Genomic DNA, 819,585 nt, shown 5'->3' with positions numbered 1-819,585 from the left:
TAACAAGTGACTGTGGCCTATAGTCAAGTTTTCAGGTGATATTTTCTCCCCAACATGTCCCGTTTTTCAGCATAGTATTCAGGATGACAATCATCTTACGCATACAGGCTGTTAGCGCCACGATGGGGAGCTTTCCTGCTTCACGAAGGTGGTCGTAAAAACGTTTGATAACAGGGTTACACTGGATGGCAGACATCATTGCCATAAACATCACTGTACGTATTCGTGAGCGACCTCCACGTATGTGTCTTTGCCCCTGATGTCGTCCGCTGTCTTTATTCATTGGCGCGACTCCCACCAGAGCGGCAATTTCTTTACGATTTAGCTTACCGAGTTCAGGGAGTTCACTGAGCAGCGTGTAGGCCAGAACATTGCCAACACCAGGTACACTGGTCATGATTTTGAGAGGCATCCTGTACTCAGCCTCTTGCTGAACGAGGCCGTCGAGTTGTTCTGTGATTTTCAGAATCTCTCTTTCGAAGCAGGCCAGTACGTTTCGAATCGACTTGTGAAGTTCTTTAGGCATGATCTGGAGACGGTTTTTCTCCATGGTTCTCATGTCCAGAAGCTCCTTGCGTCGGATCAGTAAATCCTTGATTAGCCTGGAGTGCTTATCAGACAATGGTTTGATTTCAGGCTTGAGCGTTGCACCGTACTGGGCAATAACCTGAGCATCGACTTTATCGGTTTTAGCCAGCACGCCAATGGCTCTGGCGAAGTGACGTACTTTGATCGGGTTCGCGACAATGATCGGCAACCCTGCTTTATCACAGGCAAAGACCAGTTCGTTTTCGTAGCGGCCTGTCGCTTCGACAACGATTCGTTCCGGGTTGATATCGGCGAATACGGCGATCAGTTTTTTTATCGTCTGAACGTCATTGGGAAAACGCTGATGCAGTCCTTGAGGGCAAAAGAAGATATCCAAAAACCGTTTGCCAACATCGACACCGACGACAGTGCCAGACTTGAATTCTGATGAGTTCATAATAAGCTTACTCTGCCTTGCTATGCGGGCTCGAGGCCCCGATGACTGTCCGAGTTATTGCTTAAGAGTATGCAACGCTGCTCACTTGTTACCGGTCTCTCGTAAGAGGAACCTAAAATCCATCGAGCTATTGCATAAGGCCTTCAGTAGGCCAACTGAAGGTGGGTCTCTTTTTACCCGTTTTCAAGAATAAGAATTAACCATACAAGAAAATCCACCGGACGCCTACGGCGCCCGTGATTTAGGCGTTAGGTTTCTACAACAATAAAAGAACATCAATTATGGACGAGAAAGATGTAATTTATAGATATAAATACCTTCCGTTTGATACAGGTTCTTTGGAAGTTATCAAATCAGGAACAATTAAGTTTACAAATCCACTTATGTTTAACGATCCATTTGATTGTTTTCCTCATTATGATCAAAATGCAATTGATGAAATTCCAAGTCGTAGAAAGGATCTTCTAAGAGCTGCGAGTCGAATTAGAAATCTAAGCCCAGCACAACATATACAGAATAAAAGAAGAATAGTCAGCGATTTTAAAAGAAGGGTGTTAGATAAAAGTGTTCCTAACAGCATTCTTGAAAAAATTGGTGTATTGAGCCTTAGTAGAGATCCAAGAAATATTCTAATGTGGTCTCATTATGCAGATTTTCACAAGGGTTTTGTTGTAGAGTTCAGAATTCCTACAAAATTGCCTGATAATACGATTGGAACTATTGATGAATGGCTATTTCCCTTAAAGGTTAATTACTCAAAAGAAAGGCCTGTATTTAGATTTGGTTTAGATGATTCAGAAACTGTTATGAATAATGTCCTATTGACCAAATATGATGTATGGAAATATGAGCAGGAAGAAAGAGTGGTCGATAATGATCGAGGTCCAGGCATTCATTCGTATTTAAGAAATAATGTCTTATCATCTGTAATTGCAGGAGCTAAAATGAGTCAAGAATCAGTTCGTGAACTTTCCTCAGTTTTGGATAGCGTAAAAAATGAAATCGAAAATGATGTAAAATTATACGTTGCAGAACAGTCTGAAAGAGATTATGAGATTTTAATTCCTGATTTTCCAAGATCCTCAGTTACCGAAACCTAACAAAAAAATCCAGGTGACATCCGCCTGCGGCGGCTGCACCTGATTTGGGCGTTATGTTAATGCAAACTTCAACATCTTCTTTAATAACTACACATAGAAAGGATTGGTAGTGGAAATAATTCGAGGGAACGAAGGGAATGCTGAAGAACTAGCATCTATCATTAGCATCTCAAATACAGATGTAGCAAAACTATTTTCCATAACCAAAGAAAACAATCCTAAACATCCATCATTTTACACAAGAGACTGGGTTTTGTCTGACATGGAGAGAGGAGAGCAATACTTCCTTTTCCTAAAGAACGGAATTGCTATCGGTTGTGTGGCCGTCGAGTTCCCAAACTCAGAGGTCTCGTATTTGAATAGACTATCTGTTTTACCAAAACATCGATCAAATGGTGTTGGAGAAAACCTAGTCAACTATGTTTATGAATACTCAAGAGCCAATCATGCAAAAAGAATCAGCATAGGCATAATCGCTGACCATGATGTACTGAAAAAATGGTACGTAAAACTGGGCTTCAAAGAGGGTGAAACTAGAGTATTCGACCACCTTCCTTTTAATGTCACATATTTGCAGTACGCATTGTAAAATATCCATTAAGTAAAGTGAAAACGGCCTAAAACATAACAAGAGCGTGGTGTTCGTCGCTACGCTCCTGGGACGCCTACGGCGCCCCACACGCAGGCGTTATGCACTAAGTGCCAATCAAAAAACTATTCGAATATACTCCAGTGCATTTGACAAGTTTAATATAAATTACAACAACTAATGAGTAGCTGCAGCTCTGTGTCTACAGAGTAGCAATAGAGGAAGTTCCTAATCAAAAAAACCATAAGGCATGGCTTCGTTTGATTAGTAACCTAAAAAAGGAGAAAAAAATGATTAGAATAACAATTATCATCATGGGTTTGTTTTTCAGTTCAATAGCAACAGCAGCATATAATTTTAATTGGTACAATTTAATGCTTGCTCACACCAAATTAAGTGAGAATTTTGATTATGAGAATTATGTTGATTCATATATGAGAAAGTATCGTCATGAAGTATGGAGTAAATATAAAAATGATGAATTTGACTTAGAGGATAAACGACAAGAGACGATAAACATAATCAAGGAAAAAGTTAGAAAATTTGATCTAAACAAAGAGTTTACAATATACTACAACTTGAAATTTGAAAAATACAACTTCGAAAGAGAACTATTTCCTATAAATGGATTTAGTGAAACCTTTTACTTCTATGAAAAAGAAAATTCTGTAGGAAGCTATCCTAGTAAATATAAAGTATTTTTTACTAACCACCAAAAGTTGGGTGATTTGCCTATGAGCAAGGATAAAGCTAAGAAATTCTTGAAGTCTAGAAAGGATCGAAATGGATACGTCAATCGATCAATTTATGCAAAGATCGTTATAAATATTAATAAATTAGGTGGAGAACCTAGTTCAATGTATTCAGCCATTAAGAATATAACTATTTATAGTGATAAATCTAAAGCCAAACAATTGATTAGCTTTTAAAGCAAGAAGTGCATAACAAAAAAATCCAGGTGACGCCTACGGCGCCCCTTATTGAGGCGTTAGCTGCTTTTCGAAGACTTGAACAATGATACAAACCGCGTGATTGGCTTTTAAAATAATAAACACAGTGTACAGAGGTATTTATGCGAGTAAAGCAAATAGGTGACCCAATCCTCCGTGAGGTTTGTAATAATGTAAAGCAAGAAGATATAGCAGCGTTAAATATCCAAGATACTATAAATAAAATGAGAAAAATCTTGGATGATATAAAAAACATTTCTAGTGAAAATGGAAATGCTATTGCTGCGCCACAAGTGGGAGTAGCAGTTCGAATAATACTACTTCGAATTGAAAATAATTTTCACACTATGATTAATCCCAGTTATACCTACACCTCTGAAGAAGTCTTTGATTTTGAGGAAGAGTGTTTTAGTTTTTATAGTCTTCGCGGAAAAGTTTCGAGACATTCAACTGTTACAGTTGAATATTTTGATGAAAATGCACAATTTAAATCTAAAATATTTACGGGTGAAGAGTCTGCTCTAGTGCAACATGAAATTGATCATCTAAATGGTGTGTTTTTCTTAGATAAAGTCACTGATAAGAAAAGTGTAAGATCAGTTGACTATATTTTAAAGGACAATCCAGCCAAACTATCAAAAGTAAAAGATTTAATTGGTTTTATGGCAGGCTAATGAACAAGCAATAAAATACGCAGCTAACAAGTGCTTCAAATGGGACGCATAAACCTACATCCTGGACTACAACACTTTCTACTAAAGACATGAAAATACTTAATACTTTGTTTCCAATGTTTTTTCTTTCACTCCTTCAGCTTTCCCATGCAGATGTTGTTCTGAAGAACCAACCAAAAGAAAAAAGTGAATATTTAAATACAAAATGTATTAATGGAACTAAAGCAATAAATTCAACCTCAGCAAAAATCACCTACAACGAGTTGTGTTTGTATGGAGAAATAGGTTGCCCTGATTCTTTCTTCAAAGGAAAGATAAAGGCGTATTGCAAACACAATGAGTTAAGTAAATGCTTTAACAAGAAAGGTTGGATGACCATCAACCAGCTTATTGGCATCCCGGATAAAGTTAAACTCGGATTAATCACTTATGGTCTTGGCAAGAAAACAAGTCTTACATACGGTAAAACCTGTGCATATTGGGACTAATTTTAAGCTTTCGACACATAACAAGTGCGCTAAAAGGCTGTATGATGTTTAAAAAAATAATCAGCATATTTAAAAATAAAGAAATCAAGTGGTACGAGCCAGAAGACCCCACTCCACGAGAGCAGTGTCCATGCTGTGATTACATATCACTTCCAGAAAAGGGGAACTTTTTGATTTGTCCTATCTGTTTCTGGGAGGACGACGGGCAGGATGTCGACGAGCTAGATATAGAGTCAGGCCCAAACCGTTCTATCTCGTTGCGTCAAGGTCGCCATAACTTTAATGAGTTTGGTGCTTGTGAGTTAGCAATGAAAGAACATGTAATACCAGAAAGTGAGCGTAAGCATTTTGAGCACAAACCAAGAGCCTTATAATGAGTTGCTCAAGTACGCTCCAGACGCAAAAACAGGGCTTCTGTGGGACGACCTACACCGAGTTTCGCTGTCTTTTAGCAAGACGTTATACATCTCTAAAGCTTGATCGCTAAATAACGAGTGGAAATTATGCGCAATGAGAGAGTGATCTTCCCCCTCTAAGAAACAAAGTGATTTTTGATGTCTGAAAAATACGATAAAAATAATGCATTTGCCAAGATACTTTCTGGTGATGCTCCATGTGTAAAGGTCTATGAAGACGAGCTAACTTTGGCTTTCATGGATTTTATGCCACAAATAGATGGGCATGTTTTAGTCATCCCCAAAGAAGAAGCTGTAACTATTTACGATCTGTCAAACGAAGCAGCATTAGCGTGTATGCAAACTGTCCAGAAAGTTGGTAAGGCCGTTGAGCAAGCCATGGAAATTGAGGGCTCCACCATCTTTCAGCACAATGGTAGAACCGCTGGCCAGACAGTTGCTCATTTTCACTTTCATGTGCTGCCAGGTTCTTTAACAGGTCTTAGAGGTCATGCTGTCGAGCTTGCTGAAAAAAGACAGTTAATAGCGATAGCTGAGCGTATTATTCAAGAATTATAAGCAAGCTGGTATAACAAAATATCGCTCTGCTTTCCGACCCTTTTGACCTACCACAAACTAGCCAGAACTGCTGATAACAGAGCACAAAATGAAAGAGTTCTGTGCTTGAATCAAAGCGACGTATCAAGAGAATGAAGAAGAATATCCATGGAACAGGATAAAATCACAATATTAGACGTTGAAGAAGATGACTTTTATGAAGTAGTAGATTTAGTTGGAGGTGTTTCAGAAGCTGACATTCTTCCGAATTTTTCTGATGAAGGTAAAGCGTCATTTCTACAATCCATGAACGAGAACATACAGAAAACATTTGATAGAACCCGTTTTCACTGTGTTAAAGCTGTTCTCAATGACAGGGTCGTTGGGTTTTCTGCCCTGCGCGACAACGAATACTTAACCCACCTATTTATAGATAAAGAACACCAGTCAAAAGGTCTTGGTAAGGCGCTACTGCGTTACATGATAAATAACCCTGAAGTGACTTCTGTTTCTCTCAGGTCATCGATCAATGCTGTTCCATTCTATACTTCACTTGGCTTCGAATGTACCGGACCAGAAAGTAATGTAAAAGGTATTCGGTACGTACCGATGACTGTGCCAAATAATACGACGAATACCAAACATCTGACTGGAATACCTACATCGCCTAACAAACAAACTTATCAGTTCGAGATTAAAGATAACCCATCATCCAAATAAGAAGAAACAATATCTGATTTTCATTTAGCACAGATCAATATTGCGCAAGCATGAGACCCAATGGAGTCAGAAACCATGAGAAGATTTGTTGATCGTCTCGATGAAATAAATGCATTGGCTGACGTTTCCCCTGACTTTGTCTGGAGGCTTCAGCCAGAGAGGGAGATGCGACAGCAATCCACTTTAACTGAACTCAATACCATACAGGAGAGCCTCGTCTTATGCCTGAACCCGATCCAGCGAAAATCATGGCCTTCGCTACACCAAAAGATTTCGGTCAATGGCTCCAGAAGAATCACAACACAGAGAGTGAACTCTGGGTGAAAATCTTCAAGAAAAACACAGGGATTCAGAGCGTAAGCTGGGATTGTGTTGTCATTGAATCATTATGCTGGGGCTGGATTGATGGCATTAAGAAAACAATCGATGACCAAGCCTACCTCCAGCGCATCACACCACGAAAAGCTCGAAGCAGCTGGTCGAAACGAAACAGAAAACATGTGGAGCGTTTGATCAACGAAGGCAGGATGACCGAGACAGGGCTTGCGCACGTCCGGGCAGCTCAGGCGGATGGACGCTGGGAAAACGCTTACTCGGTCAGTGAAATGAAAGTGCCCGAGGATTTTTTAGCCGCTCTGGAAAACAACCTGCAGGCGAAGCTATTTTTTAATACCCTCACTAAAGCAAATCAGTACGTCATCGCACATGGATTAATGAGTGCAAAGAAGACCGAAACCAGACAGAAGCGTTTCGAAAAATTTCTGGATATGCTTATCCATGAGAAAAAGCCGACCTAGCCTTAAACAACAATATAAGCCTAATCAATTCAGTCCTAAAATTGCTGTTATTTCTTTTATCGCCCGACATCAAGTTACCGGTGTAGCAGTGAGGCACGTTAACATTGCCGAAGATCTGTAGACAATAGCTCATTTTATCGGTGAAGATTATTACCTTATGCTTCGTTTGAAGCAGTGTTATACAATTCATTTCAATCAACAAAAAGACGTAAAATCATGAATAGGAAAGCACTCTTTATACTTCTCGGAGTCTCTGTTTTTTCACCCTTCGCCAGCGCAATCGACTGTTATGAAGAGTCCAGAAGTTACCTTAGTCAAGGTGATGATTATTTCGATTTGAAGCACCCTGCTACATTCAGTAGAACTGAAAAAAAGGCGGTTAAGTCTCTCTATGAGTCCATTAATGGCGAGTGGGAAGGCACTGCCGTTTTCACCGATTGCAGAGGGGCACAACGAGCACTTAGAGAAAAAAATGTCGAATTTACAGTAAAAGCTGAAATAGGCAAAGGTTCAAGAGAGATCATACGGTTCAGATTAAGCAAAAAATCAGACGGCACCAGTCGACGTGAAATTATTGATATTTTTAATAGCGACACCATGTTTGATTTCAAACAACGTGGATCAACGTATCGGACAGAAGAAAAACTCTACCTTGCAATGGGAAAGAACCGGGTAAGTCTCATAGAGAATATTATTTCACTAGAGAAGAGTAATGATGAAATCAGTCTGAACATCACATCCTACATAAATGGTGCTTTCTCTCATAAGCAAGAAATAAGTCTGGCTAAAATTTAGAGCAAAATCTGGTTGTGTGACAGAACTTTCTCTCTTTCCGCTCGGAGACAAGAGACAGTATTACTCTCGCTCCTTCAGTAGAGATGACTGTGTATCAAACCTTTTGGGAGATGTCGTGGAGATTTTAGCAGTAGAAAGAATAGAAGAGTATCAAGATCAGCTTGCCAGACTTCTATGTGATTGCGTTGATGACGGCGCTTCGATTGGTTTTATCGCTCCGCTCATGGAATCTGAAGCAAATAACTACTGGAAAAACGTGGCCAATGGCTTACCTGATCAGTCAAAAATCCTGTTTCTGGCTCGAGAAAATGATCAGATAGTCGGAACGGCTCAGTTGTCATTATGCCAGAAAGATAATGGACGTCATCGTGCTGAAGTTGAAAAACTGATGGTTCATACAGAAGCGCGTGGCAAGGGAGCTGGAAGAGCCTTAATGCTTGCGCTTGAGAGTAAAGCGGCAAACCTGGACCGGTCGCTTTTGGTTCTGGACACTCGTAAAGGCGATGCAGCATCCAGCCTGTATGAATCTATCGGGTACGTTTTAGCCGGTGAAATTCCAGCGTTTGCTTTGAACTCTGAAGGCGGTCTTGATTCAACCGTTTATTACTACAAACAAATCGCTTAGCAACCGTCAGTCTCTTAGAGGCTGTATTCACTTGTCACTCTTCACCGATCAAGATCATGTGTAAAATTGGTGAATAATGCACCAACGTGAAGAGTATGATGTGAAGAGTTCAACTCGGCAAAAGATAGGCTCCATAGCTCTGGTTGTTGAAAACTATGATGATGCCATTGAGTTTTATACCCGTAAGTTGCAGTTTACGCTGATTGAAGACACACCGCTGGGCAACGGCAAGCGGTGGGTTTTAGTGTCACCACCAGGTGCGACAGAAACAAACCTTCTCTTAGCTCAGGCAGCAAGTCCTGAGCAGTTGAATGCCGTTGGAAACCAGACCGGTGGGCGAGTATTTCTGTTTTTGCAGACAGATGACTTCTGGCGAGATTACCAACAGATGAAAGCCAATGACATTCTCTTCATCGAGGAACCCAGAATTGAAGCTTATGGCACTGTAGTTGTCTTTCAGGATCTTTATGGCAATAAATGGGATCTCTTACAGTTGCATTAGTCATGCAGGAACAACTGTTTTCGACTCACCCAACCGTAATATATAAGTTAGAGCAGTATTTATGAATGACATCAAGAAGACAAAGGCCTTAAGACTTACTTCTTCGATCTCAGGAGAATCCGGTGCAATTTGATAGTTGGATAGCGTTTTGTTCGATTGCCTTGTTGGCTACAGCTACGCCCGGGCCAGCAGCTCTACTGGTGTCCGTTAACAGTTTATCCGTTGGTGTTAAAAAGTCGCTGGTTACAGTGCTCGGCAATGTTTCCGGTCTTTTCATCATGTCGGGTTGCTCAATACTGGGCTTGAGCGCTGTTGTTTTGAGTTCATCAGTAGCCTTTACCATTATCAAAGTTCTGGGCGCAGTTTACCTCATCTACATGGGCCTTAAGTTATGGAATAACGGTATAGGAAAACTGGAAGCCTGTAGCTCTCAAGGCAAAGAAAGCCACTCTTTTCGTTTGTACATGCAAGGTGTTCTTGTTGCCCTGACAAACCCTAAGGCAATTGTTTTTACAACAGCGCTGTTTCCACAATTTATATCTGTCACAGAACCATTACTGCCACAGTTTGCCTTACTGGTTTCAACCTTTATGGCGTTGTCGTTTATATGTTTATCCTTCTACGCGGTACTTGCACAGAGGGCAAAATCCAATACCCGACAACTCGTTTCCGGTAAGATTCTGGGTAGAATTTTTGGCTCAACCTTTATTGGTGCTGGCTGTATTTTAGCGGGTGCATCGAAATAATCAGTGGTGAGTGAAGAGAACATTGGGACTGTTGCAGCAGTTCTTCTGCGCACTAAGTACCCTGACATTTGAATTCGTATGTCATTTCCCCGTCTGCGGCGGGGAAATGACAATCTAATATTCGATTACGAGTGTCTGCACACTTATAAATAACAGGGAGTCTGTATGAAGTTAGTATTACTATTATCGATGTTGATATCACCCGTGTTTGCTTTGGCGTTCGACATCAATGAGTATTCGGACTCTCTGGATTTCGCCCAGGTGGCAGGTGTTACAGCCACTCAACAATCAAGTGATCGCTGGTGTTTTAGTGTTTCTGTCAGACATAATGATGAAAGCTGGAGTCACTACGCTGATGGCTGGGAAGTTATAGATCTGGAAGGCAACCAGCTTGGATACCGCAAACTTGCCCACCCCCATGATAATGAGCAGCCTTTTACACGCTCCCAATGCAACATCAATATTCCCTCATCAACATCTAAAGTAGCCGTTCGGGCAAAGTGCAATAAACATGGTTTTGGTGGTAAGGCAAAGATTCTCGATCTAAATACTATTTAGTGTCGGTTCTGAACAACATAGATACCTAACCGTCAGTAAATACACGACATAGAATCTATAAATAACACTATTTACTTGGATCGAGAATAACAAAGCATGCAAGTTTTATTGAAAGCAATGGATCAGCAATCATTTTCTGACTACCTTGAAATGGCGATACCCTCCTATGCTAGGGATAACATCGATTCTGGACGGTGGGATACATCCGAGGCAACAGAGCGCTCTATAAAAGCTCATGAATCCCTTTTGCCTGAAGGGCTGGAAACCAAAGATAACTATTTATTCGATATCATCGAGCAAGAAGATCAACAGAATGTAGGCCATATCTGGGTCAAAATTGAAGATAATATACGTACTCGATCTGCCTTCATCTATGACATAGAAATATACGAATCTCATCGCAGAAAAGGCCATGCTAAGGCTGCGCTGACCTCTATCGAGGCAAAGGTTGCAGATATGGGTGCAACCAGTTTGGGGCTGCACGTATTCAACCATAATTCAGCTGCTCTGAAGCTATACAACAGCATCGGCTACCAAACTGTCAGCCATAATATGCAAAAACCAGTTTGAAACAGGATGCACTGTGGCTGGCTGAGCTCAGGGCTGGTTTTGTCAATAAATCCGTAAAGAAAGACAGTCAGTGCAGCTGACTATTACAGCTGCACTGAACTCAACTCACTGCTCGTTAAGGTCGTACTTCAGCAGATCGTTGCTATTAATCATGGCAATCAACTCATCCACATAAGCTGAACCACGAATAGAATATGCGTAGAGCCCATGAGCCAGAACAGGGCCAGTGACAGCTTCTCCCATCCCCCTTCTCCCCGCTCTCATCTCTCTCAGCGCTTCGTAATGATGACTGGTATTGAGATTGAACATATAAGAACGCACTGAGGCCAGAGGGGATTTAAACTTTCTCACTTCATAAGTCTTTCCTTCAGGTCGCCCTTCCGGAATCACTCCACACCCTTCACTGAAACACCACTGTCCGTAAAGGTTATTAGCTTGCTTGGCAAAGCGGGACGTCCCCCAGGCTGATTCATTCGCAGCCTGAACCAACGCCAGGGAGGCAGGAATCTCATCGACTCTGTTCAACAGAGCTTCAAACAGTCGGCTATCAACGATCGTTATACTTTTAAGACGATAACTGCGAGCTGTTTTCAGCAACCAGGCATTATCCTGTTCTGATCGGCTCTCGGCCTGCTGCAATCTCAGAATACGATCACGGACTTGTTCAAGACGATAATTTTCCTGATCAACCATGGTCTTCATGTAACTGAAGAAAGCCGCTTTTTTCTTTTTGACATCCAGAATCCCGGCAAAATCCGGAATATCGCTTGGCACAGGTTTTGGTTCAGGTTTTTTTTCCGGTTCTTTAGGTTTGATCTGAACCGTTTTTTCCTCAGCCTTTTCCTCCACTGGAGGTTTGTTCAGGTTATACCAGCTGGAAAAAGTCAGTACGCCTGCCAGCAGTGCAAGAAAGTAGACATCTGTTCTGCTATTCATTCGTTACACCACCCCTCAATCCTGTTCTCAATGACTCTTTCAATCACTATGATTTTTCGCCTTCAACCTGTTCGCCGGTTGCTGTTTAACGGCCTTGTTCTTTTTAACTTAAACGGATGAATCCTTTACATCACTGTTAAAATATGCAAACACTAAAGTATGGCCAGTTAGCGGACCTGCAGTCCTATGCAGGCAGGTCGATAATAATAACAAAATTCAACACCGCTGTTGGTCGCTGATTATACTGTTAATAACAACAACTTCAGCGGCGGGTGTACAGCCCTTAATGGAGGTTGCACCATGATACTTAGTCATTTCTGGGGACTGATATTCCATCCCACGCAAGAGTGGAACAATATCAGGGAACACCCACTATCGATACTCCGGCTTTACCTGGGGCAAATTGCCTGGCTTGCTGCGATTCCTGCGGTCTGCACCTATATAGGAACCACCCAGACTGGCTGGAGCCTTCCTGGTAATACCCAGATTGTAAAATTAACAGAAGACAGTGCAATGGTCATGGCCGGGCTTACCTGGTTGGCGATGCTCAGCAGCATTGCCGTCATTGGCGGCTTTGTTCAATGGATGGCCGAAACCTTTGGCAGTAAACCAACTCTTGCCCAGAGCGTTGCCTTTACCAGCTACTGCGCTGCTCCGATGTTTATCGCCGGTGTCTGCGGGCTTTACCCTTCCATCTGGTTGGCTATTGTTGCCGGTACGGTTGCCGTGTCTGTTTCCACCTGGCTGCTCTACTCAGGGTTACCCACATTTATGCAAATTCCGAAAGAGCGGGCCTTCATCTACTCAAGTTCAATACTTTGTATTGCCCTTGTCGTATTTGTAACCCTGATGATAACTACCGTTATTTTCTGGGGTATGGGTGCCGGACCTGAGTTTGTTCAGGTTTATTGATTCATCATCCATTCATAAATCTGTGACAGGTGATTTGGCAGTATCACCTGTTAGCACTTTCCTGCCTATACATCCCCTCTTTCCTGCTTTACCCTGATTGCAGATTTTTTCTCAAACAGTGCCATGTCTGAACACCTTATCCCCGAAGTTAACCAGCGCGTTGCCGAGCTCTACTGTCTTGCCGAGCGTCATTTTCTAAAACGCTTTCCAAGGCCAGCTATCAAGCTTGACCTGAAAGGTGAAACCGCAGGACAGGCCTGGCCAGAGAAAAACCTGTTAAGACTCAACAGCCAACTGTTAGTTGAAAATCGGGAACACTACTTCAAGCACACCATAGGGCATGAGATAGCCCATCTGGTCGCTCACCAGTTGTTTGGTAGAAAAATCAGACCTCACGGCCGAGAGTGGCAGTTTATTATGGAAGTTGTTTTCAGCCTGCCAGCAGAGCGAACCCACAGCTACGATACTCGTCGTGCCCGCTCTGTTCAGCGTCCGTATCTGTATCAGTGCCAGTGTCCGGAAAAGCTGATTCCGCTGACCAGTATTCGACATAACCGCTCCCGTAAAGGAACGGTCTATCTCTGCACTAGTTGTAAAGCGCCACTGCAGTTTGTTCGCAAGGAAAGTGTTACAAAAGACGTTCTCAGCGAAAACGCATAACCTTTAGCGACGCTTCAGGATCAATATCCTTAAACTCTTCAGGATTAGGCAGCCGTTCAACAAACTGCAGCCCGGGCGCTTCCGTCTTCATTTCTGATACCAGAAACCCGGTATCCAGCTTTGGATCATTCAGACACGCCAGCACCTCACCGCCTTCGGTCAGCATATCCGGCAATCGTCGCAGAATTTTCTTGTAGTCTCTGGAGAGAATAAAGCTGCCTTTTTGAAACGAGGGTGGATCTATGATGATCAAATCATATGGCCCTAACTTTCGTACTTTGCCCCATGATTTGAACAGATCATGCCCCAGAAACTTCACCTGATTCAGATCATGGCCATTCAGTTTATGATTAAGACGACCTCTTTCAAGCGAGGCTCTGGCCATATCCAGGTTAATCACTTGATCCGCACCGCCGGCCATTGCTGCGACCGAAAAACCACAGGTGTAGGCAAACAGGTTCAACACCTTCTTGCCCTCTGCATGCTTCTGAACCCACTCACGGCCCAATCGCATATCCAGAAACAAACCATTGTTCTGCTTGCGTCCAAGGTCCAGCTGATACTTTAAGTCGTTCTCGATAATTTGCTGAGTATCCTTCAGCTCTCCCCAAACCACTTCTACCGGAGAAGCTTCACGATCACGGTGATGGAGAAGGATAGAGCTGGCATTCAGTTTTAGCCACTGCTCGCTCCCGGCAAGATCAAGCAGCATTTGCTTTAAAGCCGTGTGAAAAGGTTCTTCCTGATCTTTGAAGAGAGAAACCAGAAGCTGACCATTGAGCCAGTCTACCGTCAGCTGTTCGAGTCCGGGCCAGCAACGGCCACGACCATGAAACAAGCGCCTTGCTTCATTCGGTGACTCGGAAATTAAATCAAGAAGGTGCCTGTAGAGAACAGGCAGTGCAATTGCATCCATCACGGGGAAGTACTTTGAGAAAAGGCTGGCATTCTAAACACTGGCAGCCTTGATGCAAGCTGAGAGATTATTTAGGGGTGACAGTAAGCGTTAATACATCCCGGTAATGGCCTGATGGCTTGTTAATGACGTTTGTATAATAACTGTCAATGCGCAGGCTGGTATTGGTTCCTCCTCCGCAATCCTGTTGTGGGCTCCCCGTGAACCCTTGAAGAGTCCCATTACCATTCAGTACTTTCCAATTATCCTGAATAACATTAAACCGGTAATTGATTCGATGGCTGGTATCGGGAATAGCCATGGCAAAACGCCGACCATTATCGACTTCGCCGGTAACCTCCAAATCAAAGGAGCGCCCGCCACTGACAAACACACAGAAGTCGGCATCCCGAAAATACCAGTTGCCATTTCTGGCATTGGTAAGATCGATATCTTGCAGCTTACTGATTCTTGCCTGCAGAGGCACCGTAACCGTAATAGTTTGGAGGCTGATAAACTGTGAGCTGCCATTACCAAGATCAACGCTGAACCTACCGGAATAGGCTCCCGGAGTAGCATTCAAAAAATCGGAGTGTCTGACATCAGCCCTTAAGTAGGCCTGACTGTAGGGCTGGTCCTGACAACTCAGCGCTCCTTGCTGATTATCAACAATCTGGTTATTGCTGGTAATTTCATACCAGCGGGACTCTCCCGACACAGGCATCCCACCTTTCCAGTACAGTTTTATCGGAAGCTGCTGGCTGCCGTTACTTAAATAAAAGCGGCTATTGCTGAATGGACCACGTACCTGCACATCAAACTCACGACGCTGAGAGCCATTTCCAGATCTGGAAATAATGCAGTATTCATCCTGACCTGAAAGGCTATCAGAGGAACTGCTCCCCTGAACCACTTCAAAATCGTTCAATTGCTCAATGCAGTAGCGACTGTTACCTCTATCTCTACAAACAGCCTGAACATAGACACTGGTAGCAAAAAGTATAAAGAGAGATATTTTGCCGGCTAATGAGAGTAAAAAGCTGTTTGCAATCTGATAGTTATTCGCCTTCGAGTACATCTGATCATCCGATGACTGCCTGATATTTGAGCGAATCATACCATCAAATATGAATGTAAATTCACATTTTTATACGTACTCTGCATTCTCAGATCAAAGGACGAGAACTGATCACTCAGCTGCCTGTTCAGCAAACTCAGAAATCAGACGACAGAACCTTTCGCCATACTGTTCAAGCTTGAACTCACCAACACCGGATACCTGTGACATAGCGTCATGACTGACCGGTTTCGCTTTCAACATACCCAGCAATGTTCTGTCGTTGAAGATGACATAAGCCGGCACGCCCTGCTCTTCAGCCAGCTCTTTGCGCAGAACTCTTAGCGCTTCCCAGAGCGGTTTATCCTCTTCTTCCACTACAAGGCGTCCTTTTTCAGCAGAGGCAGCCGTGACTTTAATCGTTTTAACCGTTGCGTACTCGTATCGGTCCTGCCTGAGCTCTATGCTTTCTTCACCTTTCAACAAAGGGCGACAGCGATTGTTCAGCTTTAGCGAACCATGACCTTCCAGGTCAACATTCACATAACCTCTGGCCACCAGTTGCCTGAATACAGAGCGCCACTCTGCCTGCTTGTAATCAGCGCCAATGCCGAAAGTCGTCAGCTGTTCATGGTGAAACTGTTTCACTTTCGCCGTCTGTTTACCCAGCAGCACATCAATCAGGTGTGAGACACCGAACAGCTGCCCGGTTCTATAAACGCACGAGAGAGCTTTTCGAGCGGCCTCAGTGCCATCCCAAGTTTGAGCAGGCTCAACACAAAGATCGCAGTTGCCGCACTTTTCTTTCAGAGGCTCATCAAAGTATTCCAGCAGCACCTGACGACGACAGCCGGACACTTCACAAAGCGCCAGCATCGCTTCCAGCTTCTGATGTTCGACTCGTTGCAGCTCCTGACTCAAATTAGAGCTGGAACGAATCTGGCGCAGCAACATAATGTCCTGCAAGCCATACACCATCCATGCCGTTGCAGGCAGGCCATCACGCCCCGCCCTGCCGGTTTCCTGATAATAGGCTTCAATACTTCGCGGTAAATCCAGATGAGCAACAAACCGCACATCCGGCTTGTCGATGCCCATACCGAAAGCCAGAGTCGCAACAATGATGACTCTGTCTTCCTGTATAAAACGATGTTGATTATGTTTTCTCTGCTCGGCAGGCATTCCGGCATGGTAGGGAAGGGCTTTACAGCCATTGGCATTCAGCCACTCAGCGGTATCGTCTACCCGCTTTCTCGACAGGCAGTAAACAATGCCTGAATCTTCAGAGTGCTCTTTCTCTATAAACCGAAGCAGCTGTTGCTTGCCCTGTTTCTTCTGGCTGATGCGGTAGAAAATATTGGCGCGGTTAAAACTGTCAATAAACACCCGGGCATTTTGCAGCCCAAGCCGCTCCACGATTTCCTGTCGAGTACGTTTATCTGCTGTTGCTGTCAGGGCAATACGAGGCACTGCCGGAAAACGCTGGGTGAGCCTTGAAAGCTGCAAGTACTCCGGCCGAAAATCATGTCCCCATTGAGAAACACAATGCGCTTCATCAATAGCAAACAGTGAAACTCTGATCTGATCGAGCTTATGCAGCATCATCTCGGTCATAAGCCGTTCCGGAGCCACATACAGTAAATCAATATGTCCTGTGAACAGCTCCTGTTCAATCCGCATCTGCTCATCAAAAGGAACACCTGAATGCAGGCTCTCTGCCCTGATTCCGATCTGTTGAAGGTTGTTAATCTGATCTTCCATCAAGGCTATCAGCGGTGAAACCACTATCGCTGTACCTGGCATAACCAGTGCTGGCACTTGAAAGCAGAGTGATTTACCACCACCGGTAGGCATCAGAACCAGTGCATCCCGCCCCTGACAAACTTCATCAATAACCTCTCCCTGAAAGCCACGAAAAGTGTCGTATCCGAACGTGTTTTTCAGAACATTCAGGGCAGTATCTTTCATGTCAGTCCGGTTTCTCAGGAAGGTTTAAAATCAGCACTTAGGTCACATTTTTAAACACGACAATTGCTGTTTATAAGACAGTGATAGAAATCAGTATATCATCAGTAATAGCAGGAATCCTGAAAGCACGTACAGTGACTATCACGATACATTATGCGCTTCTCACCTTGTTAGGTTACACTCACACTTTGTTTATTTTCATACCGGACTTCATGCGCAATGCAGGACATTTGTTCTACGCTTGATCAGCTGCTGGACCAATACGCAGCTGACGATGCATTCACCTTTCACGCCATTCACGGTTATATGACCGCTTCGGCCGTAGTGCCTTTTGAGCAGTCTATTGAAGAGCGCAACGAAATATTCTTCGGTCAACCAGTAAAGCTGTCAGACCAACACGCCAAAGAGTTCGATGCTGCTCTTACCGCACTGGCAAGAATCATTGACCGGGACTTTAACGAAGAGGAAGGTTTTTCACTGTCCTGTGACGAGTTTGCCGACCCTGACGACGAAGACCTGATGGACTGGTGCTGTGGCTTTGTTCAGGCTCACATTCTCAGTGAAGAAAAGTGGTTTGTAGAGAATGAGCAGGAAGTCAGCGAATTGCTGCTGCCTGTTATGCTCGGTTCCGGCCTGTTTGACGACGAACCGGACTTTGAAGCTATTCTTTCTGATGAACAGCTTACTGAAGATATGTGCAGCCAGATTCCTGAAGTACTGATGGAACTCTACTTGCTGTTTAATTCTCCGGAAGAAGGTAACAAACCTCCTGTAAAGCCGAAGGGCAATCCGCAGAAGAAGCACCCAAGAAAGAAACGTAAATAATACGTTTGAGAATGCGCTGAGTGTAATCAGCGCATTCATTCAATTCAGCCTTTCTTAATCCAGACTTCTACCCGCCTGTTTCTTACCTTGCTGATCATGCTCTCTTCTGACGACAATGCCATATATTGGCCATAACCCGTGTGATCAATCCACTTTCTTGGTACCCCAGCCTTGATCAAGGCTCTTCTCACTACATCTGCTCGAAGCTTTGCCAGCAAGTCGCTGTTTGACGCCCCCGAACTTTGCTCTGCAAACCCCAGCAGGCGAATTTCTGAAGGGTTCTTTTCAATAAATCCGGCCAGTCGTTCTATATCTGCTTTCGCCTTGTTATCCAGCTTTGCCCGCCCCATAGAGAAGCGGAAGTTGACTGAAGCCCTTTCATAATCAGAAACCAGTTTTTTATAACTCTCAGGGGCAGATTCAATATCAACAGGCATCAGCTTTACGTCCTGGCTGACATAACCTACTTCAGAAACCACTTTTTGCGCTTCAGCTCCTCGTACAAATTCCAAAAACTCTTCAGCATAGCGATTATTAGTTATTTCAGGCAGATACATAAACAAACGACGACTCAACAGGTAGTCCTCCGTTGCAACGTTATGAACGACAGGTTCAAGTGCTCTGGTGCCTGAAGAGATCATCAATGGCTTGGCAGCTGCGATTGTATTCAAACTCACAAAACCGATAGCGCCAGGTGTTTCAGTAACCCGTTTGGAAACCTCGCTATTGGATTCAAATCTGAGAGCACGATCAGAGAGCTTATAGTTCTTGGCCAGCACCAGAGATTTAAAGGTATCCCAAGTGCCAGAATGATCGTCTCTCGCAAAAAGCTCTACCGGAAGATTGTTGCCACCCAATTGCTGCCAGTTCTGAACCTCTCCAGAGAACAAGCGTGCGATGTCTTTTATATCCAGACGGTTCAGAGGATTATCCGGATGAACAATGATCGCCAAACCATCAATACCAACAACATGTTCAGATTTCTGATTATTGAAGTTACCCAACTGAGACAGTTTCGCCTGTTCTGACTTTTTAATCGGTCGTGATGCTGCGGCAATATCAGCCTCACCCGTCTGCAGCGCTGTAAAGCCACTGGACGAGCCGTGGGCTGCAATATAGATACTGGCTACGCGATCCTGCTCCGGAAAATACCCTGTCACCCGTGATTCATTTTTTCCGCTCTCCGAGTAAATTGAAACTCTCTCTGCCCCCTCACTCAACAGGTAGGCTTCTGCTAGTGCTGGCGCCAGTTTTGCACCCACAGTATTGGAACCATGAATAGCAAACAGCTGCTCTTCAGCAACGGCTGATGATGAAAGCAACAAAGGAAAAAGAGTCAGGATAGAAAGAAAACAGGCTCGAAGGCTGGTCATTAGAGTCATGGAATCTGTGTCTTAATTATTTTTCCGCGAGTCTAAAGAGCCAATGTGACAGAAATATGACAAGCCGACACCACTAACGCACCTCTTAAACCACTCATAACCGCCTTATAGAAGAGTTGAATTCTATTTATATGCTGAATTGAAGATCATCAATTTCTCAGGAGTCACTGCTGTGAGCACCCCACCCATTCAAGATAAACCAGTTCAAACACAAAAAACCGAAGCTCTTGAGGCAACCCAAAAAGTAAGAACAGTCAGGGTTGGTGGTTCAGAATATGATATCAGCGCACTGAAGGTTCAATGCGCACGCCTGGCTCGTGCAGTCTGCACTCTGAAGGGGCATGTATCCAACCCTCTTGGGAGAAAGTTAGATACTTACCTTACTCGTCACACGATAGATTCGACGAATGCCCCTGAAAAAAAACCAATTCGTTATCGTAAACCCGCTGTTGTTCAGGATGTGCAGCCAGCAATCCCAAAACAAACTAATGAAGCCGCAAGCAAACTGGTTGAGACGCTACGTTATGGTGGCTTCAATGACAACAAAACAGGAGGGCTCTCTCCTGCCCTGCTTAAACAAGGCCTTGCAAAAATGTCGCAGGCTCAAATCAAGCCCCTGTTAACAAATTCCGCTTTTCAGAAAGAGCTTGATAGTCATAAAGCGAGCGACCTTGTTCGTGATGTATACGCAGATAACAAGGTGGCTGAATACCTGTCTCAAAACCCCGAAGCTCATCCAAAAGAAATCAAAGCTAATTTTGGGAACTATCAGGCAAATGACCCACTACTCTATCAAGCTATTGAAAAAAGCGTAAATGCTCGCCTTGGCGCCACGGGCGATACTGACTTTGCAGAAGGAACACTGAAAGGTTCACTGGAAAGACTTCGACGTCCTTTTCAGGCAACCAACCCTACTATTCAAAACCTCTATAAAGAGTTACCTCCACAAGCAGCCCCTGATACGCCTATCGCTCAAGCATTTTCAAAACTGGAAAGACCAGCGATACCAAATTCCATCAACACATCACCAGAGTTTAAAGAGGCGCATTCTCGTTATCGAAATATAAGTGCGGATAAACAGCATGCAGCTTCAGCGCCAGGAGCCCCCTACCATTCGACCAAACTCAGTTTTGGTGACGATCACTATATCGCTGCTCAAGCCGCATCTCCCGAAACTGAAGCAGCCTACTTTAAAATGCTGGCTCACAACCAGTCACCCGTTTCTGTCTCTGTCGTTGAAGGCAGTCATCTCAAGTCGGTCAGTGCTGGAGCCTTTGGCTGGACAAGTTACGGTGTTGAAATTGGTCCTGAGAAAGTTGGTGAATCAATTGACTATGACGGCACAACTGTCGAACTGAAAGGAAAGGCTACTTTTGATAACGGCAATATCACCGTCAAGGAATTTTCTATCAACGGTGAAACCTGTTTCAGGGTATACGATAAGGGCTGGATTGATAAAACCGCTGGCAATCCGGTAAGGCTTGCAAGGCTGTCCGTGTTAACAGAACAGCTCCGTAGAGATCCCAGAGTCAGTGACCGATTTGATAAACCTATCACCGTTAACTGTAACGCAGGAGTGGGTAGAACCGGTACTTTCATCACTATCAACAAAAGTACCAGAGATATGATCAATACCGGCAAGCCAACACCGGATATGACTGAAACTATCAGCACTGCCAGACAGAGGAGGAGTAACTTTGTCCAGACCAGTGGACAGCTCCAAACCCTGAATACACTTCACGAGAATATGGGCAGTGTACTTTCTCCAATGCTGGAAAAGGTAGATATAACACCGGGTAGTGGCCATCGGCCAACAGTCAACGTACCGAAAGCTTCTTCCCCAGTTACTCCCCAGCCAAAAGCCTCTCCAGCTGTTACCGCTCAGAGCATAATTAAGTCATTTTACGCGGGTGACTACAGCGTCAATCGCAATGGCACCAAGGAATTCACTCCCGCTAGCATGGCAAAAATGAAAGCCGATATTGAGTTATTAGCAAAAACGAGTAATAACCTGATGACTGACTTAGGAAAATTAAAGCAGGACTTCAGTGGACTTCATATGGCTGATGGTTGGCAGGCAGATGCAATGGAGCTGGATACCCTGATCGATTCACTTAACAGTCGAGGTCGCCGTCGTTAATATTTGCGACGACCTCAATAGCTCAAACCTGAGTCACGAAGGAATCCCGTCCAGAGCATCAATCACATCTTCCAGCTCGGCAATGGTTTGCCGAATCAGCTGTTTGTATTGAGAGGCATCCAGCTTCTGCACATCACCTTTAAGATGATTCCGGGCACCATCAATCGTAAAACGCTTGTCGTATAAAAGACTGCGAATCTGGCGAATCAACAGTACATCCTGCCGACGATAGTAACGGCGATTGCCTCTGCGAACCGGTTTGAGTTGCGAGAATTCCTGCTCCCAGTATCGAAGGACATGGGACTTCACCTGACACAGTTCACTCACCTCACCAATGGTAAAGTAGCGTTTGCCGGGAATCACCGGCAGTGTGTCATCACTCTTCCTGAGCTCTGTTTCCTGCATAGGCCTCAACTCGTGCCTTGAGTTTCTGCCCGGGTTTGAAGGTTACGACTCGACGGGGAGAGATAGGGATCTCTTCTCCTGTCTTTGGGTTCCTGCCCGGCCGTTCACTTTTATCTCTTAGTTCAAAATTGCCAAAGCCTGACAATTTCACCTGTTGGTTATTCTCTAAAGCCCAACGGATCTGCTCGAAAAACTGCTCGACCATTTCCTTGGCTTCGCGCTTATTTAAACCGACTTCGTAGTGAAGACGATCGGCAATATCAGCTTTCGTCAGAGCACCCATGAATAACTTCCGTTCTCAGTGCTTGCCTGCGCTGAAATCAGCACAGGCATTATGCTTTTTTTATTAGAAAAGCTGCTTCAAGATGCAGCTTTTCAGTTCTGGCTGGCGGCCTTGCCCTTCAGATAGTTTCTGAACTCAGCTTCGCAGACTGGCTCCAAAATCCGTTTCCAGTCGCGCCAGGATAGAGTCAATCAATTGATTAACTTCTTCATCCTTAAGAGTGCGGGAAGCATGCTGCAAGGTCAAGCCTAAAGCGAGACTCTTGTGCCCTTCCTCTATACCCTTACCGGCGTACACATCGAAGATGCGAACATCGGTCAGCAGTTCACCGGAGACTTCACGAATCACACGATTCATGCTGTCCGCAGCAACATCCTGCTTAACGATCAACGCCAGGTCACGACGCACTTCAGGGAATTTGGACAGAGTTTCAAACTCAGTCACCTGACCGGCAATCACTGAACTCAGTCTGGCTTCAAACATCAGTACTGCACCATCCAGACTCAGTTCTTTTGCCAGAGTTGGATGCAGCGCACCAATGTGGCCAATCACTTCACCATCTCGAATCAGTGCTGCACACTGGCCCGGATGCATGGCGTCATGAGTGCTTTTCTCGAAGTGGAAATCAGCTGCAGCGCCGCCCAGTTCCAGCAGAGCTTCGATATCGCCTTTCAGGTCATAGAAGTCAACCGGTTCACTCTTGCCTGTCCAGCCTTCAGGGAAACGATTACCGGTAATCACCGCAGCAATCTGGTTTTCCTGCTTCAGCTCGTCACCGTTGCGAATAAAGGTCTGACCGGTTTCAAACAGACGCACGCGGCTCTGCTGGCGGTTCAGGTTGTAACTGACCGTCTTGACCAGACCTGGCAGCAGGCTGGTACGCATCACAGACAGATCTGCAGAAATAGGGTTCGCCAGAGCAACCGCTTCTCGCTGATGATCGAACTGCTTGTGCAGCTTTGGATCAATAAAGCTGAAGGAAACCGCTTCCTGATAGCCACGACCGACCAGTACACGACGCAGATCAGCTTCTTTAACTTTGGACTCATCTACCTGCTTCAGCTTCAGCAGAGCCATCGGAATGGTTTCTGGCAGACGCTCATAGCCGTAGATACGACCCAGCTCTTCGATCAGGTCTTCTTCGATGGAGATATCAAAGCGCCAGCCTGGTACCGCAACGTTCCACTCACCCTCACCAGTTACAGTCAGTTCGAGACCCAGACGAGACAACAGACCTTCGATCAGGTCATTGTTGATACGAATACCCAGCAGGGATTCAACCTTGTCGGCACGCAGAGCAACGGTTGCCAGTGTTGGCAGCAGTTCTTCAGAAACCACTTCGGAAACAGGACCAGCCTGACCACCGCAGATTTCCTGAATCAGTGCCGTAGCGCGCTCAATCGCTTTACGCTGCAGCTGGAAATCAACACCACGTTCAAAGCGGTGAGAAGCATCAGTGTGCAGACCGTAGGAACGAGCTTTACCGGCAATAGTGATCGGATCGAAGAAAGCCGCTTCCAGCAGAACGTTCTGTGTTTCAGTAGAAACGCCGGAGTCATTACCGCCCATAACACCGGCAATGCCCAGAGTTTTCTGCTCATCGGCAATAACTAGCGTTTTGCTGTTCAGTTCAACTTCTTCACTGTTGAGCAGAACCAGCTTTTCTTTTTCTTCCGCCATGCGAACGATCAGGGAGCCGTTCAGCTTGTCCAGATCGTAGCCGTGCATTGGCTGACCCAGTTCCAGCATTACATAGGCAGTAACGTCTACCACAGGATCGATGGAACGAATACCGGAACGACGCAGACGTTCAACCATCCACAGCGGCGTTTTAGCAGACACGTCAACGTTCTTCAGAACACGGGTAATAAAACGTGGGCTGCTTTCTTTGGCAACAACGTTTACCGGGAAGATATCGTCGATCTCTGCCGCAACATCAACAACCTTCTGCTCAGTTACCTGAGCCAGGAAGTTGGCACTGACTTCACGGGCCAGACCGGCAATGCTCAGACAGTCGCCACGGTTTGGCGTCAGGTCAACATCAATGATCTTGTCGTTCAGATTCAGGTATTCACGGATATCCTGACCGGCCGTTGCATCAGCAGGCAGTTCCATCAGACCGTCAGAAGAGTCGGCCATACCCAGCTCTTCTTCTGCACAAAGCATACCGAAGGATTCAACACCACGAAGCTTGGCTTTCTTGATTTTGAAGTTGCCCGGCAGGACGGCACCAACAGTAGCGAAAGGCACTTTGATACCAACACGTGCGTTTGGCGCACCACAGACTACCTGAATTTCTTCAGTACCTGTGCTGACCTTGGTCACACGCAGTTTGTCTGCATCCGGATGTTGCTCACAGGCAACTATTTCACCGACAACAACGCCGGTAAATTCGCCAGCGACTGGATCAATGTCGTCCACTTCCAGGCCAGCCATGGTGATCTTGTCGGCCAGTCCCTGAGTATCCGCTTCAATGGCGACCCACTCGCGTAACCACTGTTCACTGAATTTCATAATCTTTTCTCAAATATTCCGATTCTTTACCGTGCAGCCGTTTGAATAAACGGCTATTTCCCACTAACGGCTGCTGCTGAATTTGACTTAGTTGAACTGGTTCAGGAAACGCAGGTCATTATCAAAGAACTGGCGCAGGTCCTTAACGCCGTATCTCAGCATGGCAAAGCGCTCTACGCCCATACCAAAGGCAAAACCGGTGTATTTGCTGGTATCAATACCGGAATACTCAAATACTTTCGGGTGGACCATGCCGCAACCCAGTACTTCCAGCCACTTGGTGGAACCGTCTTCGTTGGTGCCCCACTCAATGTCCACCTCCGCAGAAGGTTCGGTGAACGGGAAGTAGGAAGGGCGGAAACGTACTTTCAGGTCGTCACGTTCGAAGAACACACGCAGGAAGTCGCTCAGTACGCTCTTCAGATCAGCAAAGCTGACCTTCTCGGCGACATACAGACCTTCAACCTGGTGGAACATCGGGCTGTGGGTCATGTCTGAGTCACAGCGATAAACCTTGCCCGGGCAAACAATTGCGATAGGAGGTTTGTCACCAGCCTTGGCAAAAGCTTCCATAACACGCACCTGAACCGGAGAGGTATGAGTTCTCAGAACGGTGCTGTCATTAAAGTAAAAGGTATCGTGCATGGCACGAGCTGGGTGGTGCCCCGGAATATTCAGCGCTTCGAAGTTGTGGTAGTCATCTTCGATCTCAGGTCCTTCGGCAACAGAAAAGCCAATATTGCCGAAGTACTCGGTAATACGCTCCATGGTTCGGGTGATCGGGTGAACAGTACCCAGATCCTGACCACGACCACTCAGAGTAACATCAATGGTTTCGCTGGCCAGACGCGCGTCCAGAGCAGCCTTTTCAAGCGCTTCGCGCTTTTCATTCAAAACAGCCTGTACCTGCTGCTTGGCCTCGTTGATAAAACCACCCGCCTTTGGGCGTTCCTCAGGAGACAGTTTGCCCAGGCCTTTGAGCAGCTGAGTCAGCTCGCCCTTCTTGCCCAGAAATCGCACCCGTACCTGATCCAGGTCGGCAGCATTGGCAGCCGCCTCAACTTCAGAAAGAGCAGAGGCGACTATAGGTGAAACAAGAGTTTCCAGATTCTCCATGGAGGTTCCCGATGACGATACACAACAGAAAATAAACGGGTAATTCTAGCGGTTGCAGAGGTGTTTGGACAGCTTTTAAATAGCCGTATCCCCAGCTACCTCAAGGTTTGGCTCAAACCGTGGCACGTGAACCAGTTAACAGTTTAATGAATCTTTACAATGCGCTTGTCCGCCCAGAAAATAAGGCACACATCTTGCTCAGCGAGAACACTCTCTTTTGCAAAAGAGCCATTATTTCTAACTCTAAGAGGTTAGTACTTAATCACTAAAAGAATGTGGCGTAATAAATGATCAGTTAAAAGCCCTCCCTCTTTAAAGAAATACGACTTTCATGCCTGTGACCCTCTGTTGTTAGCCTATTTCTTATGTGATTAAATCCACAACCTTTCTAGGGTTATGCGTAAAAAATCACACCATTAATCGCAAACAACCCCTCTCACCTGTGTATTGCACGGATTGTTTTAAACCCTCTAACGGGTTCACAGAGTAGCTACAAAATGACGATCAATTGGTCAAAGGAATGGGAACTTGGCATTCCCGTAATTGACTCCCAGCACAAACGCATTGTCGATTTTATCAATCAAATCGCTGAGCAGGGCGAAGATAGAGACGCCATTGAAAACGTACTGACCGAGCTAAAGGATTACACCAGTTCCCACTTTGCGTTTGAGGAAAGCCTGATGGAAGAAGCCGGATACGGTTTCGTCAAGGCTCACAGTCGCGTTCATGTTTTGTTTATTCGCCGTATTGACGATTACTGGAAAGAATTCAAAAACGGTAATGATATTTCTTCAGAATTGGTCAAAACGCTGGAGTCCTGGCTGTTCAATCATATCAAGCACGATGATCAGGATTATTCTGGCACAGTTAAAGCCAACCTGAACGCTGCGACAGAAAAAGCCAAGGAAAAAGAAAAGAAGAAAAGCTGGTTTGGTAAACTCTTCGGATAGCTCCAGTCTCCCTATGCCATTTCAGTGCAAGCAAATCACCCCGCCTGCACTGAAAAATGCGCCTCTAATCAGCCTCGCCCCTACCCCGCTTTTGATAGAAACATCAGTTCAAACTCAAATGCTCAGATCAAACCAAGACCGGCAATCTTTTTGAAAGACAGTTAACTCAAACTGAATATTTCTATAGAATCTCTCCGCCAATTATAAAAATCCCTCAAAAAACTATGCAAATCATGGTCAATGACCAGCTGCTTCAGCTCAGCTCTCCGCTGACACTTCAGCAGCTGTTGAAAGAGATAAACCAACCGGACAAGGGTGTGGCACTGGCGGTGAATCGCCAGATTATCAGCCGCAACCGATGGTCTGCGCATACGCTACTGGAAGGCGATGAGATAACGCTGATCAAGGCGACAGCAGGTGGCTGATTTTTCTGCCAGATAATCTGCTGATTAAAGCAACAAGACGAACGCTTTCTCTCCAACAGGGCTTATATGCTTACTATTGCTGACAAAACCTTCTCCTCACGCCTGTTCACCGGTACCGGTAAATTCAGTAGCCGCCAGACAATGGCAGACGCAATAACAGCCTCTGCCAGCGAACTGGTCACCATGGCGCTCAAACGTGTCGACTTGAACAACGATCAGGATGATATCCTTGAGCCGTTACTCAACGCTGGCGTCAACCTGCTTCCCAATACCTCTGGCGCCCGCAACGCTGACGAAGCCATTTATGCGGCTCAACTGGCACGGGAAGCATTGCAGACCAACTGGCTGAAACTGGAAATCCATCCGGACCCGAAATACCTTCTGCCTGACCCGATTGAAACCCTGAAAGCAACCGAGAAACTCAGTGAAATGGGCTTTGTTGTAATGCCTTATGTTCATGCCGACCCAGTACTCTGCAAACGACTGGAAGAAGCCGGAGCAGCCTGTGTTATGCCTCTGGGTTCTCCTATTGGCAGCAATCTTGGTCTGAAAACCAAAGAGTTTCTGGAAATTATCATTGAACAGAGTAATGTTCCGGTTGTTGTTGATGCAGGTATTGGCAGCCCCAGCGATGCTGCCAAAGCCATGGAATTGGGCGCAGATGCGGTATTGGTAAACACGGCTATTGCCGTATCCAGAAACCCTATAGCAATGGCTACCGCCTTTAAGGAAGCCGTTACTGCCGGACGAAGAGCTTATGAAGCAGGGCTTGGCAGCCGGTCTCTTCAAGCTGAAGCCAGCAGCCCTTTGACTGCTTTTCTGGATACCATCTGATGTCGTTTCTTGAACAATTCAACCAGACCGACTGGGATGAGCTGAAGATAACCATCAACAGCAAGAGCGCAAACGATGTAGAACAGGCACTAAAAGCGTCTCGACTCACTCATGACCAGTTTCTGGCACTGATCTCACCAGCTGCTGAGCCTTATGTAGAGCAGCTGGCACAGAAGAGCATGCAGCTGACCCGTCAGCGTTTCGGCAACACGGTTCAGCTTTACCTGCCTCTTTACCTATCTAATAAATGCACAAACATCTGCACTTACTGTGGTTTCAGTCTCGAGAACAAGATTCGCCGAAAAACGCTCAGCATGACTGAACTGGAAAATGAAACAGCGGCTATCAAGGCCATGGGATTCGATCATATCCTTTTGGTCACCGGTGAAGCTCAGGGCACAGTGGGTATTGAGTATTTCAAGGATGTAGTGAAAAAGCTCAAACCTCATTTTTCCCATATCACCATGGAAGTCCAGCCACTGGAGCAGCATGAATATGAAGAACTGATGGAACTGGGGCTGGACGCCGTGCTGGTTTATCAGGAAACCTACCATCGTTCAGCCTACGCAAAGCAACACTTGCGTGGCAGCAAGATGGACTTTGACTACCGCCTCGACACTGCAGACAGACTGGGTAAGGCTGGCATCGATAAGATTGGTATTGGTGCACTTATTGGTCTTGAAGACTGGCGCACCGATGCTGCTATGGTAGGCCTGCACCTCGACTATCTTGAGAGAACCTACTGGCAGACTCGCTATTCGCTTTCCTTCCCAAGACTTCGTCCCTGTGAAGGTGAGTTTCAACCTGTTTCGGAAATATCAGACCGACAACTGGTGCAACTGATCTGCGCCTATCGCTTGTTTAAACCGGAAGCAGAACTTTCTCTCTCTACCCGTGAGTCAGAATCTTTCCGAGATAACGTGCTGCCACTGGGCATTACCACCATGAGCGCCTACTCAAAAACCCAGCCAGGTGGTTATGCTGAAGATACTCCGTCATCACTGGAGCAGTTTGCCATTGACGACGGTCGTCGTCCTGAAGCGGTTGCTGAAGCAATAAAAAGCAAAGGTCTCGAAGCAGTCTGGAAAGACTGGGATTCCAGTTACAGTCATTGAGCTTATCTGCGGGGATCCCATCCCGCTGCTTTGTCTGGTTTTCACACCCGGATTAAGCTGGCTCAGAGAAATACACACCCATCTCAATCAGCTGTAAATTAATGATGCCCTGATTCTGTCGATAGAGCATGAAAGAACCTGTTTTTCTCAGGAGCCTTCATGCTCTACCTTGCCAAAAAGATCACACAAATTTTCTCTGTGCTGGCGCTGACAGCCTCAGTGAATGCAGACCTTGTTCTTCCGTTTGAACCTGATATTCGGGATTCAGGTGTTGAACAGATTGATCTACAGATTTACGTCACCCGATCTACTCTCGCCGAACCTCTGGGAACCGACTTTAAGCTTTCAATCAGCTGCAAAAGCCATGTTCTCGTCGACATCTTTCACCAATATGGAAAGGTCACATTCGAACGTTCCTTTCTATGCCCTGCCCAGAACACCGAATACCCAGGAGTTTGCCACGCACTGGTAACAACCAAAGAGCTGACTGAGAGCCTTAACTCCCCGGAGTGCGAAGCTTTAGTTGAAACGGAAGCCGAAGCATACTACTTCTCTGAAAAAGCTTACCGTGAATCCGTTAATGAAGGCATTAACTTCCCCCTTAACTTCCCTAATATCGGTGGTTTTGACTTTATTAGTCTGAGCCTGGATAAAGGAGAGATCATTACGCCAGATGGGCAGGCAGATGAGGGCAGAAAACAATGAACCCTGCCGAATTTATCACTGCCTGGCTAATCACACTGGTGCTGGAAGTGCCGGTACTGGTCCTACTGCTTCAGCAGCATGCTCCACTGCAAAAACTGGTCTTTGCCAGCATCTGCGCCTCCAGCCTTACCCTGCCCTGGCTCTGGTTCGTAGCAGACTACTGGTGGACTTACCGGCAGGTGCTTACTTTTGGCGAACCTCTGGTTGTTGGTCTGGAAACAGGGCTGGTCAGTAGCTGGCTCAGCTCACGGGTCAGACTCATTTTACCGGCTGTTCTCATTGCTAATCTGACCTCTCTAATGCTGGGATTCTGGATCATCAGCTGATGATCAGAATGAATCTGCCTGCCTTGAGAGGCATTCAACACGGACTGAATGATGCCTGCGCCGGACTCCTTGCCGGTAGCTGGCTGATGAGTTTTTCAACAGACAAAACGCTCCTACTTCTACTTGGCTACAACCTGATTGCCTTTTTCTGCCAGCCTCTGGCTAGCCTGATTCCTGAAAAGCATCGCCGAATCTACATTAATTTATCCATGCTGCTGGCAGCCAGCTCACTGATTGTTACAGAGAACATGGCTTGGATCGCCATGCTATTGATTGCAACAGCTAGCTGCCTTTTCCATGTCTGTGCCGGAGCAGAAGTTCTGCAAGAATCCAGAAACTGCTGCGCAAAAACAGGTGTATTTGTTGCTCCCGGCGTTCTTGGCCTGCTTTCAGGTATGGCTGCCGGAATCATCCACTTAGAAGTAGTTTCATGGCTGCTTATCATAATGATCATTGCCAGCCTTGGCCTAAACATTAAACGACCTGAGCCCATGCAAACCGGGAAGGCTCATACCAGTGAAGCACCAGGCAGCTTCTGGATCATTTGTGTCTTACTGTTTTTAATTGCACTGCGCTCACTGACATGGGTTTTCTATCAGGGATCAGAGTTGGTCACCGTTAACAATCTTGTGATACTGGCCGTGATCATCAGCTTTGGAAAGCTGACCGGGGGCAGGATGGGCAATCATTCCAGATGGCCATTAATTTGCATCCTGACACTGGGGCTGGCGACGACCCTGCTCTATCTAAGCGAACAGTACGCTTCATTTGCATTGCTGGCTGCGGGTTTAGCCCTGCTTCAATCAATGAGCCCTGTTTTTCTGGTCAAGCTCAATGCCTATCTTCAAAAGCCCGCCCTTAGCAGTGCGCTTGCACTGGGAACGGCCATCAGCTTTGGTGGTGCATTATTCTGGCTAACACAAGAGTTCATACCTTCAGCTTTTGAATTCTTCTGGCTTTTACCTTTGAGTCTTGCCTTGCTTTTTCTTATGGACAGAAAAAACAGGGTCGCACACAAACAACAACCTTAAGTAGCCTATCGCTCAGCCGCCAGACAATAAATAGCTCACACCAGAAGACGAAACCACCATGAAAGTTTCACTCTCAGAAATCAGCCAGCGGATTCAAAGATCATCTCCGGTTCGCTTGCTGATCAGACTGTGGCAACGATGGCGTGTTTCCCGAAGGGATGGGTTAGACAGCTTTTTAGTCAACCTGAAGAAAGACAGTAACCGACCTGAGACACCATCTGGCTGGAGAAAAGTCAGGCAGGCTGCCAGAAAAGCAATTAGCCCCTTTGTTTCCGACCGCATCAAAATTGGCGTTACTTACAGCAAACAAGCCTTCGACATAGAGTGCTCAACCAAATTAGTCCCAACTCGATACGGAGAAGAGCTGTCGACCATCATTGGAGAAGTTCACAAGCGCTGTGGAGAGGGGATTTCAATAAAAAAGCTCAGATCTTTATTGAAAAAACTAAGAGTGACTGCCCGGAAGTTTGAAGCTGAAGTTGAACAAATACCTGACCAGGAAGTCTATTTAGCACTCACCAGGCAAGGCAGGCTCGAGCTCATCGAAGATACACCTGAAAATAGAAAAAACCACAACATTACCAGTGACACAGTAAATGATTATGCGATTCCATTGAAAGAATTCAGTAGAAAAGCCATCGAAAAGACCAAAGCTATGGCAGACCACCTCGAACAACACATACAAAAGCATCAAAGATCTAAATCATAAACCGGCAATAAAGAAAAAATTACATAAAAAAACGGGGTTGTGGATAAACCACAACCCCGTTTAGACACTGATGTTAATCAGGCTTAAATCTCTTCCAGCTTACGCCAGAGAAGCTTTAGCCTTTTCAACCAGCTGAGCAAATACTGCTTTGTCGTGTACTGCAATATCAGCCAGAACCTTACGGTCGATTTCAATCGCAGCCTTCTTCAGACCAGCGATGAAACGGCTGTAGGACAGACCGCTCATACGCGCACCGGCGTTGATACGGGCAATCCACAGAGCACGGAACTGACGCTTACGCTGACGACGGTCACGGTAAGCGTACTGACCTGCTTTGGTTACAGCCTGCTTGGCAACACGGAAGATGCGTGAACGCGCTCCGTAGTAACCTTTAGCAGCCTTAAGAACTTTCTTGTGACGCTTGCGCGCGATAACACCACGTTTTACACGTGCCATGAGCTATATCTCCGAAAAAAATAATCTAAAAAGCGAGACCCAAATGGGTCTTTAGTCGCGCAGCATACGCTTAACGAGACCAGTGTCAGCAGCAGATACCTGAGAGGTACCACGCAGCTGACGCTTACGCTTGGTAGTCATCTTGGTCAGGATGTGACTCTTGAACGCACTCTTACGCTTGTAACCGCTAGCAGTTTTCTTGAAACGCTTGGCGGCACCACTGTTGGTTTTCATTTTTGGCATGAAAAAGCACTCCGCATTCGCGACTACCTATCCTCATGAGCTCTCCTCATGGAACGCTCACTTTCGTGAGCCTGGAGGTGTCGGGATATTAAAAAATAAAGTGATCTTACTTCATAGTCTGACTGCTCAGACCATCACCTTTTTCAAGGCATAAAAAACCGGTCGCTTTCAACTACTGCTTAGGCGACCGGTCTCTTAAAATCGAATCACTTCTTCTTTTTCGGGGCGATAACCATGATCAATTGACGACCTTCCATCTTCGGGTATTGTTCAACGACACCGAGTTCTTCCAGGTCTTTTTCAACCCGCTTCATCAGTTCCATACCCAATTGCTGGTGAGCCATCTCACGACCACGGAAGCGAAGAGAAACCTTCGCCTTATTGCCCTCAGTCAGGAAACGTACCAGGTTGCGCAGTTTTACCTGATAATCCCCTTCTTCAGTGCCCGGGCGAAACTTAACTTCTTTCACCTGGATCTGAACCTGTTTTTTCTTGGCCGCGGCTTTCTGCTTCTTTGTCTCGTACGTGTGCTTGCCGAAGTCAAGGATTTTACAGACAGGCGGTTCGCTGGTTGCGTTAATCTCAACCAGATCCAGCCCTGCTTCCTGGGCCATGGTCAAAGCATCGCGGGTATCGACCACCCCTACCTGGGAACCGTCGGCTCCAATCAGTCGAACTTCTTTGGCACGGATGTTTTCATTGATCGGCGCTTTTTGCGGACGACGATCGCGGAAGCTGTTACGTCTGATAGGTGTATCTCCTCTAAAGGCAGCCTGTACTTAAGTGCCTGTTCACCGTTTACGATAAACAGGCTGACACAGATTTAATTACGCAGTACGGCCACGCTTGCTGATATCCGCTGCAAGACGTTCTACAAATGTCTCTACAGACATGGTACCCAGATCTTCACCTGTACGGGTACGAACGGCAACGGTTCTGTTTTCCATTTCCTTATCACCGATAACGATAAGATAAGGCACCTTATTCAAGGTGTGCTCGCGGATTTTAAAGCCGATTTTCTCGTTTCTCAAGTCCGCTTTCACTCTAAAGCTGTTTTCGGTCAATATTTTTTCCAATTCGCGGGCATATTCACCCTGACGATCGGTAATATTGAGGATCGAAACCTGCTTTGGAGCAAGCCATGTCGGCATGGCACCTTCGAAGTGCTCGATCAGGATGCCTATAAAGCGTTCAAAGGAACCCAGAGTAGCTCTGTGGAGCATTACCGGAGTCTGACGCTCGCCATTTTCATCGACGTATTCAGCGCCCAGACGACCCGGCATGGAGAAGTCTACCTGCATGGTGCCACATTGCCATACTCGGCCAATACAGTCTTTCAGGGAAAATTCTATTTTAGGTCCGTAGAAAGCACCTTCACCCGGTAATTCTTCCCAAGGAAGACCCTGAGCGTCCATCGCTTCTGCCAATGCTTTTTCGGCTTTATCCCAAACTTCGTCGGAACCTACGCGTTTTTCCGGACGGGTAGACAGCTTATAGAGCATATTTTCACGGTCAAAACCGAAATCGGCATAAACATCGTGCAGCATGTCGATAAAGTCGGACACTTCCTGCTGAATCTGGCTCTCAGTGACGAAGATATGGGCATCGTCCTGAACAAAACCACGAACACGCATGATGCCGTGCAGGGCGCCGGATGCTTCATTACGGTGACAGGCACCAAACTCCGCCAGACGCAGAGGCAGATCACGGTAGCTCTTCAGGCCCTGATTGAAGACCTGAACGTGACAAGGGCAGTTCATCGGCTTAACCGCGATGTCCTTATCTTCAGAGTTAGTGGTGAACATGTCATCACTGTACTTGTCCCAGTGACCGGATTTTTCCCACAGGGAACGGTCCACCAGCAGCGGTGTTTTGATTTCCTGATAACCACGGGCAATCTGCTGCTGACGCATGTACTTTTCCAGCTCAGTGTAAATAGCCCAGCCGTTTGGATGCCAGAACACCATGCCCGGTGCTTCTTCCTGCATATGGAACAGGTCAAGGCGTTTACCGAGTTTACGGTGATCACGCTTTTCCGCTTCTTCCAGACGATGCAGGTAGCCCTTCAGGGCTTTCTTGTCTTCCCACGCAGTACCGTAGATACGGGTCAGCATTTCATTATTGGAGTCACCACGCCAGTATGCACCGGCAACACGCATCAGTTTGAATGCTTTTAGTTTGCCGGTAGAAGGTACGTGAGGACCACGACACAGGTCCATCCACTCACCCTGACGGTAAACGGAAATGTCTTCGCCTTCAGGCAGGTCGTTGATGATCTCGACCTTGTACTCTTCACCCAGAGCCTTGAACGCTTCAACCGCTTCGTTACGGCTCATCACCGCACGTTCGATGTTAATGTCCTGCTTGGCCAGCTCACCCATGCGCTTTTCGATCTTCTCGACGTCTTCCATATTGAAAGCACGCTCGTAGGAGAAGTCGTAGTAGAAGCCATTGTCGATAACAGGGCCGATAGTGACCTGAGCACCAGGAAACAAGTCCTGAGTAGCCATTGCCAGCAAGTGTGCGGTGGAGTGACGGATTACGTCTACGCCTTCTTCATCACGGGCGGTGATGATCGACATCTCTGAGTCTTCTGTAATTTTAGTGCTGGCGTCCACCAGCTCACCGTTAATGCGGCCAGCCAGAGTGGCTTTGGCAAGGCCCGGACCAATGTCCATGGCGACTTCCATAACAGATACTGCGTCAGCAAACTCGCGCTTGCTGCCATCGGGAAGCGTAATAACAGGCATGATAAAAAATTCCTACTTTTTGATGCGCTATAGGCATCTGAGTTCTATTTCAGTGGCAACCCGTACAGGGGGCTGCTTGTTATTTTGCTCATTCAACCCATACCAGGGGTTGTGAGCCGTTTTACCAGTGGCAACCCATACCAGGGGTTGCATGGATTTTCTCACGGTTGAGGTGATGAAAATCGTGGGGAGTAAAAGGGATATTTTCAGTGGCAATACAGGGATGTGTCAAGCGACCGCAGGAAAACGCCGATGTTTCTATTAATAAGGTGAAAGGATCGCACCATGGTACCCAGTAGCAACACCCCCATTGATCAGTTCAAAACCTGTGAATACTGGAAGGAGCAGTGCCAGCAACTGATAAAAGATGGCTACGGTGCTTATAAGCCTTACGTTGAAAGTAACAAGTTAACTACACACTATTCCATGGTTGGTATGTTTATCGGGCGTGATATCACACCAATGACCGAATCCTATCAGCAACTGGCAATGGCAGCTGATACCCTGGCTTCAGAATCAGACTGCCAATATGAACAACTATCTGAAAGACATTCCGGTGCAGCTCCCCCTAATCCAGAACTCAGTATTTCCGAGCGGAAAGTCGTTATTCAGGATAAAGCGGAAGATCTGAAAAACCTGAATATTGAAGAAACCGAACAGGCACTCTCAGAGCTTGAGCGTTCTGCTGGCGGCCTTATGGTCAAGCTACACGTGGAGCTTCAGAAAAAACATAAACGACTGGTTGCCAGAGATACCCGCTACCACACCAACCCTGATCTGCTGGAAACAGAATTTCAGGACTCCTTTGATGAGCTGAAGGCAGCCTTGGCCAGTAATGAAGATGAAGATCAGCAATCTTCGTGCATGACTTTTGTTAATTGTTCTGAACTCTGGGTGAGCAAGCTGGAGGAACAACTCAGAGAAATGGATCCAGCAGATGACAATCAGCTTTCTTCCGCTGGTTTTCTCAAAAATAAACTCAGCCGATTCAACCAGAAGCAATTGGCTCAAGTGGGCATCAGACGTAACGTAAAACCGACTCCTGCCCGATTAACTGGATCAGTCACTCAGTCTCTGGTGGCCAATACTTCTGGCAGTGGCCCGGAATCAAGCCTTATCACCCCGCAAACGTATAATCAGACAGCAACCACTGAACTGACAGAACTTCTTTCCAACCCAGTCAATGACATTGACTGGGCTCAAGCTAACTCCCTGCTGGAAAAGGGGGCAGATCCATTTGATTTTAGAACCAGAACCGGCTTTTCCTGTAATACGCTCTTTCGTATCATTGATGCTTATAAACATTGCAAAGCATCACCCGGGAAAAATTTCGAACGGGTGAAATTTCTTAGCAGTATTTTGAAAGGCCACGATTCGGCACAGCTTTTTCTGGAAACTTCCCGCGATTTCATTGGCCATACACCACTGACCGCAGCTCTGACCAAAGGGGATAAGGAAGCAGCGCAGACTATTTATCATTATTTAAAACAACAATCCGAGCTGGAAGCACTGTTAACCTGTCCGAATATTTCTTCCAGAGTCAATGTCATTGGTAACGAAACACCGCTGGTTCTGGCCATTAAAGCTGGCGATGAAAAACTGGCCTGCCAGCTGATCAAGTATTACAACGAAAATCAACTGCGCGAACCTTGCACAGCAAGTGGACTGAATGCCCTCGAGCTGGCTCATTACGCTCATATGGATACCCTGTTGCCTTTACTGGCAGAAAAAGCCCATAACTTTCGCTATACAGAAGCCTGCCATTTTCGAGAACTCTATATTGGCAGAGGCCTGACACCAGAATCCATAATCGAACTGAAACACCTTTCCCCTCAATCACCGACGGGCACATATAGTGTTGATCGTTATGCCCGAGAGATGTCCATAGCAACGCTTGCTGTTCAGCAAGTAAAACCAATTCTTACCCCCGGCTTCCAGAATTTTGGCAACACCTGTTTTGCCAACGCAGCATTGAAACAAATCATCATTGGTATGGAGCCAGACCAACCAGAACGAATTAAAAAAGCGACAAAAAACCTGATTCAGGAACGCAAAGAGTTGGCCATAGCGTTTGCTGACCTGGCTGATGCAATGATTCGAGTCAGGCGAAAGGCACCCACTACAGGCAAAAAAACACCCGAAGAATTACATGAAAATGTTATGGTGAAGCTGAGAGCATTTGCTCATGCAGCTGACTCAGACAGCTGGTCACAAGAGGATCAGGATTATCAATCCCTGATGAGAAAACTGCTCCCGAAAGAAGGGTATCCACAACAAGACAGTCAGGAGTTTATCGGTCCTTTTATTGAACTGGTGTGCCTTAGAGACGATAGTCAGGAATTGAAAACGTTCAAACAGACGGTGTCTGTCAACGGCGAAAGAAGCAGACAGTTCTTACAGGATGGCGATGTTTACCATCAGGTTATTATTCATGACAAGTTCAATCTGGCCCAGGCTCTAGCCTGCCGAAAAGAAGAGATACCGGATGTTGAATGGACTGATCAGGCAACTCCTGTTTTGCTAGACAGTGAAATGATGGAACGAGTGGCGCATGACAACCCAGGGAGCTTGAAAACAGTCAAAATTCATGCACGGCTCTTTGACTTTGACAGGGAGAAAGCTCTCAAAGGGGATCTACGGATTTATAAATTAAGTGGACATGCCTCAGCACTACTGGGATCCAATCCTGTTTATGAACTGCCCATCTACAATCTAACAACTAAAAAAGAAGAATTCGTCCCCTTTGAAGTACAAAGTGTTGTCGCTCAGTCCGGATCAACCATTCAGGGCGGCCACTACTTTACGATTGAATCCTGTGGTGACCACTGCATTATTCATGACGACGATCAAACTGAACCGTTTAACGGGACTGTTTTTGATTTTTTCAATTCCTATGCCGACACAGCTCCCTACCTTATTGAGCTGAAAAAAGTGATGGATTAGCACCAATCCCCCTGAGAATAGAAACAAACCCCACTTGCCTGTCAGTCGCACAAGCTCCAAACTATTGGGCTTTGAGTTTTCAGCCTGTAATTGCAGTCACGGAGCCCCATGACCCAGAACCGCCCGGATACCGATGATTTCCTCTCTCTGTTCCTGAACGATGTGCCACTGATGGATGTCCGTGCACCTGTTGAATACGATAAAGGCTCTTTCCCCTTGGCTGTCAATCTCCCTATTCTGGATGACCAGCAACGGGAAGTGATTGGCACAGAATACAAGCAGGAAGGCCCTGATGCGGCCGTCGAGCTCGGTTACCAGCTGGCAACGGATGAAGTGAAGGCTGAACGTTTATCTGGCTGGCAGAACTTTGTAAAAGCCCAGCCTGAAGGTTATCTGTTCTGCTTTCGTGGCGGCCAACGCTCCCATATTACCCAAGCCTGGCTGAAAGAATCCGGTTACCCCTACCCACTGATCAAGGGTGGCTATAAAGCTCTACGTCGCTATTTGATTGATGAACTGGAAGCATCCATTGAGCAATGCTCGTTCATTATTTTGAGCGGTAAAACTGGCACCGGTAAAACCCGACTGATTCATCAAATTGATACCAGTGTTGATTTGGAAGGGCTGGCCAACCACCGTGGTTCCAGTTTTGGCCGTCGCTGTGGTGGCCAGCCAGGACAGATTGATTTTGAAAACAACCTGTCCATCGACATGCTAAAGCATCGTCACTTAAAAGGCAGTGCTTCGGTACTACTGGAAGATGAAAGTAAATTGATTGGTCGATGCAGCCTGTCACAGTCATTCCGGGACAAGATGCAGCAGGCACCTATTATCTTGTTGGAAGAAAGTATCGAAGAACGTGTTGAGGTCGGCTTGCAGGAATACGTGCGGGATAATCTGGATGATTTTCAGACTGAGTTTGGTAATGAAGTAGGTTTTGAACACTTCCAGCAAGGTCTGAAAGACAGTCTTCATCGAATCAGACGCCGACTGGGCGGTGAACGCTATCAGCAGTTAACCGATATTCTTGATAATGCTCTCAGTCAGCACATCAGTCAGAATAATATTGATGGCTACCGTCCTTTGATTGAAGCTCTGTTGACGGGTTATTACGACCCTATGTACGAATATCAATTGAGCCAGAAAGAAGGCGAGATTATCTTTAAGGGTAATCGTCAGGAGATTCTGGCTGCTTACTCTGAGCTTTCCAAGGTGTGATTTTTACGGGAATAACTTTCCTGAAGATATTTATTATCCCTGCGGGATAAGCTGGCTTTTCTGCAGCCTGACTCAATAATCAGGCTGCAGGCCATCATTATCAAGACCAACCATTCATTTAATTCAGGCAGTAGCCCCTGAACACTGTAGTAACCAAACAGAGTCATAATTACTGCCGGAGCGGCAACATCACCGGATGACCGCCCTTCACTGTCGTTCAGTTTTTTCCACATATTTCTGCTGACAATACCCACCAGCACACCGGAAAATATCAGCCAGTACCAGTAGCCGAACAGGCCTGATGAAACAGGTGCCAACTCCATTTCATACCAGTGACTGTTTGACAGTATCAGCAATACAAGTAAGGCCGGCAGTGACATTAACCCCGTCAACAGCAACTGATTCGATGAGTCAACCAGCGGCTCCTCTCTCACCATTTTTATCTGCAATCGCGCTGATACCAACCAGCAAACAATAGCCAGTGCCAGTGCCAGCGTTCCCTCAATAGTGTTCCCCAAGGTAGCAACCTGATATTCCTGGCCACTGACCAGAATAATCAGCCCTGCAGTCAAAAGGGCAAGAATAGAAAGAGTACTTTTATCCCAAGTATTAAGAACAATCACTCTTGTTAAAGCTGGTAACAGTAGAATTAACAGGCAGGCCGCCAGTAAACCCAGCTCTCTCACTACGATCAGTAGGAACAGGCAGAATAGAACGCCGCCAAACAGACTTCTCTGAAACCACTGCAAAGCGTTATTCCTGTTCAGGAATGAAAGGCACTCACATCGAAAAGGCAGGATCAGCAGGCAAGTTAGGAAAGTAACAAGAAAACGTCCGGCAGTAAGCTCCGCAGCAGTCAACTCTGGAAGTATGACTGGCAGCATTAAAAAACCGGCCAGCAGGCTTGAGCACAACAACAGGTAGCCAAATCGTCTGGACATAAGCTAATACAACTCCAGTAGCTTTATTTTCTTGAGAATCGGTCACTGATCCCCCTGCTTCCAGCAGATTGGCCGGTTTAAGGCTGTTTTCCTGATCAGCGAGCCTTATAAAGGACAAGAGATAGGACAAGAGAATCTGCAATCTGTTCACTGAACATATAAAACAGCTTTGGCTCAGGTTAGTATTCGAGGAAGACTCAGCCGCTAACTTACAAAGAGAAACTAAAGTGCCAGCCAATTTCGACCAGTTAATTGACCGCAGTGGTACTTCCAGCCTGAAATGGGAGAAGTACAAAGACAAGGATACCCTGCCTTTCTGGGTAGCGGATATGGACTTCAAATCGGCACCGGAGATTATTGAAGCTCTGCATCAACGCATCGAACATGGCATCTTTGGCTATACCGTTGCCGATGAAGGCCTTGAAGACCTGGTCGTTGAACGAATGAACAACCTCTACGACTGGCAGATCGAGAAAGAGTGGATTGTCTGGCTACCCGGTCTGGTCACTGCACTGAACCTGGCCGTCCGAAGTGTCGCCGGAGAAGGTGAGTATGTAGCAGCTCCCGTTCCTGTCTATTATCCTTTTCTGACTGCACCTTCACTGGGTGGTCGTCGTATGGTTGGTCTCGACTGGGTACTTGAAAATGGCCAGTGGCGGCTTGATCTCGAATCATTCAAAACCCGTCTTACCGACGACACTCGACTGCTGAGCATCTGCAATCCTCAGAACCCTAACGGCAGAGTGCTGACTCGATCAGAGCTGGAAGCTATTGAAGCTGTCTGCAAAGAGCACAACATTGTTGTTTGCTCCGATGAAGTGCATTGTGACCTGATTCTTGACCGCAACTGCGAACACATTCCCTATGCAGGGCTTAGCGAGTTCACTCGGGACAACTCCATCACCCTGATGTCACCTTCAAAGACGTTCAATGTCGCCGGTTTTGGTTTTGCCTACGCCATTATTCCTAACGACAAGCTGCGTTCGAATTTTCAAAGAGTTCGCAAAGGCATAGTGCCTGACCCGGACAATATGCTGATCGGTTACACCGCTGCCAAGGCGGCCTATCAACATGGCGAACCATGGCGTCAGTGTCTGCTGGACTACCTGCGCGGTAACCATGATTACCTGCTGAAGGAGATCAACAGTATTGAAGGCCTGAGCATGGAACCGCTGGAGGCTACTTATCTGGCCTGGATCAATGTCAGTGAGCTGGGCCTGAAAGATCCTCATGGGTTCTTTGAAGAACATGGCGTTGGCCTCTCTCCAGGTGCCCAGTTTGGAGATAAGGATTATCTACGCCTGAATTTTGGTTGCAGCCGTGAGCTTCTTGAACAGGGTATCAGTCGAATAAAAGCAGCTGTCGAGTCACTTCCTCATTGATGCTGAAGTGAATGAACCTTTATTTTGGTCAGAACAAATTCTAATGACTAGATTGAACCTCCAGTAAATCTGGAGGTTCTGCCTTGTGGATATATTTCAGCGTTGCTGGACAGGTTTTGCCATTGTTTCGGTTGCTCTGGCGACTTGGATATCCCATGCTCCCGTTCCGGTCGCGACACTGACCATCATCGGCATCCTCTTTGTATTGGGTGTCGCCTTCAGCATTCCGGAGTCCCAGCTATTTGGCGCAGCCTTTGTGTCAATACTGGGGTACCTTTCCTTTGAAGCGGATTTTTATGTCAACGCCGTCACCAATATCGGACTGCTGGCGCCTCTGTCCATCTGGGGATATCTGAACTGGCAAAAGCGAGCCGAGCATGGACAACTGGAAGCCTCTCTTCCTGTAACAAAGCTGTTATGGGTTCTTGGCATTACGACAGTCGCCGTATTCATCATTTACGCATTTTCAGGAAACTGGAATGGCTATATGCCCTTTCTTGATGCGCTAACTGGTGTACTGCCCATTGTCGCCACCCTGCTTATGGTGCTTGCTTACCGGGAACAGTGGCTGTTCTGGATACCCTTTAATGCTCTACAGGCCTATATGTGGTTCGGCGCGGCATCACTGGCTCCGGATGTTGTAGCGGTATTTATTCTGAAACTGGTTTTCCTGCTGAACTCACTGATTGGATTCCATTACTGGCGAAAAAAGGTAACATAAAGATTCGGACTCTCTGCTTTCGCTGATCCAGACTGTACAGCATCCATGCTAACCACAGGATACGCTCTACAGTGCTTAACCATACTGACAATAAAGCCTCATCCCTGCAGTCACCCAGTCGTACCCTGCTCCTCAACGAAGGAGCACCGGAAACCAAACGACAGGAACTGCTCGACTACTTCTGTGAAACCTTCGACCTCTACGACCGCCTGTTTGAAACTCTGAGATGCGATGAAGCCTGGTATCGCAAAGCGATCTCTCTTCGGCATCCGCTGATTTTTTACTACGGTCATACTGCCTCCTTTTTTATCAATAAACTGATCGCTGCACGATTGATAGAAGAGCGGGTCGATACTGATATTGAAGCTATGGTTGCGATCGGTGTTGATGAGATGTCCTGGGATGATCTGGACGAAAGCAATTACGACTGGCCTTCTGTATCAGCCATGAAGGCGTACCGCAGAAAAGTTCGCAACACGGTCTGCCAGTTTATTAAAAACATGCCCATGGAAGTCCCCATCACCTGGGAAAGCCCTGCCTGGTTAATATTGATGGGGATTGAGCACGAACGAATTCATCTGGAAACGTCATCGGTACTGATTCGCCAACTGCCTGTTTCCTATGTTCAACCCCATCCGTACTGGCAACCTTGCCAAAGCTATGGAACGGCACCAGAGAACAAACTCGTTGAACACCCTGGCGGTCACCAATCCCTGGGAAAAGATTACGACGATCCTCTCTACGGCTGGGACAATGAGTATGGCCAGCATGAAGAAACCATAAAGCCGTTCAAGGCCAGCGAGTTTCTGGTCAGCAATCAGGAATTTTTGGAGTTTGTCGAGGCCGGTGGCTACAACAAAGAGAGCTACTGGAGCGATGAAGGCTGGGCATGGGCAACGTTTGCCAAAGCCACTCACCCTGAGTTCTGGGTTTCCGGTGAGAAAGAATACCGCTACCGCAGTATGCTGGAAGAGATCAACATGCCCTGGAACTGGCCAGTGGACGTAAACTGTCATGAGGCTATGGCTTTCTGTCAGTGGAAATCAGAAAAAACCGGTTTAACTATTCAACTTCCTTCTGAAGCCGAGTGGTATTGCCTGAGAGACACTATCGAGACAGATCAGCCTTACTGGCAACAGGCACCAGGCAATATCAATCTGGAATACTGGTCATCGTCCTGCCCGGTGGATCAGTTCCGTAACGGTGATTTCTGCGATGTTATTGGCAATGCCTGGCAATGGACGTCTACTCCGATAGACGGCTTTGACGGTTTCAGGGTGCACCCCTATTACGATGACTTCTCTACTCCAACCTTTGATGGCAAGCATAATCTTATTAAAGGCGGCTGCTGGATATCCACCGGCAACTACGCCATCAAGGATTCCCGCTACGCGTTTCGCAGACACTTCTTTCAGCATGCCGGTTTCCGCTATGTGGAGTCTGCCAACACAGGAAAAGCCATGACCAACCCCTACGAGACCGACACACTGGTCGCACAGTATCTTGAGTTCCATTATGGCGATGAATATTTCGGTGTAAAAAATTATCCACAGGCCTGTGCTGAGTTCTGCCACCAGCTGATGCAGGGGCAAACCATGACCCGAGCTCTGGATCTTGGCTGTTCTGTCGGCCGCAGCAGCTTTGAGCTGGCCCGCTGGTTTCGGCATGTGGACGGCATTGATTTCTCGGCACGCTTTATTTCCGCAGCAGCCGAGTTGCAGCACAATGGCAAAATAAAGTTCTTTGTTCCGACTGAAGGTGAACTGGGAGATTACAAAAAGGTTCAGCTGAATGATTTTGCTGACGGCATTGATCCGGAGCGGGTGCTGTTCACTCAAGGGGACGCCTGCAACCTGAAACCTAAATACAACAACTACGACCTGATCTTTGCCGGCAACCTGATTGATCGTCTGAATGAGCCCATGAAGTTTCTGGGTACTGTGCATGAACGTATTCGCGACAATGGTCTGCTGGTGATCACTTCGCCCTACACCTGGCTGGAAGAGTACACGTCAAAGGATAAGTGGCTGGGTGGTATTCGGGAGAACGGTGAAGCTCTGACAACCCATGATGGTTTGCACAGAGCTCTTTCAGAACACTTTGAAGAGGTTCAGCCACCAGAAGATATGCCTTTTGTAATTCGGGAAACCGCACGCAAATATCAGCATACGGTTGCCCAGGCCAGTGTCTGGCGTAAGAAGTAGTCTCGGTTCACTCATCCTTTTGATTTATTGACCGACCACAGAAATAAGACGGTCGACTTTTTTACGAATAATAAGTCAGGTAGTCTTGGCCTCGAATTACAGTAGCTGTAAGGAAGTCAGTTATGGAAAGCTCGCTGGCCAAGGCCGCACGAAATATTTACCTGTTCTTTATAGGAAGGTCTGATATTGCTCAGCTGAAACTGAGCATGGAATACCTGCATATTACAGCCCAGAATCCTCGCTTCAATTATCGAAAACCCGCTGATCAGCCGTCTGAAGGCACTCCTCTGGAAAACGGTTTCTCAGAGTTAATGCTGGCCATCGACTTCAAAAAAATTCTGAACCAATGGCATGAGATATTTGATCGTAAAACAGGTATCTCTGATGCGGAAGCGAATAACTTCATAAAACAATTGTTCAGTGCACTGGAAGTTGATAATCCGTTTTTTTCCTATCAGAACGTTGTTAACAATGCTGCCAGAAAAAAGAACACCTGGACTGACTTCCATATCATTCGACCAAAGCTAAAAGCAGGCTGGACCTTACACCTGACCCTTGAGGGTTCCGGTCAATACAACCTGATTCGAAATACCATCAGAACCAGCCCCGGAGAAATAATTTTGCTAAGCCCCTCGGCTTATCTGGATGTCAAACGAGCTGATAACTGTGATGAGTGGGTTTATCAATCGGTTATGTTCCAAGCCGACGCAAACAGTATCAGCCAGCTTCAATGGCCTGAAATAGCGCCAGACACTTATCATTTAAAAGTACCCGAAATGTCTGACCTGAATAGAATATCCGCAATTATTCAGTGTATTGATCAACAGGGCTGGTCCACTCATCCACTGGATATAAAAACCCGGGCTGCGGGTATCACCATGCTGTTATCACAATGCGGCCGTATTGCGGGAAATGCTGTCAGCCAACAGGTTGACCCAAGAATTCAGGCAGCTATGGGTTATATCGATGAAAACCTGTGCCAATCGATTACTATCGAACAGGTTGCCAGGGTCGCCTGTTTATCACCATCGGGGCTGGCGATACAGTTCAAGAAGCATCACGGTGTGAGTGTCATGCAGTGGCGGGAGGAGAGGCGTATTGCAAATGCCTGTAAAGAATTGCTGACCACTCATAAAAAAGTTTCTGCTATCGCAGAGGAGCTAGGTTACGTCAGCCCTATGTATTTTTCCCGATGTTTCAGTAAATACATGAATATTTCTCCTAGTGAATATCGAAAGCAACAATCTGGAATGTAAAAAGGCGCACGATTCAGTGCGCCTTCATAGCTATTCTCACACCTCATTGAATATCAGGTTATGAATCAACCCACTATCCAATCGGCTCGATCCCGTTATTTCTTCACAGGCATCAGATACACCGGTGAAGACCAGGCTCTGTGCTCCACATCAGAAATACAGTCGTCAGTGTCACCATTACCCAGGCAGTAATTGGTTTTTACACATTCTCCGGCTTCGTTATATTCACAACCCATTGGGTCACCCTGAATGGTCGGGGTGGCTTCCTGGACCGCTCGCGCATAGTAAGCCGCTTCACGTCCATTCTTCTGGAAATCCGGATCGGTAAACTCTGCTTCGCATGAAGACTGACCAGGCTGACACTCAACCACTTTCCATGGATCAAGAATCAGGTCAGAGGCTTTTTCGTCCTCAGATATTCTTGGCAATACCTTGATGATCTCAATACGAGTAATGTCGTAAGCTTCGTTACCCGGATTAAAGCATTCACCCAGACAGAGGTTTTCAATTCGGTCAGCACCCAGAGCTTCAACAGCATAATCAGGGCAACCCGGCTTCTGTTTGATGCTGCCCATTGCCTTGATTTTAAAGGTTGGGTTACTGCTGGTGTATACCTCGCTGCCCATCGGGTAGGTCTTATCCTTGTCGTCCATCATATCGAACCACAGGCTGATACGAGGGCCAGAAGTGCCGTAAACCTCTTTACGGTACAGCGCATCCCAGATACTGTCCCGATCCTTGGCTTCACTGTGAACCGCCACCATGCCGGAAGTAAAGTAGAAAGAACCGTTTCTGTCTTCCTTATCACTCAGCATTCCACCATTGGCTTTCTGTGGAATATCAATGGTAGAGAAAGCCTTTTCTGTCTTGCGAGCTGCCGCGGACTCCTGAACATCAGTCACCCCCACACGGCCCTTCTCCTTGAAGCCATTACCGGCACGACCGGAATGGGTATCACTGGAACCGATAAAGCCCGGACGGAAACGATTACTTTCATCACCCAAGGTCAAAATGTATTGAGCAGACTGTTTTGGCTGATAGCCTGAAGCAGGCTGGAATTCGCCTACCAGCTGATCACAGGTGCCCCACTCGTCAGGCTTGCTGTCAGGCACAACGGAATATCCGTAGTTCAAAGGGCCTACCGGGTCGAAACTCGCCAGATACAGTTCCCGTGTGTCGGCAGCTCTCTGGTCACAGGTTGCCGTATCATTGCCATTGGCTTCACAGCGATCCCTGATGATTTCACCCGCCTGCCAGCAGCACGGGGTATAACCATCAACCGGAGCTCCGCAGACATTTGCACCAGCTTCAGTAAGCGGCAGGTCACGATACACTTCCGAGTTACCATGGCCGGAGTTTACTTCCAGAAGTCTTTGATACTTGTCGCTTAGTTCATCCATCTGATAGTTGAAATCAGCGCCCTGCGGGTTGGTATAACCCCATGCCAGACCGTGTGGAATGACCATAGCATCCATATTCCACTGATCCAGCTTTTCAAACAGTTCCTTAGCCGTTTCTGCGGTTTCATAACAGTTGGAAGGCAATTCAGGAGATCGGCCTTCAGCGCAGTTATCGGTATCAGCCAGAGTACTCAGGTGTTTGGCCAGCGACTCATATCCTTCCATATCCAGCTTACTCATGGCCAGTAGCGCCAGACCTCGAACAGCCGCAGGAAACTGGCTGGCCTTACGGGCGATATGCTCAGGGTTAGCTGAAATAGGGCGGGAAGGTACTTTGCCTTCTTCGATATCCCTGAACATTACGTTTTTATGCCCGTAATGCTTTTCAGGGTCAGGGTTAGTAGAACCCTGCGTCCACTCCCAGCCCAGAAATGACACCATATCCGGGCTCAATGGATCGGTACTGCTCTGGCAGTCTCTGATCGCCTGTTTTGTGGCATCCCATTGCCATGGCGTCATTCCTTCCGCGTGGTCATTAATACTCCAGAAATCAAGGCCGGAGCAGTACCGGGAATAATCGCAGGCATCGACCGGTGTTTTATAGCTGGTGTCTTTAACCGCCGGTGTATCGAAGATGGCTGCATCAAGGGAGTAACTTGTGTGAACGTGCAGGTCACCGAACAGAATTTCTTTGTTCTTTTCTGTTGAGGATGCGGCTGTTGAGGAGGTAGCGGCTGAAGATATTGCTGCTGGTATCGTGACAGCATTGACCGCTTTGACTGATCGTTCTTCAGCTATCGGTTTTTTATCTTCAGGCAAATCGTAAAGGATACCGGAACCTACCAGCCAGCCTGCACCTGCTATAAGTAGAACCAGAGAGGCAATAACAATCAGCCCCCATTTTATTATTTTCCACATAGACCGAGACTCTGCTCACTAGGATTTTTGGGGTGTATATTGAAACCCAGCCTCCTCCCAACAACCATGCACGAAACAAGAAAGAACTTAGCTGATTGTCGAAAAACGGTAAAAAATTGTGCTAATACAACAGACTTAACCTGAATTCCTTGACTCTGCAATTACGGAAGTTTTAAGTTTCAACACATTAAAACAGTCGATTGAAAAATTAATGTAAGGAAACCTCATGTCGTCCAACCCCCTGGGCAAACTGGTTCGCTCGCCATTATTGCACTGTCTGATAACAGGCATTGCCCTACTCTGGCTAGTTGCAGAACCGGAACCTCCTCAGACCATCAGCATGACTGCGCAGCAAATCAAGGACCTGAAAATCCAGTTTCATCAACAAACCGGACACTGGCCTGATAAGACACAAACCGAATCGCTGGTTCAATCCAGTCTTGAGCAGGAAATTCTGTTTCAGGAGGGAATGGACAGAGGCCTGGAGGAATTACCCTCAGTACGAGTGCGCCTGCAAAAACTCGGTAGCTTTCTGAAACTGGCCGACACGCCTGAGTCACAAATTAAGGAGGCAGAACTGTTAGGACTGGTGCAGACCGACCCGGTTGCCAGAAAACATATAGTCAGTGCCATGCAGGAAATTCTGGTTTCTGAAAACCCTATAGCCCAACCTGACCAAGAGAGTATCGAACAGTACTATCAGCAGAATCTTGAAAGTTACAAAAAGCCGGCACTGTTCAAAATCAGCCAGGTGTTCTTTGCCGGCCAGCAGGAAGCATCCAAAAAGAGAGCCGAACAGTTTCTGCAGTCACCGGCTGAATCTGTTGATCAAGCCATACGACAGGGTGACGTTTTCTTCAGCGGGCACTCTTTCCCTCTGATGAGCCAGAGCCAGCTTACCAAACGATTTGGCGATAACTTTTCCCGTCAACTTAATGAGCTGAAAGCCGGTCAGTGGGCAGGCCCTGTTGAGTCGGTTTATGGCTGGCATGCGGTAATGGTTCACGAGCGCAAGGACAGCGACTATAAGAGTCTGCCAGAAGTTAAAGAACAGATTGTTGCGGCAATGATGAGAACAAGCCGCTCTGAAATGCTGTCGAAGAAAGTCTCCGAGTTCAAAGCGGATTATCAGATTGATATAGAACAACCTGCTTCTTTGAAAATCACCAGCCTTAACGCCACTCAGCAGCAGGAGGCAGCACAATGAAACAGCTGACGACTCTTTTTGTTTTTCTATTCTCACTGCTTGCTGCTCAGGCTCAGGCTCACCCCATGGCTCCCGGTTTATGGGCATTAAATGAACAGGCTCCTGGTGTATTTCTGGTGACCTGGAAAGCAACACTGAAAGAAAATACCGCAGAAAAGGCTCAGCCACTGTTTCCCAATGGCTGTTATGCAGAAGACAGACCCAATCAAACTATCGAAGGCACAGGTCAGATCAGTCAGTGGACCATGAACTGCTCCGCTATCGAACTGGAAAATGCCGAGTTTAAGGTCTCCGGTCTGGAAGGCAGCCCATCAGGCGTTCTGTTCAGAATGAAGCGTCTGGACGGACACAACCAGCACACCATGCTGAGCAGTGAACAACCATCCATCAACATCACTGCAGCCCCTGAATCCATGGACACCATGAAAACCTATCTGCTGTCTGGCTTTGACCATCTGGTAGGCGGCATTGACCATGTACTCTTTGTGCTGTTGCTGACGTTACTGGTTGGCTGGGGTCGTCAACTGTTCTGGACAATTACTCTGTTCACACTGGGTCACTCAGTAACCCTGTCTCTGACGGTTCTGGGTTATGTGGACTTTCCAGTGATGCTGGTTGAATCCATCATTGCGTTCAGCATCGTTGTTGCCGCTGCCGAAGTGATCAAGAGAGACGACAACAGTCCATTTAAAAAGCGTCCATGGTTAATGTCGGGTAGCTTTGGTTTATTGCACGGCATGGGTTTTGCCGGAGCACTGGCCGAGTTCGGTTTGCCTGCCAATGATATTCCTCTGGCACTGGCTGCATTTAATATTGGTATCGAGATTGGTCAGCTGGCCGTGATTGCACTGTTCGTTGCCGCCTGGAAGCTGCTGCTGAAAGTTAAAAGCGACTGGCCGGTGTTTGTGCGCTGGATTCCAAGTTACGCCTGCGGTGCCTTAGCTGGACTATGGTTCTGGCAGCGTTTGGGCCTTGAGCCTTTACTGGCTGGTTAGCAAAAACTGGATCCGAGAACTACACTCATAAACCGTGTTTGATATTGAACACAGTGAGTGTGGGTATGAACATCAGTACAAAAATAACTGCCCCGTTTCTTTCTCTGATACTGGGCAGTTTTCTTCTCTCAATATTTTCCCTTGCCTCCTCATCTGATGACATCAGGCGCTTCAAAAGAGTTGTCCATGGCGAAAGTGTCAGTGAAACAGACCTGCCCTGGATGGTTGCTTTAACCAAACCTCACGCAAAACATGCAGTAAGCTGCAGCGGAGCACTCATTGCTAACCGCTGGTTGTTAACCGCCCGCCACTGTGTCGTCAGAGAAAGTAATGGCATTCCTTTTGCCCCAAGCGAAATACACTTCTCACTGCAACAGCTCGACGGCAACCAGCTTCCTTTTCGCAGAGTTCGATCCATTCATATCCTGCCCGGTTATTCAAATAATTCGGTGATAGATGAACAATCTGATATTGCCCTGGTGGAGACAGAAGACCCGTTTGAAAACATTCCAAAGCTTCAGCTGAACTTAAACAGAATCAGTGATGATGAGATAGAGCTGCTCAATAGCGAATCAGGTCAACAGAGCAGACAGGTTTTTATCGCTGGCTGGGGCTACCGTGAAGATGGCATAGATCCCATGATGCTTAAATGGGGAGCCCCCACACTGCTAACTCGTCTGGATTTAAATCAATTTCCACAACAATCCCAGAAACAACTGACTGACAATGATTTTCGCTTCACATTGATGACGGGGAACCCTACACAGCCGACCGTTGACGGCTGCGCCGGAGACAGTGGCAGCCCCATCTGGCTGGCAGAATCGCTGCTAGACAGCCATCCGGAAGCCATTGGTATTTCCATTAACAGCATCAGCAGTCACAATCATATATATAAACCTGCCGACCGGTGTGGCCGGTCTGGCGATATAGCACTCTACCTGCGGTTGTCTGAATTCAAGGATTTTATCTACAGCACCAAAGGCTTCACTGACAAGATACCTTTCAAGTGGGAGCAAGCAGAAGTCCTCACAATTCCCGAAGGTGCGTGGCGGGCAACTGGTGAGTATTCGACAGAAAACTTTCTCTGTCGTATTGGAACCAGAGCTGGCCGATATGACCCTGACACCAGAAGCTGTATTTATCTGAATGATAGTTCTGAAGCATCCGCTTCTGACCACTATCAGCTACTGACAGGAAATCCTTACTCAGTTTTTGAGTGGCGAGGCAACCTTCAAGGCCATTCAGTGAATGAACTGACAACCTGCTATCAGGTCAGAGACTCTAGCATCATTCACTCTCATGAAGATGAGTGTGAAGCTTACTGTCTTGCCCATGGTGAGGTGGGCATTATCCACAACAGTCTTTGCATAATTGCAAAGCTTGATGGCAAAACCCGGAGTTACAACCAATACGAAAGGCTGGTCGATAGAGCGGAACCTTTCAACCTTAATTCCCGTGCAAAACGTCACCCTGTTCACAGAAGTCACCGCCGACCTTTTGGCTGGTAACTTCAGCTTTTATTTACAGATTTCAGAGAAGTATCAAACAATCTCCTGTCTGGCGACCAGGATTCGCTCATACTCGTTATTCATGCTGGCCAGCTCAGCTTTCACTTGTTGAATCTTTGCCGCATTAGCCATCCTGCTTTCCATACAGAATCCACTCTGCCTGCCGGTCAGTTTTTTATAAGCGCTCTGAAGCTGCTTATATTCGCTTACAAAGCGTTGCTCCGGAGACTGACTGAGATATCTAGCCCCTTTATAAAGGCCATACGTAGCACCTCCTGTAACTAATACAGCTAAGGCTGTTCCCATTCCAATAAAACATCCTAATGGTGCAGCAGCTGCTCCCATCGTCACACCCGGTAACAAAGCCCCCATAGACAGGCCTCCGCTCATTGTGACCATGGCAGCGACACCACCAGAGGCAGCACCAAACCCACCAGCAACGCCGGAAACAAGTATCACACAGGCAGAGACACTGCTTTTGATACCTTTCCAGGCATTCGTTCCTAACACAGACAGACCTGTTTTTATCTGTAATGCCAGTCGTTTCATTTTCGCTGGAATAGTTGTTGGTGCAGACTGTGCTTCATAAGGTAAGCGGTAATCGTCAACAGTCACAGCTCTCTCCAACAAACTGGTCGCTATAGTCTCACCCTGCTGGCTATATGTTGTTCTTGGAAGACTGGGAGGTACTGTCTGCAGCTGATCTACACGATTTTCAGCAGAGCTTTTTGTATTAACGCTTTCTGACGGATGAGCGCCCCAGATTGAAGGGTTTCTCACTGTAATTAAACTGTCCATAGTTTACTCCTATTCAATACTGTTTTGTTGTTGTCCATTTCTGCAACAGTTGAATAGCACTCTATTAGCTATGGTCGAAAAAGTTCATAACAATCCGGCAAGTATGGCTAACATCACCAGCTATCTTCAGGTTGAACCGTCACCGTCCAGCTGAAATCTTCTTCAAAAATCTTTTCGCCCCAGATATCAACCACGTCACTGGATATGACGGCTTTATAGGTTTCCCCTACCTGCAGAGGCTGAGAAGGCACAAAATTAACAACATAACCTGAACGCTGTTTAATCCAGCCCTTGACCGGAATACCTAAAGGCTCCTGCACCACTGTATAGTTGTTATAGAAGCTCCAGGTATCCAGTGGGCGATCAGAAATAAATGTAAAACGTCCCCAGGGATCATTTTTATCCGGCAGTATGTAACCGCCATCCGCTGGAAACACTGTCGGTCTGGCCGCTGTTGAGACCCCGTGAAACTTATTCCAGTAAAACCCCCATAGGTTGACCAGTGCATTACCTGAAAAATCTATCCCCCCCGGCCCCGTGATATAAGTCTTTCTTAACCATGGATAAAGCATGCTGTCTGTATAATTGGATGCAACGCCGACAATACTTCGCTCCAGCGAAGAGGCTGAAATCATGGTTAGCTCGCCCACTTTGATGTGTTCAAGCTCCACGTTAGGGACCCTCATTCTTTCTGACAGTACTTTGAACACATCCTCTGCTGGCGTTACAGCTACCGGAAACAAATTCCAGTTATTTTGATAATCATACACTGCGTATTTATCCACCATTGTATCTCTGGCCGACAAAGGTCCGGGCCGCTCTTTCGGATCGACTCTTGCTGCCCGGTCGTCCAGCAGTATGTCATAGCACTCGTCTTCAAATCCGTGCGCTGCCATGCCCAGCATATGGGCAAACAACTGCTGACACCTTTTAGTTTCCAGCTGTCCGGAACACTGTTCCTGAATATAAGTGAAGTAAGAGACATGAAAAGCAGGCCAATGAGCAGGTTCCGCATAACTGTAATGATTGATATAACCACCGTCAGGCAAGATAGAGCCGACCACCCAGTAGTTTTTGTTGGCGTTCAACAATTCCTGCAGGCTGTCATTGTTTAACAAACTTCTCGCCTTATCACTCATCAAAATATGCACCGTATGACCGGCAGCAGAAAGCTTGATTGTTAAAAGCAGCCCCAATAACAAAATCACTGTTCTTTTCATGAGATTCCTCATCCTTGAGCAAGGTGAATGAGTAAAAACCCTGTTGTTACTCAGGACCTCTTCTCCTTTATGCACGCAGGCGATTCCTTTATATTCCTGACTCAATTTTTTAGTTTGGACAGCCCGTGAGTAACAGCCCTTTCCAGTTTGACCAGATTGGCATCATTCACTCCTGCTATCGGCAGAAGTTCGGAATTCCTCGTCAGCCTGGCATTGTCACAGCGGCAGAGGCTGAGCTGGAATTGCTACCGCCTTATAATCAGGAGAACCTGGTTCGAGGATTGGAAGGTTTTTCTCATATCTGGGTACACTTCATCTTTCACCAGACCATAGACGAAGGCTGGCGCCCAACCATTCGTCCACCAAGGCTGGGTGGCAAACAGCGGGTGGGCGTATTTGCTACCCGTTCAACTCATCGACCCAACCCGATGGGGTTGTCTGTTGTCCGTCTGAAGAGTATTGAGTCCGGTAACGGAAAATTGATTCTGAAGCTGGCTGAGGCTGACCTGCTGGATGGCACACCTGTGATCGATATAAAACCCTACCTTCCCTATGCCGATGCACTGCCTGAAGCAAAAGGAGGTTTTGCACCTTTACCTGCGGTGATGGCAGAAGTCGAGTTTACCGAAGAGGCTATGGCTAAATGCCTGAGCTACGAGAAGCGAACTGGCCGGTCATTAGTAGAACTGGTCAAACAGGTTCTGGGGCAAGATCCAAGACCAGCGTATCTAAGAGAAACCACTGACAGACGTCATGGATCAGCTTTATGGGATGTTAATGTAGTCTGGGAATCAAAAGGCGATCACTTCCTTGTGATGGACCTGGAGCCTTACCAGCAGACATAACGGTAGCTTTTCTGCTAAGTCACTTTTTAACCATGGAATAATGAATGGTGAACATCACACCCGACTGAACGAAGCGCCTCATAAGGCTTCCTCTTTGGGTGTTTTTGACTAGATGACGATTGAACCTTGTGACTTGCGGAACAACTATATAGTTTCCAAAATAGTTGACTCCAACGTACATGGCTCCTCCCTTGGCAAAGTTGGTGACAGCCCCCAACCCCAGTGACTTGCTCACAAAAGGGGTTGCAGGTACAAATGTGCTGTGCAGATACGAACCAATTTTTCCTACTCCACCTGCCAAAGATCCGATGTCACTCCAGAGACGCCCGGCAAAGCTACTCAAAAAAACCGGGGAGGCATTGTTAAATATGCCAGCTATCGCAGGTATCAGCTTTGCTCTCTCAGGAAAGTTAACTACACCTTCCAGCACATGCCATGCTACAGCCGATAGAACAAGATACGAGGCAGTATCAACATAGCTCGCGCCATCAGGAACTGCAGATTGCCAGCGAAACTGATCCTGCCCCATCTGCTTATAGTATTCACCCATGAATATCGATGTAGAAGCACCACCAAAGCTGTCAACAGTTCCTTCAAATGCCATGGCTCCAACCAGATCAACCAGGAATTCAAGCCCTCTTTGATCAGTGAATTTCTTACGTGCATATCTATTTATAAACACTTTCGTGTTTATAGACGTTTTGATTCTCGTTTTGGCCAACAGTACCGAGATACCTTCCGGATTAAAGAAACCTTCCGTTGTGATGAGGGCCGCCAAAAGCCCTGGCCCTTTAAAAATTTCAGAAATCAGTGCGCTCATTTCAGACTGCTGACTGTCCGAAGACTTACTGAACCATTCGGAAATGTAAGGCGTAACGATAGACATATCGGCACACTCTATCCCGGCACCCACCATTGCCCCAGGTAGAAAAAAGTCAGCACTGTTTTTAAAGTTCAGATTACCAGGATCAATGGCATTAACGGAACCATGGCTGATCAGGTACCCCAGCCCATAGGTTGCAGCCACCAGGCAATTACTGAGCTGAGGGCTAAAATCAAAATGAGTCTGGAGAAATTTGACTGAATCGGTAGCAAAACTGACATGCGCTTCCAGCATTCCATAATGTTGTATTGCTTCACTGAACATTCCATTTTTAAAGTCAACAAGCTGATCGTTCGTTACCTTTCCGACCAACCAGAGCGCTAACAGTTTTCCTGCGTATTTGCCTGTTAACTCAAACGTCGAATTCTCATTCGACCGGACAGCCTGCTTATTCAGGCATACTCGCTGATAGGGTTTACCGCCTGTTTTTATCAGCCTGTGAACTACGTCATTGGATGTATGAGTAGTAATTTTTTGATGCTTAAAACCATCTAACATCGAAGGTGTTGCGAGATAGAGGTCGTCCAGTTCATAAGGAAAACCATCCGACCATGGGCAACCGTCCAGAGTGCAGGCATCTTCTGCATAAGGAATCTTTGCCACATTCACATCTTGAGCCCGGTCCGCAGGTAAGCTTACTTTCAACCAGAGGCGGGATTGCTCATCAAGCTCGGTACAGAGACTGTCACCCTCCTTCGCTAGTAGGGTGCCGTTTGCCTGCAGCTGTACCTGCAGTGCTCCGTCCCAACGAGGATCATGTTCGAGTATATGCTCTTCAAAACCAGCGTACGAAAAACTGGCTTTGGCCATAAAACAGATGGCAATAGGAAATAACTTCAAGCAGGAGAGGAGCTGCGGCTTCATATTACTTCTTACCTTAAACAACACCTCAGTAAGAATAGTCAGTTCTTAAACTTTTTCTTTATTAATTCCTGCTGCTAAGAACCTTTTATTAGTACATTTGTCCAACTCAGAGAGGATGAGTTTATAATGACCTCGTCTCTTAAATCGGTAACCACCAATGATTATCCCCTGGCAGCAAATCGAGCAGGACACCCTGATGAACCTTGTTTCGGAATTTGTCAGTAGAAATGGCACGGATAATGGCTATGACCTTTCTCTGGAGAAAAGAATCCAGCAAGTCGTTCAACAATTGAAAGTGGGGGAAGCTGTAATTGTTTTTGATGCGGAAACAGAGAGTGTAAACATCGTACCAAAGGCTGAAGCATCAGCCTTTGGTCACTGAAAAGTTTATGCGTTAAAGATTGCAGCGTCTCAGCTGTTCCCCGTAATTGGACGCCCTGCTTTTCACTTTTCTCGCCGTAGACATCAACCAGGGTTTACTGCGGTGAGAGCCTCGCTTATAGCCGCCCCAACCTTCATGGTAATTAAGGTACTGCAGGTCAGCCCGCCAGAGTGAAACGCCGTTCACCTTGCGGGTCTTGTTGGTGTACCAGCCGATAAAATCGATGGCGTCTTCAAAATCATCCCGATCCCTGAACCAGCCACTGGTTTCATTCAGGTACATATCCCAGGTACCGTCCTGAGCCTGTGCATAACCATAAGCAGAGGAGTTTCTTGGCAACGGTATAAACAGAAACCATGGCCTTGGCGGCTGAGCATCATGACGGTAACTGGATTCCTGATACATGATCGCCATCATGATCTGGATCGGCGTACCCCACTTATCGTTAGCATCAGAAGCAGAGTCATACCAATTGCTCTTCTGCTTGAAAATACTGCAGAGATTATTGGGGTTCGAAGGCGGAGAGGTGCTGGCACAACCCGTTAGAAATAAACACCCTGTTAACAGCAGCGCCAGTCCCATTCTCATTTCCTAGATGCCCCACTCAGCCCGCAATTCATTAAAATCATCTTCTGTAACGACCCTGACGCCAAGGTTTTGAGCCTTGGTCAGTTTTGACCCCGCCTTTTCACCTGCCAGTAAGGCAGTGGTTTTAGCAGAAACTGAACCCGTTACCTTGGCCCCCAACTGTTGAAGAATCGCTTTGCCTTCATCACGGGTCATGGATTGCAGGCTGCCCGTCAGCACCCAGACTTCACCTTCAAGCGGTTGCTCTGCACCTTCTTCCGGTTCTGCTTCCTGCTCCCAGTGAATGCCTACTGTCAGCAGCTCATCAATCACTTCCAGATTATGTTCCTGTCGGAAGAATTTCTCGATGTGAGAGGCAACGATAGGGCCGACATCATCCACTTCCTGCAACTGTTCAGTGGTAGCAGCTTTGATGGCATCCAGTTCCTTATAATGGCTAACCAGACTTTGAGCTGTAGCTTCACCGACTTCACGAATCCCCAGACCATAGATAAAACGAGCCAGTGTCGTTTTTTTGCTGACTTCAAGAGCGTTAACCAGATTGGTGGCAGATTTCTTACCCATCCGCTCCATACCGGAAATCTGTTCAACCGTCAGTTTGAATAAGTCAGCAACGGTTTTAACCAGACCTTTTTCAACAAACTGATCCACCAGTTTGTCGCCCAGACCATCAACATCCAGCGCTTTTCGAGCTGAGAAGTGTTTAATGGCTTCCTTCCGCTGAGCTGAGCAGAAGAGACCACCCGTACAGCGGAAAGCCGCCTCACCTTCGTCACGCTCTACTTCGGAATCACACACCGGACAGGTATCGGGAAATTCAATATCTCTGGCGTCATCCGGACGTTTGGATTCGACAGCTCGAACCACTTTAGGGATCACGTCACCGGCACGATGCACAACCACCGTATCGCCAATCTTCAAGCCGAGACGTGCCACTTCATCCATATTGTGCAGCGTGGCGTTGCTGACAGTCACACCGCCAACAAAGACCGGCTGTAATCTGGCTACAGGCGTAATGGCCCCTGTTCTACCCACTTGAAACTCTACATCCTTGAGAATGGTCATTTCTTCCTGAGCAGGAAACTTGTGAGCAATAGCCCAGCGTGGGGCACGGGCTACAAAGCCCAAACGTTCTTGCAGAGCCAGTTCGTTCACTTTATAAACGATGCCGTCAATCTCATAAGGCAGACCATCACGCTTTTCGCTCATTCGGGCAAAATAATCCGCACAGGCTTTCGCGCCTTGAACCACCCGCAATTCAGGGTTTACACGAAGCCCCCAATCCTTGAATCGCTCCAGAATATCAGCATGTTTTGTTGGCAAGCTGCCACCTTCAACTATGCCGCCACTGTAGCAGTACATATCCAGAGGGCGTTTAGCGGTTACGCGTGAGTCCAGCTGACGCAGACTGCCTGCCGCAGCATTTCGAGGGTTTACAAAGACTTTTTCATCTCTGGCTTTTGCCCGCTGGTTAAGCTTTTCAAAACCTGCCCGTGGCATAAAGATTTCACCACGGACTTCAAGACGCTCTGGCCAATCGCTGCCCACCAGTTGCAGTGGAATGGAAGGAATGGTTCGAACATTCATAGTAATATCTTCACCAGTACTGCCATCGCCCCGGGTCGCGCCTCTTACCAAACGACCATTCTCATACAATAAGCTAACGGCAATACCATCCAGTTTGGGTTCACAGGCGTACTCAACGGATTCTGCATTACCTAAACGATCCCGCACTCTACGGTCGAAATCATTCAGATCATCTTCGTTGAAAGCATTATCCAGTGACAGCATGGGCAGTTCGTGACGAATCTGACCAAAAGCTGAGAGAGGCGCAGCGCCCACACGCTGAGTCGGTGATTCAGCCGTAATCTGATCAGGATGTTCTGTTTCCAGTTCTTTCAGCCGGTTCATCAGCCGGTCATAGGCTGAGTCAGTAATTTCCGGATCATCCTGCACATAGTAGCGATGATTATGATCATTGATCTGATCGCGCAGGGACTGAATTTCCTGCTCTGCATCCTGAGGGAACATTGAAGTTTGAGTCATGGTATTGGAATCTGAAAAGAATGCAGCCTTTGTTTGCAAGACTGCATTTTTACACATATTGAGGGGTTGAGGCAGCCCTGAGGTGAGCTGCCCAATCGATCAGGCTTTTTGAGTCAGAGATTTACGTTCAAAATCCCTGATACGCTGACGGTAATGTTCCAGAGTCTGCTGAGTCAGCACACTCATATCTTCGTCTTTCAACTCTGCACCCAGGTCAAGAGCCAGGTGCCTAGCTGTTTCTGCCATCAGTGTGAAAGCCTTCAGTGGCTCAGCTGGTCCGGGCAGCCCCATAAACAAACTGATCACCGGTGTGCTGGAACTTTCCATACGGGAAATATTAAAAGTTCCCGGTTCCACACCATTAGCCAGACTGAACAGAACCTGTCCGGTTCCATCCTTACGGGCATGACGGTGAAAGATAGACATTTCACCAAATTTCAGCCCTGCATCAGGAATCTGCTTCATTAAAACAGAACCTTCAAATGCCTCTTCCTTAGCCAGCAGGTTAATCACCAGTACTTCTTTGGCAGAAGGACGCTTCGATGCCTTTTCCTGTTTCTTGCTGCCTTTTTTCTCGGCACGTTTAACAGCCGTAGGCTCCATGGCCAGCTCCTGCTGAACCATTCGAGTGGTTTGCTCGGCGGTTATTCTGTCCTGAGCATGTTCAATCTCTTCAACCATGGACATTTCCTGGCTGACAGACTGACGTTCAACAGGATCATTCACCTGAGTCAGCGTTGGTACATCATCTTCCGCTTTGTACCCGGATGCAGGCTCTCTCTTTCCTGGCTGCGCAGGTTTTGCAGCAGGCTCATCAAAATCGGTCAGCCCCGGCTCAATGCGATCTTTCACCTGAAGATGAGCAGTCTCTTCCTGACGAGCCCAGCTCCTGACAGATTCCATTGGCTGTCGAGCGCTCTTTTCATAAGCGCTGTCATGCGAACCTTCATAGGACTCGTCAAAGTCACCGGCCAGTTTTCTGGCACCGCCATTGGGCAACTCACTACCGTAGTTGTCTTCACCAGGGGCTACGTCTTCTAACCCGAAAGACAACTCTTCCGAGCGTTTTTTTGCCAGACGCATCCGCCGATAACCATCTGCCAGAACTCCGGCAATAATGATAATCCCTATCAGTACCAACCATTCACGTAAACTCATTTCCATGCCGCCTTCATACGCTCTGGATTGCCAGTTCCACTGGCACTCCCTGAAACTTTACTCTGAAACACAAACAAATAAAAACCAATAAAAAAACGATGAAGATTCACGTTACAACAACTATTCCCTGTTAGTTATTCTCTGTCAGAACCCTACCTGATTCTATCAGTCCGTACATGGTCTATTTGCGCTTTTTTTACAAAAATGGGTAATGACCCTGTACATACGACATTAATGCCCGCTTCTTAAAGCTCTGCCATTGCTGCAGCTTCTTCAATATCCACCGATACCGGTCTGGAAACACCGGCTTCCTGCATGGTGACACCCACCAGCTGACTGGCCGCCTGCATAGCAATCTTATTGTGAGTGATAAACACAAACTGTACCTTATCACTCATCTCCGACACCATTTTTGCGTAACGACCTACGTTGGCATCGTCCAGCGGTGCGTCCACCTCATCAAGCATACAGAAAGGTGACGGGTTCAACTGGAAGATGGCAAACACCAGGGCAATCGCCGTCAATGCCTTTTCACCACCAGACAGCAGGTGAATGGTACTGTTCTTCTTGCCCGGAGGCTGCGCCATAATGGCAACACCGGTATCCAACAGGTCTTCTCCGGTTAGCTGCAAATAGGCCTGACCACCACCGAAAACTCTTGGGAATAACTCCTGCAAGCCCGAGTTAACCTTGTCGTAGGTTGTCTTGAATCGCTGCCGGGTTTCCTTATCAATTTTTCTGATGGCATTTTCCAGTGTTGCCAGTGCAGATTCAAGGTCATCGTTCTGTGCATCCAGATACGTTTTTCGTTCCATCTGGGTTTCAAATTCTTCAATTGCGGCCAGGTTAATAGCTCCCAGTCGCTCAATCCGGGTCTGAATCGTTGTCAAATCCTGCTCCCAGTCACTTTCGGAAGCTTCTTCCGGCAGGTTGGCAATAACGGTATCCAGATCAAACTGGTCTTCACTCAACTGCTCTGCCAGCGTAGTACGACGAACCTGCATGCCCTGCCAGTCCATCCGCAGTTTTTCCAGCCTTGAACGGGCGGTCGTCGCCTTCTGTTCAGCAGACTGTCGACTTTTCTCCATCTGCTGAATGCGCTGTTCTACTTCTTCCAGCTCACTGCGCGCTTTCTGCATCGCCTCTTCTTCTTCAAGACGACGGGTTAACAGTTCTTCCAGTTGTTCCTTCAGGTCACCTTCAGGAGAATCAGATTCAAACAGGGACGCCTGAATCATCTCACGGCGTTCACGCAACTTGGTGGACTGCTGGCTGAGTCGTTCAATAGCCGCTTTCAGCGACATCATCTGACTCTTGATGGTTTGTGAACGCAGCGCTAACTGATGCAGACGATCCTTGTCGTGTCTGGAGCGCTGACGCACCTGTTCCAGTTTGTCACGACACTGTTCACGTTGCTCCAGCAGCTCTTCCTTACGGCCACTGTCCATCTCCATCATGTCCAGAGCTTCCTGCAGCCGGAGACGGGAGTCGCTGATGCTCTCCTGCTCTGCCTGACTCAGCTCCTTACACTCAACAATCTCCTGCTCCAGACGGCTGCGACGGACAGAGAACTGTTCCAGACGAACCTTACGAGCGCCGAGATCAGCACGAACTTCACCTTGCGCACGATTCAACTCAGACAACTGTCGCTGAATATCCTGACGATGCTTATCCAGTTGTTCCGATTTTTCCCGAACCTTGATCAGATCTTCATCAACCTTACGGGAATCGTCTTCCAGCTCAGGTAGTCGTGCGGTCAGTTTTTCGAGGTCTTGCTGTCGTTCCAATACGCCAGAATTACTGTCGACATCCCGGCTGACTCTCAGCCAGTTGGCAGACAGCCAGATACCATCCTGAGTAATAATGGATTCGTGAGCTTCAAGGGAACCACGAGCAGCCAGAGCTTGATCAAGCGTGTCCGCAACAAAGATTCCAGCCAACAGGCCGTTAGCTTCCTGCCCTGCCTGAACCTTGCCGGACAATGCCTTAAGGGCACCTTTGTCACTGCTGCCAGCTATTACCTGAGAGGCATCCAGCATTACCGCTGCGCCTTGCTCCAACGAACCCAAAAGAGCAGCAACTGAATCGAGACCATCAACACAGAGCGCCTGTAAGCTGTTACCAAGAACGGTCTCTACCGCCAGTTCCCAGCCTGCTTCAACCTGCAGTTTTTCTGCCAGTCGCGGTGTGTTTTCAAGACGATTCTGTTCCAGCCAGATTGCAACGCCCGTGTCCTGTCCCAGTGCCGCCTGTTGTAAGGCTTCCAGTGACGCGTGACGGCCACGCAGGGTACTCAGCTCGGTACGAACCTTTTCGCGGTTTTCCTGCAGTTCTTCATACTGAAGACGGTTTTCTTCTATTTCAGACTGGGTTTCTTCCAGTCGAATTTCCTGGGTCTCGCGGGTCATCTCCAGTTCGGTGAGTTTTTCCGCAAGTACTTCCAGTTCGTCTGTGTCTTCACCACCGCCAAGCGTTGCAGCTTCTTCCCGCAACTTCTGCTCACGGCTTTGCAATCGTGCAAGAACAGACTCTGCGTGCTGAATCCGTGACTGTTCAACTTCTGCCAGTTTCTGAGGTTCATGGGAACGCTGGTTGAAATTATCCCAGTCCTGCTGCAGCAGGTGCATCTCTTCTTCAACGGTTTCCAGCAATTCGGCAGAACCGTGTTCCTGCTCCTGCAGCATTTCCAGTTCAGGCTCAATCTCGAGCTGCTCTGCTTCCAGCATCTCCATTTGAGATTGGTCTTCTGCCATCTGTTCACGGGCTTCATTCCAGCCCTGTTCCAGCTGCTGAAGGTCGTGATTCAACTCTCTGGAACGTTCTTCTTTATGGCGAAGGGTTTGTTCAATACGGGTGATCTCATTACCCGTACCGTAGTATTTGGCCTGGGTTTCATGGAAGTGGTCGCCCAGTTCCATCTGCAGGGCTCTGTCCTGCTCCATTCCGGCATCGGAAGAACGCTGGTCACTGACCGCCGCTTCCAGCTGGACTTCCAGCTCACCTATAACGTGTTCCTGAGACTTAACCTTTTCATCAATGCCCTGCCATTTCAGAGCCTGAAGCTGGGCTTTCTTTAAACGTTCTTCTTCTTTAAAGGCTTTGTACTTTTCTGCGGACTGTGCCTGACGCTCAAGATGACCAAGACGGCGACCCAGTTCGTCACGCAGGTCGGTCAATCGCTCAAGGTTTTCATTGGTACGGCGAATCCGGTTTTCAGTTTCACGACGGCGCTCCTTATATTTGGAAATGCCCGCCGCCTCTTCAATGAAAACACGCAACTCTTCCGGCTTGGATTCAATCAGGGTGGAAACAATACCCTGAGAAATGATGGAGTAGCTTCTTGGCCCCAGACCGGTACCCAGAAAAATATCCATCACATCACGGCGACGGCATTTACTGCCATTAAGGAAATAGAAGTTCTTGGATTCTGTGGTCAGCATCCGTTTAACGGAGATTTCGCTGTAAGCGGCAAACTCACCAGTGATACGGCCTTCATTATTATCAAAGATCAGCTCTACCGACGCCTTGCCCGCCGCCTTACGGCTATTGGAACCTTTGAAGATAACGTCGGTCATGGATTCGCCACGCAGGTGCTTGGCGGAAGATTCACCCATTACCCAGCGCACGGCGTCAATAATATTTGATTTACCACAGCCGTTCGGCCCGACAACACCACACATGTTGGAAGGAAAATGAACCGTAGTCGGGTCCACGAAGGATTTAAAACCGGCCAGCTTGATCGACTTTAGACGCATTGTTTCCTTAATTAATTACTCTCGGGCCACTGCTCGCGTACCGAATATTTCTCGCAATTGGCGGTTTTACTCAAGACTCATGCTTCGGTGACCTTTAAATCCTTGTCCCCGAATCGGCAACATCACTATCTATTTAGTTGCTCTCATATATCTATAACGCATAAGTCTGCCAGATATCCATTCTCATTCGAGTTTACACAGATTCATAGGAAGAGGAAAAGTCGTTAATGCCGAAATCAGAGTTCCTCTCGTAATTCATTCCCTCTTTATAATGCAATGGAATAGAAAAATATTAATCTAATTATCAAATTACATTCATATAAATAAAAATTGAACTTTTCCACAACATATCTATCTCAATTTATTAGTAACCGCTTGCGGGATTCTGCAGGCACGCAGTAAAAAACTAATGGAGATAGATTATGAAGTTCAAACCTCTGGCCATGACATTTCTGGCATTTTCCGTGAGTACGGCATTTGCTCTAGACAATACCCCCTCATCTGAGCCTGAAATGCAGGTTGAAGATGTTTGTGTTGAATCAGATGGCTGCACTCAACATACCACAGAAAGTCAGAAAAACTCTGACCAGCCAGCAAGCGATTCAACAGTATATGATGGCCCTGCCCTTCGCCTGCCAGTAGCCCCCGAGTTTGCCAACCGTGATTTTTCAAAGATCAGGCAATATATCGAGCTGGGTACCGGTATAATCATGAGCATGAAGAAAGAGGTTGTCGTTAAGGATAAACCGGAAAATAACGAAACCTGGTTCCAGTTCAGTGTCTTCAGCTCCAAAGCGGCTGCTGAAGCAGAGGCCTACTACGCTGATCCGGAGCAATATAAAACTCCACTCGGTATTGCCAGCGAATCTGGTAAATCACCTAAGTATATCGAAGGACCTAAAACCAAAGCTAAACCTATTTCCGGAGTAGTTAATTACCGTGGTGATCATGATGAGGTAAAACTCAGATCCACCCTTAACGACTTCCTGGACATCACAAAAACTCAGGGCTCATTCGGGCAACCAATCATTGACGACTTGAATGATGAACTGGACACCGACGATGATTACAGTGTTCCTTTTGGTGACGGTGAAAACTTTGAAGCTGGTAACCCAATTTCTTCACTGGGTCTGCCACAGCTCGCTGTTTTGTTAAGCCGTATTCAAAATACACACCCCAATGCTGGTCACCTTGCTCTGACTGTAGGCTTCCAGCCTAATACACATACGACTGGGTCCGGAAAAAAACAGAAGCTACAAAGCACACTAAGATATCAGCTTTGCCAGCAGGATCCTTTGAGTGGCAAGCTTCATAACTGTACCAACTCTTTTGAAGAGCCTGTCAGAAATAGCCTTATTGTTCTATTCAGTGATCAGGACGACCAGAACCTGAAAAAACTGGTTAAGGGCGATGGTGGAAGCTCCATGTGGTCATACATGGGTTATAAAGAACACGAGCCATTTATTGTCAGTGATATATTCGCTCATCTGGCAATCCAGGTTCGTACCATAGCAGGGGAAAACAAGTTTGAGCTGCCAAGAGACCTCAAAGACGAAATTATCAACATGTCCTATCAGGTCAGCAACCCTGTCTTAGCTGAAGATGGTGTAGAGCCTGTCGTCAAATCAAAAGACGGCAAAAAAGTCATCGCTTTCAACGTAAAGTTTAAGCCTCTGGTTATTCCAGGAAGGCCACAACCAGATGACATCCTCATGATGGTTAATCGAAAATCTGAAAACAACATAGAAACGATTTTCTCATCAACAGGATACGCTCAAAAGCTCAACGTGGCTCCGGCTGAACAGCTGGAAAGCAAATGTCGTAACTCTGGACATGTGCCCTTTGAAGCTCTTGGTCTCAGAACTGTCGATTGTATTGATCAGCTGGTCACTGTGAACGCTGAAAAGTCGAAGATGGAACAGGAACACAATGCGTATCTTGAAGATATCAAGACCATGCAGCAGGACCTTAACTCACAAAAAGCTGAACTTAAAGCCGAGGCAAGTGCACAGGAAGCGGCCTTCGGGCAAAGGCTTGCTCAGCAGCTAGCTCAGCAGCTATACGAAACAAAACAAATGGTTTACGCCACGATTCTTTTGAAGGATCGTGCTATTCGACCGAAAAACAATGTTTCACCTAATTATGATTATTACTGTGTTGATAAAGCAAATGTCGATCTGGACACGATGACTTACGACATCACCTGCAGATTTGGATCAACTGTGGACAAGAATAAGAATCATAAATATGAGATTGACCTGAAGCAGTGTGATCTTATTACAACAGACCACGATACTGGCCCACTGAAGTTTGTTATTGACTCGAATGGTCATACTCAACTTAAGTGTAAGAAAGAAAAATCACGTGAGGATTCAGTAATCGGTGAGTAATATCCAGACATTGACATAAACTCACCTTGAAAAGCGGTTGTCCCTACGACAGGGTCAACCGCTTTTTTTATTTCAGAATCTCAACCTGAATATGCTGTATCTGCCCTGCAAACACCACAACATCTTCCAGGCCTGAATATTTAACAGTTTCACCGGATTGCGTCATACCTTCAAAATCAAACTCAAAGTGCACAACACCCGGTTTGAGTTCTTCCATACTTTTTACGGACCAGTTCAGGCTGCTATACATACCGTGATGCTTTCTCTGCATAGCCATTATGTCCGTCACTCCAAGAAACAAGTCTCCTTTCCCCGAACGGAATGTGGAGCTGTCACAGAACAGTTTGGTGATTGCGTCGAAATTGCTGTCGTTCGATAGCTGGAAGTAATACTCAGCAATGCTCAATGGATTCACTCTATACGCACCTCTATTCTCTACCAACCGACCGTTATCAGGTTTTTTCCCGTATTTGACAGTAACTCTAACCTCTTTGTCAGTCATTTTCAGAACACAATAATAAATACTAAAACCTCAACTCAACCAAGGTGTTCCCCATGCTTCAGGCTCTTCCACTGGTAGACAGCTACTTCAAAAGCAACCCTTACCTTGCGGTACCTACTGCAGTTGTCGGCGCTCTTGCTTTCGGCGGCACCATACCTGTTGCATTGGCAACAGGAGCAGCTATTGGCGTGAGCTCGCTGGTAATGATAGAGGGGGTAAAACTGGTTGAAAAGCAGCTGATTGATCGAAGTATTAAAGAAGCCCCTATGGAAAACATGTTAAAAACAAGCCTGCAAGGCTGCGATCTTTCATTGCTTGAAGCCCAGTGTCCGGAAGCTCTGGCCAAAAATAACAACCCCGAAAGTATTCCCATGACTGCTCGATGGATGGTTGATCAGGTTGCAAAACTTAAACTGATCTCTGTATACCGAAGAGCAGATATTCAGGAGCTGCACGACACACTTGGATTAAGAGGTCAGGAAGAAGAATTGATGGTAGCTATTGGCAGGCTCACTCTTAAAGAGCGGAATCGTTACCACTTCATCGACAGTAACGCATTTCTGGTCAGGCTACTCAGTGAAGTAGCAGGTAAAATGAATGGCAGGCACGAACTGAATCAAAGACAAAGCACACTGAATATGTTGAAAGCCATTCGCCTTGGTAATTGCGCCGAACACAGTGAAGCCTTATGTAAATTAATGGCCTCCCAGAAAGGCTCCGCCAGCGAGTACAAATTACTGACAGCTCAGGTCAACCATGAGGCAGCTTCTGCCAAAAAAGAACAGGGCAAGCCATGGCAGCTCGCTCATAGCGTAAATCATCAGTTCAATCTGATATGCGATGCAGACACTCTGCAACAGGCAAAGGAAATAGGGCTGTTGAAGAAAATGGCGTCATCCCCAAAACAAACACCTGAACTGTTCAAACGATTTCCGGGCAAATTCATTCTGTGTGATGCGTTTACAGGTAGGGTTGAAAAGATCAGGGATAACTGGCCTGACTTAGCCAAAAGTTTCCATTGCAACAGTGATGGCGGCACAAACTATGAACTTCAACTGAGTGAAGCGATTGTCTAAGAAGCTACTGAAGGTTACCTATCGACAACCTTCAGTGCTCAGAAATAACCTTTAGCTCTGGAGCTTAATCTTCACCCTTCATGCTTCGACCAAGAGCTGGCGAACTGGCAATAATACGATCCGCCAGACGAGAGAATGGTAGGCTCTGAATCCATACCTTTCCATGGCCACTTAAAGTCGCCATAAACAGGCCTTCACCACCGAATACCATGGATTTCAGACCGCCTGCAGCCTGAATATCGTAATTAATATCACCAGCAAATCCAACCAGACAGCCTGTATCCAGACGCAGTGTCTCACCGTTCAATTCACGCTCAACAACGGTACCGCCAGCATGAATAAATGCCATGCCATCGCCTTCCAGTTGCTGAAGAATAAAACCTTCGCCGCCAAAGAAGCCTGCACCCAGCTTGCGGGTAAAGGTAATGCTTATTTTTGTACCCAGAGCGGCACAGAGAAAACTGTCTTTCTGGCAAACAACCTTTTCACCCAGTTTGGACATATCCAGAGGAACGATTGAACCGGGATAAGGTGCGGAGAAAGCAACCCTGCTTTTACCTGAGCCTTCATTAGAAAAATGAGTAGTAAACACCGACTCACCGGTCAGCATACGTTTGCCCACAGAAAACAGCTTGCCCATAATGCCCTGATCAGGCTCGGAACCGTCCCCCATACGGGTTTCAAAATTTATACCTTCTTCCATAAAGGTCATGGCACCTGCTTCGGCTACAACCGTTTCGCCCGGGTCGAGTTCCACTTCCACCAGCTGCATATCGTGACCGCGAATTTCATAATCAACTTCATGGCAACGCATGGGGATTTTCCTTGTGTTAGCAATCGAAAAAAATACACTAGCAAACTTGCCGCAACACTCAAACTTTATCAACCAGACTTTTATTAACGAGAACTTTATGAGCGACAACCAGGTTCAGGCACAGCCCAATAATCCTTTGCACGGAATTACCCTTGAGAAGGTAGTCACTCAACTGGTGGAACATTATGGCTGGAGGGAGCTGGGGGAGAGAATCAACATTCGCTGCTTTAACAGCGATCCTTCCATTAAATCCAGCCTCAAGTTTTTGCGTAAAACCGATTGGGCCAGAAAGAAGGTTGAAGAGCTTTTTATTGATACTTTTTACTGAGAGAAACGAAAGCCCCTGAATCAAGGGGCTTTCACTGCAAGGCTACAGTCTTTTAGAAATTACTTTTTAGCAGCTGCTGCCTGCATCACACCGTAGGTCACTTCCATATCCGCTACCCAATCTTCACCGAAACGGTAATCAATCGTAGCGCCCATGTTCTGAAACTTCTTGATGACTTTCGGATCTTTCATCACCTTGTCAGTAGCTGCAGTCAGTTTCTCAACCACTTCCAGAGGAACACCCTTTGGTGCAAAGATTCCGGACCAGCCTTCAAAGCTACCCTTAATGCCATAGTCAGCGAAGGTCGGGGTATTCTTGTAAGCATCCAGTTCCTTGTTCATAACCAGAACACGGGCACGATCAGCCTTTACGTGCGGGCCAAAGATTGGCGGAAATGAAACCGCAGAATCGATATGTCCGCCAACCACAGAAACCATGGAAGTAGAACCGCTGTTCGCGTGAACATACTTTGGCTGATAACCCGCCTGGTCAGCAATAATACCGGCCAGGATTGCACCGGAAGAAGAAGCGCCCCAGGTGCCTAAAGTCACCTTCTGACTTTTAGCGCCAGCAATAAAATCATCAAAGGTCTTGTACGGGCTGTCCTTTGCAACAACCACAGCCAGAGGCACAGAGGTCATTTTTACGACAGGGGTAAAGCTGTCAAACTGATAAGGTGTCTTGCTGAAGTTAGGCGACACCAGCATATTACCCAGACCAGCATTGATCAGGGTGTAACCGTCTTTTCTTGAGTTGGCTACAAAAGCGGTACCGACAATACCGCCACCGCCCGGTTTGTTGATTACAACAACAGGTACGCCCAGTTCATCTTCAACAGCATCTGCCCAGATGCGGGTGGTCAGGTCGGAATCACCACCGGCACCGTAAGGAACGATCACCTTGATTGGCTTTTCCGGGTATGCCGCCAGTGCGGAGCCTGCAGCCATGGTGAGAGACAGAGTTGCAGCAATAGCAGTTAAGGTTGTTTTCAGTGTTTTCATCATCAAATTCCAAAGTGTGTTTTTATTGTTGTGGTTATGGTTAGGCGTTCTGCAGAAGCTGCCTGAATCAGACAGCGTCACTGCGCAGGTTTAATGTGCATTCAGGTTATGTTTTAGCCTCCTGAAGGGATGATGGTGACTGTGGTTGCTGCCTGCGTCGTTTCATCCAGATATTGGAAGAAACAAAGAACACAGAAAGCAGAATAAATACCCAGGCAAACGGTGAGGCAAAGAACAGATGGTAGTCTGTGCCTACAATCGCAATGGCCTGATCAAGGTTCTGTTCCAGATAAGGCGTGAGAATAAAGCCGATAATAAATATCGCCGGATTCAGCCCCACCAGACGCATGCCATAACCCAATACGGTGAAGCAGATCAGAATAAGAATGTCGTTCATATTCTGGCCAGCGGTAAATGCACCGGTAAAGGCAAAGATGGTCACACAAGGGAAAATGTAATAACGACTCAGTGATGCCAGTTTCACAAAGAACCGGAATCCTGATTTAGCAATAGCCAGCAGGAACAGGTCTGTAATCAGAAAGCCTGCAAAGATCGCATAGATGGTTTCCGTGTGTTCAAAGAAGATCATCGGGCCCGGTGTCAGACCATGAATCAGGAATGCACCCATCAGCAGTGCAGCAACGTCATCACCGGGAATGCTGAGTGTCAGCATGGGTATCAGACTGGAGCCGCATACGGCGTTGTTGGCAGATTCAGCAGCAGCGATACCTTCTACCGAGCCCTTGCCATATTCATCCGGTTTCTTCGAAACCCGTCTGGCTTCACCATAAGCCATAAAGGCTGCGGTACTGGAACCCAACCCCGGCAAAGCCCCAATAAAGGTACCAATACCGCTGGATTTGAGAATCGTGCCAATAACCGCTTTGAACTCTTTCAGGCTGATACGATTATCCGCCGGATTACTCGACCGGGTTATGGTCATACTTCCCTGGGTCTGCTTTCGTCGCCGAATAACATTCAACACTTCCGGCATTACCAGCACACCAATCAACATAGGTGTGAAAGTAAAGCCGGACATCAACTCAGTAACACCAAATGTAAACCGTGAAGCGCCGGTAATAGTAGAAAGACCCACCATGGCGAACATCATGCCCAGGGTGCAGGACAGAAGTCCTCTGGAAATAGAACCACCGGCCATGGTTGCGATCACAGTAAAGGCAAACAGCAGTACGAAAACTTTCTCTATTGGCCCGGCTTGCAGAGAAATAGCCGAAATCGGTGCCGCTACAAGAATCAGTACCAGTGTCGCCAGCATTTCTCCGGAAACAGAAGAGAACAGAGAGATGTCCAGAGCCTTCCCGGACTTACCTGCTTTAGTCAGGGCATGGCCATCTTTGGCTGTCAGGAATGATGCCGCAGCCCCTGGCGTATTAATCAGAATGGCTGAGATAGAGCCACCATAGATACCTGACTTATACACTGCCAGCAGCATGGTAATGCCAATAATAGGATCAACGTAAAACGTCAGCGGCAAAATAATTGCGATCGCCATAATGGCGGAAATGCCCGGAATAGCTCCGAAAGTAATGCCAACAATGACACCGGCAATAATGCCAAGAATCGGGCCTATGGCAAAAATCGCTGAGAATCCATTAAGTATATTTTCCAGCATAGAAACTCACCTCTTCAGGACAGGGTCCAGGTTGGTAAAAACACCCGCAGAAAATGCAGGGACCCGTAAAAAACCATCAGAGGCGTAATCACTGACATCAGCACTATCGGGAGCCATTTACGACCTCCCAGCAGCGCAGCAATACTGAACATGACAAAAGGCGTCGCGACCAGGAACCCGACATAGGGAACCACCAGCCAGTAAGTGATAAAGATTCCGATATAAATAAAGACACCGGAAAAGCCTGTAGTGGAAATGGCTTCCTCGTCAGTCTGTTCGGCCTGCCTTAGCAATCCAAGCAATGATGGAATTGCCATAGCCGCTGAAAAAACAATCATCAGGCCAGCAACAATTCTGGGCAGAAACAGTGAGCCCAGCTCAGTTTCAACGCCGCCTTCAACCAGACTGTCATTGGTCAAAATAATCACAGAAACAACGATTGAAATAGTTGCTAATACAACATCGATTTTTCTTCTATCCATTCCCATTCCTCTCAAAATATCCGTGACTGGATGGATTCAGTCACCGGTAAACACCTGTGATATTGATAAAACATTATTTAAACGACATCAGTCACAGGTGCCTACAACAATGAGCAACGATTACTGGCTTGCACCAGGTACCGGATACACATTGGGGTTATAAGGTAGTTTGACACCCAGACCTTTTTCGCTGGCCAGTTGGCAGACGCGGTGAGCAATGGCAATGTCGTGAATGGCAAGACCAAGGTTAAAATTCAGGATGCGCTGCTCTTGTGAAACTCTGCCCTTTTGCAGGCCAGCAACCACTTCACCGAGCTCCAGTGAGGATGAAGGAATATTGTATTTGCCTGCCAGGAAGGAAGAAACCTGTTCGTGACTATCGGTCACCAGCAAGTCGGCTTTATTCATCACATCCGGTTCCCAGCCGCCACCATGTACGGGTAACACCAGAGTGCCGGGCTTGACATCATCCCAGAAGAAAATAGGTTCCTTGAGTACGCCTGTACAGGTCATAACAATGTCAGAATCGCTGACCGCTTCAGAAACAGAATCCACTGGCTGCACATTAATACCCAGCTCTCGCTTCATGTCCTCCGCAAACTGTTCCAGCCCCGGCCTGTGGATATCAAAGCCTTTAACAACTTCCAGCTCAGGAAACATGTCCTGCATCATCAGCAGGTGATAACGAGCCTGCATGCCGGTACCGACAATACCTATGCTCTGCACTCTTTCCGGTGCCAGATGTTCTGCCGCAACAGCGGTAACCGCCGCTGTACGCATATTGGTAATCCAGCCTCCATCAATAATAGCCGTCGGCGCACCGGTATCCGGATCGTTCAGTACAATCAGGCCCATAATCGCCGGCAGGTTTTGTTTCGGGTTATCAAAGAAACCACTGACCCATTTGATACCGGCTTCCCGGGTTTCTTCCAGCCAGGCTGGCATCGCATGCAGAAAGGTCTGCGGCAGTGGATGAATACCTGGCTTGGGTGGATTTTCAACCTTCTTGCGACCATGTTGTGCCAGAGCACCGGCTACCAGTTCGCGAAATTCCTGGAGGCTGATGCCCGAGGACAAAACATCTTCCGGTGTTAAATAAAGGATTTCCATAAACAACCTTTCTTATTACTACTTTATTTTTCTATTTATGCAGGTTCGACCAACCAGCTTATGAGTGACTGGTCTGGCCAGTATGTTCTTCTGCTTTCCTGCGACCGAATGGAAAAGAAACTGCGACACCTATCCAGACCATATACATGGCCATTTGCTTTAGCGGGCTGATCTCTTCATCAAATAATGTCAGTGCCAGCACATACATAATCACAGGCTCGATATAGGTCATCAGTCCGGCCGTAGTCAGCTGGCGAATATGACGAACCCCCATGCCATAAAGCACCAGCGGCAGGTAATAGAGAGGCACAATGGCCAGAAGCCATGGATCACTGCTCCAGTTGAATGATGTTCCAGCTTCCATATTCCAGAGCAGAAACAGGGAGACCGGCAGCATAAGGACCACCTCAGCACTCAGACCAGACAGTTCACTGACCTGCCCTTTTCGTTTCACAACACTGAAAAGAGCAAAAGCAACTGCGATCATGATGGTCAGCCAGGGCAGTTCACCATTAGCAAAACAGTAGAAAAGAAAAGCCAGCAGGCAGATATAAAAGGACAACCATTGCCGCTTACTCAGACGTTCACCGAAAAACAGCATTCCCGCGACAATGGTCAGCACCGGACTGAGAAAGAAAGCCAGGCTGACAGCCAATAGTTGACCGTTGAGTGTTCCCCAAAGGTTGCCATACCAGCTGGTTGAAATAAGGGCTGCGCCCAGCAGTGCCCAACCTGCCTGGGAAACGGATGGCCGTTTAAATCCATTGCGATAAACCAGCAGCAGGGCTATAAGCAATACCGGCGCTGAAAGCAGCACCCGTACAGCAAAGACCGTACTCGCCTGATAGCCTGAAAGCTGCTGAAAGTAGAGCGGCATTAATCCCCATAAAAGAAAGGAAGCCAGCGTTAGCCATTCGCCACGATATTGATGAATAAATTTGTTATTAGTCATGAATTACTGCTGATTACATCAGTGATAAATGCGAGATCAGGTTAATACTGGTCAGTAGATGTATATCTTTTGAGTGACATGACCTGTCTCTTTTTGTTTTTGTAGTTCTGGTCTGCACAATGCTGCTATGCGTGCCAAGAAATTCTGCACAAGATTGAGATATAAAGAAATTTGATGTTATTTATGCTTTCATAAGTCACATTTATATTTTAGATCACTGATATAACAATGAATTTCAACCTGAGAAAGCTGGAGATTTTTTTTGAAGTGGTACGCAGTGGTAGTATTTCCCGTGCAGCCAAGCGACTCTCACTGACTCAGCCAGCGGTCAGTACTGCTATTTCTACCTTGGAAGAAGAGGTCGGTTTCCTGCTGTTCAAACGCACCAAATATGCCGCTGAACTGACACCTGAGGCCCGACATATGGCGGAGAGCGTTGACCAAATACTGGCCTCTTGTCGTAACCTTGAGAAGCTGACGGAAAACCTGCGTCATGGCCGTGTAGGTAAGCTGCAGATTGGCTGCATGCCAGGCCTCTCACATAGTTTTCTACCGAAGATTATGGCTGGATTCTCTGCCGAGTACCCTGAAGCACGAATGGCTCTGAAGACCTTTGATTCAAAGAAGATAGTCAACTGGGTTAAGGCGGGGCATTGTGATATTGGTATTGTGGAGAAACCGGAAGTTACCAATAACCTTATATTGCACAGTTATCAGTTACCGATGATTTGTGCAGTTCACAAGGAATCTTCGCTGGCTTTAAAAGAGGCTATTACTGTTGAAGACCTTCATGAGCAGCCCATGATTACGCTCGAGGAGAGTCATTCGGTTACCAGTGATATCAGTACCCTGTTTCGCAAGCACAGCTGTCATACCAATATCATTGCGGAAACACATCTGTTTCCTTCCGGCCTGACCATGGTTAATGCCGGCATGGGCTGTATGCTGGTTGATCAGGTGACTGCTTCCGATTTCAGCTGCCGCAGTGACTCCAATATACTCATCAAGCCGTTCAGTCCGGAGATCAGTTTTGATATAGCCGTCATCCTGCCGGAGCTGCATATATCATCCCGTCTCTGCCAGGCATTTTATGAGTATTTGAAAGTCAGAATTGATGCTCTGGTCAAGCAGTAAAACAGATGTAGTTGGAGAGGGAGGCACTCTGGTATCTGAATTGATACCAGAATAAGGAGCTTGTTTTATGTCTCGATCAAGCGAGCTTTACTCGTAATCAGAAGCGTAGGTTTCTTCATAAGTGTGAGAGTAAAGTTCAAACAGGTTGCCAAACGGGTCTTCCAGATAAACCATTTTTGCTGGTTTGCTGTCGTCTTCCGGGTGGTAGCGATGAATATCCATACGCACCTTACCGCCGAATTTTTCTACCTTAGCCATTACGCCTTCAAAGTCGTCGGTCTGCAGACAGAAGTGGAAAATGCCCAAACGGGAGAAGTCCACAACATGGCGTTCCTGACGCTCTTTCATTTCGAACAGCTCAACGCCAATACCATCGGTGGTGACCAGGTGAGCAATGTTAAAGCCTTTAAAACCTTCACCAAATACTGCGATGCACATTTTACCAATCGCAGTTTCGCGCTCTTCCACCACCTTGATGTTGTTCATAACAATCTTCAGACCCAGCGCGTTGGTGTAAAACTCAACCGCCTTGTCCATCTCGCCAACCATAATACCGACATGGTTCATTTTCATAATCTGCTCCGGGTTCTTTTTAGAAAAGTGTTCAGGAATATGTACATAGACATGCGCTTATGAATTCGTATGTTCGAGTACTTATGTGATTAATTTTGATGAGATGAGTATAGGAAGCAGGCTAGATTAATAAAAATTATCAATAATTATAAAAATAATAATGAGGTGTTATTTCCCAGTCATTGATTGACCGTCGACGTATGCCTCACTGCATGGCTTTCTGTTAGCATCCACCTGAAAACAGGTTACTGAAGTCAGTCGACACCCTTGTCTGAATGACTTATTTATTCATTGAGTGAGTTGGAGTATTAATGTTTAAAAAGTTACTGGCTTCCGTTGGTATTGGTGGCGCTGAAGTAGACACTATTGTTAACAGCCAGCAGGTGCAACCTGGTGGCGTACTGTCTGTCACAGTCGTGATAAAAGCGGGTGACGCTGAACAGGAAGTCTCAGGCCTGCAACTGAACCTGATGGCCCAGACCAAATACCAAACGGATAACGGTGAAGCTTACCGCAATCAGGTTCTGCAAAGCTGGTCTATTGAAGACAAGCTGGTCTTGAAGCCGGGTGACCGTCATGAGATTCCTATGGAACTGCAGCTTCACTCCGAAACGCCCATTACTCACCTGCCCTGTCGCGACAACCAGAGTCAGGTCTGGCTGGAAACCGGACTGGAAGTTGATCTAGCTATTGATCCAAGCGACACAGATCCACTGGTAATTACGCCAACACCTACCATGATGAACTGCCTTGAAGCTATGGAACGCTGCGGTCTTAGAATGGTTAAAGCTGATATCGAGCATGGTGGCCTGAGAGGTAATGGCTTCCAGTCTACGATTGGTTGCTATCAAGAGCTGGAATACCGTCCGGAAGGCTGGCTGACGACATTGAATGAAGTAGAACTGTCTTTCGTGGCTCGCCCTGGTGTTGTTCATGTTCTGGCTGAAGTCGATCGTGCATTCCGAGGTGACAGTTACCTGTCCCTGAGTTTTGTTGATGGCGCATCTGTATCAGACATAAAACAGCAGTTAAAACAGACTCTGGGGCTTTAAATCCGTCTGTTACTCAATCATTAAGATCAGCCTTCAACGGCTGATCTTTGCTTACGACATAACCTTCTATAATGATTCATCATTCTAATTAAGCAGAGGTGACCTATGTCGCACCAGCTCTACACTCTGGATCAGAATGGCCAGAAGGTCATACTGGAGGTCAAAGACAGTATCCTGATTGATTTTGACAATGGCACCACACTGGAACTGTTGATCAATAACCTGCCAGCGAACAGGGAAAACTGCCTGAGTATTCACTCAAGAGTGACGGGGGAAGGTGTTGATGAAAATGTGGATGACAGCCACTTTGCAACTTTGTCTATTGAACCTGCGGCTGCCAATGTCATCGGTATCAGCGCAAATTTGCATGCCAGAAAAAATGCACCTTAAGCAGGTTGTTCTTCATAGCAGATAACTCCAGCCAGCTGAATCCAAAGCTTCTTACTCAGCGTAACTGTCTGTTCCACACAGACAGAATACTGCCGGGTACCATAATGAAATTACTTCCTGCTCTTGCCACTTTGCTTGCTGCTGTTTCCATCAACAGTTTCGCTGCAGAGGTGGAACTGAACTCTTCAGAAATAAAACAACTTCTGAATGGCAACACCATCAATGGCGTGCATTATCAGAAGAAAACAGTTCAGTACTTTTCTGAATCCGGCCTGACACTCTGGGCAGGCGAAGGTGACAAAAAACCTTCAGAGGGACAGTGGAAAGTAGAGAATAACGAATACTGTTCTGACTTTGGTGGTGGCTGGGGTTGTTACAAGATAGTCGTCGATGCCAAACAGGGTGTTCATTACTTTATTGGCGAGGATTTCAGAGCGCCTTTTGTTTCAAAGCAAGGCTATCACTTTCAGTTTTAATACTCTAACTGAGCAGAATTACGCCTATTGATACAACAGGCGTAATTCTGCAAACCGGGCTGGCAATCATACCAAATATTGGATTTCAGCCTGATGGACTCCTAAAATCAAAAGAGAAAGGGAACTAGCTAATTAATTAGTGAATCGCTTTAGTTAATAACTGTCAAAAAACGGTTATTGAGGAGGGAGGAAAAATGGACAGTTCTGGTTCAGCAGGGAGAAAATCGTCGTCCACCCAACCACTAACGTCTGACCAAACCACTTCTGATTCTTCTCTGGAAAGTTCAAAAAACAACCAAAAAGTTCGAAAAACCAAATACGAAAATGAATGGTGTCGGCTCAAGCCCAGAGGCGATGAATACCATAAAGAGAGTTATTCGAGGAATCATAAAAACATCTCTAAACGTGATATCAAGTCTGCAGCAACCCTGACAACTTATCTTGATCCTGGACACGCTTTTTTACGAGTAGAAGACCATATTGAAGGCACTGATCGTGTTATTGGCTTCTACCCTACAGCAGGTAGTTCGAGCTTAGGTGCTTCTTTGACTCTTTATAGTCAGGGGCGTTTAGCGAATGAACTATGTACCTATGACACGAATGTACACATGCTCGACTGGAGTTACCCCAAGCAAGTCAACGAGCTTGATGAGTTTCAGCTTACATCGCTGAATAAATATTTGGATAGAACTCAGGATGCCTGTGATTTTGATGAAACAATGGGCTGTAATTACATTATTCATGGTTCGAACTGTGTAAGCTTTGTTCAACAGGCTCATACAAGTGCGCTACTGTCAGGGCATTTTTCTACAGATGTTTCCGGAGGGGCTATTCAAGGGGTAGGAAAAGCCAATGTATATGGGACGTTTGGAAATGCTGCAAATGTGCCAAGCCTATTCATGCTGGGCGCAGTTCTTAATGAAATGATCTTACCGGCAGTAAAGAGTGCATGGTCGAACGTAAATGCCTGGCTCGAAGATGATTTCGTTACCAGTGAGCAGACTGCTGAGTATATAAAGCAATATTTAGTATTGGATGTCATGCAGCTTAAGCTTGAAAACACCATGAATGATTTAGTCGCTGGAAAAACAAGAAATGAAGCCTGCGAACTAATTACTCTTCAAAAACAACTGGTTGATCTGCAAGCACAGCTGCTTGTTATCAAAGATAGTTTCATGGATCCAGATCGAAGTTATAACGGCATCCCAGCCACGGGAGTGTTCCGAAGGCGTGAAAGAGACCTGAAGAAAGTCGGCGAGGACCTGCAGTTGTTAAGTGATGACCTGGTTGGGTACCTTCATTCATCCAGGCACCCTCTTGAGAAATTGATCTATAAGCAACTAAACGATGACTACAAAATATCCAGGAAGGATGCAGCGTGCTCAGTTGACAAACTCATGAGCCGCATGGGGGGGCTGGAGGAGGGTGATCCAATACCTCGTGTGTAATCCTTTCTCTACTGCCTGCAGAATTAAAAAAAGATCTATTACAGTAAGTAAAACAAACCGTATGTAACTATTCTCTACAAATAAATCCAGAAAGCTGAAAATATTCATGAAAAGAAAGTAACACATTAACAGCAGGCGCCTTCCGACGCCTGCTAAATTCAGAACATATCAACTGGCAGGCGCAATCTTCAATTGAATCGGACCAGCACCGGTCACTTTAACGTCTTTTACTTCCGCTTCGTAATCTGCACTGGTTGCGTCGCCAGTGAGAGTGATACGAGCGATCACATCCAGACTTTCAATGCCGGACAGGGTTCCGCCCATAATCATGGCAGAGCTGTCGTCCAGTACCACTTCCCTTGGCAGGTCAGCAACACGCAGGGGAATAGCTGCAACCGGCGCACGAACACCTGGCTGACGGGCAAAAACCATCACACGGGTATTACCGGGCAGATCTTTCAGCTCTGGCGCTAACTCTACCTGAACACGAATCTCGGCAACCGCTTCACCAAGAAAGCTTTTGGCACGACTGATGCCAGCAGCCAATGACTGTCGTGTAGACGGGTCATTTTCCATGGCCATCGCCTGAGTCCAGGCACTAACCGCTTCCTGATAGTCAGCCTGACCAAAAGCATCAATGCCTTTCAAACCCAGAGCCGTGGCATTGTCTTCATCTTTACTCAGAGACTCTTCATAAAGGTTGCGAACCCGCTTGGTAACGTTATTGCCAGCGGCCAGAAACTCAGCTTGTGCCAGTTCTGCCGCAGCCTGCGGACTACCTTTCTCAAGGTTATACAGGTTACTGAATGCATCCACAGCATTAGCATGCTGACGCACCGCCATATAACGACTGCCCAGCATAAACCAGGCTTGAGCATTATCCGGCTTCTTCTCGGTCCACTCTTCCAGAGAACGAATCATTTGAAAGTGTGTAGCATTCGGATCCATAACCAGTTTGGAAACATCCATTTCGGTCTGTGAACCCAAATGCATATACACCGGAACTGCCAGAACAGGCACTATCAATGCCATAGCCCAGCCCAGCATCGGGCTGCCTTTGGTATTCAGTGCTGCGCTTTTCTCTCTGTCAGCAACGTCGTTCAGCAGCTTCTTTTCCAGTTCGGCACAGATCAGATCAGCGTCGTCTTTAGTAATCAGACCCTGTTCCTGCTGATGACGAATCTCCGCTTCCTGTTCGCGGAAGTAAGCCACGTTGGATTCATGGTCGGAAACACTGTTCGCTTCTGCTTCTTCAGCCTGACGGCTTCTGCCCACAAAAGGGAACACGATCAGTGCCGCACAAACCAGCACCAGAACGAGGGCAATTATCCAGAATTGAGTCATCAGTCTTTTCCACCCAGAATCTTATCGAGCTCTGCCCTGTCTTCCTTATCCAGTTCCTCATCCTTAGCCGCCGGGCGATGCTTACGCACCAGACCAAAGAGAACAAACAGGCCAATCAACAACAAAATGACCGGGCCAAACCAGAGAGCAGCGGTTTTAGCACTCATTCTGGGCTTGTAGAGTACAAAGTCACCGTAACGATCCAGCATAAACTGAACAATAGTGTCGTCGTCTGCTTTCTCTTCCACAATCATGCGATGCACCTCACGACGGAGGTCCTGTGCAATCGGTGCGTTAGAGTCAGCGATAGACTGGTTCTGACATTGAGGACAGCGCAGTTCATTGTTCAGACGAAAGAACTGTTCCTGCTGAACGGTATCATCGAACTGATAGTTCTCAATCACCGCAGCCTGGGCTGTGGATAACATGAACACGGCTGCAAACGCAGCCAGTGCCCTGACTAAAAAAGATCCCATTACAAAACCTCCTTCTGCAGCTGACCGTATTTAGGTTTTAAAACTTCCACCCAAACCCGCTGATCAACAATGCCTACGTGCTTGTAACGGATGATACCTTTCTTATCCACAAGGAAAGTTTCCGGCGCACCGTAAACACCCAGATCAACCCCCAATCGACCGTCTTTATCAACAATATTGAAGGTGTACGGATCTTCCAGACGTTGCAGCCAGCGCAAAGCATCTGCGTCTTCATCCTTGTAGCTCAGGCCGATAATGCGAACGCCTCTTTTGGCCAGTTTGACCAGATAAGGGTGTTCAACTTTACAGGCCGGACACCAGGAGCCCCAGACATTGAGCAGATACACCTGCCCTTTGAGGGTTTCCTGAGTAACGATTTCATTGGGCTGTTTCAGCTTTGGCAGACTGAATTCAGGCACCGGATCATTCAGCAAAGCAGAAGGCAGTTCCTTCTTGTCTTCCAGAAACAATCCTACGTACAACAGAATGCAGAAGGTCAGGAAGAACGCTAAAGGCAAAAAGAGTTTCAGGCGGCTTTTCTTAACCGTCTTGTCATTACTCATGCACGACCTCCAGCCACTGCAGTTTTCCCTTTTCTTGCTTTACCTTTAGCGACAGCTGCCTTATTTGCAGCTTTCTTCTTCAGACGCACACGATAGCGTTTGTCAGAGACTGCCAGCAAACCACCCAGCGCCATAAAGATTGCACCGAGCCAGAGGAAACGCACAAAGGGTTTAATGTGCAGACGCACTGCCCAGGCATCATCACCCAGAGGTTCACCCAGAGCAACGTATAGGTCGCGCGTCAGACCGGCATCAATACCGGCTTCGGTCATGGGCATGCCCTGAACCGCATAAACACGCTTTTCAGGATGCAGAGTTGCGACCTTTTCCTGATTTTTGAATACTGTCAGTGTGCCAGCATTGGCCATATAGTTAGGGCCATGTTCCTGTTCAACACCATCAAAACGGAAAGCGTATTCACCCAGTTCAGCGATATCACCCGGATTCATTCGCAGGTCTTTCTGTTCGCTGTAACCACCACTCATGGCCGCACCAACAAAAGTAACCGCAAGACCAAAGTGTGCCAGCTGCATACCGTAGTACGAAGGCTTAAGCTTCTTCAGACCAGCAAACAGACCGTTAGCGTTTCGGGTCTTGTTGTAGATGTCTTTCAGAATGACCAGAACAATCCAGAACACCATGCCTATGCCCAGCGCTTCACTGATAACAAAGCTGTCACCGTACATAAAGCCGAAGGCCAGACCACCAAGAGCAGAAACCACAAACACCCAGCGCAGCTGTTGTACCAGCCAGGAAACTGTGCCTTTCTTCCAGTTCAGCATGATGCCAATGCCCAAAGCAAAAGCCAGCATCAGGGCCATAGGGACAAAGAGCATATTGAAGTAAGGAGGACCTACGGAAACCATGCCCAGATCCAGAGCGTCCACCAACAGCGGGAACATAGTACCCAGTAGCACAGTGGCACAACTGGTAATCAGCAGAACATTGTTCACCAGCAACAGAGTTTCACGAGACAACAGGTTGAAGGTGATCTTGCTGCGTATTTCTGGTGCCTTGAAGGCAAACAGAGTCAGGGAAGCACCCACAACCAGCATCAGGTAGCCCAGTACAAACAGACCGCGCATCGGGTCACTGGCAAATGCATGAACTGATGTCAGTACACCGGAACGAACCAGGAACGTACCGAACAGGCTCAAAGAGAAAGTGGCAATCGCCAGCAACAGTGTCCAGCTCTTGAACAAACCACGTTTTTCAGTCACTGCCAATGAGTGCATCAAAGCAGTACCAGCCAGCCATGGCATCAGGGAAGCATTCTCTACCGGATCCCAAAACCACCAGCCGCCCCAGCCAAGTTCATAGTAAGCCCACCAGCTACCCAGAGCGATACCGGCGGTCAGAAATGCCCAGGCAACCGTTGTCCATGGACGCGCCCAGCGAGCCCAGGCACTGTCAAGCTGACCGCCCATAAGCGCGGCAATAGCAAAGGCAAAAGCAACCGCAAAACCCACGTAGCCCATGTAGAGCATCGGTGGATGAACGATCATACCCAGATCCTGCAGCAGCGGATTCAGGTCAGCACCGTCCTGGGGAGGAAACGGCAGCAGTCGTTCAAATGGGTTGGACGTTAAGAGAATAAACAGCAGGAAACCAACGCTGACCATACCCAGTACTGAAAGTACCCGGGCAGACAGTTCCGGTGGCAGCTTGCCACTGCGCATGGCAACGACCTGCCCCCAACCGGTCAGGGTCAGAATCCACAGTAGCAGGGAACCTTCATGGCCACCCCAGGTCGCTGTCACTTTATAGATAGCAGGCAACAGGGAGTTGGAGTTACTGGCAACGTATTTAACGGTAAAGTCATCAGCCAGGAAGGCATAAACAAGACAACTGAATGACAGCAGGGTAAAGATAAACTGACCGGTTGCCAGCGATCGGCCGGCATTCATCCAGCGCAGACGTCCGGTGTAGCTGCCCACCAGGGGCACTACACTCTGCAACAAGGCCAGACAGGTGGCCAGGATCAGGGCAAATAGCCCCAGTTCGGGATTCATTACTGAGCTCCTTCCGCATTCGCACCAGGCTTGTGAGCCTTGTCGATAGCATGCTGTACTTCCGGCGGCATGTAGTTTTCATCATGCTTGGCCAGCAGCTCTTCAGCGATAAAACGACGCTTCTCGTCCAGCTTACCGGTACCTACAATGCCCTGACCTTCGCGGAACAGGTCTGGCAGGATGCCGGTGTACTCAACTTCTACTTCACCTTCTCCGTCACTGACATTGAAGGTAACCGTCAGACCATTAGGGTCACGCTTCAGGGAACCTGGAACCACAACACCACCACCACGAATTTTCTGGCCAATGGGTGCTTCACCACTAACAATCTGTGCTGGTGAATAATAGTGGTTAATGTTCTCTTTCAGGGCAAAAAGTGCCAAAGCTACTGCCACGCCGACACCGGCGATCAGCAGTAGAATCAATAATAATCGTTGTTTTCGGACCGGATTCACTCTCACTCTCCCTCATTCACTGTGCGGGAGCTTTCTGTTGTGCTCGCCTGCTGTTGACCATTCGCTGAAAATTGCTCATGGCTGTTAACTTTTCTACCTGTGTCACTGCTTGCTGGCTTCTTACGATTATTCGCCGCCTTTGCCTGACGACGAATCTGGGTGACGATTTTCTTTCTGGCCATCATCGGAGAAACGATGTTGTACAGAATAACCAGCAGACCCAGAGCGTAAGTTGGCCATACATAAATGCCGTGACCACCCATATCTACCAGACTGGCGAAGTTCTCAAAATACATGGTTTCAGCTCCTCGCCCCGGCTTCTACGGCATTTCGAACCCATTTGGTTCGGCGTTCACGGTCCAGTATCTCGGTTCTCAGACGAATGATCAGGACAACGGTAAAAAACAGGTAGAAAGCCGCAATGGAGATCAGCAGTGGCCAGAGCATTTCCGGTGCCATGCTGGGCTTTTCAGTCAGCTTCAAAGTTGAACCTTGGTGCAAGGTGTTCCACCACTGCACGGAGAATTTAATAATGGGAATATTGACCACGCCTACCAGGGTCAGAATGGCGCAGGCACGAGCCTGTGTCGTTGCACTGCGAATAGCGCCGCGCAGGGCAATCACGCCAAAGTACAAAAACAGCAGAATAAGCATCGAGGTCAGACGGGCATCCCATACCCACCAGGTGCCCCAGGTTGGCTTACCCCAGATAGCACCGGTCAGCAGTGCCAGAAAGCAGAAAGAAGTACCAATTGGCGCCATGCACTTAAGCGCCATATCCGCCAGCTTGATACGCCAGATCAGAGTCACTGCACCAGCAATGGCCATGCTCACATAAATAGCTGAAGCCAGAAATGCCGTCGGTACATGCAGGAAAATAATGCGATAACTGTTGCCCTGAAGATAATCCGGCGGCGTGAACAGCAGCCCCCAGGTTAAACCTGTTGCCATCATCAGTGCGGCAAGAATGGCCAGCCAGGGCAGCCATTTGCCACTGATCTCATAAAACCACTTGGGCGAGCCCAGCTTGTGAAAAAAGGTCCAGTTCATCGTCTTTATTTATATCCGCATACCAAATTGCTGAGAGTTTGCAGTTTCAGGTTCTGTCGATCCCCACTGCTTTTTCTGCTGTACTCTTTTCTATCGCTACTGTTTTCTATCGCTGCTATTTGTCGCTATGTTTACCAGCAAACCATTAGCCGTCCACCACAATACGCAGTGATGCAGCAATAGCAATAGGCGCCAGACACAGCCCCATTACCAGAAATGCCCCCAGCCATAGCAGATGACCAGAATAACCCATTCCGTCCACCGCTGACTGTACGGCTCCGGTACCAAAAATCAGCACCGGAATATACAGAGGCAGTGACAGCAATGTCAGCAGCACGCCTCCTCTCTGAACTCTTACGGTCAGGGCTGCACCTATGCCGCCCGCCAGACTCATCAGAGGCGTACCCAGTAACAGACTAGCCATCAATGCCGGAAATGCCTGCTCTGGAAGATGAAGCATCAGTGCCAGAATTGGTGCCATCACAATAAGAGCGACGCCCGTCGTCAGCCAGTGAGCGATAATCTTGCCAAGCACCAGCAGTGGTAGTGGGTGTGGCGACAACAGTAACTGGTCCAGAGAACCATCGTCGTTGTCTCCTTTAAACAGGGAATCCAGAGAAAGCAGTACCGCCAGCAGAGCGCCAATCCAGACAATGCCGCCTGCAAGCTGTGAAAGCGTCTCTCTTTCCGGTGCAATACCCAGAGGAAACAGGCTGGCGACCATCAGGTAGAAGGCAACTGGATTCAAACTCTGACCCGGTGTTCGGAACGCCAGTCTCAGGTCTCGGCGAATCAACGCCATCATCGCCTTGCGGCCTTCCAGTTGTCGTACGTCTTTAGCCTGGAGCACTTTATTATGGGCAGTACTCATAAGAAGGCTCCTGAATCCATTTCATCATCGTAGTCTTCTTCGAGTGAGCCACCGGCAAAGTCATCCAGCTTTACTTTTCGGACAGAACCGGAAATCTCCGACAGACTCTGGTGGCTGGTAATAATGACCATGCCACCTGAAGCCACATGCTTTGCCAGAACAGATTCCAGCCAGGCGACGCCATATACGTCGATAGCCGTAAAAGGTTCATCAAGAATCCAGAGTGGTGAAGCTGAAATGGACAGGTCTGCCAAAGCAACCCGGCGGTGCTGACCTGCCGAGAGGTGACCGCAAGCTACATCTTCAAAACCGGCTAGGTTTACCTGCTCAAGGGCATCAAGAATACTATGTTCAGAAGGTGCTTCATTGCGGAGACTGGCTCGCCAGCGGATGTTTTCAACAGGAGTCAGCTCCCCTTTTACCGCAGGTTTATGACCAAAATAGAAAGTAGACAGACGGAAGTCTGCGTACATGCTCGAGAGTTTCTTTTCTTTCCAGAAAATATTGCCGTGAAAATCACCGGATAGACCGGCAAGGATTCTAAGCAGCGTCGTTTTACCGGAGCCATTGGCACCCTCAATCTGTAAGAGTTCACCTGACGACAGTTTCATGGAGAGTTCGGAGAACAGGACCCGATCATCCCGCTCACATCTAAGCTGCGCAACCTCGAGCAAATGATGTTCCTTTTATAATCTTATTCCGGGTATCTTTTCCGGAGTAGCTTTTCCGGAGTAACGAGGCTGAATTTGATTCCAGCTCTATGCCTTTAAATACCTATGATTTATAAGGTTTTTAATAGTCACCACTTATGGATGAATACGGGCAGGATTATATCGAAATCTGCGTGAATTCCGAACAAATAAACTATCCAGAAACAGTAAATGTCATCTCATTGATTCATATCAAAAAGCAGTATCATTCCATGGGCTGCATTCCCATATTCCATAATGGAAACGCAGCCCGGAATCATGACAAAAAATCTAGAGTTCAACTCGCGGGCCTTCCAGAGAGTCTGCCCCCTCATTACGAGGCTCCAGTTCGCTCACCTTCATCAGAAGGACATGGTTAGTGGTTTCATCACCAAACATGTCCAGTAGCACACCTGCCATGCCGTTCAGATCAGCTTTAGCTGGCAGTGAGATACTGGCTGTCACATGAGAGGACGAACTACCCAACGGATCAACTAATTTTGATTGAACAAATCCCCACCAGCTTTGCTCATCATCCTCACTCAGCACCTGTAAACCAATATGAATAATTTTACGATCCTCACTGATGGTAACTACCATGTACTCAAATTTATCATTTCTTAAATCATCCGGGGTTTCATAGGTATTAATCAAATCACTGGCCTCAAGATATGCGGCAGGCTCCTTAAGTGCCTTCAGAATCAGCTCTCTGGTCAGATGCTTTGGTGTCGTAACTTTCTCAAACAGTAGTCCGTAATCAGAAGCTAACAACTCAACCTTTCTGCCACCTTTCCCTGAAACAGTTTGACTTTGATAGAGCCCTTCTACCCTGTCTGCAAACTCACATGACTCCTTGTAGCCTGTCCTGTCACTTCTATCTTTATACACAAGGCAGGGGTTATCTTCTGGTTCGAAATATTTATAGACAGCCGTTTCATTCCTTTTGTGGTCAGCAACAAACTTCAGCAGAGGGTCAGACGTATCTTCAGGCGCAATCAGACTGACAGAACCATCAACTTTGCCGATTTCAATCAAGGCCCTCACAAGTTTTGAGGGTTTGTCCTTCAAAATATCTGTAGCAACCGGCGTGTGCAGCAAACCCATTACGGTCCAGAAAACGTTACTGGAACCACCCGTAAGTCCGGCAAAAAATCTTAAAATGGAGTACCTTCCACGAGGACCTCTGCAAGCACTGCAGTATGACCCAAAGGCAGGTGTAACAGCACCACCAAGGCTTACGATCGCAGTTGCTCCGGCAGCCAACGCTTTAGCGGTGTCAGGTTCAAACCGCTGAATATTGTCTGGCCAGTACACATAACCGGCATCCATCCCTGTTTCAGCAATTGCTACTCCCACCGGAACAGCCGCCGCCCATTTTAAATTCGTCTTCCCCTCAGCTGCACGTTGCCACATCAGGTTCAGTACGAAACTGCCAAGAACAACCGGAACTCTATAAACAATCGCATTATATATAGCCGATTCGTAATGGTTCAGCGATTGAGTAGCTCTGGTGTAGTAGTTAAACCAAGGTTTACTGGCTTCATTGCTTAATGTTGCGTCCAGTTTTCGACCTAATTCATTGCCTGTAACTGCCTTATATTGTTCAAGGTTGAATACTTGTTCTGCCGCATCAACACTGACGACAGGCTCATGCGTCTCTTGCGTACTGTCTTCAGGGAGACTGCCTGGATGTACATTTTTGTCTGCCGTGACTTTGACTGTCGTTGCTCCTTTTTCCTTCTTGGGAGCAGCAGACTTTTCCTGGTGATACGCAGAAGGAGCCAAATCACCCTTCCGCTCAACATTCCTAGTGCCTCTGGTCGAACCTTTCTCTCCAGATCGCCCAGGTATGGATTCGCTATTTTTCTGATGAGAGTTCTTCAAATCAACAACAGGCCGCTCAGGATTTGAAGGTGGGACTTTATCTGTCACTTTGCTGCTATTAGTAGCAGCCATTATCAGAGAGGGGATCAATGCGCTTGTTAAAACCATCAAGCGTAAAAGCCTTTTCATACTTTACCTTTTGCACCAGAAATCACACCTTGTTTCTTAGTACAAAATTTCAAACATCAGAACATTATTTAAATAACCATAGTTCCAGTTTTAGCAGTCACACACTGCTCATTCAGCTGACGCTTACAGCAACTTTTCTAACAACTTAAAACTTGCCACCACCACGATGTTTTCTATGCTGAAAAAACAAATACGAACTTACATTAATTAAATTATTTTTCCCACACACTCCGCTGGAGTTACATCATGAAAACATCACCGATAACCAGGTTCTGCCTTGGACTGATTGGTGTCCTTTGTTATTCCTCAGCAACAGCCGCGCCCAGTAGTTATTGCACACACTATTCACCGGGAAGCGAACACAGAATACTTTGTGATCAATATGACGCCAGCAATGTCATAGAGGTTCCCGAAAACAGCAACCTGACAGAATTTGTTAATAGTACAGATACCGGAAAACTGTTAATCATTCCTGCCAGCCAGCGTGACAACCCATACCCTCTGGCCGGCCCACTGAAGCTCGCTTCAGGTACATCCTTACTGGCTGGCAATGATGGTGTCAGTGGTTTTTTCGATCTCGGCTGGGCTGCTGATTTCAGTATTGGCACTGATCCTGTGTACTGCATGATTTCTCTCGGTGAAGGCAGTACCGTAACCGGTGTCCGGATTGATGACAGCAATATGTCTCCCGAGAACCAGCTGTATTTCAATCAGCAGGGAGACAAAATTAAAGCCTATATCTACTCAAATGGAAAAAGCCGGTTCAAGGTAAGCTGGGGCAGTTTTATCACACCATTAAAACTTGATGGTGCGATCTATGCTGATAACGATATCCATAGAACCAATATTGTTGGTAATACTGATCATATTGCCCGTTATAACTGGATTGAAAGTCGTGGGGCAAGCCACGGCATTCGCATTGCTACCGCAAAAACCACTGACTCCGGTCTCACAGAAAATGTCAGAGTCAGTAATAATGTGATTCAATTGAGTAAGCTTCCTGACGACTCTTTTCTGCAAACAGCCGTACACACAAAGAATGGTTGCGGAAGTATCCATGACAATACCATTGTCTTTGGTAATGACATTCTGACCACCAGTCAGTTTCGAAAAGGCATCGTTCTCGAAAATCAGGCGACACCGGAAGTCAGTGGCTTTGCCATGATCTCGCAGTCGGTTAACCCTCACTCACAAGACTCCGGTTTCGAATTTCTGCAATCAGAAGGTAAAACCTTGAGAGCCAGACTCTCTTCAGGCTCCATCGACAGCAGAATACAAACGACGCCTACCACTTTTAGTGGTAAAGGAATTCTGATTGGTGACATTCGCCAGTCGGATAAGCCTGTATTTACTCAAACTGAAAGCGAATTTTTCAGTCAGAGTTTTCCTCAGGCCGGCACCTGTCCTGTGCCTGCGTCCAGTCTATGGGGGTTCGAAAGCAGCACTTCTGACAACGAAGACACTCTTCGTAATGCGTTTTGCGGCTTACGACTCACCCGCACTGACTTCCAGTTCAGCGAGAGCTATTCAGCTGACATCAGCAATTCATCTAACTGCAGCTCTAATAGCGGTTTAATTGGGGGACTCGTGTGCGTATCAGCTCTATCTGCTATTGAATTTTGTGTGATTGCCGGAGGCTGTATCTGGAAGTTTTACCTTGCCCCAAGGTACATCTCTCAAGAATTTAACCATAAGCAATTAAACTAGACATTTCGACAAAACAACCAAGTCATTCAACTTAAATATTTAACAATAAACATCAGAATTCAGCCAAAGAAAACCATTAATAAACAAGAATGTTTGCTTATATTTTTGTCTAGTATCTCCCCCCCATTATTATTACTAATTCGTAATAGCAGCGTGTAAAAGCGCTGCTATATTCAGCCTGTCTACATCTTGATTCATATTCATATTTTGAATCGAGGTCTACAGCCAGAACGATCCATTTAGTGGCTGAACACTTTTTAAACGACTGATGACATTCACTTAATCAGCGGAATCAAAATGCAACCTGATTAATTGATACAGGTCGTTTCCATAATTTTTACGGTGCCCTGAATCAAGCACTTCGTTGTTGAAGTACTTGAAACTTATGTCGATTGCATACAACTGTTTTCGATCATTCTCACCTAGAGAGGAAAGTGCGTCATGCCATTTGATTTTAAAGAGACTTCGGTAGACTCTGACGACCTCAATACCTACTTCCCAAGCGGCATCACTACTACTTTACGACTGTCGTTTATTAATACATACAGTTCGTTTATTGCTAACGAGCCCAAAACACTTGCCCACCTTGGTGCTATCTATGGAGGCTCTGAAGGCAATCGTCCTCCAGACGGGATTATCACTTCCGATCACTTTACCTTTTCACAGCTAATAGGCATAGAAACTCAAGGATCATCTTCCATATCCTGGCCTAAAAACAGCTTCGGTATTGAATTTCAGAATAATCAAACACTGTTTCAGACAATCAACGCAACAGGGCAGAATTTAGCCACAGTTAATATCAACAAAGGGATTGTGGATGAGAATGGTGATAAGGTCGATCTGGATCAGAGCAACCCGCTTTTTGATATGCCCAGTGAAGAAGACTGGATATTTAAAGCCCCGTTTCTTGATCGAACTTACCTGCGCAATGTCTTTTCATATAAATTGAGTTCATTAATGGGAGCAGCCTATTCTCCCAGAACCGAATTAACCGAACTCTTTATTACCGACCAGACCAGTAAAACCAATCCGGATAAATACACCTATCACGGTATTTACGTCGCTACAGAGAAAATCAAACGCGACAGTAACAGGGTTGATATTAATAAACTCAAAGATGATGAAGACCCTCTTGAAGGCGGATACATCATTTCAATCGACAACCCACACGGTATTCCAGGCAAGGGCTGGTACTCAAATAACACCATCACTTCAGAGACTTATGGCAATAACTACAAAATGAGAACCGAGTACCTTAATGTGTACCCGGACAGAGAGGATCTCACCGATGCTCAAATGCAGCATATTCAGGATTTCATGTACAACTTTGAAAAAGCCGCCCTGAATCATGGAAACTATGCTGACTACATTGACGTTGATACCTTCGCAGATTACTTCCTTATTACCGAGCTTTCCAAAAATCCGGATGGCTACCGTCATAGCACCTACTTCTACAAAGACAGAGCTGAAGAAGGAGAAGCACCTCCGAAGCTGAAAGCCGGCCCGGTCTGGGACTTCAATGAAGCCTATGGCAACACCGTAAAGTGTGGCGCCCTTCAAACCGATGGCTGGCAGTTTCTCTGTGGTTATGATTACCCACCTGAAGACAGCCTTCCTGTTGCCAAATGGTGGATTGAACTGGCCAGAGATAATGCTTTCTCACAGAAACTGGCAGAGCGCTGGGCTTACCACAGGGCACCGGGCAGAGCTTTTGATATGAGTAGAATCAGAACATCTCTGAAAGATGAAGCAGCCAAACTCAAACAGAGTGGTGCTATTATCCGTGACCAGCAACGCTGGAAGACTCTTGGTGTTCATATTCCTCCAGGTCTTCAGGACCAGACACTGCTTCAGGTCTTCATGCCAACCCCTATTCTCAATGCCTATGACACGAAAATTGATCATATGCTCGATCATATTCAGGCTCGTATTACCTATATGGACGAAAATCTTCCTAACTCGACAAATAACTACACCATTCAGGGATTGCCTGACAGTCTGACTGCAACTTCACCAACTGTCGCTACCGATGGTGCAGGTATGACTGGAGCAGGGGTAACGCTAGTCACCGTCCTGGCTATTGCACAGCTGGTAGCCGGATTTCTGTGAGTAAAGAATTTAGTCGACCATAAAAAAAGCTAACGGGTAGTAGCAAAGCTACTACCCTATTCCCCATACTCAATTCCGAAGGCATAGGCTGTGCATAAAAGGGGTTTAGTCGTTGCCCTGCTCTCTCTGTTGCTCACATCTCAGTCTGCAGAGGCTGGGGGCATGTGGAACTGGTTTTGCAGTTGGCTTAATCCGTGGGAATACCGCTGCCTGAAAGCACATCATGAAGATGATGATGAAGAGGAGAGTATCTGTGCTAGTAGTACCAATGGGGAATATGAACCTCTTGTAGGGGAAAACCAGAGCCCTACACAGGAGGATTTAAACGCATTAGCATTTCTTCAGGATCTTCCCCCTGAGCTGGCTCAGCTTCTTCAAAACGAAGGCATTGAACCTAGTCAGATTGCCGCTCTGATCAGGAATAATAGTTCAATTGCAACAGCATTCAATCAAATTATGAGGGAGTGTGCTACTGCCGGCCTGAGAGAAGAATATCAACATAATACATCTCTGCGAGCGCTCCTTCTTCTGAACGCGGCGGTCTTTGGTTCTATCAACCGAATTGCCGGCCTGACCGGGATGATTCTTATATTCGATGATCAGAATTACACTGCAGAAACTGCATTAGGCCTTGCCGTCACTATTACCCTGGTTTCATTAATCAGCAGTAATATGCGGGCAGTTTCAGGTAGCAGCCACCTTAAGTTTCAGGGTTTTTTCAGTATAAGAGATGTAGTTTTGCTGCTCGTTGCAGCTCCACCCGCCATTCTTGATGTATTAATGGCGATTTTTGGTTTTAAAGCTTTCTTTGCCCTGCTGGGTATCGATTCTTACCTACCAGGTATTCCACTCTCCCTTCCCTTGGGACCAGCACTTCTAGCCATTTTTATGGAGAAAGCAGATCAACTCGGTTACCGACTTCGTGGCCAGAATTTTCATAACGAACGTCGCCTGGAAGAAGCCACCAATATGCTTGCCAACTGTCTTCGAGTTGTCACTGAACAGAATCTGACACTTGGCCCGGAACACCTGCAAGCTCGAATGAGCTGCTTTACCGATGCTCTGGGGCTAAACCGAAGCCGCTGGCCAGGCTCGGCCAGAGAATGTCTGGCTCGAACAGCTGATTTTTTTTCAATATACAGCCCATCATCCCGTCTTAGAAACCAGTGTATTGCGCTTCAGGAAAGTGAGCTGGACGATAACAGTTTCTATCTGCAGCAACTCTATGATCTCGCACAAAATAGCAGACATGGACATGCTTATTCAGCCTGCAACCTTGCCCTTCTTTCAACAATAATGGTACCTGCATTTTGTTATGGCTTTGTCGATTCCAATGCTGCTTTTGAACTGATACAAAAATTGTCGTTTGGAGAGCTGTCTGAGTGTCTCTCTACAATGGAAACCGCTACATACTGGGTTGCAGAAATCGGATTTGCACTGTTTATGTCCGGTAAATTTCTCGCTGCCGGGCAGGATGGCGCTGAAAGTGTTATTCGATTTATTTCATGGCTAAAAGAACTTGCGGTCAACCATACTTCCAATGCCAATAAGTCTGACATAGCTCTTAATATTATCAGCGGTCTGGCTGCTGGAGCCTATGCCTATAATGTTTTCGCAACTTTTTCTACTGATCCTTCCGAATGTCTCGTCGATGCAGAAGCGAATCTACCAATGGCCGGCTTAGCCACCATTGGAGCCTATTGTTTTACGTCTGGATCAGGTCCAAAGATGAAAGTTATCCCACCGGCAATTAAACAATTGATGGCAAATATCAAGCGGGCTTTCCGGATGCAATTTGGAGATTCTGCGGAAGAAGAAGCCATGAAATATATCAACCAACTTCGACAGGATCTGGAAACACTCCCAGCTGCAGATGGGGTTCAGCAATGGGCAACCCACAATGGTATAAGTACCGCTGCTCAGCAGATCATTAACAGATGGCTCGTGCAGCTACCCGGATATGAAAACCTGGAGTTAAACACCGAGGATTTTGTTGTCGTTGAAATGTCTGAAATGGCTGAAGAGGCTTATTCGCCTGATACAGAAACCGGCCTCCCCTTTACCCGGTCATTGGATATTTCCTCATTGAGCCCAGACCAGAAAGCGGGTTTGGAAGCACTGATTCAATTTTTCAAAGGTAGAAATTATCAATTTCATGTCCCAAATAGAGACGGGCTGTGCCTTTATAACACAGTCATAGAAATGCTGAAGATGAATATCACACCTCAAGGCTTAATAGCTCAGTTAAAAGAGCTGATCCAACGTTTACGTGCCAGACAAAACCTGAACGACAGAGAAAACAGATTCCTGGATACTATTGGAGAAAATTCAAATTTTCTTAGTAGTGTCCAACAAATTCTGGATAACAACGAATTCCAAAATCCAGCTGTACTACAGCTAATTGCTCTGCACTTAGGGCAGGATTTCCACCTGATTCAACCTGGAGCTAATGGCCTTAATCATGAATTAATTCTGGCCGATGCACCTACTCTTTTCCATCAAGTGAATCCGGATCAGTTGGATCAGGAACTCCCTTCTGGGACCATAACTATAAGCCAAGATGGCACTAATCACTTTTTCGGAGCTCAGCCTGTAAACGGAACACCAGCAATGCCACTTATTGATCCTGAAAACCCACCATCCGGTTTAAATAATTCAGTGAACCATAACAACACTGGCCCACTGCAAATTCAGCTGGAATCAGGGGCCCTCCCTCATGCCTTACCTTTGATAATCCAGTAAGTGGTAACACACGCAATCGAATATTAACTTGCTGTTTGCCCGCCACAGGCGGGCAAACAGCTTCTGAATTCGTACGTCTGGGTACATAGCGGACTGTTATACCACTCCACTTCAGTCAGGTTTATTACTATCTATTCTGGTTAACCACCCAAACTGCCGCTTCCACCCGGGAGCGGAAATCCAGCTTTCGCAGTACCCGCTTAACATGTACTTTTACTGTCCCTTCACTGATATTCATCTTGCGTGCAATAACCTTGTTGGCATCGCCTTCTGCAATAAAGAACAGCACTTCTTTTTCTTTTGGTGTCAGTAGGTCAATCTTACTACCACTGTCTTCTTCTGGCCGTAACACCTGTGCCAGAACCTGACCGAGCCTGTCGTCTATAACCAGCTTTCCGGTTGCCGCTTCGCTGACTTTATCCAGCAGTTCTTCCGGCTCCATATCCTTCAAAAGGTAACCATCGACACCCGCCTTGAACATAGCCGCAACGTCTTCACGGTGTTCCGAAACAGTCAATGCCACCACACGGGAGGCAACACCGGCACTGCGCATCGCCTTCAACGTTGCCAGCCCATCCATTCCTTTCATGTTCAAATCAAGAAGAATCAGATCGGGTTCCAGACTGATAGCCAGGTCAAGACCTGCCTGCCCGTTACTGGCTTCACCGACGACAGACAGTTCATCTTCTTCATCCAGCAGTTGAGCCAGGCCTTTGCGAAGCAGAGGATGATCGTCGATTAACAGAATACTGGTTACGTCTTCGTCTTGTAATGCAATGCTATTCACTATCATTCTCGCTGTCAGGCTGCTTCAAATTCCAGATACACTTCTGTTCCGCCCAGAGTCCCTTTTTTAAAGCTCAGCTGCCCATCCAGACTGGCAGCTCTTTCCTGCATAATCGTGGTGCCATAATGTCCGGACACGCTGTTAACATGCTCCAGACCTATACCATTATCCTCAATACTGATGACAATTCGGCCATCCGGCTCCTGAAAACATTTGACCACTGCCTTACTGGCATTGGCATGTTTAATCACATTGGTCAAAGCTTCACGAACAATCTGCAACGCATGAATCTGATGATGCGCTTCTACCTTGCAGTAACGGAGCTGATAATCCAGAGACAGTTCAATGCCAGGTTGCCTCTCGCAGTATTCGTCGATGGTATTGTTAAGGGCAATTTCCAGATCACCATCGGCCATAGTGAGACGAAATGTTTTTAACAACTCACGTAATTGAATATAAGCACTGCTGACACCGTTTTGAAGATCATCAAGAACCCCTGCAGCATCATCATAAACATCGGTTTTAGCCAGCTTTCTTTTCAGTCTCACTACCTGAATTTTCTGATAGGACAATGCCTGCGCCAGCGAGTCATGAAGTTCCCGGGCAATCACGGCTCTCTCTTCCATCAGCAGTAATCGCTGCTGCTGGGTTTTAACACTGCTTTGGTACAAAGAAGTCGCCAATATATCAGCAAAGGTCTGTAACCAGCGCTGACTTTCTTCGCTCAGTTCCTGACAACCCGTAGTTGTAATACGAAGAAAACCAAAATAATGATTCTCGGCAGAAAGGTTAAACTGCTGCAATAGCTGCCCTTCAGGTGCATTCTTACGGCCATGAATACAATCCTGACAACTGTCAGACTGGCAGGGATTAATATCATCAACCAGCGTTATTTTCTGCAGGCGAAAACTGTCAGCGACACCAGACAAACAAAGATGACAACCATCCAGTTTTAGTAATGACTGCCAGTCCTTCAACATCGCAGAAACAAAACTGCTGTCGTATGGAGCACGGGAAAGATGATGGGATGCGGTATAAAGAAGTTCCAGTGCTTGATTAGACGTTGCCAACGCTTCCGTTTTCTCGGCCACTCGATCTTCAAGGTGATCATAAAGTCTTGAAAGATCGGTAGACATATCACTGAAGGCCTGAGTCAGCTGGCCAACTTCATTGTTTCGTCGATATGGGAGCTCAATGTTACTGAAATGCCCAATACTGACAAGCCTTGAAGCCATACTCAGATCGCTGATCGGGTTCAATAGGTGCTTACGAATAAAACGAATACTGAAGAAGCCAATAATTAGAATACCCAGCAGGGTAGCAACAGCCACTATTACCAGATTTTTAAGCTTACTTTCTGAATCTGACTGAAGCGCTTTTACCATCACATCGATGTTGTCCACAAATTCGGGAACCTGCTTGATAAACAACTCCCTGCCCTGTGGATCCAGAAGCAAGGGCCTCATTTGCTGCTGCCATTCAGCATGAATCGAACGGTAATAATGCCCCAGTTCATTATTGCGACTCACCAACCAGCTTAATGAATCTGAATTGATGCTGTTGTCATACACATCAATAAGCTTCAGCAGTGCTTCTTCACTGACCAACTCGGGAATCAGTACCTGTTCTGTCAATCGCCAAGACTGCATTCGTAAAGAGCCTGCGACGTTGATTGCAGCAGCATCATTTTCAGTGGCTGCAGCAAACCAGAGGGACGAACCGACACTGATCAGAGCCAGAAGACAGACGCCGCAAATCGCGGCCATCGCTTTCTGGTGCAGTGACACCCTCATTTTTAGTTGATTCAGATCAAACCTCCTGCCGATTTTTTCCCATACCTCTAAATAGTACTGGTATGAGTCGACTCAATGCATAGCGATACGAAAGTGCAATAAAAACCAATGCTTTCAAAGGTCAATTTAAAACCAAATACCTCTGAGTGGGTAGTCATTTTGAATAAGCATCGAATACCCCCGATTTCAGGGGCTTTCGGTGTTTTTTTGAATCGTTAATATCACCATCAATTACAGGCTTTCGGCATTTTCCTTTTCAAGGCTCGCCGATAAAAACAGCCTCTCAGAATCACCAATACCAAACAGCATCGTAACAGACATGGCTCTAGCAAAACTGGCATCACGCAGACATTTTCTCAGAGGACGCATTGCGGACTCCGACACTCTGCGTCCGCCATGGAGTATCGATGAAAGCCTGTTTGTTGATCAGTGCCGTCGCTGCAATGCCTGCGTTGAACAATGTGGAACCGATTTACTGGTCAAGGGCAGCGGTGGCTTTCCAGAAGCTGACTACAGCAAAGGCTTCTGCACTTTCTGCGAGAAATGCGTTGAGGCCTGTGAACATCAAGCTCTGGTGATCACAGAGTCACCCTGGCAACAGCTGCCGGTAATAACAGACAAGTGTCTGGCGATGAACAAAGTGTTCTGCCGGACCTGTGAGGAGTCCTGCGAAGTGGAAGCTATTCGCTTTCAGTTGAAGCTTGGCGGTATCGCCCAGCCACTAATTGAAAACGACTTATGTACAGGCTGTGGTGAATGCATAGCCGATTGCCCGGTTCAGGCTCTGGTAATGAAAAAAACAGCTAAAAAAGCAGCCTGATAACCGTTTGAGAAAAAGTAATGAGACAACCCAATAAAGAAACCAACGACAGCACTCAGGTCTGCGCCATTTCCGGACTCGTAGTGTGTGCCATGCCTGCACGCATGGATGAAGTTGCACAAACACTGAATAACATGCCCGGCGTTGAAGTACACGACAGAAGTACAGAAGGAAAAATGGTCGTGACGGTAGAAGAGCTGCCGGGTGAAAAAATGATGGTCGATCGAATTTCAGAAATCAGCGCTGCCGAGGGGGTTTTGTCCTCAGCTCTGGTTTATACGCATCAGGAGTGAAATCTATGAAGCTAGAACAAAGTCGTCGAGACTTTATTAAAAACAGCGCTGTGGCAGCCACCGCAGCAGCGGCGGGTATCAGTACCACTGCTTCCGCTACCAATCTGATTACCAGCAGCAAGGACACCGATATCCATTGGGATAAGGCACCTTGTCGTTTCTGTGGTACAGGTTGCTCCGTACTGGTCGGTACCAAAGACAATAAAGTTGTTGCCACTCAGGGTGACCCGGAAGCACCGGTAAACAGAGGCCTGAACTGCATCAAGGGCTACTTCCTGTCCAAGATCATGTACGGCAAGGATCGTCTGGATACGCCTCTGCTGCGTATGAAAGACGGCAAGTTCGACAAGAACGGGGAATTCGCTCCGATCACCTGGGATCAGGCGTTCGACATCATGGCTGATAAGTGGAAAGCAGCCCTGAAAGACACCCGCAACTCTGATGAAATGCCTCCTGTTGGCATGTTTGGTTCCGGTCAGTGGACCATCATGGAAGGCTACGCTGCCTCCAAGCTTTATAAAGCCGGTTTCCGTTCCAACCACATTGATCCTAACGCCCGTCACTGTATGGCGTCTGCGGTAGGTGGCTTCATGCGTACCTTCGGTATCGATGAACCAATGGGTTGCTACGACGACTTCGAACACTCAGACGCTTTTGTACTCTGGGGTTCCAACATGGCCGAGATGCACCCGATTCTGTGGTCCCGCATCACCGATCGTGTTCTGTCTAACGACCATGTAAAGGTAGCTGTACTGTCTACCTTCAAGCACCGTTCTTTTGAACTGGCTGACAACTCAATCATCTTTACACCACAGTCTGACCTGGCCATCGGTAACTTCATCTGTAATTACCTGATCCAGAATAACGCTGTGAACAAAGAGTTCATCAAGAAGCACACTCACTTCCGCCTCGGTGTTACCGATATCGGTTACGGTCTGCGTCCAGAACATCCTCTGGAACAGAAAGCCAAGAACTCCGGTAAAGGTGGCTCCAAGGAAATCGACTTTGACGGTTTCGCCAAATTCGTCAGCGAATACACCGTTGAGAAGACGGAAGAAATCTCCGGTGTTCCAGCCAAGAACCTGATTGAGTTGGCCAAGCTCTACGCTGATCCAAAGCGTAAGGTAATGTCCCTATGGACCATGGGTATGAACCAGCACACCCGTGGCGTGTGGATGAACAACATTGTTTATAACATCCACCTGCTGACCGGCAAGATTTCCGAGCCAGGCAACGGTCCATTCTCCCTGACCGGCCAGCCTTCTGCCTGTGGTACCGCCCGTGAAGTGGGTACCTTCTCACACCGTCTGCCAGCAGACATGGTCGTGAAGAAGAAGAAACACCGCGATTACGCTGAAAAGATCTGGAAACTGCCTGAAGGTACTGTTCCTGGCAAGGTCGGCTACCACGCTGTTCTGCAGAACCGTATGCTGAAAGACGGCAAGCTGAACGCTTACTGGGTGATGTGTAACAACAACATGCAGGCCGCTCCGAACATGAACGAGGAAGGTCTGCCAGGTTACCGTAACCCGGACAACTTCATCGTTGTCTCTGACCCATACCCAACCGTTACTGCCCAGGCCGCTGACCTGGTTCTGCCAACCGCTATGTGGGTAGAGAAAGAAGGTGGCTACGGTAACGCTGAACGTCGTACTCAGCTGTGGTTCCAGCAGGTTGAACCTCATGGTGAAGCCCGTTCCGACCTCTGGCAGCTGATGGAATTCTCCAAGCGCTTCAAGACCGAAGAAGTTTGGTCCGATGCTCTGCTGGCAAAAGCGCCTCAGTACCGTGGCAAGACTCTGTTTGAAGTGCTGTTCAAGAACGGTCAGGTGGACAAGTTCCCAATGTCCGAATTCAAGGGCCGCATGAACCAGGAAAGCGAAGACTTCGGTTTCTACGTTCACAAAGGTCTGTTCGAAGAATACGCCACCTTTGGCCGTGGCAAGGCGCACGATCTGGCGCCATTCGACATGTACCACGAAGCCCGTGGTCTGCGCTGGCCAGTAGTGGATGGCAAGGAGACCCTCTGGCGCTTCCGTGAAGGCTATGACCCTTACGTTAAGAGCGGCGAAGAAGTCAGCTTCTACGGCAAGAAAGACGGCAAGGCCTGGATCTTCGCCCTGCCTTATGAGCCACCTGCCGAATCTCCGGATGAAGAATACGACCTGTGGCTGTCCACTGGCCGTGTTCTGGAACACTGGCATACCGGCACCATGACCCGTCGTGTACCTGAACTGTACCGTGCTTTCCCTGACGCGGTGATCTTTATGCACCCTGAAGATGCCAAGGAGCGCGGTCTGCGCCGTGGTATGGAAGCCAAGATCCTATCCCGTCGTGGTGAAGTCCGCAGCCGGATTGAAACCCGTGGCCGTAACCGTCCACCAAAAGGTCTGGTATTTATGCCGTTCTTTGACGCCAAGCAGCTGGTTAACAAGCTGACTCTGGATGCAACTGATCCACTGTCCAAAGAAACGGATTACAAGAAGTGTGCAGTCAAGATCGTCAAGGTTTGATGATCTGATCAAATGACAACTGCCTTCTATTAACGGTATTGACCCATTCGACAGATGACTGCTTTGAAGCAGTCATCTGATAGAAGGCAGATATGAATGACTGATTTTGAATATTGCCAGAGGCAAAGAAACTGCCATGAAAAAATTAATTACTTTTTTAGTACCTTTATTGTTTACCTGTCTGGTCAGCGCCAGTGAAACCGGCGGCCTGAACTCATTGCGTACCGATGACCTGTCCATTCAGGCACCCGCTGAAGCAATGAAAAAAGTACACGAGAGCGATTCTTTACTGAAACGTGATTTTATTCAGCAGCCACCGATGATCCCTCATGATATCCGTGGTTATGACATTAACAAGAATGTGAACAGCTGCCTGCGCTGCCACAGCTGGAAGAATGCCAGCAAGTGGGGTGCTACCCGTATCAGTGTCACTCACTTCTACGATCGTGACGGCAAACAGCTGGCCGACGTAGCACCAGGTCGCTATTTCTGCGTTCAGTGCCACGTACCTCAGGCGGATGCCAAGCCGCTGCTGGAAAACATGTTTGAACCTGTTGATTCCCTGAAGAAACAGCAGTGAGCCAACCAATAAGGAGCTCCGGAGAATAGATTATGAGCAGGGAACCTTTCTACAAACGTTACTGGCAGCTGCTGACCAAGCCCGCTGCAAAGATATCACTGGGTATCATTCTGGCCTTCGGCTTTGTGGCTGGTATTGTCTTCTGGGGTGGTTTCAACACCGGAATGGAAGCCACCAACCAGGAAGAGTTCTGCATCGGTTGCCATGAGATGAAGAACAACGTGTACGAGGAATATAAGTCAACGATCCACTACAACAACCGTTCCGGTGTTCGTGCGATCTGTTCTGACTGCCACGTACCGAAAGACTGGACCGCCAAGATGATCCGCAAGATCCAGGCCAGTAAGGAAGTCTGGGGCAAAATCACCGGCAAGATCGATACTCGCGAGAAATTCCTGAGCCATCGTCGTGAAATGGCGGATCGGGAGTGGGCTCGTATGAAGGCTAATGATTCTCAGGAGTGCCGTAACTGTCACAACTTTGAGTTTATGGACTTCTCTGAGCAATCCGGTCGTGCTGCCCGCATTCACCAGAAAGCATTGCAGGGTGACGACAAAACTCCGGCTACCGGTGAAACCTGTATCGACTGTCACAAGGGTATTGCTCACCAGCTACCTGAGATGGACGGCGTAGAAGGCTGGCACTAAGTACCGGACATATGAACCCATAAGCTGTTTACCCGCCTATGGTGGGTAAACACAATTACATATGTCCAGGGAAGCAATCAGGAGAACGATATGAGTGCACTGGAATCCATGATCTGGACCGTACTGGGCTATGCAGCCATGCCAACAATCTTTCTGGCAGGGTTTATTGGCGTAGCTCTGGTAGGTTGCTTTGTTTTCGACAAGGTTGAAAACAAGTAAATCAGCTGGATCATAGGCTAAAAAAAGGGCACCTCACTTTAATACAGTGAGGCGCCCTTTTTCGTTTGAGCTTTTCTTACTTAAAGGCTGAAAACAGCTGTATTTCAGTCAACTCAGCTTCTCTCTTCTCAGTATTCGGTTGGTAACTGATCACTTCCTCTTCAACGTCTGACTTCAGTGTTACCGGGTAATCCAGTGCCAACCATGAATAGTAGCCATCTCTGAAGAAGAACACTCGCTGATAGCCCCAAAGTCCCGCCAGATAGCTCGCGATGGCACCACGCATATGGTAAGTGCTGTTTCCATAAATCACGATAGGGGTGTTTTTATCCAGAGTGCCCGGCATGAACAGTTGCCTGAAGCCAGCTCTCAAATCAAGACTGTGGGAGTTTTCCACCCTGCCCCAGTTCCATTGTTCCAGTGGCCGCACATCAATAAACAAAGCACCAAGATCATGGAGACGCTTGGCCTGATGAGTATTAATGGTGACAACGTTCTTGATGTTTACGGGAGCTTCTTGAGCGAATGAGAGACTGCAGGACAGGGCAAGGATCAAGCCTGCCAGGTAAGAATTCCATTTCATAATAAGTCAGGTCCGTTATAAAGCTACTTAATAAAATCTGTCTAATAGAAAATATATGAAGGCTGGACCTGGCCATTTGGAACATTAGGAAGCAAGAAAGTAGTTACTCACTGCGTTGAACTATATAGACATCAAAATAGCCACTATATAGCGCCACTTTCTACCGCTGACAGCTGAAAACAGACCGCTCCGGCACAGGTGAAGACCAACATCGAACAGGTAAGCAAACGGTGAAAGCTGCCTGTCGATGGAATCGTCGACAGGCAGTTGAGGCATTATCTGAGCCAGTTTTGCAGTTTGGCTCTCAAACGGACGGCGGCCTGGGAGTGGATCTGGCTGACTCTGGATTCACTGACACCCAGAACCTTACCAATTTCCTTCAGGTTCATCTCTTCATCGTAATAAAGCATCAGAACCAGTTTTTCCCGTTCAGGCAGCTTCTCAATGGCTTCAACCAGTGCAAACTTGAACTTCTCCTCCTGTATGTCGGCGGACGGTCCACGATCTCCAGAACGGGCCTGCATTCTGGATTCTTCACTGTCGAACAACTCTTCAAAGCTGAATAAACGGCAGCCTCGCAAGTCGCTGAGCATGGTGTAGAACTCGTTAAGATTTACTTCCAGTTCTTTGGCCACTTCAGCATCACGGGCATCACGGCCCAGTTTGGATTCAACCTTTTGAACCGCCTCGGTAACCTTACGACTGTTTCTGTATACAGAGCGCGGCCCCCAGTCACCCTTACGAATTTCATCCAGCATGGCACCACGAATACGAATACCGGCAAAGGTCTCAAAACTGGCACCTTTAGTAGCATCGTATTTACCGGCAGCTTCCAGCAGACCGATCATTCCGGACTGAACCAGATCATCAATCTGAACACTCGGTGGCATACGGGCAGCCAGGTGATTGGCAATTCTTTTGACCAGCGCCTTATGAGTTTCAACCATTTCGGTCTGAAATTTTTTCCTGGCCACTCGTTGTTCTGGCGTTTCGTTGACGTGAGCGCCTTTGCTAAATGACATTCCCTGTACAGTAGCATCCATGGTTAAACCCTCTCACTGATTCGTGCTGGTAAAAAGAATTCGATACGGCCTCTTGGTGGTGTCACAGGCGCTGCCATTATTTGCTGGGCAATCCTGTTTATGGCTTTTGATGCCCTGCAGTCCGGGCTCGACTCCAGTAATGCTTTTTGTCTGGAAAGGGACTCTGCTACTGCTTTATCGAAGGGTACGGCTCCCTGATAGCGCAGGATAATGGCGACTTCATCACTCAAATGGTTTTGAAGCCGCTCAAACTGGTTGGAACCATAGCGGCGATTTGAAACCGCGTTAACAACAACGTTAAAACGACGGACTCCATACTCTCTGTAGAGCAATCGAATTAAACGTACTGAGTCCAGTAATGACAGGACTTCCTGATTCAGAACAATCAGAATTTCACCCGCTGCCTGGATCAGGGCAATATTGTCCGGTGCCAGACCGGGAGCAGTATCAATAATAAGGGTATCGAGAGAGGGGGAAAGCGACTCAAGGCTTTCAATCATTCGAACTGCCTGACCTGTTTCTACCGTTTCACGCCAGATAGGTTGTCCCAGTGGTGTAAGGACATGAACACCTGAAGGGCCCTCTTTAATAAAGTTGGCGATGTCCTGACCTTCTTTCTGTCTTTCTACATTAAGGTTCTTTTCCAATCCCAGACTGATACCTACATCTGGAACAGCAAGGTTGCCGTCCATCAGTACCACACGTCTTCCGTTGTTTGCCAAAGACAATGCCAGGTTGACTGCGATCAGTGTCTTACCTACTCCACCTTTACACCCTGCAACTGCAATAATTTGTTTCGTTGATGAGTTCATGGCTTTCAGCTTTTAAAATGGTCAATAGAATGTATTTACTTCTATTTACACCTTCTTTAGATACTTCAACTTCTCACTCTCTTTTCTTACTCCCTTGTCCTTATATATGTATACAAGAGGTGTGCCAGTTTTATAAAAAGACGTTTTTTACATGACTGTCAGCCTTCTGCCGCGGCACAAAATTGACCACAGCTTCGAAAAACTCAGTAACCATATGATTTATAAAGAAAAATATTTTTCGCGATATTTCACTGACATGCTACTTTTTTGACACAGTCAGAACATCTGTCAGAGAACAAACAGCATCTGTCGTTTCCTTGAAAAGTGTTTGGCAAATTAATTGACACTGTCAGTTTAAAGTGACGCTTTACTGTCGTAAGTTATTTTTTAGAGATAAGAAATATGCGGTATTTTTGGCGTTTTTTATTTTTTAATCGAAAAAATAAAAACGACATCTTTATAACATAATTATTTTTTTACTAAAGTATTTTGAACTCTGTCGACTTACGCAGAATTTAAACTTTGAAGTGCCAAGTTAATGAATAAAAAAAAGAGATAAGACAAAAAGCAGAAACCAACCAGAAAGAACAAACAGGCATTGATACCAATACAAATAGGTAGGTTGGGCTGAGGTACGAAGCCCAACGTTTTATTTTTTGACTATTTTTGTTGGGCTTCACTATGTTCAACGCCGACCTACATTAGCCAGTACACAATATGAACCCTGTAAAAATTTCCACAGTAGAAAACAAAAAAGGCCGTAAGCTTTCGCTTACGGCCTTTTTTGTCAGACTTCCGTCAAACAATAGAGCGCATTTACCGCCTGATATTACCGCATAGTTTCTTCATATCTCTGTAAACCATACTTACGCATTTTTTCGACCAGTGTTGTACGACGAATCTGAAGTTTATCCGCAGCTCTGGCCACCACACTGTTGCAGTCGCTTAATGCCTGCTGGATCAAACTCTTCTCCAAGCGGGTCAGAAATTCTTTCAGGTTAATGCCACCGACTGGCAAAATCGCCAAATCATCGACTTTCCCCTGACCTGCAGGCTGAATGCTATCCGGAAACAACTCAGCAACTCCGTCATCATCCCCGATCGCGTCCATATGACGGAAATTCTGCGGCAAATCCTGAACACCCACGACACCGTAAGGGAACATAATCGCCAAACGCTCAAGCAAGTTCGACATTTCCCTGACGTTTCCAGGCCACTCATGGCGACACAGAGATAAAATAGCCGCTGAACTTAATCGAATAGATCCGCGATTCTGTTTTTCCATGGCACTGACCAACTCATTGAGAATCAGCGGAATATCTTCCGGACGTTCTCGCAATGCAGGCATTTCAATGGGGAATACATTCAGGCGGTAGTAAAGATCTTCTCTGAACTCTCCCGCCTCAATCATTTCCGCCAGATTTTTGTGGGTCGCAGCAATAATTCTGACATCCACCGGAACCTGCTCTGAACCACCGACTCGTTCAATGGTTCTTTCCTGAAGCACTCGAAGCAGCTTCACCTGCATATGCAGTGGCATATCTCCGATTTCGTCCAGAAACAGTGTGCCACCCTGGGCCAGTTCGAATCGACCGATTCTTGTCTGCACAGCACCGGTAAACGAACCTTTTTCATGGCCGAACAATTCGCTTTCCAGTAACTCGTTGGGAATGGCACCACAGTTAACAGGAACAAAAGGCATGTCTCTGCGGCTGGAATGTTCATGAAGGTTTCGAGCGACCAATTCCTTACCGGTTCCGGATTCGCCAGTGACCATCACATTAACATCACTGTCAGCCACCTGAGCCATATCGGCTCTCACCTTACGCATTCTGTCGCTCTTACCCACCAGCCCTTTAAACAGTTCAACCTGTTGGTTCATACCGGTGGTGTGAAGCTGACGCCATTGCTCTCTGTAGACCTGCCCATAGTGCAGGCAGGAAAGCAGCTGGTTACGATTACAGGGCCAGTCAATTCTGGCAATAATCTGACGGCGAAGCGAAGATTGAAGGTTCTCAGGCAGAGGTTCGGCAATCCTTATAACAGGAACGCCACCACTCCAGCGCTGAATGCGGGCAATCATGGCCTGCATGGAGTTTTCAGCCTGCAGGTAATCACCCAGGAAGAGAGCACAAAAACTGTGCCGGTCGGATTCGCTAATGGCATCTTCCCAGTAGGCCGAACTGATGGCTTTGGTGTGATACCCCATAAACTCGATTATGGTACTTAAATCATGACGTCTTTGTTGAGAATCATCGATGATCAATACCTGATCTGCTGCTTCCATTGTAACGACTATCCTTGTCATCAAATCAATGCGAATTAACAGCTCTAACTAAAATAAAACGTAATAAACAAATACTTATTAATTCAGTTAAGGTCTAAATTACTGTTTCGTCAAATTTTGTAGCAACTTTAGTCCTTTACGTCGAAGTTGGCAGTTATCTGACAGACTCTCTCTTCACAACCCTCATCATTTGGACACGAACCCGGAAATAAAAAGGCCCCGCATAATTAGGGCCAAAGACACACAAGTTTTACAGGAGCCACACCGATTTAGAAGACATACTGCAGACGGCCAACAATAGCATTGCCGCTGTCCTTGTTATCAGTATTTTCGTAACCAGAATGGTTCTCAGCCTTACCGTCAACACCAAGGGTGGCAGCAGTAGCCAGAGAAACAGACTTGAGTTTAATGACCTTAAACTTCATGAATATTCCCCTTGGTTAGTGTTTAGCGCTGGTTTTGTTATTGGGTGTCAGAACCGTGTGTAAACGTCAGGGGGGATATTGAAGGAGAGAGAAAAGCAGTTACTACTCTTCTATATATTCCTGATATGAATCAGTGTCATTATTCTGGTCAGGCTGCTGCCAGTCATAGCCATCCTCTATTTCGTTGAATGCAGTTTCATCGCCATCAAAAAATTCTTCAAAGCTTTCAGTGAACTCTTCAAACTCGTCCGGCAGATCAATATCGTTGGCGATGGTATAACCAAGTCCTGCGATCAATACCAGCATCAGTACCCATACAAGTTTTTTCATCGCACAGTCCTTTTAATCTCATTAGCTACAAATAACGGCCGTATCATTATTTACTGTATCAACAACTAACGTTGTGAAAGAACGTGACTAAGAAACCTGCGAATAAGTTCTGTAGAGCGGAGTTAAAGACTCAGGCTACATGCCTAATCAGAGTGTCCATGTAGCCTGAGTACTCAAAAAAGTTCGACTTCAGATCTCCTGAACCTCACCCCAGAGCTTCCTCAAGCGTTTATCCGACACAGGAAACCGTGTTCCCAGTTTCTGGGCAAAAAGTGAAACCCGATACTCTTCCAGCATCCAGCGATAGAGCACCAGGTTCGGATCAACCATCTTATGCTTTTCGTGAACTTCCTTGCGCTTTTCCCAAGCCTTATAAAGATTGCTCAGCTCTTCGGTCCAGGCTCGGTCTTTATTCACCTGTGCAGCCAGCTTTTCCTGTCGAACTTCAATACCCTGAATAAACCTCGGGTAATGCCTTAGCCACTTATTACCTGCTTCAGTAAGAAAACCAGGATAAATCAGCTGGGAAAGGTGCAGTTTGATATCCGACAGCGAGAACGCCTGATCAAAAGCTATCTTGCCTTTCAGGTTCTTATTGATGGTATGAGCCCGTTTGAAGATATCCAGCAGCAACTTATCGATATCCTCTGCAAAAGGCACAATTTCACCTTTACGCTTTTCAATCAGATTCTGAAAATCCTCCTGATTACGTGGCCATTCTGCAGGTTCACGGACAAAGATTTCTGAAATCAAAAACGACAGAATGTCCTCTTCCAGCACTTTTGCCTGCAATGAACCCGTAGCGTACAGTTTCACCTGTTTCAGGTTTTTCATACGGGACAGGGCAAACTTCAGCTGAACTGACAGCTTGAAGCGGAACAACCGGGTCAGACCTTTTCGGTTGACCGCATCAGCCATGCCTTTATCTTCAAACAGTTTCACAGCTACCGAATCTTTCTGATCCACCAGTGCCGGATAGGTTTTTAACACCAGACCACCGACCTTGCGAGTGATCTCCTCCGGCAGGTCACCACAGCTCCAGTCTTTCAAACCTTGCTGTTCCAGAGAACTGTCGGTCAGACGGCGCATACTGTCTTCTGACTGCTTGCCGTATTTCTCTTTGAGTTTGGTCAGGTTTCGTCCCTGCCCCAACAGCTTGCCGTTTTCATCGATCAGCCTGAAGTTCATCTTCAGGTGATCCAACAGGCCGTCATCGCTCCAGTGCTCATCAAGAATACGGGTACCGGACATACGATGCAGATGATGACCCAGAATATCGGTCAGTGGTTCATCACAAATGGACATGGATTCCATTGCGCCACGGACATAGTCTGGAACCGGCACAAAGTTCTTACGAACCGCTTTAGGCAGGTTACGAACCAGTGCTACACATTTATCAAACAGCATGCCTGGCACCAGCCATTCAAGACGATGCTTTGGCAGCAACCGAAGAGCCTGAACGGGCAGAGTCAGGGTGACACCATCGTCAACCGCACCGGGTTCAAAATGGTAAGTAAGCGGTAGCTCAAGCCCCTCCCAACGCAGACGATCCGGATATTTATTCTCAGTAATCTCACCTGCGTCGTGTTTCATCAGGTAGTCTTTAGTGAGAAAGAGCAGATTTGGGTCTTTATGCTCAACGCCCTTTCGCCATTTCTCGAAACCCGCACCGTTGAAAATAGCCTCCGGCAGTTTTTCATCGTAAAACTGATACAGCGTCTCCGGATCCACCAGAATATCTCGACGACGGGATTTAGCTTCCAGCTCATCGACTTCGCTGATCAGATCAAGATTGTGCTGCTGGAACTTACCTTTTGAATGGAAGTGACCTTCCACCAATGCTTCGCGAATAAAGATCTCACGGGAAACAACAGGGTCAATAGCGCCATAACTGACACGACGACGGCCCACCACAATCAGGCCATAGAGCGTCACCTGCTCAAAGGCGACGACCTGAGCACGTTTCTTTTCCCAGTGAGGTTCGAAATAGTTGCGCTTCACCAGATGACCTGCCAGCGGCTCAATCCACTGAGGTTCGATCTTGGCACTGGTACGAGCAAACAGTCGTGAAGTCTCTACCAGCTCTGAGGCTATAACCCACTTAGGCTTTTTCTTATAAAGGGTTGAGCCGGGGAACAACCAGAAACGACGATTACGAGCGCCCATATAATCGGCGTCATCGTCCTTGTTACCCAGATGGGACAGCAGACCTGCCAGCAGTGACTTATGGACATCACCGTAACCGGCGGGTTCTTCATTGACCTTCAGATCAATGTCCTTACAGGCCAGTGACAGCTGACGGTGAAGGTCACGCCACTCTCTCATGCGCATAAACGACAGAAACTGCTGTTTGCAGTACTTTCTCAACTGGTTTTGAGACAACTCCTGACGCTGCTCTTCGTAAGCATTCCAGAGATTAACAAAACTCAGGAAGTCAGAGTCATCGTGGTAATGTTCGCGGTGTCGCTGATCCGCCGCCTGCTGCTTCTCGGCTGGACGTTCCCTTGGGTCCTGAATCGCCAGCGCCGAAGCAATAATCAGCATTTCATTCAGGGCATTGTTTTTATCGGCTTCAACCAGCATTCGAGCCATTCGAGGGTCAACCGGCAGTTTTGACAGCTGATGACCAACACGACTCATTCGACGTTGCTCGTTAACCGCACCAAGTTCCTGCAACAGTTTAAAACCATCGTTGATGGCTTTGTCATCAGGCGCATCAACAAACGGGAAGGCAGCCACATCGCCCAGCCCCATTTTCAGCATCTGCAGAATAACCGCGGCCAGGTTGGTTCTCAGAATCTCGGCATCGGTAAACTCGGCTCTGCCCAGAAAATCCTCTTCAGAGTAGAGGCGATAGCAGATACCTTCCGCTACACGACCACAACGACCTTTACGCTGGTTGGCAGAAGCCTGTGACACAGGTTCCACGGGCAATCGTTGAACCTTAGAGCGGACAGAATAACGACTGATTCGCGCTGTACCGGGGTCAATAACGTAGCGAATGCCGGGAACTGTCAGAGAGGTTTCAGCCACGTTGGTGGAGAGAATCACGCGACGACCAGAGCCCGTCTGGAAAATACGGTTCTGTTCTGCAGCGGATAAACGCGCATAAAGCGGCAGAATATCGGTATGCCTGAGCTTGGCATCTTTCAGAAACTTGGAGGTTTCCCTGATTTCCCGCTCACCGCTGAGAAAGACCAGAACATCACCCAGTTTCGGACCACTGCCACCACGCTCACTGTCTTCAATCTCACGTAACGCTGAAAGAATACCCTGCTGCAGTCGCTGGTCGGCATCACGCCCTTCCAGCTCCAGGTCTTCCAGAGGACGGTATTGCAACTCGACCGGATAGGTACGACCAGAGACTTCAATAACCGGCGCATTATTGAAATGTCGGGAGAAACGATCGACGTCGATGGTCGCAGAAGTAATAATCAGCTTGAGGTCAGGGCGTTTTGGCAGCAGAATTTTGAGATAGCCCAGCAGGAAGTCAATGTTAAGGCTTCGTTCGTGGGCTTCATCGATGATGATGGTGTCATAGCGATTGAGAAAACGATCATTCTGGGTTTCTGCCAACAGAATACCGTCGGTCATCAACTTAACCAGTGTATTTTCATTTCCATGGTCGGTAAAACGTACCTGATAACCGACCTGTTCACCCATGGGAACCTTAAGCTCTTCCGCGATACGACCGGCTACCGAACGGGCTGCCAGACGACGGGGCTGGGTATGACCAATCAGGCCAAAAACTCCTCGCCCTGCTTCCAGACAAATCTTTGGCAACTGGGTGGTTTTACCGGAACCGGTTTCACCAGCAATAACCACCACCTGATTATTCTCGATGGCTTCGCGAATTTCATCACGTCGCTCTACGACAGGAAGCGCCTGATCGTATTCAACTTCAGGGATGGCAGACAGTCGGGCAGAGGCTCTTTCGGTAGAACGCTCTATCCGGCCCAGCAGTTTTTTCAGCCCTTCTTCATCGCTGTTTTTGAGTCGCTGAAGTTGTCTGCTAATGGGGAAGCGATCCCTGATCATGCACTGGCTGATGGCACTGCGTAAGTCATTGCGGCCGGACACTCAATTCTCCAGAAAATAGACAAAACCACCATTATAAGTGTGTAGACTCAGGCAATCGAATATTAAATTGCTGTTTGCTCGCCTGCTGCGGGCAAAAAGCTTATGAATTCATGGGGCTGGGTACTACCTTTTACGATCAGGCTTTTCTGAAATCTCTGAAAAAGATGCTGAATTATCAGTTTGAGCAGCCGAGAGCAGAAACTCACTCATACCCCTTGTTTTGAAATATTGATCCCGACCAGGAGCTGTTATATCGAGTTAATTTTGTCCAGGGACAGAACCGGAAGTGTACAGGCTTAACAGAAAAAGAAATCTGATCAGGCCAGATCATAGTCATTTCATCTCCCGATGACCGCTGATTATTATTAGTCCGAAATAATCAACTCAACTAAACAAGCGATTTTTTCGGGTCACTAATAAACTAACTCCCCCTCTTTTGAAATCACGAACTATTATATTAGCCTCAATTAATATCAATAGGCTTTAGAATGAGGCACATCTCGAAATTTGTTCTTTGCTCTTTGGTTCTATTATTTCTCATAGGGGGCAATGCACAGGCCACCCCAAAGCTACAGCTGGTCTGTCCTAACCCTAGTTGCAGTAACAAAGACATCAACAAATATGACGTAATAAATTGTCAAAGCGATACATTGGTCAAATGCAAGGAATGCGGTACAGCGTTTACTATTGAAGACTATGGTCTGGCAATGGAAAAACCCGTATTTTCCAGCAGGACTTTTGATAGCTCCGAATTCATTACAGCCAGCCCCTCCAAACAATCACGACTTAAACTGCCAACCCTCCGGCAACTCGCTGCACTATATGATTTATCACGTCTGGGGGAAGCTCATAAGCTTTCACTGTCGGCTTATCGGGTAAACCAATATGGCAGCAATTCTGAGCTGATTCAGGTCATTCCAATAGAGGCAATCAAAGCTGCAACTTACAGAGTATCCGCTGCTGGCTCTCAGAATTTCAGTGCCCGGCTGCAATTGGCGATTCTTTATACTCTTATGACCCTTTTGGAAACGGAAGGAACAGCAAACGTATTGGCGCAGATCAGTTTTACTTCTGGCCAGTTCTGTTTATTTTACTCAATTCTCAGACACTTCTTCCATTCCTGGAACAACAACAATACCCCCCCTCCCAACTACCTCATGCAGTATGGTTTTCAGCAGGATCCCTCAGGATATATTGCACGCTTTGAACGCTTCGCTAATGAGGGTATGACTGATATCCCTCGTATTATTCGCGCTGGCTCCTCTTATCTTACAAATATAAGGAGTTGGCTTCAGAATATTCAAGACGGAAGCTGGGATATCATAACTCTGGAGTATACAGGTCACGTAGCTGTCATAAGGGAACAAGACCAATACTACCTAATGCTCGCTTCAGGGCAGGTGCTATCTGGTGACCTTGAAACTGTCATTAGCTTCGCCTCACTTGGTCATTATTCTGTATTGGTCAATACTGTCCCCGAACAGCAGCTGACTGAAGCAGTACCTGCAGTGATCCTGAGCTCACTAGCCATTACTGCAGCCTATCTTTCGCCTGACATGCCACCTTGGCTAAGACTACTATCCATGACCGTTGCTGGAGGAACTGGCTGGCTGAGTGGTAGTTGGCTTGGACGATTCCTATGGCAGAGGTACAGCGAACCGGATAAAAAACAAAAAGATTTTGATCCTGACAACCCACAAAGAAGATAATCTACAGATGCACACCCGGATAGTTCGGCAAGTAGCAAACTATCCGGGCGGCAATAATCTGATTTAATTATCAACCAGTTTTTTCAACTCTTCATCCCGCAACTCACGACGAAGAATCTTGCCGACATTGGTTGTTGGCAGTTCATCACGAAACTCAATCTGCTTGGGCACTTTATAGCCCGTTACATTCTTGCGGAAGTATTGAGTCACCTCTTCCTTTGTCAGTTCAGGATTAGAACTGACCAGAAAGACCTTGATAGCTTCACCGGTTTTCTTGTTGGGCACACCGATAGCAGCACACTGCATAACGTCAGGATGAGCCGATAAAACATCTTCCAGCTCATTGGGATAAACATTAAAGCCGGAAATGCAGATCATATCCTTCTTGCGGTCAACAATGGTTATATAACCTTCATCATCAATACGGGCAATATCGCCTGTTTTCAGCCAGCCAGCTTCATCAATAGAGTCAGCCGTTGCGGCCTCATTCTCCCAGTAGCCTTTCATTACCTGTGGGCCAAGCACACAGAGTTCACCCACTTCATTCAGGCCAAGGTCATTACCTTCGTCATCAATGACCTTCAAACGACAGGAAGGCACAGGAATACCGATACTGCCCAGTTTGATGCGATCCAGAGGGTTGATGGTCACTACTGGTGACGTTTCGGTCATGCCGTAACCCTCACAAACCTTACAACCGGTAAGATTTTCCCAACGTTCCGCGGTATCCATCTGCAGAGCCATGCCGCCGGACACGGTATTCTTCAGATGACTGAAATCAAGCTTGCGGAATTCAGGGTTATTCATCAGACCGACAAACAGAGTGTTCAGACCTACAAACATGCTGAAAGGCTGACCTTTCAGATCTTTCATAAAGGTCTTCATATCACGGGGATTGGTGATCAGCAGGTTGTGGGCGCCCACTACCATGCCTACCATACAGTGCACAGTAAAAGCAAAGATATGATAGAGCGGCAAAGGTGCTACCAGCATTTCCTTACCATCTTCCAGGTTTCTGGCCACCATGGCTTTTACCTGGAACATATTGGCAATGATATTTCGATGGCTCAGCATCGCACCTTTAGCGATACCTGTTGTACCACCCGTGTATTGCAATACAGCAACATCATCGCCTTCACGACGGATGTCCTGTGGCGCGTGAATAGCGCCCAGTTTCATCACCCGGATAAAAGGCACTGAACCTTTAACATTATACGGCGGCACCATTTTCTTGATGTGCTTTACCGCCAGATTGATCACTGTACGTTTAATCGGTGACAACAGGTCACCGGCTTCAGTGATAATCACTTCTTCGATGGTGGTTTTAGGCACCACCTTTTCAGCCATATGCGCCATATTGGCCAGTACGACCAACGCCTTCGCGCCAGAGTCACGGAACTGGTGCTCCATTTCCCTTTCGGTGTACAGCGGATTGGTATTTACAACAATCAGTCCCGCTCTTAATGCACCAAATACCGCGACAGGAAACTGCAACAGGTTCGGCATCATAATGGCGATACGGTCACCCGGACGAAGCCGAGTGTGGTTCTGAAGATAGCTGCAGAAGTGCCCACTCAGCTCATAAAGCTCTGAGTAGGAGATACTTTTACCAAGATTGCTGAACACTGGCTTATGGGCATAGCGCCGAGCTGAATAGTCCAACACATCGAGGATAGACCGATACTGTCCGGTATCTATCTCGGGTTGAATGCCTTCAGGGTATTTGTCTTGCCAGAAATCACTGCTTATCACAGGGCCTTCCTCCTTGCTGAAGAAATGAACCTGTACTGCCCGAGAGATGCCAGAAACATTACGAAATCAGTTACCACAAACTACAACCAGAGCGGCAGGAGGAACCCTTGTCGCCCCGGTAAAAATAAACGTAAAAAACCGACTAACAAGCTCTAATGAGTAACTGACAAGTGATGTACAGTAATGTTAGTAAGTATTTTCTTTAAAAAGCGTAAACAGACGGAGAAGATTACCATTTCCGACAAAAAGCTGATAGATGATGTGCGAAAAATACCTTGACTGAAGTATGCTAACTGCCTCGGATAATAATAAGTATCAGGCGGCAGATTCCGGCATGAAGCAATTTTCCCTTCAGCGACAAACCCACAGCATTCCATTCATCTGCTGGGATACTCCAGACGCCAAAGCTGTTATCCACATCAGTCACGGGATGGCTGAATACGCCAGACGCTATGACCTGCTTGCTCAACAACTTAATGCAGCAGGATTTATCGTTTATGCCCATGACCACCGAGGCCACGGCGACTGCATAAAAACAACGGGGAAAGGTTATTTTGCTGACGATAATGGCTGGCAACAGGTTGTAGGAGACTTAGCTTGTGTTGTTGGTGACATCAAAACAAAACACCCAAACCTGCCACTGATTCTGCTTGGCCACAGTATGGGCAGCTATATGCTGCAAAGTTATCTGATTGAGCATCAACCCGAAGTGGCTGCGGCTGTTTTTTCGGGCTCCAACTTTGCACCAGCACTGTTGCTTCAGCTGGGAAAAATAGTCGCCAGCCTTGAAGTTCTGCGGCAAGGAATAACCGGACACAGCCCCATCATCAAACAACTGACGTTTACCAGCTACAACCGACGTTTTAAACCGAACCGAACCGAATTCGACTGGCTGAGTCGTGATGAGGAGCAGGTTGATCTCTATGCCAATAATCCGCTCTGTGGTTTCGATTGTACGAATCAGCTCTGGAAAGAACTGTTCACTGGCATGTTAAGTAATCAGAAATCTGCCAACCTGAGTAAAATCCCATCAAATCTGCCTGTTCTGGTCATGGGTGGCGAACAGGATTCAGTCAGTTACCCAAAAGGACAACAGAATCTAACAAAAGCTTTACGGAACGAAGGTCTCAGTGATGTCACAATGCAACTTTATCCTGACGGGCGTCATGAGATGTTTAATGAAGTCAATGCTCAGCAAGTGGTTGATCGCCTGATACAATGGATGAACGAAAAGATCTAAACTCGACAATTCTCTTAAAGAGCCACATAGAATGCGTAAGCTGGAAAATATTCCTTTTGCAGAACTGAAAGTGGGTGATTCTGACTCTCTCACCCGCACTTTGACCGAAGAAGATCTGGTACTTTTTGCCAAGGTTTCCGGTGATACCAACCCCGTTCACCTGGACGAAGACTTCGCCAAGACTACTCAGTTTGAAGGCCGTATTGCCCATGGCATGTGGACCTCTTCACTGATTTCCTGCGCACTGGCAACCAAGCTGCCAGGACCCGGTGGCATCTATCTGGGTCAGGAAGTAAAGTTTATGCGTCCGGTACGAGTAGGCGATACTGTGACGGTTCAGTTGGAAGTCAAAGAGATCAATGAACGTCGCAAGCGCGCCACTGTTACCACCAATGTGGTGAATCAGGATGGTAAGACTGTAGTAAAAGGCACTGCGGAGATCATGCCTGCTGCAGACAAAGTTATTGTGGATGAATATCAGCTGCCTGAAGTTGAATTCAAAAGCTGATCTACTTCTTTTCCAAGATGTTTATACGGCCGGAATCTCCGGTCGTATTTTTATAAAGTGATCTCTTCCAGCTCAATCAGGTTATTTAAAGCCTGAGCATCAGAATCCCCGCAAACATAATCCGCTGCTTTAAAGTGCCCACAAACTGCAGGCCTCTCAGGCTGTCCAAAAATACTGCACAAATTCGCTTCATTCAGTTGAATACAGCGAACACCTGCAGGTTTTCCGTTTGGCATTCCAGGAATAGCAGAAGTAATAGATGGAGCTATACAGCAGGCACCACAGCCCAGGCGGCATTCCATAAACAATTCACCAAAATAATCAGAAAGGCATTTTACAAAAGCAGGGTCAGAAACATAAGAAGGGCTTAACGAAACCGGTCAGCCTTCAAAATGAGACTGACCGGTATTCAATAGTCAGATCACCTGACTAAGGAAGTTCTGTAGACGTTCACTCTCTGGACGATCAAAGAATGAATCAGGACAACTGTCTTCCAGCAGTTCACCGGATTCCATAAACAACACACGGTCAGCCACTTCACGGGCAAAGCCCATTTCGTGAGTTACAACGACCATGGTCATTCCGGATTTAGCCAGCTGCTTCATAACGTCCAGCACTTCGCCGACCATTTCCGGATCCAGCGCAGAGGTTGGCTCATCAAACAGCATAATACGCGGCTGCATGGCCAGGGCACGAGCAATGGCGACACGCTGCTGCTGACCACCGGACAGCTGAGGTGGGTAACTTCGGGCTTTTTCAGACAAACCTACTTTAGCCAACAGTTCGACTGCACGGTCTTCCGCATCGCTTCTGCTCAGCCCACGAACCTTCATGGGAGCCAGACAAATATTGTCCAGAACCGAGAGGTGTGGAAACAGGTTAAACGATTGAAACACCATGCCCACTTCTTCACGCAGTTTGTTGACATCACCCGGAGTCGTCAGGGAGATACCATCAACGACGATTTCACCGGCATTGATGGTTTCAAGCTGGTTAATGGTTCGCAGAAAAGTGGACTTACCGGAACCACTGGGTCCAATAACCACAACCACTTCACCTTCCTGAACTTCCTGGCTGACATTCTTCAGCGCATGAACTCCATTGGGGTAAACCTTGTGGATGTCCGTTACTTTTATAATCGGTTCTGCAACTGTCGGTTTCAAAACTTCAGCATCAGCGGTTGACGGCATACTTCAACTCCATTCGACGTACAACGTACGACAATAGTCCTGTTAATACCAAATACAGCAATGCTACCGTAAACCAGACTTCAAATGGACTGAAGGTACTGCTGACTGTTTCACGTCCTGCCTTGGTCAAATCTGTCAGAGAGATAACCGATACCAGAGAGGAATCCTTGATCAGGTTAATAAACTGACCCGCCAGTGGTGGCAGAACCTGCTTAAACGCCTGTGGCAGAATGATATAGCGCATGGTCTGACCACGCCCCATTCCCAGACTCCGACCCGCTTCCATCTGCCCTTTGTTAATAGACTCAATACCAGCGCGAATAATTTCGGCTATGTAGGCTCCGGTAAAGATGGACAAAGCTGCAACAGCAGCAGTAAATCGATCCAGATTCAGTACTGTTCCTATAAAGAAGTAAACGATAAAAATCTGTACCAGCAGTGGCGTGCCACGAATAAGTTCGATGTAGAGAACAGAAAGATGACGCAGGGCGGGATTCGGCGAAATACGTGCCAGCCCGGAAATTACCCCCAAAAGAATGGCGAAAACAATAGCCACCAGCGACAGCTTGATGGTCATTGCCAGACCGTTTGCAATCGGCCCTGGTTGCCATTCATAACTGACGGCCAGCAGGTCGCCTTCAAATATCAGGTCACCTTCGTTGACCTGTATGTCACTAAAACCTTCAATAACTGCTTGTTCGTCAGCATCGAAGTCATTGGTCAGTATCAATTGACCAGCGTCGTTGGCTGTTATTGTGCCGTCGTATTCGGCTCTCAGTTCGTTTTCAGCCTGATAAACAATGTACTGAGGAATGCGCTCCCAGCGCCAGGTGTAGTCAATGGATTGACTGGACTTAAAGATACCCAGACCGATCACTAGCAACAGTACAGCGAAGACCAGGTTCCACAGAACCTGGCTTGGCTGTTTTTCCATCTGCAGAGGACGGCCCATAACGGGTTTACTGCTAATCACTTAGTTTAATGTCTTCTGCCATTCAGAGCTTTCAAACCACTTGCCGTAGATCTTGTCGTAAGTACCATCACCACGGATCTGACGCATAAAGTTGTTCAGCCAGTTTTCGAAGTCTGGATCGCCCTTACGAATACCCCAGGCCAGCGGTTCAAAAGTGAACGGTGTGTCCAGGTGAGAGATCTTGCCCGGGTTCTGAGCGGTGTAGATCGCGTTGTAAGGCAGGTCGTAAACAAACGCATCAGCTTTACCGTTAGCTACTTCCAGTGCGCCATCCGCTTCTGTTTCAAACAGACGGATGTTGGACTTACCCAGGAAACGCTTGGTCGCCGCTTCACCGGTAGTACCCAGCTTGGTGGCAACAGTAAAGTTCTTGTTGTTCAGATCCTTGTAGCTGGAGATCTTGCCTTCCAGACCTTTACGCAGCAGGATGCTTTGACCAACCACGATGTATGGCTCGGCAAAGTTAATCTGCAGGTTACGCTGGGAAGTCAGGGTCATGCCGGACATGATGATGTCAAACTTCTTGGTCAGCAGCGCAGGGATGATTCCGTCCCAGGCAGTGTTAACCAGTTCCAGTTTTACACCCATGGCTTTCGCCATCTGACGGGCAATGTCTACGTCGAAACCAATGATTTCGCCACGTTTGTTGGTTACTTCAAATGGCATATAGCCAGCTTCCATACCCACACGCAAAGTGCCGCGCTCAATGATCTGGTTCAGGGTCGACTTCTGCCACAGAGCTGTGTCAGAAGCAAAAAGGCTGGTGCTGAAAGCAAACAGCACAGCCATCAGGGCCACTATTCTTTTCATATTATTATTTCACTCCACGGTATCGGGGTCACCGACACGCTTTACTACTTGTGTGTTGTTATAGGTTCGCCATCCGGTCAACAATCCTTCTGTCCGCTGGCAATTGCTTCAGTAGAAGACCTGCGTATTGTACCTATACAACCCACATTCGCAAAAACAATCTCTTAGCAACCTTTGTTTTTAGCTTTAAAACCTAAATCAGCTAATTAATTTAGAAATATATACTTTGTGAATTGTTCATATTGTCCATTTTTTATATCTTTTTCTGCCAGACAGCCTGAGATATACAACAGTTCTCGCTCTTTCGCATCGACCTTGTACGAGTTTTTACCTGGATGCAAATCGTTAGCATGACCTTCGAAAACCACTGATTTGAGGTATCTCTAGTGTACGATTTGAAAGGTCATCAAGCTCTGATCACAGGTTCCGGTCAGGGCATGGGAGTCGGTATTGCTCGCAGTCTGGGCCTGGCGGGAGCTACTGTTTACATCAACGATCTGTTTCCGGAGCGCGCCGAGCAAGTAGCTGAAGAGTTGCGCGCAGAAGATATTGATGCTCGTGTAAAAGCATTTGATGTTACCAGCCTTGAAGCCTTTGAACAGGCTATTGGTGAGATCGGTACTCTGGATATTCTGGTCAGCAACGCCGGTATCGTTCCTGTTGAAAGCAACACGGAGCACTTCCTGCCTTTTGCTTTTACTGACCCTGAAAGCTGGCATCGCCAGTTTGACCTGAACGTCTTTGGTGTAATGAACGGTATTCGTGCCGTACTTCCAGGCATGCGTGAAAAAGGCCGCGGTCGTATTATCACCATAAGTACTGACGGTGGCCGTAAGGGTACTGCCGGTTTGTCTATTTACGGAGCTTCCAAAGCAGCTGGTATGCAGCTGACCAAATCCGTAGCGGTAGAAGAAGGCGGTTACGGCATCACTGCTAACACTGTTTCTCTGGGCCTGATGGAAAACGCAGCCAGCACCAATGTTTCTGAAGAGATCAACGCATTGTTCAGCTCGGTAATTGCTCAGCTGCCTGTTTCTCGCGCCGGCCGAGCTTCAGACGTTGGCGCAGCAGTTACTTTCCTTGCCAGTGATCAGGCCGAGTGGATCACCGGCCAGAACTTGCCAGTAAATGGCGGTGGCGATACTTTTTAAAGTTACAGCATCTAAAGTTACGGCATCTAAAATCACTGTTACAAAAAAAGGCCGTTATCGTAAATCTACGATAACGGCCTTTTTTATGTATTAGTTATAATCAACTGAATGTCGGTAACATTCCAAAGGCGTCCAAACCCGCCAGTGCCATTGATAGAATACCAAAACCAAATACCAGCAGCATTCTTGCCACTCCGCCAGTCACTCTGAACGAATCATTTCTCTCTTCCTTGCGCCCAATCCAGGCCATAGCTACAGGTGAGAGAATACAAATAATGCACATCACCATGCCGGCATAACCAATAGCGGTAATAAAGCCGTTTGGCAGCATCACGCCCAGCAGAGTAGGTGGAACAAAAGTAATGGCTGCAGTTTTAATCCGCCCCTGCAGATTATCTTCAAAGCCAAACAGGTCAGCGATGTAATCGTACAGGCACAGAGCTACACCCAGGAATGAACTGGCAACCGCCATATTGGAAAAGGCTTTTAACAATGAATTAACATTGTCGTTCAAGCCGGTACTAGCAAGGGCTGAAATAATGTCGCCAATATTACCGCCAGCTGCAATAAGCGCCGGAAACTCGGTACGAGTCAGATTACCAAACACGGCTACTTGCCAGAGCAGGTAGAACGCCAGGGTTAACAAGGAGCCGGTCAACAGTGACGTTCGAACACGACTGCCATCTTTGTCCATATACTTCACCAGACTCGGCACAGACGTCTGCATTCCGAAGCTTACGGCGAGAAAACTAAAGGCAGCCAGTGAATAGGGCAATGTTTCAGAAAGAGATAACTCAGGAAACAAAGATTGCGTCTCAGCGCCAGTCACCAAACCACCGATGGATCCCAGAAACGTAACAATCATACCGCCCATTAATACGGTAGTGATTCGATCAACCGTTTTTGTTCCCATCATCACGATCAGGGAAAGGAAGACAGCGAACACCAAACTGGCCATTGCAGGTTCAATCGATACACCAGAAACGGAGTTCACCGAATGACTGATGATAGAACTGCCGCCGGAAATATAGGCATAGGTCAGAATGTAACAAAGGAAAGCAACGGAAACGCCATTCACTATCCGCCCTGTTTTACCCAGAGTTGCTTCGGCAATGGTGTCGAAGCTGGCACCTCGGGGAAATCTCAGATTCGCTTCCAGCAAATAAAGGGCTGAACTGTACATGCAGTACCAGACCAGCAACATCACGATTAATGAATAACCAAACCACATGCCACTAGTGGCAACGGGCAAAGAAAACATTCCTGCACCAATGGCAGTACCTGCTACGATCACTACACCGCCGAGAACACTGCCTTCCGAGCTGCTCTTTTCCAGCGGTACGGCTGTTGCTGTCATTTCAGTCATACGTTCTGCTTCTTCCTGATAGCATTTCCATCCCTTTTTGAGGGATGGAAGCGCGTCTTTCATTTATTACTGGTTGATAACCAGCATTTTTTCTTCTTCGCTGAGTCTTTTCAGATAGTTTGAACAGCGGGTCACTTTGGCAATACTGACGCCCTGATCGGCAGCTATTTCCCTCTGGGACATATTGCCGGCCAGCAGTGCTCTCATAATGGAAAGCCTTGATGCAATGGCATCCTGCTCCTCGGGGGTTAGCAGTACCGCTAAAATCCTACGCAGTGCAGCTACATCTTCCTGCTCCTGAAGAAGGTCAACCACCTTCAGCCACTGCTCGACATTCATAATCAAAAAAACACTCTTAAACTGTAATGGTGCAACAGTACAGCAGTACACCGCATGCAGACATAGGCAAAAGCACCTAATCATTAACAATCGAAGCATCTGCAACTTTGTCATGGAGAGGGTCTACGTCATGTTTTTTCAGGTCTGGTCGAGAACATAGGCAGAGACTTGCAACAAATGGAAACGACCATGAAAAGGGGATTTGGAATTCTGACAGTGGTTCTTTGCTGGATGATTTCATCAGCTGCGATGGCCATGTCACAGGACGCTGCACTGAATTTCTATTTTCAGGTTAATGAAAAAGCTATGGGGAAGGCGGTGACTCTGCCCATACAACTGGACTACGGTCAGTCATCGACAGCGGCCAGGGAAGTGAATGATTTTCCTACTTTCAGGGTTGCCGTCAAACAAACGGTTCACGGTCTGGAAGTACACTTCTTCAACAAGCAGAATGGACAATTGATTACCAAAGCACGCTATTCCATGCAGGTGCGACTGGAGAACTCATTTCAAACTCAGGGTTTTACAGGACTGCAGTATGTTCATCATCCGGACGGTTCGGTGCTGCAGTTTATTGGCATGGTGAAATAATATCAGGATCTGGTTCGCCCCTGACGCTAAGAGGCTGTTTTAAACAGCCTCTTAGAACACGCGATTAGATGTTTGCCTTGATAGTCGTCATCACTTCTTTCGCATCAGCTTCAGACATGGCACCTTCTTTTACATAAAGTACTTTATTGTCCTTGCCTACTACGATAATGGCTCCACTCTTGCTTTGCAGATCCCAGGCTTCATGCACTGTGCCTTCTTCATCCAGAATAATGGTCGCTTCAGGGCTTTTCAGTTTGTTTTCTTCAGACGCTGATTGAACGAAACCGCCGGTACCAAACATGGCATCGTCCTTGTTAATCAGGGTGACGGTCTGGAACTGTTCTGCTGGAAGACCCGCGTCAGTCAGGGAAGACATAACCGGAGTGGTCATTTCAGACGCTTCACCACGGCCGGCAATAGCGTTAATCAGTCGAACCTTGCCTGCGCCGGTATCGCTGCTCCAGCTTTGATATTCAACAGAATCTTTAACCACAACCATTTCACCACCATCGGTTACTTTGACTGCAGGCAGAGTGGCACCGACTTCAATCTCCAGAGCACTGGTGAATCCGGACAGCAGGGACAGGGCAAGAACAGCAGAGGTCTTCTTAAGCATAATGGCTTCCGACTTTATCTATAAGGCTGTTTAGAAAGCTAAACAATGGATAACAACAAGTCGTCAGACATCTTACTGAAGTTAACAAGCATGATTAAGGTGATAAACATTGATTCGGGCTGATAGTGAATATTTAAAGTAAAAACAGACAAGTCTGGTTTTATTAGCCGCCTGATGGAAAAACTTTTTGCCCGAAACGATAGGTCGCCAGCACATCATAATTTTCATCAAGAATCACAAGATCAGCATGCATGTTTGCTTTTATCAAACCTTTAACATGGTCCAGCTTCAACACCTTGGCCGGGTTACGGCTTGCCAGCAGGGCAGCTTCTGCCAGTGTTAGCTGTCCAGCACTGAATTCAATTATATTTCTGACCGCTTCATTCATTTTCAACAAACTGCCAGCCAGATTGCTCTTCCCTTTCAATTTTGCCTTATCACCTTCAACAACAATCTCCTGACCACCCAATTCGAACTCGCCTTCACCAACGTACTTGGCACTGATTCCATCGCTGATAAGAATGGCTCTTTGAGTAAATGAACGCCATTCTGTCAGGCCGTATATTATCGAGCTGTCCAGATGATGTTTATCTGCGATCAAGGTGTAAGGTATTCCGGTTCTCAAAATACCCATTGCACAACCTGCAGTGCCGGGCGAATGCCCACCGTCAGGCATGGCATTGAACAGGTGTGTAGCCAGACCAATTCCCCTTCCGATGTAATCAAAGGCTTCATTGCCGTCACAGGATGTATGCCCAATGGATAGAATAATATCTGCACTTTTACATACCGCGATAAACTCCTCAGCCTCCGGCAGTTCGGGAGCCAGAGTAATAACTCTAACAATACCGTCTGCTTCCTGCTGCCAGGTTTCAACTTCTAAAAGATCCGGTACTCTTTGACAGGAAGGAAGATGGCAGCCCATTTTATGGGGCGAGAAAAAAGGCCCTTCGGCATGAACTCCCAATATTTCAGAGCCCTCTATCCCTGCAGATGCCTGCTGTTTCATTGCTGCCTGTACTCCCTTGATCGCAGCTAAAGTCAGCTCAGGGCTTTGTGTCATGGTTCCAGCCAGAAATGCTGTGGTACCTTCTTCCACCAGCCTGTTTGCTATGGTCAAAACAGCAGCCTTACCCTCCATAACATCAACTCCTGCTGCACCATGTAATAGCAGATCAATAAAGCCGGGAAGAACTATTCCACCTACAGCGTGATAATCGTGTTCTTCATCTCCTTCCTGTTTATTTACCGCTGCCGTGGCTACGACCTGACTGATCACACCATTTTCAACAATAACCGTGTAGTCATCAGTCATTGTCTCTCCGGAAAGAACCTTCATACCTCGTATTAACAGGCGGGAATTTTGTTGTTTTCTCTCTACATCATTAACCTTTATAGCCGCTTGTTCGAGGCTCTGATCCTCAGCACCATTAACTCTGTCTGGTTGTGGCGGCTCTGGCCTGCTGTACTGCCGAGGTTTTAGTGATTCCACTAACCTTACCCTGTCTTCCAAACTCAACTCCGGTAGCATATAAAACGGAGGCTTTGGGTTGATAGAAAGATAGGTTCCTTTCAAGGACAGTTGCCCGATCAGGTCAACGCCCATGTATAAATCCAGCAGGCTACTGGCACAGAGCCGCGAAGCAGGTAAAACTGAGCACAGCAGGATTAAATAAATACGTATTCTTTTTAAACAGCTTTTCATTACTGCCCTGATCCAGCTGAAGTGGAGTTATCCACAGAAATTTATTAATAGGTTTTTCACTGAAACAACAGATTAGTCAATACAATAAATTTTGCTGGAATATTGTATCCATGCAGCTGTTTTAAGACTTCATTACCAAATAGAACAGACTACTTCACTGGTATAAAACACAAGTTAACGCAAGAACGCCTATTTTCTGTTAACTCCTGATTAAAACGGAACATACGAAATAAACTAGTGGAATATCATATCAAGACGAAGACCTTATCCCTTGTTACTCTAGGCCCATTGGATAATTCAGCTGACTGAGAAACCATCACCGGTTTTCACTTTCCGATAACAATAATCACACGACCTGTTCAAAGATATGCAGCAGGCCAAGTCGTAGCAACTGTGTATTAAATAACACAAAAATAATTCGGAGAATCGCCATGCGCATAGGAATGGTGCGTCTTTTTCTGGTTTTAATTTCAGTATTCGTCCTCAATGCCAACGCCTTTACTTTTAAACCCGCTGTCGTTTATGACATCAACGGTAAATTTGACCGTACCTTCAGTGAGGATGTTTATCTCAACGGCGTCAGACGTTTTCAGGCAGATTTTGATATTGCAGTGGAACAACAGGAACCTCAACTCAGATACGCTCTGAAAGCAGGTTTGGAAAGTCTGGCCGCCAAAGGCTACGGCCCTATCGTTACCGTGGGCTACCGCACAGCTCTGCTGGTTGAGGAGATTGCTGATGATTACCCTGATGCGTTCTTTATCACCATTGATCAGAGCGTCGATAAGCCCAATGTTCGATCTTTAGTCTTTGCCGAACAGGAAGGCTCTTACCTCGTCGGCGCTCTTGCTGCCATGCTGACTGAAACTGACACCATTGGTTTTATTGGTGGTATGCCAACACCGCCGATCAAACGGTTTGAGTGTGGTTACCAACAAGGTGCCAATGCTATAAAAAATGATATCAAAGTCCTCAAATCCATGATTGGTACAGAGGCTGCTGCCTTTAACGAGCCAGAGAAAGGCAGACAGCTGGCCACTAAACAGATCAAACGTGGAGCTGACGTTATTTATACCGCTTCAGGGCGCAGCGCCATTGGTGTTTTTTCCGCAGCTCATTTCAAAGGTATTCATGCCATTGGCGCTGACTCAAACCAGAACTGGATTGATGGCGAGCTGATACTCACTGCCATGTTAAAACATGCAGGCATCGCCGTTTATGACGTCTGGGTCAATGCCATGAACGGCTACTGGCAGTCAGGCACTACTATTATGAATCTGAAAAACGGTGGTATTGGCTGGGTCAGAGGTGCTGATAATCAACCTATACTGCCGAAGAAATATCGCAAAACACTTCAGGAAATTGAGCAGGCGATCAAGGAAGGTAAAATCCAGGTGCATGATTACAGCAAGAATCGCTCTTGTTCTGTATAAAGCCCGCCCCCTATAAAACCCGTTCCCTATAAAAAATGTAGTCCCAAACTTTATGCAAGCCAGACCATTGTCGGTTAAACTGGCCAGTCAGCCATAAACAAAAAGCACCATCTTTCCGAGACTCACGAGGTCTTTGGAAAGCTCGATCGGTGCTTTTATGGCAGATGTTTATCAGCGATCATAATGATAATTTGAGGCAGGCATGAAGCTTTCCACGTTTGGTACAAAATTCACCAGTCACTCCGGCATTCTTCAGCTCATGGACGATCTTGGTCATGCGCTGGCCGGTGGACAGGATATGATAATGATGGGCGGTGGCAATCCCGCTCATATCCCTGAAGTGGAAGACGTATTTCGCCAGCGACTGCAGAAAATCCTGGACAGTCAGGCCGAGTTTACCCGTTTGACCGGCACCTATGACCCACCCCAAGGTGAGAAAGAATTTGTTACCGAGCTGGCTGCTTTTTTGAATCGCCAGTACGGCTGGAAACTGACCGCAGATAATATTGCATTAACCAATGGCAGCCAGGCGGCTTTCTTTATGCTGTTCAATATGTTTGCCGGAGATTATGACGACGGCTCACATAAACGTATTCAGCTGCCACTGGCACCGGAATATATTGGTTATGCCGATGCGGGTTTGAGTAACGATTTCTTTCTGGCGAACAAGCCTGAAATCGAGCAAATCAATGACCATATGTTCAAGTACCGTGTTGACTTTAACGCTCTTAAAGTCGACGAACGTACCGGTGCTATCTGTGCTTCCCGCCCCACCAACCCAACCGGTAATGTTCTGACCGATGAAGAAGTCAGTCGACTGGATGAAATGGCCAGGGCCAACGATATTCCTCTGATTATCGATGGAGCTTATGGCACGCCATTCCCGAACCTGATTTATACCGATGCCAACCCGGAATGGAATGAAAATACCATTCTCTGCCTGAGCCTTTCCAAACTGGGTCTGCCTGCGGCACGTACTGGTATCGTGATTGCTAATGAGCAGGTGATTAAAGCCCTGTCAGGTATTAATGCGATTATGAATTTGGCACCAAACAGCTTCGGTAGCCTGATTGCTCTGGATATGATTAAAGACGACAGCATTGTTGACTTGAGTCGCAACGTGATTCGTCCTTACTATGAAAACCAGGCTCAGTTTGCAGTTAGCTCTCTGAAGAAACATATGGCTGGCTTGCCATGGCAGGTGCATAAGCCGGAAGGCGCCATGTTCCTCTGGCTCTGGTTTAAGGGTCTGCCTATCTCCAGTCAGGAACTTTATGAGCGTCTGAAAAAACGTAATGTACTGGTTGTCTCTGGCCATTACTTTTTCCCGGGGATTGCTGATGACTGGCGCCACAAACATGAGTGCCTGAGAATGACCTTCACCCGCGACCATATAACCGTTGATCAGGGTATCAGCATCATTGCCGACGAAGTTCGAAAGGCTTATCAGCAAGGCTAAAGCACATTCTTTCGAAAAGAGCTTGGGAGTGATATCCCTGGCTCGCTTACCCTTGAATATGCTACCAAGCGCTTCCTGCTAAGTCGTCTATAGTCAATTGCTTTGGCCAAAGCAGATGTACTGTGTTTAAACTCTTTCCAAAGTACCTCTTCTTATTTTCAAGCAGAGCACTCTTCCTGTTTTTTATCAGTAAGAGCATTTCTGCTTCGGCTCCTGCTGAGGAGGGTCATAAAGTAATAGCCCCCGAATCGTTACTTAACCTGACTCTGACCTACGATGACCAGCTCATAAGCTATATCTGCGGCGAAAATTATCGGCTTTATTTAGAAGAGAACCCCGACGAGATTGATAAATCTATCAACGGCCGAGGAGAAACGGCAATTATCCTTGCTGCCCACTTTCAATGTAATGAGCAATTGAGCCGCTTTCTGGAGCTGGGTGCCAGTGTCGACTCTACAGACTCTTTGGGCAATACCGCTCTTCATCATTCAGTGATGGTGAACAATACTGAAGGTTGCAAAACACTATTAGTCAACAGTGCCAATATAAACCACCAAAACAAGCGAGTATTGTACACACCATTACATCTGGCAATTAACCATGGTTACCCTGCTCTGGCCAGCCTGCTGCTAGAAAATAACGCCATTTTTCAAAAAGTAACGTCAAAAAATGAGAATGCCTTATTTCTTGCCATCCGATACAACCAGTTTGAATCATTTAATCGATTACTGACTTATATAAAGCGATTCAGCAAAACCAAAAGGCAGCCCATTTTTAATCAGGAAGTCTCTGTTTCCAATACGCAGAACATCACCTCCTTGGCATTAGCCAGCTTCTACGCAAAGCAACAGTACTTCGACCGACTGATAAAGGCTGGAGCTGATCCGAACCAAATCATTGAGAGTCTGCAGGTCCCTCTCCTGCATCTGGTTATCTACAGTGAGCAGCCCCATGCTGTTGAAAGACTTTTATCTGCTGGCTCTGATCCCAACATCACCGACGCGGATGGCCAGACTGCATTGATGGCAGCAGTTCTGCAATCACAACCAAAGATCATTACTTCTCTGGTGGCAGCCCATGCTGATATCGATGCAACTCTGGAGCGAAAAGTTAACCTGAAAGATTCATCATCCATAATACTCATAACAGCATTATCTGTGGCTATTCAGGAAAACAACCTGGAAGCAGGGCAGCAATTATTAAGTGCTGGGGCCACGATAAACAGTGATGACTATTCCTGTACAACCCGGGCACTGGAATTAGAGCATTATGATTTTTTTGTCCTGTTAACAGGAGGGTATCTCAATGGAATCTCTGGCCTGATTTTTGAGGGAGAATGGCAGCATGCTTCAAACGTCGGCCTTCATTTACTGGTTCAATCATATTATGCAATGATGGGCTGGCTTAAACCTGTCGTCATTATTGTTGCTCCCATAGTGACTGCTGCGTTTTTACTAGCCTTTCCTGTTCAACAAATCTATAACCATATAAAGCCCCCTATTTAGCTAAATACTCAAAATACATGAATATTTATGCTAATTTTTAGCAAAACATATAGACAGACTGAGAATAATATTCGATTATTGCCTCTTACTGTCGCCATGAGTTTCATCATCGGCCCAAAGCAATAACAAAGCTGAGCGAGTACTACCATGGATTTCAGACTGCCAGAACGTCACTTTCTGAAACTGCTGGACTTTACCACCACTGAAATAGCGGCTCTGCTTGAGCTATCTGTGCAACTTAAAGCTGCGAAAAAAGAGCGAAAAGAGCCACAGTTTCTCAAAGGGCGAAACATTGCCCTGATCTTTGAGAAAACATCGACTCGAACCCGCTGTGCCTTTGAAGTAGCCAGTTTCGATCAAGGGGCTAATGTCACATACATTGCCGGTGGTTCACAGATGGGCAGCAAGGAATCTGTGAAAGACACAGCCAGAGTTCTGGGCAGAATGTACGACGGTATCGAGTTTCGTGGCCACTCCCAGCAGCACGTTGAAGAACTGGCAGAATTTTCAGGTGTTCCTGTCTGGAACGGTTTAACCGATGAATGGCACCCTACTCAGGTTCTTGCAGATTTTCTCACCATGCTCGAATACGGCAATGGTAAAACCCTGAACCAGATGAAGCTCTGCTACATGGGTGATGGCCGCAACAATGTTGCTCACTCCCTGATGGTGGGTTGTGCCAAAATGGGGATCGATTTTCGTGTCGCGGCTCCCGAAGGTTTCACACCAGATCCGGAGCTGATCGAAAAATGTCAGACAATTGCCCAGCAAACCGGAGCCAAGATTACCGCTACTCAGAATATTGATGAAGCAGTAGCCGGTTGTGACTTTATCTACACCGATGTCTGGGTTTCCATGGGGGAACCAGCCGCAGCCTGGGATGAACGAGTCAGCCTGATGACCCCCTATCAGGTTAACAATGAACTGCTGGCGAAAACCGGTAACCCTGACGTTCACTTCCTGCATTGCCTGCCAGCGTTTCACAACGATGACACCACCATCGGCAAAGACGTTGCGGAAAAGTACGGCATGAATGGTCTTGAGGTCACCGAGGACGTATTCGAATCAAGGCACAGTGTGGTTTTTGATCAGGCTGAAAACCGTATGCACACCATCAAGGCTGTAATGGTTGCAACGCTCGGAGATAAAGCCGAACAGAACATCATCTAGGTTTTAATAGATGCAGCCAAAACATTCTGGCTGCATCCATATCCTTTCTAAAGTCATTTCCTGAATTTCTTCATTTTCTTCCAGCAAAAGCTGCAACCTTGTCTACTATTGTTCTGCCAACTTTGCAGCTAATGGGTCTCACTCGTTAGCTGAGCAATCCTTAGCTGAACAGTTGCACTCACTTTCAATTTAACAATCCAAACCATCAGGAGCAGTGATGCCCCAGAGTTTGCTGAAATTTACTCAGATCCTGAGCATTGTCGGAGATCTTGTCAGAGTAAAAGTTCCATCACAGTCCGGAATCAGTGAACACATCGGGTTTGGCGATCTCGCTATTATCCAGCAGCAAGGGCGCTTTTATTCTCTGGCTCAGGTTATAAAGCTGCACCGGGAAGAAGTATCGCTTCAGGTATTCAGTGGCACCAAAGGTTTATCCACAGAAGCAGCTGTTTCCTTTCTGGGTGAACCCATGAAAGTGACCTATTCCGGAAATATCCTTGGTCGAATTTTTCGAGGCTCAGGGGACGCTCTTGATGACGGCCCGACACTTGAGCAGGAACCGAAAGTAGAAATTGATGGCCCTTCTGTTAATCCGGTACGGCGTGTACTGGCTTCAAGAATGGTCAGGACGAATATTCCGATGATTGATGTGTTCAATACATTGGTCGAATCCCAGAAAATCCCAATTTTTTCCGTAGCAGGCGAGCCTTATAACCGCTTTCTGGCACGTATTGCCATTCAGGCCGAAGCTGATGTCGTGGTCTTCGCGGGTATGGGACTTATCTTTGATGACTTTCATTTTTTCAAAACTACCTTTGAAGATGCTGGCGTATCTGCACGGACGGTGATGTTCAGTAATCTGGCTTCAGATCCTATTGTTGAACGACTGCTGACACCTGATATGGCGCTGGCGGTTGCCGAGCATTTCGCAGTAGAAGAAAACAAGAAAGTCCTTGTCCTCCTGACCGATATGACCAGCTATGCCGATGCCATGAAAGAGATTGGTGTTGCCATGGACAAGATTCCAGCAAACCGTGGCTATATGGGCGATCTTTACTCTCAACTGGCCCGCCGCTATGAAAAAGCCTGCGACTATAAAGGCGCTGGCTCAGTTACCATTCTGGCTGTCACCACTATGCCCGGGGATGATGTGACACATCCGGTGCCTGATAACACGGGCTATATTACTGAAGGTCAATTCTATCTGCACAACGGCGTCATTGATCCCTTTGGCTCACTGTCACGACTGAAGCAAATGGTTCAGGGGAAAGAAACCCGTGATGACCATGCGGCCATTATGAACACCATGATTCGTTTCTATTCCGATGCAGTAAACGCTAAACAGAAACAAGCCATGGCTTTTGAGCTGTCGGACTATGATCAGAAGACACTGGAATTTGGTGATAAATTCAAACAGCGCTTTATGTCTTTGAATGTCAGTTTGCCGCTGGAAGAAGCCCTTGACCTTGGCTGGCAGACACTGGCCGAATGTTTCTCTCAGGATGAAACACTGATTAAACAAAGTCTTCTCGATAAATACTGGCCACTTCAGTCTGCCCCTGAAACGGCAGCAGAGGTCACATCACAATGACCTCACTCACTCTCAGTAAAAGTACGCTGAACAGAGAAAAGCAGAATCTCAAAGCCTATAACCGCTATCTACCTGCGCTGGAGTTAAAACGACAGCAGTTGTTGGTTGAATTGCAGAAGGCTGAAATTGCTATTGAGGAAGCAGAGCAGAAACTGGGTAACGTTCTTGAACAAGTGGCCAGAGAGCTTCCCATGCTTTCCCGAAAAGATGTGGACGTAGAGCCGCTGGTCAAAATAGAAAAAACTGAAATCAGAGAAGAGAATATTGTCGGTACAAGGGTTCCTATTCTGCATGAGCTCAAACTGCGGGTAATACCCTACAGTGACCTGGCTATGCCTCACTGGGTTGATATGTATGTCGAACTGATGCAGCAAGCCTTGACCTGGCAGCTGGAACACCATATTCGCAAAGAACGACTCGAGAAGCTGGCCAAGGCAAGCCAGACCACTGCGCAGCGTGTAAACCTTTTCTCAAAAGTTTTGATACCGAAAGGCAAAAAGAATATTCAGAAAATACAGATTTACCTGTCAGATCAGGATCGAGCCAGCATTATCAACGCTAAGCTGGCTAAAGCCAGGGGGCATATCAAACCGAACTACAGGGAGCAGCTTCAGGTTCACTCCTGAACTGAAAATGCTATGGCGATAGAAGCTCTCTACCGAATGACGTTATACGGACCTGCAGATAAAAAGCAGAAGGTTTTATCCGGTTTACAGGAGGTCGGCTGCCTTCATCTAATTCCACTGGCACCCGACAACTCACAAACTAACGACAGTAATATTTTATCTACCGCCAATGAAGCGGTGCAATGGCTGGAGCGTGTTCCCTCTCCCAGACGCCAATTTAAAGAATCAAGCGCTGAAGAGATTAATCGGGCTATTGAAAAAACCCTACAGAACAAGAGCCAGTATCGCGCCGTGTCGGACAAGAGAGATAAACTGCAGGAACGTATACAGGAAGTAACTCCCTGGGGGGATTTCAGTTTTCCCGACTTGAACGAGCTGCATGATCAAAGGCTCTGGTTTTATGTTGTTCCTGACAACAGTCTTGATGATTTCTTTCAGTCGGCTGCGGCCAACAGCCTTTGCTATAAAGTCATTCACCAGAGCCTCGTTGAAAGTTACATAGTTATCATTTCACTTGAAGATCCTGAGCAAAAACTTCCTGCACCCAGATCTCATGTCGGTGAAATTTCCTTATCAAGCCTTGAGTCTGAACTGGAAATATCAGAGCAGCAACTCGATGAGTTACTGGCTGAGCGTGAAGACCTCAGCCGTTGGCTTCATTTAATATCAACCTCTGTTGCCCGTCTTCGCGATCAGGTCAGTTTAACGAAAGCCAGTACAGGTACTCTCAACGAGGAAGAGTTCTTTCTTATTCAGGGCTGGTTACCAAAGGTCAAAGAATCGCTTATCAAACAGTACTGTAAGGAACACTGTTTGGCCGTCCAGTTTGAACCTCCGACACCTAACGATGCACCGCCAACTCTATTACAAAAGTCGGCTAGTGTTGGTGGTGGAGCGGACGCCCTGGGATTTTTTCAAACACCCGGCTATAGAACCTGGGATCCGGGCAAAACTGTCTTTTTTTCCTTCTCGCTGTTTTTTGCCATGATCATCAGTGATGCCTGCTACAGCTTACTGATCGGGATAATTGTATTTTTCATAAAACGTCGTATTTCGAGCACTGCACAGAATAAAAGACTTTTAAATCTGGGCTTTATCATGGCTCTCTTTGGCTTGATCTGGGGCTGTATGGTGGGCAGCTATTTTGGCGTCTCACCAAAAGAAGGTTTGCTGGCAGACCTCGCCATTATCAACCTCAATGATTACAACGCCATGATGAGGCTCTCGATCATTATTGGTGTGTTTCACCTGCTCATTGCCAACCTGATGTCTGCCGTTAGTCTGAAAGACAGCAGTGCCTCCCTAGTTCCTCTTGGCTGGTCTATTAACTTGCTGGCTGGCCTTCTAGGCTGGCTGGGAATGACGGAAATCATTCCCAAACCCTTCTTTTCGACCATTGCCCCTGCACTGCTGACTGTGGGCTCAATTCTGGTGTTGTTTTTTTCTGACAACCGACCAGTACATTCTATTAAGGATGCCCTACTAAGGCTTATCTCAGGATTAAAATCTCTCTATAACATCAGCTCGGCTTTCGGGGATGTGCTGAGCTATATGCGACTGTTTGCTCTGGGGCTTTCGGGTGCATCTCTGGCTCTGACCTTCAATTCACTGGCCGCCAGTGCCTTACAGTCCAGCCCTGTCATGGGGGTACTGTCCAGTGCCCTGATTCTTCTGTTTGGTCATCTGCTTAATTTTGCACTCTGTGTAATGAGCGGCGTGGTTCATGGTATGCGTCTGAACGTTATTGAATTTGTTAACTGGGGAATCCCTGAGGAAGGGTATCCATTTCAATCATTCTGCAAACACGAGGTTTCCCAATGGACACACTGATTCTTGCCCTTGGCTGGGTTGGTATTTTCTCCCCTGTAGCACTGGGTGCCGTTGGCTCTGCTATTGGCTGTTCGGTCGCAGGCCAGGCTGCCTGTGGTGCCATGCTGGATGTTGAAAGTGGTTACGGAAAATTCATTGGTCTCTCCGCCATGCCCTCATCACAGGTCATATACGGCATCGTAATTATGTTTTCTCTGAACACCATTGGCGTTTCCGTCAACAGTGCTCCCGGACTCTTTGGGATAGGCCTGCTGACAGGCATTGCCCTGCTTTATTCCGCTGTCTATCAGGGGCAGGCTGTCGCCGCAGCCATTAACTCAGCTAAAAACAAACCGGAAATATTTGGATTGTCCGTAGCGCCTGCAGCCATTGTTGAAGGCTTTGCCGTATTTGCCTTTGTGTTTGCTTTGGTACTTGGACAACAGATTGTCGCTTAAGCTAAATCCGTAAACAGGAATTCTCAAAGATGACTGATAGCACCAACAAAAACAGCGTTTCAACAGGTGTTCAGGAGTTGATTGAGCAACTGAAAGCTCAGGGAGTAAACAGCGGCCGGGAAGAAGCCGTCAGTATCATTGCGGATGCACGTGAAGAAGCCAGCAGACTGATTGATCAGGCAAAAGCCGAAGCTGAAGCCATTCAAAAATCAGCGCAGCAACAGGCAGATTTTACCATCAAGGCAGGGATTGAAGCCTTGCAGCTGGCAGAAAGAGATACCGTTCTGGAACTGAAGGAGTTTCTGATTGAAAAGTTCTCTCAGCAGATTACCTCGTTGGTCAGTAATGCTCTAAACAGTAGAGAGCTGATCAAGAACATTATTCTGGAAATTGCCGGAAATCAGAAACCCGGGGCTGGTCAACCAGTAGAAATTATATTGCCTGAAAGAGTCATCGGAATAGAAGAACTGAGACGAGACCCTGAGCTTATTAAACATGGCCGCTTGCTGAATCTAGTCATGGAAGGGGCTACTGACTTACTCAGAGAAGACATTGAATTCTCGATTGCCTCATCTGATTTCTCCGGCATCAGATTTAAGCTCAAACAACAGGCTGTTGAAATTGATCTTTCCGATGAAGCGGTAACCGCCATTCTACTGCAACACCTTCAACCAAGGTTTAGAGCCTTACTGGAAGGCATTGTTAAATAGCAGAACGGATACACATCATGGTCGAGAACACTTACTACACGTTACTGGCTTCCCTGCCTCATATCAGCTCTCTGTTTGACAGCAAGATCACGCCTGTTTCCAGAATTCAGCTGAATCGCAGACTGTCCATGCTCAACCATGACGATCGTCAGATGCTCTCTGCCATCGAGGAGCTGATGCACTGGAGCAGGCTGGAAAGCACTATTGACGAAGCCAGCCTGATAAGAAGAACGGCCAGATTGTTTCAATCACTGCCCGGCCAGGACCTGAAACAGCTGATTGCCTGGCGTCTCGATATGAGAACCCTGATCGCAGCATTGAGAAGAAAAAGAGCCGGTGAGAAGGCTCCAGCTTATGAGCAGTGGAGCTTTGGCTCCCGCTACCCTTATATTCGACGTCAGTGGGCGCACACAGCTCTTGGATTGCAACACTCTTTTCCATGGGTGGCTGAAGCCAGTGTATTGCTTCAACACCGTAAACATGGGGAACTGGAAAGGTTGCTGTTGAAAGTCATCTGGGACTACCTTTGTCAGTTTGGCCTGAAACACAGCTTCGATTTCGAAGCTGTTGTACTTTATGTCCTTCGATGGAATCTGGTTGCTCGCTGGACCAGCTATAACCCTGACTTGGCTCTTGAAAAGTTTAATCAAATAAGCCACCAGATCTTATCCGAAGCCGGTATGGATGCTGTATTTAAACAATCAACTCTACTCTCTGAGCCGGAAGCATCCCTATGAGCAGCAGTGCTATAGCCACCTCAAGAACAACAGCCAACAGTATAAAACCAACAGCTCAGGTAGTTTCTGTACTCGGTGATATTGTCACAATTGAACAACTGGCTGACACACCTCTGGTAAAAAACGAAGTCGTTTATATTGTGGTGGAAAGAAAACAGTCTGCTCAATTGATGGCTGAGGTATTGAGGGTTGAAGGAAATTCCGCTGATGTTCAGGTTTATGAGGAAGCCAGAGGCATTGCCGTTGGAGATATGGTTATTCAAACAGGAGAGCTGCTCTCGGTAGAACTTGGCCCTGGCAATCTGGCGACTATTTTTGATGGTTTGCAAAACCCTCTGGAAAGAGTCGCCAACCAGTATGGTAACTTTCTGGAAGCAGGCATTCAGGTTACGCCCCTTGATCGGGTAGAGACCTGGGCCTTTTCTGCCGTGGCGAAAACCGGTGATAAGTTAAAGGCAGGGGAAGTATTGGGCACAGTGCCGGAAGGCCGGTTTACTCACCAGATTATGGTGCCTTTTGATACGGAAGGTGAGGTTGAAGTCAGCTGGATTCAGGAAGGAACATTTAACGTTGATACGGTTATTGCCAGAGTCAAGGATGATCATGGCAACGAGCAGCCTTTAACCATGGTGCAGAAATGGCCCGTGCGTCACTCCATTGGTGAAGTACTGGCCAAAAAAGGTAAAACCTGTCGTAAATATCCGGACTCACCGTTAGTCACAACACAGCGAATTGTCGATACTTTTTTCCCTATTGCTCTGGGCGGTACAGGCTGCATTCCCGGCCCTTTTGGCTCAGGTAAAACAGTGCTTCAACATTCATTTTCCCGTTACAGTAATGCGGACATCGTCGTCGTGATTGCCTGTGGAGAACGGGCTGGCGAAGTTGTAGAAACCATCGAGGAATTTCCACACCTTCAGGATCCTGTTACCGGTGGTTCACTGATCGACAGAACCATTATTATCTGCAATACCTCATCCATGCCGGTAGCCGCCAGAGAAGCTTCCATTTATACCGGACTGACTCTGGGCGAGTATTACCGGCAGATGGGCTATAACGTTCTGGCTCTGGCTGACTCAACCTCCCGATGGGCACAGGCTATGCGTGAAACCTCCAACCGTCTCGAAGAAATCCCCGGTGAAGAAGGTTTTCCAGCTTATATGGACTCTGCCATTAAAGGAGTCTATGAGCGTTGTGGTGTAATCAACAATGAACTGGGAGTACAGGGCTCACTGACCCTGATAGGATCCGTTTCACCCGCCGGCGGTAACTTTGAAGAACCAGTGACTCAAGCGACTTTGAATACCGTTAAAACCTTTCTTGGTTTGTCTTATGACCGTGCCTATAAACGCTTTTATCCTGCTATCGATCCACTGATTTCCTGGTCCCGATACCTGGATCAGCTTTCCGGCTGGTACGCTGATAACCTTTCAGAAGACTGGGTCAGTCGTGTTAAAACCATGCAGTCTGTACTGATACAGGGAGACAGTATTAATCAGATGATGCAGGTGACAGGAGAAGAAGGTATCACGCTGGATGACTATACCCTCTGGCAGAAATCACTGTTTCTCGATATGACCTATCTTCAGCAGGATGCTTTTGATGATATAGACTGTAGTTGCTCCATCAACAGGCAGCAAAGTCTGTTCAACCTGATCGATAAGGTCATACTTGCAGAGTACTCTTTCACCAGCAAAGGGGATGTTCGGAGTTACTTCGTCAAAATGACCGGTCTTTGCAAAAACCTGAACTACTCTCATGAAGGTTCACCGGAATATCTCGGTTACACCGAAAAAATCACGAACTATATGGCATCCCATTCTCTGTAAGCTCTCAATAACCATTAACCGTTGAATTCAAAAACAGCCTATGTCAGCTATTGATAGGAGTGAATTATGTTGCCGTACCTCTCTCTGATTCCAACTCTGACCCTTGCTCTGGTAATACTGATTCCCTCAACGGCTCGTAGTCATGATGAAGCTGACGGAGAGTTCATTCCTGCTTCCCAGTCTATGGAATCAGACAATCATGAAGACAGTGACAGAGAGTCGGAAGAAACGTCTGATTCACAAAACTCGATTCCCGATGATGTTGATCCTGATGAAATAGAAGACGTTGGTCAGGAAGATGAATAATTCAGTTTCCTTTCTAATTCATAGAAGGAAGCTGATACTTATCTCCTCTTGTTTTAATAAAGATATTTTTTAAGTCTTCTGATTTGCTTTAACGTAGAAATGAGGGTAAAAAAGCTTGGATTTCTCGTTTCCAAGTGACTATCAATCAATGCCAATCCGTTTCAGGGATAGACTTTCCTACAAACAGGCAAGAAATACTGTTTTCATCGCTTTTGCTCTGGGTATATTTCTCAGCTTGTTTCAGGTGCTGAGTGACTATCAGTCTCAGGACGAGCAGATTGATGACACCATCGAAAACTATATAGCTATTACTCGTACCCCTGCTGCCCGAATTGCCTACAACATCGATAATGAACTGGCCCATGAGCTGGTTGTTGGTCTAATCAAGTCGCCTCATATTGTTCAAGCAGAGATCATCGATCCATCAGGTAATTCACTAGCGTCTGCAAGTGCCCCCCCAGACAGCCCTTCTTCTGGTGCATTCACTAATATGCTGTTTGGCTCCAACCGCACTTATATCAGGGAATTAAAAGTTCCGTTTGATGAAGAGGAAAAGCTTGGCTGGCTAAAAATCATCGCTGATACCAGTCCTATCAGTAGCCAGTTTATTGAGCGCTCACTGATTACCATGACGACAGGGCTGGTTCGAACATTTCTGCTCTCTGCTGTTCTGTTCTTTATGCTCTATATCATGCTGACCAAACCTTTGTTGCTTCTGACCGATAAAATGGTCGAGCAACCAGACGGCTCCAATCGTATACAGTTACCCGAGCCAATCGGACATGAAAAAGATGAGATAGGGCTACTGACCCGCACCATTAATCACTATCTGAATAATATCCACCACCACCTTCATCATCGACGAGTGGCCGAGGAACAACTCAGGGAGCACTTGTCAGAGCTGGAAAGCATTATTGCCCGGCGCACTTCCGAACTCAGAAAGAACAACCTGACGCTGGAAGAAACCAACAAGGAACTTGAGAAAGCCCGCTCACAGGCTATGGACAAAGCGACTCAGCGTACACAACAGCTCTCCAGCCTCAGTCATGAAATTCGTACGCCCCTGAATGCACTGTTGGGCATGTTGAACATTGTTCTCGATGAAAAGCTGCCTGACAGTCAGCAGCAAAGACTGATGATTGCCAGAGATTCCGGATCACACCTGATCACTCTGTTAAACGACATTCTTGATTTATCAAGGCTGGATTCCGGCAAGATGCATCTGGAAACCATCCCCTTTGATCTTCGCTCCTCACTGGAAGATGTCGTCGTTCTTACGGGTCAGAGTGCTTTTTCCAAAGGTGTTCCGGTTTTTTGCGACATAGACCCGACCCTGCCTGAAGAAGTCATTGGCGACCCGACCCGGTTCCATCAAATCATTACCAACCTCATTGGTAATGCCGCCAAGTTCACGGATTCCGGCAGTATTCGCATCTGGCTGGACTGCCAGAAAGAATCGGAAGACACCGTTTCAATCATGCTGAATATCACGGATACCGGCATAGGCATTGCGAAAGAAGCCATCGAGGAAATCTTCAAACCTTTTGCCCAGGCCAGCTCCGATACAACCCGAAAATTTGGTGGTTCTGGCATGGGGCTCCCCCTGACACAAGCCATTGTTAACAGCATGGGTGGTCATTTGACCCTTATCTCTGAACCCGGGAAAGGGAGTACTTTTTCAGTAAGGTTACCTTTTAAGTTTTCTCTCGATGCAACTCTGCCAGAGCTACCTTCCAGAGTGAGATTTGGTCAGATAGCTCTGGATGGCGACAAGTCATTCCAGAACTGCTGCTCTCACTTGCTGACACACTGGCACTTACCTCACCGAACCCTCGAAGAGAAAGATAAAAACTGCAATATCAGACAATACTCGGATGTTCTTATTACCGACAACCCGGAAACAGCACTGACAGCCTCCCAGAGCAACAGTTCCCAACGGGTGATTCTGGCCAGCCATCGACCTGTTACAGATCAGGAAAACCTGTTCTGGCTACCATTACCGATGACTCGTAAACAGCTTCTTGCAGCTCTTGAGAGAACGGTTGATCAGAACAGTTCAGACGACACTGATTTTTTAACCAATGAAGATTCAGCTGGCATCTCACAAGAATGGCACATACTGGTCGTCGAGGATAACCCAATTAACCGTATGGTTGCTGAGGGAATGCTTGAACAACTAGGGTATCAGGTTTCTCTGGCTCAGAATGGTGAAGAGTGTCTGCAACTGAATAAGCACAACAACTACGATCTGATACTTATGGATTGTAATATGCCTGTTCTGGATGGTTTCAAAACCACCAGAGCTCTTCGTAGTCAGCCTGCAACCAAAGACATTCCCATTATTGCCTTGACCGCAAACGCTCTGAATGATCATCGAAAACGCTGCATGGAAGCAGGAATGAACGACCATATTTCCAAACCTTTTGATAAACAGCAGTTGCAACTGGCTATTAATACATGGCTTATCGCCGAGCCGGCATGAATCAGCCATAAATGGACAGTAAGTACCCGGACATATGAATTCGTATGTCATTCCCCCGCCTACGGCGGGGGAATGACAACCTGATATTCGATTACGTGTGTCTACACACTTAGTTGCTGATACTTGCAGTGAAAATTGATTAATAACAACCATATGGAATTGCTAAAAATGAAGATGTACTCAAAACAGATAGTGACTTTGTTTTTTCTTTCACTGTTCAGCATAACTGCCTTTGCGAAGACCATCTGGATTGATGTTCGCAGCGCTGAGGAAAATAAAATCGACTCGATTAGCGGTGATCTCAATATTCCCCATACTGATGTTGCCAGAAAGATCGTCGGTGTAACTTTGGATAGAAACGCAGATATCAGGCTTTACTGCCGAAGTGGCCGCCGCTCCGGTATCGCCAAACAGGCTTTGGAGTCACTGGGTTATAAGAATGTTACTAACAGCGGTAGTATTTCCCATACCAGAGCTATGCGTACAGATGAGTAAAAAAGAAGGGGTCGCAATGGCGACCCCTTCTTAACAATGTTCTACAGCTTTATCTTAAAAGTCATATTTCATCTTCATAAACATACTGTGGCTTCTGAAGTCCGACTTCTTATTGAACTCATACCCCACACTGAAGCTCATATTGTCATTACGTTTGTAGCTCATAGCCGCAGTACCCTGATAACTTTTCTTCACAGGGTCAGCACCTTTCAGGATAAAACTGTCACCACCAGCAACAAAGCGAGTCGTAGTCTCAACCTGTTGACCTTTAAAGTCGTGCCAAGCCATTAATCTCAAGCTTGGGATCAGCTCAGCTTTGTCCATCATGATGGTTTTGCTAAGTTCAACACCCAGGCCCAGTTCAATTTTCTGATACTTCTGGCCATCCGGATCCTGAATCAGCTTACTGACAGCTCCAGTCGCTTCCTCAGTGTATGCATCTGTTTTAACCATGGTGTAGTTAAAACCTGCCATAGGCTCAACAGTTACATCGCCCCATTGATACTCTGTACCCGCCATAAACTGGAGGCCATAGATATTAGAGTCAAACTCCGCAGTGATAGCGTTATCGCTAAAGCCACTTTCATCAATATACCGACTTCGGTTGTGCTTACTCTGACCCAGATTAAAGACGCCATCCAGATACCAGTTGCCCATATCCATAGAGCCATAAAAACTGAGCTGATAGTTTCTGATAAAGCTGGAATCCTTTGAGTTGTGCTTTGCTACTTCAGTATTTGCCAGGGTGAAGGCTGTACCTGCTCTGAAGCCGTCAAAGTCTTTATCCCAGCCCATGGTAAAGCCGCTGACTTCCGCATCGTAACCATTCAGAGTATCACCCTGACCATTGGTTCTCTGATCCATTTTAATATCGCTGCTCATGGCTTGTAGCCAGAAGCTTTGACTCGTTATTCCATCACCGTAAGAGATACCGGCAATATCATTAGAACGCAGTGAATCAAGGCGACGAACAACCTGATTTTTTGATCTGTTTGACAGGGTTGTATTAACGGACTGGGTTACACCGGCGTTGTTAACATTGGACTCTTCCACAACACCGTTGAATACACTAGTTCCGGAAGAGGCTAGTTTGTCATAAAGGTCATTGGCTTCATCCGAGTTATCACTGTTAAGTACATCCGGCAATTCTGCAGCAGCATTCCCGGCATTTTCACCACCACCTGCTTCTATCACATCTTCTTTTATTTCATCAGGGGTTTTAGGGTCTACGCTTATTTCTACATTACCATTTGGAATGTCCGTATTCTCAGTCTCTTCATTATTTGAAAAGGGTGAGTCTTCGGTTTTTACTCGACCACCATTGGCATGGTCAACAACAATACTATTCATTTCAAGTAAATAGCCATCGCTTCCTTCAGAGCCTTTTTCAGGAACAGGAATCAGAATAAGCGTGTGAGCTCCTACATTTATATCACCATCTACAACCTCTAACCCAAAACCTGAGCTGTTCAATTTAGTAGTAAGCGTCGTATCACCCTCAAGTATCAGGTCACCATTCACCGTTTGTTTACCCGCCCCCTCCACTGCAGCCCGTGAGAAGAAAATATTGCCTTTGCCTCTCATCGTAACTGTAAGACTATTGGCAGGAGCAATATTACCGGCAAACTCAAGACTGTTTTTAGTCTCGGAACTATTGAAGGAAATGGACTCTACCCCTGAAATATCACCATTAAAAACAGCATTACTTTCAGCAGTGATAGAGTCACTGTCAGTGGAGCTGCCAATTATCTCTCCTCCAACATAACCGCCCTTTACCTTGAGCTTTAACCCTGGGTTAGAATTATTCGAGTTTGAAGCAGATTCAAAGTCAATTGCCACACCACTAGTGCCGGTTATTCTACCTTCAATAACAAAAAGTGCATCCAAGGCCATAGAGCCACCGGAAACTGCTGTTATTGCATTACTCCCAGTCAGTGTGCCTTTAGAACCAACAGTAACCGTTCCCCCCATGTTTTCCTCTAGAAGAAATCCGTGCCCACCAACTTCAACCTTGCCATTCAACTTCGAATTACCCAGATTTACTTCAAGTACCGTCTGGTCAGAAGATTTTAAAACAATCCCGTCTATTCCATCTCCACCTAGAATTTCAGCATTATACAAAGTACCTGCTTCCATTGAGATATTGTAATTGGCATTGGCTGTCTTGAATAAGATTACCCCATCGCTACCACTGACTTTATTTTGCAGGGTATAGCCATTTATATGGAGAGTTCCCTTCTGATCTGTATCAATAACAATGGCGTAATCATCACCACTCTTTGCCGAAACCGTATAACCAAACCCCGCAGGATAGAAATCTCCACCAGTCGTTCGAGTAACTTTGGCATTAGCCACTCCTATCGTAAGAGTGACACTGGCCGCAACGGCTGCAGAAAGCAGTTTTTTTCTAAAGTCAGGTCGTTTCATCATTATCATCCTTGAGAATAATCGCGAATAGTCCGTGACCGATGTATCGGCGATCAGTTTCAGAGATAAAAAATCAAAACGTAATAACAAGGCTTATTATTAACAACTATCTGTAATTTAAACTCTTCTCTTGATACAAAGAATGGAGAAAAAAACAAGGGGGCGCAATTGCGCCCCCCTCTTAATTAACAACTTTGATAACTACACCTTAAAAGTCATACTTCATTTTCATAAACATACTGTGAGCTCTGAAATCAGACTTCTTGTTGAATTCATAGCCAACACTAAAGCTCATATTATCGTTACGCTTGTAGTTCAGAGCCGCTGTACCCTGATAGCTTTTCTTAACTGGATCAGCACCTTTCAAGATAAAGCTGTCACCACCGGCAACAAAACGGGTAGTCGTTTCTACCTGCTGACCTTTAAAGTCGTGCCAGGCCATCAGTCTCAGACTTGGGATCAGTTCAGCTTTATCCATCTGAATGGTTTTACTGAATTCAACACCTAGGCCCAGTTCTATTTTCTGGTACTTCTGGTCATCCACGGTCTGGCGATGTATCGATGCGGTAGCTGAAGTTTCTTCGTATGCATCTGTTTTCACCATGGTGTAGTTAAAACCAATCAGAGGCTCTACGGCCAAACCATCCCACTTTAATTCAGTACCCGTCATTAACTGCACACCATAAATATTGGAGTCAAATTCTGCAGTTATCTCAGTCCCTGAAGGGTACCGGGTGCGGTTATGTTTACTTTGACCCAGATTCAATACTCCATCCAGATACCAGCTACCAAGATCCCATGAACCGTAGAAACTTACTTGGTAGTTCCGAATAGAACTATTGTCATTTGAGTTGTGCTTATCAACTTCCATGTTTGCCAGAGTGAAAGCGGCACCACCTCTGAAATCCTCACTGATATTCTTATCCCACCCCATTGTGAAACCACTCATCTCGGCATCATAGCCAGAGAATGTGTCGTTATCGCTGTTGGTTCTTTCATCCAGTTTGATATCACTGCCCATGGCCTGAACCCAGAAACTCTGGCCATCCATTCCATCACCGTAAGCCTTACCATCCGCGATTTCATTCAATCTTAAGTTATCCAAACGACGAACAACATTATTCTTAGACTTGCTGGCCAGGTTGGTATTAGCATTTTGGGTGGTACCAGCATTATTGGCATTACCATCCTCAACTACATCATTAAAATCACTTTGACTTTGCGAAGCCAGGTCCTCATATTGCTCCTCAGTTCCACTCTCTTGAAGCGCCTTTACTAGCTGCTCGGCTGCATTTGCAGCGTTATTACCTCCACCTGACTGCTTAACGCTTTCTTTCACTTCATCAGGTGTTCTTGGATTTACAATAACTCCAATATCACCATTATTCCCGTTATTAACTTCTTTATTGTCAGAAAATGGGGAATCCGCAACAATAGTACCAGTACCATCAACATTAAAATCATTTGCAGCACTGACCAGCACTACAGTTGATGATTGATCATCATCAAAGTCATTTTTAGTGGGTACAGGAATAAATTTAACGTCATGGTTATTCAAATTAATATTTCCGGATACCGCTAATGCAGCACTGGATAAAGAGCTGTCAACCTTCACTTTTACTTTAGAGTCACCATCAAAGGAGAGAGATCCATCTAAAGACTGTGAGGCAGTTTTTGCAAAAAAAACATTTCCTTTACCCGTCATTGCGACCGCATGACTATTCGCCGAAGCAATATCACCAGTAAATTCGAGACTGTTATTTTTATCAGTACCATTAAAACTAATGGTCTCAAAACCTGAAACATCACCTTCAAATACGGCATTACCTGAGGCCGATAGATTATCTGTTGAGGCGCTGCTACCTACTATATGACCTTCAATAAAACCACCATCTACGGTCAATTTAAGCCCTGTTGTTGAATCAGATACGTCAATTGCTTTTTTATTAACTCCCTCCAGATTACTGGTCAGAGTACCTTTGACGATAATCTCCGCACCCTCAGCAAAACGTCCACCTTCGGATTTGATGGCATGATCACCAATCAGAGCACCTTTAGCGCCAACAGTTATTTTACCTCCCAGCTCTTCCTTAAAATGCAATGCGTTTTTGCCCGCTCCTGCACTGATCTTACCGTTTAGAGTTGTGACACCCATATTCATACTGACAACTGAAGGCGAGCCATTATCCAGGAGAATACCATGGATATTTGATCCACCGACTATTTCGCCACTATATAAAACACCATCATCTAACCAGATGCTGTAGTTAGTAGTTGCCGTTCCATAACGAATAACTGCTTCACCTGAACTTACCTTATTTTCAAGTGTATAACCCTTAACAACAAGTCTGCCTGATTCAGTCAGAATCTCTACTGTGTAGTCATCACCTTGATTTGCAGAGACAGTAAAAGAGAAGCGGTTAGCCGGTATATAGTCCCCCCCCTTCTCAACTTTTAGCTTTGCAGATGCCATTCCAACAGGCAAAGTGATAATGGCAGAAATTGCTGTAGCTAGAAGCTTTCTTCTAAAACCTGGTTGTTTCATTTTTTTCATCCCTGAAAGTAATCGTCGGCAGTCCGTGACCGATGTATCGGCGTTCGATTTCAGAGATTAAAAATCAAAATGCAATAACAACGCCTCTTATTAACAACCAGATGTAATTTGTGAGTTGCCTTTATTCTTTATCAGTAAAACTGAGTGCCACGGAATTCATGCAATAACGCAACCCTGTGGGTTCCGGGCCATCCGGGAAGACATGACCAAGATGAGCATCACACGATGAGCAAAGCACTTCGGTTCGCTCCATCCCGTGGCTCTTGTCTTCCACAAAAGTAACAGCCTTCTTATCAGCCACTTCCCAGAAACTGGGCCAGCCACAACCCGCATCAAACTTGGTGATGGATTCAAAAAGTACCTGCTGACAGCAGACACAGCGGTAAGCGCCTTTATCATCAAAATGCACATACTCACCGGTAAAAGGTCGCTCGGTGCCTTTTTCACGACAAACCTGATATTGCTCATCAGAGAGCTGTTCCCGCCACTGGGCTTCTGTTTTATTGATTTTCATGGACTTTCTCTTGTTTAGGCAGTGCAGTAAACGCTTAAAACTATCATAATGAGCCCTCCTGTACCCGAACGCTCAATAATAACGCTCAATAATAAAATGGGTCGAAAAATCGGCCATGAAGTGGAAGCGCCATGAAGGAAGTCGAGAAGTCCCTCAAACTGGACAACGTCTGTTATGAAATCCGTGGGCCTGTGCTCAGGGAAGCCAAGCGCCTTGAAGAAGAAGGCCAGCGCGTTCTCAAACTGAATACCGGTAACCCGGCCCAATTTGGCTTTGATGCACCGGAAGAGATCATTCAGGACGTAATCAGAAACCTGCCCGAATCGGCGGGATACACCGACTCCAAAGGGCTGTTCTCGGCGAGAAAGGCAGTCATGCATTACTGCCAACAAAAAGGTTTTCCCGGCGTTGAGCTGGAAGACATCACTATTGGTAATGGTGTCAGTGAGCTGGTCGTGATGGCCATGCAAGGTTTGCTGAACAACGGCGATGAAATGCTGATCCCGGCTCCGGACTATCCGCTCTGGACGGCTGCAGTAAATCTTTCCGGCGGTCGTGCTGTTCACTATATCTGTGACGAGCAAGCCGACTGGTTTCCGGATCTTGATGATATCCGCAGCAAAATCACCGCCAAAACCCGCGGTATTGTGGTGATCAACCCGAATAATCCAACGGGTGCTGTTTATCCACCAGAACTACTGAAAGAAATCATTCAGATTGCCAGAGAGCATCAGCTGATCATTTACGCTGATGAAATCTACGACAAGATTCTCTATGACGGTACTGAACATATTGCCATGGCATCACTGGCAGATGATGTCTTTATGGTTTCCTTCAACGGCCTGTCCAAATCCTACCGTGCAGCAGGCTTCAGAGCAGGCTGGATGATTGCCAGTGGTCCCAAGCATATTGCCAGGGATTATCTGGAAGGTCTGGAAATGCTGGCCTCAATGCGCCTCTGTTCCAACGTACCAGCTCAACACGCTATTCAAACGGCGCTTGGTGGTTATCAGAGCATTAATGATCTGATACTCCCGGGTGGCCGCCTGTTGGCACAGCGCGATGTCATCTATGAGCGTCTGAACCAGATTCCCGGAGTCAGCTGCACCAAACCCAAGGGCGCACTCTATGTGTTCCCTAAGCTGGATCCTAAAAAGTATCCCATTCACGATGATGAACAGATGGTGCTGGACCTGCTGATTCAGGAAAAAATCCTGCTGGTGCAGGGCCGAGCCTTCAACTGGCCGGATCCCGATCACCTGCGTATCATCACCCTGCCCCGCGTTGAAGACCTTGAACAGGTTGGCGATAAGCTTGAGCGGTTCCTCAGCCGATACAAGCAGTAATCAAGGCAACTGGAGGAAGGGCAACTGCCCTTCCCTTTTATGGAAAACCCTTCAAGTCCCCAAATGGCCGATATTCATATAGATGACTTTTTCCGTGACTGCGCCAGAATTCTGGCCAGCCTTCATGGTGCTTTTCCCCGTTTAACATCCCTGTTTGTTGACGACATTATTCCTGCTGAGCCGCTGGATGAATTTGGTATACCCAGCCGTCGTCATCAGGCTTGCTTCGATGCTTTTATCTGGTTAGCGAACGAAGGTTACATCCGTTATCACGACCGGGTTCGAACAGAAGGTTTCGATGAGGTTGTGCTAACTGAAAAGAGCTTTGTCAGACTCTGCAAGCCGATCGTTGAAGTGACCAGCGATGAAAACAAACCAGCCCTGATTGGCAGAAAACAGGCCAGTCTGGCCTGGCAGCTGAAACAGGTACTGAAATCAGGAACCACAGACGAAGTGAACCAACTTTGTATAAAGCTCTTTGAGCTCTGAGCCAGTTTCATCATTTTGTAAAACTTTTGTTAAACCATTGAAATCACAACGATCTGTCACCATATTCTGACCATCAAATATAAAAGGTAATCACTGAGATATGAAAAGAATCCTGCTGTTTCTGGCTACTAACCTCGCCGTCATAGCCGTAGCCAGTATCACCCTTAACATTCTGGGCGTTGGCAGTTATATGGACTCCCAGGGACTGAACCTCGGTTCACTGCTGGTATTCTGTGCTGTCTTTGGTTTTGCAGGCTCTTTTGTATCCCTGTTCCTGTCAAAAATGATGGCCAAAATGGGAACCGGTACGCAGATTATTGATCAGCCAAGAACCGCTCAGGAGCAATGGCTGCTGGAAACCGTTCGAGAGCTGTCTGAAAAAGCCGGCATTGGTATGCCGGAAGTGGGTATTTTCCCATCACCGGAATCCAATGCTTTTGCTACCGGCTGGAACAAGAACGCATCCTTGGTTGCTGTCAGTCAGGGTCTTCTCGATCGGTTCAGCCAGAGAGAAGCTCGCGCCGTTATCGGTCATGAGATTGGTCACGTAGCCAATGGCGACATGGTGACACTCAGCCTTATTCAGGGTGTCGTGAACACCTTCGTGATGTTCTTTGCCCGTATTATTGGCTATGCCGTAGACAGCTTCCTGCGTCGTGACGAAGAAGAAAACAGCGGTCCAGGTATTGGTTTCTATGTGGTCAGCTTTATTGCCGAGATTATTCTGGGTATTGCGGCCAGCTCCATCGTAATGTGGTTCTCCCGCAAGCGTGAGTTCCGTGCCGATGTGGCCGGTGCCGAACTGGCCGGCCGTGGTGATATGATTGCTGCCCTGGAGCGCCTGCGTTCCGAGTACGACGCACCAAGTGCCATGCCTGCAACTATGTCAGCCTTTGGTATTCGTAAAAGTGGTCAGGGCGGTCTGGCGGCCATGTTCACCAGTCACCCACCTCTGGAAGATCGCATTCTGGCTCTTCAGTCCATGCGCTGATTCTTCAAAGCCACTCACTGCCCGGTGAGTGGCTTTTCAACGGTTCCATTAACCACTCGCCTGACAGCCCTGTTAAAATAAACATCCTCATTTCTGAAAGACTGGTTTGGGATTCGACTATATCCCTTTATAATGATGTTTTATTTCCCGCACAGTCTCTTATGCCTTTAGAACATCCTGATCCGGTATGGGTCCTGACCAACGATCAGTTATCGGACTGCTGTAAAAAGTGGCTGAAGCTGGATGCGATCGCTCTTGATACCGAATTTATCAGGACAGATACCTTCTACCCCATTCCCGGACTCGTTCAGGTAGGGACTGGCGAGGAAGCATTTTTAATTGACCCGCTTTCAGTGACTGACTGGTCGCCCTTCGGTGAAGTCATAGCCAGTACATCTGTAACGAAAGTTCTGCACGCCTGCAGTGAAGACCTGGAAGTGTTCCAGATTCTGACTGGAGTAAAACCTGCGGCAATGATTGACTCCCAACTGGCAGCTTCTTATGCCGGTCTTGGCCATTCATTAAGCTATCAGAACCTTCTGCGACATCTGCTGAACATTGATCTGCCAAAAGATGCGACTCGTTCTGACTGGTTGCAACGTCCCTTGACTGAAACCCAGATCAGTTATGCGACGCTGGACGTTACTCATCTGCTGGAAACTTACGAAGTAATGAAGAAGCAGCTGGATGGGCAACCTCAATGGCAATGGCTGAAAGAAGACTGTGCCAATATGGAAGCCAGCTCACTTTACATAGACCCGGCTGAAGTCTGGAGAGATGTAAAACGCAACTGGCAGCTTCGACCTCGTCAGTTGGCAGTGCTCAAAAACATCTGTGAATATCGCGAACTGCAGGCTCGGAAGCGTAACATTCCAAGAAACCGTGTTATTCCAAAAAGCAGTCTCTGGCTCATCGCCCGTCATATCCCAGACAATATTCAATCATTGTCTGCTATACAGGATATGAAACCAAAGATGGTTCGCACCGATGGAGACATCATTCTTCAACTGATCGAACAAGCTAAATCATTACCGAATGAGCAACTACCAGCGCCGCTGCCCGCGCCTCTGCCAAAAGCCGCTAAAGACTATGGAAAGTTGATCAAGGTATGGCTTGGTCACAAGTCTGAGCAGCTCGGTGTTCCTGTAGAGCTTCTTTTTTCCGGCAAAATGTCCAGCGCCATTCTACGCTACTGGCAGAGCAATAAACGCTTCGCTGTACCCGACAGCATTCAGGGCTGGCGTCGTACAGAAGTTGCCGAACCGCTGATAATCGAGCTGAAAGAACATCAGACTCAGATAAATCGATAACATTCTTTGACCTGTTCTGCCTGAGGCTGAGCTACAACACAGTCTCTAACGAGGTCAGGTAATGTATAAGACAAGCATTAAAAAACTATGACACGACAACTGATTTCTATATTTAAAAGCTCGAAAAAGAATGAAATGTACCTTTATGTCAACAAGAAAGACCAGCTGAAACAGGTACCGGATGCATTAATGACCGTTTTTGGTTCTGCAGTTCACGTGATGGATATGCTGCTGACACCCGAGCGTAAACTGGCGCGAGCTGAAACTGAGCAGGTATTGACTGACATCGAAGAGAAAGGTTTCTATCTACAGATGCCTTCTGCTGAAGAAGAAGACGACTATATTCAACATTTGCCCACCGAGTTCCTGAGCTTTAACGACCCTGTATGAGTAGACCATTCTGGGAAACTGTCCCGCTGCATCAGATGACCTCTGAACAGTGGGAAAGCCTTTGTGACGGCTGCGGGCGATGCTGCCTTCATAAGCTGGAAGATGAAGACAGCGGTGAGGTTTTTTATACGTCTATTGCCTGCCGCTTACTCGATACAAAAACCTGCCAGTGCTCCAATTATCCTGAACGAATGCGGCATGTGCCTGAATGCTTGAAACTGACCGTTGCTGATATCCCTGATTTTCACTGGTTGCCGGAAACCTGTGCATATCGCTTAATTGCCAAAGGAGAGCCGCTCAGAGAATGGCACCCCCTGGTCTCCGGCAACAAACAGAGCATTCATGATTCAGGAGTATCAGTCAGAAAAATTGCTATTGAAGAATCCAGAGTGGCTGAAGAAGATTGGGAAGACCACCTTATTGAGCTGATTAACCTCTAGAACTTTATCAGTCAGTTCATCGTAAAACTGGCTGATACATTCATTCTCTCTAATAAAACTGATTTTTATTAACATCTTATTTTATTTGCAACCATCCTGAGTAAAAACTCCCCAGAAATAGAATTTTCTTACTATTTAATTCACTTGCCCCGAAAAATACCGTAACCTGCAATGGAAATATACAAAAATAAAAACAGCTAATTTTCCCTTCATTAAACTAAGCTGCTTCACTATTTTTGATTAAATAATAGTCTCTGGTATAACCTGCCTTTTAAATGACACAATCGACAACCGGACTGTCATTTAAATGTAATTAATTATACGACAGTAGAAAATGAGCCGACTGGATCTTCAAAAACACCTGCACAACCCTGTAAGCCGTGACTATTTTGCACGGATACTGGCTTATTCCCTTTCTGCCATAGGCATCACCTACGGTATTTTCAACCACTCGCTGCCAGAGCACATGAAAGCATTCGCTTTATTTCTGGCTGTTTACCCTCACCTTGGAACCATGCTGTTTTCAGCCGTTGAATATTTCAAGCCAGGCAAGAGTAAAAGCCTCTCGGTATCGGCTGACGCTCTTATTTTTGGCAGCGTTCTTGTTGCGGCCGGTTTACCTCCTATCGCATCTCTGCTGCTGTTTATGGTGATCTCATACAGCAGTATGCTCCGCTTCGGCCCTGTATCACTTATTGCTTTGCCCTTACTGATGCTGGCTTCCGGTGGCGTCACCCTTTACCTGATACCCCAGCCGTTAATGCAGCCAGCGCCACTGACACTGACATTCTCAGCAGCAGTACTTATCAGTATTTATATGATTTATCTGGCCTGGGTCATACGACAGAGGCAGCGCGGGTTTATGGAGTTGAAAAACAGGGCCGACGAACAACAACAGCGCTATACCATGCTGGCCAGTAACTTGACCAAGTACCTTTCCCCTCAAGTCTGGCATTCTATTTTTGCTGGCCGAAAGACCGCTAAGATTGAAAGCCAGAGAAAAAAGCTGACTATTTTCTTTTCGGATATCAAAGGTTTTACCGAACTGTCGGAAGAGCTCGAAGCTGAAGCACTGACTGATATGCTCAACCAGTATCTTACCGAGATGTCACGAATTGCCCTGAAGTATGGCGGCACCATCGATAAGTTTGTTGGTGACAGTATTATGATCTTTTTTGGCGACCCCAAAACCCGAGGCCCAAAGAAAGATGCACTGGCGGCCGTTTCCATGGCTATCGCTATGCGACGTCATATGAAGATTCTAAGGAAACAGTGGAAAAAGCAAGGCATTGAACGTCCTCTGCAAATTCGCATGGGCATTAACACCGGTTATTGCACAGTAGGAAACTTCGGTGCAGAAAACCGCATGGACTACACCCTGATTGGCAAAGAGGTTAACCTCGCCAGCCGGCTGGAAAGTATGGCTGACGCTAACCAGATTCTGATATCCCACGAAACATGGTCACTGGTGAAAGACACCATTCTCTGTCACAACCAGGGCGAAGTACCTGTTAAAGGCTTTAACCGTGCCGTTCATTGCTATCGTGTTCTGGATTTCCGACGTAACCTGGGAGAAAAACCGGGCTATATGGATTTTGAAACCAATGGTTTCTCAATCTATATGGATAAGGACAATATTGATGCCGAGTCCAGAAAAGAAATTTTACAAAGCTTGCAGGAAGCCAGCAAACGTATTGAGAAAAGTCTGGAATATGAAGTAGAAGCTTTAGAGACAGATTAGACTGGCAAATCGCAGATTTTCTGCGACCTGCCAACTGTCTTTACTACCGTGCCCGGGTTTACTGTCGTATCAGGCGAACATCCTTCTGCTCAGCCTGATGAGTACTGCGCCATGGATTAATATCGAGACCACCACGGCGAACATAGCGGGCATAGACCGTCAATTCTTCCATTTCAAAGCGTGACCGAATTTCGGTAAAGACACGCTCTACACACTGCTCATGAAACTCCTGATGCCCTCTGAAAGAACAGATAAAGCGCAGGAAAGATTCGTGATCAATTGCCTGTCCCTTATACTCTACGACAACGGTTCCCCAGTCTGGCTGGCCGGTAACCGGGCAGTTTGATTTCAGCAGGTGTGATACCAGAACTTCTTCTTTTTGCCCTTCTGCGCGTTGAAGCAAGTCAGGACTGTAGTCATAGCAGTCAATGCTGATATCCAGCTGGTCAACTTCTACTCCTTCAGCATGATGGAAACCAAAGCTTTCCATCTCGGCAATGGTCATCAGCTTTACGCCGACGGTCGCGCCTGCAGCCGCACTGAGATCTTTCACCATTAAATTCTGAACGGCCTCAACGGAATCAAAAGCACTCTGGTTGAAACTGTTCAGATAAAGCTTGAACGATTTGGATTCGATCAGGCTTGGGGAGTTGCACGGCAGTTCAAATCTACCCACCATCGCCAGCGGTTTACCCTTGCTGTTCAGCCAGGACAATTCATAGGCAAACCAGACATCGCTGCCAACAAATGGCAGGTCTTCCGGGTCCAGCCCCAGTTCCTTCTGTTTCTCTTTTCTGGGAATAGGAAACAGCAGTTCAGGGTTATAGTGAGTCTGATATTCACTGACCTTGCCTAGTGGCGAGGCATTAACTAATTCACTCATCAAACAGCTCTAAAGGTGAAAAATAATGGCTCGCTATTATCCTTCTGCAAGCCAGAACTGCAAGGTTAACGGTGCTCTTGGCTTCTTAGTTTTTAGCTTCTGAGACCCTTGCCCACTCTTAGCAGGTGCAAGGCCCAGACCGCCAGAATCACGATTGCCAGCGTCATCACTGCAAAGGCCCAGCCAATACTGATGCCGCTGTCCTGCCCAAGAATGCCGTAACGGAATGCATTCACCTGATACAGAATAGGATTCAGCATGGACAACTGGCGCCATGGTTCAGGCAATACATCCACAGAGTAGAATACACCGCCGAGATAAGTCAGAGGCGTCAGTACGAAAGTCGGGATGATTGCAATATCATCAAACTTGCCAGCAAAGATAGCATTGATAAAGCCACCCAGCGCAAACAAGGTCGCAGTTAGGAATACCGCCAAAAGCGTCACTAGAACATGGTGAATCTGCAGCTCAATAAAGAATGCGCCCAGCAGCATGACCAGAACACCAACATACAGTCCCCGGACTACGCCACCCATGGTGTAGCCAGCAAGAATGACCCAGTTAGGTACGGGTGAAACCAACAACTCTTCAATACTTTTCTGAAACTTGTTACTGAAAAAGCTCGATGCCACATTGGTAAAACTGTTGGTGATCACCGACATCATAACCAGACCCGGCACGACGAAGGTCATGTAGTCAAAACCACCCATTTCACCCACACGGGAACCGATGACTGCACCAAAAATAACAAAATACAGTGTCATGGTAATGACCGGCGGCAGCAAAGTCTGCGGCCAGATTCGCATAAACCGACGAATCTCACGACTGAAAATGGTGTTAAAAGCAACCAGATTATACTTCCATTCACTCATGGCTGACTTTCTCCTTTCTCTTCTCCGCTGTTCTCTGAAACGCTCTTTTCTACTGGCGTATCAGTGGTCAGGCTGACAAACAATTCTTCAAGACGATTGGACTTATTACGCATACTGGCAACGCTGATGCTGTAATCACTCAGCTGGCGGAACAGGTCGTTAACCCCCTGATTCTTGGCAACGTCGACTTCAATGGACAGGTCATCCACTTTACGCACAGTGTATCCGGCAAATTTGGGCACATCAGCGACGGGCTCTCGTAGATCAAGCACAAAGCTTTCCTGTTGAAGCTTACCCAGCAGGTTTTTCATACTGGTATTTTCAACAATCTCACCTTTATCGATAATGCCGATGTTCCGACATAGCTGTTCAGCTTCTTCAAGGTAATGAGTAGTAAGGATTATGGTCGTGCCTTCCTGCTCATTGATTTCACGCAGAAAATCCCAGAGCGAGCGACGCAGCTCAATATCAACACCTGCGGTTGGCTCATCGAGAATCAATAGTTTTGGCTTGTGAATCAGCGCCCGTGCAATCATGAGGCGACGTTTCATACCACCTGAAAGCATTCTGGATACATTATTGCGTTTATCCCACAGGCCCAACTGCTTCAGGTATTTTTCCGAACGTTTTCTCGCTTCAGCAGCAGGAATACCGTAATAACCAGCCTGAGTAACGATAATATCCTGAACTTTTTCAAATTGATTAAAATTGAATTCCTGAGGAACAACGCCCAGCATCCTCTTGGCTTTCACCATATCGGAATCAATGTCATACCCAAATACAGAAACATGGCCTGATGACTTTCTAACCAGTGATGAAATAATGCCAATGGTGGTGGATTTGCCCGCGCCATTAGGACCAAGAAGGGCGTAAAAATCACCTTCCTGTACTTCCAGATTTATTCCTTTCAATGCTTCAAAGCCATTGTCATAGCTCTTTTGCAGATTTTTTATTTCCAGTGCCTTGGTCATATTTTCCTGAATACCGTTTGCCTCTGTAGCTAAAACAGAGCTTGCCCCAACAGCCAGAAATGGCTGCCAGACGCATTGTGCAGACTGAGTGAAATTAAGATGAGGGGCGTATTATATTACAAAAAGAAATATTAAATGATTGTAATTTTTAATAACGTAATAAAGAAGTGAGAGCACTGTCCAGGTCAGGAAAAGTAAACTCAAACCCTTCTGACTGAGCTTTTTTCGGGACAACATTTTGCCCCTCAAGCAACATGGCCGCGCCTTCTCCCAACAGAGTTTTGAGAACAAAAGCAGGCACTGGAATCACAGTAGGTCGCTGTATAACCTGACCTAAAGCTTTAGTGTATTGATAGTTATCCACAGGACAAGGCGCTGCAGCGTTGTAAGCGCCCTTAGCAGAATCAGTATGAAGCAGAAACAACAGTAGATTAACCATGTCGTTCATATGTATCCATGAAAACATCTGACGACTGGAAGCTATAACACCACCTAGACCCAACCTGAACGGCAAAAGCATTTTTTTTAGTGCGCCACCCGAAGGATGAAGAACAACACCGGTTCTGACTCGGCAAACTCTGATACCAAGGTCATCAGCCCTGAGTGCCGCCTTTTCCCAGTCTTCACAAAGTTTCGCAGCAAAGTCATGGCCTGCAGCAGCCGACTCATCCAAAGGTTGACTGACCTCACCAACAGCAGGGATACCTGAACCATAAATACCGATTGCAGAGCCACTGATAAGAACAGGAGGCTTATAATCTGCCCTCTCTATCCAGTTAACGAGCTTATGAGTCAACTCGACGCGACTGGAAACCAGTACCTGTTTGCGAGACTTACTCCAGCGACGATCGAGAATCCCCTCACCAGCCAGATTAATAATGGCATCGAAGACGGCATCAAGAGGTATGTCTTGGAATGAGTGAACTGTTTTGACCTGAGAACCCAGCAGTTTTTCTACTGTTTCTGCTTTTTGTCGACTCAGCACAGTGACCTGCTCACCCTCTTCCAGAAGACGATGAATCAAGTGACGACCTATAAATCCTGTTCCACCTGTTACCAGTATGTGCACGGCGTCCTCTCCGGAGTAACTCAGCAGTATCACGCAGCTATTTTGTAGCTATTTTTTAGCAATGTCATCACAGCTAAGTACTCAGGCATACGAATTCAGGAGCTGCTTGCTCGTCTGCGCTGGGCAAATAGCATTTTAATATTCGGTTGCGTGTGTCTACACACTTATACCATACAGCAATGCTATTGCACTGAATAAGAATGTAACTCAGATAGGGATGTCAGAGAAGCGGAGGCTTGGAAAGGGAAAAGAAAATTAAACCCAAGCCCCCTCAAACTTAGGTTTAAATTTTTGTCTTGGCGACAATGTCCGAGCCAGGTTTACTTCTAAAAGTGATCAGGCTACCTGCTATTATTGTTGGTCAGGTGAACCAAGGCCTTACTCACTTTCAAATCCGGCGGACTGAATCTTGTACTTATTTATTGATTCATGTCTATCTTTGAACGCCTCGAACTATACGCAAAACAAGACATCAAAAAATTGATCTGAATCAATGTTTATAGGTATTTACACCAATCCAGGTAAGACCTTTACACTACAAAGCAAGTTAATCTAGAAGCCTGCTTTCAGAGGTGCGCTGTCTTTAACGACAGTCGCCGACAGGTGTCCCGGAACACTGTCCTTATGAACCTTTTCCAGAGCCTTCTTAACTTCCGGCGGCATATAGTTCGAATCATGCCGGGCCAGCAACTCTGATGCCTTGATAACTCCGTTCTTGCCAAGGGTTCCCGTCACCACAACACCAGAATCTTCAACAAAGAGATCAGGAAGAATACCTTCATACTCAACAGCTACGGACGACGGGCCATCACTGACTCTGAAGACCACCTTCAGACTATCCGGATCACGATGAATAGAACCCGCTACGACCATTCCACCACCACGTATCCTTATATCCTTAGGCGCTTCGCCCTGTAGAATCTGACTGGGTGTATAAAAGTGATTTATGTTTTCCCCCAAGGCAAACAACACCAAACCAACAGCTATTCCTATAGCTGTAAGCATCAGAAAGACCAGAGCTGCCCGCTGTTTACGAATAGCAGTCATAAAACCTCACTCATCTGAACGGCTTCTTATGGGCAACACCAGTATGGCAGTCAACGCAGGAAACGCCTTTCTCGGCCCACATCTCGGGATTATGGTTGTTTCTGGCCCGGCCAGGCTGCGCCTGAAGATTCCACTTTTCAGGGTTATGACAGCTCTGACAGGTTTTCGAACCCTGCTTATCCATTGCCTCCCAGACATGCCTTGCCAGCCTTAAGCGGTGTTCCTGATCGAAATTGGCAAGGTTGATATCTTTCACCCAGTACTTCTTGTAGACATCCTTGATGCCTGAACTGATCTTGGTTTTCATTTTGCCAATAAAATCCTGTGGTACATGACAGTCTGCACAGGTAGCGACAATTCCGTACTCATTACTGTAATGCTTTGAGACCCGATACTCTTCAACCACAGTATCCATCCCGATATGGCAGCCTACACAGAATTCATTGGTGTTAGTGGCATGCAGAGAAAAGTTGAACGTAGCCAGCGCTGCGGCACCAGCGGCAAGAAACAGAAAACCTCCGATGGGAATACCCAGTAACCACTTGCTATCAGGCTGGCTCCAGAGCTTTTTCCAGAACGACTTCATTGAACCTCACCTTGAACAGGAAACCTCAAATCGGCCTGAAGTCATACTCCAGGCCGACCTATGGTTAATTACTGGGCATACCTTTGTTTGAACTCCTGCTGGGCTTTCAATCTTGCCCGCTTAACCTCTTCAGGCTCTTTACCGGTGAACCAGGCATGCTCTGGGCGAGACAGGATTTCTGCTAACAACTTCTTACCTTTTTCAGCGGCTTTCTTATTGCCTTTGAGTTCAGCTTTATGGAGCACTTCCTCAAACTCGGGGATCAACTCAATGTAGAAGCGATGAGCCACTTCAAACAGACCGTGCCATTGCACATAATCCGGAGCCATCATCGCTGCACCCTGACGGGATCGACGGCCTTCGTGGTGCCACAGCAGGAACCAGGTCCACTCAATACGCTCGTCGAAATTGGTTTCTGAAAGTAACTTCTCTTCTTTCAGGAATTTCATCAGGCTGAGACCTGGTTTAGCGAACTTGTCGTTATACAGGTTAACGACAGCGTCAAACTGCTTGTAGAAGTCATTGGTCCAGGTACTGGTATGACAGGCCACACAAACTTTCTTCATGTCCGCCCTGCGATCTTCCCAGGACTTCACTCTGCCCCGCTCTTTGGCATCGATCTTTTCAGAGACAGGAGGTCTTAAAGTCCAGGAAATTCGTCCGCCTATATCATGGGTGATGGGCATATCTTTGGTTGCAGACATATGACAGGTTGCACAGGTGGGCGCAGCATCATAATCCTCTCCAACAACCCACTTGGAGGAATCCAGATTCATATCAGAGACGTTTCCGTAGAAAGCAATACCATGCTTGGACTCTTCATAGATCTCTTTCTGAGGATGGTCTGGCCCAAGGTGGCACTTACCACAGGCTTCAGGTCGACGAGCCTGAACAATACTGAACTTGTGTCGCTGGTGGCAGGCATTACAGGCTCCTTTACTACCATCAGGATTTATCCGGCCAATACCGGAGTTGGGCCAGGTGGCAGGATCCAGATCACCATTCTCCATGACTTTCACAACGGAACCATGGCACTGCGCGCAGCCGCTAACAGCAGCAGGTGATTGACCATTAAACATTATTTTGCCTTCAACCACTTCAGCCAGCATGTTATCCAGCGAGCCGAGTATTCGGCCTGCATTGGCATGGTGAGAAGCAGTGAACTCTTTCACCTCACGCTCGTGGCATTGTGCACAGTCTTTCGGGCTCACCAGCACTGATACGTTAAAGCCATAGTGTTTAATAGCATCAGGGTCTGTAGATTTAGCGCCATGACATTCATAACAGCCGACATTGGCTCCATAATGTTTGGAATCCCCCCATTGCTGGAACAATCCGCGGTTGATGTCCTTGTGACAGGCAGCACATTGCTGGCTCTCTTTCGACAGGACATCAAATGCTTTTAGGTTTTTAGCCTTGGGCGCTGCCATCGTCCCGAAGGAAGCAAACAGGAGAAGTAAACAGAGTAACGAAGGTAGCCATGGAGTATTTCGAGACATCTTGGTAGCCCGCAATTTTGTTTCTGACCGAAGCCAGACAAACAAGAATGATTATCAATCAAAAAGGAGTAACAAGGGACAGTATGTGAACAAAAAGGATTAACTCTAGAGTGTAGATAACAGCAGAAAAAAAAGGAGCTCATTATTTAATAATAAGCTGCTATTTCTTAATTAAAACAACGCTTTTTATATAATCATTTTATACTGTCACGGAAGTTTACCTGTCAGACCAAGAACATCATTAATCATAACCTTGTTCAGAGCCTGCTTCTGCTTAAGCAGTTTCATCTTGGAGGGGTTTACACGAACACGCACAGACTGTGTCGCTTTTCTATGGTTGCGCTCAGTAATGATCACTGGCATTTCTATATCATAATCTGCCAGTTGAGTGTCGTAAAACTCACTACTCTCGTACTGTGCGTTAGAATATGAGCCTGAGCTTCCTTTTCTTCTGGTTCCACCAGTTCTGGCACTGCCTGTATAGCGACTGCTTTGGGCACTGTCATCTTCACCAACAGTACTTTCTGACCTGTAAGCCTGGCCAAATAACTGGCTGTTCACAGTGCTACCCACAAGGCGCTCAGCGGCTTCAACCTGAGCCCTCTCAAGCCTGTTTATTTCTGCGATCAATTCATGCTCAGACATACCCTTGATTCGCTGCCAGGTATTTTCCCTATGCTGTCTGCTTGCCTTGGCACCCAGAGCTTTTTGCAGAATATCATCACGAATAGTATCGAGAACTCTCAATGCTTTCTGCAGCTCTAACTCATCTTTGCTTAATGGGGAGGCGTGCGCAGACGATAGCACTGAAACCGCCAGTAGAATAATCGAACAACACTGAATCCATTTTTTCATTATTATCTCCTGCGACCATAAGCAAAAAAATGCTACTCACTTAATGTGATGGTTGGTCAACAGAAACTGAGACTTTGCTTACGACAGCTAGTTCCCCCGAGATGAGCCCTACTAACCTGTTTGTCAGTAATACTGACCAAAAACCGCAGACTGAATTCGATAGTTTCAAAGAGGCTTTTTGTTGAAGCGTTGATGAGAGAAAAGGACAGTAAAAAGCGGAACATAAAAAAGCCCCGCATTAGGCGAGGCTTTTTGAACAGTATAACGACAGGCAGTCAGACAGTAACGATTTCAGCTACTTTTAACAGCGCCTTATCGATTGCATTATGCTTGCTGATCGCTTCTTCCAGAGGGGTTTGAACCACCTGCTGGTTACGAACACCAACCATTACACCACTGTCGCCTTCACGTAGAGCTTCAACAGCTGCTACACCCAGACGGCTTGCCAGAACACGGTCAGAACAGCTTGGCTTACCACCACGCTGAGTGTGACCAAGAACAGTTACCTTAACGTCATAGTCAGGGAAGCTGTCTTCGATTTTGCTGGCCAGCTCAAACACACCGCCAGACTTATCACCTTCAGAAACAACAACAATACTGGATGTTTTACCAGCACGGCCACTGTTAGCAATATCATCCATCAGCTCATTCACTGATTTCTGTTCTTCAGGAATCAAAATTTGCTCTGCACCAGCAGCAATACCCGTGTTCAGCGCGATAAAGCCGGCATCACGACCCATTACTTCCACCAGGAACAGGCGGTTATGAGAGGTTGCAGTGTCACGAATCTTGTCAATAGCTTCAACAACAGTATTCAAAGCAGTGTCGTAGCCAATGGTAAAGTCGGTGCCGAAGATATCGTTATCGATAGTACCTGGAACACCCACACAAGGCAGACCATGTTCTTTTTCAATCAGCATGGCACCAGTGAAGGAACCGTCACCACCAATAACAACAAGTCCATCCAGACCTGCAGCCTTGGCATTGGCAAATGCTTTGGCACGGCCCTCAGGAGTACGGAATTCAGCACAGCGAGCTGACTTCAGGAAAGTGCCGCCCTGGTTAATAATGTTAGCCACAGACCGGGCATTCATTACTTCCAGATCGTTATCAATGAGGCCTTTATAGCCTTCACGAATGGCTACAGGCTCGATTCCATAAAAAATGCAGCTTCGTACTGCTGCACGAATAGCTGCATTCATGCCGGGGGCATCGCCACCGGAAGTCAGAACACCGACTTTTTTCAGTTCCGCCATGGTCTGATCGTCTCCTTCAACTCTATCGGGCAACGAACTAAAAACCGGTAGTGCAGCCTTGAACACACCATGGCGACCACCGGTTTTTGTATCACCTGTTATTTTACAACCAGCACCTGCATGGTGTTGGTTCCACCCTCAACCTCACGGGACTCGCCCTTGGTCAGGATGATCTTATCACCAGCTGTCAGCAGACCGCGTTCTTTCAGTTCACCGATAGCACGCTCATTGACCTCAGAGCCGTATGTGCTGCCACTGTCAAATGCAACAGATTCAACACCACGGTACAGAGCAACACGACGCTCGGTAGCCGGGTAACGGGTCATTGCATAGATAGGCAGGTTGGTGTTCTTTCGGGACATCCACAGTGGAGTCGCGCCAGTCTTGGTCAGGCAGACAATAGCCTTCACACCTTCCAGAGTATTGGCAGCCAGCATGGCAGACAGAGCAATAGCCGCGTCAGTTTCGCCAGCGTAAGTGCGATCCAGCTCAGAACGGGCAATCAGCTTTTCGTTCTTCTCTGCGCCTTCACAGATACGACCCATGGCACGAACAACTTCGTGTGGACGCTTACCGGTAGCAGTCTCACCAGACAGCATTACTGCGTCGGTACCATCCAGAACAGCGTTCGCCACGTCAAATACTTCAGCACGGGTTGGCTGAGTGTTTTCGATCATGGATTCCATCATCTGGGTCGCGGTAACAACCGGACGGTTCAGACGACGGGCCTCGCTGATCATGTGCTTCTGCACGCCAATCAGTTCAGCGTCACCAATTTCCACACCCAGGTCACCACGGGCAACCATTACTGCATCGGAAGCCTTGATAACTTCTTCCAGCAGAGCGTGGTCTTTAACCACTTCAGCGCGTTCGATCTTGGACAGAACAGCAGCGTTACCACCCGCTTCTTTCATCAGCTTACGAGCCAGATCCAGATCAGCAGCACAACGTACGAAGGACACAGCCAGGTAGTCAACACCGATAGATGCTGCCAGCTTGATGTCTTCCTTGTCTTTTTCGGTCAGAGCATCAGCAGACAGACCACCGCCGGCCAGGTTGATGCCCTTGTTGTTGGACAACTCGCCACCGTCAAGAGTGGTGGTAGTAATACGGGAACCGTCGATAGCCTTAACCTGCAGACTCAGACGACCATCGTCCAGCAGCAGAACGTCACCGACTTTACAGTCGTTTGGCAGGTTTTTGTATGCCAGACCAACCTGATTTTCATCACCAGCGTCGATAGGCAGTTCAGCGTCCAGAATGAACTCAGCGCCATCAGGCAGATGAACTTTACCGTTCTGGAAACGACCAATACGGATTTTAGGACCCTGCAGGTCGCCCAAAATAGCAACACTGCGGCCAACGCTGGCAGCGATGCTGCGAATACGTTCAGCGCGGAGACGGTGGTCATCAGCATCACCGTGGGAGAAGTTCAGTCGAACAACGTTGACACCGGCTTCGATCAGTTTGGTCAGTTGTTCTTCTGACTCGGTAGCTGGGCCTAGTGTTGCAACGATTTTAGTGCGTCTGAGCATGATATCCTCTCGCATGTCTGCCTGCCTTGAGCTCATCGGTCTGTCATAAACCTGAGGGGTGAGTCGGGCAAGCTTTGGTGCCTTGCGGCTGTGTGATAACAATCAGTCTATGAAAGCCAGTTCTATAAAAATAAGCGGCCATCCTTACAGGATGATTAAAACTGGTTTTCGCTGGCGACTGTTTTTGCTTTGAAAAAGTAACAAAAGAAAAGAGTGTCTGAGCCAGTATAGTTGTCTGCTGAATGACAGAATGACCCGAAAAGCGTGCTTCTTTTTCTTTTGGTTACCTTTTTGATTTAGTTTGGAACATCTTTTTAATCGAGAGATCTCCTGGAGAGATCATCTTAAAAAGCAGCTCCAGAAAGCAATCAGCCCTCACGACTGTCTTAAAAACAGGTGTGAAGGCTGAAAGTTTTAACTGCTTATGCGCTCAACAGAGCTTTAGCAGTATCCAACATACGATTGGAGAAGCCCCACTCGTTGTCGTACCAGGACATAACCTTAACCAGGTTGCCTTGTACGCGAGTTTGAGTCGCATCGAAGCTGGAAGAGAATGGGCTGTGGTTGAAGTCCATGGAAACCAGTGGTTCGTGGTTTACATGAAGAACCTTGCTCATCGCTTCGGAAGACTTGGCAGCAGCAGAGATAATTTCGTTAACTTCTTCAGCAGAAGTTTCACGACCAGCAACAAAGCTCAGGTCTACCAGAGAAACGTTGATGGTAGGAACACGAACAGCCATACCGTCAAACTTGCCTTTCAGTTCTGGAACTACCAGACCTACAGCAGCGGCAGCGCCAGTAGCAGTAGGAATCATGTTCATCGCAGCAGCACGGGCACGGTACAGGTCAGAGTGATATACATCGCTCAGACGCTGATCGTTGGTGTAAGCATGGATAGTAGTCATCAGACCCTTATCGATGCCCAGAGCGTCATTCAGTGGCTTGGCGATTGGAGCCAGGCAGTTTGTGGTGCATGAAGCGTTAGAAATAACGGTCATGTCAGACGTCAGGGTGTCGTGGTTAACACCGTAAACGATAGTAGCATCAACATTGCTGCCTGGAGCAGAGATGATAACTTTCTTGGCGCCGGCGTCCAGGTGAGGCTTGCAAGCGTCCTTGGAGCGGAAAATACCGGTGCATTCAAATACTACGTCTACACCCAGAGCAGCCCATGGCAGGTTGGATGGATCGCGCTCAGAGAAAGTCTTGATTTCGTCACCGTTCACGAACAGTGCGCCTTCACCTTCTTCAACCTGAGCGTTGAAACGACCGTGTACGGTGTCGTACTTGGTCAGGTGAGTGTTGGTTTTCGCATCACCCAGGTCGTTGATAGCAACAATCTGGAATTCTTCACGACGACCAGCTTCATACAGCGCACGCAGAACGTTGCGACCGATACGACCGTAGCCATTGATTGCGATTTTGATCATGACGTCTCCAATACTCTTAAGTCACAGCGGTTTTACCGCTACCCCTTTAGTAAATAGGATTTACGGTGTGATTACGCTTCGTGGAAATACCTAATTAATCTCGCGCAGCCCTTGCTACACAAGGGTTTTCAGGTTTTCCACAAAGTTAACAGATGACATCAAACGCCATCACACAACTTCACACCGAAGGTCACTAACATTCAAATAAATGAACAAAAGTTACCTCTATAGACCAGCCAGAGCTTGACACCAGAGTGGAACGGAGTTACAAATACGCTCATAAACACACACACAGAAGCACACTCGTTAACACCGCCTGATCAGGTTTCAGATCTGACGATCAATGTATACTCATTGACAGGCGCAAATATACCGGATTCCTGACGCACAATCGGGAAGTGCCGGTATTTACGCTTGCCTGATGCGCAAAATATTACCAGACCCTGCACAGTAATACATCTATTAAGCGTGTCCAAATCTTGCCTAATAATTGTCATATCTGACAATTCTTTGAACACAGCCACCTTTCATACACTCTAATCGGGTTACTCTAATCAAGTTGTCGAGTCGTTAAGCTATCCATGATGAGTTTAGACAAGTAATCCTGACAGCCCAAAATAGATTCTTGCTGAAACCTCTCAGATTTACTGACCGATCTGCCAAACCAGAGCTACCAAGCCAAAGCTATCAAACCTGAACACCTGCCAACCACGAACACCCACACTGGCTGCATATACACACCGACATTCTACAACCTATAAATTTGCAGTGACTCTGCGCGACACCAGTGACGTGCGACATTAAGTAGATAACATTCAGCAGGTTAAACATAGTCAGGAGAAAAAAGAGAGGCAAACGAAAAGTGCCGATAATTGCAAAATTATCGGCACTTTATATTCGTGGGATTCATGTCATTCGTATTATGAACAACATTACTTACAAAAGCAGGTGACAGTGGTCAGCCATGTTACTGACCACTGCATTGTGATCACTCACCGTAGTAAGTTTTCTTCAGCAGGCCTTCCAGTTCGGACACCAGAGGCATACGTGGGTTAGCTGTCGTACACTGATCTTCAAAAGCATGGCTGGCCAGCATCGGCACCTTGGCCATAAACTCCTTCTCAGAAATACCCAGCTCTTTCAGAGACAGAGGCAGACCAACACGCTTCATCAGCTCACGAACCGCTTTCGCCAGAGACTTAACACCTTCCTCTGGAGTCTTACAAGGCAGACCAAGAGCCTTGGCTACTTCAGCGTACTTCTCATGGGCAATGTAGTGGTCGTATTTAGGGAAAGACGCCACCTTGGTTGGGTTCGGGCAACCGTTGTACTCGATAACATGAGGCAACAGCAGAGCATTGGCCATACCATGAGAGATATGGAACTCGTGACCTAGCTTATGCGCCATTGAGTGATTGATACCCAGAAATGCGTTGGCAAAAGCCATACCTGCGATACAGGATGCATTGTGCATCTTCTCACGGGCACGCTTATCAGCACTGTCGTATGATGCTGGCAGGTAATCAAACACCAGCTGAGTGGCTTTCATTGCCAGGGCATCAGTGTAGTCAGACGCCATAATGGAAACATAGGCTTCCAGAGCATGAGTCAATACATCCAGGCCGGTATCAGCGGTCACCTTCTTAGGCACACTTTGAACCAGATTTGGATCAATGATCGCCACATCCGGAGTCAGTTCGTAATCAGCCAACGGATACTTGATGCCTTTATCCTTGTCAGTAATAACTGCAAAGGATGTCACCTCGGAACCCGTACCTGAAGTGGTAGGAATGGCAACCAGACGCGCCTTCTTACCCAGCTTAGGAAACTTGTAAACACGCTTGCGGATATCCAGGAACTTCTGAGCCATGCCCGCAAAATCAGCGTCTGGCTGCTCGTAGAACAACCACATGCCTTTAGCTGCATCGATTGGAGAACCACCACCCAGAGCAATAACCACGTCTGGATTGAAGCGGGCCATATCTTCAGCACCGGCACGAATAGTCGCCAGGCTTGGATCAGGTTCAACCTGGTTGAATACACGAACCTGAACAGGTACCTGACGCTTGCGCAGGTGGTATTGAATCTTTTCTACATAACCCAGACTCTGGATGACTTCGTCGGTTACGATGAAGACACGAGAAATGTCTGGCATTTTCTCGAGGTACTGCAGAGAGTTTGCCTCGAAGTAGACTTTACGCGGGAGCTTCAACCACTGCATGCTGACACGACGCTTGGCTACACGTTTAACGTTGATCAGGTTAACAGCAGAAACGTTGGACGTAGTACTGTTACCACCGTAAGAACCACAACCCAGCGTCAAAGAAGGCATGTTGGTGTTGTAGATATCACCAATGGCGCCATGGGTACTTGGGCTGTTAATAATGATACGACCAGCTTTCATCGCCAGAGAGAACTGATCAATGACATCATCGCTCTGGGAGTGCAGCACCGCAGAGTGTCCCAGGCCACCGAAGTTCAACATCTGGTCAGCCAGCTCAATACCATGCTGGGTATCACGTGCTTTCAGCACACCCAGAACCGGAGACAGCTTCTCGCGGGACAGTGGGAATTCAGGGCCAACGCCTTCGATTTCAGCTGCCAGTACGCGAGTCTGCTCAGGAATCTTGATACCTGCCAGTGCAGCGATATCAAAAGGTTTCATTCCAACAATCTTGCTGTTTACATGACCATCAATGATAACCACTTCAGCCAATTTTACGGTTTCCTGAGGCGTCGTGAAGTAAACATTCAGTTTCTTCATCTCTTCAACAAACTGCTTATAGACCGCTTCATGGACAACAGCTGCCTGCTCGGATGCGCAGATCATACCGTTGTCAAAACTCTTGGACATCACCAGGTCGTTCGTTGCCTGTTTGATGTTGGCAGTCTGATCAATCACACAAGGCACGTTACCTGGACCTACACCCAGAGCCGGCTTACCGGAAGAGTAGGCAGCGCGAACCATGCCGGAACCACCGGTTGCCAGAATCACGGAGATTTCCGGATGAGTCATCAACTTCTGGGTGGCTTCCAGAGACGGCTGTTCAACCCAGAGTACGCAATCTTCGGGAGCGCCTGCTTCAATAGCAGCATCACGAACGATGCGAGCCGCTTCAGAAGAGCAGTTCTGGGCAGATGGGTGGAAGGCGAAAACGATAGGGTTACGGGTCTTGGCAGAAATAATGGACTTGAACATAGTCGTAGAAGTCGGGTTGGTCACCGGTGTGATACCGCAGACAATACCCACTGGCTCTGCTACCAGCATGAAGTCTTCTTCTTCGTTATCTTCGATAACGCCGACAGTCTTGTCGTACTTGATGGAGTGGTAAACGTACTCTGTCGCAAAAATATTTTTGGTGACTTTATCTTCCAGAATACCGCGACCGGTTTCTTCAACCGCCATCCGCGCCAGCTCCATGTGAGCTGCCTGACCAGCCAAAGCCATTGCCTTGGTTACACGGTCAACGGTTTCCTGATCCAGTTCCAGGTACTTTTCCCTGGCTACCATGGCCCGTTTCAGCAGTGCGTCGAGCTGTGCATCAACACTGGTCATTTCTGCTTTCTTATCCTGAGCTTTGGCTGCCTGTTTTGCAGTTGCCATGAGACTCACCTCATATTTACTATCAAAATGAAATAGGTGTCTGACTTAACCCGATAATATCGGGAAATCAGAGTCGGTCTGATGTCCACATTTCAGACCTTAATTCCTAACTGTCGATCCCTGCCATTCTCATTTACTAACAACAATCAACAGTTTTTAAATAATCCACACACTGACTTATTCGTTTTCTGCTTTTCTTTATAGATGAACTTCTGTTTTGTTCATGCCCCAAAAGATAGAGCAGCAGATTATTTACGTCATATCTTTTCATCAAAAATTGATTTAAAAAAACAATCAATTTCAAAACTAATCATTTTTTTGATAACCCTTGTCTACTTCTGTTAAATGAAAGACAAAGATCAATTAAATATTTTTTAAGAACGGTATGTACTCAAACATAAACACTTAAGATCATTCTTATGATAAAGCCTTGAGTGCCAAGCCTGTCGAGCTTTGGTTAACACATTAATCTTATTAGCCGCGACCAAACATACGGACAATTACGTAACCCTTAAAAGGTAGGAGAACGCAATAACTTTTTAATAGGAAAAGACATGTTTTTAGCAAGTTTTTTTATATCAGCCTGAAACAAAACCCATTTCAAATTAAACGACAGGTGATAAAGCAAATTTATTAATAAATTATTCATCTGACTGTGGAGAAAGCAGAAACTTTTTTGGTAAACTCCAAACCAGTAGAACAGCGAGTTATCGAAAAAGCACTCTACCCTTAGTTACAGCTTTTTACAGAAGTGCTTTTCACAGAAGATGAGTCAGGTCTATTTTTAATAGCAACTGAATATTCCTGCCTTAGATAGACACAGAAAGATCATTGTTTCTTCTTTGTACTGATGCACTACTCATTGCTGCATTGGTCATTATTGAAAATACAGGACCAATAAAATGTCCCAGAAAATCTTTGATATCGTGAAGCCAGGTGTACTGTTTGGCGATGACGTTCAGAAAGTCTTCGAAATTGCCAAGGCTAACCAGTTCGCTCTGCCAGCTGTGAACGTTATCAGCACCGACTCCATCAACTCTGTTCTGGAAGCTGCTGCCAAGGTCAAGTCTCCGGTTATCGTTCAGTTCTCTAACGGTGGCGCAGCTTTCTTCGGTGGTAAAGGTCTTAAAACCGAGCTTCCTGCAGCTACCGGCGCAATCGCTGGTGCCAAGTACGTTCACACCATGGCTGAAGCCTACGGCGTACCGGTTATTCTGCACACTGACCATGCTGCCAAGAAACTGCTGCCATGGATTGACGCTATGCTGGACGCTGGTGAAGAGCACTTCGAACAGACCGGCAAGCCACTGTTCTCTTCCCACATGATCGACCTGTCCGAAGAGTCTCTGGAAGAAAACATCGAAACCTGCGCCAAGTATCTGGAGCGTATGTCCAAGATGGACATGACTCTGGAAATCGAACTGGGTTGCACCGGTGGTGAAGAAGACGGCGTTGATAACTCCGACATGGACACTTCCCTGCTGTACACCCAGCCAGAAGACGTAGCTTACGCTTATGAAACACTGAACGCAGTGAGCCCACGTTTCACCATCGCGGCTTCTTTCGGTAACGTACACGGTGTTTACAAGCCAGGTAACGTTGTTCTGACACCGACCATTCTGGATAACTCCCAGAAGTTTTGCTCCGAGAAATACGGTCTGCCAGAAAACAGCCTGAACTTCGTATTCCACGGCGGTTCCGGTTCTTCCCTGGAAGAAATCCGTGAATCCATCTCCTACGGTGTTATCAAGATGAACATCGACACTGATACTCAGTGGGCCGCATGGAACGGTATTCTGGGCTTCTACAAGGAAAACGAAGGCTACCTGCAAGGTCAGCTGGGCAACCCTGAAGGCGCTGACAAGCCAAACAAGAAGTTTTACGATCCTCGCGTATGGCAGCGCAAGGCTCAGGAAAGCATGATTGCCCGTCTGGAACAGGCTTTTGCTGACCTGAACGCCATCAACGTACTGTAATCATTTAATCGATTACTGCCGCTACGATAAAAAGCCGCACTGTTCACCCAGTAGCGGTTTTTTTTATACCTCACTCTCCCCTCTATACCATCTTCCGCATTATTCATATTCCAAATAAGGCACAATATTTATCATTTCTTTGCGGAAAGTATCATTTAACGCGATAATCCCTAGCTGGACTCCACCCAGTCTCTAAGCGTGTGGACACGCATAATCGAATAGTAAATTACTGTTTGCCCGCCTGAGGCGGGCAAACAGTCTATAAATTCGTATGTCTGGGTATTTATAAAAATTCCAACAAAGAAGCAGGAGCAGGCAATGGCCCTGATCAGTTTGCGTGAAATGCTCGACCACGCCGCAGAGAACAGCTACGGCATTCCGGCATTCAACGTTAACAACCTCGAACAAATGCGCGCCATTATGGAAGCCGCTGACGAAACAGACTCTCCTGTTATCGTTCAGGCTTCTGCCGGAGCAAGGAAGTACGCAGGTGCACCTTTCCTCCGCCATCTGATATTGGCTGCGACTGAGGAATTTCCTCATATCCCGGTGGTTATGCATCAGGATCATGGTACCAGCCCAGCCGTTTGCCAACGCTCCATTCAACTGGGTTTCAGCTCGGTGATGATGGATGGTTCACTGATGGATGATGGCAAAACCCCATCCAGCTACGAATACAATGTCGACGTCACACGTCGCACGGTAGAAATGGCCCACGCCTGCGGTGTTTCCGTTGAAGGAGAACTGGGTTGCCTCGGTTCGCTGGAAACCGGACAGGCTGGCGAAGAGGATGGTGTTGGCGCAGAAGGTATACTTTCCCACGACCAGTTGCTAACTGATCCAGCCGAAGCCGCAGAATTCGTTCAGGCTACTCAGGTCGATGCTCTGGCTATCGCTTGCGGTACCAGCCATGGTGCTTACAAATTCACCCGTCCACCGACGGGTGACATTCTGGCGATTGATCGTATCCGTGAAATCCACCAGCGTATTCCCAACACTCATCTGGTTATGCACGGTTCTTCTTCTGTTCCTCAGGAATGGCTGAAAGTAATCAACGAGCATGGCGGTGAAATTCCGGAAACCTACGGTGTTCCGGTAGAGCAAATTCAGGAAGGTATTCGTCACGGTGTTCGCAAGGTCAACATAGACACCGACCTACGACTGGCTTCTACTGGCGCTATCCGTAAATTCCTGGCTGAAAACCCATCTGAATTCGACCCTCGTAAATACTTTGCTGTTGCCACCCAGGCAATGAAAGAGATCTGCCTGAACCGTTATGAAGCATTTGGTTGCGCCGGACAGGGCTCAAAGATCAGGAGTTCCAGTCTTGAAGTAATGTATCAGCGTTACAGTAGTGGTGAGTTAACTCCGAATATCAAGTAGCTTCGGACTATTTATGCAATGTTGCGTGACTGATTGAAGAGTTCTGGTGCTGGTTGTGGTTTCATAAGGCCAAGGATGGCCTGGCTAGCGACTTCAGACCATGGAATGGTCTGTGGAGCGTGAAACCACAACCAGTATCAGAACGATAAACGACTAATCTCAAGCAGGCTGCAAAATCAAAACTGACAAAGGCGGCAAAGTAAGCGACAAGCTCTGCTCCATTCGATGCGTTGCCTGATCAACCGTTCTCAACGATTTACCCACACTCACACCACTGCCACCAAAACCATTGTCATCGGTATTCAATAACACCTTATAACGCCCCGACACAGGTACACCAACAACATAATCGTGGCGAACCTCCGGCGTCATATTGCAAACAACAATCACAGGTGACTGATTCTCATCGTAACGAGCAAAAGCAAAAACACTTTGGTCACTGTCATCATTAACCAACCAGAGAAAGCCTTTCTCATGACAATCCAGTTCATAAAGTGCCGTGTTATCACGATAAATGCCATTCAGCTTCTTCACCAGCTTCTGAATACCATTATTAAAGCTGTGCTTGTCGTCCATCAGCTGCCAGTCCAGCGACTTTGCCAGATTCCACTCATGCCAGCTGCCAAATTCACACCCCATAAACATCAGCTTCTTACCCGGATGCGCATACATAAAGGCAAGATAGGCACGCAGATTGGCAAACTTCTGCCAGTCATCACCTGGCATACGAGTAAGCAGTGTGCCTTTGCCGTAAACCACTTCATCGTGCGACAGCGACAATACAAAGTTTTCAGACCAGGCATAAACAGTACTGAAGGTCATCTTGTCATGATGATACTTCCGATTGACCGGTTCTTCTTTCATATACTCCAGTGAATCGTGCATCCAGCCCATATTCCACTTGAAGCCAAACCCTAAACCACCGTCGTAAACCGGATGAGAAACACCGGGAAAACTGGTCGATTCTTCAGCTATGGTCATGGCTGTTGGAAAACGACTGTAAACAGCCTCATTAAATCGCTTGAGCAAAGCTATAGCTTCAAGGTTTTCATTACCGCCATGAATATTGGGCTCCCACTCTCCGTGATTACGGGAGTAATCAAGGTAAAGCATGGAAGCTACCGCATCGACTCTCAAACCATCAATATGGAACTCATCCAGCCAGTAAAGGGCACTGCTGACCAGAAAGTCCTGAACCCAGGGCTTGCCAAAATCATAGATTTTGGTTTTCCAGTCCGGGTGCCAGCCTCTTTTCGGGTCCGGATGTTCATACAGAGCCGTACCATCAAAGTTAACTAAACCGTGATCGTCTTCAGGGAAATGGGCTGGAACCCAATCAAGAAGCACACCTATACCGCTCTTGTGACAGGCATCAACAAGAAACTTAAAGTCATCAGGAGAACCATAACGACTGGTTGGTGAAAACATGCCTACTGTCTGATAACCCCAGGATTCATAAAGCGGATGTTCAGCCACCGGCATCAGCTCAATATGGGTATACCCCATCTTCTTCACATACGACACCAGCTCTCTGGCCAGCTGACGGTATGAAAGCGGCTGACTGTCATCATCCTTTCGCTTCCATGAACCAAGGTGCACTTCATAAATAGACATGGGTTGGTCGTACATCGGCTGACGCTTTTCCAGCCAGTCACTGTCCTGCCACTCATAGGAAGCTTCATCAGCAACAATAGAAGCCAGCCCCGGCCATTGCTCGGTGTAGCGGGCAAAAGGGTCTGTTTTCAGAGGCAGAGTTTCACCAGTAGCATCATGAACTTCAAACTTATAGAGATCACCAGCCTTCATACCCGGCACAAACAATCGCCAGATGCCATCATCAGCGCTGGCCATAGGATGCAGTCTGCCATCCCAGTTATTGAAATCGCCTACAACACTGATCGAACGGGCATGAGGGGCATAAACACGGAACAGCACACCTTCAACCTTATGGTTGCGATTGAACGAATGTGCTTTGAGGTGTGCGCCTTGGTGGCGGTAAAGCGCATCGTAATCAATACCCGCTTCCTGCAGCACGTACTGACCAAACTGGTAAGGGTCAAACAGGGAAACCTTATGACCTTCCTGCCAGAACACCTCCAGCTTGTAGTTAAAATTTTTTCTGCGACGTGGAAAATGCAATTCAAAAAGACCTGCATCGTTCCTCACCATCATGCCCAGCTGCTTACCCGACGGAAATTCACTGACTTTAATTTCAGCGGCGTCCGGGCGCCAGACCCTCAGTACCAGTCCCTTTCCAAGTGGATGCGGCTGCAGTCCAAGAAAAGAGAAGGGTATGGCACAGTGTGCATGATACAACTCCTGTTGCCGGTCAAACTCATAAGCAGCGCCTTCAATAGAAGGCTGAACATCAATGGTCATAGGAGAATCCAAAACTCAACAAATCATTGACTGGTACACAGAACAATAACTGTCTGCTGCGTTCTGCCAGTCAAAATTACAGGCCATGGCCTGCTTTCGCATTCGATCGAACTGATCGCTGTCGCGATAAACGTCCAGAGACTGATGCAGAGCGGAAAGCAAAGCCCCCGGCTCTGGTGCATCAAAGGCAAACCCGGTTCCTTCAGAGCCAGAGGCATCATAGTCATCAACCGTATCGATCAACCCGCCAACACGCCTGACGACAGGCAGGGTCGCGTATTTAAGGCTGTAAATCTGGTTCAGACCACAGGGTTCAAACAGAGAAGGCATCAGGAAAAAATCAGCACCGGCTTCTATCTGGTGTGCCAGAGCATTATCAAAACCGTCGTAAAAGCTGCACTTATCCGGAAAGTAATCAGCAAGCTTCCGCAATTCACTGGCAGTATGACTGTCACCTGAGCCCAGCATCACAACCTGCACATCCTGGTTCAGAAACTGCCAGAGGGCCGGCATCAGAAAGGAAAAACCTTTCTGTTCAGCCAGCCTGCTGACCAAACCATAAACAGGTTTATCCACAGCAACAGGTAAGCCCATTCGTTTCTGAAGAGCTTCCTTGCAAAGTTGTTTGCCAGATAAATCAGTGGATGAGTAGTTGGTAGGAATCAGCTGATCAGTTTCCGGATTCCACTGCTGATAGTCACAACCGTTTAAAATACCTGTTAGGTCTTTTTGCCGACGACGAAAACTATCCACCAGCCCATGAGAACCTGCTTCCGTCAGTAGCTCTCTGCCGTAGCTGGGGCTGACCGCATTTATTTTGTCCGCAAAGGCAATGCCGCCTTTCAGAAGGTTGATCTGACCACAATCTTCAAAACAGGCAGAATTAAAGTAGCGCCAGCTAACCCCTATTCCATCAAGCTGTGAGACACCGGTGTGCTGCTGATAGGCCGCATTATGGATGGTCAGCAGTGAACGGGTTGTTTTAAAGAAGTCACTCTGACACTCATCGACACGCAGGTAATAAGGCAGTAAAGCGGTGGGCCAGTCGTGACAATGGATCACATCAGGCTGAAAGGACATCACACGACAGGCTTCCAGAGCCGCTTTGCAGAAGAAAGCAAAACGACGGCTGTTGTCCTGAAAACCATGACCGTTGCTGCTGTAAATACCATCACGGTCATAAAAGTCATTGTATTCAACAAAATAAATATCAATGCCATTCAACTGGCCATGACGAAGACCAAACCAGAGCGTCTCCTCATGATTCATGGCCACCGCACCGGATGCTACAGAACGGGTCTCAATTTTTGCCAATGCCTCGCGATAGGCTGGCATTATTACCCGTATATTGTGTCCCTTTGCCTTCATAACCGGCGCCAGAGCGCCAGCCGCATCGGCCAGCCCTCCGGTTTTGACAATGCCATCGTATTCGGAGACAGCAAACAGTACGTTCAATTCAGAAGACGATTTAGAAGCCAACTTTTGACCTCCGAGGTATCACAACGATACCACTCTCCGTTACCTTGAAGCGCTTGCGGTCTTCTTCCAGATTAACGCCAATCTGAGTTCCGGGAGCAATTTCAGCACGCTTATCAATAATGGCTTTTCGTATCACACAGTTTTCACCAATTTTCACATTGGGCAGAATCACTGAGTCAGAAATTCGGGTATTGTTGCCAATCTCGACGTTATAGCCGGTCACCGTATGATCCATATGAACATCATGGAAGATACAACCGGTTCCTACCATGGAGTTATTGATCTGGCCTTCACGCTGCTCACGCTCAAAAGCGATACGCGCAGGTGGAAATGGAGGAATATAAGTGTTGATTGGCCACTTGAGGTTGTGCAGATCAAGCTGGGCATTATTGGAAAGCAGATCCATATTGGCTTCCCAGTAAGCATCCAGAGTACCCACGTCACGCCAATAGCCCTTGTGATTACTGCCAGGAACCGTGTTTTCAGCAAAGTTATAGACCATCACTTTCTCGCGTGGGTACAGTGATGGAATAATATTTTTACCAAAGTCATGATCAGAATTAATATCCTTACTGTCTTCCACCAGCTCACTCTTTAGACAATCTGATTCAAAAACATAGTTACCCATGGAAGCCAGAACATGATCCGGATCTCCCGGAATCGTTTTAGGGCTGTTCTGTGGTTTTTCTTCAAAACCAATCATTTGCCCATGCTCGTCTACTTCAATCACGCCAAAGTGATGAGCCTCGGCAACAGGAACAGGAATGGCAGCAACCGTCAGAACGGCATAGTTCTCTTCATGAAAAGTAACCATTTTCCGTACATCCATGGTGTAGATATGATCACCACCAAAAATGCAGACAGTATCCGGATTGGCTGATTCAATCAGTTCCAGATTCTGATAAATGGCATCAGCCGTGCCCTGATACCAGTTTGGCCCGGTCATCATCTGTGCCGGCAGGGTATCGATAAACTTGTCTGACAGACCTGCAATACGCCAGCAACGCTGGAGGTGTTTATGCAGCGAATGGGATTTAAACTGGGTCAGTACATAAATCTGGTGTATGTCCGAGTTAACGAAATTGCTCAGTACAAAGTCAATAATTCGATACTGTCCGCCAAAGGGTACAGCTGGCTTGGCACGCATACCGGTCAGTGGAGAAAGGCGGGAGCCTTCACCACCGGCAAGAATCATGGATAGGATAGACGACACTTATATCTACTCCTGAAAGATAGGTTCAACCCCTGACAGCCATAGGAGCAGTCCTGCAAAAAATTCTTCTTTCTAATGTTACTTTTCCCCCTTGCTCCGCAAAGGGGAAAAGTAACTCCGGAAGTTTTTCGAGACTACGCCAGAGTCACTGTCAGGGTAGTAGCAATATAGTAATACCGTATCCAGACAGCTGTTTTGTCTGGAGTCAAAAGACACTAAAGCTAGCGCTTTAATGTCGATTTATAGCGAATTATGCTCTGTTAATCAGAAACAGTTTCTTAACTGCTTTCTTCAATAACCACCAAACTGTTTTCCGACACTTCGTACCAGCCTCTGGTCAGCAGTGGTTGACTGGTAAAAGGTTGATCCAGGCTGGTATCCAGCTGTCGACTCCAGAATTTGTGAGAATCCGCAGCAGGCACATGAAACTTCCTGGTATTGCCAGTGTTGTTCAGAAGAATATAGAGACTTCTTCTATCAGCTTCTGTCGTTAACCTGATACAGAGGCAGCCTCCAGCCAACTCACCCAGGCTGCGCTCAGTCAAGGCACCGCCATCAGGATCAAACCAGTCAATACCCGTACGACCACCATCGCCTTTAAGCCAAGACTGCGTATTTCGAAACTCAGTCAGCTCACTGAGAAACGTCTGAAGGCGGGTACCATCACTGTTCTCATCACTCAGCCAGCTCCAGTTCAACCACGACAGTGAGGAATCCTGACAGTAAGCATTATTGTTACCGCCTTGACTATTACTGAATTCATCACCAGCCATCAACATTGGCGTGCCACGGGACAACATCAGCATCGCCAGCATATTCTTCCGAATCCGCAATCGTCTGCCAGTCATCTGTCGGTCATCTGTCTCACCTTCAACACCGTAATTACAGGAAAAATTGTGCTGATCGCCGTCACGGTTTTCTTCACCGTTAGCAAGGTTATGACGTTCGTTGTATGAGACCAGGTCGTTCAGGGTGAAGCCGTCATGGCTGCAGATATAGTTAATACTGGCCATAGGTCGATCAGCACCGAACACATCTTCAGAGCCTGAAATACGCCAGCCCATTTCTGCCAGCCGGCCATTATCTCCACGCCAGAAAGAGCGGATACTGTCTCTGTAGCGATCGCTCCATTCCTGCCATTGCTGCGGAAACTGGGCCAGTTGATAGCCTTCGGGACCAATATCCCAGGGCTCGGCAATCATTTTCAGAGAACCCAGTAATGGATCCTGATGAATGCTTCGAAAGAAGTTGCTGTCCTGCTTGTAAGTTCTATGCTGTCTGGCCATGGTAGGTGCAAGATCAAACCGGAAACCATCAATCTGGTACTCTTCAGCCCAGACTCTCAAAGTATCCATGGTCAGTTTTAGCGTCTGCGGGCTGTCAAAATTCATGGTATTGCCACAGCCGGTGTAATTAACGGACTCCAGATGTCCGTCATGCTGCTCAACCAGGTAGTAATCATTTTCGGCCAGACCACGCATACTGAGACTGGGGCCATCGATGCCGGTTTCACAGGTATGGTTATAGACCACATCCATCAGCACTTCGATGCCTGCACGGTGCAATTCACGAACCATTGTCTTGAATTCGGTGACCGGATCCTTAACTGCCAGTGATGGTTCCGGCGCCATCATACAAAGCGGGTTGTAACCCCAGTAATTGCTCAGCCCCATGTTATGAAGACGCTCTTCACTGACCATGGAAGTCACTGGCAACAACTCAACGGCGGTGACTCCCAGCTTTTTAAAATAGTCGATCACTACTGGCTGACACAGCCCCAGATAGGTACCACGAAGTTCTTCCGGTACTTCCGGGTGCTGTCTGGTAAACCCTTTTACGTGCAACTCATAAATAAAACTATCTGATCTTGAAGTCCGTGGTCGACGTACCGACTGCCAGTCGAATGTCGTTTCACGAACAACACTTCTGGGCATATCGACAGCACTGTCTTCATCATTGAAAACAACCTGTCCATCACAATCTTTTTTGTAATCAAAAAGACTGGACGACCAGTTCAGGCTACCTTTTACTTCACGGCTGTATGGATCAAGCAGCAATTTATGCTTGTTGAAACTCGGGCTGGCATGTTCCTGCCATTCACCGTCAGCCCGGAAACCATAGGATTGCCCTGCCAATAAACCTTCAACATACAGATGCCAGACACCCTGGCTCGAAGGTTCCATAGGCAGAGTCTGTTCATGCCCCCCGGAATCAAACAGACAGAGCCACACCTGCCGTGCAGCAGGTGCATAAACCGCAAAATTGACACCTGTCGCCTGATCACTACTGACGGACTCAAGGAGAGAGTTCACCAGCGTTGCACCCTGGAGGTGAGGCTGGCCTGAAGAGGTTATAAATTCGGAAGTCACAGTGTTCGCTTGAAATTGACTATTTATACATCGACATGGAAAAACGGCGCACCTGGCGCCGCTTTCCAATTGAATGGCAGAGTAATCAGTCCATCATCCAGATCGTTCTATTGTAATCGGCAATGGAACGGTCAGAAGAAAACTTACCCATGGACGCAGAATTGATAATAGCCTTCTTCCACCAGATCGCCGGTGTTTTCCAGGTATCTACAATTCGGTCGTGGGCATCACTGTATGCCTGATAGTCGGCCAGTGTAAGGAAATAGTCACCACGATCCAGCAGTGATTCTACTATCGGGCGGAAAGCTTCAGGTTCATCCGGGCACAGTTCACCGGAAGCCAGCCAGTCGATCACAGCTTTCAGCTCTTCATTACTGTTGTAAATATCCCAGGAGCTGTAACCGCGATCACGAAGTTCTGACACCTGATCAACGGTGAGACCGAAGATAAAGATGTTGTCATCACCCACCTCTTCCGCAATCTCGACGTTTGCACCATCCATGGTACCAACAGTCAGAGCACCGTTCAGCGCCATCTTCATGTTACCGGTACCGGATGCTTCAAAACCCGCTGTGGAAATCTGCTCGGATACATCCGCTGCAGGAATAATTTTTTCTGCCAGGCTGACGCGGTAGTTAGGAATAAAGACAACTTTCAGCTTGTCTTTAATACGACGATCGTTGTTGATTCGATCCGCTACACGGTTAATCGCATGAATAATCGTCTTGGCGACCTTGTAACCAGGGGCAGCCTTGGCACCAAAGATAAAGACTCTTGGTGGCACATCCAGTTCAGGATTTTCCAGCAGACGACGGTAGAGTGCCATGATATGCAGCAGGCTCAGTTGCTGTCGCTTGTACTCGTGCAGACGTTTGATCTGGACGTCAAAGATCGCCTCAGGGTTTACTTCAATACCGCACTCCTGCTTGATTACAGCAGCCAGCTTGCGCTTGTTGTCCAGCTTGATTTCAGCAAACTTCTTTTGGAAGGCAGGGTCATCTGCATAAGCATTAGCCTTATCCAGCAGATCCAGCTTGCCACGCCAGTCACCCTTGATCTTGCTGTCGATCAGCTTGGCCAGTTCAGGGTTGCAATGGTCCAGCCAGCGACGGGGAGTTACACCGTTGGTGACGTTAACAATTTTCTCAGGCCACATTTTGTGGAATTCAGGGAACAGCATGTCCTGAACCAGCTTACTGTGAATGGCTGCAACACCGTTCACCTTGTTACTGCCGACAACAGACAGGTAAGCCATACGAACTATCTGGTCACCACCAGGCTGTTCCGGCTCTTCAATAATCGACAGACGACGCTTCATACTGTCATCACCCGGCCATTGGGCTTCTACTTCTGTGTGCAGGAAGAAATAGTTAATGCGGTAGATGATCTGCATATGTCTTGGCAGAACTTTACCGATCAACTGTGCTGGCCATTTTTCCAGAGCTTCCGGCAGCAGAGTGTGGTTGGTATAAGCAAAAACCTGACGACACAGTTTCAAGGCTTCATCAAATTCGAAACCTTCTTCATCCAGAAGAACTCGCATAAATTCGGCTACAGCAATAGCCGGGTGAGTGTCGTTCAGCTGCATAATGACTTTCTTGCCAAAGTCAGCCCAGCTGTCACCGTTTTCACGCTTGTAACGGGCAATCAGGTCTGCCATTGAGCAGGCAACAAAGAAGTACTGCTGAATCAGGCGCAGTTCTTTACCGGCATCATGATTATCGTTCGGGTAGAGAACCTGACTGATGTTTTCAGCATTAATCTCCTTTGAGCGTGAATCCATATAGTGGCCACGGTCAAAGCTGGTCAGGTCAAAACCTTCAGCAGCACGGCTTTCCCACAGACGCAGAGTGTTAACGGTGTCGGTATTGTAACCGGTGACCGGCACATCCCATGGCATACCCATGATTTCTTTGGTGTCTTCCCAGCTGGCCTTGCCATCCTTTTCTACTACACGACCATAGAGACGCACTGTCTGCTTGCGCTTTGGACGCTCCTTACCCCATGGGAAGTGATCTTCACGCCATGCATCCGGAGATTCAGTCTGACGGCCACCGGCAATACCCTGCTTGAACAGACCAAAGCGGTAGTTGATACCGTAACCCATGGCAGGCGTATCCAGCGTTGCCAGAGAATCCATAAAGCAGGCCGCCAGACGACCCAGACCACCATTACCCAGTGCAGGATCCGATTCACTCTCCAGAACATCAACTAGGGAAACACCATGTTCTGCCATGGCCTTCTCGGCCTGATCATAGATACCTAGGTTGTGCAGGTTGTTACCCAGCAGACGACCTACCAGAAACTCCAGTGACAGGTAGTAAACCCGACGGGCTTTTTCACTGCTTTCTTTCTGGCGTGTGGCACGAATCTTCTGCAGCCCGATTTCACGGACAGCCAGACTCAGGGCTTCCCAGAGTTCATGAGGGCCTGCTTCTTCACGCTCCAGTCCGAGAGATTGTTGAAGATGACGGTTTACTGCTTCAGAAATATCTGCAGCAGAAACAGCTGGCTTGATTTGCTTGGTTTTGGATTTCTTGGAACTCATGGCAATCCCGTTCAAGTTAATAATCTGGGCACTGACCGTTACAATGTAAAAGCTGCAATGCGAAAAACTGCAGTCGTGCCGAATTGCCATAAATTATTAGGGCTGAAAGGAGCGATTAAAAGCCTGTAAGCGGTGTAAACGATTACACAGAACTGGCCTGAGCCTTACTCATATGTGTTTGAGAGAAATGATCTGACGCTTATTGTTTACATCAGATCAAAATACAAAAGAAAAAAGCTACTTTGCGTAAGTATCACAAAGTAGCTTTTCTGAAAAACCCATGAACTGCACATTTTTACAAATCAAAATGACTGCTCTGAAAATCATTCAAAATTTCGTTACCACTGCTGTCAGGTGGTCAACTGACTGAGTTCGCAATGCTCTTTCAACAACATTAGTGGCAGCTTGGGCTGTCGTTTGGCCTTCTTTCAGGCTTCGATGCACCTCAGAACCTATATCCTCTGTTTTCGCTTTCTGAGTTATACCATCACTGACTTGTACTAGAGACATCCCCTGCTCAAGCTTTATTTTGGTGATTTTTGGTCGGCCGCTGACAGCTCCCATTTGATTATGTTCCCCCATTGATCTGGCAGTTCCTAGCGTGTTGTTCACCCGCTTAAATGTCTTTCCGGACCATTGAAGGTCTGTTACTTGTCCACCCCGGACCTCAACTCCCTGCTGGTATTTCGCATCTTCAAGGTCTGCATCTTCACTCAACTGAATGCTCTTACCGCTTTCGGTAAGTATCATTGCTCTGGAATCACCAAGATTACCAACCCACAACTGATTACCAATTTTCAGAGCTACGTTGATGGTGGTACCTGCACTTGCTTCCCGGTCAGATGAATCATGTAAAAAGGAGTGGTTCAAATCGACAAAGGCGACCTTTATCGCATTCCATATCACTGTATCAGTCAATTCTTTTGAACCGTACTCATTCAATCTTGCCTGAAGTTTTTCGGCAATATGAGCTTTGGCATAATCAGCAGCGTCACTGCGACCATGACCATCAAAAACGCCTGTCAGGCTGACTACCTGCTTTCTTCCTGCCACATTAATATCAAAAGTTGTCGCCAGACTTCTGTCCTGATTTTCATACTGGACCTGCAACCCCTGCGTTGAGCAGATTCCTGAGTCAGTTCCTTCAACGGTTGTATATTTGAGATCATAACTACCATCAAACGTTTCCCCTGGCCTATTCTTCACTGGCCAGGTCAGCGTCAGCTTCTTACTCCCTTCCTGCACACCATCATCAAAGCCATCACTTGTCGCCTGTTTACCTGAGAAGACTGTATCTTCACCCTGTCTTTTCTGTTGCTCCTTACAGGCAAGAAACTCTGAATCAAGTTTTCGCTCCACATCTCGTGGGGATGGAACCAGCCGATACTCCCTGTCTTCAATCAGCTGCAACTGCTTTAAGTCTGGCGCTTTTTTGGATTGCTTGAAATATCGTGACTCCGGATTCATATAAGGAGCACGAACACGATCACCTTTAGGTACGGTATGAACAGAGGCGCTGCTTTTCACAGCCTCAAGGCTTTCTTTTAGGGTCAGTCCTTGTTCAACGGGTGTTTCTCTGGGCAAGACTTTGACTTTTCTAAGCTTTTTCACCGCATCAGCCGCTTGTTGCTGCTCAAGCTTCTGAATGGCATCAAGCCTTTTCATTACAGGCTTGATATCCCCAAGAATCACTCGAACAAACTTCAATCCCCAGACAGTTTTCTTGCTCTTGGGGCCCAACTTTAACTGCCCATTTTCCAGCCGGACCAGCTTATTCAGGCTGCTTTTTGAATGCTTCAGTCCTTCAAGCTCTTCTTCAACCTGTTGTTTTTCCTTTCTGAATGCCGACTCCTTCGTCGTTTTCACACCGCCATAAATGCCCGGATTGCCGTCCATGAGCTGTTTCCTTTCAATTTCAATGAGTCATGTGTTTACTTTAGACAGATACCTGCCTGGAAAAGATCTATGTAAACCTTTACCTCCGCCAGCCTGAACAGCGCACTGGTAAAATTTGAATGACGTCGAAAAACACATTTAGGCCTGTTAATGAAACACACAAAACCTCTGCTGCTCAGCGTAGCGCTTGGCTGCAGCCTTGCTCCTCTCTCCCAAGCCCAGTCAGCCACTCCTTTATGGGTCAAATTCAAAGAAAACACCCTTTCCAACATAGAATTGAAGAAACAGGAGAGTAGTCACTACCAAACTCAGGTAAAGCTCCCTAAAGGACTGTACTTTTTTCGAGTTGCCGATTCTGAAAACAACTGTGGTTCAAGCTTTGCTCCTGCCGAGACCCAAAGAATTCGATTTAACAAGAGCAATCCTGTGGAACCTTGTATTGATGATCAGTTTTTCAAACTCAAGGTTATAAAAGAGGCTGACTACCTGATATCTCTGGACAATACAAATCAGCCAGCCATTACCGTTAAACGTCTGAAAGGTAAATCGGTTGCGGTAAAGAGAAAGCCACCAGCTGTTGAGTGTCAGAGCTGGGATGGCAAACCGGTCACGGTTGATGTTCATAGTACGTTCAGTGAAGGTGAAACCGTCAGAGACTTCTACAGCGGTCAAACGACCCAGGTCAGTAACGGTCAGCTGACTTTTATGCCTGCGGCTGAAAGTGGTGGCCTGCTGTTGCTCGAGTCAGTCGATCAGAGCAGTAACCAACAGCAAACGGACTCTTTTGACTGGCGTAATGCCACTGTCTACTTTGCCATGACCGATCGTTTTGCCAATGGTGATACAAGTAATGACAATGCCTACGGCAGAAGAAAGGACAATAAGCAGGAAATCGGAACATTTCACGGTGGCGACCTGAAAGGTGTTACAGAAAAGCTGGACTATCTTCAGGACCTTGGTGTCACTGCCATCTGGCTGACACCTTTGGCTGAGCAGGTTCATGGCTTTGTCGGCGGTGGCAAAGACGGCAGTTTTCCTTTTTATGGATACCATGGTTACTGGGCAAAGGACTTTACAAAAGTAGATGCTGCCTTTGGTGATGAAGCAGCCATGACTCAACTGGTGGATGAAGCTCATAAACGCGGCATTCGAGTAGTTCTCGATATCGTACTGAACCACCCTGGCTATGCTACTGCACAGGATCTGGCCGAGCTGACACCAGAGTTGACTCAACTCTCTCCAGAACAGGCCAGAAACTGGAGCCCTGCCGCCGGTGAAAACTGGCATGACATCAATAGAAACACTGATTTCAATTCCCGTCAGTGGAATCTCTGGTGGGGGAAAGACTGGGTACGTGCAGGTCTTCCCGGTTATCAACAACCCGGTACTACCGATGAAACCATTAACCTGTCAGGTTTACCGGACTTTATCACCGAGTCAGAAGCCCCTGTTGATCTGCCTGTTTTTCTGAAACGAAAAAAAGATACTTTTGCAGAGCAACTTAATAATGCAACGGTGACTGATTATCTGATCAAGTGGCAAACTGACTGGGTGAGAAAGTACGGCATTGACGGTTTCAGAGCAGATACCGTGAAGCATATAGATCCTGAAATCTGGCAAAAACTGAAACTGACCGCAAACCAGGCTTTGAATGACTGGCGAGCAGCCAATCCTGAAAAAACGCTGGATGATCAGCCTTTCTGGATGGTCGGCGAATACTGGGGGCATGGAGCGAATCGAGACTATTTATACGACAACGGATTCGATTCGATTATTAATTTTGACTTCCAGCGTTACGAAGCGCTTCCCGGATCACAATGTCTGAGTCAACTCGATCCTTTGTTCCGTAAATCCTCAAAAAATATGCAGGAAAGCCGGGACCTGAATCCGATGAACTATATCTCGTCCCATGACACCAAACTGTTCTGGAACGACTTCAAGGATATTGCTCTGCAGAAAAGTGCAGCCACCGCTCTGATGATGGCTCCGGGCGCGGCACAAATTTATTACGGTGATGAAACAGCAAGAGACGCAGGCGCTCACCCTGTTGATGATCCGGCACAGGGCACACGTTCAGATATGAACTGGTCACAGATCAGAGGAGACAGGTCAGAGCTGTTAAAACACTGGCAGGTATTATCCAACTTTCGCAAGACGCACTCTTCTGTCGGGGCTGGTGAACACCACAAGCTCAGTGATGCGCCATACAGTTTTTCCAGAGTGTCCGAGGATGACCGTGTAATGGTTGTCTATCCGGGTAAAGCTTCCTGAATCAGTGATTGTTAAATAGCTGTTTGCCCGCCTTTGGCGGGCAAACAGCCTATATTTATGTGTATCAGGGCACTGACAACACCTGTCAGCAGGTCAGAATCAAAGTGTAACAATCCTTTCTTCTACAGCACCAGTACCGAGATAAATATGGAAGCGAACAGTTTTCCATGAGCACTCATAACCGCTATTTTCTGCAAACACGTCTATTTCTGAATCACTGAGAGAAGCTTTCAATAGTAAGGTTCCAGTGTTGGCTGAATGAAGGTTCTTACTGATTCCGTCATCATGTCGCAACTCATAACCGGCTTCTTTATCCAGATGGACAATCACATCCAGCGTTTCCGGCTGTCGTTCATCCAGCCAGTTAACCGATTCCGTCAATGGCAGCATGGCATCTTTGCGAATAAACACTGGCATTTCTTCCAGAGCAACAGGTAGATAATGATCTCCTTTGGCCAGAATTTCAGCGTTAACCTCATCATGCTTTTTGACCTTCCAGAGCAGCATGTCTTCAGGCAGGTAAACATATCGACCACGGGCATTCTGTTCATAGACAGGTGCACACATCAGGCTGCTGCCCACCAGCAGCTGGTCTTCCACCTCTGCCGAACGCTCATCACTGTATTCAAACGACAACGGATAGAAGATGGCGTCATCGCTGTCTACAGCGTTCATAAATTCTGAATACAGATAAGGGACCATACGGTAACGCAGCTTGATATGCTCCCGCATGATATCCATAGCCTGCTCATCAAAAGCAAAAGGCTCCTGCTGTCTTGTACCCATGGCTGCATGGTTACGCATTAACGGTGTAAATACACCCAGCTGGGTCCAGCGAACCTGTAGTTCGGCACTGCTGTGGGCTCCGAACCCTCCCATATCGGCACCGGCATAGAGAAAACCGCTGAAGTTTACACCGGGCAGCATCTGCAGGTTCAGCTTCAAATGTTCCCACCAACTGTGATTATCCCCAAACCAGATGCCACCATAGCGATGGGCACCAATGCTGGAAGCCCTGGAAAACATCAGAAAACGTTTGTCTGAATCAATCTGTTCAAAACCTTCGGCCGCTGCTCGGGTCATATTGATGCCGTAGAGGTTATGAACCTGCTCATGGTTTACTCGAACATCGGGCTCCGGCTCATGGTAAAAGCTGCGATAATCCTCCCGACTGTTGGACATATTCATAATGCTGTCTTTCAGCTGGAAGAACTCATGAATACCGACGTTTTTGCCCTTGGCAGATGCCACCGTATCAATGGCTTTATCAATACCGGCAGGGGTGTAGAACAGGGCGGGTTCATTCATATCATTCCAGAAGCCCTCGATGCCCTGATCAGTCAGTCGCTGATAGAGTTTACCCCACCACTGGCGTGCTTCCGGTTTCAGAAAGTCGGGAAAAGCGCAGAGTCCTGGCCAGACAGCAGCTTTGAAAAGGTCTCCGTTGTCATCCTTGCAGAAATAACCTTTCTCAAGACCTTCTTCATAAACGTCGTAACCTTCTTCAATACGAACACCGGCATCTATGATCGGAATCAAACGGATACCCTGCTGCTTTTTCGCTTTTACCCAGCCAGTAAAATCCGGGAATTTTTCAGGGTCTACTGTGAAGTCCTTGTAATCGACCATATAGTCGATATCCATATACACCGTATCGCAGGGAATATCGTTACTTCTGAAGCCATCAATAATGTCATCAATGCTAGCAGCATCCGGATAGGACCAGCGACACTGCTGATAGCCAAAGCCCCAGCGTGGTGGCACATAGGGTTTGCCTATCAGGGAACGGAAATCGCGCACCAGTTGTTTTTTATTATTCGCTGTCAGTTCATAGATATCCACATCCAGAGAAGGAATATGAATTTCCAGCATCTCCCTGTCTGTATAACCAATATCGAAAAACATCTCTCCGGGAAAATCGATAAACAGCCCGAAAGTACTCTCTCCGTCCACAATAAGAAACGGGTGTGAGCCATAGAGAGCTTCTTTTTCAGGCGTATGGCTCGGATCATCCGAGCACCATGTGGAAAACTTACGACCACGCTTGTTCAGTCCCCCCATACTCTGGCCCATGCCATAAATACGGTCACTGTCTGAAAGCTTTCTGCTCAGGCGTACGCTGTCAAAGTCAGATGTAGTTGCCCAGAATTCTGGTTCACCTCCATTCGATTCAACAGCATTGACAGGCGTTACTTCTGAGGCAATAGCCTCTGTATTGAAAGGCTGACCAAAACGAAAACATTGCACCTGCTCAGAAATTTGTAGTTTCTTAAAAGCAGTCATAGAACGAACATCCGAAGCTTGAGGGAATGAAGATAATGAAACAGGATAAATAGAGGGTACAGCTCAGTAAGCCTGTAAACGATTACAAAAATGCTGCATAAAAAAACCGGCGCATGGCGCCGGTCAAGGAGTAGTACACACAACGGGGAATTACTGTTTAGAACCAGATTTCAGCTTCTACGCCGAATTGAATGACATCTTTGTCTCCATCGAACTCGTTACCCCAGCCAGTATCACTGGTATTATCATTGACGAGGTAAGTTACAAAAGGCTTGATTTGTGGACGACCGAAATAGTCAGAATTAACGGTAAATACACCAGCGATTTCAGCCGTGTAGAATTTGGAAACCTCAGGTGCACTCCACGCATTTGTATCTTGATTGAATTTTTGACGCCCAAAGGCTCCTGTAAACTCCATACGGAAGTTAGTGTTAACTTTATAGGTTGGTCGAACGGCAATAAGCATGCGCTCTACTTGGTCAGCTTTCCCTACACCCCCGGTTAGACCCCAAATGTTCTCACCTTTCAAGTAAGTTACTTCTGAGCCCATTTGCCAGCGATCATTAATATTCATTACACCATAAGAAGTGAATAACATATTCTTGGCATCATCATTTGAAGAAGTTCCCGGAGTCCAAGAACCAAAGTTCACACCGCTACCGGACAACCCTTTACCATATGCCAAGGCAGTTTGAGACCAGCCATCTAATCCATAGTAATCTCGGTTATAGGTAACAGATAGCGCTACACCCTTTGTTGGGGCATCTGCATTATCATCTTCAACTTTGTCACTATTGCCCTGGAACATAAACTTGGCATCAAGGTCAAAGCTGCCGCCTAGAGCATTATGACCATAGCTGTACAAATCAAGAGAAGTAAGCGTTTTACGATAACCACTATCTCCCCCCTTAGGATCAGCTGAAACTACCGCAATGCCGTTGCGATCCTTCTCAAAACCACCCCCTACACCGGAAGATTGCTTCCAGAATTCACCGGAAATCAAACCAGCAGAACGATTAAGGAAGCGGCGGCCTGCCCAAATCTCGGAACCTTCTGGAAGGTATGACATTCCTCCCAGCTTGATAAAGGCTTCTTTAACTTCAAACCCACCTTTATCATCATTATCTTCACTTCCTTCAGAAGACCTGAAATGGCTCTCGCCATTACCGTATTCACTACGAACAACCAGGTCTGACCAGACACCGTTGCCGAATGTTGTTTTCTTGGTAATTGTAAATTCAACCTGATTAGCACTTTTTGCCGAAGTGCCCGCAGTTCCATAATTATTTTTTTCAAACTGGTTATCAGTCGAAGTACCATTCTCAGTGAGACGATAGGCAGTACGTACATAGCCGTTTACATTCCAGCCATCGGTCAGTACATCGGTAGGTTTAACCGCTACTTCTTCAACAACACCATCCGCAGCAAGAACATTTGCTGACAAGATAGCTGCTGAGATTGCACCGGCAATTGGCAGAACTTTAAAGATACGATTGGACACTGAATCACGCCCCCTGGCTTAGTGATGTCTTTGTAATTGTTCTCTGTCGTCAATGATCAGGTTTGATAATCATCAATGACGAACAGTAAAAAGTTTCGAACTTAATCAATCGCGAAAAGCGTGGGGCAAGAGTGTCAGCGAAAGGTAAGCTTGCGCAATCTGTAAAGGTTTTGAGAGTTTCACCTAGCAAGGTAGGAACAATTCACCAGTTTTTTGAATTGATCAACATCAAATAAAACCCCACAAAACAACAACTTTTTCCATATTTACGATAGTATCCTCCATGATTTTGAACTTTAGTTTTGGATGATGGCTCTGCAGTATGGGTAGAAAAAAAACAGATGGTCAGACTACTATCCTTCAGGTAGCCGCACAGGCGGGTCTTTCTATAGCGACAGTGAGCCGGGTTCTGAATGGTGGTAAATATGTATCCGAGAGCACGCGTAAGAAAGTGCTTGAAGCCTCCAAAGAGCTAAATTATCAACCGAATTATATGGCTCGCCAGCTGCATGGTCAGGAAGACTTTTCCATTGGAGTACTGTTAGGGCTGGATCTGGGCACTATTTCTCCTTTTGCCTTGAAAGTATATGAGGTTTTAAAAGGCCATCTACAGGAAAAGGGCTATAGAGCCAAGCGTGTTCAGTTCGATGAGAATGGCGAACTGCAAAGCAAAGCAAAAGCCTACATATCTATCGGTGTACACGACAGTGATTCAAGACTGATAGAAGTCCTTGAAACGGATGCTCCCTGTATCCACGTAGGAGAACCCAGGGATAATGAATTTTGGGTAGCGTCTGATGATCAGCAGGGCGGTTACCTTGCAACCCGCCACCTTCTCGACAATGGTTGTCGCACAATTTACTACGTATGCCTGAACCCGGACCATAAAGTATCTCAGCTACGCTGGCAGGGCTATCGTCGGGCTATGATTGAATATGGCCTTATTCCTTCGGAAGTTATTGGTATCAGTAGCCAAACCGGACTTCCCGCACTAGACAGTCATCGCCGTGTTCGCGCCATATTAGAATCCGGGTTAAGACCCGATGGATTTGTTGCATTTTCAGATATTGTTGCCATGGGTATTTGTACCGCTTTGGCTGATTCAGGAAAGCAAGTGCCTGAAGATGTCCAGATTGTTGGCTACGATGGTATAGATAATGATCGCTATGATTCACTGACGTCTGTCTGCCAGAATATTGAAGGTATTGCAGAAAAAGTGTGTGACCTGGCCATTGATGCCATCCGTAAGGAAAGTCCTCGTGGCGAGCACCTCAGTGTCATCCTTAAACAGGGGAATACCACTCTGCCTTTGAAGGAAGCAGTATGAAGAAGTCTTAACGAGGTTTGTTCTACTACGAAGCTTAATCTAGTCTTTTATTTAAGATCATACTGACTAGTAAAATATGGATAGATCATCGGCTGGCAAAGGGAATCAACACATTGAACTGCAAAAACAGCTGAGCAGCTCTGTTGACCCTGAACCAACATCCCTGCCTACAGGGCAGAAATACCTTGACCCTGTATCACAAAAATCCTCAACAACTTCGCTAGAAAGCAGGAGCCTGCTTTCTCCTGCTATAGCGGCTCTGGAAGAGTGGAAGAGGCAGGGGTTCGTTGATCACGAATGGAGCGTTCTTCATTCTGAACAAAGAATACCCGAAACAAGCCTTACAGAAGAATATGCTTTTGAATGTTTTAAAGCACCCATAGAAAAGACCTGTATCAGACTGGATAATCGTGATAACTCTCCCTGTATCCACGCAAATTATGTTTCTCTTCAGGAGACTGACTCAGCCACAGCTATGAGGTTTATTCTTACTCAGGCTCCTTCACCAGGAACTCTTCCTGATTTTCTGGAGATGCTGTACACAAAAGCTGAAAACCTTATTGTACTCGATGACACTTATCATATTTATCCGGACAGGATTAATACCAGCATTCATGTCAGTGGAAAGACTATAGAATGCCGTTGGGTCAAAAATGATACAGGAGAGACTTTTATTGAAATGACCAACACTGAAACAAAAGAGATCAAACAACTTTCAGTCAATCTTGACCTTACATGGGAAGATCACAAAGCACCCGATCTGGATAAATTGAAAACGCTGACAAAAAAAGCGCAAGACTATGAGGAACAGGCATCCTCAAAAGGGACCTTTACTGTTATTCATTGTTTTGGGGGCTTTGGCCGAGCAGGCAGCCTGGCAGCCCGGACAAAACTGTCCCGCATGATACAAGCGGGCCTGGTTGCCAATAACGATGAACTACTAAGAGCTCTTTCAATGATAACGCAATTGGGTAAAGCCCAAAGAGGCTCTGCTTTTATCAGCCAGCCTGAGCAATTTCAGGCCGTTTATATCAGTGCCGCTGAAGAGCTGGCACTCTATCAGCGATCAAAACCTGACGAAGAATCCTGCATTATTCTCTAGTCCCTGTGACACATGACCTGCATAATTTTTCAATCTTATTATCCACTCTAGATTTTTAGTATTTTTGGAAACGTTTACACGTTGATTACCCCCCTCTTTAAATAGAGCATAGCGCTCAACTTCAAAGACTTTTAATAAAGCTGAGCAGCGAAGCTCAAATACCTATTACTAATAACAGTTAGTAGTCGTATTTATTTCGAGCTGACAGCTTTGTCCGTAATTTATAAAAGCTGTCAGGAGCTGACATGATCAAAAAAACTTTAGCAGCAGCCATTGCACTTAGCTTTGCCGCCGGACATGCCATGGCATTCTCCGATGAAGAGATCACCATCTGGGTAGGTGGTGACAAGGCTTATAAAGGAATGGCGCAAGTTGGCAAGCTGTTCGAAGAAGAGACCGGCATCAAGGTCAAGGTTGAGATTCCCGAGAATGTGACTGACCGTTTCCAGCAGGCAGCCGCTACCGGTCAGGGTCCTGACATCATGTTCTGGGCACACGACCGTTATGGAGAGTGGGCAAAAGCAGGCCTGCTGGCAGAAGTTAAACCGGCCGCTGACTTTAAAGCAGGCATCGAGCCCTTGGGCTGGCAGGGCATGACAGTAAACGGCAAAGTTTACGGTTACCCTATTGCCATGGAAGCTATTGGCCTGATCTACAACAAGGACATTCTTCCTGAAGCACCAGCCAGCTTTGAAGAGCTGTTCGAGCTTGACAAGAAGCTGGCCAAGAAAGGACTGGAAACCATTATGTGGGACCAGGCCAGCCCTTACTTCTCCATTCCAATGCTGAATGCTAATGGCGGTTATGTCTTCAAGGAAACCGCTGCCGGTTACGATGTGAAAGATGTAGGTGTTAACAGTAAGGGCGCCAAGAAAGGCGCTCAGATGCTGTCTGATCTGATCACCAAAGACGTTATGCCAAAAGGCGTTGATTACGGTGTCATGGATTCCAACTTCAACCAGGGCAAGGTGGCCATGATGATCACCGGTCCATGGGCCTGGTCCAACCTGGACAAGAGCAAGATCAATTATGGTGTAGCACCGATTCCTTCCATTGACGGCAGCCCGTCCCGTGCCTTTGTAGGCGTTTGGGGTGCAACCATCAACAACGCAACACCGAACAAGGAACTGGCTCAGGAATTCCTGGAGAACTACCTGCTGACCCAGAGCGGTCTCGAAACCATGAACAAGGACGTGCCTCTGGGTGCTGTTGCCAACAAGGCGTTCATGAAGAAGCTGTCTTCAGACCCACGTATTCAGGCGACTTACCAGAACGCCGTTGGCGGTCTGCTGATGCCTAACGTACCGGAAATGGGCAAATTCTGGTCTTCTATGGGCTCTGCCCTGTCCAACATCACTACCGGCCGTGAACCAGTGGACGTTGCTCTGGATAACGCTGCCAAGCGCATTCTGAACTGATTCAGACATGCATCAGCCTGAGGAAGTTTCCCTTTTACTTCCTCAGGTTTATCAAACATTCGTCGTTTTTTAACTGTTCCTGCCAGTTTTCGGAGTCCTGCCATGAAACTGCCAAAGGATGCCAGCGAAGCCCTGTCCGGCCACTGGCTGAAATGGCTGCTGGTCGCTTTCATTGATATCGCCCTGCTCTATGTAATTACCCTGATGTACGCTCAGGGAGAAACTGCCTTCGCCATGGTTATTCTGGTTCTGGGTAGTATCGGCACCTGGGTGTTTACCAGCGAAAAATGCTACAGCTTCCGCTATATCTACCCCAGCCTGCTCGGTGTGATCATGTTCGTGGTGTTTCCACTGATTTACACCGTAAATATTGCTTTTACCAACTACAGCTCTACCAACCTGTTGACCCAGGATCGGGTAAAGCAGGTTCACCTGCAGAAAACCTACACCAGTGGTGCCGAGAAGTTTGGCTTCAAACTTTATCAGTCCGGTGACAATTATCAGCTGCAGCTGATCAATAAAAACGACAAATCACAATCGTTCGCCACTGACGCTTTTCAGTTTACTGATGTCACTCAAACTTTGACTGCTGACTTACAACAGTCAGAAGAGCAGCCAGAAGGACAGAAACTGCCTCTGAAGAAAGTCATCAAACTGAGAAATTCACTGAAAGCCATCAGTGTTCAAACTCCTGAAGGCAACAGTCTGGTTATGACCAGCCTGAGAGAGTTTGGTGCCATGGCTCCGCTTTACCGTGAAGGAAGTGATGGTGAACTGATCAGTAATAAAGACGGTTCCATACTCAAACCTGATTTCGAACAGGGTTATTACGTTGATCAGAACGGCGAAACGGTTTCACCAGGTTTCACCGTTTATATTGGTTGGGATAACTTTACCCGCGTATTGACCGACCCGGGCATTCAGGGACCATTCCTCACCATCTTTATCTGGACACTGGTTTACGCCGGCCTGTCTGTTCTCTTCACATTGGTTGTCGGTCTGCTACTGGCCTGTCTGGTGCAGTGGGAACCTCTGAAAGAAAGCGGCATTTATCGTGTATTCCTGATTCTGCCTTATGCTGTGCCAGCTTTTATATCCATTCTGATTTTTCGCGGTCTGTTTAACCAGAACTTTGGTGAAATCAATATGGTGCTGAACGCCCTGTTTGGCATTCAGCCCGAATGGTTTACCAATGAGTTTCTGGCCAAAACCATGATTCTTATTGTGAACAGCTGGCTGGGCTACCCCTACATGATGATTCTCTGCATGGGTCTGTTGAAGGCGATTCCCGAGGATCTCTACGAAGCCTCTGCCATTGATGGCGCCAACCCTCTGCACAACCTGCGCCATATCACTGTGCCGATGATCATCAAACCACTGACGCCTTTGTTGATTGCCAGCTTTGCTTTCAACTTCAACAACTTTGTCATGATCAACCTGCTCACCAACGGTGGCCCGAACCTTATTGACGCCACTACACCGGCAGGTGCTACCGACATTCTGGTGAGTTACACCTTCCGTATTGCCTTTGGCAGCACAGGACAGGACTTCGGTCTGGCATCCGCTATTGCCGGTCTGATCTTCCTGCTGGTTGGTCTGATCGCCTGGGCCAACATGAAAGCAACCCGCAGTCTTCAGGAGCACTGATTATGGCAATGGTACAACCAAGGAATCTCAAGTATCGCGTCTGGGCTGCAAGACTGTTTCTGATCGCTTTTGTCTGCATGATCATGTTTCCGTTTCTGATGATTATTTCGGTATCACTGCGCTCCGGTAACTTTGCGACTGGCAGCCTGATTCCCGAGAACATCAGCCTGGAACACTGGGCACTGGCACTGGGTTTTAACTGGACCAGTGCGGACGGCACCATTATCGAGCCAACGTTTCCGGTACTGAGCTGGCTGTGGAACTCGGTGAAAGTCAGTGTCGTGACTTCCAGTCTTATACTGCTGCTGTCCACTACTGGCGCTTACGCTTTTGCCCGCTTCCGCTTCCGCTTCAAGCAGGGTCTGCTGGAATCCATGATGGTGCTACAGATGTTTCCGGCAGTACTGGCTCTGGTAGCTTTCTACACCATCTTCGACAAGCTGGGTAACTTCATTCCCTGGCTGGGGCTGAACACCCACGGTGCGCTGGTGTTGTCCTATCTCGGTGGTGTCACCATGAATATCTGGCTGATCAAGGGCTATTTCGAAAGTATTGATAACGCTCTCGAAGAGTCTGCAGCCATTGATGGCGCAACACCATGGCAGGCTTTCCGACACATTCTGTTGCCACTGTCGGTGCCAATTCTGGCTGTCGTGTTCATTCTTTCCTTTATCGGTGTCATCGGCGAATACCCTGTTGCCTCTGTACTGCTGCAGGATGTGGATAAGTTGACTCTGGCCGTCGGCTCCAAGCAATACCTGAACCCGCAGAACTATCTCTGGGGTGACTTTGCCGCAGCTGCTGTGCTGACCGGCCTGCCGATTACCGTGATATTCCTTACCGCACAGCGTTATCTGGTCAGCGGCCTGACCTCTGGCGGCGTGAAAGGCTGATTTACTGAAACCTTTTAGAGGCGAGTCTGCTGCAGGCAGACTCGAATGAATTGTTAGAAACGAGCCTGCTGCGGGCAGGTTCGAATGACTTGAAAGATTCTGGATATAAGACAATGGCTGAAGTAAAACTCTGCAACCTGGATAAAAGCTACGACGATGGTAAAACCTACGTCCTGAAGAACATTAATCTGGATATTGAAGACGGTGAGTTTGTAGCCTTTGTTGGCCCATCCGGCTGCGGTAAGTCCACACTGCTGAGAATGATCTGTGGTCTGGAAGACATCACCAGCGGTGAACTGTTTATTGATACCAGCAAGGTCAATGATATGCCGCCTAACGAACGACAGGTTGGTATGGTGTTTCAGTCCTACGCGCTTTACCCACATATGAGCGTTCGTGAAAACATGGCATTCGGTCTCAAACTGGCTAACCATGATAAGAAGACTATTGATGAACGTGTGAACGACGCCGCTCGTATTCTGCAACTGGAACCACTACTGGACCGTAAGCCGAAAGCTATGTCCGGTGGCCAGCGTCAGCGTGTCGCCATTGGTCGCTCTATTGTTCAGGAGCCGAAAGTATTCCTGTTTGACGAACCGCTTTCCAACCTGGATGTATCCCTGCGGGTACAAATGCGTCAGGAACTGGCTCGAATTCATGACAACCTCAAGACAACCGCTGTATATGTAACCCACGATCAGATTGAAGCCATGACTCTGGCTAACAAGATCGTGGTTCTCAGTCCTCTGGCCGAAGGCGCGGAGAGCAACCTTGAGCAGGTAGGCGCACCACTGGAGCTGTTCCATCATCCACGGAACAAGTTTGTGGCCGGCTTTATCGGTTCTCCGAAGATGAACTTCTTCAAGGGTGAGATTATTGAGACAGGCTCGGAAACCAGCCGAGTCATGCTCGACAGTGGTGAAGTAATCCGCACTTGTAACGACACTTCCCGCGCCAAAGCCGGTGACAAAATTTCACTGGGAATTCGTCCGCAGGATGCCATTTCTGAAGCATCCGGCGACAACACGGTTACCGGAACCATCCAGGCCGTAGAACGTCTGGGTACTGAATCCTTTATTTATCTTGAACAGGCAGCCATCGAAGATAGTTGTGTATTGAGAGTTGAAGATTCACGCCGTCGTGAGAACGGCTCGAACTTCACTATGGGCATTCCGGCTGAATCCTGCCATCTGTTTGACAGCCATGGTCAGTCTTTTGTCCGTACCAAAGCACCTCACTTTGATTGACTAAGTACGCAGGCACTCGTAATCGAATATTAAAATGTTCTTTGCCCGCCAGAGGCGGGCAAAGAACATATGATTTCATATGTCCGGGTACTTATCACGGTACATAAATACGCTGGTGTTTAAACAAGCGACATTGAGCATCTAATCGCCATTCAGCGCTGAATAAGCAGATAAATGGTTGATGAGCTCTCATGTCTGGAAACACACTGAATACAAGCACCCTTTTGAAGCTGTATGAGAATGATTGACCATCAACTAGTAAATCAGCTGGCCGACCTCTGCGGAATGAGCGGCCAGTACCTGGACTGGGCCGGAAAGCCGGTCACCATTAATGTCGACTACAAAATTCCACTGCTGGAAGCCATGGGCTTTGACATGAGCAGCAGTGAGTCAGTCATCAAGGCTATAACCGGTCACCGGGCCAAACAGTGGCATCGAGCCCTGCCCGATGTCCGTGTCGTACATCGCGGCAAAACGCTTACTGTCTCTGTTCGTCTGGCAGCCAGTACTCTGGAAAAGAATATTGAGTTGAATCTTCTGACAGAAGATGGGCGTCAGCAGACAATCAGTGCCGAACCAAAAGAACAGACGGTTCTTGATATCACCACTCTCGATGGTAATGAATATGTCTGCCTCGATGTAACTTTGCCTGAAAACCTGCCTTTGGGTTACCACCAGCTGACTCTGGCAAGTGATGACAACAATTGTTTGCTGATTGTTGCTCCAGAAACCTGCTTTGAGCCTGAACTGCTGGAAAACAGCGGTAAAATCTGGGGTTCCAGTATTCAACTTTACTCAGTGCGCTCAAAAGAGAACTGGGGCATGGGCGATTACCGTGATCTGGAAACCATTACCCGCGAACTGGGTAATAGCGGCGCCAGCATGGTGGGCCTGAACCCTGTTCATGCGCTCTACTCCGGCAATCCGCAGCATTGCTCTCCTTACAGCCCTTCCAGCCGTATCTTTGGTAATGTGCTCTACATCAACCCGGAAATAGTGCCGGAATTTGCCGGCTGTGAACCTGCAAAAGAACTGTTTAACAACGATGAGTTCCAGCAGCATCTGAACAAAGTTCGCAATGAAGATTATGTCGATTACCAGACTTCAGGCTGGCTAAAACTGTCTGTTCTGGAAAAACTGTTTGAGGATTTCGCCGCTAACCATCTGGCAAAAAATACCACCAGAGCCAAGGGATTTATCGCATTCTGTGAAGACAGAGGCAGCAGTCTGCGACAGTTTGCCACTTTTGAAGCATTGTACGAACACTTCCGCAAACAGGATCTGATGAACTGGGGCTGGCCTTGCTGGCCTGAGACTTTCCAGAAGCCTGATACCGCTGAAGTAAAAGCCTTTGCCAAAGAAAATGAGCAACGTATTCAGTATTTCCAATATCTGCAATGGCTGGCAGAAGAGCAGATTACTGTTGCCCAGAAAGCGGCTAAAGATGCAGGCATGACCGTTGGTGTTTATCGCGATCTGGCGGTAGGTGTCGATCGTGGTGGCGCCGATGTCTGGGGCGACCATAACCTGTTTGTTCTGGGAGCCAGCACTGGTGCGCCACCGGATGGTCTGGGTCCACAAGGTCAGAACTGGGGACTGCCGCCTTTTAACCCGGTAGTGCTGCAAGAAAGACGTTATAAGCCGTTTATTGAGATGATTCGAAACAGCATGCGTAACTGTGGTGCACTTCGAATTGACCATGCCATGGGGCTGTTCCGTCTCTGGTGGTGCCCTAATGGTAAAGGTGCTGCCGAAGGCGCCTATGTTCATTACCCTCTTCAGGATCTGCTCGGCATTATCAAACTGGAGAGCCGTCGTCAGCAATGCTTGGTATTTGGTGAAGACCTCGGCACTGTGCCGCAGGAAATCACTGACAGCCTGCCTCCGGCACGATTCTACTCCAGCATTATGGGTATCTTTGGTCAGGATGGTGATCGCTATCTGCCAGCCCATGAATTCAAGCCTAAAGCTCTGGCCACTCTGGTATGCCACGATACACCGACCATTCGTGGCTGGTGGGAAGAAAAGGATATCGAGCTCTGCCATGAACTGGGTATCTACGACGATGACGCTGTAAGCCACGAACGCTGGGCTCGCGAGAATTCCAGAAAGGCTGTGATCAATACTCTGGCTGACATGGGCGAGCTGCCATCGGGTACTGATCCTTATGCTGCAAAAGCGCCTGCTTACAGCAGGGAGTTGATGGAACGGTTCAGCTACTATCTGGCTCTCTCCAACTCCCAGATTGCCGGCATTCAGCTGGAAGATTGCATGATGATCGATACACCGGTTAATATGCCCGGCACCAGTGAAGAGTATCCGAACTGGCGCAGACGTCTGACAGAAAATCTGGATGAATTCTTCGCCAGTGAAGCCAATAAAACTTTCTTCTCCAACCTGACCAACTGCCGCAAGAGTTGAGTCAATGAGCGCAGTCGACAAGGCTGCGCTCTTCTGTTTTTTTCTGTATCCCTCTGAAATCGTTTTCAGCGATCATTTCATTATTCATTACTCGATTAGCAGTTACACTTCAGGCATCTCTCAGCTTTTTCTCTGGTAACAACCATGAAATATCTGCCTTTAATGATCATGCTGGCGACACTGGGCGGCTGTGCCAGTCAGCAGACACAGCAAACACCGGTCTCTTCAGTAGCTCAGCAGCAAACCGTTTCCGGCTTTGATGCCCTGAATCTGTCAGCGTTAAAGATTTACAACAAGGCTGTCAGAGTCGAGCAGACTATTAATGGCACAACGCCTCATATCAGGATTGCTGATGGTGTAACTCCGGTCCTCGGCTGGCAACTGCCTGATTACGGCGCTTATCGCTTCCAGCTGGACAGCTTTGTGCAACGTACTCACTTTGCCAATAAAGCCAATGCTTTTATGGCCGAGATCTGGCTGCTTGATAAGCAGATGAAACCGGTTCAAAAACTGACTTCGGATCGTTTGAAATATTCGAAACAAAGCATGCTAACAAGAGAAGCACTGACGGAAGAATTTGTACTGGACCTTCGTGTTAAACGGGAAGAGCAGCCTGTTTATCTTGTGATTCTGACCACACCTGGTGCCATGAAACAGAAAGTTGAAGTGGCTAACTTTGATAGAGAATATGCCAAAGCCCGCTCTGTTCAGGCACCACCGACACCGGATGTTTTCGCTACAGCTTCTGCCTCAGGCACGATAAGGCTCGAGGTTACGCCTCTGGTCAGCCAGTCCTTCAAAGACCAAAGTCATTCCGAAACTGAAAACAAAGCCGTTGAAAGACGCCCTGACTATGTCCCTTCCGCCGATATCCAGCAGGCTAAATCCGTCGCTGAAAAAGACAGTAAAAGCATAAGCGATCGGTACATTGAAACGGTGCAGCAGGCGATAAAAAGCGGCAAGATACAGCAAGCCATTAAAATGCGTACATCTGTGCAGGAACTTCACTCCAGATTACAGCAGCAATTTGCCTCTCTCTATGGACAGGCAAAAGACAGCATTCAACTGCCTGCCATCAGCAGCTCAGCATCTTCTTCAATTACAGAACAGTTAAACGAGCAACTCAGTCGAAAGCTGGCAGTTTATATCAAACAGGATAAACCTCAGGCGGCACTGGCACTGATAGACTCTCTAAAGCAGCTTGAATATCGTATTGATCGTTCGTTTTAATGATCAGGGTACGTGGACAGACAGCCTCGTATCCGAACATACGAATTCGTATGTCTTCCCCCGCCGTAGGCGGGGGAATGACAATCTGATATTCGATTACGTGTGTCTACACACCTATTAATAGTTTCATCCCTTTCATCAACAACATCAGCCATTACTTGCCTGGGAATGGGGTGATATAAGACACTGTTTAAACTGCCTCTCGGAGCAATCACCATGTTATACGGGCTGGATATCGGCGGAACCAAAATCGAACTGGCCGTGTTCAATGAACAACAGCAGGCTATTACCAGCAAAAGAATTCCGACGCCTACCGACTCATACGACACTTTTCTCAGCAGCATTCAGCAGCTGATCTCTGATATGGATGCTGAGCTGTCGGTCAAAGGCAAGGTTGGTATTGGTATCCCCGGTTTTATAAACCCAAGTACCGGGCTGGTACAGTGTGCCAATGTTCCCTGTACCAATGGCAAGCCTCTGCAGGCTGATCTTGAAAGAGTACTGGAACGCCCGATTAAGATTGAGAACGATGCTAACTGCTTCGCACTGTCTGAGGCTGTGGGCGGTGCTGGTGATAATGCGGGTACCGTTCTGGGTCTGATTCTCGGTACCGGCTTTGGCGGCGGTATAGTTATGGACAAAAAACTTCATGACGGTGAGAACAACCTTGCCGGTGAAGTAGGCCACACCCCCCTGCCCTGGCGCGTATTTCAGCTGACTGGCGATGACTTTCCAATCGTTCAATGCGGTTGTGGCATGCACGGTTGTCTGGACAGTTACCTTTCCGGCCGGGGACTGGAACTGATTTACCAGTACTACTCAAAAGAAACACGAAAGGGAAAGGGTATTGTCGAACTCTATCGAAACAATGACACTGTCGCTAAGAAATCTGTAGACACCTACTGTGAACTTCTTGCTTCCAGCCTTGGTGCCCTGACCAACACTCTGGACCCCGGTGCAATTGTGTTCGGTGGTGGCTTGTCTAATTTCTCGGAGCTTTATGAACTGGTACCACCGTTGCTGAAAAAATACGCTCTTAGCAATGGCAAGCTTCCGGAAATCAAAAAAGCTGTATTTGGTGATTCTGGCGGTGTTCGTGGGGCCGCCATGCTGAATATTTGATACTTACATACCCTCTGGCAACCTTTACTCAGGTTGCCAGTCGTCCAGCAAAATACAAATAAGAATAATTTAAACTCGCATCCTCAAAAGCAACTAAGCTTGGAGCTGTTTATTTTTCGATAGAAAGGTTACAGCGTTTCATGCCCAGCATGCTGCAAACAACAGGCCTGCTCCTGATAGGAATACTGCTATGCTCTCACTCGTTAGCAGAAGGAGAGCAAACTTATACAGAAGTCTCAAATAGCCACCAGAAATGTCAGTCTGCAATAACACAAAGCAGACATGAACCTGCTGTCATAGGCCAAAAATGCCGAACCATTTCAGCCAGTAATGACTTCCAAATCGAAGAGGAATCATCTATTAATGACCAGGGGGAGATTGAATACCTGTGCAACAAGCTGGATTATAATAAAGAAGAACCGCGTATAAGAATGAATAAAACATTCTGCCGGGAGGTAGTCAGACAAGGAGGCGCCTCAACCAGTTACATGTTCGCAGAAAACCACGGCAGGGCAATAGTACTTAGTAATAATGTCGAAAATGATGACCCTTCATACATAGCACTCCAGCTCATTTATTTGGCAGCCAACCTGCTTGAGATTAAAGTACATTTAGGTGAGCTAAATGGCCTCTACAAGGACAAGATAATCACCAAACATCTCTTTCATACGGCCTGGCTTTTATATGAATTCGGCAAGCACATTACACATGCTGCAAATATTGGCTTCTGGATTCCCCCCTTCAGCGCTTCATCCGCTGTGGAGCTTGGTAGTACAGGGTATGAGCTCTGGCACACCACAACTAAAATTACAGCCTCTATTCCATTTGCATCACTTGATGCAAAAGCAATGATTCAGGCACTATCGGGCAACTTTGACAACACTACAGATTTTCTTGGGTACATCTCAATGTGGCTGAACAGCGCCATTACCATCTGGCGTTCAGTTGTCCATGACATTATTTTCGTTCGTGTTCTAAGAAATTCTTATGATCTCATAGTCAGTTTTTTTTCAGCAACGACTGAAGAACTACCCTCACTGGGTCTAGAACAATCATCTTCAGACGTTACCGCTGCTCTATACAGTCAGTCCACAAACAGCCAGCAAGCCGAACCAAAACACAACCAGGAAACTCCTTTTTCTCTCACTGACTTTTTACCTGCGGGTGAAACCAGTCATAAATAAGTTGTTTGTTTTGATTTAATGTCCACCCTGCCAACTGCCGCAAAAGGTTGGACTGTAATGCCGGGAGATACAGGTCAAGCATAGAATTATAGGACGGGAAATTTGTCCAGGTACTGTAGCAATCAAAATAACTTGCAACCCCGGAATAACTGGTCAGACAGGTTTGAATGTCATAGCCCAGCTTCTGCCACCAGATTTCCGGTTTTTCATTGTAAACCCACAACACATCAACCTTCCTCCCTCCTTTTACTCCGTGATACTCATTGTCAAACACTTCCAGATCTTTCTGAAGGTAGACGGCAGCCTGCCCACTGCTTTTCTTCTCATAGAGCGCTTCAACCAACTCTTGATATCTACCCCTACTGAATACATGAGAGTTATTAACAGCCTCTTCCAAAGAGTCACCAATTGGCACTTCCAATGGTTGATAGCTCAGCTCACTTGCAGTCTCATCGGGCTTGATACCAAAGAGTTTGGTTACCGCTTTTTCTAAACCCACTACAAGAGTTCCATCAACAAGAAGGGTAGAGCTGATAGAAATATCGGTATTAACCAATGCAATAATTTTGCCTGTATCCGGCCTGGCTAACAGAGGCATAATCCCAAGGTAATCTACAGGACCATTGTCTAGTAACTTAAAACGGGATGATGCCAATGAGCTCGAGTGAGACTGGTAGTTTTTATTCACGCATTCATCCAGACAGTAATCCGGCAAATATAAATGGGAGAGCGAATCAGGGAGAAAGTGTGGAAAATTAGCGCTACTTGCTGCCACCGCATCCTGTACTCGAATAACAGATTCTGATCCATTCAAACTGTCAGTACAGCGGGTATATTCACCAGCAAGCATACGCTCAGGCAGTTTTCGTCCTGTTCTCACAGCTGCTGCACCAGGCTGCATTTCAAAAGGGTAAATTGTCTGCGAAGCAGTCTTCAACAAGGCACTTATAATCAAATTCATTTTCTCTGGTTTACCTGGGAAGCTCCATTTATCCATAGCCATTTTTAATGACGGAGTCAGAGCATCAACCAGAAAATCAGCCCAAATGGTTTCAGTTGGGTTACCAACTACCTTTTGAACTATAAAATACCACGCAAAACCGAGCAGATTAGAAAACTCTTGTGTCCTTCTCCCCAGACTGTTTGGTTCCAGATCAAATAAGTTCACAGTGCCTGCATCACCAGCTCCTAGCTTCAACCTCTCGGGGTTAAAATCTTCTTTCATTGTTGATGAGTTTCTATGGGGCTCTTCACCAAAATAGGCAGCGGCAAACCAGGCTGACCCTGAAACCAGGGAAAGGTAGTCAATCTGTTCTTCGATACCATTCTGCTTCATCCAGGCAAAATAACCTCGAGAGAGCGAGAAAGAGCGACTACCTCCTCCAGACACACAAACACCTAACTTACTGCCCTTCTCCTCTTTATCAACTCCATATACAGCAGTGACTGGAACTACTGCCATACCAACAAGCGTACAAAGTAAAAGGGTGCTGATGCGGTAACAGACAGCCTTTGTCCTGATCATTTTTCTACTTCATTCTTATTAGTGAGTCAGAAATATAGACAATCATCTAAAGCTGGCGATGGTTTGCTCTCGTATAGGTACATAAATTAAATAAATAAACTTTTACTTTTAAGAAGTAGATTTGTGACTTGGTACTTTTGATTAAGTTATCCACAGAGGGGGATAGATAGGAGCATTCAGGCAGGGTTATATGCGGGCTTTTTGCAGACATAAAAAAAACCAGTCGCGTAGACTGGTTTTTTTTATTGGAGCGGGAAACGAGACTCGCCCTTGCTATTAAGAGACGACCCCAACCTTGGCAAGGTTGTGCATGCATTTCTCTTAGGCATAAAAAACCAGCCGCATGGACTGGTTCTTTGTATTGGAGCGGGAAACGAGACTCGCCCTTGCTATTAAGAGACGACCCCAACCTTGGCAAGGTTGTGCATGCATTTCTCTTAGGCATAAAAAAACCAGCCGCATGGACTGGTTCTTTGTATTGGAGCGGGAAACGAGACTCGAACTCGCGACCCCAACCTTGGCAAGGTTGTGCTCTACCAACTGAGCTATTCCCGCATGATATTTTTAAGACTTATCATGTCTGAAAGTGGCATCCCGTAGGGGACTTGAACCCCTGTTACTGCCGTGAAAGGGCAGTGTCCTAGGCCACTAGACGAACGGGACGCAATATTTCCAAATCTTTAACAGCAAAACTAGTAAAGAGTTGGTGGAGCCTAGCGGGATCGAACCGCTGACCTCAACACTGCCAGTGTTGCGCTCTCCCAGCTGAGCTAAGGCCCCATCGTTTCGCTTTGCTTTGAACCGGAAGCCGGTGTCGACGCAGCGAACGAGGCAGAATATTAGGGTTCTGCCGCTTTTCTGTCAATACCTTTTTTTATAGAACTGTCGACGTTTATATCGATAAAGTCACGAACGAACTGCTGATGCTTTTCTCGTTGCTTGATCCTCTGCTGATTCCCTTTTGCATCTTTATAAACAGATTGCGCTCGAGCCATGCCCCTCTCATTCGCTTGAGTTCTAAAGTCAGGCCGACTTTCATCAATTAACTGCACCAGTTTTTTAACTACCCTCTTCGGTTCTTCTCCCTGGTTAAACCTCTGCTGAAGAAACGACAAAAACTGATTGGTACCTGCACCGGCTGTATCTCTCTCAACTCGACGGCTACCGATATGGGAGTTATTAATAATTGACGTCCTGGTAGCACCCGGCTGAAAAACCAGCACTTTTATCCCGTAGTCTGCAAGATAACCAGACTGACCAAGAGACAATGTTTCCACCGCTGAGCGCGTAGCTGAATAGCTTTCCTGCAAGCCTCTGGGATCAAACGCCTGAACACTGGATACATTGATGATCAGCCCCTGCTTCCTGTCTCTCATGCCAGGAACAACCGCCTGAGTGGTTCGCTGATAACCTACTACATTGACATTGAACAGCTCCAATAACTGTTCTGGTTCAACACTTTCTACCGAGCCCAATACCATATAACCAGCATTGTTAATCAGCACATCAACTGCTCGACCACGCGCTTCAATGCTGGCGACCGCTTCTCTAACTGACTCAGTAATACCCGGGTTCATTTCAATAAGCTGGTAACCATTGTACTGACCAACCAATTGTTTCTGACGCGTTGTGCCGTAAACAATGAAGTCACTTCTACTTCCAAGCTCTTCAACTACTGCCTTGCCGATGCCACTGGAAGCACCAGTAACCAGAACAATCTTTTTCGGTGAGGCATATAGGACGCTGGATGCAAGCAGGAACAAAAGTATCAAACAAGCTCTTAAGGGGACTCTCATGCCATTTATCTTCTATTTATTAGCAGAGAGTAAAAGGTAGCAGTGCGATTCGGAGCCTGCCATTTCAGGCAGAGCGAATCGAAAGAGAGGAGTCACTTTTTTAAAGGCAAAAAAAAGCCGATACATTCCTGTATCGGCTTTCTAAAAATGGCATCCCGTAGGGGACTTGAACCCCTGTTACTGCCGTGAAAGGGCAGTGTCCTAGGCCACTAGACGAACGGGACACAATTCTGTGTCTATCTGCTTTCACAGACAGCCTAAATTCTGGAGCGGGAAACGAGACTCGAACTCGCGACCCCAACCTTGGCAAGGTTGTGCTCTACCAACTGAGCTATTCCCGCATGAAGATGTTTTATGACTTCTTCAAAAGTCGAAAATGGCATCCCGTAGGGGACTTGAACCCCTGTTACTGCCGTGAAAGGGCAGTGTCCTAGGCCACTAGACGAACGGGACACAATTCTGTGTCTTTATGTCTTGGTAAACATAAAGCCTAATTTGGAGCGGGAAACGAGACTCGAACTCGCGACCCCAACCTTGGCAAGGTTGTGCTCTACCAACTGAGCTATTCCCGCAGTGAAGATGTTTTGTGACTTCTTCGAAGTCAGAGCGGGAAACGAGACTCACTCTTTAACTCTCAGGCGACCCCAACCTTGGCAAGGTTGTGCTCTACCAACTGAGCTATTCCCGCAGTGATATGTTTATGACTTATCGTGTCACTCTCTAAACGAGAGAGAATATGGCATCCCGTAGGGGACTTGAACCCCTGTTACTGCCGTGAAAGGGCAGTGTCCTAGGCCACTAGACGAACGGGACACAATTCTGTGTCTTTATGTCCTGGTAAACATAAAGCCTAATTTGGAGCGGGAAACGAGACTCGAACTCGCGACCCCAACCTTGGCAAGGTTGTGCTCTACCAACTGAGCTATTCCCGCGGCGATATGTTTATGACTTATCATGTCACTCTCTAAACGAGAGAATATGGCATCCCGTAGGGGACTTGAACCCCTGTTACTGCCGTGAAAGGGCAGTGTCCTAGGCCACTAGACGAACGGGACACAATTCTTTGTGTCTGTCTGATGGTGCAGACAGCCTAAATCTGGAGCGGGAAACGAGACTCGAACTCGCGACCCCAACCTTGGCAAGGTTGTGCTCTACCAACTGAGCTATTCCCGCAGTGAAGATATTTTATGACTTCTTCGAAGTCAGGAAGAATGTTTTACGACCTATTCAAAGTCAAATGCAGAGAGCTGACTAGCTAGCCATCTCACTGCGAAAGTGGAAGTTATTTAACGACATCTTCAGGTCGGTGCGAAATCCGTAGTTATCACTACATGACTTCGCAGGAAGAGTGGCATCCCGTAGGGGACTCGAACCCCTGTTACTGCCGTGAAAGGGCAGTGTCCTAGGCCACTAGACGAACGGGACACAATATTTCCATTCTTTTAGACGATACTTTTAACAAAAGAATCCATAAAAGAATTGGTGGAGCCTAGCGGGATCGAACCGCTGACCTCAACACTGCCAGTGTTGCGCTCTCCCAGCTGAGCTAAGGCCCCAGAGCGTTTTACTCATCAAGAATTTCTTTAAGAGTCATTCGAAGACAGCAACCTCTGTTTGAGAAGTTGTTTTGTTGCCCCCGAAACGCAGGGCGAATGATATGGATGCCCCCCCAACCTGTCAAGCACCACTTATGAAAAAAACATCAAATAGAGCAGATGGTTATGTCTATTAGTTTGTCTTCAGCGGCACCTAAACCATCGCTACCCTTAGCAAGCTGTACTCACTCATTCACAACAGACGTTTCCACCACTGGCCATCAAAAGTTAGAATCCCACCATCTAAACTTCTTTTCACCCAATTCAGTGAGACAGAACAATGGGCAGAGCCTATCAAAACCGTAAAGAATCCATGGCTAAAACCTCTGACGCTAAAGCCAGGGTTTACAGCAAATACGGTCGCGAAATCTATGTAGTCGCAAAGTCCGGTGGTGTTGAGCCAGACGGCAACCTGGCACTGCGCAGCCTGATCGACCGCGCCAAGAAAGACCAGGTTCCATCCCACGTAATCGAAAAGGCGCTGGATAAGGCCAAGGGTGGTGGTGGTGAAGACTTTTCCACAGCTCGTTACGAAGGCTTTGGTCCTGGCGGCACGATGGTAATTGTCGAATGTCTGACCGACAACCCAAACCGAACCTTTGGTGACGTGCGCCAATGCTTCACCAAGACAAAAAACAAGATCGGCAACCAGGGCTGTGCCAGCCACATGTTCGATCACAGTGCGATCTTTGTTTTTAACGGTGATGATGAAGAAGCAGCGTTGGAAGCATTGATGGAAGCGGATGTTGATGTCAGCGATATCGAATGCGAAGACGGTAAGATCACCGTATTTGCGCCACACACCGAGTTTGCCAAAGCACGAACTGCTCTGGTTAACGGCTTTGAGGGCATAGACTTCGACGTTGAAGAGATTCAGTTTGTACCACAGAACCCTACCACCATTAGCGGTGACGATATTGAGGTTATGGACAGAATGCTGGCACTGCTCGAAGATTGCGATGACGTACAAAACGTTTATCACAATGCTGAATACTGATTAATTAATAGTCATCAGAAGAAAGGCAAGAAGCTAACGGGCCTTTGCCAGTTAGCTTCTCTACTTAAAGAGGAGGAAGCGGGGCCTTATTCTTCAGCACCCAGTACTCTGAACTCTTTGTCAAAACGCTTGGTTTCTTTCTTGGACAATCCACCCAGCACATTCACTGCATGACGCAGACGCGCACGAGTCATATCCGCACCCAGAATTTCCATGGAGTCCATAACAGACCAGGAGTTAGGTGTTCCGGCTATGGCGACGAAGATCGGATGGTTAAAATCACCCAGCTTCAGGCCCATTTCCTTTGACAGGGTTTTGATCTCATTAAAGATGTTGCCCTTGTTCCACTGACGCAGCTGTTCAAGACGCCACAGGGTAAACTGCAGAACCTTCTTCACATCAACCGGCTCCAGCTTCTTGTGAGCAAAATCGTCTTCAGACAGATCCAGCATGCCAGAGAACATAAAGCTCGCCATCGGTGCAAAATCAGCCAGTGTTTCTACACGACCCTGAGCGTGTGGCAGGAACTTCATAATGTAGTCGCTGTTCAGCAGCCACTTATGCAGACGATCAGCAAACTGTTCAGTGGACAGGTCTTCACGAATCCAGCTGGCGTTCAGCCATGACAGTTTTTCCTGATCAAAGATAGGGCCACCCAGAGAAACACGCTTGATGTCGAAGTTCTCGATCATGGCATCCAGACTGAACTTCTCGCTTTCGTCCGGCATGGACCAACCCATACGACCGAGGTAGTTCAACAGAGCTTCTGGCAAGTAACCCGCATCACGATAGTAAGTAATGCTGGTTGGGTTCTTACGCTTGGACAGCTTGGACTTATCCGGGTTACGCAGCAGAGGCATATGGCACAGCACCGGCATATCCCAACCAAAATATTCATACAACAACTGGTGCTTAGGCGCTGAGTTGATCCACTCTTCACCACGAATAACGTGAGTAATTTCCATCAGATGGTCATCAACTACGTTAGCCAGATGATAGGTTGGCATACCATCGGCCTTTACCAGCACCTGCATATCAACCTGAGTCCAGTCGATTTCGATATCGCCACGCAGCATGTCGTTAACAACGCACTTGCCTTCAGCTGGAACCTTCATACGAATAACGTGAGATTCACCCGCCGCGACTTTCGCTCGAACGTCATCTTCGCTCAGATGCAGACAGCGACCGTCGTAGCCGGAACCGGATTTATTAACTTCCTGCTCTTTACGCAGTTCATCCAGACGCTCGGAAGAACAGAAACAGCGGAAAGCATGGCCTTTTTCCAGCAGGATATTGGCATGCTGGTCATAGATTTCGCGACGCTCGCTCTGACGGTATGGACCGTGAGGACCACCAGCATCTGGACCTTCATCCCAGTCCAGACCCAGCCAGCGCAGGGAATCCAGAATCTGTTGCTCAGATTCAGGCGTACTGCGGGCCTGATCGGTATCTTCTATACGAAGCAGAAACTGGCCACCCTGGCTCTTGGCAAACGCCATATTAAAGAGGGCAATATAAGCCGTGCCCACATGGGGATCACCGGTTGGAGAAGGAGCAACACGGGTACGAACAGTCATGGTTTCGCGCTTCCTGACAAGAAATGCTGAAAACCGGGCATTATAACGGCAACCCCCGTATTCCCCAAAACACTACCGACCTTGGTCGTAATTATTGTGGTTTTTACCGGTAATCCAACATGTGTACCGCCAATCAGGTCACTTTTTCTTTGGTCTAATACCCTCGCACACCGGCTGAAGGGATACTTTGGCCATTGCTTTCAGACAGAGGATGTTGATATGTATATGACGGCTACTCAACCACAAGGCTCAGGCTTCGGACTACTAGGAACCCTATGGAACGCTGCCGAATCAGCAAAAAATCTTTCATCTTCTACCTGGTCAACCTTATCCAGTTGGTTTGCAGAAAAAGAAGTTTCAGTGGCAGAGCTCGTAACCCCTTACCTGGATCAGCGTCACAGTATCGAGAATGAAAAAACATCAGTCTCATTCTTCACCGACCAACATGGAAAGCGATGGGCTAAAAAGCTCAACCACAAATCACTGAGTGACAGGGAAGTATATATGTTCAAGAAATGCCAAAACCTCCCTCATGTTGTAAAAGGCTCCGTAGTCACCAGTGACAGCGGAAATGCCATTTTGATGGAAGATGCGGGGGTGAATATGGTTGAGTTAATGCTATCCCTAGAGCAACAAAGAAACTCTGCCGCCCTGCCTGAAAGTCTATTCAAATCAGTAGCAGATCAAATCATACAGGGGCTGGCTGAGATGCATACGGATAGGCTGATTCATAGCGACATCAAGCTGGCTAATATTACTATCGATGACGAAGGTCAGGTCAAACTTATTGATCTCGAGACCGTCATGACTCCAGAAGAAGCCCAAAATTCTATTGGTTATAAGTCCACCTACGGCTATCTGGCTCCAGAGTGTTACTCCAAAACCATACCACCATCAAAAGCTATCGATATCTTTGCTGCCGGGGTTGTTTTATATGAGCTACTATCCGGTGAGAGATTTATTTCTGGCACTACACAAGAAGAAACAAACAAAAATAACGAGAATATATGTAAAAGCAAAGAGTCTCTGAAGGAGTTCATTGACGAAAAGCTTGCCTATGCTTTTGAAACTGAGAAGTATGGAGATTTACTAAGAAAAATGCTGTCCTTCAATCCAGACGACCGACCTTCAGCACAGGAAGCACTGAACACTCTAAGAGAGATAAATTAAAAACTAAAAACCAGCCCTCCTCTCATTTATTCAAGGCTGCGTAGTATCACTGCCCTTTAACTTCCAGCTTTTTCATCAACCAACTTATACTGGTTCCCTGCATCAGCAGGGAAAACAGTATGACAGCCAGCGTCATATCAACAATCAACATTCGCTGCGGTAAATCGGCTGGCAGTGACAGCATAAGCGCCACAGGCACTACACCTCGTAACCCGCCCCAGAACATCAACAGTTTGGTATTTCTATCCACAGGGTCTTTACGCTGGATTTGATTTGAAACCCCTAGCATGGAATAAACGACTATAACTCTGGAAATAAGAACAACAACAACCGCAATCAACAGCCAGGGTAGATGCTCCATCAGCCTGTCGGGATTTTTGAACAACAGATCCTCTTTAATACCCAACAAAATAAAGATCAGGCTATTGGCCAGAAATGCCATGAATTCCCAATAAGGCAGCAGGAACTCTTTTATCTTCCCGGCCAACGCTCCAGATAATGAATTCCGTGTGACTAAACCCGCAGCAATGGTGGACATAACACCCGACACTTCCAGCAGATGATCAGCAATTACAAAACTGCCATAGGCAAGCAGAGTTGTGTGAGCCAGCTGAACAAAAGGCTCGTCGGTTTCAATTTTTAAGAGACCTGACGTTATCCAAGCAAGAGCTCCGCCAACAAGAATGCCGCCAAAAAACACCAGCATAAACGACCAAACACCATGAAGAACGGTCAACCCTGTGACACCACTGCCCACCTGAACCATTGACAGGACAATGCCAAAAATAACGATGGCTGTAGCGTCATTAAAAAGGCTTTCTGCATCCATCAACAGGGACAGTCGTTTTGGTGCCCCCAGTTCTTTGAACAAGGCAATGACAGCAACCGGATCAGTAGCCGAGATCAGTGCGCCGAAGAGCATGGCTGCTGTTAACGTCAGTGGCGAAATAGCACCTATCAGAAAACCCACAAACAGCATCGATATCAGTACACCAGGCACTGCCAGCATCATGACCGGCAATAAATCATGAAACAGCCTGCTGGCTTTCATATTAATGGCAGCATCAAAGATCAGTACTGGCAGCAAAACATACATGATTAAATCATGGGTCAGCGGCACTTTGCGCAGCAGGTCAAAGGTATCAGAATATCTGGCCAACTCCGCCAGTAGCATACCTATAACCACAAGCCCTACTGTGTAAGGAAGCCTGATTCTTTTCAGCCAGATCAGTGATCCCGTGGCGAGCAGAAGTAATCCACAAATCATAAGAACCGGAAGCGCCAAATCAGAAGCGGGTTGCATAGGCCAACCTCAGAGAGTAGAAAATAAAACAGGGCAGGAATCAAATAAACAAGATAGCAGCAGTTACTTGTTACGGCTTATCACTTCCTTTGTCAGCCCTTCTTACTTTATCGTCGTAAATGGTTTTAGCATCTTTAACTTTTTTAAACTGCTTGCTACAAGCCTTGAGTGCTTCAATCACAGCATCATAAGTTTCTTCATGGCCGGGTCGTTTCAAATTTGCACGAAAGCCCTCTAATGCCTTACCTAGCGCCTCTAACTTCATTCTGTACTTTTCAAAACTCTTTAGTATTGATTTCACCTCATTGCATTCAATACTCTTCAGATCTTGAACAGTTTTTTCAATGGCGCTTAGTTCCTTTCCAGCGGTAACTGCATCCCAAACACCTGTTGTTAGCTTGTACTTTTTCAGTACTTTTCCCAGAGCTTCAAACACCAAACCTCTCAGCTGACTGACTGGCAATTCAATTTCGTCAGAAGAAGCTTCCATTGCCTTTGGGACTATCTGCTGATAAATCCGTGAAGAAATACAAACTTTAGGGTCTGTTAAAACATCTACAGGCCTTCCTTGTAATGCAGGAAAAGACTGGCCAACGATAAAAGTACTCCTCTGCCAGTAAGGCAGAGTGCTAGCTGGAACATTACTTGCTAAAAACAGGCTTACAGCAGTCTTAAGTTTTGAAAGTTCAGCCAGAGCTTCCATCTTCTCAAGACCGGCAAGATTTATTGACTCACCTTCATCAACACCCTCCAACCTCAACTCGACCTGTTCAAGCAACTCCAGCAGCGTCAGAGCAACCGGGTGGTACTGAGCTTGAAATTCGAGAAGCAAATCGATTTTCTCCTTGACCTCAGGGTTGAGCTTTTGCACAACCTTTATATCTTGCATAACCTTTTCAGCGCTTAATTGGCTCTTATGATACGTGTCAGAACTGCGCTCCAAACCTGTAACTTCATTTGACTGCTGCCGAAACCCTATTGATTCACGGGCAATGTCCTTGATCTTGAGGGCCTCCTGCATTATTTGGTATTGGTCCAGATGCTCAAAAGCCTCCACGAGTTCGGGGCTTTCAACGGACGAGAGCATTCCATGCTGCCTCTTCAGGGCAGCAAGAATAATATCAACCAATACAGAGGTAGATACCTGATAAAACGGCTCACTCTCCTCAAAAACAACAGGCTTTACTCCATCAAGCACCACTTGAATAGCCTCTAATTGGTGGCTCGGTATTAAAAACTGCTCATCACTTACCGGACAGTTTCTCTGGCCACCCTCCTCAATAACTGAGGGCTCTACAGATTCATCTATTTTTGAATCAATGACTAAATCCGAAAAATCATATCGAGACTGGCCCCCTATCTGCCCTGGAATATCTGCCGTTTGAAGTTCTCCCCGATCATGCCAGATATTCATATTGCTCTTTTTATATTCAGGGAGTGCATCTCTATACGAACCATCCAGTTTCATCTGCTTTTCAGTCTCGTCATCTCTCTCGCCTGACTGCTCTCTTTTTCTTTTTGCCCCCCCTTGCTCTGAAGTCTCAACAATAAGATCTTTCCAGATAAACTGTGTATAGAAATCTTTCTTTGCTTTACTCACTGGCTGAGTAACAACCTCCTCAGGGTCAGTCGCCTGCCATGACCACTGCCCCTTGGGGTTCACTGCCCCATTAGCCGCCTTATCAGCTTTAGTCAGCAAACTACCGAAAGCAGCGACTTCCTGCTGGCTGAACCCATGTTGATCAAATCGCTGCTCACTGGAGAAATCTTTAAGCCATTTTGAAAGATTTGGATATTGTTGAATGAAATCAGAATGTGTATAGGGCGTTTTTTTAAATTTCTTCGCTGCTTCCTGACGTGCTTCCCAATAGATATGATAAATACGACCCAGCGTACAACCTTGATACTCTTTCTCCATCCAGGTAGGTAAAAAACCCAAATTCTTTTGAAGGTCCTTCTCGAGGTCATCTCCCTTCGGCTGCTTTGCCACTAAAGCTCTTTCATAGTTAAAGGCTAAAGGCACTGAGCGCCAATCAAAGCTGCATTTGCCCAATTCACAATCTAATAGGTCCGCTATATACCTCGCTTGAGCCACGTCACTTTCAACTCGACTACCATTCATCTGCTCCAGATGATGAAGCGTAAGAATCAACCAGTTATAAAGAGCGTGTTCACCTCTGAAAAACGACATACACTCATCAGATAGTGGCTCTGCCATAATCGCAGCAAGCTCTTTAGCTTTATTCTCAATTTTTTTATTGTCCGTGGCTTTCAAGCCTTCTGACAAGTCGCTCTTCGGAGGCAATTCTGCAACCCGGTAACGGTAAATACTTTTACTTTCCTCAAAGCGCTGAAAGAAAGGGTCAGGCGCTTTTGGAAGGTATTGCACTTCTGCCGCATAAATCACCTGATCAACATCCTTTTCATATGCTGCTGAAGAGTGACTCTTTGCAGGTCCGCCCGACGCACCTAACCCATCCAAACGCTCTCTCCTTCTTCTATTAACCAACCCTGCTCACTGGCATTCCCAAACTAACAAGCTATGTTTGATAGGTTGTTAAGAACTGAACGGCAAAACTGACGCCTTGATAGTAACTATCCCCAGAGAAGCTGTTTTCTCAAGAGCCATCATTCAGATAATTCTGATTGTTGCTTCTGTAGGGATTCTTTCAGCTTGCACGAATAATCAGCACAACAGTCCTAATAAAGCCCTTGAAAAACTCGATATCAGTGAACTAAAAATGGCCATGCTGGCCGACATCAGCAGCACAGTGGTCAGTGATGGAGAGCTGTCCGGAGAAGTTAAGACAGATATAGCCCGACTGGCTATCACCCCTTTGAGACGCTCTCCTGAAATTCAAATAGCAGGAAATGACGCCATCACCCGTCCCGTAGCCGTCACCTTTCAAAAAGCATTTGAACAGAGCCTGCTAAACATGATTGCCGAGTCCCAGGTCAGTGACGCTGCGGCCATTATCCACACCCGAAAGCCTACAACCCCTTTGTGTAACCCGGCCAAACAAGCTCTGAAAGCAAGCATGGCTAAAGCCATGCAATCGGACCCAAAACGGATAAAAACCATTGAAGACCGAACCGTTACTCTCAGGGATATGGCATCGACCGGTGCCCCGCTAAACCTCCACGTTGCCTACATAAAAGGCGGGCTGGACCAGAGATCAACTACAGAGCAAGCCGTTTATCGACAGGAAATCGAAAACGCAGCCAATACCAGCCTGCACGACGATGAGATGAACTGTACCGAAATGCCTGACGACATTGTTGGCGCATCCTACATTCTCAAAACCAAAATGGGACATACTCTCTACTTCGCCAATAACGGCACTCAAGCCAAGGATGCCGGTAAACAAACGTTATGGCGCTACTGGTTTGGAGGGCTCAATGATGCCTCTGTAGACAAGCGGTACAATGAGGTTATGGATTATCTGAAAGAGTGTGGACTGGATCTTACCCGCTAAGCTTTCCTGCATTTAAAGAGGAACTTCCATTCGACTACAAAGTCCAAAGCCAAACGATATTAAGCTTTCGATGGACTCTGCCAATGCGCTGGTACCTTCTTTTTTTTCTTGTGTGGATAACGTTTATCCAGGCCGACATCTATGAGCCTATGACACTTCTGGCACTGAGAGACAGTCATCAAAGCCTGAAAGAACTCAGAAACAATCTCAATACCTTTAGTGAAGAGACGTTAATTACCAAGCCAGCCATACGGGACATGCTCTCCACAACGCCTTCCGCAGAAACCCACATCAAACTGTCAGGGCCAGACAGCCAGACTCGACCTGTCGCCGTGACTTTTCAACGAGCCTTTGAGCAATCCATTATTAAAATGCTTCACTCAGGAAAAATAACCGGTGCAACTGCCATTATTCATACCGATCGCCCGGCAACGCCTTTGTGCAACCAGAGTGGACAAGTAGTCACCGACTCTCTGCCTGATGAGATAAAATCAGACCCGAACCGACTAAAAACCATTAAAGATCGCACTCAATCGGTAAGACTTCTGGCTCAAGAAAAAAAGGTTGATCTCTACATCACCTATTCAAACCAGGGACTCAACAAGCGAACTGAAAAGGAACGTTCGACTTACTTCAAAGAGCTGAAAAATCGCAACAATATTGCTCTTCACGACGTAGAACTCTCCTGCCCTTCTATTCCTGAGAAGCTTTCTGGAGCAACCTATATCCTGAAACTGGCCAACGGGGAAAATCTGATATTTTCTCTGAACGGCAGTCAGGCACAGGATGCAACCAATGCCATGAATTGGGAGTACTGGCTCGACTCTCTGAACAACCCCGTCATGCAGAAAAGACTCGATCAGATTCTGAATTATTTAAAAAACTGCGGTTTAAACATCAGCGTTTAAACGGGACACTTCCTCACTCAGATCAATAAATACTCAGAAACTCTTGGGATTCCGTGTTATACACAATGACATATCGAAAAGTCACTGATTAGAATGCCTGATTGTTTCATCCCCCTCGATAAGTGATCACTGGTTATGCATAAAGTCATTGAAACGCCTGACGCCCCTCCTGCCATCGGCCCTTATTCTCAGGGCATTCAGTTTGGCGATCTGATCTTCACCTCAGGTCAACTGCCCATTGAACCGGAAACCGGTGAGATTGTGGAAGACACTAAACTCCAGGCACACCAGTGCCTAAAAAACCTGAAATCAGTACTTGAAGCTGCAGGCAGCAGCCTTAATAACGTTAAGAAAGCGACTGTTTTCGTGAAAAACATGGATGACTTCACCGACATCAACGAAGTCTATAAACAGTACTTCTCATTCCCCTTCCCAGCCAGAAGTCTGGTTGAAGTAGCAAGGCTGCCAAAGGATGTGAAAGTAGAAATTGAAGTGGTCGCGACCACTGTTTGATATTTATACATCTGAAAAAGGAGGCGATCAGCCTCCTTTTTTGCATCTGCAGCAATCCCTTTTGGAATAATGCCTTTTTACCACATCAGATCGTCTGGAATTTCAAAGTCTGCGTACCAGTCTTTTTCTTCCTCGGTCAGCTCTTCACCCACCTTGGTTTCCTGAATAACAACAGCTGTCGGAATGCGTTCCTGAATTTTGGTGGCAACCGTTGTTGGGATAATTCTGAATTCTTCTTCAGTACCATTCATCAGAATACCAATGGCATACAGACTACGACTCAAGCGCTCCTGCTGCTCTTGAGTGACGTAAATCTTCTTAACCTTGCTATCAACAACAAAGTTATAGCCCAGTTCACCCCTGTCGCGAGAAATGGTATTCATTTCAATCAGCTGACGCACCTGAGCCTGAATCGCCTTCTGCTGACGTTCGTCTTCCAGTTTACGGTTCAGTTCGCGGTCGCGTGCGGCTTGCTCAGCCTTCTGTTTTTCCAGTTCAATTCGGCGTTTTTCCTGCTCGGTCATCTCTCCGGATTTTACCGCCTGTTTCTTTTTCTTTTTGGTACTGCTTTTGGCCTTAAGGGCCTGCTGTTTGGTGGCCAGACCGGCACCCATTAGCTGATCTCTCAGAGATTTGCTCATTATTTGTTCACACTCACATATTCTATTTAAAAAAAGATAGTCAAAATTTAGCGCCAGATATTAACAACACAAGCAATACTGAACCAGTCAAGTAACGGTAACTGAGCAGTTAGTATTGATAACCATCAAGAACTAACTGCTCAGCCAAAAGTCCGAACTATAAGGAATTATTCAAATGCACAGGACCCAATATGCTTTCATCTTCATTACAACCAGCCAGACATCATAACAACCCCCTCTCAGAAGACTCTTCCTCAAGCCCTGAAGATGACAAGCAAACATCAGAACCTGCTTTGAACCTGCAAAGAAAACCTATCCAGGCCTGTGATCAAAAACGACTAAGAACGTTTCAAATCAGCATAACGACTTCCGCTCCTCGACCTGCCTCACCCCAAAGAATTAATAACATCTACCAAAATGCAGCGGAAGATACAGAAGAAGCAACAATTCAAGGCAATCTCCGCAAGCTGGAGCAAAGGTTAATTCCCGAATCATGGGTTACTCAGAATAAAACCATAAACCCTCTGCCTTCAAAGCCTTTTAAAACCCTCACCCCAATGGCTGCAGGCTATCAGACACTAATTCGTCGACATTTCATGATGTACGGTTTAATCGATAAAGAATGGGTTAATAAACTATCCGGTGAGCTTCTCAAACTTGGCATTCGCTCGTGTCTCGAAATTGGTGCAGGTAATGGCTGGCTGGCTCAAGCACTGACTGAAACAGGGATCAAGATGTATCCCACTGACTTAAAGCTTTATCCGGAGTGCAACTATACAACTGGCTTTAGTGTTGAACAGCTAAGTGCAGTAGAGGCAATTGATAAATACCAGCATCTGACTCAAGCACTGGTTATGAGCTGGCCTGACAGACATAATTCAGGGCTGATTGACCAATGGCCTGAAGATCAGTGGATCATTTATATTGGGGAAGGACCTTTAGGTAAGATGACAGCATGCTTTCGATTCTTCGAACAATTTAAGACTCTCAGTGTCATCGAAACTCCAAACTGGAGCGGTGAGCACGCAGTATGCCTGATTGGAAAAAAGTCCTTCTCAGGTGGTGATTACTATCTTGATAGCATGGGTTATAAAAGAAACAATAACTTCATTCAACTCCACCCAACTCTTGCCAGCCAAAAACACTTTATGCCTGTAGCCGATCGATTCCAGACCAAAATCCACCCCTGATTTCGTCCTATTTATTCCAATTACAACCTTTTCTTTCAGATCAACAAGGCATCATTTCAGTTAAATCATCTATATCACTTGCAGCAAAGCAGGCAAGTGATTAAAAATACTCATCAAGATCAGCTAGCAGTCAAGACTCAAATAATGAAAACCAATATCACACTGATTGGCATGCCAGGTGCAGGTAAAAGCACCATTGGCATCATTCTCGCCAAGGACATGGCTTATGGATTTGTGGACACAGACGTCCTGATCCAGATCAGTCGTCAGAAAACACTGCAGGATATTCTGGACAAGTCCGGATACATGAAGCTGAGAGAGATTGAAGAAGAAGAACTGCTTAAGGTAAACCTTCAACACCACATCATCGCTACCGGTGGCTCAGCCGTATACAGCGACGCGGCTATGAAACATCTGTCAAAAGAGTCCGTTATTGTGTTCCTGGACCTGGACCTGGATCAGATTCGCGATCGCATTCATAACTTTGATACCCGCGGCATTGCCCGCTCTGACGATCAAACCATTGAAGACCTCTTTGAAGAGCGAGTATCTCTTTATAAGAAATATTCAGATATCACCATCAATTGCCGTGAATTGCATCAGGATGAGCTGGCTCTGGATATTATGAAAAAAGTCATGCCCCTACTTAATTGATCTCAAGTCATAGTCCTTCACACACTAACGCTTCACTGCCAGCAATGATTATTGCTGGCATATTTACACCCATACCGCCACTTACTCAACATTCCCGTTTTTTCAAGCAGTGCATGTCAATGTCGATACATGGAGCAATAGCACCTTTCAGGTAGAGAGTCATGCAATTAGGCAGAAGAAGCCCTGCAGTCAGCGCTGACGCATTGAAGAACCAACTTGCAACCATACTTAAGGAAGAGTGCAGAGTCCTGGCCGACGAATCTGACATAGGAATAGATCGTAAGGGACAGCTGCACACTCGGGAATCCTACAGCAGAAAATACACTGGCTGGGTAGGATGGGTTCTTACCAAATTCAAAATCACCGATTCTCTCTTTAAACGCTCCCAAAAAAGACTGGTTTCAGTTTTAGGTAAAGAGGTTAAAGGAAGCCTCGACATAACCCAAAGAAAAATTGAACACGCAATGAGGGTTGGCCAAAAGCCCACATCTTTTGGCAATGTAAGCAGGATTGTAAGTAGAATCAGCAAACCCTTCACAGACCATATTGACGACTGGGAAAGTGTGGACAAGAGCATCGAAATAGCTCGTGAAATAATTTATTACGGCGCAACCGGCGATCGACAGTTATGGCGGTACGCTACTACCAGCGATAACCCGCAGCCATGGAAAACCTATCCTCCGACCCTCACTGACTTTGCTAAACCATTATCTCCAGATCAAAACTCTATCTTAGATACACTCTATGAACACGTAGACAGCTTTCTCGATGTAATCGGTATTGATGATGCCAGGCGATCCAGCTTTCGAGAGCAGGCTGGCGATGATAAAAACAAGTTAACCCTTATGGCACTGAAATTTTATCTAGGCAAAAACAACACACATACCAGTACTGATAACCCCCCGGAGAAAACATGGAGCAACTTTCTCGAGGCACTGGAAAGTAACGACTGGGGCAGAGAGCTTGCTTCACAAATTTCAAATTATCACGACCATATAGAGAGCAATGGCACAGATACAGAGTCAGAATTTAAAGCACTGAAAGAGAGGTCATGGTTTCTTAGCCCTATTACGACTGCCACGCTGGAAAGTTTTCTCACTGAAAATAAAGAGTCATTAACAGAGCTTGAGGACGCAGATAACCAGTCAGATCTTTTTGTACGTCTCCAGAAGCTCGCTCCTGAAAAAGAACTAACAGAGACAAGCGAGATTGCAGGTTTGCTTCATGACCTAAGCCAAAGCAATATCCATGTTTCTTTGTCTTTGCGCGAAAACCCCAATATACGAGCGTGCACTGGCGCACTCATTCTTCAATTAGTAGCGGCAGGAAAAAAGGATATAGCAGACGACCTGGTTCATTTTTTGGATGAGCACATACCTCAGCAAGCAAGTGGATAATAAACGTCTAGAACAAAAAAACCCGGCACTTAAGGCCGGGTTTTTCACATCTCACTGAAAATCAGTGGACGTCTTTCCAGTACTCACGCTTAAGCAGCAGAGTAACAATGAACAGCAGAACGATAAACAGCAGGACATAGATGCCCAGGCTTTGGCGTTCCAGCTTCATTGGCTCGGCAGAGTAAGACAAGAAGTTGGTCAGGTCATACATGGCCTGATCAAACTGCTTCGGCTCCATGGAACCCTTACGCTTTGGATCAACCGTCAGACCACACACCTTTTCACCGGTCAGCGGATCAACAGCTGTCGGGCTTGTATCGCCACAGTTGTCGATCTGAACACCTTGAAGCTCCATCAAAACATGAGGCATACCCACATCCGGAAAGACCTTGTTATTTACGCCCCAAGGACGCTTGTTATCTTCGTAGAAAGTACGTAGATAAGTGTACAACCAGTCTTCACCACGAACACGAGTCACCATGGTCAGGTCTGGTGGTGTCGCACCAAACCATACCTTGGCTTCTTTCTCGTCCATGTTGTTGAACATCAGATTACCAATCTTGGAATCCTTGCTCATCAGGTTCTTCATCATCAGATCGTGCGGGATACCAATATCGTCAGCCACACGCTCAAAACGCTGAAACTGAGTCGCATGACAACCGGCACAGTAAGCCATAAACTGCTTGGCACCGCGTTGCAGAGACGCCTTATCCGAATGATCTGTCTCGATATGATCCAGCGGATAGCCAGATCCACCGGCAGCTAGAGCCAACACGGGTAACAGAGACAATACAAAAGTTATAATTGCTTTTTTCATTATCCGGTCACTCTCTCTGGTACTGGCTTGGTCTTTTCCCATCTGGTGTAGAACGGCATCAGCAGGAAGAAAGCAAAGTAGAACAGAGTGCTGACTTGCGCCAACAGTGTATAAGTCTGAGTTGCAGGCTGAGTGCCCAACCAGGTTAATAGGGCAAATACGATGGCAAAGAGGAGGATACCCACTTTGCTGAACATACCCTTATAACGCCAGGAGCGAACAGGACTGCGATCAAGCCACGGTAATACAAACAGGATCGCGATTGCGCTACCCATTGCAATAAGACCGCCCAGCTTGGAATTGATCGGACCAATATCAAAGGTAATCGCACGCAAAATCGAATAGAACGCACCCATGTACCAAACCGGTGCAATGTGTGCAGGCGTCTTCAGAGCATTTGCCTGTTCAAAGTTAGCGTGTTCAATGAAGTAACCACCCATTTCCGGCAGGAAAAATATCACAGAGCAGAATACGAACAGGAACACCGCCACACCCACCAGATCTTTCACTGTGTAGTATGGATGGAAAGGAATACCGTCCAGAGGTACACCATGTTCGTCCTTATACTTCTTGATATCAACGCCATCAGGGTTGTTGGAACCCACTTCGTGCAGCGCAATAATATGCAGCAATACCAGACCGAGAATAACGATGGGCAGTGCGACAACGTGCAGAGCGAAGAAACGGTTCAGGGTGATACCGGAAATCAGGAAGTCACCACGAATCCATTGCTGCAGGTCAGGACCAATAACAGGAATAGCACCGAACAGGGAAATGATTACCTGGGCACCCCAATAAGACATCTGTCCCCATGGCAGCAGGTAGCCCATAAAGGCTTCAGCCATCAGCGCAAGGTAAATCGCCATACCAAAAATCCACACCAGCTCACGAGGGGCTTTATAGGAACCATAAAGCAGACCACGGAACATGTGCAGATAGACAACAATAAAGAAGAAAGAAGCACCGGTTGAGTGCATGTATCGAATCAACCAACCGTATTCCACATCACGCATAATGTATTCTACGGACGCAAACGCTGCTTCAGCGCTTGGCGTATAACTCATGGTCAGCCAGATACCGGTCAGCAGCTGGTTGACTAAAACCAGCATCGCCAGAGATCCGAAGAAGTACCAGAAGTTAAAGTTCTTTGGTGCGTAATATTTACTGAGGTGATCTTCCCAGACGCGGGTAACCGACATCCGTTCGTTCACCCAACCCATGAATTTACTCATCAGGCATTCTCCTCATCTTGACCGACAATCACAACAGTGTCGCTTTCAAAGGTGTAAGGAGGCACGACCAGATTGGTCGGTGCAGGAACGCCTTTATATACACGGCCGGCCAAATCAAACTTGGAACCGTGACATGGACAGTGGTAACCACCTTTCCATTTTGGTTCAAATTCCATCGGCTTAACTTCAGGCATGTATTTTGGAGAACAACCCAGGTGTGTGCAGAGACCCACCAATATCAGGTATTCTTCTTTGGCAGCACGATACTCGTTTGCAGCATAAGATGGCTGCTCGGATTTCTCGGACTTTGGATCGCGCAACAAATCATCCTGAACAGGAAGATTGTCTAACATTTCCTTGGTTCTGCGAACCACGAAAACCGGCTTTCCTCGCCACTCAACTACGACTTGCTGTCCCGGCTCCAATTTGCTGAGGTTCACCTTCACGGGAGCACCAGCAGCTTTCGCCTTGGCACTTGGATTCCACGATTTCACGAAAGGTGTTGCGACCCCAACGGCTCCGGCAGCCCCCACCACCGAAGTCGCAGCCACGAGAAAGCGGCGCCGGCTGGTATTTACGCCGTTGTCACTCATTAACCTACTCTCCCCATCAGGGCATTCATGCCCAATGACTTCTTTTAATTCACGGGTGGGACTTGAATAATCTTCAGCAAAGCCTGTGCCCCTAAACAAAGCTTTTTGGTTTCAATCAAAGCCGGTAGCTTTAATCAAAGCCGGTAGCCTCAGACATAAGAGCCTAGCAGGGAGAAAAAGAGTAATCCTTTTAATTCAGGACTCTTTTTGGAGGGACTGTCTTGGCGACTTTTCCCTTCCCCGAATAGAGCTATATTCTGTTTGTACCTGCCCACCCTAGCAGCAATGCGTAATGATACTGGTTTTGCAAACTATACAAAAGCCTTACATGCGCTTTTACTTAATTAGCCTGCAACACCCCTTACGCACACCTGAAAATTATTTTTTCAATGCCTGTTTGAATGATTTTTTACTGACTCGCATCAATGAAGCTTTCACACATCATCATAAAAAACCAAAAGACAACAACCTGGTATCGGAAAAATAATTTCCAAAAGAGCAAAAAAAAACGCCCGCAAAAGCGGACGTTTTCGATCTGAACGGCGCCTGAAACAGACGCCAGCAGATTAACGCTTGGAGAACTGCGGACGCTTACGCGCTTTACGCAGACCAACCTTCTTACGCTCAACTTCACGGGCGTCACGAGTAACGTAACCAGCCTTGCGAAGAGATGGGCGCAGAGTTTCGTCATACTGCATCAGAGCACGGGTGATACCGTGACGGATCGCACCAGCCTGACCAGAACCACCACCGCCAGTAACGGTGATTTTCAGGTCAAACTTTTCTAACAACTCGGTCAGTTCCAGAGGCTGACGAACAACCATACGAGCAGTCTCACGACCGAAGTATTCGTCAAGGCTGCGACCGTTAACAACGATGCTGCCGGAACCTGCTTTCAGGAAAACACGAGCGGTAGAGGACTTACGACGTCCAGTACCGTAGTATTGAGTCACTGACATAACTACCCCCGATTAAATGTCAAGTTTCTGTGGCTGCTGAGAAGCATGCGGATGCTCAGTACCAGCGTAGACTTTCATCTTGCGGTACATTTCGCGGCCCAGAGGACCTTTTGGCAGCATGCCTTTAACAGCCTTTTCGATGATCATTTCTGGCTTATGTGCGATCAGCTTTTCAAAGCTGGCCTCACGCAGACCACCAGGGAAGCCAGTGTGACGGTAATACATCTTGTTAGATGCCTTACGGCCAGTAACGTGCACTTTCTCAGCGTTAACAACAACGATGTAATCGCCGGTGTCTACGTGAGGAGTGTACTCAGGCTTGTGCTTACCGCGCAGGCGGCTTGCAATTTCAGTAGCCAGACGACCGAGGGTCTTGCCTTCAGCGTCTACCACGTACCAGTCACGTTTTACGGTTTCTGGCTTCGCACTAAAAGTTTTCATTAATTTCGCCTCAATGATATTGCTCACGCAATACCTGTTCTAACTTGGCCGTTCCCTTGTGGGTGGAGCCAGGCTAATAGCTCTATCCCATTTTGAATCCGGCCTGTTGAAAACATTGGGCGCTCATTTGGGAAACGGGTGCGGTATTATATCGCCTGTGTGCAGGAATGAAAGCCCTTTATAGCTCTTAAACTTGAGTTTTCAGGGAATCAGCGGAAACTACTGTGCCAACAGCGTTATACCGCCAGCCAGTCCAGGCCGACAATATCGTTTAATCGAATAAGTCGTATTATAAAAGCTGTAGATTACCCTGCCCTCGAAAAATTTGAATACGGAGCACTCCTTACTGTGGAAATGAGAACACTGGGAAATACTGACATCGAAGTCAGTTCTATCTGTCTGGGCACCATGACATGGGGTGAACAGAACACTCAGGACGAGGCTTTTACTCAGCTCGATATGGCTGTGGACTATGGTGTCAATTTCATCGATACCGCAGAAATGTATCCGGTTCCTCCAAAATCAGAAACCTACACAGCCACCGAAACTATTATTGGCAATTGGCTGAAGCAGCGTGGCCATCACAATGATCTGGTACTGGCCACCAAAATCTGCGGCCCGGGCTTCGACTATATGAACGGTGGTCGAATGATGACGCCGGAGCATATTGAAAAAGCCATTGAAGGCTCCCTGAAGCGTCTTGGGGTTGAATGCATCGACCTTTACCAGCTGCACTGGCCTGACAGAAACACCAACTTCTTCGGCAAGTTAGGTTATGAGCACCTTGAAGGCTTTAATGGAACTCCGATTGAAGAAACCATTGATGCACTGGAAAAGCTGATCAAGGCAGGCAAGATTCGCCAGTACGGCCTTTCCAATGAAACACCATGGGGCTCGATGGAACACCTGCGCATCAGCCGAAGTAAGAGAATGACCGGCCCGGTTAGCGTTCAGAACCCTTACAACCTGCTGAACAGAACGTTCGAAGTTGGACTGGCTGAAGTAGCTCACAAAGAAAATCTGGGCCTGCTGGCCTATTCGCCTCTGGCTTTCGGAACACTTTCTGGCAAATATATGAACGGAGCCAGACCTGAAGGGGCAAGACTCAGCCTTTATGAACGCTTTCAGCGCTATAACTCGGATGAAGCCATTACAGCCATTACCGCTTATGTAGAACTGGCACGAAAGAACAATCTGGATCCTGTCCAGATGGCTCTGGCTTATGTGACCAGCCGCAGCTTTGTGACCAGTAACATTATTGGTGCAACTTCTCTGGAACAGCTTGAGAGCAATCTGAAGTCATCAGAGCTGGTACTTTCTGAAGATATACTCAAAGGCATCGAGGCCATCCACAAAGCACAACCAAACCCCGCCCCATAAACACCAATAATGACAGAGGTGCTGAATGGCTCCTTATGCAGCACCTCTGTTCTCGCACCAGAACAACAAATACTCATACTGAGAACTAAAAATAATCTACCTTTATATGCAGTGCGCTTTCATGCCTTGGCAACAATGGCAGCGCAGTTGCTCCGTTCATCCTTCTTTCAGTTTATTAACAAAAGCTGACTTAACATTTAAACGAATAGAGCTATTCATAAAAAGTAACTACTCATTAAAGTCAGGAATTGATGAATAAGCTGTTAAAACCAGCTGAGCACCAGCCACCTGTTGCCAGCGAAGAACTCGACTCCACCTACCAGCGGTTACGAAACCAGGTTTTCCTGGGGATATTTATCGGTTACGCCGGCTACTACCTGGTACGGAAGAACTTCTCTCTCGCCATCCCTCATTTAATAGAAGAAGGCTTCAGTAAGTCTGAGCTGGGATTCGCTTTATCAGGTGTTTCCATTGCTTATGGCATCAGCAAGTTTCTGATGGGTAACCTTTCCGACCGAAGCGATGCCCGAAAATTCATCACCATAGGTCTGGTCCTCAGCGCACTGACTATGATTCTGATGGGCATAGCACCATTTGCCACAGCCAGCATTCCGATGATGTTCACTCTACTGTTTTTCAATGGCTGGTTTCAGGGCATGGGCTGGCCATCAAGCGGACGGGTTATTGTCCACTGGTTTTCAGTCAGCGAACGAGGGACAAGAGCCGCCACCTGGAATCTTGCTCACAATGTTGGCGGTGGTTTGATTGGCCCTTTGGCCGTTCTGGGCATGAGCCTTTTTGTCGACTGGCACAGTATCTTTTATTTTGCTGGCCTGGTTGCTATGGGAACAGCTGTCGCCAGCTGGTTACTGGTCAGAGACACGCCACAATCCTGCGGGCTTCCAGCCATAGAGCAGTACACCGGCGACTACCCGCACGCCTTTTCATACGACGAAGCTCACGAGAAAGAATTTTCAGCAAAAGAGATTTTCTTTGAGTACGTTCTTAACAATCGCCTGCTTTGGTACATCGCCATTGCCAATGCTTTCGTGTATCTGGTTCGCTACGGCGTTCTTGACTGGGCGCCAGCTTATTTAAGTGAAGTCAAAGGCTTCTCTATGAGCGGCAGCAGCTGGGCTTACTTTTTATATGAATTTGCAGGCATACCCGGCACACTGCTTTGCGGCTATCTCAGCGACCGCTATTTCAGAGGCCGCCGTGCCCCAGCCAGCCTTGTGTACCTGTTCTTTGTTCTGATTGCAGTTGTCGTCTACTGGCAAAATCCTCCGGGTAACCCGCTTGTGGATAACCTGGCTTTGATCACCATCGGCTTCCTTATATATGGCCCGGTTATGCTGATTGGTGTTCACGCCCTTGATCTTGTCCCCAAAAAAGCAGCCGGAACAGCAGCGGGACTAACAGGCCTGTTCGGTTATCTGGGTGGTGCGCTGTTTGCCAATATTGCCATGGGCTTGATTGTCGATCGCTTTGGCTGGGACGGTGGCTTTCAGGTTCTTATCGCCTCTTGCCTTGCCGCAATGGCTATGCTTTTGATTGCCTGGGTTGAGGAAAATCGTCTGGCAGCAAACGGGGAGTAGCAGAAAGCTGACCTCTAAAGAGTGAAAATGACTGACAGCCGACAGCGAAAAGTCTAGAATTCCGCCCAAACCTGAACGGAATACACCGGAACTCAACATGCGCGACTTTATTATCGCTCCCAGTATCCTCTCCGCAGATTTTGCCCGTCTGGGTGAAGAGGTCGACAACGTCATCGCCTCCGGCGCAGACTGGGTCCACTTCGATGTTATGGACAACCACTATGTGCCTAATATGACCATTGGCCCAATGGTCTGCAAGGCACTTCGCAATCATGGCGTTACCGCACCTATCGACGTCCACCTGATGGTCAGCCCGGTCGATAAAATGATTGGCGACTTTATTGATGCCGGTGCGAGCATGATCACCTTCCACCCGGAAGCCTCCGATCATGTAGACCGTAGTTTGCAACTCATTCGCGAAGGTGGCTGCAAAGCAGGACTGGTCCTCAACCCGGCAACGTCTCCAGATATTATTGAATACGTCATCGACAAGCTGGATATGGTTCTACTGATGTCAGTAAACCCTGGTTTTGGCGGCCAGAAGTTTATTCCTTCTACCCTGCGTAAACTGCGTAAGGTTCGCAAACTTATTGACGACAGCGGTCTTGATATTCGTCTGGAAGTGGATGGCGGTGTTGGCGTTCAGAACATACGACAAATTGCTGAAGCAGGTGCTGATACCTTTGTAGCAGGCTCTGCCATTTTTAATGCTGACGACTATAAAACTGTAATTAACGAAATGCGTCAGGAGCTGGCCCAGACAGGCTCTCTGTAAGTCAGATAACTACTAAAAGGGACTAATCATTCATAGTCCCTTTTATACGACACACCTCACAATTTTGAGTATTTTTCACAGGAAAACCAGTACTTTTACATTAGTTTTCTTGTTAGATCCCAACCATCATGATCTAATCTCGCTCGAACAATAACAATTCAGTTTCGGTCAGTTGTATATGGATATACGATTCAGGCAGGCAAGAAACAGCAGCGGTTTTACTCTTATAGAGTTAATGGTAACCCTTGCTGTAATGGGAATTCTTGCAGCTATAGCATACCCCTCCCTCACCACAACTCTTGCGAATAATCGCGTTAAAAATCAGGGTCAGAACATTCATGACATTCTGGCTTTTGCTCGTTCGGAAGCAATAACCCGTGGCGATACCGTTACCATAACACCATCCAATAGCTGGCAAGGTGACACCAGTATTTCAGTATCCGGTACTACAATAAAAACCTTACCCGCTTTTAACAGCGATACTGTCATCAACTCTGCCAACGCACTTTCATTTAATAGCATGGGTCTTTTTACCGGTGCCAATATATCTGTTTCCCATACTAAAGCCTCTGTGCAGTCAGTACTCACCATCGAAGCAGGTGGTGCTTTTGCCCTGAGTAAAAACAGTTGTACTACCCCTTGTGTAACCGAGAGCAATTAAAGAGCAAATATTAGAACTAAAGAACAACCTTCTGGATAGAGAAAAAGGTATTTCTCATGAAGTCAAAAGGATTCACCATGATCGAAGTGCTGGTTGCACTGATGATCGTCTCAGTTGGCCTGCTGGGTATGGCCGCACTGATAACTGAAGCACATAAAAACATTCAGGAAACACGACAGAGAGCCACGGCTCTGCATCTGGCCAACGATATTGTTGCCAGAATGACAGCGAATGCCGGTGGCCTTGCCAGCTATCATGGCAGTGTATCTGCCCAAAATAATCAACCACCTGTTTTATGCAGTGGCAACAATGCTAACTGCTCTCCTGCACAAGTAGCCGCTTTTGATTTATGGCAATGGAGTAGCAACCTTATTGGTAGCTCCAGCAAGAACAGTGGTGACAGCAACATCGGTGGCCTGATTGCACCGGTAGCCTGCATATCTGTCACAAATACTGATCAAGTTGAACTGGAAATCGCCTGGCGCGGAAAATACCCAAGATCCGACAGTCGCACCAATGACTGCGGCGATGATGATGCGGACTTCAAGTCACCTGCCAACATCAAGAACGACTTACGACGTATGTTGATCATCAAAACACGTATAAACGTTTAAGAGAGTAAACATGGATTGTTTTGCTGTAAAAACAAAAATACAAAAACAATCAGGCCTTTCTCTGATCGAGCTGATGATTGCCAGCACTCTGTCATTAATGCTACTGACCGGTGTTGCAGCTCTTTACATCAATAACCTGTCCGTACAACAAAGCAGTAACCGCTACACACAATTGGACACTAATGCTCATACGGCACTAACTCTGATTGCTAGATCGATAGGTTCCTCAGGTTATGCCAATGGGGCTCAGTTTGAAGAAATTTCTGTTGGTGGTTTTGCCGTTGCCAGTGACTGCAATGGTATCGCTTCTGCACTGGATAGAAACAACCCAATACTCACGGGGCGATCCAGTAACAATATTTTTACTTGTGTTACCGACGCACGCACAGGCAGCTATATGGGTAACAATGCCTCCCCTTCAGACTGGCTGCTGGTGAAAGGCCCTTTTGGACCTGTTGTCCCGCCTGCCAATTTACAGGCTACCGGCAACTATATTATTGCCAACACAACGGAAGGCAGGCTCTTTCGAGGCGATACCGCACCCACTGGCTATCCAGACGCAGTTATTCGTGAATATCATTTTAGTCTTTTCTATCTCAACGCCAGTAACGAGCTGATCTTACTCAGATTGGCAGGCAACGGCTTAGCTAAAACAACCATTGCCAGCAATATTGATAGCTTTCGAATTCGTCTTGGTCTGGCCAGTAATGCTACGGGAAATATTACAAGAACTGTTGAAGCCCCTGCCAACCCTGCCGGCTGGACCAGAGATATGTGGCGCAGAGTACGCAGCATCGAATTATACCTGCTGGCTCAAAGCACACCGGACAATAGCTTCACGAATAACAACACTTACCAGCTGGGTGACATTAACGTCCGTGGTGGTGGCGACAATCGACATCGACTGCTCGCCAGCAATACCGTGTACCTCTATAACCAGGCCATCAGGCAACAGCAATAGCAGGGAGTCAGCCGCTATGAAATCACAACAGGGAATGGCACTGGTTGCTGCACTTCTATTTTTATTGTTATTAACCAGTGCAGCTGTCGTCAGTGTCAACCAGATGACCCTGTCACCAAGAATGGTGGCCAATGCTGAGCTGAAAACACTGACATTCAATGCCGCACAACAGGAACTTATCGCCACTTCGGAGCTGGATGACAGCCAATTTCATATCAACACCTGCAACGGCATGGATGAAAGTGATCCCTATAACCCGGCCATCCCACCCCCAGCACTCAGCGATGCTCAGAAGGCGGTTTTTCCCTGCACTGTTACTACAGAAACAACCACAGCATCTTTTCTCGCGGAAGGTAAACCAGTACACCGTAAGGAAACCGCCAGTGGTTATAACCGTGAAATTGCTGATTACTACCGCCTCAGAGCCAACCAGGTCAAAGCCGGTATAACCAGCACCCTGATCAGTGATCAGTACAAATTACTGATACAGGCTAACAATACAGGCGACTTCCGTCGCACCAGTGATGACCGGGTACAGGTCACCGTCAACTCGGACAGCAACTGAAGAAGTCAGGTAGTATGAAAACGATAAGACCAGCACTCTTGACCAAATATTTTTTACTCTGGCTTCTGACTTTTTCAGCAGCAAGCTCAGCAGATGACAGTGAAATTTTTACAGCGGGTAACTCAACCAGCTCTATCCGCCCCCAGGTACTGGTGATACTGGATTCATCAGGCAGTATGTCCTATCGAATTCCGGGAAATAATCAGGATGTCATTCCACCTTACCCTTACGCTCCTTTTGACCCAAATACCCCGAATGACTTTTATGTAGGAGAGAAAAGCAGCACCACCAGCCTTACGTACCCAGCTAACGATTCTTTTGACTACCCTCCTGCGTATTATTACCAAAACTGGTATTCCACTGTTGACCACAAAGGGGATTGCTGGACTGATAGTGACAACAAAGTTAAATGCAAGGGCAATTTCATTAACTACCAGAAATTTGCTCGTATCGAGATGGCGAAGCACACCATCAATAAAATCATTGCAGAAAACCCTCAGATTGACTTTGGTATTGCCGAATTCAGCACCAGTGGCAAAGTCATACACCAGCATGTAAAAGAACGTGACAGCACTGCAATTCCAGAATTGATTAATACCGTTAAGGGCGTATGGCCCAAGTATGGAACACCTCTTTGCGATACTCTCTATGAGGTTTATAGGTATTACGCAGGAAAGTCCCGTACTTATGGTGCAGCAGCAGATGCTGGCGGTAATAACACGAACTACACAACACCACTGAGAACCTGTCAGAACGCTTATGTTATTTACATGACTGATGGCGAACCTTCCGGTGAAGATAAGAGCGCCAACGACAAAATTAAAGCGCTAACCAAAGACAGTAGTCACTGCGGTAACTATAAAACAGGCAGTCAAAACAAAGAGCACTGCATGCCCCGGCTAGCTGCCTATATGGCCAACCCCGGAGCAAATGGCCTTGACGGACAGGCTGCAACGGGGCCGCAAAAGGTTTACACCTACACCATTGGTTTTGCGACTGATCAGGATTTGCTGTTTGATACTGCCAATTCAGGCAAGGGGCAGTGTTATACAACCGTAGGCAACAATACAGACCCTGCGGCAGGCTGCATTGCAGTAGATGATGTGACACAAGCTTTTGAAGGTGCATTACAACAAATTCTAAAAGGCAGCAGCTCGTTTGTTTCTCCTGCTGTAGCTGTTAACAGCTTTACCCGTACCGAAACTCTCGATCATGCTTACTTCGCCATGTTTGAGCCAGACACTAACCCCGAGTGGCGTGGCAACCTCAAGAAGCTAAAAATCTATACAGGTAAGGAAGTATCACCCCACAATTGCGCAACTAAAACAAACCTGACACCAGGCACAGTTGTCGACCGAAGCTGTAACCCAGCTATTGCTTCAGGATCCCTGCAACTTGATGAAGGTATTTCCACTTTCTGGGGCACCACCAATGACGGCAAGCAGGTCAGTGAAGGTGGCTTTGGGCAGATACTGAAAAATAACAACTCAAGTCGCACGTTCTACACCAATAAAGCTGTTTCTGGTGCCGCAGAAAGCATGAGAAATCTTACTGATCTTTCCAATAATGATCTCCATATTTCCGGTAATATCATTCAGCATATTATCCTGCGTATTCGTTACCTGAGATGGATTCAGGGCAAAAACTCTAATGGAAATACTCGGGACTGGGTTTTGGGAGACATTCAGCACTCCAAACCCCTGACTCTCAATTACGGTGCTCGCACCAGCAGTTATTCAAAGAGTAATCCGGATTTACGCCTTGTTTTTGGCACCAATCACGGCCTTCTCCACTTTGTTGAGGACAGTGGCAATACCGTCACTGAAAACTGGAGCTTCTTTGCCAAAGAAACAGCCAAAAATCTCCCCATCCTGTTTAACAATCAGGAAGATACAGCCCACCCCTACGGTATCGACGGCGAGATCAGCCATATACGACTAGATGCAAATGGTGATGGTAATATCGTTGCCAACGACGGTGACCGTATGGTTATTTTCTTCGGTCTGCGAAGAGGCGGAGACAGTTATTACGCTATCGATGTGACTAACCCTGACGCCCCACCCAAGCTGCTTTGGCGTATTGACAGCAATACCCCTGGATTTTCCGAATTAGGCCAGAGCTGGGCAGTGCCTGTCCCAATGATCATTCCCGGACACAGGAATCCTATAACTCAGGATAACCAGGTTACTGGTCACAATTACAAGTTTGCCCTTGCTATCAGTGCTGGCTACGACGGTCAGGATGACGCCGGTAGCGGGCAGGGGATGGATGACCGCAGAGCGGGGGATGCAGGCAACCCGACTGACAGTAATAACAATGAACTACGCCCTTATTCCTCAAGAGGAAGAGGCTTGTTTATTGTTGATGCCGGCACTGGCAGCCTGATTAAGTCTTTTGTTGCCCCTGACTCGATCACAAGCAATAACAACCTTGATAATAGAGTTGAAGACAGCCGATTCAAATGGAGCGTGGCAGCACCTCCCACTGTTATTGACAGTAACGGCAATGGTTTCCATGACCGTATTTATGCAGTTGATACAGGCGGCAATGTCTTCCGTTTCGATATCGGCTTGGGAAAGGACAGCAACGATAACGAAATAGCCATCTGGTCTGCAATTACCCTTGCCAGTCTTGGCATCGACGAAAACAGCACAAGAGTTGCTCCTGACAGCAGCAATGACCGTCGTTTCTTCTATCAGCCTGAAGCCGCAAAAACTCGACACGCGGGCAAAGCGTTCGATGCCATAATGATTGGCAGTGGCAACCGTGCCCACCCAACAGCAACAACCGCCACCGAACGCTATTATATGATCAGGGATTATGCGACAACCTACCGCCGTTATGGCAGTTGCAGCAATGACTGTGTAGCAGCACCTGCCGTCATTAAAAATAATAACCTGTTTGATACCACTAACAACCTGATTCAGGAAGGCGATGCTGCACAGAAAACTACTGCCAGTAACAGCTTATATGCAGCCAAAGGCTGGTACATCAATCTTGGGCTGGCAACTGGCAGTATCAACACCAATGAACAGGCAATGACAAAGGCACGACTACTGTCTGGCGTTCTGTCATTCACCACCTTCTCTCCCTCAGGAGCCATCAACTCCCAGTCATGCGCTCCTGGCCGAGGAAGCAGCAGGGTTTATTCTATTGATGTACATACAGCCAAGGCTCGATTTGATAACAATGGCGATGATTCAGTCAGCGCAGCAGACCGCGCTCTGGGGGTTTATTCCGGCGTATCAGGTGGTGGTACAACAGCAGCTATAGGAAATAAGTACATAGATATTCTTACCGGAGACGAAGTGAACTCCAAGCTTGGAATGAATGCCTACGGATGGTTTCAGGAGAAATAATGAACCATGAAAAGGTTAAATGGATTTACCTTGGTAGAACTGATGGTTGTAATGGCAATCATCGGCATTCTGGCAGCTATAGCAATGCCTTCCTACGAGCAGTATTTAAGAGAAGGACGAAGAGCTGAAGGACAGGCTGCACTGCTGGATATAGCCTCACGACAGGAACAGTATTTTCTGGATAATAAAATCTATACAGGTGACCTCACCGACCTGGGGCTGAATGCAAACCCCTTTATTACCGATCGACAGTTTTATTCTATTGCTTCAGGCTGCCCCGGTAATGAGTGTGCAAATGGTTTTATACTGACAGCCACGCCACAAGGCGCTCAGGCTGCTGATGGAAATCTTGGTTTAACTTCGGTAGGGGTAAAAACAGGCAAGTGGAAGTAGGCCGCCTTCACCTACTCCCATGATTTGTCTTTCTTCCAAACGGTATCAGTGCACTTTGGTCGATTCAACAGACTTCGGCTTACCTTTGCCGTCATCTGTCATATAACCACTGGCACGCCACAGATTGTCCTTCTCCTTATAGGTTACGACAACCTCTACAACCTTCTGGTTTTCAAACTCACTGTCAAACGCAACTATAAGGTACTCACCCGGCAGAGTACCTTCCTTCAGATACTTGTAGGTTACGTTCTTAACCTTACGATCTTTCAGAGCACCAAATGGCTTGCGATGCTGATACATCAGATTACCCATGTGACTGACCGGCATTTCGTTTCGGTAAAAATCGCTGGATGCCGCCCAGGCTCTTTCCCATGAACGTGTGTCAGCGTACTCCAGCCATTTCTGAGCCGAAGCAGTGGCAATTTTTTTATCGCTTTCAGTTGCCGGCTTTGGCGCTGGGCCTGTCAACACCTTTTTCTCGACTTCAGGCCCTGCTTTCATTGTGGGCATAGCCATCAAATTCATGGACATAAGACATAACAGGATAAGACTGGAAACTCTTGCAAACATTAGGGGCTCCTTATATTTCCGATAATAAATAGCATGTTAAGAAGGTGGAAATTTAGATATGACTCAATAAACAGGCAATAAACCGAATTTTCAGAGCATCAATAGCTAATAATAGCCATTAACCATCTCTACAAACCGTAGTAAAGTGCTTCTTTTTAGCAAGCAGTCAGATCATGAAAATTCTGAAAGACTTACTGAGCAATGTTCCCCAACTGATCATGTACGATCTGGATGGCACCCTGGTCGACAGTGTTCCAGACCTTGCCATCGCTACCGACAAAATGCTTACCGATCTGAACCTGCCAACAGCCGGCGAAGAAAAAGCACGACTCTGGGTCGGTAACGGCATCCCGTCACTGGTTAAGAGAGCTCTTGCCGATGACTTTATGGGTGACCAGGCCGGTGTTGTAGACCAGAAAGTATTTGAAAAAGCTTACGACCGTTTTAAGCATCACTATGCTATTGAAGTGGGTCAACACAGCCACGTGTATCCAGGTGTTCGAGAGTTTCTTGAAGCCGCTAAACATCGTGACATCAAACAGGCCGTTGTGACGAACAAGTCTGAACTGTTCACTGAAAAACTGCTGAAGCTGATGGGTATTGATCAGTACTTCACCCTGAGCCTTGGCGGTGACAGTCTGGACGAAAAGAAACCACACCCTATGCCGCTGCTTCACGCTATGAAACACTTTGGCACAGACACCAGCAACTCACTGATGATTGGCGACTCCAGCAACGACGTAAAAGCCGCCAACGCTGCAAACGTCAAAGTAGTGGGACTGCCTTATGGTTATAATCATGGCCAGCCCATTGAGTCAGCCAACCCTGATCTGGTTGTTCAAACACTCGATCAATTGATCTAAACCGCACTCTGGTCTCGTTTTCCTGTCGAAAAGACTGGCGAGGCCAGAGTACAAGCCGGTTCTGATTTGCAATAGTGGCTTTCGTCATATAATCTTCTGTTTTCATAGTTAAACTGCGCCCAGACAAAGCACGGAGCCTGCAGTGAAAAACCCTATTTCAGAGCAACATTACCGAACTCTGTTCGGTTATAACAACCGGTGCCAATCTGCACTGGTGTTTGCTCCTGCCTCATATTCCTCTTCCTGGCGTTGGTCAGGCTGGCCTTGCGCCTAATAAATAGCCTCACCCAGTTATAGCCTGCATCTCTTTATTCGGCGCACACAACGCAGTAAAGATTTCGCAAAATCTCATCAAACTAAATTTAAGCCAGAATAATCGAGGCCATTATGACGCCTGAAACATTTGCTGGTCTGGCCCGTGAAGGATATAACCGAATTCCCGTTATCAGGGAAATCCTTGCGGACCTGGACACGCCACTGACTACTTATTTGAAGCTGGCCAACGGCCGCTACTCTTACCTGCTTGAATCTGTCGAAGGCGGTGAGAAATGGGGTCGCTACTCCATGATTGGCCTACCTTGTCGTACTGTGTTGAGAGTGTCCGGCTATCAGCCAGAGTGCATTGTCACCATTGAAACCGACGGCCAGATTATTGAAGAGCACAACGTCAACGACCCTCTGGAGTTCATCAAGGAGTTTCAGAATCGTTACCAGGTTCCCGAGCTTGACGGACTGCCAAGATTTACCGGTGGCCTGGTTGGCTACTTTGCTTACGACACTGTTCGCTATATTGAAAAACGCCTGCAGCAGTCTGCACCAAAAGATGAGCTGAACAACCCGGATATTTTGCTGATGGTGTCCGATGAACTGGTGGTGTTTGATAACCTCAGTGGCAAGCTGATTCTGGTGACTCATGCCAATCCAGCCGAAGAGTCTGCGCTGGAAAAAGCTCAGTTCAAACTGGATGATCTGGTTCGTCGACTGCAAACCACCAATGTATTGCCTCCGGTTCAGGCTTCTATGAACCCTGCTACAGAAGATGATTTCAAATCCGGCTTCGGTCAGGAAGCGTTTGAATCCGCTGTGGATAAAATCAAGAACTACATTCTTGCTGGCGATGCCATGCAGGTGGTGCCTTCACAGCGCATGACCATTCCGTTCGACAGCTCACCTCTGAATCTGTATCGAGCACTGAGAAGCACCAACCCATCACCTTACATGTATTACATGGACCTGGGCGATTTTCATGTAGTCGGCTCTTCTCCGGAAATTCTGGCTCGCCTTGAAGACAGTACTGTTACAGTTCGACCTATCGCAGGTACTCGTAAGCGCGGCGCTACGGAAGAAAGAGATAAAGCTCTGGAGCAGGAACTGCTCAACGATCCAAAAGAGTTGGCAGAACACCTGATGCTGATCGATCTCGGCCGAAACGACGTTGGTCGTGTAGCCAGAACCGGTTCAGTCAGTCTGACCGACAAAATGATTGTTGAGCGTTACTCCCATGTTATGCATATCGTCTCTAATGTCACTGGCGAGCTGAAAAGCGGCATGGATGCCATGGATGTTCTTAAAGCAACTTTGCCTGCTGGTACTCTCAGCGGTGCCCCAAAGGTTCGTGCGATGGAAATTATCGACGAACTTGAGCCCGTAAAGCGTGGCGTTTATGGCGGTGCCATTGGTTATCTAGCCTGGAACGGCAATATGGATACTGCTATTGCCATTCGTACCGCTGTGATCAAGGATCGTAAGCTTCATGTTCAGGCAGGTGCAGGCATAGTCGCGGACTCTGTTCCGGAAATGGAATGGAAAGAAACCATGAACAAAGGCAGGGCTCTTTTTCGTGCTGTCGCCATGGCTCAGACTGGACTCAGCGGTACGGCTGAAAAGTAAGGTATTAGGAGGACAACAATATGCTGTTAATGATCGATAACTATGACTCCTTTACCTGGAATCTGGTGCAATATTTCGGCGAACTGGGCGAGCAGGTTGAAGTTCATCGTAATGATGAAATCAGTATCGATGATATCGAGAAACTGAATCCGGACCAGATCGTTATTTCACCCGGCCCCTGCACGCCTAATGAAGCCGGCATTTCAATGGCCACCATTGAGCATTTCAAGGGCAAGAAACCTATACTGGGCGTTTGCCTCGGTCATCAAAGCATGGGGCAGGTATTTGGCGGCAACGTTGTGCGTGCCCGTCAGGTTATGCACGGTAAAGTATCGCCGGTTTATCACAACGACACTGGCGTCTTTGCAGGGCTGCCTAACCCAGTGACAACCACTCGTTATCACTCACTGGTGGTAGAAAAAGAAAGCTTGCCGGACTGCTTTGAAATTACTGCCTGGACTCAGAAAGAAGACGGCAGCATGGATGAAATCATGGGCATTCGTCACAAGACATTGCCAATGGAAGGGGTTCAGTTTCATCCGGAATCCATCATGACTGACAAGGGTCACGACATGCTGGCTAACTTTCTTAAGCAGACTCAATTTATTCAAGAGTCAAAGAGCCAATAACGAGCTGCCGCTGGAGCCAATGGAGAATTCGCAATGACTATAAAAGACGCTATCAGTCGTATAGTAGCTAACCTGAACCTGACCCGTGAAGAAATGATTACGGTGATGACCGAAATCATGAGCGGTCAGTGTACCGATGCACAAATCGCAGCTTTTCTCACCGCCCTTCGCATGAAGAGTGAAACCATTGAAGAGATCACCGGCGCAGCTACTGTTATGCGCCGTATGGCCACTCAGGTGGAAGTAAACGCTGATCACCTGATCGATATTGTCGGAACAGGCGGCGACGGCGCTCACCTGTTTAATGTCTCTTCTGCTTCTTCATTCGTTGCTGCAGCGGCGGGCGCTAAAGTGGCCAAACACGGCAACCGTGGTGTATCCAGTTCCAGTGGTAGTGCCGACCTGCTGGAAAAAGCCGGTATTAATCTGACCATCAGTCCGAAGCAGGTAGCCCGCTGCACCGAAGAGATCGGTGTCGGCTTTATGTTCGCACCCGCTCATCACTCAGCGATGAAAAACGTAGTTGGTGTTCGCCGTGAACTTGGCGTTAGAACCATTTTCAATATTCTTGGTCCTCTGTCCAATCCAGCCGGTGTCGACAACCTTGTGATTGGTGTGTTCTCTGAAGAACTCTGCCGAGCCATGGCGGAAGTATTAAGAGAGCTGGGCAACAAGCATGTAATGGTCGTTCACTCAATCGATGGCCTCGATGAAATCAGTATTGCCAGCGAAACACTGGTGGTTGAATTGAAAAATGGTGAAATCAACGACTACAGGATCAAACCGGAAGACTTCGGAATTGATTCTCAAAGCCTTATTGGCCTGACTGTTGAAAACTCCACTGACTCTCTGAAGCTGATCAAGGATGCACTCGGAAAACAGGAGGGCACATACGCCAGTAAAGCAGCCGACATGATTGCCCTGAATGCAGGTGCTGCCATTTATGTGTCCGGTGTCGCCGATAGCCTAGAACAGGGCATTGATATGGCAAAAGACGCTATAGCCAGCGGTATGGCGCTTCAGAAAATCAACGAACTGGCCAGCTTCACTCAAGTCTTTGCGGGAGAACAGTAAGCATGTCGACGATGCCAACTATCCTGAACACTATCGTTCAACGTAAGCATGAAGAAGTCGCCGAAAGACTGACTGCTCTGTCTCTGAATGAAGTTCAAACCAGAGCTGCAGATGCGGATCCGATACGCGGCTTTGCTAAAAGCCTTCACCTGCGCAGCAGCCAGAATAAAGCTGCAATCATCTCCGAAATCAAGAAAGCCTCCCCCAGCAAAGGTGTGATTCGTGAAGATTTTCAACCAGCCAGCATCGCCAGAAGCTATGAACAGGCTGGCGCCAGCTGCCTGTCTGTACTGACTGACAAGGACTTTTTTCAGGGTGCCGAAAGCTACCTGCAAGAAGCCAGAGCAGCCTGTAAACTGCCAGTTCTTCGCAAGGACTTTATGGTAGATGCCTATCAGATTTATGAGTCCAGAATGCTGGGTGCAGATTGTATTCTGCTGATTGTCTCCTGCCTGACTGATTCACAGTTGCAGGAATTCAGCGGCATCGCTCAAGAGCTAGGCATGGATGTACTGGTAGAAGTTCATGGTGGCGATGAACTGGAACGCGCTTTGCCTCTCGACGGCACACTACTGGGTGTGAACAATCGCAACCTGCACACGTTTGAAGTAACCCTAGACAACACCTTCGATCTGTTGCACAGGATTCCTGAAGGCAGGCAGCTAATCACCGAGAGTGGTATTCATACTACCGCTGACGTTGATGCCATGTTTGAAAAAGGCATCAACAGTTTTCTGGTGGGTGAAGCCTTTATGCGACAGGAAGATCCGGGGCTAGGGTTGAAGCAACTGTTTAGTCAATACCTTTAACTTTTAACTCACAACAACACTGTTTGTGATTGATGATGAGCAAGAAGCTGTATTGATTTTCCAAAGGCCAGGGATTTATGCCCTTGGGTATGGCCTGAGAGCGAATCGGTTCAGGAAAGCACCGTTTGAGCGGGAAAAACAATACAGCTTCTGGAACAAAAACCAAATCAGATCAATCAGGAATCACACCGCAAGCAATTCGAGCCCCACCACCTCCCATGGGAGGGTTGTCTGAATAGTTATCGCCACCCGAATGAATCATAAGGGTTCGACCTTTCATATCAGCCATTGTTAACCGTTTGGCAACAACCGGGGTCACTGCAAACCCGCGATCATCAACATCCAATACCGGTAAATCCCCCAGGTGGCCATTGCCTTCTGGCCCTGAGTGCCTGCCTGTTTTTTTAGGGTCGTAATGCCCACCAGCAGCAAATGCCGCTATCTTCTTGCCACCCTTTTCCCCTGCTTCACAACTGCCATTCTCATGGACATGAAAGCCGTGATCACCCGGTTCAAGATCGTGAAGATCAGGAACCAGACGAATCCCTCCCCCAGAAGCAGGCAGCACTTTCACTGTACCTATGCCCGCGCCAATACCACCGGGAGAGACCTGGTAAACCCTGACTACAACTTCATCATCGGAACAGCCTGTCAGCATCATCGGTAGAATAAAAAGGAGCATTCGAAAAAAGGAATAGCGCATGGAATTACCCGATTAAGTCCATATTGGAACATCAAATATAGACTTCTGAGCAACTCGCTTGATATTTATTTTCTAAATTTGAAGTGAGTATGAAAACAGGAATGAATCAGTCACCCATATAAACGACTATCGTCTTGTTATTTAAAAAAACAGCTCATCGAGAGCTGCTTTTTTAAATCATTATCAACGGGTACCGAAAACAACCATTGTTTTGCCTTTAACCGATACCAAACCCTGGTTCTCCAGATTCTTTAAAACCCGCCCAACCATTTCACGGGAACAACCAACAATACGGCCAATTTCCTGACGGGTCACTTTGATCTGCATACCATCCGGGTGTGTCATGGCGTCAGGTTGTTTCGCGAGATCCAGCAAGGTGCGGGCAACTCGTCCTGTAACATCAAGAAACGCCAGATCGCCCACTTTCCGAGTAGTTTCTCTGAGTCTGCGAGCCAGCTGTTTGGATACAGAATACAGCAGATCCGGCTCTTCTCTGATCAGAGTCCGAAACTTCACATAATCTATTTCTGCCACTTCACAGGCTGTTTTGGCCTTTATCCACGCCGACCGCTTGATTAAATCTTTCTCAAACAGCCCCATTTCACCAAAGTACTGGCCGCTGTTCAGATAGGTCACGATCATTTCGCGACCTTCGTCGTCTTCAATCACGACGGCTACCGAGCCTTTAACTATGTAATAGAGAGATTCGGAACTGTCTCCGGCACAGAGAATAGTGCTCTTGGCTCGATAATTTTTTCGACTCGAAACCGATAGAAGCTTTTCCAAACTGGGATTAGCTTCCGGTGTAGTTATCGTCAGCATTGTCACTACTTAACTCCGCCTGAATTTTTGCTGTCCAGACAAATACTTACCATTGAAAAGTGTATTTTTCGGACAGTGGCCACGCTGTGGTTTCTATAGATAGTCTCTGGCCAAAATCGTCAGTTTAAAGATAACAGAACAAAAAAGGCATAACACTAGCAACACCACGCCCTAAGGGAATAAACCCATAACGTTTTAGCGGTTTTGAGATCTATGCCACACCAATTTCACAAATGCACCAGATTTTATTAGTCCAGAGTGCAGTACTTTAGCAGTCAAATACAGGTTAACATTGCCGTTTTTAAGTAATTGAATCAATTTCACCCCCTCAAATAAGGCTGTTTTATGAAAGCACAGGTTAAATGGGTCGATCAGGAACGTTTTCTGGGTCTGACAGACAGCAACAACTCTGTTGTTATGGATGCCGACAAAAATGCCAAGTCAGCTCCCAGCCCGATGGAAATGATCCTGATGGGGCTCGGTGGTTGTTCTTCTGTTGATGTTGTCAGCATTCTGCAGAAAGCTCGCCAGAATGTCATAGACTGCCACGTAGATATTCAGGCTGAACGTGCGGATGCTGTACCTGCTATTTTCACCAAAATTCATCTGAACTTTGTCGTAAAAGGCTCAAACGTTAAGGAAAGTCAGGTAAAGCGTGCAGTAGAACTGTCGGCTGACAAGTACTGCTCTGTTGCCCTGATGCTGGGCAAGGGTGGCGTTGAGATCACCCACGGTTTTGAAATTGTAGAAGCCTGAGGCTCTGGTTAACCCGTTCCCACTCTTCGTGCGGGAACGGGTTTTAATTCTCAGCCCGGAGGCCACTGCATCTGTCGGCCACCAATGATGTGGCAATGCAGATGGTAGACCGCCTGCCCGCCCTGACTGTTGCAGTTCATCACCAGTCGATAGCCGTCTTCGGCCACCCCCTCATCCGCAGCCAGTTTTTTCGCTACCAGCAGAATCTTGCCCAGCAAAGCCTGATCTTCTTCAGTGGCATCGTTCAACGACGCCAAGTGTTTCTTTGGAATAACCTGGATATGAACAGGTGCCAGTGGATTAATATCCCTGAATGCCAGAACCTGATCATCTTCATAAACTTTGTCGACGGGAATATCCCCGTCAACCATTTTACAGAACAGACAACTCATCTATCGTCCTCTCTCGGAAACAGCGTCAGGCTGTTTTCTTCTCAATACGTTCTTCCCACAATAGGGTAGAGCCAATCACAGCAGCAGGCATAATCAACAGGTTGATAAAAGGTACCAGCAGCACCAGCGCCACCGTTGCACCAAAACCCCAAACTCTTCCTCGGTCGGCTTTCAGTCTGAACAGCATCTGTTTAAACGACACACCACGGTTATCTGCGGCATAGTCACAATACTGAATCGACATCATCCAGCTGTTAAAACCAAACCAGAGAAACGGGCTGGCAAAGTTCACCACAGGAATGAAAGAGATAATCAGCAACACGATAGCTCGCGGCAGATAGTAGATCAGCTTGGTGAGTTCTCGGCCAACGGTTCTGGGTACCAGAATCAACCAGTCTTTCAGTTCGTATTCTGGTAACTCACTACCACCTTCAAGTTTCTGAACCTTTTCTGCCAGCAGTCCATTAAACGGTGCTGCAATCAGGTTGCCAACAATAGTAAAAGTGAAAAACATCACTCCCAGCATGGCAAAAGCCAGCACTGGCCAGAGCAAGTACTCCAGAAAAGAGAGCCATTCCGGCAGCCAGCTCATCATGCTGTTTACCCAGCTGTCCATCTGTTGCCAGGTGTAAGACATCAGGCTGCCAAACACGACAATATTGATCAGCAGCGGTAACAATACGAACCATCGTACTTCTGGGTTGGTCAGGTAACTCAAACCCTTCAAAAAATAACCGGGACCAGAACCCGGCTTTGTCGATTGCATGTTAATTCTCACCATTTCTTTTTAGTGACAGGACTGATAGTTGAAACTAATCACCGCAGTAAATGTTTTCAATGGACTCTTACTGGTTCTCATCGGTGCAAGCCGTTATTATTCTGAAAGTTTACCTTTTTACACTGTGGTGTTCATACACCACCTGAACGAATAATTAAAATAGCCTTCAATTGTCATCGAAGGCATCGACTGATTTCCCTCAAGGAGTTAGCAGTGAGTGAGACCAAACACGTTCGTTTATTGATTCTGGGTTCCGGCCCTGCCGGATACACCGCTGCAGTTTACGCGGCCCGTGCCAACCTGAATCCTGTCATGATCACCGGTATGCAGATGGGTGGTCAGCTGACCACAACCACTGATGTTGATAACTGGCCTGGCGGCCCGGAAGGTCTTCAGGGTCCGGCTCTGATGGAAGAGATGCGCCAGCATGCCGAGCGTTTTGGCACCGAGATCATCTTTGACCATATTCATACCACTGACCTCAGCAAGAAGCCTTACACTCTGGTCGGCGACAGCGGCACTTACACCTGTGATGCCCTGATCATTTCCACGGGTGCCAGCGCCCGTTATCTGGGACTGGACAGTGAAGAAGCGTTCAAGGGCAAAGGCGTTTCTGCCTGTGCGACCTGCGACGGTTTCTTCTACCGCAAGAAACACGTAGCGGTTATTGGTGGTGGTAACACCGCTGTTGAAGAAGCTCTGTACCTGTCCAATCTGGCAGAAACTGTCACTCTGGTTCACCGTCGTCAGGAATTCCGTGCCGAGAAGATCCTTCAGGACAAACTGATGGACAAGGTCAACAACGGCAATATGAGGCTGGTTCTGGACAGCACTCTGGACGAAGTTCTGGGTGATGAAATGGGTGTAACCGGTATTCGTGTTCGAAACGTTAATACTGACGAAACATCCGAGATTGATGTTGCCGGTGTATTTATCGCTATCGGTCACACACCGAACACTGGCATCTTCGAAGGCCAGCTGGACATGAAAGATGGCTATATCAAGGTTGGCAGTGGTCTTGAAGGCAACGCCACCCTGACGTCCAAAGAAGGCGTTTATGCCGCTGGTGACGTTATGGATCACGTTTACCGTCAGGCTATTACTTCTGCGGGCACCGGCTGCATGGCAGCACTGGATGCCGAGAAGTATCTGGATTCTGCGGACTAAGTGTTCATGAGGCGTAAAAAAACCGGCCATTGCCGGTTTTTTTACGCCTGCTTCACTCAGGGTGAAACAGGTTCTTTCGGCGCTTCAGCATCTTTGCCGTTCTCAACACCAAAGTCTTCAGCCAGCGTTCCCTTTTCATCAGGGGCTGTTTTCGGCGCATAATCCCTTGGCTGCTCCAGAGGCTTGGTACGCTCTGTTCTGCGCTTGGGAATCTCACCAGACAACAAGGCACCGCTGCTAATCAGCGTATCGCTCAAACGGTTTTTAACGCTGTCATCATCGCACAGGGAGTCGGCACCTGTAGCCATGTGCTCATAAACGTCTTTATAGCTGTCAGTCAGCTTATTAATCAGGTGTGCAGTGGTATTGAAGTGATCAGAAACATTGTCCTGATAATCCTTGAACTCACCTTCCAGGTCTTTCAGTTGTTCTTCCAGCTTGCCTCGGTCAGAACGGGGTCCTGCCAACAGGTGGTACAAAAGCGCACCACCAATCAGGCCGGCCAGAAATGCCAGACTACCTACAAACCAAAGTACATTCACATCTTCCACAGCATCGCCTCACTCGGTGGAGCATTCCACGTCCAATATGTATGTTAATGCGCTTACAGGTCACCCTGCCCAGTGGGCGCATTAACAGCCTCTAAAAGTTATAGTTTTTTCCGCTTAAAGTATAGGGCTGTTCTGTAACCGGCCGTCGCCTTTTAAGCAGGCTAGCCTTTCCTGCCTCTTGCCCTGCGGAAGTGGTGACGTTACATTGTGCCATTCTTTCTGGCCTGATCAAAAATAGCAGACTCATTGTCGTTATTTGCAATCAATCTCTAATAAAACAGCCAACAGCGACAATAAAGAACCATCAGGAAGCCAATAACAGTATGACCCCGGCACAGCACTATCAGCAGGACCTGAAAAAGCCCAACTTCAGCCATGACCCAGCTCAGGAAGAAGCGGTCATGCACTTACAGGCTTTATACGACAAGCTGATTGAACCGGTTTCACCACCTTCTCTGTTTGCACGGTTAAACCCGTTTTCACAACCTCAGCAGGAAACCATTCGTGGTCTCTACTTCTGGGGCGGCGTCGGCCGTGGCAAAACCTATCTGATGGACACCTTCTTTGACTGCCTGCCTTTCCCGGAAAAGAAACGCATGCACTTCCATCACTTTATGCGTTGGGTACATGGCGAGCTTACCAAGCTGGAAGGTGAAAAAAACCCTCTGAATAAGGTAGCTGAAACTCTGGCCGGTGAAACCCGCGTTATCTGTTTTGATGAATTTTTTGTGTCCGATATTACCGACGCCATGCTGTTGGGCGGTCTCTTTCAGTTGCTGTTTGAACGTGGCATCACTCTGGTGGCCACGTCCAATGTTGTTCCCGACAACCTTTACAAGGATGGCTTGCAACGTACACGATTCCTGCCGGCTATTGATCAACTGAAAAAGCATACCCTGGTGGTTAATGTTGATGGCGGTACAGACTACCGTTTGCGTCTGCTGGAGAAGGCAGAGACTTATCATTACCCGCTCGGGTTTGAAGCCAACGCTCATCTTCAAAACACTTTTCAGGACCTTGCCCCTGATCTGGCTCACGCACGGGAAAGTGAAGCCATAGAAATTGCCGGTCGTGAAATACCAAGCCAGCGCACCTGCGAGGATATTGGCTGGTTCAGTTTTATGGCTCTCTGCGATGGCCCTCGCAGTCAGAACGACTATATTGAGCTGGCCATGCTTTATCAGACAGTGATCATTGAAAATATTCCCCAGATGGGCGAGAAGACGGATGATCAGGCGCGTCGCTTTATTAATCTGGTTGATGAATTTTATGATCGTAACGTCAAGCTGATCGTTTCTGCTGAAGTTCCGCTGCTGGAACTGTACACCAGAGGCAAACTGAACTTTGAATTCCAGCGAACCGTTAGTCGTCTGCAGGAAATGCAGTCAAAAGAATATCTCGCACAGCCACATAAATCTGTTGAATAGAATCTTGAAGAGCACCTGCATGACCTGTCTGTGTGACAGGTTCAGGCTACACCCATTCCAAGTTACACATGGAGTTAACCGATGGATCTGAAAATAAAAGAAAAAGTATTCATGGTTGCCGGCGCCAGTTCAGGCCTTGGCTATGCAATTGCGTCTCAACTGGCTGCTGAAGGAGCATCTGTATCTATTGCCAGCCGAACTGCAAAAGATATCGCCAAAGCCGCTTCAGCTATTAGCAGCGAAACCAGCTCGGAAGTTCGTGGCTATGTTTTTGATGCCCGTGACGGTGACTCTATCGACCGCTGGGTATCCGATACACTGAACGACTTTGGACGCATTGATGGCATTCTGGTGAACGCCGGTGGCCCAACACCCGGTATGTTCGAAGAGTTGACTGACAATGACTGGCAGAGCGCATTCGAACTGACCCTGATGAGTTCTGTTCGCCTCATACGTGCGGCTCTGCCGGCACTGAAAGTCAACGGTGGCAGCATTCTAACCCTGACGTCATCTGCCGTGAAAGAGCCAATTGATATTCTGCTGCTCAGTAACGTCATGCGTTCCGGCGTAACCAGTCTGGTGAAAAGTCTGTCTGTGGATCTGGCTAAAGACAATATCCGTATCAACAACCTGATTCCGGGCTCTATTCATACCGATCGTATTAATGCCCTGAACAGTTTTATTTCCAAACGTCAGGATATTTCTCCTGAGCAGGTACAGGCGAATGCTGAAGCGTCCATTCCTATGGGTCGTTATGGTAAGCCGGAAGAATTTGCCAATGCTGCAGCGTTCCTGTTGTCTGATGCCTCCAGCTATATCAACGGTACCAGCCTGACCGTCGATGGCGGCAAGATGAAGAGCCTGTAACCCTTTTCTACTCAACGTATCTCACTTAAGTCTGAAGGGTATTTCTATGTCCTTCAGGCCGCCAGGCGGGTGAGATCACATTAGGCATGTCTGAACGATTCACCAGCGGCGCCTTGCACAGGGCAAACTCCCCGTATTTATGATTCACCGCATCAATCGTAGCCAGTAGTTTTTCCCGTTTCATATCGTCCCCCGAGAAGAGTTCTCCCTGACCGTACTTTGGCAGTAGTTCCAATGCACCTATATGCACCTGATTAACACCGGGGCCGCTAGAGTTACTGTCCCAGTAAACATTCAGAAAGAAATCCACCAGCGCCATAATCTGATCTCCGTCCGAGGTCGGCTGTTCTGTCTGCAGCTTCTTACTGATCCAGCCCCTGCGAGTATGAACACCGATACCGAACTGCCGGGATTGATAGTCATAGCGCCTCAACCTTGCCGCTACTTTCTCGCTCATATGCATCAGATAGACTCTCAGCACATTTTTATCCTGAGTATTGGGAGGAATGACCTTGCCATGACCAATGGTTTGCGGCGGTTTGATTTCTTTATGGATAGGGTCTGGATCCAAGCCCTGAGCCATCAACCAGATTCTACGGCCCAGATTGCCAAAGCGGCTGGCCAATACACTGATAGGAATCCTTGTCATATCACCACACTGATAAATGCCGTACTGAGCCAGATAACGACCAATACCGGAACCAATGCCGCAGAGTTCAGTAACTGCAACTGACTTCAGTCGCGCTCCTGCTGCTTCAGGAGCTACAACCGTAAGGCCATCAGGTTTCTGTAGTTTGGCCGCCCATTTAGCGGTGGTTTTATCACCACTGATACCAACAGAGCATTTCAGACCAGAGGCTTCATAGACACATTGTTTGATCTTTTCGCCTATCGCTTCCGGGGAGCAGTTGTAGAATTCCTGACACTCGGTCAGATCAAGAAAGGCTTCATCAACGGAGAAAATCTCAATATCCGGAGTGATTAATTCCAGTGCGGCCATAATACTGGCTGACATCTGCCCATAGCGATAAGGTCTGGAAGGTGCCTGAATCAGATCCGGCATTAATCCTCTTGCTTCCCGTAAACGCATGCCTGTTTTGATGCCTCTAGCTCTAGCTTCATAAGAAGCCGTGATAATACAGGTGCCTGTTCGACCATTAGTGACACAGACACCTCTGCCTCGCCACTCTGGCCTGTCCAGTTGCTCTATCGATGCAAAAAAAGCATTCATATCCACCAGCGCAATCATTCTCTGCCAGTTGCTCATTCCTCCTTCCGCTCCCTTCTTAAAATACTGTTTATTTATACAGTATTAACAAACTATAGTCGGTGAACAAGGTCTCTGCTGATTGAATATTTCAATCATGTTAGGGCTGCTGACAGGGCTGTTATGCAACTGGGGAACTTTCTTCCTTAATATCGCCAATACATTGGATTACAACGGGGACGTAACCATGTTCAGTCGCATAAGGTTTAAAAAGGCACGAATTCTATTTCAGGTGATTCTGACTCTGTTCAGCTTCTTTGGCTTCAATGAAGCTGTTCTGGCTGCCAGATACAGAAATGCTGTCTATATCAGTAATTTCGACGCTCATATGTCGATGGCAGCGTCTACTGTCAATCAGGCTTCCTGGGTGGGTTATGCCGGTTCCGGGGCAGAGGCCAGCCTTGCTGGTGACCCCGGCAACCTTAAGTACAACGAATCACCTTTAAAGCTGCTTGATCACGCTTTACAGAACCTTGTGGATAACTCTGCTATTGATGACCCTGACAAATCAGTAGACCTGGTGATTGGTATCGCCGGATACGATTTTTACCGTAAAAAGGACGCTCCAAAGCTGTCCTCACTGGCAGATTATCGATACACGATGTACCAGCATTGCCAGAACACTGCTAATAAAGAAGAGCATTTTAAATGCATGGCAAAAGCCATTTTTTCTGAAAAAGGCTTTCGCGTTGAATCCGTCAGACTGGTTGGGGATCACACTCTAATGGCCGCTGGAGCGGCTTACTGGCTGGAAAGGAATAAGCAGAAAGGCAGTAATTTTGATCTTATTCACGCCACAACCATTGCCGTGCCTTATCAAATCAGGGATGAAAAAATCACCCCTATGTCCGCCAAATTGCCGGAATGGCTAAGAATGAGCGGTGGCTACTGGGAAGTAGGGAAAAACGTTTCTCAAAGCTGGCTCAGCTCTCTTCCGACCACAGATAAGCATTGGGCGGACTATATCAGTAGCGACGCTGTTCGCCAGACCCTCAACGCTAGTGACTATGTACAGGATTATGACCGTGTTCAAAGCAAGGAACACGCCATGCTCAAACGCTGGGAACATACCGGCGTTAATACTCTGGGTTATCAGGCCGGCCGTATTCTGGATACCGAGCAGAAGCAGGATTATCTCACTGGGGATCATGCCGTTCGTCTGGAAACCTATGACAAGGCTCAGCAACAATTAACGCCTGTTATGAACAAAACCATTGAAAGCATCGCCGCCATTATCAACACCAAGCAAATTGAATACTACTTTGGTCTTGCCGTCGATGAGCGCTATCCCATTGTTATTATGGGAGAATTTTCCTCAAACGCACTGAAAACACAAGCTTCACAAGCTACTCTTCTTAAGAGTCTGCCTGAAAGTAGTCGGGACAGGGTCAGGTTTGTACCGGGAGATTCCTTCTTTGATAACCTGGCCGGAGGTTCAAGAAAACTGCTGCCAGCGGATGGTCAGTGATACTGACAGCTCTGTTATGCAAACAAGGTCGAAAGTTGCATAAAGTAGAGACATAAGAAAGGAGTGTATGCCAAGGAGGCGAGTATGCTGAACCCAAATAACGGTTTTATAAAAACAATAACGCAACAGATGAACATTGCACTGCATGGATCTGGTTTTATGCCGGGCGATACTGAGCGCCGAGCAGACAGAACTGCAGAAGTAGTATTTGGAGCCTTGGGTAAAGGTGTGCAAATAGCCACAGACTATATCAAAAGCTATTTTCCTGGAGAAAAGAGTCAGGACTCGAATTTGGTAACAGCAGAGCAGAAACCATTGCTCAAACGAGAAGTTATGACCGCTAGAGTAGAGATAGCACTGCCATCACTTAAGGCCAGCGAAACTCAACAGAAGGAAGAAGCACCTGTTCTGCAGAAAAAGGAATTCACCAGTCGAATTCCAAAACCAACTACAGGCAGCACTTACAAGTTAAGTACCGAGAAGCTTAAAGGAACAAGACTTCCTTTATCAGCCAGTTTGAAAAAGAAACTGGAACAACCTCAAGGTAGCGGCATCGAGTCTTCTGTAAAAAATGCTCCAGAGGCAACAGAGACTAGAGCTCAAGCAGACAAACCAAAAACAGCGTTTCTGTCTTCTGCTGAGCAAAAGACTCACGAGCTAACCAGTGAGATGACATCAGCTGAAGTTGTTAATAAGTATCAAAAGCATGGCAGAACTGCAGTTTTTGAAAAAGATCAGCAAAAGAAACCTTATGAAAGGAAGCCGTCTGACAGAGACTTCATCGCAGAGAACATAGAACTTCAAGGGAAGACTCAAGCAAAGAAGTCAAAAAGCCAGAAAGACATAGTCGAGCATAAGCAGCCAGCTCCAGGGCCTGCTTCAACAAAAGACTTTATCAGTCTGAACCGTGAAGCAGCCAAAAATGCAGTAATCAAAGAAGGAAAAACAGCAGGAAAGTCTACATCACTAAGACCAAAGACTGATGAAGACTACACGGCGGGTGAATATATCGCTTATCAGTACCCAAAAACTCTGAAGCCTTCTACGCATTAAGCACTGTAAAACGCAAAAAGAATACACTCCTACTTGGCCGGGAATTTTCCCGGCATCTTTTTTTAAACTCTTCTAAGCTGTTCTCAGTCAATAAAAACAGTACCATAACCCGCCTGATAATAAGGCAGTTGTCGATTACATCATGATCAAGAATTTTTGCAGTGATAATGGCTCCGGTGTCAGCCCGGAAGTCATGCAGGCTTTAGTTGAAGTCAATACAGGCCATATGCCTTCCTACGGAAATGATGCAGTTACTCTGGAAGCGGATGAGCTGATTAAATCAGCTCTGGGCAGAGACTGTGACATTTTCTATGTTTACAACGGTACGGCTGCCAACACCCTCGCCTGTAAAGCTGTTTTACGCAGTATCGATAGTATCATCTGCCCTGACAGTGCCCATATTTTCACCCATGAAGTAGGCGCTCCAGCTAATGCCACTGGCAGTAAAATTATTACCCTGCCAACTGTTCACGGAAAAATAACGCCCGAGCAGATAAAGGAAGCCCACCAAAAAGAAACCTACTGGGGGGCACATGCCACACGCCCAAAGTTAGTCAGCATTTCTCAATCCACGGAATGGGGAACGGTTTATACCCTTAATGAACTCAAAGCCATCAAAACAGTTTGCGAAGCGTTAGGCATGCTCCTGCATGTGGACGGTTGTCGTATTTATAATGCTGCCGTCAGCCTGCAATGCTCATTGGCCGAGATGTGTCAGCATATTGATATCCTGTCTCTTGGTGGTACCAAGAATGGGTTGATGTTTGGTGAAGCTGTCGTTTTCTTTAATCAGGAAGCAGCTGACGGTTTTCTGCACCTGAGAAAACAGGGGCTGCAATTGCATTCCAAAATGCGTTTTATCTCTGCTCAGATGAAGACTCTGTTTACTGATCAGCTCTGGTATAAGAATGCCGAACAGGCCAACCAAATGGCGGCAAAGCTTGCCGAAGGATTGGTTAAGCACGCAGATATCGCACAGTATTGCCCGGTACAAACCAATCAGGTGTTTGTGACCATGCCTGATGAGCTGGCAAAACAGTTGATGGCTAAGGTTGGTTTTTTCCCTAATGGGCCGGAGTGTTATCGACTAGTGACTTCGTTTGATACGACGGAGGAAGAAGTTGATGGGGTTCTTGGGTTGCTAAAGTAGGGACTGTATAAAACTTAATGGTCAGGCATATACCTGACCATTATCTTGTTCATCGAGTACGAGTAAGTGTTCTAATATCAGAATCCATAGGTAACTGAAAATCGATAGAAGAAATAACCATTTTGCTATTACTGTCAATCAAACGGGCACTGACATAAACAGTGCGACTTCCCAGCGCATAAGTACCTGCCAGAATGGCGTTAGCATTATAATTTTTACTGAGAGTCTTTAACTTACGAGACAAGGTAAACTCACCGCTCTCCGAACTATCCCCACGATCCTTAATATAGACACTATTACGCATCTTAATTTCAATTAAGCTGAAGCCATTATCCGTAAGCCCAGACGATAACTGTTCTGAAAGAATGCGGCCAAAAGTAGATGTCGAGTTTAGTGTATTTATATCGGCCAAACTGGTCGACAAAATTGTAGATCCTTCAGGAAGCTCTTTTTGTGCTTTGACTGCAAGAGCCTTAGCAGCCTGCTTACTGATTTCAACCAGATCAATAGCTTCTGGCTCTTTATAACCATTAGGGTTCGTTGCTGCGCATGCTGTTAAAAAGAAAGAAAGCATTAGCAACACAAATTTTGAACAGATGCTTTTCATTATTCACCTGCCCCTGCTTCATTATTTGTCAACTTAATCAAGCCAGACTTATCAAACTGATTGATAGACAAGTCCGTAATATAGTAAACATTCGTTTCAGAGAACTTGATTTCAGCACCATCCATTAGCCTTGTGGTAACAGAAACTTCTGTATCTGTTTGGGATGGCTTTGACTTGTGTTCGTCATAGGCAACGACAACAGGTAAAGCAACTACAGGGGCCTTAATAACAGCCCAGATTCCTCCTAATACGCCAGAGACTGGAAAATAAGAATTATCTCTATCTCTTGGATGTCTAACCGTATCAACCTGAACCTGCAGTTCAAGAGAGTCAACTCTTGGAGAAACGAGTACTGGAACACCGCCATTAACCAGCTGGCTGATCAACTGTTTGGAGAAAACCTGCGAAAATTTGGTATTGAACTGGCTCTCATCAATATAAACAGCCTGCTTAGCATTCGGCAGTTTCGCTGTAATTCGGCCAGACACATGCTGAGCAATCGCTCCCCAATGCTGCGCAGACTGCAGCTTAATCTGGTTGTCCTGAGAGACATGAACTGCCGGTGGCAAAGGACTGCAGGCAGCTGTCGCCAGTACTGCTGCAGTCAGAAGAGACAAAGGAAGACACTTCTTCACTTCAAAATCCTTGTTTTAATGTAACCCTGATATGCGACGTGAAACTTACAATATTCTGAGACTTTTGTCCTAGTTAATTTGACCCCGCTCACATTTTGACACGTCTAGTCTCCTACTCTTCCAAGAGCACAAAGATATGAGCTGGAGCATGTTTCTCTTCTATCCTTGCTGTTAAGGCAACCGTAGAAAAACCATGAAACGCAACCATCGAATCACCAACAAGGGCATCCTTCCCGCCATGGCGGCCATCTTTGTCGATGTGTTGTCCTACGGGCTGATCACTCCTTTACTGGTGGCTGCCTTCGCCGAAAATATCTTCCTGGCTGATAACCCTGCCCTTCAACCTTTAATGCTGGCCCTGGCCTTCGCTCTGTTCCCACTGGGCATGTTCTTCGGAGCAGTTATTCTGGGGGATCTCAGCGATCGCTGGGGAAGACGTAAAACCCTGATGCTGTGCATGGCCGGGCTGACTCTGGCGTTCAGCGCTATGGCTCTATCAGTCGCATTGGGCAGTATCAGCCTGTTGCTGATAGGCAGGCTGGTCAGTGGCCTGCTGGGTGGTAGTGTTGCCATAGGTCAGGCAGCTATTATCGACCGATCCACTCCGGAAGACCGCCCTGTTAATCTAAGCCGCATTACTATTGCCAATACCTCTGCTCACTTTCTCGGTCCCGGTATAGGAGCCTTGCTGGCGGACTCAGGTCTTTATCTGCCTTTTATCTGCATCAGCCTGATAGCCATAGCAACTCTGATCTGGATTGCCTTTGCCATGGACGAGAGCCGAAGAATCGTCGGCAAAGGAGATATAATTAACTGGCAAAGGCCTATACAGGTATTTCTGGATGCGTTTCGACACCCTCTGATTCGTCAACTCAGCCTGATTTATATTCTCTTCCACGCTGGCAACAGCATGAGTTATCAGTTCTTCTATATCTTTTTGGGGGAAAAATTCGATTACTCACCCAGCGACCTGAGCCTATTCAGCACCATTGCTATGGGAGGAGGCGGCCTGATCACCACCTTCCTGATCTTACCCTGGCTCCAGAAACGTTTTACGCCGATGAATCTGTCTATCTACGCACTGTTGAGTGCCGGACTGCTCAGCATGGTTTTCCAGAGCGATATCCTCATGGCTCTGCGCTGGCTGACTGGTTTCGTATGGGCCATTGCACTGGTAACCGCCTATGTCAGCACTCTGGCACTGTTCAGCAACTGCGTGGAAGAGGAAAGGCAAGGCTGGGCTATGGGAGTAGCCAGCTCGGTATTCGCCTTTTCATTTGTAATAGGCGGGCTTTCAGCTGCTTTACTGGCAATGACCAGCGTTGAAATATTGATCTGCATTGCCGGTTTGTTACTGATTCTGGCCGGAGCATTGCTCTATGCCATACGGAAAAACTTTGACTAAAACCCTCTCTGCCTTCCTGCCAAGAGCACTGCCAAAATCCCCAGACAGCCACTAATTGTAAGATACCAGGCCGGTGCAGCCAGATTACCGTTCAGCTTGATCAGTGCCATGGCAATAATAGGAGCCAGGCCACCAAAGACGGCAAAGCTGATGTTATAGCTGAGTGCTATTCCCGAATAACGAACCGACACAGGGAACAGCCGTGATAGCAATAAAGGTGCTACGCCAACAACTCCACCCATTACCAATGCACTGAACAACATCATCAGCAACAAGCTGGCATGACCCGTGACATAGGCAGGAAAAATCAACCATCCCGAAAAAACCACCAGCAAGCTGGCAAACAACATGACTCTACCTGCAGGCAATTTATCAGCAAGCAACCCGACAGCAACAAATATCAGAGAGGAAAAAAACACACCAACACCACCGGAAACAGCAACATCAAAGGCGGAATAATCCAGCAGTTTGGTCAGATAGCCCGGAGTAAAGAGAAACAGCAAAGGCATGGAAACAGCAACAGGCGTAATCAATAAAATACCGATTAACAGCTGTTTTCGGTATTTCTGAAGCAAGGTTAAAGCCGGAACTTTCGACTGTTCTTTCCTGTAAGCCATAGCCAGAAAGACTTCTGATTCCTGAAATCGTCGCCGAATGATATAGCTGCAGATTCCCAGACTACCACCTAATATAAAAGGAATACGCCAGCCCCACTCCTGCATATCTTCTAAGGGCAGAAACCATGTCAGTCCTGCTTTGATCAATGAACCAAACACCAGTCCATTAACAAAGGCAAGAAACAGCAGAGACATAACCAGCCCTTCCCTGCGATCAACGGTCTCGCTCAGGTACGTCATGGCTCCGGGAATTTCTCCACCGATAGAGAAGCCCTGAATTACCCGACACAGAGTAAGAAGAACCGGAGCCCAAAGCCCAATCTGTTCATAAGATGGCAGAAAACCAATCATGGCAGTGGAAAGCGCCATCAATAGAACGGTAAGGATAAAAGTAGGCTTTCTGCCGTAGCGGTCACCAAAGTGGCCGAAAACCAGGCCTCCCAAGGGACGAGCCAGATAACCTGCAGAAAAGGTGGCGAAGGTAGCCAGTAATGATGAGTAAGGGTCATAACTGGGGAAGAAATGAACAGAGATGTACTCTGCCATCAGGGCATAAATTATAAAATCGTAAAACTCTAGAAAGCCACCCAGAGAAGTTACCCAAACCAGTTCTCTGTGCTCTCTGGCAATTATTGTATCCACTGGCCATGTCCCGATCTATCGGTTAGAGCCCTGTGATATCAGAGCCTTAAGGATAAGTCAGGATAGAACAAATTAACCTTATAACCAGTCTGTGAGCATAACGCCCACGCTCAAGCGGTTAACACTGGCGTTGTAATCGATCAGGCTTTCACCGTAACCGTTGAAATACTGAACATAACCCCGGAAACGACGGGTGAGAGGGAAGGACCAGTCAACCTGAATTGCTCCTCGGTTATCACCGCTTTTCAGGTTGTTTCGCATCATGACAGCAACCAGTTGTCGATTCAGGCGATACCCCATATACAGCTCTCCGTACCCCATATAATTATGTATATCCGGGTTATCATCCTTTTTAGAGGTGAATTCATTCTCCCCTTTTTCATCGTCAGGCTCAGGAATTCGATACCAGGTTTTCAGTCCCAGATAAAAATTATCTCGCTCAGTAATAAACTCCGCATAAATCCGGTTCCAGCTTCTGGAAAGACTGCCTGAACGGCCATTGGACTGATGACTAAGACCGACATCAACCGCACGTAACCTAAAGCCAAAAGGCAGAGGCTCATTCATCAGAAAACTGGCAAAAACTTCCGGTTCATGATTGGTTTCCCTGAAAGGCGCAGAGAAATCATTATACGCCTGCCACCAGGAAGTGTTCGTATAGGCTACATAGAGATCACCATGCCCATTCCATACTCCTCTGACCAGAGGCGCCTTCAAACTCAGCTGAAATTTAATCTCTATATTATCCAGATACTTCCCACCCTCGCCGTAAGGTGCCCTGTTCATATCTTCATTCCAGGAAACCGGTAAAAGATAGTTAGGCTTGTGAGGCATGATCAGAAAGCGGTTGCCTGCCCCTTTACGCTCACCCTGAAGACGGCGATCAAAGGCGGTCAACTCAACTTCCTCGCCCTGTGGAGTCGATGCTACTGGTTGTGTCTCTGACACTCCTGGCAATTGGTAGACACTGGTGCTGCACTCTTCACGTATAGTCTTCAGATTGGTATGTGCATCACCGTTTATGGCTTTTTTCAGCAGACATTCTTCAAAGGCTGTCGCAGCCAGTGCAGAATTTCCTGCAGCCAGCAAAACAAATGATAAACAAGTGCCTTTGAACGACATACGTCCAGTAGTTTTAATTTTCATGGAAGGCTTCAGTGAAAAAAGTGATCAGAGTATCAGGAAAGTTAATCCAGTCACTGCTCAAACGCAACTCTCCTGAAACTATTTTTTAGCCTCAGACCTTATTGCACAAGGCCTGCGTCGCATAGTCAGGCCACTTGAACAGTAAACTGAAAAGACTTATTAAGGCAATCAAACCGATAAGCAGCCCCGGCCCTGCATTTCCGTAAAACGAAATCAGCCAGGTTGAAAGAAAAGGCGCAATACCACCACACACAGCAAAGCCGAGATTGTAGGTTATAGCAATGCCAGAATAACGCACTTCTGTTGGAAACAGTCCGGTTATCAACGGTGGTAACAATCCTGATGTAATTGCAGCAAAAACACCACTGATCAAAACCATGTCTTTGATGTCTGCATGGGGCAAAGAGAAATAGATAAAGGCTGGATAAGAACCCGCAGCCAGAATCAGAACCAGCAATGACACCAGAAGCTTTCTGTTAAACACGTCGGTGGCCAGACCGGCCAACAGAGACAGCGGCGCAACCAGTAAGTAGGTAACCGCTGTATGCCACGCCACTTCTCCCCTGGGAAAACCTATAACCGTTGATAAATAGCTGGGCATATAAACGCCATAAACCGTAACGGCAGAGCCACAGAGACTCATCAAGAGTAGTGCGCAAAATACCTGCTGGCGATAATTTCTGAACAATTCTACGACAGGAATATTCGCACGGGCACGAACCTGATCCAGCGCCATAAATAAACCAGACTCACTGAAGTGTCTTCGAATCAGGTAGCTGAATACTCCCAGAACACCCCCAATCAGAAAAGGAATACGCCAACCCCAGTCTCTCATCAGCTCTGAACCTAGTGCTGCATTGAGAATGCCTTGCACAAAGGTTCCCAGTGATATGCCCACCATCAGAGCCATATAAAGAATGCCTACCATAAGCCCACGGCGTTCCGGCACACTTTCACTGAGATAGGTAATAGCTCCGGGCAACTCACCACCTAGCGAAAAACCCTGAATAATTCTTAGCACCACCAGCAACACCGGAGCCAGCACGCCAACGCTGTCGTGGGTTGGTAAACAACCCATCAAAGCAGTACTGATGGCCATAACCACAATGGTTTGAGTAAACGTCTTTTTACGCCCCAAACGATCACCGAAGTGACCAAAAAAGACGCCACCGAGAGGCCGAGCTAAATACCCAACAGTAAACGTTGCAAAAGTGCCCAGCAAAGAAGTGACAGAGCTGGATGAGGGAAAAAAATTATCGGCAATATAGCTGGCCATCAGCCCGTAGATAATAAAATCATACAGCTCCAGCATTCCTCCCATGGAAACAGCCAGTGCTAGCTTGTATTGTTGAGCCGGTGCCGAAATACATCTGGGCATAACATCCCCTGCTTAATGCTCAGCTATTAAAGAGGTTAAAGGTTAGCCCTGACTCAATTTTTTGCTATACCAATGAAACCGCTCTGTCTCTGCTAGCGTAATTAATAGCCAATAAGAGCTGATTCTGCCTGTTGCAACCACCCTCACTGCCGACAGCATTTTCTGTAATCCACACTTTGCTTTTAAGGAGTCCCAACATGGACCTGAGCATGGGAATGGAGCTGCTGAACCACGATTTCGTAGCTTTTCTGACCGCTGTTCTACAAATAATGGCGTCGTTGTTTGTTTTCTTTCTCGGTATCGGTGTCGTTGCCGTTCTGGTGATGTACTGGGCTGATAAGCACCAAACCAGCCATACCATTCGCAGAAACTACCCTGTGATTGGACGCTTTCGATACTTCTTTGAGCATGTTGGTGAATTCTTCCGACAGTATTTCTTTGCCGGTGACCGGGAAGAGATGCCCTTTAACCGGGCACAACGTTCCTGGGTTTATCGAGCCGCAAAGAACGTTGATAGCACCGTTGCCTTTGGTTCCAGTAAACCCATCAAAGAGAGCGGGTCCATTCTCTTTTTGAACTGCCCTTATCCAACTCTGACTGAAGATGCCCGGGAAACAGCCAGCGTGTTGATCGGGCCTCACTGTGAAAAGCCTTATCGCCCCAACTCTGTCTTCAATATCTCCGGTATGAGCTTTGGTGCATTGTCTATTCCGGCCGTGAGAGCGCTGTCCAACGGTGCCAGAAAAGCCGGCTGCTGGTACAACACCGGTGAAGGTGGATTGTCTCCTTATCACCTTGAAGGCGGTTGCGACATTGTCTTCCAGATTGGTACGGCTAAATACGGCGTTCGTAATGAAGCCGGTCAGATGGATGATGATCGACTCAGGGAAGTAGCCGCCCATGAACAGGTAAGAATGTTTGAAATCAAGCTTTCTCAGGGCGCCAAGCCAGGTAAGGGTGGTATTCTGCCAGGCAATAAGGTGACTGAAGAGATCTCGAAGATTCGTCTCATTCCAGTCGGACAAGACTCCATCAGTCCAAACCGTCACCCTGAAATCAACTCCACCGGTGACCTGCTGGATATGATTGAACGGGTCAGAGGCGTTACCGGTAAACCTGTAGGCATCAAGTTTGTATTGGGTGCCGAGAACTGGCTTCATGACCTGTGTGCAGAAATCAAAAAACGAGGCAGTCAGTCTGCACCGGACTTTATGACCATCGACAGCTGCGATGGCGGTACCGGTGCTGCACCTATGGCATTGATGGATGATGTGGGCCTGCCTCTGAAAGAGAGCCTGCCATTTGTTCACAACCTTCTACTGGAACATGGACTCAGAGAAAGAGTACGGATTATCAGCTCAGGTAAGCTGATCAACCCGTCGGATGCAGCCTGGGCTTTATGCATGGGCGCTGACTTTATGGTTTCAGCCCGTGGCTTTATGCTGGCTCTTGGCTGCATTCAAGCATTGCAGTGCAACAAGAATACTTGCCCCACTGGTATTACGACTCACATAGAAAAGCTTCAACGTGGACTGGTGCCTGAAGACAAGGCTGAGCGAGTGAAGTTTTACCACGATAATCTGGTTCATGATATTGAGCTGATTGCTCATTCCTGTGGTGTCGACGAACCCAGAAAGCTGCGCCGTTATCACGCCAGACAAGTGATGGGAAATGGCCAGTCTACACCGCTGGACAAGCTGTTTCCTTATCCTGAGACTAAGTCATAAAACTGTAACTATCGAGCAACCTCCAGCAGGTTGCTCGCTTTTCTTTCTATCAATCTCTTTATTCCCGCCTTTTTTCATTTTTCTTCTGATAAACAACCATAAGTTTCCCTTTTTCCTGCAGATAAAAACCAGACAGCGCTTATGAGACTGCTTGGAAAGTAGTGCCTTCAGCAAGGTAGATACTTTTCAAACAGTCTCTCGGGAAGTATGAGCGATCACTGATTTCAATCGCCTGCCGGCACCCAATGATCTGAGGAAAACCCTATGCACTTATGGAAAAGCACCCTGGCTGTGGCTGTAGCCCTTGCTGCCTCTGGTTGTAATGACAGTTCTTCTGGTGGTAGTTCAGCTAATTCCCTGAGCATTATAAACTCGATGAGCATTGTTAATCCCGACACTAATACTCCTCAGGCTTCCGGTCAGGGTGGTCAGGCTCAGGTCAGTGCTTTTGCTGAGAGTGGAACTGAGTACAGCAACTTCTCTCCCGAAAGCATTCAAGTAGATGTTGCTGGAGATGAGCCCGTAGATTTCATAAACAACATCCTATGTTTTATCAGCCAGGTTGTCCCTCAGGATAATATCGATGCAGGTAAATATGTAGCAATGGTGGAGGAGGGACAGTGCTTTGGTGGTGATACCGCCTACCAGCGTGTTACTACCAACGTTGAGACATCTGGCTCTGATTTTATTGTTAATTTATTCTGGAATGATGATAGACAAGATGTCGATCAAAGAGTCCGGATTGTTATTAATGAAGGAGCCAACGCTACTGCACCTTTTGGTGTGTTCAATATGTATATGCAAACCATACCCTCAGGTGGCGGACAAGCAGAAAGAGCACATGTATCAGTTGACCGAACAACTTCAGATCAAGCAGAAGTTGTTATCTCTGTCCCAAATATGCAGGCATACGCTACAGTCAATAACGAAAGAACAGCAGGTTCTTCATATACCAGCCTAAACTTCGGCACACCTAAAAACATAAGAATGACTTTTGATGGTCAATATATTCGCTCAAGAGACTCTTCAGAAGTTACTGATGTATGTGTCGACAAGAGTAGCAGCACAGAGCAGGTCTACGGTTATGCCCTGTTTTACAAAGAAAGTGGCAGCACTTCATCCGGGACAAATTTCGTTGCTGGTGAGCAAGTTGAGGTCAACCCAGGTATTGGCTTTACCTACACGGATGAAGGAGAAAGCCGCATTGGCTTCGTTTCAGATTGGGGTGTCTGGACAGAAGAACCTTTCTCAAGTGAGCCTACTTCCGGAAATCCTGTCACACGCAGAGTGACAAGCCAAGACGATGTTAATACACAATATGATTTAACGCAGACTCTGGTTGATAGCGCAATTGAAACAACTCTGAGATATGTTGGCGGCGATAACGATGGCAACCTAGTCCCCTTTGGAGGAGAAGTTTCCTTTGAGAATACCACCCTGGATCAGACCAATAATCGAGATGAAGAAGGCACTTCCAGCCTGACAAGAGATCTCTTCTATTTCGGTGAAGGTACCATGGGAGTATTTAATGATCCTACTCCACCGGCACAACCTTCAATTGAATTCAGCCTCAGAGATGGAGCTGAGTTAAGTAGTAATTCTATCAACTATGTAGTCAAAGCCACCAATATACTCCAGCAACTTGACCCCGTTGCAGATATTGGAATCGATGGCTGTGATCTGACTTTACAGGATCTCAGTGACAACTTGGTAGATCTAGATGACCTGTCTGGCGACTTGTTCCAGGCTACTGAATTCACAGAAGCTACGACAGCACCAAAATACATAAACGGTGAACTACAGCAGAACTAAACCTGTCTGAATTTCTAACTCTGCAAATATAGAGTGCTTTAAGCTGTAGCACTCGTCCTCTCTTAACATCTAGCACTTTAATCCCAAGCACCTTCACCTGCTATCCTTGATCAAAACAATCAAACGAGACTGCGTCCAATGAATACTTGGTTGAAAGTCTTTGCGCTGGCTTTGCTTATCATCACTGTGCAGATTCAGGCCAATGATCACGAAAAAAAGAACCACCAGATCATTCAGGACTATATCCAGCTGACCTATGGCGACAGCCTGCCGCTCTCATCAATCGAGATAGATCAGCTCAGCTGGGTCATGGATAACCCGCATTCAACGCCAGAACAAACAGCCACTGCAACTTCATCAGACATCCACAGGGACATCCCCAGAGCGTTAGCAAGAATCTATAATTTGAAGCTCCTACAAAAGGGCAATGATGAAGCCTACAGACTGTTTATTGCCCCACAAAACAGTCTGGACTGCCAACCCTTGAGCCGAGCTGCTTTCCAGAATCTGTCCCGACTTTTCCAAGCTCTTTCACTATCAGAGATAGAAGTGCTGAGAGCCGCCGCTATTATCAGCGCAGTTCCACTCAGCCCTAAAGCGAAAGAAAAAGCGTCAGAGACTTTTTCACAGCCTCTGCCACAAGACAGTACTCAGTTTCTCAGCCTGACCGCGACTCGAGCAGCCAGTGTCTACCCTCTGGCGAAACATATCATTGAGAAACACCCTTCAGCAGCACGCCTGTTTACTATCGTATTTTTCCCTGACAGTCATCTCAGACATATGATGTACAACGAAGGTTCTCTGAATATGTACCAACCTCTGAGACAGGCACTTGCAGAGAAAAAACTGAATCAGGACGACCTCAAACTCTGGTACGCCTATTGGGTGGATAATATTGCAGGGTTTCGAGGCCACATCAGCCCTGTAGGATCTGTGTATTTATCAGAGAATACTTACCGCGCTATGGATGCTGTCTGGCAGCAGCTGATGAAAATGGCTGATCAGCCCAAGTTCAATCCAATGGTTGGCTATCTGAAAATAAGAAGTCAGTGGCTCGGGCTGGATCGAATGATTGGCGTTTCCAGTGGAGAAAAACTCGCACTGGCTGCACTGGCTGCCACTCTCAGATTATTCACTCCTGCTGAAGGACAGGAGCTTGTGACAGCCTTTCGCAGCCTTCACCCAAAACAGCAGTCAGCCTGGGAACATTATCAGTGGCGGCAAAGGCAACTGACAGGCACGCCTTCGCCAACTTATGTTCCTGCGTTGTTTGGCAACGCCTTGTCGCTCACCGATCTGCAGACAACGATCAGGAAATTACTGCCTTTCTATTTAAAGGTGGTTCAACGGGCAGAATTTCTCAGAAAGGAAGGTGCTCTGGCCAGTAGTACTCCAGTCTCGTTCTTCAAAATCAGCCAGTCAGGCACAATCAGCAGACTGCTTTCAGCATCGGGTAACCCAGCCTTTCTGATTGAACCTGAAACCGGACTGGTTAAACTTAAACCAGTTCAATAAGGCACGCCTAAAAAATCAGTCAGTAGTTATTTCACCTTCATTCGTTATACTGATTCGCAGTCTCAGTTATGGAATTCATCAATGACCGCTTTGTCCATTACCTCATTGTCAGAAATCGACTGGTCACAATGGCAGGCCAAAGACCCGGCCACCCTGACGTTTATCATTAAAGATGGTCAGGTGCTTTTAATCAGGAAAAAACGTGGACTCGGTGAAGGTAAAATCAATGGTCCGGGCGGCAAGGTAGAAGCTGGAGAAACCCACGCTGAATGTGCAGTTCGTGAAGTGCAGGAAGAGCTCTGCGTAACGCCACTTAATATGCAGTATCACGGCGAGTGCCTTTTTCAGTTTATCGATGGTTACTCCATTCATGTCCATGTCTATTCAGCCAATGACTTTGAAGGAACACCGACAGAAACCGATGAAGCCATTCCTCTATGGTATTCTGTGGAAGACATGCCGTACGAAGAAATGTGGGAAGACGACCATATTTGGTTACCGAAACTTCTTGCTGGCAAAAGTTTTCACGGTAAGTTCATCTTTGATGGCAACAAGATGCTTGATCATCAACTAAACCTGCTGGACTGATCAATAATTGTGTATCTGCACCATTGAATATTAAATGGCAGTTTGCTCGCTGCAAATGGGCAAACTGCTTATGAACTCGTTACAGCCGTTGACACAACACCCGATTCCTTTAGAGTCAGTAACCGAAATAACAACATCTGGATATTGACTCTCCGTGACCGCCACCGACTCTGTAAAATCTGATAAACGACTGCCTGATATTCTCGCTGCAGCAGAGCAATCCATTCGTCGGTTTGGTATTCGAAAAACATCCATGGGAGATGTGGCATCTGCCGCCAAGGTATCCAGAGCAACGCTTTATAATTATTTCAGTGATAAAGAAGAACTGATTTCAGCGGTTCTTAATCGTGCAGGTGAACAGTTTTGTAAAGCGGCTGAACAGGAAGTTGCCAAGTACGACAATCTTTTAGAGAAGATCACTCAGGCCATTATCTGGTGTCGACAACAAAGTAACAGCGACCTGTTTCTGAATATCAGTGAAACAGAACCTGAAACAGCGGCCATGATGGCACTGAATGGAACCCATATCGAGAGCTGTATGGATTTCTGGCCCAGCCATGTTCAAAAAGCCATGAACTCAGGTGAGATCAGCTCCACTCTTGATTGTGATCAGGCTGCAGACTGGATTCAACGAGTCATCCTATCCATGGTGCTGTTTCCGGGTTGCCAGCTGGAGCTAGACAACCCAAAACAACTTAAAACACATCTTGAGCAGTTTCTATTCAGCGGTTTTCGTAGCTGACGATTTTTTTAACCGCATAGTTCAGGCTGAATCTTCCAGAATCATGGTTGCCGCTTTTTCAGCAATCATAGTCACGGGAGCATTGGTATTGCCTGATACCAGCGTAGGCATAATAGACGCATCGACAACTCTCAGTCCTTTCAATCCATGAACTCTCAGACGTTCATCTACTACTGAATCATCGCCTTTCCCCATACGACAACTGCCTGCTGGATGGTAGCAACCCAACGCATGCTCTCTTATATATTCCAGAATCTGTTCATCTGTCTGTTGCTCTACTCCGGGAAATATTTCTTTTTGAACCGAAGCTTGCAAGGCTGGTTGGGTGAATATAGTTCTGATACGACGCACAGCATCAATCAGTTCTCGCTTGTCTCGTTCTGTTTCCAGAAAGCCATGACGAATCACCGGACTGTCGTCAGCCGATGCCGACCTCAGACTGATTGAACCTCTGGCATCAGGTCGCAATGGATAGGCCATGGCTGTTATGCCCGGCAGAATTTTCGCTTTGTTATCCGGGTCAGAATCATCAGCAGCGGCTGGCGAAAACACTACCTGACAGTTTGGCCTTTCATGGTCGTCACCATTGGTATTAAAAAAACCGGAAACCAGTGCGCCATTGAAGTTGAGCAAGCTTTCTTTTTTTGTCAGATATTTCACCATATGACCGACCAGACGATGGGGTTTAAACTCCTCAACCATGCTCTGGCCTTTCTGACATTCATAAATCACATTGATGCCCAGATGCTCCTGAAGGTTTTTACCCACAGCAGGCATGTGCTTGATTGTTTTGATTTTATGACCTGACAACGTTTGCTGATCACCCACACCAGACAACATCAGCAGTTGAGGTGAATGAAGTGCACCTGCGCTAAGAATAACCTCCTTCTTAGCCTGAAAGGATTTTGTTGTACCTTTGCAGAACAGCTCAACACCAACAGCGCGGTCGTTATCAAAATCGATTCGTTGAACCTGAGCTTCGGTTATAACCCTCAGGTTGGGACGCTTTAAAGCATCATGAAGAAATGCTCGGGCACTGGAATATCTCTGACCATTGGCCTGAGATAACTGTGTGTAATCAATACCGGATTGTTTCTCACCATTAATATCCGGATTTCGATTCAGTCCTGATTCAACAGCAGCCTTAACAAACTTGTCTGCTAACTCAGGTCTAAAGCGTACGTCAGAGACTGGCCATTCGCCGACATTGCTATGAAAAGCACTGTTATGAAGTGAGTCTGTATGAATAGAATCAGAGTTTCTTAACTGCTTTTCACTTTTCAGAAAATAAGGCAGAACCTCTTTGTAGGACCAGCCGTCATTCCCCAGCTCAGCCCAATGATCGTAGTCTTCCTGCTGACCACGGACATACATCATGCCATTGATGGCACTAGAACCGCCCAGCACCTTACCTCTCGGCTGTTTTATACGACGGTTATTGAGGTTTGGTTCAGGTTCAGATTGCAAACGCCAGTTAAGCTTCTTATGGTCATACAACAAGGCAAAACCAATGGGCACATTAATCAAGGGGGACTTGTCTTTAGGGCCCGCCTCAATCAAAAGAACCCGATTATGGCTGTCGGCAGAGAGTCTATTGGCCAGCAGGCAACCAGCAGTACCCGCTCCCACAATGATGAAATCAAAAGTATTCTGAGATGGCTGACTCGACATCAGAAGCTACCCTTTTATCTTTTTATTATTATTTTCGGGACATTCTCTAGTCACACCACCTAAGTGTGTAGACACACGTAGTCGAATATTAGATTGTCGTTTCCCCGCCGCAGGCAGGGAAATGACATACGAATTCAAATGTCCGAGCACTTACATAAATTAGACAGATGACGTTTTTTGTCAAATTATAGACAGGTTACATTATCAGACAATTAACTTAAACTGCATTACAGTCATTGATAATCAAAATAACAAACCTTCAGGAGACGCCTGCATGACTGTTGCCCTCACAGTTTTAGCACTGCTCATACTCTTTGGCCTTTACCGTATATGCCAGACACCTGGTGGCCCCATTGGACTTAAACCAGCCTTATTTTCCTTCCTTACTCGAGCTGAGCGAAAGCCTTTCGCACCTGACCAGCGTGAAGGTGCTGATAAGTTTACGGGGCTGGTCATGAAATATCGGTCCATTGATGAATCAATAGATGTTCAGAAACGCTTTGTGCCGACAATTAACGGCGATGTACCCGTTACTGTTTACAAACCTGAAGGAGAGGGCCCTTTTCCAGTGATGCTCTGGATGCATGGGGGCTGCTGGCTGGTTGGTCGGCCTGAGCATGGTGAATCTGAACTCAGAGCCATCGCCCGTGATGCTGGCGTCCTCGTGGTATCTGTTGACTATCGCCTGGCTCCGGAACACCCGTTTCCAGCGGGGCTGGATGACTGCTACGAAGTGTTGCGCTGGTTAAGTGAGCACGCTGAAACCTTTACTGGTGACCCCACTAGAATCTGCACGGGCGGAAACAGTGCTGGCGGTAATCTGGCTGCTGCAGTCGCACTGCGAGCACGAAATGAAGGTGATATTTCCCTGTTCTGCCAATATCTTCAGGTTCCGGTTCTGGATGCCTTAAACAGCAAAGATTGGGAGTCCTATCGTCTGTTCCATAAAAACTATTTGCTGACCGAGGATGGCATGAAGGAAGCCATCGAGCTTTATACACCCGATGTCGAAGTCCGCAGCCATGAATATGTCAGCCCGGTGAGAGCAAATAATCTAAGTGATTTACCTCCGGCGCTGATCACTACAGCAGAAGTGGATGTACTCAGAGATGAAGCAGAAACCTATGCAAGAAGGCTCAGCGAAACAGGTTCAGTAGTCAGCCATGAACGTATTCCAAAAACGATTCACAGTTTCATCGGAAGTAAAAAAGCTATGCAGCGAAGTACCGAGCTGGCTATTGAATGGATTAAAAAATACGCAGCACAGCCTGCAGCAATAAAAAACACGCAAGCAAAACCGACCCTGGAAACCACAGAAGTCTGATTATTGTGTTCCAGGAGAAGGCTGAAAATATTCAGCCTTCTCCAACAGCTTCGCTATTCTGGTTTTATCCACAGTCGCATGCAATCGATCCGCTAAGTCTAATGCCTTTTCTGCCTCAACACCTGCAGCCTGCCTTTTACCCATAGCCAATAGCACTTTAGCCAACTGATAGTGATAGAGCATTTTTGATCTGGGCCCATTAATATGATTTTCAATGGTCTCGATCTCAACCAGGGCATTGATGTAGTTCTGACGAAGGTACTCTACTCTGGCGAGCCTCAAGCCAACTCGAACCATTTCATAATGGTTATTCTGTCTGGAAAAAAGCTGAAACGCTTTTCTAAAACTCTGCTCGGCTTTATTAAGATCTTTCTCAGAACTGGCACTTTCACAATAAGCTGCACCAAGGTTGTAAAGAATTTTTGCTCGGAGAAAATTGTCATCTACCCTGTGCTGCTCCAGCATGACCAGCGCTCTTTTACCATAAATTATGGCTTCATCATTACCCAGTCCGCGATAAACTCCGGACTTCAAATAAAGGCTTTCAATATATTCCCGCCACCTTGAATGCTGTTTTGCAAAAGCTTCTGCGGATTCTGCCAGTTCGAGGCTTTCACTGTAATTACCCAGAAAGAATTCACTGGAAGAGAGCTGCAGTTCGATCTGAGCCTTGGCCAGATACCTCTTTTCCTTGACCGCCTGCAATATGGCCTGCCTGCCGTATTTAAGTTGCACCTTCCAACATCCCTGCTTCTTCAGTTCAATATTGTTTTCCAACTGCCAGTCCACCAGCTTTCCTGCCTGTTTTTCAGCTTCATTTGCCAGCATTTTGCAGATAGAAGGTTCAAATGCGATGGCACTGGCAGAGTGGCATAAGATAAATAGCAGGATTAGCTGGTAGCATCGGAATTTCACAGCAAACTCTCCCACCCGGACCATCAGATTCAAATATGGTTTAGCAGTATAGGAGAGTGCAGGTCGTTCACAATTAAAGCGCTTTCTCGACTGCAGAAAGCCAAGAGACGGTTTAAAGAAAAGAACTGTAATTCTGAAAAGATCAGCGTTTCATAATTTCAAGAATAAGAGGGTCACCATCACGTTTAAGGTAGGTCCAGCCACCCTGTCCAAAACGAGCGCTCCAATAATCTTCATAGCCATACGCTTTGGCTTTTTCTACAACGGCATCAATATCATCAACAAAAAAACCAAGGTGATGCATACCGTTACCACCACTGGCAATAAATTCATGATGGGGGGCATTACCACTGACAGGCTGAATCAGTTCAATCTCTGTTTCTCCACTTTTACCAATGGCCACATTGATAGCTGACCTCTGCTCTTTGCCATGAAATATCAGCGGAGGTAACTGGACTTCATGCTTTTGGAAGTCACCAAAAAGAGGACGGTATTGCTCCAGAGCCTTTTCCAAATCCGGGACTACAAAGCCAATATGAGCGACTGGAGGAAGACCAAGTTGTTCTGCATTATCCATGATGACTGCGTTCTCACTCTTAATGGTTGTTATTTGGAAGCAATTTCTCAACAAGTTCAAACTATATTAATGGCTTCCGTCAAACCAGAGCCGATAATGCATAGGAGTTATGCATTTAACAGCAGATAAGTGTGTAGGTAATTCATATGTCCGGGTACTTACACTCTTCAGCCGGAGAACCTGAATGAACCAACTGCAGTGGACCGAGTGGGCAGAACAGATAAGAGCCATCGCACAAAATGGACTGACTTACTGCCAGGAAGCGTTTGATATAGAACGATACCAGCAGCTACAACAATTGGCCCACGAAATGACAGCCAAACTTGCCGACGCACCGCTGGCAAAGGTTGACCATTTTTTTCTACCTGATAATGGCTATGTCACACCAAAACTGGATGTTCGTGCCGGAGTATTTAAGGAGAATAAGGTGTTACTGGTTAAAGAGCGGGATGATAATTGCTGGTCACTACCTGGAGGCTGGGCTGACGTTTGTGAAGCTCCGGCAAGAGGTGCTGAACGTGAAACCTTGGAAGAGTCAGGCTACATCGTAGAAACTGAAAAGCTGGTGGCTTTGAAAGACACTCATCGGCACCCTTACCACCCCAGAAACCCGCATCACATTATTAAAATGATATTTCTATGTTCTTTGCTGGATGGAGACGCCAAAACCAATACAGAAATATCAGAGATCGATTTTTTTCCTATCGATAAGCTACCGGAATTATCTGTGGGTAGAACAATTCAGAGTGATATCGAATTGCTCTACCGACACAGGGCTAATAGGGCATTGCCGACCGAGTTTGACTGATCAGGCAGTACCGCCCACGGTAATTTCATCAATCTTCAGGGTTGGCTGACCCACGCCGACTGGAACAGACTGACCGTCTTTGCCGCAAACACCGACACCAGGATCCAGCTCAAGGTCAGTACCGACCATGGAGATCTGATTCATTGCATCAGGGCCATTACCGATCAGAGTTGCTCCTTTAACCGGTGTGGTGATCTTACCTTTCTCGATCAGATAAGCTTCACTGGTAGAAAATACAAACTTGCCGGAAGTGATATCCACCTGACCACCACCCATATTGCTGACGTAGATACCTTTATCCACGCTGGCAACGATCTCTTCAGGGTCGTCTTTGCCCGCCAGCATGTAAGTGTTGGTCATACGCGGCATAGGCAAGTGGGCATAAGACTCACGACGACCGTTACCTGTAGGTTTAACTCCCATCAGTCGGGCATTCATCTTGTCCTGCATGTAACCCTTGAGGATACCATTCTCAATCAACATGGTTGATTCGGTTGGCACACCTTCGTCGTCCATATTCAGGGAACCACGTCGCCCCGTCAGCGTACCATCATCAACAATAGTACAAAGAGGTGAAGCAACACGTTCACCAATTCGGCCTGAATAGGAAGAACTGCCTTTGCGATTGAAGTCACCTTCAAGGCCATGACCTACCGCTTCGTGCAGCAAAACACCAGACCAGCCAGGAGCGAGAACAACCGGCATGGCGCCTGCCGGTGCATCGACCGCTTCCAGGTTCACCAATGCCTGACGCACCGCCTCTCTGGCAAAGCCTAAACCAGTGTCGTTCAGCAAAAACTGCTCATAGCCGCCTCTGCCACCACCGCCAGAACTGCCTCGTTCAATGCGACCGTCCTTTTCAGCAATAACGCTGACATTAAGGCGAACCAGTGGGCGAATATCTGCCGCCAGAGTACCGTCAGAAGCAGCAACCATGACTACTTCATGGACACCGGACAGGCCAACATTAACCTGTTTGATGCGGCTGTCGGCTTTTCTTGCTTCCTGATCAACCGCTTTCAACAGATCAACCTTATCTTCACGGCTCAGGGAATCCAGTGGGTTGTCCATACCATAAAGACTTAATGGCTGGCTTCTGCCCCAGGCCTGTACCTGATGCTGCTGTCCGGCTCGGGCAATACTTCTGGCAGCACCTGCAGCCTGTTCAAGGGCTGGAAGAATAATTTCATTAGAGTAAGCGAAACCGGTTTTTTCACCGCTCATGGCACGAACACCGACACCACGGTCAACGTTAAAACTGCCTTCCTTGATAATACTGTCTTCCAGCATCCAGGATTCGTGCCTTACTGACTGAAAATAGAGATCTGCAGCATCTACTGAATGTCCCAGAATGCTGTCCAGTACGCTGGACAACTGATTACTGCTGATATTGGCTGGAGCCAGAAGAATGTTCTGTGCCTGTGTAAGAATGTCAGTCATGAATGCGTTAGGCCTTTTATCGATCTGATAGCCTGCTGCTGCAGGTAATAAAACTATGTTATGGCAGCGGGAATCGAACGTCCATTCCGAAACGCCTAATTCCCACTGTTAAGTGTGTAACACACGTAATCGAATATCAGATTGCTCTATCCCCGCTAGTGGCGGGGGAAGAACGTATGAATTCACAGGTTCGGTGACTTAGATAGGTTTGAGAGCAGTAAGGCTACTTCTTTTTACTCTTTTTTTTCGTATCGCCGGCAAACAGTTTATCCAATGATACTTCCGGGTTATCGAGACTGCCCTCTATCCGATAACGAATACTGGCCAATTTATCAACCTGATCACCCACCAGCTTATCGGCAATATAAATAATACCAGCCACTTGTGGAGCGGTTCCCAGAAGAACACTGAGAATGGGTAAATTAGAAGTCACTGGAAGTGTAACTACCAAGCTAACATCCAGTTTGTTCTTCTCAGTATCAACTTCCCCTGCCATCTTGAAATCCGAAGAAGGGCCTGCAATAACCAAAGGTTCATCAAAACTCACCAGACCTTTATCAAACTTCAGTACACCTTTAATCTGGTCGAAGGAAATTCCCTGACGATAGAGATCTGAGAAATCCAGTCGGAGCCTTCGTGTCAGAGCTTCCATGTTAAGGATTCCGAACAGTTTAAGCGCGCCAGCACCCCCTTCTAGTTTATGTACCTTACCGTTCTTAAGCTTCAGCCTCAGATAGCCTTCCAGACTGTTCATATTGATATTGGCAGGACTCCCCTGCCATTTCAGTTCGGTATCAATACGACTTCGTTGCGCTGAAACAAAAGGCGAGAAGCCTGCTGCCTGCTGAAACTCCTTAATCCCGGCACCGGAAAGACTGCCATGAAACCTGGTTGCAGGTTGCCCTTCGATAAAGAGCCAGTCCAGGTCACCCTGCACATCCAGACCATTTATTTCTGCCTGCAGTGATTCTGCTTTCTTGCCTCCGGGCGCATCCCTAAGTTCCACTGAAAAAGCACCGGTTTTTTTATTACCCACCTTCAGCTCTTTAATAGAGATATCAAAATCCGGAATCTGACGGGGATCGAAGCTTTCCAGAAAATCGCTGGAGTTTTCATTTTTGTCAGATTCATCACTCTTGGGCAGATGCAATTTATCCAGTGCCAATTGGTAGGGCTGGCTGGTGTCTTCCGGAATCAACAAACGACCTGCCAGTTGATTACTGCTGACGTCTATCTGCAATTCACGGCTTTGACTGCCTTTCTGCTCAAGGTTAAGATTCAGACCCTGAAGTTCATAATTTTTATAAAAAAGACTCCCCAGCCATAAATCCCTGATCTCTAACCAACGTAAAACAGATTTTTCGCTGTCCCCCACTGGCTGGTTTTTAAATCTTTGATACCAGGGAGCAAGGTCCAGCTCTTCTATCTGTCCGGTGATAAGAACTCTACCCGTTTTAGGCTTAACCTGAACCCATTGATCACCAAAATTCACCAGAGCCGAACTCAGTTGATACTGGTTATCAAAAAACAGCTCTGTATTACCTATTTCTGATAATTGCAGAGCCAGTTTTTGCCTGCCATTCGACAAGAGCGAATAATTTAATTTCGTAGGAACTGTTCTATCTGCGGAGATATCAAGAGGTTCTGGCAGCTCCAGCTCCATACCTTTCAGGTCGCTGTGAACAACAAGTTCCAAAGGGTTTTCCCCGCCAACGGTTAGCTTACCTCTGTATGTTGAGAAGCCTTCCAGCAAGCTCAAAGCATCAAGTTTAAGCCACTGCTGCAAAGCATCAATAGAGACCCTTCCAGCCCAATCAAAATGGGTTAGCAGTTTTCCTGCACTGAATTCTGACTCTATATCCGTCGTCACCGGAGAGTCGAACAGTCTTGCCTTAAGCCTATCTGCAGTCAGTCCCTGGTCAGAGGTGTAATCCACTTTACCTCTGATCTGATCAACACTCAGGTCGATCTTTTTATGCCTGAAACTGGCATTCTCTGTATCAAGGGAAACACTGATCTTGCTGTCCACTGGATCTCTGAGTGGAATATTAAGCGACAGTGCTCCATCAAAATCCCCCTGAATAGCCCAGTTATCCACTTCCTGCCCCAGTACATCTCTTACCGGTGACTGAGTAAATAATTGCACCAGATCCTCGCCTGCAGCCTGAACTCTGCTACTCGCACTTAGATTAATATCTTTATCAAATTCAACCACCGCAGAAACGTCTTTCAGGGATGCCTGATAGACTCTGGCTGAATCCAGTTCAACCTTTACTTTGTTGGTATCCGCCCATACCTGACCATCAGCCTGATAAATTTCCGGCCAACGGGCATCGTAATCAAAACGGGCATTCTCTAAATCAAAAAACAGTTCCCATTCAGAACCATCCGTTTCTGAAGACTCCAGACTGCCATGCCAGGAAAACTTGCCTTCTTTGACCTTGGCACCTTTAATGCTGTTATCAAGCCAGTTAACAAGCTTGGGAGAAAGGTTGGCTACCGGCAGATACTTTCCTGTCTGACTGGCATCACCATTTGTTAGAGTGACATCCAGATCCATGTTGATGGATCCCTGTTCAATCAAGGGAATATCAAGTTTGAGTACACCTCTGAGATCACCTTCTGCAGCCGTCATACGGATGTCATCACTGCTCAACAACAACTGAGTCCTGTCTTCTGAAACATTCCAGGCAAGAGCGGCTTTTGCAGTGTTATATTTCCAGGCATCTCTGAAGATATTCTTCAGACCAAGGCTGAAATCAGTTGAATCCAGCTCCAGATTACCGTCTAGTAAGCCCATTGTAAGCTGGCCATTGATATTTTCACCGGAAGGCGCTCCGTACCAGGCACCGACTGAAACCTGTTGCAGGTTTGCTGATAAGGTTATTCGATCCCGCAAACGTCTTTCCGGATAATACTGCAGCGACAGCTGATGCAAGTACCCCTGAGGATTAAGAATATCCATCAGGTTATTGGCCAAGCCAGGCAACAGATCAGTCTGTTTCAGAAATTCTCCGGACTCTGCCAGTGCCAACCTGTCAACATCAAGGCTATATCGGTGCTCTTCATAGGGCAGCCTGTTCAGGGCAAGATCAAACCCGGTCAGTAATTCACCCTTTTGCTGCAGTTCAAGATCATTCAGCTGTAATTGCCAGTTATTAAATTCAGACAGCACATCACCATGCACCTGAAATTCAGATACCACTGAAAATTCCGGGGTAGTTGTTTTTTCTGTCGTATAATTAATATCCGAAACGTGACCCAGTCCTTTCAGATACCACTTCCCTTTTCTGAAATGCCAGTCAAAGCTAATATTTCCCTTTGCTGACTGGAATTGGCCACAATTGTCTGTAAAGCGACAGATCAGTCCTAAATTCAAATTATTAGCGCTGATGGTTCCTGACCAGGCCATTTTTCTGCGATCGACGCCATTACCTTCAGCACTGACGATCACTTCACCATCGGCAACAATGAATCGTGCCGATAACCTTTTCTGGTCAACTTCTTCTTCCAGTGACAAGTGTTTCTGTTCAAAAAATACGGGAGCTTGATTATAAGGAAAAAGAGCTAGTTCAAAGTTAGTGACATCAATGTATTTCTGTCGCTGCAGAAACTGCAGCATGCGATCAGGATTAAACTCTTTATCATCATCCCTGATAAACTGAATGCCTTTCAGAGACCAGATTCCTTCACTGTCACTTTCAACCCTCAAGGCTATATCGTTAGCTTCCAGATAGGAAAATACCGGCTCAAGCGCCAATAGGCTGGCCTTTATATCCAGAACTGCATCCAGACGTTTAACCTCAAAAGCAGCTTGCTGATTATTCTTACCTTTCAAGGCAAGATCACGGATCATCAGAGAAGGATTTCCGCCACCCCAGCGAGCGTCCAGCTCACCCACGACAAAACTGGTATTCAGTTTATCGTTCAGGTAAGTGACCATGTTTTCTTTGAAGTAGGGAACAAGTCCGAGAAAAAGTCGAAAAGCGAGTACGCCCACAACCAGCAGCAACAGAGCTGATATCAGCAGCCTGCCACTCCAGATAAACGTTGCTCTAAGCATTCGTCTGAGCTTAAGTTCAAACCCCATAAACGAATAAGCCACTCGAAATAATTGAATACATCATTTGTACCATATAAATACAATAAATCAGCATAAGCCGAGATCACATTCATTCATCTGTTTGACCAATAAATGCTTTTAGTTCTTCAGGTTTCAGTATCTGAAACCAAAGATGCCGCCAGATCTTTGTCTGGCGGCATCTCTAAAACAAAACCGGTTTAGAAGTCAGACAAGAATTACGTCAAACTGTTCCTGGGTGTACATGGGCTCCACCTGGAATCGTATAGGCTTACTGATAAACTCCTCCAGATCAGCCACATTGCTGGATTCTTCATCCAGCAAACGATCAACAACCTGTTCCGATGCCAGCACGGTATAACTCTGACTCTCGTAAGCTCTTACCGCCCTGAGAATTTCCCTGAAAATCTCATAACACACCGTTTCGGCTGTTTTCAGAGTTCCACGACCGTCACAGGTTGGACAAGATTCACACAGCACATTTTCCAGAGATTCCCGTGTCCGCTTACGGGTCATTTCCACCAACCCCAAATCACTGACACCAGTGATATTGGTTTTAGCGTGATCCTTCTCTAGAGCCTTCTCATAGGTTCTGAGCACTTGACGCTGATGTTCGGTATCTTCCATATCAATGAAATCGATAATGATGATTCCGCCCAGATTCCGTAACCGGAGCTGACGTGCAATGGCTACAGACGCCTCAAGGTTAGTTTTGAAGATGGTCTCTTCAAGGTTTCTATGGCCAACAAAAGCACCAGTATTGACGTCGATGGTGGTCATGGCTTCGGTCTGATCAATAATCAGATAACCACCGGACTTCAGCTGAACCTTTCGACTGAGAGCTTTATTGATCTCATCTTCAACACCAAACAGATCAAAGATCGGACGCTCACCTGGGTAGTACTCAACACGACCATCCACCTGTGGCACAAGCTTCTTCACAAACTTGGAAACTTTGGTGAAGGTTTCCCGGGAATCAATTCGGATCTTTTCGATATCCGGATCGACTAAATCCCGCATGGTACGAAGATGAAGAGGAAGGTCTTCATAGATAGTGGCTGGAGCCTTACTCTCTTTGACGGTTTCTTCAATGGTCTGCCAGAGCCTGCGAAGGAATAGCACATCAGCACTGACTTCCGAGTCCGTAATCCCTTCTGCGGCGGTTCTGAGAATAAAGCCGCCCTTACCCTGATCCTTATGGTCTTCCATGCTGCCTTCAACCAGCTTACGCAGGCGCTCACGCTCTTCCACATCTTCAATACGCAGAGAGATGCCAACATGGTTGTTGTGAGGCATTAAGACAAGGTAGCGGGCAGGAATCGAAATATGGGTAGTAAGGCGGGCACCTTTGGTACCGAGCGGGTCTTTAGTGACCTGCACAACCAGCGACTGGCCTTCATGAACCAGCTCTACGATTGGTCGTTCAGAATTATGCTCACTGTCCTTTTCAGCCCGTGGTGCGATTTCACTGGCATGAATAAACGCAGCACGCTCAAGGCCAATATCCACAAACGCAGCCTGCATACCGGGCAGTACACGGACAATTTTGCCTTTATAGATGTTTCCGACGATTCCCCGACTGCAGGCTCTCTCAATGTAGATTTCCTGCAGAACCCCATTCTCAACCAATGCCACGCGCGATTCCATCGGCGTGATATTCATCAGAATTTCTTCGCTCATTCCCTTTCACCTTTGGACTGGCTGGATGATCAACGACCAGTCTGAAATTGTTAAAGCTGTTGAAAAATCGTCAGTGAGCCAAAGGTTTTACGAGAGTCGCAGGGTCAGAAAACCGATTCGCACGTCTCTACCTCAGCTTCCGGAGGCATGCCAGGGAGTAACTCCAAAGGTTTTCAGCAGTTCAGCGGTTTCTTTCAGGGGCAGGCCTACAACACCTGAATAGCTACCTTCAATGGAGTCTACCAGTACTGCTCCATAGCCCTGGATTCCATAGGCACCTGCCTTATCAGCAGGTTCTCCGGTAGCAATATATTCTTTTGCCACATCCTTAGAAAAAGTCGTCATTCTGACTTTAGTTCTGGAAACAGTTACTTCTACATTTCGATCACTATAGACAGCGACAGCTGTAATAACCTCATGGCATGTACCACTTAATGCCAACAGCATATCACAGGCATGATCACTGTTTTCGGGTTTACCAAGAATTTTCTTTCCCAGAATGACTGACGTATCAGCGGCCAGAACAGGGTGCTCAGTTAAACCATCGCACGCTACACACAACCAACCCGCTTTTGCTTTTTCTCTGGCCATACGTTCGACATAAGACTGAGGCTCTTCGCCGTCAGTTGGTGTCTCATCAATCTCACAGGATAAGACCGTATAAGGCACACCGATTTGATCAAGCAGCTCACGCCGTCTCGGTGACTGTGACGCCAGATAGATCATTAGCTCTACTCCTTCCTGCATGCAGTGTTCAGCATCCCTGCCCGTTGCCGAATTTATTACAGATTCAGGCAGGTCTCTTTGTTCAACCATTTTAACTGGAAAGCCCGCCGATATCCTGAGTCATTGATTTGACTCAATAGCTCATAACAGCGACCAGGGATTGTCCATGAAACTATTTATTAACGCCTTCCTGCTTCTGGCCTCTTTGTCAGTTGCAAACAGTTATAGCCAGGAAACCCTGCGCGGTAATTTTTCCGTGATGACCTATAACGTGGCTGGCCTGCCTTACTGGATCAACGATATGGATGCTTATCGTTTTCCTGCTCTTGGACAAAAACTGAATGACTACGACCTGGTGATGCTGCAGGAAGATTTCTGGTATCACGACGAGATTACCAAAACCGCCAAGTTCCCCTACAAAAGCACACCAAAGGAACTTTCGTGGCATGACACCTGGAATGGAAAACTGGTAAATGATGGTTTAAACCGTTTTTCACGTTTTCCCATTAAGGACTTTACCCGAAAGGCCTGGGGAGACTGTTACCGCTTTGGCTCTGATGATAAAGGCGGTGGTGGAGACTGCCTTGCGACCAAAGGCTTCTCAGTCGCCCGACACAAAATACGCAGCACAGGCGGCATAGAATTTGAGATAGATATTTACAACATGCATATGGAGTCGGGCAGTAGTACCGAGGCTAAAGACCTCCGTATTAAACAGACGTTCATGATGTTTGAATATATGAAGACGTTTTCACTGCTTAACCCGGTCATTGTTGTAGGCGATTTTAATCACAGTCAAGGCAATATGTCTGACCTCTATAACAGCTTTTTGCAGGATGCTCGCCTGACCGATTCTTTTCAAACTTTAGGTCTTGGTAAACAAAACAAATGGAAGATAGATAGAATATTTTATCGTAATTCAAACGGCATCAAACTTGACCCTGTCAGATATGATTCACCTGATTTTCGAGATAAAGATAATAAGCCACTTTCAGATCACCGACCGGTCATCGTCTGGTTCGACTGGCTCGAAATCACTCCGGATCCTGAACCGACCGTTGAGCCTGAAATATCAGAACCCGTTATTGAACCAGAGAAACCTGAAGCAACTATTGAACCCGTTGCTGAACCAGAATCTCCTGCGCCAGAGGCAACAGAACCCACAGTTGACCCGGAAACAATACTGGAACCCGAGCGGACTCCCGAAACGGAACAGACCTCAGACCCAGTAGAGGACATCAGCGAGCAGGGACAGGAAGAAACCACTCCGTCCATCGAACCGGAAGAATCTCAACCCGTTCAGCCCGAAGAGACTGACGAGCAAGAAATCATCGAACCCGGTAATACCTTCTGAGATATCGAAGCATGAGTGACAACCATGGCCAGAAGGCGGCACTGGTCAAAGCCGGCATTAAATACCAGAGTGATGGCGGCGTTCTACCCAGAGCGCTTTTAATCCAGAGATTAACCAGCTGGTATAAGCCAATAATGACAAAAGCCATAAATGCCTGCTGCCACCATGGGAACATTCTCAACCGTCTATGAAGAGCCAACACCACTGCTGCAACAACCAAAAGCCCTAATGAGTTATGACCAAAGCCCGTCCCCATAAAGACGTCCATCATCAACCCGGATACAAAAGCGAAGAACAGACCAAAGCGTTCCGGTAACGCCATAATCCAGTACATAACCACCATGGCAACCCAGGCCGGTCGTGAGATAGAAACCCAGTCTGGCAGTGGCAGGATGCTAAGCAGAAGAGCGACAGCAATACTTGCCCAGACAATCCAATGACCATTGGTTCTCTGGGCACTCATTGATTGCCGACCCCTTTGTCGTCTGTCTTAGCATTTTCCGAGTTACGTTTTTCCGTCTCTGGCGTACCCGTACCTCTGTCCTGATTTTCTCTGAACACCAGCAATACAAAGCGAGTGGTATTAACCTTGGCTGACAATTCAACCTCAACCCGGGCAAATGGCTCGCCGGGATCTCTTTCTATTTTTCTGACTTTGCCTAACGGATAGCCAACAGGAAAGATCTTGCCCAGACCGGAACTGGTCAGAAGGTCGCCCTCCTGAATATCTGCGGTATCGGGAATATGCAGCAGATCCATGGAGTCTTTCTTACCCGTGCCCGCCGCTATAGCCCGATAACCACTGCGGTTCACCTGAACAGGCACCCGACTGACCACATCCGTTACCAGCATAACCCTGCTTCGCAATGGCGTTACTTCAACCACCTGCCCCATAACACCATGGGCATCCACCAACGCCTGCCCTCTGAACACACCTTCAGTAGAACCTTTATTGATAATGACAATATGAGAAAAAGGGTCCGGGTCAATGCCGACTATTTCTGCCACCAGCACCTGTTCATCCACCAGCTCGGTTGAGTTCAGCAGCTCTTTCAATCGAAAGTTCTGAGCCGTCAGGGAGGCAAGCTTTTGTACTTTTTGTTCCAGAATCAGATTTCGGGCTTTCAGTCTGGCGTTCTCTTCCATTAAATCACTGCGAGAAGTCACCAGCTCATCCGCCGAGCTGAACAGCCTTGATGGCAGATCTGCCACCCATTGAACCGGCACAGCCATAACCGACAGCCAGGAACGGGCAACGTTCAGGTAATTAAACCGATGATCAATAAACAGCAGTGCTATACACAGGATGAACAGTAAAACAAAACGCGTAGCAAGTGACTGCTGGCGGCTGAATATGGATTTAATGGCTGGCTCCGGACATTTTTTCGATTATAAATACAAATTTACTGTGAAAACCCTACCACCACCATGAGTGATGAACAAACTGGTTCATATTTTATTAGAACAGCTTCTGCCAGATACAACAAAGCCGCCCTTTATCGGCGGCTTTGAACAGTCTGAACTGAAAGATCAGTCAGTAGACAGCAGATCCATGCGGTGCTTATCCATCATTTCCAACGCTCTGCCACCACCACGGGCAACACAGGTCAGAGGATCTTCAGCAACCACTACCGGCAAGCCGGTTTCTTCACTGATCAGCTTGTCCAGGTCACGTAGCAGTGCACCACCACCGGTCAATACCAGACCACGTTCCGCAATATCAGAAGCCAGTTCTGGTGGAGATTGCTCTAGCGCACTCTTCACGGACTGAACAATCGCACTGAGGGATTCCTGAAGTGCATCCAGAATTTCACCGCTGTTCAGGGTAAAGCTGCGAGGAATACCTTCTGCCAGATTACGACCACGAACATCGATTTCCATCAGCTCGTCGCTTGGGTAAGCAATGGCAATTTCCTGCTTGATACGCTCAGCCGTTGAATCACCAATCAGGCTGCCGTAGTTGCGACGAACAAAGGTCACAATTGCATCGTCAAAACGGTCACCACCGATACGTACAGACTCGGAGTAAACAACACCGCTCAGAGAAATAATGGCAATCTCGGTAGTACCACCGCCAATGTCCACAACCATGGAACCACTGGCTTCTTCAACCGGAAGGCCTGCACCAATGGCAGCCGCCATTGGTTCTTCAATCAGATAAACTTCCCGGGCACCAGCACCCAGTACCGATTCACGAATGGCCCGGCGTTCAACCTTGGTCGACTTGCAAGGCACACAGACCAGAACCCGTGGGCTTGGCTGAATAAAGCTGTTTTCATGAACCTTGTTGATGAAGTGCTGCAACATGCGTTCGCAGACATCAAAGTCGGCTATAACGCCGTCTTTCATGGGACGAATAGCGGTAATGTTGCCCGGAGTACGACCCAGCATTCTCTTGGCGTCAGCACCAACTGCGACCACGCTTTTTTGCGCACCCAAATTTCGAATGGCCACAACCGATGGCTCATTCAGGACTATTCCCTTTTCACGGACATAGACCAACGTATTGGCTGTTCCCAGATCGATTGACAAATCGCTGGAAAACAACCCCCGTAACCTTTTCAGCATGTTCTGTATTACCTTGATGCAAGGCTTTCTGTAATTGCAGCAAACTCTATCAACGCAAGGTACTCAGGGCAAGCGGCTTTTCCCAAAGGTGACTTGCTTTGGGAGACAGCCGACAGAAGTCAGTATTCACACACCTTATATAGAGCCGTACTGCATAAAGAGTACAGTACTACGTTAAATCAGTTGACGGTGGTTCTCAATGTAACTTCCGTAATAGAGGCTAATAATTTTCTAGTGCCCTTGTGAAAGCAGCCTCTTGCATTAATATAAGTAATCGCTGTTATTAATGCTTTTCAAGCATCTGAATGGCTGGAGTACCTGCTGTACTATAAGTCCGCTGCCGCCCAGAACAACTCCATGTATTGCAAGCGTAAAACACTGGAATAGCAATCAAAGTTAGGACAACGATTGCCACTACTGCAACCCCAACACCAATAGCGATGTCTCCTCCCTGCCCAATGCCTGAATCGTCTGCTCCAACAAGTCCGGGGCCGGTATTTCCTGTTCCGACTACAACTGAAGGCGATGGCGTGATGACTGGAGAAACAGGCGTAGTACTCAATGCAGTAGTTTTTGTTGTTGCCAGAGCCGTCACAGAACCGGATGCGCTTTTTGGAGGCGTTGGTGCAACCGAAACCGCTGCCGCAGGTGTTGACATCACAGGGCTTGTATTAATCAAAGCCAATACTGTCGAAGATGTCGGAACTGCCTTTGGTGTTTCAGAAGCAACCGGGACGGAAGAAACAGAGCTGGAATAAGTTGTTCCTTCAAAAGAAATTGTACTAGATGGTTCTATTGTAGAAATACCGGCTGAAACTGTTTGAGTAGCACTCAAAGTCGGCTCGACGCCTTCACTTGAACTCACCACTATACTGCTGCTTTCTGTTGCACTGTCGCCGACTGTAAGAGGCATAGACGAACTACTATCTGGCAGTAGCAAAGTTTCAGAAGGCATCACCTGGCTGGTCATATCCAGAGACATCATGCCTACAGGCGGTTCAGAAGAAAGACTTGAACTAGACTCAGATGCCAATTTTGAGGATAACAAGGTGCCCGTTGTTGGAGACGGAGTTATCGTTGTGACTTTTGCATCTGCAGTTGCTGCAGTGGTTACCGTGGCCGTTGTAGTTTCTACTCCGGTGGTTACAGCCACTGCTGTTGTGGAATCGGTGATTTCCGGTTTAACTGTTGTTGCTTCAGTAGTGGGCGATTCTGTAGTTACCTGCTCGGTAGTAGGTGACTCAGTAGTTACCTGATCAGTAGTAGATAGCTCAGTGGTAGGTGACTCAGTAGTAGATAGCTCAGTAGTAGGCGACTCTGTTGTTGCAACCTGCACACAGAGCTCAGAACTACTGCTTAGTGTCGGAGGCTCAACATAACAGCTGCCAGAGAGTCTCTGGGTGTAAGGTGCAATATTGGCGTTATCACTTCCTGGTAACTGGCTCACAGTAGTATTGGATACACACTGAAGCGCCCTATCTCCTCTCAAGGAGCCGCTTATGAAACGGGATGAATACACACCTGAAGGATAGAGCTCATTATTAGCAAAGTTAGACCGAAAAATATTAAAATGGTGCAGATTATTCAAGCTAAAGCCAAACAAGTCCCTGCTATTAGGGTCCTGTGAATTCAGGGTCATAGTGACACTATCCGCATCCAGATAACTGGCATCACATACAGCATTGTCACGATTACAATTAAGATAAATACAACGTGTGTTTGATGGACTGCCTGAGCAGTCAAATTCAGTATGGCTAAAGTAAACTTTCCCTGAAACATTTACATCACTGACAGAACTATTCGTTGTGACAAGAGCAGGATTCCTTGCAAAGTGGCTCCTCTTAACGGTCAGGTTATGCACAGAATGAGATGATGAACTACTGCTTATCAAGGACGTGATATGGCTTGCAATTACTTCTTCACTTTCATCCTTATTTGAAAACGTAATCCCCTCAAAGTGAATATTACTGATACTGCCATTTATGCTTATCAGCGTTTTCGGAGCAGGAGTATGCTCAATTGAAGATGTTGGGTTAATGGTCAGTTCAGAAACGCCCATCGTCGTGTTTTTATAAAATGCTATATCTGAATGCCTTAAATTAATGTCATCCCTAATACCAATTTTTGATACAGCAGCAGGAAAGATAACAAGAGTTCCTTCTGTTACCAGCACCTCATTAATCCCCTCTCGGGGCACTGTACCAGTTGAAAGAATCGGACCGATATTATCAAGAGCCGTCCTATCCTGAGGTGGTACAACATAGACACGATTCAAATAAGAAATTGCGTTTGGGTTGCTCTTAAAAAACTCCAGACAGTCTCCTCTCAACTCAGAAAGCGTTGTACCTGCTGGAGCTTCTATGATGCTATTGCATAAACGACAAACCGGATCTTCCGGAAACATTGTGGCTGAAGCAGTAGATGCAGGCGGTGTCGTTACTAATGGGAAGGAGTAGGCAGGCTGAATAACCATCAGGAAAGCAGCCAGCAGTGCCAAAAACTTTCCAATACCAGAGATGACCCGATCGTGAAACATTGCGTTCACCATGTTGATTCGGATTGCCGCTGGAGTATAGATAAGAAAGACGATAGTTCCAGAAAGTGAATATGAATCAGGTTTAGCTCCTCAAGCCAGACAGCTCATATATCCAAAAACTCAGCGACTCCTCCGCAACCAAAGGTGTCTCTTTATTGTTTTTCCTGTACCAATGCATTTTTTTCTATCTAAATATTCAGAACGCCTTGAGATTCAACACGCCAGCCCATACATTTAGCCTTTATTTCCCCAATACCTTTAAAACGAACTCTGGACTAAAATTTTCTGTCCCCGATCGTTCATGGTATTGCCGCTTTTAAAGCCGAATCCGGAGAGAGTCATGGCCATCGATGCCTCTGAAATTCAGAAGGTTGCCCACCTGGCGCGCCTGTCTATAGACGACAACCAGGTTGACGCTACAGCCAGCACCATCAACAACATTCTGGAACTGGTTGACCAGATGCAGTCTGTTGATACCAGCAATGTTGAACCCATGGCTCACCCACTGGACGCCACCCAGCGCCTGCGTGAAGACAAGGTCACTGAAGAGAATAATCGCAAGCAGCTGCAGAGCTGTGCTCCGGCTGTTGAAGACGGCCTGTTTCTGGTTCCTAAAGTGATCGAGTGATCACCCATCATTTTCTCGAACCAACTCTTTTTATCAGGCGACTGAAAACCAGGCGATTAACTGAATCATGTACGATAAATCAATTTCCGAACAAAGCCGCGCTCTGGCTGCCGGTGAAATATCCAGTGTCGAGCTGACACAGTCCTACCTCGACCGTATCAAACAGCTGGACGGCGACCTCAACAGCTTCATTACCGTTACCGATGAGCTGGCACTGGCACAGGCCAAAGCCGCAGACGAACGTCGTGCAGCGGGCAATGCTGAAGCTCTGACCGGCATTCCGCTGGCACATAAAGATCTGTTTTGTACTGAAGGTGTTAAAACTACCTGTGCTTCGAAGATTCTCGACAATTTTGTAGCGCCATACGAATCCACCGTTACCAACAAGTTCAAGAATGCTGGCACCGTTATGCTGGGTAAAACCAACATGGACGAGTTTGCCATGGGTTCTTCCAACGAAAACAGCCATTACGGCGCGGTGAAAAACCCCTGGGATCAAACCGCTATTCCTGGTGGTTCTTCCGGTGGTTCCGCGGCTGCGGTAGCAGCACAACTGGCTGCTGGCGCAACCGGCACTGATACCGGTGGTTCTATTCGTCAGCCAGCGTCTCACTGTGGTATCACCGGTCTGAAGCCAACCTACGGTCGTGTATCCCGTTACGGCATGATCGCTTACGCTTCCAGCCTTGATCAGGCCGGTCCGATGACTCGTACCGCCGAAGATGCAGCGATTATGCTGAACACCATGGCAGGCTTCGATCGTCGGGATTCCACCTGCATGGATCGTGAAGTACCGGATTACACCGCCAACCTGAACGATTCTCTGGAAGGTAAGACCATTGGGCTGCCAAAAGAATACTTCTCTACCGGTCTGGACAGCGAAGTAGAACAGCGCATTCGTGACGCGGTTGCTGAATACGAAAAGCTGGGCGCCAAGGTTAAGGAAGTCAGCCTGCCAAACCTGCAGCTGTCTATTCCTTCCTACTATGTTATTGCGCCTGCTGAAGCGTCCACCAATCTGTCCCGTTTTGATGGTGCCCGCTTTGGTCATCGCTGTGACAACCCTGAAGACCTGATGGATATGTACAAACGCAGCCGCAGTGAAGGTTTTGGCGAAGAAGTTAAGCGTCGTATTATTGTCGGCACTTACGCTTTGTCCGCCGGTTACTACGATGCCTACTACAACAAGGCACAGCAGATTCGTCGTCTGATCCGTGATGACTTTATGAGCGCTTTTGAACAATGCGATATCATCATGGGCCCTAACGCTCCGACACCTGCCTTTAATATTGGTGAGAAGAGCGACGACCCTGTAGCCATGTATCTGTCAGACATCTACACACTGTCTGTTAACCTGGCGGGTCTGCCGGGTATGTCGGTACCGGCTGGTATCGTTAATGGTCGTCCGGTTGGCCTGCAGATGATTGGTCGTCACTTCGACGAAAGCACTCTGCTGAATGCTGCACACCGTTTCCAGCAGGAAACCGACTTCCACCTGGCTACGCCATTCACTGCAGCCTGAACGAGGACACAGATATGATGTGGGAAACTGTAATCGGGCTGGAAATTCACGCTCAGCTCGCCACCAAAACCAAGATTTTTTCCGGCGCTTCCACGGCCTTTGGTGCCGAGCCGAACACTCAGGCCTGTGCTGTAGATCTGGGCTTGCCGGGTGTTCTACCTGTTGTAAATGAAGAAGCCATCAATATGGCGATCAAGTTCGGTCTAGGCATTGATGCCGAGATCAACAAGGTTAACGTTTTCGAACGTAAGAACTACTTCTACCCTGACCTGCCAAAAGGCTACCAGACCACTCAGCTGGATAAGCCAATTGTGGGCGCTGGTCATGTGGACATTACGCTGGCTGATGGTTCAACCAAAACGGTTCGCATTCACCATGCACACCTGGAGGAAGATGCCGGCAAGAGTCTGCACGAAGACTACCATGGTATGTCCGGCATCGATTTAAACCGCGCCGGCACTCCGCTGATCGAAATAGTGACCGAGCCGGACATCAACAATTCTGAAGAAGCCGTAGCCTTTGCTAAAAAGCTTCACTCAATTGTGACCACACTTGGCATTTGCGACGGCAATATGGCTCAGGGTTCCATGCGCTTTGATGTCAATATTTCTGTTCGCCCTAAAGGCCAGAAAGAACTGGGCACACGTACTGAAACCAAGAACCTGAACTCTTTCAAATTTATGGAAGCGGCTATCCATAAAGAAGTAGCGCGCCAGATTGATGTGCTGGAAGACGGTGGCAGAATCGTTCAGGAAACCCGCTTGTATAATGGCGACACGGGTGAAGCACGATCCATGCGCAGCAAGGAAGAAGCTAACGACTACCGTTACTTCCCATGCCCTGATTTACTGCCGGTTGTGATTGAAGAAAGTCGCCTGGAAAAACTACGTGGTGAAATGCCGGAGATGCCGGATGCCAAGAAAGCGCGCTTTGTCAGCGAATACAGTCTGAGTGAAGTAGATGCTGAGATTCTGGCCGGAAACCAGGCGACTGCAGCCTTCTTTGAAACAGCGGCTAAAACCAGTGGCGACGCCAAGCTGGTGTCCAACTGGATGCTGGGTGAAGTATCAAAAGCTCTGAACGCTAACGATACCGCTATTGCAGACAGCCCTGTTACTGCAGAAATGCTGGCTGGTCTGATCGCCCGCATCAAGGACAACACTATTTCCGGCAATATCGCCAAGAAAGTGTTTGAAGCTCTATGGAACGGTGAAGGCAAAGACGCAGACGACGTTATCGAGAAAAAAGGTCTCAAGCAGGTCACCGATACCGGTGCCATTGAAACCATGATCGATGAAGTTCTGACGGCTAATGCCCAGCAGGTTGAAAACTATCGCGCAGCGCCTCCAGAGAAGCGCGGCAAGATGATCGGCTTCTTTGTAGGTCAGGCTATGAAGGCTTCCAAGGGTAAGGCTAACCCGGGTATGGTTAACCAGATTTTGAAGAAGAAGCTGGATAGCTAAGCACTTAAAAAGCTTCTAAAGAAACACAGTTGAGCAAGAATTCTGACTCTCTCTCAACTGTGCTTCTTCATACCGACGCTATTTCATGCGTTAACTCAACTCCATAAGCAAAACTTTCCTTCCTAAAGAGCAAGTCCTAACACAGTAAATACAGCCAAAACTATATAGGTAGCCATAGTGGTAGCTGCTCCAGATTCTTCATCTGCATTTTTGAGCGTTGAGTGATGAACTTGAGAGTACTCTATCTCACGTTGAGATGTAGTCTGGTCATTTTGCGGATCAGTGATGGCAGGCAAATAAGGCGGCAGACATGGCTGGTTATTAATAAGCATATTGCCATTAAATATGGTAGCCCCATCAATAGCACACCGCCCAATAGTACCCTGATTGATATTACCCTCACTGTCATTTGTGAAATTCAACAAAAAGGTGTCAGTAAACCAATTCGGGGCTGTTTCACCATTGGGCAGGTAAGCCGCAAGCATTGCAGACCAGTGACCTGTGAATGTATTGTTGTTAAATCTGAGTTCATGAAGCTCGCCACCTTCCAGGCATTTCCTTAGATAACCATCGCAGGTGTCCACATAATTTGGCCAGATGCGCCAAGGCTCACTTGAAGCCTGACATGTTTCAATCCACTGACGGGTACACTGAGTTCCTCCACCCTCATAAGTTGAGTAAAAGAGTACAGGTTTGTAGGTTCTGTCTGCTGCTGCATTTGACTGAAACCGGGTATGACTGACATCCAGATCAACACTGTCACTGACAAAGGCATAAACACTGGGGTCAAGAACCATATTTGAGTGGGTTATTTTAGCTCTACCATTGAGCGACATAAGAGCGGTATCCCTTGAGGAATTCAAACGATAATGTCCTCGATTAATACCCAAATGCCCGGCCCAGAGCGTAATGAGCCCCTTATCGGCATCCTGTGTTCGTGTATAGCGCACATCATCGAGAATCAGCTTGCCATACGCACTCACCCTGATACCCCATTTCGAAGCATCAACCTGATCACCATTAATTCTAACTCGATACATTTCTACCTGGGCAAACTGAATTCTTAGCGGAGGGGTTTGAAAACCTCTACCTCTGGCGCAGTCACCCAAGCCCAGAGACCCACAACTGGCACCAATCAAATTGAGCTGAGCATTTTCCTGATCTTCACCAGATAACGCACACAATCCCACCCTGGGCGCCGAGTAGTCACTGCCTCTGTCATCAAAATAGTCAAGGTAGGTGGTGGTTGAATAGCTGGAACCTGCGGGTAAAAGGAATAACACCCCTTTTCTGTTTGTACCATCAAATTCCCATGGGTCACCAACTTCAGAATTACTGCCTTCACTATCAGCAAAAGAAACACGATAGTTTGAGTTGAAATTAGAGCCTCTCTGGTCAATATAACTATGCGCAAGGCTCCACAAATCCTCTTCAGGGGAGACAATTACCGTTGTATGAAAACTCCCCCCCTGGCAATGCTGAGCCGCATAAGTTAGTTGCGTTTGAGTGGGGACAACTCTGGGGGCAGCTGTTGTTGATGCTTCTGTTGGCATTCTCTCAGTTGTAGGCGAAATGGTTGTTACTTGAGTGTCTGTTTGGTCTGTTGATCCACCATTTTCTTCATTCGTCTCAGTATCATTCACTGAACGCCTTCGTCGATAACTTTCTGGTGGTCCCTGAGTGTCGAAACCATCCGATTTTTCTATAAGAGGCGAACACATGTCTCTTTCATTCTTTGAGCCAAAGCATTTCCTCTGGGGATTAATCTGATAATGCTTCAACATTCCCATCTCAACATCAATGAATTCAATGCTTTCTTTATAGGGATGATTAACAATAAAGTCTGCTGATGCTGCATTACTACCGAAAGAACCAATTATCAGACTGCTTACCAAATACTGCAGTCTTCGCCATCTGGGCTTAACTAACATCATTTCACCCTCATTTTTATCTATGAAACAGTTATCTCCTACCAAGTATTAGCCTGTTATAAATGCAACAATATATTATTTTTAAGACAGCCTTCCTTCAGACATAAACAATCCTGATAATAATCAACAAACAAAATTAACATTCATTTTTAAATGTCAGAGTAACTAACCAGCTTGTCAGTCTATTACTTTCATTATATGAATATGATGTCGTCATGGTTTTTTCACAGCAGGAGTATACACATGGCGCTATCAATCAATATGGAAGATCACTACAGCTATACACTGGTTGAGCTGGCAGGCAAGGTTGACTCATCAACCGCTGAACTGCTAGACAGGACTCTGGAGACCGCTATTGTCGAAGGGCATCGTGATCTGATTCTGGACTGCAAACAACTGCTGGCAATCAACAGTCAGGGGCTGAGAATTTTATTAAGGGCTCTGAAAGGTTATTCCGTGTTTTACTCACTGACGCTGTGTAATGTCTCAAATCCAATTAGAGCGTTACTGGATTTAACCGGTATTTCACGATTTACTGTAATCCGTGACAATCTGGACCAGGCAGCAGCTTCAATACCAGACAGTCATTTTTAATACAGTTCATCATTCTTCATCAAAAACGGGGAGCAATGCTCCCCGCCTAAACCAACAACAGAATTAAATCAGGCCGCTTCAGTAGACTGATACTTATCTTCTTTATCTGTGTGAGGCAAAATCAGATTCAACAGCACCGCTGTGATTGCACACAAACTGATACCTTTCAGAGTAAAATCTCCGGCAGTAATCGCCAGGTTGCCAATACCAAATACCATCACAATGGAAACAATGACCAGGTTACGTGGTTTACCCAAGTCTACCTGAGCTTTGATCATCGTACTCAAACCCACCACTGCAATAGAACCAAACAGTAGCATCATGATTCCGCCCATAACTGGCGTTGGAATGGTTGCAAGGAAACCACCAACTTTACCAACAAAGGCAATCGCAATGGCAATCACTGCAGCCCAGGTCATGATCTTCGGATTGAAAGCTTTGGTCAGCATTACTGCACCAGTCACTTCAGAGTAAGTAGTGTTTGGTGGGCCACCAAACATAGCGGCAGCAGAAGTTGCCAGACCATCACCCAACAAAGTGTTTTTCAGTCCCGGCTTTTCCAGATACTTCTTACCGGTTACCGAACTGATTGCCAGCATGTCACCAATGTGCTCAATCGCAGGAGCAATAGCGACCGGCAACATGAACAGAATAGCATTCCAGTTGAACTCCGGAGCGGTGAAATTAGGCACTGCAAACCAGGCACGTTCAGCCACAGGAGTGAAGTCCACCACGCCCATAAATACAGCAGTTACATAACCAACCGTAATACCACAAATAATCGGAATCAGCTTAAGAATACCGCCAGCCATGGTCGCAACCAGCAGCGTCGTCAGCAGGGAAATACCCGCCAGCATCATGGAAGTATCTGCATCAATTGCCGGGTTTGCACCACCACTGGCCATGTTAACCGCAACAGGCGCCAGACCCAGACCAATCACCATGATCACCGGTCCCACAACCACAGGCGGGAACAGGCGATACAGAAAACCACTGCCTTTCAGTCTTACCAATCCACTAAGGAAAACATAAAACAGGCCTGCAGCCATCATGCCACCCATTGTGGCGGGCAGCCCCCACTGCTGAATACTGAACGTGATAGGCGCAATAAACGCAAAGGAAGACGCCAGAAAAATAGGCACCTGTCGTTTTGTACACAGCTGAAAGATCAGTGTACCAATACCCGCCGTGAAGAAAGCCACGTTAGGGTCAAGTCCGGTCAGAATAGGCACCAGTACCAGTGCGCCAAATGCTACGAAGAGCATCTGGCCACCCATCAGCACCTGACGGTGCAAGGGCATATCTTCAGCGGACGTTGTCATGTCTGTCATAGTTTCAGTCCTTGTTCCTTGAGGTTCTGATTTTTTGAATGTGTATTCTTAATAATATTATTTTTTCAAAAAAAAAGGCCCGGAGGCCTTTTCTTCAAACGCTGTTACTTGGTACCGAAGATCTTGTCACCGGCATCACCAAGCCCAGGCATAATGTAGCCCTGTTCGTTCAGACCGTCATCGACAGATGCGGTAAACAGCTTCACATCCGGATGAGCTGCCAGCAGCTTCTCAATACCTTCTGGTGCAGCGACCAGAACCAGGCAGCGAATTTCTTTACAGCCTGCTTTCTTCAGCATATCGATGGTGGCAATCATGGAGCCACCGGTTGCCAGCATTGGATCCAGAACCAGAGCAATACGCTCGTCGATATCTTTTACCAGCTTTTCAAAGTAAGGAACCGGCTCCAGAGTTTCCTCATCACGGTACAGACCGACCACACTGACACGAGCACTTGGGATCAGATCCAGTACACCGTCCATCATGCCCAGACCCGCACGCAGAATAGGAACGATGGTAATCTTCTTACCTTTGATCTGTGGCACAGTAACGTCGCCAGCCCAACCATCGATCACGTGATCTTCAAGTTCAAAGTCTTTGGTCGCTTCGTAAGTAAGCAGAGAACCTACTTCATTGGCCAGTGTCCGAAAACCTTTGGTACTGATATCCTTTCCGCGCATAATACCCAGCTTGTGCTGTACCAGCGGATGCTTGATTTCCTGAACACTCATGCCTGTTCTCAACCTGTATTGCCTGTTGATGAATAATGCCGTTTTTAGATTCTGTTAATTTTTTAAACAACAAAACCTAGGCTTAAACCTTTTTATTCTCACACAACAGAAGCAACCCAACCATAGGTTTTTTCCGCAATCCATAACTCTGCCTTAATCCTTGCCCGGTGGCAGAAATCAGGGTATTTTGCTCGCTTTTTTCTATATACTGATTGTTTACAATCATAATCAGTTAGTGCCGTTACAATGAGGTTTATAACCTATGTCCGTTGATCTCGACCATATCCAACAGGTTCTGGACGAAGCAGACTGTCTATATAACGAACAACAGATCGAGTCAGCTATTGGTGACATGGGTAAAGCCATTACCGAGAAGCTAGCCAGCAGTAACCCACTGGTTTACTCCGTAATGAATGGCGGCATGGTCATTACCGGCAAGCTGCTGACTCATCTTCAGTTCCCACTGGAAGCTTCCTATGTTCACGCTACCCGTTACCGTGACCAACTGACTGGTGGACACCTCGACTGGCGTGTGCGCCCCATTCAGGATATGCGAGGCAGAACCGTTCTGGTTGTGGATGATATTCTCGATGAAGGTCACACATTGGATGCGATTGTTGACTACTGCAAGGAACAGGGTGCTGCTGAAGTGTACACCGCCGTTCTGGTTGACAAGATTCACGACAGAAAAGCCCGCCCTGGTCTGAAGGCTGACTTCTGCGGCCTGAACATTGAAGATCGTTATATCTTTGGTTACGGTCTGGACTATCAGGGATACTGGCGTAATGCGAATGGAATCTTTGCTCTGAAAGGGCACTGAGACTAGGCCTAAAGGCTGTTTTACTAAAAGGCTTTTGCTATCGCAAAGGCCTTTTCTATATCAACGAACCTGATTATTTCTTCCCCGTAACTCCCTATGAGTTTGCGCGACCTGCTTTCTGGCTTCTTCAGGAGCAGCCTTGTATCCCTTCTTAGCTGTCTTGGCTATGTTCTTATCTTGCTCCCGCAGCCCTTCAATCTCCTTCTTCACCTCTGTGCCCTTCTTTTCTTGCTTATAATCTGCTCTGGCTTTTTTCAAACTATTCTGCAGTTTTTGTTTATCTTCAGAATAGCTTTCCACCGATTTCTTTAGGTCATTTATTTGTTGCGATACCGCAGTTCTTCTTTCTTTCATCTGTTGCACTGCCTGATCCTTCAAATCGGACAACTCACGCGGTGATATCTTTCCAGATTTTTTATTTAACTGTTTAAGTGCTTTCGCAGCATGCTTACTTATAGCTTTATATTTTTCTTCAAGCATTGGGATTCTCTGGTTCTTATTCTTATCTTTGGTCTTTTTCAAATTTTCGATATCAGCTTCCAGCCTTAAAACCTCAGCTTTATGCTTACTTATTTTGTCCAGTCGACCTTCCTTCAACTTCTGAATTCCAGTCTCGGTTTTTTCTTTTGAATCTGACACGGCCTTATCAAGGGCTTCATGTTTTTGATCAGTTATCTTATCCGCAGTCATATCGACTCTTAACTTCAAACTGTCATTCATTGTATGCAGCTGATCTTTCAAAACCTGACGAGCCTCAGGAATTTTACCTAATTCACGGTAGTCCGATTGATACGTCTTAAATTCTGAACTTCCTTCAAAAGAAGCCTTGAATTTTTCAAACGTCTCACTCCGACCACGAAGAGATTTAAAATCAAATTCAGTAACACCATCACCCCCAACTAGAACACCTTTAGTCGGAGCCCTGTCTTCCCGAAGCACTTTCAGTGAGTCTTTATGTTTGGATTCGTACTGACTCACTTCTGACTCAAGTGTTTTGGCTCTTTCCTTCAGGCTTGAAAGTTTGTCAATCCTGTCATTTCTTTCGTTCAGGCCTTCTTGTAACTTTGGATCAGGTAATGCTTTTATCTTATCTTCAGGTAATTTATTCCACTGCTCATGCTTCAGAAAGCGCTTAATCTCACCCAGAAGATGCTTAACCTTTTGTTTTAGTGTTTTTTTCTGAGGCTCTGCCGAAGCTTCTGACTTCTCGGTCTCTTTAGCTTCTTCAGATTGGGTTGTGCTGGTCTGCCCAACAATAGGTTTGCCTTCAGTAGCTACTGCCTTTCGGGAACCAAAGGGAATAGGGGGAGCTGGCGGAACCTTACTGGTCGTAGACTTTGGCATTTGATTTCTGAGATCACCTGCCTGCCGGACATCACGAGCGCCAAGCCTCCCCGTTTTATCCTCAACCGGCAACGAACCCGGAGTATGCTGAACTCCTCCAACGCCTCCAGCACTTCCAATTGCTGATTGATCCAGGTTCATCCAATGACCTCAAAAACAGTAGTTAAATCTGATACCTGCAGAATTTAACTATAGTCTGAGCCATTCAGTGAAAGAGTGGAGCTGCCATTCACTCCCAGCTTACAGCAGCTTGTCCGCAACAAAGGCCGTGATCGCCACAATCCCAACAATCAGGGTAAAGAAATCGAGAAAATAGTTTCGATAATGACGGAGATTACTCACTCGATAGATAGCATAGAGCGGCATCAGATAAAGAATTGTTGCCAGTATAGGCACCACCAGCATCTGAACCATTCCTATAACGCTCCAGTTGGCATAACCTGCCAGCCAACAGGTAAGAAAACAGAATAAAACAGTTCCTCTTCTGAGCGCAGCTGTATTCAATGGCTTGTGCTTGTTGTGTGTTAACCATTGCTGAGTGATCAACCCTTGTAGACCTTCAAGACTACCCAGATACACACCAAAGAAAGAGCTGGCAATAGCCAGAAAGGCAATAACCGGAGCAACCCAGCCAAACGACGATTCACCAGTACGGTTAGCAAGAACAGACAGTACTGGAACATTTAAATCTTTTGCCTGTTGAAGCTCAGCCGGTGTTAATGCCAGCACACAGGAAAAAACAAAACTTAGAATCACCACCAGCAAGAGCACGGTGTTTCTTTTTAGAATCAGTGCCGTTTTGTTTTCACATTGCTGTCTGTCAGGAATGCTTAATCGATATGCCCTGGCGAAGGCTGAACAGGCAGGAGAATGATTAAAAGAGAAAATCAGCAGCGGCGTGGTAAGAAACAGAGTCACCAACATGTCATGAAAATTAAACGGCTGATCAAAAGCAGCCATATTCCACTGGGGAATGAGATAGAGCGATATACAGAGTAGAATAGCCACCAGCGGATAACACATCATCTTCACCGCTCTCAGCATCCATGCCTCACCGATGTGCATGATGGCAACAAGAATGGAAACCAGTATAAAGCTGAGTAACAGTCTCGACGGTGGTTGCCAGTGAAGTTGATATTCTATGTAACTCATTGCCACGTTGGTAATGCCTATACCGTAGAGCAACATAATCGGATAGATAGACATGAAGTAAGCAAGAGTCAGAACTTTGCCAGACCTAGAACCAAAGTACTCACTCACGGTTCCGGTAATATTGGCATTAGGGTTCGCGGAAGCCAGACAAAAACGAACAAGGTTTCTGTGCGCCAGCCAGACCATGGGACCTGCCAGCAGCGATAGAATAATCAGGGGCCAGATACCACCCGCACCGGCATTAATTGGCAGGTATAAAATTCCGGCACCAACAGCAGTACCAAAAAGGTTCATCATCCAGCCAGAATCCCGTGACGTCCAACGTTCTGCCACAGAATGTTCACAGTCCGTATCAGCGGGTGTCTCAGGTTTAACAGAACTATCTGACATAGATGGACCCAATAATCAGGCTTCCAGCCATTGAATTCTTCATCTGAACCATGGTTTATAAATACTGCTTATAAGTGCTGTTTATAACTATTTCAGATGAGCGTATGAATCAGAAAAGTATAGACATATAAAAAGGTGTCATTAGAGCGGCCTTAAAGTTTCCTCTGCATCAGGTAGAATGACGGGCAATCAGCAGCTCACCGTTTGAGTCCTGCTTTATTGGTTACTCCAGCAAAAAAATCAGAGTAATCCACAAGAAAACATAAACAAAGCTTCTAAACAGAGCGTTCCTCTCTCGAAGTTAATATCCTGCCAAAGCTGGATCTGAGGGACGAAATCAACCGGATGAATAGCACATGCTGAAAAAAGATAAACAGAAAGTCATTGGCGAAGTACTGGGCGATGAAAGAATCAAAGAGTACTTGAGCCTTCAGGCACCAGCTGGTGAAAACCAAGCACTGCATGTTCTGACTCGTGCTTACCGGTCATTAAGAGCAGAAGATTTTGAACGTTTTCTGGGCTTTTATGTAGAAAGCGGACAAGACCTGAACCCGGTTACTGCTGAGGGAAGTAGCTTTCTCTCCACTCTGGAACAACAACGTCATGCCACACCTTACATTCAAGCCTTAAGAAACGCTGGTGCAAAGTAAGCACATCCCTACCAGATAAGCAGGCTTCAGGCTGGCAGCTATACTCCCATTCACTTTACTTGGGAGTACAGCCATGTTCAGCCTGCCTTTCAGAACACCACAACTGTTAGCCCTGTCTCTGGCTCTTAGTGTTATATCAACTGCTGTTCAAGCCAATGAAAGCCACGACCGTCTTGAAGCTTATGAGAAGCTGTATCCTGAAATAAGCTATCAGGCACTTAAGCAGGCAAGAAAAAACAACGAAGCCTTTGTTGTTGATGCCAATAGAAAAGAAAATTACGAAAAGGGTCATCTACCGGGCGCTTATTCTCTGTCTGACCGTGAACAGTTGAAACTGCCATTCCTTAAAAACTATCCGGTAGTCGTTTATTGCTGGAGCCCTGAATGCACGTCATGGATGAAGGGTGTCGATTTCTTCACCGCCAATGGTTATACCAATGTGATGCATTATAAAGGAGGCGTTAAGGAATGGATGGCGAAGGGAGACAAACTGGCAACTGGTTCCAACCCATAAAAATCAGACAAAAAAGCTCCGGGCAACTCTTCGATACTCTTGAGCCTTCAGGCTTAGGCGTTATTGACACTTACGCAAGCCAGTGCCAGCATCCAGCACCTGTTTACCATAGAGCCCGGAATTACTATGGCTATCGAACCTATCATCAAGGGCGTTATTGCCCGTAACTGCGATCCGGAAGGTTGCAGTAAAGCTGTTCTTAAGCAGATTAACTTTGTAAAAGAACAACCCACACCTGCCTATACCCCAAAACGGGTTCTGATTATTGGCGCGTCCTCCGGTTTTGGTCTCGCTACCAGAATTGCTGCAGCGTTTGGCGCTGGCGCAGACACCATTGGCGTATCTTTTGAGCGCAGCCCTTCTGAAACGGGCTGCGGAACCGCAGGCTGGTATAACAACCTGGCATTTTGTGAAACTGCTGGAAAGGATGAACTTATTGCTCACAACATTGTTGGTGACGCTTTCTCCCCTGCCATTCGACAGCATGTTGTAAATACCATTAAGGAGCGCTTTGAAGGCAAGGTCGATCTGGTTGTTTACAGTCTGGCTACGGGCATTCGCCCGGACCACCAGACGGGCGAACTGGTTCGTTCCGCTATCAAACCCACCGGGCAGAAGTATCAGGGAATGACCCTTGACCTTGAGCATGAAACGCTACATCCGGTCACACTTGAACCCGCCAGTCAGAAAGAAATCAACGACACCGTAAAGGTAATGGGTGGCGAAGACTGGCACGAGTGGATAAACCTGCTGGCTGATAAAAAGCTACTGGCAAAAGATGTTAAAACTCTGGCTTACTCCTATATAGGGCCGGAAATCACCCATGAACTTTATCACCAGGGTACGCTCGGCTTTGCCAAGCAGGACCTGCAACGACACGCAGCCAAGATTAACGATTTATTAAAACCTTTCAGTGGTGAAGCAAGAGTTGCTGTCTGCAAGGCATTAGTGACCAAAGCCAGTGTCTTTATTCCCGGTTTTGGCCCTTATATCATGGCCTTGTATAAAGTCATGAAAGAGCTCAACCTTCATGAAGGCTGCATTGAACAGATGCAACGCATGTTCAGCGAAAAGCTAAAACCCTTCGGCAATTCGGTAGTGGACAGTGAAAATCTGATTCGAATGGATGACTGGGAGCTGAAACCTGAAGTACAAAACAATGTCAGACAGCTTCTTGAGCAAATGACAGAGGATAATTTCAAGTCACTACTGGATTTTGACGGTCTGAAATCAGAGTTTCTGGAACTCAATGGTTTCTTCCGGGAAACACTCTCAAGTAGCAGATAAAAAACTACCTGCCAATAATTTACACTCTGCCGTCTTCTTATAAGGCGGCAATATCTTTATCATGCGACACCAAGCGAAGCACAAAGAATATATCAAAGCATGACCAAACGTTTTCTCTCTCTGTTTTTACCTCTTTTACTGACACTGACTGGCTCTTCCAGCATGGCTTCAGGCCATGAATACCACAGTGACCAGATGCGTGCTGAAATGAAGCAGATGAACTGGAATCTGCGTCGTACAGCTAAAGCCGAAAATATAGAACAACTGCAGAAGTATCTTAACGAAATAAAAAGGCACGCAAAAAATGCCAGTGCCGACGCTAATGATCATGCCCCTTCTGAATTCAAGGATGGTATGAAAGAGCTGCAGCGACAGATCAACTCTATTCAGGCTGCTATCGATAGCGGTGATATGGACCTGGCTCGCAAGCAGTTCAAGGCTCTGAACAAGCTTAAGAAAAAATACCATGTCAAACTCGATGTCTGACAGCTTCCGCTGGCCCCGCCTGGTTCAGTTTATTCACTGGAGCGTTGCCACCCTCTTTTTAGCGAATCATTTCGTGACCGAGGGCGGTGATGAACTGCATGAATATTTCGGCTGGAGCATTCTGGCACTTATAGGCCTGAGAATTGGCTACGGCCTGCTGCTGGCACCTGAACCTGCAAAGATCAGCAGTATGACCACCTCTCCAGCAAAAATCAGGGAACACCTTGAAGAGCTAAAAGCTGGCGATGTACCAGAACTCGCAGGCCATAACCCTCTTGGTGTTATTGCCGTCTGGCTGATGTGGTTCAGCCTTGCTGGTGCAGCCTTTACTGGCTGGCTGCAGGACACTGATTTTGGCTTTGACTATGTCGTCTATGAATGGCACAGCTGGCTGGTTGATGGCTTACTGATTTTTGCGGCTATTCACTTAGCTGCTGTCGTATTGACGTCATGGCGCAGTCGTAAAAACCTGATAAAAACCATGCTGTAAGTTCTGGCTACAAGTCGATTACTTAGTAATCGTACTTTCACACCACCTCAATAAGCCGCATCAAACCGTAGAAGGTCTCATTCTGACCAGTTAAATACTGTTATAACATTGCAAAAGATTATAAAAATAAAGAAGATAGCCAACAAACAGTTATGACAGGTTGAGTGCCAGAGCTATATGAGCGATACACTGATCAGCAGCAGGAAAAAACAGAGCAGCGTAAGCGTTGCCTGGCTGCTGATCGTCGCCTATTTACTGGCCCTTACCTTTACTGTCAGCCATAACCACCAGAGCCTTACTGATTTCCGGGCGGAACTCGGACTCTCTTTCAAAGGTCTGAACCATAAAGAACACGTAGGCCACTGGCATTCTGATCAACACCACTCTGCCAGCTGCCAGCTGATTGCCCAGACACCTGCCAGCCTTATTACATGGTCTCTACCTGCAGTAACTGATACTGAAATTGTTACTGAACCTGTTATTTCTCTACCCAAATCATTTCCTGTTACCAAACGCCTGACCCGTGCCCCTCCCGCTATATCCTGAATCTGCCAACACAATTGAGAGCGCCTTTAAATAACTTTGACGATTAAAAAGGGCGTATTGCTGTACCGACCTCAGGATATGAAACATGTTTACACCACTGAAAGCGGCCAGTGCCGTACTGCTCTGTACCGCTATTTCAACAGCAGCCTCTGCTGAAGGCACACGACACGCCGACGCCCATATTCATGGTGAAGGTCAGCTGAACTTCGCCATTGATGGCCGAGATATTCATCTTGAGCTGGAAGTACCGGCCAATGACATTCTTGGCTTTGAAAGCATCACTACTGATCAGCAGAAAGCCCAATTGAAAGAAGCATTGAAAGCTCTGGAGTCCGACTCCCTCTGGCAGTTTACAGAAGCAGCCCAATGCCAGCTGATTGCCGCCAATGCTCTCTCGGGTGAGGAGCATGAAGAAGAGGGCGAGCATCACGATGACCATGATAAGCACCATGAAAAGCATGACGATCACCACGAAAAGCATGAGTCAGGTGATCACGATAAGCATCATGATGAAGACCATAAGGACGAGCATGATAAACACCATAGTGAAAATCATGATGATGAGCATGAGGAACATCATGGCGAAGAAGGCTCGGCACATCTGGATATCTCTGCCACCTACCACTACCGCTGTGACAAACCACAAGCAGTGAACAGCCTGAAAACCACCCTGTTCACTCGTTTCAAAAACAGTGAAGAACTGGCTGTACAAGGGTTCACAGATCGCGGACAAGTCTCACTGGAACTGACCCGCAAACACAATAAGGTGACGTTCTAAAATGAGCCACAGGAGCAACCCTGTCGTTGAGCTGGAAAATGTTCAGTTCAGCTGGACAGAAGACAAACCCATTCTGGATATCCAGAGCCTGAGTATTACTCAAGGCGAAAAGGTATTCATTCGAGGACCTTCAGGTTCAGGTAAAACCACACTGCTCGGCTTGCTGGGTGGTGTACTTACACCTGATTCCGGCAGTGTAAAAGTATTGAACACCAATCTTGCACAGCTGCCTCCAGCACAGCGCGACCTGCACCGGGCTGAACATACAGGCTTTATTTTTCAGATGTTTAATCTGATTCCCTACCTTTCTGTCGCTGAAAACATCACTCTGCCACTCTCGTTTGCCAAAGGCAGACACGACAGAGTGTCAGCAACAGGAAGAAAGCCTGAACAGGAAGCGGCAAGGTTGCTCCAGACTCTGGGTCTAGTCGACCCGGAGTTACTCTCACGTCCGGTTACTGAACTGAGTATTGGCCAGCAACAACGGGTAGCCGCAGCCAGAGCCCTGATTGGCAGCCCTGAACTGTTGATTGCCGACGAACCCACCTCGGCTCTGGATACTGATACCCGCGAGGCCTTTATCAAGCTGCTGTTCAGTGAGTGCGAATCATCCGGCAGTACGCTGATGTTTGTCAGCCATGATTCATCACTGGAACCTCTGTTTGACCGCACTATTGTGTTGCCGGAAATCAACAGAGCCAGTCAACAGAACAGGGAGGCTGTATGACATCTATCTGGAGTCTGTCGCTAAAGAGCCTGAAGAACCGTCGTATTTCAGCACTTCTGACCATTCTTTCTATTGCCGTCAGTGTTGCCCTGTTACTGGGTGTTGAACGGATAAGAGTGGAAGCCAAGAACAGCTTTACCAGTTCTCTCTCTGGTACTGATTTGATTGTCGGCGCCAGAAGCAGCCCGTTAAACCTGCTCCTTTACTCCTCCTTTCATATTGGCAATGCCACCAACAACATTACCTGGGAGACGTATCAGGAACTTGCCTCCGACCCCGCAGTAGCCTGGACTATTCCTATTGCTCTCGGCGATTCTCACCGGGAATTCCGTGTTATGGGCAGTAACCAGACACTGTTCAAAGAGTTTCGCTACGGTGATGAACAATCACTGTCATTCAAAGATGGTGCAGCTTTCTCAAAGCTGTACGACGCTGTAATCGGCTCAACCGTAGCACAACAACTGGGTTATACCGTTGGCCAGAAAGTAATTCTCAGCCATGGTGTTGAGAGCAGCGGCTTACAGGACCATGATGACAAACCATTTCAAATCTCCGGCATTCTCGAGCCCACAGGCACACCGCTGGACAAGGTTATTCTGGTTTCTCTGGAAGGTATAGAAGCCCTGCATATTGACTGGCGAAACGGCGCACCACCGATAGCAGCCTTTTCCGTGTCAGCAGAAAAGGCTGCAGCCATGCAGTTAAAGCCTGAGAGTATTACCGCCTACTACGTTGGATTAAAAAGCCGAATTGCTGCCTTCCGCTACCAGCGTAAGGTGAATGATTTCAAACAGGAAGCTCTTACTGCCATTCTGCCCGGAGTGGCATTACAGGAACTCTGGCAACTGGTTGGTAGCGCTGAAAAAGCCTTACTGGTTATTTCCATTATGGTGGTATTGGCAGGCCTGACAGGAATGCTGACCACCATTCTTTCATCTCTCAATGAAAGACGACGGGAGATGGCTATTCTCAGATCAGTAGGTGCACGCCCGGTACATATTTTTTCACTGATGATTATCGAGTCCCTGATTTATGCCATTGCAGGCACACTGCTCGGCTTCGCAATGCTCTACGGGCTTCTTTTGCTGATTCAACCCATTGCACAAAGCGCTCTCGGTCTTTATCTGCCTATTTCGACACCCGGTATTTTTGAGCTCTATCTGGCTTCAGGTGTGATTGGCTGCTCATTACTGCTTGGAGTTATTCCGGCATGGCGTGCTTATAAGAACTCTCTGGCCGATGGCCTGACCATAAGGATTTAAAATATGATAAAAAATCGATTATCAATAAAGCTGTTCGCGGTAACGGCTTTGCTGTCTCTGGGGATTTCCTCTCAGGCTTATAGTAATCAGGTCAAAAAAGAGCCCGTAGTTAAGGAGAAAAAGCAGAAAATCTCCGAAATCACCTGGGAAGCACTGATGCCACCACCTGAGCAAAGCATGATAGACCGCTTCAATGCCGGTAAGCTGTCTCAGGAAGAAGCGATGGATTACATGGAAGAACTGGGACAGATTCCGGTTCAGAAACTGAACAGTCGATACGTCAAGATTCCCGGCTATCTGGTACCGCTGAATCTCGATAAGAACCAGAAGGCTACTGAACTACTGCTGGTTCCGTCTGCCGGGTCCTGCGTCCATGTACCACCACCGCCACCAAATCAGACGATCTTCGTACGCTTCAAGAAAGGTATCAAAGTAACAGACGCCGGTTACGTACCTTACTGGCTGACTGGTACTCTGAAAGTGGAAAAGGGTGAATCCAAATACACTGATACGCTGTATGCAATGACTGTGGATAAAATAGAAGAGTATAAATAACTGGGGGGACAGAGCTTCGATGCATTCGTAGCATCGAAGCTCTAATGTTCAAATACGGCCTTTATAATTTATTTGATAGCCGCCACTGCTGTTTTTCTTACCCAGAAAGGAAAGACCTTTCTTCAAATCAGGTTCCATTTCTTCGCCCGGTGTCACCGAACCACGGATTCGATAGCGATTACCTTTGAGCATATTCAGTACCAGACTGGATTTAACATCCTCCGACTGCTGCTCAACTCTGGCTAGAAACAGACCTTTATCGCAGCCCAGGTCAAGATTACCCTGCCCCAGTTCAAGACTGCCAAAACGACCTTCGGCAGAAACATCCCGCAACTGACCGGCACCTTCCAGCTCCTGACACTGGCCATTAACCAATGTCAGGTTTTCAATCTGCAGCTTCAGTTGCCCATCAATATCAACCAGCTTCTGTCTGGAAAATTTTTGCAGAGCATCGCCCGTTATTCGACCTTTACCATCTTCGACAACCACTTCGTCTGCACTCAGGGTAACAAGACCCGATGCAGACAGAGAACTGCGACTATGACCCAATTTCAAATCATAGGAAGCAGACTGCTCAAGCGGGGAGAATCCTTCCAGATCCCAGCTTATAGACGGTAATTGTCGACCATTAATCAGAGCAGACTGCGCCGAACCTTGCCAGAGCGTACCCTCAATTCCTTGTAACTGAACAGTCCGCACCTTATTTGGAAAATGCTCTTTCACCTGTTCCCAAACGACAACTGCCGGTGTTTGAATCACAATAAACACTGTCAGGGAAAACAGGGCCAGAAAAGACAGTCCCAGAACTCTTTTCATCTTACACTTCCTGCCTGCTGACTCTCAGAGACTGAACACTCACCAGCCCTGAAGCCTCACCACGCTTCATCTCAATATTTTCAATCACAATACCCTGCTGCTCCAACTGCTGAAGCCATCCAATCAGCTTCTGAAAGCTGACATCATCCAGCTTTACCAGAAGGCTGCTCTGCTGCTGGTTCAAGCCAGTTACTTTGATACCCGCTTTACGAGCCGACCGGTTAACCTGAACATCCAGCGGCTGTGAAAAGTCAGCCTGAACTGACCCCGCACCAGATGCTCTCAATACCTGAATTTCAGCCGCCATTTCCTGCATCTGAACCAGTGTTGCACGACTGGAGTTCAATCGATTGGCCGCTTGTTCTTCAGCATCCTGCAAAGGTTTAACCACACCATAAGCGACCAGCCACAGAACAATGGCTATACCTGCCAGTAGCAATAGTCTTCTTTCACGGGTGGCTAACCCATCCCAGTATTCATTCCAACGTTGCCTGATCTCTGCCGTCTGATTCTTCATGAGCGATCCCCACTGATAATCAGGGCACCGGTTACCGACGCCTGCTTACCTTTTTCTGTTTTTTGTTCCAGCGACTCCAGACGCACAGCTCTAGACTGGGCAATTCGATCACGGAGGTCTGTAAACTGACCAATATTACCTGCTTCAGCAGTGATTCTTATCTGCTGCAAGTTCTTCTGATAACTGATAGAAACCGGCACAACTGAAGATTGTCGTTTAAAGACAGGCGCCAATTTGTCCAGCTGTTCCAGAAAACCAGTCTCGTTACTCTGTAAGCCCTGCATGGATTTCAATGCAGATTTCATCTGCGACAACGGACGAATAGCACGCTTGCCAGGAAAGGTATCTGCAAAAAGCTCATTAGCTGATTGCTGATAAGCCTTTACCTGCTGCTCCTGCTCCCAGCTGTTATAGAATTTACTGCCAGACCAGACAACAACAATCAGTGTCATGAGAACCGCACTGAGTCGAAGCTGCTGCCAGCCTTTAGTCAGACTGCTTTGCTCCCTGGCTGGACGCCAGTCGCCTTGAAGCAGATTTCCTTTCAGCTCTGCTGACTGCTTTGCCACTTCGGAGAAAAAGTTTTGTGCTGACAGCTGAGTTTCTGTCAGCGATTGTTCGGACTGAACACTTTCAAGGTAAAGCGGCAGCCAACCCGTATCGCAAACCGCTCCCTGCCACTGGCCAGAGCGAATCACATGACTTTGACTGTCTCTGGCCATCGTCACAATATGGCCGGCATGCCACGGAAGCACCAGAGTTTCCGGCAACCATCGCCTGGATTTAATACCAGCTTCCTGCAACCAGGATTTCCATAACTCCATCCAGCTATTTTCTACAATCGCCAGATGCAGTTGATCTTCGTCTTTATCCAGAATGGCAAGATGCACATTCTCAACATCACTGCCAAGATCCTCTTCCAGCCTGTAAGGCAATGAACGAATAACCGCTGGTGTTAGAGAACCACTGACTTCAATGGTCGTAAGACTGACCAGCTCACCCGGTACAATAACCAGCACACGACTGGCTTCAGACTTTTCTGCAAGCTGAGCCAGCTCGGAAACAGCCAGCTGTCCCTGTTCTACTTCTGACTGATACCAGAACACCGGACTGCTACTACTTTCCGGCAATCTGATCAGCAAGGTATTTTCTGCCTGTTGGCTCATAGTAATTCTCCTGTTCGGCGTCGAACAACCGTCAAGGCGTTCCCCTTGCCCCTTACCAGGAGGCTTTGCATTCTGACCCGGGTTTCATCAATCTGTGCCTGGGCATCCACTTCAAAATAATCACTTTTCACAACAAAAAATAGCTGAAGGTCTTTCTTCTGAATATTGCTCAGTAAACCTTCAGCAAAAAATTCATCGATAGTTCGCCAACCGTCCCTTGGTCGATCTTTCAAAAGGTCTTTCGCCTGATCAACAGAAATACGGTTCAGCAGTACAGCAGCCATCAGCTCAGGTGCTTCTGCATCAATGGTATTAACATTCAACTTAAGGGTGCTGGCTGGCAAAGCACACAAGTCAGGCTGTACTTTCTCTACAGTCGCTGGCGTTACACCCATAACCGCACGCCACTCACTCTTGTCTCTCATAAAAGTATTGCCTGCCAGATAGGCCACAGGCAATGACAAGTAATCATCATCGTCTGCTCCGGTAGAACTGAGAGGCTCTGTTTTGGCATTGACCCAATCGACAGTTGCCAGAGCAATATTAAGGTCTTCGACCTCATGGTTTTCCAGCAATGCCTTAAGCATTTTCACTGGCACCTGCTCATCAGGCTTTTTGCCTTCCGCAATGATCAGGCCATTGAGGTTAAAGCACGCCTGTCGGTCAAAGACACGGCCGGTAATAGAACCTTTTTCCATAGGGAAAGTCTGTCGTGACGTTGCCCAGTACTGACCCAGATGAACAACCTCTTTGTCGTCTTTAAAGTCCTGTTTTAGCGCCTTAATCGCCAAAGCTTCTGCCGAGCGGGCGTACCACCAGCCCTGCTCGCGGTTTTGCAAACCACTGCTTAACTGTGTCTGCCGTTTCATGGCTTCAACGACACCGGACGCCAGTAGAATGGCCAGCGTCAGTGTCAGCATGACTGTTAGCAGAGCAACACCCTGTTCTTTATACAAGGGTTTCGCTTGTTTAAGGTTAGAGCGAATGTGAGCGCTAGCTACCATGCTGCACCTCGAATGATCCGGGTATCATAAACCGTCGTTCGATCTCGCCTTCTTTATCCAGCACCATGTTCACTGCAATAGCCGATGGCCAACCCTGTTCTTTCATGATGTCCTGCCAGGAGCCAGAGCGCCCTCTTCCTTCCTTGTAATAAAAGCGGAACTTCAGCTCATTCACACCCGTCAATAGATTTCGATAAACCGGATCAGCTTCGAGAGACTGGTCGAGTACACGATCATAGCCTCGCTGTAATTTACCTTCATTTAAACGGTAATAAACGCGCTGAAGTGTTGACCTTGGCAGTCGTGACTGGGCATTCTGCCAGCCTGCTCTAACGAAAGTTAATCCCTGATCTTCTGAATCAAGAATCTCACCGGAGAAAATCGCTCGTTGGGATACCTTGCCATCAATACGAACACCACGTTCAACAATCTGACGAATATCCTGCTTCAAAATAAGAAAGGTATAGTCCAGAGCTTCAAGCCGCTTGAGTTTGTCGGCCTGAACATCTCGAGCGCTGGTTACGGTATTAAGCACTTGCCAGGAGGAAAGACTGACCAAAGTAAAAATTACCAGAGCCAGCAGCATTTCCAATAACGTGAAACCATCACTGAACGGCTTCGCTCGTTTAACCGCCATTCGTCCAGACACACTCATGAGTCGAGTACGTAGGTTTGCAGCGACGCTAATGCACTTTCACTGTCTTTTTTCTGTCGAACTTCTACTTCCAGCATAATCAGGTCATCAGAACCCGTCTTCACCTTGCGGCTACGAATAAACCACTCTCTTTCAGCCAGCACAGTAGAAGATTTCTGCCATTCCCGTCCGGGCCAGCGTTGACTCAGCACTATATCGGTCATGGCATTTTCTGCGACCCAGAAGGCAGGACGTTTTTCGGCCAGATACTGGGTGTTACTGATGGATTCCCGAACCATGCCCATCACCGACATTCCGGCAATGGCCAGCACCGCCATGGCAACCATGACTTCCAGCAGGGTAAAGCCCTTACGACTGCCTCTGCAAAGAGCACCTCTAGCCATTCAGGTTCTCCTTCACCAGTACTTCTCCGGTTTCTTCCAGCACGACCCACTGGCAGTTCGTCTCGCTCTTACCCAGACAAAAGCTGACATTGGAGGGTGAGATTTCACCACTGCTCCAGAAAATAATGTCCGGCTGTTTGGCGGCCTGTTCATCATCAGGAAAATAGATCGAGTTGCTGTCGTCTTGCTCATACTCAAGTGCTTCACGCCAGAACGAATCACCGGCTGAATAAGTCAACTGAATATCTTTAGGCAGACTGACTGGACGAAACAGGCGATTCTTACCCAGCTTCTCCCAGCCTTTATCAGCCAGCAGCATAAACTCATAGTCGTTGTCTGACGTTAGCTTTAGTCCAAGAGTTTTACCTTCCAGCAGAGCCTGTTGGTTTGCGGCTCTTGCAAGGGCTGCAAACTTCTCTGATTGCTGATAGAGATCACTGCCACTGCTACCCGAAGGCAACCGTGGAATAATCACGCTGGCGGCCAGTGATAACAGCACCAGTACCAGCATGATTTCCAGCAGTGTAAAACCCTTGTTTAAGCGCCTCACTGTAATCAGATATCCCAGTTACCGATGTCCTGATCCGTACCTGGCTGACCATCTTTGCCTGCAGAGAAGATATCAACCGGACCGAACTCACCCGGCGTCTGCATATAGTACTGGTTACCCCACGGGTCCGTAGGAAGACGACGGATGTAGCCATTGTCACGCCAGCCTTTTGGTTCAGGGAAACCGGAAGGACGTTTAACCAGAGCCTCAAGACCCTGTTCACTGGATGGATAAAAATTGTTGTCCAGTTTGTACATATCCAGCGCACTTTCCAGAGCAACGATATCGCTGACCGCTTTCTGCTTGTCGGCTTTATCCTTGTTACCCAGAACGTTAGGCGCAACAATACTGGCCAGAACCCCAAGAATGACAATAACCACCATGATTTCCAGCAGGGTGAAACCCTTCGCTTTTGGTGATGCAGTAGATAAACGATTCTGTTTCATAATTATTTTCACACTTAAAATTCTAACCAGTCAGGTCTGTTTCCAAGAAACAATACTGAAATAAATTCCTGTTTCTAATGTTGCTGCCTCCCTTTGCTACGCAAAGGGAGAAACAAACCAGGACGTCGTTTCGGGACTATTACCCAGTACCCGGGGATATAGCCATTTAATATTCTATTACGTGTGTCTACACACTTATCCCACCAGACTGTTAAGGTCCATCATCGGTGTCAGAATGGCCATAACGATAAATAACACCATTCCTGCCATTAATACGATCATTACCGGCCCAAAGATACCCAGAGCAATATTCACCTGATCTTCAAACAAACGGTCCTGAGCATTTGCCGCACGTTCCAGCATGTTTGGCAGCTCACCAGAACGCTCACCACTGGCAATAATATGCAGCATCATCGGTGGAAAGAGACCACTGTTTTCCAGTGCGGTCCAGAGAGCGCCGCCTTCCCTTACCCGATCCGATGCCGCAAGCATTTTTTGTCGTATATAACGGTTACCCAGCACACCGGAAGAAATGCTCATGGCTTCTACCAGAGGCACCGTACTACTGGTCAAAATACTGAGTGTACGGGCAAAACGCGCTGTTTCAACACCAGAAAATACCGCGCCAAAGACAGGTAACTTCAGGTTGAATTTATCGTTCAATAAACGGCGGCTTTCTTTCTTCAACAATCTCTGTCGCACCACCAGCGCCAGCATTATCCCTGCCACCAGCCAGAGTCCATAACTGCTGACAAACTCACTGGCAGCAATCAGCGCCTGAGTCATAGGAGGCAGCTTCTGACCGGCAAATTTAAACTGATCGATTACCGTCGGCACAACAGTGGTCAGCAGAGCGCCTACCACACCAATAGCGACTACAGTCAAAACTATCGGATAGATCATGGCCTGAGTCATTTTGCTGCGAATCTGCTGACGCTGTTCGCTGTAATCAGCCAATCGCTCCAGAATCACTTCAAGGTGACCGGACTTTTCACCGGCTGCGACCATGGCGCAATATAACTGATCAAACGACGACGGGTAGCTGGCCAAAGCATCCGACAAAGTATGACCTTCCAGAACTCGAGCTCTTATGCCTTTAATCATTGCCTGCAGGTGTGGCTTACTGACCTGCTGACTCAATGCCTGCAGGCACTCTTCAATAGGAATCGCAGCAGCAACCAGAGTGGCCAGCTGCCGGGTAATCATTGCGATTTCAGAGACACTGGCTTTACGGGTAAACAGTGAGCGCCTGGTGGTCGCAGATTCCTGCTTAACCCGAGCTGGCTCTACGTCAACCGGAGCCAAACCTTCAGAGCGCAACGTCTGACGAAGCAGACGAGGAGAGTCTGCTTCCTGAGTGCCCTTTTTGGTTTTGCCTTTTTTATCCAGTGCTGTGTAGGTATAGAGTGTCATGGGTTACTCCCTCGTTACCCTTAGCACTTCCGACAGCGTGGTCTGGCCAGATAAGACTTTGTCAAAACCATCCTGCTGAATGGATGGCCATTGTTGTCTTGCTACCTGCTCCATTGTCGCTTCGCCAGCACCGTCATGAATCAGGTCCCTCATCACATCAGTAACAAGGAACAGTTCGTATATCCCTGTACGACCACGATAGCCGGTATTGCGACATTCACTGCAGCCTTTTGCCCGCCAGACCGGACGGTGATCATCCTCTTCCAGCCCCAGCAGTTTCTTCTCTGCTTCGGAAGGCTGAATCGGAGTGCGGCAATCGCTGCAGAGCGTTCTCACCAGACGCTGTGCCAGCACACCCAGCAGGCTGGACGACAGCAGGAAAGGTTCAATACCCATATCCCTGAGTCGTGTAATAGCACCCGCTGCAGTGTTTGTGTGCAATGTACTTAATACAAGGTGACCTGTGAGGGAAGACTGAACGGCAATCTCGGCCGTTTCCAGATCCCGAATCTCACCAATCATCACCACATCAGGGTCCTGACGCAGAATGGCACGCAGGCCACGGGCAAAGGTCATATCCACTTTCGGATTAACCTGAGTCTGACCGATGCCTTCGAGGTCATACTCCACAGGGTCTTCCACGGTCATAATATTGCGACCGGGGGTGTTGATTTCACTGATACCAGAATAAAGGGTCGTACTTTTACCGGAACCTGTTGGACCGGTGACCAGCAGGATACCATGGGGTTTATGCAACTGTTGACGAAGCCCGTCACAGATTCGGGGAGACATACCCAGACGACTGAGATCAAATTTCACACTGCTGCGATCCAGCAAACGCATTACGATACGTTCACCGTGTCGGGTTGGCAGTGTCGACACACGAACATCGACCGCTTTACCACCCAGTCGTAAAGAGATTCGACCATCCTGTGGCACACGCTTCTCGGCAATATCCAGTTTGGCCATGACCTTGATACGGGATACCAGCAATGCCGCCAGTTTTCGCTGTGGTCGCAGAATTTCCCGTAACACGCCGTCAATACGGAAACGAATAACCAGCTGGTTTTCAAAGGTTTCAATATGGATGTCCGACGCGCCGTCACGAATGGATTCGCTGAGCATGGCGTTGATCATGCGAATAATTGGCGCGCCATCATCAGCTTCCAGCAGGTCTTCACTGTCTGGCAATTCATCAGCCAGTGCCTGCAGCTGAGCATCACTGCCAATATCATTCATCAGCTGACGCGCTTCTGAAGAATCCTGCTGATAGATCGCTGCCAACCGAACAGAAAACTCTTCTTCGGACAGTTTTCGCGCAGTAAAGGGCTGAGCCAGAATACGACGAATCTCGATCAGACAAGCTGGCGACAGAGTCTTTTCATAACAAACAACCGGCTGATCACTGTCGTACTCAACAAAGACACGAAAACGGTTGGCGTAGCTGAACGGCAGCTGAATGCGACTGACTGCTGTGGCTTCCATCAGCTATCACCCGCTTGTTGCTTGCGGCTGTCATCTGACTTCTGAATGCTGCCCTGAACTTCTTTCAGGAAACGATCAGCATCACTCAATTCAGGCAGTACCGGTACATTTTGATCGGGCATCAGGCTGATACCGCGTTCATCCTGCAACAACTGTTCAGCTCGAATCAGGCTGTACTTGCTGGCACTGACAGTCTTCAGGCGGTCATCATTACGAATAATGGTCGGACGGATAAAGACCATCAGGTTACGCTTAACTTTTTTGCTATTGGTCGAACGAAACAGGTGGCCCAGAATCGGGATATCACCCAATAGAGGCACCTTGGAAACACTCTCTTGAACGTCGTCATCCATCAAGCCGCCAATAACCACCGTATCACCGCTGCGAACCATAACTGAGGTTTTCACCTGACGGGTTGAGAAGGTTACGTCAACAGGCGTACGACCATTTACTTTCGACACTTCCTGTTCAATATCCAGACGTACCGCATCGCCTTCGTTGATCTGTGGAGTCACCACCAGTTTGACACCGACCTGCTTGCGTTCGATGGTCTGGTAAGGATTGTCGTTATTGCTGCTGGAGGTAGAGCCGGTCAGAGTCGGTACTTCGTCACCGACAATAAAAGAAGCAGCCTCGTTATCCAGTGTCATTAGGCTCGGTGTTGAGAGCACATTGGTTTTTGAAGAAGTACTGGCCGCTTGCAACAGTGCGCCCCAGTTACCAGAAGAAATAGCAAAAGCAGAACCTGAGAGTCTCCCTAAAGCATTTGCCAATGTACTGTAATCACCGGGTTTATCCGGATTTATTGTCGTTTTCCCGTCATCTATTACCGTTGTGCCCTTTTCACCCTGAGCATCAGCTACACCAGCAATAATTTGCCCTATAGGAACATTAGAACCATCCTGGAACTGAACAATAGAACCCTGTGTACTGGCCAGTTGCAAAGACAGATTTACACCGTCACCTTCACCCACCTCGGCAATAATGGCTTCCACCATCACCTGGGCACGACGGATATCGAGGTTACCAATCAGGGCTTCCAGTTCATTCATTAATTCAGGCTGGGCGGAAATGACCAGAGCATTATTTTGCTCATGAACTTCAATACTGACTTTACTTCCGGGTGTTTTCTTACCAGCAGCAGCGCCCGAGAATGAAGCAGCAATACCGTCCAGAACCGGTTTAATTTCCTTGGCTCTGGCGTATTTCAGATAGAACACACGACTGTTTCCAGCACCAGTAGCTCTCTCGGAATCCAGTTGCAGTGCCAGCTTTTTCATCCGCTTGATCTTGGAGCTGTTGCCGGAAATGATAATCTGAGAACCTTGATCATTAGCAACAACTGAGGTCAGCGTATCTGTTTTACCCAGATAAACACTGGTCAGAATACGCGCCATTTCCTGCGCAGAAGTATGCTTCAGGGAAACCACCTCTACGGATTTAACACCCGCTTTATCAATTTCTTCAACAATGGAAACCAGTCGCTCTACGTTAACGGCACGACCGGTAACAATCAGAGTGTTTGCCGGATTGAAGTTAACCACATTGCCATAGGAAGCATTCAGCTGACGCAGAATCGGTGACAGATCTCGAACCGGTACGTTATCAATAGGCATAACCCAGGTAACGATTCGGTCGTCAGCACTGCCGGAACCATTATTCAGCGGAGATGCTGAGGTTTTACTGTCTTTGTTACGGACAACCTTGAGAATATTGTTCTTCTGCTCAAGCACCGCAAAGCCGTTCACTTCAAGCACGCCGAGAAACAGCTGGTAATACTGCTCTTCATTCAACTGCTCGTAAGAGCGGACCGTTACCTTACCTTTAACGGCAGGGTCGATAATAATGGTTTTTCCGAGTCCGGAACTGACCGTATTAATAAACTCACGAATATCGGCATTATTAAAACTGGCGGCAAAATCCGTAGAAAATACTGGCTGCGCCATCAGCAGGGATGCCGAGAGACAAACCGCTTTAAGACAATGACTGAGTCCGATTACTTTTTTCATAGTGACAGTTCAACCTGATAAAGCATGCCCTCACGCTCAACCGTCAGGTCGACCCGTTGAAGTGTTGCAAGATTATTTAATAATTCGAGAGATTCCAGCGGATCGGTCAGGTCTTTACCGTTGGCAGAAACGGCAACATCACCTCGCTGTAATCCAGCCTGTTTAAAGAGTTCAGGGTATTTACTCGGATTCAATCGGTAGCCAATCAGTTCCCCTTCTTTTCTGACCGGGGAGATGCTGATCAAATCGGTGATATTGCCGGACTGTCTGGCTTTCTCAACCAGCGTTTTGAGTCTCTTATTAGTGGCCGGTGTTTCTGCGACTGCTTTTGGCTGGAAAACTGTCGACGTTTTCTGCTCGGGATAAAGCATCAAAGCTTGCTCTTTTCCGTTAACAGTAACAATGACCCTGTCTGGCTTTATTGCAGTTATTTCGGCTCGATGGGATTCAATGGTTTCTCCCAGGCGATAACTCCCTTGCTTGCCACGGCTTTCAATAATAGCCAGTGCACGCTCAGGATTTGGATGAGCCAGTAGACCCGCCAGCTTCAGTGGCAATGTTGAACGGGGGATTTCACGAATATCTTTTTCTACAACAACCGGCTCAGGCTTGTTGGTAACTGTCTTACCAAAGAAGTGGAAGTCTGATAACTCTCGATACAGCGTTTGATTCTGCCCAGACGCCACTGCTGTCGATAATACTTGTGGAGACTGAACAAGTGACTCATCTGACTTATTCAGAAATTGCCAGATCACTCCGGACAAAAGATACATCAGGGCAATAACAAGAAAAGCTTCAAGCAAAAAAGTCAGCTTTCGTTGCTGACTCTGAATCACCGATACTGTTTTACCCAAAAACTCAGAGTGCGATACAGCCATATTATTGTTCGCTTCCCTGTAACAGGTTACTTTTTTTATCCATCCAATCTCTCACATCGAATACTTTTCGCGCATTCGCTCCTCTAGGATATTAAAATTGCGTTACTAAAAGAAGTCACCCTGTCATAAACCGAGTGAAAAGTAGAGCATTCAATTTGAACAGGAAATATACAGAATTACCGAATCTTTACCAAAAAAACACAACTCAAACTGATTCTGATCAATATACTCGCAACGATATACCACACGCTTAAATTCCTGAAGCTTAAAGAAAAAAAAAGAACACTTCTCAACCCCTTTCCCCCAGATGGGTGATGAGTTTTTCCCTCCGAAAGTCAAAATCTGCCAGCCCGAATTTTTAATAAAATCGACCAGCGTACAAGGAATCAAACATGCACGTACGGAATGCACTGGCAAGTGCCGTAATGCTTGTTACGCTGACAGGCTGTGGTGGCGGTGGAGGAGGAGGTGATAGCTCATCACCAACTCCAGACCCTCAAGACACTACTCTGTCAGTAACAGCAATCGACGGTTATTTGCGTAACGCCAAAGTTTGGCTGGATATCGACAATAACTACCGCCACGACGAAGGTGAGCCATTTTCTGAAACTGGAGAAGGTGGTAAAGCTGAGCTGAATGTCACTGGAATAGACAACCCTGGTCAATATCCTGTTGTTGTTCAGGCAATTCCTAATAAAACCGTAGATGAATCCACCATCACGGCTGAAAGCCCTGAAGGCAAAAAGGTCACTACCGGTTATGTGATGTCTGCACCTGCAGGCCAGACTGAAGTAACACCATTGTCGACAATGGTTGATATCAAGATGCGTAAAGCAGAAATCAGCCTTGATGATGCCAAAGAGCAAGTTTCCGAAGAAATTGGCATTCCTGAAGAGGAGCTTCTTGGCGACTTTATTGAAGCAGGTAATCAGGCAGCAGCCGAAAAAGCAGAACTACTGGTTGAACTCGATGCTATCCCTGAAGAATACAGTGATTTCAGTGATGATTCCCCTATCGATGACAGCATCGTAGATAAACTCAAAGAAGTTTATGACGGGCTCCCTGAAGGGGGAATCATCATAATTGAGAAAGATGATGATGGTATTCCAACCCTGAAACCAAGCATTGGTGATAATGACTGGGATGGTGACGGCGTCAACAATAGCAATGATGCTTTTCCAAAAGACGCCAGCGAAGACACTGACACCGATGGTGATGGCGTAGGCGACAATGCAGATGCCTTTAAAGAAGATGCTTCGGAATGGGCTGACTTTGATGGCGACGGCATCGGTGACAATGCCGATACGGATGACGACAACGATGGTGCAAGGGACGAGGATGACTCGTTCCCCAAGGACGCAAACCGAGCACTTGATACTGACGGCGATGGTATTGATAACAATATCGATGACGACGATGATGGTGACAAAGTCCTCGACGAGGATGATGCACTCCCTCTTGACCCATCTGAAACCGTAGATACTGACGAAGATGGTATTGGTAACAATAAAGACACCGATGACGACGGTGATGGTGTTACTGATGAAGATGACGCCTTCCCTCTAAACCCCGCTGAGTCTGTTGATACAGATAAAGATGGTATTGGCAACAACACAGACATCGATGATGACGGTGATAATATTGCTGATGGTGACGACGCTTTCCCTCTGGACCCAACTGAATCTGTTGATACCGATGGTGATGGCATCGGTAATAACAAAGACACCGACGATGACGGTGATAATGTTACTGATGATGACGACGCCTTCCCTCTGGATCCTGAAGAATCTTTAGATACCGACGGAGATAATATCGGTAACAATGAAGATACTGATGATGACAACGATGGCATCAGTGATGAAGAGGAACTGGTTAGCGGCACGGACCCTCTAAAAAGTGATACAGATGGTGACGGAGTCTCTGACAAGGAAGACGCCTTCCCAACCGACAAAGATGAGTCGGCTGATTCTGACGGCGATGGTGTAGGCGACAATGCCGACAAGTTCCCGAATGATGCGGACGAGCAGCACGATACCGATGAAGACGGCATAGGCAATAAATCCGATAACTGCTCTGGTACAGCAAACCCGGATCAAGCTGACGCCGACAATGACGGTCTTGGTGATGCCTGCGATACAACTCCAGACCCAAGTAAAGATGGGGCTGTCTGGGATCAGTTCGATTGGAATGACGGCTCTAGCTGGCAGTAATTTTAAGATTAAGGAAAATGATGATGAATAAAATGAAAACAACTCTGTTGGCTGCCATGATTTCTGTGGCTTCTGGAAGTGCTCTGGCAATTGATCAGCTGAATGTGTTTCAGAAAGATCAGCCTGCTACTGCTGAATCTGTAAACGCAAATTTCAAGTACCTAGAAGATAAAATCGGCGCTTCCTCTGAAAGCATTGATTGCACCAGTACTCCACAGGCGCTGAGAGAGTATATGCTCAATGCCAAGTTTGCTGGTGATCTGACAGTTAATGTAATTGGAGAATGTGCAGGGCCCGTTCAGATTTTCAAAGACGATGTAACGATCAACGGAGGTACCGTTTTTATTGAGCAGAATGCTCCTGCAAGCTTTGCCATCCTGAACCAAAGCAACATCACTTTGCAAGGTGTCACAATCCAAAGTGGAAGTGTACGAATTGCTCGCGAAGCATCCGTTGAATTTAAAAATGTAACATTACCTGAACCCAAATCTACAACTGACCATGACGATGACCCCGACATCCTGCCTAACGTCATTGTGGAATCATCCACTTTATCGTTTGAGAGCGGCGACCTGAACAATCTTTCTCTTTTGGCTAGAGCTAATACTTCAATTGTATTGAAGTCAGGTTTAGCTAATCCTGCAGAAAAGATTGAGCTTGTAGATAATTCTTCTCTTATCAGTGAGCACACGCCCCTGAAAATTGAGCGCGATTTATCCGTATTCAACAACTCTTCTATGACTGCTGGCGCAATTGAAGCGAAAGGCGAAATAGACCTGGAAACAAGCAGCTCTCTGGTTGCAGACAAATTGACTACCGAAAGTGCGCTTGAAGTGGAAAACGGCTCATCCATTGAGGTCGTCAATGATGATGAAACCGCTGTAACCGCAAAGAGCTTTGAATGTGGATCCAGCTCTATGGCTATCGAAGGTGGAATCAAACTGACCGGCCAGATGAACTGGAATGGCAATAATCCCCCTGCATGGTTCGCCAGAAGTTGCAGCGGTGAGCTTGATGGCGATTATGAAGGTGGTATTATTAACGCTGAACGCAGCCCCGTAAGAATTCAGCGTACAGACAATGGTCAATACCAGGAACTCTGGCTGGATCAAGACAGCATTTAAGCTCCTACTCAACGAGTTTTTGCTTAAGAATTAGTCTGCTTCGTGTATAAGTGAAATGGCCTGCCCGCAGGCTATTTCACTTTAGATAAGTAAAAGTAATTATAAAGAGCTCTGCCTGCTGTTAAAGCTGTATATAATAACGTCTCAACAACTCATTCTGATGTCTGGCTCCAGTCTTCTGCAGCAAACACTTAATCTGCGACCGAACAGTCTCCTTACTGACTCCCCGAGCCTCAGCAACCTCACTCCCATCCATACCTTTTGCCAACAAGTCTAAAACATCTGATTCAGCTTTTGTAAGAGGCTCTACTGAAAATTCAACCGCTGCCCTCTGTCGTTTTTCACATTGCTCCACCATATAATTCCCCCACGGCAGCAATGCTGTAGCAATAATATTAAGGTGCTGGACTTGTTCTTGTGAAAAAGCAGCTTCCTTTCTAAAGCTAATTATCTGCAACAGGTAGCGCTCTCCAACTGGAATCTGCAGACTGTATCGATGATATGACTCAAGTATCGAGACAATAGCAGCATAAATACTCTGCGAGGTTGAATCTACAGGGTTATTAACCAGCATGGTGACCCGCTGATGATTCATCTGATTTTCTACAAAGTACTGAGAACTATTTGAACCTGGTGCGGCGTAATAAGATTTAAACTTTTTGGAATTCTTGTCAGTCAGTAGATACAAACAACTTTCTGATTCTGTTAGCGCTAATAAGGAATCAAGGCTGGCTCGAATTTCTTCTATTTTTTTCGCTTGGACAAGCTGGTTGATTTTATCATTAAGATTTACCCAATCCATGTTCACTCCTTAAAACAGGACTGGCAGGCAGACTACATTAAAAAACAATAATTTCAATGACTTAAACTGTCTACAGTTCTCTAAGAAATCAGAAAACTGCAGACAGATAATAGTGACGTAAGCATTCACTTTCGATAAATACTTACAGTCACTAAGCACTAACAAAAAATAAAGACATAAGCCTTATTTTGATTTAGCCATTAATAATATCCCAACGCTCATGCTGAACAGCAGGCTGCATTTCAGACTTTATATTATTGACCTGCTTACGCAGTGCACGACGATCAAAGTCCATACCCAGAATATTAATCAACACTTTCTGATGAGACGCTCTTGGGTTGTCCAGGATAGCGGCTGCCAGCCACTGGTCATCCAGACTCAACTCTTCTGCCAGCTCCAGCGCGATGGCTGTACGGGTCACATCACTACGGGAAACATCCAGCTTGGCACGGCGTAGCTCTTCGCTGCTCATTTCAAGCAGGTCAGTCTTTGCAAAACTGCGCTCAAGAACCAGTGCCCAAGCGGTAGAAACGGAGTTCAACTCAACAGAAGCTGATGACTCAAGCGTTTCGTAGGCCGCCAGATAACGCTTATCTTCTTCTGCGCTCAGGAAACCGGCCTGACCAATATCTGCACGAGCCAGCTCAGGCCTGGCAATACCGAAGCGAGCAAAGCTGTCACTGCGATAGTCTGTCATTTCCAGAATAACCCTGGCGTCGTCCATATCGTCCAGCTCAACACGCTGAGCTTTTGACAGGCTGTAGTCCAGCGTCAGAATAACCGGATCATGATCAGAAGAACTGAAGCTGTTATCCGACTTTTCCAGACTGCCGGAGAATCTGCCACTGTACTCAAACAGGTTATTTTCCAGAGAGTTGATGTGCCAGTCAGTCACTTCCGCCAGCTTGGCTGTGATGGAGCCGGAACCTATAGCGTGATCCAGACTGCCCAGCTCGCCAGAGAAGGTGTAAGAGAAGGCATCCGTACCGTGCACCAGCTCAGCAAGGTTAACGTAGTCATAACCATCGGTCAGAACTTCACCCTCAACGCCTGTCAGAGGTTCGTCGCCAATCAAGGTATACGGCGCCGTCTTCAGTTGGCGGCCAGTACCATCGTAGTCTGTCAGCAGACGTACAGGGTCTTCTTTACCATAAGCGTTGTAATCACCCAGCAACAAAACATCGCCAGCCTTATTTTCACGCATATAGTCGCCAAGCACTTTTGCCGCAGACAGGCGGAACTCATTACAGCTGCCCTGCAAATCTTCTTCAAAGTCAGCAACACGCCCGGCATTTCGCTCATCAACACGACTGCCTCTCAAAGGAACAGGCCATTCGTACTCGGCATAGTCGTTGAAGCACTGAGAACCCTTGGATTTGAAGTGGTTAACAGCAACGGTCAACGGTCGAGTCTGACCATCATCCAGCTTGACTGTGAACTCCTGAACCAGGGTATTTCGCTGCCCTTTGAACAGACTTTTAGTTACTTCATTACCACTTTCAAGCGCTTGATACTCTGCTCTCTGGATTGGCATTTCGATCAGTTCGGACCCTTTTGCCAGAGATACTTTAGCGGGACGGTAAAGAATGCCCACAGCGATGGCATCGGTACCAATCACACTATTATCAGCAGTACGAACAAAACGATACTGGTCTTCTTCCGAAAGCTCGGCGTTCAGGTGAGTGACCAGATCCTGAATGGCTGATTTTTCACCAAAACCGTTATTCTCGATTTCCATCAAACCAAGAATATCGGCATCAATGCTGATCATTGCGCTGACAATCTTGGTGCGCTGCTTTTCAAAGTCAGCCTGGTTACTGCCTGCACCACGGTTCTGACCCAGAGGGTTAGAGTCACCACCGACACCGGAGTTGAAATAATTCAATACGTTAAAGCTGGCAACTTTCAAATCGTGGTCGGCCGACAAATCCGGCTGATCTTCACGATCTGAAAAATCATGAACAAAGTCTGCTGCATCAAGCTGCTCAGCGGTTTCAGGAATCAGTCGGTACTCGCCAAAGCTGTAAGCCAGAACACCTTCAAGGTTTTCAACGTTATCGCCTACCCGGATATAGCCGGTTTCAGCATTGAATTCATCAAAGTATGGAACCTCACCATCGCCTGGCTTGGCATCGGTTTCTACAAACAGCTGCCCTTTATCGTTTTCAGCGGCCAGTTGTTTAGCTTCAGGACTGAGAGCTGCAAATTTCTGGGTTGGTTTATAAAGCGGAGTGGACAGTGACAACACCATATTGTTCCGGAAGCTGTCGAAGTCAAAGCCAAAGTTACGGGTGACGACAAGATCAGAACCCGTCGTGCTGACCAGCATACCTTCGTACTGCTCCAACTGGCTCTCCAGCGCAGTAGACGGGTCAAATTCCATATGTACTGCTTCTATATCTGCAGCATTTTCTTCCAGAATCTGGAAGTTAGCTTCCGTTAGTGAGAGCTGTGTCTGACCAAAGTATTCGCGAACCTGTCCCTGCATACATATACGGCTGCCTTCTTTTATAGAAGCCGCCGGAGCATCACCGGTAAAGACAAAGATACCGTCGGAAGTTGCTTCATCACCGTCGCCCTGCTCTGCTTGCAGGAAGAAGCCTTTATAAAGGGATTCTACTCGCTTGGTCACGATACCTTGAACGGTTACCTGGCCACCGGCAAATGAACCTTCCGGAACCAGAGGGCTGCTGTCGCCGGAGCCCTGAATATCAAAGACTTCAGTCAACTCACCCTGACACTCCCAAACAGGCGTAGGTGGTACAACGACTCCACCCGGAGCCTTGCCCAAGCCTTCAATAGCATTTTTAGCCAGTTGATCCCATTGAGCGGCATCGTATTCTGCAGAAGGCGTACTGCCAGCCTTACGGGCTAAGGTCTTGTCTTTACCAAATTTAACCTTGCCAAACTGCCCCATCAAATCCAGGGTATCACCGGCTTTATTTTGCAAGGCAACCGGATCATCACCATTAAAATTGATGACAGAGCCATTAACCAGTTGCGCCTTATCTTGCAGCTCGACACTGGCTCTATTATGGGCAATAACATAAGTGGCTCCGGCTGGAAGGGAACCGGTTAACTGCAAAGTACTTTTACTGGTTTCACTGCCGTTGGTGAATTTAACCAACTGATAATCAGCCAGATTAATTGAAACGTCGCCAGAATTATAAAGCTCAATGGCTTTTTCATAACTACTGCCTTCAACGTACTCACTGATAATTAAATCAGCAGACGCCGTTGACGATGCTGCCAGAACAGCCGATGCCATCAAGCTGAGCTTCAGGTTTTGACCAGTCATTGGAACCCCCGGTTGAGAATTTAAATAATAAAATGCACTTTTGAAAACTGATCAGATTTTAAAATTAATATATGAACAGTCAGTGACGTTTTTTTGAAGATTCGTTCCGTGAGAGGCTGATGAAGTAAAAACAGTACAGCAGCACAAGTAGTCCAGACGAGCGATCATACTTGTAATAAGGTGGTAAAAGTGTGTTCTATTTCACAAACAAAGCAACAGAGTGCATCGGAAGATAACAAACCCATAACAACTATTTAATAAGACACTCGCCTAATTTGAATTATAAATTTAAAAAAATGGCGACTCAATTGAGCCGCCATTAATATATTTAAGCTAATTATTGACTAAATATTCACACCTTGCGCTTACGACGCAGACCGAACAGAGACAGAAGACCAAGACCCAGCATTGGGAAACCGAAGCTACCGCCACCGGAGCTGTTGGCACTTCCTGAAGAAGGTTCTGCAGGTTCCGGTCTTACAACCTCTCCACCAAGATTCAGATCAATCAGAACCGGATCATGATCAGAAGAACTGTAGACATTATCAGACTTCTCAATGCTGCCAGAATACTCGCGAGAGTATTCAAACAAGCTGTTTTCAACAGAGTTGATATGCCAGTCCGTTACATCTGCAATAACATTCTCGTCAATCATTTTCTGAGAGGCTAGAACATGATCAAGGCTACCTAACTCACCACCATAACTGTAAGAGAAGACATCTGTTTCATTCTCACGTTCAGCTACATGATCCGCCAGATTAACATAACCAAAGCCTTGTGTGAGTGCACGACCACTTTCACCATCCAGATCAGCTGTTCCAATCTTGGTATAAGGTGCTGTGGTTAGTTTTCTATCACCATCTTTCCACTGGTAATCAGTCAGTAGTCTAACCGGATCTTCTTTCCCATAGGCATTCAGATCGCCCAATATAAGGACATTCTCACCATCATTATTTGCTTTCAGGTACTTGCCTAGAGTTTCTGCAGCCGAAACACGGAACTCGTTACAGCTACCCTGAAGATCTTCTTGGTATTGATCAATTCTTGTAGCTTTCTCATTTCTATTAGTTTTATCAATTTTATAAGACCCTTTACTCAGCTTTATCGGAATACCATCTGCAGCATTACCAAAGCCTTTGTACTCTGCATAATCGTTATGACATTCAGAACCTTTGGATTTGAAATGGTTCACAACAGCGGTAAATTCGTAAGGTTGCTCTTTACCATCAACCTTTACCACAAACGTTTGAAGAAGAGAGTTTCTCTGATATTTGTTCTGCGTCTTTTCAGTCGTTTCACCTTTTAGCTTGCCTTGATAAGTGAATGACTGAGACGGCATTACAATTACTTCAGACGCTCCTTTTAGCGCAACCTTGCCGGGTCGATAAATCATGCCAACTGCGATAGCGTCAGAACCAACCACACCACCATCTGGAGACTTAACAAATGCGTACTCATTCCCTTGCGCCATCTCTGCATTCAAACCGTTCAGGAGATCCTGAATAGCAGATTTTTCACCAAAACCATTGTTTTCAATTTCCATCAAACCGATAACATCAGCGTCCATGGCCACCATAGCATTGATGATTTTAGTTCTCTGTTTAGCAAAATCAGTCTCTGACGAGGCTCCGCGATTTTGATTGCCACTTGACGGATTATCGTCGCCACCAACACTCTTATTGAAGTAATTAAGAACGTTGAAACTGGCAATACGAAGATTTTCCCCTTTTTTAGCTTTAGGTTCCAAAGTCCGTTTTGAGAATTTGTGAACAAAGTTTCCTGCTTCGAGGTTTTCACCTGTTTTTGCAACCAGACGGAATTGGTCATGACTGTATCCCAGCACACCCTCGAGCTTATCCACCTTATCCCCGATCAGAATATAATCGTTGTCAGCATCAAATTCTGTAAAGTAGGGAATAACACCGTTTGCTGGCTTCTCATCCGTTTCAACGTATAGCTGATTACTGGTGTTTTTAGCTGCCAATGCTTTAGCTTCATCACTCAGTGCAGCATGCTTTTGAGTTGGTTTGTAGAGCGGCTTCTCTAGAGACAACACCATGTTATTGCGGAAACCGTCGAAATCAAAACCAAAGTTTCTCGTTACAACAAGGTTGGAATCCGTAGTACTTACCAGCATACCTTCGTATTTTTCCAGCTGGCTTTTCAAGGTTTCCGAACTACCGAAAATGAGCTCTACAGGGGTGATTTCCGGAGTGGCAGCTTTTGCTTTTACGTCGAACTTGAGCGCACCCTTGTCAGTTTTACCAATATTGATTTGGGTCTGGCCATAGTTTTCTTTAACTTTGCCCTTAACGACTACCCGATCACCTTCATCCAAGCCTGCCAGTGCAGCCCCGCCAGTATAGATAAAAATACCTTCAGAGGTTTTATCATTACCATCCCCTGTCTCTTCCTGTAGGAAAAACCCTTTGTAAAGAGTAGACACTTTCTTTGTTACGATACCCTGAACAGCATACTCATCTTCAGATTCGTATTTACCATCAGGAACCTCCGGGCTACGGAAGCTATCACCTTGAATTTCGTTGATTGGGGTAATGGTGGCGCTAGAACTGTCCCAGGCCGTTGGTGGAGTTGGTGGAGTTGGTTCAGCACCTTGCTCACCAGGCCTAAACCCCAACTGGTTGTAAGTGTAGTCTTTTGTTATTTTAACCTCACTCCATTGATCAGCATCAAATGCTTCCGATGGCGTAGCTACACCAACTTTTCGTGATAGAGAGGTATCTTTCTTAGCAGCTACTGCATCAACAGTTGTACCATCTTGCAGCTGCAACTCTACAGGGTCGTCACCATTAAAATTAAAAAACTTACTAGAACTTACAGAGTCAGCTTTACCACCATCAGTTTTTAATTTGAGTGGTGTTTTATTATTTTTGTTGCTCTTAGCAATAAGGTAGATCTGATTAGGCTCAAGGCTACCAGTCAAAGAAACTTCATTAACCTTTGACTTATTACCTTCATCGAACATCACCAGTTTGTAGCGTGCTAAATCTACAGCTACATCGCCAGTATTAAATAATTCAATCGCCTTATTATAGCCCGTACCTTCAACATACTCACTAATAATCAAATCAGCAGGCGCAACAGAAGAAGCTGCCATAACAGCAGAAGCCAGCGCAGTCAGCGCCAGATTTTGTTTCATAGTTTTTTTAGACACGAGAAAACTCAGCTCAGTGATTAAAAACTTAACATCCCACTGAAAGGCAAAATTCGAGCAAAGAGAGGCCGATAACCGGTAATTAACATTTAGCGGCTGTTGCTATTCTGCAATTTCCATTTAAACGACGCGGCCATCCTATGACCTGAAACAAAATCGACGATATTGACCGATTAATACCAATAGGGAGACTGTGATGTACTATCGATAATACGTGTTATTAATTGTACAGAAGTTGTCTTGTGTCAGTAAATATTAAATCACTGTGATTCGATGAATTAATTTGAGAAAAAACTTAACATTGAAACTTCATCAGACTTAATACGGAGTGAATTAACAAATTCACCAATCAAGTTAAGGCGTTCGACTAATTCAATCAATGAATTAAAAATTACTCTTTCAAAATAAATATAATCATTACTGATTTATAAAATTCAAAGAAGAATAGAAATATTAAGGAAGGGACTCAAAGTAGCGGACTAAATATCTGAAAAAGATTTTCACGCAGCTTTTTAGAGAAGGGTCTTTTATTCCAGCGTTTAGCGTCAACCAGCTCAGACTGCTGAATGTATTGCTCCAGTAGCGTTGTCATCGTCAAGCCAAAAGCATGGCCGTAGATGATCATGGTCACTTCGTAGTTGAGCCAGACGCTGCGCATGTCGAGATTCACCGTCCCGAACAGCACAGTAGAACGGTCCACCAAAACACACTTGGTGTGCAGCAGCCCACCTTTGAACTGGTGAATTTTTATGCCGGCACTCAGCAACTCATCGTAATAAGAACGACTGGCATAGTGCACCATTCTGGAATCGTTTCGATAAGGCACCAGCAGTTGGACATCAACTCCGCGCATGGAAGCCGTCTTGAGTGCCTGCAACAAAGACTCATCCGGGACAAAGTAAGGCGTAGAAATCAGTAGTTCTTCCTTGCTTTCATAGATAGCAGTCAGCAAAACCTGATGCAAACGCTCTCGATCAATACCCGGACCGGAAGGCAGCACATGGACGTCGGCTCCCGTATAACAGCTCAGCGAAGACTCGGGCATCTGGTAGTTGGTATGAAACAGCGGGTGATTTTCACCAGTTTCCATCGCTTTATCCCAGAGCGCAATGGTTGATAAGACATGAGCAGGCACACCCTCAAGACGAATCATGGCATCGACCCACTGCCCGACACTGGCATCCTGTTTAAACAGAACAGGATCGACCAGATTGAAGCTGCCACTCCAGGCTATCTGATCATCCACTACCAGCAGCTTTCGGTGGTTACGAATATCGACTCTTTCAAACAGCATTCGCAGCAAACCTACTGGCATGGACTCAGTAACACTAATACCTTCTTTACGAAATCGCTGCAGCCAGTCGCTCTTCAAAAATGACCAGCTTCCTACTGCATCGAGCACAACTGCACACTCAACACCTCGCCTTGCCGCAGCAATAACCGCTTCAGCCAGCTGCGCAATACGACCTTCCGGCTCACAGATATAAAACTCAAGGACAATACTTTCTTGTGCGCCATTAACGTCGTTTAACAGCCCTTCAAGAATGTTGTCGGTTTCGTGAAACAGCTGAAGTCGATCGGAAGGAAGTACAGGAATACCCAGCGTCTGTTCTGCCAGTTTATAAACACCGGTATGAACAGCTCGGGAAGGGCAGGACTCCTGATGCACCTCAAGCACTCTGGAAAGGTGTTCAGACCACTGGGCGTAATCAGGATATAGACTTTCTATCCTCTTAAGGCGTCGACTCCCCAATCTTCTGGAACCAAAGAGTAAATAGAAGAAGAAACCAGCAACCGGAAGGATAAACAGCAGCAAGAGCCAGGTCAGAGTCACTCCGACTGGACGTCTTTGCATTATGACGTTGATGCCAAAGGCCATAATCAGACCAATATAGACAGCACCAAATAAAACACTGAGCCAGCTGATATCCATTCGCTATTCAGATATTAATAATGGGCTATGAATAATAACCCAGAACTAAGAGGCTGTTTGAAAATATCTGCCCTGCTGCGGTCACAGTAAATCGGTCTAAAAATGCGGCTTTGTTCGTCAAATAGCTAGCTATTCTCCTCTCAGAGCCGCATTTTTATCCTCAATTTCCTGCAATCCTCACAACGGACGATACTTTTCAAACAGCCTCTAAGAAAACAAAAGGTGAGAATATTGCTCCCAGAGTAATTTCCCACTCATCGTCACAGCAATCAGCACAATCATTGGTCGAATAATCTGCTGCCCTCGGCTGACCACCATTCTGGAACCCAACCTGGCGCCAATAAACTGTCCAGCCATCATCACCAAACCAACCACCCAAACAACATGTCCACCCAACACAAAGAACAACAGTGCCGCCAGGTTACTGGTGCAATTCAGTACCTTAGTATGAGCTGTCGCCTTGGTCAGCGAAAAACCCAGCAGACTGACGAAAGCTATGGCAAAAAATGAGCCCGTACCCGGCCCAAAGAAACCATCATAAAAGCCTATACCCATCGCTGCAGTGCAAGAAAAAGCAACCAGAGAGATCTTCTGCTGCTTATCCTCAGCCGCTGAGGCGCCTTTTGAGAGAATAAAGTAGACTGCTATCCCCAGAATCAGAAAAGGAATCACCTTCTCCATAACGCTTGCATCGATGGACTGCACCAGAATCGTGCCAAAAGCACTCCCTATAAAGGTCATAGCAATGGCAAAGCGCATCTCTTTTAGAGACACCAACCCACGGCGAACAAAGTAGAGGCTGGCAGTGAACGAGCCACCACAACTCTGCAACTTGTTTGTTGCCAGCGCCTGAGCCGGGGACAACCCTACTGCCAGGAGAGCTGGAACAGTAATCAAACCACCGCCACCAGCGATAGAGTCAACAAACCCTGCAGCGAGTGCTACAAAAAACAGCAGCAGCGCCCAGTCTAATGAGAGAACAATGTCCAAACCTGACTCCATGGAGAGGAAAATGAAGGATAAGGAAAAAAGAAGAGAGGATTATGCTTTTTTAGCAGGCATAAAAAAAGCCCGTTAGCTTTCACTAACAGGCTTTTCTAATATGGCTGGAGTGGAGGGATTCGAACCCCCGCATGTCAGGATCAAAACCTGATGCCTTACCGCTTGGCGACACTCCAATTTTAACGTTCAATATCTCAACGTTAATTCCCGATATTGAATGGTAGCTAGGGGCAGATTCGAACTGCCGACCCCATCATTATGAGTGATGTGCTCTAACCAACTGAGCTACCTAGCCATCAAATCGGGACGCTATTCTCTGCATTCAGGACAATTTTGTCAAGAAGCTTTCTTTAAAAGAAAGAGAATAACTAAATGGCTGGGGTGGAGGGATTCGAACCCCCGCATGTCAGGATCAAAACCTGATGCCTTACCGCTTGGCGACACCCCAGCAATGTCTTTTCAGACGCTTTCGAAGTTAACACGTTTCAAATTACTGTCAATCAGTGAATAACAGTAATTGAAATATGGTAGCTAGGGGCAGATTCGAACTGCCGACCCCATCATTATGAGTGATGTGCTCTAACCAACTGAGCTACCTAGCCCCCGAAAGATGCGACGCATTTTCAGGATTTAACCCTTCCCTGTCAACCAATTGAGCTGCTTTTTTCGGCATTTTCAGTAAATACCTACAGGGATTACGCCTTACCGATAGATAAGCAGAGTTCCTTTCTGTCAGGCATTCGGACAAGCCAGCTGACAGAAATTCACACGATACTGGTTATCTATTATTAAACGTTAAAACGGAAGTGCATGACATCGCCGTCTTTTACGATGTATTCCTTACCTTCAACACGCAGCTTGCCGGCTTCTTTCGCGCCCTGCTCACCATTGTATTGAATAAAGTCGTCGTATGCGGTTACTTCAGCACGGATAAAACCACGCTCGAAATCGGTATGAATAACAGCGGCCGCCTGAGGTGCAGTTGCGCCCACCTTTACAGTCCATGCACGTACTTCTTTCACACCAGCGGTGAAGTAAGTTTGCAGGTTCAGCAACTCATAACCGGCACGGATCACACGATCCAGCCCCGGCTCTTCCATTCCCAGATCAGCCAGAAATTCGTTACGCTCTTCGTCTTCCAGCTCGGCAATTTCAGATTCAAGCTTGTTGCAAACAACCACAACAACAGCCGCCTCTTCAGCCGCAATGCCTTTCACTACATCCAGGTATTCATTATCTTCAAAACCATCTTCGTCAACGTTGGCAATATACATTGTTGGCTTGGTGGTCAGAAGATGCAGAGTTTTGGTCAGCTCCTGCTCAGCATCACTCAATTCCAGAGAGCGAACCGGGTTACCTTCTTCCAGATGCGGAATAATTTTTTCCAGCAGATCTTTCTGAGCCTTGGCTTCTTTGTCACCACCTTTTGCAACACGCACGACACGCTGCAGCTGCTTTTCACAGCTTTCCAGATCGGCCATAGCCAGTTCGATGTTGATAATGCCGATATCAGCAGCAGGATCGATCTTGTTGGCCACGTGAATGACGTTGTCATTTTCAAAGCAACGAACAACGTGTGCAATAGCATCAGTTTCACGGATGTTAGCCAGGAACTTGTTGCCCAGACCTTCACCTTTGGACGCACCTTCCACCAGACCTGCAATATCCACAAATTCCATAGTGGTTGGTAGAACACGCTCAGGCTTTACAATCGCAGCCAGCTTATCCAGACGCGGGTCTGGCATGGCGACAACACCAGCATTTGGTTCGATAGTACAAAAAGGGAAGTTCTCAGCATCAATACCTGCTTTGGTCAGCGCATTGAACAGAGTTGATTTACCAACGTTGGGCAGACCAACGATGCCACACTTAAAGCCCATAATTCGTTTCCAGCCCTGAGTTCAGGGGTATCAAGAGAGTGATGCCATGCGATTTACCGACCTGAGCGGTCTGCTCACGGCTACATGGTGGCGAATTATAAAGCCCGATAAAGATTGAAACCAGTAGGAGGGAACCTAGACAGACAAAAGAGGTCAATGAAAGCAACGGATATAAATCACATACCTATAAAAATAAAAGAAGGTGCCAAGTATGAGGAAGTCTCTATTCCTTCCATCACTCTATTTTCAGGCCTTCTTATTACTCACACTCTTAGTATCAACCTTACACGGTCAAGCTCAATCCGCGATTCAGCCAGAAACAGAGCAGCAAAGCAGCCTCTCTTTAAACACCCAGCTTTCGAAGCAGCTGAAGTTGGCCTTCCCTACACTGACAACTTCAGAGATCAATGAAGCCCCGGCTGAATACAACACTATTGAGTTCCCATTCTCTAACGAAAATCACTTACTGTTCTTTCTCAGACCTTTTCCCACAGCCATCTACGACATTCAACAACAGCTCCCAGACCTCGGTAAGAGCAGCAACCCTCGCATAGCCATACTCGTAGGTCAGTCGTTTTTAAACGTCCTGCTACCCACACTGTCAGAAAAGGTAAATCACATTATTTTTCTTGATATTTCCAATGGCATGCTCAACTACAACATGTTTTATATAAAGATCCTTCAACATTGGGCCAGAAATGATTACCCCGAAGGAAAGTTAAACATCAACACGCTTTCCGAATACAGAAAAAAACTGGCAACAACCCTGACTTTTGTATTCTATTTCCAGGATCAAAGCTGGACCGGCTACTTAATGCGTTTTTTCAGCAATTCTTTCCTCGATAGCGAGACTTACAGCATCCTCCATAGCTATCACGACAGACAAATGCCTGACCTGAGCATGTTCGATAACTTCGACAATATGAAGCAGGTTATGGAAACCATCCAATCCATTTCCTTCAGCCCGGTAAGAATCAATCTGGCCAGCAAAACAAACATGAAGAAATTTGGCGACATACTTAAAGAACAACGAGCTAAAGTAATGCTATTCAATGTGAGCAACGCCTACGAGTGGGTACACCTATCTGAACACGACTACTTTAAATCGATTGATTATTTGAGTCATCTGCCATTAGAGAGCAAGAACGGCCTCTTTATTCACAGCTGCCTGAAGTTTTGCGACTTTTTCAAACATGTGGATACAGACTCCTTTACAGATATAGAAAGAGTGAAGAGGAGCTACAACGGCCATGCACAGCACTCCAGATATTGGGGAATCCAATAATCCAGCCTCTTTACAACCTTCTACAATAACTTATTAACATTATTCGGAATCTCATAATGCCTAATAAAAGCATAACTATTGCCATTATCTGTGGCGGACTTTCACCGGAAGCCGATGTATCAAGACTCTCAGCCAGTCGTATTACACCACCACTGGAGAAACATTACGGCAAAGTGATTCACCTTGAGCTGGATAGCACCCTGCCAGCCGAACTGCTGCGCCACAAGGTTGATATAGCCTTTCCAGTTGCCCACGGCCCATACGGAGAGGACGGCCGCCTGCAAGGCCTTCTGGACATAATGGGCGTCCCCTATGTAGGCTCAGGCGTAACGGCCAGCGCCTGTTCACTGGATAAAATTGTCACCAAACGAGTGCTCGCCAAAGCCGGTATACCCATGGCAAAGGACAGGGTTGTGTATAGAAACGAACATATCGAAGAAGCAACACTGGAATGTATTGAACAACTGGGACCCAAGGTCATTATCAAACCCCCCTGCCAAGGCTCAGGAATAGGCGTACAGTTTGCGCTTGGTTATGATGACCTCAAAGAAAAGCTGGAAGCCGGCCTGAAGCTGGACGAACGCCTTTTGGTCGAAGAATTTATTGAAGGCAGGGAAATTACTGCAGGCGTTCTGCATCTGGAAGATTACACCAGCCTACCGGTAATTGAAGTAAAAACTCCCGATAACGCCTGGTACGATTACCTGCACCGCTATACACCGGGGCTGAGTAACCACATCATTCCCGCCAAGCTTCCCAAGCATCAATATCAGCAAGTTCAGAACATCGCTCTTAAAGCGCACAAGGCACTTAACTGTCTTGACCTCAGTCGTTCAGATTTCCTTGTTCCCGAAAATGGCACGCCCATTTTCTCCGAGCTGAACAACTTACCAGGAATGACGCCTACCAGCCTTTATCCAGATGGCGCCAAACACATGGGTATCCAGTTTGAAGAGCTGCTCTGCAGCCTTATTAACCACGCAATGACACGCTTCAGGAAGCAAGCCAACAATGGGGGCTATTGGCCTATACCCAAGCTAAAGCTTTAACTATTCACAGATTTTATTTAGAAGAATCAGCCACTATAACCATAGAAACATAACATTTAAGTTTCATTCTGAAGCACCCGAAAAATCTGAACGACTACTCAACGAGTAAATTCAAAAAACTCAGGGAAAATTCATGATGTTACAACTAACCAGAACTGCAAGCAGAGGACTACCGCTCATCCTGATGATAATGGCAATAACCCTTTTCAGTCAGCCCCCGGCATTAGCTAGCGAAGGCAGTATCGCCATCGTCCTTGAGCTCGATCCAGAACAACAACAAGAACTGTTTGAAAGTCTCCATTTAGAAAAACCTCTCAATCTAAATCGGCGTTTACACCTGACCATAGGCTTCATCGAAGATATCTCTACTGATAACGGAAGAAATCTGGAACCCATTATCAGAGACATAATATCCAGCTACATGAGTGGGAACATGATCCACTTTCAAGCCAATCGTATTGAATACCCTTTCCCCTCAGATGTTCTAGCCTTCCGCCCGGATTACGAGAGTGAAGCTGTTATCAAAAAACTGAACCAGCATCTGTACAACGAACTTTATCATCAAAGTGGCTACAAACTTGACGTTCTAACAAGGCCAGAGCATGGCAGCTATACTCCTCATATAACTATCTGCAGAAAATATTTTTCACTCGACGTCCTCACTCCCTTGAAGGATAGACTCTCATTTCTTATTGATCAGGATCGTAGCGGCAACATGGCTAAGCAGCGTACAAATCTTCAATTTAGCAGTGAAGATCTATCATTCATCTACCTCCCGAAAACAAAGACTAACTAACTTTTCTATGACTGATCTAGGGGCTTAAGTCAGCGCCATTGAACCATACATATTACACAGTTCAAATCAATTAACACTTGTAGCCTTTCAGAGTATGAGAATGGCAGGAACTAATAACTAATGAAGGCGCCTACAAAATATATCATATGAAAAGGATCGATCTTAGTGAATACACGCACCTCTACTGCACAGTTACTCTTGTACTGAATTTGATCTATAGCGGCATTACCCATGCAAAGACGCAGAGTGTCGTCGATGACGCGCGTGCAATTACAAGACTTCTTGAGGCTCAGAAAGAAAATTCTGATAGTTTTCTTCTAAAACTAAGCCATACCGTTGTTGACGACAAAGTTAAAACCATCGTTTTCATTGGTGAAGATGAAACAACAGAGATGAATCCAACACTATTTAATTATTTAATAAAGATCCTTCACTCTGTGGCCTACGAACCACACCCTTTCGAGCACATTGAACTACAGCAAGCAAATAAAAAACTTCTCTATTACTATCAACTGAATCCCCCAAAACTCCTTCAGCGCAAGGCTGAAGCTCTTTCACAGCTGCCTTTACCTTATAAATTATCTCCTTCAGCTGCAAACAGCACAGCACTGTTCCCTAAAGGATTTTACGAACACTATAAATCCTTCTATCTCCTCCGCCCTCAATCTTTACTGAGTTTTGATGGAGCAGCCGCCACTGTCGGTACTAGCCTCGGCATGATGAGCCTTCTCGGAAGCTACTTATACAACGGCAGAAAGGAGACTTTGGCTGCAAGTACAGTAGTAACACTATCAGGAGCGGCTTACATGGTTAGAAGTGTATTATACAACCAGTTAGTTGTACCCACCCAGCTTGCATGGAAATCCCTTTCTATTCCAGATACCGCGCCTGAAGATACAGAAACTGTTCGCCTGGATCACCTCGCAGAGATGGCCGAAACGCTGGCCAAAAAAATCCAGCATGATGACAGCTCAACTATCTTTGTTCTTGCAAACAAACAGTACATTCTGAGATTGTCTTTCAGTCTGCACAATATATTACCCCTAGTTCCAACTCAATGTTGGTGAGCTATTCTGTCGGCGACTGTTATGAAACAGGGCAATCAAGCACGACCACTTGTTGCAGAAGTCTCCGGTGCAGTCAAGGGCTTGGGGGAACTCTGGCTGATTAATTTTCCAGGAACAGCCGCATAAAGGAACTGAATTCAGGGGAAAAGAAACAGTGATGGATTGCCTGACGATAACTATCCTGCAAAATCAATTACATTCAGAGAAAGTAAGAATTGAGGGAGTGAGACTTCAACCCTTAAAAGTATGAAGTTCCTGCACAGCTTTGGCACGAGCACCCGTAAAGGCTTCAGAAGAAATACGGACAGCTTCGTCGATGACAGAATCAATATTCTGGCGATCGGAGATAGAAGGCTTTTGCAGCACATAATTAACCACTTCCTTGCTGTTACCGGGATGACCGATACCCAGACGAAGACGTAGAAAATCACGACTATTGCCAAGAGAAGAAATAATATCACGCAGGCCGTTATGACCACCGTGACCACCACCTTGCTTTAAACGACCAACACCAACTGGCAGATCCAGCTCATCGTGAGCCACAAGAATGGATTCAGGGGGGATTTTGAAGAAGGTACTGATAGCACCTACGGCCTGACCACTTTTATTCATAAAAGTCGTCGGGTTTAACAAACGAACGTCTTGTCCGTTAACGGTTATGCGGGCAGACAGACCAAAGAACTTCTTCTCAGGCTGAAGGGTCGCACCATAGGCCCGGGCCAGCTGCTCCACATACCAGAAGCCGGCATTATGGCGAGTATCATCGTATTGGGCACCGGGATTGCCGAGACCGACAACCAGCTTAATAGATGAATCCTTTGCCATAATACCCTCCCTGATTTATTCAGGCTGCTTCTTAGCTAACAGTAAGTAAAACTTACTCTTCGCCAGCTTCTTCAGAAGCTTCTTCAGCTTCGTCGTCTTTACCACCACGGGTAGCTTGTACAGAAGCTACGTCCAGGTCGTGACCTTCGCCCTGCAGCATTGCAACCAGTTCAACGCCAGCTGGAATGGTCAGGTCGGACAGGTGCACGTGGCCACCCAGTTCAACGTCAGCCATATCAACTTCGATGAATTCTGGCAGATCTGCAGGCAGACACTTAACTTCTACTTCTACACGAGCGTGAGTGATCGCGCCACCAGCTTTAACACCAACACAAGCTTCTTCGTTCAGGAAGTGCAGTGGGATGTGAGTAGTAACAGCGTGAGTAGCATCAACACGCAGGAAGTCGATGTGCATAGCGAATTCTTTCGCTGGGTGACGCTGCAGGTCTTTCAGGATTACCTGCTGTGAAGCACCGTCTACTTCCAGATTGATGATCTGGGAGTAAAAAGTTTCGGTTTCCAGCGCTTTACGGATAGCACGAGCTTCCAGGGTTACCTGAGTTGGCTCTTGCTCACCACCGTAAATGATGGCTGGTACCAGTTCTTCACGACGCAGGCGGCGGCTCGCACCTTTCCCTACGTCTTTACGTGCTACTGCATTCAGTACGATTGCTTCAGACATTGTCTATCTCCAGAGTCCCGCCAGCCTTGCGACCAGGTTAGCGGATTAATAAAGGCGACATATCATACCGGCCAGAACGGGAATTGCAAAATAGAATTACCCCTACTTTTCTGCACATTATTTAGGGCGGGGGCTTAATTTGAACCAAACAAAGATTTATATGTCCAAGCGAAACACTCATTAAAAACACAAATAAACCATGAAAAACAATAGGTTATATTTATATTTATCCTCAATCTTGTTTAGTCTTTCTAGCATTTACTGCCATGCCCTCCCTTGCGGAAGTGGTGCAGAAAACATAGGAAGCAAGGCAACAATCGAATCACCTTACATACCAAGCACATACAATCCCTTAACAGACCCTTTTGCCCCGATAATAAACATCAACCTCTTAAAAGAACTTTCTAATCAGCCTGAAGGCAACTTTCAAATTCAAGTTCTGGAACTGAAATCCAAATACGGCACTAAAAAGAAAGTAGTATTTGTTGGCGAGAATGAAAGCACTTACTACGACAGTCTGGCTGCTCAAAGCATTATCACCGGGTTTCGCTATGTAGCCTACGAGCCCCACCCAATGGCCAATATTACGAAGGAGACCAGCAAAGGAAAGCTGATCTATTTCTACCCGCGAAATCCCAATCTCGCTTTTGCTGACGTCTCAGTTGAAGCTACAACTCTGACCAGACTCCCCCTACCTTATAAATTGAATTCAGATCTGGCCCACAACACAACGTTATTTCCCCGCGGCTATAAAGAGCAATATGAGGTTCACCGCCAGAGTAGCCACAAGATGAAGAGCTTCAATACTCTTCTCAGCACAACCTTGCTTTCAATAGCCGGCGGATCTTTTGGTACAGACCACCCCTACGTCGGTATGTTCTTCTCTGTATTGGCCGTCGGAAGCATGACAACAGGCGTACTGCATGATGAGTTTGTGGTTCCACTCATACTGAATTGGGAGCACGCACATCTGCCTGCATCCTCTTCAGATCCTGAACAAGAAAAAGAGAATCACAGAAGAGAGATGACGCTTTCAATCGCAAATCGATTGATGGAAAAAGAAGTAACAACACTATTAGTCATCACAGACGAAGAACACACTCAAAATCTGGCAGAGCGCATACAGTTCTGGTTTGACTTATCGCAGTCTGACTTTTACAGAGCATCCGTATTTTAACCATTAACGCAGGAGTACTGAATATCAGGAGAGGGAGACAGAAGAAAAGGAAAACACCAAAAATGTAGCACTTCAATAAGACCAGACTGCCTGATCAATCCATCAAGCAGTCTGAAAGTAACATCACTAAAACCAGAGCAACGTCACTAGAACATCAATTACTGAAACATCGCACTGATGGATTCAGCATTACTGATGCGACGTACAGATTCAGCCAGTAGTGGCGACATGTCCAGCTGACGAATACGACCTAGAGCTTGAGCTGCAGGACTCAGCGGTACAGTGTTAGTCACCACCAGCTCATCCAGCTCGGAGTTGGCAATATTCTCCAGCGCGCGGCCAGACAGAATCGGGTGAGAGCAATAAGCGACAACACGGGTAGCGCCTTTAGCTTTCAGTGCACCAGCAGCCGCACAGAGTGTACCTGCGGTATCCACCATGTCATCAACCAGAATACAGGTACGGCCAGCAACATCACCGATGATATTCATAACTTCAGACTTGTTGGCTTCAGGACGACGCTTGTCGATAATCGCCAGGTCAGTGTTCAAACGCTTGGCCACAGCACGGGCACGAACAACACCGCCATGATCCGGGGATACCACCATCATATTTTCGTATGACTGACGCTCCATATCATCCAGCAGGATAGGAGAACCGTAAATGTTATCCACAGGGATATCGAAGAAACCCTGAATCTGGTCAGCGTGCAGGTCCACAGTCAGCACACGGTCCACACCCGTACTGGCAATCATATCTGCAACCACTTTGGCAGAGATAGGCACACGGCTTGAACGAGGACGACGATCCTGGCGGGCATAGCCAAAGTAAGGCAACACGGCAGTAACACGAACGGCAGAGGAGCGACGCATAGCGTCGGCCATAACCAGCAGTTCCATCAGGTTATCGTTAGTTGGCGCACAAGTAGACTGAATGATGAAAACATCACGTCCACGTACGTTTTCCTGAATCTCGACAGCAATCTCGCCATCACTGAAACGGCCAACATAAGCCTTGCCCAATGGGATATGCAGGTGATTGACAACCTTCTGCACCAGCTCCGGATTTGAGTTGCCGGCAAACACCATCATTTTCGACACTGATTTGTACCTTGCTGTGGTCGTAGTCTTGGGTGGATGTAGCAATTCACCTGAAGTTCACAGACAGTTTTGTGCTGGAGGGAGCGCTGTGATCTCGGGAGATTGCTGTTCTTGTAACGGTTATTTTTGTAGCTGTTTTTTTTGTAATCGGGAATACGGTTGCAGCGGAAGTCGCTGACTGAGGGATATGCTTTGGAAATATGGCTGGGGTGGAGGGATTCGAACCCCCGCATGTCAGGATCAAAACCTGATGCCTTACCGCTTGGCGACACCCCAGTAAAATTCGATGTCATTCTTGGTTGCGACATTCTTGGTTGCGAGAAAGTCGCTTGTCGGACAGTGAATTCTGTTTCGTGCATGTTGTCAGCTGGCGAATCTGGTTATGTAACGGAGATTGGTTTACACCGCGGGCCACAAAACCATCTATTTCAGAGCCGAGTTCTGTCAAAGTCGCTTCTGCCTGTTCACGACTGACAAAGGATGCAAAAACACACGCACCTGAACCGCTCATCATGGCCTGCCCCATGCTCGAATTTCCGGCATTATCCAATAGCAACAGAGATTTATCAACTTCCGGATAAAGCTTGCGAACCAGAGACTGAAAGTCATTTCTGCACTCATTTTGGTACAGTCTGTCCAACGCGGCGCAAACTTTAATAGCAGGGGTATCTCTTGTCAAATCAGGATGTTTGAACATCGATAAAGTATTTACATGGCAGTCAGGCTTCAGCACCAGAAAGCATTGTTCTTCAGGTTCAACAGGTGTTAATTTTTCACCAACCCCCTCTCCAAAAGCAGCGTAGCCACGAATAAAAACGGGGACATCAGCTCCAAGCTTTAACCCCAGTTCAGCCAGCTCATCAATACTGAGGCCAAGCTCCCAAAGCAGATTCAGGCCTAGTAGAGCTGTTGCTGCATCAGAGCTGCCACCGCCTACACCACCACCCATGGGCAGTCTTTTCGTCAAATTAATCTTTGCACCTTTCTGACAGCCTGTTTTTTCCTGCAGCATTCTGGCCGCTTTCAGAATCAGGTTATCATCATTCACCAGCTCTGGAATATCGCAAATCAACTCTAGATCTCCCTGCTGCTCAAATGAAAGTTCATCGCCATAATCAAGAAACTGAAACAGGGTTTGCAGCAGGTGATAGCCATCCTCTCTGCGACCAATAATATGCAAAAAAAGGTTCAGTTTGGCTGGGGCTGGCAAAACCAGTGGTGATGACATCATTCGAATCCGGTAAAACAGCAAACAAGACTAAGGCGTTAAGAGGCTGTTTGAAAAGTATCTGTCCTACTGCGGTCACAGTAAATTGAGGATACTTATCAAACAGCCTCTAAGAGTCAAAAGATTATTGCACTACTTACGGTCTGACAAGCCAATTTCTAATCGACAGCGTTACTCGAATCTCTCCACGAGTAACACGAAGACGGGATGGCAGAGTCACACCCTTGAAATCCTTGTAACCAAGGTACTCAACCTGCCAGCCACTCTGACTGATTTTTTCCGCCAACCCCTGACTGTTCAGCTGCAGTGTTTTATCAGACCAGGGCGCAGGGATACCGACAATCCAGTAGCGCAACAAGCTAACCGGCAAGTCCCAACCGGTTAACTGCAGTAACAGTGATTCAGGGTCTCGCCCCAGATACTTCTTACCATCTGCCCACAGAGTAATACCTTGCTTATTACCTTCAATCCGGGCCACAGAAGTACCCAATGGCCCATCAAGGTAGAGCTTGTATTCCGTCTGATTCTGCAGCCACTCCAGTGACAGGGTTCCGGACTCACCCGGCACTCGAAGCCCCATACGCCCGGTCAGCTGCCAACTCACCACCTTCTGTCGATGCTGCTTATTTTCCTGCCAGAGCTGCTGCTTAACCTGTTCTGACACAACAACTTCCGGCTTAGGTACGGTTGCACAGCCGGACACCAGAACAACACAAAAGGCCGCCAGCAACCATTTGCTGACAGCCCTATAGAAAAAAACCGGATTCATAGTTTGTGTAAACACTCTTTTACTGCTTCTGAAAAAAGCCTGAAACGTCCTGCTCCAGACTTTCATTTATACATTACTTAGCAATAGACAGGTCAGACTTCTTTGCTTTCTCTTTCTTTTCCAGACGCTGTTGGGTTTCCAGAAGAATTTTACTGTCAGGCTTTTTCTTCAACTCTTCTTCGAACAGAACTCTGGCATCGTCTACCCTGCCCAAGCCCCAAAGTACTTCACCCAGGTGCGCAGCCACTTCAGGGTCAGGAAATTTCTCATAGGCTTGTTCAAGATGTTTCAAGGCTTTCTGAAGGTTACCCAGTCGGTAATTCACCCAGCCCATACTATCCATAATGGCAGGATCTTCTTTATCCAGCGCGTAGGCCTGTTCAATCAACACCAGTGCTTCTTTATAACGCTTGGTACGATCAGCCAGCGTGTAGCCCAGAGCATTCAGTGCCGCTGCATTTTCTGGCTGTACCTTGATAATGGCTTTCAGATCTTTTTCAAGCTTACCTAACTGACCCACTTTCTCAAAAACCATGGCTCGAGCATAAAGAAGATTAGTGCTTTTAGGATTTCTCTCCACACCATCCGTCAGCACCTTAATGGCATCACCCAGCTCTTCAAGGCCCACCAGAATTTCGCTCTCTAACAGGAACAGTTGTACCGCATGAACCGGATAGCGATTACGATCTTCTGTCAGCTGTTTTCTGGCATCAGAGGTTTTACCTTGTTTAAGCAGCATTTGAATCAACGCCACCCGGGAGCCCATAAACTCCTTTCCTGGCATAACCTTCTGATAATTCTTTCTTGCGGTCGCAAAGTCACCCTTCTTTTCAGCGATGCGACCCAGGTAATAATAAGCCGTGCTTTTTCTCTGCCCCAGCGCCAGAAGATTGTTGAAGTATTGCTCCGCTTCGCCAGTCATATCATTTTCCAGCGCAATCAACGCTAGCGACAGTAGAATTTCAACGTCATGCGGAGCGCTCTTCAATAATAACTGAAACTGCTCTCTGGCTTCTGTCAGCTTTTCCAGATGCACCAGAATTCTTGCGTAAAGCAATCTCAGCCTTGGACGCTCGGGATGTTTCTTAACCGCATTGGCCAGCATACTCTCGGCTTCGTCGCCACGGCCCACCTTGTTCAGCAACCGACCTTTGAGAATAATGCCTTTCACATAGCCGGAATCTCTGGACAGTAGCGAATTACAAAGAGTCATGGCTTCTTCATAGCGCTCGCTTTGCAAAAGCAAAATGGCCTTGGCAAGATTCAGCGACTGGTAATGCGGATAATCCTTTAGAATAACATTGAAGGTTGTCAGCAGCTTATCGCGCTCTTCCTGAGACAGCTCAATGGCACTGGATGCAAGAAAATCGAAATGAGCTTCGCCGCCGGCTTGCAAAACCTGCTTCATTTGCTCAACCGCTTCTTCCAGCTGCCCGTCACGAATCAGCTCAACCGCACCGGCCTGAATAGCTGCAGGGTTTTCTGAATCAAGTCTTGCCCACAATAAGGCGGCATCAAGAGTGGCCTGTTTGGCACCAATAGAATGGCTGATCTGGTAAGCGCGTTTTGCAACGCCTTTATCCTGAGTCTTGTGTGCCTGTTTGAGATAGTTACCCAGTGCCAGATCGTAACGTTTTCGCTGGCCGCCCAGCTCAGCCACCATCAGATCATAAAGCGTATCCGGATCAAACGAGCGCATAGGCTCGGCTGGCTCTGCAGGTGTAACACTGGCTTCAGACTGTTTTCCTGCATCCGCAGGGCTTTTGGTATTAAATGCTGTATCAAGAGTTGAGCAACCCGACAGCAGTGTGGCCGCCAGCAATAAAGAGAAACCAGTAAGGTTCTTCATGAATGGTATGCCTTTACCCGTTAGAAAAATCGTATCTGCCTGCCAGCAGCACCATGGGATTCAAAATTACTGCGGTCAGTTTATATGATGACACACTGGTTCACCTGATACATCTATAGCAAACGCGTATACCAACCGTAAGAAAGTGATCGGCCAATCATTCAGTGTTTAGAGCGACAAACCATTTTTATCCATACTCCTTATATGGATATTGAAAGTGTGCGAAAATCCTGTGAAGAAATTTGGCCGCTGACTCTCTAGAGTCTTTTAGCAGTAACATTCTGGGCTTTTTTCAATCAGGCAATCCGCAGAAACTGCCATTCAGCAGAGGTTGCAGGGTTGTTATAATGAATCCGGTTTGCGAATGATGTGTTATTCACCAATTCATTGTCGTACATCAGGGTTCCTGATGTGTTCATAATTGTTTTAACCATGAATAATTCTGAGCAGTAGTGAATAATAGTGACCTTTATAGCGCCAATAACAATTCATCTTTTTAACGAGTAAGCAGCGAATCCGACGTTTATGGGTTATCTGACCGCCGGCATCAACCACAAAACAGCGCCTGTCTCCCTGCGAGAACAGGTTGCCTTTTCGCCTGACCAGCTGCCGGAAGCGCTTCAGGATGCCAGCCGGTTTATCGGCACTGAAGAGGTGGCCATTCTGTCCACCTGCAACCGGACAGAGCTTTACTGCGCCAGCAATTCCGATTACCGGAAGGCGCTCGACTGGCTGACCGGTTACCACAGCCTGGACCATCAGCTGCTGACCGAACACAGCTATATCCATCACAATCAGGAAGCTGTTCAGCATATGATGCGGGTGGCCTGCGGCCTGGACTCCATGGTTCTGGGCGAACCACAGATTCTCGGACAACTGAAAACCGCTTACTCTCAGGCTCAGGAAGCAGGAACCATTGGTTCACTACTGTCACGCTTGTTTCAGTACTGTTTTACTACTGCCAAACATGTGAGAACCCAGACCGCTATTGGCCGTCAGCCAGTATCCATTGCCTTTGCTGCAACCACTCTGGCTAAGCAGATTTTTCCAGACCTGTCAGAAAGTACCGCTCTACTGATTGGCGCCGGTGAAACCATCGAACTGGTTGCCAAGCACCTGCACCAACAGGGCCTGAAGAATATTATTGTCGCCAACCGAACCCTCAGCCGTGCCAAACGCCTCGCCGATGAATTTGGTGGCCAGTCTGCACTGCTGTCTGATATTCCCCACCTGCTCCATAAAGCCGATATTGTCGTTGCATCTACTGCCAGTCCGGTTCCGGTACTGGGTAAAGGCAGTGCCGAGCGTGCTTTGAAACAGCGTAAGCATCGCCCGATGTTCATGGTCGACATTGCAGTACCAAGGGATATCGAACCGGAAGTTGCTGAACTTTCCGATATTTTTCTTTATACCGTTGATGACCTTCACGACGTAATCGAAGACAATAAGCAGCAACGACAGGAAGCAGCCAAGGAAGCAGAGGTTCTGATTGAATCCGGTTCACAGGATTTCATGAGCCAGCTACGCTCTCTGGATGCTGTCAGCCTGCTTCGAGGTTATCGTATGAACACCGAAGCACTGCGCGACCATGAACTGGAAAAAGCCATGATGGCTCTGGCCAATGGTCAGGCTCCGGAACAGGTTCTGACCCAGTTTGCCCGCGTCCTGACCAACAAGCTGATGCACACACCCAGCGTTCAGATGAAAAAAGCTGCTGCAAGCGGCCAGACAGAACAACTGGAATGGGCAGAAGATCTGCTCGGCATCAGAGCCCACGAAGGGCGGGTTATCAAAGAAATCATCTCCGGCTAGACTCTTTCGGCTTATGCTGAACGTCTGGCCGGACAACCGACAGACAGGCAATGAAAGACTCCACACTGGCTACTCTCAGCACCAAGCTGGACACACTGCTCGATCGTTTCGAAGAGCTGGGCGCACTGCTCAGCGATCCGGGCGTTATTGGCGATCAGGATAAATTCCGAAAATTTTCCAAGGAATACGCCGAACTTGAGCCGGTGGTAACCGCCTATAAAGAGTATGACGAGGTCCAAAAGAGCCTCGAAGAAGCTCAGGCCATGCTCGACGATCCCGACATGAAAGAGCTGGCTGAAGAAGAGATTCAGGCCTGTGAAGAACAACTGCCAGAACTGGCCGCAAACCTTCAGGTTCTTCTGCTGCCAAAAGACCCTCGCGACAGCAACAACACTTTCCTGGAAATCCGTGCCGGTACTGGCGGTGACGAGGCGGCTATTTTTGCTGGTGACCTGTTCCGCATGTATTCCCGTTATGCGGAGAAGAACGGCTGGAAGATCGAAGTCATCAGCGCCAATGACGGTGAACACGGCGGCTACCGCGAAATTATCACCCGCGTTGTCGGTAACAACGTGTTTGGTCGCATGAAATTTGAATCCGGCGCTCACCGGGTTCAGCGTGTTCCGGAAACCGAATCTCAAGGCCGTATTCACACCTCTGCCTGCACCGTTGCCATCATGGCTGAGCCTGATGAACAGGATGCCATCGAGATCAAAAAGGAAGACCTGCGCGTCGATACTTTCCGATCTTCCGGTGCCGGTGGTCAGCACGTCAACACTACCGACTCAGCTATTCGACTGACTCACCTGCCAACGGGTGTAGTGGTGGAATGCCAGGATGAACGTTCTCAGCATAAGAACCGCGCCAAAGCTATGGCTCTGCTGGGCGCCAAACTGCAGGATGCTCAGGATTCCGCAGCAGCCAAAGAATTGAGTGATACCCGCAAGAGCCTAGTTGGTTCCGGCGACCGCTCCGAACGAATTCGCACCTACAATTATCCACAGGGTCGAGTGACCGATCACCGTATCAACCTGACACTCTACAAGCTGGCCGAAATCGTGGAAGGCGATATGGATTCAGTGGTAGAACCTCTACTACAACAGCATCAGGCTGATCTGCTCGCTGGTATGTCGAACCAATGAGCAGGAGAATTGACCTTACTCTCAACGGGGCGACTCAACGCCTTATTGAGAGTTATCCACAGCGCAACGAGCAGAGTGATACAGCACGTCTCGACGCTCAAATTCTGCTTTGCCATGTTCTGCAGAAAGACAACAGTTACCTGTTTACCTGGCCGGATAAAGAGCTGACCGAGCCACAGCTCGAAGCATTCCATCAATTGATTGAACAACGGGCACAAGGCACTCCTGTCGCTTATCTGACCGGTGAAAGAGATTTCTGGAGCCTGAAACTCAAGGTTAATCCATCGGTATTGATTCCAAGACCGGATACTGAACACCTTGTGGAGATTGCTCTCAACCAGCAGCTTCCTGAAAACGCTCTGGTTGCGGATTTAGGAACAGGTAGTGGCGCCATCGCGCTTTCACTAGCGAAGGAAAATCGAAACTGGCGAGTAATGACGGTTGATCGTTTTCCTGAGCCTTTAGCCACAGCCGAAGAGAATGCTCAGCTTAATCAAATCGCCAATGTTGAATTTCTTCTGGGCAGTTGGTGCGAACCTTTGCCTGACAACATGGATATGATTGTCAGCAACCCGCCCTATATTCGTGAAGACGATGAGCACCTGAATCAGGGCGATGTGCAGTTCGAACCCATAACAGCACTGACTGCCGGAGCCGATGGTCTTGACGATATTCGTCTGATTTCAGCTCAGGCCTTTCAAAAATTGAAACAGGGCGGCTGGCTGCTACTAGAACACGGCTTTGATCAGGGCAGAGATATTCGCAGCATTCTGACAGAGGATGGCTTAATTGATGCCAGAACTGAGCAGGATTTAGCCGGACACGATCGCGTTACACTGGCGAGAAGGCCATAACAGCATCCAATTCACTGGGCTGTAGAGCGAAAGAGTAAAGAAATAGTCAAATGATCTAAAAACGACAGGCTTATCGTTTTTTTAACTATCCATCCCCTGTAATCTTGTAAACTAGAGACAGGGGATGTTTCTAAATCTGTTCTTACGAATTCATTTTTTATCGGAAATTTTATGCTTTTCGGGAAAATCAGACATTTTTTGCACCAGGAGTACGCAGTCGGAATTTTGCTGATTATCGCAGCAACCCTGGCAATGCTGGCAGCTAATTCGCCCCTGTCCAGCACTTACGACCTGTTTCTTAACCTGCCCATCCAGATCGCCATCGGCCCCCTGGAAATCGGTAAGCCATTACTGCTTTGGGTCAATGATGGCCTGATGGCGCTCTTCTTCCTGCTGATTGGTCTGGAAGTTAAACACGAAGTGGTTGAAGGCGAACTCAGCTCACCTTCACAGATTGCACTGCCTGCTATTGCAGCGGTTGGCGGCATGCTGATACCCGCACTGGTCTATACCGCCTTTAACTACACCGATGCCGCCGCAAGTCAGGGCTGGGCTATACCTGCCGCAACAGATATTGCCTTTGCCGTGGGTGTACTCGCATTGCTCGGCAAACGTGTTCCGCCTTCACTGAAGATCTTCCTGCTGGCATTGGCCATTATTGATGACCTGGGTGCAATTATTATCATCGCCCTGTTCTTCACCAGCGACCTTTCTGTGATGTCCATTACTCTGGCAGCAGCCTTTATCTGCGTATTGGTTCTGCTGAACAGATTAAAAGTGACCAGCCTGACGCCTTACCTGTTCTTTGGCACCCTGCTCTGGATCTGCGTATTGAAGTCGGGTGTTCACGCAACACTGGCCGGCGTCATTATTGCCCTGACCATTCCCATAAAGCTGAAGGATAAAAAAGGCCGTTCGCCACTGAAGCGTCTTGAGCACAAGCTTCACGAGAACGTGAACTACTTTATTCTGCCCATGTTTGCCTTTGCTAACGCAGGCCTGGCTCTAAGCATCAATCAGCTGGCTACTCTGACCGATCCGGTACCTTTCGGTATTATTGCCGGACTGCTGATTGGTAAGCCTCTTGGCGTCTTCGGTTTTACCTGGCTGGCAATTGTGATGGGACTGGCCAAAAAGCCTGCAGGCTCGACCTGGATGCAGCTGTTTGGACTGTCCATTCTTTGTGGCATTGGTTTCACCATGAGTTTATTCATAGGCTCTCTGGCCTTTGAAACAGTAGGCCAGGACCTGCTTCTGCCAAGCCGTATTGGCGTTTTGGTCGGCTCACTGTTTTCTGCCATTCTTGGCTATCTGGTACTCAGATTTGCCGGAAGAAATGCTGAAGCCACGACTTAATCCTGCCATTTAGTGTGAAACGCTACTGAGCTCTATCGCAGTAGCGTTTCACGCTCACCTCTGTTTGGTTATACTCCATCGCCTGAGTACACATATGAGTAGGAATCAGGATGGAAGCGACCGGAGCTCTGCTGGTTAATCTGGGATCACCTGACAGCCCGAGCGAAGACGACGTTCGACGTTATCTTAATGAGTTTCTTATGGACGGTAATGTTATTGACCTTCCATGGTTGCTGCGCCGCATGATTGTCAGTTTTTTTGTTCTACCCAAAAGACCTGCCCAATCAGCCAAAGCCTATCAGTCTGTCTGGACCGACAAAGGTTCACCTCTACTCAGCATCAGCAAAGACCTTTACGAGCAAGTGAACGGCTTAACGGATATGCCCGTTGAGCTGGCTATGCGCTACGGCAAACCGGACATGGAAAGCGCGCTGATCAAACTGGCCAGTAAGCCAGGCATTAAAGAAGTCGTACTCTTTCCTCTCTACCCTCATTACGCTATGTCTACTGTAAAAACAGTAGTAGAACGGGCAGAGAAAATTGTCAGCGAACATAAGCTCCCCATCACACTGAAAGTTCATCCTGTCTTCTATGATGCTGACGAGTATATTAATGCTCTGGTAGAAAGCGCTGGCGAACACCTCGGCAAAGAATACGATCACCTGATCTTCAGCTATCACGGTGTACCCGAACGACACATCACGAAAGATGACCCTACCGGCAATCACTGCCTGAAATCAGGCGACTGTTGCCAGAGAACCTCTGTCGCACATCAGACCTGTTACCGCCATCAGGTTTATAGAACCACCGCAGCCTTTGTTGAAAAAGCCGGAATCCCTGTGGATAAGTATTCTGTCGCCTTTCAGTCCAAGCTTGGTCGCGCCAAATGGCTTGAACCTGCCACCAGCGATATGGTTCAGGACCTGGCCAAACAAGGTGTTAAAAAGCTACTGATTATCTGCCCTGCCTTTGTGGCTGACTGTCTGGAAACCATCGAAGAGATTGGTATGGAAGCGAAAGAAGACTTCATTAAAGCGGGAGGTGAGTCTCTGGAGTTGATCCCTTGCCTGAACGATTACCCAAGCTGGGCAAAGCTGGTTGCTAAATGGCTTGAGCAGCCATTGTCAAAGTAACCATCAACAGTAAAGAGCCCGCAAAAAAAGCGGGCTCTTCCATATCAATACGTCGTCAGATATCAGCCAGAAAGTTCTGCAACTCGGAATCAGAAAAGGCTCGATCCAACACATCACCCAGCACTCGATTAATCAGCTCTTCATTTTTCTTATCGGAAGGGGCTGTAGGAACACGCTCCTGAATAGAGCTGGTATAACTGCCTTTAAAACGCTTACCATTATTAACAACCACCACACGAATCTTTGCCATTAAATCCACCTGTGTGATGTAGTTACCTTCAGGTACTCTGTATTCCAGCTCGTCCAGATAAAGCTGAAACTGGGCACCATCTTCCGACTCGGTCACTGTCATACCCAGCTCACGCAACCCCAGATCCACTGCCGATCTCAACGACAGTGGCAAGTTATTAGTGGTAGTAATGGCATTGGTGTCACCATAAACACCGCCACGATTACCAAGGGACTTAGAAATTCTGTCGTCATAAACAGTGGTACTTACAGTGCCATCAATTACTTCCTGAGGCTGCTCAAGCGTAATCCTTGGGTTAACCTCAACATCCTGAGGGCTGAGGGCGCAACCTGCTGAAAGCAGGCTTGCAAAGAGTATCGCCAGGTACTTTTTCATCGTTATTCCCTGATTCAAAATTATTTAATCGTGTCCAAATCCTATCCAGAGCGCTTAATTAGAGCAAGCGGCTTGGCAAACTCCAGTTTTGAATATATAGTGCAAACACCTACTTCATACGCAATAACATCAAGAACTCACGATGAATGCAGTAGCACCACACCAAAGCATCAACCCAAAAGCAGTTTCACCTGCTGTGGCCTCTTTCGCCCTGAAAACCTTCTTTCGTCCTGCCCGCCTGCTTCTACTACTGCCTTGAGCAGTATATTTGATTTCACCTTCGACCCCCGGCTTTCAAGCCTTCTGACTCAAGCGGTCAGTAAATTTTCATAATTTCAATAATCGCAAACCGAGCTTATACAGCCGGACTGAATTGCGTATTAGATTGTTTATAAAACAGCTATAAGAATGAGGCAGTGATGAATAACGATCAGGTCATTATCTTTGATACTACTTTGCGTGACGGTGAGCAGAGCCCCGGCGCAGCCATGACCAAAGACGAGAAGGTGCGTATAGCCCGTTCCCTGGAAATGCTTAAAGTTGATGTTATCGAGGCCGGCTTTGCTATCGCTAGCCCAGGCGACTTTGATGCGGTAAACACCATCGCAAAAACTATTAAGGACAGTGCTGTTTGCAGTCTGTCTCGCGCTCTTCCTGCAGACATCGACCGTGCAGCTGAAGCGTTAAAACCAGCAGCCCGTGGCCGTATTCATACGTTTATCGCCACGTCACCAATCCATATGCAGCACAAACTCTGTATGACACCAGACCAGGTGGTTGAACAGGCAGTAACTGCTGTGAAACGGGCTCGCAACCTGATTGATGATGTCGAGTTTTCCTGTGAAGACGCTGGTCGCTCAGAAATAGATTTTCTTTGCCGTATCATTGAAGCAGCTATTGACGCTGGCGCTCGCACCATCAACATTCCGGACACCGTTGGCTATGCCTTGCCGCATCAATATGGCGACACCATTCGTCAGTTGATTGAGCGTATTCCTAACGCCGATAAAGCCATCTTCTCTGTTCATTGCCACAACGACCTTGGTTTGGCCGTTGCCAACTCATTGTCTGCGGTTGTTCATGGTGCACGACAGGTTGAATGTACTATCAACGGTCTGGGCGAACGCGCTGGTAATGCCTCTCTCGAAGAAATCGTGATGGCCATTCAAACCCGTAAGGATGAGCTGAAAGTAAGCACTGGCGTTAACACTCAACATATTGTTCCAACCTCCAGACTGGTTTCCAGCATTACCGGCTTCCCGGTTCAACCCAACAAAGCCATTGTTGGCGCTAACGCCTTTGCTCATGAGTCCGGCATTCATCAGGACGGCATTCTGAAGAACCGTGAAACCTACGAAATCATGCGAGCAGAAGATGTTGGCTGGAACACCAACCGCTTGACCCTCGGCAAACTCTCCGGACGTAACGCCTTTAAATCCAAAATGGAAGAACTGGGCATCAGCTTCGACAGCAAGGAAGAGTTGAATGAAGCCTTTGGTCGCTTCAAGGTACTCGCTGACAAAAAATCTGAAATCTTTGATGACGACCTTCAGGCATTGGTTAGCGATGTTCGCTCTAACAGTGAAGAAGAAAAGTATCGACTGATTGATCTCCAAGCCTGCTCGACCACCCAATCTACACCGGAAGCCACACTGACTATCGAGGTGGATGGAGAGCCTATGGAAGCTCGCAGCCAGGGTGATGGTCCGGTTGATGCCATCTTTAAAGCAATAGAGAGCATTGCCAATTCACAGGCTCATCTGGCATTGTATAATGTCAGCGCAATTACCAGTGGTACTGACTCCCAAGGCGACGCCAGCGTCCGCCTTGAAAAGGATGGCCGCATTGTCAATGGTTCCGGCACCGATACCGACGTGGTTATCGCTTCTGCCAAAGCCTATATCAATGCGCTCAATCTTTTGCACAGTCAGCGTACCAAAACTAACCCACAAACAGGGCACGTCTGACATTCATGCAGGGCAGAATCAGCGAAAGAAGCCGTCAAAACTATCTTGACGCCATGGGAATCCAGGCATGGTTCCCCAGAAAGATTCTGTCCAACTCTCTTCCTCCCAGGGTTTTTGATTTTCCTGAGGAGGAAGAGGCTTCTGCGCAGCTTCAAGAAAGCTCTCCAATTCTCAGTGAAACCAATCAGGTTGCATCCGCCAGCGGCGTTCTGCATGCGAAGAGCCTGCTTGGAATTGCCGAGAAAAAAACTGAGAAAGAAACACCTGCAAAAGAAACGATCACTGAGCCTCAACCTGCTGAGAAGCCTGAGCCTCTTGCTACCAACCAGAAGACAACCAGTAAATTCAGACTTGTCAGTCTGTCAGTCAATGAAGACTGTCTGGTTATTGCCGAGATGCCTCACACCGGCCTGAATCAGTTTTCACGCTTTCACCAACGTTTGCTCAATGACATTTTACGAGCACTGGATATTCCTGCGCCCCAGCAGAATTATGAATTCAGCGAATTCGTCTGGCCTATGGAAAGTCTTGGCCTGATGACTCATCTCAGCATGGACGACAACAACGCAGCCGATGCCGTCTGCGCTTATCTGAGTAACCAGTTTGGTCTTGCCCGCAGAAAGGTTGTTTTATTATTTGGTCAGGCTGCCGCTCGATTTGTCATTGACCCTCAACGCAATTTTGATGAACTCAGAGGCATTCAGCCAGGCCTGCATGCTGAACAGTATTTTGTCGCCAGCCACGGTTTGAATGAGTTGATGAAAGTACCCGCGCTGAAGTCAGAGACTTGGAAAGACCTGTCCCCTTTGAAATCGAAACTGGTCTGACTCACTTAAACCAGCACTCCTAACCAGTCTGATCTAAAAAAGTTGTAACTCTATTGAATACACCGCTCGTTTTTCGCTCGATGACCCTGCAGGACATTCCTGCCGTCAGCCGAATTGAAGCTGCTGCCAGTCAGCACCCATGGAAAGAGAAGCATTACATCGACAGCCTTGAATCGGGGCATATCTGCCAGGTTGCTGAACTGAATGGAGAGATTGTTGGCCAAGGCGTGGTAATGACCGTAGCGGATGAAGCTAGCCTGCTCATTCTGACAGTAGCCAAAGAGCACCATGGAAAAGGTGTTGGTTATGAGATCGTTGAGCATTTGAGTGATCTGGCCAGCGACAGTTGCGATACCTTCTTTCTGGAAGTCAGGGAGTCAAACAACGCTGCTTTCAACCTGTATCTAAAAACCGGGTTCAGTGAAGTGGGTCGCCGAGCCAACTATTACCCAGCCACCCAGCACAGCACCTCTGAAGACGCCATCATCATGATCAGGGATTTGTCCTTTAATTAGCACAGTCACCGGTCCATTTACCTTCTATGGGCTCAAAACCACAGAGTTCCCCAAAAGGCTCGTACTTAACACTTCTATCCTTACTGACACCTGAAGCACTGCCATAGGACAAGGGAAGGTCCAGCACTTTCAGATAATCAAAAGGATAGAGGGCACCCTGAGCAGAACTCTTCAAACGACCATACTCCAGCGGCTTACCATTAGTACCGAGACCAAAATACCACTTCTGAGCAGGACTGCCTCCGGCAAAACAGGGCAGTAGCAGAAAGTGATTCTGTACCCATGTCAGGCAATACCCATAACCCGCTGCTTTGTTATAAATACGCTTGGTCTTCAAATCATGCTTCCAGAGTGATTCATCCTGACCCAGACAGGTTGCAGTCATCATTTTTCGTCCCGAATAACAGGTTCTATCGTAGTCATTGTTCTGCAGACAAGAGATGGGCTCCTCTACCTGCAGGCAGATATTATTGACGGTGTAGGTCAATTCCATATCCTGAGTCAATTTATCAGAGATCCAGAACAACCCTTGCGGATCATCCCAACTAATGGCGGGACGCTCTGGTGGTGCAGGAGTATCATCAGGAGCAGATTCTTCATTAGTCGGCTTCTCGCTATCAACTCCCTTTTCACTATCATCACTCTGTCCTGAATCATTGCCTGATGACGACCCCTCTTCACTGTTACCCGGCTCTGATACATCATTTTTTTCAGGCACATCAGCCGCTCCAGACAGAGCGCACTCGATTGAACCGCTTAACGGACTTCTAAAACACTCCCGCTTCCCCATATCAGCACTGGAAAAAACAAAGCCAAGTGACTTGGGGTCGAATTCATCCTGACCAAGCAACCTCAAATATCCCAGTGGAAACTCTGTATCAGCGGCTGTTACTAACGCTTCACTCTCATTGAAAAACCATATTTGCCCCTGGCTCGAATCAGAACAGGGCAACATCTCAACCGTCTCCACCATTCTGGAAAGACACATAGCCGTGGAATAACCCTGATAATAGATGCGCTTCTTCTGGTAATTAAAACTCCAGCGCTGAGCATCCGCTTGCTCATCACAGATCTTAAGCACAGCTCTATTACGGGGATAGCACAGACCATTGTCATCAGGGTCCTGAAAAACACAGGAAGAGAACTCATCAGCCTTTACATCAAGAGCAAGGCAGTACTGCCCCCCTTTCTGCTTCAACATAAACTTTGTAGCAAAGGAGTCAGATTCGACCTCAGCCCAAACCGGAAAAGCGAATAAAAGGAGCAAAGCAGTCTGAATAAGCCAGATTTTTTTCCCTGTAAAAAAAACAGTATTTTTTTGCTTCATTATTTATTGCCTTTCCGTGGCCTCTATTTTTGACCCTAGACGATCCCACCCTATTGTCAAAATAGCGGCCATCATCCTTCAAGCAGCAGCCATCCTTCATGAAAAACCAAAAAATAGAGGGTTTAAAGCATATACACGACGGTTATTACACAACCACAGATTCAATCCTGAATATCATTAAAAAGGCTATTGGCAGGTCTTCTATTTTTGATAGTGCACAATACCCACTACCCAGAAAAAAATCGGCAGGTATAATTGCGCGCCTGTCATCGTCAGTAGCAAGGTCACCCAGCGTTGATTATCTTTACCGTCACCAATAAAGCGACCAAAAAGGTTTATGTAGGTAGTACTCGTAACGACCTCGAAAGCCAGTGGGAAAGAATGGTTGCTGCCGCATACCAGGATATGGACTACCCCCTGTACAGGGAAATCCGGGTACAAGGTGAGGAGGTGTTCACTGTAGAAGAGTGGGACAGAGCCGAATCCCGGGAAGAGCTTTGCGAGCTCGAACAGGATGCTGTTGATTTCTTCGGTGCAGAAAGCCTGCGCGGTTATAAAACCAGTACCGTTAAGATTCTGCCGAAAAAGAAGAAGCGCCAGCGTAAATCCAGTATCGAAAAAGAGCTGGCTTCTATTTTTGCCGACATGGATGATGGTGATTCAGACACCCCTCCAAGTCTCGCCATTAAAAATGAAGACGAAAACGCTAAACCTGAGACCAAAGCGACCAAGTCAGCTTCTGGCTCATCTGCAAACAAGAGGTCTCCTGCTGCAACACCGCCCCCTAAAAAAGAGGCTGTAACCAAAGAGAGCATTGTTCAGACCCTTGCCACTCTCAAACAGGAAATGGAACAGGAGAAGGCCGCTGAACAGGCTGCCGCGAAGGCTGAGAAAGCCCGGATAGCTGAAGCCAAGGCCAGTGGTTCACGCGCCAATGCCATGGTTCGCATGAACAACATTGAGTTGAGCGACGATATAACGGCTCAGCTGGCTGCCATTACTGCAGCAGCGGATGCCTGTCTGGCAGGCGATGCTACTGCGGCTTCTCAACTGGAGGCCAAGCCGGAGATCTCTACTGAAACTGAAGTGGAAGCAGAGATAACAACAGCTGTAGTAGTAGAACCTGTTGAAGTACCGATAGAAATGCCGGTAGAAGCCAAGCCTATCGAAAAGGAAATTACGGTCGCCAAGCCGATTTGCCCGAAAGAGCTGCGTATCCGTGAGGCCATTGAGCGTCACCGTAAACAACGCGCTCAGAGAAGCAGTGAAGCCCGTGAACAGGAAAAGACCCGCATCGCCTCATTACTGGCAGAGCTGGACTCTCGCGCCAGAGAGCTGCATACAGGTAGTTTTGCTGCTGTAGCCTGATTTTCATCAAACCAAACACCAAAAAGGCTGAGTTTATACTTAGCCTTTTTTTGAATAAGATTTCTCAGCAGCCTGTAAGATATTACTACCGTCCCCACTCCTGTGCCATTCACTCCAAAACCGCATTACCCTCAATACTTATACACCGAGCTCAGCAATCAGCTTTGAAGTTATCTACATAACTGGATAACCGCACAAAAACAAAAAGTTATCCACATAAACGGTGTATCTATTATTTCAACAATTTGATTTATGTCGTTAAATTACACAAAAAACCAAACCAAGAGCCTCGGAAAACACCTAAATACATACACTAATAATGGATTCTTACTAACCTCCGTCGTTCAAAAAAACAACTCACAGCAAACCATGGAAAACGATCTTTTTAACCACAGCTTTTGTGGATAAACCTGTTAGCGAATCAATACATTCACTCTCAATCGCACTAATAACAAGAGCGCCAGCAAAGTGTTCATTTTTTGAACAGCGAATGGCCGCACCACTACATCTGGTGGTTACAACCAGCAATATCACAAGTAGGCACTATGATCCTGAATAAAAAAGGATCGAGATAACAGCACGATAGTGACAAATATAAGTAGATACCCATATATTCCCTAAAGAAATAAAAAAGGATATATTGAGGGTTTTACTCCCTAACGACTAAAACAACATGTTAGAACGACTATTCAAACTGAAAGAACATCAGACGAATGTGAAGACTGAAGTGTTGGCGGGTATCACTACCTTCCTGACCATGGCTTACATTATCTTTGTTAATCCAAGCATGTTGTCCAGCACTGGTATGGACCAGGGTGCGGTCTTTGTTGCAACTTGTGTTGCGGCAGCCATCGGCTGTCTGATCATGGGTCTGTATGCTAACTACCCTGTTGCTCTGGCTCCGGGTATGGGACTGAACGCTTTCTTCGCATTCACTGTGGTTGGCCAGATGGGTTACAGCTGGCAAGTGGCTCTGGGTGCGGTATTCCTGTCCGGTGTCTGCTTCTTCCTGCTGAGTGTCTTCAAGATTCGAGGCTGGATCATCAACAGTATTCCACTCTCACTGCGTGGCGGTATCGCTGCTGGTATCGGTCTCTTCCTTGGTTTCATCGCTCTGAAGAACGCTGGCATCATTGTTGATAACCCGGCCACTCTGGTGACTCTGGGTGATATGAGTTCCTGGAGTGCCATTATGACTTCTCTGGGCTTTGTGCTGATCGTTGCACTTTACCATCGCAATGTGACCGGCTCGGTGATGATTGGCATTCTGGCAGTGACTGTCATCAGTCTGATTGCCGGTGAGATTCAATACAACGGCATGGTTTCCATGCCTCCAAGTGTTGCTCCTACCTTTCTGCAGCTGGATATTATGGGTGCGCTGGAAATTGGTATGCTCAGCATCATCTTCTCTTTCCTGTTTGTAGATCTGTTTGACACCTCCGGTACGCTGGTTGCTGTTGCTCAACGAGGCAACCTACTGGATAAAGACGGCAAGTTTCCACGACTGGGTCGTGCCCTGATGGCCGACTCTGTTGCCTCCATGGCAGGTGCCGGTCTTGGTACTTCTACCACCACCAGTTACATCGAGAGTGCTTCCGGTATCTCCGTAGGTGGCCGTACTGGTTTGACTGCAGTTGTTGTTGCTCTGCTGTTCCTGGGTTGCCTGTTCCTGTCACCTCTGGCCGGAATGATTCCAGCTTATGCGACGGCACCAGCACTGATCTTTGTTGCGGTACTGATGACTCACAGCATGGTGAAGATCGACTGGGACGACCTGACCGAAGCCGCTCCTGTGGTGATTGCTGCTGTGTCCATGCCACTGAGCTTCTCCATTACCACCGGTATCGCTTTCGGCTTTATCTCCTACACAACAATTAAGCTGCTGAGCGGTAAAGCGAAAGACCTGAACTCAGCCATGGTTATTCTGTCTATCCTGTTCGCTGTCAAGCTGGCTGTATTCAGCTAAGAACCGGCTTTTTCAACTGGAAATAGTCATAGCGGATTGATAAAAAGCGGCCCATAATACGGGCCGTTTTTTTATTTCGGGACCGCTGCCCTGCCAGAGCTTATGGCAACACATCAGCCTCCCTGTTTTACTGAAGAGCATCATGTCACTAGCCGTAGTCCAGCCAGAAAAGTACGAAGAGCAATTGTCTGAAAAAGTAACCCAGACAAACGCAGAGTTTCAGGACTTTAATATTCCTGAACTGGAAGTGTTTCGCTCTAAGCCAGAGCACTACCGTATGCGGGCAGAGTTCCGCATCTGGCATGAAGGTGATCACAGCTTCTATCGCATGTTTGATCCTGAAACCAAAACACCTTTCAACGTTGACGCCTTTCCGGCCGGGTCAGAGAAAATCAATGAGCTGATGATGCCTCTGATGAAGGATATCGAGCAGCAAGAGATTCTGAAGAAACGTCTGTTTCAGCTTGAGTTCCTGACAACCCAGACTGGTGAAGCACTAGTTAGCATGCTCTATCACAGACAACTCAATGATGAGTGGCAGACTGCAGCCAAAGCACTTCAGGACAAACACAACATTGGCATTATTGGTCGTGCCAGAAAGCAGAAGCTGGTACTTAACAAAGACCATGTGGTTGAGCAGCTGAATGTGCAAGGTAAAGCCTTCAGTTATACACAGGTGGAAAACAGCTTCACTCAGCCTAATGCTGGCGTAAATGAAAAAATGCTGTCCTGGGCCAGTAATGTCTGCAAGGACAGCTCCGGCGATATGCTCGAGCTTTATTGCGGTAACGGTAACTTCACCTGTGTATTGGCAGAACACTTCGACAAAGTGCTGGCGACCGAAATTTCCAAAACATCTGTGCATTCAGCCCATGAGAATTTTGAACTGAATAATGTTGAGAATGTTGCAATTGCTCGACTCTCCAGTGAAGAGTTCACTCAGGCCATGAATAAAGAGCGAGAATTCAGAAGGCTGAAAGATATCGATCTCGACAGCTATCAGGTTTCTACCATCTTTGTTGACCCGCCAAGAGCCGGCCTGGATAAAGGCACAGAAGCTCTGGTCCAGAGATTCGACAATATTGTTTATGTCTCCTGCAATCCGGAGACACTTCATGAAAACCTTCAGGTAATCAGTGAAACCCATAAGATTGAGAGAATTGCTCTGTTTGACCAGTTCCCTTATACCCATCACCGTGAAATGGGTGTTTATCTGACTCGCCGCTGATCGTTTCTGGCCACTCAGGTTTAATCTCTGAGCGGCCACTTCTGCAAGCTCTGCTCATAAAAACGTCTACCCTGAAGCCATAGAATAATTATTAACAGGGTTACCGGTTTTGCTGAAAGATTACGCCAAACGAATTGGCTCACTCTGGCTACTGTTTTTTACCTTCAACCTCTTCGCTTCTGAAAAGGCAGACTTACTGCTGGTTGCTTATGATCAGGGGGAAAGTAATGCTTTTATCCAACTGGAAAGCGTATTGAAAGAAAATGGAGTCAGCTACCGAATTCTTGCTTTTGGAAGAGCTGAAGAGATTTTTCAGCACCACCCTCAAAGATTATTGCTATCAACGGATCTGCCAAAAGATCTAAAAACAAATAGAATACTGCCACTCTCCGCAAAGATTTTAAAAGAGCTGCAGAATCAGTATTCATTCCAAATAATATATTCTGGAATGGCTAGTGCTGCTCAGGCGCAGGTTCTGAATCTTTATAAAGACGTTTCTACGAAAACAATCGCTTTCTATGACAATTTTGAGCCCGTAGAAAAAAAAAATTATGTTTTGTCTTTCCTGAAAACTCTCGATCACGTTGATGAATTTCATGTTGCAGGCAAGGTCACTGCAGATAGTTTTTCTGTGATTGCACAAGAGAAGCACGCCAACGTCGTAGTTACAGGTCAGCCTGCACTGGAAGCCTGGGACAAGATTTATAAAACGACAGAGCCAGAGAAAATACGTTCTGTACTGAAACTGAACCCCAATGACAGGGTTGCTCTTTTCGCTGGCGGTTATGATTCGACTTACCCACAATACCTCAGAACCTATATCCTTGGCTGTAAGCAGCTTTCTTCATATCAATGCCTTATCACTTATCACCCCAAAACAGATGGCTCTCTTGAAAGATCAGAAGTCAAAAAGCTGCAAGCGAGTAATGTGCGGGTCATCAGTGGAAAAGGGTTCTCAACAACACAACTCAGCATAATTGCCAGCGTAATAGCCGTTCATAAGTCGACTATATCGGTAATGGCGGCTTATAAAGGCAAGCCAGTTCTCTATATCGCCGAACCGGAGTTCAGTAATTTTCTAATCACTCAGGGCTTAGCTGAACTAGCCAGCACCCCGAAAGACGTTGCCAAAAGCGTTCAATCGTTAAGTCAGAAAAAGAGCTCCTCACCTTCGCTCTTTCCTGAACAAAAGGCATCTGATTTTATAGTCCGTTTGATCAAGAAAAAGCTGCTTCTCATTCAGCAGTGATAACCCCTACTTTTACCAAGATATCAGTATATGGTTTACTGTGAATTGGAAAATCATTTGAGGACTTCCTGATGGGAAGCTGGTCAACCCTAAAGGTGTGGGTTACAGGGTTGCTCATAACCATTCTGTCAGCAGTTGCTTTTATCGGTTACTGTAACTGGCTGGTCGATAGCGAAACCACTGGAAGACTGTATTCAGATACTGATCAGCTGCCATACAGCCGTGTCGGCTTACTGCTTGGTACCAGTCGCTATTCTCGTGAAGGCGGTATCAATGATCATTACATTCTGAGAATTGAATCGGCCAAAAAGCTCTTTCAGGCTGGCAAGATCGATTACATCCTGATCAGTGGCGATAACAGTACGCCTTATTACGATGAGCCCACCACCATCAGACGTGACCTGCTGAAAATGGGTATTCCCGAAAATCGTATCTATAGGGATTATGCCGGCTTTCGAACTCTGGATTCTATCGTCAGGGCTGACTCGGTTTTTGGCGAACACCGCTTTATCGTTATCTCACAGGCCTATCACAACAAACGAGCAGTCTATATCGCAGTCAATAAAGGCATTGATGCCATAGCCTTTAACGCCGGAGATGGTTCTCAATCTGACTGGCAGAACAAAACCAGAGAAATACTGGCCAGAGTTCTTGCAGTGATAGAAGTGCATTTACTGAGTACTGATCCAAAATTTCTTGGGCCCAAGATCATGATTGGTGAAACACCACCGACCTAAGAGGCTGTTTGAAAAGTATCTAGGGGCTGTTGAGGTTTTATTGCGTGCTCAGCCAAAGCCAGTGTTTCCGTGACTAGGCGTAGTGGTGCAGGAATACTCATGTCTTTCAAACCACTACAACAACGGCGTGGGAATTCTGGCTTTTGCCCTTCGGGTGGTTCGTAAAGTGGCCTTCTGACTTCGTTGGACTGGCTTGATGTAGAATAACTACACACTGCACCAGTCCGTCTTGCAGAAGACCACTTTACGAACCACTGAGCTCGCTATAAAACCTCAACAGCCCCTAGTGACGTGTCAGATAATCATCGTAGCTTTTGAATTGAGGTATGGTTTTATCGATTCGCATCATATGAATCAGCTCATCAGGCTTGCCGTGTAGTCCAAGTACTGCCATTTCCCGCTTCTCTAGCTTTAACCGTCTGAAGAGATAAACCAGCACACTGATTCCGGAAGAATCGAGCTCTTCCAGATCACTCATATCAATCAGTATGTTGTCCTGACAATCCTGAACCAGATGATCAAGCTCCGGAGTAACCTCGGCAATAGTTTCAGCAACCAGTGATGAACCAACATTGACCACATCACACTTCTCTCCATGCCAACTATTGAACTCCATATCCTCACTCCCTGAAGGCTAAAACAATCTGATACTTTTCAGGTTAGCCTTATCAGCCAGAAAAGAGTCCAACCGAACTGACACCGAACTAGCAGTGAAAACAAAAGCTAATCAGTACGCGAACAGCGCAGTCAAAAACTTAACGGCTCAACTGTAGATACATAAAAAACCACCTTCTGCCAGTGCATTAGCCCAACTATTTAAGAATTAGAATCAAATTAATAGATCGCAATTTTGTATTAGATCAGGTGCTTTCACATTCCTATAGTTAACTTCACAGTGCATGATTTGCAGCCATCTCATCTACTGCCTCATATCAGAGTTATGGCTTTCAACAACCAGACCTCAATATTTCAATCAAGAACAGGCTGATATGGAATTCACCAGTTTTCAGGAATTACACCGTAATATCTCAGCCAGGTTACTTAAGTCTGTTTTTCTGACATCAGTGATTCTTGCTCTCATAACCAGCAGCATCCTCATTACCTTTGATACAGTTAAAACGCGAAAGGAAATGGTCAGCGATGCCTTCCAATTGCTGAATCAGACCCAACCTGTAACAGGTGAAAGCAGTCATCAGGCTACTCGAGTTATCAATAGGTTACTCTCTGCACCTTTTGTCATTCAGGCTGATTTTCGATTACCAGATGGAGACGTTCTGGTGCAATCAACAAGAAAAACAGTCAATAGTTCCCCAAGCTGGTTCACACAGATTTTTCTGGGAAAATCCATCAACTACCAACTCTCCATAGCAGAGCCTAAAGGACAGCTTTATGGCTATTTGAATCTTGAAATAAATTCTGACTGGTATGGTAGTCAGCTTGAATGGCGGTCTCTGGTAACACTGATTTCCGGACTGGCGTTATCACTACTGCTATCAACTTTACTGTTTTTGATTTCCCCCTGGTTATTCAATAAACAACAACTGAAAAGCAGGTTAAACCATCTATTTAACTCTTCGGAATATGACTATGTCACACGCCTGCCTACTGAAAGGTGCATTCAAAAGAAACTTGAGCAACTGATCGGAGCTTCATCAGATAACCAGTTATCCGCCGTTTTATGTCTGGGGCTTGATGATTTCAAACCGCTAAGGGCCGAGTTAAGCTTTGACGACGCTGAACACACTCTTATTAAAGTCGCCGACCGGCTCAGAGGTATCCTCGATGAGAAACACTATCTTGGCCGACTGGGTGAAGATCGTTTTCTAATAATAATGGAGCAACTGGAAGAACCTTTCAAAGCAGCCGAACTGGCTCAAAAGCTAATTACCAGGATTAAGCAGCCATTTCAGATTAATAACAAACAACTGCCCATCAATGCCACTGTCGGTATAACTCTCTTTCCAGAGGATAGCTGTGATGTCGACGAACTCATAAAGCAGGCCGATTTTTCCATGATGCTGGCAAAGTCGAGAAGTCAGGGACGCTACCAGTTTTATATTGCCAGTATTGATTCAGAGATTCGTCAGAAGAAACGGCTTGAACAGGATCTCCACGACGCTCTATCACATCACGAGCTGAACCTTGTTTACCAACCTCAGGTTGATTACCAAAGCAGCTTAATCGTTGGTGTGGAAGTCTTATTGAGATGGCAACATCCGGAGCAAGGTCTGATTTTACCTGCTGATTTTATACCTATGGCTGAAAACAACCTTGATATTATACCTATCGGAGACTGGGTTCTTGAATCTGCATGCCATCAGCTTCATAACTGGCATCAGGCAGGTTATCCAGATCTGCGCATATCGGTTAACCTCTCGGTGATCCAGCTAAAAGACAAAAACATTACCAACCGCATTCAGTACTTACTGCGAAAATACAATATTCCTCCTCACCTTCTGGAGCTTGAAGTCACAGAATCCAGCATTATGGAGGACTCTCAACTTGCTTCAGATCAGCTGCAACAGATCAAGGCACTGGGAATAAAGTTATCTCTGGACGATTTTGGTACCGGATACTCTTCTCTCAGTTATCTGAAGCAGTTTCCCTTCGACAAGATCAAGATCGACAAATCTTTTATTGAAGGACTTCCTGAGAACAAAGAGAACAGTGTAATCGTTGATGCAATTATTCAGCTGGGAAACAGTTTTGGTTTACCCGTTATTGCAGAAGGAGTGGAATCAGGTGAGCAGGAGCAACATCTGATTCAATCAGGTTGTCACGAAGGACAGGGGTTTCTCTATGGAAAACCAATGTCTTCCTCTGATTTGAACAGCTATCTACAGTCTTATTCTCATAGCCCCCACCAGCCGAAAAGCCTTCAGTTCTAAAGCTCACCTACTAACAGGCGATTTGACTAGCGAGACTTCGCTGGAACATCAGATGGTACTTATGGCAGGCAAACCAGTCATTGAGTTCATATATCAGGTCGGCACATATGGCTGATCTGATTTTTATTGGCAAAGACTGGGAACTGAACTCACGAGCCCAGCAGCTGCTAATCAATGAGCTTACACTCCACCATAGAGTTGTCTGGCTTAGTTACTCGTATTTGACACCAGACTATTTGCTTCAACAACTTAGGCAAATAGTCAGAAAAAATCTCAAAGACCGTTTTGGTTCGCTGAATAACCACAATGCACTGAATCCCCCAGATAATCTAATCCTTCAATCAACAACTCTACTACCTGTTAATGGGTTAACTCTTGTACGACGACTCAATGAGAGGACATTGACCGCCAGATTAGAACAGCTGAACAGTCAATACCGATTCAAGCAACCTCTTATTTTCTATACTCAGCCAGAACTTCCCTATTTATCGCAGCTTACCGTTAGCACCAAAAGTATTTATTTTCACAGCTGGCACAGACACAAAAAGTCTTCATCACTAGCTTCTGCCAGTAATCTAGCAACCAAATGTAAATTAACTTTCAGTGATATCTCTGATGTGTACGCCAAAGAGCTGTCAACGATTGTATTTACCTCTGGCATCGATTATCCGTCTTTTTCCACACCACAGAAGCATCCTGGCAATTTCAAAAATACTCAGCCTGTAGCCGGTTATTTTGGTGAGTTTACCCAAAGACTGAATATAGAATTACTGGCTCAAGCAGCAACAGCTTTGCCAAATTGGCAATTCCTGTTCGTGGGAAGAATAAAGTGTAAGAAAGGGGTTCTGGAAGAACTTCCTAATGTCGAATTTCTGGGAGAAAAATCTGACAGCTGTGCAGCAGGATACCTTCAAAACTGGGATGTGTCCCTTTTCCCTGTCGCCACTGATGCGATAGAACCTGATGATCTTATACTTCTTCAGGAATATATGGCTTCAGGAACACCCGTTGCTGCTGTACAAAAAGATTACCCCGATAGCTATCATCAGTGCATTTGCATTCAAGGAAATAAAGAGCCCTTCTCACAGACTCTTCAGCGCGCACTCTCGGATACATCAAGAAAAGATATAAGGCAAGAGATTGCACGACTGGAATCCTACCAAAATAAAGCAGCTCAGTTGAACAAACTCATCCATCATTTGACCGCTGATCAGCCACTGAATAGTCAGCAGGAATCCCTGTTTTAAACTGCCTACACTGATTTAAAGGTATGAGTATTCAGGTAGTTTCTAGTCAATAGAGCTGTCAAAAAAACAACTCAAACCATAGTTTAATTACAACTTTTCAATAATCGTCGATCTCTTGCCGGGTGGTTTAAAAAGTAATGGCAACTACTGTTTCTCATTTTTACCGATATCCCGAGGCTAAGCACTAATGCAGTGGTTTTTGCTGACAGCATTTGGCTGCGCCTTCACTCTGGTTTTTTATCATCTTATTATTTATCCGGCTTATATACATATAAAGTCAAAAGCCGAATCTGTAGAGCTTCCCGACTTTTACCACCGAAAATTTAGTCAGACGCCTCTGGATTACATGTTGCCGCGGGTAAACCTGATTATCCCTGTTAATAGCTCTGTAATATTAATACGTGAAAAAATCAGCAATATGGCAGCAATAGATTATCCGGAACACAAGCTAAGAATATCTTTCTTGGTGAGTGACTGTACGGGCCATATAGCCAGAGAAATCAAACAGGTAACTGGTGAGCAACAAAACTGCCATTTGAATATTGAAGTCATTGAAGTAGCACATAATCAAACCGAAAACTCTCTTATCAACAGTATTCTGAATTTTGACGACAGCGACGTCACTTCGGTATCAAATATGTCTACACTGCTCTCCACAGACAGCCTTTTAATCACGGCTGCACAGCTTAATTACAGAGAAACTGGCATTGTCTGTGGTCAGTATCATTTTGCTCACACTCTCGGGCTAAACCAAAAAGCATCAGGTTTAATTGAGAGATATATGACACGATGCAGTGAATACTCATTTCCGGAACTCGGTGCTGACGGGGCTTTCTATGCATTCAGAACAGAGCTGTTTCGTCAGCTGTGTCCTACCAAAATAAAAAATGACCTGGGTATTTCAGCGTCTATTATCAACTACGGTTATCAGGCTATTTATGATCCAAGAATTATTTCTCTTGAAACCAGACATGCAATAGAAATGGATCAAACTCATTTAATGCTTCAACAGGAAATAGCCACCTGCAAGCACGTTTATAGAAGACTGTCATTTCTAAATCCAGGATACGGGCGCATATTCTTCCATTATTTTTCTTGGTCATTTCTAAGATTGGCAACACCATTTTTCGTTCTGGTTATTATCGCGACAGCAGCATTTTTAGCTTCAGAATACCCGTTTTTTCAATCTGTTAGTTATTTCTTTTCAGTAATATCAGTTCTATCTCTGATCTCCTTAAGATCAGATAAAAGCAGCAGTTCCAGCTTGCCGGGAAAGATCATCTTCCGGCTTGCTTCATACAGCAGAGTATTTCTGGCTCAAATATATTTATTGTTCAATAAGCGTAATGGTTCACTTAAAAGTGTCTTGCCACACGAAAATATCAGGAGCAGTTCAACTCAGCCAAAGGAAAAAAGCATCTGATAACCAGACGCCTTAGAGGCTGTTTGATAAGTATCGTCCGTAGCGAGGACTGCAGAAAATTGAGGATGAAAATGCGGTTTTGAGAGGAGAATAGTTGGCTATTTGACGAACAAAACCACATTTTTAGACCAATTTACTGTGACCGCAGTAGAACAGATACTTTTCAAGCTGCCTCTTAGGCTTGAATCTCAAATAAATTCAGCTGCAATTTTATCCAGTGCTTTTCGCAAACCTTTCTTACTGTGCGCACCGGTTTGAATAGCGTCAGTCAGTGGTTCATACCTGATTTCGCATTTGATACCGGACGGTAAGCTTCTCTCCGAAGGCCAGAGCAAAATATCCGGATATACACCTGTCATTGATTGCAGCCAATCCAGCTTTTCCCTGATAGCCATCTTTCTTACAGGTGATATCTCAGGGTTTATATTCCCTACAAATATCTTCTTCGCTGTACTGTTCAAAATGGCTTGGGAAACATCTTCCATCAGCAAGGCCGGCAATACACTGGTCATAAAACTTCCCGGCCCAAGAATAATAACATCAGCCTCCTCAATCGCTTCAATTGCTTCTTTTGTTGGCTTAATCTCGGGAATAAGCATCAGCTTTTCAGGAGTGACTTCAAGACCATCAATCGTTGTCTCACCAACAACCTGTTCACCGTTAATGATGCCAGCGAGACTCGCTGGTTGTTCGGACATGGGAATCAGCTGGGTTTCAACCTGCAGTATTTGTCGGATCAGATTCACTGCATCCAGCGGTCTTACACACATCTGGTCCATAGCCAAAAAGATCAGGTTACCCAGATTATGGTGAGAAAGATCACCACTGTCTTCCTTGAAGCGATACTCGAACAGAATACGGGAAAGGTTTGGACTGTCAGCGCATAGCTGGTTGAGACAGTTGCGCAGGTCTCCCCAGGCAATGCAGTCACTCATTTCTCTGAGTCGGCCAGTGGAGCCACCGTCATCCGTAGTGGCAACGATACCCGTCAGCCTGTCCTTGAGAAACCCAAGGCTGGCCATAACTTTGCCAAGACCATGACCACCACCAATGGCAACAATACGGCGGCATTTATAGAGAGCTTCAACTGAGTGCATGAATGTCCAAAACAACAATGAGCTAGCAGAAGATTATGACAGGAATAGACATCAGATACATATTCTCTCTCGTCGGAACATGATGGCAAGCATCAGGCTCCGTTATTAAGAATTCTAGGGGTGATCAGGAACAATCGAACCTGACTGGATACCTGCTTACGATCCGCTCTGAACAGCTTACCAAAGACAGGAATATCACCTAACACAGGTACCTTGGTCGCTTTTTGACTTTCAGACTCTTTATAAAAGCCTCCGATCAACAAGCTTTCATTTTCGTTAACTATGGCCTGAGTACTGATAGAGCTGTTATTAACTCTGGGAATAGTTAGATTCGCATCTTTGGTATCACCGCCATCCTGAATATTCACATTCATGTGAATACGTCTTCCTGTATCCTCCCGCACTATTCGGGGTGTGACCTGAACCACTGTTCCTGAAGTAACCGGAAACAGCTCGGCATCTTCCTGACTGGCTACCGGTACGTAGAATGTACTGCTGTTATCGAAAATGGCCTCCAGATTATCCAATGTCAGAATAGAAGGTTTTGAAACAACCTTTGCCCGCCCTTCATCCTCAAGCAGATTTACTCGCGCATTAAAGCTACCGACATTAAGTCCCAGTACTGTGGTAAAGCTTGAAAAGCTGTCCTTATGTGAAGACTTGCTTAAATCGAAATTCACTTCTGAACTGCCAGGATCTGTACCTGCTGCTCCCCGAGTATTGTTCCAGTCGACGCCCAGTGCTTCAATATCATCGGTATTAACGTCAATGATGGAAACACTGACCTCAACCTGAGAAGACGGTTTATCAAGAGATTCAATGAGTCCCTCATACATAGGCATTTTTGCTTCCAGATCATGGACAATAACTGCGTTCAGACGAGGATCTGCATTAATGTAATTGCCCTCAAGCTCTGGCCCCTTATTTAAGGGGTCAGCTTCTGCAGGAAACTGTCTCTGCTGAATGCCTTTTTTAACGACTCCTTTCGCAGGCTGCACTGTTAATGGATCAATTGTTTTTTTCTTAACACTGGCAATACCGCCACCCGCAATAATGCTTCTGAGAAGAGTTGCTACTCCTGGAACGGTGACCTCTTGCCCTCGAAAATTAAACTGTTTATCCGTTGCCCAGGCATATTTAAGACGATACATCCGAATGGTCAGCTTACTCTTCTGTCTGACACCTTCCTTTTTATCCAGCAAGTCAGCAGTCTGAGAGACCATTTCAATATATCTTGGAGGCCCTGAAACATAGACCAGACCATCCTTTGACTGTTCTTTCCAGAAGAAGCGTCCATCCCAGATCCCTACTTTTTTCAGAGTTTTCTTAAACTCTTCCGTAGACATGTATTCAAGACTGATAATCTTCTGTTGAGCTGCATTACCGCTGTAGACATAAAGCGTGTGGCCATCAAAATACCAGATGAACCCATAGATGTTGGCCATATGGTCAAGGAAATCGACAGGAGTCAAAGGGCCAATCTTGCCATTCACTTCACCCAACACATCTTCAGCAATAACGGCTGGAAGGTAGTAACTGGCAGCAAAGTTCTGCAGTGTTTCTGACAATTCCTCGCCACTGCCATAGTAGGCATAGGGTCGGTCACCAAAAACATCCAGAGCCGGAGAGGCTGAGTCATCAATAAATTCAGCCAGATCAGGGTCTGCTTTGGTATCGTCACCGGGAGTATCACTTTCAGCAACCTTAGCTGCTTCCTCACCATTCACTTTCTTAACCGTTTCTTCCGAAACATCGAGAGGGATATCAAAGCCCGCTTTTGATTCCGGAGCTGGCGCTTTAATGGAATAGTTGTAATCAACCGAATCAACGCCCGATGTTTCTTTCTGACTGCCCATCCATTGCTGGAGCTGGTAGTACTCTTTTTCATCCGGCTTAATTTCTTCCGGGGGAAAAACACTGGTATCCAGAATCTGTTCTGGCACTGGAACAGGCATAGCCTGGTTGGGAGCGAACGGCGCTGGTTGAGGGTCAGGCAGATAAATGGTTTGACCCGCCATAAGATTGTTTGGGCTGTTGATCTTGTTGTATTCCGCCAACTCATTCATTTCAAAGCCGTAGTTCTGGGCAATGATTCCAAGAGTTTCACCGGGCCGAACAATATGACGACGAACACCCTCCTGCCCTGGCGTAACAACAGCGTTCAGTGATTCCGTGAATAGAACTGCAGACGTAATGAACAGGAAACTGGCTGCAAGAATGACCGCCCTGATACCAAGTAATTCAGATTGCCTTGAGTCCATTCGACGAGAGCCTCCCTGCTCACTTCAAAAACTTCTCAAACAACTTCTAAAACAACTAATCAAATAACTACTGACTATAAATAAATCTTCAAATATCTATGTTAACGGCAAGTAAAACTTTTTCTGATTATAAATACATTTTTTATTTCAAATACAAATAACGGCTTTTTAAACCGACTCTACTAAGAATGCCTTGTAACTCTAATGGTTTGCAAATAAATCAGTCATCAGCAAACGAATATTTCTCATCACAGTAAATGAAGGGAAATATTCACAATAGTGAACGCTTCGGATTATCTATTCTGCGCCGATCTTATACAGGATTCATTACGCAGCGAGCACGATCATGGATGTTTCCTTTAATAGCGGATTATCAAGTATTTCCAGAGTCAGAGATGACTTTGACGAGAAGGATTTTCCAAAGGATAAGTCTTCTTTCAAGCCATCCGGTGAAAGTATCCCCGCCCATTTTTGGAAGGCTCTTGATATGGGCCGGACTTTCCAGAACAGAGAAAGAAAATACGCACTCAGTCTGAGTGAAAAAACAGCCGCTTTATCTCCTGATGAACATCACATGATGGTGAATATGGCGCTGAACGTGCTTGAGGCGCATAAAGATCAAGGACCGGAGATTCAGGCAGCGCTGAATGTTCTCAAAGAATCCAAAGAGCTTCTTGAGTATTTGATGATTACCAGAAATGTTCTGGTGGCCGGTTAACCTTAGAGAAAAGTGTCATGAACAAACCTCTCAAGCAATGGTTACTGTCACAAGCTTCTTATTATATGGAATACCTGCAACCCAGAAAATCCATTGCCCTACTGGAAGCAGTACGTCGACTGGAGCCAGCTAATCTCGATGTTCACCGCATGCTCAGTTACGCCTATCTGCAGGCTGACCGACCTGAAGATTCCATACGCTCCGCCGATACTTTTCTGCAGTACGCAAAGCCTGGAATGGACACCCGGGCCATCAAATGGATCAAGGGGCGAGCTCTGCTCAAGAAGAGAAAGAAAGCAGCAGTAAAATAGCTCTTTTGCCAGTTCAGCCAGACTCTCTCCCCTACTAATCAGGCTGATTGTGAACCATGAATCCGGTACTCACAGGGCTCAATAAACTCGGAAAAAGAAACGATCTGGTACTGGCCGCTTTGCTGGTTGCCATCATTGGTCTTATTATTTTGCCGATGCCCACCTTCCTGGTGGATTTTCTGATTGCCCTTAATATGGGCCTCTCATTTATTCTGATGATGACCTCGATATATCTGTTGTCACCATTAGAATTTTCATCCTTTCCAGCCGTTCTTCTTGTGACCACTTTGTTTCGATTGTCACTCTCCATTACAACAACCCGTTTGATACTGCTTCAGGCTGACGCCGGTGAAATTGTTTATACCTTTGGTAACTTCGTGGTGGGCGGCAACCTGATTGTTGGTATCGTGCTCTTCCTTATCATCACCATTGTGCAGTTTCTGGTTATCACCAAAGGTTCCGAGCGTGTAGCTGAGGTAAGTGCCCGATTCTCTCTCGACGGTATGCCTGGTAAGCAGATGAGTATCGATGCTGACCTCCGTGCCGGCTCTATTGAAATGGAAGAAGCTCAGAGACGACGAGAGCTGGTCCAGAAAGAGAGCCAACTGTTCGGTTCAATGGATGGTGCCATGAAGTTCGTTAAGGGTGACGCCATCGCTGGACTGATCATCATCTTTGTAAACATCACTGCCGGTGTTGCCATAGGTACCACCATGCTTGATATGAGCGCGGGTGAAGCGCTTCAACTTTATGCCATCCTGACTGTGGGTGATGGTTTGATTGCCCAGATTCCAGCCCTGCTGATATCCATCACTGCAGGTATCATCGTTACTCGAGTATCTAACGAAGACTCGAAAGATCTGGGTAATGAAATCGGTGATCAGCTATTAGATAAGCCTAAAGCTTTACTGGTGGGTGGTGTCCTGCTGCTTTGCTTTGCCTTGATTCCCGGCTTTCCAACAATGATCTTCCTTGCCTTAGCGGGCTGCATCGGTGGTGGTGGCTACTACTTGCTTCGAAAAGAATCAAAAGAGAGAGAAGCTGAAACCAGAGGTGGCATCCCAGCCATGGCTGCCGCCACAGAAACTGCCGGTGATGCTCAGTCCAGACTGGATCAGCAGGAAGAATTCACTCAGACACTGCCTTTGATTATCGATGTGCCAACCTCCATCCAGGAAACTCTCGATACACAGATGTTGAACGACGAGTTACTGAAAGTCAGAAAAGCTCTTTATATGGATTTAGGTGTACCTTTCCCCGGCATTCACCTGCGTTTTAATGACTCTATGCAGGACAACACCTATTCGATCATGCTGCAGGAAGTGCCTGTAGCATCGGGTTATTTCCGCCCCGGTTTCGTTTTTGTCAGAGAGACCGTTGACCATCTTGAAATGCTAAAAATTCCTTTTGACCATGAAGAGGATTTTCTACCCAGTCTCGATACTTTGTGGGCTGAAGAGCAATTCACAGAGAAGCTGGAGAAAAACAACGTCAACTATATGGATGCACCAAAAATCCTGACATTCCATCTAGCGCATGTACTGAAAAAATACTCGGAAGAATTTATCGGTATTCAGGAAACCCGTTACTTACTTGAGAAAATGGAAAGCTCTTTCGGCGAATTGATCAAGGAAGTTCAACGACTGTTACCCGTTAACAAGATTACTGAAATCTTCCAGCGACTAGTGTCAGAAGATATCTCCATCAGAAACCTGCGGGCAATCCTTCAGGCGCTGGTTGTTTGGGGGCACAAAGAAAAAGAAGTGGTTCAGCTGACAGAGTATGTTCGCTCCTCCCTGAAACGGTATATCAGCTATAAATACTCGAACGGCAAGAATATGCTGCCGGTTTATCTGCTCGATCAGGATGTTGAAGATGCTATAAGAGGTGGTATTCGTCAAACATCAGCAGGTAGCTACCTGGCTCTCGATCCTTCCCAGTCAGCACGCTTTGTAGAGACCGTAAAAAATACTGTGGGTAAGATTGGTCACCTCGAACATAAACCGGTGCTGATCACCTCGATGGATATACGTCGATATGTTCGTAAGCTACTGGAACTGGAAGTCTATGATCTGGCAGTGCTTTCACATCAGGAACTGACTGAAGAAATTACTGTTCAACCTCTCGGAAGAATCAGTATCTAAGCAGGTGAATCTTATCAGTAGAAGTCACTGAAACTGCTGAATACCTATAGCTATCAGAAAGGTATTCAGCAATCAGTATTGAGGTCTGGGCGAAGTAAACCAAAGACCAGCTGGTCGTAGAACTCCTCACCTTTATAAATATGCTTGCGGAAAACAGCTTCTCTCTGAAAACCAACCTTTTCAAGAATACGCGCTGAACCCTGATTATGATCAACGACATCAGCATAGATGCGTACCACACCTTGATCATCCATTGCGTACTGGCATACACGGCTTAAGGCTTTTGTCATTATGCCTTTTCCCCAGTGCACCTGAGAAACCCAGTAACCAATCTCGGCAACATGACGATGCACATCCAGCTGACTGACAAAACCTATTTCGCCAATCGCTTCGCCTTCAAAGTCGATAACAAAACGGGTATCAGCTTCATGCTCTTTAATATGCTGAATCCATACACGAGCATGCTCAACCGTATAAGGGTGTGGAAAACTGTCCCTGAGATTCTTGGCGATCTCCCAGTTATTACCGTGTCGAGCCAGAGAGGCAGCATCGCCATATAAAAAGCTTCTGATACAGTAACCATTGCCTAAATCAAAACGCATATTAACTAGCCCGAAAAAGTCCTTTTAACAGCTAGTTAATCGGCAAGGTTTATGCAGCCTCCAGCTTTCTATACAGGGTTCCAAGGACATCCCATTTGTTCATCACCCAATCAGGGGCTAACAAATACTGCCGCTCACCCGAACCAGTCAATCGATGAAACAAAAGGTCTTTTGGTGCACGACGGATAATTTCTGCCAGAGTATCGGTGTATTGCTCAACAGTCAGCTCGGGCACCTGACCCTGCTTCCACTGTCTGGCGAGCTGAGTGCCTTTAACAATATGAAGAGGGTGAACCTTGATAGCATCAACACCCAGCTCAATAACTCGATCAAATGTCTTTAGTGTGTCTTCAGGCTCTTCACCCGGTAGGCCCATTATGAGGTGAGTACAAATCTTTAAACCAAATTTTCTGGCCCGTTCCACAGCATCTACATACTCAGCAAAACCATGACCGCGATTAATAGCAATCAGTGATTCATCAAAACTGGATTGCAGACCCAGCTCCAGCCAAACTTCATAGCCCTGACTTTGATATCCAGACAGCAATTCCAAAACCGGATCAGGCACACAGTCAGGCCTTGTGCCAACAGCGAGGCCAATGACATCCGGGTCAGAAAGAGCTTCATCGTAATATCTTTTCAGATCCTCAGGATCACCGTAGGTATTACTATACGACTGAAAGTAAGCAATAAACTTTTTGGCTTTTGTTCGCTCACTGACACGTTGCTTAGCAGCAATGATCTGGTCGGTAATATCACCGGACTCAGTATTTTTTGGGCTGAAAGAATCGTTATTGCAGAATGTGCAGCCGCCAATGCCCTTTGAACCATCCCGGTTGGGGCAGGTGAATGAAGCATTAACAGAGATTTTATGAACTTTCTCGCCATGCTTTGCTCGTAGATAGCGACCAAAGGTGTTGACGTAACGGGTCATGTCCATGGAATGTTACCAGTGCAAATCCCACCAACATACTGGTCACACTGTTAACATCCTATAGGGAATTGACGTGGACTCTGCAGCGGAATCGCTACAGCTCAACCTTCTTTTTTCATTCGATCAATCATGGCATCAACAACAGCACGAGCTTCATCCTGAACATCAGGAAGTGCTTCAGGGTTAATATCAGGAGCTACCCGCCATTCAATGATTCTTTTGGCCAGTTTTCGAGCCAGCACTCCAACAACATCATCCAGATACTTCTCATCCAGCATGGGCTGAGACATAAACCGCAGATGTACCAGCAACTGTTCGTTCTTGCCCTCTTCATTCATATGAATGGCGAAATCACCAGAATCGGTGGTGCTTTGACTAATAGTTAAGGTGAAATGCTGACCACTCATAATAATCTCCCTGTATGACAAAACAGATGTCGGCGAAGGGGTGTCAGCCTTTACGGATTGGTGATCAGTAGCTTACATATATTGGAAATAAGAAACTGTCTCCGCTAGAACCAATTTCTTCGCATCCCTGCTTACCCTTCAACTCTAAGGCTAGATGACGATCTTACTAGAGCGTCAAATTAACCCCGGAAGCCGAAATTATGATCACCAATAATGACTCTGATCCAATACAACCAGGTTCTGAGCACCCTCAAGTACCACCGAATGAACCTGTACAGCAGATAGATCCCGCTGACGCTGAACGTTTTTCTGATCTGCAACAACGAGATCAGAAAAATAAGGAAATGCTTGCTTCATCAGATGAGAGTGCTATTTCACCAGAAGAGCTGCAGACTCAAATACAAAAAAACCTGTTCAAACAAGGTTTTGATAAAGCTATCGAAAAAGCCAGAGAGATAGCAAAAGAACTGAAAGAAGGCTGAATAAACTTTTTCAGCCATTCACACTGATATAACTCCGCCGGTACTGGTTGCTAGCAGTTACTTCTTCATTTATTCACATATGTTCTGATCGAATAGAAAAAATAATTTTATAATTCAATAGAGCTAAAAATATTGCTGATGTTCTGTTTTTGTCATTTCCGGAGTACTTGATGACAGGGAAAGCTAGCAATGTCATCCCTCTGAGCAGGGAGACAAATCTCCCTATTTTGGGAAAAATCAATACCCAGCTGATTAACTTGTTTCAGGATCATTTCTCATCCCATGTACCTGACATAATCACAGCCATTGTCGCTTATTGCGCCCGTTCCTCAGAAGAAGGTCAAAATAACGTCCAGATCATGCGATATCTGGAGTTGAGAAATCAGCTACTAAAATTTAAAGAAAAAATAGAAGCAGAATTTAATACTCTTAGTGAAGATTCATTCAGCATTATTGATAACCCCGAAACGAAGCCATCAGATGACTTATTTTCATCACTCAGTCTGATCGAAAATTCGGAACTCGAACATGATCTGGCCTGGCAGGCAGCATCTACCCAACTTGGTAAGGATGAAAACTATAAGTACCTACTGAATTCTGAAAAGAGGCTTGGTTCTGTTACTGCTATAAAACCTGAAGAGATTCCATTTAGCGCCCTGAAGATATGCGAGAATTTTTCAAAGGCACTTGAAGTTATCGAGATAGATCTTGAGATATCTCAGGAAGTATTGCTGGAATTTTCAAGGGTCATCAAAGAACGCGTTTACACGTTGTGGCAAGAAACAGATAAGCATCTCGAGTCCATAGGTCTGGAACTGCCCGCAAATGAATCCGGAAATCATTCACCAACAACTACTCAAACACAAAACCCACTAGAACCACTTGCCTCTCAGCAAACGACAGGAGGCAGCGGACATTCAGGTCAAACTAACGAACTTCAGGGAACTGCTGGTCATTCAGTGATCTCTACAAACAATATACAAACTGAAGGACATTCGTTTACTGCAATACCCAACCAACTGGCTTCTGACTCATCAGAAAATCAGTTGCTCGAAGCCCTTGCTCAAAAAGTCGTCTCCAAAGTTGAAGGATTGCTGGCTACACCTACTAACAATGGTACAGCGTCCTCAGGAGAAATTACCTTTGTGGCCTCTATCGATCTGGCTACAACACTTACAGCCATACAGGGTGAGCTATCTGGCCAGCAAGCTTGTTTATACAGTCTTACTGACTCAATAAAATCTGCGCTGGAAGAAAGAGGTGTCATCAAGAAGCTTTCTGCTCGTCATAATGATTTGATTAATTTCGTGGGTATGTTGTTTGAATTTATCCTTGATGATCACGAACTTCCTGACGACGTTAAAAAGCTGATTGCCCTGCTCCAGATTCCGGTTTTGAAATTAACACTGCTGGATGAAAGTTTCTTAACAGACCGTCATCACTCAGCCAGAGAACTGTTAAATGAAATGGCTTCTGCAGGTATGCATACAACGCTTGAGCCAGAATATACCGATGCAGTTATTCAACTAATTGAACAAACTGTACGAAGAATTATCCGAGACTTTTCTCAAAGTCCGGATATTTTTCCTGTCTGCCTTGAAAGTTTCCACTCATCTCTTGAAGATATATACAACAAAGACGATCAAAACAGTGATGACCTTGAGCCTGAAGATGGTCCGTTCATTATCAACCAGAAAGCTCTATCCAATATAACAAGTCGCTACCAGGTTCCGGATACCATCGATTCACTGGTCAAAGACGCATGGCTTGAAGTCCTCAATCATGCCTCAGATACTGAAGATGACAAAGAATTCGCCTGGGAAGACGCAATCAACAGCCTCGAGATACTACTTTGGAACCTTCAGCCAGACAATGCTCAACACGTCTCGCAGGAAGACTGGTTGCATTTAAAGAACATAATTCTTGAGCACCTTGACCAAGTCGAGTTCAGCCCATTCCTGACCGTCGAGTATATGCAGAGCATCAATATATTGATGCAGAGCAACCATCCTGAAAACCAGATCCCGATAGAAGAAACTGATGAATATTCTCTGAAAGAACCTTTTGAAGAGATTGTTCTTGAAGTAGACCATAGCAAGGAAGATGAAATAGGCGTTCTGGAGCAAGGTGATGATTCAGAACCATCAAGTGATGTAATCGCAGAAACGGCAAGTAGCTCACAGGAAGAAAAGAATAGATCTGCGTTCATTGGCAGCTTGAATCTCTCTATTGGCCAGTGGGTTGAATTTGTGGGCCAGGAAGGTAAGCAGTTCAAATGCAAGCTGGCTTCTATCGACGAGAAGCAGAACCGCTTTGTTTTTGTAAACAGTGCCGGAATGAAAGTTGCTGAAAAACACGCCTATGAGCTGGGGTCAGATATCGAAAATGGCCGAATCAGGGTAGTCGATAATCAGGCCTTCTTTGATAAGGCCATTAATAAGGTAATGCACCGTTTCCTGAAGTTCTAATGGCAACCGACGAAACTAATATCAGGTACATCATGGAGGATGTAGAGATGATCAACCTAGATAGTTTAAATGAGCTGACAGATGGAGATTCAACACTGCTTGGTTCGTTATTGGATGAATTTCTAAATACTACAGAAACAGATCTACAGTCCCTCAAGGAAGGTGTAGAGAAAGGATATTCCGATAAAGTCGCCAGCTTGTCCCACCGAATCAAAGGCTCATCCATGATTGTGGGTGCTGAAAAGTTAACTCGGTTAACACAGGATTTAGAAACGGCCGGACAACAGGCAAACACAGACGTATTTTCACCCTTGCTGTCCGAGATTGAAGAGGTCTACAGTCAGGTGGTTGAAGCCATCAATACTACAAGGCAGTAGCCGGGTTACCCTGTAATCCTGCTATTCCCTGAATAACAATCTCCACCGCCAGTGCACCTAGAATCATTCCCATCACTCGAATCAATATTGCCGACCCACTGTCGCCCAACCACTTATGAATGGTATTGGCTGCAAGCAGTAATAAGTAAGTAATCAGAATAACGCCAACCAGTATGATACTGGTGACTATCTGATCATCAACACTGAAACGCCGATTGTCCGTCAGAATAACAACAGCGGTAAGCGCTCCTGGGCTGGCCATAGATGGAATAGCCAGAGGGAAGACCGCAATATCATGACCCGGTTCAGCTCTGTCATGAGAATGCGAGACATCTTCTCCGAAAATCATTTTCAGACCAAACAAAAAAAGAATTATGCCGCCTGCAATTTGGAACGAAACCAGCCTTATCCCCATAGCAGTCAAAAGCAGTTGCCCAACCAGGACAAACATCAGCAATATTCCACCACTATAGAGGCTGGCTCTCAGAGCAATCCGCTTTCTGTCTCTGCTGGAATAGCCTCCGGTGATAGAAAGAAAAAGCAGCAGGGTGCCAATAGGATCAATAACAGCAAAGAGGAGAATGAAGTCGTGGATCAATTGCTGCATATGTCTTAATCTCCGTAACCAGAGAATCAATTCTCATTCAACGGCTATCGGCGTTTGTATCCCGAAATGGAGGTTTGAACCCTTACGGTTATTCGGTAGAGTACAGGCTTTGCCCACTTACGAAGCTATCGGAATGCGTTCAACCGAAAACTCCACATCTCCGTCTTCTGTCGAAAGGCTGGTTGATGACCTGGAAAAGTGTGCCCGGGGTGAACAGAAAGCTCTGAAACACATTTATCAGCAAACTTCTGCGAAACTATTTGCTGTCATCCTTCGTATATTGAAGGACAGGCAACTGGCTGAAGACTGTTTGCAACAGGTTTATATCAAAATCTGGCAAGCTGCCTCCAGCTATAACCGCGGTAAGGCTGCGCCTATGACATGGATGAATACGATTGCCAGGAACCAGGCACTGGATTATCTCAGGAAAATCCAGCGAGAGCCCCAGATGGATACTGATGCCGCTCTGGATATTCAGGAAGATCAGGGGGCCAGTCAGGAACAGATGGTCGCCAGCAGCCAGGATAATCGCGAGATTCACCGCTGTCTGAAAACGTTGAATGAAAATCAGAAGCTGTGTCTGGAACTGTGTTATTTCGATGGTCAGACCCATCAAAGCCTTTCTGACCAGCTCGATGTTCCTATCGGGACTGTGAAAACATGGATCCGACGTGGATTGATGAGGTTGAAGGAATGCATGACCGTATAGACCTTGGCAACCCCGACGAGCGAAATCAGGCCGCTGCTGATTACGTACTGGGGGTGCTGAGCCCGGCCGACAAGGCACAATTTGAAGCGTTAATGGCGGTAAGCCATGACACCCAGCGTGAAGTTGAAGAGTGGCGGGAGCATCTCGATATCCTCAATTCATCACTGGAACCCGTACAACCATCGAAACAGGTATGGAGGGACATTGAGCGGGCGGTAAAGCCTGAAAGCTCCTTCTGGCAGAACCTTAAGTTCTGGCAGGGAGCAAGTTTTGCTTCTATCGCTGCTGCTTTCCTGCTGGTCTTTATGACAGCTCAACAGCCTAATCTTGCCAACATGGATTATGTCTATGTCGTCAAGAACCAGGAGCATAATCCGGGCTGGATTGTGAATGCCTCTCTGGCACAGAACAAGCTGGTGATGGAGACAGTACAGCCGGACAATGTTCCCAAGGGTAAAGCCTGTGAACTCTGGTTGATGCTGGAGGGTATGGAACCTCTGTCCCTGGGTATTCTGCCTAAGTCAGGCTCTAAGCAAATGACGATTCCTAAAGAGTGGCAGGAGAAGCTTTCAAAGGCGAGAATTGTCACAACTCTGGAGGATATGCAGGGCGCACCTAACGGCTGGAATATGGGACCTGTTCTGGATAAAGGTCAGTGGAGTTCTCGAACCTACTGATTAATCTGAACGATAACAGACCAGAGTGAAGTTTCCCTGGTCTGTTATTTCTCTTACCAGGGAATCACTGCACCATCATAATTAAAGAACTGCCCTGAGCGACCCATATCCAGATTCTCAATAACCTTTCTAAGCCCTGTAATTGATGTAACCGTATCAATCAGACCATTTGGTCCACCCATATCCGTCTGAACCCAGCCAGGGTGGCAAACAGCTACGCTGATGCTTCTGCCAGCAAGATCATGTGACAGGCTTTTACCCACAGCGTTGAGCGCGGCTTTTGAAGAGCGGTAGATGTAGCTTCCACCGCTGGTATTATCTGCCACACTGCCCATTTTGCTAGACATCAGGATGATCTTGCCATTATCAACAATGAGCTCAGAGAGCTCCTGAACAACCATCATGGGAGCAACAGTATTAACCTCCAGAACCTTCATCCACTCATCAGCCCTTACCTCACCATAAGGCAATCTCTCACCATAGATGCCGGCATTATTGATCAACAGATCAATACTGTTCCCCATCAGTGTGTATTTGAGATTGGTTATATGAGTCGGTTTGGTCACATCCAGCGGAATGGTTTCCAGTTGCTCACCTGCAACCTGTTTCAGCTTCAGTAGCTCTTCAGACGTTTCTGGAGAACGACTGCAGGCAAAAACCTTCCAGCCGTCCTTAAGGTATTGCTTTACAAACTCCAGCCCAAGGCCTCTGTTTGCACCGGTAATAACAACATTTCTGGACATACTGGTCTAAATGCTCCACTAATTGCTATAAAGACTCAGAATAACCTAACAAAGAGAGCTATTCTTTTTATTAGGCACTCAAAACCTGCTTTCAGCCATCAAACTGACAGCTTACTATAGGGTTTTGAACACAATCAGCAAATCCATGGATGGGTAATATGTCTAGCGGCAATCGAATTGGCGGATCTAACGGCCCTAATTACACTCCGGGTCAAACTAAAAAAAATGAAGCAACTGATGATCGACACGTTGTTGTTGATAAGCACATCCCACCAGAAGAGGCTCAGGCTGGATTACCAGAAAAAGCGATATACGAACGGAAAGCCTCACGCTCTGCAAACCAACCTCTGACTGACACACAGGTTGGACTGTTTAAAGGTTTATGCCGGGAAGGTACTCCCACTGTTTTTGCCAACTCTTTGACTGATAATGTCTTAAGCATGAATCAACTTATACAGTTAAGAGGGACACTGCCTAAACAACTCAATAAAAACCTTGAAAAGGCAATTCTACAACATGCTGCCTCATTGACTCTTAGTGATGTAGTCAACACCTTGATGGATTTACAACTTCCTCAAAAAAGCTATTACAACGTGCTGGCAGAGCTCATGGAAGCTCCCAACCAGGTTCATTGCCCGGTAAGAACAGTAATGGAAGTTCGAGCTGAAGAATTTGCCAGTAATTTAGGAGCTAAAGAGGCTGACTTAAGTGCTTTAGTCGACGATATGACGTTAAAAGCTCTGAGTTTGATCAATACAGAAATGAGAAATGTAGCGCAGGATTTGCTGTTGAACAGTCACCTTTCACCTGATGACCAGACAGCATTGAATCATCAGTTACAACAACAAAATAATTACCTCGCCGAAGCCTTCGATCAGGTAGCGGTAGTTCAGGGCTGAAGGAGCTAATCAACTCCTTCAGCCTACAGTATCAAAGCAGAACTGTAGCAACAGTCCAGATGCTCAATACCAGTGTGCCACCATAGCAGAGCAGCTTGAACCAGCCGCCCAGATGGATACCCAGATCATGGGAACCGTGATAAATACGGTGAATACAGGCCCAATAGGAAGGCACCAGAGCCACCAACAGAATCAGCTGACCAAAGAGGTTATCCAGAAAGAACCCTGACATCCGCTCATAGGACAGAGCTTCAGCAGGAATAGCCCCCAGAGAAATACCCAGCACGATCAGAATCATTACCGGAAAGAAAAATGCGATCGTAGTACCGCCTGCGCCGAAGAGGCTCCACAGCAGGGGTTCAATATGACGTTTGTTACTCATCTTATATCCTCCCTTACACTGCTACTGCAGCAGCTAAAACGATCAGAGATACACCGGCCAGGCCAGCGTACATCAGCTTGTTCACCACATTGTCTGCCACTTTCTTGCGAATGAACTGCGGCAATACGCGAGGTGTCATATCGAAATAAGTCACCGCGTGAAAAAGAGTCATGCCCAAGGTCACAACTGTAAACAAAATCATCAACGGGTTGGCCTGAAATGCCAACCAACTGTTCCAGGCTTCAGCGCCTTTAGTAAGCTGAACAATACCCGCGAACAGATTGATGCAGTACAAAAAGTCAAAGACACACGTCGCTTCACGCACCATGTACATGCGGTAATACGGATGGTCCATAAACCAGGTGCGCTTCATCGGGCGCACATAAGGACGACGACTCATTACTTGCCTCCTTTGCGTGGCATCAGGTAGGACAGAGCCCAATCCTGGGAACCCTGCAGCTTGTTCTGGTTGATAGCCGCAGCCGGATCAACGTTCTTCGGACAAACCTCTGAACAATAGCCGACAAACGTACAGGACCAGACACCGTTCTTACCCTGAATCACTTCAGTACGCTGGTCATAACCGTCATCACGGCTGTCCAGGTTATAACGATGACCCAAAGCGATAACCGCAGGACCGGCAAACAGCGGGTTCAGCCCCATCTGTGGGCAGGCGGAGTAGCAAAGCATACAGTTGATGCACATGGAGAACTGCTTGTAGAGTCCCATCTGCTCAGGTGTCTGAATGTTAACGCCCTCTTCAACCGGCTTTTCCATCGCATTGATGATGTGCGGCTTCACAGATTCCAACTTCTTGATGAAGTCTTCGGAATCAACCACCAGATCCTTCTCAATCGGGAAATTAGCCAGCGGCTCAACTTTGATAGAACCCGGGTAGTAATCACGCAGGAACGTCTCACAACCCAGCTGCGGTGTGCCATTGATCACCAGACCACAGCTACCGCAAACCGCCATACGGCAGGACCAGCGATAAGACAGTGTGGAATCCAGTTCGTCCTTGATATGTTCAAGAGCGTCCAGCATGGACCAGTCTTCAACATAAGGAATGTCGAACTTGCCGTAGGTCGGCTTGTCATCGGTCTCCGGGTTGTAACGGAGGATCTCGATGGTGATGGTTTTATTGCTCATTCGCGATGCTCCTTTTACTTATCCAGACCGGCAGCTTTGGCTGCAGCTGCTTTTTCGGCAGCTGCCTTTTCAGCAGCAGCACCGTAAACACGCTCTTCCGGTTGGAAGCGAGTGATGTTGACGTCTTCATAGTCAAGACGTGGCTCAGCATCACCATTGAAGTAAGTCAGGGTATGTTTCAGGAACTTCTCATCATCACGGGCTTCGAAACCATCGATACGCTGGTGCGCACCACGTGATTCCTTACGATTAACACCACCAACCGCCATACAATGAGCAACGGACAATGCACTTTGCAATTCAAAAGCCTGCAGAAGCTCAGTGTTGAAAACCTTACTCTTGTCTTCAACCTTGACGTTATTGAAGCGATCACGCAGCTCAGCAATCTTATCAACACCTTCCTGCATCTCTTCGCCGATACGATAAATGCCGAAACATTTCTCCATGGTCAGCGCCATTTCCTTACGGATATGGGACAGCTTCTCAGTACCATTGGCGTTACGCATGGATTCGATACGATCCAGATGGCCGCGAGCCTGATCCAACAGTTTCTTCTCGTCGGACATGGTTGCCTGCTTGGCGAAGTCAGCCGCTTGAGCACCAGCTACAGCGCCAAACACAACCGTTTCTGCCAAAGAGTTGGAACCCAGACGGTTAGCACCGTGCATACCTACAGAAGCACACTCACCGGCTGCGTACAGACCAGGAATGTCAGACGCACAGTTAATGTCAGTACGGATACCACCCATGGTGTAGTGAACCGCCGGGCGTACTGGTACTGGCTGATGAACAGGGTCAACACCCAGGTAGTTCTTGGCCAGAGAGCAGATCAGCGGCAGACGCTCCATCAGCTTTTTCTCACCCAGATGACGCAGGTCGAGGTGCACCGCATCGCCCAGAGCAGTCTTGATAGTGCGACCTTTACGCTGTTCCTGCCAGAAGGCCTGGGACAGCTTGTCACGAGGACCCAGTTCCATGTATTTGTTCTTTGGCTGGCCGACTGGAGTTTCCGGTCCCAGACCATAGTCTTGCAGGTAACGGTAGCCGTCCTTGTTCAGCAGAATACCGCCTTCACCACGACAACCTTCGGTCATCAATACACCTGAACCCGGCAGACCCGTTGGGTGATATTGAACAAATTCCATATCACGCAGAGGCGCGCCAGCACGCATAGCCATACCATGGCCGTCACCGGTCACAATGGCTCCGTTAGTGTTAAAACGGAATATACGACCAGAACCACCTGTTGCAAAAACAATAGATTTGCCCAGAATAACTTTAGGCTCGCCAGTTTTTACTTCAATGGCTGTCACGCCCTGAGCGCGGCCATCTTCTATAATCAGGTCGGTAGCAAAGTACTCATCGAAACGTTCAATGGATGGGTACTTGGTGGACGTCTGGAACAGAGTGTGCAGCATGTGGAAGCCGGACTTATCCGCAGCAAACCAGGTACGTTCAATCTTCATACCACCAAAGGCACGAACGTTTACATTACCATCAGGCTTACGATTCCATGGGCAACCCCAGTGCTCAAGACGAATCATCTCTTCTGTAGAGTTCTGAACGAAGTAATCGACTACGTCCTGGTCACAGAGCCAGTCACCACCACCTACAGTATCAACAAAGTGGTTTTCAAAAGAATCGTGATCCTGAATAACGCCAGCGGAACCGCCCTCAGCGGCAACCGTATGGCTACGCATCGGGTAAACCTTGGACAACAAGGCAATCTTCAGACTTGGGTCCTGTTCTGCCACTGCAATTGCGGCACGAAGCCCGGCGCCACCGGCACCAACAATCACAACATCGGCCTTAATGACCTGCATTATGCCAACCTCAAATTGAACGTCCGCTTCCAGGGTCATAGCTGACTGCTGAACAGCAGGACTGGTTAATAGAAAAAGGTGAGAAAGGGTTTCTTGACTGGGGGACGTCCGGGTGTGGCAAATTCTAATGGCTTCAATAGCCAATATGTGCGCTGCAATTGTGAAGGTATCTATAGCTATAGACCTGAGGCAGCGACGAGCCATCGTTCAGACTCAACCCATTAACAAGTTAATGTTGTCAATGTACTCACTACCTCCCTAACAGACAATCACGTCATCTCACCGAGAGATGCGTATAATCACGCACTTTCCATAGGGGATTTAGTGTCGCACATTAATTGGTCAGTCAGTATTGAGCTATGTCACCAAAACAACGTAGAGATTTGAGCTGCAATAATAAGCCCGCCAAAGGCCAGAGAGGAATACGCCGCCCAACTGCCAATGGGGATTCGGTATTGTCCCGCAACCCTCTTTTTCCGAAGTTTCAGAACAATCCATGCAGGTAGAATCACAGCTAATACTGCCAATGCAACAGAAGCATAGCCCAATGCCACGACAAACCCCTGAGGGAAACAAAGTGCAAAAAGAATAGGAGGAACAAACGTAGCTGCCGCAGTTTGCAAACGACCTGAACGGCTATTATTTCTCTTCAGCAAGTTGGCCAGATAATCAAACAGCCCAAGGGCTACTCCAAGAAAAGAAGTCAGTAGCGCAAGGTCTGAAAACACATAAAGCGATGCTTTCAAATTGCCATCAGTGTTTGCAACGACAGACAATTCACTGATCAATTCTCCGGTTGAATCAATCATCCGCAACTGTTCACTGGTTAAAGAGCCGACTGACGTATAAATCCAGAGCAGATAAACCAGAAACGGAATACTGGCTCCCAGAATAAAGACGGCTGCAATACCCGAAAGGTTTTTGCGCATGTACAGGATCAGGCTGGGAATACTGCCATGAAAGCCAAATGAGGTAAAAATAATAGGTAGGGCAGCCAGTGCAGGCCAGGCACCAACCTCACGCCTGATAAGGTTCTGATACTCCGTTTGAGAGGCAAGCATCACCAGAGCCACCAGCAAGCTCATAACCATGACACTGAACAACAGCCTGTTCAATAAATCCACTGAGCGAGTACTGTAATAAACAAAACCACCTGCGATCACTGCAAAGACAACCACACTCAATTGACGTGCAAAAAGCACGCCAGTCTCCGCTCCCAGAAACTGATAAATCAGAGACCCACCACCCGCTAAATAAGCTGCTAACAGCGAATAGAAAAGCCAGAGCGGAGAAACCGTCGCCAACACTCTGCCAGGCGTGCCCAACGTTCGGCTGGCCATTGTATAAAGGGAACAGCCCGGTTCAATGGCAAGGTTGGCTTCCAGCATTAACAGAGCGGAAAGTACTGCAAATAGAAAGACAAACAACATCAAGCCAGCCATTGTCCAGAAGCCAATATCAGCAGCCGTCAGTGGCAAAGCCAGCATTCCGGCTCCAATGGCGGTTCCCGACAGAATAAGGACACTTCCCCAGAACCTGGATTCGCCAGTGGCTGCCATGAATACCTCAGTTGCTAAAACATGAAGGGATGATTATAGGCAATGAGTATTTCAATGTGCTCATTTGAATGTCTGATCAGTTATTTACCCACCTCCGGCGGGTAAATAACTTCGAGCTCATGTGTCTGGTTACCAGACGGTAATTATTCAAGCATGGTGGTGTCACGGGCAATGGTACTGACTGCTTCAGAATTCAGTTTCTCAAAGCGTTTCTGCAGAGCATCCAGTTGAAGGTCAACACTTGCGTCCACGACACCAATATCACTTTCCATTATGCAATCGCCCGTTGATAACCGCTCATCAGAAACCAGATCGATGAAACCAACGCCTTTATATTCAGCCAGTATTTCATTAACCCGGGATTTCACCATATTAAACTGGCTGGGAGGAATGCGGATGGTGACCTGTTTTTCATTGCGGACATGCTGGAGTGCATTTCTGACCAGATTCACAGCCATTTCATCCTGATCAAACTCACCGATAATTTTCTTAACACCAGACATCAGAATACCAGCCAGCGCCTTCTCTACATCTGATAAGTAGCCAATGGTTCGACTGACTACTTTCAGCATATGTTCAGACTGCTCTTTCCTGCTGATATCTATGCCTTCGTCATAACCCTGCTGCTTTTTGGTTTCATAAACCTCTGCAGCTTTTTGCAGGATTTCTTCAGCCTGACGATTAGCCTGAGCGAGTATTTCCTGCGCCTGAAGATACTCAGCGTATTCTGCTGCTTTCAATACTCTGGCAGCCGGGTCCAGCTGGATTCTTCCAGCGGTCAGGATAACAGGTGATGCCATTCTTTATTCACCTCTTTATAAACCTTGATCAGCAGTTTCTGGCACTGCTCTTCCGATAAGTTCTGGAGCTCACTGCTTTCAAGATGCTCTCGATAGTCAGTTGGCATTTTCAACAACAATCTTTTTTTAAAAGCTTCCGGACAACTGCTGAAAGCTGTTCCCAATACCTGTAAACCACTCAGTAATAAATAGTGTTTAAACTGTTCAAGGTGGTCCCAGTCAATTAATAGGCTAGGGCCCAACTGTTGATCGAATCGAGCTATAAACTGGGCTTTCTGGGTAGCAAAACGATAAAGTGGCTCACCTAAACATTCTGCAAATGCTTGCCTCTGCGAGCTCAGCAAAGCATTACGGATAATGCCTTCATTCAATGTTGCTCCCGTGTAAAGCGCCAATGCTGTTAACTCTCCCTCATCTGCCAGAGCGATGCGTTTATGGTTTTCAATAAACTCATAATCGAACTCATTGTTCAGTTGAAACTGCTTCAGCAAATAGTGGGATAGATGGTAATCGGCATTATTTTCCTGCCTCAGTTGCTGCACCAGAGGGGACAGTTTGACCGTCTTCAGCCAGGATGGATGGATATATCGAATGAGATAAAGATTAAACTCAGCCACTGATTGAAACAGCTCGAGACCATTACTCTGATCAATCAACGGATGATGAGCATTCATGCCGCCTTCCCGGACTTCTTCCTGCCTTTACGCAGATACATCTCCCAGTACAGGAATCCGCCTCCGCCCATGGCAATCAGCAGCAGAAATATCAACGAGAAGACCATAACCCGCAAAGGACCCGCAGAGCCTGGGCTGACCTTTATGAATAGTACTGAGTCCATCTTTGGAGTAATGCTTCCTCCCTGATGAATACGGGTGGCAGGAAACAAAGAAACCGTAATTTTATCCAGCGACAAGCCTTCAATACTGTTGGAGACCAGTGTTTTAACCTTGGGAATAAAACCTGCCAGTTCCAGTTCAGGCGTGTATTTAATAAATACCGAGGCTGAGGATGGGTAATTCACATCACTTAGAGAATCCTGTTCCTGGGGCAATACCACATGAACTCTGGCAGTAATAACACCATCAATTTCGGAAAGAGTTGAGGACAGCTCCTGAGACATGGAGTAGGTATAACGTGCTCGTTCTTCAGTGGGCGAAGATATCAGACCATCTTTGGGGAAGATCTCACCAATGGAGGAGTATTTTTCTTTGGGATAACCAAGGCTCTTGAGGAGTTTTATTGCTTTGGATACTTCATCCGATGGCACCATCAAGGTGACCATCTTGTCCTTATTGATCAGCTTCTCAGCCGAGATGCCACCATCCAGAAGAATGGCCAGCATACTGTTGCCTTCTTTCTCGGTGAGACCGGAGTAAAGCTCAACCTGACACCCTGTCAGCACAAGACTAAATAACAACAGTGCAAACAGTCGTTTTGTCCGCTGAACAATTCCCTGAGGAATCGGTTCCTGTTTCATTCGCAGGTAACCCCGGCTTGGTCCAAGAATCAATGTATGGCCTGTCGATCAGTAAGCCAGACATTGATTCATTGTCAGGCCTACTGGTTACGCAACAGGGTGTCGAATGTCTGGGTGCTCTTGCTGACAATCTTACCAATGTAGTCTTCAGTCACCATCAGATTGGTCATGGCCATCTGGGTTTTAAACATGTCCTGCATGGACAGTACTTCGTTTTCTGAAGAAAAATTGGTGACAAGATCATCCCTGCCAGCATCCACATGATCTTTCAGCCCCTGCATTCCCCTGAGAATTTTATCGCCCAGAGTCAAAGCTTCGCCTTCAGCTGCGTCAGGAACTGCGAAGGTTTCGCCAAGAGGCTGCTTCCCTTCACCAGCCAGCAGACTGCCAAACTTTTCAGCAGCTTCTGCATCAGCAGCTTCAGGGGTCAGGTTTGTTTCTGCAGCTTCGAGAGCCTTGTCAGCCAGACCATCCGAGTTGATTATATTTTCGGCCATCCCTTGAACCTCTTGAGTCAGTGAAAACTTCGATAAAACAGCCTGTTATCGCCTTGTTTCAGTCACTTTAAGCAACTACCTGCTGCTCAAATTGACGGGTTAACAGCTCAATTACGCCTTCAGCATTGGGTAATGTGAAAGCTTCGTTGATCAGATACACCATAAAAACCAGTTCATCGTCCTGCTTCAAACCTGCCTGCAAAGGAAAGCTCAAAGACTTTGTGTAGTGGCATGCTTTTAGTGCTGATACCAAAAGGTGGGCAGTATCAAATTGTGGGATTCGTCTGACCAGATAAATCAGTACACCGTCTTCCTGCAGTTCCATAAACAGCGTGCCGCGGTTTTCAAATTCAAAACTGATAACACCAGAAGCACCAAACTCGAGCCCATCGATACCCATTGCTCTGCCTATATCTGCAACAACACTGTCTCGCCAGTCCATAGCTATTTCCCTTTGCTATCAGCCGTTTCTAACGGTTTCACTCTGTCTTGTATCCTGCTGACCTGACACTTTCGGTGAGACAGAGGCAAGTAAATCACCAACCTGCTGCTCAGCCATATCAGCAAACTGTGTAAAATCAGGATTAATATCCTTCAGCTTGGGTATTTCAATCAGAAGTTTTTCGAGCTCTACGGGGTTAGATGCCAAATGTCGTACATCTAGCAACGCATCCAGCGGATTTTGATAACTTTCCCCAGCAATATTCCCCAGAAATTTTTGAATGATGAAATCGGCAGTGTCTTTCACAGGCGGTTTGTTCAAGCCAAGATCCGCGGTCACTTCACCCACAAAATTATCTGCAGATAGAAGTTCAGCCCCTGAAGTATCAATCTCTGAAGCCACTTCTTCTTCAATTAGTGAATCCATATGTTCCTGACAGGAAACCATCAGATTTTGTTTGGTTTCATCATTGGCAAAAGCTTCTTCAGGTACCGACCGAATGATATCCAACATAGCCCGGGTAGCAAAAATCTTTGCTTCCAGGCCACTAACCTTTAGATCATGAAGAGCATTTTCAAACTCTGATTCCGTTACCCATGGCTGGTCGACCAACTTTAAAACCTGTCCCATAAGACTGGAAGGAAGCACTTGCTCTGAAGGATACGTACGGCTCATTTGGTCTTCTGTGTCACAGCAAAGATCGTGAACACCGGAGAGAGTTTTTAGTAACTTCATGTCTTGAATAATTGACTGCAGCCGTTCTGGCGATGCTGACTTATCTAAAGCTAATAATTCTGTACCAAGAGCCTCGAGCAGTAACTGACACCTTTTTTCAAATTCCAGCGAAGTCAGCTTTTGCAGCTTCTTTTCAGTATCAGGTTTATCAATTGGAGAAACCGTCTTTGAGGCTCCAAGGTCACCAAGAAGGTAGTTATAAGTTCTGGTCAGAGTACGATAGTCTTGAACATGACCACCTGCTGCCTGCAAGTTTGACTCATCAACAAGCTCTGCAAAACCTTCTCGAACTTTGCGAATATCAACATTCATCCCTTGCTCTTCAATAACCTGAGCAACTTTTTCAGAGATATTTAGACCTGCTGTTATCAGCGTTGGGTTTTTATCTTTAATTCGTTTCTTTGCAGTAGCGATCTGATTGGCTTTCTCTTCATCCCCCTGCTCTGCAAAGTATTCCTGAGCAAAGTCCAGCAATGCGTACTGCTCAAGAGGGTCACCGGAAAAATCACGAGCCTGTTTTAAAATCTGGTTTTGATTGAGAGATTTCTGATCAGTAAATTTATTAACAGTATCTTTAAAAGCTTCAGTCTTTTGAATAGTCTGAATCTTTTTGATTTTCTCCATAATTTTGTCGCTCAGCTCAGAGCCGGACTTCATCTTGCGCTTGTCCAGCTTCTTCGATTTGAACTGATTGGCAACCATAGAGAGTTCTTCTGCGGCATCCATCAGGGCAGACTGGGAATCAGACTTAACAACAACATTTTCGCCAGACAGCCTACCCTTAAGACCAAGGGCACCTTTATCGGAGGGAATATCCTGAAAAACCGGTTGCTGAATCGAACCGGCACCTTCAATAGAAGCGGCCATTCAATGTCCTCTGGTGTACGGGGAAGGCTGACCGCTTTACAAGCCTTCCCCGCCCGGGTTTATCCTCTGGTTGTCGTCTTCAGTGTTTCGAACCAGGTTCTGATAATTTCATCCATCTTGCTTTGCGCTGTTTTAACCATGTCCTGCTGGAGTTGCATCCACTCCGATGAACTCTGGGCAGCATTTTCATGGGTTTTCTGGAACGCTTCATGCTCTTTCTGCTTAGCCTGATGCTCCGACGCTTGATAGCTCAGCCCTGCTGCAACCAGGTCCCCCATACCTGTCACCATCTGTGATGCCTGCGCGGACTGCTGCATCCGTACCGATGCCTGCTGAGCAGAACCACCACTCATTGAACCACCGATAGAGACAGCACCTGCGGCAATCTTCATAGTGCCACTGGCCACACCCGCAGCAAGGGTGTAAATCGCAGCCTTACGCATTTCACCCGCCTGATTGAGCACTTCCTGCTTGGCTGCATCATATTCCATAGAACGAGTCTCTCTGGCAGTTCTTCGGCCTTGAACACTCATTTCATGGAGCAGCTCCAGTACAGCAAAGATATCTACCAGCTGTTGCAGCACTCTATCGCCTACAGGGCTACCAGTAGAAAGGGTATTTGCAGCCTGCGCCATAGCTTGTAGCTGTGCCACCTGACTGGTACTGGTGGACTGAATAAGATTTCCCTGAGCCTGGAGCGATGATGGATTAGAGCCGGCAAGGATCATATTGGCTTGAGTATCGCTATAACCCATTTTAGCCAACAGTGCTCTTTGAGCATCTGTACCAAACTGTTGGCCATTAAGCACCGCCATAAAGCGATCCATCCGGGCCTGTGATATCCCGGCAACAGAGCTGCTTCGACCTCCTCCAGCCTGATGCGTCGACATCAGAGAGTTACTTTCGTCATCCGGGTCAGCCATAGACAGCATGGCTTCGATCTGACTTTCACTGAAACCCATCGAAGAAAGAGCGTCTCGCTTACCCTGCAAGGCAGCCTGCCCACCATGCATACTGGCAAGTGTATTGTTCGAATCATCGGGGTTGGCCAGAGATGTCAGGGCATCCAATTGACTCTGGTTAAAGCCCATGCCTGCAAGCACGCTGCGCTTGCCTTCACCACTACCAACATTATGACCATGGAGATTGTTCAGATAACTTGCTGTACCTCTCAAGGTATCTGAATGCTTTTGAACCTGAGACTGCTGCTCAGGAGTCATAGTGCCACTCTTCATGGCTTTAGCCAGCTCAGACGTTGTAGAAAGAGCTTTCTGGTTGGCCTCATTGATCTCACCCAGATCAGAGTTTGCTGATTCAAGGTGCGTAGGCCTAACTTCTTCTGGCTGGTCAAGTACCGGCGCTCGAGTCAGCTGCCCCTGAAGCACACCGTTTCTGGCCGATTCTCTTGAATAGCGAATATTCTCGCCATCAAGATTACCTCGTGCCACTTCATCCAGAGCTTCTGCCCCGTGCAAAGATGCCGGGTTAGGATTCTGAACCTGCGTGTGCTGAGTTGATCCTGTGTGTCCTACCTGAGACATATACTACCTCCGTGTTCACAGATCAGGCACGCAGATTGCGAGCCAACGTCGTTTTAGTGTCATGGTTTGCCTTGATGATATTAGCAAGTGACGAGTAACCGGACTGCAATTCATCAATCGCTTTTTCTATAGCTTCCATCGCATCATCAAGAAACTGTTGGATTCGGGCCAGCTCAGCTTTCTCTTCCAAAGCCTCTGCCCGAAAAATATCTGCCTGATAGGTATATGCGGCAGTTGAAATATCAGCACTACCTGAAGCTACTTGAGAGACACCACCAACAAGCTGAGCAAGTTTGGCAAGCTTGGTCACAATTGCAGTTATCTTGGCGGCTGAAGCCGTTGCTTGCGCAGCTGTGTTAACACCGGTCGCTGAAACTTGAGCACCTGTTGCAGCCCCTGACGTTGCAGCGCCCGCAGTACTGGCTGCAGCACCACCGGCGCCGGCGAAACCACCTGCAGCAGCCGCACCTAGAGAAAGTGCGATCATTATTGTGGCCCAGAAAACCATAGCGCCTATACGAGCTTTCTGTTTTTTATCATCGTCACCACCCGCAAGACCGTCAAAGATTTTCATCATAAAGTTATCGGTTTCTGATGAAATAATCATTGTCACCATTACTGCCATGGCAGCTACCATGAGGCTTACAGCGATTACAGTAAGTACACCACCTGTAAAAATGATACCTACGACTGCGACTACTACAGTTGCAACTGCCATCAGTGCAAGAGCTATATAACCGAAAATCTTGCCAACCAATGCTGTCTTTTCAGCTTTTTCCATTTTCTCAATTGAGTCACGAATTTTCTGAATGATGTTGCCGCTTCTGTGCTCAGCAGCCACCTGACCTATCTTGATGCTTTCCTGATCGAACTTAAGCCTTTCGTTTTGAAGCTTTGACTGAATCTGAATCAGCATGGTGGTTGCTGAATCAATATCCAGAGTTTGTTTAGAGTTCATAGCTGCTTTTGTGAAAGCTTGAACATCAGCAGCCAGTTCGGCCTGAAGGTCATCCGGTATATGAGTCAGAGCAGACATTTTTACCGTAATATCATTGAAGGCTCTGAGTAACTGGTTCAGTCGAGGGTCATTCTCATCCACACCCTGCATGCGAGCGGTTGCTGAGTGCATAGAGGCTAGCGAGTTATCCGGATCATCAGGATTGGCAAGAGAGCTAAGGGCATCAATCTGGGTTTTACTGAATCCCATTTTTTCCAGTTCAGCCTGCTTCCCTCGCAATTGACTGATCTCTTTACCCATAGGATTCTGCTGGAGATTCTTTACACCGTTAGATAGATCATTTCTGACTGATGGTTCACCACCGTCGGCCTGAAGCTGCTTAAGAAAGTCATCAACACCTGAACCAGACTCTGCGTCTGCTGCAGGCGCATCCAGAGAGGGAGCATGGACCTGAGGTCTGGCAGCATCAGTTCCCTCAGTGCGGGAGTAACTGTTCTGATTACTGAAGCCACGCTGAACCGGTGCGTCATCCTGAGCGGCAGCATTATTCACCACAGTCGGATTCACACCTGAAGACTGCTCTGTTCTTGTTGGGTTTTGACCTATAGAAGCCATCCCTGTACTCCCCGGTTAGCTGGACAGGTTCTCCAGCATGCTTTCCGCACGCTTGAGTTCATCGGCGTAGGCTGTCTGACCTGCTCCCCATTCAATGGCTGTCTCGAAACACCCTTTAGCTTTTTCTTTGTCACCCATAGCCAGATGACAGTCACCTATATAAAGCATGGGTCTTGGATCATCTGCATCAAGCACTGTAGCGAACGTAAAAATCTCGATGGCCTGCTCATACTGTTTCATCATCTGCTGGCAAGCACCCAGACCAAGAAAGTATTTGCGATTGAAATGATCATAGAAGCAGAGAAACTGGAATACTTTTTGAGCTTCATCATACTTACCGCCCTGATACAGGTTGTAAGCAACGCTATAGATAGCTTCCATAGCGTCGTCACTCATATCCTTGAGATCCTTAAAAGTTCCTCCTTTGCCGAAGAACTCAAGCAACATATCTTCGACTTCTTCACCATCATTCTGTTGAACTTCTTCACTCACGGCTCATCCTCCCTGAATCAGCGCAGATTCTGAATCACTGTACTCAGTGATTGGTAGTATTTGTTGATGAAGTTCGACAGCATCTCGAACGACTGGTTGTATTTGTTAATGGTTTGTTGAAGCTTAGTCGTCTCCAACTGCGATTGGCTCGTCAGAGCCTCTATTTTTGCCTTTAGTCCTTCAACATTGACATCCCAGTCGGCAGAGTTGTGATCAAGTTCAGATGTACTATCATCCCTGTCTTCAGATTGATATTCAGCTGACAGACTGTCCCAATACTCTTTAAAAGACTGCCCAGCTGGAGCTACTGAGCCGGGAGGAAACCTATCTTCAAACGAGCTGTTACCTGAAGTACCAGCATTGGCTTTTGCTTCCTTTGCTCTGGCCAGCCAGTTGTTGGCAACCTCAAGCTGAGCGTTCTTGTCCTGAATCGATTGGATTTGATCTCGTAGCTGAACCTCAATAATTTCGGCTCTTGCTGAGAGTACTGACATCACCAGCGCGTCCAGAGACGGCTTGGAGAAATCAACAGACTCACCTTCAAGATAGGAGTTCACCGCTGCAGCACCGGGGCCTATATAAGTATCCCCTTGCCAGTTCTGGGGGTCACTGACCTGGTTCAGCATGGAAACCGGTGTCTGGACATAAACAATCTGCCTGGCCGCTTCACTGAGTGCTCCAGAGAACTGAAGGTTATTCAGCGTTGTTTTATCCACCATTGAAAAGTGTGTTGGCGTTAAAGAGTTTCCCTGGTCATCAGGGTTAGCCAGAGACAACAAGGCATCTATCTGGGCATCGCTGAATCCTGCGGCACGCAGAGATTCTCGCCTTGCATCCGTTAACTGAACTGTACCTCTACTACCGGTCAGCGTTGGTGGGGTTTGCGGATCAACCGGTGTACTCATTCAATTAAGCTCCCTGCAATAATAATGAATATTCTTGACTAGGCTTTTACTACTAGCCTAATCATCTGATTACCTGATCAAACCCCTCCTTTGGAGTTCGACTGCATCTATTAATGGTTTGAGTCGATCACCTGCTATTTCTCGTAATTCGTTTAAAAACTGCTGCTCCGTAAACCTAATATCTTTATTAAGCGCAGACGCTCCCGCTTTTTTCCTATGGACATCTTCAACACTCTTCGCCAGTTCAATTAGCTTCTCTTTATCCTCAGGGACGAGCCTATTCGCACTGGCAACTTCTGAAAATGCCTTATTCAGTTCCAGATTAAACACCCTCAACAGTACTTTGCTGTCCTTTAGTTTATCGCTCAATCCGGCACCACCGAGGGTGTCACTGATCGTAGGACGGACTCCTGTAGCAATTTTTGGTTTAGGTACTTCACTGGTACCACCAGAGCTTCCAGAAGGTGGAGGAGGAACTACCACAGAACTTCCAGCTCTATTCTTTATTTCCTTGCTCAGCATATCGGCAATGGTTGTGAGCAGTAGTTTGGTACTCGCGGCACAAGGAATCCCCAATGCAGCGGTTGTTGAGTCGTGCATTTTTTCGAGAATTTTCTGATCCATGGTTGGCAATTTTCTCTCAAATTCTGCCAGCGCAGCTCTGACCTTTGCCTCTCGCTCTTGATCTGACATAGGGCCAGCAAGGATAGCTTCATTTTCAGCTACTTTTAATATCGGATTTAGAGCCGCCATTAATTTTTCACGGTCAACACTTTCGTCTCCAGCACAGGCTGCTGCAACGTGCTGTTTAATTATTTCACTGGGTGAACTTCCTTCTTCAGCGTGCTTCTCAATCTGCGCAAGAGCTTTGGCACCACCAGGCTCTCCTAGAATGGTCTCTCGAAGCTGTTTCTGACGAGCCTTTTCCTTATCCTGAAGGGCTTTAAGCTTCTCTCTATCAATGTTGCCATCATCATCTATCGGCGGTTCAACACCGGCACCTTTAAGGGCATCCAGTACATTTTTCTTAACCGCCGCAAACTTGCCCTTGTCTGCATCTGACTGCTGACTTGGCTCTTCTTTTTTATCAGGCGCTGGCTTAGGGTCATCAGGCTTGGATTTTGGCAGGTTGTCCGGCATATCCTCCAAAGCAAACAGCATTTTTGACAGCCCCATACTGAGCATCATGATGCCGCAGGAATAAATGAGGAGCCCTGCGGGAGGAAAGAAAACCCCGAGTACTGCGCCCCCAAGAACAACGCCTCCTCCCGTAAGTGTGACAGCCAGCTCTTTACCATGTTTCTGCAGGAAGCTTTTCTTTTCCGGTATTGCTGGCACAGAGCCTTCATCCAGTTCTTTCTTCGCCAATTCTGACGGACCTGGAGCTCCGCTCACAGTTACAGCAGGTTTTGCGAGAGGTTGTCCCGTAGCCGGGTCTACTTCTTCCGGGTTAGGTCTCGATGACGGAGGTGTTGGGTGAACCGAAGAGGGTACGGGGTTGGGAGTTGGCTTGTCCCCGGTAAAAGGCGATGCTTTTGAAGGTGCTGGCTTCCCGCTTTTTCTGGCAGGAGTATCGACATGCCCTTCTTGTCTCTGTTTATCCTGAATTTTATGAAGAAGCTGATCGATTTCCTCATCAGTCGGCTCATGACCTCCTGATATTGCCTCCTCTTTGGAATCAGGAAGCTTTAGCAGTGCTCTATCATGAATACTTTTACCTGCAGTCCCTTTGTCTCCCTGGGAAGGCTTCGGCGTAACTCTCTCACCGGTAGTTGGAGAAACTCCATATCCTCCATACTCACCCTTTGCAGGAGGGCTAGGAGGGTTATTGGATGTGACTGGCGACGAAGGTACCGATCCACCTGGACCAACCCCTCCTGTAGAACCTCCTGCCATGGTTTCCTTTCCTGTGAAAACTCAAGTATTTTTTAAAGTCTAGATTAATCCTTTCTTATACTGTCATTATGAATAAATAATCTGGGTGAACTGCTGTCAATCCAGTCACAGAATTCTTTCAGGAGCCTCTCTTGCTGGAAACGCTCTATCTTATTGCCATCATCGTAGAAGCCATGTCTGGAGCTATTGCTGCAGGTAAGAAGCAGATGGACCCGTTCGGGATTCTGATCATTGGAACCGTAACGGCGTTTGGTGGTGGAACCATCAGAGACCTGGCGCTGGATAATCATCCACTGGTCTGGGTCGGCCATCCTGAATACCTGCTAATCACGACTTTCGCCATTATTGTCACTATCTTGATTCGCCCTCTGGTTCGATACCTGACCGAAGCGTTTCTTGTTCTGGATGCTATTGGCCTGATCACTTTCAGTATTATTGGCGCACAAAAAACCCTGGAGCTGGGTCATGGTTATCTGATTGCCAGTATAATGGCGGTATTCACTGGAGCTTTTGGTGGAGTGTTACGCGACATTCTGTGCAACCAGGTGCCACTGGTGTTCAGAAAAGAACTCTATGGCAGTATTTCATTCCTGTCTGCCTGGCTGTTTTTTGGTCTTTGTATGACTTCACTGTCTATGCAAGCCTGCATCCTGATCACCCTGATCACAGGTTTTGTTATCAGAATGCTGGCTATCACGATGAAACTGAACCTGCCAACCTACAACTTTGACAACAAAAACTAGGGTTCCAGCACCTCTTTCTGCCATCTGACCGCCAAACAGGTCGGAACTACCTATATTCGCTTAGCCAATAGTCGAACAGGCAAAGACAATTACGAACAAGGCCTTTATAATGCTCGGTTTTCCACTCACCCAACCATTGTTTGTTAAAACAGTTCGTTGAAATAAAGCACAGGTGTATACATGAGTTTTGCAAATATTCCTGCTGGCAAGGAACTGCCAGAAGATATTTATGTTGCCATTGAAATTCCGGCTAATGCCTCTCCTATCAAATATGAAATTGATAAGGATATGGATTGCCTGCTGGTAGACCGTTTCATGTCTACCCCTATGTTCTACCCAGCCAACTACGGTTACATTCCTCAGACTCTGGCTGACGATGGCGACCCACTGGACGTTCTGGTTGTTACTCCTTACCCGGTTGTTCCAGGTTCTGTTATTCGCTGCCGTCCGGTTGGCATGCTGAACATGTCTGACGAAAGTGGCCAGGACGAGAAGCTGATCGCTGTTCCTCACGACAAGCTGACGCCTATCTATAAAGACATTCAGACTTACACTGACCTGCCTCCTCTGCTGATCCAGCAGATTGAGCACTTCTTTGAAAACTACAAAGATCTGGAACCTGGCAAATGGGTTAAGATCGATGGCTGGAAAGGCAAAGAAGCTGCTTTTGAAGTCATCAAGCAGTCTGTAGCCAACTACAAAGGCTGATCAAACGATTGTTTGAAAAGAAAGGGCTTTTAGCCCTTTCTTCGTTTTCTGCTTGCAACTCCTGCGTTTAGCGACACAATTAAAGAACCAAAATAATTAACCTGTTTTCAAATATGGTTCTTCATACCCGCTTTTCAAAAGCCTGCATGCTCTTCCTCTTTTGGGCCTTTTCTTCATTGCTGCCTGTTATTGCTCAGGCCAATCTGGATAACCTTTTTCAGGATACACGTCAGCCTTATGAGTTTCTCTCAGTTGAAGAGGCTTTCCAGTTGGATGGCGAAATCAGGGATGGCTTCCTTTACCTTCATTTTCATGTCACTCCTGAGCACTATCTCTATAAAGAACGTTTCTCTTTTAACCCTGATAACAACAAAACCTCTCTCGGTAGCCCTGAATTCCCTAAGGGAAAAGAAAAGTATGATGAGAACTTTGAAAAGGTTCTGACTGTTTTTCCAGACGATGTAACCATCAAAATTCCTGTTAAAAGCTCTGAAAGCACTCTGGAACTTAATGTTCGATTTCAGGGCTGTGCAGAAGCTGGACTCTGCTACCCGCCAGAAACCATCAGGTTAGTCTTAGCCAATGATCCAGCTTCGTCAGCGACATCAACGGACAGTAGCCAGTCCAATACAGTAAGTGAAAACAGTCTTTCACAAACACTTCAGGAACGTGGTCTAACTCTAACCTTATTACTGTTCTTTCTGGCAGGTGTCGGTCTGACCTTTACTCCTTGCGTGCTTCCGATGATTCCCATTTTATCCAGCATTCTTATCGGGAACTCTGACTCTGCATCCAAAAGCCGAATCATGGGTTTAACACTGGCGTATATAGTCGGAATGTCCGTAACCTTTGCGCTGGCTGGCACTCTTATGGGACTGTTTGGTGCCAGCCTTAACCTGCAAGCCAAACTCCAGTCACCCTGGGTACTGATTCCTTTTGCGGGGCTGTTTGTACTGTTGGCGTTAAGTATGTTCGGTCTCTATGAACTGCAGCTGCCTGAAAAATTCAGAGACAATCTTGGTTCCCAGCAACAAAAAAGTGGTTTTGGTGGCGCGCTATTGATGGGAGCCCTTTCGGCTCTTGTCGTTTCCCCCTGTGTTTCTGCTCCTCTGGCTGGAGCACTGGTTTATATCAGCACCACCGGAGATGCATTTCTTGGTGGGCTCAGCCTGTTGGTTCTTGGTCTGGGAATGGGGCTGCCTTTACTACTGATTGGTTTAGGCGGTCGACAGTTTTTACCAAAAGCCGGGCTCTGGATGGACAAGGTCAAACAGTTCTTTGGTTTACTACTGCTGGGTATTGCTATCTGGCTGCTCGAACGGGTTATTCCTGGCCAAATCAGCCTTCTGTTGTGGGGAACACTGGCGATTGCCATGTCGCTGATGCTGGGAGCTTTGGACTCTTCCAGGTCTTCTGATCGAGCCATTATCCGTCAAACATTGGGTATTTTATTACTGATTTATGGCGGCACTCTGGTCATCGGCAGCATTAAAGGCAACAGTGATCCGCTACAACCTCTTCTTTCAAAAGAGACAACTATACGTTCTGAACAAAGCCAGAACGCATTATTTGAAACAGTTTCCAATCTTAAAGACTTGAACGCTCTACTGGCTCAGGCAGCAGCGAAACAGCTACCCGCTATGATTGATGTTTACGCCGACTGGTGTGTTTCCTGCAAAGTTATGGAAAAGCAGGTTTTTCCTGCAACAGAAGTTCAGACTCAACTGAGAGGCTGGAAGCTGATTAAATTCGATATTACCGGGAACACCAAAGAGCAGCAGCAATGGCTGAGCCAGTACAATTTGTTTGGACCTCCTTCCTTGGTTTTCTTCAACAAGCAGGGGAATGAAATAACGCCTCTGAGAACTCTGGGGGAAATTACCGCTGAGCAACTGGCAACAAAGTTATCCAACATCCCTCCTGATCGTAAATGAACGTATCTGACGAGTTCTGTTCACTAAAATCCCCCTTACTGCCTGCATCAGCATCGTTCTCGACGCTTTACTGATTCTTTGCCATTCTTATCTGAAAACTGGCATTGAAATGCTTGGTAACTGGCGTTAACGTTCAGTAACAGTCGCGAACTAGACGGCTTTCAGCCATTCCGGCACAATGCTTGGCGATAATGAGAGGATACTAATGGCAACTATTCTTGTTCTGAACGGCCCTAATCTCAACCTGCTGGGCAAGCGGGAACCTGGAGTTTATGGTGCTACCACTCTTAGTCAGATCAACCAATTATTGGAAGATCGTGCCAGTGATGTCGGAGCCAGCCTGAGCTGCTTCCAGAGCAATGCAGAACATGAGCTGATTGATCGCATTCACAGGGCCGGTGAAGAAGCTGTTGATTTTATTATCATCAACCCAGCTGCTTTTACTCACACCAGCGTAGCCCTTCGGGATGCCTTGCTGGGAGTTGCCATTCCCTTTGTTGAGGTTCACCTGTCCAATGTTCATCGCAGGGAACCCTTCAGACATCACTCTTATTTCAGCGATGTAGCTGAAGGTGTTATTGCTGGACTGGGCCCTCAGGGCTACGAAGCAGCATTAAATTTTGCTCTCAATCGGCTCAAGCAGAAGCCATAAGCGCAAATATTCAAATGGGCGAGCAACTAACAATTGCTTACCCTGACTTCAGATTTTTTCGATGTATTTGAATTGGCTGAAACACCTTCGAATCTATCGAAAAACTGTGAAGCCTCTGATTATGAGAAAGACTGAACCTGAAGCAAACCGATTTCAGGGAACGCTTCTCTGCGAAACCAAATTAACCAATAGACAGGTTCGACCTGTCCACAGCATTTGAGATTGACCATGGACATCAGAAAAGTAAAAAAGCTCATTGAGCTGCTGGAAGAATCCGGAATCGACGAGCTGGAAATCCATGAGGGCGAAGAATCAGTCCGTATCAGTCGCTACTCCAACAATGCGCCTGTAGCAGCTGTACCTCAGTATCTTCCTGCTACCGCTCCGGCTCCAGCTGTTGCTGCGGCTGAATCTGCGGTTCCTGCTGCTGCACAAGAAGCAGCAGTGACCGGCCACCAGGTTAAATCACCTATGGTTGGCACCTTCTACGGTTCTCCGTCCCCAAGCTCACCCTCTTTTGTTGAAGTGGGTCAGCAAATAAAAGAAGGCGATGTCCTGTGCATCGTTGAAGCTATGAAGATGATGAACCAGATTAAGGCTGACAAGTCTGGTACCGTCGAAGCGATTCTGGTTGAAAACGGTTCGCCCGTTGAATACGACCAGCCTCTGTTCACCATTTCCTGAGGTGAAAACCATGCTGGATAAAGTTGTCATCGCCAACCGGGGTGAAATTGCCCTGCGGGTGTTGAGAGCCTGTAAAGAGCTCGGCATCAAAACCGTTGCTGTTCACTCGAAAGCGGATGAAAGCCTGATGCATGTGCGTCTGGCCGACGAATCTGTTTGTATTGGCCCGAACAGCCCTGTTGAAAGCTACCTGAACATTCCTGCCCTGATTGCTGCTGCTGAAGTGACTGACGCTACAGCTATTCACCCGGGTTATGGTTTTCTCTCCGAGAACGCTGACTTTGCTGAACAGGTAGAGAAAAGTGGTTTTACCTTTATCGGTCCATCGCCTGATGTGATTCGCCTGATGGGCGACAAGGTATCTGCTATTGCCGCCATGAAAGAAGCAGGCGTACCAACCGTACCTGGTTCTGACGGCCCCATAACCGACGACGAGGAGCGCACTTTATCTATCGCCCGTCGTATTGGTTACCCGGTTATTATCAAAGCTGCCGGTGGTGGCGGTGGTCGTGGTATGCGTGTCGTACATCGCGAATCAGCGCTGATCAGCTCTGTGGGTCTGACCAAAGCTGAATCCAAGGCTGCTTTCAATAACGATACGGTTTATCTGGAAAAATTCCTCGAGAATCCGCGTCACGTTGAATTCCAGGTACTTTCTGATGGTCAGGGTGGCGCTATTCACCTGGGTGATCGCGACTGCTCCCTGCAGCGTCGTCACCAGAAGGTGATCGAAGAAGCTCCAGCTCCAGGCATTGATGAAGATGCCCGCGCTACCGTTGCTGCAGCCTGCACCAAAGCCTGTATCGAAATCGGTTACAGTGGTGCCGGTACTTTTGAGTTCCTGTACGAAGATGGTGGTTTCTACTTTATCGAGATGAACACCCGTGTTCAGGTTGAACATCCGGTAACCGAGATGATCTCTGGTGTCGACATCGTTAAGGAACAACTGCGTATTGCCAGTGGCCTGCCACTGAGTATTACTCAGGATGATGTAAAGCTGGAAGGCCATGCCTTTGAATGCCGTATCAATGCTGAAGACCCAAAGACCTTTATGCCATCTCCAGGACTGGTTAACCAGTTCCACGCACCAGGCGGCAACGGTATTCGGGTAGATTCACATCTCTACAGCGGTTACAGCATCCCTCCGTTCTACGATTCCCTGATCGCCAAGATCATCGCCTATGGCCCGGATCGTGAAACAGCTCTGATCCGCATGAAGAATGCTCTGGACGAAGCCGTTGTTGACGGTATTCGCACTAATATTCCTCTGCATCAGGAGCTGGTCAAGGATCCTTACTTCAAGGAAGGTGGCGTTAACATTCACTACCTTGAGAAGAAACTGGAAGAATCCTGACTTTCAGTCAATTCTTCCTCAACTAATTCTTTTTTAATTAGTTGCACCAAAAGCGGCTCATAATTCCTGAGCCGCTTTTTTCATTTATGCATGACTGAAAGCACCCGCTGTTGGCAAAACCAAATATCAGCTAGAATAAGCCCATTCCGCAGAGCCTTCTGCTCTACAAACCACTTTCTTAAAGTCAGTTATCATGCCCTGGATCCAAATCAAACTCGATACATCTTCCGATCATGCCGAAGAGCTGGAAGACCTGCTTCTTGAAACCGGTGCCAGCGCAGTAACACTACAGGATGGCAAGGATCAGCCTCTGTTTGAACCGGCGCTGGGCAGCACTCCTCTCTGGCAACATACCGTTGTCGTAGGTTTATACGATGCTCACACTGATATGGACGACATAGTCGCCTATCTTAAGGAAACCTATCAACGACAACCTTTCCCTACTTATAAGGTAGAGATCGTTGAAGACAAGGATTGGGAGCGTGAATGGATGACACACTTTGAGCCAATGCAATTCGGCTCCCGACTGTGGGTATGCCCCAGCTGGAAAGAAGTACCTGATCCTGATGCAGTAAACCTGATGCTTGACCCGGGCCTTGCCTTTGGCACAGGCACACACCCAACCACAGCCTTATGTCTTAAGTGGCTGGAAGCTCAGGATATAGATGGCAAGAAAGTGATCGATTACGGCTGTGGCTCAGGCATTCTGGCTATTGCCGCACTGTTGCTGGGTGCAGATCAGCTGACTGGCGTTGATCTCGATCCTCAAGCTCTGGAAGCAACCATTGATAATTCCGAACGCAATAACATTGCCTCAGAAAAACTAAAGGTTTTTCTGCCGGACCAGGCACCTGAAGAAGCAGCTGATATTGTTGTTGCCAATATTCTTGCAGGACCACTGGTTCAACTGGCACCACTGCTGGCTAAATACCTTCTACCCGGAGGCCGTATTGCCCTATCCGGCATTCTCTCCGAGCAGACAGAAAGTATTGTCAGCACCTACTCGGAATGGTTTGATCTGGACCCGGTTGTTCATTCCGAGGACTGGATTCTGGTCAGCGGAATTAGAAAATAATTTCACTTAACTCTTACTGCCTGCACAGCGCAGGCAGTAGACAGTATTTACCGATCTCTGATCTAATACATACTATCAAACAAATTATTGAGTTAGCTTCATGACCAGTCCTCAGCTGACCCAGTGCCCAAAGTGCCAGACATCTTTTCGAGTGACGTCAACCCAGCTTCGCGCAGCTGCAGGTTCAGTTCGCTGTGGTTCCTGCCTGGAAGTGTTTGATGCTCGAGATCACATGGTTAAAAGTGAGGCAGAAGCAGCTACCGAAAAAACCAAACAGCAACAATCAGAAGTCATCACTGAAACTTCCGTAGAATTGCCTGAAACCTCTCCTGAACCGGCCTCCGAAACCAGGCTGAAACGGGAAATGTCATCCGTTACAAAACCTGAAACTGATAATCAGCACGCTCTTGAAGATATCAAAACAACAATAAAGCTTCCGGACGCCCCGCAACACAACCTTGATTCTATTTTCAGCCATCTGGAAACAGAGGGTCTTGAGGCAACAGAAGAAAAAGAACATCGTCCAAAAGCCCGAATAGCAGCCTTAGTAGCTGTAGTTACGATAGGCTTTCTTGGGCTGGCCACTCAATATGTCTGGTTTAACAAAGATCAACTGGCAACCAATCTGAAACTCAGACCAGCCTATACATTCGCCTGCCAGTTACTGGACTGCAAACTGCCAACACTGAAAAACCTGCAAGCTATAAAAAGCATGCAACTTCTTGTTAGAAGCATGCCTGAACGCCCAGAAGGCTTGGTGGTCGATTCCATCATCATTAATGAAGCCCCTTTTTCACAACCATGGCCGAAGCTGAACCTGACTTTTTCCAATATTAATGGTCAGGTTGTTGCCAGTAGAACCTTCAGACCTTCCGAGTATCTGGGTGGCGCTCTTGCAGACAGCAGTGAAATTCCATCTGGAAAACCCGTCCGACTCAGCCTTGAAATCGTCGACCCTGGACAGGGCGCAGTTAACTACCAGCTTAACCTTCTGTAATTATTTATTCTTTAAAACAAATATTTATTAAATTTTTCCTTTCAACTCCAAAAATAAACCAGCTTTATCTGACCATCCAGAAAAAAAACAGAGACTTTGCGTCAGTATCAGAACAATCGTCTAACAGGCAAACAAAAAGCATAATTCAGTCACTTGACTCAGATCAAAAAGCAGTCAGAATGCGATAAACTTCCCTTGCGGTTTTTACCTGTTCCGCCACTATATGTAGTTAAAAAAAGATATTCAGACACTAGCTGTATGTAATTAAGGGTGGTTTGCATCATTGAGTTAAGTGATTCCACCACCAGAGTAAACAGTAAACCCTCTTTCGTCGAAGATGACCCAAGAGTATTATCAAGAGCCAACTGTTGATTTTTTGATCAATAGATAAACAACTCCCAAAGCTGGATTGAGGCATTCCACCTTGTTAAAGATTGGTTCACACATTATCGAGAAGCCCGTTATTCTGGCCCCAATGGCTGGCGTAACAGACCGCCCCTTCAGGCAACTCTGTCTGAGAATGGGTGCAGGCCTTGCGGTTTCAGAAATGGTGACCAGCAACCCAAAGCTTTGGCACACAAGAAAATCCCGCTTGCGCATGAACCATACCAGTGAATTTGAACCCAGATCGGTTCAGATTGCTGGCAGCGACCCTATTCAGATGGCCGAAGCAGCCAGACTGAACCAGGAAATGGGCGCACAGATTATTGATATCAATATGGGCTGCCCAGCCAAGAAGGTTTGTAACAAAGCAGCAGGATCTGCTTTGATGAGAGAACCAGAACTGGTCGAAAGAATTTTAACTTCTGTCGTTAATGCCGTAGATATTCCCGTAACTCTGAAAATCAGAACAGGTTGGAACCCGGAAGAAAAGAATGGACTGAGTATCGCAAGAATGGCTGAGAATTGTGGTATCTCAGCTCTTGCGGTTCACGGAAGAACACGACAATGCATGTACAAAGGCGATGCGGAATACGACACCATTGCTGAAATATGTCAAGCGCTGACCATTCCAGTCTTTGCCAATGGCGATATAACCTCTGCAGAAAAAGCCCTTTCGGTGCTGAAGCACACAGGCGCAGATGCGGTCATGATTGGTCGTGCAGCTCAGGGTCGTCCCTGGATTTTTAGGGAGATCAATCACTACCTGGAAACAGGAGAGCAGCTTCCAGAACCGGACAAAACCGAAGTAGAGAGCATTCTACTCGGCCACCTCGATGCCCTGCATGAGTTCTACGGTGAACTTCAGGGTGTGCGTATCGCAAGAAAGCATGTTGGCTGGTATTTGCAGGCCAGCCCGGCAGGTTCAGATGTTCGTAAAAGCTTCAACAAGCTGGACTCTGCCGAGGAACAGAAAAACTGCATTCAGGACTATTTTCAAAATTTTGATCATCACAAGGATTTTGCAGCATGACGGCGCCGCATATTATTTCTGAAGAACACACCCACAACCGGGTTCTGACCTCTGAAGTTACCAGTGAGTCCCAGACGCTAAGAGACAGTGTCGAAAGAGCCATGAACAATTACTTCAGCCACCTTGATGGCCAGGACGTAACGGATGTTTATCAGATGGTTCTTTCAGAAGTGGAAGCACCTCTACTGGAAACCGTGATGACGTATGTAAAAGGCAACCAGACCAAAGCATCTGTTCTGCTTGGCCTGAATCGCGGTACTCTGCGTAAAAAGCTGAAAATGTACGACCTGCTGTAATTCGGCAACAAAAAGGTCGCCTTCTGATCAATTTCAGCAAGGCGGCCTAAAAATACTGAACTTACCCCTACCAAACTGCGAAATACCCTCACACCACTACTGCTAAACCAATCAATTCCAGCTAAAATCACACCGTTTTTCAGGCAACAGTTTTTAAGCAGCTTCTTTTAAGCAAATAATAACGAGTGAGAAAGGAATAATGGCAGACGACGTCCACCAGCCAGCTATTCGCAGAGCCCTGATCAGTGTTTCGGATAAAACCGGCATTGTAGACTTTGCTCGAGAACTTCATCAGCGATCTGTAGAAATTCTCTCCACTGGCGGAACCTACGCACTTCTGGTTGAAAACGATATTCCCGCAGTTGAGATATCCAGCTACACCGGTTTTCCGGAGATGATGGACGGTCGTGTTAAAACCCTTCACCCCAAAGTTCATGGCGGTATTTTGGGTCGTTCCGGTACTGATGAAGCGGTTATGGAAGAACACGGCATTAGGCCTATCGATCTGGTTGTTGTTAACCTCTACCCCTTTGAGCAGACCATCGCCCGCGAAGATTGCGACCTGCCAATGGCTATCGAGAATATCGACATCGGTGGCCCTACCATGGTTCGTTCTGCGGCCAAAAATCATCGAGATACTGCCATTGTTGTTAACACCAGTGACTACCCGCGCATTCTGTCGGAGATGGATCATCATGACGGCTCTGTGACTACAGAGACCCGTTTTGATTTGGCCGTTAAAGCTTTCGAACATACTGCTCATTACGATGGTGCTATTGCCAATCATCTGGGTACTCTGGTCAGCAGTAACGAAGAAGCAGACAACTTTCCAAGAACTTTCAACCGCCAGTTCCAAAAAGCTCAGGATATGCGTTACGGTGAGAACCCTCACCAGAAGGCAGCTTTCTATGTTGAAGCCAACCCACCGGAAGGTACTGTTGCCAGCTCACGACAGATTCAGGGCAAAGAACTCTCGTACAACAACATTGCCGACACCGATGCTGCTCTTGAATGCGTTAAGTCCTTTGATACGCCAGCCTGCGTCATTGTTAAGCACGCCAATCCGTGTGGAGTAGCTCTCGGGGCAGATATTCTCGAAGCTTACAACCAGGCTTACGCGACTGACCCAACATCCGCTTTCGGCGGCATCATTGCTTTTAACCGAAAGCTCGATGCCACTACTGCCAAGGCCATCATTGACCGCCAGTTTGTTGAAGTCATCATTGCACCTGAAGTCGACAGCGAAGCTGAAGTCATTCTGCAGGACAAGAAAAACATCCGCCTGCTGATTTGTGGTGCCCTACCAGAACAGGCTGAGCACTTCCTCGACTTTAAACGCGTGAATGGCGGCCTGCTGGTTCAAGACAGCGACATCAAAGTAACCACTGCCGCTGACCTGAAAGTTGTGACCGAGAGAACACCGACTGAAGAAGAGCTCAGCGACCTGCTGTTCGCCTGGAAAGTTGGCAAGTTTGTGAAATCCAACGCCATTGTCTACGTCAAAAAACAGCAAACAATCGGTGTAGGCGCAGGCCAGATGAGTCGTGTTTACAGTGCACGAATTGCCGGCATCAAGGCAGAGGACGAAAACCTGGAAGTTCGTGGCTCTGTAATGGCGTCCGACGCTTTCTTCCCGTTCCGTGATGGCATTGATGCCGCAGCCAGTGCCGGTATTACTGCTGTAATCCAGCCGGGCGGCTCTATGCGAGACCAGGAAGTCATCGACGCAGCCAACGAAGCGGGCATTGCCATGGTCTTCACCGGTGTACGCCACTTCCGTCACTGATTGAGTTGACACTTTTGATCAAAGTGCCTTTTTAACGTTTGAATACGTTTGTCAGCCTGAACCATCCACCTTTCAGGCTGACAGACCGGGGGACAGGTAAAAATGAAAGTACTGATAATCGGTAACGGCGGTCGTGAACACGCTCTGGCCTGGAAGGCAGCTCAAGACACTAATGTCACGGACGTATTCGTAGCACCAGGCAATGCCGGCACTGAGCTGGAAGCTAACATTACCAACGTAAATATTGGTGTGCTGGAACTGGACAAATTAGTCGCCTTTGCTCAGTCGGAAAATGTTGATCTGACCATCGTTGGCCCGGAAGCACCTTTGGTTGCAGGCGTTGTCGATCAGTTTGAGGCAGCAAACCTCGCTATTTTTGGACCAACTCAGGCCGCAGCACAGCTGGAAGGCTCCAAGGCTTTTACCAAAGACTTCCTGGCTCGTCACAAAATCCCGACTGCTGACTACCAGAACTTCACCGAGATTGAACCGGCTAAAGCCTACGTTCGTGAGAAAGGCGCACCTATCGTCGTAAAAGCTGACGGCCTTGCTGCCGGTAAAGGCGTCATTCTGGCAGATACCGAAGAAGAAGCTTTCGCTGCAATAGACGACATGCTGGCAGGTAATGCCTTTGGTGAAGCAGGTCATCGTGTAGTCGTCGAAGAATTTCTGCAGGGTGAAGAAGCCAGTTTCATCGTGATGGTGGATGGCAAAAACATTCTGCCACTGGCAACCAGCCAGGACCACAAAGCCCGTGATAATGGCGACAAAGGCCCTAACACTGGTGGCATGGGCGCTTACTCTCCAGCTCCTGTAGTGACTCAGGAAATCCACGATCGCGCCATGAAGGAAGTGATCATTCCTACCGTTGAAGGCATGGCAGCTGAAGGCAACACCTATAAAGGCTTTCTGTACGCCGGCTTGATGATTGATTCTGCAGGCACTCCAAAGGTTCTGGAATACAACTGTCGCTTTGGTGACCCGGAAACCCAGCCCATCATGATGAGGCTGAAGAGCAGCCTTGCTGAACTCTGTCTTGCTGGCGCCAAAGGTAAACTGGACTCTACTCAGGCTGACTGGGATTCAAGAACCGCACTAGGTGTCGTTATGGCGGCCGGTGGCTATCCCGCTGAATATCGCAAGGGAGATCAGATCTCCGGTATTGACCAGGCTAACGGCGATACCTGTAAAGTATTTCACGCGGGCACACAATTAGAAGGCGATGACATTCTAACCAGTGGTGGTCGTGTACTATGCGTTACTGCTCTTGGTGATTCCACCAGCGACGCTCAAACTGAAGCGTACAAAGGAGTAGCAAAGGTGAAGTGGCAAGACACTTACTACAGAACCGACATCGGCCACAAAGCCATCAATAGAAAATAATTTGCAAAAGGTACAAGTGGTTAAGAAACCGCTTGTACCAATAACTGCACCAGCACTTCCTTTCTGAAATACCGAGACAGACGTCTAAAAGCGCGATAAATTCACTTTTTCTGAACAACTGTTCAGGTATACTGCTCGATGAATAAATGGAATTTCATCGCTGTCATGGCCATCGCATACCAACTCATCTTTTTACTGATCTTACTTCTTGCCCCGGCTTCTCAAAGCATGGCAAACAGTAGTGCTCCTGATTTTATAAATCTGGAAGAGCACACTTCAATATTGTTTACCCAAACAGAAAGTTTGTCTGTTGAGCAGGCAAATAGTTCAGAGTTTCTTTTTCGCTACTCTCCCTGGCAAAAGCAAAGTTTCTACTTTTCAAAAAAATCAGGAATGGCATGGCTCAGAGTTAAAATCCCATCAGAAGCCAGACTACCAGCTCTACCCATTTTAAAACTGATTCCTCAAGTTGGCATTACGCCCGAAGTTTACTTCTATAAAAACAACAACTACCAAAAGCTGGAAGGTGTCATACGAACCAACGTCGTTCTTTACAGCTTGCTGGGGCACTCACTGACTGACAGCCTGATAATGATAAGGGTACCGGCTTCAGCTACGGACAATCTGCTGTTAATGCTGAGATCGCCTCAACAACTGCTCGATCAGCAAGATCAGTTCGACTGGCAAATGGGCTGGCTGTTAGCTCTGTTTTTGATGGTTTCCTTCTGGAATATCATCAACTGGCTGAAGCACAGACACCCCATCTATCTCATTTTTGCTTCTCTAGGACTCATTGGGCCAATATTTCTGTCCAGTTGGCAAGGGCTCATTCAAATCAGCATTGGCAAAGAAGGCTGGCTACCACAGCTACTAATGAGCGTTTGTATTCTTACTGCTTCATCGCTTCTAGCTTTAGGGGCACGGATACTCCTGACAGGAAAAAACAAACAACAAAAAATAGGTTTTTCAGTACTCGCCTGCGCACCAACCGTCATTTTAGCTCTGATCCTTACAGGTATTAACTTCCCTTTGGAAAACTCACTGATAGTTTTCCTGATCATCTCCCAGATCACCTGGTACTGCAGCTTACTGGCATTGAACAGTCAATATACCAGGGTGCCTTTCTGGATAACGAGTCCTTTCAATATTGTAAGCCTGCTTGTATCACTCACTATTCTCGGTTTTATTGATTTCGACAGCATCACTGCAATCTGGCTGATTTTACATACTGCAGTGATGACACTGATTGCCTTTTCATGGCAATACAATAACCAACCGCCAGAGCAATATTTTACACCCCCTACTCCAGCTGTTGAGGCGGAGGCAGAGGCAGAGCCAACAGTCATTGATCACAGCATCTTCGATGCGATGGGTCATGAACTGAGAACACCGCTGAATGGCGTGCTCGGTATGTCAGAATTGATGATGAGTACGCAACTGACACCAAGACAGGAAAATTATCTTCAGACTATCCGCTATGCTGGCGGAGAGTTGGGTAACCTGATTAATCTACTCTCTGAAGCCTGGAAAATGGGAGCGAATGAGACGAACTTCTCATCTGCTCCCTACGATGTTTGTGAATTACTGAACAGCTCATTGGACAAATTTCGTTACCGCACGGAACAATTAAACACTGAACTGATTAGTTTTATACACCCTAATGTACCGGTAAACAGCAAAGGTGATACACGACTCATCTCGTTGATCTTGGAAGCTATTCTAAGTCAGTCTCTAGCCCAGGTTGAAAATTCTGAAGTCATGGTTTCTCTGAATCACACCTCTCTTCTGCCTAATGCATCTTCTACATCAAACCTTGATATCGAAAACAGCGGCTACCTGCTGTTTCAAATATCGTTTAGCAACAGCAATAATAACAATCTCTCAGCAATAAATATCGACACCATTGATACCTACAGTGAAGCTAAAAAAGTTGCCGACATCAGTCTGCCACTATTCATAGCTATCAAACTGGCACACTCCATGGGTGCTCATGTAGGTTTTATGGGCGTAGACAATATCCATATCTGGTTTGCTGTTCCACACTCACCACTGTCAAACAATCAGACAGTTCACGAGCAGGCTCCAAGCTTTACAGAGCACTCTATTAAAGCCCTGATTGTTGATGACAACAGAACCTGCAGACAGGTACTGATGCAACAATGCAGCCTGATGGGCATTCAAACCATGGACGCAGAAGACGGTCGTTCAGCCCTCGCTATGATTAGAAATGAGTCCTACCTGGGAAGACCTTTCGACGTCATTATCCTTGATCACCATATGCCTGGCATGAATGGCATTCAAATGGTGGAAAAACTTCACGATAACAAACCTGAAAACTTCCCTGACATTATCATGCTGACTGGCGCAACAAATCCACCAGGTAAGCAGAGAGCAGAAAGGCTAGGCATCAAGCAATTCCTGACCAAGCCAGCCAATCGCTCAACACTGGAAAAAGCGCTAATGACAGCAGTAAAGAAAACCGAGATAGAAAAAGAAAAGGCCTGAAACAATATCAGGCCTTTTCAAAAACAGAATTACAGAAAAACAATCAAGAATGATATTCAGCTGACAGTTCGTGCACGGCACGAACAAAAACACCGGCCTTTTCTGGCTCAACAAACTGATGAATGCCGTGCCCCAGGTTGAAAACATGGCCATTACCAGGGCCATAACTTTCAAGAATACGAGCTACTTCCTTACGAATGGTGGCTTCTGAGGCATAAAGCACAGAGGGATCCATATTACCCTGCAGAGCGACCTTATCACCTACACGACTGCGAGCTTCACCAATAGGAGTAGTCCAGTCCAGACCCAGTACATCAGCCCCAGCATCCGCCATAGACTCTAACCATTGCCCACCATTCTTGGTAAACATGATGACAGGAACCTTGCGACCGTCGTGCTCACGGATCAGGCCGGCAGCAATTTTCTGCATATATTTCAGGGAGAATTCCTGATAGCACTGAGGAGACAGAACACCGCCCCAGGTATCAAAAATCTGAACCGCCTGCGCGCCCGCCTTGATCTGGGCATTCAGGTAAGAAGTAACAGACTGGGCCAACACATCCAGAACCTGATGCAACATCTGTGGTTGATCGTACATCATGCCTTTGATACGACGAAAATCTTTACTGCTGCCACCTTCAATCATATAGGTTGCCAGCGTCCATGGACTGCCAGAGAAACCAATCAGCGGCACACGACCGTTCAATTCTTTGCGAATGGTGCGAACAGCATCCATAACATAACCCAGATCTTTTTCAGGATCCGGAACAGTCAGTGCCTCAACATCAGCGGCGGTACGAACCGGCTTACGGAACTTAGGACCTTCTCCTGTTTCAAAATACAGACCCAGACCCATGGCATCAGGGATGGTCAAAATATCCGAGAACAGGATGGCTGCATCGAGAGGGAAACGTTCCAGAGGCTGAATCGTCACTTCACAGGCCAGCTCAGGGTTCATGCACAGGGACATAAAGTCACCGGCCTGCCCACGGGTTTCACGATACTCTGGCAAATAACGACCCGCCTGACGCATCATCCATACTGGCGTTACATCCACAGGCTCTTTCATCAGGGCACGCAGAAAACGATCGTTTTTCAGTTCTGTCATGTGAAACACTCAAAGTCTGATATGAAGTACTTTTATTCGATAAGGCATTTGCGCTGTAACCACTGACAGCCTCTTAAGAGGCTGTGACAGTTTGTGCTTAATATAGCTAATAAGTGATTACAGATTATGCAGGAGGGGAGAATACAAGACTCTCCCCCTGTTGGACAGTGCTACACGTCAAGATAATCGAGGATTCCCTCGGCAGCCTGGCGGCCTTCCCAGATAGCGGTTACCACGAGGTCAGACCCTCGTACCATATCACCACCGGCAAACACTTTCGGGTTGGTTGTCTGGAACTTGTACTGACCGTTTTCAGGCGCAACAACACCTTTCCAACTGTTCAGTTCAATACCATGCTCACCAAACCAGTCGGCAGGGTTTGGCTGAAAACCAAAGGCAACCAGAACAGCGTCTGCAGGAATGATTTCTTCACTACCAGGAACGGCTACTGGACGGCGACGACCATTTTCATCCGGCTCACCCAATTCAGTGGTAATTACCTTAATCCCTTCAACCTTGCCATTACCAACAATCTCAATTGGCTGACGGTTGAAGAAGAAGTCCACACCTTCCTGACGGGCATTTTCTACTTCACGACGGGAGCCCGGCATGTTGGCTTCGTCACGACGGTAAGCACAAATCACCTTTTCAGCATTCTGACGAATGGAAGTACGGTTACAATCCATAGCGGTATCACCACCACCCAGGACAACAACTTTCTTGCCTTTCATATCAATGAAATCTTCAGGACTCTTTTCAAAGCCCATATTGCGATTCACGCTGGAAATCAGAAATGGCAAAGCTTCGTGAACACCCGGCAAGTCTTCACCCGGGAAACCACCCTTCATGTAGGTGTAGGTTCCCATACCCATGAACACAGCATCATAATCGGCCAACAACTGCTCAATGGTGATGTCTTTACCAATTTCAGTGTTCAGCTGGAATTCAACGCCCATTTCCGTGAAAACTTCACGACGACGAGTCATTACTGACTTTTCCAACTTGAATTCCGGAATACCAAAGGTCAGCAGGCCACCGATTTCAGGGTTTTTATCGAATACGACCGGCTTAACACCGTTACGAGCCAGAACATCAGCACAACCCAGACCCGCAGGACCGGCACCAATCACGGCAACTTTCTTATCTGTCCATTCAACATTGGACATATCTGGACGCCAGCCCAGAGCCAGAGCAGTATCAGTAATGTACTTCTCGGTAGCTCCGATGGTTACAGCACCAAAGCCATCATTCAGCGTACAGGCACCTTCACAGAGACGATCCTGCGGACATACACGACCACAGACTTCCGGCAGGCTGTTGGTCTGGTGAGACAGTTCTGCGGCTTCAAACAGGTTTCCTTCCGAAACCAGCTTCAACCAGTCCGGAATATAGTTATGAACCGGGCACTTCCATTCGCAGTAAGGATTACCGCAGGACAGACAACGATGCGCCTGTGACTTCACCTGTTTTTCATTAAACGGTTCATAAATTTCTACGAAATCACTTTTACGGACCTGAACCGGCTTTTTGTTCGGGTCTTTCCTTTCAACTTCCACAAACTGGAAGTTGTTACTTAATCGACTGTTAAACTGTGACATTGTTTTGACCTCATTCGCTGACTTTTGTCAGGCTGCCGTCCTCAGGCAGCAGCCGTGTATCAGATTTGCCTTTGCAAGCACTGCTTTTCTACAAGCGGCGGAAGAGCCCTTATTCAGGACGTCCACGTGTACTCGCCAGCAATGAGTCCAAACCTGCCGCTTTTGGCTTAACCAGCCAGAAACGACCCCTGTAGTCATAGAATTCTTCAAGAATTTCCTGACCCCATTCACTGCCTGTCTTCTTCACGTACTCACCCAGCAGGCCTATCAGGTGCGATTGATAGTCTTCCATGCTTTCAGTATCGATACGGTGAATATCAACCAGCTCATGGTTATAGCGATCAACAAAGTTGCGATCCATATCCAGCACATAGGCAAAACCACCGGTCATACCCGCGCCGAAGTTATGACCTGTCTGACCCAGAACAACCACCAGACCACCGGTCATATACTCGCAGCAGTGATCACCGGCACCTTCAACAATGGCAGTAGCACCAGAGTTGCGTACACCCAGACGCTCACCAGCCTTACCGGCAGCCATCATGGTTCCGCCAGTAGCACCATAGAGACAGGTATTACCAATAATAGTGGTTTCGTTGGACTTGAAGACACTGCCCTGCGGTGGGCGAATTACCAGATTACCGCCGGTCATACCCTTACCAACATAATCGTTGGCATCGCCTTCGAGGTGCATATCCAGACCACCGGCATTCCAGACGCCGAAACTCTGACCTGCAGTACCCGTCAGGTTCAGTTTCAATGGCTTGTCAGACATGCCCTGATTACCGTGACGCTTGGCAATTTCACCGGAAAGACGAGCGCCCATTGAGCGGTCACAGTTACCGACGGTAAAGCTGAATTCACCACCCTGACCAGACTCAATAACTGGCAGACAGGTTTCAACCATCACTTCAGCCAGCTCACCCTTGTCGTAAGACGGGTTGCGTTCAACCTGGCAAGTATGGGGCTTCTCAGCAGGAATCTGATCATTTTGAATGATCGGTGTCAGATCCAGACCTTGCTGCTTGTCAGTATTACCCGGCAGCAGTTCCAGCAGATCCGTACGACCAATAACTTCTTCCAGACTTTTCGCGCCCAGAATGGCCAGCCACTCGCGAACTTCAGTCGCTACAAAATTAAAGAAGTTCATAATCATCTCAACGGTACCGTTGAAGTGATTATCGCGAAGATGCTGGTCCTGTGTAGCAACACCGGTTGCACAGTTATTCAGGTGACAGATTCTCAGATACTTACAACCCATGGCAATCATCGGCGTGGTACCAAAGCCGTAGCTTTCCGCACCCAGAATCGCAGCCTTAACGACATCAAGACCGGTCTTCAAGCCACCATCGGTCTGCAGTCGAACCTTGCTACGCAGGTCGTTGGAACGCAACGCCTGATGAGCTTCGGTCAAACCCAACTCCCATGGAGAACCGGCGTGACGAATAGACGTCAACGGGCTTGCAGCTGTACCACCGTCATAACCGGAAATGGTGATCAGGTCAGCGTAAGCTTTCGCAACACCGGCTGCGATAGTACCCACACCCGGCTCGGAAACCAGTTTTACAGAGATCAGTGCGTCAGGGTTAACCTGCTTCAGGTCAAAGATCAACTGAGCCAGATCTTCAATGGAGTAAATATCATGATGCGGCGGAGGCGAAATCAGTGTCACACCCGGTACAGAGTAACGCAGCCGTGCAATAAGTTTGTTTACCTTGCCACCTGGCAGCTGTCCGCCTTCGCCTGGCTTGGCACCCTGAGCAACCTTAATCTGCAGAACATCGGCATTGACCAGATAATGAGGCGTTACACCAAAACGTCCTGAAGCAATCTGCTTGATTTTGGATACACGGTTTGTGCCGAAGCGGGTTTCATCTTCACCACCTTCACCGGAGTTAGAGCGGCCACCCAAACGGTTCATCGCCTCAGCCAGTGCTTCGTGCGCTTCCGGAGACAGGGCTCCCAAACTCATAGCAGCCGAGTCAAAACGTTTAACGATGGCAGATACGGGTTCAACTTCGTCCATACCAACGGGCTGAGGCGCAGCCTTAAGCTTCATCAAATCACGAAGTGTGGCAACCGGACGCTCATTAACCAGCTTGGAATACTTACGGAACTCTTCGTAGTCACCAGAAATAACCGCTTTCTGAACCTGCTGAACAACATCAGGGTTAAAGGCATGGTACTCACTGTCGTGCACATACTTGAGCAGACCACCTTGTTGAATCGGCTTACGCTTTTTCCAGGCCGTGCCAGCCAACAACTCCTGATCTTTCTGCAACTGCTCGAAACCGGCACCTTCGATACGGCTTTGAACACCACGGAAGCAGAGATTCACGACATCAGACGACAGGCCAATCGCTTCAAACAACTGAGCGGCACGATAGGAAGCTGCAGTAGAGATACCCATCTTGGACATGATCTTGAACAGACCTTTATCCACGCCTTTACGATAAGCCTTATAGGCATCCAGCGGATCAGCCAGTATTTCACCAGAGCGAATCTGATCATTAATAATTTCGTAGGACAGGTACGGATAAACAGCAGTCGCACCAAAGCCCAGCAAGACAGCAAACTGGTGAGAGTCACGAGCCGTAGCTGTTTCTACCAGAATGTTGGCATCAGAGCGCAAACCTGCATCAATCAGGTGGTGATGAACCGCACCGGTTGCCATGGCTGCATGAACCGGCAACATTCCCTGATCGATATTGCGATCCGTCAGGTGAAGCACCACCTTACCAGAACGAACCGCTTCTTCAGCCTGACTGCAAATATTTTCGATAGCAGCCTTCAAGCCTGTTTCCGGCCTATAGTTCAGCTGAATAGTCGCCACTTCCAGCTCTTTATGAGGATGGCTGGCATTAATAATGTTCAGGAATTTAGTGGTCGACAGCACGGGCGACTTGAGAACCACACGAGCAGCGTGCTCTGCAGTCTCTTCAAAAACATTCTTTTCACGACCCAGACAGGTTTCCAGCGACATAACAATCGCTTCACGCAGCGGATCGATTGGCGGGTTGGTTACCTGGGCAAACTGCTGACGGAAGTAGTCATAAACAGAACGAACACGGCCAGACAATACAGCCATTGGTGTATCGTCACCCATGGAACCTACTGCTTCCTGACCGGACTCAACCAGTGGACGGAACACCTGATCACGCTCTTCAAAGGTCACCGAGAACATCTTCTGGTGAACATTCAGCGCTTCAGCATCAAGATGTTCAATACTATGATCTTCGTTACGGAACTGGGAGCGAATGCGATAAGAATTCTCTTTCAGCCATTTTTTGTAAGGCTGACGACTCTTCAGACTGTTATCAATGTCGTGAGCTTCCAGCATTTCGCCCGTCTCGACATCAATCGCCAGCACTTCACCCGGACCTACACGACCTTTAGCTACTACGTCTTCAGGCTTGTAGTCGTATACACCCACTTCAGAGGCTACAGTGAGATATCCGTTTTTAGTCATTACCCAGCGGGAAGGACGCAATCCGTTACGGTCCAGTGCACAGACTGCACGACGCCCGTCTGTCAGAACCAGACCGGCAGGGCCATCCCATGGTTCCATATGCATGGAATTGTATTCGTAGAAGGCACGCAGGCTCGGGTCCATCGTGTCTACGTTCTGCCAGGCAGGTGGTACCAGCATACGAATAGCACGATAGAGATCAACTCCACCGGTTACCAGAATTTCCAACATGTTATCCAGGCTGGAGGAGTCAGAACCAGTACGATTTACCAGCGGTTCAATCTGATCCAGTTCAGGCAGCAGTTCTGATTTGAACTTGTTACGACGAGCCTGAGACCAGTTACGATTACCGGTAATAGTATTGATTTCACCATTGTGCGCCAGCAGACGGAAAGGTTGAGCCAGTTTCCAGCGCGGCATGGTGTTGGTAGAGAAGCGCTGATGGAATACGCAGATAGACGTCTCAAACCGCTCATCACCCAGGTCCAGATAGAAGTTTGCCAGATCAACCGGCATCATCAGACCTTTGTAGGTAATTACTCTGGACGACAGAGAGCAGATATAGAAATCAGCATCGGACACCATAATCATATTGGTGTGGCGGCGAGCCATATAGAGGCGAGCAGTAAACTCGACATCAGCCAACTCACCAGGGCTACCGATAAACAGCTGTTCGATCACAGGCAGTTGATCCAGTGCAATTGGACCAAGACAGTCAGGATTCACCGGCACTTCACGCCAACCGATAATATCCAGCCCCTGATCAGTCACTTGCTGCTCAAGAGTTTTCCGGGCAAATGCGGCTTTTTCGGAATCCTGATTCAGAAATACCATCGCCACGGCATAGTCTGTTGGCAACTGCTTACCCAGCTGCTCATTAACAACTGTACGGAAGAAAGTATCAGGTTTTTGAATCAGAAGGCCGCAGCCATCACCGGTTTTACCATCTGCGGCAATACCACCACGGTGGGTCATGCAGGTAAGCGCTTCAATCGCGGTTTTTAGAAGGTCATGACTTTTATCACCTTCCATATGGGCTATAAGCCCGAAACCACAGTTATCCTTGAACTCCCCAGGATTATACAGACCTGCTTTCATAGGCACTCTCACATCGCCGGTTATTATTAATACTGCTGCTGACAGAACATCCTGATGATTGGTGTCACTGCATGCACAGCCCTTGGCGCCTGAAAGTACGAATTTCTTTTTACAGAAATCGTCCCTCACACTTAGAGGCTGTTTGAAAAATATCTGCCCTACTGTGGTCACAGTAAATTGAAGATATTTTTCAAACAGCCCCTTAGACTGACTGGCTCTGATGGCCAAAATTGTTGACTGCCTGACAGAACGCCCCTTCTGCCATCACTCCGGAAGCTAATTGTTGTTAGCGCCGTTCTTCCAGAGTGTTTTTAAACCGTCTTTTTTAAATTCGCATCTATATTCACAAAAAATGCAAATATATTCAATATTTTTGCAACTCTATCCAGAGTTTCAGAACTCATGCCCAAGAAAATTCATCACTGCTTTTCCCTGCGCATAAGACAAGGGGTCGACCATTTTACACGGCCGACCCCTTAATCACAAATGAATAAAAAGAACAATAAGTACTACTGTCTAACAGATGCAAACATCGCGCAGCATTTGTTCAAACACATCCGTATCAAACCCATTAGTCACTACAGCTTCACCAACAGATTCCAATAGAACCAGTCGTAGACGACCATCCAAAACTTTCTTATCAACGATCATCAGCTCTTTAAACTGCTCTGGTGTCATGCCTTGTGGAGGAGTAACAGGTAGACCAGCCTGCTCCAACAATTCTGTCAGCTCCGCAACTTCAGCTTCAGTGATACTACCAAGACGGCATGACAGCTCTGCAGCCATCACCATTCCAGCAGCAACCGCTTCACCATGAAGCCATTCGCCATAGCCCATTTGGGTTTCTATAGCATGACCAAAAGTATGACCCAGATTAAGAATGGCACGAATACCTGACTCTGTTTCGTCCTGAGCAACTACTTTGGCTTTATCAAGACAGGAACGATGAATCGCATAGGTCAACGCCTCGTCTTTTCTGGCCATAAGATCAGCCATATTCGCTTTCAGCCAGCCATAGAATTCCAGATCACAAATCAAACCATACTTGATAACTTCAGCCATACCTGCAGAGAACTCTCTATCAGGCAGAGTTTTCAAAGTATCGGTATCTATTAAAACGACATTGGGCTGATGAAAGGCACCGATCATATTCTTGCCCAAAGCGTGATTAACGCCAGTTTTGCCACCAACCGATGAATCTACCTGAGATAATAGGGTTGTCGGCATCTGAATAAAGTCGACACCACGCTGATAGCAAGATGCAGCAAAGCCTGTCATATCACCAACAACACCTCCACCGAGAGCAATTAACGTTGTTTTTCTTGTGTGACGGGATTCGAGCAATTCATCAAAGATGGCATTCAAAGTATCGAGGTTTTTAAACGCTTCACCATCTGGAAGAATGGCCTCTGTAAAGTCATGATCTGAAAGCAGATCACGTACTCTCTGAAGATAGATAGGTGCAACCGTACTGTTAGTAACTACAGCAACCTGCCTGCCCTTGATATAAGGCAACAGGTAGTCCGGCGCACTACCAGAGGCGTATAACCCGGTTCCAATGAAAATGGGATAACTTCTTTCGCCCAGATCAACATTCAGGGTCAGCATCAAACACCTCTTCTGCTTTCAACAGCTTTTTTTATTTCCTGAATCACCGCTTTAGGCGACAATCTTTCTGTATCCAGCGAAAGATCAGCTATGCCCGTGTAAAAAGGTTCCCTCTCAATTAAGAGATTGGCTAGCACCTGTTTTCGATCAGGTCGCTGAAGCAGCGGCCTGCGTTTATCTTTTTCTGTTCTGGCCAATTGTGTTTTCACAGAAGCCTGAAGAAAAACGACGAAACCATGGGTACCAAGCTGCTGCCGGTTCTCCAACCGGGTGACAACGCCACCACCGGTAGCCAGAACAACTCCCTTCATACTACAAAGCTCTTCTATTACCTGAATTTCCCGCTGACGAAAACCCTCTTCGCCCTCGACATCAAAAATCCAGGGGATATCAGCTCCACTGCGTGCTTCCACTTCATGATCGGAATCATAAAACGGAAGTCCTAGCTCTTTGGCCAGCATTCTGCCAATAGTGCTTTTTCCGGCCCCCATAGGACCCACTAGGTAAATATTTGTTAATGGCATTGCCTTTGTTAGCCTGACTTCCTGCCTGTATGTGCCGAGCGTAGCGCATGTTACAACTTGCTGACAATACTCATTGAAGATATTACGAGGATAAAGAAACGGGAGCCTGAAGGCTCCCGTCGAATGGACTACTAAAACAAACCTCTAAATAGCTTAAGAAGTTACCTTAGTGTTACCTGCTCATTAATAACTCTTGGGGTAATAAAGATCATCAACTCTGTCTTAACATCGGAGTGTGTATCCTTCCTGAACAAGCGACCTAAGTAAGGCACATCACCCAAAACCGGCACCTTTACTTCACCATTCTTCTTCACCTGAGTGAATACCCCACCAAGAACAACTGTTTCACCATCCTTCACAAGAACCTGAGTATTCACCTCATTCTTGTTAATAGTAGGTACACCGTTTGGAGCATCGGCCCCCTGAGAGTCGTTAGTCACCTTCACTTCCATGATGATGCTGCCCTCAGGCGTAATCTGTGGCGTAACTTCCAGAGAAAGTACCGCATCCTTAAACGCTACAGAAGTCGCACCACTGGATGTTTTCTCTTCGTAAGGAATCTCCTTACCAGACTTAATAACCGCCTTGGTTTTATCCGCAGTGATTACTTTAGGCTGAGAAATTGTCTCACCACCGCCATCAGACAGGATTGCTGACAACTCCAGATTCAGAAGAGATGAGTTAGACGCAAAACCAATAGCCAGAGAAGCGGCATTCGCACCACTTGCTCCATAATCAATAAACGGAGAACCATTAGTGATCTGGGTAACCGGAGAACCATCCTGAATAACAGCCTCTGTACCTTTACCACCAAAGGCGAGGCCTTTGCCGTTATCTCCAAACTGCTTCGCGCCACTCCACTTAACACCAAGCTCTTTGGTGAAGTTGGAATCAACGTTAACAATTCGGGCTTCAATCATTACCTGTTTAACGGGAATATCCAGACGCTGGATCAGAGCACGAATTTCATCAAGCTTCTGCTGAGTATCCTTAATCAACAGGCTATTAGTACGATCAACTACCTGTACTGAACCACGATCAGTTAACAGTGTCGTATCTTCCTCGCCACCACCACCAAGTACGGCAGCAATTTCAGCAGCATCGGCATAATTGATCTGAATCAGATCAGTATAAACCGGAGCTAGCTCACGAATCTGTTTATCGTTTTCAAGCTGCTGGCGCTCACGAATAGCAATTTCTTCCGCTGGAGCAACCGTCAAAACATTACCTTCAAGGCGTTTATCCAAACCTTTGGATTTCAGCACAATATCCAGAGCCTGATCCCATGGTACATTCTGAAGACGCAGCGTTACGTTACCGCTAACAGTGTCAGAAGCGACAAGGTTCAAATCAGTAAAGTCAGCAATCAACTGAAGTACTGCCCGAACTTCAATATCCTGGAAGTTTAGAGAGAGCTTGTCTCCCTTATAAGCCAAACCTTTTCGGCCACGAGCATAGTCATGCTCCGAAACCGGCTTAACACTCACTGTCAGCGTATTATCAGTCTGATAAGCAAGGTGCTCATAGCTACCAGTTGGCTCGATAACAATAACTGAATTACCGTCTTCTACCTTGGCATCGATAAATTTGACCGGCGTTGCGAAATCGACAACATCCAAACGATTCCTCAGGCGCCCTGGAAGAACATTACCCTGAAACTCTAGGCGAATACGGCCACCCAGCTCATTCATATCCATCGGGATATTTGGGTTCGCCAGAGTAATGACGACATTACCCTCGCCTTCATCACCACGCTTAAAATCAATATGAGTAATGCCTGCACCACCAGGTTCAGCCAGTGGCGCACCCGAACCTGCAATACTTGGCAAAGGCGCTTTAGCATTAGAACCTTCAGCACCTACATAAACATAAAGCACATTACCATCGGTCTTGGTGGTATAGCCGGAAGCCGTCTTAAGGTTCACAACCAGACGAGTACGCTCTCCCGCTTCAAGCACTGTCACACTCTCGGTATTCTCAAAACCCACTTCGTTATATTTGGGCAGAGAACTACGAGTAAAAGGCAGGTCAAGTGAGATTCGAGGTGGCTGTTCAATGGTATATCCTTTCGCCTGTGGCGCAGGACCATCGAACATCAGACGCAGTTCAACAATATCACCCGGCAGTGTACCTGCATCGAGTTTTTTAAGCGTCACCCCCCACGCAGACAGCGGCAACCATGCCAACAACGTATACAGTAACATCCGTACTGCGCTGGCCTTCAACACGGGTTTGTTGTTCATTTACTTAACCCACTTAACTTATTCAGAGTTGTTGTTCTAATCGGCATAACAACCAAAAGATTCAATTTTTGCACAGCGATGATGCCTGCCAGACCTATAAATGGGAAGTCCGTTTCATGACAGAGCGACAACATCCTTATTAAGTGAGACTGAACCAAAGTGATTCAGCCTACTCACTTCGCTCAGGGTTGACCAAGGTCAAGCCGCATAGTCCGAGGGCGTTCAATCCACACCTCTGACCCGGCTGGCACGATCTCAATGATGCGTAGCTCACTGTCATCGATATAGGTAATACGACCATGGTTCTTGCCAAGGTAATCTCCCACCTTGACCCGATGAATACCATCCGTTCCCTTGACCAGACCCCAAAGGCCATCGTCATTACTGATGGAACCCACCATGGCGAACACTTCTATATCGAACTGCTCCAGATACTGCTTCACACGCCCCTCATCAGGGCGAACATTGCTATTAAACTCCCGATCCGAAGACTTGATTTTAATCGGTGGTTCAAACGGACTTCTCAGCCCGGATGCCCGATAAGCAAAAGCTTCATAGGGAGTGAAAATCGGCAGAGGCTCAATTCTGCCAGAGGGTTTAGCTTTAATCTCCGCCATATACTGATCAAGATCAGAGTAACCGCTGCTCCCAGTGAAACAGCCGGAGAGTAAAAGCGCAGAGATGGGAACGAGAAGTCTGTTCAACTTAATCATTAATCAGACTCCTTGTCGTTGTAACGATAGGTTCTCGCCAGAATTTCCATTTTCAGGATCTGACCATTACCGGAAGGAGTAATAGCAAAGTCATGCAAGGTCACAATTCGAGGTAGACTGGCAACTCCACTGACGAATGCACCAAGATCGTGATAGTTGCCACTGACGACAATGCTTATTGGCAACTCAATATAAAACTCGGTAATTTTCTCTGGCTGCAGTTTGATATTTTCAAACGTCAAACCAGCACCGCGCCCCGTAAAGGTTATGTCTTCCAACAGACCTGGCACTTCAGTATCACTGGGCAACTGTTTTACCAGAGCACCGAAAGACGCTTCCATTTCCTTCATCTGATTCCGGTAAGAAGCGAGGTTCGCCGCTTGAAACGCCTTAACCTGAAACTGGCGCTTTAACTCGACTTCCTGAGCAGTAACACGGTCATAGCTGGTCTGAAGATTACTCAGATGCAACTGATAACCAAGGAACATTACAACTGCCAGAGTTAGAATACAGGCAATAATTCGAACAGGAAGTGGCCAGGCACCGACGTTTTCAAGGTCAAGCTCTGACAGATCCATCTCATTCAGTTTTTTCAGAGAGTCAGCCAAGCTCATGACTCATCCTCCTCTCCGACATCCGGCGACGTTCTGACCACAGTCAGATCAAACTCATTCATCCTTTCACCAGCAAAGCTGATCTTCTTGACCGCAGTAAGGTTGGGGTCAGTAAACCATTCGGAAGAGTCAAAATTACGCATCAGGCTGGAAATACGATTATTGGATTCAGCAATACCAACAAGAGTCAGTTGATCACCATCCAGCTTCAGCTTCTTAAAGTGCACACCGTCAGGAACCACTCGAGCAAGCTGATCAAACACCCGCACGATAATAGGTCGGTTACCCTGGAGACTCTGGATAACTTCCATACGTTCAAGCAACTGAGAGCGTTTTTCTTTCAGCTTTTTGATTTCGGAAATACTTTTATCCAGCAGAGTAATCTTGTTTTGCAGATATTGATTTCGACCCTGCTGCTGACTGATCGCATTACTGACCATCATGTCAGCCAGGAATATCAACGCACCACCCAAAAGGATGGTACCAATCCAGGCCGCAACAAAACGCTTCTTACGTTCTTCACGGAGCTCTTCACGCCAAGGTCTAAGGTTAATTCTTGCCATCAGTCAAAGCTCCTCATGGCCAGACCACAGGCAATCATCAACCCGGGAGCCTTGCTTGCCAGCAACTCGGAATCCACTTTATTGGAAGAAGACATCTCGGCAAAAGGGTCTGCCATTACTGCCTGAGTACCCAGCTTGTCCTGAATCAGTTCGACCAACCCCGGAATCGATGAAGTACCACCCGCCATAACGATGGCATCAACATCGTTGTACTGAGAAGAGGAGTAGAAAAACTGCAGGGAACGGGAAATCTGTTGAACGATGGCGTCTCTGAAAGGACCGAGAACCTCTGATTCATAATCGTCCGGCAGGCCACCTTCACATTTGGATTTTTCAGCTTCTTCCGGGCTAAGACCATAGCGACGCTGAATTTCATCAGTCAGCTGACGACCACCAAACAGCTGCTCACGGGTATAAATAGTTTGCCCATTACCCAGAACATTTAGAGAGGTATTGCTGGAGCCAATATCAATAACAGCAACCACCGGATCTTCTTCAGGCAGCTCCAGCTTATTGCTGACGAGCTCATAGGCTCGCTCCATGGTAAAAGCTTCTACATCAACAATCTTGGCGTTTAGTCCGCCCAAAGACAAAGCTTCTTCACAGATCTCAACATTATCCCTGCGACAGGCAGCCAGCAGAACCTCTGCCCGCTCCGGATTATTTTCCTTGAGACCAATGACTTCAAAGTCTATGGAAACTTCATCCAGTGCATAAGGAATATATTGATCTGCTTCAACGGCGATCTGAGTTTCCATCTCATCGTCGCTGAGAGAAGCATCCATCTCAATAATCTTGGTAATGACTGCTGAGCCGGATACAGCCACCGCAGCATTTTTTACGCTTGAACGCGAGCGGGAGAGTGCTTTATTGATAGCTTCTCCAACTGCTTCAGGTTCCTGAATATTGTTTTCAACCACGGCTCCAGCTGCGAGTTTCTCCTCAGCATAAGCTTCTACGCGGTACCCCCCACTGCTCTGACTTAATTCCAGTAGCTTTACTGATGTGGAGCTGATATCAATACCCAGAACAGCGTTTGTTTTATTCTTGAACAACCCAAACACGTATGCGATTCCTGCTCATTTGTTATAAATCCCCTATTTTTCATTAAATAACAGTCCGTTCAATTCCGCAATTACAGCAGGCATCTAGAGTCGTATTCTATTGCACAGGTCACGTTATTTATTACTCAACCCCTATTTTTCGCCAACTAACTGTCGTTTTATATTTGGAAAGGATCAGCCACGGTGGTTGTTGACATAAAGTGCCAACCTTACATCTGACACTGTGACTATTCTAGGGAAATCCACCATTTCCATTTATAATATCGCTTCTGTGTCATCAGGCTTTGCATACAGCAAGGCATTAAACCAGCCTGGAAGGCTGAACTGAATTCATCGGACCGGCAAAGAATGAAGCGATCGGCAAAACTATTAAAATTTTTCCTGTGGAGCGGATTTGCTTCCTTCAGCGGTTTGTTACTGGTTGCGGCCAGTGCCTTCCTGTACCTGAGCCCTTCTCTACCCGCGGTAGACTCTCTCAGGGATACCAATCTGCAGACACCTCTGCGCATTTACTCAAAAGACGAGTTGCTGATTGCTGAATTCGGTGAAAAACGCCGAACACCTGTACATTTTGATGACACGCCAGAAAAAATGGTGAAAGCCTTTATGGCGGCAGAAGACGATCGTTTCTATTACCATCCCGGTGTAGACATCGTCGGGTTGTTGCGTGCTGCTGTCCAACTGGTGTCAACCGGCCGTATTCAATCCGGTGGCAGTACGATCACCATGCAGGTTGCAAAAAACTTCTTTCTTAGCCATGAAAGAGTCTTCTCCAGAAAATTCAACGAGATTCTTCTGGCACTGCAGATTGAACAGGAACTGACCAAGAACGAGATTTTTGAGCTCTACCTCAACAAAATTTACCTGGGTAATCGCGCCTACGGCGTTGAAGCTGCCGCACAGGTTTATTACGGGAAGTCCATTGATGAACTGAGCCTTGCCCAACAGGCCATGATTGCAGGACTTCCGAAAGCACCTTCAAGATATAATCCAATCAATGACCCTGACCGCGCCCTGATTCGCCGTAACTGGATACTTGGTCGCATGCAGGAGCTGGGTTACATCAGAGATGACGAGTATCAAGAGGCGGTCAACGAACCGACTACTGCCAGCTATCACGGCACACCTATAGAACTGCAGGCTCCTTATATTGCTGAAATGGTTCGTCAGGAAATGGTCGAGCGGTTTGGCCCTGAAACCTATACCGAAGGTTTCAGGGTTTTCACCACTGTGGACAGTACTCTTCAAAAGGCTGCCAATGAGTCTGTTGCCAACGGCCTCTTTGCTTATACAGAGAAGCATGGTTACAAAGGCCCTATTCGCAACCTCAATGAAGAGAACGAGATCAGCGATGAAGATGAATCCTTTGCAGTCTGGCAAAAGGCTCTTAAGAAAGCACGCTCAGCAGGGCCATTGAAACCCGCTGTAGTTACTCTGGTAGAAGACCAGTCAGCCACTATTCTGATGAAGCAGAGTAAGGTCACCACTCTGGACTGGGACAATATTGAGTGGGCCAAGAAATACATCAATGTAAATGCCTTTGGCCATAACCCCAAGACTGCTACTGATGTATTGAAGGTTGGAGACCTTATCTGGGTGCGCCAGATGGAAGATGGCCGTTTTCGTTTGGCAGAGGAACCGGAAGCACAGTCTTCTCTTATTTCCATGAATCCGGAAAGCGGAGCCATTCTTGCACTACTGGGTGGTTTCAACTTTTACGACAGTATGTACAACCGCTCAACCCAGGCAGTTCGTCAGGCCGGATCATCTTTTAAACCTTTTGTTTATGCGTCTGCCCTGGATGATGGTTTAACTGCAGCCTCTATCATCAATGACGCTCCTGTTGTCTTTGATGATGAAGGACTGGAAGGCACCTGGCGTCCAAACAACGACAACATGAAATTCAACGGCCCAATGAGATTGCGAGAAGGCCTATACCGCTCCAGAAACCTGATCTCTATTCGCATTCTCAGGGAAGTCGGCATCAGTAAAGCGGTCAGCTTTATGGCCAGACTGGGACTGCCTGCTGAAGCCATTACTCAAAACCTGTCACTGGCTTTGGGCAATGTTGCCATGACACCGCTGGAAATGACGACTGGTTATGCAACCATAGCTAACGGCGGCTACAAGGTATCACCATACCTGATCAACAGAGTTGAAGTGCTTGATGAAACGGTTTTCAAATCTTCACCCGCAACCGTATGCAGGGAGTGTCTGAATAAAAAACTGAATGAAGACACTGAAAATTCAGAAAAACTGACAACTGAAGCTATCACCACTCCAGATGCAACAGACCTTCCAGAAGAGGTGATTGTTGCAGAAACAGTAACCCCCGCAGAGCTGGTAATGGATCCAAGGGTCAATTACATCATCAACGACATCATGCGCGATGTTATCTGGAAAGGAACGGGTAAACGTGCCCGTGCGCTGGAGCGACACGATATTGGCGGTAAAACCGGCACTACAAACGACAGCAAGGACGTATGGTTTATTGGCTTTAACCCCAAAGTACTGACCAGTGTCTGGGTCGGCATGGACAACAATACGACTTTGGGTAGATGGGAGTACGGTGGCAATACCGCTTTACCGATCTGGCTGAGCTATATGAAAGTAGCTCTGGACGGTATGCCTGAACAACGCCTGCCACAACCGGACGGCATTGAAACCGTGAAGATTGACCCTGAAACAGGTCAACTGGCCAATCAGGGTAACCCTAACGCTATCTTTGAACTGTTCAGAAAGGAGAATACGCCCAAAGCCGTCAGTCAGCCGAAGACTAACGGTGAAGATGGTACACCAGCCTTTAAACCTGAAGATCTGTTCTAAAACCATCGGGCAAAAAAACCGCTGACTCATTTGAGCAGCGGTTTTTTATCACTGAAAACCGTAACTTTAAATATCAGACACAGAGTTCAGCGGGTAGTTTGCAGGATAAGATAGTCTTGCAACTCCGGTCTCTACTGCAGCTTTTGCTACCGCAGCGGAAACAATACCCAGCAAACGAGGATCCGTTGGCTTTGGAATGATGTAGTCCGGGCCATACTTCAGCTCAATACCTTCATAGGCATCCACCACTTCCTGAACAACCTCTTCCTTGGCCAGTTCACGAATAGCGTGAACCGCAGCAATTTTCATTTCTTCGTTAATACGGCTGGCACGAACATCCAGTGCACCACGAAAGATAAACGGAAAGCCGAGTACGTTATTCACCTGGTTGGGGAAATCGGAACGACCAGTAGCCATAATAACATCAGGGCGAACTTCATTAGCCAGCTCAGGACGAATTTCCGGATCAGGGTTTGCGCAGGCAAAAACAATAGGCTGCTCAGCCATTTTAGCCAGCTGATCTCCTGACAAAAGATCCGAGCCAGACAAACCGAGAAACGCATCAGCGCCATCAATAGCATCATCCAGCGTACGACAATCAGTTTCTACTGAAAAGTCAGCTTTATACTGGTTCAGGTCAGTACGACCAGTATGAATAACACCTTTGCTGTCCAGCATAAGAATGTTCGCTGGGGTCATTCCACAACTGATCAAGAGTTTCACACAGGAAATAGCAGCAGAGCCTGCTCCCAGACATACCAAACGAGCATCTTCAATTTTCTTACCGGCAATATCCAGTGCGTTCAACATGCCTGCAGCAGTAACAATAGCTGTACCATGCTGGTCATCATGAAAGACCGGAATATCACACGCTTCAATCAGCCGTTTTTCAATCTCGAAGCACTCAGGGGCTTTAATATCTTCCAGATTGATACCACCAAAACTGCAGGCGATACGCTTTACAGTATCAATAAAATCCTGCGGGCTTTCGGTATCCACTTCAATATCAATGGAATCAACACCAGCAAAACGTTTAAACAACAGTGACTTGCCTTCCATTACCGGCTTACTGGCCAGCGCACCCAGGTTGCCCAGGCCAAGAATAGCGGTACCGTTACTGATAACGGCTACAAGGTTACCCTTAGCCGTGTATTTGTAGGCGTTGTCTTTATCAGCAGCAATCTCACGCACCGGCTCTGCCACACCAGGACTGTAGGCCAGAGCCAGATCTCTCGCTGTCTCTGCCGGAGTCGTTAACTCAATAGAAATTTTGCCTGGCTTGGGATTGGCATGATAATCCAGTGCGGCTTGTCTCATATCCTTGTACTTTCTAACCTTGAAAAATAAAGATGTGAAGGGAATAGTAGCTATGGAGAATATAGGAAGGGTAATTCAGTAACAAGAACCCCAACCCATATTAAAGTACATCTACACACAACAACGACACGAATTACCCAATGCCGAATTTATTTGAAGAAGAGCGCAGAAAAACAGCAACACTTAATTACATGCGCTTTAAGGCGGTTACAGTCTTTTGATTGCATCAATGCTGTAGACATTGACGACCCAGGGCTTTTGATGTGTTTTTAATGTCGTTTTTTTCCGTCGATCCACCAGCCAACCTCTCACCTCTACTTTTTGGCCTTTAAGTGATTTCAGCCAGGCTTTGCTTACCCGCTCTTTATCCAGCCGAATAACCAGTGGACCATCAAATTCTAACCAGATTGACTGACCTGATTTAGGGCGGTAAATGTTAGATATATAACCACGTACAACCTGAAAGCCGGATTTCAGCCTGTCTGCTCTGACATCCAGTAGTTGCCATTTTTTCCAGACCCCCAATCCCTTTTCTCTGGCTTTCTTTTCCAACTCAGACCAGCAGAACTGATAAGGGTTTCTATTTTCACTGAATACCTGGAAAGCCAACCCCTGCTCAAGCAAGAGGCTGTTAATTGAAGTACCGTCTGGTAGAAAAGGAGAAGCCAAAAGTCGGCCATAATGATCATAAGGTCGTTCAGCAATCTCGAGAAGAAGATAGGGAGAAGGTGAAAGCAACTTCTTTAGTGTGGAGTGAGCCTGATCACCCCGCGGCTCAGCAGCCCGATCTTTATGAGCAATTTCAGGCGTATTAATTCCGGCAAAGCGAACCTTACGTCCATCTTTCAGCCAGACTGTGTCGCCATCAGCGACATAATCCCACTCCACCTTTTCAGCATTACCCTGAAGAGAGCACTCAGTTGCAAATAGAAAGGGGCAAAATATCGAGACAATAAAAAAGACGCTTACCTCTCGGTATAGCGCCTTTTTCAGAAATATGTTTCCTGCTATTTGCATAGCGGGATAAAACATATTTACTTGCGAGCACCCAGCTTGCCGAAACGCTTGTTGAAGCGTTCGATACGACCACCGGTGTCCATAACCTTCTGAGTGCCGGTGTAGAATGGGTGGCACTTAGAGCAAACTTCAATGTGCAGAGGCTTGCACAGAGTAGAGCGAGTTTCGATCTTGTTGCCGCAAGAGCAGGTTACTTCGATCGCGTCGTAGTTCGGATGGATTTCCGGCTTCATTTGGATTCACCTTATATAACTACACGCCGCCACCAGATCCTACCATTACTGGCAACCAGATCAGGCACCGCGTGAAATATAGCCACCACCAGACTATAGCTAAATGCTACCTGATCATGACCCTGAAAATTGATGCGGAATCATACCAGAGTATCCCAGTCAAGCAAACATCGGGATGTTACTAGGGCTACAGTACCTTTATCGCAGCCCCCACCTCTAACCGTTTATCCCTTGCAGCCTCTCGGGTTACACTGGTCAGGCTTATCAGTCTTTCGGATTTCCCAGCCTCCATGACCACCAGTGAAGAGACCATTCTCAGTGTTGCCATCCCTTCTCCTCTGAGACGGATGTTTGACTATCTACCACCAGCAGAATGTCATGACACGCTTGAATCTGGAATGAGAGTACAGGTTACTTTTGGTCGTCGAAAAGTTACCGGTATCATTGAGGCCATCAAATATGAAACTGACTGCCCCCGCGAAAAGCTGAAAAGTGCAGATAACCTTCTTGAACCCTACCAGCTTCTACCTGATGACATCATGAAGCTCTGTCGCTGGGCTGCCAGTTATTACCACTACAGTCTGGGCGAAACTTTTTCACAAGCGCTACCAAAAGCTTTGAGACAAGGAAAGCCTGCCTCTCAAGGCAGCGTCACCAGCTGGCGATGCATTGTCGAACTGGATACTGTACTAAAAGCCTCACTGAAAAGAGCCAGAAAACAGCTAGCTGCAATGGAATGGCTCCAACTTTACCCGGAAGGCGTCTCCGAACCAGAGTTAAAGGAAGCCGGGTTCAGCAAAAGCATATTGAGTCAGCTGGAAAAGAAACGACTGATTCAATCACAACAGGTCGAGATAACAGACCGGCCTTTTTATGAACTGAAAAACAAGATTCGTCAGTCTCACCTCAAGCTCAATGAAGAACAACAGTTTGCTCTCAATGAAATCAATGAGACACCTACATTTAACTCTGTTCTTCTTGATGGCATTACCGGTAGTGGTAAAACTGAAGTGTACCTGCAGGCTATTGCAAAAACTCTGGAAGCCGGTAAGCAAGCCCTGGTTCTGGTTCCCGAAATTGGTCTGACACCACAGACCGTTCGCCGCTTCCGCAGTCGTTTTGGTGTTCCCGTTGCCTGCCTGCACTCAGGGCTGAGTGATAGTGAGCGCTTGCAAGGCTGGCTGGCTGCCAGCAGAGAAAATGCAGGGGTTCTCATTGCAACCCGGTCAGGCATTTTTACGCCCCTGCCAAAGCTGGGTTTGATCATTGTTGACGAAGAGCATGACAACTCTTACAAACAACAGGACACACTCCGGTATAACGCCCGTGATCTGGCCATTTACCGTGCCAAACTGGCTAACTGTCCAGTAATTCTGGGTTCAGCAACACCGTCATTAGAAACACTGAGCAATGCTCAATCAGGAAAATACCTGCATCTGAAATTAAGGCAACGAGCAGGAAACGCCAAACCACCAGCCATTGAATTGCTGGACCTAAGGCAGCAGGCACTGCAGGAAGGTTTTGCTCATACCTTGATAGAGCAGATGCAGACAACGCTTCTGCGCGACGAACAGGTTATGGTCTTTCTTAACCGAAGAGGCTATGCGCCCTCACTGATCTGTAATGACTGTGGAGAAATTTCAGACTGCCCTCACTGTGATGCCCACCTAACACTGCACCGTCAGCCTGCTCATATGCACTGTCATCACTGTGATTATCAGATGGCCATTCCCTGGACCTGCAGTAATTGCAATGGTCGCAAGCTGCAGCCTTCCGGTCAGGGAACAGAGCGTTGCGAACAAACCCTTGAGCAACTGTTTCCAGACTTTCCTGTTATTCGGATTGATCGTGATTCAACCCGAAAGAAAAACGCACTCCATGAGATTCTGGAAGTGATCAATGAAGGTGAACCTTCTATCCTGCTGGGCACCCAGATGCTGGCAAAGGGGCATCATTTCCCTAATGTCACACTGGTTGCCATTTTGAATGCTGATTCCGGGTTGTTCAGCTCGGATTTTCGGGGACTGGAAAAAACAGGTCAATTGATTATGCAGGTTTCCGGTCGGGCAGGACGGGGCGATAAACCGGGTAAAGTGCTAATCCAAACCTACAACCCACAAAACCCTTCTTTGCAATTACTGGCCAGCAATAATTACCCGAAGTTTGCAGCCAGCCTTTTCAATGAACGACAACAGCTTAATCTTCCTCCTGTTGGTTATCTGGCTTTATTCAGAGCAGAAAGTGCGACAGCGGCTGAAGGAATTAACCTGTTAAAGTTACTCAGATCGACAGCAGAGCCGTTCCAGCAACAATTTTCCTCCGTCCGGGCTCTTGGCCCACTACCAGCACCGATGGAAAAACGTCAGGGGCGGTATAGGTATCAGTTGATGATTCACAGCTTACGTCGATCAGACCTGCACCGATTGCTCAGCGTTCTGATTCAACAACTGGACAGTGTAAAGTTACCCAGAACCCTTCGATGGAATCTGGATGTCGATCCTCAGGATATGACCTGACCGCAGCTCTTCCAGAGAATCTAAAGAATTCTCGCTATCGCCTGTATCTGACCACGCTGAAAGTTCTGCATGGCAGTACTTCTGGCAAAATCCAGATAGGCTCTGATTTCCTTGTCAGACAATCCACGATAGGTATAAAGAAAAGCACTGCGCATATGGTCATTCATGCCTTTGCGAATGGCTGACTTCTCTCTGGCTTTCTGTATCTGTGGTGGCCTTAATGGTCTACCGTCGTTAACAGGCATGACTTCATGAAGAATCCTTCTGGCTCCTACTGATGCACTAGCTGCCAGCTCTGTGCCCAGTTCAACAGCGTTAAGGGTTTCCATCAACTCTTCAATAAGTCTTATACGACTGGTCCTTGGCAATTCCCGAGTCAGTTTCTCTTCAATATACGCCTGCATTCTTAATGCGTTTCTCGGGTCATTGGCTTCCATTTCCAGACGCAAAACTTTCTGTCCCAGATTGGAGTTAAACCAGTCAATCAGCTTTAACAGTTCACCAATACTCAAAGCTTCATCTAGAGTCGCTTCCATTGAGGTTTTGAAAAGCTTCGGACTGTAGCGAACCTTCACCACCAGATTAACGGTATCAATGACTTTATCAGGCAGCTGATAGTTTCTCTGGTCCAGCGTCATACTGTTGAGAATCCAGCCCAACTGTCGTTCAAGTCGGGCATTCTCGTAGAGCTCTGTCAGCAACAGACCTTTATCTGCTGCCTGCAGTTGAAGAGGGCAAATAAGAAAAAAGAAAAGGGTCAGGTAATATCGAATTCCATGATACCTGATTGACCATAAGCTACGTGCATCCATACATTCAGCCATGATTTATTCAAATCAGTCAGTCAAAAGCGTTGCTTTCAACATACCTAAACCATGGTCAGTAGTAAAACATTCAGTATTGTGTGTAGACACACACAATCGAATATTCATAAGCTTTTTGCCCTCCAAAGGCTGGCAAAAAGCTTATGAATTGATCTACCTGAGCACGCAGTAAAGCTGTTAATCAAACAGCTTGCTGGTAATGGCCGTTACCGCTGTTTCAACACGAAGTATTCTTGAGCCGAGATGAATTCTCTCAAAGCCAGCCTCTTCCAGCTTTTCCACTTCATAAGGAATAAAACCACCTTCAGGGCCAATGGCCAGAACCACTTCTTCTTCAATCTGGTGCGGACATTGACTGCCGCCAACCGGGTGAGCAACCAACCCACGCTTCCCTTCCATTAACTCAGGCAAACGATCTTCCACAAAGGGCTTGAATCGTTTTTCCAGAATGACCTCAGGCAGTAAAGTATCTCTCGCCTGCTCCAGCCCTAGAATAAGCTGTTCATGGATTTTTTCTTCAGACAACCAGGGTGACTGCCAGAAGCTTTTTTCTACCCGGTAACTATTTAATAGAATGATTTTTTTGGCACCCAGTGTCGCCAGATGCTGCAGACTTCTTTTCAACATCTTGGGCCGTGGAAGTGCTAGCAGAACAGTGAGAGACAGAGGTTTGGGTGGCTGTTCAGTCAGAGTGATATCCAGCTCCAGAGCCTCTTCAGTCAGAGAGGTAATAATACCTTCACCCATTCTGTCATTAACCAGCCCCACTCTCAGCGTATCCCCCTCCTGAGCACGGTGAACGTCCAGAACATGCTTTAGCGCACGACCAGTCAGTCTGACACTATTTTCAGAGATAAAGTCGGAAGGGTTAAGAAGGAGAAGGTTCATGGGCTGACCTGTTACGCATAGAAGCTGCGTTATTCTCCTGAATCATCGATAGAACGCAAGCTCCGTGGCTGGTCTGTACTGTTCAATGAAAGCATCTCATCATCAGAATCAATCTCTTCATGGGCCACCATTGTCTCTTCGTAGGCAGCTAGAAGACTTGCCTGATATTTTTTCGGTGCAATCTGGGTAACAAGCTCAGGTACTTTTTGACAGGCGTCTGCAGAAATTACAGCACTGAATAGTCTTTTTATATCGGAAAGATCATCGACATCACTGCCTGAAACATCGTCACCCAGAGACAGCATCAGCTGCCTGAGATCTCCCAGATAATCTCTGCGAACAGGATCTATCTGAGCACACTTACTGAAAAACTGATGACCCACAATGTCACCCGTCTCCATATTTTCAAACTCGGGTATAGGTGTACTTTCTTTGATATAGCTGGCCAGTCTTTCTGAAAGCAGGGATAACTGAGCCAAATCTACTTCGTAGAGAAGTATTGATACAAAGTCATCAGTATCCAACCCTTCTGACAATGCACTCAGAAGCTTTAGTTCCCAAGGGCTGTGCTCTCTACCATCTTCTGAAGCGCTCTTAAGCTGTTCCCTCAGCGACAAATATAACTTCATTTTAACAGCTACTTTTTCCTTACTGACATTTCCACTACTTACACGGTCAGACAGCCTTATACCAAATTCATGATCCCTGAGCGCAAAGACTACTTTTTTCCTGATGGTCGACGGCAAGTCAGATACTGCGCGGTGTAGTTCAGGTAGGCCAATGGCAGAAAACACACTCTGCTTGATACCAGCAAGTACTGACTCATGGGTCAGCGGAAACTCTTTTTTGAGACTGTTTATATCCAGCAAATCAAACAATTCACTTTTCACATCCAGCAGAGCGAGCTGACCTTCAGTCACACTACTCCTGACACGCTCGCTACTGACACCTCGAGTTTCGGCCAGCCGATACCAGCCCTCTAATAGCTCTCGACTGCCAAACTCAGGCAAATAAGCTGAAGCTACATCAATCAGATCATCTTCTGTTTTTGCCTCCAGCCAGGCTTTAAGGGCTTTCTGCTCATAAGCCGTATAATCTTTCAGGTGACCTGGTTTGTTCTTGCCTGTAACTGCCTTACCAAGGTTCAGCCTCAACCACTCATAACCCGCACAATAGAGTTTGTTAAAACCGTCCGTTGTTTTAACTTCTGCATCACTACCACACTGCCCGACCAGTTGAGGCTTCATATCAAAATCATTGCAGAGCTCATTAAACTTGATTGTCAGATAGGGAAAAGCGGGATCAGTGCTGACTTGTTGCAATCGACTATAAACATCCTGCACAGATGTTAAATCATCAAAGCCGAGTATCAGACTGTTATGGAAAGCAAATCGTCTGTCATTGAGCTCGCCTGCTTCATCAGGATCCTGAAATCTCAGAGATTCCATATCCATATAGATATTACGAACTTCTTCTTTAAAACGGGTCTTGATGGCCTTCATTTCCGAAAAAGGATGACTGGACTCTTTGCAATAAAGGTAATAATCACGGGAGTTCTCACCAAACTGCTGTATCACAAGACTGCGTTCATTCTCCTGGCGGGCAGCGACACGTCTTTGATAAATCTGTTTGGAAAACGTAATGGGAGAACTAAGCGCACGCCAGACTTTGACAGGAATAATGGCTATCGCCACCTTTCTCAGGAAAGCAGTAGGTTTACTGATCGACAATAAAGCAGCTTTGCCGAGGCTTATTGCTGCGGTCTTCAGCTGTTGGGCGATAGAGTTATTATCAGGTCCAGTAGGTATTGCCATAATCAGCCAAGTGTTCATCCCTTCTCTCAATAACGATAGCAGGGATAAATACCTGACTGCTGGCTGGCCTTTCAGGAGGCGCTGGCTTATTCAGCTTTTTTTTCTTTGATCGTGTCTTCAGAGGCTTTGAGAGGATCAACTCGATCCAGAGGTGAGTTCAGGGATTCCAGAGACTCATTCACCTGACTTCTGGTTTTTTCCAGATCTTTCAGCACCTGCTCGTTATGAATCTGGCGTTTGATGCCATCCACATCCAGCTCTTTCTCCAGCTCTTCCTTGGCGGATTGAAAACTGCGTCGAATTTTTCCCACCCAGTACGCCGTTGTCCGAATAGCACCAGGCAGCCTTTCAGGTCCCAATACAACCAGGGCAATAACAGCAATCACCAGCAGCTCAAAAAAGCCTATATCAAACACCGCAACTCCGAATCAGCATTTAAGTGGTAGACGCACTTAAGCGAGTATTAAATTTCCACTTGCCCGAAAATCCGGGCAAATGGCTTTTAAATTCGTATGTCTGGTTACTTTTAAACAGCAACGCAGCAAACTGGTTCAGGCTTGACGGGACTTGTCTTCCTGCTTTTCCTGAACCTGTTCTTTGCTTTCAGTACCAACGGCTTTCTGCTCATCTTCAGGATTCAACGCTTTCTTGAAACCTTTAACGGCACCACCAAGGTCTCCACCCAGGCCTCTCAGCTTTTTGGTACCAAACAGCATGACAATGATCAGCAAAACGATCAGCAGCTGCCAGATACTAATGCCTCCAAAACCCATAATAAGCCCTTCCTGTTAATTTAAATCCGGCTACAACCTAGTGTTTATAGTCGTTTCTGCAGCTTTTGACGAATCTGCGCGCACATCAGTGCTATCAAGAGCACAATCTCGTAAAACTATACCGAAGCGCAAGAGCACGAAAAATGACTTTCATCATGACATGATGAAATAATGCTCACTTCTCCCTGCTTGCCTTTTCTTCGATGCCAGACAATCCAAAGCGACGCTCAAGCTCTGACAATACATCGGTATGACTGAGTCCAAGGTGAGACAACATGACCAACGTATGAAACCAGAGATCTGCCGTTTCATACACCAGATCATCTTTCTTACCGGTATGCTCGGCATCTTTGGCAGCAATCAGTGTTTCAGCGGACTCTTCGCCCACTTTTTTCAGAATCTTATCAAGCCCTGAATGATAAAGGCTGGCTACATAAGAGGAACCCGGATCAGCTTTTCTGCGCTCTTCAAGAACAGCTTCCAGTTGCTTTAACACGTCACTCATAAATATTCCTCCTTACTGGCTGTTACCGTAAATGGCACCAGGGTCTTTGATCACTGCATCGGTTGACTGCCATTCACCCTGACTGTCCAGCTTTCGATAAAAGCAGGATTCCCGGCCAGTATGACAGGCAATACCACCCAACTGTTCCACTACCAGCAGCACCGAGTCGCCATCGCAGTCCAGTCTGAGTTCTTTCAACTTCTGCTGATGCCCGGAAGACTCACCTTTGCGCCAGAGTTTGCCTCTGGAGCGTGACCAATACACAGCCTGTTGCTCCTGAGCCGTCAGCAACATGGATTCACGGTTCATCCAGGCCTGCATCAGGATTTTTCCGGTTTTATGATCCTGAGCAATAGCCGCTACCAGACCATCACTGTTCCACTTGATTTCATCCAGCCAGCTTTCAGAACTCATACTCACACCTTTAAGCCTGATTTTTCTTTTTATTAAGAATATTTTCGAGCATGAAGTGGCTGCTAGACAGCCACTCTACTTTTACCATTTACTTTTTTATCAGTCACTTTCTGGCCAGAAACCATAGGCCAATACTGGCCATGGTTACCGCCTGCCAGTTTAACTGCTCAACCAGTTCAGGAGCCGCGACCAGAGCTACAGCACCAGCGACCAGAGCAATACCCAAGCCTTTCATTCGGCCTGCCTGTCGCTCTGATTTTTCCTGCATCTCCATCAATTTCTGTTGATGGCCGTGTAACTGACGAACACCATCAATGGCTTGTCTGGCCACCTGTGGAGCACTCAGTAACCAGTCAGGCGCATTGTCTTTAATAGAGCGGCCAATACCACAGGGGCTGACCTGATCGTTCATCCATTTTTCAAGGAATGGCTGAGCCGTTTCCCAAAGATCCAGCTCCGGATACAACTGCCGTCCAAGGCCTTCAACATTAAGCAAAGTCTTTTCCAACAGCACCAGCTGCGGCTGAACTTCCATTTCAAAACGGCGAGCAACCTGAAACAGACGAACCATGACATGACCAAAAGAGATATCCTTCAATGGTCGTTCAAAGATAGGTTCACACACTGTACGAATGGCTGCTTCAAATTCACCCACAGCGGTATCTGCAGGTACCCAGCCAGAATCCACATGAAGCTGAGCCACCTTACGATAATCACGTTTGAAGAAGGCCAGCAGGTTACAGGCCAGATAATACTGATCTTCCGGCTCCATAGTGCCGACAATGCCGCAGTCAATACCGATATATTTAGGCTCTGCCGGATTGCTGATATCGACAAAGATATTACCCGGATGCATATCAGCATGAAAAAAGCGATCACGGAAAACCTGAGTGAAGAAAATCTCAACACCTCTGGCTGCCAGCTTTTTCATATCAGTGCCAGCCGCTTTCAGCGATTCAATATCAGAAACCGGCAGACCGTATATACGCTCCATCACCATGACCGATTTACGGCAGTAGTCCCAGTGCACCTGAGGAATAAAGAGCTCTTCCGAGTTATGAAAATTTCTTCGCAGCTGAGAGGTATTAGCCGCTTCCCTGAGCAAATCCAGCTCATCAAGAATGGTCTTTTCATAATCTCTAACCACTTCTATTGGTCGCAGTCGCTTGGCTTCTCTGACCACAGTGATCAGTACACGGCTGAAGACATACATCAGTCGTATATCTTTGCGAATGACCTTTTCAATGCCTGGGCGAATAACCTTGGCAACCACTTCTTCGCCGGAGTGCAGCTTGGCACTGTGAACCTGAGCAATAGAAGCAGAAGCCATAGGCTCATGATCAAAGCGGGCAAAAAGTTCTCCTACCGGAGTACCCAGCTCTTTCTCAATAATGGCTACGGCTTGCTCGGCAGGAAAAGGTTCAACCTGATCCTGAAGCTTGGCCAGTTCGTTAGCCACATCATCAGGTAGCAAGTCTCTGCGGGTAGAGAGGATTTGGCCAAATTTGATAAAGATAGGACCTAGAGCTTCAAGACTTTTACGAAGCCTTACCGCTCTGGGAGCATCATTTTTTATAAAATAACGCCAGGGCAGAAGATAGATAAACAGCCGCCCAAAAAACGGCAGACGTTCAACATCAATCAGATTATCCAGTCGATAACGGGCTACCGCGCTGATAATTTTGAATAAGCGGGTTAACTGCAGCACCCTATTCTCCCGTTCCTTTTTCGCTGTTATTAATGGTTTGACCCAGGCGATTCACAGCCTGGCTCAATGATTCCACTTCCTGACTGAACGACGATAATTCAACCTGACTCGGGAGCAGTTTCAGTTCCTGTTGCAGATATTCAGCACTGGCTTCAACGCTTCGACTGCTGGTGTTTGCCAAAATACCGGACAGTGAGCGAATAGCTTCTGCAAGCCCATGACCAACGACAACACCAGTGTGCTGACAAAGAACCGCTTCCCAGTCCAGCTCCATATCTTTATGAGCTTTCTGCAACTGAGCCAGAAGTTTCTGATCTCCGGAAACCGTCAAACCTGATACCTCGGACCATTCAGCATTCCTCTGAGTAGCCAGAGCTACAAAAGAGCTGGCCTTTCCTTCAAAACGGGCATCCACAGAACCTTCATGCCAGCCAGCACAACGAACACCTAGATCATCAAGAACTATATAGCAGTGAAAATCCGGACTCTGCTGCACAACCTCAATGACAGCACCATCACACTGTTGCAGTCGTTTTTTAGTCACCGGATCCAGTTCAAGAGCTTCATTTATTCGAGTTTCAATAAAAGCCAGAAACGCTGTTTTGATCATCAACCTGATTCTCCCCAGCGGTTAAGGCTTAATACCTTTATGAAGCGCAACAATGCCACCGGTCATATTGTGGTAAGTGGTATTTACAAAGCCGGCCTCTTTCATCATGGCTTCCAGCGTGTCCTGATCCGGATGCTGACGAATACTTTCAGCCAGGTATTTGTAACTTTCAGAGTCACCGGCCACCAGCTTGCCCATAGCAGGCAGCAGGCTGAAAGAGTAAGCATCGTAGGCTTTGGTCAATAAAGGGTTGCGGGTCTTGGAGAATTCCAGCACCAGCAGGCGCCCACCTGGCTTGAGTACACGACACATGGATTTCAGAGCTTCTGCTTTGTCAGTTACATTTCGCAGACCAAAAGCAATAGTGATGCAGTCAAAGGTATTATCAGGGAAGGGCAGTTTTTCAGCGTTGGCCTGAATGTATTCAACATTACCTACTACGCCACTGTCGATCAGCTTGTCACGACCTACTTTCAACATGGAGTCGTTGATATCAGCCAGAACTACTTTACCTGTTGGCCCAACAAGACGAGAAAACTGCTTGGTCAGGTCACCGGTACCACCGGCAATATCCAGAACCTGATGGCCTTTCCGGACAGCAGACAACTCAATGGTGAAGCGTTTCCATAGACGGTGAACGCCCATGGACATCAGGTCATTCATTACGTCGTAGCTGTCAGCCACTGAATGGAAAACACCAGCAACCAGCTTTTCTTTCTCATCCGGTTCTACATCTGTGAAACCAAAGTGTGTTTTATCCTGATCTCTTACGCGTTTGGTCATCAAATTCCCCAGTCAATACATTAAAGCAATCCAACCGCTCACTGTTGAGACGGAAATATTGGTTTAATGAACTTTCCGGCAGCCGTGAAATCACTGGATATTACTGTGATCGGTATTAGTGCGGACTGTATTGTAATGGGAATTTAGAGCGGGGTAAAAGATATGGCTCGGCTTGTTCGTTGTTTGCGTCCTGATTCTGACTGCCTCTCACAACCCGTTCAGATTCAGAGTTACTTTCACCGCTCCAACGGTGCAGTCCTGCACCGAGTCGCTAGTCGGCCATCCATGGCCTTTGCGAAAGTAACCCTGAACCTTTCCAGAACATTAGGTATCAGCGTTTTTTGATCATTACGCTGCCGATGGAATAGCCAGCACCAAAGGAGCAGATGACGCCATGATCACCTGAACCGAGATCATTAGAATATTTGTGGAAAGCGATCACAGAACCTGCAGAGCTGGTGTTGGCATATTCGTTCAGAATAACAGGAGCCTGCCCTGCTTCCGGTTCTTTACCCAATACCTTTTTGGAGATTAGCTGATTCATGCTCAGGTTAGCCTGGTGCAGCCAGAGTCGTGAAAGCTGGTCTGCAGACAGTTCCAGTTCACCCAGATGATCTGTGATGATTTTCGCTACCTGTGGGCAGACCTCTTTGAAAACCTTACGACCATTTTGAACGAAAAGCTTATCGAGTTTGCCAATACCACCTTCATCAGTTCGGTTCAGAAAACCAAAGTTATTACGAATATTACTGGAGAATTGCGTCCAGAGTTTACAACCAAGAATTTCAAAGCCTTCTTTTCCTTCAGCTACGTCACTGGCTTCAATTACGACTGCGGTGCAGGCATCACCAAAAATGAAATGGCTGTCACGGTCGCGGAAGTTAAGATGAGCTGAAGTAATTTCAGGATTAAGCACCAGCACTCTTTTAGCACTACCGCTGACAACAGCATCGACTGCAGTTTTGATAGAGAAGGTAGCGGAGGAACAGGCCACATTCATATCGTAGCCATAACCGGATGTGCCCAGATAGTGTTGTATTTCAATGGAAACCGCCGGGTAAGCCCGCTGCAGGTTAGAGCAGCCGACTATAAGAAAATCGATATCTTTTGCTTCTACATCCGCTTTCTTCAGAGCATCTTTTGCAGCCGCTAATGCCATTTCACACTGAATCGACATTTCATCGTTGCTGCGTTCAGGAATATTGGGAACCATTCGGTCAGGATTCAAAACACCTTCTTTATCCACAACATAGCGACTGCGAATACCCGATGCTTTTTCTATAAAAGCGCTATTACTTTCTGGCACAGGTTCCTGCTCACCCGCTTTAATAGCAACTTCGTTTTTCTGATTTTCCGCCTGAACCCAGGCATTGTAACTGGCTACCAGCTCATCATTACTGATGGCATTAGGAGGAGTGTATAGACCGGTACCCGTAATAATTGCAGAAACTGCCATGCCTGCCTCGACCACTGAATGTTGTAATTATGATAGTGGTCATCCTATAACAGGCACCTTTGTAAAAAAACCTTAACAATCAATTGTTCAAAACAAGTGTTTCATAACAGGCCAGCCCTTATTTCATCTCTCACCTGCATCAGCTGGTAGCCCAGTATGTTTGCTCCCTGCTGATCTGCACCAATACCCCAGAAAGAGTCAGGAGGTGCATTTTCATAGATAGGTTTATTTCCGGTATTCTCGAGTAACTGACGAAACTCTGGACATTGTTCAGCTTTAGCCCTGAGCGCATTTAACATATAGATTTCCTTAACATAACCCCAGTCGCGCCTTGCCTGGTTTCCAGGTCGGCGACTGTAATTAAATGCGTCGCGCGGGTTTTCCAGTCTGCGAACCTCTTCCTCCTTCGCCGTTCCTTTATATTTCATGGCCTGAAAAAAATGCTCTGAAGTAGGCCATAACTTTCCATCAATATTCAGCCCTCCATCAGGCACTGGCCAGAAGTTAGTAAACTCATAATAAGGATCTTCCCTGTTATAAAAATCCACCCTCTCTCCTGCTTTTGGAAAATCTCTATAGGGGTGACTCAACGCATAGTTTTGAAAGCTTCGTACTGTTTTATTTCTTCCTGCCATGTCCTTAGAAAAATACATGCGTCTCGCTGTTTTTCGACCCTCAACAGCTTCAGACCAGAAGCGAACAGGCTTAACATTATTTGCACGTCGATAGCCCTGAAGGCTTCTCTCCAGACTGGCGGCAGCACTCTCGTAGCCACATTCCATTAGAAAATTCAGAACGCGGGTAATCCGTTTGTGATTATGATCATTATTATCCAGAGCCCATTTTTTCAGCGCTGACTTTTTCGATGCATCCACTTCTATAGAGTCACCGCTACGGGTACAGCCCCAAAAATCCAGAATACGATCCAGCGATTGCAACACCAGCCTTTGCAGCTCTTCGTCCTGCTGAATATCAGCCACCATCTGATCCGTTAAAAGTGGGGCGGTGGTATTCACCGTTGAGGCAATACGATTGGGAAACAGCAGCTGAATATAATCATGCTCAGTTTCCAGACGACGAGCATCAAGGGCCATCACTTCATTGCGTGTCCATTTCTGACCGGTAATCCTGCTGTCGCCTTTACGATAAAAATCCAGCCACTCTCGAGAAGATGCTTTTATCGTTTGCGGGGAAACTCTTGCTGCTTTTCTCATAGGTTCAGGCTGAGCTGCTGGAACCTGAACAGACTGAGGCCGAGACTGCGATACTGGCGTCCGAACAGGCTTCTGCCGGACCTGCTGTTTCCCAGGACTAATGACAAACCCTTTTTTCTGCACTGCAGGCAGTTCTCGAAAGCGAACCGTTTCAACAGCAGAAACGGGGGAATAGCCTGGCAGTCTGACCGGCTGATTGATTCTGTCCTCATTCAGAATCAAAGAACCTGGAGAAAGCTGTATAGCACTGACTCCAATACCCGCTTGCTTCATTTTTCCTTCAATTTGCTCTATTTGACCTATGCTCTGATTGATTTGCTGACGCAGGTTCTCGGCTTTTTTCTGAGTAGGGGCCAGTGGCGCAACATCCACTTTTAACTGATCAAAATGCTTTTTCTCAAACGTCTCCATTGGATGAATATTATTTTCTTCATCAACATAGGCAATGTTAAAAGGTAATTCTTCAGGTTTAACTGCTGTGGGATTCTGCAGAAACTCCATTAGTAAACTGTAATGTTCATTCAGCCATTGTTGTCCCAACATATTTTCCACAGCAATACAGGCTGTCTGGAAGCTGAACAGCAGCTCATTTATCTCTGTATCTTCAGGATTAATAGTGGGCTGACCTCTATGAGGTTTAGCCTGTCGATTAGACAAATCTCTTTGATCAGGTCGTTGTCCACCTCTGGGCGTAGCAGGCAATACCGGGGGTTTTTCCTGACCGCTTGGCGTTTTCGGTGGTTGACCTCTGCCAAGTGGGCCAGGGCCGGGAGGTGGGGGTGAACCTGTCTCCATGACAAAATTCCTGAGTGTATGTACCTCTCTTATCGGCTCATGAAAAGATACAAAAAGCCCACCATAAAGGTGGGCTGCAAGATTAAATAAAACCTGCTGTTAACCGGTATTTCTCATACCTGCTGCAATACCGGCAACCGTGATCATCAGTGCCTGCTCAATGTTGTCACAGCTTTCACCTTCCTCGGTATGACGAACCCGATACAAAAGCTCCGCCTGAAGTACGTTCAGAGGGTCTGTGTATGGATTACGCAGAGCAATGGCTGTTTTGTTTTGAGGATGGTTGGACATCAATTCTTCACCACCTTTCAGGTCCAGAAGGGTCTGCACGGCTTCATCCAGTTGCGAACGCAGTTTCACGCCCAGATGCTGAAGACCTGAAGGTACCAGACGGTCTTCATAATATTCTGCCAGCTTAACGTCGGTCTTCATAAAGACCATTTCCAGCATTTCCAGTCGCGCCTTAAAGAACGGCCAGCTGGTCATCATGTCGTCAAGGATGTCTTTCTGGTCATTGACCAGCGCATTTTTCAGCGCCACACCACAACCCAGCCAGGTTGGCAGCATCAAACGAATCTGGGTCCAGGCAAAGATCCATGGAATCGCTCTGAGACTTTCCACACCGCCGTTTGGATTGCGTTTGGCCGGACGAGAGCCCAGTGGCAGCTTCGCCAGCTCCTGCTCAGGTGTCACTGCACGGAAGTAAGGAACAAAATCCTCTTCCTCACGAACCATTCCACGATACGTCTGCAAAGAATCTTCAGCGAGCTGATCCATCATATCCCGCCAGCTTTGCTTAGGCACCGGCGGTGGCAGCAATGTAGCTTCCAGTGTCGCGCTGGCATAAAGCATCAGGCTGTTGATCGCGACATTGGGGAAACCAAACTTGAAGCGAATCATTTCACCCTGCTCGGTCACACGCAGGTTGTTGTTCACTGAACCTGGTGGTTGGGACAGAATCGCAGAATGCGCTGGACCGCCTCCACGACCAATAGTGCCACCACGGCCGTGGAACAGAGTCAGTTTGACATCACTCGCACGACAAGCCTCGGTTACCGCTTCCATCGCCCGGTACTGAGCCCAGCCTGCAGCCATCCAGCCAGCATCTTTGGCGGAGTCGGAGTAGCCAATCATCACCATCTGACCACCATGGCAATAGCCACGGTACCAGGGCAGTGCCATCAGGGCGTCTATACAGCGGCTGGCTCCGTCCAGCGCTCCCAGTGTTTCAAACAATGGCGCGATCGGCATGGCGAAATCAACACCACACTCTTTCAATAGCAGTGCAACAGAAAGCACATCTGATGGCTCATAAGCCATGGAGATCACATAGGCACCCAGTGCCTGCTGACCTTCACTGGCAATAGCCTTACAAGTATTAATAACTTCCTGAACATTGTCGGAAGGCTTCCAGTTGTTAGGCAACAGAGGACGTGGATTCTGCAGCTCATTCAACAGGAAGGTTTGACGCTGATTTTCATCCCAGCTCTGGTAATCACCCATGCCCAGCGCGCGGGTCAGCTCACTCAGCGCTTCGGTATGACGAGCTGCTTCCTGACGCACGTCCAGTTTGATCAGAGTCAAGCCAAAGCTGTGCGCACGACGGATCATATCGAGTAGTGGACCATCAGCAATCACTCCCAGACCAATGTCGTGCAGGGAGCGATAACAGAGCTCGAGCGGTTCAACCAGATCTTTCTGTTCCCACAAAATGTCTGATGAGTCAGGCATATCGACTATAGAGCGTTCACACGAACTACGGGTCAAGCGCAACTTTTCCCTGAGGTCTTTCAAAATCACCCAGTAAGGCTCACGACAATCACCTACAACCTTGCGCACTTCATCACTGCACTCACACATGGAGAGCTCACTGATCAACGGCTTGAGGTCTCTGAGATAAAGGTCAGCCGCCATCCAGCGGCTGAGCAGCAATACTTCTTTGGTCACTTCTGACGTAACAAACGGGTTACCGTCTCTATCCCCACCCATCCAGGAAGAGATACGCACAGGCACAGCGTTCAAAGGCAGACCGATACCGGTATGCTCGGTCAGTCGTTCATCCATAGCTCTGACAAAGTCAGGAACAGCATTCCAGAGAGAGTGTTCAATGGTCGCAAAGCCACCTTTGGCCTCGTCGACCGGCGTTGGCCGCTCCGTTCTGAATTCATAGGTGTGCCAGACTTGAGAAACCAGCTGCCGCAAGCGGTTTTCCAACCGCGCCTTCTCGCGATAGTCCAGATTTTCAACGTCCATACGCTGCAAACACTCAAAGATAGATTCGTGTTTTTGAATAAGCGTACGACGACTGACTTCGGTTGGGTGAGCTGTCAACACCAGCTCCATATCAAGTTCAGCAACACTGGCAGCAATCTGCTCTTTACTGAAACCTTTGTTTTTGAGAGTGACCATCAGCTCATCAAAATGGTCCGGAATACAGAAGTCTTCTTCCTGGTTCTTTGCCACACCATCGTACTGTTCAGCCAGATTAGCCAGACTCAGAAAGTGACTGAACGCCCGGGTAACCGGTACCAGCTCATCATCGGACAGGTTCTGTAACTGATCCAGCAGCACTTCACGGTCATCATCGCTGCCTGCTCTGGCCGCTTTGGAAACCTGTCTGATGCTTTCAACCCGGTTGAAGAACTCTTCTCCGTGGTGCTCTTTGATGGTATTACCCAACAAAGTCCCCAGAAGGTTGACGTTTCGACGCAGATTCGCCTTGCTGTCCGACATAGCTTTAACTTCCTGATCTCGTTCTACTACTGGCTGACAAGAATAAACACTGTTCCCGGCACCGTTCTGGGAGTAAGCACTTACGATTTAAAACCGATAATACACTTCGGAAAATACTGAGCCTATACCAAAGCTTTTCGATAAAAAAGCCTTCACAAAACAGGACTATTTATCGCAAATAAAGACTTATTTTAACAAAGATTTAATCAATGCTCTGATGACCAAAATTTGTACCAATGTACAAACTTATCCACAGTCTCTTGCAAAGGCGTATCGGGACGAAAGCCAACTTGCTCTTCCAAACCAGACACATCAGCAAAAGTTTTAAAAACATCACCCGCTTGCATTGGCTGATAGCGCTTTGTCGCCTTGACACCACAACTCTGCTCAATGGCTGAAATAAAATCTGTGAGCTTGGCTGGCTGGTTATTACCGATATTATAAACTCGATAGGGGGCAGAACTTTTGTCAGGACTGTCATTCCGGAAGTTCGCCATGCTTTCAGGAATAACATTCTGAATGCTCATGATGCCTTTCAGAATATCGTCAATATCGGTGAAATCCCGCCATAGTTCTCCCTGATTGAAAACATCAATCGCTTCCCCTTCCAGAATCGCTCGGGTGAATTTCCACAGAGCCATATCAGGACGCCCCCAGGGACCGCAGACAGTAAAAAACCTCAAACCGGTAACAGGCAGTTGATAAAGCTGAGCATAGCTGTGTGCCATTAACTCATTGGAACGTTTAGTGGCAGCATAAAGGGAGACTGGGTGATCAACAGCATCCGCCACCGAATAAGGCATCTTGCTGTTCATTCCATAAACAGAGCTCGACGAAGCAAACACCAGATGTTCGACACCTGACTGACGACAACCTTCCAGCACTGTCATCATGCCAGTGAGATTACTGTCTGCGTAAGCCATAGGATTTTCCAGTGAGTAGCGCACGCCGGCCTGAGCAGCCAGATGAATCACTCTGGAAAATTTCTGAGATCGAAACAGATCAGCCATCACCTCACGATCAGCAATATCCGCTTTGATAAACGTAAAGTTGCCCAACTCTTTCAGTTGCTCAAGCCTTGCCTGCTTCAATCGGGGATCATAGTAGTCGTTCAGATTATCAAGACCTGTTACATCATAGCCTTGGCGACAAAACTCTCTGGCGACATAAAAACCAATAAAACCTGCAGCACCTGTTACCAGTATTTTCACGCTCATTCACATTTCCAGATTTAATTCGCCTATCCTAACGGTTTAGTGAGTTCATAAAGAAGCCCCGAACCACAAAGGATTGCCACCTATTTGGTTAAGCTACACGTTTGACTGATAATGATATATTCGATTTCTAGTACTCACGTTCCACAAGCGTCTGGGATATAATCATCCGCTGATCAGCCAACCATGCAGGAGGATGTCGTAATGGAAGGTGGTAAGTGTTGTCTATTTGTAAAAAGCTGCGCACAAAATTTTAAACAAAAAGCACGTTTTCTTTTCAGTTCTTTTTTATTGACGGTTATTAGCAGTGTTTTTTCACCATGGGTAATCGCTGATTCCTTTAAACCGGCTATTGTTTACAGCTCTTCAAATAAGTTCGATCTGTCGTTTAATGAAACTATATTCAGAAATGGTATTCAGAAATTTAACGACTTGAATTCGATTAAAGTTTATGAATTTGAGCCTCAGTTTCGCTCCAGCCTGAAAAAGGGTCTTGCCGAGATGATTCAGGCGGGCTACAACCCTATCATTTCTGTAGGCTTCGAGAACGCTGACAGCACTTACGTCGCTGCAAAAAATAACCCTGACACTCATTTCATAATCATTGACGCTGTTGTTGATTTGCCTAACGCACAGTCCATCACCTTTAAAGAACACGAAGGCTCTTATCTTGTCGGTGTATTGGCTGCGCTAACAAGCAAAAGCAACACCGTCGGATTTATCGGTGGCATGAAATCCTCTTTGATCAGTAAATTCAGCTGCGGTTTTGCTCAGGGTGTACGACAGGTCAACCCGAATGCCATCATTCTAGAGGACAACATTGGCCGAACCATGGCGGCTTTTGACAATCCTGGCAAAGGCAGTCACTTAGCCTTCCAGCAGATGAAGCAAGGTGCTGATATTATTTATGCTGCGGCTGGAAACAGCGGTAAAGGCGTTTTTAAAGCAGCCAGGCTCAAAAATCAGATGGTAATTGGTGTAGATTCTAACCAGAACGGCCTTATGCCCGGGTATGTTCTCAGCTCCATGGTGAAAAACATTGGCTTTGCCACTCTACAGGCTCTGCAAGAATCACAACAAGGCGACTGGCATTCCGGAAGCAGAGCTCTCGGCCTGAAAGAAGGCGGCGTGGACTGGGCTCTGGACGAGCATAATCGCTCACTGATTTCTGAAGAGACTGAACAGAAGGTCAACAAAATCAAACAACAGATCATTGCCAATGAAATTCAGGTTCATGATTTCAGCAGCAATAATCGCTGCAGTATCTGATATTCCCCACACTTGCGGATGCCTGAAGGCAGTTGCATACTTTCTCATTCAAAGCCTGAGGCTGTTTTTAGCCTCAGGAACTCCGTTCTTGATGTGTTTGCCAGAAACCGCTGTAACAGTAAACCTCCAGCAGCACGACTGAAGCAGTGGGCATCATGGCAATGAGGTACCAGCATGAACCAGAAAGATCAGTACGAAAGTCTTGCCTGTAACTGTGTCGATGTCGGCACTCTGATCAGCGAAGACGACACTCAACTGGCTTTGGAAATCCGTGGTGATGATATTGCTACGGCTCAGGAAAAGTTCAGCCAGATTGAAAAGAAAGCGCGTTCTATAGGCTCAGGTAAATGTGCCGTACAATCAGAAATCCTGAATGACAATGGCTTCACCATCATCAAGGCAATGCTTGATTTTGACTGCACCGCTGAAAAGCTGATTTTTGAAATGCAGCAACGTTAAATCAAATTTAACACTCTTTTGCTTCAATAAAGCAGGCAGCATGGACGTTCAGACCATCACAGCACCGGATACCGAGCTAACACTCTGGCCTCAGGTCTATTCTGACTCCGAATGCTGCCAGCTTTTTGCTGAACTCCACCAGTCTCTGCACTGGCAACAGGATCAAATAAAGATTTTCGGTAAAGTCTTTGATGTTCCCAGACTGCAAGCCTGGTATGCCGACCCCGGATTAAGTTATCAGTACTCAGGCATTCAATTGCAGCCTGAAACCTGGACGCCGTTACTGCTTGATATCAGGAAACAGGTTGAAACACAGAGTCAGCAGTCATTCAACTCTGTGCTGGTAAATCTTTATCGTGACGGTCAGGACAGTAATGGCTGGCATGCTGATAATGAGCCCGAACTCGGAGTGAATCCGGTTATTGCGTCTCTCAGTCTGGGGGAAACCCGACGTTTCCGATTAAAGCATCGGCAGGCAAAAGATGCTTCAATCTCACCGATTACTCTTGACCTTAAGCAAGGTTCATTGTTGCTTATGGCAGGAAGAACTCAATCCTGCTGGCAACACTGCATCACCAAAACAGCCAGAACCGTTCAGCCCAGAATCAACCTGACCTTTCGGAATATCATAGATGTCACGAGCCCGCTGTGAACGCTGCCTGAAACCTTTATCCATGTGTTACTGCAAAGACCTGACACCGGAAAAGGCAACGGTTGATCTGCTAATTCTTCAGCATTTCAGGGAAACCAAGCACCCGTTAAATACCGCGCGCATTGCAGAACTGGGTATAGAGAACTGCCATATACTTGCGGGCGAGGATTTTAGCCAGAACGCAACCTTCAATAATCTACTACAAACAAAAAATGCCTGCCTGTTGTTTCCATCAGAACAGGCCACCAGCTGGCAACAACTTACTTCAGAGTCAGAACAGAAACCTGACCTGATCATTGTACTTGATGGTACCTGGCGCAAAGCCAGAAAGATGCTCTATCTGAACCCTGTATTGCAATCACTGCCAGCTGTCACTTTAAGCGAAGCAGCAGAATCCAACTATAGAATCCGAAAAGCTTCAGAGGAATCAGCACTCTCAACCATCGAAGCAACGGTAGCCCTGCTCAGGGAAGTCTCACAAGATACTCACGCCCATCAAAACTGCCTGGACAGCTTTGAAAGAATGATTAATATGCAGATAGAAGCCATGGGGCAGTCGACCTTTCAAAAGAACTATCGCTAACCGCTACCTGCTAAGTGTGCAGACACACGTAATCGAATATTAGATTGTCATTTCCCCGCCGTAGGCGGGGAAATGACATACGAATTCAAATGTCCGAGTACTTACTTATAGAAACAAGCTCTTGTTTCCATTCTTATTTCTGTGCGATTAATAAAGGAACAATAACAAAAACCGAAAACCTATGAAGTAGTTAACAATCACTGCCTTCAGGTTCAATCGTCACTATGAGCAACAGCAAACCCTCTCTGCAGTTCTGGATACTCTTCGTTATCTCAATATCTGTACTGATTCGTTTGCTGTCTCTCGGGCTCTACCCTTTGATGGATACCACCGAGGCTCGCTACGGTGAGATGGCCCGCCTGATGGTGGAAACCAATAACTGGGTGACCCCTTACTTTGACTACGGCGTCCCCTTTTTGGGCAAGCCACCCATGTTTATCTGGCTGTCTGCCATCAGTTTCAAACTGTTTGGTATCAATGAGTTTGCCGCACGCTTTCCTTCTCTAATATGCGCACTTTTAAATCTGTTTGTACTGTGGAAATTAGCCAGCTTTGCCATGGATAGAACCAGAGCAAGCATTACAGTCATGGTACTGATTACATCTGCAGCATTTCTGGTGCTGGCCGGAGCCGTTCTGGCAGACCCGGTGATGACACTCAGCATTTCCCTGATTCTCAGTGCTTTCTGGATTGGCTGGCACTCGACAGATCCAATGCAGGCCAGACGCTGGCAATACCTTTTTTACGTGGGTTGCGGTATTGCTCTCTTAGCCAAAGGTCTGGCAGCCATAGTTCTGGCTGGCGGCCCTATATTTTTCTGGTGTCTGTTTAGAAAACAGTTGCTTAGCTTCTGGCATCGTTTCCCCTGGATTAAGGGAACCCTGCTAACCTTGGCTATCGCCCTGCCCTGGTACCTTGCTGCTGAAGCAGAGAATCCGGGACTTATTGAATATATGTTCATCGGTGAACACTTTTCCCGTTATCTCGACAGCGGCTGGCAGGGTGATGAATACGGCAATGCTCATGTACACCCTCTGGGTTCTATCTGGGGCTATCTGCTGCTGGGAGGTACCCCCTGGTCTCTGGTGATTATTGGACTGGTCATTTATCAAGTGAAACGAGGACTATTCAAACACCAACAACAGGACCTGACTGACTGGCATTACTTCTTATTCTGCTGGCTGTTGTTTCTGCCTATTTTCTTCACCTTCACCAACAACCTCATCTGGACTTATATGCTGCCGGTGACACCAGCGCTGGCTCTATTGATAGCTGCTTTATGGCCAATGAATAATGATCAACCAAACAAAGGGCTATTCTGGTTCTCTGCCGTAACGCCGGTATTGATGATTATCACGGTTGTATTGATGATGAACGACGGTGGGCAGAAATCTCAAAAGTACATTTTTGACGCTTTAAACAATAAGGTGCCAAACCAAAGCGGCAATATAATCTACTTTATGGATCGCCCTTTCTCTGCCCGCTTTTACTCAAACGGAACAGCACTTTTGGCAGACAATCAAAGTGAGCTAACTGAAAGTCTGACAGAACATCAGGATATTCTGGTTACTAAAAAGAAATTCATTGCCCACCTTCCTGAAGGCACACTTAAAAACTTCAGAAAAGAGCACCAGTATCGCGACTGGATACTCTTTATTGAACGGAAGTAGCCAATCGCCAAAACATTAAAACCACTGCCACTGTCTTCTGATTGATGCGCCAGCAAATTTTCAACGGTAAGATATTCCTATCAATCCGTATAAGTCTCCCCCTATGCCAATTAAACAGATTATCGTTCACCAGCTGCAACAGCAGCCTGGCAGTGACAGCCTGACAGCCATTCCGGCCGGTAAAAGCCTGACACCTTCACCAGCGCTGGAAGCCATGCTGGATGACCTGCTGCAAACCTATAACAAGAAACAGGACAAGCAGTACGGGCAGTTTCACCCGGAAGCTGAGAGCCCTTTCCCAACAGAACTGGCTCAATACCTTGATGAGTCCATGGATTTCACCAAGCTGACTCAGGACTCACTGAACAAGCTCCGTGAAAGTCTTGATCACGCAGGTGCAATGGGCGGTGGCTATGTACTGTTTGCCGACTACCAACAGGGCCTGACACGCTACCTGCTGCTCTGCATGCTGACTAACAACGTCAGTGTCACGGTTACCGAAGATTTGATGATTCAGGATGTTAACTACCTGGATACCGCCAAAATGGCTCTGGCCTGCCGAATTAACATCACCGAGTGGCAGGGCAATGAGAACAGTGGTCGCTACCTTTCGTTCCTGCGCCCTCGAGGTGGAAAGCGCTTGAGTGATGTGTTCCAGGAAGCTTTGGGCTGCAGCGAAACCAGCAACAGCAAGAAAGAAGCCGATACGCTGGTCACCGCTGTAAAAGCATTTGCCAAAGAAGCACCTTCACTGGAGAACCATGTAGAAGTCAGCCGACAGGTATACGACTTCTGCCAGACCAAGGCTGATGACGGTGATGCCCTGACTCTGGATGAGCTGACAGGTTATCTCTCTGAAGCCGGTTCTGACGATTTTGCCAAGTTCGTTAACACCCGTGACTACGATATGAGCCAGCCAATGACACCTGAAAAGCGTGTTCTAACCAAGCTGGTTCGCTACACAGGGCGCAGTAAAGGGCTGAATCTGGCGTTCGATGCCGAGCTATTAGGCCATCAGGTGGTTTATAACAAAGACCTTAATCAGCTGGTTATTAAAGATGTACCAGCCAAACTGAAAGAGCAGCTGGAAGAGAATAGCTAAGCTCTTTTCAAAGAAGCACGCTAAAAATTGCCTGCGAGGACAACCTCTGATATTTCTTATAAGAGGTTGTCCTTCCAAAGAAGACTGATAAAAACACAGTAACTTCAGCAGGCAACCTGGATGTCCGATAAAAATAATTACTCTTATTCAGGATTCCGGGCCAACCATGCTGAAAGCCATCACTTTCTTCAGCCTTTTGCTACTGCCCATAGTTGCAAGTATCAACACAAGCGCTAACGCCAGCGCCGAACCATCTTCACTCAAAACAACACCCTCCCCTGAATTTGTTATTCGTCAGGAAATCACCCTCAACGTATTAATAGCCAACCTGCACCTGCTGCAACTGGATTTTCAAAACAGCGATGCCAGAGAGAAGCTTCAGGAATCACTGATTCTTCTGGATAACAGTTTGAAGCAGCTTCAGACGTACAAAGGAGATCAGGAAACTCAGGAACTGATTAGCAATACCAAAGTACTCTGGCCAGTCGTCAAGAAGCATGCAGAATGGATTGTACGACTGTCTGAAGCGAGAAAGGCACCGAATACTCACTCTCTGCAACTGGCTCTGGTCAAACTCGACAGGCAACTGCTACTACTACAGCAAAAATTGACCATACGAGACCCGTACAGCAAACCCTCGCTGGCCTTTCTTGAACAGGCCCTGCTGATGCAGCGCTTGTCTCGGGAATATCTGAGTCTGACACTGGATAGTCGACAAAAAGACATCGTTGCTTCCGGGCAGGCTCAACTGCAAACTCTGATCAACCATTTTGATCAGAAACTAATTAGACTCGACAAGCAACTGGATCATTACCCACAAGGCGCAAAATCATTCAGAAAGGTTCAAATCACCTGGGGCTATATCAAGGAAGGAATGATGACCTTTCCCGAGCAATCCATACCGGAACTGATTGCCCGCCACAGTAACCAGGTAGTCAGCCGCCTGACTTCTGTCTATCAGCTGTTCTGATCTGAAGATACACCTCTGCCTCGCCCCATGGAAACATAGCCTGCCAAACCTCAAGCACTTCAAAAGCATTCTGCTGGTCATAATCAGCCAGTGAATAACTGACCGAGAGCACTCTTGCACCTTCTGGTAGTTCAGTTAATTTCTCGGCCAGCTCTGTAATGACGACATCATCCAGGTTCGAAGCGTAAAGATAGATGAGAGTTGATGGCTTCAATATTTCATGGAAGTAGTCATTATTACTGACCCTAAGATTTTCAACCCCGATTCTTTTCTGGACACGCTCTAAGCGTCGGCAAAATACAGGAATCAACTCAACTGCCGTCGCTTGTACGCCAACAAAAGTTGCCAGCCAGAGTGCACAGAAGCCACTACCAGATCCCAGCTCATAGACATGCTCATCACTGTCAATTCCAACCTTTTCGATAATGTCAGCAAAGACAGATAAAGGCGTCTCTCCATATTGATAAAGGTCAGCCTCTTCGCTCTTAAAAAGAAAGCGCTTACTTACCTGATAAGGGCTGTCCAACAGGTAAACCAGCTTCAATTGCAGATAAGACCGAATAAACAGCCAACTAGCACGAAAACGCCAAAGCACTCTAATAAACTCGGCCAATTCAAACCATTTGGTTTTTAGCCCTAACCAGAAAAGTGCCATGAATTGCCCCCTGTTTTACCTCTACACTGCCTCGCAGACAATATTCCGGTCAACTCTCATGAAATGCCGCAAAACAATTCATATGCCATTTCCCCGCCTAAGGCGGGGAAATGGCAATCTAATATTCGGCTGCCAGTGTCTACACACTTGCCGGTGTTTTTTCATTCAATGAAACTGTACTATTTTCTTAAACAAGAAAATTATTACCTGAAGAGAGCCCCCATGGATAAAACAGAAACCAGACTCTCAGCGGAAGATCAGGAAAAAGTTAATCGCTTTATCTCCACTGGCATTAATTCTACCGAACGTTCGAGCTTCAAGCCTCTCAAGCTGATGCTTTGGCTGGCCGTTATTATTGTTCTGCTCGGCGTTATCAGCCGAGTGCTAGGCGTGTTTATTCTCGGCTGACTTCACTCCTGCCCGCGCCCACAGACACACCGAATTCATAGCAATAAAAAGTGAGGTTTCTCATGACACAACAGCTACGAAGGATTGTCGTTGTCGGAGGTGGAGCCGGAGGTCTGGAGCTGGCTACCCGACTGGGAAAGAAGCTGGGTAAGCAGAAAAGAGCCGAGATCACTCTGGTCGATGCTCAACGCACTCACTTCTGGAAACCCTTACTCCATGAAGTAGCCGCTGGCTCTCTGAATGCTTTTGAGGATGAACTCAGTTATCTGGCTCAGGCCAAATGGAATCACTTCCACTTCCTGCCCGGTCGAATGTGTGGCCTTGATCGAGACAATAAGGTCATCACCCTTGAACCTATTTGTGATGAAAAAGGTCAGGAAGTCGTCCCCAGCAGAGAGCTGGAATATGATGACCTGGTGATTGCTGTTGGCAGTACCGCCAATGACTTCAACACACTCGGAGCCAAAGAGCATTGTCTGTTTCTCGACAGCAGGGCTGAAGCAGAAAAGATTCATACCACCTTGCTGAACCATTACCTCCACGCTCAATCCGCTAAGAAAGAGGCTCAGGAGCTGAACATCTCCGTCATTGGTGCAGGGGCAACAGGCGTCGAGCTTTCTGCTGAGTTGCACAATGCAGCCATTGAGCTGGCACGATATGGGTTGGATGCCATTAAACCCAACAAGGTCAACATCACCATCATCGAAGGTGGCGAGAGAATTCTGCCCGCCCTGCCTTTACGCATCACCAGCGCAGTGCATAAACAACTGACCGAGCTAGGCGTCACCATTAAAACCAATCAAATCGTCAGTGAAGTCACAAAGGAAGGGTTAAACACCAAAGACGGCAGCTTTATCGAAACCGATCTCTGCATCTGGGCAGCCGGCATCAAAGCGCCTGAGTTTCTTAAAGAGCTCAGCGGACTGGAAACCAACCGAATCAACCAACTGGTTGTCAGACCCACACTACAGACAACGCTGGACGACAGCATCTATGCACTGGGCGACTGCGCCAGCTGCACACTGGAAGACAGAAAAGGCCAATCCATCACCATTCCCCCCAGAGCACAAGCCGCTCACCAGCAAGCAGAGCTGCTTACCAAGAGTCTGTGCGCACAAGCTCTTGGCGGAGAATCCATGTCATTCACCTACAAGGATTATGGCTCACTGATCTCCCTCAGCCGTTTCACCGCCATAGGCAACCTTATGGGCGCTGTCACTGGCGATATGATGGTGGAAGGCGCACTCGCCAAGCTGTTTTATATCAGCCTCTACCGGATGCATCAGATCGCTCTGTTCGGACGAGTGAAAACAGCGGCACTGGTTTTGAAGGATTTTATAAGTAAGACCACCAGACCACACCTTAAACTCCACTAACCTTTTCTATCCAGAACCACAGCATCAACACACATTCCATTTATGACAGGCAAAAAAAAGCCGGATCATCAAAAATGATCCGGCTCTGACTCTCTATTAAGAGAAAGTGGTGGGACGTGTAGGATTCGAACCTACGACCAATTGGTTAAAAGCCAACTGCTCTACCAACTGAGCTAACGTCCCCAGATTCATAAGAATCTTGTTCGATAAAAAAACCGCTAACGTATTAGCGGCTTTTTTGCTCTCTATCGACGAGAGTAAATATGGTGGGACGTGTAGGATTCGAACCTACGACCAATTGGTTAAAAGCCAACTGCTCTACCAACTGAGCTAACGTCCCAAATCAATCAGACACTCTTTTCAGAGATTTTTTAAACATCACCCTTTAAGAGCAAGAATCTGAAAGACTTTTAATATGGCTCCTCGAGCTGGACTCGAACCAGCGACCAATAGATTAACAGTCTACTGCTCTACCAACTGAGCTATCGAGGAACTATTCTGTACAACAACATCGGTCTGGTGATGAAGTTGATTGTATGGTGGGACGTGTAGGATTCGAACCTACGACCAATTGGTTAAAAGCCAACTGCTCTACCAACTGAGCTAACGTCCCGAATCAATCAGACTGTTCAATCTGAAAGATTTTGAAAATGGCTCCTCGAGCTGGACTCGAACCAGCGACCAATAGATTAACAGTCTACTGCTCTACCAACTGAGCTATCGAGGAACTATTCTTTATAGTTTTCTCTATTCAGAGAAAACTAATTGTATGGTGGGTCGTGTAGGATTCGAACCTACGACCAATTGGTTAAAAGCCAACTGCTCTACCAACTGAGCTAACGACCCAAGCCGCTTATTGAACACGCAATTCAATAAACTTTCAACTCTTACCTTCAGAACATTTCTGTAAGATAACAATCGAAGAATATGGCTCCTCGAGCTGGACTCGAACCAGCGACCAATAGATTAACAGTCTACTGCTCTACCAACTGAGCTATCGAGGAACTGCATAGCGTTTTAATGTCTCGCCTGACTGCTTGCCGGTGATTCGTTTTCGTCATCACCTGACGGCAGCGAATATTAATGAGATTTCAGGCTGAGTCAAGTTTTAATCCAGCACTTGGATTTAATATTCGCGAAAAACAGTGGAAATACTCACATAAGCAGAGCTTCAATTCGTTTTGCGAAAGAATCTGTATCCAGATTCAATATGCAGACACATGCAAGCGAATATTAAACAGTTATATCTCCGCGATGGCGAGGATATAACTTATGAATTCGTATGGCCGGATACTTACCTTCTGACTTATCTCTAAAACAGAAAAAGCCGCCCGAAGGCAGCCTTTTCATTTTGCTGGAAAGCGAATCAGTCTTACAGACCTTCAGCGCTCTCAGCCAGGTACTTGGCAACACCTTCAGGAGAGGCGTCCATACCTTTGTCACCTTTGTTCCAGCCAGCTGGGCAAACTTCGCCGTGCTCTTCGTGGAACTGCAGTGCTTCAACCAGACGAACCAGTTCGTCCATGTTACGACCCAGTGGCAGGTCGTTAACGATCTGGGAACGTACAACGCCGTCCTTGTCGATCAGGAAAGCACCACGGAACGCAACACCGCCTTCGGACTCAACGTCGTAGGACTGGCAGATACCGTGAGTGATGTCAGCAGCCAGAGTGTACTTAACCTGGCCAATGCCGCCTTCATTCACTGGGGTGTTACGCCATGCGTTGTGAGTAAAGTGAGAGTCGATGGATACACCGATAACTTCAGTGTTCAGTTCCTTGAACTTCTCGATGCGGTGATCCATAGCGATCAGCTCGGAAGGACAAACGAAAGTGAAGTCCAGTGGGTAGAAGAATACGATGCCGTATTTGCCGCGGATGGCTTCAGACAGGGTAAATTCTTCAACGATGTCGCCATTGCCCAGTACGGCAGGAACTGTAAAGTCAGGAGCCTTCTTGCCAACCAATACGCCCATGAATTCATTCTCCAAATAAAATAGATTTATTGCGGCAGACTGCTTGGGAGGCGTAGAGAACAACTCCTTGCTTGCCATAACCGCTCTTTTCCAAAAGCAGAATAATAATACACCCGACAGCGGTTACAGCCTATAAAACACCGCATAAATCGCTATGAATTTTCTCTTTCTTGAAATAGAAGAAATCTATTAAAAACCTGAAGACTATACGCTAACCATACTAAAGTACGTAGACAATCAGCTGAGTGACAACATCAGCCCTACCACAATAACCAGACCTCCAATCCCCCGAACCCAGTACCAGCGCTCCTTAAGTAACCAGCATCCCATTAACACGCCAAAAACAATGCTCAGCTGCCTCAGGGCAACAACAAAGCTGACATTATCAACCATGGTCATAGCGTAAAGAACCAGCCCATAAGTAACTGACATCAGTATTCCTGTTAGTGCCGCTCGACTTCCTGTCTCTCGAACAGCCGCTAAACTCAGTCCATTTTTTGATAAGGGAGAGATCAATGAAATAGCTAAAAGTGTTGTCCATGCTTGGCAAGCCAAATAAAAAACAGCAATGAACATATAGCTTTCACCGGATTCGGCTGTCAGCAAGTTCAGCCCCAGCTTATCAAGAACCGAGTAGCCCGCCGTGCCAAGGGCTGATAAGAAAGCCCATAACAAGCCTCGACTCCGGTATTTATTCAGTTTGAACTCATTGATACTGCTCAGCGGAACAAACAGACAACCCAGTACAATCAATACAAAACCCAACCACTGAAACAGGCTCAATGACCAGCCAAGCAGACAGCAAATCAAGCCAACCATAAGAACAGGCAGCGAACGGACAACCGGATAAACAATGCTGACGTCGGTTTCCCTGTATGCACTGATAAGGGCGGTCAGATAAATCATCTGACAGAAGCCACTGAGCAGGACCACTATCCAGAAGTAGCCAGGAATAGAAGCGAAATTTACAACGGTAAAATAACTAACCAGGAATGGAGTGAGCAGAACAGCAGGCGTAAGAGTCATTACAAAAGAAAAGCTCAGGCTGGAACCTTTACTGGCTTTTCCAAGGATATTCCAGCTGGCATGAAGCAGGCATGAAAGAATGACCAGCAGGAAGCCCAATAAAGTCATAGATCCCCAAAATGAAAAAGGCCACCATATTGGCAGCCTTTTAAGGTTAGCAGAGGCCTCTGGCTATCAGCCTTCGCTCTCTTCAGCTTTACCTACAGCAACCTTAACCATCTTCTGTAGGTCGCCGCTTTCGTACATATCGATCAGGATATCACTGCCACCGACCAGCTCACCCTTGATCCACAGCTGAGGGAAAGTTGGCCAGTTAGCGTATTTTGGCAAGTTGGCACGAATTTCCGGGTTAGACAGAATGTCTACAAAGGCAAACTGTTCACCGCAGGCCATCAGAACCTGAACAGCTTTTGAAGAGAAACCGCACTGTGGCAGTTTTGGAGAACCCTTCATGTACAGCAGGATATCGTGAGTTTCGATCTGCTCTTTTATTTGATCCATGATATCCATGACATCACCTCATCAATGACTTATAGGTTTATAGACACACGCAATCGAATATTAAACCGCTATCTGCCCACCAGCAGTAAGCAAATAGCTTATGATTGGGTATGTCCGAATTCTGGTCACGCATTCTATAGAAAATACCTGACTGCCACCATAGGTTATAGTTTCTAGTCAGTTGTTCCTGTTACTTCTTTATAGCCACTTTATATAAGGGTGCCACTTTAGCAATGTTGCTCTTCAGGCCGGCGATACGCGTGTCATGGGAAGGGTGAGTACTCATAAACTCGGGCGGCTGCTGTTTACTTTCTTTCGACATTTTCTGCCAGAGGGTCACTGCAGCATTAGGGTTATAACCTGCACGCGCCATCAGTTCGAGACCAATTAAATCGGCTTCCGCTTCATTAGTACGACTGTTTGGTAAAGTCAGACCATAAGTGATAACAGCATCAGTCAGCTGATTATTGGTATTGATACCAAACAGCGCTCCGGCTACATCTTTACCAAGCTGCAGGGTGTAAGCCCGGGACATGGCTTCACGGCTGTGTTCTCTCAGGGCATGAGCCATTTCATGCCCCATGATTGCAGCAATCTCATCGTCGTTCAGTTTCAGCTTGTCGATGATACCGCTGTAAAACATAATCTTGCCGCCAGGCATGCAGTAAGCGTTCAGCTGCTCACTTTCAATCAGGTTAATCTGCCAGTTCCAGCGTAGAGCATCTTTTCTGTAGATACCGACCTGTGCTGACAGCTTCTTTCCTATACGACGAAGCTTTTGTACCTGAACAAGATTTTTGTTGAGCACCTTTTCTTCACGACTTTTAGACAGAGCTTCTTTATAAGCGTCAGCCGCCATAGTGTTGACCTGCTGCTCAGAGAGCAGAGTAAACATTCTCTGCTCACGATCAACGCCGATAGCACCACCGGAGGTGGTAGAGACTGACTGACAACCAGCCAGAAAGGTTGGCAGGATAATGGAAAGAGTAAGGGGTTTAAGCCACTTCATTGTGTTCTCTTATGGTTAGCTACCCCTTGGTCAGCTTAAGTACATTGGCACACACAATCCGATATTAAACGACTATCTACCCGCAGGAGCGGGAAGATAGTGTGCGGATTCGTATGTCTGTGTACTTATAAGGCTTTCAACCATTGATCCAGTCCTTGGCAGGCCTTAACCAGTTTGGGGCAATATTCTTCAATAAAGTTATCGGGCAGTGATTCATCACCAGCAACAGAAAGTGCTCTGCCACCGTCAAAGTCCACAAACGCCATGCGAGTATAAAGCTGTTCCGGTGTCATGCCAAAATCCGAGCCCGGCAGAATAGCTATTCCGGTTTCCGAAAGTAGGTGCGCACATAACTCGGCATCGCTGTTTATGCCCTGATTTTTGAGTTTCTCTCGCCATTGATCAAATCCAACGAACAAATAGAAACCACCAACAGGGTCAACCATGTTGAGCTGATAACTTCTGAGTGTTTGTGTCATATAAGAAGCTATTGCGCTTAACACTGACCGTGTTCCGCGTAAATAAGCGTCAAGTGCCGGAGATGGAGAGAAAGCCGTACAGGCTGCATACTGTGTTGGCGCACTGATCGAAGTAAATGTCTCACTGGCAATCACCGCCATGGCATCCTGCAAGGCTCTTAGCTCATCCGGAAATACCATCACCCCCAACCGCCAGCCACCTGCGCCACACCATTTGCTAAGCCCGCTGCTGATAACTGTACCTTCGGGGTAATATTCAGCCATCGACAGGTGGTTCGCCTCAAAAGCCGTTTCTGCATAAATTTCATCGGCGACAATAATCAGATTATTTTTCTTCGCTACGGCCGCAAGCGCAGAAAAACCGTCAGAATCATAACTGCACCCGGTAGGGTTAGACGGATAATTTAGAATCAGAACCTTTGTTTTATTCGGTTCATCCTGACAGAGTCGATCCAGTTGTTCAGGGTCAATCTGCCAGTTATTCTCAGGCCGGGTTTCTATATGGATAACCTTCCGTCCCAGCAGTTCTGCCTGGGGAGCATAGGACACCCATGAAGGGGCTGGAATCAGCAAATCACCATTACAGGCCATCTGTAAATTGAACAGCAGCTCTTTTGAACCCGGACCGACAAGAATACTGTCCTGAGTTCTCGGCTGATGATCCCGCTTTTGATAATACTCAGCCACTATCTGTCGAAGCTCACCCAAGCCCCGAACAGGGAGATAGTCCTTCTCATGAGCCGACACCTGAAGTGCTTCCACTACTACCCGGGGCACAGGAAAAGGTGACTGCCCCAGTCCGAGTTTAATAATATCCCGCCCCTGCTGAATCAGCCGGTTGCTGTCCTCATTGATTCTGAGGGTTGCGGAGGTCTTGAGGCCACGGACATTAGGGTTGAGCTGATCCAGTTCAAACATGATTCTGTTCGCATTTCCGTTGCGGGGTTTACTGATTATTAGCTGATCAACGGGTAAAGGTAAATAACTGATCTCACTCTGCTTAACTACACTTAATTATTGACTGAACGGCTAGGGATAAGCGGTATGAAACTCAGCAGAACTGAACCTGGAACAGAAATTAAAAATCCTACTGAAGGCAAAACCGAAAGAAGACCAGAAGAAGGTCGTCTGAAAGGTTGGTTCGTCAGGCTTAGAGACTCTTTCGATAAAAAGTACCTACCTAAACAAGATACCCATTTAGATAAAGATGACGGCTTTCAGCGTCCAGCAGGTGCGCCCAATTCTGGAGTCCAGTCTACATCCGTCCCAAATATGATTAAGCCACAACCTGATAAACTTCGAAAGCTGGCAACCAGGCAAACAATCACTGCTGAGCACTCTGTTTTGAGCGGCGTCTATATGGATGCTCAAAAACAGATCTCAGTCATCCCAACACCAAGTGGCGTGAACCCGGGCGTCTCACAGAGGTTTGATACAGACAAGACTAGAAATGGCAACCTGTTCCTTGAAGTTGAACTTCCAGACCAAACCATGAAAGCCCGGGATGAGGTTCTTCCCAGTTTGATAGAAACAGTAAGTCAGCTCGCACCAAAAGACACAAACAAAGACAAACTACTATTGAGGCTGACAGAGCTTTGCAGTCAGCAACCATTCAATCCTCTGTCGTATATAATCATGAATCATGGACTCGTAAATCTAGACGGTGATAGCCTTTCTCTATTATCAGACACACTGATTCGAACTTGTAAACTCCGCTATTCACCAGAAACTAAAGAAGTTCATGCAGACCTGGAGTTAAAGACTGATCAAATTAAATTTTTACCGTTAACAGCCAGTGAGCCTACTCTTAGAGACTGCAACATCAAAGCCAGCATCAGTGTTTCATTTCCAATCGATGATCCCGACAAGTGTCAGGTTCACCCAGCGAAACTGGAAATACATGTGCCACCTCAAGCAACGCCTTTGGGACCAACAAGGGCAGGATGAGCGAGAGTGAATAAAATTCAAAGGTTTTAACCCCCTGTAACCATTACGGATTCGTATGGATATCAAAGGTCCGACACCAGCCAGCTCAGGTCCATCGGGTAAACCAAATAATGAGCCTCCTAAAAAAAGCCGCTATAAAGGCAGGTGTATCTCCGCACGCTTTTATAATTTAAAGAACGCTCTACGTCCCGCTGGCAAACATCCAAAGAAACCTATTGAGGAGTTCCACATCCTTTCTAAGGAAGACGCTGATCAGGCCTCGTTGGATATTGTTGAAGCCGATCAGATCGCGCAGAAGAGAGCCATTAACAGCCTAGCTAAAAAGCTCGCATTTAAGGGGAGGCTGGTCCCTGAAGATCCAAAATTCAGGAGCACTTACTCGACAGTAAAGAGAGTTCTGACCGAAACTCCAGCGCACTCTGAAGATAATTCAACCATAGCTGCCCAAATTAAAACGGATAAAGATAGAAACAGGCTCTTCAAACTTAAAGTGCGTTTACCCAGTCAAACTCTGGAAACCAGCTCTGACATTGCTTCTGTACTGGCAAAAACCGCAACTGAACTGGCACCGAAGAACCCTGAGGCTTTGACGCTGCAACTCAGTCATTATTGTACTCAAATAGGTTTCGGCAAATTATTCGAGCTCGTTGTGGTTGCTTGCCAGGACGCTTTGAGTCCAGGTGACACATGCGCTCTTGCCAAGGAGCACACAAGAAGATGCATTCTTTCCTGCAAAGGAGAAAATATCGAAGTTCAGCTGATCTGTCACAGCAATACCCTGCGAGTTTTTCCAGCATTTGACGACCCTGTAGAGTTACCAAACTCTGTTACTGTCACAGCATTAATCAATGTTCCAATCAACAAACCAGAACAGTGCTCACTTGAAAAAGTAACCCTTCATATCAGTAAACCCGCTTCTGACCTGTAACCTATCTATAATTGAGCCTCATCACACCAGTCGCTGCCCAACAATGATGCGTTTACCTTCCTTACTGTTAGTAATTCTGATTTTTTCTGGCTGCTCTTCGAAAGCGATACAGGGAACACAATATGTTCTGGAAGCGGGGTTGATGATTGATAACAAAGCGCTGGCAAAACAGCATGAAACGATCAGCTCTGACACTCACACCACCTTCTATTTCGAAGATAAGGCAGCACAGAAGGTCTTCAAGCTTGATGCTTACCTCACCAAAGGCGAACTGGCGGGTACCGTTAATATTTTCACTCATGTCAGCAGTGTTATAACCAGTCCCTCATTTCTGGTCTTTGAAGGAAAGTCAGCTTCAGCACGTTTACCTGCAAAAGTCCCGGTCATTGAAGTTACTGTTGAGGCAGTCAGGGTTGGCAAAGCTCCGCCTCCTCCATGAACGTTATGCCCCTCTATACTCATATAAAACGCCTGGATGCTTTTGCTATGCCTGTCGAAGGACCTGATTCAAAGCTTGGTATACCGTCATCGGTAACACCATCAAAAAAGGAAGGTGCCAGAAAAGGAAAGTTCGGTCGCAGAAAAACAACCTCTGCACCAGGCACAGACAAGAAAAAAGACCTTTCTGGGAAAAAGCGAGGTCTATTTCATCGAAGTAAGAAACCGATTGAAGCCTTCAGTGTAAAAAAAACTGACTCCTTTTCCTCTGCCGAAAGAAAAGAGAGCCCCTTCAATTCTCGTCAACTCGAATTTCAAGGCACTATCGATAAGAATGATTCACGATTTGCCATGACCTTTGAAATGATCAAAGCAGTTCTGACAGACAAGCCGGAGCCATCAAAAAGCAACTCAGATATCGAAGCAACCTGGGAGCAGGATAGACACAGGAGTAAATATTTTGCTCTGAAAACGACGTATCAGGACGGCTCTCTTACAGAGACTCAAACACCAATAGACCGACTTCAGGATATTATTCACCAGCTATCACCCAGCGACCCTGAAGCCCTAAAGCTAAGGCTCAGCAGCCTATGCTCACAAATCTATTTTAACCCTCTTGCCAGCCTGCTCCATGAAGCAACATTGGAAACACTCGCAGACTACGGTTTCTGTACCCTACCGCCTGAGCATGAAGAGCAGTGCGTTCTGGCATTAAAGAAAGAAGAAATAGAAGCCAATATAGTTATCCACAGCAACAAGTTGGCCATCATGCCTCAACAGGGAGATGACCCTTATGAAATCCCGTGCCCTGTTACAGCAAAAGCGGTTATTTCCATTCCCATAAACGACCCGCATAACTGCTCACTAATAAAACTCCAGCTGAATATTAAGCCTGAATAGACTGACCATTCAGGCTTTTCGTGAGATTATCCAGCCTCAGCCCGGAGTTCTTCAGCAACCAGAACCATACTTTTCAAAGCTGCTTCTACCTCCGGCCAGTCACGGGTTTTCAAACCGCAGTCAGGATTTACCCACAACCTTTCAGCTGGAATTTTAGTGGCTGCCTTCTGAATCAACTGTTTCATCCAGCCTTTATCCGGCACATTTGGCGAGTGGATATCATAGACACCAGGACCAATAGCATTCGGATATGAAAAGGCTTCAAAAGCATTCAGCAGATCCATATCGGAGCGTGATGTCTCAATGGTGATAACATCTGCATCCATTGCGGCAACAAACTCAATAATGTCATTGAACTCGCTGTAACACATATGGGTATGGATTTGAGTGTCATCCTGAACACCACTGGCTGACAGCCTGAAGCTTTTAACAGCCCAGTTCAGATACTCCGGCCAGTCCTGCTTTCTCAACGGCAAACCTTCTCGAATAGCAGGTTCATCAATCTGAATAATGCCGATACCTGCCTGCTCCAACTCTACAACCTCATCGCGCAACGCCAGAGCCAGCTGTTCACAGGACACACGACGATCAATATCTTCTCGTGGAAATGACCAGCAAAGAATCGTCACAGGGCCGGTCAGCATACCCTTCATTGGTTTATCTGTTTGCTCTTGGGCAAAGCGACTCCACTCAACCGTCATTGCGTCTGGTCGGGAAACATCACCAATAATAATCGGTGGTTTTACACAACGGCTGCCGTAACTCTGAACCCAACCATTTTTGGTGAAAGCAAAACCATCCAGCTGCTCTCCAAAATATTCAACCATGTCATTACGTTCGGCTTCACCATGAACCAGTACATCCAACCCCAGTGCCTCCTGCTTTTTCACGACCTCACGAATTTCCGCCTGCATGGCTTCGTTATAAACCGCCTCAGAGAGTTCCCCCTGCTTAAAGAGCCTGCGCTGACGACGGATTTCTGCCGTTTGCGGGAAGGAGCCAATGGTTGTGGTGGGCAACAAAGGCAAGTTGTACTTGCTCTGCTGCCGTTCAGCTCTTATTTCAAAAGTAGACGTCCGCTGATCATCCCCTCCAGCTATCCCAGAAACTCGTTTCTGAACTGATGGGTTATGCACTCTGCTGGAGGTCTTTCTGCTCTCAACAACCGCATCAGATTTCTGCAGGAAAGCCTGAAGGCTTTCATCCTGGTCACCATCCAGCAATCTTTGCACGACAGAGACTTCTTCACACTTCTGCACAGCAAAAGCAAACCATGATTTCAGCTCTTCATCCAGTTCAGCCTCGGCTTCCAGATCAACAGGACTGTGCAGAAGAGAACAGCTCGGAGCCAGCCAGAGCCTGTTACCCAGTCGGGCTTTGGCATCACGGAGCTGCTCAAGAATCGCGCTGATGTCCGCTTTCCAGATATTCCGGCCATTGATCACACCAACAGACAGCACTTTATAGGACGGCAAACGATCCAATACGGTAGTCAGCTGTTCAGGACCTCTGACCAGATCAATATGCAAACCATCAACCGGTAAATTAACGACGGTAGTCGTAGTGCCATTCAGCTCACCGAAATAGGTAGACAGCAATACTTTCAGGTCTTTGTTCTGCAGTTTGTTATAAACATTCTCAAAGGCCTGCTTCCATTCGTTAGGAAGATCCAATACCAGAATAGGTTCGTCGATCTGCACCCATTCCACATTGAGCTCAGCCAGCTGGCTTAGTACCTTGCCATAGACTTCTATAATATCATCGAGCAGTGTCAGGCGATCAAATTCTTCACCTTTAATCTTGCCCAGCCAGAGCCAGGTCAGCGGGCCAATCAAAACCGGTTTGGGATTAAAGCCCAGCTCAATGGCTTCCCGTGTTTCTTCAATCAGCCTGTTACTGCTCAGACTGAAGTTTTGGCCTTTATGAAGCTCCGGGACTATGTAGTGATAGTTGGTATCAAACCACTTGGTCATTTCACAGGCGGCTGCCGGTTCACCGGAAGGCGCTCTGCCTCTAGCCATTCGAAACAAAGTGTCTATATCTTCACAATCAACATCACTACCGAAACGTGAAGGCACCGCACCCAGCATCAAGGAATGATTCAACACCTGGTCGTACCAGGCAAAATCACCGGTTGAAACAAACTGCAGACCTGCTTGCTTCTGTACCTGCCAGTTCTGATTTCTCAGTTTTCTGCCTTCACCAAGAAGGGACTGTTGATCCAGCTCACCCTTCCAGTAAGCTTCCTGAGCTTTCTTCAGTTCCCTGTTAGCTCCGATACGGGGAAAACCCAGGCTGTGTACGGTAGACATGACACTCTCCGAGAGGTGATAAACTCATCAACTTCTTATTGATTAGATTTGTTATTGGCTCGTTCTGGTTGTAGAGTTTGGGGCAGCCTACCAATTGAATCAAACTCATATTTTTCACGATGAATATGAGTTTGATTGATAATAAAAATAATAATGTCAGGAAGCAGTATCATGGCGGCCAACCTAGGTCTTGAACTTAGACATCTGAAAACCCTTCATGCCCTGCGTCAAACGGGCAGCCTGATCGAAGCATCCAGCCAGTTGCACCTGACCCAGTCTGCACTGTCCCATCAGCTGAAAGAACTGGAAGGACGTATCGGTATGGAGCTGTTCATTCGTAAAACTCGCCCGGTACGCTTTACCTCTGCCGGTTTACGGCTGCTAAAACTGGCTGATGAAGTATTACCTCAGTTTCGACTGGCAGAGCAGGATTTATTTCGACTGGCGGGAGGTGAGTCAGGCCGATTAAATATCGCTATTGAATGCCACAGTTGTTATCAGTGGCTGATGCCAACCATTGATCACTACCGTGAACGCTGGCCGGAAGTTGAAATGGACTTTGCTTCAGGGTTTAACTTCGCACCTTTGCCTGCATTGTCTCGTGGAGAGCTGGATCTGGTTGTCACTTCCGATCCGATAGATATTCCCGGAGTGACTTATCAGCCATTATTCCGTTATGAAATGCTGCTGGCGTTATCAAAAAGGCACCCACTGGCAAACTACTCCTTTATCGAACCTGAACACCTGAATGATCAAAACCTGCTTATTTACCCCATTGAGCAGAGTCGACTGGATATCTTTAAACGCTTTCTGGACCCTTCTGATATCGAACCAGCTGGCGTAAGAAATGTAGAGCTTACTCTGATGATGCTGCAACTGGTCGCCAGTCAAAGAGGTGTTTGCGCTTTACCCAACTGGGCGCTGGCTGAATATCTGGAAAAGGATCAGGTTACCGCACGGCCACTGGGTGAAAAAGGGCTTTGGTCAACGCTTTATGCTGCTGTACGTGAGGAGCAGCAAGAGCAACCCTATATAAAGGATTTTCTGATCACTGCCAGAGCTACGTGTTTTGACACCCTGACAGGCATTCAACCTGCCAGGATCAAGTAACTGTTGTGATTACAAGTCACTGCCCGCTTTTATCGGACTGAAAGTAATACTGTGGATTTTTATGCCGGTATTCTTTCAGCTCATGAACATAGGGCGTGTGACATTTATGACAGTAGTCAGGCACATCTTCTTTTGGCTGCCCTTCACACACAGCTGGCACCTTATAGGCTGATTCGTCTTCTGACTTTTTACCGGGAACCCAGTCAAAGTAATCAGCCAGATTCAGCCCTGTTCCTTCCGTGCTTGAGTGGCTCTGCATAAAGACCACCGGACGGCCACTGACGCCATACCAGGTCCAGAAAACCTTGGGAGTGTTATCGCCGGGGTAAGTGATCGGGCAGAAAAGTATTTTCACTTCTTCCTGTGACGGGTTCAGCACAGAACCGGGCTGGAGAGTTGCTGTAATCTGGCACTCACCTTTTTCCGGCCAGTCAAAGGCCTGCAGTCCAGGAAGCACGTGATAGCAACTTTCACCACTGGCATCCTTGTTAAGGACGTAACCTGTCTGTTGATGACTATCACGCCTGTTTCCAAGTAATAGTGCTATCTGATTCTGGAAAGTATCAATATTCTCACAACCAGGCTCTTCTTTCGGGTTCTGCCAGCTGATCTGTTCATAGTCTGCATTTTGAGCCTGCTCATCCCAGTCGTAATTAACACGGGTTGGGAAAGGCCAGTAGCAACGGTTGACCGATACCATCAGCGCTGTTGTTTCAAGCACCTTAGGTAATTCAGGTAATGGGCCATTGGGCATCGATAGCCCTGGTACCGATTCAGTCAGTAGAGCGTTTCTATCTCTTTCTGAAAGGCTGTTGGCGGCCAGCAATGAAGAAGGCGTTGTATGATCAAAATCTGGCTGCTCAGGCTTATTACCAGACTGTTCACACACCTTTAACAGTGACTCCAGATCGGTTTCACTGACTTCTTTGAAACCAGGAAAATAGTCAAAGGTGAACATGCCAAGAATACCCATCTCGGGAGTCTCGTTGGTAAACATGGCACGAAACAGGTTTTGCTTATCCGTCTTTGAGTCATTCAACCAATACCAGTTGGTCTGAAATTCACCGCCTGCGCCTTTTGTTTTCCACCAGTTCTGGCTCTGTCCCAATACATCGGCTTCACCTACGCAGATCCCCTGATCAGTATTCAGGAAGTCACTGGCGTTTAATTTCAGGTCTGTTTGTTTTAAATAACGACACTGGTTTGGTACAGATAAGCCACCGGACAGCTGATACAACTTACCATCAGGCGCAAGCAGGTAATCACCACTGCCTTTTTCAATACCAGTCAGTGTAAACCTTTGTACGCCCAGTTCTGTATCCTGAACAACTTTACCTGCAACCAGAGTTCCTTCTTCGTAATGCATCAGCAACACCCCTGACTGCCATCGATCAGGCAAAACCGGTGCAACTCCTGGTACCCGACATTGCTCAAACGCAGGCATTGGTAATGGTTCTTTTTTTGCCTTAGGGCGCTCGGGAACAGGATTAGCTAAAGAGAAATGAGTAAATAAAGAAAGGTAGAAAGAAGTGAGTAACAAAATTACGCCCGTCAGCAGTCTTCTTACTGTCGAGTAAACAGGTATCAGTTTTCTGGTATCCAATGAAGCTACAACGGCCATCACCATATCTCCTGCGTGCTATGTCGATATATTTCTTATGAAGTGCAAGAGAGGGTAGTAGAGGGGAGCCATAATTCCAGACAGGTATCCGGAATTATGTAAAAATTAATCACATCAACGTTTTTGCTTTCTAGGCCAGACCAGACTGAATCGAGCACCGCCCATAGGACTATGACTGACCATGGCACGGCCGTTATGCCAGTACATGATGCGTCGAACGATAGACAGACCTAAACCATAACCGCCGGATTTTCGTGTACGACTGTCGTCCAGTCTCGAGAAGGCCGAGAAGACTCTGTCCCACTGATCTTCCGGAATGCCAGGACCGTCATCATCGACATCCACTCGACAGGTGTCTTGTGTGGCTGAAAACTTCACAGTGATTTTGCCATCCGCGTAACGACAGGCATTACCCACCAGGTTCTGAACTGCACGGTGGATATAGCGGAAGTCGATATCAGCAAAACGACGAGGATCAAGCATATTACAAGGCGTATGTTCTATCTGAACACGGTCCTGAAGACGCTTATGCTCTTCCACCACCTGCGCCAGCACTTTATCCACATCGTAGCGTTTAAAGCGAATTTCCGGAGCGCCCTGCTCAAGGTTGGCGTAGGTCAGGAACTCATCGACGAGCTTGTCCAGCTCCTCAATATCCTTATCCATACCTTCCAGTTGGTAATCACGTTCTTCTCTGGTTTCGGCATCGGCAATCAGGTCAAGTCCAAAACGCAAACGGGCAACAGGCGTTCTCAGCTCATGAGAAACACCACGAATCATCTCTTTCTGAAGGCTCAGCAATCGCTGAATATGGCCGGCCATGGCATTAAAGGCCTGAGCCAGACGACCAATAGAATCCGCACCATCCAGTGTCACTCGAACATCAAAGTCACCGCGACTGAATCGGGTCGCCGCCCGTTCGAGCTTTCTGAGACGCTTCTCCATTCCCCGTACCAGCAAATAGATCGCCAGACTGAGAGAGGTCAGCACGAACAGCCCCAGCGTCAACATCAACTTGAATGGATAAGGATTTAAGAGATCGAGAGGCCCCATTTGAATCAGACGACTGTCACCAGGAACCTGACTGAACATCATCAAGCGCTGAGCTTCGTTATCCAGTAACTGAATGGAACCACCGGACTCCAGCTGGCTCAGCTGGAAAGGTTGTAGTTGAGTACTGGCTGGTTGCACCAGTTCCACTGGGTAGCTGAATGAACGAGCAACAATTTTTGCCAGTTCAGCTTCTCGCAACGATTCCGGAATTTCAGCAAGACGGTGATTCAACAGTGTTAAAGCGCTGCTGGCCGTCTGTTCGGAAATGCCAGCAAGCGTTCCACTCAACAGACTGCTTTCATCGATCGGACTCAACACGGTAAAGCGGAAAGCATCGTGTGTCTGAATCAGAATACCGGAGTCTTGTAACTCCTCCGCCTGATCTTCCGTCAGCGAAACGTCGCTGATACCCACTTGCTTAAAATCGAGGATACCAAGACTGATGCCTTGCTGCTTCAGCCACGGCTGCCGTTGTTCTTCCGGAAGTTCAGCCACGTCTTCGGCAGCCAACCGAAAGGTACCGCGAACCATATCTTCACGATAATCGGCCTGGCGCAAACCATTGATCAGGGTAACTGAAATACCGGACAGCACAGCGACGAGCACCAGGGTAAACAGGAGCCCGCCGTAAATACGAAGAAAGATACTGCTCACAGACTGTTATTCACTCTTCACGAACAGGTAGCCCTTACTGCGAACAGTTTTGATGAGGCGCGGGTGCATAGGGTCATCACCAATCTTTGGACGAATACGAGATACTCGAACATCGATGGAGCGATCCTGACCGTCGTACTCAATGCCTCGCAGCTGAGCAAAGATCTCTTCACGACTCAGAACCCGACCGGCGTTGGAGCTGAGCAGCCAAAGCAGATCAAATTCGGCACTGGTCAGATCAACACTGACATCGTTCAGCCAGGCTTCGCGCATGGAGTTATCCACAACCAGCGGGCCAAAAGTCAGTCGGTTGCAGACTTCTTCTTCCTGCTCTTCTGCAGGAGCTGCACTGCGACGCAGTAAGGCGCGGACTCGTGCCAGCAGTACTCTTGGTCGTACCGGCTTGGCGACATAATCATCCGCACCCATTTCCAGACCCAGAACTTCGTCCAGATCATCGGTACGAGCGGTCAGCATAAGAATCTGACCATGATACTGGCTGCGTACCCGGCGGCAGATGGAGACACCATCTTCACCTGGCAACATCAGATCGAGCACGACCAGATCCGGGCGTTCAGCCAGGATACGGTCAACGGCTTTTCCACCGTCGCCTTCGACGGATACCTGCAGGCCATTGTTCTCAAGATAATCCCGGGTCAGCGTGGCCAGCCTTTCGTCATCTTCCACAATCAGGATGCGACCTGTATCTGAATTCTCCACAGCCAAACTTCCAATGATAACCAATAAATAAAGACCACTAATCAGACAGGGATATTACTACAGCCTTGCGTCATAGTCTCGGGGTGATTCCCCCTACTCCCGAACTCGACCTGCTGATTCCTGTCCACTAGCGCAAACACAATTTTTAGCAATTGTCCCGTCAAATAATTGTACATTTTTAACACAATATATTGTGTTCCGCACAACGACGGGGATAAAGCGCCAATATTTTATTTTTTTTATTGAACTCATTCTGCTTATGAATTTTTTTTATAAAAAAAATATAGCGACCGAACCCCGATTCGTAGAATACTGGAAAGCATATCAATGAAAGTAACCCTGCGGTTTGCGAGTACTAACACTTGGATAAAAACCACAAGTTATACACAAGATTTCCACCGGTAGTGCAACTTGAAATCCCCCCGCAACCGCATTATCTTGTGTAGAGAAAAGACACGCACACAACATATTGTATAAGCCGTCGATATAGAATTAGAGCGATAGAAGACGTCACAGGGAATTTAAGTGACTGGATTGAGTTGTCAGGGATGAAGAAACTACTGGTCAGACGGGGCAGTATACACCCCGTAGCCACCACCTCGAGATACAGATTTCACAGCCTTTCAGGCCTGTGATTATCTCTCGGCTTCACCCCAGTAATTCGTACTCCTGCACCAAGACAGGGGGTGGCGTTTTATTGTGGCCAAAATATCAAAACACAATATCTTGAGTTTCACGTTTTTACTTATTAAGGGCATTTGATGAACAAAAATATCCTGGTCTCCAAGCGCGACGGCGACAAGGAGCAGCTGGATCTGGACAAGATCCACAAGGTGATTACCTGGGCTGCCGAAGGATTAAGCCACGTCTCCGTTTCCGAAGTGGAATTGAAGTCACACATTCAGTTCTACGATGGTATCCAGACCACGGATATTCATGAAACCCTGATCAAATCCGCTGCCGACCTGATTTCCGAGCAAGCGCCTGACTATCAATATCTGGCAGCCCGCCTGGCCATCTTCCATCTGCGTAAAAAAGCGTATGGCCAGTTCGAGCCACCTCACCTGTATGACCACGTGGTGAAGCTGTCAGAGTTGAAAAAATACGATAGCCACCTGCTGAGCGATTACAGTCAGGCAGATTTTGAAACCATGAACGGTTTTATTGATCACAGCCGTGATATGAACTTCAGTTACGCTGCGGTTAAGCAACTGGAAGGTAAATACCTGGTTCAGAACCGTGTTACCGGCGAGTATTACGAAAGCCCGCAGATGCTCTATATGCTGATCGGCGCCTGCCTGTTTGCCAGTTATCCACAGGCTACCCGCCTGGACTTTATTCGCCGTTTCTACGACGCAGTCTCTACCTTCAAACTGTCACTGCCGACACCGATCATGGCCGGTGTTCGAACACCGACCCGTCAGTTCAGCTCCTGCGTACTGATTGAGTGCGGCGATTCTCTGGATTCCATCAACGCCACTTCCAGTGCCATTGTGAAATACGTTTCCCAGCGTGCCGGTATCGGTATTAACGCCGGTAACATCCGCGCTGTTGGCAGCCCGATTCGAAACGGTGAAGCCTTTCACACCGGCTGCATTCCTTTCTACAAACACTTCCAGACAGCTGTTAAGTCCTGCTCTCAAGGTGGTGTTCGTGGTGGAGCAGCGACTCTGTTCTACCCTATTTGGCATTACGAAGTTGAAAACCTGCTGGTGCTGAAGAACAACCGTGGTGTCGATGAAAACCGTGTTCGTCACCTGGACTACGGCGTACAGTTTAACCGTCTGATGTACCAGCGTCTGATCACTGGCGGCACCATTTCTCTGTTCTCACCGTCTGATGTACCTGGCCTGTACGATGCCTTCTTTGCTGATCAGGAAAAGTTTGAAGCGCTCTATGTTCAATACGAGCAAGACGACAGCATTCGTAAGAAGACACTGAAAGCTCTGGAACTTTTCTCTCTGTTTGCTTCCGAGCGAGCCAGCACTGGCCGCATTTATCTGCAGAACGTTGATCACTGCAACACTCACAGTCCGTTTGACCCGGAAGTCGCTCCGGTTCGCCAGAGTAACCTCTGTCTGGAAATCGCACTGCCGACCAAGCCTCTGCAGCACGTTCACGACGAAGAAGGTGAAATTGCCCTCTGTACGCTGGCCGCCTTTAACCTGGGCAAGCTGGACGATCTGCACGAGCTGGAAGAAATGAGCGAACTGCTGGTTCGTGCTCTGGACAGCCTGCTGGATTATCAGGATTACCCACTGCCTGCGGCTTACAACGCCACCATGGGACGCCGACCTTTGGGTGTGGGTGTGATCAACTTTGCCAACTATCTGGCCAAGCACGGTGTTCGCTACTCTGACGGTTCTGCCAACGGCCTGACACACAAGACTTTTGAAGCCATTCAGTACTATCTACTGAAAGCCTCCAACCGACTGGCCAAAGAACAGGGTACCTGTACCAAGTTCAACGAAACCACATATGCCAAAGGCATTCTGCCGGTTGATACTTACAAGAGAGATCTGGATGAAGTCTGCTCTGAAGGACTGCATCTGGACTGGGAATCTCTGCGTTCCGATATCAAGACTCACGGCCTGCGTAACTCAACCCTGACCGCACTGATGCCTTCCGAGACATCCTCTCAAATCAGTAACGCCACTAACGGTATTGAACCACCTCGTGGTTTCGTCAGCGTGAAAGCCAGTAAAGACGGCATCCTCAAACAGGTTGTGCCTGATTTCGAAGAGCTGCGTCATAACTACGAACTGCTCTGGGACATTAACGGCAACGACGGCTATCTGCAGCTGGTTGCGATCATGCAGAAGTTTGTCGACCAGACCATTTCAGCCAACACCAACTATGATCCAGCCCGCTTTGAAGGCGGCAAGGTACCGATGAAACTGTTGCTGAAAGATCTTCTGACCGCCTACAAGCTGGGTGTAAAAACGCTTTATTACCACAACACCCGTGATGGCGCTGCAGACAGCCTTGAAGACGATGACGGCTGTGCCGGCGGCGCCTGCAAAATCTGACGAAAATCGTCTATTGCCGGTTAAGCCAAACCACATTTAACCGGCGGACTCAAACCAGTGATAGAAGACCTTTGTACTTCATCTTCTATCAACACTACTAACTTCGGGCTTGCTGGTGACAGCAACCCTCAAAGCGCCAGGCATCATGAGCTACTCAACTTTCAATCAGGAACAGTTTAACGCCACCCAGGAACCGATGTTTTTTGGCCGTAGCGTCAACGTTTCCCGTTATGATGTTCAGAAGCACCCGATCTTCGAAAAGCTGATTGAAAAGCAGCTGTCGTTTTTCTGGCGGCCGGAAGAAGTCGACCTTTCCACCGATCGCAGCGACTTCGCTCACCTGCCGGAACATGAAAAACATATATTCCTGAGCAATCTGAAGTATCAGACTCTGCTGGATTCGATACAGGGACGCTCTCCTAACGTAGCTCTGCTGCCTATTGTTTCCCTGCCGGAACTGGAAACCTGGATAGAGACCTGGGCCTTCAGTGAAACCATTCACTCTCGCTCATACACTCATATCATTCGCAATATCATGAATGAGCCTTCTCAGGTGTTTGATGACATTATTACCAACGATGCCATTATCAAGCGGGCCGAAGCAATTACCCAACACTACGATGCTTTGATTGAAGGTGTGAACTACTACAACAACCTGGGTGAAGGTCAGCATGAGATCAATGGTCAGACTATAGACGTCTCTGCTCGTGAATTGAAAAAGACACTGTACCTGACCCTGATGTCCGTAAACGTCCTTGAAGCCATTCGTTTCTATGTCAGTTTCGCCTGCAGCTTTGCTTTCGCCGAACGTTCTACCATGGAAGGCAATGCCAAGATCATCAAATTGATTGCTCGTGATGAAGCATTGCACCTGACCGGCACACAGCACATTCTGCAATTAATGGCGGATGGAAAGGACGATCCGGAAATGGTTGAGATTGCCCATGAACTGAAAGACGAAGCCCGTCAGATTTTCATTGATGCCGCTGAGCAGGAAAAAGGCTGGGCAGACTACCTGTTCCAGGACGGCTCAATGATCGGCCTGAACAAGGACATTCTCTGCCAGTACGTGGAATACATCACCAACCAGCGCATGACGACTCTCGGTTTCGAGCCAGCCTTTACCATTTCCCAGAATCCACTGCCCTGGATGAACAGCTGGCTGAACAGCGACAATGTTCAGGTAGCACCACAGGAAGTAGAAGTCAGTTCCTACCTGGTAGGACAGATTGACAGTGAAGTGCAGTCAGAAGATTTCAGCAACTTCTCTCTGTAACCGAATTGATGAACCATTCGGCAGTGTACTCAAGGATTGAGCCACTGCCGGTTTCCAGCACTGTTTTTCAGCAATCTCTCATAGAGATTGTGAAAGCAGCGTCAGCAAATCAGGAGCAAGAATGGCTAACATTGTCAAAATCATGGAAGGTTTCAGTTTTATCCCCCGCACTGAACTCAATCTGCTGGAAGCACTTGAGTCTCAAAATATCGATGTCGATTACCAATGCCGTGAAGGCTTCTGTGGCAGTTGTCAGGTGCAGTTAGTCGACGGTGAGGTTGAGTACTTCGCTGACCCCATCGCCTATGTCCCGGAAGGCCGAATTTTGCCTTGCTGCTGTCAGGCCAAAGGTGATCTGACGGTGGAAATTCCTGGCGGTTGCCATATAAAAAAGTAAGTTTTGCCTTTGTGCTCATACAAAACCTTGCTCTTCCTGTCTTTCTCTATCCTTGAAAAGGATCTCATTCCACTTAAATTTATTGTTTCTCATAACGACCTGAAGCTGGACATAAGATCGACTAGAGTTAATACGATATTGAGAAGCTCAGGCTAGGGACGCTCTCAAAAAATTCCAATATCGGCAGAAACATAAACCATGAAATTTGTCTGGCTCATTCTGTTTTTATTAGCTTCTCCGCTTTCTGCTGCGGCAAAACTAACTTCTTTCTGCCTGGTGGGCGACTGCAAATACGCAGACGGTTTTACTCACTTTAACTACGTTAACCCCAAAGCCCCCAAGGGAGGTATGCTCAGGGAGGTCAGAACAGGCAGTTTTGACAGCCTGAACCCTTTTGTGGGCAAAGGCATGCTACCTGACTATCTGTTTCAGCAGCACTCGCCTTTGATGGTTCGCTCCCTTGACGAGCCCTACTCCATGTACCCCATGATCGCCGAGTCGCTGGAACATGCTGATGATTACAGCTGGGTCACTTTTAACATCAATCCCAAAGCACAATTCAGTGACGGTAGCCCCATCACCTCTGAAGACCTTAAATTCAGTTTTAACTCTTATAAAAATTCCAGCTCATTATTCATGAAGAACCTCTACAAGGATATTGGAGAGCCCGAACTATTGAGTAAACACCGCATTCGTTTTCCTGTAACAAACCCCAGCCGCAAGGCTGTCAGTCTGCTGGCTTATCTCAGAATATTGTCCAAGTCGTATTGGTCAAATCAGAATTTTTCAGACAAACACCTCTACTCCTTTGTCACCAGCGGGCCTTATCAGGTTTCATCGGTAAAGCCGGGGCACAGCATTGTTTACCAACGGGTTCCGAATTTCTGGGCTGCCAACCTTCCGGTGAATAAAGGACGCTACAACTTCGACCAGATTAGAGTGGACTATCTCCGAGATCAGCACGCTTCTTTTGAAGGCTTTAAAGCTGGTGAGTTTGATATTTATATTGAGCCTGACATTCGCCTCTGGCATCAGGCCTATGACTTTCCTGCGCTGAACAAAGGTAAGGTGATCAGGGAAACGGTTGATTTCACTTATCCGGCAGGGATGACAGGACTTGTGTTCAACCTGCGTCGCCCGGTATTTCAAAATGTGGCGTTGAGAAAAGCATTGATCGCTTCACTGGATTTCCAATGGATTAACGAGAAGCTGCTTTATGGGGATTACCAAAGATTCACCAGCTTTTTTACCGGCACAACACTTATGGCTAAAGGGCTTCCTGAAGGCCGTGAACTGGAACTACTTTCCAACTATAGAAAAGAGCTTCCGGAAACAGTATTCAATGAGCCCATTTCGCCTGCTACAGGCAACTCAAATCGCAACAAACGATCGGAACAGAAAAAAATCATAGGGCTGTTTAAGACTGCTGGCTATCAGCTGAAAGACAGCAAAATGATTGATAATAAAAGTTTGAAACCCTTGAGCATTAAATTACTGACGGCCGACCCAAAACAGGAGAGATTACTGCTTCCTTTCAAAAAGAGCCTCGCCAGCGTCGGTGTTGAGCTGAGAATCATTACTTTGGACCAGAGCCAGTTTCGTGATCGGGTAAGAAGCTTTGATTTCGATATGGTTGACTGGCACTACTTCCAGTCTGTCTATCCAGGCACTGAAATATACAACACCTGGAGCAGTAAAATGGCAATGGAAAAACGCAGCGGCAACGTTGCCGGCGTTCAAAACCCAGCCATTGACTTTCTACTGTCAGAACTGGTCACTGCTGAAGAATACAAAGACCTTCTTCCTATCTGCAGAGCACTGGATCGAATCCTGATTCATGGCCACTATATGATTCCCAAATGGTACTCCAACAAGTCGCACTTCTCTTACTGGAAACACCTTCATCATCCTCCCATGGACCAGCTGTTCTGGCTTGATATGAATAACTGGTGGTACCAGCCTTAATTTATTCCTTGAAGCATTTCTGGCTGAAGCAGAAATACCATCTACACTCAAGCTTCCAAAAAATAATAAATATGAACTATGAAATACATTTGGCTATTGTCAGTACTTCTGCTGATCTCATTGGAAACTCAGTGCCAGCAAGAACGTACGCTGTTTCAGTTCTCAACCCCCTTGCACCTGTCTCTGAAAGACACAAGCAAGCACATCAAGGTTATGCAGCTGGCCAGAAAAGGGAATTTTGGCGTAGGCACTTTTCCACGCATTGGTGATGAATTAATTGCTCTGAATGGCGAGTATTATCTGAGCAAAGCGAATGGCCGTGTTTATCCCGCAACTCCAGCGATGAAAGCCCCCTTTGCCGTAGTCGGTAACTTCAAACCTGAAAAAACGTTAGCTGTAACAGAAGACCTGGATCTGCCCGCACTCAAGAGGTTTCTCGACCAATCTATTGATAATAAAAACCACGTTCAAGCCATTCATATCGAAGGCACTTTCCGCTCTATTTCACTACGTAGCCTGCCTGACCAGGTGCCAGCTATTCGGCTTGAGGATGAAAAACGCGTGGATAAGCAAGCACTGGATCTTAGACTTCAGCAGGGTTCTCTGGTTGGCTTCAGGTACCCGGAGCATATGTCCAGGTTCAATACACCGGGATACCACTTCCACTTTATCGATAGCAGCCGGAAAGTTGGTGGCTATGTTATTGCTCTGCAAACGGGTATCAGTAGAGTTGAAATTGATAACCTCGAAGCCATCAAGATCAAATGCACACCATCATCCTCAATTCTGAAAGCAGATGCATTCAGTATCACCATACTGACGTTTCCGATGATTACAACAGACCACATCCGACGTATTGACCCACTGTTAATGTTCCGTACAATGGCCGACAATTTGCCTCAGAAGCTTGCCATTGCTCACGGGCTTTATTAACTTGGTGTTAGTTTACAAACGGATTCAATATCGGTGAGCATCGTTCATTTATTGCTGATCACAACAAAACGAACTGTCGACGCAGGCAAAGCCTTCTGCGTTTCCCGGTATTTTTAAAAAGCCCCTTTTTCAGGGGCTTTTTTTTAGCCCGTTTTTTATAGCCCGAACAACTGTTCTTAAGTCGAACATGGCAGCCATAGGACAATAAAACAGCTGATACCACCGTCAGCCGTATAACTTTCGTGGAACAGGTAACACTTGTGAAAAACCCGCTACATCAAAAAGACATCATATCCATCGCAGATCTCAGCCGGTCAGATCTTGAGTTGATTCTGGATACCGCCGCCGAACTGAAGGCCTCTCCCCGGCCAGACCTGCTGGCAGGAAAGGTGATTGCCAGCTGCTTCTTTGAAGCTTCAACTCGTACTCGCTTATCTTTTGAAACGGCGGTACAACGCCTTGGCGGAACCTTGATCGGATTCTCCGACAGCAGCAACACCTCTGCCAAGAAAGGTGAAACACTGTCAGATACGGTCAAAATCATCAGTTCCTACACCGATGCCTTTATCATGCGTCATCCTCAGGAAGGTGCTGCCAGACTGGCTTCCGAGTTTTCTGGTGTACCTGTCATTAATGGTGGCGATGGTTCCAATCAGCACCCGACTCAGACTCTGCTGGATCTGTTCAGCATCAAAGAATGTCAGGGCAAACTGGATAACCTGAAAATTACTTTTGTGGGTGACCTCAAATACGGCCGAACCGTTCACTCCCTGACTCAGGCATTATCCCTGTTTGGCGCTGAGTTCACCTTTATTGCACCTGATGCGCTCTATATGCCAGATTACATTCTGGAAGAGCTGGACGAGAAAGGCATCAGGTACCAGCGGGGAGAGAGCATTGAATCTGTTGCTTCCGAGTCAGACATTATCTATATGACTCGAGTACAGAAAGAGCGATTTGATGAGACCGAATACAAACACATCGCCTCCAACTACATTCTGGGGCTGGACTCTCTGACCAACGCTAAAGCCAATCTCAAGGTTCTGCACCCGCTACCAAGAGTGGATGAGATTCAGGTTGAAGTAGACAGCACTGATTTCGCTTATTACTTCCAACAGGCTGAAAACGGTGTCTATGCCCGCCAGGCGCTGCTGGCACTGCTACTGAATGAGAAGGTTTGAGGAGCAGAACAATGACGAATAAATTACAGGTAGAAGCCATTTGTCAGGGCACTGTGATCGACCATATTCCAGCCGGTCAGGGCGTTAAGATTCTTGAGCGTCTGCACCTGCTTGATTCCGATGTCAGCATTACTGTTGGTTTCAACCTGCCCAGTAAGGCTCAGGGTCGTAAGGACATTATCAAGGTCAGCGACCTGAAATTCACCGAACAGGAAGCCAACCAGCTGGCTCTGTTTGCCCAGGGCGCCACCATCAATGTTATTGAAGAATACGATGTGGTTGAGAAATTCAGCATGGCTGTACCGGAAACGCTAAAAGGTGCTTTCTCCTGCCCTAACTCCAATTGCATTACACATAATGAACCAGTTAGCAGCTTCTTCCATCTTAAGGAAAAAGAAGATGATATCCGTCTGAAGTGCCATTACTGCGAGAAGTCATTCAGTAAGAATATTGTTGCTGAGATCTGACCGTTCATGCTGCAGGCCGCCTGGTTTGCAGCCAATCATTTCCTTCTATATCAATTAGTTAGAATCAAAGAACTATTTTCTGTGACTTTAGTCTAATACCTCAACTGAATATCAAAACCTAGATTGAAAGTATCTTCTGCCTTTTCAATGCCTTGGGTGTAAACACCCGGACATTCGAAATCAGAGGTTATTTGCCCGCCTGCGGCGGGCAAATAACCATTACATATTCGATCAGATGTATTCATACACTTGTTTCGAAGAACAGGCAGCAGGACAGAGGGAAGAAGTATGGATGTAGGCCCGGTTAAAAGTTTTATGCAGTTGTTCACTCAGGGAACTGACAAACCCACTGAGAAAGAGACCATTCTGTCTAAAACCATGAAGTTTGCGGAGGAGTCGACCTTCTTCTTTGGCTTTTTTAAAAACCGTTCTGTCAAGCATCTGCCTGATCAAACTCTTCTGATGCAGCTCTACAAATCCAAACTGAAGAACAAGAAGCGCAAGGTCACTAAAAAGAGCGAACCGAGCAATCTTTACATGCGCAACCGCAGAAAACAGAATGAAGAAGATCAGGAGCATAAAGACCAGCCTGAAGACTGATCTTCGCTTTCCGCCCCCGTTTCCCTTAAAATCCTTTATAAGCTCTGATTCAGAGCCTGACGCCGCAGAATCGAGATCAAAAGCCCTGTGGCGTTCCGGTACATAATTGCGATGTACCTGTGCCTTTTCTGACTTCAACGAACATATGCCCGATTTCATCGTTATGGGCAGGAGCAGAGTTTGGCAACCTATCCCCCGATCGGGCAGCACCAGATTTGTAAGACCTCATCGGGAAGCGAATACCACTATGGAACGAGATTAAAACATTGAGCGGTTTATTTGGCCTGTTTGGCAGAAAAAAACAGCCTTCAGCTCCTGAGTCCAAAGCCCCATCCAATAAGGGTGGCAGCCGGAAAAAGAGCACTGAAGACAAAAAAGACAAGGGCAAGCGATCCCAGAATCCAGCCCACCCGAGCCACCCAAGAAGCAGCCATGGCAAAAAGCCGCAGAAGAAAGCGCCGCCACCCTGGGATCTCAGTGAATTCAAGGTTGAGCCTGAAGAAGGCAAGTCACGCTTCCACGACTTCGACCTGCCTGAAGGCTTGATGCGTGCCATTCATGACTCCGGCTTCAAATACTGCACACCGATTCAGGCAGAAGTACTGGGCAGTACCATTGCCGGCCGTGATGCCATTGGTAAGGCTCAGACAGGCACCGGTAAAACCGCGGCCTTCCTGATCAGTACCATCAAACAGCTAATTGATATTCCTGCCCCTGATGAGCGCTTCCTTGGCGAGCCCCGAGCGGTTGTCATCGCTCCAACTCGTGAGCTGGCATTGCAGATTGGTAAGGATGCTGAAGACCTGACCAAATACCTGCCACTGAACGTGGTAACAGTGGTTGGCGGTATGGATTACGACAAGCAGCGCAGCAAGATTCACGGCAACTTCGTTGATATTCTGGTGGCTACACCTGGTCGATTGCTGGATTACTGTGAGCGTAAGGACCTATTTCTTGATCTGACCGAAACCATGATCATTGACGAAGCCGACCGTATGCTGGATATGGGCTTTATTCCTCAGGTTCGTCGCATCATCCGTATGACGCCTCGTCCGGGCGACCGTCAGACCCTGTTGTTCTCAGCCACCTTTACGGATGATGTTCTGCGCTTGGGAGAACAGTGGACCTACAACCCAGTCAAAGTTGAGATTGAGCCTGACAGCGTAGCGACTGATACTGTTGATCAGAAGCTCTATATCGTGACTCACGAGCAAAAATTTCCGCTACTGATGAACCTGGTGAACAGTAAAGAAATTGAGCGTGTCATCGTCTTTACTAATCGACGTGACCAGACCCGCAATCTGACTGAAAAGCTACAGAGGAAAGGCGTTAAAGCGGACATGTTGTCGGGAGAGGTTCCCCAAAAGAAACGTATCAAGGTACTGGAACAGTTCAAGGCAGCCCAGCTGAAAGTACTGGTTGCAACAGATGTAGCCGGTCGAGGCATTCATATCGATGGCATCAGCCACGTTATTAACTTTAACCTGCCGGAAGATCCGGAAGACTATGTTCACCGCATTGGTCGTACCGGCCGTGCTGGCGCGACAGGTACCAGCATCAGCTTTGCCTGTGAGGAAGACTCCTTCCTTCTACCAGATCTGGAAACTCTGCTGAACACCAAACTGAAGCTTGAATACCCACCGGCAGAATTGCTGAAATAAGTAAGCTGTTCGTCATTTCTGTGTCAGAGTTTTAGTGACTCTGGCATGGAAACTCTCTCTTTTCTGCACACGTCAAACGATCAACGGTAAACATTTCTGTAAGATTTATAAGCAGAAATAGAAATGTCATTTCCCCAGTTTAGAATTAATTCTTCAGCAGTAGAAGCATTTGTTCACACAAGAATGTTTTTTTATTTCCGATAACATTTTTAACTTGCTGAGTTGGTTCTTTTTGTTAAGAATTAAAAGTGAGTGATCCAAAACACGGACGGGGAAACTGCCTATGGGACACGCCTTGGAAGCCAGGCCGATCATCTCAACCGAAACCATAACCTACATACTCGATAGCAACGTTCTAATACACGATCCAAACTCAATCTTAAACTTCGAAGAGCACAACGTGCTCATCCCCATGACAGTTCTGGAAGAACTGGACAAGCTCAAAAACGGCAAACAAACCATCGCAGCAGATTGCCGCCAGGCCATCAGGCTTATTGACCAGATACTGGGTAACGCCTCACCCTCGGAGATAGAAGCAGGCATACCCATCACCCGTGGAGATAAATCAGAGCCCCATGGGAAATTATCCATCCTTCGCTCTCATCTTCAGGACAATATCACCACTCTGCCAACCAGCAACAACGACAACCGTATAATCAACGACATCTGTCACTTTCAGGAAACACATCCCGGTGCCCAGGTCGCCCTGGTAACCAAAGACATCAACATGCGACTCAAGGCCAGAGGTTGCGGCATTCCAACGGAGGATTACCACAGCGACCAACTGGTTACCGATATTGAACTGCTGAACAAAGGCTACCGCCATTTCGACGGTAACTTCTGGGATAGAATCAGCCAGGTTCAGACCGAACAGCAGGAAGGTGTCACCTACCACCACTTGTTAAAGACTGATCTTGGAGAAGATGTTTTTCTCAATCAGTTTTTCCTGGACGACACTGGGTTTGTGGCAAGGGTTAATGGCATCACCAAAGATGAAGTTCAGCTGCAACATATAAGCCGGGAAAGCCTGATGAATCAGGAAGCCTGGGGGCTGCGACCACTGGATATCTATCAGGCCATGTCGTTGAATCTGTTACTGGACCCTGATATCCACCTGGTGAATCTGACCGGTGCTGCCGGTTCGGGTAAAACCATTCTGGCACTGGCAGCAGCGATAGAGATGACTGTTGCTACCAAACAGTTCCGACGGATCATTGCTACTCGCTCAACCAGAGGACTTGATGAAGACATCGGTTTCCTTCCCGGTACCGAGGCCGAGAAGATGGAACCCTGGCTGGGTGCCATTACCGATAACCTTGAAGCATTGCACTGTGATGATGAATCAACCAATGGCAGTGTTGATTACATTCTGAATCAGGTTCCGCTGCACTTTAAGTCCCTGAATTACATTCGGGGCCGAAGTTTCCAGCAGAGTTTGATTCTGATCGATGAGTGTCAGAACCTGACCCCTCACCAGATCAAAACCATCATCACCCGTGCCGGTGCCGGCAGTAAGGTGATCTGTCTTGGTAACCTTGCCCAGATAGACACACCTTATCTTGCGCCCACCAGCTCAGGGTTAACTTATATGACCGAGAGGTTTAAAAACTTCCCTCATGGCGGAGCTATACAGCTGAAGGGCGTGCCACGCTCACCTCTGGCGGCTTACGCAGAAGAAAATCTCTAAGCTCAAGACTCCAAACTCTGAGCGAACCTCGCGATAGCCAGCTATCTGGCTATCGCCTTTATACAAAAAACCTATTTCTAATTCCTGCCTGATTTTCCTACTCTATAGTCATCAAAGTTGAATGCATATGTACTCGAATCATGAACTCACCCGTTCCCCTTTCGGCTACCTGTGTTAACTGACATAAGTCTTAAAGACGTCGGAGTGATTCATGTTTTCCAACAAGCTGAACATCGAAGAGTTCATGCAGGGGCTGATCAAGCGCAACCCTCACGAACCTGAATTCCATCAGGCGGTTCGTGAAGTCGCTGAAAGTGTTATTCCCTACATCAACCAGAATCCACAATATATTGAAACCCGTATCCTGGAGCGTATGACTGAACCTGACCGTGTTATCTCGTTCAGGGTTTGCTGGGAAGACGATGATGGTCGCATCAGGGTTAACCGTGGTTACCGGGTTCAGTTCAATAACGCTATTGGTCCTTATAAAGGTGGTCTGCGTTTTACCACCCACCTGACTCTGGACACTCTGAAGTTTCTTGGTTTTGAGCAAACCTTTAAGAACAGTCTAACAACGCTTCCTCTCGGTGCTGCCAAAGGTGGTTCCGACTTTAACCCCAAAGGTAAGAGTGACCGGGAAGTTATGCGTTTCTGCCAGGCTTTCATGTCAGAGCTGCACAAACACATTGGCCCGGACATGGATATTCCAGCCGGCGATATAGGTGTCGGTGGTCGTGAAATCAGTTATCTGTTCGGTCAGTACAAGCGACTGGAAAACCGATTCCACGGCGTTCTGACCGGGAAAGGTCTGGAATACGGCGGCAGCCTGATTCGTAAAGAAGCTACCGGCTTTGGTACTGTCTTCTTTATGAACGAGATGTTAAAGCATCATGGTGAAAGTCTTGATGGCAAACGCTGTGTTGTTTCCGGCTCTGGTAACGTTGCCCTCTATACCGCTGAAAAGATTATGCAGCTGGGCGGAATTGTTATAGCCATGTCCGACTCCAGTGGCGTGATTCATGTGAAAGACGGCCTGACTCTGGAGCAACTGAATTGGCTGATTGACCTGAAAGAACACCGCAGAGGTCGTATCAAGGAATTTGCTGACCACTTCAATTGCGAGTTCGTTCCTGACAGCAAAGTCTGGACGATTCCAGCTCAGCTGGCTTTTGCCTGTGCCACACAGAATGAGCTGACGATTGATGACGCAAAAACGCTGGTTAGCAATGGCTGCATTGCTGTAGCAGAAGGCGCAAACATGCCTTCCACTCTGGAAGCTGCTCACTACCTGAAGGAGAATAAAGTTCTCTTTGCTCCGGCAAAAGCCGCTAATGCTGGCGGTGTAGCCGTATCTGGTCTGGAAATGACCCAGAACAGCATGCGCCTTTCATGGTCGATGGAAGAGTTGGAAGATAGACTGAAAACCATCATGAAGCAGATACACAAACAATGCATTCAGCATGGACAAGAGGATGGAGAACACGTTGATTATGTTCGTGGTGCCAATATTGCCGGCTTCAAAAAGGTCGCTGATGCCATGCTGGCTTACGGTGTCGTTTAAAACCCAAGAAACTCTCAGGCTGCACAGTTAATTGACTGCCAGGGCATTCTGGATAAAACATCCACCAGCCTTTCAACCTGACTGACTGTGTGACTGGCTGAGAAGGTAATTCTCAGCCGGGCACTACCAATAGGCACAGTTGGTGGTCTAATAGCTGAGACAAGAATACCCTGTTCAAACAACAAGCGACTGATTTTCAGTGTTTTATCAATATCACCAATGATCACTGGCTGGATTGCAGTATCAGATTCTGAAACCGGAATATTTCTGTTTAAACACTCTTCTCGAAAAAGACTCACCAATCGTTTCAAATGATCTCTACGCCAGTCGTCCCTAGCCAGTATTCTCAGACTGGTTCGGGTCGCTTCAGCCACCGCCGGAGGTAAAGCCGTAGTGTAAATATAACTGCGTGAGAACTGGATCAAGGTTTCAATTAAGGCATCACTGCCTGCAACAAAAGCACCAAAACTGCCTGCCGATTTACCAAGCGTCGCCATCAAAATCGGTATCTCATTCTGAGTAAGCTGAAACTCATTGGTACTTCCCCGGCCATTTTTGCCCAGCACGCCAAAGCCATGGGCATCATCCAGCATAAGCCAGGCATTTTGTTCTGATGCCAGTTTGGACAGCACCGTTAGTTCCTGACGATCACCATCCATACTGAACACACCATCAGTGGCAATCAGTTTTCTATGACCTTTGCTGCTCGTTAAACAGGCTTCCAGATGTTGCAAATCTCTGTGCCTGAATCGTTGAAGACGTGCACCAGAAAGACGCCCCGCATCAAGCAGCGATGCATGATTCAGGCGATCCTGAAACACGGCATCACCTCTATTCAACAGTGCGCTCATCGCACCAAGGTTGGCCATGTAACCTGAAGAGAACAGCAGAGCTCGCTCTCGACCAGTGAATTCCGCAAGCTCTTCTTCCAGTAAACAGTGTGAACGACAATGACCAACTATTAATTGAGATGCTCCGCTGCCAAGACCGTACTGGTTCGCTGCTTTTTGAAATGATTGAATAACATCAGGATGATTAGCCAACCCAAGGTAATCATTGCTGCAAAAAGCCAGATAGGACTTTCCATCAATAATAACTTCTGGTCCCTGAGCAGAGTCCAGCGTCAATCTTTCACGATAGAGCTGCTGCGAGTAACGCTCAGACAGTGAGGTCTGAAGCGCTTGATCCATAGTTATGTCCACCGCTAGCCGACCATCTCATTAATATCTGGAGTATGCTCGGAAACCTCTGACTCAATACCCAGTTTAGAGAACAACTGCCAATCTTTATCCTGCTCAGGCAACGGTGTGGTGAGAAGCTTTTCACCCACATGAACACTATTCGCTCCGACGAAAAAACAAAGTGCCTGAAGTTCATCACTCATTCTCATTCGTCCCGCAGACAGCCGGACATGGGACTCAGGCATTAATATGCGGGCAGTAGCAATACAGCGAACAAAATCGATAGGATCAAGATCTTCCTCATCCGCCATAGGCGTTCCGGCAACCTTCACCAATAAATTGATAGGAACACTTTGGGGATGAGTTGGCAGAGTCGCAAGCTGGTGAAGCAACCCTATTCGGCCAGCAGCCTCTTCACCCATTCCGACAATGCCACCACAGCAGACATTAATGCCTGCATTATGAACTTCTCTAAGAGTTTCAAGACGATCCTCATAGGTTCTGGTTGAAATCACCTCACCGTAATACTCGGGAGAGGTATCGAGATTATGGTTGTAGTAATCCAGTCCCGCTTCTGACAAGGCATTAGCCTGATGGCTATTCAGCATTCCCAGAGTGGCGCAGGATTCAAGACCAAGCTCTTTAACACCTTTAATCATCTCGACCACTTGCTTGAGGTCTCTTTCGTTAGGGTTACGCCAGGCTGCACCCATGCAAAAACGGGTCGATCCTCCCGCTTTGGCCTGACGGGCTTTCTCCAGAACAGTTTCAACTGACATTAAAGGCTCACGTTTTAAGCCCGTGTGATAGCGACTGCTTTGGGGGCAGTATTTACAATCTTCAGGACAAGCACCTGTTTTTATGGAAAGGAGGGTACTGATTTGAACGCGATTATGATCAAAGAACCGTCGGTGAACCGAATGGGCTCGAAATAGAAGATCATTGAAAGGTTGATAGTAGATCGCATCAACCTCTGCGCGAGACCAATCGGTTCGAACCAATAGCTCCTGATCGGAAATCTGCCTCATGGAAACGACTACCTGAATGAAAGTTTCAAGACAATGCCGTTGAGTCTATGTGGGATTGGAAAGCTGTCAACTTGGGTAGGTGCAATCAGTTAACAGCCTTATTTTAACAGTAACGCTTTATTTCACCTTGCTGTTTTCAGTACGAGCACTATCAATTCGAACATTTTCTACCCGAGTGCTCTCTATTCGATCACTCTCTGCTCGACCACTCTCTACTCGTCCGTAAGTATCCTCGAATCTGACGATATCGTCCTCACCCAGATAGGCACCACTTTGTACTTCAATCAGCTCAAGAGTGACTTTTCCTGGGTTTTCCAGTCGATGCTTACAGCCAACCGGAATATAAACGGACTCATTTTCCGTCAATAGCAGCTCTTCATCATTTCTCGCCACCAACGCTGTACCCTGAACAACAATCCAGTGTTCAGCTCTATGATGATGCTTTTGAAGGGATAATCGAGCTCCCGGTTTTACACTGATTCGTTTGACCTGATAGCGATGCCCTTCATCGATAGCGTCATAACTTCCCCATGGACGATAGACATTACGATGAGTAACCGCTTCAGAACGGCTATTTTGATCAAGAGCTTCAACTATTCTCTTAACTGACTGAGCCTGATTACGATCAGCGACCATAACTGCATCACTGGTTTCTACGACGATAAGGTTTTCAACACCAACCAGCGACACCAGACGACTCTCGGCCCGTACATAGCTGTTCCTTGAATCAACAGATTGCACGTCGCCATGGCAAACCATGCCATTGCTGTCGCTTTCTTCTATTTCCAGAATGGACGACCACGAACCTACATCATTCCAGCCACAGCTGACGGGTAGCACAACAGCCTTTTGAGTCTGCTCCATAACCGCATAATCAACAGATTCTGACGGGCACTCAAGAAAAGCCTGCTTGCCAAGGCGGGTAAAATCCCATTCCTGTTGAGAATCCTTAACCGCCTGAGCACAGGCAGAATAGATATCCAGCCGAAAGCTCTTTAATTCCTTAAGAAACACATCGGCTCTGAACATGAACATGCCGCTGTTCCAGCAGTAATTGCCAGAATCAAGGTATTCCTGCGCAGTTGTTTTGTTCGGTTTTTCAACGAATCGATCAACCAGTCTGCTCAAGCTGCAGAATGGCTCCATCGACTGGCCTTTTTTAATGTAACCATACCCGGTCTCAGGCTTGTTGGGTTCAATACCGAAAGTGACCAGGTGACCCTGGCTGGCAAGTTCAGACGCCTGCACAACGGCTTTACGGAACGCAGCTTCATCAGCAATAAAGTGGTCTGCTGCCAGTGCCAGTAAAATCTCATCACTGTTTTTCTGCAGTAATGCGGCAGAAGCCAAAGCTGGAGCTGTATTCCTGCCTTCAGGTTCCAGCAAAATACGTGCGTTATTGATGCCTATCTGCTGCAGCTGTTCGCCGACAATAAAACGGTGATCTTCTGAACAGATAATAATCGGTGGATTCGTTTTCAGTCCTTTCAGTCTTAGCAAAGTCTGCTGTAACATACTCTGCTCGCCGATGCAGGGTAAAAACTGTTTAGGATAGTGTTTTCTGGAGTAAGGCCACAGACGGGTGCCGGCACCACCAGCCATAATTACAGGCGTAAACATTAATGCTCCCTGTTGATGTTATTACTTCTTATTGGCCTGAGCCGCTATCCCGCGCTTTCTTGCTATTTCATAGCAATTCTCGGAGACTTCAACCAATAGTAAACAGAAAGCCAGCAGTTATGAACCAGCTTCAGTGTTTTAACTCTTCCGATATTCGCGGAAAAATCCCCGAGCAATTGAATGAAGATATTGCCTGGCGAATTGGCCGTGCCACGGCCGACTGGCTTAAGCCGGAAACAGTGATAGTGGGGGCAGACTGCAGGCTTTCATCCTCTGCCATAAAAACGGCTGTAACAAACGGTCTCAGAAGCGCCGGGGTCAATGTGCTCGACCTGGGTCTGTGTGGCACCGAAGAAATTTACTTTGCAGTGTCTCACTTGAAAGCCTGTGGCGGAATAATGGTCACTGCCAGCCATAACCCTAAAGACTACAATGGCATGAAACTGGTTGGGAAAGACAGTGTACCTATTGCAGCCAGTTCCGGACTGAATACCATCAAGGAGCTGGCGGAAAACCTTGTTAATCAAAATCGTGGCGATCAAAGTCATGAAACTGAACTGACTGGCAGCTATCAGGAAATATCCAGTCTTGATGCTTATATCCAGCATATTCTTGGTTTTATCAATACTGATGTATTGAAACCATTAAAACTCGTCGTTAACGCTGGTAATGGCACCGCTGGGCATATCGTTAATGCTATTGAAGCTCGGCTCAAAAAAAGCAATAAGTCTGTTGAATTCATCAAACTGCTCAACGAACCTGATGGTAATTTTCCTCACGGAGTACCTAATCCGCTCTTACCCGATGCTCGACAACAAACCATTGACGCAGTCATCAATCATAAAGCTGATATGGGAATAGCCTGGGACGGAGACTTCGACCGCTGTTTTCTGTTTGATGAGAAAGGTCAGTTTATAGAAGGTTACTATATTGTTGGTCTCTTGGGAGAAGCCTTCCTCGGTCATCATCCGGCTGCAAAAATCATTCATGACCCTCGATTAACCTGGAATACCATTGATCAGGTAAAGGCTGCAGGTGGAACACCTGTTTTATGTAGAACCGGTCACTCTCATATCAAAACCATGATGAGAGAAGAGAACGCTGTGTATGGTGGCGAGATGAGCGCTCACCATTACTTCCGTGATTTCTTTTACTGCGATTCAGGCATGATTCCTTGGTTATTGGTAGCGGAACTGATTTCCAAAAAACAAAAGCCTCTCTCTACTCTGGTCAAAGAGCGTATTGCCCTCTACCCCTCTTCCGGTGAGATCAACTCCCGATTAACGTCAGATACTCAGAAAACGATCGATAAGGTTCGTGCCGTTTATGAACCCGATGCCAAAGCCGTTGATACCACTGATGGTATTTCACTGGATATGGGGCAGTGGCGCTTTAACCTTCGTCGCTCCAATACTGAGCCCGTTATTCGACTGAACGTAGAAAGTAAGAATGATGTGCTGCTGGTAAATGAAAAAACCAGTGAGCTTCTGGCTTTAATCCGAGAACACTAAAATATTGATTTGCCTCTGACCTGATTGCATCCTGATCTTTTTTTTCTATGCTTGCAGGACAACACCATAGTTGTGGAGTCCTGCAATGAAGTTTAAAAATCGTTTTCAGCTACTTATCGTACTGCTGTCTTTTCTTTCACAGATACAGGCAGCACCGACCGAGAAGGCAACTGACTTCTCCGGCTTCTGGAAAAATCAACGCGGTTCGACACTGGATTTTATTCAACTGAGTAATCAGCTAAATGGAACATTCGTAACAGCCGTTGCCCAGACTCGAGCCTGCATTGGCCATAAAGCACCGTTCGTTGGTCACAGTAATAGCAACACCTTTTCATTGAGTGTGGATATGACCGGCTGTGGTTCACCTCTGGTATTAGCCATTACCGGCATTGTTGCTCATAAAAATGGTAAGGAAGAGCTGAAGACTCAGGCCATTATGCAATACCGTGGCAAAGATACCTGGAACTCACAGATTCTGAACACTGACATCTATACTCGAATGCCTGCGAAAAAACACAAAAGTAATTAACCGCGCGTCGCTATCAGCTCAATAGACAGAATTCACTATGCCTGAGGCTGCGCCTTTACTAGTATGTGGACAATAAACTAATTCTGAATAGTTACTGAATAGCTATATTTCAGACCGAGAAAAAGGATCCCTCTATGCTTCTGGTCGTATCTCCTGCCAAAACACTGGATTACGACACCGCACCGGTGACTAAGACATTCACTCAGCCTGACTTCCTTGATCAGGCTGAAGATTTAATCAAACAATTACGTCAGCTCTCCCCCGCGGATATCGGCAGCCTTATGAGCATCAGTGACAAGCTGTCTCAGTTGAATGCAGCTCGTTTTGAAGCATGGGAGCAGCCCTTTACAGCGGATAATGCCAAACAGGCTGTGCTGGCCTTTAAAGGTGATGTTTATACCGGGCTTGATGCCGAATCCCTGAACGAAAAACAGTTTAAATACATTCAGAAGCATCTGCGTATTCTGTCTGGCCTTTATGGCCTGTTACGTCCACTGGATCTGATGCAGGCTTACCGTCTGGAAATGGGCACCAAATTTGCCAATGCCGCAGGTAAAGACCTGTATGCTTTTTGGGGTGAAACCATTACAGAAAAGCTGAACGAAGAGCTTGCCCAACAAAAAGACAGTATTCTGGTAAATCTGGCATCCAATGAATATTTCAAATCAGTTAAGCCGAAGAAACTGAACGCTGCCATCATCACTCCTGTCTTCAAGGACTGGAAAGGTGATAAATACAAGATCATCAGTTTCTACGCAAAAAAAGCCAGAGGTTTAATGTGCCGTTACGCCATTGATAATGCCATCAGTGATGTTAATGACCTGAAAGCATTTGACTATGAGGGCTATGGTTTCAACAAGGCCATGTCGACTGAAACCGAATGGGTGTTCACCCGTCAGGAAAGTTAAATCGATTTATCATCGACAATCACCACTTCCAGCTCCCGCTTTCTGGTATACAGAAAGCGGATCAGGTCGTACAAAAAAGGTGAACTGAAATCACTGTAACTGAGTGATGTCGTATAGCGGTAGTTCACACCGTACAACACCAACCACTCCGGCTGCTGGAAGATTGTTTCTGGCACATTACCGATATTAATCTGATTTTCCAGCTGCTGATCAACAGCCATACCTGCAATATCGCGGACACTCGATGGTCCCAACAACGGAATAACCAGATAAGCACCTGAGCCAACGCCATAAAATGCCAGCGTATTGGCAAAACCATTACTTTGATGGTGTAAACCAATAGCTGATGCAGGATCAAACAGACCAAAAAACCCAACGGTAGAGTTGATCACCAACCTGAACATGGCATTAAAGGTTTGCCTGATATCAAACTGAAGCAGACTGTTTACACCGGATGGAATTTCCTTAAGATTCTGAAAAAAGTCCGAAACTCTGGACCGAAAAAAAACAGGTGTTACGGTTTTATAAAGTTTTACCGTAGGCTTTAGCAGGTTTCGATCAACTATTCTATCGAATGCAAATATGTATCGGTTTAATGGTTCGATAGGGTCATAAACATCCAGGAAGCCAAGTTGATCACCGGGTTGAGCCAGAAGCCCTTTATCCTCGTCATGATACTGTAATTGCTTCAACGGCTCCGAATACGACAATCGCTCTACAGAAAAGACCCGCGATGACAACATCATCAGCAGTATTAATGACGGCCAACCTGTATTTCTAACTGTCCGGGAAGTAACCATTTTTAAAAAAGCCCAACATATCAGTAACATTTTCCTTGTAGAGGAAGTTTCCAACATGTCCTCCCCTTGGGTAAATTCGGGCTCTGCGACCAAAAGTGTCATAGAGGAAGTTCAACCCTTCCTGATCAATTATCAGGTCATCTGCGTTATGCATAACCCCGATTGAACGGGTTTCTCTAAGCCAGTCAGCAAGCACGGTTAAACTATTTTCTGTGTATAACTGCTGTAATGTTGTATCGCTCTTTTTCTCTCTGACAGCAGGCAGCAAAACTGACTCAACATAGCATTGAAAACTACAGTGCATGGCACTTTCCATATACTTGGTTCTGCTATCTCCCAACTTAAGCCTTTTACCTTCAGGTAATAATTTACCGTTCAATGTCATTGCGTTTGAAGTGAATAACATCGCAGCCACCGAAAACCGAAAACTCATACCAATTAATAAAGCCAACTCTTCACGGGATGAGCCGACAATATTTTTTTCTACATATCGAAGCATTGAAGCTTCAAGATCAATACTCTTATGATGTCGAAAGTAATCTGCCAGACCATCAAAATAGTGATTAAATAACGCCGTAGAATCATCAACCCCGGGGACATCTGCAAGCAGGAGTTTATCCAGATTAGATACCGCGCGCTCAAGATAAACAGGCGGGTTAATCATAAGAATACGACGAAAACCTACTTTCCTCTCATCCTTGTCCTGCTTACCAATAAAAGCGGCATCCATTGCTCCCAGACTGTAGCCAACCAGATAGTAATCACTGATTGCTATGCTTCTCGACGACTTCACTCGTTCGATTGCCTGCTGCATCAGCCGGTACAAGTCAATGCTGTCAGGTGTCGATAAACCGGTACGATGTGATACAGAGCTGGACACTATAAAATCATAGCTGGTAGGAGAAGACAGCTGTAGTACATGGAAACCACTCTGATAAAAAATCTTCTTTAGTGCTTCTACTTTTGAAGTATCAAATCGCCCCCCCGTTCCAGCGATGATCACCACCAGAGGTGATTTATTCTTCTGCCAGGCAAATTTAAATTTGGGTGTTTTTACATCCCAAAAGATATCAGGGGCTTTATGCTGCTTGTCTTCTGCTAATCCATAAATTGCTTCCTGAATTGTGGTTGGTTCTGAAACTGCACGAAAAGCAGGAGGTGTTCCAATAATGGTTGCAAGAAAGGGGTTACTGATAGGGAAGCCATAAGCCTGAAGCTCACCACTTATTATCAGTAACAGGATAAAGAACCGTTTCATATCAAAAGGTATAATTCAGTTGGGCAGCAATGATATGGGAATGGTTATTGTATTCACCGTTTAACGTACCATAGGTAGGTATAACGCCATGAGGGGGGGTACTTTCATGTTTTTGCTCTGTGAGATTACTTTTCCCCATATCTACATAGGCGTATGAGAGATCAATGCTTAATTCAGAAACTGGCTTCCAGTTAAAGCCAAAGGTGTACCAGTTGCGATTTGCATCAGGTGAGCGAACTGTTCGGTTATTATCATCGACCGGGGAATTATCTCTCATATATCCAGCACGGAGTTGCCATTCAGGAAGCAGTTGATAAGAGATCCCGCCACTGAATGCCCAGACATCTTTCCATTTCATTGGGATATAACTTGAAAGCATACTTCCTGCTTTTACATGGAACTGTTCAAATCGGCTCCACCGAGTCCAGGTTGCCTCTGCCATCAATGTCAGTCGGCTATCAATATGATGAGTCATACTCAGTGCTACTTTTTCTGGCATGGTGATATCAAGCTTGGCTTTATGCTTGAGAGAACCTGCTTTACTGTCACCTTCAAGTGTAAACTTCAATTGATCATGGTAAGCCAGCCCCAGGTAAGTCTTCTCATTAGCTCGCCATAAAAAACCAACATTCCAGCTTAAAGCTTTATCATCACCCTCTACTCTGGCAGGCAATGTGATAATTGGGGGAAAACTTTTTGGGTCGGGAAAAAAAGTCTTTTGTGTAAGCTCTCCCTTTACATACGAGCCAATAATTCCAACACCGGCAGATAATTGTTCCATTATTCTGTAGGAAATAGATGCTTGAAGGTTAACCACCTGAACGCTGGTTTTTAGTCCGAAATACTGTCCTACCCACCCCTTATCGTACTCCAGCTCTATTCCAAACGGTGCATAACCACTGAACCCCAGATTAATATGTTCATGCAAAGGAACAACTATGTGCCCAAAGGGCACAAAGGTATTTTTCTGGAAATCAGATGTAGAGCCGGAAAGTGGCTCTTGTAAGAAAGCAGATTTAAAATCACCGGAAAACTTACCGCCTTTCAGGATAAAAGCACTACCTGCCGAGAGACTTCTAGCATCCATAAAACCCATGCCAGCAGGATTAGATGCCAGTATCGACGCATCCTGAGGGTTTGAGGCTCGCCCTGCAAAGCCGGTCCCCATGTAACTGCCAGAGTTTTCATTGATGCCGTAACCAGCTCCGTAAGAAATGCTACTGACAGAAGCTGTCAACAAGCCGCACAAAGTTATGGTTACTGTAGAAAAAAGTGAGCGATTTTTGAGAGGGCTCATGGTTAACCTCAAAGCGTAATCTGCCTTGAAGTTATAGACCCTGTTTGAGTAAAGAAAAGAAATTCAGCAAAAGTTCTCTGAATTTCAGGGTGCTCTTGCAGCACCCCGCACCACAATAAACGTCAGACTTTAGGTAAAGTGAACCTTGGCAGGGAGACGTCTTTGTGCAACGCCAGCAAACGCATAAATAGCACCAGAGCCGCAGCAGTCAGAGTAACTTCGGTATGGGGAAATACCGGTTCAAGCAATACATAAACAGCCCCGCCCGCCATGGCGGCTGAAGCATATATTTCGGATCTGAGAACCATAGGTACATCTGCAGCCAGAATATCTCTGATGACTCCGCCACCACAGCCAGTCAGCACGCCCATCATCACAGCAACCAATGGCGAAGCTCCGAACGCCTGTGCCTTGGTAATACCAATAATAGTGAACACAGACAGCCCGATGGCATCGGCAATCAACATATGCTGTTTGGTCTGCCAATGCCACTTGCGAAAAGCAATGGCCAATAAAGTTGATGCAAGAATGACTACCATGTACCAGGTATCCTGTATCCAGAAGACCGGAACAGCACCCAGGAGCACATCACGAATCGTACCGCCACCAACGGCAGTCACAAAGGCAAGAACCATTGCGCCAAAAAGATCCATATCTTTTCGGCAAGCCAGCCAGGCACCACTGATGGCAAAAACAGCGGTGCCGAATAAGTCGAGAAAATAGAGAAGCATGTTCGTCTTTATCAGGAAGGGGTTATTATTCAGGCAATTATATTCCTGTGTCTTAATGGCCAATATTGCTGCAAACCGGTATTCAATGACAGTAATACTTATACTTCAGAAATCTACCTGGAAAATCTAGCTGTAATTAAAGAGACATTTTTTTGTCATTATTCTCATTCACGTTTCCACTGTAACGCCATAAGACCACTCATTGACTAAAGCTCTTCCCCATAAAAACGATAACAACTAACGCTCAAGTAAGTACTTTTTAGTTGATATGAAGTGAAATTATTTCAGTTAACAATAATGAAGTAAGAGTTTTATACATTGTAGTTATATGGGTTAGCTACAACATTCATACTCTGATTCGCATGCTTAAATTAGTTTATCAGGAGTCTATCTCCTGCCAGCATGGTGTACGACTGGTAGGCTGGAAGTTAGGCGAGGTATCGCTGTTCTGGAGATCAACACCATGAATGGAAGCAAGCTAAGCGGTTGCCATAAATATCTATACAGTCTGGGGACACCTTTCATTGTCTCCATGCTGCCCATCTCGTCAGAGGCTGAATCGTCTGACACGGATTTTACTCAGAACAGCCATTACTCAACATCCTACTCCAGAGATGTTTCAACCATTGATCCATTCACCCTCCAGAATGTCAGTAGCAAAAGTAAGTACTCCGTACCAGAGCTGGGCTCACGCAAAAAAAACATCATCAACAAGGATGATGTGGGCAAGCTGCTTTATAAAACACTTAAGAATCCCAAGAAGGTCGCTGGGCAAGCTGCTGCTGGCGCTGCTATGGTGGGCCTGAATTACCTGGAAGTGGCTAAGCCCTTGAAAGAAGGTGTTGTCTATATCAAGGAAAAGACCCGTTTTAAATTTGGAGACTGTGGTCAGGTTCGTTTCAGTAGCAAGCTGAAAGCAAAAACCTGCCTGATGGACAACTCCAATATCGAGCTGAACTCAAGCTATAAGATGGATAAAGTCACTGTTAATTTTAACTGGGCTCTCTAGGCAAGCACTCTAAAGCCATTTCCGTCATTTCCGGCTCTGGGTTAGAATCCACAACCATCGCTGTTCATATTGTGGAATCTGTTTTGAATACCCGCAGACAATACGCCCTGTTTATCCGCCGTCTCGAAAACCTGCCTGAGTGGAAACTCACCGCCGTCACCACCGCTATTGCTGAAAGGGCATGGCCGAATTTCGCACTGTTCTCTGAGCTGGTTGAATTTGGTGACACCGCAGAATGCCAGCATTGCCTGAACATGCTGTGGGATAACATTGCCGGTCACCAGTCTGCAAAGAACTTTGAGCGTCTTCTGGAAAGGCTGGAACCTTGTATCCCTGATATGGACGAGTTTGAAATGTTCGGTGCTCAACTCGCGCACGATGCCATTATCAGTACAATCTGTGCTGTAAACTGCTCCATGGAACCGGATGCCGGGGAATCAGCCAGCGCACTGACACTCTCCCTCAGCACTATCGGCAAATTCATCAAGTATTCGGAAGCATTGGAGTTGAAGGGCACTGAGCTGCAACAGTACATTGAACAACACGAAATGTACCTTCAGCAACTCGATTTTATTGACGAGATTTTTGAAACGATCAGTAAGTCAAAGCAGAACCCTGAAACCATGAAAAAACTCAGGACTATTGCAAAGAATGACGGTGTCAGCCATATCGGAATCAGTCTCGACTGATTCGATGAGCATAAACATCACTTCACATTGTTGATGATATCTCTCAGCAGCGAGTAAATTTTATTCTGTGAGTTCGACATGGCATCGTAATTCTGGTTGTACGTTGCCATGGCTCTCTGTAACTGCACCGTTTGCAGCTGATTATTGCTGGTGAGGTTTTCCTTGGCATTCAGCAGAGAGCTTTTCAGCTTTCCCCACTCATCTGGAGTCAGGTTGCCGTTGCCGCTGACATCCGTGTAGGTAATTTTTAAATCCTGAGCCAGAATATTCCTTTCTTCCGCTGAAAGCACTGGCGCCCCACCACTGTATTCATTCGCCAAGGCGGACTGGAAAGCCAGCTTTCTGGCCGCATAACCACCCAGTTGCGCAGAAGCATTGTTAGGGTCAGTCGCTGTAATATTATTGGTGTTTACGCCGTCATACTCCCAAGAGTGCAGCCCACCTGATTCCAGCAATATATAGCCATCATTATTGGTCGCATCCACAGCAACACCATTCAGATTTGCAGTACCAATGGCCGGATTCGCTGTATTCAGGTTAGTCACCGTCAACGACTGAGTTCCGCGGGTAATGGTTATGCCAGTAATGTCGGTTAAACCACCCGATATATTTTGAGCGTTAAAAGGAATATCAGGTGTACCTGTCTTAAAAGTAATTTCAGTACCATCATCAAGAACAAAGGTCATATCGTTCATGACCGGAATACCTACCTGAAGTACATCTGCGGCTTCTCCCTTCGCTAAAGGAACCAGCGTCTGATTCTGATACATCAGTTTATTGCCTTCAGCATCGACCAGGGTAAATTTGGTATTGCCATTGGCATCAGGGTGAATGGCAAGGCCGTAGCCGTTATCCAGAACGATGCTATTACCATTAGTTTGCCAGGTTGTCGCCGTATAATTGCTGGAACCATACTGAGCAATATTGGCCTTATTGATCATATTATTGACACCAACCAGCAACTCATTGGACTTTTCAATATTACCGACAATCCGTCGAACTTCTGAGTCAAGCATGTTCCCCCGCTCCAGAAAAATGGCTGACATAAAGTCCATTTGACTCTGTTGAGTAGGATCTATTGGGTTCGGAAGGTTGTTTGAATTAATTCCATCAATGGTTGGCATAGTGCTGCAATCCCTGCATATTCCGATTTAAATGGATGAAAAAACCTTAAACAAAGCCAGTTCTGCGTCTGCGCGCAGACTCTCTGGCTTTCTTTCTGGAACTCAGTAGCCTTCTGGCTTCGCCAAGCTCTTTCCGCTTGGCAGAGGCTTCTTCAGTCATTTCCTGCTTAAGCTGATCAGAAAAACGTAATAACTCTTCTCTGGCTTTATGTTTAAAGGCTGCAGACCATTGCTCACCGTTAATAAAAGCTCTCAGTTGATGTTTGTCCATACCCACTGATTCAAGGAATTCTTCTTGTCTGGTGATATCTGCACGAGCCTTGTGAAGGGCAGCCTGAGATTCACTCTGAACAAACCATGAGGATTTTTTTAATTTAGTGATATCAACCAGTCGAATGCGGGAACTCATCGATCTCTCCTGTAACCGGTACAAACCTTTGTTATCTCCGGGCAATACTACCGGCTACCGGATCTCTTATTTTCAGTGTAGACAGAGTTTTTCTGCACTATAGAATGTGCCCAAGGTGAAGGAGACCAGAATGGATATTGATCAGTTTGAAGACTTGATGCTCAAGGTATTGTTAAGCGGCTTAATTCTGCTTATGGCCTATATCGTTTACGATCTGGCAAAAAAATCAAAAGCAGGTAAGTTCGGAACCATAGTTCTTTTCGGTGCACTCTGTCTTGGCGTGCTGGGATTCGTACTGAAAGGCGTGTTGATGAACACTATTGGTGGTGGCTGATAAAAGCCACTTTCTATCGAGCACTTTTCATCAGGCAAAAAAAATCCGGGTAGCTACCCGGATCAAGAAGAACGAACATGACAAACTGACAGGACTACTCAATCTGAGTTTAAACCTGTCGGGACAGAGTCAATATCCCGAGACAAGCAATATCATCTGAAATCACTCATCTGGATTCATTTTGCCTGTTTCCTGACCATGCTTCATCCGTATAAATACGTTTTTTACCAAAAACAAACACCTGACCACTTTATTTTCGAAAACATCCCCAGAAACCATCACAGATAACCAAGAAAATTCAACCAGGCATTACCCAGAGTCAACCAGACTCCCAGATAAACAAGACTCATAATAAAGCCAGCCCGCCACCAGACTTTCAATGGTACATAGCCTGAGCCATATAAGATGGGTGCAGGACCATTGCCGTAGTGCGTGACAACCGCGCAAATATTACTGATATAAGCCAGAAGTAGAGCTGCACCGAGTGCCGGAACACCCATTGCCAGAAGGATAAACAGGAAGCTGGCGTACATGGCACTGATCTGAGCGGTAGTCGCTGCAAAGAAGTAATGGGCAAAGTAATAAACAACGATAACAGCGCTCACTCCCAGCCAGCTTGGTAATCCCTGAAACCATGGACTGATATTCTGGCTCAGTGCGGACACAACGCCAAATTCACTCAGGTAGTGAGCCATTGTTACAAAGGCTCCAAACCAGATCATGGTGTCCCAGGCACCTTTGTTGCCTTTCACTTCGTCCCAGTTCAATACTCCCGACAGAAGAAGAACACAGACCCCCACCATCGCCACCAATGTAGGAGACACGCCTATATAACGACCACTGACCCAGAGCACCAACAAAGCAACAAAGGTGGCTCCCATAATCCACTCATCTCGCTTCAAGCTGCCCAGTTCAGTAAGCTTGTTAGCCGCCATTGTCACCGCTTTCGGGGTTTCTCTGATAGAAGGCGGAGCAATCTTTGCCAGTAACAACGGCATCAATAACAGACAAACAAGACTGGGAACAATCGCCCCTAACGCCCAGGTTCCCCAGCTGATATCAACACCCTGATCCCCCGCCAGCTTCACCACCAACGGGTTACCTGCCATAGCCGTTAGAAACATACCGCTGGAGATAGCGTTGGCATGAAATACGGTTAGAGTCAGAAAGGTTCCCATTCTGCCAGCGGTTCCGCCTGGATGGCTGTCATACACCTCGGCAATGGATTTCATGATCGGCGCTACAACAGCTCCCGCTCTGGCGGTAATACTGGGCATGGCTGGCGCCAGTATTACATCCGTGAGAGCCAGACCATAACCAAGAGTGACTGTTTTCTTTCCCATCAGACGCATAAAACAGTAGGCCATTCGAAGACCCAGCCCGGTTTTAATAAACCCGTGAGAAATAAAGAACGCCAGCATGATCAGCCAGGTAATAGGCTCCGCATAACCCGCTAATGCTTGCTTCAGCGTTAATGTATGAGTCAAACCTAACGCTGCCACCCCCATAAAGGTCACTGCAGACATAGGCAGAGGCATCACCATGACACCCAGCAAGGTGCTCAGGAATATGGTCAAAATCTGCCAACCTCTGTCTTCCATACCTTCGGGAACAGGTACGTACCAAAGCACTAAGCCAAATACGAATGGAAGAAGGTAGCGCGATAGTACTATTAACTGTGAAGTCAGATTTGCAGAAACAGTCGAAGATGAAGCAGACAAAAGTAGCCCCCTTTCAATCAGATAATTGGAAAAATCACTATTCCGAAAGCCGCCCTGGCATTATTGAATGATAAATTTTAAGCCCTGATTGACATCAGGAGTCTTAAAAAGAACCCGATGAATTAGAACTACGTTTATGAGTTTAGTTCAGGTCTTTCGTTCTGCTGGCAGCAATTTATAATTCACTTCATTAAGTAAGAGATCACACTACGATGTCAGGTCGACCTCATCACCGCTCATCTGCAGTAACCAAGAGTAGTAAAACCACAGAACCAGCCAGGCTCATACTGGTCAATAAACCTTATGGCGTACTCACTCAGTTCACTGATACTGAGGGAAGAGAAACATTAAAGGACTACGTTCCTGTTCCCGGTGTTTACCCCGCTGGACGACTGGATCGTGACAGTGAAGGCCTGTTATTACTGACGAACAATGGAAAAATCCAGCACCAGGTCAGCTCGCCATTGCATAAAATGGCTAAAACCTACTGGGTTCAGGTGGAAGGTATTCCTGATGATGCGGCTCTGGAAAATCTTCGTAAAGGTGTAATGCTGAACGATGGTATTACCTTGCCAGCTAATGCCGAATTGATCGACTCACCTGATGTGTGGACAAGAACCCCACCAGTGCGGGAACGGAAAAGTATTCCTGACAGCTGGATTTCGCTGACCATTAAAGAAGGGCGAAACCGACAAGTGAGAAGAATGACGGCAGCGGTTGGCTTTCCAACGCTTAGACTTATTCGTTACAGCATCGGTGACTGGAGACTGGACGGAATTCATTCCGGAGACTGGCAGGAAGTGCCTGTTCCCGAGTCAATGAAGCAGCTACTCTCACAACCGGTAAGAAAATCAGGAAAACTGACAGGGAAAAAACCAACAGCAGGTAAGCGCACATTTTGGAAACGTTAATTAAACGACGCATTTTAAAACACTATTTTAACCTTTCGCGGTTTGGGCTCGGACTGGCTCTGATCACCATAACTATTCTTGCACTCTTACCCATAGACCAGGCTCCATTACCGAAGATAAGCGATAAAATACAACACCTCACGGCTTTCTTTACTTTGGCTTTTCTACTGGATTGCAGCTTTCCTAAGAGTTCGTTTCAGTTTCCCAAAATATTGACTCTGGCTGGTTACGGTTTGCTGATTGAAATGTTGCAGTGGTTCTCAGGATATCGTTTTTTCTCACTACTGGATGTTGTCGCGGATCTTTCCGGTGTCGTTATTTATATTGCACTGATTCCAATACTGCGAAAAATCCCACTCGTTAAATGGCGTTGGGAATTAGCTGAAAACAGTAACTGAACATCATCTCCTCAGCCATTAATTGAACGTTTCGTTCAATTAATGGCGTACCTAAAACACACTGATACCGCGATTCAAGCCTGTAATTACCGAATATATTAGATACTTGTAATATTGGCACGGAGCTAGCATTATTCACCTGCAAGCCAATTATAAATTTGGGACATAACATGAAAAAATCAGCTGTCTTACTGATGGGACTTTTAGCCATTTCCGGGGGAGCTTTTGCTGCAGGTGATGCTGCCGCTGGTAAGGCCAAATCTGGTGTTTGTGCTGCCTGTCACGGTGGTAACGGTATTTCCATGCTGCCAGGTTACCCAAGTCTGGCTGGCCAGAAAGCCGACTACCTTGAAAAAGCCCTGAAGGCATACAAAAACAAGCAACGCACCAGCCCGCAGGCCATGATTATGCAGCCTCAGGCAGCTATGCTGTCTGAGGCTGATATTTCCAATCTGGCAGCCTATTACAACTCTTTATAACAGCTGACTCTTTGCAATAGCAGAATGCTTTGTAATAGCTGAGAGACAGAAAACAGCTGAGTCTGTTTTCTGTCATCTGACGTCTACTCTGACTGGCGACTCCAGTTCATACTGAACAATCATTCTCTGTAGCCTCGGTCTGGAAATACCGAGGATGTCGCATACTTTACCTCTGTGCCAGCCATTCTCATCAAGTACTCTGCTGACATGTTCACGCTTTAGATCTTCCATACTGTAGCTACTGGCTGACCGTCCTGAAAATACATCTTCAGCTGGATGCTGATTTCCTGAATCAAATGTTCCATCACCATAAGCAGAGTTCTGCAAATGATCCGGCAGCAATTCTGGCGTCAGGGTATCCCCCTGACAAAGCGCGACCATCTTTGTGAGTGTATTCTGAAGTTCTCTAATATTACCTGGCCACTGGCTTTGATGAAGAGCCTTCACCACTTCAGTAGATACTTTATTTATGGAACACCCGAGCTCTCTATTCGCTCTCATCAGTAAAGCCTGCACCAGTTCATCCAGATCATCCAGTCGATCTCTTAGCGGTGGCAGCTCCAGAGTAACCACCTGCAACCGATAAAAGAGATCTTCTCGAAATGTTTGAGCACTGATCATCTCTTCCAGATTTCGATTAGTCGCACATATAATTCGGGCCTTTGACTTTAAAGGCTGCGCAGCTCCCAATGGGTAAAACTCACGCTCCTGTAAAACCCTTAGCAACTTAGCCTGAATATCAAGACCCAGTTCACCCACTTCATCCAGAAACAAGGTTCCTTTACCAGCCAGTTGAAATTTACCTTCCTGGTGATTAACCGCTCCTGAAAATGCGCCTTTTCTATGACCAAACATTTCCGATTCCAGCAGCGTTTCTACGAGAGCGGCACAGTTGATCGCTACAAAAGGCTCATTCGCCCGGTTGCTGGCCTGATGAATAGCTCTGGCCACCAGCTCTTTGCCTGTCCCGGATTCTCCGGTAATCAGTACACTGGCTGGTGATGCAGCAACTCTACCAATCGTTTTGTACACGTCTCTCATCACACGACTGGAACCCACCATTACATGACCAGTTGCCTTCTGATTCGCTGACGACAGCAGTTCGAGGCCTACGTTCTGAGCACTTTTCTGACAGGCTAGAGCACTCTTGATTGCTGATTCCAGCTCATCCAGATCAACCGGTTTATGAATGTATTCGTCAGCTCCTTCTTTCATGGCAGCAATAGTGCTCTCCATGTCGTGAAATGCTGTAATCATAATGATACGAACACTGGGGCAAATCTTTTTCAGTTCAGCAATACCCTCCAAACCACTGCGGCCCGGCATACAAATATCAAGAATAATGATATTTGGTTCAAAGCTGTTTGCCCGCTCTATGCCATCATCAACATTATGAGCAAGCTCAACTTCGAATCCTTCCGATTGAAAATGAAGCTGAAGAGTCCGGCATATGGCCAGGTCATCATCAATAATCAATATTTTGCTCATATAACTCTCTAAACCTTTACCTGCTTATTTTTATCTTTGTATTCATGCAGCCTGAAGTTTTACAGACTGCGGGTAATTCAGTGGTAACTGCACACAAACCTTTGTTCCACCCGACAACAGCGGCTCCATCCTGATAGAACCGTTATGGCTATCCAGTACTTGCCTGACAATAGCCAGCCCCAGGCCTGTCCCCTTGGCTCTCGTGGTAAAAAAAGGTTCAAATACCTGTTCACTTAATTCAGGATCAAAGCTCTGGCCATTATTCAGAATTTCAATCTGTAGCTCAGGTCCATTTTCTTCCAGTATCACCTTTGACTTAATCGATACCTTGGGGATGCCCGCTTTCTCCTCACTTGCAGCCTGAACAGCGTTCTGTATCAAATTCTGCAGCAGCAGCCTGATTTTGACAGGATCAGCAAAGATCGTTGGCAGTTGAGCACTATCATCAAGCTGTAATTCAACACCATGCATTTCCCGCTCACCTTCAAGACCCAAGACAGCAGAACGAACTACTTCTGCCGGATCAAACCAGTCAGCACTTAACCTTCCCTGTCTGGAGTAACTGAGAATATCCTCCATCAGACAATCCATATAATCGACCTGTTCCAGTGCCAGTTCTGTCAGCTCTTCTGCCTGTTCATCTTGAAAAGCCTTTCGAGTCAGCATTTTTAAAGCAATTTTCACTGACGACAGAGGATTCCTGAGATCATGGGCCATCATTGCGGCCATTCGCCCAACAGCAGCCAGTTTTTCGTACTGCACTTTCTCTTTCTGCTGTTGATTGATCTGCTTTTGCAGGTGTTTCTGCTCAGTGATGTCCTGTTTCACAGCGACATAAAAAAGGTTTTTTCCATATTCGTCACGAACAGCGGATATAGCTGCAGACTCCCAATAAAGCTCCCCGGATTTTTTACGGTTATGAAATTCCCCCTCCCAGATTTTACCCGTCCCAACCTTACTCCATAGAGCCTGATAATCTTCACTGGAAGTTTCACCGGAACTCAGAATAGATGGGCGCTGACCAATAACCTCACTCAATTCATAACCGGTAATCAGAGTAAATGTCGGATTAACATATTCGATAAGCCCTGAAGTATCAGTGATCATGACAATACTGGGACTTTGCTCAATCACATGACTGAGCTTAAGAAGTTGTTGCTTTTGAACTTCCCGTTCAGTTATATCGCGCCCAAGCAGAGTAATAGATTGGGTTTTACCCTCACCGTTTTTACTGGCAGTTAATGTCCATCGCAACAACCTTGGACCTTTCTCTGTATTGACACTCAGACTCCAGGTTTTATCCAGACGGTGTCCACTCCAGACATCACCCAGCATCTCAGTCACTATCATTTGATCCTTATTTACAATCAAAGTCTGATAGTTTCTCCCCAAAAACTGACCATTACTCTCTCCTATCATGCGAAGAAAGTGAGAATTTGCGAAAGAAATCACCCCTTGCTTATCAACAGTAATCGCTGAGAGCTGGATATTTTCAAGAATTTGTCTGAAACCCTGTTCATATTGTACCTGGCCCTGAAGAACACGATAGCGATAACGATTGCCGGCCATAAAACCGGAAGTCACTGCAAATAGAGCAATTAAAAGGAAGTAGTAAAGTCCCCACCTATTAAGAACTTCCTGTTTCAATGCCTTTAACTGACTTTCCGGCAACGTCGAAATCAGCTTCCAGGAACGCTCGGAGTTTTCAGGCAAATAAAAGGTATTCCAGGTCAGGTATCCCTTTGCCAATTTATTCTGGCCGCTGACGTAATCCCGAACTATTGGCCAAAAATCAACCCACTGCGCCTGAAGCTCACCTATAAGCTTCTCACTGTAAAGCCATGATTGTGTACCTGCAGACTGTAACTGCCAGAAACCAGTGTCGTTAACCATGGTTATCTGATTAGAAAAATCACTGGTGACTCTCTTCAGACTGTCAAAAAGCCCCTGTGCACGATAGTTAATCAGCAAACTCCCCTTGCGTTGACTACCAATAAAGACCGGAATACCTATTCTAATAACGGGTGTATGAGGAATCTGGATTCGGCCAAACTCTATGTTGAGATCAAGAGGGGATATATAAAATTCGCCAGCAGCAAGTTGGCCTATATCTCTGACATAGTAGCGTTGAGATTTATTCTGTAACCTGTTGCCAGCGATCGCAGTAACTCTCTCCAGATCATTTTCAACCCTGACCTGCTCCTGGCCACTAGCATCAATAAATCGAATCTGGGAATACTGTTGTCGATGGCGGGCAAAACGAACAAATTGTTGTTCAGTCATTGCCTGATTCATTTGTTGCTGTCCTGCGGGAAGAATCAGGTCTAGCAGCATTCGGGTATCGGATTCCAGAGTGCCAAGATTCGTCGCCAGAATTTGCTGACCAAGATCCAGCGTCATAGCCTCATTCTGAAGCTTGCTTTCAATGACCGCATCAGCCCTTAACCAATAGTGTGCAAAGCACACCAAAACACTGACTAGAATAGCTGGAACGACAAATATTGCCCATTCCCTGAACCTTCCCTGTGTTTCAGTTGTATCAGCGTTCATAAACGACCAGCATATGACAAAGATCGAATCATATGTTGTGATGGAAAATTTATCGTTGGCTTAAATCAATAAGAGAGTTTTATATTTATTTAATATTTTTTAACTACCGTCGTTTATTAACTGACGTCGATAAATTTAACCTTGGTTCTAATAAACTTATTTACGTCAATCACTTATTGAGCCTATCCACAGATAGACAATATGATCAGAATTCATCAAATAACACATAGACACCTTGGCCATTCAATCAGTTACTTGCGAGCAGTTGTTTTCGTCACAGCAACTATTTTTCAGACTCTCAACATTACCAACTATTCATCGCAAGACTGACTGTACCGGGAAGCTCCTAGCAGTATAAAAGGATTAGGCATAACTGTGCGCAACAGGATTTTGTGGCTTATTTCGAGCCTTTTTATTATCAGTAGTGTTTCACTGTTCTCTACCACAGCGCACTCCTTAAGCGATAACATTCCAACCATTGTTCAGCATCAGTTTAATGAAATGGAAGTGGCAAACGAAATTGCCAATCTCAGTACAACCTTTGTCTACAATCTGGATACTCAGAACCTGCAACAGGCTTTGAGATTTATTACCAGCTCTAATACCAGAATCAGATCCATTCGTATTACAGAAACAGAATCACAAAAAAACCTGCTGACATTTTATCGCCCTCCGTACCAGCAAGGCAGCTTTGACACCCCCGTTCCTGACTCGGTTCTTCAATACCCTAAAATTCTGCGTTCAATTGTGCATCAGGGACGAGTTATTGCCCGCCTTGAGCTGTATTACGACAACTTGAGCAGAAATGAGCAGATCCCTCAAGCTTTGACCTTATCAATCAAAGAGCAAAAATGGCTGAAAGAGCACCCTGTTATTTCCGTAGGAGTATTGTCAACAGGGCTTCCCTTAATTGGAAAAGGTACACAAGGTAATCCTGATGGAATCATGGCAGATTATCTGCAAAAGCTTAAAAAACAGACCAACGTGGATTACAACTATGTATATGGTTCATTCAGCGAACTGTTGACTGCATTTAAGCGAGGGGAAATAGACCTCCTGCCCAGTATTTTCTATGACGATAGCCGTAATCAGCTGGGTTTGTTCAGTGCTCCAACTCATAGCTTGAAAGTTGAACTGTATGCAGCAGCAAATAACTCCGATATCAAAAACTTCTCGAACTTCAAAAACAAAACTGTTGGTGTTTTTCGTGGCCATGTAACAATTACTATGCTCAAAGAGCAGTTTCCATCTCTACGACTGATTACTTACGACAGCATGAATGCTGGAATCAACGCACTCCTTAACGGTGAAATCGAGGGATTGGCAGGACCTGACCTGATTATTGATTACCTGATCAATAAATCAGGAGGGATAAACATTCGAAAAATCACCAGAGATACTTTGCCATCTATAGATATTCATTGGTTGATTCAAAATAAGCATCAGCCGCTGATGTCCATCATCGATAAGTTTCTATTGAGCATGTCGAGCTGGGAAAAGAATCAAATTAAAAGCAAATATCAAATTACTCAACCATCGAAGAGTAATCGTGCTATTTCTCTGGAAGAACAGTCAATATCATCGACTATCCTCACTCTGGCGGCACTCTTTTTTATCATCAGTACAATTCTTCTTTTGATTGCTAAAAGTATGTCATCCGGCCTTATGGGGTCTACAGCTTCATTTGGCTCCCGCCGATTTTCAAAACTGGTTATCTTTAGTATCGCACTGATTATTACGTTGAGTGGTGCGATCTCCTATTTTGTTCTTCAACACACCCTTGTGTACCAAAAAGCAGACATTCAACAACAGCTAAAACTATCCGTAACGTCTGCTGACCAGAAAATGATGGATGTTTTTAACCTCAGAAATGGGCTAATCAGACACATTTCCCGAAAAAAAGAAATTCAGTCACTAACGAAAAAAATAGCGTCAACCACGGCAACAGATTTCGAACTGTATGAAAAACATGTATTTGAATTTACCAGCTTCTGGAACCGATATGTCAACCTGTTTCCCAAGCACGAAGTCGTTGTTACTGATCTCAAGGGTAATGTTCTTGTTGGTCAGCCTTCAGAAGAGATAGAAAGCATTTATGAACAGTATCTGCGGAGAACGACCGGCAGCCTTAATCTTTGGCAATACCCGATAAGTAACCAGCAAGATACCAACTCTCGCCAACCAGAAGAAGAAACCAGCTGGATTAACTATTCAACAAACAACATTGTTGATAAAAGTGGTGAGGTGCAAGCTGTTATCATCAGCAAGGTTAACTACTCTGAAAAATTACAGGTATTTCTTGAAAATGTCCGGTTAACTAAGAAAATATCCATTACTCCTGTCGGTATTGACCCAAAGAACAGTCAGCTTCTGGTCATCCAGAATAAACATATCAGTCAAAAGCATCCACTCTATAACTTCTATCTGAACAGTAGCCACAACGACTCTACTCAGACCAGTCCTTTACTAAGCTATTCCCATGACGGAAAGGACTTCTTCGTTCTCGCCCTCTGGAATCCGACTTTAGGAACAGGCTTTATCGCTGAGGTGAACCAGAGTGATATTCTGGCGGGTTACAATACAGTTAAATATGGCCTAATTCTGGTTCTGGTTCTGGTTTTTGCTTTTGTCATTCCATACATACTTTTCATGCTGAATCTTGGTCGCCAGGCTAACAAAAAGCTGATGGATTCAAACGCAGAGCTGGATGAAAAAGTTAATGAAAGAACACAAAAACTATCGGACTTGGAAGAACAAAGTCGATTGATTCTTGAATCTATCGGGCAGGGATTATTCCGTTTGAATGATGAAGGCTGTATCAATTTCATCAACCCTGTTGCATTGACACTTCTTGGCTATCGCTCCGACGAAATCATTGGCCGATCAATTACGTCTCTGGGCCACAGCATTACAGAAGATGATGGTTACCAAGATCAGGTGGAGCATACAATCCACCAGATTCTTAATGGAAATCAGGTACTCACACAACTGTATGGCTTTTTCCGAGCAAAAAACGGTAATGTCTTGCCAATAGAGTTTTGCTGCAACCCTGTCTATCGTCATAAAAGAATTATTGGCTGGGTTATTGTTTTTTCGGATATCTCTGATCGTCTGGAGATGGATAAAAATCTCCGCAAGGCATTGGATAAAGCTGAGCAGGCTTCAAAAGCGAAGAGTGATTTTCTGGCTAATATGAGTCATGAAATTCGTACTCCAATGAACTCAATTCTTGGAATGTCCCAACTGGTATTACAAACCAGACTGGAAACCAAGCAGCGTAACTATATTGAAAAGGTTAATCGTTCAGCACATTCTCTGCTGGGTATTATTAATGACATTCTCGACTTCTCAAAAATAGAGGCTGGCAAGCTGTCCCTGGAGCAAACTCCATTTGTACTGGACTCTGTACTGAATGACGTTCGAAACATAGTTAGCTTTAATGCCGAAGAAAAAGGATTGGAGCTCCTTTTTGATCTGCCTGTGAACCTTCCGCGACTGGTTGGTGACCCTCTGCGACTGTCCCAGATCCTTCTCAACCTTGGTAACAATGCCGTTAAGTTTACCGATCAAGGTGAGATTCTTATATCCATCAGAGTTACTGAACAGAGCAACAGCAAAATCGTCTTACACTTTTCTGTTAAGGACACGGGGATCGGGCTGTCACAAAAGCAGATAGATAAACTGTTTCAGTCATTCACTCAGGCAGATACATCCACAACCAGAAAATATGGTGGCACAGGCCTTGGTCTTGCTATCAGTCATCGACTGGTTTCAATGATGAACGGCACTATCTGGGTTGAAAGCGAACAAAATCTGGGAGCAAATTTTCAATTTTCTCTCACCTTCAATACCCGAATGAATGATGAGGCCACTAATTCACTGGAGTATCTGAACCAGGAAAGAGTATTGGTTGTGGATGATAACCCTACAGCCCGCGAGATCTGTCGCAATATGCTTCACCAGTTTGGTATGGTCACAACAGAAGCGGCAACAGGGGACGAAGCACTGAGGCTGATATTGACAGCAGAATCCAGCCAGAACCCCTATAGCCTGATAATTATGGACTGGAAAATGCCTGGGCTTGATGGCATTAATGCTGCCCGACTGATTTTCCAGCAATGCCGGAAAGAACCACCCCACTGTATTCTGATGACTGCTTTTGGTCAGGACCTCGCCAATACATCAGATGAAGGCAGTAATATTAGAGCTTACCTGCCAAAACCATTAACAGCTTCATCTCTTTTGAACACTATTAGCCGTGTATTTGGAAGAAGCCTGCCGTTTAACTCTCAGCCACTGACTGGGTCGAATAAAACAGAAGACGCTATTAACCATCTTTCCGGAGCAGAAATCCTTCTGGTAGAGGATAACGAGGTTAATCAGGAGTTGGCTATTGACCTTCTGGAAAGTAACGGCATGAAGGTAACTGTTGCCGAGAATGGCCTTCAGGCCCTGAATGCTCTCGAGTCAAAAACATTTGACGGTGTCCTGATGGACTGCCAAATGCCTGTACTTGATGGTTATGAAGCAACACGCAGAATTCGGAAAAATCTGAACTGGGCCAACCTGCCTGTACTTGCCATGACAGCTAATGCGATGGCTGGAGATCGTGCCAAAGCACTGGAAGCAGGTATGAATGATCACATTGCCAAACCAATAAACTTTGAAGACATGCTGACCAAGATGGCTTTCTGGATAGAACCAAGAGAACACATAACAATCAACAAGGGTTTAAATGAAAGTTCTGCGGTGTCCAATGACGAATATCCATGGCAGATACTAGCCAGTATCAACACGGATACAGGACTTGGTATCTGTCAGGACCGTACAAGTTTATACATTCGTCTACTCGGTAAATTTCGTCAAAATCAATCTTCTTTCTGTCAGGAGTACCTTTCAGCAATAGAAGATGGTGATCTCGAACTGGCAAAACGACTGGCTCATACATTAAAAGGTGTTTCAGCCAATATAGGGGCTCATCAGTTATCACAGCAGGCTATGAACCTTGAGCAAGTGACTGGAACCGACATCTCCGAAGAAGCCTGTTTTTACATCATTAACAGCCTCCGACAAACAATAAAAAAGGTTGCCCAGGAAATCGATGCCTTCCTGCAACTGACTGAACAGGATGAACCAGAGCAACAATCTGATCACAATGATACTGAGCACGTGGATATAAGTGGGCTGTATGAGCAGCTTAAAACGCTAATAGAAAATGACGACACTGAAGCTCTGGATATCTGCGGTGCAATGACCTCACAACTGAAGCATGAAGATACCAATCGAGAAGCTCTGCTTAAGATCAGGGCAGCGCTTGAAGAATACGACTTCGAACTGGCGCTAGAAAGATTAAATAAATCTCAGTGGCCTCTATGAGCAATTGCACATTTATGAATAACTACTTTTAGTCGTTTACCTTTAGTGGATTTCAGAGGGGACATAATTGGTACTGTGCAATGTTATGAACAGTACCAGATGCCCTGATATCAATTTTTACAGTGTCCTGCCCGATGCTAAGAGTCGGTCAGACAAGAGGTATATGCTCTGATGAACTGTTCATCTGACAAGAAAGTCATTTTGATTGTGGATGACACACCGGAAAATATCGATATTCTGCGAGAGATACTGGTAAAGGATTGTCGGGTAAAAGCTGCGCTTAGTGGAATGAAAGCTCTGTCCATAGCCAGAGCACACCCACAGCCAGATCTTATTCTGCTTGATATTATGATGCCCGGAATGGATGGGTACGAGGTCTGTGAACTGTTATCATCAGATCCTGAAACAGCAGATATTCCCATCATTTTCATCTCTGCAATGGGTGATGACGAAGACAAAGACGCCGGTATGGAAGCTGGTGCTGTTGACTACATCAGCAAACCGGCTCACCCACAGATTATTCGCAACAGAGTTGCTAGCCAGTTGTCATTGAAAGAGCAAAAGTCAGCTCCAGCTACCCGAACCTTAATGGCTGACCCGCACTTAATGCGTATTGCTCATTCAGCCCGTCATTTGGCTAAATGTTATGGTGAAAACGAGCAATGGGCTGAAGAACTGTTTCAGGCTTGCTTATCCATAAAACTTGGTCAGACGTTGATCCCCGAGCAGCTTAATAGCTCTGTAGCAAAAACTGATCTGGGTGCTTTTCATGAACGCTGGGATGGTCAGGGCTGCCCACACAAATTATCTGGGACAGACATACCCTTGGCTGCCAGAATTCTGTCTCTGGTTTCTGCTTTCGATGCACTGGCTCATACGGCGGAATCAACCCCTGAAAAAGCCACACAATGGCTGATCAGTCAGTCCGGCTCTCGTTTTGACCCTTCTCTGGTAAACATATTTCAACAAGAAACTGTCTGCCTGAATAAAATTCAACAGCAATATCAAATCAGTTGATATGAAACGACTGCTTTATCTACTCCTATTGATTCCCTCTTTTTCGGTGCTTGCTGCAGTTCAGCTGGCACCTCCCATCAAAGTCGGACTTATTGAAACCGGCAGACCTCCCTATTTCTGGCCAAAAGATAGTCAAAAAGAGTCGTCTGGTTTTTATATTGATCTGCTTGAAGCCATTTCAAAACAGGCAGGTATTCGTTTTGAATACCGCTATTTGCCGCAGGCACGACTAAGGCGACTCATGGTTGAGAATGATCTGGACCTTGAACCCGGCATAGACCCAATCTGGCGACAGGAACCAATAGAAGTCATAAATTCTGTTTACAGCATTCCATTCTTCCTCTCCGATGAAGTCATCATGAGCCATAAGCCTATGTCTCAGACTATTAATAAGTTGAGTGACCTCAAAAAGGGGAAACTTTGTCGAATTTTAGGTTTCAACTACGACGAAAATACCCAACATGAATCAGTGACAGTACTGAGTGAAGAAAAGATTATCGCTATGTTGCTTAGAAAACGTTGTGACTACGGGGTTATTCCATTAGATATCGCCTCTCACTTATCGCATAAAAGTAAGGTTGCTTTATATCGTTCAGAGCCTCTTTCTATTTATAAACTCAGCATGCGTTTAAATAAGGAGAAGGCTCATTTACTTCCTGAAATCGACAAAGCGATAGAAACTCTGATTGATACAGGAATTGTCGACAAGCTGCTCTCTAAATACGGCATGAAAGAGATATAAGTGTGCAACCACACCTCATCTAATATTAAGGTTGTCATTTCCCCGCCTTCGACGGGGAAATGACATATGAAATCGTATATTCGGGTACTTAACTGAAAAAACGCCACTGACTAGGCAGTGGCGTTCATGGGTTTAATCACGTTTTACTGTTCTTCAAAACATCAGACAATATTTCGTGGAGCAAAGGAAAAACTGCGGAACTCATGCTTATACTTTGACTCACCCAGCTTGCGAATGCGTGCGACACCCATCTTGTAGTTATAGTTACCACTGATGTTATCCACAACACGGGCAGCCAGAGCATTGGAAGGCTGACGCATATCAATCATATTGGCGTAGAGCACACCTTTCTTAACCGCTGGCGTAACAATGGCAACCGCTGTCACTGCCGCCTTGGTCAGTTCAATATGACCATTCTTCATCAGTTCAGAAAACTGGAAGTCCTTACCACCAATACCCAGAATAGTGTCCTTGAACCCGGCAACCCGGTCAGAATACATCATCACCTGATCACCAGACTCAATACCGCGAGCCTTGGCATCATCAGGGTGAATCTCTACCCAGTTTTCAGGCCAGCGCTGGCTTACATAAGCCCGACGTTCAACATCATCAAAACCTGACTGCCAGATTTCGTTAATGCGGCCGTTGGTGAAACGCAGTTCATCACCTTTTGGTTTCAACCAGTCATAGAAATCGCTGAACAGTTCCCATGGATGCTTCTGCAGGTTCACCTTGCCGGTTTGGGATTTAAAGCCGGTCAGTTCTTTCTTGAGAACGTTAGCGCCTTTAGGGCCATTCTCCAGTCCCATCTTCGCCAGCTGTTTCTTGTCATGACGCAGTTCAGTGTCGTGCAGACGCTTGGTGCCAACCAACTCTTTGGTGTCGTAGTTATAGAAGACAGGCCCCTGAATGCCATCAGTACCGAATTCACGCATCTTCTGATGCAGCGTCTTGCCTTCCTTATGAGCTGCCACCTTGATCATGCTGAAATCTTTACGGCTGCCACGGCTGAAGCGTGCGGCTTCCTCTGCTACCTCGTTGGAACTCTTCCAGTCAAAACCTTCAAAGCCCATGCGCTTAGCCAGATTGGCAATAATCCACCAGTCAGGCTTGGCATCCCCCGGTGCATCGTTGAACTTCTGATAAAGCCGCAGACGACGCTCACCGTTGGCACGCATAAAGTCTTCTTCACCCCAGGTAGCTGCGGGGAAAACAATATCCGCATATCTGGCACCAATAGGATCACGGAGGTAGATATCCTGGTTAATCACAACCATGCCACCTGAATCCTGACGTTTCTTCAGGGTGTCGATAATTTCCTGCTTGTCATAACTCCAGACCTGATGAGGGTTATTAACCGTCAACTCGGTGAACTTCTTCGCCAGCTGTTGGGAACCACACATGGCCTGAATCCAGGTAGTGCCGATAACATGGGCGAAACGGGTATGACCAGAATACAACCAGCGATCGGTATCCAGAGAACGACGACGACGGCCTGGTACTTTTTCTGGTGACTTGTTACGTGGCAACTTACCGCCAGACTGACCACCACGCTGGTGACCACCTAGACGTCCAACCACCTGACCTGGACGACCACCAGCACCGACAACCGTTGCCAGTGTACTGATCGCGTTAGTGTTGCCGGTATTGTTGGACCAGTAGAAACCTTTCTCAATAGCGATAGACGCTTTCACACGACTTCCGTCTGCCTTTGGCTTGGCCATCATTTCCGCTGCCTTATAGATCTTGGCAACATCAATACCGGCTTCTTTAGCGGCAGACTTTGGGTCGTACTCTTTACGGGCTAACAGCCACTTTTTGTAGTCTTCAAAGCCCTTGGTCTGGAACTTGCCCCAGGTTGTACGCCACTGCCATGGTGTATTACGGGTACCCTGACCAAAGCCGGAGCTGGACTCCCACTTGTTATTAACCCAGTTATCAATCCACTCCTTATCCTGCCAGTCATTCTCGACAATCACTCGCAGAATAGCGCCCAATACCAGATTATCTGTGCCCGGGAAGACATCCAGATGCAGGCCACCCATTTTCTTCATCCAGGCGATACCGGCGGTTTCACGAGGATTCAACATTACCGTCTTCATGCCTCGCTCAACAGCAGGCTTGATGAACTGAGTGAATAGAATGGTTTTGGTTTCGTACGGATCAGTACCACAGATCATCAGAGTGTCGGCACTGCCCCAGTCGTCATAACTTGGGCCAAAGTTATCAAAGCCGGCATCACGGAACCCCGGAGTAGACGTCACATCACTGGGCGTATCGTGGAAAGTGAAGCTCGCAGTATTTACATGACGCAGGGCGTATTTGGTGATGGCATAAGTGTTTTCAATATACTGATAAGAGTATGTTTTAACGCTGTAGGCGTTGGCTCCATGCTCTTTAATAGTATGTTTGCCCAGCTCTGCCGCTACTTCCAGAGCCATTTCCCAGCTAACAGGCTGCAGTGTTCCGCCAATTCGCATCAGAGGTGCAGTCAGGCGATCACGGGTACCGGTTTTAGGGTTATAGACTTTCTGAGCCAGCAGACCACCACGCATGGAGGAGTCACCGGTCTTGTTAACCACTGTCGTATCCTTGTCAGGCACGACAACTACATGGTGTGGTTGACCATTATGCATGGCAACATTGTGCTGGGAAGGTGCAACCCATTGCTGCAGGGTATAACTTGGAAAGTCGATGCCGAAAGCATTCTCATTAGCCTTCATACCGCCTTCACCAGTACCTACCGGCCAGCGGTAAACCTTATACCCACAGGCTACAACACAGTAATCACAAGCTGTAGTGATCACTTCCGCATGAGGAGGAGGCAGTGGCGCCCGATCTTCAGGGATATAGAAATTAGTTGTCATAATTTATTCTCCATCACCTGATCAGGACGCATTCGTTGCTGGAATAGTCTTGGACTGATCAGCAGCACCAATAGAAATTGTGCTGTCACCCTGAACATTCTGCTGACGTCCGAACAGCAGCCCCATAATGCCAACGGCATAAATATTATCGCCATCCAGTTCCAGCAATACCTGTGGCAGGCTTTCATAAGCCTGACCGGAAACGATGATGCCGTGGCGTCGTACATCAAACACACTTAAATGGAATGGGCACTGACCCAGCGTCCGGTGTTCGCCTGTTACCTTATACGTGCCGTTCAATGGTCCACCCTGATGGGTACACATGTAACTGAATGCCACTACATCCTGTTGAGGGCCAAGACCACCGCCAGATTTAACACCCGTTTTTACTACCAGGGCCATGGTGTTTGGGCCATCGTCGGGATAGTTGAAATCCAGTGGCTGGTTTTCTTTCAGTTCTGACAACTTGCCAATCAGCTTTCGTGGATAACCAACCACTCTCGCTGGTACCTGTTGAGCCTGCGCTGTACCGGCAAAGAGTGAAACCGACACTGTACTGGCAGCTGCGGTAGCCGCACCGGAATACATCAGGAACTTACGACGAGAAAGCATGCACTTACCGTGCTCTACGGCAGTTTCCCGATCGACTTTCTTACGTTCAGAACCGAATATTCGTATGGAAGAAATAGTCATTGTTTGGCCTCCATCAGCGCTTTCTCGCTGATCTCTTCCTCACTGAACAATGGTCCGTATGGAGGGAGTTCTGGATAGTCCATGGTGATCTTTTCACCGCTGAAGGCATCAAGGAAAGCCAGCAGATCTGCTTTCTCTTCTCTGCTCAATCCCAACGGCTTGATCATCTCACTCTTGGTTTTCGGAAAACCGGTTGTACGGCCATCGGAAGCAACACCACCACGGTCGTAAAAATCCACAACCTCTTCCAGAGTCGCCAGCGCACCATTGTGCATGAATGGCGCGGTGTACTTGGTGTAACGCAGGCTTGGTACCCGGAATTTGCCCTTCATGCTTTTGAACTTACCGCGGAAATAAACACCTGGGTCTGCCTTCGTTTCCCGATACATCTTCTCGGTAGAACCTTTGGCATAAAGCTCATAGCGGAAAGTCACCTGAGACAAGGCATCTTCTTCCCAGCGCTTCAGTGGTGGTACACCGACGTTGTAGTATTCCTGATTGGATGCCAGTGCACCGTTATGACAGGAGATGCAGCCAGCCTTCCCTTCAAACAACTCTTTACCACGAACCTGACTTTTATTGAGGGCTGATTTATCACCCTCCAGGTACTTGTCCAGCGGCGTATCTTTCTGAACCAGTGTTCTTTCAAACGCTGCAATAGCCATCCAGGCATTACCTACCTTCGGATAGTCGTCGCCAAATACCTTGTTAAAGCCTTCTACGTATTCAGGAATCAACGCCAGTCGAGCTTCCATTACATCGCTTTCACCATTACCGGCAACAGCACCTTTAGCTGCGGAACGAGCCTGAGCTTCCAGACTTTTGGAGGAACCTGCCCAGAACAACTTATCGTAATAAGCAGAGTTCATAATGGTCTGGGAGTTGCGCCAGTGAATGGTTCCCGGATAACCCAGAGAAACATCCTGAGGGAAGTCCCAACCCAAAGAAGGAAGATGACAACTGACGCAGGCAGTGCTGCCATCGCCACCAAGACGGCCATCAAAAAAGAGTTTTTTGCCCAGTTCAATTTTTTCTGGAGTCATGGGGTTATCAGAAGGAACAGGCACCTCACCCAGAGCCGCCAGAGCCGGGTAGCTCTTTTCTACTCCGGCAATGCTCATTTTCACTTCTTTAACCACAGCCGCTTTCTGAACCGCTGCTTTTTCCAGCTGAACGTCTGCAGATTCTTTTACTGTTTCTGTATTACAACCGGCCAGAGCCATTACCAAAGCACTGAGTGCCAGACCGGGTATCACTTTGTATTGTGTTTTCATGTCCATTCCCCGATCAGTTCTTGGCCTTGGTCCAGTTGGCAATGGTCTTGTAGCTGTAATCAGCCTTTGACCACACATACTGGTCACCCGTCAGGGGATCACCGGACAGAGCTTGCAGGAATGCCACCAGATCGGCTTTCTCAGACGCTCTGAGGTTCAGCGGCTTGAGTCGTTTATCCTTGTTTCGGTCAACACCGCCACCCTGGTTGTAGAAATCCACAACATCGTCCAGAGTTGCCAGCATACCGTTGTGCATATAGGGCGCTGTGTACTTGAGCTCTCTCAGGGAAGGTGTCATAAACTTGCCGATGTCTGTGCCGTCAGCTTTATGAGTCTGAACATGTGCGCCAACATCACGTTTAAGGTTCATGTAGTTCTCGTTACCCATGAACATATTGAATGCGATGAAGGTAGCATGGCGCTCGGGATCGCGGAAAATCTCCGGATTTTCGGGCACACCCGTGTTCCAGGCTTTGCCATCACTGAACAGCAGACCACTGTGGCAACTGGAACAGCCAGCCTTGCCGGTGAACAGTTTCTCACCACGAATAGCGCTCTCGGTCATCGAGTCTTTGTCGTAAGCCACATTTTTTGACACCAGCGTTTTCAGGTATTCAGGAATCGCCTTTCGTACTGCACCGTTGGAAGGTTCGCCATAACCGGCATCCTTGAACATCTGTACATAAACCGGATCCTGCTTCAGACGTTCCTGCATCAGACGCATATCCATGTTCATCACATAGTCTTCAGTGATATTTTCACGGGTTACGTCGTTCAGGTTGGTTCCCAGACGGCCGTCATGGAACCAGCTCTTCTTATAAGCTGTATTAATCAGTGAAGGGGCATTACGAAAACCCTTGCTGCCCGGATAGGCGGGTGACAGGGCTTCACTGTTGGCAAAGCCATTATCCGGCTGGTGACAGGTCCCACATGAAATCGCGCTGTCGCCTGACAAACGATTATCAAAAAACAGTCTCTTTCCCAGCTCCGATTTTTTTGCGTCTACTGACATGGGTTCAAGGCTTACTGCCTGCGCCTGCCCCATGACCGCGACACCCAGTCCCAAGGCGATCAGCCATGGTCTTTTACTGGTACGTCCACTCATTCCTCATCTCCCCGCGCCTGGTTTAATACTTATGGCGCTTTCAGGTCTGCAGTTTCTCCCGACGGCTGTTGGTGAACTGTTAACAGGCTGCGGGATCACTACTCCTGTATTTGCAGAAATGAGGCCAAGTTTTTCATTCGTTGAAAAACCTTAGGTTTATAAGGGTTTTTATCGTTTCAACTCTTCCAACAAAATTAATAAATTAAACACTCTGTACAGTGTGTGCTTTAGTCTTCTAAAGGCGATTTAACGTTTTGTTTAACTTATTAAATACGACGTTCTGGACGTCTCATTTCAATAGCTTATTTTCGTCTGATAACTGGCATAACACCTGCATAACTCTCTGTATCATGAAGGGAGCTGCCCATGGCCACACAACAGCTGTTTGTTAATTATCTGATTGAACTGCTCAAGACCGGTGATGAAGCCGAACGTTTTTACAGCGCCAGGTCACTGGGGAAATCCGGAGAGCCTCAGGCTGTTTCAGCATTGACCGGAGCCTTACTGGACGATGATGAAGACGTAGTTATGGAAGCGGCTCATGCACTTGCCCAACTTCCTGATCAAAGTACCGTCGAGGCACTTAAATATCTGACCAGTGAACATCCGGATGGTGACGTACGAACAGCAGCGACCGAAACACTGGGCGAACTGGCCAAAACCGTTCCCTCCGCTCGATCTGCTCTCTATCCACTGGTTGAGCCTGATAACCAGGAAGAAGCCTGGTACGACGGCTGGGATGACCGCTGGGATATTCAAAGGGCTGCCGTTATTGCATTAGGGAACTGTAAGGACAGAGACGCGGTTCCTGTTCTGAGATCAGCTCTTGATCATGATGACTGTCAGGATATAGAACCGGAGATAATGAAAGCCCTGGCACAATGTGGTGACCGTGGTGAACAGGTTCTGGTTGATTATCTTTCTGCAGACTTATCAACTCTGTCAGCACTCAAGCATGCCTGCAGAGCAGCACGGGCTCTGCGACACGGCAGTGAAAAGTCATCCGCTGTCGCTCTGTTCAAGGCAACCAGTTACGTCGACGATGAGCTGAAGCTGGCTGCGATTGAATCCATCGCCTTTCGAAACTGCCATGAATACCTGATTGATATGATGCAACTGCTGGTTCATGAGTCCGCAGAGGTTCGTCTTGCGGCTATGAAAGCTGCAGAACAACTCAGTAGATTGCCACAGGCAGACTGTCGTTTTTCACTGGGTGTGGAGAAGCTGGTTGCATTGCTGTCTGACTCACTTCCAGAAGTACAGACCGGAGCCTTGCAAATTCTATCAAGAACGCCTCCACATAAACTAAAGACACATCAGACGTCTATCGCTGAACAACTGGCAGAATGCCTGCTGTCTGCAAACAGCAGCGTTGTTTCAGCAACTCTGGATATTGCCGACCTGATGCCCGCCAGTTTGTTAAAAACGACACTATCACTACAACTTGAAAACCATGAACAACCTTTACTGAACCTTAAGCTACTAACCAGTTACTGGCCTGATCTGGTCAGCTCCGAAGAAGACCTGGCCGTCCTTACGACCCTGATTGAGCATGATCAACCTGTTATCAGACAAACAACTTTAGACTCTTTGGCAAAGCTGGCCAAAAGCGAAAATGAGGTTGGACAACTGGCATTTGCACAGTTTGAGCATCTTTTACTGCCAGAACAGAGTGGAACAGATTCAACGGCAGCAGACGATAACCTCATTCCACTAACAGAGCTGAACAGTGTCGGTGACGCCATTGATAAGGATGAATTCAGGGAGTCTATTACAGCCATTAATGAGGATTACCCGGAACAGCAAACTCGCAGTGGCACTTCCACTCTGGAAGCCATAACTCTCGACAATATCGCTGTCAGTACAGGTCTGCACTCAAGGCAGGAAGTCGAACACAGAGAGTTTCTTGAAGGCATGATGGCGGAGCTGCCAGAGGAGATGGAAGAGTTTGCCGACATTGCCAGAGGCAACATGGAGCAGGGAGAAAAAGTCCTTGATCAGGGACCAAAGAGAAAGCGCAAGATTGCCCGATTGCCCGATACCGATGTAAACATACAGGCCATACGAGCACTCTCTTTGTGCTCAACACCCAAAGCCGTCAACCTATTGTTAATTGCCCTGGCGAACCTTGAGGACAGTAACAAACATGAAGCCATCGCCTGCCTGACCAGAATTGCCAGTCATCAAGTATCTGATTTGCAAAATGACTTCAATAACGATCTGGATAACGAACTTGCCAACGCTTTCGGTCCAGCGGCAACCAGTTTGTTAGCCGGAAATGAAACACTGAGATTGCATTCTGCGCGCCTGCTGGCTGCAGTCGGAAACCCGGCGGCTCTGCCAGTACTAATGGAGGCGCTTGAAGATCAGGATATCAATGTTCAGATCGCCGCAATTGAAGCGCTCTCACATATTTCAAAACTGTCTGGTGACCTGAGTGAAGACGATCATGGTAATCCATTACCATCAATCACCGATGTGCTACTGGCTATTCACCAGAAGTTATCTGCTAATGATTCAGGTCCCAGGCTGGCTGCAATAAAGGCCCTTGCAGAACATAAAGTAGAAGATGTTGTTGATGATATTCTAACAGCTGGCCTGATTGATTATGGTTCACTGTCTCAGCAGGCTATCACTCATACTCTGGAGATTGATTCAGGACTGGCAGGAAAAGCTCTGCTTAATCGACTCAAAGCAACAGAAACCAGTACCGAACGAAACAAGCTGATTGCCATGACAGAGCTGCAGTGGAAGGCTTCAATTTGACTCAGCTCTTTCTATAGCAGGCAACACTGATCTCGAAACAGGTACCACCTTTTGGGCGGGGAGTATGAGTAATACTCCCTCCCATACTGTGCATCAGCTGGCGACAGACCGATAAACCAAGCCCTACACCACCACGTTTGATATCAGTATCATTGTTCACCTGCTCAAAGGCCTGATAGATATTTTTATCCAGCTCGCTAATACCTATTCCGGTATCTTCTACAGTCAGATACAGCCAGATTTTATCTTCCTCAAGATGCTTATCGGTTCTTGCTGAAATAGCAATAAAACCGTCGTCTGTATACTTGACCGCATTATCCATAACATTGGCGACCACCTTGAAGATTTTTCTTGCATCACCGTAAAGGTTTTCGGGAATACTATCGTCAATATGAAACTCCAGAAAAATACCTTTGTGATCACAGGCGGCCTTGAATTTGTCTTCCAGCAATTTAACCTGCCGTCTGAGATTAAACGGCACTTTTAATATAAAGAGCGAAGATGACTGCACTTCATTCAGTGATACCAGATTTTCAACAATATCGCTGGCTCTTTTCCCAGCCTCTCTGGCTTGTTTTAATGGTTTACTCTTTTCTGTCGTTTCAATTTTCTCCAGAGACTCACTCAAAGCTGCAATGGGCAAAGCCAGCTTTGAGGCCACAGCCTGTAAGAATTCATTCTTGATGCCAGTCGCTTCCACTAATCTCTGATTATCTCTCCTCACATCACTGATTCGAGCTGCTTCTTCGGCCTTTTCCTGCTCCCGATCCTGATCATTTCTTCGTGCCATAGCCAATGCCAGAATAATGGCTACCAGAGTCATAACCAGAGGTGTGATCACTCTACTGAATTCCACTTCCCCCAAGTCACCTTTCAGCACCATGGAATAAAAGACAGCGCCAGTAAGCTGGCAGATAAAGGCTATAACAAATAGCCATGTGGAGCTTTCCCGCTTCTTTACCAGACAGTAAATACCGGCAAAGGTGGTAATCAGAAGATTGGCCTGAACCTCTGCTATGACCAGTTTTGAAGCGTCCCCAAGCGGCAGCATGAAACTCATGGGAACAATCAACAGGCCACCTAGCAATAACACTGTAAATAACCGGCTGATGACCTGAGACTTATGATGAAGATCCAGAAATGACTGGGTGAACATTATCCCGGCAACACTGGAAATACTCATAAAAAAAGGCGTGGTACTGTTTACCATTGGGTAATCTGGCCAGATAAGGGCCTGCCCGGTGCCATTGACCGACAGGAAGTGAACCAAAAAGCCACCAAGATAGATCGAGTAATACAGGTAATAAGCGTGCTGACGTCTGATAAATAGCATCAGGTGATAAAACATCATCACCAGCAAAATGCCGTAAACGATACCAAACAGAGTATCCATCTGATTGGTTTGTTCCAGATAGGCTAATGGTGTCCAGAGTTTCAATGGCACCTGCAATGAACCACTGGTTTCTATTCTCAGATAAAAACGTGTCAATTCATTGCTGTAAAGCTCAACGGGAAACAGGAAAGAAGGATGAGCGACATCCCTGATACCAAAAGGGTACTTATCACCTGTATGGAACTCCTGAAAATCGCCCCAGCTATCACCTACATAAAGGGTCACCAGATCGAGAGCCGGATACCCTACTTCAACCAACCACTCGCCCAGATTTTCACCAAAGTAGGAAATATACTTGAGTTCAAATTTTAACCAGATCACCGTACGGGAGATGCCTGAACTCATTTCATTACCACGAATCGGCTTGAACTGACTGGCTATCTCGGGCTTATCAAGATCTTTAACATTCAGCAGACCATCAGGGTCTTCCAGATAATCCGAGATATTGATCAGGTTCATCTGCTCAGTGTTCTCGGTCACAACGGTAGATTCAGGCATGGCTAGGCTCCAGCATGGAGCCAGAGCAAACAGAAGAAACAGGAGTTTTATAAAGCCAGAGTGCGATCCTTGCATTTACCGGTCTTCATTCTTTATGAGAGTTATTTCCTCAGTCTAGCTGGATTAATTGCCGTCTGAAGCTTCACCTCTAGAACTATCTGAAGACTCTGTTGTTTTACTCAGTTTTTGCAGTTTTAAAACACCTTTATCCACATTAATGGCATAGTTTCGAGTACCCAGCCGACGATACATTGGCGATTCCTGCTTAAGAGGAATGATGGGCATCAGCATCAGCTCTCGGGACAAGGTCTTACGAAACTGCTCCATTACCAGGGTTTGAACCAGTGTCAGCTCAAGGTCCAGAAAGGCATCCTGCAATTCGAGGTCCGTAAAATAAAAGCTATGTTCTTCAGGTACATACTTAAGAGCCGCTGCTCCGGACACCCGTAAAGGGATTCGATCTGTCACTGCATTGCCGAACAGGTCAGCGTCAACAGAGCCCTTCAAAGCAAAAGCCAGATCCTGGCCATCGGTTTTCATCATCAGCTCAGGCGTTTCCAGATAAAGCTGAACATTAACCAATGGCATCAGCTCAAAATTACGAATCTGTGGAGACAAGTAATTGCTGTCCACCAGCTTCTGCAGCTCCTGTTGAGTCAGGCTGATGCTGTCGGTGCGATGGCTGCAGCCTGTGGATAGCAGCATAGAAAGCACAAGGAAGACATTAAACAGAAAGTTATTGAGGAAGCAGCTGCGAGGCTTTCTCAAGTGCGTTTCCCCGTCTCGAGGCAAGCGCATCAGCCCAGCGAACAGGTTCTGGCAGGCGATAACGGGAAAGACAGGATTGAACATAATCAATGGCCGTGGTCAGTGAAACTCTATGGCCAATGCTAACATAGAGTGGCCGAACAGAGTCTCTGCTTCTCAGTAACCGACCAATCACCTCTCCTTTATCCACAAGGTCTGCCTGTGAACCTCTGGCTTCAGCCAGCTCACCATGACTGCCACAAAGCCAGCTTTTGGCAACTCCAATGGCAGGCAACCCCGTCAGTACTCCCAGATGACAGGCGACACCAAAACGTCTTGGATGAGCAATGCCCTGACCATCGCAGAGTAATAAATCAGGAGATTGACGTAACTGATCGAGAGCTTTCAGAATCGCCGGACACTCTCTGAATGAAAGCAGTCCGGGAATATAGGGCATTACGGTTGGAATACGGGCAATACTGTAGTCAACAAGCTGCATTGAAGAGAAATCCAAAACAGCAACAGCGGCTCTGGTGATCTGTCCCTGCTGCTCAAAGCCTACATCTACTCCAGCAACCCGCCGGATATCTGTCGGCAGAGCGTCATTTTGAATCACTTTACCGGCAAGTTCCTTCTGAAGCGCAATAGCTTCAGAAGGTGTCAGAGACCCGTCCACATCAGTTGCGATAGACATTCTACCCAGTCTCAGATGACTTGGTATTTGGCTGGCAACCCTGCGGAAGCCTGATCTCCACTTCCAGGCCCGGGTAACAGTTCCTGGCCCTTATAGTGCCACCATGGTTAGTAATGGCACCACGAGCAATGGCTGTACCAAGGCCGAAACCATCATTTTCCTTACCACGAGTTTCATCCAGACGATTAAATGGCTCAAACATGGCTTCGAGAGACTCTTCAGCAACGCCTGGTCCGTAGTCACGGACGCGAATTACGATACTGTCCTTCTCCAGCAACATGGAAACATCGACTGTACTTTCTTCCGGAGTAAACCGAATAGCATTACGAATCATGTTTTCAATAGCAGCACTGAGCCAGTCTCTTACTGCACAGAGTTCAACAGCCTGACTGCGCAACAGTCTGACACTGCGATTACCTGCCTGAGCTTCGAAGTCCGCATCTTCAACCAGCGTTTGCAACAGCTGGTGCAGATTTACCTGTTCGCAGGCTTCATTCGTCGCACCGTGCTCAATACGGGAAAAACGGATAATCTCGCCAATCAGTTCATCCAGTCGCTCAATTTCACGTTCGATACGGGCATGTTCTGACTCCGCCTCATTGGTCTTTCGACGAGCCAGTGCCAGAGAAATCTGCAAGCGAGTCAATGGTGACCGCAACTCATGGGACACATTTCGAAGCAGGCGCTCCTTGTTGTTGATCAAGGTTTCCAGCTGCTCGGCCATATCGTCAAAATCACGGGCAAAGTCACCCAGTTCATCGCCTCGTTTACGAACCGATTCGTCCACTCGAGCAGACAACTGACCTTTTGCCAGACTTCTTGAAGTCCCCTGCAAACGACGAATAGGTACTACCAGATAGCGAGCCAACATAATGCAGAGCAGGAAGCTGACAGCCAACGCAATGATCACCAGATGCCACTGCTTTGACATAACCTTGGTCACCCGCCAATGCACCAACCTAGGAATTTCCTTGGTCAGGAACAGGTCATAAGCAGCAGTACCCACCTGAACCTTGCGAGGACCAACGACAACTACACCACTGCGGAAGGTAATGGTCGGTTCCTTACGATGATGAGTTCGGTCGTAGGCTGACATCAGCTCATCAGGCACGGTTCTTCTTCCTACCACTTCTCCGGCAGGATCAAACAGATAGAAGTAACTGCCCGTAAACTGGGGAAAAGGTGTATGAGAGGCCCAGCCTGAAGCCATGCGCTCCACTTTGCGGGAAACAATTTCCAGCTCGCGAAACAATTCACGACGCTCGGAAAGAAAATCGGACGGGTCAACGGTGATCGCCACAGTCACAACCATGGCGGCCATCATCGATAGCATGGTCAACCAGAACCAGGAAAACAGTTTCCAGAACAGGCTTCTGAATGGCCATGCCAGCATGCGTTTTAAAGATTGAATCATGGACGAATATAGAAGTAACCGGCTCCACGAACCGTTTTAATACGAGGTGAGCCGTCTGGGCGCACACCAATTTTCTTACGTACGTTACTCACGTGCATATCAATGGCACGATCATAAAGCGTAAGACGACGGTTAAGTGCTATCTGGGTCAGGTCGTCCCTTGAGATCAGCTCTCCGGCTTTCTCAATCAATGCCTTCAACACCATAAACTCAGTGGCAGTCAGCTCCAGAATTTCGCCACCAATCATGGCTTCACGGTTGGCCAGATTCAGATTGATATCATCAATCGAGAGAACCCGTTGTTCAGTGTCTGCAGCCGGTGTACGACCACGACGCAGAATGGCCTTGATTCGGGCCACCAGTTCACGGTGGTTATAAGGTTTGGGCAGATAATCGTCGGCACCAAACTCAAGACCGATGATACGGTCAACGTCATCGCCACGAGCAGTCAGCATCAAAACAGGGATGTCAGATGTCTGGCGTACTTTCTTGAGTACATCAAAGCCATTCAGCTTAGGCAGAGTGACATCAAGCAGAACCAGATTATATTCACCTGACAGCGCGGCATGAACACCGGCTTCACCGTCGTGCACGGCGTTAACTGAATAACCTTCCGTAGCAAGGTATTCAATCAGCAGTTCACACAGTTCTATATCGTCGTCTATCAGGAGAATTTCAAGGTTTTCGCTGCTCATTTCATGCTCCTTAATAAACAGCCATGAGCGGAAGATAAAAAATCACCCCGCACGGGCGGGGTTAAAGTACAGGCTCAGGGTACATAATTCGAAGTCACCCGTCAGTAGTTCTCTTTTTGTTCAACTTGAGCAGTATCAATAAACGAAACGATAGTTTTGTTTATTGAATTATTACCTTCACAGAGGTCTGCTGTCCGCTGTCTACTGAAACGGTGTCAATTGGGTTATTCACTGGTGCTGCCAGCGCGGCACCGGTAGTCAATATAAAAGCACCCAGTACGATGCTCATTAAAACCCGTTTCATGGTGCCTCCTTTGTTTTCTTGTCTGTTACTTGATGGTTCCAGTCTATTGATACTCATCTCTACCTTGGGGTTAGAGAGTGTAAGCACCAAGTAAAAGAATCCTTCAGAAAATATCACTGTGGCACATATTTCATGTACTAGACTCCACTCAGCCTGAAAGGTTCACTCCTCTTTTTCTGCACTTATTTGCGGAGCTCCCGATGAAGACTGCCAAGCTTTCTGTCTATTTCATTTTTAAAGTCTGCAGCCTTCTCATTGCTGTCTATTCGCTTCTGGCCTGTGATGACCAGAAGCCGCAGCAACATCAAATGCCACCACCCGCCGTTTCCATTATCAATATAACGGAACAACCTGTAGGCAGCCATAAAGAGTACGTTGCCAGGGCAGAAGCCTCTAAAACGGTCGACCTGAAAGCACGTGTTGAAGGCTTTCTGATCAAAAGAAACTTTATCGAAGGCCAGATGGTTGAGAAGAACCAGCTGCTATTCCAGATTGATAAAAAACCTTTTCAGGCCAGTCTGAAGAAGGCCGAAGCAGACTTGGCCAGTGCCAAAGCCGAACTAAATACCGCCAGAAAATCCCTGATACGTAATAAAGATCTTTTCAGAAAAGGCCACCTGAGTCAGGCCAGTCTGGATAAAGCCGTCAGTGCCGAAGCTCAGGCACTGGCCTCCGTGGAAGTGGCAGAAGCTGGAGTAGAAACCGCACGGTTGAACCTTGAATACACCGAAATTCATGCACCTTTCAAAGGTGAGGTGGGTTTAGCCAAATACAGCGTCGGTAATCTGGTTAATTCAGGCAGTGATTCATTGGCTCAGCTGACTTCTATCGATCCTGTCTACGTGAATTTTCAGGTCAATGAAAAAACAGTCATCAATCACTTACAGAGTGATGCTGGTAAAAACGATCTGACTGAAGATAACAAACGATATGATATACGACTGAGGCTTCCCAACGACAAAATGTACAGCAAGCTTGGCAAATTGAATTTTGCCAATACCAAGATTGATGAAACAACAGGAACCCTGACACTGAGAGCCGCGTTCCCAAACCCTGATGGTGTCGTTGTTCCCGGCTTGTACGTTACCTTGATTGTCGATAGTAGAGAAAAAGTACCCCATGTCGTCATCCCACAGGCTGCTGTGCAGGAAAATCAGTCTGGTTACTTTGTACTGGTCGTCAGCTCAGACAATAAGGTTCAGTCCCGACTGACAAAAATGGGGCGGCGCATTGGCCCTATGTGGGTGGTTGATTCTGGCTTGAAACCTGGCGAGCAACTTATTGTCGAAGGGCTGCAGAAAGTCAGAAATGGCGTAACAGTGAGTCCAACACGGGTTTCAGTGAATGCTGAAACAGGAGCAATAGAAGTAACAGCCAGTAAGTCTGCTCAACAGGGTCACTGAAATGATCAGTCAATTCTTTATCAACAGACCCAAGTTCGCTTTTGTTATTTCTATTGTTATTACACTGGTTGGTCTGATAGCCCTGAAAACCCTGCCTGTTGCTCAATTTCCTGAAATCACACCACCACAGGTCACTATCAACGCCACCTTCCCCGGGGCTGATGCGATAACCGTTGAAGAAGCCGTCATTAATCCGATTGAGAAACAGGTTAATGGCGTGCAGGGAATGATCTATATCGATTCCTCGGCAGGCAGTGATGGCAGCGCCAGTATCACCATAACCTTTGCACCCGGGACCGATCAGAGTATTGCCCTGGTAGATGTTCAGAACCGGGTTGCTGTTGCTACCCCCAGTTTGCCCGAGGCCGTCAGGCGACTGGGCGTTACCGTCAGCAAACAGTCGTCCAATATGCTGATGGGCGTCAACATTATTTCAAGCAAGGATCAGTACGACGAAATCTACCTGAGTAACTATGCCAATAATCTGCTGCTTGATCCCATAACCCGCATCAATGGTGTCGCCTCTGCCCAGGTGCTTGGTGCGATGACTTACAGCATGAGGCTCTGGCTGAACCCAGAACGAATGGCCTCACTGGATATCTCTGTTCAGGATGTGACCAATGCTCTGCAGGAGCAGAACGTTATTGTCTCGGCCGGTAAACTTGGGCAAGCGCCCAATCTGCCTGACCAGCAATTCACTTACTCGGTAAAAACCAAAGGCCGACTGACCAATCCGGAAGAGTTTGGCAACATCATTATCAAGGCTGATCAGGCTGGCTCCTATATCAGGGTAAAAAATATTGCCCGGGTTGAAATGGGTTCCGAAAGTTATGGCAGCATTGCCCACTTCGACAACAAACCAACTGCATTTCTTGTCGTTTATCAGCAGCCAGACGCCAATGCCATGGACGTAGCAGAGAGCGTTCGTAACACTGTCGACAACATTGCCAAATCAATGCCGGAAGGCATTACCTACACCATTGCCTTTGACACCACACGTTTTATCAAAGCCTCAATCGATGAAGTTGTAACCACCCTTTTTGAGGCCATTCTTCTTGTTATTCTGGTTGTATTTCTCTTTCTGCAAAACTGGCGCGCAACGCTTATCCCCACCATAGCCATTCCAGTTTCGCTGATCGGCACATTCGCCGTTATGAAAGCTTTGGGCTTTACCATTAACACTATCACTCTATTTGGCCTGGTACTGGCGATAGGGATAGTGGTGGATGATGCCATTGTCGTTATAGAAAACGTCGAACGTCTTATTACTAAAGAGAAAATGAATCCGAAAGACGCAACACTGGAAGCGATGAAAGAGGTGTCAGGCCCTATTGTCGCGACCACGCTGGTTTTACTGGCCGTGTTTGTTCCCGTCGGTTTTATGCCGGGGATAACGGGCGGACTCTATCTTCAATTTGCCGTCACTATATCGGTATCCGTTCTTATTTCATCGATCAATGCTCTGACTTTGAGCCCGGCACTCTGTGCCACCTTGCTGAAACCGGGAAAGATGAATCACATTACCTGGTTACAACCCGTCGACAAACTGATTGGAAGCCTCACTGGCGGCTATAAAGGTATTGTTTCCAGTCTGCTTAGAAAAAGCATTATCGCAATGGTTCTTTTTGTCGGCTTGATTGGTTCAACAGCGGTTCTCTTTGATCACACACCTTCAGGATTTGTACCCGAGGAGGATCAGGGGTTCTTTATCATCAACATTCAGTTGCCTGATGCCGCCTCTCTTAACAGAACCAATCTGGTTACTGAAAAAGTAACCCATCTTCTTAGAACCGACTCGAGTATTGAAAGCGTTATAACCGTAGCCGGTTTCAGTATGCTCAGCGGTCGTAACTCCAACAGTGCTCTGGCCATCGCCATTCTAAAACCCTGGAAAGAACGCCCTAATGCCGACCAAAGCCAGCAAGCCATTATGGGCAGAGCACAGGGCAAACTCTGGTCATTGCCAGAAGCACAGGTCATGGCCTTTGCCTTTCCATCCATTCCTGGGCTGGGTTCAACCGGCGGTTTTGATTTCAGACTGCAGGACACCATGGGCAGTACACCTCAGCAACTCAGTCAGGTTATGAACGGACTGGTTTATCAGGCCAATCATCAACCTGAACTGAGCAGGGTTTATAGCACCTGGCGAGCCAATGTTCCTCAGTACTTTCTGGAAGTCGATCGCGATAAGGCCAAAGCCATGACTCTGTCCTTGTCCGATATTTATTCAACTCTGCAAACTCAACTGGGCTCTGTTTACATCAATGACTTCAATAAATTTGGCCGCAACTACCAGGTCAAACTTCAGGCTGAAAGTCAGTTCAGGGCAAAGCCTGCTGACCTGAGTGATTACTATGTGCGAAATGCGAACAAAGAAATGGTACCTCTCACCACAGTGGCATCTCTGGAGCCAGTGTTAGGGCCAAACAGTATCGCTCATTACAACCTCTATCGATCCACCAAAATCAGTGGCCAGGCTGCAGAAGGCTATAGCTCGGGTGACGCTATTCAGAAGATGGCGCAGCTCGCAAAATCTCTGCCTCAAGGCTACTCATACGAATGGTCAGGACAGTCACTCCAGGAAATTGCGGCAGGTAGCCTGGCACCACTATTGTTTGCTCTGGCCTTTCTGTTTGTTTATCTGTTTCTGGTCGCACAATACGAAAGCTGGACGATTCCTTTGGCCATCATCTGCTCGGTTCCGGTTGCCACTTTCGGAGCCTTTGCAGGTTTAAACCTTTTCAGAGCCTTGTACCCGAGTCTTGCCAACGACATTTACGCCCAGATTGGCATGGTGCTGCTGATAGGTATTGCTGCAAAGACTGCCATTCTGATCGTAGAGTTCGCCATTGTTCAGCGTCAGTCAGGCAAGAGCATTTTTGATGCTGCAGCCGATGCAGCTGAATTGAGATTCAGAGCAGTGCTAATGACCGCTCTCTCTTTTATTCTTGGGGTAATGCCTCTGGTCTTTGCCAGTGGAGCTGGAGCCGCCAGCCGTAGAGTGATTGGTACAACGGTTATGTCAGGCATGATTGCTGCCACCGTGATAGGAACATTATTAATACCAGTGTTTTACCTGTTGCTACAGAAGACCCGTGAGCATTTTGATCCCAACAAAGCGAACTGCTGACTCTGACGGTTCTGCTTAGGGCGCTTTGAGCATACAGACATATGAGTTCATACATTCTTTGCCCGCCGGAGGCAGGCAAAGAATGATTTAATATTCAATTTCGTGTGTCTGTGCACTTATCCACATACTTATTCAAACACTTTAATAGTTCAATTATTAACCAAGAGCGTGTAATAATAATTCCGAGGATCTTTTCAGTGGAGAGTCATTCGTTTGAACACGCTCGGCTTACCGCGAACAACAGGTATAGTTTTATTAGCCAGCCTTTTACTATCAGGCTGTTCAACCTCTTTGTTAGACGTTAACTGTCAGTATGAACCTGTTCGTGGACAAATGGTCGTGCACACCGTTAAAGCAGATTCTCTGCTTTTTTCATTTGAACCTTCATCTGCCGTCGACCGGGAGATATTTAAAAAGAAGGGGATCAATACAAAGCGAATGGAAATGAAGTTGCTGGACTCCCGCAGAGTGCCGGAAGTCCATAATCGCTACGATGCTATTGTCAGCCTGAAAACATCCGGCCCCTGTGCACCTTACATCATCTACCCGGGCCGAAAGCTCTGAAGAGCTGGCAACCCAGAAATCTCTCTTTAGCCGTTCACCAGAAAATGCACCCAGATGCTTGCTGCATATCCAAGAGCAATAGCCCAGCTCCAGCGTAGATGAGTCATAAAGGTATAAGACCCCTTTGATGCTCCCATCAAAGCGACACCTGCCGCAGAACCCACAGACAGCAAACTACCACCTACGCCAGCAGTCAGAGTGATCAACAACCACTGGAAGGTGTCCATTTCCGGGCTCATACCAAGAATGGCAAACATCACTGGGATGTTATCCACAACGGCGGAGATAACACCGGCCACAATGTTGGTCCATGTCGCCCCAATACCCAGATACATTTCTTCTGACACTACTTCCAGATAACCAAGGTAGCGAAGGCCTCCTACAGAGAAGATAACCCCAAAGAAGAACAGCAGGGTATCCCACTCAGCCAGTGATACCCGCTTGAATACATCAGGGTCACCGCCGATTTCACGCATAGGAGAAACTTTGCGAGTGCTCGTTAACCCCTGCAACTGGAGGAAATAGGCAAAGAACATCAGTAAGGACAGCCCAGTCATCATCCCCATAAAAGGAGGCAAACCCAGGAAGTTTTCGAAGGAAATAGCCAGACCAATGGTCACCAGAAACAGCAAACAAACCCTGACTCCGCCAACACGAATCTTGGCGTGGTCTTCCAGCGCCACCGGACAGCTGGTCTCAATAAAGGAGTTCATAATCAGTGCCGGAACCATAAAGTTCACAACAGCGGGGAGAAACAGTACAAAGAACTCGGTAAATTCAACTTTCCCAGCCTGCCAAACCATCAGTGTGGTGATGTCACCAAATGGACTGAAGGCTCCACCGGCATTGGCTGCCACTACAACATTAATCATGGCCAGAGTAACGAACTGCGGATTGCCCTTTCCTACCGACATAATGACGGCGCCCATCAACAAGGCAGTGGTCAGGTTGTCCGCAATGGGTGAAATAAAGAATGCCAGAATACCGGTTACCCAGAACAACTGTCGGAATGAAAAGCCCTTGCGAATCAACCAGCTTCTCAGGCTGTCAAACACCTGCCGCTCTTCCATGGCGTTGATATAAGTCATCGCCACCAGCAGGAACAGAAACATGGCCGCATACTCTTCCAGGTCATGCATGACCGCCTTATGCAGCTCATCATGAGACACCCCTTCACCGGTAGCAATCCAGGCAATAATGGCCCAGATAAGGCCTGCCGCCATAATGACCGGTTTCGACTTTTTCAGCTTGAGCTGTTCTTCCGCCATAACCGCAACATAGGCCAAGACAAATATAACAATACAGACCCAGGCTAACGGGTGTTCAGTCATTCTGAGCAGGTCTTCGGCATAGGCTGCCTGGGGTAGGAGAAGAAGGCCGAACATAAACGTCAGGGCAGGAAGAAACCTTCCGGAGCTGTTCACATCAATATCCTTTTAAATATGGAGTTAAGTAATTTTTATTGTGCTGCAATCCTACTCCTATCATCTTCATCTCTCCACCTGACCAAAGTAGGTATTTGGATTAAAACCAATCATGGAAACCATAGTAAAAATATCCGAATACTGCCGTTTGTTATGACTACAAATATAGGCAGAGTGTTCCCTTTATTTTTTTTTGATCTGATTAAATTTAAAGCGGGTCGGTAAAAGCCATATAAACTTTGTATCAGCTTATTTCTTTTACCTATTTCAAAATTTGTGAGATTTAACCATGACCATTGCCCGGAAACTTCATCGGTTTCTGAACGACCACCATGCGGAATACGAACTGGTTTCTCATCCTTATTCAGAACGGGCAGTCGATACTGCTCACTCAGCCTGCATTCCTGTCAAGAACATGACCAAAGCCGTCGTTCTCCATGACAACAAGGGCTATGTCATGGCCATCATGCCTTCTATGAATAAGTTGATGCTTCGATGGTTGAATACCAAACTGGATAGACATCTGAACCTTGCCACTGAGCCGGAAATAAACCGGCTGTTTCCTGATTGCGAACAAGGCGCAGTTCCTCCGATGGGAATGGCCTACGGCATTAATACCTGTTGGGATGATGAACTGAATTCGGTGAAGGATCTTTATCTTGAAGCAGGCGACCACAGAGAACTGATTCATTTAAACCGGGAACAGTTTAAGGAACTGTTTCAGGGGCAATCGCATGCAGCCATCAGCTGCGACCCCGAAGAGGAAAAAGCCTATAGAAACGTTCTTTAGCTCATATATAGCTATCGGGTCATCTTCTTCACAAAGACCACAACAAACAGCGCCAGAGTAAAGCTGCCTATGAAGGCTTCAAGTGCAGCGAAAAAGCGTGATGGCCCGACAGGTGTAAGATCACCGTAGCCAAGGGTAGTAAAGGTCACAACACTAAAATAGAGTGAATCAAGCCAGCCCCTCAGGTTCTCAGACAAACTAAAGCCTGGCTGATAGATCACCAGCTGACCGGAATCCTGAATACCAAACAGGAAGTAAAATAGTGAGCAGAATAAAATAAAGCTGGCAGAGAAAACTATAACTCTTGCCGGTTTTTCACCGTAACCACTGACCAGGTCCACCAGCCATGAAAGCAGTCTTGCAAAGGAATACCTTGGCAACCTGAACCGGTGAAGTCTCATTTCCTTATAGAAGAAATGACCTGCCCTGGTAAACATTCCCTGAGTTTCGCAATGGCGACGCAAATTTCTGGCGACCTCTCCAGCCTCTTCAAAACACTCCAGAGCTTCCTTGTGCTTACCCTGCTGACAGAAAGCTTTTCCCTTTTTTTCCTGCAGGATCTTGTTGCCGAAATGAGTATGTTCAATACCTGCATTCTTCAGGTTAACGCCCAACAAGTCGCAGTTTTCCAGATTACTACGCCGAAGGTTGGCTTTTGAAAGATCTGCTTTCAACAGGCTGCTGCCTGAAAGGTCGACACGATAAAGATGGGCGCCCTGTAAGCTGGCGCGACAGAGATTACTATTAATCAAGCGATAAGGCTGGCCATCAGGGTTGATAAGATTGATACCATCCAGATTGGTTTTCTTAAGCTGAAAGCCTTCCATTAGCACACCTGAAGCAGCTCGCTGTTCCAGTTTCTCCTTTATGTCGTCACCGAACTTATCGACAGAGGAATCATGCCAATAGCAGTAATCACTGTCTGTACTTTTACTCTCCTGACAGCGACCACCGCTTTTTCCGCGATATAGACACAGTGTTTCCATCACTCACCCAAACCCTTTTGAGATATCTTTATACTGTTTCGGCAACCTGTGATGGACTATTGAAAATGACAGCTACTTTTCAGCATTTATGACGGAAGAGCCGAAAAATGCATTCCCACCTGTCTCGGTGTATTCTTTGCTCCCCTTACAGAACAAAAGAGCAGAGCCGTGACAACGCTTTATGGAATCAGTAACTGCGACACCATTCGCAAGGCAAAAAAGTGGCTGGACGCTGCCGGTGTTGAATACACATTTCATGACTACCGTAAAAACGGCCTGGATCGCGACCAGCTTGAAAGCTGGAGTAAAGAGCTGGGCTGGGAAGCCCTGCTGAACAAGCGCGGCACTACCTGGCGAAAGCTGCCAGACGATGTCAAAGCCTCTGTTGATGAATCATCTGCCATTGAACTGATGCTGGAACAACCAGCCATGATCAAACGTCCTTTGCTGGACAATGGCTCAACGAAAGCACTGGGCTTTTCTGATAAACAATATTCCGAGCTTTTTGCTTGATTCACCGTCTTTTGCCCCAACAAACAGCCATAAGTGAAAACGTAGCTCACCACTGACATTTGAAAAAAACACAGTGGAATAGATCTGCGTTTTACCAAAAAAAGCAAATCAAAGGCGTTTTAAAGCCTCAGTTTTATGGAGAACGAACACATGAGTACCACTCTTTTCAGTCTGGCCATCGGTACAGGAACCAAGAACAGCAAAGGTGACTGGCTGGAAGTTTTTTATCCACAGCCTCTGACCTCTCCTTCTGAAAAACTGGTGGCTGCGGTTACTGAAATAGTTAAGTATGAAGGCGGCAACAGCTTTGTTGAGCTGGACAGTGCTACCTGCCATGCGCTGGAAGAAACCTTTACCAACATTGGTGAAGAAAGCCTGGCCGCTGTGATGAAGAGTCTGGAAGTCAGCTCTCAGCCACGTGTAGTTACCTTCCTGAAAACCGATGTGTCTCCTGTCAGTACTCCGGAAGCCTACCTGAAGCTGCAACTGCTTTCTCACCGTCTGGTTAAGCCACACGGCATTAACCTGTCCGGCATTTTCCCACTGCTGCCAAACGTAGCTTGGACCAGCGAAGGTGCAATAGACCTGAGCGAACTGACTGCCCGCCAGCTGAAAGCACGAGCTGAAGGTCGTGTACTGAGCGTGGACTCTGTGGATAAGTTTCCAAAGATGACCGACTACGTAGTACCAACCGGTGTCCGCATTGCCGATGCAGCCCGTGTGCGTCTGGGCGCTTACGTTGGCGAAGGTACTACCATCATGCACGAAGGTTTTATCAACTTTAACGCCGGTACCGAAGGCAAGAGCATGATCGAAGGTCGTATCTCTGCCGGTATCATGATTGGTGAAGGTTCTGACCTGGGCGGCGGTTGCTCCACTATGGGCACTCTGTCTGGTGGTAACGACATTGTTGTGTCTGTTGGCAAGAACTGCCTGATCGGTGCTGAAGCAGGAATCAACATTCCTCTGGGCGACCGCTGCACCGTTGAAGCAGGCCTGTATATAACGGCAGGAGCAAAAATTACTCTTCTGGATAAAGATAAAAAGCCGGTTGAAGTAGTTCGGGCAACCGCACTGGCTGGAAAATCCGATCTGCTGTTCTGGAGAAACTCACAGACCGGTGCGATTGAATGTCTGGCTAACAAAAGTGCTATTGAGCTGAATGAAGAGCTGCACGCTCATAACTAAGAAAAAATAGTTACTGAGCAGTCTTCACTCTGGAAGACTGCTCTTGCTCATAATCAATTTTCAGACGGTATAATGTAGTAATCCAACCCATATCGATTTGATATAAAATCCTCCCCTTCTTTGATTCTTACCACCTTCTGTCGACTTTCAGTTTTTTTAGCTCGAATATGTGCAGGCAGTCCTCTGTCATTCACGGCATAGAACATTGCAGGAACAATGACTAATGTATGACTTTCACTGGCCAATGCCGCCAAGGATTCACTCTGCCAGAACTGTACATTAATCATTCTGGTCAACATCGTTTCTCCATCAGGGCAGCCGGTGTCAGTGCACTGATTCCCATGACTGGGGACAGGCTGATTTCTGTATTTGGAGGGAACACCTGACATATCAGAAAAAACCCGGTAGAAAATCTGAGGAGTCAGGGCTTTTTTGAGTTCTTTAATTCTTTCTTCTCTGGAGTCGTTATCTGGATACTGTTCTTCAAATGGTTTTACATTTACTTTTCTATTCTCTGCAACAAGATCAACACCAGAAAGATACAATATTTTGTACGTATCAAGAGACAGGTAATCCAGCGCACTGAAATACGTCTTGATTTCATCCCATTTCTGATCTGTATGCTCTTCGGAATTAGCCTCCTCAAGTGCTATCAGTGCCTTTTCCCCCAAACCGGACATACCGATAACCAGACGTTTAAGCCAGCCCTTATTGCTGAGGGTCATGACTAATTCTGTAAAAACAGTTTCCTCCCAAGATGTATGCCCCCCGTCCATAGACACAATGACCTGATCAACATCCAGTAGGTCTTCTTCCATCCAGGAATAAGCCCAGTCACGATTCGTTGGCGCATCCATAATTCGAGCTTTTACCAACTCGGATTGCTCTCTACTTGCCAGTTCATAGTCAGCCATAACAGACAGAGATAGCAGGAACAGACACACCCCAGGAAAAATACGTTTCATTCGAACCTCTACGATAAACAGCTAGAACAACAGAATAGTTAAGTTAGTGAGTTGGACATTAAGGGTTCTGATAAATTCCATTGATCACTGGATTCTATATCCTGTAAACTGCCTCAAATTTAGTTAGACAACCTAACCAATATGACAGTGCAAACTCTGGCTCAATCCTTCGACCGCATTGAACGGCAACTCTCTCGACTGTGGCGTGTACAAGCGGCTACTCAGAGCATCAATACAGATGTCTCATACAACGAATATGACTACATCAGAACAGTCTTCGAGTTGGGGTCACCTCGTCTCTCGGATCTGGCAGCAGAGATGAAAATAGCCAAAGCCTCGGCCACAGTGATGGTGCAGAAGCTGGAGAAGCGAGGCTTTCTGAAGCGCAGTCCCTGTAATGAAGACCGCCGTGCAATCCGTATCAGCGTGACAAAAGAGTCCGAACAGATGTTTGAGGCCGACCAGGAAGTGTTTGCCCAGCTTATAACCGACATCGGATCAGGCTTAAACAAAAAAGAACTCTCTGATCTGGAGCGACTGCTCAGTAAGGCTTGTGGCCAGTTCTCTTGAGGCTATCTCTTTTTTTACATTTAATTAATTAGTTAGACTAACAAATAGATAAATTATGGAATCTCCCGTTTCGTCCCCGTCAGAGACCAGCAAGTTGTCTCAGACCCCCATCAAGAAGCTGTTCTGGCATTACACCTTGCCAGCCATCGCAGGCATGCTGGCCAGTGGTCTTTACGTGGTTATTGATGGCATATTCATTGGCCAGTTCGTTGGCACCGAAGCTCTGGCCGCTATGAATCTGGCCTGGCCCGTTTTTGGTGTTCTTATCGGTGTAGCCCTGATGTCAGGTATGGGAACAGGCGCTCTTTACTCCATTGCCAGAGGTAAGGGAGGACATAAAAAGGCAAGTCTTATTCTTGGCTCATCAGTACTTTTGATGTTGTTTTTGTCGGTGCTGACTGGTGTATTACTGTTCAGTTTTGGCCACTGGCCGTTACTTTGGATGGGAGCAAAAGATCAGGTTCTGACCATGGGTGAGGAGTACCTGAGAATAGCCAGTTTTGGCAGTCTCGCTGTTATGCTGGGCATGGCACTGCCCATGATTATTCGTAACGATGAACACCCTACCCTGTCGATGTCTATCATGGCCGCAGGTGCCGTACTGAATATAATTCTCGACTACCTCTTTATCGTCATTCTGGAACAGGGGATGCAAGGTGCTGCCATCGCTACCGTCATTGCCAACGCAGCAACTGCCCTGGCTGCTCTGGGATATTTTGTCTCAGACTATGCCAAGGAACGAATTACACGACAGTCACTCATTTTTAACTGGAATATCAGCAAAAACATTTTGAAAACGGGTATGCCCAGCCTCGCCATGTTTCTCTATATGAGCTTTGTGCTGTTTATCCACAACCGACTGTTCCTTGAGTACGGTGGCGTTGTCACTCTGGCTGCCTTCACCATTGTCGGTTATGTGCAAGCCTTGTTTTACATGCTGGCAGAAGGCGTAGCCAATGGCATTCAGCCTCTGATCAGTTTCAGCTACGGCCAGAACAATAATAAGAATATCCGTGAAACACTTTTTATGGGCATGAAGTGGATATTAAGTGTTGGCTTTGCAACCTTAGCAGTGGTTAATCTCTTTCCCGATCAAATTGCCTTTATCTTTAACAGCAGTGATTCTGTTCTGCAGAGTGAAACCTCACTGGGTCTCCGCCTGCATCTCTTCACCTTGTTTCTGGATGGATTTATTGTGGTGGTTGCTGCCTACTTTCAGGCTCTGGCCAATTACCGCATTGCTACCGTAATCACTATGGGTAATATGCTGGTTCAGCTGCCTTTGCTGTTTATTCTGCCGAAACTGATGGGCGTGACGGGTGTCTGGATTGCCTTACCTCTGTCTAATATTGCCCTGGCAATTGTGGTGGTTTACCTATTGATGAAGGATTTGAAGAAAAGAACAGTTTAAACCAGATTATTTTTCGTCAGCACACGATGGATTTTTGTTGAGCTCTTCGCCAGTTTACTGAGATCACCCAGCTTTGGTACTTCACCCTGATCCAGTCGTGTGCTCCAGTCTTCCAGCTCCTGATCAAGGAACTCCATCAGTTTCTTTGCACAGCCTATGCATTCACCTGAACAGATCTCTGCTTCGGACAAACCAAAAGGAATAGCCTCTCTAACCTGTTCTATTAACTGATTCATGGCTGCTTGAGGTTCTGGTTTCATGGTTCTTGCTCTGCTACCTGATCACTCAAGAATAAGCTCTGATCACAATATGATGTATTCGTACAAACACAATACGCTTGTCTTTCATTGTTCTCCTTTTATCAGAAGTACTTGGTCATGATCTAAAGAATCACAGTTCAACAAAGTCCAGAGCTCTGCCTGATACAGCCGAACTTCTCGAAATAACAACCGCCTGCACCAGCCACTGTCAAAATAATGATCACTTTTAACCACAGCCTCTCTGAGACATAGCTACCTCTGCTTCGAGCCGTCAATTCCATGAAAAAACGCTCACTATAATTCCTGACAACTGCGACTCATTCCAACAATGCTCTGGCAGTATTAAGGAAGCGATTCGCGGAATTTAACCATGGATAGGAGTAGTACCATGACCGCAAGGATGCTCGGCACCATTGCCGTTGTTTTTTCGATGCTGTTTACCGCAGGTTGTTCCAACACACCAAAGAAAGAGACCGCTGCCAAGCCTCACTGGGCTGGATGTATGGCTAAAGGTGGTCTAGTACTGGGAATTCCAGGTGCTGCATACAATTTGGCCACAGGTGGAGCAGCGTTTGTTGCCGGTGCTGTGCTTGGTGGCTCAGCCTGCGCCATGGCAGATTCTGCCAAGGCTGAAGACAATGGCTATATGGGAGTACCTGCAGTAGCCGGGATGTCGACCGCTCATTTCGCACTGGATTCAGACTACCTCACTGACAATGCCAAGACAGAAATCAGTGACATCATTGGGCAGATTAACGACGATACTCGAATTGATATCATCGGTCATGCCTGTGATCTGGGAACACGTAAGCACAATCAGGATCTTTCAGAAAGAAGGGCTGACAGTGTTTACAAGTACCTCGAAAGCCGAGGCATTCCGACCAGCAATATGAAGCAATGGGGTGAAGGTGAAGATAACCCGATTAACGCCAATGCGGATGAAGCACAGCGTTCAGAAAATCGCAGGGTTGAGATTCGTGTAATGAAATAATCGGAACTGCATTTCATGATCAATAAAACCGGCTGTAATCGCCGGTTTTATTTTTTATAAGACGTCATCAATCAGTAATCACTTTCAGTAAATCCAAAGCACTTATAATACCTTTGAGCTTTCGGTCTTCCGTGACAAATACTCTGTGAATATGACCTTTCACCATGGCATCAGCCACTTTGATCAGTGGTGTGTCGGTAGACACTTCAAAGACGACAGGTGTCATAATATCCTGAATCAATACACTTTGATCGACCGACTCATGAAACGCTCGCTGGTCTTCAGGAGACAGGTCTGCGTCCAGCATGGATTGGTAAAAATCCTCTTCCCTTAAATTAAGATCTACTAATCCATTGCCAGTCTGGCGAACAATATCGGAAAGCGTCACGACACCGACCAGCTTGGACGAAGAGTCTGCAACCGGCGCTCCGGAAATACTCTTATCGGTCAGAAAACGGGCAAGGCGGTCAACCGGCCAGTCGCAGGGTACAGTCATAACATCACGGGTCATAACCTGTGCTGCTGTGACTGCATGGAGGGGGTTCTCCTGAGCCATATCGATCTCTCCACCGAAGCATTGATGATCACAGTATGGCCTATTTTCAAAAACAACTATCTTGACTCACGTCAATTCACACAAACAGACAAAACACGCCAGTTCCGTTAAGCTGAAGAGCTGGGAAGTTCTTCCTTTTTATCGTCTCCGATTCGACTGGCAACAGCACTGTGCTGACCTTTGTATTTCGCGTCATTACGCTTGTTGTAAGGACGGACTGCAGGACTGCTCATGGTTTCAAAATTGATCGCACCAATACCCATCCCCGGACGCAAAGCCAACGGTAATTTTCCACCATTGAAGAATTCCAGAACGATTTGTCCACTCCAACCCGGATCAATTCGGTGAGCGGTAACGTGCACCATCAACCCCAGACGCGCCAGTGAAGAACGACCATCCAGCCAGCCGACAATATCATCAGGCAGAGTAATGGCTTCCTGAGTGACGGCCAGCGCCAGTTCGCCCGGATGCAGGAAGAAAGCGTCTTCCTCACCTTCCAGCACAATTTCCTTACTCATGATGGAGTCCAGCACCCGGTTAATTTCTTCCCTTGGGCCACTGATATCCACATAAGGCGCAGCGTGATCATTAAAGACCCTGAAGCTGTTGCCCAGAGTCAGGTCGACGCTGACTCCGCTGATCTTGTCCGTACCCGGTCGTGGCTCAATAACAATACGGCCATTATCCAGACAGTTTTCTATGTCCTGATCACTCAATCTCATGGTTGCACCTGATCCTGTTCAAAAAAACCGCTATGAGGATGAAAATAGCGGCTGTTTCGGCAACTGATTGTTGTTTTACAGACATTATACCGTCAGCCCTGCCAGCAAAGGAAAGGATTCGATAGCAACATTGGTTTAAACTGCAGGACTCATATTTCAGATGTCAGGAAAACGCCCCTCGATGAAAGTGCTGGTAGTTTATGCCCACCCCAACCCGGAAAGCTTTAATGCAGCGATTCTTCACCAAACCGAAGAAAGCCTGATAGAAGCCGGGCATGACGTGCACGTACTGGACCTCTATAAGGAAGGCTTTGAAGCCAGCATGTCTCTTGAAGAACGGGAACGCTATATGACCCGAGACAATACCGACGGTATTGAGCAGGATATAGGCAGGCTACGCTGGGCTGAAGCACTGGTATTTATCTACCCAACCTGGTGGATGGGACCACCTGCCATTCTGAAAGGCTGGCTCGACCGTATCTGGCTGCCAGGAATCGTTGCGACCTTTGAAAACGGAAAGGTCAAACCGGGGCTGACCAAAATCAAAAAGATTCTGGTGATTACCACACAGGGAGCGGCCAGATGGCGAATGGCCGCTGTTGGTAACCCACCCAGAAAAATGTTCCGATTGAGTCTCAAACAAGTCACCAATAGTGTTAAAGCCGACTGGATGGCTTTGTACAGTATGGATAAGGTGACAGAAGAAAAAAGAGTTGGTTTTTTAAAGAAGGTTCAGAAGCGAGTGATGAAGCTTTAGTTATTAACTATTGCTCCATCACTAATAAACGACATCAGTCACTGGTAAACAGTCAAGGTAAGGTCGCTACCTTTGATCATTCCTGCTTTTGCCTGATTTCCGAAACTGTCTCAAAGCCAATACCCCAGTTGTCGGTAGGCACTTCGTCGATAACGACAAACGTAGTTTTAGGGTCTTTATTCAGAACATCCTGTAACAGTTTCGTTGTCCCTTCTATCAGGGCTTTCTTTTCTGCTGGTGTTACTCCCTCATCAGTCACTTTAATATTTACGTAGGGCATTTGGCGCTTCCTCGTCTAGAAAGGATTGAATCAAATCGGTAAAGAACTCAACTGAATTAGAACCCACTACCAGTTGCTTCTGATTAAAGATAAAAGCTGGAATGCTCTGAATAGACAGACTCTTAGCTCGAGCTTGTTTGGCCTGGGTCTGTTCTATTATTTTCTTCGAATGAAGAGCTTCTTCAGCCTCCGAAGCACTTAATCCAGCTTTTGAAACCAAGGCTAAAAGCACATCGGTGTCGCTGATATTCGCTCCCTGCGAGAAGTAAGCGTATTTAAGCTCCTGATTCAAAATAAGGTGCTTATCAAATGTTTCTGCCCAATGCAGTAAGCAGTGGGCTTTGAACGTATTGAAGTAATGAGTTCTTTTGGCAAAGTCATACTCAATACCCACCTCTCTACCTTGCCGTGTAATGTCCTGCTGATAGTCTCTTATGCGCTCCTCACTCCAGTTCCACTGCCGTTGAAACATAGACATGATTGTTTCTCCCTCAGGCGGAAGTTCCGGGTTTAGCTCATAGGGCAACAACTGAATCCGGGCTCGCACATCACTTTCAAATGGCTGTAATGCCGTCGTCAGATTGGAATAACCCAGCGGACACCATGAGCAAACGGCGTCGTGTACCATCTCGATTTTCAGTACTTTCATGACGCCCTCCTTTCTGAAGAACTGGCAACATCGGTATACATTTTATTAACAATCAACCAGCGTCCCTCTTCTTTCAGCAGCCCCAGATAGTCGATATAAAAATGATCGAATAACGGGCACTCCAGTTTAACCATTGCCTGTCTCTGGGTTATCTCAATAGCAAGCGTTCGAAAGTTAAATGCATGTCCCTGTGATTCCGGCGAGGATCTGTTCTCTACATCCATCAACCAGCGGCTGAGCGACCGATGATTATCTGGGGCTGCCAGCATCGCGGAAGAGTGAAAAATACTTCTCAGTTTGGCGCTATCACCCGTGTATAAGCCTACAAAATAAGCACGAATAATTTCATGGATCGCTGAAAAGTCTTCGTCCGACTTGACCAAAAAGCTCACCCCTCAGCCTCCATAGTAAGAGCACGCTGGAAGGTTGGACGACCGAGAACACTGGTCAACATGGCAACCGTGCGTGGACCTGTTTCTATTTCAACCGGAAAATGTTCACCCCAGCGTGAATAAACCGTCAGCATGATATCCGCCGCAGATACTAAGTCTCCACCGAGAAAATTTTTATCCTGTAACTGAGTTTCAACAAACTGCCATAACTGATTAATAGCACCAGCCGCTGCTGAAAATGCTGCGTTCCTTGCATCGCCCTCAGGAAGATTTTGTGCAATGAAGAACAAACGACCATAAGCCGGATGCATGGTTGCGTTGGCGAACATAATGTTCTGAGTCGCCTGCTGCTGAGCGTCTTCGTCTTGCGGAAACAACTGGTTTGGTTTTTGTTGCAAGAGCTGAAGCAATATTGCCGCCCCTTCAACCAGTGTTTTCTCACCATCAACCAGCACCGGTACACTTCCAACCGGATTAATCTCCCTGAAATTATTAATCCCCGTTTTATTAATCAGTGTGACCTGTTGATCGAGTTCCAACAGGACAGTGAGCGTAGCGAGGGAGCAGGCGTCTGGCAGGTAATAGAGGGTATACATGACTTTCTCCAGGTATGAGTGATTGTCTTAATCGACTCAATCAGAGTAAATGCCTTGCCAGGTTTCATATATATCTACAATATGAACACACTGTTCACTCTCAGGAAACACAATGGATAAGCTACGAGCCATGTCGCTGTTTGTAAGGCTGGCGGAACGTGGCAGCTTTACCCTTGTTGCAGATGAACTGGGTACATCTAAATCAATGGTCAGTAAAGAAATCAGTCGCCTGGAAGCAGACATTGGTGCCCGATTACTGCACCGCTCTACCCGCTCCCTGCAGCTGACAACGATTGGTAATGGTTACCTGAAGCACTGTCAGGAAATACTGGAACGCATAGAAGCCGCTGAAAGCTTTGTGCACGGTGTTCAGGAACAACCACGGGGAAAACTTAAAATAAATGCACCGATGGCATTGGGAATGTCACACCTCAGTCAGGTCTTCGCCGATTTCATGCAGGAATACCCTGAGATGGAGCTGGATATTCACCTAAATGATGAACCCGTTGATTTGATCGAAAATGGTTTTGATCTTGGTTTCAGAGCAGCCAGTCGTACATTTGACTCCAACTATATTGGCAAGCCGTTGATGGATTTCAGTTATGCCGTCTGCACTTCCAAAAGCTATCTACAAAAACATGGGGCTGTTACTCAGGTAGAAGACCTTGTCCACCATAACTGTTTTATCTACAGCTATTTTCGTGGTCAGGATATCTGGCCATTGCAAGAGGGCGTAAAAATCAAAGGAACTCTTCGCGTAAACAGCACTCCCTTCATGCTTGATTTAATCAAAGCTGGACTGGGGATCGGTTTTATTCCGGACTTCATATCTGCAGGTGCGATCAAGGAAGGCAGTGTTATCGAGCTGCTTCAAAAGGTAGAGAAACCGAGACTGACACTCTATGCGATGTATCCGGCTCGACACTTTGTTCCGCCGAAAATCAAACTATGCATCCAGTTTCTGCAGGACTGGTTTGAGAAACATCAGAAAGAAACAGTGTCCCGGTAAAGATTGACCTGAGGATTAATGACTCGGACCGTATATTAAAAAGGCACTGTTTGAGTAGATTCAAACAGTGCCTTTGTCAGGCTGAAATACAGTTTAGTCGTTCGTAAACGAAATAGTCGGCATCTCCGGTTCCTGAAGATTCTTCAGGGCCACCTCAGCCGCCACTTTTCGAGCCATATCCTTATAGATATGAGTAATCTGGGAATCAGGTTCAGCAACAACCGTTGGTGCGCCACTGTCAGCCTGCTCACGAATCATCATGGACAGAGGCAGTGAGCCCAACAGTTCAGTATTGAATTTGTCAGCAATCTGACTGCCACCTCCTTCGCCGAACAGATGCTCAACATTACCGCAATTGCTGCAAATGTGAGCCGCCATATTTTCAACCACACCCAGTACCGGAATGTTCACCTTCTTGAACATCTCGATACCTTTTTTGGCATCGATCAAAGCAAGATCCTGAGGTGTCGTAACAATTACACTGCCAGTAACAGGTACTTTCTGAGCCAGTGTCAGCTGAATATCACCGGTACCCGGTGGCATGTCGATCACCAGATAATCCAAATCATTCCAGATCGTCTGAGTCAGTAACTGCTGCAATGCGCCACTGACCATAGGACCACGCCAGACAACCGGCGTATCTTCAGTCACCAGAAATGCCATGGACATAGCTTCAATGCCATGAGCTTCAATAGGCACAAAGAACTTTTCATTTTTAACATCAGGGCGAGTACCGTCGGCGATGCCCATCATCATGCCCACACTTGGGCCATAGATATCAGCATCAAGAATACCCACTCGGGCACCTTCAGCGGCCAACGCTAAAGCCAGGTTGGCACTGGTGGTTGATTTACCAACACCACCTTTACCGGAAGCCACAGCAATGATGTTTTTGACGCCAGACATGGCTTCCAGCTGACCTTGTACAGGCGAGCTTTTCACAGTCCAGTCAACATCGACCTTAGCTTTCTCAACACCGTCAACGTCTTCAATCTTGGAGCTGAGCATCTGGCCAATGCCAACCTTCAGGCCATCAGATGGATAACCAAGGTCTACAGAAACAGAAACAGAGCCGCCTTCAATGGTCAGCGACTGGATACAGCCAGCTGATACCAGGTCCTGTTTCAGATAAGGGTCGTAGTAAGTTTTGATGGCTGCTTCTACTGCAGCACGATCAGGTGCACTCATCAGCGCCAGTCTCCAAAGGTGAGAATGGCGAATAGACTAATGATTTATGAAGGGTTGCGCCAGTGAACTAGCGGCTCTTTAATGATTCTTTAAGTTTATCAAAGGCACTGCGACCAGCATTAGGGTCAATACCCTGCTTTTCCATCTGTTTTCTGAGCTTTTGTTCCGCTTGCTCTTCTGCCAGGCGAACTGCTTCCTTATTACGGCTGTCTTCCAGTCCCTGCAGAATCTCGGCTTCCAGATCTTCGCCATCCAGAACTCTATTACAAATGATGTTGTAATTGCGTTCAAAGATCGGCAGAGCAATACGTTGCTCTTCGCTGCGCAGAGTCATCCAGCCTGTCTGTTTGGCTGCCAGATAGATAGCAATATGCGACCAGCGATAGTTTCGGCTTTGATCGGGAGAATGACAGGCTTCGTAATACGCCTGGAGTGGCTCCTTCAAACCCATCTCATCGTAACGTAACCTGCAGAGTTCACGGATATCACCAAGATCAGGAAAGAACTTGCTGGTATCCAGCGCCTTCTGTCCTGCCAACATAATTCGCTTTGGACTGAACTCTTTTAACGATTGATACCAGACCCGCTTGGCACGGTTAACATCATCATCGGTAGGAAAAGCACGTTTGAACTTCAGTGGATAAGCATCTTCGAGCAGAGTAAACAGACCGTTAATAGCGTAACGATACTGTTGCTTCTGCTCTACGCTGGCTGACTGCTCATTAGAAGAGCCGTCAGAAGGGTTCGTCGTCTGGCTGGTCGAAGTTGACCTGGACATCGTCGTCTGCCCAGCTGGTGTCTGTAAGCTTCTCAGCTGTTGATCGATTAGATCTTTGCCCTGCTTCACTTTGGCTCCGTTTCCACTGATAGATCACATGGTTCTTGAACTTGTTCTGCCAGGCTTTTCTTGCTTCGCCGGTTTCCCGCCAGTACAGCTTGAACTCTACCAACTGCTGCAGGGTAAACTCGGTCGGAATGCCATGGTGCGCTTCAAGAAACTCAACGTAGACAGGGTCAGGCTGAAAATCTTCCGGCAATGACTGTACTCGGGAACCGTCCAGCTTATCTGCCGCTGGAACCTGTTGCTTGAATACGGGGTGCTCTTCCCTGGTTCGTTGTGAAGCGTCTTCCAACTCCCAAGGCAGTGCACCGGCATTGCGCTGGCGAATATAACGTCGTTTCTGATCCTCGTCCGTCATGAAAATAACAATACCTGCCTTACCGGTTCCGGTCTACCGATCAGGAATTCAAAATAATTAAACTGGAGTCGTCTGTGCAGGCCTGATAAGTCGAAAACAGGGCCCAACCGGAATATTGAGTGGCACACCTCCGGACATTCCCGTAGAAACAGGGAGCAGGACATTTTAACGTCGAATGCATCACGGTCATAGTTAAATTTGAGCCATTTTGTTTATGACCCTAATCTCTAACCTATACACAAAAAGGCGTTAAAGACAAAAGAAGATTGCCCAACTCTCAACACCAGCCCTTCAAATATCGTATAATCCCTCTTTTACTTTTTTATTCCCCAATTCAGCGAACTGACGTCGAATGAGCCAACGCAAAATTCTTGTTACCAGTGCCCTGCCCTATGCCAATGGGCCTCTGCATATGGGTCACCTGGTGGAATATATTCAGACCGATATCTGGGTTCGTTTCCAGAAGCAGTTCGGCAACACCTGTACCTATGTCTGCGCTGACGATGCCCACGGCACTGCCATCAGCCTGCACGCCGAGAAGCAGGGCATTACGCCGGAAGAATCCGTAGCCCTGATCAACAAAGAGCGCGTTCGCGACTTTGGCGAGTTTATGGTGGAGTTCGACAACTATCACTCTACTCACAGCCCGGAAAACCAGACGCTGTCAGAAGCTATCTATCTGAAGCTGAAGGAAAAAGGCCATATCGCCAGCCGCAGCATTACTCAGGCATACGACCCTGAGAAAGAGATGTTTCTGGCTGATCGTTACATCAAGGGTGAGTGCCCTAAATGTGGTACTGACGACCAGTATGGCGACAACTGCGAGAAGTGTGGTGCTACCTATTCTCCGGCTGATCTGAAGAATGCCCGCTCTACTATCTCCGGTGCAACGCCGATTGAGAAGGACAGTGAGCACTTCTTCTTCAAACTGTCCGACTTCGGTGACTTCCTTCAGGAATGGACCCGCTCCGGCACTATCTCTGACGAGATTGCCAACAAGCTGGCCGAATGGCTGGATGCTGGTTTGCAGGACTGGGACATCTCCCGTGACGCGCCTTACTTCGGTTTTGAAATTCCGGGTGAACCTGGCAAGTTTTTCTACGTTTGGCTGGATGCACCTATTGGCTACATGGCTGCGTTTGAAAACCTGTGCCAGAAACGTGATGACCTGAACTTTGACGAGTACTGGAAAAAAGACAGTGACTGTGAAGTTCACCACTTCATCGGTAAAGACATTGTTAACTTCCACTGCCTGTTCTGGCCAGCCATGCTGAAAGGTGCAGACTACCGTACACCGACTGCTGTAAACGTCCACGGTTACCTGACCGTGAACGGTGAGAAGATGTCCAAGTCCCGTGGCACCTTTATTACAGCTCGTACCTGGCTGGATCATCTGGACCCTGAATACCTGCGTTATTACTACGCAGCCAAGCTGTCCAACCGTATTGACGATCTTGACCTGAACACAGACGACCTGGTTCAGCGTGTAAACTCCGACCTCGTAGGTAAGGTAGTTAACATTGCCAGCCGTAACGCCGGTTTCATCAAGAAACGTTTTGGCGGCAAACTGTCGTCCAACAATATGGTTGAAGAACTGACGGCTGATTTCCAGCAAGCCGGTGACCGTATTGCTGCTCTGTACGAGAACCGTGAGTTCAGCAAGGCCATGCGTGAAATCATGGCACTGGCTGACAAGGCTAACGCTTGGATTGATGAAGTTAAGCCATGGGTTGTTGCCAAGGAAGAAGGCAAGGATCAGGAACTGCACGACATCTGCTCTGCCGGTATTAACCTGTTCCGTCTGCTGATGATTTACCTGAAGCCGGTTCTGCCGGGCATGGCTGCCAAAGCGGAAGCTTTCCTGAAAATTGAGCCGCTGAGTTGGGCTGACAGCCAGACGGTTCTGCTTGACCACGAAGTGGCCAAGTTCAAGCCGTTGATGACCCGTGTTGAGTCTGACAAGGTGGCAGCAATGATTGAAGCCAGCAAGGAGGTGCTCGCGCAAATGGCTGAACAGAAACCTGCTGAAGCGGCAAGTTTAGCCAGTAATGAGTGGCTGGAAAAAGAACCTGTGGCTGAGGAAATCAAGTTTGATGATTTCGCCAAGGTTGACCTGCGTATTGCCAAGATCGTTAACGCCGAGCATGTAGAAGGCGCTGGTAAACTATTGCGCCTGACTCTGGACATTGGTGAAGCAGAGACCCGCAACATTTTTGCTGGTATCAAGTCTGCTTACGCGCCAGAAGCCCTGATCGGCAAACACACGGTAATGGTCGCCAACCTTGCACCACGCAAGATGAAGTTTGGTGTCAGTGAAGGTATGGTTCTGGCGGCAGGCCCTGGCGGTTCTGACCTCTGGATTCTGGAACCTCACGAAGGTGCCCAGCCTGGTATGCGCGTGATGTAATGTGCCGTTTCAGCGGTTCACTTTTGTTGTGAGTAAACCGCTGATTCCGTGCAAACAGGTAAGGAAACGCCAACACGCTGTGAAGCCATCCTTGGGCGCTCAGCCCCGGCATCCATGCCGGAGGATGGTCGGCTTATTCCTTACCTGTTCCCTCTAGATTCAATCAAACAGAATTTAGCTTTCAGACTTACTGCTTTTTTAGTAGTAAATCACCTTCGATTGGAATGTAACGTGTCGCAGCATTAATCAGCGATGCAGCCGTAAGCTCTCGTACACCATAAACATCCACGTCAACGTCGTAAGCATTTCTCATTCGATCCACCAGCATATCGAAGTCACCGTCGCCCGAAGCTAAAACGACAGCGTCCGACTTAGGTGCGTATTCCATGCCATCCAAAGCAATGCCTACATCCCAATCGCCTTTGGCAGAACCGTCAGATCGCTGAATATAAGGTTTGAGTTTTACCTCAAAGCCAATGGCTCGAAGGATGTTCTGGAACTGTCGTTGCTTTGGGTCACCACGATCAATAGCGTAGGCAATGGCTTTTACGACCTTTCTACCGGCAGTCGCCTTTGCCCAGAAGATATTGAAGTCAAAGTTACAGCGGTGAATCTGTTTGGTGGTGTAGTAGATATTCTGGACGTCTACCAATAGCGTAACTCGCTGTTCTTCCTGCTGTGACATCCTGTAGAGCCTCATTATTCAACTTTAATTTCTGGCACGTTTAGCTTTAATTTTTTGCAAGCGGTTTAGTATATAGCCTTTTCCTGCTCACAGGACTAAAATGCCCGCCCTTCCAATTTATCTTCCCTTAGGAGATGCACTTGCTGTTTTCCGAACTGTCCCTGCATGAAAGACTGCTGAAAGCCCTGGATGAGCTGAGTTTCACCGAAGCCACACCGGTTCAGTCCGCTGTGCTGCCCAAGGCCATGGACAAGAAAGACCTGATGGTTTGCTCGGAAACCGGCAGTGGTAAAACCGCAGCCTTTCTGCTGCCAGCTTTGAACCATTTTCAGGACAACCCGGCACCACAGTCCAGCACTCGTATGCTGATTCTGGTTCCAACTCGCGAACTGGCTCGTCAGGTATTTGATGAGTGTGAAAAGCTGACTCGTTACACCTTTATCAAGACCGGCCTGATCACCGGTGGTGATGATTTCCGTCATCAGGTGAATACTCTACGTAAGAATCCTGAGGTTCTGATCGCAACCCCTGGTCGTCTGCTGGAACAGATGGATAACAGCAACACCGACTTCAGTGACCTGGAATATCTGATTCTCGACGAAGCCGACCGTATGCTCGACTTTGGTTTCAGCCCTGACATGATAAGAATTGCTTCCGAGTGTCGCCCGGAACGTCAAACCATGCTGTTCTCAGCAACGCTGAAACAGAAAGGTATGGTTGAGCTGATCAAGCTGGTACTGAACGAACCTGAATCCCTGATGCTCAGCACAGCTCGTGACAAGCACGAAAACATTCATCATCAGATGATGCTGGCGGATGATCATGCCCACAAAGAAAAGCTGACTCGCTGGTTACTGGAAAACGAAACCTTTGAAAAGGCCATTGTTTTCACCAACAAGCGCCTTCACGCTGACCAGCTGTGCGCCAAGCTCAGATATCATGATTTGAGAGTCGGTGTACTGCACGGCGAAATGGATCACTCCGAACGCAAGCGCATGATGGGTATGCTGGCTGCCGGTCAGATCAACATTCTGGTGGCAACAGACGTCGCGGCTCGTGGACTGGATATCAAAGGCATCGAGCTGGTCATCAACTTTGAAATGGCTCGCAACGGCGATGACTACGTTCACCGCGTAGGTCGTACCGGCCGTGCTGGTGAAAAGGGTGTAGCCATCTCTCTGGTTGACCATGCCGAGTGGAACCTGACCTCCAGTATTGAGCGCTATTTGAAAACACGCTTTGAGAAGCGTTCCATCAAGGAACTCCGTGGTTCCTGGAAAGGACCAAAGAAGCTTAAGGCTTCCGGTAAAGCGGCAGGCACTAAAAAGAAGAAATCCAGCGACAGTAAAAAAACAACCGTTGGCAAGCAGCGTTTGAGAGACAAGAAGAAGACTGGCAAGCGTCGTGCACCAGCTAAAGACGGTTCTGATGCCTCTGCAAAGAAAAGCCCTGCCAAGAGCCAGACCAGCAGTAAAGCAGTTGATGCCGGCTTTGAACCGATGAAGCGTAAGAAAAGCTAAAGCCTTTCTAGGATTATTACTACCTGCTACACCACCCACCTTAGACATTGGTATAAGGTGGGTATTATATCTTGAACCTCAGTTAATCCTTTCTGTCCAAATCAGCAATACGAAAATAGAAAGGATACTCACACCATGAAATCAATCTTTCAGGCTGCCAGCCTGGTTTTTCTGCTGTTCACTGAACTCTGCCTTGCTGACGGCCTCTGTCATTTGCCCGAAGGTTCATACAGTGGTAAGTCTGATCGAATCTACGATAAAACCGCAGGAACCGTTGAACGATACGCGGTGAAAATTCAGTTGCTTTCAAATGGCAAAGCTGAGGGCCGAATTCAACGCATTGAATACATCTCGAATGAAAAGGGTATTGAAATACCTCACTCTGCTGAACGGTATTTTTTTAATTTAAGTTTTAATCTGCACGCTTGTGACAATGTGGACAGTCGTATTAAGAGTGAGGATATTGATGGCCACCTGAAGTTCGTCAACATAAATCCCTATCTGGGTGAAATTACTCTACTAGGGTCAGTTTTCACTTACTCCGACAGTATTATAGGCTCAATGGAGTGGCTCTATGAATCAGCCAAAAATCAGCTGGGGTATCAGATCATACCTGACATCGACTTCTCAAAACTGCCGGTAAGGCTGAAACGAGATCTGATGTAGGTGTATAAACACGGGTAATCAAGAAGGAATATTTTCTGATTCCCGACAAGTTCCGGTAGAATGCCTGCCCCCCATCCATAACTGACAGACCAAAATGACAGACTTCACATCACTGGGCTTGAGCGAGCCACTGACCAAAGCCGTTACAGAGCTGGGTTACAAGAAGGCTTCGCCGGTTCAGGCCAAGGCAATTCCCATGGTGCTGACTGGCCGTGATGTGATGGTCTCTGCCCAGACCGGCACAGGTAAAACTGCCGGTTTTGCACTGCCAATCATGCACCGCCTGTCAGAAATGAAAGCACCGGGTAATCAGCCAGTACGTGCACTGGTTCTGACGCCTACTCGTGAGCTGGCGGTTCAGGTCGCTGAAAGCTTTTCCCGCTATGGCCAGCATCTGTCACTGAAGACAGCCGTTGCTTACGGTGGTGTAGAGATGGCACCTCAGATCATGGCTCTGAAAGAAGGTGTGGACATTCTGGTAGCGACACCGGGTCGTCTGATTGACCTGCTGGAAAAAGAACATCTATCTCTGAACCAGCTGAGAATTCTGGTGCTGGACGAAGCAGACCGTATGCTGGATCTTGGTTTCAAACGTGAGCTGGACAAGATTCTGGCTGCTATACCGCCTAAACGACAAAACCTGTTGTTCTCCGCGACCTTTTCCAAAGACATCAAACAACTGGCTCATGAATTTCAGCGTCACCCGGTGAAGATTGAAGTTGAGTCACCCAACTCTGCGGCTAACACCGTTGTTCAGTCTGTTTACCCTGTTGACCAGCAGGACAAGCCGGAAATACTCAGTTACCTGATTCAAGGTAACCAATACACTCAGGCTCTGGTATTTGTCCGCACCAAAAAAGCGGCCGACAAAGTGGCTGACTTATTGGGCGACGAAGGCATTAATGCGACCGCTATTCACAGTGGCAAGAGTCAGTACCTTCGAAATAGAACACTGATTGAGTTTCAGGCCGGTGCATGGCGAGTACTGGTCGCAACCGACGTTGCTGCCCGAGGTCTGGATATTGAGCAACTACCACTGGTAGTAAACTACGACCTGCCAAAAGTACCAGAAGATTACGTTCACCGTATTGGTCGTACCGGCCGTGCCGGATCACCTGGTCGTGCTATCTCCCTGATGAATCCGGAAGAAAAGCCGCTGCTGGAAAAAATCCGTAAACTGATCAAGAAGCCTCTCGACGTAGAACCGATTCCATTTTTTGAAAATGTGAGCGGTCACACTGAAGAAGCTGCTCCGGCTAAGAAGATGAAGCAGCGTCGTGCACCTGCAGGACAGTCTGATAGAAAATCAGCGGGACGATCTGACAGAAAACCAGCAGGACGGTCTGATAGAAAGCCAGCGGGACGATCTGACAGAAAACCAGCAGGGCAGTCTGACAGAAAGCCAACGGACAACCCTCGTCGTGGTTCTTCTGCTCCGGCAGGCAGAAGCAAGCCTGGTCAGAAGCCACAACAGAGAAGAACACCGGCAAAAACTGGCAGACCGCCTCAAGGTCGCAAGTAAGCAGCCAAAATATTCTGAAGGTATTTGCCTGAATACTTGGGCAGATACCTGATGAAATGTTTAATCAGTCATTTCACTATTCAGGTATAAACGATGGAAGACGTGATTGAAGAGCTCAGGGAAGTTGCCCTGGATGTACCTTCTCCCCTGGAACTGCCCAATGAAGACGACATCATTGACGCAGAAGAGCAGATATTGATTCCGATTCCCTTTGAGCTTCGGGAGTTTCTGCTGAATGTCAGTGATGTGGTTTATGGTTCATTGGAACCGGTAACCATTACCGACTCCCAGTCTCATACTTATCTGCCTGAAGTGTCAGCAATAGCTTGGGATCTGGGCATGCCAAGAGATTTGTTGCCGATCTGCGAGTATGCAGGTGGTTACTACTGCATTTCCGCAGAAGGTGAAATTGGTCTGTGGAGTGAAGGCGTTCTTGCTGAAGATGATACCTGGCCAAGCATCTGGCACTGGGCCAAGGACATCTGGCTGCAGAGCTAACCTCTGATGCTTAATAGAGCGGTAGCTATTCCGCTCTATTGCCATTAAATTACTTTAATGGCTCAACTACTCCCTTCTCTTCGTTTTCGTTTTTCTTTCCTCTCTGCGGGTAAGGCTTTTCTTGTCCTGTCTTTTTTTCTGCTGCTTTCCGGTTGCACCACCAAGTTTGCCTACAACAATGCTGACTGGCTGATTCACTGGTATCTGGATGACTACATAGACCTGAACAAAAACCAGCGTAACCAGTTTGATGAATCGTTTTCCGCCTTTATTTCATGGCACAGAAAAGAAGAGTTACCACGCTACCTCGACTGGTTGAAGTCCATAAAAGCCCAACTCGAAGATCAGACCTTATCTGAGCAGGAACTGTTCCTTGGTATTCAACAAGCCAATGAGCAGCTATTCACCTTCACCCGTCGTCTAATCGACAAAGCAAAACCCGAACTACAGTCTCTGGCAGCCACCTTTACTGAGAAACAGAAGAAGCGACTTGTTTCAGCCCTTGAAAAAAAGACGGATGAAACCGCCAAACGGTTTGCCAAACTGAAAACAATTGAGTCACAAAGAAAAGAGTATCGACAGAACTTTCAGGAACAGATCAGGGAACGGTTTGGCAAGCTGACCAGAGAGCAACTTCGCCAGCTTGATCAATGGCAGCAACAAATCATCCCGGCTTTCAGCCAACAGCTGGAAGCAAGAAGAGAATGGTCTCGCCGTCTTTCAGTAGCATTCAGTCATCCTGCAGTTTCTCTTATGCCTCTGCTTTCATCCGAACGCCCATGGCAGTCCGGCGAATTTAAAGAGCTGATCATTCATAACCGCACTCTGTCTGAAGAGTTTGTGGCTTATATGCTGGCAACCCGAACACCCAAGCAACACAAAAAACTTATGAAAGAGCTGAACAAGCTCATCCGCACCATTGAAAGTCTGCAAGGCAAATAATTCCTGACACTGCTAAAATGGTCTGCTGCCTAACCAGCAGACAGTAAGAAAATATATATAAATGATGCTCCGGATTTACGCTCCGGTTCGCATATCAGGACAATAATAATGTCAGTCGTTGTTTGTGCTTTATACAAGTTTGTCACTCTGGAGAACTTCGAATCCATTAAGGAGCCGCTGTTTACAGAGATGGAAAGTAACGGGGTTCGGGGAACCCTGTTACTGGCCAGAGAAGGAATTAACGGTACAGTTTCCGGTTCAAGAGCTGCTATCGATCACCTGTTAAACTGGCTGAAAAGCGATCCACGCTTAGCTGAACTTGAGTACAAAGAGTCCTTTGTCGAAACTCAGCCTTTTAAGCGCACCCGAGTGAAGCTCAAGAAAGAGATTGTCACTATGGGTGTTGAAGGTATTGACCCGAAAGAAGTAGTGGGTACTTACATCGAGCCAAAAGACTGGAATGACCTGATCAATGATCCGGACACTATTCTGATCGATACCCGCAATGATTACGAAGTTCAGGTAGGCACATTCAAAAATGCCGTTAACCCTGAAACTGAAACCTTCCGTGAGTTCCCGGATTACGTAAAAGAAAACCTGAACCCTGAAAAGCACAAGAAAGTCGCCATGTTCTGCACCGGTGGCATTCGCTGTGAAAAATCCACGGCTTATTTGAAAGAGCAGGGTTTTGAAAACGTTTACCACCTGAAAGGCGGTATTCTGAAATATCTGGAAGAAGTGCCACAGGAAGAGTCCACCTGGGAAGGTGAGTGTTTTGTTTTTGATGATCGTGTAACGGTTAACCATCAGCTTGAGAAAGGACAGTACGACCAATGCCACGCCTGTCGTCTGCCGATTACCGAAGAAGATAAAATCAGTGAACACTATATCAAAGGTGTGAGCTGCCCTAACTGCAACGATAAGCATACTCCTGAGCAGAAGCGTCGCTTTATGGATCGTGAAAAGCAGATGGAGTTAGCTAAAGAGCGTGGTGAAGCTCATATTGGCAGTGAGGTTACCAAGACTGTAATCAGTCGCCGTCAGGGCAAGATATCAGTCAAAGAAAGTCAGAAAAAAAACAGTCAGCAATAACTGACTCTCTAAAAGCGCTGTTAACCACAGCGCATTTAGAGAAAGCATTTAAAAAATACTCTTCTAAACAAAGTACTGAACGACCACTTCCACATTCAGCCGCCCATCACGATACTGATGAACTAAAAGAAGACAAAAGCCAAGAGTAATCAAAGGCAATACCCTTTTCTTCTCTTCATAAAAGAAATACCAGATACCGCCCAGAAGACCGACGGTCATCACCGCCCAACGGCCAATGCCTTCTATAGCAGGCAGCATACTTAACAAAATCCAGAAGCAACCGGCAATATTCAACAACAACCATAACGGCGACAACATTCCGATACTGCCGAACCATGGCAACTTAACCAGAGCTCCACCCGTCCACGCTTTGGGCTGCATATCCGACGATAAGTGCAGCGCGATACCTATAGCAAGACCTCCAGCAATAGCATCAAAACCTAAAGCTACAAACAAGGCAGCAAAACCGCAGGAATGTGTAATACCGGAACGATGGGAAAAGCCGGGCAGCAGAAGATCAATATCCGGCAAACGAATACCGGCAATTAAACCGGCCAGAAACAATAATCCTTCTTCCATGAATGCAATGGCCTGAAACCATTGAGGGTAAAACCCTTTAACTGCGTAAACAGATGCCGCCAGCATGCTCCCTGTCAGCGGCGCAGTAATCAGACGCATACTACATTGGTCAAATAACAGAGGGACAGGGGCAAGCACTATACAGATATCCAGTAGTTTTAACTATTGGATTTTCTGAGCCCCTGTATCATGACACGCGCCATTCCTTCTGCTTCTGTCAGCAGCCAGTCACCGCCTCCAGTAGAAAGCCAACTGTTGATGACCCCTTCCAGATAACCATAAAAACTGAACGCTGCTGCCTTGGCTGATAAGTCTTCTCTTAAACAGCCAGCATTCTCTGCCTTTTCCATAATGACCTGAATCGATTTAACCTCATCACTGCACATTTTACGGCAATGTTCAGACAAAATCGGATCACTCCAGGACTGTCGGGTAATCTTAAGCATCTGAAGAATATCCGGACTGGAGCAGGCCAACTGAAAAAAACTGGCAGCAATCTCTTCAAGAATATCCAGTGGGTCTCCTGTGAAGCCATCCATATGTTTTTCATAGGCCAGCTCCAGCGGACTGAAGATACTTTCCCAAAGGGCCAGCAGCATGTCGGCCTTATCCTTGAAGTGCCAGTAAATGGCACCTCGAGTCACACCCGCCTCTTTGGCCACTACAGCCAGAGTAGTGTTCTGAATGCCCTGTTCGCTGAACAGCTTCAGGGCTGTTTTCATCAGAAACCGACGGGTTTCTTCTGCTTCCTCTTTGGTTTTACGCGCCATTCACGGCTCCATTCAAACCAGCTCCATCGGGCAGGCATTCATCTTCGTCTGCCTTATCCCGGGTAAACAACAAATAAAGAGCCGGAATAATAAACATGGCGACAATAGTAGAGGCGATCAAACCAAAAACAATCGCCATACACAAGCCGTACCAGCGAGGTTCGCTCAATGCCAGTGGCAGCAAGCCCAGAATAGTGGTCAGACTGGTACTGAGAATCGGGCGCATACGGTCAGCCGCACCATAGGCAGCCGATTCTCTGATGCTTCTGCCCTGACGTCGATGGTTGTTCATGGTTTCCAGCAGAACAATACCGTTGTTTACCGCAATACCCGCCAGTGACACACAACCGACCATGGCTCCAAAGGTGACAATTACGCCAAAGTAGAAGTAACCGATGAAAGTACCGGTAATTGCCAGTGGAATGATGAACAGAATGATCAGCGGCTGAAGCATGGAGTTAAACATCAGCGTCAGCAGAATAAAGATCAGTACCACTGCCAGTACAAAGGCGACACCGAGGGTGCCAAAGCTTTCGTCTGAACGACTGCTGTCGCCACCAAACTGATAGCTGTAACCTTCCGGCCAGCCGGACTGAAGTTTATCCAGCTCAGGTTTAATACCCGCCAGAATAGCGGCTGCAGTCTTGCCTTCCGCACGGGACTGGACAGTTACTGACCTCAAACCATAGTTGTGTATAAACACTCTTGGTTTTTCAACCACCTTAAGGTCGGCAACATGAGACAGCGGAATTGAACGACCATCTTTGGTAATTACTCGCAGCAAACGAATCTCTGTTATGTGGAGAGGCCCGCCCATTTCATCACCACGACTCGGCCACTGCATGCTGATGCGAATATCCGGGTCGTCCTGAATGCCTGCCATTTTAAAGCTGCCAAACTGATCCTCTTCCATGGAGATACGAATCTGTTGCGCAACGTTACTCTCATCCAGACCGTAAAAATTCAGCTGTTCCGGTTTAAAGCGAAAACGAATTTCACGCAGTGAAGCTCCAAGGTTGTCTTTTACACCGACAGCGCCCGGTTGTTCGGCCAGCAGCTGTCGTATCTCTGCAGCAATAATCATCAGCTCGGAGTATTCGGGTCCATTCAGCTCTATCTGAACCGGGTCCTCACCGCTCGGCTTGTTACCTTTGTGAGTGATACTGACTCTTAAACCAGCTTCATCCTTGATGGTCTCGTCAATACCAGCCCTCAGTTCACTCAGGTAATCAAACGAAAACTTTTCCCGCTCGCTGCGTGGCACCAGAATGACGGTAAATCCCACCTGATTCCAGGCCTCAGATGGCAGGATCAGTGTCTTTAGCGTACTGCTGGCGACGGGCGTCTTGGCACCAACATAAGCAATGCTCTTTTCAATCCAAGACTGACTATTGAGATAAATACCGACCTTATCAGCCACTATTTGTGCGCTTTCCAGTGTTGCCTGAGGTGGCAGCTCAATGGAGATACCCAGTTTTCGGTCATCAGATTCCACATAGAGCGCAGACGGCAGTTTACCGACAAGGCTGATACTGAGAATAAACATAGCAAAGGCAGCCAGAACATAGCCGGTTGCATGCTTTTTGCTTTTCAACGGAGAAGACAACAGCCAGTCAGCCAGCCCCTGTCGATAACGGTGAGTCAGTTTATCCACCAGTAGCTCACGACCACCGTCCGCTGCTTTTGCCAGCAGGTAGCGAGAGAGCGGCAGACAGATCAGAAAGGCAATGATCAAACTCAATATCAGGGCAACGGTGATGGTAATAGGAATAATGCGAATAAACTTACCGTCAATGCCGCCCATCATCATCATGGGAATCATAGCCAGAATCGTTGTCATCTGTCCGGCAAAGGCGGGCAGAGCAAAGGTTTTAACGGTACTCATCACCGCCTGGTTAAAACGTTCTCTACGAACAAACAGCCCCTCATGCATCCCTTCCATGACAAGGATATAAACATCCACCAGCATACCCAGTGCCAGCACCATACCAACCATAACGGTAGCGTTAAAGGTATGCCCCATAGCTCCCAGAACAGCCAGAGTCGCCAACAAGGTTACTGGCAGCGCAAGACCTGCAATCAAGGCTTCACGCCAGGATAGAAGCACCATCAAAATAATAAAGACAAGCAGCGTCGCCTGAATCATGGAGCTGTAGATTTCACTGAAAGATTGCTCAATCAGGTTTCGATCATCGGTTACCACGGTCAGTTTCAGTGCCCTTGGCCAGTCTGGCTGAGAGCTGATTTCCATGGCTTTCTGTTCGGTCTTATTGATCAGGGCAATAGTATCAGCACCTGGTCTTTTCAGAACATCAACGGTCACACCGCGGGTGTACTCGCTTCCTTTCATGCTGAACAGAGTGCGCATCTTCTCCTTATCAAGGCGAAGACTGACATCAGCAATCTCACCCAGCCTTACCGGACGATTGTCTCCCATGCGAACAATAGGCAGCTGTCGTACCCGCTCGACACTGTCGAAGCGACCGTCAAGATAGAGGTTAAAAGTGCTTTCTTCTCCTTCAAACTGCCCCCAGGCCATATCCATATTGGCAGAGCTCAAACGGTCTCTGACAGTCAGGGGAGAAATACCCAAAGCTCTCAGTTTGTTCGGTTGAAGGCGTATATGAAGGCTTTTCTCACGTAAACCACCAAGATTGACCTTTTTAACATCAGATATTTCTTCTAACTGCTGTTCAATGTTTTTGGCAACGTCGGTAAGAATCAAGTCATCCACATCACCATGAAGTACCAGACTTATGACCGGTGCTTCAGACATGCCCAACTGCTCAATCTCCGGTTTTTTAATAGCAGACGACGAAAACTCACTTTCTGCTGCACTGACTTTTGCCCTGAGTTGTTGCATGGCAAGGGTCATGGAGATATCAGCATCAAACTCTACACCGATCATGGAGTAAGAGTTATAAGAGCCGCTGGTAAAGATATTCATACCCACCAGATTACGGATTTCATCTTCCAGCGGTTTGGTCAGTTCTTTTTCAATCTGTTCAGGCGAAGCACCGGGCCAGCTGGTTGTGATCAAGGCTCTGGGGATTTCCAGGTCGGGATGATTCTCCCTTACCATGGTGTTGTAGGCCATGGTTCCCATCAGCAGAAACAGACCTAACAGTAACCTGGCCAGCAGGTTCTGCAGAAACAGCTTATTTTTCAGGCCATTCATTGCTTGGCTCCCAGAATTTCAACACGGGAACCTTCTGTCAGTAGGTGCTGGCCCTGAGTAATAATGCTCTCACCCGCCTTAACGCCAGTCAGCACTTCGGTACGATGTAAACCCACCAGACCAAGATCCAGCCAGCGCAGCTCAGCTCTGTTGTCCGGCGTCACAACGTAAACAAAAGGCATCCCATCCCGGAATGCCAGTGTCTGCCAGGGCAATGCTAAAACATCTTTCTTTTCTTCCGTCGCAATCCAGGCCTGCAGGAACATGCCATCACGAATAACACTGGCATCGCCAACGGTTCTCACCTTAACTTGCAGAGAACGGTTTTGAAGGCTGATAGAAGGACTAACCGACCAGACCTTACCTTCCACAAAGTTGCCTGAACTGAAACCTGTTTTCTCCGCTTCATAAAGGGCTGTGTCGTTTAATGCCAGATAAACGGTTTGCCCTTCTTTAACTCCGGCAAACATATTCTCAGGAAGATGCAGGCGAACCTCATACGCACTGTCGTCTACTAAAACGACAGCACTGGAAGCTTCTCTCTGCTTGCTGGACGTTGCACCGCTCGGTGGGTAGTAATAGTTACCTTCAAGAATATTAACGGACGTAATCACACCATCAAAGGGTGCAAAAAGACTGGTTTTTTCCAGGCTCACGGTAGAGCGGTTCATGTCGGCAGCGACGCTTTTTATCTCGGCAATGGCGGCCTGCAGAGCACTGTTTGCGGCATCCAGTCCAGCCTGGGCATTTTTCAGATCTGTGGTTGCACGGTCATATTCAGTCCGTGAAACAACACCCTTATTAAAAATCTGTTCAACACGAGCAAAGTTGGATTGTGCCTGCACCAGGTTGTTAGCCGCTCGAACCTTACCGGCTTCCGCTTCTTTTCTTCTTTCCCGGGTCGACTGCAGCCGGGCTTCCAGAGAGCGCACTTCAGCAGCACTTTCACGATTATCAATCTGAGCCAGCAGTTGGCCTTTATTAATATCTTCCGAAGGACCGTAAACCCTTACGCCTTCGCGTATCTGGCTACCATCGGGCAATTCGCCGATATAGACGACTTTGCCTGATTGCTCAAAATTGAGGAAAGCTTTTTGCAGCGCTTCTGCGGTACCTTCAGCGAAAACCCAACTACCCAGATTTTCTAGAGCCATCACCTCCGCTTCAACACGAACCGGAGCCGGTTCAACCACTTCAACAGACTCGGTGGTCAACTGACTGTATTTATAAAGGCCTATTACCACAGCTACTGCGCCAAGACCTGCCATCAAGTATTTCTTGTTCATGATATGTCCGTATTCAAGGCAAACTGTTATTCGATTTATTGTTGAACATTCGACTAAAAGTGAATGCTTTTTCCCTAAGCGGGTTGCCTGAAATGGATTTTACATACATTCATGCATGTTTATAAGAAAAAGGAATAAATTTCTCCTGTCTTTCCAGCTGAAACAGCTTCAACTGCCCCCTGTCACTGACATCAGCTCTGCTCTGGCCTTCAGACCTGTCCTGACTAGTCTTTTCGTTAAGCCGGAATAAAGTTACACAAGGAGTAGAGTGTATGGCTGGAGATTCAAAGAAGTTTCACCTGACCCATGGTCTTGCTGCTGACAACAGCGTTGCAGATGTCATTCTCGAAAATACCATCAATCCCGCACTAGACCTTCTAAAATGCCCACAACTGGAAAGCCGCTCAGAGATAGAACGCCTTGCTCTGGAAATGAAGGGAAACAGGGAGTTTCATGATCTGGTCAGGATGGGAAAGGATTTACTGGAAACCGGGCAGTTCTCGCAAGCTCGCAGGCTTACTCACTCAAAAGAGAGCTGTGACCAATGGTTGGAAACCTATTTCAGGCAACCCTTCAGTAGCAACCACTACCTGTTTCGCTAGCCTTGCTCCGGCCCTTTATTCAAGAGGAAGGTAAGTGGTGTTCTTCAGTTTTTCCATGGCAAATGAAGAAGTTACATCACTCAACCCTTCGACACTGTTGACCAGCCGCTTGTAGAACACATCAAAAGCCGCCATATCCTTCACCAGCACTTTCATCATGTAATCGTACTCACCCGCCATACGGTAAAACTCAATCACTTCAGCAAGGTCACGGACACTGGCCACAAAGGTTTCATACCAGTCATTACTGTGGTTTCTGGTTTTGATATTTACAAAAGCCGTGAGGTTCAGCCCCAGCTTATCGCTATCCAGCAGAGCCACACGCTGAGTGATATAGCCTTCTTCTTCAAGCCGTTTCAGCCGTTTCCAGCAGGGTGAAACGGTCAGGCTGACCTTGTCAGCAATATCAGCCACAGAAATAGATGAATCCCGCTGCAGGCAGTCGAGAATCAATTTATCCTTTCGATCAAGCATATTAGAGAATTATTTTTCACAAATGTGTGAATATCATGGCAACTTTGAAATCATATTTCCAACCGTTAGGCATAAACTTTCTTCATTCTTTTTGATTGCCATATGGTAGAGCCATGAGTCAGCAGGCCAAAGTCACCTTCTTATTTGTTACGGTTTGCCTTATCTGGGGTACAACCTGGCTGGCTATGGAACTGGCCGTTGCGACTATTCCTCCCATTACAGCAACAGGCTTGAGGTTTGCCATTGCAGCTCCTCTCATTATGCTGTTGGCCAAACATCAGAAGGCCCCTATTTTCTTCCCCAAAGGCAAAGGGATGGAATGTGGCCTGATCAGCCTGTTCTATTTTGCCATCCCCTTCACCCTGATGATTTTCGGGGAGCAATATATTTCATCCGGTCTTGCAGCCATTATTTTTGCCAATATGCCGGTTGCCGTACTGGTGATATCCCTGATCTTCAAAAAACAAAGGGTTTCAATTCGTCAGTTATCCGGGTTGGTGCTAGCTCTTATCAGTCTGGTGACCATTATCTGCAACGAAATGGCTGTCAGTGCCGCTGACGGCTTTTCAGGCATAGTGGCTCTGGTAGTGGCAGTGTTAATGCACGCAGTGATCTACACCAATGTTCAGGCGCGCTGCGAAGGCATTCACGTTCTCACCTATAATGCTCTGCCCTGTCTGCTGGCTTCACTGTTTTTGTTAGTAGCCGGTATATTTCTGGAAAGCGATACAACACTGCATTTTTCCGGACTGTCACTGGCAGCCGTCTTCTATCTTGGCTCTGTTGCAGGCATTGGCGGCATCATGGCTTATTTCCAGCTCAACAAGCTGGCCAGCCCGTTTCAGGCTTCTATCTGCTTTCTGATCTTTCCTGTTGTTGCCCTTTTCCTGGACTGTCAGGTGAATGGCCGTTCTCTGAGTCAGGAGTCACTATTTCTGACTCTGGTTCTGATGGTAGGTGTGTTGATGACCAAGCTGCCAAAGGGCTTCATTCGTCACTACTGGCCTAAAAGGGGTTCTATCCCCATTAAGCGTAAAGCCTGACTTCTTATCAATATCAGTCGTCGTACAAACTCTTCTTATTGTGCGACGATTTGTCACATCCTCAATATGTCTGAAGCTGGCATAATGCAATTATCGATACCTTCCGGTGAGCCTGCGCTTCGGGTCAGGTTTTCACCGGGTTTTTATTGAGTTTCCTCTGCAATGTACGACGATGCATCCCTAGTAGTCGTGCGGTCTCACTGATATTGCCGTCGTTTTCCAGCAACACTCTTTGAATATGTTCGTATTCGAGCCTTTCTACGGATAAAGGTCGACTGGGCAGTGGCAGGCTTTCAGGAGCTTCAGGCCCACGGTATAACGCTTCCAGAATCTGTTCAGTATCAGCAGGTTTGCATAGATAATTCGTTGCCCCAAGTCGTATTGCTTCTACTGCTGTGGCAATACTGGCATAGCCGGTTAGAATCAGAATCCGCATACTCGGATTACTTTCTGACAACTCTGGAACCAGAATCAGGCCTGACTCACCGTCCATCTTCAAATCAACCACTGCCAGGTCAGGCTTAAATGCAGGTAGCACTTCTCTGGCTTTGTTTACCGATGAAGCAACCCGAACATCCATATTCCTGCGACGCATGGCACGGGCCAGAATATGGCAAAAGGTTTCATCGTCATCGACCAGCAGCATTCTCAACTGATTCACACGGCTATGATGGCTGTTGCCATTTACATCATTCATCCATTGAAACCTCAGGCAAACTGACTTCTGTTATTGTACCGCCAGCACTACCTGTATATAAACGAACATGACCGCTTAGTCGCTCAACCGTAGCAACACTGAGCTGCAACCCCAGTCCATGGCCTTCTTTCTTGGTAGTAAGGTCTGTTGCACCAGGTTGACTGGCGACTTTACTCAGTACTCCCCTACCATGGTCTTCAATTTGCAGCACAACGCGATTCTCGTTCCGCATAACCTTCAAGCCAATAAAGTCCGGACTGGCGTCTGCAGAATTATCCAGCAGATTGATCATAGCCATGATCAATGACTGGTCTGCTTCTATCAAACAGTCAGGTGTTTCTGAAGAGGTGTACTGAATATTGGCTTCAGGCCTGAACAGTTGCCACTCATTCAACAACTCCTCAACAACGTCAGCTACAGGCTTGGCTACAATAGCCTGATTGCGACTGGCCAGGACAATATTATCCAGCCGTTTTTTGCAAAGCCCTACCTGCGTCTGAAGAAGGTTGATATCTTCAGACATAGCGGTATCTGAACACTCGCTCGACATCTCCCCCAGTAAAACACTCATGGTTGATAGAGGTGTTGCCAGTTCATGGGCAGCCCCTGCAGCCGTAGTAGCAACAGCCAGAATGCGTTCATCACGCAGGCGCTGCTCTCTACTCGCATTGATTTCTGCTCGATGAGACCGAATGGCATCGGCCATACCCGCGACAACACCCGTCACCAGACAAGCACTGATACTGAACGTCATCCACATACCGCCCAGGTGGAGAATAATCATGGAATGCATTGCACCATGAGCTGAGTGATCAGGTATTAAAGGCTGATACCACCTTTGCAAGAGCGTGTAACAGACTATAGTCAGTGTTGTAATAAACCAGCGCTGTCTGACAGACAACACCGAGGCGCTGATGGTGACAGTGACCAGATAGGAGAAAATAAAAGGGTTGGTATACCCACCACTCCAGTACAAGAGGAGCGTCTGGAGAAAGACATCAGCGAGAAGTTGCTTAAATAGACTGGACTCTGAAATGTCCGATACGAGTTGCTTTCGATAATGTGTATAAAAAACTAGCAGCCCAGTGGTTGCAGCAATAATAGACAGCACAGACCAGTCAACCTGAATCACTGAAAACCAGGAAGCTATTGCCAGCCCTGTTAATTCCATCAACAGTATCGTTAAGCGAATAGCATTGAGGCGGTGCAGATTTGTTTGTTCGACAGTTCTCTCTGCCATGGCCAACATCCCTGAGAAACATTCTCTCTGAAAACAAAAATCTGAAAACTAAAGTCCAATTGTCTGACAGACAGATTTGAAAAGGAAGGATGGGGGAGAAAGGATCAGGTAGTAGACACTGACAGTACGTCGCTCGAGGTACTGTCAGCAGCATTCAGCTTAAGCTTTCTTGACCACGGAACACTTCAGGTAAACCTGACCAACGCCGTCAATTTTGCAGGAAATATCATGGCCATTAACCATGTCATCCAGCAGGCGAATCTTCTTCACCTTGGTGCCGGACTTGATGGTGCTACCGCCTGCTTTCAGATCTTTAACAACCGTAACAGCATCGCCATCAACCAGTTGATTACCGTTTACATCATAAAAAACGGCAGCGGCTTCTTCGGCAGCTTTCTCTTCCAGAGTCCACTCATGGAAGCACTCAGGACAAGTCCACAGCTGGCCGTCTGTGTAGCCATAAGGAGAGTCGCACTTAGGGCATTGCTGTTGTGAATCATCAGACATGATCGTTCCTCTTAATAAACATATTAACTTCTCGAAAAAACAGAGGATTTATTAAAAGCCAATGAAGAATAGAACGGAGAGGTTAAGAGGGTTGAAAAGAATTCGGGGATTTTAAAAGCAGCTTCAGAAAGAAGCTACTTTTTTGTATCAGGTTTTCTACCTGGCCACTCAGTGCTCGTGACCACCAGGTCCATGAACATGACCGTGGTCCAGTTCTTCAGCAGAAGGTTCACGCACTTCAACCACTTCAACGGCAAAATGCAGATCTTCACCAGCCAGTGAATGGTTAGCATCAATAATTACGTCGTCACCATCAATAGCGGTAACGGTTACAACACGTGGTCCAATAGCAGTATCAGCGTGGAACTGCAGACCCACTTCAACTTCGTGCTCACCAAACTGGCTGCTCGGAACTGGCTGTACCAGACTTTCGTCATACTCGCCGTAGGCTTCTGCAGCTTCTACAGAAACTTCCAGTTTGTCACCAGCCGCTTTGCCTTCCAGGGCACTCTCCAGGCCAACAATGATGTTGCCAGCGCCGTGCAGATAAGCCAGAGGCTCATGTCCTTCGGAGCTATCCAGTACTTCACCACCCGCATTTTTCAGGGTGTAATGGATAAGAGCGACTTTTTTGTCAGTAATTTTCATTTCGTTTGAAAATCTCTGGAATGAATGAACCTACAGGATAACTGCCCTGCTTAAAAACTGACAGAAATTTATCCCCACATCTTACCTATTAGCCAAAATGGGCTAGGCCATGGTACAAGCTCTTCGCATAGACTCATCTATACAGATTTATAGAAAATAATAACAACAGGATATTAATCATGTCGGTCGAGCTGAACAGCACACTGAGTTTGACGAATACCGTCACTCTTAAAAACCGTTTTTATAAATCGGCCATGAGTGAGCAGCTGGCTGATGATGATCATAATCCCACTGAATCGCTGTTCAAACTCTACGAAACATGGGCCGAAGGTGGTTCTGCTATTTGTGTGACCGGTAATTTAATGATCGATCGTACTGCCATTGCTGAACCTAAGAACTGTGTTCTAGATGAACAGAGTGATTTGGATAAATATCGGCAGTGGGCCAGACAGGGCACAAAGAACAACACACAACTCTGGGTTCAGCTCAACCATCCCGGCAAACAAGTGCCTTCCTTTATCAGCAGCGAACCTGTTGCACCATCAGCTATTCCTTTCGAAGGTGACCTGGGTAAAGGGTTCAAGGCACCCAGAGCCATGACCGAATTTGATATCCTGAAAACTATTCAGGCTTTTGCCACTTCTGCCCGATTGGCCAAGGAGTGTGGATTTAATGGTGTTCAAATTCATTCTGCCCACGGCTATCTGGTGAATCAGTTTCTTTCCCCTCGTCATAATCAACGGGATGACCAGTGGGGTGGTAATCCAGAAAACCGCCGTCGTTTTGTTCTGGAAGTTTACAAGGCCGTCAGGGCTGAAGTCGGCGATGATTACCCGGTTGGTATCAAGCTGAACTCTGCAGACTTTTTGAAAGATGGTTTTTCCGAAGAAGACTCCATGGCTGTTGTTAAAGTGCTAACCGATGCAGGTATTAATCTGATTGAAGTGTCTGGCGGCACTTATGAAGCGGCGGCAATGATGGGGGTTGGTATTAAGGAAGGTACTAAAAAGCGTGAAGCCTATTTTCTTGAGTACGCAGAGAAGGTACGACAGGTATCAGGTACAACGCTTGCTGTTACCGGCGGATTCCGTTCTTCAAAAGCCATGAGTTCCGCTTTGTCTGAAGGCGCTACCGATTTGATTGGCATTGCTCGACCAATGACCGTTGAACCATCCCTGCCTCTGAAAGCCATGAATGACTCAAACTATAAGATCGAGGTCAATATTCGTTCGACCGGCTCAGCCATTCTGGATCAGATAGGTATGCTGGACCTGAACTGGTACGAAGCACAACTGGCTCGTCTCGGTAAAGGAAAGCTACCAAACGAGAATTTGTCCGGCTGGAGTGTGCTCTTTCATACTGTCGCCAGTATAGGTCGATTTGCCTTCAAAAAGCGCAGAGCCTGATACGGGTCAGCATCAGGTCAAGAGAGACATGACTTCGTTCAATGGAATTGCTAATGTTTGCCAGTAGCTATTGCTACTTCAACAACCTCTAGTGTGCAGACTCACGTAGCCGAATAACATATGAACTCATGTGTCCGGGCACTTAACTACTCAGCACTGCGATTCTGAAAGGAGTCATGCTTTTGACCGCAAGTTTGACCACTAATCGATGTTCCTGGTGTACTGATGACCCACTTTACATCCAGTACCATGATGAAGAGTGGGGCGTTCCCTGTCACGACGATCAGAAACTGTTTGAGTTTCTGATTCTGGAAGGCGCTCAGGCTGGACTGAGCTGGATCACCATTCTTAAAAGGCGTGAAGGTTTTCGAAAAGCCTTTGCTGGTTTTGATGTCAAAAAAGTCGCCAAGTTTAGCGAAGACGACATTGAACGACTGCTTCAGGACGAGGGTATCATTCGTAACCGCCTGAAAGTCAACAGTGCCATCACCAACGCCAAGGCATTTATCAAAATACAGAAAGAGTTCGGCAGTTTTGATGAATACATCTGGTCGTTTGTTGGCGACGAGCCTATTCGCAATCAGTGGCAATCTATGTCCGACGTTCCCGTCACAACACCTGAATCCGACGCCATGAGCAAAGATCTGAAAAAGCGTGGTTTCAAGTTTGTCGGCAGTACAATTTGTTATGCCTATATGCAAGCCATGGGGATGGTGGATGACCATTTGATAAGCTGCCCGTCTTATCAATCATAATGAATGAGAGTTGTTCGAAGCATAAGCTAATTATTTTTATCGTATATCTACTTAGGGTAATGTAACTACTCATTTTGCATATGATATTGTTCCGCTTCAGGGGAATTGAGCATTATTTATACTGGCGCAATATTTGCTGTATCCCCTCTACTTCCACTCTTTTTTAGGGAAAAAGAAGAGTTGGCTCAACCATGGTGCAACAATAGTGCATAGAGCGAACAATTACAGTGCATAGAATGAAATCCTCCCGTCGTTTTTATCAATTATTTTCAGCGTTTTTCATCAGCAGCTTTCTAATTTTTTCCAGCCAGAGCATGGCTGCCCTGAATAATGCAGAAGCTGTTAACATTTCTGGCCTCCAGCGAATGCTGTCTCAGCGTATTGCCAAGAGCTATCTGATGATTGGTGCAGGCGTAAATGTTGAGCAGGCACAAGGCCAACTGGACAGCAGCGTCGGTCAGTTTGAAAGTAACTTCAATGAACTATCTGAGTACGCTCCAACGCCGGAGATTAAGGCACGCCTTGGTGCTGTTGAGAAAGTCTGGAATGAATATCGCTTGATGGCTATACAGGTTCCGACCAAAGCTGAAGCCGCTCCAATGATCAATAAGTCACTGGAAGTGTTTAATGCCAGTAATGATCTGGTAACCGAGATAGAAAAGTATTCAGCCATTCATTCCGCCCGACTGGTTAACATTTCCGGTCGTCAGCGAGCACTCAGCCAGAAAATTGCCATGTACTATCAGGCTCTGTCCTGGAATGTGGAAGGTGGTGATTATGACAAAGGCTTTGACGATGCTATTAACCTGTTTGAAGAATCGTTAAGTGAGCTTGATCAGTATTCAGACAACACCGCTGAAATTAAACGTCTGTTGACCAAAGTAAAAGCTCAGTGGAATTTCTCCAAATCCGGTTTTGTTCAGTATAAGGATGGCCGTTTTATGCCAACGGTAATCTCGGTCACAACCGAGTCTATTTTGAAGAAGATGCAGGAGCTGACTAAACAATATGAAATTCTGATGGCCTCCTGATTCAAGTCTGAGCATTTTTCCTTGCCTGTGGACTCATACCTCATAAGCCCTCAGGTCGTTTGCAGGTAAGGAACCAGCGTCTCCTCTCATTCCTCTACACAGCCTGTCGATAGCAGATTAATAGCTAAATGATCAAGTACGCCATGAGCATTTCAGGTCCGAATAACGGCAATAAACCCAGACAGGCATCACCCTCCACTGTTTCTTCAGAGAAACCAGAAACCGGTTTTTCTGCAACCAGAAAAATCGAAAAACAGAACAGTAACAGGCCTTTCGAGATACAACTCCAAAATACTCACACTGGCCGACCCTCGCTGGGTGCGAGAATCAAACACCGTTTAATCAAGTTATTCACCTGGCCATTCACCTGGTTAACCACTGAACCGAGCAGGTTCAGCATTCCTTTTCATGAAGCTGAAAACTGGATGGAGCGCCTGTACACAGGAACAAGAAGCTCATGCAAAGTTATGGACTGCACTATGGTCGGCAGCCATGATTCTGCCAGCAGTAACCTGAACAGACCATGGTTGTTCAAACCTCTTGGTATTGCTCAATCAGTCGACGTGGGAAAGCAACTGGAAGCTGGTGCGCGCTACCTTGATATAAGAGTCTGTATGAACTCCAAAGGCGAGTACATTGTCCATCATGGTATTGTTAAGGGGTCTTCTGCTGACACAGAAGTTATAGAGCCACTGGGTAAGTTTCTGGAAGAACACCAGAAGGAAGCTGTTGTTGTTAAACTCCAGTTCTCTGGTCTGAGTAAACAACAGGCAAAAACTTTTCTGGTTGACCACTTTCATCAGAAGTTGGGCTCTCGCTCACACAGTACTCATAAAAATGGCAGGGCTATCAATCCTGGTGATATTTCCTTCGCTGATATTCAGGCATCAGGTAAAAACTTACTGGTCACTGTCAGTAATCAAGATCTGCCTGATGGTTTCAGTCAAGAAGAACTGAACGGATATGCCTGGGTACACCAGCAGAATGTGGTGGAAAGCTGGGCAAATACTCCTGTAGCTGAAGAGATGCTCAGCCACAATGAAGCCAGGTTATCCGAATTTCTTGAGCATGAAGACGAGCAGAGAGGCAAGATCCATATTCTACAAATGCAAACCAATGTTAAGCCCATCCGACTCTTCAGTGGTGGTTTGAGAAACTTGAAAAGTCAGGCTAGATCCGTCAGTAAAGTTATTCCTGAAACACTCCGCCACTGGCATAACGACAAACAGTTCAGGCCGAATATCCTTCTGCAGGACTATGTTGGCCACCATAACTACGATCAGGTGTTTCTGTCCTGCCTGGCGCTGAACACACTGGGTATGACTAACAAGCAACTGGAGGAAACTTTTCCTGAAATACATCAGGATATTCGAACTATGAGAGCGAGTATGGAGTTATAACTGGAGAGAGTATTGAAGCAACGAGAAAAAGAGCCAAACTCTTCTTCTCGTCTGATTATGACTATTAAGCTTCTTCAATGCCAACGATTAACCATGGCGCATTGGCTTGCGTCAGATCACGCTGCAGATGCCAGATATCCTTGATATCTTCTTCCACACCTTCAACGGTATCACGATACTTCCCAGTGAAACGTACACTGATCTCAGCCAATTGGGCATTGTGATCGGCACGTCCCATTTCAGCATCAACAAACATCACCTCAGTGTGCTGTTCACCTGACAGTGTTGCTCTCTCCGCTTTCAGTTCGGCAAACAATTCCGGCGCAACGTATTCACGCATCTTCTCCAGATCGCCTGTGTTCCAGGCTTCCTGCAATGTACGGTAATGATCGCGGGCACCGTTCATAAAGCCGTTCATATCAAAACCGGCAGGCAGGTTCATTGGTACATCACTGGCACCAAAGCCGGCAGGTTGCGCTGGCGACTGAACGGCATCAAAGCCCATATTCTGGCGTTGCTGAACGGCATCATTCTGCTGGCTAAATGCCTGCTGCATAGGGTTCTGTTGCTGACCATGACCGGCCATTGGCCCGTGGGCTGCTGCCATGGCGCGCTTCTGAGCCATACTCTTGAAGACTTTGAACAGAACGAAGGCCAGGCCAGCCATCATCAGCATATCCATCATCTGCAGGCCATCAAAACCATCAAAGCCGCCGCTTAACAGAGCTGCAATCAAGCCACCAGCCAGCAGACCGCCCATCAGGCCACCCAGCATGCCTTTCTTGTTCGAGCCAGGTTTAGCAGCCTGCTGCTTACCCGCCAGAGGCGCTGCTGCAGGCTGCTTTGGAGCAGTTTTGAAGGACTTGCCGAAGCTTTTGCCACCACCAAATTTCTTGGCTTCCGCCATAGAGGGGTTAAAGGCAAAACTGAAAGCCATGAAAATGGCTAGCAGAGAAGCAAAACGCTTAATCATAGGTCAATCAATCTCTTTATAATAAGAATGCTCATCCTATGGGCATGACGGAAGAATTCAAGCAATCTTCAGGAAAATTTACTGAAAACTTGAAATAAGCTGCTGCACCAATCAGCCGAAAAATAGATTAATGTCAGTCATAGTCAGCAGCATGGACGGAATCAATCAGTCGGGAGCCTTACCTGGCCCAGACCTCAACAATTCAACAGCTGTCGAACAAACCGGCCAGGCCTTTGCTGGTCGACAGGTTGCGGCTGTGCGCTCTGCAGGCACTGAAGAACTTGATACTGGGCCTGAACTTTCAACCCGTTTGAACAGTCGAACTGCGGCTCAGCTCTCGGCTCGACACCAGTTAACCGCTCTTTTGGAAAAGCATGCGCCTCAGCAGGAAGTCCAAAATAAAGCTCTGCTCGACGTACTGGTGCAGAACGATGCGATTAAGAAAATGATCGATTCTGACCAACCACTGCCTCAGAAACAAATTGATCAACTAGAGGCGGTGCTGCCGGGGCTGCGTGAACTCCACCACAAGGGCAGCACCGTGGAAAACCTTAAATGGCATATTGATGGTCAGCTAACCAGTGCTGTTGATCTCAGTAATAGTGATCAGCTCGGCAAATTAACACGCACCAATCTCAAGAACTTTGCCGCTCAGATTCATGACAAGGCAGCCAGCAACCCTGAGCTGGTGTCCCTTGCCAGTGATATTGATAAAAAAATGTCCGAACTGGGTTCTCTCTCCCCCAAAGATCAATGTGGTCAATGCCATAAACTGCTTGAACAGATGTTACCGCACCTGCCAGAGGCTGACCATGACGTTGCGAAACTTCTACAAACTCAGCTTAAATCACAGGCTCTGGCAGAAATCAAAAACGAGTTTAAACAGCAGTTACTGGTCAAACTCAATCACCTCAACCGAGCTGGCACAGAAAGAGAGGTCGCAGTCGCTTTTGAACTGGGCCTTGCCGCATCAGCCTTCGGTATGGATGCACTGGGTGCAGCGATAAAGGTAGAGTATAAGTTTAACGCCAAATCTCTGGACTCGGCTCAGATCACCGACGATCACTCTTTCTCCGCCACACTGAATCTCTCTGCTGGTAACAACGCTACTGTACGGGGAGATGCCGCCGTCACCGGCACCGTCAAAAGCGGCAAGATGTTTAGAAGCCTTGAAAGCTACGTTGATCATCACGCCAACGACATGTTGCCGCTGTTACTTGAGAAGAAGCTTACGGCAATAAAAAGCCGTATACATTCAGCAAAAGGTGCTCATAGCGCTTCCAAGGCGGATAAAACCGGCCAGTTGGCTAAAGCAGACCTTACACGCCTGCAAACCATGCTTCAGGCCAACGGCACATTGCCCGCCAGCCAGAAGCTGACTTTGCCAGCTGCACCTGAAAAGAAATACCTCGACTCCAGAAGCACTAGTATTAAAGGCTCATTGTCTGGCTCAGCACTGGAAGGCATGTTGAGAGGTGAGTTTCATGTCGCCAATACCCGATCCGACTATTACCAGAAACATGGCTGGCTGGAGACGTTAAAGGCTGACCCGGAACACCTGGAATACGAACCGGCCAAATACTTCTCTATGCAAAACAACAGTCAGTGGCTGGAAGGCAAAGAGGGCGAACAATGGCTGGATAAGATGGGCAACGATATTGCATTCGCCAAAGGTGAATACAACCGGGCAGATATCGACATTGGGGATAGAGAAGTCGCAGCCATTATGGTTGATACCCAGAGAGAGCAGCTCCGGGAATCCATGGCTGCACTCTATGCTGAATACGACCACTACTGCGCCATCGTCAATCAAATGGAAGGTTCTGGCGACAGTGACCTGAAAGGTGACATTAAAGACCTCAAACATCGTTTGGAAAAAAGCAGAGGAGCCAACGGCCGTGGTGAGTATCTTCGCGCGGTTCTGGATACCCATGCGGCGATGGCCAACCTCCATTCAGGCAGTTTTAAGAATGGTCCCCCTGCTGAAAGTCGTGACCTGCAGTTTGAAGCCCTGCAACGAAAATTTGAACAGGATTACAGCCAGCCACGCATTCAGTTGCAGGAAAGTAAGCACATTAGAAAACATCTATCGTCTTTTTCCAAAGCGGAAGGCAAAGAGCTTGAAGCCGGTGGCAACTTCAGTGTGACAGTGGGACCAGTGCAGGTGGATGCGGGTTTTAGGCTGAGTAATGTCAGTCATCACTTTAATCCCGATACTGAAGGCAAATATCTCAACGTTAACTTTAGTGCCGGTCTGGGTACGAACCCACAACAGGCATTAACTGCCGTCCTCAAGACATTGCCTCAAGCCAGCGGTGCCGGTGGCTCATTCTTTGTTGATTCGCTGCCATCCAACTTCTCATACGGCTCATACCGAAAAGCTAACTTTGAAGTTAATTTCATCTGGTCTGAAGGGGGCTGGCGGGTCCAGTATATGCGAGCCAGTGGCAAGACAGGCATCGGTGGTGGCACTCCCGAAGCCACAATTCCCGTTGCACCGGGACTTGGTTTGAAAGCTAAAGTGGAGGCTGCCATCAGTGGTACGGATAATATCTGGGAGCGGCTTGGCACCAATACACTGACTTATTTCTTCACCCGTTATAATGGCTGGTCTGCGGCGGGTAATAACCCTGAGTATTGGAGTGAGTTCAAATCTCACAACCAGAGTCGTATGAAAGATCTATTCAAGAATATGGCTAACCCGGAAAGCTGCGTATCTAAAGAGTTGGACAGCAAGTTGAAAGAAATTGGCGATGACAAGCTCACTACAGAGCTTAAGGACGCACTGGCAGCCCACAATAAACAGCCAAACCACGAGAACTACCTGAAAGCTCTAGGCCTTTTTGATACCTTTATGGATAAGCAGCATGAAACCTATAAACAGTTTGTGAAGGGCCGTTTCAAACCAACTTAGCAATTTCTGCCGTCTTCGCTCTGGTCAGCGTAATAAGATCAAAAGCGTTTAATCATTGGTCAATCTATCTCTTTATAGTAATAATATTCATCCTATGGGCATAGCTGGAGATTTCAAGCAATCTTCAGGAAAATTCACCTGCAATTTCAAATAAGCTACTGGCTGATTCAGCCGAAAAAAAGAACAATGTAAGTCATAGTCAGCAGCATGGACGAAATCAGTCAGTCTGGAGCCTTACCGAGATCAGGCCTCAATAATTCAACCTCTGTCGAGCAAACCGGACAGGTTTTTGCAGGTCGACAGGTTAAGCCTATGCAGGCTAACGGCACCTCAGGAGTGAACTCTGGCTCTAAACTAGGCACCAGATTGAACAGCCGTACTACTGCAGCTCTGTCGCCTCAACATCAATTAGCCGCTCTCCTGGCTATACACGCCCCACAACAGGGAGTTCAAAACGAAGCTCTACTCGATATACTGGTTCAAAGCGATACGATTAAAGAGCTCATCGACTCTGATCAGTCTCTATCTCAAGAACAACTCAATCAACTGGACACAGCATTGCCTGACTTGCGTGAGCTGCAACATAAAGGAAGCACAGTAGAAAACCTGAAATGGCACATCAACAGTAAAATCAGCAGCAATATTGATCTCAGCAGCAGAGACCAGCTCAGTAAACTGACCAGAGCCAACCTCAATAGCTTTGCTGAAAGGATTCACAGAAAAGCTGCTGACAATTCCGAATTAGCTGCCTTAGCCAGCGGTATTGACAAACAGCTGGCTGAAATAAACTCCCTTTCTCCCAAGAATCAATGTGGGCAATACCATAAGCTTCTGGGACAAATAGCACCGCATCTGCCAGAGTCAGACCGTGAAGTAGCAAAATTATTACAGAACCAGCTTAAATCTCAGGCCCTCGAAGAAATCAAAAATGAATTCAAAGAGCAATTGCGGGAAAAACTGAAGCATTTGAATCGGGCTGGTACAGAAAGAGAAATAGCCGTAGCCGTTGAGCTTGGGCTGGCAGCCTCGGCCTTTGGCATGGACGCATTGGGCGCTTCGGTAAAACTTGAGTATAGGTTTAATGTCAAATCTCTCGATTCAGCCAAAATCACTGATGATCACGTTTTCTCTGCCAAACTGAATCTATCTGCGGGTAATAATGCCACGATACGAGGTGATGCGGCGGTTACCGGAACCATCAAGACAGGCAAGATGTTTCAGAGTTTGGAGAGTTACATCGATCATCATGCCAATGACATGCTTCCACTATTGCTTGAAAAAAAAGTCACTAGCATCAAGAGTCGGCTGCACTCGGCAAAAGGTGCTTATAACACTTCAAAGGCAGATAAAACGGGCAATTTAGCCAGAGCAGACCTGATTCGACTGCAAACCTTACTTCACGCTAATGGTTCACTGCCTGCAAACCAGAAGTTAAGCCTGCCAATAGTCCCGGAAAAGCAGTATCTGGACACCAAAGCTCAAAGTATAAAAAGTTCACTCTCCGGCTCTGCACTGGAAGGGATGTTACGGGGTGAGTTTCATGTCTCCAACACCCACACGAATTATTACCAAAAGCATGGCTGGCTGGAAACCTTGAAGGCAGACCCTTCCCACCTCAACGACCAGCCTTCTCGCCACTTCTCGGTTCAAAATGGTACTGAATGGCTGAAAGGTAAGAGAGGAGAACGGTGGCTCGATGAGCTGGGGAATAAAATTGAAGACGCTAAAAATCAGTATGCCCTCTCAGATACGGACTTGGGAGAACAGGAAGCGGCCTCAGTGGTTATTGATGCCCAAAGAGAACAACTGAGACAATCCATGGCTGCTCTCTATACTGAGTACGATCATTACTGCTCTGTGGTAAACCAGATGGAAGGCTCTGGTAGCAGGAGATTTAAGCGTGATATCAAAAAACTGAAACATCGTATGGAAAAAGCCAGAGGAACTAATGGTCGTGGAGAGTATATTCGTTCGGTTCTGACTACTCATGCCGCCATGGCCAATCTCTATGCCGCAAGTTTCAAGAATGGTCCCCCTGCAGAAAATAGAGACTTCCAATTCGATGCATTACAGAAAAAATTTGAACAAGACTACTCTCAACCACGAATTCATCTGGATGAGAAAAAACATATCAGAAAGCATCTATCATTCTTTTCCAAAGCTGAAGGAAAGGAGTTGAACAGTGGCGGTAACTTTCGTGTGACAGTTGGCCCGTTAGAGGTTCAGGCAGCATTCAGACTCAGTAATATCAGCCAACATTTTATCCCTGATACTGAAGGCAAGTACCTTAATGTCAGTTTCAGTGCTGGCTTGGGAGCTAACCCTCAAATGGTACTAAGCAGTGTTATCAAAGGTTTGCCAGCAGCATCAGGTGTAGGTGGAACGTTTTTCATTGATTCTCTGCCGACCAGTTTTTCGTATGGCACCTATCAAAAGGCCAACTTTGAAGTGAACTTTATCAGGTCCCATGGTGACTGGCGGGTTCAATATATAAGAGCCAGTGGGCAGGTGGGTATTGGTGGTGGCACACCGGAAACATCTATTCCTGTTGCACCTGGCCTCGGATTAAAAGCCAAGGTTGAGGCTGCGGTCAGAGGCTCTGACAACATCTGGGAGCGAGTCGGCTCCAACACGCTTACCTATTTTTTCACTCGATACAACGGCTGGTCAGCAGCAGGAAACAATCCGGCGTTCTGGAATGAATTCAAATCACACAATCCGAATCGCATAAAAGACTTGTTTAAAAACATGGCCAATCCTGAAAGTTGTGCAGCTAAAGAGTTTGATAGAAAACTGCAAAAAATTGGCAATAAAAGGCTCACCAGCGAGCTTAAAGCGGCACTGGCTGATTACAGTAAGAAGCCTGACCATGTTAATTACCTAAAGATTCTTGGCCTGTTTGATACCTTTATGGAGAAACAACATGAGCTTTACAAACAGTTTGTAAAAAGTCGTTTCAAACCTACTAAGAAATAATCCCAAAATAACTTTCTAATGTTGTTTAGCAATGATCACTGACTTAGCTCTGGTCAGCGTAATAAGATCATCTGGAGCCAGCTCTATTTCCAGACCTCTTCTGCCTGCACTGACGTGCATGACATCCAGTTCAAGAGCCGACTTATCCACAACTGTCTGTAATGCTTTTTTCTGACCCAGCGGACTGATACCTCCTGGAATATAACCGGTATTTTTTGCCGCCTCCTGTTGGTCAGCCATAGCCGCCTTTCTAACACCACAGGCAGCGGCCATAGCTTTCAGATTTAATTGCCCTGCAACCGGTACGACAGCAACTGCCAGTTTTCCGGTATCCAGTTTCACTACCAGAGTCTTGTAGACATGAGCAGGATTCAGCCCTAGTTTTTCAGCAGCTTCTTCACCATAAGAAGCAACAGCAGGATCATGCTTGTATTGATGTGTCTGAAAGTGAATACCTGACTTTTTTGCCAGGTTGATAGCTGGAGTCATAAAAATTCCGTAAAGCTGATAAACGTCGACTCTCACCAGCCTTTGACTGGTCCCCTCATGGATTTGGTTTTTCCCTTCTGGGTTTTCTTGTCCATGCGTCTTCTTTTAGAGCCCTGCGTTGGTTTGGTCGGTCTTCGTTTTTTTTCTACTTTCACCGATTGTTGGATCAATTCGGCCAGTCTTTCCAGAGCATCTTCCCTGTTTTTCAGTTGGGTACGAAAACTCTGTGCCTTGATAATAATAATGCCGCTGGCTGAAATTCGATGATCTTTCAATGCCAGCAGCTTCTCTTTGTAAAACTCAGGCAGGGACGATGCATTGATATCAAACCTCAGGTGAACGGCAGAAGAGACCTTATTAACATTCTGCCCTCCTGAGCCCTGAGCTCTGATAAAACTGAACTCGATTTCATCATCTGGAATAGCTACCGCATTGGAAATCTGAAGCATCGCACCCTGCTGACTATTAAGAATAAGATATGAACAAGTGTATGAATACACATGATCAAACAATTATGTGCTATTTGTCCTGAACCAGAATCCATGGACGAACAATCACTGTCCACAGTTCAGCATTGCTCTCGCACCAGGATTTAGCCTGATCATCACTGATCTGCCCCAGTTTTTTATCATTCAGCCAGCCTACAATCGCTGCTTTATCATCGATAGACATACAGTGTGCTACTTCGACAATATCCAGCTCCGCTGAAACTGAAAGCAGTGTGCCACCCGCAAAAAAACGTTCCAGCTCACTCCACGGCATCTGTGCAGTTTCAAGGTTCAATTTGGCTTTATTCAGTGTTTCTTCAGATACGTTATTTGTCATGTATCGCCTGTGACTGATGTTCAATTTCAGCAGGCAAGACTATCACAAACTCTCTTTTTCCATGTACTGAAAGACAGCCGGTTGAAACTGTAAGTTGGAAAAACAGTCAATATTTACCTATTACTTTATATTGATCTGTTTTTGGGGTGAGAGTGAATGTCGAAAAAAATACCGCCTTCCATGTTACTCATATCCCTGATTCTCGGCGCTTTTCTTCTGCTCGCATCCGGCTTTACCGCAGTTCTCAGCCTGCCTGTCCAGCTGGCTCTGTTCATAGGCTGGTTTCTGGTTATTGGCGCAGGTTTGTACCTTGGTCACAGTTACAAGGATCTTGAACATTCTGCTGCCCGAGGTATTTTTGAAGGCACTCCAGCCATTCTGATTCTTCTGTCTGTCGGAATATTAACGGGTACGTGGGTAACAGGTGGCATAGTTCCCACCATAATTTATTATGGTCTCAATACCATCAGCCCCAGCCTGTTCCTTCCTGCCGCGATATTAATTTGCTCTCTGACCTCCTTGGCTACCGGAACCTCCTGGGGGGCTGCTGGTACTGCCGGTATTGCCATGATGGGGATTGGTCAGGGAATGGGGATTCCTGCCCCGATTACAGCAGGTGCGGTTCTGTCTGGTGTTTATTTTGGCGACAAACTCTCACCTCTTTCTGACAGCGTTATTCTCGCTGCCGGCATGTCCGGAGTCAGTGTTTCAACACACATTATCCGAATGCTGCCAATCAGTCTGAGCAGCTACCTGTTTACTCTGGTTCTATTCACCATTACCGGGCTGAGTTACAGCAATAATGTCGATCTGCAGCAGGTTGAAGCTATTTCCAGTGCCATAGCCAGTCATTTTCACATTACCTGGATATCTCTGATCCCTCCTTTTGTTGTGATTGGACTATTGTCCAGAAGCAAACCTGCTTTTCCTGTCATTACACTAGGTGCTTTTCTAGGGCCACTCTGGGCTGTTGTATTTCAAGACGTTAATCTGGTCGATGCATTGAGAAGCGCCTGGGAGCCTATTCATGTCAGTACCCATATAAATATCCTTGACCAGCTTCTTAATGGTGGTGGCATGTTCAACATGCTGAGTTCACTGGCTGTTATCGTGCTGGGACTTGGCTTTGGTAGCCTGCTTGAAGCTATTGGCGTGATTACGGTGATTGCAGAAAAGATGTCTCGACTGATTAAGGGTGAAACCAGTCTAACCAGTTACACCATTTTTACCGGCTTTATGGCGAACCTGCTTGGTAGTGCCATGTATGTGTCGCTTATTATGACGCCAAAACTGTTAACAAAGACCTATGACCGTCTGAATGCTGACCGTCACCTGCTGTCTCGTAACAGTGAATTTGGTGGCACACTCACCTCAGCCATGGTGCCTTGGAGCGATAACGGTATTTTTATGGCTGGCGTGCTCGGAGTGTCCACTTTTGAATATATACCGTTTATGTGGCTGACATTCTCCTGCATCGGACTGGCTATTCTCTTCTCGTACTTCTCCCCTTCAACTCGCTTTGGTCTGATCAGCAAAGAAGAGTCATTGAAAACCACTCCTTGAATAACAAAGGTCTGAATACAAAAAAGACAGCTGAAGAAAACTCCCCAGCTGCCAAATTTACACCAACACTTTAAAACTCAACTCGTTAAGTATGTGGACACACATGATCAAATATTTAACCGTCACTGGGACGCATGATTCAAGATGTCCGGATAACTTAGCCGAGCGAAGTTCTTAACAACCTTATGGCTGCTGACGAGTAGCTGTTACCACAACTTCACGTACACAAACGTTCTGTGGCATACCGTAAACAAAGCTAATGCAGTCAGCGATGTCGCTAGCAACGATAGCGCCGCCCATGGAGCCTTTCCAGTCTTCGTAGCCGTTAACGATATCAGCAGAAGTGGTGTGACCCAGCAGCTCAGTTTCAACAGCGCCTGGAGCAACAGTGATAACACGTACGTTGTCGTCAGCTACTTCTTCACGCAGAGTCTCGGACAGACCGTGAACAGCAAACTTGGTACCGCAGTAAGCAACGTGGTTAGCAAAACCTTTCTTACCAGCAACAGAACTGATGTTGATGATAGTGCCGCCCTTACGCTCCTGCATTTTGGCGATAACAGCACTGATGCCGTTGAAAACACCCTTGATGTTAACGTCGATCATCTTGTCCCATTCAGCAGGGTCTTGCTGATTAGCAAAGCCCAGCAGCATGATACCGGCGTTGTTTACCAGGCAGTCAGTATCGCCGTAGGCAGCTTCAGCTTCAGCAACAGCAGCTTGAACCGCAGCGCGGTCAGTTACGTCAACCTTACGGCACATGGCGTTTGGCAGACCCATAGCTTCCAGACGCTCAACACGACGTGCCAGCAGCAACAGGGCATGGCCCTTTTCGCTGAACTGACGAGCAATCGCTTCACCAATGCCGGAACTTGCGCCTGTGATAACAACCAATGGTTTAGTCATGATAATTTCCTGTATGCTTTGTGATCGGTAAGCCTGAAGCAGATATATGCACATGTGTGTACCTGCACACTTATAAGGCTTCCTTAAAACGTGGTGCTACTTTAACCAGACAGTAGGGATCACTGGAAATACCTTTTCATTAAGTTATCCATAACTTTTTATTATCTTTGGAGATTCATGGATATCCGGCTTCTTAAGCAGTTCGTCGCCGTCTACGAAGAACAGAGCATTTCCCGTGCTGCAGAGCGCAGCTTTGTATCTCAGCCAGCACTCTCGAACGCTATACGACACCTTGAAGAAGAACTGGGCTGCCTGCTGTTCAACCGCAGCAAAAAAGGTGTGATTCCAACCCGGGAAGCTGAACAGCTTTACCCAATGGCCGTTCGCATGATTGGTGAACTGGACAAGATACCCAACCTGTTGAAAGAACAACAGACCCGTCAGAAACTGACTATTTCAGTAATGCCGGAAGTGCCTCATCAGTATGTGGCCGATTTTCTCAAAAGCTGTGAGAAGGTTCTTGATGGCAATCAGCTGGTTCTTCAGCATCTGGACAAGAAAGGTGATGCACGACTGATTCTGAATAATATGAAAAACGATGATGAGCTTTTCTATCCGGTATGGAAGGAAGAGTATGTTTTTTGTGTTCATCAGGATCACTCACTAGCTGCCAAAGACCAGATTGAATTGGAAGATCTGGACCAGCAGGCTTTTATTATCTGTCCTCCCTGCGAAGCACATACTCGAACACTGGGACTGCTCAGCCAGCAGGGACTGACCGTGGATATTGTCGCCAGTGTCGACAGCAAGGATCAGGTCGCCATGCTGTTACTGGCCAATATGGGCGTTTCTTTTCTGCCGGTTGGCATGGCAAAGCAGTGGCCATCCTTACAAATCAAACCTTACACAGGCCCTACTGACTATCGTCAGGTAGGGCTGGCATGGTCCAGTAATAAGTCAGTAGCGCCTTTATTGAAGAAGCTATTGAATGAGCTCGACTGAAACAGTTCATTTCGTTATTGATCACACAGGGTAGCAATGGAGATAATTACCTACTGCCCTGAAAAACATAATTAAAAGACTGTGACTGACCAACTACCGATCTTCTACTCTTTTCGACGCTGCCCTTATGCCATGAGGGCTCGCCTTGCTCTTGCCTATTCAAATGTTCAGCTGGAACATCGGGAAATTATTCTGAAGAACAAACCAGCCCCCATGCTGGAGGCTTCTCCAAAAGGTACGGTGCCTGTTCTGGTATTGGTTGATGGTACGGTGATCGATGAAAGCCTGGATATAATGCTCTGGGCTTTGGCTAAGAACGATCCTGATCATTGGCTTCCACACAAGCCTCAGCCACGAGAGCCTGCACAGTCAGAACTCATCATGACTCTTATCGAAGAGAACGATCAGGTGTTCAAAAAACATCTGGATCGCTATAAATATGCTGACCGTTTTCCCGAACATCCGCAAAGCTTCTATCGCGAACAGGGTGAACTGTTTCTACAAAAACTGGACGAACGGCTGGCAGTTCAACCTTTCCTGATGAGTGAACAGATCACACTCGCTGATATGGCCATAGCACCTTTTGTTCGCCAGTTTGCCCATGTCGACAGAGACTGGTTCTATCAATCCCGATATCAACACCTTCAGCGATGGCTGACACAATTTCTGGCGTCCGATCTGTTCCAGAGCATCATGAAAAAGAAACCATTATGGAAAGCCTGAAAACCTGCAGATATCCACAATAGGCAAAAAAGTTCTTATCCGGATATAATCAGGCAACTTTTGTCCACTCGCAGCCTCTAACCCTCAAAGAGGCGCACGGACATGACAGGTTTTATATTTATTCCTTTTAAGTCTTTTAGAAACATTCAACTGTACTTTTCAGGCATATATACTTGACCCGCTTTATCAAGTATTGGCCGGACGTTTGCCTGTACTGAAGACATTAATCGACTTCAGACAATCGACTTATTATGCAAACGGGGTATGTAGACAGTTAACGGTCTCATGCATTATCCGGATGAAATCAGGGCGGGCTGATGCTGTTAAACAGGCAGTTATTAAAAAGCAGGCCAGCGGCTGAGTATCAGCTGCGGTGCCCTAAAGAACACTCCAGGTGACGAGTAGCAATGGAACAGATGAGTGAACTGGTTCTGATCATGGTCAGCGCCATTCTGGTCAACAACTTTGTGCTGGTACAGTTTCTCGGCCTCTGTCCGTTTATGGGCGTGTCCAACAAACTGGAATCGGCCATGGGTATGTCGCTGGCTACTACGTTTGTTCTGACTATTGCTTCGATCTGCAGTTACCTAACGTATACCTACCTGCTGGTTCCAATGGGACTAGAGTTTCTCAAAACCATTTCCTTCATTCTGGTGATTGCCGTTGTGGTGCAGTTCACCGAGATGGTGGTGCGCAAGGTCAGCCCTCTGCTTCATCGTGTGCTTGGTGTATTTCTGCCACTGATTACCAGTAACTGTGCCGTTCTGGGTGTGGCTCTATTGAACAGTAACCGTCTTAACAGTTCTTTGGTGGATTCTGCGACCTACGGCTTTGGTGCCGCCATCGGCTTTTCTCTGGTACTGGTTCTTTTCTCTGCCATGCGTGAACGCATTGCCGTGGCTGACGTACCTGTACCGTTTCGTGGTGCTGCGATTGGCATGATCAGCGCTGGCCTGATGTCTCTGGCCTTTATGGGCTTCACCGGCCTGATCAAACTATAAGGGAGATTGTTGTAAGAGTATGGAAATCTTTCTTTACGCCATTGCTGCACTGCTTGTTCTGGCCCTTGTCTTTGGTGCCATTCTGGGTTTTGCCAGTGTCCGCTTCAAAGTGGAAGGCAACCCTATTGTTGATCAGGTCAACGAACTGCTTCCACAGACACAATGCGGTCAGTGTGGTTTCCCTGGTTGCCGCCCTTACGCCGAAGCTATTGCCAACGGCGAATCCATCAACAAATGTCCTCCCGGTGGTCAGACAACCATCAACTCTCTTGCCGACTTGCTGGATGTAGAACCCGAGCCGCTGGATGCCGAGAACGGTGTTGAAAAGCCACCTATGGTTGCCGTCATCCGCGAGGATGAATGCATTGGCTGCACCAAATGCATTCAGGCCTGCCCGGTGGACGCCATTCTCGGCGCCGCCAAACAAATGCACACCGTTATGGCCGACGAGTGCACCGGCTGCGACCTTTGCGTAGAGCCCTGCCCGGTTGACTGTATTGATATGAAAGCCATTGAAGTCACTACTAGAACCTGGAGCTGGGAATTGCCGTCCAAACAGTCACAGGCTGACCTGATTGCAACCGATTTACGTGGGGAGAATGCAGCATGAATCTTCCCTTGAAAGATATTACCGAGACAGTTCAACAGGCACCGCATAAAACGTGGCCACTGACCGGTGGCGTGCATCCGGAAGAAAACAAGCATCAATCAACTTCCAAGCCTATTTCAAAAGCAAGTATTCCAGCCAAACTGGTTTTGCCCCTGTCTCAACATGCTGGCGCACCTGCTGAAGCCATTGTTGAGGTAGGCGACAGAGTTCTGAAAGGTCAGATGGTTGCCAAAGCCATTGGTTTTGTCAGCGTGCCTGTTCATGCGCCCACCTCCGGTGTTGTCACTGCAATTGACGACCACTCTATCCCGCATCCGTCCGGCATGAATGATACCTGTATCACCATTGAGACTGACGGCAAGGATGAATGGTGTGAACTGAAGCCGGTGGAAGATTATCTGGCTGTTGAACCTTCCGAGCTGGTTGAACATATACGACAGAGCGGTATTGCTGGTATGGGTGGCGCAGGCTTCCCGACAGCAGTAAAACTGTCACCAAGAAGCACCATTGATACCCTTATTCTGAACGGCACCGAGTGTGAGCCTTATATCACTGCAGACGATATGCTGATGCGTGAAAGGGCTGATGAGATTATTTCCGGTGCCGCTATCCTGATGCACCTGCTGAAGGCTAAACAGTGCCTGATTGGTATTGAAGACAATAAGCCGGAAGCCGTTGCCGCCATGAAACAGGCGACAGCAGGTAACCCGTCTATGACTGTCGCTGTTTTCCCGACCAAATATCCATCCGGTGGTGAAAAGCAGCTGATTCAGATTCTGACCGGACAGGAAGTACCTTCCGGTAAACTGCCTTCCGATCTGGGCATTGCCGTACAAAACGTTGGCACGGCAGCTGCCGTTCATCAGGCAGTGAACCATGGCAAGCCGCTGATCTCTCGAGTTACCACTTTGACTGGTGACGCTCTTGGCGACAAAAAGAACCTTGAAGCTCTGCTGGGTACCTCCGTTGGCGAACTGCTGAAAGAGGCAGATGTCAACGGTCGTCAGTTAAACACTCTGGTTATGGGTGGCCCGATGATGGGCTTTACACTGGATGATATGACGGTACCGGTGGTGAAAACTACCAACTGTCTGATTGCTGGCAGTTCTCAGGAATTTCCATCATCCATACCAGAACAGGCGTGTATTCGCTGCGGTATGTGCGCTGAAGTCTGTCCTTCATCCTTGCTGCCACAGCAACTTTACTGGCACGCAAAGGCTGAAAACTTCGACCAGCTCAAGCATCACAACCTGTTTGACTGTATCGAATGTGGCGCCTGCTCTTTCGTCTGCCCAAGCAGCATTCCACTGGTGCAATACTATCGAGCCTCCAAGGGTGCAATTCGTACTCAGGAAGCAAAGAACGCCAAAGCTGAACGTTCCAAGGTTCGTTATGAGACCCGTCAGGCTCGACTGGAGCAGGAACAGGCAGAGAAAGAAGCCAAGCGTAAAGCGAATGCCAAGAAAGCTGCGGCTCTGAAAGCAGCCAGAGAGAATAAAGACGACACTAGCTCAACAGCAGCAACCGCAGAGGTTGATCCGGTTAAAGCCGCTATTGAAAGAGCCAAGGCCAAGAAGGCCGCTGGAGGCGCAAGTGCTCCTACAAAAGCAGCGCTTTCGTCCGAACAGAAAGAGTTGAAGATTCAGCTGTCTCTGGCCAATGCTCAACTGAAGAAGACTCAACGGGCTTTGGCGCAGGTTGAGAAATCCGGTGAAGGGGACACAGCCAAGCTGAAGTCTGATGTTGAGATGCTTCAGGCTCAAGCTGACAAGCTTCAGAAAGAGTTTGATAAGGCTTCTGCGGCACCAGCACCTGAGGCAGCGGCCAAACCAGCCGTTTCTGCCGACCTGAAGAAGCTTAAGGTCGAAAGTGCCATGGCTAAAGCTGCTTTGAAGAAAGCAGAAAGAGCACTGGCTACTGCGCTGGAAGAAGGCAGTTCTGAAACAGATGCACTTAAGCAGGCTGTAGAAGAGCAAAGGATTAAAGCAGAAGAGCTGGCGAAAAAGCTGGAAGCGACATCCGCTGAGCAGACACCAGCAGCACCGGCACAAAAGCCTTCAGCCGACGACAAGAAACTGAAAGTTGAAAATGCCATGGCCAAGGCAGCGCTTAAGAAAGCAGAGCGGGCTCTGGCGAAAGCTCAGGAAGAAGGTTCTGATACTGCTGAACTGCAGAAAACAGTCGACGAGTGTCGCATCAAAGCCGAGCAAATGGCTGCTCAGTTAGCTGCGGTTTCTTCTGAGCCTGCTCCCGCAAAAGCAGCGCCCAGCAAACCGGCAGTAGACGATAAAAAACTGAAAGTCGAAAACGCCATGGCTAAGGCTGCACTTAAGAAAGCAGAACGGGCTCTGGCAAAAGCTCAGGAAGAAGGTGCTGATACTGCTGAGCTGCAGAAAACAGTCGACGAATGTCGTACCAAAGCTGAACAAATGGCCAACCAACTGGCAGCCGCTTCAGCACCTGCTTCTGAAAAGCCAGCTGCTGAAAAGCCAGTCACTGAAGCTAAGCCTGCAGCAGATGATCAGCTGAAAAAGCTGAAGATTGAAAATGCCATGGCCAAAGCAGCAATGAAGAAAGCTCAAAGAGCTGTAGATAATGCTGATGGCGATACATCAGCTCTGGAAACAGCGCTGGCAGAAGCCAAAACCAAGGCTGAAGCTGCTGAAAAAGCATTGGCAGAACATCTTGCGTAGGTTGGGTTGAACTTCTGGTGAAACCCAACCTACAGGCTCATCAAGAGCTCACTCAAAGATATCCGCTCTGCCCTGCAGGGCTTAACAACATCGGTATAGAAGATGGCTCTGGTAAGACAGACATCCCCACATGCTCGCGGTCCTAACAGTACGCAGCAGGTAATGAAACTGGTTCTTCTGGCAGCAGTGCCGGGACTGGCCGTACAGACAGTATTCTTTGGCTGGGGAACCCTGATCAATGTCGTCTGGTGCGTAATGATAGCGCTGGCCAGCGAAGCATTGATTCTGAAAATTCGTAAGCGCCCCATCAGTTTTTATCTGACCGACGGCACTGCCATGGTCACAGCACTGTTGCTGGCAGTGGCTCTGCCACCGTTAGCGCCATGGTGGTTGACTCTAATCGGCGTTTCTTTCGCCATCATCATTGGCAAGCAACTTTATGGTGGCCTGGGTAACAACCCTTTCAACCCGGCCATGCTCGGCTACGTGTTGCTGCTGATCTCCTTCCCAGCAGAAATGACCCAATGGCTGCCACCTTCCGGCATTGAAAGACATCTGCCCGTTAATGGCTTTGTGGATGCTTTAAGCAGCATCTTCCCGCTGTTTGGTCAGGGTGTGAATGTGGATGTCATCAGTATGGCAACGCCGCTGGATATCGTTCGTGAGAACAATTCGCTGACTATGACCGAGCTCTGGGCTGAAAACCCGGCACTGCAATCCATTGGCGGTAAAGGCTGGGTCTGGGTAAATGCGGCTTATCTGGCCGGTGGTTTATTCCTGCTTTATAGAAAAGTATTCACCTGGCACGCACCTGTTGGCATGCTGGCAGCGTTGTTTATTATGTCGACCCTGTTCTGGGGCGACGGTTCTGCCAGTCATGGTTCACCACTGTTTCACCTGTTCTCTGGCGCGACCATGCTGGGTGCTTTCTTTATCATTACCGATCCGGTCAGCAGTGCAACCAGTACCCGTGGTCGTCTGATTTTCGGTGCCTGCATTGGTGTTCTGGTTTATGTCATTCGAGCCTGGGGTGGTTATCCGGATGGTATCGCTTTTGCCACACTGCTGATGAACATGGCTGCACCGATGATTGATTATTACACTCAGCCGCGTACCTATGGTCATGACAAGCCCAAGAAGGGCCTGCCTAAAACGGATTGATGTCAGATGAGTACTTCTTCAGAAAAGACAGCAGAAACGACTAAAGAAACGACATCGGAAAGCGTTCTGGGCCGTAGCATTGCCAAAAACAGTCTGACACTGGGCCTGTTCGCCGTTCTGACAGTAGGTCTGATCGCAGGCACCTATGTTTCCACCAAAGACAGAATCACTGCCCAAATTCGAGCCTATGAAGCCAAAGCTCTGAAAGAGATTCTACCGGACACCGAGCACGATAACGAATTACTCGATACTCGAGTAGCGTTGGCTCCCAGTAGCCTGCTGGCGACGACAGAAGAGAAAGCAGCTTACGTAGGCTTCAAGGCCGGTGAACCTGTTGCTGTGATTATTCCAACCATTGCGCCCGATGGTTACAACGGTCGAATAGACCTGCTGGTTGGCATCTACGCTGACGGTTCACTGGCAGGCGTGCGAGCAACGAACCACAAGGAAACGCCGGGACTGGGTGACAAGATTGAAACCAAGGTCACCGACTGGATTCTTGGTTTCAGAGGTAAATCTCTGGAAAACCCTAAGGACAAAGGCTGGAACGTTAAAAAAGACGGCGGTCAGTTTGATCAGTTTACTGGTGCAACTATCACACCTCGTGCCGTTGTCGCTTCTGTTCACCGGACTCTGAACTACTTTAAAGACAACAAAGATCGTCTATTTAAAGAAGGCAGACAGGCTTTGACCGCTCATAAAAACGTCACTCTCGGAGAAAGCAACGATGGCTGAAGAAACCGCTGAATCCATTGCTCCAGCTGACGAAGCAATCGAAAAGAAATCACTGTTTGGCGACCAGTCTGCAGCCAAGATTGCCTGGGATGGTCTCTGGAAGAATAACCCTGCCCTCGTTCAGCTTCTTGGACTTTGCCCTCTATTGGGTGTGTCCAACAGTGTTGTAAACGCACTAGGCTTGGGCATTGCTACCATGCTGGTTGTGATGGGCTCCAATATCGTGGTTTCCCTGATTCGTCATCAGGTAACGGACGCTATTCGCCTGCCAGTGTTCGTAATGGTTATTGCCTCCTTTACCACCTGTATAGAACTGTTGATGCAAGCATACACCTATGAGCTGTATAAGATTCTGGGTATTTTTATTCCACTGATCGTAACCAACTGCATTATTCTGGGTCGTGCTGACGCGTACGCTTCCAAGCAGCCGGTTATTCCTGCAGCTTTTGATGGTTTTATGATGGGTTCAGGTTTTGCCGTGATTCTGGTGCTGCTGGGCTCACTGCGTGAACTGATTGGTCAGGGAACTCTGTTCTCAGGAATGGACCTTCTGCTTGGTCCTGTTGCTGAGAATTGGACGATTGTCGTATTCCAGGATTACAAACAGTTCCTGTTTGCCATTCTTCCTCCCGGCGCTTTTGTTTTTATGGGCTTTTTGATTGCCATTAAAAACATCATCGACAAGAAGATGGAAGAAGCGAAGAAAGCCAAAGAGCCTGTGACTCAGGCTGGCAGCAAGCGGGTTAGGGTAACGGGTAATATCGGTTAAGCTGTTTTCAATTATCACGAAAATGGGGCATTCAGCCCCATTTTTTATATCTGAAGCTTATTCAGCAGGTGAAGGAATCACGACATAACCAGGTGTGAAGAAAGCAGTGCTGGTATTGTGATAGAAGTAAGTTTGGTCATCACGTTCTGAGTTTTGAATGTAATAGCTGACCTTTGACCTACCAGACAGCTGTTCAACACCCACTTCACCTTTCTGAGCAATACTGCACACTGACTGGGTAATATAAAACTGCGGTGTATAACCGGTATTTTTGTGTCGTATTTTGACAATAAACTCAACCGGATTAGTATTCCAATAAACATTCCCCAACGCCACGAATCCAGTCAGCTGTCGAACTTGAAGCTGGTTAGTATTAAATTTTGAAGGGAGATAAATCTGGGGCCGGGCTGGCAATTTCTCGGCTTTTTCAGCCAATTCTTCCGATAGTTTCAAGTCTTCCAGTTCAGCCGTATATTCTTGCGAACTTATGTACTGGTCTACAGCTACAGGTACCGAATACTCTTCTTTAGCGCAGTACTGCTCACCGTCTTTACAGGTTCGAAACTGGAACTGATTTTGAACTGAACCATTGATGATCAATACACCCAGCACCTCCCAGTCAGGCATCAAAGTCACCTGCACAGAACCACAGTGATAATCAGATGCCGAGTAATAACGGGTAAAACGCTCTGCAGCATTGATGATAGCTCCTGATGCAGAGCCTTTGCGAAATGGAAACTCAGTATCACTGGCACTACTCACCAAAGGTGTCAGCAGACTGAGGCTCATAAGAAATACAACAAAAAAGGACTTCATGCTTCCATGCCCATTAGCTCCACAATATTAAAACTATAGTCACGTTTTAAGATTGCCATGCCAGAGTGCTAGAATTTGCCGTTCATGCCTTCTTAACCCGGACAGCTGTTTGAATGAACAAGGATATACGCACAGAGATTTTCACCCGTCTCAGAGACCAGAACCCAGAGCCAGAGACCGAACTTAATTACTCTTCGCCATTTGAGCTGCTGATAGCTGTTCTCCTCTCTGCTCAAGCTACTGACGTGGGCGTTAACAAGGCTACTGACAAGCTGTATCCGGTTGCCAATACACCTCAGGCTATTTTCGATCTGGGTGTGGATGGCCTCAAGGAGTACATCAAAACCATTGGCCTGTTTAACGCCAAGGCAGAAAACACCATCAAAACCTGCCGTATGCTTCTGGATAAGCATAACGGCGAAGTACCGGATAATCGGGAAGACCTTGAAGCTTTGCCCGGTGTTGGTCGAAAAACGGCGAATGTAGTGCTGAATACAGCCTTCAGGCAGCCAGCCATGGCCGTTGATACTCATATATTCAGGGTTTCAAACCGCACCAATATTGCACCCGGTAAGGATGTACTGGAAGTAGAGAAGCGACTGGTCCGACTGATACCCAAAGAGTTTCTGCTGGATGCCCACCACTGGCTGATCCTTCACGGTCGCTATGTCTGCAAGGCTCGCAAGCCTCAATGTGGCAGCTGTTTGATCGAAGACCTCTGTGAGTTCAAACAGAAGACCTCCTGAGCTGGTACAATCCGCCACTCGGATAATAATCATTAGAACCAGACAGAAAGTAACGGCATGACTTCAAGTACCCTCGAACTCGCTCTTGACCTGATCTCAAGAGCCTCAGTAACGCCTGATGATGAAGGCTGTCAGGAGCTGATGATCAGCCGTCTTGAACCACTGGGATTTAAAGTAGAAAGACTGCGCTTTGGCGAAGTGGATAACATCTGGCTGCGCCGTGGTGATGAAGCGCCAGTGCTGGCATTTGCCGGCCACACCGATGTAGTACCAACCGGCCCCGTTGAGAAGTGGGATAACCCGCCTTTCGAACCAAAGGTTATCGACGGTATGCTCCACGGCCGTGGCGCTGCGGATATGAAAGGTAGCCTTGCCGCCATGGTTACCGCCTGCGAAGCTTTTGTTAAAGAGCATCCTGACCACAAAGGCTCTGTAGCCTTTCTGATCACCTCTGATGAAGAAGGCCCGGCTCAAAACGGTACCGTTAAGGTCATCGAACACCTTGAAGCCCGCAACGAGAAGATCGACTGGTGCCTGGTAGGCGAACCCTCCAGCACCAACACCACTGGCGATGTCATCAAAAACGGTCGTCGTGGTTCCATGCATGGTCACCTGGTTATTCGTGGTATTCAGGGCCATGTGGCTTATCCACACCTGGCCAGAAACCCGGTTCACGAAGTAGCTCTGGCATTGTCTGACCTGACTGGCGAAACCTGGGACAATGGCAACGAGTTCTTCCCGCCTACCAGCTTCCAGATCTGGCATATTCACGCTGGCGAAGGTGCCAGCAATGTAATTCCGGGTAAGTGCGAGGTTAACTTCAACTTCCGCTTCTCATCCGAATTAACTGACAAGCAGATTCAACAGCGTGTACTGGAAATCCTCGACAGCCACCAGCTTGAATACGATATAGAGTGGCACGTCAGCGGTCAGCCATTCCTGACCCGCCCGGGAGCGTTGGTCAATGCGGCAAAAGAAGCCATTAAAGAAGTGGCTGGTATAGATGCAGAGTTATCCACATCCGGTGGTACCTCTGATGGTCGCTTTATTGCACCTACTGGCGCACAGGTTGTGGAACTTGGGCCAGTGAATGCCACAATTCATAAAGTTAACGAGTGCGTCAAAGCCAGTGAGCTGGACGATCTCAGTCAAATTTACCAAGGGATGCTTGAGCGTCTATTAACCTGATATGAATACCGTTAAAGATATTGAAATCTACGCCAAGAACATGCCTCTGGCTGATATTGAGAAGTGGCTGAGCAGCCATTTTAATCAATGGGAAGTTCTGAACTCTGGCAAGGTAGTCCATGATTTCCTGCTTTATAAAGGTGATGCCCGCATTCCTCTGATGATTGTCGAGAATGCTGTTGGCAAGGCCTGGACCAGCATCTGGTTCAAATCCGGCCAAACGCCCTGGGAAAGTGACACAGCCTGCGGCAAGGATCTGAACAAATTTGCCAACTGCCGTGTCCGCGCAAACGCTGCCCCCTGGGCCGATGGTGAAGACATGGACGAGTGGTGGCAGATTACAGAACAGGGTGAGGAAAGCACCCTTTCCTGGCCAAATGCGTTGTAGTTAAATATCTACCCAACTGTTGTCTGCCGAAAGCGGGCAACAGTCTCCAAACACAAACCATTAGCCAATGGTTTCGATATTTCAAAACACTTCCTTTTGTAACCGGATTGTTAACAGACAGCATTCAGGCTAGAATCCCTCGTTTCAAATTTGTAACCTTTTCCTGCTCACTGTCAGGGCTGCGGCCATCCCCAGATGCACAAACCCAATTCGCTCAAACGCTTCTTGTTTCACAGCCTGCGAAAGCTGCTGTTTACATGGGTAAGAACCACCGTCAAAAACAATGATGCAGAGTCCCTTGGTCTGCAATCTGACAAACCCGTGTGTTACGTTCTTCGCAATCGCTCCTACTCCGACCTTATGGTGGTTGAACAGGAGTGCCGACGGGCTGGCCTGCCACGCCCCTATGCTTTTATTCATCAGGACAAAAAGGAAGGCTCTCAGGCTTTCTTCTATCTGACCCATCAGCGCGGCGTAATTCTCCAGCGAGAACACCCCGGCACCACGACCACTCTGAAACACCTGATACAAGAGTCTGAAGAAAACCCTGAACTGGATGTTCAGCTGGTGCCTGTCAGCATCTTCTGGGGGCGTACTCCAGAGAAAGAACAGTCAGCACTTAAGCTACTGTTTGACTGGAACTTCAGCCTTGGTGGTCGCTTCAGCAAGTTTATGGCGATTCTTCTTCATGGTCGTCAAACCATGGTGCATTTCAATCCAGCTATGTCTCTGAGAGAAATGGTGGATGAAAGTCAGGACTCTTCACGTACTCTGCGCAAGGTTGGCCGTGTTCTTCGGGTACACTTCCGACAGCTGCGTGAGTCTGTGATTGGTCCGGATCAATCCCATCGTCGTATTCTGGTCAACGGTCTGATTCATACTCCTCAGATGCGTAAAGCCATTGAAGCCGAAGCCTCTGCCCGTGAAATCACACTGGTTGAAGCTGAGCAGAAGGCTCGAAAATACGCCAACGAAATAGCGTCTGACTATTCATACCCTGTCGTCAGGTTTATGGATATTCTGCTGACCTGGTTCTGGAACAAGCTCTACAACGGCGTTTCCATCAATAATATTGATCAGGTCAAAGAGCTGTCTCAAAAGAACAGCATTATCTATGTGCCTTGCCACCGCAGCCACATCGACTACCTATTACTGTCGTACGTTCTCTACTACGAAGGGCTGACACCGCCGCACATCGCTGCCGGTATCAACCTGAATATGCCAGTGGTCGGTTCCATCCTGCGCAAAGGCGGTGCCTTCTTTATGCGCCGCACGTTCAGAGGCAACCCGCTCTACAGTGCCGTATTCCATGAATACCTCTACTCACTGTCCAGCCGTGGCTTCCCTATTGAGTACTTCGTGGAAGGTGGCCGTTCACGTACAGGTAGAACGCTGAATCCGAAAGCCGGTATGATCTCTTTAAGCCTGCGCAGCTTCCTGAGAAATAACCGTAAGCCGGTCGTTTTTGTGCCTGTCTACATCGGCTATGAAAAACTGCTTGAAGTTAACACTTACATGAGTGAGCTTCGCGGCAAAAGCAAGAAGAAAGAGTCCCCTCTGGATATCTTTAAAACCTTCTCTGCCCTGAAAGACGAGTTTGGTAAAGCCTGGATCAACTTCGGTGACCCCATCAACATGGGTGACTTCCTCGATCAACAGGCGCCACAATGGCGTGACACTGATATCTCAGACGGCCATAAGCCGGACTGGCTGAAGAAAACCACCAGCAATCTGGCCTTTGGCATTGCCAGTGGCATCAACTCGGCCGCTGTTATTAACCCGGTCAACCTGGTTTCTATGGCGCTGCTGTCCGCACCTCGTCATGCATTAGGCGAGCATGAACTTGTACTACTGCTGGATACCTACCGTAGCCTGCTAGCCAGAGCGCCTTACAGTGACAGCACTGTAATGACGGATCTGGATGGCTACGGTATGGTCAAGTACGTCGAAAACCTCGATGTACTGCACAAGACCAGCGATTCTCTCGGTGACGTTTACAGCCTTGATGAAAAGACAGCTATTGTAATGACCTACTACCGCAACAATGTTCTGCACATGTTTGCGGTACCGTCGCTACTGAGCTGCCTGTTCGTTAATAACAGTAAGCTGAGCCAGCGAGATATCTACCGTGTCTGCAGTATTCTCTACCCTTACCTGAAATCCGAACTGTTCCTGAAATGGAGCAACCACGGATTTATCAAGGTAGTGAAACAATGGCTGAATGCCATGGTGGAAGAAGGCCTTGTCATCAAGACTGAAGATGGTTACTACCAGCCACCTGAACACAGTTCATCCCAGTACGTTGTACTGACCGTGCTGTCCCGTGCAATCTCCCAGACTCTGGAACGTTTCTACACGGTTATCAGCCTGCTGATCAGCAATGGCAGCGGCTTTATCGAACAGGAAACTCTGGAGAAACAGAGCCGCGACCTTGCACAACGACTGTCTATTATTCACGGTCTGAACGCACCGGAGTTCTTCGACAAAAACCTGTTCAAAGGCTTTATCGAACAACTGCGTCAGAACGACATCATCGACATCAGCCTGACCAACAAGCTGAATTTTGGTGAAGAAGTGAAAATGGTCGCAGACGAAGCCTTCAAGGTACTGACCAGTGAAGTACGCCACAGCATCCTGCAGGCCACTCACAGTCAACCGACGCCTATTGAAGAGCCGCAGTCGATTTAACTAAAACAGCCACACTCTAACTGTTGTGTGGCTTGAAGGTTAGAACCTTCTTTAGGGAAAGGAGCTGGTTTACTGTTCCAAAGGCCATGGATGGCCGGCTAGCGACTCTGTGCAGGACTGCACAGTGGAGCGGGCACAGTAAACCAGCTTCTTGACCGATATGCACAAGCCATTAACAATCAATCAAAGGCTTTCAGTGCATGAATATCATAACGACAAGCCTTACCTACCAAACGATACGTAGGTTCCTTACTACCTAAATCTGGTGCTCCCTTCGGTCTCTTCACAGCTACACGATGCTTAGCCAACTGCAAAGCAGGCTCCAGCAACTCATCCGCATCCGGATCTCCACTCAAAAGCTCCTGAAAAATCCGCATCTCTTTCTTTACCAGTGCAGACTTATCCCGATGAGGAAACATGGGGTCCAGATAAACAACATCGTATTCCTGCCCTGCAGATACCATCTCCTGCATTGCCAGCCGACTGTCCTTCTTGATCAGGGTGATACGACCAGCAATATCTGAAACTTCAGGGTCTTCTATTGCCCGTTTCAAACCATCTTCCAGCAAAGCACCAATCACTGGCGAACGCTCAATTACTGAAACAGTACAACCTAGGCTAGCCAGAACAAACGCATCACGACCAAGGCCACCGGTAGCATCCAGCACATGAGGCTTAGAGCCCTTATTCATACCAACCGCTTTGGCAATATCCTGACCTTTACCACCACCGAATTTACGACGATGTCCTGCTTTACCGCCAACAAAGTCAACAGCGACAGGCTTCTCCTTACTCTTGAAATGTCTCAGGGATAAAACCTGATCAATATAACTCAGTATCAGATCATCTTGCTCAAGCTTCCCCGCTTCAGAAAGAAAACGGGCATCAGGAATGGCTTTTTTAACGTCCAGTAACAGGGAGTCATCGCTGGCGGGACTTGGGTATTCAATAATCATGCTCTGTTCAACGGACAGTAATGCTTGCAAACAACAGGATCAACGATGACTGGTATTCCAGCCATCGAGAACAAGGACAGAGCTGATAAAAACTAGCGGGGCTGAGCAACCACTCTCAGATAAGGCTTAAGGGTTTTCCAGCCTTCCGGGAATTTCTGCTTAGCCTGCTCATCAGTCACTGAAGGCGGGATAATAACATCTTCACCGGGCTGCCAGTTAACAGGCGTTGCAACTGTGTGCTTACTGGTTAGCTGAATGGAATCCAGAGATCGCAGAATCTCGTTAAAGTTACGGCCTGTGGTCATTGGGTAAGTCATCATCAACTTGATCTTCTTATCAGGTCCAATGATAAACACCGTTCTGACCGTAGCATTATCCGCAGGTGTACGGCCTTCAGAAGAACCCTCTTCTTCCTCTGGCAGCATATTGTAGAGTTTGGCGACATTCAGATCGGTATCCGCAATCATCGGATACTGGGGCAGACTACCCTGAGTTTCCTCAATATCCACAACCCAGCGATCATGGTTATCCACAGGGTCGACACTCAGACCAATAATCTTGCAGTTGCGGCGATCAAACTCCGGCTGCAGTCTGGCCATATAACCCAGTTCTGTGGTGCAGACAGGAGTGAAATCTTTTGGGTGAGAGAAAAGGATGGCCCAGGAATCGCCAATCCAGTCATGGAAACTGATTCGACCTTGAGTGGTTTCTGCGGAAAAGTCAGGTGCTGTAGAGTTAATTCTTAATGTCATGATCTTCCTCTAAACAGTGTTTTCGAAATATCAGATACAATTCGACCATTTAGGGGTTGTTGAGGTTTTATCGCGAGCTCAGTGGTTCGTAAAGCGGTCTTCTGCAAGGCGGGCTGGTGCAGCGTGTAGTATTCTACATCAAGCCAGTCCAACGCAGTCAGAAGGCCGCTTTACGAACCACCCGAAGGGCCAAAACCAGAATTCCCGTGCCGTTGTTGCAGTGGTTTGAAAGACATGAGTATTCCTGCACCACTACGCCTAGTCACGGAAACTCTGGCTTTGGCTGAGCACGCAATAAAACCTCAACAACCCCTAGGCAGAAGGTTCGTCTGTTGAAGTAAAGCCTGTTTAAAGGATTGATCAACTGCTTTGAAGCAAGTTTTTAGAAACAATGTTTAAATCCATAATCGAAATCAGTGTGATCGATTATGGATATAAATTCACACTAAGGTTACCCAAAGCAGAACTGCGCCAAGAATAAAGCGGTAAATAACGAAAGGCATCAAACCAATACGGTTGATAAAGGACAGGAAGAAATGAATACAAATCCAGGCACTGACAGCCGCAACGGCAGCTCCACTGAGTAAAACATTCCAATCAATAGAACTGGTGTCCTGCAATAAATCCAGAACCAGCAACAGACCCGCTCCCAGAATCACCGGGATAGAAAGCAGGAAAGAAAAACGAGCGGATGCTTCGCGGGTTAACCCCAACATTAGAGCCGCTGTCATGGTGATACCTGAACGAGAAGTGCCGGGAATCAAAGCCAGAGCCTGAGCAAAACCAATGATCATTGCCTGTTTAAAGGACAGTTTCTCCAAAGGCTGAACTCTCTTACCTTTCAGGTCTGCGTAACCTAACAAAGCACCAAAGATCAAAGTAGTTCCAGCTATTACGGCTACGGTGCGCATGGCTTCATCCAGGCCAACAGCCTTTAATGCCAGACCAAACAGTACCGCAGGAAAAGTAGCAAAAATTAGATACCAGCCCAGACGGCTATTAACTGTTTTCTCCTTACCGGCCAGAGAGCCTAACCAGTCAAAGGCAATATTCATCAGGTCCTTACGGAAATAGCCAACGACTGCGGCTAGCGTTCCAAGATGAACCGCAACATCAAACGCCAGTCCCTGATCCTGCCAGCCCAGCAACTGCGCAGGCAAAATAAGATGCCCGGAGCTGGAAATAGGCAAGAACTCGGTAATACCCTGAATCAGGGCAAGAATTATTATCTGCAGACTATCCACAGAGTACTCTCCAAAAAGGATTCGATTAATTGTGCAGACACACCTAATCGAGTTTTAAATGGTCACTTACCCGCCTTGGCGGATAATTGACCGTTAGGCTGGGAATTTTTTGTATTTAACGTTCACTCTTTTTCAGAGCGACCTTATCTCTCAGGTATACAGGCATTGCCTGTTCAGCAGGCATAGCATTCCCCCTTTCAAACTCGCTGATTGCCAGTAAAGCAATATCCCCAGCACGAGGATAAGCCTCTGGTTGGCAACCAGTAACGACCGCAGCAATTTCATCACGGAACTGCCAGCCTGTACCTATGCCAAACCACTGGTCATCACCTTCAGGCATAGTTACCAGCGCTGGAGCCACAACCGTTTCTTCTATCACTGGTTGCATCAGACCACTCTGCTCACGAAAAGCTCCCCAGTACACCTCTCCCATACGGGCATCAATGGCTGTCAGAATCGATTGAGCCTTGTGCTGACGCAGGCCTTCCTGAGCCAGAGCCTGAAGCGTAGATACAGCAACCACAGGCTTTTCTACTGCAAAAGCTAACCCTTGAACCATCGCCGTTGCGACTCGCAGGCCCGTAAACGCACCCGGACCACGACCAAAAGCTAAAGCATTCATTTCAGACAGTTTCAGATTATTATCAGCCAGTAACTGCTCAATCATTTTAAGCAGCTCACGACTGTGACGGCGAGGTAGCATTTCAAAATGCTCGATAATTTCACCATCAATATTCAGGGCAACCGAGCAGGCTTCAGTCGCTGTATCCAGCGCTAACAACTTCATTACAAATTATCCGTAGCTCTTGAATGAACAAACGTCTCAATTTTCAGACATCGACATAAATAGGTTATTTACCCGCCTGCGGCGAGTAAATAACGGCTGACTAATCGATGAAGAGTGCCACACACTTAACGGAAAAAGGGACGCATTGCGTCCCTTTTTCTTAAACCAACAGCTTACGCTATCAAGCAGCAACAGGCTTCAAAGAGCTCAGTACTTGTGTCTTGATATCGTCAACACTGCCCACACCCTCGATACGGGCATAGCGAGTGTCAGCTTCAGCATTCTGATAGAAATCTACCAGTGGTGCTGTCTGGTCATGGTAAACACCCAGACGCTTGCGAACGGTTTCTTCAACGTCATCAGCACGCTGAATAAGCTCTTCACCGGTTACATCATCCTTACCTTCAACCTGTGGTGGGTTGTAAACAACATGGTAAGTACGGCCACTGCCAGGATGAACACGACGACCCGCCATACGCTGAACGATCTCTTCATCAGCAACAGCAATTTCTACTACGTGATCAATTGCAACACCCGCTTCGCGCAGTGCTTCAGCCTGAGGAATAGTGCGCGGGAAACCATCGAACAGGAAGCCGTTGGCACAGTCGTCCTTGGCAATACGTTCTTTAACCAGATCAATAATGATCTCGTCCGTTACCAGAGCTCCGGAGTCCATTACCGCTTTAACCTTCAGGCCAAGCTCAGACCCTTCCTTGATAGCAGCTCGCAGCATATCACCGGTAGAAATCTGGGGAATCCCAAACTCTTCCATGATGAACTGGGCTTGAGTTCCCTTACCAGCGCCTGGGGCACCCAACAGAATCACTCTCATGAATAAAGGCTCCTGTCTACAACGCTTTCGACTGGCGAAACAGCCATACACGCAAAAATCATTTCGTCACCTATCTATGAAGAGGAGGTGAGGAAATGATTTTCACGGCAAGGAGTACTGCGTTTCGTGCGCGAAAACTGTTGATTGACGATGTGTAAAAGGCCGAAAGGATATACAGATACAGGCTCTATGACAAGTTGTTCAATATCGCGACGCTTTTACCAACAATCACCATTATTGCCCATAAAATCATCAATTTTGTTCTGACACCTTGATATTTAACAGGAAAAAAAATGTGACTGGCCGATAGCACTTTCGATGAAAAACCATCAACAAAAAACAGTGCACTGATGATCATTGATTGCCTGGAGATACAAAAAATGAAGAACCTGCTCTCTTCAGTCACTATGACAGCTTTTACTTTTTCACTGCTGTTGATTCCTGAAACCGCAGTCAGCGTTCCCAACAGTAAAATTATGGGGCATCGCTGGTTAGTTTCTGCGATCAAGAATAACCGCTCACCTTCAGGCTACCTTGATCTGAAGAACTGCAAGTTGGATAAAAACATCAGTGACCTGCCACCGGATCGTAGAACCTATCGTATCTCTTTCGATGATAATTTTGCCTACGACCCGGAAAATGGCAATCTGAGTACCATCATGAATATTCTCTATCAGCAGACTAAAGAGCTGGGAGGCACACCTATTCTGATGAGCAGGCCAGCTACTATTATTCTCACCAGCAAACCGGCTACTGATTTTATCAGCTACCAGATAGTAATGACTCACAACGAGAAAACCATGATGCAGCTCTATAAGTGTTCATGGGACAAGGCTGTGTTTCTCTGGAAACCACAACTGGCAAGATTCGCCCGCTAGACCAGCCTCACTATAGATACTGCAGGGTCTCTGCTTTCACCTGCAGTGTGGAGTTGCTGCAGGTAGTCATCCCAGTACTGTTCTTTATTAATGCAAAGATCATAGAGATAGCTCCAGTCATATAAGCCGCTGTCGTGACCATCACTGAAAATAATCTTGATGGCGTAGTTACCAACCATTTCAATGCCGGTGATCTGGACATTTTTTTTACCTACTTGTAAAACTGGCTGACCATGGCCACGGACTTCGGCTGATGGGCTCAGGGCTCTAAGCATTTCGCTACTCAAACAGAATGCATCACCATTGCCGTACATTAGTTCCAGCTCTCGAGATGACTCACGGACATTTAACTTCTGTGGTATTTGAGCCTGCATATAAAAGTCTTTCCTGATATTCCTATTGAGGTATGCGCTGCACTATGACATAAAAATAGTAAGGAATTATAAAGCAGCAGGGATTGCAGTGCAGAATACTCCTTTAATTCATACAGTCAGCCACGATGATGAGATAGACTTATTTGAGTTGGCAGAAAATCTGTACAAACAAAAACTTTTCATTATTTTTATTAGTGTACTGGCCACTGTGCTATCGGTAGCCGTTGCTCTAATGCTACCTGAAAGCTATACAACTCATGCTGTGGTTAACATCCCTCCCCAAGGCAGCCTGAATACATGGAACAGTCATATCAGTAGACTCCAGAGAACCTCTGAAAGCTCAACTGAAGAAAAAGAAAAACAGCAGGAACACCCACTATTTAAAAACCTCTATATTGGCCAGGAAACCAGCTACAGGGATTTTCAGCGTTTTCTGACCAGCCCTGCAACTAAACGCTCAGCATTCAAACAGTCAGCCTTATTCAGAATGCCTACAAACGAGGGAGCTGCACCTGATGAAAAAGCTGTCGAAGGCCGTTATAAAAACTTCCTTAAAAAATTATCTGTCTCAGTAGAAAAGAAAGGTTCCAGAACAACCGTAAGCTACAGCTCAAGAAAAGCTGAAGAGTCTGCTCGTGTAATTAATGACTTGCTGATTCCTCAGGCTAAAGCGCAATACATTGCATCACTGAAAGATAGTTATTTATCTTCAGTCGATACTGTAAAAAAACAGCTATTAACAGAAATAAAAAGAAAAGAAGCTAGGTTTAAATCTGCTAATCAGCAGCGATTAACTGAATTGCAAGAAGCTCTTAAAGGTGCCATTGCTGGCGATATTAAAGAACTGAGAACTTCCGAAATAACACCTACCGTTCTGAACAATGCAAGCTACCTTTTGGGCTCAAAAATTCTCAAATCCAGAATTGATACTGTCAGTAACCGTCTTGATCAATATCGATTTTATAGCCTGGAGAATGCTGGAACTGCAACTCAAAAGGCCTATATCAGCGGTGTCGATTCTCTGGTTTTCCAGCTAAAGCAGCTTAACCTGCTGAAAGTAGATTTTGATGCCATCCAGCCTTATACACTAGAGCAGGCAGCACCAGTTCCAGTATTACCCAGTAAACCCAAGAAAACCCTGATCGTAGCCATAGGTCTGATTCTAGGTCTGATGCTTGGTGTATTCGCAGCTTTATTGAAGATTGCTATTCGAGGCAGAAAGGAAAGACTAGAACAGGCCGACCAGATGCAAAAGCTTATGGCTGATCCTGCTTAATAGGTTGTTTGTAAGAGATAGTTACCTGCTATAAATGCTTGTCATAAATAATTGTTTGCCCGCTGAAAGCGGGCAAGCAATATAACAAGTCAACCCTTAGAGGATGTAACGACTCAGATCTTCATCCTGAACCAACTCACCGAGGTAACGATTGACGTAATCAGCATCAATCATCAGCGGTGAGTCTTTATGCTCCAGGGCGAGGTCTGCTGCGCTATAGGAGATCTCCTCCAGCAGACGTTCCAGAACCGTATGCAGACGACGGGCACCGATATTCTCGGTGCTCTCATTCACTGTCCAGGCCACTTCCGCAATACGAGCAATACCGCTTTTCTCAAAAGTGATGTTCAGTTCTTCTGTTTTCAGAAGCGCTTGATACTGCTCTGTCAAAGAAGCATCCGGCTCAGTCAGAATACGAACAAAGTCGGCGGTGCTCAGAGCTTTCAGTTCCACACGGATTGGCAGACGACCCTGAAGTTCCGGAATCAGATCAGACGGCTTGGCCAGATGGAAAGCACCGGAAGCGATAAACAGGATATGGTCAGTTTTGACCATGCCGTATTTGGTAGAAACAGTGCAACCTTCAATCAGTGGCAGCAAGTCACGCTGAACACCTTCACGGGAAACATCACCACCTGAACCACCCGCGCCAGCGCGCTTGGCAACCTTATCGATTTCATCGAGGAAAACGATACCGTTCTGCTCAACCGATTCAACCGCTTTGGCTTTCAGTTCATCTTCATTAACCAGCTTGGACGCTTCTTCGTCCTGTACCAGTTTAAAGGCATCTTTAACTTTCAGCTTGCGCTTCTTCTGCTTGCCCGTGTTCATGTTGGAAAACATGTTCTGCAGCTGAGACGTCATCTCTTCCATGCCAGGAGGTGCCATGATTTCAACACCAGCGGCAGCTTCACGGACATCAATTTCGATTTCCTTGTCGTCCAGCTGGCCTTCTCGCAGTTTCTTACGGAACACCTGACGGGTAGCATTATCCTGAGGCTTTTCAGCTTCTTCAGAGAAGCTGCGAGCTGGCGGCAGCAGCGCATCCAGAATACGTTCTTCAGCTGCATCCAGAGCACGGCTTTTAACCCGTTCCACTTCCTGCTCACGCAGCATTTTGATCGCAGCGTCCATCAGGTCACGAACGATGGATTCTACGTCACGGCCCACATAACCCACTTCGGTGAACTTGGTGGCTTCTACCTTCAGGAAAGGAGCGTTGGCCAGCTTAGCCAGACGACGAGCCACTTCTGTTTTACCGACACCGGTTGGGCCGATCATCAGAATATTCTTTGGTGAAATTTCGTTGCGCAGCTCTTCGTCCAGCTGCATACGACGCCAGCGGTTACGCAGGGCAATAGCTACTGCACGCTTGGCGTCGTCCTGTCCAACAATATGCTTGTCCAGCTCATGGACAATTTCGCGGGGAGTCATATTTGACATGCTTTCAACTCTTCCTAATCAACACTGTTCAGCAGGTATTTCTATGTGAAGAACATACAAATTCGTTTAAGTGTGTCTGCACATTTAGACACATACGAACAGCGTTGCTTTTAATTCTGTTGATCAGCTTTCCAGCTTGATCTCTTCAATAACACGATTGTGGTTGGTGTACACACAAACGTCGGCAGCAATGGCAAGACTCTTTTCAACGATGTCTCTCGCGCCCAATTCAGTGTTTTCATACAGGGCTTTGGCTGCGGACTGAGCAAAGAAACCGCCGGAACCGATGGCCAGAATGCCATCTTCAGTGTTCATAACATCGCCGTTACCAGTAATAACCAGAGAAGCGCTGGCGTCAGCGACAATCAGCATGGCTTCCAGACGGCTCAGGGTGCGGTCGGTACGCCATTCTTTGGCCAGCTCAACAGCGGCCTTTTCAAGGCGGCCCTGGTACTTTTCCAGCTGGGCTTCAAAGCGTTCAAACAGGGTAAAGGCATCAGCGGTGCCACCGGCAAAACCGGCAATGACTTTACCTTTGTAGAGGCGACGAACTTTGTGAGCATTACCCTTGATGACGGCATCACCAAGAGAGACCTGTCCGTCACCGCCTACAACCACGCTGTCGGCTCTACGGACGGACAGGATGGTGGTGCCACGATACTGTTTCAAAGGTGAACTCCTTTGGCTTAATAGCTTGATTCAGACTCTTAATATTGGGGAGTTTCTGCAAATAACAAGGGGAAACGAATAAAATTTCAATTGTTTCTATCGCAACTAAATATCTATAATAGAAACAAATAAGAAAAACATCTACGGTCAAAAACACTTTTCAAGCATGAGGGAATAGCATGAGAAGATTCATAGTGACGACTTTTATACTGGGTCTGAGCACCTGCACCCTTTCAGTATTTGCCAGGATGTCTACTGAAGAGGTTTTAATCACTACCTACAAAATCCAGTCCATGACATGGACTAATGAGCCTACAGAGATATCACCTTATATTTCTGCACTTAAAAGACAGAAAAATAGCGATCCTGTATTGCTGGAATGGCTGGAAAAAAGAAGTCTGATGCTCTCTGAAAAACGACAGCTCGATCATTTCTCAAATGAGACCTATCAGGCTAACCAGAATACCTTTGAAACCCTTCAATACCACCTTCAGGCATCGTTAAAGAATTCACATCCCGTCAACGACATTAATCTGAAAACAAGCCTGAAACTATTAGATCTGATTCTTCTTTACAGCTTTCTATCTGGCGATGAAGACAGTAAAGAGCTACTGGGTATGTATCCATTTGCAGAAGAAGCCATCAGCGACATTGACCGATTGTTCGAGTCACCAACCAGCGAAATGAAAAAAGTCAGACACATTTGGAAATATATTCGAACAGGGCTGGTAAGCGGACGATATAGAGAAGCCAATGCCATCCAGCGATATGGCTTTGACATGGTAGAAGGATTACTGTCGCTAAAGTAATCGCTCTGAAAAAATGCGGGGTTCGAGCTAAAGCACAGCCCCGCATTAGAGGTTTTTAGACCATGCCAAAACACTTCAGGATAAACGCATAATCAAACGCCACTTCATCAATCCATTCATAACGTTTACTGGCTCCCGCATGCCCTGCACCCATGTTCATATTTAGCAATATATGGTTGGAGTCGGTTTTATATTCTCTGAGCTTTGCCACCATTTTTGCAGGTTCCCAGTAGGTGACCTGTTCGTCAGAGATGCCCGAGTTAAAAAGTATGGGCGGGTAATCAGCGGCGCTGATATTGTCGTAGGGGGAATACTGGCTGATGTATTCGAAGTCAATCTTGCTTTCTATTGGATTGCCCCACTCTTCCCACTCAGGAGGAGTGAGTGGCAAGGAAGCATCACTGATGGTTGTGATCACATCAGAGAAAGCAACATCTGCGACAACTGAACCAAACAGGTCAGGGCGAAGATTAGTAACAGCGCCCATCAGTAAACCACCGGCACTGCCGCCATTGATGGCTATCTGACCTTTGGACGTGTACTGATTCTGAATCAGGTGTTCGCAGCAGTCGATGAAGTCATGGAAGGTGTTCATCTTCTTTTCCATTTTGCCATCGAGATACCATTGGTAGCCTTTTTCATCACCGCCACGAATATGAGCGACAGCGTAGACAAAACCACGATTTACCAGACTGAATAACTTTCCTGAAAAAGCGGCTGACATGCCATAGCCGTAAGAACCATAGCCGTATACCAGCGCTTTGGCAGAACTATCCTGCTTCAGATCTTTTCTGTGAATGATCGTCAACGGTACGCTTTCGCCATCACGGGCTTTGGCAAACTCACGTTTCACCACATACTGGCTTGAATCAAAGTTGGGGACTTCCCGGGTATAAATACTTTCTGTCTCACCTGAATCAAGGTTGAGTTCAAAAACCTGTTCAGGTCTGACAGGAGATTCGTAGTCAAACATGACCTTTGTCGACTGATGATCCCAGGCACCGATAAATTCAAGGCTGTAGGCTTCATCCGGCATCGAGATAACCCGCTCGTTGCCGGAGTTCATATCCCTGACAACAATTTCATCCAAAGCCTTTTCGTTGTTACGCTTTTCAGAAACGAGATAATGACTGTAGAAGTGAATGCTGTTCAGACAGAGTTTAGAGTCTTCTGGCAGAAACTCCTGCCAGTGTTCCTGTCCCCACTTCTCACGCTGAGCGGGGCTCTTCAGTATTTTGAAGTTGTTGGCTTCACCTTCATTAGTCAGGATATAGAACTCGTCCTGATAATGATCAAGAGTGAAAGAGACATCATTTTCTCCCAGGGCAAACTCATGGAACTGATGACTGCCAGCCTCAGAAACGAAGACACTGTGAGTTGAACCACTGTCGAGATTCAGCAAGTAGTATTTTCGATCATTGGTTTTCGACAGCGACATAAACATGCTGTCGTACTTCTCCGGCTTGGAGAAGATCAACTCACGCTGTTCATAGCCTTTGTGGATATTAACTCGATAAACATCCCGCCCACGGGAAGCTTCATCTCTTTCAACGATATATAAGTGCTCATCGTCGTCCCAGATAAAGGAACCGGTACTGTCAGGGAACTCCCAATCCATATCCTTACCTGTTGCCAGATCACGGACACGGATAGTGGCTTCCATAGAGCCAGTCAGATTGAAGCTGTAGGCATAAAAAGTCTGGCTTCTGTTGGTGGAAGCAGCACCTGTCATAAACAGATCATGACCTTCAGCTTCAACATTGACGTCAAAATAAATCTCTTCACTGGCACTCAGTGACTGAAACTTGCGACAAAGAATCGGGTAGTTTTTGCCTTTCTCTTCCCGTGAGTAATAGAAGTAGTCGCCTTTTTTAATCGGGCAGGACTGATCGTCTTCTTTCACTCTTGAAAGAATCTCGTCGTACAGATTTTTCTGAACGCCTTTGTACTCTGCCATCACGGCGTCTTTATAGGCATTCTCGGCTTCGATATAGGCTTTGATCTCAGGGTTAGCAAAATCCATATCGCCCTGAATAAACTTCTGCCAGTTTTCATCGCGCAGCCAGTGGTAAGGATCGTTTCGCTCCTGACCATGCTGCTTAATGATATGGTCAATTTTCTGAGCAACCGGTGCTTTCAGGGTCATTATTTAATTCTCAATAACAGGCCATCAATTTTATGTTCTGCCAGAACCTTTCTGGCCTGATCAATACTTTCACTGGTTTCAAAGGGTCCCAGCTGAACCCGATGCCAGGCTTCGCCGGAACCTATGGTGACCTTCACCACTCTCGGTGTTTGACCTGCCAGTAATAATCTCGCTTTCAATCGTTCCGCATCCTGACTGCTTCTGAAAGAGCCTGCCTGAAGCAAGTATTTATGCTGCTTCTTTGCTGGCTTTGGCTTTGCAGCAGCTACCTGAGGTTTAGCTTTGTCAGGTTTGGCTGGTTGCACGCGGAGCTGTGATTCAGGCTCTTCCACCGGTAGAATCACTTCAGATTCGGGCAGCACAGTATAGAAATCAAATACCGGACTTGCCTCAGAAGAGCTCTGCCTGGAAGCGTCTTTGTTACTGCTATCAACCACTACATCCACAGGGGTTGGTGTCAGCTTGATTAAAAACGCAACAAAAAAACCGGCGGCAAAGCCTGTCAGCAACAGCAGCCAGGCTGGCAGTCTGCGTTGAGTGGAAGTCTTCTTCCTTGAAGCACCTTTACGGGCACCTCTGTTTGAAGGTGTACGGGAACTCATGATGGCACCAACTGATTACATAGTATGTGGACACATGTAATCGAATATCCAGTCAGCTATTGCCCACCGAGGCGGTGGGCAATAGCTTGTAAATTCGTATGTCCGGGTTCTTACTCCTCATAGTATCACGACGATATATAAGTACGAATGTGCTGGTTTGCATTGCTTTCTATTGTCTCAAACAGGGTTTATTCGCTATTATTTCCGGTTATGAAAATCCACTCTCTTACCAATTCCCCAGTCAGCACAACGGCACCTCAAAAGCTGTCCGCTGACGGCACTCGCCTTAATCATCAAGGCGAATTCACCACCTCAAAGAATTGGTCTGGCCTGCGACGACGCTGCTACTGAACAGGCTGTCCAGCAGAGAGTTCCCAGTAGAGAGCTACCAACGCAAAACCAGACGGCCGGACAATAAAAAGCAGGCTGCACCCGTTTTATGCTGAAGTCAGCTCATCAAAGCTGTCATTGCAAAGATTTTGATACCTTTTGAACCAAGGATTTACTGAATGAATATTCTCAAGCTGCTTGAAGACAGAGTCATCAGCGCATTGAAAGCGGCTGGTGCTCCGGAAGATACAGCTCCTATGGTCCGGGCCAGTGCCCGTGCCAACTTTGGTGATTATCAGTGTAATGCTGTGATGGCCGCCGCCAAGAAAATGGGCATGAAACCCCGTGATCTGGCTCAGCAGGTGATCGACCAGCTTGACCTGGAAGGTATTGCTGAAAAGACTGAAATTGCCGGCCCAGGTTTTATCAATATTCATCTGGCACCGGAATGGCTCGCCAGCAGCCTGCAACCAGCCGTTAACGATGAACGTGTCGGTGTTGCAAAAACAGCTCAACCTCAAACCGTGATTGTTGATCTGTCAGCGCCTAACGTTGCCAAAGAAATGCATGTGGGTCACCTGCGTTCCACGGTTATTGGTGACGCTTCTGCCCGTACTCTGGATTTTCTGGGTCACAAGGTGATTCGCCAGAACCATCTGGGCGACTGGGGCACACAATTCGGTATGCTGATTGCTCACCTGGAAGAACTGGAGCAGGACAGCCAGGAAGCTCAGGCGATGGAACTGTCTGATATGGAAACCTTCTACAAGGCGTCCAAGAAACGTTTTGATGAAGACGAAGACTTTGCCGTCCGTGCCCGTGGCTACGTGGTTCAGCTGCAGGGCGGCGACGAGTACTGCCTGAAGATGTGGCGCAAGCTGGTTGATATCACACTGGCTCACAACCAGGACGTTTATCAGCGTCTGAACGTACTACTGACTCCTTCAGACGTTATGGGCGAAAGTGCCTACAACGACAGCCTGCCAACCATTATTCAGGAGCTGGATAACAAAGGGCTGCTGAAAGAAGATCAGGGTGCCAAAGTCGTATTCCTGGACGAGTTCAAGAATAAGGATGGCGACCCAATGGGCGTTATCGTTGAGAAGTCCGGCGGTGGTTTCCTCTACTCCACAACTGATCTGGCAGCTCTACGCCATCGTACCAATGCTTTGAACGCTGACCGTATTCTTTATTATGTGGATGCCCGTCAAGGTCAGCACTTTGACCAGATCTTCACCATTGCCCGTAAGGCTGGCTTTATCACTGAAGAAACCAGTACTGAACACCATGCTTTCGGCATGATGCTGGGTAAAGACGGCAAGCCGTTCAAAACTCGTGCCGGCACCACCATCAAGCTGGTCGATCTGCTGGACGAAGCCGAAGAACGCGCCGCACGTCTGATTGCTTCCAAGGAAACTGATCTGTCTGAAGAGCAGAAGGTTCAGGTGATCAAAGCAGTTGCCATGGGTTCTGTTAAGTACTCCGACCTTTCAAAGAACCGCACCAGCGACTATGTGTTCGACTGGGACAATATGCTGGCCTTTGAAGGCAACACTGCACCTTACCTGATGTACGCTTACACTCGTGTGAAGAGCATCTTCCGTAAGGCGGGTGTCGCTGAATCCGACCTGACTGGCAAGATCAACATTACTGAAGCGACTGAACGTGATCTGGCTCTGAAGCTTGCACGCTTCAGCGAAACCATTGAGCAGGCAGCCCGTGAAGGAATGCCACACATTATCTGTGGCTACCTGTACGAGCTGTCCGGTGCGTTTATGAGCTTCTACGAGCAGTGTCCGGTAAACAAGGACGGTGTTGAAGCTGACGTTAAAAACAGCCGTCTGCAGCTTTGCGCTCTGACTGCTCAAACTCTGAAGACGGGTCTGGATCTGTTGGGTATTGAAACTGTAGAGCAGATGTAAAACTTCCCCCTTGCTTGTCACAGAAGCATTAGCCTCTATGCTTCTGTGACAAGCATCAATGATTAGTATTATCTATCGCTATCCAAATATAAATTTATTATACCAATCAACAAATATCACTTACTCTTTAATCCAAGACATTTTCAGACACCTGCTGATTTAGTTCGTTTACCAAGGGCTACAGCACTGTTTACCGAGGATAACTCCATGAGTATGAAAGATCGTATTGGTCAGAAAGTACCTTCCGTAACGTTTCCTGTACTGGAAAACGGAAACTGGAAAGCCGTCACCAGTGACGACCTGTTCAAGGGTAAAACCGTTGTTCTTTTCGCCCTTCCGGGTGCCTTTACTCCAACTTGTTCGTCTACCCACCTGCCTCGCTATAACGAACTGGCACCAGTATTTAAAGAGAACGGTGTGGATGACATTATCTGTCTGTCCGTAAACGACCCGTTTGTTATGAACGAATGGAAGAAAGATCTTCATGCCGACAATATCACCCTGATTCCTGATGGTAACGGTGAGTTCTCTGAAGGCATGGGCATGCTGGTCAACAAAAGTGAGATTGGCTTTGGTAAACGCAGCTGGCGTTATTCCATGCTGGTAAAAGACGGTGTGGTTGAGCAACAGTTTATCGAGCACGAAGAGCCAGGCGACCCGTTCAAGGTATCTGATGCAGATACCATGTTGAACTACATCAACAAGGATGCTGCTGAAAAGCCCTTTGCTACCGTGTTCAGTAAGCCAGGCTGTCCTTTCTGCGTAAAAGCTAAAGAGTTGCTGGTTGAGAAAGGTATTGAGTTTGAAGAAATTGAACTGGGTAAGGGAATCAGCAACCGCAGCCTGCGTGCTGTGAGTGGCCAACTCACCTGGCCACAGGTTTATATCGCTGGCGAGCACATTGGTGGTTCAGAAGAACTGGCAGCCTATTTTAAGTAAGTTTTGAACCGAAGCCTTGAGTGCATGTATTCAGGGCTTTGCTTTTGAAAAAGCTTGTAAAGTTACACTTCCAGATTAAACGTCACAGGCCCATCATTCAAAAGGCTGACCTTCATATCGGCACCAAATCTTCCGGTTGCTATATCAGGATGAAGTTCTCTGGCACGAGAAACGAAATAGTCGTACATCTTCTCGCCATGCTCTGGTGTCGCACCAGAGCTGAAACCTGGGCGCAGTCCCTTGCGGGTATCGGCCACCAAAGTAAACTGGGAAACAATCAATAAACCACCATCGGTATCTTTCAGACCCAGGTTCATTTTGCCGTTCTCATCACTGAATACACGGTATTTCAAAACTTTTTCCAGCAGTTTATTTACTTTGGCTTGATCGTCATCCTTTTCAACACCCAGAAACAGCAACAGCCCTTCCTGAATCTCTCCAACGGTTTCTCCGTCAACTACCACACTGGCGAACTGCACCCGTTGAATCAAACCACGCATATTAAAACTGCTCCATTCTTTCTATTGTTGGGTTTCGTGCCTCAACCCAACCTACGGTTTCATGACTGATTGAGAACACCCTCTAAATCAGGCTGTATCCGATGAAAATTTTCTGGCGAACTTATCCGTTGCCAGTATCAGGGCATCCACTATACCGGGTTCACTGGAGGAGTGCCCGGCTTCGCGGACTATAAACAGCTCTGATTCGGTCCAGTGTTCAGAGAGGGCCTGAGCATTATCCAGAGGACAGATCATATCGTAGCGACCATGGACAATAACGCCCGGAATCTGGTCAACGAACCGCATATTATCAATGATCTGATTGGGCTTTATGAAAGAATCATTCATAAAGAAATGAGCCTCTATTCTGGAAATAGCCAGAGCAGAATGAGGCTCACTGCATCGTTCTTCCAGTTCAGGGCAGGGTTTGAGAGTGCAGTTACGACCCTCCCAGAGTGACCAGTGTTTGGCGGCATTCATACGAGCCAGCTCATCATCACCAATCAGTCGTTTATGGTAAGCCGTCAACATATCACTGCGTTCATTCTCGGGAATAATTTCCTGAAAATGCTGCCAGTGGTCAGGAAAGATTCTTGCTGCTCCCTGATCCGTATAGAGCCAGTCGAGGTCCTGCTGCCGGGAAAGGAATATCCCCCGTAGTATCATTGCCTTCACCTGCATTGGGTGAGCCTGAGCATAAAGCAGTGCCAGCGTTGAGCCCCATGAGCCACCAAACAGCATCCACTTATCGACTTTCAGGTGAGATCTGATCTTCTCAATATCATCAATCAAATCCTGAGTGGAATTAGCCTCAATTTCTCCGTGTGGAGTAGATCGTCCACAGCCACGCTGATCAAACAAAATGATTCGATATTTTTCAGGATCAAAAAAACGACGACACTTTTCACTGCATCCAAGACCTGGACCACCATGAAGAAACAGCACTGGTATGCCATCAGGACTGCCACACTCTTCTATATAAATCTGATGAATGGAATCGACTTGCAATTGGTCGGAAGCATAAGGCTTTATGGCTGGGTAAAGCGTGTGCATGGGTCATCCTTCAGGAGCAAAAGGCATAAAACAGTTCAGGCAGAACCGGAAACTCTCTTTCCTTTACATTACTCCGGATATTGTCGATTTCCAAGGTAGTCTGATTCCTATGAAAATGAACTTTCAACTAGAACTGATGTCTTAAGCAATCATCCATACTACCAAAAAAAATCGATGTATAAGAACGAAGGTCTCAACTATCAAAAAACAACTATTTGGGTAGTAGCTCTTTATTTTTATCTGGCTCTGGCTTGCTCTACAGTCTCTGCCGAGCAGAATGCAGTCACACCATTCGACATCCTGACAGAAAATGGCTACATCACTGCACCATTCTGCTCGGGTGAGGAGAAAGAGCTATGCGAACAGAAGGTAAAAAACAGCCACTCTTTTGCAAAGCATGGTCAATTGCTGATTTTTTCCTCTAAAGGTGGCGGCGAGTTAGAGGTGAGTTTCATTGGAAAAGAAAACAGTTTCACCAACACCATTAAATTGTCGACTGATAAAGGTCGAACAGAGTTTTATCAGTTTCTGAATGAGCCCGCTTCAAAGTTAATATCGATCATCGAGAGTGTTCAGGACGAGAAGTCAGTAAGAGTCATGCTTGAAGTACGCGGGCAGTATGAAGCAGCATTTGAATTCTTTGAAACCGTTAAAGCTTATACCAGCTGGTGTAAAAACAGCATCACTTCAAGATGCGAAACGATGATGAATCACTTTGGCAGTGGGGTAATGTCCACACTAAAGTTCCTTCTTAGCTTCGGTTCTTTAGATCTGGAGGATCGACAGTTTGAGGATGATATGGATTTCTGAATTATAATCGTAATTGCTTCTTGAAAAAAAAGCCGGAGAGGTCATCGCAATCCGGCTTTTTTATTACTTCAAATAAAAGCTTACTTGCTGCGACCCGCACGCTTACGGTCATTCTCTTTCAGGAACTTCTTACGGATACGGATGAAGTTAGGTGTTACTTCAACCAGTTCATCGTCGTCGATGAATTCCAGAGCCTGTTCCAGAGAGTGCTTAACAGGTGGTGTCAGCTGGATGTTTTCGTCGGTACCGGAAGCACGAACGTTGGTCAGCTGCTTACCCTTAATCGGGTTAACTACCAGATCGTTTTCACGGTTGTGCAGACCAATAACCTGACCTTCGTAAACTTCTACGTTAGGTGGCAGGAACAGGCGACCACGTTCCTGCAGGTTCCACAGGGAGTAGCCCAGAACCTTACCGGTTACCATGGTAATCAGCACGCCGTTCTGACGGTGGCTTACTGTACCGTCTTTCACTTCACCGTAGTGATCGAAAACGTTGGTCAGAATGCCGCTACCGGATGTCATGGTCAGGAACTGGGAACGGAAACCGATCAGGCCACGAGCTGGCATAACGAACTCCAGACGAACACGCCCCTTACCATCAGGAACCATGTTGGTCAGTTCTGCTTTACGCAGACCCATTTCTTCCATCAGGGAACCCTGATGCTGTTCTTCCAGGTCGATAACAACCTGTTCAAACGGCTCCTGCATAACACCGTCGATTTCACGAACCACAACTTCCGGACGGGAAACACCCATCTCGTAGCCTTCACGGCGCATGGTTTCGATCAGTACAGACAGGTGCAATTCACCACGACCGGATACCTTGAACTTGTCTGCATCAGCACCTTGGTCAACACGCAGCGCTACGTTGTGCAGCAGCTCACGTTCCAGACGGTCCTTGATATTACGGGAAGTAACGTACTTACCGTCCTGACCCGCAAACGGAGAATCGTTTACCTGGAAGGTCATGCTTACTGTCGGCTCATCAACCGTCAGCGGAGGCAGTGCTTCAACATTGTCCGGGTGACACAGGGTATCGGAGATGTTCAGCTTGTCGATACCCGTTACGCAGACGATGTCGCCAGCACGGGCTTCTTCAACTTCTACACGCTCCAGCCCCATATGACCCATTACTTTCAGGATCTTGGCGTTACGCTCTTTACCATCAGCACCGATCAGACGGATCGGAGTAGAAGGCTTCAGGGTACCACGCTTGATGCGGCCGATACCGATAACACCCAGGAAGCTGTTGTAGTCCAGAGCAGAGATTTGCATCTGAAAAGCAGCATCAACGTCAACATCAGGTGTTGGTACGTTTTTAACGATCATTTCAAACAGTGGCTCCATATCTTCAGCCATGTTTTCAGGATCGTCACCGGCAATACCGTTCAGTGCGGAAGCATAGATAACCGGGAAATCCAGCTGCTCTTCAGTGGCACCCAGACGGTCAAACAGGTCAAAGACTTCATCCATAACCCAATCAGGACGAGCGCCCGGACGGTCAACCTTGTTGATAACAACGATTGGACGCAGACCCTGTTCGAACGCCTTCTGGGTTACGAAACGGGTCTGTGGCATTGGGCCGTCTACTGCGTCAACCAGCAACAGTACGGAATCCACCATGGACATAACACGCTCCACTTCACCACCGAAGTCGGCGTGTCCCGGAGTGTCCACAATATTGATGTGGTAATCTTTCCAGTTGATCGCAGTGTTCTTGGCCAGAATGGTAATGCCGCGCTCTTTTTCCTGGTCGTTGGAGTCCATGATGCGTTCTGCACCCTGATCCTTACGACCCAGAGTTCCGGACTGCTGCAGCAGTTTGTCTACCAGGGTGGTCTTACCATGGTCAACGTGAGCGATGATCGCTATGTTGCGTAACTTTTCTATCACAGTTTTTTCTCTCTAAAACCGGGACCGGTTCAACCGCCCTGTAAAACTTGTTCAACCCTGCTCTGCTCTATGCCTGTTTTGGCAGCATAAGTTGAGCAGAAAGTGTCGTCTTGTGTCAGATACTCAACATCCTGACTATATCGTGCCAGGTGTTTCAGATTTCTTAACCGCTGCTCTGTATCAAGAGGCCCGCGGCTAAAGCGCATATCGGCAATATCAATCAACCCCAGAGTTTTATCGGGGAGCTGCAGGATATTGCCCAGATGCAGAGACCGGAAATAAATACCTTTTTGCTGCAGGTCGGCATAATAGCTTGCCAGTTGACCTGTCAGCTCTTTTACAGAGTGTGTATCCAGTGTCGGAAAGACCTGCCGCAAGTTTTTACCTGGCAGAGGCTGATAATGCACAGCCGTTTCTTTCCAGCCTTTCAATCGATAGCAGCCCGTTATATCAACAGTCTGTACACCTCTGGCAATCAGCTTTTCCGCATTGCGGGCAAATTGCATAGAGTATGGCCAGAACCAGGCCTGACTGATCAGACTCTTCACTCGAAAGATTTTGATAAAGGAACCATCCTTCAGCCGGAGTACCTTGTCTCCGTCGTGATCCTTTTCAATAATCTCAGCGCCTTCCTTCATTCCATTGAATTCGTTTAAGGACAAACGTTCCAAAGACAGCCGCTGCAAACCTATCATCTATTCTGGTGACCTGCGTTCAACCCGGTGCGGACTCCATCAACCCGAACCGACTCTGTAAAAATGGCGGCTAATCTTACCTTATTCACCGGGCTTTGTATTCCCGGAGTGAGCCAATAATGAATTCTTGAGTAAAAAAGTCGGAAACAGAAGGGATAGACTGAGCGTATCCGCGGTCTTTTAATTGAGTAAATTCACGACAGTTATGGCTGTCAGTCATGAAACCACTGGGTATTCGTAGTAAAGTACCCCGCAACTTTATCAACCAATTCAGAATGGCCATGTCAGAAAATGCCAAAGCTGGCAGCCTGCAGATTTATCTGCGACTGCTTAGTTATGTAAAGCCTTACTCCGGTTATTTTGCCCTGAGTTTGCTGGGTTATGTCCTGTTTGCCCTGAGCCAGCCGGCTTTTGCCCGCCTGCTCGAATATTTTGTTGAAGCACTGGAAGGTAGCTTTGTCACCATAAATAAAGATATTGGCTGGCTGCTCCCCCCCTCTATTACTACGGCTGCAGCCCTGATCCCAATGGTGATGCTGTTTATCGCCCTGTTTCGCGGTCTCGGATCGTTTCTGGGTAACTACTTTCTCGCCAAGGTATCCCTGAACGTGGTGCATGACCTGCGCTGCCTGATGTTTAATCAGCTGACTCGCCTGCCCAACAGCTACTACGACAATAACAACTCCGGTCACCTGATCGCTCGAATCACCTACAACGTAGGCATGGTGACGACTGCGGCAACCGATGCCATCAAGGTCGTTGTTCGTGAAGGCCTGACGGTCATCTTCCTGTTTGGTTATCTGATTTTGACCAACTGGCAGCTGACTCTGGTTTTTATTGGTGTTGCTCCATTAATTGCTCTGGTTGTCAGCACCGCCAGCAAGCGTTTCCGTAAACTCAGCTCCAAAATTCAGAATTCCATGGGTGACCTGACTCATGTCAGCTCCGAGACCATCAGTGGTTATAAAGTGGTTCGGGGCTTTGGTGGCGAAGAGTACGAAAGCAAGCGTTTCTTTGATTCGAGTTTCACCAACACCCGTCAGGGACTGAAAATGGTCAAAGCCTCTGCAGTGCATACGCCGACCCTGCAGTTTCTGGTAAATATTGCTTTGGCAGTACTCTTCTTCCTGGTGCTTTGGCTGAAAGGTGATGCTACTACCGCGTCGCTGGTCAGCTTTGTTACTGCCGCAGCTTTGCTACCAAAGCCTATTCGCCAGCTCAGTGAAGTGAATGCCAATATTCAAAAGGGTATCGCTGCTGCAGAAAGTATCTTTGATATGGCTGACGAAAAGCCTGAGCCTGACAACGGCACTCAGGTCAAAGAGACTGTCGAAGGAAAGCTGGAAATAAAAAACCTGACCTTCACCTACAAGAATGCTGATAAGCCCGCGCTGAACAATATCAACTTTACTGTTCAGCCCGGTGAAACCATTGCTCTGGTAGGTCGGTCAGGTTCTGGTAAAACGACTCTGGCAAACTTGGTACCAAGGTTTTATAACCATGAGCAGGGACAGATTCTTCTCGATAGTACGCCTATCGAAGACTACACCCTGAAAAACCTGCGCAGCCATATCGCTCTGGTGGATCAGAACGTCAGCCTGTTCAATGATACCGTGGCACGAAACATTGCCTATGGTGACTTGCGTGATGCGCCTGAAGAAGATATTCATCTGGCCGCTGAAGCTGCCCATGCTACCGAATTCATCAAGAACATGTCTCAGGGCATGGATACTCTAGTGGGTGAAGACGGTGTTTTATTGTCCGGTGGCCAGCGTCAGCGTTTAGCCATTGCCCGAGCCATTCTGAAAGATGCACCGATCCTGATTCTGGACGAAGCCACTTCAGCACTGGATACTGAATCCGAGCGCCATATTCAGGCCGCTCTGGATGAAGTGATGAAGAACCGAACCACACTGGTTATCGCTCACCGACTGTCCACCATCGAAAATGCAGACCGTATTATCGTGATGGACAAGGGCGAAATCGTTGAGTACGGCTCTCATTCCGAGCTGCTGGCCAAAGCGGGTCACTATGCGAAACTGCATCAGATGCAGTTTTTGGAAGATCGTGATGAGCCAGTTGATGTTTAACCTTTGAACTGAGCCTTCATACGACTGTCATAGATAGACTGTCATCGAAAATAGGAGTCCGTTATTCTTAACTGGACTCCAAACTGATTCAAAACCGAAAGTCTGTAGAGTGTGATCCGCCACACCAGTGAATCAAAAGGATATTTTCCCGCTTATGGCGAGAAAATACTCAAATTAGAGATTCCGTTGTGTCGGCATACAAACACCTGCAGGCTTTTAGTCCAAGTGGAATAGACTGAATGAAACTGACTCTGCCAAGGTTTGATCAAGCCAGGGTTCTGGTTATCGGCGATGTAATGCTGGATCGTTACTGGCACGGCGGTACATCAAGAATCTCTCCTGAAGCACCGGTACCCGTTGTTCGAGTTAACCAGGTTGAAGACCGCCCCGGCGGTGCTGGTAACGTCGCATTGAATATTGCTTCTCTGGGTGCTCCAGCCTGGCTGATTGCTGCTACCGGTAATGATGAAGCCGCTGATTCTTTACAGACCCGTCTGGAAGCGGCCGGTGTTTACTGTGATTTTGCCCGCCTCGATAATGTCCCAACCATTACCAAGCTACGTGTTATCAGTCAGCATCAACAGCTGATTCGTCTTGACCATGAAGAGGATTTTGCTGGTCTGAGCAGCGATATTCTTGAAGACAAAGCTGACTCACTACTGAAAAACGTCGGCGCAGTGATTCTGTCTGACTACAACAAGGGCACTCTGCAGAACCACCAGCAGCTGATCAAGCAGGCTAAAACCCAGGGCATTCCTGTTCTGGTTGATCCTAAGGGAACTGACTTTGAACGTTATCGTGGTGCAACGGTTATCACCCCTAACCTGTCCGAGTTTGAAACTGTTGTTGGCAAATGCAACAGCGAACAGGAGCTGGTTGAAAAGGGTCGTAAGCTGCTGGCTGATATCGATCTGGAAGCTCTGCTGATCACCCGCAGCGAACACGGTATGACCCTGATTCGTAAGGATGCACCTGAACTTCACCTGCCAGCCCGTGCCCGAGAAGTCTTTGATGTCACAGGTGCCGGCGATACTGTTATTTCTACTCTGGCTACCGCTCTGGCTGCTGGCTCTGACCTGCCGACTTCTGCCGCTCTAGCCAACATTGCGGCTGGTATTGTGGTTGCCAAACTGGGCACGGCTACCGTCAGCATGCCGGAGCTTCGTCGTGAAGTTAACAGAGAGCTGGGCGTTGAGCGTGGCGTAGTCTCCAAAGAACAACTGTTGGTTGCCCTTGAAGATGCCCGTGCTCACGGTGAGAAAATCGTCTTCACTAATGGCTGCTTTGATATTGTTCATGCTGGCCACGTTGGCTATCTGGAACAGGCTCGTCAACAGGGTGATCGACTGGTTCTGGCGATCAACAGTGATGCTTCTGTTAAACGATTAAAAGGCGAAGGTCGTCCCATTAATTCCGAAGACCGTCGTATGACGGTACTGGCTGGTCTGGAAGCGGTGGACTGGGTGGTCTGCTTTGAAGAGGACACGCCGGAAAACCTGCTGCGTGACGTTAAGCCTGACGTATTGGTAAAAGGCGGTGACTACAGCATTGATGAAGTCGTTGGCGCACCTATCGTTTATGAATACGGCGGTGATGTGAAGGTTCTGGCGTTTCTGGATAACTGTTCAACGACAGCTATCGTTGAAAAGATTCGTGAAGATCAAACGAAAAGAGTTAAAGCCAAGGCTTAAACAGTATGTATGTTGGGTTAGAGTTTACCTCTAACCCAACACCTGACTTGCCGCTTAATTTTCCAGTCCATTTAGAACCTTCAAACAAGTCTCAACATTCTGTTTCAAATGCTTTGGATTAATCGTCCCAACAATCGCTGACGAAACAGCAGGATGACCAAACACCAGCTCCATACTCTTCTCAACCGGGTCTTCACCATCAAGGCAGGCATGGCCACTAGCCAGAGCTTTCTTGATCAGAATGCCCTTATTGTTTTCCAACGCATAATCCAGAACTGGCTTCTCAGCCTGTTCATTCAGGTTGTAAGTCACCATGGCAATATCGGACTGTTCCAGTGCCAGAATACCGCCTTCAACGGTTTTGGTGGACATACCGGAAGCCAGAATCAGACCTTCCTTTTTCAGGTCTGCCAGTACTTCCAGACAACCATACTGCTCAATTACATTGACGTCGTCGCCATTGGAATGAACCAGTACCATATCAATATAATCAGTCTTCAGTCGTTTAAGACTGCGCTCAATACTGAAACGGATATGTTCAGACGTAAAGTTAAAGCTGGATTCGCCACCCTCAAACTCTTCACCGACTTTGCTGCAAATAACCCAATCCTTACGACGGTTACCCAGCAGATCACCCAGACGAATTTCACTGACTCCATAAGCAGGAGCGGTATCAAGTAAATTGATTCCCAAAGATCTGGCTAACTCCAGCAGTGCTGTAGCTTCTTTGTCATCAGGAATTGTAAAACCGGACGGGTATTTAACACCCTGATCACGCCCCAGCTTTACCGTACCGAAACCCAGTGGTGACACACTGATGTTGGTTCCCGTTATTTGTCTCTGTTCAAGCATTCTTATTGAAGGCCTCACTCCAGAAAGGCTGACAGATTTCAGGATGCGTTACACCTTCCGGCAATGCAAACCCTTCATTTCCTGAAGGTTCAATATTCAACTGTTTTCCCACTTCATCGGTCAGGTTAGGCGCCAATGCCAGTTTGGTCGGCCAGGTCACCATGGTATTACCGGAATGATGGATAAAAGCAGCATCAGGGCGAAGCAGCTTACTTTGCTTTGGTTCGGCACGATTAACAAACAATGTTGCCCAGTCCGCGTCGTCCAGATTCACCCATGGCAAGAGCACTGAAAGCTCACGTTTGGCGACCCGAATCTGCTCTTCAGGGTTACGTTCCATACCGTCTTCAGCAATTTCCCCACCCAGATACCAAACCCAGTTACCGTCTTCAGTCGGGTGGCTGGTAATGGTCATTCTTGGAACAATCTTGGTGCCAAGACAGTGAGCGTAAAGAGGCTCCTGATGGGAAGTTTTGAGCATGACCATGTGAAGAGGGCGCAGCTGCATTTCAGGCTTTGAAATATTCATCTGCTTCATCAAGCCTACAGTGCCTTCGCCCGCTGTCATAATGAATTTCTTTGCCTTGATCTGCAGGGTTTCATCACCCAGCTTATGCTCAATACAGTCAATTTCGCCATTGCTGGTAACGACTGTTGTATCCTGCTGCCAATCAACCTTAAGAATGCGGGACTGAAAATTCTTGGTCAGTGCTTTAATCACCGTCTGGATATCCAGCACAATTTCATTCAGCTGATAAACCTTACCTCTGAAACCTTTGTGTCTGAAGATATCAGGGAAGTCTTCTTCCTTTTTCAGCTGGTCAACACGGCCACGGAGAGCCTTGCTGGCAAAGAAGGAGGTCATGCGGGAAGCGATATCGCCTGGCGACCAGAGGTAGTGACCTTCAGAGAGTATTTTAACGTCTCTTAAATCCACATCATCGTCACCGGCCAGCGCTCTGCGCCAACGGTCCGGCATTCCAGCAATGCATTCAGCAGCTTTGGTCAGGTTCCCAGACAGTGTGTACTTGGTACCACCGTGAACAATGCCTTGAGATTTAATGGTTTGGCCGCCACCCAGCGTGCTGTTTTCCAGCAGCAGAGCCTTGTAACCCTGTTTGTTGAGAGCATTGAATAACCAGAGACCGGCGATACCACCACCAATCACTACTACATCAGAATCCAGTGTCTGTATCTTTCGGGACATATCGAGGGGTCGAATATTGAAAAGAAGAATGACAGGCAGTATACGCCTGCCAATGGCTTGATGACAGACCTTACTCTTTACTTACTGTCCGTAGAAAGCAAGCAAAAGCAGCAAGGCCTTTTTTACCACTTTAATGATTGTGTTTTACACACTCAGGTTCTTGTTCGGGTTTCAAGAGCCTGGTCCAGTACCTGCCACAAAGGGTTAGATTCATCCCGTGGAGGCTCCGGATCTTCACCCTTCTCTTTGGCTTCCCAGTATTTCCAGCCCAGAGCCCGGTTACCGATTTCATAATCATAACCATCCCATTCATCTTCGCGGAATGAATAGAAAGCCCAGTGGTACTGTTTTTGATCGAATAACTCCAAAAGGTCTTCCATGTAGCGACCACCGCCCGGTACACGTCGATAGGCGCCAAACTCCGCAGCAACAATCCGGTTGGCAGGAATGCTGTTTTTCTCAGCCCATTCATTGAACGGAGTAAACCACTCTGTAAGCCTTTTCTTGTCCCACTGCTCAACTTTACCTGCATATGGAATCAACCCGGGATAAGAGTAAAGCTCTTTGCCTTTGCGCTTACGGAGATAGTTCTGACGACTGGTGAAGTTGAATGGCTCATACATATGAAATGAGTAAAGTACTTTAGCGTCTTTCAGTTTTGGCCAGTAAACAAAGGCCTGCGCCTGCCCATACCAGCCAGCATCAACCATTACAGGGGTTTCTGCATCCACTGCTCGAATCGCTGAAATCACAGTATTGTAGAACTCAGGCAAGTCATGGCTTGTGCCCTGATATTTCTCATACCAGCCTTTATAGCGTGCAGGATCACCGTGTTCAGCCAGTCCGGTTCCAAATTCAGGTTTTGGCTCATTGATAATGTTATAGGCAACCACTGCTTTGCTGTCTTTTAATGCCCGAGCCAGGTCCTGCCAGTATCTTGCAGAAGCCTGCCACCACTTTTTATCATTCCACAGTCGTTGATCTTTCTTACCCTGGTTATTCTGAGTCCATCGACTTCCGGGCAGACCCAGCGGAGCAATCACTACTTTCAGTCCCTGCTCTTCAGCCCAGCCAATCGCTTTTTTCAGTGTCGCAAGATCTTTTTTAACCAGCTGCTGATAGTTATCGAGATCACCGGCAAGGAAATCCTTCTGCTTACTGTTCCACTTGCTGAAGGTAATACGCACCCACTCGATATTTTCGGCCGCAGCGGCTTCAAACCACTCCTGCTCAGGAACCTGATTAAACTGATTGGTTCCAGCTCTGGGCATATTCCAGAAAGCTATTTTTGACTCAGTGGCTTGAACGTTTCCATATGCCGTGGGGGCGGCTATTATTGCTGCCAGTAAATAGACTACAGCTGATATTCGAGAGCAAATGCGCATCAGAAGACGAGAACCTGAATTGATAAGTACTTACGTACAATATCAACCTGAAAGGGTTCTGGTTATTGGTAAACATCCATACTTTTGATCGTAAAACATACGCTCACAGCACTTAATTCAAGGAATCTTCATCGTTTTGAGACTGGACAAGTACCTCTGTGAAAGCATAGACCTCACTCGCGCCGAAGCTAAAAGACTGCTTAAAGGTGGTGAAGTCACCTGTGATGGTGAAGTCGTAAAAAATCCCGGGTTCAAGGTAGCTGACAACTGCAACGTGCAGATGGAAGGGCATAACCTCCAGCCTGTAGGACTTCGTTATGTCATGATCTACAAGCCTGAAGGCTGTATCTGTTCCACTGTTGGCGATCAGGATTACCCGTCAGTTCTGGAGCTTCTGGAAATGGAAAAAATAGATCGTCTGGGTATCTGTGGACGACTGGATGTAGACACTACTGGTCTGGTATTGGTGACCGATGATGGTCAGTGGTCGCATAGAATCACATCGCCACAGAAAAAATGCGGGAAACGTTATCGCGTAGAACTGGCTGACCCAGTTGATGCCTCAGCCATTGAACAGTTTGCTGAAGGTATAATGCTCGCCAGTGAGTACAAGCCGACTCGCCCTGCAGAGCTGGAAATCATCAGCGACCATGAAGTTTTGCTAACCATCCATGAAGGCAAATACCATCAGGTGAAGCGCATGTTTGCGGCCATCGGTAATAAGGTTGTTGGCCTGCATAGAGAGCAAGTGGGCGAGATTGAACTGGATGAAGATCTTGAGCCGGGTGAGTGGCGTTATTTGACTGAAGCAGAAGTAGCGTCCGTTTAGATAGAACAACTATTTAGACAAAGCATCATCGAGATAACTCTGTCACTTCAGAGTTATCTCAGAGCAACTACAGACAGTTTAAGCCGCTTCGGTCTTACTGTTTTCAACAAAAGTGTTAGTTGCCGGAGCCAGACCAACAGCATCATCCACTTTATGACCAATGACTTTGGCAATGGTTACCATCAATGCCAGATGGTGGGTCAAATGGCTGGCTGTAAACACCAGCTCTCTCGCAAAAGTAGAAGGCAGCTGGACGCTGCAAGTTTCAGACAGTAGAACTTCTGTTTTTACCAGAACCCCCTGCTTCAGAGATTCAACAGGCAAAGCTTCCAGCCAAGATCTCAAATCCCTGAGTTCAACCAGCCCTGCTTCTTTCTCACTTTCCAGAGCGAGGCCACGACGTCTGACATCATAATCCACCAGGTCTTCCTGTTGAGGCTCAATCATCACCTGATAAAGATCGAGAATATGGCGTAGGTGCTGACCGATGCTGCTCATAAAGAGCTCGCTGTCGTTAAAGCGATAATCCTCTTCACTGAGCGATTCAACAAACTCAATCAGCTGATCAACCACTTCCAGATTGCCACGAACGACATTTTTAAGATCATTCTCAAGATCAATAGACATTACAGGATGTATCCTCATTGGTAACTGCACTGCAAACAGGCTGGTTTTCTGTTTTTCGGCCATACAGCAAAAAACATGGAGCCAGCAGGGCAGCACACCAGTAGACCGGGTTAAGGGCTGCCAGTGGTTCACCGGAACCCTGCAACCAGAAAGCTATAAAACCAAAGAAAAGTACGACGCCCAGCTGTGAGTAATAACTCTTGGTCAGCAGGTATCTGTATGTCGCCGTCTGCTCGGAGCGATCAAAAAAGAGTTTGTTAAAAAATAGACGAAACAGACTGGTAAGAAAGGCCACCAGTAGAATCAGGGGCAGCTGCATAAGCGGTGAATAGTCCGGACTTACCAAAGCTCTCAGTGCCCAGGAAAAGGCATAGAGAACAGCAGCTACCTTGAAAAGAGTCAGACCATTCGTTTTATCAATGGTGTTTTTTATCAACCAGAACAACACAGCCATAGCGATAGTTAGGCCAATCACCAAACCACCAAGCTTCATCAGATTTTCCTGACTCAGGAAATAAAGCGACAGCGTCCAGAAGTAGCTTTCCAGAAACAGAAACAGGCCATCAACCAGAAATACCAGTCGGGAGTTGTGTGAATCCCTGAGTTTCAGGGCGCTGCTGAAAGAAACCTTTTTGAATGACAGGGCACTGGTCATCTCTTTGACAGCAGACTCTTTAAACGTAGCCGCTAAACCGGCAATGTTGAGAGCAATAGTCAGAACCAGAAGAATACTTCGACCTTCCTGTTCCAGCAAAAAGGCTCCCGACAGAATGCCCACTTTCAGCATGATTCCGACCAGTATCTGGAAATTACCAAAATGATTGCCTGAGTTCTTGTTACTGCTCAGGTCTTTAAACAGAAATCTCTGGGACATCCAGTAGAAGCAGCCATACAGGCCATTCAATAATGCCAGAACAAATAGATTGAGCTGCATCTCGACGGCAACCAGATAGGCTACCAGCAGAGACTCAATAATAAATGAGCCTCTCACCGCCCACAGATTACCGTTTGAGGTTCGCAGCTTTTCCCAGAATATCAGGCTGATGAAATAGCCCAATCCGGACAGGGAAATAAACAGGGCTATATCAGCCAGCGTAAAACCCTGTCGCCAAAGAATAGTCGGCAGGAAAAATGGCAGCAGCCCTATAAGAAAGGCATGCAATGCTGAGAACTGATAAAAATAACGAACCCCGGACAGCATCAGAAAACATCCGCCCCCTGGATTTCCAACTGTTCTAGCTCAGCAAAAACAGCGGTCAGGTCGTCTTTCTCGCCGTAACGCGGGTAGTCGTGCATTTTCACGTAAGGTCGTGAGTTTACTTCCAGCAGAATGCACTTCTGATCTTTGTGGCTGACGTCTATTCCTTTTTCCAGAATCACATCAATACCCAGAATATTGGCACCAAAGGCTTTTATCGTTTTTTCCATCAGGACCAGATTATCTGCTGCTACTTCTTTCTGGGAAATTGCTTCGACAACACCGCCCGGAGCCAGAGCAATTCGATGGAACAGTTTTACATGCTCATTCTCAGCCGGAATGCTGTTCAGGTCGTAATTACTGCGAGCCAGAAAATCAGTTGTCTGGGTACTTTTCTGCAAAGGGGACATGCAGCCAAACAACCCCATCTTTCTGCGAATCTCGTTTTCTTCATCAATCAGTTCACTGATAGTATTCTGGCCATTACCTTTTACAAAAGGCGCAAAACGTTCAATCACAGATACCACTTTGCCGTTGGCTACCAGAACACGGTAGTTCTTACCTTCCAGATACTGCTCAACAACACTGGTCGGCCACCAGATTTTGGCCAGGAAAATAGCCTTCCAGAGTTCTTTAAAATTCTTGATCGGGAAATAGCTGCCACGGGAGAAACCACCAACATTGGGCTTAATCACCAACGGAAAGCCGTGTTCTTTGGCAAACTTATGGGCTGTCAGCGGATTCAGAAAAATCTCGCCTTTAGCGTGCGGAATATCATTGGCAGCAAAAGTATCTCTGGCCTGCTCTTTGGAACGGCAGCTTTTACGAACTTCCAGAGAGTTATAGTTGGTGCAGCCATCCATGAATTTCTTGCTGATGTAACTGTAGAGATTCTTTTTAAGAAATTTCACAGGGCTACTTCCTCAGTTGTTTCTACCTTGTTATAAGACGTCCGGCTGGTTTGATTCACATTGTTACGGCCGTAAAGTTTTCTGAAGAAAATGGATCGAACCTTACGTTGTTCTGGAAGTGTTCTGGTTACTGCGGCCAACTGTTTAGTCAGACGACAAACCATTGCCAGTTTTTCCAGTCGTGTAACATTGCTGCTGACCAGAGCCAGAGGCATAGGCAGGAACAGATTGATTTCGAAAATCTTGAATTCACCGGACACTAGTTCATTCAAATTATCAGCTCTAATACCAAATCGAGCTGTACGGAATTGCCCAACCTGTTTGAGGTGACTCCACAGTTTCTGAAGCTGATCAGCAGAAAAACTGCCGGAAATATCCTGATAACAGGTCTGCTTGTTGTAGATACCGTTAACGGGAAGATCATCACCGCTGGTATTGGTTACTTCAGTGATGGATAACGTCGCAAACTGATCTTTATTTGTATCCGAAAGAATCAGGTAAACCTCAAACTCTCGTGAACCCCTGGCACTTTCCTGAATCAGATACGGTTGATCATCCCCTTCTCTGCTGGCACGGTTTTCATGCAGTGCCTGAATATTATCGGCACGTACGACACCTGCTGAGTTCTGTCCCCACTCAGGCTTAAGAAATACCGGGAAGTTCTCTGGCACTACCTGACCGTTGTCACGGTATTGAGCAAGCTTCCAGCGTGCCGGAATACGCTGATCCATATCCAGCTTTGAGAAAATGCCCTTGGTATTATTGAAGTATCCAGCATTTAACTGAAAGAACTTCCAGGGTTTGGCAGCAAGACGAATGCAATGCCAGATATAGGTTAATACCAGCAGGGAACGGGTAATCATGGTGTACTTCCTGAATCTTTGTTTATTGCTGTAGCGACAGAGGGTTCAGCTCTCTGTCACTTGCCTTTGCTCAATGAGCAAAGGTTCCGTTCAGCTTTCTTTCTTTAATCAGGCTGAAATTGGCAGCTGCCATGATCAGACCAAGAACCAGAATGGATACCGCTGCAAAGAACAGTGAACCACCGTCGCTCTTTCCTTCATGGAGGACAACGATACCCAAAGGCGTTGCAAGGTGGAAGAAGGCAGCGCCGGTCATTACTCCAGCGGCAGCAAGACCACCCAATGTATGGAAAACAGCACGATCAACAGGAGATTTAGCACCGGTCAGTTTCTCACGAATAAACAGGAACAATGGAATCAGCAGAAACAGGCTGACTGTCAACTCGGCAATGCCTACAGCAATCGCACCATAATTAGCAAACCAGTTACCAATAGTGTTACCCAGAATTCCTTGCATCCAACCACCGATGGTACCAAAGATATACTGTGTATCAGGGTGTCCGGTAAACTTGTAAGGCAGTGAGGACAAGAAGACTTTGGCAGTCCAGGCCACTACGACCCAGCTGAAGATTGTGATAATCCTGTTTTTCATGATTTTGAACCTGGTCTTAAAAGGCTGCTTCTGTTTTATGTTGAATACTGAAGTCAGCTACTACTCTCTGTAAGGCTGCCAGCCTTATGAATCGTTTTAACTGGCAGCTTCATGTACTTGTTATATCTATTTACGAAGGAAAGTGGCGTTTGGTTTCACTTCAGAACTGAAGGCCAGTTCTTGTCAGCCAGATTAATAAAGTTTTGCTTATCTTTTAACCAGTCTTTCTGCACTGATGCGTCATAATTCAGGTACAGTTTGCCGTCCTGTATGTTCCACTGCTTTGGATCGGCACTGGCTGTATGTCCCTGAGACACAGCCCATGCACAGTAACCGCCGTATTGTGGTGCATATTTTTCAGGGGTATTTTTGAAAAGCTCAAGGTTTTTGGCACTGCTGAAGAACCACTCAGCGCCCTTGTACTTGTATTTAAACTTTTTACTGCCTTTTACCGGCTTACCTTCTGTAAAGTAAGCGACAGTATCATAGCCACTGACGGCCTTATTACCCCAAAAACCGGTATAAACTTCGTCTTCTTTTGCAAAACTGGTATTGACTTGCAGAGAGAATAGAAGCGCAAAAAAGCTGGCTATGAAAGTGTATTTTGAAGTCAGTGTTTTCATGGTGGTTCCTGTTCAATGAGCGTCAGTTTTGGAAAATCTCTGACCGTTTGATGATATATACGCGAGGCTTTTTGAAATGGATTCAGAAAATTTGAAGAAGAAAAACAGAATTTAAGGAATGATACCCATTCTTATTTATGAGCCATCAGTATTAGTATAGAGCCACCAATTGTCTAACAATATTAAGAGCAAAACCATGTACGGCATATTCCTCTTTCTTCATATCCTTGCTGCAACCGTCTGGACTGGCGGCCATCTGGTGCTTGCCTGCGGTATTCTACCGGGCGTTCTCAAAAACAGGGATATAGAATTTTTACAGCGATTTGAAAATGCTTTTGAAAAGATAGGCATACCTGCACTGATTATTCAGGTACTGACCGGTCTACATCTAGCTTTTAGAATGCTGCCTGACACGTCTATGTGGTTTGACTTCAACAACCCGATATCACGCATTGTTAGCATCAAAGTGATTTTATTACTGACGACGATTGCCTTTGCACTGGATGCCCGCCTGAGAATAATTCCGAAGCTGTCGCAGGATAATGTTGTCAGCCTGACCTGGCACATTATTCCGGTCACCATCATTTCAGTGCTATTTGTGTTGGCCGGAGTGTCATTCAGAACCGGGTGGCTATAACAGAAATCCATCTGTTATAGGTTAAACAGCAGGTTTTGTATCTGTTACAGTCAACGACCCTTTGTTCAAATAGTCAGCGAATGTTTCGGGCGGTTTTCCCGAAGTTCAAATTACTCTTTTTCTGACTATTGATTGGTGTAGTTAACTGGAGTTAGAAAAAGATTCTCAGGCATATCACACTTGTTGTGGTATGCCTTTTTTATTGGCTATTTTTATGAACTCATCGTAGCCAGAAAATCATCACAGAAAGTCTGTAAATGTGTCTTATTCGGGCTCATTCTTGACATAACACTCAACCCCCAGACCACCGTCATTATTGCAGTAGCCTTTCCACTGGCATCCATCTTATCACTGAGCTCTCCAGATTTTATTCCCTGCTCAATCAGCTGAGCAAAGCGCACTTGCACTCTTAACAGCTGCTGTTTTACTTCTGTTTCCAGCTGTGGCTTGTAACCCTGTAACTCAAGCAATGAGTTAACCAGCAAACAGCCCTCTGCATCTTTCTCGCATGAGCGATCTATCTGTCGATTTAAAAACACCTCTAATACGGCCATCACTGAGCTATGTTTCTCGGTCAGCGAGTCTATAAACAACAGAGTGTTATTTGAGTAGTTTTCAAGAACCGCCTGAAGCAGGCCATCTTTATTGCCAAAAGCTTTATATAGACTGCCGGGTTTCAATTCCGTTGCTGACTGCAAATCTACTACCGATGTCGCCTGATAGCCTTTCTGCCAGAACAGGGCCTGAGCAGCATCAATTACTTTTTCTCGTTGGTATTTCTGAGGTCTGGCCATGATCATGAATCTGGATGAAGTCGGTTCATTCTCCCTGAGTCTTGTCGGAACGTAAAGTTATTGAATGATCACTCAATAAAATATATTGTTGAGCACACACTCAAAAACAAAACGATACCGAACAATGAACCTGACAGATGCCATAGCTGCCTACGAAGAAGCCAAAAAACAAAAGATGCCTGCGGATATTCTTAAATTGATGACCGAAGTCACCGAAGAGTTGATCGCAACAGGGCTGGCAGAACAGACTGTTAAACAGGGTGATAAGGTTAATAGCTTCTCCCTGCCGGATCAGCAGGGCAATCAACAGAACCTGGGGCAGTTGTTGGAAAATGGTCCGGTAGTTGTCAGTTTCTACCGTGGTGGCTGGTGCCCATACTGCAACCTGGAACTGAAAGCTCTGCAAGAGAAACTACCTGAAATTACTGCGGCTGGTGCAAACCTCGTAGCTGTTTCACCAGAGCTTCCTGAAAGTGTTCAGGACACAAAAACAGCTAATGATTTGTCGTTCACTGTACTAAGCGATGTTGGAAATGAGGTCGCAAAGGCGTTTGGTCTGGTATTCACACTGTCTGAAAAACTGCAGCCTGTATACAACAAATTCGGCCTGGATATCCCTGCCAGAAACGGTGACCAGTCCTGGGAACTGCCTTTCCCCGCTACCTTTGTTATTCAACCTGATAAGACGGTTTCACTGGCCTTTGTCAGCGCAGATTACACTCAGCGCCTTGAACCGCAGGAAATTGTGGATCATCTAAGAAAGTAACATTACAAAATCAGGAAGCCTGAAGAATAGCTCGGTATACCTGCTTGGCAGTGATCATCCGGGTTTCTTCAGGCTCTCTGCCTGACAATAGAGCTACAGATACCCGCTCTTTACCAAATGCCCGCATGGCATCCAGCAGGGTGCTGTCCTGATCAAGAAAGACCGCTTTCTTTGCCAGCTCTCCTACTGTTTTATCCAAATCACCGTTCACCAGACAACTGGTGATATGTCGGTAGAGCACTACGCCTACAACATCATTATCTTTTACCACCAGATAGCGTTTATAAGGATTGCTGCAAATATTCTCCTGCACATCGGCAACTGAAGCATCTGAAGGTAACCAGACCATACGACACTCATCACCCGCCAGAGCTTCCAGTGTTCTTTGATGCATCTTCAGGGCCAGCTCGGCCAGGTCTCTTTCTTCCCTTTCAATAATGCCCGTCTTATTAAAGTGTTTAAGAATGCTGCGCAGTTCATCACGTGTGGGTTCAGAAGCAGGCTCAATTCGGAATATTTTTGCCCAGACCAGAGTCAGTTTCAGGAAAGGTCTTAACAGCATGCAAATAACTCGAACAAAACGAGCGGAATGGTTCAGAACAGGCTCAGCCATTCGAACAGCAAACAGTTTCGGAAGAATCTTGGCAAAAACCAGCATGCAGTAGGTTAATAAAGCAGTGAAAACAGCAAGGCTGATATCATTCAACTGTCTGGCAGCAATAGCACCAATCAGCGAACTACCGGCAATACTGATCAGGGTAATCAGCACTACCATGGACGACAGGTGAGAGTCCTTATTGCGGATAATGTATTTAATGTCATCCGCGCGGGATGGTTTATGCCTGAGCAGCGTTGCCAGTCTCAGGTCATCTACATAAATGATGGCAGATTCAATTATGGAAAGAACGGCAGTGGCAATGACAATCAGAATAGCGACAGCAACAACCAGAAGCATCCTTGCTCCTCCTGTGGTGAAAGTGATCACCCCATAGGAGCCGTGCATTGCAGCGTTAGATGAAAAAACGACTACCAGACACTTCAGTGATGAAAATAGCTTTCAATGGGGGTTCACTCTATATCGGTCAGTATTCCCTATAGTTGAGTGGTCTAATCGTTAGACCCTTTAATTTTTAATATATGAGGTCGTCAGTAAAAACCATTTTTAAAAAATGACAGGTTTGAGAAGAAAGCATTCGGGTATTTTTCATTACCCAAACTGACAGAGCCTACAAAACGATCTTCTTCTAATGGAAACGCTAACTCAAGCCGTCCGGATAATCCTTCCGGAATAGATTGGGTAGATTGCCACTCAAAACTCAGATAACCGTATTTACCCACTTTTTCACAACTGCTGGTCACCGTGTTGCTGCTTTCAGGCTTAATCATCACCAGATAGCTGGTGTCATTAGCCAGGTCATTAACTGTCAGCATGCCAAGGTTGGAAACATCGTTTTTCAGCAAGTCGACCTGAAGACCATAAGGGCCTGTCTGTTGGCTCTCAAAGCGTCCGGATTTATTCAAGGTGCACTCGGAAGCCGCAGCGGAGGAAATAGAAGAGGATAAAAGAGCTCCTGCCATCAAGCTGGCAAGCCCCACTGTCTTACAACAGGTTTGGAAAAAATCCGTTTTCATTATCGACCCTTATCGTTATTTTATTTTTGAGTCATAACTTATCCTATGCCTGTAAGAGTCCAGCCTGCAATGTTTTTATGAGGAATAACTCAAATTCGCAATACACGACATTTTATTTATTTTCCAACATAGAGTAGACACAAATAGTCGAACACTAGATTGTCCTTTACCCGCTGCAAACGGGGAAAGGACATATTCATTCATACTTCCGAGTATCTACATCACTCACCGATTAAAATTAATTTTCCTGTCTTCGGATCTTTATACACCTGGCCTATCGGCTCATAACCATCACCTGACTGCTTAATACCTTCCGGTATAGAAGGCAGCTCTCGCCCTTGAGTGATCTCTTTCTGAACCTTGAATCGTTCCTGCAGTTCCGGACTCAAGGCAATCAGTGCAGCAATCAATCCACAGGAAAAGACCAGCATAATATCCATCAGACTGGCCATAGGCCCCATGGGCTCAGCTTCTTCCTGATCGAACCTGCTTGATCTCCAGTGATCACTCATAGCAAGCCTCACGATTATCCAGCTCGGTTTCCATTTCATAGAGCAGCCGGTCGTACCAGCGACGACGAAAACGTCCGAGAATAAAGCCGGTAATACCTGCCAGCAGCCCCATGATGGTGGTGTCGAAAGCTACCGTCATGGCGGTTGTCAGAATTCTAAGCTCGCCATCACCCAGAGCTGCAAGTCCTGGCCCCAAAGGTATCAAGGTTCCCATCAGCCCCAGCATTGGAGCAATTCGGGTGATCAGGTCGGCTCTTTCTATACGACGTTTACCCTGCTGCTCAGCAAGATAAAGGTCACCTCTTTCTGCCAGCTGCCGTAATCCTCCGAACCGCTCACCAATGGCCTGACCGGTTTCCCAGATACAAAGACCCAGCATAAATAACAAAGCCCAAACCACGGGTTCCAGCAGGGAGCCAGTAATGGTGTGCATTGTTTCAATAGAAAAAGACGACAGCATTATTTTGCTCCCCTTCGGCCACGAATGATTCCGGCTGACAGCAGCAGGAAAACGATAATAAGCAGATACCAGGTATTCTGATCCGTCTCATTTTCTACTGGCTGTTCTACAGAGCGACTCTCTTTGTTCTCTGTGCTTTCAACTTCTTTAGACTGTTCCTGAACATCATCGGTATCCAGTTTGATTTCCTGTATACGGCTGACAGAAGTATCAACAGCAGGCTGCGCTATTTCAGGTAGACGACTGGCTTCCAACAGACGGGTTAACTCTGTTCGAGTTCCATCATCGAGCAATGGCATAATCTGCTGGTAAACCGGATGGTTCGGATGAGTATGGCCACTTCCGGGAATGCCGTTTTCAATAATGCTCTTTGCAAACTCATTAGACAGCTCTCGCAGAGTCTCAGGGTCAGCCTGCCAGAAGCCTTTACCTGCAGCCACCAGCATCACTGCCATAATATTGGTTCGAACCTGGTTGTTATGGCCTGATTCCAGAAATTGATCCAGCCCCAGTTCAAGTTTGTCATCCAGATAGACAGCTTTTACCTCATCCCAAACCCAGGATTTAACAATTTCCGGACTGGTTACCTGCCAACCCCATAGGTATTCCACAAATTCACTGCCCATGGTTCTTGCACCAGCATAACCTTCATCCATCAATGGCTTGATCCACTGAGGATTGAGAAAACGGCCCCGTAGTTCTCCCATCAAAGCAGATTCCAGCGGATCAAGGCGAATGTCGTCTGTTCGGGCGTGCTGAATCACGTAGCTGTCCGGCGCTTTGCCCGATACGGTTTCCACCGCCAGATTCAGGCCACCCAGATAATCAAAAGCATCATTGTTATCAATCAAACCATAGAGGTTACTGGCTCGCCCAAGATAGGTTTGCCCTACCTGCTCAAGCTGTCGTACAAAATCATCCTGAGCACTGATGGCTGTGCTTGAACCGCCTTCGGAACTGGTCATCCCATAGGCATGCCCCATACGTTTAACAAAAGCATCACCCAGCTCTTTGCGTTCCTGCCAACTGCCGGAACGTTCAACCAGTCTGTTGATACCCGCACCGTAACTGCCTGGCGCCGTACCAAAGATACGCAAACTGGCTCTTCGACCAATGTTTTCATGTTCTGACTCAGGTAATGCTGTTAACAGCTGTCGTGCTTCATTTACCCAGTTATTGGCAACTCTGTTGACTGTCAGCGATTCAGAGCTTTCGTGATTACCTTCACCCAGCGGTTTCAAAGCATCGGTTAAAGCAGACGACAATGCCGGATAATCTTTTCGGATGGTTTCGCCACTGCCTGCCAGCGCAAGAAGAATGGACTGATCCAGCCATTCCAGTTGCTGACCGTATAAATCCCTGAACAGTCCGGACGTTGTAAACAACACATCCAAACGTTGTTTGCGTTTGTCATCCAGATCTATACGCTCAATACCCTGTACTATGCCGCGACTGTTCCAGACAGGTTTGATACCAAGAAGATCCATACCAAAGGCAATCATGGCACCCTCATCCCTGACAGCGTCCGATGCCCAGAGAATCACACCCTGCTTCTTATCAAATTCGGTCGCCGGGTTTTCCCTGACCTTTTCTGCCAGTTCGACACCCACCTTATGCCCGATAGTTGTTGGCAACAGACTGCCATCCAGAGCATGGAAGTTCCTGCCTGTTGGCAGGGCTTCAGGCGTTTTAACCGGATCATTACCCTTGCCCGGTGCGACAAAACCACCCTCAAGAGCATTCATAAGACTGCTCATTTCAGCTTCAGGGGATTCAATCAGCGCCTTTCGCCATTGATTAACTTTGGCATAATCATCTTCCTGCTTCATGGAAGCCAACATAGTATCGACTGCTTCTTCATCCCAGTCCCGTCCAAAGACATGCAGACCCAGCGGCATAAAGCTTTCCTGAATTTTAGTCAGGTAGTGGCCAACTTCATGAAGCAGGAAATCATCCTCTACCTGATCGAAATCAATACCCCGAACTTTTAACTCTTCATCCATGCTGGCAATCAGTTCATCACGCAAGCCAGTGGCATCTATCTGCTCACGAATGGATTTCACCGCCAGTTTTCGGGTTGCATCGTCAGAGGCAGCCTCTGCACTTTCTATTAACTGCCTTAATGACAGAAGATCGTCGTACAGATCAGTAACAGCCAGCGGTGGTGTCAGGTGATCAATCATAACGGCCAATCCACGGCGTTTGGCCTGAATGCCTTCACCGACGCCATCAACAATATAGGGATAAATAGACGGAAGGTCGCCCACCATCTGCTGTGGATAGTCGTCGGCGCCAAGCCCGACACTGCGTCTTGGCAGAAACTCATAGGTCGAGTGACGACCTACATGGATCAGGGCATCCGCAGAAAAGACGTTCTTCAGGTAGTAATAAAAACCCATGTACTGGTGCGGTGGCGGAAAGGACATATTCGCGTGCAGCAGTTCTTCATTAAGCTCCCAGCCCCTTGGTGGTTGAGGCCCAAGAAAGACCTTACCGAACTGAAGTCCGGGAATTAGCATACGGCTTTCCCAGACCATGCTTCTACCAGGCGCTGCTCCCCAGCCTCTTAAACCCTCAATATTCATTTCAACAATAGCTTTCACAAGCTTTGAGGCTTGAGTCAGGTACTGTGTGTTCTGCCTAGAAGCAGGATTAGCCAACACTTTCCCGTAGCTGGTTTCCAATTGATGCAGTAACGCAAGAGCTCTACGTCGCTTATCCTGTACTCGAACACCGTCCAGCACGTGCTCTAAATCAGTGAGAGTACTTTCAACCAGCCCTTTCAGAACTTTCTGCGTCTGTAGATTCCCTGCCAATTCAGGCTGGGCGACGATGGTCTGAAAACGACTGTGCAAATACCCCAGCGGCCCATCGACCATTTCCTGCTGAATGCTGTCTGGCAGAGTGGCAAACCACTGCTGGTACTCTTCTGTGGAAACACCGGCTATTTTTGGCGCCATTGCTTCAAGGGCCTTCCTGTCCTGAGGCAGGTTTACCCCTTTTTCCTGCAGCAGATCGAGCAGAGCTTCAGGGCTTTTTGGTAAATCGCCAGTGTCATAACCTTCAGCCTTTAGCGACTGTAATATTTCAAACAGGCTTTCAGGCACATTAAGGTTATCAGCACCTATGTTGTGTCTTCCTGGAGGGTGGTTGTAGTAGATAACGCCTATGCGTTTCTCGAAATTATCCGTCGTTTTCAGCTTCATCCAGCTTTTGATTCTGGCCAGCTGCTGCTCTACCTGATCGTTCTGAGGCTGGGTTCGAACGATTCTTACGCCAGTCAATGAATCCACGGATGCCGGAGAAGCCAGCGCCAAAACCATTGGCTGGCTGATACCCTGAATTTCCGGCATAGCGACACGGTAGTGAACCGAATCAGTAGCAATACCCTGTCGTGATAGCTGCCATTGAACTGGTGTCATTTCTATCTGGCGAATACCTTTAAACACCGGAACATTAAACGACTGAAACAGTTGAGTAACCGGTTCACGAGCCTCACCACCGCCGATCACAAAATCCTGCAGTGACAGTACGACCCAAGGCGCTTTCTTTGGTGCCAGCTCTTTTATTTTCTCAACAGCATTAACACTGGCCTGCCCCCATTCAGCTAACAAGCTGATGCATTGAAGCTCGCTTTCTTTGCAGAGTGCCTGATGCAAATCCCAATCTCCGGGGCGGTCACCGGAGTCCTGATCAAGGATGAACAAAGTGGATTTATTACGATCAATAGACTGAGACAGTTGATCAAACTTCACAGATTTAGTGTTGAGATACAGACGAACTGACTCTCTTTCTACAGGCTCTCTTATCTCACCAGTTGCCAGAAAACGCCAGAGCGAACCAAGGTTCTCCTTGCCTCTTCCTGTCCAGTAAGCTCTGGCCTGAAGCCAGCGTTCAAATTCTGGAAATACATTCTGTTGTACTAACAACTGCAAAGAAGAGTTTTTAAGCAGCTCATTCAACTGTTTTGGCGAGAGAGCAGAAAAGTCTCCTTCTGCATCCAGGTTATTCAGTGCATACAAACGTCGGTCGCTGCTCAACACCAGCCGCTTCTGTCGCTCGGGATAGGCAGCAGCTAATAAACGCTCAACGGGTTCACCAAACACAGCTGCAATCAACAGACTATCCGTTTGCTGTAGCTGTTTACCAAGTTGTTCATCGGTCATCTCATTGATCTGGGAAACACTGCGTATCTGAATATTCTGACTCGTGTTTTTTTCCAGAAAGGCATGGGCACCCGACGCTAGGTCCGCTGCCGAACGATCTGAAACGATAGCAAAGAGCTCTGAAGCAAAAGCTGGCCGGACAACCGCAAGAAACAGGAATAGAAATAAGACCGACAGCCTTTTCAGGCATCGCGCAAATAATGACTCGGAACACTGCCCTGGGCAGGATTGAAAATGGGTTGTCATGCAGACCTCGGAAACAGACTCTACACGCATCAACAGAGATAACAGCAGTCTATGGTCAACAGATTATTGACCGAGAAGCAGCTATTCAGGATCACCCCGCCTGACACGCCAGTTGTTCAGGCCGGTCTCCGGGCTTGAAAGCTGACAATGTCTTCTTTAAAGGTTTGATTAAACGACTACGCTTAACCATAGCTACTTAAAGAGAGTACTGTCTGAGTACTTCACCTTCCCACAATCAATTAATTGCAGTGGCTATAAAAAGTACTCGCTTTTCGTACCGTTGCGGGGGCAGCTCAGGATTTAAACCTGATTCCCGATTATCGTTCTTACAAAACTGCAAGAACGCACCTGAAAACGAGCTGGGAGAGTACACAAGAGTAAAATCAGTAACAAGTAGAAGCACTTACAAGCTTCTTCCAAAGCTTAAAAAAGCTGCTACTATCCCTCAGCCCTGCCAGCTCAACGGAATAAAGCCATGTTTTCGATCAAGCCTGTAGACCAGAATTCAGCCGCAAGTATTCAGCAAAAAATAGACGGTAAACTCAAGCCACCCGGTTCACTGGGCCAGCTTGAGCAGATTGCGCTGCAGGTTGCGCTGGTCCAACCCTCTGAACAGCTGGCTATTAACAATCCATCACTGCTTCTGTTCGCTGGCGACCATGGTATTAGCAGTCAGGGTGTCAGCGTTGCACCAAGTGACGTTACTTCCCTGATGGTGTCCTGCTTTTTAAACGGTGGCGCCGCTATAAACAGTCTCTGTAATACTAACGCTCTTTCATTGCGAGTGGTTGATGCGGGCATCAAACAGGAACTCCCTGATCATCCAAAGTTGATCAAGCAGCGTTTAGGCAATGGCACTGAGGACTTCTCTGAAACCTCAGCCATGTCTCGGGAAAACGTTCAAAGAGGTCTGCAACTGGGCGCATCACAAATTGACGTTCTGCACAGCGAAGGCTGCAACACTGTCGCCTTTGGTGAAATGGGCATTGGTAACACCTCTGCTGCTGCCGCTATTCTATGTGCTCTCACTGACTGTAAAACAGCAGATGTCGTCGGACGGGGTTCCGGTATTAACGATGAGCAGCTGGCTCGCAAAAAGGAGCTGATCGACAAGGCAATATCTCTGCATAAAGACAATCTCGTTACACCAGAAGAAATTATGGCCGCTGTCGGTGGCTTTGAGATTGTTCAAACCGTTGGCGCTATGCTGAAAGCCGCTGAACGTGGCATGCTGATACTGGTGGATGGCTTTATTATTACCGCTGCTGCCATGCTGGCCGTTCGTATGCACCCTGCTGCCCGTGACTTTATGATTTTCTGTCATCAGTCTAATGAGCATGGCCACCCAATAATGCTTGATGAACTAAATGCAGAGCCACTGCTCAACCTTGGCATGCGATTGGGTGAAGGTACTGGCGCCGCTCTGGCACTGCCCATCATTCGGTCAGCCTGTGATTTTTATAACAATATGGCCAGTTTTGAAGACCTGGGAATCAGCTTATAAAGGCTGAAAAATACAATGATTGAATTAATACTCGGCGGAGCCCGCTCAGGAAAAAGTCGCCTTGCAGAGAAAACAGCCGCTGCGTCTGGCCTGAAGGTTATCTATATCGCCACTGCGACTGTCTATGACGATGAAATGGCTGATCGGGTAGAACATCACAAACAACAACGTCCTGATCACTGGCCGGTGGTTGAGGAGACTATTGAGCTGGCAAAAGTGTTGGAACAACACTCATCGCCTGATCATTGCCTACTGGTTGATTGCCTGACCCTCTGGCTGACTAACCTGCTGTGCAGTGAAGACAAGGGAATTTTTCAGAAGCAGCGACACGCTCTGCTGGAATGTCTGCCGAAATTAAAGGGCAAAGTACTTTTTGTTTCTAATGAAGTAGGTATGGGCGTTGTTCCTATGGGGGAACTCACACGACAATTTTGTGATGAATCAGGTCGTTTACATCAGGATATTGCCGAACTGGCAGACAAAGTCACGCTTACAGTAGCTGGTTTACCTCACGTTCTTAAGGAACAGTCCTGAAATAAATTTCTGTTTCTAATGTTGCTTTTTCCCTTTGCTATGCAAAGGGGAAAGTAAATCGGGAAGTTATTTTGGGACTACTCCTAAGGGCTAAGGTTGAGAGTTAAGAATAGAGGTTAAAACAGACATGACCGACAAAAAAACAGATATGACAGAAGACGAACGCCACCAGCAGAAAATGGCCAAACACAAAGCCAAGGTGGATGCAGCCATTGAGCGAGCTCAGGAAGAACGTGGTGTGGTTATTGTTCTGACCGGAAACGGTAAGGGCAAAAGCAGCTCTGGCTTTGGCACTGTGATTCGTACTTTAGGCCATGGTTTTAATGCAGGACTGGTGCAATTTATTAAAGGCACCTGGGAATGTGGCGAAGCCAATATTCTGTCAAAGCTGGATAATCTTCAGCATGAAGTAATGGGCTCTGGTTTTACCTGGGAAACCCAGAATAAACAGCGTGACCAGCAGGCATTCGATGAAGTCTGGCCAAAAGCGGTTGCCATGCTTCAAAACGACGACCTTCGCACGGTTATGTTCGACGAAATCACTTATATGCTGGCTTACGGTCATCTGGAGTGGAATGACCTGAAAGAAGCGCTGGAGAACCGCCCAAAACACCAGAATGTTATTCTGACCGGTCGTGGTGCGCCCACTGCTCTGCGAGAATACGCCGACACTGTGACTGAAATGAAAATGGTGAAGCATGCGTTCAAGGCCGGTGTTAAAGCGCAAGCCGGTATTGAGTGGTAAACAATACTTTGCCTGACTTTTTGTTTGATTTGTTATTCTCACCAGCCATTCAGCTGACTATTGCTCTGCTGCTCGATCAGCGGTTTGGTGAGCTTAATCGCTGGCACCCGCTGATTGGTTTTGGCCGTTATGTGAAATGGCTGGAGCAGAAGCTTTATCCTGTAAAGAACAGTTCTGATGGCAAAAAGCTGGTTTCTGGAAGCCTTGCAGCGTTAATAGCTTTGTTGCCTGTCTATCTACTTGTGACTTTTGTCGCTGAACTTCCTGCGATTGGCTGGCTACTGGAAGTCTTTATTCTCTATCTGGTCATTGGCAAGCGAAGCCTTGCAGAGCACGGTGGCTATGTTTCCACAGCTCTAAAGAACGGTGATCTGGAAGAAGCCAGAACCAAAGTAGGCTGGCTGGTCAGTCGCCAGACAGATTCATTAAAACCGCCCGAGATTATTCGAGCCACCATAGAATCGGTTCTGGAAAACGGAAACGATGCGGTATTTGGTGCCGTATTCTGGTTTATTGTTGCTGGCGCTCCCGGTGCAGTGATCTATCGAATGGTAAACACACTGGATGCCATGTGGGGCTATAAAAACGACAAATACCTCTTCTTTGGTCGTTTTGCCGCTCGCAGTGATGACCTTCTGAATCTAATACCTGCCCAACTCTGTGCACTGACTTATGCTCTGTTCGGCAATACAAAGCGAGCTGTTCACTGCTGGTTTTCACAGGGACATACCTACAAAAGCTTTAATGGTGGCGCCGTTATGGCCAGTGGTGCAGGCAGCCTGAACATTATTCTGGGTGGTTCGGCGGTATATCACGGGCAAGTGTCACAAGGTATTCAACTGGGAGAAGGTAGTTTTCCCGAGACAGAGGATATCGACAGGGCAACAGCACTGGTTAATAAAGGTATCTGGCTTTGGGCTGTTATCTTCCTGTTAACTTCTCTGACTTCATTTTATTTCCACTAAACTCTTCTCTTTATGACAGTTGATACAAACACGACAGGTTTATTAAACCACGGCGGCAAGCTGAACCAGGTTGCTGAGCAGTATGATATTCCTGCTGAACAGTGGCTTGATCTTTCAACGGGTGTGAATCCTCGTTGCTACCCCGTCAAAGATATTCCTGTAAGAGCATGGAACCGGCTGCCTGAAGATGATGATGGGTTAGTTGAAGCGGCTTGTGACTATTACCAGACCACCAGTCTACTGCCAGTTGCTGGCACTCAGGCCGCTATTCAAGCTTTACCGTTGTTGATTAAAGCCCATTCGCCCAACCTGAAAACGGTAGCTTTACCCGACGTAGGTTATAGAGAACATGCCAACGCCTGGCGGAAGAATGGTTTTGAGGTTGTCAGCTATCACAACGAACCTTCCTGTGAGTTAATCAACTCAGTTGATATTCTGCTGGTGATCAACCCTAACAACCCCACTACTTTCAGAAACAGTGCTGATTCACTGCTGAAATGGCATCAAGCGCTACAGCAACAAAATGGATTATTGATTATTGATGAAGCCTTTATGGATTCGGACACAGAGCAGAGTATCAGCCACTTATCACCATTAGATAATCTGATTGTTTTACGATCTGTAGGGAAGTTCTTTGGGCTGGCCGGTATTCGTGCAGGTTTTGTACTGGCAGAGCCGCATTTATTAAATCAATTGCAAACCATTATTGGCCCATGGACGCTTTCAGGACCAGCCAGAGAAATCTGTAAGCAGGCTTTGTCTGACAACAGTTGGCAGGAAAACAATCGACAGTTTCTACACTATGCCAGCCAGCGACTATCCAAGCTGTTAAGTCGTTATTTCGGTAAGGTTCACACTGCTGCGATGTTTGTGACGGTAAAAACGAATAGAGCTGAAGTGCTGCATAACGCTCTATGTGAGAAAGCCATTTTTACTCGTTTGCTGGATGAGAAGGATGGCCTTCGTTTTGGACTGCCAGACAGGGAAACTGACTGGCAACAGCTGTCTGAAGCTCTTTATAGACTCAAACTAATACTCATACAATAAAGAGCGCTGTAAATAGAAATAGACTGGCTTCCGTCAGCTCTATCACACCACCGGCAACATCGCCGGTGAAGCCACCCAACCGCTCAACACTCTGTTTTCTTAGCCAATACCAAAATAATCCTGTTATCAACAGTGGCAACAAGAGCGCCTGACCTGCCAATAACAGCGGTATTGTTACGCACAATAAAACTATAAACTCACAGGCAGGCTTTTGTGCAAACTCAACAAAGGCCTTTCCCATACCATTAGGGCGAACATAGTCTGTTGTTTTAAATAAAGCGACACCCGCTGTACGACTTAACAGCGGAATTAAAATAATTATCAGCCACTGGGAAGCCATTACCATTGCAGTGACAGCGGCCGCCTTCAGCAGTAACAGAATAACCATAATAAACACGGCCATGGGACCACAAGCCGGGTCTTTCATTATTTCCAGTGTTCGGTCTTTATCACCGAGACCACCAACCCAGGCATCGGCACAGTCAGCCAGGCCATCCAGGTGCAGCCCACCCGTTAAGACCACCAAAAGTGAAAAAGTCACCAGACCGACTAAAACATCACGAAGAACGGAGGCTTCACCACTCCAGTAAATGAGAAATTCAGAAAGAAGGTAGCCGGACAGAGCTGAAACAATCCCTATCAACAATCCTGCCAGAGGTAGATAGTAAAGCACACGCCCCATATCACCTTCTTTTATGCTCTGCAGTTGTCGGGTGGGCAGTCGGGTAAAAAAGCCCAAAGCCAAAGCAATTGAGCGACCGTGAGCGTTTAGCGTGCTATCTGTTGTTTCATCACTCAATCGAATAGTTCCTGCGATTCATAAAAAGCATTCGTGGCCATGATTGACCGTCTTCATCCAGATAGACTTCAAAACCGGTAAGGCTGGCATGATCAATAGCAAGCCGACTCATAGCATGGCCTGCTTTAACATCCATCGCCAGAATATAGGCAATAACCTGTCTGATAACACCAGAGTGGGTGACTAGTAATATTCGTTTTTCCTGATGGTCACTAAGAAGCTGCTGCCAGGCTTGAGTAATTCGCTGAATAAACGCCTGAATAGATTCAGCCCGTGGCGGTTTACAATTCCAGGGATCAGACCAGAAGTTTTGAAGAGCTTCAGGAAAATTCTGATGAATGAATTGATAGCTCATTCCATCCCAATCACCAAAAGACATTTCCTGAAAGCAGGGGATTATCTCCAAGGGCAGCTTTTGCTGTTGGGAAAACTCATCAGCAAATTCAGCACAGCGTTTAAGAGGGGAGCTGACGACCAGGTCGTAGTTCTCGGGAGCAGACATAGCCTGACGCATTTGCTGCCAGCCCTTGGCTGTCAGCAATGCGTCGGTTTGACCGGAAAGACAACCGTCGTTTTCCGGCTGGCCGTGGCGTAGCAGGTCGATTCGGGTTGTCGTTTCCTGGGTCATGGTTAGGCCGTTAGAGTTGTGGGGTCCAGATGAAGGTTACAAATGTGCCGCGTGGTTCAGCCGTGTAGCCCTTTGCAGTCTGATAAGACTTATCAAGAGCATTAACCAATTTCACTTCAACCTTCAACTCGTTATCAAACTTATAAGCGCTTCTAAAATCTACAGTGGCGAAGCCAGCAAGTTCTTGAGTGTTACTACTGTTCGTGTAGGAGTCACTCTGAGCTCTTAAAGTACCACCTACAGACAACTTACCAAACGCTCGGTCAGCATCAAAAGCAAACTGTTGTTTAGCTCGTTTAGCTAACACCTTATCAGTTTCAGTATCCTTAGGGTCCACTAGTGAGTATGAAGTATTCAAAGTCCATTCTTTGATATGCACACTTAGAGATAATTCAAGTCCACGAATTTTTGCTTTATTAATATTGGTAGGAGTATTAAAACCATCAGAGCCTGGTTCTGTTGCAATTAAGTCTTCTATATTGTTTTCGAACAGTACGGCAGACCAGTTAAATAAGCCTGTTTTACCACGTAATTCCAGATCGTAGTTATCCGCTTTCTCTGGCTTTACATCTGGGTTACCCACATATTTATAGCCAGAAGGGTATGTTGTTTTTGGGAAATACAGATCATTAAAAGTAGGTGCTCTAAATGCTTTACCATAGGAAGCAATCACACGCATATTCCTTGGCAACTCAATTCCAAAAGAAACATTACCCGTGAGGTTTGAGCCATATACTTCACTTTTATCTGATCTCAGGGAGATCAGAAAATCACTTGAATCAAAAGACGACTGGTTCTGTACAAATGCAGCATAGTTATAGCGAGAGTTTTCTTTTTTACCAGATTTATTTTCAAATTTGTCTGTTGTATCAATTTTATCTTTGTAATAGTCGACACCAGCTGTGAGCATCTGGTTATCAGCCCAAAAAATATCATTCAGCAAAGATGCAGATATTCTGCTTGTACCAAAAAGATCATCTTTTCGACCAGAAATATAGTCTGTTGCTTCATTATTTGAATAACCTGCATCAAATCTTGAGGTTACAAGATCATTAATAGGCAATGATGCATGAAGGCTTAAAATACTGGCTTTAAACTGCTGGTGATAATAGTCCGTAGTACTATTGTCGAATTCATTCTTACCTTGTCTATGAGAAGCTTTAACTCCAACTTCCAGACCAAAATCATACTCATGAGAGAGACTGGCATTTATAGATTTATTCCGGTACGCATCATCATCCAGATTAGCTCCTTTCTGAGAAATATAGCCATCCTTGTTGGAAAAGTTATAACCTGCTGTTTCAAAAAGGTTTGCCCCTACGAAAAACTTTGTTTTATCTACTGTTCCACCGTAGCTAACGCCAAGTTCGTTTGTTTTACGGCTACCAGTGCCTGCTCGGACTCTGAGAGATGGTTTACCCAGACCATTACGGGTAAAAATCTGAATAACACCACCTAAAGCATCAGCACCGTACAAACTTGACCTAGGCCCTCTAACCACCTCAATTTTTTCAATCTGATCTGGATCTAGGTATTGAAAACTTGCTTCACCACTGGTGGCACTATTAATTCGCTGCCCATCAACAAGAACCAAAGTCTGTCTTGATACTGTTCCTCGTATAGAAACCGATGATCTTGAACCTGGCCCACCATTGGTTGTCACACTGACTCCCGGAACAGTAGACAACAGTTCAGTCACGGACGTAGCCTGCTTACGCTCAATATCCTGACGAGTAATAACAGTCACCGGAGCCAGTGTTTCATCAATGCTCTGGGCTGTTCTGGAAGCAGTAACAACAACACTATCCAGTTTAATAGCTTCTTCAGCCTGCGCCATGCCTGCAGCGGCACTGATAACAGCAGCCGTTACAATAGCCAGAGGGTGTTTAGAAAATGTACGTCTATTTTCGCTCACGGTTTAAGCCTTCTCATCCGAGTGTGTTTTATTGTTGGTGACTGCCTCTTCACGGGCATTTCTTACTGATTGGAATATCTGGCACACCTGCTCTGCAGCTTCCAACAACCTGGGTGTGGGTCTGGAAATCAGGTCGGCCGGTACGGTGTAGATCTGTTGTCGTTTAACAGCGGTCAGGCTGGAAAATTGCTGCCAGTATTCTCGCAGCGAATCACGGTTACTTTTCTGATGTTCAGAACCCAGAATGACTTCCGGATTACGGGCAAACAGCACTTCCTTACTCACTGTTGGAACAAGAACTACTGCTTCCGAGAAAATATTATGGCCACCGCAAAGCTTTATGGTTTTGCTGATCAGCTGGTCGCCATTGATGGTCAATAGAGGATCGCGCCAGACTTCATAGAAAACAGTCACAGTCTCTTTTGAGCTGTATTTTTCGTTTAATGCCGACAACCTTTTATTGAACTGTTTGATTGATTTCTGCGCTGCTTTTTCTGTACCTGCGAGAATAGCGAGTTTCTGTATGGCAGAGCCGATTTGATCAAACTCTTTGGCATCAAGATGCAGAGTATTAAGCCCCAAGGCTTCTATCTTGCGAATAACCCGATCACTGCTGCCACTGCTCCAAACCACTATGAGGTCAGGCTGCATACCCAGAATCGCTTCGACATTAACGCTTTTATGACCACCAACACTGGGGAGCTTTTTTACCGAAAGCGGATAGTTGCTGTTTTTATCCACAGCAATCACAAATTGGCCTGCACCTGCTGCAAACAGTAGCTCGGTTGAACCAGGGGAAAGGCTGATAATTTTTCGAGCGGGCTTATCGAGACAAAGTGTTCTTTTACTGTCGTCCAGCACGCACACAGGTTTTCTCTGACCCGCTTGAACAGTCGCTGTCAGTAACAGAAGTATTGCGCTGAGCAGAAAGAAACGTCTCACCCTGAAATCTCTGATTAAGTTTTCTTCAGGGCGTTAAACGGCACCGGACAACGTCCGGAAAAAGGAGAGAGTATCCCCAACCGCCAGGTTACCCGCCCGGTCTATGGTGGCTTTGCAAGGCAGGTATCCTGACTTCGGCGTCATCGTTCATCAACAACCTTCCCGACGCTATATGCATCAAGTATGGAGACAGATGTTATAGAATTATTATTGGTTATTTGCCCGCCGCAGGCGGGCAAATAACCATGAAAACTCTTCTGTCTGTCTACTTACCATGCACTGGTCAGTGGTAATACGCTGTGAACTCTTCCGTTACAGTTGCGGGTACAGTCCGGGATTTTCATCCGGTTCCCTCCTGCTTGTGTATAAAACAAACAGGCTGACAGGGCTTGCCCTGTCAGGTCACTTGCAAAGAGGCGGATATAATAAACGAGGGGGAATATCAAAGCACTAATCTTTTGCGCTAAGGATATACCCTGAGTCTTATTCAGATTTGTTTACGGAAGATGCCTGCCACAAGACTTCACCTTCATTCTGCCGTGCACAGTGCCGTGACAGAACATACATAACATCTGAAAGGCGGTTGAGAAACGTCATCAATGGCGCATTAATTTCAGCACCAGACTCTTTCAGTACAATCACACAGCGTTCTGCCCGTCGGGATACCGTACGAACCATATGACTATGACAGGCTGACTCACCTCCACCAGGGAGGGTAAAGTTTTTCAGAGAAGGCAGAGGTTCGTTGAGTTCATCAATCAGGGTTTCCAGTGCCTGAGTATGTTCTGCCTGAACCAGTTGGTAGCCCGGCATAGCCAGCTCGCCGCCAACATCAAACAATCGGTGTTGAATGTCAAACACTTGCTGATACTGGCTTTCAGATAAATCACCGAATTTTTTCAGGGAGTGCAGAAGCATGCCCATCCAGCTGTTGAGCTCATCAACGGTGCCGATGGCTTCGATACGAGGGTCGGTCTTGGATACTTTTTCACCACCGGCAATACTGGTCGTGCCTTTATCACCAGTACGGGTGTAGATCTTGGTCAGGCGATAGCCTTTACGTTCTTTGGTCATTGCGGTTATTGCCCGAGCTTGTTTTTCTATTTTGAAAGACTCGGGCAAGAATAGCAGATCAGGCAGCAGAGCCTACAGCAGCAGGTTTTTTGGACATACTATTTCGAGACACCTTGCTAGCCAAAATCTGAAGCTCACGACGACCTACTTCCATCTCTTTTTCGAGCACCTGAATCTGGCTAAGCTGGTTCTCACAAGCTCGGGCGCCGAAAGCAGAATAGATAGTGAATGCGTAAGCGATGATAGCCCCACCCAGTGAAGCGACCAGGTTTACATTTGCCCCCAGCACAATCCCCGATGCCAGAAGGGCTGAGCCAACACTGCAGCTGACACAGGCGATTACGTAATGATAATTCTTTGAACGACCGATGAAGGAGGAGATCTTCATCAAAGAATTAATATTTTTGCCAATAGAATTAATTGCAAACTGGGTATGGTTCATCTTCTAGCTTCCTGCTACCTCCAGTCGTATCTTTTTTGTTGTCAGTGACACAACTGGTATTTCGTGAAGTTAAACAATCGACACCTGTCGGATTATTATGGGCGCAATAATGTCATGATGTTCAACTAGGGTATAGCCTGTAATCTTCAGATATTGATTAAATTCATAATTTTATTCATGTTCAGGTTCTGCTCGACAGCATCCGCCATACGATCAATGCCTTCTTCTTTCAGGCTTCGATAATCTGTCTCGGATTTATGTTTTTTACCTGCCCAGACTAAAATCTCTTCACAAGCTTCAGCCGTTTCAAATATCCCGTGAAGATAAGAGCCAAAAATTTGCTCATCAGCAGACAGCACACCATCAACGTCATCACTGCCTTCTAACAGTCTTATTAAAGGCTGTTCTAATGCTGTACCGCTTGTCTCACCAGCATGTATTTCATAACCGGTAACCGTCACTGGTTGTTTGCCCGGAAAGGTCAGTTTGCCCTTTACTTGCTTCAGGGTTTTCTTTCGAACCATCGTTGTCTCAAAGTCCAGATACCCTAAACCCGATGAACTGCCACTTTCGCTCTCAATACCTTCAGGGTCATGTATAAACTGCCCCAGCATCTGGTAGCCACCACAGACCCCCATTAGTTTGCCGCCATAGCGAAGATGCTTTTGAATGTCCTCGTCCCAACCGTTTTCACGGAGGAAGTTCAGGTCAGTCCGGGTATTCTTGGTGCCAGGTATAATAATGAGATCACAGGCGGGAATAGGCTGCCCCTTTCTGACCAATTGCAGGTTTACATCGGGATGAAGCCTTAACGGGTCGAAGTCTGTGTGATTGCTGACTCTTGTCAGAATCGGCACGGCAACATTGAGAATATTATTGTCGGACTGTTTTACCTGTTGAGATTCAACCGCGTCTTCTGCTTCCAGATGCAGGCCATGAAGGTAAGGAAGAACACCCAGTACTGGCTTTCCGGTTGTTTCTTCCAGCCAGTCGAGGCCTGACTCAAGCAGTTTGATATCACCACGAAAACGGTTAATTACAAAGCCAGCAACTCGATTCTGTTCAGACTCTGACAACAACTTAAGCGTGCCGTATAAATGAGCGAAGACACCGCCTTTATCGATGTCGGCAATAATGATCACCGGGCAGTCTGCTTTTTCGGCAAAACCCATATTGGCAATATCACGATCCCTGAGATTGATCTCTGCCGGGCTGCCTGCCCCCTCTACCAACACGCTGTCGTATTGATCAGTAAGCCGCTGCCAGGATTCCAGCACAGCTTTCATCACTCTGGGTTTGTATTCGTGATAGGAAACAGCATTCATCTCACCAATAGCTTGCCCCTGAACAATCACTTGGGCACCAACGTCTGTATTTGGTTTTAACAGAACCGGGTTCATATCCGTATGAGGCTCTAAACCCGCTGCTTCTGCCTGTAAAGCCTGAGCCCGGCCAATCTCACCGCCATCCTGAGTAACAGCACTGTTCAACGCCATATTCTGTGGTTTAAACGGCGCAACAGAAATACCACGCCGCTTGAACACACGGCACAAGCCTGTCACCAGAGCACTCTTTCCGGCATCACTGGTGGTTCCCTGCACCATCAGGGTCTTACTGGTCTTTGAAAATGTCATTGGCACTGTTCTTGGGTTTGTTTTTCCTGGGTTTGCTCATAAATGGATACCAGATAAAAGCTGGCGTAGTGAATAGTGATCAGAGGCTATTTGCAAGCTCTGCTCATGCTTGCCGAGTGCAAAACGGCTCATATCTGAACCATCTTCGTTCTATCTGGTAACATAGCCTGATCAATCCTGTTTCGGTAAATAGCCCGCTTCATGAGTCGAATAATTTACTCGTTCCTGCTGTACTTGGCCGTGCCACTGGTGCTTCTGAAAATGTATCTCAGAGGTCGAAAAGCTCCCGCCTACCATAAACGCTGGTGCGAACGTTTCGCATTTATTAAAGCCTTGCCCGATAACAAACCGGTGATCTGGGTTCATTCAGTGTCTGTGGGAGAGACCATTGCCAGCGCGCCTATGGTGAAACAGCTGATGGCACTCTACCCGAATCACCAGTTTGTAGTCACAACCATGACGCCTACCGGTTCAGACAGAGTTAAGGCACTGTATGGCGACACGGTTCACCATGTTTACTGCCCCTATGATCTCCCTGATGTTCAGAGTCGCTTTTTAAACCGTATTCGCCCAACACTTGCCCTGATGATGGAAACAGAGCTATGGCCGAATACTGTAGCCGCCTGCCACAAACGAAACATTCCCATTGTTATTGCCAATGCCCGCCTCTCTGAAAAGTCTGCAAAGGGTTATGGCAAGCTGGGTGGTTTGACTCGCCAGATGATGGAACAGATTACATTAGTCGCCTGTCAAAACAGCACTGACGGCGAACGTTTCAAACAGCTTGGACTGACGGATAAACAGCTACGCATCACAGGCAGCGTTAAATTTGATATTACGGTTGATTCAGAAATTCACCGTCAGGCGAATGAGTTAAGAAAGCGTTGGGAAACAGGTGCTGAACGAAAGCGGGACATCCTGATCGCAGCCAGTACTCATCAGGGTGAGGACGAGCAGGTCATTGCCGCTTTTAAGCAAGTACTCGCTAAAAATAAAGACGCTTTGCTGGTTCTGGTTCCACGACACCCTGAGCGCTTCAATCAGGTGTTCCAGTTAATTGAAGGTAATAATCTATCTGCCATTCGTCACAGTCAAACCAGTGAAACCACTCCTGAAACCCAGGTTATTCTGGGCGACACCATGGGCGAACTGATGAAGCTCTATGCAACGGCTGATCTGGCTTTTGTTGGCGGCAGTCTGGTCGAGAATGGCGGTCACAATATGCTGGAACCGGCAGCGTTGGGCACTCCTGTTTTATCCGGACCAAGTATTTTCAACTTCAATGAAATCAGTCAGGAATTAGTGAGCAGTGGTGGTATGAAACTGGTTCAGTCTTCTAACGAGCTTGCTGAACAGGCATCAGAGCTTCTGGCATCTTCTGATCTCAGAAATAGCATGGGTGAGAAAGGAAAGATTTTTGTTGAGAGTAATCGAGGTGCTTTGCAAGAGCTGCTTAATCTGGTGCAGAAAACCTTAAAGGTATAAATACAAAAACGGGCCACATCAGTGACCCGTTTTAAAAGTACCGCGCTTACTTGGCACGACACTTGGCAGGGATGGAGATTTCTTCAGAAGAAACAATCCAGCCGTTCAGATCGGTCAGGTCCTGAGGGCTCAGGGTACCCACCGTCTGCTTCAACTTCAGCGTATTTACGATGTAATCGTAACGGGCATTCAGGTAGTTACTCTGGGCTGAGAACAGGGCATTCTGAGCGTTCAGTACGTCAGTGATATTACGAGTACCTACTTCATAACCGCTCTGAGTAGCCTTCATCGCACTCTCGGAAGAGACAATACCCTGACAACGGGCATCAACCTTGGCTACGTCAGAATTAATCGTACGGTGCAGGTTACGAGTACCTGCGTAAACAGTACGCAGAGCATTGTCGTAGTTCTGCTGGGCAGATTCGTACTGGTAGGTAGCCTGACGAACTTGTGAGCTGGTTGCTCCACCGGTGAACAGAGGCAGGGTGAATTTCACGCCAGCGACAGTAGCATCATTTTCTGTACCTCGTCCTTGCGACCTTGTGCTGTCCTGATAGTTCACAAAAGCATCGACTGTCGGAGCATGGCCAGACTTTTTAGCTTTGATATTGCTATTAGCTGCATTTAAGCCTTCTCGTACAGCAGCCAACTGGATACTGTTCTTTAATGCGCTGGAAACCCATTCTTCACTGCTGGAAGGGGTTGGATTCATCACAGGCATTTTCTTATTCAGCTTACCAATATCACTGATCTGTTTATTGGTAATGGTACGCAGGGCTTCATAAGAGACAGCAACACCATTTTCAGCATCGATACGGCCTACACGAGCGGAGTCGTAACTGGCTTTAGCTTCCAAAACATCAGTTTCAGGAATCAGACCAACTTTGTAACGTTCACGTGCCTGGTCTAGCTGTTGTTTAACCGCCTTTTCCTGAGCTTTTGCAGTAATCAGGCTGTCTTCTGACTTCAAAACTTTAAAGTAGGCATCAGCCACTCGAAGAATAAGGTCCTGCTGTTTCACTGCAAAATCCAGCTCAGCTTTTGTACTGTTAAATTTAGCTGCATCATAGCTAAACCAGCTTGAAAGATTGAACAGAGGCTGAGTTAGGCTCGCACTCCAAGAGGTAGAATTGTAATCATCCTTAGATTTGCCATTAAAAGGGCTAACAGATTCGATTTTGTTGTACTGAGTTTGACCAGTCACAGCTACTGTAGGCAGCAATTGAGAACGCGCCTGAACTGAACCTTCCAGAGATGCCATTTTATCGGCCTGGGCTGCTGCCAGCTGGGCATCATTTTTCAGTGCCAGGTTATAAACGTCCAGCAGGTTGTATTCTGTCGTTGCAGCCTGAGCACTCATAATTGTGCTTGTCAGGGCAGCCAACAGAAAACCGTTACGATAGAATCGCGGCATATCTCCAGTTCCTTAAATGTCTAAAGGGAAATGCAGTTCAGAGTTAGCATTTCACATTATTTCTCTGAGCCAGAAGGCAGGCTTTAATTGAGCAATAATGGTCAGGTATAGCAGGTAACTCAAGGGTGAACGACTTGAGTTTACACTTGTTTACCAAGGGTCGGAAGAACAGCTCCAGATTAAAAGTAATACTATTGACTTAGATTTGGTTCATATTCAACAAACACCATAAATACACAAAATAAACCAAAAAGCTTAGAGGCTGTTTGATAAGTATCGTCCGTAGCGTAGCGAGGATTGCAGGAAATTGAGGATAGAAATGCGGTTTTGAGAGGATAATAGCTGGCTATTTGACGAACAAAAGCACACTTTTAGACCAATTTACTGTGACCGCCGTAGGACAGATACTTTTCAAACAGCCTCTTAAGCATTTAAAAAGGTCTGCCCATGCTGAATATGGATTTCCGTAAAACTCTGGCTATTGAAACAGATTCAATGCCTTGGGAAGCAAGCCCCTCCCCTTCAGTATTTCGTAAAAGGCTGGCACGAGAAGAGCGTGAGAGCGGCCATGCTACCAGTCTGGTGAAATATACGTCTAATGCCAGCTTTCATAGTCATCCTCATCCAAAGGGTGAAGAGATTCTGGTACTGGACGGCATCTTTTCAGATGAAACAGGCGACTACCCTGCCGGCACTTATATTCGAAACCCACCAGGCAGCACTCATGCAGCATTTAGCGTGAACGGCTGTGTTCTTTTTGTAAAACTGGATCAGTTCCAGACCGGTGACAATAAAACCGTCAGTCAGAACACTATGGAATCTGACCGTTCAGTTGAAATTCTGCATCAATATAAAAATGAAACAACTTGCCTGATCCAACTGGAAAATGGTTCAAAATTTCAACTGGACGACGCAACCACCGGAGTAGAAGTTTTGGTTATATCAGGTTCCGTTAGCATCAATAATCAACTATTGTCGCAACATGGCTGGTTCAGAGGCATTCAGGACAACCTGGAAATGGCCGCTTGTTCTATTAGCACCAGATTGCTTTTGAAAACAGGGCATCTGACACACTCAGAGTAAGGCTCAGTCGGGGCTTCTTTAAACGCCCTAGAAAATCGGAAATATTGATCAGACTATGATTGTAGTTATGAACAAAAATTTAAAGCCCCGGTACCGGACTAATCTTGTCAAACAGCAGAGCCTGTGCGAAAGCAGTTTCCACAAGCTTAGACACCTGCTGCCGGAACTTGATAATCAGGATAATTTTCAGCTGAAATTGCACTACCAGAAACATACTGGTGTGGTTGAATTTCAGGTAGTAAGCCGTGCGCCTTTTACGCTTGAGCTGGATGTATCCATTCAGGCGGACTGGGGACAATGGCTGGATATGCCCTCTTTTCGAATAAGGGCTTATCAGGATGTTCGTATGGCTGAGATTGTCAGCATGAATCGCGAGCGTAATTTTGAAGCATTGTATGATTATCCCAACCAGAAAATGCACCAGCCGGACGAAAAAGCCCAACTTAACCAGCTTCTCGCTGAATGGCTGAACTTCTGTCTGGCTCACGGATTTTCTGACCAGAAAGTTGTTTGATGATCCTGCCTTAAAAGCCTTTGGTGTATTTCCATATCACCCTATTTGATGAAAAAACACTCAAGATAAAAAAACGTGTGAAACATCACTGTTTTATCCCAATACCCCTGTTAAACTCTTTTTTTCTCCTCTTCCTGAGATTTAGAGCCAGCTATGTCAAGGACTCACATAATACAGCTGACTGACACCCATTTATTTGGTGTAGATTCCGGAAGGCTGTTGGGTGCGGACACCAACAACAGTTTTCAAGCCATCCTGGACAACATCAGACTCAGTGACCACCTGCCCGAGCTTTTCCTGATGACAGGCGATTTAACTCAGGATCATTCTCTTGAGTCTTATCAGTGGCTGAAAGAGCAGCTGGACACTCTGCCCGTCCCTTATGTATGGATGAATGGCAATCACGACGACTGGGATATGATGCACTCAGTTGCTCCGAAAGCCTTGATTAAAAACACCATTATTAATGGCTGGCAGCTGATCTTCCTGAACTCTCAAGTGTTGGGGAAAACTCATGGTGAGCTTGCTTCTCAGGAGTTGGCATTACTGACAGAACAGCTTGAAAAGCATCCTGATAAACCAGCACTGATTGCCTTCCACCATCAGGCTTATCAAACCAGTTGCCAGTGGCTGAACGAAATCAATCTTGTAAACGCTGATGAGTTCAAAGCCCTTATCAGGCAGTACCCGCAAGTAAAAGTCGTACTCAACGGCCATATTCATCAGGAAGTGACCAGAGAAATCGAAGGCGTACTGTATTTATCCACACCATCGACCTGCGTCCAGTTCAAACCGGGCAGCAGTGATTTTGCTCTTGATGGTGCCAAACCAGGCTATCGCGAACTGGAACTGTCCGCTAACGGTGAATTAACTACTAAAGTTGTACGCCTGACAGACTACGTTCAGGAGCTGGATTTGACCGCTGATGGCTATTGATTCAGACAGCTAATAAGCCCATGGCCTGCATATAAGCATTTCTTATTAACTACTCCTCCTCCTTTCCTAGATTGGAGAATAGGAGTAGTAAAAAAGGAAGTAGATATGTCCAGGTTAAGGTCACCGCAGTACGACAACCAGGATGAGATTTTCTGGGACAGCGGACAGGAATTTCGTAAACAGCAAACCGCCGGCGAACGCTGTAAACAGAAAAGAACAAAGTCAATTCGTCAGGGTATTAATGATTACTGGGATCGACAGACACTTCGTCAAAATATTGCCGATTCGTTTGAAGACATCAGTGATAACTGGGAGGAGAGCGATAACTGGGAAGATAACCAGTCGGAGCACTAGCCTCCCAAGCGTCTTAAGAAGAGCTGCCAACCGGCGGCTCTTTTTTGTTTCAGCACCAAAACGTTAACTCAGAAAGAATCGTTTCAGCGTTCTTGCTATCAAGTCAGGTTTCTCTGCATGGAGCCAGTGGCCAGTATCCGCTATTTCCCGCAGACTGGCTTTCGGGAAATGCCTGAGTACCTCTTCCCGGTGTTCTGGCAGGATATAATCCGAATTCCCACCTTTCAAAAACAGTGTGTGACCCGCAAAAGCGCCATCAGCTGACTGCCCATCCAGTATTTCCAGATAATGTTCATGAATCGCTTGAAGATTCATTCGCCAGCTGTAACCGCCCTGATCGTTTCGGTAGAGGTTTTTCAACAAAAATGACCGTATCGCCAACTCCTCAACGTATTGAGAAATCGCCTTATCCGCATCAACTCGTTTTTCAAGCTGATCCAGCTTTACAGCGTGCAGTCCGGCAAAAACATCATCGTGACGGCGAACCTTGTATTTAACAGGTGCTATATCCATCACGGCCAGCTTTTCGATTCTATCCGGATAATCCAGAGCTACTTTCATCACAATCTTGCCACCCATGGAATGACCAAGAAGATGAGCTTTTTCAATGCCCTGAGCATTCATGTATTCGATAATATCCCCAGCCATCAGCGCATAGTTCATTTCATCACTGTGAGGGGAGCGGCCATGATTGCGTACATCAATACCGTGTACGGTGAATTCTTCAGCAAGCTGTCTGTTAATTGCTCCAAGGTTTTCCTGAGAACCAAACAAGCCATGAACACTGATCAGATGGGTACCTTCCCCTTGTTGGCGGGCATGTAGCTTCATTATTTTCCTATTGAATGTTTCAAGCCAGCCCAGCCTGAAAGGGCATTTCTGACTATCTATTGACTAATTTTTAATTGAGACGAAGTATTTTAACGGCTGATCAGGTTAATGGGGAGTCCTCTAAACTGATAAAAAACTCAAAGGAAGAGTGGTGATGGTGGAAAGTGTTAACCAGCCCGCAGGGACAAGCTCTGTTCAACCGTCACTACGGGATAATCTACCCGACTACCGAGCTCGTTCAGGGGCGTTTAGAGGTGACTCCAGTCAGCGGACAGTCAGTAAAGCTAGCGATGCTGAAGCCAGATTGCCACGAAGCAGTTCTGTAGACACTAACAGCAAATCTATTCGAGATCGTGTAGCAAAAAAGGTAACGCCTGAGACAACACTACCTTCATCAACAACTGCCTCTGAAAAGTCATCGTCCACAAAAGAAGCATCAGCCTCAAAGCCGCTAAACTCTCCCGATACAGAAAAGCTGATGACCTCTGATGAAGTCAAAGCGATAGCTGGCAACCCCAAAAGATTTCGTAGCCCTACCTACAAAGCAGCTCTGGATGCGCTGGATAAATACAATGCAGGAAATTTCAAAAGCAAAGCACAACAACTCGAACTACTTGATAAACTGGAGAGCACCTCAAAAGCGTTCCACTTAAAAAAAGCTGGTGAATCCAATGGGGTTCTTTCTCCAAGACTGGAGGGTGCCCAAAAGTTCTCTAAGAGTGTGGTACGTGAACAGGATCGGGTTCTGGATGAATGCCTGAAAGAAATTTTAGAGAATCCAAATCAGTTTGAAGTCAGTAGAGCTGTTGGTCATTTGCCAGCAAAGACTGTCGCTAACAGGCTGGCCCAGATGCCTGTCGAACCTAGAACAGTAGCACTTAATTCTATTCTCACAGGGCTAAGGCTTGAACAGGATATAGATGAAGCAGATCACACTCACTCTCTGGATATTGTTATCGACTTAATGAAAGAGCCCAATGTGAATCCTTCAGACCATTACAGTGATCTGGATACTGTTGTCAGTGAAGGGCCTGCCTATGTGAACTCCAAGTCAGCCAAGCATGCTTATGATCGAGGAGTGATGAATATTGACCTTTTCCGTGGAATTGGCAGTAAAAACATCATCAGTTATTCTTCAGGATTCACTCCAGTAGCTAATGCTGCTGCAAATATTCAGCTACTCAACCGTGAGCTGCTTGCAGGTACACAAGCATTGCAATCTATTGACGAGATCGGCCCTATCAGCAGTAGTGATGATAGTCGGCCTGACGCCATCAAACGGATTGCACTGCAAACAAATGCTTTCACACTCTATGAACTTCTGCTTAAGGCAAAAGCTGACCCACCGTTTGATATGATGATCAGAGCATGGGATCAGATAAACTACGGAGATATGATTGAGTACAACGCGCCAATTGAGCGTTTTAATGCGGCACATAAAGGTGATAAGTCACTAAAGAAACCAGAAGCCAGTGTCGAGAGTCCTGAATTCACAAATGAAATGAAAAAACTGGATGTTAGCTTCTTTAAAGCTCGTGCTGCTGGAAAACCGGTACCTTTGGAAAAATTGGGCTGGAAGCCATTACCAGACAACTGGCGTACAGACCCTGCAATCACCCCGACACCGGCGGAAGTAGCACAGGATTTTTTCTTTCAATACGCACAATCTCTTTAGAAAAGAGTCACAAGGCTTTTAGAAATCACCTGCAGTTTTATAAATACACTTAAACCGCAGGTAGTTTCTACAACACTTCTTCAAACAGTCAGGCCTTTAAACAGACACTGCCGCCTTAATATGCGGATGAGCTTGGTAATCCTTCAGAACAAAGTCATCAAAGGTAAACTCAAACAGATCATCGATCTCCGGGTTGATCAGCATAGTCGGCTTTGCAAAAGGCTCACGACTCAACTGTTCTTCCGTTTGTTCCAAGTGATTAGAGTACAAGTGAGCATCACCAAAGGTATGCACAAAATCACCCGCTTCCAGCCCGCAAACCTGCGCCATCATCATGGTCAGCAATGCATAGGATGCAATATTAAACGGCACGCCAAGGAAAACATCAGCACTGCGCTGATAAAGCTGACATGACAGCTTTCCATCCTGAACGTAGAACTGGAACAGACAGTGACAAGGAGGCAAGGCCTGTTTACCCATCTCGGCATTTTCTTTGGGTGAATGTTTCACATCCGGTAAAACACTTGGGTTCCAGGCGCTGATTACCAGACGACGGGAGTCTGGGTTGTTTTTAATTTCGTCCACCAACCACTGAATCTGGTCAACGGTTTCACCGTTGGCACCTTTCCAGCTGCGCCATTGTTCACCGTAAACAGGCCCCAGTTCACCTTCATCGGTCGCCCACTCATCCCAGATTCGAACACCGTTGTCCTGCAAATAACTGATGTTGGTGTCGCCTTTCAGAAACCAGAGCAGTTCATGAATGATCGATCTCAGGTGACACTTCTTGGTGGTCACCAGCGGAAAGCCTTCAGACAGGTCAAAGCGCATCTGATAGCCGAAAACACTGTAGGTGCCGGTGCCGGTACGGTCTGCTTTAAAGGTGCCGTTTTCCTTGATATGCCTGAGCAGGTCCAGATACTGTTTCATCGTTTGGATCCTTTTTTTCCTTTTGGCTTGGCGCTGTTGTTTACATGCTTCTCAAGCCATTTCAGATCATCTTGATTCTGGCCATTAACCAGAGGGAATTTTTTGTAGGCCACCGCTATCATTCCGGCACCTAACAGAATCATTGGTGTGGAAAGCAGCTGCCCCATGGTCAACCAGTCAAAGGCGATAAAGCCCAGCTGAGGGTCTGGCTGACGAACAAATTCGACACAGAAACGGCCAATACCATAAATCAGCAGGAACAAACCTGATACCGCCATACGAGGTCTTGGCTTTGCCGAGAACCACCAGAGTGCCGTAAACAGAATAATGCCTTCAATGGCGAACTGATAAAGCTGTGAAGGGTGGCGAGGCAATTGCGACGGATCAGTCGGGAACACCATGGCCCAGGAAACATCGGTTGCCCTGCCCCAGAGTTCGCCACCAATAAAGTTACCGATACGACCCAGACCGAGCCCCAGAGGCACAATCGGCGCAATAAAATCGGTCATCTGGAAGAAATTCTTGCCCAGCTTTCTGCCGTACCAAAAGACCGCCAGAATCACGCCCATCAAACCGCCATGGAAAGACATACCACCTTCCCAGACACTGAACAGCCAGAGCGGATTCTGCAGGAAGTAATCAAAGTTATAAAACAGAACGTAACCCGCTCGACCACCGGCAATCACACCAACAGCGGCGTAAAAGATCAGATCGCCCACCCACTCAGGATTCCAGAGACCTCCGGATTTCTTTGCTCTTGAAGTGGCCAGCCACCAGGCACCGGCAAAGCCAAGCAGATACATCAGTCCATACCAGTGGACTTTTAACGGGCCAAGACTGATGGCCACAGGGTCAATATCAGGATATGGGATCACGTATGGATTCCGGATAGAGTTAAGTCGAATTTAAGAAGTTTAACAATCAGAGCCTATCAGTTGAAAGAACACTGATCCTGCTGACTGAAATTTTTAATAAAAACAGGGTCTGCAAAGCTACTGTGTAGCCTGTCCAGAAAAAGCGAGATCTTACGGGAACGCTTGCCTGGACCATAATCCACTCTTAATTCAAGCTTGGTTGAAGGCATATCCGCCAGCACTTTTACCAACTCGCCAGTCTGAACCAAGTTACTGACAAGAATGTCCGGAAAGAACCCCATACTGTTGCCTTTGAGCATACTGAGCAACAACATATAGCCCTCGTTACTGGCCAGATGCCAGTCAAGCCCAAGCCCCTGTAACTGGACATTATGAGGCCAGACTGCCGGACTGAAATGGTTGAGTCGGTGCTGCTTTAAATCTTCCGGCTTTTCCGGTGTGCCAAATCGTTCCAGATATAAAGGGCTGGCATAGAGCCCCAGTTCAGTCAGAGCCAGCCTGCGATCCGTATTCAGGCTACTGGAGTCTTCCAGTACCATTTCAACAATGACATCAAAACGTTCCCTGACCAGCTCTTCAGTATGATCCGTTAAGTGAAGATCAAATTTAACGGCCGGATATTCATTCTGGAACTGTTCGATTAGCTCACTCATAAACAGACAGCCAAAGCCGGCACTCATGGCAACTTTCAATACTCCTCTGGGCTCCATGTCTCTGTGCTGGACACTCTGCTCCAGCTCTCCCATCTGACCGAGAATAGACTTACAGCCGTCATAGTAATCACGCCCGGCCTCCGTCACAGACATCTTACGAGTTGTACGACTGATCAAACGAATGCCAAGTTCTTCCTCGAGGCTTGCGATATAACGACCAATGATGGTTCTGGACAAACTGGTTTCATCCGCAACCTTTGTGAAACTGCCCAACTCAACAACACGACAAAATATTTCTATACGGCGCAGTTTATCCACGAAAAGCCTCTATTTATTGTTAACCAGTAGTTTAAAGTGAAGAAACAATAGGGGTAATTATCTCTTTTTATGAATCAATTAATATAGCTTCAGTAAATTAGTCAGACTTTTTTGAGGTTACCTATATCCATGTTTAAACGCTTGCTGTTAGCAACGCTGGTGCTGAGTGCTGTAATGGGTGGAATTTTTGGCACCATCATCACTGGTATTCAGCAGGAAATGGAAGCCATGAGCGGTTTCGTTCCTCCTCCTGTTCCCGTAGAAGCTGGCCTTGTCACTACTGCTGATTGGCCCGAACAAACACACGCAGTAGGCGATCTTCGCGCCTGGCAGGACTCTGATATTGCTGCCCAGATCAACGGTGAGGTTGAACAGATCCTGTTTAAATCCGGTGATTTCGTCAAGAAAGATCAAGTACTGGTCATTCTTGACAGCGAAGTTGAGCAGGCACAATTAAAGCGGGTTCAGGCTCAGCTCAAGCTGGCGCAACTGAACTACGACCGTAACCTTGAACTACGACAGAACAAGGTTATTTCCCAGAACCAGCTGGACCAGTTTTTAACAACTCTGGATGAAGCCAAGGCACAAGAGCAGGAACTTAAGGCAAGCATCAGCAAGAAGAGCCTTAGTGCACCTTTCGGCGGTCAAATGGGGCTGCGTACCATTGACGTTGGTGACTACCTCAAGGAAGGAACATTAATCGCGAACCTTCAGGACCTCAGTCAGTTATACGTCGATTTCACTGTACCTGAGCAGTACGCCAGCAAAATAGCTCAAGGTATGAAAGTGAAGGTCAGCCTGCAATCCGATGATGACAACCAGGCTGTTGTTTACGGTGAAGTGATCGCCAGAGACAGTAAGCTGGACCTGAAAACCCGCAACCTTAAAATTCGAGCCCGTCTGAACAATACTGACCAGCGTTTCGTTCCAGGCATGTTCACTAACATTACGGTCATTCTTGCAGAACAACGTGAAGTACTGACCCTGCCAGAAACTGCCATTTCCTACAGCTCTTTTGGTAATACGGCTTATATGGTTCAACAGGGTGAGAAGGGGCTTATTGCTCTGCCTTCCTTCGTGAAAACCGGTGAACACAGAAACGGTAAAGTCGAAGTCATTTCAGGTCTTAAAGCAGGTGATCAAATCGTTCTGACAGGTCAGATGAAACTCTACCCGGGAGTGTCTGTCATAGTTTCTGAAAATAAAGCTTCTGGAGAAAAAGCTGTCGGAGACACTGATCAATGAAGTTTACCGATCACTTTATTCGTCGGCCGGTTCTGGCCACGGTTATCAGTTTCCTGATTATTCTGTTGGGCTTGCAAGCCTGGCAAAAGCTTCAGGTCAGGCAGTTTCCCAAAACTGACGACACGGTAGTAACAGTAACTACTGTTTACCCCGGCGCCAGTGCCCGGTTGATTCAGGGGTTTATAACCACACCTTTGCAGCAGCGTATTGCTTCTGCGGAAGGCATTGAATATATCTCATCAAGAAGCAATCAGGGCAGCTCTGTTATTGAGGTGCATATTGAGCGAGGCTTTAACTCCTCGTCGGCGCTCTCCGAGATCATGGCCAAGGTAAACGAGGCCCGCACTGTTCTGCCTGCCGAGGCGGAATCGCCGGTTATTACCAAGGGCACTTTTTCCCCTGCTTTGATGTATATCCGGGTACAGAGTGATACCCAGTCCATCGAGCAGATGACCGACTATCTGGACCGTGCCGTACAACCACGACTGGCAACCCTTCCCGGTGTTGGCTCTATTGGTATTGATGGTGCAAAGACTTACTCCATGCGGGTATGGCTTGATCCACTGAAAATGACAGCCTTCAATGTCACCGCTCAGGACGTCAGAAGTGCACTGGCCAGTAATAACTTTCTGGCTGCAGCCGGCTCTACCAAGAGTGAATGGACCGTCATTGATGTCAACGCTGCTACCGATATCAGTTCTGCTGAGGACTTCGCCCGTCTGATTATTCGCAGTGACCAGGATAAAGGTGTCGTACGTCTTGGCGATGTCGCCAAAACAGAACTGAGTGCAGCAAATCCCAATAATTTCACAGGCTACAAAGGAGAAGAATCGCTTTACCTGACCGTAAAAGCAGCTCCGGGCGCTAACCCTATTGATGTCATTGATAACGTTCTGGAAGTACTTCCGGAGATTCAGGCACAACAGCCTGTCGGCATGATCATCACCGTTGCTTACGACGCTACCGACTTTATTCGTTCTTCTATTGATGAAGTGGTTCGAACTCTGGGTGAAGCGACTCTGATCGTTGTTCTGGTGGTTTTCCTGTTTCTGGGTTCGTTCCGTATTGTTCTGATTCCGGTTATCACTATTCCGCTGTCCCTGATTGGCGCACTGTTTTTCATGATGGCCATGGGTTACAGCATCAACCTGTTGACGCTACTGGCACTAGTTCTTGCCATAGGGTTGGTGGTTGATGACGCTATCGTCGTAGTGGAAAACGTGCACCGGCATATCGAAGCAGGGCTTAAACCTTTTCAGGCAGCGATTGTGGGTGCCAGAGAGATAGCTTCTCCGGTTATTTCCATGACCATTACTCTGGCAGCTGTTTATGCACCTATTGGTTTTGTGGGTGGTTTGACCGGCGCGCTGTTTCAGGAGTTCGCTTTTACACTGGCCGGTGCCGTTATTATTTCCGGTGTTATCGCTTTAACACTGTCACCCATGATGGCATCAAAGATGATTCGTCATACCTCCAGTGGCGGTCTTGCCGCAAAGCTGGATAAGCTGTTCGACAGGTTCAGCAGACTCTATGGTCGTGCCCTGAGCGATATGCTGAAGTATCGTTCTGTCACTATTCTGACTATGGTAGTGATCATTCTCAGTTTGCCAGCACTCTATATGCTCAGCGGCAAGGAACTGGCTCCTCAGGAAGACAAGGGCATTATTTTCGGTGTCTCTGAAGCGCCGAGATATTCCAACCTGGATTACATGAACAAGTACACGTCCGCGTACGAAGGCTTTTTCGAATCCTTCCCCGAGTACTCTCACTCGTTCATTATCAATGACCCAGGTTCGTCTATTTTTGGTATGTTGCTGAAACCATGGGATCAGCGGGAGCGTGGGCTGGCAGATATTCAGCAGCAGCTTCAGAACCAGTACATGTCACAGGTAACCGGACTGAACGTCTTTACCTTTGCCGGTTCTTCGTTGCCGGGAGCAGGCAGTGGCCTGCCCGTTCAGTTTATTCTGACCAGTACCAACAGCTATCAGGATCTGAACGACATTTCTGGTCAGCTGGTTCAGGAAGCCATGAAGTCTGGTCTGTTTATGTTTGCCAAGAGTGACCTGCGTTTTGATAAGCCTGAGATCCAGGTCAACATCAATCGTAAACTGGCGGGTGAACTGGGTGTCAGCATGCAGGACATTGCCAACACTCTGGCTACCATGCTTGGTAGCAGTGAAGTGAACCGCTTCTCTCTTGATGGTCGCAGTTACAAAGTTATTCCTCAGGCTGCTCAGGAATTTCGTATGACCCAGGAGTGGCTGGGACGCTATCAGGTCAGAACGATCAGTGGCGACATGGTTTCTCTGGCAACCCTGGTATCCATCGAACAGGGAGTACAACCTAACTCACTGACCCAATTCCAGCAGCTCAACTCTGCCAAGATTCAGGGTATGTTGATTCCTGGCACCAGCATGGGTCAGGCACTTGAATTTCTGCAGACCAAGGCGAAAGAGCTTGCACCAAACGGTTACAGTTTTGATTACGAAGGTGAATCCAGGCAGTTTATCAAGGAAGGTAACGCCCTTGGCCTGATAATGCTCTTCGCTATTATCGTGATCTTTCTGGTGCTGGCAGCTCAGTTTGAAAGTTTCCGAGATCCGCTGGTGATTCTATTCAGTGTGCCACTGTCACTGTTCGGGGCAATGGTTCCCATCGCTCTGGGTTATGCAACATTGAACATCTACACCCAGATTGGTCTGGTAACACTGGTAGGACTGATCACTAAGCACGGTATTCTTATTGTCGAATTTGCTAACCAGTTGCGAGATGAGAATCCTGAATTGACTCGGTTGGAAGCCGTACAGCAGGCTGCAACCATACGACTGCGCCCTGTATTGATGACCACAGCAGCAATGGTTCTTGGTGTTCTGCCACTATTGAGTGCATCTGGAGCAGGTGCAGCCAGTCGTTATTCTATCGGCCTTGTCATTGCCAGCGGCATGAGTATCGGAACACTCTTCACCCTGTTTGTAGTGCCAGTGCTCTATACTTTTCTTTCAAAGGCAGAAAGACAACCATTACCTGCTATTACGAACAGCTAACCGGAATATGGCTCAAGACTCTCAGTTTTGAGCCATTCAACAGAGGAAAGCAGGAGGACATCATTATTTGAGAAACTACTAGAGACGTATGGTAATGCTGACCGGTAAATACCCCAAACTTTTACTGGTCAGCTTTCTATTAAAACTCTCCATTAAAGCGCTCTATTGAAGTGCTCTATCAAAGCCATCTTTTAAACCCGCTTTTGGTATTGAGCTGCCATCAAGCCGCAATCAGGAATTCCATTCCCACCAGCATCAAAAAGACCGCAAACATTTTCTGAAGCTTATCGGAAGGAAGACTGTGTGCCAGATGCGCACCAAGCCGGGCAAAGAACATACTCGCCAGAACAATACCTACAAATGCTGGCCAGTAAACAAAACCAGTACTCATCTCCGGCAACAGAGGGTTACCATGCCCAAGATAAATATTGGCACTGGTCCCCATAATAGCAATCGGCAAGCCGCAGGCTGCTGAAGTCGCCACCGCCTTACCCATGGTTAAATGACACCTTCTCAGAAACGGCACCGATAAGGTACCGCCACCGATTCCAAAAATACTGGATGCCCAGCCAATAATACTGCCAGCCAGAACCATTACCGGTTTTCCTGGCGTTGTACTACCTTCTGCAACCTTGAAGCCAAACCACATTTTTACAGCCACAGTGAGAGCAAATATCCCGATAGCCCTTTGCAGGGTTTGCCCACTCATCTGTGTTGCTGTCAAAACACCTAACCAGGAGCCTAAAAGAATACCGGCGGCCAGCACCACAAACATCGGCCATTGAACGGCACCTCTCGCATGATGAGCCTTAATGGAACTGATTGAAGTAACAACGATGGTTGCCAGAGAGGTTCCAACAGCAAGATGTGTCAAGATTTCGGGGGCAACACCCTGAACCTGAAAACTATAAACAAGGGCAGGCACGATAATCAGCCCGCCACCAATGCCGAACAAACCAGCCAAAGTTCCAGCCAGAGCCCCTAAAATCAGATAAGAAAGAAAAATCATTGAACGCATTCCCGCGAAACAGCTAAGTGTATAGACACACGCAATCGAATATTAGATTGCTGTTTGTCCGCCCAGGCGAGCAAACAACTTCTGAATTCGTATGTCTGGGTACTACAACAACCAGCGTACTGATTATGGTCGAATACCGAGTTATCGTTATTATTAGTCCCAAATTTTAGAAATTGGAGACAGTTCTTTTTAAATCAATCACTTAGTAGACTCAGAACAAAGCTGAAAGTTCATTATATTTATATTTTTTCTACAATTAAGAAAGTCATCTTACCTACTCAGAAAACTTCTGCAAAAACTTTTGACCTGAATTACCTCCGTACAAAATTCAAACAAAATCTCTGTATAGGGTCACTTATTGTGCACAGGATGTGCTTTATACTGCGCCAAAATTAACACTCATACCTTCTATCGATTCCCCTGGGAGTGTGTCTCTTTTTATTTGAGGATTCCAATCAATCATGTCAGATACTACACTCAGTCCCACAGAAGGGATAAGAATAAATAAAATGAGTAAATTTTTCTGGACGGATTTTTTTGCCAAAACACTGATCCGTTTATTAAGCAAACTGCCTTCATTCTTTTACAACACTCTGGCTGAGTTGGGTGGAAGAGTTCTTGATCGAAAGAAAGGTAAAATTGCCAGAGCCGCCCTCAAACTTACACAACCGAATATAACACCAGAGCAATGTGATGCCATTGCCAGAAAGTCATCTACCTACTCGTTAACATATTTGTTGTCACTCCCCAGGTTGAGAAAAACACCCTATCAACTCCATAACCTGGACGTGATGAAAGAAGCTGTTGCTGAGGACCGTGGAGCCGTCGTCATTTCTCTGCATATGGGACCGCCAGATATAGGAACCCTTGCTGCAGCTGAACATGGATTTCCAGCGAACACTCTGATTGGGGCAGGTAAACAGTCTCCTCTGGCAAACAGTCTTGGCAGGCACGCGCTTGAACAGGCTGGTATCGACTTTATACAACGTGGTGATCCAACCGCTGTATTCAAATCCATAAAGCAGAAAAAAATGGTTTTTCTTTACAGTGACCTTCGCTCAAGAGAAATGCCCGTGACATTTTTTGGTCAGGAAACCTCCGCACCTGCCACTGGAGTTATGACAGCCCAGTTGTTAAAAGCGCCCATACTGTTCCACTACTGCACCATGAAAAATGGTGAGTGGCAGCTGCACTTTGAACGATTTGAACCCGAGCTGACAGGTAGCCATAAATCTGATGCCGCCAACAACCTTCAACGCCTGATTCACAAGATGGAAGAAGTGATCAGTCAACACCCGGAGCTATGGGTATGGCACTATGATCGTTTTAAACTTAAGAAGAAACTGAACAACTAATTATTCCACTGTCGTGCTATTTTTTTGAATCATCTTTGATATCGGCGTTTGCAGACAATAAACGTTGGTATTGAAGGTTTTATAACCACTAAAAACCGATCATCCTTATATTTAAAAAATATCGAAATTCCCTAGATAAATGAAGAAGATAAAGAAATTATTTTAATAACCAGGAAGACAGTAGAAATACATCAAAGAATACATCGTTCAATTATTTTCACTGTATTAATTTTTTTACGTCCTATACATTAGAAAAAATAACTCCGCACAAAAAAAATAAAACTCCTTTTAAAATCAATTAATTACCTCCAAAAATCATAGACTTAATTTTCAATTCCCTCTATAACTATAAATACTGATCTACGACATTTGATTAATAGATCACTGTCGTAGGATGGCAATAAAAAGAATTGAGAGATCGTAACCTAACAATAAATAAGTACGCCCATATTCTTTAGGAATGTCCATGGAGGGCCGGGCGATAGGGGGCCAAACGCATGTCTATATTTTCACACTTCCAGCAAAGGTATGAGTCTACCCGCCAGGAAGAAATGAGCCTGCAGGAATATCTCGACCTCTGCAAATCAGACCCCGGAGCCTATTCCAATGCAGCTGAACGAATGCTGTCAGCTATTGGTGAACCGGAAATTGTCGACACTTCCCGAGATCCGCGACTCAGTCGTATATTTTCTAACAAACTGATTAAACGTTACCCGGCATTTGAAGAGTTTTATGGCATGGAAGAAGCCATTGAACAAATCGTGTCCTATTTCAAACACGCTGCCCAGGGGTTGGAAGAAAAGAAACAGATTCTTTATTTACTGGGTCCTGTGGGTGGCGGTAAATCATCATTGGCTGAACGCCTGAAAGCATTAATGGAAATTCAGCCGTTTTATGCCATTAAAGGATCACCTGTTTTTGAATCACCACTGGGACTTTTTAATCCGGACGAAGACGGTCGTATTTTAACCGAGGAATTCGGTATTCCCGGTCGCTATTTAAAATACATCATGTCCCCATGGGCGGTTAAAAGACTTCAGGAATACAAGGGTGATCTTTCAAAGTTCCGGGTTGTTAAAATCTACCCAAGCCAGTTGAATCAAATTGCTATTGCCAAAACCGAACCCGGTGATGAAAACAATCAGGATATTTCCAGCCTTGTTGGTAAGGTTGATATTCGTCAGCTGGAAGAATTCTCTCAAGACGATCCAGATGCCTACAGTTTCTCCGGTGCGCTTTGCCGAGCCAACCAGGGCATCATGGAATTCGTTGAGATGTTTAAAGCACCGGTGAAAGTGCTGCACCCATTGCTAACGGCAACTCAGGAAGGTAATTACAACCCTACCGAAGGCATGGGCGCTATTCCGTTCGAAGGCGTGTTGCTGGCTCACTCCAACGAATCTGAGTGGCAGTCTTTCAGAAACAACAAGACCAACGAAGCCTTTATCGATCGGGTGAACATCGTCAAGGTGCCGTATTGCACACGCATTGATGAAGAAGTACACATCTACGAGAAGTTACTGGAACACAGCTCTCTGAAAGCTTCACCATGCGCACCGGACACTCTGAAGATGCTGGCTCAGTTCACCGTTCTGTCTCGTATCAAGGAACCTGAGAATTCCTCTCTCTACTCCAAAATGAAAGTCTATAACGGCGAAAACCTGAAGGATACAGACCCCAATGCCAAGCCTTTGCAGGAATACAAAGATGCAGCAGGCGTGGATGAAGGTATGGATGGTTTGTCCACCCGCTTTGCTTTCAAGATTCTGTCCAAGGTCTTCAACTTCGACTCTACAGAAGTTGCCGCCAACCCGGTTCATCTGATGTATGTGCTGGAGCAGCAAATTGAACAGCAGCAATTCCCGGATGAAACACACGACCGTTACCTTCGGTTCATCAAGGAATATCTGACGCCTAAATACGTTGAATTCCTGGGCAAGGAAATTCAGACAGCTTATCTGGAGTCTTACTCCGATTACGGTCAGAACATCTTTGATCGCTATATCACTTACGCTGATTTCTGGATTCAGGATCAGGAATTCCGTGATCCGGATACTGGCCATATTCTGGATCGTGGTGCCTTGAACGATGAGTTGGAGAAGATCGAGAAGCCTGCAGGCATAGCTAACCCTAAAGACTTCCGTAATGAAGTAGTCAACTTTGTACTCAGAGCCAAGGCGCACAACGATGGCAGAAACCCAAGCTGGTTGAGCTATGAAAAGATGCGTACGGTGATCGAGAAGAAGATGTTCTCCAACACGGAAGACCTGCTGCCGGTTATCTCTTTCAATGCCAAGAGTTCCAACGACGACCAGCGCAAACACGCTGATTTTGTTGAGCGTATGGTGGAGTACGGTTACACCGAGAAACAGGTTCGACTGCTGTCCGAGTGGTACATAAGGGTTCGTAAGTCACAGTAAGGTTTCTGGTTAATGACTTATAAATCCTGACAGCAACAGCCACTGGCAGCATTACCAACATGCAACCAGTGGCTTTTCTCACAACTGCTTTTCGTTCAACAGACGACAGCAGTCTAAAGTACCAACGGAGAGCGTCCCATGAGCATGATTATCGACCGGCGCCTCAACGGCAAAAAGAAAAGTACGGTCAATCGCCAGCGTTTTCTCAGGCGTTACAAAGGACTGGTCAAGGAAGCCGTTCAGGGTGCAGTGGATGAACGATCCATAACCGACGTAAACAGTGGCAGTGATATTGCCATTCCAAAAAAAGACCTTTCCGAACCCAGCTTTCACCATGGTCAGGGTGGCCGTGTGGAACAGGTTCATCCAGGCAATAAAGAGTTCACCACTGGCGATCGTTTCAAACGTCCTGAAGGCGGAGGCGGTCAGGGAACCGGTGATGGCGATGCCAGTAACTCCGGCTCTGGTGAAGATGACTTTATCTTCCAGATTAATCGTGAAGAATTTCTCGAGTATCTGTTTGAAGATCTGGAACTGCCTAATCTGATGCGCAAGGAGCTGAAAGATTCCACCGAGTTCAAACTCAAACGCGCCGGCTACACTTCTGCAGGCTCACCGGATCGCCTGAATGTTGTCCGCTCCCTGAAAGCAGCCCACGCCCGTCGTATTGCCTTGTCCGGCAAAGAGCGAAAAGAGATCCGAGCTCTTAAACGACAGCTCAGAGAAATGGAAGTCAGCCAGAGCAACACTGACGAAGTTCTGAAGAAAGAGCTACAGGACAAAATCATCGAGTTAAATAAAAAGCTTAAACGGTTGCCGTTTATTGATGACTTTGATCTGAAGTTTAACAATCTGGTTAAAGTGCCTCAGCCTTCCAGTAAGTGTGTCATGTTCTGCGTGATGGACGTTTCCGGCTCCATGACCCGGGAAATAAAAGACACAGCCAAACGTTTCTTCCTGCTGCTCTATCTTTTTCTGGAAAGGAATTATGAGCAAATTGAAGTGGTCTTTATCCGTCATCACAGTGAAGCCAGAGAGTGTAACGAACACGATTTCTTCTACGCCCGTGAAACCGGCGGCACAGTGGTTTCCAGTGCACTGTCACTGTCTGACGATATCATCAAGGATCGATACTCCCCCAGCGAATGGAATATTTATGTAGCTCAGGCTTCTGACGGTGATAACTGGGAAGCCGATTCTTCACGCTGCAGCAACATTATCATCGAAAACCTCTTACCAGTTTGCCAGTACTACTCCTATGTAGAAATTACCGACAGGCATCATCAGAACTTATGGTACGAGTACAAAGACATAGAAAGAGATTATCCCGGACACTTTGCCATGCAGCAGATTCGCAACAATGGCGACATCTATCCGGTATTCCGCAAACTGTTTGAGAAAAAGGAGGGTCAGTATGCCTGACATGATAAGACCTTCAGACCGTCCCAGAGCCAAAGAGCCTATTTCAACGGACTCTGAATGGACCTTTGACCTGCTGACCCAATACGACGGTAAGATCGCCGAGATTGCTGCAAAGTATCGGTTAGACACTTACCCGAACCAGATAGAAGTGATCAGCTCAGAGCAAATGCTCGATGCTTATGCCTCTGTGGGCATGCCATTGATGTATAACCACTGGAGTTTCGGTAAACAGTTTCTCAACAACCAGAAGAATTATGAGCGTGGTCAAATGGGGCTGGCCTATGAGATCGTCATTAATTCCAACCCCTGTATTGCTTACCTGATGGAAGAGAACACCATGCCGATGCAGGCACTGGTGATTGCTCACGCCTGTTATGGGCACAATTCTTTCTTCAAAGGTAACTATCTGTTCCAGCAGTGGACCGATGCAGACTCCATCATCGATTACCTGCTGTTCGCCAAAAATTATATTGCCCAGTGTGAAGAAAAGCATGGGGTTGATGCTGTAGAAACACTGCTTGATGCCTGCCACGCTTTGCAAAATCAGGGAGTTAACCGTTATCAACGCCCTCGACCTATTTCACCGGAAGAAGAACGTGCAAAAGCCAAGGACCGGGAAGAGTATATTCAGCAAAACCTGAACGATCTCTGGCGAACAGTGCCTATCAAAGCCGAAGAGGAAACAGAACAAAGGCCGCGTTATCCAAAAGACCCAGAAGAGAACCTGCTCTATTTTGTTGAGAAGAATGCGCCTCTACTGGAAACCTGGCAGCGGGAACTCATTCGTATCGTTCGTAAAGTGGCTCAGTATTTTTATCCACAACGTCAGACACAGGTAATGAACGAAGGCTGGGCTACTTTCTGGCATTACACACTGATGAACGAAATGTACGACCGTGGTCACATAACTGAAGGCTTTATCATGGAGTTTCTTCAGTCACATACTAATGTCGTTTACCAACCAGACTTTGACGATCAGCGTTACAGCGGTATTAACCCATACGCTCTGGGCTTTGCCATGTTTCAGGACATCCGTCGTATCTGTGAACACCCGACGGAAGAAGACCGACGCTGGTTCCCGGATCTGGTCGATACTGACTGGCTGGAAACCGTGCATTTCGCCATGAAGAACTTCAAGGATGAAAGCTTTGTCATGCAGTATCTGTCACCCAAAGTGATGCGTGACCTGAAACTGTTTGCTATTAACGACAACGATGCCGATGACTATCTCGAAGTCAGCGCTATTCACGATGATCAAGGCTATCGTCATGTCAGGGAAGCGCTGTCAGCCCAATACAACCTTGGTAACCGTGAGCCTAACATTCAGGTCTACAGTGTTGATACTCGAGGTGACCGTTCGCTTACGCTGCGCCACTACATGCACCAGAACCGGCCGCTAGACATGGACAGTACTCAGGAAATCATCAAGCACATGCATTTACTGTGGGGCTTTGATGTACACCTTGAGTCGGTGGATAAGAGAGAACAGATAAGAACTATTTACGGGCTGCCAAAAGAGAAACAGGAAGCAAGCGCAGCTTAAACCTTACTCTGAACAAGTGTCGCCCTGAAGCGCAATATTTAGAGCGACTCTTGATCAGGGCGAGGCCTGTGCAGAATTAAACAACAGTGCATAGAGATAAGTCTGTATGCCAGATTCTGAACTCAATAAACCCCAGAAGCAGTAGGCCAAAGCACTCAGGATAACTATTCCCCAGGTTGTACTTAAGCCCTGATGACTTCTCCTGAGAATCCGCCAGCAGGATATGCCTGCCAATAGATAAATCACCAGCATGATATTCACAGCTGTCAGAGTGACGACTCGATAGTGCTCCTGCACTGTGGGCTCCACCGACAATAGAATCATAAAACTCATCAGAACGGCTGTAATCAACAGGCCCAACCAGGGTGAATTGAAACGATTCAACCGACCAAAAACTGCTGGCATGATACCGTTCCTTGAAGCAGCACAAGCAATTTGTGAGTGCATGAGGATCCAGCCATTCAGACTTCCCAGGCAGGCAATAACAGCCAGAACCCCAACCAGAGTTCCCCCCCACTGCCCGAGTAGTAGACTGACTGCATCTGAAAAGGGTGCAGCTGAGTACTGCAGAACATCATTGGGTATAACACCCATAATGGTTGTTGTACTCACCAAATAACAGGCACCGGCAATCAAGGTGCCAAGCAAAGTTGCGTAGGGAACATCACGAGAAGGGTTTTTAGCATGACTGGAAAGGTTACAGGCCGATTCCAGACCAATGAACGACCAGAGTGTCAGGGTAATAGATTCTGACAGAGCAAAGCCTGTAGGCTTGCCAGTGACATTGACCGAGTTCAGCAAATTTTCAAACTGAAAGCTTCCCCAACCCAACAGACAAGTCAGAATCACAGGAACCAGCATGCAACAGGTCGTGACTACCTGAAACTGCCCTATTCGCCTTATATCCCACATATTTAATAGACTGAGAAACCAGATCACCACCAACCCAGTGAGGCTCGCCAACCAGGGATCAGATAAAGAAGGTACAAAATTACTCAGGTAACTGACACCGCTGATAGCCACTGCAATATTGCCTACCCAGATAGACACCCAGTAGCCATAAATAACGACCAGACCAATACGAAGCCCCATCCCTTCACTAATAAAGGCATGAATACCTATCCCCTGCTGACAGCTGGAACCTAATCGGACAAAAATCAGTGAAAGCAGAAATGCGCCTACCACTGTAATCAGCCAACCCAGCAGAGAAATAGACCCCAGACCAGCCAGAGAAGAGGGTAATAAAAAGATACCTGCCCCCATCATGTTGCCAGTGACTACCATGGTCAGGGGAAAAAGTGTTAGTTTTCCGGTGGCCACTACTCGCCCTCAAGCTGCCCTTTACGGGGATAGGTTGATGAGACAAACGGATCTTCAAGTCTGATCATGTCACTCGGACAGGCTCACTTATGCTCTAGAGCCTGCCATTAAACGTGACAGTAGGTTTATATCCGTTTTGCATAAATCGTATTAACTTGTTGGGCTGCAAGGCCTATAGGTCAACAGAGTCTAGACTATTGACCATCAAATATTTCAAGAGTTTAGGAATGAATGAAAATAAGGTGTCCACTCTTATTCTGGTCGGCGGCGGTCATACTCATGCACTTTTACTGAATAAAATTCAGCAGGACAGTTTTCCTGAATGCCGCTTCATCCTGATCTCTGGCAAACGCTACACGCCTTACTCGGGTATGCTGCCAGGCGTTATTGCCGGACACTACAGTGTTGAGCAATCCCATATTGACCTGAAGACGCTGGCGGAAAAATCAGGGTGTGAATTTATTGAAGAACAGGTTTCAGCCTTGGACCCCGATGCTCAAACGGTGACAACGGAATCCGGACAAGTACTGGAGTACGATTTTCTATCCATCAACACCGGATCAACCCAAAGCAGGATCATTGATGCCAGCAATGCCATTTCTATAAAGCCGGTAGAGCAGTTTCTGGGGTGGCTGGAATCCGAAACAAGACTTTCTGAACAACCCTTCAGTCTGGCTATTGCCGGAGCTGGCGCAGCGGGCGTTGAAGTGGCACTGGCTCTCAGGGAGCGCTTCAAAGCCAATCAACAGTTGGATATTCACTTACTGGTATCTGGTCAGCAGATTCTGTCTGGCTACTCCAGCAAGGTACAAAACCTTATGCTCGAGGAACTGGAAAGGAAAAACATTCAGCTTCACACCGGCTTTGAAGTCGCTGAAGCAAGAGAAGAAAAAATACTGGTCAGCACACGTCAGCAGACTCTGGCGTATGATCAGCTGATTCTGGCAACACCTGCTATTCCTGTTCAATGGCCTGCAAACTCCGGTCTTGCAGTGAATTCAAGAGGGTTTATCTCACTAAACCAGAACCTTCAGTCCACCAGCCACAATAACGTCTTTGCCTGTGGTGATGTTGCAGACTTTCAAGGCCCTGATTCAGATACAAAGGGGCTGGCAAAATGTGGGGTCTATGCCGTACGCCAGGCACCCACTCTCTACGCCAACTTGCAGGCTTCATTGACAGGAGAAGGGCTTCAAGTCTTTCAGCCCCAATCAAAATTTCTTTCTTTGCTAAGCTGTGCGGACGGTAGAGCCATCGCATCCCGCGGTTGGCTGAAGGCAAGAGGTCGCCTGATATGGGTTTGGAAAGACTGGTTAGACCGACAGTTCATGGCCAGATTTCCGTTGCCGGAAAAAGGCACTATGAAACGCCTCTGATCATAATAAAACTTCTACTTATAACTGCTGTCTATTGTCTCTGCATTGTGCGTGCAGAGGCAGAAGCATTGATTCAACCCGAACAGCTTAACCGCCGTCTGGCTCAGGGCGACCCTGTACTGGTACTGGATGTCCGTCCCAGGGTCAGCTATCTACTGGGACACATTCCCAAAGCTCATAATGTCTGGCGTCCTGCCTATCAGGCCAATGAAGGAGATTTTCCTGTTTCCGGCATGAGGGCAAGCCAGACCAAAATGGAAAAGCTGCTCAGCCATTTAGGCGCCACACCGGACACAGAGATTGTTCTTTATGACGATTACCAGAGCGCAGACGCAGCAAGGCTCTGGTGGTTACTGAAGCTGTACGGACACAATAATATTACTCTTCTCAATGGCGGTCTAAAGGCATGGTCTACTCTTGGTTTTAAACAGGCGATCATGCCTCCGGAAAGCCCAAAGACAACAAAATACCGATTTACAGGCACTCCTCATCCGGAATATCTCGCTGGCCTGACCGATGTAAAAGAAACACTTCAGGATGACAAGGCTATCGTTCTCGATGTTCGAAGCTTTGAAGAGTTTACCGGGCGAAAACGCAAGTCCGGATCTCATCGAGCGGGAAGAATTCCAGGCAGCTCTTGGCTGGCTTTTGACCGAACCGTTAACGAAAGCGGTTTTCTCAATCCAGAAAAGTTACAGGATATCTTCTCTGAAAAAGGCATTACTTCTGACAAATCCATCATTGTCTATTGCCAGTCCGGTGTCCGCTCAGCTCAAACGCTGTTCGTCCTGACTCAGCTGCTTGGTTATGAAAATGTCAGAAACTACGATGGCTCGTGGATAGAGTGGTCCTGGAATCGCGACCTTCCCCTGCTTAAAGGTAAACCTGAAACCGAATAAAACAGTACGACGGTTACCCGCTCTCATACTATTTACTGATATTTTCTGTTAACTGGACAAAACATTCTCAAATGTTAACAATAGTCTTAATGCAGGCTGTTCTATTAGTACAACTTGGTCTTATAATGGTCAGGTTCTATAGGGAAATGTCGGCTGTACTATTTGGTAGCAAGTGCTGCCGGGAAGACATCACCGAAGCAGAGCACTGTAACAAGGATGCTACAGAAAACATAAATGTGACTAAAAATAAAACAACAAGGGTTGCAGTTTCCCAGCAGTTCCTTCACTGTTAAAAGTAGGAATCGCGCTGTTAAGGAAGCGACCAAGAAGGAAATGGAAGCTATGCTGGAAGGTACAGTGAAGTGGTTCAACAATCCTAAAGGATACGGGTTTATTCAAGCTCAGGATGCCACTGAAAATCAAGACGTTCTCATTCATTACTCTGTTATTGAAATGGACGGTTTCAAAACTCTGAAAGCCGGGCAACTGGTTCAGTTCGAAATCGGCCAGGGGCCAAAGGGCCTGATCGCTACTCGGGTTATACCAGTCGGGTCTGGCGAGGAAAGCGGAGTTCAGAGTGAACAGGAAGCATCACTTCCTGCCTGAACCTGCGAAGGTTATACAAAAAATCTCTATGCCGGGTCACCTCAACCCTTAGGTCGCCCGGCATTGTCAGGTTATTTTTAAATCTAGCTGAGCAATATTTGTCAGCTATTATTTTCAGTACCTGCATCTAAGTAAGATGCGATTAGAAAAGCATCTGTCATTTTAGCTTTAGTCTTTTCAGGCTAAGCTCACTCTCCCTATTCCCTATATCATGGCTTTAAAAGGCAGTGATACTTTCATATCTGTATTACCTGCCAGCTCAAGTGCCTTGGCGCATAAAACTAGAAAAAGAAAGAGCAGGTCATCATGTTCAGATTTGAAGGCAAAGTTGTGCTGGTTACCGGCGCCGGCCGTGGTATAGGGGCTGAAATTGCCAGAACTTTTATTGCCCGTGGAGCTACCGTAGCGGTCAATGATTACTTCCCGGAACGAGCCGAAGCCGTTGCCGCTGAAATCAATGACAATGGCGGCAAGGCCATTGCTATCCCCTTTGATGTTACCCGCTATGAAACCTGTGAAACGGCTTTTGCCAGAATCACTGAACAACTCGGTTCTGTCGATATTGTCGTTAATAATGCCGGAGCACTCCCCCACGGTTTGAATCTGGAAAATTTTATGGATTCAAACCCGGCCAAATGGCAGGAGATTGTTGATGTCAATATGACTGGTGCCATGAATTGCACTCACATTGCCTTAAAAAGCATGAGAGAAAAGCGGTGGGGCAGAATCATCAACCTGTCTTCCGATGCCGCCAGAGTCGGCAATATTGGTTCATCGGTTTACGGAGCGGCAAAAGCCGGCTCTGAAGGTTTAATGCGAACCCTGGCCAAGGAACATGGTCGTCACGGTGTTACTTTCAATTCTCTGGTACTGGGACTTATCAACACCGTCCCTGCAGAACTCACCGTTGGTGCAGAGAAGTTCTTTGCAACCCGACGTATTGGTAAACCGGAAGACATTGCCGCAGCCTGCATCTATCTCGCATCAGAAGAAGCTGAATGGGTAACAGGTCAAAGTCTGGCCGTAAATGGCGGATATATTGGAGCCTGATATGGCAGATAGAATTTTTACGGAAGAGTTTCTACAGCAGGCTGGCCAACCGTCAGCAGACAAGCTCATCGACGCTGCCCGCTCTGAAGATTTTCTAAAAGCACTGAGTTTTCTGAAAGAACTCAGTGTTGAGCTGGCAACTATGTACTACAGCTACCGGGGCTGGGAAAAAGGCATACTCAAGCACCTCAGTTATATTCACGATCAAACGGTTGCTGCCAAAGCTCTGTCAGATACGGAGGATTATCAGACCTTTCCGGAGCGTGATGTTGACTTCAAACAGACCATGCCTCTCTGGCAGCAGTATCTCGCTGACATAAAAGCAGCGTGTGAAGCTGAAGATACAGACAGTACGGTTAGCCTGACTGAAACTCTGATTGAGAAAGCCTTAACCACTCATGATGGCATGATGTCACGCGTCGCCTGTCTGACCAGTCTCTTCCATGGTCTGTGTGGTGAAGAAGCGACTATGACTTTGCTGCAGGAGGTGATGCAGCCGGAAGGTATGGACCCTGATGGCACTCTGCCCGTAAAGGAAAAAATTCTTCAACTGATTACTTTTACCCGTTCCCACCTGCTGCCATTTCGACTGGTAGAAGACGACGAAAAGTTTACCTTTATGCCCGACCCCTGCCCCAGCGGAGGACGTCTGGTACAGATGGGACACTATGAAGCACCTTACAATAACTCACTGGTGAAAGAAGCCAGCTCCCTGACCTATGGACGTAAAGACTTTCCAGTCTACTGCTGCCATGAACCCGCAATGGAAGTTGCATCAATATTAAAAACCGGTCGTCCTGTCTTTGTCGTACAGACACCGGAAGACGGTCGTATAGGTTTCTCTCCCTGCAAGATTCATATCTACAAGGACCCTTGCGACATTCCGGATCACTACTTTGAACGTATTGGTATTGAGCGACCAGAAAATCTGATCGCTCGATCCAGAAGCTAAACGGAACTGCTTAACTGGCATTAAACTCAATGCCAGTTAAGCTACCTCGGTTTCTTTCTGCGACTCGGTTATCACCTGATTTGATAGCTGATCTTCAATAATCAAATCCGCCGCTTTTTCAGCCAGCATTATGGTAGGCGCATTCGTGTTACCACTGATTACCGTTGGCATGATGGAAGCATCCACGACTCGTAGCCCTTTCAAACCATGCACTTTCAGCGTCTTATCGACAACAGCCATATCATCAGAGCCCATTTTACAGGTGCCCACAGGGTGATAGATGTTATTGGCGCTATTGAGAATATATTCTTCCAGAGCCTGATCGCTGACCTGATCGTCACCGGGTAGATATTCAGGTCCCCTGTATCTTTTCAGAGCATTGGCTTCCAGATACTCTCGCACTTTACGAATACCTTTAACCAGGATATCTCGATCTTCCTGTTCCGAAAGCATATTCAAATCAATAGCCGGATCATCCCCGGCATTTGCTGAAAACAAAGACACACTCCCTCGGCTTTTTGGTCTCAGCACACAAACATGGACGGTAAAGCCATACTGGAAGTATCGAGAGTACTTACGACCATGATCTTCCATTGCAGCAGGAATAATGTGCAGTTGAATATCCGGAGTTACAACATCCGGCGATGACTTAATAAATGCCCCTGCCTCTGCCATGGTACTCGTCAGGAAACCTTCTTTTTTAGTCAGGTAGGAAAAGATGTCGCCGATTCCCCGTAAAATCCCTAACGGTCTGCCCGGAGCAACAGCAGTACCACTTTTATCCTTAACCACGACCAGAGCATCAACATGCTCCTGCAGGTTTTCTCCAACACCGCTCAGTTCATGCTCTAACTTAATACCGTGGGGAAGCAGCTTCTCCTTACTGCCAATACCTGACAGCAACAGTATTTGCGGTGAGCCAAAAGCACCTGCAGATAAAATGACTTCTTTGCTGGCATGAAGCTTTCTGGTGATCACACCCTGTCTGATTTCTATACCGACAGCACGGGTTCCTTCGAGTAGAACCTTTGACGTAGTGGCTTTGGTAATAACGGTGAGATTAGGTCTATCCATGACTGGATGCAGATAAGCGGCTGCAGCGCTGTGCCTCTTCCCTTCTTTCTGGGTAACCTGAAACCAGCCAATACCGTCCTGGCTCTCGCCATTAAAGTCAGTATTAAGCGTTTCTCCGGATTCAACTGCTGCCTGAATAAAAGCATCACACACTGCATGCTTGCTTCTGGGCTCTGCAACATTCAATGGCCCATTGATACCATGAAATTCAGAAGCACCTCGTTCCTGATGCTGGGACTTTTTGAAATAGGGCAACAGCTCTTTATAGGACCAGCCTTCATTACCAAGAGAGGCCCAGTGGTCATAATCCTGCTGCTGACCACGAACATAAAGCATGGCATTCACAGAACTGCTGCCACCGAGAGTTTTTCCTCTGGGGCAAAATACTTTTCGATTGTTTTGAACAGGTTGATCAACTGTGTCGTACAACCAGTTGAAACCTTTGTGCTGCATAGTAACCGCAGTACCAGCGGGTGTATAAACGAAAGGAGAGAGGTCACTGCCTCCCGCTTCTACCAGGCAGACACTGATATCCGGGTCAGCAGACAATCGATTGGCAAGCACGCAACCTGCTGAACCTGCCCCCACAATAATGTAGTCGTATTTCTTCATATCGATGCCATTATTTGTTGTAATTATTATTGGTTTTGTAGGGAATATACTGTAACTGTCAAAAAAAGTACGGAATATACCTCTTTTTTTCAGCCTGAAGCTGAACTTTCCAGACTGTCAGAAAAAATCTTCTGTGTCACAATAGTGTCTTCAAATTATCCATCCGTGGAATTACAGTGATACTGGATCATCCTTACTTTATTCCGACAGCAGCGGCTGCCCTGGTAATTTTTGCCGGACTGCTGCTCTGGCTGCGTTTTCGACCTACAGCTGTCGACGTTAAAAAGCCTCTGTTCAGTCCTGAGTACCGCTCTTTTCTCGGGCAGCTGGATATTGCAGTGCGCAGTCATCTGGCCGTTATACCGGGTTTATCGGTAGACGATGTACTGGTTGCCAGTGGTGCTGGTAAAAAGCTGCCACTGAGGTTTCGTCTCAGAAAGTTTGATTTCGTCGTCTGTGATCGCCGGGAAATGAATGTGCTTTGCGCTATTCAACTGGATCGTATGGGGAAAACAACGGATAACTCGGAACTGAGAGCACTCTGTGATACGGCAGGGCTGACTCTGCTTGAATACGATGCCAAGCCCTACCGCGATGTACCAACCCTTCGCCGTGAAGTTTTCTCGGCCTGTGGTATTGATGATATGGAGTTACCGGAATCAGATTTTGAGACCAGAAAATCGATGCCGGGAGAGCACCCTGAGAATAGTGCAGCAGAACTGGATGAGGTTGAACCAACCTGCCCAAAATGTCAGTCAACTATGACTCGAAAACAGATCAACAAAGGCACCCATGCAGGTGAATATGCCTGGGTTTGTGATAAATACCCTGAATGCAGGGGTGCAAGAATGGATCACTCAACCCACGACTGATACAAAAAACGGGATTATCCATTCACTGATAATCCCATCTATTTTTTACTTTTAACCAGTAACAAATAGTTTACTGAGCTGCTGTAAACACTTCAGAAACCATGGCCTGAGCTTCTTCCTGAATTTTTTTCAAATGCTCCTTACCTTCAAAGCTCTCTGTGTAAATCTTATAGATCGCTTCAGTACCTGATGGCCTGGCGGCAAACCAGCCTTTCTCGGTAACCACCTTCAAACCACCAATACCGGCACCATTACCCGGCGCTTCAGTCAGTTTGGCAATAATGTTATCGCCAGCCAGCGTTTCACTTTTCACCATATCCGGAGTCATGCCTGACAGCACTTTCTTCTGCTCGGTATTCGCTGAAGCCTGAAGACGTTCGTAGACAGGCGCTCCGTACTTTTCAGTCAGTTCCTGATAAAGCTGGCCCGGGTCTTTACCCGTAACTGCAGTAATCTCGGCAGCCAACAGAGCGAGAATAAAACCGTCTTTATCTGTACACCAGGTAGAACCGTCCTTTCTCAGGAAAGCAGCACCTGCACTCTCTTCACCACCAAAGGCCAGCTCACCGGAAGAGAGGCCATCAACAAACCATTTAAAACCAACAGGTACTTCACAAACTTCACGACCGATGCCTTCTGCTACCCGGTCAATCATGGCACTGGATACCAGCGTTTTTCCGATTTTTGCGTCAGCTGCCCACTGTTTTCGATGGGTGTAGAGATAACTGATCGCAACGGCCAGATAATGATTAGGATTCAACAGACCATGGGAGCGGGTCACGATTCCGTGACGGTCAAAGTCTGGATCATTACCAAAGGCAATGTCGAAACGATCTTTAAGACCGATCAAACCCGCCATTGCGTATTCAGAAGAGCAATCCATCCGAATGACGCCATCTTTATCCAGATGCATAAAGGAGAAAGTCGGATCGACTTTACGGCTGACCATCTCAATATCCAGACCGTACTTTTCGGCAATCGGCTCCCAATAATAAAGGCCTGAACCACCCATTGGATCAACACCAATCTTCACACCAGCCTTGCGGATGGCTTCCATGTCGATGACGTTTTCAAGGTCAGCGACATAAGGCGTTATGTAGTCGTATTGAGCCACGTACTCAGAAGCCAGAGCCTCTTCAAACGGCATGGATTTAACACCTGCCAGATTGTTAGCGATCAGGTCATTGGCTCGCTTTTGTACGACATTGGTTACATCAGTGCCGGCAGGACCACCGTGAGGAGGGTTGTATTTGAAACCACCATCCTGTGGCGGGTTATGGGACGGAGTAATCACAACACCATCAGCCATAATACCAGCACGGTCATGACCAAGGTCACGGTTGTAGCTGACAATAGCGTGGGAGATAACCGGTGTTGGCGTGTAACTGCGGCCTTCATCAATACGTACATGAACACCATTGGCAGCAAACACCTGAATGGCACTGATCAATGCCGGTTCAGATAAGGCATGGGTATCCATACCGATAAACATTGGGCCGATAATGCCATGCTCTGCACGGTATTCAGATATAGCCTGGCTGATAGCCAGAATATGAGACTCGTTAAAGCAGCCAGCCGATGAAGTACCGCGATGACCAGAAGTACCAAACTGAACCGTTTGAGCTGGATTACTGGCATCCGGTTTAATGGTGTAATAATCACTGACCAGCCGTGGAATATTGGTCAGCATATCATCGGTAGCAATTTTACCGGCCTGAGGGTGCATAGCGAGTCCTTACTAGAAGACGATCTGTAACTTTCATGCGCATGATTCCATCAAGGCATCATCAGCACAATGTCTCATTGTCCTGATTTTCTACAAATTCGCACTCTGTAATCGTATTCAGAAAAAAAGAAAGTGGATTACAGCCTTTATTCTGTAATCCACTTTTCCAGAATGGCTACCTTTTACATAAGTGGCTGACTTACTTCATATTCCAGATCGTACGATTGTAGTCTGCAATGGAGCGGTCTGAAGAGAACTTACCCATGGAAGCCGTATTGATGATAGCCTTGCGCCACCACTCCCGAGGATTCTTCCAGGTCTGAACGATTCGGTCATGGGCATCACTGTAGGCCTGGTAATCCGCCAGTGTCAGGAAGTAATCGCCTCTATCCAGCAAAGACTCGACAATCGGTTTAAAAGCATCCGGTTCTTCCGGGCTCAGATCACCAGAACCCAGCCAGTCGATAACACTTTTCAGTTCATCAGAGGCATGGTACACATCCCAGGCGTTGTAGCCCCGACTGCGAAGCTCGGAAACCCCATCAACGGTCATGCCGAAGATAAAGATATTGTCATCACCGACCTCTTCAGCAATCTCGACATTAGCTCCGTCCATAGTACCCACGGTCAGGGCACCGTTCAGAGCCATTTTCATATTACCAGTGCCTGATGCTTCAAAACCGGCTGTAGAGATCTGTTCTGACACATCAGCAGCAGGAATGATTCGTTCTGCCAGGCTCACTCTGTAGTTCGGAATAAAGACGACCTTGATCTTGTCCTTTATCCGTCGGTCGTTGTTGATTCGATCAGCCAGCCTGTTAATCGCATGAATGATGCTCTTGGCAACCAGGTAACCTGGTGCTGCCTTGGCACCAAAGATAAAGACTCTTGGTGGCACGTCCAGATTCGGGTTTTCAAGCAGCCTACGGTACAGCGCCATAATATGCAGAAGATTCAGTTGCTGACGTTTGTACTCATGAAGTCGTTTAATCTGAACATCAAAAATGGCTTCAGGGTTAACTTCAATATTGCAGAGTTCCTTGATAATAGCCGCCAGTTTACGCTTATTGTTCAGTTTGATTTCAGCAAACTTCCTCTGGAAAGCCTCATCATTGGCAAAAGGTTTCAGGTCTGACAGTAAATCCAGCTCACCGCGCCAGTCACCCTCAATGCTGTTATCAATCAGCTCTGCCAGCTCCGGATTGCAGTGGTCCAGCCAGCGACGAGGGGTAACACCGTTGGTGACATTAACAATCTTGTCCGGCCAGATTCGGTGGAATTCAGGGAACAGCATATCCTGAACAAGCTTTGAGTGAATCGCTGCTACTCCATTAACCTTGTTACTGCCAATCACCGACAGATAGGCCATGCGAACCATCTGATCGTCTCCTGGGCGGTCCGGCTCTTCAATAATGGAGAGTCTGCGTTTCATGCTGTCATCACCCGGCCATACAGCATCTACTTCAGAATGCAGGAAGTGATAGTTGATCATGTGAATGATCTGCATGTGTCTTGGCAGAACTCGGGCAATCAGTCTCTGAGGCCATTTCTCCAGAGCTTCGGGCAGAAGGGTATGATTGGTATAAGCAAAGACTTTACGACACAACACCAAAGCATCGGGGAACTTGAAGTCTTCTTCATCCAGCAGAATGCGAATTAATTCAGCGACCGCAATAGCAGGGTGAGTGTCGTTCAATTGCATGACGACCTTATCTGCAAAGTGATCCCAGCCATCACCATTCTCTCGTTTATAGCGGTCAATGAGATCTGCCATGGAGCAAGCGACAAAGAAATACTGCTGGATCAGTCGCAACTCTTTACCAGCCGGATGATTGTCATTGGGATAGAGAACCTGACTGATATTTTCGGCGGTTATTTCCTGAGAGCGGGAATCCTGATAGCGACCCGCATCAAAACTGTTCAAATCAAAACCTTCTGTTGCCCGGCTTTCCCAAAGCCTGAGGGTGTTAACGGTTTCAGTGTTATAACCCGTAACCGGCACATCCCAGGGCATGCCCAACACTGACCGGGTATCTTCCCAAACCGCTTTCCCTGCATGCTCGGCCACTCTTCCATACAGTTTTATCAGTTGCTTACGCTTGGGCCGTTCAATCCCCCAGGGAAAGCTGTCTTCCCGCCAGCCATCGGGCGTTTCTACTTGACGACCACCTGCAAAACTCTGACGGAAAAGGCCGAAGCGATAGTTGATACCATAACCTATGGCTGGTGTATCAAGGGTTGCAAGAGAATCCATAAAGCAGGCAGCCAATCGCCCCAGTCCACCATTACCTAAAGAAGGGTCAGCTTCGTGCTCAAGAACATCGGTCAGGGATACGCCCATCTCAGACAGTGCTTTTTCAGCCTCTTTAAAGATCCCAAGATTATGAAGGTTATTACTGAGCAATCTGCCCACAAGAAACTCAAGAGACAGGTAGTAAACCCGACGGGCTTTATTTTCCCGTTCTTTCTTACGGGTCGCCCGAATGCGCTGAAGATCTATTTCCCGAACAACCAGGCTCAGCGCTTCCCAGAATTCTGCCGGGCCTGCCTCTTCCATCTCGACACCGAGAGACTGTTGCAGGTGGCGAAGAATACCTTCAGAGATATCTTTGGCTTTAACGGCAGCCTTTACTGTCTGCCCTGCCTTGTTTGCAGTCATGTGAATCCCACTCTCTTACATTAATCATGTATCAGCATGGTTAAGCGTATAGACATGTGTCATCGAATATTAAATTGCCTTTTGCCCGCCTGCGGTAGGCAAAGAACTGATAAATTCATGCGTCTGAATACTCTCTGGCATTCAGCTGGCTGACCGCTTTGCCACCCGTTAATACACCATGAAACAGCTGTTGAGGTGCAAGACCATTACAAGTCATATGTCTTTTATTGTGCACGACCACAAAAAAACTATCTGACTCAATACTGGGTTCTAGTATAAATGCGATTTCCAATCCGGCAGGACTTATTCGCTCTCCTTCTGCTGTGCTGTAGCATGACCGTATGTGCAAATAAGTCTGATACTTAACGATGGCTGGAGATATAAGTCCAATGCGGATTGGGATAGATATTGGCGGAACAAAAACCGAGATTGCCGTACTGTCTGAAGACGGTGAAGTACGGCTGAGAAAAAGGCGACCATCGCCAAAAAACTATCAGGACTGTCTGATCAACCTGCAGAGTATGATCAACGAGACTGAAGCCGAAGTTGGCCCGGCAGTGAGTATTGGTATTTGCCTTCCCGGTGCTGTCAGCCCTGATACTGGTCTTATCAAGAATGCCAATACTCTGTATCTGAATGACAGGAATGTTACTGCAGACCTGAAGACCCTTTTAGGCAGAGAAATAAAGCTGGTGAACGATGCTGATGCCTTTGCGCTTTCTGAAGCAACTGACGGGGCTGCAGCAGGAACCAGAAGCTGCTTTGCTGTCATTATAGGAACCGGCTGCGGCGGTGGTCTGGTTTATCAAAAACAATTGATCACTGGTCCCAATGCTATTGCTGGTGAATGGGGACATAACCCTCTTCCTTATTACTCAGTAGAAAAAGATGGCCCAATACAAGATTGTTATTGCGGACGCCAGAACTGCATTGAAACGTTCCTTTCCGGTACAGGCATGGCAAAACGGTATCGTGAAAAAGTGAACCTTGATGCTAAAACTATTCCCGATGCCCATGCGGTTATGGCAAGATTTGCTGCAGGTGAACTGTCTGCCATCGAGCATTTTCAGCATTATGTTAACGCCATGGCCAGGGCTCTGGCATCTGTCATCAACATCTTTGACCCTGAGGTGGTAGTGCTAGGCGGAGGCATGTCAAACATCAGTGAACTCTATGAACACCTTCCTGAAGAGATCAGTCACTATGTTTTTTCTGATCACCTGAATACGAAAATCGTACCGGCACAGTATGGTGATTCCTCTGGTGTGAGAGGTGCCGCCTGGCTTTAACAACTGTCTGAAAAGACTAAAAACTTCAGCAACAGTACCTTTAAGTACTCGGACATTTGAATTCGTATGTCATTTCCCCGCCTACGGCGGGGAAATGACAATCCAATATTCGATTACGTGTATCTGCACACTTAACAAGATATGTTGCTGAAGAAAAGCGGTTATGCCGGTTCAACTTGCTCGGCCAGAACATGCTCAACAACTGATGTTTTAGTAATATTGTCGTGTACTGGACAACGGGCGCACACGGTATCAAGAAACTGTTTTTTCTCTTCAGTTGTCAGATCCGCATCCATACTTGCGCTGACATGGAAGCTTTGAAAACCTGCTCGATCGTCTGTCGTCTTCCCAGCCAGTACTGCTGTATTCAGTGCCGCTTCAACCGTTACATCAATACTTCTAAGGGTAATCTTCTGCTGTTTAGCAACTATACGGGCAATGCTAGCCACACAACCACCCAACGAGAACAGGAAAAATTCAAGAGGTGTTGGGCCTTCATCATTACCACCAGCCACTTTTGGCTGGTCAATCACAGCCAGATGATTGCCAAGCTGAGCTTCAATGCGACAGGAGTCTGTCATTCTGGAAGTAACGGAAAGTGTTTTATTCACAGCCATGATTGAGAGCCTGCAACATAAGAAAAACCAAATATTAGCACTTGCTTATATTGCAGGCTAGATAACTTCTACCTCTGCATAATTTTTATTTTTCTTTCATGTTTACAGGCTTCCTTAATTTCACCGATCTGCTTTACACTCCTGTGAGTGCCTTTCTCTCTGGCTTCTTTATAAGCATTACAGTCTCCAAACATAACTGTGAGCCTCTTCACTTCCTGAGATTCACAGGTCAGTTTGGCTCTAAAATCTGCTTCTGGTAGAAACTTATAAAAGCCCGCTAATTCAGCTTCAGCTAAGACACTTGAGATCCTGTCCCTTTCACTCTTATCCAGAAGATAGTAGTAGAAGTGGTGGTCTCTCAAGGGAGTCATCGAACATTCTTTTTTACGATTAATCTTATGGGCATACCACTTTAACGCTCTATCCTCTTCGGACATATGTTCAAACGCGACCAGATTTTTTCTGCCCAATGTTTTTTCAAGAATTCTACGTTGCTCTTTAAACCAGACATTTTGATGTTTCAGAATTTCATTATCTTTTTCACGAGGAGTCATCTGGCTGAATACTTCAGGAGAAGCGGCCCCTTCAATCTGCCTTTGCAAGATCTGTCTTTCAACAACCTGAGATGCATATCGAATGGCAAGTTTTCTCTCGTCGATTCTTCCTCCCCGTATCACATCGAGACTTTCATCAACTGTCAGTGTATTTTCCAAACGCTGCTCGACTGACCAGCTTAAATACTCCTGATGAAATCTGTTGTGATGAAGATAGGCACATTCAGAAAGAACGTCATCAAGTTGTTTATGGGTTACCTCACCTTCTTTATCACTCATTGCATTGAATGCAGGGCAAACTTTAACTACATCCAGCGACAATCCAAATTCAGGTGGTATACAGATTAATGATTTACTATCTTTTCGTTTGATCATCTCTCTAAGGCTTGCCACTACAATATGCATCATGTATGCATCAAACTTCTCTAAATTCTCATTATAAACATCTGTAAACTCATCATCTCCAGCCACCCTCTTACCTCCGGTATAAATTAATTCTGATTTCATCTCAGACAATTCACACTTACCCTCAGCATTGAGGTGAAAGGAGACCAGTTCCTCAATTTTTTCTGAAAATGGCAGGGCTTTGTAAGTATACTCCTTAGTTTTAGACAACCATGTAATCAACTCAGTACGTTTATTACGAAGCTTCTGTTCAGCAGCATCAGAAGAAAAACCTGACAAAGCCAATGAACTATAAATATCCCGAAGCTTTTTATCAGAAATATACGCATGATAGATATCTGAGTCTTCAGCCATTTCAAGAACACTACCCACCTGCTCTTCTTGAGACAAAGACACGAAGTCTTTCAATTTATTTTCAGCTGCATCGATTTTTTTCTGATGGGCTATATCTCTTTGCTTCTTCAACTCTCTATTGGCATATATATCACTGAATTTTTCCAGATATACCAGAAATTCATCAATTTCTTTTTTGTTTTTTTCATAGACACCCTCAACTGCACTTAGCGCAATAGCCGCTCCTTTCGCTTCATATAAATACAAAGTGTTCAGATAACTAAGGTGCCATGCATCTAGAATACTGTCTTCAAAAAAACCAGCGCGGATTTCAGTCGTACTGAAAAACTCTTCAAGACTGGTTTCAGGTTGATTCCATCGGTGATATTGAACCATGAGATTCCTGCCAAACCAGCTCAGCTTTGCAGCTTCAACAGGGAGCACCCAGAAAAGATGCTTCAAATGTTCAGGAAGGAAATACGTAGTGGACAGAGGAAGGTGAAGATGGACAACTACACCAGTAAAACCCTTAAGGAACTTTAATAGAGACATTAATGAATTTGCCCCCCCCTGACTGCCAGATGCAGCTGCCTTATTTTTATCATCTGGCTGATTGGGGTCCTGAGGTGGTTCCTGATCAGATTTATCACTAGGTGAAGTAATATCATGCTTTTCTTCACTCCCACCTTTACCCGTTATTTTATTCCATACTCCCCGTGCACCATCGACTACTTTTTTTCGTTTTGTTTTTTGTTTTCCGGCATCTTTTCCATTACCAGCATGACTTCTCGGTGCTGGAGTGATTACATTTTCAAGGCTAATTGGAAGTTCAATGGGTATCGTCCTTTCTGTCCCCAGTTCCTCTTCATTATGACTTCTTGCATTTTTGATCTCATCTAGAAGAGACCTTGTCTGGTTGTGTGCTAACTCTGGGATGTAACGTCCTGTAGGAATATCTACTTTCTCATGATCTTTCAAATCGATACGAATAGTATGAATTACTGGATCATATCCTTCACTGCTCGTAAAACAGGGGAATGTTGGATCAATTTCCTGTTGATCGGAACTATTTTCTGGAAACCCTGCATCATCTGGAACTCCTTTCCCTATAAAAAACCAGGGAATGCGATCTTCTGGTTGAGCAAGCTCGGCATAAGCCATCATCAGCTTCAACTTCCCACAACCAAAATGGGACTTTCTTTCCAGTCCCGGATAATCATTAATAAAAGAACTCAACACCTGACTCTGTTGATGGTACTCCTGTATTTCAAACAGCAACCATTCTGACGATGTTCCAGGTATTGCTATAGCGCCTCTTACCGTATCCAAGGATTCAATCTGTGCGGATGAGGAAAAAGACACAGTCAAAAATGACAAGAAGAATGAAAAGGCTATCAACCTGTTCATTAACTTTGAACAAATGTACTTCATAAAACACCACTTATTCCATTCTATTATTTTATTATTCAGGCATCAGAGATATAAATAGAGATTAATAATAGCAGCGTTTTATCAAATATCTATTAACGTAAAAATTTAAAGTTAATATATATTCACAATATTGAAATAATACGAACCACACATAATTTTCCAAAATAAGAATCATCATTAAAAGAACATTAAGTAAGAAGAACTTTATTGATAAATAACCTAACCCGGCACATTATTAACTCACTCTATTCACCAGATTCGATAAACTAATACTTTGTCGTTTATTGTCAGGATAGAATTACATAAAGGTATCTCATCCTGATTAAATAATGCTGGTACTACTGTCTTCTATTCATGGTCTTCTTTTGAAAATAGAACTCAATATCGTGGACCTCAGTATCCTGGACAGTACCACCTTTTATTTCCTTAAAGCAGGCTTTGCTGAGGAGTCATAAACTGATGATCAAGCTACTATCGGCCAGTTTAACCAATACCATTGTTACAGTCGTTTTTGTATTCAGTACGCTACTCACGTCCTCTCAGGCTAAGGCATTCAAAGACGATGAACTGGTTCTCTGGGTCGGTGGAGACAAAGCCTATAACGGTATCAGAGAAGTCGGAAAGCTCTTCGAGGAAGATACCGGTATCAAGGTCAAAGTTGAAATTCCGGAGAAAATAACCGATCGCTTTCAGCAATCAGCCGCTTCTGGCAGCGGCCCGGATATTCTCTTCTGGGCTCATGACCGTTACGGAGAGTGGGCCAAAAGTGGCCTGCTGGCTCCAGTCAGACCTGCTAACTCATTCAAGAAAAAAATCGACAATATTGGCTGGCAAGCCATGACGTACAACGGCAAAATTTACGGTTACCCCATTTCACTGGAAGCCATCAGCCTTATTTATAACAAGGATATTCTTCCAGAACCGCCCGCTTCTTTTGAAGAAATGTTCCCACTGAAGGACAAACTGGCAAAACGCAAAGGCGGCTCTGTCACAACTATTATGTGGGATCAGATTCAGCCCTACTTCACCATGCCTCTGCTTGCTGCTAATGGTGGCTATGTGTTCAAACAAACCTCTACGGGTTATGACGTGAACAAAACAGGCGTCAACAACGCTGGTGCCATGGCCGGAGCAAAAATGCTGACCCGGCTGATAGAAAAAGATGTGCTGCCCAGAGGCGTGGATTACGGCGTAATGGAATCCAGTTTCAACAAGGGTGAAACTGCAATGATGATCACCGGTCCCTGGGCTTGGGCCAACCTTGAGAAGAGTCGAATTAAAGGTAAAAAACTTAACTACGGTGTCGCTCAACTACCCAGTCTCAATGGCAAGAGGGCCAGAGCTTTCGTCGGTGTCTGGGGAGCCACATTAAACAATGCCAGCCCCAATAAGGCTCTGGCCAAAGAATTTCTGGAGAATTATCTGCTGACCGATGATGGACTCAGAACCATGAACAGCGACGTACCTCTGGGCGCTGTAGCCAATAAGAGTTACATGAAAGAGCTGAAATCCGACCCTCGTATTCTCGCTACCTATGAAAATGCCATCAATGGTCTGATCATGCCTAATGTTCCGGAAATGGGTAAATTCTGGGCCGCTATGAGTGCAGCACTGCGGAACATTACTTCAGGTCGCCAGAATTATCGACAGGCACTGAATGAGGCGGCTAAGCAGATCGTTAATTAGTAACGACAGAGCTGTGATTTTATCTAGCTTAATCTCCCAGCTCTGCTTCTGACTCTTTCAACCTAAAGTACTCAGGCATACGAATTCAGAAGCTTTTTGCCCGCCTGCGCCGGGAAAACGCAATTTAATATTCGATCGGTCAACACACTTAACTGTTGGATGTAGTGTCATACTGACAGTAATTTCTGGAGGTTCTGCCCATGGCGGCAGCTACAGAACAACCAGCCAGCTCCCCTTTGAAATGGCTTGCATGGGGAGCTATTGCTGCCATCGACCTGATACTACTCTATGGTGTCACATTAATGTATGCACAGGGCGAAACCGCTTTTGCCCTGGTTATCGTACTCGTTGTCTGCTCAGGTACATGGGTTTTTATCAGTGCCAAAGGTTATAACTATCGTTATGTTTACCCCGCTATCCTTGGCGTCTCTACTTTTATCGTTTTCCCTCTGATTTACACAGTCAATGTCGCTTTTACCAATTACAGCTCTAATAACCTGCTGCCACTGGAGCGGGTCAAGGAGATACTGCTGAGCAAGACTTATCGCATCGAAGGTGAGTCTTACCCATTCAAGGTTTTTCAATCAGACAACCAATATAGAGTTGTTTTTATCCCCAGCGAAACAGAGTTTCTGGTATCACAGCCTTTTACTGAAGAATCCGAACCTGCTCTTATCTCGGCAAAACTGCAAAATACCATTCCTGATGGTAAGGAACTGGCTTTTAGAGAAACGATAAAGCTCAGGCAGCTTCTGAAAACTCAGGATGTAAAACTTCCAAGTGGGCTTCAGTTGTCCATGATAAGCCTTCGAAAGTTTGGCCCTATGGTGGATATATACCGGGATATTGGCGGTAATATTCTTCAGGATGTTCGCAATGGTAACAGGTTGATTCCTGACTTCAGTGTTGGCTACTTCAAAGAAGTGCCCGCCTATTTTGAAGGCGAACTGAGTGAGGCGGAAAGCGTAGGCCCCGGTTTTGTGGTTTACAGTGGCTGGGATAATTTCACCCGGGTAATCACCGATCCAGGTATTCAGGGGCCGTTTCTACAGATTTTTATCTGGACCACTCTCTTTTCATTACTGTCAGTCATCTTCACTCTGATCATTGGCCTGCTGATGGCCTGTCTGGTGCAGTGGGAGCCATTAAAGGGTAATGGTGTCTATCGCCTGCTTTTGATACTGCCTTATGCAGTTCCTGCCTTTATTTCTATTTTGATTTTCCGTGGCCTGTTTAACCAGAATTTTGGCGAGATCAATATGCTGCTAAACCTGCTGTTTGGTATAGAGCCCGAATGGTTCAGCAATGAGTTCCTCGCCAAAACCATGGTCGTTATTGTCAATACCTGGCTCGGCTACCCCTATATGATGATCTTGTGCATTGGTTTGCTGAAGGCTATTCCAGGTGATCTTTATGAAGCCTCTGCTATTGATGGTGCAACGCCCTGGCAAAATTTAACCAGAATAACGGTGCCGCTGATTATCAAACCATTGATACCTCTGCTGATTGCCAGCTTCGCCTTTAACTTTAACAACCTTGTACTGATCGCTCTCCTGACCGGAGGTGGTCCTAATATCATCGGAGCAACCGTTCCTGCTGGCGCTACCGATATTCTGGTCAGCTATACATTCCGCATGGCGTTCGGACAATATGGCCAGGACTACGGACTGGCTTCTGCCATTGCCACCTTTATTTTCCTTATCGTCGGCACTATAGCCTGGGTCAACCTTCGGGTGACCAAGCGCATGGTTGAGTGAGGAGCAAACGACAATGATGGTTCAACCAAGAAATCTGGCCTCTCGTGTCTGGGTTGCCAGAATCTTTATGATCCTGTTTCTATGCCTGATCATGTTTCCTTTCCTGATGATCATCTCGGTGTCATTCCGTTCAGGTAATTTTGCAACCGGCAGCCTTATACCTGACACACCCAGTCTTGAGCACTGGTACCTTGCTTTTGGCCTACCCTGGGAAAATTCAGACGGCACCATTACCGACCCACCTTTTCCGGTACTGCTCTGGCTCTGGAACTCCATTAAAGTGGCCTTTATTTCTACGACAATTATTCTGCTGCTTTCCACAACCGGAGCTTATGCCTTTGCCCGACTTAAATTCAGGTTTAAGGAACATATGTTGACCGCCATGATGATTCTGCAGATGTTTCCGGCAGTACTGGCGCTGGTAGCTATCTATTCGCTGTTCGACAAACTGGGTGATTACGTCCCGTGGCTCGGGCTTGATCACCTTGGAGCTGTCACTGTCGCCTACCTTGGTGGTCTGGCACTGCATATCTGGTTGATTAAGGGTTACTTTGAAACCATCGATAATTCACTTGAGGAAGCTGCCGCGATTGATGGCGCAACACCCTGGCAAGCATTCAGATATGTTCTTCTGCCTCTGTCCGTGCCCATTCTGGCCGTGGTATTTATTCTTGCCTTTATCGCCACGGTTGCAGAATACCCGGTTGCATCAGTACTGCTGCAAAGCATGGATAACCTGACTCTGGCAGTAGGTTCTCGTCAGTATCTTAATCCACAGAATTATCTCTGGGGTGACTTTGCAGCAGCTGCCGTACTTTCCGGGCTGCCTATATCAGTCATATTCCTGTTCTGTCAGCGCTGGATTGTCGGTGGGCTGACGGCAGGCGGCGTCAAAGGCTGAAGAACCCAAAGTTTCAAGCTGGAGCTGGGGCTGAATAGCTCATAGCGATGTTCACTAACGGAATCCACTATGGCTGAAGTAAAGCTTGTTAATGTTTCCAAAAGTTATGATCAGGCTGCAACCTGGGTACTGAAAAATATTAATCTGAATATCGCTGAAGGGGAATTTGCCGCTTTCATCGGCCCCTCTGGCTGTGGAAAATCTACGTTATTGAGAATGGTCTGCGGCCTGGAAGAGATAACCTCGGGCGAACTGTTCATTGGCGGCGAAAAGGTTAACGACTGGCCTCCTAATGAACGTGGTGTTGGCATGGTGTTTCAATCCTATGCACTCTACCCTCATATGACAGTCGCTGAAAACATGGCCTTCGGCCTGAAACTGGCAAAAGCGGATAAAAGCACAATCGACGCCCGGGTTCAGGAAGCCGCAAGTATCCTTCAATTGGAACCACTGCTGGAGCGAAGGCCTAAAGCCATGTCCGGCGGTCAACGACAAAGAGTTGCTATTGGTCGATCTATTGTTCAGCAACCACGTGTTTTTCTCTTCGACGAACCTTTATCCAATCTTGACGTAGCACTCAGAGTCCAGATGAGACAGGAACTGTCTCGACTGCATCGTAAACTGCAAACGACATCTGTCTATGTTACCCATGATCAGGTTGAAGCCATGACACTGGCTGACCAGATTGTAGTGCTCAGCCCACTTCAAAAAGGAGCTGACTCAAACCTGGAACAGGTAGGGAAACCTCTTGAGCTTTACCACCGCCCTGCCAATCTGTTCGTAGCCGGTTTCATCGGCTCTCCAAAAATGAATTTTTTTGATGGCACTCTTGAAGAAGCAGGAGAAGAGCTGAGTAGAGTAAAACTGGGCAGCGGAGAGATCATACAGGCTTACGTCAATACAGCGTCCATCAAAAAAGGTGATGCTGTTGTACTGGGCGTTCGCCCTCAGGATGTTATAGCTGAAACCAATAGCGATAACGTTGTAACAGGTAAAGTTGTCGCGCTTGAAAGGCTTGGTGCTGAGTCTTATATCTATATGCAGCACGACTGCATCAGAGAGCATTTCACGGTTCGTGTGGAAGACTGCCATCAACGAGATGAAGGTTCAGCCATCAATATCGAGTTCCCTGCCGAACTCTGCCATCTGTTTAATGCACAGGGTGTCGCTTTTGAGCGAACCCGGGTACCTGAGTTTGATTAAGAACACTCGAATTTGAGAGCACCTGGATTTGAGAGCACCTGTATTTGATTAAGGTAAGTTGTAATGTCTGATCTGGCCCGTATAGAAACACTGGCTGCATTTTATGGTGTATCTGGAGAGTATTCCGACTGGGCCGGGAATCCGGTCACAGTACCCACTGAGTACAAAATTCCCATACTGGAAGCTATGGGTGTTGATGTTTCCAGCGATGAAAACATCACCCGCAGTTTTCAGGACCGGCTGTTATACGACTGGAACCAGCTTATTCCCCCCGTGGTAGTAATGACTCAAGGTCACTCAAGTCCGGTTCCTGTTAACCTGCCCGCCGACAAGCTGAACGTTCAGCTGAAAGGTGCGCTGGAACTGGAAAATGGTGAAACACTGCCTTTAACCGTAGACACAGCAAAGCTTGAAACCGAATCGGTTCAGACCGTAGAAGGCACTGAATACCATAGATTAACCTGGCATTTACCGGACAACCTTTCCCTTGGCTACCACCAGCTCAGTCTCAAGGAAAGAACACTGAGCGCTGACACTCTGGTGATTGTCACACCTGAAACCTGCTATGAACCCGGTGAACTGACACAGGGTACAAAAATCTGGGGAAGCAGTGTCCAGCTTTATACCATAAGAACCGAGCATGACTGGGGAATGGGAGACTTCAGCAGCCTTAAGTATCTGGCAACGGAACTGGCTGCACAGGGGGCGCATATTGTTGGACTCAACCCCATCCACTCCCTCTACCCGGCCAATCCTCACCATTGCAGCCCTTACAGCCCCTCCAGCCGTAACTTTATCAACCCTCTTTATCTGGATGTCACCGCCATTGCTGATTTTCAGGAGTGTGAAGCGGCACAGAAGAAATTCAAAGATAAGGGGTTTCAGGAACTGCTGTCACAGGCTCGTGCGGAAGAGTTTGTTGACTATGGACTGGTTGCTCACCTGAAATATCAGCTGCTTGAAGTTCTGTTTGAACACTTCACTACACACCACCTTGAACCAGAATCAGCCAGAGCGAAAGAATTCAAAAAATACTGTGCCAGCCGTGGCGACAGCTTAAAACGACACGCTCTGTACGAAGCTATTTACGCCCATTACAAAGCCATTGATTTCAATAACTGGGGCTGGCCATGCTGGGAAGAATTGTTTCAGCAGCATGACTCTAATGCGGTTAATGAGTTCGCCAGTCAAAACCAGCATCAGATTACCTATTATATGTACCTGCAATGGTTGTCTGAATTACAACTGGCTGAAGCTCAGCAGGCTGCACTGGAAGCAGGCATGCTGGTCGGCATTTATCGGGATCTGGCTGTTGGTGTTGATAGCGGAGGTTCTGATGTTTGGTCTAATCCTGACGTTTACTGCCTGAATGCCGGAGCAGGAGCACCACCGGATGCCGTTGCTCCACAAGGACAGAACTGGGGCTTGCCACCTTTTAATCCTGCTACTCTGAAGCAGCAGAAGTATGCGCCGTTTATTGAAATGGTACGTGCCAATATGAGCCACTGCGGGGCGCTCCGTATTGACCATGTCATGGGTCTGCTCAGGCTCTGGTGGTGCCCTCAGGGCAAAACTGCAGACTTCGGTGCTTACGTTTATTACCCCCTCGATGACCTGCTGGGTATTATCAAGCTGGAAAGTCTTCGGCATAAATGTCTGGTCTTTGGCGAAGACCTGGGCACCGTACCACCGGAAATTAAAAAGGCACTTCCACCAGCACGCTTCTATTCCAACGAAGTTGTCCTTTTTGAATGTCTCGGTGACTACTTCACCAGACCTGAATCCTTTAAAAGCGTCGCCCTGACCTGTGTCAGCAATCATGATATTCCTACCTTCAAAGCCTGGTGGGAATGTCTTGATCTTAACCTGCGTCACCAGCTCGACATTTATGACAGCAACAAAACGGAGAGTGAAAAGGTCAATCGCCACAAGGAGAAAACGGCACTGTTAAGAACCATGATTGAAGCAGGCGAAGCACCTTGGGGTATGAACCCGAATGACATTCATACGATGACATTTTCCAGAGATCTTTTTGAGAAGCTGCATTACTTTCTGGCACGCACTTCATCGCGCATTATCAGCATTCAGCTCGAAGATATTCTGGAAGTTGAAACGCCTGTCAATATTCCAGGTACCAGTGACGAATACCCTAACTGGCGTCGCAAGCTGACCAGTAATCTTGAATACATATTCAGGGACAGTGAAAACCAGATGTTCTTTCAAAACATTTCTATTATTCGTAAAGATTGATACAAGCACTTGGCTTAACCACTGCCAATCAAAAACCAGTACATGAAAGTGATAGTCTGTGCTGGTTTTCTTTTTACATACTATGCCCAGTTAATGCTGCCTTGAATTAACCCCAAAAATCCGTCTTTTTAAATCTGTAATTCATGGACATTTCATCAAAAAATATTTATTCAAAATCAAAGTGAAATATTGGTTTTTACATTTTCATGCAAAATTACTCTTCTTGAATAGATAACTTCATATAAAAAACCTGAAATACAGTAAGAAAGACAAAATACCTTCTCAGAAAAAATGCTTAAGATTTTTGCTGACTTCAACGCCTTGGTCTAAATTTCTTGAGGGTATGTCGCAAGGACAAAGAAATTTAAGTCAGAGTCTTTGCCAGCGCCATGATTACTCTCTCCGAAGCAAAGCCATTTTCTGCAGCGCTCGGCGATGTACGACAAAACTCTCACAAGGTAATTGACCATGATTCGGAAACAGAGGGTATTACCAGCTCTGGGTCGCACTATTGGAGCTATTTCCCTGGTTTCGTTGTCTACGGCAGCATTAGCTGTCAGCGGTATGGATCTCGATTTTCACGGTTACGCACGCTCCGGGATCGGCAGTGCTGCCAAGGGTGGAAAGCAACCATGCTTCAAGGCGGCTGGGGCACCTGCCAAGTATCGCCTGGGCAATGAATGCGAGACCTATACTGAATTGAAACTGGGGGCCACTCTGTTCGATGAAGATGACGTAAAGTTCTACCTGGATACAAATGTCGCCTATAAAATTGATCAGCAAACAGACGTTGAACCTACCCAGCCTTGGCTCAGAGAAATTAACGTCAAGGCAACCAATTTATTTCCAGCCCTCCCAGGCTCTTCTATCTGGGCGGGTAAACGGTTCTACCAGCGTCACGATATTAACATAAATGACTTCTACTACTGGAACCTTTCCGGCCCAGGTGCAGGTATTGAAGATATTGATCTGGGCTTTGGTAAACTCGATGTAGCCTGGATCAGAAACCAGAATGGAATGGTTTATAATGTTTTCGATGACTCAAAGTATAAATACAATGATACGAAAATCACCACTGACATTCTTGATGTCAGACTTAACGATATAAAAATTTCCAACAACATTTTTCTTGAACTGGGTCTGGACTACGGCTCAGGGAACCCTCCAGATAAACTGCTCATCGAAGATAGCTCCGGCACAGGTATGAAGGCCGAGAAATTCGACAAGGGTTTCTTTGACCGAAATGGCTGGATGCTTACTGCTGAAGTGACACTGACTGACTTCTTTGGTGGCTTTAATAAACTGGTTGCCCAATACGCTACTGATGGTATGACAGGACCTGGAGTCGGAGCTTCAGGTTCTTATATGCAAAATACCAGTTGGTACAACGGCAACAAGCTGGCGCGGGTCATGGATTTTGGTGTGATCTCCCCAATGGATAGATTGGAAATCATGTATCTGCTTGGTTGGACACAAGTAGAGTATGATGATGCTGCAAGGAAATTTAATGGCATGAAGGATGACAAACGCCAGTGGACTACCGCAGGAATTCGCCCTGTGTGGAAATGGAGTGACTATACCAGTACTGCAATTGAAGTGGGTTATGACAAAGTAACTAATGCAACCTCCTCAATGGGAGAAGGTAATAAAAGCAAGCAAGCTAACTTTGACAGCCAGTTGACCAAATTCACTGTCGCACAGCAATTCCATCCTAAATTTGGAGTCTGGGTAAGGCCCGTAATCAGAGTGTTCGCTACTTATGCAGATTGGGAAACACCTGACAAGGTGATGGCTCCTCCAGTAGCAGATCCTTCTAAGGGTACTCCTACAAAATGTGGCACTGCCGCCGTTACTGGAGAGCAATGTAACGCTTTAGGATTGGAATATTTCGACACTCAAACAGGCCCTGGAGATATCACCAACGCCTTCGGCAAAGACTCCACAGGCTGGACCTATGGCGTACAGTTTGAAGCCTGGTGGTAAAAACGCTATCTGACTTAAACAAATAGTAAGTCTAAAACCGAAAGTCTCACCACTTTCGGTTTTGTTTATTTTTTAACCAGCTTTGCTTGAAAGGCTGTTAACTTGGCTCTGATGAAACCATCCCAAACTTAATCCCAAGGTTATCCACAGAGTTTGGGGATAACCTCAACAAACGTACAACACATTGGGAGCATAGCTTTCATTGCATGGTCAGTATTATAATCCTGCGCCGCTATTGATAACTGACTCTGGTAGAACATGTCTGGTACTTCTGACCTATCCACAGATACTCCTTCAGAAAGCTATAACAACCGTTTCGGTGGTACACGACGACTGTATGGTTCCGAGGCTGTAGAAAAATTACGCCAGTCCCATGTTTGTGTCATCGGTATTGGCGGAGTCGGCTCCTGGGCTGCAGAAGCTTTAGCCAGAACAGGTGTAGGTTCTATCACCTTGATCGATCTGGATGATATTTGTGTCACCAATATCAATCGTCAGCTCCATGCTATGACGAGTACTGTTGGTCAGTCCAAGTGCGAAGTGATGGCAGAGCGGATTCGACAGATTAATCCCGATTGTCAGTCCCATATCATCGAGGACTTTATTTCCGAAGATAACCTTCAGGAACTGATTACTCATGATTTCGACTATGTTCTGGATGCTATCGACAGCTTCAGGGTTAAAGCCGCTCTGGTTAATCACTGTAAAAGAAATAAAATCCCTATCATTACTACTGGTGGCGCTGGCGGTCAGGTAGATCCAACTCTGATTCAGATTACAGATCTCGCAAAGACCTGGCATGACCCGTTAACCAGAAAGGTGAAGAGTCATCTTCGTGACTATTTCGGGTTTTCAAAAAACACCAAGCGGAAGTTTGGTGTCGAATGCGTATTCTCCAGCGAACAGGCTGTTTATCCACAGCCTGACGGTACCGTCTGCCAACAGAAACCCGATAACCTTGGGTCAACAAAAATGGACTGTGCCAGCGGATTTGGTGCAACAACTGTAGTAACTGCTACCTTTGGGTTTGTAGCTGTTTCACGAATTATTAAAAAACTGACAGTCAGGTAAAAGAAATATTCACCAATGGTTAGACAATGGCTGCTGATAAACCTGTCCTTGATAAATACAGATTTATTGAACACGAAATTTCAGTAGCCCTGTTTCCACTCTTCGCTATAGGCCTATCGTTATTTTCCTGGCAGAATCCGGCTTACTTTCAGCCACTTCAAGATTTTATTCCTGCAGGTCTCAGCCTGATTATGCTGACTATGGGCCTTACTCTCAGTTGGCATAGTTTTATTGCTCTGAAATCTCAACTCTCCGCAGTAGTGGCTGGAGTCTGTCTGCAATTTATGGTTATGCCTGTGGCTGGATTACTGATTGCAGAAATCACAGGGTTGCCTGAAAATTTTATGATCGGAATGATATTGGTTGGAAGCGTAGCCGGAGGGACTGCCTCAAACGTTCTATGTTATATAGCCAAAGCTAGTGTTGCGCTCTCTATTGTCATGACTAGCTGCACGACGTTGCTGGGCTGCTTTCTGACGCCTTTGCTCATTGGACTTCTGACAGACACAAAAATTGGTGTCGATACACCGGCAATGATGTTCAGTCTGATGAAGATTGTTCTACTCCCCGTATCACTGGGTATTTTTCTCAATGGCCTGTTTCATCATCGAATCGGAAGTCTCCATGCTGGGCTACCACTGTTATCCGGCGTTATCATTGCTCTGACTATTGCAACTGTGGTTGCCATAAATGCAGATACTATAAATGCAGAGGCAATGGCTGAAACAGGTTTAGCTCTACTCTCTGCGGTTATCTGCCACAATCTGGTTGGTCTGACTCTGGGTTACCAGGCTGCCAGACTTTTAGGTCACGATAAAAAAACCTGCAAGACCATTGCTATCGAAGTAGGTGTTCAAAATTCAGGATTAGCAGTCGTTCTTGCTCATAAGTTCTTCTTATCGATCACTGCTCTACCAGCCATATTCTTCAGTATCTGGCATAACATCAGCGGCATTATCCTAGCCATTTACTGGCGAAGAAAGTCAAACTCATCATCCATTTCAAAACAGGGCTGACTTATATGATGTACTAGACTGTGATCTCCTTCTCTGATGTTGCAGGCTTATCATGGGAATCATCAATACTATTGCTAAACCACTTCATACTTTTCACCGAAGATCTGTTTTCCTGCTTCTGAGCACTGCCAGTATCAGCTCTTTGTCGTATGCACAAATGGCTACCAATGAAGAGCTCAGAGCATTAGCCCTTTGTGGTGCTACACAAAATGAATCCGTGTTTGTTCGCGCCTCTGATAATTTACAGGATTTGATTAATGCTAATGGTGCAAGTAAGAAGTACCTGATTCTGGAAAACCTGTCTCTCACTGGACAGTTAATGGTTAACCCAAATTCTGCCGGTCAGGTTCCTGCAACAGGTACAATTGAGATTTGTGCCGCTAACAATAACAGTCAGATCGCTAGTAATCCTCCCAGAATACAAGTCAGCTTTTCTGAACCCATTGCTCCTTCGGGCGACGACTCCGAAGCCCCTTTTATACTTGTTCCGGATGTGAACGATGTATCGCAACGCTACAATGTGCTCTTGAAAAACCTGGTGATGTTCGAAGACTCTGAAGATGCCTTCCTGTTGTGCAATGGCTACGATGCTCAGGTAGAAATACAGAACAGCAGACTGATCAGTGGCGATCGCAGCAAGAAGCTTATACAAGGTTTTGACACCGATTTCACTCTGACCAATGTCACAATTTCAGGTAATTATGACTACGGCATGAGGCTTGAGGGCGGTTCATTAACGGGAAATGACGTTGCTTTCACTCACACCCCTGCAGGCCTGAGATCACTTGCCGGCGTACAGGTTAACCCAAGCCTCAGAATTGCGTCTTCCCCTGTGAGTATCACCTTGGAGAGCAGTGAGTTTTTATCTCTGGATCGGGCAGTCGAAATCATTGGCGGTGCTAACTATCCGGTTACTTTGAGTACTCCAGACTCAAGACCAAACACCTGGTACATCAATAATGCTGACCAGGACATCTCTGAAGAAGCTCGCGTCTCAGGCATTCACACTGGCAGCCTGTCATGGGGTGAGAGTGTCAACAACCTCATCAGTGGCGCATCGAAATTGTCAGCCTCAATGTTCAGCGGAATTGTCATAGTACTTCTCACAGTATTTTCTATGTGACTTGACTGCACCTCAGCAATAGCGGTGCGCAATAGAGTCTACTTCAGAAATAATAGCTCTGAGCCCATTGCCTCGTGACGGGCTCAGATGCTCCATCAAACCCAATCGATTAAGCCATTGGTTCACTATGCTTTCAGAAATATCATTGGCCTTTAATCCATTCACAGCTGACAGAACTATTGCTATCAAACCACGGATAACACGGGCATCGGAGTCTGCGGCAAAGTGCAGAGATAGTGTCTCTTCATCATAAAAATGGTGCAACCAGACATTACTTTCACAACCATGCAAACGGTTATCGTCGTTTTTCAAACGATCTGGCAGTGCCGGTAACACTTTTCCCATCAGCATGATTTGACGATATTTATCCTGCCAGTTTCGTATTTTCAACAGTCGCTCTTCAATGACCTGTTTTGACAGTTCGGAGCCTTCTTCACCGGGCATCTCATCGAAAATGGCAGGAAGAACCTCAAGCTCATTGCTGGCAACCGTCTCATGGTTAATCACTTTCTTAAGAGCATTCACAAAACGCTCAACATCTTCTTCCGTATTGTAGATAGAGAAGGATGCTCGAACTGTGCCCGGTAAACCAAGGTGCTCCATCAACGGCATGGTGCAGTGATGGCCTGTTCTCACCGCAACTCCCTGCTGATCCAGTAACAGGCCTATGTCCTGATTATGAAAACCTTCTACCAGAAAAGACACAACAGAAGCTTTACTGCTCGCAGTGCCTATCAGCCGAACCTCAGGAATCAGTGACAGTTCCTGTTCGGTTTTCAGGCGAAGCTTATTTTCATGCTCTGAAACTTCAGCCATATCGAGACCGGTGACAAATTCAAGAGCAGCAGCCAAACCAATAACACCAGCAATATTGGGCGTTCCTGCTTCAAACTTAAAAGGCAGGGTATTAAAGCTGGTTCCGGAGAAACTCACTTTTTTAATCATCTCTCCACCTGACTGCCAGGGTGGCATGACTTCCAGCAGTTCTTTTTTACCGTAGAGAACACCAATACCTGTGGGTCCAAAAACCTTGTGACCCGAGAACACATAAAAATCACAATCCAGAGCCTGAACATCAACCCGAGTATGAGCGACGGCCTGTGCACCATCGATCAGAACTTTAGCGCCAATAGCTTTAGCTTCCCTGATCAACAACTCAACTGGATTAATCGTTCCAATGGCATTGGATACGTGAGTGACTGCCAGCAGCCTGGTTCTACTATTCAGCTGATCACGGAAGCTACCGAGATCAAGCTCTCCCTGTTCCGTAACAGCAATCACCTTGATCACCGCACCGGTTTGCTCAGCCACCAGTTGCCAGGGAACAATATTGGCGTGATGCTCCATCGCTGACAGTAGAATCTCATCCCCCTGTTTCAGCTGACTTCTGCCCCAACTCTGAGCCACCAGATTGAGTGCTTCCGTCGCACCGCGAGTCCAGATAACTTCATCAGAGCTGCCAGCATTCAAAAACAGTTTTACTTTCTCACGAGCTTCTTCAAAAGCTCTGGTCGCCTTACCACTCAAATAATGTGAAGCCCTGTGAACATTAGCATTGCTCTCGCGGTAGTAGCGATCAACCGCTTCGATAACGCACTCAGGCTTTTGAGTAGTGGCAGCATTATCCAGATAGACCAGTGGCTGCCCGTGAGCCTGTTGTTGCAGAGCAGGAAATTGGGCGTTTAATTCTGGAAAAGACTTCATGACGTGAGGGTGAGCCTGACAACGATTTGAGAGAAGCGACTATTTTATAACAGAGTTCATTTTAAAGCCTGTTTCAAAATAGACCCTAAGTCTCAGTGAACATTTTCCATTGGCGAATGTCCAAACCCTGTGTTATACCTACACAACACGTATTAACCGTAGCTAATTTCAGTAGAATGAACTGAATTTGAATAGCTTAAGAATTTACAGCGAGCCCAGAACTGTCATGAGCTTTAACCCCATCAGCAACCTTATTCTGCTACTAGTCGTGGTGATTAGCATCTCCGCGCGGGGTTCTGTGGGCTGATAGAAAACACAGAAGAAAAACCCCCGCACCGAAAGGTCCGGGGGTTTTTTTGTATTTGGGCTTAAGAAAATTTTCAAACACTTTATTGAGGAATACAACATGCTAGCTCTGAACATCGACAGCCTACTGATTATTGCCGTCACTCTTGTCCTGGCTCTACTGGTCGTCGGTGTTCTTCAGCAGTTGCAGGCTTTTCTCCAGAATAAGCGCATGGCCCGTCAAACCATCATCTGCAAGGAAGCGAACACTCACTTTCAAGGACGAGGACGACCCAATGAATGGCGCTAACGCACTGGTACAAAACCTTTCCCGAAGAGGGGTTCGCCATGTATTCGGTTACCCCGGCGGAACTATCATGCCGGTTTATGATGCACTTCTTGATTCCGATGTTGATCACCTGCTCTGCCGCCATGAACAGGGCGCAGCCTTTGCTGCCGTTGGTTATGCTCGCTCCAGTGGCAAACCTGGCGTTTGCATTGCTACATCCGGACCCGGTGCAACCAATCTGATCACCGCACTGGCGGATGCCATGCTGGACTCCATTCCTGTTGTGGCCATCACTGGGCAAGTTCCAACCAGCTTAATGGGCACTGATGCTTTTCAGGAGATGGATATCCTCGGAATGAGCCTTTCCTGCACCAAGCACAGCTTTTTAGTCACTGATCCTGATGATATCTGCGAAACCCTCAATAAAGCCTTTGAATTGGCCTGTTCCGGCAGACCCGGGCCAGTTCTGGTCGACATTCCTAAAGACGTTCAATTGGCGGAAGCCCGATTCCAGCCACCGCTGAGTTCTGTTTCAACCTTTCAGGCTTTTGAAGAATCACCAAAGATCACAGCAGCCAGAGAAATGATTAAAAACAGCAGGCAGCCTGTAGCTTATGTCGGTGGTGGCGTAGGTATGGCTGACGCCGTTGAAACATTGAGAGAGTTTTTGAACACCACAGGAATGCCCAGCGTCTGCACATTAAAAGGCCTCGGGGCAGTACACCCGGACAGCCCTGGTTACATGGGTATGTTGGGAATGCATGGTACGCCAGCCGCCAATATGGCTGTTCAGGAATCGGACCTGCTGATTGCCATCGGCGCACGTTTTGATGATCGGGTTACTGGCAAACTCGATAGTTTTGCACCTAACGCCAAAGTGATTCATCTCGATATTGATGAAGCCGAATTCGGCAAACTAAGACGTCCGGAAATCACGTTAGGTGGCTGCCTCAAACAGAACCTTAAGAGTCTTACTGTATCCACCCAATGTGAACAATGGTTGGAAAACTGTCAGGCACGAAAATCTGAAAGCGGAAACTACAACAAACCCGGTGACGATATTTATGCCCCCTTGCTGCTCAATCAATTATCAAAAAGATTGCCTGAAAACTCTGTAGTGAGTTGCGATGTAGGCCAGCACCAGATGTGGGTGGCTCAGCATATGACCTTCACCCATCCAGCTAACCACCTTAGCAGTGGCGGTCTTGGCACTATGGGTTTTGGTCTTCCGGCTGCTATCGGCGCGGCTACAGCTCGGCCTGAAGATACCGTTGTTCTGGTGTCCGGCGATGGTTCTTTCATGATGAACGTTCAGGAACTGGCTTCCATAAAAAGGAAAAAACTGCCGGTGAAAATTGTGCTGCTGGATAACCAGCGTCTTGGCATGGTGAAGCAGTGGCAGGAACTTTTTTTTGATAAACGCTACAGCGAAACCGACCTCTCCGACAATCCGGACTTTGTCACTCTGGCCAGTGCCTTTGATATTCCCGGACGAATGATTACCCAGCGGCAGGAAGTGCTTCCTGCCATGGAAGAGATGTTGCAGGCCGAAGGTGCCTGGATTCTTCATGTCTGCATCGATGAACGTGAAAACGTCTGGCCACTGGTGCCACCCGGAGCCAGCAACCACGAAATGATGACGCAAGAGCCAACAACCAGCGAGCAATCAGCATGAGCGCAACAATTAACGCAGCTATGAATACAGCTATAAGCACTTACAGTCTTGATATCCATTGCTATAAAAAGCCTGAAGTGGTTGAGCGACTGCTGAGAGTGGTCCGTCATCGTGGTTTTTCGTTGGACCAGTTTTCCATGAGTAGCTCCCATTGTGGCAATCATCTTCAGGCCTGTCTTCAGGTCAGCAGTCATCGCCCTGTTGAACTGCTAACTGCGCAGCTAAATAAGCTCTACGATGTCATCGAAGTACAGAAGCCTCAAGTGACTTCGGTTTCTGTGAAAGCGGGCTTATGGTCGTAGTAGCTCTTGAATCAGGTCTGTCATCATCAAGCAACAGGCCTGTTCCAGGATTCAGTATTGAGTGTTTCATTTAAACACCAATCGGGTACACTGAATTTATGCGCTCTATCTACAAGCATGGATGACCGCTATTACCGTCTTCGTGTTTCGGCCAACTGATAGCGCTGTAAGGAGGGTCCATGAGTCATAACAAATATAAGCAACTGCAGGATCTCGTCGACAACTATCTGGATTCGGAATTATCCGCCAGAGAGTATGTTGAAGCCTGCGTTGATTCGGGAGATATCACTGCCGCTGAGGCATTGAAGCTACTGTCTGTGCTCAGGGAAGCGCAGTCTGTGACATTCAAGCTGTCCGAAGTTGCCGGGGAATTTGATGACCTCGGCCTGCATATGGCCCTGACCCGAAAGGGTGAGGAATACGTTAACGACAAACCTCTCTTTACCATTTCACTGGATGAAAGCCTTGATCCTGATCGCGAGGAGGTTATAGAACTGCTGCAAGGCTTTGCCAAAGACGTTGCTGTGCTAGCCACTCAGGCAGAACCTGGTGATGCTGAAGCAATCGATCCGGAAACCGAAGCTCCGGAAGAATGGCTTGATCACCCTAACATCCTGCCTGCCAGTGACACCCGTCACTGATCATTATTTAACCACCCAAATACTTCCATGACACCTGGGTTAGCCAGGTGTCAGCATTTTTTTGTAACCTGAAAACCTCTTCCAATGAAGCCTGCCTTTCTACCCACCTGCTCCGCGCCCCTTGAAATATATGAATTGAGCATTAATTAATACATTACCAATCATTTAAACGACAGAATGCTTTTAACAAAAATACGACAAAATAACTTTAAAAGTTAGAAACAAGCAATAAAAATACTATAAAATGCCCTAGAACGTCTTGAAACAACTGTTTGAATAAGTAACTATTACTGACCAAACAATAAGAAAAACCAACACAAAAAAAATAATAATAAAACCAAGGATCCCATACATGAAAGATGTAACCCCCTTGACTGCACGAACGCCTCGTGGCCGTTTGATGCTGGCACCTGCCGCCGCCGGATTTATGCTGGCCGGCTCTATGCTGATAGCTCCCGCTCATGCCTATGACTTTGATCTGGCTGATGGTTCTGTTGAAGGTTCTCTGAATACAACCATTTCGGTTGGTACAAAATATGACCTGAAAGGGTATGAGACTACAACTGACAGTAATACTGGTGCACCAACCAGTGGTCGAAACTCTAATGATGGCCTTCGATCATTTGATGGAGGTTTTGTCAGCAAAGCCCTCAAACTGTCTTCTACCCTGGAATTGAAAAAAGACAACTACGGCCTGTTTGTTCGTGGTACTGCTTTTTACGACGACGTCCTGATCAATGGTAAAAACAAGTGGGCGGAAAATAACGCCGAAGACTTTGCGAAATACCCTGATGTACTGGGTGATCAGACCGGAACCTTCTCCGGCTGGAGTGATGAAGTAAAAGACAACCAGGGTCGTGGTGTAAAACTTCAGGAAGCCTATGTTTATGGCAGCCACACCTTTTCCGGTGGCGAAGAATTCACCCTGCGTGTTGGTAACCAGACTCTGGATTGGGGCGAGACCCTGTTTTACGGTGGCGGTCTCAAGAACCTGAACGCCTATGACTTTGCCCTGAACAGCATTCCCGGTTCAGACAATGATCTGCTCCTGCCTCAGGGTATGGTTCAGATGGACTTCAAATTCAACGACCAGTTGAGTGCTTCCGGCTTTATTCAGTATGACTGGGAAAAATCTGTATCACTGGGCCGTGGTACTTTTGGATCTAATCTGGATATTTTCGTTCCGGGGCAGGATTTGGCTTATAGCAAGCTTCCTGAAGGCTTAAAAAACCAGCTATTTGCAGGTGCTCTTGGTGCTGCAGACATTAAACCAACCGGCGACTTTTTCAAAGTTGCAGATTTGACTACTAGTAACGCTAAAGACAAAGATCAGTTTGGCTTCAAACTGAACTACAAACCTGAATTTCTTAAAGATACAGAGTTTGGGCTTCATTACGCGAAGTACAACTCCAGACTACAGTTCATTGATATAAAGCTGGATGAAAATGCCGTCCAGAATCTTGGATCAAGAGCTCAAGCAGCTGGCGCATCCTTAACTCAACTGGCTCAAAACCTTGCATTAAGTGGACAAACTGCCTTACTTCCACTTTTGGGAATTGATAGTGCAGCTGGTATCAGAAAAACTGCTGGCACCTTAGCTGCTCTGGGAATGTTAAACAACGACGTCACTGCGACTACAGCATATCCTGAGGGTATTGAAGTATATGGCCTGACATTCAATACCAAAGTATTTGGCTATACGCGAATTGCGGGCGAGTTAACCTACCGACCAAATGCTCCAATTTATGTAGATCACCCTGATGACATTTTGTATCAAGCTACAGTTGGCGCCGGACAAGTTTTAGGTGGTGGCAAAATGAATCCATCCCTTGCTGAACCTGGCCGAGAATACACCAATTACGGCAGCTGGTATCGAAACTCTAAAGAAGTAGAGCTCTATAATGGCTCCCTTTCTGTCGTTCAACCCTTTGGCGCAGTACTTGGCACAGATTTGATGTACGTAGTTGCTGAAGGCGCTTTCGAGCTGATCTCCGGTCTTGATGATTTTGACCGTTACACTGCAAAGGGCGCTGAAGCTTATGCTACTGAAGCGAATCCAGACCAGACCGCCGACGATCGCCTCGACAAACTCAGCATGGGTTACAACCTGATGCTGGGCGCCAACTGGAACAACGTTGGTATGCAGGGGTTGAACCTGAAATCCACTTTCCGCTGGACTCATGACTTCAAGGGTAACTCCCACCGTCTGGGTCGTTTTGAAGAAGGTGAGAAGAAGATCAATATGGGTCTGACTGCTGAATACAACGATGTAATTGGTAAGCTGACCTGGGGTGGTGATGCCAAGAACGTTCTGCGTAAAGGTGTGATTACCGGCTCTGTTGGTTACAAGTTTTAATCGAATAAACTCTAACTGGGCAATGCTTGTTAGGGCATAGCCTCTACATAGCCTCTACAAAGATAAAGGCCAGAGATTCATCAATCTCTGGCCTTTTATTAACTCCGCTTTCCAACTCTTTCTATCAGTTTTTCTTATTCAGGATCAGATAATCCATTTCTTCTTTTGAAATACCTGCAAGCTTCTTCCTTTCTCCCCAATAAAACGCCGCTCCAAGAACCAGCCAGATCAAGCACGCCCACCAGCTTTCTTCTGCCATTACACCAGGACTTCCTGGGACGGTCAGTAACAGCAGGATGCCAAAAGAAAGTAGCCCTCCTAATAGAGACACAAACTTTCTACCATTCTTCCAGGCACTGAAGCAGGTGTACATATAGCCAAAAGCAGTACCCAGTGCGGCCATATCCACCACCCAGATAATCACATTGCGACCGAACAACGGAGCGACTAAAGCTAATAGCACAGAGAAAATAATGGCATGCCGCGGCACATGGTGTTCACCTTCCACTTTGGTAAACCAGTCAGGAAGCACCTTTGCCCGCCCCATGGAAAACAGCAGCCGACTGGTTGCAACCATAAAGCCATTAATACCGGTGCAAACCCCCATACTGATCGCAACGGCCAGAAAGATAATACCCGTCTTACCCACTGCGGCTTCCAATGCGAAACCGGTAAACCATTCATGATCTTCGGCAACCAGCTCCTGCCAAGGCAACACCACAGCTGTTGCCAGCAGTACCGCAACATAAATCAAAGAGCCGACGACTATAGCGTAAGTAATCAGTTTACTGGCCAGTGCTGGCTTGAATTCATACTCTTCCGCTGACTGAGGAATAGTATCGAAACCAACAAACAAGAAAGGAGCAATGGCCAGAATTTTAAGAACCCCAGCCCAAGCCTCTCTTTCCTGACTAAAGAATGGGGTCAGATGAGCAGCAGATGAAAGATCAGACGTTGCTGCACCAGAAGCAATAATGGCAACAGCGATAATCAGCATCGCCACCATATAAGTTTGCGTCTGCGAGACCAACTTTGAGCCAATAATATTAAGAAAGCCAAATAACAGAATCGCACCACCGGCCAACACCAGCTCACCCAGATAAATATCATCATTGGCAATACTGTATAGATAGCCCCAACTGAGTAGGTCAGGGTCGATAAACTGTACCAGCAAAGTCAGAGCTGTTGCATTCAGCGGAATAATACTGACGTAGCCAAGCGCTAAGAACCAGCCACAGGCAAAAGCATGGTTGCGACCAAAACCATGGTAAGCGTAAGCAAATTCGCCACCTGAAACGGGCAGCCTGGCAATCATATAGCCATAGCTTTTTCCTATGATCAGCATGATTAAGCCACCCAGTAAAATACCCAGCACAGCTCCCAAAGGTCCTGCCATCTGCAGCATGCTGCCAGGAAGGATAAAGCAGCCAAAACCAATAATAGATCCGGTTGCTAACGCAAGGACGCCTGCAGGGTTAATAGACTTTTCGAGGGTAATTCGTTTTCGATCGGACTCAGACAATGAGTGATCCATCACAGGTTTTCCAGTTGAGGGCATATAAATAAGAATAGATAAAATTGAAAAGCCCGGCAGAATACCGGGCTTAGGGATAAATGTCAGGTTCGATTATCAGGCATTTGGGTCAATAATGACCACACCGCCTTTTCTCTTCGCAATATCCTGACAAGCCATGTAGTCACGCTCACTACTGATAAAGAAAGCAGGCGTAAATGTAGAAGTGAACTGTCCCACTTCAACACCGGTAATAGGTGCTGCAGTATTATTCATTGGGTAGCAGACCATGTTTTCAGTCTTGGCTTTGTTTTCATCAGCCTGGGCAAACGGCATGGCGATCATCAGTGCAGCTGCAGTCAGAGCAATCAGTTTCATTTTAAATCTCCCTGTTATTTGAAGGAGCTGGATTTATCGGCGGAGTCAGAATGAATTAAAGTGCAGCCTGACTCTGCGAGGGGAAAACTGCGACCGGAGGTTTGTACTGCAACTCTGATGGTAGTCCGTCTGAAAATAATGACTGAAAGATGACTACCACTTTGATCATCAAGCCTTTCGACCGTGGATATTGGTTGGCTTCATTATTGAAGATAATCACTTGCCTGAAATTGATCTGCAGCAATTAAACAATCGTTTGAAATGACTTCAACGGCAATTACTTACGTGAGGAATAAAGTAAAATTCAGACTAAAGTCGAAAAGGCATAAAACCTCGTTCCTGATACTGTTAGCGGGCGCATCTCGAATAAGAAAATTATAATAGGAGAGGCTTTCAGTGGCTCACTCACAAGATCAACAAAAAACGGCGGCCGCCGCCTACTGGAAGGAGAATGTAAGTCTCCTTCTAAAATTGCTTGTAATATGGTTTGCCGTCTCTTTTGGCGCCGGCATCCTTTTCGTCGACTTCCTTGACCAGTTCCAGCTCGGTGGCTTCCCACTAGGGTTCTGGTTTGCCCAACAAGGCTCTATCTACGCATTCGTGATTCTGATCTATGTCTACGCATGGAAAATGAACAAGCTGGACCGTAAGTACAACGTTCAGGAAGGAGACGCGTAAGATGAGCACGGAATTATTAACTTACCTGTTTGTAGGCGTGACCTTCACGCTGTACATAGGTATAGCAATCTGGAGCCGTGCCGGCTCCACCAGTGAATACTATGTTGCCGGTAAAGGCATACACCCGATTGCCAATGGTATGGCAACCGGTGCTGACTGGATGTCGGCAGCGTCGTTTATCTCCATGGCCGGTATTATCTCTTTTGTAGGCCGTGACGGTGCTGTTTACCTGATGGGCTGGACCGGTGGTTATGTACTGCTGGCCATGTGCCTGGCACCTTACCTGCGCAAATTCGGCAAGTTTACTGTGCCTGACTTTGTTGGTGAGCGTTACTACTCCCAGATCGCCCGTGTTGTGGCGGTTATCTGCGTTATCTTCATCTCCTTCACGTATGTGGCAGGGCAGATGCGCGGCGTAGGTATTGTATTCTCCCGTTACCTCGAAGTGGACATCGTCAGTGGCGTACTGATCGGTATGGGTATCGTATTCTTCTACGCTGTACTCGGCGGCATGAAGGGTATCACCTACACCCAGGTAGCCCAGTATTGTGTAATGATCTTTGCCTTTATGGTTCCTGCGATCTACATCTCCATGCTGATCACCGGCAACCCAATCCCACAGCTGGGCTTTGGTTCAGAAGTGACAGGAACGGGAATGTCTGTGCTTGAAAAGCTCGACGGGCTCTCGGCAGAACTTGGCTTTGCCCAGTATACGGATGGTTCTAAATCAACCATCGACGTATTCTTTATTACCATGGCCCTGATGGTCGGTACCGCCGGTCTGCCACACGTAATCGTACGCTTCTTCACCACTCCAACAGTACGTGATGCTCGTAAGTCTGCCGGTTTCGCTCTGCTGTTCATTGCGATTCTGTACACCACTGCTCCTGCAGTAGCCAGCTTTGCCCGTATCAACCTGCTGAACACCGTAAGTGAAGCGTCCTATAAAGAACTGCCAAAGTGGTTCTCTAACTGGGAAAACTCCGGTCTGATCGCCTGGGTTGATAAGAACGAAGACGGCAAGATTCAGTACACTGCCGGTAAGTCTTTTGCTGGTAAGCCATCCTTCACCGACGAACGTGGTGAAAGCGGCGAGCGTCTGATCAACAATGCTCCGACTGAAGGCGTTAACGAACTCTATGTAGACCGTGACATCATGGTACTGGCTAACCCTGAAATTGCAGGTCTGCCAGGCTGGGTTATCGCATTGATTGCAGCAGGTGGTCTTGCAGCAGCCCTGTCTACAGCAGCCGGTTTGTTGCTGGTAATTTCAACATCGGTATCCCATGACTTGTTGAAACAGAACCTTGCTCCCAATATTTCTGATAAACAGGAACTGCTGGCAGCACGGATAGCGGCAGGTGCAGCAATAGTAATAGCCGGTTTGTTCGGTATCTATCCACCCGGATTCGTGGCGCAGGTAGTTGCCTTCGCGTTCGGTCTGGCAGCGGCGTCTTTCTTCCCTGCCATCCTGATGGGTATTTTCTACAAGCGCATGAACCGTGAAGGTGCTGTGTCCGGTATGATCGCCGGTCTGGCATTCACCTTTGCCTACATTGTGTACTTCAAGTTTGTTAACCCTGCGGATAACAATCCTGAACACTGGTGGTTCGGTGTATCTCCAGAAGGTATCGGTACTCTGGGTATGATCATCAACTTCTCGGTTTCCTTCGTAATCTGCCATCTGACTGCGCCGCCACCACAGCACATTCAGGACCTGGTTGAAGAAATCCGTGTACCAAGCAGCAACAATGCAGCCGCTCCTGTAGAAGGTGGTCAAACTGCTAATGCATAAGTTGATATGATCGCCTGATCCATTCAACCGGTTTCATCCAATTGGCGGACTTTTTTAAGTCCGCCTTTTTTGTTTCCGTAAGTGTGCAGACACACGTGATCGAATATTAGATTGTCATTTCCCCGCCGTAGGCGGGGAAATGCATACGAATTCAAATGTCCGAGTACTTATTAAAGTACTGTGACGGTTTACAGTCATAGTCACAGGTTGAGCCGAGTAGTGTGAAGCTCAACATTGATTTATTAATTTTCCATGTTAGCGTGTTGGGTTTCGCTCTGCTCTACCCAACCTACATTGATATTCAGGAGTCAGGCTTGAGTTTAAAAACAGTTTTTATTACCGGTGCGACTTCCGGTTTTGGTGAAGCCTGCGCCCGCCGTTTTGCTAAAGAAAGCGGCTGGCAACTGGTGATTACTGGCCGCCGTCAGGAGCGTTTGGCAAAACTGCAAGTTGAATTGTCAGACCACTGTCCGGTACACACTATTCAAATGGATGTTCGTGATGAACAAGCCATTAAACAAGCTGTGGATAACCTGCCTGAAGCCTTCTCCGATATTCATACCCTGATCAACAACGCCGGTCTGGCACTGGGCACTAAGCCTGCTGACCAGTGTGATACACAGCAGTGGATGGATATGATTGATACCAACATCAAGGGACTGGTTCATATGACCCACGCCCTGCTGCCTGCTCTGAAGAAGAACAATTCCGGCAGCATTATCAATCTGGGCTCAGTTGCTGGCACCTACCCTTACCCGGGCGGCAATGTTTACGGCGGAACCAAAGCTTTTGTTCGACAGTTTTCCCTGAACTTGCGCAGCGATCTTCTCGGAACCGGTATTCGCGTAACCAACATTGAGCCTGGAATGGCTGAGACCGAGTTTTCAGTGGTTCGTTTTGATGGTGACCAAACTAAAGCTGACAACGTCTACGACGGTATGACGCCTCTTTCTCCCGATGATATTGCCGAGACCATTTACTGGGTCGCCAGTCGCCCTGCTCACGTCAATATCAACACCATGGAAATGATGCCGGTTCAGCAGGCGTTTGCTCCTTTCACAGTCGACAGAAAGAACTGATGAATCAGATACTTTCATGTAAAAAATCACGTCATAAAAAGTGAAAGTCTGACAAACGATGTCAGTGACTTCTTCTTTCCGTAATACTACGGATGGTAGAAGTTATTGGTCATTTAACAAACCAATGATTGATCATTTTTTGATCAGAACGTTAAGCTCAGTAGACATCAACTGTTCAGAAGTTATCCACAGGAAATCCAGAGGGTTGATCAGGGTTTCTGTTGAAAGAAATAACGAAAGTCGAATGACTTAATATAAGTACAAACCACTCCCCGGAAGATCTGCATCACCAGATTTGTCTACGAACTGAAATAATCATTGTTTTTGCATCCAAAACTGGATACTTAACGTATGTTGTTTATACCCGACGTTAAGCGTGTGGACACACGTAATCGAATATTAAATTGCTGATTCGTACGCTGGGTACTTATTTACACCCAGGCAGTATCTTTGGAGTTTCATGAATACGCATTTTCGGCCACAGGTTTTCCTTCTATGGTTGACCCTTTTTCTGTGCTCTTTTGTCAGCAGAAGTTATGCACTATCCACAGACTGGCTGATTAATCCACAGCAGCCGGAAGCCAAGGTTCAGCTGATACTGTCTGGTGAAATTAATCCACAGGATAAAACGGTTACTGCGGCACTGGATGTGAAATTGTCTGGTGAGTGGAAAACCTATTGGCGCTCACCGGGAGATGCGGGCATTCCTCCCGTTATCGACTGGAAAATAGACTCTCCAAATGGGAGTAAGAACCTCGAAAGCGTTGAATGGCTCTGGCCTTTACCGCACAGAATTGAACTGCTTGGGCTCCATACTCTCGGTTATAAAAACGGTGCCGTCTTCCCACTGATTTTGAAAGTACATGACCTTAATCAGCCTGTAGCATTGAATGGCCGATTGAGACTCTCCTCCTGCACAACCATTTGTGTACTGACTGATTACGATATTCAGCTGGATTTCACACCTTCTCAGCTGAAATCAGATACAAACGCTTCCTTCAGGATTGATCGGGCACTCTCCACAGTTCCTGCTTTAATGCCTGACACTGGTATCAGCGCTGAGAAAGCAGTATTTGATCCAGTGACTAAGCAGCTTGAGATTGCCGCTCAGTCAACAGCGGGCTGGAATGAAAAAACCGATGTCATTATCGATGGCCTGGAAGATATCTCTTTCAGTCTTCCTGCCGTTCGAACAGATGGATCTCAACTCAATGCTACCGTGGATGTTTCCAGCTGGCTGGGTGAGTTTGAGCTTAAAGATAAAAATCTCACGATCACTCTGATCAATGGCAACAATGCCAGTGAACAATCAATAAACGTAATTGAGGGTATTGTATCTTCTGAAGAGGTAACCAGCGCCAGCCTGATTCTGATGCTGGGGTTTGCCCTGCTGGGAGGCCTGATACTAAACCTGATGCCCTGTGTGCTGCCTGTGCTCGGAATGAAGCTGTCCTCTGTCGTTCAGGCCGCAGGACAGAAGCGGTCGAAAACACGTCAACAGTTTCTGGCGTCCGCCGCAGGCATTATTTTTTCCTTCTGGATTCTGGCCGGTTTTCTCTTCATTCTGAAAATCACTGGCGGCAGTATTGGCTGGGGCATTCAGTTCCAGAATCCATGGTTTATTGGTTTTATGGTTGCCATCACGGCTCTCTTTGCTGCCAACCTTCTGGAAGTGTTTGAGATACGTCTGCCTTCCTTTATGTCCACCAAAGTCGCTGAAGCTGGCGATGACAGTGTTGCCGGTCACTTTGTACAGGGCATGTTTGCGACACTGTTAGCCACCCCTTGCTCGGCTCCATTCCTTGGCACTGCAGTAGCCTTCGCTCTTTCCAGCAGCAGTTTTGAACTGTTCCTGATTTTCACGGCTCTGGGTCTGGGTCTGTCACTGCCTTATATTTTAATTGCTGCAAGACCTTCCCTGCTGAAGTGGATGCCGAAACCAGGCATGTGGATGGTTAACCTGCGCCGTGTTCTGGCACTGATGCTGATAGCAACCATGCTTTGGCTGTTTAGTCTATTGAAAGCATTCGTGGATATTCAGTGGCTGGCGTTGGTTATGCTCTTTGTTTCTACATTACTGTTTACTGCCATAGTCATTCGATTCAAGCCTAACTGGAGCAAGGCCAAAGCTGTTTCGCTGGCATTGGCACTGGCACTTTCCTCTGTCGCACTCACTGGCTGGCTGACAGGTTCATTGCCTAGAAATCAGCAACAGAAAGAAGTATTGAACTGGCAACCACTAAACCAAGCTCAGATAGCCACGCTGGTCAACGAAGGTAAAACAGTCTTTGTCGATGTGACTGCCGACTGGTGTGTGACCTGCAAAGCCAACAAGCTGGCGGTAATAGATAACGACCCAGTTCAAACTCTGCTGCAGAAAGACAATATAATTTTGATGAAAGGCGACTGGACTCGTCCATCCGATGAGATCAGTGCGTTTCTGCAAAAATACGGACGCTTTGGTGTGCCGTTTAATATAGTCTACGGCCCTGATGCACCAAAAGGCCTGCCTTTACCGGTAATTCTAAGCTCGGATTCTGTTGTGAATGCAGTAAATAAGGTTTCTTCCCAGTGAGTGTGGCAAACACTGACAAAAGAATCTCAATATTTGTGTACCCGCCTTCGGCGGGTACACAAATAGTATGAACATTCGATTGCAGGTGTCCAAACACACAGTGGGCAAAATACTAACAACTCATAGATGAGAGATATGAAAAAAGCACTCTTTCTTGCCGGTTCCATGTTGCTGGCCTCAAGCAGCCTGAGCGCTGCAACTCTGGATGACCAACAGCAACAACAGGTTAAAGATCTGGTTCGTGAAACCCTGATCAAGAATCCTGAAATTCTGATCGAAGCCATGACCGAATACCGCAAGCGTGAAGCCATGGCTCAACAGCATGCCGAGTCCAAGACTCTGGAAGACCGTAACGCTCTGCTGTTTAACGATCCAGACTCGCCATTTATTGGCAACCCTGACGCCAAACTGACCATCACCTTGTTCTCTGACTATAACTGCGGCTACTGCAAGCGTCAGGACCCTGTACTGCAACAACTGGTTAAAGAAAACCCGGATGTTAAGGTTGTGATTAAAGAGCTGCCTATTCTGGGCCCTGAGTCTCTGGAAGCTGCCAACTATGCCATGGCTGTTTTCCAGCAGGACAAGAAAAAATACATCGCGGTTAATAATCGCCTGATCTCCAAGCCTGGCCGTCATTCCAGCAGCTCTATCAAAGCAGCACTGAAGGCTGAAGGTGTCGACGTGGACAACCTGAAGATTGACGACAAGGTTCAGAAGAAGATTCAGGAAAACATACAGCTGGCTCAGGAGCTAGGCATCAGAGGTACACCAGCACTGGTTTTCTCTGATCAGGTTCTGAAGGGTTACACCCAGATGCCTGCGCTGAAAGAGATGATTGCCAAGCGTCTTAAGTAATCATTTTTTAAGAGCTAGCTTGAACAGCTCGCTTTTGGAGTAAAGCTTCGAAGCAGCTTCGAGAACAAAAAAACCCGGCACTGATAGCCGGGTTTTTTATCATTTCATTTTTTCCGTGATCAATTACAGAATAGAAACGATGCAGTCTTTACGGTTTTTACCGGAGCGAGTCAGGTATTCGTTGAAGTCTGCAGGAATACGGCCGGTCGTTGCACCTTCCCACTGAACACGGGAACCTTCACCGTTTTCATATTCAAACTTGTAACGCTGACGCTGCTTGCCCTTGCCTTTGTGAGGCTTCTCTTCAGTTGCTGCACCTGCAATGTCGTCCATGGACAGACCTTTTTCAGACATCAGGCTGATGACAGCAGCAATGTCGTCACGCTTACGCTGAACTTCTTCTTCATTAGCCTCGGACTCGTCCACCTTTTCCTGGTGAATAGCTTCGACTCTTTTAATTATGCTTTCCAGGTCTTCGACATGCATATCCTGAAACAGTTTTCGCAACTGCATTTTTGATTTCAGGACATTAAGGGACTCTTCAAAAATATTCATTATTTATTAAACCGAGAAAAAGGGCATTACGGGCAGGTGCGAAAATAACATTGCCCTGATTTGCTGTAAACCGTCAAATAAGAGTTATGGCAATTAAAAAACAAAACAGATACAGACAGTAATAAATGGAGCCAATAAAAAAAACAAAAAAAAGCTATTGACGATTATCCAAATAGAACGATGTTTGAACCGTATCTGTTCGTTATATCTTAAACTGTTTAAACATCACTCTATCCCACATTTCAGATTTGCCGGCACTGCCTGATCTATGCGAGCCGGTTTTGGAAGATTAAGCTTTTTCATCTGCTCTATATATTCTTCTTTAGTCGAGACTTTTAACCTCGGATTCCACTCAAACTCTTCTCTCAGAGTACTTTCTGTCATTCCATGGTAGTCATGAGCCGGGTAAATTCTTGTATGCTCTGGTAGCTTTTTCAACTTTTCAAATAAGCTATGATATTGCTCATTGGCAGAGCCATTTTGAAAATCCGTTCTCCCTGTCCCTCTTATCAGGAGAGTATCTCCTGTTAGAAGTATTGGTCTGGATTCACAATCAATAAAAAAACAATAGGAGTCGTCAGTATGACCAGGAGTATGTATTGCTCTGATTCCCAGTGCATCTAACTGAATTAAATCACCATCATTAAACGTATCTGTGACCCCTTCTGAATAGGACGGCTCACCCTGAAGAAGACGACACCCTGTTTCTTTTTTGAGCAAACCAGAGGCCGTTATATGGTCAGCATGAATATGACTGTCCATAACAATTTTTAAATTCAGGGATAATTCCTTCAACTGATTTAAATAGAGTTCAGTCTGTCCTTTTACAGAGTCAACAATCACGGCCTTTCGGCTTTGCTTATCAGCCAATAAGTAGCTAAACGCGCAACTCTCTGTATCAAAATACTGCCGAAAAAACATACTGCCTCGTACCAATTAGCCATAACCGACTGCAGCTTCAGGATAGGATAAAAATCGAAGGGGTGATGCAATAAAGAGCAAAATGAGCCAATGACGGTGCTTGTTACTAGCGGTGTTCTACCATTGGCTCAGATTTAATTATGCCGGCTCGGTTTTCTTCAGCTCCTCTGCCCGCAGATCCTTTCGAAGTACCTTACCAACGGGAGTCATAGGCAACTCATCCCTGAACTCGATCTTACGAGGCACTTTATAAGCTGTCAGCTGCTCCCTGCAAAATGCCTGCAACTCCTGCTCGGTAATTGTTTTGTCCTGAGGAATAACAAAAAGTTTAACCGCTTCACCGGTCTTTTCATCTGGAATACCTATGGCCGCGCAGTTCAGTACTTTCTCATGCCGAGACACTACATCCTCAACTTCATTGGGATATACATTAAAGCCGGAAACCAGAACCATGTCCTTCAGGCGGTCAACAATACTGATATAACCATCCTCTCGAACAACAGCGATATCGCCAGTTCTAAACCAGCCATCATCACTGAGTACTTCTGCGGTATCTTCCGGGCGCTGCCAGTAACCGGCCATCACCTGAGGGCCCTGAACACAAAGCTCACCCGCCTCACCGAAAGACAGCTCTTTACCTTCATCGTCGACAACCTTGATCGATGTATAAGGCATAGCTACACCGACAGTTCCATCTTCAACATACTCACCACCCGGATTAACGGAAACGATTGGCGAAGTCTCTGACAGCCCGTAACCTTCACCTATACGACAGCCCGTAACCTTGTGCCAACGGTCCGCTGTTGATTGCTGTAGAGCAGTGCCACCCGAGGTTGTGATTTTCAACTCAGAAAAATCAAGACTGCTGAACTCAGGGTGATTCATCAGGCCGACAAACAGGGTATTCAGACCAATAAAGGAATCCAGTTTGTAGGGCTTGATCGCCTTGATAAAGCCGTCGATATCTCTTGGGTTAGCAATCAGAATATTATGTGCACCCAAAGAAAAGTACGACAGCATATGCACCGTGAACGCGTAGATATGGTACAGAGGCAACGGTGCTACAACAGTATCGCCTTCAGGCCGAGTGTACGGCGAACCATCGGCAAACACCTGGCCGCGCATGGACTCTGTCTGCAACACATTACTCAACAGATTTCCATGAGTCAGCATGGCTCCCTTTGCGACACCTGTTGTTCCCCCAGTGTATTGCAGCACAGCTAGCTGGTCTTTAGAGACAGCCTTTGCTGGCTGGTATTGCGTCTTTGCTCCCAGCCCCAATACGTCTCTGAAGCTCAAAGCCGTTGGCAAAGTGTAAGGTTGCACCATTTTTTTCAGGTGCTTCACCGCCAGGTTAATAAAGGGCCTCTTTGGCCAGGAAAGCAAATCTCCCAAGCCGGTAACCACCAGATGCTCAACACCGGTTTCAGCAAGAATATCTTCCACCAGATGCCCCACAATATTGACGCAGATAAGCGCCTTTGCACCGGAGTCATTAAACTGGTGTTTCATCTCTCGAGCGGTGTAGAGAGGGTTGGTGTTAACCACTACCATACCCGCTTTAATCACACCGAAAGCGGCGATCGGATATTGCAGGATATTGGGCATCTGAATCGCAACCCGATCTCCTGCTTCAAGTGTCGTGTGGTTTTGAAGCCAGGCTGCAAACTGATCACTGAGACGGTCTATATCCTTGAAACTCAGGGTTTGACCCATTCCGGTAAAAGCGGGTTTATCTCCATGCCTTGAGACTGCATCAGCGATTAGTGCCTGCAGGTTATCAAAGCGGTTCAGGTCAACCTGATCGGAAATGCCGGGTGCGCGTTTGCCATTCCAGAAACTGGCATCCATGAATCAACCCTCGTTTTATTATTTTTAATCTGGTTGTCAGGCACGAGTTCACTGCTTGGAAATGTACCTGTGTCGTCGTCGATATGTTGAGTAAGACCAACATTCAAACGTTTGTTTGGAACAGAATCATACCTGCTTGAGATGAATACTTGAACGTTTTTGTTCGTATACGTAAGAAGAAGTTGACGTCTAATCTCGCGAAAATAGATACAGAAGAGCCAACTTCAGTAATTCTTCACGGAACTTTTCCTGCTCAAGAATATCAGGATCATCGGTTACGGCAGACAACATCACACCTTCTATAGCTCTGGTCAGGATGAAGGCCTTAAATCGACACTGCTCTGGAGAGAGTTCTGAATGATGACGGCCAATCACATCGCTGATCCATTGCCCTGTAGCCTGCATCCAGGATTGCTGACCATCAATATAAGGCTGACTGCCCACGTAATACTCGGACTGGTGCTGCTGATAAAAATACTGATGTAGCTTTACAAACCGTTTCTGCGCAGTCAGTAGCGTATCGACCATATAGACAATGGCCTCATCGGGTTTTACGTCCTGGCTGATTTCATTGAACAGAGGCATCAGGGAATCAATCTCTTCAGCCACCATCAGCTCATAGGTGTAAGCGACGATGCTCTCTTTATTATCGAACCAGCGATAAAGTGAGCCAATGTTCACCTCAGCCACTTCAGCGATGTAATTAGTATTGAGAGCATCGGGGCCTTCATTTTTGAGAATCTTACGACAGGCTTGAACTATTGCAGCAACAATCTTTCTGGAACGCTGCTGGGTTGGCTCTCGTCTGTTGAGAGTAACTTGCTGATTTATCATATTTCTTTTTCCAGCAAATAGAGTGCCCAGCTATTCTACTTAGGCTGGAATAAACAAAAATCAGCCATTCAGATAGTCTCTGTCTGATTCATATACTTTCATTCCTTCAATAGTATAATTCCCGAGCATTTTTCAATTCGGTCAGCCAGTTAGATGAGTCGTACAATCTTTGACACCCCGGTTATCAATAGTTTTTTCCGTGCCATTTCCCTGATTGGGTTAAAGCTGGCCGGTTGGAAAATGACTGAGGAATACCCTAAAGCCAAAAAATATGTATTGATTGCAGCGCCGCATACCAGTAACTGGGACTTTGTGTTTCTGATTGCCATCGCCTTTGCCTACCGCATCAAGGTGTCATGGATGGGAAAGAACACCCTGTTTAAAGGGCCTGCAGGCCCTGTCATGCGCTGGATGGGTGGTATTCCGGTTGAGAGAAGTCAAAAAACAGGCTTGGTTCAACAGGTCGTTGATCGCTTTAATGAATCGGACAACCTGGTGGTAACCATTCCACCAGAGGGCACTCGCAGTAAGGTTCAGGAGTGGAAAAGTGGTTTCTACCATGTAGCAAATGGTGCTGGTGTACCAATTGCCCTTGGCTTTCTGGATTTTAAAAAGAAACTGGGTGGTTTTGGACCTATGTTCCACACCACGGGTAACTATGAAGCAGATCTTAAAGAGATTCAGGCTTTCTATAAAAACATCAGCGGCAAGATTCCTCATCAGTTTTAAAGCCATTAAATGGATAAGTATCAAAAAATAACCAATCTGTAGCCTTCAAAAGCAGGTAGCAGATTGGTTATTCCTTATCTACTGCGACTCTCACAGGGAGACAAGCAACAAAATGGTAGCCATAAACACCTGTAAGATAGCGGCCAAAAACAGTATCTATTGCTGAAAAATAGCGATAGAATGTGCGGCTTTCTGCAGAACGAACATTGATCCAGATCAAAACAACCGTTCTTGCAAGATGTCCTGGTACTCCGTTTCGACCGGCTTTGTGCGTAATCACGCCAACCATTTTGGCCGGTCCTGCCCCCTCAATCGGGATTCTCAACGAAGTCATGGACACCCAGTAAAAGCCTCTCTTTTATGAAAAAAGAAAGGCTGATCAGTGTGCCCAGAGACTGCTCACAGCATAAGACCGGAACCATTTGCCCCGGCTGCGAGTCAGACTGTCTATCGCAAACGCACTGATCTCTATCATCGCGTATTTTCTCGGAGCACTTGATGTCTGAAAACGACTCAACCGTAACTGAACAACCATCCATTACTTTCGCTGACCTCCCGCTGTCTGAAGCGGTACAGAAAGCTGTGCAGGACGTTGGCTACGAAACGCCATCCCCTATCCAGGCTCAAAGTATCCCTTACATTCTGGAAGGCAGAGACCTGCTGGGACTGGCACAGACCGGTACCGGTAAAACGGCGGCTTTCGCACTGCCTCTGTTGTCCAAGATCGATCTGAAACAGCGCTCGCCACAGGTTCTGGTTCTGACACCAACCCGTGAATTGGCTATTCAGGTAGCTGAAGCTTTCCAAACTTATGCTCGCAACATGACAGGCTTCCATGTACTGCCTGTATACGGCGGTGCTGACATGCGTGGCCAGCTGCGCAGCCTGCAACGCGGCGCTCACGTTATCGTTGGTACTCCTGGCCGTGTTATGGACCACCTGCGTCGTGACAGCCTGAAGCTGGATGGCCTCAAGGCCGTGGTTCTCGATGAAGCCGACGAAATGTTGCGCATGGGCTTTGTTGATGACATCGAATGGATCATGGAGCAGACACCTAAAGAACGTCAGGTTGCACTGTTCTCTGCCACTATGCCACGTCAGATCCGCAAAATTGCCGACACGCACCTGAACAACCCTGTCACTGTTGAGATCAAGGCGAAGACTGCCACTGTTGATACCATCACTCAGAAAGTGTGCATGGTCAGCGGTTTCAACAAACTGGACGCACTGACCCGTATTCTGGAAGTCGAAGCCTTCGACGCCATGATCATCTTCGTTCGCACCAAGACTGCTACTGTGGAGCTGGCTGAAAAGCTGGAAGCTCGTGGTTTTGCAGCAGCGGCCCTGAACGGTGACATGAGTCAGGCTCTGCGTGAGAAAGTAGTAGATCGTCTGAAGAAAGGCTCTCTGGACATTTTGATCGCTACTGACGTAGCAGCTCGTGGTCTGGACGTTGAGCGTATGTCTCACGTTGTTAACTACGACATTCCTTACGACACCGAAGCTTACGTTCACCGTATCGGTCGTACTGGTCGTGCCGGTCGTGAAGGTGTTGCGATTCTGTTCGCTACGCACCGTGAACGTCGTATGCTGCGTTCTATCGAACAGGCTACCCGTCAGCGCATCGAAACCATGAACCTGCCATCCATGCGTGATGTTCGTGACGTGCGCATCAAGGCGTTCAAGGACGATGTTCTGAAAGCCCTGGACATGGGTGAACAGCTGGACACATTCCGCGAAATCGTGGGTGAACTGGCGACAGAAAATGATCTGAGCCCTGAAGATCTGACGGCTGCGCTGTGCTTCCTCGCTCAGAAAGATCGTCCGTTCCCGGATGGCAAAGAGCCTGAGCGTACACAACGCGAGCGTCGTGAACGCAATGATCGCAATGATCGCGGTGACAGAGGCGATCGTCGCGGTGATAGAGGCGATCGTCGCGGTGCTGATCGTGGTGACAGAGCTGAACGTCCTCGTCGTGACCGTCGTGAAGACAATGAAGGCAAGGTTCGCTATCGTGTAAGCGTTGGTCGTGACCAGGGCATCACTCCAGGAGACCTGGTGGGTGCTATTGCTAACGAGAGCAAGATCTCCGGTCGTGACATCGGTCATATCCGTTTGTTTGACAACTGCTCTTCTATCTACCTGCCAGAAGGCGTAGATGCTTCCACTCTGGATAACCTGAAGAGCATTAAAGTTCGCAACAAGGCTCTGGAACTCAGTGCCTGGGTTGATGATGGTCGTGAGCGTGACTCCCGCCCACCTCGTCGCCCACGTCGTGAGGGTGACAGCCCTCGTCGTGGTGGTGAGCAGCGCGGTGAAAGAAACGATCGCGGTGGTGAACGCCGTCAGCGTCGTCCTCGTAAAGAAACACAGAGCTGATTAATCAGTCCTGTCGTTAGCTTTGCAGAAAGGCAGATCATTTGATCTGCCTTTTTTTTATGCCTGCCTCTCCTCTCTTATCCTTACCCACATTACCCACTCGCAGTATGACTCTCCGAAAAAGGCCGATAGAATTGCCATAAAAGAATAATAAAGGCAGGCCCATATGCTTTATGTCTCTCATTCGTCAGGGAAAGGACGTGGTGTTTTTTCCAACAAGAAAATTCAGCGGGAAACCATTATCGAACGCTGCCCTGTTCTTGAACTTCCGCCAGAGCAACTTGAAAATATCGACCAGACCGAGCTCTATAACTATTATTTCAGTTGGGGAAAAGAGATGAAAGCCGGTGCTCTTGCTCTTGGACTGGGATCCATATACAACCACTCTTATACGCCCAACGCCCTTTATCGTCTGGATATGGATGATGGTGTCATTGAGTTTCTGGCCATAAAAAATATTCCTGCTAATGAAGAAATCACCATAAACTACAACGGGTCTCCCATGGATCAGTCACCTCTATGGGGTAAAATTGACTGGCAAAAATAACCACTATCTTAATCAAGGTTTATGTACTCGGCTGTTTTCATCTTCAGGATAGTTCCCCATATTTTTAACAGCCAGAATTAGGCGCTTGCTCTTTTTCATTGCTGCTACACTGTCGTAGGGCTCATCTGCGGAAGACTTCATATCATGTGGAAACTCGGTCGATACAGCTTGCTGCTGACTGCAGGAAGTATGATTACTGCCTGTGGCATGCTTCAGGAAGGTGCAGTGGTCACTCCGGCAGCTGTTGAGGAAAAAACCTGGGTACTTTTAAATATTGATGGTCAACCGCCTATAGACAGTAGAAGAGTAACACTGACGTTTGATGTTCAGGGAGCAACAGAAGGCCGCTTTAAAGGTAAAGGTCCCTGCAACAATTACTTTGGTAACTATAAAATCAAGAATAACGAGCTGACTCTGGTTCGTCCCGGCTCGACTCGCCTACTCTGCCTGCCTGAAATCATGCAACAGGAAGACCGCTTCCTGTCTGCTTTTCAAGGTGTGGACCAGATGCTGATGTCCAATGACAGGTTGATCATCAACAATCGTGATATGAATCGAAAACTGGTATTTATACCAGAGTCCGAAGTTGTCAGCGGTAAGGTCAAACCCGCCAAGGGCTCTTTCCCGGCAGGAACCATGGTTAGAGTACAACTGCGGGATAACGGTAAACCTGGCAATCGTTACGGGTTGATTGGCGAGCAAAAAATCAGACTAAAACATCGTCTGGACGCACCGCTTCAGTTCGAATTACCCTATGCGCCATCACTAGTACAGACAGGGCACAGCTATTCTGTGTACGCAGAGGTCAGGCATAAAGGAAAGCTGATCTCTCAAGGGCACGTCACTGACGCAGTGAATATTCCGAGCCCTTAAAACATCATATTACGACCCAAGCTCACTGTTTTTCTCAAAAATGTGGTTCAGCAGGTTAGCCAATCGGTAGCCTGCTATAACGATTCTTTGCTCAGATATTCTTTGTCCTTCTTTTATATATTCAGCGCTCAAGGCACTGCCTGATCGAATACCTTTCAAAGCAAACTGCTTTTGAATTTCCAGACTTTCCGTTGCCCACTTCAGAGGATTTAACTCATTGAGATCAGGCAGGGCTGCTTTATCAGTACGAGCTAACAGTTTCTTTGAGAAGCGAGCAATATTCCGATTAGCTTTTTTGTCTTCCATTCTGTCCGGCGGGAATGCCAAAACACCTGAGTCCCAAAGGCTAGCGAGATTATCAATGGTTTCGTCATGGAACTTAACCGGGCTGATTCTGAACGCCTTATAACACTTTTTACTGCTCTCAGGCCTGTCATCGCGATCATCACAAACGTGCATCGGGCTGTGAAGATCCTGACTGACATGAATCAGAGCTCGCAGCATAAAAGCGCGACTGAACATGCTTGATTTGGTACTGGACAGGGTATCAACCGCTTCATTAACCAACCAGACGCCGTGCTGTTGATACGGCCCATGGACCTTCCCATTCTTAACACTTTCTTCACTGATTGTGTGCCAATAGCCTGTTACCCATAACCCCCTTCCCTTAACACCATCCATCCACGATGAAGACCGGACAAAGTCATCCGTTTTAGGTTCTACATTCTGGAATTCTCTGATCAGCAGTTTTACCTCTCTGCGAACATCAGGTTTCAGGTTCTGCCAGGTGATCCAGCTACTGGTCATATGAGCAGCATCAAACCAGCCATAAACAGATGAAGATATAAGAAAGGTCACAGCAATTAGGAGACGTAGCATTGTCTTTCCACTGATTCTGACGGTTTATCTTAAATTCAGCATAGCCAAAGATTTTGAATTATTTTGTTGTATGACGGCTTAGCACGGCTTAGTCCAATAATGTGCTGTGATCAGTCAACCAAGAAAGAGGCCAATTATGAAAACAAGATTATGCCTTTGTATGATGGTACTGCTGCTTGCATTCTCTCAAACGAATGCCAGTGTTCCGGATATCAGGCCTGCAACAAAAAAATTCACCTCTGAAGCGGTGGAGAGTTATCTCCTTCGCTACGCTCCAGTGATTACTGACAAAGATCTTGCACAACTGTTTAAAAATACCTTTGCTTATACCCTCGATAACACTGTGTTTTATGAAAATGTCGATCAGGATTCGAGTTTAACTGACCTGCGAACTTATATAGTGACCGGTGATATCAAAGCTATGTGGATCAGGGACAGTACCAACCAGCTTACGCCTCTTGCCTTTCTGGTACCTAAAGATGAACGCCTGTTCCGTCTGTTCGTCGGTCTAGTTAATTCTCAGTCAGAGTTTTTGAAAGAAGACCCTTTTGCCAATGCCTTTGTCGTTCCTGGTGGTGACTCATCTCCCAATATGAACGATAAGACCTATGGGCAATTCAATCGCCCGGGAATGCAAGGAAACGTCTATGAAAGAAAATTCGAACCAGACTCTCTGGCAGCTCACTTAAAACTGCAACGAATACTTCTTACTTCCGCGAGCGGCCAACAGATTTCAGAGCTATTAAACGAAGGTCTCAACTGGGCAATGACCACGACCTCACTGATTAATCTACTCACAGCCTGGACCGAAGACGCGACGATACTGAAGAATCCGAACTCCCCTTTTTATTATTACTTTGTTCGCCCTGGTGCCGGTGACCTGGACACACTTAAAAACGGAACAGGTATCCCGGAAAAAGTAACCGGGATGGTTAGAACCCTGTTTCGCCCCAGTGATGATGCCAGCAAACTGCCGTTTAATATTCCAATAAACAGCATGCTGGCCTATGAGCTGTCGGAACTGGCTGAGATCTACCAACAGCTAGGCATGGCAAACGATGAACTGAGAGCCAGAATGACTCAGCTTTCCGCACAGATTACTGAAGCCATTAATACATATGGAACCCTGCAGGCAGCTGATTCAAACTGTCAGTACAGCTATGAAGTGGACGGTTTTGGTAGTCGCTTCTTCATCGATGATGCTAATTACCCCTCCCTGTTATCGCTGCCTTTATTTGCCAAAGGTGTTTATTCAGAAAAGTGTTACACCGATACCCGCCCAAATATTCTGAACCAGACTAGCAACCCATTTTACTTTACTGGTGAAGACTCAGTAAGAAGCGGCGTTGGCAGCCCGCATACTGGCAGTGGCCGTATATGGCCTCTGTCTCTGATATCTCAAACCAGAACCAGTAATGATCCAGCTGAAAAAATCGAACTCATCTATGCGTTACTCGACTCAACAGGGACTACAGGATTGATCCACGAAAGTTACCCTGATGACTCATACAGCGACTACACGAGATCAGACTTTGGTTGGGGAAACGCAGCCTTCTCCGAGCTGATTGTCGAGCTGCTGAACAGTGACTCTGACTTGTTGACTCAAATAAAGCGGCCATTTCACTGATGTTGATGCACCAAGTACCCGAACATATGAATTCTAAGCTATATCCCCGCCATCGGCGGGGATATAGCCATTTAATATTCGATTACGTGCGTCTACACACTTATCGCTGTGTTAGATTACTCTGCGCCATTGAAATAAATACCCGTAAGGGTAATAACAACAGGACTTTCCGGCATGCAATTTCGTCCCTGCATCGACCTCCATCAGGGTAAGGTCAAACAGATTGTAGGCAGTACCCTGAAAGATCAGGACAACTCCGCCACGGTTAATTTCGAAAGTGACCAGTCTGCCGGTGACTACGCCAACCTCTATAGGAAAGACAACCTTCGAGGCGGTCATATCATTAAACTGGGCCCTGACAATGACGAAGCAGCGAGAGAAGCCCTTTCAGCCTGGCCCGGAGGTTTGCAGATAGGTGGAGGGATAACCGCTGAGAATGCTGCAGAGTTTATCACTATGGGAGCCTCCCACATCATAGTGACATCCTATGTTTTCAAGGATGGCAAAATAAACTTTGAGAACCTGCATAAGCTGGTTGCTGCGGTGGGCAAAGATAGGCTGATTCTGGATTTATCCTGCAAGGCGAAAGACGACGACTATTTTATTGTTACTGACCGCTGGCAGAATTTTACTGATACTAAAGTCAGCAAGGAAACACTACAGGAGCTGGCTGAATACTGTGATGAATTTCTGGTACATGCGGCTTCGGTTGAAGGAATGATGCAGGGGCCTGACCTGAAACTGGTTTCATTACTTGCTGAACACTCCCCTATTCCCGTGACTTATGCCGGTGGTATTACCACACTGCCAGATATCGAAAACGTAAATAAAACCGGACAAGGAAAAGTGCACATTACCATTGGCAGTGCGCTGGACCTGTTTGGTGGCAAGCTGTCTTATCAGGATGTGGTTGAATACTGTCAGCAATAAAGATTGAGAAGGAAGGTCGGGCATGCTCACCTTCCATTAGCAAACATTCAACGAATTACTTTTGTGTAACTTTCATCCAGATCAACCACTTCCACCGTGACAATATTCACATCAGAAGCAAACTTGCTGACTGCAGACAACACTGACTGGCTCAAACTGTTTCTAATCTCTGTTTCTCGTCCTGGAAGAATCTTAACGACGACATGAATAAACGAGTCATCACTGTTGACTGTTCTGTATTGATAACACGGATAAGCACGAGATTTAGTGTCTTCAGGACGGAACAACTCCGAAGACAAAACAGCTTCATGAGCAGTGTTTATTAACTGGCTGATACTGAGATCGCCTTCAAGTTCTGCAGAATACTCAACAATACAGTGGGGCATAACGACTCTTATATTCCATTTTATAGCTTACCCACTCTCTACTGACTGCTCCCTGCTGTCAATAAAGCACTTTGCTTTCAAGCTTCTGAAGAATAAAAGAGCAACGTGCAGAATACGACTTGTTTTCAAACGGTCGTTTATCTTAATCTGACATAAGTACTCGGACATTCGAATGTATAAGCTGTTTGCCCGCCTGCGGCGGGCAAACAGCAACTTAATGTTCGATTCGTCTATCTACATACTCATCACAAGAAAATACAATAAGGTTAAAGATGTTCAAGAAGATTCTGCTAACAGCTTCATTATTGCTTCTGCCATTTATGGCCTCAGCCAATGATTACACCGGAAAATGGCAAACCATTAATGACGAAACCAAAAAAGCCCAGTCGCTGGTGACTATCTGGGAAGAAGACGGACTGCTGAAAGGACGCATTGATGCACTGCTCAAGCCGGACTCTAAAGGGTCACTTTGCGACAAATGTGAAGGTGATCTCAAAGACAAGCCGATTGAAGGCATGACTTTTATCTGGAACATGAGTAGAGACGGCGACCGTTATGATGACGGTAAAATTCTGGATCCTGCTTCAGGTAAAGTTTACAGCGCCAATATGGAACTTATCGAGGGTGGTGAAAAGCTGAAGGTACGAGGCTATATAGGATTTTCTCTGCTGGGTAGAACCCAGATCTGGGAAAAAGCTGAATAAGAGTCCCGTCACCAAAAAGCTCAAGGGCTGGCGTTTGCAGCCCTTATTCTTTTAATTACTTTTGTTTTTCCTTTTTATCTCGTCTATTTTTCTAGGGGCACTCTTTTTTATCAGGTTCAGACAGATATGGTTTCAAAAGAAATCGAAGCCTTTTTCGAACAACATAAAAAATATTTTGAAAAAAGGAATATTCAGGGTGTCATGACCCACCATTTAGATGCCTCACTGTTCTGGGATCAGAGCGGTGAAAGTATGAAGGGTCGTAATGAAATCAGAGGCTGGTTCACCATGATGTTTGGTCTCTGGGAGATCAGTAAGGTGGATTATGAAATCGCCATGCTCAGAACCAACGATAAGATGGCAACCTGCGCCCTGTTCTGGTCACTGGAAGGCCACGAGGAAGGTGAACCGGAAGTCACCAAAACAGTACAACTCAAAGTCACTTACTGCCTGGAAAAAAGTGAGCTGGGTTGGAAAATATGGCACGCACACTGCAGTGAAGTATCATAATTTATGACTTAACCGTGAGGGCTGTGCATCACCATCATTTTCTCTATCTGCATGTCTTTAAAGGTATGAGGAATACCTCCGACTCCCAGACCTGAAGTTTTCAAACCAGCGAAAGGCATGCTGTCTGTTCTGAAGGCAGTATGCTCATTAACCATGATGGCTGATGCATTCAGCTTTTTATAAGCCAGTAAAATTTCCTGATGATTATTACTGAACACAGCAGCCTGAAAAGCAAAAGGCAGGTCATTGGCCTGTTTAATAGCTGTATTGATATCGTCGTATTCATAGATACAAACAACAGGCCCAAATACTTCTTGCTGACTGACACGGTCGCTAACTGACGGCTCAACAATAACGGTTGGCATGTAACAGGTCTGACCGACCTTCTGACCACCGCAAGTAACTGTTGCTCCATTCTGCCGAGCTTCATTAACCCACTCTTCAACTCTGTCGATTTCAGCCAGCCTGATTAGTGGCCCGACTTCTGTTGTATCTTCTGTCGGATTCCCCACTTTTAACTGTTTGGCTTCAAGTGAAAACTTCTTGATAAAAGCCTGGCTCTGACTCTTGTGAACAAAGATTCTCTGAGTCGACACACACACCTGCCCGGCATGATAGAACGCACCTTTGAGTAACCTTGATACTGCAAAATCCAGATCAGCTGATTCAGCAACAATAGCTGGCGCTACACCGCCATGCTCCAATGCACAACGAACGCCCTGAGCCAGTTTTGAGCGAAGCAACCAGCCGACTCGAGCACTGCCAATAAAAGAGAAGAAAGCCACACGCTCAGACGTCACCAGATGTTCTGCTACCGGAATGCTGTCAGTGATCAGCACCTGCAACCACGACAAAGGCAACCCAGCCTGATGGAACATATCAGCCAGTTTCAGACAGGAAACAGGGGTGTCTTCTGATGGTTTAACAATAACCGGACAGCCAGCAGCTATGGCAGGGCCTATTTGATGAACGATCAGGTTGAGAGGGTGGTTGAAAGCACTGACAGCCACAACAACACCAATTGGCTCATGGTGAGTAAAAACCATGTGATCACGACCAGTAACTGTTGCATCAATGGCAGGCAGAGAGCCAGTCTCTCCTCTCAGGCAATCAATACACAGCTTTAGACCGTCAATGGCCCTGTCCACTTCGACTCTTGCATCAACCAGCGGCTTACCGCCTTCACTGGCAATGGTCAGTGCCAGTTCTTCTTTTCGCTTAGACACCTGATGAATAGCACGACCGAAAATAGCGATTCGCTCATCAACAGGTAACCACTGTTCTCTATTTTCGAAACAGCTACTGGCACTGTTCAGAGCACTATCAACATGACGACTGTCGCCTGTAGCAACCCTGCAGACCGGAGTAAGGTCGTAAGGATTATTGACGGTTATCCAGCCTGCCTGAGGCTCACTGGAATCCACCAGCAATTTAAACTCATCCATATTTTTTCCTCTGATCAGATCGGGCAGGAGATATTGCCCAGCCTGTCACTGAGCAGCTGGTTTTCCCGATAATCAATAGGAATAACGACCAGGCTTGGACCTTCCTCATTCATAGCAATAGTCAGCTGTTTTTCCAGATCACGACTATTCTCGACCCGATGACCATTCCAGCCAAAGCTGTCGGCCAGTTTCATCCAGTCAGGATTATCAAATTCAAGAGGAGAGTGCTTGCCAAAATGATCCATCTGTTTCCAGGCAATCAGGCCGTACTGTTTATCTTCCCAGATCATCACAGTCATGTTGCAGTTGTATCGTCTGGCGGTCTCCATCTCCTGCACATTCATCAGGAAGCCACCATCACCACAAATGGCCAGAACCTGCTGGTCAGGTCTGACCATACTGGCTGCTATGGCACCAGGAAGTGCAATGCCCATGGAACAGAAACCATTGGGCATCAGGCAGGTATTAGGTTCATGGCAATGGTAGTGACGGGCGATCCACATTTTATGGGCGCCGACATCTGACAACAGAATACCATTAGGTGGCAGAACCGCCCTGGCATCCCAGATAGCCTTCTGTGGTCTTATAAGCCCTTGAGTATCATCATCCCGGTAAGACTCAAACTCCTGCGTCATATCTCTTCTGACGGCTTGCTGCTGTCGTAAATCATAGGCCAGCTGACAGCTCGACATTTCTTTGGTCAAAGCTTCAAGGGTATGAGCAATATCACCCACCAGTTCCAACTCAGGATGGTAGCAACTGTCAATTTCTGCAGGCATGGAGTCGAGATGTATAACCGCTTTATCTGCATCCGGATTCCAGAGGTGTGGATGGTATTCCACAAGGTCATAACCAATGGTGAATACCAGATCAGCCGAATCGACTGCACAGGCCACCAGATCTTTTCTACCTAAACCGATGGTATAAAGACAGGCATCATCATCCATATCAATACAGCCTTTGGCCATAAAGGTACTGATGACGCCGATACCTGTGGCATCAACAAATCGTCGCAGGTTGTCAGAAGCTTCCATGCGAATGACACCGTTACCAGCAATTATGACCGGTCTTTTGGCAGCCTTCAGCTTTTCAAAGGCTTGTTGAATACTGCTACTTTCCGGCATAGGTCTTGGATAACGTCTGACCGAAAGAGGCGTTGAACTGGTGTCCATACTGGCGATGTCTTCACACAGTTCCAGAAATACCGCTCCGGGCTTCTCTGACCTGGCCAAGCGAACAGCCTTTCGAACCATCTCGGGAATATTATCAGGATGACGAATTGTCTCGGACCATTTGGTCACAGGTTTGAACATGGAAACCGCATCCATGATCTGGTGAGATTCTTTATGCAGTCGTTGTGACGAACCCTGACCAGCCAGCACCAGCATGGGAGCCAGATCCATATTGCCATCACCAACACCGGTTAACAGGTTAGTGGCACCAGGACCAAGAGTACCAAGACAACCAGCAACGTTCCCGGTGATGCGACCATAGACCTCAGCCATAAAAGCAGCGCCCTGCTCATGCCGGGTAAGAATAAACTTTATTTTCTTTGACTCACTCAAGGACATTATAAAGTCAGCGTTCTCCTCGCCGGGCACGCCAAAAATATATTCGATTCCTTCTTCTTCCAGACATTTCACAAAAAGATCAGAGGCTTTCATCAAACAGTTCGCTCAGGTTTCATTCGTTGTCTAAGTTCATCGACAAAAAAAAGCCATACAGAAGTCTGTATGGCTTTTACCTTTGATTAATTCTCTGATCTGAAGAATCAGATGTCCTGTCTGTTAACCCTGTCCGAAGAGCCCGGCCTTATCTTCACGCTCTCTCTTCATAGTCATGGTCAGAAACAGAATGGCCATGAAGCAGGCAACCAGTATCAGGATGAATCCACCACTCCAACCCATCACGTCCACAATAACGCCCATGGCAAGGTTGGCAAAGAGTGCACCACCCAGGTAGCCAAACAACCCTGTCAGACCTGTTGCCGTACCTGTGGCTTTTTTGGGTGCTGAATCAGCAGCCTGCAGCCCTACAAGCACAACAGGACCATAGATGAAGAAACCAACAATGATCAGGCAGAGATTATCTATAAGAGGGTTACCAGCAGGGTTCTGCCAATAGATCACGATGGCAATAGACACCATCACCATCATGCAAATACTGACAGGTGCTCTGCAGCCTTTGAAGAAACGATCAGATGCCCAACCACAAAGCAGAATGCCCGGAATGCCAGCAAACTCATAAAGGAAGTAGGCCCAGCCACTCTGGGCCATTGAGAAGCCTTTTACTTCTGACAGATAGGTGGGTGCCCAGTCCAGCACGCCATAACGCACCAGATAGACAAAGACATTAGCTAGTGAGAGGTACCAAAGCAGCTTATTGTTAAAGACGTATTTGAAGAAGATCTCCTTGGCGGTCATCTCCTGCTCATGACTGGCATCATAAGATTTAAGTCGTTCTCCAGTCCACTCTTCAATACTGGGCAAACCACAGGACTGCGGCGTGTCCCTTAACAGCATCCAGGTAAACCCTGCAAAAACCAACGCCACAACACCATGAAACCAGAGCTGGGAATGCCAGTCATGAAACAGGTAAATGGCGAAGATAGCCATTGGTCCTACAAGACCCGCACCGAGGTTGTGGGAGGTGTTCCAGTAAGCCCATTTGACACCACGCTCCCGAACCGAGAACCAGTGGGTCATCACTCGGCTACCCGCTGGATACCCCATGCCCTGGAACCAGCCATTCAAAAACAGAAGTCCAAACATGGCAGTTACAGAAGCCGTCGCAAACGGCGCGATGCCCATAAAAATCATGGTGAGTGCAGAAAGAATAAGTCCAATGCTCATAAACTTCCGTGCATCACTGCGATCAGACAGGTTACCCATTAAAAACTTACTGAAGCCATAGGCAAAAGAGACCGCTGATAGAGCAAAGCCAAGCTCGGACTTGGTAAATCCCTGTTCAATCAGGTTTGGCATAGCCAGAGAAAAGTTTTTGCGAATCAGGTAATAAGCGGCATAACCAATGATTATTCCCAGTAGTACCTGAAAGCGAAGTTTTTTATAGGTTTCATCAACATCTTGTTCCGCTATCTGCTCCTGATGAGCAGGAGGACTGAGAAATCCCAGCATATGCATACACTCCTGATTCTAATCCAAGCCTTATTGCAGACCAGAATCAGGATTTAGCAAGTTTTAAGGAGCGCTTCTGATAAGGGGTTACTGATTAATTAAGCTGTTTTCCTGCCAGATAAAAATATAAGCGATAAGGCATAACTCTCAATAACCCCATGATGCCGGCGAAAGCTGTCGGAAAACGAATTTCAAAGCCACTGCCATTAAGTCCTTTCAAAATATTTTTTGCGGCTTGTTCAGAAGACACCAGAAAGGGCATATGAAATGTATTTTTATCCGTTAAAGGCGTTTTAACAAAGCCAGGGTTAATAAGTCTTACATCTACACCTGACGACTTTAGTTCCAGGTGCAGGCATTCTGCCATGTTAATCAAGGCAGCCTTGCTAGCACCATAGGCTGCTGCAGTTGGCAAACCACGATAACCGGACAGAGATGCATTAATAGCGATCTGCCCGCTGCCCTGCCCTTTCATTATTTCAATCAAAGGTTCAAGACAATAACTGGTTCCCATCACGTTGAGATCCAGATGCTGCTTCACTGTATCAGCCCTGAACTCTTTTCCATCCATAGGAATAAATGTGCCAGCATTTAAAACAGCCAGATCAATGTCCCCATGATTCTCAACAATACTCTTAATCGTATTTTCAACAGAAAGTCGATCAAGGATATCCAAAGGTTTTGGAATTATTTCGCCGCTCAAGTTTTCAGCTCTGGCACTCAGTTGCTCAAGCTTTTCCCGGCTTCGGGCACTGGCAATCACTGTCATTCCCTGACTTGCCGTCAGCAGTGCCAGGGCTTCACCAATTCCCTGGCTGGCTCCGGTAATCCATATGATTTTTGGTTTATCAGAGCCGTTATCAGCACTCACTGTTTAAGCCCTCTGAACGCTTCAGCCATGCCTTTTTCCTTGGCGAACACAAACGTCAGAGTTCCCAGTTTGATGCCCCATTTGCTGACCGTAGCAATATTAATCAATGTGCCGTCTTCCTGCAGATAGAGCCAGTCATCAAACGACACTCGCCAGTTGCTTCCACTCACGGCCAGATCCATTTCATACTTCCAGTTAAAACTGTTACCGGCCCATTTCCCTATCGCTTTGCCGATAACATCTCCGGCACTGCCTTCATAGTGGCCATCAGGCAGTATCTTCAGTTTCCAAAGTCGGTCCGATGTTGTGCCGTCAGAATATTCAAACTGTTCGTCCAGAATCAGAGTGTCATTTTCAACCCTGCCTCTCATCACTACTTTGAATCGGTTTCTCACCTTGCCAAAACGATCCTGAAACATACCCCAGGCCAGGGTTTCTCCCAGAAAGTACTCTTCAACCTTTAGCTCAGGTGTTTCATTTTTATAGTATTCAATATCCATAGTCGTGCATCCCGGAAGAACGGTCAGAGCAAGCAGTGCTGAGAAAAAAAAGCAGAATTTTTTCATTATGACCTTCTGATTTTATAAAGCCTGACATCGGTACTGCCGCTGTTAAATCCTGCCTCACAGTAGGCAAGGTAGAAGTTCCACATGTTGCGAAAGGCTGAATCAAACTTACCCTGATTTATTTCCTGCCAGCGCTGATTGAATCGTTGATGCCAATGCTGAAGTGTTCGTGCGTAGTCAGGCCCAAAGGCAATACTCTTTTCCAACTTCAAATCCGCCTGAAAAATCTTTTCCTGCAGAACACTGTGACTGGGCAGCATACCGCCGGGAAAAATATACCGCTGAATGAAGTCGACATTTTTACGGTAGGAAGCAAAGCGTTCGTCTTCGATGGTGATCACTTGAATCACAGCGACTCCACCAGGTTTTAGGCTGTCACGAATCTTTTTGAAATAGCTATTCCAGTGCGACTCGCCCACCGCTTCAAACATCTCGATAGAAACAATACGGTCATAGCTGCCTTTCAGATCTCGATAATCCAGTAACTTAAACTGCTGATCAGCATCTGCAGGAGCATGATCTTTAGCGTATTGCAGCTGTTCCCTTGATAAGGTCACACCAAGGTAAGGGTGCTGACCCGCGTCGTTCAAGACCCTGGAAAAGCCACCCCAGCCACAACCTACTTCCAGCACCGAATGTTCAGGCTCCAGCTCAAGCATATTCAGGAGAGTTTGATTCTTGTTGTTCTGAGCATCTTCCAGACTCTGTTCTTCTGTGCTGAAGATAGCGCTGGAATAAGTCATGGTGTCGTCCAGCCAATGACGATAAAAATCGTTACCCAGATCATAATGGGCGGCAATATTCCGTCTGCTTCCCCGCTTACTGTTATTGTTCAGCCGGTGTAGCAGACGATTCAGCTTACGGCTGAACCAGCTTGGCTTGAAGGCTTTTTCCAGCGCCTCTTCATTCCTCATGGCCCACGAAACCAGCTGTCGTAAATCCGGTGTTTGCCAGTGACCATCAATATAAGACTCTGCCCAGCCAATAATGCCGCCCCGGGCATGTCGAATGACTCTGGCTGGGCTTTTAATCTCAAGAGTCGGTGTTGTCTGCTCATAGTGAGGGACACCAATGGCGAGCGCTTCACCGCCAGGCAACAGTAATCGAATCTGACTGACATTGGAGCGATAGAGTTTGCGCGACAACCAGGTCAGTCCATAAGGGCTTGCCTTGTTCGTCTGACTGTCACCGAGTTGCTGACTGCTGCCGATTGTCATGACTACGTCTCCATAGATGCCGTTATTGCCTCAGGAGAAAGTTTCCCCTTGCTGGATGAATGGTTGTTTTCCAGCGGTTCATGCCTGACTAAAGGAATACCTTTGAGCCACAGTTTTAACGCCTGCCAGTGAATAGTGACCATGACTTTTATTGTCTGAAACGGAATAGAGACAAAGGCAGTCAGTAACTCTTTATCGGTAATGGACTTTCTTTTGCCATTCAATGCCGCAATAAAAAGCTTCTGCTCGCCTTTAAAAAGCTCAATGCTCAGCTTCAGTAATTCAGCCGGTTTTGGTGCTGCAAAACGATAAAAGCAATCTCGTTCAAAGAAAGGAGAAACATGCATTTGTTTATCTGCAAGCTGGTCAATGTTTTCATTACCGGGGCTTTCAGAAACCGCCATTACATAACTGTGGCGCTCTCCAAAGGTATTACTCACTTCATAAACTATGGCCGTCAGCTTTTCAGCAGAGAAACAGTAATAAACCGAGAGCGGGTTAAAAACATAACCAAGTACCCTCGGGTAACAGAGCAATCGAATATTTTCTGCTGTCTCTAACTGATGTTCTTCGAGCAATTGATTCACACGCTGCTTTAGAGAACAGTCAGAACCATCACCGTAATCACGATCAAAAAAAGAAAAGAGGTTGAATCGGTTTCTGGAAAACAGCCGGAAGTTTTGATTCAGCTGTTCCAGCTCATCAAGATCAAACAGCCAGCTAACCACACGATAGCTAAATTGGTGTACCCTGGGCTGAAACCTGTGATGCATCAGCCGTCCTGTGAACAGCACTGAATTCATCCCTGAATGCTCCCAGCTGTCTTATCGGTATCGGGAATAATCAGTCTGTCACTTTCTCCGGCCACCGTCCACGGTCTACGAACATTGCCCAATGCTTCGGCTACGGCCAGACCGGACTGAATCCCGTCTTCATGAAAGCCGTAACCAAACCAGGCACCGCAAAACCAGGTTCTGTTTCTTCCCTGTAACTCCCAGAGTCGCTTTTGAGCGGACATGGCCGCCTGATCAAAAACCGGGTGATCGTAAAGATAACAGCCGTGAATTTTTTCTGCTGCCGGTTCCTGCCCCGGATTCAACGTAACAAACAAGGATCGACTGTCGATATGTTGCAGCCGGTTCATCCAGTAGGTCACCGATGGTCCCTGACCGCTCTCGGAGCCGAGATAGTTCCAGCTGGCCCAAGCTCTTTTGTTCTCCGGCATCAGCGATTCATCACTGTGCAGCACGGCACGATTGCGCTGAAAAGAGAAAGAACCCAGCAGGTGCTGTTCCAGCTCATCAGGCTCTGCCAGCAACGACAGGCTGGTGTCTGCGTGGGAAGCCATCACTACATGATCAAACGATTGCACATCACCCTGTAGATCTTCCACCAACACATGGTCGTCGTATCGTTTAACGTCTTTTACACAACGATTGAGCTGAACACTGTTACCCAGCAGATCGGCTAATTTATTAACGTAGTTTCGACTCCCGCCCATAACCGTCAGCCAGCGGGGTCTGTCTGAAACCTGCAGCAGGCCATGATTCTGGCAGAAGCGAAGATAAGCCAGTGCCGGGTAATCCAGCATTTTATCTTCCGGGGTAGACCAGATAGCTGCACCCATGGGCAGCAGGTGGTCTCTGATAAAAGTTTTACTGAAACCTTCTTTCTTCAGCAGTTGTCCGAGAGATATTTCTGGAGTTAATGTCTTCAACCACTCTTCGCTCTTTTTATAGAAGCGGAGAATGTCCCGAAGCATTCGCCAGTAAGACGGCTTCAGAAGATTTTTGCGCTGAGCAAAAATGCCATTTAAATCGGAACCGGAATATTCCAGCGCTCCCTGATTCAGGGAAACACCAAACGACATGTCCGTGGCAACTTCATCAACACCCAGATTGCGAAAAAATGCTTTCAGATTGGGGTAGGTGTTTTCATTAAAAACGATAAAGCCGGTATCAACATCAACGGTTTTACCATCCAGATTCACTCTGACGGTATGGCTGTGACCACCAAGCCGATCGTCCTTTTCATAAAGAGTGACTTTGTGTTTGTGGGAAAGCAGCCAGGCGCAGGATAAGCCTGATATTCCAGAGCCAATAACCGCAATATTTAATGGCGTGTCTTTATTATCTTGTTCCATGTTGTCGAAACTGCTCCAGAAAAGTCGTTATCTTCTACTACGGCTATCGGGAACTTTTGGATCATGGGCAGGTGCTTTGCCAAAAAAGTTTATAGTCAGGTGATCCGGTTCGGACGTAAGATCGTATGAAAGACAATTGTCATTCTTAAACGACAACAGCCCATACCTGAAATGTCTGACGCACTCATAAAAACAGATAACACAAAGTTCGAGCCAGGCACTGGACAGAGCCCCGGGCAAAGCTCGGCGCAAATGGCCAGTAACCTTGTGGACCTTGCCCGATACAGGAGCAGGAGTCAGTTTCTGGTAATTTATGATTTTTTTGCCCCCAGACTTAAAAGCTATCTCATTATGCGAGGGGCTGAAAGCTCTCTTGCTGAAGAACTGGTTCAGGAAGCTATGCTGTCAGTCTGGCGTCGTTGCGACAGTTTTGATCCTGAGAAAGCGACAGCCAGCACCTGGATATTTACCATCGCCAGAAATCTCTGGATAGATCATCTTCGCAAGTTCAAACCTGATCGGCTCTCCTCCCTCGATTGCTACGAAGACATAAGCGAACCCGTTGAGACAGAATTTACTGACAGTCATAAATTGAAACAGCTTATTAAAAACCTGCCCTGCCAGCAGGCTCAGTTGATTCATCAGGTCTATTTCTCAGGGAAAACCCACCGGGAAATTGCCGATGAAATGGCCATTCCACTGGGCAGTGTTAAATCCGGACTGAGACTGGCCTTTGAGAAACTCCGCAAGCAGTTGGGAGGCAACCAATGACTATTATTCATCACCACCCTGATATCAGCACCTTAATGAGCTATGCCGCTGGCAGCCTCAGTGATTCCATGTCCTTAGTGATCTCCTGCCATCTGGAACACTGCTCTGACTGTCGACAAAGAAGAGCCTCTGCGGAAAGCCTTGGCAGTTCACTGGTTGAAGAATGTTCACCAGTGTCTATGTCGACAGGGGCCAGAGACGATATTCTTCAAATGCTCAACATTCAGCCTCATCAAAGTTCAGCAGCTCCCATTCCAAAGCCTCCCAAGCACGGTGAAGTACCTTCTGCTCTTCAGCGGCTCCTGGGGCACGCGGAGTTTGACCAGCTGGAATGGAAAACACTGGCTCCAGGAATGAAACAGGTTGCCTTGCCATCCGCAGAAGGCAAGCTCAAACTCCTGAAGATTGCTCCCGGCACCTGCCTGCCATCCCACGGACATTCAGGAACCGAATTAACGCTGGTACTGAAGGGCTCTTACACCGACGAGTGTGGACGCTTTCAGGCAGGAGACCTGGAAGACCTTGACCCTGATACAAAACATCAGCCGGTTGCCGATACTCATGAAGCATGTATCTGTCTGATTGCCACTGATGCACCTTTAAAATTCGAGGGTTTGGTACCCAGATTGCTGCAACCATTTTTCGGGCTCTAGTGCAGCTAAGCGCTGAAAGCCATACAAAAAATACGCAGGTTATCCCCGCTTACGCGGGGATAACAACTGCACGTATATCAAGGCTTTTCTGCACAAGGAGCCTGTCGGACTTTAGAATGACATTGAACAGGGAAATGGTTTTCAACGGCGTATGGTTCTACCTGACCTGGCTTTCTGCCGTCTGGGGGCAGACTGCTTTTCTGCCTTTAACCGCTGCCCTGCTTCTGCTTCATGGTTTTATCCACAGAAAACATCCCACTGAGTTTTTACTGATTCTGATTGTTGCCAGCATTGGAATTGAAATAGATCAGCTACTCAGCTGGAGTGGCTTCTTTATTTTCAAGGACTCTATCTGGTTGCCTGAATGGCTGCTTCTGCTCTGGTGTGCCTTTGCTGCAACGTTAAGGCATAGCCTGAACTTCCTTGCAGGCTCTCCCAAACTGGCGGCCGTTTTTGGTGCTATTGGTGGTTCCTCCAGTTACTTTGCGGGGGTTCAATTAGGCGCTGTCGAGTTTGGTTTCAGCCTTATCTTCAGTCTCACAGTCCTTGCCTTTATCTGGGCTGTGCTAATGCCGCTGTTTTTTCAGATTAATCATTGGCTGAGCAGGAAGTTTGCATGATTCTTCGTACGCTGATTGTATTATCTCTTTTGTTCGCTGCTCCCAATGCTCTGGCTTCCAGCAGTTTCAAGCAGGTAGGTAAAGCTCGCCTCAATGTTCTGTTCTGGTCTGTTTATGATATTGAGCTTCTGACACCGGATGGCCTTTACATTCCAAACCGTATCCCTTTGAAACTAAAGATCACCTATTTGAGAGATTTCTCAGCTAAAGGCCTGGTCAACAGAACCCGCGAGGAGTGGGCTGAGCAAGGTCTGTCACACCCTGACTCCGAGCAATGGCTTAGCCAGCTTCTGAAGATATGGCCTGATATAAAAGAAGGTGATTCACTGGAACTGTATGTTGACTGTTCGAACACCAGCCAGTTCTTTTTTAATGATCAGTTGGCAGGCTCTATTAAAGATAAGGATTTCGGTTCGTCATTTCTTGCTATCTGGCTTTCTGAAAAAACCAGCCAGCCAAACATGCGTTCGAAACTGCTGGCGGGCAAAACCACCAGCGAGCCTGAAAACTCCTTTTGTCGATGAAGACTCCGACCTTCTTAATCCCCTCTCTTAACCACACCTATAGTCATTGAAACCGCTGATTCAGAGTTGCCCTGCTCAAGCATTTCAGGACTGTCCAGTATCTGCAGCACTCCCAAATTAAATTATTTGTCAGGTAGTGGACGTTATGAGTTTTTCTAAAAGTTATCGCGGAAAAAACGCCAATTTTCTGATTAAACTGGCCTGGTCCGTAGAGATCATTGCTGTAATGATTGGCCTGACCATATCTATGGTGATGGCTCTGGCAGCCAACGATTCAGCCTCGGCCAAAGACTCTACCAGTATATTAAATACACACTCTTCCATGCTGGTTGCCGGCCTTCCTTTCCTGTTGGTAGCTGTGGTTGAGCTTTGTAAAATTCCCCTGACATTTGCCTTTATGTCAGTGAAAAGCATTCTCTGGAAAGGGCTGTTTCTGTTCTTTGTCTCATTCCTATGCCTGATCACTTTTGAAACCATGCTGAATGGCTTTGAACGTAATTTCTCCAGCCTGAATTACGAGATCGATAAGCGTCAGAACAACATAGAGAACCTTGAGTCTGAAATTGCTCTGCTGAACACACGCAAAGAACGTATTCAAACCTTCACCTCTGAAGACCTAAACAACGAAACCAGTACGATTCAGCAAAGTATCGAAAGCAACTACAAGACTCAGTTGGGAAGCATCAATGCCAGTGTTGCCAAGAAACTGTCTGGTATCGACTACAGCTACCGTGAAACGCTGGACTCTGAAGTCGGTGCACTGATAGAGCGCAGAGATGGCTACTATCAGGACTGGAACAGCGAACGACAGGAAGTTGAAGGTAAGTTCTCAGCCCTGCTTCTCGATAACCTTTCTGACAGCCGAACTGAAAAACAAAGACTGCTTGGCGAACTGGCTGTTCTTAAAGAAGAGATGGCTGGCAAACTGGCTAAAGCCAACTTCTTTACCCGCGGCGGTATAGAAAGTCGTTATCGTAAAATGATTGCCGAGAAGAACAAACAGATTGACCAGATCACCACTGGCTATCTAGGTGGCGATGCTATTGAAAAACAGGCGTCCATGGAATCACAACTCAAGCAACAGATTGCTTTCCTGAACAATAAGTACGAAGGCCGCATCGCAGAAATCAATCAGCGCATTGCAGACAAGAAACAGGAAATCGCAGATAAAGACCAGGCCAACGCCAGATTACGCAGCAACATTATCACCGGTACCAGTCAAAGCCGTAATAACCTGCTTTCAGACAGACAACAGCGCGAGTCTGAGCTGAAAGAATATACGGGTGAAAAAGAGTCCGAACTGACCATTATCGCAAGTAAGATCAATGGCGTTGAAGATCAGATATTCCGACTCAAGAATGAACAACGCAGCACCCAGGCGGGTATCAACCACCTGATGAATCAGAATCAGGTTTATCGTCTGGCCATGTACGCGTTTGGTACTGACTCTCCCAGTGAAGTCGACAAGCAGATGGTCGGTATCGTTGCTTTTATCTGGTTTGGTTCATTGGCACTTATAGCTTCTGTTACAGGCGTTATTCTCAGTCTGGCTGGCTTCTACATGAAACGCGAGATTATGGCTGAGGAGCTTTTACAAGAGCGTAAAGAAGAGCAGGAGCTGCGAGTGCAGGTTCAGGATATGGTCGAAAAAACAGCTCACCAGCTGGGAGCTGCTCGCAATGAGGCAGCTCCAAACCAGACCAGCTGAGCTCTGAATCAGATATTGTAGCTATCAATCATCTTCTGCACAGTTCCGGACTTATGCATTTCCTGCAGAGTCCGGTTCAGTTGCTCAATCACTTCAGAGTCTGTTTCCTTATTCATCGCCAGCCAAAGTCCACTGCTGTTAAAAGTATGAACTGTTTTAACAGGTACTTTGAAATTGGCAGCAATATAAGGCGCTGTCAGTGAACTGGCAGCCCAGAGTTGAATATCGCCAGTCTTCAGACGTATAACATTCACTGCATCATTTTTGGCAGGCTTAATCGAAATTCCCTGCTCTACTAAAAAGTCTGTTACCACATCCGATTCATGGGAGCCAACCTTGTAGTTGTGCAGCCCTTTCAGCGTATCAACTTTCACATCAGTATCTGCTCTGGCCAGAATGACCCAGTCTTCGTTGTAAAGCGGGCCAACCCACTTGAACTTGTCTTCCCGCTCAGGGGTTCGAAAAGTGGAATAAACACCCGTTTCAGACGTGCTCTGTGCATCCCCATAGGCACTGTCCCAGTCTTTCAGAATATAGCTGACACTCAAATCTGTTTTACTGAACAGCTCCCTGACAATGTCCGTTGCAAAACCCGATACCCTGTCATTTCTAGCATAGGCGGAACCATTGGAGGTCATGTTCAGGGGAGGAAAGTTCTCGGTATAAAGCTTGAAGTCAGCCGCCAGAGTTATTCCAGACAAAAGCAGACCACAGCCCAGGGATAAAAACTGCTTTACTCGCATGGTTTCAGACACCTTTGGTCATCCGTAGCTCCAACCCTACAAAATACAGTTCATTGTTATTGGTTATATCTGTGTATTCAGTACAGTGAGCCTTGGTATATTCATAATTGCTCGCAGAGTATAAAAGAGCCCATACCCCTAAAAAAGATTACTCATCAAAAAACATCATCAATCAGGACTATTTTCCAAAAGATGCACAAAAAGCAAGAGATATGGCTTGTTTACATAATTAAGGCATGTGACAACACTTTATATACCGGCATCACGACTAATTTGCGAAGACGCTGGCGGCAACATTCAGGTGAGATAAAAGGCGGTGCCCGATTTTTTAATGGCAGAAAGCCCAGCTCTCTTGTTTTCGTAGAAACATTTTCAGACCGCTCTTCAGCCAGTGTTCGCGAAGCTGAAATCAAAAAGCTCTCTCGTCAGCAAAAAGACATATTGCTGTTATCGAGACGCAATCAGGTCTCCGATTATTCTGAAGTCAACCTGCAAAGTGAGCCGTAAAGCCAATGCAATCTATCTCTTTTTATAAATCCAGAGTTACGCTGGCAGTAATTTGTCTTGTTCTTGGCAAAACGAGCTACGCTGCCACCAGCAGTGAGTCAGCAAGATTAATCAATGATCTGAGATCAATGCTGAGTGCCGCAGAACAATATACAAGCGACACTGGCGAAGTTCTGACCATAACCTCAGACACCGATCCATCCTATGGATACCTTAAAATAGATCACCTGATAAAAAACCCGGGCACCTCAAACTGGCAAAGACCTTATCTTCCCTATCAGGACTATTGGTATGGTGGTGAACAGTATATTGATCACCCTGTTTACAATGCTGCACAGCTGCTGGTTAAGGAAGACGGCACAGACTGGGTTCGGGGTAGTACGCCTGATGGCTGTAAGAAATCTTCGCCTTCCTGCTCTATCTCCGCCTGCATCTGGCTGGTACCGGGTGATCTTGCACAGCAGGTCAACTATGAGGTCGACGGTGTTTTCAGTAAGGAAGATTCAGATGCCGACGGAAAGCTCAGATATGAGAATGGGTTGTTCGGTGGCATTGTCTGTTTAACGGGTGGCTCGTACCCAAAAGAACTGTCTCCCGTGAAGTAGCTGTCATAAATCCTCCATACTTTGCCCTTACTATTTTCACATCCAATACAATTTGATGGAGTGGAAAAATGGGTTTAGGTGGAATCAGTATCTGGCAGCTACTAATCGTTCTTCTCATTGTTGTAATGCTATTTGGCACGAAACGTTTGAAAGGGCTTGGCGGTGACCTCGGTGGCGCTATCAAGGGATTCAGAGCCAGCGTGGCTGACAACAGCGATGAATCAAAATCAGATGACGTAAAAGAAAAGAACCTGGCCCATGAAAAAGCCTGAGGACGCATTCTGTGTTTGATATAGGCTTTTTTGAGCTACTGCTGATTACAACAGTGTCTCTGGTTGTTCTCGGGCCGGAGAGATTGCCTGAGACTCTCCGTAAAACAGGTCAGTCTATCAGGGCAGTTAAAAATGGAGTCCAGAGTATGAAGGAATCGGTCAGTCGTGAGCTGCAGCTGGATGAGATACAGCAGGAACTTTCTGATACTCCATCTACCAAGAAGAAAGCCGACTAGCTTTCTTCTCTTGCTGATTGCCACTTCTCACTGACTCTCTATAAAGCACTATTCTTCCCTGAATTAAAAAAGCCCGGCATTCAAAACCAGGCTTTTTCAGTTGTACTTACTCAAACGGTGCTTACTCAGACAGCAATTTCGCCACTGTCATCCTTTGTGATAACTACAGTAGCTGCCCGTGGTCTTACATCATCACTGGAAGCTTCTGCTGCATTACGGGTGCCATAGGCTGGCCAGTTACCCGGATGCTGGATATTAATAAAGAAGTTCTTATTGTCACCGGTGAAGGCCAGACCGGTTACTTCAGAACCGTTAGGGCCAACAAAAAAGCGCTTCAGCTGATCCTGGTTTTCGGACCCAAGCACAGCTTTATCACCCTTACTGCTCAGTTCGGATGGAATAATGGCCAGCATCTGATCGTTGGTATTTTCCTCTACTTCATCAGCACCGTTATCAGTCTGAACCCATAGAATGCCACGATCATCAAATACCAGGCCGTCAGGGCTGGCCAACTCATTGGCACTAGTCAAACCAGACAGGTTGGTCTGGACATCACCAGCAGCAGGAGAACCAAACAGGAAGAATTCCCAGCTGAAACTTGTAGCCTCTGAACCTTCATCCCAGCGAATAATATGCCCAAACTTATTATTGTCTCTTGGGTTGGCAACATTGGTATCGTTGCTGGTGCTGTCATCAGTATTATTGCGCTTGGTGTTATTCGTCAGAGTTACGTAGACACTACCAGTAACAGGATCAACAGCAGTCCACTCAGGGCGATCCATTGGAGTAGCTTTTACCCAGTCTGCAGCCAGAGGCGTATTCAGAATAATATTCGCCAGAGAACCGAGTCGGCCGCCAAGCGTTTCATCTGTACCAGGGATTGGCGTTGATGCAACCAGCGGCACCCAGACACCTTTTCCGCTTTCATTAAACTGGGCTACATACAGAACACCTTCATCCAGATACTTGGCACCTGTCGCCAGTTTATTGGTTGAATTGGCATCTTCAGGAGCCCAGAGCTCTTTGGAAACAAATTTATAAATATACTCGAAACGACCATCATGACCGGAGTAGTAAACAATAGGTTTACCTGCTTCTACCTTGCCAAAAGAACAGTCTTCATGACGGAAACGCCCCATAGCCGTTCTCTTTACTGCTTTTGAGCCTGGTGAAAAGGGATCAATTTCTACAATATAGCCATGGCCGTTTGCTTCATTGCGGTAATCCTCTGTGGCATTGGCTCCGGTGGGCGTGATATTAAAGCGACTGAACTCGCCTATAACACTGTCCCCCTGAATCGTATCCCATTGATAACGACTGCCCCTGTCACCAAACCCTATTCTATCTTCGCCTTCGGTCATGGTTCCCTTATGAACGAAGTAACCCGGCCAGTTTTCTTCACAAGTCAGGTAAGTGCCCCAGGGCGTATGACCATTACCACAGTTATTCATGGTACCCCGGGCAATATTCAGTTTGCCTCGGGACTCGGTGTAAGGGGTCTGCAGCAATTCACTGCCCGCAACCGGACCGGAAATATCCATTTCAGTCGCACTGGTAAAACGATTGTTATATGGGCTATTGGCAACAACATCCCAAACACCTGAAGTCAGTCGTATATGAATAACCGAAACACCGTGAGCATAAATTTCCTTCCGTGCCTCTTCAGCAGCAAAGGGTGGAACAATTTCATCATACTTTACCGGAGCATGAACTCGACCCTCTGGATGCAAAGCTTTACGGTCAATATATTCATGGTTTACACAGAGAAGGCCTTCAGTACTGCTTCCTTCCAGTGGAAAAAAATGCATACCGTCATGGTGCATGCCCACAGAATTCAACTGATCATCAGAAGTGTTGCTACCGTCGATTTTCCATGGATTCGCATTTGAATTCAGAGGTGTTCCCCATGGAGCAAGAACCTGCGCTGAATAGCCGGAAGGAACAGCAACACTGTCCAGTTTTGATCCAGGAATCGAATCAAAACCAAGAGTCAGAGAAGAATCCTGAGATGCAGGGGTAGTTGAATTTGAACTGCTGGATGAGCTATCACAACCCACCAAACCCGTACTGGCAACAGCACCAAAAGCCGCCAGAATACCACCACGCTTAAGCACGCCTCGGCGGCTCAGTTCTTTTTCAAGAACCGTAGAGATAGGTTTGTTATCAGATTTATTATATATGGTTGGATCGAAAGTAAATTTACTCATCTTAAGTCCCTGCTTAATAGCACTTGTTATGACCAATCCTCATGGCTAGTGCTATTAAACGACGGACTTATTTCAGGAGAATGTCCTTTAGATGTCGTAGCTGTGACATAACTGTTTCAAATCTGTGTCGGTACAATGACAGTCTTTGTAGTTCTCTTGTTTAGCCACCAATTTGCGCCAGGCTGGCGGTATTACCTGTATACCCCTGATCAAGAAAATGCCCATCGACTTTCAGTCGCAATACCTTCTGAATTTCAGCAATCAGTTCTTCTTGCTGATCGTCACTCTGCAGTAAATGCCTGAGGTCATGACCACCATCGGCAAACAGGCAAAGCTGTAAATGTCCCTGACTGGTGACCCGGAGGCGGTTGCAGTCTTTACAGAAATCTTTTGAGTAAGGCGTGATCAGGCCAATACGCCCAACGTAATCAGGATGGCAGTATTCATGAGCTGGACCTGCGTCTTTCATACGGGTCATACGAACCCAGCCACGTTCAAGCAGCTGATCTCTGATCGCCTGACCTGGTACATGGTACTTATCAAAGAAAGCACCGTTATCACCGGTCTGCATCAGCTCGATAAAACGCATGGTGATGGGTTTATGTTTTATCCAGTCGAGATAATCCTGAAGCTGAACATCATTGACACCCCTCATCAGTACCGCATTCACCTTAATCTCAGGTAAACCCTTGGCAAAAGCTTTATCCATACCGCCAAGAATTTCCTGCAGGCGGTTATGACCGGTGATCAATTCAAATGCTCTTGGGTCAAGACTGTCGACGCTGACATTGATGTTATCAACGCCCGCATCCAGCCAGGATTCCACCCGACGGTCCATCTTGTAGCCATTGGTTGTCATGGCCACTCGTCTGATACCGGGCACAGACTTGATGACTCTAACGATATCCCTGAAGTCCGAACGCAGAGTCGGCTCACCACCGGTCAGACGAATTTTTTCCACACCTAACACTGCAAAAGCAGACACTAGTCGTGTTATTTCTTCAAGGGAGAGTGTCGATTTGTGATGGTGCTCTCCACAACCATCAGGCAAGCAGTAGTTGCAGCTGAAGTTACAGAGGTCGGTCAGTGACAACCTTAAATAGGGAAAGGAGCGCCCCTGACTGTCTTGCAGCAGCTCACGGCTGCCTTGTATAGATTGTTGCAGCGAGTTCATTTCACACCTTTCCAAGTACGGGAGGCTCAAACATTTCTGTTGGAACCCTGGCAGTTGATGAGTTATTCATTCAACTGCGGCTTTCGAACCTTACTGACATCATCCATAAACTATGGCAATGCAGCTTAGGCTGAAAAGCTCGGCGCTATAGCAAATTTTGTGAAATGAATCCTACTCTTATACTCCTGAAAAGGCCATGCCACCTTATAGGTAAGGCAACGTTTAGAGCTTAAACTCTCGTTATTCTAAACGAAGACTAAAAGCTTGTCGGGGTAAGATGATTGCAGTAATGGAGAACGTGCTTAGTTCTTAAACTCCTTGCCTCATTGTTCAAAACAGACCTTTCACTCTGAATCGGACTCATAGCTATCACCATCAGAATCAAACTCTTCCGATAATTCTGAAACAAGTGTGGCATCGTCATCAGCTTCCTGGTCATCTCTGTATGCTTTTCTGATTTTGATTCTCTGCGCGTCATCAAGAGCTTTTGAAACACCATCACCATCAAAAAAAACGGGTGTTTTTGCAGCATCACCTATGGCTATCGATTTACCAAAAACCAAAGTACATTCTGGAGAGTCCAGCTGAGCCTTTTCCAGCTCAAATACATTTTGACTGAGCTTATTTTTCTTCAATGACCTTTCGTCACCGGCTGCTCTTTGAACAATCGAGAGATCTTCTAATTTTGCGGCCTGATTAAGTCGGGCCTGAGACAGTGCAACCTTACAGATATTACGATTCCACTCCAGCTGCTTGCTCTTGCTCAGGTTGTCTGGACACTCACCTGCCACCCAGACCTTGCGGGACTTATCGTGTGATTTCAAAAGATAAGTATCGGGCAACATTGAGCTCTTCCAGCCGAGATCTTGCAACTTTTTCAATTCAAGCGAACTGTACTTCGCTTTCCAGATATCAATACTTACTGATGCCGGAAGTTTCTCAAGTTCTTCTGAGTGAACATATGCACACTGACACCAACCGCTTTTAAAGTGTTCAAATTCAGTTTCATCAATAGGAATATCAAAATCCTGAGCAAGTAAAAGCCTTGTAAAACCTGAGGTACCATCTGCATGAATAAAGTTATCAAAAGCTATAATTTTTCCACTACCTTTTGCTTGAACCGTTTGTAAAAACGGTTCAATTTCTTCTATAGAGAATCCTTTTTCAACGGTAATCTGTTCCGAGTAAAGGTCTTCTACTGCAGCCATTAAAATTCGCTGAATAACGTCTACCTGTAACTCTGTCTTATATCGATTGCCTCTGATTTTTTCCTGCAATTTCCCTAAAGATTTATGATGTGTCGGTTCCGATTTTTTCCTGTGCGAAAATACATAATCTTTGCCACGACTCAGTTCAAGAGCGTCCAGAAGCTCCAAAAAATAATCAATTTCATGACTGGAGATTGACAGGACAGATGAACGGATATCCCAGCCACCTTCATCGCGGGCTTCAACAATACATACTTTATGCCCTTGTTTCGCAACTTCAATACCGGCCATTAAACCTGCGGGCCCCGCACCAGCAACAACTACCGGAAAATGCCTGATACCTTCTTTCCTGAAACACTCCATTCGAGTGCGATCAAGCTCTGCGCGACTGCCGACTGTCATTGCCTGATCAAAATATTGCCTTGCTACTATTTTACTGAGTTGCTCCGACGAAATTAATTCACCCTGAGATGTCACAGGCAGAGAAATCTCTCGCTCTACAATCGCTAAAGCCTTTGGTTCTGAATGTGATTCAGCCGTAATTTTATTGTCAGATCTGGACGTTTCCAACACTCTTCCCGAAGCTGTGAGGGTTTTTCCGTTTTCCAGCACAGCTTTACTGCTTATCTCTGGTGGTGAATAGATCGCTCCCCCGCTTACGCCATTTCCTGATTTGTTAAGCCCCATTCAACCAACCTCAAAGTTCCTTTTCCTTAGATTCATTGTAGCCAACAGTCTTTGGTTTACGTGGGCACAAGGCGTCTGGCGAAAAAGAGGTACACGGATTGTACTGGTGAGAATTGTCCAATAGACTCAGCCGGAGACTACAGACGGAAACATTCATGCTGAAACGCATAGAGTCCTTTCCCCTGCCATTGATCGGCTTCGCCGCATTCAGTGGTACAGGTAAAACCACACTGCTTGAAAAGCTGGTCCCCATACTGGTCAGCAAAGGTATTCGTGTCGGTATCATCAAAGCATCCCATCACAGTGTTGACCCAGATACACCGGGAAAAGACAGCTATCGCCTGAGAAAAGCAGGCAGTTCCCAATTAGTACTCAGCACACCGGAACGGTCAATCTGTTACACCGAATATTCAAAGCCAGCAGACCCGTTACTGACCGATCAACTGAAACTGCTGGATACCCGTCAGCTGGACCTGGTAATTGTTGAAGGGTTTCGTGATCAAGCTTTTGCCAAGATTGAATTGCACCGACAGGCATTTGAACGGCCTCTGCTGCATCCGAAAGATAACAACATTATCGCTATTGCCTGGGATCTTACCGAACCTCAGGAAACACCCATTCCTCAGCTGGACATCAACCAGCCTGAACAGATTGCTGATTACATACTGGATTGTTTAAAGGAGAGCGCTCAATGAGTGATTGCTGTTCCGCCCCCGGCCTTATGCCGCTGGAAGAAGGCCTCAGTCGCCTGATCAACGAAACAACCGCAGTAACTGATATTGAACGTATCAATATGCAGTTCTGTCTTGACCGCGTGCTGGCTAAAGATGTGGTGTCACCAGTTAATGTGCCGTCCCACAATAATTCAGCCATGGATGGGTATGCCCTGAGACTGGCTGATCTGGAAAATACGGACTCTCTGCCACTTGCGGGCAACTCTCTGGCAGGTCACCCTTTTCAGGGGGATATGCCTGCCGGTCAGTGTGTACGGATCATGACCGGCGCTAGTATTCCAGCGGGTGCTGACACAGTGATCATGCAGGAACACACAGACTTTTGTGACAAAAGCTCTTCAGGAGCCACTGTTCAGTTTCTGAAGAAACCTGTCAAAACCGGCAACAATATTCGACTGGCGGGTGAAGACATCCAGGAAGGTCTGACAGTATTCACGGCAGGACACCGGGTTCGTCCGCAAGACCTTGGCTTGCTGGCCTCTCTTGGCATTCCCGAACTGGATGTTTATCGCCGGGTAAAGGTTGCACTGTTCTCCACGGGTGACGAGCTGAAACTCCCTGGCGAACGTCTTGATCATGGCGACATCTACGACAGTAATCGTTTTGCTGTGAAAGCCATGCTGAACCGGCTGGGGGCAGAAATAATTGACCTTGGTCTTCTGAAAGATGATCGTGATGAGCTGCGCAGAGCCTTTGCTGAAGCCGATCAACTGGCCGATGCGGTTGTGACATCAGGCGGTGTCTCCGTAGGGGACGCGGACTTTGTTAAGGATGTTCTCAACGAAGTCGGTGAAACCTCTTTCTGGAAACTGGCGATCAAGCCAGGCAAGCCTTTCGCCTTTGGTAAACTGCCCAACAGTGTCTTCTTTGGTCTGCCAGGCAACCCTGTTTCTGCCACGGTTACTTTCCAACAGCTTGCAATTCCGGCGCTGCTGCATATGATGGGCGCCAAACCTGAGCCGGGTATAGAACTGAAAGCAATCTGCCGTACATCTTTGAAAAAGCAGCCGGGTCGAAAGGATTTCCAGCGTGGCATTGTCTCTACCAATGATGACGGCCAGTTGGAAGTCGTAACAACCGGTAGTCAGGGTTCGGGAATCCTCCGTTCCATGAGTATGGCTAACTGTTATATTGTTCTGCCCACATCTCAGGGGAATGTTGATGCTGGAGAAACTGTGACCGTGCAGATGTTCGACCGAGCACTTTTCTAGCCTGCACTGCATTAAACAGATTCATGACTTTACCGGTGTCCTTTGCGGCGCCGGTTTTGTGGTTTCATTATTCGGTTTATAGAGCGAAAACGAACAGGGTATTGTGAAGCTGGTATGGTCAGATTTTCACAGTTTATTTCAGAAAAATGTCATTGTTGTAACATTTCTGAAACATAAGACCATTAAGTTCGCTTTCATCAATTTTGTATAGCACCAAGGTGCAGAAAATGTCTGAAGCAACGAGCACAGTCAGCACTAATAAAGCAAACGCTGACTATAAGCTGACAACCCGCCATTATGGCAGGATCTGGATGCGCGTTATCCTGTGGGTCTACGCTCTACTGGTAGCAGTAAGCGTGGTAGGCTCCGGTTTTAAAATGGCCGTGGGTGGCGCAGAAGCAGCAGCTGAACTATTCAGCTTTGCTAACAACGCCATTCTGGCACTGGTAGCAGGTACCCTTGCTACAGCCCTGGTACAGTCTTCCAGTACCGTAACCTCTGTGATTGTGGGCCTGGTGGCCGGTGGCCTGCCGGTGGAAATGGCGATCCCGATGATCATGGGTGCCAACATCGGTACAACCATTACCAACACCCTGGTAAGTCTGGGTCACATGGGCTGCAGCAAGTCCTTCAAGCGTGCCTTTGCTGCTTCCACAGTTCATGACTTCTTCAACTATCTGGCGGTATTGATATTCCTGCCACTGGAAATCATGACCGGCTTCCTGAGCAGCATGTCTGTTTACGTTGCTGAAGCCGTTGTTGGTGGTTCTTCCATGGACATCAAGAGCTTCAACTTCATCAAGCCTCTGACCAAGCCTGCTGTAGAAATCGTGAAAGGTTTCGCGGGCACACTGCCTGACCATACACTGGGCGGACTGGCGATGATTGCTATCGGTATCGGTCTGATCTTCACCGCAGTTGTGAAACTGGGCAAGCTGCTGAAGAAAGTAATGGTAGGTCGTGCCAAAGATGTACTGCACAAGTCTATCGGTCGCGGCCCAATGTCCGGTATTGCTTCCGGTACGGTTATGACCGTTATGGTTCAGTCTTCCTCAACCACCACCAGCCTGATGGTGCCACTGGTTGGCTCCGGCGTCTTTACGGTTCGCCAGATGTATCCGGTAACACTGGGTGCCAACATTGGTACAACCATCACAGCTCTGCTAGCGGCTACCGCGGTTGTTGGCTCTGCAGCTCTGCCGGCAATGACTATTGCCCTGGTGCACCTGTTCTTCAACCTGCTGGCTGTATTGGTTATCTACGGCATCAAGCCACTGCGTGAGATTCCACTCTGGGCTGCCGAAAAACTGGCTGACCTGGCGGTAAAACGCAAAATTTATGCCTTTGTTTATCTGGTTATGGCCTTCTTTGTCATACCTGGACTGGGTATTCTGCTCGCCCAGTAAGCAGTTCTTAACTTGCTGATTGGAGTGAAGCTTTCTGCTTCACTCCTTTTTTCACTTCTACATTCCGCATTTAATCCTTCTCTGCAATTGAAAACCTCGCCTGCCAGACGACAACTACTGTATCCCTAACAGACCAGTGGTATTTATTTATGTCCGGTTTAATACAGGCTGAAGGTCGCTTCTCCGTCATAGACCCTCACTTGAGAGGTGATGTGCTCGATGAAGCCAAAAGCCGCGGCCTGTTTCGTATTGCCGGTCGTTTGCGGGAACTCGTTCGATTTTCTCCTTTAAAACGTAACCTGAATGTCAGCCAGGCTCCTGTCTCTTACAGTGAACGGCCTGAGCCTGTCGAAACACCACTTCGCCGACGTCGAGCCCACGCTATTCGCAACAGACCGCTTCCCACGGTAAGAAAGCCTGTTCAGCCCGGCCCTGTAAATCATGAAGCCAGATATCTTCAGACTGTTGTCTCTGACGCCGCTAAAAGTCATGCCAGCAAAGGCAGCGTACCTGAGCACCTGATCACCACTCATCATAATGCCATTGAACATGTAGCTATCGGAGGTGATGAAATTTTTGGTGATTTTGCAGAGGTTATAAAAAGCGCCAGGGACGAAATCTTGATTCAAACCTTCTCCTGGGAACCTGACTCCCCCGGAGTACAAAAACAGATTGTACCGGCCATAAAAGCACTTCAGGAAGAAGCCAGACGGCACCCTGAACGATTCAAACTGCCACTTAAAATACGCATTCTGGTCAATCAGGCTCGCGGCCCTGCAGCCAAATTCATGAAAAGAAAAAAGGGTAACCGCCCACCAACGGCTGATTACTTGCTGCCCAATTTAGGCAAGATTGACAGAAGACTTCTGGATATCAAAGGTGGCGTCCATGTGAACAAAGTCACTGATGCTCTGCACAGCAAAACGATAGTCGCAGATGGCTACCGGGCAGCCATCACCGGAGCCAATGTTCAGCGCCGTAATCATGCCAGTGATCAGGGAAAGGGCAGACCCGCTTTTGATACCGGCTTAAGGTTCCGCGGTGAAGTAGGAGAAGCCCTGAGAACCAGTTTTGCTCACAACTGGGAAAATGGTCTGGATACCAAAGACAGACCGAATAAAAAAATGAGAGCGCTAAGGCGGCCGCCAAAAATGACAGGGCTAAGTGAAACCCCCATAACAGTGCTCTCTCGTAGATCCAACGCCAACATTGCCGATCGTTCCCTGAAAGATCCGCAGGGGCAGGGCTTCACTGCAGCTATACGCAATGCTCACTCGGAAGTATGTATTCAGTCTCCCAACCTCAACAATCCTGAGATCATCAAGGAGCTGGTCGATGCTGCCAACCGCGGAGTACAGGTAAAACTGCTGCTATCAAAACGTTTTAACGAACAAAGAGAGAGCTCAACCGGTGCCGGGGGAACCAATGCTCAGGCTGTAGAGACCATCAGGAAGTTATCCAGTAACAATCCCAGTATAGATATCCGCTGGTATGTACCACCCGGTGAAACAGAAGCGGTAGAAGAGAATAAAATGGGGGATGGTGCCAGCCACGCCAAGTTTGCCAGCTTTGATGACCAGATGGCGATTACTGGCTCTACCAACATGGACAACCAGAGTATCTACTATGCTGATGAAACTTCCATAGCCATCTCGGGAAAAGACAATACACTCTATATAAAAAATCGTATATTCACTCCGGCGTTTGATCGAAGTGTTTCGGCTTGATAGAAAGTACTTTGATAGAATAGTGACCTGATAAAATCACGGCCTGATAGAAGAAAGGTCTGTTTCATTTCCAGTTAGGGAAGTTGTACCAAAAGCATGAATATCAGTACTGCCTGTGGGATTTCCCTGCTGCTTCATCTGGCAGTTCTGTTAGCTCTGAATACAGCGCCTTCACGATCAGCTTCGGCCCCTTCACCTGCAACACACTCCGTGCAGATCAGTATCAGGCAAGCTGAATCAATAAAGTCTGCAGAAAAAATACCTGTTTTACCCGAGCCAGAAGAACAAAAAACACCTCTTGCACAAAAAACTGAAGAGCCCGTTAAGTTACAGAAGCCCAACGAAAGCAACTCTGAAAGCAAGCCTGTTATCCGTCAGATGGCAAAGGTTCAACCCGCTAAAAGTGCTACATCAAAACCTTCTCCAAAATCGAAGAAACAATTTCAGGAAAAACCTGAGGAAAAAAGCACAAAGCCAATCGAGCAAGTGGCCGAAGCTTCGGAGCATAAATCGGATGAAGACCGCCAGAAGAGTATTCAGGAGAATCCAATTCAACAGCAGCAACTGGTATATGCTGCAACGGTTGATTCCCTGTCCCAAAAGGATTCAGCTATGGAGGAGTGGAAATCGAAACTCTACAGCTTGATCAATCAATACAAACGCTACCCTTATCAGGCCAAACGCAGAAAACAGGAGGGTGACGTACAACTTAAAGCAGTGATTGGCTCTGATGGCAGCCTTATTAAAGCGGAAGTTTTATCGGGTAATCGGCTGTTCCATAAAAGTTCTCTACAGGCCTTAAAGCAATCCATGCCTCTAACTCCTCCCGGTAACAGCAATATCAGCATTCAGCTGAATATCCGTTATCGACTGCTGTAACCTGTCAACCCTTCAGGGCTTCGTAATAATCTTCGTACTCTTCCCGAACTTCACTCAGTTTCTGTTGCACCAACGGCGCTAGTTTAGTTCGCAAAGTATTCAGATTTGCTCCCTGAAACCAGCTTTCAGCCCGAGAACCCGCCTGACTTCGACTGTGAAAATCGCGATTTATTGCGCTATCGAGCTTTTGTGGATTAGAAAGTAGAACATCCAGCTTAGCTTTAAACTGCTCTGGGCTACTGCTGCTACCCAAAACTCTATCAGTCAGAGTATTATCCAGATCTCTTGCCAATAAATTTAAGGCTGTCAGGTCAAACATACCCTTTGCCATACCCATATCGACATTAAGCTCAGACAGGTCCATATCAGATAATGCATTCCAGGCCAGCTTCAACGACTTCATATCGTTATAGCTCTGCTCAAGGTAGTCACAGCACTCCTGTATATCACCACCAGCCAGCAGATCCAGAAACTCTTCATGATAGAGCAGACCCTCACCATCAGGATTCATGACTTCTGGCTCGATTTCAGAGTCGCTACGAACCTCTCTGTATACCGTACTTGTTTTTTCTTTCAGCTCTGGTGGCTCATGCACAGCGGCTTTTTGCCCTGGCCTCTCTGGCAATTTCTGAGTCTCTTTAGCCACATTCTTATTGATCAGGTTATTATTTTCATCCAGTTCAACTTCTGAGGTCACTACAAGCTCGCCCTCTGGCTGATCAACAGAACTGTCGTTACTTTCAACTTGTTGGGACTGCAGAGTTTCCTTATTTTCGATCTCTGTAAGAATATCTTCAGATAATGGCAAGCTATCAGCCTCTGAAGGTAATGACGTTTGTTCAACGGGCAGTTCAGGTAGTTCAATACCATCCGTGTCTTTAAAAGCATCCATAGTCAGAGGACGGTCGATACCTGCCTGTTCAAGAACTCTGGTAAGCCCTTCCTGAGGTACTTTCTGCCTGGGGTTACTGACACTAGCCGTTTTCACAACCTCATCAAGAGAATTTTGTGGCGGCTGGTTTATTTGAGTACGCGCCGGTGCGACTTCCACCTTGAACGCAGACACAGGTTTTGCCTGAGGAGCCGTTTTAGAAAGCTGTCTACCGTCATTGAGCTTATTTTGCTGGTTCTGCTGCTGAACCTTCCGACCAGAGAACTTGCCAATGAGCTTTTTGAAAAGGCCAATCTTCTTGTTTTGATCAATAACCTGTGGGTTCTGTACCTGACCTGCAGAGGCTCTGTCTATCCCTGACACAATTTTTCTTCCATGACTCTTTTGATCAAGTATAGGTTTTGATCTCGGTACTTATGTACCTTTCCCCTTAACCCTGCCCTAACTGTGCTGATATAGTACTTATCAATTAAGAAAATTATTCGATGGAAACAGTAAGGCATGGCAGATAAACCCCTGACAGGACTCGCCGCTCGCCTGGTAGTAGACCAGCTGATTGATGAAGAGACTCTTCGCTCAGCCGAATCCCAGGCACTGAAAGCCAGAAAGCCCCTTTCCCGCTACCTTGTGCAGGAAAAACTGGTTTCAGCCCAGAATATTGCCAAAGCCACAGCGGAAGAATTTGGATTGCCGTTGCTGGATTTGAATGCCTTTGACAAGGAAAACCTGCCCAAGGAGGTCATTCCTGAAAAGCTGATTAGCAAACACAAGGTTTTGCCACTGGTGAAGCGTGGCGCCAGACTGTTTGTGGGTGTTGTAGACCCCAGCGATCATAAAGCCATTGAAGAGATTCGCTTCAATACCGGTTTGATGGTGGATTCGGTACTGGTTGAGGAAGACAAACTCGAGAAGCTGATTGAAACCTTCCTCGACAGTGGTGATGCCCTTGCTGACTTTGATGACGATGAATTCGGCAATCTTGAAGATCTGGAAGTTGGTGCTGTTGATGATCCGGCTGATGAGGACGGCGGTAACCCGGACGATGATGCCCCGGTCGTTAAGTTCGTGAACAAGATGTTGCTGACCGCCATCAAAAGCGGTGCATCCGACCTTCACTTTGAACCTTATGAAAAAACCTATCGGGTGCGTTTCCGTACTGACGGTATTCTTCAGGAAATCTCCAAACCACCTTCAGGGCTAGCTCCAAAGATTGCTTCCCGTTTGAAAATCATGTCTGCCATGGACATCTCCGAGCGCCGTAAGCCTCAGGATGGCCGTATCAAGATGAAGCTGTCCAAGAACAAGTCCATCGACTTCCGTGTGAACACCCTGCCAACACTCTGGGGTGAGAAGATCGTATTGCGTATCCTTGATCCTTCCAGTGCCAAGATGGGTATCGATGCTCTGGGTTATGAAGAAGCCCAGAAAGATTTTTATATGGACGCTCTCCATCAGCCTCAGGGCATGATTCTGGTAACAGGACCTACCGGTTCCGGTAAGACGGTATCTCTCTATACCGGTCTGAACATCCTGAATACCGAAGAACGGAACATCTCCACTGCGGAGGACCCGGTAGAAATCAACCTGGAAGGTATTAATCAGGTTAACGTAAACCCCAAACAGGGCATGGATTTCTCTCAGGCGCTGCGAGCCTTCCTGCGTCAGGATCCCGACATCATCATGGTGGGTGAGATTCGAGATCTGGAAACCGCGAACATTGCGATCAAGGCGGCGCAGACCGGTCACATGGTAATGTCGACCCTGCACACCAACAGTGCGCCGGAAACCCTGACCCGTTTGCAGAACATGGGGGTACCGTCCTTTAACATCGCTACCTCTGTCAGCCTGATCATCGCTCAGCGTCTGGCACGTCGCCTGTGCAGTAACTGCAAAACTGAAATGGAGATTCCCAAAGAGGCACTGCTGGAACAGGGCTTTACTGAGGAGCAGACTCAGGATGCCATTATCTTTGGCCCGAAAGGCTGCGACCAGTGCAACAAGGGTTACAAAGGCCGTGTCGGTATCTACGAGGTGGTGAAGATCACTCCACCATTGCAGCAAATCATCATGGCTGAAGGTAACTCGCTGGAAATTGCAGCAATTGCTGACAAGGAAGGTTTCAACAACCTTCGTAAGTCCGCCATCATGAAAGTGCTGCAAGGTGTCACCAGTCTGGAAGAAGCTAACCGGGTTACCGCAGACTAAACATTACCCTCGGGGTAACCGACTCTCAGGTGCCCCATTCCTTCTGCTTCTGTACTCATCACACCTTCCCCAAACTTCTATAGTGAATAAATGACCAGACTTTATTCACTCTTATGAGCAATGATCTTTCAGGAGTTTCCGGCAGCTCCGGCCAATATTGGCAAACTGCGCCTGCTGTAGAGCGCCATGCTGATTTTAAGCACAGGAAAGTGACCAAAGCCCCTAACGATCAGCCGACACTATCTGAGCGACTGAAAGCCAAACAGAGTCCGGATAAGTCATTAAAACAGAGGAAGGTTGAGGTTGTTAAAGTCAGTACTGGCGGTTTGATTTCGATGGCCGCAAAAATCGCTAAACCTTTTGTTAACAAGGTTGCAGCTTTTGCCCAGAGTGAGCCTCACAAAGATCTGAAATCAGAGACGAAGTCACTGGATAAAGAAATCAGCAAGCTTGAGGGGCGAAACAAAAAGCTGGAAAACAAAATTCTCTCAACCAGACGACAGCTTCACCCACCGAGCCATGGTCCTTTCAAAAGCCCAGCTCCTGCTCCAGATCAGGTGGCCGGTCTTAAAGCAGACCTGCAACAACTTCAGTCCGAGAAATATTCTTTGGAACAACAACTGCAAAACTCAAAACAACAAAAGGACAATCTGGAATCAACCACCCGTCAACTTACAGAGCTGAATCCTGCAGACATCGATTTGGGCAGTGCTACATCCGCCAGCGCCAAACTCCTCAGCGGTATGAGAAACGCCTATAAATTCCACCAGAATCCGAAGAACGCAGATAAAGCCGCAGCCATAGACATAGGGACTTTAAAGTTGGGCAACAATCAATCAGTAAAAGATATGCAGCTGGTGATTGGCAGTATGAACACCAACTCTGATGGCTCTTTAACCATTCATGTGGACAAGTGCAGTGCCAGCCAGGCTCCAGAATTCAAGGGTCCCGTATCAGCCAGTGATATTGAGATCACGATCAAACCACCGCTCAGTACAAAAGTGACAGAGCTTCTGTCATGCAACGCATTAAAAGTGCCATCAAAACTGGCAGCTATGCAAAAAGAGATGATGGGAGAAGAGGAAGTGGCTGACCTATCAGAGTTCGTAAAAATTGATATGTCAGCAATGAGCTCTGGCAACTTGTCAGAACTGGACTCTCTGCCTGAAAACAACCCTATAAGAATGTTTCTGGAAAGCGTAATTCCAGGCAGTTCTTAATTGAAACCGGTACCTTTCAATTCACCAGCCCCTCATTCAGAAGAGTAACAGCTGCCTGAAGGGCATCAGTTTCCATCTTGTGAGTCAGAAATCTTCTGCTATCTCTTACTGCTGCCGTATAATCAACTTTACGTTGATCTTCACCGGGAGAGAAACTGCCATCAGCCCGAAGAGGATATAAATCCTTCTCTTCAACATTATTTAGCACACTGACCATTTCTGGCACATAGTATTCTTCATATCTGCTTCCCTGCATCTTTGCCGGATTAATTTCCAGCCTTTCCATATAATCTCTGAAATGTCCGTAGGCAAAGCTTCGCTTGTCTTCATAGGTTTCTTTCATTTCTTTAAGAAAACCGTCCATTTTATTCCGCCTGTGACGTATCACAGCCTTTTTGGCTTTATTAAAACTGCAGCTTTTAAATAACTCATTTATGTATATCCAGACCATTTTTCTTCTCTTTATAGAGCCATAGTCTTTCAATGCTTTTTTTACTAATGCCTGGTCAACAACCTTGCATTCCTGGTACTTATTATTTTCATTACGAGTAACCAGTACTTTTCTTCCATGATAGCTGCCCGGCTCTTCAGCCCTTACCATCGGAACTCCCCAGGGAGATTGTCCAGCAAAATCTATAGAATTCATAATTCCCCCCCGGCAAAGTTATTTATGTTGCAGGGGATATATTATTTCTCGGGAACAAAGGAAGGACTGACAAGATTGTCAGAATAACTAACAGAATCGCAATAACACAGTAAGAAAAGAAGGAAGGCCTGTAGAGGCCGGTTACAGGCCTCTACAGAAAGGTAGCCCTATCAGGCCAGAGCGCTTTCTACGCCATCAAACTCTTCAACAATTTCAGCGTCAGGTTCAGATGTCGCCAGGCTTACTGCAACAATAGCGATAAAGGCAAACAGCATACCCGGTACGATTTCGTACAGGTCGAAGATACCACCGCTGAACTGTTTCCATGCCACTACAGTCACACCACCGATGATAATACCGGCCAGCGCACCGTTGCGGTTCATACGCTTCCAGTACAGGCTCATCAGCAGCGCAGGACCAAAGGCAGCACCAAAGCCAGCCCAGGCATAGGAAACCAGACCAAGAACGGAACTGTCTGGGCTCATAGCCAGAGCCAGTGCCACCAAAGCGATTACGATAACAGCACCACGACCCACCATCAGAACTTCTTCAGGAGTCGCGTCTTTGCGCAGAACCGCTTTGTAGAAATCTTCAGCCAGGGCAGAAGACGACACCAGCAGCTGGGAGTCAGCAGTACTCATGATGGCCGCCAGAATAGCTGCCAGCAGAATGCCTGCCATAACCGGATGGAACAGAGCGTTCACCAACACCATAAAGATGGTTTCGCCGTCGCCCAGAGAAGTGTTCAGACCTTGCAGGTAAAGGTAACCAATCAGGCCAACCATGATAGCGCCCATCATGGACAGTCCGGTCCAGATCACCGCAATACGACGAGCAGTCGGTACATCTTTTTCAGAACGAATACCGGCAAAACGAGCCAGAATATGTGGCTGACCAAAGTAACCCAGTCCCCAGGCCACCAGCGAAACAATGGCTATCCAGCTCAGAGTTTCACCCTTGGAATCTGTCCACGGGTCCAGCAACTGAGGGTTCTGCGCTGCCAACTGATCAGTAATGGACAGATCGGAGGTGCCTGTCTGAATCGCAATAACCGGTACTATCACCAGTGCCGCAGCCATCAACAGTCCCTGTACCAGGTCAGTCCAGGACACCGCCAGGAAACCACCAAACAGGGTGTAGGAGATAATGCAGACAGTTCCGACCACCACAGCCACGGTGTAATCAAGACCAAACACGGTTTCGAACAGTTTACCGCCCGCTACCAGACCAGAGCTGGTGTAGAACAGGAAGAACAGCAGGATAAAGAAGGCTGAAACCACCTGTAGCATCTTGGAGCCGTCACGGAAACGATTGGTAAAGAACTCTGGCAGAGTCAGGGAATCACCGGCAGCGTGACTGTAGACACGCAGACGACGAGCCATCAGCAGCCAGTTCAACCAGGTGCCCACCAGCAGGCCACCAGCCAGCCAGAAAGCTTCAAAACCTGAAGCAAAGGCATAACCGGGCAGACCCAGCAGCAACCAGCCACTCATATCCGAGGCACCGGCACTTAGTGCTGCAGGCCATGGACCCAGAGAACGACCACCAAGGAAGTAGTCAGCGGAGTTTGCGGTACGCTTCCAGGCCATATAGCCAATCAGCAGCATTACTCCCAGATAAACGACAAATGTTGCTATTGTCGCGAAGGTGTTTTCCACCATATGGATTGTCCTTATTATGAATTGTCTGTTTTACGTCAGGTATAGAGGGGCAACAAAATGCCGCCCCGAATTTTTAAAAACGAATTAGTGACCACTGCCCAATGACAGCAATGTCGCATTACCACCAACAGCAGTAGTGTTAATGGAACGGGTTCGTTCTGTCGCGAAGCGAATCAGGTAATGAGGTCCACCAGCTTTAGGGCCGGTTCCGGAGAGCCCCTGCCCGCCAAATGGCTGAACGCCAACAACCGCGCCTATCTGGTTACGATTGATATAGACATTACCGACTCTCAGGTTCTGATCCAGATAAGCTGCAGTCGCTTCATTACGGCTGTGAATACCAACCGTCAGGCCGTAACCGGTAGCATTAATATCAGCAACTACCTTATTCAACTCTGACGCTTTATAACGCACCAGATGCAGAATGGGGCCAAACTGTTCTTTTTCCAGCTGGCTGATACTATCAATTTCAAAAGCCACAGGCGCAATAAAGTACCCCTGACTGCATTCAGCACCCAGTTCTACTTCTGCTATCAGTTTTGCTTCCGCTTTCATGCGTTTGACGTGTGTCGCCAAACCTTCAAGGGCCACATCACTGATGACCGGACCAAGGTCAGTTTCATGAAGAGCGGGGTTACCCACCTTCAGTTCTGCCATGGCACCTTTCAGCAGATCAATAACACGGTCAGCAATATCATCCTGAACATACAACACCCGCAGTGCAGAACAACGCTGGCCGGCACTGGCAAAAGCTGACTGCACGACATCATTGATTACCTGTTCCGGCAGAGCAGTGGAATCAACGATCATGGCATTTTGACCACCGGTTTCAGCAATCAGTGGCAGAATCGCACCCGATCTCGCTGCCAGAGTCTGGTTGATTACTTTCGCAGTCTGGGTCGAACCTGTAAAGGCCACACCGGCAATTCGATGATCAGACGTCAGTTGTTGACCCACTTCACGACCAGCACCGGTTACCAGTTGAATAGCATTGGCTGGCACACCACTTTCCAACATTAGCTCTACTGCCCGGGCAGCAATCAGACTGGTTTGTTCAGCAGGTTTAGCAATAACCGTATTACCAGCAGCCAGAGCCGCTGTTACCTGCCCCAGGAAGATAGCCAGAGGGAAGTTCCACGGACTGATGCAAACAAAGACACCACGACCCGTGAGATAAAGTTCGTTAGATTCACCCGTAGGTCCTGGCATCAGTTGCGGCTGCGCAAATTTCTCTCTGGCCTGAATCGCGTAGTAACGACAGAAGTCCACCGCTTCACGAATTTCATCAATGCTGTCATGAATCGTTTTACCGGCTTCCTTGTGACAAAGAGCCACCAATTCATGAAGATTTTCTTCCATCCTGTCAGCAAGGGTTTCCAGATAGCTTGCGCGAACATCAACAGGTGTATTGTTCCAGTCATCAAAAGCCTGATCAGCCAGTTCAATGGCTCGGTCGATGGCTTCTGAACTGGCATAATGCAACTGACCAGTAATTTCATTCAACTTGTACGGGCAGGCAATCTCAACGGCTTTACCTGATTCCAACTGCTGACCTGAGATGATCGGCCCTTTCTGCCAGCTGTTGCCCATAAACTGGCCAACAGACTCCGAAAAGCTTTGCCACTCATGCTCAATATCGATATTCACGCCCATTGAGTTCTTGCGGGATTCACCAAAGATATCCACAGGCAGTGGAATTCGATCGTTCGCCAGAGAAGTGTTGGCAGCCAGCAATGAAGCCGGATGATGAACCAGATCTTCTACCGGTGTTTTGGCATCTACTAAACGATGAACGAAGGAAGAGTTAGCACCATTTTCCAGCAGACGACGAACCAGATACGGCAGCAAATCTTTATGACTGCCTACCGGCGCATAGATGCGAACATTGGACTGCTCCTGATCCAGCACTGTGTTATAGAGCGCATCGCCCATGCCATGCAGACGCTGGAATTCAAATTCACTGTCATTAGATTGCTCTGCCAGATTCAGAATACTGGCAACGGTATGGGCATTGTGGGAAGCAAACTGTGGATAGATACGCCCTGCCGTTTGTTCACTCAGCAGATAACGGGCGCACACCAGATAAGCAACATCAGTCGCTTCTTTACGGGTATAAACCGGATAACCTGACAGACCATTCTGCTGGCAGAGTTTGATCTCACTGTCCCAGTAAGCGCCTTTAACCAGTCGAACCGGAATTCGATCACCCTGCTCTGCTGACAGAGCACTCAGCCACGCCAGAACAGGCAACGCACGCTTGCCATAGGCCTGAACCACCAGACCAAAATCACCCCAACCTTTGCAATCAACATGGCGGTAGAGTTTTTCAAACAGTTTCAGGGATAGTTCAAGACGATCTTGCTCTTCCGCATCAATGGTGATGCCAACATTCAGTGCTCTGGCTTCACGAATCAAGCCACGAACACTGTCGAACAGTTCAGTCAGCACACGCTGTTCGTTGGCAACTTCATAACGAGGATGCAGAGCAGAGAGCTTGATAGATACGGTTGGCCTTGGACTCTTTGAATTAGATTTTTCTTTGCCTACGGATTGAATAGCAGCACGATAGGATTCAAGGTATTTCTGAGCGTCATCCGCAGTCAACGCAGCTTCACCCAGCATATCAAAAGAGTAGGTATAACCTTTTTCTCTGGGCTTGCTGCCATTTTTCAATGCTTCTTCAATGGTGCGACCCAGCACAAAATGCTCGCCCATGATTTTCATGGCCTGGTTCACCGCCTGACGAATCACCGGCTCACCCATCTTTTTAACCAGACGACTGATGACGTTACCGGGGCGACCATCTTCTTTTTTATCAAGGGTCACCACTTTACCGGTCAGCATCAATCCCCAGGTAGAGGCATTAACCAGCAGCGAGTCACTCTGCTTGATATGTTTTTCCCACTCCGCAACGCTGATCTTGTCTCTGATCAGAGCATCAGCGGTTTCCGCATCAGGAATACGCATCAGAGCTTCAGCCAGACACATCAACAATATGCCTTCACGGGTGTCCAGACTGTATTGCAGCAGCATGGAATCGATCATATGAATAGCATCTTCACGAGCCCGAACCTGTTCCACCAGCTTTGTTGTTCGACGAGTAACCGTCGCCAGCTGTTGTGGTTCCGGCTTTGCCAGCTCCAGCAACTGTTCCAGCCATGCTGATTCATCAACACTGTAAAGTGGTGAGATGTGTTGCCACAGCTCTGCCGAGCCTGCCTGAATAAAATCAGGACCAAATACTGCCTTGGCCTCAAACATGAGTGCTCTTCCCCTCATTCAGCCCAAGAGAGGCTGATTAATACGTTCGATAAACTTATTTGGAATTTTTTTAAGTGTGTGGACACACATATCATCCATTCAGCCATTACCCGCCGGAGGCGGGTAATGGCCTGTAGGTTCGCGTGTCTGCATACTTATTGAGCTTATGGCTCAAACATCCATGAGCGAAAACTGTTTTCTGAATCAGGGAATATGTCTGATTTCATCAACATCGTTTCATATAAGTATCATGCCGAAAAATCACAAAAATGCCCAGAGGATTACAACAGCAAAAAGATGTTCCTGAAGGAACAGAGCAAACAGCAGGCACAGCATTCACAAAAGCGGCTTCAACCCCTAACATGGCGTTAACAACATCTTTTTTGTGTGTGGTATTGAATGAAAGCTTTTCTGGTAGGCGGTGCAGTCCGTGACAGACTCCTTGGCATTGAGGTCAAGGACAATGACTGGGTTGTCGTTGGCAGCACTCCAAAAGAAATGATTAAGCAGGGCTTTCAGCCAGTAGGCCAGGACTTTCCCGTTTTCCTGCACCCAAAAACCAGAGAAGAATACGCACTGGCTCGAACTGAAAGAAAATCAGGCCATGGTTACGCAGGCTTCACTTTTCATACGTCTGCAGATGTCACTCTGGAAGAAGACCTGATTCGTCGCGACCTGACGATTAATGCCATGGCGGAAGATGAAAGCGGTAAGATCATTGACCCATTTAATGGCCAACAGGATCTTAAGAACAAACTACTGCGCCATGTCTCCCCTGCCTTTCAGGAAGACCCGTTACGAATTCTTCGTGTAGCGCGCTTTGCAGCCCGCTTTCATCATTTTGGTTTTGCCGTTGCGCCGGAAACCAATGAACTGATGAAAAAGATGGTGGCAGATGATGAAGCGTCATGGCTGGTGCCTGAACGTGTCTGGCAGGAAACCGTCAGAGCGCTTTCCGAACAAACACCTTCAGTTTATTTTGAGGTTCTTGCGCAGTGCAACGCATTATCTGTCGTATTACCAGAGCTGATTAATGCAGCCCACAGTAATGACATAAAACAGGCTCTGCAGCTGGCATCGACTAAACAAAGTGAAGCAGAAGTTCGCCTTGCGCTCTGTTTTACGTTCGATACCTTCGACAATAAGGCGATCAAGGCTTTTGCCAAACGTCAGAAATTACCCACACATTTTTCTGAACTGACCGCTCTGGTTACTGCTCATATCAATCGAGTGCATACGACGTTGAATGATCTTTCCGGAGAATCTCTGATCAACCTGTATGAACAGACCGATGCCTTCAGAAGATCTGAGCGTTTCTCACAACTACTGGAAGTAGCTGATATTCACGGGCAGGTCGTTAACCAACCGTTGGTTAAATCAACTGTCGAGCAGGTCAAAGCTATTCTTGAAGAATGTAAGGGAATGAGCGCCAGAGAATTTGTTGAGCAGGGCTATAAAGGCAGAGAAGTGGGCGAGCAACTTAGAATTGCCCGCATTGAACGTATTGACTCAGCGCTGAACCAGCAATAATCTCTTTAAGCGACTTCAACAGCGTTGGCTTTTATCAGCTGGGGTTTAACTCCCAGCTCTTCACCTGTTGCCAGTTTGATGCTGATGGTTTCAACCTGTGGAATAAAGCCGGCCCCACTTTGAACACTCACCAACTGCTTAAGCAACGGTTGAAAGAAGACTTCCTTTATCGATGAAACTGAGACATCCAGTGGTCGCTTAACCACCTGAAGAATATCCATATCAGCGTGACAGACTAAAGAACCTCTCTTTCTGCCAAGAGCATCTTCCTGCTGCTTACACCATTGATTCAGCTGTACCCGGGACAAGTCGGATTTAAAGCAGACAACAGCGTTCAGATAATCCGCAGCTGCGCAGCCTTCAGCCTCAGTTCTGACGACGCTGGATACCAGCAGTTCATCAAACCGCTTTTGCAATAAAACCAGCATACGCTGCATATTGATTTCAGCATCCTGATTCGAACCCAGCCCCAGGTAATAAAGCGTCATCCGTTACTCTTCTCCAACTGTGATATCTCTGCTCTGGTGCGCTCGCACCACACGGATGCCATGGCACCTTTCAGTGCTGCAGGCTTACGGATTTTAATGCCGACCTTATCAACATTAAAGCGTTCCTGAATCATGGCAATCAAATCACCGGCCATTTTTTCCAGCAAAGCATAACGAGAACTTTCACAGAAAGCCCTGACCGCTTGAGTGATGGCATCGTAATCAAGCGCATCATTCAGATCGTCCGACCTGAATGCTCTGGAAAAATCAGTCTCCAGTTCAAGGTCGATAATCAATGGCTGAGGCGCTTTATGCTCAAAGTCGTAAACACCTATCACTGCCTCTGTCTGCAGATCTTCTATACGAACTATGTCCACTCGTTACTCCTTTGAACAATCAATTCAGACCCTCATGGTTATGAGGTCCAAGAATTCTGTGAAGTATATTTCAAATCATTCGGAAAGGAGTAGTCCTGCACCAACATCAGACAAAAGCGCAACTATAGAATATGGACTAACCTCATTCATCTCTCAGGACTAAACCTCAATTGACTGCAAAAAAAATAAACAGCCATTAATGAATTGTGGATGCTGCCATGCTACTTAAGACAATCAAAAATAGCCTGCCCGTACTTGTTTTACTGTTTATAAGCGAGCTGGCGCTATCCAACGAGGATTTGTGCAGCACGTTAGAGCCGGATCACAGTGAAGAGATTTTCGACTTCCCGCTGTATCTCGACCCAAAACTCAGCGACTCGGATAAATCCTGCGCAAAAAAACTGATTAACCAGGTTCTGGATTTTGATTCAGATGGGGAGCTGAACTACTCGAGAGGTTTGATAGACCAGCTCCATGCATATAAAACTGTATTAAATCTTCATGACGAAGCACCTGAGGCTGAGGCGTCCGTAAATCCTATGGGGTCAATTTCTCTCCATCATCAGTCACATACGATCAAAGAAGATGGTAGTACTTCTACAAAACTTGAAGATAGCCCGGAATGGCAGGAAAAGCTGGTTTATAGCGTTGCTTATTTCGTGTCTGTAAAAGCAACAAAATTGCTTAAATTCTACATGGCCTTTAAAGGCACACCTCCGATTGACTCATATTCATCAGGTATCCGCTCTCGCTTTCCTAAGGATTCAAACTTGCCTGCTGGCATATTCGAAGTCGTAAACCGGGAAATCAGGGGAAGCCTTGATCTAAATTTGAGTGATGATGAACTGTTTACCGACGACCCAGAAACTGATGCCTTATCTCTTACTGGCTTTACCCTTATGCAATCAGTTGTCATTCGTTCTTCATTAATGGAAAGCACTGACAACGGAGTAGAAGGGAAAGAGAGAATACTATTCAATCAAACAGCGCTCACCACCCTTGATGGCCTCCCTGCATTTTCCGAAATATCACATAAACTGTTATTTCAGAAGTAATTGATCTGCATAAAGTCACTCGAGAAACATTGTAGGAATGAAAGAATGTTTCTCGAAGACCCTATTATTTATTCTTCCTCTACTTTCCTTCCTTCCAAAACAGGCATACGAATAGCCATCCCAGTTCTGGAACTAATACACCAACGAATCAAAAAACAGAAAATTACAGCTGCATAAAAACATCTATAAAAACAGGTTTTCCATCAATCTGAAGTTGAGCTTTTTAATAACAAAAAAGTAAATATGAACTATTAATAACAAGTGGAGTCTACCGGCAACCATACACTCAAAGAGAAAGTACAAATGAAAATCTATATCAGAAACCTGTTAAGCCTGATATTTCTTTCAGCCTGCTATACAAACCTAGCCAATGCTGCAGCACAACAAAAAGACCTCTGTGCACAGCTCCCCGAGAACCATGGGACCGAAATCTTCGGTCTCCCCTTAAAAATCACTGGTTATGTCAGTGAGAGCAATAAATCTTGTGCGCTGGGACTGATCAACCGGGTTCTTGATTACGACCTCGATGGAAATCCGGATTACCCTACAAAGAGAATCAAAAAACTTATCTCTGAAGGTTATATTCTCTATCTAGCAGCCGCTCTTCCTGCTGAGGGATCTGAAACCATAGAAGATGGTTCTTTTGCGTATTCTCAATCAGGCGAACGCTATCGCAACACACAAATTGATTTGAGTAAGTCTGACTGGCAGCAGACACTCGTCCATATGCTAGCCAAAGACATAGTGCTGCATGGAACCTACATATTCGACGAGTTGGACGCTAAAGTGCGTTTTCTCTCTAGTTACCAGCGAGATACGGAAGACACCGAATCCATCACCCAAGAACAGAACCCTGCAAACATCAGCGGCTTGCAAAATAAAGTACTGATACCTGACGAGCTGGCAAGCTTTCATGAGGAATTAAAAAGTTTAAAGCTCAATGTAGAAGAAGAACCTTTACGGAAACGCGCAGCATTCATATTCTTCGCTAATGCTATGGCTGGGGAAACATTCAGCAGCGGAATTGACCTCACAAAAGAAATCGATCAATTCATATATATAACCGAACTAATAGGCACACTAACACTGGTACTTCTGGACCGAACCGGACTGTTACTTGAAGATAGGTTCGAGTTCAATCAGAACTGGCGTAAACACAAGCCAACTCTGGAAGAGCTACCAACGCTGAAGGGTATTGTCGATAGACTTGAGAGTAACGAATAGTCCCTATACCTAACTAAGGGCCGTGTTATCACGGCCCTGCTATAGTCACCCGCTGCTCAATTTTTCCTGTCAGGAACCACACAACTCGCCCCCCTATTCCACAATCAATTTTTTAAGTGACGTATAAAACCGACCATACCCAGAAGCATGCTTCCATGCCAGTGAGTTCGGAATAAGTTTCCGCTTCGTCAAACCTTCAAGACATAAATACACATTAATTATATGTGTACTAGGCTGAGTCTCCGGAAATAACTGGAAAACCAAATATAACATCTACTAAAAACACGTTATGGAGCTAGATATGCTGTTTCAGAAACTCTGGAAGCGATTACCATTATTTTGCCTAATTCTTATAAGTGAATTAACACTTGCTGACACCAACTATTGCAGTCAGCTAAACCCTGACCACAGTGAGGAAATTTTTGATTTTCCTCTAGTCTTCGAAGACAAGATAAATTCAGTCCATACCTCTTGTGCTAAAAAGCTGATTAACCAGATTCTGGATTTTGATTCAGACGGTCAATCAAACTATTCAGAAGAACTGATATCTCAGCTTAATAAAAATCAAAATACACTGACTGTGCACATGGTGAGACCTGAGCATAACCCTAGCAGTAGAGAATACATTAACCTGTTTGACACCAGACATACTATTCGCTCAAACGGCGGGATAATAAAAAACTACAGCTTCAATAAAAACTGGCAACATCATCTGGTCAGTAAAGTAACTGAAATGCTTGCAATCAGAGCAACCGGACTCTCTGATCTTATACGAGACACAATTGATACTCCTGTTGACTCGCAGGTAACAGGTTTCTGGAGCACGCATTCAGACCTTTTTCAAGACGGCAGGCAAACTATTCGTCAGGCACATAGAGAAGTGCTGGATGCGGTTTATCTGAATTACACAGGACGAGAGCCTCTTAAAAAGCTAGATGACATCTATGCTTCTGACAGCCAACAATATGATATTGCCGTTGTAGTTTTCACCCTGATGCAATCCATCGCCATTCGTTCAGGGCTTTTAGTGCGCGGTAACAACGTTGAATGGGAAGTATGGAAATCACCTGCCCCCCTTACACACGCAACTCTGAATACGTTGGAGAACTCTGCAGTTTTCTCCAGCATTTCACACAAGCTGCTCTTTCAGAGATAAATGTCCACACCTGAAGACAAGTCCCACCAAGGACTATCTTCAGGCTTTTAACAATGTCGAGCTATACCGCGGCCAATTCTTCCATATTCCACCTTGGCTGAGGTGCGACAGTCAGTTCCTCAGCTTCGCCAGCCAGCAATCTTTGACAGCCTGCATAGGCAATCATGGCGCCGTTATCAGTACAGAATTCAGGGCGGGCATAACGCAAGCTGCCGCCTTCCTTTTTCGCCATAGCTTCCAGCTGCACCCGTAATCTTTTGTTGGCGCTGACACCACCGGCAATAACCAGCTGCTTCAGACCAGTCTCACGCAATGCTCTCCTGCATTTGAAGGCCAGTGTGCCGACTACCGCTTCTTCAAAAGCTAAAGCAACATCTGCACGATCCTGATCATCAAACTGGCCAGCTTCACGGCATTTAGCCACTGTATTCAGGGTAAAGGTTTTAAGACCACTGAAACTAAAGTCTAAACCTGGGCGGTCACACATTGGGCGAGGAAACTTGAAACGACCCTCTGTGCCCTTCTCCGCCAGCATGGAAATCTTTGGACCACCGGGATAGCCCAACTCCAGCATGGAAGCGACTTTATCAAAGGCTTCACCCGCTGCATCATCAATGGACTCACCCAACAACTGGTATTGACCTATGCCATCTACCCGAACCAGCTGGGTATGACCGCCAGACACCAGCAGCGCCAGAAACGGAAACTCTGGCGAATTATCTTCCAGCATTGGCGCTAACAGATGCCCTTCCATATGGTGAACACCCACCGCAGGAATACCCAACGCCCAGGCCATTGAGCGGCCAATACTGGCACCCACCATCAAAGCACCAATCAGACCTGGGCCTTTGGTGTATGCAATGGCATCAATATCGGAGCGTTGCAGGCCAGCTTGTTCCAGCACCTGATTGATCAGTGGCAGGACTCGCTGAATATGGTCACGGGACGCTAGTTCTGGAACTACTCCGCCGTATTCAGTATGCATTTCAATCTGGCTGTACAGTGCATCCGCCAGCAAACCTTTCTCGCTGTCGTACAGAGCAATACCGGACTCATCACAGGAGGTTTCAATCCCGAGAACTTTCATTCGTTAACCTGATTCATTCTTTGGACCTGATTCAGCATGTGAAAAGTACCCACAGGCTTTATGGATTTCCATCATTCACGCTGGTTTAAATCCCTGTGGATAAGGGAAAAATAGCTGAAGATGACCAGTTCCAGTGCTCTCGAACAAGAGCGTTAAAAAGGACGCATAATACTGCAAAACCTATGGCTTCAGCCAATGTCTGCTGCTACCTGTTACAACTGACCGGGCTGCTGCCATAACCATAGGACAAAACGGTTGCAAAACGCCGATTTTGCATTTACTGGAAATAGTCTATAAAATTCGCACCCCTGAAAATACGCGGCTAGTCTGTTGCATTAGTACAGACTTTTTTGCGGGTCGGAAATTTAGCTTCTTCCTGATTTCTAAAGGAAAACAGGAGTGTTTCTCCGCTCTCTCTGCCTATCTGACCACCGTGTCAGTTAAAAAGAGTAGGAGGGGTAAAGACCAGATGTTATGATGCCGGGCTGCAATCCAACCTATATTGAACTAACGAATTTTGAAAGGAAGGTGATCTCTGCATGCCTGCTGTTAAAGTTAAAGAGAATGAACCGTTTGACGTAGCTCTGCGCCGTTTTAAGCGCTCCTGCGAAAAAGCCGGTATCCTGGCTGAAGTACGTCGTCGTGAACATTACGAAAAGCCTACTTCCGTTCGCAAGCGTAAAGCAGCTGCTGCCGTTAAGCGTCATTTGAAAAAACTGCAGCGCGAACAGCGTCGTCGCGAACGTCTGTATTGAGATCTGATTTTCAGGTCCTGATACCTTCAATACTGTAATTGATTCTCCTGACAGTGCTCTTCTGACGTTCTCTTCTAAAGAGTTCATCTAAAGAATCATCTGCCAGGCTGGCAACTACCGGGGAAGCCAAATGAGCGAATGCAAAGTCAAGGAACAACTGACTGCTGCAATGAAGGATGCCATGCGTGCTCGTGAAAAAGTGCGTCTGGGTGCTATCCGGATGGCTCTGGCTGAACTGAAACGTATTGAAGTCGACGAGAAATCGCTCGACGACACCCGTGCCCTTGCAGCACTCGACAAGATGGCCAAGCAACGCCGCGATGCCATCACTCAGTTCGAGTCTGCAGGGCGCACCGATCTCGCTGATACGGAAAAAGCCGAATTAGTGGTGATCAAGGAATTTCTTCCTGAACAGCTCTCCTCTGACGAAATTATCCAGCTGGTTAATGATGCCATTGCCAAAAGCGGTGCCGAAAGCATGCGCGATATGGGCAAGGTAATGGGTATAGTCAAACCTCAGGTTCAAGGTCGTGCCGACATGAACCAGGTCAGTCAGGTCGTCAAGCAGCAGCTTGCTTAACCGTTTGATCAGCAGTTACCTCGTAACCTGACCCCGACTTGCTGACACCTTCTTTCATTTCGATTTTATTCCCATCTCGTTACGATGATCATGGCACAATGATATAGTCGCGGTGATATAGTCGCGATAATATAGTGCGATAATATAATATCGTGAGTTCCTTACTTCCTTTTTCTGGCACCCTTCTGCTATGGCTGGTCGCATACCACAGACGTTTATTGATGATCTGCTATCCCGTATCGACATTGTGGATATTGTCGACAGTCGCGTAAAACTCAAAAAAACCGGTCGTAACTACTCTGCCTGCTGCCCTTTTCATCAGGAAAAATCCCCTTCTTTCACCGTCAGCCCTGACAAACAGTTTTATTACTGCTTTGGCTGTGGCGCCAGTGGCAACGCTCTTGGCTTTGTAATGGATTTCGACCATCTCGACTTTCCTGCCGCCATCGACAACCTGTCTGGCCTGATGGGTATGGAAGTACCCAGAGAGCAAGGCACTAGCAGGAATCATCGCCCGGATTATTCAGAGCTCTATGAACTGATGCGAAAAGCATCCAGCTCCTACGAAGAGCAACTGCGGAAAGCCAATGATGCGCCAAAAGCTATCGGCTACCTGAAAAATCGCGGACTCGATGGCCAGACCTGTAAGAGTTTTGGCATCGGTTACGCCCCTTCCGGCTGGGATCACCTTCATAAACTGCTGGGCGACACTCAGGAGAAAGAAGGCCAGCTGGTCAAAACCGGCATGTTGGTCGAAAACGAAGAGAGCAAAAAACGTTACGACCGATTCCGCGATCGAATCATGTTTCCTATTCGGGACAGTCGCGGCCGCATCATTGCTTTTGGTGGGCGAGTGCTTGGCGATGCCAAGCCAAAATATCTGAACTCGCCAGAGTCCCCTATTTTCCATAAAGGCAGAGAGCTCTACGGCCTTTATGAAGCCAAACAAAACAACCGCAATCTCGAACGAGTCATTGTTGTCGAAGGCTATATGGACGTGGTTGCGCTGGCTCAACTGGGCATCAGTTACGCTGTTGCCACCCTTGGTACCGCAACCACACTCGATCATATGCAGCGATTGTTCAAAATGGTGCCGGAAGTGGTGTTCTGCTTTGACGGCGATGATGCCGGCCGCAGAGCCGCATGGCGAGCGCTGGAATCCACACTGCCCGTTATGCAGGATGGCAAGCAGGCGCGCTTCCTGTTCCTCCCACAGGGAGAAGATCCGGACAGCATGGTGCGACAGGAAGGCAAAGAAGCTTTTCTGGAGCGTATTAAAGTCGAAGCTCTCAGTCTGGATAACTTTCTGTTTCGGGAACTGGAAGACGGCCTGAATCTCGACTCCATGGATGGTCGAGCTCGACTGACTAAACTGGCACAGCCTTATGTCGGCAAACTGCCCGACAGTATTTTCAAAAAGCTGGTATTACAAAGACTGTCCGACCTGACAGGTCTCGACAGCAATACGCTTGAAACTCATCTGGCAGAAGAACAACAACAAAAGCAGACTACACCTGCCGAGCCTATCCAGCAGAATGAACCACCTGCCTACATTAATGAGCAAGTCATGAATTATGACCCTGCTCATATCGATAGCCATATGGACCAGCATAGAAATGATCATAGGGTCGATCACTATGGCTACCAGGAATACGCTCAGCCAAGTGGCCAGCAGTTTTTCAAAAAACGCGGTAAGGGTTTTAATAAAGGTTTTCAACAGCCAGCACCAGCAGCACCGCTCAAAGTAGGCCTGTCCATCTATGCCATACGACACTTACTTTGTAATACCGAACTGGCTGTAAAGGTTGAACAGGTTAATTCGCTGGAGCAGGACAATCATCCTGACACTCAACTCCTGCTGGAATTGATCAAGGCTCTGCAACTGCAGCCTAACCTGTCCACCATTGCCCTGATCGCCCAGTGGCATGGCACCACCAAAGGTGAACGCCTGCAGCATGTGGCCACCCTTGAACTGGGCCACGAACCAAACGACGCTGAATTCTGGGAAGCCATTCAGCGTATTCGTGAGCGGGGCACCTTGATGGAATCAAGATCTGCTTCGGAAGCCTTGAGGCAGAGCCTCACCAGCAAGAAACCAAGTCAGATTGATTCTGATGATAAGAGCCGTCTTGAAGCACTACTGGAAAAACAACGGCAACGATTTGGCGTCAAAGACTCCTCAAAGTCATAAGACAAAGGACGTGCAAAAAACAGTTAGCCATGGTTAAGCCTTGTCAGACAAGGGGCTAAAACTTCTTTCCACAACAGCTGGCAATTATTTTTTTCTCGGCTAATTTATGGCGACGCACGTATTTTTAGGTATACTTGAATTTCACTGTGCTATGTGGGAAGCCGTTATTGACCACACACCTGATTTTGAATCCGGTCTGAAACAGCGACAAGCGAGTATGATTGAGTAGTCTGAAACTGGTCGTTCACAACTGAATAATGATGTCTTCCTGTGCATGAATTGCATGGTCGGAAATCAAACCAGTCGCTGCACATCATCACGGTAATAAACCAGGGAACGGGATTCTTCACCATGGATAGTATTTTTCAGGTGCCTCGTCCTATTAAGATCGTGCGCGTTTTCAACAACGTTTGCGCATAGCGAGTGCGTTCACGTGTGGAAAAACCCACAGATTTTGAGCTATAATTGCCTGCTTACGTTTTTTTTCGTCCGGCACTCCACTTTCGCTGTTAAAGGGTTGATATGTCAGCTAACTCGCAACAACAATCCCGACTGAAAGAGCTTATCTCTCGCGGTAAGGAACAGGGATACCTGACTTACGCGGAGGTAAACGACCACCTGCCCGAGGATATCTCGGATCCGGATCAGGTGGAAGATATTATTCGCATGATCAACGACATGGGTATCACAGTCTACGAGACAGCGCCGGACGCTGATACCCTGCTCCTCGCCGAAGCCGACACTGATGAAGCTGCTGCAGAAGAAGCTGCCGCTGCTCTGGCTGCCGTAGAACAGGAAGCCGGTCGGACGACCGACCCAGTACGCATGTACATGCGTGAAATGGGCACCGTTGAACTGCTGACCCGTGAAGGCGAAATCCAGATTGCCAAGCGCATCGAGGAAGGCCTTCGTGAAGTCATGTCCGCTCTTTCTATTTTCCCGGGATCTGTCCAACTTGTTCTGGACGAATACGACCGCATTGTTGAAGAAGAAGGTCGCCTGACCGACTTGATCAGCGGTTACATTGATCCGGATTCCGATCCGATTCCTGCACCTGTCATTCCTCCGGTTGTCGAAGAGAAGTTTGATAAAGACAACTCTGACGACGACGATGATGAAGACGAAGAACCAGGCGGCCTTGATCCGGAAGAAGCTGCCGAACGCTTTGGCGCACTGCGTGACAAGCATGAAGCGGTTCTGACTCTGCTGGAAACCGAAGCATTTGGTACTCAGGTTGTAGTGGCAGCTCAGAAAGAGCTGGCAGAAGCCTTCATGCCGCTAAAGCTGATACCGCGTATCTTCGATATGCTGGTCTTTCGCATTCGTAACACGCTGGATCGTATTCGTAGCAATGAACGCGCCATCATGCAGTTCTGTGTACGACGTGCAAAAATGCCGCGGAAGATTTTCCTGAAAACCTTCCCAAGCAATGAAACCAATCTGGAATGGATGAACGACATCACTTCCGGCAGTGCGGGTTACTCCGAAGCTGTTGAGAAATACCGTGATGAAATTGTCCGCGCTCAGAAGAAACTGATCAGTGCCGAACGTGAGTACGGCTGCACCCTGATTCAGATTAAAGACATCAACCGCAAGATGTCTCTGGGTGAAGCACGCGCCCGTCGTGCCAAGAAAGAAATGGTTGAGGCTAACCTGCGTCTGGTTATCTCTATCGCCAAGAAGTACACCAACCGTGGTCTGCAGTTCCTGGATCTGATTCAGGAAGGCAACATCGGCCTGATGAAAGCGGTAGACAAGTTTGAATACCGTCGTGGTTATAAGTTCTCTACTTATGCTACCTGGTGGATTCGTCAGGCGATTACTCGTTCTATTGCCGACCAGGCCAGAACCATCCGTATTCCGGTTCACATGATTGAGACCATCAACAAGCTGAACCGTATCTCCCGTCAGATGCTGCAGGAGATGGGCCGTGAGCCGACTCCGGAAGAACTGGCAGTACGCATGGAAATGCCGGAAGACAAGATTCGCAAGGTACTGAAGATTTCCAAGGAGCCTATCTCCATGGAAACACCGATCGGTGATGATGAAGACTCCCATCTGGGCGACTTCATTGAAGACGCGACCATTCAGTCTCCAATCGATCGTGCTACCGGCACCGGCCTGAAAGAGTCTACCCGCAACGTTCTGTCTGGTTTGACAGCCCGTGAAGCGAAAGTTCTTCGTATGCGTTTCGGTATCGATATGAACACCGACCATACACTGGAAGAAGTTGGTAAACAGTTTGACGTTACCCGTGAGCGTATTCGTCAGATTGAAGCCAAGGCTCTGCGTAAGCTGCGTCATCCTACTCGCTCGGACCACCTGAGAAGCTTCCTGGACGAATAAGTATTCATTCAGGCAAGTCTAAAAAAGCCGTGCATTGCACGGCTTTTTTATGCTCAGGGATTAGCGGTATGCTGAAAATGCAGGAGCAATTTTCCTGCGATACCATCTGGTGTTTACAAAAACTTTTCACACCCCTCTCTGCCTGTTATAAATACGACACTTATTAAGTAATTCAGTTTGCAGGACGCAAGATGTTAATTTTACCCGCCGAAAGAAAGCTGAACTGGCGAAAACCTCCAGTCATCACCTTGCTGCTGATTATTATCAACTGCGCAGTATTTTTCGGCTATCAACTCAAGGATGGACAAATCTACGAGGAGCTGGCTGAAGATTTTCAAAGCAGCGGCTTTGCTGAACAGGAAGTCAAACTCTACTCTGAGCACCTCAGCAAAACAGACCCGGAAACCTGGGCATCTATTCCACTGGATACCGATATGGGTGAAGAGGTTCTGATCGGCTCTTTACTGCACGATCTCGATTTTGAAAGATCGCTGCGAACCAACCCTGACTTCCCGGGCAGCGAATGGGAAATGTCGCGCATTCTGATTGAGAAAAAAAGAGACAAGGTCAGTTTTGTACAATATGGCTTCAACCCGGCACAACCTTCCTTTATTGACGCCTTTGTCTCCATGTTTCTTCATGGTGGCTTTGGCCACCTGCTGAGTAACATGGTTTTCCTGTTTATCTTTGGCTTTGCTCTGGAAGCAGTCATGGGACGAGGAGCCTATCTTGCCACTTACCTGCTGACAGGGTTTGCAGCGACAGGGCTTTACTGGGCTATGGAATGGCAGAATAACGGTTTTGGTGTTGGCGCTTCCGGAGCTATTTCCGGACTGATGGGTGCCTATCTGGGCGTTTACCGGAATCGGAAGATACAGTTTTTTTACTGGATTGGGCCTTACTTCAATTTCTTCAAAGCACCAGCACTGATCATCTTTCCCATCTGGCTGGGCAAAGAGGTTCTTGGACAGCTACTGGCTTCCGGAAACGTTAACTACTGGGCTCATATGGGCGGGCTTCTGGGAGGCGCAGGTATAGCTTTAATGGCTCGCCCCTGGCTTAACCTCGCAGACGATGAAGTGAAAGAGCCGGAAGAAACGCCTTTAATGAAATCCATCAGACAGTTTGACGGCCTGATGAATGAGCTTCAGTACGATAAGGCTCAAACGTTGATTGAACGCCTTTACCGGGATAATCCTGAAGATACCAACATCATCAAACGTCTCTACACTCTCAGAAAGCGTAAACAGGATAAAAGCTATCACCAGCTGGTTCTGGCCACTATTAAACTGACCAGAAGCCCTGCATCCGATCATCTGATTGGCATGATGGTAAAAGACTACCTGAAGACACCTGTATTGCTTAAAAACGACAAGATAAGTCTTTTCTGGATCAACAGACTACTGACATCAGCTCAGCATGAGGAAGCCTTGCTGCTTATCCAGCACTGTTTTGGCAAGACCGAGAACAGGGAACAATTTCTCCCCGCCCTCAACAAACTGGTGAACCACTATCGAAACAGAAACGAAAAGCAGCATAAAAAACTGCTTGCCATGCTGCACAGCATTAAGGCGAACAAGCTGGAGAAAGCTCCAGCCTGACACCTATATATTGCATAACTGCCTGACAGTTACGCTGTCTGAGTAGCCAGCTTGTCGATAACATGCCGGAAGACTTTTGCTTCTTCCGCTTTCCTGCTGTCCGGGTATTTTTTGATCACATAATCAAGGTATACCCTTGCCTGCTCGTCATTATTCATATTTTCACTGAGCATTTTCGCAACCAGCAGATAGGCCTCAGGGATACCGGCAAAGTCCGGAAAGGTTTTGTGCATATTAAAAAGAAGTCTGAGAGACTCTCTGGCCTTGCCGGTTTCGGATAACGCTTTTGCCAACTTGAATCGATCACTGGCTGTTGCCGGCATATAAGCCTTCAGTCGCTTACGGACTTCAAGATAGATATCCGCCGCCTCATGATCCTTACGAACGATCAGCAATCTCTGAGTGTATTTACCGACAAATTTCTGCAAAATCTCATCAGAAGCAGTCAACATCAACAATTGAAAGAAGCGCTTATTCAACTGAAGATCGGTCGCAGCATTCGTCAGTGCCGCTTTGACGGCTTTTAAAGCCTCCTCTTCACGCCCTTCACGCATCAGAATCAGACTGTCCGCCATAGCCTTGCTCTTACGATAATCTTCCTCGGAAACCTCCCCAAACTCTTCCATCTCTGCGGTATACCCCAGTGTCGCCTGATACTGATAGAGGCAATACCCCATCATGGCGTACATAACAAAGGAGAAGTAGCCTCCAAGGAAGGAAGATGCCGCTACAGTCGCTGGCGAAGGCTCCAGCTGGAAGCCGATAAAATAAGCTGGACCACCAGATAGAACGATAAGGAAGAAGTAGAGCAACAGATAAGGCCAGCCAATCGCCGCCATAACAAAGGCAATTTTGATTGGGTTAATAGCACTGAACAGCGATTGCTCTCGAGCCAGAATCATCGTCGATGCAGGCACCCCCAGCAGCATAAAGAAAAGCGCCGCGAAGAAAGCGATCCAACCCAACGAACCGATAAAGTAGAGTGCTACACCACCAACAAAGAAGATAGCCATCTGCTTAAAGAACAAGCTCAATGCATCCGCTGAAAAAGCATCTTCCAATGATGGCGGTTCCCAGCTTCCGAAACTCACTGCCTCGATAATCTGCAGAGAGTATTTAATCAAAACCGCCATCATAATCAGCGATAGAATTGGCTCCGCCGGGCCAGTGTATGGAGCAAGAAGACCAATAACGACGCTGACGAATAAAAAAGACAGGCTCGATAACTGAACCGGATAGGTAAAAAATTTATTGATAATCTGCCAGAAAGGTTCAGCCGTATGAGCAGCACCCAGGTAGGTCAGCTGTTCATGACACAAGGTGCATGCAGGCTCGTCATAACCTTCTGGCACATTGGGTACACAACAGTCGCCGTAATGTTTCTGACAAGGTTCACAATGCCATATTGCCGCATTGCTCTGATGGTAGTGACAGTGAACTGCCTCGGTCATTCCTGTAATCCTATCCTGCACCACTTCAAAGCTAACCCGTATTCAGGCTAACCTCTGTATGCTTTCGTTTTTGGACAGGTATTGTATCTTGTAAAAAAGGCGCACAGCCATGAACGCAGGAAAGTTTTTATCACTTTGTGACAAAAAATCGTATTTAAAAAGCGGGTTTAGAAAGAAAAACAGGAGCTATAAGGCTCCTGTTTTATATTTGTTAATAATCAGCCACTTAACATAGCTATTTTACTGATTCATTCAGTCAATCAGCTCAGCTGCTCTTTAGTGCGCTCAACTTCTTTCATGCTCAGCTTGATACGACCACGGTTGTCGATATCCAGAACTACAACTTCAACTTCCTGACCTTCTTTCAGGTAGTCAGTTACATTCTCAACACGCTCATCGGCGATTTGAGAGATGTGAACCAGACCATCCTTACCTGGCAGAACGCTAACGAAAGCACCGAAGTCGAGGATACGGGTAACCTTACCGGTGTACAGCTTGCCAACTTCCGCTTCAGCAGTGATGCCGATAACGCGGTCGTAAGCAGCCTGTGCGTTTTCACGGCTGTCCGCAAAAATCTGTACTTTACCGCTGTCGTCGATATCAACAGAAGCGCCAGTGTCTTCACAGATAGAACGGATAGTGGCACCGCCCTTACCGATAACGTCACGGATCTTGTCGGTATCGATCTTCAGAGACATGGTGGATGGAGCGTTAGGGTTCAGCTCAGGACGAGCGTAACCAATAACCTTGTTCATCTCACCCAGGATGTGCATACGTGCACCCATGGCCTGCTCAAGTGCAACTTCCATGATTTCTTCGGTGATACCGGAAATCTTGATGTCCATCTGCAGAGCAGTGATACCTTCAGAAGTACCCGCTACTTTAAAGTCCATGTCGCCCAGGTGATCTTCGTCACCCAGAATGTCGGTCAGGACAGCGAACTTCTCGCCTTCCTTAACCAGACCCATAGCGATACCGGCTACTGGTGCCTTCAGAGGTACACCAGCGTCCATCAGAGCCAGGGAAGTACCGCATACGGAAGCCATGGAGCTGGAACCGTTGGATTCAGTGATCTCGGAAACAACACGGATGGTGTACGGGAATTCTTCCTGAGTTGGCAGAACTGCAGCAACACCACGACGAGCCAGACGACCATGACCGATTTCACGACGACCTGGCGCACCCATACGACCACATTCGCCTACAGAGTAGGATGGGAAGTTGTAGTGCAGCATGAACGGGTCTTTGCTTTCGCCCTGCAGAGCATCGATGATTTGCGCGTCACGGGCAGTACCCAGAGTGGCAGCAACGATCGCCTGAGTTTCACCGCGGGTGAACAGTGCGGAACCGTGAGTCTTCTGCAGAACATCAACTTCTACTGCGATGTCACGAACCGTCTTGGTGTCACGACCGTCGATACGAGGCATACCATTGATGATGTTGCCACGAACAACGTTCTTCTCCAGCTTGCTGAATGATTTTTCAACATCAGAAGTAGCAAATTCGCTGTCGTCACCGGCCAGAGCAGCCAGTACGTCACTGCGCAGAGCGTTAACTGCAGTGTAACGATCCTGCTTGATGATGATCTGGTAAGCTTCACGCATACGACCTTCAAAAGCAGACATTTTTTCTTTCAGAGATACATTCTCTTCCGCAGCAGCCCAGTCCCAACGAGGCTTGCCAACTTCTGCAGCCAGTTCACCAATAGCAGTGATTGCGGTCTGGTATTCCTGATGCGCGAACAGAACCGCACCCAGCATTTCGTCTTCAGTCAGTTCCTTAGCTTCGGATTCAACCATCAGAACAGCGTCTTTGGTACCCGCTACAACCATGTCCAGCTCGGAAGTAGCCAGTGCTTCAAAAGTAGGGTTCAGAATGTAACCCTGCTCTTCATTGAAACCAACACGAGCACAACCAATAGGGCCGTCGAAAGGAATACCGGAGATCGCCAGCGCAGCAGAAGTAGCCAGCATAGCTACCATGTCAGGATCGTTCAGCTTGTCGGTAGACATAACCGTACAAACTACCTGTACTTCATTCATGTAACCTTTCGGAAACAGTGGACGAATTGGACGGTCGATCAGACGGGAAGTCAGAGTTTCTTTTTCGCTCGGACGGGATTCACGCTTCAGGAAGCCGCCCGGGATTTTGCCCGCTGCGTAAGTCTTTTCCTGATAGTGAACGGACAGAGGAAAGAAATCCTGTCCAGGTCTTGCTTCTTTAGAGCCTACTACTGCAGCAAGTACAGAGATATCGCCCATGGTGGCCAGTACAGAACCGGTTGCCTGACGGGCAACACGACCTGTTTCCAGAGTTACGGTCTGGTCACCGATTTGGAACGTTTTAGTTACCGGATTCACACTATTTTCCTGTATCAGAGTGAAATATCATTTTTCAGTATCCGGCCATTGAGGTGTCAGAGATGCAATTCAAAACCCACTGAGAGAACGGCTTCAGGCTATCCAGGGACAGCTGATCAGACAGACTTGGAATTGCACCCTCAAACGACTGAATCAATGTCGACCGGAGTGCTGTGTCATTGAATAACGTGATCAGCAGAATGACTGATCAAAGTTATTCCACCTATTGTAAACAACAGTCAGTAGAAAAGCAGACTATCCTCGTAACTTTTCGTTCCTTTGACTGTCAGCGCATTGATCCACAGCACTTTTCGATACAACAATCAGGAAAGTCTTAGGAACTTATTAAGACCTTCTCCGCAAGAGATCTTCACAAAGTTCTACTGCAGACAATGCAAAACACCGCCAGTCTCCAAAGAAACGGGCGGTGTTTCAAGCAACAAAAAGATCTTTGACCCTTCTGTCTTCTGAAAACTCATTGAACAAAAGTTCCAAAAGTCTTCAGATAGCTTCGACGCAAGTCGTAGCGGCGCAGATTTTAGCGACGCAGACCCAGACGTGCGATCAGAGCGCTGTAACGCTGAACGTCTTTACGCTTCAGGTAGTCCAGCATGCTACGACGCTGGTTTACCATACGGATCAGACCACGACGGCTGTGGTGATCTTTGTGGTTAGCCTTGAAGTGACCCTGCAGACCTTCGATGTTTGCAGTCAGCAGAGCAACCTGTACTTCAGGGCTACCGCTGTCGCCTTCAGTGCGACCGAATTCTTTAACGATTTCTGCTTTCTTCTCAACAGACAAAGCCATGGCTTTAACTCCAGATTAAATATGCATCAACAAAAAATCGGGTACGACCGTGCATATTTACAGTCGTCCTTCAAACCAATATTTATTAGAGCATAACGATTGGTTACAGGATGGGCATTCTAAACCAACCTGCCCCATTATGGCCAGTAGGTTTATTACCACCTGCACAGCAATAAACCCTCAGAAAGCTGGTTCAATAGTGCCATTAAAGCTTGCTGACAGATAATCCTTAATCACTTGAGACTGATAGATTTCTACGAACTTCTTATATTCTGGTTTGTTTTTGTCCTGCTCTCTGGCAGCAATCACCATAACCGCCAGCGGTTCATCTCTGGACTCCAGAAAAATGCCATTCTCCTTCGGGCTCAACCCGGCAGACATGACATAGTTCATGGTAATAGTGGCCGCATCTACATCATCCAGACTACGAGGCAACTGAGCAGCTTCGATTTCAATAAACTCAAGCTTTTTAGGGTTACTGGTAATGTCACTGATGACCGCTTTATGGCCAACGCCTTCCTTCAAGGTTATCAATCCTGCTTTGGCCAGCAGTAACAAACCTCGACCACCATTGGTCGGATCATTAGGAATGGCAATTTTTGCTTTCTCAGGCAAATGTTCAATCGATTGGTGCTGACTGGAATAAACTCCCATTCTCATCAGGATCGATTGCCCCAGAGAGGCCAACTCTGTACCACGACTGTTGTTAAAATAATTCAGGAATGGCAGATGCTGATAGCTGTTCAAGTCGATACTGCCATCGGCCAGTGCTGCATTGGGCGTGATAAAATCAGAGAACTCAACAAGCTCAACCTTCAACCCCTGCTTCTCAGCCTCAATAACAACAGCTTCAATTACTTGAGCGTGAGGCCCCACTGTCGCACCCACCTTGATAGCAGCATTTTCATCACTGCCACAGCCACTTAAACCAGCCACAATAAAAGCAGCGAAAAAACAAATATTTATCTTTTTACAGAACTTCATAATATTCTCATATCAACAACGAAGAGCATTAAGCCATAAGTTCCTGATAATCGTTTTTTACTGACCTCCACGCAAGACTTCTGTCTTATTATGATATTCAGAGAAGTTCTAAGGGAAACAAACAAGAGCAACTGGATAGCCTCTCAACCTCCTCCCACAATCATAAGTTCAGAATCATAAGTTCATAACCACTTTGTTAGCTCTTCTTTCATAAATTATGAAACATATAAGAAAGTATTGAATCAAAGGGTATATATCTTTTTAGAGGCAATATTATGCTGACAATAAACCCCGGAGCATTTTTCGAAGCACTCAGTTCAGCTGACTTTTGCCAGTATGCTTTGCCTGTCAGCTCATTTTTTGGCTACTCTGTCCGTTCAACAGATGGCCATCAAGCCTCACCTGAACCCTCTAGCGAGAGAGAAGGTCGGCGCCCACTCAGCATGCGGAAGGCCACAGCCAGCACTGAAGCTGGCAGCTTAAACAGTCAAGTCACATCCGCTGCGAAAATAACCAAGTCCGCGGAACAACAGAGAATAGAACAGGTCATTGGCCCAAATAATCCTGAATTCGTAAAAGACATTAGCGAAGACCCAACACTCTGCGCCGAGTTCGAAGACGCCATAAAAGTCCTTCCAAAAGACAGAACCATTCCTATGCCTGGAATGAAAAAAGTCAGCACTGCAATCATTACATTTATCAGAGAGACTATTCTCGGAAGCGGTATTGATAGTGAGAGCCAGCGGCTTTACAAGGAACTTATTTCAGAACTGGAACAACTGGAAAGAGAAGGCTTCCCATGGAACAGGAGCTTTATTCTTTCTTATAAAGCTGCACACTACATATCCTTTTTTCAGAAAGACTTTTGCCTTCACCTGAATGAGCATAAGTCGAAGTACCTACCCCACACTACTCTCGGGCATTTAAGCAGAGTTCAGTGGAGCCAGGCTCTTAATGAACCCGACCAGTTTATCCACAGCCTCAAAAAATTATGGCGCGGACGCCATCTAATTTTTTCAAATTCTGTCCAGACAAATTATAAGCCATTAAAGAAACTTGAAGCGCTGCTATTCCCTTGCATTGATGAGATTGGCTTAGTTTTTTTCATTAAAACCTGGTTCTATGGCGTTCATCCTGCAGGGCTCTTCACAGACATGCCAGAGATACTATTTGATGGGGACTGGGGACTTTGTGCCGACTTTTTTGAGCATGATTTAATGCACAGTTCTGGAATAGAGGCGGACCAATGGAAGGCCATTAAGCTCCAGTTTTTATTAGATATATTCAAAGACAATGGATTGCGAAACCCATTAAATGACTTTGATGAGCTAAAAAACATTCAACTACCAGACATCAAGTCATTAGAGCTGGTTTTGGGGCTAGGCATTCATGACATGAGCCTTAACCTGATGAATATAAAGCCGGAAAAAGACATAAAAGAGTTTTTCACACAAGGTGCAAATTGCTTTGCACCAGATTTGCAGCCATTGCCCTCAAAATATGCAAAACCCAATAAAAGAAAAATTAAAGATGCACTGAAGTTTCTCGCCTGCTTGCAGGAAACTCATTTTTGGGACAGTCTCAAAACAAGCATTTCAAGCTACACCTTATTACAGGCAACAACAGCATTTAATCTGAAAGAAAATAGCTCTTTTACTTCGACTCATACAGAAGGCTTATTGAACAGATTTTTTCTTGAAGAAATAAACAAACAGTTCAGAAAAATTGCTGACAATCTTTATCGTAAAGAAAGAGAAAACGACACTGGAACAGAATAAAATAGCAGCCCGGATCAACGACCCGGACCGCCACTCATAATCAGGACTGCTGCTGAATCAGACGCTTAGGCGCTACACGGCCATCATCGTCAATTTCACCAACACCCAAAAAGCGATAAACCTCTTCTCCAGACTCACTGGCTTCCTGACCATAGATACGTACATTGCCTTGAGCGGGTGCCTGAGGAACCTGAACCGCCTGCCCCTGCATAATGTAGAAACTGCTGTTCACACCCAGTTTGATCTGAGGCCAGTCGTTGACAGAGGTATCCAGCGGCAGCAGCAACTGATCCAGTCCGGCATGACCACTACCATCACGCGCTTCTTCCAGCTGCTCCAGAGTATAAGACTGATGCTCGGTATAAGGGCCCGCCTTGATACGATGCAGTTCAGCTACATGCCCCAGACAGCCCAGCGCAATGCCGATATCTTCCGCCAGTGTGCGGATGTAAGTGCCTTTGGTGCACTCCACTTCCAGCACCATTTCATCACCTTCAAAGTCCAGCAATTCCAGACGATGAATAGTGATCTGACGGGCAGGACGCTCAACAGTGATACCCTGACGGGCCAGTTTATAAAGCGGCTCACCATTGTGCTTCAGCGCTGAGTACATGCTCGGTACCTGGTCGATTTCACCACGAAAACGTTCCAGCACACCTTCAACATCAGCACGAGTAACTGTTACCGCGCGCTGCTCGACAACTTCACCTTCACGATCGCCGGTTTCAGTCTGAATACCGAGTTTTACACGAGTCCGGTAGGACTTGTCGGATTCCAGCAGGTACTGAGAAAATTTGGTTGCTTCACCCAGACAGATTGGCAGTACGCCAGTTGCCAGCGGATCGAGAGCACCTGTGTGACCTGCTTTGGCAGCGCCGTACATGCGCTTAACCTGCTGTAGAACATGATTGGAACTGCCACCCAGAGGCTTGTTTACAACCACGATACCATTGACATTACGTCCACGGTTACGTCCGCGTCTGGCCATCTGTTACTCCTCGTTCTGTTTCTTTTGCTCAGCCTGCTCTTTGTCAGCAAGAGTGGTTTGGTAGTCACTGTCACCGGAACGAGCTTTAATAATCAATTCGTTCAGGTAGGCACCGTTGCTCATGCTGTTGTCGTAGCGGAAACGCAACTGAGGCGTGGTACGCAACTTCATGCTTTTTGCCAGCTGACTGCGCAGGAAACCCGCTGCGCTTTTCATTACTTCCAGACCTTCATCGATCTTTTCCTGATCATCAAGACCAAGGAAAGAGATAAAGACATCAGCGAAGCCCAGATCTCTGGATACTTCTACTGCACTGACCGTCACCATACCCAGGCGAGGGTCTTTCATTTCCTGCTGGATCAGCTGCGCCAGATCTTTTTGAATCTGGTCGGCTACCCGTTGGGTACGACTGTATTCTTTAGCCATTGGGAATCGTTTTCCTAAAAGAATATTCCTGTTTAAACAGGCACCTGCTCAACCGGCAGAGCATAACACTCTGTCGAAACAGGTAAGGAATAAGCCGACCATCTACAGCAAGGATGCCGTAGTTGAGCGCCCAGGGAAGGGTTCACAGCGCGTCGGCTTATTCCTTACCTGTTTCGGCAATCTGCTACCTAGCTACTTATTCCAGAAATGAGAAAGCCCGCAGTAAAAACCGCGGGCCTTTTTAATCGCATTTAGCAATCAACGAAAGAGCTACAAGTTACAGAGTACGTTGTACTTCGATGGTCTTGTAAACCTCGATCTTGTCGCCTGGCTTAACGTCGTTGTAGGACTTAACCGCGATACCACATTCCATGCCTTCGCGAACTTCCTGCATGTCATCCTTGAAGCGACGCAGGGATTCCAGCTCGCCTTCGAAGATAACCACGTTGTCACGCAGTACACGGATACGGTCGTTACGGTAAACAGTACCTTCAATAACCATACAACCGGCAACCGCACCGAACTTCGGTGAACGGAATACGTCACGAACTTCAGCAGTACCCACGATCTTCTCACGGGTGTCGGAGCCCAGCATGCCGCCCAGTGCTTTCTTCACATCGTCAATGATGTCGTAGATAACACTGTAGTAACGCAGATCCAGCTCTTCGGTTTCGATAACCTTACGGGCTGAAGCATCGGCACGTACGTTAAAGCCTACGATAACCGCGTTGGAAGCCAGCGCCAGGTTAGCGTCGGTTTCGGTAATACCACCAACACCGCCGGAGATAACCTTAACCTGAACTTCGTCGTTACCCTGCTCTTCCAGGGAACTGATCAGCGCTTCCAGAGAACCACGAACGTCAGCCTTCAGGACGATGTTCAGTGTCTTCTTCTCTTCGGTACCCATGCTGGAGAAGATATTCTCCATCTTCGAAGCTTGCTGGCGAGCCAACTTCACTTCACGGAACTTGCCCTGACGGAACAGTGCAATTTCACGGGCTTTACGCTCATCCTTAACAACGATCAGCTCGTCACCAGCGCCAGGTGTTCCGTCCAGACCAAGGATCTCGACAGGAATGGAAGGACCGGCTTGCTTGATCGGCTTACCATCTTCATCCAGCAGTGCACGAACACGGCCGTATTGTTGACCTACCAGGATGTTGTCGCCTTGTTCCAGCTGACCGGCCTGAACCAGTACAGTAGCAACAGGACCACGACCTTTATCCAGACGGGATTCAACTACAACACCTTTCGCAGGACCTTCAGCAACCGCTGTCAGTTCCAGTACTTCAGACTGCAGTACAACTGCTTCCAGCAGCTCATCAATGCCCTGACCAGTCAGCGCAGAAACGTGCATGAACTGGGTTTCGCCGCCCCAATCCTCAGGAATAACACCGTGGGCAGACAGCTCGTTCTTAACACGATCCGGATCTGCACCTTCTTTATCCATCTTGTTGACAGCAACAACCAAAGGTACGCCAGCTGCTTTCGCGTGAGCTACCGCTTCTTCGGTCTGAGGCATTACGCCGTCGTCTGCTGCAACCACCAGGATTACGATGTCAGTCGCCTTGGCACCACGAGCACGCATTGCGGTAAACGCCGCGTGTCCAGGAGTATCCAGGAAGGACACCATACCGCGCGGTGTATCCACGTGGTAAGCACCAATGTGCTGGGTAATACCGCCGGCTTCACCTGCCTGTACACGACTCTTACGAATATAATCCAGCAGAGAGGTCTTACCGTGGTCAACGTGACCCATTACGGTAACAACCGGTGCACGTGGCACTTCGTCAAAGTCGGAAACATGATCTTCCTGATTTTCAACCAGGGTGTCTTCAATGCTGTCCGCTTTAACCAGCTTAACGTTGTGACCCATCTCTTCTACGACGATGGATGCAGTCTCCTGATCGATAACCTGGTTAATGGTTACCATGGAGCCCATCTTGAACATCACCTTGATGACGTCCGCTGCCTTGATGGCCATCTTGTTAGCCAGTTCGGCTACAGTAATGGTCTCAGGGATGGAGACATCACGAACCACTGGCGCAGTCGGCATAGTAAAGCCGTGACCTGCCATGGATTCTGGCGTGATAGTACGCGTAGTAGATCTTCTGCGACCACCACGATCGTCTCTACGACCACCGCGACCACGTCTGTCACCTGCACCACGACGACCACCATCTCCGCGATTATCATCACGACGATCTTTGTTGCCACCAGGAGCCTTACGAGTACGGCGTTGCTTGCTGTCCGCATCCGGAGCTGGCATTGGCGCAGCTGACGGATCAAAACCTGGTGCGCCACCTGGACGTGCACCACCTGGTGGACGTGAAGGACGATCACCTGTGCGAGCAGGACGATCACCTGGACGCGCTGGACGATCACCTGGACGCGCTGGACGATCACCTGTGCGAGCAGGACGGTCACCGGTGCGAGCCGGACGATCACCTGTGCGAGCAGGACGGTCACCTGTGCGAGCAGGACGGTCACCATCACGAGCTGGACGATCACCTGTGCGAGCAGGACGATCACCTGTGCGAGCAGGACGGTCACCACCGCGATCATCGCCGCGAGTATCGCCGCGAGTATCTTTCTTCTCTTCTTCCTTAACGTAAGTGCGCTTCTTGCGAACTTCTACGTTAACAACTTTCTTCTTGCCGGAAGCGCCACCTGCCACTTTAACCTGGCTAACGGTTTTGCGCTTCAGAGTAATTTTGGCTGGCTCGGCTGTGCCGGTATGGTCGCCATGTGCGCTTTTCAGGTGAGCGAGCAGCTTCTTCTTTTCAGAATCGGACACGACTTCAGAGCCTTTGCTCTTCTTCACGCCCGCGTCACTCATCTGCTGCAACAGTTTTTCGACTGGAGCGCCGACCACCTTCGCGAGTTGCTCTACGGTTACTTCTGCCATTAACACTTCTCCTCTCAGTGGCCCGCTTAGTTACCAGCTTCCTCGAACCAGGGAGCACGCGCCGTCATAATCAGCTCGCCGGCACGGGTCTCGTCCATACCTTCGATGTCCAGAAGGTCATCGATGGACTGCTCCGCCAGGTCTTCCATGGTAATCACGCCACGGCTTGCCAGTTCCACAGCCAAATCCTGATCCATACCTTCCATGTTCAGAAGGTCTTCGGCAGGCTGTGCACCATCCAGTTTTTCTTCTCGAGCAATCGCCTGAGTCAGCAGCTTGTCTTTGGCACGAGTCTGAAGTGTTTCACACACTTCTTCATCCATACCTTCGACTTCCATCATCTCTTCCATTGGCACGTAGGCCACTTCTTCGAGTGTGGTAAAGCCTTCATCAACCAGCAGTTGAGCTAACTCATCGTCAATATCGAGAGAATCAATAAATACTTGCTTAAACTTATCCGCTTCCTTTTCTTGCTTGGCAGCGGCTTCAGCTTCAGTCATTACGTTCAGTTTCCAACCAGTCAACTCACTGGCCAGTCGAACGTTTTGGCCACTACGGCCAATGGCTTGCGCCAGATTATCTTCGTTGACAGCGATATCCATGGTTCGGCTATCTTCATCAACGATGATGGATGCAACTTCTGCAGGTTGCATTGCATTGATTACGTACTGAACAGGCTCATCGTCGTACAGTACGATATCGATACGTTCGTTACCCAGTTCACCAGAAACTGCCTGAACTCGAGCACCGCGCATACCTACGCAGGCACCAACCGGATCAATACGACCGTCGTTGGTTTTCACGGCAATCTTGGCACGGGAACCCGGGTCACGAGCTGCAGATTTGATTTCCAGAGTTTCTTCAGCAATCTCAGGCACTTCGATGCGGAACAGTTCGATCAGCATTTCCGGCGCAGTACGAGACAGCATCAACTGAGGGCCACGGCCTTCAGTGGAAATTTCATTCAGCAGAGCACGAACATGAACACCCATACGGAAGTTTTCGCGAGGCAGGACATTGTCCTTACGCAACACAGCTTCAGCATTGTTACCCAGATCAACAATAATGCTGTCACGGGTGGTTTTCTTAACGGTACCGTTAATCAGGTCACCGATCCTGTCGCGATAGGCTTCTACCATCTGCGCACGTTCGGCTTCACGTACCTTTTGTACGATGACCTGCTTAGCAGTCTGGGCAGCGATACGGCCGAATCCTACGGATTCAACTTCTTCTTCCCAAACACCGCCAATTTCCAGGGACTCATCCTTCTCTTTACCTTCATCGAGGGTAAAGTGCATGCCCGGAAATTCGAAATCTTCGTCGAGCACTACGTGCCAACGACGGAATGTGTCGTATTCACCGCTTTTACGGTCAATCGCCACACGAATATCTACTTCGTATTCGTAACGTTTTTTGGTCGCTGTCGCCAGGGCGATCTCCATAGCCTCGAAGATGACTTCGGGTGGGACGCCTTTCTCGTTGGAAACGGACTCAACGACCAACAGAATTTCTTTACTCATGCTCTGCCTCGCCTATGCTGAACCAGTCCATGCCTATGCCAACACTTCCCTAGCCGCTCACCGGGAAGGCCTCTACCTGCAGTTTTCCATGCCTGTAGGCAAGGGCGTTTAACCCGGCCTGAACCATACTCACTCTTGATTAACCGGTTGTTCTTCAACCAGCTGCTTTTCAACCAGTAATCATTCAACCAGTAATCAAAGAGTTTGAAGTTAGTCGAACTTTGGTATCACCTGAGCCTTGTCTATGCTCTCGATCGGGAGAAGAAGCTCATGGTCGTCTACAACCAGTATCACGTCCTGGTCTTCTATACCTCTCACTATACCCCTAAATTTACGGCGACCTTCAAAAGGTACACGTAAACGCAGATTCACCTCGGCACCGGCCCAGGCTGCATACTGCTCCAGAGTAAACAGCAGACGATCGACACCGGGAGAAGACACCTCGAGGGTATATTCTTCAGTGATCGGATCTTCTACATCGAGAACCCCACTTACCTGGCGACTGACTTTTTCACAGTCTTCCAGCTGAATGCCCTGGTCTTGCTCCAGTGCATCGATGTAAATACGGAGCATTGACTGCTTACCCTGAGACCGGAATTCCAATCCCCAGAGTGTGTACCCCAGTGACTCAACCACTGGACCAATCAATGCTTCTAGTTGCGACTGCTTAGCTGCCACGTTGGAAACACCTGTCTGCAAAAACAAAAAAAGGGCTACTAAAGCCCTGTCCTTCTATGCACCCAGTTTTCCAGCTGGACGCAACTGAAGGCCTGAACCGGCCACCTTCATTGCTGAAAGCACCGAAACAGACCTTAACGCACCTAATAAAAAACCCCATACTTGGGGTTTTTTTATTTGGTAGCGGGAGCCAGATTCGAACTGACGACCTTCGGGTTATGAGCCCGACGAGCTACCAGGCTGCTCCATCCCGCATCAAATCTTTTTGTATAGTGCCAGCTAGGAAGCCTGATAACAACCTAACTCTTATCAGCAATACACTTTATATTTTAAGAACTACTTCAATAGTCACTTCTCAATACTGGTGCCCAGGGCGGGACTTGAACCCGCACGACCTTTCGGTCACCGCCCCCTCAAGACGGCGTGTCTACCAATTCCACCACCTGGGCAAACACCGTCTCTGCATCCCTTCACAAAACTCAGACTTTAAAAGCCTTTCCTTTATGAGTTAAATCTGACTTTCATCAGATTGGACAGCAGAGACAGCTATTAATTCTGCTTGTCGCTCTCGACTGCGGTAGAGTCTATCACAGGAGAATCGCTCTCGGTAGCCCCTTCAGAAGCAGTTTCTATAGACAATGGAGCATCGCCTGCAGGTACCACTTCTTCAACAACAACCGCTGGCACACCAGCATCACCGACACTGTCTGCTTTCTGTCTAGCAACAATAGCCAGACTGAAACTGGTCACAAAAAAGATGGTAGCAATGATCGCAGTAGTACGACTCATAAAGGAGCCTGTACCTTCGCTACCAAATACCGTCTGTGACGCACCGGAACCAAAACTGGCACCGGCTTCTGCACCCTTGCCCTGCTGTAGAAGGATCAGACCGATCACAGCAGCAGAGGCAAGAACATGTACAATAAGAATTATGGTTTCCATCACTATCCTGCAGCGTGACAGATCGCCTGGAACTCTTCTGCAACCAGGGAGGCTCCGCCTACCAGGCCACCATCAACATCAGGCAGTGCAATCAGTTCAACAGCGTTTGCTGCTTTCATGCTGCCACCGTACAGAATACGGGTTTTAGCAGCCATTGCTTCATCGTGCTCTGCCAGCAGAGTACGAATTGCAGCGTGAACTTCCTGCGCCTGTTCTGGCGTTGCAGTCAGACCGGTTCCAATAGCCCATACAGGCTCATAAGCGATCACAAAGTTTGCCAGACGCTCCGGACCAGCAGTCCGCAGCACAGCTTCTACCTGAGCGGCTACCACTTTCATGGTATCACCCGCTTGGCGCTCTTCTAGAGTTTCACCTACACAGAGGATAGGTGCAATACCCGCATCAACAAGAGCGCAGAATTTCGCAGCTACCTGCTCGTCAGTTTCACCATAAATGGCACGACGCTCAGAGTGACCAATGATTACGTACTCGATACCGAGATCTTTAACCATTAAAGGCGAAATTTCGCCAGTAAAAGCGCCGGAGGTTTTATCAGAAACGTTCTGTAGACCTACCTTCACTGCAGTACCAGCTAACTGCTCGAGAACGGAGTGTGCATAGACAGCAGGAGGACATACCAACACCTCTGCCTGAGTATTCAAACCTGAAACCAAAGCTTCAAGAAGCTTACGGTTACTTTCCAGAGAGCCGTTCATTTTCCAATTTCCGGCTACCAGTGGCTTACGCATGATACTCACCTCTACGTTCGCGAGGACGGGATAGTAACTCAGGAATAGGCAATATACAACTGAAGCCCAGACCCGCCCTGGTGATTAAATACAGTAAAAAATGTGATTTCCAGCAGCACAAACACTCCATCGCTGCAGGCTGAAAACATCTTAATTATCCCTGCGGAAAAGAGCCAGTGAAATCCGCACAAATACAGAGATTTAAAGGGCTTCGGAGTGAACACCTGTTAACCTGTGTCCACTTTGATTTATTCATGTTTTTCTAAGATCAAACACGTGCAAGTTACTCAGAAAAAGAGCCCACCAGACCTCCACAGACGCCAAAAACAA

General features: G+C 47.0%; 707 protein-coding genes, 28 tRNA genes and 3 riboswitches. Of the genes, 359 read left to right on the top strand and 376 right to left on the bottom strand.

Annotation, left to right across the window (positions count from 1 at the left end; genetic code table 11):
• Window positions 1–31: 31 nt before the first annotated feature.
• Complete coding sequence (locus tag EOPP23_RS05820) at window positions 32–985, bottom strand: IS110 family transposase (protein WP_153764989.1); 954 nt, start codon at window positions 983–985, stop codon at window positions 32–34.
• Between the two features lie 281 nt (window positions 986–1,266).
• On the opposite strand from EOPP23_RS05820, the gene EOPP23_RS05815 reads away from it, so the two are divergent.
• From EOPP23_RS05815 to EOPP23_RS05740, 16 genes are all read left to right on the top strand, one after another.
• Window positions 1,267–2,085 carry a DUF2971 domain-containing protein gene (locus EOPP23_RS05815; protein ID WP_153764988.1) on the top strand — a complete coding sequence of 273 codons (819 nt, stop codon included), beginning with the start codon at window positions 1,267–1,269 and terminating at the stop codon, window positions 2,083–2,085.
• Between the two features lie 109 nt (window positions 2,086–2,194).
• Window positions 2,195–2,674, top strand: a complete 480-nt coding sequence (locus tag EOPP23_RS05810; RefSeq protein WP_370514668.1) for a GNAT family N-acetyltransferase — start codon at window positions 2,195–2,197, stop codon at window positions 2,672–2,674.
• A 290-nt stretch (window positions 2,675–2,964) separates the two neighbouring features.
• Window positions 2,965–3,603 (top strand): DUF4852 domain-containing protein, encoded by a 639-nt coding sequence (locus EOPP23_RS05805; protein WP_153764986.1) that lies wholly within the window; start codon window positions 2,965–2,967, stop codon window positions 3,601–3,603.
• A gap of 143 nt (window positions 3,604–3,746) precedes the next feature.
• Window positions 3,747–4,298 (top strand): peptide deformylase, encoded by a 552-nt coding sequence (locus EOPP23_RS05800; protein WP_153764985.1) that lies wholly within the window; start codon window positions 3,747–3,749, stop codon window positions 4,296–4,298.
• An 89-nt stretch (window positions 4,299–4,387) separates the two neighbouring features.
• Window positions 4,388–4,786, top strand: coding sequence for a hypothetical protein (locus tag EOPP23_RS05795; protein ID WP_153764984.1), 399 nt, complete (start codon window positions 4,388–4,390; stop codon window positions 4,784–4,786).
• A gap of 41 nt (window positions 4,787–4,827) precedes the next feature.
• Window positions 4,828–5,160, top strand: coding sequence for a CPCC family cysteine-rich protein (locus tag EOPP23_RS05790; protein ID WP_228550572.1), 333 nt, complete (start codon window positions 4,828–4,830; stop codon window positions 5,158–5,160).
• A gap of 180 nt (window positions 5,161–5,340) precedes the next feature.
• A complete protein-coding gene (locus EOPP23_RS05785; protein ID WP_153764983.1) occupies window positions 5,341–5,760 on the top strand; it encodes an HIT family protein in 420 nt (139 codons plus the stop codon).
• Window positions 5,761–5,907: 147 nt separating this feature from the next.
• Window positions 5,908–6,459 (top strand): GNAT family N-acetyltransferase, encoded by a 552-nt coding sequence (locus EOPP23_RS05780; RefSeq protein ID WP_153764982.1) that lies wholly within the window; start codon window positions 5,908–5,910, stop codon window positions 6,457–6,459.
• A gap of 60 nt (window positions 6,460–6,519) precedes the next feature.
• The gene (locus tag EOPP23_RS21740) at window positions 6,520–6,783 is read left to right on the top strand and encodes a DUF3291 domain-containing protein (protein WP_153764981.1); all 264 of its coding nucleotides are present in this window, start codon (window positions 6,520–6,522) and stop codon (window positions 6,781–6,783) included.
• Complete coding sequence (locus EOPP23_RS05770) at window positions 6,681–7,256, top strand: YdeI family protein (RefSeq protein WP_153764980.1); 576 nt, start codon at window positions 6,681–6,683, stop codon at window positions 7,254–7,256. Before EOPP23_RS21740 ends, EOPP23_RS05770 begins: the two co-directional genes overlap by 103 nt.
• A 216-nt stretch (window positions 7,257–7,472) precedes the next feature.
• Entirely contained in the window at window positions 7,473–8,051 is a 579-nt protein-coding gene (locus tag EOPP23_RS05765) for a hypothetical protein (protein WP_153764979.1), read from the top strand.
• Window positions 8,052–8,166: 115 nt separating this feature from the next.
• Window positions 8,167–8,676 (top strand): N-acetyltransferase family protein, encoded by a 510-nt coding sequence (locus tag EOPP23_RS05760; RefSeq protein ID WP_370514665.1) that lies wholly within the window; start codon window positions 8,167–8,169, stop codon window positions 8,674–8,676.
• Between the two features lie 100 nt (window positions 8,677–8,776).
• Complete coding sequence (locus EOPP23_RS05755; protein WP_370514664.1) at window positions 8,777–9,178, top strand: VOC family protein; 402 nt, start codon at window positions 8,777–8,779, stop codon at window positions 9,176–9,178.
• A gap of 122 nt (window positions 9,179–9,300) precedes the next feature.
• The gene (locus EOPP23_RS05750; protein WP_370514663.1) at window positions 9,301–9,924 is read left to right on the top strand and encodes a LysE family translocator; all 624 of its coding nucleotides are present in this window, start codon (window positions 9,301–9,303) and stop codon (window positions 9,922–9,924) included.
• Between the two features lie 165 nt (window positions 9,925–10,089).
• Window positions 10,090–10,482 carry a hypothetical protein gene (locus EOPP23_RS05745; protein ID WP_153764977.1) on the top strand — a complete coding sequence of 131 codons (393 nt, stop codon included), beginning with the start codon at window positions 10,090–10,092 and terminating at the stop codon, window positions 10,480–10,482.
• Window positions 10,483–10,578: 96 nt separating this feature from the next.
• On the top strand, window positions 10,579–11,052 hold the full coding sequence (locus tag EOPP23_RS05740; RefSeq protein WP_153764976.1) for an N-acetyltransferase: 474 nt from the start codon (window positions 10,579–10,581) through the stop codon (window positions 11,050–11,052).
• A 105-nt stretch (window positions 11,053–11,157) separates the two neighbouring features.
• Here the strand turns inward: EOPP23_RS05740 and EOPP23_RS05735 are convergent, their stop codons facing one another.
• The gene (locus EOPP23_RS05735) at window positions 11,158–11,988 is read right to left on the bottom strand and encodes a glucosaminidase domain-containing protein (protein ID WP_153764975.1); all 831 of its coding nucleotides are present in this window, start codon (window positions 11,986–11,988) and stop codon (window positions 11,158–11,160) included.
• A gap of 300 nt (window positions 11,989–12,288) precedes the next feature.
• On the opposite strand from EOPP23_RS05735, the gene EOPP23_RS05730 reads away from it, so the two are divergent.
• Together EOPP23_RS05730 and EOPP23_RS05725 are read left to right on the top strand one after the other, a co-directional pair.
• Window positions 12,289–12,900: a Yip1 family protein gene (locus EOPP23_RS05730; RefSeq protein WP_153764974.1), complete on the top strand. Its 612-nt coding sequence runs from the start codon at window positions 12,289–12,291 to the stop codon at window positions 12,898–12,900.
• 123 nt (window positions 12,901–13,023) lie between these two features.
• Entirely contained in the window at window positions 13,024–13,560 is a 537-nt protein-coding gene (locus EOPP23_RS05725) for a SprT-like domain-containing protein (RefSeq protein WP_153764973.1), read from the top strand.
• Here the strand turns inward: EOPP23_RS05725 and EOPP23_RS05720 are convergent.
• The 3 genes from EOPP23_RS05720 to recQ all read right to left on the bottom strand — a co-directional run bounded on the left by EOPP23_RS05720 (window position 13,544) and on the right by recQ (window position 17,480).
• Window positions 13,544–14,476, bottom strand: coding sequence for a class I SAM-dependent methyltransferase (locus tag EOPP23_RS05720; protein WP_153764972.1), 933 nt, complete (start codon window positions 14,474–14,476; stop codon window positions 13,544–13,546). The genes EOPP23_RS05725 and EOPP23_RS05720 overlap by 17 nt on opposite strands.
• A gap of 67 nt (window positions 14,477–14,543) precedes the next feature.
• Window positions 14,544–15,533 carry a hypothetical protein gene (locus tag EOPP23_RS05715; RefSeq protein ID WP_194842505.1) on the bottom strand — a complete coding sequence of 330 codons (990 nt, stop codon included), beginning with the start codon at window positions 15,531–15,533 and terminating at the stop codon, window positions 14,544–14,546.
• A gap of 111 nt (window positions 15,534–15,644) precedes the next feature.
• Window positions 15,645–17,480: a DNA helicase RecQ gene (recQ, locus tag EOPP23_RS05710; RefSeq protein WP_153764970.1), complete on the bottom strand. Its 1,836-nt coding sequence runs from the start codon at window positions 17,478–17,480 to the stop codon at window positions 15,645–15,647.
• A gap of 219 nt (window positions 17,481–17,699) precedes the next feature.
• Between recQ and EOPP23_RS05705 the strand changes: the two genes are divergently transcribed.
• Window positions 17,700–18,305, top strand: coding sequence for a YecA family protein (locus EOPP23_RS05705; protein ID WP_135507641.1), 606 nt, complete (start codon window positions 17,700–17,702; stop codon window positions 18,303–18,305).
• Between the two features lie 44 nt (window positions 18,306–18,349).
• Here EOPP23_RS05705 and EOPP23_RS05700 read toward each other — a convergent pair whose 3' ends face one another.
• The gene (locus tag EOPP23_RS05700; protein WP_153764969.1) at window positions 18,350–19,687 is read right to left on the bottom strand and encodes a substrate-binding domain-containing protein; all 1,338 of its coding nucleotides are present in this window, start codon (window positions 19,685–19,687) and stop codon (window positions 18,350–18,352) included.
• Between the two features lie 172 nt (window positions 19,688–19,859).
• Between EOPP23_RS05700 and EOPP23_RS05695 the strand changes: the two genes are divergently transcribed.
• Complete coding sequence (locus EOPP23_RS05695; protein WP_153764968.1) at window positions 19,860–21,827, top strand: protein-tyrosine phosphatase family protein; 1,968 nt, start codon at window positions 19,860–19,862, stop codon at window positions 21,825–21,827.
• Between the two features lie 33 nt (window positions 21,828–21,860).
• On the opposite strand, the gene EOPP23_RS05690 is transcribed toward EOPP23_RS05695, so the two are convergent.
• From EOPP23_RS05690 to pheS, 4 genes are all read right to left on the bottom strand, one after another.
• The gene (locus EOPP23_RS05690; protein WP_153764967.1) at window positions 21,861–22,232 is read right to left on the bottom strand and encodes a MerR family transcriptional regulator; all 372 of its coding nucleotides are present in this window, start codon (window positions 22,230–22,232) and stop codon (window positions 21,861–21,863) included.
• Window positions 22,204–22,515, bottom strand: a complete 312-nt coding sequence (gene ihfA, locus EOPP23_RS05685; RefSeq protein WP_153764966.1) for an integration host factor subunit alpha — start codon at window positions 22,513–22,515, stop codon at window positions 22,204–22,206. Before ihfA ends, EOPP23_RS05690 begins: the two co-directional genes overlap by 29 nt.
• 135 nt (window positions 22,516–22,650) lie before the next feature.
• On the bottom strand, window positions 22,651–25,029 hold the full coding sequence (gene pheT / locus EOPP23_RS05680; protein WP_153764965.1) for a phenylalanine--tRNA ligase subunit beta: 2,379 nt from the start codon (window positions 25,027–25,029) through the stop codon (window positions 22,651–22,653).
• A gap of 87 nt (window positions 25,030–25,116) precedes the next feature.
• Window positions 25,117–26,145, bottom strand: coding sequence for a phenylalanine--tRNA ligase subunit alpha (pheS, locus tag EOPP23_RS05675; protein ID WP_153764964.1), 1,029 nt, complete (start codon window positions 26,143–26,145; stop codon window positions 25,117–25,119).
• A 497-nt stretch (window positions 26,146–26,642) separates the two neighbouring features.
• Between pheS and EOPP23_RS05670 the strand changes: the two genes are divergently transcribed.
• The 8 genes from EOPP23_RS05670 to EOPP23_RS05635 all read left to right on the top strand — a co-directional run bounded on the left by EOPP23_RS05670 (window position 26,643) and on the right by EOPP23_RS05635 (window position 32,240).
• Window positions 26,643–27,095, top strand: a complete 453-nt coding sequence (locus EOPP23_RS05670) for a bacteriohemerythrin (protein ID WP_153764963.1) — start codon at window positions 26,643–26,645, stop codon at window positions 27,093–27,095.
• A 188-nt stretch (window positions 27,096–27,283) separates the two neighbouring features.
• A complete protein-coding gene (gene thiS / locus EOPP23_RS05665) occupies window positions 27,284–27,520 on the top strand; it encodes a sulfur carrier protein ThiS (protein WP_370514678.1) in 237 nt (78 codons plus the stop codon).
• A 66-nt stretch (window positions 27,521–27,586) separates the two neighbouring features.
• Window positions 27,587–28,354, top strand: a complete 768-nt coding sequence (locus EOPP23_RS05660) for a thiazole synthase (RefSeq protein ID WP_153764961.1) — start codon at window positions 27,587–27,589, stop codon at window positions 28,352–28,354.
• Entirely contained in the window at window positions 28,354–29,469 is a 1,116-nt protein-coding gene (gene thiH, locus EOPP23_RS05655) for a 2-iminoacetate synthase ThiH (protein WP_153764960.1), read from the top strand. Before EOPP23_RS05660 ends, thiH begins: the two co-directional genes overlap by 1 nt.
• Before the next feature lie 159 nt (window positions 29,470–29,628).
• The gene (locus tag EOPP23_RS05650; RefSeq protein ID WP_153764959.1) at window positions 29,629–30,174 is read left to right on the top strand and encodes a hypothetical protein; all 546 of its coding nucleotides are present in this window, start codon (window positions 29,629–29,631) and stop codon (window positions 30,172–30,174) included.
• Window positions 30,171–30,500, top strand: a complete 330-nt coding sequence (locus EOPP23_RS05645) for a hypothetical protein (RefSeq protein ID WP_153764958.1) — start codon at window positions 30,171–30,173, stop codon at window positions 30,498–30,500. The genes EOPP23_RS05650 and EOPP23_RS05645 overlap by 4 nt, the downstream gene beginning before the upstream one ends.
• Complete coding sequence (locus EOPP23_RS05640) at window positions 30,500–31,531, top strand: hypothetical protein (RefSeq protein WP_153764957.1); 1,032 nt, start codon at window positions 30,500–30,502, stop codon at window positions 31,529–31,531. Before EOPP23_RS05645 ends, EOPP23_RS05640 begins: the two co-directional genes overlap by 1 nt.
• A gap of 58 nt (window positions 31,532–31,589) precedes the next feature.
• Complete coding sequence (locus EOPP23_RS05635) at window positions 31,590–32,240, top strand: hypothetical protein (RefSeq protein WP_153764956.1); 651 nt, start codon at window positions 31,590–31,592, stop codon at window positions 32,238–32,240.
• Window positions 32,241–32,339: 99 nt separating this feature from the next.
• Here the strand turns inward: EOPP23_RS05635 and rplT are convergent, their stop codons facing one another.
• The 4 genes from rplT to thrS all read right to left on the bottom strand — a co-directional run bounded on the left by rplT (window position 32,340) and on the right by thrS (window position 35,689).
• Window positions 32,340–32,696 (bottom strand): 50S ribosomal protein L20, encoded by a 357-nt coding sequence (gene rplT / locus EOPP23_RS05630; RefSeq protein ID WP_153764955.1) that lies wholly within the window; start codon window positions 32,694–32,696, stop codon window positions 32,340–32,342.
• 51 nt (window positions 32,697–32,747) lie between these two features.
• Window positions 32,748–32,939: a 50S ribosomal protein L35 gene (gene rpmI, locus EOPP23_RS05625; protein WP_153764954.1), complete on the bottom strand. Its 192-nt coding sequence runs from the start codon at window positions 32,937–32,939 to the stop codon at window positions 32,748–32,750.
• Between the two features lie 206 nt (window positions 32,940–33,145).
• On the bottom strand, window positions 33,146–33,688 hold the full coding sequence (gene infC, locus EOPP23_RS05620; RefSeq protein WP_370514677.1) for a translation initiation factor IF-3: 543 nt from the start codon (window positions 33,686–33,688) through the stop codon (window positions 33,146–33,148).
• A gap of 78 nt (window positions 33,689–33,766) precedes the next feature.
• A complete protein-coding gene (gene thrS, locus EOPP23_RS05615; RefSeq protein ID WP_153764953.1) occupies window positions 33,767–35,689 on the bottom strand; it encodes a threonine--tRNA ligase in 1,923 nt (640 codons plus the stop codon).
• Window positions 35,690–35,974: 285 nt separating this feature from the next.
• Between thrS and EOPP23_RS05610 the strand changes: the two genes are divergently transcribed.
• Together EOPP23_RS05610 and mnmH are read left to right on the top strand one after the other, a co-directional pair.
• Window positions 35,975–38,632 (top strand): hypothetical protein, encoded by a 2,658-nt coding sequence (locus tag EOPP23_RS05610; RefSeq protein WP_153764952.1) that lies wholly within the window; start codon window positions 35,975–35,977, stop codon window positions 38,630–38,632.
• Between the two features lie 108 nt (window positions 38,633–38,740).
• Complete coding sequence (mnmH, locus tag EOPP23_RS05605) at window positions 38,741–39,850, top strand: tRNA 2-selenouridine(34) synthase MnmH (RefSeq protein ID WP_153764951.1); 1,110 nt, start codon at window positions 38,741–38,743, stop codon at window positions 39,848–39,850.
• On the opposite strand, the gene EOPP23_RS05600 is transcribed toward mnmH, so the two are convergent.
• Window positions 39,826–40,791 (bottom strand): hypothetical protein, encoded by a 966-nt coding sequence (locus tag EOPP23_RS05600; protein ID WP_153764950.1) that lies wholly within the window; start codon window positions 40,789–40,791, stop codon window positions 39,826–39,828. The two genes, mnmH and EOPP23_RS05600, sit on opposite strands and share 25 nt — an antisense overlap.
• A gap of 227 nt (window positions 40,792–41,018) precedes the next feature.
• Between EOPP23_RS05600 and EOPP23_RS05595 the strand changes: the two genes are divergently transcribed.
• The 4 genes from EOPP23_RS05595 (at window position 41,019) to EOPP23_RS05580 (ending at window position 46,354) form a co-directional block, all read left to right on the top strand.
• Window positions 41,019–42,173 (top strand): MalY/PatB family protein, encoded by a 1,155-nt coding sequence (locus EOPP23_RS05595; RefSeq protein ID WP_370514657.1) that lies wholly within the window; start codon window positions 41,019–41,021, stop codon window positions 42,171–42,173.
• 85 nt (window positions 42,174–42,258) lie between these two features.
• A complete protein-coding gene (gene pnuC, locus EOPP23_RS05590) occupies window positions 42,259–42,894 on the top strand; it encodes a nicotinamide riboside transporter PnuC (protein WP_370514656.1) in 636 nt (211 codons plus the stop codon).
• A gap of 71 nt (window positions 42,895–42,965) precedes the next feature.
• Window positions 42,966–45,098, top strand: a complete 2,133-nt coding sequence (ovoA, locus tag EOPP23_RS05585; protein ID WP_370514653.1) for a 5-histidylcysteine sulfoxide synthase — start codon at window positions 42,966–42,968, stop codon at window positions 45,096–45,098.
• A gap of 122 nt (window positions 45,099–45,220) precedes the next feature.
• Window positions 45,221–46,354 carry a helix-turn-helix domain-containing protein gene (locus EOPP23_RS05580; RefSeq protein ID WP_153764947.1) on the top strand — a complete coding sequence of 378 codons (1,134 nt, stop codon included), beginning with the start codon at window positions 45,221–45,223 and terminating at the stop codon, window positions 46,352–46,354.
• Between the two features lie 95 nt (window positions 46,355–46,449).
• Here the strand turns inward: EOPP23_RS05580 and EOPP23_RS05575 are convergent, their stop codons facing one another.
• Window positions 46,450–48,672, bottom strand: a complete 2,223-nt coding sequence (locus EOPP23_RS05575; RefSeq protein ID WP_153764946.1) for a DUF3604 domain-containing protein — start codon at window positions 48,670–48,672, stop codon at window positions 46,450–46,452.
• Window positions 48,673–48,898: 226 nt separating this feature from the next.
• Here EOPP23_RS05575 and EOPP23_RS05570 point away from each other — a divergent pair, with 226 nt between their 5' ends.
• The 3 genes from EOPP23_RS05570 (at window position 48,899) to EOPP23_RS05560 (ending at window position 52,382) form a co-directional block, all read left to right on the top strand.
• On the top strand, window positions 48,899–49,879 hold the full coding sequence (locus EOPP23_RS05570; RefSeq protein WP_153764945.1) for a peptidyl-prolyl cis-trans isomerase: 981 nt from the start codon (window positions 48,899–48,901) through the stop codon (window positions 49,877–49,879).
• Window positions 49,876–50,874 carry a HupE/UreJ family protein gene (locus EOPP23_RS05565; protein ID WP_153764944.1) on the top strand — a complete coding sequence of 333 codons (999 nt, stop codon included), beginning with the start codon at window positions 49,876–49,878 and terminating at the stop codon, window positions 50,872–50,874. Before EOPP23_RS05570 ends, EOPP23_RS05565 begins: the two co-directional genes overlap by 4 nt.
• A gap of 65 nt (window positions 50,875–50,939) precedes the next feature.
• Entirely contained in the window at window positions 50,940–52,382 is a 1,443-nt protein-coding gene (locus tag EOPP23_RS05560) for a trypsin-like serine protease (RefSeq protein WP_153764943.1), read from the top strand.
• A 33-nt stretch (window positions 52,383–52,415) separates the two neighbouring features.
• Here EOPP23_RS05560 and EOPP23_RS05555 read toward each other — a convergent pair whose 3' ends face one another.
• Both EOPP23_RS05555 and EOPP23_RS05550 read right to left on the bottom strand, forming a co-directional pair.
• Window positions 52,416–53,180, bottom strand: a complete 765-nt coding sequence (locus tag EOPP23_RS05555; RefSeq protein ID WP_153764942.1) for a hypothetical protein — start codon at window positions 53,178–53,180, stop codon at window positions 52,416–52,418.
• Window positions 53,181–53,293: 113 nt separating this feature from the next.
• Window positions 53,294–54,400: an Ig-like domain-containing protein gene (locus tag EOPP23_RS05550; RefSeq protein ID WP_153764941.1), complete on the bottom strand. Its 1,107-nt coding sequence runs from the start codon at window positions 54,398–54,400 to the stop codon at window positions 53,294–53,296.
• A gap of 125 nt (window positions 54,401–54,525) precedes the next feature.
• Between EOPP23_RS05550 and tsaA the strand changes: the two genes are divergently transcribed.
• Entirely contained in the window at window positions 54,526–55,245 is a 720-nt protein-coding gene (tsaA, locus tag EOPP23_RS05545) for a tRNA (N6-threonylcarbamoyladenosine(37)-N6)-methyltransferase TrmO (RefSeq protein WP_370514652.1), read from the top strand.
• A 19-nt stretch (window positions 55,246–55,264) separates the two neighbouring features.
• Here the strand turns inward: tsaA and EOPP23_RS05540 are convergent, their stop codons facing one another.
• Window positions 55,265–56,992, bottom strand: a complete 1,728-nt coding sequence (locus EOPP23_RS05540; protein ID WP_153764940.1) for a hypothetical protein — start codon at window positions 56,990–56,992, stop codon at window positions 55,265–55,267.
• A gap of 157 nt (window positions 56,993–57,149) precedes the next feature.
• Between EOPP23_RS05540 and EOPP23_RS05535 the strand changes: the two genes are divergently transcribed.
• The gene (locus EOPP23_RS05535; RefSeq protein WP_153764939.1) at window positions 57,150–57,374 is read left to right on the top strand and encodes a YheU family protein; all 225 of its coding nucleotides are present in this window, start codon (window positions 57,150–57,152) and stop codon (window positions 57,372–57,374) included.
• A gap of 12 nt (window positions 57,375–57,386) precedes the next feature.
• Here the strand turns inward: EOPP23_RS05535 and EOPP23_RS05530 are convergent, their stop codons facing one another.
• The 4 genes from EOPP23_RS05530 to smc all read right to left on the bottom strand — a co-directional run bounded on the left by EOPP23_RS05530 (window position 57,387) and on the right by smc (window position 64,921).
• On the bottom strand, window positions 57,387–57,956 hold the full coding sequence (locus tag EOPP23_RS05530) for a hypothetical protein (protein ID WP_228550570.1): 570 nt from the start codon (window positions 57,954–57,956) through the stop codon (window positions 57,387–57,389).
• A gap of 9 nt (window positions 57,957–57,965) precedes the next feature.
• Window positions 57,966–60,008 carry an NAD-dependent DNA ligase LigA gene (ligA, locus tag EOPP23_RS05525; RefSeq protein WP_228550569.1) on the bottom strand — a complete coding sequence of 681 codons (2,043 nt, stop codon included), beginning with the start codon at window positions 60,006–60,008 and terminating at the stop codon, window positions 57,966–57,968.
• Window positions 60,009–60,107: 99 nt separating this feature from the next.
• A complete protein-coding gene (zipA, locus tag EOPP23_RS05520; protein ID WP_153764937.1) occupies window positions 60,108–61,172 on the bottom strand; it encodes a cell division protein ZipA in 1,065 nt (354 codons plus the stop codon).
• A gap of 239 nt (window positions 61,173–61,411) precedes the next feature.
• The gene (gene smc / locus EOPP23_RS05515; RefSeq protein ID WP_153764936.1) at window positions 61,412–64,921 is read right to left on the bottom strand and encodes a chromosome segregation protein SMC; all 3,510 of its coding nucleotides are present in this window, start codon (window positions 64,919–64,921) and stop codon (window positions 61,412–61,414) included.
• A gap of 422 nt (window positions 64,922–65,343) precedes the next feature.
• On the opposite strand from smc, the gene EOPP23_RS05510 reads away from it, so the two are divergent.
• Complete coding sequence (locus EOPP23_RS05510; protein ID WP_153764935.1) at window positions 65,344–67,311, top strand: hypothetical protein; 1,968 nt, start codon at window positions 65,344–65,346, stop codon at window positions 67,309–67,311.
• Window positions 67,312–67,378: 67 nt separating this feature from the next.
• On the opposite strand, the gene EOPP23_RS05505 is transcribed toward EOPP23_RS05510, so the two are convergent.
• The gene (locus tag EOPP23_RS05505) at window positions 67,379–67,813 is read right to left on the bottom strand and encodes a hypothetical protein (protein WP_194842504.1); all 435 of its coding nucleotides are present in this window, start codon (window positions 67,811–67,813) and stop codon (window positions 67,379–67,381) included.
• Between the two features lie 53 nt (window positions 67,814–67,866).
• Between EOPP23_RS05505 and EOPP23_RS05500 the strand changes: the two genes are divergently transcribed.
• Entirely contained in the window at window positions 67,867–68,889 is a 1,023-nt protein-coding gene (locus tag EOPP23_RS05500; RefSeq protein ID WP_153764933.1) for a hypothetical protein, read from the top strand.
• A 64-nt stretch (window positions 68,890–68,953) separates the two neighbouring features.
• Here EOPP23_RS05500 and EOPP23_RS05495 read toward each other — a convergent pair whose 3' ends face one another.
• Window positions 68,954–69,703 (bottom strand): TIGR00266 family protein, encoded by a 750-nt coding sequence (locus EOPP23_RS05495; RefSeq protein ID WP_153764932.1) that lies wholly within the window; start codon window positions 69,701–69,703, stop codon window positions 68,954–68,956.
• A gap of 97 nt (window positions 69,704–69,800) precedes the next feature.
• Between EOPP23_RS05495 and EOPP23_RS05490 the strand changes: the two genes are divergently transcribed.
• On the top strand, window positions 69,801–70,031 hold the full coding sequence (locus EOPP23_RS05490) for a VF530 family DNA-binding protein (RefSeq protein ID WP_153764931.1): 231 nt from the start codon (window positions 69,801–69,803) through the stop codon (window positions 70,029–70,031).
• A 59-nt stretch (window positions 70,032–70,090) separates the two neighbouring features.
• Here the strand turns inward: EOPP23_RS05490 and EOPP23_RS05485 are convergent, their stop codons facing one another.
• From EOPP23_RS05485 to EOPP23_RS05465, 5 genes are all read right to left on the bottom strand, one after another.
• Window positions 70,091–71,035, bottom strand: coding sequence for a tripartite tricarboxylate transporter substrate binding protein (locus EOPP23_RS05485; RefSeq protein WP_228550568.1), 945 nt, complete (start codon window positions 71,033–71,035; stop codon window positions 70,091–70,093).
• A 103-nt stretch (window positions 71,036–71,138) separates the two neighbouring features.
• On the bottom strand, window positions 71,139–72,665 hold the full coding sequence (locus EOPP23_RS05480) for a tripartite tricarboxylate transporter permease (RefSeq protein WP_153764930.1): 1,527 nt from the start codon (window positions 72,663–72,665) through the stop codon (window positions 71,139–71,141).
• Between the two features lie 14 nt (window positions 72,666–72,679).
• Window positions 72,680–73,147 carry a tripartite tricarboxylate transporter TctB family protein gene (locus EOPP23_RS05475; RefSeq protein ID WP_153764929.1) on the bottom strand — a complete coding sequence of 156 codons (468 nt, stop codon included), beginning with the start codon at window positions 73,145–73,147 and terminating at the stop codon, window positions 72,680–72,682.
• A 120-nt stretch (window positions 73,148–73,267) separates the two neighbouring features.
• On the bottom strand, window positions 73,268–74,257 hold the full coding sequence (locus EOPP23_RS05470; protein ID WP_153764928.1) for an ornithine cyclodeaminase family protein: 990 nt from the start codon (window positions 74,255–74,257) through the stop codon (window positions 73,268–73,270).
• A gap of 58 nt (window positions 74,258–74,315) precedes the next feature.
• Window positions 74,316–75,209 (bottom strand): EamA family transporter, encoded by an 894-nt coding sequence (locus tag EOPP23_RS05465; protein ID WP_153764927.1) that lies wholly within the window; start codon window positions 75,207–75,209, stop codon window positions 74,316–74,318.
• 228 nt (window positions 75,210–75,437) lie between these two features.
• On the opposite strand from EOPP23_RS05465, the gene EOPP23_RS05460 reads away from it, so the two are divergent.
• Window positions 75,438–76,343: a LysR family transcriptional regulator gene (locus tag EOPP23_RS05460; RefSeq protein WP_153764926.1), complete on the top strand. Its 906-nt coding sequence runs from the start codon at window positions 75,438–75,440 to the stop codon at window positions 76,341–76,343.
• A gap of 87 nt (window positions 76,344–76,430) precedes the next feature.
• Here EOPP23_RS05460 and EOPP23_RS05455 read toward each other — a convergent pair whose 3' ends face one another.
• Complete coding sequence (locus EOPP23_RS05455) at window positions 76,431–76,916, bottom strand: VOC family protein (protein ID WP_153764925.1); 486 nt, start codon at window positions 76,914–76,916, stop codon at window positions 76,431–76,433.
• A gap of 311 nt (window positions 76,917–77,227) precedes the next feature.
• Here EOPP23_RS05455 and EOPP23_RS05450 point away from each other — a divergent pair, with 311 nt between their 5' ends.
• The 4 genes from EOPP23_RS05450 (at window position 77,228) to EOPP23_RS05435 (ending at window position 80,282) form a co-directional block, all read left to right on the top strand.
• On the top strand, window positions 77,228–77,968 hold the full coding sequence (locus EOPP23_RS05450) for a sporulation protein (protein ID WP_153764924.1): 741 nt from the start codon (window positions 77,228–77,230) through the stop codon (window positions 77,966–77,968).
• A 105-nt stretch (window positions 77,969–78,073) separates the two neighbouring features.
• Window positions 78,074–78,358: a hypothetical protein gene (locus EOPP23_RS05445; protein ID WP_153764923.1), complete on the top strand. Its 285-nt coding sequence runs from the start codon at window positions 78,074–78,076 to the stop codon at window positions 78,356–78,358.
• A 104-nt stretch (window positions 78,359–78,462) separates the two neighbouring features.
• Entirely contained in the window at window positions 78,463–78,834 is a 372-nt protein-coding gene (locus EOPP23_RS05440) for a hypothetical protein (protein ID WP_153764922.1), read from the top strand.
• Window positions 78,835–79,028: 194 nt separating this feature from the next.
• Window positions 79,029–80,282: a hypothetical protein gene (locus EOPP23_RS05435; protein WP_153764921.1), complete on the top strand. Its 1,254-nt coding sequence runs from the start codon at window positions 79,029–79,031 to the stop codon at window positions 80,280–80,282.
• Between the two features lie 168 nt (window positions 80,283–80,450).
• Here EOPP23_RS05435 and ccmI read toward each other — a convergent pair whose 3' ends face one another.
• The 10 genes from ccmI to EOPP23_RS05385 form a co-directional block, all read right to left on the bottom strand.
• Window positions 80,451–81,626 (bottom strand): c-type cytochrome biogenesis protein CcmI, encoded by a 1,176-nt coding sequence (gene ccmI, locus EOPP23_RS05430; RefSeq protein WP_153764920.1) that lies wholly within the window; start codon window positions 81,624–81,626, stop codon window positions 80,451–80,453.
• Window positions 81,626–82,102, bottom strand: coding sequence for a cytochrome c-type biogenesis protein (locus EOPP23_RS05425; protein ID WP_228550566.1), 477 nt, complete (start codon window positions 82,100–82,102; stop codon window positions 81,626–81,628). Before EOPP23_RS05425 ends, ccmI begins: the two co-directional genes overlap by 1 nt.
• Window positions 82,102–82,665, bottom strand: a complete 564-nt coding sequence (locus tag EOPP23_RS05420; RefSeq protein ID WP_153764919.1) for a DsbE family thiol:disulfide interchange protein — start codon at window positions 82,663–82,665, stop codon at window positions 82,102–82,104. The genes EOPP23_RS05425 and EOPP23_RS05420 overlap by 1 nt, the downstream gene beginning before the upstream one ends.
• Window positions 82,662–84,677, bottom strand: coding sequence for a heme lyase CcmF/NrfE family subunit (locus tag EOPP23_RS05415; RefSeq protein ID WP_153764918.1), 2,016 nt, complete (start codon window positions 84,675–84,677; stop codon window positions 82,662–82,664). Before EOPP23_RS05415 ends, EOPP23_RS05420 begins: the two co-directional genes overlap by 4 nt.
• On the bottom strand, window positions 84,677–85,132 hold the full coding sequence (gene ccmE, locus EOPP23_RS05410; protein ID WP_370514645.1) for a cytochrome c maturation protein CcmE: 456 nt from the start codon (window positions 85,130–85,132) through the stop codon (window positions 84,677–84,679). Before ccmE (EOPP23_RS05410) ends, EOPP23_RS05415 begins: the two co-directional genes overlap by 1 nt.
• A 2-nt stretch (window positions 85,133–85,134) precedes the next feature.
• A complete protein-coding gene (ccmD, locus tag EOPP23_RS05405) occupies window positions 85,135–85,428 on the bottom strand; it encodes a heme exporter protein CcmD (RefSeq protein WP_153764917.1) in 294 nt (97 codons plus the stop codon).
• A 4-nt stretch (window positions 85,429–85,432) separates the two neighbouring features.
• Window positions 85,433–86,182 (bottom strand): heme ABC transporter permease, encoded by a 750-nt coding sequence (locus tag EOPP23_RS05400; protein ID WP_153764916.1) that lies wholly within the window; start codon window positions 86,180–86,182, stop codon window positions 85,433–85,435.
• 145 nt (window positions 86,183–86,327) lie between these two features.
• The gene (gene ccmB, locus EOPP23_RS05395; protein WP_153765039.1) at window positions 86,328–86,987 is read right to left on the bottom strand and encodes a heme exporter protein CcmB; all 660 of its coding nucleotides are present in this window, start codon (window positions 86,985–86,987) and stop codon (window positions 86,328–86,330) included.
• Window positions 86,988–87,049: 62 nt separating this feature from the next.
• On the bottom strand, window positions 87,050–87,727 hold the full coding sequence (gene ccmA / locus EOPP23_RS05390) for a cytochrome c biogenesis heme-transporting ATPase CcmA (protein ID WP_153764915.1): 678 nt from the start codon (window positions 87,725–87,727) through the stop codon (window positions 87,050–87,052).
• 306 nt (window positions 87,728–88,033) lie between these two features.
• Window positions 88,034–89,755, bottom strand: coding sequence for a hypothetical protein (locus EOPP23_RS05385; protein WP_153764914.1), 1,722 nt, complete (start codon window positions 89,753–89,755; stop codon window positions 88,034–88,036).
• Between the two features lie 246 nt (window positions 89,756–90,001).
• Between EOPP23_RS05385 and EOPP23_RS05380 the strand changes: the two genes are divergently transcribed.
• From EOPP23_RS05380 to EOPP23_RS05370, 3 genes are all read left to right on the top strand, one after another.
• Entirely contained in the window at window positions 90,002–91,462 is a 1,461-nt protein-coding gene (locus EOPP23_RS05380) for a hypothetical protein (RefSeq protein ID WP_153764913.1), read from the top strand.
• Window positions 91,463–91,903: 441 nt separating this feature from the next.
• On the top strand, window positions 91,904–93,571 hold the full coding sequence (locus tag EOPP23_RS05375; RefSeq protein WP_153764912.1) for a CotH kinase family protein: 1,668 nt from the start codon (window positions 91,904–91,906) through the stop codon (window positions 93,569–93,571).
• Between the two features lie 162 nt (window positions 93,572–93,733).
• Window positions 93,734–96,313 carry a hypothetical protein gene (locus tag EOPP23_RS05370; protein ID WP_153764911.1) on the top strand — a complete coding sequence of 860 codons (2,580 nt, stop codon included), beginning with the start codon at window positions 93,734–93,736 and terminating at the stop codon, window positions 96,311–96,313.
• A gap of 127 nt (window positions 96,314–96,440) precedes the next feature.
• Here EOPP23_RS05370 and narL read toward each other — a convergent pair whose 3' ends face one another.
• Together narL and EOPP23_RS05360 are read right to left on the bottom strand one after the other, a co-directional pair.
• A complete protein-coding gene (gene narL, locus EOPP23_RS05365) occupies window positions 96,441–97,100 on the bottom strand; it encodes a two-component system response regulator NarL (RefSeq protein WP_370514643.1) in 660 nt (219 codons plus the stop codon).
• Between the two features lie 14 nt (window positions 97,101–97,114).
• A complete protein-coding gene (locus tag EOPP23_RS05360; protein ID WP_153764909.1) occupies window positions 97,115–98,893 on the bottom strand; it encodes a type IV pili methyl-accepting chemotaxis transducer N-terminal domain-containing protein in 1,779 nt (592 codons plus the stop codon).
• 319 nt (window positions 98,894–99,212) lie between these two features.
• On the opposite strand from EOPP23_RS05360, the gene napF reads away from it, so the two are divergent.
• The 6 genes from napF (at window position 99,213) to EOPP23_RS05330 (ending at window position 103,965) form a co-directional block, all read left to right on the top strand.
• Complete coding sequence (napF, locus tag EOPP23_RS05355) at window positions 99,213–99,713, top strand: ferredoxin-type protein NapF (protein WP_153764908.1); 501 nt, start codon at window positions 99,213–99,215, stop codon at window positions 99,711–99,713.
• A gap of 20 nt (window positions 99,714–99,733) precedes the next feature.
• On the top strand, window positions 99,734–100,006 hold the full coding sequence (locus EOPP23_RS05350; protein WP_153764907.1) for a chaperone NapD: 273 nt from the start codon (window positions 99,734–99,736) through the stop codon (window positions 100,004–100,006).
• A gap of 5 nt (window positions 100,007–100,011) precedes the next feature.
• Entirely contained in the window at window positions 100,012–102,519 is a 2,508-nt protein-coding gene (gene napA, locus EOPP23_RS05345; protein ID WP_153764906.1) for a nitrate reductase catalytic subunit NapA, read from the top strand.
• A gap of 136 nt (window positions 102,520–102,655) precedes the next feature.
• Window positions 102,656–103,099 (top strand): nitrate reductase cytochrome c-type subunit, encoded by a 444-nt coding sequence (locus tag EOPP23_RS05340; protein ID WP_153764905.1) that lies wholly within the window; start codon window positions 102,656–102,658, stop codon window positions 103,097–103,099.
• Window positions 103,100–103,131: 32 nt separating this feature from the next.
• A complete protein-coding gene (locus EOPP23_RS05335; protein ID WP_153764904.1) occupies window positions 103,132–103,746 on the top strand; it encodes a cytochrome c3 family protein in 615 nt (204 codons plus the stop codon).
• 90 nt (window positions 103,747–103,836) lie between these two features.
• On the top strand, window positions 103,837–103,965 hold the full coding sequence (locus EOPP23_RS05330; RefSeq protein ID WP_153764903.1) for a TIGR02808 family protein: 129 nt from the start codon (window positions 103,837–103,839) through the stop codon (window positions 103,963–103,965).
• 76 nt (window positions 103,966–104,041) lie between these two features.
• Here EOPP23_RS05330 and EOPP23_RS05325 read toward each other — a convergent pair whose 3' ends face one another.
• From EOPP23_RS05325 to hrpA, 7 genes are all read right to left on the bottom strand, one after another.
• Window positions 104,042–104,548, bottom strand: a complete 507-nt coding sequence (locus EOPP23_RS05325; RefSeq protein WP_153764902.1) for a rhodanese-like domain-containing protein — start codon at window positions 104,546–104,548, stop codon at window positions 104,042–104,044.
• 275 nt (window positions 104,549–104,823) lie between these two features.
• Window positions 104,824–105,591, bottom strand: a complete 768-nt coding sequence (locus tag EOPP23_RS05315; protein ID WP_228550564.1) for an RNA polymerase sigma factor FliA — start codon at window positions 105,589–105,591, stop codon at window positions 104,824–104,826.
• A 2-nt stretch (window positions 105,592–105,593) separates the two neighbouring features.
• Entirely contained in the window at window positions 105,594–106,403 is an 810-nt protein-coding gene (locus EOPP23_RS05310; protein ID WP_153764900.1) for a P-loop NTPase, read from the bottom strand.
• 829 nt (window positions 106,404–107,232) lie between these two features.
• On the bottom strand, window positions 107,233–108,690 hold the full coding sequence (locus EOPP23_RS05305; RefSeq protein WP_153764899.1) for a sigma-54 dependent transcriptional regulator: 1,458 nt from the start codon (window positions 108,688–108,690) through the stop codon (window positions 107,233–107,235).
• Between the two features lie 269 nt (window positions 108,691–108,959).
• Window positions 108,960–109,115: a hypothetical protein gene (locus tag EOPP23_RS05300; RefSeq protein ID WP_153764898.1), complete on the bottom strand. Its 156-nt coding sequence runs from the start codon at window positions 109,113–109,115 to the stop codon at window positions 108,960–108,962.
• 102 nt (window positions 109,116–109,217) lie between these two features.
• Window positions 109,218–109,445 (bottom strand): hypothetical protein, encoded by a 228-nt coding sequence (locus EOPP23_RS05295; RefSeq protein WP_153764897.1) that lies wholly within the window; start codon window positions 109,443–109,445, stop codon window positions 109,218–109,220.
• Window positions 109,446–109,634: 189 nt separating this feature from the next.
• Window positions 109,635–113,525 carry an ATP-dependent RNA helicase HrpA gene (hrpA, locus tag EOPP23_RS05290; RefSeq protein WP_370514641.1) on the bottom strand — a complete coding sequence of 1,297 codons (3,891 nt, stop codon included), beginning with the start codon at window positions 113,523–113,525 and terminating at the stop codon, window positions 109,635–109,637.
• Window positions 113,526–114,013: 488 nt separating this feature from the next.
• Between hrpA and EOPP23_RS05285 the strand changes: the two genes are divergently transcribed.
• Window positions 114,014–115,234, top strand: coding sequence for a hypothetical protein (locus EOPP23_RS05285; RefSeq protein WP_228550563.1), 1,221 nt, complete (start codon window positions 114,014–114,016; stop codon window positions 115,232–115,234).
• Window positions 115,235–115,297: 63 nt separating this feature from the next.
• Here the strand turns inward: EOPP23_RS05285 and EOPP23_RS05280 are convergent, their stop codons facing one another.
• Entirely contained in the window at window positions 115,298–116,983 is a 1,686-nt protein-coding gene (locus EOPP23_RS05280; RefSeq protein ID WP_370514676.1) for an AMP-binding protein, read from the bottom strand.
• Between the two features lie 337 nt (window positions 116,984–117,320).
• Between EOPP23_RS05280 and EOPP23_RS05275 the strand changes: the two genes are divergently transcribed.
• On the top strand, window positions 117,321–118,226 hold the full coding sequence (locus EOPP23_RS05275) for an alpha/beta hydrolase (RefSeq protein WP_194842502.1): 906 nt from the start codon (window positions 117,321–117,323) through the stop codon (window positions 118,224–118,226).
• 31 nt (window positions 118,227–118,257) lie between these two features.
• Window positions 118,258–118,734: a MaoC family dehydratase gene (locus EOPP23_RS05270; RefSeq protein WP_153764894.1), complete on the top strand. Its 477-nt coding sequence runs from the start codon at window positions 118,258–118,260 to the stop codon at window positions 118,732–118,734.
• 50 nt (window positions 118,735–118,784) lie between these two features.
• Here the strand turns inward: EOPP23_RS05270 and EOPP23_RS05265 are convergent, their stop codons facing one another.
• The 4 genes from EOPP23_RS05265 to EOPP23_RS05250 form a co-directional block, all read right to left on the bottom strand.
• Window positions 118,785–119,036 (bottom strand): YkgJ family cysteine cluster protein, encoded by a 252-nt coding sequence (locus tag EOPP23_RS05265; protein ID WP_153764893.1) that lies wholly within the window; start codon window positions 119,034–119,036, stop codon window positions 118,785–118,787.
• A gap of 114 nt (window positions 119,037–119,150) precedes the next feature.
• Window positions 119,151–119,924, bottom strand: coding sequence for an amino acid ABC transporter ATP-binding protein (locus tag EOPP23_RS05260; RefSeq protein ID WP_153764892.1), 774 nt, complete (start codon window positions 119,922–119,924; stop codon window positions 119,151–119,153).
• A complete protein-coding gene (locus EOPP23_RS05255) occupies window positions 119,908–120,876 on the bottom strand; it encodes an amino acid ABC transporter permease (RefSeq protein WP_228550562.1) in 969 nt (322 codons plus the stop codon). The genes EOPP23_RS05260 and EOPP23_RS05255 overlap by 17 nt, the downstream gene beginning before the upstream one ends.
• 21 nt (window positions 120,877–120,897) lie before the next feature.
• Entirely contained in the window at window positions 120,898–121,707 is an 810-nt protein-coding gene (locus tag EOPP23_RS05250; RefSeq protein ID WP_153764891.1) for a transporter substrate-binding domain-containing protein, read from the bottom strand.
• A 386-nt stretch (window positions 121,708–122,093) separates the two neighbouring features.
• On the opposite strand from EOPP23_RS05250, the gene EOPP23_RS05245 reads away from it, so the two are divergent.
• Entirely contained in the window at window positions 122,094–122,858 is a 765-nt protein-coding gene (locus EOPP23_RS05245) for an SDR family NAD(P)-dependent oxidoreductase (RefSeq protein ID WP_153764890.1), read from the top strand.
• Between the two features lie 100 nt (window positions 122,859–122,958).
• On the opposite strand, the gene EOPP23_RS05240 is transcribed toward EOPP23_RS05245, so the two are convergent.
• On the bottom strand, window positions 122,959–124,287 hold the full coding sequence (locus tag EOPP23_RS05240; protein ID WP_228550561.1) for an aromatic amino acid transport family protein: 1,329 nt from the start codon (window positions 124,285–124,287) through the stop codon (window positions 122,959–122,961).
• 3 nt (window positions 124,288–124,290) lie between these two features.
• The gene (trpR, locus tag EOPP23_RS05235; RefSeq protein WP_228550611.1) at window positions 124,291–124,563 is read right to left on the bottom strand and encodes a trp operon repressor; all 273 of its coding nucleotides are present in this window, start codon (window positions 124,561–124,563) and stop codon (window positions 124,291–124,293) included.
• A gap of 189 nt (window positions 124,564–124,752) precedes the next feature.
• Here trpR and EOPP23_RS05230 point away from each other — a divergent pair, with 189 nt between their 5' ends.
• Window positions 124,753–125,154 (top strand): hypothetical protein, encoded by a 402-nt coding sequence (locus EOPP23_RS05230; protein WP_153764887.1) that lies wholly within the window; start codon window positions 124,753–124,755, stop codon window positions 125,152–125,154.
• Window positions 125,155–125,218: 64 nt separating this feature from the next.
• On the opposite strand, the gene EOPP23_RS05225 is transcribed toward EOPP23_RS05230, so the two are convergent.
• Both EOPP23_RS05225 and nagA read right to left on the bottom strand, forming a co-directional pair.
• Entirely contained in the window at window positions 125,219–125,770 is a 552-nt protein-coding gene (locus EOPP23_RS05225) for a YtfJ family protein (RefSeq protein ID WP_153764886.1), read from the bottom strand.
• 163 nt (window positions 125,771–125,933) lie between these two features.
• A complete protein-coding gene (nagA, locus tag EOPP23_RS05220) occupies window positions 125,934–127,376 on the bottom strand; it encodes an N-acetylglucosamine-6-phosphate deacetylase (RefSeq protein ID WP_194842500.1) in 1,443 nt (480 codons plus the stop codon).
• A gap of 530 nt (window positions 127,377–127,906) precedes the next feature.
• Between nagA and EOPP23_RS05215 the strand changes: the two genes are divergently transcribed.
• From EOPP23_RS05215 to EOPP23_RS05150, 14 genes are all read left to right on the top strand, one after another.
• On the top strand, window positions 127,907–128,908 hold the full coding sequence (locus tag EOPP23_RS05215; RefSeq protein ID WP_153764884.1) for a BMP family ABC transporter substrate-binding protein: 1,002 nt from the start codon (window positions 127,907–127,909) through the stop codon (window positions 128,906–128,908).
• A gap of 202 nt (window positions 128,909–129,110) precedes the next feature.
• Window positions 129,111–130,367, top strand: coding sequence for a valine--pyruvate transaminase (locus EOPP23_RS05210; protein ID WP_153764883.1), 1,257 nt, complete (start codon window positions 129,111–129,113; stop codon window positions 130,365–130,367).
• A 122-nt stretch (window positions 130,368–130,489) separates the two neighbouring features.
• Window positions 130,490–131,872 (top strand): ankyrin repeat domain-containing protein, encoded by a 1,383-nt coding sequence (locus EOPP23_RS05205; protein WP_153764882.1) that lies wholly within the window; start codon window positions 130,490–130,492, stop codon window positions 131,870–131,872.
• 147 nt (window positions 131,873–132,019) lie between these two features.
• The gene (gene argF / locus EOPP23_RS05200; RefSeq protein WP_153764881.1) at window positions 132,020–133,042 is read left to right on the top strand and encodes an ornithine carbamoyltransferase; all 1,023 of its coding nucleotides are present in this window, start codon (window positions 132,020–132,022) and stop codon (window positions 133,040–133,042) included.
• Window positions 133,043–133,259: 217 nt separating this feature from the next.
• Complete coding sequence (locus tag EOPP23_RS05195; protein ID WP_153764880.1) at window positions 133,260–134,633, top strand: V-type ATP synthase subunit B; 1,374 nt, start codon at window positions 133,260–133,262, stop codon at window positions 134,631–134,633.
• Complete coding sequence (locus EOPP23_RS05190; RefSeq protein WP_153764879.1) at window positions 134,630–135,259, top strand: V-type ATP synthase subunit D; 630 nt, start codon at window positions 134,630–134,632, stop codon at window positions 135,257–135,259. Before EOPP23_RS05195 ends, EOPP23_RS05190 begins: the two co-directional genes overlap by 4 nt.
• A 12-nt stretch (window positions 135,260–135,271) precedes the next feature.
• Window positions 135,272–137,089, top strand: a complete 1,818-nt coding sequence (locus EOPP23_RS05185; protein ID WP_153764878.1) for a V-type ATP synthase subunit I — start codon at window positions 135,272–135,274, stop codon at window positions 137,087–137,089.
• Complete coding sequence (locus EOPP23_RS05180; RefSeq protein WP_153764877.1) at window positions 137,077–137,526, top strand: ATP synthase subunit C; 450 nt, start codon at window positions 137,077–137,079, stop codon at window positions 137,524–137,526. The genes EOPP23_RS05185 and EOPP23_RS05180 overlap by 13 nt, the downstream gene beginning before the upstream one ends.
• A gap of 29 nt (window positions 137,527–137,555) precedes the next feature.
• The gene (locus tag EOPP23_RS05175; protein WP_153764876.1) at window positions 137,556–138,236 is read left to right on the top strand and encodes a hypothetical protein; all 681 of its coding nucleotides are present in this window, start codon (window positions 137,556–137,558) and stop codon (window positions 138,234–138,236) included.
• 17 nt (window positions 138,237–138,253) lie between these two features.
• Window positions 138,254–138,973 carry a hypothetical protein gene (locus tag EOPP23_RS05170; protein ID WP_153764875.1) on the top strand — a complete coding sequence of 240 codons (720 nt, stop codon included), beginning with the start codon at window positions 138,254–138,256 and terminating at the stop codon, window positions 138,971–138,973.
• Window positions 138,970–140,802: a V-type ATP synthase subunit A gene (locus EOPP23_RS05165; RefSeq protein ID WP_153764874.1), complete on the top strand. Its 1,833-nt coding sequence runs from the start codon at window positions 138,970–138,972 to the stop codon at window positions 140,800–140,802. Before EOPP23_RS05170 ends, EOPP23_RS05165 begins: the two co-directional genes overlap by 4 nt.
• Window positions 140,803–140,868: 66 nt before the next feature.
• Window positions 140,869–141,108: a hypothetical protein gene (locus EOPP23_RS05160; protein ID WP_153764873.1), complete on the top strand. Its 240-nt coding sequence runs from the start codon at window positions 140,869–140,871 to the stop codon at window positions 141,106–141,108.
• Window positions 141,109–141,223: 115 nt separating this feature from the next.
• Window positions 141,224–143,590: a response regulator gene (locus EOPP23_RS05155; protein WP_153764872.1), complete on the top strand. Its 2,367-nt coding sequence runs from the start codon at window positions 141,224–141,226 to the stop codon at window positions 143,588–143,590.
• 168 nt (window positions 143,591–143,758) lie between these two features.
• Window positions 143,759–144,085 (top strand): rhodanese-like domain-containing protein, encoded by a 327-nt coding sequence (locus EOPP23_RS05150; protein WP_228550560.1) that lies wholly within the window; start codon window positions 143,759–143,761, stop codon window positions 144,083–144,085.
• Between the two features lie 54 nt (window positions 144,086–144,139).
• Here EOPP23_RS05150 and EOPP23_RS05145 read toward each other — a convergent pair whose 3' ends face one another.
• The 3 genes from EOPP23_RS05145 to msrB all read right to left on the bottom strand — a co-directional run bounded on the left by EOPP23_RS05145 (window position 144,140) and on the right by msrB (window position 149,580).
• Window positions 144,140–146,515 carry an autotransporter outer membrane beta-barrel domain-containing protein gene (locus EOPP23_RS05145; RefSeq protein ID WP_194842499.1) on the bottom strand — a complete coding sequence of 792 codons (2,376 nt, stop codon included), beginning with the start codon at window positions 146,513–146,515 and terminating at the stop codon, window positions 144,140–144,142.
• 205 nt (window positions 146,516–146,720) lie between these two features.
• Entirely contained in the window at window positions 146,721–149,057 is a 2,337-nt protein-coding gene (locus tag EOPP23_RS05140) for an autotransporter outer membrane beta-barrel domain-containing protein (RefSeq protein ID WP_194842498.1), read from the bottom strand.
• Between the two features lie 130 nt (window positions 149,058–149,187).
• Window positions 149,188–149,580 (bottom strand): peptide-methionine (R)-S-oxide reductase MsrB, encoded by a 393-nt coding sequence (gene msrB / locus EOPP23_RS05135; protein ID WP_153764869.1) that lies wholly within the window; start codon window positions 149,578–149,580, stop codon window positions 149,188–149,190.
• A gap of 131 nt (window positions 149,581–149,711) precedes the next feature.
• Between msrB and EOPP23_RS05130 the strand changes: the two genes are divergently transcribed.
• The 7 genes from EOPP23_RS05130 (at window position 149,712) to EOPP23_RS05100 (ending at window position 156,287) form a co-directional block, all read left to right on the top strand.
• Window positions 149,712–150,926, top strand: a complete 1,215-nt coding sequence (locus tag EOPP23_RS05130; protein WP_153764868.1) for a pyridoxal phosphate-dependent aminotransferase — start codon at window positions 149,712–149,714, stop codon at window positions 150,924–150,926.
• Between the two features lie 63 nt (window positions 150,927–150,989).
• Window positions 150,990–151,415: a hypothetical protein gene (locus EOPP23_RS05125; protein ID WP_153764867.1), complete on the top strand. Its 426-nt coding sequence runs from the start codon at window positions 150,990–150,992 to the stop codon at window positions 151,413–151,415.
• Window positions 151,416–151,515: 100 nt separating this feature from the next.
• On the top strand, window positions 151,516–152,406 hold the full coding sequence (htpX, locus tag EOPP23_RS05120) for a protease HtpX (protein ID WP_153764866.1): 891 nt from the start codon (window positions 151,516–151,518) through the stop codon (window positions 152,404–152,406).
• Window positions 152,407–152,567: 161 nt separating this feature from the next.
• Window positions 152,568–153,716: a ribonuclease D gene (gene rnd, locus EOPP23_RS05115; protein ID WP_153764865.1), complete on the top strand. Its 1,149-nt coding sequence runs from the start codon at window positions 152,568–152,570 to the stop codon at window positions 153,714–153,716.
• Window positions 153,717–153,803: 87 nt separating this feature from the next.
• Complete coding sequence (locus tag EOPP23_RS05110) at window positions 153,804–154,106, top strand: YcgL domain-containing protein (RefSeq protein ID WP_153764864.1); 303 nt, start codon at window positions 153,804–153,806, stop codon at window positions 154,104–154,106.
• Window positions 154,103–154,546 (top strand): YcgN family cysteine cluster protein, encoded by a 444-nt coding sequence (locus EOPP23_RS05105; protein WP_153764863.1) that lies wholly within the window; start codon window positions 154,103–154,105, stop codon window positions 154,544–154,546. The genes EOPP23_RS05110 and EOPP23_RS05105 overlap by 4 nt, the downstream gene beginning before the upstream one ends.
• Before the next feature lie 334 nt (window positions 154,547–154,880).
• Window positions 154,881–156,287 carry an adenylate/guanylate cyclase domain-containing protein gene (locus EOPP23_RS05100; RefSeq protein ID WP_194842497.1) on the top strand — a complete coding sequence of 469 codons (1,407 nt, stop codon included), beginning with the start codon at window positions 154,881–154,883 and terminating at the stop codon, window positions 156,285–156,287.
• 58 nt (window positions 156,288–156,345) lie between these two features.
• On the opposite strand, the gene queF is transcribed toward EOPP23_RS05100, so the two are convergent.
• From queF to adhE, 12 genes are all read right to left on the bottom strand, one after another.
• Complete coding sequence (queF, locus tag EOPP23_RS05095) at window positions 156,346–157,170, bottom strand: NADPH-dependent 7-cyano-7-deazaguanine reductase QueF (RefSeq protein ID WP_153764862.1); 825 nt, start codon at window positions 157,168–157,170, stop codon at window positions 156,346–156,348.
• A 92-nt stretch (window positions 157,171–157,262) separates the two neighbouring features.
• A complete protein-coding gene (locus tag EOPP23_RS05090) occupies window positions 157,263–158,042 on the bottom strand; it encodes an ABC transporter permease (protein ID WP_153764861.1) in 780 nt (259 codons plus the stop codon).
• The gene (locus tag EOPP23_RS05085) at window positions 158,039–159,013 is read right to left on the bottom strand and encodes an ABC transporter ATP-binding protein (RefSeq protein ID WP_153764860.1); all 975 of its coding nucleotides are present in this window, start codon (window positions 159,011–159,013) and stop codon (window positions 158,039–158,041) included. Before EOPP23_RS05085 ends, EOPP23_RS05090 begins: the two co-directional genes overlap by 4 nt.
• A gap of 148 nt (window positions 159,014–159,161) precedes the next feature.
• The gene (locus EOPP23_RS05080; protein WP_370514636.1) at window positions 159,162–160,082 is read right to left on the bottom strand and encodes a TIGR01777 family oxidoreductase; all 921 of its coding nucleotides are present in this window, start codon (window positions 160,080–160,082) and stop codon (window positions 159,162–159,164) included.
• A 552-nt stretch (window positions 160,083–160,634) separates the two neighbouring features.
• Window positions 160,635–161,129: a cytochrome c maturation protein CcmE gene (ccmE, locus tag EOPP23_RS05075; RefSeq protein ID WP_153764859.1), complete on the bottom strand. Its 495-nt coding sequence runs from the start codon at window positions 161,127–161,129 to the stop codon at window positions 160,635–160,637.
• Between the two features lie 10 nt (window positions 161,130–161,139).
• Window positions 161,140–161,715: a NapC/NirT family cytochrome c gene (locus tag EOPP23_RS05070; protein WP_153764858.1), complete on the bottom strand. Its 576-nt coding sequence runs from the start codon at window positions 161,713–161,715 to the stop codon at window positions 161,140–161,142.
• 68 nt (window positions 161,716–161,783) lie between these two features.
• Window positions 161,784–163,214 (bottom strand): multiheme c-type cytochrome, encoded by a 1,431-nt coding sequence (locus EOPP23_RS05065; protein WP_153764857.1) that lies wholly within the window; start codon window positions 163,212–163,214, stop codon window positions 161,784–161,786.
• Between the two features lie 207 nt (window positions 163,215–163,421).
• Window positions 163,422–164,069, bottom strand: coding sequence for a hypothetical protein (locus EOPP23_RS05060; protein WP_153764856.1), 648 nt, complete (start codon window positions 164,067–164,069; stop codon window positions 163,422–163,424).
• 275 nt (window positions 164,070–164,344) lie between these two features.
• Window positions 164,345–165,325, bottom strand: coding sequence for a 6-phosphofructokinase (gene pfkA, locus EOPP23_RS05055; protein ID WP_153764855.1), 981 nt, complete (start codon window positions 165,323–165,325; stop codon window positions 164,345–164,347).
• A 98-nt stretch (window positions 165,326–165,423) separates the two neighbouring features.
• Entirely contained in the window at window positions 165,424–166,860 is a 1,437-nt protein-coding gene (pyk, locus tag EOPP23_RS05050) for a pyruvate kinase (protein WP_153764854.1), read from the bottom strand.
• Between the two features lie 422 nt (window positions 166,861–167,282).
• Window positions 167,283–168,290: a type I glyceraldehyde-3-phosphate dehydrogenase gene (gap, locus tag EOPP23_RS05045; protein WP_153764853.1), complete on the bottom strand. Its 1,008-nt coding sequence runs from the start codon at window positions 168,288–168,290 to the stop codon at window positions 167,283–167,285.
• A gap of 988 nt (window positions 168,291–169,278) precedes the next feature.
• Window positions 169,279–171,894 carry a bifunctional acetaldehyde-CoA/alcohol dehydrogenase gene (gene adhE, locus EOPP23_RS05040; RefSeq protein WP_153764852.1) on the bottom strand — a complete coding sequence of 872 codons (2,616 nt, stop codon included), beginning with the start codon at window positions 171,892–171,894 and terminating at the stop codon, window positions 169,279–169,281.
• 902 nt (window positions 171,895–172,796) lie between these two features.
• Between adhE and fbaA the strand changes: the two genes are divergently transcribed.
• Both fbaA and fba read left to right on the top strand, forming a co-directional pair.
• Window positions 172,797–173,870 (top strand): class II fructose-bisphosphate aldolase, encoded by a 1,074-nt coding sequence (fbaA, locus tag EOPP23_RS05035; protein ID WP_153764851.1) that lies wholly within the window; start codon window positions 172,797–172,799, stop codon window positions 173,868–173,870.
• A gap of 318 nt (window positions 173,871–174,188) precedes the next feature.
• On the top strand, window positions 174,189–175,253 hold the full coding sequence (fba, locus tag EOPP23_RS05030) for a class II fructose-bisphosphate aldolase (RefSeq protein ID WP_153764850.1): 1,065 nt from the start codon (window positions 174,189–174,191) through the stop codon (window positions 175,251–175,253).
• A gap of 159 nt (window positions 175,254–175,412) precedes the next feature.
• On the opposite strand, the gene glgB is transcribed toward fba, so the two are convergent.
• The 6 genes from glgB to EOPP23_RS05000 form a co-directional block, all read right to left on the bottom strand.
• Window positions 175,413–177,632, bottom strand: coding sequence for a 1,4-alpha-glucan branching protein GlgB (gene glgB / locus EOPP23_RS05025; protein ID WP_153764849.1), 2,220 nt, complete (start codon window positions 177,630–177,632; stop codon window positions 175,413–175,415).
• Window positions 177,633–177,647: 15 nt separating this feature from the next.
• Window positions 177,648–179,111: a glycogen synthase gene (locus tag EOPP23_RS05020; RefSeq protein WP_153764848.1), complete on the bottom strand. Its 1,464-nt coding sequence runs from the start codon at window positions 179,109–179,111 to the stop codon at window positions 177,648–177,650.
• The gene (gene glgC, locus EOPP23_RS05015) at window positions 179,101–180,324 is read right to left on the bottom strand and encodes a glucose-1-phosphate adenylyltransferase (RefSeq protein WP_370514634.1); all 1,224 of its coding nucleotides are present in this window, start codon (window positions 180,322–180,324) and stop codon (window positions 179,101–179,103) included. Before glgC ends, EOPP23_RS05020 begins: the two co-directional genes overlap by 11 nt.
• A gap of 278 nt (window positions 180,325–180,602) precedes the next feature.
• Complete coding sequence (glgX, locus tag EOPP23_RS05010; protein ID WP_194842496.1) at window positions 180,603–182,693, bottom strand: glycogen debranching protein GlgX; 2,091 nt, start codon at window positions 182,691–182,693, stop codon at window positions 180,603–180,605.
• A gap of 85 nt (window positions 182,694–182,778) precedes the next feature.
• On the bottom strand, window positions 182,779–185,241 hold the full coding sequence (locus EOPP23_RS05005; protein WP_153764846.1) for a glycogen/starch/alpha-glucan phosphorylase: 2,463 nt from the start codon (window positions 185,239–185,241) through the stop codon (window positions 182,779–182,781).
• A gap of 327 nt (window positions 185,242–185,568) precedes the next feature.
• Window positions 185,569–187,137 carry a PP2C family serine/threonine-protein phosphatase gene (locus tag EOPP23_RS05000; protein ID WP_153764845.1) on the bottom strand — a complete coding sequence of 523 codons (1,569 nt, stop codon included), beginning with the start codon at window positions 187,135–187,137 and terminating at the stop codon, window positions 185,569–185,571.
• A gap of 150 nt (window positions 187,138–187,287) precedes the next feature.
• Between EOPP23_RS05000 and EOPP23_RS04995 the strand changes: the two genes are divergently transcribed.
• On the top strand, window positions 187,288–189,408 hold the full coding sequence (locus tag EOPP23_RS04995) for an alpha-amylase (RefSeq protein WP_153764844.1): 2,121 nt from the start codon (window positions 187,288–187,290) through the stop codon (window positions 189,406–189,408).
• Between the two features lie 99 nt (window positions 189,409–189,507).
• Here the strand turns inward: EOPP23_RS04995 and EOPP23_RS04990 are convergent, their stop codons facing one another.
• Together EOPP23_RS04990 and EOPP23_RS04985 are read right to left on the bottom strand one after the other, a co-directional pair.
• Entirely contained in the window at window positions 189,508–191,691 is a 2,184-nt protein-coding gene (locus EOPP23_RS04990) for a TIM-barrel domain-containing protein (RefSeq protein ID WP_153764843.1), read from the bottom strand.
• A 157-nt stretch (window positions 191,692–191,848) separates the two neighbouring features.
• Window positions 191,849–193,192, bottom strand: a complete 1,344-nt coding sequence (locus EOPP23_RS04985) for a carbohydrate porin (protein WP_370514633.1) — start codon at window positions 193,190–193,192, stop codon at window positions 191,849–191,851.
• 322 nt (window positions 193,193–193,514) lie between these two features.
• Here EOPP23_RS04985 and EOPP23_RS04980 point away from each other — a divergent pair, with 322 nt between their 5' ends.
• From EOPP23_RS04980 to EOPP23_RS04935, 10 genes are all read left to right on the top strand, one after another.
• Complete coding sequence (locus EOPP23_RS04980; protein ID WP_153764842.1) at window positions 193,515–194,519, top strand: LacI family DNA-binding transcriptional regulator; 1,005 nt, start codon at window positions 193,515–193,517, stop codon at window positions 194,517–194,519.
• A 76-nt stretch (window positions 194,520–194,595) separates the two neighbouring features.
• Entirely contained in the window at window positions 194,596–195,621 is a 1,026-nt protein-coding gene (locus tag EOPP23_RS04975) for a protein-tyrosine phosphatase family protein (RefSeq protein ID WP_153764841.1), read from the top strand.
• Window positions 195,622–195,866: 245 nt separating this feature from the next.
• Window positions 195,867–197,039 (top strand): maltose/maltodextrin ABC transporter substrate-binding protein MalE, encoded by a 1,173-nt coding sequence (gene malE / locus EOPP23_RS04970; RefSeq protein ID WP_153764840.1) that lies wholly within the window; start codon window positions 195,867–195,869, stop codon window positions 197,037–197,039.
• Window positions 197,040–197,141: 102 nt separating this feature from the next.
• Window positions 197,142–198,686, top strand: coding sequence for a maltose ABC transporter permease MalF (gene malF, locus EOPP23_RS04965; protein WP_153764839.1), 1,545 nt, complete (start codon window positions 197,142–197,144; stop codon window positions 198,684–198,686).
• Window positions 198,687–198,688: 2 nt separating this feature from the next.
• Window positions 198,689–199,579: a maltose ABC transporter permease MalG gene (malG, locus tag EOPP23_RS04960; RefSeq protein WP_153764838.1), complete on the top strand. Its 891-nt coding sequence runs from the start codon at window positions 198,689–198,691 to the stop codon at window positions 199,577–199,579.
• Window positions 199,580–199,692: 113 nt separating this feature from the next.
• Window positions 199,693–200,826 carry a sn-glycerol-3-phosphate ABC transporter ATP-binding protein UgpC gene (gene ugpC / locus EOPP23_RS04955; protein WP_153764837.1) on the top strand — a complete coding sequence of 378 codons (1,134 nt, stop codon included), beginning with the start codon at window positions 199,693–199,695 and terminating at the stop codon, window positions 200,824–200,826.
• Between the two features lie 240 nt (window positions 200,827–201,066).
• Window positions 201,067–203,247 carry a 4-alpha-glucanotransferase gene (gene malQ, locus EOPP23_RS04950; RefSeq protein ID WP_153764836.1) on the top strand — a complete coding sequence of 727 codons (2,181 nt, stop codon included), beginning with the start codon at window positions 201,067–201,069 and terminating at the stop codon, window positions 203,245–203,247.
• A gap of 144 nt (window positions 203,248–203,391) precedes the next feature.
• Window positions 203,392–204,477: a MalM family protein gene (locus EOPP23_RS04945; protein ID WP_153764835.1), complete on the top strand. Its 1,086-nt coding sequence runs from the start codon at window positions 203,392–203,394 to the stop codon at window positions 204,475–204,477.
• Window positions 204,478–204,693: 216 nt separating this feature from the next.
• Entirely contained in the window at window positions 204,694–205,599 is a 906-nt protein-coding gene (gene nagK / locus EOPP23_RS04940) for an N-acetylglucosamine kinase (RefSeq protein WP_153764834.1), read from the top strand.
• A gap of 140 nt (window positions 205,600–205,739) precedes the next feature.
• Complete coding sequence (locus EOPP23_RS04935; RefSeq protein WP_153764833.1) at window positions 205,740–206,783, top strand: hypothetical protein; 1,044 nt, start codon at window positions 205,740–205,742, stop codon at window positions 206,781–206,783.
• Here the strand turns inward: EOPP23_RS04935 and EOPP23_RS04930 are convergent.
• The 16 genes from EOPP23_RS04930 to EOPP23_RS04855 all read right to left on the bottom strand — a co-directional run bounded on the left by EOPP23_RS04930 (window position 206,743) and on the right by EOPP23_RS04855 (window position 211,660).
• Window positions 206,743–208,308 (bottom strand): hypothetical protein, encoded by a 1,566-nt coding sequence (locus EOPP23_RS04930; RefSeq protein ID WP_153764832.1) that lies wholly within the window; start codon window positions 208,306–208,308, stop codon window positions 206,743–206,745. The genes EOPP23_RS04935 and EOPP23_RS04930 overlap by 41 nt on opposite strands.
• Window positions 208,309–208,787: 479 nt before the next feature.
• Window positions 208,788–208,863 (bottom strand) — tRNA-Gly (locus tag EOPP23_RS04925).
• A gap of 32 nt (window positions 208,864–208,895) precedes the next feature.
• Window positions 208,896–208,971, bottom strand: a tRNA-Glu gene (locus EOPP23_RS04920).
• Between the two features lie 41 nt (window positions 208,972–209,012).
• Window positions 209,013–209,088: transfer RNA gene (locus EOPP23_RS04915), tRNA-Ala, on the bottom strand.
• Between the two features lie 59 nt (window positions 209,089–209,147).
• Window positions 209,148–210,104 (bottom strand): SDR family NAD(P)-dependent oxidoreductase, encoded by a 957-nt coding sequence (locus EOPP23_RS04910; RefSeq protein WP_153764831.1) that lies wholly within the window; start codon window positions 210,102–210,104, stop codon window positions 209,148–209,150.
• A gap of 148 nt (window positions 210,105–210,252) precedes the next feature.
• Window positions 210,253–210,328, bottom strand: a tRNA-Glu gene (locus tag EOPP23_RS04905).
• A gap of 41 nt (window positions 210,329–210,369) precedes the next feature.
• Window positions 210,370–210,445, bottom strand: a tRNA-Gly gene (locus EOPP23_RS04900).
• Between the two features lie 36 nt (window positions 210,446–210,481).
• A tRNA-Glu gene (locus tag EOPP23_RS04895) sits at window positions 210,482–210,557 on the bottom strand.
• Between the two features lie 43 nt (window positions 210,558–210,600).
• A tRNA-Gly gene (locus EOPP23_RS04890) sits at window positions 210,601–210,676 on the bottom strand.
• Between the two features lie 33 nt (window positions 210,677–210,709).
• A tRNA-Gly gene (locus tag EOPP23_RS04885) sits at window positions 210,710–210,792 on the bottom strand.
• A 49-nt stretch (window positions 210,793–210,841) separates the two neighbouring features.
• A tRNA-Glu gene (locus EOPP23_RS04880) sits at window positions 210,842–210,917 on the bottom strand.
• Window positions 210,918–210,960: 43 nt separating this feature from the next.
• Window positions 210,961–211,036: transfer RNA gene (locus tag EOPP23_RS04875), tRNA-Gly, on the bottom strand.
• A 47-nt stretch (window positions 211,037–211,083) separates the two neighbouring features.
• A tRNA-Glu gene (locus EOPP23_RS04870) sits at window positions 211,084–211,159 on the bottom strand.
• A 42-nt stretch (window positions 211,160–211,201) separates the two neighbouring features.
• Window positions 211,202–211,277 (bottom strand) — tRNA-Gly (locus tag EOPP23_RS04865).
• 176 nt (window positions 211,278–211,453) lie between these two features.
• Window positions 211,454–211,529, bottom strand: a tRNA-Glu gene (locus EOPP23_RS04860).
• Window positions 211,530–211,584: 55 nt separating this feature from the next.
• A tRNA-Ala gene (locus tag EOPP23_RS04855) sits at window positions 211,585–211,660 on the bottom strand.
• Window positions 211,661–211,979: 319 nt separating this feature from the next.
• Between EOPP23_RS04855 and EOPP23_RS04850 the strand changes: the two genes are divergently transcribed.
• A complete protein-coding gene (locus tag EOPP23_RS04850; protein WP_153764830.1) occupies window positions 211,980–212,696 on the top strand; it encodes a YebC/PmpR family DNA-binding transcriptional regulator in 717 nt (238 codons plus the stop codon).
• 86 nt (window positions 212,697–212,782) lie between these two features.
• On the opposite strand, the gene gltX is transcribed toward EOPP23_RS04850, so the two are convergent.
• Complete coding sequence (gene gltX / locus EOPP23_RS04845) at window positions 212,783–214,273, bottom strand: glutamate--tRNA ligase (RefSeq protein WP_153764829.1); 1,491 nt, start codon at window positions 214,271–214,273, stop codon at window positions 212,783–212,785.
• A 96-nt stretch (window positions 214,274–214,369) separates the two neighbouring features.
• Here gltX and EOPP23_RS04840 point away from each other — a divergent pair, with 96 nt between their 5' ends.
• Complete coding sequence (locus tag EOPP23_RS04840) at window positions 214,370–215,443, top strand: protein kinase (RefSeq protein WP_153764828.1); 1,074 nt, start codon at window positions 214,370–214,372, stop codon at window positions 215,441–215,443.
• Window positions 215,444–215,489: 46 nt separating this feature from the next.
• On the opposite strand, the gene EOPP23_RS04835 is transcribed toward EOPP23_RS04840, so the two are convergent.
• The gene (locus EOPP23_RS04835) at window positions 215,490–216,746 is read right to left on the bottom strand and encodes a sodium:proton antiporter (RefSeq protein ID WP_153764827.1); all 1,257 of its coding nucleotides are present in this window, start codon (window positions 216,744–216,746) and stop codon (window positions 215,490–215,492) included.
• Between the two features lie 70 nt (window positions 216,747–216,816).
• Window positions 216,817–218,445 (bottom strand): hypothetical protein, encoded by a 1,629-nt coding sequence (locus EOPP23_RS04830; RefSeq protein ID WP_153764826.1) that lies wholly within the window; start codon window positions 218,443–218,445, stop codon window positions 216,817–216,819.
• 886 nt (window positions 218,446–219,331) lie between these two features.
• Between EOPP23_RS04830 and EOPP23_RS04825 the strand changes: the two genes are divergently transcribed.
• The 3 genes from EOPP23_RS04825 to EOPP23_RS04815 all read left to right on the top strand — a co-directional run bounded on the left by EOPP23_RS04825 (window position 219,332) and on the right by EOPP23_RS04815 (window position 221,643).
• Entirely contained in the window at window positions 219,332–220,222 is an 891-nt protein-coding gene (locus EOPP23_RS04825; RefSeq protein WP_153764825.1) for a hypothetical protein, read from the top strand.
• Window positions 220,223–220,305: 83 nt separating this feature from the next.
• A complete protein-coding gene (locus EOPP23_RS04820) occupies window positions 220,306–221,130 on the top strand; it encodes a hypothetical protein (protein ID WP_153764824.1) in 825 nt (274 codons plus the stop codon).
• A 135-nt stretch (window positions 221,131–221,265) separates the two neighbouring features.
• Window positions 221,266–221,643 carry a RidA family protein gene (locus EOPP23_RS04815; RefSeq protein WP_153764823.1) on the top strand — a complete coding sequence of 126 codons (378 nt, stop codon included), beginning with the start codon at window positions 221,266–221,268 and terminating at the stop codon, window positions 221,641–221,643.
• A gap of 77 nt (window positions 221,644–221,720) precedes the next feature.
• On the opposite strand, the gene EOPP23_RS04810 is transcribed toward EOPP23_RS04815, so the two are convergent.
• Window positions 221,721–222,284: a DUF2058 domain-containing protein gene (locus tag EOPP23_RS04810; RefSeq protein ID WP_153764822.1), complete on the bottom strand. Its 564-nt coding sequence runs from the start codon at window positions 222,282–222,284 to the stop codon at window positions 221,721–221,723.
• A gap of 191 nt (window positions 222,285–222,475) precedes the next feature.
• Between EOPP23_RS04810 and EOPP23_RS04805 the strand changes: the two genes are divergently transcribed.
• The 3 genes from EOPP23_RS04805 (at window position 222,476) to EOPP23_RS04795 (ending at window position 225,525) form a co-directional block, all read left to right on the top strand.
• Window positions 222,476–223,474, top strand: coding sequence for a hypothetical protein (locus EOPP23_RS04805; RefSeq protein ID WP_153764821.1), 999 nt, complete (start codon window positions 222,476–222,478; stop codon window positions 223,472–223,474).
• A gap of 144 nt (window positions 223,475–223,618) precedes the next feature.
• Window positions 223,619–224,128, top strand: coding sequence for a shikimate kinase (locus EOPP23_RS04800; protein WP_153764820.1), 510 nt, complete (start codon window positions 223,619–223,621; stop codon window positions 224,126–224,128).
• 161 nt (window positions 224,129–224,289) lie between these two features.
• Window positions 224,290–225,525 (top strand): hypothetical protein, encoded by a 1,236-nt coding sequence (locus tag EOPP23_RS04795; protein WP_153764819.1) that lies wholly within the window; start codon window positions 224,290–224,292, stop codon window positions 225,523–225,525.
• A 61-nt stretch (window positions 225,526–225,586) separates the two neighbouring features.
• On the opposite strand, the gene EOPP23_RS04790 is transcribed toward EOPP23_RS04795, so the two are convergent.
• From EOPP23_RS04790 to rplM, 5 genes are all read right to left on the bottom strand, one after another.
• Complete coding sequence (locus EOPP23_RS04790; RefSeq protein WP_153764818.1) at window positions 225,587–226,342, bottom strand: cytochrome c1; 756 nt, start codon at window positions 226,340–226,342, stop codon at window positions 225,587–225,589.
• On the bottom strand, window positions 226,342–227,577 hold the full coding sequence (locus tag EOPP23_RS04785; RefSeq protein WP_228550606.1) for a cytochrome b N-terminal domain-containing protein: 1,236 nt from the start codon (window positions 227,575–227,577) through the stop codon (window positions 226,342–226,344). The genes EOPP23_RS04790 and EOPP23_RS04785 overlap by 1 nt, the downstream gene beginning before the upstream one ends.
• On the bottom strand, window positions 227,574–228,167 hold the full coding sequence (gene petA, locus EOPP23_RS04780) for a ubiquinol-cytochrome c reductase iron-sulfur subunit (RefSeq protein WP_153764816.1): 594 nt from the start codon (window positions 228,165–228,167) through the stop codon (window positions 227,574–227,576). Before petA ends, EOPP23_RS04785 begins: the two co-directional genes overlap by 4 nt.
• Window positions 228,168–228,733: 566 nt before the next feature.
• Window positions 228,734–229,126, bottom strand: coding sequence for a 30S ribosomal protein S9 (gene rpsI / locus EOPP23_RS04775; protein ID WP_153764815.1), 393 nt, complete (start codon window positions 229,124–229,126; stop codon window positions 228,734–228,736).
• 12 nt (window positions 229,127–229,138) lie between these two features.
• The gene (gene rplM / locus EOPP23_RS04770) at window positions 229,139–229,567 is read right to left on the bottom strand and encodes a 50S ribosomal protein L13 (protein ID WP_153764814.1); all 429 of its coding nucleotides are present in this window, start codon (window positions 229,565–229,567) and stop codon (window positions 229,139–229,141) included.
• Window positions 229,568–229,915: 348 nt separating this feature from the next.
• Between rplM and EOPP23_RS04765 the strand changes: the two genes are divergently transcribed.
• The 9 genes from EOPP23_RS04765 to EOPP23_RS04725 all read left to right on the top strand — a co-directional run bounded on the left by EOPP23_RS04765 (window position 229,916) and on the right by EOPP23_RS04725 (window position 239,873).
• Entirely contained in the window at window positions 229,916–230,947 is a 1,032-nt protein-coding gene (locus EOPP23_RS04765; protein ID WP_370514629.1) for an aldo/keto reductase, read from the top strand.
• Window positions 230,948–231,198: 251 nt separating this feature from the next.
• Complete coding sequence (glpT, locus tag EOPP23_RS04760) at window positions 231,199–232,545, top strand: glycerol-3-phosphate transporter (RefSeq protein WP_153764813.1); 1,347 nt, start codon at window positions 231,199–231,201, stop codon at window positions 232,543–232,545.
• Window positions 232,546–232,642: 97 nt separating this feature from the next.
• Complete coding sequence (gene rpe, locus EOPP23_RS04755; protein ID WP_153764812.1) at window positions 232,643–233,320, top strand: ribulose-phosphate 3-epimerase; 678 nt, start codon at window positions 232,643–232,645, stop codon at window positions 233,318–233,320.
• Window positions 233,321–233,498: 178 nt separating this feature from the next.
• Window positions 233,499–233,981, top strand: coding sequence for a GspH/FimT family pseudopilin (locus EOPP23_RS04750; protein WP_153764811.1), 483 nt, complete (start codon window positions 233,499–233,501; stop codon window positions 233,979–233,981).
• A gap of 56 nt (window positions 233,982–234,037) precedes the next feature.
• A complete protein-coding gene (gene pilV / locus EOPP23_RS04745; protein ID WP_153764810.1) occupies window positions 234,038–234,595 on the top strand; it encodes a type IV pilus modification protein PilV in 558 nt (185 codons plus the stop codon).
• Window positions 234,596–234,605: 10 nt separating this feature from the next.
• Window positions 234,606–235,556, top strand: coding sequence for a PilW family protein (locus tag EOPP23_RS04740; RefSeq protein WP_153764809.1), 951 nt, complete (start codon window positions 234,606–234,608; stop codon window positions 235,554–235,556).
• Between the two features lie 16 nt (window positions 235,557–235,572).
• Window positions 235,573–236,121, top strand: a complete 549-nt coding sequence (locus tag EOPP23_RS04735; RefSeq protein WP_153764808.1) for a hypothetical protein — start codon at window positions 235,573–235,575, stop codon at window positions 236,119–236,121.
• A 14-nt stretch (window positions 236,122–236,135) separates the two neighbouring features.
• Window positions 236,136–239,480 (top strand): pilus assembly protein, encoded by a 3,345-nt coding sequence (locus EOPP23_RS04730; RefSeq protein WP_153764807.1) that lies wholly within the window; start codon window positions 236,136–236,138, stop codon window positions 239,478–239,480.
• A 6-nt stretch (window positions 239,481–239,486) separates the two neighbouring features.
• On the top strand, window positions 239,487–239,873 hold the full coding sequence (locus EOPP23_RS04725; RefSeq protein WP_153764806.1) for a type IV pilin protein: 387 nt from the start codon (window positions 239,487–239,489) through the stop codon (window positions 239,871–239,873).
• Window positions 239,874–239,918: 45 nt separating this feature from the next.
• On the opposite strand, the gene EOPP23_RS04720 is transcribed toward EOPP23_RS04725, so the two are convergent.
• A complete protein-coding gene (locus EOPP23_RS04720; RefSeq protein ID WP_153764805.1) occupies window positions 239,919–240,443 on the bottom strand; it encodes a DUF4019 domain-containing protein in 525 nt (174 codons plus the stop codon).
• A gap of 173 nt (window positions 240,444–240,616) precedes the next feature.
• Here EOPP23_RS04720 and EOPP23_RS04715 point away from each other — a divergent pair, with 173 nt between their 5' ends.
• From EOPP23_RS04715 to trpC, 5 genes are all read left to right on the top strand, one after another.
• Window positions 240,617–241,306 carry a phosphoglycolate phosphatase gene (locus EOPP23_RS04715; RefSeq protein ID WP_153764804.1) on the top strand — a complete coding sequence of 230 codons (690 nt, stop codon included), beginning with the start codon at window positions 240,617–240,619 and terminating at the stop codon, window positions 241,304–241,306.
• A 387-nt stretch (window positions 241,307–241,693) separates the two neighbouring features.
• Complete coding sequence (trpE, locus tag EOPP23_RS04710; protein ID WP_153764803.1) at window positions 241,694–243,196, top strand: anthranilate synthase component I; 1,503 nt, start codon at window positions 241,694–241,696, stop codon at window positions 243,194–243,196.
• Window positions 243,197–243,216: 20 nt separating this feature from the next.
• Complete coding sequence (locus tag EOPP23_RS04705; RefSeq protein ID WP_153764802.1) at window positions 243,217–243,825, top strand: aminodeoxychorismate/anthranilate synthase component II; 609 nt, start codon at window positions 243,217–243,219, stop codon at window positions 243,823–243,825.
• Window positions 243,826–243,858: 33 nt separating this feature from the next.
• Complete coding sequence (gene trpD, locus EOPP23_RS04700; protein WP_153764801.1) at window positions 243,859–244,899, top strand: anthranilate phosphoribosyltransferase; 1,041 nt, start codon at window positions 243,859–243,861, stop codon at window positions 244,897–244,899.
• A 2-nt stretch (window positions 244,900–244,901) separates the two neighbouring features.
• The gene (trpC, locus tag EOPP23_RS04695) at window positions 244,902–245,708 is read left to right on the top strand and encodes an indole-3-glycerol phosphate synthase TrpC (protein ID WP_153764800.1); all 807 of its coding nucleotides are present in this window, start codon (window positions 244,902–244,904) and stop codon (window positions 245,706–245,708) included.
• A gap of 172 nt (window positions 245,709–245,880) precedes the next feature.
• Here trpC and sodC read toward each other — a convergent pair whose 3' ends face one another.
• Window positions 245,881–246,411 carry a superoxide dismutase family protein gene (gene sodC, locus EOPP23_RS04690; RefSeq protein WP_153764799.1) on the bottom strand — a complete coding sequence of 177 codons (531 nt, stop codon included), beginning with the start codon at window positions 246,409–246,411 and terminating at the stop codon, window positions 245,881–245,883.
• A 183-nt stretch (window positions 246,412–246,594) separates the two neighbouring features.
• Window positions 246,595–247,233, bottom strand: coding sequence for a cAMP-activated global transcriptional regulator CRP (gene crp, locus EOPP23_RS04685; protein WP_153764798.1), 639 nt, complete (start codon window positions 247,231–247,233; stop codon window positions 246,595–246,597).
• A 345-nt stretch (window positions 247,234–247,578) separates the two neighbouring features.
• On the opposite strand from crp, the gene EOPP23_RS04680 reads away from it, so the two are divergent.
• The gene (locus tag EOPP23_RS04680; RefSeq protein ID WP_153764797.1) at window positions 247,579–247,989 is read left to right on the top strand and encodes an OsmC family protein; all 411 of its coding nucleotides are present in this window, start codon (window positions 247,579–247,581) and stop codon (window positions 247,987–247,989) included.
• 50 nt (window positions 247,990–248,039) lie between these two features.
• Here the strand turns inward: EOPP23_RS04680 and EOPP23_RS04675 are convergent, their stop codons facing one another.
• Complete coding sequence (locus EOPP23_RS04675) at window positions 248,040–248,381, bottom strand: histidine triad nucleotide-binding protein (RefSeq protein ID WP_153764796.1); 342 nt, start codon at window positions 248,379–248,381, stop codon at window positions 248,040–248,042.
• A 25-nt stretch (window positions 248,382–248,406) separates the two neighbouring features.
• Entirely contained in the window at window positions 248,407–249,147 is a 741-nt protein-coding gene (cysZ, locus tag EOPP23_RS04670) for a sulfate transporter CysZ (protein ID WP_153764795.1), read from the bottom strand.
• 225 nt (window positions 249,148–249,372) lie between these two features.
• Here cysZ and trxB point away from each other — a divergent pair, with 225 nt between their 5' ends.
• Complete coding sequence (gene trxB, locus EOPP23_RS04665; RefSeq protein ID WP_370514625.1) at window positions 249,373–250,326, top strand: thioredoxin-disulfide reductase; 954 nt, start codon at window positions 249,373–249,375, stop codon at window positions 250,324–250,326.
• 56 nt (window positions 250,327–250,382) lie between these two features.
• Here trxB and EOPP23_RS04660 read toward each other — a convergent pair whose 3' ends face one another.
• Window positions 250,383–250,877 carry a ZapG family protein gene (locus EOPP23_RS04660; RefSeq protein ID WP_153764793.1) on the bottom strand — a complete coding sequence of 165 codons (495 nt, stop codon included), beginning with the start codon at window positions 250,875–250,877 and terminating at the stop codon, window positions 250,383–250,385.
• 323 nt (window positions 250,878–251,200) lie between these two features.
• On the opposite strand from EOPP23_RS04660, the gene zapE reads away from it, so the two are divergent.
• Both zapE and EOPP23_RS04650 read left to right on the top strand, forming a co-directional pair.
• Window positions 251,201–252,304 carry a cell division protein ZapE gene (zapE, locus tag EOPP23_RS04655; RefSeq protein ID WP_153764792.1) on the top strand — a complete coding sequence of 368 codons (1,104 nt, stop codon included), beginning with the start codon at window positions 251,201–251,203 and terminating at the stop codon, window positions 252,302–252,304.
• An 81-nt stretch (window positions 252,305–252,385) separates the two neighbouring features.
• Window positions 252,386–253,171: an SDR family oxidoreductase gene (locus EOPP23_RS04650; protein ID WP_153764791.1), complete on the top strand. Its 786-nt coding sequence runs from the start codon at window positions 252,386–252,388 to the stop codon at window positions 253,169–253,171.
• A 25-nt stretch (window positions 253,172–253,196) separates the two neighbouring features.
• Here EOPP23_RS04650 and EOPP23_RS04645 read toward each other — a convergent pair whose 3' ends face one another.
• Window positions 253,197–254,438, bottom strand: a complete 1,242-nt coding sequence (locus EOPP23_RS04645) for a DNA polymerase IV (RefSeq protein WP_153764790.1) — start codon at window positions 254,436–254,438, stop codon at window positions 253,197–253,199.
• A gap of 82 nt (window positions 254,439–254,520) precedes the next feature.
• On the opposite strand from EOPP23_RS04645, the gene EOPP23_RS04640 reads away from it, so the two are divergent.
• The 3 genes from EOPP23_RS04640 to EOPP23_RS04630 all read left to right on the top strand — a co-directional run bounded on the left by EOPP23_RS04640 (window position 254,521) and on the right by EOPP23_RS04630 (window position 258,109).
• The gene (locus EOPP23_RS04640) at window positions 254,521–255,906 is read left to right on the top strand and encodes a hypothetical protein (protein ID WP_153764789.1); all 1,386 of its coding nucleotides are present in this window, start codon (window positions 254,521–254,523) and stop codon (window positions 255,904–255,906) included.
• Between the two features lie 84 nt (window positions 255,907–255,990).
• Complete coding sequence (locus tag EOPP23_RS04635; RefSeq protein ID WP_153764788.1) at window positions 255,991–256,959, top strand: hypothetical protein; 969 nt, start codon at window positions 255,991–255,993, stop codon at window positions 256,957–256,959.
• A 142-nt stretch (window positions 256,960–257,101) separates the two neighbouring features.
• Window positions 257,102–258,109 carry a low specificity L-threonine aldolase gene (locus EOPP23_RS04630; protein WP_153764787.1) on the top strand — a complete coding sequence of 336 codons (1,008 nt, stop codon included), beginning with the start codon at window positions 257,102–257,104 and terminating at the stop codon, window positions 258,107–258,109.
• Window positions 258,110–258,158: 49 nt separating this feature from the next.
• Here EOPP23_RS04630 and EOPP23_RS04625 read toward each other — a convergent pair whose 3' ends face one another.
• On the bottom strand, window positions 258,159–258,716 hold the full coding sequence (locus EOPP23_RS04625; protein WP_153764786.1) for a FlgO family outer membrane protein: 558 nt from the start codon (window positions 258,714–258,716) through the stop codon (window positions 258,159–258,161).
• Window positions 258,716–259,351: a hypothetical protein gene (locus EOPP23_RS04620; RefSeq protein WP_153764785.1), complete on the bottom strand. Its 636-nt coding sequence runs from the start codon at window positions 259,349–259,351 to the stop codon at window positions 258,716–258,718. Before EOPP23_RS04620 ends, EOPP23_RS04625 begins: the two co-directional genes overlap by 1 nt.
• A 193-nt stretch (window positions 259,352–259,544) precedes the next feature.
• Between EOPP23_RS04620 and EOPP23_RS04615 the strand changes: the two genes are divergently transcribed.
• Window positions 259,545–260,756, top strand: coding sequence for an MFS transporter (locus EOPP23_RS04615; protein WP_153764784.1), 1,212 nt, complete (start codon window positions 259,545–259,547; stop codon window positions 260,754–260,756).
• On the opposite strand, the gene EOPP23_RS04610 is transcribed toward EOPP23_RS04615, so the two are convergent.
• The 3 genes from EOPP23_RS04610 to EOPP23_RS04600 all read right to left on the bottom strand — a co-directional run bounded on the left by EOPP23_RS04610 (window position 260,753) and on the right by EOPP23_RS04600 (window position 264,539).
• Entirely contained in the window at window positions 260,753–262,015 is a 1,263-nt protein-coding gene (locus EOPP23_RS04610; protein ID WP_370514623.1) for an MFS transporter, read from the bottom strand. The genes EOPP23_RS04615 and EOPP23_RS04610 overlap by 4 nt on opposite strands.
• 78 nt (window positions 262,016–262,093) lie before the next feature.
• On the bottom strand, window positions 262,094–263,161 hold the full coding sequence (locus EOPP23_RS04605; RefSeq protein ID WP_228550559.1) for a phospholipase A: 1,068 nt from the start codon (window positions 263,159–263,161) through the stop codon (window positions 262,094–262,096).
• A 91-nt stretch (window positions 263,162–263,252) separates the two neighbouring features.
• Window positions 263,253–264,539 carry an MFS transporter gene (locus EOPP23_RS04600; RefSeq protein ID WP_153764783.1) on the bottom strand — a complete coding sequence of 429 codons (1,287 nt, stop codon included), beginning with the start codon at window positions 264,537–264,539 and terminating at the stop codon, window positions 263,253–263,255.
• A 197-nt stretch (window positions 264,540–264,736) separates the two neighbouring features.
• Between EOPP23_RS04600 and EOPP23_RS04595 the strand changes: the two genes are divergently transcribed.
• The 5 genes from EOPP23_RS04595 (at window position 264,737) to EOPP23_RS04575 (ending at window position 270,923) form a co-directional block, all read left to right on the top strand.
• Window positions 264,737–266,266, top strand: a complete 1,530-nt coding sequence (locus tag EOPP23_RS04595) for an FMN-binding glutamate synthase family protein (protein WP_370514621.1) — start codon at window positions 264,737–264,739, stop codon at window positions 266,264–266,266.
• A gap of 375 nt (window positions 266,267–266,641) precedes the next feature.
• A complete protein-coding gene (locus EOPP23_RS04590) occupies window positions 266,642–268,078 on the top strand; it encodes a hypothetical protein (RefSeq protein ID WP_153764782.1) in 1,437 nt (478 codons plus the stop codon).
• A gap of 138 nt (window positions 268,079–268,216) precedes the next feature.
• Complete coding sequence (locus EOPP23_RS04585; RefSeq protein ID WP_153764781.1) at window positions 268,217–269,593, top strand: hypothetical protein; 1,377 nt, start codon at window positions 268,217–268,219, stop codon at window positions 269,591–269,593.
• A gap of 81 nt (window positions 269,594–269,674) precedes the next feature.
• Complete coding sequence (locus EOPP23_RS04580; RefSeq protein ID WP_153764780.1) at window positions 269,675–270,181, top strand: 8-oxo-dGTP diphosphatase; 507 nt, start codon at window positions 269,675–269,677, stop codon at window positions 270,179–270,181.
• 154 nt (window positions 270,182–270,335) lie between these two features.
• The gene (locus EOPP23_RS04575) at window positions 270,336–270,923 is read left to right on the top strand and encodes a TetR/AcrR family transcriptional regulator (protein WP_153764779.1); all 588 of its coding nucleotides are present in this window, start codon (window positions 270,336–270,338) and stop codon (window positions 270,921–270,923) included.
• Between the two features lie 21 nt (window positions 270,924–270,944).
• Here the strand turns inward: EOPP23_RS04575 and EOPP23_RS04570 are convergent, their stop codons facing one another.
• A complete protein-coding gene (locus EOPP23_RS04570; RefSeq protein WP_153764778.1) occupies window positions 270,945–272,594 on the bottom strand; it encodes a GMC family oxidoreductase in 1,650 nt (549 codons plus the stop codon).
• A 274-nt stretch (window positions 272,595–272,868) separates the two neighbouring features.
• Between EOPP23_RS04570 and EOPP23_RS04565 the strand changes: the two genes are divergently transcribed.
• Complete coding sequence (locus EOPP23_RS04565; RefSeq protein WP_153764777.1) at window positions 272,869–273,918, top strand: alpha/beta hydrolase; 1,050 nt, start codon at window positions 272,869–272,871, stop codon at window positions 273,916–273,918.
• Here EOPP23_RS04565 and EOPP23_RS04560 read toward each other — a convergent pair whose 3' ends face one another.
• A complete protein-coding gene (locus EOPP23_RS04560) occupies window positions 273,919–274,833 on the bottom strand; it encodes a hypothetical protein (protein ID WP_153764776.1) in 915 nt (304 codons plus the stop codon). It lies immediately after the preceding gene.
• Between the two features lie 142 nt (window positions 274,834–274,975).
• Window positions 274,976–275,410, bottom strand: coding sequence for a VOC family protein (locus tag EOPP23_RS04555; RefSeq protein WP_153764775.1), 435 nt, complete (start codon window positions 275,408–275,410; stop codon window positions 274,976–274,978).
• A 184-nt stretch (window positions 275,411–275,594) separates the two neighbouring features.
• Here EOPP23_RS04555 and EOPP23_RS04550 point away from each other — a divergent pair, with 184 nt between their 5' ends.
• The gene (locus tag EOPP23_RS04550) at window positions 275,595–276,218 is read left to right on the top strand and encodes an NUDIX hydrolase (protein WP_153764774.1); all 624 of its coding nucleotides are present in this window, start codon (window positions 275,595–275,597) and stop codon (window positions 276,216–276,218) included.
• Here the strand turns inward: EOPP23_RS04550 and tldD are convergent, their stop codons facing one another.
• The 4 genes from tldD to EOPP23_RS04530 form a co-directional block, all read right to left on the bottom strand.
• Window positions 276,219–277,658: a metalloprotease TldD gene (gene tldD, locus EOPP23_RS04545; RefSeq protein WP_153764773.1), complete on the bottom strand. Its 1,440-nt coding sequence runs from the start codon at window positions 277,656–277,658 to the stop codon at window positions 276,219–276,221.
• Between the two features lie 223 nt (window positions 277,659–277,881).
• On the bottom strand, window positions 277,882–281,748 hold the full coding sequence (locus EOPP23_RS04540) for a YhdP family protein (protein ID WP_153764772.1): 3,867 nt from the start codon (window positions 281,746–281,748) through the stop codon (window positions 277,882–277,884).
• Between the two features lie 198 nt (window positions 281,749–281,946).
• On the bottom strand, window positions 281,947–283,419 hold the full coding sequence (rng, locus tag EOPP23_RS04535) for a ribonuclease G (protein ID WP_153764771.1): 1,473 nt from the start codon (window positions 283,417–283,419) through the stop codon (window positions 281,947–281,949).
• A gap of 132 nt (window positions 283,420–283,551) precedes the next feature.
• The gene (locus EOPP23_RS04530; RefSeq protein ID WP_370514619.1) at window positions 283,552–284,235 is read right to left on the bottom strand and encodes a nucleoside triphosphate pyrophosphatase; all 684 of its coding nucleotides are present in this window, start codon (window positions 284,233–284,235) and stop codon (window positions 283,552–283,554) included.
• 76 nt (window positions 284,236–284,311) lie between these two features.
• Here EOPP23_RS04530 and EOPP23_RS04525 point away from each other — a divergent pair, with 76 nt between their 5' ends.
• Window positions 284,312–285,499, top strand: a complete 1,188-nt coding sequence (locus EOPP23_RS04525; protein WP_153764770.1) for an endonuclease/exonuclease/phosphatase family protein — start codon at window positions 284,312–284,314, stop codon at window positions 285,497–285,499.
• On the opposite strand, the gene mreD is transcribed toward EOPP23_RS04525, so the two are convergent.
• The 4 genes from mreD to EOPP23_RS04505 form a co-directional block, all read right to left on the bottom strand.
• On the bottom strand, window positions 285,474–285,962 hold the full coding sequence (gene mreD / locus EOPP23_RS04520; RefSeq protein ID WP_153764769.1) for a rod shape-determining protein MreD: 489 nt from the start codon (window positions 285,960–285,962) through the stop codon (window positions 285,474–285,476). The genes EOPP23_RS04525 and mreD overlap by 26 nt on opposite strands.
• Window positions 285,959–286,855: a rod shape-determining protein MreC gene (gene mreC / locus EOPP23_RS04515; protein ID WP_370514674.1), complete on the bottom strand. Its 897-nt coding sequence runs from the start codon at window positions 286,853–286,855 to the stop codon at window positions 285,959–285,961. Before mreC ends, mreD begins: the two co-directional genes overlap by 4 nt.
• Before the next feature lie 174 nt (window positions 286,856–287,029).
• On the bottom strand, window positions 287,030–288,067 hold the full coding sequence (locus tag EOPP23_RS04510) for a rod shape-determining protein (RefSeq protein WP_153764767.1): 1,038 nt from the start codon (window positions 288,065–288,067) through the stop codon (window positions 287,030–287,032).
• Window positions 288,068–288,350: 283 nt separating this feature from the next.
• Entirely contained in the window at window positions 288,351–290,540 is a 2,190-nt protein-coding gene (locus tag EOPP23_RS04505; RefSeq protein ID WP_153764766.1) for a hypothetical protein, read from the bottom strand.
• Window positions 290,541–290,943: 403 nt separating this feature from the next.
• Between EOPP23_RS04505 and gatC the strand changes: the two genes are divergently transcribed.
• The 3 genes from gatC (at window position 290,944) to gatB (ending at window position 294,216) form a co-directional block, all read left to right on the top strand.
• Window positions 290,944–291,231 (top strand): Asp-tRNA(Asn)/Glu-tRNA(Gln) amidotransferase subunit GatC, encoded by a 288-nt coding sequence (gene gatC / locus EOPP23_RS04500; protein WP_153764765.1) that lies wholly within the window; start codon window positions 290,944–290,946, stop codon window positions 291,229–291,231.
• A gap of 67 nt (window positions 291,232–291,298) precedes the next feature.
• Entirely contained in the window at window positions 291,299–292,753 is a 1,455-nt protein-coding gene (gene gatA / locus EOPP23_RS04495) for an Asp-tRNA(Asn)/Glu-tRNA(Gln) amidotransferase subunit GatA (RefSeq protein WP_153764764.1), read from the top strand.
• Between the two features lie 14 nt (window positions 292,754–292,767).
• Entirely contained in the window at window positions 292,768–294,216 is a 1,449-nt protein-coding gene (gene gatB, locus EOPP23_RS04490) for an Asp-tRNA(Asn)/Glu-tRNA(Gln) amidotransferase subunit GatB (RefSeq protein WP_153764763.1), read from the top strand.
• 122 nt (window positions 294,217–294,338) lie between these two features.
• Here gatB and EOPP23_RS04485 read toward each other — a convergent pair whose 3' ends face one another.
• Window positions 294,339–296,150, bottom strand: a complete 1,812-nt coding sequence (locus tag EOPP23_RS04485) for a hypothetical protein (protein ID WP_153764762.1) — start codon at window positions 296,148–296,150, stop codon at window positions 294,339–294,341.
• Window positions 296,151–296,390: 240 nt separating this feature from the next.
• On the opposite strand from EOPP23_RS04485, the gene EOPP23_RS04480 reads away from it, so the two are divergent.
• Window positions 296,391–296,741 carry an STAS domain-containing protein gene (locus EOPP23_RS04480; RefSeq protein ID WP_194842495.1) on the top strand — a complete coding sequence of 117 codons (351 nt, stop codon included), beginning with the start codon at window positions 296,391–296,393 and terminating at the stop codon, window positions 296,739–296,741.
• A gap of 68 nt (window positions 296,742–296,809) precedes the next feature.
• Here EOPP23_RS04480 and EOPP23_RS04475 read toward each other — a convergent pair whose 3' ends face one another.
• Window positions 296,810–298,072, bottom strand: a complete 1,263-nt coding sequence (locus EOPP23_RS04475) for a uracil-xanthine permease family protein (protein ID WP_228550558.1) — start codon at window positions 298,070–298,072, stop codon at window positions 296,810–296,812.
• A 104-nt stretch (window positions 298,073–298,176) separates the two neighbouring features.
• Window positions 298,177–298,803, bottom strand: a complete 627-nt coding sequence (upp, locus tag EOPP23_RS04470; protein WP_153764760.1) for a uracil phosphoribosyltransferase — start codon at window positions 298,801–298,803, stop codon at window positions 298,177–298,179.
• Window positions 298,804–299,065: 262 nt separating this feature from the next.
• On the opposite strand from upp, the gene EOPP23_RS04465 reads away from it, so the two are divergent.
• On the top strand, window positions 299,066–299,623 hold the full coding sequence (locus tag EOPP23_RS04465; protein ID WP_153764759.1) for a hypoxanthine-guanine phosphoribosyltransferase: 558 nt from the start codon (window positions 299,066–299,068) through the stop codon (window positions 299,621–299,623).
• A 60-nt stretch (window positions 299,624–299,683) separates the two neighbouring features.
• On the opposite strand, the gene EOPP23_RS04460 is transcribed toward EOPP23_RS04465, so the two are convergent.
• Both EOPP23_RS04460 and EOPP23_RS04455 read right to left on the bottom strand, forming a co-directional pair.
• Window positions 299,684–300,601 carry a hypothetical protein gene (locus EOPP23_RS04460; protein ID WP_153764758.1) on the bottom strand — a complete coding sequence of 306 codons (918 nt, stop codon included), beginning with the start codon at window positions 300,599–300,601 and terminating at the stop codon, window positions 299,684–299,686.
• Between the two features lie 606 nt (window positions 300,602–301,207).
• Window positions 301,208–302,509, bottom strand: coding sequence for an amino acid permease (locus EOPP23_RS04455; RefSeq protein ID WP_153764757.1), 1,302 nt, complete (start codon window positions 302,507–302,509; stop codon window positions 301,208–301,210).
• Between the two features lie 356 nt (window positions 302,510–302,865).
• Between EOPP23_RS04455 and EOPP23_RS04450 the strand changes: the two genes are divergently transcribed.
• From EOPP23_RS04450 to EOPP23_RS04405, 10 genes are all read left to right on the top strand, one after another.
• Window positions 302,866–303,159: a PA4642 family protein gene (locus EOPP23_RS04450; RefSeq protein WP_228550557.1), complete on the top strand. Its 294-nt coding sequence runs from the start codon at window positions 302,866–302,868 to the stop codon at window positions 303,157–303,159.
• 73 nt (window positions 303,160–303,232) lie between these two features.
• Window positions 303,233–303,673 carry a rhodanese-like domain-containing protein gene (locus EOPP23_RS04445; protein ID WP_153764756.1) on the top strand — a complete coding sequence of 147 codons (441 nt, stop codon included), beginning with the start codon at window positions 303,233–303,235 and terminating at the stop codon, window positions 303,671–303,673.
• A gap of 126 nt (window positions 303,674–303,799) precedes the next feature.
• Complete coding sequence (gene fabV / locus EOPP23_RS04440; RefSeq protein ID WP_153764755.1) at window positions 303,800–304,960, top strand: enoyl-ACP reductase FabV; 1,161 nt, start codon at window positions 303,800–303,802, stop codon at window positions 304,958–304,960.
• 99 nt (window positions 304,961–305,059) lie between these two features.
• Window positions 305,060–305,446, top strand: a complete 387-nt coding sequence (locus EOPP23_RS04435; RefSeq protein WP_153764754.1) for a cytochrome b562 — start codon at window positions 305,060–305,062, stop codon at window positions 305,444–305,446.
• Complete coding sequence (locus EOPP23_RS04430; protein WP_153764753.1) at window positions 305,427–305,936, top strand: cytochrome b/b6 domain-containing protein; 510 nt, start codon at window positions 305,427–305,429, stop codon at window positions 305,934–305,936. Before EOPP23_RS04435 ends, EOPP23_RS04430 begins: the two co-directional genes overlap by 20 nt.
• A gap of 177 nt (window positions 305,937–306,113) precedes the next feature.
• Entirely contained in the window at window positions 306,114–306,482 is a 369-nt protein-coding gene (locus tag EOPP23_RS04425; protein WP_153764752.1) for a hypothetical protein, read from the top strand.
• Between the two features lie 85 nt (window positions 306,483–306,567).
• Window positions 306,568–307,260 (top strand): DUF2796 domain-containing protein, encoded by a 693-nt coding sequence (locus EOPP23_RS04420; protein ID WP_153764751.1) that lies wholly within the window; start codon window positions 306,568–306,570, stop codon window positions 307,258–307,260.
• Window position 307,261: 1 nt separating this feature from the next.
• On the top strand, window positions 307,262–307,987 hold the full coding sequence (locus tag EOPP23_RS04415) for an ABC transporter ATP-binding protein (RefSeq protein ID WP_153764750.1): 726 nt from the start codon (window positions 307,262–307,264) through the stop codon (window positions 307,985–307,987).
• Window positions 307,984–309,249: an FtsX-like permease family protein gene (locus tag EOPP23_RS04410; protein WP_153764749.1), complete on the top strand. Its 1,266-nt coding sequence runs from the start codon at window positions 307,984–307,986 to the stop codon at window positions 309,247–309,249. Before EOPP23_RS04415 ends, EOPP23_RS04410 begins: the two co-directional genes overlap by 4 nt.
• A 3-nt stretch (window positions 309,250–309,252) precedes the next feature.
• Complete coding sequence (locus EOPP23_RS04405) at window positions 309,253–309,804, top strand: DUF3299 domain-containing protein (RefSeq protein ID WP_153764748.1); 552 nt, start codon at window positions 309,253–309,255, stop codon at window positions 309,802–309,804.
• Window positions 309,805–309,852: 48 nt separating this feature from the next.
• On the opposite strand, the gene EOPP23_RS04400 is transcribed toward EOPP23_RS04405, so the two are convergent.
• From EOPP23_RS04400 to gspC, 12 genes are all read right to left on the bottom strand, one after another.
• Window positions 309,853–310,620, bottom strand: a complete 768-nt coding sequence (locus EOPP23_RS04400) for a type II secretion system protein N (RefSeq protein WP_153764747.1) — start codon at window positions 310,618–310,620, stop codon at window positions 309,853–309,855.
• Between the two features lies 1 nt (window position 310,621).
• Entirely contained in the window at window positions 310,622–311,137 is a 516-nt protein-coding gene (gene gspM, locus EOPP23_RS04395) for a type II secretion system protein GspM (protein WP_153764746.1), read from the bottom strand.
• A complete protein-coding gene (gene gspL, locus EOPP23_RS04390) occupies window positions 311,134–312,303 on the bottom strand; it encodes a type II secretion system protein GspL (protein WP_153764745.1) in 1,170 nt (389 codons plus the stop codon). The genes gspM and gspL overlap by 4 nt, the downstream gene beginning before the upstream one ends.
• A complete protein-coding gene (gene gspK / locus EOPP23_RS04385; protein ID WP_153764744.1) occupies window positions 312,300–313,307 on the bottom strand; it encodes a type II secretion system minor pseudopilin GspK in 1,008 nt (335 codons plus the stop codon). The genes gspL and gspK overlap by 4 nt, the downstream gene beginning before the upstream one ends.
• Window positions 313,297–313,962, bottom strand: a complete 666-nt coding sequence (gene gspJ / locus EOPP23_RS04380) for a type II secretion system minor pseudopilin GspJ (RefSeq protein ID WP_153764743.1) — start codon at window positions 313,960–313,962, stop codon at window positions 313,297–313,299. Before gspJ ends, gspK begins: the two co-directional genes overlap by 11 nt.
• On the bottom strand, window positions 313,959–314,345 hold the full coding sequence (gene gspI / locus EOPP23_RS04375) for a type II secretion system minor pseudopilin GspI (protein ID WP_153764742.1): 387 nt from the start codon (window positions 314,343–314,345) through the stop codon (window positions 313,959–313,961). The genes gspJ and gspI overlap by 4 nt, the downstream gene beginning before the upstream one ends.
• Window positions 314,338–314,895, bottom strand: coding sequence for a type II secretion system minor pseudopilin GspH (gspH, locus tag EOPP23_RS04370; RefSeq protein WP_153764741.1), 558 nt, complete (start codon window positions 314,893–314,895; stop codon window positions 314,338–314,340). Before gspH ends, gspI begins: the two co-directional genes overlap by 8 nt.
• A gap of 5 nt (window positions 314,896–314,900) precedes the next feature.
• Window positions 314,901–315,341 carry a type II secretion system major pseudopilin GspG gene (gene gspG, locus EOPP23_RS04365; RefSeq protein WP_153764740.1) on the bottom strand — a complete coding sequence of 147 codons (441 nt, stop codon included), beginning with the start codon at window positions 315,339–315,341 and terminating at the stop codon, window positions 314,901–314,903.
• Window positions 315,342–315,536: 195 nt separating this feature from the next.
• Entirely contained in the window at window positions 315,537–316,754 is a 1,218-nt protein-coding gene (gene gspF, locus EOPP23_RS04360; protein WP_153764739.1) for a type II secretion system inner membrane protein GspF, read from the bottom strand.
• A gap of 3 nt (window positions 316,755–316,757) precedes the next feature.
• Window positions 316,758–318,239: a type II secretion system ATPase GspE gene (gspE, locus tag EOPP23_RS04355; protein WP_153764738.1), complete on the bottom strand. Its 1,482-nt coding sequence runs from the start codon at window positions 318,237–318,239 to the stop codon at window positions 316,758–316,760.
• Window positions 318,239–320,248: a type II secretion system secretin GspD gene (gene gspD / locus EOPP23_RS04350; protein WP_153764737.1), complete on the bottom strand. Its 2,010-nt coding sequence runs from the start codon at window positions 320,246–320,248 to the stop codon at window positions 318,239–318,241. Before gspD ends, gspE begins: the two co-directional genes overlap by 1 nt.
• Window positions 320,245–321,126: a type II secretion system protein GspC gene (gspC, locus tag EOPP23_RS04345; RefSeq protein WP_153764736.1), complete on the bottom strand. Its 882-nt coding sequence runs from the start codon at window positions 321,124–321,126 to the stop codon at window positions 320,245–320,247. Before gspC ends, gspD begins: the two co-directional genes overlap by 4 nt.
• Before the next feature lie 392 nt (window positions 321,127–321,518).
• Between gspC and EOPP23_RS04340 the strand changes: the two genes are divergently transcribed.
• Both EOPP23_RS04340 and EOPP23_RS04335 read left to right on the top strand, forming a co-directional pair.
• Complete coding sequence (locus EOPP23_RS04340) at window positions 321,519–323,336, top strand: thrombospondin type 3 repeat-containing protein (protein WP_153764735.1); 1,818 nt, start codon at window positions 321,519–321,521, stop codon at window positions 323,334–323,336.
• Window positions 323,337–323,368: 32 nt separating this feature from the next.
• Window positions 323,369–324,460 carry a hypothetical protein gene (locus EOPP23_RS04335; RefSeq protein ID WP_153764734.1) on the top strand — a complete coding sequence of 364 codons (1,092 nt, stop codon included), beginning with the start codon at window positions 323,369–323,371 and terminating at the stop codon, window positions 324,458–324,460.
• A 121-nt stretch (window positions 324,461–324,581) separates the two neighbouring features.
• Here the strand turns inward: EOPP23_RS04335 and EOPP23_RS04330 are convergent, their stop codons facing one another.
• The 10 genes from EOPP23_RS04330 to ychF form a co-directional block, all read right to left on the bottom strand.
• The gene (locus tag EOPP23_RS04330; RefSeq protein WP_153764733.1) at window positions 324,582–325,262 is read right to left on the bottom strand and encodes a helix-turn-helix transcriptional regulator; all 681 of its coding nucleotides are present in this window, start codon (window positions 325,260–325,262) and stop codon (window positions 324,582–324,584) included.
• A 193-nt stretch (window positions 325,263–325,455) separates the two neighbouring features.
• On the bottom strand, window positions 325,456–328,560 hold the full coding sequence (locus tag EOPP23_RS04325) for an ExeM/NucH family extracellular endonuclease (protein ID WP_153764732.1): 3,105 nt from the start codon (window positions 328,558–328,560) through the stop codon (window positions 325,456–325,458).
• Between the two features lie 352 nt (window positions 328,561–328,912).
• Window positions 328,913–331,735 carry an ExeM/NucH family extracellular endonuclease gene (locus EOPP23_RS04320; RefSeq protein ID WP_153764731.1) on the bottom strand — a complete coding sequence of 941 codons (2,823 nt, stop codon included), beginning with the start codon at window positions 331,733–331,735 and terminating at the stop codon, window positions 328,913–328,915.
• A gap of 466 nt (window positions 331,736–332,201) precedes the next feature.
• Window positions 332,202–333,668: a cardiolipin synthase gene (gene cls / locus EOPP23_RS04315; protein ID WP_153764730.1), complete on the bottom strand. Its 1,467-nt coding sequence runs from the start codon at window positions 333,666–333,668 to the stop codon at window positions 332,202–332,204.
• 207 nt (window positions 333,669–333,875) lie between these two features.
• A complete protein-coding gene (locus EOPP23_RS04310; protein ID WP_153764729.1) occupies window positions 333,876–334,658 on the bottom strand; it encodes a TSUP family transporter in 783 nt (260 codons plus the stop codon).
• A gap of 113 nt (window positions 334,659–334,771) precedes the next feature.
• Window positions 334,772–334,846: transfer RNA gene (locus tag EOPP23_RS04305), tRNA-Gln, on the bottom strand.
• A 42-nt stretch (window positions 334,847–334,888) separates the two neighbouring features.
• A tRNA-Met gene (locus tag EOPP23_RS04300) sits at window positions 334,889–334,965 on the bottom strand.
• 78 nt (window positions 334,966–335,043) lie between these two features.
• Window positions 335,044–335,118, bottom strand: a tRNA-Gln gene (locus EOPP23_RS04295).
• A 77-nt stretch (window positions 335,119–335,195) separates the two neighbouring features.
• Window positions 335,196–335,272, bottom strand: a tRNA-Met gene (locus tag EOPP23_RS04290).
• Window positions 335,273–335,458: 186 nt separating this feature from the next.
• Window positions 335,459–336,550 carry a redox-regulated ATPase YchF gene (ychF, locus tag EOPP23_RS04285; RefSeq protein ID WP_153764728.1) on the bottom strand — a complete coding sequence of 364 codons (1,092 nt, stop codon included), beginning with the start codon at window positions 336,548–336,550 and terminating at the stop codon, window positions 335,459–335,461.
• Between the two features lie 211 nt (window positions 336,551–336,761).
• Here ychF and EOPP23_RS04280 point away from each other — a divergent pair, with 211 nt between their 5' ends.
• From EOPP23_RS04280 to EOPP23_RS04265, 4 genes are all read left to right on the top strand, one after another.
• Window positions 336,762–337,835 (top strand): hypothetical protein, encoded by a 1,074-nt coding sequence (locus tag EOPP23_RS04280; protein WP_153764727.1) that lies wholly within the window; start codon window positions 336,762–336,764, stop codon window positions 337,833–337,835.
• 56 nt (window positions 337,836–337,891) lie between these two features.
• Complete coding sequence (locus tag EOPP23_RS04275; RefSeq protein WP_153764726.1) at window positions 337,892–338,884, top strand: D-alanine--D-alanine ligase; 993 nt, start codon at window positions 337,892–337,894, stop codon at window positions 338,882–338,884.
• 133 nt (window positions 338,885–339,017) lie between these two features.
• Complete coding sequence (locus EOPP23_RS04270; RefSeq protein ID WP_153764725.1) at window positions 339,018–339,680, top strand: hypothetical protein; 663 nt, start codon at window positions 339,018–339,020, stop codon at window positions 339,678–339,680.
• Window positions 339,681–339,826: 146 nt separating this feature from the next.
• On the top strand, window positions 339,827–340,747 hold the full coding sequence (locus EOPP23_RS04265) for a hypothetical protein (protein WP_153764724.1): 921 nt from the start codon (window positions 339,827–339,829) through the stop codon (window positions 340,745–340,747).
• A gap of 231 nt (window positions 340,748–340,978) precedes the next feature.
• Here EOPP23_RS04265 and pth read toward each other — a convergent pair whose 3' ends face one another.
• Entirely contained in the window at window positions 340,979–341,572 is a 594-nt protein-coding gene (gene pth, locus EOPP23_RS04260; RefSeq protein ID WP_153764723.1) for an aminoacyl-tRNA hydrolase, read from the bottom strand.
• Between the two features lie 52 nt (window positions 341,573–341,624).
• A complete protein-coding gene (locus tag EOPP23_RS04255) occupies window positions 341,625–342,254 on the bottom strand; it encodes a 50S ribosomal protein L25/general stress protein Ctc (protein WP_153764722.1) in 630 nt (209 codons plus the stop codon).
• A gap of 199 nt (window positions 342,255–342,453) precedes the next feature.
• Between EOPP23_RS04255 and EOPP23_RS04250 the strand changes: the two genes are divergently transcribed.
• Complete coding sequence (locus tag EOPP23_RS04250; RefSeq protein ID WP_153764721.1) at window positions 342,454–343,431, top strand: hypothetical protein; 978 nt, start codon at window positions 342,454–342,456, stop codon at window positions 343,429–343,431.
• A 158-nt stretch (window positions 343,432–343,589) separates the two neighbouring features.
• On the opposite strand, the gene EOPP23_RS04245 is transcribed toward EOPP23_RS04250, so the two are convergent.
• The 6 genes from EOPP23_RS04245 to EOPP23_RS04220 all read right to left on the bottom strand — a co-directional run bounded on the left by EOPP23_RS04245 (window position 343,590) and on the right by EOPP23_RS04220 (window position 348,811).
• Window positions 343,590–344,531: a ribose-phosphate pyrophosphokinase gene (locus EOPP23_RS04245; protein ID WP_370514618.1), complete on the bottom strand. Its 942-nt coding sequence runs from the start codon at window positions 344,529–344,531 to the stop codon at window positions 343,590–343,592.
• 201 nt (window positions 344,532–344,732) lie between these two features.
• Window positions 344,733–344,807 (bottom strand) — tRNA-Gln (locus EOPP23_RS04240).
• Window positions 344,808–344,820: 13 nt separating this feature from the next.
• Window positions 344,821–345,762, bottom strand: a complete 942-nt coding sequence (ispE, locus tag EOPP23_RS04235; RefSeq protein ID WP_228550556.1) for a 4-(cytidine 5'-diphospho)-2-C-methyl-D-erythritol kinase — start codon at window positions 345,760–345,762, stop codon at window positions 344,821–344,823.
• 133 nt (window positions 345,763–345,895) lie between these two features.
• Window positions 345,896–346,543, bottom strand: a complete 648-nt coding sequence (gene lolB / locus EOPP23_RS04230) for a lipoprotein insertase outer membrane protein LolB (protein ID WP_194842493.1) — start codon at window positions 346,541–346,543, stop codon at window positions 345,896–345,898.
• A gap of 58 nt (window positions 346,544–346,601) precedes the next feature.
• Window positions 346,602–348,377 (bottom strand): tetratricopeptide repeat protein, encoded by a 1,776-nt coding sequence (locus EOPP23_RS04225; protein WP_153764719.1) that lies wholly within the window; start codon window positions 348,375–348,377, stop codon window positions 346,602–346,604.
• 296 nt (window positions 348,378–348,673) lie between these two features.
• Window positions 348,674–348,811, bottom strand: a complete 138-nt coding sequence (locus EOPP23_RS04220; protein WP_153764718.1) for a hypothetical protein — start codon at window positions 348,809–348,811, stop codon at window positions 348,674–348,676.
• Window positions 348,812–348,902: 91 nt separating this feature from the next.
• Here EOPP23_RS04220 and hemA point away from each other — a divergent pair, with 91 nt between their 5' ends.
• From hemA to hemH, 5 genes are all read left to right on the top strand, one after another.
• Window positions 348,903–350,189 carry a glutamyl-tRNA reductase gene (hemA, locus tag EOPP23_RS04215; protein WP_153764717.1) on the top strand — a complete coding sequence of 429 codons (1,287 nt, stop codon included), beginning with the start codon at window positions 348,903–348,905 and terminating at the stop codon, window positions 350,187–350,189.
• A 50-nt stretch (window positions 350,190–350,239) separates the two neighbouring features.
• Entirely contained in the window at window positions 350,240–351,331 is a 1,092-nt protein-coding gene (gene prfA, locus EOPP23_RS04210; protein ID WP_153764716.1) for a peptide chain release factor 1, read from the top strand.
• Entirely contained in the window at window positions 351,328–352,185 is an 858-nt protein-coding gene (gene prmC / locus EOPP23_RS04205; protein ID WP_153764715.1) for a peptide chain release factor N(5)-glutamine methyltransferase, read from the top strand. The genes prfA and prmC overlap by 4 nt, the downstream gene beginning before the upstream one ends.
• A 171-nt stretch (window positions 352,186–352,356) precedes the next feature.
• A complete protein-coding gene (gene nhaA / locus EOPP23_RS04200; RefSeq protein ID WP_153764714.1) occupies window positions 352,357–353,541 on the top strand; it encodes a Na+/H+ antiporter NhaA in 1,185 nt (394 codons plus the stop codon).
• 110 nt (window positions 353,542–353,651) lie between these two features.
• Window positions 353,652–354,674 carry a ferrochelatase gene (gene hemH, locus EOPP23_RS04195; RefSeq protein WP_153764713.1) on the top strand — a complete coding sequence of 341 codons (1,023 nt, stop codon included), beginning with the start codon at window positions 353,652–353,654 and terminating at the stop codon, window positions 354,672–354,674.
• Between the two features lie 55 nt (window positions 354,675–354,729).
• Here the strand turns inward: hemH and EOPP23_RS04190 are convergent, their stop codons facing one another.
• Entirely contained in the window at window positions 354,730–355,299 is a 570-nt protein-coding gene (locus tag EOPP23_RS04190) for a YajG family lipoprotein (protein ID WP_153764712.1), read from the bottom strand.
• A gap of 419 nt (window positions 355,300–355,718) precedes the next feature.
• Here EOPP23_RS04190 and EOPP23_RS04185 point away from each other — a divergent pair, with 419 nt between their 5' ends.
• Genes EOPP23_RS04185 through rimI form a run of 3 tightly spaced genes read left to right on the top strand, consistent with a single transcriptional unit; the run spans window position 355,719 to window position 358,608 of the window.
• Window positions 355,719–357,266, top strand: a complete 1,548-nt coding sequence (locus EOPP23_RS04185) for a 2-isopropylmalate synthase (RefSeq protein WP_153764711.1) — start codon at window positions 355,719–355,721, stop codon at window positions 357,264–357,266.
• A gap of 5 nt (window positions 357,267–357,271) precedes the next feature.
• The gene (locus tag EOPP23_RS04180) at window positions 357,272–358,093 is read left to right on the top strand and encodes a hypothetical protein (protein WP_153764710.1); all 822 of its coding nucleotides are present in this window, start codon (window positions 357,272–357,274) and stop codon (window positions 358,091–358,093) included.
• Between the two features lie 53 nt (window positions 358,094–358,146).
• The gene (gene rimI / locus EOPP23_RS04175) at window positions 358,147–358,608 is read left to right on the top strand and encodes a ribosomal protein S18-alanine N-acetyltransferase (protein ID WP_153764709.1); all 462 of its coding nucleotides are present in this window, start codon (window positions 358,147–358,149) and stop codon (window positions 358,606–358,608) included.
• On the opposite strand, the gene EOPP23_RS04170 is transcribed toward rimI, so the two are convergent.
• The gene (locus tag EOPP23_RS04170; protein WP_194842491.1) at window positions 358,601–359,809 is read right to left on the bottom strand and encodes a hypothetical protein; all 1,209 of its coding nucleotides are present in this window, start codon (window positions 359,807–359,809) and stop codon (window positions 358,601–358,603) included. The two genes, rimI and EOPP23_RS04170, sit on opposite strands and share 8 nt — an antisense overlap.
• A 420-nt stretch (window positions 359,810–360,229) precedes the next feature.
• Here EOPP23_RS04170 and EOPP23_RS04165 point away from each other — a divergent pair, with 420 nt between their 5' ends.
• The 5 genes from EOPP23_RS04165 to EOPP23_RS04145 all read left to right on the top strand — a co-directional run bounded on the left by EOPP23_RS04165 (window position 360,230) and on the right by EOPP23_RS04145 (window position 366,483).
• Complete coding sequence (locus EOPP23_RS04165) at window positions 360,230–361,303, top strand: GIY-YIG nuclease family protein (protein WP_153764707.1); 1,074 nt, start codon at window positions 360,230–360,232, stop codon at window positions 361,301–361,303.
• Window positions 361,304–361,976: 673 nt separating this feature from the next.
• A complete protein-coding gene (locus tag EOPP23_RS04160; protein ID WP_153764706.1) occupies window positions 361,977–363,269 on the top strand; it encodes an NCS2 family permease in 1,293 nt (430 codons plus the stop codon).
• Window positions 363,270–363,411: 142 nt separating this feature from the next.
• Entirely contained in the window at window positions 363,412–364,497 is a 1,086-nt protein-coding gene (trmA, locus tag EOPP23_RS04155) for a tRNA (uridine(54)-C5)-methyltransferase TrmA (protein ID WP_153764705.1), read from the top strand.
• A gap of 109 nt (window positions 364,498–364,606) precedes the next feature.
• Window positions 364,607–365,746 (top strand): hypothetical protein, encoded by a 1,140-nt coding sequence (locus EOPP23_RS04150; RefSeq protein WP_153764704.1) that lies wholly within the window; start codon window positions 364,607–364,609, stop codon window positions 365,744–365,746.
• A 71-nt stretch (window positions 365,747–365,817) separates the two neighbouring features.
• Complete coding sequence (locus tag EOPP23_RS04145; protein WP_153764703.1) at window positions 365,818–366,483, top strand: vancomycin high temperature exclusion protein; 666 nt, start codon at window positions 365,818–365,820, stop codon at window positions 366,481–366,483.
• A gap of 283 nt (window positions 366,484–366,766) precedes the next feature.
• Here the strand turns inward: EOPP23_RS04145 and EOPP23_RS04140 are convergent, their stop codons facing one another.
• Complete coding sequence (locus EOPP23_RS04140; RefSeq protein WP_153764702.1) at window positions 366,767–367,099, bottom strand: STAS domain-containing protein; 333 nt, start codon at window positions 367,097–367,099, stop codon at window positions 366,767–366,769.
• Window positions 367,100–367,472: 373 nt separating this feature from the next.
• Between EOPP23_RS04140 and EOPP23_RS04135 the strand changes: the two genes are divergently transcribed.
• The 3 genes from EOPP23_RS04135 (at window position 367,473) to EOPP23_RS04125 (ending at window position 372,041) form a co-directional block, all read left to right on the top strand.
• Window positions 367,473–369,371 (top strand): bifunctional diguanylate cyclase/phosphodiesterase, encoded by a 1,899-nt coding sequence (locus EOPP23_RS04135; RefSeq protein ID WP_153764701.1) that lies wholly within the window; start codon window positions 367,473–367,475, stop codon window positions 369,369–369,371.
• Between the two features lie 401 nt (window positions 369,372–369,772).
• Entirely contained in the window at window positions 369,773–370,618 is an 846-nt protein-coding gene (locus EOPP23_RS04130) for a glycosyltransferase (RefSeq protein WP_194842490.1), read from the top strand.
• Window positions 370,619–371,036: 418 nt separating this feature from the next.
• On the top strand, window positions 371,037–372,041 hold the full coding sequence (locus EOPP23_RS04125; protein WP_153764699.1) for a hypothetical protein: 1,005 nt from the start codon (window positions 371,037–371,039) through the stop codon (window positions 372,039–372,041).
• A gap of 188 nt (window positions 372,042–372,229) precedes the next feature.
• On the opposite strand, the gene yvcK is transcribed toward EOPP23_RS04125, so the two are convergent.
• Both yvcK and sctC read right to left on the bottom strand, forming a co-directional pair.
• Window positions 372,230–373,138: a uridine diphosphate-N-acetylglucosamine-binding protein YvcK gene (gene yvcK, locus EOPP23_RS04120; RefSeq protein ID WP_153764698.1), complete on the bottom strand. Its 909-nt coding sequence runs from the start codon at window positions 373,136–373,138 to the stop codon at window positions 372,230–372,232.
• Window positions 373,139–373,230: 92 nt separating this feature from the next.
• Entirely contained in the window at window positions 373,231–375,399 is a 2,169-nt protein-coding gene (gene sctC, locus EOPP23_RS04115; RefSeq protein WP_153764697.1) for a type III secretion system outer membrane ring subunit SctC, read from the bottom strand.
• Between the two features lie 346 nt (window positions 375,400–375,745).
• On the opposite strand from sctC, the gene EOPP23_RS04110 reads away from it, so the two are divergent.
• From EOPP23_RS04110 to sctV, 3 genes are read left to right on the top strand one after another with little or no spacing between them, the layout of a single operon-like run.
• Window positions 375,746–376,117, top strand: a complete 372-nt coding sequence (locus EOPP23_RS04110; RefSeq protein WP_153764696.1) for a hypothetical protein — start codon at window positions 375,746–375,748, stop codon at window positions 376,115–376,117.
• 17 nt (window positions 376,118–376,134) lie between these two features.
• The gene (locus tag EOPP23_RS04105) at window positions 376,135–376,428 is read left to right on the top strand and encodes a hypothetical protein (RefSeq protein WP_153764695.1); all 294 of its coding nucleotides are present in this window, start codon (window positions 376,135–376,137) and stop codon (window positions 376,426–376,428) included.
• Between the two features lie 56 nt (window positions 376,429–376,484).
• Entirely contained in the window at window positions 376,485–378,572 is a 2,088-nt protein-coding gene (gene sctV / locus EOPP23_RS04100; protein WP_153764694.1) for a type III secretion system export apparatus subunit SctV, read from the top strand.
• 65 nt (window positions 378,573–378,637) lie between these two features.
• Here sctV and EOPP23_RS04095 read toward each other — a convergent pair whose 3' ends face one another.
• From EOPP23_RS04095 to EOPP23_RS04085, 3 genes are all read right to left on the bottom strand, one after another.
• Window positions 378,638–379,174: a GNAT family N-acetyltransferase gene (locus EOPP23_RS04095; protein ID WP_153764693.1), complete on the bottom strand. Its 537-nt coding sequence runs from the start codon at window positions 379,172–379,174 to the stop codon at window positions 378,638–378,640.
• Between the two features lie 49 nt (window positions 379,175–379,223).
• A complete protein-coding gene (locus EOPP23_RS04090; RefSeq protein ID WP_153764692.1) occupies window positions 379,224–380,114 on the bottom strand; it encodes a TIGR01212 family radical SAM protein in 891 nt (296 codons plus the stop codon).
• Window positions 380,115–380,209: 95 nt separating this feature from the next.
• Entirely contained in the window at window positions 380,210–380,515 is a 306-nt protein-coding gene (locus tag EOPP23_RS04085) for a hypothetical protein (protein WP_153764691.1), read from the bottom strand.
• Window positions 380,516–380,715: 200 nt separating this feature from the next.
• On the opposite strand from EOPP23_RS04085, the gene EOPP23_RS04080 reads away from it, so the two are divergent.
• The 3 genes from EOPP23_RS04080 (at window position 380,716) to EOPP23_RS04070 (ending at window position 383,842) form a co-directional block, all read left to right on the top strand.
• Window positions 380,716–380,997: a hypothetical protein gene (locus tag EOPP23_RS04080; RefSeq protein WP_153764690.1), complete on the top strand. Its 282-nt coding sequence runs from the start codon at window positions 380,716–380,718 to the stop codon at window positions 380,995–380,997.
• Between the two features lie 170 nt (window positions 380,998–381,167).
• Window positions 381,168–383,465, top strand: coding sequence for a DUF1631 family protein (locus EOPP23_RS04075; RefSeq protein WP_153764689.1), 2,298 nt, complete (start codon window positions 381,168–381,170; stop codon window positions 383,463–383,465).
• Entirely contained in the window at window positions 383,465–383,842 is a 378-nt protein-coding gene (locus EOPP23_RS04070; RefSeq protein ID WP_153764688.1) for an Hpt domain-containing protein, read from the top strand. The genes EOPP23_RS04075 and EOPP23_RS04070 overlap by 1 nt, the downstream gene beginning before the upstream one ends.
• Here EOPP23_RS04070 and EOPP23_RS04065 read toward each other — a convergent pair.
• Window positions 383,829–384,449, bottom strand: coding sequence for a MarC family protein (locus tag EOPP23_RS04065; protein ID WP_153764687.1), 621 nt, complete (start codon window positions 384,447–384,449; stop codon window positions 383,829–383,831). The two genes, EOPP23_RS04070 and EOPP23_RS04065, sit on opposite strands and share 14 nt — an antisense overlap.
• A 133-nt stretch (window positions 384,450–384,582) precedes the next feature.
• On the opposite strand from EOPP23_RS04065, the gene EOPP23_RS04060 reads away from it, so the two are divergent.
• Both EOPP23_RS04060 and EOPP23_RS04055 read left to right on the top strand, forming a co-directional pair.
• Window positions 384,583–385,158: a sigma-70 family RNA polymerase sigma factor gene (locus tag EOPP23_RS04060; protein ID WP_153764686.1), complete on the top strand. Its 576-nt coding sequence runs from the start codon at window positions 384,583–384,585 to the stop codon at window positions 385,156–385,158.
• Window positions 385,110–385,835, top strand: a complete 726-nt coding sequence (locus tag EOPP23_RS04055) for an anti-sigma factor domain-containing protein (RefSeq protein ID WP_228550555.1) — start codon at window positions 385,110–385,112, stop codon at window positions 385,833–385,835. The genes EOPP23_RS04060 and EOPP23_RS04055 overlap by 49 nt, the downstream gene beginning before the upstream one ends.
• 53 nt (window positions 385,836–385,888) lie before the next feature.
• Here EOPP23_RS04055 and EOPP23_RS04050 read toward each other — a convergent pair whose 3' ends face one another.
• Window positions 385,889–386,578, bottom strand: coding sequence for an SDR family oxidoreductase (locus EOPP23_RS04050; protein WP_153764685.1), 690 nt, complete (start codon window positions 386,576–386,578; stop codon window positions 385,889–385,891).
• 158 nt (window positions 386,579–386,736) lie between these two features.
• Between EOPP23_RS04050 and EOPP23_RS04045 the strand changes: the two genes are divergently transcribed.
• Window positions 386,737–387,477, top strand: a complete 741-nt coding sequence (locus EOPP23_RS04045) for a hypothetical protein (RefSeq protein ID WP_153764684.1) — start codon at window positions 386,737–386,739, stop codon at window positions 387,475–387,477.
• A gap of 31 nt (window positions 387,478–387,508) precedes the next feature.
• On the opposite strand, the gene frdD is transcribed toward EOPP23_RS04045, so the two are convergent.
• From frdD to EOPP23_RS03965, 16 genes are all read right to left on the bottom strand, one after another.
• On the bottom strand, window positions 387,509–387,859 hold the full coding sequence (frdD, locus tag EOPP23_RS04040; protein WP_153764683.1) for a fumarate reductase subunit FrdD: 351 nt from the start codon (window positions 387,857–387,859) through the stop codon (window positions 387,509–387,511).
• Between the two features lie 13 nt (window positions 387,860–387,872).
• Window positions 387,873–388,259 carry a fumarate reductase subunit C gene (locus tag EOPP23_RS04035; RefSeq protein WP_153764682.1) on the bottom strand — a complete coding sequence of 129 codons (387 nt, stop codon included), beginning with the start codon at window positions 388,257–388,259 and terminating at the stop codon, window positions 387,873–387,875.
• Entirely contained in the window at window positions 388,259–389,008 is a 750-nt protein-coding gene (locus tag EOPP23_RS04030) for a succinate dehydrogenase/fumarate reductase iron-sulfur subunit (RefSeq protein ID WP_153764681.1), read from the bottom strand. Before EOPP23_RS04030 ends, EOPP23_RS04035 begins: the two co-directional genes overlap by 1 nt.
• 14 nt (window positions 389,009–389,022) lie before the next feature.
• Window positions 389,023–390,831 (bottom strand): fumarate reductase (quinol) flavoprotein subunit, encoded by a 1,809-nt coding sequence (gene frdA, locus EOPP23_RS04025; RefSeq protein ID WP_153765020.1) that lies wholly within the window; start codon window positions 390,829–390,831, stop codon window positions 389,023–389,025.
• Window positions 390,832–391,193: 362 nt separating this feature from the next.
• Window positions 391,194–392,390, bottom strand: coding sequence for an aromatic amino acid transport family protein (locus EOPP23_RS04020; RefSeq protein WP_153764680.1), 1,197 nt, complete (start codon window positions 392,388–392,390; stop codon window positions 391,194–391,196).
• Window positions 392,391–392,533: 143 nt separating this feature from the next.
• Window positions 392,534–393,190 (bottom strand): HrpE/YscL family type III secretion apparatus protein, encoded by a 657-nt coding sequence (locus tag EOPP23_RS04015; RefSeq protein ID WP_153764679.1) that lies wholly within the window; start codon window positions 393,188–393,190, stop codon window positions 392,534–392,536.
• A complete protein-coding gene (locus EOPP23_RS04010) occupies window positions 393,169–393,864 on the bottom strand; it encodes a SctK family type III secretion system sorting platform protein (protein ID WP_153764678.1) in 696 nt (231 codons plus the stop codon). Before EOPP23_RS04010 ends, EOPP23_RS04015 begins: the two co-directional genes overlap by 22 nt.
• Window positions 393,861–394,667 (bottom strand): type III secretion system inner membrane ring lipoprotein SctJ, encoded by an 807-nt coding sequence (sctJ, locus tag EOPP23_RS04005; RefSeq protein ID WP_153764677.1) that lies wholly within the window; start codon window positions 394,665–394,667, stop codon window positions 393,861–393,863. Before sctJ ends, EOPP23_RS04010 begins: the two co-directional genes overlap by 4 nt.
• Window positions 394,668–394,747: 80 nt before the next feature.
• Window positions 394,748–395,164, bottom strand: a complete 417-nt coding sequence (locus EOPP23_RS04000) for an EscI/YscI/HrpB family type III secretion system inner rod protein (RefSeq protein WP_153764676.1) — start codon at window positions 395,162–395,164, stop codon at window positions 394,748–394,750.
• 67 nt (window positions 395,165–395,231) lie between these two features.
• Complete coding sequence (gene sycN, locus EOPP23_RS03995) at window positions 395,232–395,606, bottom strand: type III secretion chaperone SycN (protein ID WP_153764675.1); 375 nt, start codon at window positions 395,604–395,606, stop codon at window positions 395,232–395,234.
• Window positions 395,607–395,624: 18 nt separating this feature from the next.
• Window positions 395,625–397,208, bottom strand: a complete 1,584-nt coding sequence (locus EOPP23_RS03990) for a TyeA family type III secretion system gatekeeper subunit (RefSeq protein WP_153764674.1) — start codon at window positions 397,206–397,208, stop codon at window positions 395,625–395,627.
• A gap of 59 nt (window positions 397,209–397,267) precedes the next feature.
• Complete coding sequence (locus tag EOPP23_RS03985; protein WP_153764673.1) at window positions 397,268–398,749, bottom strand: hypothetical protein; 1,482 nt, start codon at window positions 398,747–398,749, stop codon at window positions 397,268–397,270.
• A 22-nt stretch (window positions 398,750–398,771) separates the two neighbouring features.
• Window positions 398,772–400,322 (bottom strand): type III secretion system translocon subunit SctE, encoded by a 1,551-nt coding sequence (gene sctE / locus EOPP23_RS03980; protein WP_153764672.1) that lies wholly within the window; start codon window positions 400,320–400,322, stop codon window positions 398,772–398,774.
• Between the two features lie 15 nt (window positions 400,323–400,337).
• Entirely contained in the window at window positions 400,338–400,814 is a 477-nt protein-coding gene (locus EOPP23_RS03975; protein WP_370514617.1) for a SycD/LcrH family type III secretion system chaperone, read from the bottom strand.
• A gap of 17 nt (window positions 400,815–400,831) precedes the next feature.
• A complete protein-coding gene (locus EOPP23_RS03970; RefSeq protein ID WP_153764671.1) occupies window positions 400,832–401,719 on the bottom strand; it encodes a hypothetical protein in 888 nt (295 codons plus the stop codon).
• 69 nt (window positions 401,720–401,788) lie between these two features.
• The gene (locus EOPP23_RS03965; RefSeq protein ID WP_153764670.1) at window positions 401,789–403,615 is read right to left on the bottom strand and encodes a hypothetical protein; all 1,827 of its coding nucleotides are present in this window, start codon (window positions 403,613–403,615) and stop codon (window positions 401,789–401,791) included.
• A 131-nt stretch (window positions 403,616–403,746) separates the two neighbouring features.
• Here EOPP23_RS03965 and EOPP23_RS03960 point away from each other — a divergent pair, with 131 nt between their 5' ends.
• From EOPP23_RS03960 to EOPP23_RS03900, 13 genes are all read left to right on the top strand, one after another.
• Window positions 403,747–404,358, top strand: coding sequence for a trimeric intracellular cation channel family protein (locus EOPP23_RS03960; RefSeq protein ID WP_153764669.1), 612 nt, complete (start codon window positions 403,747–403,749; stop codon window positions 404,356–404,358).
• Between the two features lie 180 nt (window positions 404,359–404,538).
• Window positions 404,539–405,066 carry an inorganic diphosphatase gene (ppa, locus tag EOPP23_RS03955; RefSeq protein ID WP_153764668.1) on the top strand — a complete coding sequence of 176 codons (528 nt, stop codon included), beginning with the start codon at window positions 404,539–404,541 and terminating at the stop codon, window positions 405,064–405,066.
• A gap of 146 nt (window positions 405,067–405,212) precedes the next feature.
• A complete protein-coding gene (dsbD, locus tag EOPP23_RS03950) occupies window positions 405,213–407,000 on the top strand; it encodes a protein-disulfide reductase DsbD (RefSeq protein WP_194842489.1) in 1,788 nt (595 codons plus the stop codon).
• Window positions 407,001–407,205: 205 nt separating this feature from the next.
• The gene (gene aroQ, locus EOPP23_RS03945; protein WP_153764666.1) at window positions 407,206–407,652 is read left to right on the top strand and encodes a type II 3-dehydroquinate dehydratase; all 447 of its coding nucleotides are present in this window, start codon (window positions 407,206–407,208) and stop codon (window positions 407,650–407,652) included.
• Window positions 407,653–407,880: 228 nt separating this feature from the next.
• Entirely contained in the window at window positions 407,881–408,336 is a 456-nt protein-coding gene (accB, locus tag EOPP23_RS03940; protein WP_153764665.1) for an acetyl-CoA carboxylase biotin carboxyl carrier protein, read from the top strand.
• A 10-nt stretch (window positions 408,337–408,346) separates the two neighbouring features.
• Window positions 408,347–409,690, top strand: a complete 1,344-nt coding sequence (gene accC / locus EOPP23_RS03935; protein WP_153764664.1) for an acetyl-CoA carboxylase biotin carboxylase subunit — start codon at window positions 408,347–408,349, stop codon at window positions 409,688–409,690.
• Window positions 409,691–409,883: 193 nt separating this feature from the next.
• On the top strand, window positions 409,884–410,765 hold the full coding sequence (gene prmA, locus EOPP23_RS03930) for a 50S ribosomal protein L11 methyltransferase (RefSeq protein ID WP_153764663.1): 882 nt from the start codon (window positions 409,884–409,886) through the stop codon (window positions 410,763–410,765).
• Between the two features lie 100 nt (window positions 410,766–410,865).
• Window positions 410,866–411,762 carry a DUF3426 domain-containing protein gene (locus EOPP23_RS03925; protein ID WP_153764662.1) on the top strand — a complete coding sequence of 299 codons (897 nt, stop codon included), beginning with the start codon at window positions 410,866–410,868 and terminating at the stop codon, window positions 411,760–411,762.
• 424 nt (window positions 411,763–412,186) lie between these two features.
• The gene (dusB, locus tag EOPP23_RS03920; RefSeq protein ID WP_153764661.1) at window positions 412,187–413,176 is read left to right on the top strand and encodes a tRNA dihydrouridine synthase DusB; all 990 of its coding nucleotides are present in this window, start codon (window positions 412,187–412,189) and stop codon (window positions 413,174–413,176) included.
• A complete protein-coding gene (gene fis, locus EOPP23_RS03915) occupies window positions 413,173–413,472 on the top strand; it encodes a DNA-binding transcriptional regulator Fis (protein WP_153764660.1) in 300 nt (99 codons plus the stop codon). Before dusB ends, fis begins: the two co-directional genes overlap by 4 nt.
• A gap of 199 nt (window positions 413,473–413,671) precedes the next feature.
• Window positions 413,672–415,258, top strand: coding sequence for a bifunctional phosphoribosylaminoimidazolecarboxamide formyltransferase/IMP cyclohydrolase (purH, locus tag EOPP23_RS03910; RefSeq protein ID WP_153764659.1), 1,587 nt, complete (start codon window positions 413,672–413,674; stop codon window positions 415,256–415,258).
• Between the two features lie 102 nt (window positions 415,259–415,360).
• Window positions 415,361–416,641, top strand: coding sequence for a phosphoribosylamine--glycine ligase (gene purD / locus EOPP23_RS03905; protein WP_153764658.1), 1,281 nt, complete (start codon window positions 415,361–415,363; stop codon window positions 416,639–416,641).
• A 138-nt stretch (window positions 416,642–416,779) separates the two neighbouring features.
• A complete protein-coding gene (locus tag EOPP23_RS03900; RefSeq protein WP_153764657.1) occupies window positions 416,780–419,146 on the top strand; it encodes a response regulator in 2,367 nt (788 codons plus the stop codon).
• A gap of 43 nt (window positions 419,147–419,189) precedes the next feature.
• Here EOPP23_RS03900 and hemE read toward each other — a convergent pair whose 3' ends face one another.
• From hemE to EOPP23_RS03850, 10 genes are all read right to left on the bottom strand, one after another.
• A complete protein-coding gene (gene hemE / locus EOPP23_RS03895) occupies window positions 419,190–420,254 on the bottom strand; it encodes a uroporphyrinogen decarboxylase (protein ID WP_153764656.1) in 1,065 nt (354 codons plus the stop codon).
• A gap of 170 nt (window positions 420,255–420,424) precedes the next feature.
• Window positions 420,425–421,852: an FAD-dependent oxidoreductase gene (locus tag EOPP23_RS03890; protein WP_153764655.1), complete on the bottom strand. Its 1,428-nt coding sequence runs from the start codon at window positions 421,850–421,852 to the stop codon at window positions 420,425–420,427.
• A gap of 109 nt (window positions 421,853–421,961) precedes the next feature.
• Window positions 421,962–426,419, bottom strand: a complete 4,458-nt coding sequence (gltB, locus tag EOPP23_RS03885; protein ID WP_153764654.1) for a glutamate synthase large subunit — start codon at window positions 426,417–426,419, stop codon at window positions 421,962–421,964.
• Between the two features lie 516 nt (window positions 426,420–426,935).
• Window positions 426,936–428,027 carry a 3-dehydroquinate synthase gene (gene aroB / locus EOPP23_RS03880; RefSeq protein WP_153764653.1) on the bottom strand — a complete coding sequence of 364 codons (1,092 nt, stop codon included), beginning with the start codon at window positions 428,025–428,027 and terminating at the stop codon, window positions 426,936–426,938.
• Complete coding sequence (gene aroK / locus EOPP23_RS03875; RefSeq protein ID WP_153764652.1) at window positions 428,027–428,551, bottom strand: shikimate kinase AroK; 525 nt, start codon at window positions 428,549–428,551, stop codon at window positions 428,027–428,029. Before aroK ends, aroB begins: the two co-directional genes overlap by 1 nt.
• Before the next feature lie 161 nt (window positions 428,552–428,712).
• Window positions 428,713–430,794 carry a type IV pilus secretin PilQ gene (locus EOPP23_RS03870; RefSeq protein ID WP_153764651.1) on the bottom strand — a complete coding sequence of 694 codons (2,082 nt, stop codon included), beginning with the start codon at window positions 430,792–430,794 and terminating at the stop codon, window positions 428,713–428,715.
• A 182-nt stretch (window positions 430,795–430,976) separates the two neighbouring features.
• Window positions 430,977–431,507 (bottom strand): pilus assembly protein PilP, encoded by a 531-nt coding sequence (locus EOPP23_RS03865; RefSeq protein WP_153764650.1) that lies wholly within the window; start codon window positions 431,505–431,507, stop codon window positions 430,977–430,979.
• Window positions 431,507–432,121: a type 4a pilus biogenesis protein PilO gene (locus tag EOPP23_RS03860; protein ID WP_153764649.1), complete on the bottom strand. Its 615-nt coding sequence runs from the start codon at window positions 432,119–432,121 to the stop codon at window positions 431,507–431,509. The genes EOPP23_RS03865 and EOPP23_RS03860 overlap by 1 nt, the downstream gene beginning before the upstream one ends.
• Complete coding sequence (locus tag EOPP23_RS03855) at window positions 432,118–432,684, bottom strand: PilN domain-containing protein (protein ID WP_153764648.1); 567 nt, start codon at window positions 432,682–432,684, stop codon at window positions 432,118–432,120. The genes EOPP23_RS03860 and EOPP23_RS03855 overlap by 4 nt, the downstream gene beginning before the upstream one ends.
• On the bottom strand, window positions 432,684–433,748 hold the full coding sequence (locus tag EOPP23_RS03850; RefSeq protein WP_370514615.1) for a pilus assembly protein PilM: 1,065 nt from the start codon (window positions 433,746–433,748) through the stop codon (window positions 432,684–432,686). The genes EOPP23_RS03855 and EOPP23_RS03850 overlap by 1 nt, the downstream gene beginning before the upstream one ends.
• Before the next feature lie 348 nt (window positions 433,749–434,096).
• On the opposite strand from EOPP23_RS03850, the gene EOPP23_RS03845 reads away from it, so the two are divergent.
• Window positions 434,097–436,574, top strand: a complete 2,478-nt coding sequence (locus EOPP23_RS03845) for a penicillin-binding protein 1A (protein ID WP_153764647.1) — start codon at window positions 434,097–434,099, stop codon at window positions 436,572–436,574.
• A gap of 66 nt (window positions 436,575–436,640) precedes the next feature.
• On the opposite strand, the gene EOPP23_RS03840 is transcribed toward EOPP23_RS03845, so the two are convergent.
• The 3 genes from EOPP23_RS03840 to rpmE form a co-directional block, all read right to left on the bottom strand.
• On the bottom strand, window positions 436,641–437,891 hold the full coding sequence (locus EOPP23_RS03840) for a malic enzyme-like NAD(P)-binding protein (RefSeq protein WP_153764646.1): 1,251 nt from the start codon (window positions 437,889–437,891) through the stop codon (window positions 436,641–436,643).
• A 207-nt stretch (window positions 437,892–438,098) separates the two neighbouring features.
• A complete protein-coding gene (locus EOPP23_RS03835) occupies window positions 438,099–438,779 on the bottom strand; it encodes a thermonuclease family protein (RefSeq protein WP_194842488.1) in 681 nt (226 codons plus the stop codon).
• Between the two features lie 146 nt (window positions 438,780–438,925).
• Window positions 438,926–439,141: a 50S ribosomal protein L31 gene (gene rpmE, locus EOPP23_RS03830; RefSeq protein WP_153764644.1), complete on the bottom strand. Its 216-nt coding sequence runs from the start codon at window positions 439,139–439,141 to the stop codon at window positions 438,926–438,928.
• 290 nt (window positions 439,142–439,431) lie between these two features.
• Here rpmE and EOPP23_RS03825 point away from each other — a divergent pair, with 290 nt between their 5' ends.
• Window positions 439,432–441,657, top strand: a complete 2,226-nt coding sequence (locus EOPP23_RS03825) for a primosomal protein N' (protein WP_153764643.1) — start codon at window positions 439,432–439,434, stop codon at window positions 441,655–441,657.
• A gap of 20 nt (window positions 441,658–441,677) precedes the next feature.
• On the opposite strand, the gene EOPP23_RS03820 is transcribed toward EOPP23_RS03825, so the two are convergent.
• The 14 genes from EOPP23_RS03820 to EOPP23_RS03755 all read right to left on the bottom strand — a co-directional run bounded on the left by EOPP23_RS03820 (window position 441,678) and on the right by EOPP23_RS03755 (window position 457,385).
• A complete protein-coding gene (locus tag EOPP23_RS03820; RefSeq protein WP_194842487.1) occupies window positions 441,678–442,469 on the bottom strand; it encodes a DUF2059 domain-containing protein in 792 nt (263 codons plus the stop codon).
• A 189-nt stretch (window positions 442,470–442,658) separates the two neighbouring features.
• Complete coding sequence (locus EOPP23_RS03815) at window positions 442,659–443,369, bottom strand: 16S rRNA (uracil(1498)-N(3))-methyltransferase (RefSeq protein ID WP_153764641.1); 711 nt, start codon at window positions 443,367–443,369, stop codon at window positions 442,659–442,661.
• Window positions 443,370–443,398: 29 nt separating this feature from the next.
• Window positions 443,399–445,201 (bottom strand): hypothetical protein, encoded by a 1,803-nt coding sequence (locus EOPP23_RS03810; RefSeq protein ID WP_153764640.1) that lies wholly within the window; start codon window positions 445,199–445,201, stop codon window positions 443,399–443,401.
• Between the two features lie 68 nt (window positions 445,202–445,269).
• The gene (gene tatB / locus EOPP23_RS03805; protein ID WP_370514614.1) at window positions 445,270–445,599 is read right to left on the bottom strand and encodes a Sec-independent protein translocase protein TatB; all 330 of its coding nucleotides are present in this window, start codon (window positions 445,597–445,599) and stop codon (window positions 445,270–445,272) included.
• Between the two features lie 135 nt (window positions 445,600–445,734).
• Window positions 445,735–445,956: a twin-arginine translocase TatA/TatE family subunit gene (tatA, locus tag EOPP23_RS03800; RefSeq protein ID WP_153764639.1), complete on the bottom strand. Its 222-nt coding sequence runs from the start codon at window positions 445,954–445,956 to the stop codon at window positions 445,735–445,737.
• A gap of 175 nt (window positions 445,957–446,131) precedes the next feature.
• Window positions 446,132–446,461: a phosphoribosyl-ATP diphosphatase gene (locus tag EOPP23_RS03795; RefSeq protein WP_153764638.1), complete on the bottom strand. Its 330-nt coding sequence runs from the start codon at window positions 446,459–446,461 to the stop codon at window positions 446,132–446,134.
• Window positions 446,462–446,473: 12 nt separating this feature from the next.
• Window positions 446,474–446,875 carry a phosphoribosyl-AMP cyclohydrolase gene (gene hisI / locus EOPP23_RS03790; RefSeq protein ID WP_153764637.1) on the bottom strand — a complete coding sequence of 134 codons (402 nt, stop codon included), beginning with the start codon at window positions 446,873–446,875 and terminating at the stop codon, window positions 446,474–446,476.
• 103 nt (window positions 446,876–446,978) lie between these two features.
• Complete coding sequence (gene ubiB, locus EOPP23_RS03785; protein WP_370514613.1) at window positions 446,979–448,583, bottom strand: ubiquinone biosynthesis regulatory protein kinase UbiB; 1,605 nt, start codon at window positions 448,581–448,583, stop codon at window positions 446,979–446,981.
• A 1-nt stretch (window position 448,584) separates the two neighbouring features.
• Complete coding sequence (locus EOPP23_RS03780; RefSeq protein ID WP_153764636.1) at window positions 448,585–449,193, bottom strand: SCP2 domain-containing protein; 609 nt, start codon at window positions 449,191–449,193, stop codon at window positions 448,585–448,587.
• Between the two features lie 21 nt (window positions 449,194–449,214).
• Complete coding sequence (gene ubiE / locus EOPP23_RS03775) at window positions 449,215–449,976, bottom strand: bifunctional demethylmenaquinone methyltransferase/2-methoxy-6-polyprenyl-1,4-benzoquinol methylase UbiE (protein ID WP_153764635.1); 762 nt, start codon at window positions 449,974–449,976, stop codon at window positions 449,215–449,217.
• A gap of 331 nt (window positions 449,977–450,307) precedes the next feature.
• Window positions 450,308–451,432, bottom strand: a complete 1,125-nt coding sequence (locus EOPP23_RS03770) for a beta-ketoacyl-ACP synthase III (RefSeq protein WP_153764634.1) — start codon at window positions 451,430–451,432, stop codon at window positions 450,308–450,310.
• 101 nt (window positions 451,433–451,533) lie between these two features.
• A complete protein-coding gene (locus EOPP23_RS03765) occupies window positions 451,534–453,441 on the bottom strand; it encodes an NADAR domain-containing protein (RefSeq protein WP_153764633.1) in 1,908 nt (635 codons plus the stop codon).
• Between the two features lie 99 nt (window positions 453,442–453,540).
• Window positions 453,541–456,174 (bottom strand): phosphoenolpyruvate carboxylase, encoded by a 2,634-nt coding sequence (gene ppc / locus EOPP23_RS03760; protein WP_153764632.1) that lies wholly within the window; start codon window positions 456,172–456,174, stop codon window positions 453,541–453,543.
• A 206-nt stretch (window positions 456,175–456,380) separates the two neighbouring features.
• A complete protein-coding gene (locus EOPP23_RS03755; protein WP_370514673.1) occupies window positions 456,381–457,385 on the bottom strand; it encodes an NAD-dependent epimerase in 1,005 nt (334 codons plus the stop codon).
• Between the two features lie 294 nt (window positions 457,386–457,679).
• Here EOPP23_RS03755 and EOPP23_RS03750 point away from each other — a divergent pair, with 294 nt between their 5' ends.
• From EOPP23_RS03750 to EOPP23_RS03720, 7 genes are all read left to right on the top strand, one after another.
• Window positions 457,680–458,657 (top strand): BMP family protein, encoded by a 978-nt coding sequence (locus EOPP23_RS03750; protein ID WP_228550553.1) that lies wholly within the window; start codon window positions 457,680–457,682, stop codon window positions 458,655–458,657.
• 174 nt (window positions 458,658–458,831) lie between these two features.
• Window positions 458,832–459,116 (top strand): DUF406 family protein, encoded by a 285-nt coding sequence (locus tag EOPP23_RS03745; protein ID WP_153764630.1) that lies wholly within the window; start codon window positions 458,832–458,834, stop codon window positions 459,114–459,116.
• Window positions 459,117–459,156: 40 nt separating this feature from the next.
• The gene (locus EOPP23_RS03740) at window positions 459,157–459,768 is read left to right on the top strand and encodes an alpha-ketoglutarate-dependent dioxygenase AlkB (RefSeq protein ID WP_153764629.1); all 612 of its coding nucleotides are present in this window, start codon (window positions 459,157–459,159) and stop codon (window positions 459,766–459,768) included.
• Window positions 459,749–460,351 (top strand): tRNA-uridine aminocarboxypropyltransferase, encoded by a 603-nt coding sequence (locus EOPP23_RS03735; RefSeq protein WP_153764628.1) that lies wholly within the window; start codon window positions 459,749–459,751, stop codon window positions 460,349–460,351. Before EOPP23_RS03740 ends, EOPP23_RS03735 begins: the two co-directional genes overlap by 20 nt.
• 224 nt (window positions 460,352–460,575) lie before the next feature.
• Complete coding sequence (locus EOPP23_RS03730) at window positions 460,576–462,021, top strand: glycosyltransferase family 39 protein (RefSeq protein ID WP_153764627.1); 1,446 nt, start codon at window positions 460,576–460,578, stop codon at window positions 462,019–462,021.
• Between the two features lie 103 nt (window positions 462,022–462,124).
• The gene (locus EOPP23_RS03725) at window positions 462,125–463,123 is read left to right on the top strand and encodes a nucleoid-associated protein (RefSeq protein WP_153764626.1); all 999 of its coding nucleotides are present in this window, start codon (window positions 462,125–462,127) and stop codon (window positions 463,121–463,123) included.
• Window positions 463,124–463,289: 166 nt separating this feature from the next.
• On the top strand, window positions 463,290–464,093 hold the full coding sequence (locus EOPP23_RS03720; protein WP_153764625.1) for a hypothetical protein: 804 nt from the start codon (window positions 463,290–463,292) through the stop codon (window positions 464,091–464,093).
• Here EOPP23_RS03720 and EOPP23_RS03715 read toward each other — a convergent pair.
• Window positions 464,059–464,748 (bottom strand): cyclopropane-fatty-acyl-phospholipid synthase family protein, encoded by a 690-nt coding sequence (locus EOPP23_RS03715; protein ID WP_153764624.1) that lies wholly within the window; start codon window positions 464,746–464,748, stop codon window positions 464,059–464,061. The genes EOPP23_RS03720 and EOPP23_RS03715 overlap by 35 nt on opposite strands.
• 222 nt (window positions 464,749–464,970) lie before the next feature.
• On the opposite strand from EOPP23_RS03715, the gene EOPP23_RS21325 reads away from it, so the two are divergent.
• Window positions 464,971–465,156 (top strand): DUF3094 family protein, encoded by a 186-nt coding sequence (locus tag EOPP23_RS21325; protein ID WP_194842486.1) that lies wholly within the window; start codon window positions 464,971–464,973, stop codon window positions 465,154–465,156.
• 62 nt (window positions 465,157–465,218) lie between these two features.
• The gene (locus EOPP23_RS03705) at window positions 465,219–466,532 is read left to right on the top strand and encodes an NAD(P)/FAD-dependent oxidoreductase (protein ID WP_153764622.1); all 1,314 of its coding nucleotides are present in this window, start codon (window positions 465,219–465,221) and stop codon (window positions 466,530–466,532) included.
• A 107-nt stretch (window positions 466,533–466,639) separates the two neighbouring features.
• Here EOPP23_RS03705 and EOPP23_RS03700 read toward each other — a convergent pair.
• The 12 genes from EOPP23_RS03700 to EOPP23_RS03645 form a co-directional block, all read right to left on the bottom strand.
• Window positions 466,640–466,715 (bottom strand) — tRNA-Lys (locus tag EOPP23_RS03700).
• A gap of 81 nt (window positions 466,716–466,796) precedes the next feature.
• A tRNA-Lys gene (locus EOPP23_RS03695) sits at window positions 466,797–466,872 on the bottom strand.
• Window positions 466,873–466,948: 76 nt separating this feature from the next.
• Window positions 466,949–467,024 (bottom strand) — tRNA-Asn (locus tag EOPP23_RS03690).
• A gap of 45 nt (window positions 467,025–467,069) precedes the next feature.
• A tRNA-Lys gene (locus EOPP23_RS03685) sits at window positions 467,070–467,145 on the bottom strand.
• A 38-nt stretch (window positions 467,146–467,183) separates the two neighbouring features.
• A tRNA-Asn gene (locus EOPP23_RS03680) sits at window positions 467,184–467,259 on the bottom strand.
• A 43-nt stretch (window positions 467,260–467,302) separates the two neighbouring features.
• Window positions 467,303–467,378: transfer RNA gene (locus tag EOPP23_RS03675), tRNA-Lys, on the bottom strand.
• An 82-nt stretch (window positions 467,379–467,460) separates the two neighbouring features.
• Window positions 467,461–467,536 (bottom strand) — tRNA-Asn (locus EOPP23_RS03670).
• Window positions 467,537–467,904: 368 nt separating this feature from the next.
• Window positions 467,905–468,507 carry a peroxiredoxin gene (locus tag EOPP23_RS03665; protein WP_153765014.1) on the bottom strand — a complete coding sequence of 201 codons (603 nt, stop codon included), beginning with the start codon at window positions 468,505–468,507 and terminating at the stop codon, window positions 467,905–467,907.
• A gap of 237 nt (window positions 468,508–468,744) precedes the next feature.
• Window positions 468,745–469,641, bottom strand: coding sequence for an EamA family transporter (locus tag EOPP23_RS03660; protein ID WP_153764621.1), 897 nt, complete (start codon window positions 469,639–469,641; stop codon window positions 468,745–468,747).
• 66 nt (window positions 469,642–469,707) lie between these two features.
• The gene (gene grxD, locus EOPP23_RS03655; RefSeq protein ID WP_153764620.1) at window positions 469,708–470,043 is read right to left on the bottom strand and encodes a Grx4 family monothiol glutaredoxin; all 336 of its coding nucleotides are present in this window, start codon (window positions 470,041–470,043) and stop codon (window positions 469,708–469,710) included.
• A gap of 181 nt (window positions 470,044–470,224) precedes the next feature.
• A complete protein-coding gene (locus EOPP23_RS03650; RefSeq protein ID WP_153764619.1) occupies window positions 470,225–471,043 on the bottom strand; it encodes a M48 family metallopeptidase in 819 nt (272 codons plus the stop codon).
• A 125-nt stretch (window positions 471,044–471,168) separates the two neighbouring features.
• Window positions 471,169–472,440: a pyridoxal phosphate-dependent aminotransferase gene (locus EOPP23_RS03645; RefSeq protein ID WP_153764618.1), complete on the bottom strand. Its 1,272-nt coding sequence runs from the start codon at window positions 472,438–472,440 to the stop codon at window positions 471,169–471,171.
• Window positions 472,441–472,566: 126 nt separating this feature from the next.
• Here EOPP23_RS03645 and EOPP23_RS03640 point away from each other — a divergent pair, with 126 nt between their 5' ends.
• The 4 genes from EOPP23_RS03640 (at window position 472,567) to EOPP23_RS03625 (ending at window position 475,735) form a co-directional block, all read left to right on the top strand.
• On the top strand, window positions 472,567–473,469 hold the full coding sequence (locus EOPP23_RS03640) for a hypothetical protein (protein WP_153764617.1): 903 nt from the start codon (window positions 472,567–472,569) through the stop codon (window positions 473,467–473,469).
• Between the two features lie 55 nt (window positions 473,470–473,524).
• Window positions 473,525–474,397, top strand: coding sequence for a hypothetical protein (locus tag EOPP23_RS03635; RefSeq protein WP_153764616.1), 873 nt, complete (start codon window positions 473,525–473,527; stop codon window positions 474,395–474,397).
• Between the two features lie 142 nt (window positions 474,398–474,539).
• Window positions 474,540–474,836: a hypothetical protein gene (locus EOPP23_RS03630; RefSeq protein WP_153764615.1), complete on the top strand. Its 297-nt coding sequence runs from the start codon at window positions 474,540–474,542 to the stop codon at window positions 474,834–474,836.
• A 47-nt stretch (window positions 474,837–474,883) separates the two neighbouring features.
• Complete coding sequence (locus EOPP23_RS03625; protein WP_153764614.1) at window positions 474,884–475,735, top strand: hypothetical protein; 852 nt, start codon at window positions 474,884–474,886, stop codon at window positions 475,733–475,735.
• A gap of 26 nt (window positions 475,736–475,761) precedes the next feature.
• Here EOPP23_RS03625 and metE read toward each other — a convergent pair whose 3' ends face one another.
• Entirely contained in the window at window positions 475,762–478,047 is a 2,286-nt protein-coding gene (gene metE / locus EOPP23_RS03620; protein ID WP_153764613.1) for a 5-methyltetrahydropteroyltriglutamate--homocysteine S-methyltransferase, read from the bottom strand.
• Between the two features lie 171 nt (window positions 478,048–478,218).
• Between metE and EOPP23_RS03615 the strand changes: the two genes are divergently transcribed.
• On the top strand, window positions 478,219–479,157 hold the full coding sequence (locus tag EOPP23_RS03615) for a LysR family transcriptional regulator (RefSeq protein ID WP_153764612.1): 939 nt from the start codon (window positions 478,219–478,221) through the stop codon (window positions 479,155–479,157).
• 16 nt (window positions 479,158–479,173) lie between these two features.
• Here the strand turns inward: EOPP23_RS03615 and EOPP23_RS03610 are convergent, their stop codons facing one another.
• The 3 genes from EOPP23_RS03610 to EOPP23_RS03600 form a co-directional block, all read right to left on the bottom strand.
• Entirely contained in the window at window positions 479,174–480,778 is a 1,605-nt protein-coding gene (locus EOPP23_RS03610; RefSeq protein WP_153764611.1) for a hypothetical protein, read from the bottom strand.
• Window positions 480,779–480,892: 114 nt separating this feature from the next.
• Entirely contained in the window at window positions 480,893–482,485 is a 1,593-nt protein-coding gene (locus EOPP23_RS21735; RefSeq protein WP_153764610.1) for an ATP-binding protein, read from the bottom strand.
• A 6-nt stretch (window positions 482,486–482,491) separates the two neighbouring features.
• Window positions 482,492–483,205 carry a response regulator gene (locus EOPP23_RS03600; protein WP_370514611.1) on the bottom strand — a complete coding sequence of 238 codons (714 nt, stop codon included), beginning with the start codon at window positions 483,203–483,205 and terminating at the stop codon, window positions 482,492–482,494.
• Between the two features lie 761 nt (window positions 483,206–483,966).
• Between EOPP23_RS03600 and nrdA the strand changes: the two genes are divergently transcribed.
• From nrdA to gdhA, 11 genes are all read left to right on the top strand, one after another.
• Window positions 483,967–486,234: a class 1a ribonucleoside-diphosphate reductase subunit alpha gene (nrdA, locus tag EOPP23_RS03595; protein WP_153764608.1), complete on the top strand. Its 2,268-nt coding sequence runs from the start codon at window positions 483,967–483,969 to the stop codon at window positions 486,232–486,234.
• 145 nt (window positions 486,235–486,379) lie between these two features.
• Window positions 486,380–487,510 carry a class Ia ribonucleoside-diphosphate reductase subunit beta gene (gene nrdB / locus EOPP23_RS03590; protein ID WP_153765013.1) on the top strand — a complete coding sequence of 377 codons (1,131 nt, stop codon included), beginning with the start codon at window positions 486,380–486,382 and terminating at the stop codon, window positions 487,508–487,510.
• Window positions 487,511–487,631: 121 nt separating this feature from the next.
• Window positions 487,632–487,907, top strand: coding sequence for a class I ribonucleotide reductase maintenance protein YfaE (gene yfaE / locus EOPP23_RS03585; RefSeq protein WP_153764607.1), 276 nt, complete (start codon window positions 487,632–487,634; stop codon window positions 487,905–487,907).
• Between the two features lie 198 nt (window positions 487,908–488,105).
• Window positions 488,106–489,872, top strand: coding sequence for an extracellular solute-binding protein (locus EOPP23_RS03580; protein WP_153764606.1), 1,767 nt, complete (start codon window positions 488,106–488,108; stop codon window positions 489,870–489,872).
• A gap of 78 nt (window positions 489,873–489,950) precedes the next feature.
• Complete coding sequence (locus EOPP23_RS03575; RefSeq protein ID WP_153764605.1) at window positions 489,951–490,805, top strand: acetolactate decarboxylase; 855 nt, start codon at window positions 489,951–489,953, stop codon at window positions 490,803–490,805.
• A 260-nt stretch (window positions 490,806–491,065) separates the two neighbouring features.
• Window positions 491,066–491,986, top strand: coding sequence for an aspartate carbamoyltransferase (gene pyrB, locus EOPP23_RS03570; protein ID WP_370514610.1), 921 nt, complete (start codon window positions 491,066–491,068; stop codon window positions 491,984–491,986).
• Window positions 491,987–491,997: 11 nt separating this feature from the next.
• Window positions 491,998–492,453, top strand: a complete 456-nt coding sequence (pyrI, locus tag EOPP23_RS03565; protein WP_153764604.1) for an aspartate carbamoyltransferase regulatory subunit — start codon at window positions 491,998–492,000, stop codon at window positions 492,451–492,453.
• A 288-nt stretch (window positions 492,454–492,741) separates the two neighbouring features.
• Complete coding sequence (locus tag EOPP23_RS03560) at window positions 492,742–493,053, top strand: hypothetical protein (RefSeq protein WP_153764603.1); 312 nt, start codon at window positions 492,742–492,744, stop codon at window positions 493,051–493,053.
• 266 nt (window positions 493,054–493,319) lie between these two features.
• On the top strand, window positions 493,320–494,714 hold the full coding sequence (rhlB, locus tag EOPP23_RS03555) for an ATP-dependent RNA helicase RhlB (protein ID WP_153764602.1): 1,395 nt from the start codon (window positions 493,320–493,322) through the stop codon (window positions 494,712–494,714).
• 283 nt (window positions 494,715–494,997) lie between these two features.
• Window positions 494,998–496,401 carry a PhoH family protein gene (locus EOPP23_RS03550; RefSeq protein WP_153764601.1) on the top strand — a complete coding sequence of 468 codons (1,404 nt, stop codon included), beginning with the start codon at window positions 494,998–495,000 and terminating at the stop codon, window positions 496,399–496,401.
• A gap of 211 nt (window positions 496,402–496,612) precedes the next feature.
• Window positions 496,613–497,962: an NADP-specific glutamate dehydrogenase gene (gdhA, locus tag EOPP23_RS03545; protein ID WP_153764600.1), complete on the top strand. Its 1,350-nt coding sequence runs from the start codon at window positions 496,613–496,615 to the stop codon at window positions 497,960–497,962.
• Between the two features lie 14 nt (window positions 497,963–497,976).
• Here gdhA and bioF read toward each other — a convergent pair whose 3' ends face one another.
• The 3 genes from bioF to EOPP23_RS03530 all read right to left on the bottom strand — a co-directional run bounded on the left by bioF (window position 497,977) and on the right by EOPP23_RS03530 (window position 501,791).
• Window positions 497,977–499,152, bottom strand: coding sequence for an 8-amino-7-oxononanoate synthase (gene bioF / locus EOPP23_RS03540; protein WP_153764599.1), 1,176 nt, complete (start codon window positions 499,150–499,152; stop codon window positions 497,977–497,979).
• Window positions 499,153–499,166: 14 nt separating this feature from the next.
• The gene (bioB, locus tag EOPP23_RS03535) at window positions 499,167–500,171 is read right to left on the bottom strand and encodes a biotin synthase BioB (RefSeq protein ID WP_153764598.1); all 1,005 of its coding nucleotides are present in this window, start codon (window positions 500,169–500,171) and stop codon (window positions 499,167–499,169) included.
• 117 nt (window positions 500,172–500,288) lie between these two features.
• Window positions 500,289–501,791 (bottom strand): mannose-1-phosphate guanylyltransferase/mannose-6-phosphate isomerase, encoded by a 1,503-nt coding sequence (locus tag EOPP23_RS03530; RefSeq protein WP_153764597.1) that lies wholly within the window; start codon window positions 501,789–501,791, stop codon window positions 500,289–500,291.
• 119 nt (window positions 501,792–501,910) lie between these two features.
• Between EOPP23_RS03530 and EOPP23_RS03525 the strand changes: the two genes are divergently transcribed.
• The 3 genes from EOPP23_RS03525 (at window position 501,911) to yaaA (ending at window position 504,739) form a co-directional block, all read left to right on the top strand.
• Entirely contained in the window at window positions 501,911–503,302 is a 1,392-nt protein-coding gene (locus EOPP23_RS03525) for a phosphomannomutase CpsG (protein WP_153764596.1), read from the top strand.
• An 85-nt stretch (window positions 503,303–503,387) separates the two neighbouring features.
• On the top strand, window positions 503,388–503,831 hold the full coding sequence (locus EOPP23_RS03520; RefSeq protein ID WP_153764595.1) for an avidin/streptavidin family protein: 444 nt from the start codon (window positions 503,388–503,390) through the stop codon (window positions 503,829–503,831).
• Window positions 503,832–503,965: 134 nt separating this feature from the next.
• Complete coding sequence (gene yaaA, locus EOPP23_RS03515; protein ID WP_153764594.1) at window positions 503,966–504,739, top strand: peroxide stress protein YaaA; 774 nt, start codon at window positions 503,966–503,968, stop codon at window positions 504,737–504,739.
• On the opposite strand, the gene EOPP23_RS03510 is transcribed toward yaaA, so the two are convergent.
• The 4 genes from EOPP23_RS03510 to EOPP23_RS03500 form a co-directional block, all read right to left on the bottom strand.
• Complete coding sequence (locus EOPP23_RS03510; protein ID WP_194842485.1) at window positions 504,736–505,539, bottom strand: VacJ family lipoprotein; 804 nt, start codon at window positions 505,537–505,539, stop codon at window positions 504,736–504,738. The genes yaaA and EOPP23_RS03510 overlap by 4 nt on opposite strands.
• A complete protein-coding gene (locus EOPP23_RS21320) occupies window positions 505,517–506,797 on the bottom strand; it encodes a serine/threonine protein kinase (protein ID WP_194842484.1) in 1,281 nt (426 codons plus the stop codon). Before EOPP23_RS21320 ends, EOPP23_RS03510 begins: the two co-directional genes overlap by 23 nt.
• A 1-nt stretch (window position 506,798) precedes the next feature.
• Window positions 506,799–508,094 carry an OmpP1/FadL family transporter gene (locus EOPP23_RS03505; protein WP_153764592.1) on the bottom strand — a complete coding sequence of 432 codons (1,296 nt, stop codon included), beginning with the start codon at window positions 508,092–508,094 and terminating at the stop codon, window positions 506,799–506,801.
• 122 nt (window positions 508,095–508,216) lie between these two features.
• Window positions 508,217–508,825, bottom strand: a complete 609-nt coding sequence (locus EOPP23_RS03500) for a trimeric intracellular cation channel family protein (protein WP_153764591.1) — start codon at window positions 508,823–508,825, stop codon at window positions 508,217–508,219.
• 463 nt (window positions 508,826–509,288) lie between these two features.
• Between EOPP23_RS03500 and EOPP23_RS03495 the strand changes: the two genes are divergently transcribed.
• Together EOPP23_RS03495 and EOPP23_RS03490 are read left to right on the top strand one after the other, a co-directional pair.
• On the top strand, window positions 509,289–509,834 hold the full coding sequence (locus EOPP23_RS03495; RefSeq protein WP_153764590.1) for a hypothetical protein: 546 nt from the start codon (window positions 509,289–509,291) through the stop codon (window positions 509,832–509,834).
• 83 nt (window positions 509,835–509,917) lie between these two features.
• A complete protein-coding gene (locus EOPP23_RS03490; RefSeq protein WP_194842483.1) occupies window positions 509,918–510,523 on the top strand; it encodes a DUF416 family protein in 606 nt (201 codons plus the stop codon).
• A gap of 17 nt (window positions 510,524–510,540) precedes the next feature.
• Here EOPP23_RS03490 and EOPP23_RS03485 read toward each other — a convergent pair whose 3' ends face one another.
• Window positions 510,541–511,539, bottom strand: a complete 999-nt coding sequence (locus EOPP23_RS03485) for a hypothetical protein (RefSeq protein ID WP_194842482.1) — start codon at window positions 511,537–511,539, stop codon at window positions 510,541–510,543.
• Between the two features lie 154 nt (window positions 511,540–511,693).
• Window positions 511,694–512,056, bottom strand: coding sequence for a hypothetical protein (locus tag EOPP23_RS03480; protein WP_153764587.1), 363 nt, complete (start codon window positions 512,054–512,056; stop codon window positions 511,694–511,696).
• A 130-nt stretch (window positions 512,057–512,186) separates the two neighbouring features.
• Here EOPP23_RS03480 and EOPP23_RS03475 point away from each other — a divergent pair, with 130 nt between their 5' ends.
• Window positions 512,187–512,390: a DUF2788 domain-containing protein gene (locus EOPP23_RS03475; protein WP_153764586.1), complete on the top strand. Its 204-nt coding sequence runs from the start codon at window positions 512,187–512,189 to the stop codon at window positions 512,388–512,390.
• Window positions 512,391–512,668: 278 nt separating this feature from the next.
• Here EOPP23_RS03475 and EOPP23_RS03470 read toward each other — a convergent pair whose 3' ends face one another.
• On the bottom strand, window positions 512,669–514,111 hold the full coding sequence (locus EOPP23_RS03470; RefSeq protein WP_228550552.1) for a DASS family sodium-coupled anion symporter: 1,443 nt from the start codon (window positions 514,109–514,111) through the stop codon (window positions 512,669–512,671).
• Window positions 514,112–514,323: 212 nt separating this feature from the next.
• Between EOPP23_RS03470 and EOPP23_RS03465 the strand changes: the two genes are divergently transcribed.
• The 3 genes from EOPP23_RS03465 to EOPP23_RS03455 all read left to right on the top strand — a co-directional run bounded on the left by EOPP23_RS03465 (window position 514,324) and on the right by EOPP23_RS03455 (window position 515,899).
• Window positions 514,324–515,022: a pseudouridine synthase gene (locus tag EOPP23_RS03465; RefSeq protein WP_153764584.1), complete on the top strand. Its 699-nt coding sequence runs from the start codon at window positions 514,324–514,326 to the stop codon at window positions 515,020–515,022.
• Window positions 515,010–515,420, top strand: a complete 411-nt coding sequence (locus EOPP23_RS03460) for a VanZ family protein (protein ID WP_153764583.1) — start codon at window positions 515,010–515,012, stop codon at window positions 515,418–515,420. The genes EOPP23_RS03465 and EOPP23_RS03460 overlap by 13 nt, the downstream gene beginning before the upstream one ends.
• 170 nt (window positions 515,421–515,590) lie before the next feature.
• Window positions 515,591–515,899, top strand: coding sequence for a cytochrome c (locus EOPP23_RS03455; protein ID WP_153764582.1), 309 nt, complete (start codon window positions 515,591–515,593; stop codon window positions 515,897–515,899).
• 72 nt (window positions 515,900–515,971) lie between these two features.
• Here the strand turns inward: EOPP23_RS03455 and EOPP23_RS03450 are convergent, their stop codons facing one another.
• Window positions 515,972–517,387 (bottom strand): sigma-54 dependent transcriptional regulator, encoded by a 1,416-nt coding sequence (locus EOPP23_RS03450; RefSeq protein ID WP_153764581.1) that lies wholly within the window; start codon window positions 517,385–517,387, stop codon window positions 515,972–515,974.
• Window positions 517,388–517,429: 42 nt separating this feature from the next.
• Window positions 517,430–519,937: a PAS domain S-box protein gene (locus EOPP23_RS03445; protein WP_153764580.1), complete on the bottom strand. Its 2,508-nt coding sequence runs from the start codon at window positions 519,935–519,937 to the stop codon at window positions 517,430–517,432.
• Window positions 519,938–520,312: 375 nt separating this feature from the next.
• Between EOPP23_RS03445 and EOPP23_RS03440 the strand changes: the two genes are divergently transcribed.
• The 3 genes from EOPP23_RS03440 to EOPP23_RS03430 all read left to right on the top strand — a co-directional run bounded on the left by EOPP23_RS03440 (window position 520,313) and on the right by EOPP23_RS03430 (window position 527,072).
• The gene (locus EOPP23_RS03440) at window positions 520,313–525,313 is read left to right on the top strand and encodes a response regulator (RefSeq protein ID WP_153764579.1); all 5,001 of its coding nucleotides are present in this window, start codon (window positions 520,313–520,315) and stop codon (window positions 525,311–525,313) included.
• 171 nt (window positions 525,314–525,484) lie between these two features.
• Window positions 525,485–526,330 carry a response regulator gene (locus EOPP23_RS03435; protein ID WP_153764578.1) on the top strand — a complete coding sequence of 282 codons (846 nt, stop codon included), beginning with the start codon at window positions 525,485–525,487 and terminating at the stop codon, window positions 526,328–526,330.
• 1 nt (window position 526,331) lies between these two features.
• Entirely contained in the window at window positions 526,332–527,072 is a 741-nt protein-coding gene (locus EOPP23_RS03430; protein WP_153764577.1) for an ABC transporter substrate-binding protein, read from the top strand.
• Window positions 527,073–527,233: 161 nt separating this feature from the next.
• Here EOPP23_RS03430 and EOPP23_RS03425 read toward each other — a convergent pair whose 3' ends face one another.
• From EOPP23_RS03425 to EOPP23_RS03410, 4 genes are read right to left on the bottom strand one after another with little or no spacing between them, the layout of a single operon-like run.
• On the bottom strand, window positions 527,234–529,939 hold the full coding sequence (locus tag EOPP23_RS03425) for a molybdopterin-dependent oxidoreductase (protein ID WP_153764576.1): 2,706 nt from the start codon (window positions 529,937–529,939) through the stop codon (window positions 527,234–527,236).
• Window positions 529,940–529,960: 21 nt separating this feature from the next.
• Window positions 529,961–530,632 carry an arsenate reductase (azurin) small subunit gene (locus tag EOPP23_RS03420; RefSeq protein ID WP_228550551.1) on the bottom strand — a complete coding sequence of 224 codons (672 nt, stop codon included), beginning with the start codon at window positions 530,630–530,632 and terminating at the stop codon, window positions 529,961–529,963.
• On the bottom strand, window positions 530,629–531,906 hold the full coding sequence (locus tag EOPP23_RS03415) for a cytochrome-c peroxidase (RefSeq protein WP_153764575.1): 1,278 nt from the start codon (window positions 531,904–531,906) through the stop codon (window positions 530,629–530,631). Before EOPP23_RS03415 ends, EOPP23_RS03420 begins: the two co-directional genes overlap by 4 nt.
• 13 nt (window positions 531,907–531,919) lie before the next feature.
• Window positions 531,920–533,011, bottom strand: a complete 1,092-nt coding sequence (locus tag EOPP23_RS03410) for a cytochrome-c peroxidase (RefSeq protein ID WP_153764574.1) — start codon at window positions 533,009–533,011, stop codon at window positions 531,920–531,922.
• A 366-nt stretch (window positions 533,012–533,377) separates the two neighbouring features.
• Between EOPP23_RS03410 and EOPP23_RS03405 the strand changes: the two genes are divergently transcribed.
• Complete coding sequence (locus EOPP23_RS03405; RefSeq protein WP_153764573.1) at window positions 533,378–535,777, top strand: HEAT repeat domain-containing protein; 2,400 nt, start codon at window positions 533,378–533,380, stop codon at window positions 535,775–535,777.
• Between the two features lies 1 nt (window position 535,778).
• Here the strand turns inward: EOPP23_RS03405 and EOPP23_RS03400 are convergent, their stop codons facing one another.
• From EOPP23_RS03400 to EOPP23_RS03375, 6 genes are all read right to left on the bottom strand, one after another.
• Complete coding sequence (locus tag EOPP23_RS03400; RefSeq protein WP_194842481.1) at window positions 535,779–537,668, bottom strand: sensor histidine kinase; 1,890 nt, start codon at window positions 537,666–537,668, stop codon at window positions 535,779–535,781.
• A 123-nt stretch (window positions 537,669–537,791) separates the two neighbouring features.
• Entirely contained in the window at window positions 537,792–538,373 is a 582-nt protein-coding gene (locus EOPP23_RS03395) for a hypothetical protein (RefSeq protein WP_153764571.1), read from the bottom strand.
• A gap of 31 nt (window positions 538,374–538,404) precedes the next feature.
• On the bottom strand, window positions 538,405–539,109 hold the full coding sequence (nfi, locus tag EOPP23_RS03390) for a deoxyribonuclease V (protein WP_153764570.1): 705 nt from the start codon (window positions 539,107–539,109) through the stop codon (window positions 538,405–538,407).
• Between the two features lies 1 nt (window position 539,110).
• Window positions 539,111–540,523, bottom strand: coding sequence for an ATP-binding protein (locus tag EOPP23_RS03385; RefSeq protein WP_153764569.1), 1,413 nt, complete (start codon window positions 540,521–540,523; stop codon window positions 539,111–539,113).
• A complete protein-coding gene (locus tag EOPP23_RS03380) occupies window positions 540,520–541,218 on the bottom strand; it encodes a response regulator (RefSeq protein ID WP_153764568.1) in 699 nt (232 codons plus the stop codon). Before EOPP23_RS03380 ends, EOPP23_RS03385 begins: the two co-directional genes overlap by 4 nt.
• Before the next feature lie 160 nt (window positions 541,219–541,378).
• Window positions 541,379–541,522 (bottom strand): hypothetical protein, encoded by a 144-nt coding sequence (locus tag EOPP23_RS03375; RefSeq protein WP_153764567.1) that lies wholly within the window; start codon window positions 541,520–541,522, stop codon window positions 541,379–541,381.
• Between the two features lie 200 nt (window positions 541,523–541,722).
• On the opposite strand from EOPP23_RS03375, the gene EOPP23_RS03370 reads away from it, so the two are divergent.
• Together EOPP23_RS03370 and EOPP23_RS03365 are read left to right on the top strand one after the other, a co-directional pair.
• Window positions 541,723–542,925, top strand: a complete 1,203-nt coding sequence (locus tag EOPP23_RS03370) for an efflux RND transporter periplasmic adaptor subunit (RefSeq protein ID WP_153764566.1) — start codon at window positions 541,723–541,725, stop codon at window positions 542,923–542,925.
• Between the two features lies 1 nt (window position 542,926).
• Window positions 542,927–546,055 carry an efflux RND transporter permease subunit gene (locus EOPP23_RS03365; RefSeq protein WP_153764565.1) on the top strand — a complete coding sequence of 1,043 codons (3,129 nt, stop codon included), beginning with the start codon at window positions 542,927–542,929 and terminating at the stop codon, window positions 546,053–546,055.
• A gap of 590 nt (window positions 546,056–546,645) precedes the next feature.
• Here the strand turns inward: EOPP23_RS03365 and nhaD are convergent.
• Entirely contained in the window at window positions 546,646–548,004 is a 1,359-nt protein-coding gene (gene nhaD / locus EOPP23_RS03360) for a sodium:proton antiporter NhaD (protein ID WP_153765010.1), read from the bottom strand.
• Window positions 548,005–548,332: 328 nt separating this feature from the next.
• On the opposite strand from nhaD, the gene EOPP23_RS03355 reads away from it, so the two are divergent.
• Window positions 548,333–548,833 (top strand): aminoacyl-tRNA deacylase, encoded by a 501-nt coding sequence (locus tag EOPP23_RS03355; RefSeq protein WP_153764564.1) that lies wholly within the window; start codon window positions 548,333–548,335, stop codon window positions 548,831–548,833.
• 11 nt (window positions 548,834–548,844) lie between these two features.
• Here EOPP23_RS03355 and EOPP23_RS03350 read toward each other — a convergent pair whose 3' ends face one another.
• Complete coding sequence (locus EOPP23_RS03350) at window positions 548,845–549,819, bottom strand: ion channel (protein WP_153764563.1); 975 nt, start codon at window positions 549,817–549,819, stop codon at window positions 548,845–548,847.
• A 168-nt stretch (window positions 549,820–549,987) separates the two neighbouring features.
• On the opposite strand from EOPP23_RS03350, the gene EOPP23_RS03345 reads away from it, so the two are divergent.
• Entirely contained in the window at window positions 549,988–550,332 is a 345-nt protein-coding gene (locus EOPP23_RS03345; protein WP_370514607.1) for an ArsC family reductase, read from the top strand.
• Between the two features lie 150 nt (window positions 550,333–550,482).
• Complete coding sequence (dapD, locus tag EOPP23_RS03340; protein ID WP_153764562.1) at window positions 550,483–551,520, top strand: 2,3,4,5-tetrahydropyridine-2,6-dicarboxylate N-succinyltransferase; 1,038 nt, start codon at window positions 550,483–550,485, stop codon at window positions 551,518–551,520.
• Window positions 551,521–551,573: 53 nt separating this feature from the next.
• Here the strand turns inward: dapD and EOPP23_RS03335 are convergent, their stop codons facing one another.
• Window positions 551,574–552,485 carry a hypothetical protein gene (locus tag EOPP23_RS03335; protein WP_153764561.1) on the bottom strand — a complete coding sequence of 304 codons (912 nt, stop codon included), beginning with the start codon at window positions 552,483–552,485 and terminating at the stop codon, window positions 551,574–551,576.
• A gap of 141 nt (window positions 552,486–552,626) precedes the next feature.
• Here EOPP23_RS03335 and EOPP23_RS03330 point away from each other — a divergent pair, with 141 nt between their 5' ends.
• A complete protein-coding gene (locus EOPP23_RS03330) occupies window positions 552,627–553,055 on the top strand; it encodes a MarR family winged helix-turn-helix transcriptional regulator (RefSeq protein WP_153764560.1) in 429 nt (142 codons plus the stop codon).
• 55 nt (window positions 553,056–553,110) lie between these two features.
• Window positions 553,111–554,466, top strand: coding sequence for an MATE family efflux transporter (locus tag EOPP23_RS03325; protein WP_153764559.1), 1,356 nt, complete (start codon window positions 553,111–553,113; stop codon window positions 554,464–554,466).
• Here the strand turns inward: EOPP23_RS03325 and EOPP23_RS03320 are convergent.
• The gene (locus EOPP23_RS03320; RefSeq protein WP_153764558.1) at window positions 554,463–554,726 is read right to left on the bottom strand and encodes a hypothetical protein; all 264 of its coding nucleotides are present in this window, start codon (window positions 554,724–554,726) and stop codon (window positions 554,463–554,465) included. The genes EOPP23_RS03325 and EOPP23_RS03320 overlap by 4 nt on opposite strands.
• A gap of 388 nt (window positions 554,727–555,114) precedes the next feature.
• Between EOPP23_RS03320 and EOPP23_RS03315 the strand changes: the two genes are divergently transcribed.
• Window positions 555,115–555,717, top strand: coding sequence for an OmpA family protein (locus tag EOPP23_RS03315; protein WP_194842480.1), 603 nt, complete (start codon window positions 555,115–555,117; stop codon window positions 555,715–555,717).
• 67 nt (window positions 555,718–555,784) lie between these two features.
• Here EOPP23_RS03315 and EOPP23_RS03310 read toward each other — a convergent pair whose 3' ends face one another.
• Both EOPP23_RS03310 and dcd read right to left on the bottom strand, forming a co-directional pair.
• Entirely contained in the window at window positions 555,785–556,273 is a 489-nt protein-coding gene (locus tag EOPP23_RS03310; RefSeq protein WP_153764556.1) for a CBS domain-containing protein, read from the bottom strand.
• A 107-nt stretch (window positions 556,274–556,380) separates the two neighbouring features.
• Entirely contained in the window at window positions 556,381–556,995 is a 615-nt protein-coding gene (gene dcd / locus EOPP23_RS03305; protein WP_153764555.1) for a dCTP deaminase, read from the bottom strand.
• Window positions 556,996–557,176: 181 nt separating this feature from the next.
• Here dcd and EOPP23_RS03300 point away from each other — a divergent pair, with 181 nt between their 5' ends.
• On the top strand, window positions 557,177–557,752 hold the full coding sequence (locus EOPP23_RS03300; RefSeq protein ID WP_194842479.1) for an NAD(P)H-dependent oxidoreductase: 576 nt from the start codon (window positions 557,177–557,179) through the stop codon (window positions 557,750–557,752).
• 76 nt (window positions 557,753–557,828) lie between these two features.
• Here EOPP23_RS03300 and EOPP23_RS03295 read toward each other — a convergent pair whose 3' ends face one another.
• From EOPP23_RS03295 to EOPP23_RS03280, 4 genes are read right to left on the bottom strand one after another with little or no spacing between them, the layout of a single operon-like run.
• Complete coding sequence (locus tag EOPP23_RS03295) at window positions 557,829–558,032, bottom strand: 4-oxalocrotonate tautomerase family protein (protein ID WP_153764553.1); 204 nt, start codon at window positions 558,030–558,032, stop codon at window positions 557,829–557,831.
• Window positions 558,013–558,681, bottom strand: a complete 669-nt coding sequence (locus EOPP23_RS03290; RefSeq protein WP_153764552.1) for a DsbA family protein — start codon at window positions 558,679–558,681, stop codon at window positions 558,013–558,015. The genes EOPP23_RS03295 and EOPP23_RS03290 overlap by 20 nt, the downstream gene beginning before the upstream one ends.
• Window positions 558,678–559,073, bottom strand: a complete 396-nt coding sequence (locus tag EOPP23_RS03285) for a nuclear transport factor 2 family protein (protein ID WP_370514605.1) — start codon at window positions 559,071–559,073, stop codon at window positions 558,678–558,680. Before EOPP23_RS03285 ends, EOPP23_RS03290 begins: the two co-directional genes overlap by 4 nt.
• Window positions 559,070–559,669 carry a glutathione S-transferase family protein gene (locus EOPP23_RS03280; RefSeq protein WP_153764551.1) on the bottom strand — a complete coding sequence of 200 codons (600 nt, stop codon included), beginning with the start codon at window positions 559,667–559,669 and terminating at the stop codon, window positions 559,070–559,072. Before EOPP23_RS03280 ends, EOPP23_RS03285 begins: the two co-directional genes overlap by 4 nt.
• 112 nt (window positions 559,670–559,781) lie before the next feature.
• Between EOPP23_RS03280 and EOPP23_RS03275 the strand changes: the two genes are divergently transcribed.
• The gene (locus EOPP23_RS03275; RefSeq protein ID WP_153764550.1) at window positions 559,782–560,678 is read left to right on the top strand and encodes a LysR family transcriptional regulator; all 897 of its coding nucleotides are present in this window, start codon (window positions 559,782–559,784) and stop codon (window positions 560,676–560,678) included.
• 93 nt (window positions 560,679–560,771) lie between these two features.
• Here the strand turns inward: EOPP23_RS03275 and apbC are convergent, their stop codons facing one another.
• The 3 genes from apbC to EOPP23_RS03260 all read right to left on the bottom strand — a co-directional run bounded on the left by apbC (window position 560,772) and on the right by EOPP23_RS03260 (window position 563,065).
• Window positions 560,772–561,866: an iron-sulfur cluster carrier protein ApbC gene (gene apbC, locus EOPP23_RS03270; protein ID WP_153764549.1), complete on the bottom strand. Its 1,095-nt coding sequence runs from the start codon at window positions 561,864–561,866 to the stop codon at window positions 560,772–560,774.
• A gap of 67 nt (window positions 561,867–561,933) precedes the next feature.
• Window positions 561,934–562,644: a replication protein P gene (locus EOPP23_RS03265; protein ID WP_153764548.1), complete on the bottom strand. Its 711-nt coding sequence runs from the start codon at window positions 562,642–562,644 to the stop codon at window positions 561,934–561,936.
• Window positions 562,601–563,065 carry a DnaT-like ssDNA-binding domain-containing protein gene (locus EOPP23_RS03260; protein WP_153764547.1) on the bottom strand — a complete coding sequence of 155 codons (465 nt, stop codon included), beginning with the start codon at window positions 563,063–563,065 and terminating at the stop codon, window positions 562,601–562,603. The genes EOPP23_RS03265 and EOPP23_RS03260 overlap by 44 nt, the downstream gene beginning before the upstream one ends.
• Before the next feature lie 352 nt (window positions 563,066–563,417).
• Between EOPP23_RS03260 and metG the strand changes: the two genes are divergently transcribed.
• Entirely contained in the window at window positions 563,418–565,472 is a 2,055-nt protein-coding gene (gene metG / locus EOPP23_RS03255) for a methionine--tRNA ligase (RefSeq protein ID WP_153764546.1), read from the top strand.
• A 187-nt stretch (window positions 565,473–565,659) separates the two neighbouring features.
• On the opposite strand, the gene EOPP23_RS03250 is transcribed toward metG, so the two are convergent.
• A complete protein-coding gene (locus tag EOPP23_RS03250) occupies window positions 565,660–566,157 on the bottom strand; it encodes an NYN domain-containing protein (RefSeq protein WP_153764545.1) in 498 nt (165 codons plus the stop codon).
• A 143-nt stretch (window positions 566,158–566,300) separates the two neighbouring features.
• Here EOPP23_RS03250 and EOPP23_RS03245 point away from each other — a divergent pair, with 143 nt between their 5' ends.
• The 6 genes from EOPP23_RS03245 to EOPP23_RS03220 all read left to right on the top strand — a co-directional run bounded on the left by EOPP23_RS03245 (window position 566,301) and on the right by EOPP23_RS03220 (window position 572,397).
• On the top strand, window positions 566,301–567,677 hold the full coding sequence (locus EOPP23_RS03245) for a DEAD/DEAH box helicase (protein WP_370514671.1): 1,377 nt from the start codon (window positions 566,301–566,303) through the stop codon (window positions 567,675–567,677).
• Between the two features lie 135 nt (window positions 567,678–567,812).
• On the top strand, window positions 567,813–568,343 hold the full coding sequence (locus tag EOPP23_RS03240; protein ID WP_153764543.1) for a hypothetical protein: 531 nt from the start codon (window positions 567,813–567,815) through the stop codon (window positions 568,341–568,343).
• A 94-nt stretch (window positions 568,344–568,437) separates the two neighbouring features.
• A complete protein-coding gene (locus tag EOPP23_RS03235) occupies window positions 568,438–569,865 on the top strand; it encodes a DEAD/DEAH box helicase (RefSeq protein WP_153764542.1) in 1,428 nt (475 codons plus the stop codon).
• Between the two features lie 93 nt (window positions 569,866–569,958).
• Window positions 569,959–570,363, top strand: a complete 405-nt coding sequence (locus EOPP23_RS03230) for an SMI1/KNR4 family protein (RefSeq protein WP_153764541.1) — start codon at window positions 569,959–569,961, stop codon at window positions 570,361–570,363.
• A 57-nt stretch (window positions 570,364–570,420) separates the two neighbouring features.
• Window positions 570,421–571,305, top strand: coding sequence for a DUF6279 family lipoprotein (locus EOPP23_RS03225; RefSeq protein ID WP_153764540.1), 885 nt, complete (start codon window positions 570,421–570,423; stop codon window positions 571,303–571,305).
• Window positions 571,306–571,410: 105 nt separating this feature from the next.
• A complete protein-coding gene (locus tag EOPP23_RS03220; RefSeq protein ID WP_370514670.1) occupies window positions 571,411–572,397 on the top strand; it encodes a rhodanese-related sulfurtransferase in 987 nt (328 codons plus the stop codon).
• A 63-nt stretch (window positions 572,398–572,460) separates the two neighbouring features.
• Here EOPP23_RS03220 and EOPP23_RS03215 read toward each other — a convergent pair whose 3' ends face one another.
• From EOPP23_RS03215 to EOPP23_RS03200, 4 genes are read right to left on the bottom strand one after another with little or no spacing between them, the layout of a single operon-like run.
• Window positions 572,461–573,075, bottom strand: a complete 615-nt coding sequence (locus EOPP23_RS03215; protein WP_194842477.1) for a hypothetical protein — start codon at window positions 573,073–573,075, stop codon at window positions 572,461–572,463.
• Between the two features lie 59 nt (window positions 573,076–573,134).
• Window positions 573,135–573,746 (bottom strand): TetR family transcriptional regulator, encoded by a 612-nt coding sequence (locus EOPP23_RS21690; protein WP_194842476.1) that lies wholly within the window; start codon window positions 573,744–573,746, stop codon window positions 573,135–573,137.
• Window positions 573,736–576,924 carry an efflux RND transporter permease subunit gene (locus tag EOPP23_RS03205; protein ID WP_153764537.1) on the bottom strand — a complete coding sequence of 1,063 codons (3,189 nt, stop codon included), beginning with the start codon at window positions 576,922–576,924 and terminating at the stop codon, window positions 573,736–573,738. The genes EOPP23_RS21690 and EOPP23_RS03205 overlap by 11 nt, the downstream gene beginning before the upstream one ends.
• Complete coding sequence (locus EOPP23_RS03200) at window positions 576,921–578,210, bottom strand: efflux RND transporter periplasmic adaptor subunit (RefSeq protein WP_153764536.1); 1,290 nt, start codon at window positions 578,208–578,210, stop codon at window positions 576,921–576,923. The genes EOPP23_RS03205 and EOPP23_RS03200 overlap by 4 nt, the downstream gene beginning before the upstream one ends.
• A 272-nt stretch (window positions 578,211–578,482) precedes the next feature.
• Between EOPP23_RS03200 and EOPP23_RS03195 the strand changes: the two genes are divergently transcribed.
• The gene (locus EOPP23_RS03195; RefSeq protein WP_153764535.1) at window positions 578,483–578,812 is read left to right on the top strand and encodes a hypothetical protein; all 330 of its coding nucleotides are present in this window, start codon (window positions 578,483–578,485) and stop codon (window positions 578,810–578,812) included.
• 15 nt (window positions 578,813–578,827) lie between these two features.
• On the opposite strand, the gene EOPP23_RS03190 is transcribed toward EOPP23_RS03195, so the two are convergent.
• Window positions 578,828–579,286, bottom strand: a complete 459-nt coding sequence (locus EOPP23_RS03190; protein WP_153764534.1) for an Lrp/AsnC family transcriptional regulator — start codon at window positions 579,284–579,286, stop codon at window positions 578,828–578,830.
• A 113-nt stretch (window positions 579,287–579,399) separates the two neighbouring features.
• On the opposite strand from EOPP23_RS03190, the gene EOPP23_RS03185 reads away from it, so the two are divergent.
• The gene (locus EOPP23_RS03185; RefSeq protein WP_153764533.1) at window positions 579,400–580,329 is read left to right on the top strand and encodes a DMT family transporter; all 930 of its coding nucleotides are present in this window, start codon (window positions 579,400–579,402) and stop codon (window positions 580,327–580,329) included.
• Window positions 580,330–580,453: 124 nt separating this feature from the next.
• Here EOPP23_RS03185 and EOPP23_RS03180 read toward each other — a convergent pair whose 3' ends face one another.
• From EOPP23_RS03180 to EOPP23_RS03165, 4 genes are all read right to left on the bottom strand, one after another.
• Complete coding sequence (locus EOPP23_RS03180) at window positions 580,454–581,026, bottom strand: response regulator transcription factor (RefSeq protein ID WP_228550550.1); 573 nt, start codon at window positions 581,024–581,026, stop codon at window positions 580,454–580,456.
• On the bottom strand, window positions 581,019–582,266 hold the full coding sequence (locus tag EOPP23_RS03175; RefSeq protein WP_194842475.1) for an ATP-binding protein: 1,248 nt from the start codon (window positions 582,264–582,266) through the stop codon (window positions 581,019–581,021). Before EOPP23_RS03175 ends, EOPP23_RS03180 begins: the two co-directional genes overlap by 8 nt.
• 159 nt (window positions 582,267–582,425) lie before the next feature.
• A complete protein-coding gene (locus EOPP23_RS03170) occupies window positions 582,426–582,773 on the bottom strand; it encodes a zinc ribbon domain-containing protein YjdM (RefSeq protein ID WP_153764531.1) in 348 nt (115 codons plus the stop codon).
• 168 nt (window positions 582,774–582,941) lie between these two features.
• Window positions 582,942–583,421 (bottom strand): peptidylprolyl isomerase, encoded by a 480-nt coding sequence (locus EOPP23_RS03165; RefSeq protein ID WP_153764530.1) that lies wholly within the window; start codon window positions 583,419–583,421, stop codon window positions 582,942–582,944.
• A 179-nt stretch (window positions 583,422–583,600) separates the two neighbouring features.
• Here EOPP23_RS03165 and EOPP23_RS03160 point away from each other — a divergent pair, with 179 nt between their 5' ends.
• From EOPP23_RS03160 to EOPP23_RS03145, 4 genes are all read left to right on the top strand, one after another.
• Window positions 583,601–584,827 (top strand): NADH:flavin oxidoreductase/NADH oxidase family protein, encoded by a 1,227-nt coding sequence (locus tag EOPP23_RS03160; RefSeq protein WP_153764529.1) that lies wholly within the window; start codon window positions 583,601–583,603, stop codon window positions 584,825–584,827.
• A 182-nt stretch (window positions 584,828–585,009) separates the two neighbouring features.
• On the top strand, window positions 585,010–585,582 hold the full coding sequence (locus EOPP23_RS03155; protein ID WP_228550549.1) for a DNA-3-methyladenine glycosylase I: 573 nt from the start codon (window positions 585,010–585,012) through the stop codon (window positions 585,580–585,582).
• A gap of 236 nt (window positions 585,583–585,818) precedes the next feature.
• A complete protein-coding gene (locus tag EOPP23_RS03150; protein WP_153764527.1) occupies window positions 585,819–586,613 on the top strand; it encodes a type IV pili methyl-accepting chemotaxis transducer N-terminal domain-containing protein in 795 nt (264 codons plus the stop codon).
• A 128-nt stretch (window positions 586,614–586,741) separates the two neighbouring features.
• Window positions 586,742–588,013 carry a phosphatidylinositol-specific phospholipase C domain-containing protein gene (locus tag EOPP23_RS03145; protein ID WP_153764526.1) on the top strand — a complete coding sequence of 424 codons (1,272 nt, stop codon included), beginning with the start codon at window positions 586,742–586,744 and terminating at the stop codon, window positions 588,011–588,013.
• Window positions 588,014–588,077: 64 nt separating this feature from the next.
• Here EOPP23_RS03145 and EOPP23_RS03140 read toward each other — a convergent pair whose 3' ends face one another.
• On the bottom strand, window positions 588,078–588,986 hold the full coding sequence (locus EOPP23_RS03140) for a Tim44 domain-containing protein (protein ID WP_153764525.1): 909 nt from the start codon (window positions 588,984–588,986) through the stop codon (window positions 588,078–588,080).
• A gap of 130 nt (window positions 588,987–589,116) precedes the next feature.
• Here EOPP23_RS03140 and EOPP23_RS03135 point away from each other — a divergent pair, with 130 nt between their 5' ends.
• Together EOPP23_RS03135 and EOPP23_RS03130 are read left to right on the top strand one after the other, a co-directional pair.
• The gene (locus EOPP23_RS03135; protein WP_153764524.1) at window positions 589,117–591,900 is read left to right on the top strand and encodes a hypothetical protein; all 2,784 of its coding nucleotides are present in this window, start codon (window positions 589,117–589,119) and stop codon (window positions 591,898–591,900) included.
• A 207-nt stretch (window positions 591,901–592,107) separates the two neighbouring features.
• A complete protein-coding gene (locus tag EOPP23_RS03130) occupies window positions 592,108–594,876 on the top strand; it encodes a hypothetical protein (RefSeq protein ID WP_153764523.1) in 2,769 nt (922 codons plus the stop codon).
• Window positions 594,877–594,891: 15 nt separating this feature from the next.
• Here the strand turns inward: EOPP23_RS03130 and ybaK are convergent, their stop codons facing one another.
• The 3 genes from ybaK to EOPP23_RS03115 form a co-directional block, all read right to left on the bottom strand.
• Window positions 594,892–595,365: a Cys-tRNA(Pro) deacylase gene (gene ybaK / locus EOPP23_RS03125; RefSeq protein WP_153764522.1), complete on the bottom strand. Its 474-nt coding sequence runs from the start codon at window positions 595,363–595,365 to the stop codon at window positions 594,892–594,894.
• Between the two features lie 32 nt (window positions 595,366–595,397).
• Window positions 595,398–595,814: an alternative ribosome rescue aminoacyl-tRNA hydrolase ArfB gene (arfB, locus tag EOPP23_RS03120; protein ID WP_153764521.1), complete on the bottom strand. Its 417-nt coding sequence runs from the start codon at window positions 595,812–595,814 to the stop codon at window positions 595,398–595,400.
• Window positions 595,815–595,884: 70 nt separating this feature from the next.
• The gene (locus tag EOPP23_RS03115; RefSeq protein ID WP_153764520.1) at window positions 595,885–596,190 is read right to left on the bottom strand and encodes a DUF2288 domain-containing protein; all 306 of its coding nucleotides are present in this window, start codon (window positions 596,188–596,190) and stop codon (window positions 595,885–595,887) included.
• Between the two features lie 156 nt (window positions 596,191–596,346).
• Between EOPP23_RS03115 and nhaC the strand changes: the two genes are divergently transcribed.
• Window positions 596,347–597,753, top strand: coding sequence for a Na+/H+ antiporter NhaC (gene nhaC, locus EOPP23_RS03110; protein WP_153764519.1), 1,407 nt, complete (start codon window positions 596,347–596,349; stop codon window positions 597,751–597,753).
• A gap of 183 nt (window positions 597,754–597,936) precedes the next feature.
• Here the strand turns inward: nhaC and EOPP23_RS03105 are convergent, their stop codons facing one another.
• The gene (locus tag EOPP23_RS03105) at window positions 597,937–598,659 is read right to left on the bottom strand and encodes an SDR family oxidoreductase (protein WP_153764518.1); all 723 of its coding nucleotides are present in this window, start codon (window positions 598,657–598,659) and stop codon (window positions 597,937–597,939) included.
• A gap of 177 nt (window positions 598,660–598,836) precedes the next feature.
• Between EOPP23_RS03105 and EOPP23_RS03100 the strand changes: the two genes are divergently transcribed.
• The 8 genes from EOPP23_RS03100 to EOPP23_RS03065 all read left to right on the top strand — a co-directional run bounded on the left by EOPP23_RS03100 (window position 598,837) and on the right by EOPP23_RS03065 (window position 607,353).
• Window positions 598,837–599,661 (top strand): LysR family transcriptional regulator, encoded by an 825-nt coding sequence (locus EOPP23_RS03100; RefSeq protein ID WP_153764517.1) that lies wholly within the window; start codon window positions 598,837–598,839, stop codon window positions 599,659–599,661.
• A gap of 81 nt (window positions 599,662–599,742) precedes the next feature.
• On the top strand, window positions 599,743–600,384 hold the full coding sequence (locus EOPP23_RS03095) for a glutathione S-transferase (RefSeq protein WP_370514604.1): 642 nt from the start codon (window positions 599,743–599,745) through the stop codon (window positions 600,382–600,384).
• A gap of 416 nt (window positions 600,385–600,800) precedes the next feature.
• Window positions 600,801–601,385 carry an electron transport complex subunit RsxA gene (gene rsxA / locus EOPP23_RS03090; RefSeq protein WP_153765006.1) on the top strand — a complete coding sequence of 195 codons (585 nt, stop codon included), beginning with the start codon at window positions 600,801–600,803 and terminating at the stop codon, window positions 601,383–601,385.
• A 19-nt stretch (window positions 601,386–601,404) separates the two neighbouring features.
• The gene (gene rsxB / locus EOPP23_RS03085) at window positions 601,405–601,995 is read left to right on the top strand and encodes an electron transport complex subunit RsxB (RefSeq protein WP_153764516.1); all 591 of its coding nucleotides are present in this window, start codon (window positions 601,405–601,407) and stop codon (window positions 601,993–601,995) included.
• Window positions 601,992–604,688, top strand: coding sequence for an electron transport complex subunit RsxC (gene rsxC / locus EOPP23_RS03080; protein ID WP_153764515.1), 2,697 nt, complete (start codon window positions 601,992–601,994; stop codon window positions 604,686–604,688). Before rsxB ends, rsxC begins: the two co-directional genes overlap by 4 nt.
• A 102-nt stretch (window positions 604,689–604,790) precedes the next feature.
• On the top strand, window positions 604,791–605,849 hold the full coding sequence (rsxD, locus tag EOPP23_RS03075) for an electron transport complex subunit RsxD (protein ID WP_153764514.1): 1,059 nt from the start codon (window positions 604,791–604,793) through the stop codon (window positions 605,847–605,849).
• 6 nt (window positions 605,850–605,855) lie between these two features.
• Window positions 605,856–606,584, top strand: coding sequence for an electron transport complex subunit RsxG (rsxG, locus tag EOPP23_RS03070; RefSeq protein ID WP_153764513.1), 729 nt, complete (start codon window positions 605,856–605,858; stop codon window positions 606,582–606,584).
• Complete coding sequence (locus EOPP23_RS03065; RefSeq protein WP_153764512.1) at window positions 606,577–607,353, top strand: electron transport complex subunit E; 777 nt, start codon at window positions 606,577–606,579, stop codon at window positions 607,351–607,353. The genes rsxG and EOPP23_RS03065 overlap by 8 nt, the downstream gene beginning before the upstream one ends.
• A 57-nt stretch (window positions 607,354–607,410) precedes the next feature.
• On the opposite strand, the gene EOPP23_RS03060 is transcribed toward EOPP23_RS03065, so the two are convergent.
• Entirely contained in the window at window positions 607,411–608,169 is a 759-nt protein-coding gene (locus tag EOPP23_RS03060) for a hypothetical protein (RefSeq protein WP_153764511.1), read from the bottom strand.
• Between the two features lie 113 nt (window positions 608,170–608,282).
• On the opposite strand from EOPP23_RS03060, the gene nth reads away from it, so the two are divergent.
• From nth to plsB, 4 genes are all read left to right on the top strand, one after another.
• Window positions 608,283–608,915 carry an endonuclease III gene (gene nth / locus EOPP23_RS03055; RefSeq protein ID WP_153764510.1) on the top strand — a complete coding sequence of 211 codons (633 nt, stop codon included), beginning with the start codon at window positions 608,283–608,285 and terminating at the stop codon, window positions 608,913–608,915.
• 57 nt (window positions 608,916–608,972) lie between these two features.
• Window positions 608,973–610,103 (top strand): succinyl-diaminopimelate desuccinylase, encoded by a 1,131-nt coding sequence (dapE, locus tag EOPP23_RS03050; protein ID WP_153764509.1) that lies wholly within the window; start codon window positions 608,973–608,975, stop codon window positions 610,101–610,103.
• Window position 610,104: 1 nt separating this feature from the next.
• Window positions 610,105–610,491, top strand: coding sequence for a hypothetical protein (locus tag EOPP23_RS03045; protein ID WP_153764508.1), 387 nt, complete (start codon window positions 610,105–610,107; stop codon window positions 610,489–610,491).
• A 195-nt stretch (window positions 610,492–610,686) separates the two neighbouring features.
• Window positions 610,687–613,179, top strand: a complete 2,493-nt coding sequence (plsB, locus tag EOPP23_RS03040; protein WP_153764507.1) for a glycerol-3-phosphate 1-O-acyltransferase PlsB — start codon at window positions 610,687–610,689, stop codon at window positions 613,177–613,179.
• Window positions 613,180–613,358: 179 nt separating this feature from the next.
• On the opposite strand, the gene EOPP23_RS03035 is transcribed toward plsB, so the two are convergent.
• The 5 genes from EOPP23_RS03035 to adk all read right to left on the bottom strand — a co-directional run bounded on the left by EOPP23_RS03035 (window position 613,359) and on the right by adk (window position 617,750).
• Complete coding sequence (locus EOPP23_RS03035; protein WP_228550548.1) at window positions 613,359–614,165, bottom strand: class I SAM-dependent methyltransferase; 807 nt, start codon at window positions 614,163–614,165, stop codon at window positions 613,359–613,361.
• 62 nt (window positions 614,166–614,227) lie between these two features.
• Window positions 614,228–614,887, bottom strand: a complete 660-nt coding sequence (locus tag EOPP23_RS03030) for a peroxiredoxin (RefSeq protein WP_153764506.1) — start codon at window positions 614,885–614,887, stop codon at window positions 614,228–614,230.
• Window positions 614,888–615,327: 440 nt separating this feature from the next.
• Window positions 615,328–616,131 carry an undecaprenyl-diphosphate phosphatase gene (locus EOPP23_RS03025; RefSeq protein ID WP_370514600.1) on the bottom strand — a complete coding sequence of 268 codons (804 nt, stop codon included), beginning with the start codon at window positions 616,129–616,131 and terminating at the stop codon, window positions 615,328–615,330.
• A gap of 115 nt (window positions 616,132–616,246) precedes the next feature.
• Window positions 616,247–616,918: a tRNA (adenosine(37)-N6)-threonylcarbamoyltransferase complex dimerization subunit type 1 TsaB gene (gene tsaB, locus EOPP23_RS03020; RefSeq protein WP_153764505.1), complete on the bottom strand. Its 672-nt coding sequence runs from the start codon at window positions 616,916–616,918 to the stop codon at window positions 616,247–616,249.
• 181 nt (window positions 616,919–617,099) lie between these two features.
• On the bottom strand, window positions 617,100–617,750 hold the full coding sequence (adk, locus tag EOPP23_RS03015) for an adenylate kinase (protein WP_153764504.1): 651 nt from the start codon (window positions 617,748–617,750) through the stop codon (window positions 617,100–617,102).
• 380 nt (window positions 617,751–618,130) lie between these two features.
• On the opposite strand from adk, the gene EOPP23_RS03010 reads away from it, so the two are divergent.
• Window positions 618,131–618,628: a hypothetical protein gene (locus EOPP23_RS03010; RefSeq protein WP_153764503.1), complete on the top strand. Its 498-nt coding sequence runs from the start codon at window positions 618,131–618,133 to the stop codon at window positions 618,626–618,628.
• On the opposite strand, the gene EOPP23_RS03005 is transcribed toward EOPP23_RS03010, so the two are convergent.
• Complete coding sequence (locus EOPP23_RS03005) at window positions 618,625–619,002, bottom strand: gamma-butyrobetaine hydroxylase-like domain-containing protein (protein WP_153764502.1); 378 nt, start codon at window positions 619,000–619,002, stop codon at window positions 618,625–618,627. The genes EOPP23_RS03010 and EOPP23_RS03005 overlap by 4 nt on opposite strands.
• An 88-nt stretch (window positions 619,003–619,090) precedes the next feature.
• Between EOPP23_RS03005 and EOPP23_RS03000 the strand changes: the two genes are divergently transcribed.
• Window positions 619,091–620,278 (top strand): Wzz/FepE/Etk N-terminal domain-containing protein, encoded by a 1,188-nt coding sequence (locus EOPP23_RS03000; RefSeq protein WP_153764501.1) that lies wholly within the window; start codon window positions 619,091–619,093, stop codon window positions 620,276–620,278.
• A 96-nt stretch (window positions 620,279–620,374) separates the two neighbouring features.
• On the opposite strand, the gene hslU is transcribed toward EOPP23_RS03000, so the two are convergent.
• Together hslU and hslV are read right to left on the bottom strand one after the other, a co-directional pair.
• Window positions 620,375–621,721 carry an ATP-dependent protease ATPase subunit HslU gene (hslU, locus tag EOPP23_RS02995; RefSeq protein ID WP_153764500.1) on the bottom strand — a complete coding sequence of 449 codons (1,347 nt, stop codon included), beginning with the start codon at window positions 621,719–621,721 and terminating at the stop codon, window positions 620,375–620,377.
• A gap of 123 nt (window positions 621,722–621,844) precedes the next feature.
• Window positions 621,845–622,390, bottom strand: a complete 546-nt coding sequence (gene hslV / locus EOPP23_RS02990) for an ATP-dependent protease subunit HslV (RefSeq protein WP_153764499.1) — start codon at window positions 622,388–622,390, stop codon at window positions 621,845–621,847.
• Window positions 622,391–622,569: 179 nt separating this feature from the next.
• On the opposite strand from hslV, the gene EOPP23_RS02985 reads away from it, so the two are divergent.
• Window positions 622,570–623,199, top strand: coding sequence for a hypothetical protein (locus EOPP23_RS02985; RefSeq protein WP_194842474.1), 630 nt, complete (start codon window positions 622,570–622,572; stop codon window positions 623,197–623,199).
• 55 nt (window positions 623,200–623,254) lie between these two features.
• Here EOPP23_RS02985 and EOPP23_RS02980 read toward each other — a convergent pair whose 3' ends face one another.
• Together EOPP23_RS02980 and EOPP23_RS02975 are read right to left on the bottom strand one after the other, a co-directional pair.
• Window positions 623,255–625,345, bottom strand: a complete 2,091-nt coding sequence (locus EOPP23_RS02980) for a S9 family peptidase (protein ID WP_153764497.1) — start codon at window positions 625,343–625,345, stop codon at window positions 623,255–623,257.
• The gene (locus EOPP23_RS02975; RefSeq protein ID WP_153764496.1) at window positions 625,345–625,947 is read right to left on the bottom strand and encodes an SPOR domain-containing protein; all 603 of its coding nucleotides are present in this window, start codon (window positions 625,945–625,947) and stop codon (window positions 625,345–625,347) included. Before EOPP23_RS02975 ends, EOPP23_RS02980 begins: the two co-directional genes overlap by 1 nt.
• A 509-nt stretch (window positions 625,948–626,456) precedes the next feature.
• Here EOPP23_RS02975 and argS point away from each other — a divergent pair.
• Window positions 626,457–628,199 carry an arginine--tRNA ligase gene (gene argS / locus EOPP23_RS02970; protein ID WP_153764495.1) on the top strand — a complete coding sequence of 581 codons (1,743 nt, stop codon included), beginning with the start codon at window positions 626,457–626,459 and terminating at the stop codon, window positions 628,197–628,199.
• Window positions 628,200–628,412: 213 nt separating this feature from the next.
• A complete protein-coding gene (locus EOPP23_RS02965; RefSeq protein ID WP_228550588.1) occupies window positions 628,413–629,138 on the top strand; it encodes a glutathione peroxidase in 726 nt (241 codons plus the stop codon).
• A gap of 62 nt (window positions 629,139–629,200) precedes the next feature.
• On the opposite strand, the gene dtd is transcribed toward EOPP23_RS02965, so the two are convergent.
• Together dtd and pip are read right to left on the bottom strand one after the other, a co-directional pair.
• Window positions 629,201–629,638 carry a D-aminoacyl-tRNA deacylase gene (dtd, locus tag EOPP23_RS02960; RefSeq protein WP_153764493.1) on the bottom strand — a complete coding sequence of 146 codons (438 nt, stop codon included), beginning with the start codon at window positions 629,636–629,638 and terminating at the stop codon, window positions 629,201–629,203.
• A gap of 87 nt (window positions 629,639–629,725) precedes the next feature.
• On the bottom strand, window positions 629,726–630,691 hold the full coding sequence (gene pip, locus EOPP23_RS02955) for a prolyl aminopeptidase (protein ID WP_153764492.1): 966 nt from the start codon (window positions 630,689–630,691) through the stop codon (window positions 629,726–629,728).
• A 174-nt stretch (window positions 630,692–630,865) separates the two neighbouring features.
• On the opposite strand from pip, the gene EOPP23_RS02950 reads away from it, so the two are divergent.
• On the top strand, window positions 630,866–631,501 hold the full coding sequence (locus tag EOPP23_RS02950) for a hypothetical protein (protein ID WP_153764491.1): 636 nt from the start codon (window positions 630,866–630,868) through the stop codon (window positions 631,499–631,501).
• Window positions 631,502–631,581: 80 nt separating this feature from the next.
• On the opposite strand, the gene typA is transcribed toward EOPP23_RS02950, so the two are convergent.
• Both typA and EOPP23_RS02940 read right to left on the bottom strand, forming a co-directional pair.
• The gene (typA, locus tag EOPP23_RS02945) at window positions 631,582–633,396 is read right to left on the bottom strand and encodes a translational GTPase TypA (RefSeq protein ID WP_370514597.1); all 1,815 of its coding nucleotides are present in this window, start codon (window positions 633,394–633,396) and stop codon (window positions 631,582–631,584) included.
• Window positions 633,397–633,425: 29 nt separating this feature from the next.
• Window positions 633,426–634,091 (bottom strand): hypothetical protein, encoded by a 666-nt coding sequence (locus EOPP23_RS02940; RefSeq protein WP_228550546.1) that lies wholly within the window; start codon window positions 634,089–634,091, stop codon window positions 633,426–633,428.
• 218 nt (window positions 634,092–634,309) lie between these two features.
• On the opposite strand from EOPP23_RS02940, the gene msbA reads away from it, so the two are divergent.
• Both msbA and hldE read left to right on the top strand, forming a co-directional pair.
• Entirely contained in the window at window positions 634,310–636,181 is a 1,872-nt protein-coding gene (gene msbA / locus EOPP23_RS02935; protein ID WP_228550545.1) for a lipid A export permease/ATP-binding protein MsbA, read from the top strand.
• A gap of 239 nt (window positions 636,182–636,420) precedes the next feature.
• Window positions 636,421–637,872, top strand: coding sequence for a bifunctional D-glycero-beta-D-manno-heptose-7-phosphate kinase/D-glycero-beta-D-manno-heptose 1-phosphate adenylyltransferase HldE (hldE, locus tag EOPP23_RS02930; protein WP_153764489.1), 1,452 nt, complete (start codon window positions 636,421–636,423; stop codon window positions 637,870–637,872).
• A gap of 54 nt (window positions 637,873–637,926) precedes the next feature.
• On the opposite strand, the gene EOPP23_RS02925 is transcribed toward hldE, so the two are convergent.
• The 3 genes from EOPP23_RS02925 to EOPP23_RS02915 form a co-directional block, all read right to left on the bottom strand.
• Entirely contained in the window at window positions 637,927–638,724 is a 798-nt protein-coding gene (locus EOPP23_RS02925) for an aldo/keto reductase (protein ID WP_153764488.1), read from the bottom strand.
• A complete protein-coding gene (locus tag EOPP23_RS02920; protein WP_153764487.1) occupies window positions 638,717–639,931 on the bottom strand; it encodes an FAD-dependent oxidoreductase in 1,215 nt (404 codons plus the stop codon). Before EOPP23_RS02920 ends, EOPP23_RS02925 begins: the two co-directional genes overlap by 8 nt.
• Window positions 639,932–640,083: 152 nt before the next feature.
• The gene (locus EOPP23_RS02915; protein WP_228550543.1) at window positions 640,084–641,202 is read right to left on the bottom strand and encodes a glycoside hydrolase family 5 protein; all 1,119 of its coding nucleotides are present in this window, start codon (window positions 641,200–641,202) and stop codon (window positions 640,084–640,086) included.
• A 250-nt stretch (window positions 641,203–641,452) separates the two neighbouring features.
• Here EOPP23_RS02915 and rsuA point away from each other — a divergent pair, with 250 nt between their 5' ends.
• Window positions 641,453–642,145, top strand: a complete 693-nt coding sequence (gene rsuA, locus EOPP23_RS02910) for a 16S rRNA pseudouridine(516) synthase RsuA (RefSeq protein ID WP_153764485.1) — start codon at window positions 641,453–641,455, stop codon at window positions 642,143–642,145.
• Window positions 642,146–642,223: 78 nt separating this feature from the next.
• Here rsuA and EOPP23_RS02905 read toward each other — a convergent pair whose 3' ends face one another.
• The 6 genes from EOPP23_RS02905 to EOPP23_RS02880 all read right to left on the bottom strand — a co-directional run bounded on the left by EOPP23_RS02905 (window position 642,224) and on the right by EOPP23_RS02880 (window position 646,959).
• Window positions 642,224–642,772 (bottom strand): DinB family protein, encoded by a 549-nt coding sequence (locus EOPP23_RS02905; RefSeq protein ID WP_194842473.1) that lies wholly within the window; start codon window positions 642,770–642,772, stop codon window positions 642,224–642,226.
• Window positions 642,762–643,973: a hypothetical protein gene (locus EOPP23_RS02900; protein ID WP_153764483.1), complete on the bottom strand. Its 1,212-nt coding sequence runs from the start codon at window positions 643,971–643,973 to the stop codon at window positions 642,762–642,764. The genes EOPP23_RS02905 and EOPP23_RS02900 overlap by 11 nt, the downstream gene beginning before the upstream one ends.
• The gene (locus tag EOPP23_RS02895) at window positions 643,973–644,881 is read right to left on the bottom strand and encodes a cyanophycin synthetase (protein WP_370514596.1); all 909 of its coding nucleotides are present in this window, start codon (window positions 644,879–644,881) and stop codon (window positions 643,973–643,975) included. Before EOPP23_RS02895 ends, EOPP23_RS02900 begins: the two co-directional genes overlap by 1 nt.
• A complete protein-coding gene (locus tag EOPP23_RS02890; RefSeq protein ID WP_194842472.1) occupies window positions 644,878–645,744 on the bottom strand; it encodes a hypothetical protein in 867 nt (288 codons plus the stop codon). Before EOPP23_RS02890 ends, EOPP23_RS02895 begins: the two co-directional genes overlap by 4 nt.
• A gap of 70 nt (window positions 645,745–645,814) precedes the next feature.
• The gene (locus tag EOPP23_RS02885) at window positions 645,815–646,336 is read right to left on the bottom strand and encodes a hypothetical protein (RefSeq protein WP_153764482.1); all 522 of its coding nucleotides are present in this window, start codon (window positions 646,334–646,336) and stop codon (window positions 645,815–645,817) included.
• A 155-nt stretch (window positions 646,337–646,491) separates the two neighbouring features.
• Entirely contained in the window at window positions 646,492–646,959 is a 468-nt protein-coding gene (locus EOPP23_RS02880; protein ID WP_153764481.1) for a YHS domain-containing (seleno)protein, read from the bottom strand.
• Between the two features lie 169 nt (window positions 646,960–647,128).
• On the opposite strand from EOPP23_RS02880, the gene EOPP23_RS02875 reads away from it, so the two are divergent.
• The gene (locus tag EOPP23_RS02875; protein WP_228550541.1) at window positions 647,129–647,596 is read left to right on the top strand and encodes a CopD family protein; all 468 of its coding nucleotides are present in this window, start codon (window positions 647,129–647,131) and stop codon (window positions 647,594–647,596) included.
• A 212-nt stretch (window positions 647,597–647,808) separates the two neighbouring features.
• Here the strand turns inward: EOPP23_RS02875 and EOPP23_RS02870 are convergent, their stop codons facing one another.
• Complete coding sequence (locus EOPP23_RS02870; protein ID WP_194842471.1) at window positions 647,809–648,390, bottom strand: TetR/AcrR family transcriptional regulator; 582 nt, start codon at window positions 648,388–648,390, stop codon at window positions 647,809–647,811.
• 124 nt (window positions 648,391–648,514) lie between these two features.
• On the opposite strand from EOPP23_RS02870, the gene EOPP23_RS02865 reads away from it, so the two are divergent.
• A complete protein-coding gene (locus EOPP23_RS02865; protein WP_153764479.1) occupies window positions 648,515–649,156 on the top strand; it encodes a peroxiredoxin-like family protein in 642 nt (213 codons plus the stop codon).
• Window positions 649,157–649,166: 10 nt separating this feature from the next.
• Here the strand turns inward: EOPP23_RS02865 and EOPP23_RS02860 are convergent, their stop codons facing one another.
• From EOPP23_RS02860 to EOPP23_RS02840, 5 genes are all read right to left on the bottom strand, one after another.
• Window positions 649,167–650,111, bottom strand: a complete 945-nt coding sequence (locus EOPP23_RS02860) for a CNNM domain-containing protein (protein WP_194842470.1) — start codon at window positions 650,109–650,111, stop codon at window positions 649,167–649,169.
• A 191-nt stretch (window positions 650,112–650,302) separates the two neighbouring features.
• Window positions 650,303–650,788 (bottom strand): hypothetical protein, encoded by a 486-nt coding sequence (locus EOPP23_RS02855; RefSeq protein WP_153764477.1) that lies wholly within the window; start codon window positions 650,786–650,788, stop codon window positions 650,303–650,305.
• Between the two features lie 221 nt (window positions 650,789–651,009).
• Entirely contained in the window at window positions 651,010–651,300 is a 291-nt protein-coding gene (locus tag EOPP23_RS02850; RefSeq protein ID WP_153764476.1) for a hypothetical protein, read from the bottom strand.
• Complete coding sequence (locus tag EOPP23_RS02845; protein WP_153764475.1) at window positions 651,293–651,760, bottom strand: MotA/TolQ/ExbB proton channel family protein; 468 nt, start codon at window positions 651,758–651,760, stop codon at window positions 651,293–651,295. The genes EOPP23_RS02850 and EOPP23_RS02845 overlap by 8 nt, the downstream gene beginning before the upstream one ends.
• Complete coding sequence (locus EOPP23_RS02840; RefSeq protein ID WP_153764474.1) at window positions 651,760–656,172, bottom strand: cobaltochelatase subunit CobN; 4,413 nt, start codon at window positions 656,170–656,172, stop codon at window positions 651,760–651,762. Before EOPP23_RS02840 ends, EOPP23_RS02845 begins: the two co-directional genes overlap by 1 nt.
• A gap of 101 nt (window positions 656,173–656,273) precedes the next feature.
• Window positions 656,274–656,539, bottom strand: a riboswitch (cobalamin riboswitch).
• Window positions 656,540–656,647: 108 nt separating this feature from the next.
• Here EOPP23_RS02840 and cobT point away from each other — a divergent pair.
• The 5 genes from cobT (at window position 656,648) to cobD (ending at window position 660,967) form a co-directional block, all read left to right on the top strand.
• Window positions 656,648–657,676, top strand: coding sequence for a nicotinate-nucleotide--dimethylbenzimidazole phosphoribosyltransferase (gene cobT / locus EOPP23_RS02835; RefSeq protein WP_153764473.1), 1,029 nt, complete (start codon window positions 656,648–656,650; stop codon window positions 657,674–657,676).
• A 15-nt stretch (window positions 657,677–657,691) separates the two neighbouring features.
• Window positions 657,692–658,210, top strand: a complete 519-nt coding sequence (cobU, locus tag EOPP23_RS02830) for a bifunctional adenosylcobinamide kinase/adenosylcobinamide-phosphate guanylyltransferase (protein ID WP_153764472.1) — start codon at window positions 657,692–657,694, stop codon at window positions 658,208–658,210.
• A gap of 127 nt (window positions 658,211–658,337) precedes the next feature.
• Window positions 658,338–658,955, top strand: a complete 618-nt coding sequence (gene cobO, locus EOPP23_RS02825) for a cob(I)yrinic acid a,c-diamide adenosyltransferase (RefSeq protein WP_153764471.1) — start codon at window positions 658,338–658,340, stop codon at window positions 658,953–658,955.
• Window positions 658,949–659,920, top strand: coding sequence for an adenosylcobinamide-phosphate synthase CbiB (gene cbiB / locus EOPP23_RS02820; protein WP_370514594.1), 972 nt, complete (start codon window positions 658,949–658,951; stop codon window positions 659,918–659,920). The genes cobO and cbiB overlap by 7 nt, the downstream gene beginning before the upstream one ends.
• Before the next feature lie 12 nt (window positions 659,921–659,932).
• Window positions 659,933–660,967, top strand: coding sequence for a threonine-phosphate decarboxylase CobD (cobD, locus tag EOPP23_RS02815; RefSeq protein ID WP_153764470.1), 1,035 nt, complete (start codon window positions 659,933–659,935; stop codon window positions 660,965–660,967).
• Here cobD and cobS read toward each other — a convergent pair.
• The 7 genes from cobS to EOPP23_RS02780 form a co-directional block, all read right to left on the bottom strand.
• The gene (cobS, locus tag EOPP23_RS02810) at window positions 660,957–661,766 is read right to left on the bottom strand and encodes an adenosylcobinamide-GDP ribazoletransferase (RefSeq protein WP_153764469.1); all 810 of its coding nucleotides are present in this window, start codon (window positions 661,764–661,766) and stop codon (window positions 660,957–660,959) included. The genes cobD and cobS overlap by 11 nt on opposite strands.
• Window positions 661,759–662,394 (bottom strand): histidine phosphatase family protein, encoded by a 636-nt coding sequence (locus EOPP23_RS02805; RefSeq protein WP_153764468.1) that lies wholly within the window; start codon window positions 662,392–662,394, stop codon window positions 661,759–661,761. The genes cobS and EOPP23_RS02805 overlap by 8 nt, the downstream gene beginning before the upstream one ends.
• A gap of 10 nt (window positions 662,395–662,404) precedes the next feature.
• The gene (locus EOPP23_RS02800) at window positions 662,405–664,309 is read right to left on the bottom strand and encodes a TonB-dependent receptor domain-containing protein (RefSeq protein ID WP_153764467.1); all 1,905 of its coding nucleotides are present in this window, start codon (window positions 664,307–664,309) and stop codon (window positions 662,405–662,407) included.
• A 3-nt stretch (window positions 664,310–664,312) separates the two neighbouring features.
• Entirely contained in the window at window positions 664,313–665,251 is a 939-nt protein-coding gene (locus tag EOPP23_RS02795) for a cobalamin-binding protein (protein WP_153764466.1), read from the bottom strand.
• Window positions 665,252–665,351: 100 nt separating this feature from the next.
• A riboswitch (cobalamin riboswitch) is annotated at window positions 665,352–665,663 on the bottom strand.
• A gap of 71 nt (window positions 665,664–665,734) precedes the next feature.
• Complete coding sequence (locus tag EOPP23_RS02790; protein ID WP_153764465.1) at window positions 665,735–666,325, bottom strand: cob(I)yrinic acid a,c-diamide adenosyltransferase; 591 nt, start codon at window positions 666,323–666,325, stop codon at window positions 665,735–665,737.
• Window positions 666,326–666,383: 58 nt separating this feature from the next.
• Window positions 666,384–666,767, bottom strand: a complete 384-nt coding sequence (locus EOPP23_RS02785; protein WP_153764464.1) for a hypothetical protein — start codon at window positions 666,765–666,767, stop codon at window positions 666,384–666,386.
• 146 nt (window positions 666,768–666,913) lie between these two features.
• Window positions 666,914–668,401, bottom strand: a complete 1,488-nt coding sequence (locus tag EOPP23_RS02780) for a cobyric acid synthase (RefSeq protein WP_153764463.1) — start codon at window positions 668,399–668,401, stop codon at window positions 666,914–666,916.
• Window positions 668,402–668,602: 201 nt separating this feature from the next.
• On the opposite strand from EOPP23_RS02780, the gene waaA reads away from it, so the two are divergent.
• A complete protein-coding gene (gene waaA, locus EOPP23_RS02775) occupies window positions 668,603–669,886 on the top strand; it encodes a lipid IV(A) 3-deoxy-D-manno-octulosonic acid transferase (RefSeq protein WP_153764462.1) in 1,284 nt (427 codons plus the stop codon).
• Window positions 669,887–669,932: 46 nt separating this feature from the next.
• On the opposite strand, the gene EOPP23_RS02770 is transcribed toward waaA, so the two are convergent.
• Window positions 669,933–671,300 carry a TolC family outer membrane protein gene (locus tag EOPP23_RS02770; RefSeq protein ID WP_153764461.1) on the bottom strand — a complete coding sequence of 456 codons (1,368 nt, stop codon included), beginning with the start codon at window positions 671,298–671,300 and terminating at the stop codon, window positions 669,933–669,935.
• 447 nt (window positions 671,301–671,747) lie between these two features.
• Here EOPP23_RS02770 and EOPP23_RS02765 point away from each other — a divergent pair, with 447 nt between their 5' ends.
• The 4 genes from EOPP23_RS02765 (at window position 671,748) to EOPP23_RS02750 (ending at window position 674,187) form a co-directional block, all read left to right on the top strand.
• Window positions 671,748–672,383, top strand: a complete 636-nt coding sequence (locus tag EOPP23_RS02765) for a cupin domain-containing protein (RefSeq protein ID WP_153764460.1) — start codon at window positions 671,748–671,750, stop codon at window positions 672,381–672,383.
• A 67-nt stretch (window positions 672,384–672,450) separates the two neighbouring features.
• Window positions 672,451–672,897, top strand: a complete 447-nt coding sequence (locus EOPP23_RS02760) for a DUF1249 domain-containing protein (RefSeq protein WP_194842469.1) — start codon at window positions 672,451–672,453, stop codon at window positions 672,895–672,897.
• A 153-nt stretch (window positions 672,898–673,050) separates the two neighbouring features.
• Window positions 673,051–673,833, top strand: coding sequence for a 3',5'-cyclic-AMP phosphodiesterase (cpdA, locus tag EOPP23_RS02755; RefSeq protein WP_153764458.1), 783 nt, complete (start codon window positions 673,051–673,053; stop codon window positions 673,831–673,833).
• A gap of 105 nt (window positions 673,834–673,938) precedes the next feature.
• The gene (locus tag EOPP23_RS02750) at window positions 673,939–674,187 is read left to right on the top strand and encodes a hypothetical protein (protein WP_153764457.1); all 249 of its coding nucleotides are present in this window, start codon (window positions 673,939–673,941) and stop codon (window positions 674,185–674,187) included.
• Window positions 674,188–674,250: 63 nt separating this feature from the next.
• Here the strand turns inward: EOPP23_RS02750 and EOPP23_RS02745 are convergent, their stop codons facing one another.
• Window positions 674,251–675,018, bottom strand: coding sequence for an alpha/beta fold hydrolase (locus EOPP23_RS02745; protein WP_153764456.1), 768 nt, complete (start codon window positions 675,016–675,018; stop codon window positions 674,251–674,253).
• Between the two features lie 154 nt (window positions 675,019–675,172).
• On the opposite strand from EOPP23_RS02745, the gene EOPP23_RS02740 reads away from it, so the two are divergent.
• Window positions 675,173–676,693, top strand: coding sequence for a hypothetical protein (locus EOPP23_RS02740; RefSeq protein WP_153764455.1), 1,521 nt, complete (start codon window positions 675,173–675,175; stop codon window positions 676,691–676,693).
• A gap of 96 nt (window positions 676,694–676,789) precedes the next feature.
• Here the strand turns inward: EOPP23_RS02740 and EOPP23_RS02735 are convergent, their stop codons facing one another.
• The 3 genes from EOPP23_RS02735 to EOPP23_RS02725 are packed head-to-tail and all read right to left on the bottom strand — an operon-like array spanning window position 676,790 to window position 679,469.
• The gene (locus tag EOPP23_RS02735; protein WP_153764454.1) at window positions 676,790–677,623 is read right to left on the bottom strand and encodes a thymidylate synthase; all 834 of its coding nucleotides are present in this window, start codon (window positions 677,621–677,623) and stop codon (window positions 676,790–676,792) included.
• Window positions 677,620–678,498: a prolipoprotein diacylglyceryl transferase gene (gene lgt / locus EOPP23_RS02730; RefSeq protein WP_370514593.1), complete on the bottom strand. Its 879-nt coding sequence runs from the start codon at window positions 678,496–678,498 to the stop codon at window positions 677,620–677,622. Before lgt ends, EOPP23_RS02735 begins: the two co-directional genes overlap by 4 nt.
• A gap of 56 nt (window positions 678,499–678,554) precedes the next feature.
• Entirely contained in the window at window positions 678,555–679,469 is a 915-nt protein-coding gene (locus EOPP23_RS02725) for a LysR family transcriptional regulator (RefSeq protein ID WP_153764453.1), read from the bottom strand.
• Between the two features lie 129 nt (window positions 679,470–679,598).
• Here EOPP23_RS02725 and EOPP23_RS02720 point away from each other — a divergent pair, with 129 nt between their 5' ends.
• Together EOPP23_RS02720 and EOPP23_RS02715 are read left to right on the top strand one after the other, a co-directional pair.
• Window positions 679,599–680,714, top strand: a complete 1,116-nt coding sequence (locus EOPP23_RS02720) for an efflux RND transporter periplasmic adaptor subunit (RefSeq protein ID WP_153764452.1) — start codon at window positions 679,599–679,601, stop codon at window positions 680,712–680,714.
• Window positions 680,711–683,761, top strand: coding sequence for an efflux RND transporter permease subunit (locus EOPP23_RS02715; protein WP_153764451.1), 3,051 nt, complete (start codon window positions 680,711–680,713; stop codon window positions 683,759–683,761). The genes EOPP23_RS02720 and EOPP23_RS02715 overlap by 4 nt, the downstream gene beginning before the upstream one ends.
• Window positions 683,762–683,981: 220 nt before the next feature.
• On the opposite strand, the gene EOPP23_RS02710 is transcribed toward EOPP23_RS02715, so the two are convergent.
• The gene (locus EOPP23_RS02710; RefSeq protein WP_153764450.1) at window positions 683,982–684,770 is read right to left on the bottom strand and encodes a sulfite exporter TauE/SafE family protein; all 789 of its coding nucleotides are present in this window, start codon (window positions 684,768–684,770) and stop codon (window positions 683,982–683,984) included.
• A 518-nt stretch (window positions 684,771–685,288) separates the two neighbouring features.
• Between EOPP23_RS02710 and EOPP23_RS02705 the strand changes: the two genes are divergently transcribed.
• The 4 genes from EOPP23_RS02705 (at window position 685,289) to EOPP23_RS02690 (ending at window position 691,519) form a co-directional block, all read left to right on the top strand.
• On the top strand, window positions 685,289–686,134 hold the full coding sequence (locus EOPP23_RS02705; protein WP_194842468.1) for a lysophospholipid acyltransferase family protein: 846 nt from the start codon (window positions 685,289–685,291) through the stop codon (window positions 686,132–686,134).
• A 497-nt stretch (window positions 686,135–686,631) separates the two neighbouring features.
• Window positions 686,632–688,554, top strand: a complete 1,923-nt coding sequence (locus tag EOPP23_RS02700) for a PrkA family serine protein kinase (protein WP_153764448.1) — start codon at window positions 686,632–686,634, stop codon at window positions 688,552–688,554.
• A 138-nt stretch (window positions 688,555–688,692) separates the two neighbouring features.
• Window positions 688,693–689,976, top strand: a complete 1,284-nt coding sequence (locus EOPP23_RS02695; RefSeq protein WP_153764447.1) for a YeaH/YhbH family protein — start codon at window positions 688,693–688,695, stop codon at window positions 689,974–689,976.
• The gene (locus tag EOPP23_RS02690; RefSeq protein ID WP_228550540.1) at window positions 689,969–691,519 is read left to right on the top strand and encodes a SpoVR family protein; all 1,551 of its coding nucleotides are present in this window, start codon (window positions 689,969–689,971) and stop codon (window positions 691,517–691,519) included. Before EOPP23_RS02695 ends, EOPP23_RS02690 begins: the two co-directional genes overlap by 8 nt.
• Before the next feature lie 54 nt (window positions 691,520–691,573).
• Here the strand turns inward: EOPP23_RS02690 and EOPP23_RS02685 are convergent, their stop codons facing one another.
• Complete coding sequence (locus EOPP23_RS02685; RefSeq protein ID WP_153764446.1) at window positions 691,574–692,839, bottom strand: amino acid permease; 1,266 nt, start codon at window positions 692,837–692,839, stop codon at window positions 691,574–691,576.
• A 227-nt stretch (window positions 692,840–693,066) separates the two neighbouring features.
• Here EOPP23_RS02685 and EOPP23_RS02680 point away from each other — a divergent pair, with 227 nt between their 5' ends.
• From EOPP23_RS02680 to EOPP23_RS02660, 5 genes are all read left to right on the top strand, one after another.
• Window positions 693,067–694,215 (top strand): FAD-dependent oxidoreductase, encoded by a 1,149-nt coding sequence (locus EOPP23_RS02680; protein WP_153764445.1) that lies wholly within the window; start codon window positions 693,067–693,069, stop codon window positions 694,213–694,215.
• Complete coding sequence (locus EOPP23_RS02675) at window positions 694,134–695,114, top strand: sulfurtransferase (RefSeq protein WP_153764444.1); 981 nt, start codon at window positions 694,134–694,136, stop codon at window positions 695,112–695,114. The genes EOPP23_RS02680 and EOPP23_RS02675 overlap by 82 nt, the downstream gene beginning before the upstream one ends.
• A 342-nt stretch (window positions 695,115–695,456) precedes the next feature.
• Complete coding sequence (locus EOPP23_RS02670; RefSeq protein WP_153764443.1) at window positions 695,457–695,720, top strand: cold shock domain-containing protein; 264 nt, start codon at window positions 695,457–695,459, stop codon at window positions 695,718–695,720.
• A gap of 306 nt (window positions 695,721–696,026) precedes the next feature.
• Window positions 696,027–696,770, top strand: a complete 744-nt coding sequence (locus EOPP23_RS02665; protein ID WP_153764442.1) for an SDR family NAD(P)-dependent oxidoreductase — start codon at window positions 696,027–696,029, stop codon at window positions 696,768–696,770.
• Between the two features lies 1 nt (window position 696,771).
• The gene (locus EOPP23_RS02660) at window positions 696,772–697,722 is read left to right on the top strand and encodes a hypothetical protein (RefSeq protein ID WP_153764441.1); all 951 of its coding nucleotides are present in this window, start codon (window positions 696,772–696,774) and stop codon (window positions 697,720–697,722) included.
• A gap of 36 nt (window positions 697,723–697,758) precedes the next feature.
• On the opposite strand, the gene EOPP23_RS02655 is transcribed toward EOPP23_RS02660, so the two are convergent.
• The gene (locus tag EOPP23_RS02655; protein WP_153764440.1) at window positions 697,759–699,408 is read right to left on the bottom strand and encodes a GMC family oxidoreductase; all 1,650 of its coding nucleotides are present in this window, start codon (window positions 699,406–699,408) and stop codon (window positions 697,759–697,761) included.
• 176 nt (window positions 699,409–699,584) lie between these two features.
• Between EOPP23_RS02655 and EOPP23_RS02650 the strand changes: the two genes are divergently transcribed.
• A complete protein-coding gene (locus EOPP23_RS02650; RefSeq protein ID WP_194842467.1) occupies window positions 699,585–700,280 on the top strand; it encodes a DUF2726 domain-containing protein in 696 nt (231 codons plus the stop codon).
• Between the two features lie 70 nt (window positions 700,281–700,350).
• Here EOPP23_RS02650 and pgm read toward each other — a convergent pair whose 3' ends face one another.
• Both pgm and EOPP23_RS02640 read right to left on the bottom strand, forming a co-directional pair.
• A complete protein-coding gene (gene pgm, locus EOPP23_RS02645; RefSeq protein ID WP_153764438.1) occupies window positions 700,351–702,006 on the bottom strand; it encodes a phosphoglucomutase (alpha-D-glucose-1,6-bisphosphate-dependent) in 1,656 nt (551 codons plus the stop codon).
• A gap of 199 nt (window positions 702,007–702,205) precedes the next feature.
• On the bottom strand, window positions 702,206–704,665 hold the full coding sequence (locus EOPP23_RS02640) for a glycogen/starch/alpha-glucan phosphorylase (RefSeq protein ID WP_153764437.1): 2,460 nt from the start codon (window positions 704,663–704,665) through the stop codon (window positions 702,206–702,208).
• Between the two features lie 389 nt (window positions 704,666–705,054).
• Between EOPP23_RS02640 and EOPP23_RS02635 the strand changes: the two genes are divergently transcribed.
• Window positions 705,055–705,954, top strand: coding sequence for an ROK family protein (locus tag EOPP23_RS02635; protein WP_153764436.1), 900 nt, complete (start codon window positions 705,055–705,057; stop codon window positions 705,952–705,954).
• Window positions 705,955–706,115: 161 nt separating this feature from the next.
• Here EOPP23_RS02635 and EOPP23_RS02630 read toward each other — a convergent pair whose 3' ends face one another.
• On the bottom strand, window positions 706,116–706,571 hold the full coding sequence (locus EOPP23_RS02630; RefSeq protein WP_153764435.1) for an OsmC family protein: 456 nt from the start codon (window positions 706,569–706,571) through the stop codon (window positions 706,116–706,118).
• Between the two features lie 68 nt (window positions 706,572–706,639).
• The gene (locus EOPP23_RS02625; RefSeq protein WP_153764434.1) at window positions 706,640–709,192 is read right to left on the bottom strand and encodes a hypothetical protein; all 2,553 of its coding nucleotides are present in this window, start codon (window positions 709,190–709,192) and stop codon (window positions 706,640–706,642) included.
• Between the two features lie 561 nt (window positions 709,193–709,753).
• Here EOPP23_RS02625 and malE (EOPP23_RS02620) point away from each other — a divergent pair.
• The 9 genes from malE (EOPP23_RS02620) to EOPP23_RS02580 all read left to right on the top strand — a co-directional run bounded on the left by malE (EOPP23_RS02620) (window position 709,754) and on the right by EOPP23_RS02580 (window position 722,284).
• Window positions 709,754–710,980, top strand: coding sequence for a maltose/maltodextrin ABC transporter substrate-binding protein MalE (gene malE / locus EOPP23_RS02620; protein ID WP_153764433.1), 1,227 nt, complete (start codon window positions 709,754–709,756; stop codon window positions 710,978–710,980).
• Between the two features lie 200 nt (window positions 710,981–711,180).
• On the top strand, window positions 711,181–712,737 hold the full coding sequence (gene malF / locus EOPP23_RS02615) for a maltose ABC transporter permease MalF (protein WP_153764432.1): 1,557 nt from the start codon (window positions 711,181–711,183) through the stop codon (window positions 712,735–712,737).
• Window positions 712,738–712,750: 13 nt separating this feature from the next.
• Window positions 712,751–713,638, top strand: a complete 888-nt coding sequence (gene malG / locus EOPP23_RS02610) for a maltose ABC transporter permease MalG (RefSeq protein ID WP_153764431.1) — start codon at window positions 712,751–712,753, stop codon at window positions 713,636–713,638.
• A 69-nt stretch (window positions 713,639–713,707) separates the two neighbouring features.
• Window positions 713,708–714,841 (top strand): ABC transporter ATP-binding protein, encoded by a 1,134-nt coding sequence (locus EOPP23_RS02605; protein WP_153764430.1) that lies wholly within the window; start codon window positions 713,708–713,710, stop codon window positions 714,839–714,841.
• A 63-nt stretch (window positions 714,842–714,904) separates the two neighbouring features.
• On the top strand, window positions 714,905–717,091 hold the full coding sequence (gene malQ, locus EOPP23_RS02600; protein WP_153764429.1) for a 4-alpha-glucanotransferase: 2,187 nt from the start codon (window positions 714,905–714,907) through the stop codon (window positions 717,089–717,091).
• Window positions 717,092–717,559: 468 nt separating this feature from the next.
• Window positions 717,560–719,074: a maltoporin LamB gene (gene lamB / locus EOPP23_RS02595; protein WP_153764428.1), complete on the top strand. Its 1,515-nt coding sequence runs from the start codon at window positions 717,560–717,562 to the stop codon at window positions 719,072–719,074.
• A gap of 258 nt (window positions 719,075–719,332) precedes the next feature.
• Entirely contained in the window at window positions 719,333–720,145 is an 813-nt protein-coding gene (gene tcdA, locus EOPP23_RS02590) for a tRNA cyclic N6-threonylcarbamoyladenosine(37) synthase TcdA (RefSeq protein ID WP_153764427.1), read from the top strand.
• Between the two features lie 26 nt (window positions 720,146–720,171).
• A complete protein-coding gene (locus EOPP23_RS02585) occupies window positions 720,172–721,161 on the top strand; it encodes a bile acid:sodium symporter family protein (RefSeq protein ID WP_153764426.1) in 990 nt (329 codons plus the stop codon).
• Window positions 721,162–721,213: 52 nt separating this feature from the next.
• Window positions 721,214–722,284 (top strand): hypothetical protein, encoded by a 1,071-nt coding sequence (locus EOPP23_RS02580; protein ID WP_153764425.1) that lies wholly within the window; start codon window positions 721,214–721,216, stop codon window positions 722,282–722,284.
• A 12-nt stretch (window positions 722,285–722,296) separates the two neighbouring features.
• On the opposite strand, the gene EOPP23_RS02575 is transcribed toward EOPP23_RS02580, so the two are convergent.
• A complete protein-coding gene (locus tag EOPP23_RS02575) occupies window positions 722,297–723,988 on the bottom strand; it encodes a SufS family cysteine desulfurase (RefSeq protein WP_153764424.1) in 1,692 nt (563 codons plus the stop codon).
• A 406-nt stretch (window positions 723,989–724,394) separates the two neighbouring features.
• Between EOPP23_RS02575 and EOPP23_RS02570 the strand changes: the two genes are divergently transcribed.
• From EOPP23_RS02570 to EOPP23_RS02550, 5 genes are all read left to right on the top strand, one after another.
• Complete coding sequence (locus EOPP23_RS02570; RefSeq protein WP_153764423.1) at window positions 724,395–724,583, top strand: hypothetical protein; 189 nt, start codon at window positions 724,395–724,397, stop codon at window positions 724,581–724,583.
• A complete protein-coding gene (gene ilvG / locus EOPP23_RS02565; RefSeq protein ID WP_153764422.1) occupies window positions 724,570–726,237 on the top strand; it encodes an acetolactate synthase 2 catalytic subunit in 1,668 nt (555 codons plus the stop codon). The genes EOPP23_RS02570 and ilvG overlap by 14 nt, the downstream gene beginning before the upstream one ends.
• Entirely contained in the window at window positions 726,234–726,539 is a 306-nt protein-coding gene (gene ilvM / locus EOPP23_RS02560) for an acetolactate synthase 2 small subunit (RefSeq protein WP_228550539.1), read from the top strand. The genes ilvG and ilvM overlap by 4 nt, the downstream gene beginning before the upstream one ends.
• A gap of 179 nt (window positions 726,540–726,718) precedes the next feature.
• Complete coding sequence (locus EOPP23_RS02555) at window positions 726,719–727,180, top strand: hypothetical protein (RefSeq protein WP_153764421.1); 462 nt, start codon at window positions 726,719–726,721, stop codon at window positions 727,178–727,180.
• A gap of 352 nt (window positions 727,181–727,532) precedes the next feature.
• Complete coding sequence (locus tag EOPP23_RS02550) at window positions 727,533–729,536, top strand: DUF1302 domain-containing protein (protein ID WP_153764420.1); 2,004 nt, start codon at window positions 727,533–727,535, stop codon at window positions 729,534–729,536.
• 124 nt (window positions 729,537–729,660) lie between these two features.
• Here the strand turns inward: EOPP23_RS02550 and EOPP23_RS02545 are convergent, their stop codons facing one another.
• Together EOPP23_RS02545 and EOPP23_RS02540 are read right to left on the bottom strand one after the other, a co-directional pair.
• Window positions 729,661–731,070, bottom strand: coding sequence for an APC family permease (locus EOPP23_RS02545; protein WP_153764419.1), 1,410 nt, complete (start codon window positions 731,068–731,070; stop codon window positions 729,661–729,663).
• Between the two features lie 96 nt (window positions 731,071–731,166).
• Window positions 731,167–731,427 (bottom strand): hypothetical protein, encoded by a 261-nt coding sequence (locus EOPP23_RS02540; protein WP_153764418.1) that lies wholly within the window; start codon window positions 731,425–731,427, stop codon window positions 731,167–731,169.
• Between the two features lie 396 nt (window positions 731,428–731,823).
• On the opposite strand from EOPP23_RS02540, the gene EOPP23_RS02535 reads away from it, so the two are divergent.
• The 5 genes from EOPP23_RS02535 to EOPP23_RS02515 all read left to right on the top strand — a co-directional run bounded on the left by EOPP23_RS02535 (window position 731,824) and on the right by EOPP23_RS02515 (window position 738,412).
• On the top strand, window positions 731,824–732,105 hold the full coding sequence (locus EOPP23_RS02535) for a DUF4212 domain-containing protein (RefSeq protein ID WP_370514588.1): 282 nt from the start codon (window positions 731,824–731,826) through the stop codon (window positions 732,103–732,105).
• 1 nt (window position 732,106) lies between these two features.
• Window positions 732,107–733,900, top strand: coding sequence for a sodium:solute symporter family protein (locus EOPP23_RS02530; RefSeq protein WP_153764417.1), 1,794 nt, complete (start codon window positions 732,107–732,109; stop codon window positions 733,898–733,900).
• A 314-nt stretch (window positions 733,901–734,214) separates the two neighbouring features.
• On the top strand, window positions 734,215–734,979 hold the full coding sequence (locus EOPP23_RS02525; RefSeq protein WP_153764996.1) for an SDR family oxidoreductase: 765 nt from the start codon (window positions 734,215–734,217) through the stop codon (window positions 734,977–734,979).
• 460 nt (window positions 734,980–735,439) lie between these two features.
• Entirely contained in the window at window positions 735,440–737,554 is a 2,115-nt protein-coding gene (locus EOPP23_RS02520; RefSeq protein ID WP_153764416.1) for a protein-disulfide reductase DsbD, read from the top strand.
• 135 nt (window positions 737,555–737,689) lie between these two features.
• Window positions 737,690–738,412 carry a DsbA family protein gene (locus EOPP23_RS02515; protein WP_194842466.1) on the top strand — a complete coding sequence of 241 codons (723 nt, stop codon included), beginning with the start codon at window positions 737,690–737,692 and terminating at the stop codon, window positions 738,410–738,412.
• A gap of 123 nt (window positions 738,413–738,535) precedes the next feature.
• Here EOPP23_RS02515 and EOPP23_RS02510 read toward each other — a convergent pair whose 3' ends face one another.
• The 4 genes from EOPP23_RS02510 to EOPP23_RS02495 all read right to left on the bottom strand — a co-directional run bounded on the left by EOPP23_RS02510 (window position 738,536) and on the right by EOPP23_RS02495 (window position 742,573).
• The gene (locus EOPP23_RS02510; RefSeq protein ID WP_153764414.1) at window positions 738,536–738,967 is read right to left on the bottom strand and encodes an H-NS family nucleoid-associated regulatory protein; all 432 of its coding nucleotides are present in this window, start codon (window positions 738,965–738,967) and stop codon (window positions 738,536–738,538) included.
• A gap of 225 nt (window positions 738,968–739,192) precedes the next feature.
• Entirely contained in the window at window positions 739,193–739,888 is a 696-nt protein-coding gene (locus EOPP23_RS02505; protein WP_153764413.1) for an MBL fold metallo-hydrolase, read from the bottom strand.
• Between the two features lie 138 nt (window positions 739,889–740,026).
• Window positions 740,027–741,739: an AMP-binding protein gene (locus tag EOPP23_RS02500; RefSeq protein ID WP_153764412.1), complete on the bottom strand. Its 1,713-nt coding sequence runs from the start codon at window positions 741,737–741,739 to the stop codon at window positions 740,027–740,029.
• Window positions 741,740–741,928: 189 nt separating this feature from the next.
• A complete protein-coding gene (locus EOPP23_RS02495) occupies window positions 741,929–742,573 on the bottom strand; it encodes a TetR/AcrR family transcriptional regulator (RefSeq protein WP_153764411.1) in 645 nt (214 codons plus the stop codon).
• Window positions 742,574–742,726: 153 nt separating this feature from the next.
• Between EOPP23_RS02495 and EOPP23_RS02490 the strand changes: the two genes are divergently transcribed.
• Window positions 742,727–743,302, top strand: a complete 576-nt coding sequence (locus EOPP23_RS02490; RefSeq protein WP_153764410.1) for a lysophospholipid acyltransferase family protein — start codon at window positions 742,727–742,729, stop codon at window positions 743,300–743,302.
• Between the two features lie 67 nt (window positions 743,303–743,369).
• On the opposite strand, the gene EOPP23_RS02485 is transcribed toward EOPP23_RS02490, so the two are convergent.
• Window positions 743,370–743,636, bottom strand: a complete 267-nt coding sequence (locus tag EOPP23_RS02485) for a hypothetical protein (RefSeq protein WP_153764409.1) — start codon at window positions 743,634–743,636, stop codon at window positions 743,370–743,372.
• 164 nt (window positions 743,637–743,800) lie between these two features.
• Between EOPP23_RS02485 and EOPP23_RS02480 the strand changes: the two genes are divergently transcribed.
• From EOPP23_RS02480 to EOPP23_RS02470, 3 genes are all read left to right on the top strand, one after another.
• Window positions 743,801–745,681 carry a DEAD/DEAH box helicase gene (locus tag EOPP23_RS02480; RefSeq protein WP_153764408.1) on the top strand — a complete coding sequence of 627 codons (1,881 nt, stop codon included), beginning with the start codon at window positions 743,801–743,803 and terminating at the stop codon, window positions 745,679–745,681.
• Between the two features lie 166 nt (window positions 745,682–745,847).
• Complete coding sequence (locus tag EOPP23_RS02475; RefSeq protein ID WP_153764407.1) at window positions 745,848–746,228, top strand: SET domain-containing protein; 381 nt, start codon at window positions 745,848–745,850, stop codon at window positions 746,226–746,228.
• Between the two features lie 144 nt (window positions 746,229–746,372).
• Window positions 746,373–747,101, top strand: coding sequence for an META domain-containing protein (locus tag EOPP23_RS02470; protein ID WP_153764406.1), 729 nt, complete (start codon window positions 746,373–746,375; stop codon window positions 747,099–747,101).
• 9 nt (window positions 747,102–747,110) lie between these two features.
• On the opposite strand, the gene EOPP23_RS02465 is transcribed toward EOPP23_RS02470, so the two are convergent.
• Window positions 747,111–747,980, bottom strand: coding sequence for a S1/P1 nuclease (locus EOPP23_RS02465; RefSeq protein ID WP_153764405.1), 870 nt, complete (start codon window positions 747,978–747,980; stop codon window positions 747,111–747,113).
• A gap of 136 nt (window positions 747,981–748,116) precedes the next feature.
• Between EOPP23_RS02465 and EOPP23_RS02460 the strand changes: the two genes are divergently transcribed.
• The gene (locus EOPP23_RS02460; protein ID WP_153764404.1) at window positions 748,117–749,607 is read left to right on the top strand and encodes a glycoside hydrolase family 125 protein; all 1,491 of its coding nucleotides are present in this window, start codon (window positions 748,117–748,119) and stop codon (window positions 749,605–749,607) included.
• Window positions 749,608–749,781: 174 nt separating this feature from the next.
• A complete protein-coding gene (gene hisA / locus EOPP23_RS02455; protein WP_153764403.1) occupies window positions 749,782–750,537 on the top strand; it encodes a phosphoribosylformimino-5-aminoimidazole carboxamide ribotide isomerase in 756 nt (251 codons plus the stop codon).
• 47 nt (window positions 750,538–750,584) lie between these two features.
• Here the strand turns inward: hisA and EOPP23_RS02450 are convergent, their stop codons facing one another.
• Window positions 750,585–750,923, bottom strand: a complete 339-nt coding sequence (locus tag EOPP23_RS02450; RefSeq protein WP_153764402.1) for a 5-carboxymethyl-2-hydroxymuconate Delta-isomerase — start codon at window positions 750,921–750,923, stop codon at window positions 750,585–750,587.
• A 272-nt stretch (window positions 750,924–751,195) separates the two neighbouring features.
• On the opposite strand from EOPP23_RS02450, the gene EOPP23_RS02445 reads away from it, so the two are divergent.
• Window positions 751,196–751,627 carry a DUF2147 domain-containing protein gene (locus EOPP23_RS02445; RefSeq protein ID WP_153764401.1) on the top strand — a complete coding sequence of 144 codons (432 nt, stop codon included), beginning with the start codon at window positions 751,196–751,198 and terminating at the stop codon, window positions 751,625–751,627.
• A gap of 126 nt (window positions 751,628–751,753) precedes the next feature.
• The gene (locus EOPP23_RS02440) at window positions 751,754–752,137 is read left to right on the top strand and encodes a nuclear transport factor 2 family protein (RefSeq protein ID WP_153764400.1); all 384 of its coding nucleotides are present in this window, start codon (window positions 751,754–751,756) and stop codon (window positions 752,135–752,137) included.
• 8 nt (window positions 752,138–752,145) lie between these two features.
• Here the strand turns inward: EOPP23_RS02440 and EOPP23_RS02435 are convergent, their stop codons facing one another.
• The 8 genes from EOPP23_RS02435 to EOPP23_RS02400 form a co-directional block, all read right to left on the bottom strand.
• Entirely contained in the window at window positions 752,146–753,582 is a 1,437-nt protein-coding gene (locus EOPP23_RS02435) for an aldehyde dehydrogenase family protein (protein WP_153764399.1), read from the bottom strand.
• A 14-nt stretch (window positions 753,583–753,596) separates the two neighbouring features.
• Window positions 753,597–755,246: an acetolactate synthase large subunit gene (locus EOPP23_RS02430; RefSeq protein ID WP_194842465.1), complete on the bottom strand. Its 1,650-nt coding sequence runs from the start codon at window positions 755,244–755,246 to the stop codon at window positions 753,597–753,599.
• Window positions 755,247–755,369: 123 nt separating this feature from the next.
• Entirely contained in the window at window positions 755,370–756,719 is a 1,350-nt protein-coding gene (gene glpT, locus EOPP23_RS02425) for a glycerol-3-phosphate transporter (RefSeq protein WP_153764397.1), read from the bottom strand.
• Window positions 756,720–756,813: 94 nt separating this feature from the next.
• On the bottom strand, window positions 756,814–757,590 hold the full coding sequence (locus EOPP23_RS02420) for an SDR family NAD(P)-dependent oxidoreductase (RefSeq protein ID WP_370514586.1): 777 nt from the start codon (window positions 757,588–757,590) through the stop codon (window positions 756,814–756,816).
• Window positions 757,587–758,156 (bottom strand): DUF3833 domain-containing protein, encoded by a 570-nt coding sequence (locus EOPP23_RS02415; RefSeq protein ID WP_153764396.1) that lies wholly within the window; start codon window positions 758,154–758,156, stop codon window positions 757,587–757,589. Before EOPP23_RS02415 ends, EOPP23_RS02420 begins: the two co-directional genes overlap by 4 nt.
• Entirely contained in the window at window positions 758,156–759,373 is a 1,218-nt protein-coding gene (locus EOPP23_RS02410) for a cyclopropane-fatty-acyl-phospholipid synthase family protein (protein ID WP_153764395.1), read from the bottom strand. The genes EOPP23_RS02415 and EOPP23_RS02410 overlap by 1 nt, the downstream gene beginning before the upstream one ends.
• A gap of 2 nt (window positions 759,374–759,375) precedes the next feature.
• A complete protein-coding gene (locus EOPP23_RS02405) occupies window positions 759,376–760,176 on the bottom strand; it encodes a DUF1365 domain-containing protein (protein ID WP_153764394.1) in 801 nt (266 codons plus the stop codon).
• The gene (locus EOPP23_RS02400; protein ID WP_153764393.1) at window positions 760,173–761,516 is read right to left on the bottom strand and encodes an NAD(P)/FAD-dependent oxidoreductase; all 1,344 of its coding nucleotides are present in this window, start codon (window positions 761,514–761,516) and stop codon (window positions 760,173–760,175) included. Before EOPP23_RS02400 ends, EOPP23_RS02405 begins: the two co-directional genes overlap by 4 nt.
• A 252-nt stretch (window positions 761,517–761,768) precedes the next feature.
• Here EOPP23_RS02400 and EOPP23_RS02395 point away from each other — a divergent pair, with 252 nt between their 5' ends.
• The 5 genes from EOPP23_RS02395 to EOPP23_RS02375 all read left to right on the top strand — a co-directional run bounded on the left by EOPP23_RS02395 (window position 761,769) and on the right by EOPP23_RS02375 (window position 765,792).
• Window positions 761,769–762,287 carry a sigma-70 family RNA polymerase sigma factor gene (locus EOPP23_RS02395; protein ID WP_228550538.1) on the top strand — a complete coding sequence of 173 codons (519 nt, stop codon included), beginning with the start codon at window positions 761,769–761,771 and terminating at the stop codon, window positions 762,285–762,287.
• On the top strand, window positions 762,284–762,940 hold the full coding sequence (locus EOPP23_RS02390; protein WP_153764391.1) for a ChrR family anti-sigma-E factor: 657 nt from the start codon (window positions 762,284–762,286) through the stop codon (window positions 762,938–762,940). The genes EOPP23_RS02395 and EOPP23_RS02390 overlap by 4 nt, the downstream gene beginning before the upstream one ends.
• Window positions 762,941–763,056: 116 nt before the next feature.
• A complete protein-coding gene (locus tag EOPP23_RS02385; RefSeq protein WP_153764390.1) occupies window positions 763,057–763,560 on the top strand; it encodes a DUF2878 domain-containing protein in 504 nt (167 codons plus the stop codon).
• The gene (locus EOPP23_RS02380; RefSeq protein WP_153764389.1) at window positions 763,557–764,084 is read left to right on the top strand and encodes a chalcone isomerase family protein; all 528 of its coding nucleotides are present in this window, start codon (window positions 763,557–763,559) and stop codon (window positions 764,082–764,084) included. Before EOPP23_RS02385 ends, EOPP23_RS02380 begins: the two co-directional genes overlap by 4 nt.
• A gap of 145 nt (window positions 764,085–764,229) precedes the next feature.
• Complete coding sequence (locus tag EOPP23_RS02375; RefSeq protein WP_153764388.1) at window positions 764,230–765,792, top strand: hypothetical protein; 1,563 nt, start codon at window positions 764,230–764,232, stop codon at window positions 765,790–765,792.
• An 8-nt stretch (window positions 765,793–765,800) separates the two neighbouring features.
• On the opposite strand, the gene EOPP23_RS02370 is transcribed toward EOPP23_RS02375, so the two are convergent.
• Entirely contained in the window at window positions 765,801–766,547 is a 747-nt protein-coding gene (locus EOPP23_RS02370) for an ABC transporter substrate-binding protein (protein ID WP_153764387.1), read from the bottom strand.
• A gap of 180 nt (window positions 766,548–766,727) precedes the next feature.
• Here EOPP23_RS02370 and EOPP23_RS02365 point away from each other — a divergent pair, with 180 nt between their 5' ends.
• The 4 genes from EOPP23_RS02365 to tatB (EOPP23_RS02350) all read left to right on the top strand — a co-directional run bounded on the left by EOPP23_RS02365 (window position 766,728) and on the right by tatB (EOPP23_RS02350) (window position 768,155).
• Entirely contained in the window at window positions 766,728–767,042 is a 315-nt protein-coding gene (locus tag EOPP23_RS02365; protein ID WP_153764386.1) for a GIY-YIG nuclease family protein, read from the top strand.
• A gap of 5 nt (window positions 767,043–767,047) precedes the next feature.
• Window positions 767,048–767,647, top strand: coding sequence for a type II secretion system protein (locus EOPP23_RS02360; RefSeq protein ID WP_228550537.1), 600 nt, complete (start codon window positions 767,048–767,050; stop codon window positions 767,645–767,647).
• 68 nt (window positions 767,648–767,715) lie between these two features.
• Window positions 767,716–767,919, top strand: a complete 204-nt coding sequence (gene tatA / locus EOPP23_RS02355; RefSeq protein ID WP_153764385.1) for a twin-arginine translocase TatA/TatE family subunit — start codon at window positions 767,716–767,718, stop codon at window positions 767,917–767,919.
• An 11-nt stretch (window positions 767,920–767,930) separates the two neighbouring features.
• A complete protein-coding gene (tatB, locus tag EOPP23_RS02350; protein WP_194842463.1) occupies window positions 767,931–768,155 on the top strand; it encodes a Sec-independent protein translocase protein TatB in 225 nt (74 codons plus the stop codon).
• Between the two features lie 125 nt (window positions 768,156–768,280).
• Here the strand turns inward: tatB (EOPP23_RS02350) and EOPP23_RS02345 are convergent, their stop codons facing one another.
• The 3 genes from EOPP23_RS02345 to EOPP23_RS02335 form a co-directional block, all read right to left on the bottom strand.
• Window positions 768,281–770,362, bottom strand: a complete 2,082-nt coding sequence (locus EOPP23_RS02345) for a PhoX family phosphatase (RefSeq protein ID WP_153764383.1) — start codon at window positions 770,360–770,362, stop codon at window positions 768,281–768,283.
• A 160-nt stretch (window positions 770,363–770,522) separates the two neighbouring features.
• Window positions 770,523–771,536 carry a GTP 3',8-cyclase MoaA gene (gene moaA / locus EOPP23_RS02340; RefSeq protein WP_153764382.1) on the bottom strand — a complete coding sequence of 338 codons (1,014 nt, stop codon included), beginning with the start codon at window positions 771,534–771,536 and terminating at the stop codon, window positions 770,523–770,525.
• Window positions 771,525–771,693, bottom strand: a riboswitch (molybdenum cofactor riboswitch). It overlaps the preceding gene by 12 nt.
• Before the next feature lie 187 nt (window positions 771,694–771,880).
• On the bottom strand, window positions 771,881–773,431 hold the full coding sequence (locus tag EOPP23_RS02335) for an NAD(P)/FAD-dependent oxidoreductase (RefSeq protein ID WP_153764381.1): 1,551 nt from the start codon (window positions 773,429–773,431) through the stop codon (window positions 771,881–771,883).
• Between the two features lie 155 nt (window positions 773,432–773,586).
• On the opposite strand from EOPP23_RS02335, the gene mobB reads away from it, so the two are divergent.
• The 5 genes from mobB to EOPP23_RS02310 all read left to right on the top strand — a co-directional run bounded on the left by mobB (window position 773,587) and on the right by EOPP23_RS02310 (window position 779,388).
• Window positions 773,587–774,126 (top strand): molybdopterin-guanine dinucleotide biosynthesis protein B, encoded by a 540-nt coding sequence (gene mobB / locus EOPP23_RS02330; protein WP_153764380.1) that lies wholly within the window; start codon window positions 773,587–773,589, stop codon window positions 774,124–774,126.
• Window positions 774,123–775,376 (top strand): molybdopterin molybdotransferase MoeA, encoded by a 1,254-nt coding sequence (gene moeA, locus EOPP23_RS02325; protein WP_153764379.1) that lies wholly within the window; start codon window positions 774,123–774,125, stop codon window positions 775,374–775,376. Before mobB ends, moeA begins: the two co-directional genes overlap by 4 nt.
• Window positions 775,377–775,603: 227 nt before the next feature.
• On the top strand, window positions 775,604–776,782 hold the full coding sequence (locus tag EOPP23_RS02320) for a Na/Pi symporter (RefSeq protein WP_153764378.1): 1,179 nt from the start codon (window positions 775,604–775,606) through the stop codon (window positions 776,780–776,782).
• A 149-nt stretch (window positions 776,783–776,931) separates the two neighbouring features.
• Entirely contained in the window at window positions 776,932–778,509 is a 1,578-nt protein-coding gene (locus EOPP23_RS02315; RefSeq protein WP_153764377.1) for a phosphatidylserine/phosphatidylglycerophosphate/cardiolipin synthase family protein, read from the top strand.
• 96 nt (window positions 778,510–778,605) lie between these two features.
• Window positions 778,606–779,388: an energy transducer TonB gene (locus tag EOPP23_RS02310; protein ID WP_153764376.1), complete on the top strand. Its 783-nt coding sequence runs from the start codon at window positions 778,606–778,608 to the stop codon at window positions 779,386–779,388.
• Window positions 779,389–779,392: 4 nt separating this feature from the next.
• Here EOPP23_RS02310 and EOPP23_RS02305 read toward each other — a convergent pair whose 3' ends face one another.
• Window positions 779,393–780,643 carry a hypothetical protein gene (locus EOPP23_RS02305; RefSeq protein ID WP_153764375.1) on the bottom strand — a complete coding sequence of 417 codons (1,251 nt, stop codon included), beginning with the start codon at window positions 780,641–780,643 and terminating at the stop codon, window positions 779,393–779,395.
• Between the two features lie 138 nt (window positions 780,644–780,781).
• On the opposite strand from EOPP23_RS02305, the gene pilB reads away from it, so the two are divergent.
• Together pilB and EOPP23_RS02295 are read left to right on the top strand one after the other, a co-directional pair.
• Window positions 780,782–782,485, top strand: a complete 1,704-nt coding sequence (gene pilB / locus EOPP23_RS02300) for a type IV-A pilus assembly ATPase PilB (RefSeq protein ID WP_153764374.1) — start codon at window positions 780,782–780,784, stop codon at window positions 782,483–782,485.
• Between the two features lie 113 nt (window positions 782,486–782,598).
• Complete coding sequence (locus EOPP23_RS02295; protein WP_153764373.1) at window positions 782,599–783,705, top strand: hypothetical protein; 1,107 nt, start codon at window positions 782,599–782,601, stop codon at window positions 783,703–783,705.
• Window positions 783,706–783,721: 16 nt separating this feature from the next.
• On the opposite strand, the gene EOPP23_RS02290 is transcribed toward EOPP23_RS02295, so the two are convergent.
• The 3 genes from EOPP23_RS02290 to putA all read right to left on the bottom strand — a co-directional run bounded on the left by EOPP23_RS02290 (window position 783,722) and on the right by putA (window position 789,273).
• Window positions 783,722–784,351 (bottom strand): hypothetical protein, encoded by a 630-nt coding sequence (locus EOPP23_RS02290; protein ID WP_153764372.1) that lies wholly within the window; start codon window positions 784,349–784,351, stop codon window positions 783,722–783,724.
• Between the two features lie 170 nt (window positions 784,352–784,521).
• On the bottom strand, window positions 784,522–786,012 hold the full coding sequence (gene putP / locus EOPP23_RS02285; RefSeq protein ID WP_153764371.1) for a sodium/proline symporter PutP: 1,491 nt from the start codon (window positions 786,010–786,012) through the stop codon (window positions 784,522–784,524).
• An 84-nt stretch (window positions 786,013–786,096) separates the two neighbouring features.
• A complete protein-coding gene (gene putA, locus EOPP23_RS02280) occupies window positions 786,097–789,273 on the bottom strand; it encodes a bifunctional proline dehydrogenase/L-glutamate gamma-semialdehyde dehydrogenase PutA (protein WP_153764370.1) in 3,177 nt (1,058 codons plus the stop codon).
• 399 nt (window positions 789,274–789,672) lie between these two features.
• Between putA and EOPP23_RS21685 the strand changes: the two genes are divergently transcribed.
• Entirely contained in the window at window positions 789,673–790,803 is a 1,131-nt protein-coding gene (locus EOPP23_RS21685) for a multifunctional CCA tRNA nucleotidyl transferase/2'3'-cyclic phosphodiesterase/2'nucleotidase/phosphatase (RefSeq protein WP_153764369.1), read from the top strand.
• 5 nt (window positions 790,804–790,808) lie between these two features.
• On the opposite strand, the gene EOPP23_RS02270 is transcribed toward EOPP23_RS21685, so the two are convergent.
• Both EOPP23_RS02270 and folB read right to left on the bottom strand, forming a co-directional pair.
• Window positions 790,809–791,291 carry a 2-amino-4-hydroxy-6-hydroxymethyldihydropteridine diphosphokinase gene (locus EOPP23_RS02270; protein ID WP_153764368.1) on the bottom strand — a complete coding sequence of 161 codons (483 nt, stop codon included), beginning with the start codon at window positions 791,289–791,291 and terminating at the stop codon, window positions 790,809–790,811.
• Window positions 791,288–791,668, bottom strand: coding sequence for a dihydroneopterin aldolase (gene folB / locus EOPP23_RS02265; protein ID WP_153764367.1), 381 nt, complete (start codon window positions 791,666–791,668; stop codon window positions 791,288–791,290). The genes EOPP23_RS02270 and folB overlap by 4 nt, the downstream gene beginning before the upstream one ends.
• 218 nt (window positions 791,669–791,886) lie before the next feature.
• On the opposite strand from folB, the gene EOPP23_RS02260 reads away from it, so the two are divergent.
• From EOPP23_RS02260 to EOPP23_RS02250, 3 genes are all read left to right on the top strand, one after another.
• Entirely contained in the window at window positions 791,887–792,723 is an 837-nt protein-coding gene (locus tag EOPP23_RS02260; protein WP_194842462.1) for a hypothetical protein, read from the top strand.
• 303 nt (window positions 792,724–793,026) lie between these two features.
• Window positions 793,027–793,947, top strand: a complete 921-nt coding sequence (locus EOPP23_RS02255; RefSeq protein ID WP_153764365.1) for a hypothetical protein — start codon at window positions 793,027–793,029, stop codon at window positions 793,945–793,947.
• A 301-nt stretch (window positions 793,948–794,248) separates the two neighbouring features.
• Entirely contained in the window at window positions 794,249–795,103 is an 855-nt protein-coding gene (locus tag EOPP23_RS02250; RefSeq protein WP_153764364.1) for a hypothetical protein, read from the top strand.
• Between the two features lie 61 nt (window positions 795,104–795,164).
• Here the strand turns inward: EOPP23_RS02250 and tsaD are convergent, their stop codons facing one another.
• A complete protein-coding gene (tsaD, locus tag EOPP23_RS02245) occupies window positions 795,165–796,190 on the bottom strand; it encodes a tRNA (adenosine(37)-N6)-threonylcarbamoyltransferase complex transferase subunit TsaD (RefSeq protein ID WP_153764363.1) in 1,026 nt (341 codons plus the stop codon).
• A 539-nt stretch (window positions 796,191–796,729) separates the two neighbouring features.
• Between tsaD and rpsU the strand changes: the two genes are divergently transcribed.
• From rpsU to EOPP23_RS02220, 5 genes are all read left to right on the top strand, one after another.
• Window positions 796,730–796,945 (top strand): 30S ribosomal protein S21, encoded by a 216-nt coding sequence (gene rpsU, locus EOPP23_RS02240; RefSeq protein WP_135507276.1) that lies wholly within the window; start codon window positions 796,730–796,732, stop codon window positions 796,943–796,945.
• 130 nt (window positions 796,946–797,075) lie between these two features.
• The gene (locus tag EOPP23_RS02235; protein WP_153764362.1) at window positions 797,076–797,525 is read left to right on the top strand and encodes a GatB/YqeY domain-containing protein; all 450 of its coding nucleotides are present in this window, start codon (window positions 797,076–797,078) and stop codon (window positions 797,523–797,525) included.
• Window positions 797,526–797,715: 190 nt separating this feature from the next.
• A complete protein-coding gene (gene dnaG / locus EOPP23_RS02230) occupies window positions 797,716–799,716 on the top strand; it encodes a DNA primase (RefSeq protein ID WP_153764361.1) in 2,001 nt (666 codons plus the stop codon).
• Window positions 799,717–800,238: 522 nt separating this feature from the next.
• Complete coding sequence (gene rpoD / locus EOPP23_RS02225; RefSeq protein ID WP_153764360.1) at window positions 800,239–802,062, top strand: RNA polymerase sigma factor RpoD; 1,824 nt, start codon at window positions 800,239–800,241, stop codon at window positions 802,060–802,062.
• 191 nt (window positions 802,063–802,253) lie between these two features.
• Entirely contained in the window at window positions 802,254–803,663 is a 1,410-nt protein-coding gene (locus EOPP23_RS02220; RefSeq protein WP_153764359.1) for a rhomboid family intramembrane serine protease, read from the top strand.
• A 29-nt stretch (window positions 803,664–803,692) separates the two neighbouring features.
• On the opposite strand, the gene EOPP23_RS02215 is transcribed toward EOPP23_RS02220, so the two are convergent.
• The 4 genes from EOPP23_RS02215 to EOPP23_RS02200 form a co-directional block, all read right to left on the bottom strand.
• A complete protein-coding gene (locus EOPP23_RS02215) occupies window positions 803,693–805,114 on the bottom strand; it encodes a hypothetical protein (RefSeq protein ID WP_153764358.1) in 1,422 nt (473 codons plus the stop codon).
• A 260-nt stretch (window positions 805,115–805,374) separates the two neighbouring features.
• Window positions 805,375–807,474 carry a polyribonucleotide nucleotidyltransferase gene (gene pnp / locus EOPP23_RS02210; protein ID WP_370514585.1) on the bottom strand — a complete coding sequence of 700 codons (2,100 nt, stop codon included), beginning with the start codon at window positions 807,472–807,474 and terminating at the stop codon, window positions 805,375–805,377.
• Between the two features lie 538 nt (window positions 807,475–808,012).
• Window positions 808,013–808,282, bottom strand: a complete 270-nt coding sequence (rpsO, locus tag EOPP23_RS02205; protein ID WP_153764356.1) for a 30S ribosomal protein S15 — start codon at window positions 808,280–808,282, stop codon at window positions 808,013–808,015.
• A 180-nt stretch (window positions 808,283–808,462) separates the two neighbouring features.
• The gene (locus EOPP23_RS02200) at window positions 808,463–809,266 is read right to left on the bottom strand and encodes a MetQ/NlpA family ABC transporter substrate-binding protein (protein ID WP_153764355.1); all 804 of its coding nucleotides are present in this window, start codon (window positions 809,264–809,266) and stop codon (window positions 808,463–808,465) included.
• 275 nt (window positions 809,267–809,541) lie between these two features.
• Here EOPP23_RS02200 and EOPP23_RS02195 point away from each other — a divergent pair, with 275 nt between their 5' ends.
• The gene (locus tag EOPP23_RS02195; protein WP_153764354.1) at window positions 809,542–811,044 is read left to right on the top strand and encodes a hypothetical protein; all 1,503 of its coding nucleotides are present in this window, start codon (window positions 809,542–809,544) and stop codon (window positions 811,042–811,044) included.
• 40 nt (window positions 811,045–811,084) lie between these two features.
• Here the strand turns inward: EOPP23_RS02195 and truB are convergent, their stop codons facing one another.
• From truB to tpiA, 9 genes are all read right to left on the bottom strand, one after another.
• Window positions 811,085–812,032, bottom strand: coding sequence for a tRNA pseudouridine(55) synthase TruB (gene truB / locus EOPP23_RS02190; protein ID WP_153764353.1), 948 nt, complete (start codon window positions 812,030–812,032; stop codon window positions 811,085–811,087).
• A 3-nt stretch (window positions 812,033–812,035) separates the two neighbouring features.
• Complete coding sequence (rbfA, locus tag EOPP23_RS02185) at window positions 812,036–812,458, bottom strand: 30S ribosome-binding factor RbfA (RefSeq protein ID WP_153764352.1); 423 nt, start codon at window positions 812,456–812,458, stop codon at window positions 812,036–812,038.
• 277 nt (window positions 812,459–812,735) lie between these two features.
• A complete protein-coding gene (gene infB / locus EOPP23_RS02180) occupies window positions 812,736–815,366 on the bottom strand; it encodes a translation initiation factor IF-2 (RefSeq protein ID WP_153764351.1) in 2,631 nt (876 codons plus the stop codon).
• Window positions 815,367–815,392: 26 nt separating this feature from the next.
• On the bottom strand, window positions 815,393–816,886 hold the full coding sequence (nusA, locus tag EOPP23_RS02175) for a transcription termination factor NusA (RefSeq protein ID WP_153764350.1): 1,494 nt from the start codon (window positions 816,884–816,886) through the stop codon (window positions 815,393–815,395).
• Between the two features lie 210 nt (window positions 816,887–817,096).
• Window positions 817,097–817,564, bottom strand: coding sequence for a ribosome maturation factor RimP (gene rimP / locus EOPP23_RS02170; protein WP_370514584.1), 468 nt, complete (start codon window positions 817,562–817,564; stop codon window positions 817,097–817,099).
• 178 nt (window positions 817,565–817,742) lie between these two features.
• Window positions 817,743–817,819, bottom strand: a tRNA-Met gene (locus tag EOPP23_RS02165).
• Window positions 817,820–817,926: 107 nt separating this feature from the next.
• Window positions 817,927–818,013: transfer RNA gene (locus EOPP23_RS02160), tRNA-Leu, on the bottom strand.
• A 100-nt stretch (window positions 818,014–818,113) separates the two neighbouring features.
• Window positions 818,114–818,506 (bottom strand): preprotein translocase subunit SecG, encoded by a 393-nt coding sequence (secG, locus tag EOPP23_RS02155; protein WP_153764349.1) that lies wholly within the window; start codon window positions 818,504–818,506, stop codon window positions 818,114–818,116.
• 2 nt (window positions 818,507–818,508) lie between these two features.
• On the bottom strand, window positions 818,509–819,255 hold the full coding sequence (gene tpiA, locus EOPP23_RS02150; protein ID WP_153764348.1) for a triose-phosphate isomerase: 747 nt from the start codon (window positions 819,253–819,255) through the stop codon (window positions 818,509–818,511).
• Window positions 819,256–819,585: the final 330 nt, after the last annotated feature.

It is taken from the genome of Endozoicomonas sp. OPT23 (assembly GCF_009653635.1).
In the GTDB taxonomy this organism is placed as follows: Bacteria; Pseudomonadota; Gammaproteobacteria; order Pseudomonadales; family Endozoicomonadaceae; genus Endozoicomonas_A.
Note: the sequence above shows the minus strand (reverse complement) of the source record. Positions and strands in the feature narration are given on the sequence as shown.

Coding starts and splice junctions, on each gene's coding strand:
- EOPP23_RS05820 (WP_153764989.1), bottom strand. CDS start 985: ATGAACTCATCAGAATTCAAGTCTGGCACTGTCGTCGGTGTCGATGTT.
- EOPP23_RS05815 (WP_153764988.1), top strand. CDS start 1,267: ATGGACGAGAAAGATGTAATTTATAGATATAAATACCTTCCGTTTGAT.
- EOPP23_RS05805 (WP_153764986.1), top strand. CDS start 2,965: ATGATTAGAATAACAATTATCATCATGGGTTTGTTTTTCAGTTCAATA.
- EOPP23_RS05800 (WP_153764985.1), top strand. CDS start 3,747: ATGCGAGTAAAGCAAATAGGTGACCCAATCCTCCGTGAGGTTTGTAAT.
- EOPP23_RS05795 (WP_153764984.1), top strand. CDS start 4,388: ATGAAAATACTTAATACTTTGTTTCCAATGTTTTTTCTTTCACTCCTT.
- EOPP23_RS05790 (WP_228550572.1), top strand. CDS start 4,828: ATGATGTTTAAAAAAATAATCAGCATATTTAAAAATAAAGAAATCAAG.
- EOPP23_RS05785 (WP_153764983.1), top strand. CDS start 5,341: ATGTCTGAAAAATACGATAAAAATAATGCATTTGCCAAGATACTTTCT.
- EOPP23_RS05780 (WP_153764982.1), top strand. CDS start 5,908: ATGGAACAGGATAAAATCACAATATTAGACGTTGAAGAAGATGACTTT.
- EOPP23_RS21740 (WP_153764981.1), top strand. CDS start 6,520: ATGGAGTCAGAAACCATGAGAAGATTTGTTGATCGTCTCGATGAAATA.
- EOPP23_RS05770 (WP_153764980.1), top strand. CDS start 6,681: ATGCCTGAACCCGATCCAGCGAAAATCATGGCCTTCGCTACACCAAAA.
- EOPP23_RS05765 (WP_153764979.1), top strand. CDS start 7,473: ATGAATAGGAAAGCACTCTTTATACTTCTCGGAGTCTCTGTTTTTTCA.
- EOPP23_RS05745 (WP_153764977.1), top strand. CDS start 10,090: ATGAAGTTAGTATTACTATTATCGATGTTGATATCACCCGTGTTTGCT.
- EOPP23_RS05740 (WP_153764976.1), top strand. CDS start 10,579: ATGCAAGTTTTATTGAAAGCAATGGATCAGCAATCATTTTCTGACTAC.
- EOPP23_RS05735 (WP_153764975.1), bottom strand. CDS start 11,988: ATGAATAGCAGAACAGATGTCTACTTTCTTGCACTGCTGGCAGGCGTA.
- EOPP23_RS05730 (WP_153764974.1), top strand. CDS start 12,289: ATGATACTTAGTCATTTCTGGGGACTGATATTCCATCCCACGCAAGAG.
- EOPP23_RS05725 (WP_153764973.1), top strand. CDS start 13,024: ATGTCTGAACACCTTATCCCCGAAGTTAACCAGCGCGTTGCCGAGCTC.
- EOPP23_RS05720 (WP_153764972.1), bottom strand. CDS start 14,476: ATGGATGCAATTGCACTGCCTGTTCTCTACAGGCACCTTCTTGATTTA.
- EOPP23_RS05715 (WP_194842505.1), bottom strand. CDS start 15,533: ATGTACTCGAAGGCGAATAACTATCAGATTGCAAACAGCTTTTTACTC.
- recQ (WP_153764970.1), bottom strand. CDS start 17,480: ATGAAAGATACTGCCCTGAATGTTCTGAAAAACACGTTCGGATACGAC.
- EOPP23_RS05705 (WP_135507641.1), top strand. CDS start 17,700: ATGCAGGACATTTGTTCTACGCTTGATCAGCTGCTGGACCAATACGCA.
- EOPP23_RS05700 (WP_153764969.1), bottom strand. CDS start 19,687: ATGACTCTAATGACCAGCCTTCGAGCCTGTTTTCTTTCTATCCTGACT.
- EOPP23_RS05690 (WP_153764967.1), bottom strand. CDS start 22,232: ATGCAGGAAACAGAGCTCAGGAAGAGTGATGACACACTGCCGGTGATT.
- ihfA (WP_153764966.1), bottom strand. CDS start 22,515: ATGGGTGCTCTGACGAAAGCTGATATTGCCGATCGTCTTCACTACGAA.
- pheT (WP_153764965.1), bottom strand. CDS start 25,029: ATGAAATTCAGTGAACAGTGGTTACGCGAGTGGGTCGCCATTGAAGCG.
- pheS (WP_153764964.1), bottom strand. CDS start 26,145: ATGGAGAATCTGGAAACTCTTGTTTCACCTATAGTCGCCTCTGCTCTT.
- EOPP23_RS05670 (WP_153764963.1), top strand. CDS start 26,643: ATGACGATCAATTGGTCAAAGGAATGGGAACTTGGCATTCCCGTAATT.
- EOPP23_RS05660 (WP_153764961.1), top strand. CDS start 27,587: ATGCTTACTATTGCTGACAAAACCTTCTCCTCACGCCTGTTCACCGGT.
- thiH (WP_153764960.1), top strand. CDS start 28,354: ATGTCGTTTCTTGAACAATTCAACCAGACCGACTGGGATGAGCTGAAG.
- EOPP23_RS05650 (WP_153764959.1), top strand. CDS start 29,629: ATGCTCTACCTTGCCAAAAAGATCACACAAATTTTCTCTGTGCTGGCG.
- EOPP23_RS05645 (WP_153764958.1), top strand. CDS start 30,171: ATGAACCCTGCCGAATTTATCACTGCCTGGCTAATCACACTGGTGCTG.
- EOPP23_RS05640 (WP_153764957.1), top strand. CDS start 30,500: ATGATCAGAATGAATCTGCCTGCCTTGAGAGGCATTCAACACGGACTG.
- EOPP23_RS05635 (WP_153764956.1), top strand. CDS start 31,590: ATGAAAGTTTCACTCTCAGAAATCAGCCAGCGGATTCAAAGATCATCT.
- rplT (WP_153764955.1), bottom strand. CDS start 32,696: ATGGCACGTGTAAAACGTGGTGTTATCGCGCGCAAGCGTCACAAGAAA.
- rpmI (WP_153764954.1), bottom strand. CDS start 32,939: ATGCCAAAAATGAAAACCAACAGTGGTGCCGCCAAGCGTTTCAAGAAA.
- thrS (WP_153764953.1), bottom strand. CDS start 35,689: ATGCCTGTTATTACGCTTCCCGATGGCAGCAAGCGCGAGTTTGCTGAC.
- EOPP23_RS05610 (WP_153764952.1), top strand. CDS start 35,975: ATGGTACCCAGTAGCAACACCCCCATTGATCAGTTCAAAACCTGTGAA.
- mnmH (WP_153764951.1), top strand. CDS start 38,741: ATGACCCAGAACCGCCCGGATACCGATGATTTCCTCTCTCTGTTCCTG.
- EOPP23_RS05600 (WP_153764950.1), bottom strand. CDS start 40,791: ATGTCCAGACGATTTGGCTACCTGTTGTTGTGCTCAAGCCTGCTGGCC.
- EOPP23_RS05580 (WP_153764947.1), top strand. CDS start 45,221: ATGGAAAGCTCGCTGGCCAAGGCCGCACGAAATATTTACCTGTTCTTT.
- EOPP23_RS05575 (WP_153764946.1), bottom strand. CDS start 48,672: ATGTGGAAAATAATAAAATGGGGGCTGATTGTTATTGCCTCTCTGGTT.
- EOPP23_RS05570 (WP_153764945.1), top strand. CDS start 48,899: ATGTCGTCCAACCCCCTGGGCAAACTGGTTCGCTCGCCATTATTGCAC.
- EOPP23_RS05565 (WP_153764944.1), top strand. CDS start 49,876: ATGAAACAGCTGACGACTCTTTTTGTTTTTCTATTCTCACTGCTTGCT.
- EOPP23_RS05560 (WP_153764943.1), top strand. CDS start 50,940: ATGAACATCAGTACAAAAATAACTGCCCCGTTTCTTTCTCTGATACTG.
- EOPP23_RS05555 (WP_153764942.1), bottom strand. CDS start 53,180: ATGGACAGTTTAATTACAGTGAGAAACCCTTCAATCTGGGGCGCTCAT.
- EOPP23_RS05550 (WP_153764941.1), bottom strand. CDS start 54,400: ATGAAAAGAACAGTGATTTTGTTATTGGGGCTGCTTTTAACAATCAAG.
- EOPP23_RS05540 (WP_153764940.1), bottom strand. CDS start 56,992: ATGAAGCCGCAGCTCCTCTCCTGCTTGAAGTTATTTCCTATTGCCATC.
- EOPP23_RS05535 (WP_153764939.1), top strand. CDS start 57,150: ATGATTATCCCCTGGCAGCAAATCGAGCAGGACACCCTGATGAACCTT.
- EOPP23_RS05530 (WP_228550570.1), bottom strand. CDS start 57,956: ATGGGACTGGCGCTGCTGTTAACAGGGTGTTTATTTCTAACGGGTTGT.
- ligA (WP_228550569.1), bottom strand. CDS start 60,008: ATGACTCAAACTTCAATGTTCCCTCAGGATGCAGAGCAGGAAATTCAG.
- zipA (WP_153764937.1), bottom strand. CDS start 61,172: ATGGAAATGAGTTTACGTGAATGGTTGGTACTGATAGGGATTATCATT.
- smc (WP_153764936.1), bottom strand. CDS start 64,921: ATGCGTCTAAAGTCGATCAAGCTGGCCGGTTTTAAATCCTTCGTGGAC.
- EOPP23_RS05510 (WP_153764935.1), top strand. CDS start 65,344: ATGAAGTTCAAACCTCTGGCCATGACATTTCTGGCATTTTCCGTGAGT.
- EOPP23_RS05505 (WP_194842504.1), bottom strand. CDS start 67,813: ATGACTGACAAAGAGGTTAGAGTTACTGTCAAATACGGGAAAAAACCT.
- EOPP23_RS05500 (WP_153764933.1), top strand. CDS start 67,867: ATGCTTCAGGCTCTTCCACTGGTAGACAGCTACTTCAAAAGCAACCCT.
- EOPP23_RS05495 (WP_153764932.1), bottom strand. CDS start 69,703: ATGCGTTGCCATGAAGTTGATTATGAAATTCGCGGTCACGATATGCAG.
- EOPP23_RS05490 (WP_153764931.1), top strand. CDS start 69,801: ATGAGCGACAACCAGGTTCAGGCACAGCCCAATAATCCTTTGCACGGA.
- EOPP23_RS05485 (WP_228550568.1), bottom strand. CDS start 71,035: ATGATGAAAACACTGAAAACAACCTTAACTGCTATTGCTGCAACTCTG.
- EOPP23_RS05480 (WP_153764930.1), bottom strand. CDS start 72,665: ATGCTGGAAAATATACTTAATGGATTCTCAGCGATTTTTGCCATAGGC.
- EOPP23_RS05475 (WP_153764929.1), bottom strand. CDS start 73,147: ATGGATAGAAGAAAAATCGATGTTGTATTAGCAACTATTTCAATCGTT.
- EOPP23_RS05470 (WP_153764928.1), bottom strand. CDS start 74,257: ATGGAAATCCTTTATTTAACACCGGAAGATGTTTTGTCCTCGGGCATC.
- EOPP23_RS05465 (WP_153764927.1), bottom strand. CDS start 75,209: ATGACTAATAACAAATTTATTCATCAATATCGTGGCGAATGGCTAACG.
- EOPP23_RS05460 (WP_153764926.1), top strand. CDS start 75,438: ATGAATTTCAACCTGAGAAAGCTGGAGATTTTTTTTGAAGTGGTACGC.
- EOPP23_RS05455 (WP_153764925.1), bottom strand. CDS start 76,916: ATGAAAATGAACCATGTCGGTATTATGGTTGGCGAGATGGACAAGGCG.
- EOPP23_RS05450 (WP_153764924.1), top strand. CDS start 77,228: ATGTTTAAAAAGTTACTGGCTTCCGTTGGTATTGGTGGCGCTGAAGTA.
- EOPP23_RS05445 (WP_153764923.1), top strand. CDS start 78,074: ATGTCGCACCAGCTCTACACTCTGGATCAGAATGGCCAGAAGGTCATA.
- EOPP23_RS05440 (WP_153764922.1), top strand. CDS start 78,463: ATGAAATTACTTCCTGCTCTTGCCACTTTGCTTGCTGCTGTTTCCATC.
- EOPP23_RS05435 (WP_153764921.1), top strand. CDS start 79,029: ATGGACAGTTCTGGTTCAGCAGGGAGAAAATCGTCGTCCACCCAACCA.
- ccmI (WP_153764920.1), bottom strand. CDS start 81,626: ATGACTCAATTCTGGATAATTGCCCTCGTTCTGGTGCTGGTTTGTGCG.
- EOPP23_RS05425 (WP_228550566.1), bottom strand. CDS start 82,102: ATGGGATCTTTTTTAGTCAGGGCACTGGCTGCGTTTGCAGCCGTGTTC.
- EOPP23_RS05420 (WP_153764919.1), bottom strand. CDS start 82,665: ATGAGTAATGACAAGACGGTTAAGAAAAGCCGCCTGAAACTCTTTTTG.
- EOPP23_RS05415 (WP_153764918.1), bottom strand. CDS start 84,677: ATGAATCCCGAACTGGGGCTATTTGCCCTGATCCTGGCCACCTGTCTG.
- ccmD (WP_153764917.1), bottom strand. CDS start 85,428: ATGTATTTTGAGAACTTCGCCAGTCTGGTAGATATGGGTGGTCACGGC.
- EOPP23_RS05400 (WP_153764916.1), bottom strand. CDS start 86,182: ATGAACTGGACCTTTTTTCACAAGCTGGGCTCGCCCAAGTGGTTTTAT.
- ccmB (WP_153765039.1), bottom strand. CDS start 86,987: ATGATGGCGTTGATTCGCCGAGACCTGAGACTGGCGTTCCGAACACCG.
- EOPP23_RS05385 (WP_153764914.1), bottom strand. CDS start 89,755: ATGAAAAGGCTTTTACGCTTGATGGTTTTAACAAGCGCATTGATCCCC.
- EOPP23_RS05380 (WP_153764913.1), top strand. CDS start 90,002: ATGAAAACATCACCGATAACCAGGTTCTGCCTTGGACTGATTGGTGTC.
- EOPP23_RS05375 (WP_153764912.1), top strand. CDS start 91,904: ATGCCATTTGATTTTAAAGAGACTTCGGTAGACTCTGACGACCTCAAT.
- EOPP23_RS05370 (WP_153764911.1), top strand. CDS start 93,734: ATGTGGAACTGGTTTTGCAGTTGGCTTAATCCGTGGGAATACCGCTGC.
- EOPP23_RS05360 (WP_153764909.1), bottom strand. CDS start 98,893: ATGAGGGTGTCACTGCACCAGAAAGCGATGGCCGCGATTTGCGGCGTC.
- napF (WP_153764908.1), top strand. CDS start 99,213: ATGGCTCTAGCAAAACTGGCATCACGCAGACATTTTCTCAGAGGACGC.
- EOPP23_RS05350 (WP_153764907.1), top strand. CDS start 99,734: ATGAGACAACCCAATAAAGAAACCAACGACAGCACTCAGGTCTGCGCC.
- napA (WP_153764906.1), top strand. CDS start 100,012: ATGAAGCTAGAACAAAGTCGTCGAGACTTTATTAAAAACAGCGCTGTG.
- EOPP23_RS05340 (WP_153764905.1), top strand. CDS start 102,656: ATGAAAAAATTAATTACTTTTTTAGTACCTTTATTGTTTACCTGTCTG.
- EOPP23_RS05335 (WP_153764904.1), top strand. CDS start 103,132: ATGAGCAGGGAACCTTTCTACAAACGTTACTGGCAGCTGCTGACCAAG.
- EOPP23_RS05330 (WP_153764903.1), top strand. CDS start 103,837: ATGAGTGCACTGGAATCCATGATCTGGACCGTACTGGGCTATGCAGCC.
- EOPP23_RS05325 (WP_153764902.1), bottom strand. CDS start 104,548: ATGAAATGGAATTCTTACCTGGCAGGCTTGATCCTTGCCCTGTCCTGC.
- EOPP23_RS05315 (WP_228550564.1), bottom strand. CDS start 105,591: ATGGATGCTACTGTACAGGGAATGTCATTTAGCAAAGGCGCTCACGTC.
- EOPP23_RS05310 (WP_153764900.1), bottom strand. CDS start 106,403: ATGAACTCATCAACGAAACAAATTATTGCAGTTGCAGGGTGTAAAGGT.
- EOPP23_RS05305 (WP_153764899.1), bottom strand. CDS start 108,690: ATGGAAGCAGCAGATCAGGTATTGATCATCGATGATTCTCAACAAAGA.
- EOPP23_RS05300 (WP_153764898.1), bottom strand. CDS start 109,115: ATGAAGTTTAAGGTCATTAAACTCAAGTCTGTTTCTCTGGCTACTGCT.
- EOPP23_RS05295 (WP_153764897.1), bottom strand. CDS start 109,445: ATGAAAAAACTTGTATGGGTACTGATGCTGGTATTGATCGCAGGACTT.
- EOPP23_RS05285 (WP_228550563.1), top strand. CDS start 114,014: ATGAGGCACATCTCGAAATTTGTTCTTTGCTCTTTGGTTCTATTATTT.
- EOPP23_RS05275 (WP_194842502.1), top strand. CDS start 117,321: ATGAAGCAATTTTCCCTTCAGCGACAAACCCACAGCATTCCATTCATC.
- EOPP23_RS05270 (WP_153764894.1), top strand. CDS start 118,258: ATGCGTAAGCTGGAAAATATTCCTTTTGCAGAACTGAAAGTGGGTGAT.
- EOPP23_RS05265 (WP_153764893.1), bottom strand. CDS start 119,036: ATGGAATGCCGCCTGGGCTGTGGTGCCTGCTGTATAGCTCCATCTATT.
- EOPP23_RS05260 (WP_153764892.1), bottom strand. CDS start 119,924: ATGCCGTCAACCGCTGATGCTGAAGTTTTGAAACCGACAGTTGCAGAA.
- EOPP23_RS05255 (WP_228550562.1), bottom strand. CDS start 120,876: ATGGGCCGTCCTCTGCAGATGGAAAAACAGCCAAGCCAGGTTCTGTGG.
- EOPP23_RS05250 (WP_153764891.1), bottom strand. CDS start 121,707: ATGAAAAGAATAGTGGCCCTGATGGCTGTGCTGTTTGCTTTCAGCACC.
- EOPP23_RS05240 (WP_228550561.1), bottom strand. CDS start 124,287: ATGAAAGACGCGCTTCCATCCCTCAAAAAGGGATGGAAATGCTATCAG.
- trpR (WP_228550611.1), bottom strand. CDS start 124,563: ATGAATGTCGAGCAGTGGCTGAAGGTGGTTGACCTTCTTCAGGAGCAG.
- EOPP23_RS05230 (WP_153764887.1), top strand. CDS start 124,753: ATGAAAAGGGGATTTGGAATTCTGACAGTGGTTCTTTGCTGGATGATT.
- EOPP23_RS05225 (WP_153764886.1), bottom strand. CDS start 125,770: ATGCTTAAGAAGACCTCTGCTGTTCTTGCCCTGTCCCTGCTGTCCGGA.
- nagA (WP_194842500.1), bottom strand. CDS start 127,376: ATGGGCGTTGACCTGATCGGGCAACTGTCCTTGAAAGGAACCTATCTT.
- EOPP23_RS05215 (WP_153764884.1), top strand. CDS start 127,907: ATGCGCATAGGAATGGTGCGTCTTTTTCTGGTTTTAATTTCAGTATTC.
- EOPP23_RS05210 (WP_153764883.1), top strand. CDS start 129,111: ATGAAGCTTTCCACGTTTGGTACAAAATTCACCAGTCACTCCGGCATT.
- argF (WP_153764881.1), top strand. CDS start 132,020: ATGGATTTCAGACTGCCAGAACGTCACTTTCTGAAACTGCTGGACTTT.
- EOPP23_RS05195 (WP_153764880.1), top strand. CDS start 133,260: ATGCCCCAGAGTTTGCTGAAATTTACTCAGATCCTGAGCATTGTCGGA.
- EOPP23_RS05190 (WP_153764879.1), top strand. CDS start 134,630: ATGACCTCACTCACTCTCAGTAAAAGTACGCTGAACAGAGAAAAGCAG.
- EOPP23_RS05185 (WP_153764878.1), top strand. CDS start 135,272: ATGGCGATAGAAGCTCTCTACCGAATGACGTTATACGGACCTGCAGAT.
- EOPP23_RS05180 (WP_153764877.1), top strand. CDS start 137,077: ATGGACACACTGATTCTTGCCCTTGGCTGGGTTGGTATTTTCTCCCCT.
- EOPP23_RS05175 (WP_153764876.1), top strand. CDS start 137,556: ATGACTGATAGCACCAACAAAAACAGCGTTTCAACAGGTGTTCAGGAG.
- EOPP23_RS05170 (WP_153764875.1), top strand. CDS start 138,254: ATGGTCGAGAACACTTACTACACGTTACTGGCTTCCCTGCCTCATATC.
- EOPP23_RS05165 (WP_153764874.1), top strand. CDS start 138,970: ATGAGCAGCAGTGCTATAGCCACCTCAAGAACAACAGCCAACAGTATA.
- EOPP23_RS05160 (WP_153764873.1), top strand. CDS start 140,869: ATGTTGCCGTACCTCTCTCTGATTCCAACTCTGACCCTTGCTCTGGTA.
- EOPP23_RS05150 (WP_228550560.1), top strand. CDS start 143,759: ATGAAGATGTACTCAAAACAGATAGTGACTTTGTTTTTTCTTTCACTG.
- EOPP23_RS05145 (WP_194842499.1), bottom strand. CDS start 146,515: ATGATGAAACGACCTGACTTTAGAAAAAAACTGCTTTCTGCAGCCGTT.
- EOPP23_RS05140 (WP_194842498.1), bottom strand. CDS start 149,057: ATGAAACAACCAGGTTTTAGAAGAAAGCTTCTAGCTACAGCAATTTCT.
- msrB (WP_153764869.1), bottom strand. CDS start 149,580: ATGAAAATCAATAAAACAGAAGCCCAGTGGCGGGAACAGCTCTCTGAT.
- EOPP23_RS05130 (WP_153764868.1), top strand. CDS start 149,712: ATGAAGGAAGTCGAGAAGTCCCTCAAACTGGACAACGTCTGTTATGAA.
- EOPP23_RS05125 (WP_153764867.1), top strand. CDS start 150,990: ATGGCCGATATTCATATAGATGACTTTTTCCGTGACTGCGCCAGAATT.
- htpX (WP_153764866.1), top strand. CDS start 151,516: ATGAAAAGAATCCTGCTGTTTCTGGCTACTAACCTCGCCGTCATAGCC.
- rnd (WP_153764865.1), top strand. CDS start 152,568: ATGCCTTTAGAACATCCTGATCCGGTATGGGTCCTGACCAACGATCAG.
- EOPP23_RS05110 (WP_153764864.1), top strand. CDS start 153,804: ATGACACGACAACTGATTTCTATATTTAAAAGCTCGAAAAAGAATGAA.
- EOPP23_RS05105 (WP_153764863.1), top strand. CDS start 154,103: ATGAGTAGACCATTCTGGGAAACTGTCCCGCTGCATCAGATGACCTCT.
- EOPP23_RS05100 (WP_194842497.1), top strand. CDS start 154,881: ATGAGCCGACTGGATCTTCAAAAACACCTGCACAACCCTGTAAGCCGT.
- queF (WP_153764862.1), bottom strand. CDS start 157,170: ATGAGTGAATTAGTTAATGCCTCGCCACTAGGCAAGGTCAGTGAATAT.
- EOPP23_RS05090 (WP_153764861.1), bottom strand. CDS start 158,042: ATGAGTGAATGGAAGTATAATCTGGTTGCTTTTAACACCATTTTCAGT.
- EOPP23_RS05085 (WP_153764860.1), bottom strand. CDS start 159,013: ATGACCAAGGCACTGGAAATAAAAAATCTGCAAAAGAGCTATGACAAT.
- ccmE (WP_153764859.1), bottom strand. CDS start 161,129: ATGACTGCTATTCGTAAACAGCGGGCAGCTCTGGTCTTTCTGATGCTT.
- EOPP23_RS05070 (WP_153764858.1), bottom strand. CDS start 161,715: ATGAAGTCGTTCTGGAAAAAGCTCTGGAGCCAGCCTGATAGCAAGTGG.
- EOPP23_RS05065 (WP_153764857.1), bottom strand. CDS start 163,214: ATGTCTCGAAATACTCCATGGCTACCTTCGTTACTCTGTTTACTTCTC.
- EOPP23_RS05060 (WP_153764856.1), bottom strand. CDS start 164,069: ATGAAAAAATGGATTCAGTGTTGTTCGATTATTCTACTGGCGGTTTCA.
- pfkA (WP_153764855.1), bottom strand. CDS start 165,325: ATGGCGGAACTGAAAAAAGTCGGTGTTCTGACTTCCGGTGGCGATGCC.
- pyk (WP_153764854.1), bottom strand. CDS start 166,860: ATGCTCAGACGCACTAAAATCGTTGCAACACTAGGCCCAGCTACCGAG.
- gap (WP_153764853.1), bottom strand. CDS start 168,290: ATGATCAAAATCGCAATCAATGGCTACGGTCGTATCGGTCGCAACGTT.
- adhE (WP_153764852.1), bottom strand. CDS start 171,894: ATGGCAACTGCAAAACAGGCAGCCAAAGCTCAGGATAAGAAAGCAGAA.
- fbaA (WP_153764851.1), top strand. CDS start 172,797: ATGTCCCAGAAAATCTTTGATATCGTGAAGCCAGGTGTACTGTTTGGC.
- fba (WP_153764850.1), top strand. CDS start 174,189: ATGGCCCTGATCAGTTTGCGTGAAATGCTCGACCACGCCGCAGAGAAC.
- glgB (WP_153764849.1), bottom strand. CDS start 177,632: ATGACCATTGATGTTCAGCCTTCTATTGAAGGCGCTGCTTATGAGTTT.
- EOPP23_RS05005 (WP_153764846.1), bottom strand. CDS start 185,241: ATGAGTTCCAAGAAATCCAAAACCAAGCAAATCAAGCCAGCTGTTTCT.
- EOPP23_RS05000 (WP_153764845.1), bottom strand. CDS start 187,137: ATGGACGGCAATCCGGGCATTTATGGCGGTGTGAAAACGACGAAGGAG.
- EOPP23_RS04995 (WP_153764844.1), top strand. CDS start 187,288: ATGAAACACACAAAACCTCTGCTGCTCAGCGTAGCGCTTGGCTGCAGC.
- EOPP23_RS04990 (WP_153764843.1), bottom strand. CDS start 191,691: ATGACTGCTTTTAAGAAACTACAAATTTCTGAGCAGGTGCAATGTTTT.
- EOPP23_RS04980 (WP_153764842.1), top strand. CDS start 193,515: ATGGGTAGAAAAAAAACAGATGGTCAGACTACTATCCTTCAGGTAGCC.
- EOPP23_RS04975 (WP_153764841.1), top strand. CDS start 194,596: ATGGATAGATCATCGGCTGGCAAAGGGAATCAACACATTGAACTGCAA.
- malE (WP_153764840.1), top strand. CDS start 195,867: ATGATCAAAAAAACTTTAGCAGCAGCCATTGCACTTAGCTTTGCCGCC.
- malF (WP_153764839.1), top strand. CDS start 197,142: ATGAAACTGCCAAAGGATGCCAGCGAAGCCCTGTCCGGCCACTGGCTG.
- malG (WP_153764838.1), top strand. CDS start 198,689: ATGGCAATGGTACAACCAAGGAATCTCAAGTATCGCGTCTGGGCTGCA.
- ugpC (WP_153764837.1), top strand. CDS start 199,693: ATGGCTGAAGTAAAACTCTGCAACCTGGATAAAAGCTACGACGATGGT.
- malQ (WP_153764836.1), top strand. CDS start 201,067: ATGATTGACCATCAACTAGTAAATCAGCTGGCCGACCTCTGCGGAATG.
- EOPP23_RS04945 (WP_153764835.1), top strand. CDS start 203,392: ATGAAATATCTGCCTTTAATGATCATGCTGGCGACACTGGGCGGCTGT.
- nagK (WP_153764834.1), top strand. CDS start 204,694: ATGTTATACGGGCTGGATATCGGCGGAACCAAAATCGAACTGGCCGTG.
- EOPP23_RS04935 (WP_153764833.1), top strand. CDS start 205,740: ATGCCCAGCATGCTGCAAACAACAGGCCTGCTCCTGATAGGAATACTG.
- EOPP23_RS04930 (WP_153764832.1), bottom strand. CDS start 208,308: ATGATCAGGACAAAGGCTGTCTGTTACCGCATCAGCACCCTTTTACTT.
- EOPP23_RS04910 (WP_153764831.1), bottom strand. CDS start 210,104: ATGAGAGTCCCCTTAAGAGCTTGTTTGATACTTTTGTTCCTGCTTGCA.
- EOPP23_RS04850 (WP_153764830.1), top strand. CDS start 211,980: ATGGGCAGAGCCTATCAAAACCGTAAAGAATCCATGGCTAAAACCTCT.
- gltX (WP_153764829.1), bottom strand. CDS start 214,273: ATGACTGTTCGTACCCGTGTTGCTCCTTCTCCAACCGGTGATCCCCAT.
- EOPP23_RS04835 (WP_153764827.1), bottom strand. CDS start 216,746: ATGCAACCCGCTTCTGATTTGGCGCTTCCGGTTCTTATGATTTGTGGA.
- EOPP23_RS04820 (WP_153764824.1), top strand. CDS start 220,306: ATGCGCTGGTACCTTCTTTTTTTTCTTGTGTGGATAACGTTTATCCAG.
- EOPP23_RS04815 (WP_153764823.1), top strand. CDS start 221,266: ATGCATAAAGTCATTGAAACGCCTGACGCCCCTCCTGCCATCGGCCCT.
- EOPP23_RS04810 (WP_153764822.1), bottom strand. CDS start 222,284: ATGAGCAAATCTCTGAGAGATCAGCTAATGGGTGCCGGTCTGGCCACC.
- EOPP23_RS04805 (WP_153764821.1), top strand. CDS start 222,476: ATGCTTTCATCTTCATTACAACCAGCCAGACATCATAACAACCCCCTC.
- EOPP23_RS04800 (WP_153764820.1), top strand. CDS start 223,619: ATGAAAACCAATATCACACTGATTGGCATGCCAGGTGCAGGTAAAAGC.
- EOPP23_RS04795 (WP_153764819.1), top strand. CDS start 224,290: ATGCAATTAGGCAGAAGAAGCCCTGCAGTCAGCGCTGACGCATTGAAG.
- EOPP23_RS04790 (WP_153764818.1), bottom strand. CDS start 226,342: ATGAAAAAAGCAATTATAACTTTTGTATTGTCTCTGTTACCCGTGTTG.
- petA (WP_153764816.1), bottom strand. CDS start 228,167: ATGAGTGACAACGGCGTAAATACCAGCCGGCGCCGCTTTCTCGTGGCT.
- rpsI (WP_153764815.1), bottom strand. CDS start 229,126: ATGTCAGTGACTCAATACTACGGTACTGGACGTCGTAAGTCCTCTACC.
- rplM (WP_153764814.1), bottom strand. CDS start 229,567: ATGAAAACTTTTAGTGCGAAGCCAGAAACCGTAAAACGTGACTGGTAC.
- glpT (WP_153764813.1), top strand. CDS start 231,199: ATGAATAAGCTGTTAAAACCAGCTGAGCACCAGCCACCTGTTGCCAGC.
- rpe (WP_153764812.1), top strand. CDS start 232,643: ATGCGCGACTTTATTATCGCTCCCAGTATCCTCTCCGCAGATTTTGCC.
- EOPP23_RS04750 (WP_153764811.1), top strand. CDS start 233,499: ATGGATATACGATTCAGGCAGGCAAGAAACAGCAGCGGTTTTACTCTT.
- pilV (WP_153764810.1), top strand. CDS start 234,038: ATGAAGTCAAAAGGATTCACCATGATCGAAGTGCTGGTTGCACTGATG.
- EOPP23_RS04740 (WP_153764809.1), top strand. CDS start 234,606: ATGGATTGTTTTGCTGTAAAAACAAAAATACAAAAACAATCAGGCCTT.
- EOPP23_RS04735 (WP_153764808.1), top strand. CDS start 235,573: ATGAAATCACAACAGGGAATGGCACTGGTTGCTGCACTTCTATTTTTA.
- EOPP23_RS04730 (WP_153764807.1), top strand. CDS start 236,136: ATGAAAACGATAAGACCAGCACTCTTGACCAAATATTTTTTACTCTGG.
- EOPP23_RS04725 (WP_153764806.1), top strand. CDS start 239,487: ATGAAAAGGTTAAATGGATTTACCTTGGTAGAACTGATGGTTGTAATG.
- EOPP23_RS04720 (WP_153764805.1), bottom strand. CDS start 240,443: ATGTTTGCAAGAGTTTCCAGTCTTATCCTGTTATGTCTTATGTCCATG.
- EOPP23_RS04715 (WP_153764804.1), top strand. CDS start 240,617: ATGAAAATTCTGAAAGACTTACTGAGCAATGTTCCCCAACTGATCATG.
- trpE (WP_153764803.1), top strand. CDS start 241,694: ATGACGCCTGAAACATTTGCTGGTCTGGCCCGTGAAGGATATAACCGA.
- EOPP23_RS04705 (WP_153764802.1), top strand. CDS start 243,217: ATGCTGTTAATGATCGATAACTATGACTCCTTTACCTGGAATCTGGTG.
- trpD (WP_153764801.1), top strand. CDS start 243,859: ATGACTATAAAAGACGCTATCAGTCGTATAGTAGCTAACCTGAACCTG.
- trpC (WP_153764800.1), top strand. CDS start 244,902: ATGTCGACGATGCCAACTATCCTGAACACTATCGTTCAACGTAAGCAT.
- sodC (WP_153764799.1), bottom strand. CDS start 246,411: ATGCGCTATTCCTTTTTTCGAATGCTCCTTTTTATTCTACCGATGATG.
- crp (WP_153764798.1), bottom strand. CDS start 247,233: ATGCTGACGATAACTACACCGGAAGCTAATCCCAGTTTGGAAAAGCTT.
- EOPP23_RS04680 (WP_153764797.1), top strand. CDS start 247,579: ATGAAAGCACAGGTTAAATGGGTCGATCAGGAACGTTTTCTGGGTCTG.
- EOPP23_RS04675 (WP_153764796.1), bottom strand. CDS start 248,381: ATGAGTTGTCTGTTCTGTAAAATGGTTGACGGGGATATTCCCGTCGAC.
- cysZ (WP_153764795.1), bottom strand. CDS start 249,147: ATGCAATCGACAAAGCCGGGTTCTGGTCCCGGTTATTTTTTGAAGGGT.
- zapE (WP_153764792.1), top strand. CDS start 251,201: ATGACCCCGGCACAGCACTATCAGCAGGACCTGAAAAAGCCCAACTTC.
- EOPP23_RS04650 (WP_153764791.1), top strand. CDS start 252,386: ATGGATCTGAAAATAAAAGAAAAAGTATTCATGGTTGCCGGCGCCAGT.
- EOPP23_RS04645 (WP_153764790.1), bottom strand. CDS start 254,438: ATGAGCAACTGGCAGAGAATGATTGCGCTGGTGGATATGAATGCTTTT.
- EOPP23_RS04635 (WP_153764788.1), top strand. CDS start 255,991: ATGCTGAACCCAAATAACGGTTTTATAAAAACAATAACGCAACAGATG.
- EOPP23_RS04630 (WP_153764787.1), top strand. CDS start 257,102: ATGATCAAGAATTTTTGCAGTGATAATGGCTCCGGTGTCAGCCCGGAA.
- EOPP23_RS04625 (WP_153764786.1), bottom strand. CDS start 258,716: ATGAAAAGCATCTGTTCAAAATTTGTGTTGCTAATGCTTTCTTTCTTT.
- EOPP23_RS04615 (WP_153764784.1), top strand. CDS start 259,545: ATGAAACGCAACCATCGAATCACCAACAAGGGCATCCTTCCCGCCATG.
- EOPP23_RS04605 (WP_228550559.1), bottom strand. CDS start 263,161: ATGAAAATTAAAACTACTGGACGTATGTCGTTCAAAGGCACTTGTTTA.
- EOPP23_RS04600 (WP_153764783.1), bottom strand. CDS start 264,539: ATGCCCAGATGTATTTCGGCACCGGCTCAACAATACAAGCTAGCACTG.
- EOPP23_RS04595 (WP_370514621.1), top strand. CDS start 264,737: ATGGACCTGAGCATGGGAATGGAGCTGCTGAACCACGATTTCGTAGCT.
- EOPP23_RS04590 (WP_153764782.1), top strand. CDS start 266,642: ATGAGCATTGTTAATCCCGACACTAATACTCCTCAGGCTTCCGGTCAG.
- EOPP23_RS04585 (WP_153764781.1), top strand. CDS start 268,217: ATGAATACTTGGTTGAAAGTCTTTGCGCTGGCTTTGCTTATCATCACT.
- EOPP23_RS04580 (WP_153764780.1), top strand. CDS start 269,675: ATGACCGCTTTGTCCATTACCTCATTGTCAGAAATCGACTGGTCACAA.
- EOPP23_RS04570 (WP_153764778.1), bottom strand. CDS start 272,594: ATGTCGAGTCAGCCATCTCAGAATACTTTTGATTTCATCATTGTGGGA.
- EOPP23_RS04565 (WP_153764777.1), top strand. CDS start 272,869: ATGACTGTTGCCCTCACAGTTTTAGCACTGCTCATACTCTTTGGCCTT.
- EOPP23_RS04555 (WP_153764775.1), bottom strand. CDS start 275,410: ATGGATAATGCAGAACAACTTGGTCTTCCTCCAGTCGCTCATATTGGC.
- EOPP23_RS04550 (WP_153764774.1), top strand. CDS start 275,595: ATGAACCAACTGCAGTGGACCGAGTGGGCAGAACAGATAAGAGCCATC.
- tldD (WP_153764773.1), bottom strand. CDS start 277,658: ATGACTGACATTCTTACACAGGCACAGAACATTCTTCTGGCTCCAGCC.
- EOPP23_RS04540 (WP_153764772.1), bottom strand. CDS start 281,748: ATGGGGTTTGAACTTAAGCTCAGACGAATGCTTAGAGCAACGTTTATC.
- rng (WP_153764771.1), bottom strand. CDS start 283,419: ATGAGCGAAGAAATTCTGATGAATATCACGCCGATGGAATCGCGCGTG.
- EOPP23_RS04530 (WP_370514619.1), bottom strand. CDS start 284,235: ATGGTTGAACAAAGAGACCTGCCTGAATCTGTAATAAATTCGGCAACG.
- EOPP23_RS04525 (WP_153764770.1), top strand. CDS start 284,312: ATGAAACTATTTATTAACGCCTTCCTGCTTCTGGCCTCTTTGTCAGTT.
- mreD (WP_153764769.1), bottom strand. CDS start 285,962: ATGAGTGCCCAGAGAACCAATGGTCATTGGATTGTCTGGGCAAGTATT.
- EOPP23_RS04510 (WP_153764767.1), bottom strand. CDS start 288,067: ATGCTGAAAAGGTTACGGGGGTTGTTTTCCAGCGATTTGTCAATCGAT.
- EOPP23_RS04505 (WP_153764766.1), bottom strand. CDS start 290,540: ATGGTTATTCAGCCTGCCTACTCCTTCCCATTAGTAACGACACCGCCT.
- gatC (WP_153764765.1), top strand. CDS start 290,944: ATGGCCATCGATGCCTCTGAAATTCAGAAGGTTGCCCACCTGGCGCGC.
- gatA (WP_153764764.1), top strand. CDS start 291,299: ATGTACGATAAATCAATTTCCGAACAAAGCCGCGCTCTGGCTGCCGGT.
- gatB (WP_153764763.1), top strand. CDS start 292,768: ATGATGTGGGAAACTGTAATCGGGCTGGAAATTCACGCTCAGCTCGCC.
- EOPP23_RS04485 (WP_153764762.1), bottom strand. CDS start 296,150: ATGATGTTAGTTAAGCCCAGATGGCGAAGACTGCAGTATTTGGTAAGC.
- EOPP23_RS04480 (WP_194842495.1), top strand. CDS start 296,391: ATGGCGCTATCAATCAATATGGAAGATCACTACAGCTATACACTGGTT.
- EOPP23_RS04475 (WP_228550558.1), bottom strand. CDS start 298,072: ATGACAGACATGACAACGTCCGCTGAAGATATGCCCTTGCACCGTCAG.
- upp (WP_153764760.1), bottom strand. CDS start 298,803: ATGAGTGTTCAGGAAATCAAGCATCCGCTGGTACAGCACAAGCTGGGT.
- EOPP23_RS04465 (WP_153764759.1), top strand. CDS start 299,066: ATGTCCGTTGATCTCGACCATATCCAACAGGTTCTGGACGAAGCAGAC.
- EOPP23_RS04455 (WP_153764757.1), bottom strand. CDS start 302,509: ATGTCAGATAGTTCTGTTAAACCTGAGACACCCGCTGATACGGACTGT.
- EOPP23_RS04450 (WP_228550557.1), top strand. CDS start 302,866: ATGCTGAAAAAAGATAAACAGAAAGTCATTGGCGAAGTACTGGGCGAT.
- EOPP23_RS04445 (WP_153764756.1), top strand. CDS start 303,233: ATGTTCAGCCTGCCTTTCAGAACACCACAACTGTTAGCCCTGTCTCTG.
- fabV (WP_153764755.1), top strand. CDS start 303,800: ATGGCTATCGAACCTATCATCAAGGGCGTTATTGCCCGTAACTGCGAT.
- EOPP23_RS04435 (WP_153764754.1), top strand. CDS start 305,060: ATGACCAAACGTTTTCTCTCTCTGTTTTTACCTCTTTTACTGACACTG.
- EOPP23_RS04430 (WP_153764753.1), top strand. CDS start 305,427: ATGTCAAACTCGATGTCTGACAGCTTCCGCTGGCCCCGCCTGGTTCAG.
- EOPP23_RS04425 (WP_153764752.1), top strand. CDS start 306,114: ATGAGCGATACACTGATCAGCAGCAGGAAAAAACAGAGCAGCGTAAGC.
- EOPP23_RS04420 (WP_153764751.1), top strand. CDS start 306,568: ATGTTTACACCACTGAAAGCGGCCAGTGCCGTACTGCTCTGTACCGCT.
- EOPP23_RS04415 (WP_153764750.1), top strand. CDS start 307,262: ATGAGCCACAGGAGCAACCCTGTCGTTGAGCTGGAAAATGTTCAGTTC.
- EOPP23_RS04410 (WP_153764749.1), top strand. CDS start 307,984: ATGACATCTATCTGGAGTCTGTCGCTAAAGAGCCTGAAGAACCGTCGT.
- EOPP23_RS04405 (WP_153764748.1), top strand. CDS start 309,253: ATGATAAAAAATCGATTATCAATAAAGCTGTTCGCGGTAACGGCTTTG.
- EOPP23_RS04400 (WP_153764747.1), bottom strand. CDS start 310,620: ATGAAAAGAGTTCTGGGACTGTCTTTTCTGGCCCTGTTTTCCCTGACA.
- gspM (WP_153764746.1), bottom strand. CDS start 311,137: ATGAAGAATCAGACGGCAGAGATCAGGCAACGTTGGAATGAATACTGG.
- gspL (WP_153764745.1), bottom strand. CDS start 312,303: ATGAGCCAACAGGCAGAAAATACCTTGCTGATCAGATTGCCGGAAAGT.
- gspK (WP_153764744.1), bottom strand. CDS start 313,307: ATGGTAGCTAGCGCTCACATTCGCTCTAACCTTAAACAAGCGAAACCC.
- gspJ (WP_153764743.1), bottom strand. CDS start 313,962: ATGAGTGTGTCTGGACGAATGGCGGTTAAACGAGCGAAGCCGTTCAGT.
- gspI (WP_153764742.1), bottom strand. CDS start 314,345: ATGGCTAGAGGTGCTCTTTGCAGAGGCAGTCGTAAGGGCTTTACCCTG.
- gspG (WP_153764740.1), bottom strand. CDS start 315,341: ATGAAACAGAATCGTTTATCTACTGCATCACCAAAAGCGAAGGGTTTC.
- gspF (WP_153764739.1), bottom strand. CDS start 316,754: ATGACACTCTATACCTACACAGCACTGGATAAAAAAGGCAAAACCAAA.
- gspE (WP_153764738.1), bottom strand. CDS start 318,239: ATGGAAGCCACAGCAGTCAGTCGCATTCAGCTGCCGTTCAGCTACGCC.
- gspD (WP_153764737.1), bottom strand. CDS start 320,248: ATGAAAAAAGTAATCGGACTCAGTCATTGTCTTAAAGCGGTTTGTCTC.
- gspC (WP_153764736.1), bottom strand. CDS start 321,126: ATGGCTGTATCGCACTCTGAGTTTTTGGGTAAAACAGTATCGGTGATT.
- EOPP23_RS04340 (WP_153764735.1), top strand. CDS start 321,519: ATGCACGTACGGAATGCACTGGCAAGTGCCGTAATGCTTGTTACGCTG.
- EOPP23_RS04335 (WP_153764734.1), top strand. CDS start 323,369: ATGAAAACAACTCTGTTGGCTGCCATGATTTCTGTGGCTTCTGGAAGT.
- EOPP23_RS04330 (WP_153764733.1), bottom strand. CDS start 325,262: ATGGATTGGGTAAATCTTAATGATAAAATCAACCAGCTTGTCCAAGCG.
- EOPP23_RS04325 (WP_153764732.1), bottom strand. CDS start 328,560: ATGACTGGTCAAAACCTGAAGCTCAGCTTGATGGCATCGGCTGTTCTG.
- cls (WP_153764730.1), bottom strand. CDS start 333,668: ATGGATATCAGCTGGCTCAGTGTTTTATTTGGTGCTGTCTATATTGGT.
- ychF (WP_153764728.1), bottom strand. CDS start 336,550: ATGGGCTTTAAGTGTGGCATCGTTGGTCTGCCCAACGTTGGTAAATCA.
- EOPP23_RS04280 (WP_153764727.1), top strand. CDS start 336,762: ATGAGGAAGTCTCTATTCCTTCCATCACTCTATTTTCAGGCCTTCTTA.
- EOPP23_RS04275 (WP_153764726.1), top strand. CDS start 337,892: ATGCCTAATAAAAGCATAACTATTGCCATTATCTGTGGCGGACTTTCA.
- EOPP23_RS04270 (WP_153764725.1), top strand. CDS start 339,018: ATGATGTTACAACTAACCAGAACTGCAAGCAGAGGACTACCGCTCATC.
- EOPP23_RS04265 (WP_153764724.1), top strand. CDS start 339,827: ATGAAAAGGATCGATCTTAGTGAATACACGCACCTCTACTGCACAGTT.
- pth (WP_153764723.1), bottom strand. CDS start 341,572: ATGGCAAAGGATTCATCTATTAAGCTGGTTGTCGGTCTCGGCAATCCC.
- EOPP23_RS04255 (WP_153764722.1), bottom strand. CDS start 342,254: ATGTCTGAAGCAATCGTACTGAATGCAGTAGCACGTAAAGACGTAGGG.
- EOPP23_RS04250 (WP_153764721.1), top strand. CDS start 342,454: ATGAAAAACAATAGGTTATATTTATATTTATCCTCAATCTTGTTTAGT.
- ispE (WP_228550556.1), bottom strand. CDS start 345,762: ATGATGTCATCACCACTGGTTTTGCCAGCCCCAGCCAAACTGAACCTT.
- EOPP23_RS04225 (WP_153764719.1), bottom strand. CDS start 348,377: ATGAAGAACCTTACTGGTTTCTCTTTATTGCTGGCGGCCACACTGCTG.
- EOPP23_RS04220 (WP_153764718.1), bottom strand. CDS start 348,811: ATGGTTAAAACAATTATGAACACATCAGGAACCCTGATGTACGACAAT.
- hemA (WP_153764717.1), top strand. CDS start 348,903: ATGGGTTATCTGACCGCCGGCATCAACCACAAAACAGCGCCTGTCTCC.
- prfA (WP_153764716.1), top strand. CDS start 350,240: ATGAAAGACTCCACACTGGCTACTCTCAGCACCAAGCTGGACACACTG.
- prmC (WP_153764715.1), top strand. CDS start 351,328: ATGAGCAGGAGAATTGACCTTACTCTCAACGGGGCGACTCAACGCCTT.
- nhaA (WP_153764714.1), top strand. CDS start 352,357: ATGCTTTTCGGGAAAATCAGACATTTTTTGCACCAGGAGTACGCAGTC.
- hemH (WP_153764713.1), top strand. CDS start 353,652: ATGGAAGCGACCGGAGCTCTGCTGGTTAATCTGGGATCACCTGACAGC.
- EOPP23_RS04190 (WP_153764712.1), bottom strand. CDS start 355,299: ATGAAAAAGTACCTGGCGATACTCTTTGCAAGCCTGCTTTCAGCAGGT.
- EOPP23_RS04185 (WP_153764711.1), top strand. CDS start 355,719: ATGAATAACGATCAGGTCATTATCTTTGATACTACTTTGCGTGACGGT.
- EOPP23_RS04180 (WP_153764710.1), top strand. CDS start 357,272: ATGCAGGGCAGAATCAGCGAAAGAAGCCGTCAAAACTATCTTGACGCC.
- EOPP23_RS04170 (WP_194842491.1), bottom strand. CDS start 359,809: ATGTTGAAGCAGAAAGGGGGGCAGTACTGCCTTGCTCTTGATGTAAAG.
- EOPP23_RS04160 (WP_153764706.1), top strand. CDS start 361,977: ATGTTAGAACGACTATTCAAACTGAAAGAACATCAGACGAATGTGAAG.
- trmA (WP_153764705.1), top strand. CDS start 363,412: ATGTCACTAGCCGTAGTCCAGCCAGAAAAGTACGAAGAGCAATTGTCT.
- EOPP23_RS04145 (WP_153764703.1), top strand. CDS start 365,818: ATGGGAAGCTGGTCAACCCTAAAGGTGTGGGTTACAGGGTTGCTCATA.
- EOPP23_RS04140 (WP_153764702.1), bottom strand. CDS start 367,099: ATGGAGTTCAATAGTTGGCATGGAGAGAAGTGTGATGTGGTCAATGTT.
- EOPP23_RS04135 (WP_153764701.1), top strand. CDS start 367,473: ATGGAATTCACCAGTTTTCAGGAATTACACCGTAATATCTCAGCCAGG.
- EOPP23_RS04125 (WP_153764699.1), top strand. CDS start 371,037: ATGGCAGCAATAGATTATCCGGAACACAAGCTAAGAATATCTTTCTTG.
- yvcK (WP_153764698.1), bottom strand. CDS start 373,138: ATGCACTCAGTTGAAGCTCTCTATAAATGCCGCCGTATTGTTGCCATT.
- sctC (WP_153764697.1), bottom strand. CDS start 375,399: ATGGACTCAAGGCAATCTGAATTACTTGGTATCAGGGCGGTCATTCTT.
- EOPP23_RS04110 (WP_153764696.1), top strand. CDS start 375,746: ATGGATGTTTCCTTTAATAGCGGATTATCAAGTATTTCCAGAGTCAGA.
- EOPP23_RS04105 (WP_153764695.1), top strand. CDS start 376,135: ATGAACAAACCTCTCAAGCAATGGTTACTGTCACAAGCTTCTTATTAT.
- sctV (WP_153764694.1), top strand. CDS start 376,485: ATGAATCCGGTACTCACAGGGCTCAATAAACTCGGAAAAAGAAACGAT.
- EOPP23_RS04095 (WP_153764693.1), bottom strand. CDS start 379,174: ATGCGTTTTGATTTAGGCAATGGTTACTGTATCAGAAGCTTTTTATAT.
- EOPP23_RS04090 (WP_153764692.1), bottom strand. CDS start 380,114: ATGGACATGACCCGTTACGTCAACACCTTTGGTCGCTATCTACGAGCA.
- EOPP23_RS04085 (WP_153764691.1), bottom strand. CDS start 380,515: ATGAGTGGTCAGCATTTCACCTTAACTATTAGTCAAAGCACCACCGAT.
- EOPP23_RS04080 (WP_153764690.1), top strand. CDS start 380,716: ATGATCACCAATAATGACTCTGATCCAATACAACCAGGTTCTGAGCAC.
- EOPP23_RS04075 (WP_153764689.1), top strand. CDS start 381,168: ATGACAGGGAAAGCTAGCAATGTCATCCCTCTGAGCAGGGAGACAAAT.
- EOPP23_RS04070 (WP_153764688.1), top strand. CDS start 383,465: ATGGCAACCGACGAAACTAATATCAGGTACATCATGGAGGATGTAGAG.
- EOPP23_RS04065 (WP_153764687.1), bottom strand. CDS start 384,449: ATGCAGCAATTGATCCACGACTTCATTCTCCTCTTTGCTGTTATTGAT.
- EOPP23_RS04060 (WP_153764686.1), top strand. CDS start 384,583: ATGCGTTCAACCGAAAACTCCACATCTCCGTCTTCTGTCGAAAGGCTG.
- EOPP23_RS04055 (WP_228550555.1), top strand. CDS start 385,110: ATGGATCCGACGTGGATTGATGAGGTTGAAGGAATGCATGACCGTATA.
- EOPP23_RS04050 (WP_153764685.1), bottom strand. CDS start 386,578: ATGTCCAGAAATGTTGTTATTACCGGTGCAAACAGAGGCCTTGGGCTG.
- EOPP23_RS04045 (WP_153764684.1), top strand. CDS start 386,737: ATGTCTAGCGGCAATCGAATTGGCGGATCTAACGGCCCTAATTACACT.
- frdD (WP_153764683.1), bottom strand. CDS start 387,859: ATGAGTAACAAACGTCATATTGAACCCCTGCTGTGGAGCCTCTTCGGC.
- EOPP23_RS04035 (WP_153764682.1), bottom strand. CDS start 388,259: ATGAGTCGTCGTCCTTATGTGCGCCCGATGAAGCGCACCTGGTTTATG.
- EOPP23_RS04030 (WP_153764681.1), bottom strand. CDS start 389,008: ATGAGCAATAAAACCATCACCATCGAGATCCTCCGTTACAACCCGGAG.
- frdA (WP_153765020.1), bottom strand. CDS start 390,831: ATGCAGGTCATTAAGGCCGATGTTGTGATTGTTGGTGCCGGTGGCGCC.
- EOPP23_RS04020 (WP_153764680.1), bottom strand. CDS start 392,390: ATGGCAGCCACTGGCGAATCCAGGTTCTGGGGAAGTGTCCTTATTCTG.
- EOPP23_RS04015 (WP_153764679.1), bottom strand. CDS start 393,190: ATGGCATCACCTGTTATCCTGACCGCTGGAAGAATCCAGCTGGACCCG.
- EOPP23_RS04010 (WP_153764678.1), bottom strand. CDS start 393,864: ATGAATGCTCATCATCCGTTGATTGATCAGAGTAATGGTCTCGAGCTG.
- sctJ (WP_153764677.1), bottom strand. CDS start 394,667: ATGAAACAGGAACCGATTCCTCAGGGAATTGTTCAGCGGACAAAACGA.
- EOPP23_RS04000 (WP_153764676.1), bottom strand. CDS start 395,164: ATGGCCGAAAATATAATCAACTCGGATGGTCTGGCTGACAAGGCTCTC.
- sycN (WP_153764675.1), bottom strand. CDS start 395,606: ATGGACTGGCGAGACAGTGTTGTTGCAGATATAGGCAGAGCAATGGGT.
- EOPP23_RS03990 (WP_153764674.1), bottom strand. CDS start 397,208: ATGGCCGCTTCTATTGAAGGTGCCGGTTCGATTCAGCAACCGGTTTTT.
- EOPP23_RS03985 (WP_153764673.1), bottom strand. CDS start 398,749: ATGTCTCAGGTAGGACACACAGGATCAACTCAGCACACGCAGGTTCAG.
- sctE (WP_153764672.1), bottom strand. CDS start 400,322: ATGGCTTCTATAGGTCAAAACCCAACAAGAACAGAGCAGTCTTCAGGT.
- EOPP23_RS03970 (WP_153764671.1), bottom strand. CDS start 401,719: ATGAGTACACCGGTTGATCCGCAAACCCCACCAACGCTGACCGGTAGT.
- EOPP23_RS03965 (WP_153764670.1), bottom strand. CDS start 403,615: ATGGCAGGAGGTTCTACAGGAGGGGTTGGTCCAGGTGGATCGGTACCT.
- ppa (WP_153764668.1), top strand. CDS start 404,539: ATGAGTTTTGCAAATATTCCTGCTGGCAAGGAACTGCCAGAAGATATT.
- dsbD (WP_194842489.1), top strand. CDS start 405,213: ATGCTCTTCCTCTTTTGGGCCTTTTCTTCATTGCTGCCTGTTATTGCT.
- aroQ (WP_153764666.1), top strand. CDS start 407,206: ATGGCAACTATTCTTGTTCTGAACGGCCCTAATCTCAACCTGCTGGGC.
- accB (WP_153764665.1), top strand. CDS start 407,881: ATGGACATCAGAAAAGTAAAAAAGCTCATTGAGCTGCTGGAAGAATCC.
- accC (WP_153764664.1), top strand. CDS start 408,347: ATGCTGGATAAAGTTGTCATCGCCAACCGGGGTGAAATTGCCCTGCGG.
- prmA (WP_153764663.1), top strand. CDS start 409,884: ATGCCCTGGATCCAAATCAAACTCGATACATCTTCCGATCATGCCGAA.
- EOPP23_RS03925 (WP_153764662.1), top strand. CDS start 410,866: ATGACCAGTCCTCAGCTGACCCAGTGCCCAAAGTGCCAGACATCTTTT.
- fis (WP_153764660.1), top strand. CDS start 413,173: ATGACGGCGCCGCATATTATTTCTGAAGAACACACCCACAACCGGGTT.
- purH (WP_153764659.1), top strand. CDS start 413,672: ATGGCAGACGACGTCCACCAGCCAGCTATTCGCAGAGCCCTGATCAGT.
- purD (WP_153764658.1), top strand. CDS start 415,361: ATGAAAGTACTGATAATCGGTAACGGCGGTCGTGAACACGCTCTGGCC.
- EOPP23_RS03900 (WP_153764657.1), top strand. CDS start 416,780: ATGAATAAATGGAATTTCATCGCTGTCATGGCCATCGCATACCAACTC.
- hemE (WP_153764656.1), bottom strand. CDS start 420,254: ATGACAGAACTGAAAAACGATCGTTTTCTGCGTGCCCTGATGAAAGAG.
- EOPP23_RS03890 (WP_153764655.1), bottom strand. CDS start 421,852: ATGTCACAGTTTAACAGTCGATTAAGTAACAACTTCCAGTTTGTGGAA.
- gltB (WP_153764654.1), bottom strand. CDS start 426,419: ATGAAAGCAGGTCTGTATAATCCTGGGGAGTTCAAGGATAACTGTGGT.
- aroB (WP_153764653.1), bottom strand. CDS start 428,027: ATGCTGACCCTGAATGTTGATCTGGGCGAAAGAAGTTATCCCATTTTC.
- aroK (WP_153764652.1), bottom strand. CDS start 428,551: ATGCCATTAACAAATATTTACCTAGTGGGTCCTATGGGGGCCGGAAAA.
- EOPP23_RS03870 (WP_153764651.1), bottom strand. CDS start 430,794: ATGAACAACAAACCCGTGTTGAAGGCCAGCGCAGTACGGATGTTACTG.
- EOPP23_RS03865 (WP_153764650.1), bottom strand. CDS start 431,507: ATGATTAAGTTGAACAGACTTCTCGTTCCCATCTCTGCGCTTTTACTC.
- EOPP23_RS03860 (WP_153764649.1), bottom strand. CDS start 432,121: ATGAGCTTGGCTGACTCTCTGAAAAAACTGAATGAGATGGATCTGTCA.
- EOPP23_RS03855 (WP_153764648.1), bottom strand. CDS start 432,684: ATGGCAAGAATTAACCTTAGACCTTGGCGTGAAGAGCTCCGTGAAGAA.
- EOPP23_RS03845 (WP_153764647.1), top strand. CDS start 434,097: ATGAAGCGATCGGCAAAACTATTAAAATTTTTCCTGTGGAGCGGATTT.
- EOPP23_RS03840 (WP_153764646.1), bottom strand. CDS start 437,891: ATGAGACAAGCCGCACTGGATTATCATGCCAATCCCAAGCCAGGCAAA.
- rpmE (WP_153764644.1), bottom strand. CDS start 439,141: ATGAAGCCGGAAATCCATCCGAACTACGACGCGATCGAAGTAACCTGC.
- EOPP23_RS03825 (WP_153764643.1), top strand. CDS start 439,432: ATGACCACCAGTGAAGAGACCATTCTCAGTGTTGCCATCCCTTCTCCT.
- EOPP23_RS03820 (WP_194842487.1), bottom strand. CDS start 442,469: ATGGATGCACGTAGCTTATGGTCAATCAGGTATCATGGAATTCGATAT.
- EOPP23_RS03815 (WP_153764641.1), bottom strand. CDS start 443,369: ATGAACCTTCTCCTTCTTAACCCTTCCGACTTTATCTCTGAAAATAGT.
- EOPP23_RS03810 (WP_153764640.1), bottom strand. CDS start 445,201: ATGAACACTTGGCTGATTATGGCAATACCTACTGGACCTGATAATAAC.
- tatA (WP_153764639.1), bottom strand. CDS start 445,956: ATGGGTTTTGGAGGCATTAGTATCTGGCAGCTGCTGATCGTTTTGCTG.
- EOPP23_RS03795 (WP_153764638.1), bottom strand. CDS start 446,461: ATGAGTGACGTGTTAAAGCAACTGGAAGCTGTTCTTGAAGAGCGCAGA.
- hisI (WP_153764637.1), bottom strand. CDS start 446,875: ATGAGTTCTGAAAGCTGGCTGGATGAAATCAAGTGGAACAGTGATGGT.
- EOPP23_RS03780 (WP_153764636.1), bottom strand. CDS start 449,193: ATGATCAAAACAGCGTTTCTGGCTTTTATTGAAACTCGAATAAATGAA.
- ubiE (WP_153764635.1), bottom strand. CDS start 449,976: ATGACCAAACGCGTAAGAGATCAGGATAAAACACACTTTGGTTTCACA.
- EOPP23_RS03770 (WP_153764634.1), bottom strand. CDS start 451,432: ATGGCAGTTTCTGCAATTATTACGGGTACCGGTCTATACACTCCTCCT.
- EOPP23_RS03765 (WP_153764633.1), bottom strand. CDS start 453,441: ATGGAGACAGGTTCACCCCCACCTCCCGGCCCTGGCCCACTTGGCAGA.
- ppc (WP_153764632.1), bottom strand. CDS start 456,174: ATGTCGGACAGCAAGGCGAATCTGCGTCGAAACGTCAACCTTCTGGGG.
- EOPP23_RS03745 (WP_153764630.1), top strand. CDS start 458,832: ATGAACCAGAAAGATCAGTACGAAAGTCTTGCCTGTAACTGTGTCGAT.
- EOPP23_RS03740 (WP_153764629.1), top strand. CDS start 459,157: ATGGACGTTCAGACCATCACAGCACCGGATACCGAGCTAACACTCTGG.
- EOPP23_RS03735 (WP_153764628.1), top strand. CDS start 459,749: ATGTCACGAGCCCGCTGTGAACGCTGCCTGAAACCTTTATCCATGTGT.
- EOPP23_RS03730 (WP_153764627.1), top strand. CDS start 460,576: ATGAGCAACAGCAAACCCTCTCTGCAGTTCTGGATACTCTTCGTTATC.
- EOPP23_RS03725 (WP_153764626.1), top strand. CDS start 462,125: ATGCCAATTAAACAGATTATCGTTCACCAGCTGCAACAGCAGCCTGGC.
- EOPP23_RS03720 (WP_153764625.1), top strand. CDS start 463,290: ATGCTGAAAGCCATCACTTTCTTCAGCCTTTTGCTACTGCCCATAGTT.
- EOPP23_RS03715 (WP_153764624.1), bottom strand. CDS start 464,748: ATGGCACTTTTCTGGTTAGGGCTAAAAACCAAATGGTTTGAATTGGCC.
- EOPP23_RS21325 (WP_194842486.1), top strand. CDS start 464,971: ATGGATAAAACAGAAACCAGACTCTCAGCGGAAGATCAGGAAAAAGTT.
- EOPP23_RS03705 (WP_153764622.1), top strand. CDS start 465,219: ATGACACAACAGCTACGAAGGATTGTCGTTGTCGGAGGTGGAGCCGGA.
- EOPP23_RS03665 (WP_153765014.1), bottom strand. CDS start 468,507: ATGGGCGTATTGGTTGGCAAGAAGGCTCCTGACTTTACAGTTCCTGCC.
- EOPP23_RS03660 (WP_153764621.1), bottom strand. CDS start 469,641: ATGACTTTATTGGGCTTCCTGCTGGTCATTCTTTCATGCCTGCTTCAT.
- grxD (WP_153764620.1), bottom strand. CDS start 470,043: ATGGATATCATGGATCAAATAAAAGAGCAGATCGAAACTCACGATATC.
- EOPP23_RS03650 (WP_153764619.1), bottom strand. CDS start 471,043: ATGAAGTGGCTTAAACCCCTTACTCTTTCCATTATCCTGCCAACCTTT.
- EOPP23_RS03645 (WP_153764618.1), bottom strand. CDS start 472,440: ATGTTTGAACTGGATCAGCTCAACCCTAATGTCCGTGGCCTCAAGACC.
- EOPP23_RS03640 (WP_153764617.1), top strand. CDS start 472,567: ATGAAACTCAGCAGAACTGAACCTGGAACAGAAATTAAAAATCCTACT.
- EOPP23_RS03635 (WP_153764616.1), top strand. CDS start 473,525: ATGGATATCAAAGGTCCGACACCAGCCAGCTCAGGTCCATCGGGTAAA.
- EOPP23_RS03630 (WP_153764615.1), top strand. CDS start 474,540: ATGATTGATAACAAAGCGCTGGCAAAACAGCATGAAACGATCAGCTCT.
- EOPP23_RS03625 (WP_153764614.1), top strand. CDS start 474,884: ATGCCTGTCGAAGGACCTGATTCAAAGCTTGGTATACCGTCATCGGTA.
- metE (WP_153764613.1), bottom strand. CDS start 478,047: ATGTCTACCGTACACAGCCTGGGTTTTCCCCGTATCGGAGCTAACAGG.
- EOPP23_RS03615 (WP_153764612.1), top strand. CDS start 478,219: ATGGCGGCCAACCTAGGTCTTGAACTTAGACATCTGAAAACCCTTCAT.
- EOPP23_RS03610 (WP_153764611.1), bottom strand. CDS start 480,778: ATGGCCGTTGTAGCTTCATTGGATACCAGAAAACTGATACCTGTTTAC.
- nrdA (WP_153764608.1), top strand. CDS start 483,967: ATGAACAAAAATATCCTGGTCTCCAAGCGCGACGGCGACAAGGAGCAG.
- nrdB (WP_153765013.1), top strand. CDS start 486,380: ATGAGCTACTCAACTTTCAATCAGGAACAGTTTAACGCCACCCAGGAA.
- yfaE (WP_153764607.1), top strand. CDS start 487,632: ATGGCTAACATTGTCAAAATCATGGAAGGTTTCAGTTTTATCCCCCGC.
- EOPP23_RS03580 (WP_153764606.1), top strand. CDS start 488,106: ATGAAATTTGTCTGGCTCATTCTGTTTTTATTAGCTTCTCCGCTTTCT.
- EOPP23_RS03575 (WP_153764605.1), top strand. CDS start 489,951: ATGAAATACATTTGGCTATTGTCAGTACTTCTGCTGATCTCATTGGAA.
- pyrI (WP_153764604.1), top strand. CDS start 491,998: ATGACGAATAAATTACAGGTAGAAGCCATTTGTCAGGGCACTGTGATC.
- EOPP23_RS03560 (WP_153764603.1), top strand. CDS start 492,742: ATGGATGTAGGCCCGGTTAAAAGTTTTATGCAGTTGTTCACTCAGGGA.
- EOPP23_RS03550 (WP_153764601.1), top strand. CDS start 494,998: ATGGGACACGCCTTGGAAGCCAGGCCGATCATCTCAACCGAAACCATA.
- gdhA (WP_153764600.1), top strand. CDS start 496,613: ATGTTTTCCAACAAGCTGAACATCGAAGAGTTCATGCAGGGGCTGATC.
- bioF (WP_153764599.1), bottom strand. CDS start 499,152: ATGGATCAAGCGCTTCAGACCTCACTGTCTGAGCGTTACTCGCAGCAG.
- bioB (WP_153764598.1), bottom strand. CDS start 500,171: ATGAGGCAGATTTCCGATCAGGAGCTATTGGTTCGAACCGATTGGTCT.
- EOPP23_RS03530 (WP_153764597.1), bottom strand. CDS start 501,791: ATGTTTACGCCTGTAATTATGGCTGGTGGTGCCGGCACCCGTCTGTGG.
- EOPP23_RS03525 (WP_153764596.1), top strand. CDS start 501,911: ATGAACCAGCTTCAGTGTTTTAACTCTTCCGATATTCGCGGAAAAATC.
- EOPP23_RS03520 (WP_153764595.1), top strand. CDS start 503,388: ATGAAGTTTAAAAATCGTTTTCAGCTACTTATCGTACTGCTGTCTTTT.
- yaaA (WP_153764594.1), top strand. CDS start 503,966: ATGCTTCTGGTCGTATCTCCTGCCAAAACACTGGATTACGACACCGCA.
- EOPP23_RS03510 (WP_194842485.1), bottom strand. CDS start 505,539: ATGGTTACTTCCCGGACAGTTAGAAATACAGGTTGGCCGTCATTAATA.
- EOPP23_RS21320 (WP_194842484.1), bottom strand. CDS start 506,797: ATGAAACGGTTCTTTATCCTGTTACTGATAATAAGTGGTGAGCTTCAG.
- EOPP23_RS03505 (WP_153764592.1), bottom strand. CDS start 508,094: ATGAGCCCTCTCAAAAATCGCTCACTTTTTTCTACAGTAACCATAACT.
- EOPP23_RS03500 (WP_153764591.1), bottom strand. CDS start 508,825: ATGCTTCTCTATTTTCTCGACTTATTCGGCACCGCTGTTTTTGCCATC.
- EOPP23_RS03495 (WP_153764590.1), top strand. CDS start 509,289: ATGAATGGAAGCAAGCTAAGCGGTTGCCATAAATATCTATACAGTCTG.
- EOPP23_RS03485 (WP_194842482.1), bottom strand. CDS start 511,539: ATGCTTGACTCAGAAGTTCGACGGATTGTCGGTAATATTGAAAAGTCC.
- EOPP23_RS03480 (WP_153764587.1), bottom strand. CDS start 512,056: ATGAGTTCCCGCATTCGACTGGTTGATATCACTAAATTAAAAAAATCC.
- EOPP23_RS03475 (WP_153764586.1), top strand. CDS start 512,187: ATGGATATTGATCAGTTTGAAGACTTGATGCTCAAGGTATTGTTAAGC.
- EOPP23_RS03465 (WP_153764584.1), top strand. CDS start 514,324: ATGTCAGGTCGACCTCATCACCGCTCATCTGCAGTAACCAAGAGTAGT.
- EOPP23_RS03455 (WP_153764582.1), top strand. CDS start 515,591: ATGAAAAAATCAGCTGTCTTACTGATGGGACTTTTAGCCATTTCCGGG.
- EOPP23_RS03450 (WP_153764581.1), bottom strand. CDS start 517,387: ATGAGCAAAATATTGATTATTGATGATGACCTGGCCATATGCCGGACT.
- EOPP23_RS03445 (WP_153764580.1), bottom strand. CDS start 519,937: ATGAACGCTGATACAACTGAAACACAGGGAAGGTTCAGGGAATGGGCA.
- EOPP23_RS03435 (WP_153764578.1), top strand. CDS start 525,485: ATGAACTGTTCATCTGACAAGAAAGTCATTTTGATTGTGGATGACACA.
- EOPP23_RS03430 (WP_153764577.1), top strand. CDS start 526,332: ATGAAACGACTGCTTTATCTACTCCTATTGATTCCCTCTTTTTCGGTG.
- EOPP23_RS03425 (WP_153764576.1), bottom strand. CDS start 529,939: ATGACAACTAATTTCTATATCCCTGAAGATCGGGCGCCACTGCCTCCT.
- EOPP23_RS03420 (WP_228550551.1), bottom strand. CDS start 530,632: ATGACTATTTCTTCCATACGAATATTCGGTTCTGAACGTAAGAAAGTC.
- EOPP23_RS03415 (WP_153764575.1), bottom strand. CDS start 531,906: ATGAAAACACAATACAAAGTGATACCCGGTCTGGCACTCAGTGCTTTG.
- EOPP23_RS03410 (WP_153764574.1), bottom strand. CDS start 533,011: ATGAGTGGACGTACCAGTAAAAGACCATGGCTGATCGCCTTGGGACTG.
- EOPP23_RS03405 (WP_153764573.1), top strand. CDS start 533,378: ATGGCCACACAACAGCTGTTTGTTAATTATCTGATTGAACTGCTCAAG.
- EOPP23_RS03400 (WP_194842481.1), bottom strand. CDS start 537,668: ATGCCTGAATCTACCGTTGTGACCGAGAACACTGAGCAGATGAACCTG.
- EOPP23_RS03395 (WP_153764571.1), bottom strand. CDS start 538,373: ATGCTGCTATCCACAGGCTGCAGCCATCGCACCGACAGCATCAGCCTG.
- nfi (WP_153764570.1), bottom strand. CDS start 539,109: ATGTCTATCGCAACTGATGTGGACGGGTCTCTGACACCTTCTGAAGCT.
- EOPP23_RS03385 (WP_153764569.1), bottom strand. CDS start 540,523: ATGATTCAATCTTTAAAACGCATGCTGGCATGGCCATTCAGAAGCCTG.
- EOPP23_RS03380 (WP_153764568.1), bottom strand. CDS start 541,218: ATGAGCAGCGAAAACCTTGAAATTCTCCTGATAGACGACGATATAGAA.
- EOPP23_RS03375 (WP_153764567.1), bottom strand. CDS start 541,522: ATGAAACGGGTTTTAATGAGCATCGTACTGGGTGCTTTTATATTGACT.
- EOPP23_RS03370 (WP_153764566.1), top strand. CDS start 541,723: ATGAAGACTGCCAAGCTTTCTGTCTATTTCATTTTTAAAGTCTGCAGC.
- EOPP23_RS03365 (WP_153764565.1), top strand. CDS start 542,927: ATGATCAGTCAATTCTTTATCAACAGACCCAAGTTCGCTTTTGTTATT.
- nhaD (WP_153765010.1), bottom strand. CDS start 548,004: ATGTTCGGCCTTCTTCTCCTACCCCAGGCAGCCTATGCCGAAGACCTG.
- EOPP23_RS03355 (WP_153764564.1), top strand. CDS start 548,333: ATGACCATTGCCCGGAAACTTCATCGGTTTCTGAACGACCACCATGCG.
- EOPP23_RS03350 (WP_153764563.1), bottom strand. CDS start 549,819: ATGGAAACACTGTGTCTATATCGCGGAAAAAGCGGTGGTCGCTGTCAG.
- dapD (WP_153764562.1), top strand. CDS start 550,483: ATGAGTACCACTCTTTTCAGTCTGGCCATCGGTACAGGAACCAAGAAC.
- EOPP23_RS03335 (WP_153764561.1), bottom strand. CDS start 552,485: ATGAAACGTATTTTTCCTGGGGTGTGTCTGTTCCTGCTATCTCTGTCT.
- EOPP23_RS03330 (WP_153764560.1), top strand. CDS start 552,627: ATGACAGTGCAAACTCTGGCTCAATCCTTCGACCGCATTGAACGGCAA.
- EOPP23_RS03325 (WP_153764559.1), top strand. CDS start 553,111: ATGGAATCTCCCGTTTCGTCCCCGTCAGAGACCAGCAAGTTGTCTCAG.
- EOPP23_RS03320 (WP_153764558.1), bottom strand. CDS start 554,726: ATGAAACCAGAACCTCAAGCAGCCATGAATCAGTTAATAGAACAGGTT.
- EOPP23_RS03315 (WP_194842480.1), top strand. CDS start 555,115: ATGACCGCAAGGATGCTCGGCACCATTGCCGTTGTTTTTTCGATGCTG.
- EOPP23_RS03310 (WP_153764556.1), bottom strand. CDS start 556,273: ATGGCTCAGGAGAACCCCCTCCATGCAGTCACAGCAGCACAGGTTATG.
- dcd (WP_153764555.1), bottom strand. CDS start 556,995: ATGAGATTGAGTGATCAGGACATAGAAAACTGTCTGGATAATGGCCGT.
- EOPP23_RS03300 (WP_194842479.1), top strand. CDS start 557,177: ATGAAAGTGCTGGTAGTTTATGCCCACCCCAACCCGGAAAGCTTTAAT.
- EOPP23_RS03295 (WP_153764553.1), bottom strand. CDS start 558,032: ATGCCCTACGTAAATATTAAAGTGACTGATGAGGGAGTAACACCAGCA.
- EOPP23_RS03290 (WP_153764552.1), bottom strand. CDS start 558,681: ATGAAAGTACTGAAAATCGAGATGGTACACGACGCCGTTTGCTCATGG.
- EOPP23_RS03280 (WP_153764551.1), bottom strand. CDS start 559,669: ATGTATACCCTCTATTACCTGCCAGACGCCTGCTCCCTCGCTACGCTC.
- EOPP23_RS03275 (WP_153764550.1), top strand. CDS start 559,782: ATGGATAAGCTACGAGCCATGTCGCTGTTTGTAAGGCTGGCGGAACGT.
- apbC (WP_153764549.1), bottom strand. CDS start 561,866: ATGAGTGCACCTGATCGTGCTGCAGTAGAAGCAGCCATCAAAACTTAC.
- EOPP23_RS03265 (WP_153764548.1), bottom strand. CDS start 562,644: ATGTCCAGGTCAACTTCGACCAGCCAGACGACGAACCCTTCTGACGGC.
- EOPP23_RS03260 (WP_153764547.1), bottom strand. CDS start 563,065: ATGACGGACGAGGATCAGAAACGACGTTATATTCGCCAGCGCAATGCC.
- metG (WP_153764546.1), top strand. CDS start 563,418: ATGAGCCAACGCAAAATTCTTGTTACCAGTGCCCTGCCCTATGCCAAT.
- EOPP23_RS03250 (WP_153764545.1), bottom strand. CDS start 566,157: ATGTCACAGCAGGAAGAACAGCGAGTTACGCTATTGGTAGACGTCCAG.
- EOPP23_RS03240 (WP_153764543.1), top strand. CDS start 567,813: ATGAAATCAATCTTTCAGGCTGCCAGCCTGGTTTTTCTGCTGTTCACT.
- EOPP23_RS03235 (WP_153764542.1), top strand. CDS start 568,438: ATGACAGACTTCACATCACTGGGCTTGAGCGAGCCACTGACCAAAGCC.
- EOPP23_RS03230 (WP_153764541.1), top strand. CDS start 569,959: ATGGAAGACGTGATTGAAGAGCTCAGGGAAGTTGCCCTGGATGTACCT.
- EOPP23_RS03225 (WP_153764540.1), top strand. CDS start 570,421: ATGGCTCAACTACTCCCTTCTCTTCGTTTTCGTTTTTCTTTCCTCTCT.
- EOPP23_RS03215 (WP_194842477.1), bottom strand. CDS start 573,075: ATGCGTCTGATTACTGCGCCGCTGACAGGGAGCATGCTGGCGGCATCT.
- EOPP23_RS21690 (WP_194842476.1), bottom strand. CDS start 573,746: ATGGCGCGTAAAACCAAAGAGGAAGCAGAAGAAACCCGTCGGTTTCTG.
- EOPP23_RS03205 (WP_153764537.1), bottom strand. CDS start 576,924: ATGAATGGCCTGAAAAATAAGCTGTTTCTGCAGAACCTGCTGGCCAGG.
- EOPP23_RS03200 (WP_153764536.1), bottom strand. CDS start 578,210: ATGAACAAGAAATACTTGATGGCAGGTCTTGGCGCAGTAGCTGTGGTA.
- EOPP23_RS03195 (WP_153764535.1), top strand. CDS start 578,483: ATGGCTGGAGATTCAAAGAAGTTTCACCTGACCCATGGTCTTGCTGCT.
- EOPP23_RS03190 (WP_153764534.1), bottom strand. CDS start 579,286: ATGCTTGATCGAAAGGATAAATTGATTCTCGACTGCCTGCAGCGGGAT.
- EOPP23_RS03185 (WP_153764533.1), top strand. CDS start 579,400: ATGAGTCAGCAGGCCAAAGTCACCTTCTTATTTGTTACGGTTTGCCTT.
- EOPP23_RS03180 (WP_228550550.1), bottom strand. CDS start 581,026: ATGAATGATGTAAATGGCAACAGCCATCATAGCCGTGTGAATCAGTTG.
- EOPP23_RS03175 (WP_194842475.1), bottom strand. CDS start 582,266: ATGGCAGAGAGAACTGTCGAACAAACAAATCTGCACCGCCTCAATGCT.
- EOPP23_RS03170 (WP_153764531.1), bottom strand. CDS start 582,773: ATGTCTGATGATTCACAACAGCAATGCCCTAAGTGCGACTCTCCTTAT.
- EOPP23_RS03165 (WP_153764530.1), bottom strand. CDS start 583,421: ATGAAAATTACTGACAAAAAAGTCGCTCTTATCCATTACACCCTGAAA.
- EOPP23_RS03160 (WP_153764529.1), top strand. CDS start 583,601: ATGTCGGTCGAGCTGAACAGCACACTGAGTTTGACGAATACCGTCACT.
- EOPP23_RS03150 (WP_153764527.1), top strand. CDS start 585,819: ATGAAATCCTCCCGTCGTTTTTATCAATTATTTTCAGCGTTTTTCATC.
- EOPP23_RS03145 (WP_153764526.1), top strand. CDS start 586,742: ATGATCAAGTACGCCATGAGCATTTCAGGTCCGAATAACGGCAATAAA.
- EOPP23_RS03140 (WP_153764525.1), bottom strand. CDS start 588,986: ATGATTAAGCGTTTTGCTTCTCTGCTAGCCATTTTCATGGCTTTCAGT.
- EOPP23_RS03135 (WP_153764524.1), top strand. CDS start 589,117: ATGTCAGTCATAGTCAGCAGCATGGACGGAATCAATCAGTCGGGAGCC.
- EOPP23_RS03130 (WP_153764523.1), top strand. CDS start 592,108: ATGGACGAAATCAGTCAGTCTGGAGCCTTACCGAGATCAGGCCTCAAT.
- ybaK (WP_153764522.1), bottom strand. CDS start 595,365: ATGACTCCAGCTATCAACCTGGCAAAAAAGTCAGGTATTCACTTTCAG.
- arfB (WP_153764521.1), bottom strand. CDS start 595,814: ATGCTTCAGATTTCCAATGCGGTAGCTATTCCAGATGATGAAATCGAG.
- EOPP23_RS03115 (WP_153764520.1), bottom strand. CDS start 596,190: ATGACAAATAACGTATCTGAAGAAACACTGAATAAAGCCAAATTGAAC.
- nhaC (WP_153764519.1), top strand. CDS start 596,347: ATGTCGAAAAAAATACCGCCTTCCATGTTACTCATATCCCTGATTCTC.
- EOPP23_RS03105 (WP_153764518.1), bottom strand. CDS start 598,659: ATGACTAAACCATTGGTTGTTATCACAGGCGCAAGTTCCGGCATTGGT.
- EOPP23_RS03100 (WP_153764517.1), top strand. CDS start 598,837: ATGGATATCCGGCTTCTTAAGCAGTTCGTCGCCGTCTACGAAGAACAG.
- rsxA (WP_153765006.1), top strand. CDS start 600,801: ATGAGTGAACTGGTTCTGATCATGGTCAGCGCCATTCTGGTCAACAAC.
- rsxB (WP_153764516.1), top strand. CDS start 601,405: ATGGAAATCTTTCTTTACGCCATTGCTGCACTGCTTGTTCTGGCCCTT.
- rsxC (WP_153764515.1), top strand. CDS start 601,992: ATGAATCTTCCCTTGAAAGATATTACCGAGACAGTTCAACAGGCACCG.
- rsxD (WP_153764514.1), top strand. CDS start 604,791: ATGGCTCTGGTAAGACAGACATCCCCACATGCTCGCGGTCCTAACAGT.
- rsxG (WP_153764513.1), top strand. CDS start 605,856: ATGAGTACTTCTTCAGAAAAGACAGCAGAAACGACTAAAGAAACGACA.
- EOPP23_RS03065 (WP_153764512.1), top strand. CDS start 606,577: ATGGCTGAAGAAACCGCTGAATCCATTGCTCCAGCTGACGAAGCAATC.
- EOPP23_RS03060 (WP_153764511.1), bottom strand. CDS start 608,169: ATGAAGTCCTTTTTTGTTGTATTTCTTATGAGCCTCAGTCTGCTGACA.
- nth (WP_153764510.1), top strand. CDS start 608,283: ATGAACAAGGATATACGCACAGAGATTTTCACCCGTCTCAGAGACCAG.
- dapE (WP_153764509.1), top strand. CDS start 608,973: ATGACTTCAAGTACCCTCGAACTCGCTCTTGACCTGATCTCAAGAGCC.
- EOPP23_RS03045 (WP_153764508.1), top strand. CDS start 610,105: ATGAATACCGTTAAAGATATTGAAATCTACGCCAAGAACATGCCTCTG.
- plsB (WP_153764507.1), top strand. CDS start 610,687: ATGCACAAACCCAATTCGCTCAAACGCTTCTTGTTTCACAGCCTGCGA.
- EOPP23_RS03030 (WP_153764506.1), bottom strand. CDS start 614,887: ATGACATTAAGAATTAACTCTACAGCACCTGACTTTTCCGCAGAAACC.
- tsaB (WP_153764505.1), bottom strand. CDS start 616,918: ATGAAGTTGTTAGCGCTGGATACAGCGACTGAAGCCTGCTCGGTTGCC.
- adk (WP_153764504.1), bottom strand. CDS start 617,750: ATGAGAGTGATTCTGTTGGGTGCCCCAGGCGCTGGTAAGGGAACTCAA.
- EOPP23_RS03010 (WP_153764503.1), top strand. CDS start 618,131: ATGAAGAACCTGCTCTCTTCAGTCACTATGACAGCTTTTACTTTTTCA.
- EOPP23_RS03005 (WP_153764502.1), bottom strand. CDS start 619,002: ATGCAGGCTCAAATACCACAGAAGTTAAATGTCCGTGAGTCATCTCGA.
- hslU (WP_153764500.1), bottom strand. CDS start 621,721: ATGTCAAATATGACTCCCCGCGAAATTGTCCATGAGCTGGACAAGCAT.
- EOPP23_RS02985 (WP_194842474.1), top strand. CDS start 622,570: ATGAGAAGATTCATAGTGACGACTTTTATACTGGGTCTGAGCACCTGC.
- EOPP23_RS02980 (WP_153764497.1), bottom strand. CDS start 625,345: ATGACCCTGAAAGCACCGGTTGCTCAGAAAATTGACCATATCATTAAG.
- EOPP23_RS02975 (WP_153764496.1), bottom strand. CDS start 625,947: ATGAGTTCCCGTACACCTTCAAACAGAGGTGCCCGTAAAGGTGCTTCA.
- argS (WP_153764495.1), top strand. CDS start 626,457: ATGAATATTCTCAAGCTGCTTGAAGACAGAGTCATCAGCGCATTGAAA.
- EOPP23_RS02965 (WP_228550588.1), top strand. CDS start 628,413: ATGAAAGATCGTATTGGTCAGAAAGTACCTTCCGTAACGTTTCCTGTA.
- dtd (WP_153764493.1), bottom strand. CDS start 629,638: ATGCGTGGTTTGATTCAACGGGTGCAGTTCGCCAGTGTGGTAGTTGAC.
- pip (WP_153764492.1), bottom strand. CDS start 630,691: ATGCACACGCTTTACCCAGCCATAAAGCCTTATGCTTCCGACCAATTG.
- EOPP23_RS02950 (WP_153764491.1), top strand. CDS start 630,866: ATGTATAAGAACGAAGGTCTCAACTATCAAAAAACAACTATTTGGGTA.
- EOPP23_RS02940 (WP_228550546.1), bottom strand. CDS start 634,091: ATGATAGGTTTGCAGCGGCTGTCTTTGGAACGTTTGTCCTTAAACGAA.
- msbA (WP_228550545.1), top strand. CDS start 634,310: ATGAAACCACTGGGTATTCGTAGTAAAGTACCCCGCAACTTTATCAAC.
- hldE (WP_153764489.1), top strand. CDS start 636,421: ATGAAACTGACTCTGCCAAGGTTTGATCAAGCCAGGGTTCTGGTTATC.
- EOPP23_RS02925 (WP_153764488.1), bottom strand. CDS start 638,724: ATGCTTGAACAGAGACAAATAACGGGAACCAACATCAGTGTGTCACCA.
- EOPP23_RS02920 (WP_153764487.1), bottom strand. CDS start 639,931: ATGTCCCGAAAGATACAGACACTGGATTCTGATGTAGTAGTGATTGGT.
- EOPP23_RS02915 (WP_228550543.1), bottom strand. CDS start 641,202: ATGCCCAGAGCTGGAACCAATCAGTTTAATCAGGTTCCTGAGCAGGAG.
- EOPP23_RS02905 (WP_194842473.1), bottom strand. CDS start 642,772: ATGTCTATTGATCTTGAGAATGATCTTAAAAATGTCGTTCGTGGCAAT.
- EOPP23_RS02900 (WP_153764483.1), bottom strand. CDS start 643,973: ATGCTGTCCGGGGTTCGTTATTTTTATCAGTTCTCAGCATTGCATGCC.
- EOPP23_RS02890 (WP_194842472.1), bottom strand. CDS start 645,744: ATGATTACCCGTTCCCTGCTGGTATTAACCTATATCTGGCATTGCATT.
- EOPP23_RS02885 (WP_153764482.1), bottom strand. CDS start 646,336: ATGAAAAACAGGATTATCACAATCTTCAGCTGGGTCGTAGTGGCCTGG.
- EOPP23_RS02880 (WP_153764481.1), bottom strand. CDS start 646,959: ATGAAAACACTGACTTCAAAATACACTTTCATAGCCAGCTTTTTTGCG.
- EOPP23_RS02870 (WP_194842471.1), bottom strand. CDS start 648,390: ATGGCCAGACCTCAGAAATACCAACGAGAAAAAGTAATTGATGCTGCT.
- EOPP23_RS02865 (WP_153764479.1), top strand. CDS start 648,515: ATGAACCTGACAGATGCCATAGCTGCCTACGAAGAAGCCAAAAAACAA.
- EOPP23_RS02860 (WP_194842470.1), bottom strand. CDS start 650,111: ATGCTTCTGGTTGTTGCTGTCGCTATTCTGATTGTCATTGCCACTGCC.
- EOPP23_RS02855 (WP_153764477.1), bottom strand. CDS start 650,788: ATGAAAACGGATTTTTTCCAAACCTGTTGTAAGACAGTGGGGCTTGCC.
- EOPP23_RS02850 (WP_153764476.1), bottom strand. CDS start 651,300: ATGAGTGATCACTGGAGATCAAGCAGGTTCGATCAGGAAGAAGCTGAG.
- EOPP23_RS02845 (WP_153764475.1), bottom strand. CDS start 651,760: ATGCTGTCGTCTTTTTCTATTGAAACAATGCACACCATTACTGGCTCC.
- EOPP23_RS02840 (WP_153764474.1), bottom strand. CDS start 656,172: ATGACAACCCATTTTCAATCCTGCCCAGGGCAGTGTTCCGAGTCATTA.
- cobT (WP_153764473.1), top strand. CDS start 656,648: ATGTTTTCGATCAAGCCTGTAGACCAGAATTCAGCCGCAAGTATTCAG.
- cobU (WP_153764472.1), top strand. CDS start 657,692: ATGATTGAATTAATACTCGGCGGAGCCCGCTCAGGAAAAAGTCGCCTT.
- cobO (WP_153764471.1), top strand. CDS start 658,338: ATGACCGACAAAAAAACAGATATGACAGAAGACGAACGCCACCAGCAG.
- cobD (WP_153764470.1), top strand. CDS start 659,933: ATGACAGTTGATACAAACACGACAGGTTTATTAAACCACGGCGGCAAG.
- EOPP23_RS02805 (WP_153764468.1), bottom strand. CDS start 662,394: ATGACCCAGGAAACGACAACCCGAATCGACCTGCTACGCCACGGCCAG.
- EOPP23_RS02790 (WP_153764465.1), bottom strand. CDS start 666,325: ATGACCAAAGAACGTAAAGGCTATCGCCTGACCAAGATCTACACCCGT.
- EOPP23_RS02785 (WP_153764464.1), bottom strand. CDS start 666,767: ATGAACCATACCCAGTTTGCAATTAATTCTATTGGCAAAAATATTAAT.
- EOPP23_RS02780 (WP_153764463.1), bottom strand. CDS start 668,401: ATGACATTTTCAAAGACCAGTAAGACCCTGATGGTGCAGGGAACCACC.
- waaA (WP_153764462.1), top strand. CDS start 668,603: ATGAGTCGAATAATTTACTCGTTCCTGCTGTACTTGGCCGTGCCACTG.
- EOPP23_RS02770 (WP_153764461.1), bottom strand. CDS start 671,300: ATGCCGCGATTCTATCGTAACGGTTTTCTGTTGGCTGCCCTGACAAGC.
- EOPP23_RS02765 (WP_153764460.1), top strand. CDS start 671,748: ATGCTGAATATGGATTTCCGTAAAACTCTGGCTATTGAAACAGATTCA.
- EOPP23_RS02760 (WP_194842469.1), top strand. CDS start 672,451: ATGAACAAAAATTTAAAGCCCCGGTACCGGACTAATCTTGTCAAACAG.
- cpdA (WP_153764458.1), top strand. CDS start 673,051: ATGTCAAGGACTCACATAATACAGCTGACTGACACCCATTTATTTGGT.
- EOPP23_RS02750 (WP_153764457.1), top strand. CDS start 673,939: ATGTCCAGGTTAAGGTCACCGCAGTACGACAACCAGGATGAGATTTTC.
- EOPP23_RS02745 (WP_153764456.1), bottom strand. CDS start 675,018: ATGAAGCTACATGCCCGCCAACAAGGGGAAGGTACCCATCTGATCAGT.
- EOPP23_RS02740 (WP_153764455.1), top strand. CDS start 675,173: ATGGTGGAAAGTGTTAACCAGCCCGCAGGGACAAGCTCTGTTCAACCG.
- EOPP23_RS02735 (WP_153764454.1), bottom strand. CDS start 677,623: ATGAAACAGTATCTGGACCTGCTCAGGCATATCAAGGAAAACGGCACC.
- EOPP23_RS02720 (WP_153764452.1), top strand. CDS start 679,599: ATGTTTAAACGCTTGCTGTTAGCAACGCTGGTGCTGAGTGCTGTAATG.
- EOPP23_RS02715 (WP_153764451.1), top strand. CDS start 680,711: ATGAAGTTTACCGATCACTTTATTCGTCGGCCGGTTCTGGCCACGGTT.
- EOPP23_RS02710 (WP_153764450.1), bottom strand. CDS start 684,770: ATGATTTTTCTTTCTTATCTGATTTTAGGGGCTCTGGCTGGAACTTTG.
- EOPP23_RS02705 (WP_194842468.1), top strand. CDS start 685,289: ATGAGTAAATTTTTCTGGACGGATTTTTTTGCCAAAACACTGATCCGT.
- EOPP23_RS02700 (WP_153764448.1), top strand. CDS start 686,632: ATGTCTATATTTTCACACTTCCAGCAAAGGTATGAGTCTACCCGCCAG.
- EOPP23_RS02695 (WP_153764447.1), top strand. CDS start 688,693: ATGAGCATGATTATCGACCGGCGCCTCAACGGCAAAAAGAAAAGTACG.
- EOPP23_RS02690 (WP_228550540.1), top strand. CDS start 689,969: ATGCCTGACATGATAAGACCTTCAGACCGTCCCAGAGCCAAAGAGCCT.
- EOPP23_RS02680 (WP_153764445.1), top strand. CDS start 693,067: ATGAATGAAAATAAGGTGTCCACTCTTATTCTGGTCGGCGGCGGTCAT.
- EOPP23_RS02675 (WP_153764444.1), top strand. CDS start 694,134: ATGGGTTTGGAAAGACTGGTTAGACCGACAGTTCATGGCCAGATTTCC.
- EOPP23_RS02670 (WP_153764443.1), top strand. CDS start 695,457: ATGCTGGAAGGTACAGTGAAGTGGTTCAACAATCCTAAAGGATACGGG.
- EOPP23_RS02665 (WP_153764442.1), top strand. CDS start 696,027: ATGTTCAGATTTGAAGGCAAAGTTGTGCTGGTTACCGGCGCCGGCCGT.
- EOPP23_RS02660 (WP_153764441.1), top strand. CDS start 696,772: ATGGCAGATAGAATTTTTACGGAAGAGTTTCTACAGCAGGCTGGCCAA.
- EOPP23_RS02655 (WP_153764440.1), bottom strand. CDS start 699,408: ATGAAGAAATACGACTACATTATTGTGGGGGCAGGTTCAGCAGGTTGC.
- pgm (WP_153764438.1), bottom strand. CDS start 702,006: ATGCACCCTCAGGCCGGTAAAATTGCTACCGATGATATGCTGACCAAT.
- EOPP23_RS02640 (WP_153764437.1), bottom strand. CDS start 704,665: ATGACTGCAAACAAGGCAGGGCAGACAGTAAAGGCTGCCGTTAAAGCC.
- EOPP23_RS02635 (WP_153764436.1), top strand. CDS start 705,055: ATGCGGATTGGGATAGATATTGGCGGAACAAAAACCGAGATTGCCGTA.
- EOPP23_RS02630 (WP_153764435.1), bottom strand. CDS start 706,571: ATGGCTGTGAATAAAACACTTTCCGTTACTTCCAGAATGACAGACTCC.
- malE (WP_153764433.1), top strand. CDS start 709,754: ATGATCAAGCTACTATCGGCCAGTTTAACCAATACCATTGTTACAGTC.
- malF (WP_153764432.1), top strand. CDS start 711,181: ATGGCGGCAGCTACAGAACAACCAGCCAGCTCCCCTTTGAAATGGCTT.
- malG (WP_153764431.1), top strand. CDS start 712,751: ATGATGGTTCAACCAAGAAATCTGGCCTCTCGTGTCTGGGTTGCCAGA.
- EOPP23_RS02605 (WP_153764430.1), top strand. CDS start 713,708: ATGGCTGAAGTAAAGCTTGTTAATGTTTCCAAAAGTTATGATCAGGCT.
- malQ (WP_153764429.1), top strand. CDS start 714,905: ATGTCTGATCTGGCCCGTATAGAAACACTGGCTGCATTTTATGGTGTA.
- lamB (WP_153764428.1), top strand. CDS start 717,560: ATGATTCGGAAACAGAGGGTATTACCAGCTCTGGGTCGCACTATTGGA.
- tcdA (WP_153764427.1), top strand. CDS start 719,333: ATGTCTGGTACTTCTGACCTATCCACAGATACTCCTTCAGAAAGCTAT.
- EOPP23_RS02585 (WP_153764426.1), top strand. CDS start 720,172: ATGGCTGCTGATAAACCTGTCCTTGATAAATACAGATTTATTGAACAC.
- EOPP23_RS02580 (WP_153764425.1), top strand. CDS start 721,214: ATGGGAATCATCAATACTATTGCTAAACCACTTCATACTTTTCACCGA.
- EOPP23_RS02575 (WP_153764424.1), bottom strand. CDS start 723,988: ATGAAGTCTTTTCCAGAATTAAACGCCCAATTTCCTGCTCTGCAACAA.
- EOPP23_RS02570 (WP_153764423.1), top strand. CDS start 724,395: ATGCTAGCTCTGAACATCGACAGCCTACTGATTATTGCCGTCACTCTT.
- ilvG (WP_153764422.1), top strand. CDS start 724,570: ATGAATGGCGCTAACGCACTGGTACAAAACCTTTCCCGAAGAGGGGTT.
- ilvM (WP_228550539.1), top strand. CDS start 726,234: ATGAGCGCAACAATTAACGCAGCTATGAATACAGCTATAAGCACTTAC.
- EOPP23_RS02555 (WP_153764421.1), top strand. CDS start 726,719: ATGAGTCATAACAAATATAAGCAACTGCAGGATCTCGTCGACAACTAT.
- EOPP23_RS02550 (WP_153764420.1), top strand. CDS start 727,533: ATGAAAGATGTAACCCCCTTGACTGCACGAACGCCTCGTGGCCGTTTG.
- EOPP23_RS02545 (WP_153764419.1), bottom strand. CDS start 731,070: ATGGATCACTCATTGTCTGAGTCCGATCGAAAACGAATTACCCTCGAA.
- EOPP23_RS02540 (WP_153764418.1), bottom strand. CDS start 731,427: ATGAAACTGATTGCTCTGACTGCAGCTGCACTGATGATCGCCATGCCG.
- EOPP23_RS02530 (WP_153764417.1), top strand. CDS start 732,107: ATGAGCACGGAATTATTAACTTACCTGTTTGTAGGCGTGACCTTCACG.
- EOPP23_RS02520 (WP_153764416.1), top strand. CDS start 735,440: ATGAATACGCATTTTCGGCCACAGGTTTTCCTTCTATGGTTGACCCTT.
- EOPP23_RS02515 (WP_194842466.1), top strand. CDS start 737,690: ATGAAAAAAGCACTCTTTCTTGCCGGTTCCATGTTGCTGGCCTCAAGC.
- EOPP23_RS02510 (WP_153764414.1), bottom strand. CDS start 738,967: ATGAATATTTTTGAAGAGTCCCTTAATGTCCTGAAATCAAAAATGCAG.
- EOPP23_RS02505 (WP_153764413.1), bottom strand. CDS start 739,888: ATGTTTTTTCGGCAGTATTTTGATACAGAGAGTTGCGCGTTTAGCTAC.
- EOPP23_RS02500 (WP_153764412.1), bottom strand. CDS start 741,739: ATGGATGCCAGTTTCTGGAATGGCAAACGCGCACCCGGCATTTCCGAT.
- EOPP23_RS02495 (WP_153764411.1), bottom strand. CDS start 742,573: ATGATAAATCAGCAAGTTACTCTCAACAGACGAGAGCCAACCCAGCAG.
- EOPP23_RS02490 (WP_153764410.1), top strand. CDS start 742,727: ATGAGTCGTACAATCTTTGACACCCCGGTTATCAATAGTTTTTTCCGT.
- EOPP23_RS02485 (WP_153764409.1), bottom strand. CDS start 743,636: ATGACTTCGTTGAGAATCCCGATTGAGGGGGCAGGACCGGCCAAAATG.
- EOPP23_RS02480 (WP_153764408.1), top strand. CDS start 743,801: ATGTCTGAAAACGACTCAACCGTAACTGAACAACCATCCATTACTTTC.
- EOPP23_RS02475 (WP_153764407.1), top strand. CDS start 745,848: ATGCTTTATGTCTCTCATTCGTCAGGGAAAGGACGTGGTGTTTTTTCC.
- EOPP23_RS02470 (WP_153764406.1), top strand. CDS start 746,373: ATGTGGAAACTCGGTCGATACAGCTTGCTGCTGACTGCAGGAAGTATG.
- EOPP23_RS02465 (WP_153764405.1), bottom strand. CDS start 747,980: ATGCTACGTCTCCTAATTGCTGTGACCTTTCTTATATCTTCATCTGTT.
- EOPP23_RS02460 (WP_153764404.1), top strand. CDS start 748,117: ATGAAAACAAGATTATGCCTTTGTATGATGGTACTGCTGCTTGCATTC.
- hisA (WP_153764403.1), top strand. CDS start 749,782: ATGCAATTTCGTCCCTGCATCGACCTCCATCAGGGTAAGGTCAAACAG.
- EOPP23_RS02450 (WP_153764402.1), bottom strand. CDS start 750,923: ATGCCCCACTGTATTGTTGAGTATTCTGCAGAACTTGAAGGCGATCTC.
- EOPP23_RS02445 (WP_153764401.1), top strand. CDS start 751,196: ATGTTCAAGAAGATTCTGCTAACAGCTTCATTATTGCTTCTGCCATTT.
- EOPP23_RS02440 (WP_153764400.1), top strand. CDS start 751,754: ATGGTTTCAAAAGAAATCGAAGCCTTTTTCGAACAACATAAAAAATAT.
- EOPP23_RS02435 (WP_153764399.1), bottom strand. CDS start 753,582: ATGGATGAGTTTAAATTGCTGGTGGATTCCAGTGAGCCTCAGGCAGGC.
- EOPP23_RS02430 (WP_194842465.1), bottom strand. CDS start 755,246: ATGAAAGCCTCTGATCTTTTTGTGAAATGTCTGGAAGAAGAAGGAATC.
- glpT (WP_153764397.1), bottom strand. CDS start 756,719: ATGCTGGGATTTCTCAGTCCTCCTGCTCATCAGGAGCAGATAGCGGAA.
- EOPP23_RS02415 (WP_153764396.1), bottom strand. CDS start 758,156: ATGAAAAAATTCTGCTTTTTTTTCTCAGCACTGCTTGCTCTGACCGTT.
- EOPP23_RS02410 (WP_153764395.1), bottom strand. CDS start 759,373: ATGACAATCGGCAGCAGTCAGCAACTCGGTGACAGTCAGACGAACAAG.
- EOPP23_RS02405 (WP_153764394.1), bottom strand. CDS start 760,176: ATGAATTCAGTGCTGTTCACAGGACGGCTGATGCATCACAGGTTTCAG.
- EOPP23_RS02400 (WP_153764393.1), bottom strand. CDS start 761,516: ATGGAACAAGATAATAAAGACACGCCATTAAATATTGCGGTTATTGGC.
- EOPP23_RS02395 (WP_228550538.1), top strand. CDS start 761,769: ATGGCCAGTAACCTTGTGGACCTTGCCCGATACAGGAGCAGGAGTCAG.
- EOPP23_RS02390 (WP_153764391.1), top strand. CDS start 762,284: ATGACTATTATTCATCACCACCCTGATATCAGCACCTTAATGAGCTAT.
- EOPP23_RS02385 (WP_153764390.1), top strand. CDS start 763,057: ATGACATTGAACAGGGAAATGGTTTTCAACGGCGTATGGTTCTACCTG.
- EOPP23_RS02380 (WP_153764389.1), top strand. CDS start 763,557: ATGATTCTTCGTACGCTGATTGTATTATCTCTTTTGTTCGCTGCTCCC.
- EOPP23_RS02375 (WP_153764388.1), top strand. CDS start 764,230: ATGAGTTTTTCTAAAAGTTATCGCGGAAAAAACGCCAATTTTCTGATT.
- EOPP23_RS02365 (WP_153764386.1), top strand. CDS start 766,728: ATGCACAAAAAGCAAGAGATATGGCTTGTTTACATAATTAAGGCATGT.
- EOPP23_RS02360 (WP_228550537.1), top strand. CDS start 767,048: ATGCAATCTATCTCTTTTTATAAATCCAGAGTTACGCTGGCAGTAATT.
- tatA (WP_153764385.1), top strand. CDS start 767,716: ATGGGTTTAGGTGGAATCAGTATCTGGCAGCTACTAATCGTTCTTCTC.
- EOPP23_RS02345 (WP_153764383.1), bottom strand. CDS start 770,362: ATGAGTAAATTTACTTTCGATCCAACCATATATAATAAATCTGATAAC.
- moaA (WP_153764382.1), bottom strand. CDS start 771,536: ATGAACTCGCTGCAACAATCTATACAAGGCAGCCGTGAGCTGCTGCAA.
- EOPP23_RS02335 (WP_153764381.1), bottom strand. CDS start 773,431: ATGGGGCTTAACAAATCAGGAAATGGCGTAAGCGGGGGAGCGATCTAT.
- mobB (WP_153764380.1), top strand. CDS start 773,587: ATGCTGAAACGCATAGAGTCCTTTCCCCTGCCATTGATCGGCTTCGCC.
- moeA (WP_153764379.1), top strand. CDS start 774,123: ATGAGTGATTGCTGTTCCGCCCCCGGCCTTATGCCGCTGGAAGAAGGC.
- EOPP23_RS02320 (WP_153764378.1), top strand. CDS start 775,604: ATGTCTGAAGCAACGAGCACAGTCAGCACTAATAAAGCAAACGCTGAC.
- EOPP23_RS02315 (WP_153764377.1), top strand. CDS start 776,932: ATGTCCGGTTTAATACAGGCTGAAGGTCGCTTCTCCGTCATAGACCCT.
- EOPP23_RS02310 (WP_153764376.1), top strand. CDS start 778,606: ATGAATATCAGTACTGCCTGTGGGATTTCCCTGCTGCTTCATCTGGCA.
- pilB (WP_153764374.1), top strand. CDS start 780,782: ATGGCAGATAAACCCCTGACAGGACTCGCCGCTCGCCTGGTAGTAGAC.
- EOPP23_RS02295 (WP_153764373.1), top strand. CDS start 782,599: ATGAGCAATGATCTTTCAGGAGTTTCCGGCAGCTCCGGCCAATATTGG.
- EOPP23_RS02290 (WP_153764372.1), bottom strand. CDS start 784,351: ATGAATTCTATAGATTTTGCTGGACAATCTCCCTGGGGAGTTCCGATG.
- putP (WP_153764371.1), bottom strand. CDS start 786,012: ATGGTGGAAAACACCTTCGCGACAATAGCAACATTTGTCGTTTATCTG.
- putA (WP_153764370.1), bottom strand. CDS start 789,273: ATGTTTGAGGCCAAGGCAGTATTTGGTCCTGATTTTATTCAGGCAGGC.
- EOPP23_RS21685 (WP_153764369.1), top strand. CDS start 789,673: ATGAAAGCTTTTCTGGTAGGCGGTGCAGTCCGTGACAGACTCCTTGGC.
- EOPP23_RS02270 (WP_153764368.1), bottom strand. CDS start 791,291: ATGACGCTTTATTACCTGGGGCTGGGTTCGAATCAGGATGCTGAAATC.
- EOPP23_RS02260 (WP_194842462.1), top strand. CDS start 791,887: ATGCTACTTAAGACAATCAAAAATAGCCTGCCCGTACTTGTTTTACTG.
- EOPP23_RS02255 (WP_153764365.1), top strand. CDS start 793,027: ATGAAAATCTATATCAGAAACCTGTTAAGCCTGATATTTCTTTCAGCC.
- EOPP23_RS02250 (WP_153764364.1), top strand. CDS start 794,249: ATGCTGTTTCAGAAACTCTGGAAGCGATTACCATTATTTTGCCTAATT.
- tsaD (WP_153764363.1), bottom strand. CDS start 796,190: ATGAAAGTTCTCGGGATTGAAACCTCCTGTGATGAGTCCGGTATTGCT.
- rpsU (WP_135507276.1), top strand. CDS start 796,730: ATGCCTGCTGTTAAAGTTAAAGAGAATGAACCGTTTGACGTAGCTCTG.
- EOPP23_RS02235 (WP_153764362.1), top strand. CDS start 797,076: ATGAGCGAATGCAAAGTCAAGGAACAACTGACTGCTGCAATGAAGGAT.
- dnaG (WP_153764361.1), top strand. CDS start 797,716: ATGGCTGGTCGCATACCACAGACGTTTATTGATGATCTGCTATCCCGT.
- rpoD (WP_153764360.1), top strand. CDS start 800,239: ATGTCAGCTAACTCGCAACAACAATCCCGACTGAAAGAGCTTATCTCT.
- EOPP23_RS02220 (WP_153764359.1), top strand. CDS start 802,254: ATGTTAATTTTACCCGCCGAAAGAAAGCTGAACTGGCGAAAACCTCCA.
- EOPP23_RS02215 (WP_153764358.1), bottom strand. CDS start 805,114: ATGACCGAGGCAGTTCACTGTCACTACCATCAGAGCAATGCGGCAATA.
- rpsO (WP_153764356.1), bottom strand. CDS start 808,282: ATGGCTTTGTCTGTTGAGAAGAAAGCAGAAATCGTTAAAGAATTCGGT.
- EOPP23_RS02200 (WP_153764355.1), bottom strand. CDS start 809,266: ATGAAGTTCTGTAAAAAGATAAATATTTGTTTTTTCGCTGCTTTTATT.
- EOPP23_RS02195 (WP_153764354.1), top strand. CDS start 809,542: ATGCTGACAATAAACCCCGGAGCATTTTTCGAAGCACTCAGTTCAGCT.
- truB (WP_153764353.1), bottom strand. CDS start 812,032: ATGGCCAGACGCGGACGTAACCGTGGACGTAATGTCAATGGTATCGTG.
- rbfA (WP_153764352.1), bottom strand. CDS start 812,458: ATGGCTAAAGAATACAGTCGTACCCAACGGGTAGCCGACCAGATTCAA.
- infB (WP_153764351.1), bottom strand. CDS start 815,366: ATGGCAGAAGTAACCGTAGAGCAACTCGCGAAGGTGGTCGGCGCTCCA.
- nusA (WP_153764350.1), bottom strand. CDS start 816,886: ATGAGTAAAGAAATTCTGTTGGTCGTTGAGTCCGTTTCCAACGAGAAA.
- secG (WP_153764349.1), bottom strand. CDS start 818,506: ATGGAAACCATAATTCTTATTGTACATGTTCTTGCCTCTGCTGCTGTG.
- tpiA (WP_153764348.1), bottom strand. CDS start 819,255: ATGCGTAAGCCACTGGTAGCCGGAAATTGGAAAATGAACGGCTCTCTG.